General features: G+C 65.7%; 815 protein-coding genes, 8 tRNA genes, 68 pseudogenes, 1 riboswitch and 1 other annotated feature (2 of these 893 only partly in view). Of the genes and pseudogenes, 536 read left to right on the forward strand and 355 right to left on the reverse strand.

Annotation, left to right across the window (positions count from 1 at the left end):
- Positions 1-602: the 5' portion of a mannan chain length control protein LmeA gene (lmeA, locus tag G6N48_RS22945; protein WP_085268414.1), read on the reverse strand. The gene continues 205 nt to the left of window position 1, outside the view; the window shows 602 of its 807 coding nt (coding positions 1-602); the start codon lies at positions 600-602; the stop codon falls past the left edge of the window.
- A 260-nt stretch (positions 603-862) separates the two neighbouring features.
- Between lmeA and G6N48_RS22950 the strand changes: the two genes are divergently transcribed.
- The 6 genes from G6N48_RS22950 to pstB all read left to right on the forward strand — a co-directional run bounded on the left by G6N48_RS22950 (position 863) and on the right by pstB (position 6,648).
- Positions 863-1,630 (forward strand): winged helix-turn-helix transcriptional regulator, encoded by a 768-nt coding sequence (locus G6N48_RS22950; protein WP_085268415.1) that lies wholly within the window; start codon positions 863-865, stop codon positions 1,628-1,630.
- Entirely contained in the window at positions 1,627-2,577 is a 951-nt protein-coding gene (gene mshD, locus G6N48_RS22955; protein ID WP_085268416.1) for a mycothiol synthase, read from the forward strand. The genes G6N48_RS22950 and mshD overlap by 4 nt, the downstream gene beginning before the upstream one ends.
- A gap of 160 nt (positions 2,578-2,737) precedes the next feature.
- Positions 2,738-3,859 (forward strand): phosphate ABC transporter substrate-binding protein PstS, encoded by a 1,122-nt coding sequence (pstS, locus tag G6N48_RS22960; RefSeq protein WP_139825692.1) that lies wholly within the window; start codon positions 2,738-2,740, stop codon positions 3,857-3,859.
- A 43-nt stretch (positions 3,860-3,902) separates the two neighbouring features.
- Complete coding sequence (pstC, locus tag G6N48_RS22965; RefSeq protein ID WP_085268417.1) at positions 3,903-4,949, forward strand: phosphate ABC transporter permease subunit PstC; 1,047 nt, start codon at positions 3,903-3,905, stop codon at positions 4,947-4,949.
- Complete coding sequence (gene pstA, locus G6N48_RS22970; RefSeq protein WP_085268418.1) at positions 4,946-5,860, forward strand: phosphate ABC transporter permease PstA; 915 nt, start codon at positions 4,946-4,948, stop codon at positions 5,858-5,860. Before pstC (G6N48_RS22965) ends, pstA (G6N48_RS22970) begins: the two co-directional genes overlap by 4 nt.
- 11 nt (positions 5,861-5,871) lie before the next feature.
- A complete protein-coding gene (pstB, locus tag G6N48_RS22975; protein WP_085268419.1) occupies positions 5,872-6,648 on the forward strand; it encodes a phosphate ABC transporter ATP-binding protein PstB in 777 nt (258 codons plus the stop codon).
- Positions 6,649-6,661: 13 nt separating this feature from the next.
- Here the strand turns inward: pstB and phoU are convergent, their stop codons facing one another.
- The 5 genes from phoU to G6N48_RS23000 form a co-directional block, all read right to left on the reverse strand.
- Positions 6,662-7,330, reverse strand: coding sequence for a phosphate signaling complex protein PhoU (gene phoU / locus G6N48_RS22980; protein WP_085268420.1), 669 nt, complete (start codon positions 7,328-7,330; stop codon positions 6,662-6,664).
- 57 nt (positions 7,331-7,387) lie between these two features.
- Positions 7,388-9,433: an LCP family protein gene (locus G6N48_RS22985; RefSeq protein ID WP_085268421.1), complete on the reverse strand. Its 2,046-nt coding sequence runs from the start codon at positions 9,431-9,433 to the stop codon at positions 7,388-7,390.
- Between the two features lie 224 nt (positions 9,434-9,657).
- Positions 9,658-10,791: a tRNA dihydrouridine synthase DusB gene (dusB, locus tag G6N48_RS22990; protein ID WP_085268422.1), complete on the reverse strand. Its 1,134-nt coding sequence runs from the start codon at positions 10,789-10,791 to the stop codon at positions 9,658-9,660.
- A 7-nt stretch (positions 10,792-10,798) separates the two neighbouring features.
- Complete coding sequence (locus tag G6N48_RS22995; protein ID WP_085268423.1) at positions 10,799-11,821, reverse strand: acyl-ACP desaturase; 1,023 nt, start codon at positions 11,819-11,821, stop codon at positions 10,799-10,801.
- Between the two features lie 139 nt (positions 11,822-11,960).
- Positions 11,961-12,575, reverse strand: a complete 615-nt coding sequence (locus tag G6N48_RS23000) for a TetR/AcrR family transcriptional regulator (RefSeq protein WP_139825693.1) — start codon at positions 12,573-12,575, stop codon at positions 11,961-11,963.
- Positions 12,576-12,642: 67 nt separating this feature from the next.
- Here G6N48_RS23000 and G6N48_RS23005 point away from each other — a divergent pair, with 67 nt between their 5' ends.
- Positions 12,643-13,677 (forward strand): oxygenase MpaB family protein, encoded by a 1,035-nt coding sequence (locus G6N48_RS23005; RefSeq protein ID WP_085268424.1) that lies wholly within the window; start codon positions 12,643-12,645, stop codon positions 13,675-13,677.
- A gap of 12 nt (positions 13,678-13,689) precedes the next feature.
- On the opposite strand, the gene G6N48_RS28365 is transcribed toward G6N48_RS23005, so the two are convergent.
- The gene (locus G6N48_RS28365; RefSeq protein ID WP_085268425.1) at positions 13,690-13,893 is read right to left on the reverse strand and encodes a zinc transporter Slc39a7; all 204 of its coding nucleotides are present in this window, start codon (positions 13,891-13,893) and stop codon (positions 13,690-13,692) included.
- Positions 13,894-14,053: 160 nt separating this feature from the next.
- A complete protein-coding gene (locus G6N48_RS23015) occupies positions 14,054-14,566 on the reverse strand; it encodes a nucleoside deaminase (protein ID WP_085268426.1) in 513 nt (170 codons plus the stop codon).
- An 88-nt stretch (positions 14,567-14,654) separates the two neighbouring features.
- Here G6N48_RS23015 and G6N48_RS23020 point away from each other — a divergent pair, with 88 nt between their 5' ends.
- Positions 14,655-15,554 (forward strand): SAM-dependent methyltransferase, encoded by a 900-nt coding sequence (locus tag G6N48_RS23020; protein WP_085268458.1) that lies wholly within the window; start codon positions 14,655-14,657, stop codon positions 15,552-15,554.
- A 21-nt stretch (positions 15,555-15,575) separates the two neighbouring features.
- On the opposite strand, the gene G6N48_RS23025 is transcribed toward G6N48_RS23020, so the two are convergent.
- Positions 15,576-16,382: a TIGR04255 family protein gene (locus G6N48_RS23025; RefSeq protein WP_085268427.1), complete on the reverse strand. Its 807-nt coding sequence runs from the start codon at positions 16,380-16,382 to the stop codon at positions 15,576-15,578.
- Positions 16,383-16,520: 138 nt separating this feature from the next.
- Positions 16,521-16,596, reverse strand: a tRNA-Lys gene (locus G6N48_RS23030).
- A gap of 124 nt (positions 16,597-16,720) precedes the next feature.
- On the opposite strand from G6N48_RS23030, the gene G6N48_RS23035 reads away from it, so the two are divergent.
- From G6N48_RS23035 to G6N48_RS23055, 5 genes are all read left to right on the forward strand, one after another.
- Positions 16,721-16,793, forward strand: a tRNA-Glu gene (locus tag G6N48_RS23035).
- Between the two features lie 30 nt (positions 16,794-16,823).
- Positions 16,824-16,897, forward strand: a tRNA-Asp gene (locus G6N48_RS23040).
- 29 nt (positions 16,898-16,926) lie between these two features.
- Positions 16,927-17,003 (forward strand) — tRNA-Phe (locus tag G6N48_RS23045).
- 247 nt (positions 17,004-17,250) lie between these two features.
- The gene (locus tag G6N48_RS23050; RefSeq protein WP_224113137.1) at positions 17,251-18,123 is read left to right on the forward strand and encodes a HipA domain-containing protein; all 873 of its coding nucleotides are present in this window, start codon (positions 17,251-17,253) and stop codon (positions 18,121-18,123) included.
- A gap of 255 nt (positions 18,124-18,378) precedes the next feature.
- Positions 18,379-19,614 carry an IS256 family transposase gene (locus G6N48_RS23055; RefSeq protein WP_042909891.1) on the forward strand — a complete coding sequence of 412 codons (1,236 nt, stop codon included), beginning with the start codon at positions 18,379-18,381 and terminating at the stop codon, positions 19,612-19,614.
- A 352-nt stretch (positions 19,615-19,966) separates the two neighbouring features.
- Here G6N48_RS23055 and G6N48_RS23060 read toward each other — a convergent pair whose 3' ends face one another.
- The gene (locus G6N48_RS23060) at positions 19,967-21,058 is read right to left on the reverse strand and encodes a tyrosine-type recombinase/integrase (protein ID WP_007172599.1); all 1,092 of its coding nucleotides are present in this window, start codon (positions 21,056-21,058) and stop codon (positions 19,967-19,969) included.
- Positions 21,059-21,896: 838 nt separating this feature from the next.
- Here G6N48_RS23060 and G6N48_RS27880 point away from each other — a divergent pair.
- The 5 genes from G6N48_RS27880 (at position 21,897) to G6N48_RS28710 (ending at position 27,091) form a co-directional block, all read left to right on the forward strand.
- On the forward strand, positions 21,897-22,439 hold the full coding sequence (locus tag G6N48_RS27880; protein WP_174814220.1) for a hypothetical protein: 543 nt from the start codon (positions 21,897-21,899) through the stop codon (positions 22,437-22,439).
- Positions 22,440-23,026: 587 nt separating this feature from the next.
- Positions 23,027-23,743 (forward strand): ParA family protein, encoded by a 717-nt coding sequence (locus G6N48_RS23070; protein WP_007172118.1) that lies wholly within the window; start codon positions 23,027-23,029, stop codon positions 23,741-23,743.
- A complete protein-coding gene (locus tag G6N48_RS23075; RefSeq protein WP_007172119.1) occupies positions 23,743-24,633 on the forward strand; it encodes a ParB/RepB/Spo0J family partition protein in 891 nt (296 codons plus the stop codon). Before G6N48_RS23070 ends, G6N48_RS23075 begins: the two co-directional genes overlap by 1 nt.
- A gap of 275 nt (positions 24,634-24,908) precedes the next feature.
- Entirely contained in the window at positions 24,909-25,991 is a 1,083-nt protein-coding gene (locus G6N48_RS23080; RefSeq protein ID WP_075630248.1) for a hypothetical protein, read from the forward strand.
- 59 nt (positions 25,992-26,050) lie between these two features.
- Entirely contained in the window at positions 26,051-27,091 is a 1,041-nt protein-coding gene (locus G6N48_RS28710; RefSeq protein ID WP_051445829.1) for a C40 family peptidase, read from the forward strand.
- Here G6N48_RS28710 and G6N48_RS23090 read toward each other — a convergent pair.
- Complete coding sequence (locus tag G6N48_RS23090) at positions 27,039-27,710, reverse strand: helix-turn-helix transcriptional regulator (RefSeq protein WP_007172122.1); 672 nt, start codon at positions 27,708-27,710, stop codon at positions 27,039-27,041. The genes G6N48_RS28710 and G6N48_RS23090 overlap by 53 nt on opposite strands.
- A 333-nt stretch (positions 27,711-28,043) precedes the next feature.
- Here G6N48_RS23090 and G6N48_RS23095 point away from each other — a divergent pair, with 333 nt between their 5' ends.
- The 19 genes from G6N48_RS23095 (at position 28,044) to G6N48_RS23185 (ending at position 47,003) form a co-directional block, all read left to right on the forward strand.
- Entirely contained in the window at positions 28,044-28,454 is a 411-nt protein-coding gene (locus tag G6N48_RS23095) for a WhiB family transcriptional regulator (protein WP_072501167.1), read from the forward strand.
- Entirely contained in the window at positions 28,447-28,770 is a 324-nt protein-coding gene (locus tag G6N48_RS23100; protein ID WP_007172124.1) for a hypothetical protein, read from the forward strand. The genes G6N48_RS23095 and G6N48_RS23100 overlap by 8 nt, the downstream gene beginning before the upstream one ends.
- Positions 28,771-28,823: 53 nt before the next feature.
- Positions 28,824-29,270: a transcription elongation factor NusA gene (locus G6N48_RS23105; protein ID WP_007172125.1), complete on the forward strand. Its 447-nt coding sequence runs from the start codon at positions 28,824-28,826 to the stop codon at positions 29,268-29,270.
- Positions 29,271-29,285: 15 nt separating this feature from the next.
- Entirely contained in the window at positions 29,286-29,450 is a 165-nt protein-coding gene (locus tag G6N48_RS23110; protein ID WP_007172126.1) for a hypothetical protein, read from the forward strand.
- 188 nt (positions 29,451-29,638) lie between these two features.
- A complete protein-coding gene (locus tag G6N48_RS23115; RefSeq protein WP_033717261.1) occupies positions 29,639-30,247 on the forward strand; it encodes a hypothetical protein in 609 nt (202 codons plus the stop codon).
- A 236-nt stretch (positions 30,248-30,483) separates the two neighbouring features.
- Entirely contained in the window at positions 30,484-35,736 is a 5,253-nt protein-coding gene (locus tag G6N48_RS23120) for a hypothetical protein (protein WP_007172128.1), read from the forward strand.
- A gap of 170 nt (positions 35,737-35,906) precedes the next feature.
- A complete protein-coding gene (locus G6N48_RS23125; RefSeq protein WP_132160395.1) occupies positions 35,907-36,263 on the forward strand; it encodes a hypothetical protein in 357 nt (118 codons plus the stop codon).
- Positions 36,264-36,320: 57 nt separating this feature from the next.
- The gene (locus tag G6N48_RS23130; RefSeq protein WP_007172130.1) at positions 36,321-37,328 is read left to right on the forward strand and encodes a DUF4226 domain-containing protein; all 1,008 of its coding nucleotides are present in this window, start codon (positions 36,321-36,323) and stop codon (positions 37,326-37,328) included.
- A 273-nt stretch (positions 37,329-37,601) separates the two neighbouring features.
- Positions 37,602-37,817: a hypothetical protein gene (locus G6N48_RS23135; RefSeq protein WP_007172131.1), complete on the forward strand. Its 216-nt coding sequence runs from the start codon at positions 37,602-37,604 to the stop codon at positions 37,815-37,817.
- A gap of 566 nt (positions 37,818-38,383) precedes the next feature.
- Positions 38,384-40,009 carry a DUF4226 domain-containing protein gene (locus tag G6N48_RS23140; protein ID WP_047324037.1) on the forward strand — a complete coding sequence of 542 codons (1,626 nt, stop codon included), beginning with the start codon at positions 38,384-38,386 and terminating at the stop codon, positions 40,007-40,009.
- 34 nt (positions 40,010-40,043) lie between these two features.
- Complete coding sequence (locus G6N48_RS23145; protein ID WP_007172134.1) at positions 40,044-40,361, forward strand: type VII secretion target; 318 nt, start codon at positions 40,044-40,046, stop codon at positions 40,359-40,361.
- Between the two features lie 4 nt (positions 40,362-40,365).
- Entirely contained in the window at positions 40,366-40,665 is a 300-nt protein-coding gene (locus G6N48_RS23150; protein WP_007172135.1) for a DUF2694 family protein, read from the forward strand.
- A 45-nt stretch (positions 40,666-40,710) separates the two neighbouring features.
- Entirely contained in the window at positions 40,711-42,456 is a 1,746-nt protein-coding gene (locus G6N48_RS23155; protein WP_007172136.1) for a PPE domain-containing protein, read from the forward strand.
- Positions 42,453-42,593: a hypothetical protein gene (locus G6N48_RS23160; protein WP_007172137.1), complete on the forward strand. Its 141-nt coding sequence runs from the start codon at positions 42,453-42,455 to the stop codon at positions 42,591-42,593. The genes G6N48_RS23155 and G6N48_RS23160 overlap by 4 nt, the downstream gene beginning before the upstream one ends.
- The gene (locus tag G6N48_RS23165) at positions 42,590-42,976 is read left to right on the forward strand and encodes a YbaB/EbfC family nucleoid-associated protein (RefSeq protein WP_007172138.1); all 387 of its coding nucleotides are present in this window, start codon (positions 42,590-42,592) and stop codon (positions 42,974-42,976) included. Before G6N48_RS23160 ends, G6N48_RS23165 begins: the two co-directional genes overlap by 4 nt.
- Before the next feature lie 69 nt (positions 42,977-43,045).
- Complete coding sequence (locus tag G6N48_RS23170; RefSeq protein ID WP_101930854.1) at positions 43,046-43,723, forward strand: hypothetical protein; 678 nt, start codon at positions 43,046-43,048, stop codon at positions 43,721-43,723.
- Positions 43,723-44,055: a hypothetical protein gene (locus tag G6N48_RS23175; RefSeq protein ID WP_033717256.1), complete on the forward strand. Its 333-nt coding sequence runs from the start codon at positions 43,723-43,725 to the stop codon at positions 44,053-44,055. The genes G6N48_RS23170 and G6N48_RS23175 overlap by 1 nt, the downstream gene beginning before the upstream one ends.
- A gap of 287 nt (positions 44,056-44,342) precedes the next feature.
- A complete protein-coding gene (locus G6N48_RS23180) occupies positions 44,343-44,630 on the forward strand; it encodes a hypothetical protein (RefSeq protein WP_007172141.1) in 288 nt (95 codons plus the stop codon).
- 1,437 nt (positions 44,631-46,067) lie between these two features.
- The gene (locus G6N48_RS23185) at positions 46,068-47,003 is read left to right on the forward strand and encodes a hypothetical protein (RefSeq protein ID WP_109413176.1); all 936 of its coding nucleotides are present in this window, start codon (positions 46,068-46,070) and stop codon (positions 47,001-47,003) included.
- Positions 47,004-47,374: 371 nt separating this feature from the next.
- On the opposite strand, the gene G6N48_RS23190 is transcribed toward G6N48_RS23185, so the two are convergent.
- Both G6N48_RS23190 and G6N48_RS23195 read right to left on the reverse strand, forming a co-directional pair.
- Positions 47,375-47,680 carry a hypothetical protein gene (locus G6N48_RS23190; RefSeq protein WP_007172144.1) on the reverse strand — a complete coding sequence of 102 codons (306 nt, stop codon included), beginning with the start codon at positions 47,678-47,680 and terminating at the stop codon, positions 47,375-47,377.
- Positions 47,677-47,904, reverse strand: a complete 228-nt coding sequence (locus tag G6N48_RS23195) for a ribbon-helix-helix protein, CopG family (protein WP_007172145.1) — start codon at positions 47,902-47,904, stop codon at positions 47,677-47,679. The genes G6N48_RS23190 and G6N48_RS23195 overlap by 4 nt, the downstream gene beginning before the upstream one ends.
- Before the next feature lie 135 nt (positions 47,905-48,039).
- On the opposite strand from G6N48_RS23195, the pseudogene G6N48_RS28370 reads away from it, so the two are divergent.
- The 16 genes and pseudogenes from G6N48_RS28370 to G6N48_RS23270 form a co-directional block, all read left to right on the forward strand.
- Positions 48,040-48,212 (forward strand): annotated as a pseudogene (locus tag G6N48_RS28370) (type II toxin-antitoxin system prevent-host-death family antitoxin); the annotation flags it as partial.
- Positions 48,213-48,389: 177 nt separating this feature from the next.
- Positions 48,390-49,880: a type VII secretion protein EccB gene (eccB, locus tag G6N48_RS23200; RefSeq protein ID WP_007172147.1), complete on the forward strand. Its 1,491-nt coding sequence runs from the start codon at positions 48,390-48,392 to the stop codon at positions 49,878-49,880.
- Between the two features lie 118 nt (positions 49,881-49,998).
- Positions 49,999-51,009: a hypothetical protein gene (locus G6N48_RS23205; protein WP_070940599.1), complete on the forward strand. Its 1,011-nt coding sequence runs from the start codon at positions 49,999-50,001 to the stop codon at positions 51,007-51,009.
- Positions 50,999-54,097, forward strand: coding sequence for a type VII secretion protein EccCb (gene eccCb, locus G6N48_RS23210; protein WP_007172149.1), 3,099 nt, complete (start codon positions 50,999-51,001; stop codon positions 54,095-54,097). Before G6N48_RS23205 ends, eccCb begins: the two co-directional genes overlap by 11 nt.
- The gene (locus G6N48_RS23215) at positions 54,094-54,510 is read left to right on the forward strand and encodes a helix-turn-helix domain-containing protein (protein WP_007172150.1); all 417 of its coding nucleotides are present in this window, start codon (positions 54,094-54,096) and stop codon (positions 54,508-54,510) included. Before eccCb ends, G6N48_RS23215 begins: the two co-directional genes overlap by 4 nt.
- 236 nt (positions 54,511-54,746) lie before the next feature.
- Entirely contained in the window at positions 54,747-55,043 is a 297-nt protein-coding gene (locus tag G6N48_RS23220) for a PE domain-containing protein (protein ID WP_040624290.1), read from the forward strand.
- A 15-nt stretch (positions 55,044-55,058) separates the two neighbouring features.
- On the forward strand, positions 55,059-56,540 hold the full coding sequence (locus G6N48_RS23225) for a PPE family protein (RefSeq protein ID WP_007172152.1): 1,482 nt from the start codon (positions 55,059-55,061) through the stop codon (positions 56,538-56,540).
- 78 nt (positions 56,541-56,618) lie between these two features.
- Entirely contained in the window at positions 56,619-56,921 is a 303-nt protein-coding gene (locus G6N48_RS23230; RefSeq protein ID WP_007172153.1) for a WXG100 family type VII secretion target, read from the forward strand.
- A 75-nt stretch (positions 56,922-56,996) separates the two neighbouring features.
- Positions 56,997-57,263: a hypothetical protein gene (locus tag G6N48_RS23235; protein WP_232060647.1), complete on the forward strand. Its 267-nt coding sequence runs from the start codon at positions 56,997-56,999 to the stop codon at positions 57,261-57,263.
- Complete coding sequence (locus G6N48_RS23240; RefSeq protein ID WP_007172155.1) at positions 57,260-58,201, forward strand: ESX secretion-associated protein EspG; 942 nt, start codon at positions 57,260-57,262, stop codon at positions 58,199-58,201. The genes G6N48_RS23235 and G6N48_RS23240 overlap by 4 nt, the downstream gene beginning before the upstream one ends.
- A gap of 768 nt (positions 58,202-58,969) precedes the next feature.
- On the forward strand, positions 58,970-59,851 hold the full coding sequence (locus G6N48_RS23245; RefSeq protein WP_007172156.1) for a MinD/ParA family ATP-binding protein: 882 nt from the start codon (positions 58,970-58,972) through the stop codon (positions 59,849-59,851).
- Positions 59,848-61,344: a type VII secretion integral membrane protein EccD gene (gene eccD / locus G6N48_RS23250; protein ID WP_007172157.1), complete on the forward strand. Its 1,497-nt coding sequence runs from the start codon at positions 59,848-59,850 to the stop codon at positions 61,342-61,344. The genes G6N48_RS23245 and eccD overlap by 4 nt, the downstream gene beginning before the upstream one ends.
- Positions 61,344-62,981, forward strand: coding sequence for a S8 family serine peptidase (locus G6N48_RS23255; protein WP_040624272.1), 1,638 nt, complete (start codon positions 61,344-61,346; stop codon positions 62,979-62,981). Before eccD ends, G6N48_RS23255 begins: the two co-directional genes overlap by 1 nt.
- Positions 62,981-64,525 carry a type VII secretion protein EccE gene (eccE, locus tag G6N48_RS23260; RefSeq protein ID WP_007172159.1) on the forward strand — a complete coding sequence of 515 codons (1,545 nt, stop codon included), beginning with the start codon at positions 62,981-62,983 and terminating at the stop codon, positions 64,523-64,525. The genes G6N48_RS23255 and eccE overlap by 1 nt, the downstream gene beginning before the upstream one ends.
- Positions 64,526-64,590: 65 nt before the next feature.
- On the forward strand, positions 64,591-65,412 hold the full coding sequence (locus tag G6N48_RS23265; RefSeq protein ID WP_080691135.1) for a DUF2637 domain-containing protein: 822 nt from the start codon (positions 64,591-64,593) through the stop codon (positions 65,410-65,412).
- A gap of 94 nt (positions 65,413-65,506) precedes the next feature.
- Positions 65,507-66,910 (forward strand): type IV secretory system conjugative DNA transfer family protein, encoded by a 1,404-nt coding sequence (locus G6N48_RS23270; RefSeq protein WP_040624275.1) that lies wholly within the window; start codon positions 65,507-65,509, stop codon positions 66,908-66,910.
- 199 nt (positions 66,911-67,109) lie between these two features.
- Here the strand turns inward: G6N48_RS23270 and G6N48_RS23275 are convergent, their stop codons facing one another.
- The 3 genes from G6N48_RS23275 to G6N48_RS23285 form a co-directional block, all read right to left on the reverse strand.
- Entirely contained in the window at positions 67,110-67,388 is a 279-nt protein-coding gene (locus G6N48_RS23275) for a hypothetical protein (protein WP_007172162.1), read from the reverse strand.
- 99 nt (positions 67,389-67,487) lie between these two features.
- A complete protein-coding gene (locus G6N48_RS23280; protein WP_007172163.1) occupies positions 67,488-68,306 on the reverse strand; it encodes a hypothetical protein in 819 nt (272 codons plus the stop codon).
- Positions 68,296-68,610 carry a helix-turn-helix domain-containing protein gene (locus G6N48_RS23285; RefSeq protein ID WP_042910682.1) on the reverse strand — a complete coding sequence of 105 codons (315 nt, stop codon included), beginning with the start codon at positions 68,608-68,610 and terminating at the stop codon, positions 68,296-68,298. The genes G6N48_RS23280 and G6N48_RS23285 overlap by 11 nt, the downstream gene beginning before the upstream one ends.
- Positions 68,611-68,809: 199 nt before the next feature.
- Here G6N48_RS23285 and G6N48_RS23290 point away from each other — a divergent pair, with 199 nt between their 5' ends.
- The 7 genes from G6N48_RS23290 (at position 68,810) to G6N48_RS23320 (ending at position 78,488) form a co-directional block, all read left to right on the forward strand.
- The gene (locus tag G6N48_RS23290; RefSeq protein WP_007172165.1) at positions 68,810-69,256 is read left to right on the forward strand and encodes a hypothetical protein; all 447 of its coding nucleotides are present in this window, start codon (positions 68,810-68,812) and stop codon (positions 69,254-69,256) included.
- Positions 69,253-70,335, forward strand: coding sequence for a hypothetical protein (locus G6N48_RS23295; RefSeq protein WP_046182038.1), 1,083 nt, complete (start codon positions 69,253-69,255; stop codon positions 70,333-70,335). Before G6N48_RS23290 ends, G6N48_RS23295 begins: the two co-directional genes overlap by 4 nt.
- A 10-nt stretch (positions 70,336-70,345) precedes the next feature.
- Positions 70,346-71,269 carry a conjugal transfer protein gene (locus tag G6N48_RS23300; protein ID WP_073877513.1) on the forward strand — a complete coding sequence of 308 codons (924 nt, stop codon included), beginning with the start codon at positions 70,346-70,348 and terminating at the stop codon, positions 71,267-71,269.
- Between the two features lie 61 nt (positions 71,270-71,330).
- Entirely contained in the window at positions 71,331-71,621 is a 291-nt protein-coding gene (locus G6N48_RS23305; protein WP_225325409.1) for a hypothetical protein, read from the forward strand.
- Positions 71,615-74,530, forward strand: a complete 2,916-nt coding sequence (locus G6N48_RS23310; protein ID WP_225325408.1) for an ATP-binding protein — start codon at positions 71,615-71,617, stop codon at positions 74,528-74,530. Before G6N48_RS23305 ends, G6N48_RS23310 begins: the two co-directional genes overlap by 7 nt.
- Entirely contained in the window at positions 74,527-76,686 is a 2,160-nt protein-coding gene (locus tag G6N48_RS23315; protein ID WP_007172171.1) for a hypothetical protein, read from the forward strand. Before G6N48_RS23310 ends, G6N48_RS23315 begins: the two co-directional genes overlap by 4 nt.
- Entirely contained in the window at positions 76,683-78,488 is a 1,806-nt protein-coding gene (locus G6N48_RS23320; protein WP_007172172.1) for an AAA family ATPase, read from the forward strand. The genes G6N48_RS23315 and G6N48_RS23320 overlap by 4 nt, the downstream gene beginning before the upstream one ends.
- Here G6N48_RS23320 and G6N48_RS23325 read toward each other — a convergent pair.
- From G6N48_RS23325 to mobF, 4 genes are all read right to left on the reverse strand, one after another.
- Positions 78,478-78,651 carry a hypothetical protein gene (locus tag G6N48_RS23325; protein WP_154074410.1) on the reverse strand — a complete coding sequence of 58 codons (174 nt, stop codon included), beginning with the start codon at positions 78,649-78,651 and terminating at the stop codon, positions 78,478-78,480. The genes G6N48_RS23320 and G6N48_RS23325 overlap by 11 nt on opposite strands.
- Before the next feature lie 553 nt (positions 78,652-79,204).
- Entirely contained in the window at positions 79,205-81,001 is a 1,797-nt protein-coding gene (locus G6N48_RS23330) for a DEAD/DEAH box helicase (RefSeq protein WP_007172175.1), read from the reverse strand.
- Between the two features lie 46 nt (positions 81,002-81,047).
- Positions 81,048-82,562 carry a serine/threonine-protein kinase gene (locus G6N48_RS23335; protein ID WP_197083339.1) on the reverse strand — a complete coding sequence of 505 codons (1,515 nt, stop codon included), beginning with the start codon at positions 82,560-82,562 and terminating at the stop codon, positions 81,048-81,050.
- A gap of 248 nt (positions 82,563-82,810) precedes the next feature.
- Entirely contained in the window at positions 82,811-88,666 is a 5,856-nt protein-coding gene (gene mobF, locus G6N48_RS23340) for a MobF family relaxase (RefSeq protein WP_232066822.1), read from the reverse strand.
- Between the two features lie 295 nt (positions 88,667-88,961).
- Here mobF and G6N48_RS23345 point away from each other — a divergent pair, with 295 nt between their 5' ends.
- From G6N48_RS23345 to G6N48_RS23355, 3 genes are all read left to right on the forward strand, one after another.
- Positions 88,962-89,474 (forward strand): hypothetical protein, encoded by a 513-nt coding sequence (locus G6N48_RS23345; protein ID WP_007172179.1) that lies wholly within the window; start codon positions 88,962-88,964, stop codon positions 89,472-89,474.
- 9 nt (positions 89,475-89,483) lie between these two features.
- A complete protein-coding gene (locus G6N48_RS23350) occupies positions 89,484-89,996 on the forward strand; it encodes a hypothetical protein (protein WP_225325864.1) in 513 nt (170 codons plus the stop codon).
- Between the two features lie 494 nt (positions 89,997-90,490).
- Entirely contained in the window at positions 90,491-91,114 is a 624-nt protein-coding gene (locus tag G6N48_RS23355) for a hypothetical protein (protein WP_007172181.1), read from the forward strand.
- Positions 91,115-91,195: 81 nt separating this feature from the next.
- On the opposite strand, the gene G6N48_RS23360 is transcribed toward G6N48_RS23355, so the two are convergent.
- From G6N48_RS23360 to G6N48_RS28380, 10 genes are all read right to left on the reverse strand, one after another.
- A complete protein-coding gene (locus G6N48_RS23360; RefSeq protein ID WP_007172182.1) occupies positions 91,196-91,789 on the reverse strand; it encodes a hypothetical protein in 594 nt (197 codons plus the stop codon).
- Positions 91,786-92,370: a hypothetical protein gene (locus G6N48_RS23365; RefSeq protein WP_007172183.1), complete on the reverse strand. Its 585-nt coding sequence runs from the start codon at positions 92,368-92,370 to the stop codon at positions 91,786-91,788. The genes G6N48_RS23360 and G6N48_RS23365 overlap by 4 nt, the downstream gene beginning before the upstream one ends.
- A 224-nt stretch (positions 92,371-92,594) precedes the next feature.
- Complete coding sequence (locus G6N48_RS23370; RefSeq protein ID WP_007172184.1) at positions 92,595-93,065, reverse strand: hypothetical protein; 471 nt, start codon at positions 93,063-93,065, stop codon at positions 92,595-92,597.
- Positions 93,062-95,263, reverse strand: a complete 2,202-nt coding sequence (locus G6N48_RS23375; RefSeq protein WP_007172185.1) for a site-specific integrase — start codon at positions 95,261-95,263, stop codon at positions 93,062-93,064. Before G6N48_RS23375 ends, G6N48_RS23370 begins: the two co-directional genes overlap by 4 nt.
- Positions 95,260-96,984, reverse strand: a complete 1,725-nt coding sequence (locus G6N48_RS23380) for a hypothetical protein (RefSeq protein ID WP_007172186.1) — start codon at positions 96,982-96,984, stop codon at positions 95,260-95,262. Before G6N48_RS23380 ends, G6N48_RS23375 begins: the two co-directional genes overlap by 4 nt.
- Entirely contained in the window at positions 96,984-98,453 is a 1,470-nt protein-coding gene (locus G6N48_RS23385) for a tyrosine-type recombinase/integrase (RefSeq protein ID WP_162839945.1), read from the reverse strand. The genes G6N48_RS23380 and G6N48_RS23385 overlap by 1 nt, the downstream gene beginning before the upstream one ends.
- An 89-nt stretch (positions 98,454-98,542) precedes the next feature.
- Complete coding sequence (locus G6N48_RS28375) at positions 98,543-99,172, reverse strand: hypothetical protein (RefSeq protein ID WP_007172188.1); 630 nt, start codon at positions 99,170-99,172, stop codon at positions 98,543-98,545.
- Positions 99,169-100,392, reverse strand: a complete 1,224-nt coding sequence (locus G6N48_RS23390; protein WP_007172189.1) for a hypothetical protein — start codon at positions 100,390-100,392, stop codon at positions 99,169-99,171. Before G6N48_RS23390 ends, G6N48_RS28375 begins: the two co-directional genes overlap by 4 nt.
- Positions 100,389-101,321, reverse strand: coding sequence for a tyrosine-type recombinase/integrase (locus G6N48_RS23395; protein WP_007172190.1), 933 nt, complete (start codon positions 101,319-101,321; stop codon positions 100,389-100,391). Before G6N48_RS23395 ends, G6N48_RS23390 begins: the two co-directional genes overlap by 4 nt.
- A complete protein-coding gene (locus G6N48_RS28380; protein WP_225325868.1) occupies positions 101,290-101,553 on the reverse strand; it encodes a hypothetical protein in 264 nt (87 codons plus the stop codon). The genes G6N48_RS23395 and G6N48_RS28380 overlap by 32 nt, the downstream gene beginning before the upstream one ends.
- A gap of 150 nt (positions 101,554-101,703) precedes the next feature.
- Here G6N48_RS28380 and G6N48_RS28385 point away from each other — a divergent pair.
- The 11 genes and pseudogenes from G6N48_RS28385 to G6N48_RS23445 all read left to right on the forward strand — a co-directional run.
- Positions 101,704-102,271 (forward strand): annotated as a pseudogene (locus G6N48_RS28385) (tyrosine-type recombinase/integrase); the annotation flags it as partial.
- On the forward strand, positions 102,231-103,340 hold the full coding sequence (locus G6N48_RS23400; RefSeq protein WP_085270300.1) for a tyrosine-type recombinase/integrase: 1,110 nt from the start codon (positions 102,231-102,233) through the stop codon (positions 103,338-103,340). The pseudogene G6N48_RS28385 and the gene G6N48_RS23400, both read left to right, overlap by 41 nt.
- Complete coding sequence (locus tag G6N48_RS23405) at positions 103,337-105,133, forward strand: tyrosine-type recombinase/integrase (protein WP_197745604.1); 1,797 nt, start codon at positions 103,337-103,339, stop codon at positions 105,131-105,133. The genes G6N48_RS23400 and G6N48_RS23405 overlap by 4 nt, the downstream gene beginning before the upstream one ends.
- A 57-nt stretch (positions 105,134-105,190) precedes the next feature.
- Positions 105,191-105,493 (forward strand): hypothetical protein, encoded by a 303-nt coding sequence (locus G6N48_RS23410; protein WP_163670906.1) that lies wholly within the window; start codon positions 105,191-105,193, stop codon positions 105,491-105,493.
- Between the two features lie 53 nt (positions 105,494-105,546).
- A complete protein-coding gene (locus tag G6N48_RS23415; protein ID WP_163670907.1) occupies positions 105,547-106,311 on the forward strand; it encodes a tyrosine-type recombinase/integrase in 765 nt (254 codons plus the stop codon).
- A gap of 564 nt (positions 106,312-106,875) precedes the next feature.
- Positions 106,876-108,489: a site-specific integrase gene (locus tag G6N48_RS23420; protein WP_163670909.1), complete on the forward strand. Its 1,614-nt coding sequence runs from the start codon at positions 106,876-106,878 to the stop codon at positions 108,487-108,489.
- A gap of 165 nt (positions 108,490-108,654) precedes the next feature.
- Positions 108,655-109,245, forward strand: a complete 591-nt coding sequence (locus G6N48_RS23425) for a DUF6262 family protein (protein ID WP_197745605.1) — start codon at positions 108,655-108,657, stop codon at positions 109,243-109,245.
- A 110-nt stretch (positions 109,246-109,355) separates the two neighbouring features.
- A pseudogene (locus G6N48_RS23430) lies at positions 109,356-109,871 on the forward strand (site-specific integrase); the annotation flags it as partial.
- Positions 109,861-110,301, forward strand: coding sequence for a DUF6262 family protein (locus G6N48_RS28390; RefSeq protein ID WP_007172194.1), 441 nt, complete (start codon positions 109,861-109,863; stop codon positions 110,299-110,301). The pseudogene G6N48_RS23430 and the gene G6N48_RS28390, both read left to right, overlap by 11 nt.
- Before the next feature lie 225 nt (positions 110,302-110,526).
- Positions 110,527-110,853: a helix-turn-helix domain-containing protein gene (locus G6N48_RS23440; protein ID WP_007172195.1), complete on the forward strand. Its 327-nt coding sequence runs from the start codon at positions 110,527-110,529 to the stop codon at positions 110,851-110,853.
- A gap of 848 nt (positions 110,854-111,701) precedes the next feature.
- Complete coding sequence (locus G6N48_RS23445; RefSeq protein WP_007172196.1) at positions 111,702-112,322, forward strand: hypothetical protein; 621 nt, start codon at positions 111,702-111,704, stop codon at positions 112,320-112,322.
- On the opposite strand, the gene G6N48_RS23450 is transcribed toward G6N48_RS23445, so the two are convergent.
- Positions 112,323-113,579, reverse strand: coding sequence for an IS30 family transposase (locus tag G6N48_RS23450; RefSeq protein ID WP_420492635.1), 1,257 nt, complete (start codon positions 113,577-113,579; stop codon positions 112,323-112,325).
- A 169-nt stretch (positions 113,580-113,748) separates the two neighbouring features.
- On the opposite strand from G6N48_RS23450, the gene G6N48_RS23455 reads away from it, so the two are divergent.
- On the forward strand, positions 113,749-114,426 hold the full coding sequence (locus G6N48_RS23455) for a hypothetical protein (RefSeq protein WP_174814221.1): 678 nt from the start codon (positions 113,749-113,751) through the stop codon (positions 114,424-114,426).
- 159 nt (positions 114,427-114,585) lie between these two features.
- On the opposite strand, the gene G6N48_RS23460 is transcribed toward G6N48_RS23455, so the two are convergent.
- A complete protein-coding gene (locus G6N48_RS23460) occupies positions 114,586-115,185 on the reverse strand; it encodes a TetR family transcriptional regulator (RefSeq protein ID WP_033717415.1) in 600 nt (199 codons plus the stop codon).
- A gap of 428 nt (positions 115,186-115,613) precedes the next feature.
- On the opposite strand from G6N48_RS23460, the gene G6N48_RS23465 reads away from it, so the two are divergent.
- Both G6N48_RS23465 and G6N48_RS23470 read left to right on the forward strand, forming a co-directional pair.
- Positions 115,614-116,225 carry a TetR family transcriptional regulator gene (locus tag G6N48_RS23465; RefSeq protein ID WP_007172200.1) on the forward strand — a complete coding sequence of 204 codons (612 nt, stop codon included), beginning with the start codon at positions 115,614-115,616 and terminating at the stop codon, positions 116,223-116,225.
- Positions 116,226-116,300: 75 nt separating this feature from the next.
- A complete protein-coding gene (locus tag G6N48_RS23470; RefSeq protein WP_007172201.1) occupies positions 116,301-116,747 on the forward strand; it encodes a DUF6188 family protein in 447 nt (148 codons plus the stop codon).
- Positions 116,748-116,861: 114 nt separating this feature from the next.
- On the opposite strand, the gene G6N48_RS23475 is transcribed toward G6N48_RS23470, so the two are convergent.
- Both G6N48_RS23475 and G6N48_RS23480 read right to left on the reverse strand, forming a co-directional pair.
- The gene (locus tag G6N48_RS23475) at positions 116,862-117,758 is read right to left on the reverse strand and encodes an alpha/beta fold hydrolase (protein WP_033717417.1); all 897 of its coding nucleotides are present in this window, start codon (positions 117,756-117,758) and stop codon (positions 116,862-116,864) included.
- On the reverse strand, positions 117,755-120,841 hold the full coding sequence (locus G6N48_RS23480; RefSeq protein ID WP_007172203.1) for an MMPL/RND family transporter: 3,087 nt from the start codon (positions 120,839-120,841) through the stop codon (positions 117,755-117,757). Before G6N48_RS23480 ends, G6N48_RS23475 begins: the two co-directional genes overlap by 4 nt.
- 804 nt (positions 120,842-121,645) lie before the next feature.
- Between G6N48_RS23480 and G6N48_RS23485 the strand changes: the two genes are divergently transcribed.
- Both G6N48_RS23485 and G6N48_RS23490 read left to right on the forward strand, forming a co-directional pair.
- Positions 121,646-122,287 carry a TetR/AcrR family transcriptional regulator gene (locus G6N48_RS23485; RefSeq protein WP_007172204.1) on the forward strand — a complete coding sequence of 214 codons (642 nt, stop codon included), beginning with the start codon at positions 121,646-121,648 and terminating at the stop codon, positions 122,285-122,287.
- A 245-nt stretch (positions 122,288-122,532) separates the two neighbouring features.
- Positions 122,533-122,689: pseudogene (locus tag G6N48_RS23490) on the forward strand (DUF5078 domain-containing protein); the annotation flags it as partial.
- Between the two features lie 50 nt (positions 122,690-122,739).
- On the opposite strand, the gene G6N48_RS23495 reads toward G6N48_RS23490, so the two are convergent.
- From G6N48_RS23495 to G6N48_RS23510, 4 genes and pseudogenes are all read right to left on the reverse strand, one after another.
- On the reverse strand, positions 122,740-125,673 hold the full coding sequence (locus G6N48_RS23495) for an MMPL/RND family transporter (RefSeq protein ID WP_007172562.1): 2,934 nt from the start codon (positions 125,671-125,673) through the stop codon (positions 122,740-122,742).
- Positions 125,670-126,089: an MmpS family transport accessory protein gene (locus tag G6N48_RS23500; RefSeq protein ID WP_007172563.1), complete on the reverse strand. Its 420-nt coding sequence runs from the start codon at positions 126,087-126,089 to the stop codon at positions 125,670-125,672. The genes G6N48_RS23495 and G6N48_RS23500 overlap by 4 nt, the downstream gene beginning before the upstream one ends.
- A gap of 218 nt (positions 126,090-126,307) precedes the next feature.
- A pseudogene (locus tag G6N48_RS28395) lies at positions 126,308-126,614 on the reverse strand (TetR/AcrR family transcriptional regulator); the annotation flags it as partial.
- Positions 126,615-126,696: 82 nt separating this feature from the next.
- Entirely contained in the window at positions 126,697-127,707 is a 1,011-nt protein-coding gene (locus G6N48_RS23510; protein WP_033721600.1) for an alpha/beta hydrolase, read from the reverse strand.
- Between the two features lie 277 nt (positions 127,708-127,984).
- Between G6N48_RS23510 and G6N48_RS23515 the strand changes: the two are divergent.
- Both G6N48_RS23515 and G6N48_RS23520 read left to right on the forward strand, forming a co-directional pair.
- Positions 127,985-129,273: pseudogene (locus G6N48_RS23515) on the forward strand (IS1380 family transposase); the annotation flags it as partial.
- A pseudogene (locus tag G6N48_RS23520) lies at positions 129,272-129,607 on the forward strand (IS5 family transposase); the annotation flags it as partial. The pseudogenes G6N48_RS23515 and G6N48_RS23520, both read left to right, overlap by 2 nt.
- Positions 129,608-129,621: 14 nt before the next feature.
- Here the strand turns inward: G6N48_RS23520 and G6N48_RS28990 are convergent.
- Positions 129,622-130,059, reverse strand: coding sequence for a transposase (locus tag G6N48_RS28990; protein ID WP_408632586.1), 438 nt, complete (start codon positions 130,057-130,059; stop codon positions 129,622-129,624).
- Positions 129,986-130,894 (reverse strand): annotated as a pseudogene (locus G6N48_RS23525) (ISL3 family transposase); the annotation flags it as partial. The pseudogene G6N48_RS23525 and the gene G6N48_RS28990, both read right to left, overlap by 74 nt.
- Positions 130,895-131,082: 188 nt before the next feature.
- Between G6N48_RS23525 and G6N48_RS23530 the strand changes: the two are divergent.
- A pseudogene (locus G6N48_RS23530) lies at positions 131,083-131,689 on the forward strand (IS5 family transposase); the annotation flags it as partial.
- A gap of 50 nt (positions 131,690-131,739) precedes the next feature.
- On the opposite strand, the gene G6N48_RS23535 reads toward G6N48_RS23530, so the two are convergent.
- The 9 genes and pseudogenes from G6N48_RS23535 to G6N48_RS23575 form a co-directional block, all read right to left on the reverse strand.
- Positions 131,740-132,882, reverse strand: coding sequence for an acyl-CoA dehydrogenase family protein (locus tag G6N48_RS23535; RefSeq protein ID WP_047324229.1), 1,143 nt, complete (start codon positions 132,880-132,882; stop codon positions 131,740-131,742).
- A gap of 76 nt (positions 132,883-132,958) precedes the next feature.
- Positions 132,959-133,615: a transglutaminase-like domain-containing protein gene (locus G6N48_RS23540; protein ID WP_007172209.1), complete on the reverse strand. Its 657-nt coding sequence runs from the start codon at positions 133,613-133,615 to the stop codon at positions 132,959-132,961.
- Positions 133,612-135,011 (reverse strand): annotated as a pseudogene (locus G6N48_RS23545) (cytochrome P450). The gene G6N48_RS23540 and the pseudogene G6N48_RS23545 overlap by 4 nt, the downstream one beginning before the upstream one ends.
- Before the next feature lie 250 nt (positions 135,012-135,261).
- Positions 135,262-136,303: pseudogene (locus G6N48_RS23550) on the reverse strand (alpha/beta hydrolase).
- Positions 136,304-136,594: 291 nt separating this feature from the next.
- A complete protein-coding gene (locus G6N48_RS23555; RefSeq protein ID WP_007172211.1) occupies positions 136,595-137,047 on the reverse strand; it encodes a MaoC/PaaZ C-terminal domain-containing protein in 453 nt (150 codons plus the stop codon).
- Between the two features lie 14 nt (positions 137,048-137,061).
- The gene (locus G6N48_RS23560) at positions 137,062-137,538 is read right to left on the reverse strand and encodes an FAS1-like dehydratase domain-containing protein (RefSeq protein WP_170826177.1); all 477 of its coding nucleotides are present in this window, start codon (positions 137,536-137,538) and stop codon (positions 137,062-137,064) included.
- Between the two features lie 32 nt (positions 137,539-137,570).
- On the reverse strand, positions 137,571-137,906 hold the full coding sequence (locus tag G6N48_RS23565; RefSeq protein ID WP_007172213.1) for an AtuA-related protein: 336 nt from the start codon (positions 137,904-137,906) through the stop codon (positions 137,571-137,573).
- Complete coding sequence (locus tag G6N48_RS23570) at positions 137,893-139,284, reverse strand: acyclic terpene utilization AtuA family protein (RefSeq protein ID WP_033721564.1); 1,392 nt, start codon at positions 139,282-139,284, stop codon at positions 137,893-137,895. The genes G6N48_RS23565 and G6N48_RS23570 overlap by 14 nt, the downstream gene beginning before the upstream one ends.
- A complete protein-coding gene (locus G6N48_RS23575) occupies positions 139,281-139,454 on the reverse strand; it encodes a hypothetical protein (protein ID WP_007172215.1) in 174 nt (57 codons plus the stop codon). Before G6N48_RS23575 ends, G6N48_RS23570 begins: the two co-directional genes overlap by 4 nt.
- A gap of 456 nt (positions 139,455-139,910) precedes the next feature.
- Here G6N48_RS23575 and G6N48_RS23580 point away from each other — a divergent pair, with 456 nt between their 5' ends.
- The 4 genes from G6N48_RS23580 (at position 139,911) to G6N48_RS23595 (ending at position 143,291) form a co-directional block, all read left to right on the forward strand.
- A complete protein-coding gene (locus G6N48_RS23580) occupies positions 139,911-141,065 on the forward strand; it encodes an acyl-CoA dehydrogenase family protein (protein ID WP_007172216.1) in 1,155 nt (384 codons plus the stop codon).
- 40 nt (positions 141,066-141,105) lie between these two features.
- Entirely contained in the window at positions 141,106-142,293 is a 1,188-nt protein-coding gene (locus G6N48_RS23585; RefSeq protein WP_033721567.1) for a thiolase family protein, read from the forward strand.
- Positions 142,294-142,313: 20 nt separating this feature from the next.
- Entirely contained in the window at positions 142,314-142,694 is a 381-nt protein-coding gene (locus G6N48_RS23590; RefSeq protein ID WP_046185921.1) for a Zn-ribbon domain-containing OB-fold protein, read from the forward strand.
- 72 nt (positions 142,695-142,766) lie between these two features.
- Positions 142,767-143,291 (forward strand): transposase, encoded by a 525-nt coding sequence (locus G6N48_RS23595; protein ID WP_369741417.1) that lies wholly within the window; start codon positions 142,767-142,769, stop codon positions 143,289-143,291.
- Positions 143,292-143,684: 393 nt separating this feature from the next.
- Here the strand turns inward: G6N48_RS23595 and G6N48_RS23600 are convergent, their stop codons facing one another.
- Both G6N48_RS23600 and G6N48_RS23605 read right to left on the reverse strand, forming a co-directional pair.
- A complete protein-coding gene (locus G6N48_RS23600; protein WP_007172220.1) occupies positions 143,685-145,232 on the reverse strand; it encodes an acyl-CoA synthetase in 1,548 nt (515 codons plus the stop codon).
- A 62-nt stretch (positions 145,233-145,294) separates the two neighbouring features.
- Positions 145,295-146,494 (reverse strand): acyl-CoA dehydrogenase family protein, encoded by a 1,200-nt coding sequence (locus G6N48_RS23605; protein WP_007172221.1) that lies wholly within the window; start codon positions 146,492-146,494, stop codon positions 145,295-145,297.
- 768 nt (positions 146,495-147,262) lie between these two features.
- Here G6N48_RS23605 and G6N48_RS23610 point away from each other — a divergent pair.
- Complete coding sequence (locus tag G6N48_RS23610; RefSeq protein ID WP_007172222.1) at positions 147,263-147,916, forward strand: TetR/AcrR family transcriptional regulator; 654 nt, start codon at positions 147,263-147,265, stop codon at positions 147,914-147,916.
- Between the two features lie 214 nt (positions 147,917-148,130).
- On the opposite strand, the gene G6N48_RS23615 is transcribed toward G6N48_RS23610, so the two are convergent.
- Positions 148,131-148,895 carry an enoyl-CoA hydratase/isomerase family protein gene (locus G6N48_RS23615; protein WP_007172223.1) on the reverse strand — a complete coding sequence of 255 codons (765 nt, stop codon included), beginning with the start codon at positions 148,893-148,895 and terminating at the stop codon, positions 148,131-148,133.
- Between the two features lie 423 nt (positions 148,896-149,318).
- On the opposite strand from G6N48_RS23615, the gene G6N48_RS23620 reads away from it, so the two are divergent.
- The 8 genes and pseudogenes from G6N48_RS23620 to G6N48_RS23655 form a co-directional block, all read left to right on the forward strand.
- On the forward strand, positions 149,319-150,872 hold the full coding sequence (locus tag G6N48_RS23620; protein ID WP_007172224.1) for an acyl-CoA synthetase: 1,554 nt from the start codon (positions 149,319-149,321) through the stop codon (positions 150,870-150,872).
- Positions 150,873-150,964: 92 nt separating this feature from the next.
- The gene (locus G6N48_RS23625) at positions 150,965-152,023 is read left to right on the forward strand and encodes a BtrH N-terminal domain-containing protein (RefSeq protein WP_007172225.1); all 1,059 of its coding nucleotides are present in this window, start codon (positions 150,965-150,967) and stop codon (positions 152,021-152,023) included.
- Between the two features lie 338 nt (positions 152,024-152,361).
- Positions 152,362-153,819 carry a flavin-containing monooxygenase gene (locus G6N48_RS23630; protein ID WP_007172226.1) on the forward strand — a complete coding sequence of 486 codons (1,458 nt, stop codon included), beginning with the start codon at positions 152,362-152,364 and terminating at the stop codon, positions 153,817-153,819.
- 447 nt (positions 153,820-154,266) lie between these two features.
- Positions 154,267-154,878 carry a TetR/AcrR family transcriptional regulator gene (locus tag G6N48_RS23635; RefSeq protein WP_046184315.1) on the forward strand — a complete coding sequence of 204 codons (612 nt, stop codon included), beginning with the start codon at positions 154,267-154,269 and terminating at the stop codon, positions 154,876-154,878.
- A 56-nt stretch (positions 154,879-154,934) separates the two neighbouring features.
- A complete protein-coding gene (locus G6N48_RS23640) occupies positions 154,935-156,233 on the forward strand; it encodes a cytochrome P450 (RefSeq protein ID WP_007172228.1) in 1,299 nt (432 codons plus the stop codon).
- A gap of 11 nt (positions 156,234-156,244) precedes the next feature.
- Positions 156,245-156,436: a ferredoxin gene (locus G6N48_RS23645; RefSeq protein ID WP_007172229.1), complete on the forward strand. Its 192-nt coding sequence runs from the start codon at positions 156,245-156,247 to the stop codon at positions 156,434-156,436.
- 121 nt (positions 156,437-156,557) lie between these two features.
- On the forward strand, positions 156,558-157,616 hold the full coding sequence (locus tag G6N48_RS23650) for an LLM class flavin-dependent oxidoreductase (RefSeq protein ID WP_007172230.1): 1,059 nt from the start codon (positions 156,558-156,560) through the stop codon (positions 157,614-157,616).
- Between the two features lie 337 nt (positions 157,617-157,953).
- Positions 157,954-158,972: pseudogene (locus tag G6N48_RS23655) on the forward strand (flavin-containing monooxygenase); the annotation flags it as partial.
- Positions 158,973-159,009: 37 nt separating this feature from the next.
- On the opposite strand, the gene G6N48_RS28715 reads toward G6N48_RS23655, so the two are convergent.
- From G6N48_RS28715 to G6N48_RS28995, 5 genes and pseudogenes are all read right to left on the reverse strand, one after another.
- Positions 159,010-159,438, reverse strand: a complete 429-nt coding sequence (locus tag G6N48_RS28715) for a transposase (protein ID WP_250644919.1) — start codon at positions 159,436-159,438, stop codon at positions 159,010-159,012.
- Positions 159,413-160,255: pseudogene (locus tag G6N48_RS28720) on the reverse strand (transposase); the annotation flags it as partial. The gene G6N48_RS28715 and the pseudogene G6N48_RS28720, both read right to left, overlap by 26 nt.
- Positions 160,256-160,506: 251 nt before the next feature.
- Positions 160,507-162,294, reverse strand: coding sequence for a group II intron reverse transcriptase/maturase (gene ltrA, locus G6N48_RS23665; RefSeq protein WP_046186391.1), 1,788 nt, complete (start codon positions 162,292-162,294; stop codon positions 160,507-160,509).
- A gap of 712 nt (positions 162,295-163,006) precedes the next feature.
- Positions 163,007-164,245, reverse strand: a complete 1,239-nt coding sequence (locus G6N48_RS23670) for an IS110 family RNA-guided transposase (RefSeq protein WP_085271241.1) — start codon at positions 164,243-164,245, stop codon at positions 163,007-163,009.
- Between the two features lie 332 nt (positions 164,246-164,577).
- Positions 164,578-164,901, reverse strand: a complete 324-nt coding sequence (locus G6N48_RS28995; protein ID WP_007172237.1) for a hypothetical protein — start codon at positions 164,899-164,901, stop codon at positions 164,578-164,580.
- Positions 164,902-165,038: 137 nt separating this feature from the next.
- Between G6N48_RS28995 and G6N48_RS23680 the strand changes: the two genes are divergently transcribed.
- From G6N48_RS23680 to G6N48_RS29060, 6 genes and pseudogenes are all read left to right on the forward strand, one after another.
- On the forward strand, positions 165,039-165,929 hold the full coding sequence (locus tag G6N48_RS23680) for a metal-dependent hydrolase (RefSeq protein ID WP_172975555.1): 891 nt from the start codon (positions 165,039-165,041) through the stop codon (positions 165,927-165,929).
- A 46-nt stretch (positions 165,930-165,975) separates the two neighbouring features.
- A complete protein-coding gene (locus G6N48_RS23685; protein WP_007172240.1) occupies positions 165,976-167,541 on the forward strand; it encodes a flavin-containing monooxygenase in 1,566 nt (521 codons plus the stop codon).
- Between the two features lie 162 nt (positions 167,542-167,703).
- Positions 167,704-167,910 (forward strand): annotated as a pseudogene (locus G6N48_RS23690) (transposase); the annotation flags it as partial.
- 369 nt (positions 167,911-168,279) lie between these two features.
- Positions 168,280-169,158, forward strand: a pseudogene (locus G6N48_RS23695) (IS110 family transposase); the annotation flags it as partial.
- Positions 169,159-169,212: 54 nt separating this feature from the next.
- Positions 169,213-170,471, forward strand: a protein-coding gene (locus tag G6N48_RS23700; protein WP_087588774.1) for an IS3 family transposase whose coding sequence is annotated in 2 segments (ribosomal slippage) — positions 169,213-169,516 and positions 169,516-170,471 — 1,260 coding nt in all. Because the reading frame shifts where the segments join, the coding sequence is not laid out codon by codon here.
- Positions 169,512-169,643, forward strand: a sequence feature (AL1L pseudoknot). It overlaps the preceding gene by 132 nt.
- Positions 170,472-170,950: 479 nt before the next feature.
- Positions 170,951-172,291, forward strand: a pseudogene (locus G6N48_RS29060) (IS256 family transposase).
- Between the two features lie 352 nt (positions 172,292-172,643).
- Here G6N48_RS29060 and G6N48_RS23715 read toward each other — a convergent pair.
- Positions 172,644-173,093 carry an SRPBCC family protein gene (locus G6N48_RS23715; protein WP_007172254.1) on the reverse strand — a complete coding sequence of 150 codons (450 nt, stop codon included), beginning with the start codon at positions 173,091-173,093 and terminating at the stop codon, positions 172,644-172,646.
- Positions 173,094-173,408: 315 nt separating this feature from the next.
- On the opposite strand from G6N48_RS23715, the gene G6N48_RS23720 reads away from it, so the two are divergent.
- Complete coding sequence (locus tag G6N48_RS23720) at positions 173,409-174,110, forward strand: TetR/AcrR family transcriptional regulator (protein ID WP_033721584.1); 702 nt, start codon at positions 173,409-173,411, stop codon at positions 174,108-174,110.
- Between the two features lie 146 nt (positions 174,111-174,256).
- On the opposite strand, the gene G6N48_RS29005 is transcribed toward G6N48_RS23720, so the two are convergent.
- Positions 174,257-174,574, reverse strand: coding sequence for a hypothetical protein (locus G6N48_RS29005; RefSeq protein WP_367870059.1), 318 nt, complete (start codon positions 174,572-174,574; stop codon positions 174,257-174,259).
- Between the two features lie 82 nt (positions 174,575-174,656).
- Positions 174,657-175,070, reverse strand: a pseudogene (locus tag G6N48_RS29010) (transposase); the annotation flags it as partial.
- Positions 175,071-175,127: 57 nt separating this feature from the next.
- Between G6N48_RS29010 and G6N48_RS23730 the strand changes: the two are divergent.
- The 3 pseudogenes from G6N48_RS23730 to G6N48_RS23740 form a co-directional block, all read left to right on the forward strand.
- Positions 175,128-176,008: pseudogene (locus tag G6N48_RS23730) on the forward strand (DDE-type integrase/transposase/recombinase); the annotation flags it as partial.
- 223 nt (positions 176,009-176,231) lie between these two features.
- Positions 176,232-177,107, forward strand: a pseudogene (locus G6N48_RS28410) (IS110 family transposase); the annotation flags it as partial.
- 210 nt (positions 177,108-177,317) lie between these two features.
- Positions 177,318-177,531: pseudogene (locus G6N48_RS23740) on the forward strand (integrase core domain-containing protein); the annotation flags it as partial.
- 42 nt (positions 177,532-177,573) lie between these two features.
- Here G6N48_RS23740 and G6N48_RS23745 read toward each other — a convergent pair.
- Positions 177,574-177,887: pseudogene (locus G6N48_RS23745) on the reverse strand (IS256 family transposase); the annotation flags it as partial.
- 190 nt (positions 177,888-178,077) lie between these two features.
- On the opposite strand from G6N48_RS23745, the pseudogene G6N48_RS29015 reads away from it, so the two are divergent.
- The 9 genes and pseudogenes from G6N48_RS29015 to G6N48_RS23790 all read left to right on the forward strand — a co-directional run.
- A pseudogene (locus tag G6N48_RS29015) lies at positions 178,078-178,439 on the forward strand (metal-dependent hydrolase); the annotation flags it as partial.
- Positions 178,440-178,945: 506 nt separating this feature from the next.
- Positions 178,946-179,659: an MlaE family ABC transporter permease gene (locus tag G6N48_RS23755; RefSeq protein WP_085981747.1), complete on the forward strand. Its 714-nt coding sequence runs from the start codon at positions 178,946-178,948 to the stop codon at positions 179,657-179,659.
- A 110-nt stretch (positions 179,660-179,769) separates the two neighbouring features.
- The gene (locus G6N48_RS23760; protein WP_371869965.1) at positions 179,770-180,531 is read left to right on the forward strand and encodes an ABC transporter permease; all 762 of its coding nucleotides are present in this window, start codon (positions 179,770-179,772) and stop codon (positions 180,529-180,531) included.
- A 6-nt stretch (positions 180,532-180,537) separates the two neighbouring features.
- Positions 180,538-181,755, forward strand: a complete 1,218-nt coding sequence (locus tag G6N48_RS23765) for an MCE family protein (protein WP_007172259.1) — start codon at positions 180,538-180,540, stop codon at positions 181,753-181,755.
- Positions 181,752-182,795, forward strand: a complete 1,044-nt coding sequence (locus G6N48_RS23770) for an MCE family protein (RefSeq protein ID WP_007172260.1) — start codon at positions 181,752-181,754, stop codon at positions 182,793-182,795. The genes G6N48_RS23765 and G6N48_RS23770 overlap by 4 nt, the downstream gene beginning before the upstream one ends.
- Positions 182,792-184,357, forward strand: coding sequence for a virulence factor Mce family protein (locus tag G6N48_RS23775; protein WP_007172261.1), 1,566 nt, complete (start codon positions 182,792-182,794; stop codon positions 184,355-184,357). The genes G6N48_RS23770 and G6N48_RS23775 overlap by 4 nt, the downstream gene beginning before the upstream one ends.
- Positions 184,354-185,868: a virulence factor Mce family protein gene (locus tag G6N48_RS23780; protein ID WP_007172262.1), complete on the forward strand. Its 1,515-nt coding sequence runs from the start codon at positions 184,354-184,356 to the stop codon at positions 185,866-185,868. Before G6N48_RS23775 ends, G6N48_RS23780 begins: the two co-directional genes overlap by 4 nt.
- Before the next feature lie 2 nt (positions 185,869-185,870).
- Complete coding sequence (locus G6N48_RS23785; RefSeq protein WP_033721559.1) at positions 185,871-186,998, forward strand: virulence factor Mce family protein; 1,128 nt, start codon at positions 185,871-185,873, stop codon at positions 186,996-186,998.
- A gap of 5 nt (positions 186,999-187,003) precedes the next feature.
- On the forward strand, positions 187,004-188,548 hold the full coding sequence (locus G6N48_RS23790) for an MCE family protein (protein ID WP_007172264.1): 1,545 nt from the start codon (positions 187,004-187,006) through the stop codon (positions 188,546-188,548).
- Here the strand turns inward: G6N48_RS23790 and G6N48_RS23795 are convergent.
- The 4 genes and pseudogenes from G6N48_RS23795 to G6N48_RS28820 form a co-directional block, all read right to left on the reverse strand.
- A pseudogene (locus G6N48_RS23795) lies at positions 188,548-188,697 on the reverse strand (IS3 family transposase); the annotation flags it as partial. The gene G6N48_RS23790 and the pseudogene G6N48_RS23795 sit on opposite strands and share 1 nt — an antisense overlap.
- Positions 188,698-188,762: 65 nt before the next feature.
- Positions 188,763-189,981, reverse strand: a pseudogene (locus G6N48_RS23800) (ISL3 family transposase).
- 236 nt (positions 189,982-190,217) lie between these two features.
- Positions 190,218-191,141, reverse strand: a complete 924-nt coding sequence (locus G6N48_RS23805) for a ferritin family protein (protein WP_007172267.1) — start codon at positions 191,139-191,141, stop codon at positions 190,218-190,220.
- Positions 191,142-191,254: 113 nt separating this feature from the next.
- Positions 191,255-191,469, reverse strand: a pseudogene (locus tag G6N48_RS28820) (SDR family NAD(P)-dependent oxidoreductase); the annotation flags it as partial.
- Between the two features lie 877 nt (positions 191,470-192,346).
- Between G6N48_RS28820 and G6N48_RS23810 the strand changes: the two are divergent.
- Both G6N48_RS23810 and G6N48_RS23815 read left to right on the forward strand, forming a co-directional pair.
- Positions 192,347-192,550, forward strand: a pseudogene (locus G6N48_RS23810) (IS3 family transposase); the annotation flags it as partial.
- A gap of 346 nt (positions 192,551-192,896) precedes the next feature.
- A complete protein-coding gene (locus G6N48_RS23815; protein ID WP_033721575.1) occupies positions 192,897-193,913 on the forward strand; it encodes an AurF N-oxygenase family protein in 1,017 nt (338 codons plus the stop codon).
- 212 nt (positions 193,914-194,125) lie between these two features.
- Here G6N48_RS23815 and G6N48_RS23820 read toward each other — a convergent pair whose 3' ends face one another.
- A complete protein-coding gene (locus tag G6N48_RS23820; protein WP_007172270.1) occupies positions 194,126-194,989 on the reverse strand; it encodes an SDR family NAD(P)-dependent oxidoreductase in 864 nt (287 codons plus the stop codon).
- Positions 194,990-195,534: 545 nt separating this feature from the next.
- Here G6N48_RS23820 and G6N48_RS23825 point away from each other — a divergent pair.
- From G6N48_RS23825 to G6N48_RS23840, 4 genes are all read left to right on the forward strand, one after another.
- Positions 195,535-196,425, forward strand: coding sequence for a metal-dependent hydrolase (locus tag G6N48_RS23825; protein ID WP_170826031.1), 891 nt, complete (start codon positions 195,535-195,537; stop codon positions 196,423-196,425).
- Between the two features lie 69 nt (positions 196,426-196,494).
- Positions 196,495-197,364: a metal-dependent hydrolase gene (locus G6N48_RS23830; protein ID WP_007172273.1), complete on the forward strand. Its 870-nt coding sequence runs from the start codon at positions 196,495-196,497 to the stop codon at positions 197,362-197,364.
- On the forward strand, positions 197,336-198,964 hold the full coding sequence (locus G6N48_RS23835) for a flavin-containing monooxygenase (protein WP_007172274.1): 1,629 nt from the start codon (positions 197,336-197,338) through the stop codon (positions 198,962-198,964). The genes G6N48_RS23830 and G6N48_RS23835 overlap by 29 nt, the downstream gene beginning before the upstream one ends.
- A complete protein-coding gene (locus tag G6N48_RS23840; protein WP_007172275.1) occupies positions 198,961-199,914 on the forward strand; it encodes an SDR family NAD(P)-dependent oxidoreductase in 954 nt (317 codons plus the stop codon). Before G6N48_RS23835 ends, G6N48_RS23840 begins: the two co-directional genes overlap by 4 nt.
- 327 nt (positions 199,915-200,241) lie before the next feature.
- Here the strand turns inward: G6N48_RS23840 and G6N48_RS23845 are convergent, their stop codons facing one another.
- The 8 genes from G6N48_RS23845 to G6N48_RS23880 all read right to left on the reverse strand — a co-directional run bounded on the left by G6N48_RS23845 (position 200,242) and on the right by G6N48_RS23880 (position 206,958).
- A complete protein-coding gene (locus tag G6N48_RS23845; protein WP_007172276.1) occupies positions 200,242-200,649 on the reverse strand; it encodes an SCP2 sterol-binding domain-containing protein in 408 nt (135 codons plus the stop codon).
- A 279-nt stretch (positions 200,650-200,928) separates the two neighbouring features.
- On the reverse strand, positions 200,929-201,216 hold the full coding sequence (locus G6N48_RS23850) for an NADH-quinone oxidoreductase subunit I (protein WP_007172277.1): 288 nt from the start codon (positions 201,214-201,216) through the stop codon (positions 200,929-200,931).
- Between the two features lie 26 nt (positions 201,217-201,242).
- Positions 201,243-201,695 (reverse strand): hypothetical protein, encoded by a 453-nt coding sequence (locus G6N48_RS23855; protein ID WP_007172278.1) that lies wholly within the window; start codon positions 201,693-201,695, stop codon positions 201,243-201,245.
- Complete coding sequence (locus tag G6N48_RS23860) at positions 201,683-202,867, reverse strand: ferritin-like domain-containing protein (protein ID WP_007172279.1); 1,185 nt, start codon at positions 202,865-202,867, stop codon at positions 201,683-201,685. The genes G6N48_RS23855 and G6N48_RS23860 overlap by 13 nt, the downstream gene beginning before the upstream one ends.
- A 364-nt stretch (positions 202,868-203,231) precedes the next feature.
- Complete coding sequence (locus G6N48_RS23865) at positions 203,232-204,740, reverse strand: carboxylesterase/lipase family protein (protein ID WP_033721569.1); 1,509 nt, start codon at positions 204,738-204,740, stop codon at positions 203,232-203,234.
- A 132-nt stretch (positions 204,741-204,872) separates the two neighbouring features.
- Positions 204,873-205,769: an alpha/beta fold hydrolase gene (locus G6N48_RS23870; RefSeq protein ID WP_033721570.1), complete on the reverse strand. Its 897-nt coding sequence runs from the start codon at positions 205,767-205,769 to the stop codon at positions 204,873-204,875.
- A 52-nt stretch (positions 205,770-205,821) separates the two neighbouring features.
- Positions 205,822-206,262: a PaaI family thioesterase gene (locus G6N48_RS23875; protein ID WP_007172283.1), complete on the reverse strand. Its 441-nt coding sequence runs from the start codon at positions 206,260-206,262 to the stop codon at positions 205,822-205,824.
- 48 nt (positions 206,263-206,310) lie between these two features.
- A complete protein-coding gene (locus tag G6N48_RS23880; protein ID WP_046182710.1) occupies positions 206,311-206,958 on the reverse strand; it encodes a TetR/AcrR family transcriptional regulator in 648 nt (215 codons plus the stop codon).
- Between the two features lie 120 nt (positions 206,959-207,078).
- On the opposite strand from G6N48_RS23880, the gene G6N48_RS23885 reads away from it, so the two are divergent.
- Together G6N48_RS23885 and G6N48_RS23890 are read left to right on the forward strand one after the other, a co-directional pair.
- Positions 207,079-208,572 carry an acetyl-CoA acetyltransferase gene (locus G6N48_RS23885; RefSeq protein ID WP_007172286.1) on the forward strand — a complete coding sequence of 498 codons (1,494 nt, stop codon included), beginning with the start codon at positions 207,079-207,081 and terminating at the stop codon, positions 208,570-208,572.
- The gene (locus G6N48_RS23890) at positions 208,569-209,666 is read left to right on the forward strand and encodes a zinc-dependent alcohol dehydrogenase (protein ID WP_007172287.1); all 1,098 of its coding nucleotides are present in this window, start codon (positions 208,569-208,571) and stop codon (positions 209,664-209,666) included. Before G6N48_RS23885 ends, G6N48_RS23890 begins: the two co-directional genes overlap by 4 nt.
- A 42-nt stretch (positions 209,667-209,708) precedes the next feature.
- Here the strand turns inward: G6N48_RS23890 and G6N48_RS23895 are convergent, their stop codons facing one another.
- A complete protein-coding gene (locus G6N48_RS23895; protein ID WP_007172600.1) occupies positions 209,709-210,917 on the reverse strand; it encodes an IS110 family RNA-guided transposase in 1,209 nt (402 codons plus the stop codon).
- A gap of 246 nt (positions 210,918-211,163) precedes the next feature.
- On the opposite strand from G6N48_RS23895, the gene G6N48_RS23900 reads away from it, so the two are divergent.
- Both G6N48_RS23900 and G6N48_RS23905 read left to right on the forward strand, forming a co-directional pair.
- Positions 211,164-211,733 (forward strand): carboxymuconolactone decarboxylase family protein, encoded by a 570-nt coding sequence (locus G6N48_RS23900; RefSeq protein ID WP_372457562.1) that lies wholly within the window; start codon positions 211,164-211,166, stop codon positions 211,731-211,733.
- A 287-nt stretch (positions 211,734-212,020) separates the two neighbouring features.
- A pseudogene (locus G6N48_RS23905) lies at positions 212,021-212,490 on the forward strand (PaaI family thioesterase).
- 31 nt (positions 212,491-212,521) lie between these two features.
- On the opposite strand, the pseudogene G6N48_RS23910 reads toward G6N48_RS23905, so the two are convergent.
- The 4 genes and pseudogenes from G6N48_RS23910 to G6N48_RS23925 form a co-directional block, all read right to left on the reverse strand.
- A pseudogene (locus G6N48_RS23910) lies at positions 212,522-215,039 on the reverse strand (MMPL family transporter); the annotation flags it as partial.
- A pseudogene (locus tag G6N48_RS28735) lies at positions 215,040-217,967 on the reverse strand (MMPL/RND family transporter).
- Positions 217,964-218,383, reverse strand: coding sequence for an MmpS family transport accessory protein (locus G6N48_RS23920; RefSeq protein WP_007172563.1), 420 nt, complete (start codon positions 218,381-218,383; stop codon positions 217,964-217,966). Before G6N48_RS23920 ends, G6N48_RS28735 begins: the two are co-directional and overlap by 4 nt.
- Positions 218,384-218,487: 104 nt before the next feature.
- Positions 218,488-219,681 (reverse strand): cytochrome P450, encoded by a 1,194-nt coding sequence (locus tag G6N48_RS23925; protein WP_007172294.1) that lies wholly within the window; start codon positions 219,679-219,681, stop codon positions 218,488-218,490.
- Between the two features lie 65 nt (positions 219,682-219,746).
- Here G6N48_RS23925 and G6N48_RS23930 point away from each other — a divergent pair, with 65 nt between their 5' ends.
- Positions 219,747-220,328 carry a TetR/AcrR family transcriptional regulator gene (locus tag G6N48_RS23930; protein WP_007172295.1) on the forward strand — a complete coding sequence of 194 codons (582 nt, stop codon included), beginning with the start codon at positions 219,747-219,749 and terminating at the stop codon, positions 220,326-220,328.
- Positions 220,329-220,973: 645 nt separating this feature from the next.
- Here the strand turns inward: G6N48_RS23930 and G6N48_RS23935 are convergent.
- The 3 genes and pseudogenes from G6N48_RS23935 to G6N48_RS28430 all read right to left on the reverse strand — a co-directional run.
- A complete protein-coding gene (locus tag G6N48_RS23935; protein WP_007172296.1) occupies positions 220,974-221,582 on the reverse strand; it encodes a hypothetical protein in 609 nt (202 codons plus the stop codon).
- Positions 221,582-222,193 (reverse strand): hypothetical protein, encoded by a 612-nt coding sequence (locus G6N48_RS23940; RefSeq protein ID WP_087139652.1) that lies wholly within the window; start codon positions 222,191-222,193, stop codon positions 221,582-221,584. Before G6N48_RS23940 ends, G6N48_RS23935 begins: the two co-directional genes overlap by 1 nt.
- A gap of 119 nt (positions 222,194-222,312) precedes the next feature.
- A pseudogene (locus tag G6N48_RS28430) lies at positions 222,313-222,426 on the reverse strand (hypothetical protein); the annotation flags it as partial.
- Positions 222,427-222,883: 457 nt separating this feature from the next.
- Here G6N48_RS28430 and G6N48_RS23945 point away from each other — a divergent pair.
- A pseudogene (locus tag G6N48_RS23945) lies at positions 222,884-223,959 on the forward strand (tyrosine-type recombinase/integrase).
- Complete coding sequence (locus G6N48_RS23950) at positions 223,956-224,279, forward strand: helix-turn-helix domain-containing protein (protein ID WP_007172299.1); 324 nt, start codon at positions 223,956-223,958, stop codon at positions 224,277-224,279. The pseudogene G6N48_RS23945 and the gene G6N48_RS23950 overlap by 4 nt, the downstream one beginning before the upstream one ends.
- A gap of 523 nt (positions 224,280-224,802) precedes the next feature.
- Here the strand turns inward: G6N48_RS23950 and G6N48_RS28435 are convergent.
- A complete protein-coding gene (locus tag G6N48_RS28435) occupies positions 224,803-225,120 on the reverse strand; it encodes a hypothetical protein (RefSeq protein WP_232066691.1) in 318 nt (105 codons plus the stop codon).
- A gap of 30 nt (positions 225,121-225,150) precedes the next feature.
- Here G6N48_RS28435 and G6N48_RS28440 point away from each other — a divergent pair, with 30 nt between their 5' ends.
- The 4 genes from G6N48_RS28440 (at position 225,151) to G6N48_RS23970 (ending at position 229,677) form a co-directional block, all read left to right on the forward strand.
- Entirely contained in the window at positions 225,151-225,546 is a 396-nt protein-coding gene (locus tag G6N48_RS28440; RefSeq protein ID WP_232066692.1) for a hypothetical protein, read from the forward strand.
- 254 nt (positions 225,547-225,800) lie between these two features.
- Positions 225,801-227,054: an IS30 family transposase gene (locus G6N48_RS23960; RefSeq protein ID WP_101930934.1), complete on the forward strand. Its 1,254-nt coding sequence runs from the start codon at positions 225,801-225,803 to the stop codon at positions 227,052-227,054.
- A 431-nt stretch (positions 227,055-227,485) separates the two neighbouring features.
- A complete protein-coding gene (locus G6N48_RS23965; RefSeq protein WP_042909891.1) occupies positions 227,486-228,721 on the forward strand; it encodes an IS256 family transposase in 1,236 nt (411 codons plus the stop codon).
- A gap of 557 nt (positions 228,722-229,278) precedes the next feature.
- Positions 229,279-229,677 (forward strand): hypothetical protein, encoded by a 399-nt coding sequence (locus G6N48_RS23970; RefSeq protein ID WP_174814222.1) that lies wholly within the window; start codon positions 229,279-229,281, stop codon positions 229,675-229,677.
- On the opposite strand, the pseudogene G6N48_RS28825 reads toward G6N48_RS23970, so the two are convergent.
- Positions 229,593-230,054, reverse strand: a pseudogene (locus G6N48_RS28825) (acetyl-CoA acetyltransferase); the annotation flags it as partial. The gene G6N48_RS23970 and the pseudogene G6N48_RS28825 sit on opposite strands and share 85 nt — an antisense overlap.
- Before the next feature lie 126 nt (positions 230,055-230,180).
- On the opposite strand from G6N48_RS28825, the gene G6N48_RS23975 reads away from it, so the two are divergent.
- The 9 genes from G6N48_RS23975 (at position 230,181) to G6N48_RS24015 (ending at position 238,583) form a co-directional block, all read left to right on the forward strand.
- Positions 230,181-230,825, forward strand: a complete 645-nt coding sequence (locus G6N48_RS23975; protein ID WP_007168379.1) for a TetR/AcrR family transcriptional regulator — start codon at positions 230,181-230,183, stop codon at positions 230,823-230,825.
- Positions 230,826-230,874: 49 nt separating this feature from the next.
- On the forward strand, positions 230,875-231,315 hold the full coding sequence (locus G6N48_RS23980) for a PaaI family thioesterase (protein ID WP_007168380.1): 441 nt from the start codon (positions 230,875-230,877) through the stop codon (positions 231,313-231,315).
- A gap of 52 nt (positions 231,316-231,367) precedes the next feature.
- Entirely contained in the window at positions 231,368-232,264 is an 897-nt protein-coding gene (locus tag G6N48_RS23985; RefSeq protein ID WP_007168381.1) for an alpha/beta fold hydrolase, read from the forward strand.
- 47 nt (positions 232,265-232,311) lie between these two features.
- Positions 232,312-232,527: a hypothetical protein gene (locus G6N48_RS23990; RefSeq protein WP_019732564.1), complete on the forward strand. Its 216-nt coding sequence runs from the start codon at positions 232,312-232,314 to the stop codon at positions 232,525-232,527.
- A 586-nt stretch (positions 232,528-233,113) separates the two neighbouring features.
- Positions 233,114-234,505 carry a group II intron reverse transcriptase/maturase gene (gene ltrA, locus G6N48_RS23995; protein ID WP_224112898.1) on the forward strand — a complete coding sequence of 464 codons (1,392 nt, stop codon included), beginning with the start codon at positions 233,114-233,116 and terminating at the stop codon, positions 234,503-234,505.
- 746 nt (positions 234,506-235,251) lie between these two features.
- Complete coding sequence (locus G6N48_RS24000; protein WP_007168385.1) at positions 235,252-235,842, forward strand: TetR/AcrR family transcriptional regulator; 591 nt, start codon at positions 235,252-235,254, stop codon at positions 235,840-235,842.
- Between the two features lie 87 nt (positions 235,843-235,929).
- Positions 235,930-237,231, forward strand: coding sequence for a cytochrome P450 (locus G6N48_RS24005; RefSeq protein WP_007168386.1), 1,302 nt, complete (start codon positions 235,930-235,932; stop codon positions 237,229-237,231).
- Positions 237,232-237,242: 11 nt separating this feature from the next.
- Complete coding sequence (locus G6N48_RS24010; RefSeq protein ID WP_074021704.1) at positions 237,243-237,434, forward strand: ferredoxin; 192 nt, start codon at positions 237,243-237,245, stop codon at positions 237,432-237,434.
- Positions 237,435-237,566: 132 nt separating this feature from the next.
- A complete protein-coding gene (locus tag G6N48_RS24015; protein WP_033717470.1) occupies positions 237,567-238,583 on the forward strand; it encodes an LLM class flavin-dependent oxidoreductase in 1,017 nt (338 codons plus the stop codon).
- Between the two features lie 192 nt (positions 238,584-238,775).
- On the opposite strand, the gene G6N48_RS24020 is transcribed toward G6N48_RS24015, so the two are convergent.
- Positions 238,776-239,645, reverse strand: coding sequence for a metal-dependent hydrolase (locus G6N48_RS24020; protein ID WP_033712834.1), 870 nt, complete (start codon positions 239,643-239,645; stop codon positions 238,776-238,778).
- Positions 239,646-239,721: 76 nt separating this feature from the next.
- Here G6N48_RS24020 and G6N48_RS24025 point away from each other — a divergent pair, with 76 nt between their 5' ends.
- Positions 239,722-240,426, forward strand: a complete 705-nt coding sequence (locus tag G6N48_RS24025; RefSeq protein WP_057969459.1) for a TetR/AcrR family transcriptional regulator — start codon at positions 239,722-239,724, stop codon at positions 240,424-240,426.
- A gap of 26 nt (positions 240,427-240,452) precedes the next feature.
- Here G6N48_RS24025 and G6N48_RS24030 read toward each other — a convergent pair whose 3' ends face one another.
- Positions 240,453-241,121, reverse strand: coding sequence for a TetR/AcrR family transcriptional regulator (locus G6N48_RS24030; RefSeq protein WP_023900852.1), 669 nt, complete (start codon positions 241,119-241,121; stop codon positions 240,453-240,455).
- A gap of 134 nt (positions 241,122-241,255) precedes the next feature.
- Here G6N48_RS24030 and G6N48_RS24035 point away from each other — a divergent pair, with 134 nt between their 5' ends.
- The 9 genes from G6N48_RS24035 to G6N48_RS24075 all read left to right on the forward strand — a co-directional run bounded on the left by G6N48_RS24035 (position 241,256) and on the right by G6N48_RS24075 (position 252,368).
- Positions 241,256-242,092 (forward strand): SDR family NAD(P)-dependent oxidoreductase, encoded by an 837-nt coding sequence (locus G6N48_RS24035; protein WP_007168393.1) that lies wholly within the window; start codon positions 241,256-241,258, stop codon positions 242,090-242,092.
- 18 nt (positions 242,093-242,110) lie between these two features.
- A complete protein-coding gene (locus tag G6N48_RS24040) occupies positions 242,111-243,034 on the forward strand; it encodes a hypothetical protein (RefSeq protein WP_007168394.1) in 924 nt (307 codons plus the stop codon).
- Positions 243,031-244,677 carry a flavin-containing monooxygenase gene (locus tag G6N48_RS24045; RefSeq protein WP_007168395.1) on the forward strand — a complete coding sequence of 549 codons (1,647 nt, stop codon included), beginning with the start codon at positions 243,031-243,033 and terminating at the stop codon, positions 244,675-244,677. The genes G6N48_RS24040 and G6N48_RS24045 overlap by 4 nt, the downstream gene beginning before the upstream one ends.
- 74 nt (positions 244,678-244,751) lie before the next feature.
- A complete protein-coding gene (locus G6N48_RS24050; RefSeq protein ID WP_007168396.1) occupies positions 244,752-246,275 on the forward strand; it encodes a flavin-containing monooxygenase in 1,524 nt (507 codons plus the stop codon).
- Positions 246,272-247,240, forward strand: a complete 969-nt coding sequence (locus tag G6N48_RS24055; protein WP_007168397.1) for an alpha/beta hydrolase — start codon at positions 246,272-246,274, stop codon at positions 247,238-247,240. Before G6N48_RS24050 ends, G6N48_RS24055 begins: the two co-directional genes overlap by 4 nt.
- A 177-nt stretch (positions 247,241-247,417) precedes the next feature.
- The gene (locus G6N48_RS24060) at positions 247,418-248,875 is read left to right on the forward strand and encodes a cytochrome P450 (protein WP_075630242.1); all 1,458 of its coding nucleotides are present in this window, start codon (positions 247,418-247,420) and stop codon (positions 248,873-248,875) included.
- Positions 248,872-249,528 carry a transglutaminase-like domain-containing protein gene (locus tag G6N48_RS24065; protein WP_085271655.1) on the forward strand — a complete coding sequence of 219 codons (657 nt, stop codon included), beginning with the start codon at positions 248,872-248,874 and terminating at the stop codon, positions 249,526-249,528. Before G6N48_RS24060 ends, G6N48_RS24065 begins: the two co-directional genes overlap by 4 nt.
- Positions 249,529-249,560: 32 nt before the next feature.
- Positions 249,561-251,177, forward strand: coding sequence for a long-chain fatty acid--CoA ligase (locus G6N48_RS24070; protein WP_085981616.1), 1,617 nt, complete (start codon positions 249,561-249,563; stop codon positions 251,175-251,177).
- A gap of 48 nt (positions 251,178-251,225) precedes the next feature.
- Complete coding sequence (locus tag G6N48_RS24075; protein WP_033712837.1) at positions 251,226-252,368, forward strand: acyl-CoA dehydrogenase family protein; 1,143 nt, start codon at positions 251,226-251,228, stop codon at positions 252,366-252,368.
- A 386-nt stretch (positions 252,369-252,754) separates the two neighbouring features.
- Here the strand turns inward: G6N48_RS24075 and G6N48_RS29020 are convergent, their stop codons facing one another.
- From G6N48_RS29020 to G6N48_RS24100, 6 genes and pseudogenes are all read right to left on the reverse strand, one after another.
- Positions 252,755-253,081 (reverse strand): hypothetical protein, encoded by a 327-nt coding sequence (locus tag G6N48_RS29020; protein WP_033711234.1) that lies wholly within the window; start codon positions 253,079-253,081, stop codon positions 252,755-252,757.
- Positions 253,071-253,304, reverse strand: a pseudogene (locus G6N48_RS29065) (transposase); the annotation flags it as partial. The pseudogene G6N48_RS29065 and the gene G6N48_RS29020, both read right to left, overlap by 11 nt.
- A 51-nt stretch (positions 253,305-253,355) precedes the next feature.
- Positions 253,356-254,407, reverse strand: a pseudogene (locus G6N48_RS24085) (ISL3 family transposase); the annotation flags it as partial.
- Between the two features lie 242 nt (positions 254,408-254,649).
- Entirely contained in the window at positions 254,650-255,294 is a 645-nt protein-coding gene (locus G6N48_RS24090) for an integrase catalytic domain-containing protein (RefSeq protein WP_019731991.1), read from the reverse strand.
- Positions 255,273-255,380, reverse strand: a pseudogene (locus G6N48_RS24095) (NAD-dependent epimerase/dehydratase family protein); the annotation flags it as partial. The gene G6N48_RS24090 and the pseudogene G6N48_RS24095, both read right to left, overlap by 22 nt.
- A gap of 52 nt (positions 255,381-255,432) precedes the next feature.
- Positions 255,433-256,091 (reverse strand): annotated as a pseudogene (locus G6N48_RS24100) (histidine phosphatase family protein).
- On the opposite strand from G6N48_RS24100, the gene G6N48_RS28445 reads away from it, so the two are divergent.
- From G6N48_RS28445 to G6N48_RS24115, 4 genes are all read left to right on the forward strand, one after another.
- Positions 255,979-256,206: a hypothetical protein gene (locus G6N48_RS28445; protein ID WP_225337779.1), complete on the forward strand. Its 228-nt coding sequence runs from the start codon at positions 255,979-255,981 to the stop codon at positions 256,204-256,206. The pseudogene G6N48_RS24100 and the gene G6N48_RS28445 overlap by 113 nt on opposite strands.
- 12 nt (positions 256,207-256,218) lie before the next feature.
- Positions 256,219-257,091, forward strand: coding sequence for a MaoC/PaaZ C-terminal domain-containing protein (locus G6N48_RS24105; protein WP_007168405.1), 873 nt, complete (start codon positions 256,219-256,221; stop codon positions 257,089-257,091).
- Between the two features lie 152 nt (positions 257,092-257,243).
- Positions 257,244-257,519, forward strand: coding sequence for a type II toxin-antitoxin system Phd/YefM family antitoxin (locus tag G6N48_RS24110; RefSeq protein WP_007168406.1), 276 nt, complete (start codon positions 257,244-257,246; stop codon positions 257,517-257,519).
- Positions 257,519-257,911 carry a type II toxin-antitoxin system VapC family toxin gene (locus tag G6N48_RS24115; protein ID WP_007168407.1) on the forward strand — a complete coding sequence of 131 codons (393 nt, stop codon included), beginning with the start codon at positions 257,519-257,521 and terminating at the stop codon, positions 257,909-257,911. Before G6N48_RS24110 ends, G6N48_RS24115 begins: the two co-directional genes overlap by 1 nt.
- A 147-nt stretch (positions 257,912-258,058) precedes the next feature.
- Here the strand turns inward: G6N48_RS24115 and otsB are convergent.
- From otsB to G6N48_RS28450, 3 pseudogenes are all read right to left on the reverse strand, one after another.
- Positions 258,059-259,218, reverse strand: a pseudogene (otsB, locus tag G6N48_RS24120) (trehalose-phosphatase).
- Positions 259,219-259,259: 41 nt separating this feature from the next.
- Positions 259,260-260,598, reverse strand: a pseudogene (locus G6N48_RS24125) (wax ester/triacylglycerol synthase domain-containing protein).
- Positions 260,599-260,756: 158 nt separating this feature from the next.
- Positions 260,757-260,984 (reverse strand): annotated as a pseudogene (locus G6N48_RS28450) (IS1595 family transposase); the annotation flags it as partial.
- A gap of 333 nt (positions 260,985-261,317) precedes the next feature.
- Here G6N48_RS28450 and G6N48_RS24135 point away from each other — a divergent pair.
- Positions 261,318-262,676 (forward strand): annotated as a pseudogene (locus G6N48_RS24135) (IS1182 family transposase); the annotation flags it as partial.
- Positions 262,677-262,976: 300 nt separating this feature from the next.
- Here the strand turns inward: G6N48_RS24135 and G6N48_RS24140 are convergent.
- From G6N48_RS24140 to G6N48_RS24165, 5 genes and pseudogenes are all read right to left on the reverse strand, one after another.
- Positions 262,977-263,930, reverse strand: a complete 954-nt coding sequence (locus G6N48_RS24140) for an SDR family NAD(P)-dependent oxidoreductase (RefSeq protein WP_007168413.1) — start codon at positions 263,928-263,930, stop codon at positions 262,977-262,979.
- The gene (locus G6N48_RS24145) at positions 263,927-265,504 is read right to left on the reverse strand and encodes a flavin-containing monooxygenase (protein WP_007168414.1); all 1,578 of its coding nucleotides are present in this window, start codon (positions 265,502-265,504) and stop codon (positions 263,927-263,929) included. The genes G6N48_RS24140 and G6N48_RS24145 overlap by 4 nt, the downstream gene beginning before the upstream one ends.
- Before the next feature lie 21 nt (positions 265,505-265,525).
- A pseudogene (locus G6N48_RS27885) lies at positions 265,526-266,414 on the reverse strand (metal-dependent hydrolase).
- 48 nt (positions 266,415-266,462) lie between these two features.
- Complete coding sequence (locus tag G6N48_RS24160; protein WP_170826078.1) at positions 266,463-267,365, reverse strand: metal-dependent hydrolase; 903 nt, start codon at positions 267,363-267,365, stop codon at positions 266,463-266,465.
- 445 nt (positions 267,366-267,810) lie between these two features.
- A pseudogene (locus G6N48_RS24165) lies at positions 267,811-268,410 on the reverse strand (TetR/AcrR family transcriptional regulator); the annotation flags it as partial.
- Positions 268,411-268,507: 97 nt separating this feature from the next.
- On the opposite strand from G6N48_RS24165, the gene G6N48_RS24170 reads away from it, so the two are divergent.
- From G6N48_RS24170 to G6N48_RS24225, 13 genes and pseudogenes are all read left to right on the forward strand, one after another.
- On the forward strand, positions 268,508-269,356 hold the full coding sequence (locus G6N48_RS24170) for a CoA transferase (RefSeq protein WP_065517438.1): 849 nt from the start codon (positions 268,508-268,510) through the stop codon (positions 269,354-269,356).
- On the forward strand, positions 269,353-270,528 hold the full coding sequence (locus tag G6N48_RS24175) for a thiolase family protein (RefSeq protein WP_019732177.1): 1,176 nt from the start codon (positions 269,353-269,355) through the stop codon (positions 270,526-270,528). The genes G6N48_RS24170 and G6N48_RS24175 overlap by 4 nt, the downstream gene beginning before the upstream one ends.
- A 9-nt stretch (positions 270,529-270,537) precedes the next feature.
- Complete coding sequence (locus tag G6N48_RS24180; RefSeq protein WP_007168424.1) at positions 270,538-272,214, forward strand: long-chain-fatty-acid--CoA ligase; 1,677 nt, start codon at positions 270,538-270,540, stop codon at positions 272,212-272,214.
- Positions 272,211-272,987 (forward strand): enoyl-CoA hydratase/isomerase family protein, encoded by a 777-nt coding sequence (locus G6N48_RS24185; RefSeq protein WP_007168425.1) that lies wholly within the window; start codon positions 272,211-272,213, stop codon positions 272,985-272,987. The genes G6N48_RS24180 and G6N48_RS24185 overlap by 4 nt, the downstream gene beginning before the upstream one ends.
- A 7-nt stretch (positions 272,988-272,994) precedes the next feature.
- Positions 272,995-274,143, forward strand: a complete 1,149-nt coding sequence (locus G6N48_RS24190; RefSeq protein ID WP_007168426.1) for an acyl-CoA dehydrogenase family protein — start codon at positions 272,995-272,997, stop codon at positions 274,141-274,143.
- A 25-nt stretch (positions 274,144-274,168) separates the two neighbouring features.
- Complete coding sequence (locus G6N48_RS24195) at positions 274,169-274,927, forward strand: SDR family NAD(P)-dependent oxidoreductase (protein WP_007168427.1); 759 nt, start codon at positions 274,169-274,171, stop codon at positions 274,925-274,927.
- A gap of 422 nt (positions 274,928-275,349) precedes the next feature.
- A pseudogene (locus tag G6N48_RS28830) lies at positions 275,350-275,817 on the forward strand (site-specific integrase); the annotation flags it as partial.
- A gap of 97 nt (positions 275,818-275,914) precedes the next feature.
- A complete protein-coding gene (locus G6N48_RS24205) occupies positions 275,915-277,267 on the forward strand; it encodes an IS30 family transposase (protein ID WP_046184758.1) in 1,353 nt (450 codons plus the stop codon).
- Between the two features lie 7 nt (positions 277,268-277,274).
- A pseudogene (locus tag G6N48_RS24210) lies at positions 277,275-277,865 on the forward strand (tyrosine-type recombinase/integrase); the annotation flags it as partial.
- A 29-nt stretch (positions 277,866-277,894) separates the two neighbouring features.
- Positions 277,895-278,221: a helix-turn-helix domain-containing protein gene (locus G6N48_RS24215; protein ID WP_007168431.1), complete on the forward strand. Its 327-nt coding sequence runs from the start codon at positions 277,895-277,897 to the stop codon at positions 278,219-278,221.
- A 140-nt stretch (positions 278,222-278,361) separates the two neighbouring features.
- Complete coding sequence (locus tag G6N48_RS24220; protein ID WP_224112882.1) at positions 278,362-279,489, forward strand: integrase; 1,128 nt, start codon at positions 278,362-278,364, stop codon at positions 279,487-279,489.
- A 42-nt stretch (positions 279,490-279,531) separates the two neighbouring features.
- Positions 279,532-279,915: a transposase gene (locus G6N48_RS28740; RefSeq protein WP_057969888.1), complete on the forward strand. Its 384-nt coding sequence runs from the start codon at positions 279,532-279,534 to the stop codon at positions 279,913-279,915.
- A gap of 4 nt (positions 279,916-279,919) precedes the next feature.
- Positions 279,920-280,874 (forward strand): annotated as a pseudogene (locus G6N48_RS24225) (IS256 family transposase).
- Here the strand turns inward: G6N48_RS24225 and G6N48_RS24230 are convergent.
- On the reverse strand, positions 280,804-282,039 hold the full coding sequence (locus G6N48_RS24230) for an IS256 family transposase (RefSeq protein WP_042909891.1): 1,236 nt from the start codon (positions 282,037-282,039) through the stop codon (positions 280,804-280,806). The pseudogene G6N48_RS24225 and the gene G6N48_RS24230 sit on opposite strands and share 71 nt — an antisense overlap.
- 155 nt (positions 282,040-282,194) lie before the next feature.
- Between G6N48_RS24230 and G6N48_RS24235 the strand changes: the two are divergent.
- Positions 282,195-282,773: pseudogene (locus tag G6N48_RS24235) on the forward strand (tyrosine-type recombinase/integrase); the annotation flags it as partial.
- A gap of 117 nt (positions 282,774-282,890) precedes the next feature.
- Here G6N48_RS24235 and G6N48_RS24240 read toward each other — a convergent pair.
- From G6N48_RS24240 to G6N48_RS24255, 3 genes are read right to left on the reverse strand one after another with little or no spacing between them, the layout of a single operon-like run.
- Positions 282,891-283,481 carry a hypothetical protein gene (locus G6N48_RS24240; RefSeq protein ID WP_101930903.1) on the reverse strand — a complete coding sequence of 197 codons (591 nt, stop codon included), beginning with the start codon at positions 283,479-283,481 and terminating at the stop codon, positions 282,891-282,893.
- A complete protein-coding gene (locus G6N48_RS28460) occupies positions 283,478-285,967 on the reverse strand; it encodes a tyrosine-type recombinase/integrase (RefSeq protein ID WP_007168436.1) in 2,490 nt (829 codons plus the stop codon). Before G6N48_RS28460 ends, G6N48_RS24240 begins: the two co-directional genes overlap by 4 nt.
- Positions 285,964-287,130: a tyrosine-type recombinase/integrase gene (locus tag G6N48_RS24255; RefSeq protein ID WP_007168437.1), complete on the reverse strand. Its 1,167-nt coding sequence runs from the start codon at positions 287,128-287,130 to the stop codon at positions 285,964-285,966. Before G6N48_RS24255 ends, G6N48_RS28460 begins: the two co-directional genes overlap by 4 nt.
- A 135-nt stretch (positions 287,131-287,265) precedes the next feature.
- Here G6N48_RS24255 and G6N48_RS24260 point away from each other — a divergent pair.
- From G6N48_RS24260 to G6N48_RS24305, 11 genes and pseudogenes are all read left to right on the forward strand, one after another.
- Positions 287,266-287,766 (forward strand): annotated as a pseudogene (locus G6N48_RS24260) (tyrosine-type recombinase/integrase); the annotation flags it as partial.
- Entirely contained in the window at positions 287,763-288,290 is a 528-nt protein-coding gene (locus G6N48_RS28465; RefSeq protein WP_224112849.1) for a hypothetical protein, read from the forward strand. The pseudogene G6N48_RS24260 and the gene G6N48_RS28465, both read left to right, overlap by 4 nt.
- A gap of 97 nt (positions 288,291-288,387) precedes the next feature.
- A complete protein-coding gene (locus tag G6N48_RS24265) occupies positions 288,388-289,545 on the forward strand; it encodes a tyrosine-type recombinase/integrase (RefSeq protein ID WP_232066693.1) in 1,158 nt (385 codons plus the stop codon).
- A gap of 114 nt (positions 289,546-289,659) precedes the next feature.
- Positions 289,660-290,460: a site-specific integrase gene (locus G6N48_RS28835; protein WP_163670911.1), complete on the forward strand. Its 801-nt coding sequence runs from the start codon at positions 289,660-289,662 to the stop codon at positions 290,458-290,460.
- Positions 290,369-290,722, forward strand: a complete 354-nt coding sequence (locus tag G6N48_RS24275) for a tyrosine-type recombinase/integrase (RefSeq protein WP_163670913.1) — start codon at positions 290,369-290,371, stop codon at positions 290,720-290,722. The genes G6N48_RS28835 and G6N48_RS24275 overlap by 92 nt, the downstream gene beginning before the upstream one ends.
- Before the next feature lie 634 nt (positions 290,723-291,356).
- Positions 291,357-291,974 (forward strand): hypothetical protein, encoded by a 618-nt coding sequence (locus G6N48_RS24280; protein ID WP_232066695.1) that lies wholly within the window; start codon positions 291,357-291,359, stop codon positions 291,972-291,974.
- On the forward strand, positions 291,971-293,194 hold the full coding sequence (locus G6N48_RS24285) for a tyrosine-type recombinase/integrase (RefSeq protein ID WP_163670917.1): 1,224 nt from the start codon (positions 291,971-291,973) through the stop codon (positions 293,192-293,194). The genes G6N48_RS24280 and G6N48_RS24285 overlap by 4 nt, the downstream gene beginning before the upstream one ends.
- On the forward strand, positions 293,191-293,781 hold the full coding sequence (locus G6N48_RS24290) for a DUF6262 family protein (protein ID WP_197745605.1): 591 nt from the start codon (positions 293,191-293,193) through the stop codon (positions 293,779-293,781). Before G6N48_RS24285 ends, G6N48_RS24290 begins: the two co-directional genes overlap by 4 nt.
- Before the next feature lie 110 nt (positions 293,782-293,891).
- Positions 293,892-294,398 (forward strand): annotated as a pseudogene (locus G6N48_RS24295) (tyrosine-type recombinase/integrase); the annotation flags it as partial.
- Positions 294,388-294,819, forward strand: a complete 432-nt coding sequence (locus G6N48_RS24300; protein WP_007168443.1) for a DUF6262 family protein — start codon at positions 294,388-294,390, stop codon at positions 294,817-294,819. The pseudogene G6N48_RS24295 and the gene G6N48_RS24300, both read left to right, overlap by 11 nt.
- On the forward strand, positions 294,813-295,130 hold the full coding sequence (locus G6N48_RS24305; RefSeq protein ID WP_075630241.1) for a transposase: 318 nt from the start codon (positions 294,813-294,815) through the stop codon (positions 295,128-295,130). The genes G6N48_RS24300 and G6N48_RS24305 overlap by 7 nt, the downstream gene beginning before the upstream one ends.
- Before the next feature lie 35 nt (positions 295,131-295,165).
- Here G6N48_RS24305 and G6N48_RS24310 read toward each other — a convergent pair.
- From G6N48_RS24310 to G6N48_RS28475, 4 genes and pseudogenes are all read right to left on the reverse strand, one after another.
- A pseudogene (locus G6N48_RS24310) lies at positions 295,166-295,564 on the reverse strand (transposase); the annotation flags it as partial.
- A gap of 143 nt (positions 295,565-295,707) precedes the next feature.
- Positions 295,708-295,875, reverse strand: a pseudogene (locus G6N48_RS24315) (integrase); the annotation flags it as partial.
- 112 nt (positions 295,876-295,987) lie between these two features.
- Positions 295,988-296,815, reverse strand: a complete 828-nt coding sequence (locus tag G6N48_RS24320; RefSeq protein WP_224112851.1) for an integrase catalytic domain-containing protein — start codon at positions 296,813-296,815, stop codon at positions 295,988-295,990.
- A gap of 25 nt (positions 296,816-296,840) precedes the next feature.
- Positions 296,841-297,125 (reverse strand): annotated as a pseudogene (locus G6N48_RS28475) (integrase catalytic domain-containing protein); the annotation flags it as partial.
- 334 nt (positions 297,126-297,459) lie between these two features.
- Between G6N48_RS28475 and G6N48_RS24325 the strand changes: the two are divergent.
- The 9 genes from G6N48_RS24325 (at position 297,460) to G6N48_RS24365 (ending at position 308,727) form a co-directional block, all read left to right on the forward strand.
- A complete protein-coding gene (locus G6N48_RS24325; protein ID WP_007168449.1) occupies positions 297,460-299,088 on the forward strand; it encodes a long-chain fatty acid--CoA ligase in 1,629 nt (542 codons plus the stop codon).
- Positions 299,089-299,140: 52 nt separating this feature from the next.
- Positions 299,141-300,082 (forward strand): R2-like ligand-binding oxidase, encoded by a 942-nt coding sequence (locus G6N48_RS24330; RefSeq protein WP_007168450.1) that lies wholly within the window; start codon positions 299,141-299,143, stop codon positions 300,080-300,082.
- 206 nt (positions 300,083-300,288) lie between these two features.
- Positions 300,289-300,714: a Zn-ribbon domain-containing OB-fold protein gene (locus G6N48_RS24335; protein ID WP_007168451.1), complete on the forward strand. Its 426-nt coding sequence runs from the start codon at positions 300,289-300,291 to the stop codon at positions 300,712-300,714.
- On the forward strand, positions 300,714-301,856 hold the full coding sequence (locus G6N48_RS24340; protein ID WP_040622299.1) for a thiolase family protein: 1,143 nt from the start codon (positions 300,714-300,716) through the stop codon (positions 301,854-301,856). Before G6N48_RS24335 ends, G6N48_RS24340 begins: the two co-directional genes overlap by 1 nt.
- Positions 301,857-301,922: 66 nt before the next feature.
- Positions 301,923-302,816: an SDR family oxidoreductase gene (locus tag G6N48_RS24345; protein ID WP_007168453.1), complete on the forward strand. Its 894-nt coding sequence runs from the start codon at positions 301,923-301,925 to the stop codon at positions 302,814-302,816.
- A 30-nt stretch (positions 302,817-302,846) separates the two neighbouring features.
- Positions 302,847-304,466, forward strand: a complete 1,620-nt coding sequence (locus G6N48_RS24350; RefSeq protein ID WP_007168454.1) for a class I adenylate-forming enzyme family protein — start codon at positions 302,847-302,849, stop codon at positions 304,464-304,466.
- Between the two features lie 247 nt (positions 304,467-304,713).
- Complete coding sequence (locus tag G6N48_RS24355; protein WP_050790029.1) at positions 304,714-305,835, forward strand: acyl-CoA dehydrogenase family protein; 1,122 nt, start codon at positions 304,714-304,716, stop codon at positions 305,833-305,835.
- Between the two features lie 123 nt (positions 305,836-305,958).
- The gene (locus G6N48_RS24360; RefSeq protein WP_224112852.1) at positions 305,959-307,044 is read left to right on the forward strand and encodes a transposase; all 1,086 of its coding nucleotides are present in this window, start codon (positions 305,959-305,961) and stop codon (positions 307,042-307,044) included.
- A gap of 465 nt (positions 307,045-307,509) precedes the next feature.
- Positions 307,510-308,727, forward strand: coding sequence for an acyl-CoA dehydrogenase family protein (locus G6N48_RS24365; RefSeq protein ID WP_007168458.1), 1,218 nt, complete (start codon positions 307,510-307,512; stop codon positions 308,725-308,727).
- A gap of 526 nt (positions 308,728-309,253) precedes the next feature.
- On the opposite strand, the gene G6N48_RS24370 is transcribed toward G6N48_RS24365, so the two are convergent.
- The 6 genes and pseudogenes from G6N48_RS24370 to fdxA all read right to left on the reverse strand — a co-directional run bounded on the left by G6N48_RS24370 (position 309,254) and on the right by fdxA (position 313,914).
- Positions 309,254-309,862 carry an ATP-binding protein gene (locus tag G6N48_RS24370; protein WP_224112853.1) on the reverse strand — a complete coding sequence of 203 codons (609 nt, stop codon included), beginning with the start codon at positions 309,860-309,862 and terminating at the stop codon, positions 309,254-309,256.
- Positions 309,859-311,265 (reverse strand): DDE-type integrase/transposase/recombinase, encoded by a 1,407-nt coding sequence (locus G6N48_RS24375; protein WP_007168461.1) that lies wholly within the window; start codon positions 311,263-311,265, stop codon positions 309,859-309,861. The genes G6N48_RS24370 and G6N48_RS24375 overlap by 4 nt, the downstream gene beginning before the upstream one ends.
- Before the next feature lie 46 nt (positions 311,266-311,311).
- A pseudogene (locus G6N48_RS24380) lies at positions 311,312-311,464 on the reverse strand (hypothetical protein); the annotation flags it as partial.
- A pseudogene (locus tag G6N48_RS24385) lies at positions 311,457-312,344 on the reverse strand (DNA-binding protein); the annotation flags it as partial. The pseudogenes G6N48_RS24385 and G6N48_RS24380, both read right to left, overlap by 8 nt.
- Positions 312,345-312,439: 95 nt before the next feature.
- Positions 312,440-313,525 (reverse strand): annotated as a pseudogene (dapC, locus tag G6N48_RS24390) (succinyldiaminopimelate transaminase).
- 62 nt (positions 313,526-313,587) lie between these two features.
- On the reverse strand, positions 313,588-313,914 hold the full coding sequence (gene fdxA, locus G6N48_RS24395) for a ferredoxin (RefSeq protein ID WP_007168467.1): 327 nt from the start codon (positions 313,912-313,914) through the stop codon (positions 313,588-313,590).
- Positions 313,915-314,262: 348 nt separating this feature from the next.
- Here fdxA and G6N48_RS24400 point away from each other — a divergent pair, with 348 nt between their 5' ends.
- The 7 genes and pseudogenes from G6N48_RS24400 to G6N48_RS24430 all read left to right on the forward strand — a co-directional run.
- Positions 314,263-314,541 (forward strand): transposase, encoded by a 279-nt coding sequence (locus tag G6N48_RS24400; protein WP_007168468.1) that lies wholly within the window; start codon positions 314,263-314,265, stop codon positions 314,539-314,541.
- Positions 314,538-314,693 carry a hypothetical protein gene (locus G6N48_RS24405; protein WP_154074411.1) on the forward strand — a complete coding sequence of 52 codons (156 nt, stop codon included), beginning with the start codon at positions 314,538-314,540 and terminating at the stop codon, positions 314,691-314,693. The genes G6N48_RS24400 and G6N48_RS24405 overlap by 4 nt, the downstream gene beginning before the upstream one ends.
- A 75-nt stretch (positions 314,694-314,768) precedes the next feature.
- A complete protein-coding gene (locus G6N48_RS27975) occupies positions 314,769-315,218 on the forward strand; it encodes a DDE-type integrase/transposase/recombinase (protein WP_007168470.1) in 450 nt (149 codons plus the stop codon).
- A gap of 403 nt (positions 315,219-315,621) precedes the next feature.
- Positions 315,622-315,855 (forward strand): annotated as a pseudogene (locus tag G6N48_RS24415) (hypothetical protein); the annotation flags it as partial.
- Between the two features lie 596 nt (positions 315,856-316,451).
- On the forward strand, positions 316,452-317,561 hold the full coding sequence (locus G6N48_RS24420) for an NAD(P)H-dependent amine dehydrogenase family protein (protein WP_007168472.1): 1,110 nt from the start codon (positions 316,452-316,454) through the stop codon (positions 317,559-317,561).
- A gap of 292 nt (positions 317,562-317,853) precedes the next feature.
- Positions 317,854-318,522 (forward strand): cation:proton antiporter, encoded by a 669-nt coding sequence (locus tag G6N48_RS24425; protein WP_007168473.1) that lies wholly within the window; start codon positions 317,854-317,856, stop codon positions 318,520-318,522.
- A gap of 48 nt (positions 318,523-318,570) precedes the next feature.
- Positions 318,571-319,053, forward strand: a pseudogene (locus G6N48_RS24430) (transposase); the annotation flags it as partial.
- A 32-nt stretch (positions 319,054-319,085) separates the two neighbouring features.
- Here the strand turns inward: G6N48_RS24430 and G6N48_RS24435 are convergent.
- From G6N48_RS24435 to G6N48_RS29070, 3 genes and pseudogenes are all read right to left on the reverse strand, one after another.
- Positions 319,086-319,889 carry an IS30 family transposase gene (locus G6N48_RS24435; protein ID WP_225589814.1) on the reverse strand — a complete coding sequence of 268 codons (804 nt, stop codon included), beginning with the start codon at positions 319,887-319,889 and terminating at the stop codon, positions 319,086-319,088.
- Positions 319,890-319,986: 97 nt separating this feature from the next.
- The gene (locus G6N48_RS24440; RefSeq protein ID WP_007168476.1) at positions 319,987-320,271 is read right to left on the reverse strand and encodes a hypothetical protein; all 285 of its coding nucleotides are present in this window, start codon (positions 320,269-320,271) and stop codon (positions 319,987-319,989) included.
- A gap of 126 nt (positions 320,272-320,397) precedes the next feature.
- A pseudogene (locus tag G6N48_RS29070) lies at positions 320,398-321,745 on the reverse strand (IS256 family transposase).
- 76 nt (positions 321,746-321,821) lie between these two features.
- Between G6N48_RS29070 and G6N48_RS28485 the strand changes: the two are divergent.
- From G6N48_RS28485 to G6N48_RS24465, 3 genes and pseudogenes are all read left to right on the forward strand, one after another.
- Positions 321,822-322,224, forward strand: a pseudogene (locus G6N48_RS28485) (DnaB-like helicase C-terminal domain-containing protein); the annotation flags it as partial.
- Positions 322,217-322,511, forward strand: a pseudogene (locus G6N48_RS24460) (transposase); the annotation flags it as partial. The pseudogenes G6N48_RS28485 and G6N48_RS24460, both read left to right, overlap by 8 nt.
- Positions 322,512-322,583: 72 nt before the next feature.
- Positions 322,584-323,837, forward strand: a complete 1,254-nt coding sequence (locus G6N48_RS24465) for an IS30 family transposase (RefSeq protein WP_420492649.1) — start codon at positions 322,584-322,586, stop codon at positions 323,835-323,837.
- Between the two features lie 101 nt (positions 323,838-323,938).
- Here G6N48_RS24465 and G6N48_RS28745 read toward each other — a convergent pair whose 3' ends face one another.
- Positions 323,939-324,091 (reverse strand): enoyl-CoA hydratase-related protein, encoded by a 153-nt coding sequence (locus G6N48_RS28745; protein WP_007168480.1) that lies wholly within the window; start codon positions 324,089-324,091, stop codon positions 323,939-323,941.
- A 211-nt stretch (positions 324,092-324,302) separates the two neighbouring features.
- Between G6N48_RS28745 and G6N48_RS28750 the strand changes: the two genes are divergently transcribed.
- A complete protein-coding gene (locus tag G6N48_RS28750) occupies positions 324,303-324,425 on the forward strand; it encodes a hypothetical protein (protein ID WP_255250777.1) in 123 nt (40 codons plus the stop codon).
- Between the two features lie 1,447 nt (positions 324,426-325,872).
- Here G6N48_RS28750 and G6N48_RS24480 read toward each other — a convergent pair.
- The 5 genes from G6N48_RS24480 to G6N48_RS24500 form a co-directional block, all read right to left on the reverse strand.
- Positions 325,873-326,178 (reverse strand): hypothetical protein, encoded by a 306-nt coding sequence (locus G6N48_RS24480; RefSeq protein WP_007168485.1) that lies wholly within the window; start codon positions 326,176-326,178, stop codon positions 325,873-325,875.
- Positions 326,179-326,238: 60 nt separating this feature from the next.
- A complete protein-coding gene (locus G6N48_RS24485) occupies positions 326,239-326,580 on the reverse strand; it encodes a hypothetical protein (RefSeq protein WP_007168486.1) in 342 nt (113 codons plus the stop codon).
- Positions 326,581-326,600: 20 nt separating this feature from the next.
- Positions 326,601-327,008 (reverse strand): type II toxin-antitoxin system VapC family toxin, encoded by a 408-nt coding sequence (locus tag G6N48_RS24490; RefSeq protein WP_007168487.1) that lies wholly within the window; start codon positions 327,006-327,008, stop codon positions 326,601-326,603.
- Between the two features lie 3 nt (positions 327,009-327,011).
- A complete protein-coding gene (locus tag G6N48_RS24495) occupies positions 327,012-327,284 on the reverse strand; it encodes a type II toxin-antitoxin system Phd/YefM family antitoxin (protein ID WP_033711258.1) in 273 nt (90 codons plus the stop codon).
- 489 nt (positions 327,285-327,773) lie between these two features.
- Entirely contained in the window at positions 327,774-329,009 is a 1,236-nt protein-coding gene (locus G6N48_RS24500) for an IS256 family transposase (protein ID WP_042909891.1), read from the reverse strand.
- Between the two features lie 641 nt (positions 329,010-329,650).
- Between G6N48_RS24500 and G6N48_RS24505 the strand changes: the two genes are divergently transcribed.
- Positions 329,651-329,836, forward strand: a complete 186-nt coding sequence (locus tag G6N48_RS24505) for a hypothetical protein (protein ID WP_132160383.1) — start codon at positions 329,651-329,653, stop codon at positions 329,834-329,836.
- A 73-nt stretch (positions 329,837-329,909) separates the two neighbouring features.
- Here the strand turns inward: G6N48_RS24505 and G6N48_RS24510 are convergent, their stop codons facing one another.
- Entirely contained in the window at positions 329,910-330,326 is a 417-nt protein-coding gene (locus tag G6N48_RS24510) for a type II toxin-antitoxin system VapC family toxin (protein ID WP_007168492.1), read from the reverse strand.
- Positions 330,323-330,574, reverse strand: a complete 252-nt coding sequence (locus tag G6N48_RS24515; RefSeq protein WP_007168493.1) for a FitA-like ribbon-helix-helix domain-containing protein — start codon at positions 330,572-330,574, stop codon at positions 330,323-330,325. Before G6N48_RS24515 ends, G6N48_RS24510 begins: the two co-directional genes overlap by 4 nt.
- 801 nt (positions 330,575-331,375) lie before the next feature.
- On the opposite strand from G6N48_RS24515, the gene G6N48_RS24525 reads away from it, so the two are divergent.
- On the forward strand, positions 331,376-331,771 hold the full coding sequence (locus tag G6N48_RS24525; protein ID WP_007168495.1) for a hypothetical protein: 396 nt from the start codon (positions 331,376-331,378) through the stop codon (positions 331,769-331,771).
- Complete coding sequence (locus tag G6N48_RS24530; protein WP_007168496.1) at positions 331,768-332,439, forward strand: RES family NAD+ phosphorylase; 672 nt, start codon at positions 331,768-331,770, stop codon at positions 332,437-332,439. The genes G6N48_RS24525 and G6N48_RS24530 overlap by 4 nt, the downstream gene beginning before the upstream one ends.
- 660 nt (positions 332,440-333,099) lie before the next feature.
- On the opposite strand, the gene G6N48_RS24535 is transcribed toward G6N48_RS24530, so the two are convergent.
- Positions 333,100-333,903, reverse strand: coding sequence for an alpha/beta fold hydrolase (locus G6N48_RS24535; protein ID WP_085271214.1), 804 nt, complete (start codon positions 333,901-333,903; stop codon positions 333,100-333,102).
- A 54-nt stretch (positions 333,904-333,957) separates the two neighbouring features.
- Here G6N48_RS24535 and G6N48_RS24540 point away from each other — a divergent pair.
- From G6N48_RS24540 to G6N48_RS24550, 3 genes and pseudogenes are all read left to right on the forward strand, one after another.
- A pseudogene (locus G6N48_RS24540) lies at positions 333,958-334,136 on the forward strand (IS256 family transposase); the annotation flags it as partial.
- 472 nt (positions 334,137-334,608) lie between these two features.
- Positions 334,609-335,511, forward strand: coding sequence for a crotonase/enoyl-CoA hydratase family protein (locus tag G6N48_RS24545; protein WP_085271215.1), 903 nt, complete (start codon positions 334,609-334,611; stop codon positions 335,509-335,511).
- Between the two features lie 17 nt (positions 335,512-335,528).
- Positions 335,529-336,080 (forward strand): hypothetical protein, encoded by a 552-nt coding sequence (locus tag G6N48_RS24550; protein WP_085271216.1) that lies wholly within the window; start codon positions 335,529-335,531, stop codon positions 336,078-336,080.
- 51 nt (positions 336,081-336,131) lie between these two features.
- On the opposite strand, the gene G6N48_RS24555 is transcribed toward G6N48_RS24550, so the two are convergent.
- Positions 336,132-337,139, reverse strand: coding sequence for an AraC-like ligand-binding domain-containing protein (locus G6N48_RS24555; RefSeq protein WP_085271217.1), 1,008 nt, complete (start codon positions 337,137-337,139; stop codon positions 336,132-336,134).
- Positions 337,140-337,172: 33 nt separating this feature from the next.
- The gene (locus tag G6N48_RS24560; protein WP_085271218.1) at positions 337,173-337,898 is read right to left on the reverse strand and encodes a TetR/AcrR family transcriptional regulator; all 726 of its coding nucleotides are present in this window, start codon (positions 337,896-337,898) and stop codon (positions 337,173-337,175) included.
- A 98-nt stretch (positions 337,899-337,996) separates the two neighbouring features.
- On the opposite strand from G6N48_RS24560, the gene G6N48_RS24565 reads away from it, so the two are divergent.
- The gene (locus tag G6N48_RS24565; protein WP_085271219.1) at positions 337,997-339,529 is read left to right on the forward strand and encodes a GMC family oxidoreductase; all 1,533 of its coding nucleotides are present in this window, start codon (positions 337,997-337,999) and stop codon (positions 339,527-339,529) included.
- Here the strand turns inward: G6N48_RS24565 and G6N48_RS29075 are convergent.
- On the reverse strand, positions 339,455-339,958 hold the full coding sequence (locus tag G6N48_RS29075) for a rolling circle replication-associated protein (RefSeq protein ID WP_428841983.1): 504 nt from the start codon (positions 339,956-339,958) through the stop codon (positions 339,455-339,457). The two genes, G6N48_RS24565 and G6N48_RS29075, sit on opposite strands and share 75 nt — an antisense overlap.
- Positions 339,865-340,356, reverse strand: a complete 492-nt coding sequence (locus G6N48_RS27910) for a hypothetical protein (RefSeq protein ID WP_179969905.1) — start codon at positions 340,354-340,356, stop codon at positions 339,865-339,867. The genes G6N48_RS29075 and G6N48_RS27910 overlap by 94 nt, the downstream gene beginning before the upstream one ends.
- A gap of 359 nt (positions 340,357-340,715) precedes the next feature.
- On the opposite strand from G6N48_RS27910, the gene G6N48_RS24575 reads away from it, so the two are divergent.
- Positions 340,716-340,783, forward strand: a tRNA-Phe gene (locus tag G6N48_RS24575).
- Positions 340,784-340,859: 76 nt separating this feature from the next.
- Here G6N48_RS24575 and G6N48_RS27980 read toward each other — a convergent pair.
- The gene (locus tag G6N48_RS27980) at positions 340,860-341,630 is read right to left on the reverse strand and encodes a nitroreductase family deazaflavin-dependent oxidoreductase (protein ID WP_085271220.1); all 771 of its coding nucleotides are present in this window, start codon (positions 341,628-341,630) and stop codon (positions 340,860-340,862) included.
- 43 nt (positions 341,631-341,673) lie between these two features.
- Complete coding sequence (locus tag G6N48_RS24585; protein WP_197745606.1) at positions 341,674-342,225, reverse strand: TetR/AcrR family transcriptional regulator; 552 nt, start codon at positions 342,223-342,225, stop codon at positions 341,674-341,676.
- Between the two features lie 310 nt (positions 342,226-342,535).
- Here G6N48_RS24585 and G6N48_RS24590 point away from each other — a divergent pair, with 310 nt between their 5' ends.
- From G6N48_RS24590 to G6N48_RS24610, 5 genes are all read left to right on the forward strand, one after another.
- Positions 342,536-343,012 carry an MmpS family transport accessory protein gene (locus tag G6N48_RS24590; RefSeq protein ID WP_179969906.1) on the forward strand — a complete coding sequence of 159 codons (477 nt, stop codon included), beginning with the start codon at positions 342,536-342,538 and terminating at the stop codon, positions 343,010-343,012.
- Complete coding sequence (locus tag G6N48_RS24595) at positions 343,009-345,909, forward strand: MMPL/RND family transporter (protein WP_085271222.1); 2,901 nt, start codon at positions 343,009-343,011, stop codon at positions 345,907-345,909. The genes G6N48_RS24590 and G6N48_RS24595 overlap by 4 nt, the downstream gene beginning before the upstream one ends.
- 121 nt (positions 345,910-346,030) lie before the next feature.
- Positions 346,031-346,477, forward strand: a complete 447-nt coding sequence (locus G6N48_RS24600; protein ID WP_085271223.1) for a hypothetical protein — start codon at positions 346,031-346,033, stop codon at positions 346,475-346,477.
- Between the two features lie 86 nt (positions 346,478-346,563).
- A tRNA-Phe gene (locus G6N48_RS24605) sits at positions 346,564-346,666 on the forward strand.
- 46 nt (positions 346,667-346,712) lie between these two features.
- Positions 346,713-348,023, forward strand: coding sequence for an MCE family protein (locus G6N48_RS24610; protein ID WP_163670920.1), 1,311 nt, complete (start codon positions 346,713-346,715; stop codon positions 348,021-348,023).
- A 49-nt stretch (positions 348,024-348,072) separates the two neighbouring features.
- On the opposite strand, the gene G6N48_RS24615 is transcribed toward G6N48_RS24610, so the two are convergent.
- The 4 genes from G6N48_RS24615 to G6N48_RS24630 form a co-directional block, all read right to left on the reverse strand.
- A complete protein-coding gene (locus G6N48_RS24615) occupies positions 348,073-348,381 on the reverse strand; it encodes a hypothetical protein (protein WP_139825863.1) in 309 nt (102 codons plus the stop codon).
- 105 nt (positions 348,382-348,486) lie between these two features.
- A complete protein-coding gene (locus G6N48_RS24620; RefSeq protein WP_085270145.1) occupies positions 348,487-348,861 on the reverse strand; it encodes a thiocyanate hydrolase in 375 nt (124 codons plus the stop codon).
- The gene (scnC, locus tag G6N48_RS24625) at positions 348,858-349,568 is read right to left on the reverse strand and encodes a thiocyanate hydrolase subunit gamma (RefSeq protein WP_085270146.1); all 711 of its coding nucleotides are present in this window, start codon (positions 349,566-349,568) and stop codon (positions 348,858-348,860) included. The genes G6N48_RS24620 and scnC overlap by 4 nt, the downstream gene beginning before the upstream one ends.
- Before the next feature lie 43 nt (positions 349,569-349,611).
- On the reverse strand, positions 349,612-350,451 hold the full coding sequence (locus tag G6N48_RS24630; RefSeq protein WP_085270147.1) for an SH3-like domain-containing protein: 840 nt from the start codon (positions 350,449-350,451) through the stop codon (positions 349,612-349,614).
- Between the two features lie 308 nt (positions 350,452-350,759).
- Between G6N48_RS24630 and G6N48_RS24635 the strand changes: the two genes are divergently transcribed.
- The 6 genes from G6N48_RS24635 to G6N48_RS24660 all read left to right on the forward strand — a co-directional run bounded on the left by G6N48_RS24635 (position 350,760) and on the right by G6N48_RS24660 (position 356,462).
- Positions 350,760-351,494, forward strand: coding sequence for a M15 family metallopeptidase (locus G6N48_RS24635; RefSeq protein WP_372511340.1), 735 nt, complete (start codon positions 350,760-350,762; stop codon positions 351,492-351,494).
- Positions 351,495-351,553: 59 nt separating this feature from the next.
- Entirely contained in the window at positions 351,554-352,366 is an 813-nt protein-coding gene (locus G6N48_RS24640; protein ID WP_085270148.1) for a methyltransferase domain-containing protein, read from the forward strand.
- Between the two features lie 109 nt (positions 352,367-352,475).
- A complete protein-coding gene (locus G6N48_RS24645) occupies positions 352,476-354,053 on the forward strand; it encodes a methylmalonyl-CoA mutase family protein (RefSeq protein WP_085270149.1) in 1,578 nt (525 codons plus the stop codon).
- Entirely contained in the window at positions 354,053-354,493 is a 441-nt protein-coding gene (locus tag G6N48_RS24650; protein WP_085270150.1) for a cobalamin B12-binding domain-containing protein, read from the forward strand. The genes G6N48_RS24645 and G6N48_RS24650 overlap by 1 nt, the downstream gene beginning before the upstream one ends.
- Positions 354,478-355,434 carry an LLM class F420-dependent oxidoreductase gene (locus tag G6N48_RS24655; protein WP_085270151.1) on the forward strand — a complete coding sequence of 319 codons (957 nt, stop codon included), beginning with the start codon at positions 354,478-354,480 and terminating at the stop codon, positions 355,432-355,434. The genes G6N48_RS24650 and G6N48_RS24655 overlap by 16 nt, the downstream gene beginning before the upstream one ends.
- A gap of 47 nt (positions 355,435-355,481) precedes the next feature.
- Entirely contained in the window at positions 355,482-356,462 is a 981-nt protein-coding gene (locus G6N48_RS24660; RefSeq protein ID WP_232066826.1) for a CaiB/BaiF CoA transferase family protein, read from the forward strand.
- 33 nt (positions 356,463-356,495) lie between these two features.
- On the opposite strand, the gene G6N48_RS24665 is transcribed toward G6N48_RS24660, so the two are convergent.
- Complete coding sequence (locus G6N48_RS24665) at positions 356,496-357,401, reverse strand: LysR family transcriptional regulator (protein ID WP_085270153.1); 906 nt, start codon at positions 357,399-357,401, stop codon at positions 356,496-356,498.
- 166 nt (positions 357,402-357,567) lie between these two features.
- Here G6N48_RS24665 and G6N48_RS24670 point away from each other — a divergent pair, with 166 nt between their 5' ends.
- Both G6N48_RS24670 and G6N48_RS24675 read left to right on the forward strand, forming a co-directional pair.
- Positions 357,568-358,461, forward strand: coding sequence for an SDR family oxidoreductase (locus G6N48_RS24670; RefSeq protein WP_085270154.1), 894 nt, complete (start codon positions 357,568-357,570; stop codon positions 358,459-358,461).
- Positions 358,462-358,481: 20 nt separating this feature from the next.
- On the forward strand, positions 358,482-359,426 hold the full coding sequence (locus G6N48_RS24675) for a TIGR03620 family F420-dependent LLM class oxidoreductase (protein WP_085270155.1): 945 nt from the start codon (positions 358,482-358,484) through the stop codon (positions 359,424-359,426).
- A 64-nt stretch (positions 359,427-359,490) separates the two neighbouring features.
- On the opposite strand, the gene G6N48_RS24680 is transcribed toward G6N48_RS24675, so the two are convergent.
- From G6N48_RS24680 to G6N48_RS24690, 3 genes are read right to left on the reverse strand one after another with little or no spacing between them, the layout of a single operon-like run.
- A complete protein-coding gene (locus tag G6N48_RS24680; protein ID WP_085270156.1) occupies positions 359,491-360,756 on the reverse strand; it encodes an amidohydrolase family protein in 1,266 nt (421 codons plus the stop codon).
- A 3-nt stretch (positions 360,757-360,759) separates the two neighbouring features.
- A complete protein-coding gene (locus tag G6N48_RS24685; RefSeq protein WP_085270272.1) occupies positions 360,760-361,074 on the reverse strand; it encodes a DUF4286 family protein in 315 nt (104 codons plus the stop codon).
- Between the two features lie 22 nt (positions 361,075-361,096).
- Entirely contained in the window at positions 361,097-361,432 is a 336-nt protein-coding gene (locus tag G6N48_RS24690) for a 2Fe-2S iron-sulfur cluster-binding protein (protein ID WP_085270273.1), read from the reverse strand.
- A gap of 141 nt (positions 361,433-361,573) precedes the next feature.
- Between G6N48_RS24690 and G6N48_RS24695 the strand changes: the two genes are divergently transcribed.
- The 4 genes from G6N48_RS24695 to G6N48_RS24710 are packed head-to-tail and all read left to right on the forward strand — an operon-like array spanning position 361,574 to position 365,737.
- Positions 361,574-363,001 (forward strand): class I adenylate-forming enzyme family protein, encoded by a 1,428-nt coding sequence (locus G6N48_RS24695; RefSeq protein WP_085270157.1) that lies wholly within the window; start codon positions 361,574-361,576, stop codon positions 362,999-363,001.
- Complete coding sequence (locus G6N48_RS24700) at positions 362,979-363,884, forward strand: acyl-CoA dehydrogenase family protein (RefSeq protein ID WP_085270274.1); 906 nt, start codon at positions 362,979-362,981, stop codon at positions 363,882-363,884. Before G6N48_RS24695 ends, G6N48_RS24700 begins: the two co-directional genes overlap by 23 nt.
- Positions 363,871-364,968, forward strand: coding sequence for an acyl-CoA dehydrogenase family protein (locus tag G6N48_RS24705; RefSeq protein ID WP_085270158.1), 1,098 nt, complete (start codon positions 363,871-363,873; stop codon positions 364,966-364,968). Before G6N48_RS24700 ends, G6N48_RS24705 begins: the two co-directional genes overlap by 14 nt.
- Position 364,969: 1 nt before the next feature.
- The gene (locus tag G6N48_RS24710) at positions 364,970-365,737 is read left to right on the forward strand and encodes an enoyl-CoA hydratase/isomerase family protein (protein WP_085270159.1); all 768 of its coding nucleotides are present in this window, start codon (positions 364,970-364,972) and stop codon (positions 365,735-365,737) included.
- A 32-nt stretch (positions 365,738-365,769) separates the two neighbouring features.
- On the opposite strand, the gene G6N48_RS24715 is transcribed toward G6N48_RS24710, so the two are convergent.
- Positions 365,770-366,633 carry a proline iminopeptidase-family hydrolase gene (locus G6N48_RS24715; protein ID WP_085270160.1) on the reverse strand — a complete coding sequence of 288 codons (864 nt, stop codon included), beginning with the start codon at positions 366,631-366,633 and terminating at the stop codon, positions 365,770-365,772.
- A gap of 245 nt (positions 366,634-366,878) precedes the next feature.
- Between G6N48_RS24715 and G6N48_RS24720 the strand changes: the two are divergent.
- Together G6N48_RS24720 and G6N48_RS24725 are read left to right on the forward strand one after the other, a co-directional pair.
- A pseudogene (locus G6N48_RS24720) lies at positions 366,879-367,031 on the forward strand (acetyl-CoA C-acyltransferase); the annotation flags it as partial.
- A gap of 9 nt (positions 367,032-367,040) precedes the next feature.
- The gene (locus tag G6N48_RS24725; RefSeq protein ID WP_085270161.1) at positions 367,041-367,910 is read left to right on the forward strand and encodes an ArgK/MeaB family GTPase; all 870 of its coding nucleotides are present in this window, start codon (positions 367,041-367,043) and stop codon (positions 367,908-367,910) included.
- Positions 367,911-367,917: 7 nt separating this feature from the next.
- Here the strand turns inward: G6N48_RS24725 and G6N48_RS24730 are convergent, their stop codons facing one another.
- Together G6N48_RS24730 and G6N48_RS24735 are read right to left on the reverse strand one after the other, a co-directional pair.
- On the reverse strand, positions 367,918-369,534 hold the full coding sequence (locus tag G6N48_RS24730) for an FAD-dependent oxidoreductase (RefSeq protein ID WP_085270162.1): 1,617 nt from the start codon (positions 369,532-369,534) through the stop codon (positions 367,918-367,920).
- Positions 369,535-369,548: 14 nt separating this feature from the next.
- Positions 369,549-370,226: an IclR family transcriptional regulator gene (locus G6N48_RS24735; RefSeq protein ID WP_085270163.1), complete on the reverse strand. Its 678-nt coding sequence runs from the start codon at positions 370,224-370,226 to the stop codon at positions 369,549-369,551.
- Positions 370,227-370,354: 128 nt separating this feature from the next.
- Here G6N48_RS24735 and G6N48_RS24740 point away from each other — a divergent pair, with 128 nt between their 5' ends.
- The 8 genes from G6N48_RS24740 to G6N48_RS24775 are packed head-to-tail and all read left to right on the forward strand — an operon-like array spanning position 370,355 to position 379,476.
- A complete protein-coding gene (locus tag G6N48_RS24740; RefSeq protein WP_085270164.1) occupies positions 370,355-371,218 on the forward strand; it encodes an alpha/beta fold hydrolase in 864 nt (287 codons plus the stop codon).
- Entirely contained in the window at positions 371,218-372,921 is a 1,704-nt protein-coding gene (locus G6N48_RS24745) for a bifunctional 3-(3-hydroxy-phenyl)propionate/3-hydroxycinnamic acid hydroxylase (RefSeq protein ID WP_085270165.1), read from the forward strand. The genes G6N48_RS24740 and G6N48_RS24745 overlap by 1 nt, the downstream gene beginning before the upstream one ends.
- Positions 372,869-373,786: a 3-carboxyethylcatechol 2,3-dioxygenase gene (locus G6N48_RS24750; protein ID WP_232066697.1), complete on the forward strand. Its 918-nt coding sequence runs from the start codon at positions 372,869-372,871 to the stop codon at positions 373,784-373,786. Before G6N48_RS24745 ends, G6N48_RS24750 begins: the two co-directional genes overlap by 53 nt.
- Positions 373,787-373,794: 8 nt before the next feature.
- Complete coding sequence (locus G6N48_RS24755; protein WP_085270277.1) at positions 373,795-375,510, forward strand: FAD-binding protein; 1,716 nt, start codon at positions 373,795-373,797, stop codon at positions 375,508-375,510.
- A gap of 3 nt (positions 375,511-375,513) precedes the next feature.
- Positions 375,514-376,812, forward strand: a complete 1,299-nt coding sequence (locus G6N48_RS24760) for an LLM class flavin-dependent oxidoreductase (protein ID WP_085270166.1) — start codon at positions 375,514-375,516, stop codon at positions 376,810-376,812.
- Between the two features lie 22 nt (positions 376,813-376,834).
- Entirely contained in the window at positions 376,835-377,665 is an 831-nt protein-coding gene (locus G6N48_RS24765) for a coniferyl-alcohol dehydrogenase (RefSeq protein WP_085270167.1), read from the forward strand.
- A complete protein-coding gene (locus G6N48_RS24770) occupies positions 377,653-378,642 on the forward strand; it encodes a cyclase family protein (RefSeq protein ID WP_085270168.1) in 990 nt (329 codons plus the stop codon). The genes G6N48_RS24765 and G6N48_RS24770 overlap by 13 nt, the downstream gene beginning before the upstream one ends.
- Before the next feature lie 12 nt (positions 378,643-378,654).
- Positions 378,655-379,476, forward strand: a complete 822-nt coding sequence (locus tag G6N48_RS24775) for an alpha/beta fold hydrolase (RefSeq protein ID WP_085270169.1) — start codon at positions 378,655-378,657, stop codon at positions 379,474-379,476.
- Positions 379,477-379,478: 2 nt separating this feature from the next.
- On the opposite strand, the gene G6N48_RS24780 is transcribed toward G6N48_RS24775, so the two are convergent.
- A complete protein-coding gene (locus tag G6N48_RS24780) occupies positions 379,479-381,065 on the reverse strand; it encodes a multicopper oxidase family protein (RefSeq protein ID WP_085270170.1) in 1,587 nt (528 codons plus the stop codon).
- 98 nt (positions 381,066-381,163) lie between these two features.
- Complete coding sequence (locus G6N48_RS24785; protein WP_085270278.1) at positions 381,164-381,928, reverse strand: SDR family oxidoreductase; 765 nt, start codon at positions 381,926-381,928, stop codon at positions 381,164-381,166.
- 155 nt (positions 381,929-382,083) lie between these two features.
- Here G6N48_RS24785 and G6N48_RS24790 point away from each other — a divergent pair, with 155 nt between their 5' ends.
- The 10 genes from G6N48_RS24790 (at position 382,084) to G6N48_RS24835 (ending at position 392,947) form a co-directional block, all read left to right on the forward strand.
- Positions 382,084-382,902 (forward strand): SDR family NAD(P)-dependent oxidoreductase, encoded by an 819-nt coding sequence (locus G6N48_RS24790; RefSeq protein ID WP_085270171.1) that lies wholly within the window; start codon positions 382,084-382,086, stop codon positions 382,900-382,902.
- A 77-nt stretch (positions 382,903-382,979) separates the two neighbouring features.
- A complete protein-coding gene (locus tag G6N48_RS24795; protein ID WP_085270172.1) occupies positions 382,980-383,645 on the forward strand; it encodes a TetR/AcrR family transcriptional regulator in 666 nt (221 codons plus the stop codon).
- 12 nt (positions 383,646-383,657) lie between these two features.
- Positions 383,658-383,852: a ferredoxin gene (locus tag G6N48_RS24800; protein ID WP_085270173.1), complete on the forward strand. Its 195-nt coding sequence runs from the start codon at positions 383,658-383,660 to the stop codon at positions 383,850-383,852.
- A gap of 1 nt (position 383,853) precedes the next feature.
- Complete coding sequence (locus G6N48_RS24805; protein WP_085270174.1) at positions 383,854-385,110, forward strand: cytochrome P450; 1,257 nt, start codon at positions 383,854-383,856, stop codon at positions 385,108-385,110.
- A 175-nt stretch (positions 385,111-385,285) separates the two neighbouring features.
- Positions 385,286-386,347, forward strand: a complete 1,062-nt coding sequence (locus G6N48_RS24810) for an amidohydrolase family protein (protein WP_179969962.1) — start codon at positions 385,286-385,288, stop codon at positions 386,345-386,347.
- A 10-nt stretch (positions 386,348-386,357) separates the two neighbouring features.
- A complete protein-coding gene (locus G6N48_RS24815; protein WP_085270176.1) occupies positions 386,358-387,593 on the forward strand; it encodes a M24 family metallopeptidase in 1,236 nt (411 codons plus the stop codon).
- Positions 387,583-388,701, forward strand: coding sequence for a M24 family metallopeptidase (locus tag G6N48_RS24820; protein ID WP_085270177.1), 1,119 nt, complete (start codon positions 387,583-387,585; stop codon positions 388,699-388,701). The genes G6N48_RS24815 and G6N48_RS24820 overlap by 11 nt, the downstream gene beginning before the upstream one ends.
- Positions 388,702-388,703: 2 nt before the next feature.
- Entirely contained in the window at positions 388,704-389,687 is a 984-nt protein-coding gene (locus tag G6N48_RS24825) for an enoyl-CoA hydratase/isomerase family protein (protein ID WP_085270279.1), read from the forward strand.
- A gap of 2 nt (positions 389,688-389,689) precedes the next feature.
- Positions 389,690-392,131, forward strand: a complete 2,442-nt coding sequence (locus tag G6N48_RS24830; RefSeq protein WP_372511338.1) for a CaiB/BaiF CoA transferase family protein — start codon at positions 389,690-389,692, stop codon at positions 392,129-392,131.
- Between the two features lie 6 nt (positions 392,132-392,137).
- Entirely contained in the window at positions 392,138-392,947 is an 810-nt protein-coding gene (locus G6N48_RS24835; protein WP_085270179.1) for an SDR family NAD(P)-dependent oxidoreductase, read from the forward strand.
- Here G6N48_RS24835 and G6N48_RS24840 read toward each other — a convergent pair.
- The 3 genes from G6N48_RS24840 to G6N48_RS24850 form a co-directional block, all read right to left on the reverse strand.
- Positions 392,944-393,765: an SDR family NAD(P)-dependent oxidoreductase gene (locus G6N48_RS24840; protein ID WP_085270180.1), complete on the reverse strand. Its 822-nt coding sequence runs from the start codon at positions 393,763-393,765 to the stop codon at positions 392,944-392,946. The genes G6N48_RS24835 and G6N48_RS24840 overlap by 4 nt on opposite strands.
- Positions 393,766-393,775: 10 nt before the next feature.
- A complete protein-coding gene (locus G6N48_RS24845; RefSeq protein ID WP_085270181.1) occupies positions 393,776-394,615 on the reverse strand; it encodes a mycofactocin-coupled SDR family oxidoreductase in 840 nt (279 codons plus the stop codon).
- Between the two features lie 248 nt (positions 394,616-394,863).
- Positions 394,864-395,514 carry a TetR/AcrR family transcriptional regulator gene (locus tag G6N48_RS24850; protein WP_085270182.1) on the reverse strand — a complete coding sequence of 217 codons (651 nt, stop codon included), beginning with the start codon at positions 395,512-395,514 and terminating at the stop codon, positions 394,864-394,866.
- 259 nt (positions 395,515-395,773) lie between these two features.
- Between G6N48_RS24850 and G6N48_RS24855 the strand changes: the two genes are divergently transcribed.
- Positions 395,774-396,949: an acyl-CoA dehydrogenase family protein gene (locus G6N48_RS24855; RefSeq protein WP_085270183.1), complete on the forward strand. Its 1,176-nt coding sequence runs from the start codon at positions 395,774-395,776 to the stop codon at positions 396,947-396,949.
- A 13-nt stretch (positions 396,950-396,962) separates the two neighbouring features.
- Here G6N48_RS24855 and G6N48_RS24860 read toward each other — a convergent pair whose 3' ends face one another.
- The 8 genes from G6N48_RS24860 to G6N48_RS24895 form a co-directional block, all read right to left on the reverse strand.
- Entirely contained in the window at positions 396,963-397,184 is a 222-nt protein-coding gene (locus tag G6N48_RS24860; protein WP_085270280.1) for a DUF4190 domain-containing protein, read from the reverse strand.
- 104 nt (positions 397,185-397,288) lie between these two features.
- A complete protein-coding gene (locus tag G6N48_RS24865; RefSeq protein WP_085270281.1) occupies positions 397,289-398,053 on the reverse strand; it encodes an acyl-CoA dehydrogenase family protein in 765 nt (254 codons plus the stop codon).
- A gap of 63 nt (positions 398,054-398,116) precedes the next feature.
- The gene (locus G6N48_RS24870) at positions 398,117-399,205 is read right to left on the reverse strand and encodes an acyl-CoA dehydrogenase family protein (RefSeq protein ID WP_085270184.1); all 1,089 of its coding nucleotides are present in this window, start codon (positions 399,203-399,205) and stop codon (positions 398,117-398,119) included.
- A 10-nt stretch (positions 399,206-399,215) separates the two neighbouring features.
- A complete protein-coding gene (locus tag G6N48_RS24875) occupies positions 399,216-399,638 on the reverse strand; it encodes a nuclear transport factor 2 family protein (RefSeq protein ID WP_085270185.1) in 423 nt (140 codons plus the stop codon).
- Positions 399,622-400,836, reverse strand: a complete 1,215-nt coding sequence (locus tag G6N48_RS24880) for a metal-dependent hydrolase family protein (protein WP_085270186.1) — start codon at positions 400,834-400,836, stop codon at positions 399,622-399,624. The genes G6N48_RS24875 and G6N48_RS24880 overlap by 17 nt, the downstream gene beginning before the upstream one ends.
- A 3-nt stretch (positions 400,837-400,839) precedes the next feature.
- A complete protein-coding gene (locus G6N48_RS24885) occupies positions 400,840-401,166 on the reverse strand; it encodes a hypothetical protein (protein ID WP_085270187.1) in 327 nt (108 codons plus the stop codon).
- Positions 401,147-402,439, reverse strand: coding sequence for an aromatic ring-hydroxylating oxygenase subunit alpha (locus tag G6N48_RS24890; RefSeq protein WP_085270188.1), 1,293 nt, complete (start codon positions 402,437-402,439; stop codon positions 401,147-401,149). Before G6N48_RS24890 ends, G6N48_RS24885 begins: the two co-directional genes overlap by 20 nt.
- A gap of 4 nt (positions 402,440-402,443) precedes the next feature.
- Positions 402,444-402,980: a carboxymuconolactone decarboxylase family protein gene (locus G6N48_RS24895; protein WP_085270189.1), complete on the reverse strand. Its 537-nt coding sequence runs from the start codon at positions 402,978-402,980 to the stop codon at positions 402,444-402,446.
- Between the two features lie 428 nt (positions 402,981-403,408).
- Here G6N48_RS24895 and G6N48_RS24900 point away from each other — a divergent pair, with 428 nt between their 5' ends.
- The 9 genes from G6N48_RS24900 to G6N48_RS24940 all read left to right on the forward strand — a co-directional run bounded on the left by G6N48_RS24900 (position 403,409) and on the right by G6N48_RS24940 (position 411,118).
- A complete protein-coding gene (locus tag G6N48_RS24900; RefSeq protein WP_085270190.1) occupies positions 403,409-404,707 on the forward strand; it encodes an amidohydrolase family protein in 1,299 nt (432 codons plus the stop codon).
- 74 nt (positions 404,708-404,781) lie between these two features.
- On the forward strand, positions 404,782-405,948 hold the full coding sequence (locus G6N48_RS24905) for an acyl-CoA dehydrogenase family protein (protein ID WP_085270191.1): 1,167 nt from the start codon (positions 404,782-404,784) through the stop codon (positions 405,946-405,948).
- Between the two features lie 3 nt (positions 405,949-405,951).
- Complete coding sequence (locus G6N48_RS24910; protein ID WP_085270192.1) at positions 405,952-406,758, forward strand: enoyl-CoA hydratase/isomerase family protein; 807 nt, start codon at positions 405,952-405,954, stop codon at positions 406,756-406,758.
- A 2-nt stretch (positions 406,759-406,760) separates the two neighbouring features.
- On the forward strand, positions 406,761-407,915 hold the full coding sequence (locus G6N48_RS24915) for a thiolase family protein (protein WP_085270193.1): 1,155 nt from the start codon (positions 406,761-406,763) through the stop codon (positions 407,913-407,915).
- 141 nt (positions 407,916-408,056) lie between these two features.
- Positions 408,057-408,671, forward strand: coding sequence for a TetR/AcrR family transcriptional regulator (locus tag G6N48_RS24920; RefSeq protein WP_085270282.1), 615 nt, complete (start codon positions 408,057-408,059; stop codon positions 408,669-408,671).
- On the forward strand, positions 408,668-409,186 hold the full coding sequence (locus tag G6N48_RS24925) for a hypothetical protein (protein ID WP_085270194.1): 519 nt from the start codon (positions 408,668-408,670) through the stop codon (positions 409,184-409,186). The genes G6N48_RS24920 and G6N48_RS24925 overlap by 4 nt, the downstream gene beginning before the upstream one ends.
- Before the next feature lie 136 nt (positions 409,187-409,322).
- On the forward strand, positions 409,323-410,603 hold the full coding sequence (locus tag G6N48_RS24930) for a cytochrome P450 (RefSeq protein ID WP_085270195.1): 1,281 nt from the start codon (positions 409,323-409,325) through the stop codon (positions 410,601-410,603).
- Positions 410,600-410,788 carry a ferredoxin gene (locus G6N48_RS24935; RefSeq protein ID WP_085270196.1) on the forward strand — a complete coding sequence of 63 codons (189 nt, stop codon included), beginning with the start codon at positions 410,600-410,602 and terminating at the stop codon, positions 410,786-410,788. Before G6N48_RS24930 ends, G6N48_RS24935 begins: the two co-directional genes overlap by 4 nt.
- 30 nt (positions 410,789-410,818) lie before the next feature.
- Entirely contained in the window at positions 410,819-411,118 is a 300-nt protein-coding gene (locus tag G6N48_RS24940) for a DUF1330 domain-containing protein (RefSeq protein ID WP_085270197.1), read from the forward strand.
- Positions 411,119-411,154: 36 nt separating this feature from the next.
- Here the strand turns inward: G6N48_RS24940 and G6N48_RS24945 are convergent, their stop codons facing one another.
- The 6 genes from G6N48_RS24945 to G6N48_RS24970 form a co-directional block, all read right to left on the reverse strand.
- The gene (locus tag G6N48_RS24945; protein ID WP_085270198.1) at positions 411,155-411,352 is read right to left on the reverse strand and encodes a ferredoxin; all 198 of its coding nucleotides are present in this window, start codon (positions 411,350-411,352) and stop codon (positions 411,155-411,157) included.
- Positions 411,353-411,362: 10 nt separating this feature from the next.
- Positions 411,363-412,568, reverse strand: a complete 1,206-nt coding sequence (locus G6N48_RS24950; protein ID WP_085270199.1) for a cytochrome P450 — start codon at positions 412,566-412,568, stop codon at positions 411,363-411,365.
- A 111-nt stretch (positions 412,569-412,679) separates the two neighbouring features.
- Entirely contained in the window at positions 412,680-413,480 is an 801-nt protein-coding gene (locus G6N48_RS24955) for an NAD(P)-dependent oxidoreductase (protein WP_085270200.1), read from the reverse strand.
- Positions 413,477-414,286: an NAD(P)-dependent oxidoreductase gene (locus G6N48_RS24960; protein ID WP_085270201.1), complete on the reverse strand. Its 810-nt coding sequence runs from the start codon at positions 414,284-414,286 to the stop codon at positions 413,477-413,479. Before G6N48_RS24960 ends, G6N48_RS24955 begins: the two co-directional genes overlap by 4 nt.
- A complete protein-coding gene (locus G6N48_RS24965) occupies positions 414,283-415,215 on the reverse strand; it encodes an alpha/beta hydrolase (protein ID WP_085270202.1) in 933 nt (310 codons plus the stop codon). Before G6N48_RS24965 ends, G6N48_RS24960 begins: the two co-directional genes overlap by 4 nt.
- A complete protein-coding gene (locus G6N48_RS24970; protein ID WP_085270203.1) occupies positions 415,212-416,867 on the reverse strand; it encodes a thiolase C-terminal domain-containing protein in 1,656 nt (551 codons plus the stop codon). Before G6N48_RS24970 ends, G6N48_RS24965 begins: the two co-directional genes overlap by 4 nt.
- Before the next feature lie 206 nt (positions 416,868-417,073).
- Between G6N48_RS24970 and G6N48_RS24975 the strand changes: the two genes are divergently transcribed.
- Positions 417,074-417,997 carry an NAD-dependent epimerase/dehydratase family protein gene (locus G6N48_RS24975; protein ID WP_085270283.1) on the forward strand — a complete coding sequence of 308 codons (924 nt, stop codon included), beginning with the start codon at positions 417,074-417,076 and terminating at the stop codon, positions 417,995-417,997.
- Between the two features lie 155 nt (positions 417,998-418,152).
- Here G6N48_RS24975 and G6N48_RS24980 read toward each other — a convergent pair whose 3' ends face one another.
- On the reverse strand, positions 418,153-418,449 hold the full coding sequence (locus G6N48_RS24980) for a ferredoxin (RefSeq protein ID WP_085270204.1): 297 nt from the start codon (positions 418,447-418,449) through the stop codon (positions 418,153-418,155).
- On the reverse strand, positions 418,446-419,750 hold the full coding sequence (locus G6N48_RS24985; protein WP_085270284.1) for an NADH-ubiquinone oxidoreductase-F iron-sulfur binding region domain-containing protein: 1,305 nt from the start codon (positions 419,748-419,750) through the stop codon (positions 418,446-418,448). The genes G6N48_RS24980 and G6N48_RS24985 overlap by 4 nt, the downstream gene beginning before the upstream one ends.
- Before the next feature lie 36 nt (positions 419,751-419,786).
- Between G6N48_RS24985 and G6N48_RS24990 the strand changes: the two genes are divergently transcribed.
- Positions 419,787-420,260, forward strand: a complete 474-nt coding sequence (locus G6N48_RS24990) for a hypothetical protein (RefSeq protein ID WP_085270205.1) — start codon at positions 419,787-419,789, stop codon at positions 420,258-420,260.
- Between the two features lie 23 nt (positions 420,261-420,283).
- On the opposite strand, the gene G6N48_RS24995 is transcribed toward G6N48_RS24990, so the two are convergent.
- From G6N48_RS24995 to G6N48_RS25010, 4 genes are read right to left on the reverse strand one after another with little or no spacing between them, the layout of a single operon-like run.
- The gene (locus G6N48_RS24995) at positions 420,284-421,150 is read right to left on the reverse strand and encodes an alpha/beta fold hydrolase (RefSeq protein WP_085270206.1); all 867 of its coding nucleotides are present in this window, start codon (positions 421,148-421,150) and stop codon (positions 420,284-420,286) included.
- A 15-nt stretch (positions 421,151-421,165) separates the two neighbouring features.
- Positions 421,166-421,579 carry a Rieske (2Fe-2S) protein gene (locus tag G6N48_RS25000; protein WP_085270207.1) on the reverse strand — a complete coding sequence of 138 codons (414 nt, stop codon included), beginning with the start codon at positions 421,577-421,579 and terminating at the stop codon, positions 421,166-421,168.
- Between the two features lies 1 nt (position 421,580).
- Positions 421,581-422,726, reverse strand: coding sequence for an amidohydrolase family protein (locus G6N48_RS25005; protein WP_085270208.1), 1,146 nt, complete (start codon positions 422,724-422,726; stop codon positions 421,581-421,583).
- A 30-nt stretch (positions 422,727-422,756) separates the two neighbouring features.
- A complete protein-coding gene (locus G6N48_RS25010) occupies positions 422,757-423,848 on the reverse strand; it encodes an amidohydrolase family protein (RefSeq protein WP_085270285.1) in 1,092 nt (363 codons plus the stop codon).
- A gap of 355 nt (positions 423,849-424,203) precedes the next feature.
- Between G6N48_RS25010 and G6N48_RS25015 the strand changes: the two genes are divergently transcribed.
- A complete protein-coding gene (locus tag G6N48_RS25015; RefSeq protein ID WP_085270286.1) occupies positions 424,204-425,202 on the forward strand; it encodes an acyl-CoA dehydrogenase family protein in 999 nt (332 codons plus the stop codon).
- The gene (locus G6N48_RS25020) at positions 425,186-426,361 is read left to right on the forward strand and encodes an acyl-CoA dehydrogenase family protein (RefSeq protein ID WP_085270209.1); all 1,176 of its coding nucleotides are present in this window, start codon (positions 425,186-425,188) and stop codon (positions 426,359-426,361) included. Before G6N48_RS25015 ends, G6N48_RS25020 begins: the two co-directional genes overlap by 17 nt.
- Positions 426,362-426,411: 50 nt before the next feature.
- Here G6N48_RS25020 and G6N48_RS25025 read toward each other — a convergent pair whose 3' ends face one another.
- From G6N48_RS25025 to G6N48_RS25050, 6 genes are all read right to left on the reverse strand, one after another.
- Positions 426,412-426,975: a hypothetical protein gene (locus G6N48_RS25025; protein WP_085270210.1), complete on the reverse strand. Its 564-nt coding sequence runs from the start codon at positions 426,973-426,975 to the stop codon at positions 426,412-426,414.
- A complete protein-coding gene (locus tag G6N48_RS25030) occupies positions 426,972-427,823 on the reverse strand; it encodes a hypothetical protein (protein ID WP_085270211.1) in 852 nt (283 codons plus the stop codon). Before G6N48_RS25030 ends, G6N48_RS25025 begins: the two co-directional genes overlap by 4 nt.
- A gap of 54 nt (positions 427,824-427,877) precedes the next feature.
- The gene (locus tag G6N48_RS25035) at positions 427,878-428,324 is read right to left on the reverse strand and encodes a hypothetical protein (RefSeq protein ID WP_085270212.1); all 447 of its coding nucleotides are present in this window, start codon (positions 428,322-428,324) and stop codon (positions 427,878-427,880) included.
- A 118-nt stretch (positions 428,325-428,442) separates the two neighbouring features.
- Positions 428,443-429,807 carry a cytochrome P450 gene (locus G6N48_RS25040; protein ID WP_085270213.1) on the reverse strand — a complete coding sequence of 455 codons (1,365 nt, stop codon included), beginning with the start codon at positions 429,805-429,807 and terminating at the stop codon, positions 428,443-428,445.
- A 42-nt stretch (positions 429,808-429,849) separates the two neighbouring features.
- On the reverse strand, positions 429,850-430,050 hold the full coding sequence (locus tag G6N48_RS25045) for a ferredoxin (RefSeq protein ID WP_085270214.1): 201 nt from the start codon (positions 430,048-430,050) through the stop codon (positions 429,850-429,852).
- Between the two features lie 50 nt (positions 430,051-430,100).
- Positions 430,101-430,802 (reverse strand): SDR family NAD(P)-dependent oxidoreductase, encoded by a 702-nt coding sequence (locus tag G6N48_RS25050; protein WP_085270215.1) that lies wholly within the window; start codon positions 430,800-430,802, stop codon positions 430,101-430,103.
- Between the two features lie 291 nt (positions 430,803-431,093).
- Here G6N48_RS25050 and G6N48_RS25055 point away from each other — a divergent pair, with 291 nt between their 5' ends.
- The 10 genes from G6N48_RS25055 to G6N48_RS25100 all read left to right on the forward strand — a co-directional run bounded on the left by G6N48_RS25055 (position 431,094) and on the right by G6N48_RS25100 (position 443,738).
- The gene (locus tag G6N48_RS25055; protein WP_085270216.1) at positions 431,094-432,608 is read left to right on the forward strand and encodes an aldehyde dehydrogenase family protein; all 1,515 of its coding nucleotides are present in this window, start codon (positions 431,094-431,096) and stop codon (positions 432,606-432,608) included.
- Positions 432,605-433,810 carry a CaiB/BaiF CoA transferase family protein gene (locus G6N48_RS25060; RefSeq protein WP_085270217.1) on the forward strand — a complete coding sequence of 402 codons (1,206 nt, stop codon included), beginning with the start codon at positions 432,605-432,607 and terminating at the stop codon, positions 433,808-433,810. Before G6N48_RS25055 ends, G6N48_RS25060 begins: the two co-directional genes overlap by 4 nt.
- A gap of 372 nt (positions 433,811-434,182) precedes the next feature.
- Positions 434,183-435,001: an MlaE family ABC transporter permease gene (locus tag G6N48_RS25065; RefSeq protein WP_085270218.1), complete on the forward strand. Its 819-nt coding sequence runs from the start codon at positions 434,183-434,185 to the stop codon at positions 434,999-435,001.
- Positions 435,002-435,010: 9 nt separating this feature from the next.
- A complete protein-coding gene (locus tag G6N48_RS25070) occupies positions 435,011-435,856 on the forward strand; it encodes an ABC transporter permease (protein ID WP_085270219.1) in 846 nt (281 codons plus the stop codon).
- Between the two features lie 20 nt (positions 435,857-435,876).
- Entirely contained in the window at positions 435,877-437,139 is a 1,263-nt protein-coding gene (locus G6N48_RS25075; protein ID WP_085270220.1) for an MCE family protein, read from the forward strand.
- Positions 437,136-438,158, forward strand: a complete 1,023-nt coding sequence (locus G6N48_RS25080) for an MCE family protein (RefSeq protein ID WP_085270221.1) — start codon at positions 437,136-437,138, stop codon at positions 438,156-438,158. Before G6N48_RS25075 ends, G6N48_RS25080 begins: the two co-directional genes overlap by 4 nt.
- Positions 438,158-439,276 carry an MCE family protein gene (locus G6N48_RS25085; protein ID WP_085270287.1) on the forward strand — a complete coding sequence of 373 codons (1,119 nt, stop codon included), beginning with the start codon at positions 438,158-438,160 and terminating at the stop codon, positions 439,274-439,276. The genes G6N48_RS25080 and G6N48_RS25085 overlap by 1 nt, the downstream gene beginning before the upstream one ends.
- 8 nt (positions 439,277-439,284) lie before the next feature.
- Positions 439,285-440,700, forward strand: a complete 1,416-nt coding sequence (locus tag G6N48_RS25090) for an MCE family protein (protein WP_179969908.1) — start codon at positions 439,285-439,287, stop codon at positions 440,698-440,700.
- Positions 440,697-441,992 (forward strand): MCE family protein, encoded by a 1,296-nt coding sequence (locus G6N48_RS25095; RefSeq protein WP_085270223.1) that lies wholly within the window; start codon positions 440,697-440,699, stop codon positions 441,990-441,992. The genes G6N48_RS25090 and G6N48_RS25095 overlap by 4 nt, the downstream gene beginning before the upstream one ends.
- Positions 441,993-443,738, forward strand: coding sequence for an MCE family protein (locus G6N48_RS25100; RefSeq protein ID WP_085270224.1), 1,746 nt, complete (start codon positions 441,993-441,995; stop codon positions 443,736-443,738).
- Between the two features lie 58 nt (positions 443,739-443,796).
- Here G6N48_RS25100 and G6N48_RS25105 read toward each other — a convergent pair whose 3' ends face one another.
- From G6N48_RS25105 to G6N48_RS25115, 3 genes are all read right to left on the reverse strand, one after another.
- Positions 443,797-444,318, reverse strand: coding sequence for an Rv2253/PknI dimerization domain-containing protein (locus tag G6N48_RS25105; RefSeq protein ID WP_085270225.1), 522 nt, complete (start codon positions 444,316-444,318; stop codon positions 443,797-443,799).
- Between the two features lie 132 nt (positions 444,319-444,450).
- Complete coding sequence (locus G6N48_RS25110) at positions 444,451-445,068, reverse strand: hypothetical protein (protein ID WP_085270226.1); 618 nt, start codon at positions 445,066-445,068, stop codon at positions 444,451-444,453.
- Positions 445,065-445,838, reverse strand: coding sequence for a hypothetical protein (locus G6N48_RS25115; protein WP_372511336.1), 774 nt, complete (start codon positions 445,836-445,838; stop codon positions 445,065-445,067). The genes G6N48_RS25110 and G6N48_RS25115 overlap by 4 nt, the downstream gene beginning before the upstream one ends.
- A gap of 180 nt (positions 445,839-446,018) precedes the next feature.
- Here G6N48_RS25115 and G6N48_RS25120 point away from each other — a divergent pair, with 180 nt between their 5' ends.
- On the forward strand, positions 446,019-446,438 hold the full coding sequence (locus G6N48_RS25120; protein ID WP_179969909.1) for a hypothetical protein: 420 nt from the start codon (positions 446,019-446,021) through the stop codon (positions 446,436-446,438).
- A gap of 12 nt (positions 446,439-446,450) precedes the next feature.
- Here G6N48_RS25120 and G6N48_RS25125 read toward each other — a convergent pair whose 3' ends face one another.
- Positions 446,451-447,062: a TetR/AcrR family transcriptional regulator gene (locus tag G6N48_RS25125; protein ID WP_085270227.1), complete on the reverse strand. Its 612-nt coding sequence runs from the start codon at positions 447,060-447,062 to the stop codon at positions 446,451-446,453.
- Positions 447,063-447,164: 102 nt separating this feature from the next.
- Between G6N48_RS25125 and G6N48_RS25130 the strand changes: the two genes are divergently transcribed.
- The 5 genes from G6N48_RS25130 to G6N48_RS25150 all read left to right on the forward strand — a co-directional run bounded on the left by G6N48_RS25130 (position 447,165) and on the right by G6N48_RS25150 (position 450,904).
- Positions 447,165-447,950 (forward strand): hypothetical protein, encoded by a 786-nt coding sequence (locus G6N48_RS25130; RefSeq protein ID WP_085270228.1) that lies wholly within the window; start codon positions 447,165-447,167, stop codon positions 447,948-447,950.
- Between the two features lie 5 nt (positions 447,951-447,955).
- Positions 447,956-448,762: a hypothetical protein gene (locus G6N48_RS25135; RefSeq protein ID WP_276080924.1), complete on the forward strand. Its 807-nt coding sequence runs from the start codon at positions 447,956-447,958 to the stop codon at positions 448,760-448,762.
- On the forward strand, positions 448,759-449,337 hold the full coding sequence (locus G6N48_RS25140) for a cytochrome c oxidase subunit 3 family protein (RefSeq protein WP_085270230.1): 579 nt from the start codon (positions 448,759-448,761) through the stop codon (positions 449,335-449,337). Before G6N48_RS25135 ends, G6N48_RS25140 begins: the two co-directional genes overlap by 4 nt.
- Before the next feature lie 3 nt (positions 449,338-449,340).
- Positions 449,341-449,622 carry a cytochrome C oxidase subunit IV family protein gene (locus G6N48_RS25145; protein WP_085270231.1) on the forward strand — a complete coding sequence of 94 codons (282 nt, stop codon included), beginning with the start codon at positions 449,341-449,343 and terminating at the stop codon, positions 449,620-449,622.
- Positions 449,623-449,743: 121 nt separating this feature from the next.
- The gene (locus G6N48_RS25150) at positions 449,744-450,904 is read left to right on the forward strand and encodes an NDMA-dependent alcohol dehydrogenase (protein WP_264050747.1); all 1,161 of its coding nucleotides are present in this window, start codon (positions 449,744-449,746) and stop codon (positions 450,902-450,904) included.
- A gap of 12 nt (positions 450,905-450,916) precedes the next feature.
- Here G6N48_RS25150 and G6N48_RS25155 read toward each other — a convergent pair whose 3' ends face one another.
- Genes G6N48_RS25155 through G6N48_RS25175 form a run of 5 tightly spaced genes read right to left on the reverse strand, consistent with a single transcriptional unit; the run spans position 450,917 to position 457,173 of the window.
- Positions 450,917-452,386, reverse strand: coding sequence for an AMP-binding protein (locus G6N48_RS25155; RefSeq protein ID WP_179969910.1), 1,470 nt, complete (start codon positions 452,384-452,386; stop codon positions 450,917-450,919).
- Complete coding sequence (locus tag G6N48_RS25160) at positions 452,383-453,165, reverse strand: SDR family NAD(P)-dependent oxidoreductase (RefSeq protein WP_085270234.1); 783 nt, start codon at positions 453,163-453,165, stop codon at positions 452,383-452,385. The genes G6N48_RS25155 and G6N48_RS25160 overlap by 4 nt, the downstream gene beginning before the upstream one ends.
- Entirely contained in the window at positions 453,158-454,777 is a 1,620-nt protein-coding gene (locus G6N48_RS25165; RefSeq protein ID WP_085270290.1) for an AMP-binding protein, read from the reverse strand. The genes G6N48_RS25160 and G6N48_RS25165 overlap by 8 nt, the downstream gene beginning before the upstream one ends.
- Positions 454,778-454,798: 21 nt before the next feature.
- Positions 454,799-455,539, reverse strand: coding sequence for a GntR family transcriptional regulator (locus tag G6N48_RS25170; RefSeq protein ID WP_085270235.1), 741 nt, complete (start codon positions 455,537-455,539; stop codon positions 454,799-454,801).
- Entirely contained in the window at positions 455,539-457,173 is a 1,635-nt protein-coding gene (locus G6N48_RS25175) for a Vgb family protein (protein WP_085270236.1), read from the reverse strand. The genes G6N48_RS25170 and G6N48_RS25175 overlap by 1 nt, the downstream gene beginning before the upstream one ends.
- Before the next feature lie 216 nt (positions 457,174-457,389).
- Here G6N48_RS25175 and G6N48_RS25180 point away from each other — a divergent pair, with 216 nt between their 5' ends.
- The 7 genes from G6N48_RS25180 to G6N48_RS25210 are packed head-to-tail and all read left to right on the forward strand — an operon-like array spanning position 457,390 to position 466,809.
- Complete coding sequence (locus G6N48_RS25180) at positions 457,390-458,253, forward strand: SDR family NAD(P)-dependent oxidoreductase (protein ID WP_085270237.1); 864 nt, start codon at positions 457,390-457,392, stop codon at positions 458,251-458,253.
- The gene (locus G6N48_RS25185) at positions 458,253-459,653 is read left to right on the forward strand and encodes an aromatic ring-hydroxylating oxygenase subunit alpha (protein WP_085270238.1); all 1,401 of its coding nucleotides are present in this window, start codon (positions 458,253-458,255) and stop codon (positions 459,651-459,653) included. The genes G6N48_RS25180 and G6N48_RS25185 overlap by 1 nt, the downstream gene beginning before the upstream one ends.
- Positions 459,650-461,521 (forward strand): flavin-containing monooxygenase, encoded by a 1,872-nt coding sequence (locus tag G6N48_RS25190; RefSeq protein WP_085270239.1) that lies wholly within the window; start codon positions 459,650-459,652, stop codon positions 461,519-461,521. The genes G6N48_RS25185 and G6N48_RS25190 overlap by 4 nt, the downstream gene beginning before the upstream one ends.
- A complete protein-coding gene (locus tag G6N48_RS25195; protein WP_085270240.1) occupies positions 461,518-462,468 on the forward strand; it encodes an SDR family NAD(P)-dependent oxidoreductase in 951 nt (316 codons plus the stop codon). The genes G6N48_RS25190 and G6N48_RS25195 overlap by 4 nt, the downstream gene beginning before the upstream one ends.
- Positions 462,469-462,481: 13 nt before the next feature.
- A complete protein-coding gene (locus G6N48_RS25200) occupies positions 462,482-463,675 on the forward strand; it encodes a CaiB/BaiF CoA transferase family protein (protein WP_085270291.1) in 1,194 nt (397 codons plus the stop codon).
- Positions 463,676-463,677: 2 nt separating this feature from the next.
- Positions 463,678-465,348, forward strand: coding sequence for a thiamine pyrophosphate-binding protein (locus G6N48_RS25205; protein WP_085270241.1), 1,671 nt, complete (start codon positions 463,678-463,680; stop codon positions 465,346-465,348).
- A 24-nt stretch (positions 465,349-465,372) separates the two neighbouring features.
- Positions 465,373-466,809, forward strand: coding sequence for an aldehyde dehydrogenase family protein (locus G6N48_RS25210; RefSeq protein WP_085270242.1), 1,437 nt, complete (start codon positions 465,373-465,375; stop codon positions 466,807-466,809).
- A gap of 40 nt (positions 466,810-466,849) precedes the next feature.
- Here the strand turns inward: G6N48_RS25210 and G6N48_RS25215 are convergent, their stop codons facing one another.
- Positions 466,850-468,145, reverse strand: a complete 1,296-nt coding sequence (locus G6N48_RS25215; protein WP_085270243.1) for a cytochrome P450 — start codon at positions 468,143-468,145, stop codon at positions 466,850-466,852.
- Positions 468,146-468,338: 193 nt separating this feature from the next.
- Between G6N48_RS25215 and G6N48_RS25220 the strand changes: the two genes are divergently transcribed.
- Positions 468,339-469,052 carry a TetR/AcrR family transcriptional regulator gene (locus G6N48_RS25220; RefSeq protein ID WP_085270244.1) on the forward strand — a complete coding sequence of 238 codons (714 nt, stop codon included), beginning with the start codon at positions 468,339-468,341 and terminating at the stop codon, positions 469,050-469,052.
- On the opposite strand, the gene G6N48_RS25225 is transcribed toward G6N48_RS25220, so the two are convergent.
- Positions 468,968-469,393, reverse strand: coding sequence for a hypothetical protein (locus G6N48_RS25225; RefSeq protein ID WP_232066699.1), 426 nt, complete (start codon positions 469,391-469,393; stop codon positions 468,968-468,970). The two genes, G6N48_RS25220 and G6N48_RS25225, sit on opposite strands and share 85 nt — an antisense overlap.
- Complete coding sequence (locus tag G6N48_RS25230) at positions 469,390-470,145, reverse strand: enoyl-CoA hydratase/isomerase family protein (RefSeq protein WP_085270245.1); 756 nt, start codon at positions 470,143-470,145, stop codon at positions 469,390-469,392. Before G6N48_RS25230 ends, G6N48_RS25225 begins: the two co-directional genes overlap by 4 nt.
- A gap of 110 nt (positions 470,146-470,255) precedes the next feature.
- On the opposite strand from G6N48_RS25230, the gene G6N48_RS25235 reads away from it, so the two are divergent.
- The 7 genes from G6N48_RS25235 (at position 470,256) to G6N48_RS25265 (ending at position 476,144) form a co-directional block, all read left to right on the forward strand.
- On the forward strand, positions 470,256-470,678 hold the full coding sequence (locus G6N48_RS25235) for a lipoprotein LpqH (protein ID WP_085270246.1): 423 nt from the start codon (positions 470,256-470,258) through the stop codon (positions 470,676-470,678).
- Between the two features lie 83 nt (positions 470,679-470,761).
- The gene (locus tag G6N48_RS25240; RefSeq protein ID WP_085270247.1) at positions 470,762-471,952 is read left to right on the forward strand and encodes an amidohydrolase family protein; all 1,191 of its coding nucleotides are present in this window, start codon (positions 470,762-470,764) and stop codon (positions 471,950-471,952) included.
- 32 nt (positions 471,953-471,984) lie between these two features.
- Positions 471,985-473,451, forward strand: a complete 1,467-nt coding sequence (locus tag G6N48_RS25245; protein ID WP_085270293.1) for a FadD3 family acyl-CoA ligase — start codon at positions 471,985-471,987, stop codon at positions 473,449-473,451.
- A gap of 304 nt (positions 473,452-473,755) precedes the next feature.
- A complete protein-coding gene (locus G6N48_RS25250; protein WP_161494230.1) occupies positions 473,756-474,652 on the forward strand; it encodes a hypothetical protein in 897 nt (298 codons plus the stop codon).
- On the forward strand, positions 474,649-475,305 hold the full coding sequence (locus G6N48_RS25255) for a twin-arginine translocation pathway signal (RefSeq protein ID WP_085270250.1): 657 nt from the start codon (positions 474,649-474,651) through the stop codon (positions 475,303-475,305). The genes G6N48_RS25250 and G6N48_RS25255 overlap by 4 nt, the downstream gene beginning before the upstream one ends.
- A 10-nt stretch (positions 475,306-475,315) precedes the next feature.
- Positions 475,316-475,939: a fatty-acid--CoA ligase gene (locus G6N48_RS25260; protein WP_085270251.1), complete on the forward strand. Its 624-nt coding sequence runs from the start codon at positions 475,316-475,318 to the stop codon at positions 475,937-475,939.
- 16 nt (positions 475,940-475,955) lie between these two features.
- Positions 475,956-476,144: a (2Fe-2S)-binding protein gene (locus G6N48_RS25265; RefSeq protein ID WP_085270252.1), complete on the forward strand. Its 189-nt coding sequence runs from the start codon at positions 475,956-475,958 to the stop codon at positions 476,142-476,144.
- Positions 476,145-476,153: 9 nt separating this feature from the next.
- Here the strand turns inward: G6N48_RS25265 and G6N48_RS25270 are convergent, their stop codons facing one another.
- Positions 476,154-477,881: an alpha-keto acid decarboxylase family protein gene (locus G6N48_RS25270; protein ID WP_085270253.1), complete on the reverse strand. Its 1,728-nt coding sequence runs from the start codon at positions 477,879-477,881 to the stop codon at positions 476,154-476,156.
- A gap of 19 nt (positions 477,882-477,900) precedes the next feature.
- On the opposite strand from G6N48_RS25270, the gene G6N48_RS25275 reads away from it, so the two are divergent.
- Genes G6N48_RS25275 through G6N48_RS25290 form a run of 4 tightly spaced genes read left to right on the forward strand, consistent with a single transcriptional unit; the run spans position 477,901 to position 480,456 of the window.
- Complete coding sequence (locus G6N48_RS25275) at positions 477,901-478,344, forward strand: SRPBCC family protein (RefSeq protein ID WP_085270294.1); 444 nt, start codon at positions 477,901-477,903, stop codon at positions 478,342-478,344.
- A 5-nt stretch (positions 478,345-478,349) separates the two neighbouring features.
- Positions 478,350-479,432 (forward strand): CaiB/BaiF CoA transferase family protein, encoded by a 1,083-nt coding sequence (locus tag G6N48_RS25280; RefSeq protein ID WP_085270254.1) that lies wholly within the window; start codon positions 478,350-478,352, stop codon positions 479,430-479,432.
- A gap of 57 nt (positions 479,433-479,489) precedes the next feature.
- Positions 479,490-479,945, forward strand: coding sequence for an SRPBCC family protein (locus G6N48_RS25285; protein WP_085270255.1), 456 nt, complete (start codon positions 479,490-479,492; stop codon positions 479,943-479,945).
- Between the two features lie 55 nt (positions 479,946-480,000).
- Positions 480,001-480,456, forward strand: a complete 456-nt coding sequence (locus G6N48_RS25290; RefSeq protein WP_085270256.1) for an SRPBCC family protein — start codon at positions 480,001-480,003, stop codon at positions 480,454-480,456.
- Here the strand turns inward: G6N48_RS25290 and G6N48_RS25295 are convergent.
- Entirely contained in the window at positions 480,453-481,631 is a 1,179-nt protein-coding gene (locus G6N48_RS25295; protein WP_085270257.1) for a pyridoxal phosphate-dependent aminotransferase, read from the reverse strand. The genes G6N48_RS25290 and G6N48_RS25295 overlap by 4 nt on opposite strands.
- A gap of 199 nt (positions 481,632-481,830) precedes the next feature.
- Here G6N48_RS25295 and G6N48_RS25300 point away from each other — a divergent pair, with 199 nt between their 5' ends.
- Positions 481,831-483,042, forward strand: a complete 1,212-nt coding sequence (locus tag G6N48_RS25300; RefSeq protein ID WP_085270258.1) for an acetyl-CoA C-acetyltransferase — start codon at positions 481,831-481,833, stop codon at positions 483,040-483,042.
- A 19-nt stretch (positions 483,043-483,061) separates the two neighbouring features.
- A complete protein-coding gene (locus G6N48_RS25305) occupies positions 483,062-485,209 on the forward strand; it encodes a 3-hydroxyacyl-CoA dehydrogenase NAD-binding domain-containing protein (RefSeq protein WP_085270295.1) in 2,148 nt (715 codons plus the stop codon).
- 60 nt (positions 485,210-485,269) lie between these two features.
- Here the strand turns inward: G6N48_RS25305 and G6N48_RS25310 are convergent, their stop codons facing one another.
- The 4 genes from G6N48_RS25310 to G6N48_RS25325 form a co-directional block, all read right to left on the reverse strand.
- Positions 485,270-485,854: a class I SAM-dependent methyltransferase gene (locus G6N48_RS25310; RefSeq protein ID WP_085270259.1), complete on the reverse strand. Its 585-nt coding sequence runs from the start codon at positions 485,852-485,854 to the stop codon at positions 485,270-485,272.
- 3 nt (positions 485,855-485,857) lie between these two features.
- Entirely contained in the window at positions 485,858-486,721 is an 864-nt protein-coding gene (locus tag G6N48_RS25315) for an LLM class F420-dependent oxidoreductase (protein ID WP_085270260.1), read from the reverse strand.
- Between the two features lie 6 nt (positions 486,722-486,727).
- Entirely contained in the window at positions 486,728-487,963 is a 1,236-nt protein-coding gene (locus G6N48_RS25320; protein WP_085270261.1) for an FAD-dependent monooxygenase, read from the reverse strand.
- A gap of 88 nt (positions 487,964-488,051) precedes the next feature.
- A complete protein-coding gene (locus G6N48_RS25325; protein WP_085270262.1) occupies positions 488,052-488,255 on the reverse strand; it encodes a hypothetical protein in 204 nt (67 codons plus the stop codon).
- A gap of 268 nt (positions 488,256-488,523) precedes the next feature.
- Between G6N48_RS25325 and G6N48_RS25330 the strand changes: the two genes are divergently transcribed.
- A complete protein-coding gene (locus G6N48_RS25330; RefSeq protein WP_085270263.1) occupies positions 488,524-489,513 on the forward strand; it encodes an LLM class F420-dependent oxidoreductase in 990 nt (329 codons plus the stop codon).
- Positions 489,514-489,518: 5 nt separating this feature from the next.
- Here the strand turns inward: G6N48_RS25330 and G6N48_RS25335 are convergent, their stop codons facing one another.
- Positions 489,519-489,812: a putative quinol monooxygenase gene (locus G6N48_RS25335; protein WP_085270264.1), complete on the reverse strand. Its 294-nt coding sequence runs from the start codon at positions 489,810-489,812 to the stop codon at positions 489,519-489,521.
- Positions 489,813-489,975: 163 nt separating this feature from the next.
- Here G6N48_RS25335 and G6N48_RS25340 point away from each other — a divergent pair, with 163 nt between their 5' ends.
- Entirely contained in the window at positions 489,976-490,392 is a 417-nt protein-coding gene (locus tag G6N48_RS25340; RefSeq protein WP_085270296.1) for a Zn-ribbon domain-containing OB-fold protein, read from the forward strand.
- A 60-nt stretch (positions 490,393-490,452) separates the two neighbouring features.
- Positions 490,453-491,598, forward strand: coding sequence for a thiolase family protein (locus G6N48_RS25345; RefSeq protein WP_085270265.1), 1,146 nt, complete (start codon positions 490,453-490,455; stop codon positions 491,596-491,598).
- A gap of 18 nt (positions 491,599-491,616) precedes the next feature.
- Here the strand turns inward: G6N48_RS25345 and G6N48_RS25350 are convergent, their stop codons facing one another.
- Together G6N48_RS25350 and G6N48_RS25355 are read right to left on the reverse strand one after the other, a co-directional pair.
- Positions 491,617-493,266: a DNA repair helicase XPB gene (locus G6N48_RS25350; RefSeq protein ID WP_085270297.1), complete on the reverse strand. Its 1,650-nt coding sequence runs from the start codon at positions 493,264-493,266 to the stop codon at positions 491,617-491,619.
- Between the two features lie 18 nt (positions 493,267-493,284).
- Complete coding sequence (locus G6N48_RS25355; protein WP_085270266.1) at positions 493,285-495,528, reverse strand: helicase-associated domain-containing protein; 2,244 nt, start codon at positions 495,526-495,528, stop codon at positions 493,285-493,287.
- Positions 495,529-495,669: 141 nt separating this feature from the next.
- Here G6N48_RS25355 and G6N48_RS25360 point away from each other — a divergent pair, with 141 nt between their 5' ends.
- Genes G6N48_RS25360 through G6N48_RS25375 form a run of 4 tightly spaced genes read left to right on the forward strand, consistent with a single transcriptional unit; the run spans position 495,670 to position 497,341 of the window.
- Positions 495,670-495,870 carry a hypothetical protein gene (locus G6N48_RS25360; RefSeq protein ID WP_232066700.1) on the forward strand — a complete coding sequence of 67 codons (201 nt, stop codon included), beginning with the start codon at positions 495,670-495,672 and terminating at the stop codon, positions 495,868-495,870.
- A complete protein-coding gene (moaC, locus tag G6N48_RS25365; RefSeq protein WP_085270268.1) occupies positions 495,871-496,437 on the forward strand; it encodes a cyclic pyranopterin monophosphate synthase MoaC in 567 nt (188 codons plus the stop codon).
- Positions 496,437-496,919 (forward strand): MogA/MoaB family molybdenum cofactor biosynthesis protein, encoded by a 483-nt coding sequence (locus G6N48_RS25370; protein ID WP_085270269.1) that lies wholly within the window; start codon positions 496,437-496,439, stop codon positions 496,917-496,919. Before moaC ends, G6N48_RS25370 begins: the two co-directional genes overlap by 1 nt.
- Positions 496,916-497,341, forward strand: coding sequence for a molybdenum cofactor biosynthesis protein MoaE (locus tag G6N48_RS25375; RefSeq protein WP_085270270.1), 426 nt, complete (start codon positions 496,916-496,918; stop codon positions 497,339-497,341). The genes G6N48_RS25370 and G6N48_RS25375 overlap by 4 nt, the downstream gene beginning before the upstream one ends.
- A 58-nt stretch (positions 497,342-497,399) precedes the next feature.
- On the opposite strand, the gene G6N48_RS25380 is transcribed toward G6N48_RS25375, so the two are convergent.
- From G6N48_RS25380 to G6N48_RS25395, 4 genes are all read right to left on the reverse strand, one after another.
- Complete coding sequence (locus tag G6N48_RS25380; protein ID WP_163670922.1) at positions 497,400-498,266, reverse strand: transglycosylase family protein; 867 nt, start codon at positions 498,264-498,266, stop codon at positions 497,400-497,402.
- A gap of 11 nt (positions 498,267-498,277) precedes the next feature.
- Positions 498,278-498,488: riboswitch (cyclic di-AMP (ydaO/yuaA leader) on the reverse strand.
- A 208-nt stretch (positions 498,489-498,696) separates the two neighbouring features.
- Positions 498,697-498,954: a MoaD/ThiS family protein gene (locus G6N48_RS25385; protein ID WP_085270102.1), complete on the reverse strand. Its 258-nt coding sequence runs from the start codon at positions 498,952-498,954 to the stop codon at positions 498,697-498,699.
- Between the two features lie 25 nt (positions 498,955-498,979).
- On the reverse strand, positions 498,980-500,056 hold the full coding sequence (gene moaA, locus G6N48_RS25390; protein ID WP_085270101.1) for a GTP 3',8-cyclase MoaA: 1,077 nt from the start codon (positions 500,054-500,056) through the stop codon (positions 498,980-498,982).
- Complete coding sequence (locus tag G6N48_RS25395; RefSeq protein WP_085270100.1) at positions 500,053-500,457, reverse strand: YccF domain-containing protein; 405 nt, start codon at positions 500,455-500,457, stop codon at positions 500,053-500,055. The genes moaA and G6N48_RS25395 overlap by 4 nt, the downstream gene beginning before the upstream one ends.
- A 161-nt stretch (positions 500,458-500,618) precedes the next feature.
- Here G6N48_RS25395 and G6N48_RS25400 point away from each other — a divergent pair, with 161 nt between their 5' ends.
- Together G6N48_RS25400 and G6N48_RS25405 are read left to right on the forward strand one after the other, a co-directional pair.
- Entirely contained in the window at positions 500,619-501,026 is a 408-nt protein-coding gene (locus G6N48_RS25400; RefSeq protein ID WP_085270099.1) for a cold-shock protein, read from the forward strand.
- A 47-nt stretch (positions 501,027-501,073) separates the two neighbouring features.
- The gene (locus tag G6N48_RS25405; protein ID WP_085270098.1) at positions 501,074-502,078 is read left to right on the forward strand and encodes a glutathione S-transferase family protein; all 1,005 of its coding nucleotides are present in this window, start codon (positions 501,074-501,076) and stop codon (positions 502,076-502,078) included.
- A gap of 16 nt (positions 502,079-502,094) precedes the next feature.
- On the opposite strand, the gene G6N48_RS25410 is transcribed toward G6N48_RS25405, so the two are convergent.
- On the reverse strand, positions 502,095-502,595 hold the full coding sequence (locus G6N48_RS25410) for a DUF2771 domain-containing protein (protein ID WP_085270097.1): 501 nt from the start codon (positions 502,593-502,595) through the stop codon (positions 502,095-502,097).
- Positions 502,592-504,205 carry an MFS transporter gene (locus tag G6N48_RS25415; RefSeq protein ID WP_276080866.1) on the reverse strand — a complete coding sequence of 538 codons (1,614 nt, stop codon included), beginning with the start codon at positions 504,203-504,205 and terminating at the stop codon, positions 502,592-502,594. The genes G6N48_RS25410 and G6N48_RS25415 overlap by 4 nt, the downstream gene beginning before the upstream one ends.
- Positions 504,206-504,399: 194 nt before the next feature.
- Here G6N48_RS25415 and G6N48_RS25420 point away from each other — a divergent pair, with 194 nt between their 5' ends.
- The gene (locus G6N48_RS25420) at positions 504,400-505,323 is read left to right on the forward strand and encodes a DUF3027 domain-containing protein (protein WP_139825847.1); all 924 of its coding nucleotides are present in this window, start codon (positions 504,400-504,402) and stop codon (positions 505,321-505,323) included.
- 78 nt (positions 505,324-505,401) lie between these two features.
- Here G6N48_RS25420 and G6N48_RS25425 read toward each other — a convergent pair whose 3' ends face one another.
- A complete protein-coding gene (locus G6N48_RS25425) occupies positions 505,402-505,677 on the reverse strand; it encodes a DUF2530 domain-containing protein (RefSeq protein ID WP_085270094.1) in 276 nt (91 codons plus the stop codon).
- A 126-nt stretch (positions 505,678-505,803) separates the two neighbouring features.
- Positions 505,804-506,487 (reverse strand): class I SAM-dependent methyltransferase, encoded by a 684-nt coding sequence (locus tag G6N48_RS25430; RefSeq protein WP_085270093.1) that lies wholly within the window; start codon positions 506,485-506,487, stop codon positions 505,804-505,806.
- Between the two features lie 713 nt (positions 506,488-507,200).
- On the opposite strand from G6N48_RS25430, the gene G6N48_RS25435 reads away from it, so the two are divergent.
- Genes G6N48_RS25435 through G6N48_RS25445 form a run of 3 tightly spaced genes read left to right on the forward strand, consistent with a single transcriptional unit; the run spans position 507,201 to position 508,748 of the window.
- The gene (locus tag G6N48_RS25435; protein WP_085270092.1) at positions 507,201-507,632 is read left to right on the forward strand and encodes an Rv0880 family HTH-type transcriptional regulator; all 432 of its coding nucleotides are present in this window, start codon (positions 507,201-507,203) and stop codon (positions 507,630-507,632) included.
- Positions 507,629-508,456 carry a TrmH family RNA methyltransferase gene (locus tag G6N48_RS25440; RefSeq protein WP_085270091.1) on the forward strand — a complete coding sequence of 276 codons (828 nt, stop codon included), beginning with the start codon at positions 507,629-507,631 and terminating at the stop codon, positions 508,454-508,456. Before G6N48_RS25435 ends, G6N48_RS25440 begins: the two co-directional genes overlap by 4 nt.
- 16 nt (positions 508,457-508,472) lie before the next feature.
- Complete coding sequence (locus tag G6N48_RS25445) at positions 508,473-508,748, forward strand: DUF2537 domain-containing protein (protein ID WP_085270090.1); 276 nt, start codon at positions 508,473-508,475, stop codon at positions 508,746-508,748.
- On the opposite strand, the gene sepH is transcribed toward G6N48_RS25445, so the two are convergent.
- Together sepH and serC are read right to left on the reverse strand one after the other, a co-directional pair.
- The gene (gene sepH, locus G6N48_RS25450; protein ID WP_085270089.1) at positions 508,745-509,533 is read right to left on the reverse strand and encodes a septation protein SepH; all 789 of its coding nucleotides are present in this window, start codon (positions 509,531-509,533) and stop codon (positions 508,745-508,747) included. The two genes, G6N48_RS25445 and sepH, sit on opposite strands and share 4 nt — an antisense overlap.
- A gap of 120 nt (positions 509,534-509,653) precedes the next feature.
- Positions 509,654-510,772: a phosphoserine transaminase gene (gene serC, locus G6N48_RS25455; protein ID WP_085270088.1), complete on the reverse strand. Its 1,119-nt coding sequence runs from the start codon at positions 510,770-510,772 to the stop codon at positions 509,654-509,656.
- Positions 510,773-511,005: 233 nt separating this feature from the next.
- Here serC and G6N48_RS25460 point away from each other — a divergent pair, with 233 nt between their 5' ends.
- The gene (locus G6N48_RS25460; protein WP_085270087.1) at positions 511,006-512,031 is read left to right on the forward strand and encodes an AurF N-oxygenase family protein; all 1,026 of its coding nucleotides are present in this window, start codon (positions 511,006-511,008) and stop codon (positions 512,029-512,031) included.
- A gap of 20 nt (positions 512,032-512,051) precedes the next feature.
- Complete coding sequence (locus G6N48_RS25465) at positions 512,052-513,752, forward strand: FAD-dependent oxidoreductase (RefSeq protein WP_085270086.1); 1,701 nt, start codon at positions 512,052-512,054, stop codon at positions 513,750-513,752.
- Here the strand turns inward: G6N48_RS25465 and G6N48_RS25470 are convergent, their stop codons facing one another.
- Both G6N48_RS25470 and G6N48_RS25475 read right to left on the reverse strand, forming a co-directional pair.
- Positions 513,753-514,208, reverse strand: coding sequence for a VOC family protein (locus G6N48_RS25470; RefSeq protein WP_085270085.1), 456 nt, complete (start codon positions 514,206-514,208; stop codon positions 513,753-513,755). It abuts the gene before it with no gap.
- 131 nt (positions 514,209-514,339) lie between these two features.
- Entirely contained in the window at positions 514,340-515,461 is a 1,122-nt protein-coding gene (locus tag G6N48_RS25475) for a citrate synthase 2 (RefSeq protein WP_085270084.1), read from the reverse strand.
- 71 nt (positions 515,462-515,532) lie between these two features.
- On the opposite strand from G6N48_RS25475, the gene pdxH reads away from it, so the two are divergent.
- Both pdxH and G6N48_RS25485 read left to right on the forward strand, forming a co-directional pair.
- The gene (gene pdxH / locus G6N48_RS25480) at positions 515,533-516,192 is read left to right on the forward strand and encodes a pyridoxamine 5'-phosphate oxidase (protein WP_085270083.1); all 660 of its coding nucleotides are present in this window, start codon (positions 515,533-515,535) and stop codon (positions 516,190-516,192) included.
- Positions 516,193-516,451: 259 nt separating this feature from the next.
- Positions 516,452-517,747 carry a citrate synthase gene (locus G6N48_RS25485; protein WP_085270082.1) on the forward strand — a complete coding sequence of 432 codons (1,296 nt, stop codon included), beginning with the start codon at positions 516,452-516,454 and terminating at the stop codon, positions 517,745-517,747.
- A gap of 29 nt (positions 517,748-517,776) precedes the next feature.
- Here the strand turns inward: G6N48_RS25485 and G6N48_RS25490 are convergent, their stop codons facing one another.
- On the reverse strand, positions 517,777-519,357 hold the full coding sequence (locus G6N48_RS25490; protein WP_085270143.1) for a phytoene desaturase family protein: 1,581 nt from the start codon (positions 519,355-519,357) through the stop codon (positions 517,777-517,779).
- Positions 519,354-519,617: a DUF2630 family protein gene (locus G6N48_RS25495; protein ID WP_085270142.1), complete on the reverse strand. Its 264-nt coding sequence runs from the start codon at positions 519,615-519,617 to the stop codon at positions 519,354-519,356. Before G6N48_RS25495 ends, G6N48_RS25490 begins: the two co-directional genes overlap by 4 nt.
- A 116-nt stretch (positions 519,618-519,733) precedes the next feature.
- On the opposite strand from G6N48_RS25495, the gene arfA reads away from it, so the two are divergent.
- The 4 genes and pseudogenes from arfA (at position 519,734) to arfC (ending at position 522,628) form a co-directional block, all read left to right on the forward strand.
- Positions 519,734-520,717, forward strand: a complete 984-nt coding sequence (gene arfA / locus G6N48_RS25500) for a channel-forming protein ArfA/OmpATb (protein ID WP_085270081.1) — start codon at positions 519,734-519,736, stop codon at positions 520,715-520,717.
- Between the two features lie 13 nt (positions 520,718-520,730).
- Positions 520,731-520,886, forward strand: coding sequence for a channel accessory protein ArfB (gene arfB / locus G6N48_RS25505; protein WP_161494229.1), 156 nt, complete (start codon positions 520,731-520,733; stop codon positions 520,884-520,886).
- Positions 520,886-520,957 (forward strand): annotated as a pseudogene (locus tag G6N48_RS29080) (hypothetical protein); the annotation flags it as partial. The gene arfB and the pseudogene G6N48_RS29080, both read left to right, overlap by 1 nt.
- A 63-nt stretch (positions 520,958-521,020) precedes the next feature.
- Complete coding sequence (gene arfC, locus G6N48_RS29085; protein WP_456299184.1) at positions 521,021-522,628, forward strand: channel accessory protein ArfC, sunset domain variant; 1,608 nt, start codon at positions 521,021-521,023, stop codon at positions 522,626-522,628.
- A gap of 4 nt (positions 522,629-522,632) precedes the next feature.
- Here the strand turns inward: arfC and G6N48_RS25515 are convergent, their stop codons facing one another.
- The 3 genes from G6N48_RS25515 to G6N48_RS25525 form a co-directional block, all read right to left on the reverse strand.
- A complete protein-coding gene (locus G6N48_RS25515; protein WP_085270079.1) occupies positions 522,633-523,973 on the reverse strand; it encodes a HAMP domain-containing sensor histidine kinase in 1,341 nt (446 codons plus the stop codon).
- 16 nt (positions 523,974-523,989) lie between these two features.
- On the reverse strand, positions 523,990-524,691 hold the full coding sequence (prrA, locus tag G6N48_RS25520; RefSeq protein WP_085270078.1) for a two-component system response regulator PrrA: 702 nt from the start codon (positions 524,689-524,691) through the stop codon (positions 523,990-523,992).
- 88 nt (positions 524,692-524,779) lie between these two features.
- Positions 524,780-526,267: an acetyl-coenzyme A carboxylase carboxyl transferase subunits beta/alpha gene (locus G6N48_RS25525; RefSeq protein WP_085270077.1), complete on the reverse strand. Its 1,488-nt coding sequence runs from the start codon at positions 526,265-526,267 to the stop codon at positions 524,780-524,782.
- Between the two features lie 26 nt (positions 526,268-526,293).
- On the opposite strand from G6N48_RS25525, the gene G6N48_RS25530 reads away from it, so the two are divergent.
- The 7 genes from G6N48_RS25530 (at position 526,294) to G6N48_RS25560 (ending at position 533,335) form a co-directional block, all read left to right on the forward strand.
- A complete protein-coding gene (locus G6N48_RS25530) occupies positions 526,294-527,025 on the forward strand; it encodes an enoyl-CoA hydratase (RefSeq protein ID WP_085270076.1) in 732 nt (243 codons plus the stop codon).
- A 5-nt stretch (positions 527,026-527,030) separates the two neighbouring features.
- A complete protein-coding gene (locus G6N48_RS25535; protein ID WP_085270075.1) occupies positions 527,031-528,149 on the forward strand; it encodes an MBL fold metallo-hydrolase in 1,119 nt (372 codons plus the stop codon).
- A 39-nt stretch (positions 528,150-528,188) separates the two neighbouring features.
- The gene (locus tag G6N48_RS25540; protein WP_085270074.1) at positions 528,189-529,772 is read left to right on the forward strand and encodes a serine hydrolase; all 1,584 of its coding nucleotides are present in this window, start codon (positions 528,189-528,191) and stop codon (positions 529,770-529,772) included.
- Positions 529,769-532,144: an HAD-IC family P-type ATPase gene (locus tag G6N48_RS25545; RefSeq protein WP_085270073.1), complete on the forward strand. Its 2,376-nt coding sequence runs from the start codon at positions 529,769-529,771 to the stop codon at positions 532,142-532,144. Before G6N48_RS25540 ends, G6N48_RS25545 begins: the two co-directional genes overlap by 4 nt.
- 68 nt (positions 532,145-532,212) lie before the next feature.
- Positions 532,213-532,401: an antitoxin gene (locus G6N48_RS25550; protein ID WP_085270072.1), complete on the forward strand. Its 189-nt coding sequence runs from the start codon at positions 532,213-532,215 to the stop codon at positions 532,399-532,401.
- A gap of 4 nt (positions 532,402-532,405) precedes the next feature.
- Positions 532,406-532,867: a type II toxin-antitoxin system Rv0910 family toxin gene (locus G6N48_RS25555; protein WP_085270071.1), complete on the forward strand. Its 462-nt coding sequence runs from the start codon at positions 532,406-532,408 to the stop codon at positions 532,865-532,867.
- Between the two features lie 33 nt (positions 532,868-532,900).
- Positions 532,901-533,335 carry a hypothetical protein gene (locus G6N48_RS25560; protein ID WP_085270070.1) on the forward strand — a complete coding sequence of 145 codons (435 nt, stop codon included), beginning with the start codon at positions 532,901-532,903 and terminating at the stop codon, positions 533,333-533,335.
- A 4-nt stretch (positions 533,336-533,339) separates the two neighbouring features.
- Here G6N48_RS25560 and G6N48_RS25565 read toward each other — a convergent pair whose 3' ends face one another.
- Genes G6N48_RS25565 through G6N48_RS25575 form a run of 3 tightly spaced genes read right to left on the reverse strand, consistent with a single transcriptional unit; the run spans position 533,340 to position 536,589 of the window.
- Positions 533,340-533,828, reverse strand: a complete 489-nt coding sequence (locus tag G6N48_RS25565; protein ID WP_085270141.1) for a VOC family protein — start codon at positions 533,826-533,828, stop codon at positions 533,340-533,342.
- A complete protein-coding gene (locus G6N48_RS25570; protein ID WP_085270069.1) occupies positions 533,828-535,360 on the reverse strand; it encodes a carotenoid oxygenase family protein in 1,533 nt (510 codons plus the stop codon). The genes G6N48_RS25565 and G6N48_RS25570 overlap by 1 nt, the downstream gene beginning before the upstream one ends.
- Positions 535,361-535,362: 2 nt before the next feature.
- Positions 535,363-536,589 carry an acetyl-CoA acetyltransferase gene (locus G6N48_RS25575; protein WP_085270068.1) on the reverse strand — a complete coding sequence of 409 codons (1,227 nt, stop codon included), beginning with the start codon at positions 536,587-536,589 and terminating at the stop codon, positions 535,363-535,365.
- A 460-nt stretch (positions 536,590-537,049) separates the two neighbouring features.
- Here G6N48_RS25575 and G6N48_RS25580 point away from each other — a divergent pair, with 460 nt between their 5' ends.
- The 6 genes and pseudogenes from G6N48_RS25580 (at position 537,050) to G6N48_RS28755 (ending at position 551,746) form a co-directional block, all read left to right on the forward strand.
- Entirely contained in the window at positions 537,050-538,549 is a 1,500-nt protein-coding gene (locus G6N48_RS25580) for a DUF4185 domain-containing protein (RefSeq protein ID WP_085270067.1), read from the forward strand.
- Between the two features lie 236 nt (positions 538,550-538,785).
- Positions 538,786-548,469 carry a type I polyketide synthase gene (locus tag G6N48_RS25585; protein WP_085270066.1) on the forward strand — a complete coding sequence of 3,228 codons (9,684 nt, stop codon included), beginning with the start codon at positions 538,786-538,788 and terminating at the stop codon, positions 548,467-548,469.
- 15 nt (positions 548,470-548,484) lie between these two features.
- A complete protein-coding gene (locus G6N48_RS25590) occupies positions 548,485-549,129 on the forward strand; it encodes a DUF998 domain-containing protein (protein ID WP_085270065.1) in 645 nt (214 codons plus the stop codon).
- A gap of 52 nt (positions 549,130-549,181) precedes the next feature.
- The gene (locus G6N48_RS25595) at positions 549,182-549,769 is read left to right on the forward strand and encodes a TetR/AcrR family transcriptional regulator (RefSeq protein ID WP_085270064.1); all 588 of its coding nucleotides are present in this window, start codon (positions 549,182-549,184) and stop codon (positions 549,767-549,769) included.
- A 249-nt stretch (positions 549,770-550,018) separates the two neighbouring features.
- Positions 550,019-550,465 (forward strand): annotated as a pseudogene (locus G6N48_RS28505) (arsenate reductase/protein-tyrosine-phosphatase family protein); the annotation flags it as partial.
- Positions 550,466-551,209: 744 nt separating this feature from the next.
- Positions 551,210-551,746: a PE family protein gene (locus G6N48_RS28755; RefSeq protein ID WP_085270062.1), complete on the forward strand. Its 537-nt coding sequence runs from the start codon at positions 551,210-551,212 to the stop codon at positions 551,744-551,746.
- A gap of 326 nt (positions 551,747-552,072) precedes the next feature.
- Here G6N48_RS28755 and G6N48_RS25610 read toward each other — a convergent pair whose 3' ends face one another.
- The gene (locus G6N48_RS25610; protein WP_232066702.1) at positions 552,073-553,059 is read right to left on the reverse strand and encodes a coniferyl-alcohol dehydrogenase; all 987 of its coding nucleotides are present in this window, start codon (positions 553,057-553,059) and stop codon (positions 552,073-552,075) included.
- 38 nt (positions 553,060-553,097) lie between these two features.
- On the opposite strand from G6N48_RS25610, the gene G6N48_RS25615 reads away from it, so the two are divergent.
- The 3 genes from G6N48_RS25615 to G6N48_RS25625 all read left to right on the forward strand — a co-directional run bounded on the left by G6N48_RS25615 (position 553,098) and on the right by G6N48_RS25625 (position 556,338).
- On the forward strand, positions 553,098-554,630 hold the full coding sequence (locus tag G6N48_RS25615; RefSeq protein ID WP_232066703.1) for an aldehyde dehydrogenase family protein: 1,533 nt from the start codon (positions 553,098-553,100) through the stop codon (positions 554,628-554,630).
- A 234-nt stretch (positions 554,631-554,864) separates the two neighbouring features.
- Positions 554,865-555,659, forward strand: a complete 795-nt coding sequence (locus G6N48_RS25620) for an alpha/beta fold hydrolase (protein WP_085270060.1) — start codon at positions 554,865-554,867, stop codon at positions 555,657-555,659.
- A 1-nt stretch (position 555,660) separates the two neighbouring features.
- On the forward strand, positions 555,661-556,338 hold the full coding sequence (locus G6N48_RS25625; protein WP_232066704.1) for a TetR/AcrR family transcriptional regulator: 678 nt from the start codon (positions 555,661-555,663) through the stop codon (positions 556,336-556,338).
- A gap of 12 nt (positions 556,339-556,350) precedes the next feature.
- On the opposite strand, the gene G6N48_RS25630 is transcribed toward G6N48_RS25625, so the two are convergent.
- Genes G6N48_RS25630 through G6N48_RS25640 form a run of 3 tightly spaced genes read right to left on the reverse strand, consistent with a single transcriptional unit; the run spans position 556,351 to position 558,541 of the window.
- Positions 556,351-557,562: a CaiB/BaiF CoA transferase family protein gene (locus G6N48_RS25630; protein WP_085270058.1), complete on the reverse strand. Its 1,212-nt coding sequence runs from the start codon at positions 557,560-557,562 to the stop codon at positions 556,351-556,353.
- A 35-nt stretch (positions 557,563-557,597) separates the two neighbouring features.
- The gene (locus G6N48_RS25635; RefSeq protein WP_169718441.1) at positions 557,598-558,359 is read right to left on the reverse strand and encodes an SDR family oxidoreductase; all 762 of its coding nucleotides are present in this window, start codon (positions 558,357-558,359) and stop codon (positions 557,598-557,600) included.
- 8 nt (positions 558,360-558,367) lie between these two features.
- On the reverse strand, positions 558,368-558,541 hold the full coding sequence (locus G6N48_RS25640) for a hypothetical protein (RefSeq protein ID WP_163670753.1): 174 nt from the start codon (positions 558,539-558,541) through the stop codon (positions 558,368-558,370).
- Between G6N48_RS25640 and G6N48_RS25645 the strand changes: the two genes are divergently transcribed.
- From G6N48_RS25645 to G6N48_RS25680, 8 genes are all read left to right on the forward strand, one after another.
- Positions 558,534-559,532 (forward strand): dihydrodipicolinate synthase family protein, encoded by a 999-nt coding sequence (locus tag G6N48_RS25645; protein ID WP_232066705.1) that lies wholly within the window; start codon positions 558,534-558,536, stop codon positions 559,530-559,532. The genes G6N48_RS25640 and G6N48_RS25645 overlap by 8 nt on opposite strands.
- Before the next feature lie 14 nt (positions 559,533-559,546).
- Entirely contained in the window at positions 559,547-560,665 is a 1,119-nt protein-coding gene (locus G6N48_RS25650; protein WP_085270055.1) for an acyl-CoA dehydrogenase family protein, read from the forward strand.
- Positions 560,662-561,657, forward strand: a complete 996-nt coding sequence (locus tag G6N48_RS25655) for an acyl-CoA dehydrogenase family protein (RefSeq protein WP_232066706.1) — start codon at positions 560,662-560,664, stop codon at positions 561,655-561,657. The genes G6N48_RS25650 and G6N48_RS25655 overlap by 4 nt, the downstream gene beginning before the upstream one ends.
- 71 nt (positions 561,658-561,728) lie before the next feature.
- Complete coding sequence (locus G6N48_RS25660) at positions 561,729-562,466, forward strand: enoyl-CoA hydratase/isomerase family protein (protein ID WP_232066707.1); 738 nt, start codon at positions 561,729-561,731, stop codon at positions 562,464-562,466.
- Positions 562,466-563,215 carry an SDR family NAD(P)-dependent oxidoreductase gene (locus G6N48_RS25665; RefSeq protein WP_085270053.1) on the forward strand — a complete coding sequence of 250 codons (750 nt, stop codon included), beginning with the start codon at positions 562,466-562,468 and terminating at the stop codon, positions 563,213-563,215. Before G6N48_RS25660 ends, G6N48_RS25665 begins: the two co-directional genes overlap by 1 nt.
- Positions 563,212-564,852, forward strand: coding sequence for an AMP-binding protein (locus G6N48_RS25670; protein ID WP_085270052.1), 1,641 nt, complete (start codon positions 563,212-563,214; stop codon positions 564,850-564,852). The genes G6N48_RS25665 and G6N48_RS25670 overlap by 4 nt, the downstream gene beginning before the upstream one ends.
- The gene (locus tag G6N48_RS25675; RefSeq protein ID WP_085270051.1) at positions 564,849-565,673 is read left to right on the forward strand and encodes an acyl-CoA thioesterase; all 825 of its coding nucleotides are present in this window, start codon (positions 564,849-564,851) and stop codon (positions 565,671-565,673) included. Before G6N48_RS25670 ends, G6N48_RS25675 begins: the two co-directional genes overlap by 4 nt.
- Positions 565,670-566,509 carry an enoyl-CoA hydratase gene (locus G6N48_RS25680; RefSeq protein WP_085270050.1) on the forward strand — a complete coding sequence of 280 codons (840 nt, stop codon included), beginning with the start codon at positions 565,670-565,672 and terminating at the stop codon, positions 566,507-566,509. Before G6N48_RS25675 ends, G6N48_RS25680 begins: the two co-directional genes overlap by 4 nt.
- A 94-nt stretch (positions 566,510-566,603) precedes the next feature.
- On the opposite strand, the gene G6N48_RS25685 is transcribed toward G6N48_RS25680, so the two are convergent.
- Positions 566,604-566,903, reverse strand: a complete 300-nt coding sequence (locus tag G6N48_RS25685; RefSeq protein WP_085270138.1) for a putative quinol monooxygenase — start codon at positions 566,901-566,903, stop codon at positions 566,604-566,606.
- Positions 566,904-567,085: 182 nt separating this feature from the next.
- On the opposite strand from G6N48_RS25685, the gene G6N48_RS25690 reads away from it, so the two are divergent.
- The 5 genes from G6N48_RS25690 (at position 567,086) to G6N48_RS25710 (ending at position 572,724) form a co-directional block, all read left to right on the forward strand.
- Positions 567,086-567,898 (forward strand): Rv0792c family HTH-type transcriptional regulator, encoded by an 813-nt coding sequence (locus G6N48_RS25690; protein WP_085270049.1) that lies wholly within the window; start codon positions 567,086-567,088, stop codon positions 567,896-567,898.
- An 8-nt stretch (positions 567,899-567,906) separates the two neighbouring features.
- On the forward strand, positions 567,907-568,947 hold the full coding sequence (locus G6N48_RS25695; protein WP_085270048.1) for an LLM class flavin-dependent oxidoreductase: 1,041 nt from the start codon (positions 567,907-567,909) through the stop codon (positions 568,945-568,947).
- A 49-nt stretch (positions 568,948-568,996) separates the two neighbouring features.
- Complete coding sequence (locus tag G6N48_RS25700; RefSeq protein WP_372511345.1) at positions 568,997-569,731, forward strand: transglutaminase-like domain-containing protein; 735 nt, start codon at positions 568,997-568,999, stop codon at positions 569,729-569,731.
- Positions 569,732-569,798: 67 nt separating this feature from the next.
- A complete protein-coding gene (locus G6N48_RS25705) occupies positions 569,799-571,199 on the forward strand; it encodes an aldehyde dehydrogenase family protein (RefSeq protein ID WP_085270046.1) in 1,401 nt (466 codons plus the stop codon).
- Positions 571,200-571,227: 28 nt separating this feature from the next.
- The gene (locus tag G6N48_RS25710; protein ID WP_085270045.1) at positions 571,228-572,724 is read left to right on the forward strand and encodes an aldehyde dehydrogenase family protein; all 1,497 of its coding nucleotides are present in this window, start codon (positions 571,228-571,230) and stop codon (positions 572,722-572,724) included.
- A 416-nt stretch (positions 572,725-573,140) separates the two neighbouring features.
- Here the strand turns inward: G6N48_RS25710 and G6N48_RS25715 are convergent, their stop codons facing one another.
- From G6N48_RS25715 to oxc, 3 genes are read right to left on the reverse strand one after another with little or no spacing between them, the layout of a single operon-like run.
- Entirely contained in the window at positions 573,141-573,461 is a 321-nt protein-coding gene (locus G6N48_RS25715) for a GNAT family N-acetyltransferase (protein ID WP_085270044.1), read from the reverse strand.
- A 42-nt stretch (positions 573,462-573,503) separates the two neighbouring features.
- Positions 573,504-574,757 carry a formyl-CoA transferase gene (gene frc, locus G6N48_RS25720; protein ID WP_085270043.1) on the reverse strand — a complete coding sequence of 418 codons (1,254 nt, stop codon included), beginning with the start codon at positions 574,755-574,757 and terminating at the stop codon, positions 573,504-573,506.
- A 51-nt stretch (positions 574,758-574,808) separates the two neighbouring features.
- Complete coding sequence (oxc, locus tag G6N48_RS25725) at positions 574,809-576,545, reverse strand: oxalyl-CoA decarboxylase (RefSeq protein WP_085270042.1); 1,737 nt, start codon at positions 576,543-576,545, stop codon at positions 574,809-574,811.
- Positions 576,546-576,893: 348 nt separating this feature from the next.
- Between oxc and G6N48_RS25730 the strand changes: the two genes are divergently transcribed.
- The 3 genes from G6N48_RS25730 to G6N48_RS25740 all read left to right on the forward strand — a co-directional run bounded on the left by G6N48_RS25730 (position 576,894) and on the right by G6N48_RS25740 (position 579,510).
- Complete coding sequence (locus tag G6N48_RS25730; RefSeq protein WP_161494228.1) at positions 576,894-577,058, forward strand: hypothetical protein; 165 nt, start codon at positions 576,894-576,896, stop codon at positions 577,056-577,058.
- An 87-nt stretch (positions 577,059-577,145) separates the two neighbouring features.
- Positions 577,146-577,940 carry a TetR/AcrR family transcriptional regulator gene (locus tag G6N48_RS25735; protein WP_139825844.1) on the forward strand — a complete coding sequence of 265 codons (795 nt, stop codon included), beginning with the start codon at positions 577,146-577,148 and terminating at the stop codon, positions 577,938-577,940.
- A 406-nt stretch (positions 577,941-578,346) separates the two neighbouring features.
- Positions 578,347-579,510, forward strand: a complete 1,164-nt coding sequence (locus G6N48_RS25740) for a pyridoxal-phosphate-dependent aminotransferase family protein (RefSeq protein ID WP_085270039.1) — start codon at positions 578,347-578,349, stop codon at positions 579,508-579,510.
- 172 nt (positions 579,511-579,682) lie between these two features.
- Here the strand turns inward: G6N48_RS25740 and G6N48_RS25745 are convergent, their stop codons facing one another.
- Positions 579,683-580,063: a response regulator transcription factor gene (locus G6N48_RS25745; protein ID WP_085270038.1), complete on the reverse strand. Its 381-nt coding sequence runs from the start codon at positions 580,061-580,063 to the stop codon at positions 579,683-579,685.
- A 280-nt stretch (positions 580,064-580,343) separates the two neighbouring features.
- On the opposite strand from G6N48_RS25745, the gene G6N48_RS25750 reads away from it, so the two are divergent.
- Positions 580,344-581,318: an aldo/keto reductase gene (locus G6N48_RS25750; protein ID WP_085270137.1), complete on the forward strand. Its 975-nt coding sequence runs from the start codon at positions 580,344-580,346 to the stop codon at positions 581,316-581,318.
- Positions 581,319-581,605: 287 nt separating this feature from the next.
- Here the strand turns inward: G6N48_RS25750 and G6N48_RS25755 are convergent, their stop codons facing one another.
- Positions 581,606-583,093, reverse strand: coding sequence for a sensor histidine kinase (locus G6N48_RS25755; protein WP_232066708.1), 1,488 nt, complete (start codon positions 583,091-583,093; stop codon positions 581,606-581,608).
- A 549-nt stretch (positions 583,094-583,642) separates the two neighbouring features.
- Here G6N48_RS25755 and G6N48_RS25760 point away from each other — a divergent pair.
- Positions 583,643-584,296 carry a response regulator gene (locus G6N48_RS25760; RefSeq protein WP_085270036.1) on the forward strand — a complete coding sequence of 218 codons (654 nt, stop codon included), beginning with the start codon at positions 583,643-583,645 and terminating at the stop codon, positions 584,294-584,296.
- Between the two features lie 41 nt (positions 584,297-584,337).
- Here G6N48_RS25760 and G6N48_RS25765 read toward each other — a convergent pair whose 3' ends face one another.
- From G6N48_RS25765 to G6N48_RS25795, 7 genes are all read right to left on the reverse strand, one after another.
- Positions 584,338-584,829 carry a Dps family protein gene (locus tag G6N48_RS25765; protein WP_139825843.1) on the reverse strand — a complete coding sequence of 164 codons (492 nt, stop codon included), beginning with the start codon at positions 584,827-584,829 and terminating at the stop codon, positions 584,338-584,340.
- Between the two features lie 1,174 nt (positions 584,830-586,003).
- A complete protein-coding gene (locus G6N48_RS25770; RefSeq protein ID WP_085270034.1) occupies positions 586,004-586,438 on the reverse strand; it encodes a cupin domain-containing protein in 435 nt (144 codons plus the stop codon).
- Positions 586,439-586,454: 16 nt separating this feature from the next.
- The gene (locus G6N48_RS25775) at positions 586,455-587,639 is read right to left on the reverse strand and encodes an FAD binding domain-containing protein (RefSeq protein WP_085270033.1); all 1,185 of its coding nucleotides are present in this window, start codon (positions 587,637-587,639) and stop codon (positions 586,455-586,457) included.
- Positions 587,640-587,697: 58 nt separating this feature from the next.
- Entirely contained in the window at positions 587,698-588,333 is a 636-nt protein-coding gene (locus tag G6N48_RS25780; protein ID WP_232066709.1) for an MIP/aquaporin family protein, read from the reverse strand.
- Positions 588,334-588,693: 360 nt separating this feature from the next.
- On the reverse strand, positions 588,694-590,340 hold the full coding sequence (locus tag G6N48_RS25785; RefSeq protein WP_085270031.1) for a class I adenylate-forming enzyme family protein: 1,647 nt from the start codon (positions 590,338-590,340) through the stop codon (positions 588,694-588,696).
- Positions 590,340-591,584: a cytochrome P450 gene (locus G6N48_RS25790; protein ID WP_085270030.1), complete on the reverse strand. Its 1,245-nt coding sequence runs from the start codon at positions 591,582-591,584 to the stop codon at positions 590,340-590,342. The genes G6N48_RS25785 and G6N48_RS25790 overlap by 1 nt, the downstream gene beginning before the upstream one ends.
- A gap of 1 nt (position 591,585) precedes the next feature.
- Complete coding sequence (locus G6N48_RS25795; RefSeq protein ID WP_372511333.1) at positions 591,586-592,725, reverse strand: amidohydrolase family protein; 1,140 nt, start codon at positions 592,723-592,725, stop codon at positions 591,586-591,588.
- Positions 592,726-593,008: 283 nt separating this feature from the next.
- On the opposite strand from G6N48_RS25795, the gene G6N48_RS25800 reads away from it, so the two are divergent.
- Both G6N48_RS25800 and G6N48_RS25805 read left to right on the forward strand, forming a co-directional pair.
- Entirely contained in the window at positions 593,009-594,043 is a 1,035-nt protein-coding gene (locus G6N48_RS25800; RefSeq protein ID WP_085270028.1) for an acyl-CoA dehydrogenase, read from the forward strand.
- 3 nt (positions 594,044-594,046) lie between these two features.
- Positions 594,047-595,213: an acyl-CoA dehydrogenase family protein gene (locus G6N48_RS25805; protein ID WP_085270027.1), complete on the forward strand. Its 1,167-nt coding sequence runs from the start codon at positions 594,047-594,049 to the stop codon at positions 595,211-595,213.
- A gap of 43 nt (positions 595,214-595,256) precedes the next feature.
- Here G6N48_RS25805 and G6N48_RS25810 read toward each other — a convergent pair whose 3' ends face one another.
- Complete coding sequence (locus G6N48_RS25810) at positions 595,257-596,051, reverse strand: SDR family NAD(P)-dependent oxidoreductase (protein ID WP_085270026.1); 795 nt, start codon at positions 596,049-596,051, stop codon at positions 595,257-595,259.
- 14 nt (positions 596,052-596,065) lie between these two features.
- Positions 596,066-596,269 carry a hypothetical protein gene (locus G6N48_RS25815; RefSeq protein ID WP_139825842.1) on the reverse strand — a complete coding sequence of 68 codons (204 nt, stop codon included), beginning with the start codon at positions 596,267-596,269 and terminating at the stop codon, positions 596,066-596,068.
- Between the two features lie 151 nt (positions 596,270-596,420).
- On the opposite strand from G6N48_RS25815, the gene G6N48_RS25820 reads away from it, so the two are divergent.
- Genes G6N48_RS25820 through G6N48_RS25830 form a run of 3 tightly spaced genes read left to right on the forward strand, consistent with a single transcriptional unit; the run spans position 596,421 to position 600,465 of the window.
- Complete coding sequence (locus G6N48_RS25820; RefSeq protein ID WP_179969912.1) at positions 596,421-598,100, forward strand: thiolase C-terminal domain-containing protein; 1,680 nt, start codon at positions 596,421-596,423, stop codon at positions 598,098-598,100.
- Between the two features lie 16 nt (positions 598,101-598,116).
- Complete coding sequence (locus G6N48_RS25825; protein ID WP_085270025.1) at positions 598,117-599,316, forward strand: acyl-CoA dehydrogenase family protein; 1,200 nt, start codon at positions 598,117-598,119, stop codon at positions 599,314-599,316.
- A 30-nt stretch (positions 599,317-599,346) separates the two neighbouring features.
- Entirely contained in the window at positions 599,347-600,465 is a 1,119-nt protein-coding gene (locus tag G6N48_RS25830; RefSeq protein ID WP_232066710.1) for an acyl-CoA dehydrogenase family protein, read from the forward strand.
- Here the strand turns inward: G6N48_RS25830 and G6N48_RS25835 are convergent.
- Both G6N48_RS25835 and G6N48_RS25840 read right to left on the reverse strand, forming a co-directional pair.
- Positions 600,462-601,400 carry an alpha/beta hydrolase gene (locus G6N48_RS25835; protein WP_085270023.1) on the reverse strand — a complete coding sequence of 313 codons (939 nt, stop codon included), beginning with the start codon at positions 601,398-601,400 and terminating at the stop codon, positions 600,462-600,464. The genes G6N48_RS25830 and G6N48_RS25835 overlap by 4 nt on opposite strands.
- Complete coding sequence (locus G6N48_RS25840) at positions 601,400-602,290, reverse strand: SDR family oxidoreductase (RefSeq protein ID WP_232066711.1); 891 nt, start codon at positions 602,288-602,290, stop codon at positions 601,400-601,402. Before G6N48_RS25840 ends, G6N48_RS25835 begins: the two co-directional genes overlap by 1 nt.
- Before the next feature lie 90 nt (positions 602,291-602,380).
- Between G6N48_RS25840 and G6N48_RS25845 the strand changes: the two genes are divergently transcribed.
- From G6N48_RS25845 to G6N48_RS25855, 3 genes are all read left to right on the forward strand, one after another.
- The gene (locus G6N48_RS25845; RefSeq protein ID WP_085270021.1) at positions 602,381-602,575 is read left to right on the forward strand and encodes a ferredoxin; all 195 of its coding nucleotides are present in this window, start codon (positions 602,381-602,383) and stop codon (positions 602,573-602,575) included.
- A 133-nt stretch (positions 602,576-602,708) separates the two neighbouring features.
- Positions 602,709-603,836, forward strand: coding sequence for an amidohydrolase family protein (locus G6N48_RS25850; RefSeq protein WP_085270020.1), 1,128 nt, complete (start codon positions 602,709-602,711; stop codon positions 603,834-603,836).
- 198 nt (positions 603,837-604,034) lie between these two features.
- Positions 604,035-605,195: a thiolase family protein gene (locus tag G6N48_RS25855; RefSeq protein ID WP_085270019.1), complete on the forward strand. Its 1,161-nt coding sequence runs from the start codon at positions 604,035-604,037 to the stop codon at positions 605,193-605,195.
- A gap of 14 nt (positions 605,196-605,209) precedes the next feature.
- Here the strand turns inward: G6N48_RS25855 and G6N48_RS25860 are convergent, their stop codons facing one another.
- Both G6N48_RS25860 and G6N48_RS25865 read right to left on the reverse strand, forming a co-directional pair.
- Complete coding sequence (locus tag G6N48_RS25860) at positions 605,210-606,277, reverse strand: NHL repeat-containing protein (protein WP_232066712.1); 1,068 nt, start codon at positions 606,275-606,277, stop codon at positions 605,210-605,212.
- 12 nt (positions 606,278-606,289) lie between these two features.
- Positions 606,290-606,913, reverse strand: a complete 624-nt coding sequence (locus G6N48_RS25865; RefSeq protein WP_232066713.1) for a hypothetical protein — start codon at positions 606,911-606,913, stop codon at positions 606,290-606,292.
- Between the two features lie 190 nt (positions 606,914-607,103).
- Between G6N48_RS25865 and G6N48_RS25870 the strand changes: the two genes are divergently transcribed.
- The 4 genes from G6N48_RS25870 (at position 607,104) to G6N48_RS25885 (ending at position 611,131) form a co-directional block, all read left to right on the forward strand.
- Positions 607,104-608,357, forward strand: a complete 1,254-nt coding sequence (locus G6N48_RS25870) for a cytochrome P450 (protein WP_085270017.1) — start codon at positions 607,104-607,106, stop codon at positions 608,355-608,357.
- A 54-nt stretch (positions 608,358-608,411) separates the two neighbouring features.
- Complete coding sequence (locus tag G6N48_RS25875) at positions 608,412-609,608, forward strand: cytochrome P450 (RefSeq protein WP_232066714.1); 1,197 nt, start codon at positions 608,412-608,414, stop codon at positions 609,606-609,608.
- Positions 609,609-609,820: 212 nt separating this feature from the next.
- Positions 609,821-610,345: a hypothetical protein gene (locus G6N48_RS25880; protein ID WP_085270015.1), complete on the forward strand. Its 525-nt coding sequence runs from the start codon at positions 609,821-609,823 to the stop codon at positions 610,343-610,345.
- 9 nt (positions 610,346-610,354) lie between these two features.
- Positions 610,355-611,131 (forward strand): SDR family oxidoreductase, encoded by a 777-nt coding sequence (locus G6N48_RS25885; RefSeq protein ID WP_085270014.1) that lies wholly within the window; start codon positions 610,355-610,357, stop codon positions 611,129-611,131.
- 19 nt (positions 611,132-611,150) lie between these two features.
- On the opposite strand, the gene G6N48_RS25890 is transcribed toward G6N48_RS25885, so the two are convergent.
- Entirely contained in the window at positions 611,151-612,092 is a 942-nt protein-coding gene (locus G6N48_RS25890; RefSeq protein ID WP_085270013.1) for a class I SAM-dependent methyltransferase, read from the reverse strand.
- Between the two features lie 102 nt (positions 612,093-612,194).
- Positions 612,195-613,637, reverse strand: a complete 1,443-nt coding sequence (locus G6N48_RS25895; RefSeq protein ID WP_179969913.1) for an adenylate/guanylate cyclase domain-containing protein — start codon at positions 613,635-613,637, stop codon at positions 612,195-612,197.
- Positions 613,638-614,063: 426 nt separating this feature from the next.
- On the opposite strand from G6N48_RS25895, the gene G6N48_RS25900 reads away from it, so the two are divergent.
- The 7 genes from G6N48_RS25900 to G6N48_RS25930 all read left to right on the forward strand — a co-directional run bounded on the left by G6N48_RS25900 (position 614,064) and on the right by G6N48_RS25930 (position 622,640).
- A complete protein-coding gene (locus G6N48_RS25900; RefSeq protein WP_085270011.1) occupies positions 614,064-615,593 on the forward strand; it encodes a CoA-acylating methylmalonate-semialdehyde dehydrogenase in 1,530 nt (509 codons plus the stop codon).
- Positions 615,594-615,662: 69 nt separating this feature from the next.
- Positions 615,663-616,553, forward strand: coding sequence for a BKACE family enzyme (locus tag G6N48_RS25905; protein ID WP_161494227.1), 891 nt, complete (start codon positions 615,663-615,665; stop codon positions 616,551-616,553).
- A gap of 54 nt (positions 616,554-616,607) precedes the next feature.
- Entirely contained in the window at positions 616,608-618,350 is a 1,743-nt protein-coding gene (locus G6N48_RS25910; RefSeq protein ID WP_085270009.1) for an N-acyl-D-amino-acid deacylase family protein, read from the forward strand.
- 23 nt (positions 618,351-618,373) lie between these two features.
- Positions 618,374-619,405 (forward strand): phosphotransferase family protein, encoded by a 1,032-nt coding sequence (locus tag G6N48_RS25915; RefSeq protein WP_161494226.1) that lies wholly within the window; start codon positions 618,374-618,376, stop codon positions 619,403-619,405.
- A gap of 47 nt (positions 619,406-619,452) precedes the next feature.
- Positions 619,453-620,187: an SDR family NAD(P)-dependent oxidoreductase gene (locus G6N48_RS25920; RefSeq protein WP_161494225.1), complete on the forward strand. Its 735-nt coding sequence runs from the start codon at positions 619,453-619,455 to the stop codon at positions 620,185-620,187.
- Positions 620,188-620,367: 180 nt separating this feature from the next.
- A complete protein-coding gene (locus G6N48_RS25925) occupies positions 620,368-621,330 on the forward strand; it encodes a hypothetical protein (protein WP_232066715.1) in 963 nt (320 codons plus the stop codon).
- A gap of 632 nt (positions 621,331-621,962) precedes the next feature.
- A complete protein-coding gene (locus tag G6N48_RS25930) occupies positions 621,963-622,640 on the forward strand; it encodes a CAP domain-containing protein (protein ID WP_169718440.1) in 678 nt (225 codons plus the stop codon).
- A 78-nt stretch (positions 622,641-622,718) separates the two neighbouring features.
- Here the strand turns inward: G6N48_RS25930 and G6N48_RS25935 are convergent, their stop codons facing one another.
- Both G6N48_RS25935 and G6N48_RS25940 read right to left on the reverse strand, forming a co-directional pair.
- Positions 622,719-623,162 (reverse strand): lipoprotein LpqH, encoded by a 444-nt coding sequence (locus G6N48_RS25935; RefSeq protein ID WP_232066716.1) that lies wholly within the window; start codon positions 623,160-623,162, stop codon positions 622,719-622,721.
- A 306-nt stretch (positions 623,163-623,468) separates the two neighbouring features.
- Positions 623,469-624,017: a TetR/AcrR family transcriptional regulator gene (locus G6N48_RS25940; RefSeq protein ID WP_085270132.1), complete on the reverse strand. Its 549-nt coding sequence runs from the start codon at positions 624,015-624,017 to the stop codon at positions 623,469-623,471.
- A gap of 1,492 nt (positions 624,018-625,509) precedes the next feature.
- Here G6N48_RS25940 and G6N48_RS25945 point away from each other — a divergent pair.
- The 11 genes from G6N48_RS25945 (at position 625,510) to G6N48_RS25995 (ending at position 637,535) form a co-directional block, all read left to right on the forward strand.
- The gene (locus tag G6N48_RS25945) at positions 625,510-626,295 is read left to right on the forward strand and encodes an MlaE family ABC transporter permease (RefSeq protein WP_085270131.1); all 786 of its coding nucleotides are present in this window, start codon (positions 625,510-625,512) and stop codon (positions 626,293-626,295) included.
- 26 nt (positions 626,296-626,321) lie between these two features.
- On the forward strand, positions 626,322-627,176 hold the full coding sequence (locus G6N48_RS25950; protein WP_085270005.1) for an ABC transporter permease: 855 nt from the start codon (positions 626,322-626,324) through the stop codon (positions 627,174-627,176).
- A 4-nt stretch (positions 627,177-627,180) separates the two neighbouring features.
- Entirely contained in the window at positions 627,181-628,650 is a 1,470-nt protein-coding gene (locus G6N48_RS25955) for an MCE family protein (protein ID WP_085270004.1), read from the forward strand.
- A 37-nt stretch (positions 628,651-628,687) separates the two neighbouring features.
- Complete coding sequence (locus G6N48_RS25960) at positions 628,688-629,716, forward strand: MCE family protein (protein ID WP_085270003.1); 1,029 nt, start codon at positions 628,688-628,690, stop codon at positions 629,714-629,716.
- A complete protein-coding gene (locus G6N48_RS25965; RefSeq protein WP_085270130.1) occupies positions 629,713-631,035 on the forward strand; it encodes an MCE family protein in 1,323 nt (440 codons plus the stop codon). The genes G6N48_RS25960 and G6N48_RS25965 overlap by 4 nt, the downstream gene beginning before the upstream one ends.
- On the forward strand, positions 631,032-632,375 hold the full coding sequence (locus G6N48_RS25970; RefSeq protein WP_139825841.1) for a virulence factor Mce family protein: 1,344 nt from the start codon (positions 631,032-631,034) through the stop codon (positions 632,373-632,375). The genes G6N48_RS25965 and G6N48_RS25970 overlap by 4 nt, the downstream gene beginning before the upstream one ends.
- A 26-nt stretch (positions 632,376-632,401) precedes the next feature.
- Positions 632,402-633,532, forward strand: coding sequence for an MCE family protein (locus G6N48_RS25975; RefSeq protein ID WP_085270002.1), 1,131 nt, complete (start codon positions 632,402-632,404; stop codon positions 633,530-633,532).
- A gap of 1 nt (position 633,533) precedes the next feature.
- Positions 633,534-635,009, forward strand: a complete 1,476-nt coding sequence (locus G6N48_RS25980; protein WP_085270001.1) for an MCE family protein — start codon at positions 633,534-633,536, stop codon at positions 635,007-635,009.
- The gene (locus G6N48_RS25985; protein WP_085270000.1) at positions 634,973-635,656 is read left to right on the forward strand and encodes an Mce protein; all 684 of its coding nucleotides are present in this window, start codon (positions 634,973-634,975) and stop codon (positions 635,654-635,656) included. The genes G6N48_RS25980 and G6N48_RS25985 overlap by 37 nt, the downstream gene beginning before the upstream one ends.
- Positions 635,657-635,718: 62 nt before the next feature.
- Positions 635,719-636,420, forward strand: coding sequence for a hypothetical protein (locus G6N48_RS25990; RefSeq protein ID WP_085269999.1), 702 nt, complete (start codon positions 635,719-635,721; stop codon positions 636,418-636,420).
- Positions 636,421-636,680: 260 nt separating this feature from the next.
- Positions 636,681-637,535, forward strand: a complete 855-nt coding sequence (locus tag G6N48_RS25995) for an acyl-CoA thioesterase (RefSeq protein ID WP_085269998.1) — start codon at positions 636,681-636,683, stop codon at positions 637,533-637,535.
- 30 nt (positions 637,536-637,565) lie between these two features.
- On the opposite strand, the gene G6N48_RS26000 is transcribed toward G6N48_RS25995, so the two are convergent.
- From G6N48_RS26000 to G6N48_RS26010, 3 genes are all read right to left on the reverse strand, one after another.
- Complete coding sequence (locus G6N48_RS26000) at positions 637,566-638,795, reverse strand: CaiB/BaiF CoA transferase family protein (protein WP_085269997.1); 1,230 nt, start codon at positions 638,793-638,795, stop codon at positions 637,566-637,568.
- Between the two features lie 38 nt (positions 638,796-638,833).
- Positions 638,834-639,616 (reverse strand): FadR/GntR family transcriptional regulator, encoded by a 783-nt coding sequence (locus G6N48_RS26005; RefSeq protein WP_085269996.1) that lies wholly within the window; start codon positions 639,614-639,616, stop codon positions 638,834-638,836.
- Between the two features lie 74 nt (positions 639,617-639,690).
- Entirely contained in the window at positions 639,691-640,686 is a 996-nt protein-coding gene (locus G6N48_RS26010; protein WP_085269995.1) for an LLM class flavin-dependent oxidoreductase, read from the reverse strand.
- Positions 640,687-640,861: 175 nt separating this feature from the next.
- Here G6N48_RS26010 and G6N48_RS26015 point away from each other — a divergent pair, with 175 nt between their 5' ends.
- Both G6N48_RS26015 and G6N48_RS26020 read left to right on the forward strand, forming a co-directional pair.
- Positions 640,862-641,875 (forward strand): Rieske 2Fe-2S domain-containing protein, encoded by a 1,014-nt coding sequence (locus tag G6N48_RS26015; protein WP_085269994.1) that lies wholly within the window; start codon positions 640,862-640,864, stop codon positions 641,873-641,875.
- Complete coding sequence (locus G6N48_RS26020; RefSeq protein WP_085269993.1) at positions 641,865-642,476, forward strand: TetR/AcrR family transcriptional regulator; 612 nt, start codon at positions 641,865-641,867, stop codon at positions 642,474-642,476. Before G6N48_RS26015 ends, G6N48_RS26020 begins: the two co-directional genes overlap by 11 nt.
- Here the strand turns inward: G6N48_RS26020 and G6N48_RS26025 are convergent.
- Positions 642,460-643,077: an isochorismatase family protein gene (locus G6N48_RS26025; RefSeq protein ID WP_085269992.1), complete on the reverse strand. Its 618-nt coding sequence runs from the start codon at positions 643,075-643,077 to the stop codon at positions 642,460-642,462. The two genes, G6N48_RS26020 and G6N48_RS26025, sit on opposite strands and share 17 nt — an antisense overlap.
- 107 nt (positions 643,078-643,184) lie before the next feature.
- Between G6N48_RS26025 and fadD4 the strand changes: the two genes are divergently transcribed.
- The gene (fadD4, locus tag G6N48_RS26030; RefSeq protein ID WP_085269991.1) at positions 643,185-644,711 is read left to right on the forward strand and encodes a fatty-acid--CoA ligase FadD4; all 1,527 of its coding nucleotides are present in this window, start codon (positions 643,185-643,187) and stop codon (positions 644,709-644,711) included.
- 4 nt (positions 644,712-644,715) lie between these two features.
- Here fadD4 and G6N48_RS26035 read toward each other — a convergent pair whose 3' ends face one another.
- The 3 genes from G6N48_RS26035 to G6N48_RS26045 are packed head-to-tail and all read right to left on the reverse strand — an operon-like array spanning position 644,716 to position 647,528.
- Entirely contained in the window at positions 644,716-645,828 is a 1,113-nt protein-coding gene (locus G6N48_RS26035; RefSeq protein ID WP_232066829.1) for a cytochrome P450, read from the reverse strand.
- A gap of 59 nt (positions 645,829-645,887) precedes the next feature.
- A complete protein-coding gene (locus G6N48_RS26040) occupies positions 645,888-646,685 on the reverse strand; it encodes an SDR family oxidoreductase (RefSeq protein ID WP_085269989.1) in 798 nt (265 codons plus the stop codon).
- A 12-nt stretch (positions 646,686-646,697) separates the two neighbouring features.
- Positions 646,698-647,528, reverse strand: coding sequence for a mycofactocin-coupled SDR family oxidoreductase (locus G6N48_RS26045; RefSeq protein ID WP_085269988.1), 831 nt, complete (start codon positions 647,526-647,528; stop codon positions 646,698-646,700).
- A gap of 171 nt (positions 647,529-647,699) precedes the next feature.
- Between G6N48_RS26045 and G6N48_RS26050 the strand changes: the two genes are divergently transcribed.
- Positions 647,700-648,527 carry an enoyl-CoA hydratase/isomerase family protein gene (locus G6N48_RS26050; protein ID WP_085269987.1) on the forward strand — a complete coding sequence of 276 codons (828 nt, stop codon included), beginning with the start codon at positions 647,700-647,702 and terminating at the stop codon, positions 648,525-648,527.
- Between the two features lie 12 nt (positions 648,528-648,539).
- On the opposite strand, the gene G6N48_RS26055 is transcribed toward G6N48_RS26050, so the two are convergent.
- Genes G6N48_RS26055 through G6N48_RS26070 form a run of 4 tightly spaced genes read right to left on the reverse strand, consistent with a single transcriptional unit; the run spans position 648,540 to position 652,423 of the window.
- Entirely contained in the window at positions 648,540-649,319 is a 780-nt protein-coding gene (locus G6N48_RS26055) for an SDR family oxidoreductase (protein WP_085270128.1), read from the reverse strand.
- Between the two features lie 12 nt (positions 649,320-649,331).
- Positions 649,332-650,426, reverse strand: coding sequence for an acyl-CoA dehydrogenase family protein (locus tag G6N48_RS26060; protein ID WP_085269986.1), 1,095 nt, complete (start codon positions 650,424-650,426; stop codon positions 649,332-649,334).
- Positions 650,423-651,574 carry an acyl-CoA dehydrogenase family protein gene (locus G6N48_RS26065; protein WP_085269985.1) on the reverse strand — a complete coding sequence of 384 codons (1,152 nt, stop codon included), beginning with the start codon at positions 651,572-651,574 and terminating at the stop codon, positions 650,423-650,425. Before G6N48_RS26065 ends, G6N48_RS26060 begins: the two co-directional genes overlap by 4 nt.
- A 9-nt stretch (positions 651,575-651,583) precedes the next feature.
- Complete coding sequence (locus G6N48_RS26070) at positions 651,584-652,423, reverse strand: SDR family oxidoreductase (protein WP_085269984.1); 840 nt, start codon at positions 652,421-652,423, stop codon at positions 651,584-651,586.
- A 126-nt stretch (positions 652,424-652,549) separates the two neighbouring features.
- Between G6N48_RS26070 and G6N48_RS26075 the strand changes: the two genes are divergently transcribed.
- Genes G6N48_RS26075 through G6N48_RS26085 form a run of 3 tightly spaced genes read left to right on the forward strand, consistent with a single transcriptional unit; the run spans position 652,550 to position 655,749 of the window.
- The gene (locus tag G6N48_RS26075) at positions 652,550-653,770 is read left to right on the forward strand and encodes a Zn-ribbon domain-containing OB-fold protein (RefSeq protein ID WP_085269983.1); all 1,221 of its coding nucleotides are present in this window, start codon (positions 652,550-652,552) and stop codon (positions 653,768-653,770) included.
- Positions 653,767-654,927, forward strand: a complete 1,161-nt coding sequence (locus G6N48_RS26080) for a thiolase C-terminal domain-containing protein (protein WP_085269982.1) — start codon at positions 653,767-653,769, stop codon at positions 654,925-654,927. Before G6N48_RS26075 ends, G6N48_RS26080 begins: the two co-directional genes overlap by 4 nt.
- 12 nt (positions 654,928-654,939) lie before the next feature.
- Positions 654,940-655,749 (forward strand): enoyl-CoA hydratase/isomerase family protein, encoded by an 810-nt coding sequence (locus G6N48_RS26085; RefSeq protein ID WP_085269981.1) that lies wholly within the window; start codon positions 654,940-654,942, stop codon positions 655,747-655,749.
- 25 nt (positions 655,750-655,774) lie between these two features.
- Here G6N48_RS26085 and G6N48_RS26090 read toward each other — a convergent pair whose 3' ends face one another.
- The 5 genes from G6N48_RS26090 to G6N48_RS26110 all read right to left on the reverse strand — a co-directional run bounded on the left by G6N48_RS26090 (position 655,775) and on the right by G6N48_RS26110 (position 660,806).
- Entirely contained in the window at positions 655,775-656,599 is an 825-nt protein-coding gene (locus G6N48_RS26090; RefSeq protein WP_085269980.1) for a PaaI family thioesterase, read from the reverse strand.
- Entirely contained in the window at positions 656,596-657,336 is a 741-nt protein-coding gene (locus tag G6N48_RS26095) for a FadR/GntR family transcriptional regulator (protein WP_085269979.1), read from the reverse strand. Before G6N48_RS26095 ends, G6N48_RS26090 begins: the two co-directional genes overlap by 4 nt.
- Positions 657,337-657,446: 110 nt before the next feature.
- On the reverse strand, positions 657,447-658,589 hold the full coding sequence (locus G6N48_RS26100; protein ID WP_085269978.1) for an acyl-CoA dehydrogenase family protein: 1,143 nt from the start codon (positions 658,587-658,589) through the stop codon (positions 657,447-657,449).
- Between the two features lie 10 nt (positions 658,590-658,599).
- Positions 658,600-659,604 (reverse strand): acyl-CoA dehydrogenase family protein, encoded by a 1,005-nt coding sequence (locus G6N48_RS26105; RefSeq protein WP_085269977.1) that lies wholly within the window; start codon positions 659,602-659,604, stop codon positions 658,600-658,602.
- The gene (locus tag G6N48_RS26110; protein WP_085269976.1) at positions 659,601-660,806 is read right to left on the reverse strand and encodes an acyl-CoA dehydrogenase family protein; all 1,206 of its coding nucleotides are present in this window, start codon (positions 660,804-660,806) and stop codon (positions 659,601-659,603) included. The genes G6N48_RS26105 and G6N48_RS26110 overlap by 4 nt, the downstream gene beginning before the upstream one ends.
- Positions 660,807-660,920: 114 nt before the next feature.
- Between G6N48_RS26110 and G6N48_RS26115 the strand changes: the two genes are divergently transcribed.
- The 4 genes and pseudogenes from G6N48_RS26115 to G6N48_RS26130 all read left to right on the forward strand — a co-directional run bounded on the left by G6N48_RS26115 (position 660,921) and on the right by G6N48_RS26130 (position 665,372).
- Positions 660,921-662,414, forward strand: coding sequence for an aldehyde dehydrogenase family protein (locus tag G6N48_RS26115; protein ID WP_085269975.1), 1,494 nt, complete (start codon positions 660,921-660,923; stop codon positions 662,412-662,414).
- Positions 662,411-663,622 (forward strand): CaiB/BaiF CoA transferase family protein, encoded by a 1,212-nt coding sequence (locus G6N48_RS26120; RefSeq protein ID WP_085269974.1) that lies wholly within the window; start codon positions 662,411-662,413, stop codon positions 663,620-663,622. Before G6N48_RS26115 ends, G6N48_RS26120 begins: the two co-directional genes overlap by 4 nt.
- Complete coding sequence (locus tag G6N48_RS26125) at positions 663,622-664,581, forward strand: VOC family protein (protein ID WP_085269973.1); 960 nt, start codon at positions 663,622-663,624, stop codon at positions 664,579-664,581. The genes G6N48_RS26120 and G6N48_RS26125 overlap by 1 nt, the downstream gene beginning before the upstream one ends.
- Positions 664,582-664,638: 57 nt before the next feature.
- Positions 664,639-665,372: pseudogene (locus G6N48_RS26130) on the forward strand (SDR family NAD(P)-dependent oxidoreductase).
- Positions 665,373-665,385: 13 nt separating this feature from the next.
- Here the strand turns inward: G6N48_RS26130 and G6N48_RS26135 are convergent.
- From G6N48_RS26135 to G6N48_RS26160, 7 genes and pseudogenes are all read right to left on the reverse strand, one after another.
- Positions 665,386-666,297 (reverse strand): SDR family NAD(P)-dependent oxidoreductase, encoded by a 912-nt coding sequence (locus G6N48_RS26135; RefSeq protein ID WP_085269972.1) that lies wholly within the window; start codon positions 666,295-666,297, stop codon positions 665,386-665,388.
- Positions 666,298-666,312: 15 nt separating this feature from the next.
- Positions 666,313-667,506, reverse strand: a complete 1,194-nt coding sequence (locus tag G6N48_RS26140) for an acetyl-CoA hydrolase/transferase C-terminal domain-containing protein (protein WP_085269971.1) — start codon at positions 667,504-667,506, stop codon at positions 666,313-666,315.
- Positions 667,503-668,639, reverse strand: coding sequence for an acyl-CoA dehydrogenase family protein (locus tag G6N48_RS28840; RefSeq protein WP_308205323.1), 1,137 nt, complete (start codon positions 668,637-668,639; stop codon positions 667,503-667,505). Before G6N48_RS28840 ends, G6N48_RS26140 begins: the two co-directional genes overlap by 4 nt.
- Positions 668,640-668,702: 63 nt before the next feature.
- Positions 668,703-669,818 (reverse strand): annotated as a pseudogene (locus G6N48_RS28845) (acyl-CoA dehydrogenase family protein); the annotation flags it as partial.
- Entirely contained in the window at positions 669,815-671,305 is a 1,491-nt protein-coding gene (locus G6N48_RS26150; RefSeq protein WP_085269969.1) for a class I adenylate-forming enzyme family protein, read from the reverse strand. The gene G6N48_RS26150 and the pseudogene G6N48_RS28845, both read right to left, overlap by 4 nt.
- Before the next feature lie 25 nt (positions 671,306-671,330).
- The gene (locus tag G6N48_RS26155) at positions 671,331-672,551 is read right to left on the reverse strand and encodes a cytochrome P450 (RefSeq protein WP_085269968.1); all 1,221 of its coding nucleotides are present in this window, start codon (positions 672,549-672,551) and stop codon (positions 671,331-671,333) included.
- A 25-nt stretch (positions 672,552-672,576) separates the two neighbouring features.
- Positions 672,577-673,731, reverse strand: coding sequence for a thiolase family protein (locus G6N48_RS26160; RefSeq protein ID WP_085269967.1), 1,155 nt, complete (start codon positions 673,729-673,731; stop codon positions 672,577-672,579).
- Positions 673,732-673,905: 174 nt separating this feature from the next.
- Between G6N48_RS26160 and G6N48_RS26165 the strand changes: the two genes are divergently transcribed.
- Genes G6N48_RS26165 through G6N48_RS26175 form a run of 3 tightly spaced genes read left to right on the forward strand, consistent with a single transcriptional unit; the run spans position 673,906 to position 675,894 of the window.
- Entirely contained in the window at positions 673,906-675,405 is a 1,500-nt protein-coding gene (locus tag G6N48_RS26165; protein ID WP_085269966.1) for a class I adenylate-forming enzyme family protein, read from the forward strand.
- A 30-nt stretch (positions 675,406-675,435) separates the two neighbouring features.
- Positions 675,436-675,738 carry a hypothetical protein gene (locus G6N48_RS26170; RefSeq protein WP_085269965.1) on the forward strand — a complete coding sequence of 101 codons (303 nt, stop codon included), beginning with the start codon at positions 675,436-675,438 and terminating at the stop codon, positions 675,736-675,738.
- 6 nt (positions 675,739-675,744) lie between these two features.
- Positions 675,745-675,894, forward strand: a complete 150-nt coding sequence (locus tag G6N48_RS26175) for a hypothetical protein (RefSeq protein ID WP_161494224.1) — start codon at positions 675,745-675,747, stop codon at positions 675,892-675,894.
- A 23-nt stretch (positions 675,895-675,917) separates the two neighbouring features.
- Here the strand turns inward: G6N48_RS26175 and G6N48_RS26180 are convergent, their stop codons facing one another.
- Positions 675,918-677,147: an amidohydrolase family protein gene (locus G6N48_RS26180; RefSeq protein ID WP_085269964.1), complete on the reverse strand. Its 1,230-nt coding sequence runs from the start codon at positions 677,145-677,147 to the stop codon at positions 675,918-675,920.
- A 148-nt stretch (positions 677,148-677,295) separates the two neighbouring features.
- Between G6N48_RS26180 and G6N48_RS26185 the strand changes: the two genes are divergently transcribed.
- The 4 genes from G6N48_RS26185 to G6N48_RS27795 are packed head-to-tail and all read left to right on the forward strand — an operon-like array spanning position 677,296 to position 678,876.
- The gene (locus G6N48_RS26185; RefSeq protein WP_085269963.1) at positions 677,296-677,907 is read left to right on the forward strand and encodes a TetR/AcrR family transcriptional regulator; all 612 of its coding nucleotides are present in this window, start codon (positions 677,296-677,298) and stop codon (positions 677,905-677,907) included.
- A complete protein-coding gene (locus G6N48_RS26190; protein ID WP_085269962.1) occupies positions 677,904-678,344 on the forward strand; it encodes a pyridoxamine 5'-phosphate oxidase family protein in 441 nt (146 codons plus the stop codon). Before G6N48_RS26185 ends, G6N48_RS26190 begins: the two co-directional genes overlap by 4 nt.
- A gap of 25 nt (positions 678,345-678,369) precedes the next feature.
- Positions 678,370-678,693 carry a hypothetical protein gene (locus G6N48_RS26195; RefSeq protein WP_085269961.1) on the forward strand — a complete coding sequence of 108 codons (324 nt, stop codon included), beginning with the start codon at positions 678,370-678,372 and terminating at the stop codon, positions 678,691-678,693.
- Between the two features lie 36 nt (positions 678,694-678,729).
- On the forward strand, positions 678,730-678,876 hold the full coding sequence (locus G6N48_RS27795; protein ID WP_169718439.1) for a hypothetical protein: 147 nt from the start codon (positions 678,730-678,732) through the stop codon (positions 678,874-678,876).
- 7 nt (positions 678,877-678,883) lie between these two features.
- Here G6N48_RS27795 and G6N48_RS26200 read toward each other — a convergent pair whose 3' ends face one another.
- From G6N48_RS26200 to G6N48_RS26215, 4 genes are read right to left on the reverse strand one after another with little or no spacing between them, the layout of a single operon-like run.
- Positions 678,884-679,903, reverse strand: a complete 1,020-nt coding sequence (locus tag G6N48_RS26200; protein WP_085269960.1) for a DUF2889 domain-containing protein — start codon at positions 679,901-679,903, stop codon at positions 678,884-678,886.
- Between the two features lie 10 nt (positions 679,904-679,913).
- A complete protein-coding gene (locus G6N48_RS26205) occupies positions 679,914-680,705 on the reverse strand; it encodes a TetR/AcrR family transcriptional regulator (protein WP_085269959.1) in 792 nt (263 codons plus the stop codon).
- A gap of 31 nt (positions 680,706-680,736) precedes the next feature.
- A complete protein-coding gene (locus G6N48_RS26210; protein WP_085269958.1) occupies positions 680,737-681,171 on the reverse strand; it encodes an OB-fold domain-containing protein in 435 nt (144 codons plus the stop codon).
- A gap of 1 nt (position 681,172) precedes the next feature.
- Entirely contained in the window at positions 681,173-682,360 is a 1,188-nt protein-coding gene (locus tag G6N48_RS26215) for a thiolase family protein (RefSeq protein WP_085269957.1), read from the reverse strand.
- Positions 682,361-682,470: 110 nt separating this feature from the next.
- On the opposite strand from G6N48_RS26215, the gene G6N48_RS26220 reads away from it, so the two are divergent.
- Genes G6N48_RS26220 through G6N48_RS26230 form a run of 3 tightly spaced genes read left to right on the forward strand, consistent with a single transcriptional unit; the run spans position 682,471 to position 685,700 of the window.
- Positions 682,471-682,929, forward strand: a complete 459-nt coding sequence (locus G6N48_RS26220; RefSeq protein ID WP_085269956.1) for a MaoC family dehydratase — start codon at positions 682,471-682,473, stop codon at positions 682,927-682,929.
- Positions 682,926-684,119, forward strand: coding sequence for a thiolase family protein (locus G6N48_RS26225; RefSeq protein WP_085269955.1), 1,194 nt, complete (start codon positions 682,926-682,928; stop codon positions 684,117-684,119). The genes G6N48_RS26220 and G6N48_RS26225 overlap by 4 nt, the downstream gene beginning before the upstream one ends.
- Before the next feature lie 9 nt (positions 684,120-684,128).
- The gene (locus tag G6N48_RS26230; protein WP_085269954.1) at positions 684,129-685,700 is read left to right on the forward strand and encodes a class I adenylate-forming enzyme family protein; all 1,572 of its coding nucleotides are present in this window, start codon (positions 684,129-684,131) and stop codon (positions 685,698-685,700) included.
- On the opposite strand, the gene G6N48_RS26235 is transcribed toward G6N48_RS26230, so the two are convergent.
- Positions 685,666-686,964 carry a TetR/AcrR family transcriptional regulator gene (locus G6N48_RS26235; protein ID WP_085269953.1) on the reverse strand — a complete coding sequence of 433 codons (1,299 nt, stop codon included), beginning with the start codon at positions 686,962-686,964 and terminating at the stop codon, positions 685,666-685,668. The two genes, G6N48_RS26230 and G6N48_RS26235, sit on opposite strands and share 35 nt — an antisense overlap.
- Positions 686,965-687,005: 41 nt before the next feature.
- Positions 687,006-687,311: an acyl-CoA synthetase gene (locus G6N48_RS26240; protein WP_085269952.1), complete on the reverse strand. Its 306-nt coding sequence runs from the start codon at positions 687,309-687,311 to the stop codon at positions 687,006-687,008.
- Between the two features lie 121 nt (positions 687,312-687,432).
- Here G6N48_RS26240 and G6N48_RS26245 point away from each other — a divergent pair, with 121 nt between their 5' ends.
- Entirely contained in the window at positions 687,433-688,632 is a 1,200-nt protein-coding gene (locus G6N48_RS26245; RefSeq protein WP_085269951.1) for an amidohydrolase family protein, read from the forward strand.
- On the opposite strand, the gene G6N48_RS26250 is transcribed toward G6N48_RS26245, so the two are convergent.
- Positions 688,629-689,783 (reverse strand): acyl-CoA dehydrogenase family protein, encoded by a 1,155-nt coding sequence (locus G6N48_RS26250; protein WP_085269950.1) that lies wholly within the window; start codon positions 689,781-689,783, stop codon positions 688,629-688,631. The two genes, G6N48_RS26245 and G6N48_RS26250, sit on opposite strands and share 4 nt — an antisense overlap.
- A 224-nt stretch (positions 689,784-690,007) precedes the next feature.
- On the opposite strand from G6N48_RS26250, the gene G6N48_RS26255 reads away from it, so the two are divergent.
- From G6N48_RS26255 to G6N48_RS26265, 3 genes are all read left to right on the forward strand, one after another.
- Positions 690,008-690,202, forward strand: a complete 195-nt coding sequence (locus tag G6N48_RS26255) for a ferredoxin (RefSeq protein ID WP_085269949.1) — start codon at positions 690,008-690,010, stop codon at positions 690,200-690,202.
- 76 nt (positions 690,203-690,278) lie between these two features.
- Entirely contained in the window at positions 690,279-692,567 is a 2,289-nt protein-coding gene (locus G6N48_RS26260; protein ID WP_085269948.1) for an acyl-CoA dehydrogenase family protein, read from the forward strand.
- Positions 692,568-692,611: 44 nt separating this feature from the next.
- Positions 692,612-693,802, forward strand: coding sequence for an acyl-CoA dehydrogenase family protein (locus G6N48_RS26265; protein ID WP_085269947.1), 1,191 nt, complete (start codon positions 692,612-692,614; stop codon positions 693,800-693,802).
- A gap of 3 nt (positions 693,803-693,805) precedes the next feature.
- Here G6N48_RS26265 and G6N48_RS26270 read toward each other — a convergent pair whose 3' ends face one another.
- Positions 693,806-694,813: an acyl-CoA dehydrogenase family protein gene (locus tag G6N48_RS26270; protein WP_085269946.1), complete on the reverse strand. Its 1,008-nt coding sequence runs from the start codon at positions 694,811-694,813 to the stop codon at positions 693,806-693,808.
- Between the two features lie 93 nt (positions 694,814-694,906).
- Here G6N48_RS26270 and G6N48_RS26275 point away from each other — a divergent pair, with 93 nt between their 5' ends.
- Genes G6N48_RS26275 through G6N48_RS26305 form a run of 7 tightly spaced genes read left to right on the forward strand, consistent with a single transcriptional unit; the run spans position 694,907 to position 702,187 of the window.
- Positions 694,907-696,424: a class I adenylate-forming enzyme family protein gene (locus tag G6N48_RS26275; protein ID WP_085269945.1), complete on the forward strand. Its 1,518-nt coding sequence runs from the start codon at positions 694,907-694,909 to the stop codon at positions 696,422-696,424.
- Between the two features lie 37 nt (positions 696,425-696,461).
- Entirely contained in the window at positions 696,462-697,271 is an 810-nt protein-coding gene (locus G6N48_RS26280; RefSeq protein WP_085269944.1) for a crotonase/enoyl-CoA hydratase family protein, read from the forward strand.
- A 1-nt stretch (position 697,272) separates the two neighbouring features.
- Complete coding sequence (locus G6N48_RS26285; protein WP_085269943.1) at positions 697,273-698,124, forward strand: mycofactocin-coupled SDR family oxidoreductase; 852 nt, start codon at positions 697,273-697,275, stop codon at positions 698,122-698,124.
- An 8-nt stretch (positions 698,125-698,132) separates the two neighbouring features.
- A complete protein-coding gene (locus G6N48_RS26290) occupies positions 698,133-699,428 on the forward strand; it encodes an FAS1-like dehydratase domain-containing protein (RefSeq protein ID WP_085269942.1) in 1,296 nt (431 codons plus the stop codon).
- A gap of 9 nt (positions 699,429-699,437) precedes the next feature.
- Positions 699,438-700,580, forward strand: a complete 1,143-nt coding sequence (locus G6N48_RS26295; protein ID WP_085269941.1) for an acyl-CoA dehydrogenase family protein — start codon at positions 699,438-699,440, stop codon at positions 700,578-700,580.
- 10 nt (positions 700,581-700,590) lie between these two features.
- A complete protein-coding gene (locus G6N48_RS26300) occupies positions 700,591-701,346 on the forward strand; it encodes an enoyl-CoA hydratase (RefSeq protein WP_085269940.1) in 756 nt (251 codons plus the stop codon).
- A 46-nt stretch (positions 701,347-701,392) separates the two neighbouring features.
- Positions 701,393-702,187, forward strand: a complete 795-nt coding sequence (locus tag G6N48_RS26305; protein ID WP_085270127.1) for an alpha/beta fold hydrolase — start codon at positions 701,393-701,395, stop codon at positions 702,185-702,187.
- 165 nt (positions 702,188-702,352) lie between these two features.
- On the opposite strand, the gene G6N48_RS26310 is transcribed toward G6N48_RS26305, so the two are convergent.
- From G6N48_RS26310 to G6N48_RS26370, 13 genes are all read right to left on the reverse strand, one after another.
- Positions 702,353-703,117, reverse strand: coding sequence for a thioesterase family protein (locus G6N48_RS26310; protein ID WP_276080900.1), 765 nt, complete (start codon positions 703,115-703,117; stop codon positions 702,353-702,355).
- A gap of 91 nt (positions 703,118-703,208) precedes the next feature.
- Positions 703,209-703,946 carry an alpha/beta fold hydrolase gene (locus tag G6N48_RS26315; RefSeq protein WP_085269938.1) on the reverse strand — a complete coding sequence of 246 codons (738 nt, stop codon included), beginning with the start codon at positions 703,944-703,946 and terminating at the stop codon, positions 703,209-703,211.
- Positions 703,943-704,854 (reverse strand): TIGR03619 family F420-dependent LLM class oxidoreductase, encoded by a 912-nt coding sequence (locus G6N48_RS26320; protein WP_179969964.1) that lies wholly within the window; start codon positions 704,852-704,854, stop codon positions 703,943-703,945. Before G6N48_RS26320 ends, G6N48_RS26315 begins: the two co-directional genes overlap by 4 nt.
- A gap of 37 nt (positions 704,855-704,891) precedes the next feature.
- Entirely contained in the window at positions 704,892-706,055 is a 1,164-nt protein-coding gene (locus G6N48_RS26325; protein WP_085269936.1) for an acyl-CoA dehydrogenase family protein, read from the reverse strand.
- Positions 706,055-706,645 carry a flavin reductase family protein gene (locus G6N48_RS26330; RefSeq protein WP_085269935.1) on the reverse strand — a complete coding sequence of 197 codons (591 nt, stop codon included), beginning with the start codon at positions 706,643-706,645 and terminating at the stop codon, positions 706,055-706,057. Before G6N48_RS26330 ends, G6N48_RS26325 begins: the two co-directional genes overlap by 1 nt.
- A 19-nt stretch (positions 706,646-706,664) precedes the next feature.
- Positions 706,665-708,155 (reverse strand): aldehyde dehydrogenase, encoded by a 1,491-nt coding sequence (locus G6N48_RS26335; protein WP_085269934.1) that lies wholly within the window; start codon positions 708,153-708,155, stop codon positions 706,665-706,667.
- A gap of 6 nt (positions 708,156-708,161) precedes the next feature.
- Positions 708,162-708,944 (reverse strand): enoyl-CoA hydratase/isomerase family protein, encoded by a 783-nt coding sequence (locus G6N48_RS26340; RefSeq protein WP_085269933.1) that lies wholly within the window; start codon positions 708,942-708,944, stop codon positions 708,162-708,164.
- Positions 708,941-710,548 carry a class I adenylate-forming enzyme family protein gene (locus G6N48_RS26345; RefSeq protein WP_139825840.1) on the reverse strand — a complete coding sequence of 536 codons (1,608 nt, stop codon included), beginning with the start codon at positions 710,546-710,548 and terminating at the stop codon, positions 708,941-708,943. The genes G6N48_RS26340 and G6N48_RS26345 overlap by 4 nt, the downstream gene beginning before the upstream one ends.
- A gap of 16 nt (positions 710,549-710,564) precedes the next feature.
- On the reverse strand, positions 710,565-711,080 hold the full coding sequence (locus G6N48_RS26350; RefSeq protein WP_085269931.1) for an aromatic-ring-hydroxylating dioxygenase subunit beta: 516 nt from the start codon (positions 711,078-711,080) through the stop codon (positions 710,565-710,567).
- On the reverse strand, positions 711,077-712,372 hold the full coding sequence (locus G6N48_RS26355; protein WP_179969914.1) for an aromatic ring-hydroxylating oxygenase subunit alpha: 1,296 nt from the start codon (positions 712,370-712,372) through the stop codon (positions 711,077-711,079). Before G6N48_RS26355 ends, G6N48_RS26350 begins: the two co-directional genes overlap by 4 nt.
- A complete protein-coding gene (locus tag G6N48_RS26360) occupies positions 712,369-712,809 on the reverse strand; it encodes a Zn-ribbon domain-containing OB-fold protein (protein ID WP_085269930.1) in 441 nt (146 codons plus the stop codon). Before G6N48_RS26360 ends, G6N48_RS26355 begins: the two co-directional genes overlap by 4 nt.
- Positions 712,806-713,924 (reverse strand): thiolase family protein, encoded by a 1,119-nt coding sequence (locus G6N48_RS26365; RefSeq protein WP_085270125.1) that lies wholly within the window; start codon positions 713,922-713,924, stop codon positions 712,806-712,808. The genes G6N48_RS26360 and G6N48_RS26365 overlap by 4 nt, the downstream gene beginning before the upstream one ends.
- Positions 713,925-713,953: 29 nt before the next feature.
- Positions 713,954-714,199, reverse strand: coding sequence for a hypothetical protein (locus G6N48_RS26370; protein ID WP_085269929.1), 246 nt, complete (start codon positions 714,197-714,199; stop codon positions 713,954-713,956).
- A gap of 195 nt (positions 714,200-714,394) precedes the next feature.
- On the opposite strand from G6N48_RS26370, the gene G6N48_RS26375 reads away from it, so the two are divergent.
- From G6N48_RS26375 to G6N48_RS26405, 7 genes are read left to right on the forward strand one after another with little or no spacing between them, the layout of a single operon-like run.
- A complete protein-coding gene (locus G6N48_RS26375; protein WP_085269928.1) occupies positions 714,395-715,321 on the forward strand; it encodes an alpha/beta fold hydrolase in 927 nt (308 codons plus the stop codon).
- A complete protein-coding gene (gene hpaH, locus G6N48_RS26380) occupies positions 715,318-716,139 on the forward strand; it encodes a 2-oxo-hept-4-ene-1,7-dioate hydratase (protein ID WP_085269927.1) in 822 nt (273 codons plus the stop codon). Before G6N48_RS26375 ends, hpaH begins: the two co-directional genes overlap by 4 nt.
- Positions 716,136-716,900 (forward strand): aldolase/citrate lyase family protein, encoded by a 765-nt coding sequence (locus tag G6N48_RS26385; RefSeq protein ID WP_269475425.1) that lies wholly within the window; start codon positions 716,136-716,138, stop codon positions 716,898-716,900. Before hpaH ends, G6N48_RS26385 begins: the two co-directional genes overlap by 4 nt.
- A gap of 45 nt (positions 716,901-716,945) precedes the next feature.
- A complete protein-coding gene (locus G6N48_RS26390) occupies positions 716,946-718,118 on the forward strand; it encodes an acyl-CoA dehydrogenase family protein (protein ID WP_085269926.1) in 1,173 nt (390 codons plus the stop codon).
- Positions 718,119-718,130: 12 nt separating this feature from the next.
- A complete protein-coding gene (locus G6N48_RS26395; RefSeq protein ID WP_085269925.1) occupies positions 718,131-719,153 on the forward strand; it encodes an acyl-CoA dehydrogenase family protein in 1,023 nt (340 codons plus the stop codon).
- Positions 719,150-720,310 carry an acetyl-CoA acetyltransferase gene (locus G6N48_RS26400; protein ID WP_085269924.1) on the forward strand — a complete coding sequence of 387 codons (1,161 nt, stop codon included), beginning with the start codon at positions 719,150-719,152 and terminating at the stop codon, positions 720,308-720,310. Before G6N48_RS26395 ends, G6N48_RS26400 begins: the two co-directional genes overlap by 4 nt.
- A complete protein-coding gene (locus tag G6N48_RS26405; RefSeq protein ID WP_085269923.1) occupies positions 720,311-721,810 on the forward strand; it encodes a class I adenylate-forming enzyme family protein in 1,500 nt (499 codons plus the stop codon).
- A 17-nt stretch (positions 721,811-721,827) separates the two neighbouring features.
- Here the strand turns inward: G6N48_RS26405 and G6N48_RS26410 are convergent, their stop codons facing one another.
- Positions 721,828-722,562 (reverse strand): hotdog domain-containing protein, encoded by a 735-nt coding sequence (locus G6N48_RS26410; protein ID WP_232066718.1) that lies wholly within the window; start codon positions 722,560-722,562, stop codon positions 721,828-721,830.
- A gap of 28 nt (positions 722,563-722,590) precedes the next feature.
- On the opposite strand from G6N48_RS26410, the gene G6N48_RS26415 reads away from it, so the two are divergent.
- Positions 722,591-725,032: a CaiB/BaiF CoA-transferase family protein gene (locus G6N48_RS26415; protein ID WP_085269922.1), complete on the forward strand. Its 2,442-nt coding sequence runs from the start codon at positions 722,591-722,593 to the stop codon at positions 725,030-725,032.
- Positions 725,033-725,036: 4 nt separating this feature from the next.
- Here the strand turns inward: G6N48_RS26415 and G6N48_RS26420 are convergent, their stop codons facing one another.
- The gene (locus G6N48_RS26420; protein WP_085269921.1) at positions 725,037-725,714 is read right to left on the reverse strand and encodes a TetR/AcrR family transcriptional regulator; all 678 of its coding nucleotides are present in this window, start codon (positions 725,712-725,714) and stop codon (positions 725,037-725,039) included.
- 138 nt (positions 725,715-725,852) lie between these two features.
- Between G6N48_RS26420 and G6N48_RS26425 the strand changes: the two genes are divergently transcribed.
- The 9 genes from G6N48_RS26425 to G6N48_RS26465 all read left to right on the forward strand — a co-directional run bounded on the left by G6N48_RS26425 (position 725,853) and on the right by G6N48_RS26465 (position 734,431).
- Positions 725,853-726,989 (forward strand): amidohydrolase family protein, encoded by a 1,137-nt coding sequence (locus tag G6N48_RS26425; RefSeq protein WP_085269920.1) that lies wholly within the window; start codon positions 725,853-725,855, stop codon positions 726,987-726,989.
- A 2-nt stretch (positions 726,990-726,991) separates the two neighbouring features.
- Entirely contained in the window at positions 726,992-728,191 is a 1,200-nt protein-coding gene (locus G6N48_RS26430) for a thiolase C-terminal domain-containing protein (protein WP_085269919.1), read from the forward strand.
- Complete coding sequence (locus G6N48_RS26435; protein WP_085269918.1) at positions 728,188-728,640, forward strand: Zn-ribbon domain-containing OB-fold protein; 453 nt, start codon at positions 728,188-728,190, stop codon at positions 728,638-728,640. The genes G6N48_RS26430 and G6N48_RS26435 overlap by 4 nt, the downstream gene beginning before the upstream one ends.
- A gap of 4 nt (positions 728,641-728,644) precedes the next feature.
- Positions 728,645-728,854, forward strand: a complete 210-nt coding sequence (locus G6N48_RS26440) for a hypothetical protein (protein ID WP_085269917.1) — start codon at positions 728,645-728,647, stop codon at positions 728,852-728,854.
- Positions 728,855-728,874: 20 nt separating this feature from the next.
- On the forward strand, positions 728,875-729,690 hold the full coding sequence (locus G6N48_RS26445; RefSeq protein ID WP_085269916.1) for a mycofactocin-coupled SDR family oxidoreductase: 816 nt from the start codon (positions 728,875-728,877) through the stop codon (positions 729,688-729,690).
- Positions 729,691-729,915: 225 nt separating this feature from the next.
- Positions 729,916-731,073, forward strand: a complete 1,158-nt coding sequence (locus G6N48_RS26450) for a cytochrome P450 (protein WP_085269915.1) — start codon at positions 729,916-729,918, stop codon at positions 731,071-731,073.
- A gap of 55 nt (positions 731,074-731,128) precedes the next feature.
- On the forward strand, positions 731,129-731,968 hold the full coding sequence (locus G6N48_RS26455) for an NAD(P)-dependent oxidoreductase (RefSeq protein ID WP_085269914.1): 840 nt from the start codon (positions 731,129-731,131) through the stop codon (positions 731,966-731,968).
- On the forward strand, positions 731,965-732,786 hold the full coding sequence (locus tag G6N48_RS26460) for a mycofactocin-coupled SDR family oxidoreductase (RefSeq protein WP_085269913.1): 822 nt from the start codon (positions 731,965-731,967) through the stop codon (positions 732,784-732,786). Before G6N48_RS26455 ends, G6N48_RS26460 begins: the two co-directional genes overlap by 4 nt.
- Positions 732,787-732,802: 16 nt before the next feature.
- Positions 732,803-734,431, forward strand: coding sequence for an AMP-binding protein (locus G6N48_RS26465; protein ID WP_085269912.1), 1,629 nt, complete (start codon positions 732,803-732,805; stop codon positions 734,429-734,431).
- Here the strand turns inward: G6N48_RS26465 and G6N48_RS26470 are convergent.
- Genes G6N48_RS26470 through G6N48_RS26490 form a run of 5 tightly spaced genes read right to left on the reverse strand, consistent with a single transcriptional unit; the run spans position 734,428 to position 738,449 of the window.
- Positions 734,428-735,009, reverse strand: a complete 582-nt coding sequence (locus G6N48_RS26470) for a nuclear transport factor 2 family protein (protein WP_169718438.1) — start codon at positions 735,007-735,009, stop codon at positions 734,428-734,430. The two genes, G6N48_RS26465 and G6N48_RS26470, sit on opposite strands and share 4 nt — an antisense overlap.
- 5 nt (positions 735,010-735,014) lie before the next feature.
- The gene (locus tag G6N48_RS26475; RefSeq protein ID WP_085269910.1) at positions 735,015-735,938 is read right to left on the reverse strand and encodes an SDR family NAD(P)-dependent oxidoreductase; all 924 of its coding nucleotides are present in this window, start codon (positions 735,936-735,938) and stop codon (positions 735,015-735,017) included.
- Positions 735,935-736,381, reverse strand: a complete 447-nt coding sequence (locus G6N48_RS26480) for a Zn-ribbon domain-containing OB-fold protein (RefSeq protein ID WP_085269909.1) — start codon at positions 736,379-736,381, stop codon at positions 735,935-735,937. Before G6N48_RS26480 ends, G6N48_RS26475 begins: the two co-directional genes overlap by 4 nt.
- Positions 736,375-737,178 carry an enoyl-CoA hydratase/isomerase family protein gene (locus G6N48_RS26485; RefSeq protein WP_085269908.1) on the reverse strand — a complete coding sequence of 268 codons (804 nt, stop codon included), beginning with the start codon at positions 737,176-737,178 and terminating at the stop codon, positions 736,375-736,377. The genes G6N48_RS26480 and G6N48_RS26485 overlap by 7 nt, the downstream gene beginning before the upstream one ends.
- Positions 737,175-738,449, reverse strand: a complete 1,275-nt coding sequence (locus G6N48_RS26490; protein WP_085269907.1) for a cytochrome P450 — start codon at positions 738,447-738,449, stop codon at positions 737,175-737,177. The genes G6N48_RS26485 and G6N48_RS26490 overlap by 4 nt, the downstream gene beginning before the upstream one ends.
- A 146-nt stretch (positions 738,450-738,595) precedes the next feature.
- On the opposite strand from G6N48_RS26490, the gene G6N48_RS26495 reads away from it, so the two are divergent.
- Both G6N48_RS26495 and G6N48_RS26500 read left to right on the forward strand, forming a co-directional pair.
- On the forward strand, positions 738,596-739,678 hold the full coding sequence (locus tag G6N48_RS26495; RefSeq protein WP_085269906.1) for a Gfo/Idh/MocA family protein: 1,083 nt from the start codon (positions 738,596-738,598) through the stop codon (positions 739,676-739,678).
- Positions 739,679-739,861: 183 nt separating this feature from the next.
- Positions 739,862-740,365, forward strand: coding sequence for a hypothetical protein (locus tag G6N48_RS26500; RefSeq protein ID WP_085269905.1), 504 nt, complete (start codon positions 739,862-739,864; stop codon positions 740,363-740,365).
- Between the two features lie 25 nt (positions 740,366-740,390).
- Here G6N48_RS26500 and G6N48_RS26505 read toward each other — a convergent pair whose 3' ends face one another.
- The 3 genes from G6N48_RS26505 to G6N48_RS26515 are packed head-to-tail and all read right to left on the reverse strand — an operon-like array spanning position 740,391 to position 743,866.
- The gene (locus G6N48_RS26505; protein ID WP_232066719.1) at positions 740,391-741,230 is read right to left on the reverse strand and encodes an SDR family oxidoreductase; all 840 of its coding nucleotides are present in this window, start codon (positions 741,228-741,230) and stop codon (positions 740,391-740,393) included.
- Positions 741,223-742,371, reverse strand: a complete 1,149-nt coding sequence (locus G6N48_RS26510) for an NDMA-dependent alcohol dehydrogenase (protein ID WP_085269903.1) — start codon at positions 742,369-742,371, stop codon at positions 741,223-741,225. The genes G6N48_RS26505 and G6N48_RS26510 overlap by 8 nt, the downstream gene beginning before the upstream one ends.
- Positions 742,372-742,402: 31 nt before the next feature.
- Entirely contained in the window at positions 742,403-743,866 is a 1,464-nt protein-coding gene (locus G6N48_RS26515; RefSeq protein ID WP_085269902.1) for an aldehyde dehydrogenase, read from the reverse strand.
- A 78-nt stretch (positions 743,867-743,944) separates the two neighbouring features.
- Between G6N48_RS26515 and G6N48_RS26520 the strand changes: the two genes are divergently transcribed.
- The 3 genes from G6N48_RS26520 to G6N48_RS26530 are packed head-to-tail and all read left to right on the forward strand — an operon-like array spanning position 743,945 to position 746,214.
- Positions 743,945-744,379 (forward strand): FAS1-like dehydratase domain-containing protein, encoded by a 435-nt coding sequence (locus G6N48_RS26520; protein ID WP_085269901.1) that lies wholly within the window; start codon positions 743,945-743,947, stop codon positions 744,377-744,379.
- The gene (locus G6N48_RS26525; protein ID WP_085269900.1) at positions 744,376-744,861 is read left to right on the forward strand and encodes a MaoC/PaaZ C-terminal domain-containing protein; all 486 of its coding nucleotides are present in this window, start codon (positions 744,376-744,378) and stop codon (positions 744,859-744,861) included. Before G6N48_RS26520 ends, G6N48_RS26525 begins: the two co-directional genes overlap by 4 nt.
- 12 nt (positions 744,862-744,873) lie before the next feature.
- On the forward strand, positions 744,874-746,214 hold the full coding sequence (locus tag G6N48_RS26530; protein WP_085269899.1) for a TetR/AcrR family transcriptional regulator: 1,341 nt from the start codon (positions 744,874-744,876) through the stop codon (positions 746,212-746,214).
- 13 nt (positions 746,215-746,227) lie between these two features.
- Here the strand turns inward: G6N48_RS26530 and G6N48_RS26535 are convergent, their stop codons facing one another.
- The 4 genes from G6N48_RS26535 to G6N48_RS26550 form a co-directional block, all read right to left on the reverse strand.
- Positions 746,228-747,418 (reverse strand): CaiB/BaiF CoA transferase family protein, encoded by a 1,191-nt coding sequence (locus G6N48_RS26535; protein WP_085269898.1) that lies wholly within the window; start codon positions 747,416-747,418, stop codon positions 746,228-746,230.
- Positions 747,419-747,785: 367 nt separating this feature from the next.
- On the reverse strand, positions 747,786-748,649 hold the full coding sequence (locus tag G6N48_RS26540; RefSeq protein ID WP_085269897.1) for a 3-carboxyethylcatechol 2,3-dioxygenase: 864 nt from the start codon (positions 748,647-748,649) through the stop codon (positions 747,786-747,788).
- Positions 748,650-748,729: 80 nt separating this feature from the next.
- Entirely contained in the window at positions 748,730-748,897 is a 168-nt protein-coding gene (locus tag G6N48_RS26545; protein ID WP_156174113.1) for a DUF7156 family protein, read from the reverse strand.
- Positions 748,898-748,913: 16 nt separating this feature from the next.
- A complete protein-coding gene (locus G6N48_RS26550) occupies positions 748,914-749,828 on the reverse strand; it encodes a spirocyclase AveC family protein (protein ID WP_161494222.1) in 915 nt (304 codons plus the stop codon).
- Positions 749,829-750,067: 239 nt separating this feature from the next.
- Between G6N48_RS26550 and G6N48_RS26555 the strand changes: the two genes are divergently transcribed.
- Positions 750,068-751,108: a spirocyclase AveC family protein gene (locus tag G6N48_RS26555; protein WP_161494221.1), complete on the forward strand. Its 1,041-nt coding sequence runs from the start codon at positions 750,068-750,070 to the stop codon at positions 751,106-751,108.
- 6 nt (positions 751,109-751,114) lie between these two features.
- On the opposite strand, the gene G6N48_RS26560 is transcribed toward G6N48_RS26555, so the two are convergent.
- Positions 751,115-751,705: a TetR family transcriptional regulator gene (locus tag G6N48_RS26560; protein WP_085269894.1), complete on the reverse strand. Its 591-nt coding sequence runs from the start codon at positions 751,703-751,705 to the stop codon at positions 751,115-751,117.
- Positions 751,706-751,869: 164 nt separating this feature from the next.
- Here G6N48_RS26560 and G6N48_RS26565 point away from each other — a divergent pair, with 164 nt between their 5' ends.
- The gene (locus tag G6N48_RS26565; RefSeq protein WP_085269893.1) at positions 751,870-753,060 is read left to right on the forward strand and encodes a cytochrome P450; all 1,191 of its coding nucleotides are present in this window, start codon (positions 751,870-751,872) and stop codon (positions 753,058-753,060) included.
- A 23-nt stretch (positions 753,061-753,083) separates the two neighbouring features.
- Here the strand turns inward: G6N48_RS26565 and G6N48_RS26570 are convergent, their stop codons facing one another.
- Positions 753,084-754,004, reverse strand: a complete 921-nt coding sequence (locus tag G6N48_RS26570) for a TIGR03619 family F420-dependent LLM class oxidoreductase (protein WP_085270122.1) — start codon at positions 754,002-754,004, stop codon at positions 753,084-753,086.
- Positions 754,005-754,242: 238 nt separating this feature from the next.
- On the opposite strand from G6N48_RS26570, the gene G6N48_RS26575 reads away from it, so the two are divergent.
- From G6N48_RS26575 to G6N48_RS26600, 6 genes are read left to right on the forward strand one after another with little or no spacing between them, the layout of a single operon-like run.
- The gene (locus tag G6N48_RS26575; RefSeq protein WP_085269892.1) at positions 754,243-754,608 is read left to right on the forward strand and encodes a DUF4286 family protein; all 366 of its coding nucleotides are present in this window, start codon (positions 754,243-754,245) and stop codon (positions 754,606-754,608) included.
- Positions 754,608-755,216 carry a nitroreductase family protein gene (locus G6N48_RS26580; protein ID WP_085269891.1) on the forward strand — a complete coding sequence of 203 codons (609 nt, stop codon included), beginning with the start codon at positions 754,608-754,610 and terminating at the stop codon, positions 755,214-755,216. The genes G6N48_RS26575 and G6N48_RS26580 overlap by 1 nt, the downstream gene beginning before the upstream one ends.
- Positions 755,217-755,235: 19 nt before the next feature.
- The gene (locus G6N48_RS26585; RefSeq protein WP_085269890.1) at positions 755,236-757,386 is read left to right on the forward strand and encodes an acyl-CoA dehydrogenase; all 2,151 of its coding nucleotides are present in this window, start codon (positions 755,236-755,238) and stop codon (positions 757,384-757,386) included.
- 13 nt (positions 757,387-757,399) lie between these two features.
- Entirely contained in the window at positions 757,400-758,536 is a 1,137-nt protein-coding gene (locus G6N48_RS26590) for a thiolase C-terminal domain-containing protein (protein WP_085269889.1), read from the forward strand.
- Positions 758,533-758,943, forward strand: coding sequence for a Zn-ribbon domain-containing OB-fold protein (locus tag G6N48_RS26595; RefSeq protein ID WP_085269888.1), 411 nt, complete (start codon positions 758,533-758,535; stop codon positions 758,941-758,943). Before G6N48_RS26590 ends, G6N48_RS26595 begins: the two co-directional genes overlap by 4 nt.
- Before the next feature lie 15 nt (positions 758,944-758,958).
- Entirely contained in the window at positions 758,959-759,780 is an 822-nt protein-coding gene (locus G6N48_RS26600) for a mycofactocin-coupled SDR family oxidoreductase (protein ID WP_020188800.1), read from the forward strand.
- 19 nt (positions 759,781-759,799) lie between these two features.
- Here the strand turns inward: G6N48_RS26600 and G6N48_RS26605 are convergent, their stop codons facing one another.
- From G6N48_RS26605 to G6N48_RS26620, 4 genes are all read right to left on the reverse strand, one after another.
- Positions 759,800-760,918 (reverse strand): phosphotransferase, encoded by a 1,119-nt coding sequence (locus tag G6N48_RS26605; protein WP_085269887.1) that lies wholly within the window; start codon positions 760,916-760,918, stop codon positions 759,800-759,802.
- 102 nt (positions 760,919-761,020) lie between these two features.
- On the reverse strand, positions 761,021-761,467 hold the full coding sequence (locus G6N48_RS26610; protein WP_085269886.1) for a Zn-ribbon domain-containing OB-fold protein: 447 nt from the start codon (positions 761,465-761,467) through the stop codon (positions 761,021-761,023).
- On the reverse strand, positions 761,464-762,606 hold the full coding sequence (locus G6N48_RS26615) for an acyl-CoA dehydrogenase family protein (protein WP_085269885.1): 1,143 nt from the start codon (positions 762,604-762,606) through the stop codon (positions 761,464-761,466). Before G6N48_RS26615 ends, G6N48_RS26610 begins: the two co-directional genes overlap by 4 nt.
- On the reverse strand, positions 762,603-763,424 hold the full coding sequence (locus G6N48_RS26620; RefSeq protein ID WP_085269884.1) for an SDR family NAD(P)-dependent oxidoreductase: 822 nt from the start codon (positions 763,422-763,424) through the stop codon (positions 762,603-762,605). The genes G6N48_RS26615 and G6N48_RS26620 overlap by 4 nt, the downstream gene beginning before the upstream one ends.
- Positions 763,425-763,542: 118 nt before the next feature.
- Between G6N48_RS26620 and G6N48_RS26625 the strand changes: the two genes are divergently transcribed.
- From G6N48_RS26625 to G6N48_RS28760, 11 genes are all read left to right on the forward strand, one after another.
- Positions 763,543-764,988, forward strand: coding sequence for a class I adenylate-forming enzyme family protein (locus tag G6N48_RS26625; RefSeq protein ID WP_085269883.1), 1,446 nt, complete (start codon positions 763,543-763,545; stop codon positions 764,986-764,988).
- Positions 764,989-765,181: 193 nt separating this feature from the next.
- Complete coding sequence (locus G6N48_RS26630; RefSeq protein ID WP_085269882.1) at positions 765,182-765,592, forward strand: DUF732 domain-containing protein; 411 nt, start codon at positions 765,182-765,184, stop codon at positions 765,590-765,592.
- Positions 765,593-765,954: 362 nt separating this feature from the next.
- Complete coding sequence (locus G6N48_RS26635; RefSeq protein ID WP_085269881.1) at positions 765,955-766,536, forward strand: TetR/AcrR family transcriptional regulator; 582 nt, start codon at positions 765,955-765,957, stop codon at positions 766,534-766,536.
- Positions 766,537-766,641: 105 nt separating this feature from the next.
- A complete protein-coding gene (locus G6N48_RS26640) occupies positions 766,642-767,832 on the forward strand; it encodes a lipid-transfer protein (protein WP_085269880.1) in 1,191 nt (396 codons plus the stop codon).
- Between the two features lie 32 nt (positions 767,833-767,864).
- The gene (locus G6N48_RS26645; RefSeq protein WP_085269879.1) at positions 767,865-768,314 is read left to right on the forward strand and encodes a type II toxin-antitoxin system Rv0910 family toxin; all 450 of its coding nucleotides are present in this window, start codon (positions 767,865-767,867) and stop codon (positions 768,312-768,314) included.
- A 3-nt stretch (positions 768,315-768,317) separates the two neighbouring features.
- Entirely contained in the window at positions 768,318-769,190 is an 873-nt protein-coding gene (locus tag G6N48_RS26650) for a MaoC/PaaZ C-terminal domain-containing protein (protein ID WP_085269878.1), read from the forward strand.
- Positions 769,191-769,213: 23 nt separating this feature from the next.
- Positions 769,214-770,083, forward strand: coding sequence for an SDR family oxidoreductase (locus G6N48_RS26655; RefSeq protein ID WP_085269877.1), 870 nt, complete (start codon positions 769,214-769,216; stop codon positions 770,081-770,083).
- 14 nt (positions 770,084-770,097) lie between these two features.
- A complete protein-coding gene (locus G6N48_RS26660) occupies positions 770,098-771,357 on the forward strand; it encodes an acyl-CoA dehydrogenase family protein (protein WP_085269876.1) in 1,260 nt (419 codons plus the stop codon).
- The gene (locus G6N48_RS26665; protein WP_085269875.1) at positions 771,357-772,322 is read left to right on the forward strand and encodes an alpha/beta hydrolase; all 966 of its coding nucleotides are present in this window, start codon (positions 771,357-771,359) and stop codon (positions 772,320-772,322) included. Before G6N48_RS26660 ends, G6N48_RS26665 begins: the two co-directional genes overlap by 1 nt.
- Positions 772,319-773,899, forward strand: coding sequence for an acyl-CoA synthetase (locus G6N48_RS26670; protein ID WP_085269874.1), 1,581 nt, complete (start codon positions 772,319-772,321; stop codon positions 773,897-773,899). The genes G6N48_RS26665 and G6N48_RS26670 overlap by 4 nt, the downstream gene beginning before the upstream one ends.
- Before the next feature lie 516 nt (positions 773,900-774,415).
- Complete coding sequence (locus G6N48_RS28760; RefSeq protein ID WP_269475426.1) at positions 774,416-774,547, forward strand: hypothetical protein; 132 nt, start codon at positions 774,416-774,418, stop codon at positions 774,545-774,547.
- Positions 774,548-774,585: 38 nt separating this feature from the next.
- Here G6N48_RS28760 and G6N48_RS26680 read toward each other — a convergent pair whose 3' ends face one another.
- Entirely contained in the window at positions 774,586-774,975 is a 390-nt protein-coding gene (locus G6N48_RS26680) for a hypothetical protein (RefSeq protein ID WP_139825839.1), read from the reverse strand.
- A 167-nt stretch (positions 774,976-775,142) separates the two neighbouring features.
- Between G6N48_RS26680 and G6N48_RS26685 the strand changes: the two genes are divergently transcribed.
- The 3 genes from G6N48_RS26685 (at position 775,143) to G6N48_RS28765 (ending at position 778,006) form a co-directional block, all read left to right on the forward strand.
- Positions 775,143-775,823, forward strand: a complete 681-nt coding sequence (locus tag G6N48_RS26685; RefSeq protein ID WP_139825838.1) for a hypothetical protein — start codon at positions 775,143-775,145, stop codon at positions 775,821-775,823.
- A gap of 520 nt (positions 775,824-776,343) precedes the next feature.
- On the forward strand, positions 776,344-776,811 hold the full coding sequence (locus G6N48_RS26690) for a hypothetical protein (RefSeq protein WP_139825837.1): 468 nt from the start codon (positions 776,344-776,346) through the stop codon (positions 776,809-776,811).
- 115 nt (positions 776,812-776,926) lie between these two features.
- On the forward strand, positions 776,927-778,006 hold the full coding sequence (locus G6N48_RS28765) for a PE family protein (protein WP_197745608.1): 1,080 nt from the start codon (positions 776,927-776,929) through the stop codon (positions 778,004-778,006).
- 558 nt (positions 778,007-778,564) lie between these two features.
- On the opposite strand, the gene G6N48_RS26700 is transcribed toward G6N48_RS28765, so the two are convergent.
- The 5 genes from G6N48_RS26700 to G6N48_RS26720 all read right to left on the reverse strand — a co-directional run bounded on the left by G6N48_RS26700 (position 778,565) and on the right by G6N48_RS26720 (position 783,302).
- Positions 778,565-779,725 carry an IS3 family transposase gene (locus G6N48_RS26700; RefSeq protein WP_232066720.1) on the reverse strand — a complete coding sequence of 387 codons (1,161 nt, stop codon included), beginning with the start codon at positions 779,723-779,725 and terminating at the stop codon, positions 778,565-778,567.
- A gap of 281 nt (positions 779,726-780,006) precedes the next feature.
- Positions 780,007-780,079, reverse strand: a tRNA-Arg gene (locus G6N48_RS26705).
- Positions 780,080-780,130: 51 nt separating this feature from the next.
- A complete protein-coding gene (locus G6N48_RS26710; RefSeq protein ID WP_179969916.1) occupies positions 780,131-780,958 on the reverse strand; it encodes an LLM class F420-dependent oxidoreductase in 828 nt (275 codons plus the stop codon).
- Positions 780,959-780,974: 16 nt separating this feature from the next.
- Positions 780,975-782,042: a poly-gamma-glutamate hydrolase family protein gene (locus G6N48_RS26715; protein ID WP_085269868.1), complete on the reverse strand. Its 1,068-nt coding sequence runs from the start codon at positions 782,040-782,042 to the stop codon at positions 780,975-780,977.
- The gene (locus tag G6N48_RS26720) at positions 782,043-783,302 is read right to left on the reverse strand and encodes an Nramp family divalent metal transporter (protein ID WP_232066830.1); all 1,260 of its coding nucleotides are present in this window, start codon (positions 783,300-783,302) and stop codon (positions 782,043-782,045) included.
- A gap of 227 nt (positions 783,303-783,529) precedes the next feature.
- Here G6N48_RS26720 and pstS (G6N48_RS26725) point away from each other — a divergent pair, with 227 nt between their 5' ends.
- Positions 783,530-784,645 (forward strand): phosphate ABC transporter substrate-binding protein PstS, encoded by a 1,116-nt coding sequence (gene pstS / locus G6N48_RS26725; protein WP_085269866.1) that lies wholly within the window; start codon positions 783,530-783,532, stop codon positions 784,643-784,645.
- Positions 784,646-784,663: 18 nt separating this feature from the next.
- Here pstS (G6N48_RS26725) and G6N48_RS26730 read toward each other — a convergent pair whose 3' ends face one another.
- Both G6N48_RS26730 and G6N48_RS26735 read right to left on the reverse strand, forming a co-directional pair.
- The gene (locus tag G6N48_RS26730) at positions 784,664-785,740 is read right to left on the reverse strand and encodes an NAD(P)H-dependent amine dehydrogenase family protein (protein WP_085269865.1); all 1,077 of its coding nucleotides are present in this window, start codon (positions 785,738-785,740) and stop codon (positions 784,664-784,666) included.
- Positions 785,741-785,750: 10 nt separating this feature from the next.
- Positions 785,751-786,542 (reverse strand): SDR family oxidoreductase, encoded by a 792-nt coding sequence (locus tag G6N48_RS26735; RefSeq protein ID WP_085269864.1) that lies wholly within the window; start codon positions 786,540-786,542, stop codon positions 785,751-785,753.
- 248 nt (positions 786,543-786,790) lie between these two features.
- Between G6N48_RS26735 and pstS (G6N48_RS26740) the strand changes: the two genes are divergently transcribed.
- The 4 genes from pstS (G6N48_RS26740) (at position 786,791) to pstA (G6N48_RS26755) (ending at position 791,128) form a co-directional block, all read left to right on the forward strand.
- Positions 786,791-787,888 (forward strand): phosphate ABC transporter substrate-binding protein PstS, encoded by a 1,098-nt coding sequence (gene pstS / locus G6N48_RS26740; RefSeq protein ID WP_085269863.1) that lies wholly within the window; start codon positions 786,791-786,793, stop codon positions 787,886-787,888.
- A 205-nt stretch (positions 787,889-788,093) separates the two neighbouring features.
- Entirely contained in the window at positions 788,094-789,221 is a 1,128-nt protein-coding gene (gene pstS, locus G6N48_RS26745) for a phosphate ABC transporter substrate-binding protein PstS (RefSeq protein ID WP_085269862.1), read from the forward strand.
- Positions 789,222-789,227: 6 nt separating this feature from the next.
- A complete protein-coding gene (gene pstC / locus G6N48_RS26750) occupies positions 789,228-790,223 on the forward strand; it encodes a phosphate ABC transporter permease subunit PstC (protein ID WP_085269861.1) in 996 nt (331 codons plus the stop codon).
- Positions 790,220-791,128 (forward strand): phosphate ABC transporter permease PstA, encoded by a 909-nt coding sequence (gene pstA / locus G6N48_RS26755; protein WP_085269860.1) that lies wholly within the window; start codon positions 790,220-790,222, stop codon positions 791,126-791,128. The genes pstC (G6N48_RS26750) and pstA (G6N48_RS26755) overlap by 4 nt, the downstream gene beginning before the upstream one ends.
- 7 nt (positions 791,129-791,135) lie before the next feature.
- On the opposite strand, the gene ku is transcribed toward pstA (G6N48_RS26755), so the two are convergent.
- The 5 genes from ku to G6N48_RS26780 all read right to left on the reverse strand — a co-directional run bounded on the left by ku (position 791,136) and on the right by G6N48_RS26780 (position 796,905).
- Positions 791,136-792,044: a non-homologous end joining protein Ku gene (gene ku, locus G6N48_RS26760; RefSeq protein ID WP_085269859.1), complete on the reverse strand. Its 909-nt coding sequence runs from the start codon at positions 792,042-792,044 to the stop codon at positions 791,136-791,138.
- A 104-nt stretch (positions 792,045-792,148) separates the two neighbouring features.
- The gene (locus tag G6N48_RS26765; protein ID WP_085269858.1) at positions 792,149-793,012 is read right to left on the reverse strand and encodes a carbohydrate kinase family protein; all 864 of its coding nucleotides are present in this window, start codon (positions 793,010-793,012) and stop codon (positions 792,149-792,151) included.
- On the reverse strand, positions 793,009-794,418 hold the full coding sequence (locus tag G6N48_RS26770; RefSeq protein ID WP_232066721.1) for a mannitol dehydrogenase family protein: 1,410 nt from the start codon (positions 794,416-794,418) through the stop codon (positions 793,009-793,011). Before G6N48_RS26770 ends, G6N48_RS26765 begins: the two co-directional genes overlap by 4 nt.
- Positions 794,419-794,542: 124 nt before the next feature.
- Positions 794,543-795,400: an HAD family hydrolase gene (locus G6N48_RS26775; protein ID WP_085269857.1), complete on the reverse strand. Its 858-nt coding sequence runs from the start codon at positions 795,398-795,400 to the stop codon at positions 794,543-794,545.
- Positions 795,397-796,905, reverse strand: coding sequence for a mannitol dehydrogenase family protein (locus tag G6N48_RS26780; RefSeq protein WP_139825836.1), 1,509 nt, complete (start codon positions 796,903-796,905; stop codon positions 795,397-795,399). Before G6N48_RS26780 ends, G6N48_RS26775 begins: the two co-directional genes overlap by 4 nt.
- Before the next feature lie 136 nt (positions 796,906-797,041).
- Between G6N48_RS26780 and G6N48_RS26785 the strand changes: the two genes are divergently transcribed.
- Positions 797,042-799,345, forward strand: coding sequence for an ATP-dependent DNA ligase (locus G6N48_RS26785; protein ID WP_085269855.1), 2,304 nt, complete (start codon positions 797,042-797,044; stop codon positions 799,343-799,345).
- Positions 799,342-801,273 (forward strand): fumarylacetoacetate hydrolase family protein, encoded by a 1,932-nt coding sequence (locus tag G6N48_RS26790; protein WP_085269854.1) that lies wholly within the window; start codon positions 799,342-799,344, stop codon positions 801,271-801,273. The genes G6N48_RS26785 and G6N48_RS26790 overlap by 4 nt, the downstream gene beginning before the upstream one ends.
- 63 nt (positions 801,274-801,336) lie before the next feature.
- Here the strand turns inward: G6N48_RS26790 and G6N48_RS26795 are convergent, their stop codons facing one another.
- Entirely contained in the window at positions 801,337-802,254 is a 918-nt protein-coding gene (locus G6N48_RS26795; protein WP_085269853.1) for an SAM-dependent methyltransferase, read from the reverse strand.
- 84 nt (positions 802,255-802,338) lie between these two features.
- Between G6N48_RS26795 and G6N48_RS26800 the strand changes: the two genes are divergently transcribed.
- Positions 802,339-803,136 carry an enoyl-CoA hydratase/isomerase family protein gene (locus G6N48_RS26800; protein WP_179969965.1) on the forward strand — a complete coding sequence of 266 codons (798 nt, stop codon included), beginning with the start codon at positions 802,339-802,341 and terminating at the stop codon, positions 803,134-803,136.
- 3 nt (positions 803,137-803,139) lie between these two features.
- Here the strand turns inward: G6N48_RS26800 and G6N48_RS26805 are convergent, their stop codons facing one another.
- The 4 genes from G6N48_RS26805 to G6N48_RS26820 all read right to left on the reverse strand — a co-directional run bounded on the left by G6N48_RS26805 (position 803,140) and on the right by G6N48_RS26820 (position 807,391).
- Positions 803,140-804,006, reverse strand: coding sequence for an LLM class flavin-dependent oxidoreductase (locus G6N48_RS26805; protein WP_085269851.1), 867 nt, complete (start codon positions 804,004-804,006; stop codon positions 803,140-803,142).
- A gap of 100 nt (positions 804,007-804,106) precedes the next feature.
- Positions 804,107-804,871, reverse strand: a complete 765-nt coding sequence (locus G6N48_RS26810; protein WP_085269850.1) for an STAS domain-containing protein — start codon at positions 804,869-804,871, stop codon at positions 804,107-804,109.
- A gap of 394 nt (positions 804,872-805,265) precedes the next feature.
- Positions 805,266-806,489: a DUF4873 domain-containing protein gene (locus G6N48_RS26815; protein WP_232066722.1), complete on the reverse strand. Its 1,224-nt coding sequence runs from the start codon at positions 806,487-806,489 to the stop codon at positions 805,266-805,268.
- A complete protein-coding gene (locus tag G6N48_RS26820) occupies positions 806,486-807,391 on the reverse strand; it encodes an AurF N-oxygenase family protein (RefSeq protein ID WP_085269849.1) in 906 nt (301 codons plus the stop codon). The genes G6N48_RS26815 and G6N48_RS26820 overlap by 4 nt, the downstream gene beginning before the upstream one ends.
- 118 nt (positions 807,392-807,509) lie before the next feature.
- On the opposite strand from G6N48_RS26820, the gene cobF reads away from it, so the two are divergent.
- The 4 genes and pseudogenes from cobF to G6N48_RS26835 all read left to right on the forward strand — a co-directional run bounded on the left by cobF (position 807,510) and on the right by G6N48_RS26835 (position 809,901).
- Positions 807,510-808,253, forward strand: coding sequence for a precorrin-6A synthase (deacetylating) (gene cobF / locus G6N48_RS26825; RefSeq protein WP_085270119.1), 744 nt, complete (start codon positions 807,510-807,512; stop codon positions 808,251-808,253).
- A gap of 4 nt (positions 808,254-808,257) precedes the next feature.
- Positions 808,258-808,500, forward strand: a pseudogene (locus tag G6N48_RS28770) (DNA-formamidopyrimidine glycosylase family protein); the annotation flags it as partial.
- A 153-nt stretch (positions 808,501-808,653) separates the two neighbouring features.
- Positions 808,654-809,121: a zinc finger domain-containing protein gene (locus G6N48_RS28530; protein ID WP_232066832.1), complete on the forward strand. Its 468-nt coding sequence runs from the start codon at positions 808,654-808,656 to the stop codon at positions 809,119-809,121.
- A 30-nt stretch (positions 809,122-809,151) separates the two neighbouring features.
- Complete coding sequence (locus G6N48_RS26835; protein WP_085270118.1) at positions 809,152-809,901, forward strand: SDR family oxidoreductase; 750 nt, start codon at positions 809,152-809,154, stop codon at positions 809,899-809,901.
- A 73-nt stretch (positions 809,902-809,974) separates the two neighbouring features.
- On the opposite strand, the gene pgi is transcribed toward G6N48_RS26835, so the two are convergent.
- Entirely contained in the window at positions 809,975-811,639 is a 1,665-nt protein-coding gene (pgi, locus tag G6N48_RS26840) for a glucose-6-phosphate isomerase (RefSeq protein ID WP_085269847.1), read from the reverse strand.
- A gap of 98 nt (positions 811,640-811,737) precedes the next feature.
- Positions 811,738-812,049: a chorismate mutase gene (locus tag G6N48_RS26845; RefSeq protein WP_085269846.1), complete on the reverse strand. Its 312-nt coding sequence runs from the start codon at positions 812,047-812,049 to the stop codon at positions 811,738-811,740.
- Positions 812,050-812,330: 281 nt separating this feature from the next.
- Here G6N48_RS26845 and G6N48_RS26850 point away from each other — a divergent pair, with 281 nt between their 5' ends.
- Positions 812,331-814,748, forward strand: coding sequence for a UvrD-helicase domain-containing protein (locus G6N48_RS26850; RefSeq protein ID WP_085269845.1), 2,418 nt, complete (start codon positions 812,331-812,333; stop codon positions 814,746-814,748).
- A 13-nt stretch (positions 814,749-814,761) separates the two neighbouring features.
- Here G6N48_RS26850 and G6N48_RS26855 read toward each other — a convergent pair whose 3' ends face one another.
- Entirely contained in the window at positions 814,762-815,340 is a 579-nt protein-coding gene (locus G6N48_RS26855; protein WP_232066723.1) for a hypothetical protein, read from the reverse strand.
- A gap of 1 nt (position 815,341) precedes the next feature.
- Positions 815,342-816,424 (reverse strand): M23 family metallopeptidase, encoded by a 1,083-nt coding sequence (locus G6N48_RS26860; protein WP_232066724.1) that lies wholly within the window; start codon positions 816,422-816,424, stop codon positions 815,342-815,344.
- Between the two features lie 276 nt (positions 816,425-816,700).
- Here G6N48_RS26860 and sucC point away from each other — a divergent pair, with 276 nt between their 5' ends.
- Genes sucC through G6N48_RS26875 form a run of 3 tightly spaced genes read left to right on the forward strand, consistent with a single transcriptional unit; the run spans position 816,701 to position 820,361 of the window.
- On the forward strand, positions 816,701-817,864 hold the full coding sequence (gene sucC, locus G6N48_RS26865) for an ADP-forming succinate--CoA ligase subunit beta (protein ID WP_085269843.1): 1,164 nt from the start codon (positions 816,701-816,703) through the stop codon (positions 817,862-817,864).
- 18 nt (positions 817,865-817,882) lie between these two features.
- Positions 817,883-818,785 (forward strand): succinate--CoA ligase subunit alpha, encoded by a 903-nt coding sequence (gene sucD, locus G6N48_RS26870; protein ID WP_085269842.1) that lies wholly within the window; start codon positions 817,883-817,885, stop codon positions 818,783-818,785.
- 49 nt (positions 818,786-818,834) lie between these two features.
- Positions 818,835-820,361: an acetyl-CoA acetyltransferase gene (locus G6N48_RS26875; RefSeq protein WP_085269841.1), complete on the forward strand. Its 1,527-nt coding sequence runs from the start codon at positions 818,835-818,837 to the stop codon at positions 820,359-820,361.
- A 3-nt stretch (positions 820,362-820,364) separates the two neighbouring features.
- On the opposite strand, the gene G6N48_RS26880 is transcribed toward G6N48_RS26875, so the two are convergent.
- Positions 820,365-821,213 (reverse strand): LLM class F420-dependent oxidoreductase, encoded by an 849-nt coding sequence (locus tag G6N48_RS26880; protein WP_085269840.1) that lies wholly within the window; start codon positions 821,211-821,213, stop codon positions 820,365-820,367.
- A 225-nt stretch (positions 821,214-821,438) separates the two neighbouring features.
- On the opposite strand from G6N48_RS26880, the gene G6N48_RS26885 reads away from it, so the two are divergent.
- The 7 genes from G6N48_RS26885 to G6N48_RS26915 all read left to right on the forward strand — a co-directional run bounded on the left by G6N48_RS26885 (position 821,439) and on the right by G6N48_RS26915 (position 830,630).
- Complete coding sequence (locus G6N48_RS26885; RefSeq protein ID WP_085269839.1) at positions 821,439-822,371, forward strand: DUF5336 domain-containing protein; 933 nt, start codon at positions 821,439-821,441, stop codon at positions 822,369-822,371.
- Between the two features lie 47 nt (positions 822,372-822,418).
- On the forward strand, positions 822,419-823,819 hold the full coding sequence (locus G6N48_RS26890; RefSeq protein ID WP_085269838.1) for a cell division protein PerM: 1,401 nt from the start codon (positions 822,419-822,421) through the stop codon (positions 823,817-823,819).
- A 53-nt stretch (positions 823,820-823,872) separates the two neighbouring features.
- Entirely contained in the window at positions 823,873-824,502 is a 630-nt protein-coding gene (gene purN / locus G6N48_RS26895) for a phosphoribosylglycinamide formyltransferase (RefSeq protein WP_085269837.1), read from the forward strand.
- Positions 824,503-824,509: 7 nt separating this feature from the next.
- A complete protein-coding gene (gene purH, locus G6N48_RS26900; protein WP_085269836.1) occupies positions 824,510-826,102 on the forward strand; it encodes a bifunctional phosphoribosylaminoimidazolecarboxamide formyltransferase/IMP cyclohydrolase in 1,593 nt (530 codons plus the stop codon).
- Positions 826,103-826,321: 219 nt separating this feature from the next.
- Positions 826,322-827,707 (forward strand): ATP-binding protein, encoded by a 1,386-nt coding sequence (locus tag G6N48_RS26905; protein ID WP_085269835.1) that lies wholly within the window; start codon positions 826,322-826,324, stop codon positions 827,705-827,707.
- Complete coding sequence (locus G6N48_RS26910; protein WP_085269834.1) at positions 827,700-829,694, forward strand: vWA domain-containing protein; 1,995 nt, start codon at positions 827,700-827,702, stop codon at positions 829,692-829,694. Before G6N48_RS26905 ends, G6N48_RS26910 begins: the two co-directional genes overlap by 8 nt.
- A gap of 81 nt (positions 829,695-829,775) precedes the next feature.
- Positions 829,776-830,630, forward strand: coding sequence for an aldo/keto reductase (locus G6N48_RS26915; protein WP_085269833.1), 855 nt, complete (start codon positions 829,776-829,778; stop codon positions 830,628-830,630).
- A gap of 7 nt (positions 830,631-830,637) precedes the next feature.
- On the opposite strand, the gene G6N48_RS26920 is transcribed toward G6N48_RS26915, so the two are convergent.
- The 7 genes from G6N48_RS26920 to G6N48_RS26950 form a co-directional block, all read right to left on the reverse strand.
- Positions 830,638-831,240: a DUF1707 SHOCT-like domain-containing protein gene (locus G6N48_RS26920; protein WP_163670925.1), complete on the reverse strand. Its 603-nt coding sequence runs from the start codon at positions 831,238-831,240 to the stop codon at positions 830,638-830,640.
- Positions 831,241-831,320: 80 nt separating this feature from the next.
- Complete coding sequence (locus G6N48_RS26925; RefSeq protein ID WP_085269831.1) at positions 831,321-832,118, reverse strand: enoyl-CoA hydratase family protein; 798 nt, start codon at positions 832,116-832,118, stop codon at positions 831,321-831,323.
- An 8-nt stretch (positions 832,119-832,126) separates the two neighbouring features.
- Positions 832,127-833,293, reverse strand: coding sequence for an acyl-CoA dehydrogenase family protein (locus G6N48_RS26930; RefSeq protein WP_085269830.1), 1,167 nt, complete (start codon positions 833,291-833,293; stop codon positions 832,127-832,129).
- Positions 833,290-835,275 (reverse strand): acetyl/propionyl/methylcrotonyl-CoA carboxylase subunit alpha, encoded by a 1,986-nt coding sequence (locus G6N48_RS26935; protein ID WP_085269829.1) that lies wholly within the window; start codon positions 835,273-835,275, stop codon positions 833,290-833,292. Before G6N48_RS26935 ends, G6N48_RS26930 begins: the two co-directional genes overlap by 4 nt.
- A gap of 5 nt (positions 835,276-835,280) precedes the next feature.
- Positions 835,281-836,876: an acyl-CoA carboxylase subunit beta gene (locus G6N48_RS26940; RefSeq protein ID WP_085269828.1), complete on the reverse strand. Its 1,596-nt coding sequence runs from the start codon at positions 836,874-836,876 to the stop codon at positions 835,281-835,283.
- Positions 836,873-838,021 carry an acyl-CoA dehydrogenase family protein gene (locus G6N48_RS26945; RefSeq protein WP_085269827.1) on the reverse strand — a complete coding sequence of 383 codons (1,149 nt, stop codon included), beginning with the start codon at positions 838,019-838,021 and terminating at the stop codon, positions 836,873-836,875. The genes G6N48_RS26940 and G6N48_RS26945 overlap by 4 nt, the downstream gene beginning before the upstream one ends.
- Positions 838,018-839,700, reverse strand: a complete 1,683-nt coding sequence (locus tag G6N48_RS26950; RefSeq protein WP_139825833.1) for an acyclic terpene utilization AtuA family protein — start codon at positions 839,698-839,700, stop codon at positions 838,018-838,020. Before G6N48_RS26950 ends, G6N48_RS26945 begins: the two co-directional genes overlap by 4 nt.
- Before the next feature lie 292 nt (positions 839,701-839,992).
- Here G6N48_RS26950 and rpmF point away from each other — a divergent pair, with 292 nt between their 5' ends.
- The 5 genes from rpmF (at position 839,993) to G6N48_RS26975 (ending at position 844,630) form a co-directional block, all read left to right on the forward strand.
- A complete protein-coding gene (gene rpmF / locus G6N48_RS26955) occupies positions 839,993-840,166 on the forward strand; it encodes a 50S ribosomal protein L32 (protein ID WP_085269826.1) in 174 nt (57 codons plus the stop codon).
- Between the two features lie 67 nt (positions 840,167-840,233).
- Entirely contained in the window at positions 840,234-840,920 is a 687-nt protein-coding gene (gene mprA, locus G6N48_RS26960) for a two-component system response regulator MprA (protein ID WP_085269825.1), read from the forward strand.
- Between the two features lie 16 nt (positions 840,921-840,936).
- On the forward strand, positions 840,937-842,505 hold the full coding sequence (locus tag G6N48_RS26965) for a HAMP domain-containing sensor histidine kinase (RefSeq protein ID WP_085269824.1): 1,569 nt from the start codon (positions 840,937-840,939) through the stop codon (positions 842,503-842,505).
- Between the two features lie 74 nt (positions 842,506-842,579).
- Positions 842,580-844,073, forward strand: coding sequence for a S1C family serine protease (locus G6N48_RS26970; protein WP_085269823.1), 1,494 nt, complete (start codon positions 842,580-842,582; stop codon positions 844,071-844,073).
- Positions 844,073-844,630, forward strand: a complete 558-nt coding sequence (locus tag G6N48_RS26975) for a MogA/MoaB family molybdenum cofactor biosynthesis protein (RefSeq protein WP_085269822.1) — start codon at positions 844,073-844,075, stop codon at positions 844,628-844,630. The genes G6N48_RS26970 and G6N48_RS26975 overlap by 1 nt, the downstream gene beginning before the upstream one ends.
- A gap of 28 nt (positions 844,631-844,658) precedes the next feature.
- On the opposite strand, the gene mscL is transcribed toward G6N48_RS26975, so the two are convergent.
- From mscL to G6N48_RS26995, 4 genes are all read right to left on the reverse strand, one after another.
- Positions 844,659-845,120: a large-conductance mechanosensitive channel protein MscL gene (mscL, locus tag G6N48_RS26980; protein ID WP_085269821.1), complete on the reverse strand. Its 462-nt coding sequence runs from the start codon at positions 845,118-845,120 to the stop codon at positions 844,659-844,661.
- Positions 845,121-845,183: 63 nt separating this feature from the next.
- Positions 845,184-845,873 (reverse strand): SAF domain-containing protein, encoded by a 690-nt coding sequence (locus G6N48_RS26985; RefSeq protein ID WP_085269820.1) that lies wholly within the window; start codon positions 845,871-845,873, stop codon positions 845,184-845,186.
- Positions 845,874-845,938: 65 nt separating this feature from the next.
- Entirely contained in the window at positions 845,939-846,292 is a 354-nt protein-coding gene (locus tag G6N48_RS26990; RefSeq protein ID WP_085269819.1) for an FmdB family zinc ribbon protein, read from the reverse strand.
- A 73-nt stretch (positions 846,293-846,365) separates the two neighbouring features.
- Positions 846,366-846,989, reverse strand: coding sequence for a 5-formyltetrahydrofolate cyclo-ligase (locus tag G6N48_RS26995; RefSeq protein WP_085269818.1), 624 nt, complete (start codon positions 846,987-846,989; stop codon positions 846,366-846,368).
- A gap of 75 nt (positions 846,990-847,064) precedes the next feature.
- Here G6N48_RS26995 and G6N48_RS27000 point away from each other — a divergent pair, with 75 nt between their 5' ends.
- The 7 genes from G6N48_RS27000 (at position 847,065) to G6N48_RS27030 (ending at position 852,684) form a co-directional block, all read left to right on the forward strand.
- Positions 847,065-847,988 (forward strand): UTP--glucose-1-phosphate uridylyltransferase, encoded by a 924-nt coding sequence (locus tag G6N48_RS27000; protein ID WP_085269817.1) that lies wholly within the window; start codon positions 847,065-847,067, stop codon positions 847,986-847,988.
- Between the two features lie 41 nt (positions 847,989-848,029).
- Positions 848,030-849,322 carry a molybdotransferase-like divisome protein Glp gene (glp, locus tag G6N48_RS27005; RefSeq protein WP_085269816.1) on the forward strand — a complete coding sequence of 431 codons (1,293 nt, stop codon included), beginning with the start codon at positions 848,030-848,032 and terminating at the stop codon, positions 849,320-849,322.
- A gap of 20 nt (positions 849,323-849,342) precedes the next feature.
- A complete protein-coding gene (locus G6N48_RS27010; protein WP_085270115.1) occupies positions 849,343-849,996 on the forward strand; it encodes a GNAT family N-acetyltransferase in 654 nt (217 codons plus the stop codon).
- A gap of 195 nt (positions 849,997-850,191) precedes the next feature.
- Positions 850,192-851,238, forward strand: coding sequence for a divisome protein SepX/GlpR (gene sepX / locus G6N48_RS27015; protein ID WP_085269815.1), 1,047 nt, complete (start codon positions 850,192-850,194; stop codon positions 851,236-851,238).
- A 50-nt stretch (positions 851,239-851,288) separates the two neighbouring features.
- Positions 851,289-851,364: transfer RNA gene (locus G6N48_RS27020), tRNA-Ala, on the forward strand.
- A 73-nt stretch (positions 851,365-851,437) separates the two neighbouring features.
- Entirely contained in the window at positions 851,438-851,743 is a 306-nt protein-coding gene (locus G6N48_RS27025) for a hypothetical protein (RefSeq protein WP_139825831.1), read from the forward strand.
- A 191-nt stretch (positions 851,744-851,934) separates the two neighbouring features.
- The gene (locus G6N48_RS27030; RefSeq protein ID WP_085270114.1) at positions 851,935-852,684 is read left to right on the forward strand and encodes a glucose 1-dehydrogenase; all 750 of its coding nucleotides are present in this window, start codon (positions 851,935-851,937) and stop codon (positions 852,682-852,684) included.
- 329 nt (positions 852,685-853,013) lie between these two features.
- Here G6N48_RS27030 and lipY read toward each other — a convergent pair whose 3' ends face one another.
- Positions 853,014-854,498, reverse strand: coding sequence for a triacylglycerol lipase LipY (gene lipY / locus G6N48_RS27035; RefSeq protein WP_085269814.1), 1,485 nt, complete (start codon positions 854,496-854,498; stop codon positions 853,014-853,016).
- 199 nt (positions 854,499-854,697) lie between these two features.
- On the opposite strand from lipY, the gene G6N48_RS27040 reads away from it, so the two are divergent.
- The 3 genes from G6N48_RS27040 to G6N48_RS27050 are packed head-to-tail and all read left to right on the forward strand — an operon-like array spanning position 854,698 to position 859,110.
- Positions 854,698-857,868 carry an ATP-binding protein gene (locus tag G6N48_RS27040; protein WP_085269813.1) on the forward strand — a complete coding sequence of 1,057 codons (3,171 nt, stop codon included), beginning with the start codon at positions 854,698-854,700 and terminating at the stop codon, positions 857,866-857,868.
- Between the two features lie 9 nt (positions 857,869-857,877).
- The gene (locus G6N48_RS29035) at positions 857,878-857,982 is read left to right on the forward strand and encodes an LEPR-XLL domain-containing protein (RefSeq protein WP_372511343.1); all 105 of its coding nucleotides are present in this window, start codon (positions 857,878-857,880) and stop codon (positions 857,980-857,982) included.
- 12 nt (positions 857,983-857,994) lie between these two features.
- A complete protein-coding gene (locus G6N48_RS27050; protein ID WP_085269812.1) occupies positions 857,995-859,110 on the forward strand; it encodes a M20/M25/M40 family metallo-hydrolase in 1,116 nt (371 codons plus the stop codon).
- 16 nt (positions 859,111-859,126) lie between these two features.
- Here the strand turns inward: G6N48_RS27050 and G6N48_RS27055 are convergent, their stop codons facing one another.
- On the reverse strand, positions 859,127-859,867 hold the full coding sequence (locus G6N48_RS27055; protein ID WP_085269811.1) for a class I SAM-dependent methyltransferase: 741 nt from the start codon (positions 859,865-859,867) through the stop codon (positions 859,127-859,129).
- Positions 859,868-860,488: 621 nt separating this feature from the next.
- Between G6N48_RS27055 and G6N48_RS27060 the strand changes: the two genes are divergently transcribed.
- The 3 genes from G6N48_RS27060 to G6N48_RS27070 all read left to right on the forward strand — a co-directional run bounded on the left by G6N48_RS27060 (position 860,489) and on the right by G6N48_RS27070 (position 863,198).
- On the forward strand, positions 860,489-861,559 hold the full coding sequence (locus G6N48_RS27060; protein ID WP_085269810.1) for a phosphotransferase family protein: 1,071 nt from the start codon (positions 860,489-860,491) through the stop codon (positions 861,557-861,559).
- Between the two features lie 101 nt (positions 861,560-861,660).
- The gene (locus G6N48_RS27065) at positions 861,661-862,644 is read left to right on the forward strand and encodes an NAD-dependent epimerase/dehydratase family protein (protein WP_085269809.1); all 984 of its coding nucleotides are present in this window, start codon (positions 861,661-861,663) and stop codon (positions 862,642-862,644) included.
- Positions 862,645-862,841: 197 nt separating this feature from the next.
- A complete protein-coding gene (locus G6N48_RS27070; RefSeq protein WP_232066833.1) occupies positions 862,842-863,198 on the forward strand; it encodes a PAS domain S-box protein in 357 nt (118 codons plus the stop codon).
- Positions 863,199-863,280: 82 nt separating this feature from the next.
- Here G6N48_RS27070 and G6N48_RS27075 read toward each other — a convergent pair whose 3' ends face one another.
- On the reverse strand, positions 863,281-864,126 hold the full coding sequence (locus G6N48_RS27075; protein ID WP_232066725.1) for a TetR/AcrR family transcriptional regulator: 846 nt from the start codon (positions 864,124-864,126) through the stop codon (positions 863,281-863,283).
- A gap of 394 nt (positions 864,127-864,520) precedes the next feature.
- Here G6N48_RS27075 and G6N48_RS27080 point away from each other — a divergent pair, with 394 nt between their 5' ends.
- The 22 genes and pseudogenes from G6N48_RS27080 to G6N48_RS27180 all read left to right on the forward strand — a co-directional run bounded on the left by G6N48_RS27080 (position 864,521) and on the right by G6N48_RS27180 (position 890,671).
- Positions 864,521-864,883 (forward strand): PAS domain S-box protein, encoded by a 363-nt coding sequence (locus G6N48_RS27080; RefSeq protein ID WP_085270112.1) that lies wholly within the window; start codon positions 864,521-864,523, stop codon positions 864,881-864,883.
- 466 nt (positions 864,884-865,349) lie between these two features.
- Entirely contained in the window at positions 865,350-865,649 is a 300-nt protein-coding gene (locus G6N48_RS27085; RefSeq protein WP_085269807.1) for a PE family protein, read from the forward strand.
- A 17-nt stretch (positions 865,650-865,666) separates the two neighbouring features.
- On the forward strand, positions 865,667-867,064 hold the full coding sequence (locus tag G6N48_RS27090) for a PPE family protein (RefSeq protein ID WP_085269806.1): 1,398 nt from the start codon (positions 865,667-865,669) through the stop codon (positions 867,062-867,064).
- A 124-nt stretch (positions 867,065-867,188) separates the two neighbouring features.
- Positions 867,189-868,502, forward strand: a complete 1,314-nt coding sequence (locus G6N48_RS27095) for a beta-ketoacyl-[acyl-carrier-protein] synthase family protein (protein ID WP_197745609.1) — start codon at positions 867,189-867,191, stop codon at positions 868,500-868,502.
- Positions 868,503-868,659: 157 nt separating this feature from the next.
- Complete coding sequence (locus G6N48_RS27100; protein ID WP_085269804.1) at positions 868,660-870,237, forward strand: AMP-binding protein; 1,578 nt, start codon at positions 868,660-868,662, stop codon at positions 870,235-870,237.
- Complete coding sequence (locus G6N48_RS27105) at positions 870,234-870,458, forward strand: acyl carrier protein (RefSeq protein WP_085269803.1); 225 nt, start codon at positions 870,234-870,236, stop codon at positions 870,456-870,458. Before G6N48_RS27100 ends, G6N48_RS27105 begins: the two co-directional genes overlap by 4 nt.
- Before the next feature lie 11 nt (positions 870,459-870,469).
- Positions 870,470-871,843: a flavin monoamine oxidase family protein gene (locus tag G6N48_RS27110; protein ID WP_085270111.1), complete on the forward strand. Its 1,374-nt coding sequence runs from the start codon at positions 870,470-870,472 to the stop codon at positions 871,841-871,843.
- The gene (locus G6N48_RS27115; protein ID WP_232066726.1) at positions 871,840-873,507 is read left to right on the forward strand and encodes a KamA family radical SAM protein; all 1,668 of its coding nucleotides are present in this window, start codon (positions 871,840-871,842) and stop codon (positions 873,505-873,507) included. Before G6N48_RS27110 ends, G6N48_RS27115 begins: the two co-directional genes overlap by 4 nt.
- A 389-nt stretch (positions 873,508-873,896) precedes the next feature.
- Positions 873,897-875,273 carry a PPE family protein gene (locus tag G6N48_RS28775; RefSeq protein WP_085269802.1) on the forward strand — a complete coding sequence of 459 codons (1,377 nt, stop codon included), beginning with the start codon at positions 873,897-873,899 and terminating at the stop codon, positions 875,271-875,273.
- A gap of 411 nt (positions 875,274-875,684) precedes the next feature.
- Complete coding sequence (locus G6N48_RS27125) at positions 875,685-876,989, forward strand: sugar transferase (protein ID WP_085270110.1); 1,305 nt, start codon at positions 875,685-875,687, stop codon at positions 876,987-876,989.
- Positions 876,990-877,058: 69 nt separating this feature from the next.
- Positions 877,059-878,033: a GDP-L-fucose synthase family protein gene (locus G6N48_RS27130; protein WP_085269801.1), complete on the forward strand. Its 975-nt coding sequence runs from the start codon at positions 877,059-877,061 to the stop codon at positions 878,031-878,033.
- A gap of 95 nt (positions 878,034-878,128) precedes the next feature.
- Positions 878,129-879,094: pseudogene (gmd, locus tag G6N48_RS27135) on the forward strand (GDP-mannose 4,6-dehydratase); the annotation flags it as partial.
- Between the two features lie 401 nt (positions 879,095-879,495).
- Complete coding sequence (locus tag G6N48_RS27140) at positions 879,496-880,476, forward strand: YveK family protein (RefSeq protein ID WP_161494219.1); 981 nt, start codon at positions 879,496-879,498, stop codon at positions 880,474-880,476.
- Positions 880,473-881,885 carry a lipopolysaccharide biosynthesis protein gene (locus G6N48_RS27145; RefSeq protein WP_085269798.1) on the forward strand — a complete coding sequence of 471 codons (1,413 nt, stop codon included), beginning with the start codon at positions 880,473-880,475 and terminating at the stop codon, positions 881,883-881,885. The genes G6N48_RS27140 and G6N48_RS27145 overlap by 4 nt, the downstream gene beginning before the upstream one ends.
- A complete protein-coding gene (locus G6N48_RS27150) occupies positions 881,878-883,284 on the forward strand; it encodes an O-antigen ligase family protein (RefSeq protein ID WP_085269797.1) in 1,407 nt (468 codons plus the stop codon). The genes G6N48_RS27145 and G6N48_RS27150 overlap by 8 nt, the downstream gene beginning before the upstream one ends.
- A 104-nt stretch (positions 883,285-883,388) precedes the next feature.
- Positions 883,389-885,560, forward strand: a complete 2,172-nt coding sequence (locus tag G6N48_RS27155) for a glycosyltransferase (protein ID WP_139825829.1) — start codon at positions 883,389-883,391, stop codon at positions 885,558-885,560.
- Positions 885,533-886,384 (forward strand): glycosyltransferase family 2 protein, encoded by an 852-nt coding sequence (locus G6N48_RS27160; RefSeq protein ID WP_161494218.1) that lies wholly within the window; start codon positions 885,533-885,535, stop codon positions 886,382-886,384. Before G6N48_RS27155 ends, G6N48_RS27160 begins: the two co-directional genes overlap by 28 nt.
- A 3-nt stretch (positions 886,385-886,387) precedes the next feature.
- Positions 886,388-887,011 carry a YveK family protein gene (locus tag G6N48_RS27165; protein WP_085269794.1) on the forward strand — a complete coding sequence of 208 codons (624 nt, stop codon included), beginning with the start codon at positions 886,388-886,390 and terminating at the stop codon, positions 887,009-887,011.
- Between the two features lie 84 nt (positions 887,012-887,095).
- Positions 887,096-887,566, forward strand: a pseudogene (locus G6N48_RS29040) (glycosyltransferase); the annotation flags it as partial.
- Between the two features lie 33 nt (positions 887,567-887,599).
- Positions 887,600-888,199 carry a glycosyltransferase gene (locus G6N48_RS28545; protein ID WP_232066729.1) on the forward strand — a complete coding sequence of 200 codons (600 nt, stop codon included), beginning with the start codon at positions 887,600-887,602 and terminating at the stop codon, positions 888,197-888,199.
- Positions 888,200-888,201: 2 nt separating this feature from the next.
- A complete protein-coding gene (locus G6N48_RS27175; protein WP_232066730.1) occupies positions 888,202-889,248 on the forward strand; it encodes a cellulase family glycosylhydrolase in 1,047 nt (348 codons plus the stop codon).
- A gap of 316 nt (positions 889,249-889,564) precedes the next feature.
- Positions 889,565-890,671 carry an acyltransferase family protein gene (locus G6N48_RS27180; RefSeq protein WP_161494217.1) on the forward strand — a complete coding sequence of 369 codons (1,107 nt, stop codon included), beginning with the start codon at positions 889,565-889,567 and terminating at the stop codon, positions 890,669-890,671.
- 121 nt (positions 890,672-890,792) lie between these two features.
- On the opposite strand, the gene G6N48_RS27185 is transcribed toward G6N48_RS27180, so the two are convergent.
- Positions 890,793-892,085 (reverse strand): hypothetical protein, encoded by a 1,293-nt coding sequence (locus G6N48_RS27185; RefSeq protein WP_139825828.1) that lies wholly within the window; start codon positions 892,083-892,085, stop codon positions 890,793-890,795.
- A 557-nt stretch (positions 892,086-892,642) separates the two neighbouring features.
- Here G6N48_RS27185 and G6N48_RS27190 point away from each other — a divergent pair.
- Positions 892,643-894,757: an Rv1355c family protein gene (locus G6N48_RS27190; RefSeq protein ID WP_085269789.1), complete on the forward strand. Its 2,115-nt coding sequence runs from the start codon at positions 892,643-892,645 to the stop codon at positions 894,755-894,757.
- A 25-nt stretch (positions 894,758-894,782) separates the two neighbouring features.
- Positions 894,783-896,750 (forward strand): putative bifunctional diguanylate cyclase/phosphodiesterase, encoded by a 1,968-nt coding sequence (locus G6N48_RS27195; protein ID WP_085269788.1) that lies wholly within the window; start codon positions 894,783-894,785, stop codon positions 896,748-896,750.
- Between the two features lie 54 nt (positions 896,751-896,804).
- Here G6N48_RS27195 and G6N48_RS27200 read toward each other — a convergent pair whose 3' ends face one another.
- Positions 896,805-897,554, reverse strand: coding sequence for a hypothetical protein (locus G6N48_RS27200; protein ID WP_085269787.1), 750 nt, complete (start codon positions 897,552-897,554; stop codon positions 896,805-896,807).
- 1,094 nt (positions 897,555-898,648) lie between these two features.
- Between G6N48_RS27200 and G6N48_RS27205 the strand changes: the two genes are divergently transcribed.
- The 3 genes from G6N48_RS27205 to G6N48_RS27215 are packed head-to-tail and all read left to right on the forward strand — an operon-like array spanning position 898,649 to position 901,066.
- A complete protein-coding gene (locus G6N48_RS27205) occupies positions 898,649-899,641 on the forward strand; it encodes a GNAT family N-acetyltransferase (RefSeq protein WP_085270109.1) in 993 nt (330 codons plus the stop codon).
- A gap of 57 nt (positions 899,642-899,698) precedes the next feature.
- On the forward strand, positions 899,699-900,388 hold the full coding sequence (locus tag G6N48_RS27210) for a DUF5642 family protein (RefSeq protein ID WP_085270108.1): 690 nt from the start codon (positions 899,699-899,701) through the stop codon (positions 900,386-900,388).
- Positions 900,389-900,415: 27 nt separating this feature from the next.
- Positions 900,416-901,066 carry a DUF5642 family protein gene (locus G6N48_RS27215; protein ID WP_085269786.1) on the forward strand — a complete coding sequence of 217 codons (651 nt, stop codon included), beginning with the start codon at positions 900,416-900,418 and terminating at the stop codon, positions 901,064-901,066.
- 1 nt (position 901,067) lies between these two features.
- Here the strand turns inward: G6N48_RS27215 and G6N48_RS27220 are convergent, their stop codons facing one another.
- Entirely contained in the window at positions 901,068-901,676 is a 609-nt protein-coding gene (locus tag G6N48_RS27220; protein WP_179969917.1) for an alpha-ketoglutarate-dependent dioxygenase AlkB family protein, read from the reverse strand.
- A gap of 85 nt (positions 901,677-901,761) precedes the next feature.
- Between G6N48_RS27220 and arcA the strand changes: the two genes are divergently transcribed.
- Entirely contained in the window at positions 901,762-902,970 is a 1,209-nt protein-coding gene (gene arcA / locus G6N48_RS27225; protein WP_085269785.1) for an arginine deiminase, read from the forward strand.
- 5 nt (positions 902,971-902,975) lie between these two features.
- On the opposite strand, the gene G6N48_RS27230 is transcribed toward arcA, so the two are convergent.
- Positions 902,976-904,565: a dolichyl-phosphate-mannose--protein mannosyltransferase gene (locus G6N48_RS27230; RefSeq protein WP_085269784.1), complete on the reverse strand. Its 1,590-nt coding sequence runs from the start codon at positions 904,563-904,565 to the stop codon at positions 902,976-902,978.
- A gap of 25 nt (positions 904,566-904,590) precedes the next feature.
- Here G6N48_RS27230 and rsmI point away from each other — a divergent pair, with 25 nt between their 5' ends.
- Positions 904,591-905,427, forward strand: coding sequence for a 16S rRNA (cytidine(1402)-2'-O)-methyltransferase (gene rsmI / locus G6N48_RS27235; RefSeq protein WP_085269783.1), 837 nt, complete (start codon positions 904,591-904,593; stop codon positions 905,425-905,427).
- A 14-nt stretch (positions 905,428-905,441) separates the two neighbouring features.
- On the opposite strand, the gene G6N48_RS27240 is transcribed toward rsmI, so the two are convergent.
- Both G6N48_RS27240 and G6N48_RS27245 read right to left on the reverse strand, forming a co-directional pair.
- Entirely contained in the window at positions 905,442-906,257 is an 816-nt protein-coding gene (locus G6N48_RS27240; protein WP_232066732.1) for a hypothetical protein, read from the reverse strand.
- Between the two features lie 262 nt (positions 906,258-906,519).
- The gene (locus G6N48_RS27245) at positions 906,520-907,770 is read right to left on the reverse strand and encodes an aminodeoxychorismate synthase component I (RefSeq protein WP_085269781.1); all 1,251 of its coding nucleotides are present in this window, start codon (positions 907,768-907,770) and stop codon (positions 906,520-906,522) included.
- 357 nt (positions 907,771-908,127) lie between these two features.
- On the opposite strand from G6N48_RS27245, the gene G6N48_RS27250 reads away from it, so the two are divergent.
- Together G6N48_RS27250 and G6N48_RS27255 are read left to right on the forward strand one after the other, a co-directional pair.
- Positions 908,128-909,990, forward strand: coding sequence for a putative bifunctional diguanylate cyclase/phosphodiesterase (locus tag G6N48_RS27250; RefSeq protein ID WP_085270106.1), 1,863 nt, complete (start codon positions 908,128-908,130; stop codon positions 909,988-909,990).
- Positions 909,991-909,995: 5 nt separating this feature from the next.
- Positions 909,996-911,675, forward strand: a complete 1,680-nt coding sequence (locus G6N48_RS27255; RefSeq protein WP_372511320.1) for a hypothetical protein — start codon at positions 909,996-909,998, stop codon at positions 911,673-911,675.
- 181 nt (positions 911,676-911,856) lie between these two features.
- On the opposite strand, the gene G6N48_RS27260 is transcribed toward G6N48_RS27255, so the two are convergent.
- On the reverse strand, positions 911,857-912,150 hold the full coding sequence (locus G6N48_RS27260) for a PE domain-containing protein (RefSeq protein ID WP_085269780.1): 294 nt from the start codon (positions 912,148-912,150) through the stop codon (positions 911,857-911,859).
- 411 nt (positions 912,151-912,561) lie between these two features.
- Between G6N48_RS27260 and G6N48_RS27265 the strand changes: the two genes are divergently transcribed.
- Both G6N48_RS27265 and G6N48_RS27270 read left to right on the forward strand, forming a co-directional pair.
- Positions 912,562-913,239, forward strand: a complete 678-nt coding sequence (locus G6N48_RS27265; protein WP_085269779.1) for a TetR/AcrR family transcriptional regulator — start codon at positions 912,562-912,564, stop codon at positions 913,237-913,239.
- Between the two features lie 133 nt (positions 913,240-913,372).
- Positions 913,373-914,074, forward strand: coding sequence for a TetR/AcrR family transcriptional regulator (locus tag G6N48_RS27270; protein WP_085269778.1), 702 nt, complete (start codon positions 913,373-913,375; stop codon positions 914,072-914,074).
- Positions 914,075-914,100: 26 nt separating this feature from the next.
- Here the strand turns inward: G6N48_RS27270 and metG are convergent, their stop codons facing one another.
- Positions 914,101-915,654 carry a methionine--tRNA ligase gene (gene metG / locus G6N48_RS27275; protein ID WP_085269777.1) on the reverse strand — a complete coding sequence of 518 codons (1,554 nt, stop codon included), beginning with the start codon at positions 915,652-915,654 and terminating at the stop codon, positions 914,101-914,103.
- A gap of 19 nt (positions 915,655-915,673) precedes the next feature.
- On the opposite strand from metG, the gene G6N48_RS27280 reads away from it, so the two are divergent.
- The 5 genes from G6N48_RS27280 to G6N48_RS27300 all read left to right on the forward strand — a co-directional run bounded on the left by G6N48_RS27280 (position 915,674) and on the right by G6N48_RS27300 (position 921,670).
- The gene (locus tag G6N48_RS27280) at positions 915,674-916,552 is read left to right on the forward strand and encodes a TatD family hydrolase (RefSeq protein ID WP_085269776.1); all 879 of its coding nucleotides are present in this window, start codon (positions 915,674-915,676) and stop codon (positions 916,550-916,552) included.
- Positions 916,553-916,690: 138 nt separating this feature from the next.
- A complete protein-coding gene (locus G6N48_RS27285; protein ID WP_197745611.1) occupies positions 916,691-917,818 on the forward strand; it encodes a resuscitation-promoting factor in 1,128 nt (375 codons plus the stop codon).
- Positions 917,782-918,726, forward strand: coding sequence for a 16S rRNA (adenine(1518)-N(6)/adenine(1519)-N(6))-dimethyltransferase RsmA (rsmA, locus tag G6N48_RS27290; RefSeq protein ID WP_085269774.1), 945 nt, complete (start codon positions 917,782-917,784; stop codon positions 918,724-918,726). The genes G6N48_RS27285 and rsmA overlap by 37 nt, the downstream gene beginning before the upstream one ends.
- A 35-nt stretch (positions 918,727-918,761) precedes the next feature.
- Positions 918,762-919,712: a 4-(cytidine 5'-diphospho)-2-C-methyl-D-erythritol kinase gene (locus tag G6N48_RS27295; RefSeq protein ID WP_085269773.1), complete on the forward strand. Its 951-nt coding sequence runs from the start codon at positions 918,762-918,764 to the stop codon at positions 919,710-919,712.
- 323 nt (positions 919,713-920,035) lie between these two features.
- On the forward strand, positions 920,036-921,670 hold the full coding sequence (locus G6N48_RS27300) for a fatty acyl-AMP ligase (protein ID WP_085269772.1): 1,635 nt from the start codon (positions 920,036-920,038) through the stop codon (positions 921,668-921,670).
- A gap of 18 nt (positions 921,671-921,688) precedes the next feature.
- Here G6N48_RS27300 and pth read toward each other — a convergent pair whose 3' ends face one another.
- Positions 921,689-922,264 carry an aminoacyl-tRNA hydrolase gene (pth, locus tag G6N48_RS27305; RefSeq protein WP_085269771.1) on the reverse strand — a complete coding sequence of 192 codons (576 nt, stop codon included), beginning with the start codon at positions 922,262-922,264 and terminating at the stop codon, positions 921,689-921,691.
- Between the two features lie 12 nt (positions 922,265-922,276).
- On the reverse strand, positions 922,277-922,746 hold the 3' portion of the coding sequence (locus G6N48_RS27310; protein WP_085269770.1) for a 50S ribosomal protein L25/general stress protein Ctc. 184 nt of this gene lie beyond the right edge of the window; the window shows 470 of its 654 coding nt (coding positions 185-654); its start codon lies beyond the right edge, outside the window; its stop codon occupies positions 922,277-922,279.

Genomic DNA, 922,746 nt, shown 5'->3' on the forward strand with positions numbered 1-922,746 from the left:
ATGCCGGTGGGGGTGAACACCAACGTCGCCTGGTCGTCGGGCGCGATCGAGAGGTCCACCGAGACGCTGACCCGCCGGTCGAAGCCGGCCGACTTGGGTGTGCCGCTGAACACCAACCCGTGGCTGTCGGAGATACCCGACGCGGTGACGCCGCCGGTCGCGGTGTTGGTCACGCTCGGCGGTGCCTCGACCATCAGGTCGCTGATGCCCATGTAGCGGCCCAGATGTGTCGAGTCGACGATGATGCGGCTCTCCAGCTTGCCCACCGGCAGCTTCGCGTCGGCCCTGATCAGCCACGACGCGTAGGTGAGGTCGACCGAGTACATCGTGGCTTCGAGGGTGGCCTTGCCCACCTCCGCATGCTCGACGGCGCCGGCCTTGATCTCCAGCTGGTCGTAGTGGCGGCGCATCGCCTGCGGGACGAACGGGAACGCCAGGATGGCCACGAATGGGTCGGACTTCAGATCGGCCGCCTTGCGCACCGTGGACGACAGTCGGTACTCGGCGTAGATGCTGGTCCCGTAGTCGACGCCGACGGCGCCGACGGCGATCACGGCCACGGCGACCAGCGTCGCCAGCACCGCGAACAGCACCTTGCGCATCGCAACATTGTGGCCCAGACGTTACGGCGGCGACGTGACGGACCGCCGCACGGCGCGGATCACGCCGCTGCAGATGCCCCGTTCGTCGGCCTCCCCGGCTCTGCGCCCTCCTCGGGTGGTCCCTCCCACACTTTGCGCCGAAGCCCCTCATCGTCGGGCCAAACACCAGGTGGCAAGTTATCGTTAGATAACCTGGCAACTTACTCGTAACGGCGTTGTTAATTTGGGAGATGCCTTTCCCCCAGAGCTGGAGGGGCTAATTGGAGCTATTACTGCTCACGTCGGAACTGCATCCCGACCCCGTTCTGCCGTCGTTGTGCCTGCTTCCCCACACCGTACGCACCGCACCGCCAGAACCATCCTCCCTGCTCGAGGCCGGGACCGCGGACGCCGTGCTCGTCGACGCGCGTACCGACCTGTCGTCGGCGCGGGGCCTGTGTCGCCTGCTCAGCACGGCGGGCCGGTCGGTGCCCGTCTTGGCGGTGGTCACCGAGGGCGGCCTGGTGGCGGTCAGCGCTGATTGGGGCCTGGACGAGATCTTGTTGCCCAGCACCGGCCCCGCCGAGATCGACGCCCGGCTGCGGCTCGTGATCGGCCGCCGCGGCGGGCTGGCGGATCAGGAGAGCGCGGGCAAGGTCAGCCTCGGCGAGCTGGTGATCGACGAAGGCACCTACACCGCCAGGTTGCGGGGCCGTCCGCTCGACCTCACCTACAAGGAGTTCGAGCTGTTGAAATACCTGGCCCAGCACGCCGGCCGGGTTTTCACGCGCGCGCAACTGCTGCACGAGGTGTGGGGCTACGACTTCTTCGGGGGCACCCGCACCGTCGATGTGCACGTCCGACGACTCCGAGCCAAGCTGGGGCCCGAACACGAGGCATTGATCGGCACCGTGCGCAACGTCGGCTACAAGGCGGTCCGGCCGGCGCGCGGCCGCGCGCCGATCTCGGATCACGACGACGCCGGTGAGGTGGAGTCCGACGCCGAGGAACTACGCGAACCGTTGGGCGATCCATTACGCAGTCAGTGACGCCGGCTGACTGGCGGGTCGCGCTCACGCCCCAGGAGCAGCAACAGGTTCGCGACCTCGTCGCTGCCGCAACCGACTTCGACGGGGTTGCGCCGGTCGGCGAACAGGTGCTCCGGGAGCTCGCGCACGACCGCACCGAGCATCTCCTGGTCACCGCACCCGACCCGGACGGCCGGTCCGCCCCGGCCGCCGGGGTCGTCGGCTACCTGAACCTCACCCCGCCGCGGGACGGGGGTCCGGGAATGGCGGAGCTCGTGGTGCACCCGCTGGCCCGCCGGCGCGGTCTGGGGGCGGCGCTGGCGCGCGCGGCGATGGATAAGACCGGCGGCGGCAATCGGTTCTGGGCGCACGGGACGCTCGCGTCGGCCGCGGCCACCGCCGCGGCGCTGGGCCTCGTGGCGGTGCGGGAGCTGGTGCAGATGCGCCGTTCGCTGCGTGACCTCCCCGCGGCGATACCGCAGGCGCCGGGCGTGCGGGTCCGCCCGTACGCCGGGCCGGCGGACGACGCGGAGTTGCTGCGGGTGAACAATTCCGCTTTCGTCCACCATCCGGAACAGGGCGGCTGGACCGAGGTCGAGCTGGCCGAGCGGCGCAACGAACCGTGGTTCGATCCGGCGGGCCTGTTCCTGGCGTTCGGCGACGACGCCCGAGAAGATGCCGGCAAGCTGCTGGGCTTCCACTGGACCAAGGTGCACCTCGATCGGCCGGGCTTGGGTGAGGTCTACGTCGTGGCCGTGGACCCGTCGGCGCAGGGCCGGGGGCTGGGGCACACGCTGACCGCCGTCGGCGTCGAGTGGCTGGCGCGCAAGCTGGCCGGCGCACCTGAACCCACCGTCATGCTCTACGTGGAATCGGACAACGTCGCCGCGGTGCGGACCTATGAACGCCTGGGTTTCACCACGTTCAGCGTCGACACCGCGTACGCGTCCCCGCGCGGGCCAGGCTGACCGGCCCGCAACGATGTGGACTCCGGTCGTCGACTCGGCGTCGATGCGCGGGGGCGCGGTGGGCCGTGTCGGCGCATACTTTCGCGGTGAGTTGGCAACCTCCTTCCTGGGTGCCCGTCGGCGCCCGCGCGCATGTGGACCGCGTCAGGAAGCGAGACCGGTGAGACTCGACAGGGAGGGCCGGGCCCTGGCCGCAGTGGTGTCGGCAGTGCTGATCGGCGGCGCGACGGTGGTCGGGTGCGGCAGCGACAAAAACGGCGGCGGCGCAATCACGAGCGGCTCGGGACCCACCGACCCGGCCGGATGCGGCGGCAAGGGCAAACTCACCGCCGAGGGTTCAACCGCTCAGCAGAACGCGATGGCGTTGTTCAACCAGGCGTGGGCGCAGGCGTGCCCGGGCAAGGGCGTGACGTACAACCCGACCGGTTCGGGCGCGGGCCGCGAGCAGTTCATCGCAGGCCACGTCGACTTCGCGGGGGCGGACTCGCCGTTGATCGCCGACCAGATCGGCCCCGCCGCGAAACGCTGCGACGGCAACCCCGCCTGGGACCTGCCCCTGGTATTCGGCCCGATCGCCCTGGTCTACAACCTGCCGGGCGTGCCGGCGCTGGTGCTCAGCAGCGACGCGCTGGCCAAAGTGTTCAGCGGCAAGGTCACGGTCTGGAACGACCCGGCGCTGGCCGGGCTGAACCCCGGTGTGGCGCTGCCCGACACGAAGATCGTGCCCATCTACCGCGCGGACTCTTCGGGCACGACCGACAACATGCAGAAATATCTGACGGCGGCCGCGCCGCAGAGCTGGGCGAAAGGCGTCGGCACGGAGTTCCAGGGCGGTGTCGGCGAAGGCGCGGCGAGGTCCGCGGGGGTCATCCAGGCCGTGCAGGCCGCCCCGGGCGCCATCGGGTACGTCGAGAAGGGATTCGCCGACCAGGCCAAGGTGCCCTACGCCCAGATCGCGACGAGCGGCGGCGTGGTGCCGCTCACCAACGAGACCGCCGGCAACGCCATCCGGTCGGCCCACTTCGAGGCCGGCGGCAACGACCTCGTGCTCGACCTGAACACCCTGTACAGCTCGCAGGAGCCCGGCGCCTACCCGCTGGTGCTGGCCACCTACGAGATCGTGTGCTCGAAGGGCTACGACGCCGACACCGCCGCCGCGGTCAAGTCGTTCCTCGCGGTGGCGGCCAACAGCGGCCAGTCGGGTCTCACTTCGGCCGGATACGTCCCGTTGCCCGATAAGGTCAAGGAGCGACTGGTTACCGCGATCAACGCACTGCAGTAGCCAATTCCACGAGGAGCGACAGCAAGACCGTGGCGGGATCACAGTGACACCGTCTTCGGGGCCGAACCCGAACGATGCGGGTTCGGGTGCGGTGGTCGCTGCGCCCTTCCCCGAGTCGCCGGTGGTGCCCACCAGTCCGTGGGGCTATTCGCGACCGCACGCGGGAGACCGCCTCTTTCGCCGGCTGGCGCAGGGTTCTGGTCTCCTCGTCATCGCCTTGATCATCGCGATCGGCGGGTTCCTGCTGCTGCGGGCGGCTCCGGCGTTGCAGCGCAACCGGGTGAACTTCTTCACCTACGGCGGTAACTGGGCGGTCGCCGACCCCGCGGCGATGCGCTTTGGCATCCTCGATCTGCTGAAGGTCACCGCGACCGTCTCGCTGTTCGCGCTGCTGCTGGCCCTGCCGGTCGCGTTGGGCGTGGCGCTGTTCATCACGCAGTACTCGCCACGGCGGCTTGCCACCGCGCTGGCCTACGCCGTCGACCTGCTGGCCGCAGTGCCGTCGATCATCTACGGCGTGTGGGGCCTCTACGTCCTGGCGCCGCAGCTGCGCCCCGTCGCGCTGTGGCTCAACCGCAACCTGGGATGGTGCTTCCTGTTCGCGAACGGCAACGCGTCGACGGCCGGCGGCGGCACCGTCTTCACCGGAGGGATCGTCCTTGCCGTGATGATCCTGCCGATCATCACCGCGGTCACCCGCGAAGTGTTCGTCCAGACCCCGCACGACGAGATCGAGGCCGCGCTGGCGCTTGGCGCGACCCGCTGGGAAGTGATCAAGACGGCCGTGCTGCCGTTCGGGCGTTCCGGGTTCGTCAGCGGCGCGGTGCTGGGTCTGGGTCGCGCGCTGGGCGAGACGGTCGCGCTGCTGATCATCCTGCGCGGCACCCAGACGGCGTTCAACTGGTCGCTGTTCGACGGCGGTTTCACCTTCGCGACCAAGATCGCGGCCTTCGCGTCCGATTTCGACGACCGGATCAAGGCCGGTGCCTATCTGGCCGCGGGTCTGGTGCTTTTCGTGCTGACCTTCCTGGCCGACGCGCTGGCGCGCCGGGTGGTCGCCGCGGCCCCCGCCCGGGGCGGCGGCCGATGACCTCGATGCTGGACCGCCCCCTCAAGGCGCGGACGTTCTCGACCCTGGGATGGCGTCGTCGCACCGCGAATTACGTTGCAACGGTTCTTGTTTCGGTCGCCATGGCGATCGCGCTGGCGCCCCTGATCTATGTGTTGGGCGCGGTGGTGGCCAGGGGGTGCAGGGCGGTGGCGTCCACCACCTGGTGGACGCACTCCCAGGCCGGCATGACGGCATTCGTGGCCGGCGGCGGCGCCTACCACGCGATCGTCGGCACCGTGTTGCAAGGACTGGTCTGCGCCGCCATCTCCATCCCGCTCGGCCTCATGGTTGCGATCTACCTCGTCGAGTACGGGGGCGACAGCGTGCTGGGCAGGCTCGCCTCGTTCATGGTGGACATCCTCAGCGGCGTGCCCTCGATCCTCGCGGCGTTGTTCGTCTACGCGCTGTGCGTGGCGACGCTCGGGCTGCCCCGTTCCCAGTTCGCGGTTTCGTTGGCGCTGGTGCTGCTGATGCTGCCGGTGATCGTGCGGGCCACCGAGGAGATGCTGCGGATCGTCCCGGTGGATCTGCGCGAGGCCAGCTACGCGCTGGGCGTCCCGAAGTGGACGACCATCGCCAGAGTGGTCATTCCGACCGGATTGTCGGGCATCATCACCGGAATCATGCTGGCGGTGGCCAGAGTGATGGGCGAGACGGCCCCGCTGCTGATTCTGGTCGGCTACTCCCAATCGATGAACTTCGACATCTTCAGCGGCTTCATGGGCTCGCTACCCGGCATGATGTACAACCAGGCCGCGGCCGGCGCCGGGGTCAACCCGATCCCCACGGATCGGTTGTGGGGAGCCGCTCTGACCCTCATCCTGGTGATCGCCGCCATAAATGTCGGGGCCAGAGTCATCGCTAAGATCTTTGGTGCCAAGAAGTCATAGTCGGGAGCGCAATGGCCAAGCGGTTGGACCTCAAAAGCGTCAACATCTTCTACGGGTCGTTCAAAGCGGTCGCCGACGTGACGCTGTCGGTTCTGCCCCGCAGCGTCACGGCGTTCATCGGTCCTTCGGGGTGCGGCAAGACCACCGTGCTGCGCACGCTGAACCGGATGCACGAGGTGGTGCCCGGCGGGCGGGTCGAGGGCAGCGTGCTGCTCGACGACCAGGACATCTACGGGGCCGGGGTCGACCCGGTGGGGGTGCGCCGTGCCATCGGAATGGTGTTTCAGAGGCCAAACCCGTTCCCGGCCATGTCGATTCGAGACAACGTGGTCGCCGGCCTGAAGCTGCAGGGTGTGCGCAACCGCAAAGTGCTCGATGAGACCGCCGAATACTCGCTGCGCGGCGCCAACCTGTGGGACGAGGTCAAGGATCGGCTGGACAGGCCCGGGGGTGGGTTGTCCGGCGGTCAGCAACAACGGCTGTGCATCGCACGGGCCATCGCGGTGCAGCCCGACGTGCTGCTCATGGACGAGCCGTGCTCCGCGCTGGACCCGATCTCGACGATGGCCATCGAAGAGCTGATCAGCGAGTTGAAGCAGGACTACACGATCGTCATCGTCACCCACAACATGCAGCAGGCGGCCCGCGTCAGTGACTTCACGGCCTTCTTCAATCTGGAGGCCGTCGGCAAGCCGGGCCGGCTGATCGAGGTCGACGACACCGAGAAGATCTTCTCGAACCCCAGCCAGAAGGCCACCGAGGATTACATCTCGGGCCGCTTCGGCTAGTTCGGCATGTCGCCTAGCGTGAGACGGGCTTCTCGTCGTCGTCGGGCAGACTGCCGGTTGCCTGGAAGATGACGCGCCTGGCCACCTCGACGGCGTGGTCGGCGAACCGCTCGTAGAACCGGCCCAGCAGCGTCACGTCGACGGCGGCGGCCACGCCGTTCTTCCATTCGCGGTCCATCAGCACCGTGAACAGGTGGCGGTGCAGATCGTCCATGGCGTCGTCCTCGTCGGCGATCCGCGCCGCCTTCTCGGGATCGCGGGACAACACCACCTCTTGCGCGCTGTTTCCCAATTCGACTGCCACCCGGCCCATTTCGGCGAAGTAGCCATTGACTTCCTCGGGCAGCGCGTGCTGGGGGTGGCGGCGTCGGGCGATCTTTGCGACGTGCAGCGCGAGGGCGCCCATCCGGTCGATGTCGGCGACCATCTGGATGGCGCTCACGATGGACCGCAGATCGCCGGCAACGGGGGCCTGCAACGCCAGCAGCACGAAAGCGCTCTCCTCTGCGCGGGTGCTCAGGGCGGCGATCTTCTCGTGGTCGGAGATTATCTGTTCGGCCAGCACCAAATCGGCTTGCAGCAGGGCTTGGGTGGCCCGCTCCATCGCGATTCCGGCCAGCCCGCACATGTCGCCGAGCAACTCGGACAACTCGGAGAGCTGCTCATGGTAGGCGGTCCGCATGTACCCAAGCCTACGTTCTCGGCGCCGAAAAGGGATGGCGGACTTCGCCGGAACTCGTTACTCGCAGGTCGTGTCGGCCGCGTTCGTGACGGTCAGATCCTCGGGCAGCTTGACCGGCGCGTTGCCGGTACCGCGCTCGATCTGCATGTTGATCGCCGAGCCGCTCGGTGCGGGCGAGGTCACGGCGCTGAAGTCCGGGCCCAGCACAACCTGGACGATTTGCCCGTAACCCGAAACGCGCTGAACCTTCGCGTTGGCGAACGAGGATGCCACGGTGGCCGCCGCCTGCTCGTTGCCGGGCGAGAACAGCACCGTCGTCGCGTTCATCGAACTCGGGTAGTCGTCCGGCGTCATGACGTTGAAGCCGTCGGACTTGAGCTGGCTCGTCGCGCGCGCCGCCAGTCCGCTCTGCGTGGTCGCGTTGGACACCCGCACCGTGATGTCGCCCGGCGAGGTCGTCGTGACTTGCTGGTGTTGTGCCTCCGGGGCCGGGGCCGGCGCCATCTTGGTCGTGGGCGCCGACGTCGGCCGCGAGGTCGGGGCGGACCCGAGATTCTGGGCGTTCTGGTCGTTTTCTTCCGGCAGCGGATCGTCGTTGATGATCGCGTCGAACAGGGCGCGCATGTCGGACATGCGGGGCGGTTCGTCGCCGTTCTCGTCGGTGACGCCGGTCGGCACGGTGACGAACGTGACGTGGCCGGCCGCCATCCCCTGCAACGACTGACCGAGCTGTACCAGGTCCTTGGTCTTGATGTTGTCCACGTTGGTGTTGCTGATGACCATGTTGACGACGGTGTTCAGCTTGCCCAGGTCCAGCAGCGTGTTGTCGGAGATCAGCGACCGCAGCAACGACGACAGGAACAACTGCTGGCGCTTGATGCGGCCGTAGTCGCCGTTGGTCTCGGTGGTGACCTGCCGGGCCCGCACATAGTTCAGCGCGGTCGGCCCGTCGAGGACCTGCCGTCCGGCGTGCTCGAGCACCGTGCCCAGTTCGTAGTCGTGCAGCGGGGTGGTGGTGCACACCTCGACGCCGCCGAGCGCGTCGACCATCCGCGCGAACCCGGCGAAGTCGACGGCGATGAAGTGGTTGATGCTCAGGCCCGACAGCTTCTGAATCTCCTTGACCAGGCACTTCGGCCCGCCGAAGGAGTACGCGGAGTTCAGTTTGGTCTCCGTGTAGACCATCTTGGGACCCAGCGTGCCCTTCTTCTGGTCGTAGATGGGCCCGTACTTGCCGGTGTCGGGGTTCCATGCCTCGCATCGCATCGGGGTGATGGCCAGGTCGCGGGGGAACGACACCGCGACCACGCGTTTGCGGTTGGCCGGGATGTTGACCAGCATCACCGTGTCCGATCGCGCACCGTCGGCGTCGTCGGTGCTGCCCGCGCCCATCTCGCCGTTCTCCCCGGCCCGCGAGTCGACGCCGACGATCAGGAAGTCCTCGTCTCCGTACTGGCCGCCCGGGTCGCGAATGTCGCTCGACTGTGGGTCGAGTGCGCTGATGGTGTGTAGCCGGGCGTTCTTCGACGTGCTCCATTGCCATGCCCCGCCGGTCATGGCCACGGCGAGCACGGCGAACAGTGCCGCCAGCGAGCGGGCGGCGAACAGCATCGGCCGCCGGCGCCTGGGCGCCCGTTCGTGGGTCTTGGGTGCATCGTCGCCGTTCGGGTAGTCGGCGACGTCGAGGTCGGGAAGTTCCGAGGCGATCCCGAGCGGGTAGGGCACGGCGTCGATGACCTGCGTGTCCTGCTGGTCGACGGGTAAAGCCGTTGGCGCGGCGGCTGGTTCGGCGGCGGACTCGGTGTCCGTGCCGTCCTCGGTGTCTGGGGCGCCGTGCCGGTGGCGGGGCTGGTCGAGAACGGATTTCGCGCCGATCTTGGCGATCAGCTCGGCAACGGTGAGTCCGCCCGTGGTGTGGGACCCGACGCTCTCGGCGGGCGGTTCGGTCTCGGCGGGCGGCGCCGTTTCACTGTGCGGCGGGGTCTCGGCGCCCGATTCCGCCTGCCAGCGGTGGACGCCGGAATCGGACGGCGGTTCGCAGAACCGCTCCCAGGGAGCGGCGGCGCCGGGAGCGGGAGTGGCGTCAGCGTCCGCGTCACTCATTGTCCTACCGGCCTCCGAAGCTCTGATGCGGACGCCAGCGCGTCCAGTGCGCATATGTCAGCGCAGCGCTTCCATGTGTTGGCGCTGCAGTCCTACCACCGCAAGTCGCACGTCGTCTCGCGCCCGTGTCGCGAACCAAAGGAGCCCGCCACCGAAGCGCGATGCGGCAAGGCCCACATCGTACTGAGTTATCCGTCCGGACGCGATTTCGAGCGGGGCAGCGCTCAGCCGCCCGAACTCATGACGTCGGCCGCGGCGGGCACCGTGCAGTCCTCCGGATCGCTCAGCCAGCCTTCGGGCAGGGCGACCCGGGCGGGTGAACCCTGCCTGCCGCGCGGGCCGTTGCCGGCCTCCGGGAAGGCGATGGTGCCGTCCAACTGACTCAGCAGCGCGTCGAGCTCCGCGAGCGTCTTGACCATCGCCAGCGCCCGGCGCAGGTCGGAGCCGGCCGGAAACCCGTGCAGGTACCACGCGACGTGCTTGCGGATGTCACGCATGCCCTTGTCCTCACCGAAGTGGGCGGCAAGCAGCTCACCGTGGCGGCGGATGATGTCGGCGACCTCCCCCAGGGTGGGGGGAGGCGGGGGTTGGGTGCCGGCGAACGCGGCGGACAGCTCGGCGAACAGCCAGGGACGGCCCAGGCAGCCACGCCCGATCACGACCCCGTCGCACCCCGTGCTCGCCATCATCGCCAGCGCGTCGCTCGCGTCGTAGATGTCGCCGTTGCCGAGCACCGGGATCGTCCGCACGTGCTGCTTGAGCAGCGCGATCTGTCCCCAGTCGGCGCTGCCGGAGTAGCGTTGCGCCGCCGTGCGGGCGTGCAGCGCCACCGCGGCCGCGCCCTCGCTCTCGGCGATGCGGCCGGCGTCGAGGTGCGTGTGGTGCGCGTCGTCGATGCCGACGCGGAACTTGACGGTCACCGGGATCCCGCTGCCTTCGGTGGCGCGCACGGCCGCGGCGACGATCTGGCCGAACAGCCGCCGCTTGAACGGCAGTGCCGCACCGCCGCCGCGCTTGGTCACCTTGGGCACCGGGCAGCCGAAGTTCATGTCGATGTGGTCGGCCAGGCCCTCGTCCGCGATCATGCGCGCGGCGGCGTAGGTGGTGGCCGGGTCGACGGTGTAGAGCTGCAGCGACCGCGGCGACTCGTCTGGGGAGAACGTCGTCATGTGCATGGTGACCGGGTGGCGCTCGACGAGCGCCCGCGCAGTCACCATCTCGCACACGTAGAGCCCGCTGACGGTGCCGGCCCTGGCCTGTTCCAGTTCACGGCACAGCGTCCGGAAGGCGACGTTGGTGACGCCCGCCATCGGGGCCAAGACCACCGGGCTGGCGAGCGCGATGGATCCGATGCGCAACGCCGGGCTACCGCCGGCTCATCGTCAGCGTGCCCGCGGTCCGGTGCAGTTCGACCGCTGTGGTCCTCTTGCCCGTGCGGGCTTCCCGGTCGAGCTGGCGCTGCTTGGACCGCTCGAACTTGTCGCACGACGCCTCGAGCTCCTTCATCAGCACACCGAGGTCGTCACGAAGCGCGGCGGCCTCACCGGTGAAGTCCTCGCGCTCGAAGATGCGCCACTTCTTCAGCACCGGCATCACGACCTCGTCGAGGTGGATGCGCGGGTCGTAGACGCCGCCGACCGCGATGGCCACGGCCTTGCGGCGGAAGTCGGGCACTTGGTAGCCCGGCATCTGGAAGTTGCGCAGCACCTTGTGCAGCGATTTCATCGCCTGGTTGGGCGAGGCGGCGAACCCGGCTTCGCTCACGTCGCGGTAGAAGATCATGTGCAGGTTCTCGTCGGCCGAGATCTTGGCCAGCAGCTGATCGGCGATGGGCTCGTTGCAGGCCCTGCCGGTGTTGCGATGCGAGATGCGGGTCGCCAGCTCCTGGAACGTCACGTAGATCACCGAGTCGAACAGGCTCTCGGCGAACAGGTCGGCGCGCACCTGGTGGTTCTGCCCCGGGCTGAAGCCTCGGTTCACCACCTCGATCCGCAGCTTCTCCAGCTCGACCGGGTCGACCGCGCGGGTCACCACGAGGTAGTCGCGCAGCGCGATCCCGTGCCGGTTCTCTTCGGCGGTCCACCGGTTCACCCACTGGCCCCACGGGCCGTCCAAGCCGAAGTTCATCGCGATCTCGCGGTGATACGACGGCAGGTTATCCTCCGTCATCAGGTTCTGCACCATGGCGATCTGGGCGACATCGGACAGCTGAGACTGCCCGGGCTCCCAGTCCTGGCCCCCGAGCGCGTAGAAGTTCTTGCCGTCCGACCAGGGGATGTAGTCGTGCGGGTTCCAGTCCTTGTGCACGCTCTCGTGCCGGTTCATGTACTTCTCGACGAAGGGCTCGAGCTCGTGCAGCAGCTGTAGGTGTGTCAGCTCGGCTGACATGAGGCCTCCAGTTATCTGTGTCGGTGGGTAGCAGTCAATATATCTGTGTAACCCAGTAGCATCAAGTTTCCCGGCCGCGTGGCATGCACTTATTGTGGGCTCGCATGCGGCGCCGAAACCAGGCCCTGACGAGGGTGAATTACTCCGGGGTTCCCTGCTCCGAGGCCGGCACGTACGGCGACACCGTGGCGAAGAGCATGGTGACGCAGTAGTCGATGAATTGCGCGCGGCTCGCTTTGAGTCGGCCGTTCAGATATGCGGTGAACAGGCTGGTCAGACCGCCGACCAGGCTCGTCGCGATCATGGCCTGCAGCGCCGGGTCGCCGATCTGGGACAGTTTGTGCTGCAGCAGGTCGATGAAGTTTGGCATCCACGCCGCGCCCGACCGGGTCAGAATCGGCTCCACCGCCGGCGCGAGCAGCAGCACGCGGCCCCGCACCGGGTCGTCGACCATCAGCTCGACGAACTGTTCGACGGCCTCGCGCGGTGTCTTCGCCGAGGTGAGTGTCTCCATTGCTCGGGTGCAGACGTCGTCGTAGACGGCGCGGACGAATTCGTCTCGGTCCGAGAAGCTCTCGTAGAAATATCGTTCGGTCAGCGCGGCCTTGCGGCACACCGCGCGGACGGTGAGCGCCGGGCCGTCGTCGCCGCCGAGCAACTGCACCCCGGCGCTGATGAGATTGTCGCGGCGCAGGGCGAGGCGACTCTCCAGGGGCACGCCGGTCCATCGGCCCCGTCGTTGACCGGTTCGCACATCCCTCCTAAGCTGAAAAATGACAACATGCGTAGTCAGAATGGCAGACACCCACAGGAATCCGATAGTGACTCAAGATACTTCCGCATCCTGCCCGTCGACCAGGGGCGTCGCCCCCGGCGACTCGACCGCCGCGACCGAGGCGGGCCGCGGCTGTCCGGTGTCGCCCCTCGGCTACGACGCGCCGCCCATGCCGCTCGGGCCCGACACGCTGACGTGGCGCTATTTCGGGGATTGGCGGGGCATGCTGCAGGGTCCGTGGGCGGGTTCCATGCAGAACATGCATCCACAGCTGGGCGCGGCGGTCATCGACCACTCGACATTCTTCCGCGAACGCTGGCAGCGCCTGCTCCGCTCTCTGTATCCGATCGGTGGGGTCGTCTTCGACGGCGACCGTGCCCCGGTCACCGGTGCAGAGGTGCGCGACTACCACACCGCGATCAAGGGCGTCGACGAGCAGGGCCGCCGGTACCACGCGCTGAACCCCGACGTCTTCTACTGGGCGCACGCGACGTTCTTCGTCGGCACGATCCACGTGGCCGAGCGGTTCTGCGGCGGGCTGACCGAAGCGCAGAAGCGCCGGTTGTTCGACGAGCACGTCCAGTGGTATCGGATGTACGGCATGAGCATGCGGCCCGTCCCGGCGTCGTGGGAGGAGTTTCAGGCGTACTGGGATCACATGTGCCGCAACGTGCTGGAGAACAACCTGGCCGCCCGCGCGGTGCTCGACTTGACGCAACTGTCCAAGCCCCCGTTCGCGCAATGGATTCCGGACCCGCTGTGGACGGCGCAACTGAAGCTGCTCGCGCCGTTCTTCGTCTGGGTGACCGTGGGGCTCTATGACCCGCCCGTCCGCGAGCTGATGGGCTATGGGTGGTCGCGCCGTGACGAGTGGTTGCACCGGCGCTTCGGCGACCTCGTCCGTGTCGTGTTCGCCTTCGTGCCGAGGCGATTCCGCAAGCATCCACGGGCTCGTGACGGCCTGGACCGCGTGGCGGGCCGCATTTCGGCTGACGCACCGTTGGTTCAGACGCCGGCCCGCAACCTGCCGCCCGCTGACGAGCGCGGCGACCCCAAGCACTATTGCCCCAGGGTCTCCTAGCCGTTATCGGTGCTAGGCGTGCGCGTGACCGTGCACGTCTTCCAGGCCGGCTTGGTGCACGTGCTGGTGGGTGTGCTCTGTTCCGTCGGCGTGGGCGTGGGCGTGGGCGTGCTCGACATGGTCGTGTTCGTGCACGGTATGCGCGTGCTCGTGCTCAACGCCGGGGTGCTGGTGTTGGTGCGCGTGCGGTCCCTCGTGGCTGTGTGGCTCGTTCATGACCGTATCCTTCCGTGAATCTTGTTGTGATTCTTGCCTTCTCGGTCGGCACCGATGTAACGCCGGGCGGCCCTGCTGACCGGGGCACTGGCCATGCAGCATTATCTGCATGCATACGCAGATACTAGCGCAACCTGCGTGTCGTGACCATCGATCGATGTCAGCCGGGTGGGACGGTGGTCGATCGGCGCTGTCCGCCATTGCGCTCGTTCCACAGGCGGTAGACATCCATTGCCGCCAGCCTGATGTCGGGACGCGGCTCGTAGCGCATGGGCAGGCGCCGTCGCTGCCAGGTCTTGGCGAACTCGTCGTAGAAGGTCGACAGTTCGAAGTACTTGCGGTCGTCGAGGTAGTACCGCTCGTAGGCCTCGCGGGTGGTCAGGAAGACAACTTCCCTCGGCGAGCAGTAGTACAGCGAGCCCAGGCACATCGGGCAGGGATGGGCCAGCACGTAGATGGTGCAGTCGACCAGGTGCTCGGTGCCCAGCTTCCGGCACGCGTCGCGGATGGCGAGGATCTCCGCGTGGGCGGTCGGATCGTTGGTCTGGGCGGCCTTGTTGGCGCTCTCGGCGAGCACCTCGCCGCCCCGAACGATCACCGTCGCGAACGGACGGCCGCCCTCGGCGACGTTTCGGCGCGCCAGGTCGATGGTGCGTTGGGCGAAGTCGGTCATACGCGGACACGGTAGCCCGATGTGCCGGATTCCGGCCGTGTGGTAATAATGAGATCGTCTAAGTTCTTGCGATCGAATGGGGACCACCATGGCGCGCACCGATCGTGACCGCTGGGATCTCGCGACGAGTGTCGGGGCGACCGCCACCATGGTCGCCGCGCAACGGGCGCTGGCCTCCGACGAGTCGCTGATCGACGATCCGTATGCGGCCCCCCTGGTTCGCGCGGCGGGGATCGACGTCTACGTCCGACTGGTGAACGGCGAGATCCCGGTCGGCCCGGACACGGAGTTCGACCCGCTGCGGATGGCTCAGGGAATGGCCTGCCGCACCAGGTTTTACGACCAGTTCTTCCTCGACGCGACGCGCAGCGGCATCCCGCAGGCGGTGATCCTCGCGTCGGGTCTCGACGCGCGCGCCTACCGCCTGCCGTGGCCGGCGGGCACCGTGGTCTACGAGGTGGACATGCCGGAAGTCATCGAGTTCAAGACGGGCACGCTCGGTGATCTGGGCGCTCAGCCGACCGCGGAGCGGCGCACGGTCGCCGTCGACCTACGCGACGACTGGGCGGGCGCTCTGCGTGACGCCGGGTTGGATCCGCAGGCGCCGGCGGCGTGGAGCGCCGAAGGCCTGCTGGTCTATCTGCCCGATGCGGCGCAGGACGCGTTGTTCGACAACATCACCGCGCTCAGCGCGCCGGGCAGCCGCCTGGCGTTCGAATTCGTCCCGGACACAGCCATTTTCGCCGACGAGAGGTGGCGGGCTCACCACGACCGGATGCGCGAGCTCGGATTCGAGATCGACTTCAACGACCTCGTCTACCACGGCGAGCGCAGCCACATCGTCGACTATCTCGCCGAGCGTGGATGGCAGACATCATCGCTGGCTGTCAAGGACCTGCACGCTGCCAACGGGTTCACCTACCCCGACGACGACGTCGCGAAGGCCTTTGCCGACGTGACGTACAGCAGCGCGGTGCTGGCCGGCTGAGCGGATCGGCTCTGCCCGGCCTCAGCGGCTGAGCAGGTCGTCTTTCAGGCGACTGGTCAGCATCTCCTGGAATACCGTGCGCGCCGGGTCGTACAGGTCTTGGAACGTGGTCAGCACCGCGTTGCGGTTGTACTCCGGAATCGAACCGACCGGAGTCCAGAAGCTGTCGATGTCCAGCAAGAAGAACGGACCCTGCTGGGCCGGCAGCGTCCGGCGCAGGTGGTAGCTCTGGTCGAGCGCCTGACCCATGCCGGGACCGTAACGCACGATCATCGACTTGCCCGGCTGGGCTTCGCGGTAGACCGCGGCTCCCTGCCATTCCGTCAAGGTCAGGCCTGCGGGTGCGACGCGCTGCGGCCCCAACAGGGGCTCGGCGATCCAGTTGGCCCATTCGACACGGCCGTCCACGCCGACGGGAACGCGGACCTCGAGGACGTAGCGCAAGCCCAGGCGTTCGACGCCGACGATCGTCGAGATCGCCGAGCGGGCATCTATGACTCGCATCACAATCTCGAGCATCGCCTCGAAGTTCGAATACGCGGTGGTCTCGACGGTGACCGCCTGGGGCTTCATCGAAGCGGCGAGCGTGTTGTCACGGTTGACGTAGCGGACGAAGCGCTCCGCCGTCGGCGTCGGGCTCCCACCGGCCATCCCCCAGGCCACGTCCTGGGCCTGGCGTTCGATCGGCAGATAATCGACGAGGAGGCGTCTGAGCTCGCCGCTCGATGACTCGTTGAGAGGATCCGTCGCCGGGTGACGAATCTCCATCGTGACCAGGGCTACGGGCGCGTTCGGGTTGGCCGCTTCGACACTCACCCTGCGAAGCATAGCCAAGCCCGGTGACGCGCGAACGGGGGCATGCCGAGCCGGGGCCGAAATGATCTCGCCCCGGATGGGCGCGGCGCCTGGGTGGCGCGAACGTCGATCGACGGGGACATCGACATCGGCCGAGGTCATCCGAGCTCCTGGTGCCCCCACTAGGACTCGAACCTAGGACCTGCGGATTAAAAGTCCGTAGCTCTACCAACTGAGCTATAGGGGCGCGAGGATTCAGGATACTGGGTGCCACACAGAAGCTCGTTTGAGCATTGGGGCTGCCGTGACCTAAGCTGACGTGGCTCCCAACGGTAGTTGCGTTGCGAGTACCCCGGAGAGATTCGGTTCTGGCCCCCTTCGTCTAGCGGCCTAGGACGCCGCCCTTTCAAGGCGGTAGCGCGGGTTCGAATCCCGTAGGGGGTACTGCGACGCGGCGACGCGGAGCAACAGCAAGGCCCTGTGGCGCAGTTGGTTAGCGCGCCGCCCTGTCACGGCGGAGGTCGCGGGTTCGAGTCCCGTCAGGGTCGCCGGCGCGGCGATGCACTCGCTGCCTTCCGGCCAGGTAGCTCAGTCGGTACGAGCGTCCGCCTGAAAAGCGGAAGGTCGGCGGTTCGATCCCGCCCCTGGCCACCAAGTATCTGTGCATTTCAGCGCCCCTTTTCGCTCTGTCTACGAACTCGTCATCACCGATTCGGACTCGGCGATGGGGCCAATATGGGGCCAAAAACGAGGTGCCGTCGCTGCCAACTCTGTATCGGATCCGTCCCCCTCGACTCTCCGCTGTCTTCGAGCGGAGCCCTACGCGACATGCGCGTGGCCAGTGGCGATTGCACTAGCACCTGCGAGGCACAATTGCGTCGTGCCCGTTCGCTGGTCAGTCGTGGCTGCCGACGACTGGGCTGTCGCTGGCCTCGAGAGCCAGGGCCAGCATCCGCACGACTGGCTCAAACATCCGTCGAGAGAGCGTACCTGGCTGTTCAAACCCGCACGGCCAGAGCGCGATCGTTCCCTCGGGGAAGACACTGTGGAGAAGCTCGGAAGCGAGATGGCTCGGCTGGTCGGAGTGCCGGCGGCCACGGTCGAACTAGCCACTCGGGGCGGGGTGCGTGGCGCATTGGTTGAAGACGTGCGATTGCCAGAGTGGGAATTGCAGGCAGGGCAGGCGCTAATGCCAGAGGTGGTTATCGATTACGACCCGACTGATCCTGAAGCGCGCGGATACAATGTCGGCTCTATCAGGCAGGCACTCACACGGTTTGGATCACCGCCAGGCTCATCGATGCCTACGTCGTTTCGGGCTTTCGATGCGTTCGCAGGATATCTCCTGTTTGACGCGTTGATCGCGCATGGAGATCGCCACGACCGCAACTGGGCCGTCCTTGTGCCGCCGCCGGACGTATCCGAGCCCTCTTTCGACCACGCAGCTAGCCTCGGCTTTACGTTGAGCGACGAACTGCGCGCCGAGCACTTACGCGACGGAACAGTGATGAAATGGGCAGAACGTGGGCACGCGAGCCGATTTGAGCATCGCAAGGGCACGCGTTGGCAGACACTCGTGGACCTGGCAGGCGACGCCATCAGACTCTGTGGACCGAGCACCCGCGAGTACTGGCGTGAACGGATACTGTCGCTTGAACGGCGGACCGTTGAGGACCTATTTGCTTCTGCCCCAGGGATGACGGAGACTGCGCACCGTTTCACGGTCGAACTCGTCAAGATTAATCGAGAGAGGTTGCTCGATGTCCTCGCCTGAATTGCTGTTATCGCGGACGTCAATGGCCACGCGACGCTTCGCTGTCGCATGGCGGAACCGGCGGCGACGCTTAAATTACGCCGGTGGCCGTACTAGACCACGGTGCCAAAGGCTATCGATTCCAGTACCTAGTTGCGTCCAGCAGAGTGGTGTACGAGCCGGTGATGACCGGCGTGTCGTAGCCGGATGAATGAAGGTCATCGCGTGATTCTTCGAGGGACCGACCAAAGTCACTCGAGCAAAGGAATCAACGCGATGACCATTGCCCACGATATCGACCTGTCTGCCGTGCTGGCCGAACGACTCACCACCACGCACCCTGATGTGCTGCGCGAGTTGTTGGCCGCCTTCATTCACGCCCTGATGGGCGCCGAAGCCGACGCGGTGTGCGGTGCCGGCTACGGCCAGCGCAGCAGCGAGCGCACCAATTCCCGCAACGGGTATCGGCACCGCGAGTTTGACACCCGCGCAGGCACATTGGATCTGGCGATTCCCAAGCTAAGGCAAGGTTCGTACTTCCCGGACTGGCTGCTGGAACGGCGCAAACGCGCCGAGCGGGCCCTGACCACGGTGGTGGCTACCTGCTACCTGCTGGGCGTTTCGACGCGGCGGATGGACAAACTCGTCGAGACTCTGGGCATCACCAGCTTGTCGAAGTCCCAGGTCAGCGTGATGGCCAAAGAGCTCGACGCCGCGGTCGAGGCGTTCCGGACCCGGCCACTGGATGCAGGCCCGTACACGTTCATGGCTGCTGACGCCCTGGTGCTCAAGGTTCGCGAAGCAGGCCGGGTGGTCAACGTGCACGCGCTGATCGCCACCGGGGTCAACGCCGAGGGCTACCGCGAAATCCTGGGCATCGACGTCACCACCGCCGAGGACGGGGCCGGCTGGCTGACCTTCCTGCGGTCGCTGACCGCCCGCGGCCTATCAGGGGTCCGTCTGGTCACTTCCGACGCCCACGCCGGTCTGGTGGCCGCGATCGGCGCCACCCTGCCTGGGGCATCGTGGCAACGGTGTCGCACCCACTACGCCACCAACCTGATGGCCATCACTCCGAAATCATCGTGGCCGTGGGTACGCACACTACTGCATTCGGTCTTCGATCAACCTGACGCCGGTTCCGTTGCAGCCCAATATGACCGCATCATCGACGCACTGGCCGACAAGCTCCCCAAGGTCGCCGACCACCTCGAAGACGCCCGCGCCGACCTGCTCGCCTTCACCGCCTTCCCCAAACAAATTTGGCGGCAGATCTGGTCCAACAACCCACAAGAACGACTCAACAAGGAAATCCGCCGGCGCACCGACGTCGTCGGAATCTTCCCCGACCGCAACGCCCTAATCCGCCTCGTCGGCGCGGTGCTGGCCGAACAACACGACGAATGGGCCGAATCCCGCCGCTACCTCGGCCTCGACGTCCTCAGCAAATCCCGCGCCGACCACACGCCATCAACAGAACAGGAGGACACCCCGGCGGCACTGACCGCCTAAACCACCAAGTCGAAGAATCACACGACGACGTCGTACACCACGTCCCTGGACTTGACCGTCGCATAACCCCGGGGTCGGCTGTGTTCAGCGGGGGCGTGTGGCCTCCGCTCAATTGGGTTTGAGTCCTTTACACTTGATGAAGTGCGCTCCGATGCGGCCGGTTAAACAAACGGCTTCGGGACCAGCGTTGGGGATGACCTCCGGGTCTGCGCTCTAGTCGAATGGCCCCGGCCTCGCCAACCTGGCTTGAGGCCGGGGTCTAACGATTGGGTCTCCCTTCCCGTGCGATTGCCAGACAGCCTTGCCGCCACCTCGATCCCTGAGAAATGGGACGAAACAGGGCCAAACCGGATCAGCTGCGGCCCGCACGAAAAGTATCGTCGAGCGAGTCAAGCGCGGTTGCGATGTCGTCAAGCTCGTCGTCGAAGAGATCCGCGTAGGTGTGTGCGGTCACGGTGATTGATGCGTGGCCCATTGCCTTTTGCAGGAGTCGCAAGTCGGCGCCGGCCCGTCGTGACAGCGATGCGTAGGTATGCCGTAGGTCATGCACACGCAAGTTGTCCCGGCCGATCTCAGTCACAGACTTCCGCCAGTTGACCGCACGCTTCCAGTTCTCCAGGCTCAGCCGGGAACCCTTCGGCGACGCGATCGCCGGCGCGCCACAGGGTCGTGCGTCGAGCCGCGCCTTAAGTGCCGGCATCAAGCGCTCGGGGATTGGGACAGAACGTCGGCCGGCTTGCGATTTCGGGTTCCCTTCAACGAGTTTGCCGCCGACTTGGGTCATCGACCGGCGAACACGGATTCGACGAGCGCCCAGGTCGACATCCTCGACATTGAGGCCGGTGAGTTCACCGAATCGTAGGCCTGTGTAAGCCAGGAGCAAGACGACGTCACCTTGAGCGCCGCATGTTTGGGCAAGTGTTGCGACTTCGCCGACGGTTAGATAGACGTGTGTGGCTTGCCGCATCGGTGGGAATTTGGTGCGTGATGCGGGGTTCTTGCCGAGGAGCTGGTCTTCCTCGACGGCGCGGTCAAGGGTCATCTTGAGGACCGAGTGCGTCCACCTCACGGTCCGCGGTCCGAGACCCGACGCTGACATGGCATTCACCCATCGTTGGATCGACTCGTGGTCGATTCTTGCGATCGGCCACGAACCAAACTGTGGCTCGATACGCAGCCTCCAGTTGTCTTCGTATCCGCGGCGGACTTTCGCGCTCAGGTCGGGTCGGGAGGCTAGCCACGATCGATAGACGTTGCGGAGCAGGATTTTGCCGCCGCGTGGGTCCACCCTGACGCCCGCGGCGCTGTCGGTGACGAGCCTTGCTTCGAACTGGCGCGCCTCCCGCTCTGTTCGGAAGCTCTTCTTGCGCTTCGAACGATCCGGTAGGCGCCATTGGACGTCATAACGCACGCCGTCCTTCGTCTCGCGGCGCTTTATGGCCAAGATTCCTCCGGAATGACGTTGGGGGAATTGAGGATCAGTGCCTGCAGCCAGCAGTGAGCGTGTGCAAGCTTGATCGTTAGCTCAAAATTTGCGGTTGTGCTAAGTCGTGGGTGAGGGCGAATCGCTCTACACCCGAGTCGATTCCAGCCAATCTTTGACGTCATCCAGTAACCATCGACGGTGCCGATCGCTAAGCCTGAGGTGATGTGGACCAGGCGCATCAATCCCACGTTCCCGCCTGGCCGCCCAATCATGCAGCGTTGAGACCGGAACTCCGGTCATTGCTCGAACTTCATGAGCGGTGAGCATGACCGACGCATTTTCTATAGTCATCGTCTCCAACCCCGTCTCCCGCCGTTGGTACTGGCCGGCAGGTCATACCGAGATCATGAGGCATAGTTCTCGATTCCCGCTACCAGCAGTGCGACATTCGATCGGAAATGCACCGTCGAGTGCGGTCAGGGGGTCGAATCTGCGAGACCGGCTTTAGGAGAGCGGTCAAGCCCTTCTGGTTGAGGTCCAGAAGGGGTGTCTGAGCTGGTCATATAGCGCCATCGCACACCAAGCGAAACCACCGCGTGCCGACCAGTGCAGATAGCGGGTTTCAGGCTGCTGTGGTACGGGTCTCGTTGGCATAAGTGTGTCGTAGCGCGTGAACGAGCGCACCCGACCGTTTCCCGGATCGGACAGGTGGTTGTGGTGAGTGGTGCGGATCGGTGCGGATGTGTTGCATTGGTGGGCAGTTGATTTGGCGACAGTGGGTGCGGACAAATGGGGACACAGATGATGTTGGTCAGGTTGGTAGAGCGCGACGATGGGTGTGTCCTATGGTTCCCACGTGGTGAACATCAATTCGAAATCGGCGGCGCGCAAGCGTGTCCGGGAGGCGCAGCATAAGGCCAACGAGGCACGTCTGGAGCGTGAGCGTCAAAATGTCGATGACGCTGCGTCGTTTCTCGTCGAGATTGGGCGGCTGGTCGCCGTCGACGAGTGGGAGCGCAACCGTATCCTCGAGATACGCGCAGAGGGGGAGCGGCGCCGTCACGAACACCGCCAGGCTGGCGCGACAGCGGTGGCCCGGATGCAAGGCCGTGGTGAAAGCCTCACTGCGATCGCTGAACTGGCGGGAGTCAAAGTCGGTGAGGTGCGCGCGGTGTTGAAGTCTGCCGACGCGCAGGCAGCGCCACGCGCGGATGCACTAGGCGCGGAAGGCAGCGCGGCGCGGGGCGCAGGAGAGGGCGCGGTGCCGGAAGCCGGCGGTGGCGCAGCCACCGACGCCGCGGCGCAAGCACTAGGTTCGGTAGACGCCGCCGCGCGAGAGGTCGGCGGTGGCGTGCCCAACAACGTGGCGGCACAAGCACTAGGTGCTGGTGCGCCGTGAACCGTCGACCGACGGTGTCGGTGAGGTCGTCAAGCGTCGGTGCACGTGCGAACGACTATGGGGGCGCTTTGTGGGTGGACCCGGTTGTGCATGCCAGCGGATGCCGCCGGTTCGACTCCTACGTCGTGCGGGGCCCCGGCGCAATCAACGCCCCGATCCACGAGTGCCCGAGGAAGTGGTCACCCTCTCGGCGGCGGCTGCCGGCCAACGTCATGATGTGGCCGGATGCCATCGGGAGCGGCGAGTCGATGAGGCGCGCGCACAACTCACTGCCGCGGCGGAATCGCGTGACTTTTGGGGTGATGATCTGAGCCCGGCATGTCCAGTTTTCCGCGGAAAACTGGCCTGTCGCTCGTCAATCGACGCAAGTCATGGACTCGCTGATGTGATTGACGGACCGGGAAGGCGCGAAAGACGGCATGCGATCTCCGGTTGGATCTGGGCAGTTTTCCGCGGAAAACTGGCGAGATGTAATGCACAATTCAGCGTGTCTGAGGGGCGGTCGTTCGGTCAGCGACGTATTTCCTGGCGGCCGGTTCCCGGAGTGGGCCGCAGCCGCGGCCCAAGCGCACCAAGGTCTTCTCCCCATGACTAAAGTTGTCACTGTTTTGAACCAAAAAGGCGGTGTCGGCAAGAGCACCGCGACCGTCAATCTGGCCGCCGTACGAGCCCAAAAACTGACCGCATATCTCGAGCCCGACGCGTTCTCGCCGGTGGCTGCGGTCTCGATAGACCCGCAGGGGTCGGCAAAATGGTGGGCCAACCGGGTCGACGCACTCCCCTTCCATCTTGTCCAAGCGCACGACGATCCCCTCGAATGGCTGCAGCAGCTCAACAACCTGCCCGGTATTGTCGAGGTCTACGTCGATACCGCCGGCTGGTTCGACCTCGACGCGGACTCCTCTCGAGATGGTCTAGGTGACGGATACTCCGCCGATGCACTGCGGACCGTCCTCGACGTCACCGCCGAAGCGATCGTCCCGGTGCTGCCGGCGCCGATGTGCTTCGACCCAACCGCGCGCACGATCCGTAAGCTTCTCGAACCGCGCAACATCCCCTACCGGGTCTTCATCAATGATTGGGACCCGCGCGATGGCGAACACTGGTTAAAGCAAACGCAGAAGTTCATTCGCGGACAGGGATGGCCCTTAGCCGAGACGGTAGTGCGGCACTACAAGATTCACACGAATGCCTGCAGCGAGGGCGTCGTGGTCACCCAGTACAAGAAGAGTGGCTCGGCGGCCAACGCGGCGGCTGACTTCTACAAGCTCGCCGACGAACTGAACATGGTAGGAGTCCGGTAATGGGGCGCGGTGGTGTCAAGACATTCGATGATCTCGTCGATGCTGTTGGCGACAACTCATCTGTTGACGGAAACGCGAAGATTCCCGTCGTCGCCCCACGGTCGGGCCTGTCGCGGTCGGTGGCTCTACGAGACCTGGTCGGCAACCCACACAACCCGCGCGATTCGGTCGGTGACCTCGACGAGTTGGCCTCCATCGTTGACTTCCAACTACAGCCCGTAGTTGTTGTCACCCGAGGAGCATTTCAAAACATCTACCCCGAGACCACGATTTCGGCGCGGTGGGTAGTAATCATCGGCAACCGGCGGTTGGCCGCCGCGCACAAGTTCGGCCGACCCGAGCTCGACATCGTGATCAAAGACGAACTCGCCAATGATCGCGCAACGCTGCTCACGGCTGTAATCTCCGAGAACGTCGACCGCTCGGGATTCGACGTGATCGAGGAAGCCAAAGCTGTCGAGAGGCTAGTGGGGGAGTACGGCAGCGCTGACGCCGCGGCCGAACATCTTCGTAAGAGCAAGACGTGGGTGTCACATCGGCGCGCGCTACTCAAACTGGCACCCGATCTTCAGGAAGCCACCCGCAGGGGCGATCTGGCGATTCGCGAAGCGCGTTCACTTGCCCAGGTTCCGCTCGCACAGCAGGTGGCCCGGTGGAAGGCCGCTCGCGGCCGGCGCAGTGAAGGGGCCAACACCGCCAATGAAACCGAAGACGGCAATTCGGATTCGGCGGCACGAGACGAACCAACGGCGCCGCCGCTGCGCTCGGTGACGCGGGCGCTTCGAAAGTTCGACGCGGATCCACGCGCCCTGGCGATAGCGTTGCGCGATCAACTTGGCGATAAAGGAGCCAGGACACTGGTCGGCCAGCTCAGGAAGTTGCTCACATAGCATCGCGAGGGTCAGTTTTCCGTGGAAAGCTGACCCATCCATCGAGGTGGCGTGGCATACTGCACGCTCAGCCACACTCAATTATGTTGGGCGTCAAGCGGTTTCGGTGGCACCGTTCGATATCGCAGGTGGTGGTTGTCGGCGTCAACACCGGCGAGCCGAAAGCCAAACGCACCCCACGGCAACGCTCACAGCTGGGAGCGCTGGGAGGCGTGAGCGGCGAAGTTGGTGCTGGTGATAGCCGCGTGGGCGCGGTTTAGGTGATACTGCCGGGTATGTCGCTCGATGAGGTGGTGGCTGAGGCTGGCCGTGTATTGGGCGATGCGCGCAGGCTTTTCGGGGCGGCGCCGATGATTAACGGGGGTTGGTCATCAACGTCGGGACTGGTGACGGGTCGCCAGGTTGTGGCAGGCGCGGGACAGGCCGCCGCCGCAGGCTGGGGTGGTGCGGCGGCCACCGGGTACGGCGTTGCCAACACTGGGCAGCTATTTTCCCTGGATCACACCATCGCCGCCGACGCGGGGACCGGCCCGCCGCTGACCGGCGTGGGAGAGGCTGCTGCCGCGGGTGGCGGGGGCATGGATGGGGTGATCACCGATACCCGTTCGGGGGTGGCCGCGATCGCTCCTGCCACCGGAACCCCGGCAGGCAAGCGGGAATTGGTGACGCATTTGCAAAGCCAGCTGGATCGGGCCAAGGCCCTGTTGCGCATCTGTGAGCGGCGCAATATGGAGCTGGCGGCGTTGATCGGGCGAGGTGCCGGCGGCTACGGCGCAGGGATGGGCGCGATGCCGATGGGCGCCGGCGCCATGACCGGTGGCATGCCGATGGGCGGCCTGGGCGCCGCCGGCGGGGGAGTGGGCAGCCCACTTTCTATCCCCGGCCTCGACACCGCCCTGTCCGGGCTTACCCGAAACCACCACCACACCAACCCCGAGCCGGATCAGGGATTGAACCTGGCCGCCGAGCCCGCAGGTCCAGGGGCCGACCGCGTCCGCGCGGCGATCCGCAAAGCCCTCGACATCGAAGGCGTTCATGATCCCGTAGCACGTGCCCGGTGGGAAGCCGGGATGATGCTGGTGGCTAAACGTGAATCCGGATACCGCAACGACGCCATAAACCACACCGATGCCAACGCGCAGAGGGGAGATCCCAGCGGAGGGTCGTTCCAATTCACCGGTGCAACGTTCCGGCAGTATCACCAGCCGGGCACAGCAAGTAGCCGATTCGACGACGTATCCGAAGCGTGCGCGTTCATCAACTACGCCCGCGGCCGCTATTGCGTCGCAGCTGACGCGTCGAATCTGGCAGCCAACATCCAGCAGGCCGATCCCACACGACCGCCGAAGGGTTACTGAGCGGCGAAGTTGGTGCTGGTGATAGCCGCGTGGGCGCGGTTTAGGTGATACTGCCGGGTATGTCGCTCGATGAGGTGGTGGCTGAGGCTGGCCGTGTATTGGGCGATGCGCGCAGGCTTTTCGGGGCGGCGCCGATGATTAACGGGGGTTGGTCATCAACGTCGGGACTGGTGACGGGTCGCCAGGTTGTGGCAGGCGCGGGACAGGCCGCCGCCGCAGGCTGGGGTGGTGCGGCGGCCACCGGGTACGGCGTTGCCAACACTGGGCAGCTATTTTCCCTGGATCACACCATCGCCGCCGACGCGGGGACCGGCCCGCCGCTGACCGGCGTGGGAGAGGCTGCTGCCGCGGGTGGCGGGGGCATGGATGGGGTGATCACCGATACCCGTTCGGGGGTGGCCGCGATCGCTCCTGCCACCGGAACCCCGGCAGGCAAGCGGGAATTGGTGACGCATTTGCAAAGCCAGCTGGATCGGGCCAAGGCCCTGTTGCGCATCTGTGAGCGGCGCAATATGGAGCTGGCGGCGTTGATCGGGCGAGGTGCCGGCGGCTACGGCGCAGGGATGGGCGCGATGCCGATGGGCGCCGGCGCCATGACCGGTGGCATGCCGATGGGCGGCCTGGGCGCCGCCGGCGGGGGAGTGGGCAGCCCACTTTCTATCCCCGGCCTCGACACCGCCCTGTCCGGGCTTACCCGAAACCACCACCACACCAACCCCGAACTCGCCGGTGACCACGACGCCGCGATCGCTGGGGGAGGGCCATTAGCGCGCATCGCGGTCAAAGCCGCACTAACCCGCTTGGGGTGCCCCTATGTCTGGGGGGCCAAGGGGCCCAACCAATTTGACTGCTCCGGCCTGGTTCACTGGTCCTACGCTCAGGCCGGCATCACCTTGGGTCCCGACACATACACCCAGATTCACCAGGGCGCCAAGGTAGCTCATGGAAACGTCGAAGCCGGAGACCTGATCTTTCCCGAAGCAGGGCACGTCATGCTCGCCATCAGCCCAACGCAGTGCGTAGAAGCCCAGCAATCCGGTGTGCCGGTCAGGATTTCGCCGATGCCAGCCTCGTACGTGGCGCGCCGGCCGATGGCGTAGCAGTTTCGGTCGAGGCCTGCGCGTCCCCGGCGGCGTCGCGGATGACGTCGCGATACTCGTGCAGCTCGGTCAGCGCCGACATGGTCTCGCTAAACGACTTTCCGCGCACGTGCGGCAGACTCGCGACAATGAGCGACTCTAACTGCAACAGTTGATCGTCGAGGTCGCGCAGCGTTGCCTTCGCCTGTGCACTGTTGCTGTGGCGCACCAGAATCTGTGCGCATATCGCAGATATCGCCGCTATCGCCTTAGCGATTCCCAAGGCCTGCAACGTGGTGCGCGGATCGGTCGACACCGACTCGAACGAGGGCTGCGCCGTGAGCGCCGCTGCCGGGCGCGGTTGGGTCTGCGGGATGGGCTCACCGCGGCGTAGCGCATCGAGGGTGCCGCGCGGCCACTGCAGGGCATCTTCGAACTTCACGCGGTTGATCCGATGAGGAAATGACTTGCCGCGCTCAAGCAACGCGGCCGTGTTCAGCGACACATTCGCCGCGTCAGCTAGCTCTCGCTGCGTTTCCAGCCCAACTTCGACTCGGCGGTCGGCAACGGCCTTGCCGACCCGCTCTAGCGGGCTCTCGCCAGGTGGAGTCGCCTTGGTGCTCACCGTGTCCTTCGCCATCGTCGCCGCCGTCGTCGACCGACGACCTCTCGGATACTTGCAAGTTAACTATAGAAGTTGACCACGTTCAGCCACGGTCGGACACGGGATCCCAACAGATGTGCCACGCGAGAGATGCACAGAAATAGCCTGTTTAAGGCAGAAAAGCATGGTTTCGCGCAGCAGATGCGCAGGGGTGCCAATACGCTGTACGCCCTTGAACTGTGTCGACTTACTCTGCCGAAACCTTCATCTGCACTGATGTTGCCTATCAGCGCATGAGCAGCTATAAACGTAGTCAGTACACAACATACACAATATGATGCACAGGTATAATTAGGAATGGAGAGCGCCGTGACCACCATCCGACCCTTGCGAGCCGACACCGGCCTGTGCGAGTACGAAGACCCCGACACCTGGTTCAGGGGATATAGCGGGGAGCGAGAGTCGGCAGCGATCTGCACCAACTGCCCCATCATCGTCGCCTGCGCCCAGAACGCCCTCAGATTTGGCGCTACCGATGGGGTGTGGGCGAGCGTGGCCATGCCCGGCGCCCGTGACGTCGCCGCCCTCAAGGCCGCTCGAGCGCAATTACGCGAGGTCATCGCCCGCTACCGAAACCAACCCCCAGCGCTACGGCTGCGGTCCCTGCAAATCCGTCAGGCCGTGCACTTCGCGGCCACCCAGCGCGACCTGCGCCGCCGACAAGCGGCTAAACCCGCGTCCAGGGCAAGTGCGACGCTAAGGGAGAAGGCCAGTGCCTAGCAGCAGCGCAGCCACCCGCGTCCTGCGCGACGACCTGCTCGCCCAACTCCGCATCGCGCAACGGCCCCTCACGACGGCACAGTTGCGCCTGCACGCGCCTGACGTGCCGGTCGCGGGGGTCGCGATATCCTGCGCCCCGATCCACGAGCAGATCTACCGGGTGCTGTGCGGCCTTGAGCGTCAAGGCCTGCTGACCCGCGGTGGCCGTGAAGGCCGCGAGGTCACCTGGACGGCGGCCGCCAACCCCGCCGACCGCGAAATCGCCGCCCTGGAAGCCGCTTTCAGCGCCTCGGACGGCCAGCCGGCGCCACGTTGAAAGGGCGCCATCCGATGATCACATGTCCCGTTCGAGCGGCGCTGACAGCTCGGGTGCCCGAACTGGCCAACGGCTCCGTCGAAATCATTGCGGTCGCACGCGAGCCCGGACTGTTGGCTAAAGTCGCGGTCCGATCACGTGTTCGCGGGATCAACGCGGTCGCCGTCTGTATCGGGTGGGGCGGCCTGCGTATCGCCGACGTCGAAAAGCGCCTCTGCGGCGAACATGTCAGCATCATCGCCTACGACAGCGACACTGCCAGGTACGTGATCAACGCACTGGGAATCAAGTCTGCGATCGCCGAAGTCATCAACCCTGAACAGCGCCGCATCCGCGTTTACGTCAACCCCGATGACTATGCGCGCGCACTAGGCAAGGTTGGTCACAACTTGCGCCTTGTCCGGCAGCTGACCTCCTGCAGCATTCACATCCGCACCGCCACTGGCGCAAATCGTGCCCCCATGGTTGCACCACCAGGCAGTTGCCCCCGATCCCAGTAACCGAAAGGCAACCCAATGAGCGCAAACACCCTGTATGACATCGAGCTGCGCGACTGGGACCGAGTCGAAATCCTATCTGCCACATCGCAAAGCGGCGCCTACGCGGCGCGTACCGAGGTCTCGTGGTCCAACCGGAAGATCTTCACCCCGACATTATTCGACTGCGGCACAACGACATGACCTCCCCCGATGCACGCTCGGCTGCGGCACGAAGACGGGTCGCTGAGCGTCGGCTGCGCCAGTTTATGGCTAACCACGGTTACCCCGACCCCGACTCGAGCCGATCGGAGCGCACAATATGGCACGGAGGACGCGGCCAGATCCACACCAGCCGGGTCTGTTCGACATCTTCGGCGGGGACGGTGGTGGTGACGAGCCCAGAGATACGCCAGATCGTGGCGGAGGCCTACGCGGGCCCGCTCGAGCTGCCCCCGCAGTGGAGCCCAGCCCAACGCGAGACATTCCTGGACAGCCAGGCGGCCAGGATCAGCTACCAGGTCGCCGAGCTGGCGGCCGAGATGGGCGCCCAGGCGGTAGGGGCGTGGACCCGCAGCCGCGGCGAGCATCCGGATTACCTGACCAAGGCAGGGATGCTGAACACCGCACGCAGCCAGGCGATGGAGATCGTGCTCAACAACGAGCTCTACGAGCAGATCCCGACCGAGGACGGCCAGCCCAGCAACCTGTGGGGGGAGCACAACGACCCAGCGCCCGATCGCAGTCAGGTGCCCTGGGATCAACGCTGGACCCGGCCCCAGTATCGCAGCGACCCCAGCCAGAACATCGAGGCGCTGATCGCGGATCTGTGGCCGGACCCGAATTACTCGGCGGTGTTTCGGATCAAGGCCGGATACCTGCTAGCCGCCCGGGCCGAGGATGGCCTGCCCCTACCGAGCGGCCCGGACGATCCGCTCACGAGCACGCTGGCTCAGATGGTCTACACCGATCTGCGCGACGACGGCATACCCGAGCGGTAAACGCCCAGCCCTCACTGTTCGATGAGGCCGATCAGCCCACCGATCCGCGCTCGATTGACCCCGGCGGCGCCCCGCTGCCGCGGCCGAACCCGCGCACACCAGCCCACCAGCCAATCGACCCGCCGGCGGGCACCGTACAAAGCCCGGCTGTATCAGACGAACCGACTCCGGCCGCCGAGCAGCGGATAGAAGAATTCACCAGCCCCACCGATTTTCCGGCAAGCCTCGACACCCTGGTGCCATCGGGGTCCAAAGCACGCATCCGCGCCAACATTGCCGCCGTCCAGCTGCTGCGCGCCCTGCAAGACGCGCAGCGGCCGGCCACCCCAGCCGAACAACGTGTCCTGGCCACCTGGTCAGGCTGGGGTGCGGTACCCCAGGTGTTCGACCCCCGCGCCAGCGACCTCACCGCCGAACGGGACACCCTGGCCGAGTTGCTCGATCGCGACCAATACCGCCAGGCAGAGGCCTCCATCCTCAACGCCCACTACACCGATCCCGCCATCGCCGCCGTGGTGTGGGAAGCACTAGGTCGGGCCGGGTTTAGCGGTGGCAAGGTCCTCGAACCAGGTTGCGGAGCAGGAACATTCATCGCTCACGCCCCCGATGAGGCAGTCATGGTTGGTGTGGAAAGTGACGCCACCACCGCAGCCATCGCCGCCCTGCTCTACCCATCGGCCCAGATCCGCCACGAAGGTTTCGAATCCACTCACGTCCCCGAAAACAGCTTCGCCGCCGCCGTCGGCAACGTCCCCTTCGGCCGCTACGCGGTCACCGACCCCGCCCACAACCCCGCCCGTCACTCCATCCATAACCACTTCATCGTCAAATCCCTCGCGCTGATTGCCCCCGGTGGATACGTGGCTGTGCTGACCAGCCGCTACACCCTGGATGCGGCGAAATCGGTCGCCCGGCGTGACATTTCGGCCAAAGCCGACCTCATCGGCGCGATCCGGCTCCCGTCGAAGGCGTTTACGCGGGTGGCCGGCACCGAGGTCGTCACCGACCTGCTCATCCTGCGCCGCCGCGATCCCCGAACCCCCTCCCCAGACGAACTGCCCGCCTGGATCAACACCGAAGCCATCGAACTCACCGACCCCGACACCGGCGCCGGCGAAACCCTGCACATCAACTCCCATTTCGTCGCCAACCCCCACAACGTGCTCGGCCAGATGCACCTGGGCCGCGGACTCAACGGCTCCCACCAACTCGTCGTGCGCGGCACCAGCGGCACCAGCGGCACCAGCGGCACCGAGCTCGCCGAGCAGCTGCACGACCGGCTACACCTGCTCATCGACTCGGCCATGAAGCACGGGCTCGGATTAACCGCCACGCCGGCTGAACTCACCGAGGTCTCCGCAGACGTCTTCGACCCCGGCCTGATCACCGCGGCCGACCGCGGTGAGGACACCCCGCTCTACACATTGCGCTACAGCGAGGCCAACCGCGGCATCGAATACTGGGCCGGACACCAATGGGAACCCCACAAAACCCCGAAAACGCTGCTAGCAGAAACCCGCGAACTCATCGGCCTGCGCGACGTCGCCGTCAGCCTCATCGCCTCCCAACGCGACGGCCAGCCCGCCGCCGAGCGCGACCAGCTCCGCGGACACCTCAACACCCTCTACGACAACTACGTGCGCCAGCATGGCCCCCTCAACCGGTTCACCTGGGTCTATCCCACCGTCACCCAAGAACGCCACGATCAGCGCTTGGCCGCCGCCGAAACCGCCTGGCGCACCGCCGAAGGCACCCCCGAGCGCCCCTACACCGGGCCCGTGCCCGACGACGTCGCCGCGCAATGGGACACCGAGGCCTCCGAAGCGCCCGCGCCCTACAAGAAGCGGCGTCACCTCGACGGCGGAATGCGCCACGACCCCGGATGGGCACTGGTCGCCTCATTGGAAATCTTCGACGAAGACACCGGCTCCGCCCAGAAATCGCCCATCTTTTCCACCGACCTGCTCACCCCGCCGCTGGAGCGCGCCACCGCCGACACCCCCGAAGAAGCGTTGGCGGTGTGCCTGGACCGCACCCAGCGCGTCGACGTCGACCTAATCGCCAACCTGCTAGAAGTCGAAGTCGACGACGCCCGTGACCTGATCGCTGGACTGGTCTATCCCAGCCTCGACGACCCCGACGAACTCGTCCCCGCCGTGAGTGCCCTGTCCGGCAACGTGCGCACCAAACTCGCCCGCGCGCTCGATGCGGCCGAAACCAACCCGATCTACAACGACTACGCCGCCGCCCTGCAACAGGTGCTGCCGCCCCAGCGTGAAGCCCAAGACATCAAAATGCGCCCCGGGGCACCGTGGATCCCGGCCCAAGTCGTCGCCGCCTTCGCCGAGAAAACATTCGACGCCACCGGTGTGGTCGCCGAACACATCGGCGGGCGCTGGGTCGTCGACGTTGCCTCCTACAAACGCCACGGCCGGCTGATGACCGACGAATGGGGAACCGACCGACGCGGCTGCGACGCGGTCAGCCTGCTCGAGGCCGCCTGCAACTCCAAAGCCGTCCTCGTCAACAACGACGACGGTGTCCTCGACCTGCAGGCCACCTTCGCCGCCCAAGCCAAAATGGCCAAAATCAGCGAGGAATTCACCCGCTGGCTGTGGTCTGACGAGACCCGCCGCGACACCCTGGTCGCCGAATACAACCGGCGCTTCAACTCGCGGCGCGCGCCTGCCTACGACGGCTCACACATGCGTTTTCCTGGCATGTCGGATCACTTCACGCCGCACTTCTACCAGCGCAACGCCGCCGCGCGCATCATCTCCGAGCCCGCCGTTCTCTTGGATCATGTTGTCGGAGCGGGCAAGACGGGAAGCATGGTCGCTGGAGCGCTGGAACTGCGGCGCCTGGGGTTGGTACGCCAACCCTGGCTCGTGGTACCCAATGCGATCACCGAACAAGTTGGCCGCGAAGCCCAACAGTGGTATCCGGCCGCCAAGATTCTGCTCGGCTCAGCGGCCACCACCGCTGATGGACGGCGCCGCTTCATCGCCCAAACCGCCTCAAGTGATTGGGATCTCGTTGTCATCCCGCAGTCGGCGTTCACCGCGATCAACGTCTCCACGGATATGCGCGTCGACTACATCGAAAACCAGCTCGATACATTGCGCGAACAACTCCAATCCGCCGAAGCCGACCGCAGCAAAAAGCGCATCGAACTCGCCATCAAAAGCGCCAAGGCGCGGCTAGAAAAACTTGTAGCCGCCAACACCAAAGACACTGGGTTGCGGTTTGAGGAATCCGGTTGTGACTATCTGATGATCGACGAGGCCGACACGTACAAGAACTTGGGCCGCACCTGCAACATTGAAGAATTATCGTGCCCCAACGCATCGCAACGTGCCGAGGACCTCGCCCTCAAACTCACCGTGTTGCGCCAGCGGCGCCGCGACGAGGCGCTGGCCAAAGGCATTCCCGCGCACCGGGTTGTCGAACGGGTCGCGACCTTCGCCACCGGCACACCGATCAGCAACTCATTAGGCGAGCTATGGGTCATGCAAACCTACTTGCGGCCAGACCTTTTAGAGCACGCCGGGGTCGCTGACCTGGGGGACTGGGGTGCGGCGTTTACCGCGACCACCACCACCATCGAGGTCAACACCACGGGCACTAAGCTGCGGCCCGTCACGCGAGTAGGGAAGTTCACCAACCTGCCCGCCCTGCTGGCGCTGTCCTCGGTCTACACCGACGTCGTCACCCGCGACCAAGTCCCCGTCGAGCTGCCGCCGCTTCGCACCGGGCAACGCCAAATCATCAGCTTGCACCCCGACATCGAAGTCGTCGACTTCATTACCGACTTGGGCTACCGCCTCGATCATCTCGACTCACGCAATCCCCGACGCGACAACCCACTCAAAATCAGCAACGACGGGCGCAACGTGTCGTTGGATCCACGGTTGGCCCACCTGCCCAAACCCCGACACAGCCGCGCCTGCGCAGTCGCCGACGCAGCCATGCGTGTCCATTACCGCCACGCGCATCGCGCCTATACCCATCCCGACACCGGCGCGCCGGCCGGCACCGGGGCACTGCAGATCATGTTCTGCGACCGCGGCACCCCATCCAAAGACCCCGCCCAGTTCACCATCTATCAGGCGATCAAAGACGAACTCGTGGCGCGCGGCATGCCCGCAGCCGCGATCCGCTTCGTCCACGAGGCAAAAAATCTTCAAGAGATCAAAACGCTGTTCGCCCAGTGCATTAGGGGAGACGTCTCAGTGCTGATCGGTAGCACCGAGAAAATCGGCGCCGGGGTCAACGTGCAAGCCCGAGCCGCCGCCCTGCATCACGTCGACGTGCCATGGCGCCCGCGCGACCTTGAACAACGCGAAGGCCGCATTCAGCGCCAAGGCAACCAAAACCTCGACGGCATCGACATCTTCATCTACGTCACCGAAGGCTCCTACGACACCGTCATGTGGCAAAAAGTCCAAGCCAAAACGCTGTTCATCGAACAGATGCGCCGCAACGAGGTCCTCGATATCGAGATCGACGACCTTTCCGGCGGTGACATCGGGACCGCCGCCGCAGAAACCAAGGCCATCGCCACCGGCGACCCGCGCTACATACACCAAGTTGAACTCGACGACACCGTCAAACGCCTCACCGCCCTGCAGCGCGCACACAGTCAATCGGTGCGCAACCGCGACTGGCAAGTCAGTGTGCTCGAGCGCGCGATTCCCAACAAACAACGCGCCATCGACGAGCTCACTCCATTCGCCAGGGCAGCCGCCGCGCATGCCTCCGCCGGCGGGCCACCACGGCTGACCGTCGCAGACACCACCTACACCGAGCGCGTCCCCGCCTCCCACGCACTGGCTGCGGCCTGCCGGCGCGCCTACACCGCCGGCAAAGACCGCGGCGCCAGCCGCTTCGAACCCATCGGCGCCACCATCTACGGCATCGACATCCTGGCCGCCCGCGACCTCACCCACGACCAACTGCTACTACGACTAGCCGTGCCGTCGCGCACCGCAGAAATCTCCGGCCTTGAACTGTTATCCACCGGCGCAGGTCCAGGCTCCGACGTCAACGGCCCCAAACAACTCGGACTGCTGCGCCGCGTGGAAAACCTCTACACCGGCCTACCCGAACACCACGCACGACTGCAGCACGAACGCGACCGCGACCAGGCCGCCCTCGACGACTTTGTAACCAACCCCCCAGCACCGTTCGAACACGCCGACGAACTGGCCACAAAAGACGCAGAACTTAAAGCCCTCACCCTCGAGCTGCGCATGGCCGCCCAAAGCCCCGAAGCCAAAGCCAAAGCCGCCGCGGCCGAACAACGCATGGCCGCCCGCGGCCGCAAACCCGGATGGAGCCTGCTCCTGAACCCCACACCGGCCCTGGTCGAAGAACTCGGCTACCCCAGCGCCGATGCCCTACGCAAAATTGTCCGCGCCCGAGAACGCCTCGCCCTCGAACAACACGACCACCAGCAAGGCCTCGCCGGTCCCGAGCACGACTTCTGAATATCCAAACCGGAAGTTAGACACTACATTCGAACGGTCCCTTGTGTGGCGCTGAAGTTCCCCGTGCCCTTTCATCGCGGCATATTCGAGCCGTCGCCACCGCATGCCGACACATGGCGAAACCTCGCAGCCTTTGTCGCGCGGCACAGCCCCGCGGTTTACTGTGCGGCATGCCCGAATCCGGACCTTCGGCTCAAGCCCAACAAGACATCCGCGCCGCGCAAGCCTTGCCCGACAATCTCGCCCGCCGCGAGCACGTCCATGCCGTCCAGCAACGCGCGCGGGCCCTCCTTCTGGATGCCACGAGCACGCCCGAACAAAAGTCCGCCGTCCGGCTCGATATCAGACAAGCGCGCGCACTCACTAGCGACCTGTGCACGCCGCGCACCCCAGCACCCCTGACCTGGATCGCAGCCCCAGCATTGAATAAAGCTGCGACGCCGCTCGTACGCCAGCACGTGCATGCCGGAGACCGAATGAACGAGCAGTTGGCCGATCCGGTCGCCGACGCCCCGCACACCACATGAGCACGAAGTCGGAGACGGCGATAGAAGCCGCACTGGATCTGGGTAATACTGGCCAGTATGTCGTCACTCGATGGACTGGTGGCCGAGACAGGTCGCGTGCTCAGTGATGCTCGCCGGCTTTTCGGCGCGGCGCCCCTCGAAGCGTCGTTGCCTTCGGCGCAGCAGTTGATGGCGGGCCGAGCAGCTGTAGCGCCAGTGGGGCAGGCCGCAGCTGCCAATTGGCAAGGCGAGGCAGCGACGACCTACGCTGCGACCAACGCCGATCAGGTCCATGCGTTAGACCGCACGGTAGCCGCCGATGGCCAAGTCAATCCGGCGCTGACCCATGCCGGACAGGCCGCCGCGGCGGGAGCACGAAGCATGGACAACCTGATCGCTCAGACCCGCGCGGGGGTTAGCGCACTGGCCCCCAGCACACGTAGCGCCGCAGGGCAGCAGCAACTCGCCAGCTTTTTGCAGGGTCAGCTCAACCAGGCGAAGGGATTGCTGCAAAACTTCCAGCAGCGCAACGCTGAAATAGCCGGCACCATCCAAAGCGCTGACTACGGGCGCCTTTCCGGTAGCCACGGCAAGGAGTCACCACCTGCTGCGCCGCTGGATTCGCGCACGTGGAAGCCGGGTGATAAGCGGCATATGCCCTATGACGCCGGCCCGGGTGGGATGGGCCCGCCCAACTTTCCTGATTCGCCGCCGTGGGTTGATATATGGGACCGGTCAGGAGCAGACGACCCCGACAAAGTTCCGCACTACTTTGTCAGATCCGATGAAATCCCCGGCTACAAGGTGTATCCGCCCGGAGCCCTAGGGCCACCAACGGTCGTCGACGAACGCGGCAATCCAGACCCATATGTCCAGTTGGGCCCAAACACAGGCGTGTGGGTACCGCAGTCGGCCTTTCCGGGAGCGAAAATCTATCCGCCTGGCTCTAACCCACTGCCACCCTACGGATACGACGAATGGTTACCAGGGTCCGGGATTTATATGTGGCACAGCGATTTAACCCCCGAACCGTACAACCCTTCCGGTCCTCTGGGGCCACCAACCTATCCGCAGGAAGGCCACTAACTACTAACTAGAAGCCACACCCGGGGGACGGCCTGCCAACAACGGGCGGCGTACAGCCCCCATGGCCCGTCGCGATGCAGATCTACCCCAAGGCCGGCGATCAACCTTCGCGCGTCAAAGTTCTGGCGGGAATTTTGACCGTGACCGTCGCCTAGGCCGATAAGTTGCCCTAGCGTTGGTGGAAAGTGCAGCGCTCGAAGGGATTTAACATTGGAACCAAAGGGGTGCAGCGCCCGGATCGCTGATAGAGGTGTCAGGTTGGCCTCGCGGGCGATGCCACTTGTCGAAGGCGACCAGTTCGCATCGCGTCGAATAAAGTGGATCGCCGACGAGCTGGCCAGCTTGCGCGACGGTATCCCCGCTAAGCTAGCCGACGATCCGGGCATCACGCACGCAGTCGTGCAAGACGTCGACATGAAGATTGCGGAAATCCAGGACGTACTTACTGCCAGCCGCAAGGCCGCTTCTTCGGCGCCACCGGTCAGATGATCGGCGCCCGCCCGGGTTGCAATAGCGCCCCGTGCGCCAGGCTGATTCGTCACCGTGACAATTTGACCCTGCTCTTGTCCAGGCTGGTCCTGCTAGAGGTGCGTCGGCTTTCGCGCGCGTATGTCGGTGTTGGCGGCTACTGCTTGTGCAGCCGGGGATTCCACTGCGGGGAAGGGGCGTGCGGCGAGAAGTATCGAGGAGGCGCAACCCGTGATGGGCCCGCTGCGAACCCGAAAGTCATTGCCGCCGATGGATATGCGCGCGGTGCTCGATGCTACCGATGTAGAGCACGCGATCGTTGCCGGTGGAGCTTGCAGCTAAGATCGCCGATTGGCTCGCCGGCTACGCTCACAGTCGCGAGGCTCCCCGGCTTAAGGCACTCCTGTGTGCCGTATCTCCGGACTGATTGACGCAGGTGTGCGAAGTTGCAGGACGCATCTGGTGCGGCGTGTCTTGAAAGAAAACAAAAGTCGACAAGCCGTGTGGACATGCTGGCGTAGCCGGTTTTTGGTGAATGTGGCGTTGTTGGTAGCGGCTAAAGCGACTCGGGACTTATCGTCCCGAACATGACGGGCTGGACCGATGTAGCGCTGTCCCAGGTGCTCGGCGGAGTATCCGAGGTATTGGGGTCACCCTTCCCTCAAAGCCCGGCGCCCGGCGGCCCGATGCCACTAGACCCGGCCCCAACGGCTCCGGTCACCTCACGCGATCAGCTCACCAAGCTCGACCGAGCCAAGCTCACTTACATGGGCATTAACCCGGATACGGCTCCGATGCCCGAAATCAACCAGGCGCTGGGCCGCGACCAACCCGCAGCGCCTCCGCCCCCGCCGCCCCCGCCGGAGTCGCCGGCGCCGACCTCCCCGGCGGGCACGCCACCGCCACCGGGACTGAGCGGGGCAGGGGCAGAAGCAGCCAAACGGCTCGACGAGGCACTGGCCAAAAATCATTCGGCGCTCAATGACGCTGACGACAAACTGGCCGACGCTCTGCTTAAAGCGTCGAGCTCTAGCGCTGATGGTCGTCAGCGGCTCCAAGCTTTGCAGCAAGACATCATCGACCAGGTCAACAAGCTGGGGTCATCGCTGGATACTGCGACCGGCCAACAGCAGCTGGCAGAGTTCTTGCAGGGAAAAACCGACGACATCCTCAACGTCCTGAAAAACGCTGGGCTGGACTCAGATTCACAAGCGCGGGTGTTGGATGGTCTCTCGGCGCGCTATCAGGCGTTGCAAGACAAGAAACCCGGCGATGACCCGCACACCAAGGGTTCGAGCGGCGACGGCACTGGCAGCGGCAACCCGGACTCAACCGGCACTACACCGGGTGGTGGTGCCGATTCTCCGGCCGGGACCGGTGACGGCACTGGCAGTGGCAATGACCCGCTACTGGACGGGCTGGCCTCAGATCCGTTGATGTCGCGGTTGGGCATGATGGGCGGGCCTGCGATGGGCGCTCTTGGCTCGCTGCCAGGTGCGCTCGGTTCAGCGATTCCCTCGCTCGGCGGAGGCGGTGGCGGCGGGCTGGGGGATTTGGGTTCGGCGATCGGTGGGGCGCTACGCGATGGCGGCCACGATCCGGACCAGGCCTCTGATGAGCACGTCGATTCGTTGAAAGACCCGTCCGGATCGCACACCGGTGACGACAAACCGCGAGATGGCACCCAGCCGGCCGGACTGCACGACCCAGGGGACAAAGCAGACAAAGGGGACAAGGCGGGGACAGAAAACGCTGGCAGCGGATCCACCCCGCCGCCGTCAGCGCCGGCAGCGCCAGGTCAGACGCCAACACCGTCGACTCAGGTCCAGCTGCCCGACCAATCGGTGCGAACCGCGGCCAATGGCGCACTCGCGCAGGCCGGACGCGCGGTGCTCTCCGGTGACAGCATCGACGACGCGTTTGCAGGGGCCAATCTTCAGTTGCCGCCGCTGGGTTCGCCGGTGAGTTCACCCATGGCACCCTCGCGGCTGCAATTCGGCGATGTGGGCCAATACACCGATCATCGGGTCATGGCTCTAGACAAAGACCATGTTTGGCTCAATGGCCAGGTCACGCCGATTGACCAGCTCGACACTGGCCCGAATTTCTTGGGGTGGACACGCGTGTCGGCCCCAACAGCGACAACGGTGACTTCGGCGGCCGTCGCCCCGGCACCGGCCGTGGCGCCCGCACCGGCGCCGCCGACCACTTAAGCGAACTTTTACTGCAACGTGAGGGAGTACCGTAATGACCGTGAATGAGCAGGCCTTGCAGGTCAACACCGATGACCTGATCCGATGGGCGATCGCCCACGAACGCGCCGCCGAGGCGTGCGGGCAGGCCCGTGCTGACCATGCCCGCACCGTGGCTGCGGCCGAATCGTGGGGACCGCTGTTTTACGAGGCGCGTCGTGCTGCAGTGGCCGCGGTCAACGACCGCGAGACCGCATTGCGCGACCAACAAGAGCGGCACGGGGCCATGGCGCAGCAGCTTCGCGCCGCCGCGGCGCGCATGGCGGAGATGAACGCTGACAACCGTGCCAATTTGACGATTTCCACGGATTAGCAACATGTCTGAAGCGCCGTCGACCGACTACGACACCGTGGTGTTCGAGGTCGCAAGCCGCGATGAGTCGATCGTGGTGGCGGTGGGCCGCAGCGGCAACTCGTTAGGCGTGGAGCTTCAGGCGGCGGCGATGCAGCTCAGCGACGCCGAACTGGCTAACCGCATCATCAAATTGAACACGCTGGCTCATTTACGCTCGCAGTTGGCGCTGCGTCAGGAGTGGGAGGCTCAACACGTGACCGTGTCCAGTGCGTTGCCCACCAAGGATCAGGTTGCCAGCTATGAGGCCCTGATCGATTTCTGAGAGAACTCGTCGCAACGTCAGCTAGAACACGGAGGGAGGACCGCAGTGCTGCAGGTCGATGTTGCCGGACTGCAGAGTGCGGTCGCGGGGCTGGTCGCCGCCGCTAACAGCCTTGCCAGGCTCGGCGCGCAGTCGCCGGTGCACCCTCCGCTGGCCACCGATGAGACATCAACGAGCGTGGCTGCCCGCCTCAGTGAGCACGCGGCGGTGATGGCATCGCGAGCTGCTGACGGGTCGACGGTCCTTGCGGCCGGCGCCAAGGCGATAACCCAGTCAGCAGTCGCGTATGGGCAGATGGACCAGGCCAATCAAGCGGTGGTGAGCTTGCAAGGTAACCCTGCACCCTCCACGCCGGGCTTCACCCCGGCGGTGACGGTGAATCTTGTTGCGCCTGATGTGCCGATCGCCCCGCCGGGACCCCGCCCAGCCGAAACGACGGCGGCGATCATGGAAGCCGGTCAGCCCGCTGCCGGGGATGCGTTTGTGGCCGACTGTGCGGCACTGTCAGAAGGATTTAGCGCTGCCGCGCGATCGGCCCGCCGCGGGGCGGCCACGGTCAGTGAACATCTCAAAGGGGAAGCAGGACCGCGTATTTCGGCGGCGTTGAATCGTTACGCGGACTGGGCGCAGGAGATGGCCCGCCATGCCGACACCGTTGGAAAGCTCGCCGGCAGCCACAAGAACAGATTTACACAAGCCAAGCAGGCGACTCCGACGACCACGGAGTTCGCTAACCGTCACCGCGAGCTCCACAACGCGATCGCACTCAACAGCTCTTATCCCAGTCCGGGATCGGCGGCCGCGGTGTCTAAGGCACACACGAATTTGACCCAGTTAACGAACCACACCCAGGTTGTGGCCGCTGGCTACCACACCGGCGAGACGATACCGGAGGCTCCGCCGGGGCCACCGCCAGCCCCAGCAATCGTGGAACCTGGTGCCGGACAAGGGGACACCCCGCCGTCTCCAACTCAGCAGGGAGCGGATCCAAAACCGACACGCGATCACCCGGGCACCACCCACGCCGGCGACGTCGACCCCGACACCGACCCCGCCGGCCTCGACGAGAGTCTCAATGCAGGCGATGGTGATCCCGCCGCTAACCCGCTAGCGCCTGCGGGAACGGGTGCGATGCCGGGAATGGCCTCATCTTTGCCGCCGATGTTGACCGGCCTGCTGGGCGCCGGGGTCGGGATGGCCACCCAGATACCGCAGAAATTAGGCCAAGAGCTGCAGGGATTGGCCCAGCAAGCCACCCAGAGCGTTGCAGGTTTGGCACAAGGAATGGCAGGCAAGAACGGGCTGGACGACGCGGCCAAAATTGAGCCAGCAGACTCCCTGGGCAGCGGTGCCGGCGGAGGCGGTGGTGACGACGGCGCTACCGCCCCGGCGGCCAGCGGCGGCGCAGATCTCAAGCCGGCGGCTTCAGCGATCTCCGGAATGAGTTCCCCCACCTCGCCCCCGTTGGCGGGGGCCAGCGCCACCCCGAGTCCCACCGCTGCCGCCGCTGAGAGCGGTATGGGCGGCTCCCCAATGTTCATGCCCCCGATGGGGGGCATGGGCGCTGGCGCCGGGGCGGCCAAGCGCAAGGTAAAGGACCCGGACAAGTCGATCGAGATGCCATCGCGCCCTAATTCCGAGCCGATCAAAGGCGAACGGGGAGACCCAATTCGGCACACGGCCACCGTTGACGCCGCTGCCTACCCCAAAGACGGGCCGAAGCGCACGGTGACCGTTCGGTCACGCAGCCGACGCGTCGACCGCGACCCGGGCAGCGGTGATGACCAGTGAGCGTGAATGGGTGCGTCGGCTATCAGTCCGATCAGAATCTGGTCGCTGAAGTGATGGCCCAGCTCGATTCGGTGTCGATGGCCCTGCCCGACCTGCAGGATGAAATTGCGTCCGACGACGATGGTGAGGCCCCGTGACGGTGTACGAGTATGACGGCTACCAGGCGGATAAGAATTTAACCGCCAGTGTCATAGCGCGCATGGAACGGGTGTCGACGATGCTTTCCAAGCTGCTCGAGGAGATGGATGGCATCGACCTGGAAGCCATCGGCGGCGATGGCGACGTCGTGTTGTCGGTGAACTCCCAAGGACAACTCACCTCGCTGTCGCTGGCGCAGGGCTGCACCACCCGCTACTCACACGGGGCTTTGGCCGAGCTGATCAACACCACGATCGACGAGGCAGTCAACGCCGCGGCCGAGGAAACAGCGAGCGTGGGAGGCGGCCAAGACCAGGAAGCGCTCGACGCTGCTGTGCAAGCGTTCATCAATCCCGAAAGTGAGATCTGGACTGCCACCTGAGCACCGGTTTCGTCTTGGATTCGCGTCCAACGGTAGCCCGATGTCGCCGCAGGACAGTACGCTGATTGCATGAATCCGCAGGCAGTTGGGCAGCCGAGCTACCCCGCTGCGACCGGCGGCCCGCCCACCTCCACGAGTACGGTCGGTGTGCCGACCGGTGCCGCGGTGTTGCCACCACCGCCCAGCTACGTGCCACCCCCACAAGCTCCTGCACCGCCACCGGTGTACCGCAGACGCGGGCCGGGCTGGCTGGCGGTATGGGTAATGCTGGCGCTCGCGCTGCTACTGGCGTTAAGCGCAACGGTGATGAGTGCGATGAAGTTGACCGCATCAAACCCGGCCGCGACAACCACCACGGTGATGGCGCCACCCCCACCGCCGGTGAGCTACAGCCCGGAGCAAGTGGCGGCGGCCAAGAAGGAAGCCTGCGACGCCAGCGATACGGCGGACAAATCGATAATTGCTGCTCAAAAGAACTTCTTCGACGCTGCGCGAGACCGGCAATCGCCTCAATACCATCCTGCACTGGGCAACTTCCAGCTTGTGGTGATACTGGAGACGCAGTACATCCAACAGCATCTTCCGCCGGCTACCCCGAAGAACGTGCTAGACGCGACCAATGAATATGTCACCGCAGTAATTCGGTTGGTCGACGCCAATACCCGCGAGCTGTCCGACCACGATGCCCAGCCGTTCGTGTTAGCGCTTAGAAGTGCGGGAGATCGACTCGACAAGGTGTGTGAGTGATGCGAACCGATGACATTCTGCAGGTCATTCCCGCTGCGGCGGAGTCGGCGAACATGCTGACCGGTTCGGCAACGGTCGAGTTTGCTACGACCGTGCCCGAGCACGCGGCCCATGGCGCGGCGGCCACGGCAGCCGGGGGGGCTCACGCGGCTTCAATGTGGGCGCCGAGCGTGGCAGCAAGCGCAGGTGTGAACCAGCAAGTCGCGGGAGCCGGTGCCGCGCTGGCGCCACGCGGTGGAAAGGTGGCTCAACGCAACGATCAATCGTTGACCGCAGACCTTCAGACCGACAACCAGAACGCTCAGGACCTGACACCGGTGGTGAGCATATGACCGCCACCCTGCACTCGCCCCAAGCGGGGACACCGCTCCCACCCGCTTTCCCGCCACGTCAGCTTCCGCCACCGGCGGGGCCCGGCCGCGGGGCGGTGGGGGGCACGGCGGCGGCGCTAGTCGTTGCGGTCGGAGCCGCCGTCCTTGCCGCAGTAGCGTGGATGACGCCATCCAAAGTTCCCGTCAGTACGGTGGTTGCGCCGTGGTCACCACCTGCCCCGAGTTCCGACCAGGTGGCAGCCGCACGCACAAAGGCATGCCAAGTGTGGGGGATTACCGCGACAGCAATGGACGCGGCCACGAACGCGGTGGCCCACGCTCCAGCCGACTGGAATGACCCTGGCACCCAAGAGGCCTTGGCCAACGAGGCGCGGGTAATCCTGGTGGAAAGCGCATACCTGCGCCGTGAACTGCCCGCCGATACACCGGCAACGATCCGCTCAGGGATCGACGACTACCTTGCGGCCAGCTCGGACATGGAAAACGCCACCACGCATCGCAAGGGCAGCTTGCGAAACGCCGCGATCGGTCGTGCAAACACCGCAGAAGACAAGGTAAACGCCGCTTGCCGGTAGTGTGAGGAAGAGGGAGCCGTGGCGGATGTGCCCGCAACCAGTATCGCTGGGAACATCATCATCACCCCGGATATGGTGCCGCCAGCAGCAGAGCCGTTGGAGACCCAAGCGGCGCACTACGCGGCGTTGGCGGAGAAAGTCGGTGAGCTGCAGCAGCAGCTCAAAGCCGCCAATGCGATGCGCGAAGAGGCCGCACAATCGCCCGGTTGGGAAGCTGGGCACGAAAAGAATCGCCAATTGGCCGCAGACTACGGCCGGATGGTCGAGATATACAACGCGGCGGCAGATTATTTCAACGGAGTCGCTGGCGTTTACCGCGACGCGCAAACCGCCCAACGGAACGTCTTGATGAAAGCCAATGCTGAACTGTCGCAGGCCAAGAACGCGATACAACAGCAGGAGATCGCGGCGCGCTGGCACACGCACGCCCGAGCCCTGACGACCAGCGCGGTAGGAGCCGCTACAGCCAAGGCCGGAGTTTTCGAGCACACTGCAGGCACCGATATCACGGCTCTTACCTCACGCCTAGGCGGTCCGGCACCTCAAGACCCCGTCTTGCCCCATAGCGGCGGAGGCGGAATAGCCGTACCCACAGGCAAAGAGGGCTCCGGACTAGGTGATGACAACGGCGACCCCGCGAACCCCAACGGCACTGGCAATCCGCAGGGAATAGGTAATGGGCACACGCCGCGCCACAGTGGTGCAGCGAAGGGCGAGGACGGCGAGCCGGCGACGACGGGACCAGGATCCACTCCTGCGGTGATGGGGAGCCCTTATCCGGGTGCCGGGCAGATGCCGATGCCGGGTGGTGGTGGCAGCGGGATTCAGTCTGTTGGTTTCCCGCCGGGGTTGACGTCGATGACGGGGGGACTTGGATCGATGCCCGGTGGGGGTGGCATGGGAGGCCTGGGCTCTGGTGGGGGCTTGGGCGGGCTGCCCGGCGGTATGGGGCAGCTGCCCGGTACTCAGGCTGCCGGGCTGGGGAACCTGCCCGCTAATGCCGCACCAGCAGCCGGGGCACCGGCACAGTTGGGACCGGCGTTCTCCCAAGGACTTTCAGCCGGATCGGCGTTGGGGTCGCTGCCGCCTGCGACCGGCACTGGAACGCCGGCCGCAGGGCAAGCAGCCGCAACTCCAGCGGCAGGGCTGACTTCGGGTGCGGGCGTTCCTTCGGCCGGGTTGACAGGAGCAGGTGCGACCCCTCCGGCAGTCAGCCCCGCAGCGCCGGGGCTTGCCACGTCTGGCGGGCCGACGAGTGCTGCACCGGCGGCGATGATGCTTCCGCCCCCGGGTATGGGCGCTCCCGCGGCCCCCGTAGCTGCGGGTGGCGCAAGTGCTGCAGCCCCCGTCGCCCCTGCTGGCAACACGGCCACACCGGGTGGCTCCGCGCCGACAACCGGGCCGGCAGCTGGATCGACGGTCGGATCGGGTGGGGCGGTGGTTGTGCCGGCAAGTGTTGTCAGCGCCGGAGCTGGCGCCCGCAACCGTGGACGACCGGAGTCAGCCGAACTGGCAACCGCAAAAGTGTTGGCGCGCAAGCTCCGTCGTGACAGCGACATTGTTAATTACGCGTGCATTGAGTGGGCCGTGGGCGTATTTCGCCGCGAGGCTGGCGGGGCCACCGAGTGCGTGGTGATGTCCAACGAAGGCTTTGGTTACATTCCGCGGGGAGTGTTCTTGCCACGTACTGCCCGTCTGTTGACGGCAGATAAGTTGGTAGACAACCAATTTCGGGAAGGCTGGTTCGGGTCATCCGATCCTGCCGAGGTGCTAGCCGAATATGCACGGCTGCGCGGCCGCGGCGGAACGCATCTGGTTGCCATGGCAGTAACCGCGGACAGCCCCTACGGTCGGGTGCCAGGGGTCGAATACGCGGTTTGTCAACGCGAATTCGATGACGGTGCTTACATCCGCCCGATTCTCGACGATATGCATATGCATCGTCTCGAAGCGTTGCACCCGGAGGTGTATGCCCGGGTTCAGCAGACGACCTCCACTGAACCTGAGACGCGCATGGTTGAAAATCAGGTCGTTGTGCCGCTGGCTGTGCAGATGATCGAAGCTGTGAAGATGTCGGGGGAGATGACGCTCGATCTGCGGCAGATGTGGGATGTGCTGGGCACCGGCGACCACATCTCGGAGGAGGTATGGAACCAGTACCGGATCGCCTCAACCGTGTACTACGTGAACCTCAGCGCGAACCGGCCTCGGCCGGAGGCCTCCACAGGAGATCGCGAGCGTTATCAGGCGCAGTGGGTCACCGCACGCACGATGGAGTTGCTGCAGGGTTGGGAGCGGCGACCGGTCGACGTAGCGGATATGGTCTACGCTGCGGCGACGGCCTACCCATGGAGATTTTGGCACCAAATTTGAATTGTTATGGCGCGTGGTCGAATCCGAGCTCGGCTGCGGCGTAGCGTGAGGTGCCGCGGCGTGCGACGTGGGATGCAGTGATCAGGATTGACCGCCGAGCGCTGGCGAAAACCGTTATAGGAGCACGCCTTATAAGTACGTGGTAGCTGGGCCTCGATTTGGCGATCGAGGTGATGGCCGGATCGTTGGAGGAGAGACGCCGAGTCGTCACAGTGACGAAATAAGCGGTATTCGCTGGAAGCACCCATCCATCCACCGCCGCGGCCACGCGCGCAGGGTTGCCCGAGAAATTGGTGTCTGTTCTCACGCAATCTCGGGGACATTCTTATCGGATTGGGGGCAAGTTGCGATCGGGGATAGTACGTTGAGGGTCAGGAAATGAGCGCGGTGACGGCGGTCGTGGTCGTGTCAGCGAGCGCGATGCCGCCGATATTGCCGATGGGTTGGTCGAGGGCCGCGACAGGAAGCCACTGGATGAGCTCCGGTAAGACAACCCCTTTGGGTTGCAGCACTGTGACGATCATAGCCATTGTGCTGCTGGGGATTTCACCGGGAATGAAGGGGCAGATGATCACCTGGCCGGTGGCGGCTGCGAGGTGAATCGTGTTAGATAGTACGACAACGTACAGTTCCTGGTTGGTGTCGCGGCCTGGCGTGATGTCTCCGGGTGTGATCACAGGCCAGCGGCCCGGTTCGCCTGATAGACCTTCTCCGCGTAGGCGTCGATGTCGAGCGTTGGCACAGTGTGTGTTGTGTAGTTCTCGAGCGAGATTCGGAGATGCTCGTTGTGCAGGGCTCGTTCGATCATCTCTGAACGATTCAGCCCGGCCGCCTGGGCGTCCGCATCGGCCGCCGCCAGCACGGCCTCTTCAATCATTACGGACACTTTGGCTTTCGCCATACCATTTATCCTACTCTGAGCAGGACAGTTGTCGTGAGGGTACTCCGGCTGGTGGCGCCGACGCAGGTTGCGTTAAATGGTGCGAGGACGACCTACCACAGATTCAGCTTGCCAGTCACGGTTACGGACGGGCCCATGTACGCCGATGACGACGATTCGGGGCGCGAAACGGTGTACCTGCTAGGTTCGCGTGAGAATGCGCGCCGCCTCATGGCGGCCGTCGCACGGGATAGGGCCGTCGTCCCGGGCTGGCGAGCCTTACTAAGTCGATGGCCGAACTCGAGGAGATGGTCGGCGGCCAGGAGTGAGCTGCGATCCTGATGGGTAGGGCGACTTCGCTTTTGGGGCGGACTCCGATCGCTGGCGGTCAAGGTCCTGAAAGCCCGGTACCTGTAGCGATCTGGCGCCACTGCGGTGTTCTGGGTTTTCATTCAATTTGGACGTGCTGGTAGCGGGGGTGTAGCGGGGGGCGGTACGGTGCCGGTGTGCCGTTGAAGTTGGCGTCTAAGACGCAGGTTTCGGGTCATTTCTTTGTTCGGCGACGCTTGTCGTTTGCGTTGCTGCGCCGTTCGGTGAGCATGGAGATCAATCCGGTTCGCTGGCACCGCACGCTGTTGATGTTGTCGGCGGTGTTGGGTGTGGTGCTCGTGGTGGGGGCGTTCGTGTACGGGTGGTTTCGCCCGGCGGGGGTGATCGACGACTCGTCGAAGATCGTTGCTGATCGTTCGTCGGGGGCGTTGTTTGTGGTGGTCGACAAGCGACTGTATCCGGCGTTGAATCTGGTGTCGGCGCAGCTGATTGCTGGGTCGCCGGATCGGCCGACGTTTGTGGCATCGGGGGAGATTGCGAAGTGGCCCAAAGGGCCGACGGTGGGGATCCAGGGCGCTCCGGTGGAGACACCGGCGGTGGTGTCTCCGCAGGTTTCGCGCTGGGCTGTGTGCGACACGGCGCCGACGACGGTTGGTGGTTCGCCGTTGGTGACGGGCATCAATGGGCAGTTGTTGCTCGGGGAGGCGGCGGGAGAGCTCGCCGGCAGCGAGGCCTTGTTGTTGTCTTATGGGCCGCAGGTACACCTGGTGACTAATGGTGTTCGGATGCCGATTGATCTGTCTCAGTCCGCGGTCGCCGGGCCCCTGGGGATTGCGCCCGGGGCGCAGGCGACGGGGATGTCGCGGGCCCTTTTTGACGCGTTGCCGGCGGGGGGACCGCTGGCTGTTCCCGCGGTGCCTGGCGCCGGTGGGCCCGGTCAGGTGGATTTGGGGGCGGGGGTTGTTGTCGGTGCGGTGGTGGCGAGCCGGGATGTGGCTGCACAGTCGGACCGCTTTTATGTGGTGCTGGCAGATGGGGTTCAAGAGGTCTCGCCTGTGGTGGCTTCGATGCTGCGCCAGCATGATTCGTTTGGTTTAGCCACGCCGCCGCAGATATCGCCGGATCATTTGGCGCATATTCCGCTGCGTCATGTTCTTGATGTGGATTATTATCCGCGGTCGCCTGTGCGCCTGGTTGATGCGGGCAGTCGGCCGGTTTCGTGTGTGGCGTGGCAGTGGAGTGTGAGCGAGCGTCAGGCGCGGCTCGCGGTGATTTCGGGTCGGGGGTTGCCCATCCGCGCGGATCAGCGGGCGAAGATGGTGCCGTTGGTGGGTGCCGGCAATGGCGGGGTGCAAGCGAATCAGGTCTTGGTCGGTGATGGTGCATCGACGTTTGTTAGCACTACTGGTCAGGCATTGGATTCGCCTGCGCGCGAGACGATGTGGCTGACTAGCTCCACCGGGTCGCGCTATGGTGTGCCGTTTGACGACAATAGCGTGCAGGCGTTGGGGCTGGTGTTATCTCAGGTTCGTCCGGCGCCGTGGTCGATGCTGCAGGTGTGGCCTGCGGGACCGGAGTTGTCGCGGGCGGCCGCGTTGACGGTGCATAGCCCGTCGGACGCGGTGGCTGTGTTGCCGACGAAGACCAACGTACGGGCCGGCGGATAGGAGGGGGAGAAGGTTGTCGACGATTCGTTTCAGCCCGTCTCGGCGGCTGAGGGCGCCCAAAGTTGATGGCGGCATGCAGTCGGTACGCGATTCTCCGATCGCGCCGCGCCGGTTGCCGATGACGAAGGCGCAGATCATTTTGCCTGCAGTCATGGGCGCGGCGTTTTTGGGCATGATGGCCATGATCTTGACTCAACCGGGGCTGCGCTCGGGGCCGATGAGTTTGTTTTCGTTGTTTGTGCCGGTGATGATGATTGTGTCGTTCGCCGGGGTGTTTATGCAGGGCCGTTTTGGTGGCGGTGATAAGGCGTTGTCTCCGCAGGCGTTGGAAGAAGAGCGCCGTGCCTACATGGACGAGCTCGACCAGACACGTGATGTGATTCAAAGTGACGCCGAGCGTCAGTTCGCCAATTACCAGTTCTTGCATCCCGAACCGGCGATGCTGCGTGGGTTGGTCGGGTCGCCGCGGATGTGGGAGCGATCGGGTTCTGCTGAGGACTTGGCGATGCACTTTGGTTTTGTCCGTTTCGGAACCGGTACTTCGGATTTGGCGAAGAAGCTGGCTAAGCCTCGGTTGGGGGAGTCGGCCGATTATGAGCCAGTCTGCTATGACGCGCTGCGCAAGTTTTTGTTGGAGCAGTCCAAGATTAGTGGGATCGCTAAACCGCTGTCGCTCAAGGTGATTCCGCTGATGACGTTGGTGGGTGAGGATGGTCCGGACACAGTCCACGGTGTGGTGCGGGCGATGATTTGTCAGGCGGCCTGCTTCCATTCACCGCAGGACTTGAAAGTCATGGTCGTCACCGACGAACCAGCACGATGGGATTGGGTCAAGTGGTTGCCGCATTGCCAACACGACAAGCTCTTTGATAGTGGCGGGCCGTTGCGAATGGTGTGGACGTCGCCGACGGCGATGGATGCGGCGGTTGGTCACGAATTGCATGGCGCTCGAAAGAATTACGGGGACCCTGGCGCCGCGGACGGGGTACGTCCGCATTGGCTTGTGATCAACGACCAGCTCCGTGTGGATAGTGAATGGGACACGTTGAATCGCAGGGGCGTTGGGGGGGTCGCGGGCGTGACCTTTGTGCGTGTAGTGGTCAAGGAGGGCGCGGCGGATGACAACTGAGTTCACATTGCATGTCAAGCGCGACGGGGCATATGACGAGGAGGGGTTTTTCGCGCTCCCCGATACGCTGGACACGGCGTCCGCGGTCGCGTTTGCGCGCAAAATGGCTAGATACCATGCAGATTCGCGGGTAACGCAAAGTTCGACTGCCGCCGCATCGAAGGTCGTGGATCTGTATGAGATTCTCGGCCACGCTGATCCGGGCGATATCGATGTGGAGGAGGCCTGGGCGGCGACGCGGCTGGGTCCGCCGCTGCAAGACGACGAGGGCGAATTGCAGTGGGGTCGGGAGTGGATGCGGTTCCCGATCGGTATTGATCCACGCAATGGACAGCCCGTGGCCCTCGACTTGAAGGAGACTCACGAGTTCGAGGGGATGGGCCATCACGTCGTCGTCGTCGGCACGACTGGGAGTGGTAAATCGGTGTTTTTGACGGCGTTGATTACGTCGGCGTGTTTGACGCATTCGCCAGACTCGTTGAAGGTCGCGGTGTTTGACTTTAAGGGTAGTGCGTTGGCGCATTTGGTGGCGGGATTCCCGCACTGCGTCGCGGCGATGAGCAACTTGCGTAACGATCGCCTGTGGATTGTGAGGATGGAAGATGTCCTCTACGGCGAGATGGAGCGCCGCAAGTCTTGGCTTGACCGGGCTGGGGTCAGTGACATCGCTGAATATGAGTATTTGCGCATTCACAAGAAGGAGAAGTTGCGGCCGATGCCGCACCTGCTGCTGATTGTCGATGAGTTCACGCAGATGTTCGCTGAACATGACGGAGCCAAAGCGGTCATGGACGAGGTCGGCCGCCAGGGCCGCTCGCAGGGGCTTCGCCTCGTGATGGGGTCGCAGCGGCTGGGCCACCAGATGCAGGGCGGCATCATGAGTAACATCCCGGTGCGGGTGGCGCTGCGAACTGTCGGCGACACCGATTCCCACGAGGTGTTGGGTAGCGATGAGGCCAATCATCTGCCCAAAAAACCTGCTGGGGCTGGGCTTTTGAAGGTAGGTGCCAACAAGAACCTGACGAGGTTTCAGACGGCGTTCGTGCTCAAGAGCTATGTACCGCCCCAACGGGCAGCAGCTGCTGCGGCCAGGCAGGAAGCCGGTTACCTTGAGCCACAAGAGTTCCAGGCGGTCGGTATGCCTGCTCTGCAGATGGCCCGCGACGGCGAGGGCGAGCAGACCAAAATCCCGGAACCACGCGCCATCATTGGCGCCGATGGCCGCACCGTCAAACAGGTGCAGGCAACGGTGGATTGCTTGAATCGGCTGAATCTTCCTCCACTGCAAGCGATGTGGCTGCCGCCGCTGCAGCCGGTCCCTGCTGATGAGCTGGTGCGGCGGTTGCGGGGCCAACCGTGGGATGTCGACTATGGCTCGGCCCAAAGCGAGCTCTCGAGGCTGATGTTTCCGGTCGGGATCGAAGACAGGCCGCGCGACCACCGCCAGCTTGTCTATGCGCCCAATCTGGCCGAAGGTAACTGCGCGGTCATTGGTATGGGGCAATCGGGTAAGACGGTGGCCATCGCGACGATGATCTCGGGTGCCGCTTTGTTGTATCATCCTCGGCGGCTTCAGTTCTACGTCATCGCACTCAGCGGGCCGGACCTCAACCTGGTAGCTGGTTTGCCGCACGTCGGTGGTTTCGCACGCGAGGTGGACCCCGAGCAGGTCAAACGAATCATCGCCGAGATGCTGGCGCTGATCGATCAGCGCGAGCAGGCGTTCACCAAGCTAGGTCTGACGCTAACCAAGCTGCGTGAACGCAAATTTGGCGGCGTGCCAGGTGAGGTGCCTCAAGACTCGTTCGGCGATGTGTTTTTGGTGATCGATGGCTGGCCAACGTTTGTGAAGAACTGGGAGCTGTTGGTTTCTGACGTGGAACGAATCTTGGCTAAAGGACCCGATGTTGGGGTGCACGCCATTGTGTCGACCAGTGGCTGGGTGGCCAACAAATTCCCGTCAGGAATGACCAAGAATTTCACCAGCAACGTGGAGCTCAAGCTCGGTGACAACGATGACATGACGGTCAACAATGTGAAGGTCGCGCGCGACGTTCCCTTCGGGGAGCAGAAGATGTTCCTCGACGAAGAGGACGACACTGGCGGTGAGGTCGAGCAGGTCAACGTGGTCAAGATCAGGGGCCGCGGCACGACGATGGAGGGGTACCATTTTCAGGCCGGGTTACCGGAGATAACCGTGCAAGGGCGGCGCGCCGACGTGGCAGCAGCCGTTGAGCCAATTCAGCGGCTCGCTGGACCTGACAGTGCGGCCGCGCGGGTACGGATGCTGCCCAAAATCGTCGGTATCGACGAGGTCTTCGCGCAATGGGAGCAGCGTGAGCATGGGCCGGGTGGGGTCGACTGGAGTGGTGTCGTGCCGTTCGGGATTTCAGAAATCGGTTTGGAGCCGGCGGTCGCGAACTTCGCTGCGACCCCGCATCTGCTGCTTACCGGTCGGCCTGAATGTGGATTGTCGAGCGGGTTGGCCACGGTGGCCCAAGCTGTGATGCGGGTGTACGGGCCCGAGCAGGCCCAGATCTATGTGGTGGACCCTCATAATGAGTTGCTGCGCGTGGTCGAAGGTGAACATTTGGGCGCCTACGTTTTCCGGGAGGACCAGGTGCGTGCCTTGGGTGACAGCCTGGGGGCGATCCTGACTGAACGTATGCCGATGACAGACCTAAGCCAGGCGGAGTTGGCTGCGGGGACGCGGCGTTGGAGCGGGCCAGAGATCTTTGTCTTCATCGATCGTGAAGAGACCCTTGCTAGTTGGGACACTGGTGGGTTCGTGGCAGGAACCGGATACCCGTTGGGCCCGCTGGCGCGGTTTATTGCGCGGGGTAAAGAGGTCGGCCTGCACCTGGTCGTGTCGCGGCGGATCGCTCAGTGGGGCCGCACGCTGACCAATCCGATAATCGGGGAGTTGCTCAAGGCCAAAGCACCTGTCGTGGTAATGGACGGCGACCCTGATGAAGGGCCGATCGTCGGCAAAACGAAAGCCGTGCCAGCTGACCCCGGTCGTGGCCTGTACGTCACTGACCGGATGGTGGCGCCGGTGCAGATCGCGTTCCCGGCGAGCGCCCATTGAGCGAGGATGACCCCGCGTGGCTGCTCGTCCACGCGGTGGAACAAGCCCGCTTAGAACAGGGGTTGTCCAAACATGATCTGGCACGCCTGGCGCGCGTGGCGCGGCCTACGATCTCGCGGCTGATCAACCATGGCATGGTCCCGTCTCGTGCGGCCACGCTGGATAGGATCGGCTCGGCGCTGGGCTGGGAGGCCGGGACGTGTGCGGCCTTGTTGGCCGGCCAACCCCTACCGGGTCCACGCGCGCCGGTGACTCGCTCGGCCCAGCTCGTCGCAGCGCGGCTCACCGAGATTGCCGAGGAGGCGCGGTCGGCCGCCGGTGCTGCCGAGCAGTCGATTCTGCGGCTGAAAACCATCGAGGAGCGTGCGCGTGCGGCTGCGCAGTTCGTGCTGGGCGGTTCAGTAGCTGATTAAGCGGTCGATCTGGACCGATTCATGCGTCGGCATGGGCCTTTGTCGCTCGGTGATGCGTGGCGGTATTTCGCCAGGTGAGCGGCGCCGTAGAGGGTGTCGGGAAACAGGGGGTGTTGCCTTGTGTGGAATGTCGGAGGTTTGGTTGCCGGTGTCCCTGGGGGCGGTTATCGTCGCATCAAACGGCGGCTTTATTGCTCGTGGGGCGAATGGGATATGTGGACAGGGGTGGGATTGCAATGATGTTCATTGAGGCGCCGGCGCTGGCGGCGCAGGCAGCATCAGAGGGCGCAGGCGGGGCGACCACGGCGGCCACTCTTGCCGCTGGGGCACCAGCGATGGGCGCTGTGCTGCCGATGGGCGGCGAGGAAGTGTCGGCAATGTTCGCTCAAGCTATCGCCGCGCACGGCGCGCAGTTCTTGGCGGCAGGTGCTCTAGGTGTGGCTCAGCGGGAGGCGTTCGCAGCCACCGTGGCTACGTCGGCGGCCACCTACACCGCTATGGATGCGGTCGGCAAGGCGCTGCTGTCGCTGTAGCGCGGCGGTGCACTGATGTACTGGGGTATCCCACCAGAGATCAACGCATTTCGGTTGACCAGGATGGGCGCGGGTCCAACGGCGCACGTCCCACAGATCACCGCCTACACGGCTGCTGCGGCCACGCACTTCGAGCAAGGGATGCAGCAGTCGGTGACCGCGATCGCGACCGCGCCGGTTTTCCAGGGCTCTGGCGGAATGGGGATGCTCGATAGTGCCACGCCGATGGCGGCCTGGCAGCAGACCGCCGGGCTGCATGCAGAGACTGCGGCGGCCACCATCCAAACTGGGTTGACTGCGTACAGCGCGGCCGTGTCCGCGACCATTCCTCATGAAGTGGTGGTGGCCAACCGGGTCCGCGAGGCCACTTTGGAATCAACAAATTTCATGGGGATCAACACCCCAGCGATCGCCGAGGCGAATGCTGAATATGGGGAGTATTGGTCGCAGAACGCCGGGGCCATGGTCGGCTACTTGGGCGCTATGGCCCCTGTCGTGAGCGCGCTGACCGTTCCCTTGCCGACGTTGCCTGATATGAGCAATCCGCTGGGGGCGACGGCCGGCTTGGCAGGGTTGGTCGGCGACGGGGTTGGTGCTGGCGTGCAGGCCTTAGGGTCGGGCATTAGCGCCGGTGGGGGAGTGGTGTCGGCTGGCAGTGGGATCAGCACAGGCGTGGCCACTGGGATCTCGAGCGGCGTGTTCAACGGCACGGGAGCAGGCGTGCAGGCCGCAGGGTCGCCCACTGGTGGGCAAACCCCGGCACCGCAGCCAGCGACCACCGGCACGACCGCGGGGCAGGGCGTGCCCGCAACGACGGGCACCGGCCAGGGCGTCACGAGTAACGCGCCGCAGGGAAAAGCTCCACCGTTGCAGGCGGGTCAAGGCGGTCAGCCGCCCCTGGAAGAGTCTGGACAGTCGTTGCTCGGCCAACTCACCCAGGCGCCAACCGAAATGATGAGTTCGCTCAGTTCACCACTGGAGTCACTGGGGCAGCTCCCGTCGAGTGCCAGTGGCCAACTAAGCGGCCTGATGGGCCCGTTGTCGGCGCTGACCGGTGGAATGTCCGGTGGATTGGGTGGGCCCCCAGCCGGGGGAGCACCGGGATTCAGCGCAGCCAGTGCACCGTGGTCGGGACTAAGTGGCGCCAACGGCGGCTTCGCCGGGGGCGCGTCAGCGGTTGCCGCGGCGTTGACGAAACCGTCTGCTGGCGGGCTAGGTGGGCCTGTGGGCGTGCCGGGCGGCTGGTGGGCCGACGTGGCTGATGGCGCTGAAACAGACGAGCAACCGGCTGCGGGACTGCGAAGCGGCGCGGCAGCGGGCAGAGGAGCCATGGCGCCCGGAATGTATGGACCCATGGCGGCAACGGGGCGCTCCGGACGCGGCAGTGAATATGCCGATGTCAGCGAGCAGGATAAGACGATCACGCTACCGGCCTCCGCGCATGCGGCGCCGGTGCTCACGTCTGAGGGCGTGGTCCACGTCGGGCAGGGAGGATAACTCCCGGCAGGGGCCCGGGTCATTGCTGAACTGATCGAACCAGCGGTAACCACTTGCTAGTGAAGGAGATACACCATCATGGCGTTGAACGCCGATGTCGCCCAGATGCTTTCGGGCGCAAGTCAATTGTCGAACATTCAACAAGAGGTGCTGTCGGCGTTGGGCCGTTATGTCACCATGAACCAGAACCTCACCGGTACTGGGTTTAGTGGTGATGCGGCGCTGGCCTCCATGGCCACCACCGAGGACATCAACCGGACCGGCCAACAGGTCAGCCAGCGGTTTCAGAGCGTCATCGACATAATGAAGCGCTCGGCGCACCAGTACCAAGAAACGAACGCGCAGAACCGCGCGGCGCTGGGCTCCATCCAGTCGACCTGACCGCGGCCAATCTTTCAGACATCGAACGACTTTCAGAGGAGAATGGTTATGGATTCAATGCGTTACGACCACGCCATGATCGCCGATCACGTGTCGGCCCAGGCGCAGCTGGTCGCTCACATGAACGATCTGCGTACCCGGGCCATGGGAACAATCAACCAGGTCGCCACAGTCTGGACGCAGCATGGTTCTGACGCTGCCCAGGTCGCCATGCACGAGATCGATCAGGCGTTCCAGGCGGTGTTCACCACGATCGAGCGCCATGGACAGGCCCAGGGGCACGCGTCGACGAATGCGCTGGGCACCGACCACGCGGTCCAGGCTGGTTTCCGGGGCTTGTGACCGAGACCGGAACCGCGGTTGCAGCGCGGCTGTCGACCACGTCGGAAGGTTTGTGGTTGACAGCCGCGCTTTGCGGTGTGGCTCAATTGCCACCTGCCCTCAAGATCCGGCCCATTGGGGCGGTGCAGGCCACCATCGCGGCTCACCCCGGGATGGAGGTGCTCGAAAACGCGGGGATTTGTCAGGGCGGCGAGGTTGACCCCAGCGTGGCCTCTTGGGTGCGGGCCTTGGGGCGTCCCGACGTCGAGATTGACGTGACGATTACCCGCCCCGAGATCCGACCGGAGCGGCTTGAAGGCCCACCAGCGGTCTTCACCGCCCCGGAGGACGCGATTGAGGCCGCCGAGGCGCTGGCACGGTGGTACGCCCAGCGGCCTCCCCAGCGAGTTGTGACATTGTGCCGGCGCGATAACGCGTGGGTGGCCGCCGCGCGGCTCTGGCGCCCGGGCCAAGACACCAGCGATGAGGTTGTGGTCACCCCGCTGGGTGGGACCGAGATCGCGCACGTCGTCGTCGACACGATAGGGCCGGCCGACCCGGCCCAATTCCACGGCATCAATAGCGAAGCAGCGGTACTCAATACAGTTCTGTCGGCCTGGCAGGCCAACCCCGCCATCGACATCATCGCGGGCCTCGTAGAGGTTGGACTTTCAGTTCCCCAGGCGCGGCTAGTCGAAGCGGTCGCCGACCGGGGCACCACCCGCGCGGTTATCGGCGCGGCCGAATTCTCTATCAGTGGCCCGGCGCGGGCGCCGATGGCGGTGACCGTGGCTGACACCTTGATCGGCCGCGTCGTTGTCAGCAACAGCGTTGGTCCTGACGGCAGGCAATGGACCACACTGCTGCCCGGCGCCGATCACGCAATCCACACGGCTGTGGTCGAGCTGCTCGAAACTTTGCCCTCGGGACGCGGCTGGGCGACTCATCAGCGGACATAAAATTTCGATACAGGCGAATATGGTGTCCGTTGTAGACGGATGAAAACCGTGGTTGTTACTGTCGCGCTGTGGCCAAATTATGTGGCGCTAAGCGAAATTCGAATACGTCTGGTGACGAGGGGACACGGTATGACAAGTCCGCATGAGCGTGAGGAACGCGACTTTTTCAATGGCCTGGCGGCAGGTCCGCCGCCCGAGACGCAGCCCGCGCCAGGCGCAGTTGAGCCCAGCCATCCCAACAACAGCGGCGAACCGACGAGCGATGATGGGCGGCCGCGGTTTTCACCCCCGGAGGCCGCTCTTGGGCTCCCCGCCCAGGATGCGACGCCGGCGCCGTCTTCGGCGCCCCAACAAGCCCCGGGTTGGCAGCCGCCGCGGTTTTCGCCCCCGGAGGGCACCTTGGCACCCCAGGGCCAAGACACCCCTCCGCCACCTCCGTGGGCGCAGCAGGCCGGTCCCCATCAGCAGGGGACGCCCAGCGAAAGCTACGGTTCCTCAAGTCAATTGGGCCGCCCACCGCAGGGAGTGTCGGAGGCGGCGCTCGGTGGGCGTCACGGCGCACCGCAGCCAGCCGGTCACGCAGATCCCAGCCAGGTTGCGCGTCCGTATCCGCCGGCAGAAGAACATGGTTGGCGTGCGCCAACACCCCAACCGTCGCCTCGCACCGCGGGCACGCCACGGTCTTCGGACGCGCTGCGAGAGCACCTGCGCGCCACGGACTTGATTGCCCCACACAAGGAGGCGCCATCCAAGGGGTGGCGCAGGGCGTTGCTCAAGGTTTCTGGTGGGCTGATTAACGTCGGTGAGTCCAGCGACGAGCGCACAGTGCGTGGCCTCAAGGCTGCGATCGGGGCCAATTTGCGTGGCACTTATACCGTCGTGGTGCTTGGTGGCAAGGGCGGTTCGGGCAAGACCGCGATGACTGTCGCGACCGCCAGTGAGTTTGCACGCAATCGTAACGACCAAGTGGTCGCTGTCGACGCCGATCCGGCACAGGCCGCAAATTTGGCGGCTCGGGTGGATCCCAAGGCGTCATCGCTGCGTGCGATTAACGACGACCTTAATCTTCATCGCTACGCCGATGTTGGGGCCTTGACGGGCCACAACCAAGTTGGTTTAGACGTTGTGGCTTCCCCGCGCCATGGAGGCGCTCGCGGGGAGGGGTTGACCGCTGATGAGTTCAGCAAGGGCCATATGCGTCTACAACGGTTCTACAGTGTGCTTTTCGTTGACTGCGGTGTCGATCTCGAACACGAGGTGATGAAGGGTGTGTTCGAGCGCGCCGATGCGGTGTTGATGGTGGCCTCGGCCGTCCCGGACGGCGCCGAAGGCGCGAGCACCAATTTCGAGTGGTTGCGCGACGAAGGCTATCACCAGTTGCTGTCGCGAACAGTGTTGGTGATCAACCACATTCGCCCGGCGCGCAATCGGAAGGATCGTAAGGAGGCGGCCAAACTGGTCGCCACACTCAGGGAGCATTTCGGGAGCTGGGTCAAAAACGATCGCATTATCGAGGTACCCTTTGACCCCCACATCGCCTCGGCGGGCGAGTTGGACCTTCGAAGGGTCAACCCTAAGACCGCCAGGGCGGTGCTTAAGACCGCCGCCGCATTGGCGGCAGGGTTCTCGACAGCGGCCGATGCCCGATGACCACCGCCAATTCCGCACAACAGGCGCCGGAAGTCCCTCGGCTGTGCAAGGTTCATTTGCTGGTCGGGGATGACACGCTCATCGATTACGTCCTGCCTGCTGGGGTGGCGTTGATTGCGGTGATCGAGGACCTCATCCCGCGGGTCAATGCGATTCTCAAAGATCGCGGGCGGGCACCTCTTGATGACACGTTGACCTTTCAACTGTGCCGTGCAGACGCCACTCCGCTCGATCCGCAGCGATCCCTTGATGACAGCCGTGTCTACGACGGGGACTTGTTGTGTCTCTTGCCTACTGACGCCACCGAACGCTTCGCACCTGTCATTGAGGAGGTGTCGACGGCGCTGGCTCGTTCAGCACGCCAGCAGTTCGCCACAGTCGATGTCACGGTCGCGCGTCGGGTAGCCGGGGGGCTTTTCGCAGCGCTGGTCGCGTGGGCCGAGGTGATGTTGGCGCAGTTGTGGTGGCAACAGCACGGCTGGCTGCCCGCGGCGGTGTCGTGGGGATTAGCCGCCGTTTTCTTGGTGTCGGCGAGGGCGGCGACGCGGGCACGAGATGAGCAGCGACGCCGATCGGCGGACTTCCTGGTGTGGTCGGCGCTGATTTGCGCCGGTGCAGGCGCGGCGATGTCGGTGCCGGGACCACCCGGTGGCTGGCATGTGGTGGCCGCGACGGCCACCGTGTTGGCCGGCGTGGCGGCATTGACGATGCTGACCGGCCGCTATCTGACTGTGTTTGCGGGGATGGCTGTGGTCGGGTTATCTGCGGGCGCGGTGGCGGCGATCCACGCCAGCGGTTGGCGAGTGCTGCCAGCGCATCTGGCGGTCGTCTTCTTGGTAGCGGACCTGGTGCTAGTGACGTTTGCAACCAGCATCGGGATCGTGGGGGCCGGAGTGCCCGGGCCATGGTTTCCTTCGGTCACTAACCGGGGGGTGTTTGAGACTCGAGAAGGCGCTGCCCTAAACACGGTGTCGCCGGTGGAGCGTCCGGGCAATGAAACCGTTGAGCAGATCGCGACGTGGGCTCGGCGCGGCACCGCCATCGTGACGGGTCTGCTGGCTGGCGGCGCTGTGGTGTTGGTGGCGGCCGCGCGCTATGCAGTGATGCCCGAAACTGGCGGCGGGTGGCGGTTTTTGGCATTCACGTTGGGGATTTGCGCAATCTTTCTGCTCCGGGCGCGCTCGTTTGTTGATCGCAATCAATCGGTGATGCTGGCCGTTGGTGCGGTCGTCGCGGTAGCGGTGGTGATCGGACGATACGCAAGCGCTCCCAACCCGGCTTCGCCGGTTGTCACCCTGATATGTGTTGGCGCAGCGCTAATGTTGGCCGGGGCGGGCCTGCTTGGAGCGCTGGTGGTGCCCAATGCGCGGATCAGCGCACCGGTAAACCGCGCCGTCGAAGTCAGCGAGTACATTCTGCTGATTTTCGTTGTGCCATGGGCGATCTGGCTGCTGAATCTGCTGTGGGTGGTACGAAATGCGGTCCACGGCTGATGATTAAAGCCGTGAGTACGCTGGGCGCGATCGGGCTCGCCGCAGCACTGGTTGCCGTATCTGGCGGCGTGGCCGGCGCGATTGATCCCCCGGTGGTGCCGCCTGGGCCACCCCCGCCCGATCCCGCACCCGGGCCGGATCAGCCGATGCGCCAGATCGCGGCGTGCACAACAACCGGCGTGTTGCCCGGCAGTGATTTGCGTGAGTTGCCCGCGGCGCTGCAGCTGATGAACATGCCAGAAGCGTGGAAAGAATCCACCGGTGTTGGCGTGGTCGTCGGGGTTATCGATACCGGCGTGGCTGCACAACCTCGGCTGCCGCACCTAGTTTCTGGCGGGGACTATGTCATGGGCCCGTTTGGCGACGGCTTATCGGATTGCGACGGGCACGGCACAGTAGTGGCTTCACTGATTGGGGCGGCGCCTTCAGGGCTCGCACTGGTCCCCAAGCCGGCGTGGGCGGCGCCTGCGGCCCCGCCGGCCGGGGCTCCGCCGCCGCGCGCGATTCCACCGCCACCGCCTCCGCCGACGGTCACGGTGACCCAAACGGTGGCGCCGCCGCCGCCACCACCGCCGCCGCCGCCGCCGCCCGACGAGCCATCATGGGTGGGTATGCCGCCGTCTCCGGTTACTCTCGGCCACGCTCGCGGGCCGGCGCCGCTGGAACCGTCGCCCGGTGGTGGTCCAGACGGGCTGATCGGCATCGCCCCAGACGCGGTGCTGCTGTCGATTCGCCAGACCGCGCAGACTTTCGGCCTGGTTGATCCCGGCGTGGTCGACAACCCCGAGGATGTTCGCCGCGCCGGTGACATCAATTCGTTGGCTCGCGCGATCGTGCACGCGGCGAATCTGGGCGTCAAAGTGATCAACATCAGTGTGGTGTCGTGCATCTCGACAGCCAAGCCCCAGGATCAAAGCGCCTTGGCCGACGCGGTCCACTATGCCGCGGTTGACCGCGACGTGGTGATCGTGACCGCGGCGGGCAACGTTCATGCCCAGGGCTGCAATGGGCAAAACCCGGACCCATTACCGGGTGATCCCACTCGGGGGTGGTCGTCAGTCAAAACGATCGCCACCCCAGCATGGTTTAGCGACTACGCGTTGGCGGTGTCGGCCACCGATTCGACCGGCGTTCCCGCCAGCGGCGACGCCGCCTCATTGCACGGCCCGTGGGTAGGACTGGCTGCGCCGGGAGCCGACATCGTGGGGCTGTCGACGAGCGGGCAGGTGATCAACGGTTCAGTCGATGACGACAAGCTGCACCCTATCGCTGGTAGCTCGTTTAGCTCGGCGTTCGTCGGGGGAGTGGCGGCTTTGGTGCGGGCCAAATTTCCCAACCTGACAGCCCATCAAGTGATCCACCGGTTAGAGGCCACCGCGCACCCTCCCGCTGGTGGACGTGACAACGTGGTCGGTTATGGAACTGTGGACCCCGTTGCGGCGCTGACCTGGGATGTGCCGCCGGGTGAGACGTTTGCCCCCGGGGTTCAGCGCGCCCAGTTGAAAGTGCCGGCCCCGCCCCCGCCACGCGACGCACGTCCGGGCTGGGTCGCGATGGCCATCACCGGTCTCGCCGTCGTCAGCGTATTGGGACTTGCTGTGGGCCTGACCGTCTCGCGTCGCAGGGAGCGAATCTGATGAAGCAACGGTTTGTCTCGGCCCGTATCGCACCCCGCGCCGTGGTCACCGGCGAAGTGGTCGCAGGTCTGGTTGCGCTGGCACTGAGCGCCACGCTGGATTCGTGGCCGATCGCCGTCGCCAGCGGCGCCGCGACCGGACTGGTGATCTGTGTGCTGACCTTCCGGGAGCGCACCGTGTGGCAGTGGGCGTGGCGGGCCATGTCCTGGACGCGCCGCCGGGTGCGCAGACTCCAGCTGCCTCAACCGGTCGATGTCACCCTCAACGAGCACACAGTCGGTGTTGTGATCGACGGGCACACCGTGTCCACGATGATCACTGTGCTGGGCAAGCCTTACATCCCCACCCTATTGCACGCCGACCACACCAAAACACTTAATACCGTGCCGATTAGCGTAATCGCACAAGAGATGCAGCGCTGCGGGTTGAGTGTTGATGTCGACATCATCTGCGAGGGCAGCCGCACAGCCAGAGACAACTATGCCGAACTGTATGAAGCGGCGCTACGGGGGCTGCCGGCGGCCGGTCAGCGTAGCGTGACGTTGGTAGTCCGCTTCGATACGCGCAGCGACCGCATTCTGCCTGGACTGCTGTGGCGGCGAGACACGATCGGCGCGGCGGTGGCGGCTTCTCAGCGCATCACCAGAGCGCTGTGCCAAACAAACTGTCGTGCAAGGCTTTTGACCGCAGCGCAGATGAACGACGCGGTAGCGGCCAGCCTGGGTGGGCCCGAAAACGCGACAGCTTCTTACCAGGACCGCTGGACGAATCTGCAGCGCGGCGGGAAGGCCTATGTCACAGCGTATTTCTTCAGCGCCAGTGACGTGCGCTCTGCTCAACTCGACGACGTGTGGGCCTACCAGAGCGACCACACGACCCTGGTGATCGCGTTGCGCAGCGATCCTGCCGGCGTGCGGGCTTCAGCCCTCGTCCGGTTGACCACCGTGCAACCGCTTGCCAGCTCGCCGCGGCTGGTGCTCAACCCGATGGCGGGCCGACAGTGGGAAGCGTTGGCGCTGACCTTGCCTGGGTGCAGGCGGCTGAGGTTGCCATCAACGCCAGTAACTACCGAACTCAACACAGCTGTCGTAGCCGGCGCATCGGGTGTTCTGCTGGGTGAACTGCGAGACGCTATGCTGTTGATGCCGATATCAGATCCCGCGGCCCCCACCCGAATTGCTCTGCACGCCGATGATGACCAGGCGGTGAAACGGCTGATTCGCCGGGCGGCCGCAGCAGGCGAACAGGTCGCCGTTTACGACCCCACTGGGCGTTGGACAATGACGTCTGCTTCCCCACGGATCTGGACGACGCGCGACGTCACAGCCCAGCCGCCACGTCCTCCGACGATGGTGGTACACAATGGTCGCGTCAACAACTACCCACCCGCGCGCACATCGATCACGGTCGGCGATGTGCCCGCCAGCGCTGCACCCGATATCCGTATCGAACAGCGGGGCGAGCGAATCACCGTGAAAACACAGCGTTTTCGCACCACGTTGAGGTCTGTGACATTCCGCAACGAGGATGCTTATCTGCGGTAATCGATCCTCCCAATGTGGCTGACTTTGGTAGACGAATACCGGGGTGGGAGTGCACGATTGCGGGTATGGCTTGCGATAGCGCCCGCAGCACTCCCGCCGATACCGATCCGAAAACCCACCGGCGCGCAGTGCGTTTCTTTTGGGTGGTGTTGATAGGAGCAAGCGCGGCCTCGATCGCTGGCAACGCGTTACACGCGATCGTGCAGGCCGATCACGTCGCCCCGGCGCTGGCGGCCGCGGTGGCCACGGCCCCACCTCTGGTATTGCTCGGGTCCACGGAAGGGCTCTCGCTGCTCATCAAGGTGCACCGCCGGCCCACCTTGACGTTCTGGGCGGCGGTGATCATGACGCTGTTACTGGGGGCCGGTGCGTTTCGCCTGTCATTTGATGCGTTGTGCAGCTTGGCTATCCGGTGCGGTATCCGCCCAAGCTTGGCATGGTTGTGGCCGCTGATCATTGACGTCACGACCGCGCAGGCCACCGTTGCGCTGGTAGCCCTGACCCGGCTCCTACACAGCCGCGCCGAGGCGCCGCCGGCCCTCGTCGAGGAGGACGTCCCGGTGTCCCTGTCGGCGACACCTCTGCCAGTCGCTGGGTCCTCAGCAGGTGAGCGTGATAGGGCCATGGTGGCGGTCGAGCCGGACCGGTCGCTGTCATCGGTTCCAAGAGTGGACGCCGCTGTGCCCCCGCGAGAGCGTCATGAACACGCCGTACGCACAGTGATGGCATCGAAAAGAACCAAGCAGCCTGCAGAAATCATTGACGCTGTGCTGCGCCGCCACGCTGACGGGCAAAAGCCGGGTGAAATCTCAGAGGAACTCAAGCTGCACCACACAACGGTGAACCGGATACTGGCGACGGCGCTCCACTCGGCAGCGGCGGTGTAAACCCGAAGCTTCCGCCGCAGTGACCTACGTCCGGCGATCGCGAATGTCGCTGCTTTGATAGACGTTCGCGGCCAGTGGCGCCCATGATGACGTAGTGGTCAACGAACCGTACACCCCGTACTGCGGCCTCACCTACAATCGCCAAAACGTTGCCGTGCGTGCGGAGACAGCACCTCACATTCTGGTAAGCGCACCAACACGTACGGGTAAAACACGCAGGATTTTGGCCCCGGCGGCGCTCGTGCATCCTGGGCCGGAAGTTTTGGTGTCGTCGAAACCCGACCTGGCAGAGCTTGTTCTAACACGACGCAATATCGGGATTACCGGTGTGATTGATCTGCGGCCTGAGCACACTGAGGTATGGCCGGCCGGGGTTAGGCGTATGGTCACCGACCCGACCCGCACGATCGCCAGCGCCCATGAAGCACTGACCGTTGCTGAGACCATGCTCGCGACCTCGGGCGTGGGTTTCAGTGGCGCATCGGGCGGCAACGCTGTTGCTGCGGGCGGGCTTTGGGAAAGTCAGGCCGCACCGCCGTTGGCATGCCTGCTGTACGCGGCCAGCCCGCAGGGCAACAGTTTGGGAATGCCCTGGGTGCTCGATGCCGTGCAGGATTTCGGTATCGACGAAACCGGCGGCGACCAACCCATCCCCGAGCTCGGACGCCCGTCGTGGCTGACCGCTTACGGGCTTTGCGAACAACCGAAACTCGCGGCCCCGCTGTATTCTGTTATCGCCGGGATGGATTCCCGGCTGCGTGACAGCATCAAGATCACGGTGTCCAAGGCCGTAACACCGTGGCTGCGCTTGGGTTTGAGCGCCGACGAGGGAGCACCGTACTTGAGCGCGGTCGAACGTGTCGCTGTGGAGTCATTCGACGTCCACATGCTTGATGAGCCGGACGCCACATTGTTTGTGATCGCCCCGAACACCGGCTCGGTCGCCGGAGCCGCGGTGGCTCTGATCGATTCCATCGTGCGTCATTTCCGCCGCAAGATGGCCAATCATCAACTGACGCATCCGCTGCTGCTGGAACTCGACGAGGTATGTAACTCATGTCCGTTGCCGGATCTGTTGACCTACGTGGGGGAGTCAGCGGGACTGGGTGTCAACATCTTGGCGACGGTGCAGGCGTCGGCGCATTTCGACGTTGTATTTGGGTCCAAGTACGCTGAAGCGCTGCGGGAGATGTTTCCGGGCACGCTGATCATGTATGGAGCTCACGAGCGCCATTTGCTCGAACAGGCCTCACATTGGCTGGGAGAGACAACCCGACGTACCGAAGCCTATGAGCCCACAGGGGGGAGTCGGGGCCAATCGTCGCAATTCGGCCAGGCGATCGGTTGGCAGGAACTGCTTCCCCAAAGCCGGGAAGAAGCCCAGCTGTTGCAGCGCGGCACGGCTGGCGAGCGAGTTCATATTCCAGACTGGACCGAGTTCCTGGCTCTGTTCGACCAGGCGGTTCAGCGGCGAATCAAAAAGGCGCAGTGGGGTTGACGGGCGGTTGCCGCGACGGGCGCAATCTATGACTGACGCATTGGTCTCGGTGCTCGCGTCCAGCTTCCCAAGTGCGACCGCTGGGCAGCTCCGGGTAGCTGCACCGTGTAATCTGCCTGTGCTGCAACTAATTTGCTGTCGACGCGATCAAGCGTTTCTCGACGCTGGCCGTGTCCGCAGTAGCACTCCAGCTGCGGACCTACCGACGAATGTTGCCCTCACATGACCCTGGGTCCTGACGCGTGTTTTTCACGATATCGCTTGCGTCTGAGGCGATTTGACGCAGGATCTTCAAGAACAGCACTTGCCCGGCCGAGGTGTTGAGATACCACGGCGGATCGCTGAGCATGGCAATGATCTGTTGCCGCATCGCCTCGAGCGACTGCGAACCCGGCGGCGTGTCACAAACCTGGCCAGCTCGCTCGAGCGCGGCTAACACCCGATGCACAACTGCGTCTACGGTCGTACCCCGATCCATACCTTGAACCGTATCTGTGCCGCCACCCCCCGCTCACACCCCAATTTTTGCAAAGCGGTGTAGGCATCAGCGCGCCAGAGTTGGCCCCGAGCAGCGAACTCAGTTCGCGAATAGCTGCATCGAGGTTGACCGGGAGCTGACCGTGTCGAGGTGCTGGTTGGTGGAGCCGAACAGGACGCTGATTGCGCAAATGAGACACCAGATGGAGATCGCTGCGATGACCGCAGTCCCGCCAAGGATGGGGACCCAGTGGATAGGTGGTGGGGTTCGCCGGCGCGCGTGCAGGGATGGCGGTATGCGGCGGGCGGAGCCCGGTTCGGGGAGTGGATCTAAGACGGTGGTGATGGGCAGCGTCGGCCCGAGAATGAGGTCGTCGTCAACCTCGACAGCTTGGGGTGTCAGTGGCCACCAGTCGCTGGATCCTTCCACGGCTAGCCAGCCTTCGAGGACCCCGCAGACGGCTGCGGTGAGCAGGGTTGCGGGCAGTTGTGTTAGAAGCCAGGGGATGATCAGCTCGCCCCAGAGACTAGGGGAGGGGTTATAGAACGGCAAGGGCAGCGCTGCGAGCGCGGCGCCCCAGAGCAGTGCCGGTATCGGGTAAGCGCGGAGCCGCTCGGGGATGAGCGTGACGATTAGTCCGTAGGCGAGTTTGCCGGCCAACCAGCCCAGCGGCGCGATGGCCGCACAGGTTAGCACCAGTGCGACTTCAAATGATCCGCTGGCTGAGGTGGCGGAGCGCATCGGTAGTGGCAGGGCGACGACGTCGTCGTGTGGGTCGGGTCGGGCACCAACATGGCTGCGTGTGCGAGCGCGAATCTTTTTGGCGAGCAGCTCGGCGCGACGCTTTTGGAAGACAAATATCCCAGCGTGTGCGGCTATCCATGCTCGGCGTTGGTCGTCGAAAATGTCAGCGGGCATGCTCGGCCGGGTCCCGGCTTGTCAGGAGTTCGGTGAGCAGCTGACGGGCGTCGGCCAAGATTGAGTGGCATTGCTCGACGAGGCCTTCGACGGCGTGCAAAACGGTGTGTACGTGGGTGTCTTGGGGCGGTGGTGTGGCTGGGACCCCGCCGTCAAGGATCGCCCTTGACGACCCGTGGGCCCACCCGAGCGCCTCATCGAGTCGGGCCAGCGTGGCCAGCGACATGGTGCGTGAGCCGTTACTGGATTTGTGCAGTGTCGAGCGGTTGGGTCCGCCGCGGCGGGCCAGTTCGACACGGGACATGTGCAGGACCGCCAGCCGTTCAGAGACGAAGTAGTCGAGTCGCGCTGGCCCATCATTAGGTGCAATCACGCCCACAAAACTACCTAAACGCAACCATTATCGTCTAACCATGTGGACAACCTTGCCTATTACCGCTTACGGTTGCGTGCATAGGCGCCCACCCGATTTAGCGGCGCCGAGACGACGAAGGGACACCGCGATGAAGGGGCTTGTGGCGACGGCCGCAGTGCTGATGACAGTCATCGCCGCGATCGTGTTGGCGATCGTCGAACTGCTCATCAAACTCGCTCCGTTGCTGGTCGCGGCGGCGTGCTTGTGGGGAGCGGCCAAGCTAATAGGCGCACACCGCGCCCGAGGGGCGGCCGACGAGGAGCGTCTTAAGCAGGACTGGAGCCGGACCGCTCCCCAAGGCCCACCGCAGGCGGCGCCATCCACACCGCTGCCGCCGGTAATTGCTCATCGCGAACGCATGTATGTGGTGCGCGGTGAGGACACCGGCTTGGCCTCTGACCGCGACGACGGCTATGTCAAGGTTTCGGCGACGGCATTGCCGCGTGTGCAGCGTTTGCCGGCCACCTACCATCACCGGCGCAAATTCACGCCGCGCCGGGCTAGCGGGCACCGTTCGGGGCGGCGGCGGCCGTGAGCTCGGTTTCTGATCAGCAATGGCTGCGTCAGATTGGGGTGAATCTCGACGCCGATGCAGAACACGACCAAGACACCCTCGACAGCGGCGCGGCCGGGGAGTCAGCCGACGAGCATCCCGATGATGATGGCGCGATCAGCGACAACGACGCCGCACCCTTCGGCGAGGATCAAAGTGCCGACGCCTTTGCGGGTGCGTTCGTTTCCGACGGCGACGACCACACCGACTCGGCAGAAAACGAAAGCCCCGGTGCCGACGCTGATTTAGATCACGAGGCGGAGCGGCGTACGCGCCGATTTACGCCGTGGGTACTCGGCGCGTTCGCTGGCGTCGTGTTGTTGGCAACGGTGATAACCACGCTGGGCGTCACACTCTCAGGTCCCGACAACCCTTCGCCGAGTCTGCGCCAGCACGCAGTCAAATCGGGCCCCGCACCGACAATGGCGGCAGCACCAGCGCCGACTCCTGCTGATGGCGGCGATCACCCACTGCCGTTTACCGCCTCAGCCGACTGCCCGGCGGGCGCCTCAACTTCGGCGAAATCGATTGCCGATCCCGACAAGCCATCGCCGTGGATCTGCGTGCGGCATACGGATGGACAACCGCTCTATATCACGCTCGGGCCCGCCGGAATCGAACGCGCTTACGTGATCACGGCGGTCAGTATCGTGCCGGGGGATACTGCTGCGGCCCAGGGGTCCGGCGGTGACCCATGGCTACAGCATCGGGTGGTCACGTTGCTGCAGTGGCAGTTCAATGACACTGCGCACACGGTCGTCGACCAGGACACCGGCAATGCTCACGGCGAAGCGGTCAAACTGATTCCCGGGATCAGCGCCTCAAAAATCACTGTGATCATTCGGCACACCAGCCGTCCGGTCGCAGCCCCCCAGCCCAGCGTGTCGGCCCCAGACGGCGGACCGTTCGGCGGAATCCTGGGTGGGCCCACCCCGGCCACCGGCCCGGAACCGACCAACGGGCCTGACCCGACCGGCTTTGGGTCGGGACACGACACCGATCCCAGTGATGGAACCTTCGCGGTGTCGAGCATCAAAGTCATTGGGCACCAGGCGACATGAGGACGATGTGGTGAGAATCAGCAACGTATGGAAGAAGCGCATCACGGTGCTGGGCCACAGCGCCGGCCGGGTCGCTCTTGTGATTCTTGTGGCCAGTTCGTCCATCAACGGTATCGCCCTGCTGTGGGGGTTTGTCTTTCCCCCTGAACCAGCACCAGTGGCGGCGGTGGCCCGCGACGTGATCAACGAGACCGATCCCGTGAAGGCTTTCGCCGTGAATTGCGTGAAAGGGCTACTTGTCGGAACCACCTCGGGTGCTTCGAATTTGACACGCTGCTTTCCCGGGGGACAAAAGTACGAGTTGCCCACGACATCGTCGATGACGGTGTCGAACCCGGCGGCGTGGGCATCTAAGCGCAAGACCTCTTCCAACGACATCGTGCTCTATAGCGTGAAGGTTCAAATCGACGAACTGCCCTACCCGTCGGCGCCGCCGACGACGGCTTTCTACCAGCTGCCGGTGGCGGTATACCGGGATATGGGCATTCAGGCTCTTGATCGGATCAGCAGAGTCGATATGCCGCCTCCGGGAGCCTATGTGCCGCTGGGCTATTCAGCACCAATCGCTGCCAACAGCCCACTTTTTACGATGCTGTCTGGGTTTGCGACGTCGTTTTTAACCACCTCGGGTGGACTGGAACGGTTTATCACCACCGACTCGGGCATCACAGCCGTAGGGTCGTACTCCTCGGCCACAGTGACTGCTGCTCAGGCCGACAACACTCCACCCGATGCTCCCTCCGATAACAACGAATTAGCCACGCACATCGATGTTTCGGCGCGCCGATCCGATTACACCCTCGTATCGCTGTCTTATTCCCTGACGCTGCGTTCGGTGGGCGGCACCTGGTTTGTTGCCCAGATCGACGCGATCCCGCTGTTGGCTGACGCGACACCGACACCGGTGCCCACCACGGCGGTAGCACCGCACTGACCATCACTCACGTTGAGAGAAAGAGGGATTGATCATGATTAGACAGCTAACATTACAGACGTTGGCTACCCACACGACAAATGTGGCTGCCGGGGCCGGCGTGATCAACATGAGCCACGAAGTGCTTTACATCATCGTCGCAGTCGGCGGCACATACTTCCTGGGCAGCGGCATCGTGCGCGGTATGAGAGACCATTGGAAGCGCGGCACCGGTGCCGGATTGTCGGCAATCGCCGGCGGGGTGGCTCTTGCAGTTGTCGTAGCCCACATCGTCGGGCTGTATCAGCGCGGTAACCAGGAATTTGAGCACCTGCCCGGCAGCGTTGGCCACTCCAATACCCGCGGATGGTGACCACCGGCCCAGTTGCCCCACCACGGCCCGTCGACAAGGCCGAAGCGTGGTCGGGCATCCGCGACATCGACATCCAGATCGGGGAAGCCGCTCCCGGGCAGGAATGGCCCGGCGGGCCCTACCGCGGGGTGGAATGGGTGGCCATTGCCGCGATCGCGGGTCCCACGCTGCTATGGGTCGACAGCCAGCCCGCCGGAACCACGCTTCCGGTCCTCGCCGGCGGGGTGGTGCTCTGTGTGGTGACCGTTGGGCTGATGCGGCTACTTTTGCCCAAGGGACGTCCATCTCTTTCAGCACGTCTCGTTTTTGCCCGCAACACTATTCGGCCACCTCACCTGATCACCTCGCAGCCTCGTGCCGCTGAGAGGAAGCTGCGTGTTGACTCCAGTTTTGACCCTCCTGAACGTGTCGAGGACAATCTGGTCTTCACCGGCGGAGGCGTCTATGCCGAATTCTTGATCGATGGTTTGTCGGTCAATATGCGCTCGCTTGACGTCCACCGGCGAGCCGCCAGGCTGACGCGGAACTTGGGGCGCTACCTGCCCTCAGGCTCGCAAGTGCGCGGGTTGCTGGTCGCCGAGGACCAAAACGCCATCATGCGGGCAATGGTGGGTCCGCACACCAACAAGTCGACATGGATTGGGCAGTGCAAGCACTGGGTCCCAACTATCGCCCAAGCGAACAAGTGGATCACCAAGGGATATCGCGGTCCCGTGCGCCCACGGTTTTGGCTAACGGTGCCAGTCGATGCTGGCACCGCGGGACGCACACCGCTCGGACAGGGCAGGCGGGCTTGGGACTGGGTCAGCGGGCGTGACAAAGACTCAAGCACATCGATTCAGCACTACGCCAGTGTTGCCCGCCAGATCTGTGGTGCCCTACCTGATGAGTTTCACGTTCGCGCGGCTAGTCCAGCGCAAATCCATTGGTATCGGCGACATCGCGCCATGCTCGGCGTCATCCATGAGCCGATGCCAGCGGCCAGCACGGGGCCGTCCTCACTGAGCGCTCACGATTTCCCTACCATCGCTTTCGATGAAGGCGACAACGCCGGGCGGCCATGGTGGCGACCCAGTTTCAAAGCCTTGGTTCGCGTCTATGATCCCCACGAGCCCACCTGCAGATCGAGCTACCAGTCGTTTTTGACCGTCGAGCACTTCCCGGAGACAGGCCTGGCCTTTCCACGCGCTTCGTATCTGAATGCGCTGCTCAACGTGAACACCCAGGCCAGTATTGAGTGGACCCAACATATTTACATTCGCACACCCCAGGATGCGCAAGCCCGCAATTTCCGCTACACCAAAAACATCAAAGACCAGATGCGTCAGCGTGGTCACCGCGGAGCTGAAAACGACGAATTGCCAAGGAAGCTAGCGCGCACGCGGGCCTACACATCGCATCTGAACGGCAATCCCGCCGAACGCGAGCTTGACCACACGGTGATGATTGCGGTCGGTGCCGACTCACCGCGGGTCTTGGAGGATGCGGTCAAACAGGTCCGCCAGGAGCTTGACACAGTCGGCATCGCTGTCAAACGCCACCGTGGCGCCCAGGCGTTGCTGTGGAAGGCATTCAATACCGGAAGTGAAAACACCTGCCCGCTCGATGAATTTCGCAATCCCACCAGCGCACATAAGTGGTCGCTGTTCTTGCCGCTGATTTCGGGCCGCGTGGGCAACGTCAAGGGCAGTGCGCTGGCCATCGACCAGACCACGATGCGACCGGCGATCATCCTTCACGATCCCGAGGGAACTGCGCGCCGAAACAAGAACACCGGGCTGGCCGTCGTCGGCGATCCCGGCGGCGGGAAGTCCAACCGCACCAAACTCTCGGCGTATGAACTGATCCTGCGTGGCGGACGCGTTGTGGTGTTCGAGCCAGACACAATCGCTGAATGGAAGCAGGCCCTCACACCCATCGAGGGTGTACGGTTCATCGACCCGACAACGCCGCAGTACTTGTATGACCCGCTGGTGATCTTCCCAGCGCACCTGGCAGGGCGCATCGCGGCCTCGCACATCCTGCCCTGGATTGGGCTGTCTTATGACAGCCTGCTTGCCAAGCGTTACCGACGTTTGGTGCGACCGGAAACCCGGGCCAGGCAAGGGATTACGAGCCACCGCACACTGCTGGACTATCTGCGTTCACAGCCGGACGCCGACAACGACGAGTTGCTGCTGCGCTTAGAAACAGCCCAGGAGGATTTTCCCGGGCTTTTCGATGACCACTTGCCGCCCTACCGGCCAGAAGACTCCCCGGCCACGGTCTACCTGACCGGCAACCTGGGCTTGCCCAGCACCGAGGATCTCACCAACGCCGATCTCTACGCGAAACTGTCGGGGACCCAGCGCGCCGGAATGGCTATCTATGGCCTGCTCATTGAGCTAGAGCAGCGATACATGTTCGACCGCCTCGACGTATTCGACGTCATGATCTTCGAGGAGTGCGCCGAACTGCTTGCCTTTCCCACCACGGCACGCATTGCGCACAAATTCACTCGGCGGGGCCGTAAGCACGCGAGTGGAATCTGGTTCATCACACAGGATTTCAGGGACCTTGCCCGCATGGGGGATGAGTTTGTCACACAAAAATGGATCTTTCGTGTTCAAGACCCTGAACTGGCCTACGCGACACTGAAGTGGGCGCGCATCGACCCAGAAATGTATCCAGAGCTTGTCAGCGCACTAAGCGAGGACACCAGTCCTGGCTCCACCGCTGATGAAGACGTGTTCTCTGATCGCGGGGAATGGGGCGGCTACGCCACCGAGGCCGGGGCGGTCGATCGTGCCCGACTCGGCGAGGGATTCTTAGTCGACGAACTTGGACGTCCCGCACGCGTTCAATTTTTCGGCGCGCCAACCGAAGAGCAGGCACGCGCATTCGATAGCACCGCATCGGTGATCGCATGACTGCCAGCGATTCCCTCGCAGTCTGGCTAGTTGAGCACCCACGGTTGCGCCGCGTGATCGGCGCGATGACAGGTGTCTACGTGCTGTGTCTGTGGGCGGTGGTGGCCGCACCTAAAGCCTCGGCGGCGGTGGGTGCCGCTGCTCTGGGGTGGACGGGACTGCATGACTTGGACAACGTGCCGATCGCTGACTACTTCCTCTCGATGGTCGATACCACCGAAGCCACCTTCAACAACGGCCAACACGTCAGCGCGTTCGATCCCGAATCGTGGGGGTCGTGGATCGTCAAAGCCACCCAAACCGCGATCGCGCATACCACCGCAGCCTGGTGGCTGACCAATGAAGCTGCTCTTGTCGTATTCGCTATCGGGATTGCGCTGTGGCTTCTGCGATTTGCAATGTCGAGCTCGTGGCTCTTGGCCCTCGTTCAAATCGGGCGCCCCGTTTTCGCTACAGTGAACATGCTCGTCAACCAGATGTGGCTGGGGCCATTGGCGGTCGCGGTTTGTGTGGTGTTGGCGGGGTATCACCAACAGCGAGGGCGGCCGGCCCAGGCCCGCAATCTGCTAGGCACCGCCGCGGTGCTAGCTGCATTGGTGTGGACGGTCTTTCGTGACCCCATTGACGATCTAGTCAGCGATCACGGCCTGCTGGGCATGGGTCGAGCGACAGGCTTTCAGATCGCCCAGGACGCCCGCCAGAGTTCGTACGCTCCGGGCCAGTCATTGGATACCCAGCTCGACGCCCTGCTGGCGCAGCTGGTGTCTTCGACGGCGCGACCAGCTCTACAGTTACAGAACTTCGGCATGGTCGTTGATGATGTGGGCACCTGCCGCCAGGCCTGGTCCCAGGCCATCTTGGCCGCGCATAGCCAAGGTCCTGGACCGGCGCACGCGATGGCCGGATGCGGTGCTCCCCAAGCCTTGGCGCACGCTCAACAATTGGGGGCCAACGACTTTGTGCTGGGGCTGGTGTTCTTGTTCGCCGCGTTTTGGATCGGCCTGTTCATCTGGTACGTCGGGGTGAGCACGTTGCTGGTCGGTGCCAAAGCCACCTACTACTGCATCGTGGTGGTTCCCGCGGCGATGGTCGGCATGAGCGGTTGGCAGCGCGGCAAGAAATACGCGGTGCGCTGCGTCTCGCAGGTGTTGTTGCATGGCGTCGAGATGATGATCTTCACTGTCTTTTTGGCGTTGAGTGCGGTCGGGATGGGGTGGGCGCTCACCACGCCGCAACTGGGGCATGGCGCCACCGCGGTCCCGCGCCTGTTGTTGGTGAGCCTGGGTTCGGTCGTAGGCATCTTCTTGTTCCATTACATCGACAAGCATTTCTACACAGACAGTTTGGGCACGATCGCCCACCACATCACTGGGGCGTGGTGCTCCACAAGCGGCGCTGTGCGCGATGAGTACAACGATTACGCCGAGGCGGGACGCAAAGCGCGCGGGCTGTTTCGACGGGTCGCGCGACGCGGCGATAGCGATGGCGCCGGCGACGATGACGGTTCTAACGGCGACGCCGACACCTCAACGCCGGGGTTCGATGCGGTCAAACCTCGGCCCAGCCGGATGCGCGGTGAGGAGGAGACCACGGCGACCCGGACGACCGGGGCCACCACCACCCGGATGGCAGCAGAAAAGGCCGGGGCGAGCGAGGCCGCGGCGACCGCAGGTGGACATGCCGCGGCTGCGGCAGCAGAGGGGGCCGGCGCCACAGCGGCAGAAGGCGCCGCCGCGGCCGCCGCGCCAGAGGTGGTGATTCCCGCCGTCATCACCGAAAAGACCGTCCAGCACATCCGCGGACACCACCACCGCAACGGCTCAGACCCCGGGTCCCAACAAGGCGTCCCGGACAGCGACACCAGCCCGCACCTGGCGGCGTCCAATGCCCTCAGCAACGGCCAGCCAGGGGAACCAGATCAAGGCGAGGTGGCGCCGATGGCCGGCTCAGATGGGCTGCCATCGCTACCGAGCCATCCGCGCCGCCCGGCCCAGGGCGTGGGTCGCCACCAGGCGCCCCCGTCGGCAACCCCTGATGAGGACCCCGGCCTGCCGCTAGATACATCATCTGAGCAGCAGCGATCGTTCGAGCTGTCTGAGTCGCCCGTAGAATTTCCGTCACCACCTCGACCACGAGCAAGGGACTATCACCAGTGAGTGCCCGTGACTATTTCGACATCGGGATTAGCCGCCTGGGCTTCGGTGGGCCCGTGGCCGATCACGCGGGAGCGCGCGAAGCCTTCACGCAGGCCACCGACATGGATCCCGGCATGTGCGACGCGTGGATGGGGTTGGCGGTTGCTGGCGACGTCAGCCTTAACACCATGCGCGGCGCATATGATGCGCTATCGACTTTGCATCGCGAAACGCGTCGGATTGGCCTGGCAGATTCTGCGCTAGCGCCAACCGTGTCTACGCCATTCCTCATTGACCTTTACCCGCACACTCCGACCGGGATCACCATCGCCTACGCGGCGACACTTGTTAGCCAAGGCGACTACGACCAGGCCGAAAAGATCCTCGACGGGGTTGACCTCACCGTCGAGCCCGCGCAAGCGCAGATACACCGGTTCATCGGGGCCACAATGTTTTTCCTGACGCGCCGCTGGCCAGACTTGTTGACGTGGACCTCGCAGGCCTCGTCGAGCAGCGGTGGAATCGTGGAGGCCGCCACACGGCTGCTCAAAGGAATCGCCCAAACCGGGCTGGGACAGTTCGAGGCGGCGCTGGCCACATTGACATCCGTCGTGACGCAGGCCGACCAGGCCAAGCTCGACCAGAGCGGCATCGATACCTCGCACCTGCTGGCCGAGGCGGCCGTATATCGCGGCTTGTGCCACCGCGCGTTGGGGGACGAGGCCGCCGCCCGCAAAGAGTTCAGCGCAGCCAGCGTAGACGGTCAACTGCGCCCGGACGCCGCCGCCGCGCTCGATGACCCCGGCTACGGCGTCACCGTCACGACCCCAGACGTGATTGCCGCCCGGTCCAATCGGTGGGACCCGGATTCTGGACCGAGCGTGGCCGACCTGCGCAGAGCCCGGCAACGCAAGGAAGCCGTACGTGTGCTGGAGCGCGCCGAACGCGAACTCGACGAATTCATTGGGCTCCGCCGCGTCAAAGAGCATGTCAAGGAACTCAAGTTCGTCAAGGTCTACGACCAGAAGATGGCCGAGCGCGGCGTCCAGATCGGTGAGCGCGACACCTTGCACATGACTCTGGTCGGCCCGCCGGGGACCGCGAAAACCTCGATAGCACGGCTGATTTGCGAGATGTATTTCGGCCTGGGCATCCTCGAATCGCCAGAATTCATCGAAGTCTCCCGCAAGGATCTTGTCGACGAGCACATCGGTGGCACCGAGAAGAAAACATCAGCGATCTTGCAAGCTGCCAAAGGCTGTGCACTGTTCATCGACGAGGCACCCGAACTCTACAAACCGGATAATGAGCGCGATTTCGGCCACATCGCCGTTGACGTCATCATGAAGTGGGCAGAAGACCATCGCCACGACACAATGATCGCCATGGCTGGCTACGCCAGCCCAATGAACCGGCTTTTGAGCGCTAACCCGGGACTGCGGTCACGGTTCCCGTTCCAGCTCGAATTCACCTCCTGCGACACCGACGACCTGGTACGGATCGCTGAGCTGTTCGCAGCGCGGTTCCATGTGGCCATCGAACCCTCCGCTCTTTCGCGCTTCAGCAGCAACGCTGAGTGGCTATGCAACACGCCAAGTACACGCCCCGGTGAACCACACATGCTCATCGATGTCGCCGCCAACGGCCGGTTCGCCCGAACCGTCATTGAACAAGCCCTGCGCAAAGCCAAAGCCCGCATCGCAGCGGACCCGACGGTGGACTTGCTCACCGCCGACCTGAGCAGCATTAGCACAATCACGCTGGCAGACATGGACGCTGCCCTCACCGACGTCCTGGCGGCCTTTGAGCTCGTCACGCCCTAAGCCCATCGTGGGCGCTGAAATGCGGATCGTTGTAGGCCACACTGATGCTGGGGATGCTGTCCAGGTGGACGTGGGTCAGCATGGCCTCGTGGTGGTCGCCGGCCGTGAGCTCGTCGGTGCGACGTTCATCGACTACCTCGCACTTGGCTGCATCCGCTATCACACCTGGCGATCTAGATGTCTGGGTAGTCCGGTCGGGCCTGCCCGAGCCGGGCGCGGCAGCCGCAGCCTTCGAAGAACTGCAGCAACAACTGCCCACCTCGGACCTTCAGATCGTCTACGACGATATGAGTCGCGACCGTGACCGCTTCGACGCTCTCACAATGCTTTCCGCGCTGCCGAGAGTCGCGACTGCGATGGGACCTGTGGTCGACGAGCCCGACATCACGGACTACCGCCTTGGCACGCCAGAACCATCGGAGGTCTGTAAGGCTGTCCCCGACGATTAGAGAGGTGGACGGGATCCTGAGTGCGACTCTGGATGTCAGCTGCTTGGCGGGGTTGTTCGCCCGAGCTCTTCTTCAAGGGCAGACAGCTGTTGTCGGGCGGTGTTGATGAACGTTCGAGCGCAATCGCTGCAGTAGTGGGCAGTGTCACGGTCGACCTTGACGATAAGTATCGGGTCGCCCTTATTGAGCACGTGGTTTTTGTCTGACCGACACGGGTGCCGTCGTCCTGCCGTGCCAATCGACAGCGTTCGCAGCAGTGAGCGGGGCTTACCCATGTCGCAGTTCCTCCTCGACCGCAGCAACGATCTGAGGCAACCGCGCGATGAGGTAGTCGCAGTCGTCCGCGGTGTAATCCTTCCTATTGGTGGCACCGCTGGGAACCATTGTCTTGATCCGCCTGTCGATGGCCGATTTCACGGTGACGAAGTTCTCCCGGGTGCGGTCCAGCTCGCGGCCAACGCGATTGAGGCTGTGTTTGGCCAGAAACTTGCCAGCCTCGTTCTTCACCAAATCGTCGAGCAGGGTCTTTTTGGATCGACGTGTCTGTTGTTTGGTGGGCTGGACGCGTTGTAGCTGATCGAATTTGACTCCGGTGTCGATACCCTTTTCCTTGAGCACGGTCAGGGCCTGCGCAACATCTGGGTCGGCGCTGAGGGCGATCAGGGTCAGGTTTTCGAGTTGGATGTCGGCCTGGCCAGTGATCACCGGCAGCGGAGCGTTCTGGCCACCTCCAGGTGGGGGTTCGCGAGTGGGCAGGGGTTCAACAACGGTCTCGTCGATGAGCTGCGCGAAGAACTCTTGGTCTGCTTCGGCGAACTCCTGGAAGTCGTTCCAGACCCCGGTGATGTTGCCGCCGACGTGAAAAACGACGACGCCATCGTTGACGGCATCGAAGGGGTCAACATCTGGAATCACCCGCATGATGCGCCCCACGAACTGCATGAAAGGGCTGAGGTTGTTGAAGATGCTGAAGACAGCGGCGACGCTGAGATACGGGTGGTCGTATCCTTCACCGAGTTTGCGCACCTGTACGATCACGTCGAGTTCGTGGTTCTCCAACCGCTGGTAAACTCGCTCGTTCGCTTTGCTCTTGCCTTCGATCAGGCTGTGAACGAAGTCGGCGCGGAGCCCCAGTTCGCGGAACTTGGCGACGACCTGTTTGCAGTGCTCCATGTTCAACGCCGCCGCAATGATCTTAAGCCTGGCCTCGCCGGTCTTTTCCCGCAGCTCGAACAATTTCTGGCGGGAGGCCTCGGCGATGGTGGTGAGGGTGGCGTCTGAGCTCACGACGCTGCGCCGGAAGCCTGCGTCGCGCTCGCCGAGGCGGCGGACCTCTTCCAAGGACACCTCGACTTCGGTGTTGTCGTCAGGGCGCCGGACGTAGTGCAGCGTGGTCGGGTTGAGGCGGTAGCCGTTGATGCGCTTGACGTATCCCTTCTCCACCGCGCGAGAGATGGGGTAGCTGTAGATGATTTCACCGGCCATGATTCGCCCGTCGGCACGACCGGGGGTGGCGCTCACGTTCACGATGCGTGCGTCCGGGAAGTGCCGCCGCAGAGTGTCCCAGCTCTCGGCCACGTTGTGATGGCCTTCGTCGAACATGATCAGATCGAAGAAGTCGGCAGGAAGCTTTGCAAGCCAGGTGTTTTCGGCTCGCTGGAGCTGATGAATATTCGTCACCACGATGTCAGCCACTTCGAGATCGGTGACGTTGGTCGACGTGCCTCGGATTTCTGCGGGCTCTGGGAACGGCGCGGAGTCCAACACTTTGCGCTTAAGGTAGAAGAACTTCGGGTCGCTAGGTGTCAGATCCTTCAGCAGCTGGTCGGCGATCTTGAGGTTCGGTGCGACCAGCAGTGCGCGGTGAGACTGTGCGGCGAACGGCGTGAGAGCCAGGAGGCCTGACTTCCCGCAGCCCACCGGCAGCACGACGGAGACTTCGCGGCCCTCGGGAGCGTCGAAGTCGTGCCCGGTGAGCGTTTCGTATGCCTCGATCTGCGGCTCGCGCAAGGACGCATTGCCCGTCACGGTGGGTCGCAGGGTGACGTACTGGTCGATTTTCATAAAGCTACCCCTTTTGTGGAAAACGTTGTCGGCAAGGCGATCTGGTTCAGGATGCGGAACTCTTCGGAGGCCGCAGCTTCTCGACGCCGCTACGGATCGCGGGGGGCAGCGTGCGGATCGCGAAATCGCTGATCGACCACTCGACGTCATCGGCGTCGGCCGCCCGCAACGCTTCCACTGCTGCCGAGGCCATCTCGTCAGACTTGACCTCCTGCAGGATCTTGACCAGGACGTCACGCACGTGCCACCGGTTGTGGCGGGGCCCCAGCGACGCGAGCGCGCCCACGCTCATCCGCATCACGCTGGAGTCCTTCGTCTCGGCCACGACAATGCGGGTGAAGTCAGCCAGCACGTCGCAGTACTCGAACGAGAAGTTCCCATGCCTCAGAAAGTCGGTGAACCGCTGGTAGACGCGCTGGAACGCGCCCCGCTGTTCGCTCCAGAGGAATTTGACGGACCCTCGAGTGCACCAGGGCAGCACTCGGGTCAGCACGTGCATGTCGTCGTGGCTGGACTCATCCAACGCGGCTGCCCACTCGATCATCTCGATCAAGTCCGCGTCGGCGACCGACGGACTGCGCATGCGGTCCTGCAGGCGCTCCGCTGCCTCTTCCTTCGACTCGTTGGCCACGTATTCCTCGTGTGCATCAACAGCACGCTCGAGTGCATTCATGAAGTGCTCGATCGACTGGTAACGGCGATCAGGCGAGTTGGCGATCGCGGTCTCGATGACAGGTCGCAGCGGGCCGGGCTCCACCTCGTTGTTCACTGGGAAGTCCTGAGTCACGAGCTCCTGCAGGATCTTGCCCAGACCGTAGATGTCGGAACGGTGGTCGGCGCTTCGGGCCCGTTGCCACTGCTCCGGTGCTGTGTAGACCCACGTGCCCAACCCTTGTCGCAGCGTTGAGGTCAGCGGGTCGGTGTGCCGCTCGGCCTCAACGGCAAGCCCGAAATCCGATACCGCCCAATCGCCGTTGCTCAGCCGCAAAACGTTGGCCGGCTTGAGATCTCGGTGATAGATGCCCCGATCATGGACGTAACCGAGCCCCGTGCAGATCTGACGCATGATGTCGACGATCAATCGCGCTTGGCCGCCCACCGTGTCGACGTAGTCGGTCAGGCTGCCCTGCGCCAACGGCATCGCATACCAGATGTTGTCGTCGTCGGTCTCGCCGTGGGCAAGCACCGAAATAACGTTGGGGTGGTGCAGGTCTTCGAGGAGCCGAAGCTCACGCCGAAACCTCTTGATGGCTTCGGGGTCAACCGCGACGGTGTCCTTCAGCACTTTGACGGCGACCAGTTCGCTGGTCTTGCGGTCGGTGGCACGGAAGACGTCGGCGAAGCCGCCACCACCGATCCGAGCGTGTTCCAGCAGGAATCGCCCACCCAGCGTGCGGGTCTTCTCGTCCGACTTCGGCCTGCCGGCCTTGGTCTGACGGAGGCCTGAGCTGTTCCATCCAGCGACAACATCGAGGTCCCAGATAGGGCCCTGCGCAATCTCCCCCACCGCGTCGGGGAAGTCGTTTCGCTGCCGCAGTGTCGCGATGCGCTGAGTGCTCACGCCGAGCTCCTCGGCCACCTCCGATATTCCGCCAAGACGCACGGTTGCCTCCAGAAATAGTTGTTCTCAAATCAAGTATAACACCGAATTGGTTGTGGTTGGCTCAACTATTTATCGCGTCGTCGCCGAGCGGCGACAAAACCGGTTGCCCACGTCCGCGCGTCGTAGCACGGTGGGGACGACGACGAGTCGGTAATTTGGCTGCGAGAGACCCCGAACGGAACGGATCCCTGTTCTAAGCAGATCACTCAGTCATCGGTGATGCCGATTTCTGGAGATTGTTGCTTGGCGTGGGGGCCGCGTTCGCGAAGCCAGGTGGCCTCAAGGTGTCGCTGGTAGGCGGCGTGGATGGTGGCGTGGAGCTGGGCGGCGCGTGCGAGGCTGTCGCGCAGTCGCTCGTCGAGTATGGCTGGGTGCAGGCGCCCTGCCTGGGTGAGCGCGGGGTCGAGGTCGGGCGGGGTCCCGCGGTTGATGACAGCCGACGTTGGGGGCGCGCCGATGGTTGTCGTCCAGGGTAATTCGGTGGCGACGAGTCGCAGGAGCCGCTGGGCAGGCTTGGGTGGCCACGTTTGGCCGGTCGTGTCGAGCAGGACAAGGCCGGACTGGTTGGCCGCGGCGTGTTCGGCGAGGTCGGCGATTATTGCAGGGTCGGCGCTGGCGGCGTCGTCGATGATGATGAGACTGCCGGGGGGTAACGGCGACTGCGACTTTTTGTTGGTGATGGTGGCGTGGGTTTCGGTGATGGTGGCAGCGGTGTCGGCGAGCTCGTTGGTCACGGCGTCCTCGGCTTGTTCGCGAGTAGGGCTGCACCACAGGATCTTTCGTTCGGAGGCTGCAGCCGCGCTGTGCAGGGTGTGCAGGGCGGCGCGGCGCTCGGGCGAGGGTTGGGCGTGCACGACCGTGACGGCGAAGGGCAGCCTTGCGGTGCTGGTGATGGCGGCGGCTATGGCGGGGGAGAGGTCGGCGGCGGCACTGTTGGCAAGGCTGAGGGGGCGGTGCGGTTGGAAGCGGCTGGCGGCTTCGAGCACGCGTAGCTCGATGGCCAGTTGGCCGAGTTGGGCGGTGATGTGCTCGGCCGAACGGGTTTCGGCGGCCGCGAACGCGGCGGCGGCAGCCAGTTCTGCGCGGTCAAGGTCACGGCGCAGCTGGCTGGAGCGCCGGCGGGCGGCCAGCACGGCGCGATCGTCTTCGGATCGTGCTTCGGCGATGACGTTGTCGACGTCGTCACCGCTGATGACGCGGTCCGCGCCGCCGGCGGCCTTTGCACGCGCCGCGAGTGCTTCGCGAAGCGCAGCCTGATAGCGCTCGGCGGGCGCAGTGTCGGGGAGTGCCATGAGTCGCAGTTGGACATCGAGTTTGGCCGAGGCGATGTCAAGTGGGTCGACGTCAGGTTGAGCATGCAGCTCGTCGAGCTGGTTGCGCGCCCAGTCGACATGGCTTAGCGCTGTCTCGTATTCGGCTTCGGCGTCGGCCCATTCGGCGGTCACGTCGTGAACGGCGATCAAGTAGGGGCGGTCGGCGTCGGCGCGCTGGCGCAGTTCGCGGATGCGCGGGGTGGCTTGGCGCATTGCCGGTCCGTCACCAATTGCGGCGCGGGCATGCAGGGCCTGATGGTCGGCCAGCGCCTGCTGGTATTGGGTCCGCAAGCTGGTGAGGTCAAGCAGAGCGGCCGGCAGTGGCGGGGGTGCCACGCGGTGGCGGGGGAGGTCGTCGAAGTCCAGGCCGGCGAGTTCGTCGGCGGTCTCAAGCGGGGTGTTGGTCGGGTCGGGCTCAACGAGTTCGGGGTGCCACGGTTGCGTAGACAGGTCGGTGGCAGGCATGTCAATCCTGGTTGCGTGGGGGTCGGGGGGAAGTTGTTCTTCTTCCTCGGGGTGCAGTGGGGGTTGTTCGGGTAGCGGGTGGTCGGCGTGGTCGTGGTGGCCGCCGATCAGGTCGACGGTGTAGGTGATGGTGCGGGCGTATTGGTAGGCGGGGATGGTGTGGTCGGGGTCGACGTCGGCCAGGTGCTCGGCGGCGACGTGAAGAAGGTCGGCGGGGGTCCAGCGGGTGGGGTCGGCGGCATTGACAGCTGAGACGAGGCCGGGCCAGGCGGGATCGGCGACGATGGATTGCGCGGTTGCTGACCCAAAGACGTTGTGCAAGTCAGCGATCCAGGCAGGGCGCAGGCCGGTGTGGGGGGCATCGACGGTGGCCGCGGGCGTGAGTTCGGCGGCAAGACGCCACCACAGCGCGGCGGCGGGCAGCTCGTCGGGGAGCGGACGTTGGATGGCGGCCGCGCGAACGAGGCCGGGCAGGTCGGGCCGGCTGGTGGCGGCTTGGGCGAGGTGGGCGGCCAGTTGGGGCCAGTACCCGTCGGCGCGGATGCGCGGATCGATGGAGTCGATCAGCTGCTCAAAGCGGCGAGCATGCGGGCTTTGGGTGCGCACCACCGCTTGAGCCCGGTTTTCGAGGAGTTTTTGGATGGTGCGGGCGCGCACGGCGTATTGGGGTGGGCCGAGCAGGGTGGTGTCTTCGGCAACCACGTTGTGGGCGGCGCGGAAGACCGCGATTTCGGCGGCGAGTTGGGGGTTGGCGGCCAGCACGGGTTTGGCCCAGGCCGGCGCGGTCGCCGGTGTCCATTGGTGGGTGACGGTTTCACGGATCTGGTCTGCCAGCTCGGCAACCAGCACGGCGCGACCGGTCAGGCAGTTCTCCCATGCGGGGTCGTTGGCCAGCAAAGTGGGAGTGGCGGGCAGCCAGCGCAGCGGCCCGATACCGGCAGAGTGTCCGCCGGTGGGGTCGATGCGCCAGTCGAGCACCGCGGCGGGATCGTGGGCACTGAAAAGCTCGCCTACGCTGGCGGCCTCGGTCAGTGTGGCGAACGGGTCGCGCCCGTCGGCGCCGATGATCGCCAAGTGTTTGCAGAGCACTGGCCATGCTTCGGCGCGGGTCAACCCTGGATAGAGCTGATCGGCGGTGATGTGCAGTTGGGCCAGCAGGGCCGGGGAAGCCAGGGCCTGGGCGGCGTCGCCCAAGGCGTTGTAGTACATCGCCGCGGCCGGGCCCAACCGCACGAAGGGGTCGCGGGCTTCGCGTGCGGCACTGGTGGCCGAGACTTGTGCGCCGTCGCGTGACAGCGTTTTGGTCAGGACATCGACGGCCGTTTCGGGGTGAGTTGCTTTGGGCGACAACACCCGGTGCGGGTCGGATTCCGCGGTGGATAGATAGATGTGGTTTTCGATGCGGCCGCGAGTTAATGCCACGTAGAGCAGTTGGCGAGTGAGACTCCCGGCACCGACGATGTGGCAGGCGTGTCCGGCGGTGAGTCCTTGTGCGGAGTCAATGGTTGCCGCATAGCCGAGGGTGACGTGCTTTATGACGTAGTGGGCGGGGAGGCGCACTGTTTGGCCGCTGCCGAGGTGGCGGGCTTTGATGCTGCCGTTTCGGTGGATTTCCAGGATTTGGAAGCGGTAGCCGTTGCGCACGTAATCGGTGGGGCTCAAGCGCAGCCGGCGGGCATTGCGGCGGGTGCGAATAAGGTCGCCGGGAGAGGCGGCAAGCCGATCAGAAAGGGTGATTTCGTGGCCGCGCCGTGTTGCCGGGTCAGCCGCGGCGAGGCGATCGAGTCGGGCTCGGGCGTTGAGGGTATCGACGATGGCGTTGGTGGGTGCTAACAGGAGGGAATCGCGGCCCGCGTCGAGGTCGGCGGCCCACGCGGTGTAGGCCATGTCGGCGGCGGTCTGATCGGCACCGACGTGCACACGCTGGTGGTCGATGTAAAACCCGAGTCCAGAGGGGTCTCCTCTGCGGATCGCCAGGGTCGCTGCGCTTTCGGCGGTGGAGCCAAAGCGAACCAACTGAGACAGCGTCAGTGAATCGGTCTTGTGGGCGATGTTGCGCAGCACGCCACCGGCTGAGATCGACGCGAGTTGGCAGTCATCACCGACCAGCCGGATGCTGGCGCCACGGGCTAAGGCGTGGGTGATCACCGCATCAAGTTCGAGCGTTCCGGCTTTGCCGGCCTCGTCGATGATGATGAGCGTGTCGCGTCCGACGTTGGTGAACCATGGCGGTGGGGCAGAGCGACTCGACCCGCTGGCCGGGTCGGCCGACCAGACGTATTTGGCGATGGTGTCGGTCGGGGCCGACAGATCCTCGCCCAGTTCGATGGCTGCCGCCGCGGTGGGGGCTAAGCCGACGATGGTCGCGCCCGAGGAGCGCCACGCATGCGACAGCGCGGCCATCGCCGTGGTCTTCCCGGTACCGGCCGGGGCCAGCGCCAACGCCACTCGGCGCCCGCTGCTTGCCATTTCCCGGACCAGTGCGACCTGGCCCTCGTTGAGTTGCTTATCGCGTGCGGCCGAGTCTGCCAGCGCCAGCTCGATATCGATGTCCTCGACCGTGCGCCCGCCGCGTCGGAGGGCGGCAGCAACGATGCGTCGCTCAGCGGCCAGCAGCTCCTGAGAGGTGTAGGTAGCGCTGCCGTGGCGGCTATGCACGCTGGTTCCATCGCGGCGACGCAGCTGCGCAGGTTCTCCCATTTCACCGTCGTCGATATCGATGTGCTGAACCGACAGCGGCTCGGCCAAAGCAGTCTCGGTGATCTTGTCGGCCAGCGTCTCGTCGGCGGCGTGCCCGCTGCCACGAACGAGGCGCTGCGCCTCGGCGAACACGTGGTGGCGTTGCCAGGTCGCGCGGGACCGGGCAACCGTGGCGATGACTTGGGCAGCGCGCGCGGTGATCCAGTCGTCATCGACAGCATCGATTTGGGGCGCCGGCGCGGACAAGACGGTGCCCAGCATCGCGGTCAGCTCCCGCACAGCGCCGAGCACCTCGATCGCTTGGCCGCGCCACATGTGGCGCTGCTCGGCGAATGATCGGGGTTCGTGTTTGGCTTCGCGGGTCTCTAGGGTCGCTTGTTGAGCCAACGCGATGGTTTCCACGTGGGTCGGCTCGCGGCCGTGGGCGGCTTGAAACTGCTTGGCCAGATCGGCGGTGCGGGCTTCGATGGCCAGCCGCCGCGACGACCACGCGGCCATCAGCTCGACTGAGATTCCCACGATTTCACGCACCGGCCTCTTGCCGCGGCCCTCGCCGACCACATCAGCGAACCGCAGCTGCAGTCGCTGTCCAAGGTGGGCTTCCAGGCGCGTGTTGTACAGCTCGGAGGCGGCCACGGTGAACTGGTGCACAGGCTGCCCGTCAAGCGCCAGCCAACGCAACACACCGTCAGGGCCCACCGTGGCGACCTTGTTGGAGATCGCGACATGGGTGTGCAGATCAGGATCGCCAGCGCGTGAATCGCGGTGGGTGAACGCCGCCCCGAGCAGCCCGGTGGTGTCGACCTGGGCGACACCACCCTTACCTGAACGGGTAAATGCGGCGTGAGTTTCTAGCCACGCCAGCGCATCACCGACCGCTACGTCGTGACATTCCTCTACCACTGTTGCGACGGCGCGCGGTGCGATCGCCCACAGCGTCGACACTGACTTCACGGGCGAAAACGTCAAGTCGTAGCCGGCGACCGCGGTCGTGCGCGCGCGAGTTTCCCGCGCGATAAACCCACTGAGTTCGCGATCGTCGGCGGGCGCGCGCTTGTACTGCTCAGCGAACATTCGGCGCGCGACAACGGTGCGGATCGCGGCGCGCGTGGGCGCGGCGATGGGCGCGTTCCAGTGCAGGCCGGCTTCTTCGTTGTGATCGCGGTAGGCCACTGCCAGGGCGCGCACAAAGGTGGTTTCGCTGTCGCGGATATGGAACTTGCGGCCCAGTTTGGCGGCTTCGGCGGCCGCGAGGCCGCGCACGCCGCATTCGGCGACATACTTGGTGATCGCATCGGCGTTGGGGTGCAAGCCTTCCCCGAACAGGGCCTTCATTTGGGCCTCGGTGACCGGCGAATCAACCGGTACGGCCCAAACTTTCGCGAGGTCTTCGGGGGGCACCGGACGTGCCCTTGTCGAGGACAGCGATGCCAGACCCGATCCCACCCATCGGCCCGGAGATTCGCCTTTGGTCGAGTAGTAGTCGATCAGCGGGGCCCGGCCGCGCGCGGTGGTGTCGACAGCAGCGACTTGCCGGATCAGGTACTGGTAACCGTCTCCGGCGGTGAGCTTGTGGCTAGTCATCGTCACTGCAGTGCAATCCCTTTCGAGGCGCACGTTAGAGACGACACCGCAGATCTGTCCTACACAGATCAGGCGGTTCTTAGGAAACTGTGACCTTAATGCAAGAGGTGTGTGGTGTCTGGGGTGGTTCAGAACGGTTGATGCCGGTGGTCATTGGTGTGTGGTGCATGAGGGTGGGATCGGCTTATGTTGTGGGACTGGGGGATCGGGAAACATTGGTGGTGGACAAATGTGGACGCACTGATGTTGGTCAGTGTGGTAGAGCGGGACAGCCGGTTCGTCGTATGGTGCGGCGATGGGAACGATCAACTCGAAATCAGCGGCGCGTAGGCGGGTTCGCGAGGCGCAGCTTAGAGCGAACGAGGCACGCGTGGAGTGCGAGCGGCAAAACGTCGATGACGCGGCGTCGTTACTCGTTGAGCTGGGTCGCCTGGCGGCCGTGGAGGAGTGGGAGGCAACTCGCATCCTCGAGATTCGGGCAGAGGCAGAGCGGCGTCGGCACACGCACCGCCAGGCCGGCGGCATCGCGGTGGCTCGAATGCAGGGTCGCGGCGAATCACTCGCGGCGATAGCGGAATTGGCTGGGGTCAAAGTCGGTAGCGTTCGGATGATGTTAAAGGCGGCGAGCGCGCACACTGGCGCGGCGGTGCAAGCACTAGGTGAGGGCAACGGCGCGGCGGCCCCTGGCGCGGCGCCGTTGGCACTAGGTGCGAACGGCGTTACTGCGCATGACGATGGCGCGGCGGCGCAAGCACTAGGTGCGAATGGCGCTGCGGCGCATGACGAAGGTGTCGGTGGCCGGGTTTAGCGTGGGCGCGTGCGTGTTCATCTGGGGATGCCGCTGTGGGTCGATCCTGTTGTGCACGCCGACGAATGCCGGCGCTTTGACTCCGACGTGGTGCAAGGACCCGGCGCTGACGACTGCGATTTTTTCACGGGGGCTATCGGTAAAGACGGATATGGCCGGTTCTTCATTTACCGTGGGGGTAAAGGGATTTGCGTGCGGCCGCACCGGTACGCGCTGGCGCGTCGACTCAGTGTGCTCCTTCAGCCAGACGAGTTGGGCCTGCACGAGTGCGATAGCCCGCTGTGCGTGAAAGTCTGTGCGGCCGAGGCGACATTCCAGCATGTGGTAATCGGCACTCAGAGTGAAAATATGCGACGAATGGCCCGGATGCGGCGCGGAGGAGGCCGCAGGTCGATTCCCAGTGATGGGTTATGGGCTCGGCGGGAGCGCTCGGTCGCGTTGCACACGGTGTTGCGGGAACGCGGCTGGGATCGGGCCGCAGTGGAGGCGGCGCGCCTCGGTGATATGCCGATGTTGTGGTGAGGGTGTAAGCACTGTTGGTGATTTAGCCGGCGAGTACTGCCGGTCGTGCTGCGCTGCTGTGGGAACGGGGTGGATGCGATCCAGCCGATAGACGGCGGTATGCATCGCCCAGTAGACGGCGACGATGTTGGCCCCGGGTATCACGCTGGCTAAGACGGGCCCGCACGTCGGCCGGATTGCTTCACCGTATGCGGCTGCGGCGCACTGCTCGGGGCTGGGAAGAACCCTGGCCGGGGCGCTGTGGGCGGTGTGAGGCGACGCTTGGCGCCAACAGGGTGCTTGTCGGACTAGTTCAGTGCACTTGCGGGTCGATGCACCGTACTCACTTCTGCCGCAGGACGAGCGGAATTGCATCTGCTGCAACATAATTGCTCGGTTGAGAGCGAGTATAGCGCCCAGTAAAGCGCGTCCCGCGGACATCGGATCACACCTCAGAAAGGGTGCTGTCTCGACACTTACGTCTGGCGCATCATTGTCGCATCTAGTACAACAGGATGGTGGGCGTCGAGTTGCCGGGGTCAGCAGCGCTGTCGCTGGTGTCGAAAGTGCTTCCGTTGGATCCAGAAGCCACGGTCTTCACCGCGATGCTGTCTGGCTGGGCTGATCAGCAGCGAGCCCGGGTGTGCAAGCCACCGACGGTGCAGGCGCGGGCGAGCGTGGTGCGCCGTTTCGCCGAGTTCACCGGGACGTATCCCTGGCAGTGGCAAGCAGATGACGCGGATGCGTTTTTCTCCCAACTGCTTTCCGGTGCGGAGCCAAAAGCTGACTCGACGGTACGGGGATACCAAAACGCATTGCGGTTGTTCGGCGACTTCGTTACTGACACGCGATATGGATGGGCGTCTTTGTGCGCTGAGCGGTTCGGGCAGGCCCCGGCACAGATCCTGCATGACTGGAACACCGTGCGTCACGTCAACGAGTTTGAGGGGCGGCCGGGACGGCGCCCGCTGAGCTATGACGAGGTTCAAGAGCTCTTCGATGCCGCCGATGGCTTGGTAGATCAGGCGCGACTTCGCCACCGCAAGGGAGCGTTGTCAGCGTTGCGGGACTCGACGCTGCTGAAGACCGTCTACGCGTATGGGCTGCTCTCCGGGGCTCAACCAGATGCAGCGGCGTGATTCTCTGAGTTTGTGCAGTTCAGAAGCTGATGTTGGGATGCTATCTGCTGCAACAGGTGTGGTGCAAGTCGACTCGCGGTTTCAGCGGGGCCGGCCTGGCGCGTTGAGTCGGGCCATGAGTTCGCGGTTGGTAGCGCGGGCGGCGGCGAGGTCTTCGTCGCGTTCGTCGAGTTGTTGTTGTTGGTCGAGGACCTGCTGTTCGAGATGGGTGATCCGTTGGTGGAGTGCATCGATGTCGGTTGGGGCGTCGAGCCCGGACTCGCGCCATGTTTGTTCGCCGAGTGCTTGGGAGAGCCGCTGCTCGAGTTGGCGGATGCGGGCGTTGAGCCGGGCGGCGCGTTCGTGGGCGGCGAGCAGGTCGGCCTGCAGTGAGGCTTGGGTGACCGTGGGGCCGGTGTGTTCGTCGGGGACTGGATCTGTTTGCAGCGCATGGATTTTCTCGAGTAGGTCGCGGTACCGATAGAGGAATGTGCGGTCGACTCCGGCCGCACGAGCGATCGCGGCCGCGCTGAGCCGGTCGCCGGCGGCTGCGGCTTGGTCGATCGCGGCCAGCACGCGCCGGCGTCGGCGCATCGAGTCGCCGCGACGGCCGTCGAGCATCGATCGGGTGCGTGTGCTCGACGAGACAGATTGTGCGCGTGTGTGATTCGACGTGGTGTCGGTGGTTGTGGTCATGCGGTGGCCTCCGAAGCGGGGGTTGCTGGTGCGGGTGGGGTGGCGGCGAGGGTGGGCATGCCGAGCGGGACCGTGTGGGCCGCACGATGACGACGCACGATGGCGACCGCGTCGTTGATCTGCGCTCGCTCCGTGTCGTCGAGTTCGGCGATGTCGCCTTTGATCCTGTTGATCAGTCGCCGGATTCGGGTGATCTCCTCCTCGGTGGGGGTGGCGTCGGCGCGGGCCCATTCGTCCACTCCGTCGATGGTGGCGGCCAGCCGTTCGCGGGTGCGCAGCAGGTCGTCCAGGTATGCCTGCAGGTCGGGCAGGAAGGCGATGTTGGTGCGGAAGTGATCGCAGCCGACGCAGCGGAATCGGATCGGGCAGGCACCGCCGCCGGCCTTGACGTTGGTTGGTTCGGTGCAGGTGCCGTCGGGGACGGCGACCTCGCCGATGGCGTGGCGGGCGCGCTCGGAGTCCAGCAGGGCGTGTGCGTCACGCCAGATCCGGTTGCCGTGCCGGTCGAAGCTGAGCGTGGTGACCGTGTCGACGGCGTCGCGGCGGCGGTCCTCGCCGATGCGGTAGTAGCGGCGGGTCACCGAATAGCTTCGGTGATCGAGCAGTTCGGCCAGGACGTCGATCGGGATGCCGGCGTCGGCGTGGCGTTGGGCGTAGGAATGGCTTGTCTCCGCAGTGGCTGTGTGCGGTCGGGTTCGTGTTGCGTTTGACGTGGCCGATTCTCGGCGTGGAGTTCGTGACGCTGATCGCCGTTCGTGTGGCGATAACGCGAAACCGATTGTGATGGACGTCACTGCCGGGTCGGTCAGCATGGTCCCATTACCCTCTGCTGGTATTTCGGGCGATTCGACGCGAGGCGGGTGATGCCTGCCGCCGGGTCGTTGGCCGTGCGGAGCCGAAGGATCTCGTCGTGCTGGGCAGCGATCCGGGCCAGGGCCTGGCTTCGGAAGTTGGTGAGCTCCTGGATTGTCGAGTTGACGTGGGCGAGGTTGTTTTTCAGCTTCTCGACCTCCGTCTTGAGGCGTTCGATCTGTGCGGTTTTCGGGTCCGGGGTTTCTCCGGCCTGCTGAAGCTGCTGGAGGCGGTGCTCGAATTCGGCGCGTAGGTGTGCGTAGGGCCGGGTGCCGTAGAAGGCGGTGCGGTCGACCCCGGCTGATAGTGCGAGGGTCTTGATATCGCAGTTGCCGCCGGGTGAGATCTCGCCGCGCAGAAGCCGGTCCATGGCGGCGCGGATGCGGTTCTCGTTGTGGATGCGTTGGGCGGCAGTGATTCTCATGCCTGTTCCTCGGGTGCGCTGGTTCCTGTGGCAGTGTCGATGCTGGTGATGACCTGGACGGCGCGGTCGTAGTCGGCCTGCAGACGAGCGCGTTCGGCGGTTCGGGTTTTGCCGAGTTGGCCGAGGAAGGTTTTGGTGCGTTCGGCGTGCTCGGCCCAGACGGGCCGGTGGTGCTGGTGGTGGGTGGCCTGCGGGCAGCGTGCGGAGTCACACATGCCGATCATCGGCCGGTCCGCGGTCAGGGTGCCTGCAAGTTTCAGGCAGAGCGCGCGGGAGGGGTCGGTGAACCAGCAGTAGTTCGCTGGGCCGAGGTGCAGCGCCGTGGCGCGTTTGGACAGCAGGTTGAGGATGTCGCGGTCGTTGCGCTGGATCTTCGGCGCCGCAGTGGCTTTGGTGTTCGGGTCGGTGTCGATGGTGGCGAAGAATTCGGTCAGGCTGCGGGCGCCGGGTCCGGCGGGCAGGATGCCTTGCTGGTAGTTGCGGAACTCGGCCAGCACGAGCTTGAGTATGTGGTCGGCCTCGAGCTTGTTGACCTCGGCCAGCAACTCTGCTTGAGCGCCGCCCGGTCGAGCCGCGTAGCCTTCCGTTGTCGCCGCGGCGATATGTTTGAGGTGCAGTTTTGCGGCGAGGACACCGCCAGGCCGGTAAGCCATCTCCAGGGCAACCGTTCTTCTGAGCATACGCAGTGCTACTGGTTCGTCGGGGATCGGGACGAGTCCGAGACGGGCTCCGGCCGGGGAATTCACCCAGGCGCGGAACCAGAGGTAGCGGACTCGGAAGCTGAACCGGGACAGCAGGAGAACACCGTCACGCGGGTCGTCGTGGAGCTGCTCGATGAGTTCGATCGCGCGGTGGACCGGTTCGATGACGACCCATTCGTCGTCGGTGCCGCCGAGGCCCTGACCTTTGATGATTTTGCTGGCGATGCGATAGCACTTCAGGCCGGAGATCGGTTCCTCGACCCGGCGGCAGCCGACCCGCAGTTCCATCAGCTCACTGGCCCGCATTCCGGACGCGCCAGCCAGGACAACGATCGCTGCGGTGCGGGCGATGCCGACCATGGCGACCGCTTCGGACCGGTGCACTGGCAGTGTCCAAGGCAGCAAGGTCGCACCATCGGCGGCCGGGACTTCGGCGGCGTTGCGGCCGAAGATCTTCTCGACTCCGACGGTGTTGAGGGTGTCGATCAGCGGTTTGCGCAGTGTGGGCATCCATTTCGCCCAGAACTGGACGTATCCGGCCTGCCGCGCCAGGGTCCCGGTGGAGACCGGCAGCAGCGGGTCGTTCGCGTCCCAGCCAGCCTTGAGTCTGCGGTTGACGTCGTGTTCTTCGAGCATCGGCAGCGGTGTGTCGGTCGCCCTGTGGTCGGCCAGCAGCATCGTGATGTCGCTGACCATCGCCGGGGAGCCGTGACGAAGCCCGGGGGCTCCGGTAGCCCAGACACGGTCGATCTTGCGGATCTGCTCGTTCAGCTCGACAACGTGCGGGCCGAGGATCTGCACCAGGTGCAGGGCCGCGGCCAGCATCGGCTGCAGCACTTCGGCAGGAACGGCAGGTGTCTTGTTTCCGTCGCGACCAGAAGGCATTTCGGCGACCGCGGATGCTGTTGCGCCGCCCCAGGGGCGCAGATCGGCCGGAACCCGGTCGGCGGTGAACAGGTCACGGTAGTCGACCAGATCGACGATCATCTGCGCGGCTGCGCGCCGGACGCCTGGGCTCTGCTCGCCAACGATGACGCCGTCGGGGTCGATCACGTAGCGTCGGAACGCCAGGTATTCCTCGCAGAGGTGGGTGTCGAGCTCGGTGAGGGCAGTGATGCCCCGCTGATCGAGCCAGCCGAAGAACTTGCCGGCCTCGTAGAGGCGGCTGTAGCAGCTGGTCAGATGCAGTGGGGTGCGGTAGGCGCGTGGCAGACGGACCACGGCATTGTGATTCGGGGCCAGCAGCGCCAGGATCAGCTCCTTGGCGACCAGCCGCCAGCGGGTGTCGGTGATGGTGGTGAAGTCGAATCGGCGTCGGTAAAGGGCCATTTGGACCGGGAGCCCGACCACGTCGGTGAAATCCCACAGGTCGTCGTCGAATACCGGTCGTGGCGTGCCGCCCGGCAGCGTGAGCCCGGCGTCGCGGCAGATGTCCGCGCCGGTGAACGGCGACCGTGGTTGAACGCCGGGTGCTGCGGTCGCGATTGTGCTCGTCATGCGGTGCGTTCCTCTGGGCGCAAGGGGATTTCGTCGTCGCTGTCGGTGACGCGTGCGGCTGCGACAGCGAGTTCGGCGGGGTCGAAGCGGTCGAGGATCTGGTCGATCCGGGCGGCGTAGGGGCCGAAGACGGTCATGAAGTGGGCGGCGGGCATCTGCTGCCACTGGCGCGAGAAGAATGCCTTGAGCCGCAGCAGGTTCACTGCGTGCCGCGGAGCGAACACCGCCAGCGGGCAGAGCAGGCAGACCCAGGGACGTGCCGGGCATGGTTTGCCTGCCGGCCCGTGTAACCCGGCCAGCTGATCGGCGCAGGCTGCGGTGAACACATCCCGCGCGCCACCGACCAGCTCGGCGAGCACGCCTTCGTCGAGCTTCATCACCGCCAGCAGCTGCGGGTAACCCTCGGCGAGCGCCGCCGCGTCTTCCTCGGTGATCACGGCCGGAGGGTGCGCGCGGCGGAGGATGTCGTGCTGGGCGTCGGCGATGATCGTCTCGACGGCGTGGCGTTGACCGGGAGTCGTCGCCGACAGGTAGTGGTCACCCTCGACCGCGGGCGTGTGGTTCGGGTCGATCGTGGCGCGCGCATTCCCGGTCCAGGACTTCTTGTCCCGCATCGCGTGATGGGTGGTGCGGATGCGGGACCGGTGCAGTTTCATCGGCTGACCGTCGTCGCCGACGATGCCATGGCGGCGCATCCACCGGCCAATCGCGGACCGGTTCACGTCATCGAGGCGGCGGGAGTAGCCGGGCTGGCTCATCCCCAACCACAGCGTGGTGCGCTCGTCCGGCGGCACGAAGCTGCGCAACAGCGCCGAGTGCGCCAGCCACTGCTCGAGCAACCGCACCGCCGGCCGCGGCAACGTCGCGCTCTCGGCGGCGGTGCGCCGTTTGATATAGGACAGCAGAACAGTCGAATCCCCGGCCCAGTCGATGTCCCCGATGTCCAAGTCGGCGATGCCGTCGGGGACGATGCCGGAATAGATCCCGAACAGCAGCCGGTAGGCGATCACGACCTCGAGATGCGGGAACATCGCCAGCGCAGCCTCGTGGAAGACAGCGATGACTCCTCGATGACGGAAAACGTTGATGGACATGCCAATTTCCTCAGCAGCTTCGCTGCTGCCAAGCGGGCCGAGTGTCGACAACAGCCAGCAGAAGTTCTGATGAGTCCACGCACCCGTGCCCGGATGCCGCCCTCCGGCGGCGGACGCCAGCGCGCGCCGATGTGCCGCGTAGGAGTCGTCGACCTGCTGTCGGCAGGCCATGGTCAGCCGCTGCCATGCGCCCTCGGAATAGGGCGGCAACGGGCGCCGATTGCGCTGAATGTTGAAGTGCCGCCCTGCGGCCAGCTCCAGCACCCCCTCGCCGAGACGGCCGCCGGATCGCGCATAACCTTCCACCAAGTACCGAGTCAGCGCCTCCAGCCAGTTCGGGCCCGCCATCCAGAACTGCGCCAGCTGTCCGCGCCGCAGATCGCCGACACCGCCGGTGAAACCCTGATCAGAAAGTGTTCGCACCATCCTGTGCAACCCACGCACGTACTGGTCGACGGTGCCAGCAGTATCGACGCTGCCGTGAGGATGGATCAGCTCCACCAACCCGGTGGCCAGATCACGCACCAACCCGGGGTTCGGCAACCCCGTGAGATCGAATGCAGCTCTGCTGCCGTCGCTGAACACGCAGGCCAAACGCAGCGGATCATCGAGCACCGTCGTCGGCATCACAGCTCCTCTTCGGTGTCGTCGTCGAACTCGGCGTCGGCTTCCCGCTGTGCGGCGGTATCCTCGGTGAGTCCCGCTGCGGCTCCGGCGGTTTCGTAGGCTTGCCGGTAAATCCGCGTCGTATCAAGACGTTTCAGGTATTTCTCGGTCGTCAGAACCGTGGAATGCCCGAGCAAATCGCGCAGCACCAGCAGCGGGTCGGCCTTGGTCAGGTAGAACACCAGCGCTGCGTCGGCGTCGGTGTCGCATACCAGCTTCGCTGCCTGTCGGTAATAGCCGGTCACCAGATATTCCAGCGTCTGCATCGAGAACGAGTGGCGGAGTCGGTGCGGGTGGACGTGCGGGAACCGTGGTTCGAACCGTGCGCGGATCCGGTCGGAGGTGCGTTCGAACACCGTCGCCCACGCCGTGAACGGGCCACCATCACCCTTCACCGCTAGCAGGCACGACCCGCCCTCGGGTGCCACCAGCCGCCGTCGCTCGGCCGGGGTGAGCGACTCCCAGGACCGGCGGACGCCGTTGATCCGGCCGCCACGGGCGTCCGGTTCGGTGACCTGCAGCGGTTCGCCCCGGCGTCGTGGTGGCCGCCAGGCCGATCCGTCGGTGACGGCAGCGCGGTCGAGCTGCAGGTAGTCGTGCAGCCCGGCCAAGGCGTCGTAGGAGATCCAGGTGGTTCTGAACTTGCGGCCCTTGGTGATTCCCGCAGGCACCGGAAACGGGATCGGGATCACCGTCGGCGCCGGCGGCAGAGCCGGGATTTCCCACGGCAGCAGATGTGTGAACTCGCCCAGCCGCAACCCGGTCGCCAGCGCGAGGTCCCCGATCGCGGCGTTGCGGGTCATCTCCCGGCCCGCGAACCCGGTGTCGCGGGTGCCATCCGGCGCCAAACCGCGCAACCCCTTCCGGAACAGGTCGGTGAAGTCCGGCTCCAAATACTTGATGGTCACATGCGGTTTCGGGGTGCGGCGCACCGCCAAGTTCACCCGGACATCGCGGCCGGTGCCGGCGAAGACCGCTCGCGCGGATCGGTAGGTGAACGGCTCCGCCTCGGCGTATCCCTCGTCCATCGCCCACCGGTAGAACAGCGACAGGATGCTCATGTGCTGCGCCCACGTGGTCGCCGCGAATCTCGCCCGGATTGCTCCGGCGGCGCGGTGCTCGGCGTATCGGCTCAGCCCTGCCTTGAGCCGGTCTCGCGAATCGAACAGGCCCACACCGTGTTCGGCGAGGAATTCCGTCCATTCCTTGACCGCCCGCGCGTAGTTCTCCCACGAACTCGGCGCCGGAGCCCCGCTGGCCGGAAGCAGCCGCAACCACCGATTGATCACCGTCGTCGGCCGCGGCACGGCCGGGCCGTCCTCGAACAGCAAGTCGTCATCGATCAGCACCGGCATCCCCTCTGGGATCACCGGCCGGTGCTCGACACCCCAGGACTGCCAGCCCTGCGACGAGAAAAAGCTCAAGATCACGACTGGAGACCATACAAACACCACACGGCCTCACCAAAGCAGAAACGCCGAGCACGCCCGGGCCTTTCAGGCCAATCGCAACACGGGAACTAAGCGGGGACAATGTGCCGGTAGGCGTAGGGCACGATCTTGGTCATGTCAAACTCGACTCCATCGCGGGTGCGCAGTGTCGGCAGGTCGGCCACCCAGTCGCGGTGGCGCGCCTGCAGGGTGGTTCTGCTGATTGCCTTGTGCCCGTCGGGATTTCGATAGGGCGTGGGCAGCAGCTTCAGCTTCGCGGCCAGGGTGTGGGGGAAGCGTTGACGGATTCGTTGTTGTTGGCCGGTGATCACCGCGGCGGTGGCCGTGCTGATCGGCAGCCGTCGGCCGAGCCGGTTGGCTTTGATGTTGTCGTAGACCAGTACGTCGCCGCCGTCTTTGTCGCGGGCCAGGCAATCCAGCGGCAGATTGAGGATGTCCTCGGGGCGGCGGCCGGTGTCGATGCCGATCTGGGTGGCGACCCTGACCTCGACGGGTTCGAGGGAGTCGAGGTTGGCGCACAGGACGGCCATGATCTCCGGTGGCAGGCATCGGCCGGGCTCGCCGCGTTCGGGGTCGGCGGGGATGTCGGCGCGTTCGATGGCGCAGTCGCCGGGCAACCCGGCCGCCGGCCGTCCGGTTCTCGTCAGCCCCAGGGATCGGATCCCGGCCAACACCTGCCGCATGTCACGGCAGATCATGTTGCGGCGGTAGCGACCGATCTGGCCGGTGAACTCCAGATGGCCGAGCCGGTTGAGGAATCCCTCCAAGTCGGTCCGGCCCAGCGCGGTCGGGTCAAGCCCGTGATCGGGTCGGCGATGCAAGTGCTCGGACAGCAGCCCGATGCTGTTGATCTTGCCGCGAACGCGAGAGGCGCCGCTGCCGCGGTGCTGGGGCAGTTGCTCGGCAGCCCACCGCTTCGCGGCCCCGGCCAGCCAGGGCTGGGTGATCTTGGTGAACGACAGCGTGCCGGGGTACCGAAGATCGCCAGATCCCAGCGGTCCTTATCCTGCTCGACACCCGGATCGGCCAACACGCGGCGGGCGTCGCGGGCGAACGAGGCCAGCACCGAGCGTGCACGCTTGCCGGGAGCCAGGCCCGGATCGCAGTCGTGGATCGAGCCGACCTGGTGGCGACGCAGCGTGTCGCAGACCGCTCGCAGCACAACGTCGGTGAGCCGCAAGCCATCCCTAACACGGGTCTGCAAGCCCGTCAGCACTTCCACAACTACCAGGGAAGGCAGCGCCCGCAGGTTGACCTGCCCCGGCTCGGCCACGCCCGATTCCCGGACCCGCCACCACTGTTCATCGAGTTCGGCATGCTCTTGCTGGTCCACGCTCCATCGCTGATAGTGGGTCGTGCAGTAGCCGATCGCGCCGTCGGCCGTGCGGGTGCACGCCGGCACCAGGCATGCCGGCAGCGGCGGCCTTGGCCGCACTCGCGGATCGCTCACGAACTGTTCCAGCGAGATCGGGATGCGCCTGCCCCGGAACTGTTGGGCGTGCGGTTCACACATCACCGCGTCCCGCACCGTCGGCGTGCACCGGCACTGCGGGACGGCGCAGCGTTCCGCGGGAACCGGTGCGGCGGGCAGGCTTTCGGCAGCGGCGATGTCCTCGACGCTCATGCCCATGCCGGTCAGCCTGGTGAAACATCGGTGGCAGATCTCGGGGGCGTCGTTGTGGACGGTTCCGACGCATCGTTCCACCCGGCACACCTTCCGGCCGAGCAGCCGATGCTGCGCGGGCAAGTACAGCACCCGGGTCACCGGATCCCATCCGGCCTCGTCAAGCAGTCCTTGGTCCAGCGCCCTGGCCAGGTGCGTGGCCGCGCCACTCAGGGCGGCCCCGTCCAACACATGCGCGAACTTGCAGGATTCCTCATCGCCCGGGATCGTCCTGGCCGACGTCACGGCGGTCACCGGCTCGCTCCGGTCTGTTCGCGGGGGCTGGGCACCGCGTCCACCGCGGCCCGCAGTCGAGATGCGTCCGGATGCAGGTAGATCTGGGACGAGGAGACAGCCGCGTGTCCGAGCAAATCAGCGACCACGTCGATACCGGCCCCGGCGTCGACGACGTTGCTGCCGTAGGCGTGTCGCAGCTGGTGCGGGCGGACCGGGGTGTCCAATCCGGCCCGGCGGGAGACCGCTGCCATCAGCTCGCCGATCGCGTCGGGCCGCATCGGCGCGCCGACGCGGCCGCGGAACAGGTTGACGAACACGAAATCACTACCCGCCGCGGCCGGAACTCGCATGCGCTCGAACTCGTAGACGTCGAATGCTTGCACGACAAGGAAATCCAGCGGCACCACCCGCTGTCGGCGCGATTTGGCCCACGCCCCGTTCGGGTTGTCGTCTCGGCGCACCACATGCAGATGCGCCCGAGCGACCTCGCATCCCAACCGGCGCGAATCCACCAGCAGGTGCACATCACTGCGCCGCAGCCCGCACACCTCGCCCCGACGCAGCCCGCCCCTGGCCATCAGCAGCACGATCAGCTTGTCCCGCGTGGACCGGCAGGCCCGCAGCAGCGCGACGATCTGCTCATCGCTGGCCCGATCGATCGTCGTTTCCGGTTCCCGCAACCGGTGCCGGGCCCGCATCCGCCATGCCAGGTGGCCATCGTCGTTGCGGGCTTCCGCCGGCAGGTCTCGGTCATCGGCCACCTCGTACAGCATCGACACCAAACCCGCCGAGCCGTTGCCGGTCGCGACCGCGTGCACCACCATCCCCCGCACCGCGGTGAGCACCCCGTTGATCCGCGATGGGCCCCGCGCCGGGGCGGCCCCCGGACCGGCCAACACCACTCCCGAAGCGACGTCATCGACGCCCGCTGGCCAGCGGTCCGGCATGGGCCAGCCACGTCATGAACAACGCGAACTGCTCGACACCGGCCTGCCAGGACCGGCCCGTCCTGGCGCACCAGCGCAGGAACAACGCGATCGCGTGTGCATACGCCTTCGTCGTGGATTCCGCGCCGTCGCGGCCGAACCGCTGATGCCGCAGATACTCATCGGCGATGCCGACTACCTGCAGATCCTCATCCAGCACCGTCCAATACCGTTGCCCGGACGGCAAACTCACCGGAAACGCTCGCATGGGCCCTCGCTTTCAAGTCGACAGTCAGAAACGACTACCAGCCACGAGCACCACACCCACGGAGAAACGCCGCACCGCCCACCAGATCACCCACTACGAGCGACGTCATGCAACAGGTCGCAGACCCCCGGAGAAGGCTTGCGGCGCCAAGAGGCGGTGGGGCTAGACCTGGTGGATCTGAGATCGAATCCAAAGCTACCGTCCTACGGGCGTTTTGGCGGCGTATTCGTCCGATTCGGAAAAGCGTCCCGCGGTAGTTCGCCGAAGCGACGCGTCGTGCTGACGGTGCCGGAAATGGACTGGATTGTCCAGGTTTTCGAGTCCTACCTGGAGGAGGTTCGTCCATGCTTTCGAGCGGGCCGGCATCCGGCGTTATGGGTCACCGAACGTTGCGGCCGTCTCTCCAGACGCGCCGCGAACGAGGCCTTTGTGGCTGCGCGTGACGCCGCGGGGTTGCCGCAGGAGCTGGACCTGCATTCGCTGCGCCAGACCCTACGTCACACACCTGACCGAATTCGATTACCCGGAGCGCTTCGTGCAAGTTCTCTCGAGCCCGCACAGGGGTGTCCACGACGTGCAACACGCACGTGGCGTTGGCGGCGATCTTCGTGGCGGAGGTGGTTATCTGCAGCGGTCCATCACGCAGATTCCACGGAGGTTTGATGCTTGTGCAACGGGTACTGATGCCCACTTCGTCGCTTGAATCCTGGACGGTCCTCGGCGACGGAGGCGGCTCGGTGGAGCCAATCGAGCGCTACCTGGCCTATCTGACCGACATCGAGCGGTCCCCGAACACGGTCAAGGCCTATGCGCACGACCTGAAGGACTGGTTCGTCTTCCTCGACGCTCGCAGCCTGAACTGGCGCGAGGTCCGATTGGAGGATCTCGGGGAGTTCGTGTCCTGGCTGCGGCTGCCGCCGGCTGGCCGGGCTGGCGCAGTGGTGCAGTTGCCCTCGGCTGAGCATCACTGCTCTGCGGGAACCGTCAACCGGAAGCTGGCGGCGATCAGCGGCCTCTACACGTTTCACGCCCGGCACGGAGTCGACCTCGGCGACTTGGTCACTGAACTGCACCCAGGTCGGCGCCGGCGCTCGGGATGGAAGCCGTTCCTCTACCACCTGAGCAGCGGCCAGCCGGAGCGGCGGCGCACGATCAAGCTCCGGACCCCGCGTCAGCATCCGACCATTCTGACCGCCGGTCAGGTGCAGGCGATCCTAGATGCCTGCATCCACCTGCGGGATCGCTTGTTGTGGGCGTTGTTGTGGGACACAGGGATTCGGATTGGTGAAGCGCTAGGTCTGCGTCACGAGGACGTGGCCGCTGCCGAGGGTGAGTTGACGGTCGCGCCGCGATCCAACGACAACAGGGCGCGCGCCAAGTCGGCGACACCGCGCACCATCCCGATCAGCCCGCAGCTCATCCGCCTCTACGCCGACTACCTGCACGACGAATACGGCGATCTGGACTCCGACTACGTGTTCGTCAACCTCTGGGGCGAACCGTTCGGGCACCCGTGGGGCTATCCCGCGGTCTACGACCTGGTGTTGCGGCTGCGCCGGAGCACCGGCATCGACTTCGATCCCCACTGGTATCGGCACACCTACGCCACGCGTTTGCTCCGCCAGAACACCCCGATCGAGGTCGTCAGCACGCTGCTGGGGCACTCCTCGATCGCGACCACGATGGACATTTACGGGCATCTGTCCGTCGAGGACGCCCGCCGGGCTCTGGAGGCGGCCGGCTTCCTGACCGGGCAGGAGGTGCAGTGGTGACCGCGGCAGTCCCGCCGCTACCGTCGGCTGCGGCTCCGGGCTTGCTGCGCAAGCTGGTGGCCGCGGTTCGACCGGAGTTCCGGGTGGACATCCTCGTTCCCGAGCGTGGTGCGCTGGTGTTCGACACCGCGCCGTGCCGGGTGCCGGGCTGCGTGCGCCAACCGCGCACCCGCGGGCTCTGCAAAGGCCACTACGTCGGTTGGCAGCAAGAAGGCCGCCCGGACATCGACGTGTTCGCCACGACTGCAGCACCGGAAGGGCTCGGGCGCAAAGAGCTCACGGTCTGCGCCGTCCAGGGCTGCCGGTACGGAGGTGCTCGCCGGGGTTTATGCCCACGCCACCAAGGGTTTTGGGAACGGTCCGGCATCGCCGACCGAGACGTATGGCTGGCTGCCGTTGCTCCGGTGGATGATCCCGATCATCCCGTCTGCGCGTTGTCCTATTGCACGCTATGGACGCAGGGACGGTCGCCGTTCTGCGTCAATCATCGGTCCCGATGGGCAGCGGTGGGATGTCCCGACATCGACGAGTTCATCGTGCTCTGCGAGTCCTATGGCGACGACCGGTTCGACTTCCGACCGTTCGGTGATCGCCGACAGCTCAAATTGGAGATGCAGTACGCGCTGCAGTGCCGGCACGATGAACGCCAGGTCAAGACTCCCGCTGCCGTCGCGCGTCCTGTCATCGCACTCACGGCCGCCAGTGGGGTGGCCTCGCTGCTGGACTGGCCGATGGCACGTTGGATCGAGTTCTTCGACGCCAACCACGCTGCGCAACACGGCCAGAACGGACAGCTGGCGTTTCTGCGTTACGCCTATCGCTGTCTGGAGGACCTGCACTGCGGCAGCGGGTGGGAGGCCGAGTTCCCGCGCGACGTGTGGGAGCTGCACCGGCTCGGCGTCGAGGGCCGCAAGCGGCTGCGCTTCGACGGCATTGCGCAACCGTGGCTGCGGGATCTGGCCAAGCGGTTCGCCCGCTGGCGGTTAAGCATCGGACGCAGCCCCAACCAGACCTACATCGACGTCCAGGCGGTGACGCGTTTGGCCGGCTTCTTGGCGTCCCCGCCGGTCGACATCACCAGCCTGGCCGGCATCAACCGCGCGGTATTGGAGCGCTACCTGGCCGACCTGTCCACCGACCCCCGGGCACTGCACTCCCGCAGCCGCGACATCAGCTCGCTCGGTGCGTTCCTCGACGCGATCCGCCGCCACGAGTGGGACCACGACCTGCCCGCGAGTGCCGCGTTCTATCCCGACGACTTCCCCAAACCCGCGAAACGCCTGCCCCGCGGGCTGGCCGAGCACATCATGGCCCAGGTCGAACAGCCCGCGAACCTCGACGGATGGAACAACCCCGAGAGTCGGCTGCTCACGATCATCCTGATGCGCTGCGGACTGCGCGTCGGTGACGCCACCAAGATCGCCTTCGACTGCGTCATCCGTGGCGGCGACGGAGCTCCCTATCTGCGCTACACCAACGGCAAGATGAAACGCGAAGCTCTCGTCCCGATCGACGAGGAAGTCGAGCAGGCCATCGCCGAGCAACAACAGCGGATCCTGCGCCGCTGGACCAACGGCAGCCCCTGGCTGTTCGCCGCTCCGAAGATGAACCCAGACGGCCGCCGGCCGCTGACTACGCCCTCCTACCGCGGCCAGCTACGGGACTGGCTGGCGCGCTGCGAGATCCGCGACGAGCACGGCCGTCCAGTGCATCTGACTCCGCACCAATGGCGGCACACCTTTGTTATCTGTACTGGCAAGGAGCGCGTGAGCTACGTGAGTTCGGCGGCGTGACACGCCGGTGCCTTACGAATATCCGGTACTTTCAGGCACGGCCGTTACGTTTGTCACGTGAACTCGTTCCACGCTGAACGAGCGGTTTCACCCCTCGATGGATCCGAGGTGTGGGTGGTGCTTGACACCGGGTTGGTGATGCACCGGGAGGCCAGCGATTTCCTGCGGGCGCTGCATGGGGCCGGGCGTTCGATCCACACGATCCGTGCCTATGCCGGGCGGGTGGCGAGTTTCCTGGGATGGTGCGCCGATCAGGGGGTGGAGTGGTCGTCCATCAGTCTGCCGGGATTGGCCCGTTTCAAGCATTTCATCGAAGCCACCCGCGCCGGGATGGGCGGTTGCGTTCGGGCGCAACGGTAAACGCGATCCTGACCGCGGTGTGTGAGTTCTTACGGTTCTGCGCCAGGACCGGCGTGATCGAGCAGGCCGTCGCCAACCGGTTGTCTGAACCCCGCTGGCTGCGGTTCACCCCGCCGGGTTTTGATGCTGGAGAATCCGGCCAGTTCCGGATGGTGCGGACCCGCACGCTCAAGGCGAGGGCGGAAGCGGTATTTCCCGAGGCGTTTACACCCGAGCAAGCCGAACGGGTCGCGGCGTGTTGTCGCCGGCCGCGGGAACGATTCATGGTGGCGCTGCTGCGGGATGGGGGCTTGCGGATCGGAGAAGCTCTCGGATTGCGCCGATCCGATCTGCACCTGCTTCCCGATTCGCGGCGGGTGGGTTGCACGGTGCTGGGAGCTCACGTTCACGTGCGGCACCGGGCCAATCCCAATGGCGCGCTGGCGAAGTCGCGGTTTCCCCGCACCGTGCCGACGAGCCAGGCGGTGCTGTCGACGTACGCGGACTACCAATTCGAACGTACGGAGATCCTCGGCGGCGACGACTGCGACATGGTGTTTGTCAACCTCTACCATGAGCCGCTGGGCGTGCCGATGACCTATCGTGCGGCGAAACGGTTCTTCGAACGGCTGGCCACCGACTGCGGGTTTGCGGTGCGCCCTCATATGTTTCGGCACACGGCGGCCACGAACTGGGTGCGTGCCGGGGTTGATCTTGATGTCGTGCAGCGGCTGTTGGGGCATGCCGCGCTTGCCTCGACCGCTGTTTACCTGCACGCACGAGATGAGGATAAGCGCCGAGCCGTGGAGGCTGTCGCCGCCGGGGAGCGCTTTCGATGACCGCGCCGGTGTCGCGTCTGCTGGTCGGCACCGACGCCGACCAGGGGTTGGTGAGTGACGACGCCAGCTGGCTGCAATGGCTGTCTGCCCATACCGATGCCGCGTGGCGGCCGGGCGAATGGGACGGGTCGCTGTGGCTGTTCACCGGCGATTTGGACAGCGATCGGACCGCTGCGTGGCGGTGTCGTACTCCGGGCTGTCCTACGGCGGCACGGGGCTTTAACGGCCGCTGTTCGAGTTGTCGGCGGGCGGGCGGCGGCCGGTGTCTGCGAGGAGGAGTTCGACCGCGCGCCTCGGCGTCGCCCGACCCGCCCGGTTGCCCGAGGTGACTGCGTGGTGCCCGACTGCGGGGGCGAGTTGCATTGCCGTGGCCTGTGTTTCCGGCATGAGCGGGCCTGGCGTAAGGCCGGTGGCGGGCCGCTGGAGGAGTTCATCGCGCAGGCTCGGCCGCTGATCGGTACCGAGCCGTGCCTGGTCGCAGGTTGCGGCCGCGAACGGGTAACCCGGCGAGGCCTGTGCCGGTTCCACGGCAATCGGCTGGCGCGGCAACGCAACCCTGCGTCGATGTCGCAAGAAGAGCTGGCCGCGTGGGTCGCCGACGAGAAGCCCCGGATCTCGGCCCACCAGTTTTCGTTGGCTGGCCTGCCCGAGCTGGTGCGCTTCGAGTTGCTTTATGCGCTGCAACGCCGCGATGAGGCGCCGCCTCCGTTGGACCCGCTGCAGGTGCGGATCCTCATCAGCCGCCTGGTGGGGGCCAGCTCGCTCCGTCACGCCGATCCCGAAGCGGTGTGTGAAAGCGGTGGCGTGCAATACAACTCGGCCATCAAGGGCTTGTTCCGCGACCTGCGCCGTCATCTGGAACGAGCCTGGACCCAGTACACCGGCACCGACCCTTATGCCGGCAACGTGTGGCGCGTCGAGCTGCTGGACCTGCAGTCCAACGGCTCGCGCCGCTGGCCCGCCACCAAGGGGACCATCGACTTCGGTCCTATCGAGCTGGGTTGGCTACGCGAGGTGCTCAAGGACTGGGCCCGCAACACCCGGCCCTACCTGCAAGGGCTGCGCCAAGCGCTGCGGGCCTGCCACGTCGCCTCCCAAACGCTGGTGGCCTGCGGCCGCGCCGACCCGGCCAGCCTGGGCGCGGGCGACTTCGTCCTGGTCGAGCAGGCCATCGTCGAGCAACGCCGCACCGATGGCTCTCCCCACTCCGCCTCACACCGCACCCAGCTGCTGCGGCTGTTCTGTGCGGTGATCGAGCATGGCCGCGCCAACGCGCTGATGACCGACGTGCCCGACCCGTTCCGACCACCCCAGCGCCGTCACCGGGTGATCGAGGACGCCAACGAGGAACAGCTGGGAAAAGCACTGCCCGACATGGTGATTCGCCAGCTCGACCAGCACCTTGACCTGTTGGGTCCGGCGGGCCGACACGGCTCGATGAGCGCCCCGGACCTGCAGGCAATGCACCGGACCATCTACCAGATCCTGCGTGACACCGGCCGCCGCCCTGGTGAGATCGTCAGCCTCAAGATCGGCTGCCTCGAGGTCATCGACGGCCAACACAACCTGATCTATGACAACCACAAGGCCGCCCGACTGCGTCGACGCCTGCCCATCACAACCGACACCGCCGAGATCATCGCGGCCTGGCAGCGTCACCGCACGCAGCTGCCCACCGCGCCGGCGACCCGCCAGTGGCTATTCCCATCCCCGCTGTTGCGCTCCCGGCAGGCCCGCGGTCACTTGACCGCCTCCTGCGTCGGGGTGGCGTTTCGGACTTGGACGCGCTCGATGATTGACGGCTGCACGCTACGCTCAGCGCTGCATCAGCTCATTGCGACGCTTGGCTACTACTCGGTCACCCACAAACGTAAGCAGCAGGCTATCCGTGCCGTCGGATCCTTGGCCATAGACGCCTCGGGCAACCCGTCCTCGTTTGCCGACCCGCTGGCCTACGAACGGGCATCGGTGTCGGTCCCGTTCGGTAACTGCACCGAACCGTCCAACGTCAAGGCCGGTGGCGGTGCCTGCCCGATCCGATTCCAGTGCGCGGGCTGCGGCTTTATCGCCCGGACCCGTCATATCTTCCCGCCCTCGAAGAGCACATCCACTCGCTTCAGGCGGACCGGGAGACCGCCCGGGCAATGGCGGCCGCTGACTACGTGGTCGCCAACATGAGCACCGAGATCGACGCGTTCACCCGCGTGGTCGACACCATGCGGCGCCGCTCGCCGAACTCGGCCCCGAGCAGCGAGCCGAGGTGGAGGAGTCCAGCCGGATCCTGCGCCGCGCCCGGGCCGCCCGCCGCCTCCCGCTCATCGTCACCTCGGCCAAGGACGCCGGATGAGCGCCACCGCGGCCAACCAGATCCGGTCCGCAGCGCTGAAAGCGGCCCGCGCCAAAGACAGCCAGCGCAAGCGTCAGCGCACGCTAGCTGCGCTGCAAACCCTTGAAACCACCGGCGCGCCGATCACTTTCACCGCGGTGGCCAAGGCCGCCGGGGTGTCCACCTGGCTGGTCTACGCCGACGGAATCCGCGAACACATCGACGCGGCTCGACACCGCCAGAGCAACCATCACCGCCGGACCGACACGCCGGCAGCCTCCAGCACGCACCCGGCGACGCCGGACAGCCTGCGCGCCGACCTGGCCATCGCCCGGGAGCAGATCAAGACGCTACGCACCGAACGGGACAAACTCCAGCAGCGCCTGCGCCTGCAACTCGGTGCCGAACTCGAAGCACCCGACCGGGCTCACCTAACCGCGCGGGTCGTCGACCTCGAGACCATCAACCGTCAACTCGTCGCCGAACGCGACGCGCGCGCCATCGAGGCACAAACCGCCAAAGGTCGGGTCACCGAACTCGAAGACGAGCTATCCGCCGCACGCGAAAGCCTGCGCCGGGTCATCAAAGCCCAAAACCGCGCACCATGACGCACACCTTTGCAGCGACTCCCGCACGCAGCCGCACACTCCCACGTGCCTCACGTGCCCCACACTTGAAAACACCTCTGACCAGCACATTTTCAGAAAAAATACAGATAACCCTGGGAACACGGTTGATCAACCGGGACGTGCCGCAAGAAGTCGTACGGGTGTTACTCGATCACTCCAGCGGTGAGATGACAGCTCACTACGCCCGCCTTCACGACACCACCGTCCGCCGGCACTGGGAGTCCGCCCGCAAGGTCGATGCCAGGGGCCAAACCGTTGCGATCGACCCCGACGGCCCACTGGCCGAAGCGAACTGGGCCAAGCAACGGCTCGGGCGCGTGACCCAAGCATTGCCCAACGGCTTCTGCGGGCTGCCAGTTCAAAAGACCTGCCCGCATGCCAATGCTTGTCTGACATGTCCGATGTTCGTGACTACGCCCGAGTTCCTGCCGCAACACCACGAACACCGTCAGCAAGTCCTGCAGATCATCTCCGCTGCCGAGGCGCGCGGTCAGTTACGCCTCGTCGAGATGAACCAACAAGTCCTGGGAAACCTCGACACCATCATCACCACACTCGAAACCGACTCCGGTTCAGAGGAATTGGATTCTGCTGATGCGGGCTGACAACACCCGGCACCTCATCGTCGCCGCCCGACAACGCCACGAACTCACCCGAGCCAAGGCGATCCAGGCATTGAGGACCCTCGACGCCGAAGGGCGCCCGGTCACCTTCGAGGCCGTGGCTCAAGCAGCGGCGGTGTCTCGGTCCTGGCTCTACGCGCAATCCGACGTCCGAGCTGAGATCGAACGGCTTCGCGCTGCCCACCGTCGAGCACCCGCGACACCGGTCCCCGCGCGGCAACGAACCTCGGACGCCTCACTGCTACGCAGGCTCGAAGCCGCCAACCAGCGCAACCGGAAATTGGCCGAGGAGAACCGCACGCTCCGAGACCAACTCGCCCGAGCACTCGGCCAGCAGCGCACCGCATCCGAAACCACGTCAACCCGCACCCCCCGGAAACGTCTCAGCTCGATAACGATCGGTCCCTGCTGAAAGGCCTCCCCCATGACCCCACCTCAAACGTCGACGACAACGTCCACAACGAAACACCGCAGGTCAAAGCCCCGAATAGGCCAGCGGCTCAAGATAATTCAACACCAAGTCGGACATTCCTATGCGAGCACCACGTCGATCTATAGCCACGTCTGACGAGTACCGCAACCGTTTGCTCCGTGAAGCGCTCACCAAACGCGGCATTGCCGTCGGGGAGGATCAACCGTGATCAAGAAGATGGGTTATCAGTGGCGGCTGCGGGCGCTGATGGCGCAACGGGAGCTGTACCAGACGACTGATCTGGTTCCGCTGTTGGCCGAACGTGGCGTGGTCCTGTCGCGAGAGCAAGTGTTTCGCCTGGTCACTGCGCCTCCCCAACGGCTCTCAATGGACGTGCTGGCAGCGTTGTGCGACATCTTGGAATGCTCGCCCAACGACCTGATCGAAATCGAAGCCGTCAATCAATCGGTGAAGAAGGCGGCCGGGGACTCACCGCGGGAGGTGCCGAAGGTGCGGCGCACGACTGTGCGTCGACCTGACCGCAGCTCATGAGAGGATCGGCGAACTTCAGGCCCGACGCGTGGGATCGAGTCCGCGCTCACGTAGTCCGCGCTCTTGGCGACCTATCGCTTGCAGATGCCGACCGCCTCCTGAAAGCTGCTCGTGTCGACCGGCCGAAAACGCTCAATCAGGTCGACGCGTACCTGGCCGCTCATGGCGACGGAGTGCTCAACCCGGACGCGTCCTGCCCGCGGGGGCTTATGCGCTTGACGCACGTACTGGTGGCTGATGGCCACGCGTCGGTGAAGCCGCCGGCCTGTACGAATTGTCAACAGCGCGTGTCTCTGACCGCGATCGGTCCGACCGGCCGCATTTGTGGTCGCTGCAGAGATCTCGATCGATCGTTCACGTGCGCGCGATGCGCAAAGACCTCTGTCAGCAGACGCGTCAATCTTCCCGACGGACCCGTGTGCACGAACTGTTACAGCCGCGACCCGTTGTCGCGCAAGGAATGTAGCATCTGCGGACGCCTCCGTCCCCGGGCACGTCGACTCGTCGACGGCGGCGTGCTGTGTCCCACGTGCGCGCCACCGCGCCTATACACCTGCTCGGGATGCGGACAACGGCGCCGCGCCCCGTACGTGGCATCGGAAGGACGCATCTGCACGAACTGCTACGCCAAAGCCAGCACCGTGTGGGTATGCGGATTATGCGGAGCCACCCGGCGCCGCCAAAGCAGCAGCGTCCTCGGCCCGCACTTGTGCGGCACCTGCCGCGCCATCACAACGAGGACCTATTCCGGGATACGTTCACCACACTCGAAATCCACCTGCGCGTTCTGCCGACAACGGCGCGTTGTAGCCCGCCATTGGCCAGCGGGGCCTGTCTGCACACCGTGCGTGCGCAAGGCGAAGATGTACCCGTCACCATGCGCGGCGTGCGGCCAGCAGGCGGTGCTGATCGGATTTGACCCCGACGAGCGCCAAATCTGCGGGCCATGTTCTGGCTCCACGCTCGACTACCGCTGCGCCAATTGCGGTCAACCGGGTATTCGCGCGCATAATCGATGTAGCCGCTGCCACACCGCCGAATTACTGCACAACGCCTTAGCCGGGCCGGATGGCCAGATACCGGCGCAACTGAAGCCACTGGCGGACGCTCTTGCCAACGCCAATGATCCACGCAGCGTCGCCGTCTGGCTCGGCAAGAGCGCCGCCGCGGAGCTCCTCATGAATCTGGCGCGCACCGGACAGACCATCACTCACCACGCACTCGATCAGCTCCCACCCGGTGGGCATGTCAACTACGTACGTGAAATCCTCGTTCGCACAGCAGTATTGACGCCGCGTAACGAATACCTCGAACGTATCGAGCCATGGGTGGATCGCCACCTAGCCAACTATCCCGCCGAACACGCACGGCTGGTCCGCAGCTACACCATCTGGTACCTCCTGCACCGAGCCCGCCGAGCCAAACAACCACTAAGCAATCCCGGGTGTCAACGGCGGGGTGGCTTCTAGTCAACGTCGCAACAGTTGATGGTCTGGTGAGGTTAGCAGCGCGGTGAAAAGTTCGGCGGGACTGCGGTCTTCGAGGGTGTGGCGGGGGCGGTTATTGATCTCGTATTCGACAGCGCGCAGATGGTCGGGTGTGTAGGTGCTTAGGCTGGTGCCCTTGGGGAAATATTGGCGTAGCAGCCCGTTCGCGTTCTCGTTGCTGCCGCGCTGCCACGGCGAGCGGGAGTCGCAAAAGTAGACCGGCACGCCGAGGTCTGCGGTGATGTCGGTGTGTCGGGCCATTTCGATGCCCTGATCCCAGGTGATCGATCGGATCAAGTTCGATGGCAGGCCACCCATGGTCGTGGCGATCGCGATACGCAGGGAGTCGGCGTCACGGGTGGGAAGGTGCATCAGCCGAATCAGGCGGGTCTGGCGCTCGACCAGGGTCCCGATCGCCGAGCGCTGGTTCTTGCCGACGATGAGGTCACCTTCCCAATGCCCCGGCTGGCTGCGGTCGGCGGGAGCGAATGGCCGCTGATGGATCGACAACATCGGCTGGGCGAACCTCGGACGCCGCCGACCCGGCCGCTGGTGCGCGCGGCGATGGGTCCTGCCAGTGCGCAACGGACCCCGGTGTGACGACCTGACCTGTGGCGGCCGTATCAAGCGCGAATGGGGTTGGTACACAGCCCGGTAGATGCTTTCGTGGCACAACCACATCAATCGGTCCTCGGGGTATTCGCGCCGCAAGTGTCGGGCGATCTGCTGCGGGCTCCACCGTTGAGCGAGGAGCTCGGCGATCAGGTCACACAGGGCGGGATTCTTGTCGACCCGCCGCTGGTGACGACGCGCTCTGCGCTGAACCGCCCAGCGGTGGGCTTCAAACGGCCGGTACTGGCCGTCGCGGCGGCTGTTGCGGCGCAACTCCCTCGATACGGTCGATGGTGCCCGGCCAAGCGTGGTGGCGATCTGCCGAACACCCATGCCCGTGCGGCGCAGATCGGCGATGCCGATCCGCTCCTCTTCGGATAGATAGCGATCGCTGATCTGGCGCACAGCCAAACGATCGAGTGCGGGCACGAATCCCACGGCCTCGCCACGCCGATAGGTTTTGTACCCCCTTGCCCAATTGTTTGCTGCGGTACGGGACACACCGACTTCACGACCCGCCGCCAAGATGGACCAGCCCCGGGCGCGCAGCTCCGTAAATCGCTCACGCTTGGCGGACTGTGGCCGTCGGCCCGGGCCTTTTTTCACGCGACGCGACGATGACAACACAACCTCCAGAACCTAGAGAAGTGTTGCGACCGCCCCTAGAAACCACCCGGGGACACGGGGTCAGTTTTCAGACGACGCCGACACCGGGGCAGCACGCATTCGCCGCCAGGTGTGCGTCGCACTGGAATTCCTCGCTTGGCTCGAGACCCGGGGACGCACCCTCGCCACCATGGACCAAGCAGACATCGACAACTGGTTGGCCCACGGCACCTGGCGACACCGAGAGATCCGGCCCTTCCTGCACTGGACAACTCAGCGTCGCATCACCCACGGCGCCTCCGCGCCGGCCAACCGACCCAGCCCGCCCTCGGTGTTCATCGACGAAGCCACGCACCTCGAGCAACTCCGCCGATGCCTCAACGACAACACCATTGACATCGATGTGCGCGCCAGTGGTGCGCTCATCCTGCTGTACGGAATCACCACCATGCGAGTACTCGGGTTACGACAGAACCAGATACACACCCAGGACGGCCACACCTACCTCACCCTGCGCGACCACGAAATGGTGCTGCCTCCTAAGCTCGCCCAACTGCTCGCACAACTGCCGCGTCCAACCCGGCGCTCGACCCTGCCCGAACCCTCAACACCGGACCGGCTCCTGTTTCCCGGACGAACACCAGACCGCCCAGTCAACTCGGGCGTGTTCGGCAAGCGACTCAAACATAGCGGCCTGACAATCCGAGGCGGTCGCAACACCGGCCTCATCACAATGGCAGCCGAGTTACCGGGCGCAGTTCTGGCCGACCTACTCGCCATCGATATCGTCACCGCGACCCGCTGGGCGGCATATGCCAAACGCGACTGGAATCAGTATCTTGCCACCCGAAAAGCGGGCTCTACCTAGCAATTGCGCCTGCCCCACTAGGGTTAGCCCATTTGATCACCGGTGGTTGCCGTTACAAATATGGTGTGGGGTTTCGGGTTACCGGCCGGGTCCTCCGGGCTGTGGACGTGGCAACGGCCGCGGCTGCCGCCGAGCGCGATGGTTCATCGCGGTCCGCGATTAGTCGAATCCGGCTAGTGTGATTCTCAAGGCTTGTTCCAGTTGAATGTGGAGCGGTGGACTCGTTTTGGTGTCCGTGCTAAGCCAGCGCCGAAGTATGAATTGTGCAGTGGCCAAACCCGTGTGGACCAGCAGCGAGGGGCGGATGTCGGTCACCGCGTCGACGTCCATATGCGTAGCGACCAGTTCGATGAGCCGGTGGTTATCGTTCTCGCTGATCAGCGCCGATTCGCCCAGTAGGTGGGGGGCGGTCCGGATGGCTTCTCGCCAGTATTGCAGATTCTGATTTGCTTTGTCCCAAGCGGTTTCGATAAGCAGACGCATCAGAGTTTCGGTTGCTGATGCATCGGACGGCTGGGCGCGGTAGGACGCAACGATTTCGGCGACCGTTTGCCGGACGGGTGCGACAAGCAGGTCTTCCTTGGTGGGTGCGTAGCGGAAGTAGGTACTGATCGAGATTCCGGCCGCGGCCGCGATGTCCTCGGTTGTCACGGCAGCGAATCCGCGTTCGGCGAAAAGCTGGTGTGCGGTGTTCTGGATCTCGGAGATCAACTCGGCGCGGCGTCGGTCCCGTAACGAGCGGATGTTTGCTGACGGCATGCCATCACCTTCGTCAATGTGACATTCCAACTGCATTATGAGCTATGGTACGAACAGTAGCGTAGCGAAACCGAAAGTACTGGGGGTATTTCCTTGCCGGTGTCGCAGCGTCGGGTGCCGTGGGTTGCGTGGGGAATTGCGGCTACCCGCATGAGTATTCGCTGCCGAGTGCGCCCGGAAGCGTCCGCCGATCGGGTCCGCGTTTCGCACCGCGGTCTGGACGGCACAGCTTCAGTACCCACTCATGGCTGTGTCACCAGTACGCTCGTGCTAGCCCCGTTTACCGCACTCGCGGCTCTTGCAGTTGCGCTTGCGGCTGCACGCATATCCAACGGTCTGCAAAGACATCGTCTTCCCCGAAGGGGGATTTGAGGAATGTCATCCCGCCACCTCCTCGTCGAAAGGTCTATCCCCGAAGTGAAGTCGTAGTGTCGGTTGACGTACCGTTCCGCGCGGCGCCAGATTCCGAGACCGGTACCGGGGGCAGCACCGCAATCCTCGATGCTGCCCGAGCGGTCGCAACGGCGGGCGGTTTCAAGGCCGTGCGTCTCAAGACGGTGGCCAAGCAAGCTGGCATCACTGTCGGGTCACTGTATGACCATTTCGCGTCGAAGACCGACCTGCTGGTGACGCTGCTCGCCCGTGAGTTCGAGCGGGTGAATCAGGAACGCGACTGGAGCACGTGCGCCGCTTCCCCGAGTGACCGACTGGGATCGTTGACAGCGCGGCTCCACGACGAGTGGCAGCAAAACCTGCAGCTCACCGAGGCCGTGGTTCGGGCATTCGTTATGGCGGGCACAGACGAAGCCTTGACAGTGCAACACGCCGCCGACGTCGTCGAAAGCATGCTGGCGCGCACGGTTGGTGGGCCGACGCAGGGAGCTTGCGAGCGACAGATCGCCGGAGTCATCGCAGATATCTGGCTGGCCAATCTAATGGCTTTCGTCGTCGGACGGGCGACAGCAGCGGAGGCGCGCGAGCGCATTGATCGAGGTCTGCAGCGCATTCTTGCTGCGTGGAACGCGAGCAAGAGCGCATAGCAATACTAATAGTATCGGTGCGCTACTAGCGGTAGCATAGGTAGGCGACTCGCTGGTGCGTCGAAGGGAGTGGTTATGTACACGCAATGGATCGAGCAGTGCACCGTGCAACGAGTCTCGCTGCACGAAGGGCTGGTAGTCGACCTGGACGATCACAACCAGCTGGTGATTTCCCGACCGATGCGGCTGACCCTCCCTCCGGCAGCAGGCTGGCCTGAGGAAGAAGTGTTGATCGACCCTATCAATCTTTCGGCCGAGGAGCGGCCACTGTTGGACCTGGCCGGAGCGATCTGCACGCGTGCCTGGTGCGACGACGACGGTGCGCTGCATCTGTGTTTCTCCCGCGGCCACCGCATCGATGTCGACCCGGATGCGGCGGCGACTTCGTGGGAGCTCTATGGCAAGTGCCACGGCTACATGGCGTGTCTGCCGCGGGGTCGAGTCCGGGTGATTCGGCACGACCTTCCTGTTGACGAGAATGACTTAGACGCAACACAATCAGTGGCCATGGCGCATCAGTAGCCGCGCGCCTGGCGACAGGACGGCACAAGCGCCGAAGGCGTGCGAACGATAGATCGAGCCATCTCGATGGGTGTCCGACGTGTCAGCCGGGGCGGGTGCAGGTTCGCTGGATGCTTACGTCGGGGTCCTTGTGGTGCGGTCGAGGAAGTCGGTGACCGCGGCGGTAAACGCGTCGTTGTTGTCGCCGGCAACCATGTGACCGGTGCCGGTGACGTCCGTCGTTTCGGCGTGCGGGACGAGCTGGAGGAATTCGTTGACGGTTTCCTGGGAGACTACGTCTGACAGTGCGCCGCGTACTAACAGCGTTGGGGCCGTGATTCGACGTGCTCCTTCGGCGAGAAATCCGCTGATGGCGTCGAACTCCTCGCTGCCTGTCATGAGATTGCCTTGCAGGACATCGAAGTTGGAGCTGATGAACGCTGGGTCCCAGCGCCAGATCCATCGTCCGTCGCTACGTTGCCGCAGGACCTTGTGCAGGCCGTCGAGATTTTCGGGTCGCGCGCGCCGGGGGTTGTATTCGGCGATGATGTCGGCGGCGTCATTGAGTGAGCCGAATCCGTCGGGGTGGGCGGCCATGAATGACACGACGCGACGGGCTCCATGAAATTCGATCCGCGGGGTGATGTCGACCAGGACAACGGCTGCCCAGAGGTCGGGTGGGGCCAGCAGATGGGTAGCGAGGATGATCAGCCCACCCAGCGACGCGCCGACGACGGCGGGGGGACTGTCGGCGCTGACGTGTCCTCGTACCGAGATCAGATCGGATACGAACCGTTCGACGTCGTATTGTCCGATCGGGTCCCAGTCGCTGTCGCCGTGACCTCGTGTGTCGTAGGCGACGACGGTGTAGCCGTGGGAATGGAGTCGACGAGCGGTGGTGGCCCACGCGTGACGGTTCTGACCGCCGCCATGGAGGAGCAGCACGACGGGGCGAGTCGCGGCGTGCCGGTAGCAGTCGGCCACGAGAGTGATCCCGTCGCTGGTGCGGATGCGCTCCTGGCTAATTGTCATGTGGTCCGATGTGGTCGGCCGTTGTGAGTCAGGGGTTTCCGTTGCGGCCACCAGCTCGCTTCGCGCAGCAGTGTGGCGATCGCGGGAACCGTGAGCGTGCGAACGACGAAGGTATCCAGAAGTAGGCCGCAGCCAATGATGAACCCGGCTTGGATCATGATCGCGATGGAGCCGACGATCAGGCCGAACATGCTGGCGGCGAAGATGAGCCCGGCCGAAGTGATGACTGAGCCGGTATTTGCGACGGTTCGCAGGACGCCGACGCGAATGTTGTGGGTCGATTCTTCGCGTAGTCGCGAGATGAGCAGCATGTTGTAGTCGGCGCCGACGGCCACCAGGATTATGAACGCTAGAAGCGGTACGGGCCAGGCGATTTCCTTGCCGAGGCCATATTGAAAGACGAGGGTTCCCAGTCCGAGCGCGGCGCCGTAGTTGAGCACGACGGTACCCAACAGGTAGAGCGGGGCGACCAGGGCGCGCAGCAATACGACCAAGATGAGGCCGACGATGACGAGGGTCGCAAAGGCCAGCTGATGAAAGTCGGCGGAAAGCAGGCGTTGGATGTCGGAGTTGACGGCGGGGAATCCGGCCATCGACACCGTGGCGTTGGCCAGCGAGGTGTTGGGTCGTGCGGCATCGGCGATCTCGGTGATTTTGTGGGCGAGGTTCATCGCGTCGCTGCTGTAGGGGTCGTAACTGGATTCGATGGCGAAACGCGCGGTTTTGCCGTCGGGCGACAGGAAATGCTTTGCGACGTCGGCGAATTGGCGGTTCTCGAAGGCATTGGTGGGAAGGTAGAAGCCGCTGGCGTTGTCTGAGCCGGCGGTGGTTCGTGCGGAATTCTGCAGTTGGGTGGCGATTTGGCTCATGCCCGACAGCATTTCGATGTTGCTGTCGGCCAGGGTGTGCACGCCGGTGGCGAGGGCCTGTGCGCCGGAGGCGAGTTGGCTGATGCCGCTTTGGAGGCGGCGGATGTTGCCGGCCAGGTCGGCAGGGTCGCCGAGTGCTCCGAAAGCCTTGTCCAGCGACGTGATTGCGTTTTGGACGTCGGCCACGGTGCCGGCCGCGGTGTCGCTGCCGGGCTGGTAAAGGTCGCCGAGGTTGGCGAGCTGGTTGAAGAAGCCGGTATGGCGCAGGGTCACCAGGATCTGCACCTGGTCGCGGAGTTGGGCGCATTCCGGTGTGGTCGCACACCATGGGGAGGTGTTGAGCGCACCGACGAGCGGGTCGATGGCGGCGATTGCGTTTTGGGCTTGGTCGGCTTGCTGGCGCAGTCCCGGACCGGTTCGGATGGCTTGGTCGACGGCCGGGGCGGTAGCCGAAAGCTGCTGTAGCAGCGGACGGAACCGCTGGACTTGGGATCCACTGGATTGGGCCTGGGTGAGGATCCCGGTCAACGGTGTCAACGCGGTGCGCAAGGTGGTGTCCAGTTGCGCGAGACCGCCGGCGAGTTGGTCGGCGCCGTGGGTGAGTTTGGCCAGGTCATCCTTATGGGCGTCTCCCTTGGCGACCGCGCCGGCCATCTTGTTACCGATCTGGCCGTTTTGCCACGACAGTTGAGCCTGGTCCAGGCGTGCGCCCGTGGGCCGGGTGACACCGGAGACCTTGGTGACACCAGGCAGTTGCGAGACCCGAGACGCCATTTCATCCAGGTCGGCCAGGGCCTTGCTGGTGCGCATATCAGTGGGCGATTCAACCAGCATGAATTCGGTGATGATGACGTCCTTGCGAAAGTGGCGGTCCAGCAGGTGATACCCCTCATTGCTGGCGGTGGTCGCCGGCTGTCCTTGGCGATCGTCGTAGCTGATGTGCATAGTCAGCGCGACGGCCGCCAGGCCTAGCACCAGGGCCAGACTGGCGACCAGCAGTGGAACGGGTCGACGCACCACGGCCACGGCGATCCAGTTCCAGTAGCGGCGTGTGCGGTCGGCCTTGGGTTCACCGATGCCGCGTTTGGCCGCCAGCGCCAACACCGGGGGAAATAAAGTCACCGTGGCCGCAAATCCGACAAAGACGGCGATTGCGCACGCGGGACCCAACGCGGCGAACACGCTCAACTTCGCGAACACCATGGCCAGAAACGCAAACGCCACGGTGGCGGCCGAAGCCAAAATCACGCGCCCGATGGTGGCGGTCGCGTTGATCACCGACAGATCCGGCGGGACGTTTTGGCGTCGCTGCTCGTGATATCGACTGATCAAGAACACCGAATAATCGGTGCCGGCACCCAGCAAGATCACCGTCATGAAGGCGATGGTGAACTGCGACACCGGCATGCCCGATTCGCCCAACGCTGATAGCACTCCGCGCCCCACCGCCAGGCTCACGCCGATGACCAGCAGCGGCAGCAAGGCGGTAAACACCGACCGATACACGACCAGCAAAATCATCGCGATCAGGCCTGCTGTCGCGACCGAGATGACAACCAAATCCTCTTCGGCCGAAGCGATTTGATCGCGGAAGGTGGCCGGGGGCCCGGTGACGCGAACATCGGTGGGTGAGCCGCTAAATGCCTGGGCGGCGATCGTGCGGACCGCCTGGACCGATTCGGCAGCTTTGAGATCGCCCAGCGTTCCGGCCACTCCCACCGGCACATACCAGGCTTTGCCGTCTTGGCTGACTGCCTGGCTTGCGGTGACTGGGTCGGCCAACAAGTCTTGAACCAAGCGCACATGCTCCGAATCGGCACGCAACCGGGAAATCATCGCGTTGTAGCGTCCGCGCACCGGCGCAGTCAGGCCCGCCGGATCCTCCATCGCGACAAATATCGTCGTCTTGGATCCCTGCTCGCCGAAGGCCGCGCCCATGCGGTCTACCGTCTGAAGCGATGGCGCATCGCGCGGTATGAGATTCACTGACTGCTGTCTAACAACGGTTTCCAGCTGCGGGAACAGCACCGCCAGGGCAGCGGCGCTCACCACCCACATGCCGATGATCAGCACCTTATGTCGGATACTGAAACCCGCCAAGCGCGCTAGCCGATCGCTGTACGCGCCCTCACCGGCCGCAACCTTTTGAAGTCGCTCCCGAACAGGGCGACTCAAGGTCGCCACGCCCGAAGAGACCCACCCGTTGTCTGCCATCCCCCGCCCCGCTACTTCGAAAGAAATCAACGGTATCGCAACAGTACTACCAGTACCCTTCTACCTGCCCGGCGAAACCGCCACCGGTGTCCGAAGCTCTCTGATCGCCGCCGCGCAACCAGCCGCTTCAGGCGGTGACCAACGCGCCGTCGACGGTCCAGCATGTCCGGTACAGCGACACGTGATCCCTTTGCGCACAGGCGGTTTGACAATGACGATGCACCGACTCCGAAACAGTGACCGCTTCATGAACGGCGCAGGCGAAATCCCAGCCGGGAGATCAACCTGATCGGCTCGTCGCGCACGTGGTCATACATTTCCCGGTTCATCAACTCGTCGTCCAAGTAGGAGCAGGAGCGAGGAGGGTAGTGACGGGGACGAACGCGGCCGCGGTCATCAACCGGCGGCTGTCGGTGTAGGCGCCGAGTGATACCGCGGCGGACCAGCCTGAAATCGCGAACCCCCCGCGCCCACACATGCGTCTTGGTTAGCCCAAGCGGCACATTCATCGCCGACCAGCCCCGCCCGTCTGTGCGATTCCCCCTCGCGCCCGCCGGCAGAGTTCGTTCGTCCGCCACACGAACCGGCCTGTGGTGGCCGCGCCCTGGAGCTGCTCAACCAGGGATCGTCCGACCCGCTGCCCGATCATGCGTCCTCCTTCGCCCCACAGACCCTTACAGACAAGTGTACTAGTGGTATCGCTACGCTACTAGTAGTAGCGTAGCCGTCTAGGGGTCGAATCAATCGACCGATGCAGCCGCGATTCGGTGCCGGCCAGCTACGCGCGAGGTTTACGGTGACTACATGGAGCGCGACACCCTGGAATTCCCGGTCGACGACGATGATGACGTCGACCCGCGCCTGTTGCGCTCACGAACCCGGCTATTGGATGCGGCCACCAAACTCCTGAGCGCCGGCGGCATCGAAGCCGTCACCATCGACGCGGTCACCAAAGCCTCCAAAGTCGCGCGCACGACCCTGTATCGCCACTTCAGCAGCTCCACTCAACTGCTTGCCGCCACATTTGAAAGGCTGCTGCCGCAGGTCCACCCTGCACCGGAGACGGGATCGTTGCGCGACCAACTCATCGAACTGTTGAGCCGACAGGCCACGCTGTTCCAGGAGGCACCGCTGCACGTCACCACCCTGGCCTGGGTCGCGCTTGGCCGCACACCAAACGGCACCCAGGAAACCCACGACCGGCACGCGCTGCGCACACGGATCATCGACCAGTATCGCCAGCCATTCGATGCCCTGTTGCAAAGCCCCGAAGCCCGCGCCGACCTCGACGATTTCGACCCGGAGCTCATCCTGTGTCAACTCGTCGGGCCAGTGGCGTTTGCCCGACTCACCGGGCTGCGTGCCATCGATCGTCAAGACTGTGAGCGCATCGTCGATGACTTCCTCGCCGCGCACCGCCGCAAGGCCGATGAGCCCGCATCGTAGGCCACCGTCCGCAAACCCCTCTTTCCGCAGCAGCCGCTTCACTTTGTCCTCCAAGACTTCAGGACTTCATGCTCGACGGTGAGGTCTTTGATGGTTTCCCTATAGACCAACCGCCAACGTCACCAGCGGGCCTATGTCGCCGAAGTGTCTTCTGGTGCGGGGTGCAGCAGAAAGTAGGCGTTTAGGTCGATGTCTTAGCGACCGTCGGGCGCTATTGAGAAAGGTGCGTTGGATGTTGCAAAACTCGCGTGTTCTCCGAGGCTGTCTACGGCGATCCGCTTTGGTTCGCGTGGCCCAATCACATGAAGATCTTCTGCAACAACAAGGGCGTTGTCGCCAAGTCCACCCACGTGTGCAACAACTACCTTCCCCGGGGAAATGTCGGTCTGGAACTGGAGCTAACCCCGCCCTAGTCCCGCCGCGGTCGGGACTGCATGCACCTCAGCAATGCCTTAGTAGTGCGGTGAGGCCGCCGGGAACCGGTCGGTGGTCGCCGACTGCGGGTCATCTTGCCGGGGCAGCAGGTAGGCGCGAACCGCCGAACGTGGCCCGTAGGGCCGAAGTAGCTGGCTGGCCGGGCGAGTGCGTACCTGCTGCGGCCACCAGAACCAGCGCCCCAGCAGCGCGGCGACGGACGGCATCATGAATGAGCGCACGATCAGGGTGTCGAACAGCAGACCCAGGCCGATGGTGGTGCCGACCTGCCCGACGACTTTCAAATCGCTGAATATGAACGAGGCCATGGTGGCGGCGAAGACCAGGCCCGCAGACGTCACCACCGCACCGGTGCCGGCCATCGAGCGGATGATTCCGGTTTTCAAACCGGCACCGATTTCTTCTTTGAAACGGGACACCAGCAGCAGGTTGTAGTCGGATCCGACGGCCAGCATCAAGATGATGGACATCGCCAGCACCATCCAGTGCAGTTTGAAGCCGATGATGTCCTGCCACACCAGCACGGACAGTCCGAACGAGGCGCCCAACGAGATCAGCACCGTGCCCACGATGGTGACCGCGGCGACCAGGCTTCGGGTGATGATCAGCATGATGATCAAAATCAGGCTGGCCGCAGCTATTGCCGCGATCATCAGGTCGTATTTGGAGCCGTCGCGCATGTCCTTGTAGACCGCGGCGGTGCCGGCAAGGTAGATCTTGGCGCCCTCCAGCGGAGTTCCCTTGATGGCTTCCTTGGCTGCGTTCTTGATCGGCTCGACGTGCGAAATGCCTTCCGGGGTCGCGGGATCCCCTTCATGGGAGATGATGAAGCGGGCCGCGTGCCCGTCCGGCGACAGGAACATCTTCAGACCGCGCTTGAAGTCGGGGTTGTCGAAGACTTCCGGCGGGATGTAGAACGAGTCGTCGTTCTTGGCGGCGTCGAAGGCCTGGCCCATGGCGGTCGAGTTTTGGCTCATCACGTCCATCTGGTCATACAGCGACGACATCGAGCTGTGCATGGTCAGCATCATTTGCTTCATGGTCGTCATGGTGGCGATCATGGGCGGCATCTGCGCCAGCATCTGCGGCATCAAGGCGTCCAGCTGAGATATGTCGCCGGCAAGATAGGTGAATTTTTCGGTGATCTGATCCAGACCGTCGAGCGCGTCGAAGAGGGATCGCAGCGACCAGCAGCCCGGGATGTCGAAGCAGTGCTTTTCCCAGTAGAAGTAGCTGCGAATCGGCCGGAAGAAATCATCGAAGTTGGCGATGTTGTCGCGCAATGTGTTTGTGACATCCAACATTTCATGCGTGAGGCCGTCCATGTGGTGGGTGACCGCGGCCATCTGCGAGGTGATGTTGTACATGCGCTGCATGGTGTCGATGGACTGTTGCATCGCGTCGGCCTGCTTGAGCATGTCGTCCATGCGCTGGTGCATGTACTGCTGGTTTTCGACCTGCGTGGTGTTTTGCATGCTGATCTGGAACGGGATTGAGGTGTGCTCGATCGGCGTTCCCAGCGGCCGGGTGATCGCCTGGACGCGCGCGACACCCGGGATGTGGAAGACCCCCCTGGCGATCCGGTCCAACACCAGCATGCCCGCCGGGTTGCGCATGTCGTGATCGGTCTCGATCATCAACAATTCCGGATTCATCCGGGACGCGGGGAAATGCCGTTCGGCGGCGGCGTAGCCGATATTCGCGGGGACGCTCGGGGGTAAATACAGCCGGTTGTCGTAATTGGTTTGATAACCGGGTAGGGCGAGTAGACCGATGAGGGCGATCGCGACTGACACCGCGAGAATTGGCCCGGGCCAGCGCACGATCGCGGTGCCCACCCGTCGCCATCCCCGGGTCCGCATCTTGCGCTTAGGATCGAACAGCTTGAAGAAACTGCCGACGGTCAGGACCGCCGGACCCAAGGTCAGCGCGGCAGCAACGGCGACCAGCATCCCGACCGCACAAGGGATACCCATAGTCTGGAAATACGGAAGCCGGGTAAAGCTCAGGCAATACATCGCACCGGCAATAGTCAGGCCAGAGCCAAGGACGACGTGCGCGGTTCCGTGGAACATGGTGTAGAAGGCTTTTTCGCGGTCCTCGCCTAGGCCGCGCGCCTCTTGATATCGGCCGAGAATAAAGATCGCATAGTCTGTCCCAGCGGCGATGGCCAACAGCACCAAAATATTAACCGCGAAGGTCGACAATCCCATGATGTTGTTGTAGGCCAGGAAAGCGACAACCCCCCGAGCCGCCATCACCTCGATCACCACCATGAACAACGTGCTGAACACGGTGATAATCGAGCGGTATACCCACAGCAACATCACGATGATCACCACGAAGGTGATGATCGTGACCTTCTGGAGGCTCTTTTGTCCGGCCGAGTGCTGATCGGCGATCAACGCCCCAGCGCCGGTCACATAGGCCTTGACCCCCGACGGCGCAGGCACGCTGTCCACGATCTTGCGGACCGCCGCGACAGACTCGCTGGCCAGGCTCTCGCCCTGGTTACCAGCAAGATACGCCTGCACATAGGCGGCCTTGCCGTCGGAGCTTTGCGAACCGGCGGCCGTCAGCGGATCCCCCCAGAAGTCCTGGACGTGCTGGACGTGTTTCGTGTCAGCCTCGAGTTTGCGGACGATCTGGTCGTAGAAATGGTGGGCCTCATCGCCCAGCGGCTTGTCACCTTCCAGCACGATCATGACCGCACTGTCACTGTTGAATTCGTTGAATACTTTGCCGATGTGCTTCATCGCTTGCATCGACGGCGCGTCCTTGGGGCTCATCGACACGGTGTGTTCTTCGGCGACCGCGTCCAGCGATGGAACCAAGACGCTGAGGACGACGACAAGCCCCACCCAGGCAAAGACGACGGGCACCGCGAGTTTGTGGACCGTTCGCGCGAAAACCGGCATATGCGGCAGCCCTGCGGCCCGGTCATCGGTCATGCGGACTTCACTATGCAGAACGTTTGCGCATTCATACCCTGACTCGACCTTTCGTCCTTGACCACCTCGTCCACGATGATCCGGCAGCCGATTTGGTTGCTGTCGCCCTGCGCGACGATGTTGACGCTCACCGAGGGCAGCGTCGAGGTAACCGAGAGCGTCCAGGGCAAAGGCACGTTGCTAGCTTTCTGGGGCTGGGCATTGATGTCCAAGTAGTTGATGTTGGCCACCGTCCCCGGGGGACCATAAACCTGGTAAACCACGCGCTTGGGATTGAACGGCTTGATCTCATCGGCGATGCCGCTGGTCATCGTCTGATCGTCGTGGACGCCGAAAAAGGTGCGAAGCCGCAGTACGCAGAAGCCCGCTACCGCCACCACCGCCACGATGACCAGGACGATCCACATTTTCTTCATCGCAGCGCCAACGTGAATCCTCCCCAGCCAACCATCTCCCGCTAGTTGGGCGCCCCACCGCCCATTCGACTGGATCGATCGCAACTTAGCGTTTGGCGCAAAGCCATTGCCGGCGGAAGGCTGCGCGGTCTCGCCTGGTTCCCGGCCATCGACAAGGTTGGCATCGTTTTCACCGGTTGCAGTTCGCCAAGCCACTGCGTCCTGGTCTCCTTTTCTGTTCATGAGGTTTCAGAGATGAGGCCGATGCACCTGGCGGTCAGCAGGCGGGTCAAGGCGGACGCGAAGCCCAGATTCCACTCGGGCGGAACGACTTGCGCGCCCTTTGCGTAGACATCGGTGAGCCGCTCTGGCGGGTTGGCGTCTGCCAGAGGGTGGCCACCAGCGAGTAGGCGGCCAACAGCATATCCAGTGATCCCGAACGGCCGAGCGCAGGCAACGAGCTCTCAATTGCGTCGGCGGGGATAGCGTCGCGGCGGTCCTGATCCGCTTGACCTCGACAACCCGTTCGTCGTCCACCTCGTGCTGCGACCGGCGTCTTGGTCCGCGCCGCACTTGAAGCCCTGCGCTACTGGCTGCTCTATGTTCCACGACCTGCGCGATGGGCGGATTATGCGCTGTTCTTTTCCGGCGCGGTGGTGAGATGACGGATAAACATCGCCACCTCCTCAACCGCGCGAAGCGCATCTGGGTTGACGTCGAAACCGAGCTGGAACATGTGCATCGCCTTGTGCCACTGCTGCACCCACACTGGTACGCCGTGAGCCCGCAGCCGGTCGGCCAGCGTGAGGGTGTCATTGAGCAGCATCTCGTGGGTGCCAACCTGGAGCAAAAATGGGCCAAGGCCATGCAGATCGGCCTCCGACGGCATCACTGGCGCCGCCCGGGTGCCGTTGACAGTACCGAAGACGTCATAGAGGAACTTCACCGTCATGAACGGAAACATCACGTCGCGATGGTCTTTGAGGGCCCGGTACTTCAGCCCCATATCCGACGACGTCAGCGGTGACATCAGCGCCTGACCCGCAGGCACCGGCAGCCCGCTGTCGCGGGCGGCCAGTGCGGTACCGGCAGCCACCATGCCACCGGCCGAATCTCCTGCTAGCACAATGCGATCCGCTGAAAAGCCGAGCGACATAACGTAGCGGTAGGCGTCGAGCCCGTCGGACACGGCATCCTCAAGGCGGGCCTGCGGGGCCAGCCGGTAACCGACATTGAATACCCGCGCGCCGGTCTCTTGGGAGAGCTTACCGACAAACCGCCGATGCGAATTGAGACCCAAAGTCACCAGCGCCGAGCCGTGGAAGTAGACGATAACCCGGTCGGACTGGCGGGCCGTCGGGAATACCACCCACTCGGCCGGACACTGTGGCAATGCGACGGGGGTCACTTGAGTTCCCGCCGGTGGCGGCACCACGCGCAGCGGTTTGTCGATGACGTCAAGGCGTGCACGCTGCAACAGGTGAGGACTGAAACGGTTGATGACTATGCCGATGACGGTCAAGGTAGCGAGCACTGGGCGCGCGAAGATAGCCGTCAATAACGCCAGCAGGCGCGACTGCCAGCAGATGGAGCCGAAGTGGGCGCTCGCGGGCCGATCCCGCCAATCAGACGAATTCACAGAGCCAACGGTATCAGGTACCGCATGTATTAGATACTATCTGTATGGGGTCCGCTGTAACGCGCGAAGGAGTGAGGACGGTAGCGGTCTGCACGTTCGACAGACCCCTCGCGATCGGACGGGAGGGGCCCAGATCGCCGACTTCACAATGCTAGCCTCGAGGTTTCATGTCGTTGGGGGTTGTGACGGCGTGTAATGCACGGAAGCGCCTGTCCTGCAGGGAATTCTTGGGATTGCTGAAGTCTCAAGATCCTCAAGCAGGAAGGCAACTCCGTAGGTGAAGCGTAACGCAGTTGGTGGGCTGGTCGTCGATGATGTCCGCGAGTCGTTGGTGACGTCATCGGGCGCGGCGATGATGAACGAGACGATCCGGGTTGCGGGCCTGGGGCTTGTCCTATCGAGGGCGCTGGGGCCGTGGCGGCTGGCGCGGGCCCGCCATGATCCGGGCAAGGTGCTGCTTGACGTGGCGATCGCGGTCGCGCTCGGTGGTGACTGTTTGGCCGATGTGGCCGCAGTCCGTGCGCAGCGCGACTTGTTCGGAGTCGTGGCCTCCGACCCGACTGTGTCTCGGTTGTTTGCGGCGTTGGCCGTCGATGACGCCACCACCGATGCTGCGGTCATGGCGCTGCGCTCGGCACACGCTGCAGCCCGTGACCGGGTCTGGTCACGGCGTCGGCCGCTGGCGGGAACACCGGGAACACGAGAGGGTGGGCAGGTCATCGTCGATATCGATGCCACCCTGGTGGCGGCGCATTCGGATAAGGAGGGCGCTGAGGCGACCCACAAGATGTCTTATGGGTTCGCCCCGATGTGCGCTTTTGTCGACCATGGCGAGCACGGCACCGGAGAAACTCTGGCGCTGGACCTACGCCCGGAAAGGCCTCGCCGTTCAATAGTTCTGATCACATCACAGTGCTGGGCGCCGCGCTGGAACAACTGCCCGCCGCCGAGCGGGGCCAGGTGCTGGTGCGCGCCGATGCCGGCGGGGCGTCTAAAGCATTCCTGCATCACCTCACCGACGCCGGATTGCACTATTCCATCGGGTTTCCCGCTCACGGCCCTGTCCAGGCCGCGATCGAGACGATTCCCGAGCAGGCTTGGGTGGCTGCGCTCGACAGTGACGGCGCACCTCGTGAGGGTGCGCAGGTCGCCGAGCTCACCAACTGGATGCCGACCCCGGTCAAACCCACCCGTTCGCCGGCCAAGTACGGCCCCCAGGAATGGCCACGCGGGATGCGAGTCATCGCCCGCCGTGAACGTCCTCACCCCGGTGCCCAGCTACGGCTGACCGACCATAACGGCTGGCGAATCACCTGCTTTGCGACCAACACTCGCGGAACCGGCTGGACGCTGCCGACCCTGGAAGTGCGTCACCGCCAACGCGCCCGCGCCGAAGACCGTATCCGCTGTCTGAAGGACACCGGCCTGCGTAACCTGCCTTTCCACAGCTACCGGGCCAACCGGATCTGGCTCGAAGTCGTCGCCCTGGCTGGCGACCTGATCGCCTGGACTCAAACCCTGGCCTTCGAGCGTCATCAACCCGCCCGCAGCCAAGATCGATCTCGTGACACGGACGGGTGTGATTTGTGATGAGTTTTGGGCGGTGGTCGAGCCGTTGATGCCGTCGCATGACGGTAAGCGAGGCAACAGGTTTCGTGATCACCGGCTGATCCTGGAAGCGATCGCCTGGCATTTTCGCACAGGATGCCCGTGGCGGGACCTGCCCGCCGAATTCGGGCCGTGGCAAACAGTGTGGAAACGCCATCACCGGTGGTCGCTGGACGGCACGTACGACGAGATGTTCGCCCGGGTCGCGGCCTCGTTCGGGTTCGACGCCGACGTGCACGCCGACATCGAAAAGCTGTTATCAGTCGATTCGACCAACGTGCGTGCCCATCAACGGCTCTTCGTAATTCAGAGTGCATTGACAAGTTGGTGGAGTGCTCCGCTGTGTAGTAGTGAGCGCCAACGGTAGTGGGTGAGGTTGCGGAATCCGAGGGCGTTGCGGCGCAATGCTTCCAGGCGGCCGTTGATGGCCTCGGTGGGTCCGTTGGAGACGTGGTGGTCGAAGAAGGCCAGGATGTCGGCGCGGCGGCGCGATAGCGTGCGGCCGAGTTGGGCGATCTCCTCCAATCCGGCGGGTACGCCGCGCCGTATCGACTCGATCAGCCTGGTCATTGCCTTCTTGCCGTGACGTCGGTTCGGGTCGGCGTAGGCGGCGATGATCTTCTGATAGATCAGCCAGGCGACCTTGACGGCGAGATGGTCGTCGCCGTCGAGCACCTCGGTCAGCCGGGTGTATTGGCGTGGGGAGCAGCTGCAGGCGGGTTCGGGCGATGCGCCGGATCCCATAGAGCGGGTCACCGGTGTGTCCGCGCCGACCCAGGGTCTGCTGCTGGATGCGTTGGCGGATCAGGTCGAGCTTGGTCCCGGCCAAAGCCACAACGTGGAAGGGGTCCATCACGGTGACCGCGTCCGGGATGACCTCGGTGGCGGCGGTCTTGTAGCCGGCGAACCCGTCCATCGCAATGACCTCCACGGCCCGGGCAAAGTCGGTGGGTTGGGCGGCCAACCACGTGGCCAGTGCGGTCGCTGAGCGTCCTTCGACCAGGTCGAGCAGGCGTGCCGGGCCGGTCTGGTCGTGGGTAGGCGTGAGGTCGATGATCAGCGTGACGAACCCCTCTGTGCCGCGACGCCGAGGCGCCCAGCGATGCTCATCGACACCGATCACCGTCACCCCGGCCAGCCGATCCGGCCCGGTTGTGGCGATCAGGCCGGCGGTCGCACGCATCGCGATGGAGCTGACAGTATGCCAGGACACCCCGAGTTCGGCGGCGATCGCCGAAATGGTGGTGCGGTCGATCATCAACCGCCGCAATACATACCGGGCACAGCGCCGCGTCGTCGATGAGCGCGGGGCCGCCAACTTGCCCAGATCCTGGTTGAACACTGCCCGCCCACACGCTGGCGTTGTGCAGCGGTAGCGAGGTAGGGCACCCTGCAGCACCAGCGGGTAGCCGGCCACCGGCAGATCCGTCAACGGCCGAGTCACAGTGTCGCGGTAGCGGCCCTCCCGGCCGCAGTCCGGACACCTGGCGTCACAGGCCACCGGCCTGCAGAAGATCGTCGTCGTCTTCTCGTCGACCGCGGCGTCGGTGATCGTCACCCCCAACTCGATGGTGCGCATGATCGTGTCGGCAACAACCGACGGCGGGCAGGCAGTAGCCTCAGGCAAGGGTCACCTCGGTGGTGTTGGTGAAGCGGCGTGTAGGAACCTGAATCGTCACCCACCGAGGCCCCACCTCAGCTCAACGACACGAACCCCCACCGCGGATATCCGCCAACCACTGCTGCACGCTCATTTCCGCAGAGCCCCATCAACACTCGGCGGGCGCCCGTTCGGACACGTTGTGCACAGGGGGCACTGTCGAATTCGAATTACAAGAAATCTGCCGATGAGCCCGACGATCATGCGATCGGGCGTTCCCGCGGCGGGCTGACCACCAAGATCCACGCGCTGACTGATCCTCGCGAAGCTCCCGTGGCGGTCCGGCTCACCGCCGGCCAAGCCGGCGACAACCCGCAATTGATGGCGCTGCTCGATGATTACGCCGCGACATGCAGGGATTCAGACCAGTCCGCTGACGATTTCCGGTTGCTCGCCGACAAGGCGTATTCGCATCCGAGCACCCGTACCCAATTGCGTTCCCGCAGAATCAAGCACACGATTCCCGAACGTCGAGATCAGATCGACCGCCGCAAGGCCAAGGGATCCGCCGGCGGCCGCCCACCGGCGTTCGACGCCGAGATCTACGCGCTGCGCAACACCGTCGAACGTGGCTTCAATCGGCTCAAGCAGTGGCGCGGCATCGCGACCCGCTACGACAAGTACGCCCTAACATACCTCGGCGGTGTACTGCTGGCCTGCGCCGTGATCCATTCGATGGCTTTATCTGCGGTGGAGCTTGCCTGTCTCAAGTAGCAGATCCTCATCTGCGTTGATACACCGGGCGTTCGGTCGTCGCTATCTTGTCAAAGCGACCTCGAAATAATCTCTTTCATTATTTCGTTAGACCCCGCGTAGATTTTCTGTACTCGCTGATCAACCCAGAGACGCGAAATCGGATATTCCGTCATGTATCCGTACCCGCCGTGCAGCTGCAGGCAGTCGTCGAGGACTTTCATCGCCCGTTCCGTCGTCCACCATTTGGCCATCGCGACAGTTTGCACGTCGAGCTGGCCCTGGAGGTGTAGGCAGATGCAGTGGTCGAGGAATACTCGCGCAATCCTTGTTTCAGTGGCCGCTTCGGCCAGGGTGAACTTGGTGTTCTGGAACCCGAAGATCGTTCGTCCGAAGGCCTCTCGTTCGCGCGTGTATTTGACCGTCTGCTGCAAGGCCAATTCCATGGCGGCAACCGCTCCGACCGCAACGATTAGTCGCTCCTGCGGCAGTTGCGTCATCAGCTGGATGAAACCTTGCCCCTCGGTGTCGCCTAGCAGATGCGTCTTGGGGACGCGCACGCCGTCGAAAAACAATTCAGATGTGTCCTGACCGCGCTGACCTATTTTGCTGAGGACTCGTCCTCTCCGGAACCCGGGGCGATCGGCTTCCACGACAATCAGCGAAATACCGTTGGCACCTTGAGTATGGTCGGTCTTGGCCACGACGACAATGAGATCGGCTTGCTGACCATTGGTGATGAACGTCTTCGAGCCGGTGATGACGTACTCGTCCCCATCGAGGACGGCGCGCGTCTTCACGCTTTGAAGATCAGATCCGGTTCCGGCCTCCGTCATCGCAATGGCACCGATCAATTCGCCCGACGCCATCTTGGGCAGCCACTGCCTTTTCAGGTCTTCCCGGGCGTAGTGCAGGATGTAGTGTGCGACGATGCCGCTGTGCAGGCCGGCGCCCCACGAACTGTCCCCGATTCGAGCTTGCTCTTCGAGCAGAACTGCCTCGTGTGCGAATGTCCCGCCGCCGCCGCCGTATTCGACCGGCATCGACATGCACAGCAGGCCCAGCTCGCCTGCTCGTTCCCACACCGCCCGGTCGACATGGTGTTGCTCGGCGAAGCGCTCTGAGTGGGGTGCAATCTCAGTGGCAACGAACTTTGCGGCGAGATCACGAAGCGCTTCCAATTCCGGGTTGAGCCAGGGTGAGGCGGCTGTCATAGGGAGGCGTCCTTTCGGTTAGCTGCCGTGAGATATCCCGCATTAGTGCTTTGCACAAGCATAATCTTTCAAACTGTTAATTGGTGAACGAGTCTGATATGGGCGGAGGTTCGTAGATGAGTTCGCTGTAGTTGTCGCGCAGCGCGTCGATGATTTCCGTGAGGGGAAGGTCGTCGAAAACGCCACGGTCATGGAGGTATTCCATGTGTTGGGAGCCGTCGCCTGTGTGAGCGTGCAACATGGCGTCTCGCTGACCGTCGAATTCGATAGGAGGGACCCCGAAGCGCGCGCATAACTCGCGGTTGAACGCCGGCGTGGCCTTGACCCACCGGCCATTCAGCAGCATTTGACTGTAGCCGTGGTAGACGAAAACGTCCGAGCCACCCATCCGTTCACGGAGACTCGGGGTCTGCAGATGGTTGCGGACGTCGGCGAAACCCAACCGCGCCGGAATCCCCGCGGCGCGACACGCAGCCGTCAAGAGCACCGCCTTGGGGACACAGTAGGCGCGCTCGGCGACGGCGACCGCGCTGGCTCGGTACTGGCACGGGTCGTCGGAGACGGAATACGGGTCGTACCAGATCGAATCACGGACAGCGGTGAAGATGCGGCACGCCTTATCGACGGAATCAATGGCGTTACGCGTCGCCGATTCGGTGAACTGCTGCACGGCATCGTGTTTCCAGTCGAGGAATTCGGTGGGTGCAAGGAACCGCGCGAACTCTAACTTCATCGGTGGTGGAGCCTGATCGGTAACCCGTCGACCGGGATCGGCAGCGATGTGTTGTCCCAACGGATGCGGTAATCGGTGTCGAGGCCGAAGGTGAACGTGCGCAGCATCTGGTGCAGGATCGCTTTCACCTCGAGGGTGCCGAAATGCATACCGATGCATTTGTGCGCGCCACCCCCGAACGGCAGCCACGCGAAGCGATGGGCTTGGTCTTCGCGGCGTGGGACGTCGAAACGTAAGGGGTCGAAGCGATCCGGGTTATGCCAGACTTCGCGGACGAAATGGTTGACGGCGGGAGTGATCGCCACAAGCGTGTCGGAGGGGATGTAGTGGCCGTCTATTGCGGTGTCTTCCACTGTTTTGCGCATCACTAGCGGAACCGGCGCCACGAGTCTCATGGATTCCTTGATCACCAGATCGAGGGACCTGAGCCCTTCCAAATCATCGATCTCCGGTGACCGGTCGCCGAGAACATCGCTTTCGGCGCGAACCCGATCCTGCCATTCTGGATGCTTTGCCAGGTAATAAGTTACCGCGGTGGTGGTGATCGTCGATGTGTCGTGAGCGGCCATCATCAGAAAAATCATGTGGTTGATGACATCGGAGTCACTGAAACGTTGCCCGTCTTCGGTGCTGGCATGGCACAGCGCCGAGAACAGGTCATTGCTGTCGCCGGCCCGGGCGGCCGGCAAGTGCCGGGCGAAGTACTCCTCAAGCACCCGTCGGCCGCGGACCCCGGCGCGATAGCGGGTACCGGGAAGCGGCGCGCGGACGAGCGAACTGGCCGCGCGTACCGTAGCGACGAACGCCTGGTTAATGGCGTCGCTGCTGTCTTTGCCTCGGCCACCCATGAACACATCGGTGGCGATGTCGAGGGTCAGGTTTTTCAACAGCGGGTACATGCGGACGGACGGGCCGGTCGGCCACGTGGGCAGGGTTGCGCGGACGCAAGGGGTCACTTGGGTGACGTAGCCGGCCAGTCGCGGCCGCGTGAAGGCCTCCTGCATGATGCGCCGGTGCATGAGGTGTTCGTCAAAGCTCATCAGCATCAATCCGCGGTGGAAGAACGCGTCGATGAGAAAGGCCCAGCCGTCTTGCGAGAACGCCTTTGCGTTGGTGGTGAGCGCCTCTTGGGTAGCTTGGGGGCCCGCGATGACCGCCATTTTGGTACCGAACGCTCCCATCCACGAGACAGAACCGAACCGCTCGTAGCGCTCTCTGCCCAGGTCGGACCCAAACCGGATGTAGTCGAGGGTGTGCCCGACCAAGGGGAGCCCGGCATCACCGAGAACCGGTCGCAATCCGCTTCCAGCCGGGGGGCTGCCAGTTCACGCACTGGCCACCGCCGACTCCACCGGCGAAGTCCGTCGTCCACCCGTTGCGGCGCGGGAATCAAGATGACCGAAGATAACCGTTCCCGGGCTTTATGGCTTTATCGACGGGCGCGTGTAGCGGGTTAACCATTGTCGCTCCCCGGCCTGTGGTCGTCGTTGGCGGCCTGCTCGCGATGAGGAACCGACCAGCTGTTTACATTACGCCCAATAATGTCAAAATTAATACATGCATATCTGACTTGTCAACGGGCTCCCAGTGGCGCGCAAAGGCGGTCGCCGCGCAGCTAGCCGCTGCGCCCGCGTTCAGCTCCGGCGTCAAGGAAACTTGCGTTCAGCGCTGTCGGCGAGAAACGCCCCGCTGAGGCGCAAAGCGTGACGCGCCTCGGGCAAGAGTCGAAACAGGGCTTGAAACACGTGAATTTGACCGCGAAACACCTGAAGTTGCACGGACGACCCCGCGGCGAGCATGCGCTCGGCGAGTCGTCGGGAATCGTCGAGCAGCATTTCTCTCCCGCCCACCTGGATCAATGTCGGCGGCATGCCGGTGAGGTCGGTGGCGAGCACGTTGACGCGGGGGTCGTGCGGATCGGCGTCGCCCACGTAGAGACTCAGCGCCCGCGACGCGGATCGGGCGGATGCGAAAGGATCGCGGCGCCAGATTTCGCGAGCCGTCGCCAGCTGACACGTCAGATCGATGACGGGGGACATCAGTAGCATGCGGTCAGGCAACGGCAGGCGATGTGCGAGTGCACCCAACGAGGTCGCGACCGCCAGTTGGCCGCCCGCCGAATCGCCTGTGTCGGCGGCAAGTGAATACTGACCAGTGCGCGGCCGACTCCTGATCAGTTTTCGATTGCCGTTGACAGCCTGCGATCGCTACCGTGCGGGCTGATGTCGATTCTTCAGAGCCCGCCAACCACCGGTAGGCCCTCAGTGCGTCGTCAGCAGCCGCCGGATACGGGTAACGCGGAGCCAATCGATAGCGGACCGCGAAGACCGGGCGCAGCGACGCGGCAGACAGTTCGCCCAGCAGACCGCGATGGGTTTTGGGAGAGCACATCGAAAATGCGCCGCCGTGAATGTAAAGGATCGGTGGCCCGTCCGGGTTGACGTTCGGTGCGACGACCCAATCTCCCCTCACTCGATCGCCGGCGAAGACGGTGTCGACCAGCCTTACGCGCAGTCCTGGGCGTGGGCGGGACGCGATGAGCGCCGCCCGAAGCACCCGATCCATCACAGCAAGCCCGTACTGGTTGGACGGTAGTGCTTGCGTCAATGGGCGAAGGACCCCGCGTGCGGATGTTGCGATGAGGTAGCTTGTCAGGCTCGGATCCCAATCCGAGGAAACGGATATCACGATAAGCCAGCCAGCTTTTCGTTGGTGCGGCCCCCTGTAGCATCCCAAAGCCCGCGTATAGCGGATCGAGGTCGCTGGCGCGGGGCCACGTCGTCTTTGAAGTGGTGGGTATAAGAAGGAAGCAGGCCTTGTAGGAACCACTGTTACTGATCTACCGGCAGCCTTCAAAGCGACGCGCGCCGTCGTCGCCAGAGCCGCAGAGCTACGCGATCCAGAGCGGGTCGTCCCCCGGTCGAGCTGGCGCAGGAACGTAGGCAACGATGATGCAGCGACGGCTGTCGAAGTTCTCGATTACCGCCGACCGGCCGGCAGTTGCAAGGTCGCCTCACTGGGCACGCATATGCCCTCCTCGCTGGACACTGCCAGTTCCAGGTCGACCAGGCGCATTCCGCGGTCTTGGCGCTTGGCCACCACCCGCCCGGTAAGGGTCGCGGTCTGTCCCGGGTAGATCGACTTGATCATCGATATCTTGCGCCGGCGCAGGAGCGCGTCGGGGCCCGCCCAGTCGGTGAGGCCCCGGTCGATGAAGCCGTGAAAGAACAGCGTCGACAGGTAGATCGTTCGCTGGCCCTGGCTGCGTGCGTACTCCGGATCGTGATGGCCCGGGAACCAGTCCCACGTCGCCGCGGCGTTCATGCAGACCCGCTTGTAGGTGATAGGAATCGACACCGGCGTGATCTCGTCGCCGACAATGACGTCATCGAAGGTAAGGCCTTTGATGTCTGCAGTGCTGATCTTGGTCATGAGCGCCCCCGGGTTTACTGGGCTGTGTCGTAGCGGAACAGGACGTTGGTGTTGCGGGCGATGTTCTCGCCGTGCTGGTCGGTGTAGGTGGTAAGCGATGTGATGAAGACGCCGGTTCCCAGCCGAGTCGTCTTCTCGTCGGATAGCGAGACGATCTCCTCGACTATCCAAACGTGGTCACCGACTCGGGGTCGGCGCTCCAGCTCGGTGGTGGTGGAGGCGTTGATGATGTGGTGGCCGGGCAGGGGAACGTTGAGCGCGAAAAGCCCGTCCTCGCGGTGCAGGTGCGCGGGCGCCCATTGCGGGTTCATGCCCAGGGTCATCAGCAGGCCCGGTGGGCACTCGTCGCCCTCCCAGTACCGTGGGTTGGCGTCCTCAACCAGAGAGCAGTAGTAGAGGATCATCGATCGGTCGATCGGAAACCACGCCTGCTTTGGCTCGGAGCGACGACCGACCCAGGACCGGCCCTCCTCTAGAGTGCCGAACGCCATCCCGAGCCCGGTGACATCGTTGGTGTGGGAGCTCACGGTGTTGCCTTCCCTTCGATGGCGGGTTCGGGCAGGGGCATGCGGGACAGGATCGAACACATCGACTTGCCGGTCTCGTCGAAGCGCAGTGTTGCGGTTGCGCCGCCGCCGAGGGCTCCCCGCATGACGATGTTGAACGCATGCAGGCGAGGCAGCGTGTAGATCGTCACGGTTCCGGTGACCAGACCCTTCATGAAGGAGGTGATGGCCTCCGGCCGCAGTCCGCGTTGCAGCGCGGCAAAAGCCTCGGCGTCGCGGGCGAGCACCACGACGTTGGAGATGTCACCCTTGTCGCCTGAACGCACGAACGCCAACTCGTCAATGGTGGGCATCGAGCATCTCCTTGGCGGCCTGGACACGGACGTGCTGTGGGACGAACTCACGCGGTACCAGGGTCGGCCACAGCGCTATCACCTTGCGCACCGCCAGCGGCGCGCCGAAGGCGGTACCCACCGGACCGGCCGTCGCTGGCAGCAGCATCGCGCGGCGGGCGACCTCGGCCTCGCTGCGGGTGCGGCACTTGGCCACCATCCGGAGCTCGACCTCGTTGGGCTGGGCGTCGGGTGCCGGTCGTGGGGCCACCGGGCCGGCCAGCGCGTCCCAACCGACACGGTCGAAACGCATCTCCTGCGGAATGACACCCAGGTACTTGATGCGGCCGCGCACTAGCCTCTCGCAGAAGTCGGCCTTCTCCAGAGCATCGGGCCAGGGGATCATCGTGCGCCCCTCGGCGAGGTAGCCGTCCTCGTAGCCGATCTGCACCTTGAGCGTGTCCGGCCGTCGGCGGCCGGTCATGCCCGTGAGCTGCACGCGGTCGGGGCCGAGTTCTTTGACCTCGACACCGCCCATGTCGACGACACCGTCGGGCAGCAAATAGCAGAACGGGTCGTGCACTTCGTAAAGCAAATGCTCTTTGATGGTCCACTCGTTGAGCACCCCACCCGAGCCCGGCACCTTACTGATCACAGCGGTGCCGTCAGCCGACATCTCGGCCATCGGGAACCCGAGCCGCCACGGATCACGCGACAGCCGCCACTGCGAGGACATGCCGCCGGTCGCGATGCCCGCACACTCCAGTACATGACCGACGGTAAGCGCGGCGCCGATCAGGTCGGGATTACGCTCAAATATCCACCCGAAGTGGCGCATGAGCGGCCCGCAATAAAGCGCAGAGTCGGCAAGCCTGCCGCCGATCACGACATCGGCGTCGCCGTCAAGTGCGTCAATGATCCCGTCGGAGCCGGTGTACGCCGAGACAGCGACGATCCGGTCGGCGATGCGGTCGATGTCTTCTTCGCCGGACTCAAGGTGCGCGAATTGCCAACCCGAATCCCTGATTTCGGCGATTCTCCCCGTCAAGTCGTCGCCCTCAATGGTTCCGATGCGGGTGTCGGGATATCCGGCGTCACAGGCCACTCGCGCAGCGGCCAGTGCGGCGGCACCCGGGTTCGCTCCGCCCCCATTGGTCACGATGCCGACGTCGTTACGGCGGGCAGCGGGCAGCGCCTGACGCAGAATGGGTTCGACATCGGGCACGTACCCTTTACCCGGGTCACGCATCTTGGCACGGGTAAGGAGCGCAACGGTCAACTCGGCCAGCAGGTCGAAGCAGGCAAACTCGACACCGCCCTGCTCAATGAGTTCCACCGCGGGATCCACCATGTCACCCCAATAGCCGGCACCAGCACCGATCCGCACGCTGGCACTCATGCGCACTCCTGCGCCGCCTCGGCGCTTGCCGCCGCGATGTCGGCACTAGGCGGCGGCGCGCTTGGCGGTATCCCGCCGACTGCCGGATCGACAAAGGGCACGAATGCGGCGCGCCCGGCCAGCCGTCCTTTGCCGGTGACCCCCGCAGCAATCAGCATCGTTCCGGGCATCGTGTTTTCCTCCTCTCTGTCCCCGGCCGTCGACCGCAAAGCTCTTGGCCGCGGGCCTGTTAATTGGCGTTAGCGTACGCTGTCTTGACACCGCTCGGCAGTGACCCGAGGCCCGGCGTCCGGGTCAAGCGAATCGAGCTTCCCGAAGTTGTCGACGTTGCGCCACGCCAGAGGGGCGAGATTGCCTTTCTGCTCATGGGCTGGGGATTAGAACGACTCCGGCTGCTGCCGAGAAATCACGTATCCGGCGTGGCGTAAAGCCGGTCACTGGAAGTCGACGCACTACCGACACGCGGACTTGCGCGTCAATGTTAACGGCCGATAACGTATCACCGGGCGATTACGCTGCTGTCGAGCGGTGACGGAAGCTTCCCTCGAATTCCTCGGTGTGTCGCCTGAAGTTTGTCGTGGCCGGTGCAAACCCGGACCTGCGGGTGATTCAAGGGGTTGAGCGGTATGGAGATATCAGAGAGCCAGGAACGGCGGGATCTGCGGGCGGCGGTTGCGGCCATCGGGAAGTCGTACGGCCACGATTACTACCTGACCAAATCCCTGGGGGGCGAGAAGTCTACGGAACTGTGGCAGGAGGTAGGTAAGCAAGGTTTTCTCGGGGTGAATATTGCCGAGGAGTACGGCGGTGGCGGTGGGGGTATCTACGAACTGCATGCCGTGGGAGAGGAGTTGGCGGCGGCGGGGTGCCCGTTGTTGATGACGGTGGTGTCGCCGGCCATTTGTGGCACCATCATCCAAGCGTTCGGAACCGACGAGCAGAAACGGCGTTGGCTTCCGGGCATTGCGAGCGGCGAGATCATAATGTCGTTTGCGATCACCGAGCCCGACGCGGGCTCAAACTCGCACAACATAGCGACGACCGCCAAGCGGGACGGCGCCGACTGGGTTCTGCGTGGCACCAAGTACTACATCTCGGGAGTGGACGAGGCGCAAGCCATCTTGGTGGTCACCCGAACGGGTACTGACGAGCGTGGGCGCGGCCGGCTGTCGCTGATGGTGGTTCCCACGGACGCTGCCGGCCTGCAGAAGACTCTGATTCCCGTGCAAGCCGTGACACCGGAGAAACAGTTCACCCTGTTCTTCGACGATGTACGTGTTCCCGGTGACAACTTGATCGGCGCTCGGGACGAGGGACTGCGGCAGGTATTCGTTGGTCTGAATCCGGAACGGATAATGGGGGCGGCGCTGGGCAATGGGATCGGCCGGTACGCGTTAAACAAGGCATGTACCTACGCCCGGGAGCGCAGGGTGTGGGACACCCCTATAGGGGCACATCAGGGAGTCGCTCATCCGCTGGCGCACGCCAAAATTCAGGTTGAACTCGCACGCTTGATGACCCAACGGGCGGCCGCCTTACACGATGCCGGCGAGGCAGGGGCCGGCGAGGCGGCGAATATGGCCAAGTACGCGGCAGCTGAAGCCGGAATCCTTGCGCTGGACCAAGCGATTCAGACGCATGGCGGCAACGGTCTGGCTACGGAGTACGGGTTGGCGACGTTGTGGGGACCGGCGCGGTTGATGCGGACGGCACCGATCAGCCGGGAGATGATCCTCAATTATGTTGCGCAGCATAGTCTCGCGCTTCCACGGTCATACTGAACGTCGACTAGGTTTGGGTGGCTGCTTCCATGAGGTCAACGTGAGAACTTGGGCACTTGCCAGCGAGCCGGCTATCGCCGCAGTAGAAGAACTACCGCCAGGAAAGTACGAAGGCCACGACGGCGCGGGCATGCAGGAGTTGGTGCTTCGTCGGTTTCTGCAGAGCCATTCACTTGGTCCCCGCGATGTGGACGGCCTGCTGGTTTGCCCGTCCGGCATGGCCAGCGGTGCGGGTGCCGACATCTTCGTCCACGAGCGCCTCAATGACGTGTTGGGCATCCGGCCGCGCTTTTGTGAGACTGTCAACGTCGGTGGGGCGACCTACACGATCATGCTGTCGCGGGCTGCACTTGCAATCAGCGCCGGCCTTGCAAACGCGGTGCTCTGTATCGGTGCGGGGAAATTCCCCAAGGTGGGGCGGGGAGGCGGCGCCAACGCAATGGCGCGCATGATCAGCCACCCGGACTTTGAGTACCCATACGGCAGCTTCATCCCAGCCCTTTACGCCTTAGCCGCCACGCGGCATATGGCCGAACGCGGAACGAGCCGCGATGCTCTTGCCGCCGTGGCGGTCTCGAGCCGCGAGTGGGCGTTACGGCATCCAGATGCTTTGATGCGCAACGCGGGTCCGCTCACCGTCGAGATGGTTCTGGCTTCACGACCTATCGCGTGGCCGTTCAATTTGCTGGACTGCTCAGTACCGTGTGAAGGTGGCGCCGTGTTCCTAGTGGCCCATGGTGACCGCGCGCGGGAAATCACCGACCAACCGGCCTATGTATTGGGCTTCGGTGAACACCACGATCACGGCAACATCACCCACACCAGCGACTTCGCAACAATGGGTGCCAGCGTGTCAGCGCGTGCCGCGTTCGAAATGGCCGATCTTTCGCCTTCGGACGTGCAGGTGGCCGAACTGTACGATGCCTTCACGATCAACCCGATACTGCTGTTGGAGGAAACGGGGCTGGTGGCGGCAGCTAAAGGTGGCCACTTCTTCCTGGATGGGCGGGGGGCGCCCGGCGGTGACCTTCCGGTGAACACCTACGGGGGTCTGCTGTCATTCGGACACACCGGCGACGCGTCGGGAATGTCGATGCTGATCGAAGCTGCGCGCCAAGTGATGGGGAAGGCTGCGGATCGTCAAGTGTCTGCAGAAATAGCATTGGTACACACTTACGGCGGCATGATGGCAGACCATTCGACCGTACTCTTGGGGAGGACGCCGTGACAACTGCTCCCATGCCCACCGTGACTGACAGCACGGCCGTGTACTGGCAGCAGGCAGCTGTCGGGCGGTTTGTGCTCCCGAAATGTCGGGAGTGCAAGCGATTCCATCATCATCCCCGCCCTTGGTGCCCATACTGCTGGGCTGCGGATCTGGATTGGCAAGAACCTTCGGGAAAAGCGACGATCGTCACCTACACCGTCGTCCGTCAGGCCCCGTCGCCAGCTTTCACCGCTCCTTACGTCTTGGCGATAGTGGAGCTGGAAGAAGGACCTCGAATGATGACCAACGTGATCGAATGCAACGTCGATGAAGTGCGGGTCGGTATGGCTGTCGAGGTGGTCTTCGAATCACGAGGCAACCTGGCACTTCCGCAGTTCCGACGGGTCACGTCAACTGCGTGACGAGCCGACGCGAAAACTCACTTATCCAGCACCGATTACCTGTATTTGTGGGTGGATGGCATCCACCTCAAGGTGCGCCTTGAGGTGGAGAAACTCTGTTTGCTGGTAATGATCGGGGTCCGTGCTGATGGCCGCATGGAGCTCGTCGGGCTGGCTGACGGCTTCCGGGGATCGACTGAGTTCTGGGCTGATTTGCTGCGCGATTGCCGCCGCCGCGCCATGACCGCAGCGGTGCTCGCGGTCGGCGACGGCGCCCTGGGCTTCTGCAAGGCGTGCGGGAGGTGTTCCCGGATATTCGAGAGTAGCGCTGCTGGTGGCATAAGCAGGCCAATATTCTTGCCGCACTGCCGAAATCGGTGCACCCAGGGTGCAGTCGCGGCGATGAAGGAGATCTACAACGCCGAGGATATCGACAAAGCCCAGCTCGCGATCAAAGCGTTCGAGATCGACTACGGCGCCAAATACCCCAAAGCGGTCGCCCAAGATCGTCGACGACGCCGAGGTGTTTTTGGAGTTCTACCGGTATCCCGCCGAGCATTGGATCCACCAATCGCACCACAAATCCGATCGAAAGTACCTTTGCGACAGTACGTTTGAGGACCAAAGTCACCAAAGGGCCGGGCTCCCGCGCGGCCTGGCTGGCGATGGCCTACAAGCTAATCGAGGCCGCCCAGGCCCGCTGGCGCGCGGTCAACGCACCACACTTGGTCGCCCTCGTCCGTGCCAGCGCCGTCTTCCACAAGGGCAAGCCGCTCGAACGGCCTATCGACATCACACCCGAACCGTCGGCAGCTGAGCCTCGAACCGTCGGATCATCCGCCATCCCGCTGCGCTGCCACTCGTATCCACCCATGAACGACTCTCACCCAAAGCGATTCGGCAGGCGTGCGAAGATTTACGTCCATGCTGCCGCTGACCGCATTCTGCGTACCGCAACGTGGTCGAGGTGTGGCGAAAAGCAAATGTGCGTCTGGCCGAGAGAACGGCGTTTCAACGCAGAACTGAAAGCCCCTCCCCGCCGAATTGCAGGCGAAGCTCCGTCTTGAGCACCTTGCCGGTGGCGTTTCGCGGCAAGTCGGGAACGACATGTACTCGTGACGGGCATTTGAAGTGGGCAAGGCGTTCTCGAGCGTAATCGATAAGCTCCTCTGCATTGACGGCGGCATCCTGCTGAAGGGCCACGACGGCCACCGGAGTTTCGCCCCAACGCGGATGCGGCACACCGACAACCGCGACCTCGCGCACGGCATGGTGACGGTAGAGGACCTGCTCCACCTCGATCGGGTAAACGTTCTCACCACCGCTGATGATCATGTCTTTTTTTCGGTCGACCAGAGTGATGAAACCTTCTCGGTCAATGCGGCCCAAGTCGCCAGTATGAAACCAGCCGCCACGAAAAGCTTGCACTGTCGCCTCGGGAAGACCCCAGTAGCCCGCGAATACGTTAGGGCCGCGCACTACTAACTCGCCCACCTCGTCGACGGGGACGTCGTTGTCGGCGTCGTCGACGATACGAGCTTCGACGTGAAAAGCCGTCCGACCGATCGATCCGGCCTTCTCCTTAACGTGTTCAGCGTCGAGGAATGAGACGATAGGCGCGGTTTCGGTCATCCCGAAACCCTCCTGGAACGGCAGACTGCGTCCTTGGAAGAATTCGATGACGGTCAACGGACACGGTGCGCCACCCGCAGCCGCCAGTTCGAGAGCCGACAAATCGTGGTCCTCGAATCCATCGACGTTCATCAGCGCGGCCCACATCGCCGGAACCATGAATTGCACTGTCGCATGCTCTTGGGCCATCATCGCCAGCGTCTGTCGCGGATCGAAGGACGGCAGCAGCACGCTGCAACCGCCGACATGCAGCAGCGGCAGCGTGTGCACTCCGAGTCCCCCGATGTGGAACATCGGAGCCACGGCGACGGTCACGTCCGTCTCACGCAGCCCGCGCCCGATTGTCAGCGCGTTCATGACGTTCCACAGATGGTTGTCGTGGGTGAGCATCACACCTTTGGGACGCCCCGTAGTCCCGGACGTATACATCAGATTTGCAATGTCATGGCCCGCCACGTCGGAGCCCACAGCTGTGGGCGCTTCACTGTTCACAACGTCGTCGTAGGAAAGCTCACCGGCAAGGCATTCACCGCCGACGGCCATTTGGTGGCGGACCCGCACCCCATCCTCTGACACCGCGGCGCGGGCGACCGGGGCCAGCGGGTTGGAATACACGAGCACGTCTGCGCCTGAGTCGGCCAGCTGGTAAGCCACCTCTGCTGGCGCCAACCGCACGTTCATGGGCACGAAGATCGCGCCTAGTTTCGCGGCCGCCAGCATCGTTTCTATGAACGCGGGACTGTTGATCAAGAGACCGCCAACCCTGTCGCCCTTGCGGACACCGAGCGCTCGCAGGGCACGCGCAAGCCGGTTGGTCCGTTCATCGAGCTGAGTGAAGGTGATCCGTCGGTTATCGTCAACGAGGGCGGTGCGGTCGCCGGACAGGAAGGCCCGTTTCGTCGCCCAACTGCCAATACCCCTGTCCATGTGAACTCCTTCGGAGCCGGTCGCCCAGACACGTCGTCGTGGGCCGATTCAGTGCCGAACAGCTATAAGCCGATGCGCTTGGCGATGATCTCGTTCATGATCTCGTTGGTGCCACCGCCTATTCCGAGAATGCGGCAATCTCGGTAATGCCGTTCGACTTCGGACTCGCGCATATAACCCATCCCACCAAAGATTTGAACCGCCTCATTCACCACATAATCGCACGCGTATACGGCGGTGTTCTTGGCCATCGACACCTCAGTGACTACATCCTCCCCGGCCAGCCACCGTTGCATCACGGCGCGGGTGTAGGCGCGCGCGACGTCGACCTGCCTGGCCATTTCCGCGAGCTTATGGCGGATCACTTGACGAGCCGTCAGAGGTTTCCCGAAAGTCTGGCGTTCGCGCGCCCAACCCTTGGCTAATTTGAGCGCGCGCTCCGCCGTCGCGTATGCCTGCACGGCAATGCCGAGTCGTTCCGACTGAAACTGCTGCATGATCTGCAAGAATCCGCCGTTCTCTGCCCCCACCAGGTTCGCAGCGGGAACGCGAACGTCAAAGAACGAGAGTTCTGCGGTATCGCTGCAACGCCATCCCATCTTGTCCAGCCGGCGGTCAACCTTGAACCCCGGTGTGCCCTTGTCGATAACCAGCAACGAAACTCCGCCGTACCCGGGTCCCCCGGTACGCACCGCGGTAGTCACGAAGTCGGCGCGGACACCGCTCGTGATGAAGGTCTTAGCACCGTTGACCACGTACGTGTCACCATCGCGGACTGCTCGTGTGCGTAGGTTCGCCACATCTGAGCCCGCTCCGGGCTCGGTGACTGCCAGCGAGCCGATCATATCTCCGGCCAGGGTGGGGCGAACGTAGTGGTCGATCAGGGCATCCGATCCATTCGCGGCGATGTGCGGAAGCGCGATGCCGTGGGTGAACAACGCGGCGCACACGCCGGTAGACCCACCGCACGCCAGAATTGCCTCGGTTACCAACGCCGAATCGATCGCGTCGCCGCCGCTGCCTCCCACGTTCTCGGGGAATCCAACCCCGAGAAGTCCCACATCGGCAGCCTTACGGTGCAGCTCGCGCGGGATTTCACCTGCCTCCTCCCAATCCGTCACTTTCGGTGTTATCTCGCGAGCGACGAAAGATCGCGCCAACTGGCTCAGTGCTAGCCGCTCCGGCGTGGTCCACGGATCGTTGGGCACAGCGCAGCCTTCCGTCCCGGCTATGTGTTTGGTGGTTGCTTCGATATCCGTCATGATGGCTCCCGGATCGAATTGCGTCGGCAACCGAACAGCGGTTGCACGCAGGTGCAAGGTGTCTCAATTCGATTGTGCAGTCGGACGATTCGGAAAGCATTCGCCCAACGGGGCGAGCGGCCCGTGTGCTGAATTCCGAAACAATCGGAGCGAAACTTTGTCTTCGCCTCCCAGCGCACGCGCCGAAAGCATTGTCCTGGAGCATGACTGCGCCGCCCACCAACACGATCAAGCGCATAGGCGGCATCGGTCAGCCAGGCTCCTCGCGCGAGGATCGGCACTGAATCTCTCAAACCGATCCCTTCCTACCCACTCGCGACCGCGACTTAAGTCAATGCAAGGCTCGGGCGTCGCGTGCAAGTGGCCACCTCAAGGAGTGCTTCGCGTGCCCCGATTAGTCCAGAAACCGTCGAAGCTCAACAGCCTCAGTTACTGGTGGCTAACGTTACGTGCGAGGCCCAAGGATTTGCAACACCCATCGCGTAGATGTCGCGCTCCGGTGCACCAGATCTACGACTCATGCGAATGAAGGAGGTCTCGTCCGCCGATCACTGCAATCTATCCGGGTTGATTGTCTTGGTGGTTGCAGCCGCGCCGCGCTTGGAGGTACCCCGGGGCCTCTCCCAGTATGGACGTTGGATGGCGCGGCAGTTGTGCGTGGGGAGTGGGCATCGTGAAGAAGTGTTAACGTTCGTAGATCACCCGGAACGTGTGGGCGTTTCGAACGGAAGAGGTATTGCTGCTTCGACTGCGAAAGGATGGTCGACCGTGACCGACACAGTCACCGTCGGCCGCACGCGAGGAGGCGAGCGTCGCGAGCGGATTCTGGCGGCCGCCGCCGAACTCATCGCGGACCGTGGCTATCACGCTGTTTCTATGGCCGATATCGGCATCTCGGCAGGGGTCGTCGGTCCAGCGATCTACCGGCACTTTGACAGCAAGGCGGGCTTGCTGGCGGCACTGTTCGAACAAGTGATTGACACGCTGCTGCGACGGGCGTCGGCGATCGTTGAACAAAGCCGAGATGATCGCGAGGCGCTGACTGCCTTAGTAGCCGACCACGTTGCCCTGGTGATGGAGAAGCGCGAACTCGCCATTGTTTACTACCGAGAAGTCCATAATCTGCCTGACCATCGACGTAGTCGCCTGCGCCGCAAACAGCGCCTCTACGTTGAAGAGTGGGTGCACGTTTTGGGCGAGTTAAGGCCGGAGTTGGACGAGACGGAATTGCGCGCCGTTGTTCACGGCGCGATCGGTGCCATCCAATCGACGTTGCAATATCGCGATACGGGGATGCCTCCCGAGCGCGTCTCGGTGCTGCTCGCGCGGATGGGGCACGCTGTTCTCGGCGTTCCACCGTGCGAGTCGCACAGTGAGGATCGGGCAAGCCACGCGTTGCCGCAGCGCCGAGGTCGACGGTAGGCGCAACCTCGGAGTGTCCTCGCCTCGGCGTGTCCTCGGGAGGGTGATTTCGCTGAGCAGAGGCTGTCAATGATTTGCTTCGTGTCGATGGCTCCCTGGCCACGATTAAGCACGCCGCCAATCGGCTTGCTTGGCGGGCCCGCACGCCGCGCCAGTCAGCCGGCGGTCTCGCCGCGCGGTCCTTGGCACGAGCATTCGCAGACATCCGGCGTGTTCAGCGTCCCCGCCATACAGGTGCCCGTTTCTCCCGGAATGCGCGTGGGCCCTCCTGCGCGTCCGCGGAGTGGTACACGGGTTCCCAGATCTTCTCAGCCAGCGTGTATGCCTCCTCAAGGCGATGTCGCGCCGATAGATACGCAGTCTGTTTAGCGGCCAGCACCGACAGCGGAGCATTTCCAGCGATTAGAGCGCCCAGCTTCTGGGCTCGATCCCTAAGCCGAGCGGCGGGCACCACCTCGTTAACAAGACCCACTTCGAACGCCCGGGCCGCGCTGATCGGTTCGCCGGTGAGCATCATCTGCAGAGCGATTCTCGGTGGAACGAGCCACGAAAGAGGAGCGGCCCAGGGAGCTCCACGGCCGACTTTGACTTCGGTGATCGCGAACAGGGCATGCTCGGCGGCGACGATCAGGTCACACTGCTGTGCGAGCAGGAACCCGCCGGCGAATGCAACACCGTTGACCGCCGCGATGGTCGGTTTAGCGATGTCGATGTTGCGGCCGAACTGCGGGGCGAAGTCCAGTGGCGGAACCGCCAGCGCCTGGTGCGCCATCTCTTTAAGGTCGCCGCCGGCGCAGAATGCCTTTTCACCCGCGCCGGTCAAAACGAGTACGCGCGCGTCAGCGTCCTCATTGAACCGACGTGCGCCATCCCATAATCCTTGGCGCACGGCGACACTGAGCGCATTGCGAGAGTGGGGCCGGTTGATAGTCAGCCAGGCCACCCCATCGACGACGTCATAAATCACCGGATCATCCAAGGTAGTCCTTCCGCGTGTTCTGGGCACTGTCTCCATCGACAATGCCGGCGTCCCATCGGCGACCACTTGGACGTCCCAGCGACACCTTCTGCGGGGCGTGCAGGTCTGGGCTGCGACGGGGTCTTCGATTTTATCGCCTCCAACGCCACCTAATTGGAGTAGTCGACTTGGAAGTGGGGACTGGTAACACCGTTCCCGCCACAAGTCGCAGCATATGTGACTAAGCATTCACGATTGTGGGACGTGACGACGATTCGATGCAGGCGGGTGACTGGGTGGGCTCTCAGTTGTCGAGTTCAAAGGACGATTGTGCTATCCATCGGCGCCCCAGTAATGTTAACCACTGATAACGTGAGGGCGCTCGGGGCCACTGGATGTGTCATTGCCGGGCCCGCACCGGTTGAGAGTTCAGGAGGAGACGTGATGTACCTCACGCAGGGCTTGCACAGAGCACTGCAACAACACCCGGACCGCCTCGCCACCATCGACGCGGATCGAACACGGACCTATGCGCAGTCCGCACAACGAATCGCGAAGTTGGCGAGCGCATTACGGACGATTGGCGTTAACCGCGGGGATCGCGTCGGCATGCTGGCGCTCAACTCCGACCGTTACCATGAGTACCTGCTGGCGGTGCCGTGGGCGGACGCGGTATTAAACCCGATCAATATCCGCTGGAGCCCTCCGGAGATTGCCTACGCCCTGCGCGACTCCCAAACCGATGTCTTATTTGTCGATGACGCCTTCAGTCCAGCAGTCCCCGCACTTCGCGCGTCATATCCTGACCTGCGCGCAGTCGTTCATTGCGGAAACGCCCCGACCCCGGAGGGAATGTTCTGCTATGAGGAACTCATAGCCGGCGGCGAAGTCGGTGATGACGTGCGGCGCAGCGGCGATCAACTGGCCGGTGTGTTCTACACCGGTGGCACCACGGGTCTACCCAAGGGCGTCATGCTTAGCCACGCGAACCTGATGACCTCCGTGCTGGGAATGCTCAGCGTGGGAAGCTTTCTGAGTTCGGAGGCTCGACTGCTTCATGTTGCGCCGTTGTTCCATCTCGCGGACTTGGCCGCCTGGGCGGGGCAAACCACCCTGGGTGGCACACATGTGATGCTCTCGACTTTCGAGCCCAGTGCCATTCTCCAGACCATCGAACGCCACCAGGTCACCGACGTCCTTTTAGTGCCGACCATGCTGCAGATGGTCGTCGACCATCCCGCCGTCAGGGATTACGACCTCTCCAGCCTCAGAAACGTGATGTACGGGGCATCGCCGATTTCCGAGGCGGTCCTGTCGCGCGCGATGAAGACCGTGCGGTCGGCGCGATTCATGCAGGGTTATGGCATGACAGAACTGTCCCCCCTAGCCACAGTCCTGCGTCCTGAGGACCACGAGCATCCGGACCTATTGCGTTCAGCCGGCCGCGCCGCGCCCTGCGCCGAGGTCAAAATCGTCGATGCTGACGATAAGGAAGTGCCGCCGGGCAATACCGGCGAAATCGTCGTGCGTGGCGGCAACGTGATGTTGGGCTACTGGAATAAACCAGACGAGACAGCGGCCGCGCTGCGCAATGGGTGGATGCACACCGGTGACGCCGGTTACATGGACGAGCGGGGTTATGTGTTCGTCGTCGACCGCATCAAAGACATGATTATCTCGGGTGGCGAGAATGTCTACTCGACGGAAGTCGAGAATGTTCTGTCCAGGCACCCGGAGGTGGCGGCGTGCGCGGTCATCGGAGTTGCCGATGAAAATTGGGGCGAGCGCGTTCATGCGGTCGTCGTCTTGACCGAAAACTCCTCGGTGACAGCCGAAGAGCTCAGAGACTTCTGTAAGACTCAGATCGCGGGATACAAGGCGCCCCGTACAGCCTCGTTCGTTGATGCGCTCCCTCTCTCAGGTGCTGGCAAGGTGCTCAAACGCGAACTGCGAAAACAGTTCCGGCAAGAGTGCACAAGCACTAGCCGGGGTCGATAGGTGCCCTTGCAGCGCGCCCCGCGGCCATCGACGCGGCTGCCTCCAAAGGATTTCCCTAGACGCCCTGGGCAGGCCGTCAGGACGGGATCGTCATGGCGCGCGTAGAGGTGCCTTACAGACACGAGCTCGGCGGCCACTGCGGGTCCGGTGCCCTCCGCGATCTGACCGAGTGGGCCGGACTCCGTTGGGGTGTGCACGCCCCCCGCGAAGGACTGGTTTTCGCGCTGAGCGGCACGCTGGATTTTTCCTATGCCCGTTCCGACGAGTTATTTCCGCCGGTGTACCTCGTTGGCAGGGGCCCCGATCTCGAAGAGCAATACCTCACTAATGTCGGTGCACAGTTCGAGATTCGCGCCACCGATGACGGCGACCTCGGGTGGAAGTGGGTGACCGATCAACTCGACCGCCGCACCCCCGTGATGGTTTGGGCCGACATTGCTCATCTGCCCTATCTGCGCGCACGGTTGAGCATGAGCCGCCACGACATTGTCATCACCGGCTACGACGACGACCGAGGCGTGGCCTTGGTCGTTGACAACGACCGAGATTCGGTCCAACTGGTCCCCTACGAGGATCTCCGTCGGGCACGGTCTTCGACCGGCTTTCCCGTGCCGACCCGTCACACCGCCTACATCGTCGACTGGCCGACTACGGCGCCGGACTTGGCGGCGATCGCCGGTCCCGCCCTTATCCGAAGCGCGCAGGCGATGGCGGCAATCACCGACAGCCGGGGTCTTACAGTCACTCGCGACCCTGAGGCACAGAAGGATGGACTCGATGGTGTCGAGCATTTCGCCGTCGACGTGGCGGCGTGGCCTGACGCCCTGGACGATCACAACCTCGAAAGCGCCCTGTTTGCGCTGTGGGCGTTCATTGAGAAGGCGGGGACGGGAGGGGGGTTGTTCAGGGCCCTGCAGGCCGACGGCTGTCGAAGCATCGCCAACTTGCTGCATTCCGAAGCCGCCCTGGAGGCGTCGAGGGCTGCTCGGGAGGTGTCGACCGCCTGGACCGAAGTAGCCCGGATGGCTTACAACCCAGGCACCCCACTGCGGGCTCGCGCCGCCGCCACTGCGGCCGCAGCCGAGCGTGTGCCTGACGCCGAAAAGCGGCTCACGGAATCGCTCTTCGCCGCCGGAGCGGCTCTGACGTAACAATTTCCGCCTTGGGCCGGCCGCTGCATTCAGCTTGGCATCTGGGTGCCGAACGTCCACGCAGCGCGGCTTTTGACCCACCGGAGCCATTTTCGAGGGGTACGCTAACGACGGTTAACACTGTTGGTGGCTCCACACGTGTAGCGGTCCGCAACTGGGGCAGCAGGAGGGAACGCTTGGTGCACGGAACAAGGGTCGCCGCACCGGCGTGCGCGGGTAGGACGGCTGGTCGTGTGCCGACAACGAGCGGAAGCGCGCATCAATGCCTTAGTGCGTAGCGGCGCCGGTATCGGCGTGATCGGCAGTGCCGAGTACAAGTAGCACTTCAAGAATGAGTGATGAACATGACGGAACAACGGTCAGTCAAAGTCGCAATCATCGGTGCGGGCATGTCGGGACTGTGCATGGCGATCAAGCTGCAGGACGCCGGCATTGACTCGTACACCATTTTCGAACAGGCCGAGGATGTCGGCGGCACATGGCGAGACAACACCTACCCGGGGCTAACCTGCGATATCCCATCGCGGTATTACTCCTACTCGTTTCGGCCCAACCCGAACTGGTCGCACCTGCTGCCGCCGGGGCCGGAGATCCAGGCCTATTTCCAGCAGGTGGCCGACGAACGGGCCATCCGCCCGCACATCAAGTTCGGCGCCGAGGTCATATCCGCCCGATACGACGACGAGCGGTGGCGGATCACGACCGACGACAGCGAAGAGACATTCGACGTCCTTGTCACCGCGACCGGCGTGCTCCGGGTGCCGCGCTATCCGGACATTCCCGGCCAGGAGAGTTTTGCCGGGCCGGTGTTCCACTCCGCGGAATGGGATCACTCCGTCACCTTGCGGGACAAGCGGGTCGGACTGATCGGGACGGGCTCGACAGGCATACAGATCATTGCCGAACTCGGGGGCAAGGTCAGTCGGCTCACCGTCTTCCAACGCACTGCGCAGTGGGTCTTTCCGATGCCCAATCCGCACTACTCACCGCTGATCCAGGCCGCGTTGACGCGGTGGCCGAGGTTGAACGGCCTGGGCTATTGGTTCTGGGGATTGGTGGTCAGGCGCATCTTCGGCCGCGCGCCGATCCGTCCGGGATTTCAGCGCCGCTTGGTTCAGACGCTATGTCGATGGAACCTGCGACTCTCGGTGCGCGACCCGCAGTTGCGCGCGAAACTCACCCCGAAAGATCAGCCGATGTGCAAGCGCCAGATTATGGCGGGACATTTCTACCGTTCGGTCCAACAACCGGGTGTGGAGGTGATCAACGAGACGATCGACCACATCGAGCCTCGCGGCGTCATCACGGCCGACGGTACCTTGCACGAACTCGACCTGCTGGTCTATGCCACCGGGTTTGACGCCCGGGCCTACGTGCGCCCGCTGACAGTGGTCGGGGAGCGTGGGCTCACCCTCGACGAGGCATGGGCCGATGGCCCCACGGCGTATCGGTCGGTCGCGGTGCCCGGATTCCCAAACTTGTTCATGCTGATGGGTCCGCATTCGCCGATCGGCAACCAGTCACTGATACCGGTCGCCGAGGACCAGGCTGATTATGTGCTGTGGTGGATTAACCGGATCCGTGAGGGCCGCATCGTCGCCGCCGCGCCCACCAAGTTGGCCACCAAGGGCTACAACGACAGCATGAAAGCAGCGATGCCACAAACAATTTGGGTTACCGGTTGCAACAGTTGGTACCTAGGCAAAGATGGGCTTCCCGAATTGTTTCCGTGGACACCCGAGCGGCACCGAGAACTATTGCGTGCACCTGAGATCGCAGATTTCGAACTCCGATGAGACGCGCATCGAAAGCCAATCAAGGTCTTTTCGCGCGGATCCTGTCGCGCTTGGTGCCATGCACGTCATCGGTGAAGATGGTTTGGGGCCCTAACGCGAGCGCAAGCGTCTCGGATCAGGCGGCGGCAGAATTCGGAGCGAGGACGCTACGACGCCCATGGAATGGGGAACGACTTCGCGTGGTCTTTGGTGGTGACGACCAAGCGTGGCCACTGTCCTGGCAACGCTTACGCCCACCGTTATCACGCCGGCGTTTGCCGACTAAGCCATCGAACGCTCCGAGCCGGCGTTAGAACCGCATCAACGAAATCATGCAGGGACCGGCGATTGGTCATCTTCGACAGCAAGCAGGTGTGGTCCTCCACCGCCCGGACGGAACACTTGTGCAAGACGCATATCCTGCTCACCATGTCCACAGAGTCCGTTCGCCTCTCGTTTCGCCAGCACATGCGTGAGCAAGTTCTCAGGGCTGCGCGTGACCTCACTATCGAGAAGGGCTGGCATCGGGTTCGCATGAGTGAAGTCGCCAAGCTTGTCGGCGTGTCCCGCCCGACGCTCTACAAGGAATTCACCGATAAGCAGGGACTGGGTGACGCGCTGGTTGTGTCCGAAGGCGAACGATTCTTGAACGGCATTCACGCAGTTTCGGCACAACACGCCGGAGATGTCCGCGGGGGTATCACCGCCGCGGTGTCGTACACCCTCGAGGAAGCGGAAGCGAGCCCGCTCTTGAAGGCGGTGTTGACGTCAAATCGGCCTACAGACAAAACGGTTTCCGAGACAACCGGTATGTTGCCGCTCCTGCCGACCTCGGCATCGCTGCTGGAGCTATCCTCGGCAGCCCTCGTGACTTGGTTCAACGAGCACTTTCCAGGTCTGGATGCCGATGACGTGCATGAAGTCGCCGATGCGCTGGTGAGGCTCACTGTGAGCCATGTCGTGCTTCCTTCTGCCGATGCAAGTCTGACCGGTGAGCGGATCTCGCGGATCGCCCTTCGCTATTTGGGCGCAGATCCCGCGAGGCCGTTTACACAACGCAGATTTTTGTCTGGATGTTGACTTTATAGAGAAAAGTGTAAACACTGGCGTGGAGACACTAGCTCGGGAGGACCCTCATGACTGTCAGCGCTTCCGCTCCGAAGTCGTCGGTGGAGCGTCGTTCAGCACGTTCGTATGATTCTGCCGACCTGTCCTCGACTGCCTTTTGGGCTGGCACCGCCGCTGACCGTGAGAAGACCTACGCGGAGCTGCGCCGACGCGCCCCCATCAGCTGGCACCCGCGCGTCGAGCACACCATGATCGACGACGAGGACGACCAAGGCTTCTGGGCCGTGGTCACCCACCCGCTACTTGTCGAGGCGACCCGGCGACACGACGATTTCCTGTCTGGTCAAGGCATTGTGATGGAGTCGATCCCGCAGGAACTGCTCGACACCGCGCAAGGCTTCATCGCTATGGACCCGCCGCGGCATACCAAGATTCGACGATTGCTGGCATCCGCATTCACACCGAAGCAAATGCGGCTGACCAGTCACCAGATCGAGGCCAACGCGAAACGGGTCGTCGATGGCCTTGCCCCGCAAGGCGAGGCTGACTTCGTCGACCAGTGCGCCGCGTTGCTGCCGATGCACAACATCTTCGACATGATGGGCGTGCCGGACTCGATGCGCCGCGACATCGCGTGGGAGTCACGGTATGCCGGTGGGTGGAGCGACCCGGAGGTGATGGGCGAAGACCCGGTCATACCTCGCCTGTTCCAAGCGATGGGATTCTTGGGCGATGGCGCCCGCGAAATCATCGCCGCACGTCGCCGGCAGCCCGAAGATGACCTTATGACGAACCTCGTTCAAGCTGAAGTGGACGGCGAACAACTCACCGACGACGAGATCGTCTCGTTTTTCATACTTCTCACGATCGCCGGGAACGACACCACGCGCCAAAGCACCAGTCACGCGATGAAAGCATTGACGGACTTCCCAGACCAAAGAGCTTGGCTCATGGAGGATTTCGACGGACGGATCAAAGGGGCCGTGGAAGAATTCGTCCGGTGGGCCACACCAATCATGACATTTCGCCGGACGGCGGCTCGCGACTGCGAACTGGGCGGGCAGCAGATCACCGAGGGTGACAAGATCATACTTTTCTACAGCTCGGCCAACTGGGACACCACCGTGTTCACTAACCCGGAGAAGTTCGATCTGTCGCGCGACCCTAACCCGCACGTGAGCTTCGGAGGCGGGGGAATCCATCACTGCCTCGGCAACCAGCTGGCCAGGCAGCAACTCGCTGCGCTCTTCAGAGAACTGCTGCACCGCCTGCCTGATATTGAAGTCTGCGGGCCACCCAGCTACACCGTCAGCACGTTCTTCCACGGCGTGAATCACCTTCCCGTCCGCTTCACCCCGAACGCGTAAGGCGGCGTGGTATGAAGATCAGAGTCGACCGCAACCGATGCTCGTCAATCGGAATGTGTGAAGGCCTGGCTCCTGACTTCTTCGAGGTCAGGCACGATGGCCAACTCAATATCGTGAACCCCGAGCCACCGGAATGCCACAGATCACTCATCGAAGAAGCAGTATCGTGCTGCCCCACAGGCGCTCTCGCCGTCGAGGACTGAGACCGCGGTCCTGAGGCAACGCTGACACACCTGCTTGCTGTCGGCGGCGATGGGCTTTCGCCTTCGGGTCAACTAGCCGCTGACACCGTCTGTCACCTACCACACGATGGAGCCGTCACTTATGAGTACTTATGGACTTTCAGTCGTCGCCCCTGAACTTGCCGCGATGAAGGCCACCGCCGCGGCTGCCGACCAGGCCGGGTTCGACGCCGTCTGGGCATCCGAGTTCTACACCCGGTCGGGATCCATCTCGATGGCGGCGATGGCAACCTCGACGAACAGGTGTCGCATCGGGTCGTCAATCCTCTACGGCATCGGACGTAGTCCGCTGGTCTTGGCGACCGAAACACGCGACCTCGACGAACTGTCCGGTGGTCGGGTCGTGCTCGGGATCGGCAACGGCACCAAACGGATGATGAGCGATTGGCACTCTGTCACCGATACCAGCGCCCCCGCCCTGCGCGTCGAGGAACTCGTACCCCTTATCCGGCGCATCTGGAACCTGCACGAAGGACCCGTCCGCCATGAGGGCCGTTTCTACAATATGAATCTCGTCCCCACCGGGCCGGTAGAACCCCCTGCGCGCAATATCCCCATCGTCACCGCCGCCGTGCGGCCGCGAATGTGTGAAGCCGCCGGACGGGTCGCTGACGGCTTGGCCGGGCATCCACTCTTCACCACCGCGTATGTGGAGGAAGTCGTGCGGCCTGCGGTGGCCAAGGGCGCACAACGCACCGGGCGCGACCCTAACGGCGTCGAGATCGTGTCGATGGTGATGTGCTCCATCCACGACGACCCCGAGATCGCTCGTCGCGAGGTAGCGCAGCAGATCGCATTCTACGCCTCGGTCAGGACCTACGAACCGCTGCTCGACTTCTGCGGATTCGCCAAGCAGGGTGCCGTCATCCGAGAAGCCTTCACCCGCAGCGACTTTCAGGCCATGTTCAACGCCGTCACCGATGACATGATCGACGTCATGGGTGTCGCCGGCACCGCTGACGAGGTTCGCAACGGGCTACGCCGCTACGAGGGCGTGCTAGACCACATCATGCTCTACCCACCGTCGGTAGGTACCGCGCCTGAGCGGGTCGGACAGAACGTCGATGATCTCATCAAGCATTGCGCCCCGCCCAATATGCCTCCGGCCTCCCAGCTGCACGCGCGACCCGGACCACGGTAGCGACACGGCGATCTCGCACACAAAGTGCGCTGCCGCATCGATCGATGCCGACCTTCGGGTTCGCATGAAACTACTCATTTCCCTCTGGGACTATCTCGGTGGGGTGCAGTCCCCCAGTGACAGCCGAGCTTGCGTTTGGCAATAACGGTCCTTGGGGAAGGCTAGGACGATGCCGGTCCTCTTTCACTAGGAAGTGAAGTGGTCAGAACACGTTGTGGCACGCAGATGCGTTGCGGCGCGGACCTTCTGCGCCGCATCAAGGCGGTCCGACGGAGTAGATGCGGAGTCGATCGAGCGGTTTGGCGACAAGGTCATCGGGTTGCTAACCTCGATTAACATGTCAGAGTTGTTCGATGTGGTGGTCGTGGGAGCGGGGATTTCCGGTATCAGCGCTGCCTGGCACCCGCAGGATCGCTGCCCCGGTAATAGGTACGTAGTTCTAGAGCGCAGAAGTGATCCGGGTGGCACGTGGGATCTGGTCAAGTATCCGGGCATCAGGTCGGACTCAGATATGTGCACGTTCGGATTCCTTCAAGCCCTGGCACTCGGCCAGGTTCACTGTCGACGCGCCGACAATCAAGAACTATCTGCGTGAGGTCGCGACCGAGAACGGCATCCATGAGCACATTCACTTCGGTACCCAGGTCTTGTCTGCCGCTTGGTCGGACGCCAGCCGGCGCTGGACCATCAAGGCGGTTCGGAACGGCTGAGGAATTAGAGCTCGAGGCGCGGTTCGTCTTCATGTGTAGCGGCTATTACAACTACGACGCGGGTTACCGACCAAACTTTCCCGGCGAGGAGAACTTCGGTGGGCCCATATTGCAACCTCAGCACCGGCCCAGAGACCTTGATTATGCCGGTAAAGAACGTCGTCGTTATCGACAGCGGCGCCGGGCACATAACGATGCTGCAACGTTCGCCAACATCGACCGCTTCACCAGAACGGGTCACGAGTTGGCGGCCGATATCATCTTCTACCGCAACAGGATTGAACTTGTGGCTTTTGGGGGCGCCAAGCTTGGTCGTAACGGCCAGGATGTCGACGTCAGCAAGTCGATGACCTATAAGTCGATGTTGCTGTCCGATGTGCCCACCATGGCGTTCACCATGGGCTATATCAATGCATCGTGGACCTTGAGGGCCGACCTGGTATCGGAATACGTTTGTCGCCTGCTCAATTGCATGGACGCGCGCGGCTACGACACCGTCGTAGCCGCTCATCCAGGGAAGATGTCGAAGAAGAACCCTTCGCCGATTTCGCACCAGGCTACTTCCAGCGCGCGATGGACCAGCTACCGAAGGCGGGATCTCGAGGGCCATGGCAGGTAAAACACCAATTACCTCTTCGACATCCGTGAGTGAGATATCGTCAAGACCTGTGGATCGGTGAGTTTCAGGCGACCTGCGATCCGACGGTTTGAGGCTCAGCTGCCGACGGTTCGGGTGTGATGTCGATAGGCCGTTCGAGCGGCTTGCCCTTGTGGAAGACGGCGCTGGCACGGACGAGGGCGACCAAGTGTGGTGCGTTGACCGCGCGCCAGCGGGCCTGGGCGGCCTCGATTAGCTTGTAGGCCATCGCCAGCCAGGCCGCGCGGGAGCCCGGCCCTTTGGTGACTTTGGTCCTCAAACGTACTGTCGCAAAGGTACTTTCGATCGGATTTGTGGTGCGAAGGTGGATCCAATGCTCGGCGGGATACCGGTAGAACTCCAAAAACACCTCGGCGTCGTCGACGATCTTGGGCGACCGCTTTGGGGTATTTGGCGCCGTAGTCGATCTCGAACGCTTTGATCGCGAGCTGGGCTTTGTCGATATCCTCGGCATTGTAGATCTCCTTCATCGCCGCGACTGCACCCTGGGTGCACCGATTTCGGCAGTGCGGCAAGAATATTGGCCTGCTTATGCCACCAGCAGCGCTACTCTCGAATATCCGGGAACACCTCCCGCACGCCTTGCAGAAGCCCAGGGCGCCGTCGCCGACCGCGAGCACCGCTGCGGTCATGGCGCGGCGGCGGCAATCGCGCAGCAAATCAGCCCAGAACTCAGTCGATCCCCGGAAGCCGTCAGCCAGCCCGACGAGCTCCATGCGGCCATCAGCACGGACCCCGATCATTACCAGCAAACAGAGTTTCTCCACCTCAAGGCGCACCTTGAGGTGGATGCCATCCACCCACAAATACAGGTAATCGGTGCTGGATAAGTCACGCTTGCCGAAGGCTTTGGCCTCGTCCTGCCGCTGCGCGGTCAGCCGAGTAATCTCGGTCGCCGAGAGCGCCGCGCCCGTGCCGAGGAAATGCTCCGGCGCCGGGCCGAAATCCCCGCTGGACAGCCCGTGCAGGCACAGCAGCGGCAACACCTCGGTCATCTGCGGCGACTTGCGCGCCCACGCCGGCAAAATCGGGGAGGAAAACCGGCACCGCTCACCGGTGTCAGCGTCGATGCGCTTGTCGTTGACCCGCGGGGCCTTGACCGGCACCGCCCCAGCGGCCGTCAACACGGTCCGCTCCTCGTGGTAGCCGTTGCGCACCACTAGGCGATGCCCATTCTCGTCAACCTGATCGGTGAACTGCGCGATATAGGCCGACTTCGGCCTCCAGCGCCGCCGCAAGCATTTGCCGGGCGCCATCGCGGACGACCTCATCGAGTAACGAGCGACCCGAACCGGTGTTGTCGTTGGACTCGTCGACGTCGTGAACTACCGTGAGCATGGGCGTACCTTCCCAACCAGCGCGCCAACGCCGGTCCTTGATCAGACAAACCGAATTCAGAGCACCCTCGGGAAGGCGGCGCCCCTTCAGGCTGCCTCACCGAGGCTCATGTCGGGTAGGACCGCCGCATTGCTGCGGCGGTCCCCCCTCAGAACCGTACGTGCCAGTCGTCCCGGCATACGGCTCAAGCAAGCCCCGAGGACGTTGCGGGAACTGCGTAATTCGTTGGGCTCCCGCGCAACTTAGCCCGAAGGCTGCGATGGCAGGAGGCGTGTACCAGGTGGGTCTCGTCCAACCGGGCCAGCCGCCCGTGGTGGGTGAGATGCTCGGCGGCGATGGCTCGCTTGACAACTCCTAACCACCACCGTTCCCATTCGGAGGGCGACTGCGGGGGTTGATCGACGGTCAACAAATGATCGCCACACAGCGGGCACCGTCCGTCCTGCTTGGCGAGCAGGCGCAGGTTGTAGCTGTCCAGCGCGGGTTTGACCTTGCGCCGTCGTTCGGCCCAGTAGCTGGCCAATTCCGGGGCGTCGGGAGACGCCCGGCCCGCGACTAGCGTGTGTCGGACGATGTGAGTCCAGGAGAATTTGACCAGACACGCGATGTTTTCACGGCGGTCATCCAACGGCCGTTCGGGATCGCCGAACACCCACTGATCGTTCCTGAACTTGTTGAACCGACCCCAGTGGCGGCGTGCGATCCACTTTTTCGGCTTCTTCGGATGCGGTCGGCGCGCCCGCCCGGAGGTGAGCCGCCACATATAGTGGTCCAGCGAGCTGAAAACCTTGCTGGACACCGCACCTCGATAGTAGGCGGACCATCCCCGGATAATCGGGTTCATCCGGGCGATCACCGCCCTGGCGTTGGAGCCGCGCAGCCTGCGCATCTCCTCGGCCAACCGTTTGCGGATACGCTCGATCGCCTCCGGGCTCGGCTTGATCAACAACTTGCCCGGCCGTCTACCGTGGCGGTAGCAGCGGATGTTGAATCCGAGGAAGCTGAATCCCTCTTCGAGGTGGACGATGCGCGTCTTATCCTCGTTGAAGACCAGACCCCTCGGAGCCAGCCACCGGGCAAGCTGCGCCTTGACGTGTTCGGCCTGCTCACGTGAATGGCAGCAGGCGACCATATCGTCGGCATATCTCACCAGAACCGGGTTGCCCGCTATCGCCGCGCCGGCGTAAACACCGGTCGAACTGCGGTAACGAACTCCCGCGGCCTCCTCCAGGCCATGCAGTGCCACGTTCATCAGCAACGGGCTGATCACCCCGCCCTGCGGAGAACCCTCCTCGGTCGGCGCGAACCCGCCGTTCTCGATCACCCCGGCTTTCAGCCACTTTCGGATCATTTCCTTGGCCGGGAACGACCCCAGCTTGTCGAGTAGCCGAGGATGGTCGATTCTGTCGAACGCGGCCGACAAATCGGCGTCCAGAATCCATGCCCGTTGGGCTCGTGGCCCTTTGAGCGTGAGGAAAAGGGACTGGATCGCATCGGCACAGCTACGGCCCGGGCGAAACCCGTAGGAACGGGCCTCGAACCGAGCCTCCCACTCGGGCTCCAGCGCGTTGCGTACCCGCGCCTGATGACAGCGGTCCATCACCACGGGGATACCGAGCGGACGCTGATTTCCGTTGGCCTTCGGAATATACACACGCCGAACCGGCAAGGGCTCCCACGACGACCGCGAATCATGCACTCGCACCGCAATATTCGCTCTCGCCTCGGGCGACAGGGCAACCTCCCCATCGATCCCGGCCGTTCGACGCCCAGCATTGCGCTGAGTCACCTGTCGCACACTGACCAACGTGTTCGACCAGGAACCCAGCATCAGTTTCTGCAGCGACCGGACCGAGGCCCAGTCCTGCTCCCGCGTCGCCTTGAAGATCCTGCGCCGCAACCTCGCTACGTTTTCCTCATGGACACGCCAATCCACGACGGTCCAATCGAAAACGCCCTCCGGTCCGTTCACCTCTACGGTGTCCAACTTGCCCTTCCGGTTCGCAAGGCCCTCGGTCTCGGTATTTCAAAGGCTCACCTGCCCACGTCAGCGCCCTTTCGAGCCCAGCCACCACGCTGGTATCCGACCGGTTCCCCATGATCGCCGCCCAGGAGGAGCGGCGGCACCACGACCACAGGTCCCGCTGCCTTTCGGCCATCGGCATTCGCTTCTTGAGCATCCTGTTCCCGCCGAGGGATTCCGCCCCTCTCACGATCGGCCTACCGGCCCGAAGGCCGGACCCGACGGGGTTTCCACGTTCCGCGCATACGAGATACGGCCGGGGAGGGCGCCCTCTATACCCCGAGACCAGCGGTGTTCGCACGACCGGCCTGTGGCCTCCGGTCGCCGCTTGCCGCCACTGCCAGCGGCCGGGTCCTATCACCCGGGTTCTCAACCCGTCTTCCCGGGCTTCAAATAACGAGGCGTCATCAAGGGTTCATTCGCATTCGCCCGTCCGGCCTTCCCTCGCCCGGTCGTTCCCCCAGACGGAACGGGGGCCCTTGGGCTTCTTCCCTGAGCTTCGCACGCCCACGGGCAGGACCCGTCGACGCACGTCAGGGCGGGGATCGGTCACGAACACCAACCGAGAACTACGCGACCGGCATCGCCGACCTCCACTCCACGAGCTCACTCACATGCGCGACATCGCGTCGCACCCACAGACCTCCGATCTTGTTAACAGTCAAGCGGCGGCTCGTGTGGGGTGCGTCGGGGGTGGTCGGTATGCCTTGATTGGGTCGTAGGTTTGGCTGGTTTGCAGGCAGTGGTAGAGCTGGCCGAGCATGCGGTTGTAGAGGTGGCGCAGGGCTGCGGGGTGGCGGTCGCCGTGGTCGCGGCGTGTCAGGTAGTGAGCGCGGGTGGGTCCTTCGCAGCCGGCCGCGATGAACGCCCAGACGAATCCGACGGCGGCAAGTCGGTTGTTCTTCACGTGCCGGTGAGTGATGCGGATGCTGGGCCCAGAGGCTTTGGTGACGGGCGCCGACCCGGCGAACGCCTTCAATGCTCGGGCGTCGGCGAATCGTGTTCGGTCGTCGCCGATTTCGGCGAGCAGGCGGGCACCGGTAAGGTCGCCGACCCCCACAAATGAGGTGATGATCCTGTGGTCGGCGTGCTGGGCAAAGGTGGCGGCGGTGGCCTCGCCCAGCCGGTCGACGTTGGCGCACTCAGCGTCGAGGGTGGCCAGCAATGCGACTGCTTGGATACCGAAGGCGTCTTCGACCGGGGCGGGGTGTCGCAGCTGCGGCAGCCGCAGCTGCTGGTGGATTGTCGCCGCGAGCGTGGTCAGGCCGCGTTGGCGTCCGGCGCGGCGCAGGGCGGCGGTGATCTGCGGCTTTGACAGCCGCGCCGCCTTGGCCGGGGTGGCAGCGATGGCGAGCACCGCACGAGCTTCGGGTGCGGTGATTCCGCCGGGACGGTCGGCGAAGGCGTGCAGGAAACCCGGGAAATATTCCCGCAGCAGCGACCGCAGTTCGTTGCCGGCCCGGTTACGCCGCCAGGTGGCGTCCTGGTGGGCACGGGCCAGCACGGTGATCGATTGCGCCAGTTCGGTGTCGGCGGGTAACCGACGATGCTGGTCGATGTCGGTACGCAGGATGTTGGCCAGCGTGACCGCATCGCCGTGGTCAGACTTCTTGCCCGACATCGACGTCCGTTCCCGATAGCGGGCCACCGACATCGGGTTGATCGGGTAGATCGGTCGACCGCTGGCCCGCAACACGGCGACCAGCAACCCGCGCGGGGTCTCGATCGCGACCGGGATCGGATCCTCAGGGTCGTCGTCGGCATCGGCCAGCATGGCGGTCAGTTCGGCGAATCCGGCGACCGACTCGGGGATGCGCCGTCTGGCGACCAGCCGACCGTCGGCATCCACCAGCGCGACGTCATGATGATCCTGGGCCCAGTCGATCCCACACGTGACCATGGACAAATTTACCTCCTTGGTTGTCGAAATGTGTTGGGTGCGTGACCCTTTGTGAGAACGCGCGGCGCCCTAATAGCAAGGCTCTGATGGCCTGACCTCCGATTGAGCCGTTCGCGACCCCAGCAACCCGCACGACCCCCAGTCTTTGTCAGAGCTCAACGGCTCCCCGTCGATGAGGTGTCGATCGTGCAGGCGGGCTCGAACCACGTTCCCCACCCCAACCCCTTCCGAGGAGCAGCCGGTCACGACACGCCGACCTCGCCGTTCTCCCGGCAGGTCTAGCCGACCCCGGTATCGGTCAGGCGTTCCGTCGACACTCGCTGGCCGACCGCTCACTCGGAAGGTCGCAGAGCAGCCGGCGTTCCCGCCTGTGGAAGGGGGTCTAGCCCCGAGTTCTGATCAGGAATCGTCCAGTGCCCTACAAAGCTATTAGGTTCCTGATCATTGCTCCACCGCAGCGCCGTCGGGCGGGTATCACGCTGTCTGGCCAGGCGGTCAAATTCGAGGACCAGGTCCTCGCCGGTGATGCCGCGCGCCACCCGACCGTCGACGCATTTGCGGGTGTGTTCGTCGATGATCGAGACGATCTTTGATCTGGCGGCGGTCAGTGGTGCCATCGAAATGGAAGTCAACAGCCACACCCGCTTCAGGCGCATCTGCGTACCCCGGGCATGGCGCTTTCTGCGCCCGCGTCTCCCCAAGCGAGCGAGCGGGACATTTGACTTGTAGCACCACGTCTACACCCGATACTATCGGTATCCGAAACTGGATGTTCGAGGAAGGGCAGCCTGTCATGGTCGACGGAGACATAGGACAAGGGGCAGTGACCACTGCAAGTGCGGCAAGTGTGGGGTCTCGGTATCCGAGAACCCGGCGGATACGTTTCCCCTTTGGCGAGGGCAGCAAGTATTTCTTCGATGACGACATCATCTTCAGCCACCTGTGGGCGAACTTGTCGGGGTCGTTCCCGCCGGGGGAGGAGTTGTTCATTCGGTCGGTGCGCCGGTTTGCCGATGAGATCGCCGATCCTGGGTTGAAGAAGCGGGTGGCCGGGTTTATCGGTCAGGAATCGGTGCATGGCCAGCAGCATCGGGCGCTCAATGACAAGCTCGTTGACATGGGGTATCCGATTGGGTGGTGGGATTCCGAAAAGTTTGTTGATTGGGTGAAACGCATCGAGGAGGTGCTGCCGGCCCGGATTCCGCTGGCGGTGACAGCAGCCGCAGAACACTTCACCGCGATACTTGCTGAGCGGCTGCTCGGCGATGAGGACTTCCGGGCGATCCCGGGTGATGCGGAGGTGTGGAATCTCCTGAAGTGGCATGCGCTGGAGGAACTTGAGCACAAGTCGGTTGCCTTTGACGTATTCCGCTCGGTGGGGGGTACCGAGCGGGTGCGTCGACGTGTGATGGCGGTAATGATCCCCCTTCTGCTCCTCCTCATGAGTGGCACGCTGGCGTATTCGGTGGCGCGGGATCCCGAAGCGTGCCGTCAGCCAGTGCGACTGGTGCGTGAGACCTATCGGGTCTACCGCGGTCCGATATTTCGGGGTTTGATCCCAGAGCTCAGGCAATACTTGCGACCGGGATTTCATCCCGACGACATCGACACCAACGCGTTGCTCGAGCAATGGCAGGAGGAACTCTTCGGCACCAAGGGGGCCCTGGTCGGCTACCTGAAGTGAACCGAATTTCACCGAGACCGTCGCCAAGAAGGGAGCAAGCAGTTTTATGTCCGAATCCTTTGACGTTGTGATTGTGGGTGCGGGTATTTCCGGTATCAGCGCTGCCTGGCATCTGCAGGAGCGCTGTCCCAACAAGAGTTATGTAGTTCTAGAGCGCAGAGCTGATCTGGGTGGTACATGGGACCTGTTCAAGTATCCGGGCATCCGATCGGACTCCGACATGTGCACCTTCGGGTTCCGTTTCAAGCCGTGGCACTCGCCGCGCTTTACCGTTGATGGCGCCACGATCAAGGATTATCTCTGGGAAGCTGCCGCCGAGAGCGGCATCGACAACCACATCCGGTTTGGTAGCCAGGTATTGTCTGCGGACTGGTCGGACGCCGACAGGCGCTGGACGATCAAGGTGGCTGGGGACCGCCAAAAGACGACCGAGATCACGGCCGCGTTCCTGTTTGCGTGCAGCGGCTACTACGACTACGACCAGGGGTATCGTCCAGAATTCCGGGGCGAGAAGGATTTCGAAGGAATTATTGTTCACCCGCAGAACTGGCCCGAAGACCTCGATTATGCGGGTAAGAACGTCATCGTCATCGGCAGCGGTGCTACCGCAGTGACCCTTATTCCGTCCCTCGTGGATTCAGGCGCTGGCCAGGTAACGATGCTGCAGCGTTCACCGACTTACATCGGATCGCTGCCAAACATCGACCCCATTGCCGTGCAGCTCATCAAGTGGTTACCGACAAGGAGCGCGGACTTCGTCAACCGCTGGAAGAACATCCTGTTAGCTGTGGCGCAGTACAGACTGGCGCGTCGCTTTCCCCGTTCCATGCGAAAAGCGCTGATCGCTTGGGCTAAGCACCAGCTGCCCGCAGGCTATGACGTGGATAAGCATTTCGGGCCGAAGTACAACCCGTGGGATGAACGGATATGCCTGGCCCCTAACGGCGACCTTTTTAAGGCCATTCGGGACGGCAAGGCCGATGTAGTCACCGATACTATCGACCACATCACCAGGACCGGGATCAAGCTTTCCTCGGGTCAGGAGTTGACGGCCGACATCATTGTCGCCGCGACCGGTTTGAACATGCGGCTGTTCGGCGGCGCCAAGATTACCCGTAACGGCCAGGTCGTCGACGTCGCGAAGTCGATGACCTATAAGGCCATGATGCTATCCGACGTCCCGAGCATGGCGTTCACTATCGGTTACATCAACGCGTCCTGGACACTGAAAGCAGACCTGGTGTCTGAATACGTCTGTCGCTTACTCAACTACATGGATGCGCACGGCTACGACACCGTCGTAGCTCCCCACCCTGGCGAGGATGTCGAGGAACTGCCGTTCACGGATTTTGCGCCCGGCTACTTCCAACGCGCGATGGATCAACTCCCTAAGTCTGGATCCCGCGGTCCATGGAAAGCAAAGCAGAATTACCTCTTCGATGTCCGTCAAATACGCCGCGGCAAGATCGATGACGGTCTGCGCTTCACGACCAAAGCATCCCGGCCGGCAACTCTGCCGGCCTCGACATCACACCAAAGCACTTCCGAAATGGCTTCTGGCTCAAACCGAGGAAACGGTGAGCACCGCACAAATCCGCTCATCGCCGGATAATCCAACGGGGACTGTCTCGGTGAGTCCGGAGACTTTCTGATGTGAGAGCTCAGCTGGCGGCTGCTCTCTCGCGTTGAGCGTAATAGGCGGCCTCGAGTTCGGCTGGCGGAACATCGCCGCAGTATTCATACAGGCGGCGGTGGTTGAACCAGTCGATCCGCCGTGCGGTGGCCAGCTCGTTCGACCACCACGCCTCCACCTGAGGGGCTGTTGGCGCAGATGACCAAGGCGGTGCTCCAACGCGCTTTGGATGTCGAGATCGCTGATCACCTGGGCTATGAGTACGGCGATCCGGCTGGTTATGGCTCGGGCAACTCCCGCAACGGGCGCGGCCGCAAAACCGTGCTCACCACGGCCGGAGCGGTCGACCCGACTTTATCAAACTAGCTTCTCGGGCGCGCTTCGCTCTCACCGTGGTGATCGAAAATTCCGCGAGCCAGTTGCGGTTCCGAACGGGGCCTGCGCTGGGTTCAGCGTCCAGGCGGCCGACGGTTCATGCTGGAAGGTGTTTCGGTTGACCCCGGTTGCACTATGTTGCCTGTGAGCCCGCAAATTAGCCTGAGGGTGGAGAGCCCCCCATCCACGGGGACCGTGGAATGTTGCCGTCGAGCACGAGTGTCAGAATTCTGTTTCATCCCGCTCTCCTGTCAACGGCGACACGGGGTCAGTTTTCAGACGACGCCGACATCTCCCCGGAACACGCCCCTTTGTCAATCCTGTTGGGAGGCGGTGAGTTCGATGGATGTGGTGCACCCGCGGTGCGCGGGAATCGATTGCTCGAAGAAAGACGCGAAGGTCTGTGTGCGGATTCAGGGCCATGGACGCAGAGGAGCGTCGTCGACAGTGACGACATGGGGTGCCATGACATCACAGATCCTGGCGTTGCGTGAGCATCTTATCGCGCAGAAGGTCACGTGTGTGGTGATCGAGTCCACCAGCGACTACTGGAAACCGTTCTACTACCTGCTCGACGATGAGCTGAACATGATGCTGATCAATGCGTCGCGGGTGCGCAATGTGCCCGGCCGCAAGACCGATGTGTCTGATGCTGCGTGGCTGGCCGATCTCGGGGCTCACGGGCTGGTGACGGCGTCGTTGGTGCCGCCGCCGCCGATTCGTGTCGGCGGCAAGTGAATACTGACCAGTGCTTGCCGACTCCTGATCAGTTTTCGATTGCCGTTGACAATTCGCGCGCTGCGGGATCTGACCCACGCACGCACGCACATCACCCGGGAATGCTCGCGCGAGGTAATGCGGTTGGAGAAGCTGCTCGAAGACGCCGGGATCAAACTCACCTCGGTGGCCACCGACATCACCGGAGTGTCCGGACGAGCGATGCTCGAGGCGCTGATCGCCGGCCAGAACGATCCAGCCATGATTGCCGATCTGGCCAAGCGGACGCTGCGCCGCAAGATCCCGGCGTTGACCGAGGCGTTGATCGGCCGGTTCAGTGAGCATCACGCGTTTATGTCCCGGTTGTTCCTTGACCGCATCGATGCTCACACCGCCGATATCGGTCGCCTCGATGAGCGCATCGAGGAAGCGATGGCGCCCTTTCGCCTCACCCGGGAACTGCTGATGAGCATTCCGGGATTCTCCGGCAAGACTGCCGAGGTGTGAATCGCCCTGGAAATCCCGGAGGCTCCTGACCTTGGAAACGAGGATGCAGGTATGCCGAAGGAACAGTCGTCTGGGAAGCCCACGGCGCGTCGTTACAGCCCGGAGGAGAAGGCCGCTGCAGTGCGGATGGTGCGGGCACTGCGTGCCGAGTTGGGCACCGAGCAGGGAACGGTGTCACGGGTAGCCCGCCAGCTCGGCTACGGGGTCGAGTCGGTGCGCTCCTGGGTGCGTCAGGCCGATATCGACGACGGGTATGCACCTGGGGTGTCCACTGCGGAGTCACAGCGGGTCAAAGAGCTCGAGCAAGAGATACGAGAACTGAAGCGGGCCAACGAGATTCTGAAACGAGCGGCCAGTTTCTTCGGCGCGGAGCTCGACCGCCAACACAAGAAGTAGTCGACTTCATCGACACCCACCGTGGGGAATTCGGGGTCGAGCCCATCTGCACCGTCCTGCGCACCGCAGGGGTGTCGGTGGCCCCGAGTACTTACTACGACACCAAGGCACGGCCGCTGTCGGCACGGGCCCGTCGAGACGCCGAGCTGGCGCCCGCCCTGGTGGCGCTGTGGGACAACTACCGGGTCTACGGCGCCCGCAAGCTGTGGAAAGCCGCCCGCCGTGCCGGCCACGACGTCGGGCGAGACCAGGTCGCCCGACTGATGCGCGCAGCCGGCATCCAAGGAGCGCGGCGCGGCAAACGGGTCCGCACCACCAAACCCGACCTGACAGCGCCTCGCCACCCCGATCTGGTCAAGCGGAAGTTCACGGCGACTACGCCGAACCAACTGTGGGTCACGGATCTAACATTCGTGCCGACCTGGGCTGGGGTGGCGTATGTGTGCTTCATCGTCGATGCCTACTCCCGGATGATCGTGGGCTGGCGGGTGGCCTCCCACATGCGCACAACCATGGTGCTCGACGCGATCGAGATGGCCCGCTGGTCACGTGGAAACACATTGCCGGGCTTGACATGTCACTCCGATGCCGGGTCCCAGTTCACTTCCATCCGCTACGGTGAACGTCTCGCCGAGGTCGGTGCGGTGCCCTCGATCGGCACCATCGGGGACAGCTACGACAACGCTCTGGCCGAGACCGTCAACGGTTACTACAAGGCCGAGCTGATCTACGGGCCGGCTCACACCGGGCCCTGGAAGACCGTCGAGGACGTCGAGCTGGCGACCCTGGCCTGGGTGTACTGGCACAACACCAGCCGCCTACACAGCTACCTCGCCGACGTTCCTCCGACCGAGTTCGAAGCCACCTTCTACGATGCACAACGGACCGACCAACCCCTGATCGGAATCCAATAACCCGAGCCTCCGACAGAACCAGGGCGATTCATCACGCAGCTCCGGCGGATACCTCCTCAATGAACCACCTGACATGACTCCAACCTTCCCAAGAAGTGGAGTCTCCGGACATGCCGGGGCGATTCAGTGTGGAGCTCTTAAAGGCCATGGCCTGCATTCCAGACGGTCGCGACGAACGCTATAGTTATTGGCCATGAGATTAGATTCGATTCGCCGTTCGGGCGTTGTAGTGCTTGTCTTGGCCACGGCCTCGGTAGCAATGGTCGTGGAGGCGCTGGGGTGGCGCCGTTACCTTGTGCTGGGCACGGCCACACTAGCACTTGTCGTCAAGGCGGCGGGAGGGCGGCGTCGCCTCGGCGTCCGGCGCAGTCTGGGAAGAAAAGGCAAACGAACGGTCGCGTCCTAAAGCCGGTGTAAATGGGCCGGGCATAGGTTCTGCTTCGAGACCTACCAAGTCATCGAAGAAAGGACCTATGCCCGTGCCTGCACGAGTATCGCCGACTGATCGTGTTCGCGCCAAGATCGACGAGCTGTTCGCATCCGATCGTGAGCTGCCCGAGATTCTGGAGGAGGTGGCCCGGCTCGGCGCACAGTTGCTGATGCAGGCCGCGCTGGAGGCCGAGGTGACCGAGTTCCTCGGCCGTGACCGCTACCAACGCGCCGCGGCCGCGCCGGATGCGCAGCCCCGGGGCGCGCAATGGTTATCGGCCAGCGACGGTCAAGACCACCGTCGGCCCAGTCACCCTGGAGCGGCCCAAGCTGCGCGGCACGACCGCCGCGTTCGTCTCACGCCTGTTCGGCAAGCACGTCACCAAAACCAATGCGCTGGAATCGCTGGTGATCGCCTCGTTCGTGCGCGGACTGTCGGTGCGTGATGTCGAGGCCACCCTTGCCGATGCGCTCGGTGATCAGGCCGCGATCTCGAAATCGACTGTCTCGCAGGTATGCCAAGCGATAAAAACCGAGTACAACACCTGGGCGCGGCGCCCCTGGGCGATGTCGTGCTCGATTAGCTGTTCCTGGATGCCTCCTTCTTCCGGATGCATCCCGGCTCGCCGGCCGAGCCGATCCTGGCCGCGTGGGGCGTCACCACCGCCGGCAAGCCCGTCTTTGTTGGCCTGGCCCCCGGCGTGGTGGAGTCGACCGAGGCCTGGGCCGATTTCCTGACCGATCTCACCGACCGTGGGCTAGCGTGCCCGCTGCTGGTCATCTCCGACGGTGCCCGCGGCCTGATCGCCGCGATCGAGCAGGTCTTCCCGACCGCGCTGCGGCAACGCTGCCTGATCCAGCGGTTACGCAACGTGCTGGCCAAGATCCCGGCCGGGATGCAGGCCGAGATCCGCGACGGCTACTGGGCCTGCTTCGACACTGAGGACCTCAAAACCGAGCCCGGTCCGCGGCTGGTCGAACTGGTCGACGCCCGGCTGACCGCGTTCGCTACCCGCTACACGACCACCTACCCGGCAGCGATGAAGATCATGCTGACCGAGCGCGAGGGCCTGACCGCCTATCTGCGGTTCCCGCCCGAACATCATCACCGCATCCGCCACTCGAACTTCATCGAACGCACCTTCGGAGAAACCCGCCGCCGCGCAAAGGTTATCGGCCGCTTCCCTGGCGAGACCAGTTGTAACAGCATCGCCTGGGCCGTGCTCGACCGCGCATCCCGCGGCTGGCGCGGACTCACCATGACCCCCGCCGGGCTGCGCCAGCTCCAAGACCTGCGCCGCAGCCTGCTGCAACCACCCCGGCAACTGTGGCCCCAGCACACCCCGGACTTCGCTAGCAGCACCACCGAAACCGTCAGCGCCACCGCGTAGCATCACTCACCGAAGCCAGAACCTCCGCAGGCCGATTTACACCGGATTCCGGACGCCACCCAAACGAACTAGTGCCCTGAGTCATTAATTTTGGTGCAGTAGTTGCCGACGATGCTGATCAAGATTTGGTCGACGGTCTTGGTCCAGACGTATGGGGGCCCTCGTTCCGGGTTTCGACTACTGCGGTGATCGCCGCCCACTGCGAGGGGTACTGCGGATGCACCTCAGCGACCATGCGCACTGCACGCTCACGAAGCTCGTCGGGATACTTGCTCGGGCGTGCCATAACTCGAATCCTCCCAAGATCGGGAGTCTCCGGAAACGCCGGGACGGCTCAGTGTGTGGGAGCTGTTCAGCAGGTGCGTAGACATTGCCGACGCAGTGCTCGTTCAGTGTGTCGGATACCTGAACCAAGCAACGGCTCGATAGCGCGCTGGAGGACTTTGCCCGCGAGCCCACCGGGGAACTTGTAGTCGGCAGTTATGTCAACGCGGGTCACTGCTGATCCCATCGGCGTCGTGGCAACGGCTGCCAAGGCAACTATGCCGTTGTTGGTCACCAAGGCCTCTGTGATGCGCCGGCACGGCTCCCACTCGGTGATGCGACTCGTTCCGGTCATCGCGATTGGGCCGATCTTGCCGGTTCCTCGAAATTCGGCGCCGACCCCGTCTGATAGTTCGCCGATTGGCGTAATGGTGCGCAACCCAAAGACCCACTCCGGCATCCGGCGGTAGTCGACAGCGTAGTCGAAAACCGCCTCAGCCGGCAATTCTAGAGTGCCAGACGCGAACACCATCGTCATGCGCCACCAGCCCAGGCCAAAGACTCCGCCGTGGCATCGCCTACAGAATGATCCCTGCAGTCAGTGCGCATGGGTTGATGGTGGCATCACCGTCACAACCCGTCAATAGAATTGGATTTCGAATCTCCCTCGTGGTGGGTCGGCCGGCCGCTACGATGAATCGCGTTCATGATGGTGAAGACGGATCGTCACGCGCGGCGCGACGTTCAGGCGCTTCCAGGCGGGCACCGAGAGGCTCAACGCGTGAGGAGTTGCCTGACGCACCGTTGGCTTGTGCAGTAGCTTTAGCTTTTAGATTAGAATTTCGGGGTGTCGATGAACCTGGGTGCCGTGGGGCGGCTGCTACCGGAGTTGACCGGAGATGCCCGAGCCGATCGTTGGCGCGAGCATCGAGCTGCTGTGCGGGCGGAGCTGATAGAAGCGACGCTTCGCGCGATCGACGAGTATGGGCCTGACCTGTCCATCGACGATGTCGTAAAGACCGCGGGGATCCCCAGGCCCAAGCTGTATCGATTCTTCGCGGATAAGGACGCCTTATTCGCCGCGGTCGGCCAGCGGGTGCAGGAGATGATCATCGAGCAAGTCGTGCCGCAGTTTGATGCCGCCACCACGGCGCTGGAGCTGGTCAGCTCCGCGGTGGCCGCTTACGTCGGGCTCGTGGATAAGCGGCCTAATCTTTTTCGTTTCCTGGTGAATTCCCACTTCAGGGACGGGCGTTCGCCCGCGGATTTGATCGAGGGCGGCAGGCCGCTCTCGGACGCCACGGTGGATGTTTGGTCAGCCGCTATCGAGGCGCGTGGTGGCGAGGGCGCCAACTTTGAATATGTTGTGGATGCTGCTCTGGGAGCGGTGGGACTTGGTGTGCTGCGCTGGCTGAATTCCCCGACCGTCAGCAAGGATGCCCTTGTCGAAGAGTTGACCGCTTTTTTGTGGGGCGCCTTTTCGGCAATTGCGGAAGTGCGTGGGGTGCACCTCACTCCTGACACGAAGCTAGAGTCATCGGCCGAGGCAAATTAAGCGGTCGCTTTCCCAGTTCGGGCGGCTGGCGGCGCCGACATGCTGAACCTGCCCTGAACCGTAGAGGCATACACTACGAGGAGTGGATGTGCCGGAGACACGGATCGGGAGTGGAGATATCGTCAAGACCTGTGGATCGGTGAGTTTCAGGCGACCTGCGATCCGACGGTTTGAGGCTCAGCTGCCGACGGTTCGGGTGTGATGTCGATAGGCCGTTCGAGCGGCTTGCCCTTGTGGAAGACGGCGCTGGCACGGACGAGGGCGACCAAGTGTGGTGCGTTGACCGCGCGCCAGCGGGCCTGGGCGGCCTCGATTAGCTTGTAGGCCATCGCCAGCCAGGCCGCGCGGGAGCCCGGCCCTTTGGTGACTTTGGTCCTCAAACGTACTGTCGCAAAGGTACTTTCGATCGGATTTGTGGTGCGAAGGTGGATCCAATGCTCGGCGGGATACCGGTAGAACTCCAAAAACACCTCGGCGTCGTCGACGATCTTGGGCGACCGCTTTGGGGTATTTGGCGCCGTAGTCGATCTCGAACGCTTTGATCGCGAGCTGGGCTTTGTCGATATCCTCGGCGTTGTAGATCTCCTTCATCGCCGCGACTGCACCCTGGGTGCACCGATTTCGGCAGTGCGGCAAGAATATTGGCCTGCTTATGCCACCAGCAGCGCTACTCTCGAATATCCGGGAACACCTCCCGCACGCCTTGCAGAAGCCCAGGGCGCCGTCGCCGACCGCGAGCACCGCTGCGGTCATGGCGCGGCGGCGGCAATCGCGCAGCAAATCAGCCCAGAACTCAGTCGATCCCCGGAAGCCGTCAGCCAGCCCGACGAGCTCCATGCGGCCATCAGCACGGACCCTCGGCACGGGCGCGGGGCTCTCGGTTCCCAACCAGCGCGCCAACGCGATGACCGATGCCCACGTTTCCATGACAACTGTTTTGGACCGTGAAAGAGTTGGCATGCGCGTTCAACCGCCCCGGCATGTCTGGAGACTCCATTTCTTGGAAAGGATGGAGTCATGTCAGGTGGTTTGTCGAGGAGGTACCAGCCAGAGCTGCGGGAGCGGGCGGTGCGGATGGACGCGGAGATCAGCGATCAGCACGATTCGGAGTGGGCAGCGACCAGTGAGATCGCCGGGCTACTTGGTGTTGGCACGGCCGAGGCGGTGCGCAAGTGGGTGCGCCAGGCTCAGATCGATGCGGCGCACGCGGGGATCACGACCGAAGAGTCCTCCGAGCTAAAACGACTGCGGCGAGAGAACGCCGAATTCGGAAGGACCAATGCGATTTTCAAGACGGCGTCGGCTTTCTCCGCGGCCGAGCTCGACCTGCCAACACACTAATCACCCAGTTCATCGCCGATCATCACGGTCACCGCGATGGCCCTGATGGTTTGCGGTGGGGTGTCGAGTCGATCTGCACACAGCTGACCGAGCTGGGTATGCCGATCGCCCCATCGACCTATTACGACCACATCAACCGCGAGCCCAGCCGCCGCGAACGCCGTGACGACGAACTCAAAGAACAGATCAGCCGGCTCTACGCCGCCAACTACGGCGTGTACGGTGCCCACAAGGTGTGGCTGGCGCTCAACCGCGAGGGCACTCCAGTGGCCAGATGCACCGTCGAGCAGGGTTTGCCTACGTCGCTTTCGCCACCGACGCCTACGCGCGGCGGGATGCTGGGCTGGCGGGTCGCTTCCACGATGGCCACCTCGATGGTCCTCGATGCGATCGAGCAAGCCATCTAGAACCGTCAACAAGAAGGTGTACTGATCTCAAAGACGTTGTCCACCAGACGGATCGGGGATCGCAGTCAATACACCTCGATCAGGTTCAGCGAACGGCACGCAGAAGCGGGCATCCAGTCCTCGGTCCGAGCGGTCGGCAGCTCCTATGACTGTGAGAATGTTGGCGGCTGTCTGGTCGCCTGACTCGTGTTATGACTGACCCAGCGGTATGGGTGTCCTGGCTGTTGATCTGTCGTCCAACGGGCGGTCGTTCCACCTCGTGCTGACCGAGCGGGCAGTGACCTCATAGAAGCCTGACCACACCAGGTCCCATCGCAGTCCCGTCACCCGACCGGCCAGCCTCAACAACCCGCTGAAGGTCGCAATGACAAGCATGGCAACCACACCTCGCCGCGGTCGAGTCGTGATCGGTGTTGATACCCACAAGTTCGTTCATGTCGCCGCCGCGTTCGACGACTTCGGCGCGGTGCTTGACACCGGAACGTTCCAAGCCGACCGCGCCGGCTATGCCGAGCTGATCGAATGGGCTAGCCACCCGGGCCACATCCTGACCTTCGCCATCGAAGGCACCGGCTCCTACGGAGCCGGCCTGACCGCAGCCGTGCGTCGCAGCGACATCGGTGTCGTGGAGGTAATGCGCACCGACCGGCGCGACCGGCGGCTGCGCGGCAAGTCCGACTTCCTGGACGCCGAAAACGCCGCCCGTGCCGTGCTTGGTAGCCATGCCACCGCCACCCCGAAGACCGCCGATGACACCGTGGATATGATCCGACAGATCAAAATCGCCAAAAATATTGCGGTCAAAGCCCGTTCGGCAGCGATGATCTCGCTGAAGACGGTCATCGTTAACGCCCCAGACGAGCTGCGTGAACAACTGCAGCCCTTGTCCAAGATGGCCCTAATCCGCCGCTACGCCGGCCTGAGGCCAGCTGGCATCAGCACGGTCGAAGCCGCAACCAAGCACACCCTGCGCTCGATCGCCCGCCGCTGGCAGCATCTCAACGAGGAGATCACTGAACACGAGAAACTACTCGCCCAATTGGTCACCGAGATCGCGCCAGAGTTGACCGCAGCATTCGGCATCGGCGCCGACACCGCCGCCGAGATGCTCATCGTCGCCGGCGACAACCCCGACCGGATCCGTATTGAAGCCGCGTGGACCAAGCTGTGCGGCGTGTGCCCGATCCCAGCCTCCACCGGCAAAACCGTTCGCCACCTGCTCAACTGGGATGGCCACCGCCAGGCTAATGCGGCGATCTACCGCACCGTCATCGTGGGCATGCAACACCATCAACCCACCCAGGCGTACCTCGCAAGACGCACCGCCGAAGGCAAGTCCAAGGCCGAAATCATCCGGTGCTTAAAACGCTTCCTTGCCCGTGAGATATGGGCCTCGTGCATCCACTGCGCACCACTCCACAAGCCGAAAAACCAGCCGCTTGACGGATATAGGAGCATCAATGCACTAGCCGAGACGGTCAACGGCCTGTACAAGACCGAGCTGATCAAGCCCGGCAAGCCCTGGCGCTCCATCAAGGACGTCGAGCTGGCCACCGCACGGCGGATCGACTGGTTCAACCACCGTCGCCTCTACGAATACTGCGGCGATATCCCCACCAGTTGAACTCGAAGCCGCCTATTGCACTCCACGCCAGAGACCAGCCGCTGGCTGAAATCTCACATCAGAAAGTCTCCGGACTCACCGGGGCGATTCAGGTGGCGGACAGATCCCTGCCGCCGAACGCGGCGACTTCGTCTTGCCACTGGGCGGTCAGCCGGGTAATCGTGGCTGCCGACAACCCGGCCCCCGACCCAGGAACTGCTCCAGGGCTCCGGCCTGAAATCCCCGCTGGACGCCCATGCAGGTACAGCAACGGCAACACCTCGGCCATCTGCGGCGACTTACGCGCTTACGCCGGCACGATCGTCGACGAGAACCGCTGCCGCTCAACGGTATCGGGATCAATACGTTTGTCATTGACCCGCGGGGCCTGCACCTTGACCGCCCCCCCGCGGTCAGCACGTCGCGGGGCTAGCGTTGCGCACCCTGTCGCTTCGCAGTACTGTAACGCCCGACACCCTGTACTGTCAGTATCCGAAACTAGAAGTTCGGGGAAAAGGTAACCTTCGTGGTCGACGGGGGCACAGGCTAGATATATAGGGGGTCGTGACCACTATGAGTGCACCGAGTGGGGTCTCGGTATCCGAGGACTCGGCGGATATGTTTCTCGGTGGGGGGAGGGCAGCAACTATTATCGTGGATGACGACATCATCTTCAGCCACTTTCTGGCGAACTTGTCGGGGTCGTTCCCGCCGGGGGAGGAGTTGTTCATTCGGTCGGTGCGCCGGTTTGCCGATGAGGTCACCGATCCTGGGTTGAAGAAGCGGGTGGCCGGGTTTATCGGTCAGGAATCGGTGCATGGCCAGCAGCATCGGGCGCTCAATGACAAGCTCGTTGACATGGGGTATCCGATTGCGTGGTGGGATTCCGAAAAGTTTGTTGATTGGGTGAAACGCATCGAGGAGGTGCTGCCGGCCCGGATTCCGCTGGCGGTGACAGCAGCCGCAGAACACTTCACCGTGGGTTCGCGACCTATGGATGACCCGGTGATCACGGCCAGAGTCATTCTCGTCGAAGACGTCCGGGATCAGACCTTTTCCAGCGTTGGGAGCTGGCGGCGTGTTTTCGCAGATGCCATTTCAATTCGGCAAAAGGCCGTGCTGAGAGGCCGTTCCAATGGTTTGAGTTCATCGTCCAAGTTGCGGTTTTTGATGCAGATGTCGACCCTGCCAACCATCGCAGCTTCTTCGTCCCTGGCGGCGCTAAGCATCTTCACGCTCAACGTGTTGTTGTGCAACGTCGGCACAACGGACATCTCTGGCGCGAGCGATGGGTTGAGCGCTACCACCCAGTATGGTCTGCTGGTCACGGTTTCGGCGGTCGCGCTGTACGTTGATCGGCTGCTGCAGCGCGACGCACGTGGTGCTGTTGTCGAGGGGCATCGGTGACGGCATCCAACGGTTTGTCGGTATACCTTCGTGAACAACTGCGGAAACCGCTAGGGCAGGTGGCCAGCTTCACTCAGATGTGTGTGCTAACCGGCAAGGCGCTTGCACGTCCGTTCCAATGGCGCGAATTCATCCTACAGGGTTGGTTTCTACTCGGTGTGTCGTTCCTGCCAACCGTTATGGTCGCAATTCCGCTCACCGTGCTAATCATCTTTACGCTGAATATCTTATTGGCCGAATTTGGGGCCGCCGACGTCTCCGGCGCTGGGGCTGCGCTCGGCGCCGTCACTCAACTGGGCCCCCTTGTGACGGTGCTCGTGGTCGCTGGCGCAGGTTCTACTGCGATTTGTGCGGATTTGGGCGCTAGGACTATTCGCGAGGAGATCGATGCGATGGAGGTGTTGGGCATCGACCCGATTCATCGACTGGTAGTTCCCAGGGTGGTTGCATCGACCATTGTAGCCCTGCTGCTCAATGGCGCGGTGATCAGTATCGGGCTGGTCGGCGGGTTCTTGTTCGGTGTGTATATCCAGAATGTTTCGGCCGGCGCATACGTTTCGACCCTAACCTTGATTACTGGATTGCCCGAGGTGCTGATCTCGATTGTGAAGGCCACCTTATTCGGGCTTATTGCCGGGCTGGTGGGTTGCTACCGCGGGTTGACAGCCGGCGGGGGAGCCAAAGGGGTGGGCACAGCAGTCAACGAAACGTTGGTTCTTGCGGTGGTCGCATTATTTGCGGTCAACGTGGTGCTGACTACCATTGGTGTGCGGTTCGGAACGGGGCGTTGAGATTGGCTTCCCCGACGGTCGTGCAATCACGTTTCCCACGCGCTTGGAAGCTAGGCGCCGGATGGGTCGGCGCTCCTGGCCGTGCGCTCGACGCCTCTGGTGATGTCGCGCTGTTCGTCGGCGAAGTGCTCCGTTATCTCGGGTTTACCCTAAAGAATTACCGAAAGGAAGTCTTGCGCCTGATCGCCGAGATCGGCATGGGCACTGGCGCAATGGCCGCCGTCGGCGGCACGGTGGCGATCATCGGCTTTGTGACGCTATCGGCCGGTTCGCTGATTGCGATTCAAGGGTTCGCCTCGCTAGGCAATATCGGCGTTGAGGCGTTCACCGGTTTCTTCGCCGCGCTAGCGAATGTGCGTGTGGTGGCGCCAATCGTAACTGGCACTGCTTTAGCCGCGACCGTCGGGGCCGGTGCTACAGCGCAATTGGGCGCCATGCGGATCAGCGAGGAGATTGATGCGCTTGAGGTGATGGGAATCAAATCAGTTTCGTATTTGGTATCTACCCGAGTTATTGGCGCCTTCATCGTCACTATCCCACTATATTCGGTCGCGGTCCTCCTCTCGTTCTTTTCCGCCCAGCTGGTGACAACTTTGTTCTATGCGCAATCAATCGGAACGTATGACCATTACTTCAACACTTTCCTGAGGGTTAACGACTTCTGGTACTCTCTTGCGGAGACGGTCGCCATTTCGGCAGTCGTGATGTTGAACCACTGCTACTACGGATACAACGCCAGCGGCGGTCCGGTTGGAGTCGGCGTGGCAGTCGGGAGATCGATGCGCGCATCGCTAATCGCCATCGTAATGGTCGTGCTAATGGCTTCGTTAGCGATTTACGGCGTCAACCCCAACTTCAATCTCACGGTGTAAATTATTATGGCAACCACAAGCAAGCGGCTACGGCGACTTATTTCGGTCCGAAAGTTAGCGGGGCTGGCTTTGTGGCTCATCACCGCGGTCGTGCTGATCGTCGTCTGGGTCCAGTTCCGGGGTGGCTTCACACCCAAGATAACCTTAACAGCATTGGCTAGCCGGTCGGGTTTGGTCTTGGATCGGGGGGCGAAAGTCACTTACAACGGGGTGGAGATCGGCCGGGTGGGCAGCATCAGCGAGGTGGAGCGTGACGGAAAGCCGGCGGCCAAGCTGCTGCTGGAAATTGCGCCAAAATACGCCGGGCTGATCGCGCTAAACGTAAATGCCGAAATTACAGCCACCACGGTGTTTGGCAACAAGTACGTGTCGTTGAGTTCGCCCAAACAACCTGTGGCCCGGAAGGTTACACCGGCTGACATAATTGTGGTGAGGTCGGAAACAACGGAGTTTAACACGTTGTTCGAGACGGTCATGCAGATTTCAGAGAAGGTGGATCCGGTCAAGGTGAACTTAACGCTTTCGGCGGTGGCTGCAGCGTTAAATGGGCAAGGCGATAAATTCGGGGCTTCGATCATCAATGGAAACACCATACTCGATGACATCAACCCGCAGATGCCTCAAATCCGCCATGATATTCAACGGTTGGCGGATTTAGCCGATATCTACGGGGATGCCTCGCCGGATCTTTGGAGCGCCCTCGATAACGCAGTCACCACGGCGCGTACCTTCAACCAGCAAAAGAAGGATCTGGACGCCGCACTCTTGGCCGCGGTGGGGGTTGGAAACACCGGTGCCGACATCATTGACCAGAGCAGATCGGACCTGCAGCATGCGGTCAGCGACCTGGTGCCGGTGACTCAACTGCTTGACACCTACAGTCCGGAGCTTTACTGCCTTTTTCACCATGGCGCTAATGTGCTACCGAAAGTGACGGATGGGGAGAGCGGCAACGGTTACTCGGTAAGGTTAACAGGCACGATCTTGGGAGGAACAAATGCGTACGTCTATCCTGACAACTTGCCGCGAGTGAATGCTCACGGCGGACCGGGCGGGAAACCGGGATGCTGGAAGACCATTACCCGCGATCTGTGGCCTGCTCCGTACTTGGTAACGGATAGCGGTTCCAGCATCGCGCCATACACCCACTTTGGAATCCCGCAACCGCAGGCCAATGAATACGTGTGGGGCCGCCAGTGGGGGGAGAACACGATCAACCCATGAAAAAAATCACCGCTACGGCAGTGAAGTTTAGTACTGCCGTATTAACTTTAATTGCCGTGACGGTCATCATTGTCGTGGTGTTCGCCCAGTTGCGCTTTAACAAGACCTCCAGCTACACGGCCGAATTCAGTACTGCGAGCGGCTTGCGCGCCGGCCAGTTTGTCCGTGCCTCCGGGGTGGAGATCGGCAAAGTAAGCAGCGTACGGATCACGGAGGGCGGTCATCGGGTGCGTGTGGACTTCGAAGTAGACCGTTCGGTGCCGCTTTATCAGTCGACGACCGCGTCCATTCGCTATGCCGACCTACTTGGGCAGCGCTACGTAGAACTTAAGCGCGGCGACGGTGAAGGGATGGATCGGGTGTTGCCGCCGGGTGGGTTTATCCCGCTGTCACGTACGGAGCCAGCCCTGGATTTAGATGCACTGATCGGTGGTTTCAAGCCGGTGTTTCGCGCGCTCGATCCCGACAAAGTCAATACGATTGCGACCGCGATCGTCACTGTGTTTCAGGGCCAAGGTGGCACGATCAACGATATCTTGGACCAGACGGCGCAACTAACCGCGCAGATCGCTGGACGTGACCAGGCAATCGGTGAAGTCATCTCAAACCTTAACGTCGTGCTAGAGACCACGGTCAAGCATCGCAAGGAATTCGACCAAACGATCGACAACGTCGATAAGTTGATCACCGGGTTGAGCAATCAAGCCGATCCGCTCGCGGCCAATGTCGCGCACATCGGTAATGTGGCCGGCACGCTGGCGGATCTGTTGTCAGACAATCGGCCACTGCTGCAGAAGGCCGTTGGCTATGTGCAGAATACCCTCCAACCGCTAATTGACCGGCTCGACTACGTCGACGGGGTGTTACGGGACGCCCCACAATCTGCGAAGCGTGTCGCGGGTATCGGGGGGCTTTATGGCGACTTCTTCAATTTCTACGCGTGCGACGTCACGCTGAAGGTTGATGGCCTGCAGCCTGGCGGGCCCGTCCGTACCGTGAAGCTTTGGAGTCAGCCGACGGGGAGGTGCACTCCGAAGTGAGAACCCTTCAAGCAATCAATCCGTATCGGATGGGGGCGATGGGAATCATCGTTGCAGCGGTGGTGACCGGAGTAGGGCAAAGCTTCACCAGCATTCCGATGTTGTTTGCCCAGGCAACCTATTACGGAGAGTTCAAAGACACAGGCGGGCTGAACAAGGGCGATAAAGTTCGCATCGCTGGGGTAAATGTCGGCGAAGTGCAGGGATTTACGATCAATGGCAACCATGTAGTCATGAAGTTTTCCATCGGCTCCAATACAATCGGATCTAAAAGCCGTCTTGCGATCCGTACCGATACCATCCTGGGGAAGAAAGTGCTCGAGATCGATCCCCAAGGCTCCCGCGTGCTCCAACCAAATGCGACACTCCCGCTTGGGCAAACCACCAGCCCGTACCAGATCTACGACGCGTTCTTCGACGTCACGAAGGCGGCTACCGGCTGGGACATCAATACAGTCAAACGCTCCCTGAATGTGCTGTCGCAGACAGTTGAGCAGACTTACCCGCATCTGAGTGCAGCACTGGATGGTGTGGCCAAGTTCTCTGACACGCTAGGGAAACGCGACGAGCAAATCCAACGGCTGCTTGCTGACGCTAGGAAGGTGGCAAGCATACTCGGTGATCGCAGCAAGCAAATCGATCGGATTTTGGTTAACACGCAGATCGTTCTGGCGGCGTTCAACGAGCGCAAGAGTGCCATCGACGGCTTGCTGGGCAATATCGCCGCCGTTTCCGCCCAGTTGAAGGGTTTGATCGATGACAACCCGAATCTGCATAACGTTGTCGAGCAATTGAGGACGATTAGCGATCTGCTACTCAAACACAAAAAAGATCTCGTCGAGTGGGCGCCTAACGTAAGCTATTATGCGTCGGCTTTGGCGGAGTCGGTAGCGTCGGGTCCCTACTTTAAGGTGGCTCTGCTGAATCTTGCACCTTTTTGGATGACTCAGCCTTGGGTCGACGCGGCGTTCAAGAAACGTGGGATCGACCCTGAACAATTCTGGCGCAGCGCTGGTTTGCCCGCCTACCAGTTCCCCGATCCTAACGGCACCCGGTTTCCCAATGGCGCGCCACCGCCAGCTCCGCCGGTAAGGGAGGGCACCCCGGACCATCCAGGACCGGCGGTTCCGCCAGGCGCGTCGTGCGCTTACACCCCCGCAGAGGACGGTTTGCCGCGGCCATGGAACCCGCTTCCCTGCATGGGTTTGGGCGCCGGCCCTTTCGGTGGCCCGTCGACGATCGCGCCGTTTGACGTCCAAACGTCACCTCCCGACCCTAATGGGCTGCCACCAACACCCGGTATCCCGATTGCCGGACGACCTGACGAGCCCCCGCCGAATGTGCCAGGCACTCCGGTGCGGCTTCCCGTAAAAGCTCCACCAGGCGCGCGTACCGAGAACCTGGCGCCGGCCGGCCCGACATCACCGCCGTCGACCTTCGCGCCAGGACTCCCCCCGGGACCACCATTCCCGCCGGGCCCGGGCCCGCAGCTGCCGGGCCCATTCATCACCCCGGGCGGAACAGGAGGCAGCGGCGCTGCGACGGGAGGCAGCCAGAATTGAGTACTGTTTTCGATATACGCAAAATTCAACTCCCGAAGTTTTCGCGAACTGCAATCATCGTTGGGTCCTTGGTGATACTGCTGGCGTCTATTACGACGCTGGCTGCTCGGGATTTCTACGAAAAAATGACCAATAACACGGTGGTTGCGTATTTCCCGGAGGCAAACGCGCTTTATGTCGGGGACAAGGTCCAGATAATGGGTGTGCGAGTGGGCGCGATCGACAAGGTCGAGCCGTCGGGTGACAAGATGAAGGTGACTTTCCACTACGAGAAAAAATACAAAGTGCCCGCTGACGCCTCTGCGGTGATCCTCAATCCCGCGCTGGTCGCCTCGCGCGTCATTCAGCTGGAACCGCCCTATGAAGGCGGCCCATCGCTAGGAAATCATGCGGTGATCCCCATCGAACGAACACAGGTGCCGGTGGAATGGGATCAGTTGCGCAATGGTATCACGGACATTATCTCGAAGCTGGGACCTACGCCCGAGCAGCCCAAGGGGCCTTTCGGCGAAGTCATCGAATCTTTCGCGGACGGCTTGGCCGGCAAAGGCAAAGAGATCAACAGTACTTTGACCGGGCTTTCGCAAGCGTTGACCGCGCTAAATGACGGGCGTGCCGATTTCTTTGCCGTGCTGCGCAGCATGGCCTTATTCGTCAACGCGCTATATAAAGATGATCGGAATTTCGTCGCTTTGAATAAGGACCTCGCCGTATTTACCAGTTCACTTACCAGCTCAGATCCCGGGCTTGCGAAGGCACTGCAACAGGTAGACGATATGCTTCCCGCATTGCGAAAGCTTCTAGCGGACAATCGTGATGGGCTAACCCACGACATCAACACCCTCGCCGATGTGACCACCGCGCTGGTTCAACCCGAGCCGCTGAATGCGCTTGAAACGGCGCTGCATGTCTTCCCCCATTTTGCCGCCAACGCCCTCGCAATCTATGAGCCGGCGCACGGCGCGCTGACAGGTGCAATAGCCCTGCCAAACTTTGCCAACCCATTGCAGTTCATCTGCAGCGCGATGCAGGCCGGCAGCCGTATGGGATACCAAGAGTCTGCCGAACTGTGCGCACAATACTTGACGCCGGTTTTGGATGCGATCAAGTTCAATGGACCCCCGGCTGGCATCAACCTGTACCAAACTCCTGCTGTACTGCCCAAACATATCGCATATTCCGAGCCTCGGTTACAGCCTCCGCCGGGGTTCAAGGACACCACGGTCCCCGGGATTTGGGCGCCGGACTCGCCGTTGTCACATGGTAACCACGAGCCCGGCTGGGTCGTAGCGCCCGGTGAGCAAGGCCTCACAGTGGGACCGGCTACCGAAAGCTTGCTGACACCGGACTCGCTCGCTGAGCTGATGGGAGGCCCGGACACGACACCGCCGCCATCAAGGTTTCAGACGCCGCCGGGGCCGCCCAACGCCTATTCCAATATGGGTCCACCGCCGCCGGGCCCGCCACCCGCCGCTGACGCAGCATCAGTCGCGACAGGATCCGGCCAGTGAGCATGCGGGCGGGAATGTCACGGTTCGTGGCGCTATTTGCGGCCGCTACAGTACTTACCTCGTGTGCTAGCTGGCGAGGTATCGCTAATGTGCCACTGCCTGGTGGCCCGGGAAGCGAATCCGGCTCTTATACGATTTATGTGCAGATGCCGGAAACGCTGGCTTTGAATGCCAATAGTCGGGTACGCGTCGCCGACGTTTTTGTCGGCAGGGTACGCGCAATCGGCCTGAAAAACTGGATCGCGACGTTGACCTTGGATCTAGAAAAGGGCGTCAAGCTACCGAAGAACGCCACCGCGAAGATCGGGCAGACCAGCCTGCTCGGCTCACAGCATGTGGAGCTGGCGTCGCCAGCCAACCCATCACCGCAACTATTGAAGAACGGCGACATCATCCCGCTGCAGAATGCGTCCGCCTATCCCACCACCGAGCGGGTCCTGGCCAGTTTTGCCGCGGTGCTGCGCGGTGGCGGCATCCCTAACGTCGAAGTGATCGCAAGTGAAGTCCGTAACATGCTGACTGGGCGGGCCGATCAGATACATGATTTCCTCAAGAAGCTCGACACCTTCACCGCCCGACTAAACGAGCAACGTGATGACATCACTCGCGCTATCGACTCCACAGACCGGCTGTTGACTTATGTAGCCAAGCAATCAGACACCCTGGACCACGTTCTCACCGAGTTTCCCCCATTGGCAAAGCATTTCGCTGAACAACGACAGCCGTTCCTCGATGCGACCAATGCGTTGGGCCGGTTTAGCGACGTCCTCAATCAGACCTTGACGGCGGCGCGTCCCGACTTGGATAAAGACGTGCGCCAACTGCAGCGTCCCCTGAAACAACTCAGCCGGGCTTCGATGGATCTGGTCGAGACGCTAAAGATTGCCTTGACCCTCCCGTTCAGCGCCGACGCCATCCCGAAGGTGGTACACGGCGACTCAATGAATGTTTCGATAACCTTGGACCTCACCTTGAGTGCAATCGATAATGCGCTCCTCACCGGAACCGGGTTCTCCGGCGCACTGCGAGCGCTTGAGCAATCGTGGGGCCGCGATCCGAACACCATGCTTCCCGATGTCAGGTTCGCACCCAACCCCGCCGACGAACCCCCCGAGCGTGACGAGGAGTAGGCAGCATGTTGACTCGACGCCTTCGCCTTCAGCTAACCGTGTTCACTATCGTCACGATGCTCGCCATGAGCGTTCTTGGGTGGCATTATCTGAGGTTGCCGAGCGTCGTTGGGATGGGCCAGTACAGTTTGGAGGTGGATTTACCCACGTCGGGAGGGCTTTATCCCACTGCAAACGTCACCTACCGCGGAATCACCGTGGGAAAGGTAACTCGGGTAGAGCCGACCGAACAAGGAGTTCGGGCCACATTGCGTATCAGCGACCAGTACAAAATCCCAATTGACTCCTCGGCGAACGTGCATTCGGTGTCGGCGGTCGGCGAACAATACATAGACCTAGTATCCGCGCAGAATCCGGCCAAGTATTTCTCGCCCGGCCAGACCATCACTAACAGCACGGTGCCTAAACGAATTGGCCCGACCCTGGATACCGTTAACCATACATTGGACGTCCTGCCCAAAGACAAGATCGCCGGACTACTCGATGAGACAGCTCAAGCGGTCGGCGGCCTGGGCCCAGCCCTGCAGCGGCTAGTCGACTCGACCCAATCGATCGTTGGGGATTTCAAAACAAACCTTAGCGACGTCAACGATATCGTCCAAAACGCAGCACCGATCATCGACAGCCAGGCCAACTCGCGTGATCCCATCGAGCGGTGGGCGCACAACTTAAATACTCTCGACGCGCAGGCCGCGGAAAAGGACAAACAGCTCAAGAGCATCCTGGGCCAGGTTGCGCCGACCGCCGATCAGATTAAAGCCGTGCTCGGCGACGTTCGCGAAACTTTGCCGCAGACCCTAGCAAATGTTGCGATTGTGGCCGATCTGCTCAAGCGGTACAACAAGAATGTAGAGCAATTGCTGGTCATACTTCCGCAAATTCCCGCATTCGGTGAGACAGTGACCGCTGCTTACCCACATACGTTTTCTCTTTCGTTCCAAACGCCAATAAATATGACCCCTGCTTGCCTGACGGGGTTCTTGCCGGCATCGCAATGGCGATCCTTTGTGGACGAGACTCCCGGGCTTTTGACCACGCGATACTGCAAGATTCCGATGGAGGCACAAAACGCGGTCCGCGGCGCGCGTAATTATCCCTGTGTCGATGTTCCCGGCAAGCGCGCGGCCACGCCGCGCGAATGCCGCAGCAAAGAGCCGTATGTCCCGCTGGGGACCAATCCTTGGTACGGGGATCCGAACCAGATTCTAAGCTGCCCCGCACCTGCGGCGCGCTGTGATCAGCCGGTGAAACCCGGCTTGGTCATACCGGCTCCGTCGGTCGATACCGGCATCAATCCGCTTCCTTCCGACCGGGTGACGGGGACGCCTCCTCCACGAAGCGATCCACTGCAACGGCCAGGTTCTGGGAGCGTCCAGTGCAACGGTCAGCAGCCGAACCCGTGCATTTACATTCCTAGCGGTGCTGCAGCTATCTATAGTCCGCAAAGCGGCGAGTTCCTAGGGCCCGATGGCGTCAAATACACCATCGAAGATTCGGCCAAAATAGGAGACGACGGTTGGAAGGAGATGTTAGGACCTCAACCTCGGTGAAGCGGCCGCCCATCGGTGGTGACATCGAACTGGAAGTCGACCGCCCACACCCGGTTGGCCGCATCGGCGACCGTGGTCGGCGCGGTGGAACTGCCGCGGCGGTTGCGTCGTCACCGCTGCGGTACGCGCAGTCCTTCTTCACGCCAAAGCGGCTCTTCGTAATTCAGAGTGCGTTGACGAGTGAGTGCAGGGCTCCGCTGTGCAGCAGTGAGCGTCATCGGTAGTGGGTTAGGTTTCTGAATCCCAGCGCGTTGCGGCGCAGTGCTTCCAGTCGGCCGTTGATCGCTTCGGTGGGGCCGTTGAGGCGTGGTGGTCGAAGAAGGCCAGGATGTCGTTGCGGCGGCGCCATAGAGTGCGGCCGAGTTGGGCCAGTTCCTCGAGCTCGTCGGGGACGCCATGGCGCAGGGTGTTGATGATCGTGGTCATCATGGTTTTGCCGCGGCGGCGGTCGGGGTGGGCGTAGGCGGCGATCAGGCGTTGGTAGAAGCTCCAGCACAGTTGGACCGCGAGGTGGGCCTCATCGGTGAAAACGGCTTCCAGTCGGGCTTTTTGGTGCGCATTGAGCAGCGGATAGCGGGTGCGCAACGTGCCCCGCACAAGGTAAGCGGGTCACCCGTGCGGCCGCGGTGCCCGCATGTCTGTTGTTGGATGCGCTGGCGGCACAGGTCGAGCTTGGCGCCGGCCAGCGCGACGACATGGAAGGGGTCCATGACCGCGGTGGCCTCAGGCAGCTGATCTGTCGCCGCGGTCTTGTAGCCGCCGAACCCGTCCATCGCCACGACCTGCACCTGTTCGCGAAACGCTTAGCTCTGCTCAGACAGCCAGCTGCTCAAGGCGGCTGCCGAACGTCCGGGGACCAGGTCGAGCAGCCGCGCACGGCCGGTGCCATCGAGCACGGGAGTCAGGTCGATGATGACGGTGACGTAGCCCTCTGAGTCGGGTCGACGCACATGTGACCAGCGATGCTCATCAACCCCGATGACCCGCACGCCGTCGAGTCGGCCGGTGTCGTTGGCCACGATCAGCTGGGTGGCGTCCATGGCGATGGTGTTGACAGTGTCCCAGGACAGGCCGAGCTCGCGGGCGACCGCGGCGACGGTGGCGTGGTCGATCATCAGCCGGTGACAGATGTAGCGGGCGCATCTGCGGGTGGTCGACCATCCTGGCCGCGCTAGCGCAGAGGTGTTGTGGGCGAACACTTCCCGCTCACAGGCGGTGTCGACACAGCGGTAGCGCGGCACCCGCAGGCGAAGTGGATGCCCGACCACCGGCACATCAGTCACGTTGCGGATCACAGTGTCACGGTTGACGTCTCGACGGCAGCCCGGACAATGCCGCTGGCCATCATCGAGCAAGTTGCAAAACACCACCGTGGCCTCGCCGTCGACAGCAGCATCGGTGATCGTCACCCCAAGTTCGACCGTGCGCACGATCGTGTCGGCAACAACAGCAGCAGAACAAGACGTAGGCTCGGACACAGGACTCCCCAGAAGGCAGACGACAAAGGTGTAGGAACCTGCATCCTCTGCCCGCCGCCCGTATTAGCTCACCGACACGACCCAATCAACAAGTCGCCGCAGCGTTTACCTGCACTCCATTTCCGGAAGAGCCGGCAAACGGTTCGCTGACCCCCAGCCGGCACCGACGATCAGAACGGTCGATTGATCGGTCACTTGGAAACCGGTTCGTATGTCATGTCCCCAGCCCAGGAGGGCAGTTTGCCGAACACCTGGACGGGGAAATGGTCGACAAGGGTACCTAGCCCCTGGGAAAAGAAATGGAAAGGTTGAGCGCGGTTGATAGTCGCAGACATGTGCGTCCGAAGGATGTGATAAGCGGGAATTCGGCGGGTGAACTCGCTTCGATCGCCGATATTCGAGTAGCGTGTGACCGCGTTGTATAGCTTCTCCTCCGAGAGGCCCCACGCAGTGAGGTTAGCCATCATCCTGGTGAGCAGCGGTATATACATTAGGGAGCCGAGGAGAATTCTCGGATCAATAATGGACCCCACCGTCTCGATCACGTGCACCCGCACCGGGCTGGCGCCGAGGTCATTGAGAACTTGGAAACCCACTGCAAGATGGCGAGATTCGTCACTATTGACCTTACTGAAGACCTCGCCGCACAACGGGTCTGCCACCTCGTCTAGAAGGAACTTCAGCAACGCGCCGTCGAGGGCGCATTCCAACGCCGGGATCGCAGAGCTCATCACCGTCAACGGGAGCGCATCGCTATAGTGGTCGATCCACTCGATCCCCAGCCGAATATTCTTATTCGGCACAGGTGTCTCTCCTGGCTCGAGCATTCCCCAGCGATGCATGAGGGCAAGTTCGGCATTAGCGTGCCGCTGCTCCTCGGCGTGGAAGTAGTGGTAGATCTCTCTTAACGCCTCGAACGGCGCCTTAGGCGCCATCGCCTCGAAAGCACGCGCTCCGACATGCTCGATCCACACCACATCTGACATGAATTGTTTGAGGTGGGGCCGTTGCTCGTCGGTAATCAACTCCGCGCCTGGGGCTTCCCAATCGATGTCGGCAAGCGCCCACTGTCGGTCTTTAATCGTTTGCAGCATATCGCTGTATTCGAACGCCATTTCCCTACTCCGATCTGGTTCTTCAAATCGCCCGGTGGCTATTTACCGCGCGACCCACTCGATGACACCAAGCCCACCGGTATAGCTCCTGGGCGCCATTCTCTCGGCCTGCCATCACAGGTAATGTCCGAACCTTGACCACCAGCTTGGACGACAAGTCCAACGGTCTCCTTAGCCCGTCCCGGATCGATATCGGCGCAGACACCCGCGCACCCCGACGAGCAAGCTCAACGCCAAAGCCGCGGCCAATGCCGCTGCCAGCTCTCGTGACTACAGCGACAGCACCATGAGTGAGCACATCTGAGCCGCCGAATGGCACCAGCCTCATCGGCGACCGCACGCGCGGGAGCCAGCAGGATCCGCAACCACAAACTGGTGGCACTGGCCCTAAGTGTGGGCGCATGACACCAGTTTTGTGCCGCTCCGGGCGCCTTGTCAAGACGCCGCCTGGACTCAGCAAATGCGTGGGTAGACCCGCTCGTCGCGTCAGCTAAGAATGCGCGCGTGCGGCGCACCTGATCAGCCAAGGATAACGCGCTGGATAGGCCCAGCTGGTGGTACTGAAGGTGAGTCAACGCAAGGTGGTGCTGAGGCGATCGTAACCGCTACGTGGGGACGGACAGGGCCGGCAATGGCCGGAATCTCGACCAGTTGTGCGCCATCACCGGCTGGCGTCGCAATCACGTGCGTAACGCACTCAAGGACACGCTGCGCCCGAAGGTCGTCACGAAAAGACGGCCGCAGCCGCCAAAGAATGGGCCGAAGTCCTTGCGGTGCTGACCTTTGCTGGGAATTGTAGGGCATGCTGGCGGCAGACGACTGCCGCCTTATGCTGGGCGGGTTAGACGGGTATGGGGGGCTGGGGCCTCCGCTCACATGTGAACGTGGGTTGCCGTCAGAAAGTTGGTCCTGGTCGGTAGAGCCACAGTTGTGGGAGGCCCAAGTGGTAGTTCAGCGGACGAGCCATTCTGACCTGGCGCTCGCCCTCAGGAGATGAAAATTATGCAGTGGTCGCCTGTCGACGCCGTCTAACAACTGTGGTCCTACGAGGCCGTGCATCGAGCCGGGCGTCGGATGCCGCTGTTGGGCCCTTCACTGTTGCCGCTAGTTGAGCACGAGGATCAGAATCGTTGTCCCCATGCGTTATCCGCGGGCGGCCGCACCTTGAGATGAACAGGTGTGAGTGTGCAGTGAGGAGATGATGGCGCGCGGATTCCCCGTTTCGCCGCGGCCCGCTGAACACCCTGTCCGACGTCGAACACGTCACCGCCGACTATGTCGCCTGGTACAACCAGCAGCGGCTCATGCACCGCCTCGGACGAGTCCCACGCGCCGAAGCCGAAGCCCAGTACTATTCCCAACACGTGACCGACCAACCGGCCGGCTCACAGAACCCCGAGGGTGCATAGGATGGTTCACTTCGGCCGCACTGCTTGAACACAGCGGCTGGAGCGTGCCTCGAGGACGCGACGAGCGGGATAGTGTACAAATTACTGATCGCTGATGCCCCCAACCTCGGCTCCGGCGACATCGGTGCCCGCGCCCCTGCCAAGCGAGCTAGGAGCGGGCGATATCGTAATGAAAATGACTTTCAATAGGCTCGTGGTGGCGTGGCTGCGCGACGGCCCGAACCTGTTGCGGCGGGTACAAGCCCTTAAATGGACAGGCTTTTGAAAAGTTGGCGATACCAGCGGTACCGTATCAGTAGCTTTTCTGATGTGAACTTTCGGTAGGAGGCTGGCGATGGCCCAGAAGATCGCTCGGACGAGGTTGGTGCGGCGTTGGCGCCGCAACATGGACGTGCTGGACGACGCCGAGTATGCCGACGTGCTGCGCGTCCTGTCTGAGGGCTCAGTGCGACGCAATTTCAACCCATACATCGACATCGACTGGACCGCACCTGAGTACGCGGTAGTCGACAACGACCCCCGCTGGAAGTTGCCGGCGACTGACCCGCTGGGCCGGCACCCGTGGTATCAGGCGCAGTCGGAGGAACGCCAAATCAGGATCGGCATGTGGCGTCAGGCCAATGTGGCCAAGGTGGGGCTGCACTTCGAGTCGGTCCTCATCCGCGGCCTGATGGGGTACGCGTTCTGGGTGCCGAACGGGTCCCCGGAGTACCGGTACTGCCTGCACGAGGCGGTCGAAGAGTGCAACCACACCATGATGTTTCAGGAGATGGTGAACCACATCGGCGCCGACGTGCCTGGGATGCGGCGGCAGCTGAAGTGGCTTTCGCCGCTGATCCCGCTGGTCGCTAGCCCTCTGCCGATCCCGTTCTGGTTCGGCATCCTCGCCGGTGAGGAACCCATCGACCACACTCAGAAGAACGTGTTACGTGAGGGCAAGGAACTGCACCCGATCATGGAGCGGGTGATGTCCATCCACGTGGCCGAAGAGGCTCGGCACATCTCGTTTGCTCACGAGTATCTGCGTAAGCGTGTGCCGCACTTACCGCGGCGTAAGCGGTTTTGGCTGTCGTTATACGTGCCGGTGATTATGCGGGTGGCATGCTCGGCGATCGTGGTCCCGCCGAAGGCCTTCTGGCAGGAATTCGACATCCCGCGCGAGGTCCGCAAGCAGGTGTTCTTCGGGTCCCTGGAGTCGCGCAAGGCGCTGCGTGACATGTTCGGTGACGTGCGGATGCTGTGCTACGACACCGGGCTGATGAACCCGATCGCGCGAATGGTGTGGCGGATCTGCAAGATCAACGGCAAGCCGTCGCGTTATCGCTGCGAGCCGCAGCGCCAGCACCTGGTCGCGGTCGCCTAGCGTTGTGAGTCACTAATTTGGAGCAGTAGTTAGCTGATGCTGCCAGGATTTGGTCGGCGGTTCTGATCCAGACGTAGGGTCGAGGATTGTCGTTCCAGATGAATCGTCCTGCAAATCCCGGAGGCTCCTGACCTTGGTAACGAGGATGCAGGTATGCCAACGTTGTGGCTCCACCAGCAAATCATTTCGCCAGTCGTCAGGGTTGGCTCTTACTACCTGGGCAGGCCGAGGCGTTCGGCGAGTCGACGCCCCGCACCGTAGCGCCCGGTGCGATAGAACGACGCCATGATGTCCTCGTAGCGAGGGCCGAGGATTCGGGGAATGGCATCGAAAACTCTTGCGTCAGGACCGATCAGCACCCGCGGCTTATTCTTCTTGACCCCACGCAGTATCGCCCTCGAGGCTGATTCGGGGCTGGTGAACGCGATCCTATGGAAAAGGCGGCTAAGCGTTTCGGGGTCCGAGCCGTCGGGCAGCCCTCGGGCGTGACCGGCGATGTTGGTCTTCACCCCGCCCGGGTGAACGCAGGTCACACCTACCGGATGCCTGGCGGCCCGGAGTTCTTGGCGTAGGGCCTCGGTGAAGCCGCGGACGGCGAATTTGGCGGCATTGTAGGCGCTTTGTGACGGAATCCCGACGAACCCGAAAACCGATGACACATTGACGATGTGGCCATCGCCGGACGCGATCAGGTGCGGCATGAATGCCTTGGTGCCATGGGCCACCCCCCAAAAGTTGATGCCCATCAGCCACTCGAAGTCGTCCCAATCCATGTCGGCCACGTCGGCCGAGAGTGCCACACCCGCGTTGTTGAAAACAAGGTTCACTCTGCCGAATTCACTGACGACATTCTTTGCGTGTTCGTAAACTGCCGGCCGTTGGGCTACATCGAGCTCGAACGGCACCGCCTTAGCTCCGACCTTCTCGCATCGACCAGCGGTATCGGCCAGCGCGCTCGTATCGATGTCCGACAGCGCCAGCTGCGCCCCCTGTTCAGCCAAGCTCAACGCCAGGTTACGGCCGATACCTGAGCCAGCGCCGGTGATTACTGCCACTTTATTGGTGAAGTCCTTCATAAACTGATCGCCTCCGAATGTATTTGGACTGGCCGACGGCCGGTTCCGCAGATCGTTGACACCGCCCCCATCCTCTTCTGTAACAACCAGAGTCCACTGCACTACACGGCATGGCGCTGGGTGCCAATCCCGTCCGGGATGTTCACCGTCGCCACAGGCGCCCGTAGAGCAGCTAGAACCGCTAGGTATCCCGGAACATGAAACGCGAGCCTCCCTGTTACGCGCCGTACGAGTGGTTGCTGAGAGCCTCGATGCCGGTATCCAGCTTGAACGCTCCCTGCTTCCGAGTAAGCAATTTTCCGAACAAACAGTATACGTAACGACTAGTACTATGTACTGCGGTTTGGGCCGATTGTCAAAACAGTTTAAAGGCAGGAGTCGTGGAGGTGACAGCGTACGCGGCGGTGTGATGCGGCTCTCAAACGCAGCGCTTCTACACGTCATTGCGGAGTCTTGCGCGCCCTGTCGATCCGCAGTAACGTCTCACTAAACACCTAGTACTGTCGGTATCGGAAACCGGGTGTTCGAGGAAGGGGTATCTTGTTATGACGAGCGACCACATAGTGCAAGAGGCAGCGACCACTGCAAATGCGGTGAGTGAGGGGTCTCGGTATCCGACGACCCGGCGGATACGTTTCCCGTTTGCCCAGGGCAGCAAGTATTTCGTTAACGACGACATCATCTTCAGCCACTTTCTGGCGAACTTGTCGGGGTCGTTCCCGCCGGGGGAGGAGTTGTTCATTCGGTCGGTGCGCCGGTTTGCCGATGAGATCGCCGACCCTGGGTTGAAGAAGCGGGTGGCCGGGTTTATCGGTCAGGAATCGGTGCATGGCCAGCAGCATCGGGCGCTCAATGACAAGCTCGTTGACATGGGGTATCCGATTGGGTGGTGGGATTCCGAAAAGTTTGTTGATTGGGTGAAACGCATCGAGGAGGTGCTGCCGGCCCGGATTCCGCTGGCGGTGACAGCAGCCGCAGAACACTTCACCGCCGTACTTGCTGAGCGGCTGCTCGGCGATGAGGAGATCCAGGCGATCCCGGGTGATGCGGAGGTGTGGAACCTGCTGAACTGGCATGCGCTGGAGGAACTTGAGCACAAGTCGGTTGCCTTTGATGTATTCCGCTCGGTGCGGGGTACCGAGCGGGTGCGTCGACGTGTGATGGCGGTAATGATCCCCCTTCTGCTCCTCCTCATAACCGCCGTACTGGCTTGTTCGGTGGCGCGGGATCCCGAAGCGCGCCGTCAGCCAGTGCGACTGGTGCGTGAGACCTATCGGCTCTACCGCGGCCCCATTCTTCGTGGCGTGATCCCAGAGCTCAGGCAATACCTGCGACCGGGATTTCATCCCGACGACATCGACACCAACGCGTTGCTGGAGCAATGGCAGGAGGAACTCTTCGGCACCGAGGGGGCCCTGGTCGGCTACCTGAAGTGACCGACCACCACACTCAAAACAAAGGAGAGTGTCATGGTAGCTAGTCACGCAGCAGTTGCGAACACAGGAATGGCACCGGAAAGACCAGCAAAAAAGGCGTATCCGAAAACTCGCCGGATTCGGTTCTCATTCGGTGATCCGCAGCCGATGCAGCGTCACTTCGTTGAGGGCGACATCGTGCTTAGCCACCTTGTGGCGTTGCTGTCGGGCATATTTCCGCCCGGCGAGGAATTATTTATCAGGTCGGTCCGGCGCTTCGCCGATCGGGTGACCGATCCGGAGTTAAAGAAGCGGGTGGCCGGATTCATTGGTCAGGAGTCGGTGCATGGGCAGGAACACCGCCGGCTCAACGAGCAATTGGTGGACAGGGGCTATCCCCTGGTCAGTTTTTTCATGTTCGATGCCAATAGTCGGCGGCAGCGGCTGTTGGTGCGGATCGAAAACCTGCTGCCCGCGCGGGTACCCCTGGCGGTCACTGCAGCGGCTGAACACTTCACTGCCACGCTGGCTGAGCGAATGCTAGGCGAGGAGTTACAGAAGATCCCTGGTGATCCCGAGGTGCGAAACCTGCTCAACTGGCACGCGGTGGAAGAGCTGGAGCACAAATCGGTTGCCTTCGACGTTTACCGGTCGGTCCGCGGGCCGGAGTGGCTTCGCATCGGTGTGATGGGGGTTTTATACGTTCTGGCCATCCCGGTGATAACGATCGGCGTGTTGCTGTCCATCGCGACGGACCCTAAAGGGTGGCATCCGATCAAAGTGACGCGTCAAGCGCGTGCTGTGTTTCGAGGCCCGCTGCTCAAGGGTTTGATGGCCGACCTGCGCATCTACATGAAACCCGGCTTTCATCCCGACGATGTCGACACCCGTGCGCTGCTGAACAAGTGGCAGCAGGAACTGTTCGGGACCCATGGCACCCTTGTGGGTTACCAAAAGTAGCAGCAAGTCCGGCGAGCCCGAATTGAGTACAAAAGTCGAGATTGAACAGTTACCTGCTGCCGAGCGTGTCACTCCTGACCATGACGTCGTCATTGTGGGCGCTGGGTTCGGCGGTATCGGCGCCGGTATCGCCTTGCAACGGAGAGGTATTCACGACTTTGTCATCGTCGACAAGTGGGATCGGGTGGGCGGCACCTGGCATGCGAACACATATCCGGGTGTGGCGGTGGATATTCCGTCGTTTGTCTACAGCTTTTCCTACGAGCAGCGCGGTGATTGGTCGCGGATCTTCGCTCCGGGTGACGAGCTTCGGGATTACGCCGATGACGTCGTGGACCAATACGGCCTGCGTGAGAAGCTTCGGTTGAACACCACCGTCGCCTCGGCGGTGTTTGATGAGCACAACAGTCTATGGCGATTGACCGCCGCCGGCAACCAGGAGATCACGAGCCGATATGTCGTAATGGCGGTCGGCGGCCTGGAACGCCCGAAGATGCCCGATATCCCAGGTTTGGACGAGTACGGGGGTGCGCTCGTGCACACCGCGCTATGGGATCACGACGTGGTGCTGGCCGGTAAGCGCGTCGCGGTGATCGGCACGGGCGCCACGGCGCTCCAGCTTGTCCCGGCCATCGTTGACGAGGTCGAACATCTGACCGTCTTCCAGCGAACGCCGATCTGGGTGTTCCCCAAACCGGATATGGAGATCAAGTCCGTCGGCCGATGGGTCCTGGGCCGTAAACGAATCCGCTCGGCTATCCGCACGGTGGGCACTGTCGCAACTGAGATCGGGATGGCGGGGATGTGGGTCGGTCCAGGGTGGCTAGTGAACGGGACTCGCCAGCTGCTCGAGCTAGCTACACGCCGCTGGATGCGTCGGCAAATCGAGGATCCAGTAATTCGGGAGAAGCTGATCCCACACTATGGCTTGGGCTGCAAGCGCCCATCGATGTCAAACGACTACCTCCGCACATTCAACCGCGAAGATGTCAGCCTGGTCACCGATGCGATCGAGTGCATAACCAGGAAGGGGGTGCGGACAGTGGATGGTGTAGAGCACGAGGTCGACGTGTTGATATGCGCGACCGGGTTCAAGCTGTGGGATACGGGTGCAGTGCCACCCTTTCCCGTCATCGGGCGCGACGGCATCGATCTCGGGCGGTTCTGGTATGAGCAGAGATACCAGTCGTATCAAGGCGTGTCTGTTCCCAAATTTCCGAACATGTTCTCCATCACTGGGCCTTATGGCTTCGTGCTGGGATCATATCTGTGGATGATCGAAGCGACGTCGGCTCATCTGAGCCGCGCTATAGCCGAGGCGAAGCGCTGCGGCGCGACGGTCTGCGAGATACGTCAGGAAGTCCACGACGAGTATTTCCGGAAGTGTTTGAAGCGCCAGGAAAAGAACTTTCTGTTCACTCCGACCTGCGCGGATTCGAATACCTACTATATCAACAGCCAGGGCGATTCACCGTTTCGGCCGTCGACGCATGGCGAAATGTATTGGCAGAACCGACATTACAACCTTGATGTCTACCGCTACAGTACGGGCGTTAAGCTTCCGGGTGCGATCGGGGCCATGAGGAAGGAGAACGCGTGAAGGTCAATCGGTTGCGTCCACGCGTGGTGGTGGTCACCGGGGCTGCAAGCGGTATTGGCCGGGCGACAGCGATCAGGTTTGCCAAGCTCGGCGCCCATGTCGTGGTGTCCGACATCGATCTGGATGCGGCACAAGCGACCACGGCGATGATCCGTGGTCATGCCCGCAGCGCGTCGGCGGCGCAATTGGATGTTATCGACCCCGATGCCTGGGAGGCGCTCGCTCGCAGCGTGTTAGCCGATTACGGATACGCCGATGTGCTGGTCAATAACGCAGGAATCTTGGTGGGCGGCCCGTTCTTAGAGCTGCGTCCGTCGGATTGGGAACGCCAACTCGGTGTGAACCTAATGGGCGTCGTTCATGGGTGCCGTTTCTTCGGCGCCCAGATGGTTGAACACGGCGGTGGCCATATCGTCAATATCGCCTCGGCGGCGGCATTCACGCCCACCCCGGTTATGTCGCCGTACTCGGTTTCCAAAGCGGGCGTGAAGATGCTGACCGAATGCCTGCGGCTCGAGCTCGGACCGAAAGGCATCGGCGTCAGCGCGATATGCCCGGGTGTGATCAATACCAATATAGGTGATCGCGCGGTGGTTGTCGGCGTCAACCACGAACTGATCGAACAAGGAAAACAGTTCACCAAGAAGCTCCAGGAATTTGGCGAGAAGTTTCCGATCTCACCGATGAGTCCCGACCTCGTCGCTCGCGCCGCCGTGCGTGCTGTACGGTTTGATCTCGCGGTCGTACCGGTGCGCACCGAGGCCTGGCTGGGCTATTTCATGCTCCGCATTGCCCCCGCTGTCAACCGCCGTATGACACAACCATTCTCAGTGGAGGCGTTGCAGCGGCTGGGCACTCGCCTGTTGAGCACCCAGCGCGCCACGAACCAGGACAAACTTGTCCCCCGTCGAGCCGATTCGGCGGCGTCGGTCGTCAGCACGGGAAAGTAGTCTGCTGACGATCAATGGCCATTCCGAAGTCGAGTGTTTCCGACATCATCAGTCCTTCCCGCCAAGCTCACGCCCGGCGTGTCAGACCAAGATCAGATCCACCGTTGTTCAGACAGTCCCAGGTATGGAAAATGACCCCGACGAAATCCTGCCCCACACCCGTAAACGGGTTTCAGACGCAGGACCCTAGTAGCGCAGGGCTTCAAGTGCGGCGCGGACCAAGACGCCGGTCGCAGCGACCAGGCCGACGCTTATCCGGCCCGTTCGAACATCTACGCTCGAGGAGCTTGATGTACGCCATACAGCTTGACGACTTGTCGACGCGCGTCAAACAACCAGCAGGTCAGTACGGCCCTCAGCCCGCAGCAGCTCCTCGTACCGCGGGAAAAGCTTCTTGGCGACGGGAATAAGCTTCAGGATCTTTGGAACCGGCCCCTTGGCGCGGACCTGGCCTTTGGCCAGCGCGACAGCGAGATTGAGGTTGCCCTGCCAAAACCGGTTGGCCATGTCAGAGGTCATGAACATCGCTACGGTAGGCTTGATGTCACAGTTCCCGGTGAACACCTTCTTATTAGGCATGTCGACCGTAACCTGGATATCCGGGTCAGAGCAGTTGAGCTGCAGCACAACACCGGATGCCGCTAGTTGATCGGCGATCGACTCATCGTCCACCGCCTCCTCGAAGATCCCGGCAATGTACTTCGTTGCCTCGACGCCGTCTTTGAAAACGCCCATGACACAACTCCTAGTCATTTGATGGGGTGGTGATGGTCGGGACGCCGCGAGGTCTGACCGAAAAACCACGATGATGATGTCGTGATAGATCGGCAAAGCTGACGGCGACGCGGCGGGAGCTCATGCGGCAGCTGACATTGTGGGTCGAAGCCACAGCTATCGCCTGTCCGAATTTTGGCAGAGAGGTCAGAATCAACCTCCGCGCCAAGCGGCCGCGCGACACGTGGCCCCGGCCACCAATCTGATGCCAATCCCTCAGCTCCTGGATCTTTTGATGTATCAGCTATCTTTGCGCGCTGCCCAGTCGTATAGCTTTCCGATCTTCGTGTAGCCATTGTCCGGGACAAATGCCGCCTCGACCCGCCCGTCGTGAATACAATCGACGGGGCACAGCGGGACGCACTTCCCGCAGTCGATGCATTCATCGAGGTCGATGACGAATCGGCCCAGGAAATCGTCGGCCTTCTTGGATATGGCATCGACCCGTCCCGGGCACGAGTGCTCACACGCTCCGCACCCGATGCACGTGTCATCGATGTAGAAATGGCCTCGCCGAGTGCCGCTCATGCTCTTTCCTTTTCTTCAGCGGCGACTCACAGCCGAGCGCTCTTGTTGATGAAATGCTGCAAACTCTGGTTGTAGCGGAAAAACATGTCCTTGCCCAGAGGATCAGATGACCAGACCCGTATCGGCGTCGACGCCATGCTCAAGGCGTTGAGGGTGTGATCGAGGTCCGGTCGGCCGTCTCCGGCGCGGATGTTGTCCACCATGTCCAGCCACGAATCACGGTCGGTTTCGATGACGAAATCCATCGACTCCAACCCTGTGTCGCTGATCTCTTTGATCTCGCTCACCTCGAAGCCGTCGAACGTGAGCTGGACAATCAACGCAGACCCATCTGGGCCGCCATCGAAGATGTTGACGGCAAACCGGCAGTCGACCTCGCCGAGTTTACGGAACTCGGCGAGGTCAGCCTTACTGACCTCCGCCAGCCTGGTGAACCACTCAACGGTAGGAAGATCTGCGCTCGTACTTACGCCGTCCACGGCATCTCCAAGGGGATCGTCACCTTCTCGCGACGGTCAAACCCGGCCCGCTCACAGCGCTGCAGGTACTCCTCAATAATCGTCCCCCACAGGAACGACACACCCTCCATACCTTCGTCGATCTTGTCCACTCCACCGCCCATAAGAACGGCCAGCGGTTCCAACAGCCCGGGACTGCTCAGTGCGGTGAGGATGATCTGCTCGCCAAGATCGGCGAAGCGATGCATATCCGAAAGCGCCTTTTCCCGATCAGTCGAGCTGTCGAGGAAGTTCTTCAATTCCAGGGTCCCGTACGACACGTGACGGGCCTCGTCCTGCATGCAGCGCCGGAAGATCTCCTTGTCGACATGCGTCTTGGACAGGTACTCCCCGGCCCGGAAAATCGTAAGGACAAGCCCTTCGCCCAGCACGTTCAGCAGGAACGTGCCCTGGGTGTGGCTCGGCGACTCGAGGATCGCCTTCAGTGCCCACTCCAGGGCCGGGCTGGCGTGCAACAAGCCTCCCCCGCCGGCGAGGGCACGCTTTCGGAACACCTCCATGTGGCGGGCCTCGTCCATCATCTGCGTCACGAGGAAGTTCTTAACCTCGTAGAAATCCGGTGAGGTGCGATACACCCACCGCGACGGAAAGTCACCGGCGACGAACTCAACCTCCGTCAAAGAGGTAGCCAGCTGGCACGCCGCCTTCTCCAGATCCTCACTGGCGGGCTCCAGCTCGTTCCACGGAATATCGCTGGTGGAGTTCCACTGCCGTGCCTTGGCCTCCTCATACAGCGTCATGACGTTGTCCGCCCAGGCCTCCTTCTTGTCGAGGATGTCATAAGCGTCGATGGTCGGCATCTGGTCAACATAGGGCTCACGCACAGAGCCGCGCGGGGCGAAGTTGCGCCACGTCGTGTGCTCGGGCAGCGTGCCGTAGGCTGGCGGGCGGTTGATGTCGGTATAGGTCAACCCCCGCGAACTCGGGCGCGCGCGAACACCCCAATTGGCCTTGTCGGTGTTCATCCAGTGCAGCGAAAACGAGCCGCGCCCGAGCCGGTCGAGGTTCTCCTGCAACAACTCAGCCCAAATCGTGTTGTCCTCCCGAAACTTCTTCTCGTAAGCCGCCAACGCCTCGTCTTCGAGCGGAGTTTCACTGGGAAGCGCCTGCATCTGGGTCAGCATCTCGGTCATGTGGTGATCCTTCACATTAGTGACCTAATCCATTCGTAGCGCCAGCGTATGGCGCCGCTCACATCGCGTGTAAGGTCCGGCAGGGTCAACTCTGACCCGAGTGGGCCATCCCACTATCGAAACTTTTGGCCCGCCGCCGTAGCGCGAGCCGATAGGCTGAAGCTCAAGCGCTCCGCGCGCAACTACCTGGGCGTCTGGTTCCATTCCCAGGTGGTGGTGGTAATCAGCAGCTGACGCGACGAACAGCGGTTCAACGTAGGGCTGAACGCCGCTCCCCGCCGAATTACGGGCGAAGCTCTGTCTTTGAATACCTCGCCCGCGGCAGTTCGCGGCATGTCGGGAACGAGATGCACACAGAATGCGGTCAGGGGCGGCGGAAGGTAAATCCCTCCCACGCCTGGCGCCGAACCGCAAGCGGGTCACACTCGACCCGCGATGTCCTGTCGAAGATCATCACCGCATGGTCGGCACTGACGTGGCTGGGCCAACCCGCGCCAGGCACGCCTGTGCGGGCGAAGGCGCACCACCGCGACTGGACATCCTCGGTAATGCGCAGCGCCGTATATTTGTCGCCTGCCGCGCTGAGCAGCCGACCCAACCGCGTTCTGTAGACGTCGAAAACTGCGAGCAATTCGGTAGCATGAGTGGCCCCCAGCCCGGACCATCGCAACGTGCGCGGAGCGTAGTCATAGCGGTACACGTATACCGGAGCGTGTGCGCTGTGCGCGTCGGCGATCTGCCATACGACCGATGCGAACGTGAAGTCGCCTCCCAATTCAATACAAGCAGCGGCTTTCGGATAAGAGGGGTACGCCGCCGTAATCCGCTCACGGTCAGCAGATTCCACAGTCGATAGCAGCAGCTCGATCTTGGGTTCGTTCGTTGGCAGTAGTTTCAGGAAGCGGGTGAACAGCTTGGCTTCTTCCGCATTGTTACCCACGACGAGAGGCACTCGGTGTGCTTTTCCCAAGCGCAACGAATCCATTGGATCCAGCGGCAGGTAGTCGGTTCCATATGTGGGACCGACCGGATATACGCCCGGCGCGTTGCGGCTTTCCTGCATGATCAGATGATCCAAAGTCGCTACGAGGTCGGTCGGCGGCGCGGTCAGCAAGACCGCGGCAGCGTCTCGCCTCCGAGCTCCGAGAATCGCCGCAAACCTTGCGGCGTATTCTTCAGATTGTTCACGGGAACTAGCCAAACCTCCCGCGGGGCTCTCAGAAATGGCTTGAGCGAACAGCCCTTTAGCAGCTGGAACAGCCAACAGCGTCGCCACTGCGTGTGCCCCTGCGCTCTCGCCGAATATCGTCACAGCGTCGGGATTGCCGCCGAAGCTTGCGATGTTGTCACGCACCCAACGGAGCGCCATAACCAGATCACGCAGATAAAGATTGTCGTCGATGCGGAAGGCGTCGGTAGACAGAGACGAGAGGTCAACTGCTCCAAGCGCGCCCAGCCGGTAATTAACTGACACGAACACGCACCCCTTGCGAGCCAACGATGCCCCGTCATATACCGGTGTCGCGGAGCTGCCGAGGAAGTATGCGCCGCCATGGATGAACACCATCACAGGTAACGGCCGCTCGTATCTGGTGTCGGGCGCGACGACGTTCAGCGTCAGGCAGTCTTCGCTCATCGGCTGATATTTGCCGAGGCCAACAAAAGTGTATTTGCGCGGCTGTGGTGCACAGTACCTGAAACGGTGACACGGCAAGACTCCCTCCCACGGCTCGATTGGCCGGGGGGCTCTTAGGCGCAACGCCCCGACGGGCGGCTCGGCGTAGGGGATGGATCGCCACCTGGTCACGCCGTCTCGGGAGAAACCCTCGACCAAGCCGGAAGTTACTGTGGTGCAGACGGTACGAAGGTGCATCGCTCGACTGTAGCTAATGGCCATTCACATCCTGCTTAAGTGGATGGATGTCACGCATATCTTGGTTTTGGTAGCTGTCGGCTGCCCTTAACTATGGCCAGCTTTGGGCTGCGCCACACAGCTCAGAGGTTCTCAGGCCGAATTGGCTATCGTGCGGTCGAGAAATCCGGCGACTGCTGCAGTGAAGGCGTCGTTGTCGTCGCCGGCCACCATGTGACCTGTGCCGGAAACGTCCACCGCTTCGGCGTGCGGGACAACCTGGAGGAATTCATCGACCGACTGCTGCGATGTCACATCCGAGAGGACGCCGCGCACCAGAAGCGTTGGTGCCTGCACGCGACGGGCCCCCTCAACAAGCAGTTCGCTGATCGCGTCGAACTGTTCGGCACCAGTGGCGGGGTCACCTTGCAGGAACTGAAAATTAGAGGTGATGAAAGCCGGATCCCATCGCCAAATCCACCTGCCATCGTCGCGTTGGCGCAACACTTTTCGCAGTCCGTCCAGGCTTTCGGGACGAGCGCGGTGCGGATTGTATTGGGCGATGACGTCGGCCGCGTCGTCGAGCGTGCCGAATCCGTCGGGATGGGCGGCCATAAATGACACGACGCGGCGTGCACCGTGGAACTCCATTCGCGGGGTGATGTCGACAAGAACGACTGCTGACCACAAATCGGCTGGTGCCAGCAGATGGGTTCCCAAAATGGTCATGCCACCCAACGACGCACCAACGACCACCGGCGGGCGGTCGTCACTCGCATGTTCGCGCACAGCCAGCAGATCGGATGTGAGTCCTGCGAGTTCGTATCGCCCAGTCGGGTCCCACCCGCTATCGCCGTGGCCTCGGGCATCGTAGGCGACGACGGTGTAACCGCGCGCATGCAACCGGCGCGCCGTGGTGGTCCAAGCGTGGCGATTTTGACCACCACCATGCAGGAGAAGTACGACGGCGCGGGCGGTGTCGTGCCGGTAGAAATCCGCCGTGAGGGTGACGCCGTCTTCGGTGCGGATTCGCTCGCAGGTAACAGTCATTTGATTAGGCCGCGATAGCCAATTCGGACGGCACTCGTGCTCAGTCTCGCCATCAACCGGAATACCCCCTCGGGCTAACCACCGTCACGGTTCCCTGCGCCGCGCATACCGCGCGCCCCGCGTTGGAGACATCGATTCTGGCGACACCGCTACGCTTGCCCAGCGCGATGATCTCGGTGACCGCAACGCACACTCCGCTCGACACGGGCTGCAGCAGATTTAGCTTGAATTCCGTTGTGGCCACCCATGATCCCGCTGGGATAACCGGATAGAACACCACGCCCAGACAGTGGTCTACCATCGCCGACAAGCATCCGCCGTGCAGGTTGCCGAACGGCGTCATCAGGTCGTCCCGAGCATCCATCTCCACAACCAGACGTCCCGCGGCGAATTCGGTGTGCCGAAATCCCAAGTAGCTGGACAGCCCACCCGCGGTTGCCGCCGCATTCTGCAACTCGTCGGCAATCTCTTGGCTGAACTGCTCGAACTTCATGTCTAGAGCCCCTCGTCGTTCACCGATACTGCTGCCACTAACGAGACATTACTCCGTACTTGTTGCATCAGCGCAAGACCGGGTGGTGGTGAGCAGAGGAGGAAGCAGGAATCTTCGTAGAAAAGCATCGAGGCCCTCCGGGCTGCGCTGCCTTGGGCCTTCGACCGTGAGTAGGCTGAGGATAGCCCGCAGTATCCACTCGGATGCATCGTCGACCGACACCCCACGCTCAAGTTGATCCCAGTGCGCGGCGAAGACAGGGCGAAGGAACTCGGCGACGAGTTCGAACAAAGCCACCGACGTACCCTTGGCCAGCCCTACGCCGGCGAGTTCGTCGTCACTGCCGAATAGCAATCCGATTATGGGTTCACGGTGGGCCGCACGGAGTGTAACCTCGACGAAATCCAGTATCGCCGAGCCTAAATCGGCATGCGCTGCGATCCGCGCACTAATGCGGCGGAGGTAGCGTTCGGCTGACCGCAAGATAACACCGGAAATGACGGATTCACGACTCGGAAAGTAGCGATACACCGTGGCGCGGGACACCCCGGCCTGCCTGGCGATGTCCTCCATCGTGGTGCCCGGTAGCCCCTTGTTCTCGAGGGACGTTGCGGCGGCATCGAGCAGATGGTCTCGGGCGATGTCGCGGCTCGCGGCGGTCGCCGTGCCCCATCGCAACGATTTTTTCGTCACCATTCAAGTATGCCGTCCCGTGCCGTTCGTGGGCTGACGATCGAAGCAGTTGTCGTATAGCACCTTATGTGACAATATCGCAGATATGTCGCAAAGGCGTCGACGATGACCGCGGCCTGACCGTTGCCGATTCCACGCCGCACTCCGGTCGTCGTCGCAGTTGGTGAGATCACGCACCGCGACGACGGTGTCGTTGACCCCATCGATTTGGCTTCCGAGGCCGTGCGTCGAGCATTGCAGGACTCGGGCGCTGCTATCGGGCATCGAATCGATATGGTGGCGACGCCCGGAATCTTGATGATTCCGCGTGACAATCCTGCGACGAGGATTGCCGAAGCGGCTGGGCTGGCGCCAATACGGCGCATCAGTTGTCCGGTTGGCGGTAATACGCCTCAGTACCTCGTTGAGGTGCTCGGCGCCCGCATCGCGCGCGGTGTCAGCGACGCGGTGTTAGTCGTCGGAGCGGAGAGCGGCGCGTCAGCTCGTAGGGTTGGATCGGGTCAGGTGCGACGAGACCCGAAACCCGTTGAGGGCCGGGATGAGTCACTTGGCGATACTCGCCCCGGTCTGAGCGCGGCCGAGATGTGTGCTGGACTGCGTTGGCCGCACCAGGTGTACCCGGTCTTCGAATCGGCGATTGCGGCTCGATCGGGCCGGACCTTCGATGAGCAGCGTCGCTGGCTGGGAAACCTGATGGCCCCCTTCACGCTCGAAGCATCGAGGCATCCCGGCCAGGCATGGTTTCCGCGCGCGCGCACTGCCAGTGAGCTCAGCTCGGTCTCGCCAACTAACCGGATGGTGTGCGAGCCATATCCCAAGATGCTCAACAGCATTATCACCGTCGATATGGCAGCCGCCTTCGTCATGATGGCTGCCGAAGTCGCCGACGAAATCGGTGTTCCTCGTGACCGATGGGTTTTCCCATGGTGCGCGGCCACTTGCAACGACGTGTACTTTCCGGTTCAGCGGCCCGATCTCAGTCGGTCCGCGGGAATTCGCGCTGTCGGACGGGCGCTCCTAGCTGCCTGCGACCTTTCCGCCGATGACATCGGATGGTTCGATTTGTACTCCTGCTTCCCTTCCGCGGTCGAAGTTGCGATCGAGGCGCTCGATCTCGATCCAGCGGATCCACGCGGGTTCACGGTGACCGGTGGATTGCCCTACCACGGAGGACCGGGTAACAACTATGTCAGCCACTCGATTGTGGAGATGGTTCGACGCTGCCGAAGCGAACCGGACGCCCTAGGACTGGTTTCCGGATTAGGTTGGTACATCACGAAGCACTCGTTGGGCCTATGGTCGGCGACGCCGCCGCCGACTGGGTGGCAGACACCGGACATGGCGGAAGCGCAGGCCGCGATTGATGCGACTGCGGTTCCAGTCGCTTCTGCCGCCGACACATCCGGTAGGGCAACGATCGACGGCTACACGGTGGTACACGACCGCGACGTTGGCCCTTCGTGGGTGCCTGTTCTCGCGCGTCTACCCGACGGCCGGCGCGTCGCGGCTCGCAACGACGATGCGAAGGTGGCGAAGGAAATGTCAAAAGAGATGATGGTCGGACGTCAGGTAACTGTGCGGCCCGCTGATCAGCGCGTCGAATTCGAACTGCCATGAAGGCCGATGCGCTCGTGCTGACCAAGCCGCGCGCCCTCGAGCGGCGCACTCTTGCGGTACCGCCCGTCGACGGCCACTCCGGAGTCCTTCGGATCGAGGCGTGCGGGCTCTGCGGAACCGATCACGAGCAGTACAGCGGTCACCTACCAGCGGGCTTCGCCTTCGTCCCGGGACATGAAATCGTCGGTGTCGTTGAGGCAGTCGGTGACGCCGCAAGCGCGCGTTGGGGTGTGTCGGCAGGTGATCGGGTTGCGGTCGAGGTTTTTCGATCGTGCCGGGAGTGCGACGCGTGCCGCCGAGGTGAGTATCGCAGGTGCTCGCGCAACGGACTGGCCACGATGTTCGGCTTCGTCGACGTAAACATCGATCCCGGCCTGTGGGGAGGGTACGCAACGCACCTGCATCTGCCCTTCGATTCCATGCTGTTGTCGATTCCAGACAGACTCGACCCGATTGTCGCTACGTTGTTCAACCCGCTGGGCGCGGGAATCAAATGGGCTGCCACGCTGCCGGAGACCGCGTCAGGCGACGTCGTCGCAGTCCTGGGGCCAGGCATCCGCGGCATCTGCTCGGCCGTAGCAGCGAAGGAATCCGGAGCGGCATTCGTCGCTATGACCGGACTCGGACCACGCGATCGACCACGGTTAGCCGCAGCGTCCAAGTTCGGCGTGGACCTGACCATTGACGTGACCCGTGAAGACCCGGTCAAGGCCCTGCAACGAGCGACCGGTCAACTCGCAGACGTCGTCGTCGACGTCACCGCCAAAGCGCCAGGTGCATTCGCTGACGCCGTCGCACTTGCTCGACCAGGCGGACGCGTGGTGATCGCCGGCACCCGCGGCGGCGGCGGAGCACCAGGCTTCGAGCCAGACCTCCTCGTTTTCAAAGAACTACGCGTCCTCGGCTCGCTGGGGGTCGATTACCCCGCCTATCAGAGCGCGATCGAATTGCTCGTCTCTGGGCGTTGGCCCTTCGATGAACTATCCCGGGACGTCGCCGGTTTCGCGGGCCTACCACGATTACTCGACGTCTTAGCCGATGGCGAGCCGGGCACGATTCCGGCCTTGCACAACGTCTTCGTACCGATGGCCTGACGTGCCAGCAGTGCCCAACTGAAAGGACTCTCAATGACGATGTCAAGCCGCCGACTGAGTGATCGGGGGTGAGTCGGGTTGCCAGGTGCGGTTGTCGCGGATGAGTGCGTAGAGGACGTTGGTGCGGCGTCGGGCCAGGCAGATGGTGGCTGGGATGGGTCGTTTGCCTTGGTTTCGTTTGCGTTGGTAGTAGGCGCGGGAGGCCGGGTCGCAGCGGATGGCGGTCAGTGCGGACATGTACATCACCCGGCGCAGCCGGCGGCTGTAGCGCTTGGGGGTGTGCAGTCGTCCGGTGCGTTTTCCCGAATCTCGAGATACCGGTGCGAGCCCGGCCCAGGCGGCGAGCTGGTCGGCCGAGCCGATCAGTTCGGGATCGCCGACGGCGGCCAGGAATTCAGCACCGAGCCGAAATCCCATGCCTGGGATGCTGGTGATCACTTCGGCCAGTGGATGGCGGCGAAATCGGTCCTCGATGTCGGCATCGGTGGTCTTGATGCGGTCATCGAGGGCAATCACCCCCTGCGCCAGATCAGCGATCAGTCCGGCGGCCACTTGTTCGCCGGGCAGTCGGACCGTTTGAGTTTTGGCGGCCGCCACCGCAGCCGCCGCAATGGCCGCGGCATTACGCACTCCGGCGTCGGCCAGGATCCGGGTCAGCCGCGAAATACCGGTCTGGCGGATGGCTTTGGGGCGCTGGTAGCGCGCCAGCAGCACTACCCAGCCCCGGTCAGCGCTGAGCTGGGCGGCCCGCTCCAGCGCCGGACACACCGCAACGAGTTGTTGGCGCAGTCGGTTGATCGTGCGGGTGCGGTCAGCGACCAGGTCGGCGCGATGAGCGGTGAGCAGCCGCAGTTCGGTGATCAGATCGTCGTCGGGATGCAGCAGTGGCAAGTCATCGCCGCGCATCCGCGACTGATCAGCGATCACCCGGGCGTCTTTGGCGTCGGTCTTGGCTTCACCACCTCGATAGACCGCCGAGGCTTGCCAGACCGCACGGCCCGCCAGGTAGCGCACCGACTTGCCGGCATCAGCCAACACGGTCAACAACAGGGCGGCATACACCGTGGTCAGGTCCACCGTCCAGGCAACCTGATCAGCCAACGAGTCAATCTCGCCGATCAGCGCACGGATCGGTTGCTCCTCGTTGCCGAGTCTGCGCGACAACACCACCGTGCCGCTGTTGTCGACCACGCACACCCAGTGATGTTCCTTGCCGACATCAACCCCAGCCCACAACTGGCCCGCTGCCATCGATCTCCTATCCGCTTGTCTGCCAACACGATCCCCACGGACAACCCCGCCAGCATTTCCTTAAACAAGCGATCACGTCGCAGATCTCAATCAGCGGCCCGAGGAAGTCCAGGAAGGCCGGGCGGCCAGTCCTTTCAAGCCGCACCACCAGGCCGGCAACCGACATGCCGCCTCACCCGACCCACCCGGGTCACAGCACAACGTAACAACACGAAGTAACTGCACCTACGAACTTAAGGACCGACTGTGGGCAGTGGAAACCGCGTCGAAATGCTCGGCCTGACAGACGCGCGCCGGCGCGCTGCTCAATGTGGCATCCCCGAAGCCATAGCGGAGTTGTCGATATTCCGAATCGCGCTTCACCAGCCTAGTGTGGCAATGGCCTTGAACGGACTGCTGGAGGCGTTGCTGTGGACCGGGGACCTCGACGCGCGGCTGCGAGAGCTGATCATCATGCGAATCGGCTGGGTCACCGGCTCGGTCTATGAATGGACGCAACATTGGCGACTCGCACGAATGCTCGACGTGTCCGAGCGTGACCTGCTCGCGGTGCGAGATTGGCAGAATGCTAACCACTTTGGCGATGCCGAACGTGCTGTACTTGCGGCGACCGATGAGACACTGCGTGACGGCACCATCTCGGATGGCACGTGGGCTGTGTGCCGAGATGCGTTGCAAGCAGACCCGGGGCTCCTTGTAGAACTTGTCGCGGCGATTGGCAACTGGCGACTCTTTTCTGCGCTCCTGCGATCTCTGGATGTGCCGCTCGAAGACGGCGTCGACGAATGGCCCCCTGACGGTGTTCGACCATCGTGACGCAGCGTGTCCAAAATGCCTGCGGTACCGTGCTAACGGTATCGCGCCGAAGCGGACCGTACTGGCGCTTGGATCGCCCGGCGCGGCTCGCCGTGACCATGAGCTGCACTTTGCCAGGTCGGCATACGCCAAGTTGCTGCGTTCGGCACCTTAATGCGGGATTTCTCGTCGTTTAAGGCCGCAATGGCCGAAGTTATCGAACACGTCCAACCGGAAACGAGGCCGCAACCTTGGATGCTCCAAATTCAACTGAACCGCAACGCCTGCCGTCACACACGCCTACCTGTATGGGTTGCGGGACCCGAGAATTCCAGTGGCCTGCAGCTAGAGGTCTATCGTCTGGACGATGAGGTATATGCCGATGTGGCATTCGATGAGCGTCATATCGGTGCGCCCGGCTTGGCGCACGGCGGGGCTATCGCGGCGGCGTGCGACGACCTTTTGGGCTTCACCCTGTGGATCGCCGGCACGCCTGCGGTCACGCGCAATCTCGCGATCGAGTATCTAGCGCCGGTTCCGCTACACCAGCCCCACCGCATTAGCGCACGTATCAGCGTGCGGCAAGGACGTGCCTTACACTGGCGAGGGGGTCGGTGAAGATGGCGTCATTCGTTTCACCGCAACAGCGGTTTTCATCACGGTAGAACCCGAACACTTCGCCGCCCACGGCGACATCGCCGGTTTCGGAGAGCTTCTTGACCAGCTCGTCCGCTTCGCTGGACCCAACACCGCTCATGACTCAGATGAAGGTGCGTAATCGTCGGTATTTTAGTCAAAATGCAAGAGTTTCAAGCGTCCTCACGTTTACGTTGCGGCCACCAGCTGGTCTCACGGAGCAATGTGGCGATCGCGGGAACCGTGAGAGTGCGGACAACAAAGGTGTCGAGTAGTAGGCCACAGCCGATGATGAGCCCGGCTTGGATCATGATCGCGACCGAACCGACCATAAGGCCGAACATGCTGGCCGCGTAGATGAGCCCGGCGGAAGTGATGACTGAGCCGGTGTTTGCGACCGTGCGCAGTACGCCGACGCGGATGTTGTGAGCGGATTCCTCGCGTAACCGCGAGATCAGCAGCATGTTGTAGTCGGCGCCCACCGCGATCAAGATGATGAACGCCAAAAGCGGTACCAGCCAAGCGATTTTCTTACCGAGGCCGTATTGGAAAACGAGCGTCCCGATGCCCAGTGCGGCTGCGTAGTTGAGCACGACCGTACCGAGCAGGTAGAGCGGGGCCACCAAGGCGCGCAGGAGAACGACGAGGATCAGTCCGACGATGACGAGCGTGGCAATGGCCAGCAGATGGAAGTCGGCCGACAGAAGGCGCTGGATATCGGAGTTGACGGCGGGGAATCCGGCCATCGATATTTTGGCGTTGGCCAAGGAGGTGTTGGGCGTGCAGCATCGGCAACTTGGGTGATCTTCTGAGCGAGATCCATCGCTTCGCTGCTGTAGGGGTTGTAGCTGGATTCGATGGCGAAGCGTGCGGTCTTGCCGTCAGCGGACAGGAAGTGCTTTGCCACATCGGAGAACTGGCGATTCTCGAAGGCGTTAGCCGGGAGGCAAAAGCCGCTGGAGTTGTCCGAACCGGCGCTGGACCGCGCGGAATTCTGTAGTTGGGTGGCGATCTGACTCATGCCGGACAACATTTCGATGTTGCTGTCGGCAAGGGTATGCACACCGGTGGCTAGGGCTTGTGCGCCCGATGCGAGCTGGCTGATGCCGTTTTGGAGGCGGCGGATGTTGCCGGCCATGTCGGCGGGGTCGCCGAGCGCTCCGAACGCCTTGTTCAGCGAGGTGACCGTGTTCTGCAGGTCTGCCATGGTGCCCCCCGCAGTATCGCCGCCCGGCTGGTACATGTCGCCGAGGTTGGCGAGCTGGCTGAAAAAGCCGCCATCGCGCAAGGTCACCAGAATCCGTACCTGGTCGCGGATCTGGGTGCACTCGGGTGTGGAGGCAAACCAGGGGGAGGTGTTGAGCGCACCGACCAGCGGGTCGATCGTGGCGATCGCATTCTGAGCTTGTTGAGCTTCTTGACGTAGCCCAGGTCCGGCTCGGATAGCTTGGTCGATGGTCGGTGTGGTAGTCGAAAGTTGCTGCAGCAGAGGGCGAAAGCGCTGAAATTGCGAGCCGCTGGACTGGGCTTGGTTAAGGATACCGGTCAGCGGAGTCAACGCTGTGCGAAGGGTGGTGTCAAGTTGCGCCAGGCCGCTGGCGAGTTGGTCGGCACCGCCGGTGAGTTTGGTGAGATCGGTCTTGTGGGCGTCTCCTTTGGCGACGGCATCGGCCATCTTGTTGCCGATCTGGACGTTTTGCCAAGAGAGCTGTGCCTGATCGAGTCGTGCCCCGGTGGGCCGGGTGACGCCGGATACTTTGGTGACGCCCGGCAATTGCGACACGCGAGACGCCATCTCATCCAGGTCGGCCAGGCCTTTACCGGTGTGCATATCGGTCCGTGATTCCACGACCATGAACTGGGTGATGACGATATCTTTGCGAAAGTGCCTGTCCAGCAGGTGATAACCTTCGTTGCTGGCGGTTGTGTCCGGCTCTCCTTGGCGGTCGTCGTAGCTCATGCGCATGGTCAGCGCGACAGCCGCTAGCCCTAATACAAGGGCCAGGCTGGCGGCCAGCAGTGGGGTGGGTCGGCGGACTACGGCCACGGCGATCCAGTTCCAGTAGCGGCGTGTGCGGTCGGCTTTGGGTTCGCCAATGCCGCCGTTTGGCGGCCAGCGCCAATACCGGAGGGAACAATGTCACGGTGGCCGCGACTCCGACGAAGACGGCTATCGCGCACGCTGGGCCCAGCGCGCCAAAAACGCTCAGCTTTGCAAAGAACCATGGCCAGAAATGCAAACGCCACAGTCGCGGCGGAGGCCAGGATCACCCGGCCGATGGTGGCGGTTGCGTTGATCACCGCGAGGTCAGCCGAGACGTCCTGGCGGCGCTGCTCGTGATACCGGCTGATCAAAAATGCCGAATAATCGGTGCCGGCGCCCAACAGAATCGCCGTCATGAACGCGATGGTGAATCGCGACACCGGCATTCCCGCTTCGCCCAGCGCCGAGAGCACTCCGCGCCCTACCGCAAGGCTGACCCCGATAACCAACAGAGGCAGCAACGCGGTAAACAGTGACCTGTAGATGACCAGCAAGATCAGCGCTATCAGCCCGGCGGTCACGACGGAGATGACAATCAAATCCTGCTCAGCCGAATCGATTTGATCGCTGAACGTCGCGGGAGGGCCGGTTACGCGGACCGTCGTGGATGTGCCGCTAAAGGACTGGGCGGCGATAGCGGTGATGGCTTAGTAGTGCGGTGAGGCCGCCGGGAACCGGTCGGTGGTCGCCGACTGCGGGTCATCTTGCCGGGGCAGCAGGTAGGCGCGAACCGCCGAACGTGGCCCGTAGGGCCGAAGTAGCTGGCTGGCCGGGCGAGTGCGTACCTGCTGCGGCCACCAGAACCAGCGCCCCAGCAGCGCGGCGACGGACGGCATCATGAATGAGCGCACGATCAGGGTGTCGAACAGCAGACCCAGGCCGATGGTGGTGCCGACCTGCCCGACGACTTTCAAATCGCTGAATATGAACGAGGCCATGGTGGCGGCGAAGACCAGGCCCGCAGACGTCACCACCGCACCGGTGCCGGCCATCGAGCGGATGATTCCGGTTTTCAAACCGGCACCGATTTCTTCTTTGAAACGGGACACCAGCAGCAGGTTGTAGTCGGATCCGACGGCCAGCATCAAGATGATGGACATCGCCAGCACCATCCAGTGCAGTTTGAAGCCGATGATGTCCTGCCACACCAGCACGGACAGTCCGAACGAGGCGCCCAACGAGATCAGCACCGTGCCCACGATGGTGACCGCGGCGACCAGGCTTCGGGTGATGATCAGCATGATGATCAAAATCAGGCTGGCCGCAGCTATTGCCGCGATCATCAGGTCGTATTTGGAGCCGTCGCGCATGTCCTTGTAGACCGCGGCGGTGCCGGCAAGGTAGATCTTGGCGCCCTCCAGCGGAGTTCCCTTGATGGCTTCCTTGGCTGCGTTCTTGATCGGCTCGACGTGCGAAATGCCTTCCGGGGTCGCGGGATCCCCTTCATGGGAGATGATGAAGCGGGCCGCGTGCCCGTCCGGCGACAGGAACATCTTCAGACCGCGCTTGAAGTCGGGGTTGTCGAAGACTTCCGGCGGGATGTAGAACGAGTCGTCGTTCTTGGCGGCGTCGAAGGCCTGGCCCATGGCGGTCGAGTTTTGGCTCATCACGTCCATCTGGTCATACAGCGACGACATCGAGCTGTGCATGGTCAGCATCATTTGCTTCATGGTCGTCATGGTGGCGATCATGGGCGGCATCTGCGCCAGCATCTGCGGCATCAAGGCGTCCAGCTGAGATATGTCGCCGGCAAGATAGGTGAATTTTTCGGTGATCTGATCCAGACCGTCGAGCGCGTCGAAGAGGGATCGCAGCGACCAGCAGCCCGGGATGTCGAAGCAGTGCTTTTCCCAGTAGAAGTAGCTGCGAATCGGCCGGAAGAAATCATCGAAGTTGGCGATGTTGTCGCGCAATGTGTTTGTGACATCCAACATTTCATGCGTGAGGCCGTCCATGTGGTGGGTGACCGCGGCCATCTGCGAGGTGATGTTGTACATGCGCTGCATGGTGTCGATGGACTGTTGCATCGCGTCGGCCTGCTTGAGCATGTCGTCCATGCGCTGGTGCATGTACTGCTGGTTTTCGACCTGCGTGGTGTTTTGCATGCTGATCTGGAACGGGATTGAGGTGTGCTCGATCGGCGTTCCCAGCGGCCGGGTGATCGCCTGGACGCGCGCGACACCCGGATGTGGAAGACCCCTGGCGATCCGGTCCAACACCAGCATGCCCGCCGGGTTGCGCATGTCGTGATCGGTCTCGATCATCAACAATTCCGGATTCATCCGGGACGCGGGGAAATGCCGTTCGGCGGCGGCGTAGCCGATATTCGCGGGGACGCTCGGGGGTAAATACAGCCGGTTGTCGTAATTGGTTTGATAACCGGGTAGGGCGAGTAGACCGATGAGGGCGATCGCGACTGACACCGCGAGAATTGGCCCGGGCCAGCGCACGATCGCGGTGCCCACCCGTCGCCATCCCGGGTCCGCATCTTGCGCTTAGGATCGAACAGCTTGAAGAAACTGCCGACGGTCAGGACCGCCGGACCCAAGGTCAGCGCGGCAGCAACGGCGACCAGCATCCCGACCGCACAAGGGATACCCATAGTCTGGAAATACGGAAGCCGGGTAAAGCTCAGGCAATACATCGCACCGGCAATAGTCAGGCCAGAGCCAAGGACGACGTGCGCGGTTCCGTGGAACATGGTGTAGAAGGCTTTTTCGCGGTCCTCGCCTAGGCCGCGCGCCTCTTGATATCGGCCGAGAATAAAGATCGCATAGTCTGTCCCAGCGGCGATGGCCAACAGCACCAAAATATTAACCGCGAAGGTCGACAATCCCATGATGTTGTTGTAGGCCAGGAAAGCGACAACCCCCCGAGCCGCCATCACCTCGATCACCACCATGAACAACGTGCTGAACACGGTGATAATCGAGCGGTATACCCACAGCAACATCACGATGATCACCACGAAGGTGATGATCGTGACCTTCTGGAGGCTCTTTGTCCGGCCGAGTGCTGATCGGCGATCAACGCCCCAGCGCCGGTCACATAGGCCTTGACCCCGACGGCGCAGGCACGCTGTCCACGATCTTGCGGACCGCCGCGACAGACTCGCTGGCCAGGCTCTCGCCCTGGTTACCAGCAAGATACGCCTGCACATAGGCGGCCTTGCCGTCGGAGCTTTGCGAACCGGCGGCCGTCAGCGGATCCCCCCAGAAGTCCTGGACGTGCTGGACGTGTTTCGTGTCAGCCTCGAGTTTGCGGACGATCTGGTCGTAGAAATGGTGGGCCTCATCGCCCAGCGGCTTGTCACCTTCCAGCACGATCATGACCGCACTGTCACTGTTGAATTCGTTGAATACTTTGCCGATGTGCTTCATCGCTTGCATCGACGGCGCGTCCTTGGGGCTCATCGACACGGTGTGTTCTTCGGCGACCGCGTCCAGCGATGGAACCAAGACGCTGAGGACGACGACAAGCCCCACCCAGGCAAAGACGACGGGCACCGCGAGTTTGTGGACCGTTCGCGCGAAAACCGGCATATGCGGCAGCCCTGCGGCCCGGTCATCGGTCATGCGGACTTCACTATGCAGAACGTTTGCGCATTCATACCCTGACTCGACCTTTCGTCCTTGACCACCTCGTCCACGATGATCCGGCAGCCGATTTGGTTGCTGTCGCCCTGCGCGACGATGTTGACGCTCACCGAGGGCAGCGTCGAGGTAACCGAGAGCGTCCAGGGCAAAGGCACGTTGCTAGCTTTCTGGGGCTGGGCATTGATGTCCAAGTAGTTGATGTTGGCCACCGTCCCCGGGGGACCATAAACCTGGTAAACCACGCGCTTGGGATTGAACGGCTTGATCTCATCGGCGATGCCGCTGGTCATCGTCTGATCGTCGTGGACGCCGAAAAAGGTGCGAAGCCGCAGTACGCAGAAGCCCGCTACCGCCACCACCGCCACGATGACCAGGACGATCCACATTTTCTTCATCGCAGCGCCAACGTGAATCCTCCCCAGCCAACCATCTCCCGCTAGTTGGGCGCCCCACCGCCCATTCGACTGGATCGGTCACAGCCAATTGGACCGCAGCGCGGCTAGTTCGCCGACCAGGAGATCGGCAACGACAAATAGCCTCGGATCGGGCCCGACCGCAGGCGCTGCGCGCGGCCCAAGTCGACTTCCCAGTTGGGCACGCGGGCCAGCAAGGCGCGCAACGCGATCCGGGCCTCCATCCGGGCCAAGGACGCACCGAGACAGAAGTGAATGCCTCGGCCGAATGCCACTTGGTGTTCGGGTTTGCGCCCGATGTCAAACACGTCGGGATCAGCGAACACGCGTTCGTCACGATTAGCCGAGCCGAACAACAACAGCACCGAATCACCCGCCGACATTGTGACGCCATGCACTGTCACGTCGCGGGTCAACGTTCGCGAAAGTCCTTGAGCCGGTGAGTCATACCGCAGCAGCTCCTCAACAGCTGCCCCGAGCAAGCTCTCATCGCCAGCCAGCCGGTGGCGGGTGTCGCGATAGTCGGCCAGTACCACCGCGGCGTTGGCCAGCAGATTCGACGTCGTCTCATGACCGGCGATCAGCAGCAGCAGGCAAAAGCCAAGCAGTTCGTCGTCACTAAGGTGCTTTCCGTCGATCTCGGCACACACCAACGCTGACATCAAATCGTCGCGCGGTTGGCCGCGGCGGTCGGCGAGGAAATCGGTGAAGTAGCCATAGATCGCGGCCGCGGCTGCCAAAGCCTCGCCGGTCTCGCCGTGGGTGGGATTGGACTGCACCAACGCGTTCGACCATCGCCGAAATTGTGTACGGTCCTCGCGCGGCACACCGAGCAAATCAGCGATCACCATCGCTGGTAGTACAGCTGCGAAGTCGGCGACGAAATCGGCCGAACTGGCTTCCTGGATCAGGCCGGCCGTCAACTGATCAGCGAGGTCCTCGATCGCGCACGTCAGCGCCGCGATTCGTCGCGGGGTGAAGGCCTTGCTAACCAATGCCCGCAGCTGATCGTGTCGCGGGGGATCCATCAAAATCATCATCGGCAGCAGCGATTCGCGAAAAGTCGAGCCCGGTGGAGTCGGAAATACTCCGTCGACCGACGAGTAGCTGTGATGGTCAAGCAGCGCGCTGATGACATCCGCGTGGCGACTAAGTACCCAGGTGTTGGTATCGGCGGCGTGATAGACCGGTGCCGCGTCGCGTAGCTGCCGGTAGACGGGGTAGGGGTCGTCCTGAATTTCCGCGTCAAAGGGATCGTAGCGAAGTTGTACCGTCGACATAGCGTCTCCTGCCACATTGCAGAACGTCGGTTTAGACTGAGAGTTTAAACCGAGGGGAGGACTTTATGCGGAAGATTCCCGCTCAGATTGCCGACCGGTTGCCTGCCGCGGCCGAACTCTTCGCCGAGCGCGGGCTCAACGACACAAAGATCGAAGACGTCGCCGCGACCACGGGCATCGCCAAGGCCACGCTCTACTACTACTTCGCCGGCAAAGAAGAAATACTCGCCTTCCTCCTCGAAGACGCCCTACAACACGTCGCGCACGAGGTCACCGCGATCGTCGAGGCAGACGGCGCCGCCGCCCAACGCCTGCACGACGTCATCAGTGCCCAACTGCGCGTGATGGCCCAGCGGCCCGCTGTCTGTCGCGCCCTCATAGGAGAACTGGGCCGCGCCGCCCGCATGCCCGTCATCGCCAACATGATCAGCACTGCCTACTTCGAACCCGTCGAGACCTTGCTTCGCGCGGGCGCTAACGACCGTTCACTCGAGGCTCTCGACAACCCCAGAGCTGCCGCCATCGCGCTATTCGGTGCAGTCACCACCAGCGCACTGACCTACCTAATCACCGACGATACGCTCGACGAAGATCTAATCGCACGAACAATTCACGACGTCGTGTTTACCGGCATACGGCCACGCTAGCTCCCCCCGCAGACCAATCTGCGACCACGCGTGTGCTCGATAGTCAACGACTTTGAGCATTTCTGAACATCTCCTACCGCAACAGCTCACCCCCAGAACGCCCGCGTCCGATGGAGGTTCGCGGCCGGCGAGATCCGGGCACCTGACCAGTGCAGCCAGAACGTCGGACCCGAAAACCGCTAGCCCACCACGGCAATACCGCAGGTTTCGAATACGACCACTCCACCAGCACAGTGCCAACACACGACTTACACACCGCCCCTTGGTGTTTCGTGCACTGTGCAAAGTCTCGATGGTCGTCGCACACCAACCATGCGCCCGCACACGACGGGTCAAGTAGCCCGTGGCCGCGGGCAAAATTAGCGTCAGACGGGGGACTTGCCAGGGCTACGGAGGCGTGGCACAGCCTCGAAGCATCCAGGTCTCGAATGGCTCCGCCGGGCGGCGGCCGCAATAGTCAGATATGGCCAATCCGACCCGCGTCTCGGCAACGTGGGATGTCCACATCGCGATATTCGGTATCGCCGGTGGATCCTCACCCGAAGGCTGTCCCCGACGGCCTTCCGTTGTGTGGGCCACAGCCGCGAACCTCCGCGACCGGGCTTCCTTGGAGGCGCCGGGGGAGACCTCGACGTGATGGACGCTCTACGTCTTGACGTCGGGATCGTCTGTGTCACGCTGCGGGTTGGAAAGTCCTGGCGCGGGTGTATTTGATTGAGCTGCTGGCGGATTCGCCCCAGTCGTGCCAGTACCAGCAGTGCCAGGCGCCTTTTTCGTAGTGGTGTCTGCTTCGGGTTCAATCGGGTCGCGCAGATCGATCATTTCGGTGCCAGCCTGGGGAGATATGGTCTTGGTCGTCCAGGTGGACTTGACCCTCGACGATTTGCCTTTGTGTTCGACGTGTACCTCGATGGCATCGGTTGCACTCGCCCCGCTGGTGAGTGTGAAGTAGACGCGAATCTTGGCTTTGCCGCCATCGAAGTTGATTGGCCCGGCACCAGTTTTGGAACGTCCGATTAATGGCAGCTTGGTGTTGGTGCCAGCTGCCATGAGTTCAACCGAATCGACTTGCGCGGCCCCGCTTCCCTCCTTGGCGAGGACGACTTCCACGAACCCGGTCTTGTCGAATTCGCTTGTCACCGTGATGTTGGCGCGGTTCTGACGGATGTAGAGGACGACCGGCACGCCGATTGCGGCCCCCAACGTGGCGGCGGCAATGATGACGCCCCAAATAATCCAGTCGATGCCGAACATCAGGGACACCCGCACGGAAATGACTGTGCGCCCGTTATGGGGTCCACCTCGATGCCTCTATGACACACCTCGCTGCACCCGACCACCTTGCATTGCAAGAGGCCGTTGAAGAATCGTCTGAGATGGCAGCGGTCGTCGTTGTCCTCCCACACGACCTCATACGGGCCCCTCGACGCAGTGCCCACGCGAAAATCGATCGCACCCTCGTCGTCATTGCGCGTGGCTCGATAGAACGACACCGCTTCAGGGTGACCCGGATCCGGGGTCAACAGGTAGTCACCGTTGACCAGCGGAACCGCCGTGTGCCAGATGGCCGCGATGCGCTCGCCCTGACCCCGCTCAACGATGCCCAGACCTGAGCGCGCCTGAGCCCACGATTCTGCGGTGAAAGACAATACGGTAGGGGTGTGGAGCGACGGATGATCCGCATCCGAGAACACGATATCTTGTAGCGAGGGTTCTTCCGCTAGACGCTGCGCGAGCTCGACACTCTCTTCGTCTTGAGCCAATTCATTTCGCACTCTTGGATCTAGCGGTGGCACGATCCCGGCGAGTTCGAGCACGAATGCTGCCATTGTTGCCGGCCACGCCGGCATGCCTACCCCCGTCATGGCACAAACGATAGGGCGATCGCCGCAGCATGGGGCGCATTTCGGCATTTTCGCAGCGGTGGTCAATTTCATTGATCAACGCTGCGCCCCTCGCGGTCCGCGGTGTCGGCGGACGGTGGCTACGGTCTCCACCTTGTCGTAGGGAGACGTTCCCAGGTCGCTGCTTCGACGAGGCCCACCGTGATGAGGAAGGGCACGAACATGCGTTGTTGGGCTTCGGGTTGGCGGGCCAAAGCAGGCTCCAATCCCCCGGCGGGGGAGCGGCTGCGCAGTAGGACCACAGGCAGGAGCGTTTGCTGGAAACGCCCGCCCGCTCGACCGCTCGCCCGGTTATCGGCCCTAGGAATTGACTCATCGAGTGAATCACAATGCGTTAGTGCCACACTCGCTGCATCACGTCGAAACCGGTTGCAAGAGCGTGCGATGCGTATGGCGGCGGATTATCGGGAATGTATAGTGGCGCTCGACTACGTTGAAGTACAACCGATTGCGCTATATGCGGTAGTTAACCAACAGTCGACGGGTTCCTGAGCCACCGAGTGGTGTGCGCCAGCCCGTCGAGTGCCTGGACCAGCTGTTGTGGGCGTGTCCCTGCTGCAAAACCCGCGAATGAAGTGGCATCATCTTTGCCGACTGGATAACTGATCAGCTGATGATTCTTCACTGTGGGTGAAGTTGAGGAGGCGTGGGTTGGCTCTGGCTGTCGTGCGGGACCTGAGGGAGCAGCGGGCACCGGCGACCGAGGATGAGCTCGCCGGCTTCGAGACCGATGTGCTGGCCGGATTCGTCCTTGCCCGGGCATCGGCCGGGTTGGTCGACTCGACCATCCGCAACGACGTGAATCACCTTGAGCTGATCCGGGACTGGTTCGGTCGGCCGCTGTGGGAGATCCAGCCTGCTGACGCCGACACCTACTTCGGCAAGGTGCTGCGTGATGCCCGGGCGTCGACTCGGACCGGGCGGGCGGCCGCGCTGACGGTGTACTTTCAGTTCCTCGAACTGCGTCACAAGGTCGAGTTGCACAATCTCAGCGGCCGGGTCATCGAGTGCCCGCTCGATGAGATCAACCGACCGCGGGCGTGGGTGGATCCGCAGCTGCGCATCCCGCCGACCGCCGACGAGGTGGAGCAGCTGTTCGCGGGTGGCGCGGGGAGCTGGTCACCTGCCGCAAGTTCGCCCCGACCGCCCGAAACTACGCCGTGGCTCGCCTGGTGGCCGATGTCGGATTGCGGATCAACGAGGCGCGGATGCTCGACCTGGATGACGTGCGCTGGGAGCTGGGCCGGTTCGGCAAGCTGAACGTCCGTCATGGCAAGGGATCTCGTCGCAAAGGTCCCAAGCCGCGGGTAGTGCCACTGATCAACGGCGCCGACCGCAGCCTGCAGTGGTTCATCGAAGACGTGCTGGGCCTGTTCGATGTCGACCCGAAAAACCATGCTGCGCCGCTGTTTCCGTCCGAACGCAAGAACATCGACGGGACGTGTATGCGCGCGACCGCCGACGTCTATCGCCGCGCCCTGGCCGAGGCCACCGACCGATATCTGCCGAGGTGGTCGGGGAAGCTGACACCGCATGTGCTGCGGCATTTCTGCGCATCCCAGCTTTATCTGGCCGGTATGAACCTATTCGCGATCCAGGAACTATTAGGTCACGCCTGGACGGGCACAACGGCTCGGTATATCCACGTGCACGCCACCCACGTCGAAGATGCCTGGGTCACCGGGCAACGCCGGGTCGCCGATCGATGGAAAGGACTCGCTCGATGAAATGGAACCTGCGATTGGCCGCGGCCAATCGCGGCATCTGGAAGGCCAGCGAACTCCAGCGGATGCTCGCCGACCGCGGTCTGGTCATCAGCGCCGGCAAGATGTCGGGCCTGTGGTCGGGCAACCCCAACGCCATCAAACTGAACGACCTGGACGTCATCTGCGCCGTCCTCGGCTGCGGGGTCGACGAGTTGCTGATTCCCGAACCCGAAACCGTGGCAGCGGCCACGCCCGTCACCGACGACGAGTCAGCGGCGGTCGGTGAGGCCCGGTCGGTCACGCCGCGCACTCGCGCCGGCAGGTCGCTGCCGCCGCGATGAACTGCCTGCACTGCGGGACTGCGCTGCCTGCCAACAGTCGCCGCGACCAAAAATACTGCGGCAGAAGCTGTTCAAGAAGAGCGTCCTACCAACGCAGAAAGGCGGGACTGCCTCCTCGCCCGCCCCGGCGGCATCCAGCCTTGGAATCCGACGACCCCGTGCTCGCGGCCGCCGCGATACACGCCCGGGAACTCGGTGCCGCCCACGATTGGTGCGGTGAGACCACAAACCGATGCCTCGACGCCCTGCTCACCCTTCTGGCCGGTCGGCCCACCGGTGATCGCGTGCCGCTCACCGAGGTTCGAACCCGGCCGCATCGGCTCGCGTCCCGTCGCAGGCTCGTCGAAATCCTATCCCACTTCGACCTGCTGAAAGACGACACCGAACCTCCGATCCGTGCCTGGATCGACCGCGTCACCGCGGAACTTCCGCCAGGATTCGCCGAGCCGGCCCACCACTGGCTCCTTACCCTGTTGGTCGGCGGCGCACGTGCTCGCCCACGATCACCGAGGACGCTCTACAGCTACTTCGGCTCGGTCAAGCCCTTCTCGCGCACTGGTCCACCTCCTACGAGCATCTCAGGGAGGTCACCAGGGCCGACGTCGACGCGGCGCTGCGGCCGTTTCAGGGAAACCAGCGCCACAATCTGATCAAGGCGCTGCGGTCGCTGTTCCGGCACGCCAAGAAGAATGCTCTGGTCTTCAGCAACCCAACAGCGGGTTTGAAGAGCCAACCAGTAGACCAGGACCTCCTGCCCATCACCGATGACGAGGTGCGCTCGATCGAACAGCTCGCCAGCGAACCGCTTGAACGCCTCGTCGTGGCGCTGAGCGTCGAACATGCCTGCCGCACAGCCGTTATACGCAAACTGGTGCTCGACGACATCGACCTGCCGAACCGGCGGATCACCCTTGCCGGACACAACCAACGGCTCGGCGAGCTCACCCACAGAGCGCTGAACACATGGCTCGACCACCGCCGGGACAGATGGCCCCACACTCCGAACCGGCACGTTCTACTCACGACGAAAACTGCATTGCGCACAACGCCGGTCAGTCAAAAATCGGTGAAACAATCGTTGAGCGACAATGGATTCACGATCGAACGCATCCGTGCCGACCGAATCCTTCACGAAGCGCTGACCGCAGGCCCGGACCCACTGCACCTGTCTCTCGTCTTCGGCATCTCCCACAACACCGCACGGCGCTACACCACCGTGGCCGAACGGCTGCTCAGCGACGAACTCGAGCAGCCGGTAGAACCGTAGTGCCACCCAACGCCGCCAGACTCAGGGCCCGCGAACCCGCCGCAGTTATGAACCTTCACAGCCGAAAGGCCGTGGGTTCCAACTGAAATCGCTTCAATCCGGCTGAACTCACGGGAAACTCACTGGTAACCCGCCATATTCGATTCGGTCGTATTGCCGCTTGACAGTGTCGGCGTCGTCTGAAAACTGACCCCGTGTCGACGCGGTGGTTTCTAGGTGCGGTCGCAACACTTCTCTAGATTCTGGAGGTTGTGTTGGCATCGTCGCGTCGGGTGAAGAAGGGGCCGGGACGTCGTCCGCAGTCGGCCAAGCGTCAGCGGTTCATGGAGTTGCGGGCTCGCGGGTGGAGCGTGCGGGCCGCGGCCCGCGAAGTCGGTGTGTCCCGGTCCGCTGCGACGAACTGGACACGCGGTTACAAGACCTACCGCAACGGCGTCGCGGTCGGGTTCGTCCCGCCGCTAGATCGACTAGCGGTCCGCCAGATCAGCACGCGATACCTGTCCCAGGACGAGCGCATCGAGATCGCCGATCTGCATCACTCAGGGCTGAGGGTGCGGACGATCGCCACCCGACTCGGTCGAGCGCCGTCGACGATTTCGAGGGAGCTACGGCGCAACGCACCAGCCGGCCGCGGATATCAGCCCTTCGATGCCCACCGGCGAGCCACCGCGCGACGAGCACGTCACCACCGCCGTCGGGTCGACACCAACGACCAGCTCGGTAACGCGGTCGCCGAGCTGCTTCTTCAGCGTTGGAGCCCCCAACAGATCAGCCGTCACCTCCGCCACCGCTTCCCCGATGATTCATCGATGTGGTTATGCCACGAAAGCATCTATCAAGCTGTCTATCAACCGAATTCACGTTTCATGCGGCCCTCGCGATTAGCGCCGCACCGACGCTCACCGCTGCGCACCGGTCGAGATCACCGCCGAGCGCATCACCGCCAGAGTTGCCGGCGGCCGCGGTTCCAGCAGCCGATGCTCACCATCCACGACCGGTCCTTCTCGGCTGTCGACCGGTCTGAAGCCGGCCACTGGGAAGGCGACCTTATCATCGGTAATAACCACCTCTCGGCGATCGGCACTCTGGTCGAACGCCAGACCCGGATGCTGCGGTTGGTGCATCTGCCTCGCAGTGACGCCGACTCCCTGCACGCGGCCTTGGTGGCCCGCATGAAGGATCTGCCACCCACGCTGATGCGGTCGATCACCTGGGACCAGGGCACCGAGATGGCGCGCCACCTTGCCACCACCGACAAGCTCGGCGCGCCCGTCTACTTCTGCGACTCCAGATCACCCTGGCAACGCGGCACGAACGAGAACACCAACGGACTGCTGCGCGACTACTTCCCGAAGGGCGTCACCCTCATCAGCCACCCGCCGGAGCAGTTGTTGGCCGTCGAACACGAACTCAACCATCGCCCCCGCATGGTCCTCCAAGACCGTTGCCCCGCCGATCTATTCGCTGCCCTGTTAGTCTCGAGTGATCCGTCGGTGTTGCGACGTTGAGTAGAACCCACCCCGTCGAAAAGGGGTCAATTTTCGGCCGCCGTTGACAGCGGTTGTGCTAAGTAGTTGGGTGAGGGCGAATCGCTCTACACCCGAGTCGATTCCAGCCAATCTTTGACGTCATCCAGTAACCATCGACGGTGCCGATCGCTAAGCCTGAGGTGATGTGGACCAGGCGCATCAATCCCACGTTCCCGCCTGGCCGCCCATTCATGCAGCGTTGAGACCGGAACTCCGGTCATCGCTCGAACTTCATGAGCGGTGAGCATGACCGACGCATTTTCTATCGTCATCGTCTCCAACCCCAGTTGCGTCCAGCAGAGTGGTGTACGAGCCGGTGATGACCGGCGTGTCGTAGCCGGATGAATGAAGGTCATCGCGTGATTCTTCGAGGGACCGACCAAAGTCACTCGAGCAAAGGAATCAACGCGATGACCATTGCCCACGATATCGACCTGTCTGCCGTGCTGGCCGAACGACTCACCACCACGCACCCTGATGTGCTGCGCGAGTTGTTGGCCGCCTTCATTCACGCCCTGATGGGCGCCGAAGCCGACGCGGTGTGCGGTGCCGGCTACGGCCAGCGCAGCAGCGAGCGCACCAATTCCCGCAACGGGTATCGGCACCGCGAGTTTGACACCCGCGCAGGCACATTGGATCTGGCGATTCCCAAGCTAAGGCAAGGTTCGTACTTCCCGGACTGGCTGCTGGAACGGCGCAAACGCGCCGAGCGGGCCCTGACCACGGTGGTGGCTACCTGCTACCTGCTGGGCGTTTCGACGCGGCGGATGGACAAACTCGTCGAGACTCTGGGCATCACCAGCTTGTCGAAGTCCCAGGTCAGCGTGATGGCCAAAGAGCTCGACGCCGCGGTCGAGGCGTTCCGGACCCGGCCACTGGATGCAGGCCCGTACACGTTCATGGCTGCTGACGCCCTGGTGCTCAAGGTTCGCGAAGCAGGCCGGGTGGTCAACGTGCACGCGCTGATCGCCACCGGGGTCAACGCCGAGGGCTACCGCGAAATCCTGGGCATCGACGTCACCACCGCCGAGGACGGGGCCGGCTGGCTGACCTTCCTGCGGTCGCTGACCGCCCGCGGCCTATCAGGGGTCCGTCTGGTCACTTCCGACGCCCACGCCGGTCTGGTGGCCGCGATCGGCGCCACCCTGCCTGGGGCATCGTGGCAACGGTGTCGCACCCACTACGCCACCAACCTGATGGCCATCACTCCGAAATCATCGTGGCCGTGGGTACGCACACTACTGCATTCGGTCTTCGATCAACCTGACGCCGGTTCCGTTGCAGCCCAATATGACCGCATCATCGACGCACTGGCCGACAAGCTCCCCAAGGTCGCCGACCACCTCGAAGACGCCCGCGCCGACCTGCTCGCCTTCACCGCCTTCCCCAAACAAATTTGGCGGCAGATCTGGTCCAACAACCCACAAGAACGACTCAACAAGGAAATCCGCCGGCGCACCGACGTCGTCGGAATCTTCCCCGACCGCAACGCCCTAATCCGCCTCGTCGGCGCGGTGCTGGCCGAACAACACGACGAATGGGCCGAATCCCGCCGCTACCTCGGCCTCGACGTCCTCAGCAAATCCCGCGCCGACCACACGCCATCAACAGAACAGGAGGACACCCCGGCGGCACTGACCGCCTAAACCACCAAGTCGAAGAATCACACGACGACGTCGTACACCACGTCCCTGGACTTGACCCCAACCCCGTCTCCCGCCGTTGGTACTGGCCGGCAGGTCATACCGAGATCATGAGGCATAGTTTTCGATTCCCGCTACCAGCAGTGCGACATTCGATCGGAAATGCACCGTCGAGTGCGGTCAGGGGGTCGAATCTGCGAGACCGGCTTTAGGAGAGCGGTCAAGCCCTTCTGGTTGAGGTCCAGAAGGGGTGTCTGAGCTGGTCATATAGCGCCATCGCACACCAAGCGAAACCACCGCGTGCCGACCAGTGCAGATAGCGGGTTTCAGGCTGCTGTGGTACGGGTCTCGTTGGCATAAGTGTGTCGTAGCGCGTGAACGAGCGCACCCGACCGTTTCCCGGATCGGACAGGTGGTTGTGGTGAGTGGTGCGGATCGGTGCGGATGTGTTGCATTGGTAGGCAGTCGATTTGGCGACAAAGGGTGCGGACAAATGGGGACACAGATGATGTTGGTCAGGATGGTAGAGCACGACGATGGGTGCGTCCTATGGTTCCCACGTGGTGAACATCAATTCGAAATCGGCAGCGCGCAAGCGTGTCCGGGAGGCGCAGAACAAGGCCAACGAGGCACGTCTGGAGCGTGAGCGTCAAAATGTCGATGACGCTGCGTCGTTCCTCGTCGAGCTTGGGCGGCTGGCCGCCGTCGACGAGTGGGAGCGCAACCGTATCCTCGAGATACACGCAGAGGGAGAGCGGCGCCGTCACGAACACCGCCAGGCCGGCGCGACAGCGTTGGCCCGGATGCAAGGCCGCGGTGAAAGCCTCACTGCGATCGCTGAACTGGCGGGAGTCAAAGTCGGTGAGGTAGCACACATCTCGGCTGGGCTCAATCCGGGACGTGTGTCGCCAAGTGACTCATCCTGTGCATCAACGGGTTTCGGATCGCGGAGCGCATGACCCGATTTGACTCTGCGGGCGGACTCGCCGGTCTCGGCTCCGACGACCAGCACCGCATCGCTGATACCGCGCACAATGTCCCCACCAAGGACCTCGACGAGGTATTGCGGTGTATTGCCGCCAATCGGGCAGCTGATGCGACGCCGGGGCGCCAGCCCAACCGCTTCGGCAATTCTCGACGCGGGATTGTCACGCGGAATCATCAGAATGCCCGGTGTCGCCACCGTATCGATCCGATGCCCGATCGCAGCGCCCGCGTCTTGCAATGCTCGACGCGCGGCTTCGCAAGCCAAATCGATGGGATCGACGACGCTGTCGCCGCGGTGCGTGATCTCACCGACCGCGACGACAACGGGAGTGCGGGGCGGAATCGCCAACGGTCAGGTCACGTTCATCGTCGGCACCTTTGTTGCGACATATTTGCGATATTGTCACATAAGTAGCCATGCGACAACCGGTTGGGTCGTTAATTCACGATCGGTCCGAGGCTGCATACTTGCTTCGTGACGAAGAAATCGTTGCGCTGGGGCACGGCACCTCCCACGACCCGCGACGTCGCCCGAGACCTCCTGCTCGATGCCGCCGAAGCGTGCCTGGAGGGCAAGGGGCTGCCGGGCACCACCATGGAGGACATCGCCAGACAGGCGGGGGTGTCGCGCGCCACGGTGTACCGCTACTTTCCAAGTCGTGAATCCGTCGTTTCCGGTGTCATCCTGCGTGCGGCCGAACGCTACCTAGACCGCATGCGTCGACGGATCGCAGTACATCGCGATTTGGGCACGGCAATACTCGATTTCGTCGAGGTCACGGTACGCGCCGCTCATCGCGAGCCGACAATCGGATTGCTGTTCGGCAGTGACGAGGAACTCGCCGGCGTGGGGTTGGCCAAGGGAACGTCGGTGGCTTTGTTTGAACTCGTGGCCGAGTTCCTTCGACCTGTCTTCGCTGCGCACTGGGACCAACTCGAGCCCGGGGTGTCGGTCGACGATGCCGCCGAATGGATCCTGCGAACCGTCCTCAGCCTGCTGTCGGTCCGCGGCCCCAGACACCGCAGCCCCGAAGGCCTCGATGCCTTTTTACGCCGATTCCTGCTTCCAGCTCTGCTCACCAACACCCAGCCTTGCGTCGATGCAACAAGTGCAGAGTAGTGTCTCAAACCATCGCATCGATATCCGTGGATGAGAAGGGGCGCTAACCATGGAGTTCGCGCAGTTCAATCAGCAGATCGCCAAGGAATTGCAGAACGCGGCGGCAACCACGGGAGGACTCTCCAAATACCTGGATTTTCGCCACACCGAGTTCGCCGCCGGGCGGCTGGTTGTGCAGATGGATGCTCGGGACGACCTTTTGACTCCGTTCGGCAATCTGCACGGCGGATGCCTGTCAGCAATGGTCGACCACTGCTTGGGCGTGGTGTTTTACCCGGTGATCCCCGCTGGATCGTGGGTCGCCACAACCGAATTCAAGCTGAACTTGCTGCAGCCCGTGTCAAGCGGAGTATGCGTCGCCGTCACCGAGATCATCGCGCTGGGCAAGCGCAGCGGTGTCGCCAGAATCGACATCACCAACGACGGGCGCGCGGTATGTGCCGCCCAAGGAACAGTGACCGTCGTTAGCCCTAGGGGGAATTCCTCGTGATGAAAAGGACCGATGGTATTGTCGTCCGACTTCACAACGGCGAGCGCACCCGATGACCGTTACGCTCGAGCGATTCCGCACCACAGACGGCGTCACCCTCACGGCGGATTGCTACCGGCACGACGCTGCCCGCGCCGTTGTGCTGCTCCTGCACGGCGGTGGTCAAAACCGACACGCCTGGGCGACCACAGCGCGCCGCTTGCACGCTCGTGGGTACACGGTCGTCGCGTATGACGCCCGAGGTCACGGCGACAGCGCGTGGGACCCTACCGGAAGATACGACCTCGGACGGCTAGCGTCCGATCTGCTGGCCGTGCGTGAACACGCGAGCACCGACCGCCCGCCGGCCGTCGTCGGCGCATCCTTGGGCGGCATGACCGTCCTGGGCACGCACTTGCTGGCGCCCGCCGACCTGTGGGGAGCCGTCGTCCTGGTCGACATCACTCCGCGAATGGAGTTTCACGGAGCACGCCGCGTCGTGTCGTTCATGGCCGCCCATCCTGACGGGTTCAGCACGCTCGACGACGCCGCGGACGTCATTGCCGAATACAACAGACATCGCACTCGGCCCAAGAACCCGGACGGACTCCGTAAAGTCTTGCGGCAACGCGACGATGGTCGGTGGATCTGGCGATGGGATCCGGCCTTCATCACTTCCAACTTCCAGTTTCTGCAAGGTGACCCCGCGACTGGTGCCGAAAAGTTCGACGCGATCAGCGAACTGCTTGTTGAAGGGGCCCGCCGCGTGCAGGCACCCACTCTTCTGGTGCGCGGCGTCCTTTCAGATGTGACATCGCAGCAGTCGGTCGACGAATTCCTCAAGGTCGTACCGCACGCCCAAGCGGTGGACGTCTCCGGCACCGGCCACATGGTCGCAGGCGACGACAACGATGCCTTCACCGCAGCCGTCGCCGGATTTCTCGACCGCACGATAAGCACTTCAGCGTGAAAAGCTCTGGGCTATCTGGCGCAGCCCGGGCTGGCCGCGCCAAAATCATGGCCGAGCTCGGCATCAAGGGGATCAGTCCGCGGAGGTTTAAGACCACCACGGTGGTCGATCCGGCCTCGTTTCCGCCGGATCTGATCGGCCAGCGCTTTGATAAGGGCCGACTCGACGCGGTGTGGTCCTCGGATATCGAGCGCCGTGAGGCGCTGTTCAACCGAACGGAGGTGAGAGACCACCGTCGCCGAGCCATCGCAGTGGCCCGGTAGAAGCTGGGGGCAGCCTGATCTAAAGAGACTTTGGTGAGGGTGGGAAGCAGCCCCGACAACGCCGGGACGGCCTGGTACTGCCAGACGGGTCGGGTCCGGCTAGCGAGACGGGAAGGTGTACGCGAGGAACCAGCGGCTGAACGCCTCTTAAGAGAAGACCACCAGCTCCAACCTGGCGGATGCGGGCTGGGCAGCGACGCGCACCCGCCCTGAGGGCGGGGAACTCGTGGGCCGGTTGATGTCGCCGGTTCGGGAGGTCACGGTGAAGGACTGCGGCGTAGCCGTGACGAGGTCGCAGGGGCATAGCTGGACACCTCACCCGTCAAACGGTTGACAGTGAACACGGGAACCACCGCGCCGGTCCCCGGTCAGATCCGGCAGCCAGCCGGGCTGGAGGGGTAGGCAGTCGTCGGCTGATGCCGGTGTGGTGGGGCGGAGGAGCCGTAGTAGTCCGAGGCCGGGAAAGCCGGTCGCATGGCAAAGGGCTCCAGCGGGTTCGCGGCGAGTACGCAGACTGTGGAGGTCACTTGTGAATACGAGTGCTTTGTGGCCCGACCCGGACACGGCCGAGCTGCGGGTACGCAGGATGCAACGCAAACTGCACCATTGGGCGGTTGATGAAAGCGACCGCTGTTTCGATGATTTGTACAACCTCGTTTATGACCCCGCATTCCTCACCCTCGCGTGGGAGCGGGTGCGGACGAACAAGGGTGCGCGCTCAGCCGGTGCCGATGGGACCGCACCGCGGTCTGTCGGTGCGGCAGAGGCGGTCGGACTGCTTCAGCGGCTCCGCGAGGAACTCAAGGAGCGGATATTCCGGCCGGATCCGGTGCGGGAGGTGATGATCCCGAAGGCGAACGGCAAGCTCCGCCGCCTGGGTATCGCGACCGTCGCCGACCGGGTCGTGCAAGCTTCGCTGAAGCTGGTGCTGGAGCCCATTTTCGAGGCGGACTTTCATCCGTGCGCATATGGGTTCCGGCCGGGCAGGCGAGCCCAGGACGCCATCGCTGAGATCCATCACCTCGCCAGCGGCTCACGGGCCTATCACTGGGTTTTCGAGGGAGACATCACGGCGTGCTTCGATGAAATCTCGCATTCGGCCCTTATGGGCCGGGTGCGGCGACGTGTCGGGGACAAACGCGTTCTGGCCCTGGTGAAGTCGTTCCTCAAAGCCGGGATTCTCTCGAAAGATCTCGGCTACCGGGACACCATCACCGGCACTCCGCAAGGCGGAATCCTCTCACCACTGCTCAGCAATGTCGCCCTGTCCGTTCTCGACGAGCACTTCGCCGCGAAGTGGAAGGCGCTCGGCCCGGAATGGACACGTGCCAAGCATCGACGCGCCGGAGTTCCGACCATGAAAATCGTCCGCTACGCAGACGATTTCTGTGTCATGGTCCACGGCACTCGCGCTGATGCCGAAGCGCTTTGGGACGAGATCGCAGCAGTGCTCGCGCCGATGGGCCTGCGCCTGTCGGTCGAGAAGAGCAGGATCTGCCACGTCGACGAGGGGTTCGAGTTCCTCGGCTTCCGCATCCAACGGCAGATCAAAAGGGGCACGACCAAGCACTACGTCTACACCTGGCCGTCGAAGAAGGCACTTATGTCCATCACCGACAAAGTCAGGAATCTGACGCGGCGACACAAACATCGAACGCTCGCTGATCTGCTGCGCCAACTCAACCCCGTCCTGCGGGGATGGTGCAATTACTTCCAGCACGGGGTGTCCAAACGCACCTTCGACTACCTCGACCACTTCACATGGTGGCGGGTGGTGACTTGGATGCGCAAACGGCACCACGGGCTGGCGTGGGGCGTCTTCCATCGACGGTTCCTGCCCAATTGGCAAATCCGCGAAGGCAAGACGGCGATGTTTCGGCCGCAGAAGGTAGAGGTCACCCGATACCGCTACCGGGGCACGAAAATCATCACCCCTTGGACAGCGAGGCCGACGGACATCACTGCACCAGTGGCCTGAATCCGTGGAGAGCCCGTTGCGGAGAAATTCGCTCGGCGGGTTCGGAGGGCGGGCCGGGGAAACGGATCGGTAGAAATGCCGACACCGCGCCCCGGTCCGACCCCTACACCTATCTGGGCTGCGGGGAGGGCGACATGTTCTTGTGCGCGATCCGCGACGAGCACTCGCGGCGGGCACTGGGTTGGGCTGTGGATGATCACATGCGCACCGAGTTGGTCACCGTGGCCGTGCAGCGGGGGGTGTTCGCGCGCGGTGGGCGCTGCGCGGGTAATGCTGGGACAACGTCGGCGCCGAGTCGCTGTGGTCGAGTTTCAAACAGGAATGCTACTACCGGCACACCCTACGCGACCAAAGCGGAATTGATTGCAGGAGTTGACAATTGGATGAACTTCTACAATAATCAACCAAGGCATTAAGCGATCGGGACGCGCTCACCTATCGACTACGAGCGGACGCTGAACCCTGTCGCGGAAGCAAGTTATCCGTGTCCATTTTTTCAGGGGAACCCCAGACTTCGATCGCGACGTTGGCATCAGCTCGAAGCGTGGCGGTCGCCAAGCCGATGTCGCGAGTTCCACCGGATGATGACAGTGCCATGGTGAGAAGTAGCGGAACCCGGACAGCCAAACCGGCGAAGTGCATTGTTGTCGGCGTGGTCCTCGATAGCCCCGACGGAACACTTGTGCAAGACGCATATCCTGCTCACCATGCCAACAGAGTCCGTTCGCCTCTCGTTTCGCCGGCATATGCGTGAGCAAGTCTTGAGGGCTGCCCGGACCCTCACTATCGAGAAGGGCTGGGATCGCGTTCGCATGGGTGAAGTCGCAGAGCTTGTCGGCGTGTCCCGCCCGACGCTCTACAAGGAGTTCACCGATAAGCAGGGACTGGGCGACGCGCTGGTTGTGGCCGAAGGCGAACGCTTCTTGAATGGCATTCACGCAGTTTTGGCACAACACGCCGGAGACGTCGGCGGGGGCATCACCGCTGCGGTGTCGTACACACTGAAGGAAGCGGAAGCGAGCCCGCTCTTGAAGGCGGTGCTGACATCGAACCGGCCTACGGACAGGACGGTCGCTGAGTCAACCGGTATGTTGCCGCTCCTGCCGACCTCTGCGTCGCTACTGGAGCTGTCCTCGGCAGCCCTCGTGACCTGGTTCAACGAGCACTTTTCAGGCCTGGACGCCAATGACGTCAATGATGTCGCCGATGCACTGGTAAGGCTGACGGTGAGTCACGTCGTGCTTCCGACCGCCGACGCCGAGACGACCGGGGAGCGCATCTCGCGGATCGCACTTCGCTATTTGGGCGTTCATTCCTCCGCAGGCGAGGCGCGTTAACACTAAGGATTTTATGTTCAAATGTTGACTCTGAAGGAATAATTGTAAACACTTGGAGTGGGGCCGCACGAACCTTAGGAGATTCTCATGATTGCCAGCACGACGTCCGCACTGAAAACGTCGGCGGAGCGGCGTTCAGCACGTCCATATGATTCTGCCGACTTGTCCTCGACTGCATTTTGGGCCGGCACCGCCGCCGACCGGGAGAAGACATACGCCGAACTGCGCAAACGTGCTCCCATCAGCTGGCACCCGCGAGTCGAGCACACCATGATCGACGACGGGAACGACCGGGGCTTTTGGGCTGTGGTTACGCATCCGTTGCTTGTCGAGGCGACCCGGCGACACGACGATTTCCTGTCAGGTCAGGGCATTGTCATGGAGTCGATCCCGCAGGAATTGCTCGACACCGCTCAAGGCTTCATTGCGATGGATCCGCCGCGTCATACCAAGATTCGACGATTGCTGGCATCCGCATTCACGCCGAAGCAGATGCGACTGATCCACCATCAGATCGAGGCCAACGCGAAGCGCGTCGTCGACGACCTGGCTCCACAGGGCAAGGCCGACTTCGTCGACGAATGCGCGGCGTTGCTGCCGATGCACAACATCTTCGACATGATGGGCGTGCCGGACTCGATGCGCCGCGACATCGCGTGGGAATCACGGTATGCCGGTGGGTGGAGCGACCCCGAGGTGATGGGCGACGACCCAGTCATACCTCGCCTTTTCCAAGCGATGGGATTCCTAGGCGACGGCGCCCGCGAAATCATCGCTGCACGTCGCCGGCAGCCCGAAGACGACCTCATGACGAACCTCGTTCAGGCTGAAGTGGACGGTGAAAAACTCACCGAAGATGAGATCGTCTCGTTTTTCATACTTCTCACGATCGCTGGGAACGACACCACGCGCCAAAGCACCAGTCATGCGATGAAAGCCTTGACCGACTTTCCCGATCAACGAGCGTGGCTGATGGAGGATTTCGACGGACGAATCAAAGGAGCGGTCGAAGAGTTCGTCCGGTGGGCCACCCCGATCATGACCTTCCGCCGAACGGCAGCTCGCGACTGCGACCTGGGCGGACAACAGATCACCGAAGGTGACAAGGTCGTACTTTTTTACAGCTCGGCCAACTGGGACACCACAGTGTTCACCAACCCGGAAAAGTTCGATTTGTCACGGGACCCCAACCCGCACGTGAGCTTCGGAGGTGGAGGTATCCACCACTGCTTGGGCAATCAGCTGGCGCGGCAGCAACTCGCCGCGCTCTTCCGGGAATTGCTGCACCGCCTGCCTGATATTGAAGTCTGCGGGCCACCCAGCTATACCGTTAGCACTTTCTTCCACGGGGTGAATCATCTTCCCGTCCGCTTCACCCCGACTACGTGAGGCAGCGTGGCATGAAAATCACAGTCGACCGCGATCGATGCTCGTCAATCGGGATGTGTGAAGGCCTGGCTCCCGACTTCTTCGAGGTCAGTAACGATGGGAAACTCCACATCCTGAATCCTGGGCCACCCGAATGTCACAGGGCACTGATCGAAGATGCCGTGGCGAGTTGCCCCACAGGCGCGCTCGCGTTGCACGATTGACAGACTGGCAGCAGCGAGATCCGGTGCAGCTGTTCGGCACTGGCTTCCGGCCGGTCCACGATGACTGCTCCTCGTCCAACGGGCTCGCCGACATCGCTCAGGAGCACAACACAACGCAATGGAGCCGCAGTAGTGAGTACCTTTGGACTCTCTGTCCTAGCCCCTGACCTTGCCGCGATGAAGGTCACCGCCACCGCGGCCGACCAGGCCGGGTTCGACGCGGTGTGGGCATCGGAGTTCTATACCCGGTCGGGATCCATCTCGATGGCGGCAATGGCCACCTCGACTGACAGGTGTCGCATCGGGTCGTCGATTCTCTACGGCGTCGGACGCAGCCCGCTGGTCTTGGCGACCGAGGCGCGCGATCTCGACGAACTGTCCGGCGGTCGCATCGTGCTCGGCATCGGCAACGGCACCAAACGGATGATGAGCAACTGGCACAGCGTCGCCGATACCAGCGCCCCCGCCCTGCGCGTCGAGGAACTCGTACCCCTTATTCGGCGCATCTGGAACCTGCACGAGGGACCAGTCCGCCACGAAGGCCGCTTCTACCAGATGAATCTCATCCCCAGCGGCCCGGTAGACCCGCCTGCGCGCGATATTCCGATCATCACCGCCGCGGTGCGCCCGCGGATGTGCGAAGCCGCCGGCCGGGTCGCTGACGGGCTGGCCGGGCATCCGCTCTTCACGACCGCCTACGTGGAGGAAGTCGTGCGGCCCGCGGTGGCCAAGGGCGCCGCACGCACCGGGCGCGATCCCGACGACGTCGAGATTGTGTCAATGGTCATGTGCTCCATCCACGACGACCCGGAAATCGCCCGTCGCGAGGTCGCGCAACAGATCGCGTTCTACGCATCAGTCAGAACCTACCAACCGCTGCTCGACTTCTGCGGATTCGCCAAACAGGGTGCCGTTATCCGAGAAGCCTTCGCACGCGGTGACTTTGCGGCCATGTTCGACGCGGTGACGGACGACATGATCGACGTGATGGGCGTCGCTGGCACCGCCAGCGAGGTGCGCGCCGGGCTGCGCCGCTACGAGGGGGTACTCGACCACATCATGCTCTACCCGCCGTCGGTGGGTATCGCACCTGAGCGGGTCGGCCAAAACCTCGGTGAGATGATCAAGCACTGCGCCCCCGGCCAGTAACATCCCGGTTCATGTAGGTGCGCCAGCGTCTGTGTCGACGACAACCCGCGGCGGTGAATGAGTCTCCCGTCTAATTCGAAATGACCGGTTCATCGACGGTGTGCTCCTGCCGGTACCGTAGGGATCGCCTTCGACGACGAGTTCGTAAGCCACCTAGTGCCAGTGCTTCTCTGCTCGCGCTCACCGTTGATGCTAGACGCGGCTCCCGATTCGCTGGGCGCCATCGGAGTCGAAGAGTTCTTTGGCCCAGCGTTCGAGGACTTCGGTGCTGTCCCAGTCGTCGGGGTGGAAGCCGGCGCGGGTGTAGGAACGGAAGCGCTGCACCGCGTCCGGGCTGAACAGTGGGGAACGACGGAAGGCTCGAAGGCTGCGCAGTAAGCGCAGTGGGTTGTAGGCTGCGCGGTCACCCGCCAGAGAGCGAGTGGTCTGGATGACCAACTCGGTGAACAAGATGACTGTGGCAATCCGCATTCCCCAGACCCTGGTGCGTTCGGTTCCACCGACCGTCTCGAAGACGTCGAAAGCGACGGCCTTGTGCTCGGATTCTTCTAAAGCGTGCCAGAGCAGAATCGGCCGGACCTCGGTGTCGCCGATCAGCTCTTGTGCCTCGTCGCTGGTCAGAATGATTTCGGCGAACGTCGCCGTGTAGTGCTCAAGGGCAGCCGTCACGGCCAGGCGCATCTTCGGAGAGAATCGCTTCTCGAGCCGGTCAACCAACTTCTTGATGTGCCGATCGATCCCGTCGGTCGGATAGCCCATCGCTTGGAGCCGCTCGTTAAGCAGCCGATGCTGGTGCCGGTGGGTGGCCTCCTGCGCGATGAATCCCTTGACCGCCTCTTGGAGGTCGGGGTCGCTGACCTGGTCACGGTACTGGCGCACCGATCGGATGAAGAAGTCTTCGCCCTCGGGGAACGTTGCCGACAAGGTAGAGACAAAGTGGCTCATCACCAAGTCGCCGTCGACGAAGTGCTGGCGACTGGTCCCAGCAGGCATTGCGAAACGGACACGGCGAGCCTTTGGCAGCACCCTCTTTGCTGGCCGTGTGGGCGACTCACTGGTCATGTGCTACTCCCATCTCCAAGCGGACCTCAATAATCTGACTTTATACCTAGTCAGATTTAGATGACAAACTGTGTCTATGCGTTCAGTCCGGGTGTATCGCGGAGTGTCTGCAGAGCAGCGCCATCAGCACCGGCGTACACGTCTCATCGACGCCGCTATCGAGCTGATCGGTACCCGAGGCGTGGCCGCCACCACCGTGACTGCCGTCTGCGCCGAGTCACGTGTCACCTCGCGTTACTTCTACCAGCATTTCTCCGACCGCGACGCGCTCTTGCGGGCCGTCTACCAGCAGCTCTATGCCACCTTCCAAGACGTAATAGTCCAAGCGATCCCAGACGCCGGCGCGCCACCCGACGTGTTGGCGTATGCCCCCATCCGCGCACTGGTCAACATGATCGAAGACGATCCTCGGCTGGCCCGCATTTTGTTCGTTGAATCCGCAACGGAGCCACTCCTTCGCGAGTTGCGGAGCCAATTGATGGCCGGTTTCGCCGACCTCGTGCTGCGCGAGGCCAGACTTCACCTGGATATCGCCGACTCTGCGGTGGGCGTCGCGCATCTGGCTTCAACCCTCGGTGTCGGAGGACTCTTCGAGGTTCTGCGCCGCTGGCTGGACGGCGAACTGGACTTCAGTACTGATGAACTCGTCCAACACTGCGCAGGTTTCCTGGGCAGCCTCGGCACCTACGTGCTGCTGCAGAACATAGGCGAGGCGCCGGTTCCTGAATCCGGGGCATCGGCAAACGCTCTATCGGCTCGCGGCCACGCCCGGCGATGCTGAGTGCGTGTCCGGTTTGACGCCCACGATCAGGACGGTAGCGTCCCGGGCACGTCATCGACGCTGAGCGCGTGCACCAGATAACGTTCAGCTAGGGTTTCGGCGAGCCGACTGGTGTGTTCGACGATCTCCTCCTGACTTACGTCGAGCAAGCCGGCATGCCAGGCGGTGATCAGCTCGACGAAGCCCCCAACCGCCACCAAGGTGTCCATGCGGAGCGCGGTTTCATCGGCATCCGGTCTCAGATGGGGCTTGCTCGCCGCGACCACGAGGTGCGTCGCCTCTTGCAGGGCAACAGCGCGCCGGTCTTGCAGCGGTGAGCTGCCCACGTGCTGGGTCAGCAAGATCTTTGCCCTGCCGGGATCTTGTGTGATGCGGTCGACCACCATAGAGATGGTCATGCGAATAGTCTCGAGGGGCGGCTGCCCGACGCGTTCTGCGAGGGTCGCGGAAACCTCACCGAGCATCTCGTTCCGTACCCCGTCCCAGGCGGCAACCAGCAACTCGTCGCGGGTCTTGAAGTCTTCATAGAAGTAGCGGTCGTTCAGGCTGGTCCGGGAGCAAACGCCCCTCATGGTGACTGCGGCCCAACCGCTTTCGCTCCAGATCTCGGTCGCGGCATCGATCAGACGCTGCCGACGTTCCGCGCGGCGTTCCGCGCCGGTACGCCCGCCCCATCGTTTCGCCTTCGTCCGCACATTTCCATCTTGACAAAGCAACGTAGGTCACACCAAACTGACGGCATGTGCCCACAATGGTGGCTGGTGCCACCAGTTGCTTTCGAGGCAGCGACGGAATCAACCGTCAGATCGCAGCAACGGCGGATACTCCGATGAGGCTGCTGCCGTTTGGGAATCCCCCCCGCCGGAGTGACCGTGCCGACGCGGTGATCACCGGTGCAGGCAGCGGCATTGGCCGCGCATTTGCCGTCGAGCTGGCGCGCCGGGGCGGCCGTGTGGTGTGCGCCGACATCGACGGCATTCGCGCCAAGGAGACAGCGGACCTGATCTCCAAGCTGGGCGGTCATGGCATCGGCGTTGTTTGCGACGTCTCAGACGAGCATCAGGTCCGGGATCTTGCCGATTCGGCCGAGAAGTGGTTCGGCGGCGCTCCCGGACTGGTGATCAACAATGCCGGAATTGGCGCTGGAGGCAACGTCGTCGGTGCGACATCCACGAGCGATTGGTCCGCGACGTTGTCGGTCAATCTGTGGGGAGTCATCCACGGCTGCGAAGTCTTTGTCCCGCGGCTCCGGGAACGTGGATTCGGAGGGCTCATCAACGTCGCGTCGGCGGCAAGCTTCGGTGCGGCCCCCCGCATGGCCGCCTACAACGTGAGCAAAGCGGGCGTACTCGCGCTGTCCGAAACCTTGGCAGCCGAGCTCAGCGGAACCGGCGTCACGGTGACCGTCCTATGCCCCACCTTCGTCAAAACAAATATCGTCGACAATCCACGCATCGAGGAATCGGCGGCCACGCTAGCCGCCAACTTGATGAAGTGGACCGGCGTATCACCAGAGTCGGTAGCACGAACCACCCTGGATGCGCACGACCGCGGCCAGCTATACGTCCTGCCGCAACTCGACGCCAAAATCCTCTGGCAGCTCAAGAGAACCATGCCGGGTACCTTCACCCACGCGATGGGACTCATCCAGCGAATAACGCGTTGACACAACCTAGGAGGAGACATGGCTTTCGAATACGGCGATATGCTGCAGACGATTAAAGACCGCCAGTGGGCGCTGGCCGACATCGACTGGGACGCACCGGGTGCCGAGTTGATCACCGACGAACAGCGCCCCAGCCTGAAACAGTTCATGTCAGACGTGGTATGGATCGAGCATGTCGGTGCCCGCGCTTTCGCGGCCATGGCCCCCAAGGCGCCGTTCGACGCGTTGGGTGAGATTTACAGGTATTTCCACGCCGAAGAGCAGCGGCACGCCAACGTGGAGCTCGCTCTCATGCATCGCTGGGGGATGCTCGAGGAGGGCGAGACTCCGGTGCCGAACAAGAACATCCGGCTGGTCATCGAATGGCTGGACCGATACGCCGAAGCACTTCCGTTGACGGTGATCGGTGCTGCCATACCGGCTTTAGAAACCGCTCTGGACGGAGCACTGTTGAAGTTTTTGGTGGACGAGGTGTCAGATCCCGTGTGCGGCGAAGTTTTCGCCAAGGTCAACAGCGACGAGTCTCGCCACCTGGCGGTGGGTTTTCAGGTGCTCAACGACCTGGGCGCCAGCCCAATGAGGATCCATGCGATTCAGACGGTGGGAGCTCTTATCGACCCGAGGGTACTTACCGGTGCGTTGCTTTACATCCCGCTGCTGACCCGGATGCTGATAAACCTGAACGCCTGGGGCCTGTCCGAGGAAAGGCTGTACAACGCAGTCACCCGCTACTCGAACGTCGGCGATCGCAGCGAGCACACCCGCCGTGTTCCCCCCTATCACATCCTCAAGGCCCATATGTCTGCCACGATCAAGCACTCCCAACCGCTGCACTTCATCTCGCAGCGCCTCGGTAGGGTGATCGACCACTTCCCCACGCAAGTGCTCGGCAAGACGCCGTCATGGACTGATGAGCTGACCTATGAACCGGTGGCCAGATGAGCGACACGACCAGTGTTCTGATCATCGGAGCCGGCTTTGCCGGACTTGGCACGGCGATCCAACTACTCAAGCGGGGTATCGACGATTTCGTCATCCTGGAGCGCGCGGGCGAGGTCGGAGGAACCTGGCGTGACAATAGCTATCCCGGTGCCGCCTGCGACATTCCGTCATTGTTGTATTCGTACTCCTTCGAACCAAATCCGGACTGGTCGCGTGCGTACTCGGGAAGCAGCGAGATACTCGCCTACATCAAGGCCATGGTCGACAAGCACGCGCTGGCGCGCTTCATCTGTTTCCACGTCAACGTGACCGGCCTGGCGTTCGACGAAGACAGCGGCACGTGGACCGTCGAAACGGATGGCGGGTCAAGCTACCGGTCGCGCACGGTGGTGATGGCAAGCGGCCCACTGGCCAATGCAAATTTTCCTGACATTCGCGGACTGCACAGCTACGCAGGCCACAAAATCCACAGCGCGCGCTGGGATCACGACTATGACATGAGCGACAAACGTGTTGCGGTAATCGGTACCGGGGCGAGCGCGGTGCAGATTGTTCCGGAATTGGTGAAGACGGCGCGATCAGTCAAAGTGTTTCAACGGACGCCCGGTTGGGTGCTTCCCCGGCCTGATTTTCCGCACCCCAGTGTTGCCAAGGCCGCGTTTGGTCGGCTACCGATTCTGCAGAGCGCCGCTCGCCAGGCATGGTTTTGGGCGCACGAAGTCATGGCCGTCGGCATGGTGTGGAACACCCCGGCCACTACCGCCATCGCCTGGGCGGCCAAGGCGAACCTTCGTCGCCAGGTGAAAGATTCGTGGATGCGGCGACAACTGACGCCCGACTTCCGGCCCGGCTGCAAGCGCATGCTGATGACCAGCGACTACTATCCGGCTCTCCGACAGAACAATTGCAAACTCATCACCTGGCCGATCGCGACCATCTCGCCCATCGGCATTCGCACCGCGGACGGCATCGAACACGAGGTGGATTGCATCGTATTCGCGACCGGCTTCGATGTGTGCAAGGCCGGCACACCGTTTCCCATCACCGGCGTGGACGGTCGAAAGCTTGCGGAGGAATGGTCTAACGGCGCCTACGCCTACAAGAGCGTCAGCGTCTCAGGCTATCCCAACCTCTTTTTCACCTTCGGGCCGAATTCCGGGCCAGGACACAACTCGGCCTTGGTCTACCTGGAAGCGGAGATCCGCTACATCGTCGACGCCATCGGCATAATCATCGAAGGCGGTATTCAGACCTTCGACGTCAAAGAGGACCGGCAGAACAGCTATCACGCCCAACTCCAGCGTCGGCTTGCCGGCACGACGTGGAACTCCGGATGCAAGAGCTGGTACCTCACCGAAGACGGCTATAACGGGACCATGTATCCCGGCTTCACCACCCAATTCGCCCGACAACTAGCGAGGGTCGAGCTCGACGATTACTCGATGAGTTCACAGCCCCCTCCCCGCAAGAAGCCCAGGCGGGCGCGGCCCGAGTTGGCCGCGGAGAGTTCGCACGGCGCAAGCAAAGGAGGACGGCAGCGCAACGACGATCGCGTGTCCGTCGACAAGCGCGAAGGTGTTCGTTTCTCGGCGCAAACCGCTTCACCCGAGGCAGCATCACCGCGGATGGTGGATCGTGCTTGAGCCGCGACTGGCTCCGGCTAGGCAGTCGGCGACAGGTGCCTGGCATCAGCCCCCAGATAAGCCAGAAGGACGGTATGGACCACAGCGATAAGCACCGCTTCGAAATCATCGTGATCGGTGCAGGATTCTCCGGGATCGGAATGGGGATAAAACTCCTGAAAGCCGGCTTTTCGGACTTTCTTATTGTCGATGAGGCAGACGACGTAGGCGGAACGTGGCATTGGAACACCTATCCGGGCATCGCCGTCGACATTCCGTCGTACAGCTACCAATTCTCCTTCGAAAAACGGTCGTCATGGTCGCGGACGTATGCGCACGGCAACGAGTTGAAGGACTACGCAAGACACTGCGCGCACAAGTACGGTCTTAGCCCACGAATCCGCTTCGCCGTCAAGGTGACTGAAGCTTGGTTCGATGAGGACGCGACCCTGTGGCGCTTGCACACGGCCGCAGGACAGGACCTATCCGCGCGCTTCGTGATCAACGCCTCGGGCGTCCTGACACGCCCCAAGCGGCCGGATATCTCCGGTGTCGATGATTTCGGCGGGATCACCATGCATACATCCCGCTGGGACCACAACGAAGACATCGCCGGCAAGAGGGTGGCTGTCATCGGAACGGGCGCGTCGGCAGTGCAGTTGATCCCGGCAATCGCGAAAGACGTCAAGGCGCTGACCGTGTTCCAGCGCACACCGATCTGGTGCCTGCCGAAACTGGACTTCCCGGTGCCGCGGCTGGCAAGAGGGTTCCTCAAATACGCTCCCGGCGGACAACTCGCGGCGCGCGCAGCGAGTCAAACCTTCGTCGAAGTCACGTTCCCTGTCGCCGCTCACTTCCACACCGCCATTCCCTTGGCGTCACTCATCGAGCGTGCCGCGTTGCGGTACATGCGCAGCCAGGTGACCGACCCCGCCGTCCGTCAAAAACTGACCCCCCGTTACGCGCTCGGGTGTAAGCGCCCAAGCTTTCACAACGAGTACCTGGCCACATTCAACCGAGACAACGTCCACCTCGAGACCAGTCCGATAAGCCACTTCGATGCCGCCGCCGTCCACACCGTCGACGGCCGATCGCACGAGATCGACGTCCTCATCCTCGCCACAGGCTTCAAAGTGATGGAACCGGAGAACATGCCGACCTATTCGCTCAGGGGGATCGGTGGACTCGATCAAGCCAAGTGGTGGGACGAGAATCGGCTCCAAGCGTACGAAGGCGTCAGCGTGCCCGGATTCCCCAACCACTTCTCCATCTTCGGACCCTATGGATACAACGGTTCCTCGTACTTCACGCTCATTGAAGCCCAGACCAGGCACATCGTGCGATGCCTTCACCATGCGCGGTCCCGGCACGCCAACTACGTCGAAATAACCCGGCAAGCCAACGACCGCTTCTTCGCCGAAATGCTCAAACGCCGCCACCGCCAAGTCTTTTGGCAACCCAGCTGCGCAACCGCCAATAGTTACTACTTCGACAAACACGGCGACGTACCGCTACGCCCGACGACCACCCTCGAATCTTTCTGGCGTAGTCGCACCTTCGACCTTGGTGACTATTCGTTCGAGCGGCGCACCACTGAAAAGGTACTTAGCTCATCGTGACAACCCTTTACTCGGAACAGCATCCGAGCACGGCAAGTTATCTCATCGCGACGTCGGCCCGCGGGATCCTGCGCCCACTGACGCAAGCACTACCGTCTAACCAGTACGGGCTCGCGGTAATGGACCGGGTGCTTCGGGCGGCGCTCATTGCGTCCCGCCCGCGGCGCGGATTGCGAGTTGAACAGGTCGACACCGTCTTTGCTGGCGATCGGGTGAGAGGCGACTGGATCGTTGCCCCGGACGTCGACCCGGACGGGCCGCCGATTCTCTATATCCACGGCGGCGCCTTTTCCATGTGCTCCCCGCAGACCCATCGTGGTCTGCTAGGCGAACTGTCTGCCGCGTCGCTCAGGCCGGTGTTCGCCGTCCGCTACCGCCTGGCTCCGCGATACCCGTATCCCGCGGCCGCCGACGACGCACTGAGGGCCTACCGGTGGTTGACCGGCTCTGAAGAATCGGCGTCAAACCGCACGGTGGCGATCGCGGGAGATTCGGCGGGCGGCCAACTCGCCGTCGCGACCTCGTTGGGCGCGCTCGCACATCGCTCCCCGCCGCCCGATGGCATGTTACTCATGTCCCCCGTCGTCGATCTGACGTGCCAGCTGGCGATGGCACGTGAAACTCGCCGCCGCGATCCTTTCGCATCGGCCCGGTCCGCAACGCGTGCGCTCAGCCTCTATGTAGGCGATGCCCACCCGACCGACCCCCGCGTCAATGTCCTCGCCGCAGATCTCACCGGCTTGCCGCCGACATTGATCCAGGTCGGTGGAAGGGAGATGCTGCTCGACGACTCCCGTCAACTCGCCGAGCGCATGCGCGCCGCAGGAGCATCCGTGCGGCTTCAGGTGTTTCGCGGCCAGATTCACGTGTTCCAAGCCCTGTTTCGACTCTTGCCCGAGGCGCGTCACGCTTTGCACCTCAGCGGAGCGTTTCTCACAGACAGGGCCGAAGACACGTTTCCTTGACGCACGGGCCGAACGCAGGCAGGCGGCTAGCGCGCAGCAACCGCTTTTGTCACGCCCCACCGCGAAGGACCCGTTTGACAAACAGGGCAATTATGTATAACTATTAACATTGGTGGCCCAACTGTAAACAGCTGGTCGATCCTCCATCCCACGACGACCACAGGCCGGGGAGCGACAATGGTTAACCCGCTACACGCACCCGTCGATAAAGCCCGGGAACGGTTATCTTCGGTCATCTTGATTCCCGCGCCGCAACGGGTGGACGACGGACTTCGCCGGTGGAGTCGGCGGTGGCCAGTGCGTGAACTAGCCGCGCCCCCGGCCGGAAGCGGACTGCGACCGGTTCTCGGTGATGCCGGGCTCCCCTTGGTCGGGCACACCCTCGACTACATCCGGTTTGGGTCCGACCTGGGCAGAGAGCGCTACGAACGGTTCGGATCTGTCTCGTGGATGGGAGCGTTCGGCACCAAAATGGCGGTCATCGCGGGCCCCCAAGCTACCCAGGAGGCGCTCACCACCAACGCAAAGGCGTTCTCGCAAGACGGCTGGGCCTTTCTCATCGACGCGTTCTTCCACCGCGGATTGATGCTGATGAGCTTTGACGAACACCTCATGCACCGGCGCATCATGCAGGAGGCCTTCACGCGGCCGCGACTGGCCGGCTACGTCACCCAAGTGACCCCTTGCGTCCGCGCAACCCTGCCCACGTGGCCGACCGGCCCGTCCGTCCGCATGTACCCGCTGTTGAAAAACCTGACCCTCGACATCGCCACCGATGTGTTCATGGGTGGCCGAGGCAAAGACAGCAGCGACGCCATTAACCAGGCGTTCGTCGCTACGGTACGCGCGGCCAGCTCACTCGTCCGCGCGCCGCTTCCCGGCACCCGCTATCGCGCCGGGATCCGCGGCCGACGGGTGCTCGAGGAATACTTCGCCCGGCACTTGCCGGCCGCCCGGGCCGGCAACAGCAATGACCTGTTCGCCGCGCTGTGCCATGCCAGCACCGAAGACGGACAACGTTTCAGTGACTCCGATGTCATCAACCACATGATTTTTCTGATGATGGCCGCTCACGACACATCGACCATCACCACCACCGCGGTAACTTATTACCTGGCAAAGCATCCAGAATGGCAAGATCGGGTTCGCGCCGAAAGCGATGCTCTCGGCGACCGATCACCCGAGATCGACGATTTGGAAGCGCTCAGGTCGCTCGATCTGGTGATCAAGGAATCCATGAGACTCGTGGCGCCGGTCCCGCTAGTCATGCGCAAAACAGTGCAAGACACCGCAATAGACGGCCACTACATTCCCCGCGACACGCTTGTGGCGATCACCCCCGCCGTCAACCATTTCGTCCGCGAAGTCTGGCACGATCCGGATCGCTTCGACCCCTTACGTTTCGACGACCCGCGCCGCGAGGACCAAGCTCACCGCTTCGCGTGGCTGCCCTTCGGCGGTGGCGCGCACAAATGCATCGGCATGCACTTCGGCACCCTCGAGGTCAAAGCGATCCTGCACCAGATGCTGCGCACGTTCACCTTCGGCCTCGACACCGACTACCGCATCCGCTGGGACAACACATCGCTGCCGATCCCGGTCGACGGGTTACCGATCACGCTGCGCCGCCGATGAAGACAGAATTTGCGCGGTTCCTCGCAGCCACCGAATTCCTCGACTGGAAACACGATGCCGTGCAGCAGTTCACCGAATCGGCGACACGCAACGCCACCGATTCCGTCGATAAGGCGTGCCGCATCTTCACCGCTGTCCGTGATTCGATCTGGTACGACCCGTATTCCGTCTCCGACGACCCGCGCCAGTACCGAGCCAGCGCGGTCGCCGTCGCCGAGCGCGCCTACTGTGTCCCCAAGGCGGTGCTCTTGACGGCTGCATGTCGCGCCGCGGGGATTCCGGCGCGGTTGGGTTTCGCCGACGTCCGCAACCATCTACAGACCGCGAGTCTCCGTGAACGGATGGGTGGTTCGGACGTTTTCGTCTACCACGGCTACAGTCAAATACTGCTGAATGGTCGGTGGGTCAAGGCCACACCGGCATTCAACCGCGAGTTATGCGCGCGCTTCCGCGTCGCTCCCATCGAATTCGACGGTCAGCGAGACGCCATGTTGCACGCCTACACAGGCGATAGTTCTCAACACCTGGAATACCTCCATGACCGTGGTGTTTTCGACGACCTTCCCCTCACGGAAATCATCGACGCGCTGCGCGACAATTACGGCGAACTCATCTACGAACCTCCTCCAGTGCCGGACTCATTCACCAACTAGCAGTTTGAAGGATTGTGCCTGTGCAAAGCACCATGCAGGATATCCCCTTGACCGTAGCCTCGATCGTCAGGCACGCGACATCCATCCACGCTGACAGCCAAGTCGTCACGCCGACCGGATCGGGCTACCGCACAACGACCTACGGTGCGCTCAAGCGACGAATCAGCCAGTTGGCCAACGCACTACGGAGTCTGGGCATAACTGACGATCAGCGCGTGGCCACCTTCCAATGGAGCAATCAGGAACACCTGGAAGCCTACTGTGCGGTGCCGTCGATGGGCGCGGTGCTTCACACCCTCAACCTTCGACTCACCGCAGAACAACTTGGCTACATTTCAGATCACGCCGACGACAAGGTCATCATCGCGGACGTCTCTGTGGCACCGCTTCTAGCGAAGGCACTGCCGACGATGTCGTCGGTGCACACCGTGATCGCAGCGGGCGACGGCGACCTGGAGCCGCTGCTGGCCAGCGGTAAAAACGTGCTGCGCTACGAGGACCTGCTTGCTGATCAAGACGGCGAATTCGACTGGCCAGAGCTCGATGAGAGGTCGGCCGCGGCGATGTGCTACACCAGCGGCACTACCGGAAACCCGAAAGGTGTTGTCTACAGTCATCGTTCCACCTATTTGCACTCGCTGACTGGCTGCACACCCAACGTGCTGTCCATCGGTGAAGAAGACCGCGTCTTGGCGATCGTCCCGATGTTTCACGCGAACGCATGGGGGCTGATCTATTCCGCGCTGATGTGTGGAGCCGACCTCGTGCTGCCCGACCGATACCTGCAGGCGGCACCGTTGGTTGCCATCATCGAGGACACGCAGCCGACCGTGGCCGGTGCGGTACCGACGATCTGGAATGACGTGCAGCATTTCCTGGAATCCGAACCGGAGCACGATATTTCGTCGCTACGCCTGGTCGCCTGCGGCGGGTCGGCCGTTCCAAGGTCACTGATGGAGCACTTCGAGAGTGAATTCGGTGTCCCGATCCTGCAGGCCTGGGGGATGACCGAAACCTCGCCGCTGGCAACCGTGGCGCGCGCGCCGAAGGGGACCAACGGCGAGCGCCAATGGGAGCTACGCGCTTGTCAGGGTCGTCCCGTCTGCGGTGTCGAGATTAGGCTGCGTGGCGACGATGGCCGTACCCTGCCCTGGGACGGACGGTCTATCGGCGAGATCCAGGCCCGCGGACCGTGGGTCACCGGCTCGTACTTCGGCGACAACGACTCCGACAAGCTCGACGAAGGATGGCTGCGCACCGGCGACGTGGGTCGCATCGATCAACACGGCTACCTTACGCTTACCGACCGGGTAAAAGACGTCATTAAGTCAGGTGGCGAATGGATTTCCTCGGTCGACTTGGAGAATGCGCTCGTTGCCCATCCAGCCGTGCATGAGGCGGTGGTGATCGGCGTGCCCGACGAGAAGTGGCAGGAAAGACCCTTGGCGTTGATCGTCACGAAGACCGAAACCAGCTTGGATATCAACGAATTGCGGGTCTTCCTGGACGGCGCGGTCGCCAAGTGGTGGATCCCGGAGCGCTGGGCGTTCATTGCTGAGGTTCCCCGAACCAGTGTGGGCAAATACGACAAAAAATTGCTGAGAGCACGCCACGGCGCCGGCGAATACCAGGTCGTGTACTGCGGCTAACCCGAAAAGCCGCCAACGTCGTCAGCAGCACCTAACCGAAAGGACACCATGACAGTCGCCTCACCTTGGCTCAGCCCGGAATTGGAAGCGCTTCGTGATCTCGCCGCAAAGTTCGTTGCCACTGAGATTGCACCCCACTCAGAGCGCTTCGCCGAGCAACACCATGTCGACCGGGCGGTGTGGGAACGAGCAGGCGAGCTGGGCCTGCTGTGCATGTCGATGCCGGTCGAATACGGCGGCGGCGGCGGGACGTTCGCGCACGAAGCAGTTCTGCTCGAAGAGCAAGCTCGAATCGGGGACAGTTCGTGGGGCGCCGGCCTGCACAGCGGCATCGTCGCACACTACATCCTGCACTACGCACGGGAAGACCTGAAAAGGCAGTGGTTGCCCAAGATGGCGTCGGGCGAATTGATCGGTGCCATTGCGATGACGGAGGCTGGAACCGGATCTGACCTTCAAAGCGTGAAGACGCGCGCCGTCCTCGATGGGGACGAGTACGTCATCACCGGCTCGAAGACGTTCATCACCAATGGTCAGCAAGCCGATCTCGTCGTCGTCGTGGCCAAGACCGACCATACCCAAGGCGCCAGCGGTATCTCGCTGATCGTCGTGGAAGCCGATCGCCCCGGGTTCCGGAGAGGACGAGTCCTCAGCAAAATAGGTCAGCGCGGTCAGGACACATCTGAATTGTTTTTCGACGGCGTGCGCGTCCCCAAGACGCATCTGCTAGGCGACACCGAGGGGCAAGGCTTCTTTCAGCTGATGACGCAACTGCCGCAGGAGCGACTTATCGTCGCGGTCGGAGCGGTTGCCGCCATGGAATTGGCCTTGCACCAGACGATCGAATACACGCGCCAACGAGAAGCATTCGGGCGAACGATCTTCGGGTTCCAAAATACCAAGTTCACCCTCGCTGAAGCCGCCACCGAAACAAGGATTGCGCGAGTGTTCCTCGACCACTGCATCTGTCTGCATCTCGACGGTAAGCTCGACGTGCAAACTGTCGCGATGGCCAAATGGTGGACGACGGAACGGGCGATGAAAGTCCTCGACGACTGCCTGCAGCTGCACGGCGGGTACGGATACATGACGGAGTATCCGATTTCGCGTCTCTGGGTTGATCAGCGAGTACAGAAAATCTACGCGGGGTCTAACGAAATAATGAAAGAGATTATTTCGAGGTCGCTTTGACAAGATAGCGACGACCGAACGCCCGGTGTATCAACGCAGATGAGGATCTGCTATTCGAGACAGGCAAGCTCCACTGCAGACAAAAGCCATCCCGGTGCCGTATCGGCGGACACGGCGGATCCGTCAAGCTCCCGCGGTTCCCCCTGGCCTCAGGGCTTATTCGCGGACGAGGAGTGTCCGGCTGCAGCTGTCCTCTCGCCACGATTCGTTCTCACGACGTGAATCCCGGAATCCGGCAACGCCGTCAGCCCACGTTGCCGACCTCGGCGATCTTGATTCCAGTAAGGAAACTTCTCACATGCTGCGTCGGGGGCGTGATGCATCACGTCAAGTTGCCCGCGAAACCTGATCCATGCATCACGTAAGGAATGCCCGCGAAAACGAGGTCAACTGGCGGTCTTGTTCTGGATGCGGATGCCGGATCTGACCTCGGGTAGGGCGGTGGGGATGGCGGCGAGGTAGAGGTGTTCGGTCTTGTTCTTGGCGAGTCTGAGCAGGGCGGCTTGTAGATCGGCGATCTGGCGTGCGATCGCGGCGGGGTTCAGGGTGTCGCGGTAGGCAAGCAGCTCCGATTCTTGGGCTGGCGAGAGGACCCCGGCTGCCAGCAGCCGGTCCAGTGGGGTCATGGGCTCGTCGTAGAGGCGGCGGCGCTGGCCGTCGCGGCCAGCGCCGTAGCCGATGGGTTTGATGGCTCTTCGTAATTCAGAGTGCATTGACAAGTTGGTGGAGTGCTCCGCTGTGTAGTAGTGAGCGCCAACGGTAGTGGGTGAGGTTGCGGAATCCGAGGGCGTTGCGGCGCAATGCTTCCAGGCGGCCGTTGATGGCCTCGGTGGGTCCGTTGGAGACGTGGTGGTCGAAGAAGGCCAGGATGTCGGCGCGGCGGCGCGATAGCGTGCGGCCGAGTTGGGCGATCTCCTCCAATCCGGCGGGTACGCCGCGCCGACTTCCAGGCGGCCGTTGATGGCCTCGGTGGGTCCGTTGGAGACGTGGTGGTCGAAGAAGGCCAGGATGTCGGCGCGGCGGCGCGATAGCGTGCGGCCGAGTTGGGCGATCTCCTCCAATCCGGCGGGTACGCCGCGCCGTATCGACTCGATCAGCCTGGTCATTGCCTTCTTGCCGTGACGTCGGTTCGGGTCGGCGTAGGCGGCGATGATCTTCTGATAGATCAGCCAGGCGACCTTGACGGCGAGATGGTCGTCGCCGTCGAGCACCTCGGTCAGCCGGGTGTATTGGCGTGGGGAGAGCAGCTGCAGGCGGGTTCGGGCGATGCGCCGGATCCCATAGAGCGGGTCACCGGTGTGTCCGCGCCGACCCAGGGTCTGCTGCTGGATGCGTTGGCGGATCAGGTCGAGCTTGGTCCCGGCCAAAGCCACAACGTGGAAGGGGTCCATCACGGTGACCGCGTCCGGGATGACCTCGGTGGCGGCGGTCTTGTAGCCGGCGAACCCGTCCATCGCAATGACCTCCACGGCCCGGGCAAAGTCGGTGGGTTGGGCGGCCAACCACGTGGCCAGTGCGGTCGCTGAGCGTCCTTCGACCAGGTCGAGCAGGCGTGCCGGGCCGGTCTGGTCGTGGGTAGGCGTGAGGTCGATGATCAGCGTGACGAACCCCTCTGTGCCGCGACGCCGAGGCGCCCAGCGATGCTCATCGACACCGATCACCGTCACCCCGGCCAGCCGATCCGGCCCGGTTGTGGCGATCAGGCCGGCGGTCGCACGCATCGCGATGGAGCTGACAGTATGCCAGGACACCCCGAGTTCGGCGGCGATCGCCGAAATGGTGGTGCGGTCGATCATCAACCGCCGCAATACATACCGGGCACAGCGCCGCGTCGTCGATGAGCGCGGGGCCGCCAACTTGCCCAGATCCTGGTTGAACACTGCCCGCCCACACGCTGGCGTTGTGCAGCGGTAGCGAGGTAGGGCACCCTGCAGCACCAGCGGGTAGCCGGCCACCGGCAGATCCGTCAACGGCCGAGTCACAGTGTCGCGGTAGCGGCCCTCCCGGCCGCAGTCCGGACACCTGGCGTCACAGGCCACCGGCCTGCAGTCGTCGTCGTCTCGTCGACCGCGGCGTCGGTGATCGTCACCCCCAACTCGATGGTGCGCATGATCGTGTCGGCAACAACAGACGGCGGGCAGGCAGTAGCCTCAGGCAAGGGTCACCTCGGTGGTGTTGGTGAAGCGGCGTGTAGGAACCTGAATCGTCACCCACCGAGGCCCCACCTCAGCTCAACGACACGAACCCCCACCGCGGATATCCGCCAACCACTGCTGCACGCTCATTTCCGCAGAGCCGGTTTGATGGTGGGCGTCAGGTAGTTGAGCCGGTCGTTGACCAGCCTCCAGAGCCGGTTGAGCACCGCACGTTCCTCGTCGGTGTCATAGCGGTAGTAGAACCCATACTTGCGGACGAGGTGGTTGTTCTTGGACTCGATTGTGGCCTGATCGTTCTTCTTGTACGGCCGCGACCTGGTGAAGAAGATCTCCATCTGCGCAGCCCACTTGATGACGGCCTTGTTGAGGAATTCGGTTCCGTTGTCGAAGTCCAAACCGGTTACCTCGTAAGGTATTTCATGGACACCGGCTTTGAGGGCGCCGAGGATGTGAGTGTGGGCGTTGTTGCGTTCGGTGCGGGTGAAGACCCAACCGATATGCATATCGGTGAGGTTGACGGTCCGGGCGAACTCGCCTTTGAGGGTTGGACCGCAGTGCGCGACGGTGTCGCCTTCGAAGAACCCCGGAGATCCCTCGACCTCGTCGGTTGCCTTGCGGATCTTGATCGAAGACCGCAGCAACGGGGAGGCCTTGGTGGTCGATTTCCCCTTGATCTGGTCGCGCGCCTTGACCGCACGCAGGTAGCGGTCGATCGTCGCGCTGCTCATCGCCAACAGCTCGGCACGCACCTGCGGGCTGTAGCGGTCCACACCTGCGCGTCCGGCCGGGTTTCCAGCAGGCGAGGTACGACGCGGCGACCAATAAACCCGGTACCGCCGGTAACGACATAGCGCATGCAAGCCATCGTGGCGGGTCACACCGCGCACGTCAACCATGCTGTCCAGGCATCAGCCGGCGAAGTTGCGGATGCCGTCCCAGTCCACCAGCGTCCAGCCGGTCATCGGGTTTCCGGTGATCACCACGCGGCCGACGTTGGGCAGCGGATGACTGGTCGCCAGGCTGTCCTTGGCGTTCTTCGTGTTCATCAGCGTCCAGTACTCGATGGCGTACAGATGCGAGAACACCACCGGTTGGTTGTGGCCGCTGTTGTAGATCTTCTGCACGGCCGCGGTGAACCAGTCGTTGAACTCCTTGCCGGTGATCGACCCGGGGATGCGGTCTCCGACGTCGCCGTTGAGCCAGTCCGCCGGTACGTCGAGGGGGCCATCGAGACGGGCTTGCCCTCGTACCAGCCGGCGTTGATCTCTTGGATGCCTTGCAGCACCTCGACTTGCTTGCCGAGTTCGGCGGCCAACGGCGCGGCGGTCTGTTGCGTTCGCACCATGGTGGAGGCGTAGACGGCGTCGTACTTGTTGTGGGCGAGTTGGTGCGCGACCTGTTCGGCCTGCCCCTTGCCCTCCGGGGTCAGGCCCGGGCCCGGCACGTCGGTGTCGATGACGCCGCTGGCGTTGGTCTCGGACTCCGCGTGCCGGACGAACGTCACGGTGATGCTGTGGGCCTGCGGTGACCCGCCGCAGGCGCCGACGATTACCGTTGCGGCCAGCACGGCTACCGCTTTTGAGGCCTTCCTGATCAAGCTGGGATTGCGCATGGCGATAGCCTGCCCCGCCGACGGTGCCGGTGGGAAGGGTTTGCGATGGTTGGGTGGCAGAAAAGCTTGAAGGGAGACTCGTATGGCGATTGACCCGAGTGCCGTCGGTGCGACGACGGAGCCGATGCTGTTCGAATGGACGGACCGGGAGACGCTGCTCTACGCGCTCGGTGTCGGCGCCGGAACTGACGACCTATCGTTCACCACCGAAAACAGCCACGACATCACCCAGCAGGTGCTGCCCACCTATGCGGTGATCTGCTGCCCGGCGTTCGGTGCGGCGGGCAAGATCGGAAAGTTCAACTGGGCCATGCTTTTACACGGGTCGCAGGGCATCCGGCTGCACGCACCGCTGCCGCCGGCGGGCAAGCTGTCCGTGGTCTCCGAGGTCGCGGACATCCAGGACAAGGGCGAGGGCAAGAACGCGATCATCGTGCTGCGCGGCCGCGGCACCGACCCCGACTCGGGGGAGCTGATCGCCGAGACACTCACCACGTTGGTCATCCGGGGCGAGGGCGGGTTCGGGGGAGTGCCGGGTCAGCGGCCGATCGCGCCGGAGTTTCCCGACCGCGAGCCCGATGCCCGGATCGCGCTGCCCACCCGTGCGGACCAGGCGCTGATCTATCGGCTCTCCGGTGACCGCAACCCGCTGCACAGCGACCCGTGGTTCGCCAGGGACATGGCCGGTTTCCCGAAGCCGATCCTGCACGGGCTGTGCACCTACGGGGTGTCGGGCCGCGCGCTGGTCGCCGAGCTGGGCAAGGGCGTGGCCGCCAACGTCACGTCGATAGCGGCGCGATTCACCTCGCCGGTGTTTCCAGGGGAGACGCTGACCACGCTGATCTGGCGGACGGAACCGGGCAAGGCGGTGTTTCGGACGGAGGCTTGTGGCGCCGAAAGCGCGAACGCGCGGATCGTGTTGGACGACGGCGCGGTGGAGTACGCGGAGGCCTAGCCGATGGCTTAGAACCCGGTACGTCGCCCCGGCGCGCAGGCGTTCACTGGTGCGCCTGGCCTGCCGTCCAGCCATGACCTGTCCCGCATTCGGCGGGCTTCGGGGGGATCGCTCGGGCGCTAAGCTAAACAGCTATGTGCTACAGTTAGCACATGTCTACGGTGGGCGTTCGTGAGCTGCGGCAGCGGGCCAGCGAACTCCTCCGTCGGGTCGAGGCCGGCGAGACGATCGAGATCACCGACCGTGGTCGGCCTATCGCCCTTCTCTCGCCGATGCCGGAGGGCGGTCCGTACCAGCAGATGCTGGCAAGCGGCGGGATCGAACGTGCGACGCTTGACTTTGATGACCTTCCCGAGCCGGTCCGACTCAAAACGGGTATCGAGCTGCCGTCCGTGACGCTTGCGCGCCTGCGTGAGCACGAGCGTTGATGGCGGCCATCTACCTGGACTCGTCCGCAATCGTCAAGCTTGCAGTTCGTGAGCCAGAGTCGGATGCGCTGCGTCGCTACCTTCGCACCCGGCTGCCGCGGGTGTCGAGTGCCCTTGCGCGGACGGAGGTCATGCGGGCTCTGCTCCACAAGGGTGAATCAGCCCGAAGAGCCGGACGCCGGGCGCTCGCGAGCCTAGACCTACTACGCATCGACAACCGATTGCTCGATCTTGCTGGTGGGCTGCTGCCAATCGAGCTACGCACCCTCGATGCAATTCACCTGGCGACTGCCCAGCGGCTCGGCATGGATCTTGGCCGGTTGTGCACTTACGACGACCGCATGCGCGACGCCGCCGAGGCGCTCGGCATGGCAGTGATTGCCCCGTCTTGATCGGCTACCTAGGGTGGCGCGTGAGGCGGCCAACGCTTCATGTCCCGGCATGTCGCGCCAACCTCGTGCCACCGCCGAATGGGGACACCGTCGTGCTGGATCACTCGAATGTTGGCACCCTGAGCGCCGTTAGAACCGTTGCCGTCGCTAATTTACGCGGGCGTCACTTAACCGCTGTGCCAACCTTTCGGTGAACTCGGCGGCGCGCGCGGGACTGTCCAACGCAAACAGCGCGGCGGTGGCGCGGTCGCCGTCTTCGCTGTGTCGCACCAGGATCGGGATACCATCATCGCGGACCGCGTCGAACGCGTCCTCGTCGGTGATGTCGTCGCCGAGATAGATGGGCACCAGCGGACGCGCGTCGGCCTCGCGCAGGTGATCGATCACCCAGCGAAGCGTCTTTCCCTTGTCCCAGTCCATGTCCGGACGCAGCTCGATGACTTCGCGACCCGTCGTCACCCGAAGTCCGTCCCGCCGGCCCGCCGCGCGCACCGCCGCGGCAACCTCGCCCACGCGGTCCCGCGCGGCGTTGCGGTAGTGGACCGCAACGCCAAATCGCTTGTGCTCCATCATAACTCCGGGGATCGAGTCGAGCCGGTCGCGCAGCTCGGCGGCGGCCTGTTCGAGCACCGGTGTGGCCGCCGCCGCGGCGTCGTTCTGGTGGTGTGTGCCGTCGGGTGCGGTCAGCTCGAAACCGTGGCTGCCGGCATACCAGATCCCGGGCACACCGAGGCGCTGTGACACGTCGGCGAGGTCGCGGCCGGACAGAACCGCGACCGGGCATTGCGCGGCCAGCTTCCGCAGCGCCTCGACCGCGGCGGCGACGGGCCGGGCCGCGGCGGGATCGTCGACGATGTCCGACAGCGTGCCGTCGAAGTCGAAGAACATATGGCCGGCCTCCGGTCGGTGAGGGCACCGAGGGCCTGCACAGCATCGGGTAGCTGGGACATCCGGTGGTCCCCGGTGCGCACGGCGACCTCATCCAGATCGCCGACCACGGCGTCGGCGCCGACGCGCCGCAGGGCGTCACTTTGCCCTGTTCGGTCGAGGCCGATGACCAACGCGAATCCGCCGTCGCGCGCGGCCTGGACGCAAGCCGCGTTGTCGGTAAGGACGGCGCATCGCCCCGGGCGGACCGACAGCTTGTCTGCTGCCTCACTCAGGGTGTCGCGGACGTTACCGTTCGACGCGAAGACGCCGGTGTCGACGCCGGCTTCGCGCAATCGCCGGGTCAGCGCCTGGGTGCGGTCCAACGCGGTGTCGAACAGCACCGCGTCATGGCGGCGCGGGTCGATGGTGACCGGCATTGACCAACCTTCTCACGGTGTTCAACGCCGGTGAGAGCGGGTCAGTGACGTGCCGGCGTGGGTGCCGACGGTCGCGGCCGCTGCGCCTGGCCCGGAAACGCGCGCGCCGCGCGCGTGCGCCGGCGGTCCTTGCTGAACAGCAACACCGAATCCTGGCTGAGCGCCACCATCCGTGCCATGCCCAGCTCGATACCGGCTGCCAGCTGCTTGACGTCGGCCGTGGCGTCGTATTCGGCGGTGATGCCCGAATACCAATTCGTCGCCGTAGCTGAGCATCGCGACCCCGGTGCTCAGCTGCAAGGCGATCGGGGGGATCGGCAGCAGGCGCTCCATCGTCTGGCCCATCAGCCGCAGCTGATGGCGAGGCCCGGGCGCGTGGTTCGCCAGCGTTACGAGGCCGCGCTGCGGGAGCCTGGGTAACAGTTGTATGAGGTTGCCGCGCAGCATAGTTGGCAGACAATTGATCGCAGACTCCACGATACCGGGCGGAGATTTGTCGGCGTGCTGCGCTTTCCACCGGCTGTGCACGGTCCGCAATTGCTGGACCGGGTCGTCATGCTCGACGGGCAGGTATGGCAGTAGTGCCGAACGTACCGGCATCGGCACCAGGGTGCGCAGCGAGTCCGCCCGCGGTTCTTCGCCGCGGCGTAGCAGAACCCTTCGGAAGCCCTCGGTGATGGCCGCCAGCGCGACATCGTTGACGGTCACACCGAATTTGCGGCACACGCACTCGACGTCGGCAATCGGGACGCGCACCGTGCTGTAGCGCCGCAGGACCGGGTCGACCGAGGGCCGTGCCGTCGGCCAGATCGCCCCGACGAAGTTGCCGGCGAGTGCCCCAGCCCACTCCAGGGGCCAGCCGCGCTTCGAGGCCTGCGGCGGCGAATCATGTTTGTCGCCAACACCGTTCGCGAATGCATCGTGGTCGGCGTCGTCGCAAAGCCGGGTGAGCAGGTGGGCGGCTGAGTTCCCGTCGGCCAAGCCGTGGTGGATCTTCATCAAGATTGCCCACCGGCCGCCTTTCAGGCCCTCGATCACCCAGCACTCCCACGGCGGACGGTCCAGGTCGAGGGGACGCTCCAGGGCGTGGGCGATCGCGCCGGACAGCTGGGCGTCGTCGCCCGGGCGCGGAATCGCCACCCAGCGCACATGATGGGCCAGGTCGAATCCGGGACAGTCGATCCACTCGAAGCTCTGCGTCCGCAGCACCTGTGTGCAGCGCGGTATCGACTGAATCCGTTCCGCCAGCAGCTGTTTCAGCAGTGCGTAATCGGGGACGCCACCATCGACGATGGCGACCGCGCCGATCACCAGGCTGGCGTACTGATCGGGATCTTGAGCTCTCAGGTACGCCGTATCCAGTGTTATCGCTTGCGCCATGCGCAGTCCCCGCCCCTCGTTTCTCGCACTTGTACCAGTATTTGCGCGGGACCTCCGGGGCGGTAGGCCAGGAGCGTTAAGAATGTGTTTAGACCCGTTAAACAGCTCGCCTAAGTCGAACATACTTATTGCTTATCTGCTTAAGTGGACTCGTTTGCTTAAAAAAATTCGTCAAAAGTACTGCCGGGCAGTGGTTTAGCAGTTGCTCGCAGAGTTTGCTCTTGGCCTTCGGCGGCGCCGATGAGGTCGGCTAGTGGGTGGGGATCGGTGTTGACGCTTTGTTGCAGGAGTCGGTAGAAGAGCATTCCGCGGGCTTTTGACCTGCGGCGATTGAATCTGAAGGTGAACTCGTCGAGGTAGTACTGCAGGTGCTCGCGTTCCACGCGGGTGTAGCGGCCATGACAGGAGCGATCGTCGGCGCCCGCGACGGCGTTGAATCCATCCCTGCTCGCTGGCTCGAAGCACTCGAAGACGGCGACCGCGGACGCACCCACGTGAAGCAGCTCGCCGCGCTTCTGCTCAGGTAGCGCGCTCTGCGCCCTACCCCCCCGCTCACCTAGGTGCGTGGGTCGGTATCCACGAGTTGTTGGTGTGTCACGCTGATGGCGACGTGGATGGTCGGGAAAACTGTGTCCATGGATTTGATGACGGCCCAGGATCAGCTGTTTGAGACCGAGTCCGCGCGGCCTCGCTCGTCATCGTCACCGGGCGAGGTTTCGGTGGACAAGACGTTTCGGGCCTATGACCAGGATCAGTCGTTTTTGATGCCGCCGTCGTTGCGGGATTGGTTGCCTGACGATCATCTGGCGTTGTTTGTGTCCGAGTTGGTCGATGAGGTGCTTGATCTGGCAGTGTTTTTCGCCTCCTACAGCGAGGCCCGGGGCTTTCCGCCGTATCACCCGCGGCTGATGCTCAAGCTGCTGCTCTACGGGTACACCAGCGGGGTTCGTTCATCTCGCAAGATCGAAGCCCGTTGCCATGACGATGTGGCGTTTCGGTACCTGGCCGCCAACACCGCACCGGACTTTCGCTCCATCGCCCGCTTTCGGCGCCGTCACCTCGCCGCGCTGGAAGCCCTGTTCCTGCAGGCGCTGACCCTGTGCCAGCAGGCGGGCATGGTCACGATGGGCCGGGTGGCCCTCGATGGCACCAAGGTCAAGGCCAATGCCTCCCGTCACAAGGCGATGAGCTATGACCGGATGTGCGAGGCGGAGCCGGCCCTGCAAACCCAGGTCGAGCAGATCATGCGGGAGGCCGAACGCGTCGATATCGACGAGGACCAGGCCCACGGCCCGGACAATCGTGGCGGTGACCTGCAGGGCGAATTGGCCCGCCGTGAGAGCCGGCTGGCCAAGATCCGCAAGGCCAAGGCCGACCTGGAACAACACGCCAAAGACCAGGCCGCGGACAAGGCCCGGGCAAGGGCGCAAAACGCCGGCCATGATGACGACGCGGCCGCGCGGGCCGCCGAGCAGGCAGCACAGTGCGCGACCGTCAAGCCCAAGGCGCAGCGCAACTTCACCGACCCTGACGCCCAGATCATGAAGACCGCCGACGGCAGCTTCCACTACTGTTACAACGCGCAGGCCGTCGTCGATGAAGAACATCAGGTGATCGTTGCGACCGACTTCGCCGAATCCGGCGCCGACAACCCCGCATTCGGCGAGCTGCTCGCCCAGACCATCACCAACACCGCGACCACACCGCGTCAGACGCTCGCCGACGCCGGCTACTTCAGTGAGAACAACATCGACGCCGCCCACAAGGCGGGCACCGATCCGCTGATCGCGACCGGCCGGCTCGCCCACGGCGAGCAGGTTCCCGACGCGCCACGGGGACGGACACCGAAAAATGCGACACCAAAGGCGCGGATGGCCCGCAAACTTCGCACCAAGAAGGGCAAGGCCGCATATTCGCGGCGCAAGGTGATCGTCGAGCCGGTGTTCGGGCAGATGAAGACCACCCAGGGGGCGAGTCGACTCCTGCTCCGCGGCCACCATCACGCCCGCGCCGAATGGCGCCTGCTCGCCGCCTGCCACAACCTGCGAACCCTCCTACTACAACATTGCAGCGCAGGCTGCGGCCGGCTGAAAGGGTCGTGCGCAGCGAGTTACGGCCACCGATCCGCCATCCCGCGGAATGCGGCCCGCCCGATCACACCACCAGGCCAACAAAACGCCGCCCGATGCCCTCCGTCCAGGACAAATCCACCTGCCGACCCGACAAATCCGTTACCGACCCACGCACCTAGCCGGGGGCAGCAGGAATCAAGATCACTACAAGTCAAGTCCCCACGGAATCAGGGGAACCCCTTCACCCGAGCTGCACGGCGTATTGACGGCAGAGCACCTACGATTGGCCGCTGATCAGCCCGCACCCTACTTTCCCGTGCTGGTGACCGGTGCCGCCGCCTCGGCTCCACCGGCGGCAAGCTCACCCTGGTCCGCAGCACCCACTGTCTTTGACAGGCGAGCACCCAGCCGCTGAAATGCGTCCACCGAGAATGGCTGCATCATACGGCGGTTGACACCAGGGGCGATACGGAGCATGAAATAGCCCAGCCAGGCCTCGGTGCGCACCGGCACGACCGCCAAATCAAACCGTACCGCACGTACGACGGCACGAGCTACGAGGTCCGAGCTCATCGGCGAGACCCTAAACTTCTCGCTAAATTCCTGGAGCTTCTTCGTGAACTGCTTTCCTTGTTCGATCAGGTTCTGATCGACGCCGACTACGATCGCGCGATCAGCGATGTTGGTGTTGATCACACCCGGGCACACGGCGCTGACGCCGATGCCTCTCGGTCCGAGTTCGAGCCGCAAGCACTCGGTCAGCATCTTCACGCCCGCCTTGGACACCGAGTACGGCGCCATCACCGGCGTGGGTGTGAACGCCGCCGCTGACGCGATGTTGACGATGTGGCCACCGCCGCGCTCAACCATCTGGGCGCCGAACACACGACATCCGTGGACGACACCCATTAGGTTCACACCGAGTTGGCGGTCCCAATCCGAGGGACTCAGCTGCAAAAAGTGGCCGCCCACCAAGATACCTGCGTTGTTGACCAATACATCGGTGTAACCGTGATCGGCTAACACATCGCGACCGAACACCGCCCAGGCGTCGGGGTCGGTGACGTCCAACTGCGCCGCCGACGCGCCGAGGCCGTAACCGCGGATCATCGCGGTGGTCGCTTGTGCCGCATCCAGATCGATGTCGGAGACCACGACGTGGGCGCCGAGCTTAGCGAACCTGATCGCTGTCGCCCGGCCAATGCCGCTTCCAGCCCCGGTGACCACCACCAGGCGCGGTCGCAATCGGTTGAACTTCACAGGCTCTCCTTCGTCATGGCCGCGGCTGCGTCCAGAACCGCAACGCCCCTGCTGTATCGGTAGACATCAAGGTTGTAATAGCGGTTCTGCCAGTACATTTCGCCGTGCGTCGACGGCCGAAACGGTGAATCGCCCTGGTTATTAATGTAGTAGGTGTTCGAACCCGCACACGCCGGAGTGAACAGGAAGTTATTCTGTTGGCGCTTCAGGCATTTCCGAAAATACTCGTCGTGGGCTTCCTGACGAATCTCGCAGACCGTTGCACCGCGGCGCTTCGCTTCGGCTATGGCGCGGCTCAGGTGAGCCGATGTCGCTTCGATCATCCACAAGTACGAGCCGAGCACGAATCCGTAGGGCCCGGTGATTGAGAACATGTTCGGAAATCCGGGAACCGAAACACCCTGGTACGACTGGTATCTCTGCTCACTCCAGAACCGCCCGAGATCGACGCCGCCCCGCCCGATGACGGGGAAGGGAGGCACCGCGCCCGCCTCCCACAGCTTGAACCCGGTCGCGCAGATCAACACGTCGATCTCGTGCTCCACGCCGTCCGCCGTCCGTACCCCCTTCTTGGTAATGCACTCGATCGCATCGGTGACCAGGCTGACGTCGTCGCGGTTGAAGGTACGCAAGTAGTCGTTTGACATCGACGGGCGCTTGCAGCCTAACCCGTAGCGTGGGATCAGCTTCTCCCGAACGACCGGGTCATCGATCTGGCGGCGCATCCAGCGGCGGGTAGGAACCTCAAGCATCCGGCGGCTCGCGTTCGTCAGCCACTGTGGACCGACCCACATCCCGGCCATGCCGACCTCGGTTGCGACGGTTCCCACCAGGCGGATACCCGAACGGATTCGCTTACGCCCCAGAACCCACCGGATGGCGGACGTGACCTCCTTGTCAGGTTTTGGGAACACCCATATCGGTGTTCGTTGGAAGACTGTCAAATGTTCGACTTCGTCGACAATGGCCGGGACGACCTGCAGCGCCGTTGCGCCAGTGCCGATGACCGCGACGCGCTTGCCCGCCAGCGCCACGTCATGGTCCCAGAGTGCGGTGTGCATGAGCACACCCCCGAACTCGTCGAGACCCGGGATATCAGGCATCTTCGGGCGTTCGAGGCCACCGACCGCCATGACTACATTTCGGCCGGTAATCTCCTGATCGGCGTCGGTAGTCAATCGCCATAGGCTATTGCGCTCATCGAGCACCGCCGAGGTGATCGTAGTGTTCAGCCGCAACTTTTGAGCTAGGCCGTACTTGTCCACAAGGTCGCTGGCGTAATCGCGAAGCTCGTAACCCGGAGCGAAGATCCGCGACCAATCACCACGCTGCTCGTAGGAAAAGCTGTAGACAAACGAGGGAATATCCACCGCCACACCCGGATAAGTGTTCGCATGCCAGGTGCCGCCCACCTGATCCCACTTGTCGACAATCACGAAGTCGTGAATGCCTCTGCGTTGCAAGGAGATACCAGCACCGATACCGCCGAATCCAGCGCCGACGATCACGACTTCATGGTCTGGAGTGACACGCTCGACAGTCGGTAACTGCTCGATGTCGATCGTTGTACTCAACTTGAACTCATGGCCTTCCTGCTACTTGAGATGACCGACAAGGGCACCGTCGTCGCCGAACAGCTCCTGCCGCCACTGCTGCACCAGCGCGGTCGTGTCGATGTCGTCGGGATGGAAGCCCGGCTTTAGGTACATGCGCAGATCGGCCATCAGCCCCTGCACCAACGGGTCCCGGAACACCGCACGCGTTTGACGCGCCACTTTGATCGGGCGCCATCCCCGCGGATCGGCCAAAATAGACAACAGCACCCCGATCGACACCACCGGGATCGTCAGGATGTACAGCACCGCCATCACCCCGATCCGGAGCCACTCCGGCCCATCGACGGCCCGGTAGACGTCGAACGCCACCGACTTATGTTCCAGCTCTTCCACCGCGTGCCAGTTGAGCAGGTTTCGCACCTCGGGATCGCCAGGAATCTTTTGTATCTCTTCGCCCAGCATGCGCTCAGCCAGTGTCGCGGTGTAGTGCTCGGCCGCCGCCGTGACCGCCAGGGGTACCCGCGCTGGCAGCAGGTTCTCAATTCGCACGATCAACCGCTCCCGGCGGCTGTCATGCGGGAACATAAACAGCCGGACAATCGGGTAGCCCATCTCGATGAGCTTCTCGTTGAGCCGGCGGTGTTCCTGGCCGTGCACCGACTCCTGGCCAAATGAATCCGGCCACCCGCTTCATCAGTACCGGATCGGTCATCTGATCGGCAAAGCGCCGAACCGACCGGATAAACAACTCCTCACCTGGCGGAAACACGCCGGACAGCAACGCCACAAGGTGGCTGAACACGATATTGCCCTCAACGAAATGGTGGTCCATCGGCTCGGGATCGCCGAACCAAAACCGAATCCGCCGAGCCTTAGGATACGTACTCTCGGCTACTTTTTCGGCTGCTGTTCCGCTTTTCGCAGCCATTGCCTGACTAGCTACCATGGCAATCCCTTTTGTTGTGGATGTTCGCAATCACTTCAGGTAGCCGACGAGTTCTCCGTCGGTGCCGAAGAGTTCCTCTTGCCAGTGCTCCAACAACGCGTTCGTGTCGATGTCGTCAGGATGGAATCCCGGTCGCAGATATTTCGTAAGGTCTGGGATCAAACCCCGGAAGATGGGGCCACGGTACAGCCGATAGGCCTCCCGTATCACCCGTAGCGGCTGACGACGCCCATCCGGGTCGTGCGCCAGCGAGTAAACCAATGTGACGGCTATGAGGAGAAGCAGGGTCGGAATCATCACGGCCATCACACTCCTGCGCATCCGCTCCGTACCTCCCGCCACCGTGCGGAAGACATCGAATGCGACCGATTTGTGCTCAAGTTCCTCCACGGCATGCCAGTTCAGCACGTTCCACACCTGCAACTCGCCCGGAATCGCCTGGATTTCCTCTTCGCCCAGCGTGCGCTCAGCAAGTACGGCGGTGAAGTGTTCTGCAGCTGCTGTTACCGCCAGGGGTAGCCGCGCAGGCAGCCGCTCCTCCAGTCGCTTGACCCAGTCGTTAAACTTCTTCGAATCCCACCAAGCGATCGGGTAACCCATGTCGATGAGTTTCTCGTTCAGCAGGCGGTGTTGCTGTCCGTGGACCGATTCCTGGCCGATGAAGCCCGCCACCCGTTTCTTCAACGTGGGATCGGTGACCTCATCTGAGAATCGACGCACCGACCGAATAAACAACTCCTCCCCTGACGGGAACGCACCCGATAGGTTCGCCACGAAGTGGCTGAACACGATGTCGTCGTTGACGAAGTACTTGCCGTGTGTGCCGCCGTCGCCGCCAAACGGAAAGCTTATCCGTCGGGTCCTCGGATAACGGGATCCAGCGCTCGCTGCGGTCACCGACTTTGCCTCTTGCCTTGCGTGGTCACTCGCCATGAATGCTAGCCCCTTCCTTGAACGTGTGACGTGTAGTTCCAGGTACCAATAGTACTAGGTGTTGGAACCACGCTACTGCGGATCCACGAGGTCGGCAAGCATCCGGCAAGCATCACGAAAAGTGCCCGCGAAACGCCCTCGGTGCATCACGTAAGAATGCCCGCGAAACGGTGATCCCCGCCAGGCATGGAGAGTGGGCTGTCGATGTCGTCTCGTGCCGAGATCACCGCGAAGTTCGCCAAGGCGTATGTGAAGGCGTCGAAGGCGAATAAGGGGCAGATTCTGGATCAGGTGGTGGAGGTCACCGGCTGGTCGCGTGACAATGCTCGGCGCCGGTTGACGGCCGCGGCCCGGCCGCCGGGAGCGGGCCGGCAGGTCGCCAAACGACCTCGCCGGCAGCGCAAGCCGAAGTATTCCTATGACGCGCTGAAGGTGCTGGGCCACTGGAGCGAACGGCGACGTGCAGTGTCGGTTTGTCGTCGTCTGACTCGTCTGGGCGGGAGACTTGATCCCACATGGTGTCGATCATCGGTTGCAGGAAGAGCTGTCCCAGCTGTCGGACCATGATGTCGATGATCTGGGTGGATCCGCTTCGCTCCGCATTTGCGATACCGGCGTCGCGGGCTTTGATGAGCTCCGTTCGGGTCAGCTCTGTCAATCGCTGGAGCAGTTGGCCTTTAGACCCTGCGGGGTCCAGTAGCGCGCGGCGCAGATAGTTGACGACGGCTGGGTTCGATTCGAGCATCTCCTTCACAGCCACGTCACGCGCCGTGGCGACTTGTCTTGGTGTTCCATCAACGGGGACCTGCGCGATCGTCTGCGCGAAGTAGTCGACGACGAGTTGTTCAACGGCGCGGCGGATTCCGTCCTTGGTCTTGAAGTGGTGGACAACCAGCCCGACCGTGACGCCGGCTCTCGAGGCGATATTTCGCATCGACGTGCGGTCCTCCCCGAACTCCGCGAACAGGTCCATCGCGGCGTTGCGAATGCGCGCCTTCGCGGTCAGGTCGTCTGCGCCTGCGCGTGGATCGGCGAACGGTCCCATGCGTCTCCTTCGTTCCGGGCAAGTGTACAGTGAACATCACTTCTTGTACAGATAGGAAGCTTCCTGTACAGTCGTACGGTATCAATTGAAGGACCACATGGTGCAGGGCAGTCTGAACGGCGTTCGCATCGTGTCGCTTGCGGTGAACATCCCGGGCCCGCTCGCGGCGGCACGGCTGGCGCGCTTCGGCGCGTCGGTAACAAAGGTGGAGCCCCCTACCGGAGATCCCTTGGCCGCGGTCGCGCCCGGCTGGTACGCAGAGCTCGCCAGCAAGCAGACGGTCTTGGTTCTGGACCTCAAGGACGCCGGCGACCGCGCCAAGCTGGACGTCGAGCTGACTTCCGCCGATGTGTTGCTCACCGCCATGCGCCCTTCGGCGCTACGCAGGCTCGGGCTCGACGACGCGCATGTCAGGTATCCGGGGCTCTGTCACGTCGAAATCGTGGGCTACGACGGTGACCTCGAGGAGCGTCCTGGCCACGACCTGACCTATCAGGCCACGCACGGCACCCTGCAGCCCCCGTTGATGCCGGCGGTTCCGGTCGTGGACCTCCTGGGTGCCGAACGTGCCGTGTCCGGGGCCCTGTTGGCGCTGCTTGATAGGCCGAATTCCGGTGCCGGCCAACACGTCCGGATCGTACTGGCGGACGCCGCAGCCGACGCCGGCGCAGCCGTGCGGTACGGCGTCGCAGGGCCCGGCGACCCGCTCGGTGGCGCGACTCCGACCTACGGGATCTACGCCAGTGCCGACGGCTATATCGCCCTGGGCGCAATCGAACCGCATTTCCAGAAGCGGACCCTCGAGGTCCTGGGCGCAGCAGATACCCACGAGGATCTCGCACGAGTCTTTGCCGGACAAAGCACGCGCCACTGGGAAGAAGTCGCCGAGACGGTTGACATCCCCATCGTTGGAATTCGTACACCGGAACAAGGAGTGGAACATTGAACGCGCGCGAAGCAGTGATTGTCGGGGCGGTGCGCACGCCGGTGGGTAAACGAGGTGGCGCTTTGAGCCGGTGGCATCCGGCCGACTTGCTCGGTCACACCTTGCGAAACCTGGTGGAGCGCAGTGCGATCGATGCCAAAGACATCGATGACGTCATCGTCGGCTGTGCGATGCAGCATGAGCACCAGTCCGGAAATATCGGGCGGCACGCGGTGCTGGCTGCGGGTCTACCCGAATCGGTGCCGGCGGTCACCATTGATCGCCAATGCGGGTCCGGTCAGCAGGCGGTCAACTTCGCTGCATTCGGCGTCACCGCGGGCATCTACGAGCTGGCGATTGGGTGCGGTGTGGAGTCGATGTCGCAGGTGCCGATGCCTGCGTCGTTCATGCCGGGCGCGCCGCTCGGTCCGCAGTACTCGCCCGTGGAGTTGGCCCGCTACGACGACAACTTGGTGGCGCAAGGGGCGGCGTCGGAGTTGCTGAACTCCAAGTTCGGTATTTCTCGCGAGGAACTCGACGAATTCAGTATCCGAAGCCATGAGCGAGCATTCGCCGCGACCCGGGCGAAAAAGTTTCGCGCGCAGTTGGTGCCGATCACCGTCGATCCGCTGGATCCGTCGGCGGCGCCCGTCAGTGCCGACGAAGGAATCCGTGAGCAGTTGGATCCGGCGAAGATCGCGTCGCTGGAGCCTGTTTTCGCGGCCGACGGCCGCACAACCGCGGCCAATTCTTCCCAGATCAGCGACGGGGCAGCGGCGTTGCTGATCGCCGAGCGTGGCTACGCAGAACGCAGCGGGCTGGTTTCGCGGGCGCGGTTCCTGGCGATGACGGTCGCCGCGGCGGACCCGGTACTGCAGTTCACCGCGGTACTGGACGCCACCCACAGGGCGCTCGAGCGCGCCAACCTGAGTGTCAGCGACATCGACTTGTTCGAGGTCAACGAGGCCTTCGCCGGGGTGCCGCTGATGGTGCAACGCGAGTTCGGCATTCCCGATGACAAGCTCAACGTCAACGGAGGCTCGGTCGCAATCGGGCATCCGCTCGGGTCGACCGGGGCCCGCATGCTCACCGATCTGCTGTGCGAACTCGAGCGCACCGGACAGCGCTACGGCCTGCAGACCATCTGCGAGGCCGGCGGAACCGCCAACACCACCATCATCGAACGAATCTAAGGCACAGACATGGTCAGGGAAATCGTGAAGGGCGTGCCGTCGACGCACGGCGACCACTACCAGCTCAACACCACCAACCTGATCAGACATGCGGCGCGCACCTATCCCGAGCAAGAGGTCGTCTACCGCACCACGGAGGGCGACTGGCAGCGGTACACCTACGCAGACTTGTACGTTCGGGTCAAGCGGGCGGCGAACGCGCTCAGAGGAATAGGGATCGGCCCGGCCGACACAGTCGGAGTGCTCGACTGGAACAGCAAGCGGCACTTTGAGCTCAGCTGGGCCATTCCCGGCATCGCCGCGGTGATGCTGCAGATGAATCTGCGGCTGGCCACCGAAGACCTGAGCTACGTCACTGACCACGCCGAGGCGCAATGGATCCTGGTCGACGAGACACTCCTTCCGGTCGCCGAGGCGTTGGCTCCACACGTGCCGAAGGTCAAGGGCTGGATCGTAATGTCGGATAAGCCGCTCACCGAGATCGACACCACGCTGGAAAACGTCTTTCACCTCGAGGACCTGATGGCCGAGTCCGACACCGAGATCGACTGGCGGGTCATCGACGAAACCTCTGCTTACAGCGCGTGTTACACATCGGGAACGACGGGTCGGCCGAAGGGCGTCTACTACTCGCATCGTGGCAGCTACCTACACGCGATGGCGATGGCAGCAGCGATCAATCTCCGTCGCGAGGACACCGCGATGCTCATCACCCCGATGTTTCACGGCCAGTCGTGGGGGCTTCCGCACACCGCGATGTGGACCGCGGCGAAGGTGATCCTACCCGGCCGCTACCTGGCCGAGAACACGCAAATGCTCGTCGACGTGATGATCGCGGAGAATGTGACCGTCGCGAACGGCGCACCGGCGATTTTCCAGCCGATGCTGGACTACATCAAGACCCTTGCTGTGAAGCCAGATTTCAGCAGGACGAGACTGCTGTCCGGTGCGACCGAGCCGGCGAAGTCGCTGATGCGCGATTTCCACGAGCTCACCGGCGCCGATTTTGTGCAGGGCTACGGTGCGACCGAGACGACGCCGCTGATCACGATGAACATGGGCATCAAACCGTCCCTGCAGGGCACGATCACCGACGACGAGAAATGGGATTTCAAGCGTTTTCAAGGGCTGCCCGCTTCCGGTATCGACATCCGGATCGTCGACGACAACGGCAATGACCTGCCGCACGACGGTAAGAGTGTCGGCGAGGTACTGATGCGTGGGCCCTGGGTCATCGAGCGATACCACCAGCTCGACGACGACGACAACGCCGACCGCTTCCTCGACGGTTACTGGCGCAGCGGCGATGTCGGCACAATCTACCCGAACGGGTATCTCAAGCTCACCGACCGCCTCAAGGACGTAGTCAAGAGCGGCGGTGAATGGATTTCCTCTATCGATATGGAGAACGCCATCGTCGGACATCCGCTGGTGAAGGAGGCCGCGGTTGTGGGGATCAGCCATCCGAAGTGGCAGGAACGTCCGCTGGCCATCGTCGTGCCCGTCGAAGGTGGCGTGCTGACCCGCGATGACATCGTCGGTTGTCTGCAGGGGCAGTTCGCCAAGTGGCAGATGCCCGACGCGGTTCTCTTCGTCGAGGCGTTGCCGCGCACCAGTGTCGGCAAATTGGACAAGAAGATCCTGCGGGCCGAACACGCCGACGTTTACCGGGATGCGGTCACGTGAACAAACAAATTTTGCGATCGACTCGCGACGGTGCGGTGGCCCTGCTGGAGATCAATCGCCCGAAGTCGAAGAACAGCCTCAACGACGAGCTGTTGGGCGCGATGGGGGCCGAGCTGGCGGCGTTGCGGTCCGACACGGCCGTGTTGGCCGTGGTCATCGCGGGCGCCCACGGCATGTTCTGCGCCGGCGCCGACATCACGGCGTTCGACGAGATCCGGGCCCGGCCACTGGTCACCGGAGAGTCCAATGAGAGCTTCTGGTCGATACTGGCTGCGTTTCCGAAGCCGGTCATCGCCGCGGTCGAGACATACGCACTCGGGGGCGGCTGTGAGCTGGCGTTGGCCTGCGACATTGTCATCGCCGGCGAGTCGGGCCAATTCGGACTTCCCGAGGTGAAGATCGGCGCAATCCCTGGCGCTGGCGGAACTCAACGCCTCATTCGGGCGATCGGCAAATCCAAGGCTATGGCAATGCTTTTGACGGGCGATTCCATCAAGGCCCAGGAGGCGTGCGATGCAGGGTTGGTAGCCGAAGTCGTCGCCGACGGCGAGGCCGTGCCACGGGCGCTGGCGATGGCGCAACGGATCGCGACGAACTCCCCGCTAGCGGTGGCGCTGGCCAAGGATGCCGCTGTGCACGCGTTTCAGACATCACTGACGCAGGGACTCGAACACGAGAAACGGAATTTCTACGTGGCGGTGCATTCCGCCGACAGTCACGAGGGCCAGGCGGCATTCCTCGCCAAGCGCGCGCCCCAGTTCACCGGAAAGTAGGTAAAGCATGCCCGGACTCTTATTCCCGGACTACGTCGTTCCGTGGGAGACCGAGGATCAAAAACTCCTGCGCAAGCACGCCGCCGAGTTCTTCCGCAAGGAAGCGACTCCCAACCAAGCCAGGTGGGCGAAACAGCAGAAGGTGGACCGAGAATTTTGGAACAAAGCCGGCGCTGCCGGGCTTTTGGGCCTCGACCTGCCCGAGCAATACGGCGGTGGTGGCGGCAGTTTCGGTCACGAGGCGGTGGTGATGCAGGAGCGCGCCTACGCGCACGACACCGCGTTCGGTTTCTCCGTGCATTCGACGCTGGCTTCCCACTACATCGCCGAGTATGCCTCCGAGGAGCAGAAGAAGCGCTGGATCCCGAAGATGGTCAGCGGGGAGATGGTGATCGCCGTCGCGATGACCGAACCGGGCACCGGGTCAGACCTGCAGTCGATTCGCACCACCGCGGTTCGCGACGGCGACGAGTACGTCATCAACGGCTCGAAGACCTTCATCTCCAACGGTTCCCACTGCGACCTGGTGGTGATCGTGGCCAAAACTGAGTCCGGACTGTCGCTGATGGTGGCCGAAACCGAAGGGCTGGCGGGTTTCCAGCGCGGCCGGGTTCTGGAGAAGGTCGGCCAGCACGGCCAGGACACCCGGGAGCTTGCGTTCACCGACATGCGGGTGCCGGCCGCAAACCTGCTCGGCGGCGTTGAGGGCAAGGGCTTCGCCCAGTTGATGGAGCAACTTCCGCGCGAGCGGTTGACCATCGGGGTCGAGGCGATCGCGATGGCGGAGGCGGCGGTAGTAGAGACGATCCGTTATGTCAAGGAGCGCACCGCGTTCGGCAAGCCCCTCCTCGCCTTCCAGAACACCAAGTTCGTGCTGGCCGAATGCAAGGCGGAGGTGCTGGCCGGCAAGGCGCTGATCGACTACTGCACCGGCCGGTACCTCGACGGAAAACTCGATGCCGCAACCGCATCGATAGCCAAGATGTGGGGATCTGACAAACAAGTAGAGGTCACTGACAAGTGCCTGCAGCTTTTCGGTGGATACGGCTACATGATGGAATACCCGATCGCGCAGATGTATGCGGCGGCTCGGGTGCAGAAGATCTACGGCGGCACCAACGAGATCATGAAGGTGCTGATCGCGCGAAGCCTGTAGACAGACACACAAAAGGAGCAGCCGAATGGACATCGCAGCTAGCAGCGCGGTCGTCACCGGTGGCGCGTCCGGGCTCGGTTTGGCGACGGTGGAGACGCTGGCGCGGTCCGGAGCGCGGGTGGTCGCCGTCGACCTGCCCAATGCAAACACGGACGCGCTAAGCCTCCTCGGCGACACCGTCCGGTTCGCGCCCGCCGACGTCACCGACGAGGATGCAGTGACCAGGGCCATCGAGATCGCCAACGCGGACAAGACATTGCGTATCATCGTCAACTGCGCCGGCGTCAGCGATGGCACCAAGACCGTCAGCAAGAAGGGCCCTTTCCCGCTCGACGCGTTCGAGAAAGTAATCAAGATCAACCTGATCGGGACCTTCAACGTCGTGCGCCTGGGCGCATACGCAATGTCGCAGAACGACCCCGTCGGCGGCGAGCGTGGCGTGATCGTCAACACTTCCTCCGGCGCGGCCTTCGACGGCCAGATCGGGCAGGCGGCCTACTCCGCTTCCAAGGGAGGTGTGATGGCGGCGACGCTGCCGATCGCGCGTGATCTGTCGTCGTACTTGATCCGGGTCAACACGATCGCTCCGGGGCTGTTCGAAACCCCGCTTCTCAACTCACTTCCAGAGGCTGCGCTAACCGCTCTCAAGGCGCTGACGTTGCACCCAAACCGACTCGGTGATCCTGCCGAGTACGCACACCTGGTCGTAGCCATCGTTGAGAATCCGATGCTCAACGGCGAGACGATCCGTCTCGATGGCGCAGTACGGATGCCTCCGAGGTGATGTCCGGCCGTCAGAGTTGCTGATTGGATCCCACAACTCCAGGAGAGAATCAACGTGCAGGACAGTGTCCGCGTCGTCGTCGACCATGTGAACGAACACGGAAAATCGCGGCTGAGCGAGCGGCGGGTGGTGGCATCGGTGGGCCAGGCACTGCGTTGCAAGATGCGCAACGAGCGTGAACGCAGTTTCGTCTTCGTCACTCCGAGTCGGAGTCGGAGAGAGAGAGGCTTAGTCACGTTAGCCAACAGTCGACGAGTTCCTGAGCCCACGGGTATCGCCCGTTAGCCCTTTCAACGCCTGGAACAGCCGTTGTTGGCGTGTCCCTCCATCAAAACTCTCTGATGAACCGGCATCATTCTTGCTGACTGAATAGTTGATCAGATGATGTTTCTTCACTTTAGGTGAAGTCGAGGAGGCGTGGGTTGGCTCTGGCTGTGGTCCGCGATCTGCGGGAACATCGAGTACCGGCGAGCGAGGAGGAGCTTGCCGACTTCGAGACCGATGTGTTGGCCGGGTTCGTGCTGGCACGGGCGTCGGCCGGATTGGTCGACAGCACGATCCGCAACGACATCAACCACCTCGAGCTGATCCACGACTGGTTCGGCCGGCCGCTGTGGGAGATGCGGCCCGCCGATGTCGACGTCTATTTCGGCAAGGTGCTGCGCGACGCCAACCCCTCGACTCGCACCGGGCGGGCGGCGGCACTGACCGTGTACTTCCAGTTCTTGGAGCTTCGGCACAAGATCGACCTGCACAACATGACAGGTCGGGTCGTCGAGTGCCCGCTGGACGAGATCAACCGGCCGCGAGCCTCGGTCGATCCGCAGCTGCGTATCCCTCCGACCGCCGACGAGGTGGAGCAGCTGTTCGCCGGGTGGCGCCAGGAACTGGCTGGATTCAATCGGTCGTTGCAACACCTCGATTCCTCGGAGGTGTGTGGTGGCGTATGGGAAGCGGCAGTTGGAGGTTCGTGCGTATCGGGGGCAGATGCCCTCCCCGGGGCGGCCGTCGGTGGCCTGGCGGCAGGACAGGGTCCGGTTCTGGGCGGGGATCGCTGCCGGAGCGATGACCGAGGACGCCGCTACCGAAGCGGGCGTGTCTTCGCCGGTCGGGTTCCGCTGGTTCCGCCATGCTGGCGGCGTGAATCCACGCTTGCCAGAAACTGTTTCGGGCTGCTACCTATCCTCGAATGAGCGCGAAGACATCGCTTTATGGCGTGCCCATGGTGCCGGAGTGCGCGAGATAGCCAGGAGGCTGCGCAGGGCGCCGTCGACCATCTCGCGTGAGCTGCGCCGTAACGCCTCGACGCGCACGTATCGGCTCGACTACAAGGCCTCGGTCGCGCAGTGGCATGCCGAAAGGCGGGCGAGGCGCCCGAAGACGGCCAAGCTGGTCGGCAACGACCGGCTGCGCCAGTACGTCCAGGACAAGCTCTCCGGTGTCGTTCGTGGCGCTTACGGGCAGATCATGGCTGGTCCGGCCGCGACGCCGTGGAAGGGACGCAACAAGCCGCACCGAGGGGATCGGGCCTGGGTGACAGCATGGAGTCCTGAGCAGATCGCCCATCGGATCAAGCTTGACTTCCCTGATGATGAATCCATGCGGATCAGCCACGAGGCCATCTACCAAGCGCTCTACGTGCAAAGCCGCGGTGCGCTCAAGCGGGACTTAATCACCTGCCTGCGCCGGGGTCGGGCATTGCGGGTGCCGCGGGCACGGTCTCGGCAGAAAGCGTGGGCGCACGTCACGCCGGAGACGTTGATCAGCGCTCGGCCGCCGGAGGTCGCTGATCGCGCGGTCCCGGGACACTGGGAGGGAGATCTGCTGATCGGGTTGCAGCGCAGCGCGATCGGCACGCTGGTCGAGCGCAGCAGTCGGTTCACGATGTTGATCCATCTTCCGCGGGAGGCCGGATACGGGCTGATTCCGCGGACCAAGAACGGGCCGGCTCTGGCCGGCTACGGCGCCCTCACGATGGCCAACGCCCTAGCGCAGACGATCACCTCGCTGCCCGAGGAACTGCGCCGGTCGCTGACCTGGGACCGGGGAAAGGAACTGTCGGCGCATGCCCAGTTCTCGATCGCCTCCGGGGTCAAGGTGTACTTCGCCGACCCGAAGAGTCCGTGGCAGCGTGGCACGAATGAGAACACCAATGGCCTGTTGCGCCAATGCTTTCCGAAGGGCACCGACCTATCCCGGTGGAACGCCGACGACATCGCGGCGATCGCTCACACCCTCAACACCCGACCACGCAAGACCCTCGGATGGCGCACCCCGGCCGAAGCGTTCAACGAACACCTACACTCACTTCAGCAAGCCGGTGTTGCAACGACCGATTGAATCCAGCCTGGTCACCTGCCGCAAGTTCGCCCCGGCCGCCCGCAACTACGCGGTCGCCCGGCTGGCGGCCGACGTGGGACTGCGCATCAACGAGGCGCGGATGCTCGACCTCGACGATGTGCGGTGGGAGCTGGGGCGGTTCGGCAAGCTGAACGTCCGTCACGGCAAGGGATCACGCCGCAAAGGCCCCAAACCGCGACTGGTGCCGCTGATCAACGGCGCCGACCGCAGCCTGAGATGGTTCATCGAAGACGTGCTTGGACTGTTCGATATCGACCCGAATAGCCATGCCGCGCCACTGTTTCCGTCCGAACGCAAGAACATCGACGGGACGTGCATGCGCGCGACAGCTGACGTCTATCGCCGATCGTTGGCGGAGGCGGCGGACCGGCATCTGCCTGCGTGGTCGGGGAAGCTGACCCCGCATGTGCTGCGGCACTTCTGCGCGTCCCAGCTTTACCTCGGCGGAATGAACCTGTTCGCCATCCAGGAATTATGTGGTCACGCCTGGACGGCCACGACGGCTCGATATATCCACGTCCACGCCACCCACGTCGAAGATGCCTGGGTCACAGCACAACGTAACAACACGAAGTAACTGCACCTACGAACTTAAGGATTGGCTCAATGAAGTGGAATCTACGCCTGACCGCGGCCAACCGCGGCATTTGGAAGGCCAGCGAACTCCAACGGATGCTGGCCGAGCGCGGCCTGGTGATCAGCGCCGGCAAGATGTCGGGCTTGTGGTCGGGCAACCCCAACGCCATCAAGCTCCACGATCTCGATGTATTCTGCGCCGTGCTCGACTGCGCCATCGACGAACTGCTGATCCCCGAGCCCGAAACCGTGGCCGCACCCACGCCGAAGGGTAGCGAGGAGGCCGCCGCTGCGGCCGGTGAGGCACGTCCCGTCACCCCGCGCGCTCGGACGGGAAGGTCGCTGCCGCCGCGATGAATTGCCTGCAATGCGGAGCCGAACTGCCAGCCAACGGTCGCCGCGACCAAAAATACTGCGGCAGAAGCTGTTCAAAAAAAGCGCACTACTATCGCGGAAAGGCGGGACTGCCTGCTCGCCCGCCCCGGCGGCATCCAGCCTTGGAATCCGACGACCCCGTGCTCGTGGCCGCTGCGGTATACGCCCGGGAACGCGCTGCCGCCCACGATTGGTGCGGTGAGACCACAAACCGATGCCTCGACGCCCTGGTCACCCTTCTGGCCGGTCGGCCCCCCGGTGATCGCGTGCCGCTCAAAGAGGTTCGAACACGGCCGCATCGGCTCGCGTCCCGTCGCAGGCTTGTCGAAATCCTCTCCCACTTCGACCTGCTGACAGACGACACCGAACCTCCGATCCGTGCCTGGATCGACCGCGTCACCGCGGAACTTCCGCCAGGGTTCGCCGAGCCGTCGCACCACTGGCTCCTTACCCTGTTGGTCGGCGGCGCACGTGCTCGCCCACGATCGCCCAGGACCCTCTACAGCTACTTCGGCGCGGTCAGGCCCCTTCTCGCGCACTGGTCCACCTCCTACGACCATCTCAGGGAGGTCACCAGGGCCGACGTCGACGCGACGCTGCGGCCGTTTCAGGGAAACCAGTGCCACAATCTGATCAAGGCGCTGCGGTCGCTGTTCCGGCACGCCAAGAAGAATGGTCTGGTCTTCAGCAACCCAACAGCGGGTTTGAAGAGCCAACCAGTAGACCAAGACCTCGTGCCCATCACCGATGATGAGGTGCGCTCGATCGAACAGCTCGCGAGCGAACCGCGTGCACGCCTAGTTGTGGCATTGAGCGTCGAACATGCCTGCCGCACAAGCGTTATACGCAAACTGGTGCTCGACGACATTGACCTGCCGAACCGGCGGATCACCCTTGCTGGACAACCAACGGCTCGGCGAGCTCACCCACAGAGCGCTGATCACATGGCTCGACCACCGCCGGGACAGATGGCCCCACACTCCGAACCGGCACGTTCTACTCACGACGAAAACTGCATTGCGCACAACGCCGGTGAGTCAAACATCGGTGAAACAATCGTTGAGCGACAATGGGTTCACGATCGAACGCATCCGTGCCGACCGAATCCTTCACGAAGCGCTGACCGCAGGCCCCGACCTGCTGCATCTGTCTCTCTCGTTTTCGGCATCTCCCACAACACCGCGCGGCGCTACACCACCGCGAGGGAGTATCCGAAATTCGGTGTAAGTGGCCCGACACGCCGGGTGTGAGCCTGGCGGGGAAGGTCCACGATGACCGAAACGATGAGGGCTGTGACAGCAACAGCCGATGTCCACGATGATGAAGTGATGGTCAGCTCTCCGACACCGGAGGAGCTGGCGACGGCCCGCGAGCTGGTGCGGGCGGCCCAGGCCCGCGGGGTGTCGTTCGCCGATACCGCTGACGGGGTGCTTAAGGCGCTGACCAAGACGGTGGTCGAGACCGCGCTGGAAGAGGAGCTCGCCGATCACCTCGGCTATGACAAGCACGATCCGGCCGGGCGGGGGGCGCCGAATTCACGCAACGGCACCCGCACCAAAACCGTGTTGACCGACACGGTCGGACCGGTCGAGATCGCCGTGCCCCGCGACCGCGGCGGCAGCTTCGAGCCCCAGATCGTCAAGAAAGCATCAACACCGGTTGACCCGGGTCGATGAGATCGTGTTGTCGTTGTATGCCAAGGGATTGACCACCGGGGAGATCGCCGCCCACTTCGACGAGCTCTACGACGCCAAGATCTCCCCGGACACCATCAGCAGGATCACCGACAAGGTCCTGGCCGACATGGCGGAGTGGACCGCGCGGCCGCTCCGTCTACGCCGCAATCTTCATCGACGCGCTGAGCGTGAAAGTGCGCGACGGTCAGGTCGCCAACCGACCGTTCTACGCCGCGATCGGGGTCGATCTGGCCGGGCACAAGGACGTGCTCGGACTGTGGGCCGGCGACGGCGCCGGGGAATCAGCCAAGTTCTGGTTCGCCGTATTGACCGACCTGCGCAACAGAGGCGTCACCGACACGTTCTTCTTGATCTGCGACGGACTTAAGGGGCTGCCCGACGTTGTCGGTGAGGTGTGGCCGGCCACCATCGTGCAGGCCTGCACCGTGCATCTGATCCGCAACAGCTTCCGCTACGTACCGCGCCAGCACTGGGACGCCCTGCGCCGCGATCTCAAACCGATCTACACCGCCCCGACAGCGGCGGCCGCAGAAGCGGCGCTCGAGGCGCTCGCCGACCGCTGGGGCAGCCGATATCCGGCCCTGATCCGACTGTGGCAGTCGTGTTGGAATGAGTTCATCCCGTTCCTGGATTACGACACCGAGATTCGGCGGGTTCTGTGTAGCACCAACGCAATTGTTATCTGGAGTCCTCCGGGCGGTGTCCTTGATGTCCGACACGAGGCGTTCAGATCCCAGGTTCTGCGTGGTGGACGTGATTATCTGCAGTCGTCCAGGAGGCAAGAACCTGCGGAGGGACGATGCAGATTGCGGTCAAGTCCAGGGACGTGGTGTACGACGTCGTCGTGTGATTCTTCGACTTGGTGGTTTAGGCGGTCAGTGCCGCCGGGGTGTCCTCCTGTTCTGTTGATGGCGTGTGGTCGGCGCGGGATTTGCTGAGGACGTCGAGGCCGAGGTAGCGGCGGGATTCGGCCCATTCGTCGTGTTGTTCGGCCAGCACCGCGCCGACGAGGCGGATTAGGGCGTTGCGGTCGGGGAAGATTCCGACGACGTCGGTGCGCCGGCGGATTTCCTTGTTGAGTCGTTCTTGTGGGTTGTTGGACCAGATCTGCCGCCAAATTTGTTTGGGGAAGGCGGTGAAGGCGAGCAGGTCGGCGCGGGCGTCTTCGAGGTGGTCGGCGACCTTGGGGAGCTTGTCGGCCAGTGCGTCGATGATGCGGTCATATTGGGCTGCAACGGAACCGGCGTCAGGTTGATCGAAGACCGAATGCAGTAGTGTGCGTACCCACGGCCACGATGATTTCGGAGTGATGGCCATCAGGTTGGTGGCGTAGTGGGTGCGACACCGTTGCCACGATGCCCCAGGCAGGGTGGCGCCGATCGCGGCCACCAGACCGGCGTGGGCGTCGGAAGTGACCAGACGGACCCCTGATAGGCCGCGGGCGGTCAGCGACCGCAGGAAGGTCAGCCAGCCGGCCCCGTCCTCGGCGGTGGTGACGTCGATGCCCAGGATTTCGCGGTAGCCCTCGGCGTTGACCCCGGTGGCGATCAGCGCGTGCACGTTGACCACCCGGCCTGCTTCGCGAACCTTGAGCACCAGGGCGTCAGCAGCCATGAACGTGTACGGGCCTGCATCCAGTGGCCGGGTCCGGAACGCCTCGACCGCGGCGTCGAGCTCTTTGGCCATCACGCTGACCTGGGACTTCGACAAGCTGGTGATGCCCAGAGTCTCGACGAGTTTGTCCATCCGCCGCGTCGAAACGCCCAGCAGGTAGCAGGTAGCCACCACCGTGGTCAGGGCCCGCTCGGCGCGTTTGCGCCGTTCCAGCAGCCAGTCCGGGAAGTACGAACCTTGCCTTAGCTTGGGAATCGCCAGATCCAATGTGCCTGCGCGGGTGTCAAACTCGCGGTGCCGATACCCGTTGCGGGAATTGGTGCGCTCGCTGCTGCGCTGGCCGTAGCCGGCACCGCACACCGCGTCGGCTTCGGCGCCCATCAGGGCGTGAATGAAGGCGGCCAACAACTCGCGCAGCACATCAGGGTGCGTGGTGGTGAGTCGTTCGGCCAGCACGGCAGACAGGTCGATATCGTGGGCAATGGTCATCGCGTTGATTCCTTTGCTCGAGTGACTTTGGTCGGTCCCTCGAAGAATCACGCGATGACCTTCATTCATCCGGCTACGACACGCCGGTCATCACCGGCTCGTACACCACTCTGCTGGACGCAACTCAGATTGCACGAGTTATCTCGCCGGTCTCGTTGCGTGAGTCGTGGACCGTTCTCGGCGACGACGATGCTCCGGTAGCGCCGGTCGACCGGTATCTGGCGTATCTGACCGACATCGAGCGATCACCGAACACGGTCAAGGCATACGCGCACGATCTCAAGGACTGGTTCGGTTTTCTCGCCGAGCGTGGTCTGGACTGGCGGGGCGTTCGGCTCGACGATCTCGGTGAGTTCGTGGCCTGGCTGCGGCTTCCGCTGCAGGCCCGGCATGGGCAGGTCGCGGTGTTGCCGTCGGTGCCGCATCATTGCACGGAATCGACTGTAAACCGCAAACTTTCGGCCGTCGGGGCGTTTTACACCCACGCTGCACGAGATGGGGTGGATGTCGGTGAGCTGCTGACCTCGTGGCAGGTCGGCGGCGCGCGCGGCGGTTGGAAGCCGTTCCTGCACCACATCAGCAAGGGCACGCCGAGGTCGAGGCGGGTGATCGCGTTGAAGACGCCGAAGAAGCTGCCGCGGGTGCTGTCGCCGGACGAGGTGCAGGCGATCCTGGACGGCTGCGGCCGGTTGCGGGACCGATTGCTCTTCGCCGTGCTCTACGACACCGGGATGTTCTCCAGGGCTCGGCCCCCGTGCGCCAGCGTGATTCTCTGAGTTTGTGCAGCTCAGAAGCTGATGTCGGAGATGCTATCCACCGCAACAGGTGTGGTGCAAGCAGACTCGCGCGTGTCATCGCAGCCGGGTTGGTGTGTTGAGTCGGGCCATGAGTTCGCGGTTGGCCGCCCGGGCTGCGGCGAGGTCTTCCTCGCGTTCGTCGAGTTGTTGCTTAAGGTCGAGGTTGTGCTGCTCGAGCTGGCTGATGCGCTGGTGGAGGGCGTCGATATCGGTGCGGGCGCCGAGCCCGGACTCGCGCCACGTCTGTTCACCGAGCGCTTCGGACAGCCGCTTCTCCAGCTGCTGGATGCGCGCGCCGAGCCGGGCGGCGCGTTCGTGGGCAGCGAGCAGATCGGCCTGCAGTGAGGCTCGGGTGACCCCAGGGCCGGTGTGCTCACTCGGGACTGGATCTGCTTGCAGCGCATGGATTTTCTCGAGCAGGTCGGGGTGTCGGTAGAGGAATGTGCGGTCAACGGCGGCGGCGCGGGCGATCGCGGTGGCGCTGAGCCGGTCGCCGGCGGCGGCGGCTTGGTCGATCGCGGCCAGCACGCGCCGGCGTCGGCGCATCGAGTCGTCGCGCCGGCCGTCAAGCATCGATCGGGTGCGTGTTGTCGACGAGACGGATTGTGCGGGTGTGTGATTCGACGTGGTAGCGGTGGTGGTCATGCGGTGGCCTCCGAGGCGATGGTTGTCGGTGCGGGTGGGGTGAGGCTGGGCATGCCCAGCGGGACGGTGTGGGCCGCGCGGTGACGGCGCACGATAGCGATCGCGTCGTCGATGCGGGCTTGCTCGGTCTCGTTGAGGTCGGCGACGTCTGCTTTGATGCGGTTGATCAGCCGCCGGATGCGGGTGATCTCCTCGTCGGTGGGGGTGGCATCGGCGCGGGCCCAGTCATCGACCCCGTCGATGGTGGCGGCCAGCCGTTCCCGGGTGCGTAGCAGATCATCGAGGTAGGCCTGCAGGTCGGGCAGGAACGCGATGTTGGTGCGGAAGTGATCGCAGCCCACGCAGCGGAACCGGACCGGGCAGGCCCCGCCGCCGGCCTTGACGTTGGTGGGTTCGGTGCAGGTGCCGTAGGGGACGGCGACCTCGCCGACGGCGTGGCGGGCGCGTTCGGATTCCAGCAGCATGCGCGCGTCACGCCAGATCCGGTTGCCGTGCCGGTCGAAACTGAGCGCGGTGACGGTGTCGACGGCGTCGCGGCGACGGTCCTCGCCGATGCGGTAGTAGCGCCGGGTCATGGAATAGCTACGGTGATCGAGCAATTCGGCCAGAACGTCGATCGGCACCCCGGCATCCGCGTGACGTTGGGCATAACAATGCCGATAGGCATAGGGCGTGACCTTGGTCTTGTCGACCTCGACCCCGTCGCGGGTGCGCAACACGGGCAGGGTCGAGATCCACTCGCGGTGCCGGTTGTCGAGCGTATCGATGCTGATCGGCTTTCGCCCCTCGGGGTTGCGGCGTGGTGTGGGCAGCAGTGTCAGTTCTGCGGGCGGGGTGTGAGGAAACATCGCCCGCACCCGGTCCTGCTGAGCGGCAATGACTTTCGCGGTAGCTTCGCCGATCGGCACACGCCGTCCGAGACGGTTGGCCTTGGCGTTGTCGTAAACCAGCACCGCCGATCCGTCCTTGTCGCGGTGCAGGCAGTTCAACGGCAAGGCGAGAATGTCCTCGGGCCGGCGCCCGGTGTCGATGCCGATCTGGGTGGCGACCCGCACCTCGACGGGTTCGAGGGCATCGAGGTGGGCGCACAGGATGGCCAGGACCTCCGGTGGCAGGTCGCGGCCGGGTTCGCCGCGTTCGGGTTCGGCGGGGATATCGCCGCGCTCGATGGCGAAATCGCCGGCCAGTCCGGCGGCTGTCTGCCCCGGCCGGGTCAGGCCGAGGGCGCGGATCCCGGCCAGCACCTCGCGCATGTCACGGCAGATGCCGTTGCGCCGGTATCGGCTGATCTCGCCGACGGACTCCAGATAAGCGAGTCGGTTGAGGAAATCCTCGATGTCGCTGCGGCCCAACGCCGAAGCGACGAGTCCACCATCGGGTCTGCGGCCGAGGAACTCCGACAGCAGCCGCAGCGCGTTGATCTTGCCGCGCACTCTCGCGGCGCCGCGACCTCGGTGGCGCGGGAGTTGTTCTGCTGCCCACCGCTTGACGGACTGGGCCAGCCAGGCCTGGCCGATCCCGGTGAACGACAAAGACCCGCGATGGCCGAAGACCGCGAGATCCCATGTGTCCTTTGCCTGTTCGCTGCCGGGATCGGCCAGAGCCCGCCGGACGTGCTGGGTCAGGGCGCTCCGCAGCGACCGCACGGACTTGTTGCGGGTGATCTCGGCCCGGTCGGTGGTGATCGAGGCGGCCTGTCGCCGGCGCAGCCCGTCGCAGAGCACCCGCAGCTCTACCTCGGTGATCTTCGCCCCGCCCCGGACGCGCTGCTGAACGCCGAACAGCACCTCGACCACCACCAGCACCGGCAGCGCGCGCAGGTTCACCCGCCCGCACTCGGCCACACCCGATTCCTGGGCTTGCCACCGATGCGAATCGAACTCAGGGTTGGTACCGAGCGCGCTACGCCAGCGCTGGTAGTGGGTGTTGCAGTAGCCGCGCGCGCTGTCGGCGGGCCGGGTGCACGCGGCCACCGCGCACGCGGGCATCGGCGGCAACGGCCGCACTCGCGGGTCGGCCAGGAACTGCTGCATCGACACCGGCGGTCGCCGCAGGCGGAACTTCTTGGCGTGCGGCTCGCACAACACCGCGTGCCGCACCGTCGGCACACACCGGCATCCCGGCACCGCGCACCGCGTCGCGGACGCGGGTTCGGCGGGCAGGCATGCGGCAGCGGCGATCTCGGCCGTGTTCATTCCCCGCCGAGTCAGGCGCGTGCAGCACCGATGACACACCGTGAGACCGGATTGCACGGTGTTCTGGCATCCCTCGGCCCGGCACACCGTCCGGCCCAACAATCGATGCTCCGCGAGCAACGACAACACCCTGGTCCGCGGATCCCACCCCGCCTCGTCCAAGAACCTGCGGTCGAGCATCCTCGCCAGCCGCGCGGCCGTGCCGATCACCACGACCCCGTCCAACACGTGCGGGGACTCGCCGCAGTCCTGCTCGACCGCGATTCTTTCAGCCAGCCCCACGGCGGTCACCGGGTCACCTGGGCCTGCTCGCGGGGACTGGGCACCGCATCCACGGCGGCCCGCAGCCGGGAGGAGTCCGGATGCAGGTAAACCTGCGACGAGGACACCGCGGCGTGGCCCATCAGGTCGGCGACCACATCGATCCCGGCCCCGGCATCAACAACGTTGCTGCCGAAGGCATGTCGCAACTGGTGGGGCCGCACCGCGACGTCGAGTCCGGCCCGCCGGGACGCCGCGGCCATCAACTCGCCGATCGCATCCGGCCGCATCGGCGCACCGATCCTGCCGCGGAACAGGTTAACGAACACGAAGTCACTGTCGGCGGCGCCGGTGACACGCATGCGTTCGAACTCGTAGACGTCGAACAGTTGCACCACAAGGAAATCCAGCGGCACCACCCGCTCCCGCCGCGACTTGGCCCAGGCCTGGTTCGGGTTGTCGTCTCGGCGCACCACATGCAGATGCGCGCGCTCGACATCGCAGCCCAGCCGCCGCGAGTCCACCAGCAGGTGCACATCGCTGCGCCGCAGCCCGCACACCTCCCCGCGGCGCAACCCGCCCCGCGCCATCAACAACACGATCAATCGGTCCCGCGCCGACCGGCACGCCCGCAGCAGCGCGACGATCTGCTCGTCGCTGGCCCGATCGATCGTCGTCTCCGGTTCCCGCAGCCGATGCCGGGCCCGCATCCGCCACGCCATCCGCCCGTCCTCGCCGCGGGCCTCCGCCGGCAGGTCCCGGTCATCGGCGACCTCATACAGCATCGACACCAGCCCCGCCGCGCCGTGGCCGGTCGCCACCGCGTGCACCACCATGCCCCGCACCGCGGTCAGCACCCCGTTGATCCGCGACGGGCCCCGCACCGCAGCAGCGCCAGGTCCGGCCACCACCACGCTCGCGGCGTCATCGACCGATGACCGGGCGTGAGCCAGCCACGTCATGAACAACGCGAAACCCTCCACACCGGCCTGCCAGGACCGGCCCGACCGGGCACACCAGCGCAGGAACAACGCGATCGAATGCGCATACGCCTTCGTCGTGGACTCGGCCGCGTCGTGGCCGAACCGCAGATGCCGCAGATACGCATCGGCGACATCAACCACCTGCAGGTCCTCATCCAGCACCGTCCAATACCGTTGCCCGGACGGCAAACTCACCGGGAATACTCGCATGGGCTCTCACTTTCGGGCCGACAGTCACAAACAACTACCAGCCACGAGCACCACACCCCCGGAGAAACGCCGAGCAACCCGCCCGATCATGTAGATCGAGCAACGTCCCGCAACAGGTCAGGAAACCCCGGAGAAGGGATGCGGATCGGCGAGGTACTTGGTTTGCGGCACAACGACATCGCCTCCGCTGAGCATGAAGTAACGGTGCGGCGACGCGACAACGCCAATGGCGCGCGCGCCAAGTCACAGACCGTCCGCACGATCCCGGTCAGCAGCGCGTTGATCCGATTGTTCGCCGACTACCTTCACACTGAGTACGGCGATCTGGACAGCGACTATGTGTTCGTCAACCTGTGGGGCCGTCCGCAGGGGCATCCGCTGACCTACGCCGCGGTCTATGACCTGGTGCGGCGGCTGCGCCGGCGGACCGGGATCGACTTCGACCCGCACTGGCTGCGACACACGGCCGCAACCCGGCTGCTGCGCGACGGAGTCAGCATCGAGGTGGTCGCGCATCTGCTCGGACATGCGCACGTGGCGACGACGACCACGACGTATGGGCACCTCACCGTGGAGGACGCTCGGCGGGTCATGGAACAGGCCGGTTGGTTCACCGATGGGCAGGTGCGGCTGTGAGGGCGCCGTCGCTCAAGCCTGCCGGCCCGTCGGGGCTGCTGGGCAAGCTGATGGCCGAGGTCCGCAACGAATTCCGCAGCAATGTACTGGAATTCGGGCCCGAGGATCCGGTGTTTGGTGGAGCCGAGTGCCGGGTTGAGGGGTGCGAGCGAACCGCCCGTGGACGCGGCCTGTGTGAAGGACATCGGCAACGGTGGCATGAAGAGGGGCGTCCGTCGCTGGAGCGGTTCGCCGTGTCGACCGATCCGCGGTGGCGGCGGCGACAACCCAACCAGCGCTGCCGGGTGCCCGGTTGCGGTTACGGCTCTGCCCGTGGCGGCATGTGCGGGCTGCACGCGCAACGATGGGAACGAGCCGGGCGCCCCAGCCTGGCGGGATGGCTGGCCGAACCACAGCCGTTCAAGCAGCCAGCGCCGGGCGCGACCTGCCGCATCCCGCATTGCGAGCTCTGGCCGCAGGGCACGTCTGCGTTCTGCCAAACCCACACCAATACCTGGAAGGGTCAACGGCAGACCCGACATTGACGAGTTCGCCGACCGCTTCGCCGCCGAAACCCCGCTGGCCAGCGAGCAGATCCGGCTCGACCGGCTGACCGGTCAGCTGAAGCTGGAACTGCAGTACGTGCTGCAACGCCGTCACGACGATCGGCAGGGCAAGCTGACCCCGGACGTGGTCATGCGCGTCGTGAAGGCACTGGCCGCAATAGGCGTGGGCTCCCTGCTCAACCACGACGAGGACATCTGGCACGACTGGGCTCGGTCGACGATCAATGACACTCGCTCCCGTGGGTTCCTCAGCTACGCATCCCGGGTGATCGCCGACCTGGCCGAAGCCGGCGGCTGGGACGCCGAATACCCGCGCGATGTCTGGCGCATGCGCCGGCTCGGCTACGACGGAGACCGCACGCTGCGGTTCGGCGGTATTCCGCAGCCGTGGCTGCGGGATCTGGCCAAGCGGTGGGCCCGGTGGCGGCTGTCGACCGGATTGGGCCTGGAAGCCGGCGGCGGCAGGCCGGTCGTTGTGCTCACCCGCTTCGCCGGGTTCCTCGCCGACATCGGCGTCGAGAGCATCGACCGGATCGACCGGCCGGTGCTGGAGCGCTATCTGGCCAACCTGCGCGGCGACTCCATCGGTGCCCAACGTCGCGGGACCCATATCGGGCTGCTCAACCGGTTCTTCGCCGCCGTTCGCCAACACCGTTGGGACACAGACCTTCCCGCAGACGCGATGTTCTTCGCCGAGGACTACCCGAAACGCGACGAACGGTTGCCTCGGGCACTGGCCGAACAGGTCATGGCTCAGCTCGAGGATCCCGACAACCTCGCCCGATTCACCGATCCTGCCCACCGGTTGATCACGATCATCTTGATGCGTTGCGGGCTACGGATCACCGATGCGCTACGGCTGCGCCGCGATTGTGTGGTCGCCGACGCCGAAGGTGCTCCGTATCTGCGCTACCTCAACCACAAGATGAAACGCGACGCGTTGGTGCCCATCGACGTGCAGTTGCGCGAGCTCACCGCCGAACATCGCAACCGCACCGCCCAGCGTTGGCCGGCAGGCACGCCGGTGTTGTTCCCACGGCCGACGAAGAACATTGACGGCACCCACCCGATCGCCAGCCCCACCTACCGGATGGCGCTGTTGCGCTGGCTGTCCGTCTGCGACATCCGTGACGAGCACGGCCAGCCGGTGCACCTAACCCCGCACCAGTGGCGCCACACCCTGGTTATCTGTACTGGCAAGGAGCGCGTGAGCTACGTGAGTTCGGCGGCGTGACACGCCGGTGCCTTACGAATATCCGGTACTTTCAGGCACGGCCGTTACGTTTGTCACGTGAACTCGTTCCACGCTGAACGAGCGGTTTCACCCCTCGATGGATCCGAGGTGTGGGTGGTGCTTGACACCGGGTTGGTGATGCACCGGGAGGCCAGCGATTTCCTGCGGGCGCTGCATGGGGCCGGGCGTTCGATCCACACGATCCGTGCCTATGCCGGGCGGGTGGCGAGTTTCCTGGGATGGTGCGCCGATCAGGGGGTGGAGTGGTCGTCCATCAGTCTGCCGGGATTGGCCCGTTTCAAGCATTTCATCGAAGCCACCCCGCGCCGGGATGGGCGGTTGCGTTCGGGCGCAACGGTAAACGCGATCCTGACCGCGGTGTGTGAGTTCTTACGGTTCTGCGCCAGGACCGGCGTGATCGAGCAGGCCGTCGCCAACCGGTTGTCTGAACCCCGCTGGCTGCGGTTCACCCCGCCGGGTTTTGATGCTGGAGAATCCGGCCAGTTCCGGATGGTGCGGACCCGCACGCTCAAGGCGAGGGCGGAAGCGGTATTTCCCGAGGCGTTTACACCCGAGCAAGCCGAACGGGTCGCGGCGTGTTGTCGCCGGCCGCGGGAACGATTCATGGTGGCGCTGCTGCGGGATGGGGGCTTGCGGATCGGAGAAGCTCTCGGATTGCGCCGATCCGATCTGCACCTGCTTCCCGATTCGCGGCGGGTGGGTTGCACGGTGCTGGGAGCTCACGTTCACGTGCGGCACCGGGCCAATCCCAATGGCGCGCTGGCGAAGTCGCGGTTTCCGCACCGTGCCGACGAGCCAGGCGGTGCTGTCGACGTACGCGGACTACCAATTCGAACGTACGGAGATCCTCGGCGGCGACGACTGCGACATGGTGTTTGTCAACCTCTACCATGAGCCGCTGGGCGTGCCGATGACCTATCGTGCGGCGAAACGGTTCTTCGAACGGCTGGCCACCGACTGCGGGTTTGCGGTGCGCCCTCATATGTTTCGGCACACGGCGGCCACGAACTGGGTGCGTGCCGGGGTTGATCTTGATGTCGTGCAGCGGCTGTTGGGGCATGCCGCGCTTGCCTCGACCGCTGTTTACCTGCACGCACGAGATGAGGATAAGCGCCGAGCCGTGGAGGCTGTCGCCGCCGGGGAGCGCTTTCGATGACCGCGCCGGTGTCGCGTCTGCTGGTCGGCACCGACGCCGACCAGGGGTTGGTGAGTGACGACGCCAGCTGGCTGCAATGGCTGTCTGCCCATACCGATGCCGCGTGGCGGCCGGGCGAATGGGACGGGTCGCTGTGGCTGTTCACCGGCGATTTGGACAGCGATCGGACCGCTGCGTGGCGGTGTCGTACTCCGGGCTGTCCTACGGCGGCACGGGGCTTTAACGGCCGCTGTTCGAGTTGTCGGCGGGCGCGGGCGGCGGCCGGTGTCTGCGAGGAGGAGTTCGACCGCGCGCCTCGGCGTCGCCCGACCCGCCCGGTTGCCCGAGGTGACTGCGTGGTGCCCGACTGCGGGGGCGAGTTGCATTGCCGTGGCCTGTGTTTCCGGCATGAGCGGGCCTGGCGTAAGGCCGGTGGCGGGCCGCTGGAGGAGTTCATCGCGCAGGCTCGGCCGCTGATCGGTACCGAGCCGTGCCTGGTCGCAGGTTGCGGCCGCGAACGGGTAACCCGGCGAGGCCTGTGCCGGTTCCACGGCAATCGGCTGGCGCGGCAACGCAACCCTGCGTCGATGTCGCAAGAAGAGCTGGCCGCGTGGGTCGCCGACGAGAAGCCCGGATCTCGGCCCACCAGTTTTCGTTGGCTGGCCTGCCCGAGCTGGTGCGCTTCGAGTTGCTTTATGCGCTGCAACGCCGCGATGAGGCGCCGCCTCCGTTGGACCCGCTGCAGGTGCGGATCCTCATCAGCCGCCTGGTGGGGGCCAGCTCGCTCCGTCACGCCGATCCCGAAGCGGTGTGTGAAAGCGGTGGCGTGCAATACAACTCGGCCATCAAGGGCTTGTTCCGCGACCTGCGCCGTCATCTGGAACGAGCCTGGACCCAGTACACCGGCACCGACCCTTATGCCGGCAACGTGTGGCGCGTCGAGCTGCTGGACCTGCAGTCCAACGGCTCGCGCCGCTGGCCCGCCACCAAGGGGACCATCGACTTCGGTCCTATCGAGCTGGGTTGGCTACGCGAGGTGCTCAAGGACTGGGCCCGCAACACCCGGCCCTACCTGCAAGGGCTGCGCCAAGCGCTGCGGGCCTGCCACGTCGCCTCCCAAACGCTGGTGGCCTGCGGCCGCGCCGACCCGGCCAGCCTGGGCGCGGGCGACTTCGTCCTGGTCGAGCAGGCCATCGTCGAGCAACGCCGCACCGATGGCTCTCCCACTCCGCCTCACACCGCACCCAGCTGCTGCGGCTGTTCTGTGCGGTGATCGAGCATGGCCGCGCCAACGCGCTGATGACCGACGTGCCCGACCCGTTCCGACCACCCCAGCGCCGTCACCGGGTGATCGAGGACGCCAACGAGGAACAGCTGGGAAAAGCACTGCCCGACATGGTGATTCGCCAGCTCGACCAGCACCTTGACCTGTTGGGTCCGGCGGGCCGACACGGCTCGATGAGCGCCCCGGACCTGCAGGCAATGCACCGGACCATCTACCAGATCCTGCGTGACACCGGCCGCCGCCCTGGTGAGATCGTCAGCCTCAAGATCGGCTGCCTCGAGGTCATCGACGGCCAACACAACCTGATCTATGACAACCACAAGGCCGCCCGACTGCGTCGACGCCTGCCCATCACAACCGACACCGCCGAGATCATCGCGGCCTGGCAGCGTCACCGCACGCAGCTGCCCACCGCGCCGGCGACCCGCCAGTGGCTATTCCCATCCCCGCTGTTGCGCTCCCGGCAGGCCCGCGGTCACTTGACCGCCTCCTGCGTCGGGGTGGCGTTTCGGACTTGGACGCGCTCGATTCCCAAGATTGACGGCGAACTGCTGGGCCCCGACGGCACACCGCTGCCGTTCGATCGCTCGCTGATCACCCCATATGTGCTGCGGCACAGCTACGCTCAGCGACACGCCGACGCCGGGGTGCCCGTCGATGTGCTTAAAGAGTTACTTGATCATCGCTCAATTGAAACGACGCTTGGCTACTACTCGGTCACCCACAAACGTAAGCAGCAGGCTATCCGTGCCGTCGGATCCTTGGCCATAGACGCCTCGGGCAACCCGTCCTCGTTTGCCGACCCGCTGGCCTACGAACGGGCATCGGTGTCGGTCCCGTTCGGTAACTGCACCGAACCGTCCAACGTCAAGGCCGGTGGCGGTGCCTGCCCGATCCGATTCCAGTGCGCGGGCTGCGGCTTTTATCGCCCGGACCCGTCCTATCTTCCCGCCCTCGAAGAGCACATCCACTCGCTTCAGGCGGACCGGGAGACCGCCCGGGCAATGGCGGCCGCTGACTACGTGGTCGCCAACATGAGCACCGAGATCGACGCGTTCACCCGCGTGGTCGACACCATGCGGCGCCGCCTCGCCGAACTCGGCCCCGAGCAGCGAGCCGAGGTGGAGGAGTCCAGCCGGATCCTGCGCCGCGCCCGGGCCGCCCGCCGCCTCCCGCTCATCGTCACCTCGGCCAAGGACGCCGGATGAGCGCCACCGCGGCCAACCAGATCCGGTCCGCAGCGCTGAAAGCGGCCCGCGCCAAAGACAGCCAGCGCAAGCGTCAGCGCACGCTAGCTGCGCTGCAAACCCTTGAAACCACCGGCGCGCCGATCACTTTCACCGCGGTGGCCAAGGCCGCCGGGGTGTCCACCTGGCTGGTCTACGCCGACGGAATCCGCGAACACATCGACGCGGCTCGACACCGCCAGAGCAACCATCACCGCCGGACCGACACGCCGGCAGCCTCCAGCACGCACCCGGCGACGCCGGACAGCCTGCGCGCCGACCTGGCCATCGCCCGGGAGCAGATCAAGACGCTACGCACCGAACGGGACAAACTCCAGCAGCGCCTGCGCCTGCAACTCGGTGCCGAACTCGAAGCACCCGACCGGGCTCACCTAACCGCGCGGGTCGTCGACCTCGAGACCATCAACCGTCAACTCGTCGCCGAACGCGACGCGCGCGCCATCGAGGCACAAACCGCCAAAGGTCGGGTCACCGAACTCGAAGACGAGCTATCCGCCGCACGCGAAAGCCTGCGCCGGGTCATCAAAGCCCAAAACCGCGCACCATGACGCACACCTTTGCAGCGACTCCCGCACGCAGCCGCACACTCCCACGTGCCTCACGTGCCCCACACTTGAAAACACCTCTGACCAGCACATTTTCAGAAAAAATACAGATAACCTACGGCACCCGGCTGATCAACCGCGACGTCCCACAAGAGGTCGTGCGACGCATCCTGGACCACGACTCCGCGCAGATGACCGGGCATTACGCCCGCCTGCACGACACCACCGTGCGCCGCCAGTGGGAGGCGGCCCGCAAGGTCGACATCCACCGCACCACAATCATTTTCGACCCGTCCGGTCCGATCGCCGCGGCCGCCTGGGCCAAACAGCGCCTCGGCCGAGCCACCCAGGCCCTACCCAACGGCTACTGCGGACTGCCGGTGCAGCAGAGCTGCCCGCACGCCAACGCCTGTCTGACCTGTCCGATGTTCCTCACCACCGCCGAGTTCCTGCCCCAGCACCACCAGCAGCGGCAACAGAGCCTGCAGCTGATCACCGCCGCCCAAGCCCGCGGACAACAACGTCTGGCCGAGATGAACCACCAAATCCTGCACAACCTGGACAACATCATCACCGCCCTCAACGATCCACAACCAGGGAAGGCCAAACATGCCGGCTGACAACAGCATCCACCTCATCCACGCCGCCCAGCAGCGGCACGAACACACCCGCGCCAAGGCCATCGCTGCGATGCACGAACTCGACCGGACCGGCGCCCTGCTCACCTTCGAATCCGTCGCCCGCCACGCCGGTGTCTCCCGCTCGTGGATCTACACCCAAACCGACCTCAAAGACGAGATCCGCCGGCTCCGCACCCAACACCGACCCGAGCCAAGCACACCGTTACCCGCCCGACAACGCGCCAGCGACGACTCCCCGCGGCAGCGCCTCGAAATCGCCAACCGCCGCAACCGCGAACTCGCCGACGAGAACCGGCGGCTACGCCGCCAACTGGCGTGCGCCCTTGGCCAACTCCGCGACGACACCGGCCGACATCATGAACCGACGCATCGCGATTCGGTAACAATCGGGCCGTGCTAACCGCCAAGCGATATCCATCTCCAACCGCGTCATGGACACCCTCCACGACACAAACCTGCAGGTCACAACAGCTACCGCGGCCAGAACTCCAGATAACAATCGAGTCACTCAACGCCCGCTACCGACGGGCGATCAAGGCTCGCGGCCATTTCCCCTCGGAGGCCGCGGCGCTGAAGTGCCTGTATATGGTGACTCGCTCCCTCGATCCCAAGGGCACCGGCCAGCAACGCTGGGCGGTCCGCTGGAAGCCCGCTTTGAACGCGTTCGCAGTAACATTCGCCAACAGAATGCCCGACCTCAACCGAGGATAGGGAAACGCCACTTACACCGAATTCCGGATGGACCCGTCGGCGAAGTGCGCGGCCACTTCGCCGGTCGTTAATCCTTTAGCGGTCAACGACAACACGATCTCGTCGATGCCGGTCAGCCGACGTTGGCGCTTCTTGACGATCTGCGGATCGAACGAGCTGTTGGTATCGCGCGGCACCTCGATCTCGACCGGTCCGATCTCGGTGAACACCGTCTTGGCCCGGGTGCCGTTGCGGGCGTTGCCGCTGCCACGTCCGACCGGGTCGTGCTTGTCATAGCCGAGGTGCTCGGCCATCTCTGCGTCCAGCGCGGTCTCCAATACATTCTTGGTGATCTGGTTGAGTAGCCCGTTCGGGCCGACCAGCTCCACGCCCTGCTCCTTGGCCTGGGCCAATAGTTGTTCAGCGAGCTGCTTTTGATCCACCTCGGTAGCCATGGGCTCGAGTGTTTCGGACATCATCAGTCCTTCCCGCCAAGCTCACGCTCGGCGTGTCAGACCAAGGTCAGATCCACCGCTGTTCAGACAGTCCCCATCCTCAGTTTCGATTGCAGGGACCAGATCTTGTTGAGCAACAGTGCCTTTGTGTCGTAACGGTGGTAGCCGACCACGGTGCGCACGATCGCCCAGTTCTTCTGCTCGACGTGGCAGCCGTCGTTTTTGTTTCCGGGCCGCGAGCGGGTGAAGGTGATCTGGCGCCGCTCGCACCAAGCCAGCAGGTGGTGGTTGATGAACTCGCTGCCGTTATCGAAAGCCCAGGATCGGGAAGGGCATGGTGGTGGCGATCGAGGTGCCTCACCAAAAAGTGAGCGCGAAGCGTGGGCTGGTGCCTCACGCATGGTGAGCGCGTGGGGGCTTGCACTACTTCGCCTTGGCCAATCGGTCGATTGACGGTTGCAATGCTTCCAGGTCGATGTGGCGGGCGGCGGCAAGGGCGTCGGTCTTGGTCTTGGCCAGGTCCAGTAGCTGCATTTGGATGGTGTTGATCTGCCGGGTCAAATCGGCCGGGTTGATGCCCTCGATTCGGGCGGACACATGCGAAAGCTGTTGCGCATCAAGTATTCCCGATTCCTGCAGACGTTGCCACGGCGTGGCCGGCGTGTCGTAGATGCGCGTGCGGCGACTGGCCGCGGTGGTGCTGTAGCCGATGGGCTTTTTCGTCGGGGTGAAGAAGTTGCACCGCAGCGACACCAGCTTCCACAGCCGGTTGAGCAGCTCCAGCTCCTCGGAGGTGTCGTAGCGCCAGTAGAACGCGTGTTTGCGCACCACGTGGTTGTTTTTTGACTCCACGTGCGCTTGGTCGTTCTTCTGGTACGGCCGCGAGTGGGTCTGGGCGATGTCGCGGGTCTGCAGCCAGGCGGCGACCTCGTGATTGATGAACTCACCGCCGCAGTCCAAAGCGAAAATCACCAGATCGAACGGGAACCGCTGTTGCAGCTCGTCGATGCCGGCCGTGATCCACTTCGAGGCGTTGTTGCGGATCGAGAAGTTCTCGGTCCAGCCGATCACCAGGTCGGTCATCGTCAGCGTGCGGGCGAACTCGCCGATCAATGTCGGGCCGCAGTGCGCCACGGTATCGGCCTCGATCACCCTCGGGGCCTCAGGTGCCTCATCGGCGCAGGTACGGATGGCGATCGAGTTACGCAGCAGCGGCGACGGTTTGGTCGTCGAGATGCCCTTGATGCGCATCCTGTCCCAGGGCCGGTTTCAGGTAGCGGTCCAGGGTGGCCGCGCTCATCGCCTTCAGCTCCGCTGATGCCGCCTCGGTGGCGAACGGCCTGTCAAGATCACCGGATTCAGCCAGCAGCGGCAGCCACAGACCCACCATGACCACCAGGTACTTGCCGCACGGCATGCCCATCAAGGCCCACACATACTCCAGCAGTGCCCTGGCGTCGTCGCTGAAGCCCCGCGGCCGCAACGTACGCCTGTCAACCTGCTCGGCCGGGTCCGGCAGCCTCGGGCCGGTCAGCATCCGCCGAGCCGTCGAGCGGCCCATCCCCGTGGTGGACACCACCCGATCCAAAATCTTGCTCTTGTCCGCCTTCAACGCCTTGCGGTACTGACCTCGCAGTTTGTTCGCTACCTGCCGCCTCGCAGCCATGTCGATCTTGCCTTCCACATCGGGCAGGCCTTCCGGGCCACGCGCTCAAAATAGGTGAGGCACCACCGCCGGCCACGCGCTCAAACTCAGTGAGGCACGCCGGACTATTGACAATTGGTCGATCTTTGTAAAAGATTGGTAATACCGTCTGTCCGGGGTATTCGGGAGCAGCCAGTTGCCCGGTCGACGGCCGTCAGTATCCGGGAATGACGGGCAAGGGATCCACGCTATGCAAAGCACTATGCAAGACGTTCCGCTTTCTGTGACATCGATCGTCAAGCATGCCAACTCCATTCACGCCGACCGCCGCGTCGTCACACCGACCGAGTCGGGCTACCGGGCCGCGACCTACGGCGAGGTCGGCCGGCGGGTCGGTCAGTTAGCTAATGCGCTGCATGACCTTGGCGTCACCGGCGATCAGCGTGTGGCTACCTTCCAGTGGAGCAACCAGGAACACTTGGAGGCCTATTGTGCGGTGCCGTCGATGGGCGCGGTGTTGCACACGCTCAATATTCGTCTTACCGCCGAGCAGCTTGGCTACATCGCCAACCACGCCGACGACAACATCGTCATCGTCGACATGTCGTTAGCGCCGCTACTTGCGCGTTCTTTGCCGGCCATATCGTCGGTGCACACGGTGATTGCGGTCGGTGAGGGCGATCCCGAGCCGCTACGGGCGGCCGGCAAGGCCGTCGTTTCGTACGAAGACCTGATCTCGACACATCCCACCGAGTTCGACTGGCCTGAACTCGATGAGACGTCGGCCTCGGCGATGTGCTACACCAGCGGCACCACCGGAAACCCCAAGGGCGTGGTCTACAGCCACCGATCCACCTACCTGCATTCACTGGCCGTCTGCACTGGCAACGGGTTGGGCATCGCTGAAGCCGACCGCATCTTGGCTATCGTGCCGATGTTTCAAGCCAATGCGTGGGGCCTTATCTATGCCGCGCTGATGGCGGGGGCCGAACTGGTACTCCCGCACCGATGGCTACAACCTGGAGCGCTGGTGGCCATCATCGAGGACACCCGCCCGACCGTGGCCGGTGCGGTGCCCACAATCTGGAATGACGTCCGGCACTTCCTGGGCTGCGAGCCCGGTCATGACATCTCGTCGCTGCGTCTGGTCGCGTGCGGCGGATCGGCGGTACCGGTGTCACTGATGCGCGGCTTCGAACGCGACCACGGCGTACCGATCGTGCAGGCGTGGGGAATGACCGAAACCTCGCCGCTGGCCACGGTGGCCAAACCGCCGACTGGGCTCGACGAAGACCAACAGTGGGCGCTGCGTGCCACCCAGGGCCGCCCGATATGCGGCGTGGAAATCCGGCTGCGCAACGACCAGGATCGCACCCTGCCGTGCAACGGAGAAGCGGTCGGCGAGATCCAAGCCCGCGGGCCGTGGGTAACTGGCTCTTATTTTCGCGACGACGACGCCGACAAGTTCGACCAGGGGTGGCTGCGCACTGGCGATGTCGGCCACGTCGACGAGCATGGCTTCTTGACGCTGACCGACCGTGCCAAAGACGTCATCAAGTCCGGCGGGGAGTGGATTTCGTCGGTCGAATTGGAGAATTTGCTGATCGCCCATTCCGGGGTACATGAAGCCGCGGTCATCGGTGTGCCCGACGAGAAGTGGCAGGAGCGTCCACTCGCTCTAGTGGTGGTCAAACCCGGCGCCGATATCACGCCAGATGAGCTACGTGCCTTCTTAGACGGCAAAGTCGCTACGTGGTGGATCCCGGAGCGCTGGGCCTTCGTCCCCGAAATCCCGCGAACCAGCGTCGGTAAATACGACAAGAAAGTGCTTCGGGCATGTTACACCGCCGGTGACTACAACATCGTGGAATTCGTCTAGCGACCAAGGTTCGCTAGACCCGGCAATGCAGCCGAATAATTAAGGAGGTTACATGGCAACCACACGTTACCATTCGCTGGGTGCCGGCGGGCTGAACTGGGAAAGCGTGCCACTCAGGCTGTTCGCTGGCGGCATCGCCAAACTCTGGGACCCCGCCAATATCGACTTCTCCCGCGACAGCGCCGATTGGGAGGCGCTTTCCGACCGCGAACGCGTGTACGTCACCCGATTGTGCGCGGGCTTCATTGCCGGAGAGGAAGCAGTCACCCAGGACATCCAGCCGTTCATGGCCGCAATGCGGGCCGAAGGCCGGCTCGGCGACGAGATGTACTTGACGCAGTTTGCGTTCGAGGAAGCCAAACACACCCAGGCGTTCCGCTTGTGGCTCGATGCCGTCGGGGTGCGCGACGACTTACATAGTTTCCTCGATCAAACTCCGGCATACCGGCAGTTGTTCGACGAGGAACTTCACGAATCGCTCAACACGCTCTATGTGGATCCCTCGCCGGCTGCCCAGGTTCGCGCTTCGGTGACGTACAACCACATCATCGAGGGCATGTTGGCGCTGACCGGCTACTACGCCTGGCACAAGATCTGCGTGGAGCACGGCATTCTTCCCGGCATGCAGCAGCTGATTCGGCACATCGGCGACGACGAGCGACGCCACATGGCATGGGGCACTTTCACCTGCCGGCGCCACGTCGCTGCCGACGACACCAATTGGACGGTGTTCGAAACGCGCATGAACGAACTCATTCCGCTGGGGCAGCGCCTGATCGACGAGGGTTCTGCACTGTATGGCGACGACATACCCTTCAATCTGTCAATCGACGAGATGAGGACCTATGCCACCGACAAGGGGATGCGCCGGTTCAGCACGATCAGCAGCGCCCGCGGGCGACCGCCCGAGGAAATCGACCTCGACTACTCGCCACTGCAGCTGGAGGACACCTTCGCGGACGAGGACGCGAGGGTGCTGGCCGGTTCGGCCTGACTTCGACGAGATCGGCGCCAGTGCGTAAAAACGCGGAATTTTTGCGCTGGAGTCGATTCGGCACTGCGAGTACCAACACTGCTCCAGCTTAGTTGCCGTCGCCGGTGCCACTATCTCGGCACGCTTCAAAGATCCGCGATGGCGCAACGCTCCAAGCGGCGGCGAGGCCAGTCATTGACCGCACGACCCGGAGGAGACGACACACGATGCGTCGACCACTTGAGGACGGCTACTTCACGATGCCCAACGGCGATGAGCAGCCGCGGTTGATCGGTTCCTATAGCCCTGCTGCCGACAAGTACTTCTTCCCCCGCCGCCGCCGCTGTCCGTTGACGGGCGGCCCGGTCGAGGATGTCCTGCTGTCACCAACCGGCGAACTGTACGCCTGGACCTACGTCGAGTCGGCGTGGATGGGCAAGTCCCGGTTCGGCTCCACAGGCGACGGGCACGGTGTCGGCCAAGTTGACCTACCGGAGGGCGTGCGCGTGCAATCCATCCTGCGTGGCGAGATGGGCGACTGGGAGATCGGCATGCCCATGCAGCTTGAGGTCTACCCCCTCATGACCGATGCCGATGGCACTGAGCTGTGCTCGTTCCGCTTTTGCCCTACTCGACGGGGGGCATCTCGGTGATGGCCCGCGACGTCTATGTGATCGGCGTGGGGATGGCCCCGTTCGGCCAGCCGGACGCCAACGCGGCCGACTTGGGCTTCGGGGCCGGTGTCAACGCGCTCGGTGACGCCGGCATCGGCTTCGATGAAGTCGGCTACCTCTACAACGGCTACATCGGCGCCGGTCTGCTCACGGGTGTCACCCTTGCGAAGGATCTCGGGCTTACCGGCATCCCGATCACCCACGTCGAGAACGCGTCGGCCACCGGATCGTGCGCCTTCCATGAGGCGGTCCAGGTGGTGGCGGGGGGGAGCGTCGATATCGCGATGGCGCTAGGGTTTGACGACCTCAATCGCGCCACTCGAGCTATCGGGGGCAGCAAGCCCGGCATTGGCCAGGTGATCCTCCCGGCGGCGTTTTTCGCCATGTGGGCGACACGTCGCATGCACGAAGTGGGCACGACGGTCGAGACCTTCGCCGCCATCGCGGCAAAGAATTGGAACCATGCGCGGCTGAATCCCTACGCGCAACGTCGGGCCGACCATGAGGTCACCGTCGAAGAGATCCTCGCCTCGCGCATGATTTCCTACCCGCACACTTCGAAGATGGCCTGCGCCGCTGGCTCTGGGGCTGCGGCCGCGATCGTCGCGAGCCGCGAGGCGGCAGAGCGCGTGGCCGGTTCACGCCCGCTGGTGAAGGTGGTCGCCAGCCAGCAGCAGTCCGAGCAGTTCGTTGACGGCCACATTTTCATGGGTGCGGTCGTCGGTCCGGGCGAGCTCACCGCGGCCACGGCAAAGGCCGCCTACGACGAGGCCGGTGTCGGGCCGGCCGACCTCGACCTCGCCCACGTGCACGACGCATTCCCCATCGAGGAACTGATGTATTACGAGCTGCTCGGGGTGTGCGCGGCTGGGGAGGGGGACAAGCTCGTCTCCGAGGGCGCGACCAGCCTGGGTGGTCGTATCCCGTTCTCGACCGACGGCGGGCTGATCGGGCGCGGTCATCCCGGTGGGCCGACCGGCCTGGCCCAGATCTGGGATGTGACACGGCAGCTGCGGGGCGAGGCGGGCCCGCTGCAGGTCGAAGGCGCTCGAACCGGGCTTGCTCACATGATGGGCGCGGGCTCGGTCTGTGTCATCCACATCCTGCAGGCCGGGCGGTGACGTCATTCAACACATCCGATAAGAGAGAAATCGCCCTGCGGGGCGACAGCATGGAAGGGAAATCGCGTGGCTGAGCTTAGCTTCGACGGGAGGGTCGCCATCGTGACCGGGGCGGGAAACGGTCTCGGCAAGGAGCATGCGATGCTGCTTGCATCACGCGGCGCGCGCGTGTTGGTGAACGATCTCGGCGGCAGCGTCGCCGGCGTCGGCGCGGACCTGACCGCGGCGGAGGCCGTCGCTCAGGAGATCGAAGCCGCCGGCGGTATCGCGGTCGCCGATGGTCACAGCGTGGCGACCCGAGAAGGTGGGGCGGCCATCGTGCAGGCGGCTCTCGACGCCTTCGGGCGGGTCGACATCGTCGTCAACAACGCGGGCATCCTGCGCGACAAGTCCTTCCACAATCTCACGCCGGAGCTACTCGATCCGGTGATCGATGTCCATCTCTACGGCACCATCTGGGTGACCCAGCCGGCGTTCCTCAGGATGCGCGAGCAGGGCTACGGCCGGATCGTCAACACCTCCTCCGCCGCCGGGATTTTCGGCAACTTCGGTCAGACCAACTACGGGGCCGCGAAGATGGGGGTCATCGGCTTCACACGGGTGCTCGCCCAGGAAGGCGCGAAGTACAACATCAAGGTGAACGCGATCGCGCCGATGGCGCGGACCCGGATGACCGAGGAACTCCTCGGGCCGATCGCCAAGAAGCTGGACCCGGCACTGGTCGCCCCGGTCGTCGCGTATCTCTGCCATGAATCCTGCGATCTCACGTCGAGGATCTTCTCCGTTGGGGGCGGGCGAGTGGCCGAGATCTTCATCAGTGTGACGAAGGGCTTCTCATCGCCGACGCTCGATATCGAAGCGGTCCAGGACAACCTTGAGGCGATCTGCGACCGAGAGGGATACCAGACTCCAACGCAGGCCAACGACGAGATCGGCCTCGTGCTTCAAGCGCTCGGCTGAACACGTACGTACGTTGAGGAGGACCATGCCATGGCCGTGATCGACCTGCTGCGCCAAGCGGTAGAGGACCGACCGGACAAGACCGCCGTCATCGCCGAGGACGGCGCGGCCACTTTCCGCGAGCTCGACGCTGCCAGCAGCCGGGTCGCCCAGCAATTGCACGCCGCTGGGGTGAGCCGCGGTCACAAGGTGGCGATGCTGCTCGCCAACGACCAAGCGATGCATTTCAATGCAGTGTATTTCGGCATCCACAAACTTGGTGCCGTGCCGGTGCCGCTCAATACCCGGTGGGCAGCGCCGGAAAAGCTGTTCGTGCTTGAGCACAGCGACGCCGTGGCGGTGATCACCGGTCTCGCCCACCGGGAGGTTCTGGTTGCGCTTGCCGAAGGCGAATCTGTCGAGATCGGCGGCCGTCCCGGTAGCTTCCAACTTGAGCACTTCTTCGTGACCGGCAGCGAGGCGCTGGATGGATTCACCCCCCTGGGCGACGTGGTGGGCGCGGGCTCTGCGGACGTGCCGCTCCTCGAGCCTTCCCTGAGCGCCGACGACCCGGCGGATCTGCTCTATACGTCCGGCACCACCGGGATGCCCAGGGGCGTGCTGGTGCCCGAGGGCAACCTCGCCGACGAGCCCGGCCAGGCGAGCCTCGGGCAGCTTCTCGGCGCGATGTTCGGCGAGAGCCTGCTTCATGCGGTGCCCTTGTTCGGTTTCACGGGCTGCCATGGCCTGATGCTGCTAAGCATTCGTGCCGGGGTCACGCAGATCGTGTTGCCGCGTTTTGATCCCGAGCAGTTGCTCGCGGCGATCGAGCGCTACCGCGCCACGTCGATCATGGGTGTGCCGACAATGCTGAATTTGGCCATGAAGCACCCCACGGTGGGTGATCACGACTACAGCTCGCTGCAGCTCGTGTTTTTCGGGGCGGCGCCGATCCAGCCCGACACCGTGCGCAAAATGCGGCAGGTGTGGCCCGGAGCGAAGATGCTGAACGCTTACAGCCTCACCGAGGCCGGTGCCGGCGCGGCCTGCATCCTCGGTCCCGACCCAGATGACATCCTTGCCCGGCCGGGCTCGGTTGGCAGGCCCGTAGGATGCGAGGTTGTCGTCGTTGATGACTACGATAACCCACTCCCCCCAGGCAAGGTCGGCGAGATCTGCTTTAAGTCGAAGATAGCTCGGCGCAGCTACTACAAGGGGGAGCAGCCCACCGCGGAACTTTGGAGCGGTGGACTGTTGCACACCGGCGACGTGGGTTATGTCGCTGACGATGGCTACGTCTATCTGACCGAGCGCAAAAAAGACATGATCCTGCGCGGCGGCTACAACATCTTCGCCATCGAGGTCGAGCGCGTGCTGCTCGAGATGCCCGAGGTGCTCGAGGCCGCAGTCATCGCGGTGCCGCATTCGGACCTCGGTGAGGATCTCCTAGCGGTGATCGCGCCCAAGCCCGGGTTCAGCGGCGGCGAAGGCGAACTCACCGCGGAGCGGATCAACCAGTTCTGCCGCCAGCACCTCGCCGACTACAAATGCCCGCGCCACATGGTCGTAGTGGACGAGCTACCGAAGAACGCCATGGCCAAGGTCATGAAAAACGAACTCCGACAGCGCTTCCGAGATCACCTGTTCGATCAAGGGGCCGAAAACAAATGAATGCTCCTTGAATATCGGCTTAACAGCGCGACGGCGGCCATTCCGAGCAGTGTCCGGCGCATAGCCACAGAAGAACCGTAAAGCGAGCGGATGGGGACGGCGGAAGATGCCAAGGCCGGTGAGACAGTGCTTACGCGGAATTGATGAGCGCTTCGGTGTGTGGATTGGTCGATCCAGGCGACGGTAAGGCCGTCCCTATTTCTTTTCGCGACAACAACTGTTTGAAGAGAAGATGAGGTGCCATGTCATGGATTTCATGCTCAGTCCAGAACAGGACGATTTCCGCCAGACTATACAGCAGTTCGTTACCGAACTGTCACCGCTGGCCAAGGTTCGCCAGGCGGTAACAACTGCGCCGGGATATGACATCGACCTTTGGTCTCGCATGAGTCGGGAACTGGGGCTGCCGAGTCTGCTCGTACCGGAGGAGTACGGCGGTGCGGCAGCAACGATGATCGAGGCTGCTGTCGCCATCGAGGAGCTTGGACGCGGCATCGTGCCGTGCCCGCTGTTCGCGACCGTCGCGCTCGGTGTCGCGCCGATCTTGATCGCGGCCAGCCAGGAGCAGAAGAGAGAACTGCTTCCAGAGATAGCCGCGGGCGCTCGTACAGTCACGACTGCTATCAATGAACCGGGTTGCGTTGACGGCTTCGGTGCTGTAGCCATGCGAGCGGCGACAAATGGCGACGCCGTCACGCTGTCTGGGACCAAGATTCATGTGATCGACGGCCATAGTGCGGACACCCTGCTGGTGCTCGCTCTGCCGCCCGGTGACTCCGCTGAGCCGGCATTGTACCTCGTTGACGGTAACGCCGTCGGCCTCACCCGTACACGCGTCGAGACCCTGGACATCACCCGACCGCTGGCCACCCTGACCTTCGACGCCGTCTCTGCGGTTCCCTTGGCTGGCGCGCACGGCGTCGCGCCCATACGCCGTGCGTTAGATGTCGCGAAGACGTTACTCGCAGCGGAGATGGTTGGTGGCACCGAGGGCGCTATGACCATGTCCGTCGAATACGCCAAGGTGCGTCACCAGTTCAATCGGCCCATCGGCTCCTTCCAGGCGATCAAGCACCGATGCGCCGAGATGGCAATCGAACTGGACAGTGCTCGTGCAGTCACTCTCTACGCGGCTCATCTGGCAGCGGAGGAGAGCGCTGACCTCGCCAAGGCGGCCCCCATTGCCGTGGCAACCGCCGCGGCCGGATTTGACTTCACCGCATCGTGGAATGTGCAGATTCACGGCGGGATCGGGTTCACCTGGGAGCACGACGCACACCTCTACTACCGGCGGGCGAAAGCCGACCGGGTACTGCTGGGCTCAGTACGCGAGCAATGGCTCGAGGTCGCTGACCGCATCGGGCTCTAAACACCGCCACATACTTCGTCGGCACGAACAGAGAAAGATGACATGTGGATGGGGACCCCCTCAGCTCAGACGCTCGTTGATATAGGCGTTAGAGGAATTTTTCAGGAGCTCGAGGAGGTCCCGATGACGATGGTAGGCGGTTTCGACGTGCGGCGACAGCAGATCACATTCGATTACGTCGATTATGACGGCTTGTTGCGCTGGGGTCAGATCGGTCCGGCGACCCGGAAAGCGTTGCGGAACTGGCTGGCTGAGCACTGCAGCGATGGGGACGGCCAGTTCGCGCTGGAGGGCTGCCCGGGGTGGCGGTATGTGTGCGAGGAGCTGGCCGCTGCTGGGATCTGCGCGCACCTGGGGGATGCGGCCGAGATTGCCGTCTTACCGGAGCCCAAGAAGCGCGCCAAGACCGACCGCGCCGATACTCGGTTGCTGCGTACGCTGTTGTTCGAGGACCGGTTCCCCGAGTCGTGGATCCTACCCGCACACATGCTGGAGATCCGCACGCTGGGCCGGTTGTACTACACGTTGATGGACGAGCGGCGGGCCTGGCAGCAGCGCATCCATGTCCAGCTGTTCCATCAGGGCTGTCCACCGATTCGGGCGCTGTTATCCGGCGCAGGCCGCGCGGCGCTGGACAGCGTCGACTTGTCGGCGGCGGGCCGGCGGTGCGTTGACACTGCGCTACGGCGCATCGATCAGCTAAGCACCGAGATCGACCCGCTGCCAAGCCAATTAGTCAACTTCGCCCGACGCCAAGCCGGGTGTCAGGCAATGCAGCGCCATTACGGCATCGGTTGGTTGTGCGCGGCGATCATCTGGTCCGAGGTCGGTGATGTCCGCCGATTCAGCAGTTCCCATCGGCTGGTGCGGTTTGCTGGGCTGGATGTCACCGTGTACTCCTCTGATACCAAACGCTCACCAGGGCACCTGTCGCGAGAGGGCTCACCCGAGCTGCGCTGGGCGGCGTTTGAGGCAGCCGAGTGCGCGAGCCGGCGCCGTTCCCTTGATTACGGTTACTACCACAAGCTGGCAGCCAAGCGCGACGGCCACAACGGCAAGAATCCCCACCCTGGCGGTGGAACGCAAAATTCTGCGCCGATGCTATCACCCGCTGCGTGCGTTCGAAGATGGCGCCCTGGCGCTGCCAGTCCCCGAACGCCAGGAGGTGGCCTCTTAAATGATGCGTTGCGCGCCTGCCATGCCCATTAATCACCTGATGCTAATCACCTGATGCCTGCGGCCAGCGCCCGTGTGGTTCCTGTCGCCACTCCGCTGTTGGGTGGACTTCCCGGAAAGATTGAGCGGCCGCGCCTTCGTTGCCCGCACGTCGGGCACCCCATCGATCATCAAGTTGCCGGATATCGTCCGTGGACTCAGATAAGGCTGGGCGCCGGCACACGCGACGCGCGTCTTTCGCCCCACATTTATGCACCGGAGGGCAGCAGATGACTTGAACCACACCGTCTTTTCCTGTTCCCCGGCGGCCAAGTATGCGGCGGATCCTCGTCGGTCTCAAGGTCGTTCGTCCTCGCTACGCTGCGGGCGCTCCGCCTTGACCCCGACCGCGGTCCACCGCCTTCAAGCGGTCGAAAACGAAGCAAAACACGCAAAAAATAACCCAATGGATCCACCTTTACGCGGGTCCTCAACACAGATAAGGGACGACGATTCGATATGGACCTGTCTTATCCCCCGTCAGCTGAGGCGTTCAGGTCACGAGTGCGCGACTTCATCACCGCGAACGTCCCTGCCGACTTCGCTGGAATCGGGGCGTTGGATCAAACCCGGCGGAAGGAGTTCATCCGAGAGTGGCGGAAGACGCTCGCGGACAACGGCCTACTCGCCGTGTTGTGGCCAAAGCGATATGGCGGAGCGGGACTGACCCCACTCCACCAAGTCGTGCTGGCCGAGGAGTTTGCTCGCGCCGGGGTACCCGCCGGAACTGAGAACGACATGTTCGGGATTCAGCTGCTTGGCAACACGCTTGTCGTCTGCGGCACCGAGGACCAGAAGAATTGGTTCTTGCCGCGAATTCTGTCCGGTGATGATCGGTGGTGCCAGGGGTTTTCCGAACCCGACGCGGGATCGGATCTGGCCAGCCTGCGGACGAGAGCGGTTCTTGATGGCGACGAATGGGTCATCAACGGGTCCAAGATCTGGACTTCAGTGGGACACCTCGCCAACTGGATCTTCGCACTGTGCCGCACCGACATGGATGCTCCCAAGCACCGGGGGATCTCATTTCTGCTCGTGCCGATGGATCAGCCCGGCGTGGAGGTTCGACCCATCAAGAATATAGTGGGCCAGTCGATGTTCAACGAGGTGTTCTTCACCGACGCCCGAACCGCTGCAGACAACGTTGTCGGGGAAGTGAACGCAGGATGGTCGGTGGCCATGACGCTGCTGGGTTTCGAGCGTGGAACAAGTGTCACCACCGACGCGATTCGCTTCCAAGCTGAGATCGACCGGCTCTTCGAGCTGGCGAAAGAACGAGGTAAGACTAACGACCCGCATATCCGTGAGCAGCTCGCTTGGTGCTATGGTCGCGTCGAGATTATGCGGTGTCGTGGGTATCAGGCGTTGACGCGCTTCTTACACGGTGAGTATCCAGGTCCCGAGGCCGCGATGACCAAGATCCTCTGGAGCGAGTTCTTCCAACGCGAGACCGAACTGGCGATGGAGATCCTCGAGACGGACGTGTTGACGCTGTCGGGCACGGGAACGAACGGCGCCTTGGCGACTGCGGATGTCGGAACACCGAATTCGTCGCTCGCGTGGGTTGAGTCGGCATTGGCGGCGCGAGCCGCCACGATTTATGCGGGCAGTTCACAGGTGCAGCGCAATATCATCGGCGAGAAACTGCTCGGCCTGCCCAAGGAACCGCGCCTCTAGGATCCGAACAATGCCGGAGCCCGTAGACACCAGTAGTGCCGCTTCCGGTAGATGGGCGGCCATCTCGAATGCGGAATACCTGCGCAAGTGGCTGGGCCTTGGTATCGCGATCGGCACTCGGCGACGCCTGAAAACTGACCCCGTGTCGACGCAGATTTTGACCCCTTCGACCGATTCTCGGCTTGGGCCGAGAGGAGAAAGGAGTTGTTGTCAGTGGACGATTGGCTGAGATCCGCAGACCGCCGCTGTTGAAGATGTTGCCGAAAAGCGGTTCTCCGCGCAGCGGTCACCGTGCCGGTGATGGGTGCGACCAACCGATAATCCATTTTGATGATCATCACCGGCTCGTCGTGACGAAGTATCTTGCGGGAACAGCGGATGACACCGGACCGGATCCGCAGCGTCTTAGGACGATGCGGGCTTGCTCTTTGAGCAGCAAGGCCTCTGTCAATGGCCATTTAGAAGTGTCGCTTGCCAGGGTGATGGGGCCACCTGATTGCCAGGGGGATGGGACCACCGTGGCGCGTTATTGAGGAAGCTCGTCGTCGTGGTCTGGGTCAAGCTGGCTGGGTCGGGTGCGTTGACGGTAGGACGGTCCTTCGATGACGAGGGTGTGGGCGGTGGCCGTGAGTCGGTCGATCGCTGATTGGGCCAGCAGGGTGTCGGCGGTCATGGTCAACCATTCGGAGGGTTCTCGGTTGGAGGTCACGATGGTCGTTTTGGCGCGGTGGCGTTCGACGATGATTTCGTAGAAGTCGCTGGTCTCTGTGGCGCCGAGGGGTCTGAGCGCAAAGTCGTCGATAATGAGGACGTCGATGGTGGTGAGTCGGCGGATCTCGGCGTCGACGGTGTTGTCCAGGCGGGCGGCGCGCAGCCGGGTGAACAGCTTGTCGGATCGGGCGAACAGTACGGAGTTGCGTCGGCGAATTACCATGTGTCCCAATGCTGTTGCCAGATACGTCTTGCCTACTCCGACCTCGCCGGTGATCACGCCGATGCGGCGTTCGGCGATGCACCAGCCGATGCGGGCGAGGGCTTCGTTGTGGGCGCTGTGGCGGTGCAGCATGCCGGGGGCCAGGTCGCGGCCGAACGGCGTGCGCGAGAAACCGTAGTAGGAGATCAGGTTGTCCATCATCGGGGTTGGGCCTCTTCGCCGGTGAGTAGGTCGAGCTGGCCGGGGATCTGGTCGGCCCCAGTCAGGGCGGCGTAGTTGACGCCGCGGGCCAGTTCGGTCTGATGCGCGGTCTCGATCAGCCGCGCGTAGTCGACACCAGTGGGTTTCGGTGGTATCGACGGGGTTTCGGGTTTGGCCTTGGGGTGCGAGTGCCGCCCGATGTGGTGCGGGATCGCTAGCCCCATCGGCACGCCGGCCAGACGCACCTCGATGCGGGTCAAATCGAACGGGTCGAATACCAGCTCCACCTTGCGCCCAACCAGTGCGGGGTCGACCTCGTAGCTGTTGCCGTGCAACGAGACGGTCGCCGTCTTGGTGACGCGGCGGTGCTCCTCCCACAAAAACGCCTCGGTGAGCGCCTCCGGGGCGGGCAGGCCGACCGGGCCAGACGCGCACCAGCGGGCCAGCGGGGTCTGCCCGGTTTCGGAATGGACGGTGCGGTGGTAGACAGTTTCGACCCAGGCCGCAAAGAGCCGGTTCAATTCGGCCAGATCGGCGACGTGGTGGCGTCCGGCGACGTCGGGCTCGCCGGTGATCTCGACCAGGAACTGCTCACGCACGGTCCTGAAAAACCTCTCTATCTTCCCTCGCCCTTCCGGCCGATGCGGTGTCGAATGCACCAGGCGCACACCGAGTTTCGCGCACGCCCTCAACAACCACGTGTCTATATAGGCCGATCCGTTATCGACATACACGGCCTTGGGGACGCCGCGCGAAGCCAGCGCCGGGCGCAGTGCGGCGGCCAGCCGCACGGTGTCCTCGGCATACCCCCACCGATAGCCGGGCAGCAGCCGGGAATGATCATCCAAGAACGCGAATAAATAGGTTTTACGGGCCGCGATCGCGATGCCGTGCAGCGCATCCCCGGTCCACAGGTCGTTGGGGTGCTCAGCCTCGAACCGGCCGAACACCGGCGCCGACCCGCAACCGGTGCCGGCGGTCAGCCCCAACCGGTGGAAGTTGCGTTGCAGGGTCCGCTCATCGGGCGCCCAGCCCAACTGGGTGAGCAGGATCCGGCGGATCGCCGCGGCGGTGCGGGCGGGGTTCTCCCGACGCAGCGCCACCGCCAGCTCCAGCACTTCGGCCGGGGTGCGCGGCGTGCATTGGCGCGGGCTGGGCACCAGCGCATCGAACCCGCCGGCACGCCAGTCCCTAATCCACCGATCGATGGTCTGCCGCGAGATCCGCACCCGCCGCCCAAACGGGTCGGTGTGCTCGCGCGACGCCAACTCGCGCACTATCTTTCCCCGCTCCTTGGTGGAGTGCGCCGGCTCGGCGGCCTCCCGGATCAACTGGTACCGGAACAATCCGATCACCCGGGCCCGCTCGGCCCGCACCCTCGCCTCATCATCGCCGACCACCACCGGCCGCCTCCTTTGCTGTCTTTTAAACACACGACAGCGCACAGGATTACGGCCTCATCTGCCTTGGCGGCAGGGTCGACTCGTGTTGCACCCACTCCCCGGGCCAGCCCGACGCCAACAACCGGCCACCGGAGACCGCCACCGCGACTTCGGCCAGCGACACCTCGGGCAGCGCGAACCGGCGCTCGATCACGGACGAGGACGAAGAAGATATCGCCGATTGGTCCGTTGCCGAAGACCGCACGACCGACCCGCGACAAGACCGATGGATATTCAGTGACATACGGCGTTGCATGAGTGACGTACGCGAGATAGGCGACACCGGCCAGCAAGAACCCGAGAATGCAGGCCATCGCGGTGAGCACTCGACGTGCGTTGACGCCCTGCGGCTTTCGGAAGACGTCGACTGTATTTGGAAATCGCCTCAACCCCGGTCAATGACGAACCCCCGTTGGCGAACGAACGCAGCAAGGTCAGGATCGTCGCGCCCATCACCAAGCCGTTGCCCTGCTGTACCGGCACCGTTCCGGCCAGGTGATGCGGGTCGTACACCGGTAATTCCCAAAATATTTCGCGAATGACACCCACCACGATCGTCAGACTGATCATGGCGATGAAGGAGTAGGTCGCCACCGCGAACGGCATTCCCGCTTCCTTTAAGCCACGCAGGTTCAGGTAGCAGATGACAAGCACCACGCCAACCGTGATGGCTAGGCTGTAGGGACCCAACACCGGGATCGCCGACACCACCGCCACCGTTCCAGCCGCCGACTGCACTGCCACCGTGACCACATAGTCGATCAACAGTGCAGCGGCCGCGACCTGCGCGACCCGGGGTCCGAAATTCTCCCGCGCGCCAACGCCGCCAGCCCGGCCTGGGGCAGCAGTTCGATCAAGATCTGCTCCGGGCCGTATGCGGTCGATGAGATTGCGTCCGGTGAAAGTGCCCCAAGCGCAACGGGATTCGACAACTTCTCGGATGTCAGGTTCTCGGTAATCAGCGGCTTTCCCAGAAAGACGCGCTTGGCTATGTCCCCGACAGTCGCCGGGATACGCTGCTTGCCAGTCGAAGTTGTCACGACCACATTCTTTACCCGAGGTTGAGCGCTAAGGAAGCACTTGGCAACGCCTTCGATGCATTCTGCCGCCCGCCCCCTCCACGCGGGTGCGCAAGCTAAGCGAGGCGGCCGGCCGCGGCGGCGACGCGCTCGTCAGTGGCGGTCAGCGCAACCCGCACATGCTGTGCACCGCGCGGGCCGTAGAACTCGCCGGGCGCCACCAGGATGCCGCGCGTGGCCAACCACGGATGCTGTCCCGGCATGGCTCACCGCGGGTGGCCCACAAGTAGAGTCCTGCTTCCGAATAGTCGATAGCAAAACCGGCTGAGCGCAGCGCCGGCAACAGGGCCGCCCGCCGCCGCGCGTACCGCTCGCGCTGCAGCTTTTCGTGATCGTCGTCGTCCAGCGCGGCCACCATGGCAGCCTGCACCGGCGTCGGCACCATCATTCCTGGCATGTCTGCGTACTGCCAGCAGTTCGACGACCAGGGCGGGATCACCGGCGACGAAACCGGCCCGGTATCCCGCGAGCGACGAGCTCTTCGAGAGCGAGTGCAGCGCTAGCAGCCCGGTGTGGTCGCCATCGCAGATGGACGGATGCAGCACCGACAATGGCTCGGCATCCCAGCCCAATCCCAGGTAGCACTCGTCGGAAGCCACCACAACGCCACGATCGCGCGACCACCCCACCACCTTGCGCAGGTGTTCGGCGCCCAGCACGCGCCCGGTCGGGTTGCTCGGGGAGTTCAGATACACCAGTGTCACCGATTGCGGGCCCAACTGGGTCAGCGAGTCCGCGAGCAGCACCTGCGCTCCCGCCAGCCGGGCGCCGACGTCATACGTCGGATACGCCAGTTCCGGCGCCACGACCACATCCGCTGGGCCCAGGCCCAGCAGGGTCGGTAGCCAGGCGATGAGTTCTTTGCTACCGATCACCGGCAGCACGGCCGCCTTGGTCAGCCCGGTGATGCCGAAGCGGCGGTCAAGGGCAGCCACTGCCGCTTCACGCAGCCGCGCAGTACCGGCGGTTGCCGGATAGCCCGGCGCGGAACTGGCGGCCGCCAACGCCTCTCGGATCACCGGCGCAACCGGATCTACCGGAGTGCCGATGGACAAGTCGACGATGCCGTCCGGATGGGACCCGGCCAGCGCCTCCGCCTCGGCCGACGTGTCCCAAGGGAAATCCGGCAGGGAGGCCGACACTCCCCTGCGAGCGGGTGGTACCCCCAGTCGGCCCATCCCGGGCTTCTGCAGCACCGGCGCGCTCAGTCGCCTTCGCCCTGCGGTGGCAGATCCTTCACCACTTGGGGATCGTTCTCGGTCATGCCGACCTTGGCCGCACCACCCGGCGACCCCAGCTCAACGAAAAAGTCGGCGTTGATCTGCGTGTACTGGCTCCACTGTTCGGGCACATCGTCTTCGTAGTAGATCGCTTCGACAGGGCAGACCGGTTCACAAGCCCCACAGTCGACGCATTCATCGGGGTGGATGTAGAGCATCCGAGCACCCTCGTAGATGCAGTCGACCGGGCACTCCTCAATGCATGCCTTGTCCTTGATGTCGACGCAGGGTTCGGCAATTGTGTACGTCACGGACGTCTCCTCAAGGTGTCCTCCATGTAATGCCCCGTGTGGGCTGCCGTTCGCATTGTCGCGGCGGTTCTGGACCGCTTCCAGACAAAGCGTTTGATTACTGATACTAGACGTTGCACATACACGTCAACCACTTGGCACGCCCGTCAGACCGCAGTGCTATGCACCTAGTCGCACCTAGTCGCACAGCGGCGTGGTGTGCCATTTCTGCTGCCCGGATGGCACCGGCGTACGCGACCTTGGTGTCGCTGTGCGAACAGGCCGGCTCGGGCTACCAGTTACCCCCTGGTTGATCAAGTTCCTGTGGGAGTCCGATGCCCCAGAATTGGGGCGAGGAGGACTCGATTCATGGCACGTCGACGGCATACACCGGAGCAGGTGGTCCGCAAGCTTCGTGAGGGTGAACGGCTGCTCGGTGAGGGCAAAGACCTCGGGGAGGTCTGCCGGCATCTGGAGGTCAGTGAGCAGACCTGGCATCGCTGGCGAAATCAGTACGGCGGGATGAAAGCCGAAGACACCAAACGGCTCAAGGAGCTTGAGCGGGAGAATCAGCGGCTCAAGAAGCTGGTCGCCGAGCAGGCCCTCGACATCGACATGCTCAAGGAGATGAGCCGGGGAAACTGGTGAGCCCCGACCGTCGGCGGCGAGCGGTGGTGATGCTCGTCGAGCGGTTCGGGGTCTCGCAGCGGCGTGCCTGCCGGGTGGTCGGCCAACACCGCTCGGTGCAGCAGTATGGGCCGCAACGACCCGATGGCGTCGAACAGCGGCTGCGCGCCTGACTGCGGGAGATCGCCATCAGCCATCCGCGGTGGGGCTGGCGCAAGGCGCACGCCATCGCCAAGTCAGAAGGCCTCGTGGTCAATCCCAAACGCACGCACCGATTGTGGAAAGACGAACGGCTGCAACGTCCGTCGAAGACCCGCAAGCGGCTGCGCCTGGGCCACAGTGCGGCGCACCGGCGCATGGCGGCGGCCCGCCCCGATCACGTGTGGGCGCTGGACTACCAGCACGACCTCACCGTCGACGGCCGCCAGCTGCGTTTCCTCAACGTCATCGACGAGTTCACCCGCGAGGCGTTGGCGACACGGCCACGTCGGTCGTGGAACGCCGATCAGACCACCGGACTGCTCGACGAACTGATCATGACCACTGGCCGCAAGCCCGAACACATCCGAATGGACAACGGACCCGAACTGACCAGTCACGCCCTCGCCGACTGGGCCCGCTTCGGCTCGGTAGGCGCCGTGTTCATCCAACCCGGCGCACCGTGTTCGGGGGCATTCAGGTTGAGCACTTGGGGGTAGCGATCCGGCACTGACGGTGATCAGTTCGTCGGCCGGTCGTTTCTGCGTTTGGTCTTTGTGGTGTCGGGGCGGCACGGTGATCACGTCGTTGTGGGCGGCGGCCCTCCCGATGTCTCTGGGCGGAGTCTGCGGGAGGGCCGTCTTCGCGCTTGGAGGCGCAGTGGTCACGGTAGAGGCAGATGTCGATGTGGTCGAGCGCAGGCTGGCGGCGGGCGAGTTGAGCTGCCCGGCATGCAGCAGCGTGCTGGCGCGTTGGGGGTGGGCCAGGCCGCGACAGCTGCGCGGTCGGGACGGGTCGGTGCGGTTGTGTCCTCGCCGGTCGCGATGCACCGGCTGCGGGGTGACGCATGTGTTGTTGCCCGTGACCGCGTTGCTGCGCCGTGCCGACACTGCGGCGGTGATCGTGTCGGCGCTGGCTGCCAAGGCGTTGCGGCGGCGGGTGGGGTTTCGCCGGATCGCGGCCGACTTGGCCCGTCCGGTGGAGACGGTGCGGGGCTGGCTGCGTCGCTTCGCCGAGCGGGCCGAGGCGGTGCGGTCAATGTTCACGGTCTGGTTGCGCGCGGTGGACCCCGATCCGGTGATGCCTGAGCCGGCCGGCGGGGTGGTCGCCGATGCGGTGACGGTGATCGCCGCGGTCGCGGGCCCATTTCGATGATCGACCCGACATATCACGTGATCGAGGACCCCGCGAAGGCCGGCAGGCCCGGGGACTCCGGGGAATCCGGGCAACGCAGCGAAACGTAATCTTTTGGCCGGATATCGGGCTGACCCGAGGGGTGTAAATGGCCGAAAGCCGGGCAGTTAGATTCGTTAACTAGTGGGCGGTGTACGTCATGCCCGCGGTCGACGGAAAGGACAGCTGTGAAGCGACTGGCAGCCGTGTTGGTGTCCGTGTTGGGTTTCGCATTCACCGCCAATGGTTACCGGGCGCTGACTAAGCGCCCGTACGGCTCGGTTTTCGCGTCGGAACTTCCAATGCAATCGCTCGGCGTCCAGGTCACGGCGCTGGCGGCGGTGGCTGGGGCTGCTGGGCTTGCGCCACGTCGGGCGAAAGGCCGACGAACCGCTGACCGCTGCGCTCGATGCCGGCCTGGGTCCCGAGCGTCGCACCGAGTCGGGCGATCTATGGAAGCGGCCCGCGCCCGCAGGTGCGACCGCGAAGAAACCTGGCGTGGGACGAATGCTGCGGATCTACCGTGACTACGCGCATGACGGCGATATCAGTTACGGGGAGTGCGGCTCCAGGAACCATCTCGACATCTGCTCCGGTCCAGGTCGGGCCAGTGGGGCGTCGGCAACGTCGGAACGGTGGCGCTTCGCCATTTCGTCGGTAACCCTGCGTACGAGGTGGTCGGCGTGCTCTGTAATCGTCCGGAAAAAGTTGGCAAGGATGCCGGTGAGCTCGTCGGCGCCGCGCCGATCGGTGTGCTTGCGACCACCGACAAGGAAGCCATCGAAGCGCTTGACGCCGATTGCGTGTTCTATGCGCCACTTTGGTCCGATCCCGAAGAGGTCTGCCGTCTGCTGCGCGGGGGCAAGAACGTCGTCGCCTCGGGTGGCGCATGGTGGTATCGAACCGAACACAGCAAGGCGGATATCGACAAGATCGACGCAGCGTGTCACGAGGGCGGTACTTCGTTCCACGCAGGTGGTATCAATCCTGGCTTTGCCGGAGACCTGCTCGTGCTGACGCTGGCCCGAATCGTCAGCCGGATCGACGCTATCCACATCTACGAGGTGGTGAATTTCGGCAAGGACACTTTGAAGTACCTGCACGAGATGGGGATGGGGAGCGATCCCGAAGAGTTTCTGGCCGGACCGAATCTCCTGGGGAACGCATGGCCGTTGTTCGCCCAGTCGATGGCCATGGTGGCGGACGGATTCGGCAAGACGGTCGACAAGTACACAACGGATGTAGAGTTAGGGACGGCCACGCGCGACATCCGGTACGAAGGGGGGCCGACCAGCGACATGCCAGGCTTTAAGGGCGTGATCAAGAAGGGAACAGTCGCCTCACAGCATCACAAGTGGACGACTTGGGTGGACAACAAGACCTTCATCACATTCCACGAGATGTACACGATGGACGAATACAATGCCATTGAGCCGCAGCCTGATTGGGGCGGTCACTATCACTATCGCATCGTGATCGAGGGCGACGAACCCACCGAGCTGATCCTCCAAGCGCCTCCGGATGCGCAGGGCAACTACCCGAAGCCGGGCTACACCTGGACCGCGATGGGCCCCGCGAACGCGATTCCAGCCGTTTGTGACGCCCCGCCTGGATTCCTCACCCATAAGGAGCTCGGGCTTGTGCCGCTGCGCGGCCTGGTGCGCTTGTAGCGATTACAAAACCGCTGGGCCCGAATCAGCCGGGAGACGGCGGGAGGATCCCGCGAATCCGGGCCGTGAGCCACGAGGCCACCGCTCAGGTTTTGCGCGCCGTCAATGAGCTTGCGGACCAGGAGGGTTCTCGCTCCGGCGGGTATTTCGTGCGGGCAGTGGGGGCGATGAAGCCACGTCATCCTTGCGGTCGGGGTCGCTGTCACCTCGGTGCCGGCGGTGTCAAAAATCTTCGCCGACCTGAAAATCCTGGACACACGGTTCAGGCAAGACGACTCTGCATCCGTGGCAGATGTTCTGGCACCTTTTCGCAACGGTGGCCTACTTCATCCTCGGGCTCAAGCTTGTTCCACGCGTCATCAAGCGCATCAACACTTCTCGCTGGAATGTCTTTGCGCGGCAGTCGCCCACCGGCTACCCCATAGCGGTCCTGCTGGCATACTGCGCAGTTGTCGGAGCCCTCGACGTCAACCTCGTCTTCGCGGCGTTCCTCGCAGGTTTTGCCGTCGCGCATAGGAAGCGCAGGATCTTCGCCGACGCGCTCGAGGCAATCGGCAAAGTCTCCTTCGCCTTCTTCATTCCCATCTACTTCGCGATCGTCGGCCTGAAGCTGGATCTCATCCGCGGCGTCTCGGTATGGATGATCGTCATCTTCATTGTCGGCACCTGCGCGATCAAAGTGATGTCGGTATCGCTCGCCGGGCGGTTCGCGGGTTTCCGGGGACTTGACCTGATCAACCTTGCGATCACCACCAACGCCCGCGGTGGCCCCGGCATCGTTTTGGCCAATGTCGCCTTCGACGCCGGCATCATCAGCTCAAAGTTCTACACCACACAGGTAATCGCAGCCGTGCTCACCTCCCAGTTCGCCGGTACTTGGCTCGACTACGTCATGCGTAAAGGCTGGCGGGACTGTCTGAACAACGGTGGATCTGATCTTGGTCTGTCACGCCGAGCGTGAGCTTGGCGGGAAGGACTGACGATGTCAGAAACACTCGATCCTGTGGCGATGGAACTGGATCAACGGCAGCTCGCTGAGCAGCTGCTGGCGCAGGCAAAAGAACAGGGTGTCGAGCTGGTCGGCCCGAACGGGCTGCTGAATCAGTTGACCAAGAACGTGCTGGAGACCGCGCTGGATGCCGAGATGGCCGAGCACCTGGGCTATGACAAGCACGACCCTGCCGGGCGCGGCAGCGGGAACTCCCGCAACGACACCAGGGCCAAGACGGTGCTCACCGAGATCGGCGCCGTCGAGATCGAAGTGCCTCGCGACACCAACAGCAGCTTCGAGCCGCAGATTGTCAAGAAGCGTCAGCGTCGGCTGACGGGTATCGACGAGATCGTATTGTCACTCACGGCAAAGGGATTGACCACCGGTGAGGTCGCTGCCCACTTCGCCGACGTCTACGGCGCCACGGTATCCAAGGACACGATCTCGCGGATCACCGACAAGGTAGTCGCCGAGATGACCGACTGGTGTAACCGGCCACTGGTGCCCGGGCGGATTCCACTCATCGTTGCGAATCAGTGAAGTGTGTACTGACGCTCCCATCGTCGCAGAAGTTCGGTCGGGGTGTTGTCCTTGAGGCACAGTCGTGGGCGGTCGTTGAGTTCATCGGCGATCTGCCGGAGTTGGCCGTCGTCCCAGATGCTGAGGTCGGTGCCCTTTGGTAAGTATTGGCGTACAAGCCCATTGGCGTTCTCATTACTTCCGCGTTGCCAAGGTGAGTGTGGGTCGGCGAAGTAGATCTTCAGCCCTGTCGCCGCCTCGATACGTTTGTGATGAAACATCTCGTTGCCCTGGTCCCAAGTCAGGGTCCGGCGCAGTTTGACCGGCATTTGGGTGAACGTTGCGATCAGGGCATCCCCGACATGCTGTGCCGAATGTCCATTCGGCAGTCGAATCAGCAGTGTTAGACGCATCTTTCGTTCCACCAGCGTTGCGACCGCCGACCGCTGCTGGGCGCCGACGATGAGGTCACCCTCCCAGTGGCCCGCCTGTCGGCGGGTTTGGACGCTCGCCGGTCGCTCGTGGATTGACCGCAGCTTGGTGAGTTGTTTCAGCGCGCCGTCGATAGCGCGATCCGTACCGAGGCCGACACGCTGGAGCGCATTCGGCGGCTGGCAGCCCACTACGACGACGCGACGATCGCGCGTCTGCTCGCACGGCAGGGCGTGATGACTGCGACCGGGCTGGCGTTCACCCGCGACCGGGTTGGCAGCCTGCGCCGCAAACACGGTATCGCCGGGCCGACCGAGCCTGTCGTACCCGTCGGCGACGATGTACGCATGGTCAGTATCGCCGAAGCCGAGACGCTGCTGGGGCACCTCCCGCGCCACTCTCTACCGGTGGCTGGCAAGCGGCTTCATCCACGGCGAGCAACATCGCCCTGGCGACCCGTGGCGGATCCGCATCGACCCCGAGCTACGCGCCAATATCACCCCAGACACACCCGACGGATGGGTTGGGCTCGAGCAGGCTGCCCGCCGACTCGGCGTGGCCAAACAGACCGTCCTGGATCGAATCCGCCGCGGAGAGCTCAACGCCGTCCACGTCAACCGTGGCCAACGCAAAGGCCTGGCCATCCAACTGCCGCTGCCGGAGGAGACCTTGTTCACTACGGCGCCATGAAACGCCGACAGCAGCTTGTCGCATCCGGTCCAGAACACCTAATCGCACCACCCGCCCGACCATGAACACCAACAACAACGCAGCATTCGGCCCGAATCTGGACCGAATGAGACAAACGACGAAAGGAAATTAGCAGTGAGAACCGGGATCGACCGGGTTGCCCAACTCGTCGCGCAGATCGATCGTTCGCTTGCGTTCATGAGTCTATGCGGTAGCGCTGACAGGCTCGGTTGGCACCAGGCCAGTTTCGGTGTGATTTTGCGGATTCCTTTGCGGCAGTTCGGTCGGTGGGTCGTGCAGCGATCTGCGTAGGTCGGCCAGCAGCCGCAGCCCGGCCGGGGTCATGGTGAACCCGCGCCATCCGGCGCTGGCGCGGTCGAGTACGGCCCACACCAGTGTGAGGCAGGAGTACTCGCCGGGCAGGCGGCCGATCACCTTGACTCTGCGCCGTGTTTCGCCGAAGGTGCGTTCGATGAAGTTGGAGTGTCGGGCCCTGGGCCAATGCTCACGGGGAAACCGCAGGTAGACGGTCAGCGAGTCGCGGTCATCGAGCAGGGCCCGCACTGCGGCCGGGTAGGAGTCGCGCCAGCGCTTGGCGAACGCGTCGGTCCTGTTTTGGGCGAGTTTGACCGCGGCGATGCCGGGTTCGACATCGGCTGGTAGGTCGAAGACCGCCCAATAATCGGCTTTGACGTCAGCTTGGGCATTCTTGGGCACCTTGGCCAGGATGTTTCTGGCGCGATGAATAAGACACCGCTGCCGCAACGCCGCGCCCATGGTGGTCTCGACCGCGCCGATCAGCCCGGGTGCGCCGTCGCTGATCACCAGCAGTGGGCACGCCAGGCCGCGTTCGCCGAGCCCGCGCAAGAACCCTTCCCAGGCCGCACCGGATTCCGAGGAGGCCGCCTCAAGCCCGACGAACACCGGTTTGCCGTCGGTGTCGATACCCCACGCGGCCAGTACCGGCTCGGCTGAGGCGCCTGCGTGGTATTTAAAGTGCGACCCGTCCAGGAACAGGTAATCGAGCTCGACGTCGTCGAGGCGGCGAGCGCTCCACTGCTCGAACTGAGCCGTTGATGTCCTCGCAGATGCGCGACACCGTCGACTTCGACACCGCGGCGGCCTCGCCGAGCGCTTCGACCAGGGTGGCCTCCACGTCGCGGACCGACAACCCGCGCACGAACCCGGCGATCACCAATGCCTCCAATGCGTTGGTCTTGGTTACTCCCTTGCCGAACAGCTGGGAGGCGAACCGCTCGGTGGTGCCGCGCATCTTCGGCCGTGCCAGCGTCACCGGTCCCGCGGTGGTCTTCACCGTGGTCGGGCAGTATCCGTTGCGCATCCCGGCGCGGGCGTCCGCACAGCTCGCGGTCCGCTGGTAGCGGTCCCGGCCCAAAAACGCGGCCACTTCGGCCTCGATGGCGGTCTGCAGCAGCAACCGGGCACCAAGCCGGGCTACTTCCTCGATCGCGCCCGCCAGGTCCTCGCCGCCGGCGAACACACCATCAATTTCTGCCTGCAACCGCTGCACAGGCGATACCCTCTTCGACACGGACGTAGGCTCCTTCCATCAGACTGGCCGGTCTTCGAGGGAACCTACGTCCGGATTCTTTTACACCGCGGCAGGGACACGACCTAGCGAGGACACTGTCGCGTTAGAGGACTTGCTGACTCCGACACTCGACGAGTTGGACACGATCGCTACCAATGGCGGTCTGGCGCGGGGCGTGCCGACCGGATTCGCTGATCTCGATGAGATCACCTGCGGGCTTCAGCCAGGAACCATGGTTACCGTTGCGGCTCGTCCGGGCGTTGGAAAAGTCCGTTCTAGCACTGGATTTCATGCGATCGTGTTCGCTCAGACATCGGATGGCCAGTGTCATCTTCTCGTTGGAAATGAGTAAGTCCGAAATTGTGATGCGGCTGCTGGCGGCCGAAGCGAGGGTCAAACTTGCGGATATGCGTTCGGGGCGCATGAATGACGATGACTGGATCCGGGTGGGCGGCACCATGAGTCAAATCAGCGATGCCCGGATTCGGCCCGTTGCTAGGAGGCGGAATTCGTGGCCGCGATTAACGGCGATCTAGCTAACTACGAGACCGTGGATAGGCTTGCGGGCATCGCTGGTCTTTCACCAGTGCCACACGATTCCGGGCGCGTCACGGGCAACCTGAAACGTCCACGCAGGTATGACCGGCGCTTACTCCGAGCCTGCTACATGGCTGCCCACAACAGTCTCCGCACCAGTCCAGCATCGCGTGCCTTCTACGACCGGAAACGAGCCCAGGGCAAACGCCACAGTTGTCGGCGTCGTCTGAAAACTGACCCCGTGTCGACGCGGTGGTTTCTAGGTGCGGTCGCAACACTTCTCTAGATTCTGGAGGTTGTGTTGGCATCGTCGCGTCGGGTGAAGAAGGGGCCGGGACGTCGTCCGCAGTCGGCCAAGCGTCAGCGGTTCATGGAGTTGCGGGCTCGCGGGTGGAGCGTGCGGGCCGCGGCCCGCGAAGTCGGTGTGTCCCGGTCCGCTGCGACGAACTGGACACGCGGTTACAAGACCTACCGCAACGGCGTCGCGGTCGGGTTCGTCCCGCCGCTAGATCGACTAGCGGTCCGCCAGATCAGCACGCGATACCTGTCCCAGGACGAGCGCATCGAGATCGCCGATCTGCATCACTCAGGGCTGAGGGTGCGGACGATCGCCACCCGACTCGGTCGAGCGCCGTCGACGATTTCGAGGGAGCTACGGCGCAACGCACCAGCCGGCCGCGGATATCAGCCCTTCGATGCCCACCGGCGAGCCACCGCGCGACGAGCACGTCACCACCGCCGTCGGGTCGACACCAACGACCAGCTCGGTAACGCGGTCGCCGAGCTGCTTCTTCAGCGTTGGAGCCCCCAACAGATCAGCCGTCACCTCCGCCACCGCTTCCCCGATGATTCATCGATGTGGTTATGCCACGAAAGCATCTATCAAGCTGTCTATCAACCGAATTCACGTTTCATGCGGCCCTCGCGATTAGCGCCGCACCGACGCTCACCGCTGCGCACCGGTCGAGATCACCGCCGAGCGCATCACCGCCAGAGTTGCCGGCGGCCGCGGTTCCAGCAGCCGATGCTCACCATCCACGACCGGTCCTTCTCGGCTGTCGACCGGTCTGAAGCCGGCCACTGGGAAGGCGACCTTATCATCGGTAATAACCACCTCTCGGCGATCGGCACTCTGGTCGAACGCCAGACCCGGATGCTGCGGTTGGTGCATCTGCCTCGCAGTGACGCCGACTCCCTGCACGCGGCCTTGGTGGCCCGCATGAAGGATCTGCCACCCACGCTGATGCGGTCGATCACCTGGGACCAGGGCACCGAGATGGCGCGCCACCTTGCCACCACCGACAAGCTCGGCGCGCCCGTCTACTTCTGCGACTCCAGATCACCCTGGCAACGCGGCACGAACGAGAACACCAACGGACTGCTGCGCGACTACTTCCCGAAGGGCGTCACCCTCATCAGCCACCCGCCGGAGCAGTTGTTGGCCGTCGAACACGAACTCAACCATCGCCCCCGCATAGTCCTCCAAGACCGTTGCCCCGCCGATCTATTCGCTGCCCTGTTAGTCTCGAGTGATCCGTCGGTGTTGCGACGTTGAGTAGAACCCACCCCGTCGTCAACACCTCACACCTCTGCCGCGTGGACCGGCCCTAAGTCATTACGTCACGATCGGCGGTGCCCTTGCCGCCGCGAGTGTCCTCACGGGCAAGACACTGCGAAAAGACCGCGCTTCGGCTCCATCACCGCGAATCGTGCGTCGGGCACGGCCACTCGGATGTCGGTGGAGCTCAACATCTCGAATCCGCCCGCCACGCAAGTGCCGTTGACCGCGGCGATGATCGGCTTGTACACGGGGAAGCGATGCAGGACGGCGTGGATTGCGTCGAGCTTGTCCAGAGAAGAATCCGGTTATTTCCGCCTGCATCCTGCGAGTCCGAGGCGGTCGGCGGCATCTCGCTGCCAGATGTCAAGACCCGGGTGTGTGCCAAGTGATAGGTCGACGGTTCGGCGTGTTCGTTGGTCGCCTGTCTACCGGATGGTCATGAGGCGTTCGGTCGGCCCGGTGCCTGTAGGTGAGGGCGGGGTGGCAGCCGCGGTGTTTCTGTGGGACGGTGCGGCGCTCGATTCGATGCGGCTGCGGCCGGTGCTCATTGCGGCGATCCCCTCTTCGGGTGCGTTTCAGTAGATCTGCATATCAGTACGCGGATCAATGAGGGGTCCTGCACTTGGGCCCAAGGTGAGGCGCGGCACCCCTCGCGCGTCGTCGGCGATGAGTTGCCGGCGGGCGTCTGCTGAGGCCCTGTGTTGGGGACGGTCTAGGTGCACGCGGCGAGGTGTGACTGCTGATCGGACTACGCAGGGAGCGATTTTTGGCCAACAGCGATACTGAATTCTAGGAAGAAAGGTTTCTGCAGATATCGGGCACCAACCGAGTAAGTCTAGTTTGCTGGCACCTTGAAACTCTGATAATCGTAATCAAGTCAGACTCTGGCCTGAATGATTCACGTTGTGCTCGATATCAGTAAGTACGCAGACGCGAATTGGCGCATGTCAGTACACCAGTACATGGTTGTTGAACTGCTGCAATATACGATTGTAGGTGTGGAAGTCAGTGTCTACTGAAACACTGAATTTATGAATATGAATCACTTTGCAAACAAGGTAGCCCAATTGGCTTGACGCTCACTTTCTGTAGTAGCTAAGCTGCATTGCATAGCCAAAGTTCATACAGCTGGTGGCATTGCTATCACCAGTTGTGGGAATCCAGTTGTGGGAATGGAGGTGAGCCCCATTACCACCTAAGTGACTGTGCAACGCACGACAAGTGCGCCGATCATAACGCGATCATCTAATGATCCATGAATTCGGAGGGGAACATGACTTGCAAGACACGACGCCGCGGTATCACGATCAAGCTCGGCATGGCCGCAGGTGCAGCTTTGGCCGCCGGGCTCATCCCGATAGCCAGCGCGGGCGCTGCCTGGGCGGATGAGCCAGACCCAGGGATCACAGTTGGGGGCGGCGGGTCTGGTGGAGTGTCCACCCCGATCGGTGGGGGCAGGGCGTCGACCGGCGGGTCCGGTGCTTTCAACGACAATGGCGGCGGCTTCGGTACTGGCACGTCGGGCGGTTTGACCGGTCCGGGCGGCGCTGGGAGCGGCGCTTCCACCGGCGCGGGCGGTGGTTTCACCCTGCCGGGATTGCCGGGATTTTGAGGTAGGCACCGCAGCGGGAATCGACATTTGACTGGCGTGGCCGCTAGCCGCGCAGCAACGGATGTCGACATGCGGGGCAAGCGGATGACGCACCCCGAAGCCTCGGGAGAGGACGTTTGCTTGGTGATTGGGACCGGTCGCCCGAGTCGCGCACATCGTGGCCGGGCGACCGCTCGTCGGCGGGTATGACGGTCGGCTGCCGAACACGCCTGGCGCCTGAAGCGGCCACCCATGATGCCGAGCATGAAGTGTTGGTGCGCGCGCCCAGTCGCAAAGTTCGTGATTGAGGCGTGACGGGCGGTCCACCACGCAACGCACGATGTCTTGCGGTCACCATCTTCCACCATCTTCGAGCCAGCGCCCGTTCACATCCGGCCACCAGGTCGGCAACGGGTCGCGGCGGGCAAGGCGGGCGGTTCATCGCGCTGCGCGGCGCACCAGACAGCGCGGTCGCCTGGCGTTTCTGCCGCGCGCTCGCAACGCCGTGCTGCGCCGCTTCATCGAGGCTGCAGTGCGCTTCATCGCGTCGATGAGGTCCTTGGCCTCGCCGATCGATTCCAAAATGGCCACCCGAGCTTGGCCGGCCTCCTTAGTCAGTGGTGTGCCCAGGAGCTGCCAGTCCGAGCGCAGCCAGTCGCGCGCCGCGCTGAGCGCTGATCTCACTTCGTCGATGCAGGCGCGGGCGTTCTCGAATAGTTCGGGACGAGTTGGCAGGTCAGCCATGGGTTGTCCTTTGCGGCGGGTTGTAGCGGGAAGCCGTGGGAGTGACGGCCGGCGAGGTTTTCACCAGCCGGCGTAGGCAAGGGGCAGGTCGGCGATGACTTGTCGGCGTGATTCGTCGAGGCTGGCAGCAATGTCGCTGAGGCCATTTGCGCCAAGTGATCGCAAGAGTTCGCCGCCGGGCTCAGAGTTGTAAAAGCTCACCATCGCCGCAAGGAACATCGCTTCGCCCGAGGACAGCCATCCGATAGCTGATCGGATCTCGTCGACCCTCGGCGAGAGATCCCACTTGCTGGTCGCGCTGTCCGGGGAAGTCTGGCCGTCGGCGAACCATCGGGGACCGGCGATCTCTACACCGCGCTGCCACGCTTGAAAAACGGTCTCATCATAGAAACGTGCTGACATGTGTTCTCCTCCTGAGCCGTTCATGAGTTTCTTCCAGGTGTGACAATCGTTATCCCGAGGGCACGGGCGGCGTCGCTGAGTCGACTGTCATAGGCGACCATGGCGGTCAATGGTGCTGTGGATGCGGCGATTTGAGCGGTGGCCAGGTGTATCGCATCGAGCGAGCGCAGCGCCGGATCGGGGTAGGCGGCCGCGGTGGCGCGGATGACCTGGTCGATTTCGAACCGATCCAGTCTGGCCAGCACAGAGGGGACAGCAGATAAGCCATTTGGGGCGACTGCGCGGATGGCTCTGGGGAGCTCCACTTCAGCCAAGGCAGATGTTATCCAACGTGTTTCGGTGCGTTCATCGAGCCAGTCAGCTAGAGCATCAGATTCGACTTCGATCCGGATCAGCTTGACCAGAGCCGAGGTATCCAGGTAGATCACCGGCTAATACCTTTCCTCGGCGCGCAGACGTTGCAATAGCGCGCCGGCGTCGAGATTGTCGTGCATCGGAACGGTCGGCCGCGGGGCTGGGCCGGCCAGCGTCGCCGGTTGCACTCTGCCGGCAGTGATCAACGCATCCAGTGGGCCGGCGGTAGCGGGGATTATTCGGGCGATGACTTCCCCGCGCTCAGTAAGCGTGATCTCTTCGCCACGCTTGACGCGGGCCAAGACCTTTGCCGTCTCTTGGTTGAGCATTCGGAGAGGTACTTCACTCATACCAATAATGTACTACATAGTTGTACTACATGCTATGGTGGCGCAACTGGTTCGGAGCGCCGGCGGCCCATGTCCACACGCCCGCCCCCGAGAATCAACCTATCGACGAAGCCGTTCAGGAACTCCGCGCCGGCCTCGTCGTCAGGCTCGCGGCCATCGGTGCTCACAAAGGGACCTATCCGTCTCTAGCTGCCTTGTCAGCTCAATTCTCACAGGTGGGGCAGAGATATGCGACGGTCAGCGCGTGGTTATACGGCCGAGCCATTCGCTTGATGCCGGCGGTCTGCGGGCGGTGCCGCTCAGTCAGTGCCGTCGTCCCGACCATTGGTGGCGCCAGCCACTCGGCCAACCTAGCCTTGACCTGCTCCGCCTGCTCCCGACTGTGGCACATGTCGTTTGCCATCTTTCCGAGTGTTACGCGGCAGGGGAGAAGGTCAAGTCCAGGGACGTGGTGTACGACGTCGTCGTGTGATTCTTCGACTTGGTGGTTTAGGCGGTCAGTGCCGCCGGGGTGTCCTCCTGTTCTGTTGATGGCGTGTGGTCGGCGCGGGATTTGCTGAGGACGTCGAGGCCGAGGTAGCGGCGGGATTCGGCCCATTCGTCGTGTTGTTCGGCCAGCACCGCGCCGACGAGGCGGATTAGGGCGTTGCGGTCGGGGAAGATTCCGACGACGTCGGTGCGCCGGCGGATTTCCTTGTTGAGTCGTTCTTGTGGGTTGTTGGACCAGATCTGCCGCCAAATTTGTTTGGGGAAGGCGGTGAAGGCGAGCAGGTCGGCGCGGGCGTCTTCGAGGTGGTCGGCGACCTTGGGGAGCTTGTCGGCCAGTGCGTCGATGATGCGGTCATATTGGGCTGCAACGGAACCGGCGTCAGGTTGATCGAAGACCGAATGCAGTAGTGTGCGTACCCACGGCCACGATGATTTCGGAGTGATGGCCATCAGGTTGGTGGCGTAGTGGGTGCGACACCGTTGCCACGATGCCCCAGGCAGGGTGGCGCCGATCGCGGCCACCAGACCGGCGTGGGCGTCGGAAGTGACCAGACGGACCCCTGATAGGCCGCGGGCGGTCAGCGACCGCAGGAAGGTCAGCCAGCCGGCCCCGTCCTCGGCGGTGGTGACGTCGATGCCCAGGATTTCGCGGTAGCCCTCGGCGTTGACCCCGGTGGCGATCAGCGCGTGCACGTTGACCACCCGGCCTGCTTCGCGAACCTTGAGCACCAGGGCGTCAGCAGCCATGAACGTGTACGGGCCTGCATCCAGTGGCCGGGTCCGGAACGCCTCGACCGCGGCGTCGAGCTCTTTGGCCATCACGCTGACCTGGGACTTCGACAAGCTGGTGATGCCCAGAGTCTCGACGAGTTTGTCCATCCGCCGCGTCGAAACGCCCAGCAGGTAGCAGGTAGCCACCACCGTGGTCAGGGCCCGCTCGGCGCGTTTGCGCCGTTCCAGCAGCCAGTCCGGGAAGTACGAACCTTGCCTTAGCTTGGGAATCGCCAGATCCAATGTGCCTGCGCGGGTGTCAAACTCGCGGTGCCGATACCCGTTGCGGGAATTGGTGCGCTCGCTGCTGCGCTGGCCGTAGCCGGCACCGCACACCGCGTCGGCTTCGGCGCCCATCAGGGCGTGAATGAAGGCGGCCAACAACTCGCGCAGCACATCAGGGTGCGTGGTGGTGAGTCGTTCGGCCAGCACGGCAGACAGGTCGATATCGTGGGCAATGGTCATCGCGTTGATTCCTTTGCTCGAGTGACTTTGGTCGGTCCCTCGAAGAATCACGCGATGACCTTCATTCATCCGGCTACGACACGCCGGTCATCACCGGCTCGTACACCACTCTGCTGGACGCAACTGGGGAGAACTGGCACCGTGACGAATTGACCACCAAGATAGAGTTCAACCTACGCCCATCCGCTTACGATCAGAGATCTTCAGGGTCACCAATGTCCGATAAGGCACCGCGGCACAAGCCTGCAGAACGGATGACAGCGGAACAGCTCCGCCGAGCAGCCGACGCTTGCCGAGACCTCGACGATCCGACGTTGATGGCGAAGGCTTGGGACGAGCCACCGCCGCCCGATATGCAAGCTTCAACAAACACACCGCGTCAATTCGGCCAGCTACAGAATCTCTCAGTTTCCGACACCTTCGATAATCCGCTGCCTGACGTGGAAGTCGCTGCGTGGGAAGCCGATTGTCCCCTTAGGTCCCAGACTCCAACGCGGGCGTCCGCCTTACGAAATGCAACGTCGCAATTGTTACTCAATGGCCGGCGCGCCCTTGAACACCCCGGACTTGTCGTTGGACAGGTGCATTGTGAACGTACCGCGCAGCCAGGGCGTGTTTGGTGTTGTAATAGGAGACTCGTTATGCAGCCGGATCAGCAGATGATAGAAGCACTGGTCAATTTGGCGACGAACGGCGTGCTGGACCGCATCGGCAACCGTGCCAAGCGTGCGCGGAATTGCGGCAGTGGGGACTGCACCCGCACCATCCTGAGCCGGGGAGCCCGTTTGTCGGCGACGACGCCGCTTTTAAGGAGGCGTATCCCTTAGTGCCGGCGGGGGATGCGGCGGTTGTCCGTTATCACTGGATCTGGGGCATTCTCAATGAATCTGGGGCACGACGTCAGTCCCAGGGGTTGACCAGGTCGACGCCCGTTCCGTCGAAGTGGCGAGTATTGCGGGTAGCCACAGTTGCGTGCCGGGACGCGGCGATGCCGGCGATCTGCACATCACGAATTTCCACCGCACGCCCACCTCGTTGTTGGGTGGCGGCGATGGTCCCAGCGGCAAACGCAGCCGTCAGGTCGAAGGATTGCACACGACCATCAAGGTCTTCGTCGAGGAGTTGAGAAAAGATCTCGTCGAGCCGCTTGCGTCGGCGGCTTGGCGTCAAAAGTTCAATACCAGTGCGTATCTCGAATACTGTTACCGATGTCGTCCAGATTGATTCGGTGGGCTGATTATCGAGCCATTCCACGACGGCCGGATCGGGTGTGTCCCGCATCAACGCGGAGAGCACATTGGTGTCCAGCACGATCATGATTCGTTGAACTGTGCCGGCTGGACGGGCTGTCCCCGCAGTTCGGGTATGTCCTCGGTCAGGCCCACGCCTTTGAAGCGTGACGCGATACGAGACCCGAGCCGCCCAGGCGGATTATCGACGTGCCGGACTGCGTTCCGTAAGATCTCGCGCACCTCCTCCTCGGTGCTGCGACCGTGTTGACGGGCTAGTCGCTGCAATTTGGCCTTGGTGTCGTCCTCAAGTTGACGGATGAGAATCTGCGCCACAGAGCGATGCTATCACGATATCGTTCAGATAGTGCGTTGACCTCGCCTTCATTGAGAATGCCCCAGATCCGGTTATAACGGACAGCGGTCACCGAGGAGTGTTTGATTCCGATGATGAGCGCCACGGAGAACCTGTACGCGGCCGCGTTGCTCGTAGATCAACGGACGACGACGAGGAACCTCTACGCGTCGTCCATAATGCAACTATGCCGTTCGGCGATGGAGACATCGGCGCGAACCATCTGGTTGCTCAGCGACCCCGACAGGAACGTACGGCGGGATCAACGGGACGCGGATTCGCTCGTGCCCGAGCGCATGGAGCCGACCATCGCACGGTGGATGAGTCTCTACGCCTAGGTGGCTCGGACGCGCTCGCCGATCTTCTCGTGGTGACGTTCGCGGCTTATCTGTAATCGTGTCACCCGCGACGGCTCGCGCCGCGGGTTGCGCATGGGCCCACTTATGGCTGTTGGAATGGCCACGGATTTGGCCACAGAACACGGTGGAACCGATGCGAACAAGAGGGACGGAGCGTCACAGCGGGAACGGCTGAACCTCGCTGACGTGCAGCTATGAGACCGTGCGCACTGGAGGAGACGGTGACCGGTTAGCTCATACCTTAGAGGTCGAATCGTGGCCAGTGAGCGGCGTCGTTGGCGGCATTTTTGCGCGAACATGCTGATTCAACGGCTCCAACCGCGAACCGTAGGCCAGGCCTGGTGGCTATCAGGTGTAGCTTCAGGGTGTGTTCTCAGGTGTTTATGTGGTAGCGTCTCAGGTAGATCAACGTGGAGGTGCGATATGCCAGTCTTGACCGTCTCTGCGGCGCAGCGGCTTGATGATGAGGCAGCGACGCTTTCGATCCGCGAGATCGCCGCGTATCTGCAAGAGGCCGTCGGCCAGCGCGTCGCGGCGGCGATGGCGGGCTTGGCTGACGCCAAGCAAATCGGCCGCTACGCGCGCAAGGGCGGCCCGGAACCTCACGGCGCGACCGAGCGCCGGTTACGTGAGGGCTACAAGGTCGTCAGGATGCTCGTCGATGCTTACGACGACAAGACGGCGCGGGCGTGGCTGTTTGGCACCAACACGCGCTTGGACGATCGCGCGCCGATCGAGGTGCTCGGTGCGGCGGTCGACACCGCGGAGTTCGCGATGGTTGTCCGGGCTGCACGGCAGGTCGCCAGCTTCCAGTCGTGATCGCGGCGCCCGAGCAGGGGCGAACCCTGTGGCGGGTCGGCTATTACGCTGACCCGCTCGGCTTCACTCCGCTGGAGCTGTACCAGTTCAGTCACCGTTTCGACGACGTCTACCGCCGGTTCCGCACGCTCTATTGTGCTGACTTGGCGGAAACGTGTCTTCGCGAGGTGCTAGCCGACTTCCGGCCGAACCTCGGCGCGCTGCGCCGCCATGTTGAGCGCTACGGACCTGAGGCTGCCCAAGACTTCACTGAGAAGCCGGTCACTGCGCAGTGGCGCATACAGCACGCCCTCGTTCCCACAGTCCTGAAGCTCGATGGCCCCTTGATCGATCTCACCGACGTGCCCACACGCCAGGAGATCGAGGATCGCCACGTCGAACTGCTGCTCGAGCACGACCTGCAGCACCTCGATCTGCGCGAGATCACCACCAGTCGCCGCGCCATCACGCAGACGATCGCCGCGGACCTTTTTGACCGAGGCGCCGGCGCCGTCCGGTTCCCGTCCCGCCTGGACGGCAACGCTTGCGTCGCACTCTTCGAGGGGCGCGGCACCGCGAGCTTGGCCGGAGACCCCATCGCGCTCACCGACCCGCCGCCCGAACCGCTCCTCAACGTCACCACGCCGTGGGGCCTAGTGCTTGAGCCAGCGCCGGTGAAACTGCTCTAGATTGGGATGCGCGCGGTGGTGCCCATCGGACCACACGCAAGCAAATTGGACTGCATCCAGCCTTTCAGTTGCGGTCGATAGTTCAGTTGGCGTCTCTATGAGATCCGCCGGGACCGCCGCGCTCTGTTCGGTAAGCGAAAACCATCGCACTAAGACTTCGCCCAAGTCCGCTTCTACCGACCAAGTAACCCGATCGGCTTGCCACGCAGATTGGGTTATCTCATGGGGCCAACATGGGGCCAACGAGCCAGACCGACTGATCCAACACGTCCGAATGCCGGTTGCGCTTCTGGTCTGACCGGCTGAAACACATTGGTGTAGGCCAGAACTCCGCCTGAAAAGCGGAAGGTCGGCGGTTCGATCCCGCCCCTGGCCACCATTCTTTACCTGCATCGACACGGGTCTTGCACTCGGTTGTGTCGGCCGCACACCAGCCCCACCCGCCTGGCGCAGGCCACGATCGACGTGATCGTGCAGCTGCGCGCCGAGCTCACCAGCAAAGGCCTCGACAACGGCGCACACACCATCGCCTGGCACCTGCAGCACCACCACGAACTGATCGTGTCGGTCGCCGCCCGCGAACGTAGCCGGGACCTGGGCTACGGCTTCGAACTCTCGCGGGATGCCGTGGCGGGCAGCGGTGTACGGCGCCGACGGGCGTCACTCCGCCAGGAAGTCCTCGACCAGCGCGTTGATCAGAGCTGGGTCCTCGAGTGCGGCGAGGTGCGCGACGCCGTCCAGGACGACGAACGTGGCGCCGGGGATGGCGTCGGCCATGGCCTTCGTCTCATGGTTGGGGAACGTCGTGTCCTCGGCTCCCGCGACCACCAGCACGGGCGTCGTCACGCGAGCCAGAAGTGCGTGCTGGTCGGGCCGCAAGGGGACCACGCTGCGCACCGCCCATGAGCATGACGCCACGTCGTTGCCCGTGACCCTGGTGCGGACATAGGCGACGACATCGGGCCGCGTCCGGAAGGTGGTCGGGCCCAGGAAGCTCTTGAGAACCGATCGGGTCAGTGGCGGCTTGATCCCGCCGAGCAACCGGGCCATCCGTAGCATGATGGCGTACTCGACCTTCTGCCTGGCGCCGGCTACCGATGCCGTGCAGTTCATCAGCACGGCTCGGCGGACGCGGTCGGGGTGGAGGGCGGCGAAGGTGCCGCCGATCATTCCGCCCCATGAGTTGCCGACGAAGTGGGCGCTGCCGATGCCGAGGTGGTCGAGAATGTCGACGATGCACTGTGCGCACTTCTCGAAGGTGAAAGTCGCGGTGAGCTTTTGGCTGCCGCCGTGTCCGGGGGGATCGATCAGGACGACGCGGTGGCGGTCGGCAAAGTGGTCGGACTGCCCGGCCCACATGTCGCCAGTCATCAGCAGGCTGGGCCAGAACAGGATCGCTTCCCCGGACCCGTCGATGTGAACGCAAATTTCACCGAGTGCGGTGTCGACCTGTACGCGTTCCACAGTGGGCACTGTAGCGATCCTTCCTGAGCAAGCTCGATGAGATCCGCATCCGAGACGCCCGTGGGGCCGATCGTCGTGAAGGCACCGCGGATAAACGACCGCCGCGTGAACCCCGATCGTTGATGCCAGCGTGGTCGCGTAAGTCGCCGCAAACGACCGAGGTGCTGCCGCTGCTGTACTTGCACGCGTTGTCGACCAGTGACTTCGGTCCAGTCCTGGAGTTGTTTATCGGTCCGAAGCACGCGTAGGTCAGCTTGCGCCGCCGGATCCCCCAACTCGCCCCGACGCCGGTCTGAACGCCTCACCCCATGCGGCCAGCGCGGCACGCGTCGCCTCACCCACCGCACACCCACGCTTGACAACTGTTCCCATTGCTAGAAAAACGAGACACCCCAAGCTGCCCGCAGCTGAACCTCACCGTTGAGCTGAGCTTGTCGCCGTCGACCCAGGCTGTCCAATGTCGTCGGTGAAACCCATATCTTCGCTCATGGGCCTGCATCGACCGTTCGTAGGCGGGGGGCTGAATCGGTTTTGTACGTGGACGCACATGAGTTGACGCGCCGCGCACCGCTTGGACGCGAACGAACGGCGTGGGCAGTTTGTCTGCTGTGGTGTCTAGATGGCAGTTCGTATTTCACACAGATGGTGTGTGCATGCTTTGGCCTAACAACCAGCCCTTGGGACCAATAAGGAACCGAAATGAGTATGTCGACAACCGAATTCGAGACGCTGCTGTACACGACGGCCGGCCCGGTCGCGACCATCACGTTGAATCGCCCGGAGCGGCTCAATACCATCGTCCCGCCGATGCCCGACGAGATCGAGGCGGCCATCGGCCTCGCTGAGCGAGATTCGAGGATCAAGGTCATCGTGCTGCGAGGGTCCGGCCGGGCCTTCTCCGGCGGCTACGACTTCTCCGGCGGTTTCCAGCACTGGGGGGAAGCCATGATGACCGATGGGAAGTGGGATCCGGGCAAGGATTTCGCGATGGCCACCGCGCGACAGACGGCGCCAACGCAGAAGTTCATGGCCATCTGGCGGGCGTCCAAGCCGGTGATCGCCCAAGTGCACGGTTGGTGCGTGGGCGGGGCCAGTGACTACGCGCTGTGCGCTGACCTGGTGATCGCCAGCAATGATGCCGTGATCGGGACCCCGTACAGCCGGATGTGGGGGGTCTATCTGACGGGCATGTGGCTCTACCGGCTGAGCCTGGCCAAGGCCAAATGGCACTCATTGACCGGTCGGCCGCTGACTGGCGTGCAGGCCGCGGAGGTCGAGTTGATCAATGAGGCGGTGCCATTCGAGCGCCTCGAGACTCGCGTCGCCGAGATCGCCGCCGAGCTGGCGCAAATCCCGTTGTCACAACTGCGGGCGCAGAAGTTGATCGTCAACCAGGCCTACGAGAACATGGGCCTGGCCTCCACCCAGACGCTGGGCGTCATTCTGGACGGCCTGATGCGCAACACCCCTGATGCGCTCGACTTCATCCAGATTGCCGAGGCGCAGGGGGTGCGGGCCGCCGTCGAGCGCCGCGACGGCCCGTTCGGCGATTACAGCCAGGCCCCACCGGAGCTGCGGCCCGATCCCACCCACATCATCGTGCCGTGATCGCGACAGGTAGTGAGATGGATGATGAATCGGGGCATTTGCTCAAGCTCGCTCAGGGCGGGTTCGTCGCGGTGGCGAGCCTGGAAGCGGTGTACGGCGGGGCGGCACTGGTGCGACAGATCTTCGTGTACGGCAACAGTGAACAGCCAAACTTGTTGGCCGTGATTGTGCCCGCCCCGGTAGCGCTGGCCGAATACGGCAACAGTCCAGCGCTCAAAGCCGCGTTGCGCCAGTCGCTTGAGCAGACCGCCGCGGCGGCCGCACTGCAGTCTTATCAGGTGCCGGTCGACTTCCTAATCGAGACAGAACCTTTCACCGTCGCGAACGGATTGCTCTCCGGGGAGGGCACGTTGCTGTGGCCCCGGCTCAAGGAACACTACGGCGAACGGCTTGAGCACATGTATGCCGACATCACGGCCGCGCAGGTCGACGAGATCCGGATGCTGCGCCAGACGGCGGGCGATCGACTGGCGGTGAAAACGCTCGTCCGTGCCAGCCGTGCGCTGCTTGGCGCAGCGGGCGGCGGCAGCCGTTGGATCAGGTCGGTGAGCTGGCACCGGCGCGGCTGATTGGCCTGGCGCAGGCAACCGGAATCCCGCTCCCAACAGTGCACTGTCTACTCAGGACAGCTCATTGAAGTGGGCACCGCCAGGCGCGAGGGTACCCGCCACCGTCTCGGGCAGACTCAGTGCGCTCGTCCGGTAGTCCCGGGGAGTTAAGCCGTATGTCGTCTTGAAGAGTCGTGAGAAGTGTGCCGGATCAACTAGACCCCATCTGGAGGCGATCGTGCTGATCGGCTCGTCCGCAAGCGAGATGTTCGCAAGGTCCTTGCGGCAGTGCTCGATTCGCCTGGCACGTATCCACCCAGTCACCGTTTGTCCGTCGCTTTCGAAGAGCTTCTGCAGGGTACGGATGGAAACATGGTGGGCGGCCGCGATGTTGGCTAGGTCCAGTCTGGGATCGCCGAGCCGGTGCTCGATATACGTTCGGACTTGTAGCAGCAGGCCGGTTTTGCCCTCGCCGAGGTCGCTTCCACCGGGATAGCCGAACCGTTCAGTGAATAGCGCAGCAATGAGACTCAAAGTGGCGTCGCCAAGACGATACGAGCGGGAGCACTCACCGGCGTGGAGTTGTCGGGCAATACCGGAAAGATACTGTGATACCACCAGACCCAAGCCCTCGCGCCCACTTATCGGGCGAGCGACAATGCGCTCTAATCCTGATGGCAGCAGCCGTAATTCGTCGCGCCCGAATAGCATGGCCTGCATCTGGCATTGTCTACTACCGATGATTTGATACGGACGGGTCGTGTCGTAGAGGACGAAGTCCCCGGCCGCCAATGCGGCCTGGCGATCGCCCTGTGATACGACCGAGGTACCGACGATCTGCCGAACAACTTTGAGGTACTCGGGCCCGGCGTTGGCGATGTGTTTTCTGGTACGGCGCGCGATGAATGCATTGCCGATTCGCAGACTGGACAACTGCACGATGCCGAGATTCGCGAAGTGCGCCTCCGCACGGAAGGTGTCAATCTTGTCGCACGACAACCCCATCGGGACTAGGCGCGCCGAAACGAACTGGGCCAACGCTTCGAAATGCTGTGCGCCAACGGAATTGCAATAAGTCATAGGAGGAACTCCGGCGCGAATCGTTTAACGCGCTCAGCTCGCCGAGCGATCGGCTAAGCGATCGAGCCACTCGGCCATCAACGCCTTTTCATTTGGCGTCAACTCGCCATTGGCGTCGGCTACCAGCGCCTCTCGCAATGCGACCGCACGCCCGGGAAGGTCCGATGGAGCTGGCTGCCGCGATCCATCGATCACCATTGCGGCGATGCTGCTTTCACGCATGACCTCCGACAATTGAGGGTCACGTTCACCGGGCGGGACACGAATCTGGCTGAGGACGAAGCCCATTGCGGCGGCGTGTGCGAACTGCACGGCACGCTTGACGCTCATCCGCAGCAGGCCATGATCGCCGATCCGAGAGATCAGTCTGTGCAGGATTTCGAGCGATTCGCGGCCCGGTGGCGGCATACTGCCGGGTCGGGGCTGGACGTAAGCGAGGATGTAGCAATCGGGGTGTTCAAGGCCGAAGTCGACATGAAGATCCCATATGTCGCGGTAGTCCTGCACGGGATCGTCGGTTACGGCAGCTTGCCGCTTGTCCTGCAGATAGTTCTGTAACACAAACCCTGTGACGGCGTCGAGAAGCCCCTGCTTGTCGCCGAATTGTCGGTAGATGGCGGGCGGCTGCACGCCGGCCGCCGCCGCAACGGCCCTCGTCGAGACCGCCTCAATGCCGTTGGACCTCAACAGGTCCGCGGCGGCTTCCAGCACCTTCTCTGCCGTTTCGGCACCTGAAGCGCGAGGCCTGTCGCTATCCATGTTTCCAACGATAACAAATTTCGGGTTGCGGTGATAAAGATCGATGATAACGTGATCTTGTTATCAGTGTTAACACCAGACGTCGCGAAGGAACCCCCATGCCATCAGCATCGAAGACCTCGAACTCCTACGACTTCATCGTCGTCGGCGCCGGTACAGCCGGATCCGTGATCGCCAGCCGACTCTCAGAGGAACCAAGTGCACGCGTGTTGCTGCTCGAGGCAGGCAGCGCGACCCCGTTGCCAGCCAGTGCTGTCCCGCCGTTGTGGCCGACCATGATCGGCAGCTCGGCCGATTGGGGCGACTCCACAACCGTGCAGTCGGCGACAGGGTCGTCAATCCGGCTGGTCCGAGGCCGGGGCATGGGCGGATCCTCGGCAATCAACGCCATGATGTTTCTTCGCGGACACCGGGCCAGCTACGCGGCTTGGGAGCACGTCGGCGCGAAGAGCTGGGGGTACGACGACCTGCTGCCGTATTTCAAACGCAGCGAGACCGTTGTCGGGGGCGATCCGTCACTGCGCGGGGTCAACGGCCCGATGCGAGTAGCTGAGATTGACCCGCTGCATCCAGTCATCGCCGCTGGCCTCGACGCCGCGGTCCAGTGCGGATACCGTCGCGCGAACGACATCAGCAGCGGACTGGAAATCGGGTTCGGCCCGAGCCAGCAGAACATCGTCGAGGGGAAACGGCTCAGCGCCGCCGACGCATACCTATTGCCGTGGTTGAGCCGGCCAAATCTCGAAGTCGTCGCCGATGTCCTCGTGCATCGGCTTCGGATCAACCGAGGGCGCTGCACCGGCGTGGAATACAGCACGGCCGACGGGACATCGATTTCCGTCGCGTGCTCCGCAGAAGTCGTACTCACCGCCGGCACCATCGGCTCGGCCCAACTGCTCATGTTGTCCGGAGTCGGCCCGCAGCAACACCTTCGCGCCGTCGGAGTAGGGGTCACACTCGACCTGCCCGGCGTGGGAGCGAATTTCCACGACCACGTGATGGCCCCGGTGGTGTTCCGATCCACCCGGCCGATGCCGCCAAGCAACAGCGGTCACTGTGATGCCTTCGGATTGATTCAGACGAAGTATGCGGAGCGCGGCCCCGACCTCCACCTACTCTTCATCAACTCCACCGGCATCGGCCTACCGGGCGATGACGGCAGCGTGGTCGGCTACGTGATCGCAGCTGGGGTGATGCAGCCGTTCAGCCGCGGCAGCATCCGACTTTGCGGGCCGGATGCCACCGCCGCGCCGCTCGTCGACCCGAACTACTTCGGCGACGACAGGGACCTCCGAACGCTCATCACCGGACTACGGGTTGCCCGTGAAATCGGTGCCGCCAGCGCATACGACGCCTGGCGCTCCGCGGAAGCCCTGCCTGGTCCCGCTGTGAACGACGACAACGCCCTTCGTGACTTCGCCAAAGCCGCCTACCAGTCGTACCTCCATCCCGTGGGAACGTGCGCAATGGGCAACTCGCAGATGTCGGTTGTCGACAGCGAATTGCGGGTGCGTGGCATCAGCGGCCTCCGAGTCGCCGACGCCTCCGTCATGCCCTCAATTCCGTCGGCCAACACTGCCGCCACTGTCTATGCGATCGCCGAACGCGCAGCCGAGCTGATCGGCGGCTGACGGATCGCCGCCAACAGCGCCGATCGCGGGCCGAACCCGGTGCGAGCCCGGGGGCTCGAGTGCGGTTCCTTTGTCCCGCCCTCCGGCCAGAGCCGCCCGCCAGCATTCCTGTGACAGCCAGTCCCGGAACGTGCGGCCTGATCGGCTGACGCCATGTGGGGGAGCCGTTCTTAGGTGAATGTGTGGTGCGCCGCGGCGCTGAAATTCCAGCTTCCAGATGTAGCGGGCTGGTTCGCCCCATTCGCATTGGAATCGTTTGCACCAGAGCGCCACGTGTCGCTTCACACTGGCCCCGCCGCGGGCGACCGTTTCGCAGTCACCGGGGTAGGTCATGGTCACCATCGCTGGCGCACGGCCGCACTCCACCAATGGCGTGTAATCGAGCTCGGCGAAGGTGCGCACATAGCGGCACGCGACTTGCGGGACCATTCGATGATCGCACGGCCACGCGGGTCAGGTACGTCACGGCCGCCCTTAAGGCGGTCCACCTCGTCCGCTACATCGAGCCGGTGGCGGTTGACTGCCCGCTCAGATGCTTCTTCCGCGCGAACCGGATTTGTCCAGCCGAGGCGGACCACGCCGGGGCCAACCGTAATCCGGAATCGGCCGGACTCCGGTTCCTCGTCGAGCAGGTCGTGACCATCGGCCAATGACTGCGCCCGCTCAAAGAGTGCCGCTGCCGCGGCCACGAGCTCGGGACTTGGGAACCGCAGCCCCAGGGCGTCCGCGGCCGACAGTTCCGCATCAATGCCGCCCCCGACGGTGTCGCGGACACTTTTGGCACCTATAACAAGCCCGCCGGCCGCGGCCGGGTTGAGGTTCGGCACCTCGGTCGACGTCCGGCCGACCGCTATCGCTCTCCCGCCCTGCGGCCTGGCGGCCTCGGTCGCTCGCGACCTCCCGTCAATCGAGGCGCCAGCGACACCACGCCGCGATGACAGGTGCTCAGTGGCGGATGTCGCTACGTCCAACGACAGTGTCGAGACGGTCGCTGATGATGCGATTCTGGGCATCGGGGTGCCTGCTCCCCGGAGCCCCGACGCCGCTCATAGCGCAAGCGGCAGCGCCGAAGCTCCTGGTCAGGAGTGCAAGCACCGTGTCCGGTTTACGTCCGTTCGTCGGACACACTGATTACGTCAGCGCAGCGCAATGCGGCGCATACGACGCACAGAATCAGATAAACCGCAGTTCAGTGGCCATCCCGTCCGCCTGAAAAGCGGAAGGTCGGCGGTTCGATCCCGCCCCTGGCCACCATCTCGCGTCGAAGCGGATGTGTAGTGCATCGTTGGTCGGCGCATCTGTACGCCCCCGCCCGTGAAGTGTGCGGCGTTCACTCTGTGTCGTCGTGCCGCGGGGCGACCTCGGCTGTCTCGCTGAGTTTGTGGAGGCGGACGCACTGGTCGGTGCCGTCGAGCCAAAGCAGGAACCGCGATGGCGGCGGGAGCAGGTGGGAAACGGCGGTGGTGGGGACGGGGGTCGGGTTGCCCACCGGGACCGGGCGGCCCTGCCAGCGCAACACGCCGGGATTGTGGCGCAGGTTGACATACCAGCTGGTTTTCGGGCCGTACGTGAGCGGGACGATGAAGCTGTCGGGCTGCTCCACCACCCGTATCGGTGTGCTGTATGGGCGGCCGGTGCGTCGACCCGTGCACTCCACGATCCCGAAGACGCTGTGCGGGCGACCGGCTCGCCCTACACGTGTAACCATTTTGTTGGCAAAGCGCTTGTTGCGCTTGCGCTTGGCGTCGATTACGGCCGGATCACCGCGACGCATCCCGGCGGCGATGTGCAACCGCCGCACGATCAACCCGATGGCCAGCGAGACCGCTACACAAGCCGCCACGGCAGCATTCGAACGTGGCACAACCGTACCTCTTTTCGTTCTACAGATCGGCTCGTCGGCATTGGGGCAGAACGGCACGATCAGAGCCAGATGGACGTTCTGACGGGCGAATTCGTCATGGATGCGCGGTGCGGCTTGGGTGGCGGGCTCGTCGGATCTGGTGATGGAGCCGCAGATGCTGACCGCCTCGGACGCACCGATGGTGCCCTCCGCCTCCTCGACGCGGTCCCGGGAACAGCAGCGGCGCGAGCGCACCATGGTGATCGCTGAACAAATGCGGCATGGCGACCTCCGTAAGTTTTTACGTCGACAACCCGTTTAAGACGAGTTCGACGAGCTCGTCGACGTCGACTCGGTGACCCGTCTTGTGACCGATGGCCACCGCCGCGAATAACGTGAGCGCGGCAGCGTCAATGAGTTCAGGCTGAAGTTCCCCGGCCTGCGCGCGCGAGCTCAGGTAGGACTGCAACAGGTGCTGTCCTGTGGCGACGAAATTTCTCAGCGCTCCGTCGGCGTGACTCACCGCGAAAAACAGCGACATCAGGTCAGCGTTGGCGGCGAGCGTTTCGTCGAAAGCTCGCATCAGTCGTGGCAATACAACGGTGGCCGGCTGGTCTGCATGCTCACCGAGAATGGCGTGCAACTGCGGCATGAAACCCCGCTCGGCGAGGACGGCCGCCACCAGGTCCCCTTTGCTCGCGAAGTAGTGGTAGAGCAGCCCCGGCGTGACTCCTGCGGCTCGGGCGATGTCCTTGATGGATGCTCCGTCGACGCCCTTGTCGGCAAAAACCGCGAGCGCGGCTCCGATCAGCTCATTCCTTCGGCGCTCGGCCTGTTCACGTCGCACACCCACCGGACACACCATATTATTGAATAAACGTTTAATCAACTTGTAGAGTCGGGGCCATGCGCACGCGAGCGGGGAGCGGCCGCCGTCCGGTGGTTGGCAACCCGCGATCAGGGGCCCACCTGCCGGCCGGGGTCCGTGACGGGGTCATGATTTTCCGGGCGTCCCCGGGCGACCCAATTCGGCCATCGAATCACCGCCGGCCCAACGGCACATTCGTGTCGGTTATATACGGTCGCGTCTATTGTCTTGTGCGGTACTGTGTCGTACTCTCAAGATTCTTGAGACTGACTCGACGTGTCGAAACTTGCCGGCCATGGTGTTCCTTTCTTGGAAAGGCCAACGGTTGAAGACGATTTCGCTAAGCAACGGGGTGAGACGGTGGTGGATTCTGCTCGTCGTCGCGGTGGTGGCGGCGGTGGCGGGATTTTGCATTTATCGACTTCATGGGATTTTCGGTTCCCACCACAGCACCGCGGCCGGCGGCGGCATATCGGATCAGACGGAACCGTTCAATCCCAAGCACATCACTCTCGAGGTCTTCGGTGACCCGGGAGCGGTGGCGACCATCAATTACGTAGACATCAACGTGCAGCCGCAGCAAGTCGTGAACGCGTCCCTGCCGTGGTCGTTGACCATGGTCACGACGCAGCCCGGAGCCTTCAGCAACCTGGTGGCGCAGGGCAACAGCGATTCCCTGGGCTGCCGCATCCTGGTCGACGGTGTGGTCAAAGACGAAAGGATCGTCAACGAGGTGAACGCCTACACCTTCTGCCTGGTGAAGTCGGGATGACCAATAATCACGCCCAGGAGAACGCCGTGGCAGGCTTTATTCGCCGATTCTCGGTGCCGATTTTGCTGCTGTGGGCGGGTCTGGCGGCGATATCCAATATCGCCGTGCCGAACCTGGAGGATGTGGCGAGGGCGCACAACGTCTCCCTCAATACGCCCGACGCGCCGTCCTTTCAGGCGATGAAACACATCGGCAAGGTGTTCCACGAGTTCGATTCCGACAGCTCGGCCATGATCGTCATCGAGGGGGACAAGCCGCTCGGCGATGACGCCCACCGGTTCTACGACTCCCTGGTCCGCAAGCTCCAGCGAGACACGAAGCACGTGGAGCATGTCCAGGACTTCTGGGGCGATCCGCTGACCGCGGCGGGCTCGCAGAGCAAGGACGGCAAGGCGGCCTACGTGCAGCTGTACCTGGCCGGCAATCAGGGCGACGCGTTGGCGAACGAGTCGGTCGAAACCATCCGCGAGACGGTGGCCCACACGCCGCCACCGCCGGGGGTGAAGGCCTACGTGACGGGCGCGGCGCCACTCGTCGCCGATCAGTTCGAGGTTGGCAGCAAGGGCGCCTTCAAGGTCACCGTGATCACAGTGTTGGTGATCCTGGTGATGCTGTTGTGGGTGTACCGCTCCGTCACGGCGATCGTCGTGCTTGTCACGGTCCTGATCGAAATGGCCGCGGCGAGGGGAATTGTGGCCTTCTTGGGAAACATCGGGCTGATCGGATTGTCCACCTATGCGACAAATCTGCTCACCCTACTGGTGATCGCGGCCGGCACGGACTACGCGATCTTCTTTCTGGGCCGGTACCAAGAGGCGCGGCACAACGGCGAGGACCGGGAAAGGGCCTTCCACACGATGTACAGCGGCACCGCCCATGTCGTCCTGGGGTCCGGCCTCACCATCGCCGGCGCGGTATTCTGCCTGCGCTTCACCCGGCTCAACTATTTCCAAAGCCTCGGTATCCCGGCCGCAATAGGCATCGTGGTCGCGCTGGTGGCCGCTTTGACATTGGCGCCGGCGGTCATCACCGTGGGCAGTCTTTTCGGGCTCTTCGATCCCAAGCGCAGGATGGCGACTCGAGGTTGGCGGCGCATCGGCACTGCCATCGTGCGCTGGCCCGGCCCGATCTTGGTAGTTGCCACCGGGGTGGCGCTCATCGGCTTGCTCGCGTTGCCCGGCTATAAGACGAATTACGACGCTCGCCCGTACCTGCCGGCCAGCGCGCCGGCCAACGTCGGTTACGCGGCGGCCGAGCGCCATTTTTCGCAGGCCCGCCTCAATCCCGAATTGCTAATGATCGAGACCGACCACGATATGCGCAATCCGGCGGACATGATTAATTTGGAAAGAGTCGCCAAAGCCATCGCCCATCTTCGCGGCATTGCCCAGGTGCAGTCCATGACCAGGCCGTTGGGCACGCCGATCGAGCACACATCCCTGGCTTTTCAGATCAGCGCGGGCAGCATCGGCAACATCGAGAATCTGCCGTATCAACGGGATCGCGCGCAGGATTTGCTCAAACAGGCCGACCAGCTGCGGGACACGATCAGCATTTTGAACAAGCAATATGGCCTGCAGCGGCAGCTGGCCGCCTCGACGCATGACGAGACCCAGAGCTTCCACGAAACGATCGCCATCATCAACGACCTGCGCGACAAGATCGCTAATTTCGACGACTTCCTGAGGCCGATTCGCAGCTATTTCTACTGGGAACGGCATTGCTACGACATTCCCGCGTGCTTTGCGTTCAGATCAATCTTCGACGCGATCGACGGCATTGATCAGCTCAGCGCACAGTTCGAGAAGCTCACCGCCAGTCTGGACAAGCTCGACGCAGGCCAGCAGAAACTGGTGACGCTGCTGCCGCCGCAGATCGCCGACCAGGAAAAAAACCTCGGACTGATCCTGTCCAACTACGCCACGAACTTCGGCATCAACGCCCAGGCGCGAGCCAGCACGGACAACGCGACCGCCCTGGGGCAGGCATACGACGCCGCCAAGAACGACGATTCGTTCTACCTACCGCCCGAGGCTTTCGACAATCCCGAGTTCAAGCGGGGCCTCAAGCAATTCCTTTCGCCCGACGGCAAAGCCGCACGCATGATCATCACCCACGAAGGTGACCCCGCGACCCCGGAAGGCATCTCGCACATCGACCCCATCGAGGACGCGGCCAAACAGGCCGTGAAGAACACCCCGTTGGGCGACTCCAACATCTACCTTGCCGGCACCGCGGCAACCTACAAGGACATCGCCGACGGCGCGAAATATGACCTCCTGATCGCCGGAATAGCCGCCCTCAGCCTGATTTTGATCATCATGGTGGTCATCACTCGAAGCCTGGTTGCGGCGGTCGTCATCGTCGGGACGGTGGCGCTGTCGCTGGGTGCCTCGTTCGGGCTTTCCGTGCTGGTCTGGCAGGACATTCTGGGGATCAAGCTGTACTGGATCTGCCTTGCGCTGTCCGTCATCATTCTGTTGGCCGTGGGGTCCGACTACAACCTGTTGCTCATCTCCCGTTTCCGGGAGGAGATTCATGCCGGTTTGAAGACCGGAGTTGTCCGCGCCATGGCCGGCACCGGCGCGGTAGTTACCGCTGCCGGCCTCGTGTTCGCCTTCACGATGTCGTCTTTCGTGTTCGCGACTTTGTTGGTGCTGGGTCAGATCGGGACCACCATCGGCTTGGGGCTCCTCTTCGACACCCTGATCGTGCGGTCTTTCATGACGCCGTCGGTTGCCACGCTTCTCGGGCGATGGTTCTGGTGGCCGCAGCGCGTGCGGCCCCGCCCCGCGAGCACGATGCTTCGCCCGTACGGGCCGCGTCCCGCGGTCCGTCAATTGCTGCTGTGGGAGGACGGGGACCCCGTCGCGAGTTCTCGGCCACCGTCGAGGTGATGCAACTGTGAGCACGGCGGAAGAACCGAATCTCTCGGAGCGAGAACAGCGCCACGGCCGGTCATTCACCCGCCGGTGCTTCCACCGCACAGTGCCTCACCGCACAGAGGAGTGAGCAGAGTTGGGCCTTTTTGGTTATCTGGCTATCCTGGCGGGCGTTGCCGAATTAGCGTTTGCCGCTGCCGCTTTCGTGTTTGTGAACCGTCTGCTGGAGCGCGAGCCGACATCGACAAGTGAAGAAGTCGGAAGCTCCGGGAAGGTTTTTCGCAAGCTGCGGAAAGGCGAACCGATGTCCGAGGACGAGTTAGAATTCGCGGCACAGGCCGTCTTTGATCGCGGATCCTTGATGGCGTTTTCCATCCCCGCCGCCATCTTCTCCCTCGGATGCATCTTCCTGTTCGGGGGCCTTGAAGTGCATGGACCCCATTCCCTGCGGCCCTATATCGGTCTGTTTCCCATGTTCGGGTCCTTGAACATGACCATCCGACTCCTCAGGATCGCAGCCTTGAAAAAGCGGCTTCGCTTTGTCGGGGATCTCGGGTGGGAAGGTCTCGGTGGTCCCCGTTGATCGCGATGGTCGCCGAGCGCAGTGGCCGCAGCTGCTTTGGGGACGGTGGCGACGTAGCCCGTCGAGCCGACCAGCGGTTGCGCGCGGGCCAGGCTGGCTTCGTCGAGGATCGTCAAAGCACGGGCCGGCGGCCGTTCTGTAAGCCTGAAAAGCGGAAGGTCGGCGGTTCGGTCCCGCCCCTGGCCACCAGAGCGGTAATTCGGCGGAAGCCGAGCATCGGCGGTTTAATAAGCCCATGACTGGTCCCGGACGCATCAACCCCTCACGCACGCCCCCCTACAGGTGGGCCGCGGCGGCGGTGGTGGTCGTGTGCGCGTTGATCGCGTTCCTGGTGTATGGGCAGTTTCGGGGTGATTTCACGCCGAAGACGAAGTTGACGATGGTGGCGTCGCGGGCCGGGTTGGTGATGGATCCGGGGTCGAAGGTGACTTATAACGGGGTGGAGATCGGCCGGGTGGCCTCGATTTCGGAGGTCGTGCGTGATGGTATGCCGGGGGCGAAGTTCACGTTGGATGTCTATCCGCGGTATTTGTCGTTGATTCCGGCGAATGTGACCGCCGATATCAAGGCCACGACGGTGTTCGGTGGGAAGTATGTGTCGTTGACGACGCCGAAGAATCCGTCGCCGCAGCGGATTTCGCCGCAGACGGTGATTGATGCGCGGTCGGTGACCACCGAGATCAATACGTTGTTTGAGACGGTGACCTCGATTGCGCAGAAGGTGGATCCGGTCAAGCTGAATTTGACGTTGAGCGCGGCGGCGCAGTCGTTGGCGGGGTTGGGTGAGAAGTTGGGGCAGTCGGTGGTCAACGCCAACGCGGTCCTCGATGATGTCAATCCGCAGATGCCGCAGGCGCGTCGGGATATTGCGGCGTTGGCGGCGTTGGGGGACACCTATGCGAAGGCCTCGCCGGATCTGTTCGATTTTTTGAATAATGCGGTGGTCACGGCGCGTTCGATCAATGCCAATCAGAAGGATTTGGATCAGGCGTTGTTGGCGGCGGCCGGGTTCGGTAATACCGGTGCCGACATCTTCAACCGGGGCGGGCCGTATCTGGCGCGCGGGGCCACCGACCTGGTGCCCTCGGCCCAGCTGTTGGACACCTACAGCCCGGCCATCTACTGCACCCTGAAGAATTATCACGACATCGCGCCGATCACCGGCGCATCCGAAGGCGGATTCAACGGCTACTCGCTGAACATGGATACCGAGGCGCTGTCGGGTCTGGGGTTGGTGGCCAACCCGCTGTCGCTGGCGACGGTCGCGTTGCTGACGATGGGCCTCGGTGGTGCCGCGGGCCTGGTGGGCGGGGCGCCCAACCCCTACATCTATCCGGAGAACCTGCCCCGGGTGAACGCCCGCGGCGGGCCCGGCGGCGCCCCGGGCTGCTGGCAGAAGATCACCCATGACCTGTGGCCGGCGCCGGAGTTGGTGATGGACACCGGCAACAGCCTCGCGCCGTACAACCACCTCGACACCGGCTCGCCGTACGCGATCGAGTACGTCTGGGGCCGCCAAGTCGGCGACAACACCATCAACCCCTAGGCCTGCGACGTCTGCACGATTGGCCGGCGCCCCTTCGGACGGGCGCGGGTCAGGGCAGCGGTTGTGCGCTGTGAGGGGCTCCGGCGACCATGCGGGTAAGGCCGTCGCCGATCCCCCGGCCGATCTCCTGCTTCGAAGTCGTGCTGCCCACGAGGGCTGACCCGGGGCACTTGCAGCCCAAGCCGCTGAACGCGCTCGGATCGGCACCGGCCGTGGCGCTGCCCACGATGAGGAAATTGAGCGCAATCGCAATACCAATGACCATTCTCGTCATCGCCGGCCGGTCCCCTCCGGTTCTTGTGCTTTGGCCACGCCTGGGCGCACCGGATGCCGGGTCGCCGGGCTCTTCGTCGGTCATATGCCGACGCTAACAGCGGTGTGCGGGAGGCTGCCAGTAAGCGAAGGCTCGCCGAACATGAAGCTTTGCAACCGAAAAGGCGCACTTCGGGTGCGAAGGCGCCCGTCAGTCGGCTTCGAGTCGGGAGCGGATGGCGGCCAACCGCTGCCTGAGGTCTTGTTCGTCGATGACCCCGCGCGCCAACAGCGAATGCGCCAGCGCGACAAGCTGGTTCTCCGGGTAGGGCAGCTCGGCGTAACGGGTGGCCGTCAGTTCGTCTTCTTCGTCGCGCCGCTCTTTGAAGGTGAAGTGCAGCTTCTCGTCGGTGCCGCAGCTTCGGTCCAGCACGTCACACATCCCGTCGAGGCTGGTTTTCCACGGCGGCACGGGGTTGTTCACCCCGTGTTTCGCGGCCACGAGCGGCCAGGTTTGGCGGCGCCGGACGATCTCGTCGAGGACGGGGAAGCCTTCGGTGCTCACCCGCGCGGCGTCGCCACTCATGCGTCGACCGGGCGGATGGCCCGACGAACCAGCGGGGTCACGTTGGCGGTGACACCGGGCTTGGGCAGGGCAACGCCGATCAGGCAGTCGCGCGTGATGATTTCGCTCAGCTGCGCTTCCGTCCAGCCCTCGGTGCCGTCCGGGCGCATCGGCATGACCATGAAGCGGCGCTTCTGGTTGGAGTCCTCCACCCGCACCTCGACGTCCGCTGAGAGCTCCAGGCCGAACTCGGACAAGACCTGCCGGGGCCAGCGCACGAGCCGGCGGCGGTAATTGGGGGTGCGGTACCACTCGGGTGAGTTGCCCAGGATCGGACGCGGATAGCAGGAGCACAGTGCGCAGACGATCACGTTGTGCACCGTCGGGGTGTCCTCGAGAATCTTGAACGCGGTGAAATCGCTGGGCGTGCCGAATCCGGTCGGCTCTTGCCAGTCGACGCCGACTTCCTTGCTCGCGGCCATCGGATCGGTCAGTGCGAGCTTCTTGAACTCCGGGTCCAGCCACGCCTTCGCCACCAACCTGGCGCCCGGGGCGGGTCCGATGTGCTCGGCGTACTCGGTGAAAACCCGGTGTTCCTCGGCGGTGAACAAGCCCTTCTCGATGCACAATTCGCGCAGCGCGATCTCGAGCACCTCGAAGTCGGTGATCTCGTCGACCATCGGCGTCACGGTGCGCGCGTGGTCGTGGTCGTGGTCATGATCGGACATGGCTGGGTGTCTTCCTCTCGGACGGGCGCTCGAGCGTTGGGTGTCAGCCGACCGATTCGAGCCAGCGTTCGGGAATCTCGGTCTGCAGGGTGTCGTTCTTTGGGCCGGTGTAGTTGTCCCAGAGCTGCGACTGGTTGAACCGCACGATGTAGAACCACTCCGGCTTGGCGTCCTCGCGATCCCACGTCTCGTCCTCGGCGGCCGGGCTCTCGTAGCTGACCTCGGCGATCACCCCTTCGGCGCCCCGGCAGTATTCCGGGGTGCGGGTGTAGAACATCGCGGGTAGCTCACGGACCCTGACCCGGTCGCCGACCTGGAATTTCGCCGTCCCGGCTTGCCCGGCATAACACTGCGGATCTCCGATCCCGACGGCCTCGAGGTGGCGCCGGTTGCGGTTGACCGCCGAACCCTCACCCTTCGACTTCGGCTCAGCCTCGGGTTTCCGTCCGTCGAGGCCTCCGGCATAGCGCGCCTGAACCTCCATCAGCCGGTCGGTCAACTCACCCCAGGTGATGTGTTTTTTCTCGATGAGCAGGCGGCCGACCGACCACAGCCAGCGGGTGTAGTAGGGCAGGCCCAGGTAGATGGAGCGCCCGACGTCGACGTTGCCCAGCCGGCGGCGCTCTTCGGACACCCAGATGCCGCGCCACCCCAGCACTTCGCAGAGCACGTAGGTCATCAGCTCCCACTGCTCTTCTTCCTTGTTCCAATATTCTTGCGGCACATTGAGTTCGCCGCCCACATCGTGGGGCGTCTTCATGTACGCCACGAACTGGTCGTGGGTCACCTCGTCGGGGGCCGGCCACTCCGGAACCTCGGGAAACGTGGTCTTCAACCTAGACACCAGCGCCAACTGCCTGGCGCGCTCCGCGGCAGTGCTCATCGGACCCCCTCGGACGGCAAGGATGGAAACGCAACGTAACACTGGGGGAACTCTGGAACGGCGAAAATCAATAAGACATCAGACGAATTGTTGGGTGAAAGCGGTAGAGATCTTCGGTAATCGACGGTACGGCGTGGTGATCGCGCAATTGGTCGAATTCATCGGGAAGGCCTCGAAATCATCGAAGGCCCGAGTATGTCCCGTCCCCGGTTGAGCCGGCGACGCGCACGGCGGTGACGAACCCGCGGTCGAGCGACACCCGCCCGGATGTCCTCCGCCCCAGCCACCGTGGACGCGAGAATGACCGGGTGAAGCTTGCGCGGGTCGTGGGGGTGGCGGTCGTGGTAGGGCTGATCGCGGCGCTGACAGCGGCCGGTCAAGCCCGGCGGCCTTCGACGGTCGCCATGGCGGTGCGGCTCGTCGACACCAGCGTCCCGCCGGTGAGCGATGCCGCGCGGGCGGCCGGATTCGTCGACGTCCGAACCGCCGTCCCCGACGCGGTGATCGACCTGCGTTACGCGACGACGGACAACTTCACCGGCACACAGTTGTACCCCTCCGACGCGCGCTGCCTCGTGCACCAGTCGATGGCGCCGGGACTCGCGGCGGCCGCGGGCGCGCTGCGACCCCGGGGACACTTGCTGGTGTTCTGGGATTGCTACCGCCCGCATGACGTTCAGGTCAGGATGTTCAACGTGGTGCCTAACCCGGCCTGGGTCGCGCGGCCCGGCCAGTTCGCCCACAGCCACGAGTCGGGCCGTTCGGTGGACGTGACATTCACCGACCCGCAGCAGCCGTGCCCGCCCGAGCGGCACGCTGACGGGCTCTGCCTGGCCGACATGGGCACCGACTTCGATGACTTCACCCCGCGGGCAACCGCTTTCGCGACCCAGGGCGTCAGCGCCGGTGCGCAGGCGAACCGCGCGGAACTGCGGACCGCGATGAACTACGGCGGGCTGAAGGTGTATTCCGGCGAGTGGTGGCATTTCGACGGGCCGGGGGCGGGTGCCGACCGTCCGATCCTCGACGTTCCGGTGGATTAGGCGTCTCACATGACGAGATAATTGTTTCACAATACGAATGAGCCGGTAGGCTTCGCGTCATGGACGACCAACGCCCGGCCAAATACACCCATGGCCATCACGAGTCGGTGCTGCGCAGCCATCAGCGACGGACAGCCGAGGATTCCGCGGCCTATCTGCTGCCCCACCTGCGCGCCGGCTGGTCGATGCTCGACGTCGGTTGCGGCCCCGGGACCATCACCGGTGACCTCGCCGCGCGGGTGGCACCGGGAGCCGTCACGGCCGTCGACATGTCCGCCGATGTCCTCGATGTCGCGCGCGCGGAGGTTGGGCGGCGCAACCTGTCCAACGTCTCGTTCTCGATCGCCGACGTGCACCGGCTCGACTTTCCCGACGACACGTTCGACGTCGTCCACGCGCACCAGGTGCTGCAGCACGTCCACGACCCGGTTCAGGCGCTGCGCGAGATGAGACGGGTTTGCCGGCCGGGCGGCGTGGTGGCGGCGCGGGACGCGGACTACTCGGGCTTCGTCTGGTTCCCGGAGCTGCCGGCCCTGGCACTCTGGCGGGACCTCTACCAACGGGCCGCGCGCGCCAACCGCGGTGAACCGGATGCGGGCCGGCGCCTGCTGTCCTGGGCCCGCGCGGCCGGATTCACCGACGTCTCGCCCACTGGCAGCCTCTGGTGCTACGCGACGCCCGAGACGCGCGAATGGTGGGGAGGCATGTGGGCCGACCGCATCCTGCACTCCGGTGTGGCGCGCGAGCTGCTGAGCCGGGGCCTGGCGACGCCAGCCCAGCTCGAGGAGATCTCCGCGGCGTGGCGAACCTGGGCCGAGGCGCCCGACGGATGGCTGGGGATCCCCCACGGCGAGATAATCTGCCGGCCGTAGGTTCTCCGAGGCCCTCAACACGCGCGCCACACGCCCTTCGCGCGGCCGTCCGCGCAGCTCAGGTGTGTGGTATTGGCATTCTCTTTTTTTGCAAGTACGTTATTCACCGATGGATAACGCTGCTCAGACACCGTCGGGCATCCCGCTACAGCCCGTCTACGGCCCGGGGGACAGGACCGCCGAGCCTCCACCTCCCGGGGTATTCCCGTTCACCCGGGGCAACTTCGCGTCCGGCTATCGGGGCAAGCTGTGGACCTTCCGCCAGTACTCGGGGTTCGGCACCGCCGAGGAGTCCAACCGCCGTTACCGCTACTTGCTGGAGCAGGGCGGCACGGGGCTGTCGGTGGCGCTGGACCTGCCCACGCAGTGCGGGTATGACTCCGACGATCCCGAGTTCGGCGAGGAGGTCGGCCGGGTCGGCGTCGCGGTGGACACCCTCGCCGACTTCGAGATCCTGTTCGACGGCATCCCGCTGGACAAGCTCAGCACCAGCATGACGATCAACGGCACGGCGGCGATCCTGCTCGCGTTCTACGTGGCGGCCGCCGAGAAGAAGGGCGTTGCGCGGGCGAAGCTGACCGGCACCATCCAGAACGACATTCTCAAGGAGTACGCCTCGCGCGGCACCTGGATCTGGCCGCCGGAACCGTCGCTGCGGCTGATCGCCGACACCATCGAGTTCTGCGCCGCCGAAGTGCCCAGGTTCAACGCCATCTCGGTGGCGGGGGCGCATTTCCGCGACGCCGGGGCCAACGCGGTCCAGGAGATGGCGTTCACCCTTGCCGACGGGGTGACGTACTGCGACACCGTGGTGGAACGCGGGCGGATGACCATCGATCAGTTCGCGCCGCAGATCTCGTTTTTCTTCTACACCCACGGCGATTTCTTCGAGGAGATCGCGAAGTATCGCGCCGGGCGCCGGCGGTGGGCGACGATCGTGCGGGAGCGCTACGGCGCGACCAAGGACAAGGCGGCGATGTTCCGGTTCGGCTGCGTCTGCGGCGGCGCGTCGCTGTACGGGCCGCAGGCCCACAACAACATCGTCCGGGTGGCCTACGAGGCGATGGCCGCGGTCCTGGGCGGCGTCCAGTCGATGTTCACCGCGGCCTGGGACGAGCCGTTCGCGCTGCCCACAGAGGAAACCACGACGCTGGCGCTGCGCACGCAGCAGATCCTGGCGCACGAAACCGGCGTGGCCAGCGTCGCCGACCCGCTCGGTGGCTCGTACTTCGTCGAGGCGCTCACCGACGCCACCGAGGCGCGCATCGTCGAGATCATGGAGGACCTGGAGCGCCACGGCGGCATGGTCAGCACGATCGAGGACGGGTACCTTCAGGGCCTGATCGCCGATGAGGCTTTCCGGATGCACCAGGACATCGAGGCCGGCGCGCGCCCCGTCGTCGGGGTGAACCGGTTCGTCTCCGAGGAGCCGGAGCCCGATGTCGTCACCTATGAGCTGGACGCCGAGGGGCGCGACCTGCAGCTCAAGCGGCTCTCCAAGGTGAAAGCCGAAAGGGATTCGGCCGCAGTTCAGTCCACTCTTGCGGCGCTCTCACGGGCCGCAGAAGGAACCGACAATCTGATGCACAACTTGATTGACTGCGCCAACGCGTATTGCACGGTGGGGGAGATGGTTTCCGCCCTCAAAGCCGTGTGGGGCGAGTTCCAGCAACCGGTGGTGTTCTAGTGGCCGTTCGAATCCTCGTCGCCAAGCCCGGGCTCGACGGACACGACCGCGGCGCCAAGATCGTGGCGCGAACCTTGCGCGATGCCGGCTTCGAGGTGATCTACACCGGAATCCGGCAGCGCATCGAGGACATCGCGTCGATCGCCGTGCAGGAAGACGTCGCCGTCGTGGGCCTGAGCATCCTGTCGGGCGCGCACCTGGCCCTGACCGCGCGCACCATCGAGGCGCTGCGCGCCGCCGATGCCGAGGACATCGCCGTCGTCGTGGGCGGAACCATCCCGCATGCGGACGTACCGAAACTGTTGTCCGCCGGGGCCGCCGCGGTTTTCCCCACCGGGACATCGCTCGAGGTGCTCGTGCGCGACATCCGCGCGTTGACCGGCACCACGGATCCGGAACCGAACCAACCTGCCTCGGAGGAACGATGCGCGTCGGAGTGATGATCGGTGCCGAGCGGGGCGACATGGCCCGCAAGGTGGCCAAGCTTGTCTCCGACATCGAGTGGGCCGAGTCCGCGGGCCTGGACACGGCGTGGATGCCGCAGGTCCCCGACGACTTCGACTGCCTGACCATGGTGTCGCTGATGGCCGCGCACAGCTCGCGCATCGAGTTGGGTACGGCGGTGGTGCCCCTGCAGGCGCAGCACCCCATCGCCCTTGCCCGCCAGGCGCTTTCGGCGCATGCGGTCGCCGGTGGGCGGCTGGCGCTGGGCGTCGGGCCGTCCCACCACTGGATCATCCGGGACATGCTCGGCCTGCCGTATGACAAACCGGCCGCCTACACCCGCGACTACCTGCGGGTGCTCAACGCGGCCGTTGCCGGGCCGGGAGCGGTCGACGTCGAGAACGATTCGTTCACCGTGCACAACCCGATGGCGATCGGGGCCGACACGCCGATGCCGGTGCTGGTGGCCGCGCTGGGACCCGTGATGCTGCAGCTCGCAGGGGAACTGGCCGACGGAACGGTGTTGTGGATGGCCGACGAGCGCGCGATCGGCGATCACATCGCGCCCAAGATCACCAAGGCCGCCGCGGACGCCGGGCGCACCGCGCCGCGCATCGTCGCGGGCATTCCGGTATGCCTCTGTGGGCCGTCGGAAGTCGGCGAGGCCAGGGAACGGGCCAACCGCATCCTCGGCGAGGCCGAGGTGTCGCCGAACTACCAGCGGCTGCTCGACCGGGGCGACGCGCGCGATGTCGGTGACCTGTGCGCGGCCGGCGACGCCGAACAGATCCTGACCCGGATGCGCCGCTTCGCCGATGCCGGCGTGACCGACCTGTCGGTGCGGCTGCTGCCGATCGGCGCTGACCGCGACGAGCTCGTCGCGTCCAAACGGCGCACGCGCGAGATGATCGCTGCGCTGGCAACGGAGTTGCGTTGACGTCCACCGGGCCGCTGGCGGGGATACGCATCCTCGAGGTCGGGACCATGCTGGCCGGCCCGTACGCGACGATGCTGCTCGCCGACCTCGGCGCCGAGGTCACCAAGATCGAGCCGTCCGGCGGGGAGATCTCCCGCGGGGTGGGGCCGACCTACTTCGCGAGCCTGAATCGCAACAAGTCCAGCGTCTGCATCGACCTGAACTGCGTTGCGGGACAGGAGCGTCTGGGGGCGCTGGTCGCAAAGTCCCACGCGCTGCTGGTCAACCTGAAACCGTCGGCGATCCGCCGGCTGGGCCTCACCTATGAGTCATTGCGCCGCTGGAACGAGCGCGTCGTCTGCGTCGCGATCACCGGCTTCGGGCTGGACGGCGGCGACGACCCGGCGTTCGATTACGTGATCCAGGCGGGGTTCGGGATCGCCGCGATGACGGGCGATCCCGACGGCCCGCCGACGCTGCCGGGGTACTCGTCGGCGGACAACTCCACCGGGATGTGCGCGGCGCTGGGGCTGCTGGCCAAGATCGTCTCCGGCACCGGCGGCCAGGTCGACGTGTCGCTGCGTGACGTCATGCTCTCGCAGCTGAACTATCACGCCTCGGCATACCTCAACAGCGGCGTCGAACCGCGGCGCCGGCCGAACGGCGCCCATTCGTATTACGTTCCCGCGCAATTGTTCGCCACGGCCGAAGGGTATCTCGCCCTGTTCATCACCCACGACGGCTTCTGGAAATCCTTCGCCGCCGAGGCGAACATCCGAGGCTACGAGAGAATGGCCCAGCGGGTGGCCAACCGTGACGAGGTTCTTGCGCTCGTCTCTTCCGCGCTGTCCGCCGACACCGCCGCCGGCTGGGAACGTCGGCTGCGTCCGCTGGGTGTCCCGGCGGCGGCCGTCAGGTCGTTGCCCGAGGCGCTCAAGGCGACGCCGGAAGTCGTTGTCTCCGCGGGCGATTTCCGCCTCGTCGGGAGTCCCATTCGGGTCTCGGGGTATCAGCCGCAATATCGGCCACCCCCGGAACTGGGGGAGTAGAACGAACTACCGGGGCGTGACGCCGCTAGCGCGCTAGGCCCGGACCGGGCCCGTCAGATGCGCTTCGGCGAGTTTGCGGAAGGCCGCCACCAACCGGCTGCGGTCCCCCGAGCGGGTCGCCAGAACGACATGGCAGGGTTCGATGCCCCTCAGCGGGACCGTCGTGATGTCGGGCCGCAGGGCGTTGCCGTGGAATCCGGCGGTGATGGCGACCGCCTGTCCGGAGGCGATGACTTCGAACTTGTCCTCGAGCGCGTCGATGAACGGACCGTCAGGAGCCCGGCGCCCGTCGGGACGGGGATCGATCCGCCAGTAGGCGCTCCAGGCGGGGTCGGAGTTCCGCACCCTGGGCATCGGCTCGTCGGCGATGTCGTCGAGGGTGACGAAATCCCTGCCCGCGAGGCGATGGTCGACGGACAGCGCCAGAACCCGAGGCTCGTCGTAGAGGATCGTCACGTGCAGCCCGTCGGTGGGAAACGGGAGCCTGGTCACCACCGCATCCACCCGGTGACCGAGCAGGGCGTCCAGCGCCTGTCCCCAATCAAGGTGCGAGACAATGACTTCGGCGTCCGGGTGCTCACGGCGCATCTCGCGCACCGCGGGGGTGACGATCATGCCCGTCGTGTAGCCGATCGCGATGCGGCTGGGCTGGGCGGCGCCGCGGGCCTGCGCGGCGGCCTGCGCGGCCGAGCGCAGCAGCGCCTTGGCCTTGGGCAGGAAGACCTCGCCGGCCTCGGTCAGCCGCGTGCCCTGCGGTGTGCGGTCCAGGAGTCGGACGCCCAGTTGCTGCTCGAGGCGCCGGATCTGACGACTCAACGACGGTTGCGCGACACGCAACGCGGTGGCGGCGCGGCCGAAATGCCGGTGCTCGGCCACCACCACGAAGTAGCCGACCAGGCGCAGGTCCAGGTCGATGACCAGCGATGCCGAATCGGTCATGCGGACAGTGTAGCCGCGCCGTCGGCCGCGCAAGCGCTGATTTCCCCGCTGCGCTGCGGTGATGCCGCATCCGTATCGCGCCATGTGGATTAGGTCTTGGACGTCCGGGCGCTGCGCTCGTTGACTTGGTGGCGGGAAAAGCAATCTTCGCCGAAAGGATCCACCCATGCACGTCTTCGTCACCGGCGCCACCGGACACATCGGCTCGGTCGTTGTCGATGAGCTCCTCGAGGCCGGTCATCAGGTCACCGGCCTGGCCCGCTCCGACGAGTCCGCCGCCGCCTTGGCGGCCAAGGGCGCCCAAACGTGGCGATGCGACCTCGACGACCTCGACGGCCTGCATGCGGCCGCCGCGGCGTCCGACGGGGTCATCCATCTCGCCTTCCGCCACGACTTCGACGACTTCCTGGGAGCCGCGGAAACCGATCGCCGCGCCGTCGAAGCGATGGGTGAGGCCCTCGCCGGATCCGGCAAGCCGTTCGTCAGCACGTCGGGGACCCTGCTGCTGGCGATGTTAGGGCGGACGGGACCCGGGACGGAGACGGACACGCTGCCCGGCGGGCCGCGAGTTGACTCCGAGAACGCGGTGATCGCCCTGGCCGAGCGCGGGGTTCGCTCGTCGGTGATCCGGCTCTCGCCGTTGGTCCACAGCAACGTCGACCACCACGGCTTCGCCACACACCTGATCAACGTGGCCCGCGACACCGGAAAATCCGCGTACCTCGGCGACGGCGCCAACCGCTGGCCGGCGGTGCACACGTTCGACGCGGCGCACCTGTACCGCCTGGCCCTCGAAAAGGCCCCTGCGGGAACGCGGTTGCACGGGGTTGCCGACGAGGGCGTGCCGTTCCGCGACATCGCCGGCGTCATCGGCCGGCAACTCGGCGTGCCCGTCGTCAGCATTCCCATCGAAGAGGCCGGTCACTTCGGGTTCCTCGCGTTGTTCGCCTCCCTGGACAATCCGACCTCGAGTGCCCTCACGCAGCGGGCGCTCGACTGGCATCCCGAACGCCCGGGGCTGATCGCCGACCTGGACGCCGGACACTATTTCGCCGCGTGAGCACTCCGAGGGGGACCGCCATGAATCCGAATCTCGCAGAGACGCGGCAGGCCATGGGGGCCGTGGGTGTGTGCCTGCCGGCCTCGTTCACCGAGCCGTTGTCCGCAGACCTGCAACGGGCGGCCGTGCGGCGCCTGGAAAGCGCCGGCTGTCAGTCGGTTTGGACCAACGAGGTGATCGGCAAGGACGCCCTGGTGCAATCGGCCGTGCTGCTCTCGGCCACCGATAAGATGGTGTTCGGCACCTGCATCGCCAACGTCTGGGCCCGGCCGGCCCAGACCATGCACGCCGCCGCCGCGCAGCTGGCCGACGCGTACCCGGAAAGGTTCGCGCTCGGCGTGGGGATCGGCTACCGGGAACAGGCGGCCAGCGTGGGCCGGCAGTTCGGTTCTCCGCTGGCGACGATGCGTGACTACCTGGTCGGTATGGACAGCCCGACCTGGCCGCCGGCGCCCGATGCGCCGTACCCGCGCATCCTTGCCGCCAACGGACCCGGGATGCTCGCGCTGGCGGCCGAACTGGCCGACGGCGCGTACCCGGCCGGGCTGCCGCCGGAGTTCACCGCGCAGGCGCGCCGGGCGCTCGGCCCGGACAAGCTCCTGGTTGTCGGGCTCTCGGTGGTGTGCGACAGCGACGCCGAGCGCGCGAAAGACACCGCGCGGCAATCGGTGTCGGGCAGGCTCGCAGTCCCGGCCTACAAGGCGCGCCTGGAGGGGCTGGGCTACTCGCCCAGCGACCTCGCCGGCGTCAGCGATCGCCTGGTCGAGGCAGTCGTCGCCCACGGCGACTCGGCGGTGATCGCCGACAAGGTGCGCGAGCACCTGGCGTCCGGAGCGGATCATGTGACGCTGCTGCCGCCCATGGGTACCGACTTCGCCACCGCCATCGACCAACTCGAAGAACTCGCCGGCAGCGGACGTGCTGTCGTGGACCAGGCGCGCGTCCACCTGGGAGGCCCGCAGTGAGACTCGTCCTCAACCTGCCCGATGGGGGTGATCGAGGAGATCGGGCCCCAGCTGCCCTGGTGGGTCACCTCAGCTGGGCGAGTTGCTTCTCCTGGTAGCGCCGCGCCCACTCCGCGCGCGGCCGAATGGACACGTCTACGTCAGTGGCCTTGGCCCGCAACGCTTTCACGGTCGCCTTCTCGCGCGGCGTCCGGGCGAAGGGGTCCCAGCTGAAGAATCGGCAGGCGTTGGCCCAGGTGATCTTGTCGATGTCCGCGTCGTCGGCGCCCGCGGCGTCGAGTTCGGCCAGCACCTGCTCGGGCGCGTCCGGCCAGAAGCAGTCGGAGTGGGGGTAGTCGCACTCCCACGCGATGATGTCGATGCCGATCTCGTGGCGCAGCTTCAGCGACGTCTTGTCGGTGACGTAGCACGCCAGCGAGTGCTCGCGGAAGACGTCGCTGGGCAGCTTGTTGCCGAAGTCGCGGCGCAACCATTTCTGGTTGGTGTAGTGGCGGTCGCTGCGGTCGAGATAGAACGGGATCCACCCGATGCCACCCTCGGAGAAGGCGAATTTCAGGTCGGGGTAGTTGCGCATGGCCGGGCCCCACAGCAGGTCCTGCGCGCACATCGCCGAGACCTGGGTGGCCAGGATGATCATGTTGTCGATCGGCGCATTGGGGGCCATGCTGATCGCGCCGAAGCCGGTGCCGATGTGCAGGCACATGACGACGTTGTGTTCGGACAGGGTGCGAAACACCGGGCCCCAGTAGTCCTCGTCGTGGTAGCTCGGAAGCCCTTCCAGGTGCGGCAGTTCCGGCATCGTGACCGCTCGGCAGCCCTTCGCGGCGACCCTGCGGATCTCGTCGCACATGCCCTCGGGAGTCCAGGTCGGCAGAATCGCGATCGGGATGAAGCGATCCGGGTAGCTGCCGGCCCACTCGTCGATGTGCCAGTCGTTGTAGGCCGACACCATCACCAGTGTGACGTCCTCGCGCGTCATGTTGAGGTGGCGGGCCGAAAAGCCGGTGAACGTGGGGAAGCACATCGACGACAGGATGCCGTTGCGGTTCATGTCGCGCACGCGTTCTCCGACGTCGTACACGCCGGGACGCATCTCGGCGAAACCGGCCGGATCGCGGCCCCACTCCTCGGCCGGCCATGACACCACCGCGTTCAGGCCGCTGACTCCCTGTGGCCTGCCCTGATACATCCACTGGTCGACGCCGTGAGCGTCGGTGACGACGATCGGCGCCTCGTCCTTGTACTTGGCGGGCACGTGGCGAAGGAACATGTCCGGCGGCTCGACGACATGGTCGTCGATGCTGACCAGGACCAGGTCATCGATATTCATCCGTCAGCCTCCGCACTCGGTGGTGACCTCGAGCAGCCTGGGGATCGGCGGCGGGTCCAACTGCAGCGCGTCGGACATGTGCAACCGGCCGCCGTTGGCGATCATGTTGTCCAAAATTGCCTGCAGGCTCTCGCCTTCGATCTCGTAAACGGCGACGTAGGGGCCGTCACCGCCGACCGGACGAAACCGGCGCGCGGAGACGAACCCGTCGAGCGCCATGAGTTCACCGAGGTGGACTTCGTCGTACCAGGTGTTGTATTCCTGCTCGCGTTCGGGCGAGCTTGGTCGACTCTCAACCAGGATGATGCCCTTGGCCATGGCCGCCACCTTTCTCGTGCCGCTACTCGTAGCGCAGCGTGATCGAATCCGTATCGGGCACGCCCTGGCACGTCAGAATGTAGCCCTCGGCCACCTCGTCGTCCTCGAGAGCGTCGTTGACGCGCATCGTCGCGTGGCCCTGTTCGAGCTTGGCCATGCACGTGCCGCAGTTGCCGGCCTCGCAGCTGAACGGCGGCTCCAGCCCGGCCCGCCGCGCGCTCTCCAGCAGCGTCTCGCCGGGAACCATCGGCACCGTCACCTTCTTGCGGTCGAGATGGATCGTCACCGTTCCTGCCCCGGCGCCGTTAGACGGTTCACTCACCCGCGCGGTCTCCTCGATGGTCCGGGTGACCGTCACGATGACCGCCCCCGCAAAAGTTGTCCGTACTTGCATTCTTCACTATAGAGAATACTATTCTCACCGAGCGATAGGATCTTCTCAATATCCTCTCAAGCCGAAAGTCCGGGACAACCCGGCGCTGTCGGGGAAGGACGGGACGTGGCCGAGGCGTCGGCGCTCGAGTTCGAAGAGCGGCGATTCAGCCTGCCTGAGCTCGACGGGCTCACCGGCCGGTGGGCGGCAACCCTGCGGCGCGCGGGTGTCGGCCCAGGGCAACGGGTAGCGGTCATGTCGTCGAATCGCCCGGAGTTCGTCGCCGCCGTGCTCGCGCTCTGGTGGCTGGGCGCGACGGCGGTGCTCATCAGTCCTGCATGGCGGCGGCACGAGGTCGATCATGCGCTGGCGCTGACCGCACCGGCGCACGCCGTGGGCGACCACCCCGTTTTGGCGGGACTGATGCCGATGGTGCATCTGGACGAGCCGGGCGCGTCCGGCGAACCGGTGTCGGGGTCCCCTTTGCGGGAGGGCGACGCGGTGCTGGTCTTCAGCTCGGGGACCACCGGACTGCCCAAGGCGGTGCGGCACACCCACGCGACGCTGGACGAGGCCGTGCGGTGCTGGCGCCGGGCGTTGCGGCTGACCCGGCGCGACCGTATCCAGATCGCCACCCCGCCCTCGCACATTCTCGGGTTGCTCAACGTCCTCACCGCGTTGCGGACCGGCGCCTGGATGCGGCTGCACCCGCGCTTCGACATCGACCGAATGCTGCACTGCATCGAAAAGGACCGCATCACAATAGAAATGGCGGTCGCACCCATCGCCATGGCGATGGCCTCGCACCCGGCGCTCGAGACGTATGACCTGTCCTCGTTGCGTTTCATCATGTGGGGAGCGACACCGGTCAGCGCGCACGTCGCCGAGACGGTGACCCGCCGCACCGGCGTCGGGTGGGTGCCCGCCTACGGGACTACGGAACTACCCGTCATCGCGTGCAATCCGCTCAACGGCGCCCGGCTGGACTCGATCGGTCGGCCCGCGCCGGGCGTGCGGGTGCGGGTGGTGGCGCCGGAGACGGGTGAGCCGGTGCCCCCGGGCGAGGCCGGTGAGATCCAGGCGCGGTCCGCGGCGCTGATGGCCGGTTACCTGCCGGCCGAGGCGACCGCCGAGGTGATGCGTGACGGCTGGTACCGCACCGGCGACGTCGGCCTGCTCGACCGCGACGGCTGGCTGCGCATCACCGATCGCCTCAAAGAGATGATCAAGGTGCGTGGGTTTCAGGTTGCGCCCGCCGAGATCGAAACCGTGCTGCACGCTCATCCGGCCGTCAAGGACTGCGCGGTGTTCGGCGTTCCCGACGGCGCCAACGGGGAAGCCGTCGTCGCCGCGGTCGCGGTGTGCGCGGCCGGCGACACTGCCCCCGACCAGGCTGCCGTCGCCGCCGAGCTCAGCGCACGGGTCGACGAAAACCTGGCCTCCTACAAGCATCTGAGCCGCGTCGTGTTCGTCCCCGACATTCCCCGCCTGCCCTCGGGCAAGGTGCTGCGCCGAGTCCTCAAGGAGCAATATGGATGTACGTCTGAGCGCTGAACAGCAGCAACTCCGTGACGCCGCGGCCAAGCTGGCCGACGACCTCGGTCCCGGGACGGTGCAGGACCTCGAAGACCAGAGGCGAATCACGCGCCTGGACAAGCAGATCGCGATGGCCGGCTGGCGCTCGCTGCGCTCCGACGAGGCATCGGGCGTCGAGGTGGCCATCGTCGCAGAGGAATTCGGGCGCAGGCTCATCGACGCGCCGTTCCTCGGTCCGGTGCTGGCCGACGACCTGGCCCGCCGCGTCGGCGCCGAGGGCGCCGCGGCGACGGTCGCGATCGACGACAGGGTCATCGATGCGCGAGGCGCCCGGCGCGCGCTGTTCCTCTCCGGCGGCTCGGTGTTCGAGGCCGACGTGCAGGTTGTGCCCGACGGTGCGGATCTGACTCGTGCCGACGCGAAGATCGTGGGATCTCCGGTGGCGGTGGGTGATGTTTCCCCCGGCGCGGCCGCGCAGTGGTATGCGCTCGCGCTGGTGGCCACGACGGGTGACCTGGTGGGAATCGCCCGGGGCGTGCACGCCATCGCCTGCGACTATGCCAAAATCCGCGCACAGTATGGCAAGCAGATCGGGTCTTACCAGGCCGTCGCCCACATGCTCGCCGAAAGCCTTGCGCTGATCGAAGGTTCGATCAGCGTGTCGCGGCACGCGGCGTGGGCGGTCGACGAGCTGGCAGCGCCCGAGGCCATTCGCGCCGCCCAGATCGCGAAGGTCTACTGCGCGCGCACCGCCCGAACGGTCTGCGAGACGGCCATCCAGGTCCATGGCGGAATCGGCAACACCTGGGATTGCCTGGCGCATGTGTACCTGCGCCGAGCGCTGACATCGGCCGAGCTGTGGTCCGTCGACCTGAAGGAGATCGACCTTGGACTTTCGTGACTCAGCCGACGAAGCCGCCTTCCGGGAGCGCCTGCGATCCTGGCTGTCGGTACACGCGAAGGAGTTCTCCGGATCCGGCGACGAGTATTGGGCCCGCCAGGCGCAGTGGCATCAGGCGCTGTACCAGGAGGGCTTCTTCGGGCTGTCCTTCCCGAAGGAGTACGGCGGCTCCGAACTGCCGCCGGTCTACGACGTCATCGTCGACGAAGAACTGGCCCGGGCCGGTGCGCCGCCGCGGCCCAGCGTCGGTTACCTCGTCTACGGCATCGGCAGGCATGCGAACGACGAAGTGCGGCAACGCTTCCTGCCGGGCATCATCAACGGCACCGAACGGTGGTGCCAGGGCTTCAGCGAGCCCGGCGCCGGGTCGGACCTGGCGTCGCTGACCACCACGGCGCGCCTGGAAGGCGACACGTACCTGGTGAACGGACACAAGATCTGGACCAGCTACTCCGACGTCGCCGACTGGTGTCTGCTGCTGGCGCGAACCGACCCCGGGGCAAAACGGCACCGCGGCCTGTCGGCGTTCGTGCTGGAGATGAAACAGCCTGGCGTTCAACAGCGCCCGCTGCGCATGATCAACGGCGTCACCAACGAATTCGGGCAGGTCTTCTTCGACGACGCTAAGATTCCCGCCGGCCGGATGGTCGGCGCCCCCGGCGACGGGTGGGCGGTCGCCATGACGGTCGTCGGACACGAGCGCGAACCGTCGACGCTCGGCTACGCGGCCCGCTACGGCAAGCTCGTGCGAAGCCTCTACGCCCGTAACAGCGACTCCGCAGGTCCGGTGTCCGAGGAGCTCGCATGGGCGGCGGTCCAGTCGGAGATGCTGACACACCACGTGCGCCGGCGGCTGTCCGAACAGCTCGACGGGGTGTCGCACGGTCCCGAAGGATCGCTCGACAAACTGCTGATGACGTGGGTCGAACAGTCCGTCGGGCACGCCGTGCTGGCGGTGACCGGGACCCGGGATCCAGACCTGCTCAGCGCCTATCTGTACAGCCGCGCCCAGAGCGTCATGGGTGGGACATCGCAGATCCAGAAGAACATCATCGCCTCACGCATCTTGGGATTGGGAGTCTGACGTGTACGACATGCCTGACGAAATCGACGTCCGCGCCGACGGCCCGCTGCGGATCATCACCCTCAACCGGCCGGAGTCGCTCAACTCGGTCAACGACAACCTGCACGTGGGGCTGGCCCGCCTGTGGCAGCGGCTGACCGACGACGCGACGGCCCGCGCAGCGGTGATCACCGGTGCGGGCCGGGCATTCTCGGCCGGCGGCGACTTCTCCTATCTCAAAGAGTTGTCGGCCGATGCCGACCTGCGTGCCAAGACCATCCGGGACGGGCGCGAGATCGTCCTGGGCATGGCGCGGTGCCGAATTCCCGTGGTGGCCGCGGTCAACGGTCCGGCCGTCGGTTTGGGCTGCAGCCTGGTCGCGCTGAGCGACATCGTCTACATGGCCGAATCGGCTTACCTGGCGGACCCGCACGTGCAGGTCGGTCTGGTGGCCGCCGACGGGGGGCCGCTGACCTGGCCGTTGCACATCAGCCTGCTGCTGGCCAAGGAATTCGCGCTGACCGGAACGCGCATCAGCTCCGCGCGGGCCGCCGAACTCGGCCTGGCCAATCATGTGGTGGACGATCCCGTTGCCGAGGCGATCGCCTGTGCCAAAAAGATTTTGGAGCTGCCGCAGCAGGCGGTCGAGAGCACCAAGCGGGTGCTCAACATCCACCTCGAACGCGCCGTGCTCGCCAGCCTGGACTACGCGCTGTCCGCCGAGAGCCAGTCGTTTGTGACCGAGGACTTCCGCACGATCGTCACCAAGTTGGCCGCCGGCAAGAACTGAGGTGCGCGCGGCTTGGTCACGTCCGCGTGCGATCAGTCGTTAGCCCGCAGGAAGTCGCGCATCACCGCGTCGAATTTGGCCGGCTCCTCGATGAAGGGCATGTGCGCGCTGGACTCGAACAGCTCGAACCGGGAGCCCCTGATCCGGAGATGCATTTCACGCATGTGTTCGGGCACGCATTCGTCGAACCTGCCGGCGAGCACCAGCGTGGGCAACGTTATCTCGCTCAGCCGGTCGAACACGTCCCAGTGCCGGATGGTTCCGACGATGTGGAAGTCGCTGGGGCCGAACATCGTCTCGAAGATCTCGTTGCCCATGCTCGCGAACGCTTCCACCAGGTCTCGGGGCCAGGGACGCACGCGGCACAGATATGTCTCGTTCCACGTCCGGATCGCCGCCTGGTATTCCGCCGATCGGGTGGTGCCGGCGGCTTCGTGACGGTCGATCGCGGCTTGAGTCGCCGGGTCCAAATCCGCTTTCAGCCGGGCCACCATCTGCGCGAACTCCGGGATGGACGCGATGCTGTTGGAGATGACCAGGCTGGCGGCGCCGGGCGCCGCGTCGAGGGCATACTGCTGCGCCAGCATCCCGCCCCACGAGTTGCCGAAAAGGTGAAATCGGTTCAGGCCCAGCCCATCCACCACGGCAGCCATCTCGGCTACCGAGCGTTGTATCGTCCACAGCGAGCGGTCGCCGGGGCGCTCGGAGTTCCCGCATCCGAGTTGGTCCCAGAAGACGACCTCGCGCTCGTCGGCCAGACGCTCCAGCGAGCGTAGGTAAACGTGCGGCAACCCCGGGCCCCCGTGAACGACGAGCAACGGAAGTCCGTGCCCGCCGCCGACCCGTTTGAACCACACCTTCCCGCCCGGGACCGCGATCGAACCCTGAGTCGTCACAGCCGTGCCTCCCAGCGATCTTGTGCCGTTTCGAGGGTGTCACACGGAAGTCCCGGCCGCGCGCCGCGTGGCGCAGAACCGGCCGCCTTGCAACTGACACTCTCATCCTGAGAGAATAGTGTTCTCTTGAAATGCGCGGTGGGCGTCCGAGCCGCGCGACGCACTCGCCGAACCGGAGAAGCCCCGTGCCCGAAGCCGTCATCGTGTCCGCCCTGCGCGCCCCCATCGGCACCGCCCGCAAGGGAACGCTGGGCCATCCGGTGGCCGCGACGGGGGCAAGGATGCTGGTCACACTGGTGCACGAGTTGCGGCGCCGGGGCGGCGGGATCGGCGTTGCGGCCATGTGCACGGGCGGCGGGATGGGATCCGCCACGGTCATCGAGGTCGCGGCTCCCTAACATGCAGAGATGATCATCGCCGATCTGATCGCCGGTGCGCGCAACGGCTCCCAGCGCGCCGCGGGTCGGCTGTTGAGCCTTATCGAGGGCGAGCGGCGCGACGAGGTGCTCGCCGGCATCGAAGCCGTCCCGGTGCGCGTCATCGGCGTCACCGGGCCGCCGGGCGCGGGCAAGTCGACCACGATCGCCGCGCTGGTCGCGGCCTATCGCGAGCGCGGGTGCCGTGTCGCCGTGCTCGCCGTCGACCCGTCGTCGCCGTTCAGTGGCGGCGCGCTGCTGGGCGACCGGATCCGAATGTCGGCCCACATCAACGACTCCGACGTGCTGATCCGGTCAGTGGCGACCCGCGGTCATCTCGGGGGCCTGGCCGTCGCGGTTCCCGCGGCCATCCGGGTGCTGGGGGCCATCGGGTACCAGGTGATCCTGCTGGAAACGGTGGGGGTGGGTCAGTCGGAAATCGAAATCGCGGCAGTCGCGGACCCGACGATCGTGATCCTCAATCCCGGCGCGGGCGACGCGGTGCAGGCCGCGAAGGCCGGCGTGCTGGAAGTCGCCGACATCGTGGTGGTCAACAAGGCCGATCGCGACGGCGCCGACCAGACGGCGCGGGACCTGCGGGCCGAGACCAGCGCCCCGATCGTCATGCTCGTCGCCGCGCGGGCCGAGGGCATCGCCGACCTGGTGACCGTCATTGACGAACACCACCGTACCGACAGCCGGGCACGGCGGGTGGCCCGCGCGCGGGCGCAGATCCTGTCGCTCGCACAGACCCGGCTGCGCGCAAGGCCTGACCTCGACCGGCTGGCCGAGGCGGTCGTCGACGGCGACGACGACCCCTACAAGGCGGTGGAGCGCCTGTTGTCCCGTGACGCTGATTAGGTTTGCGTTATTTGAGGTCGACGGATTTGCCCGTGGCCGCCGCATAGCCCGCGCGGTACCCGAAAACCATTGCCGGGCCGATGGTTCCGCCCGCACCACCGTAGGCACGTCCCGTCGGGCCGCCCATCGCGTTGCCCGCGGCGAACAGGCCCGGTATGGGCTCGCCGTCGACGCGCAGGACCCGGCCGTCATGGTCGGTGCGCGGTCCGCCCTTGGTACCCATGGATCCGATGCAGACCGGCACGGCGTAGTAGGGCGCCGTGTCGATCGGGCCCAGCGTCTTGCCGGCCAGGGTGGTCGCGCTGTCGTCGCCCCAGTAGCCGTCGTACGCGCTGGATCCGCGCCCGAAATCGGGATCCGCGCCTGCGGCTACGTTCCGGTTCCACTGGTCGACGGTGCGGGTCAGGCCCCCGGCGTCGATGCCGGTCTTGGCGGCCAGTTCCGCGAGGTCCGCCGACTCACAGAACCAGTCCGGGACCTGCTGCCCGGGCGCGATGCCCAGGAATCCGTAGCGTTGCAGGTGAACTGAATCGAACACGATCCATCCTCGATCGTTGACGTAGCCGCCCCGCGGGTCGAGGTAGTGGAAGGCGCCGGCCATCGAGTTGTAATCGCAGGCCTCGTTGACGAAGCGGCGACCCGCCGAGTTGACGATGATGCTCCGCGGCCGCGTCCGTTCCAGGCGCACACTGCGGCTGCGCGGCCGCCCTTCGATGGTGTCGCCGGGGATCTGCACGATCGGCACCCACCAGGCCTCGCCCATGTTCGCCAGGTCGGCGCCCTGTGCCATCGCCATGCGCAGCCCGTCGCCGGTGTTGTTGGGCGGCGACACGGCACCGTGCATCGGGCCGCGCAGGAAGGCTTGGGCCAGAACCGGATCCCACTCGAAGCCGCCGGTGGCCAGGATCACGCCGTGCCGGGCGCGCACCCGCAGCGTCCGCTCGGTGAGTGCGATTCGGACTCCGGTGATCTCGCCGCCTTCGGCGATGAGTTGATCGGCGCGTGCATTGGTGTGGGGCGCGACTCCCGCATCCAGCAATCCCTTGAGAAGCCCGGCGATCAGCGCGGTGCCGGCGACGCACAGGTGGCTGGTCTTCTGGTCGATCGCCGCGTGCAGGCGTGCCCTGGTCTCGGCGTCGAAGCCCACGTTGGACCAGTCGGCCGGGAAGGCGGTGATCCGGGTCGCCCACTCGCCCAGAGCGGTCAGGTCGAACGGGACGGGGCTCTGCGACCGGCCGCCGCCCGGCTGTCCGCCCGGCAGTTCCGGTTGATAGTCGGGGAAGCCGGTCGCGATCTCGAAACGCAGGCCGCTGTGCGCCTCGACGAAGTCGAGCATCGCCGGGCCGGTGCGCACGAACGTCTCGACCAGCGCGTCGTCCATCGAACCGTAGGACTGCGCGCGCAGATACCGCAACGCGTCGGCGAGCGTCAATTCCCCGTCGGGAGAACGGTTGTGGGCGGGGATCCACGCGATGCCGCCCGACACCGCGGTGGTCCCGCCGACGGTCGCGCTCTTCTCGAAGACCTCCACCTCCGCCCCCGCGACGGCGGCGGTGAGCGCGGCGGTGAGGCCGGCGCCACCACTGCCCAGCACGACGACATCGACTTCCTGGTCCCAGGCCATGGGCTGTTATCCCTTCAACTCAACAGGGCGGACAACTGCTGCGCGGCCTTGACCACCGCGTCCTTGCCGCGCATCACGACGTCTTCCCGGTGGGAGATGAGGTTGATGCAGGTGGGCGGCGACGGCGCCGGGCGGCGGACCGCGACGGCCAGCCCGTAGGTGTTCGGTTCGATCTCCCCGTAGGTCGTCACCCAACCACGCTCGCGGGTGCGTGCCACCAGATCGCGTTCCCCCGGGCGCGGGGGCATGCTCGCCAGCAGGGCGATTCCGGCCGCGCCGCGGTTCAGCGGATACCGGCTGCCCTCGTGAAAGGAGAGTTGGTAGGCGACGTGGCTGGGCACGATGACAGCCACCGCCACCTGCTGGTCGCCCTCGGCGACGAGCAGCGACACGGTGATCCCGAGCTCGTCGGCCAGCGCGCGCAATGTCGGCAGGCTGAGTTGGCGCACGTTGCGGTCGAAGGACGCGCCGAGCACGGCGAGGCCTGCCGCCGGCCGGTATCGGCCGTCCTCACCCTTGGCCACCAGACGGAACTCCGCGAGCGTGGACAGCAGCCGGTAGGCGATCGTGCGGTGCACGCCGACTTTGTCGGCAAGCTGAGCGACGGTGAGCCCGCTGCGGGAATCCGCCACCATTTGCAGCGCGGTCAGCCCCCTGGCCAGGGTCTGCGAACCTGTCCCCGTACCCGTCACAGCCTTGACAGACCTTCGGGCGAGAGCGAAGCTCTATATATAACGCACACCACTGTGCGATATTAGCACACCAAGTAGGCCCAAAACGAGAACATCATTTCCGGCGAGGCCGGAGCCAGAGAGGGACCGTGGCGGAGTTCGAAAGCATATGGAGCGACCTGCAGGGCGTGGCGTTTTCGCAGGGCTACCTCGATGCCGGGGGAGTGCGGACCCGCTACCTGCGCGCCGGCGACCCGGGCAAGCCGGTGCTGATGTTCCTGCACGGGTCCGGCGGCCACGCTGAGGCCTACGTGCGCAATCTCGCCGCGCACGCGGACCACTTCTGGACGTGGTCGATCGACATGCTGGGACACGGCTACACCGACAAGCCGGGTCATCCGCTGGAGGTCGGTCACTACGTCGAGCACCTGATGGCGGTGCTGGGAACCATCGGCGTGGAACGCGCGTGCGTCAGCGGCGAATCACTGGGGGGATGGGTGGCGGCCCGCGCCGCGGTCGACCATCCGGACGTGGTCGAGCGGCTGGTCCTCAACACCGCCGGCGGCTCACAGGCCGATCCCGTTGTGATGCAACGAATTATCACGCTATCCATGGCTGCCGCCGAGGATCCGGCGTGGGAAACCGTGCAGGCGAGGATCAAATGGCTGATGGCCGACAAGTCCAAGGACTACGACGACCTCGTCGCCAGCCGTCAACGCGTCTACCGCCAACCGGGATTCGCCAACGCCATGCGCGACATCATGGCGTTGCAGGATCCCGAGATCCGGGCGCGCAACATCCTCGGTCCGGCCGAATACGGTGCGATCACCGCGCCGACGCTGGTGTTGTGGACCAGTGACGACCCGACCGCCGATGTGACCGAGGGCCGTCGGATGGCGTCGATGATCCCGGGTGCCCGCTTCGAGGTGATGTCCGGCTGCGGCCACTGGCCGCAGTACGAAGACGCCAAGACCTTCAATCGCCTCCACCTCGACTTCCTGTTGGGGCGGTGATGGTCGGCGTGGGGCACGACGTGGATTTCGACGTCTGCGTCATCGGCGCGGGTCCGGTTGGCCTGACTCTGGCCAATATCCTTGGCCTGCAGGATGTCCGGACGCTGGTTGTCGACGAGCGGGACAGCCTCATCGACTACCCGCGCGGCGTCGGCCTCGACGACGAGGCGCTGCGCACCTTCCAGTCCATCGGGCTGGTCGACCGCGTCCTGCCGCACACCGTGCCCAACCAGATTCTGCGATTCGTCGACGGCAGGCGCCGCTTGCTGGCCGAAATGGCCCCTCCCGACGCGTGTTTCGGGTGGCCGAAGCGCAACGGGTTCGTGCAGCCCCTCGTCGATGCCGAGCTGCTCGCCGGGCTGGACAGGTTCGCGCACGTCGAGGTGCGCTGGGGGCGCCCGATGACGGGGTGCCGGTCGAACGCCGACGCGGTGACGGTCGAGTTGGGTGGCGACGGGGACGCGTCGGCCGTGCGCGCTTCCTACGTCGTCGGTTGTGACGGGGGTCGCAGCACCACCCGGCGCATGATGGGCGTGTCCTTCGACGGGACGACCTCGTCGACGCGCTGGCTGGTGGTCGACGTCGCCAACGATCCGCTCGGCCACCCGAACAGCGAGGTCGGTGCGGACCCCGAGCGCCCGTACGCCTCGATCTCGATCGCGCACGGAATCCGCCGTTTCGAGTTCATGATTCACGCGAACGAAACCGACGAGCAGGCCGAGGATCCGGAGTTCCTGACGCGCATGCTGGCGCGCATGGTTCCGCACCCCGACCGGGTCGACGTGATCCGGCGGCGGGTGTATACGCATCACTCGCGGATCGCCGGAGCGTTCCGCAGCGGTCGGCTGCTGCTGGCGGGGGACGCTGCCCACCTGATGCCGGTATGGCAGGGGCAGGGATACAACAGCGGCATCCGGGATGCGGCCAACCTGGGCTGGAAGCTTGCGGCGGTGGTCAACGGCCAGGCCGGCGATGAGTTGCTGGACACCTACGACATCGAGCGCCGCAAGCACGCGCGCGCCATGATCGACCTGTCCACCATGGTCGGTCGCGTCATCTCGCCGACGAACCGCCGGGTGGCCGGCGCGCGCGACCTGCTCGTGCGCTCGGCGTCGATCGTGCCATCGCTCAAGAAGTACGTGCTCGAGATGCGGTTCAAGCCGATGCCGCGCTACGACCAGGGGGCGGTGGTGCGCTCCGGGCCGGGCCTGGCCGCGTCGACGGTGGGTACGCTGTTCATCCAGCCCCGGGTCGATACCCGCTCCGTGGAGAATGTGCTGCTCGACGACGTCCTGGGCGATTGGTTCGCGGTGTTGTGCTGGAACAACAACCCGCGCAAGATCCTCGGCGACGCCGCGTTCGAGAGCTGGAAGGCGCTGGGCGCCCGGTTCGCCGCCCTCCGCCCGGTGACGCAGCTGCGCTGGACCGGGCACGACGACCCCGACGTCGTGGTGGTCGGCGATCGCGGCGGTGACCTGAAGTCCTGGTTCGACACCCATCAGGAATCGGTGCTGTTCCTGCGCCCGGACCGGTGCATCGCGGGTGCCTGCATCGCGCAGCGAGCGCCGGAACTGAGCAGGGCGCTCCTCGATGCACTCGCCCTGCGGCCGGGAGGAGGTGATCGACGAAGTGACACTGGCTCTATGTTGTATGTCGCACAGCCCGCTCCTGAATCTTCCGGGGCCGTCGCGGGACCTGCTTGACGACATCGAAGGCGCGATCGCCCAGGCGCGGCTCTTCGTCGAGGATTACGACCCCGACCTGGTCGTCATCTTCTCTCCGGATCACTACAACGGGTTCTTCTACAGGGTGATGCCGCCGTTCTGTATCGGGTTGAGCGCCAGTGGCGTCGGCGACTACGGCACCCATGCCGGTCCGTTGGACGTTCCGAAAGACCTTGCGGCCGACTGTGCGGACGCGATCCTGGACGCGGGGGTCGACGTCGCGGTGTCGGCGAGCATGGAGGTGGATCACGGCACCGTCCAGCCCCTGGAGAAGCTTTTCGGCGACGCCACCTCGCGCCCGGTCATACCGATTTTCGTCAACGCCGTCGGTGTGCCGCTGGGGCCGTTGCGCCGCTGCCGGGCGCTGGGAGGCGCGGTCGGCCGGCACCTGGCCCACCTGGACAAGCGGGTGCTGCTGGTGGGATCCGGTGGGCTCTCACACAGTCCGCCGCTGCCCGCGCTGGCGACCGCCCCGCCGGCGGTGCTCGAGCGGATCGTGCACGGCCGGCCGATGACGACCGAGCAACGGCAGGCGCGCCAGGCGGCCGTGATCGAGGCGGCCCGCAGCTTCGCCGCGGGCGAGAGCGGACTGCAACCGCTCAACCCGGCGTGGGACCACCACTTCCTGGAGATCCTCGACCGTGGGTCGCTGGACGAGCTCGACCGGTGGTCGAACTCGTTCGTCATCCACGAGGGCGGCGGCTCGGCGCAGGAAATCCGCACGTGGATAGCGGCTTTCGGTGCGCTGGATGCCGCGGGCAGCTACCGGACCACCGTTCGATATTACAAGCCGGCCGCCGAATTGATCGCCGGTTTCGCGATCAGAACGGCGGTCCTGACGTGAGCGCGGCGATCGACGGCTTCGACCGGGTCGTCGACGTGCTCGTCGTCGGCTCGGGCGGCGGGGGCATGACGGCCGCACTCACCGCGCACGCCGACGGGCTCGACACGCTGGTCGTCGAAAAGTCCTCCCATTTCGGTGGTTCCACCGCCTTGTCGGGCGGGGGCATCTGGGTGCCCGGCGCGCCGCCACAGCGCAGGCAGGGGTATGCGCCCTCGCCCGAGGGCGTTGTCGACTATCTGCGCCGCATCACCGACGGGCTCGTCAGCGAGGCGCGGCTGCGGCAGTACGTGGAGTCCGGGCCACGGATGCTCGCATTCCTCGAACAGCTCTCCAGCTGGTGTGAATTCGTCTGGAAGCCGGGCTACGCAGACTATTACCCGGAATTGCCCGGCGGCTCGGAGCTCGGCAGCACCATCAACGTGCCACCCATCGACCTGCGCAAGCTGGGCCCCGACGAGCAGACGCTACTGCAGCCGTTGGCACTGGCCCCGAAGGGAATCTGGCTGGGCCCCAAGGAACTACGCACCTTCTACCGGATCAGGCAGTCCTGGGCGGGCAAGGGCGTGCTGCTCAAGCTCGTTTCGCGGATGGTCAGGGCCCGGGTGTTCGGCGAGCGGATGGCGGCCATCGGACAGTCCCTGGCGGCCCGGCTCAGGCTGGCCATGAGGGAACGCGGCATTCCGTTGTGGCTGAACTCGCCGATGGTCGAGTTGCTCACCGGCGCCGATGGATCGGTGACCGGCGCGTTGGTGGAAAAGGACGGCACCCGGATTCGACTCGGCGCGCGGCTTGCAGTGGTCCTCGCGTCGGGCGGCTTCGACCACGATCTCGCCCGGCGCAAAGAGGTGTTGCCGGTGTTGGAGCAGGATTGGAGCTTCGGCAATCCAGCGTCCATGGGCGACGGCATACGAGCTGCCGAAAAGATCGGCGCCGCCACGGAACTCCTCGACGAGGCGTGGTGGTTCCCGGCGATCCAATGGCCGGACGGCCGGATGCAATTCATGCTCAACGAGCGGATGATGCCGGCGCAGTTCATCGTCAACGGCGAGGGCAGGCGCTTCATCAACGAAGCGGCGCCGTACATGGACTTCGGTCACGCGATGATCGAGGGGCAGAAGTCGGGGGTCACCCACATCCCGTGCTGGCTGATCACCGACCACCGATCGTGGATGCGCTACGTCGTCGGGGGGCACCTGCCGATACCCAAGATCCCGTTCGCGCCGGTGCCCACCGGTCGCAAGATCCCGCCCGCATGGCTGGAATCGGGCGTCGTCAAGGCGGCGAGCACCTGGGACGAGATGGCGACCAAGATCGGCGTGCCGGCGGACCGGCTGCGCGAAACCGCCCGCCGATTCAACGAGCTCGCCCGCTCGGGTCACGACGACGACTTCCACCGGGGCGACAGTGTGTACGACAACTACTACGGTGATCCGACGCTGCCCAACCCGAACCTGTATCCGTTGGGCGACCCGCCGTACTACGCGTTCCGGATCGTTCTCGGGGACCTTGGAACGTCCGGCGGCCTGAGTGTCGACGAGCACGCCCGCGTGTTGCGGGCCGACGGCTCGGCGGTGCGGGGCCTCTACGCGGTGGGCAACACCTCCGCGCCGGTCATGGGCCGCAGCTATGCCGGCGCCGGGGCGACCATCGGCCCGGCCATGACCTTCGGCTTCGTCGCCGCCAAACACATTGCACAGCAGGACCTTGACTCTCACAGGAGGTAATGGATGAAGATATCGCTGTTCTACGAATTCGCACTGCCACGACCCTGGGCTCCCGACGACGAGCGGGTCATGCTGCAGGACTGTCTCGACGAGGTCGAGGCCGCCGACAAGGCGGGCTTCTCCACCGTGTGGCTCACCGAGCACCACTTCCTCGAGGAGTACTGCCATTCCACCGCTCCGGAGATCTTCCTGGCCGCCGCCAGTCAGCGGACCAAGAACATCCGGCTGGGATTCGGCATCATGCATCTGCTGCCCGCGGTGAACCATCCCGCCCGGGTCGCCGAACGCGTCGCGACAATCGACCTGCTCTCCAACGGGCGGGTCGAGTTCGGCACCGGTGAAGGCTCCTCGGTCGGCGAACTCGGCGGGTTCGACGTCGACCCCGCCGACAAGCGCGCGCAGTGGGAGGAGTCCCTAGAGGTCGCCATTCGGTGCATGATCGAGGAGCCGTTCACCGGCTTCAAAGGTGAGCAGATCCAGATGCCGCCCCGTAACGTGATACCCAAGCCCGTACAGAAGCCGCATCCCCCGGTCTGGGTCGCCTGCACCCGCCCGGCGAGCGTACAGATGGCGGCCCAAAAATGCATCGGCGCACTGAGCTTCGCCTACACCGGGCCCGGACCGCTCACCGAGCGGGTCAACGGCTACTACAAGGAGTTCGAGGAGAGCGGTGTGCCCGTCACCCCGCAGATCAACCCGAACATCCTGGCCATCGGAGGTGACCTGTCGATGATGGTCGCCAAAACCGAGGAACAGGCGCTGCAACGGCTCGGGCAGGGCGGTGGATTCTTCTCGTTCGGGATCATGCACTACTACCTGACCGGGATGCACACCCCGGGGCGGACCGGGGTGTGGAAGCGGTACCTCGAAGAGGTCGAGAAAGACCCCACGCTGGCCTACGGTCCCGGGCGGGGCGCGATCGGAACCCCCGCCATGGTGCGGGAATTCCTGCGCGGCTACGAGGAGAGCGGCGTCGACGAGATCATCCTGCTGCTCAACCCGCGCAGCCACGAGGGCACCATGGAGTCCATCGAGCTGATGGGCAAAGAGGTGCTGCCGGAGTTCATCGAGCGCGACGCGAAGGCGGTGGCCGAGAAGGCAAAGCGGTTGGAGCCCGTCGTCGAGAAGGTCGAGTCGCGCCGGACGGCCTCGGCCGCACCGCAATTCGACGAGACTTACGCGTTCGGCGGGCTGCCCACCGGCCGCGACAAGTTCACCGCCAGCGAGATCCCCGAAGCCATGGCGGAGATCAACGAGGGCCGCGTCCAGGCGGCGCAGCGCGCCAAGGAGCAACGCCAGTGACTTCCCGGCACGGGGCACACCGTTGGGAGTGATCGACGAACTGTGGCGCTACGACGGCCGCCGTGCGGTGGTGACGGGTTGTGCCTCGGGCATCGGCGAGCACGTGGTGCGCCAGCTCGCCGAACTCGGGGCTGACGTCGTCGGGCTCGACAAGCGCCGGCCATCCCTGCCGCTCAGCGAGTTTCACGAGGTCGACCTGTCCGATGAAGGGTCCATCGACACCGCGGTGGCGTCCGTCGGCGGCCTCGTTGATGCACTCTTCAACGTCGCCGGTGTGTCCTCGGGCATCGGCGACCCGCCGCTGGTGGTCACGATCAACTTCCTGGGCCTGCGCCATCTCACCGAGGCGCTGATTCCGAAGATGGGCGACGGGTCGGCCATCGTGAGCGTGTCGTCGCTGGCGGCGGCCTCTTACCGAGACCACCTCGGGTCGGTGGCCCCGCTGCTCAACACCGAGACCATGCGGCAGGGAATCGATTGGTGCCGCAGCCATCCCGACGAGCTGACCGGGGGCGGGTACCGATTGTCCAAGGAAGCGATCATCCTGTACACCATGCGAAGCGCAACGGCACTCGGCGCGCGGGGCATCCGCATCAACTGCACGGGCCCCGGCGTCACCGAGACCCCGATCCTCGATCAGCTGCGGACCGCCTATGGCCAAGGCTTTCTCGACGACATCCCCAAGCCGCTGGGAAGGGTCGCCGACCCCGCAGAGCAGGCCGCGGTGCTGCTCTTCCTGAACAGCCGTGCGGCCAGCTACATTTCGGGTCAGGTGGTGTGGGTCGACGGCGGCAACATCGGCGCCGCGGTGGCCCGCGAGCTCGAGGAAGGTCACGCCCCGTGGCCGGCGTAGCCGACTTCCGGCGGGTCGCACGCGAGGTCTCCAACTGGGGGCGCTGGGGCAGCGACGACGAGATCGGCACCCTCAACTTCATCACCGCGGAGAAGGTCGCGCAGGCGGCCGGCCTCGTCCGGCACGGCAAGGTCTTTCCGCTCGGCGTGGACTTCGGCTCGTCGGGTCCGCAGGGCGCCTTCGGATTTCGGCACAACCCGATACACGTGATGACGGTGGACGGCGGTGACGCCGCCACGCTGGCCCAGTACGGGCCCGGCTGGGACCGTAACCCGACGGCGGCGCAGATGGGCCCGTACTTCGTCGACAATTTGTTCCGCTTCAACGACGACATGGTCATCATGCCGTTGCAGGCCGCCACCCAATGGGACGCGCTGTCGCACGTGTACTACGACGATCTCCTCTATAACGGCTTCGCGGCCGGTTCGGTGACCAGCCTGGGTGCCTTTCACTGCGGCATCGAGAAGGTCGACGGCAAGGGCATCACCTCACGGGGGGTGCTGCTCGACGTCGTCCGCCATCGCGGCGCCGAGGTCTTCCTGGAGCACGGGACGCCGATCACGCCGCAGGAATTGGACGACGTCGCCCGCGCGCAGGGTGTCACGGTCGGGCGCGGTGACATCGTGCTGATCCGCACCGGCTGGTGGGCCCGATATCTGATGACCGGCAAGAAGACCGAGCCCTACTCCGGGCTGGACTGGCAATGCGCGCCCTGGCTGCACGACCACGAGGTCGCCGCGGTGGCCTCCGACAACCTCCAGGTCGAGGACCCGGTGTCCGGCGTCGACGGGGTGTTTTTGCCGTTGCACCTGCTGTGCCTGCGCGACATGGGGTTGATCTTCGGTGAGTACTGGGACCTGACCGCCCTCGCGCAGGATTGCGCCAACGACGGCGTCTACGAGTTCCAGCTCGTCGCGCCGCCGCTGAGATTCGTCGGGGCAGTGGGGTCACCGGTGAATCCGATCGCGATCAAGTAGAGAAGGCGGTCGATGGAATTTCATCGCAAGACCATGCCGGTCGACGGGCTGACCACCAGCTATCTGGAAGCGGGTGAGGGCGATGCGGTGGTCCTGCTGCACGGCGGCGAGTTCGGCGCCAGTGCCGAACTCGGCTGGGAACGCACCATCGCCGCGCTGGCCGAGCGATACCGCGTGCTTGCCCCCGACCAACTCGGATTCGGGCAGTCGGCCAAGGTCATCGACTTCGTCGACGGCCGCGGGATGCGGATTCGCCACATCGCCCGCTTCTGCGAGGCACTCGGTATCGGCTCCGCCCATTTCGTCGGCAACTCGATGGGCGCGATCAACCTGTTCACCGACGCCACCGCCGACGTACCACGGTGGCCCGTCCGCAGCCTGGTGGCCATCTGCGGCGGCGGCGAGATCCAGCAGAACCAGCATTTCGAGGCGCTGCAGACCTACGACGCCACGTTGCCGGCGATGCGGCGCATCGTCGAGGCGCTGTTTCACGACCCCGGCTATCCCGCCGACGACGACTACGTGCGGCGCCGCTACGAGTCGAGCGTCGCGCCCGGCGCGTGGGAAGCGGTGGCGGCGGCCCGCTTTCGTCGGCCGGGCGCCACGCCGTCATCCACCCCGTCCGCCGCGCGGCCTTACGAGCGCATTCGGGTGCCCGCGCTGGTCGTCGAGGGCGGCGACGACAAGCTCCTTCCGCCGGGCTGGGCCCGTCAGGTCGCGAAGCAGATCACGGGCGCCCGCTCGGAGGTGGTGGCAGGGGCCGGTCACTGTCCGCAGATCGAACAGTCCGGTGCGGTCAACGAATTGCTGCTCGATTTCTTCGCGACCGTTTGACCTCAGAAGAGATATTCCAGCCGAGTCTGCATCCCGGCGACCTGGTGGTAGGTGTTGTGACAGTGCAGCTGCCACAGGCCGGGGTTGTCGGCGACGAGCACGGCGCTGAGCCGGCTGTTGGGAAGCACCATCACCGTGTCCTTGCGGGCACCGGGAGCGCCGTCGGCGTTGATCAGCTGAAAGGTGTGACCGTGCAGGTGAATCGGGTGATACATCATCGTGGTGTTGTCGAAGATGATGGTGGGCCGCTGGCCTTGTCGCACCTGCAGCGGCTTGGTGGTGGGGTACGGTTCGCCGTTGATCGTCCAGTTGTATTGCGACATGTCACCACCCAGGACCACCGGTAGGCGCAGGTCGGGGTCCGGCCGCCCCAGGTTCTCGGGCGTTGTCGCGGTGAACATGTCGGCGGTGCCCACCCGTTGGTTCAGTTCGTCCGGTTGGAGCTGCGGGTCGGGGAGGCCGCCGGCCCCGGTCACCAGCAGCGCACGCGCCAGCGCGTTCTTCCCTTCCGCCAGGGCGACCAGCGGGAAGACGCCGTCGGCGGCGGTCACCATGACGTCGTAGCGCTCGGCCATCCCGATGAGCAACGCGTCGACCTCCCTGGGCAACACGGGGTGTCCGTCGGTGTGGGTGACCGTCATCGAATGGCCGGCCAGCGCGACGCGAAAGGCGGTGTCCGAACCGGTGTTGATGAGCCGGACCTTGATCCGTTGGCCCGGCCTGGCGCCAAAGGTTGTGGGGGCTGCGGGAATTCGGCCGTTGATCAGATAGTAGGGATAGGGGATGTCCCCGGCGTCGCCGTGCAGCAGATCGCTCGTGCCGACGCCACCGGTTGTCCCGGCCATCTCGGTGATCGGTGTTGCCGGGGCCGTCGGGGGTCCCGTCCGGGCTCCGGGTTTGGCCGGGGGTCCCGACGTGGCGCTTCGGGGTAGCGAGGAATCGCTCGGGCTGACCAGTTCGGCGTACAACTCTTGGGGGTTCTTGCCGACGCCGTCTGTCCAATCGTCGAGAACGACAATCCATTCGGCGTCGTAGTCGTCCTCGATCGGACTGTCGACGATCACGGGGAGGTAGAGGCCGGTGTCTTCGTCCAGGCCGGTGTGCGGGTGGCCCCAGTAGGTGCCCGCGTTCGGGACGGAGAACCGGTAGGTGAAGTTCCGGCCGGCTTCGATGTCCGGGGTGGCGGGCTGGGCGCCGTCCATGTCGTTGCGCAGCGCGATGCCGTGCCAGTGGACCGACGTGGGGTGGTCGAGGCGGTTGGAGACGTCGACGACGAGTTCGTCGCCGACACCGGCCCGGATGAGCGGCCCGGGGATGGTGTCGCCGTAGGCCAGGGTGCGCACCACCGGCCCGCCCAAGTCGATCTCGACCGGTTGAGCGGTCAGTTTCACCGACACCGTGCGCCCACTGTGCGGACGGGTCGCCTCGGCCGCCGCGATCGCCGCGGCCATCCGGGAGCTGGCTGAGTTTCCGGAATCGGGTCGGCCGCACCCGGCCAGCGCCAGTCCGCCCGCGATGCCGGCGGCCAAGAACTCGCGCCGGCCGAGCCCTCCGCCGGAGGGGAAAGCGCTCGCGGGCTGAACAGGCATCCATGCTCCTCGTCTGTAGCCCCCGGCGCTCTATACCGTGCTAGGCCGTCAGCCGAAGCGCAACCGCTGGCAGACCCGCCGCCTCGCCCCGCGTCGCGCTACGCGCCGCCGGGCGCCCGGCGGGCCAGCCAATCGCCGAATCGGGTGGCGTAGAGCGTCGCGTCCTCGCCGTCGAGCGGGACGATGCTGCGCTCGTCGATCGTCGCCCCGAAGTAGCGGGCCGCAGCGTCGGTCACCACCTGGCGCGGATCACCGGAGGCCGCAAGGTAGGTCCGGATGAAATCGTCCATACCCGCCTTTTCGGGGCCGGCGATGTTGACGATCCCGTTGCGCGGCTCGCCGATTGCCGCACGGGTCACGGCCGTCGCGACGTCGCCGGCGGCGATGGGCTGGAATGCCCCGTGCGGCAGCCGGACCGTGTCGCCTTCGGTTGCCGAGTCGGCTATGGCGCCGATGAACTCGAAGAACTGGGTCGCCCGCACGATGGAGTACGGCGCTCCCGACTCCTCGATCAGCTTCTCCTGGGCCACCTTGGCCCGCATGTAGCCGCTCTCCTGGGCGCGGTCGGCGCCCACGATCGAGAGCGCGACATGATGCTTTACGCCGGCCGCACGCTCGGCGGCAAGAAGATTCCTGGTCGAGGCCGTGAAGAAGTGCAGCACGGGTTCATCGTCGAAGGACGGCGAGTTGGACACATCGACCACCGTGTGCACGCCCGTCACTGCCTCGGCGAGGCCGTCGCCGGTGACGGTGTCGACACCCGAGCGCGGCGATGCCGGGACGGCCTCGTGGCCCAGGTCGGCGAGGTTCGCGACGACTTGTGAGCCGATCAGTCCGCTGCCGCCGACGACCAGAATCTTCATGACCACGGCCCTCCCGGGGTTGCGGTGGGTGGTGAGCTCAGCATCGCACCCGGGTGCGCACGGATGAAGACCGAAGAGCAAGGCAGGGTGGCCCACCCGTCCGCCCTTAAATCAATTGCTTGACTTAATCCTCGTCGCCCCGATTAACTCGTCGGGTGGTCAACGAATTGGACGGCAAGGTCGCCATCGTCACCGGTGGCGCCTCCGGCATCGGCCGCGGCCTGGTCGAGCGGTTCGTGGCCGAGGGCGCACGAGTCGTCATCGCCGACGTCGAATCCGGCCGGGGTGAGGCGCTGGCGACCTCGCTCGGCGCCCGTGCGCTGTTTCGGCAGACCGACGTGTCGGACCCCGAACAGGTCGGGGCGCTGGTGGCCGCGGCGGTGCACGAATTCGGCGGCCTGCACGTCATGGTGAACAACGCGGGGATTTCGAGCCCGCTGCGCAAACTGCTCGACGACGACCTGGCCGATTTCCATCGCGTGATGGGCGTCAATGTGCTGGGCGTGATGGCGGGTACCCGGGACGCCGCGCGGCACATGGCCGAACATGGCGGTGGCTCGATCATCAACATCACCTCGATCGGCGGCATCCAGGCCGGCGGCGGCGTGATGATCTATCGCGCGTCCAAAGCGGCCGTCATCCAGTTCACTAAGGCCGCGGCAATCGAGTTGGCGTACCACGAGATCCGGGTCAACGCGATTGCCCCGGGCAACATCCCCACCCCGATCCTGGGCAAGTCGGCGGCCGGTATGGACCCCGAACAGCTCGAGCAGTTCGAGGCGAGGATCCGCGAAACGATGCGGGAGGACCGGCCGCTGAAGCGCGAAGGCACGCCCGAGGACGTCGCCGAGGCGGCCCTGTATTTCGCGGGCGAGCGGTCGCGTTACGTCACCGGAACGGTGTTGCCGGTCGACGGAGGGACGGTGGCGGGCAAGGCGATCCGCCGGCGGAGCCGGTCGCACACGCCCGAGTGAGGCCCGCCGGCGAGCGCCGCCCGTCCGATTTAAATCAATCGCTTGACTTAATATCGCGTCCGCGGTTGACTGTCGGAGTGACCACTGCCGGCCGCGCCGTCCGCACCGAACGGGCCAGCTCCACCCAGGAGGCGATCCTGGTGGCGGCCGAGCGGCTCTATGCCGAGCACGGCATGTTCGCGGTATCGAACCGTCAGGTCAGCGAGGCCGCGGGGCAGGGCAACAACGCCGCCGTCGGGTACCACTTCGGCACCAAGGCAGACCTGGTGCGCGCCATCGAATACAAACACCGCGGGCCCGTCGAACGCCTGCGCGACGAGATGGTGGCCGACCTCAGGCGATCGGAGGGGTCCGCCGATCTGCGGGATTGGGTGGGCTGCCTGGTTCGGCCGCTCACCGAGCACCTGGCCGAGTTGGGCAACCCGACCTGGTACGCGCGCTTCGCCGCGCAGGCGATGACGGATCCCGCCTACTACCACATCGTCGTCAAGGGCGCACTGAGCTCGCCGTCGCTGGTCCAGGTCGTCGAGGGCATCAACCGCTGCCTGCCGGACCTGCCGGCCGAAGTGCACTTCGACCGCAACATCATGGCGCGCAACCTGCTGATGCACACCTGCGCGGACCGCGAACGCGCGCTCGCCGCGGGCGCCGCCCCACCCCACCGGTCATGGCGCGCGGCCGCATCCGGCCTCATCGACGCGATCGTGGGCCTGTGGCTGGCACCCGTGACACCGTACGAGTGAAGGCTTGAGCAGATGAAAGTGACTGTCGATCAGGACGTTTGCGCTTCGTCCGGGAACTGCGTGATGAACGCCCCCGAGGTGTTCGACCAGCGCGACGACGACGGCGTCGTCGTGTTGCTCGCCCCCAATCCGACGGCCGAGCAGACCGACGACGCGCGCCGGGCGGCCGCGGCGTGTCCCGCGCTGGCCATCCACATCGAGGAATGACATGTCGCGCACACTGACTTCCGCCACCGCCGAGTCGACCGCGGACATCCCCGACTACCCGATGGCCCGCGAGCCTCGTTGCCCGTTCGCCCCGCCGCCCGACGTCATGGCGCTGGCCGCCTCGAAACCGCTCAGCAGGGTCCGTATCTGGGATGGCAGCACGCCCTGGCTCATCACGGGTTTCGAGCAGGTGCGCGAGCTCTTCTCGGACTCCCGGGTCAGCGTCGACGACCGGCAGTCTGGCTTCCCGCACTGGAACGCGGGCATGTTGTCGACCGTGCACAAGCGTCCGCGGTCGGTTTTCACCGCCGACGGCGAGGAGCACACCCGGTTCCGCCGCATGCTGTCGAAGCCGTTCACCTTCAAGCGGGTGGAAGGCCTTCGCCCGACCATCCAGCAGATCACCGACGACCACATCGACGCGATGCTGGCCGGGCCGCAGCCGGCCGACGTCGTCACCGCGCTGGCCCTGCCGGTTCCCTCGTTGGTGATCAGCCAGCTGCTCGGGGTGCCCTATGCGGACGCCGAGATGTTCCAGCACCACGCCAATGTCGGCCTCGCACGGTACGCGACGGGTGAAGACACCGCCAAAGGCGCGATGAGCCTGAACAAATACCTGTGCCAGCTGGTCGAGGCCAAGATGGAAAACCCGGCCCCGGACTCCGCTCCGGACGCGGTTTCCGACCTCGCCGAGCGGGTCAGGGCCGGCGAGCTCAGCGTCAAAGAGGCCGCGCAGCTGGGCACCGGGCTGCTGATCGCCGGGCACGAAACCACCTCCAACATGATCGGATTGGGAGTGCTGGCCCTGCTGGTGAACCCGGACCAGCTGGCCGTCATCCGCGACGCGGAAGACCCCAAGGTCCTCGCGAGCGCGGTCGAGGAATTGCTGCGTTACCTCAGCATCATCCAAAACGGCCAGCGCCGAGTCGCTCTCGAGGACATCCACATCGCCGGAGAGACGATCCGCGCGGGCGAGGGCATCATCATCGACCTGGCCCCGGCCAATTGGGACCCCGACGCCTTCCCCGAGCCGGACCGGCTGTACCTGCACCGCTCGGGGGCCGACCGCAACGTCGCGTTCGGCTACGGGCGGCACCAGTGCGTCGGTCAGCAGCTCGCCCGCGCGGAGCTGCAGATCGTCTACCGGACGCTGTTTCGCCGCATTCCGACACTCGAGCTGGCCATCCCGATCGATGACGTGCCGTTCAAACACGACCGGCTCGCCTACGGGGTCTACGAACTGCCGGTGAAGTGGTAGGCCCTGGTAGCTCCAGCCCCAGCGGGCTACCGTCAACAACGCCGATCCAGATGGAGGGTCAACGATGACGACTCAGACAAGTACCGTTTCGCTCTATCCGCCCGGCGGCTTCGGCGCGCCGAAGAATCGCCGCGGGCACGCGACGGGAGCGGACGTCGGACTGCCGCACGGGACCGTGGTCTTCTCCGCGGACAACCACATCTCGCTCGCGGACGACATTTTCTACCAACGCTTTCCGGACGAGCTCAAGGAGAAGGCGCCGCGGATCTGGTACGAGGACGGCGCCTACCAGGTCGGGCGCAAGGGACAGTCGTTCCTGCCGGGCGACTTCAGCGCGGTGCTGATGCAGTACGACGACCTGCCCGGGGCCGCGAGCACCAACATCGACGCACGCATCCAGGAGCTGCGCGACGACGGCGTCGACAAAGAGCTCGCCTTCCCCAACGCGATCTTGGCGCTTTTCCACTACCCGGACAAGCAACTTCGCGAGCTCGCCTTCCGCATCTACAACGAGTACATCGCCGAACTGCAGGAGCGTTCCAACGGCCATTTCTACGGCGCGGGCCTGATCAACTGGTGGGACCCCGAGGGCACCAGGCGGACGCTGGCCGAGCTGAAGTCGCTGGGCCTCAAAACATTCCTGTTGCCGCTCAACCCCGGCAAGGACGACGACGGCAACGTCATCGACTACGGTAGCACCGCGATGAAACCGGTCTGGGACGAGATCGAAGCGGCCGGGTTACCGGTGACCCACCACATCGGCGAGACCCCGCCGAAGACGCCGTGCCAGTTCAACAGCGTGGTGGTCGGCATGATGATCAACATCGACGGCTTTCGGGAGCAGTTCGCCAAGTACCTGTTCTCCGGGATCCTCGACGACCACCCCGGGTTGCGGATCGGGTGGTTCGAGGGCGGAATCGCTTGGGTGCCATGGGCGCTGCAGGACGCCGAGCACCTGGTTGCCTCCTACCAGCACATGTTCAACCGCCCGCTGCAGCACGATGTCCGCCATTACTGGGACCGACACATGAGTGCCTCGTTCATGGTCGACCCCCTCGGCCTGCAGCTGATCGACCAGATCGGCGTGGACAAGGTCATGTGGTCCAGCGACTACCCCCACAACGAGAGCACCTACGGCTACTCGGAGAAGTCTCTGGCCGCGGTGGTCGGAGCCGTCGGGCCGGAGAACGCCGCGAAGATCGTCAGCGGAAACGTGACCGAGTTCCTGGGACTGTAACGGCGCACCGATGACAACGTTTGCACAAGCGGGCGCCGCCAGCCTGGTGATTCCGGACGTCCCGGACATGGCCCGCATGCGCCGCGAAACCGGCGCCCGGCTGCGCTCGGCGATGGCCGAGCGTGGCGTCGACGCGATGGTCCTGCTGGGCAACAACGCGGTGGTCTACGCGACCGGGACCAGTTGGCCACTCGGCGACGCGGGGTTGTCCTACGTCGAGCGGCCGGTGGCCGTGGTGCTTGCCGCCGACGATTCGCCGCATCTGTTCCTGCCGTTCCGTGAGGGCGCCTCGCTGGAGTCCGACCTGCCCGCCGATCACCTGCATGGACCCGTCTACCTCGAATTCGACGAAGGTGTAGCCGATTTCGCGCGCCGATTGGCAGGCCTCATTCCGGCGGGAGCGGCGGTGGCGGTCGACGAATTCACGGGGGCCATGTCGCGGGCGGCCAGGCAGTTGTTCCCCGGTGGCGCGCCGGCCGATGCCGCCGCGATCGTGAGTGCGGCGAAGTCGGTCAAGACCCCGGACGAATTGTCCTGCATGCGCACCGCGATCCGGATCACCGACGAGGCGATCGTCGACGTGCACCGGCGGCTTGCCCCCGGCGTCCGCCAGATCGACCTGTCGGCAAGCTTTTTGCGGCGCGCCTTCGAGCTCGGCGCTACGGCCAGCATGCTGGAACCGATCTGGCAGGTGATGCCGCCGACCAAGGCCGACGGCGTGTGGACCACGCACGGCGACCTCGCGCTGCCGTTGCTGAGCACCGAACGGGAACTGGCCGAGGGCGACGTGCTGTGGACGGACGTCAGCATCACCTACCGGGGCTACTGCTCGGACTTCGGGCGCACCTGGCTGGTGGGACGCGACCCGTCGCCGCGTCAGCAGGCGCAGTTCGACAAGTGGCTGGAGATCATGACGGCCGTGCGTGGCGTCGCGCGTGCCGGGGCCACCGCCGCCGAGCTGGCCAGGGCGGCGACGGCGGCCAACGGCGGCAGCCGGCCCTGGCTGCCGCACTTCTACCTGGGACATGGCATCGGCGTGAACGCCGCCGAAATGCCCATGATCGGAACCGATCTCGGCGAGGAATTCGACGAGAGTTTCGTGCTGCAGGCCGGCATGGTGCTGGTATTGGAGCCGGTGGTGTGGGAGGACGGCACCGGAGGCTACCGCAGCGAAGAGGTCTTGGTGATCACCGAGGAAGGCTGGATCCAATTGACCAACTACCCCTATGACCCCTATGGCCACTGAAGTTCTGCCCGACGATCGCGCGCTGCGATCGGGACGGCGCCGGCGCGCGCTGGATGAGATGGCGGCTCACGACCTCGATGTGCTGGTACTCGGCCGGCAGGCCAACGTCCGTTACGTGGCGGGCGCTCCCCAGCTGTGGGTCGCGGGAACCCGGCCGTTCGGCCCGACCTGTGTGCTGGTGCGCGCCACCGGCGCGATTCACCTGCTCAGCACCTGGGACGAGGGTGTGCCCGAGGACATCCCGCACGAAAACCTCTACGGCATCTCGTGGAATCCGCTGAACACCGTGGCGGCGCTGCGCCACATCGACGGTGCGGCCACCGCTCGGCGGGTCGGAACCGACGCGCTGTCACCGGTTTTCGCGCAGCTGCTGCCGACGGCCTTTCCCAACGCGGAGCTCGTGGACGGCGAAACGGCGATGCGGGCCGCCCGGCGCATCAAGACCGCCGAGGAACTGGTCGCGCTGCGCGAGTCCATCTCGGTGGCCGAATCGGGACTGGCGGCAGCCGTCTGCGAGCTGCGGCCAGGGGTCACCGAGCAGGGGCTCGCCGGTGTCCTGTTGGAAGCCGTGGCGGCCGGGGGCGTGAGCACCCCGTCGAATCAGGACGTCGCGTGGGTGACTTCACCCGATCATCCGTGGCGGCGGGCCGACGGGGACGGTCGCATCGAAAGCGGCGACCTCGTGGCAATTTCGGCCGGAGTGCTGGCCGGTGGCTACGTCGGGGAGGTGGGGCGGACCTGGCCGGTGGGCACCGTCAGCGGCGCCGCCGCACTGCAGCGGCGCTGGGACGGCCTGTGGCACCGGCTGCGCGACGCATGCCGGCCCGGCGCGGCGGCCACCGACCTGCTCGCCGCCTACGATGCCGCCGGTGAGCCCGCGCCGCCGATGCCGGTGGCGCGCGGTCTCGGAATGGGTTTCGACCCGCCCGTCGTCTCCGAGCACCTTCCCCGGACCGCCGCCGGCGAGCGACTGGAGCCGGGCATGGTGCTGGCGGTCACGGGCTACGTGTGGGAGCAAGGGGTCGGTGCGGTCTTCGGGCGCGAGGCGGTCCTGATCACTGCCGAGGGCCCGGAAGTCCTGACCGCCAGTCCCGCATGGCAGCCCTGAACATGCCCGACACCTCGGATCCCCCGGCCAAGAAGATCATCCGGTACGAAAAGGATCCCAAGACCCGCATCGCGACCATCACCTTCGACCGGCCCGGCTATCTCAACGCGCCCACGATCGCCGCTCGGCTGCGCTACGCCGACCTCCTGCACCGCGCCAACGTCGATGACGACGTCAAGGTGCTGGTCATCCGCGGGAGCGGCGACGACCTCGGCTCGGGTGCGGATCTCGCCGAATCCATGCGGGCACAAAGATCGGCCGATCCCGCTGCGCGCCTTGGCGAGTACCGGATCGCCGCCGACGAGGTGAGCGCTCCACCTCAAGGTTCCTTCCGCCGCGGCGCCACCCTGGGCCAGTGGTACGCCAACCCGAACTCCGGGATACGCGGCCTGCAGGACTTCAAGAAGATCAGCATCCTCGAGGCCAAGGGTTACTGCTACGGCTGGCACTTCTACCAGGCGGCCGACGCGGACCTGGTCATCTCCAGCGACGACGCGCTGTTCGGGCATCCGTCCTTCAGGTATTACGGTTGGGGACCGCGGATGTGGTGGTGGGCGCAGACCATGGGTATCCGGAAATTTCAGGAAATGGTCTTCACCGGAAGGGCTTTCACGGCCGCGGAGATGTATGAGTGCAACTTCCTCAACAGCGTGGTCCCACGCGCTCGGCTCGAGGGGGAGGTGGACAAGTACGCGCTGGCGTGCGCGCGCAATCGCCCCGCCGACACCGTGTTCATGCAGAAGGTCTTCTTCGAGATCATGAAGCAGTTTCAGGGCGAGTACCTGGGCAGCATGCTCAGCGGCGTCTTCGAGTCGATGGGCGGCGCGGTCCGCGCCGATGGCGAGGGCGACTTCACGCTCGACGACGCCCTCGAACGAGGGCTGGGCGACGCGGTAAGGGACAACGACACGAGATTTCCCCCCGAATGGCGCCTGAGCAAGAAGGGGCGCACGAAGAAGGACTCCAAGGCGAAGAGAAAGCAGTAGTGGTGCCCGCCGCGACCGAACCGCCGCTGACCGGCTATACCGTGGTCGACCTCTCGACCGGGATCGCGGGAGCCTACTGCACCAGATTGCTCGCCGACGGCGGAGCGGACGTGGTGAAAGTGGAACCGCTCGAAGGTGACCCGCTGCGTTCGTGGTCTGCCTCAGGCGCCGCGGCCCGGCTCGGCGGCGACGGCGCGCTGTTCGTCTTCCTGGCGGGCGCCAAGCACAGCGTCGTCGCCGACCCGGAACGCGACGACGACGTAGAGCTGGTCGACAACCTGCTCGCGGCGGCCGACGCGGTGGTGTGGTCCGCCGGATCGAAGGTGGCTGAACTGCCCGGCTTCGCGCCCGCCGAGATCCTCTGTCGCCATCCGCATCTCACGGTCACCTCGATCACGCCGTTCGGGCTCGAGGGGCCTTGGCGCGACCGGGCCGCGACCGAGTTCACGCTACAGGCGTGGTCGGGCGGGATCATCGGCCTCGGCCGCGGCGAGGCCGGGCGCGCACCGGTGTTCGTCGGCGGCCAGATCGGCGAGTACCTGGCCGGGGCGTACGCGAGTGCGGCCACCCTGGCGTCGCGGTACCGCCGGATCGGCGGTGCGTCAGGGGAACTGCTGGACTTGTCGATGCTGGAGACCCAGATCCTGGGCCTGACCTACTACCCCGTCACCTATTTCGACGTGCTCGGCCGGCCGTGGCGAGACGCTCGCCGCCTGACGGTGCCGGGCGTGGCTCGCGCCAGGGACGGCCTGATCGACGTCGGTTGCGGCACGGCGCAGCAGTGGTTCGACCTGTGTGCGATGGTCGGACACCCCGAGTGGATCGACGAAGACCTCGCGATGTCGATCACCGAGTTCGCCAACCTGCACGCCGGCGAGATCTACGCCTGGATGGCCGAGCACTCCGTCGACGACATCCGCGAGCTCGCGACGGCGTTCCGCATCCCCAACGCCCCGGTCGCCAACGGCGCCAACATCGCTTCGCTGGACCATTTCATCGAGCGCGGTTCGTTCGTGCGCAATCCCGTCGGGGATTTCCTGCAGCCGGGCCCCCCGTACCGGCTGCGCCCCGCACAGTTGCGGCCGCCGCAGCCGGCGCCCGGGCTCGGCGAGCACACCGAGCAATACCGGGCCGCCACCGCGAAACGTTCGGTCCCGCCTCCGCCCCGGGACCCCTCACAGCGGCCGAAAGAGCTGCCGTTCACGGGTCTTCGGGTGTTGGACATGACCACGTTCTGGGCGGGCCCCAGCTGCACCCACCTGCTGGCCATGCTCGGCGCCGAGGTCATCCACGTGGAGTCCACCCGCCGCCCGGACGGCACACGGCTGATCGCCGGCGTGCCCGTCACCGAGCACCAGTGGTGGGAGAAGTCACCGATATTCCAAGCGCTGAACACCAACAAGAAGGGCCTCACGCTGGACCTGCAGAGCCCCCGCGGCCGGGAGCTGCTGTGCAGGCTTATCGCCACGTGCGACGTGCTGGTGGAGAACTTCACACCGCGCGTGCTCGACCAGATCGGTCTGGATTTTCCTGCCGTCTCCTCGATCCGGTCCGACGTGGTGATGATGCGCATGCCGGGGTTCGGTCTCGACGGACCCTGGCGCGACAACCCTGCGTTCGCGTACGTCATCGAGGCCGCATCCGGCCTGAGCTGGATGACCGGCTACCCCGACCGCACACCGTACGACCCGTACTCGATCGGGGACCCCAACGCGGGCGTGCACGCGCTCAACGCGCTGCTGCTCGCGCTGGAACACCGCCGCCGCACCGGGCAGGGCGTGTTCGTCGAAGCGGCGATGGTCGATGCCGCGCTCAACGTCGCGGCCGAACAGATCATCGAGTACTCCGCCTACGGCGCCCTGCTCCAGCGCGCCGGAAACCGGGGACCGACCGCGGCGCCGCAGAACCTCTACCGCACCGCCGACGTCGACGAATTCGGGAACCTCGACAGCTGGGTCGCCATAGCGGTGGCAACAGACGAGCAATGGCGACTCCTGTGCGGCGCCCTCGGATCACCGGTCTGGGCAACGGATCCCGAGTTGACGACCGAAGCCGGGCGCCGGGCGCGCCAGGAGCTGATCGACGAACGGCTGGCCTGTTGGTGCGCGCACCGCGGCGGCGACGACATCGTCGCCACCCTCTGGGCGGCCGGGGTGCCGGTCGGCAAGGTCATGCAGCCCCACCGCCAGACCGAGCTGGAACAGCTGACGGCCCGCGGCTTCTTCGAAGAAGTCGAGCACCCGGTGAACGGCCGCGCTAGGTTCAGCACCGTGCCGGTGAAGATCTCCGGAGGGCCCGCCGCGTTCCACACCCGGCCGGCGCCGTTGCTCGGGCAGCACAACCACGAGTTGTTGATTGAGCTGGGCCTGACCGCATCGGAGGTTGCCGACCTGGAATCCGACGGCGTCATCGGCCAGGCGCCCGCTATCGGCGCGAGGGCCTGACCGGCGATGGCTATCGACCCCTCCGACATCCTGCTGACCGGCCGCGTGGCGGTGGTAACCGGTGCGGGTTCGGGAATCGGACGCGGCGTCGCGGCGGGGATGGCCGCGTTCGGGGCCCGGGTCGCGATCTGGGAGCGTGATGCCCGGACCTGCGCCGCGGCGGCGGAAGCCGTTGGGGCGCTGGGTATCACGACCGATGTCCGCGACAGCGCACAGGTTGATGCCGCGTTGGTGCGCACCACCGATGAACTCGGGCCCCCGACGATTCTGGTGAACAACGCCGGTGGCGTGTTCTCGTCGCCGCTGCTGGAGACCAGCGAGAACGGCTGGGATGCGCTGTACAGGGCCAACCTGCGTCACGTGCTGCTGTGCACTCAGCGCGTTGCGCGCCAACTGGTCGCGGAAAGCCTTCCCGGCAGCATCATCTCGCTGACGTCGATCGAGGGCGTGCGTGCCGCACCCGGTTACGCGGCTTACGCCGCGGCCAAGGCTGCCGTGATCAACTACACCAAGACCGCGGCGCTCGAACTCGCGCCCCACCACATCCGCATCAACGCGATAGCCCCCGACATCACGATGACCGAAGGGCTGGCGGCGCTCGGCGGTGACGCGGCGCTGGCCGCGGCCGGCAACATCGTGCCATTGGGCCGGGCCGGTCATGTCGACGAGATCGCTTCCACAGCAGTGTTTCTGGCGTCCGAGATGTCGGCCTACCTGACGGGCCAGACGTTGCACGTCGACGGCGGAACCCACGCCGCCGGCGGGTGGTACCACGACCCGGCGACCGGGGGCTACCGTCTGGGGCCGGCCGGCTAGTGCTTCCAGCCCTCGGCGGCCTGCTCGTCGAAGGTGCGGTCGATGCGCTCGAACCGCCGGCGAATCGAGGCCCGGGCGGCCTCATGCGGCAGCACATAAAGACGGTTGGCGAGGATCGCGTCGGCCGTCAGCCGCGCGAGATCGCCGACCTGCAGGGTGTCGTCCTGCGCGGGCAGCGTCTCCTCGGGGCCCGGCGCCGGCCCGTGGTCGGTGCCGCGGATGCGCTCCGAGTTGGAGACCAGCTTGGTCTCGACGACCATCGGGCACAGCACGGAAACACCGATTCCGTTCGCTTTGACTTCGCGGGCAAGCGTTTCCGCGAGCCCGACGACTCCGTACTTGGCCACGCCGTACGCGCCGAGTCCGGTGTTGGGCACCAGGCCGGCGAAGGACGCGGTGAACGCGATGTGGCCGCCGCCGCCCTGTTCGAGCAGCCTCGGCAGGAACGCCTCGACGGCGTGGATTGAACCCCACAGGTCGACGTCGATCACCCAGCGCCAGTCGTCGTGCGTCATCTGCGCGATCGGGCCGGCGACCACGATGCCCGCATTGCTGAACACCACGTCAACGCGGCCGAGGAGGCGCGAGGCCTCGTCGGCGAGGTGGCCCATCTCGCCGAGATGGCGCACGTCGCACAGCACGCCGTGCGCGGTGAATCCCTCGCCCCGCAGCCGCGCCACGGCACGCTCCAGCTCGGGCTGGTCGACGTCGGCGAGCACCACACTGGCTCCGCGGCGGGCAAACTCGGTGGCGGTGGCCAGACCGATCCCGCTCGCGCCGCCGGTGATGACGGCCCCGCGTCCTGCAAATCCGTCCATGGACGGAACCCTATTTCAGGCAGCTACCCGCATCGACAGGCAGGGTGACACCGGTGACGTAACGCGATTCGTCGGAGGCGAAGAACAACACCGCATTGCTGATGTCCTCGGCGTCGACCCACGGCACGGGCAGGGTGTGGAACATCTGACAGATCGGCGCCATGTCCTCGGGGCCCGGGTTCTCCAGGTCCGGCCGGAACATTTTCCAGGTGCCTTCGTTCATGATCATCCCGGTGCTGACGTGCGTGGGGTGCACGGAGTTGACGCGAATCTTGTGCTGCCCCAACTCGACGGCGAAGGAGCGCATCAGGCCCACGACGCCGTGCTTGGCGGCCACGTAATTGCCGCAGTGCGGGTAGGCCTTCAGGCCGCCGACCGAGCTCGTCAGGATGATCGAACCGCCGTTTTGACCCGCGAGGATATGGGGGACACCGGCTTTCACCGTCTTCCAGACTCCGGACAGGTTCACGTCGATCATTTCCTGCCAGTCGTGCTCGCTGCACTGGTCCAGGGTGTCGCCGCCGTTGCCGATTCCGGCGTTGGCCACGATGATGTCCAGTCGGCCCAGCTGCTCGACGCCGGCGTCCACCGCCGCCTTCATCGCGTCGAAGTCGCGCACATCGACCTCGGCGGTGAAAATTCGCCGATTGTGGCCCTTGACCAGGTCGGCGGTCTCGGCCAGATCCTCGGGCGTCGCCGGGGGGATCGGAGAGTTCTCGACGATCCGCTTGCACACGTCGATGGCGATGATGTCGGCGCCCTCCTGGGCCAACCGCACGGCGTGGCTGCGTCCCTGGCCATGCGCCGCCCCGGTGATGAAAGCGACCTTGCCCTCCACGCGTCCTGTCATGGCTACCTCGATTCCTGCGTATGTCTGATCGGCATGGTTCGGCGCGGAACGGCCGGACCGCGTTCCCGAGATGGCGGATCTCGCAGCTTGGAGAACTCCGTTATCACGCGGCCGAGGGTGTCAATGACGAATCCGTTTCGGCCATTTGCAATTCTACACACTAGAGAATGTCATTCTCATAGGCAACTCAGCGTGCGCTATCTGCTCACCCCGGCGGGATGAGCAGCATGTGAAATGTGTTGCGCGTGCTAGCCGACGAAGCCGCGCGAGCAGAAATCCCAGACCTCTTCGGCGGTGATGGGGTGAACCGTCGCGTCGTCGGAGCCGCCGCTGGATTGGGCGATGAACATGACCGTCTGCATGGTCATGGCCGCCATCCGTTTGGGGTTGACGTCCGCGCGCAATTTGCCTGCGTCACATGCCGCTTCCATCAGCTCGGTCAGCAACGCCAGCAAGGGAGCGTGCGCGACCTTGACCTCCGCCGGGTGCGTCACGAGCAACCGCGGCGCAAAGTCGGTGAACAGCGGCCGCTTGGCCGTCGGGTCCGGTCGCGAGGCTTCGTAGAGGAGTTGGACGGCGACCTCGAGCCGCTCCAGCGGATCGGAATGGGTTTCGGTGGCGGCGCGGATCTGATCGGCCGAGCGGCTCAGCGCGTCCTCGAACAGTGCCAGCAGCAGCTCGTGCTTGCCGTCGAACTGGAGGTAGAAGCTCCGCAGCGACTGGCGGGACCGGTCCACCACTTCTTGGACGGTGAAGTCGGTGCTGCCCTTCTCTATGATGATGGCCTGAGCGGCGTCGAGGAATCGCTGAACCCGCTGCGCGGCCCGCAACTTCGCCGTTTTGATGGACCGTTCGACGGCGCGCTGCTTCCAGGCAGGTTCCTCGCTGGGGCTGGTCACTATCGGCTCTGGTGATTGCCGCGAGGGGAGAACATGATTGGACTCTACCGGAGAACGCCGTGACATCGCTGCGCTCGACCCCCTCGCGGATGGACGTGTTGGAGATTGTAACTTTCTCAGCATGAGAATACTATTCTCTTGAACATCCGTACAGAAGCGAAATCGCAAGAGCGCACCACGCCGTTCCGCAGAACCCCGATGAGCGGGAAACCCAAATCTCGCGGCGGCCGGCAATCGCGCAATATTCCCGGGGAGTGTCGTGCAGCTGACCTTCGACGCCGAGGTGGAGGCGTTCCGCGCCGAGTTCGCCGCTTTCCTGGACGCCCACCTGCCGGCCGAGGCCGAGGCGTTCGAACGGCCCCGGTCGAGCTCCGACGTGCCGGGGTGGGCACGACGCTGGCAGCGGCTGCTCTTCGACAGCGGGTGGCTGCTGCCCGGCAACCCGCCCGAGTTCGGCGGGCGCAACGCCACCCTGTTGCAGCAGTACGTCTACCTCGAAGAGCTGTCGCGGCGGCGGATCTATCAGAGCTTCAATCCGCAGGGCGTGGGCATCGTCGCGGCGTCGTTGCTGTCGTTCGGCACGCCGGAGCAGAAGCGGCGCTGGGCGGTGCCGATCCTGCGCGCGGAGATGACCGCCTCGCTGGGCATGAGCGAGCCCGGCGCCGGCTCCGATCTCGCGTCCCTCAAAACGCGTGCGGTGCTTGACGGCGACCACTTCGTGGTCAACGGGCAGAAGGTGTGGACGTCGGGCGCCCATCACGCCGATGTGTTGCTCGTGTTCGTGCGCACGGATCCAGAAGCGCCGAAACACAAGGGAATCAGCGCATTGATGATCCCCACCGACACCCCCGGCGTGGTGCGCCGCCCGTTCGCTTCGATAGCCGACCACGAGGACGTCGACTTCAACGAGGTGTTCTTCACCGACGCGCGGGTGCCGGCGAAGAACGTGGTGGGCGAGCTGAACGGGGGTTGGATGGTGGCCACCGGATCGCTCGGCCACGAACGTTCGATGCTCTGGCTGGATTACGCGGACATGCTGCACGCGTTGACGGCCGAATACGCCCCGTCGGGAGCCGTCGCGCGCGATCGCTACGCCACGCTGGTGATGGATCGCTTCGCGATGCGGTTGCTGGGCTCGATCACTCTGTCCAAGGCCGCCCGCGGCGAAGAGGACGTGCCGGCTCAGTCCGTGCTCAAACTGCTGGGATCCGAAGCGATGCAACGCGCCTGCGAGGACGCACTCGACGCCGAAGGGGCCGCCGGGCTCGCGCTTCGCGGCGTGACGGCGCCGTTCGCGCCGCTGAATCTGGACAGCCACTACGGCAGTTGGTTCGACCGCTACATTCGTACGTTCGCGGCCACCATCGCCGGCGGTACCTCCGAGATCCAGCGCAACATCGTCGCTCAACGCGTCCTCGGCCTGCCCCGCAATTGAGGACCGCCGAGTGCTACGGCGCTCTTGCGTCCGACCAGGCGTAGTAGCCGACGGCGACGAGTCCCGCGACGATCGCCACCGCACCCACGACGATGCCGGCCCAGGCCGTTCGGGGATTGTCGGCGACGCCGCGCTCGACCCGCCGCCGTCCGATGTCGCCGGTGATCACCGCCGCGACCCCCAGGGGCACCCCGATCAGAAGCCAGCACGTCATCAGCGCGACCAGACCCACCATCAGCGAGGCGACGCCGAATTTGTTCTGCGGTGCGTCGGAATAGCTCACTCGCGTCCTGTCCTCGTGGTGGCCAGAAGAGTCTACTCAGACGCCGTCCCGGGCCGCTAGAGCTCGGCCAGCCGAGGGGCGTAGCCCTTGGTGCGCAACGTCTTCCCGGCTTGTCGGGTCAGTTCTTTCGTGCCGCCCAGCAACCCGTCCAGGATCAGGGACCGCTTGACGTGGTGGTGCAGCTGGTGCTCGGCGGTGAAGCCGATCCCGCCCAACACCTGCTGGCAATGACGCGAGGTGACCAGCGCGGCCCGGCCGGCCGCGGCTTTCGCAAGGAGCGAGGCGAGGCCGTCCGGATCGTCCGCCGGGGCGGCGGCGACCTGCAGCGCGGCCTCGGCGCCCTCGATCGCGACGAGCGTCTCGGCCAGCCGGTGCCTGATCGCCTGGAACGAGGCGATGCGCCGGCCGAACTGTTCGCGGTCCACGGCGTGCCGGCGCGCCAGTGTCAGCATCGCCCGGCTGGTGCCGACCAGCCACCAGCCCGCAGCCTGCCGGCCGGCGTTCACCGCGGCAGGTGACAGCGGATCACCCTGCGCCACCCGGCGTATCGGTAGTACCTCGTCGATCGCCGAACCGGAATCGTCCTCGCGTTGCCATGCCACCCACGAGCCTCCGGCGAACGGCAGCGGCGGGACGCCGCCGGGGGGATCGCCGGCTGCGGTCAACACGACATCGTTGAGCACGGGGGCATGCGCGCCGGTCTCCCCGAGTAGCCGAAACATCAAGGGGATCGCGGCATCCGGCATTTCGCCGAGCATCTCGCGCCAGCCGAGGTCGAGCAGCGCCTCGTCGAGCTTGGCACCCGACGACACCGACGTCATCGTCGTGCGCAGCGAGTCGGCCAGCAGGCGCAGCGACTCGGTGTCCGTCGTTGTGTCCACGGGTCACTCCTTCCCGAGGTCGAGCAGCCGGCGGGCGATGATGTTGCGCTGGATCTCGGCGGTGCCGCCGTAGATCGTCGCCGCGCGCGAGTAGAGGTACTCCGGGCGCCAGGGGGTTTCGTCGAGCTCGAGAGTCCCGGGCAGCAGCTCGCGGACGGTGTCGTAGAGCTGTTGCTCCGCGGTCGCCAGCAGCACCTTGTCGATGGAGGTGTCGGGTCCCAGCCGCGCCCCGGCACCGAATCGGTGCTGGGTGCCGCGCGACCGGCAGCGCAGCGTGTGCAGCGCCAGATACGCAGACCCGAGCGCGGATTCGTCGGGATCGTCGGCTTCGTCGATGAGCTCGTCGAACCGCGAGTAGAGGTAGGCGATCCGCTGCCAGAAGCAGGTGGAACGCTCGTACGGCAGCAGGTCCATAGCGAGTCGCCAGCCGTCGCCGGGCCTGCCCAGCATCCGGTCTCCCGGGATCAGCACGTCGTCGTAGTACACCTCGCAGAACTCGTCGACACCGTGCATGGTGCGCAGCGGTCGGATCGTGATGCCCGGCGTGTCCAGGTCGACGAAGAACGCCGTGATGCCCTCGTGTCCCGGCCCGGTGCGGGTGAGCAGGACGCAGCGCGTGGAGAACTGCGCGTAGCTGGTCCAGACCTTCTGCCCGTTGACTATCCAGTCATCCCCCCGCGGGGTTGCGCGGGTGGACAGCGAGGCGAGGTCGCTGCCGGAGCCCGGCTCGGAGAAACCCTGACACCAGTGCTCGTCGCCGCGCAGCAGCCGCGGCACCATCTCGGCGGCGAGCTCTTTCGGCGCATAGTCGATCATCGTGGGGGCAAGCACTTCGAGCATCGAATACGGTCCGGGTTCGGCGAGCCGGCGCCCCACGATCTCCTCGCCGACGATCGCGCGGAGCACCGCGGGCCCGCCCAGTCCACCCACCTCCTGCGCCCAGCCGTACCGCATCCAGTCGGCGTCGTACAGGGCGCGGCTGACCCGGGCGAACTGGTGCATGTGCCCCTGCAGCGAATGGTCGGGACCCGGACTTAAGTCGTTCTCGCCGAGCCACGCTCGCAGACCCGAGCGGAATTCCTCGACATTCACGGCTCGGCTCTCACGGCTGCGGGCGGCCCACCGCGTGCGCGCGCCCCGAGTCGTGCACGCCGCTGCGGCGGATGAACGTCATCGCGCGGGTTTTCAGCCGCCATCCGTCGGGGGTGCGCAGATAGGTGTCGCGGTAGTAGCCGATTCGCATGTCATGCGTGGAGCCGTCGATGAAGCACAACGGCTGGGTGCCGCTCGCGGTGTCGCCGTCCATGTGCTCGACCAAGGCGGTTCCGGTGAGGAACAAGCCTTTTGGTGCGGCGGCAACCAACTCGGGGAACCTGTCCAGTTTGTAGGTCGAACCGAACGCGCTGTAGGTCCCGTCCGGTGTGAAGACACCGATGAGGCCGTCGATGTCTTCCTGGGTGATGGTGACGGCGTAGCGGGCGAGCAGTTGCTGGATCTCGACCAGGTCGTCAGTTCTGGTTGGCATAGACCTTGCCGCCTTTCATGACGAAGCTGACACGCTGGGTAACAGTGATGTCGTCCAACGGGTTTCCGGGCACCGCGATGATGTCCGCGAGCTGGCCCTCAGCCAGCCGTCCCCGGTCGGTCGAGTTGATCAGCTCGGCCGCGGTCACGGTGGCCGCCCGCAGCACGGCCAGTGGCGGCATGCCCCATTCGACCAGCGTCACGAGCTCATCGGCGTTCTTGCCGTGCGGTATCGCGGGCGCGTCGGTGCCGACCGCGATCTTCACCCCGGCCTCGTAGGCGGCCTTGATTGACGTTTCCGCCTTCGGGAACATCTCGGCTGCCTTGTCCTGCAGCTCTTTCGGAGCGCGCGACACATCCATTGCCTGAGCCAGCCTGCGGGTGGTCACCAGGAACCGGTCGTTGTCGACCAGCATCTTGATGGCCTCGTCGTCCATCAGGAAGCCGTGTTCGATGCAGTCGATACCGCAGGCGACCGCGTGCTTGACCGCTTCCGCTCCGTGTGTGTGCGCGGCGACCCGCAATCCGCGCCGGTGCGCCTCGTCGACGATCGCGCACAGCTCTTCGTCTGAATAGTGTTGTGCGCCGGCCTCGCCGGTCAACGACATCACGCCACCGGACACGCACACCTTGATCAGCTGAGCACCGTGTTTGATCTGGTATCGCACGGCCTTGCGGACCTCGTCGACCCCGTTGGCGATGCCCTCTTCGACCGTGAGATCGAGCGCGCCCGGCATGAACGCGGCGAACATCGTCGGGTCCAAATGCCCGCCGGTGGGTGTGATGGCGTGCCCGGCCGGCACCACCCGGGGCCCGTCGATCCAGCCCGCGTCGATCGCCTTGCCCAGCGCGACGTCGAGCAGGTAGCCGCCGGTCTTGACGAACAGGCCCAGGTTGCGCACGGTGGTGAAGCCGGCCCGCAGCGTGCGTCGGGCGTTGCCGACCGCCCGCAACACCCGCGTCGGCGGGTCGTCCTGCACCTGGGACAAGCCCGGAGTCTCGCCGCGCCCGCCCATTAGGAGGTTGACCTCCATGTCCATCAGGCCGGGCAGCAGGATCGCCTCGCCGAGGTCGATCAGGTCGCCTTCGGGGTGGCCGCCGACGCCGACGATCCGGTCGCCGTCGACCCGCACGATGCCGGGTGAGACGATCTCGCCGGCGTCGACGTCAAGCAGCCCAGCGGCCTTGAGCGTCAACACCTCTCAGATCACCGGTTCCCGGACGAGCTCCACCCAGGCCGCGCCGCTGTCGGGCACCCGCGGCTGCTTCCACGCCTCGACGGGGAACGACACCATGACCAGTGACTGCATGATGTGCATCAGGCTACGCGCATCCTCGGGCAGATCGTGGAGCGGGAATTTGTCGCAGTAGGCGATGACGTCGTTCAACTTGGGGAACGCGACGTCGTAGAACGCCTGCATCTCGGTCATCGTCGAGGCGAGCCGCTTGGCGTAGCGCTCGGGTTCGGTGGCCAGGTCCCAATCCAAATACGGCTCGAGGGCGGCGAATTCAGACGGTAACTTTGCCATTGCGCTGGCACTCCTTTGCCCAATTGGCGACGTAGTCGGCGGTCGTCTTGTGCAGGTGACGGATCAGGATTTCCTGGTCGCACAGCAGGAATTCCGTGACGGCGCGGGTGCCGATCATCGTCTGCGTCGCCTCCAGGGTGTTGGCGTCCTGCAGCGCGTACTCCTTGAACGTCACCGCTGCCAGCTCCTGGGCCAGGCGCTCGCGGGCGTTGCGCGGCGGCACGAAATACAGCGTGGACTCGAAGATGTGCCTGTCCACCGCGGTAGGCCAGTAGTGGTAGGTCAAGAACCAGCCCGGCTCCCAGATCAGCAGCATGAAGTTGGGATAGAAGAGCCACGAGTCGATGCCCCATTGCGGCACCCGCTTCACGTTGACACCAGCGGGCAGCTCCAGCTTCTCGATGATCTCCGGCTTGTCCCACGGACCGAACAACCCGCTGCGCAGCACCTGGTCCAACGGCTTGACCATGGACATGTCGGGGGGCGGTGCCTGACCGCCCCAGGTCGACTGCAGGTTGTGCGGGCCCGCCACCTCGTAGTGCAGCGCCTCGTAGCCGTACTTCTGGATCTTGGCGGCTTCTTCCTTCGTGTACTGGCCCTGGTGCAGGATCGGCGCGTGATAGAACTCGACGAACGCGTCGATGAACAACTTCCAGTTGCTGCCGACCTCCGCGCGGTAGGAGTAGGTCTCCGTCATCTCGCCGAAGGGATAGCCCTCGATGCTCTTGGCCAGCGGCCCGAGGTAGTCGACCAGCGGCGCGGCGTTGTCGTCGAAGTTGACGAAGATGAAGCCTTCCCACACCTCGCAGCGGACGGGCGCCAGGCCGTAATCGCTCTTGTCGAGGTTGAAGAATTCGTCCTCCTGCTGGACGAAGGTGAGGTCGCCGTCCAGGCTGTAACGCCAGGCGTGGTACTTGCAGGTGAACTGCCGGCAGGTACCGGAAGTCTCCTCGTTGGGAAAGTCGTTCCACACCAGCTTGTTTCCGCGGTGCCGGCAGACGTTGTGATACGCCTTGACGGTCCCGTCCTTGGTTTTGACGATGATCACCGACATGCCCTTGCCGGCCGACGGCAGCTCTTTGGTGAAATAGCTGCCGGTGCGCGGTAACCTCTCGACGCGGCCCACGTTGAGCCAGGTCCTCTTGAAGATCGCCTCGCGCTCGGCTTCGAAGAACGCCGGGTCGATCGAGTCGGTGTAGTCGACCGGCGCGGTGCCCAGCTCGGGATAGTTCTCGGTCCAGCTGCCTGCGGCGGGCTTCGGGAAGTGTGGCAACGGTCTACCTCTCGTTCTCGGGCGTGACGCCAAACGTGTTGAATGCCATGGCCAGCAGCGCGTAGCAGCCGACCGTGAAGACGTAGTCCATCCGCTGGCGGTCGTCGAGGCGCTCGCCGAGTGCCGCCCACGTCTCGTCGGAGAGCTCCGACTTCTCGTCGAGTTCGTCGACCCCGGTGAGAACGGCGCGCTCGAAAGCGTCGAAGTTGCCTGCCCCGGGCCGGCGGACGGCGTCTATCTCGTCGTCGAGCAACCCGGCCTCTTTGCCGAGTGTCACGTGGTGGACCCACTCGTAGGCGCAGTTGCGGCGGTGGGCGATCCGCAGGATGGCAAGTTCGCGGATGCGCGGCGGCAGCGTCGACGAGAACAAGAGGTGGACGTTGAACCGCAGGAACGCTTTGGTCAGGGCGGGATGATTCGCGAAGGTCGCGAGCGGGAGGGCCGCGTCCTGCGGGTTGCACTTGTCCGGCGGCAGCATCACGGAGAGCGACCGTTGGACGGTCTCGTCCCACTGGTCGGCGGGCAGCGGACCCAAGCGCATCCCCGGTCTCCTCTCGGCGTCCTCCCCGCCGCTCTCGGTCAAGGAGAATCATATTCTCATTTCCAAACAATAGACTTGCATGATTCATCCGACTGGTCAATGCCGGAGGGCGTCTGGCGGATCGGCCGATCCGCACCCGCGGCATCCGCGCTGTCGGGCGCACGGTGGTGCTACCAAATATTTGTCCCGCGTTGCCGGGGCGAACCGGCGGACGATATCCTCCCATCTTTTTCCGCGCTGGCAGCTCGCTGACCTGCTTTTCCGTGTCCCGCCGGTGAGCCGCAGGCGCGTCGCGGCGCGCGATAGATGTTGATTCTCGCTTGACGAGAAGATAGTTTTCATCTTAGTGATCTCGGCGCGTCCCAGCAGATCGCCGAGCTGTGTGGCACCGGAACGAACCCGAAGGATCTGACGGAAGGGTAACGGCCATGAACAAAGAAGACATGATGCTGATCAGCGTCGACGACCACACAGTCGAGCCGCCGGACATGTTCAAGAACCACCTGCCGAAGAAGTACATCGACGACGCGCCCCGGCTGGTGCACAACGCCGACGGCTCGGACATGTGGAAGTTCCGTGACACGGTGATCCCGAACGTCGCGCTGAACGCGGTCGCCGGCCGGCCGAAGGAGGAGTACGGAATCGAGCCGACGGGGCTCGATGAGATCCGACCGGGTTGCTACAACGTCGACGAGCGCGTCAAGGACATGAACGCCGGCGGCATCCTGGCCTCGATCTGCTTCCCCTCCTTCCCGGGTTTCGCCGGGCGGCTGTTCGCCACCGACGACCACGACTTCTCGATTGCCCTGGTGCAGGCCTACAACGACTGGCACATCGACGAGTGGTGCGGCGCCTACCCGGCGCGATTCATCCCGATGGCGATTCCGGTGATCTGGGACGCCGAGGCGTGCGCGGCCGAGGTGCGCCGGGTGTCGAAGAAGGGCGTGCACGCGCTGACCTTCACCGAGAACCCGGCCGCCATGGGCTATCCGAGTTTCCACGACGCGTACTGGAACCCGCTGTGGAAAGCGCTGGTCGACACCGACACGGTGATGAACGTGCACATCGGTTCCTCGGGCCGGCTCGCGATCACCGCGCCGGACGCGCCGATGGACGTGATGATCACCCTGCAGCCGATGAACATTGTGCAAGCCGCCGCGGACCTGCTGTGGTCACGGCCCATCAAAGAGTACCCAGACCTCAAGATCGCGCTCTCCGAGGGCGGAACCGGCTGGATTCCCTACTTTCTGGAGCGCGCGGACCGGACGTTCGAAATGCACTCCGCCTGGACGCACCAGGACTTCAAGGGCAAGCTGCCCAGCGAGGTGTTCCGCGACCACTTCCTGACCTGCTTCATCAGCGACAAGGTCGGCGTGGCGCTGCGCAACATGATCGGCATCGACAACATCTGCTGGGAGGCCGACTACCCGCACAGCGACTCGATGTGGCCCGGTGCGCCGGAGGAGTTGTGGGACGTCTTGTCCCTCAACGACGTTCCCGACGACGAGATCAACAAGATGACCTACGAGAACGCGATGCGCTGGTATTCGTTCGATCCGTTCACTCACATTTCGCGCGAGCAGGCGACCGTCGGTGCGTTGCGCAAGGCCGCCGAAGGGCACGACGTGTCCATCAAGGCGCAGGGCCACGAGAAGGACAGCCGAGGCGGCTCGTCCTTCGCGGACTTCGCGGCCAACGCCAAAGCGCTCACCGGCAACAAGGACTGACCGCACCGTCGGATCAGCGCGTGCGCCGGTGCCTGTAATCGACTGGAGGAGAGCTGGCTGTGCCCGGCGGTGGAATGAGCTTCGAGCTCAGCGATGATCAAGAGCTGATCCGCAAATCGGTCGCCGAACTGGCGCGCAGGTTCGACGACCAGTACTGGATGGAAAAAGACCTCGCGCACGAGTTCCCGACCGAGTTTTACAAGGCGATAGCCGACGGCGGCTGGCTGGGCATGACGATTCCCACCGAGTACGGCGGCCACGGTCTCGGAATCACCGAAGCCACGCTGCTGCTCGAAGAGGTCGCCAAGTCCGGCGGCGCCATGAACGCCGCAAGTTCGATCCATCTGTCGATCTTCGGCATGCAGCCCGTCGTCGTGCACGGATCCGACGACCTCAAGGCGCGCACGCTGCCTTCGGTCGCCACCGGCGAAACCCACGTCTGCTTCGGCGTCACCGAACCCGGTGCCGGACTGGACACTTCGCGTATCACCACCTTCGCCAAGCGCGACGGGGACCGCTACGTGGTCAACGGCCGCAAGGTGTGGATCTCCAAGGCGATGGAATCCTCCAAAATCCTGCTGCTGACCCGCACCCAGAGCTACGACGAGGTGGTGAAGAAGACCGACGGGATGACGCTCTTCCTCACCGACCTCGACCGCAGCCGGGTCGACATCCGGCCCATCCGCAAGATGGGCCGCAACGCCGTCAGCTCCAACGAGTTGTTCATCGACAACCTCGAGGTGCCCGTCGAGGACCGAGTCGGCGAGGAAGGCAAGGGATTCCAGTACATCCTGGACGGCCTGAACCCCGAGCGGATGCTGATAGCCGCCGAGGCGCTGGGCATCGGGCGGGTGGCGCTGGAGAAGGCGGTGCAGTACGGCAACGAGCGCGAGGTCTTCGGGCGCCCGATCGGCATGAACCAGGGCCTGCAGTTCCCGCTCGCCGACTCACTGGCCCGCCTCGACGCCGCTGAGCTGATGCTGCGCAAGGCCACCTGGCTTTACGACAATGGCAAACCCTGTGGGCGCGAAGCGAATACGGCCAAGTACCTGTGCGCGGACGCCGGGTTCGCCGCCGCCGACCGGGCGTTGCAGACCCATGGTGGGATGGGCTACGCCGAGGAGTATCACATCACGCGCTACTTCCGCGAGGCGCGGCTGATGAAGATCGCGCCGGTCAGCCAGGAGATGATCCTGAACTTCCTGGGGTCCAACGTGCTGAAGCTGCCACGCAGCTACTGACGCATGACTGATTCTGTTCTCCTGTCCGACGACCGCGACGGGGTACGCACGCTCACGCTCAACCGCCCGCGCCGCAAGAACGCGATCGACCCGGCACTGTGGATAGCACTGCGGGACGCGCTCGATGCCGTCGACCACGACCGTGGCGTCCGCGCGCTCGTCATCACCGGCTCCGGCGGCAGCTTCTGCTCCGGCGCCGACATCTCCGTCTCCGAGGACATCCACCCGAGGTACAAACTGCAGCGTCTGACCGACGTCGCGCTCGCGCTGCACGAGCTCTCGATCCCGACTGTCGCGAAGGTGACCGGGGTAGCCGCCGGAGCCGGCTGGAACCTGGCGCTGGGATGCGATTTGGTGGTCGCCACGCCGGAATCGACGTTCTGTCAGATCTTTTCGAAGCGCGGTCTGTCCATCGACCTGGGCGGCTCCTGGCTGTTGCCGAAACTCGTCGGCCTCCAGCAGGCGAAGCGGCTCGCACTGCTGGCCGAGACCATCGATGCCGCCGAGGCCCGGGCTCTGAACCTGGTGACCTGGGTGGTGCCGGGTGCCGAGATCGACGCATTCGTCGCCGACCTCGCCCGCCGGCTCGCGGCGGGGCCGCCGCTGGCGCTCGCCCAGACCAAGGCACTGCTGAACGAGGGCGCCGACCGCACCCTGCGCGACGCCCTCGCCAACGAAGCCCGCGCCCAGATCGGCAATTTCGCGACGGCGGATGCGGCGACCGCGTATGCCGCCTTCGCGGAGCGCCGGGAGCCGTCGTTTACTGGTCGGTGGGCCCTGTCGAAATCGGATCAACGGCAATCGGAGTGAACATGCGTGAGACAGTCATCGTCGGGGCGGTGCGCACCCCGGTCGGCAAGCGCAACGGCGGGTTGTCGGGGATGCACGCCGCCGACTTGTCCGCCGTCGTCCTCAACGAGCTGCTCGAGCGTTGTGGCGTCGGCCCGGACGTCGTTGACGACGTGATCTGGGGGTGCGTGTCCCAGGTCGGCGACCAGTCCAGCAACATCGGCCGATACGCGGTGCTCGCGGCCGGCTGGCCCGAGAGCATCCCGGGAACCACGGTCAACCGCGCGTGCGGTTCCAGCCAGCAGGCGCTGGACTTCGCGGTGCAGGCCGTCATGTCGGGCCAGCAGGACGTGGTGGTGGCCGGCGGGGTCGAGGTCATGAGCCGCGTCCCGCTCGGTTCGGCACGGGCGAGCGGCATGCCCTACGGACCCAAGGTGCTCGCCCGCTACGACGACTTCACCTTCAACCAGGGCCTGTCGGCGGAGATGATCGCCAAGAAATGGGGCTTCTCCCGCGGCCGGCTCGACGAGTATTCGGCGGAGTCCCACGAGCGGGCCGCCGCGGCCCAGGACGCGGGCGCATTCACCGATCAGATCGTGCCGGTATTCGTCGACGGAGCGGACGGGACGGTCGTCGCCGACGACGAGGGGGTGCGGCGCGGCACCACCGTCGAGAAGCTGGGTGCGCTCAAGCCCGCGTTCCTCGACGGCGGCGTCATCCACGCGGGCAACTCGTCTCAGATCTCCGACGGCGCGGCCGCCCTGCTGGTGACCACCTCGGCGATGGCCGTCGAGCTGGGGCTGACCCCCATCGTGCGCTACCTCGCAGGCGCGGTGACCGGTGCGGACCCGGTGCTCATGCTCACCGGTCCCATACCTGCGACCGAGAAGGTGCTGAGCAAGGCGGGCGTGCGGCTGTCCGAAGTGGGTGCCTTCGAGGTGAACGAGGCGTTCGCCCCGGTCCCGCTCGCCTGGCTCGCCGAGACGGGAGCCGACGAGCGGCTGATGAACCCGCTGGGCGGCGCGATCGCACTGGGGCACCCGCTGGGCGCCTCCGGTGCGGTGCTGACGACCCGGATGGTGCACCACATGCGCGACCACGGGATCCGGTACGGGCTGCAGACCATGTGCGAGGGCGGCGGCACCGCCAACGCGACCCTGGTCGAGCTGGTCACTTAGCGCGACGCCGCGCCCTTCGCCGACTCCACGGCAAAATCCGTGGAAGTGAGACCCTTGTCACTGCGGACAAACCTACCTACTGTGTGTTCATTAGGTTGGTTCGGCCGACCGGTCGACAGTCCGGTGAACAAGGGAGTTCCGTTGCCCGTCGCGCGGCGTTACGACACGCTTTTGGCCAAGGGGGAGGACCGCAAGCAGCGCATCCTCGAGGTCGCGCAGCGGCTCCTCACGCGCAACGGCTGGCGCGCCACGACGCTCGCGCAGATCGCGGGCGAGGCCGGGGTCACCCCCGCCGGGCTGCTGCACCACTACGAATCCAAAGAGCAGCTGCTGCACGCGGTGCTCGACGCCCGCGACTTCGACGACGACACCCACGCCGACCGGACCGGTGACCTGTTCGACCAAATCGCCAACGTCGCCGACCGATTCAACCGCGCGCCCGAGCTGGTCGGCACTTTCACCGTCCTGCTGGTCGAGAGCATCCTGCCCGACGCACCGCTGCACGACCGCATGCTCGCCAGGCACCGGGCCTCGGTCGACATCATCGCCGAGCAGATCCGCCGCGGGCAGGCCGAGGGCCGATACCGGCGAGACATCGACCCGGTCGCCAAGGCCGTAGAGATCCTCGCGTTCGTACACGGAATGGAGACGACATGGCTGCTCGATCCTTCGATCCCACTCGCCGAGGTGTTCAAGCAGTATGCGCAGACACTGGCGCGGGACTTCGCACCGACGAAGAGCACCGAGGCGATATGAGGTATCGGCTCGACGTGGTCGCAGCCAACGTCGTCGATGCGGTGAGGTTCGCGGGCGGCTGGCTGTTCGACCGGTCGATGGCGGGGTGGGACGTCACCGTGCTCCTCCCCGACCACGCGGCGGGCCGCCACGAGGTCCGCCCGCTGCACATCCTCGGTGCGGGGGTGCTCGACCTCGAGGAGGCGCTCAGGTCGGTGGATTTCCGTCCGCGGCCCCAGGCGCTGGCGGCCGCGGCGGATCTGTTCGGCTGCGACTCGCGGGTGCGTCAGGGCGTGCTGCAGGCCCTCGATCAGGGCGTCACCGAGGTCACGCTGTGGGGCGAGGACTGGCCGGCAGAGCTCGACGACAGCGTCGGCCTGGTGCAGCACCGCCTCAGCACGGCCGCGCGGACGTTCAAGTCCGCGGCGCTGGCCGCGGCCGCGTTACGGCCCGAGTCGATCGGTCACAGCGAAACCTTCCGCAGCGGACTCTTGGCCTACCCGTCGGTCGCCGCGGATCTGGTTCCCGCCGGCTGAAAAACTTCGCCGGGTCACCGCGCGACGTTTCGCGGTTGTCGGGGGCGCCGCGTTGACGATGAACCTGCCGTTGTGGAAATGTAATGCTCATCTCCGAGAGGCGCATTCTCACTGGTCGAGATTGGAACGGTGCGAGATGGTGAATGACTTCACCGAGTTGGATTTCTTCCGGGGCGGCGAGCTGATCGCCGACCCCTACCCGTACTACGAGTCGCTGCGGCAGCAGTGCCCGGTGACCAAAGAAAAGCACCACGGCGTCACCATGGTCACCGGCTGGGACGAGGCGTGCGCGGTTCTCAACGACGCCGAGACGTGGTCCTCGTGCAACTCGGTGACCGGACCGTTCCCGGGATTTCCCGTCTCCCTGGAAGGTAAGGGGGGCGACGACATCACCGAGCTGATCGAGCAGCATCGCGACGAGCTGCCGTTCAGCGACCAGCTGCCGACGCTCGACCCGCCCACCCACACCAACCACCGTTCGCTGATGATGCGGCTGATCACGCCCAAGCGCCTCAAGGAGAACGAGGACGCCATGTGGGCGCTCGCCGATCAGGCGCTCGAAGCCTTTCTCGCGCCGGGGCACGGCGAATTCATCAAGGGCTTCGCGAGCCCGTTCACACTGCTGGTCATCGCCGACCTGCTGGGCGTGCCGATGGAGGACCGTGACAAGTTCGTCAAGGGCATCGCCGAGCACGCAGGCGGCGGTGTCGGTGGAACCAAGGGATCGCTGGCCCACAGCCCGCTGGAGTTTCTCTACGGCCTGTTCTCCGACTATGTCCGCGACCGCCGCCGCGAACCTCGCGACGACGTGCTGACCGGGCTTGCGACGGCCACGTATCCCGACGGTTCGACACCCGACGTCGAAGACGTGGCCCGCGTGGCGAGCAACGTGTTCTCGGCGGGCCAGGAGACCACCGTCCGCCTGCTGGGTGCGGCGCTGCAGACCATCGGGGAGCGTCCCGACATCCAGGCGCAATTGCGCAAGGACCGCAGCCTCATTCCGAACTTCATCGAGGAGTCGCTGCGCCACGAGAGCCCGGTCAAGGGCGACTTCCGGCTGAACCGGGTGCCCGTCAACGTCGGCGGGGTCGACCTGCCCGCCGGCACCACCGTGATGATCGTGCAGGCCGCCGCCAATCGTGATCCGCGCCGCTTCTCAGATCCCGCCACGTTCGATCCCGCCCGCAAGAACGCCCGTCAGCACATCGCATTCGGCCGCGGCATCCACAGTTGCCCGGGCGCGCCACTGGCGCGCGCCGAAACGCGGGTGGCGATCGAGCGGCTGCTCGACCGGACATCCGACATCCGGATCGACGAGGCCGTTCACGGACCGGCCAATGACCGCCGCTACCAATACGTTCCGACATATATCCTGCGCGGTCTGACCGAGTTGCATCTGGAGTTCACCCCGGCATGAGAGTTTGGGTCGACGATCAGCGGTGCCGGGGTCACGGCGTGTGCGTCACGCTCTGCGAGGACGTTTTCAGTCTGACCGACGACGGCTACGCGGTGGCGATAACGTCGGATGTGCCAACGGAATCGGAGGCCGTCACGCAGGAAGCCATCCAAAGCTGCCCCGAGCAGGCCATCAGCGAGCAGTGACCAGATCTACAGGCAGACAAGGAGATTCGAGTGGCTAACGGGCCGAAGGGATATGTCATCCTCACCGAGGCCATCAAGGACCCGGAGGGCATGAAGGCTTACGGCCGGGCCGCCCGACCCGCGATGGCCGGCGCCACCATCCTGGCCGTCGACACCGCGCCCACCGTCCTGGAAGGCACCTGGCACGGTGACCAGACCGTCGTGCTCGAGTTCGAATCGGTCGGCGCCGCCCGGGCGTGGTACGAGTCCGAGGGCTACCAGAACGCGGCCAAACTGCGCCAGGCGGCGGCCGACTGCAACGCGGTGATCGTTGCCGGATTCGGATCCTAAAAAACTTCAGAAGACTTCCGAGCCGCTACCCGGTCCTTACTCGACGATCGAAATCGCCTGCCGGGGACACTGCCGGACGGCCTCGAGCACGTCCGACTCGTTCTCCGGAGTGACCTCCGTCTGCAGCACGGTCAGCATGTCGTCGTCCCCGAGTTGGAAGATGTCCGGGTTGATGCCCATGCAGACGCCGTTGCTCTCGCACAATCCCCAGTCGACTTCGATCTTCTTCGGCACCCCGGCCCCCTCAGCGAAGCACTTTGACGGGCACGTTCTTCCAGCCCGCGACGTTCTGCATGGTCACCCGTTTGCACCCGTCCCAGTCCACCTCGTAGCGCGGCATGAAGTCGAGCAGCCTATCCAACGCGATCCGGCTCTCCAGGCGGGCCAGCGCGGCGCCCAGGCAGCTGTGGATCCCGTAGCCGAGACCGAGGTGCTGCGCCTCGGTCTGGTCGCGTTCGATGTCGAACGTGTCGGCGTCGGTGAATGCGTCGCTGTCGCGGTTGGCCGAGGCGCCGCACAGGAAGACCGGCTTGAAGGGAGGAATCACGCCGCCGCTGACGTGTGCTTCCTTCAGCGTGTAGCGCACGTTGTACTGGACCGGCCCCTCATAGCGCAGCAACTCTTCGACCGCACCGGGAATCTTGTCGCGGTCCTCCTGCAGCTTTTGCCACTGGTCGGGGTGGCGGGCGAAGATCACGGCCGCGTTGCCCATCAGCTTGGTGACGGTCTCGGCTCCCGCGCCGCCCAGAAGGGTTGCGAATCCGCAGATCTCGATGTCGTCGAGCTTGCGCATCTGACCGTTCTCGCCCGGGATCTCGGCCGCGATGAGCCGGCTGATCATGTCGTCCTGCGGCTCCTGGCGCCGCTCCTGCACCAGGCTGAAGTAGTACATGGCGGTGTCGATGTTGGCCTGCATGCCGGCTTCGCTGACCTCGATCTGTCCCGGCTCGTGATGCAGGCTGGTGTCGATCCAGTGCCGGACCTGCTGGCGGTATTCCTCGGGCACCCCGGCCATCCGGGTGATGACCTCCACCGGGAACGGTCCGGAGAAGTCCTGCACGACGTCGAAGGTGTCGGAGTCGACGGCGCCCAGGTACTTCTCGATCACCTCGTGAATCGTGTCCACCTGCGACTGGATCGCCCTGGGGGTGAACGCCTTGTTGAGCAGGCTGCGCATGTGGCGGTGCTCCGGCGGGTCCATGAAGATGATCGACTTCTGCTCGGGGGAGATGCCCCTGCGGACCATCGCCAGGTCGCAGCCGCGCGCCGAGGAGTAGGTCTCGAAGTCCTTGAACGCCGCGGCCACGTCCTCATGGCGGGTCAGCGCGTAGAAGTCCTCTTTTTCGTCGTAATACAACGGCGCGTCTTCACGCATCCGTCGATAGATGTCGAACGGATTGTTGTAAAACTCCTCCGAGTACGGATCGAAGACGACTTTAGGTTTTGTCACTGCATCCTCCTCAGCCGCGGGGCGGGCTGAAACCTTTACAGCGGGCTGGCTGACTGTAACGGTAACGGTAACGCTTTTGTGGCGAGCCGGAAAGAACCAAAGCGGTGTCTCTCAAACCTTCTTGACGACGTCGACCCGTGAGATGACCTCGTCCAGCACGCCGAGATCGGCGCCGAGTTGCCCGGCGATGCCGCGGACCACGGCCACGTCCTTGCCGACGAATCCGCCGGCTACCTCGACAAACGACGCGACGGAGCCCCGTGCGGCGACCAGGTCGAGCACCCGGCTGCCCGCGCTGCCATGCGGCAGGGCGGCCAGCAGGGCCGGCTCCGCGACGCCCAGGCGTTCGCCCAGCCGGACCGCCTCCGCGAGCAGCCCGATATGGCCCGCGAACAGCGCGTTGTTGACCAGCTTCACCTTCTGGCCGGCTCCGGTCGGGCCGACGTGCAGAACCGGGTCGCCGTAACAACCGAGCACCGGCCGCAGCCGCGCCACAGCGTCGTCGTCGCCGCCCACGAACAGCGTGAGCCGGCCGGCGGCGGTGTCGTGCGGGCCCCCGCTGACCGGGGCGTCGACCACGGCAATCCCCTCGGCGCACCCGGCGACGGCTTTGATGGTCGCCGGGCTGGCGGTGGTGTGCACCACCAGTGCCGAGCCGCGCGGCATCGTGGGCAGCAGCGGGCCGCACAGGCAGATCTCCCGCACCTGTTCGTCGGTGAACACGCAGAGCACCACGACTTCTGCCCCCGCGGCGGCCTCGGCCACGTCGGTGACCGCGCGCGCGCCCATCTGCGTCAGGTCGGACCGCGCGTCTTCGCTGCGGCCCACCGCCCGGACCTCGTGGCCCGCCTCGACCAGGCGGGCCACGATGGGGCGGCCCATCCGCCCCGCGCCGACGAAGCCGATCCTCACCGGGGGTGACCCATCAGGGTCAGCGTGGCGTCGGCCGCGTCGAGCACCGCGCCGGCGCCGGCGCCGGCGCCGTCGGCGAGTTCGACCACCAGCCGGACGTCCTTCTGCAGGAGGCCACCGGCCACTTCGGCCAGCCTGTCGAGGCCGCCGATACCGCCAAGGGCGTTGAGCGCGAAGCTGTTTCCGCTGCTGCGGGAGACGACTTCGGCCAGCCGCTCCGGTGCCACACCCAGCGCACCGGCCAGCGAGAGGGCGGTGGCCGCGGTGCCCAGGTTTGCGGTGAAAAGCAGGTTGTTGAGCAGCTTGGTGGTTTGACCGGAACCCAGCTCGCCGAGGTGCACGACCGGGTCGGCGTAGGTCTCGAACACCGGCCGGCAACGTTCGACGACGTCCGCGTCACCGCCGGCCATTACGAGCAGGCGCCCCTGTTCGGCCGCCGGACCTCCGCCGCTCACCGGTGCGTCGATCACCGAAACGCCGGTGACCGCGGCCTTGTCAGCGAGTCTTCGGCACGTGTCGGGATGCACCGTGCTGTGCACCGCGATGACGCTGCCCGCCCGCATGGCCGCGAGCAACCCGCCGTCGGCGAGCTCCTCGACGTCGGCGTCGCCCACCACGCAGAGGCAGACGAGGTCGCTCGCCGCCGCGAGCGCGGCCGGCGACTCGGCCACCGTCGCGGGGGTGTCGGCGAATTGCCCGAGAACGGCGGGGCGGCGCGCCCAGAGGATCGTCGGGTAGCCGGCCTCGGCGATCCGCCGCGCCATGGGGCCGCCCTGGCTGCCCAATCCGATGAATCCGACTTTCAACCGGCCTCCTGTGCTTCCTGCCCCGAGCGTGCAGTTCGTTCCACGTTCGAGGAAGAGGCGGCGGCCACGCATTCGTCGAAGAACGACAACACCTCCGCGTGGTAGGCGCCGGCGTTGTGACCGAGGCTGAGATTGTGGCCCGCGTCGGGCTGCCGATGCACGACGAACCGCGGGGCGCCGCAGAACTGTGCCTCGACCTCGACCATCGCCGAAGCGTCGCTCTGCCAGACCTTTTCGTGCTCGGCGATACTGAAGTGCACCGGGATCCGCACGCTGGGGGCGAGCGCGGGAAACGTCCGGCGGGCCCAGTCCGACACCATCTGGTCCTCGTAGGACGGCGCCGTCGGCGAAACCGTGGCCCCGTCGAGCACCTCGGGGGGGTACAGGCGCTCGGGATGCCACAAGAGTTCGCGCAGGCCCGCGGGGCGCCGTTCGCGCGTCGCGGTCCTCAGGATGTCGCGTGCCGCGGGGTGGTAGTGCAGGCCGGTGCCCGCGAGCTCCATGCCGAGCAGGCCGGCCCCGCGCCGGGCCGTCCCGCCGTCTGTGGCCATCCGCATCGCCAGCTCGCACCCGCCCGAATGACTCATCAGGAACAACCCGGCCCCGCGCGGGCGCTCCCCGAGGATGCGGTCGACCGCGCCGTAGGCGAGGTCGACCCGTTGCCCGGGCTGGGCCATCGCTTCCGGATAGGGCGCGGAGCTGCCGTAGCCGGGCCGGTCGAGCGCGACGACCGTGAACCCGGCTGCCGCCCCGGCCCGCAGTAAGGACAGCGACGGGTGGCCGGGGCAATCGAAATAGATTGCGGTGGTGCCGCCGCCGTGGATGGCCATGATGACGGCCTTGGGATCTGCGGGCCGTTCGGGCTCGGCCACCAAGGCCGACATCGGCACGCCGTCGACGATCACCACCCGCGGGCGGACGGTGCTCATGTGTCGGACCGCAGCAGGAGCACCCCGCTCGGAGTCAGTCCGCCGCTGCTGACCACGCCGACGCGGGCACCGGCGACCTGGCGGTGGCCGGCCTCGCCCCGCAACTGGGTGACCGCCTCGTGGACGAGGCCCATGCCGTGAGTGCGGCCGTGCGAGAGCTGACCGCCGTGCGTGTTGAGCGGAAGCTGGCCGTCGCGGGCGATGTTCTTGCCGCCGTCGAGGAAGTCCTTGGCCTCGCCGATCCCGCAGAATCCCAGCGCCTCGATCCAGGACAGGCAGTTCATGGTGAAGCCGTCGTAGAGCTCGGCGACGTCGACATCGGCGGGTCGCAGCGAGGTGCGGGTCCATACGTGCGCGGCCTGACCCAGCACCTGGGGCTCGTGCGTGAGAGTGCTTTGGTCCCAGTCGATTCGCTCGATGATCTGGGTGCCCACCGCCTCCACCAGCACGGCCGGTTTGGCCAGGTCGCGGGCGGCGTCGACGGCGGAGACGACCACCGCGATCGCCCCGTCGCACGGCACGTCGCAGTCGTAGAGGCCGAAGGGCGTGGTGATGGGCCGCGCGTCGAGGTAGTCGTCCATCGTCATCGGGGACCGGTAGACGGCGGTCGGGTTGAGTTCGGCGTTCGCGCGCTGGTTCAACGCGATCCAGCCCAGGGTCTCTTTGGTCGTGCCGTAACGATGAAAGTGCCGCTGCGCGTTCATCGCCAGGGTGTGGGCCGCCGACGTGGCGCCGAACGGCATCAGCCAGCCCGCGCTGCGGCCCATCGAACCGGCGATCTTGCCCTGCTTCGTCAGCTCGTTGAAGGTGGCTTCCCACAGCGTCCGGAAGCACAGCACGTGGCGCGCCAGACCGCCGGCCACCGCGAGCATCGCGGCGATGAGCGACCCGCCCGGGCCGAACGTCTCGATGCCGCCGTTGTGCCAGACCGGGCGGATACCGAGGGCCGCTTCCAGGGCGGTGACCCCGCCCTCGCCGAAACCGCCCATGTTGCCGCCGCCGGGGTAGGTCGATAGCCCGTCGATGTCGGCATAGCTCAGTCCGGCGTCGGCGATCGCCGCCTCGCACGCCTGCACCGTCAACGACAGCGGCGGCTGCATCAGACGACGGCCGATCGGCGACATGCCGATCCCGGTGAGCGCGACCTTGTCCTCGAACTTCTCGGCGGTCAGCATGGGCCTGACGTGCTCGCCGAAGCGCTCCGGGGCGATCTCGTCGGCCGGCAGGGGGCCGGGCCCGGCGCCGGGCAGGGGCCGGAACAGCGGCAGCCAGACGTCCTCGGCCTGTTCGAAGACGACCTCCACCTGTTGGCCGAGTTCGAGTTGATCGAAGTCGCACTCGACGATGTTGGTGGTCAAGCGGATCCGGGGATCCTCGGCGATGGCGACCTGGGCGATCACGTACGGCGCCGGCATGCCGGGCAGGCTGAACCGTTCGTTGAGGGTGAACCCCGCGAGCGTCGCCTTGCCCGACACCGCGCGCACACCCATGTCTCGGGAGCGGCAGTAGCGGCAGGCGGGCGCCGGCGGATGGATCAGGGACTCGCAGGAGCGGCACTCCTGCAGCCGCAGCGTGCCGTCGGCCCCCGACGTCCAGAAGAACTCGGTCTCCTGCGTGACCAGGGGCAGCGGGCGTCCCGATGCGGCTGACACGTCACCTCCGGGGGGTCAGACAGACTTCGACATCACGGTAGGCCCGTTATACGAATCGGAGAATTACGTTATCACTGCTGGGGGGACGTGATCTAGGCTGTGCGTCGCGGGGTCCGACGGCCGGTCGGGCGGAGGTCCGCCACTCGACCTCGGTGGGCCTTCGCTTCGCGCTGCAGGTCCGGGCGTCGTCACGATGGGAGAGCTCATTGCTGGACGGGGAAAAGGTCCTCATCACCGGTGCGACGGGCAAGGTGGCCTTCCCCATCGCCCGTGCGCTGGCGGCCGGGGGAAACGAGGTGTGGGGCGCGGCGCGCCTGAAGGATCCCGCGTCGCGGGAACGGCTCGTCGCGGCCGGCATCAAGCCCGTCGCCCTGGACGTCGGCGTGGGCGACTTCTCGGCGCTCCCCGGCGATTTCAGCTATGTCTTTCACGCGGCCGTGGACACCGGCACCGACGACTGGAGCCGCTGCGTCGAGACGAACGCGCAGATGTCGGGCGAACTGCTCTACCATTGCCGCTCCGCGAAGGGTTTCGTCTTTTGTTCCACCGGTTCGATCTACGCCTACCAGGGGCGGCGACCGCTGACCGAAACCGATCCGCCGGGCGTGCCGCTGCGCGCGAACTACAGCATCTCCAAGGTCGCGGCCGAGGCCGTTTGCACCTGGGTCGCAGGGCATTACCGGATTCCGCTCACCATCATCCGGATCTGTTCGACTTATGGACCCGAGGGAGGCGCGCCGGCCGACCGCCTCGAGGCGATGTTGGCGGGCAGGCCCATTCGGCTTCATCCGGACGCGCCGAACAACTACAACCCCATCTACGAGGACGACTACGTCGAGTTCGGCATCCGCGCCATGGAAGTCGCCGCCACGCCGCCCGTGGTGGTGAACTGGGCCGGCAGTGAAACCGTCAGCGTCGAGGACTACTGCGCGTACCTGGGTCAGCTCGTGGGGGTCGAGCCGATCTTCGAGTACACGGACCGGGCGCACACTCCGCTGTGGCCCGACGTCACCCGCATGCACGACATACTCGGCCACACGAAAGTGCCCTGGCGCGAGGGCTTCCGGCGCATGGTCGAGGCCCGCCACCCGGAAATCGAGCTCGCCGCGCCTGGATCGCCGAGAGCTTGAGGGGCTGCGCGATGCGGCATCCCGGCTCGCCGTCGGACGAGGTCCCCGAGGTACTTGCGGCCGGCGACGGGGACATCACCACGCTGTTCGTATCGATGGCGACCCGCCATCCCGAACGTGAGTTGCATGGTGTTACGGAACGCAGCGAGAGCAGCTCAACGCGTGAACCCCCACTCGGCTTCGTTCTCTTCGGTCTTGAGTTGCTCGGCCGGGTCTTCGCTCTGCGCGAGTGGCAGCGCGGGAGTGGGAAAGATGCGCTCACCGATCTCGGCGATGGCGTGCACCGGGCAGTCCATCAGTGCTCGCATGACGGCGTCGCGATCCGATTCCGGCACGGTGCCGTCCCCGATGAGCGATGCATAGCCCCAGTCGTCCAGCGAGAAGTACCTGGGCGCGTACTTGGCGCAGATACCGAAGCCGTCGCAGACAGTGCGGTCAAGACGAATCTTCATGCGTGCCTCACAGTTTCCGCCTCGTACGGACGGTCGGCGCGCAACCCGCCGCCGGCGCAGTCCGGGCAGGTGGCGTCGAGATGGGTGGCGACCTCGCCCGGGAACTGGGCGAGCAGACTGGCTGCCACGTTCGTGGCGGCATCCAGCGTCGCACACGCGCCGCGTCCGCGCAGCAGCACCGACCAGCGCCGCAGCCGGTCGACATCCTCTGCCGTGGCGGCGCCGTCGCGCAGCGCACCTGCGGCCGCGGCCATCGCCGCGGTTCCGTTGAAGCACGACCCGCACTGGCCCGCGTTCTCGCGGTCGAAATAGGCCAGCACCGACGCCGCGACGGCGACGGGGCAGTCGTCGGTGATGACCGAGATCGCGCCGCAGCCCAGACCGGTGCCGTGCCGGCGCATGGTCTCGTGATCCAGGCTGGTCTCCAGCACGGAGCGGTTGAGCAGGCCCGCAAAATAGCCACCCATCAGCGCACCGCGCACCTGATCCGCCGAAACTCCATGCAGGGCAAGCAGTTCGGCGAACGGCAGGCCGTGCGGGAGTTCATAGAGCACCGGCGGCCGACCCGCCCCGGTGATGGTGGCCAGGAAGGTGCCGGGTGACAGCGATGTGCCCTTGGAGCGGAACGCCGCGGCGCCGTGGCACTGCAGGTAGGGCAGATTGGCCAAGGTCTCGACGTTGCTGACCAGCGTCGGCCGATCACCGACGCCCACCTCGAACGGACGCGGGGGCTTGTCGGTCGGCTTGGCCGGGCCGCCGTTGATCGCGCGGACCGCGGCGGTCTCCTCGCCGGCCACGTAGCCGGGCTGCACGGTGACCATGCGGACCGCGACTCCGAGCGTGTCGGGATCCAGCTCGCCGAGCGCGGTGTCGACACTGTGTGCCGACTCCGTGTCGGACACGTAGACGCAGGCGCGCCGAGCGCCGACGATCGCCGCGGCCAGCCGCAGACCGTCGAGGACCACGTGCGGGCGGTTGCGCAGCAGCCAGCGGTCCTTGACCGAAGCGGGTTCTCCCTCTTCGCCGTTCGCGACGACGACGGCGCCACCGGCGGCCCGCCCGTTGTCGCGCACGGTGCGCAGCTTCACCGCGAGCGGAAAGGCCGCGCCGCCGCGGCCGACCAGTCCGCTGGACTCGACCTCGCTCAGTAACGCGTTGGCGTCCGCGAGCGGCTGGTATCCGCCGAGGCGCAGGTAGGCCTCGGCATCCTCCGGGGCGTCGCCCGGCTGCCGGGTCAACAAGCGGGGTTCGCAGCCGGGAGCGGTCGCGGTGGTGGTGGGGGTGGATTGTGTGGTCTTCAAGGTTGCCCTGCCGTCGTCTTGGTTAGGCTTGCGCACGTGCGAACAGCGGTTGTGCGCGTCAACGTGGACCCGGAAAGCGTGCTGACGCACGCGCAACTACGCGACGGCATTGCGGCGCTCCGCGAAATCGCCGGTGCGGGCGGGGCCGATGTGGTCGCCGGCGACCCGGCTTCCATGCCGGCGGGCCGCCGCGAAGTCGAGCTGCTTGTCGCCGCCGAGGACGGCGATGCCGCCCGGCGCACCGCAATCGAACTGTGCACCAAAGTGTTCGGCGCGGGACCCGTCCCGGGTGTGGTCACCTTCATCAGCCGGGGAACCGACGACGACGCGCACGGTGTGCTGGCGGGGTTCGGCCTGCGCGGTGAGATCGTGCGCACGCCGGACGACGACGGATTCGACATCGTCTACGTGACGCTGCGCGAGGAGGACCTCGAGCACATCCCGGAGAGCCGCGTCTACACGGCGCTGGAGGCGTCGCTCAACTGCGAGGTCCACATTCGCACCGTGTAGGAATGTCCCACGACGTAACGCCATCAGGAGCCCAGGAATTCGAGGATGGCGGGCGCCGCCTGCACCCAGGTGTCGAACATGTTGAAGTGCTGCACCCTGCCGGCGGCCCGGTCCTCCGACGCACGCTCCCACGCGTCCTCGGGCCACGGCGGATCGATGAGCTTCGACCCCTTGATCAGGCAACTGACTTCAAGTGACGTGCGTTTCGGGTGGTCCATGTCGTTCTCGCCGCCGCGAATGATCAACGTGGGCACCTTGATCCGGTCGAACATCTCGTCCTCCACGCCCGGAATCGTCTGGCCCGGCTTGGAAACGAAGGCGTTGAGCCAGCGCAGCATGACTTTGAGGAACTCGTCTTTGTCGAAGTCGAGGAAGCGCTGTTTGTTGTCGGGGTTCTCCTCGATGCGCTCACGCCACTCGGTCACCTTCACGACGCCGTCCATTCCGGTTCCGCGCACCGCGAGAATGCTGGGGACGATGTAGAAGGAGCCGAGCACGAAGGTGCCGTAGATGCCGCCGACGATGTTCCACACCACCAGCTTGGTGACCAGCTCAGGATAGAGCATCGTGGTGAGCATGGAATCCCTTGCGCCCCCTGAGCCTCCGGCGAGAATGCAGCGCTCGAACCCCAGCCCCGTCACCAGCTTGTGCAGCGTCTCGGCCCGCATGTGCGACTCGCTCTGCCCGTAGAACTGCACGTCGGAGGCGCCGCAGTTGGGCCGGTCCCACAGCAACACCCGGTAGCCGCCCGCGGCCAGGGCTTCGGCGAGCGGGCGCAGGCCCGGGATCTCCATGCTGAAGCGCCCGCCGGGCGTCAGGGCGATGAGATCGCCCGAGTCGCCGAGGATTTCGTAGACGACCTTTCCCCCGTTGATCTCGATCGATGGCACGCGATACTCCTGTAGTTAGGCCTGCACCAGCACGTCGTTGCCGACGACGCGCACCGGATAGGTGCGGATGCTCCACTCCGGCTTGACCGCGGTGGTACCGGTCGCCAGCTCGAAACCCCATTGATGCCACGGGCAGTAGATGTATTCCAGGTCGCGCACCATGACCGAGTCACCCGGCGCGGTCTCGTCCACGATGGTGCGCCCTCGGGGCCGGCCCGAGCACAGCGGTCCGCCCTGGTGCGGGCAGTAGTTCGCGATGGCATAGAAGCTGCCGTTGACGTTGTAGACCCCTACGCCGTGACGCCCGATCGGCACGAGTTTGTGCTTGCCCGGCGGGATTTCGTCGACTGTCGCGACAACGTGCTCACGGCCCTGAGCGAGGCGGGACTGGGGCCGCCCGGTGGTTGCCCCTTCTTGTTCAGGTGCCAACTCAGAGCACCCGGGTCTGACCCTCGAGGACCGGGACGGTCTGCGGGAGGTGATAGGTCGCGATGCCGTTCTTGTACATCACCGCGTCGCGGGCGTGCTTGGGCAGGTGTTTGACCAGCCAGCGCGGGTCGTCGAAGGTCCAGTGCGGATAGTCCGAGGAGAACAGCAGGATCTTCTCGCACTCCATCCATTCCAGTGCGCGGGTCAACTCCGTCTTGTCCTCGGGGTAGTCCAGCGGCTGGGTGGTGAACTTGATGTGGTCCTTGACGTACTCCGAGGGCTTGCGCTTGATGTCGACCCACGACTTGCGTGCTTCATAGATCGCGTCCATGCGCCACATCAGCGGAAGGATCCAGGTGAACGCGTGCTCGACGAAGACGATCCGCAGCGTGGGGAACCGGTCGAAGACGCCGTCGAAGACCAGGCTCATCACCTGGTTCGCGGCCAGCAGCGAGTAGGTCACCATGAAGTCGTGGTTGTAACTGGGGAATCCCACCGGCGGGATCGGTAGCTCGTCGAATTGGCTGCGCGACAGGTGGCAGCTCACCGTGATGTCGTGCTTGGTGGCCGCCGCCCAGATCGGGTCGTACTTCGGGTGTCCCCAGGACGGCCGCGGCTCGGCCTTGATCAGGATCTGCGCCATGAACGGGTGCCCGGCCCAGCGCTCGATCTCGCGGACCGACTCCTCGGGCTCCTCGATGGCGATGCAGATCGAACCGCGCCACCGCTCGTGCCAGTTGTTGTGGCTGTCCAGCCAGTGATTGGCCTGCCAGTCGTTCAGCGCGGCCGACATCGCGTGCTGCGCCTCGGGCAGGCGGGCCGGATAGGCCGCCGGTTCCAGGATCGCGATGTCGGAGCCGGCCTCCATGATCAGCTGCCGGAACGCCATGTCTGGGTCGCTGCAAGGGAATTCACCGTTTGCCGGGAAGGAGTCCACGCGCATCGCGTAGGAGTGCGCGTAGTCGGGCGCGTCATAGTAGATCTGCTCGCCCACCGAGCGGGTGAGGAAGTATTTGCTGCGCCACGGCTCGGGGATGTAGGGGAGCAGCTCGCCGCGCTTGGGCGCCGGGTGGACATCCGAATCGACGCAACGGACGGCTATACGCTCGGCAGCGGGGACCCGCTCCTGCGAATGGGTCAACGTCATCTGGGTCTCCTCAGTCTTTCCGTCTGTCTCCTACTGTGCGCCCACGCCGGCGGGAATGTCTATGCCGTAGAGCTGTGCCGCGTTGCGCCAGCACACCTTCTCCCGCTGTTCGGCCGACAGCGCGCCCGGCAGCTTCTTGATGTCGCCGCACTGCCAATGCGGATAGCTGGAGCCGAACATCACCATGTCCTCTTTGCCGGTGAAGCCGAACCACTCCCCGGCGAAATCGACGTCGCCGGGTCCGTCGAGGCTGCCCTGCACGAAGTACACGTGACCCGGCAGGTAGTCGCTCGGGATGCGCGGCGCCCACGGTGTCTGCTCCAAGTGCGGGCGTCCGAACGTGTCCATCCGCCAGATGAACGGCGTGATGAAGTCGGCGGCGCCGTCGCCCCAGACGAATTTGAGGCCGTCGAAGCGCTCGAACACACCCTCGGCGATCATGTTCATCTGGTGATAGACGTAGTTCAGTGCCATGAAGCTGACGTACTGCTCGTAGGTGCGGGTGTTTCCGTTCGGCGTCGGTGGGAAGGCGATGCCCGAGCCGACTTCGATGTGCGCCGCGACGGGGAGGCCGGCGTCGACCGCCGCCTCCCACAGTGGCCAGAACTGTGGTTTGCCGTAGAGCTCGCGGGACTGCAGCGGAACGCCGATCTGCACGACGCGCGGATGCGCGCGCCACTTCTCGATCTCACGCAGCGCGCCGGTGATGTCGTCGGGGTTGACGCGGATGGTGCCGCGGAAGCGCTCACCGAACTCGCCGGACTCCAGCCAGTTCGAGACCATCATCTCGTTGTGCGCGGCGTGCAGGGCGCTGCCCAGGTGCCGGTCCGGCATGATGCCGCGTGCCATGGGGTGCAGGACGGCCACGTCGACTCCGCGCCTCGAAAACAGTTCGTCGGCAACGAGTTCTGGATCCGAACCGGGGTACTGGCGGTCCGGGCCTTCGGTACCGGGCGCGTACTCACCGCCCGGGGCGCCGTACCAGTCCATCTCGTAATCGGGGAAGCCCCGGCTCTTGAACGGTTCGCGCAGAGTCTGCCGCAGCGCCTTATTGGAGGGGAAGAAGATGTGCACGCTCGCGTCGATCAGCGGGGTGCTCGTCCCGTCCGCGTGTTCGATCACGAGAGCCACCCTTCGGTTCCGGTAGCCAGAGTGGGCCGGAGCAGGTCATCTGATAGACAAACTAACATTCTCGTCGGCTGCCAATCAACGGTGTTGCGGTAAGCAATTCGGTTAAACATCGGCGCTGCTCGTGACGTGTTTACGGACCGTTCAGCAAGTAGCGTTCTATTTCAGCGATAATAGCATTCTCCTACTCGCGGCAGCTGACGCTGCGGCGGCGCAAGGCGCGGTGGAGTGTGTCCCGCCGAGCGTCTCCGGGCGTCGCCAGGTCAACTCGTACCCGCTTTCAGAGATTATTACTTTCGAATCAGAGAATGATATTCTCGCCGTGACGTGACGACGGGAGGCGGCCCCGATGCTGTTGGAGTTCGATGCTGATCAGCGACTGTGGCAGAGCACGGTGCGCGACGCCGTCGGCAAGCAGTGCCCACCGTCGCTGGTCCGGAGCGTGGCCGAGGAGGGCGTCGACCCGAGCCCGCTCTGGAAGTCGTACGTCGACCAGGGTTGGACCGAGCTCAACGACCCGCAGAGCGCTGTCGAATTGACGATCGTGCTCGAGGAACTGGGGCACGCGACCGACCCGACCCCCTTCCTCGCGACGATGAGTCAGTTCGCGCCGCTGGTGGGGGACCGGTTCGATCCGCACGAGTCGGGCACCGCCGTCCACAGCGGGATCACGGCGCACCGGGGCGCCGGGGGCTGGGTGCTCGACGGCACCGCGCGCCACGTCCTGGACGGCGACCGCGTCGACCGGTTGGCCGTCGTGACCGACGCCGGAGTGTTCGTCGTCGCCGGCAACGCGGTGTCGACGCGGCGCTCGGCCGTGTTCGACCCGGTGCTGCATGTGGCGGACCTGTCGTTCGGCGAAGTTCGGGTGCCCGACTCCGCGCGGCTCGACGTCGACCGCGAGCGGGCGCATCACTTCGCGCTCACGGGCATGGCGGTCACGATGGTCGGGGCCTGTCAGCGGATCCTCGACCTGGTGCTCGAGCATGTCCGCAGCCGCCAGCAGTTCGGCGTGCCGATCGGCTCGTTCCAGGCCGTCCAGCACAAGGCCGCAGACATGCACGTCGCGATCCAACGGGCCAGGGCGCTGGCTTATTTCGCCGCGTTGACGATCGCCGCGGACGACCCTCGGCGCCGGCTGGCCGCCGCCATGGCCAAGGCGTCGGCCGGCGAGTGCCAGTCACTGGTGTTCCGGCACGGCTTGCAACTCCACGGCGCGATGGGCTTCACGTGGGAGAACGATCTGCAGTTCGCGCTCAAGCGGGCCAAAGCCGGCGAGCTGATGCTGGGCGGGGCCGCCGAGCATCGCGCGCGGATCGCCGAGGAGTACCGTGCAGCTGACTTTTGATCCGGACGTCGAGTCGTTCCGCGCGGAGTTCTCCGCGTTCCTCGACGAAAACCTGCCCCCCGCAAGCGAAACGCGCGAGCGTCCCCGGTCGGTGTCACACATGCCGACGTGGGCACGCCGTTGGCAGCGGCTGCTCTTCGACAACGGCTGGCTGCTGCCCAGCCAGCCCCCGGAGTTCGGCGGACGCAACGCGACCGTGATCCAGCAGTTCGTCTACCTGGAGGAGCTCAGTCGCCGCCGGATCTACCACAGCTTCAACCCGCAAGGCGTGAATATTGTTGCGGCTTCGCTGTTGTCGTTCGGCAGCGACGAACAGAAGCGGCGCTGGGCGGTGCCGGTCCTGCGGGCCGAGATCACCGCGTCGCTGGGTATGAGCGAGCCGAGCGCGGGCTCCGACCTCGCGTCGCTGCGCACGCGCGCGGTGCGCGACGGCGATCACTTCGTGGTCAATGGGCAGAAGGTCTGGACCTCGGGGGCGCACGACGCCGACATCTTGCTGACCTTCGTGCGCACCAATCCAGACGCACCGAAGCACAAGGGCATCAGCGCGCTGATCATCCCGACCGACACCCCGGGCGTCGTGCGCCGGCCGTTTCCGTCGATCTGCGGGGCCGACGATCTCGATTTCAACGAGGTGTTCTTCACCGACGTCCGGGTGCCGGCGGAAAATCTGGTCGGTGAGCTCGACCAGGGGTGGCGAGTGGCCAATGGATCCCTGGGACACGAGCGCACGATGATGTGGCTCGGGTTCGCCGATCGACTGGAAAACATGATCGCCGACTTCCGGCCGCGCACCGAGGTCGAACGCGATCAGTACGCCAGCACGATCATGGACAAGCAGGCGCTGCGCCTGCTGGGCTCGGCGGCGCTGGCCCGCACGGCTCGCGGCGAAGACGACGTGGCCGCCATCTCGGTCCTGAAGCTGCTCGGCTCCGAGGCCGAGTTGCGTGGGATGGACCTTGCGTTCACGTCGGCGGGAGCAGACGGCCTCGTCCACCCTGGGCTGACCGGACCGTATGCGCACATGAACCTCGACCACTATTTCGCCAGCTGGTTCGAGCGCTATGCGCGTAGCTTCTCCGGCACCATCGCCGGCGGCACCTCGGAGATCCAGCGCAACATCATCGCGCAGCGGGTTCTCGGGCTGCCGCGCGGCTGAATTCGCGTGGCCGAGAGCGGCGTTGATTCCGCACTCGCCGCAGGTACCTTCTAGACGGGGTCGAACTTGCTGATCAGCCAGTTGTTGTTGACCCGGGCCAAGCTCACCAGCACGCTGCTGGCAGTCATCGCGGGGTCGGGGTTGTCTTTGCTCGTGGTGCTCTGGTCGACCAGCACCAGGACCACGGCCGAGTTCGGATGCAATTCCTGAACGGCCGCCCCGAGCACCCGGGCGGTGGTCTTCAGTGACTTCTGTTTTGCCGCCGGAGCCACGATCTGCTCGGTGAACTGGTTGTAGTAGGACAGGAAGTCACCGGAGAGGTGCGACTTGGCGGCGGCGAAGTCTTTGTCGAGCGAGTCGGGCGAGTAGGACAGCAGGGCGATCGTGCCGTCGGACGCCGCATTGACGACGGTAGCCGCGACCTCGGCGTCGGTCTGCTGGACGGGCCGAAACCGCTCCAGATACATCCAGATCGCCGTCCCGCCGGAAATCGCCAGCAGCAGGAGCAGGATCACAGGATAGAGCTTCACCCTCCCCCACTTACCGCGACGACGGTCCCGCGTTTTCTCGGAAGCGCCGTCGGCGGCCGCGGTGTCGCGGGTGTCTTCGCTCATGGGATGAACTCCAGTTTGGACATCTTGTACTGACCGCCCTCGTCGGTCACCGTCACCCGGAGCCGCCAATTGCGCGGTTCGTCCTTGGCCCCGGCGGCATTGGTGATCTTCGATGTCGCCGCGACGAGGACCACGGCGGAATTGGCGTCCATGGATTGGACCGCCGCCGCGTTCACCGTTCCCTGGGTGACCACCTTGGACTGCTCGACGACTGTCGTGAAATCCTTTGCGCGCTGCTGGAAGTCGTCCCTGAACTGGCCGGTGGAACTGTCGATCACTCGCTGGACGTCCGCCTTGGCGTTCTTGAAGTCCAGGGAGGTCATGTTGACGACACCTTGTCTGGCCCCCGCGACGAAGTTCGCGGCGCGTCGTTCGCGCTCGGTGGCTTCGTGGGTCTGCCACACCATGTATCCGATAGCCCCGACGAAGGCGCAGATGAGGAGGATGACAGCCGCCTTCCACGTCGCAGACCACGGCGGCAACCGCAGGCGACGCCACCGGGAGCGGGCCGGCTCGGATTCCGGTTCGCCGTCCGCGTGGGTTTCGTCGCAGACCTCCGCCCGGGCCGGCGCTTCGTCGGTGACGGGCTCGTCTTCGCCGGCCTCGGGGGCTCCCTCGGCGATCTGGACTTCGGCGGCCTTGGCCTCGGCGGCCTCGGCGGCCTTCGCGTCGGCGGCCTTGGCCTCGAGAGCCTTCGCTTCTCGGCGGAGCCGGGCGGCGCGAGCGCGGGCGCGCGCCGCCGCCGCCAGCGCCTCGGCTTCGGCGGCTTCCGCCTCGGCTTCCGCGATCAAACTGGGGTCGGATTCCGACGCGGCCGATTCCTGCGGCGGTTCGTTCGCCTGACTCACCGTGCTTACTGCCCGTCGCCCCAAGACCGGCTGACCCCCGAACGTGTCACGCGGCTACCATCGGACGAGCGAGAACGGGTAGCTGGCGGTGCCTCCCGGCCCGCCACCGCAGCCCGTGTCGAACGTCGAATCCACCTGACCCGCCATCGCCGCCGCATCCCACGAGTACACGTCGTGCGACGGAAAGAACTGGACGACGCAGCGTACTCCGTCGGGAACGTCGACGGCCATGGTGTAGCGCCCGTTGGAAAGGTGTGCGTCTGACTTCCAGGGCGCCGCTTGCCCGTTGGGTTGCGGAATCGCTTGGATGGTGAGGCATTCCGGTCCCTGATTGTAATTGCACGGTCGAATCGCCCAGATCCAGCTGTGGCCGGGGTCCCGGTTGGTGTCCAGTCGGTAGTTGCCAACCTGGACGTCCGCATGAGCGGTCGGCGCAACGGTCAGCGCGGCGGTGGCAAGCGCAAGGCTCACTGCGAGAGTCTTCACCGTTGCGTCTCCCATCTGTGCGCACGCGCTGGCCCCAATATAGGGGGCGGTCACGCTGAACAGGCCTAGTCGGAAAAATTGCGGCTGTCAACGGTCGGCTCCGGCGATGTGGGTGAGACGACCCAGGGCCCACCTAATCGATGACCGCGGCTTCCTTGCGTTCGGTGATCGGCCTGGCGAGTTCCTGCTCGTCGCAGATGCGTTGCAGCTTTTCCAGCGTCTCGTCCAGTCCGGCGCCGATCTTGCGGCCGGGCGTGAAGGTGGCCGGCAGTTTTCGCATGCCCTGGATGACGCCGATGGTCTCGTAATGCACGGTGCCTTCGGGGTCGCAGCGGTAGTCGGGCATCCGGTCGAGGACGGCGGTGAGCATGGACTTGAACACGGTGCGCGCCACGTTGGATCCGGCGCACCGGTGGACGCCCAGTCCGAAGCTGAAGTGCCGATTGCCTTTACGGTCGAGCACGATCTCATCCGGATCGCGGAACACCGACGGGTCGCGGTTGGCCATGGCCCACGAAATCCAGAGCCGCTCACCCTCTTTGAACTGCGTGCCGTCGAGTTCGACGTCGTCGGAGAACGTCCTGCCGTCGCCCGGGGCGGGGGTGAAGTAGCGCAGGAACTCTTCGGTCGCGGGGTCGAGCAGCGTCTTGCGTTGGTCGCTGAGCTGCCGCCGTTGCTCGGGGTGCTCCGAAAGCCATTCCAGCGAGTGGGCGGTCAGGGCGGTCGTGGTGTCGAAACCGCCGCCGATGACCAGCCCGAGGTTGCCCAGGATTTCCAGATCGGGTGCGGGTTCGCCGTCGATGCGCATCTGGAGCAGCGCGTTGACGATTCCCGGCCGCGGGTTTTCCCGGATCTCGAGCATGGTGTTGACCATGTCGAGCCCCATCTCGCGGTGCATCGCGGTGACGCGCTCGATGTCGGGGGAGTGCTCCGGCGTGTAGACCGCGGCATGCACCGGCTCGCTGTACATGTTCCACTTCTTCAGCGGGATGCCCATCATCGCCAGGGTCAGCACGGCCGGCACGATGTTGGCCAGGTCGTCGACGAAGTCGATGCTGCCGTCCTCGATTTTCTCGTCGAGGCAGGCGCGCGTCACGTCGTCGATGAAGGGCTCCCAGCGCTTGACCGCCGCCGGGGAAAGGTACGGGTTGAGCACGGAGCGGTAGGTTTTGTGCTCGGGCTCGTCCATTTCCAGGATGCCGCCGCGCACCGCGCTGACGCGGCTGGCCGTCGGGATCGAAATGCCCTTGTAGCCACGGCGTTCGTTGTTGAGGTCGTGGTCGTTGGACACCGCGGGGCAGCGCGCCAGCTCGAAGACTTCGTGGCTGCCGGCCGCGACCCAGTGCCCGCCGTAGGTGTCACTCCAGGCTATCGGGCATCTGGAGTGCATCTCCTCGGTGATCGCCTTGAACTTCGACCGGTAATCGGCGGAGTGCCGGTCGAACTCGTATCGGTTCTTCTTGCGTTCGCTGTCGCTGACTACGTCGTCGACACTCACTGTGCTGTCTTCCTTGTCATCTCGTAATCAGTGCCAGAGCTGCTAGTCGTCGTCGGTGATCATGATGGCTTGCTCGGGGCACGACTGCGCGGCCTCCCGAACCTTCTCCTCGTACTCCCGCGGCACCACTTCGTCGATCGCCGACGAGCTGCCGTCGATGTCGCTGAGCTCGAAGGACTCGGGCGCGATCATCGCGCACAAGGTGTGTCCCTGGCAGCGTTGCGAGTCAACCCAGACCTTCACGGTGTCTCCTTGCGCGGGTTCGTTGCCATCCAGTCGTCTTTGGTGCCGGGTCAGGTGTTGCGACCGCCGTTGACGCCCAGGATCTGGCCGGTGATGTAACCGGCCTCCTCGGACACCAGAAAGGCGCACGCGGCGGCGATGTCCTCGGGCTTGCCGATGCGCCGTACCGGGGTGCGCGCGATGGTCTCGTCGATGTCGCCGAGGAAGCCGTTCTTCTCGGCGGCGCGCAGCATCGGGGTGTCGATGAATCCCGGGGGCACGGCGTTGACCGTGACACCGCTGGGCCCGTACTCGAGTGCCAGCGACTTGGTCAGCCCGTTTACCGCTGACTTGGCCGCAACGTAATGACTCATATAGGGCGCGCCGGAGTGCGTGCTCGATGACGAGATGTTGACGATGCGCCCCCAGCCCGCCTCGACCATGTCGGGCAGCACCAACTGGATCGTGTGGAAGACGCCGTTGAGGTTGACGTCGATCACCTTCTGCCAGTCCTCGAACGTGAGGTTGGTGAAGCGCTTGAAGCCGTCCAGGCCCGCCGCGTTGACCAGGACGGTCACCGGCCCCAGCCGCGCGCGGATCGCCGACAGGGCGGCGTCCACCTGCGCGCGGTCGGTGACGTCGGCGGTGAAGGAGAGGTCGTCGTCCGAGGGCTTGAGGTCAATGGTCGCGACGTCCATGCCGTCGACCCGGAGCCGCTGGGCGATGGCAAGACCGATCCCGGATCCGCCACCAGTGACCACCGCAGTTTTCACGTCTCCATCACCGAGCCAGTCCTCGCGTCAAATGTGGCGCGTCTCTGCCACAAAGAATCTCCCTTACAATTATGAGAACCCTACTCTCCGCCCGAACCGGCGTGCAACACACGGGCGAAACGGCACTCAGCCTGCAACTAGACGTCTGTCGAAACGATCGAATCACCGACCGAGCACGCCGGTCTCGTTTCTCAGGTTTCTTGAATTCTCGAGACCCGAATGTAAGATTCGCCCGGTAAGAGAATGAAATTATCGTGACGGCGACCACACCCGCCAGACCAGGGGGAACGAATGCCAGTGCAGGACACGGCAGAAACCATCGCAGATGCCGCGTCCGAGCCACTGGTCGATCGACGGCTGCTGATCGGCGGCCGGCTCCTCGCCGGCGACAAGACCTTCCCGTCGATCAATCCCGCCACCGGTGCCGTGATCGGTCACGCACCGGACGCCGGCGTCGGGGAAGCAGAGGCGGCGGTCTCGGCGGCCCGGCGCGCCTTCGACACGACAGGTTGGCCCACCAACGTCGAACTGCGGATCCGCTGTCTCGACCAATTGCACGAGGCGCTGATCGAGCACGCCGAGGAGTTGCGCGAACTGACCATCGCCGAGGTGGGTGCCACCCGCGCGCTGACCCAAGGTGCACAGCTCGACGAACCGATTGGGATCGTGCGCTTCTACGCCGACCTGCTCGGTAGCTACCAGTTCTCCGAAGACCTCGGTGAGCGGGAATCGCGCGGAATGCGGCATCACCGCTGGGTGGAGAAAGAGGCCGCGGGAGTGGTCGCGGCGATCATCGCCTACAACTACCCGAACCAGCTCGCCCTCGCCAAGCTCGCGCCCGCCCTGTCCGCCGGTTGCACCGTGGTGCTCAAGGGCGCTCCGGACACGCCGCTGGTCACGCTGGCCTTAGGCGAGCTGATCGCCAACCACACCGACATTCCCGCGGGTGTGGTGAACGTGCTCAGTTCGTCGGATCCCGCTGTCGGAGAAGCGCTGACGACCAGCCGCGACGTCGACGTGGTGACCTTCACCGGGTCGACCCCGGTGGGGCGCCGAATCATGGCCGCGGCGAGCGACACCGTCAAGCGCGTCTTCCTGGAGTTGGGCGGCAAGTCCGCAGTGATCATGCTCGACGACGCCGACTTCGCCAACGCCAGCCTCTTCGCGGCGTTCAGCATGGTCACCCACGCAGGGCAAGGCTGTGCGCTCACCTCCCGGCTGCTGGTGCCCAGGTCGCACCACGACGAGATCGTCGAGCTGATCGCGCAGAACTTCGCCAAGGTCCGCCACGGCGACCCCTCCGATCCGCACACCTATATGGGACCGCTGATCAACGAGCGACAGCGGGACAAGGTCGACGGCATGGTGCAGCGGGCCGTCGCTGCGGGGGCCACCCTCGTCACCGGGGGCAAGCGTTTGGATCCCGGCTACTTCTATGCGCCGACGCTGCTGACCGGCGTCGACCCCGACAGCGAGATCGCCCAGCAGGAGGTTTTCGGACCGGTGCTGGTCGTCATCGCATTCGACGACGATGACGACGCGGTGCGCATCGCGAACAACTCGATCTACGGGCTGGCCGGCGCGGTGTTCAGCCGCGACCAGGACCGGGCGCTGGCGGTGGCGCGCCGGATTCGCGCCGGGTCGTTCTCGATCAACGGCGGCAACTACTTTGGCGCCGACAGCCCGTTCGGTGGTTTCAAGCAGTCCGGCGTGGGCCGGGAGATGGGTGTGGCCGGGCTCGAGGAGTTTCTGGAGCGCAAGACGTACGCCGTGCCGGCGGCGCCGGCCAAGGGAGGCGTCGCATGAGGCCGCTGGAGGGCATCCGAGTCCTTGAAGTCGCGATGTACGGGTTCGTCCCGTCGGCGGGTGCGGTGCTTGCCGAGTGGGGCGCCGACGTGCTCAAGGTCGAGCACGCGGTGACCGGTGACCCGCAGCGCGGGCTCCGGCAGACCGGCATGCTGCGCGTCGAGGGCGACCCCAACCCCAACATCGAGCATGCCAACCGCGGCAAGCGCAGCATCGGGCTCGACATGTCGGTGGCGGAAGGCAGGGAGGTGCTCTGCGAGCTGGCCCGCCGGTCCGATGTGTTCCTCACCAGCTTCCTGCCCGGTGCGCGGAAGAAGTTCGGCATCGACGTCGACGACATTCGTGCGGTGAACCCGAAGATCATCTACGCGCGCGGGAGCGCGCTGGGCCCGCGCGGCGAAGAGTCGGTCAAAGGCGGATACGACATGACCGCCTTCTGGTGCCGGGCCGGAACCGCGGCCACCATCACCCCTGCGGGCATGCCGGGCATGATCGCACCACCCGGACCCGCCTACGGCGACACCATCTCCGGCACCAACCTCGCCGGTGGTATCGCGGCGGCCCTGCTGGCGCGGGAGCGCACCGGCGAACCGTCGATCGTCGACGTGTCGCTGCTGGGCAGCGGACTGTGGTCGATGGGGCACACGGTCGCGTTGACCAAGCACCTCGGCCAACGGCTGGAAGCACCGCCCCCCGGCGTGCACGGCGCGCCCAACAACCCGCTTGTGGGCCTGTACAGCACATCCGACGGGCGCTACATCTCCTTCGTGATGATGCAGCCGACAAAGTTCTGGGCCGACGTTTGCCGACATGTCGACCTGCCGGAACTTGCCGACGACCCGCGTTTCGCCACGGTCGAGAAGATCGCCGCCAACACACCGGATGCCGTGGAGATCTTGACCAAGGCCATCGCAACCCGCACGCTGGCCGAGTGGAGCGAACGATTTGCCACGCTGGCGGGGCCGTGGGCGCCCGTGCAGGACACCCTGCAGGCGGCCGAGGACGCCCAGATCCGGGCGAACGAGTACATGGTGCGGGCGGGTGAACTCGAACTCGTCGCCAACCCCGTTCAGTTCGACGTCGCGCCACCCCAGACCAAGCCGGCACCCGGGTTCGCCGAACAGACCGACGAGATCCTGATGGAGATCGGACTCGACTGGGACCGCATCATCGAGCTCAAGACGGCCGGGGCCGTCACCTAGAAGTGGAGCCCTCGTAATGTGTCAGCCCACCACCGGAAGTGACGCTGCCTGCCCGCGCGCCGCGGTTACAGGTTGTCCGATAACGGTTCTGCCTTTTTTCTCCCACCCGGACTCGGCATGAGTCATAATCACCGGACGCTTCAGGACGAGGGGCACTTCGTTCGAGGCGTCGACTCACGCAATCGAACGGAGGCACCGGCGTGAGGATCCGAAGCGCTGCCACGTCGGCGATGCGAGCCGAATCATGGCAAGCTACTGGGCTTTTCGTGGCCACCTGCGCCCACTCGGGAACGTCTGCCAAGCAGAATTTACCTCAACGGTTGTGCGACAACAAGACTGTCGGTCTCGTAGCGCGGAAAGGAGCTGACACCTATGGCGACTAAGGGCGCAGACCACTGGTCAGCTGGATTGCCGCAGCTGAAGTTGAAATGGGACATCTCGGGTCCCATGCAGGCGGTCGGAGCCCTGTTCGCGATGTCGGCTGACGCCGTCAAGTTCGCCTTCCGCCGGCCGTTCCAGTGGCGGGAGTTCCTGGAGCAGTCCTGGTTCGTCGCCCGGGTGTCGCTGGCTCCCACTCTGTTGGTCGCGATACCGTTCACCGTCCTGGTCAGTTTCACGCTCAACATCCTGTTGCGCGAACTGGGCGCGGCGGATCTGTCCGGTGCGGGTGCTGCGTTCGGCGCCGTCACCCAGCTCGGGCCGCTGGTCACCGTGTTGATCGTCGCGGGTGCCGGTGCGACGGCAATGTGTGCGGACCTGGGATCGCGAACGATTCGCGAGGAAATCGACGCGATGGAGGTGCTGGGCATCAACCCGGTGCAACGCTTGGTCACTCCCCGCATGCTGGCTTCCGGATTGGTCGCCTTCTTGCTCAACAGCCTCGTCGTCATCATCGGAGTCCTGGGCGGCTACGTCTTCTCGGTGTTCGTGCAGGACGTCAATCCCGGCGCCTTCGCCGCGGGTATCACCTTGCTCACCGGCGTGCCCGAGGTGGTCATTTCGTGCATCAAGGCAGCGCTTTTCGGCCTCATCGCCGGATTGGTCGCCTGCTACCGGGGTCTGTCGATCACCGGCGGGGGCGCCAAGGCCGTCGGCAACGCGGTGAACGAAACCGTCGTCTACGCCTTCATGTCCCTGTTCGTCGTCAATGTGGTCGTCACGGCGATCGGCATCAAGATGACGGCGAAGTAGGGGCTGCCGATGGCACTGAGGGCCGTATATCCACGATTGACTCGCCAGTTCGAGAGGCCCGTCACCGCGCTCGGCCGGATCGGCGACCACACCCTGTTCTACGGTAAAGCGCTTGCCGGAGTGCCCTTCGCGGCCACCCATTACCGGCGCGAGGTCATTCGACTGATTGCCGAGATCAGCATGGGCGCGGGCACTTTGGCGATGATCGGCGGAACCGTGGTGATCGTCGGCTTCCTGACGCTGGCGGCGGGCGGCACGCTGGCCATTCAGGGGTACACCTCGCTGGGCAATATCGGCATCGAGGCGCTGACGGGCTTTCTGGCCGCGTTCATCAATGTGCGCATCGCGGCACCGGTGGTTGCCGGGATCGGTCTGGCGGCGACCTTCGGCGCCGGGGTCACTGCCCAGCTGGGCGCCATGCGGATCAACGAAGAAGTCGACGCGTTGGAGAGCATGGCCATTCGGCCCGTTTCCTACCTGGTGAGCACGAGAATCCTCGCGGGGATGATGGCCATCACGCCGTTGTACAGCATCGCCGTGATCTTGTCGTTCCTGGCCAGCCAGTTCACCACGACGTTTTTGCTCGGACAGTCGCAAGGGCTCTACCAGCACTACTTCAACACGTTCCTGAACCCGATCGACCTGCTGTGGTCGTTTCTGCAGGCGATTCTGATGGCGCTCACGATTCTGCTGATCCACACCTACTACGGCTATTTCGCTTCGGGGGGGCCGGCGGGTGTCGGCAACGCGACCGGCAACGCCGTGCGGACCTCGCTCATCGTCGTCGTCTCGGTAACGCTGTTGGTCTCGCTGTCTGTCTACGGTACGAACGGCAACTTCAACCTGTCCGGCTAGCTTCAGGAGGTGGAACGGCAGTGACGCAGAGTGTGCCCGCGGGTCGCGGGGCGGTCGCCGGCCGACCCGCGCGCACCGGCCACGCACGTCCGCCGGCCGGGCGTAACTACCTGCCGCCCCTGCTCGGACTGGCCACCGTCGTCGTGATTTGCTTGATTTTCGCCGTGGCCGTGGGATTGTTTCAGGGTTCCTTCACAGAATCCGTTCCGGTGACCGTGATTTCGCAGCGCGCGGGCCTGGTGATGAACCCGGACGCCAAGGTCAAGCTGCGTGGCGTGCAGGTGGGCAAGGTCGCCTCGGTCGATTCACTGCCCAACGGCCAAGCGGCCATTCATCTGGCGATGGATCCGTCGCAGTTGCGCTTCATCCCCGGCAACGTACTCGTCGACATCGCGTCGTCGACGGTGTTCGGCGCCAAGTCCGTTCTGTTGGTGGAGCCTGCCCACCCCTCGGCCCAGCGGCTGCACAGCGGCCAAACGCTGCAGGGCCAACACGTCATGGTCGAAATCAACACGGTATTCCAGCAATTGGTGTCGGTTCTGTCCCACATCGACCCGCCGAAGCTCAACGAGTCGCTGGGTGCGCTTGCGCAAGCGTTCAGTGGGCGGGGCCCGCAGCTCGGTCAGTCGCTGAGCGACCTGGATTCGTTTCTGGCCAGGCTGGAGCCCAGCCTTCCCGCCTTCCGGCATGACCTTGCGGTCTTGCCCGCGGTGTCCAACGCCTATGCCGACGCGGCACCCGACCTGGTGAAGACGGCCGCCAACGCGACCCGGATCAGCAAGACGCTCGTCGATGAGCAGCACAACCTGGACGCCTTGCTGATCAGCGCGATCGGCCTGGCCGACATCGGCAACGACGTGTTGTCGACCAACCGCGGTCCGCTGACGAACGTGCTGCATCTCCTGGTACCGACCACCGACCTGACCAACGAGTACCACGAGGTGTTCACCTGCGGCTTCGGCGGGTTGATCAACATTTCCCACGGTCCGCCCCTGTCGGAACCGAGCATCAACATCTCGGCGAGCCTCACCTGGGGCGGTGAACGTTATCGGTATCCGACGAACCTGCCAAAGGTTGCCGCCACGGGCGGTCCCCAGTGCATGGGCCTGCCGAACCTGCCGTTCAACTCGCATCCGCCGCAGTTCATCACCGATATCGGCGCCAACCCGGTGGGGTACGGAAACCCACAGGTGCTGATCAACTCCGATCTGCTCAAGCAACTGTTGTACGGACCGATCGCCGGCCCGCCGCGCAACTCCGCCCAGGTCGGACAACCCGGATGAGAACGCGGGCCACGCTGGTCAAGTTCGCGATCTTCGCGGTCGTGATGTCGATGCTGACCGCCTTCCTCTTCTTCATCTTCGGCCAGTACCGGACCGGTGCGACGACGGGGTATTCGGCGGTGTTCTCCGACGTGTCGCGTCTCAAGCCGGGGCAGTCGGTGCGGGTCGCCGGGATCCGGGTCGGCACGGTCAACAACGTGTCGCTGCAACCGGACAAGAAGGTTGTGGTGGACTTCGACGCCGACCGCAGCGTCGTGCTCACCGAGGGAACCAGGGCGGCCGTGCGCTACCTGAACCTGGTGGGCGATCGCTACCTCGAACTTGTCGAAGGTCCGGGCTCGACCAGGCATCTGCCGGCCGGCGGTCAGATTCCTCTCAGCCGCACAGCACCGGCGCTCGACCTTGACCTGCTGCTCGGCGGACTCAAACCCGTGACGCAGGGCCTGAATGCACAAGATGTCAACGCCTTGACCTCGGGCCTGCTGCAGGTCTTCCAGGGGCAGGGCGGGACCCTCGAGTCGCTGTTCGCCAAGACGACGTCGTTTTCGAACGCCTTGGCCGACAACGACCAGACCGTGCAGCAACTGATCGACAACCTCAATATCGTGATCGGAACGATCTCCAAGGACGGCACCAAGTTCTCCGGCGCGATCGATCGGCTCGAGCAGCTCGTCAGTGGGCTGTCGGACGACCGCAGCACCATCGGGTCGGCCATCGACGCCCTGGACAAGGGAACCGCCTCACTGGCGGACCTGCTGGGCAACGCGCGGCCGCCGTTGACCGGCACCATCGATCAGTTGAACCGACTGGCGCCATATCTGGATAACGACAAGGACCGCCTCGACGCGGCACTCGGGAAGGCGCCGAGGAACTACCGCAGACTGGTCCGGCTGGGGGCGAACGGCGCCACCATTCCCTACTACCTCTGCCAGTTGGAGCTCCGCGGCACGGATCTCCAGGGCAGGACGGTGAAAGCCCCCATATTCAGGTCGGACGCTGGAAGGTGCACGGAACCCTGATGCTCAAGTATCGCGGAGCTGGGCTCGTCAAGGCCGGACTCATCGGCGTCGTTCTGGCGGTGATGATCATCCTCGTGGGCCTGTCGCCCGACCGGTTCGTCACATGGGCGACGATGGTCAGGTATCAGGCGCTGTTCACCGAAGCCGGCGGCCTGGCGACGGGCAACCCCGTCGTCGTCTCGGGCGTCAAGGTCGGCACGGTGTCGGACGTGAAGCTGAGTCACGGCGATGCCCTGGTGACGTTCGCGATGAAGGGCAACGTACTGCTGGGATCGGAGACTTCGGCGCACATCCGCACCGGTTCGCTGCTCGGCGAGCGGATGCTGACGCTGGAGTCCTCCGGCAGCGGCACGATGCATCCGATGGCCCTGATTCCCGTCACGCGTACGTCTTCGCCGTATTCACTGACGGAGGCGGTCAGCGATTTGACCACGGACACAGCCGGAACCAACACCACGGCTCTCAACCAGTCGTTGGACACGTTGTCGGAGACTCTCGACCAGGTCGCGCCTCAAATGGGACCGGCCTTCGACGCGCTCACCCGGTTGTCGCGCACCCTCAACAGCCGCAACAAGAACCTCGGCGAGCTGTTCAAGAGCGCCGGGGACGTCACGGGGATTCTTTCCGAACGCAGCCAGCAGGTGAACAAACTCATCCTCAACTCCGACTCGCTGCTCCAAGTGCTGGTAGCGCGCCGGCAGGAGATCGTGGATCTGCTGGCCAACACGTCGGCGGTGGCCAAACAGCTGACCCAATTGGTGCACGACAACGAAAGCAAATTGGCACCGACCCTGGAGCGGCTGAATTCGGTGACCGCGGTGTTGCAGAAGAACCGAGACAACATCAGCAAGGCGCTGCCGGGCCTCAAGAAGTTCCAGATCACGGTGGGCGAGGGCATCTCCAGCATGTACGCTTACCAGGCGTTTGTCCCGAACTTCCTTGCGCCCCAACTCTTCCAGCCGATCATCGACTATCTGTGGGGATTCCGCACCTTCGACACTTCTAAAGGCCCCGGTTACCCGTCGCCGGTGCCCCGGTCGCTCACGCCCTGGCCGTACAACGGCATTCCGGTATGCCCCGGCTGCACGCTGGGCGGCAGGGTCGGAGGATCGCAGTGACCTCCCGGATGCCCCGCACGAGGCTGACGGCCGTGGCCGCGGTCGTCCTGGTCGGGCTTGTCCTCGCGGGAGCCGCCGTGCTGGTCCGCAATACGTTCTATGGCCCACGCACGATCACCGCCTTTTTCACCACCGCCACCGCGATCTATCCCCATGACGAGGTGCGGGTGGCGGGCGTCAAAGTCGGCACCATCAAATCGATTCAGCCGGAGGGCACGCAGGCCAAGATGACCCTCGAGGTCGACCACGGCGTGCCGATTCCGGCGGACGCGAAGGCGGTGATCGTCGCCCCGAACTTGGTGGCCTCCCGATACGTCCAGCTGACACCGGCTTATCGAGACAGCGGGCCGGTCATGCGCGACGGCGGGGTCATACCGGTCGAACGCACCGCAGTGCCGGTCGAGTGGGATGAGGTCAAGACCCAGTTGATGCGGCTCGCAACGGATTTGGGACCCAAAAGCGGGGTCTCGGGCACGTCGGTGGGCCGGTTCATCGACAGCGCCGCCAACGCGCTCGAGGGCAACGGCGACAAGCTGCGGCAGACCCTCGGTGAACTGTCAGGGGTGGGCCGCATCCTGGCCAACGGCAGCGGCAACATCGTCGACATCATCAAAAACCTGCAGACATTCGTCGGCGCCCTGCGTGACAGCAATGTCCAGATCGTGCAGTTCAACGACCGCCTGGCCACACTCGCCAGCGTGGTGAACGACAGCAAATCGGATCTCGACGCGGCGCTGAGCGATCTGTCCACGGCGGTCGGCGAGGTGCAGCGATTCATCGCGGGGACGCGTAATCAGACCAGCGAGCAGATCGCCCGTTTGGCCGATGTCACGCAGGTCCTGGCCGACCAGCACATGGACCTGGAGAACATCCTGCACGCAGCGCCGAACGCGCTCGGCAACTTCTTCAACGACTACAACGCCGACACCGGAACCATCGTGGGAGGCTTCGGCATCATGAACTTCGCCAACCCCACGTTCTCTGGTCTGCTGGTTCCGGTGCCCGTGCCCGGCTGCACGGCACTCGGCGCCATCGAAAACGTGACCGCCGTCGAATCGGGCAAGCTGTGCTCGATGTTCCTCGGCCCCGGGTTGCGGGTGCTCAACTTCAACAACCTGCCGATCCCGATCAACATCTTCCTGCAGAAATCGGTCGACCCGAAGAACATTCTGTACAGCGAACCGCGCCTCGCGCCCGGCGGCGAGGGCCCGAAACCCGGACCGCCCGAGATCCCGCCCGCGGTGTCGGCCTACACCGGATTGCCGGGTGACCCGGTCGGTCCACCCGGGGCGGTGCCGCCGGCGCGGATCCCCGGTGCGGCGATGCCGCTGCCGCCCCCGCCGTCCACGCCGATGCCGCCACCGCCGCCTCCCGCGGCGAACGTGTCAGACATGTTGCTGCCGGCCGAAGGCCCACAGCAATGACCGCCGGGACAGCGGCCCGCCGGATGTTCGTCGTCGGCTGTTGCGTGGTGCTGACGGCGACGGGATGCGCATTCCACGGTCTGAACTCGCTACCGTTGCCCGGCGCGGTGGGACGCGGACCGGGGGCCAACATCTACCACGTGGAGCTCCCCAATGTCGGCACCATGGAGTCGAATTCGCCAGTGATGATCGACGATGTCGTGGTCGGCAGCGTCGGCGCGATGAGGGTGAAAGGCTGGCACGCCGACGTCGAGATCTCGGTGAAGCACGACGTCGTCGTCCCGGCCAACGTGGTGGCCACCGTCGGTCAGACCAGCCTGCTGGGGTCGATGCATGTGGAGCTCAACACGCCGCTCGGCCAGCAGGGGAGCGGACGGCTGCAGCCGGGCGCCACCATCCCGCTGAGTCGATCATCGGCCTACCCGTCCACAGAACAGACGCTCTCGTCGCTGGGGGCGGTCCTCAATGGCGGTGGCCTGGGCCAGATCGGGGAGATCATCCACAATTTCTCCGCCGCCTTGTCCGGGCGTGAGGGCGCGGTACGCGACCTGATCACCCGCCTCGACACTTTCGTCGGCACGCTGGACGATCAGCGGGACAATCTCGTCGACTCCATACAGGCGCTGAACCGGCTTGCCGGCACGTTCGCCGACCAGCGCGACGTCCTCACCCAGGCGCTGCAGAAGATACCGCCGGCGCTCGACGTGCTCGTCAAGGAGCGCCCGCGGCTGACCGCCGCGCTGGACAAACTTCGAGTGTTCAGCAACACCGCCACCCGGCTGGTCAACGACTCCCAGGCCGACCTGGTCAAGAACCTCAAGAACCTCGAGCCGACCATCCGGGCGCTTGCCGACGTCGGACCCGAACTGGGCACGGCGGTCGCGGCCGCGTTCGTGTTCCCGTTCACCCAGAACTTCGTCGACCGGGCGATCCGGGGCGACTACTTCAACCTGCACGTCGATTTGGACCTGTCGATTCCACGGCTGAAGCGAGGACTGATGCTGGGGACCCACTGGGGGCAGCTGGACCAGCCGTTGGTGCCGGCGCCAGGGGACCCGTATTACCTGCAGTACACCCACGATCCGATGCATGACCCACTGCGGCCGCCGTGGGTCGACCCGGCGAGCCTCCCTCCGCTGCCCGGCCCGGCGCCGAATACCGGCCCGCGGCCCGGGCCGCCGCCCGCAGCGGGTCCACTGCCCGGGCCCGCGCCCGCCGCGACGCCGCCGCTGGACGCGGGTCTTGGTCAAGCGCCGCCCGCCGAGGCGCCTGCGACGGGAGCGGGGGGATAGATGCTGACCCGCTTCGTTCGGATCCAGCTGGCGATCTTCGCGGTCGTCGGGACCATTGGCGTGATCGCGATGGTTCTCTACTACATCCAGGTGCCGACCCTGCTGGGCATCGGTCGCATGACGGTGACGCTGGAGCTGCCGGCCACCGGCGGCCTGTACCGGTTTTCCAACGTGACGTACCGGGGGGTTCAGCTCGGCAAGGTCACGTCGGTGAGTTTGACGCCGGACGGTGCGAAAGCGACGCTGTCGCTGAGCAGTTCACCGAAGGTGCCCGCGGACCTGACGGCGGCGGTGCTCAGCGTCTCCGCGGTGGGCGAGCAGTACGTCGACTTGCGGCCCAAAACGGATTCGCCGCCCTACCTGCATGACGGGTCGGTGATCTCCGCGCGCGACACGACGATTCCGCAGCCGGTCGGGCCGATGCTCGACCAGGTCAACGCTTTGGTCCAAAGCATCCCGAAGACAAAACTCGGCCAGTTGCTCGACGAGTCCTTCCAGGGCTTCAACGGTTCCGGTTATGACCTGGGGTCGCTGATCGATTCCTCACAGACGTTGTCCCGCGATGCCAACGGCGTCGTCGATCGCACCCGAGCCCTCACCGAAGACACCGGGCCGCTCCTGGACACCCAAGCGCGCACCACCGATTCGATCAGGACGTGGGCACATAGCTTCGCAGGCATCTCGGATGTGCTGGTGGACAACGATTCCCACTTCCGCACCATCCTGCAGAACGGCCCGGAGGCAGCGAACGAGGCGTCCCGGCTCCTCGAGCAGATCAAACCGACGCTGCCCGTGTTGCTTGCCAACCTGACCACCATCGGTCAGATCGGGATCACGTACCACCCGTCGCTGGAGCAGCTGCTGGTGTTGCTGCCGTCGGCGGTTGCGATCGAGCAGGCCGCCGCGGCGCCGAACCATCCCGAGGGAACGGCCCAGGGCGACTTTGCGCTGACCATCGACGATCCGCCGATCTGCACGGTCGGCTTCATGCCACCCAACACCTGGCGATCCCCGGACGATCTCACCGACATCGACACACCGGACGGGTTGTACTGCAAGCTTCCGCAGGATTCACCGATCGGGGTTCGCGGTGCCCGCAACTATCCCTGCATGGGTCACCCCGGCAAGCGGGCGCCCACCGTCGAGATCTGCAACAGCGACAAGCCCTACATGCCCCTGGCCATGAAACAGCACGTCCTCGGTCCCTACCCACTGGACCCCAACCTGCTCTCCCAGGGCGTCCCGCCCGATGACCGGGTCACCGTGAACGACAGGATTTTCGGCCCACTGGAGGGAACGCCGCTGCCGCCGGGGGCGGTGCCGCGCGGCACACCGGCAGGGCCACGGGGACAAAACCCGCCACCGGACACCGTCGGGGCCGCGGTTCCGCCGGTGCCGTCGTCGGGACCGCCTCCGCTGGCGCCGATGTCGCCGATGTCGGCGGACCTTCCGCCCATAGCGCCGCTCGACGTCGCATCACCGGAGCAAGCCCCGCCACCGGCCGCGCCGCCCGCCCCGCCCGCTCCTGCCGATCCCGCGGCACCCGACCCGGCCGGCCAGGGAGGCCCGCAGGCCGCGCCGAGCGCGTTCGGTGCCCCGGGTGGTAAGCGGGGGCCGACCGTCACAATCGCCCGCTACGACCCGCACACGGGTCGTTATGTGGGTCCGGACGGACGGCTCTACCAGCAATCGGACCTCGTTGCCCCGAAAGCGCCTAAGACGTGGCAGGACATGTTTCCCACCTGAGGCCGCCCGTAGCACGCCGGCCGAAAGTGAAGCGGCGCAGTAAGACGCGAACGCGCCGTCAGCTCAGCTTGTCCAGGCGCAGCGGCATTGCGATATCAAGCCACTGATTCTGCCCGCAGGCTCCGGACGGTCCGACCGTCTTGTCTTTTCCGGCGTAGGTCGACGACCCGACCTGATATCCGCCGTATTCGTTGACGGGATAGAAAAAATAGGTCTGTTGCCCGTCGAATGCGGTACCGTCCTGGCACCGCTCCCAGTTCGGCACGTCGCGTCGTAGCTTCCACATTTCGCCGTCATTCAGATACAGGGGGGCGCTCCAGCCTTGGTCGCTGGTCACCGTGCCGTGGCATTCGAAAAATGTGTCGCACGTCGAGCTGATCGTCCACGTCTGGACGACCGTCGGCTCGCCGAAGTATTGATCGTTGCGCTGGGCCCAATCGCCGATCGAGGTGGCGCGGAACGTCCCGTTGACGGCCACTTCTTCCTTGGTTGTGGCCCGGGCCGCGGATGCGGTGCTCAAACCGCCGAACACGGTGGCAGCGAGCAGCGTTGCGGTGGTGAGTGTTCGAACTGAACGCATCAGGTGCTCCTCGACGCGATTAATCCGACAGTTGCCCGGGGCAGCTTTTCGGCATCGGTTGCGGCGTTCTCGCGCGATGAGAATAACACTCGCGCCCAGCGAGCGGGTACCGAATAAAAAAGTCAGGCAGAGTTACGACAGCGGATCCAACTTCGAGATCAGCCAGGAATTCTTGACCTTCGTCAACGTCACCATCGCTCCGGTGGCCGTTGTCTGCGGTTGCGGCTTGTCCTTGCTGGTGGCGGTCTGGTCGATGAACACGAGTACGGCAGCTGAATCCGCGTGCAGCTCTGAAATGGCGGCCCGAATTACCTTGGCGGACTGCGTGACGCGCTTCTGCTGGGCCAGCGCGGCGATCTGTTCGGTGAACTTGATGTAGTAGGCGAGGAAGTTGCCGGTGAGATAGGACTCCGCCTTGGCGAAGTCACGGTTCAGGTTGTCCGGAGCGTACGACAGCACCGCCACGGCGCCGTCTGACGCCACCTGGACTGCCCGTTGCGCCGCCGCATCGCCGACCTGCTGATCGGGCCGATACACAGCGAAGAACAAGGCGGCGGGCACGCCCACCGCGCACGCGACCATCGTCGCCGCGATCACCAATTGCCAGCTCGCCGAACACCGTCGGATCAGGCGCTTGACCGAGGCCGGCCCGTTGGGGCGAGCCGATTCCGGCGAAGCGGGCGACGACTCCGCCGCGTCGGACGACGTGGGCTCCGTGCCGTGGGGGGACGAGCCGTGCTCGGCGGTCATCTCAAGAAATCGACATTCGACATTTTGAGCTGACCGCCGTCCCTCTGGAGGTCGACGCTGATCCGCCATACGACAGGGGGCCGATGTGTGTTGTCCGCGTTGGTCACCTCGGATCTCGCCGCGACGAGCAAGACCGCCGAATCGTCACTCATGGACTCGACGGCGACAGCTTCGACGATGCCTTTACTGCTGACCTTCGATTCCTCCGTCTGTTTGGCCATCATCGCTGACATCGCCGCCATCTGGCTCTTGAAGTCGCCTGTGGAGTCGTCGATGATGTGCTGGTAGTCGTCCCTGGCATGGTTGGCGTCAATGGACATCAACGTCGTGATCCGCTGCCGGGCAACGGCGGTGAACTCCGCCGCGAGCTGTTGTCTGTGAACCGTGATGCGGTGTTGCCACACCATGTAACCGCTCGCTGCGAGCGAAGCGCACGCGAGGACGGTGCCGATGCCGACGGCTACCGTCTTGCGCCCGGGGCGGTGCGCCCAACCCGGCCGGCCCGGGCGGCGGAGCCAGCGCGGCCGGCTGGGACGCCGCGGCAACCGCAGGGGTGTCCGGGGCGACTTCCCCGGCTGCTGCCCGACGTCCTGGCGAGTGGCGGGATAGGCGGAACCCTCCGCGTCGCCGGCCCGGGCCGCCCCGCGAAGGCTTGCCAGGCGTGTGCGGGCCGCCGCAGCGCGCGCTTCGGCCTTGGCAACTTCGTCTTCTGCGTCCGCTTCCGAGACGGGCGCCATGGCGCCGGGGCCAACCCCCTGCGGATCGTGCACGGAGAAGGAGCTTATCACTTCGGCCCGGCGCGACGGCCTCTTCGGGCCGCTGCGTTCGCGGCTCTCACGTGCGGAAACGCCCGGCCGCCGGCATGTGGGTGGACGGGCTTGGGGGTGGCGGCGCGCCGACCGCTGCCCGGTTCGGTTGCTCCTCTCCAACCAGGAGAATTTTCCTTCCAGATGTGGCAAAGTGATCGGGTGCGATTCATCGTGGCAATGGCTGCCGCGTTGCTCGGCGCCGGTGTGCTGGCGGCGCCGCCAGCCGTGGCTGGGCCGAGCGTTTGCGACTACCCCGCCTGCACCCCGGGCATCATGCCGCACCAGGTTCTGGGCGCGCCGTGTGACAACACCACTTATTACGCCTTCGGCGTCGACGACAGCGTCGTTCCCCCCGCCGGGCAGCCCGGCCGGTTGATGTTCTGCGGCTCGCCGCGGCGATACCAGCCGCGATGGTTCCGGTCACCTCCCATGGCGGGGGTCAAGGACGAAGGCGCACCGTGCCAGAACTATCAGAACTACGTCGCGCAGGCGCCCGACGGTCTGTTCCTCATCTGTTACGCCCACGACGGCATGATGAGCTGGATCCGCGCCGACACGTAGACGCAACGCGATTCAGTGCCGGCCTGTCCGGCCTGTCCTAGGCAGGCCGAGCAGCCGCCGGCTCAGATCAATCACCCGTTCGAGCAATGTCGCGTCGTCGATGTCGGCAACCAGCGGATGCATGACCGCGGTGCTCAGCGCACCGGAGAACATGGCCGCCTCGATCCGCCCGTCCAGGCCGGCATCTCTCAACAGCACCCGGTAGAGACGGTCCATGAAAAGCTGAAATGGCTTGTGCTCGGCCAGCAATCGGACCACGACGGGATCGAACTGCAGCGTACGCACCAGACGGCGGTCTTGAACCGCCATCTCGACGACGCGCACCAACAGCGCATCGCGGGCCCGCACTCCGTCGCCATGCGCCTCGGCTTCCTCCAGCGCGGGCTCCAGCCGGCCGAGCTCACGCTCGGTGACCGCGATGACGATCTGCTCCTTGGTCCGAAATTGATGGTAGACAGCGGCTTTGGTTACACCGACGGCATCGGCGATCATCTGCAGCGAGGTGCCGCTGACCCCGTGAGAGGCGAACAGGTCGAGCGCGGCGTCGAGCACCCGCGTCCTGGCGGCGCTGTGTTTGATCACCCACGATTGCCCACCGGCAGCCGGCTGCCGTGCTGTTGTCACGTAATGAGACTAGACGACGCCTATTGACCGAAGCTAGCCGATCGGCTAGCTTCGCTCTCTAGCCGGGTTTCGGCGGTTGTCTCAGGCGGGGAAGGGGACCCGATGTCCAACGGCGGCGGAAACGATTCAGGCGCCGGCCGACCCGCGCGTCTCGCGCCCCGGCGCACCGACGGAGAAGTCATTCTGCTGTGGACATTGCCCGTTACGATGGGCCTCTGGGTCGCCGGCTTCGTGCTGTTTCCGGGATTCAATCCGCCGATGTCGCCGACGCTGACCGCCGAACAGGTCGCCGCGTTCTACCGCGATCCCGCGCATCTGCCCGAGATCCGGTACAGCATGATCATCTTCAACTGGTTCGGCGTGTGCCTGATCCCCATCCTGGCCCTGATCGTGCTGCAGATCCGCAGGATGGCGCACCGGACCCCGATCTTCTCCTACGCCATGCTCGGCTGCATGGCCGGCGGTCCCGCCCTCTTCCTCGTCGCCAACATCTGCTGGCTCCTGGCGGCCTTCCGCCCCGAACGCAATCCCGAACTCACCCAGATGTTCAACGACTTCGCCTGGATCACGTTCACCATTCTCGTTCCCTTCCTGATCGGACAGAGCGTGATACTGGCCGTAGCAATCTATTTCGACGATCAGCCGCGTCCGGTCTTCCCCCGTTGGGCCGCCCACTTCAACCTGCTGACAGCGGCCGCGCTGGTGCCCGCGGCCTTCGTCGGGGTGACGTTGACCGGTCCGCTGGCGTGGGACGGTTTCCTCTCGTTCTGGGTGAAGAACGTTGCGATCGCGGTCTGGCTCGTCGTCATGGGAGTCGTCCTGGGGCGAGCCATCTATCGTGAGCGCGCCGAGCTACCCGGGCGCGGCGAAGAACTGGTCATGCAGTGAGCACGCTGACGACATCGTCGGTGTCGGAGACCACGCCGCCGTCGGGCCCGCTGTTCTCCCGGATCGGCTGGCACCTGCTGCGCGGCCCCAAGCGCGAATTGTGGCTGGCGTGGGCGATTCTCCTGGTCTTCTACAACGTCTTCTTCCCCGTGTTCTTCATCGTGGCGCAGGTCCAGCCCCCGCCCCAGCCCACCTGGGACCTCGCCACGCAGGTGCACTGGTTCTCCGAACGCCACCTGGGGATCCCCCTGGGCTTCGGCGTCATCTTCGCCATCAGTGGAATGATCGCGGTGAACAATGCGCTCATCGCGTATTCGATGCGGCGGATGTCGGTCAGTCCCGCGTTCGGCTACTCCTATCTGATCATCTACTCGCTCAGTGCGATTCCCGGCATGATGCTGCTCAACATCGCGTTGATCGTCGGCACGCTGCGACCGGGCCGCGACCCGGAAGCGATCGGCTGGCTCTACGACTTCGCCTTCTTGTCGTTCGACGGAACCATGGGGGTCTTCCTGATCGGCTCGCTGATCTGGATGGTCGCGATACTGCTCGACAAGAATCGGGTGTTTCCCAAGTGGTTCGGCTACCTCAACCTTTGCAACGCGCTCACCGAGGTGGTCGTGGCGCCGTGCTGGATCTTCAGGCGCGGCGTCCTGGCATGGAACGGGCAGATCGCCTGGTGGCTGGACATGGTCGTATTCGGGGTCTACCAGGTCACTTTCATCGTCATGCTCTTCCAGATGATCCGGCGCGACGACCTCGGCACCGGGCCGCTGGCGGCCGGCGAACGCAAGAAGGCGGCTGCGCGATGATCGAGGTAGCCGAGAAGAGCGAACGCGCCCGGTTCGTTCCCGGCCAGCCCGACATGTGGGCCTTCGTGTTGTTCGAGACCTTGGTCTTCACCGGGTATTTCGCCTTCTACCTGTTCTACCGCGCCCGAAGCCCCGAGCTCTACCTGCACGCCCAGGCGCACCTGGACCTGCGTGTCGGCGTCTTCAACACCCTCGTCCTGCTGCTGAGCTCCTGGTCGGTGGCGCGCTGTGTCCAGTCGGCCCGCGTGGGCGCCGACCGGGCGGCGGTCAGGGACGTTGCCCTCACTGCCGCGTTCGCCGCGGTGTTTCTGTTCGTCAAGGTCTTCGAGTGGGCGCGGTTGGTCCGCACGGGCAACGGCCTGGACAGCGACGACTTCTTCACCTACTACTTGTTCCTCACCGGAATCCACTTCGTCCATCTGCTGATCGGGTTGGTCGCCCTCGGCGTCGTGGCCTATCAACTTCTGAGTCCACGACGGCGGTCGCAGGAGATCGTCGAAACGTGCGCCACCTACTGGCACACCGTCGATTTCCTGTGGGTGCTCATCTTCGCGCTGTTGTACGTGGTCAGGTGAGGGATGAAGTTCAACAAGCGCCTCATGCTCGTTTGGGTGGTCCTCGCGTCGTTGACGCTCGGCTACCTGTGGATCGACCACACCGCCAACGGGTCGATGCGATCCGGCGCGGTGATCACCTCGAGCGTCATCGTGATCGCACTGGTCAAGGTGCGCATCATCTTCCGCGAGTTCATGGAGGTACGAAATGCCCCGGTGCTGCTGTGCCGACTGACCGATGCCTGGGTCCTGCTCGTCGGGGCGAGCCTGCTGGGCGCCTACTTCGTCGGCATGCAGTTGCGCTAGTGGTCGTTGCGGGGTTGCGTCGGCCCACAGCGGACCGGTGACGCTCTAGCATGAGCCAAGGAGTTGTCCCGGGCGGTGTCTTGCGCCGAAGGGGCCTCGTCGCAGCGTCAAGGAGGTCGCAATGAAATGTCGTGCCGCTGTGATCCGCGGGGTTGGCATGGACTGGGAGATCCGTGAGGTTGCCCTTGATCCGCCCCGCAACGGCGAAGTACTGGTGCGGATGGCCGTCGCCGGCATCTGCCACTCCGACGACCACCTGACTACAGGCGACGTGCTGCCGACCCCCGAGGTGCGGGCCGCGACAGGCATTCCCGAGCCGGACTGGTTCCCGATGCTCGGCGGTCACGAGGGTGCCGGCGTGGTCGAGGAAGTCGGGCCGGGCGTGACGACGGTGCAGCCGGGCGACCATGTGGCCATGTCGTTCATTCCAGCATGCGGCAATTGCCGGTTTTGCGTGAACGGCCAGAGCTACATCTGCGACGCCGGCGCGAGCCTGTTCTCCCGGGAGATGCCCACCGACGGAACGTGCCGAAGGCACCTCGGCGACGAAAACCTGATGGCTTACGGACAACTCGGCACCTTCGCCGAGTATGCGGTGCTGACGGAAAGGTCGGTCATCAAGATCGATGACGCAGTCCCATTCCACGCCGCCTCGCTCGTATCGTGCGGCGTCAGCACCGGCTGGGGCTCCGCGACGGTGTCGGCCGGCACCGAACCCGGCGACACCGTAGTGGTCATCGGCACCGGCGGCGTCGGGATGAACGCCCTGCAAGGCGCGCGTGCGGCCGGCGCCAAATATGTTGTCGCAGTGGATCCCGTCGAGTCCAAGCGGGATTCGGCCAAGATCTTCGGCGCGACGCATACCGCCGCTTCTGCCGTGGAGGCGGTGCCCCTTGTGGGGGACATCACCGCCGGCGTGATGGCCGACCGTGTCGTCCTGACCCCCGGCGTTTTGCACGTGGACTTGATTCCGTTGGGAATGAGGCTGCTTCGCAAGGGCGGGACGTGCGTGGTCACCGGCATCACCCCATACACCGAAGCGTTGGTCCCGCTGGTCGTTCAGGAGATGGTGCTGTCGGCCAAACAACTCAAGGGAGCGCTCTACGGTGGGATGAATCCGCGTAACAGCGTGCCGATGCTGTTGTCGCTGTATCAGGCGGGCGCGTTGAAACTCGACGAGTTGGTCACCCGCCACTACCGGCTCGACCAGATCAACGAGGCGTTCGAGGATCTGCGCGAGGGCCGCAACATTCGCGGCGTCATCGATTTCGCCGGCATTTGACGGCCGGACCGATCATGCCAGCAGTGCGCGCAGCTCGCGCCTGAGCACCTTGCCGTAGCTGTTCTTCGGCAATTCGTCGATGAATTCGTAGCGCTTGGGGCGCTTGAAGCGGGCGATGCGCTGCAGAAGATAAGCATCCAACTCGGCCGGGTCGGCCGTGCCGACGATGAACGCGACGACGATCTCGCCCCATTCGGGGTCCGGGGACCCCACCACGCATGCCTCGGTCACACCGGCGTGCTCGAGCAAGACCTCCTCGACCTCGCGCGGGTAGATGTTGCTCCCGCCGCTGATGACGACGTCCTTCGACCGGTCCCGCAGCGTGAGATAGCCGCGCGCGTCGAACGATCCCAGGTCGCCGGTGTAGAGCCAGCCGTCTTTGAGCGCGGCCCGGGTCGCGTCCGGATTCTGCCAGTAGCCGGACATGACGGCGTCACCGCGACAGACGATTTCGCCGATCTCACCGAGACAAGCGGGGCTGCCGTCCACGCCCAGCACGGCAACCTCCATCCCCGACCGCGCGTAGCCGACCGATCCCAGGATTGCGTCATCGTCGGATTCGTAGTCTGCGCGGCGCAATCCTGTGATGGTCATCGGCGACTCCCCCTGCCCGTAGATCTGCGCGAAGATCTGGCCGAAGGCCTTCATCGCTTTGCGCAGGCTTTCGACGTACATCGGGCCGCCGCCGTAGACGATCGTGTTCAGATTGGCCGGCCGGTTCCGCCCCGTCGCGACCAGCCGCTGCACCATCGTCGGGGCCAAAAACGCGCTGCTGGCCGGATGCTGCTCGCACAGGTCCAGGAACTCATCGGGGTCGAAGCCGCCCGAGCGGGGCACCACCTGGCGGGCCGCCCGCAGCACGTACGGCAGGATGTACAGGCCCGAGCCGTGCGACATGGGTGCGGCATGCACGAGGCTGCAGTCCTCGTCGGGCGCGTCGATGTCGGCGAGGTGCGCGACCGTCATCGCCGTGAGGTTGCGGTGCGACAGCATCGCGCCCTTGGACCGGCCGGTGGTCCCGCTGGTGTAGAACAGCCACGCCAACGCCGAGGGGTCTGTTCGCGCCGGCGCCGACGGAGCCGTGTCGAAACGGCTTGCGTAGCCCTCCGATCCGATGACCACCGTTCGTGGTGCGGCGGCCGATCCGAGACCGGCGCCGATTGCCGCCGAGGTGAACACGCACGCCGCGCCCGCGTCGTCGAGGATCTGCGCCATCTCGCGCGGATGCAGTTTGTAGTTGATCGGCACGACGACGCACCCGGCGGCCCAGATCGCGAACATCAACTCGATGATCTCGGGGCGGTTGTGAGTCGCGATCGCGATACGCGCGCCGGGGTCGTGGTCTCGCCGTATCGAAGCGGCCAGAGACAACGCCCGGGTGCGCAACTCGGACCACGTGCACAACAGGTTGTTCCCGTGGTAGAGGGCGCCGCGATCGGGGAACCGGCACGCGGCCTGATCGAGTGTCGCGAAGAGATTCATCTCGCGATCCACTGCGAGGTCAACGCGAACTCCGACAGATATTTCGTGGAACTCCAGCCGCCGTCGACGACGATGGTCTGCCCGTTGATGAAGCTCGCGCCCGGCGAGCACAAAAATGCGACGGTGCCGGCGATGTCGTCGATGGTGCCCAGCCGCTGGTGCGGCGTCATCTCGACGTTCATCTTGCGGAATCGCTCGTCCTCCAGGCGTTTCTCGACCATCGGCGTCACGGTCACCCCGGGTGCGACGGCGTTGCAGCGGATACCCGAGGCCCCGTACTCGCAGGCGATGTGCGTGGTCAGCGCGGTCAGGCCGCCTTTGGCGGCGGAGTAGGCACCCCCGCGCAGGCCGCCGACCACCGCGAAAGTCGATGTGACGTTGATGATCGCCGAACCCGGTGCCATGTGCGGCAGCACGTCGCGCGCAAGCCGGAAAGGCGCCCGCAGCATCAATCCCAGGAAATGGTCGAGTGTTTCGTCGTCCGTCTCGTGGAGCGGCTTGGGGCTGCCCATTCCCGCGTTGTTGATCAGGAAGTCGACGTGCCCCCATCGTTCGACGGCCAGGTCCACGATGCGCCGCGGAGCGTCGTGACGTGTCAGGTCGACGGCCAGCGTCGCGACCCGTGCCGGATCGGCGATCGCCGTTGCCAACTCGGCGAGCCGGTTTTCGTCCCGTCCCGTGCCGACGACCGCCATACCCATTTCGGCCAGTTTCACCGCGCAGCCGAAGCCGATGCCGCTGCTCGCTCCGGTGACGATTGCGACCTGCATTTCACCCATCCACCTTTGTCCGCGCCTGTGTCCCGGCCCGCGTCAACGCCGCTCGGATCTGTTGCTTGAGGACCTTGCCCGCGTCGTTCCTGGGTAGCGCGTCCCAGATGACGACCTGTTCGGGCGCTTTGAATTTCGCGACTCCCCTGCTCTGAAGGAGTGCCAGCAGGTCGGCGACGTCCGGTGGCCGGTCGCCCGCGGGCACGATCACGGCGCAGGCCCGCTCACCGGTGCGGTCGTCGGGCAACCCGACGACCGCGATTTCCGCGACGGCGGGGTGGTCGGCCAGCAGGTCCTCGACCTCTTTGGCCGAGATGTTCTCGCCGTTGCGGATGATGACGTCCTTGGCCCGCCCGGTGACGACGAGGTACCGGTCATCGATCCAGCGCCCCAGGTCACCGGTGCGGAAAAACCCTGCGGCATCGAAGGAGTCGTCTTCGGGATGGCGGTAGCCGAGCAACATCTGTGGACCGCGCACACAGATCTCCCTATCGCCTGCGGGCGCGGCGTCGTGCGCGACGAGCTTGATCTCGGCGATGCCGGGCCGTCCGTCCGTGTCCGCGGCGGGGGCGGTCTCGTGCGGGCCGGGGGCTCCGACGGTCGCGACGGGGACCTCCGTGCAGCCGTACACCCGGGTGATGACGGCGCGGTCGAAATACTGCGCCGCTCGGCGAATCAGCTGCGGCGGTACGGCGGCGCCGCCGCAGACGAACATCTTCAGGTCGGGCAGGCGGGTGCCGGCGGTCTGGGCGGCGGACAAGAGCTGCTGCAGAAAAGGCGTCGCCCCGGCCATGTGGGTGCATCGTTGGGAGCTCATCAGCACAACCGCCTCCGACGGATCCCACCGGTCCATCAATACGGCGGTCGTGCCCAGCAGCAGCGGGCATTCGAACGCGTAGATCGAGCCGCCGATGTGGGCGATCGGCGACGGCACCAGGAACGTGTCGCCCGGGTCGATCATCCAGTGGTCGCGCAGCTGGCAGATCAGTGCGTGTATCGAATTATGGGTGTGCAGGACGCCTTTGGGGCGGCTGGTGGTACCGGATGTGTAGAGGATCATCCGCACGGAATCGGGGTTGAGCGCGGGCAGGGGTGCGTCGTGCGGTGACCGCCCCAGCAGGGCGGAGTAGGGGATATGGGAGCCGCCGTCGCCGCGAACCACGACCACCTGCGGTGCCGGGTTCATCGCGGCCGTAACGCGGTCGAGCATCGCCGCGTAGTCGTGGCCGCCGTGCCGCTGCGGGATGAAGAGCATTGCGGCCCCGACATCCTCGAGGATGAAGCGCAGGTCGTGGTCGCGCAGCGACGGCAGGATCGGGTTCACCACCATCCCGGCCAGCGTCGCGGCCAGATAGACGACGGCGGCCTCGTGCCAGTTGGGCAGCATGAACGACACAACGCTGCCGGCCGGGACGCGCGCCAGCAGGGCCACCGCCATCTCGCTTGCCCGCGCGTAGAGCGCGGCACAGTCCAACCGAACGTCCCTGTCCACCAGGACCGTTCGTCGGGGCGTTGCCTCGGCGGCCGTGCGCAGCGAATCGGCCAGCGTGGTGTGCACCCACAGCCCGCGTCGGTAGGCCTCCGACGCAAGTGCCGCGTCCCGCGGGGCCGGTAGCGTCACCACGACCTCATTTCGGTCGGCCTATTCATCCACACGACGCATGGTCATCGCGTACCGAAACCTCGATGATAGGTGGGTGTTGATGGTCACCTGGGCCACCTCCCCGTCGGACGTCGTGTAGATGCGCCGCATCTGGAGTGCGGCGGCTCCGGGCTGGGCGCCGAGCCCGTCGGCGAGCTCCGGCGACAGCAGGACGGCGGCGATCTCCTGGTGCAGCTGGGCGATGCTCACGCCGAACAGGTCCTCGATCAATGGGAAGATGGGGCCGGCGTGGCGCTGCAGCAGCCGGCCTACGGCCGCGAAGCTTCGGCTGATGTAGTACTCGGTCCGGCAGATCGGCACCGACGTGCCGTCGGCCCGCCGGTAGCCGCGCACCGACAGCCACTGCGTGCCGACCTCGAGCCCGGTCGCGGTGGCGAGGTCGTCGTCGATGGTCACCATCGCGTTGGATTCGATGGTCAGCTGCGCGCCGGCCGCGAATGCAAGGAGATCGTCGATCGACATCGCGTCCTGCGCATAAGAGCTCGTCGCCGGCCGCGGAACGACGCGGGTGCCCGCCCGCGGCCGGGAGGCGACCAGGTTGTCCTCGCGGAGCCGGCGCAGCGCTTCGCGGACGGTGTAGCGGCTCACCGCAAAGCGCTCGCACAGCTGATGCTCCGTCGGCAGCTGCGACCCCACCGGATACACGCCGTCGACGATCTCCTTGCGCAGGGTGCGCGCGATCTGCAGGTAACGGTGGTCTCCCGCGATGGCCTGGGACATCAGTGTCCGTCCCGGGCCGGGCGCAGTGCGAGAACGCTGCCGTCGCCGTCCGCCGAGACGTAAAGGGTGCCGTCGGCACCCGCGGTGATGCCGGCGAAGGGGCCCTGCGGTCCGGAAAACGGGGGCATTCCCCGCAGTGGCTTGGGCGTCACGCCCGGTGGCGGACCCACCGGCAGGCCGGCGGCTATCGTCCGGCGTGCGTTGGCGGCCGGGTCGAACGCGATCAGCTCCTTGTCGCCGGCATCGACGATGTAGAGCACACCGTTGCGGACCAGAATGCCCTGCGGGCGTTGCAGATCCGCAACGACGGTGTCTGTCCTCGACCCGGTCACCGAGACCACCCGTCCCGCTCCGGCCTCGGCCACCAGGCACGTCCCGTCGTCACCGAACGCGACACCGACCGGCTCACGCAGCCCGGTCGCCAGCGCCTCGACACGGCCCGACCGCAGCGACAGCACCCGCCCGGTGCCCAACTCCGCGAACACCACGCCGCCGGGACCCATCGCGACGCCATAGAGCTGGTCGAATCCGTCTGCGAGGACCTCACTTTCGTTCGACTCCGGCCGGTACCGGCTGACCTGGCCACCGGAGGTCGTGACGACGAACTCAGCGGGGCCATTCGCCGCGACCCCGCGCAGGAAGCCGGGGTAGCCCGGGCTGAACAACATCCCCGCGGTGCGCAAAGACCCGTCTGACAGGGCGACGTGGAAGTAGGTGCCGTCGGCGATGTAAAGGCGACCGTCGTGGCCCACCGCGAGGTCCAGCGGCCAGTTGAGTCCGCCCGGCAGCACCGAACGCGTGGTGCCGTCGGGCGATATCTCGGTGATCTCGCCGGTGAAGTTGGAGACGAACAGGCGGTCGCCGACGAAGGTGCAGTTGTCCAGCCCCGGCGTCAACTGGGCGAGCAGACGCCGGTCGCCGCTGCGCGGATCGATGCGCAGCACCTGTCCACTGGCCACCTGCGTCGAGACGAGGTAGCCGTGCGCATCGAACTTGACCGAGTCCGGCACTCCGAGATCGCCTGCGACACATTGCGGCTCGCCACCGTCGGGATCGATGCGCCAAATCTCGTTGGCGCCCATCACCGGGAAATACAGCAGGCCGTCGGGGCCCACCTCCATGGCGTTGGGCGAGGGCACGTTCTCGAGGAGCACCCTTGGCGGTCCGCCCGCCAGGTCGAACTCCAGCAGTCGCCCGCCCTCGCGGCACTCGCCGATGAACAGCCGGCCCTGGTGGAAGGTGATGCCGTTGGCCGACGGGACGTCGTCGCGCAACACTCGCACGCGACCACGCCTGTCGCGCACGCTGACCCGGCCGTCCATGACCTCGGTCGCGTACAGGTTTCCGCCCGCGTCGAACGCGACGTCGTCGGGCGCGACGATGTCGCCACCCCGGGGACTGGCGGTCACCAGTTCGCCGGTGCGGTGATCCAGTGCGCTGATCTGGCTGCCCGTCACCTGGGCGATGTAGATGCGACCGTCCGGGCCGGTGCGCAACCCGTTGGCGCCGAAGAGGCGACTGGGCGCGGTGACCCGCTCGAGCTCCCAGCCCTCGGCGACTTCGACCGGGTGCGCCTCGGGGTTGGAGGGACCGTACCGCGATGGCTGCATTGCCATGACCCTTGACACGGACATGCTCGCCGGGGTCCTCCCATCGGCCGTTTGGACTGGACGTTATCAAGCCCCGCTAGTCCAGACAATAGCCGGGAACTGCATCCCGTTTCGGCCTTGACAGCCAAGTCGACCGATCGGAATAGTGTTCTCCAAAGGGCAGAATGGAATATTTTGTCCGGACAAAATCGTGTTTGTGCCCGTCGCGGGCGGTATCGTCGCGGCAGGGGAAAGCGGGTCATGGACGGTCGCGACGACTACGGGCAGCTTCTGGGGCTCGACGGCCGCATCGTGGTCGTCGCCGGCGCCGGCGGGGGCGGCATCGGCACGACCGTCACCGCCTTGACCGCCCGGGCCGGGGCCACGGTGATCGCGGTCAGCCGCTCGAAGGAGAATCTCGACGAGCACGTCGGCCCGCTCGCCGAGCAGGGGCTGGCCGTGCTGCCCGTCGCGGCCGACGCGTCGACCGACGAGGGCGTCGCGGCGGTGCTCGACCACGTGCGCAGGGCCGACGGGGATTTGTACGGTCTGGTCAACGTGGCCGGCGGTGCCGAGCCGTCGACCTGGATGCCGTCGACCCGGGTGACGCGCGGCGACTGGCGCAAAATCTTCGCCGACAACCTCGAGACGGCGTTCTTCATGAGCCAGGCCGTGGCGGCCGAACTCGTCGCGCGGGGGCGGCGGGGATCGATCGTGTCGATCTCCTCGATCAGCGGCATGAACACCGCCCCGTTCCACATCGCCTACGGGACGGCCAAGGCCGCGATCACCGCGATGACCCGCACGATGGCCCTCGAGCTGGCGCTGTCGGGGATCCGGGTCAATGCCGTGGCGCCCGGTGTCACCGAGACGGCGGCCTCGCGCACCTATGTCGACGAGGACCCCGACCGGGACCGGCGGGCGATCGCGATGGGCCGGCGCGGACGTCCCGAGGAGCAGGCCGGCGCCATCCTCTTTTTGCTCTCGGAGATGTCGAGCTACATCACCGGTCAAACGCTGCTCGTCGACGGCGGACTGGACCTCAAGTGGAGCCATCTCGACGCCGACAACACGTCGCTTTTCCTCAAAGACGAATCCTTCCGCGCAGCCATCAGGAGGATGTGATGACCGACCTGGCTAAAGACGTGAGTTCGGAAGCGGCTGAGGAGCTTTCGCGGCCGATGACGATCGGCGTCGAGGCATACGTCTCCGGGGAATATGCCCGCGCGGAGCGCGACAAGCTGTGGCGCAAGGTCTGGCAGCAGGTCGGACGCGTCGAGGAGCTGCCCGAGGTGGGCAGCTACCTGACCTACGACATCCTCGACGATTCGATCATCGTGGTGCGCACCGGCACGGCGGAGTTTCACGCCCACCACAACGTCTGCATGCACCGTGGCCGCCGGCTGATCGACACCCCCGAGGGCGCCAAGAACGCCTGCGGCCGCGTGCGGAAGTCCTTCGTCTGCGGCTTCCACGGCTGGACCTACGGCCTTGACGGGGCGTGCACCCACATCCGCGAACAACAGGACTGGCAGGAAGCGCTCACTCCCGACAACACCCACCTGGGCCCGGTGCGGGTCGACACCTGGGGCGGCTGGCTGTGGATCAACATGGACCCCGACTGCGAGCCGCTGGCCGACTTCCTGTTTCCGGCCGCGAAGGTACTCGACCCGTTCGGGTGTGAGAACATGCGCTACAAATGGCGCAAGTGGCTGTCGTTCGACTGCAACTGGAAGGTCGCCCTGGAGGCCTTCAACGAGACCTACCACGTCTATACCACGCATCCAGAGTTCAATAAGTTCGGCGAATTCAAAGGATGGGCGAAAGCCCAAGGCAAGCACAGCCATATCGGCTACGACGCACCGGAGGACATGGAGGCCACCAAGTCCAAGATCCGCCTCGGCATCGGCGCCGATCCCCGCGTCTCGACCGCCCAGATGCAGGTGTACACGATGGAGGAGACCAACGCCACAACCACCCAGACGCTGGTGAACGCGGCCAAGCGACTGGTCGACGAACTGCCCGAGGGGACACCGGCCGACAAGGTTCTCGAGCATTGGCTGGCGTCGGCGCGCCGCGACGACGAGGCCCGCGGGGTGATCTGGCCGACGATCCCCGCCGACATCCTTGGGCAGGCCGGCACCGCATGGCAGATCTTCCCGAACTTCCAGATCGGCCAGGGTCTGACCAGCGCGCTGTGCTACGGCGCGCGCCCGCACCCCAGCTACAACCCCGACAAGTGCATCTTCGAGGTGTCGGTCTTCGAGCTGTACCCGAAAGGCCAAGAGCCGCAAACGGAGTGGGAGTACACGCCCGTCGGTGACCCGAGGTGGCGGTCGGTGCTCCCGCAGGACTTCTCCAACATGGCCGCCGTGCAGCAGGGCATGAAGTCCCTGGGATTCCCGGGCACCAAGCCCAATCCGTACCGCGAGCGTAGCACCGTCAACCTGCACTACCAATTGTCGAGATACATGGGTGCCGGTGCACCCCAAGAACTTTCAGGCGAGGAGCACCCACGGGCATGACCCCTGACACGAGAGATGGCCGGGACGGTTGCGGGCCTACCGAGACGCCCGGCGACATCGACATCGACGCGCTGCGCGAGAAGTACGCCCACGAGCGCGAGAAGCGGTTGCGCAAGGAAGGCTCCAAGCAGTACATCGAGCTGCAGGACGACTTCGCCGGCTACTACGAAGTCGACCCCTACACCCCGGTGACGCCGCGCGAGCCGATCTGCGAGGACATCGACGTCGCGGTTCTGGGCGGCGGTTTCGGGGGCCTGCTCTCGGCGGCCTATCTGAAGAAGGCGGGCGTCGACGACGTGCGAATCGTCGAGCTCGGCGGCGATTTCGGCGGCGTCTGGTACTGGAACCGATACCCGGGCATCCAGTGTGACAACGAATCCTACTGCTACATACCGCTTCTCGAAGAGCTGGATTTCATGCCGTCGAAGAAGTTCGCCGACGGCGCGGAGATCTACCAGCACTGCCGCAACATCGGCAAACATTTCGGCCTCTACGATTCGGCGATCTTGTCCACCCAGGTGCGGGATCTGCGCTGGGACTCCGAGATCAAGCGCTGGCGGGTCGGCACCAACCGCGACGACGACATCCGCGCCCGGTTCGTGGTGCTGGCCTCCGGCCCCTTCCATCGGCCGAAGCTGCCCGGCATCCCGGGAATCAAGGACTTCAAGGGACACGCCTTCCACTCGTCGCGGTGGGATTACGACTACACGGGCGGTGACACGAGCGGCAATCTGCACAAGCTCGCGGACAAGAAGGTCGCGGTCATCGGCACCGGCGCCACCGCGATCCAGATCGTCCCGTCCCTGGCCCGAGATGCCCAGCACCTCTACGTCTTCCAGCGCACCCCCTCGACCGTCGACGCGCGTAACAACGCGCCCACCGACCCGGACTGGGTGAAGTCGCTGCGACCGGGCTGGCAGCGGGAGCGGCAGCGCAACTTCCACTCGTGGACGTTCGAGGGCATGGCGCTGGGGCAGCCGGATCTGGTGTGCGACTTCTGGACCGAGCTCGGTCGCAACACCGCGGCGCGGGTGCTGGCCCTCGACGACCCGGCGTCGATGACCCCCGAGCAGTTCATGGCCCTCCGCGAGGAAGAGGACTACAAGCTGATGGAGCGGCTGCGCCGCCGCATCGACGCGATCGTCGAGGACCCCCAGACCGCCGAGGCGCTGAAACCCTACTACCGGTTCCTGTGCAAGCGGCCGCTGTCCAACGACGATTACCTGCCGATGTTCAACCGGCCCAACGTCACCCTGGTCGACGTCTCCGATTCCAAAGGCGTGGAACGCATCACCGAAAAGGGCCTGGTCGCGGGCGGCACCGAATACGAGGTGGACTGCATCATCTATGCCAGTGGCTTCGAGATCACCACCGAGATCAGCCGCCGGTATTCGATCGAGGCGATCGAGGGGCGCGACGGGGTGTCGCTTTTCGACTATTGGCGCGACGGCTACAAGACGCTGCACGGCATGACCAGCCGCGGCTTCCCGAACCAGTTCTACACCGGTTTCACCCAGGTGGGCATCTCCGCGAACATCGCCACCAACTACGAGCTACAGGGCGAGCACATCGCCTACGTCATCGCCGAGGCGTTGAAACGCGGCGCGACCACGGTGGAGCCCAGCCAAGCGGCGCAGGACCGGTGGTGCGCGACCATCCGGGAGACCGCGATCGACAACTCGGCGTTCGACGCCCAGTGCACGCCCGGCTACTACAACAACGAAGGCGGCGGCGGGGGTGCCGCGGAAGGGGAAGGCATCCGGTCGCACCTGGGTGAACCGTACGGTCCCGGCTTCTACGCGTTCGAGGAACTGCTGCGGGCGTGGCGGGACAAGGGGGATCTGGAAGGTTTGGTGCTCGGCACTTGAGCGAAACCTTCGCGCCGCAACTGCGCTTCGACGGGCGCGTTGCCGTGGTGACCGGAGCCGGCCGTGGGCTGGGCCGCGCTTATGCACAGCTGCTCGCCTCACGCGGGGCGAAGGTCGTCGTCAACGACGCCGGCGGTGGCCTCGACGGCACCGGCGTCGATTCCGGTCCCGCCGAGCAGGTGGTCGCTGAGATCACCGCGGCGGGCGGACAGGCCGTCGCGTGCAGCGCGTCGGTGGCGACCCGCGAGGGCGGCCAGGCGATCGTCGGCGCCGCGCTCGAGTGCTACGGCCGCATCGACGTCCTGGTGCACAACGCCGGCAACGTCCGACGCGGCTCGCTGAAGGAGATGAGTTACGAGGACTTCGAGGCCGTGCTCGACGTGCATTTGCGCGGCGCATTCAACGTGTTGCGACCCGCCTTCCCGGTCATGTGCCAGGCGGGGTACGGCCGCATCGTGCTGACGTCGTCGATCGGCGGGCTGTACGGGAACCACAACGTGGCCAACTACGCGGCCGCCAAGGCCGGGGTGGTCGGGTTGGCCAATGTCGCGGCGCTCGAAGGCGCGGCCGAGGGCGTGCGCTGCAACGTGATCGTTCCGGCCGCGGTGACGCGCATGGCCGAGGGCATCGACACCTCGGCCTACCCGCCGATGGGCTCGGAACTCGTTGCGCCCGTGGTGGGCTGGCTCGCCCACGAATCCTGCTCGGTGACCGGCGAGCTGTTCATCGCGCTGGCGGGCCGCGTCGCGCGGGCCGTCGTCGCGGAAAGTCCCGGGGTCTGCCGCGCGTCGTGGACGATCGAGGACGTCGGCAGTCACCTCGACGCGATCCGGTACGTCGAGGCCCCGCTGATCTTCCCCGTCGTGCCCGACGGCCACGCCCAACACATCCGCTACAGCTTCGAATTGGCGCAGCGCTGCGGCGACCAAGGGGCGCTGCATGGCTGACCGGGTGGGCCCCATGGCCGGTGTGCGCGTAGTCGACCTCACCGCGATGGTGATGGGACCGTACTGCACCCAGATCATGGCCGACATGGGCGCCGACGTGATCAAAGTCGAACCACCGCAGGGGGACGACACCCGGTTCATCTCGGTGGGGCCCGCACCGGGCATGAGCGGGGTGTTCGTCAACGTCAACCGGGGCAAGCGCAGCGTCGTGCTGGACCTGCGCAGCGACGCCGGAACCCGCGCGCTGCGCGCGCTGGTGCAGACCGCCGACGTGTTCATCCACTCGATGCGCGCCAGGGCGATCGCCAAGCTCGGCTTCGCCTACCACGACGTCGCCTCGCTGAATCCCGCGATCGTCTACACGAATTGCTACGGGTACGGGCGCCGCGGGCCCGACCGTGACCGCCCCGCCTACGACGACACGATTCAGGCCGAATGCGGATTGCCGGCGGTGCAACAGCAATTGACCGGTGAGGCCGACTACGTCGGGACCATCATGGCCGACAAGATCGCCGGGCTGACCGCGCTCTACGCGACGACCATGGCGTTGTTCCACCGCGAACGCACCGGAGAGGGGCAGGAAGTCGAGGTGGCCATGTTCGAGACGATGGCCTCGTTCATGCTCGTCGAACATGCCAACGGCGCCATGTTCGACCCGCCGCTGGGGCCGGCGGTGTATCCCCGCACCGTCGCGCCCAACCGGCGCCCCTACCGCACCAGCGACGGCTACATCGCCGCGCTGATCTACAACGACAAGCACTGGAACGCATTCGTGAAGGCCGTGCAGCCACCCTGGGCCGGCGCGGCGTATTCCACGCTGGAACAACGCGCGCGACAGATCGACACTGTCTACGGGCTGCTGGCCGAGACCATGAGGGAGCGGTCCACCGCGGACTGGTTGGCGCTGCTCCGAGACCTCGAGATACCGGCCGCGCCTCTCAACACGCCGGGCGCGCTGTTCGACGACCCGCATCTGGCCGCCGTCGGCATGTTCGAGACGGTGGACACCCCGCACGGGCCGGTGCGCTTTCCCGGCGTACCCACCTGGTTCTCGCAGACACCGGGCCGCGTCGCCGGGCCCGCGCCCGAGCTGGGCGCACATACCGAGGAGGTGCTCGCCGAAATCGGTGCGAGCCCCGACAGCAGCAACCCAATTACGCGGCCGGGGCGCGGTCTTGCGTCGGCCCGTGAGGGAAAGGAACACTGACCATGGCCGTGCCGGTTTACAAACGCATCCTCGACCTGTTCGAGGCCGAGGGGGTCAACACCCTGTTCGGTATCCCGGACCCGAACTTCGTGCACATGTTCGCCGAGGCCGACGCGCGCGGATGGTCGGTGGTGGCGCCGCATCACGAGTTGAGCGCGGGCTTCATGGCCGAGGCGGCGTCGCGGATGACGGGCAATCCCGGCCTGTGCATCGGCACGCTGGGTCCCGGCATGGCCAACATCGCCGGGGCGATTCAGTGCGCAAAGGTGGAGAACTCGCCGGTGATCTTCCTCGGCGGCCAGCGGGCCCGCATCACCGAGCGCAGGGTCCGGCGTGGGCGCATCCAATTTGTACGCCAGGAGCCGCTTTTCGCGCCTTCGGTGAAGTACAGCGCGTCCATCGAATACCCTGACCAGACCGATGAAATCGTTCACGAAGCGATCCGCCGCGCGATGTCCGGCACCCCCGGGCCGGCCTACATCGAGTACCCGTCGCACGTCATCCTCTCCGAGCTCAACCAGACGGCGGGTGAGCGCGAGGTGGCCGAGGCGGTGAAGCTGATCCGTGCGGCCCGGAGCCCGATCCTGCTGGTGGGGCACGGGGTTCACACGTCGCGCACCGGTGCGGCGGTGAGGGAACTGGCCGACCTCATGGCCTGCCCGGTGATCCAGACCTCCGGCGGCACCTCGTTCATCCCGGGACTGCAGGAGCGCACCTTCCCCTATTTGTTCTCCCCGGCGGCCAACGAGGCGGTCGAGGAATCCGACCTGTGCGTCGCGTTGGGCACCGAACTCGGTGAACCCATGCACTATGGCCGCACGCAGCACTGGGCCGGTAACGATGCGAACCGCAAATGGGTGTACGTGGAGCAGGACCCGGCCGCCATCGGCGTCAACCGCCCGTTCGACGTGGCGCTGGTCGGCGATCTGCGCGGTGTCGTGCCGCAGCTGGTCTGCGCGCTCAGGGATTCGCCCCGAAAGCCCCCACCCGCGCTGCAGGCCCTGATCGAAAAGGACGCGAAAGAGCTTGCCGACCTGGCACAATCGGCACCGTCTGGGCGCTCGCCGATCCACCCGGCGCGCTACATCGTCGAGGCCACCAAGGCATTCAACGAACTCGAGGACGGCATCATGGTGCGCGACGGCGGTGCGACCGTGATCTTCGGGTGGACCTACTCGCAGTCCAAGCCGCGCGACGTCATCTGGAACCAGAACTTCGGTCACCTGGGGACGGGATTGCCCTACGCGATCGGCGCCTCGGTCGCGGAGGGCGGCAAACGGCCGGTGATGCTGCTGACCAGTGACTCGGCGTTCCTGTTTCATATCGCTGAATTGGAAACCGCCGCGCGGCAACATCTTCCGCTGGTTTGCGTGGTGGGCGTCGACCACCAGTGGGGCCTCGAGGTCGGTGTCTACAAGCGCACCTTCCCCCAGCCGTCGCCGCAGCCCGGTGTGCATTGGAGCAAGGATGTCCGGATGGACAAGGTAGCCGAGGGTTTCGGTTGCCACGGTGAGTACGTCGAGAAGGAAGAGGAGATCGGCCCGGCGATCGCTCGCGCCTACGCCAGCGGCAAGGTCGGTGTGGTGCACGTGTGCATCGATCCCAAGGCCAACTCCGAGGAGATGCCCAAGTACGACCGGTTCCGCACCTGGTATGCCGAAGGCACCCAGTAAGCCACCGAGAAAGGGATCGACGTCATGCGCGAACACCTGAAGTTCTACATCGACGGACACTGGGTGGACCCGCTGCGGCCCAATCCTTTTGACGTGGAGAACCCGGTGACCGAGGAGGTATCCGGGAAGATCTCGCTCGGGTCCGCGGCGGACGTCGACGTGGCGGTGCAAGCCGCCCGGCGTGCTTTCGCCAATTGGTCGCAGAGCACCCGCGAGCAGCGCCTGGACCTGCTGCAGGCCATCCTCGCCGAGTACCAGAAGCGTTCCGAAGATCTCGCCGAGGCGGTCACCGAGGAGATCGGCGCGCCGCCGTCGCTGGCCGCGGGGCCGCAGGTGTTCCTCGGGATCGCCCACCTGACCACGGCCATCGACGTGCTGAAGAACTTCGCGTTCTCCGAGCAACACGGGGCGACGCTGATCGCCAAGGAGCCGATCGGTGTGTGCGGATTGATCACGCCCTGGAACTGGCCGATCAACCAGGTTGCGGTCAAGGTCTACCCCGCGCTGGCCACCGGCTGCACCGTCATCCTCAAACCGTCGGAGGTGGCGCCGTATTCGCCGTACATCTTCGCCGAGATCCTCGACGCCGCGGGCGTGCCCGCGGGGGTGTTCAACCTCGTCAACGGCGACGGGCCCGGTGTGGGCGTCGCCCTGGCGAGCCATCCCGACATCGACATGGTGTCCTTCACCGGCTCGACGCGCGCCGGTGTCGAGGTGGCCAGGAACGCCGCCCTGACCGTGAAGCGGGTGACGCAGGAACTCGGCGGCAAAAGCCCCAACATCGTCCTCGACGACGGCGGCTTCGCCCAGGGCGTCAGCGCCGGCGTGGCCAATATGATGCCCAACTCCGGGCAGAGCTGTAACGCGCCGTCGCGCATGCTGGTCCCGAATTCCCGCATGGACGAAGCGATTACCATCGCGCGGGAGGCGGCCGAGCGGATCGCCGTGGGAAGTCCAGACGATGCGACGGCCATCGGCCCGGTCGCGTCGAGGGCACAGTTCGACAAGGTTCAGCGCCTGATCCAGAAGGGCATCGACGAGGGCGCCACCGTGGTCGCGGGGGGCCCGGGCCGGCCGTCGGGGCTGGACAAGGGGTACTACGTCAGGCCGACCGTCTTCGCCCACGTCACCAACGACATGGCGATCGCGCGCGAGGAGATCTTCGGGCCGGTGCTGTGCATCCTCGGCTACGACGACCTCGACCATGCCGTCGAGATCGCCAATGACACCGAATACGGCCTCGCGGGCTTCGTCTCGGGAGCCGATCTGGACAAGGCACGCGAGGTGGCCCGCAGGATCCGCGCGGGATGGGTGACGATCAATCACGCATTCGACCTGAACGCGCCGTTCGGCGGTTACAAACGCAGCGGCAACGGCCGGGAGTGGAGCGAGTTCGGGTTCCACGAATACCTGGAAGTCAAGAGCGTCCTGGGCTACGCACCCGAGCTGGCTCCGCGATAAGCGGAGCCGACGCTGGGGCCGACGAGACTCGGAACGAAAATCAGCCCACCGGCACGACCGCGTCGGCGGTCGTGAAGGTCAGGTGCAGTTCGCTCAGGCCGCGCAGGATGTAGGTCGGCTCGTAGTTGTAGCGGCGCTCGGCGCTGGGCCCATGGTGGGCTTCGTCGATCTCGATGTGCGACATGCGATCCAGGATCCGCTCGATCGAGACGCGGCCCTCGACCCGTGCGAGCGGTCCGCCGGGGCACGAGTGGACACCGCGGGCAAACGCCATGTGCTCGCGGACATTTCGCCGGCGCAGGTCGAACTCGTGCGGGTTGTCGAAGCGGCGCGGGTCGCGGTTGGCCGCTCCGGGAAGCACCATCACCACGGTGCCCGGGGCGATGTCGACCCCGCCGACGCGGGTGGCCCTGCGGGCCAGCCGGCAGTCGCTCTTGACGGGGCTCTCCATGCGCAGCGACTCCTCGATGAATCCCGGAATCAGGCTGCGGTCCGCGCGCAGCTGCTGCTGGATCTCGGGACGGTCGCCGAGCGCCTGCAGCGCGGCGCTGAGCAGCTTGGCGGTGGTCTCCTGCCCGGCCGCGAAGAGGAACGTGGCCGAGCGGACCACCTCGATCACCTCGGGGGTCGAGCCGTCCGGGTACTTCGCCGTGGCCAGCGACGTCAGGACGTCGTTGCGGGGTGTGTTGCGCCGGTCCTCGATGTAGGAACAGAACTTCTCGTCGAGCCACTCCAGCGGGTTGAGGCCGACCGATTCGTGATCCAGGGCGCCCACCCGCGCCTCGGGGCGATCGGCGCCCAGGGCGACGCGGAACTCCTTGTGGTCGTCCTCGGGGACGCCGAGCAGGTCGGCGATCACCAACGTGGCGAAGGGCTTCGAGTATTCGGCGATGAACTCGCACTGACCGTTGTGCAGGAACTCGTCGAGCTGGCGGTCGGCGAGGCGCCACATGAATTCTTCGTTCTGCTTGAGCCTGCTCGGGGTCAGCAGCCTGCTCAGCACCGAGCGGGCCCGGGTGTGATCCGGCGGGTCCATGGTGACCATGTGCTCGAACATCGGGAAGGAACTGCGGTGCTGGTCGATCAGCGCGCTGATGTCGTCGCCTTCGGGCTGGAAGGGCAGCGGCGGGAACGGGCCGCCGAGCGCGACGATGTTGGAGAAGGTGTCGGGGTCCTTGTAGATCTCGGTGGCCTCGTCGTAGCCGGTGACCGCCACGACCCCATAGTGCGGCAGCGGCAGCACCGGGTTTTGGCTGCGCAGGTAGTCGAAGTAGGGATGCGGATCCGGAACCAGGGACGGGTCGGTGAAGAAATCGATCGAGTCGTAGTTGGTCATCGGGGTGCGTCTCCCTGAGCTGGGTTTTACCGTGGTCTTCGGCGGCAGGCGGCACCGCCGCCCGGTTCCGAGAGTCGAAATATGCTGAGCACCTGCTTAGCATGGCGGTAATGTCAGGGTCAAGGTCGCAACGCCGCGCCACGATACGATCCGTGTGGTCGGCACGCGATCGCACACGGTACGGAGCAAAGACATGACATCGTCCTCTTCCGGAGCCCGCAGGATCGGGGCGCCGGACGCGAAGAACCGTGGTCTGTTGCTCGATGCCGCCGAGCAGCTGATGCTCGAAGAGGGCTATGCCGCGGTGACGTCGCGGCGCCTGGCAAGCAAGGCGGGGCTGAAACCTCAACTCGTGCACTACTACTTCCGCACGATGGAAGAGCTGTTCCTCGAGGTCTTCCGCCGCCGCGCCGAAGAAGCGCTCGAAGTGCACGCGCGGCTGCTGCAGTCGGCGCAGCCGCTGTGGGCGCTGTGGCGGTTCGGCACCGACCCCGCCTTCACCCGGATCTCGATGGAATTCATGGCGCTGGCGAATCACCGCAAGGAGATGCGGGCCGAAATCGCTCGCTACGCCGAGCGTTTGCGCGAAGAAGAGCGCGAGGCGGTGGCCGGCGCGCTCCGGCGCTACGGCGCGGAGAATCCGGACGTGCCGCCCGTGGTCTGGACTGTGCTGATGACGAGCCTGTCGCGATTCCTGGTGCTCGAGCAGGCGATCGGCATGTCGGGCGGCCACGCCGAGACCGTGGAGTTGGTCGAGAATTACCTGCGCCGGCTGGAGGGCGAGCCGCAACCCATCACGGGAATACCGGACACCTGGGTCGTTCACCAATTCCGCAGCGAGCAAAGCACGCCCTTGGGGCCATCCTTGGTCACGACGACGACTCCGTCCACCGCCAGAACGCAGTGAAGCCCAGGGGTGCCGGGCTCGGTGCCCGTGCTCGCCACGACCATCGCGTAATCGTCGGGATCCGTCATGTCCAGGTCGAAGGTCCACGGCCTGCCCGGGGCGATATCGACGTCGACGTGCGGCGTGAAGGAGTACGGGTTGTGACTGTAATCGGAGAACTGCGCCGGCTGGTGATCGAGGTAGTAGATGTCGGTGTAGATCGGCTTCTCGGAAGTGACGGCGTACTTGACGTGATGCACCACCGGGTCGTCGGCGTGGGCCCGACCGGCGCTCACGGCTGAGCCCGCGCACACCAACAGCAGGGCCGAGCCGGCAGCCAACAACCTGTCCACGCCTGTCATGTCGCTCCTCCGGCTTTCGTGCCCGGTTTGGCGGTGCGGTTCATCACCCGCTCTGCGGCCTGCCAGTGGGCGTCGGCAACCCACAGCCGCGCAAAGGATGCTATCGCTTCGTCAGGCGAAACGCCGCTGATTACGCGCTTTATCTCGTTCGCCGGGTGACGGGCCAGCGATCGCGCGATCGACGGCCAGCCGGCGTCGGGTGAGTCGAACACCGAGCGCGGCAGCACCCGATCCACCAGGCCGATGCGTTCGGCCTCGGCCGCGCTGAGCGCGCAGCCGGTCCCCGCCAGCAGCAGCGCTCTGCTCTTTCCGACGAGCGCGGCGAGCCTTTCGGCGCCGCCCCAGGCCGGCATGATCTCCAGCTCCACCTGATTGAAGGCGATCTTGATGTCGTCGGCGGCCACCCGGATGTCGGCGGCGACCGCGAATTCGGCGCCACCGCCGAACGCATGCCCGTTCAGCGCGGCGATCACCGGGGCCGGAAAGCCGGCGACCTGATCGCAGATCGAGCGCATTCGCCTTGCCATCGCCGCGGCGTCCTCGTGGGTCCGCAGTGCGCTCAGCTCCTTGAGGTCGCCGCCCGATACGAAGGCCCGGTCACCCGCGCCCCTGATGACCAACGCATTGGCGCCGACGGCGGCATCGAGCGCCTTCTCCAGCTGAGCCATGGTGTCCAGCGAGATGGCGTTGCGGGCGTGCGGACGATCGATGGTCAGGACTGCCAACCCGTCGTCGATCTCCAGATCCACCATGCGCCGTGAGCTCCTCGAACGAGAACGCTGATATTGGCATTCTCTTTCCGGGAGAATAACATCGTCGCTGCAGGCCCAGAACTCTCGTCAGTGTGGATGGAGGCGGCGCTGTGTGGAACCGGTTCCCGGCGGTGGCCGCTGCGGCGCTCTTGGCCACCGTCCTCGGTGCGTGCACGTCGAAGCCGCCCTCGCAGCTCTCCAGCACGGCGTCGGTGTCCGTCGACGGACACGACGCGAAGATGAACATCGTCCGGTGCACGCAACAGGAGTGGACGCGGACGATCTACGTCGGCGGCGAGTTCGCCGGGGCCAAGATCGTGATCGACGAGGGCTCGGAGCCTCTGGTCACCGAATCGGTCCGCATCCATAACCTCGGCGGATTCACGGGCTTGTATTCCAAGGACGACGGCGGCAACGCCGACATGAGCCTGTCCGGAGACAAATTCACCATCACCGGCACCGCCCACGGCTACAAGACCGACAAGCCAGGGGAGCCGGCCAGCGCCGCGTTCAAGATCATCGCTGTGTGCTGACCGCTCTCGAAGCGTCGAGCGGGCACGTTGCGGTTTGGCTCTCGTAGAGAATACAATTCTCGCAAATCAAGAAGGAGGATTTCATGGGGCAGTTGTCGCATCGGGAAGACGTCCCGTTTCCGATCTTTGACGCGGACAACCATCTTTACGAGCCGCCGGAGGCGCTGACCAAGTTCCTGCCCAAGGCGTACAAGGACTACGTCCAGTACGTGCAGATCAACGGGCGCACCAAGATCGCGATCCGCGGGCACATCAGCAACTACATTCCCAACCCGACGTTCGAGGTCGTCGCCCGGCCGGGTGCCTGGGAGGAATACTTCAAGTTCGGCAACCCGGACGGCAAATCCAAGCGCGAGCTGTTCGGTGAGCCGATGCGCGCGATCCCGGCGTTCTTCGAGCCCGGCCCGCGCCTGGAGAAGATGAACGAGCTGGGCCTGGACCGCACCCTGATGTTCCCGACGTTGGCCAGCCTGCTCGAGGAGCGGTTGCGCGACGACCCGGTTGCCATCCACGTCTTGGTCCATGCGCTGAACGAGTGGCTCGATGACGTCTGGGGCTTCAACTACGAGAACCGCATCTTCACCACCCCGGTGATTACCCTGCCGATCGTCGAGAAGGCGATCGAGGAGCTGGAGTGGGTGGTCAAGCGCGGCGCGCGCTGCATCTTGATCCGTCCGGCGCCGGTGCCCGGCTTCCGGGGCCCGCGGTCGTTCGCGCTGCCCGAGTTCGACCCGTTCTGGGAACGGGTCGTCGAGTACGACCTTCTGGTCGGCATGCACTCCAGCGACAGCGGTTACTCCCGGTACACGTCCGAGTGGGACGGTGCCGAACAGGAGATGCTGCCGTTCCAGACCAATGCGATGGGCATCCTCAACGAGTGGCGGCCGATCCAGGACGCGGTGGGCTCCTGGGTGATCCACGGTGCGCTCTACCGCCACCCGAAGCTGAAGGTCGCGATCGTCGAGGCCGGTTCGAAGTGGATGACCCCGCTGCTCGACGGCCTGGCCGAGGTCTTCCGGAAGGCTCCGGAGGCTTTCCCGAGTGACCCCGTCGAGATGGTCAAGAACCGGATCCACGTCAGCCCGTTCTTCGAGGACGGCATCGACGATCTGGTCAACCTCGTCGGTGTGGATCAGGTCTTGTACGGCTCGGACTGGCCGCATCCGGAGGGGTTGGCGGAGCCCACCTTCTACGTCAACGCGTTGTCGCACCTGTCGGTCGACGACCAGGCGAAGATCATGGGCGGCAACCTCGGTCGACTCGTCACGGTGTAACGCCCGCTGAACACCCACCCCGGGCGGTGACGATGCAGCGCGCGCAGCGCGGTGAGAAGGAACCGGCCAGTCAGATATGGCAGACCATCCCCGAGATGGTCTTGAGCGCGGCGGACCGCTTCGGCGACGCGGAAGCTGTTGTCGATGGTCCGCTGCGCTTGACCTTCACTGAAGTTGTCGATCGGATCCGTTGCGCCGCGGGCGCGTTCGTGGATCTCGGCGTGTCCAAAGGGGAGCGGGTCGCGATCTGGGCGCCCAACTCGGCCGAATGGATCATCGCGGCATTCGGTCTGCTCACCGCGGGCGGTGTGCTGGTGCCCGTCAACACCCGCTTCAAGGCGGAGGAGGCGGGCGACATCATCGCACGCAGCGGCGCGAAAGCTGTCCTGGTCCAGAAGGGATTCCTGGGCCAGGACTACCCCGCGCCCGCAGGGATCCCGGTGATCGATCTGGGTTCTGACTTTCTTTCCGGCGGCTCCCCGTTCGAGGCAACGATGAGCGGCACCGACATCTCGGACATCATCTTCACCTCGGGCACAACCGGCCGGCCCAAGGGCGCGATGATGAACCACCGCCAGACGCTGAAGATGTATCAGGAGTGGGCGACTCTGGCGGATCTGCGTGAGGGCGACCGCTACCTGCAGATCAACCCGTATTTTCATACGTTCGGATTGAAGGCCGGCCTCGTCACCTCGTTCCTGCGGGGCGCGACGATGCTGCCCGTCGCGGTGTTCGACGTCGGGGCGGTTGTGGATCTCATTGCACGCGAACGCATCACGATGCTTCCCGGGCCGCCGACTCTGTACCATTCGTTGCTCACGGTCGGTGACAAGTCCAAGCTGTCTACCCTGCGGGCGGGTGTGACGGGCGCCGCCGACATCCCGGTCGAACTGGTCCGCCGCATCCACGGCGAGCTACCGTTTGAGACGTTGATGACCGGTTACGGGCTTACCGAGGCCGGCAACGTGACATTGTCGCGGCCCGGTGACTCCTTCGAGGACGTCGCCACCACTGCGGGCCTGCCCTGCGAGGACGTCGAGGTGCGCATCGCCGGGGACGGCGAGGTTCTGGTGCGCGGATACGGCGTGATGCAGGGCTATCTCGACGACCCGGTCGCCACGGCCGAAACGATCGACGCGGACGGCTGGCTGCACACCGGAGACCTGGGCAACCTGGACGAGTCCGGGCGACTTCGCGTGGTCGGACGCAAGAAGGACATGTTCATCGTCGGCGGGTTCAACGCCTACCCGGCCGAGATCGAGGGCTTCCTGATGAAGCACCCGGCGGTGGCGCAGGCCGCGGTGATCGGCGTTGCGGACGAGCGGCTGGGGCAGGTGGGCAAGGCGTTCGTGGTCAGGAAGAACGGGATCAGCGCCGACGAGCTGATCGGTTGGTGCCGTGAGCACATGGCCGGATTCAAGGTGCCACGGTCGGTGCAGTTCCTCGAGGAGCTGCCGTTGAACGCCACCGGCAAAGTGGTCAAAGACTTGCTGCGATAGGGGTGTCCGCCGGCTCACCCCCGACAGGACAAACGCTGGTGCCCGCCATCCCGTCGGCATCGGCGCCGGCGGGCAGAATATCCGTGCAGATGCTCGCGCATCGACGCGTTCGCCGAGTAGTGTTGCCCCACGGCGCCGCCCGCGCGGGCGCCGACGCCCGGCCGCCTACGGCCAGCAGCAAATCTGCCGATGACGGCAGGTGGTAGAGGAGTTTCGCAGTGAGTCACGAGCAGCCCCGATTCCGGGCTGGTGAGAGTTGAGTGGCGACACCCGCCAGGACGCCGCTGATACGAAATCTGTTCCGGTGAGCGACGACGAACCGAGCACTGCCGACGACATGAGGGCGCTGGCCGAGCAGGCCGAAGCGCAGGCAGCCGAAGCAGAAGCGCTCGCCGCCGCGGCGCGGGCCCGCGCCCGCGCCATTCAGTTGCGCCGCAAGGCCGATGCCGTCGAGGCGGTCGAGGCGCGAGCCGCGCAATCCGACCAGCCGCCGGCGGAGTCGCCGGCGATCACCGAGCCCGACACGCCCGCCGAGTCTGCCGAAACCGTCCAGGGAACCGCCGAACCCGAAGAGGGTGTGGGAGAAGAAACAGCCGAAGCCGACGCCGAAGCCGAAGCCGACGCCGAAGCCGAAGCCGACGCCGACGCCGACGCCGACGCCGACGCCGACGCCGCGGAGCAGCCCGCTCGTGGGTCGGGCCGCCTGCGCCGTCCCACCTGGTCCACCGTCGCTGCAAGCCTGGCCGTCGTCGTGATCCTCGCGGCGCTGTCGGGCAGTGGCTATTTGCTCAAGAAGCAGCGCGACGTGGCCCGCCAGCATCGGTTGCAGGCGGAGTACGCCGCCGCGGCGCGCCAGGGCGTCGTGACACTGACCTCGCTGGACTTCAACAACGCCCAGCAGGGGGTGCAGCGCATCCTCGAGGACTCCACCGGCTCGTTCAAGGACGACTTCCAGAAGATGGCCGCCGACTTCACGAAAGTGGTGGAACAGTCGAAGGTTGTCTCGCAAGGCGCCGTGCAAGCCACCGCGGTGGATCTGAACACGATGACCGGCAACTCCGCGACCGTGCTGGTCGCCTCCACCTCCGAGGTCACCAACGCGGCCGGCGCCAAACAGGATCCACGTAACTACCGGCTCATCGTGAAGGTCGAACGCGACGGTGGGCAGGTCAAGATCGCGAAAGTCGAGTTCGTGCCGTGACCGCAGACGAGACGCCCGTCGACAAGGCGGCGCAGACAGAACAAAAGGCCGAAGCTGACGACGCGGCGAAAGTCGAGGAGACGGCCGACCGCGATTCCCCGAAGGACATCGACGGTCGCGGTGGGGCCGGCCGGCCCACGTCGCCGGCCACGCGGACCAAAGGGCGAACGTCCGCACGGATCGTCGCCGCCGTGCTGGCCGTGCTGGTCGTGAGCTCGCTGGCACTGCTCGGTGCGCTGTACTACTTCAGCTACCTGCCCGGCCGTGAGACCGACGTCGCGGCCGCCAAGACGGCGGTGGCGGCCGCCAGTGAGGGGACGGTGGCGATCCTGTCCTATTCTCCCGACAGCCTCGACCGCGACTTCTCCACGGCCAAATCCCACCTGACCGGCGACTTCCTCTCGTATTACGACCAATTCACCCAGCAGATCGTCGCGCCGGCCGCCAAACAGAAGGAGGTGAAGACCACCGCGGTGGTGTTGCGCGCCGCCGTGTCGGATCTGCGTCCGGATTCCGCCGAAATCCTGCTTTTCGTCAACCAGAGCACACAGACCAAGGATCGGCCGGAGCCGACGTTCACCAACAGCAGCGTGTCCGTCAAACTGGCGAAAGCCAATGGAAAATGGCTCATCTCGTCGTTCAGCCCGGTATAGGACCACCACGTTGAGCGCCGGCGACATTCACTCGATGGTGATCGCATCGGATTACCGCGTCCCCGATCCGACTCGGGTGTGGCCGCTGCTGGAGCGCAGAAAGTCCGCCCTCGCCGACATCGGCGCCCATCACGTGCTGGTCTATGTGTCGACGCACGACCGCGGGCGCGTGCTGGTGATGATCGGGGTGCACAGCCGTGAGCCCATCGTCGAACTGCTGCGCTCGAGGGTCTTCTTCGACTGGTTCGATGCCGCCGGCGTCGACGACATCCCGGCGGTGTTCGCCGGGGAGATCGTCGACAGGTTCGTCGCGAACCCTGCGACCACGCCCCGGGCGCCCGGAGTGGTGGTGGCCGCGATCGCATCGGTCGACGACGTGATGACGCTGACCGCCGAAGTCGCTTCCGCGACCGACAGATTCACCAGCGCGGGAATTCGCAAGACATGGCTGTTCCGGGCCTTCGACGACGATCACGAAGTACTGATCCTGCAGGAATTCCCCGACGAGGACAGTGCTCGGGAGTGGATCGACCACCCCGACGCCGCGGCCCAGTGGATGTCGAGGGCGGGCGTCGGTGCCTACCCGCCGCTGTTCGTCGGCCGGCTCTTCGACACGATGCGCATCGAGACGTAGGGGAGCGGACAGCGCGGTGTTCGTCTGCCTGTGTAACGGCGTCACCAGCCAAACGGTGTCCGAGGCCGTCGCGGCCGGGGCGTCGACGACGAAGGATGTGGCCCGGGCCTGCGGGGCGGGCGCCGAGTGCGGGCGCTGCCGGCGGACCGTCCAGGCGATACTGCGCTCGTCGAATACGGGGCGCACGCCCACCCGGTCGGGTTGAGCGCGCGCTTCAGCGGCGCGGGCTGCCGTCGGGTGACACGGGCTGAACCAATTCGACCAGCAGCGTGGGGATTTCGAGCCGCGGCAGGACCACCTCGACGAACACCATGCAATCTCGATGCTCGGCCGCGGCGATGAATGCATCGTCGAGCTCACCGTAGGTCTGGGCCCGGAAGGCGAGGTGATCACCGACGCCCAGCGCGCCCGGGACCTCGGTCCACCGCCAACTCACGATGTCGTTGTAGGGTGCGGTCTCCCCGTGGATGGCCCTTTCGACGGTGTAGCCGTCGTTGTTGACCACCACGATCACCGGCGACAGTCCCTCGCGGGCAAAGGTGCCGAGTTCCTGCACCGTCAGTTGCGCGGCGCCGTCACCGATCAGCAGCACCGTTCTGCGCTCCGGGTGGGCCACACCGGCCCCCAGCGCCGCGGGCAGCGTATAACCGATCGAGCCCCACAGTGGTTGGCCGATGAAGGTGACGCCCTGCGGCAGCCGGTGGTCGGCCATGCCGTAGAACGAGGTGCCCTGGTCGGCGAGCACGACGTTGCCGGGCGTGAGCGCCTCGCACAGCCGATCCCACACCATCTGCTGGGTCAGCGGTTGGTCGCGCGTCGGCGTTCCGGCCGGTTCTACGGGTGACTTGTCCGCCGGCGTCGCCACGGCCGGTGACGTGGCCCCGCGCCGGACCAGGATCTGCGCCAGCGCATCGAGCGCGGCGCTCATCTCCAGGGGGGCGAAAACCCGCCCGGCCACGCTGCTTTGGTACTGCCCGATGTCGATGTTGCGCGCGGGATCGATCCGCTGGCTGAAGAAGCCGCTGACCATGTCGGTGAACACCACCCCGGCGGTGACCAGGACGGGCGCGTCCTCGATCGCGCTGCGGACCGCCGGGGTGCTGGCCGATCCGGCGTAGATCCCCAGGTAGTGGGGCGAACTTTCGTCGAGGAGGCTCTTGCCCCACATCAACGTCGCATAGGGCACCGCGTCGGCGGCCAGCAACTTCTCGAGCTCTGTGACCGCCTGCAGACGGTGCACCAGCAGATCGGCCAGCACGGTCAGGTGGTGGTCGCCGACGAGGTCGGTGGCGGCCTCGACGAACGCCGACAGCGCGCGGGGGCTGGTGCCACCGGTGTAGCGGGGCAGCGGCCCGGCGGGCGGTTCGGTGGGGAAGCGGGCCACGTCGGTCGACATCAGGATGTAGCCGGGCCGCTTCTGTTCGCGCACCTCGCTGAGCACCCGGTCGATCTCCCGGCGTGCGGTGGCCGGCATGAGATTGGCCTGGGCGCAGGTGATTTCGCGACTCACCCGGACAAAGTGCTCGAAGTCGCCGTCGCCCAGGGAGTGGTGCAGCGCACGCCTGGTGCCCTGGGCATCCTTGGAGGGGCCGCCGACGATGTGCACGACGGGCACGTGCTCGGCGTAGCTGCCCGCGATCGCGTTGGCCGCCGACAGCTCGCCCACCCCGAATGTGGTTACCACGGCCGACAATCCGCGAAGCCGTCCGTAGCCGTCGGCGGCGTAGCCGGCGTTCAGCTCGTTGGCGTTGCCCACCCACCGAATCGAAGGGTGCGCGACGACGTGGTCGAGGAACTCCAGGTTGTAGTCGCCGGGGACGCCGAAGATCTCGGAGACGCCGAGCTCCGCGAGCCGGTCGAGCAGATAGTCACCGACGGTGTAGAGGGGATCAGTCACGAGCACGACGGTACGCGGTCGAAATCGATCCGGCCGACATGCCATTTCGCTTATTGTGCGGTCCATGGCAATCAAAGAGTCTCGCGACATCGTCATCGAAGCCGGCCCCGGAGAGATCCTCGACGTGATCGCCGATTTCGACGCGATGCCGACGTGGTCGGAACCGCATCAGAGCGCGGAGGTGCTCGAAACGGGCGACGACGGCCGGCCGAGCAAGGTGAAGATGAAGGTCAGGGTCGCGGGCATCACCGACGAACAGGTGGTGGCCTATACCTGGGGCGCCGACGAGGTGAGCTGGACCCTGGTCAGTTCCTCCCAGCAGAAGGCGCAGGACGGGAAATACACCCTGGTGCCCCAGGGCGGCGACACGTTGGTCAAGTTCGAGCTGCTGGCGGACCCCAACGTCCCGTTGCCCGGCTTCGTCCTCAAGCGCGCGGTGAAGGGGACGATCGATTCCGCGACCAAGGCGCTGCGCGCGCGGGTGCTCGAGGTCAAGAAGGGTAAGTAGCCGCCATGAGCGACGCGGGGCCGTTGGCCGGCGTGCGGGTCATCGAACTCGGCGGGATCGGGCCCGGGCCGCACGCGGGCATGGTGCTGGCCGACCTGGGCGCGGACGTGGTGCGGGTGCGGCGCCCGACGGGCGGCCTCACCATGCCGGCCGAGGATCGCGACCTGCTGCACCGGGGGAAGCGGATCGTCGACCTGGACGTCAAGACGCAGCCCCGCACGCTGCTGGGCCTGGCCGCCAAGGCCGACGTGCTGCTCGACTGCTTCCGTCCCGGCGCCTGCGAGCGACTGGGCATCGGTCCGCACGACTGCGCCGAGGTCAACCCCAGGCTGATCTTCGCCCGCATCACCGGCTGGGGCCAAGACGGCCCGCTGGCCCGGACCGCGGGCCACGACATCAATTACCTGTCTCGAACGGGTGCCCTGTCGGCGCTCGGCTACGCGGACCGGCCGCCGATGCCGCCCCTGAACCTCGTCGCCGACTTCGGTGGCGGCTCGATGCTGGTGCTGCTCGGCATCGTGATCGCACTGTACGAGCGGGAGCGCTCGGGCGAGGGGCAGGTGATCGACGCCGCGATGGTGGACGGCGTCAGCCTGCTAGCCCAGGTGATGTGGACCATGAAGTCGACCGGTGCGCTGCGGGACCGCCGCGAATCATTCCTGCTCGACGGCGGGGCCCCGTTCTACGGTTGCTACGAAACCTCCGACGGCAAGTACATGGCCGTCGGCGCCATCGAGCCGCAATTCTTCGCGGCGTTGCTCCATGGCCTCGGATTCGCGCCCGACGAGGTGCCCGGGCAATTCGACATCGGCGCCTACCCGCGACTGCGCGCCGCCTTCGCCGAGCGGTTCGCAACCCGGACGCGTGACGAGTGGACGGCGGTGTTCGCCGGCACCGACGCGTGCGCCACGCCGGTGTTGACGTGGAGCGAAGCCGCGAACGACGACCACCTGCGCGCGCGCTGCACGGTGATCACCGCGCACGGGGCCGACCAGGCCGCGCCGGCCCCGCGGTTTTCCCGAACGCCGGCCGGGCCGGTCGGACCGCCCCCGGCGGTCACCGTGGACCTTAACGAAATCGGCTGGTAGCAAACCGTTTAAGCGAAACCTCCCCGCACCGGCCGCGGCGTTGCTAAGTTCGTCTCAGTGGCCGTAAAAGCATCGCGAGAATTCGTCGTTGACGCGCCTCCGGAAAAGGTCATGGCGGCGCTCGAGGACGTCGGCGTCGTGTCGGGCTGGTCGCCGCTGCACAAGCACATCGAAGTGATCGACCGCTATCCGGATGGCCGGCCCCACCACGTCGCCGCCACCATCAGGATCCTGGGACTGGTGGACAAGGAAGTCCTGGAGTACCACTGGGGGCCCGACTGGGTGGTATACGACGCCAAGGGCACCGCGCAGCAACATGGCCAGCACGTCGAGTACAACCTGAAGCCCCAAGGAATGGACAAGACGTTGGTGCGATTCGACATCACCGTCGAGCCCGCCGGGCCGATACCGGCGTTCATCGTAAGGCGCGCAAGCGAGAACGTGATGAACGCCGCGGTGAAGGGATTGCGCGAAATGGTGACGGGTGTAGCCGATCCCGGCGGGCCGGGTTAGGCGACGCCGGTTTTTCTGCTCCGAAAACGGCAAAGCGGTTGTAAGTTGAGTCACAGTGGCCGTGCAAGCATCGTCGGAGATCGTGATCGGCGCGCCCCCGGAACTGATCATGGAGGCGCTCGCCGACATGGACGCTGTGCCGTTGTGGTCGGCGGTGCACAAACGGGTAGAGGTGGTCGACAAGAATCCCGACGGACGACCCCACCACGTGAAGGTCACCATCGCGGTGACCGGCATTCACGACACCGAGCTTCTCGAATACCACTGGGGCCCGGACTGGATGGTGTGGGACGCCGCCAAGACGGCCCAGCAGCATGGCCAGCACGGCGAATACAACCTGATTCGCGAGAGCGACGACAAGACCCGGGTGAGGTTCACACTCACCGTCGAGCCGTCGGCGCCGCTGCCCGAGTTCTGGGTCAGCCGGGCCCGCAAGAAGATCCTCCGTTCGGCGCTGGAAGGGCTTCGGGACCGGGTAATGGGCGCCGACGGCGCAGCCCCGCCCCGTTAGCCGCCCGCGTCGCGAAGCGCTGCCAGTCGCCTGATCGCCTCGTCCAGGGTGTCGTCGCGCTTGCAGAAAGTGAAGCGCACCAAGTGATTCCATACGTCAAGCTGTCCACCCGTGGGATCGCAGAACGCCGACATCGGAATGGCCGCCACCCCGACGCGCTCCGGTAGGGTCGCGCAGAACGCGGTGCTGTCGTCGTACCCGAGCGGACGCGGGTCGGCGCACAAGAAGTAGCTGCCGTCGCTGCGGTGCACTTCGAAACCGATTCCCGTCAGCCCCGCGGCCAGCCGGTCGCGCCGGGCCTGCAGGCACTCGCGGAAGTCGGACACCCATCCGTCCTCGGTATCGAGCGCCAGCGCCACCGCGGGCTGCAACGGTGCACCCCCGACGTAGCTCAGGTACTGCTTGGCCGCACGCACGCCGGCAATGAGTTCGGCCGGGCCGCAAGCCCATCCGATCTTCCAGCCCGTGCAGTTGAACATCTTGGACGCGCTGGAGACGGTGATCGTGCGCTCGCGCATGCCGTCGAAGCCGGCCAGCGGAAGGTGCCGGTGGCCGTCGAACACCAGGTGCTCATAGACCTCGTCGGTGAGCACCAAGAGGTCGGCCTCGACCGCGATCTCCGCGATGGCGCCCAACTCCGCCGCGCCGAGGACGGTGCCGGTGGGGTTGTGCGGTGAATTGACGATCAGCGCGCGGGTGCGGCGCGTCACCGCCCGCCGCAGTGCGTCGGCGTCCAGCGCGAAGCCGCTGCCGTCGGGCACCAACGGCACGGCGACCCGGCGGGCGCCGGCCATCGCGACGACGGGGGAGTACGAGTCGTAGAACGGCTCGATGAGCAGCACCTCGGAGCCGGGTTCGACGAGGCCGATCACCGCCGCTGCGATCGCCTCCGTCGCGCCGACGGTCACCAGCACTTCGGTGTCAGGGTCGTATTCGGTGCCGAAATGCCGCCGGCGCTGGGCCGCAATCGCCTGCCGCAGCGGTGCGATGCCGATTCCGGGCGGGTACTGGTTGGCGCCGTCGGCGATCGCGTCCTGCGCCGCCTTCAGCATGGCCGGGGGGCCGTCTTCGTCGGGGAAACCCTGGCCGAGGTTCACCGCGCCGATCCGCGCGGCCAGCGCCGACATCTCGGCGAACACCGTGGTCGCGTACGGACGCAGCCGCGACACCGTCATGGTGGTCGAGCTTAACTTCACGCCTCGGCGTGACCGCACCGTCACGCTCGGCGCGCGACGAACCGCAGCGTCACACCGGGTGTCACTGAGCTGCGCAATCCTGCCCAACCAACAGGTTGGCCGGGCGCTTTGTTAGGGTGCTGGGATCGGACCTACTCTGTAGGCGGATCCGAATCCCGATTGCGAACAGGAAGTCGACATGTCCGAAGAAGCCTTCATCTACGAGGCCATCCGCACGCCGCGCGGCAAGCAGCGCAACGGTTCGCTCAACGAGGTCAAGCCACTGAACTTGGTCGTCGGCCTGGTCGACGAGCTGCGCAAGCGCAACCCCGACCTGGACGAGAGCCTGATCAGCGACATGATCCTGGGCGTGGTCTCCCCGGTCGGTGACCAGGGCGGGGACATCGCCCGCACCGCGGTGCTGGCGGCCGGGCTGCCGGAGACCACCGGCGGCGTCCAGCTCAACCGGTTCTGCGCCTCGGGCCTCGAGGCCGTCAACACCGCCGCGCAAAAGGTGCGCTCCGGGTGGGACGACCTGGTGCTGGCCGGCGGTGTCGAGTCGATGAGCCGCGTGCCGATGGGCTCCGACGGCGGCGCCTGGGCGACCGACCCCGAAACCAACTACCGGATCGGCTTCGTCCCGCAAGGCATCGGCGCCGACCTGATCGCCACCATCGAGGGCTTCTCCCGCGAGGATGTCGACGCCTACGCGCTGCGCAGCCAGCAGAAGGCCGCCGAGGCGTGGTCGGGCGGCTACTTCGCCAAGTCGGTCGTGCCGGTGCGCGACCAGAACGGCCTGGTCATCCTCGACCACGACGAGCACATGCGGCCCGAAACCACGATGGAGGGTCTGGCCAAGCTCAAGACCGCCTTCGACGGAGTAGGCGAGATGGGCGGCTTCGACGACGTGGCGCTGACCAAGTATCACTGGGTCGAGAAGATCAACCACGTCCACACCGGCGGCAACAGCTCCGGCATCGTCGACGGCGCCGCGCTGGTGCTGGTCGGTTCGGAGGCCGCCGGCAAGTCGCAGGGCCTGACCCCGCGGGCGCGCATCGTGGCCACCGCCACCAGCGGCTCGGACCCCGTCATCATGCTCACCGGCCCCACCCCGGCCACGCGCAAGGTGCTCGACCGCGCGGGCATGACGATCGACGACATCGACCTGTTCGAGCTCAACGAGGCCTTCGCGTCGGTGGTGCTGAAGTTCCAGAAGGATCTGCACATCCCCGACGAGAAGCTCAACGTCAACGGTGGCGCCATCGCGATGGGCCACCCGCTGGGCGCCACCGGCGCCATGATCACCGGCACCATGGTCGACGAGCTCGAGCGCCGCAACGCGCGCCGCGCGCTGATCACGCTGTGCATCGGCGGCGGCATGGGCGTCGCGACGATCATCGAGAGGGTTTAAGGCCGTGGCGCAGAACACCATCCAGACCGAGAACACCATCCAGTGGGACAAGGATGCCGACGGCATCGTCACCCTGACGTTGGACGACCCCACCGGGTCGGCGAACGTGATGAACGAACACTACAGCGCGTCGATGCACAATGCGGTCGAACGCCTTGCCGCCGAGAAGGATTCGATTACCGGCGTGGTGATCACCAGCGCGAAGAAGACCTTCTTCGCCGGCGGTGATCTCAAGGCGATGATCAACCTGGGCCCGGAGAACGCCGGCGAGGCGTTCGACACCGTCGAGTCGGTCAAGCGTGACCTGCGCGCCCTGGAGACCCTCGGCAAGCCGGTCGTGGCGGCCATCAACGGCGCCGCGCTGGGCGGCGGCCTGGAGATCGCGCTGGCCTGCCACCACCGAATTGCGGCCGACGTCAAGGGAAGCCAGCTCGGGTTGCCCGAGGTGACGCTGGGCCTGCTGCCCGGCGGTGGCGGGGTGACCCGCACCGTGCGGATGTTCGGCATCCAGAACGCCTTCATGAACATCCTGTCGCAGGGCACGCGCTTCAAGCCCGCCAAAGCCAAGGAGATCGGCCTGGTCGACGAGCTCGTCAGCTCGGTCGAGGAACTGGTTCCTGCTGCCAAGGCGTGGATCAAGGCCAACCCCGATTCGCACGAACAGCCTTGGGACAAAAAGGGTTACAAGATGCCCGGCGGCACGCCGTCCAGCCCCGCGCTGGCCGCCATCCTGCCGTCGTTCCCGGCGCTGCTGAAAAAGCAGCTCAAGGGTGCGCCGATGCCGGCGCCGCGGGCCATCCTGGACGCGGCCGTCGAGGGCGCGCAGGTGGACTTCGACACCGCCAGCCGCATCGAGAGCCGCTACTTCACCCAGCTGGTCACCGGCCAGGTCGCCAAGAACATGATCCAGGCGTTCTTCTTCGACCTGGCCCACATCAACGGCGGCGGCTCGCGCCCCGACGGCATCGAGCCGGTCAAGATCAACAAGATCGGTGTGCTGGGCGCGGGCATGATGGGCGCCGGTATCGCCTACGTCTCGGCCAAGGCCGGTTACGAGGTTGTGCTCAAGGACGTCAGCATCGAGGCCGCCCAGAAGGGCAAGGGTTACTCGGAAAAGCTTGAGGCCAAGGCACTTCAGCGCGGCAAGACCACCGAGGAGAAGAGCAAGGCGCTGCTGGACCGCATCACGCCGTCCGCGGACCCGGCCGACTTCAAGGGCGTCGACTTCGTCATCGAGGCGGTGTTCGAGAACCAGGAGCTCAAGCACAAGGTCTTCCAGGAAATCGAGGACATCGTCGAACCCAACGCGCTGCTCGGGTCGAACACCTCGACGCTGCCGATCACCGGTCTGGCCACCGGCGTGAAGCGGCAGGAGGACTTCATCGGCATCCACTTCTTCTCCCCGGTCGACAAGATGCCGCTGGTCGAGATCATCAAGGGCGAGAAGACTTCCGACGAGGCGCTGGCGCGGGTGTTCGACTACACGCTGGCCATCGGCAAGACCCCGATCGTGGTCAACGACAGCCGCGGCTTCTTCACCAGCCGCGTCATCGGCACCTTCGTGAACGAGGCGCTGGCGATGCTGGGTGAGGGAGTCGAGCCGGCCAGCATCGAGCACGCCGGTTCGCAGGCCGGGTATCCCGCGCCGCCGCTGCAGCTGTCCGACGAGCTCAACCTGGAGCTGATGCACAAGATTGCGGCGGCCACCCGCAAGGGTGTCGAGGACGCCGGCGGCACCTACGAGCCGCACCCGGCCGAGGCCGTCGTCGAGAAGATGATCGAGATCGGCCGGCCGTCGCGGCTGAAGGGCGCGGGCTTCTACGAGTACGTCGACGGCAAGCGCACCCGCCTGTGGCCGGGCCTGCGCGAGACGTTCAAGTCCGGTTCGTCGCAGCCGCCGCTGCAGGACATGGTCGACCGGATGCTGTTCGCCGAGGCGCTGGAAACCCAGAAGTGCCTCGACGAGGGCGTGCTCACGTCGACGGCCGACGCCAACATCGGGTCGATCATGGGCATCGGGTTCCCGCCGTACACCGGTGGCAGCGCGCAGTTCATCGTCGGCTACTCCGGTGCGGGTGGTATCGGCAAGGAGGCCTTCGTGGCGCGGGCCCGTGAGCTCGCGGCCAAGTACGGCGACCGCTTCCTGCCGCCGGCCTCGCTGACGTAGTCGCAGACGTAAAGCCCCCCGAGACAGCAAGTTCGGGGGGCTTTACGTTTTTTCTGCTGCTCAGGCGCGCCGCTGGAACACATAGAACCGCGTGGGTGTCTGCTCGCGGTCCAACTCCTGTTCGCTGCCGGCGGACAGCAGCGTCCAGGCGGGCACGAACCGCCGTTCCATCTCGGCGGGGTCGACGCCGCGCACGCCGAACCGGCCGCCGGGCAGGAACGCGACGACCACCAGCCGCGCATCGGCGGCGGTGACCGCCCCGACCTCCCGCACGTACGCCTCGCGGTCGGCGTCGCTCATGTTGTGCAGGCAGCCGTTGTCGACCACCAGCCGGAAGCCGGTGCCCAGTCCGGCCTGACTCAGCCGCGTGACATCGGCGCGCACGAAGTTGATCGACGCCTTGGCGGCTCGCGCCTTCGCACGGGCTTTGTCGAGCGCCTGGGACACGTAGTCGACCCCGGTGACGGTCCAGCCGCGCTCGGCGAGGTAGATGGACGTGTCCCCGGTCCCGCATCCCAGGTCGAGGGCGCTGCCCGGAGGGAGCGTCTCGACGAGGTCCCGCAGGCTCTGCGCGATGGGATGGCCGTCCCACGGCGTGAAGCCCAGCCGGTAGAAGAGCCGGAAGAGGGTGTGTTTGGAAGCCACGGCTCAACCGCGGTGGGCGGCGGCAATTCGGCGCCATTGGTCGCGGGGGAAGGCCTGCGGATCGGCGAGCAGAACCTGGACGCAGACATGGTCGGCGCCGGCCGCGCGATGCTCGTCGACCCGGCGCATGACCGCCTCCTCGTCGCCCCACGCGATGATCGCGTCGAACAGCCGCGTGCTGACGTGCTCCAGGTCGTCCTCGGAGAATCCGCTGCGCAGCAGATTGTTCGCGTAGTTGGGTAACGCGAGATATGCACGCAGCCAGTCGGTTCCGATGCTGCGCGCCTCATCGGCGCTCTCGGTGAGGATCACCGTCTGTTCCGGTAGCAGCAGCGGACCCTTGCCCAGAGTCGCACGCGCCGAAGCGGTGTGCTCCGGCGTGACCAGATAGGGGTGCGCTCCGCGGGTCCGGCTCGCCGACAGGGCCAGCATTTTGGGACCGAGCGCGGCCAGTACCCGGCTGGCGGCGGGCACCGGCCGCTCGGCGGCGTCCAACCCGTCCAGGAACGACGCCGTCGCCGCCAGCGGCTTGCGGTAGCGGCCCGGATTACCGGCGTCGATCAGCGGGGCGTGGCTGACGCCGATGCCCAGCAGGAAGCGGTCGCCGTGCTCGGCGGTGAGCGCCGCGTAGGACTCGGCGACGTCGTCCGGTGAGTGCATCCACAGGTTGAGGATCCCGGTGGCGATGACCGTGCGTTCGGTCGCGGCGAGCAGGCGGCCCACGGCGTCGAACACCGGGCCGCCGACGTCGGGGATCCACAGCGCCGCGAACCCGAGCTCATCCAATTCAGCTGCGGCGTCGGCCGATTCGGATGGATCGCCGTAGCGCAATTGGCTGCTCCACACCCCGACACCGTTAAGCTCCATTGGCCATCATTCCTCTCCGGGTACCTTGTCATCGGTGTAGTCGTCATCGGTGTAGTCGGGCACCGGCATCGAGTCGTACAGCCGGACCCCTTTGGTGTTCAACTTCGCCATCGACCGCGACAGCGACCCGGGCAACCGCGACACCAGCTGGGCGCCATGCGTCAAGGCCCAGACTCCGAATCGGGACTCGGGGACGATGCTCTTGGCCGCTCCCCGGGCGAAGGTCCGGCTGGCTTGCACCGGCTCGCGCATCCGTAGTTCGTAGGCGGCGAACGCGCGCAGGTGATCGCCCTCGGCCCGGGCAAGCTCGCCGGCCAGCACGTAGGCGCCGAGCACCGCGAGGCTGGTGCTGCCGCCCACGGCGGGGCCGGGGCAATAGCCGGCGTCGCCGACGAGGGTGACCCGGCGGCGCGACCAGATGTTCATCCGGAGTTGAGTGATCGCGTCGAAGTAGAACGCCGGCGTGCGGTCGATCTCCTCGAGCCACCGGTCCACCTGGGCGGCCATGCCGCTCAAGGCCCCGCTCAGCAACGCCTTCTGCCCCGACACGTCGCGATGGTCGTAGTCGAGCTGCCGGGCCACCCGGAACAAGAACACCACCCGCGCGTCGTCCAGGTGCTCCGCGGTGTAGATCGCCGCGATGCGGCCGACGCCGACGTGACCGATCATCTGGCCCGCGTTGGCCAGCGTCTTGGGTGCCGACAGGACCGCCAAGTATCCGCCGATGAACCGCGTGAGGTCTGCGTCCTCGCCGAACGTCAGGCGCCGGACGTTGGAGTGCAGCCCGTCGGCGCCGACCACGACGTCGAAATTGCGGGTCGGGCCGTGCTCGAAGGTCACCTCCCCGTCGGGGTCGATCGCCGTGATGGTGTCCCCGAAGATGTACTCGACATCGTCGCGGGTGACCTCGTAGTAGATCTCGCTGAGGTCGTCGCGCATGATCTCGACATGCCGGTCGGAGGCGGCGGCGTAGATCTTGGTGAGGTCGATTTCGGTGGGCCGAGTCTGTCCTTCGCGAAACACCGTCAACCGATTGGTTCCGGTCGCGCGGGCTTCGATCTGGGGCAGGACGCCCATCTTCGCCGAGATCTCCATCGCCGGGCGGAAGAGGTCGACGGCGTGGCCGCCGGTCTTGCGCAGGTTCGCCGCCCGCTCCACGACGGTGACGTCGAAGCCGTACCGGTTCATCCAGTACGCCAGCACCGGCCCGGCGATGCTGGCACCGGAGATGAGGATCTGCAACGCGGCCTCCTGCGCTTGCTCGACGCTCAGCCTAACCAGGAGGTCTGTGCGCGGCGCAGGTCGCGGCAGGGCTCGCCGCGCCCGGCGCTTAGGTCCCGGCCCCGTTCGCGGTGCTTTGGTCCTGCGCGTTCTGCGTGAAGATGTCGCCGGAGGTCTGGCCGTTGTCGTTGACGGAGTTGCCGTTGTCGTCGACGGCGACGACGCGACCCGCAGCGCTTGGTGCCGCCGGGGCCGGCGAGTGCACCGGCCAGGTGGCGAAACCGAGCGCCGCGACGGCCGTGGCCCCCGCCAAGACGACTCGTGCTCGGATACGCCTGCGCCGGACGTCTGTTGAATGCGTTTGCTGTCGTTTGGGTGTCATGCATCGGGTTTACGGCTCGGCGGTGAGCGCCGGCTGGGCCTGAGTTATCGATCGGCTGTGACGCCGTTTCGGCTTCAAGGGCGCCGGCGACAGGAGCGCACGGTGGTAACGGCGACGAAGGCGGGCTGACGATTGGCCCGCTCACGGCGCCCGCCGCGCCGCGTGCTAGCCGCGCCATCGCGCGGCTAGAGTCACCGCCATGCGCTTTGGTCTCTTCATTCCGCAAGGCTGGCGAATGGATCTGGTCGGCATCGAGCCCGAGAAGCACTGGGAGGTGATGCGCGAGCTGGCCGCCCACGCGGATGGAGGCGCCTGGGATTCGCTGTGGGTGTACGACCACTTCCACACCGTTCCGACGCCGACGGACCAGGCCACACACGAGGCGTGGTCGCTGATGGCCGCATACGCGGCGACCACGTCGCGGATCAAGCTCGGCCAGATGTGCACGGCGATGAGCTACCGCAACCCCGTCTACCTCGCCAAGGTCGCTGCGACCGCCGACATCATCTCCGGTGGTCGGATCCAGATGGGCATCGGCGGCGGTTGGTACGAACACGAATGGCGCGCTTACGGGTACGGCTTCCCGTCGGCGGGGGTGCGGTTGGGCCGGCTGGACGAGGGCGTGCAGATCATGCGTGACGCCTGGCGCGACGGGAAGGTCAGCTTCGACGGCAGGCATTACCAGGTCGACGGAGCGATAGTCGCGCCGAAGCCGTTGCAGGACAATGGGATTCCGCTGTGGATCGCCGGCGGCGGCGAGAAGGTGACGCTACGCATCGCCGCGCGGTACGCGCAGTACACCAACTTCACCCCGGAACCCGAGGCGTTCGCCCACAAGTCGGAAGTGTTGGCCGGGCATTGTGCGGCGGTCGGCACCGACTTCGACGCCATCGTGCGTTCGGTCAACGTGAACGCGGTCGTCGGCTCATCCGACGACGACGTGAAGGACCGGCTGCGGCAGGTCCGCGACCGGATGACCGGCTATGTGCCGGACGCCGCGGCCGACGCGATGGTCGCCAACACCGCCGGACCGGACTCGGCGACGGGAACGCCGGAACAGGTGGTCGAGCGCCTGACCAGGATCCGTGACCTCGGATGCGAGTACGTCATCTGCTACTTCCCGGAGGCCGCCTACGATCGCACCGGAATCGAGCTGTTCGAACGCGAAGTGATTCCCGCGTTGAGCTGAGCCCGTCAGATGTCGGCGACGGCGTACCTGATCTTGACCGGCGGCGCGGCGAGCAACGGCGGGAGCTGGGTCACTTTGCCCTCCCCGGCGCGGAACGCGCGGTAAGCCTCGTCGGCCTCGACCGACTCCCAGAGCTCGTAGATGAGCCAGTGCGCCTCGTCGTCCTGGTCGACCAGCACGTCGGTGCCGAGGTTGCCCTCGAAGGCGCGGGTCGCCTTGAGCGTCTCGCGCATGAGATCGCGGCCCGCGGCCACCGCTTCGGGCTTGAACCTGAGTTCGAGTGTCACCGTGACCGGCATCGTCGTCTCCTCGCTTCTTCAACAGTGCTGCGCGCGCAGATCCTCGCCAAGATAGCCCAGGCCGGGACGCTGTCGGTTGGCGAGAATGTGGTTTCCACTTTACGGAAACCTGTTATACGGTTCAGTGAGACCGATTCTGTTGGCGGAGACGGAGGATTCCTCGATGCAGAAGGCGCTCGCGCCCGAGATCTCGACCTGGCCCGACGAGAACCCACAGCTGATCGGCAGTCGTTGCGGCAGCTGCGGGGCGACCACCTTCCCGGTTCAGCAATGGTGCCCACGCTGCAGCGCCGGCGAGATGACCGACGTGCTGCTGCCCCGCCGCGGAACGCTGGTGGCGTGGACGACCCAGGGCTTCCCGCCCGGGGCTCCGTATGCGGGCCCGGCCGGCAAGGACTTCGTGCCGTTCGGCGTCGGTTTGGTCCAGCTCGACGACGTGATCCGCGTCGAGGGCCGGCTGACCGAGAACGACCCCGCCAAGCTGCGGTTCGGCCAGGAGGTCGAGCTGACGATGGTGCCGCTGGTCAACGACGAAGACGGCGCCGAAATCATGACGTTCGCATTCCAGCCGGTTCAGTGACGATCGCCGCGGCCGAGCCGGGCCAGGCGGTGCGCCACCATCCATCAGAGGAGCCACGAGATGACTAACGATGTCGCCATCATCGGCGTCGGCCTGCACCCGTTCGGCAGGTTCGACAAGACCGCGATGCAGATGGGCGCCGAGGCGATCCAGGCCGCCCTCAAGGACGCCGGGGTGGATTGGAAGGACATCCAATTCGGCTTCGGCGGCAGTCATGAGGTCTCCAACCCCGACGCCGTTACCCGCCTGGTCGGCCTGACCGGCATCACCTTCACCAACGTGTTCAACGCCTGCGCCACCGCGGCCAGTGCCATCCAGCAGACCGCCGACACCATCCGGCTGGGCAAGTACGACATCGGCATCGCCATCGGCCTGGACAAGCACCCGCGCGGCGCGTTCACCGACGACCCCGCCAAACTCGCGCTGCCGCAGTGGTACGCGCAGAACGGTCAGTTCGTCACCACCAAGTTCTTCGGGATGAAGGCCAACAAGTACCTGCACGACCACAACATCTCCCAGGCCACCCTGGCCAAGGTCGCCGCCAAGAACTTCCGCAACGGCGCGCTGAACCCGAACGCCTTCCGCCGCAAGCCCATTCCCGAGGAAGAGATCCTCAACTCGACGGTGCTGAACTACCCGCTGACGCAGTACATGTTCTGCGCGCCCGACGAGGGCGCCGCGGCGGTCGTCATGTGCCGCGCCGACCTCGCGCACAACTACACCGCCAAGCCGGTGTACGTGCGGGCCTGCGAGATTCGCACCCGCACGTTCGGTGCGTACGAAGTGCACGCCACCTTCGCGCCGCTCGACGAGGACGTCTCGCCGACGGTGTACGCGTCCAGGGCGGCCTATGAGGCCGCCGGCATCGGACCCGAGGACGTCGACGTCGCCCAGCTGCAGGACACCGACGCCGGCAACGAGGTGATCCACATGGCCGAGACAGGCCTGTGCGCCGACGGCGAGCAGGAGAAGCTGGTGGCCGACGGGGCGACGGAGATCCACGGTTCGATGCCGGTCAACACCGACGGCGGGTTGATCGCCAACGGCGAGCCGATCGGCGCCTCGGGGTTGCGCCAGATGCACGAGCTGGTGCGGCAATTGCGCGGCGAGGCGGGCGAGCGTCAGGTTCCCGGCAACCCGCGCGTCGGCTTGGCGCAGGTGTACGGCGCGCCCGGCACCGCGTCCGCCACCCTGCTGTCGCTTTAGAAGACGACGGCGACCCGCTCAGATCGGCGGGCCCAGCAAGTCGTCCGCGTCGCGGATGATGTACCCGTAGCCCTGCTCGGCGAGGAATCGCTGACGGTGCGCGGCGTACTCGGCGTCCAGGCTGTCGCGGGCCACCACCGAGTAGAAGATGGCGCCACCCCCGTCGGACTTGGGCCGCAGCAACCGGCCGAGCCGCTGCGCCTCCTCCTGACGCGACCCGAACGTTCCCGAAACCTGCACCGCGACGGAGGCTTCCGGCAGGTCGATGGAGAAGTTGGCCACCTTGGACACCACCAGGGTGGACACCTCACCGCGACGGAAGGCGTCGAAGAGTTCCTCGCGTTCCTTGGTCCGGGTCGACCCCTGGATCACCGGCGCGTTCAGTTCGGCACCGAGCTCGTCGAGCTGATCCAGGTAGGCGCCGATCACCAGCGTCTGCTCCCCGGAATGCCGGCTCAGCACCGACTTCACCACGGCGATCTTCGAATGCGCCGTCGAGCAGACCTTGTAGCGCTCTTCGGGTTCGGCGGTGGCGTAGATCATGCGCTCGTTGTCGGTCATGGTGACCCGCACCTCGACGCACTCCGCCGGCGCGATCCAGCCCTGTGCCTCGATGTCCTTCCACGGCGCGTCGTAGCGCTTCGGGCCGATCAGCGAGAACACGTCGCCCTCCCGGCCGTCCTCGCGGACCAGCGTGGCGGTCAGGCCCAGCCGTCGCTTGGACTGCAGGTCGGCGGTCATCCGGAACACCGGCGCGGGCAGCAGGTGCACCTCGTCGTAGATGATGAGGCCCCAGTCGCGGCTGTCGAACAGCTCGAGATGCCGGTACTCGCCCTTGGTGCGGCGGGTGATCATCTGATACGTCGAGATGGTCACGGGCCGGATCTCCTTGCGCTCGCCGGAGTATTCGCCCACCTCGTCCTCGGTCAGCGACGTGCGGGCCACGAGCTCGCGCTTCCACTGCCGGGCCGCCACGACGTTGGTGACCAGGATCAGCGTCGTGGCACTGGCCTTGGCCATGGCGGCGGCACCGACCAGCGTCTTGCCGGCTCCGCACGGAAGCACCACCACCCCCGAGCCGCCGGCCCAGAACGAATCCGTCGCCATCTGCTGGTAGTCGCGCAGCTCCCAGCCGTCGGGTTGCAGGGCGATCGGATGCGCCTCGCCGTCGACGTAGCCGGCGAGGTCCTCGGCCGGCCAGCCGACCTTGAGCAGCATCTGCTTGACGCGGCCGCGCTCGCTGGGGTGGACGATGACGGTGTCGTCGTCGATCCGTGAACCCAGCATCGGAGCGATCTTCTTGTTGCGCAGCACCTCTTCGAGCACGGCCCGGTCCAGGCTGAGCAGGGTGAGGCCGTGGGCGGGGTGCTTGACCAGCTGCAGGCGGCCGTAGCGGGCCATGGTGTCGACGATGTCGACGAGCAGCGGCTGCGGGACCGCGTAGCGCGAGTAGCTGACCAGCGCGTCGACCACCTGTTCGGCGTCGTGGCCGGCGGCGCGCGCGTTCCACAGGGCGAGCGGGGTGATGCGGTAGGTGTGCACGTGTTCGGGCGCGCGCTCCAGCTCGGCGAAGGGCGCGATCGCGGCCCGGGCCGCGCCGGCCTGCTCGTGGTCCACCTCGAGCAGCACCGTCTTATCGGACTGCACAATCAACGGTCCGTCAGTCATGTCATCCATTATCGGGAGTCACGCCGACACCACCGACGTGATCCGGTGGATGGCGAAGTCGCGCAGCCGCCCGGAGGCGGAGTCGAAGGCCACCAGCTGGCCGCCGCGCACGCTGACGGGGGACACCACCCGCTGGCTGGCCACGCCGGCGGCGTCCAGGTAGCCGATGACCAGCGTGTCCTGCTTTTTGGCGGCGCGCTGCAGCACCGTCATGGTGACCGCCGGATCGACGCGCAGGTTGCCGAACGGCGCGGCGGTGACCGTCCTGAGCACCGCCACCACCGCGTTGAGGCTCTCGCTGTTCGGGCGCGACGGGGGCCGGTACGGCCGGCGTTGCTGCGGGGTGGGCACCCGTGCGCCCCGCGGGCGGACGTCGACGATGGCGCCGGTCGAGTCCTCGGCCGCGGGGGCGAAGCCGGCGCGCCGCAGCGCGACCAGCACCTCGGCGATCGGCGCGGGAGACACCGCCACCGTCGGGGCCAGGGCGCGCAGCTGTACGTCCTCGGCCGCCGCCACCGCCTGGGTCAGCAGCGTCGGGTCCTCGCATCGCACGAACGAGGCGGCCATGCCGATCCGCAATTGGCCGTGCCGGCGCGCGACGTCGTCGATCAGATATGTAAGGCCTTGCGGCACAGGTGTTTTCGAGTGCGACGCAAAGAAGTTCTGCATCCAGTCGCGAGTTTTGCCGATGTCGAGCGCGTGCCGGATCGACTGTTCGCTGATGCGGTAGACCATTGCGGCGCCGGCGGATTCGACGACCGCGACGGTGGCCAGCTGCTCGGCGAGGTCGCGGTGCAGCGGACCGGGGACCACCACCGTCAGGTCGGCCTGCAGCAGGAAGTGGTCGATCGGCTTGGGCAGGGCCCGCGCCATCGCGTCGACGGCGGCCCGCGGGTCGGCGCCCTCGTCGAGCAGCGCGCGGGCCGGTCCGCTGATGGCGCCCCGGCCCACCAGGCCCAACGCGTGGCACTCGGCCAGCAGGTCCCCGAGCGGTCCCGGTTGCAGGCGCTTGGCCCAGCGGGGGCGGCGCCAGATCAGCGCCGCCGATGCGGTGACGGCGTCCACGCCGGCGCCGGGCGGCAGGTCGGCGAGCATGCCGAGCAACAGTCGGCGGTCCAGTGGAGCGGCCGTCGAGTACAGCGAATCCGAGAGTGCGCCATACGGTTTGGCGTCGGGGCCGCGGCTGCCGATCAGCGCCGGCCGGGCCGGCAGGTCGAGCCAGGTGCCGGCCAGCAGGTGCCACCGCTCGGCCGAAGACAACGCGGTGAACCGGTCGGTCGCCGACGTCGGCGCCCAGAAAGGCGCCTCGCCGTCGGCCGGGACCGGATCCGGCGTGCCGCTGGCGATCAGCCCGGCCGCGGCGGCAACCTCGAGGATCAGCCCCAGGCGCGGCTCCGCTATCCCGGTCGTCTTGCTCAACCGCTTGACGTCGCGAATGCCCAGTCCGCCGGTGCGCAGCTCGGAAACGGGCGCGGCGCCCAGTGTTTGGAGCACGACGTCGAGCTCGCGCAGCAGGTCCAGGACCGCGCCGGCGGCCACCGCATCGGCGTCCTCGGCGGTGGTTGTGGACACCACCGGGTCGGGCGCCGTCAGCTGCATGGGCCCGGGTTGCTCGCCCCGCAGTACCTGCCCGACGTGGCGGGGGAGGATCACGGTGTCGGCGTCGACCCGGCGCAGCAGTCCCATCGCCAACAGCTGTGGCACCGGCCGGTCGGCCGGGGCGCCGGGTGCCGCGTCGCGGGTGCGGCCCATCGGCGAACCTTCGAGCAGTTTTTCCAGGACGTCGAGTTGCGCGGGCTCGAGATCGTCGATGAGTGCGGCGAGCTGTTCACCCGTGCGTGTGCTGTCTTCCAGGGTGACCTGTCCCGGGTACCACGGCAGGGCGGTGCCGGCGTCGGGGGCCACCCGCACCGCGGCATCGCCCCAGACCAGGACGCGCTCCCGGAGGTCGTCCAGCGCGCCGATCACGTCGGCCTCGGGGGCGCGGCCCCCGAGTGCGGCCAGCAGCTTCGTCGTGGCCACGGGAGCCGCGTCGGCCTGCAGGACCAGCAGCGCGTCGAGCACCGCGAGTCGCAGGAAGTCCAACTCGTCGGTGGCGGCCTTGACCGACTGGCGGGCCTGGGCGCGCGCGGCCAGCGCGGCAATGCTGCCGGGAGGCGGCTGCGCGAGGTCCGGCCGAAGCTCCAGCATCCGGATCAGCCGCTCGTCGGGCAGGTCGGCCAGCCAGGACCCCAGCGGGATGTCCGGGGTGTTGTCAGTCATTGCTGACCAGCGTAAAGCAGGCGGCGGACGCGGGCGGGACAGTGCATGGGCGCGTGTGGACGGCCGGCCGTGGTTGACGTGGACTCGCCCAAACGACGCCTCACGCGGCGGGCGCGTGCGCCATTTGCCAGAATGGACGGCGTGGCTGACAGTGCTGAGGGCAAGGCGCAGAAATCCAGGTACGTCGACAACGGCTGGCCGGCGTCGGATCCGGAGGATCATCCGGTGAGCGAACTGGCGACCGATCGCACCGGCGCCCTGTCTCCCTACGGCGACCTGGAGTTCCCGCTGCCCGCGAACGACCTGCCGTACGTGCACCCGGTAACCGTCGTCAACAAGTAGATGTCCGCTAGGGCCCCTAGGGCCGCTGGGGTCCCGAAAGCCTCGAAGGCCTCGGAGGCCTCGGATTCTTCGGCGAGCCGGGCTCCGGTCGAGTCCGGCCCGGGCGTTCTCTCGCACCTCGATCACCGCGGGGCTGCGCACATGGTCGATGTCAGTAGCAAAAGCGCCACGAAGCGGACCGCCGTCGCCGCAGGCGCCCTGCGCACGACGACCGCGGTGGTGGAGCTGATCTCGACCGGCGGGCTGCCCAAGGGCGATGCGCTGGCCACCGCGCGGGTGGCGGGGATTCTGGCCGCCAAGCGCACCAGCGACCTCATCCCGCTGTGCCACCAACTCGCGCTGACCGGAGTGGACGTCGACTTCACCGTGGCCGGCCCGGACATCGAGATCGTCGCGACGGTGCACAGCACCGACCGCACGGGTGTGGAGATGGAAGCCCTGACCGCCGTCACCGTGGCCGCGCTCACGCTCTACGACATGATCAAAGCGGTCGACGCGGCCGCACGGATCGACGACATCCGTGTGCTGCGCAAGGAAGGCGGCAAAAGCGGAACCTGGGCCCGGTGATGAGCGCCCGCCGCGCGCGAGTCATCGTCGCCTCTACCCGGGCGTCGGCCGGGGTCTACGACGACCGATGCGGACCGATCATCGTCGAATGGCTTGAGGCTCGTGGCTTTTCGGCCGCAAAACCGGAAGTGGTCGCCGACGGGCGTCCGGTTGGCGAGGCGCTGCGCAAGGCGGTCGACGACGACGTCGACCTCATCATCACCTCGGGTGGCACCGGCATCTCGCCCAGCGACAGCACCCCGGACCAGACGGTGGCGGTCCTGGACTACATGATCCCCGGATTGGCCGACGCCATTCGCCGCTCCGGGCTGCCGAAAGTGCCGACGTCGGTGCTGTCGCGGGGTGTCTGCGGCGTCGCGGGGCGGACCCTGATCGTCAACCTGCCCGGCTCGCCCGGCGGCGTCCGTGACGGCCTCGGAGTGCTCGCCGACGTGGTGGACCACGCGCTCGACCAACTCGCCGGCGAAGACCACCGACGATGACGCTCGTCGTGCGCGCGGCGATCACCGCGACCCCGATCTTCCTGAGGGACCACGAGGAACTGGTCAGCCATCGATCGGCCGGGGCGGTCGTGGGATTCGTCGGCATGATCCGCGACCACGACGGCGGACGCCGCGTGGTGCGGCTCGAATACACCGCGCACCCGACGGCCGAACAGGTGCTGGCCGACGTCGTCGCCGAGGTCGCCGAGCGGTCCGGCGGCCTGCGCGCCATCGCGGCCAGTCACCGGATCGGCGTCTTGCACATCGGAGAGGCCGCGCTGGTGGCGGCGGTGGCCGCCGACCACCGACAGGAGGCGTTCGCGACCTGCGCCGAACTGGTCGACACGATCAAGGCGCGGCTGCCGGTCTGGAAGCACCAGTTCTTCGACGACGGCACCGAGGAGTGGGTGGGCTCGGCCTGACCGCGCAGAACGCCCCGCAAGCGCGAGGCTTGCGGGGCGTGCCGCTTCTGAACGTCGGTCAGTTGATGGCGGACGACGCCTGCGCGAGCGCGTCCAGTGCATCGTTTCCGTTGACGTCCTGCCCGCGGATCGACTCCCACAGTCTTTGGGTATAGCCGACCTTCGTGGCGGGCTGTGGATCACCGGGTGCGTCGCCGGGCGCCGGCGGCGCCGCGTCGGCCGGAGGTGCGGGCGGCAGGTCCGCGGGCGGGGGCGGCACGTCGGCCGGGGGCGCGGGCGGCAGGTCCGCCGGCGGTGGCGGCACGTCGGCCGGGGGCGCGGGCGGCAGGTCCGCGGGCGGTGGCGGCGGGAGGTCGACCGGAGGGGCCGGCTGGTCAATGGAGGCCAGCTGCACCGGCGGAGGCGGGTCGGCGGGCGGCGGAGGGGGCGGGGGCGGCGCGTCGGGCGGCGGTGCGTCCGCGGGCGGCGGGGCCGGCGGTGCGAGCGGTGCGGGGTCGCCGCTGACGCCGGGAGCGTCCAGCGGCGCATCCATCCCGGCCGGAGCCGGAACCTCGCGCGGGCTGGGGCCCGAGAGGCCGTGCCCGCAGACGGGCCAGGCGCCACGGCCCTGGCTCGCCAACACCCGCTCGGCGACGGCGATCTGCTGCTCTCTGGTGGCCAGCTGGGCCGACGGGGCGTACTGGCCGCCACCGTGCGCAGCCCAGGTGCTCGAGGTGAACTGTAGGCCGCCATGGTAGCCGTTGCCGGTCTCGATTCCCCAGTTGCCGCCGGACTCGCAACTGGCTACTCGGTCCCATTCGCCGTCGGTGGCCGCGGCGGCCTGACCGGCGAGGGCAATGCTGCCGCCACCGAGAACCGCGCCGGTCACGGCGATCTTGGCGACGCTGATGTTGGAAGTAGTGGGCTTGCGGTGCCGTCCACTCATACTTCGGGAAAACCCTCTCTCGTCACGCGCCTGCGAGGTCAGCTGTCGGGTTCGGGTCGGAGAGGCCACCCGGCCGGATCGTCCTCCACTGGGGAGGCGACGCCGGCTTCACCCCTAGGGGCCGATGTGGCCCCAGTCCTGTCACGGTGGACCGGTGGGTCCCCCGCCTCCATCCACTACGGTGTCCTCCGCCTACTGGATGGAGCTCGGCGCGATAGCCGGAGGAGGAACGCCAACTGGGTTGGCTTGGCGAACCTTGGGAGACGGTAACGGTTTCTGTCGGACCCGTCACGTTTGGCGAAACGCGGCGTTTCCCCCGCGGACACCTCGCAAAACCCCAGGAACATTTCGCGTTCGCGCAGGTCATACCACCCGCAATCCGAACGTGTCCTTGTCGTTATCTTTCCGTTATGTGAGGTTTTTCACAGTTTTAGCCGCCGGCAAACGGGGGCAGGACGTCGACTGTGTTTCCGTGCCGTAACGAAGCGGTCTCGTCGCGGACCGCGACGCCGTCGCACAGATACGAGCATCGGGCCAGCACGCCGGCCAGCCGCGTCCCCGGAGCGGCGAGGCGTTCGACCAGCTCGGCCACCGTGGTGCCCGGACGAAGGATGACGGTCTCGGAATCGGACCCCGCGGCGGCGCGTGCGGCCGCGAAGTACCTGACCGTCACTACCACGCCGTCCATTTCGGCCTTGCCCGGACCCGTCGCGCTAGCCACCGATCGCGCTCATCGGGCGGTCGGGCTGGATGAAATCGGGGTCGTTGATGCCGTGACCGGCCGGTTTTCCCCACATCGCGGCGCGCCACGCAGTTTCAATCGCATCGTCGGGCGCGCCGCTTCGCAGCAGACCCCGCAGATCGGTCTCCTGCGCGGAGAACAGACAGCTGCGGACCTGGCCGTCGGCCGTCAGCCGGGTGCGATCGCAGGTCGAGCAGAACGCGTGCGAGACCGAAGCGATGAGGCCGAACTTCCCGCCCGGAGTGTGCGAGTCGCCGTCCACCAGCCAGAGCTGAGCGGGTGCCGATCCCCGGGGCGCCGGGTCGGGGCGCAGCCGAAAATGTGGTCGCAGCGCCGCCAGCACATCGTCGGCGCTCAGCGCGGCGTCCCGGTGCCACTCGTGCCCGGCGTCCAGCGGCATCTGCTCGATGACCCGTAGCTGATAGCCGTTCTCGAGGCAGAACCGCAACAGGTCGACCACGTCGTGGCGTCCGGTCGCGGGGTCGAGCACGGCGTTCACCTTGACCGGTGCCAGGCCCGCGTCCCTGGCGGCCGCCAGGCCGGCCACCACGTCGGCGAGCCGGTCGCGGCGGGTGATGGCAGCGAAGTGCCGGCGGTTCACGCTGTCCAGCGACACGTTGACCCGGTCGAGGCCGGCATGGGCGAGACCGGCCGCCCGCCGCGCCAGGCCGACCCCGTTGGTCGTGAGCGAAATCTCCGGGCGCGGCCGCAGCTGCGCCGCCACGGCGACCGCCTCTTCGAGGTGCGGCGCCAGCAGGGGTTCGCCGCCGGTGAACCGGACACTGGTGACGCCCAGGCGGGTGACCGCGATCTTCAAAAGCCTGGCCAGCTCCTCGGCGCACAACACCTGCTCGCCGGGCAACCACTTGAGACCCTCGGCCGGCATGCAGTAGGTGCAGCGCAGGTTGCAGCGGTCGGTCAGCGAAACGCGGAGATCGGTCGCGACCCGCCCGTAGGTGTCCACGAGCGGCCCCGCGGCCGGGGCGGCGCCCGTAGCGCCGGCTTCCCGGCTCGGCACGAGCGGCACTCCCAGCGCCGTCAGCGTCATGCGGCCACCGGTTCCGATCGCGCGGGATCGCCCACGGGAACGATCCGCTTGCCCAACGGCATCAACGACACCGGGATCAGCTTGAGATTCGCCAGTGCCAGGGGAAGGCCGACGATCGTTAGCGCCATCGCCGCGGCGCTCAGCAGATGGCCGATCGCGAGCCACAGACCGAACAACACCACCCAGATGACGTTCCCGACGAGGGCCCCGGTGCCGGCGGTCGGCTTGTCGATGACCGTGCGGCCGAACGGCCACAGCGCATAGGAGGCGATGCGCAGCGACGCGAAGCCGAAGGGGATCGTGATGATGAGCAGGAAGCTCAGGAGCGCGGCCAACAGGTATCCGACGGCCATCCAGAGGCCGCCGAATACCAGCCAGATGACGTTCAGGACCAGGCGCATGATCTCCTCCCGCGGTACCCGCCAGCCTACCGAGTGGGCGATAGACGGGGGTGCTTGTCGGTCCGGCATCCGAGTAGGATCAGAATCCAATACGGCGTCCTGCGCAGGCGGGACGCTTCTTCTGTTGGTTTAGTGATCCGTCAGACAAGCAGGTGAGACCAGTGCCGACCGGCAAGGTTAAGTGGTACGACGCCGACAAGGGGTTTGGCTTCTTGTCGCAGGAGGACGGCGAAGACGTTTACGTTCGCTCGTCGGCGTTGCCCGCCGGTGTCGAGGGTCTGAAGGCGGGCCAGCGGGTCGAGTTCGGCGTGGCCTCCGGCCGGCGCGGACCGCAAGCGTTGAGCCTGAAGCTGATCGATCCGCCGCCCACCCTGGCGAAGGCCCGGCGCGAGACACCCGCCGAGCACAAGCACAGCCCCGACGAGTTGCACGGCATGGTCGAGGACATGATCACGCTGCTGGAGAGCACCGTGCAGCCCGAACTGCGCAAAGGCCGCTACCCGGACCGCAAGACCGCTCGCCGGGTCTCCGAGGTGGTCAAGGCCGTCGCGCGGGAATTGGACTCCTGACACGGCCCCTGGTCGCACCGGGCCGACTTTGAGCGAGGATGGGAGGCATGGCCTCCTACGTCGCACCGGCGGGCGAGTTCACCCGCGACACCGAATACATCACGACCCGCATCACCGCTGACGGGCGCGACGGCTATCCGGTGCAACCGGGCCGCTACCGGCTCATCGTTGCCCGGGCCTGCCCGTGGGCGAACCGCGCGATCATTGTGCGGCGGCTGCTGGGCCTGGAAGATGCTGTCTCCATTGGGTTTTGCGGCCCGACCCATGACGAGCGGAGTTGGACGTTCGACCTCGATCCGGGTGGCGTCGACCCGGTGCTCGGCATCCCGCGTCTGCAGGACGCGTACTTCAAGCGCTTCCCGGACTACCCCAAAGGCATCACCGTTCCCGCGCTCGTCGACGTCACGACCGGCGCGGTGGTGACCAACGACTTCGCGCAGATGACGCTGGATTTTTCGACGGAGTGGAGTGCCTACCACCGTGAGGGCGCGCCCGAGCTGTATCCGGAGCGGTCGCGCGCCGAGATCGACGAGGTGAACGGGCGGGTCTACACCGAAATCAACAACGGCGTCTATCGTTGCGGATTCGCCGGCTCACAAAAGGCCTACGAGGCGGCCTACGACCGGCTGTTCGCGGCGTTGGATTGGGTCAGCGAACGCCTGAGCGGGCAGCGATATCTGGTGGGGGAGAGCATCACCGAGGCGGACGTCCGGCTTTTCACGACGCTGGCCCGCTTCGATCCGGTCTACCACGGGCACTTCAAATGCAACCGAAGCAAACTCAGCGAGCTGCCGGTGCTGTGGGCCTACGCGCGCGACCTGTTCCAGACGCCCGGCTTCGGCGACACCGTCGACTTCGTCCAGATCAAGCAGCACTACTACATGGTGCACGCCGACATCAACCCCACCCGGATCGTGCCCAAGGGCCCGGACCTGACCAACTGGCTGTCCGCGCATGGACGAGAGGCGTTGGGGGGCAGACCGTTCGGTGACGGGACACCGCCCGGGCCGCCCCGGGAGAGCGAACGGGTCGCCCGCGGTCACGGCGCGTGAGCCGTCATTCCGGTGCTCAAAAAGTCAGCCGCACAGACCATTCCGCGTGTGGCACGTCGCGCAGTTCGCCGGACGGGTCGATCACCAGCGTCAGCAATTGCACGACGATGCCGCTCAGGCGGCCGCGCTGTGGGTCGACCGTGGGAATGGTGACGGCGAACCGGGTGCCCGGGCGGAACATCGTGGTGGTGGTGTTGGCCGGGTCCTCGAACACTTTCAGCAACCGCCACGGCGCCCGGTAGATCGCGTCGGGCACCGACAGCTGGACCGGATCGCGGCCGCTGACCGCGAGCTCGCCCTGGGTCTGTGGGGTCTGGCAGTCGTCGAGGTTGAGCACGTTGCAATACATGTACGGCCCCACCCGGGTGAGGTGTCCGTGGGAATAGGCGCTGATCTCGGGACGCGGCGGGCCGGGCCGATGCACCAGCAGGTAGGCCCCGACTCCCGCCGCCACGCACAGCACCGTCACCACGACGGCGAGCAGCACCGCCACGCCGCGGCTCTTACGCGGTTTCACTCCGGCACCGCCGCGGGGCGGGCGGTGCGGCGGCGCATGCCCTCCTGTTCGACCATGACCGGCCGGTTTCCGCCCAGGCCGGGGATGAGGGAATCCCCGCGGAAACTCATCAGCGTCTGCGCCAGGCCCAGGATGAGCAGGGCGGTGACCGCGGTGAATCCGACCCACAGCTCGGTGTAGACCAGGACGCCCAGCGCGCCGCCCAGCACCCACGCCAGCTGCAGCGTCGACTCGGAACGCCCGAATCCGGAAGCCCGCGACTCCTCGGGCAGGTCATGCTGCAGCGAGGCGTCCAGCGAAGCCTTGGCGATGGCGCTCGAGCCCGAGGTGACCAGGGTCGCGATCGCGGCCAGCATCAGGTTGCCGGCTACCGACGCCGCCAGCGACACCGCGGTGACGGCGACCGTGCAGCGCACCACGAGCACCGCCGGCCGGCCCAGCCGCATGCGGGCGCTGGTGAAATTGCCGGCGAAGTTGCCGATGCCCGCCGCGGCCCCGATGACCCCGAGGATCGCGACCTGAGCCCAGCCGCTGGCCTGGTGGGATTTCGCCACGAACGCCGGGTACAGGAACAGGAAGCCGACCATCACCTTGATGGTGCAATTGCCCCACAACGACGTGATGATGTTGCGGCCCAACGGTTGCGTGAGGGTGCCGCCGACCTTCTTGACCTGCTGCGGCCAATTGCGGCGCTGCGGGCCGCTACCGCCGCGGTAGCTCAGGGTGGCGGGCACCTCGCCGGCCGTCACCTCCACCCAGCGGGGGATCCGCATCGACAGCGACGCACCGGCGAGCGTGACGGCGACGACCACGAACAGGGCGCCGGGCAGCTTCAACAGGTGCGTGCAGGCGTATTCGACGCCGGCGGCCGCCGCGCCGCCGGCGATGGTGCCGCCCAGCAGACCGAAGATGGTCAGCCGCGAGTTGACCCGCACCAGGTCGATCGTCGGCGGCATCACCCGGGGAGTCACCGCGCTGCGCAGCACGCTGAACGACTTCGAGAGCACCATCATGGCCAGCGCGCAGGGATACAGCACCCACGACGGGTAGCTCCCGGTGGCGCCGTCGTAGTTCATGATCAGCACCAGTGCGAGCGCCGTGCGCAGCGCGAACGATGCCGCGAGCGCAACCCGGCGGCCGTGTTGCAGCCGGTCCAGCGCCGGACCGATCAGCGGCGCGATGACCGCGAACGGCGCGATGGTGATCAGCAGATAGAGGGCCACCCTGCCCTTGCTCTCGCCGGTGGCCGCGGCGAAGAAAAGTGTGTTGGCCAACGCGACGGCCATGGCGGCGTCCACCGCGAAGTTCGCGACCACCGGCCACGTCAGGGCCGTGAGGCCCGACTTGTCGGCGCCGTCGGCGGTGGCGGCCCGCTGGACCATCCAGTACATCCGCGAACCCATCTCGCGGCTGCGTTGCGCCGCGGCGCGGGTGACGGTGATCCGTTCGCCCGGGGCGGGACCGGGCGGCGGCGGTGCACCACCGCGTTCGGGCTCCGGCTGGCGGTTCAGGGGCGGGAGGTAGCGGTTGGCGCTCGGCATCGGCGACGTGCGGCGCCCGCGCCGGTCGTCGGCGCCGTCGGCCCCACCTTCGGCCGGATAGTTGGCCATCCCGGGATGCTGGTTGGCCGATCCCCTGAGGTCCGAGCGGGTCCGGCGGCCCGGGTTGGAGGGCGCACGGCCCGGATCGTCACGTCGCCGTCCAGACACCCATCAATTCTCGCCCATGGCCGCTCCTTGCGTCCGCAGGCGGCGGGGTGTGGCCGCAACCTAGTATTGGGAACGATATGCAGGAGGAAAACAGAGTGACCGGACCCCCGGAGGAATCCGCCGTGGCCACCGTGGACGATTGGCCCGAAGGGTTGGCCGCGGTGCTCAGGGGTGCGGCCGACCAGGCCAGGGCCGCCGTCGTCGAATTCAGCGGGCCCGACGCGGTGGGTGACTACCTTGGTGTCGGCTTCGAGGACCCGACCGCCGCCACTCACCGGTTTCTGGCGCACCTGCCCGGTTATCAGGGATGGCAATGGGCCGTCGTCGTCGCCGCCGTCCCGGGCGCCGAACACGCCACTGTCAGCGAAGTGGTGCTGGTTCCCGGACCGACGGCGCTGTTGGCGCCGCAGTGGGTTCCGTGGGATCAACGGGTGCGGCCCGGTGACCTGGGCCCCGGCGACCTGCTGGCACCGGCTGCCGACGACCCGCGGCTGGTGCCCGGTTACACCGCAAGTGGCGACCCGCAGGTCGACGAGACTGCGGCCGAGGTGGGGCTGGGCCGGCGCTGGGTGATGAGCGCCGAGGGCCGATTCGAGGCCGCCGAGCGATGGCACACCGGTGACTACGGTCCCGAGTCGCCGATGGCGCGGGCCACCAAGCGTGTGTGCCGCGACTGCGGTTTCTTCCTGCCGCTGGCCGGTTCGCTCGGGGTGATGTTCGGAGTGTGCGGCAACGAACTGTCCGCGGACGGGCATGTGGTCGACAAGCAGTACGGCTGCGGTGCGCATTCGGACACCCCCGCGCCCGCCGGCACCGGTTCGCCGGTGTACGAGCCGTTCGACGACAGCGTGCTCGACGTCACGGACAAACCGCCCGCGCCGCAGGAGGCGCAAGAGGCTCAGCCGGAGTCCGCCGAGCCCGAGCCGCCCGAGCCGCCCGAGGCGCCTGAGCCGCCTGAGTCGGCTGGTTCGCCGCAGGACTCGCGGGACCAGCAGGACCCGCAGGACCCGCAGGACTAGGCGTCTTCGGCGGAGGCTTTGCTCTTCGCCAGCGTGGCGTCATACCGTCGAGCAACTCGCGCTCGCGCGGCCCGAAGACTACTGACGCCGCAGGTAGGTCTCGAGACCGGTCTGGGCGCCACGCGCGCCGCGGCGGGCCCCGGCGAGCTGCAACAGGAAGATGCTGGTGCCGAGGACGCCGACCCCGAGGCCCGCGAGCGTCACCGGCCGCCAGCTCTGCAGGGCGGGAACCAGGAATGCGGCGAGCGCCGCGAGCGTCCATCCCGCGGCGCCGACCCCGATGAACGGCCAGGCATTCAGCAGCGCTCGCGGCAGCGGTGGCACCTCGCGGCTGTGGCCAGGCTCGACAGTCATCGCCCCCAAACATAGACCGGGGGCGGTATTCGTGCCGCGTGGCCCGCAGCACGAATACCGCCCGCACCAGAGCAGGCCGGCCACCGCGTCCCTGGCCGTGCGGACGCTGCGAGGGTGACCGGCCGCTCAGCCCTTGTGGGCGATGACGACCCAGGACGGCAGCTGCGCGCGACCATCCGCACCGATGGTCACGTTGCGGTATTCGAAGCCCGCGGGAAGGACCGCCGGCACGTTGATCCAGGCGCGCGCGGGCCGGACGTCTTCGACCTCGAGGTGCGCACCGACGATGTCCCGCAACTGCTTCTCGGAGAACGGACGCGGGCCGAATTCGGCACCGGGCGGGAAGGCTTCGGTGGCGAACACGAGCGCGAAGAAGCTCCCCCCGGGCTTGAGGGCGCGGGCACTGGATTCGACGTAGCCCTCGCGCAACTCCTCCGGCAGGCAGTGGAAGACCAGGCCGTCGACCACGGTTGCGAAGTAGTTCTCGTATCCGGTGGACCGACTCAGGTCGGCGACGTCGAATTTGACGCTCAGACCCTGCTCCATCGCGGACTGACGCGCGCGGTCGATGGCGGCGGCGGACAGGTCCAGGCCCACCGCGTCGTATCCTTTGGCCGCGAGGGCCAGGGTCGTGACGCCGACGCCACAGCCCGAGTCGAGAATCGGGCTTCCGAAGCGGCCCTGCATCTCCAGCGCTGCGAGTTCTGGCTGCAGGTTGCCGATGTTCCAGCCGGGATCGCCCGGCGCATACGAAGCCTCGCCCCGGTAAAGCTCGTCCCAGTCAACGGTGTTCACGTTAAATGTTGGCATGCCACGAGATTAAATGCGGTCGTCGCCTAAATGGCTGGCGGTGAGCGTTAATTTACACATCGGAAATGTTCGAATACGGCTGAAATAGACTTGCTGTAAATTGGCTGAAATGCTGCTACCAATTTCCGTATCGAGCATCGCTTTATCGTCGAGGGAAGCCCCGAAACCTGAAAGTACCTCCCCAAGAAACTGGTAATTCGCTTGTAGCGCAGCAGCACGGTGTTACGGGACCGCGACGGCCCTGGTCAGACGGCCGAGCAGTGGCCGGTGGCTCGCGTCGGCCCCGTCCAACACGCGCACGAGAGCCGGGCGTCAAAAGTACCCAAGGGTTTTGTTCGCCGCGATTTGAATTTGCCGCAGCGCACTACCGCCGAAAACATGGGTCGCGTCCGATTCGGCGAATGCGCCGCTTGCCGGGCTTTTCCCTGACGGCCCGTGCGGCATCGTCCCATTCCGGGACTTCGGAATCGCAGAGCTGATTGTGGCGTGATTTCGTGCGCCACGGTATAAGCGCACTCCGGGGGGGCGGCGGAAGTGAAAGCCGTCGATGCGCTCATGACGACGCCGCGACCCGGCGGACCTCGGGGCACCCGGATCTCGATCACCGGGGCCGTCGCAGCTGTGCTGGCGGGCTGCCCGCGGACGGGGTGGTCGCCGCCCGCCGCGCGCAGTTTCGTATCCCGAATTTCTGGCCTTCCGTGTAACCTCGCGCCATGCCCGACAGCGATGCGCGGCTGGCCAGCGACTTGTCGCTGGCCGTCATGCGGCTGGCCCGCCAACTGCGGTTTCGCAACCCGTCCTCGCCGGTGTCGCTGTCCCAGTTTTCCGCGCTGGCAACCCTGGCCAACGAGGGCCCGATGACGCCGGGCGCGCTGGCGATCCGGGAACGCGTGCGGCCGCCGTCGATGACCCGTGTGATCGCCTCGCTCGCCGACATGGGGCTGGTCGACCGCGCTCCCCACCCCGTCGACGGCCGGCAGGTGCTGGTCTCGGTGTCCGATTCGGGCGCCGATCTGGTCAAGGCGAACCGGCGCGCCCGCCAGGAGTGGCTGGCCAAGCGACTCGCGACCCTGGACAGCGAGCAGCGCGAGACGCTGCGGCATGCGGCCGACCTGATGTTGGCGCTGGTCGACAAAGGCCCGTGAGCCGCGACGCCAACGGCCCGGACATTCAGGACGTCGACGATCCCGATGACCCGCGGCTCGATGACTTCCGCGACCTGAACAGCGTGGATCGGCGCCCCGATCTGCCCAGCGGCAAGGGGCTGGTGATCGCCGAAGGGGTGCTGGTGGTGCAACGCATGCTGGCGTCCCGGTTCCGTCCGCACGCCCTGCTGGGCACCGAACGCCGCCTCGTCGAGCTCGACGGCGACCTGGTGGGCCGGGCGCTGCCGTTCTACCGAGCGTCCGCCGACGTGATGGCCCGGGTGGTCGGCTTTCACCTCAACCGCGGCGTGCTCGCGGCGGCCAGGCGGGTGCCCGAGCCTGCGGTCGCGCAGGTGGTCGAGAACGCCGGAACCGTCGCCGTCCTCGAGGGCGTCAACGATCACGAGAACCTGGGGTCGATCTTCCGCAACGCTGCCGGGCTGGGGGTCGACGCCGTGGTATTCGGCAGCGGCTGTGCGGATCCGCTGTACCGTCGCGCGGTACGGGTGTCGATGGGGCATGCGCTGCTGGTGCCGTTCGCCCGGGCAACCTGTTGGCCGCACGAGCTCACCATGCTGAAGGAAGCGGGGTTCCGGTTGCTGGCGATGACCCCGGACGCCCGCGCCCGCCCGCTGCCGGAGGCGATGGCGGACGTCGACGGCGGACGCGTCGCCGTTGTGGTGGGCGCCGAGGGCCCGGGTCTGACGCCGGCCACGCTGCGGTTGTGCGACACGCGGGTGCGTATCCCGATGTCTCGGGGAACGGACTCACTCAACGTCGCCACGGCGGCCGCGCTGGCGTTCTACGAGCGGGCCCGCTCCTAGCCGCTAGGCTCGGCCCGTGCGTGACGATTCCGTGCCCTGGGCAACGGGTTTGACGGTGGCGGGGTTCGTGGCCGCGGTGACTGGAGTCGGCATCGTGGTGCTCAGCCTCGGCCTGGTGCGGGTGCATCCGCTCTTGGCGGTGGGGCTCAACGTGGTGGCGGCCGGCGGCCTGGCCCCGACGTTGTGGGGCTGGCGTCGCAGGCCGGTGGTGCGCTGGTTCGTGCTGGGTGCGGGAGCCGGGGTGATCGTGGCCTGGCTGGCGTTGCTCGCGCTGCTGGCCGCGCGCGCTTAGCGCTGACCACCTGATCGCACCCCGAGCAGCACGTCCTCCCATGCGGGAATGACGGGCTTGCCCCGTCGGGTGTGTACGGGCTGCTCGGGTGGTGTGCTCTCGTCGGGCGGGTTCGGCCTCGCGGGCGCCTCGCCAACGGGAGGCGGCCCCGCCTCGAAGTCGACGTGCGCCACGCGCGCGACCGGCCGCAGCGGTCGTTCAAAGTTCGGGTCGATCAGCTCACTGGCCCCGTCGTCGACCGCCGCGACCGTTCCGCCATGCGCGCCGGGTGTGAAGCTGAAGTGCGCGATGTTGTCGGAGCGGCCGACCTTCCACGCGAGCTGCACCGTCCAGCGGCTGTCCTCGTTGCGCCAGGCGTCCCAGCTGAGCCGGTCCGGATTGAGGCCGCGCGCCACGAACGCGGTGGTGACCGTCTCCAGCAAGGTCAGCACCGCGGGGCCGTCAGCCAGCACGGGATGAGCGGCCGTTGCCAGCTCTGCCGCGCGGGCCCGCTCGAGCAGCACGGGGTGGGCGAACCGGCGGACCCGGGAGATGTCGGAGCCCGACGCCGCAGCCACCTGCTCAACGGACGCGCCGGCACGGATCTTGGCCTGAATTTCCTTGGGGCTCAACATGTTAGTGACTTCCATGTCGAGATGCGGCTGCTCCGGCTGGAGCGGATCGCCGCGCAGCGCAGCCTTCAGGCGTTGATCGGCGGCCAGCTTGAACTGCTCGGCGGGCTCGTCAGTCTCGCAGATGACGTGTTTGCCGTCGGCGTCGAGTCCAACCAATCTGAGTTCCCGCATGGCTTCTCCTCGCAGGCTCCGTGCAGGTCGGCGACGGACGCCTCAGGTCGGCACTTTAGTGCAGCCGGCGCCCATCACTGTGCTGACACGCTGGGCGGTTGCGTGCGGATTGCGGCGCGGTTACAACCTCTCAACGACCCAGTCGATGCACTGGGTGAGGGCGGTCACGTCCTCGGGGTCGACGGCGGGGAACATCCCGACCCGTAGCTGGTTGCGGCCGAGCTTGCGGTACGGCTCGGTGTCGACGATGCCGTTGGCCCGCAGGACCTTGGCGACGGCCGCCGCGTCGACATCATCGACGAAGTCGATCGTGCCCACCACCTGGGACCGCAACGCGGCGTCCGCGACGAACGGGTTGGTGTACGGACGGTCTTGCGCCCAGGAGTACAGCCGCTGCGACGAATCCGCGGTCCGCTTGACGGCCCAGTCCAGCCCGCCGTTGCCCAGCATCCAGTCCAGCTGCTCTGCCATCAACACCAGGGTGGCGACCGCCGGGGTGTTGTAGGTCTGGTCCTTGAGGCTGTTCTCCACCGCGATCGGTAGCGACAAGAAGTCCGGCACCCAGCGACCGGACGCCGCGATGGCGTCGACGCGGGCGAGCGCGGCCGGGCTCATGACGGCCAGCCAGATGCCGCCGTCGCTGGCGAAGTTCTTCTGGGGCGAGAAGTAATAGGCGTCGGTTTCGGTGATGTCGACCGGCAGGCCCCCGGCGCCCGACGTCGCGTCGATGACGAGGAGCGCGTCCCCCGAGTCGTCGGGGCGCCGGACGGGCACCGCGACCCCCGTCGACGTCTCGTTGTGGGCCCACGCGATCACGTCGACCGACGGGTCGGCCTGCGGCTCGGGCGCGCCGCCCGCATCCGCCTTGATGACGATGGGATCGCCGACGAACGGGTTCTTGGCGACCGCGGAGGCGAACTTCGAGCTGAACTCGCCGTAGGCCAGATGTAGCGACCGCTTGTCGATCAACCCGAAGGCGGCGGCATCCCAGAACGCCGTCGCTCCGCCGTTGCCGAGGATGACCTGGTAACCGTCGGGAACCGAGAACAGCTCGGTGAGCCCCGACCGGACGCGGCCCACCAGGTTCTTGATGGGCGCCTGCCGGTGCGAGGTGCCGAACAACGGGGCCGCGGTGGTGGTCAGCGCCGTCAGCTGCTCGGGTCGGACCTTCGACGGGCCGCACCCGAAGCGGCCGTCGCGGGGTTTGATGTCAGCGGGAATCTCGAGCTGGTCAGCCATGCTGTCAGCCTAGATAGCCGACCTGACACCCCGCTGTGGCGGGGCTGGGCACCGGCGTCGATCCGGCGCCCGGCACGGGCCGACGTGTTTCGCCGACTGTGAGACAGGGCACAGGAAAGTCGTGACCACCGGTCAGGCCACAGGGGCTGGAAGGGTCTAGAGAATATGCGGTACCTGCGGTACTGTCTAGACACAGCACGTCCAAATGTAAACCTCGTTGGGGAGGCTCGGGAATGGACAGGACGCGATTGGTCCGGCGGTGGCGCCGCAACATGGAAGTCCGCGACGACGCCGAGTACGTGGAAATGCTGGCGACATTGTCCGAAGGCTCTGTTCGGCGAAACTTCAACCCCTACACAGACATTGACTGGGACTCGCCCGAATTCGCCGTCACCGACAACGATCCGCGCTGGATTCTGCCGGCGACGGACCCGCTCGGTCGTCACCCCTGGTACCAAGCGCAGTCGCACGAGCGCCAGGTCAAGATCGGTATGTGGCGCCAGGCGAACGTCGCCAAGGTCGGCCTGCACTTCGAATCCATCCTGATCCGCGGCCTGATGAACTACACGTTCTGGGTGCCGAACGGGTCTCCGGAATACCGGTACTGCCTGCACGAATCGGTCGAAGAGTGCAACCACACCATGATGTTCCAGGAGATGGTGAACCGCGTGGGGGCAGACGTCCCGGGCATGCCTCGCATGCTGCGCTGGCTTTCGCCGCTCGTGCCGCTGGTGGCCGGTCCGCTGCCGGTCGCGTTCTTCATCGGCGTGCTCGCGGGCGAGGAGCCCATCGACCACACGCAGAAGAACGTGTTGCGCGAAGGCAAGTCGTTGCACCCGATCATGGAGCGGGTCATGGCGATCCACGTTGCCGAAGAGGCGCGCCACATCTCTTTTGCGCACGAGTTCTTGCGCCGGCGGCTGCCGCAGCTGACCAAGCGTCAGCGGTTCTGGACGGCGTTGTACCTGCCGCTGGTCATGCGGGCTCTGTGCCAGGCGATCGTCGTGCCGCCCAAGGGGTTCTGGCAGGAGTTCGACATTCCCCGTGAGGTCAAGAAGGAACTCTTCTTCCGGTCGCCGGAATCGCGGAAGTGGTTGAGCGACATGTTCGCCGACGTGCGGATGCTGTCTCACGACACCGGGCTGATGGAATCGCGTTCGGCGCGGCTCATGTGGCGGCTCTGCAAGATCGACGGCAAGCCGTCGCGCTACCGCAGCGAGCCGCAACGCCAGCACCTGGCTTCCGTGCCGGCCGCCTAGCACCTGCGGGCTGGAAGTCAATGCCGCACGTCATCACCCAGTCGTGCTGTAACGACGGGTCCTGCGTTTTCGCCTGCCCGGTGAACTGCATTCACCCGACACCGGACGAGCCCGGCTTCGCCACGTCGGAGATGCTGCACATCGACCCGGTCGCCTGCGTCGACTGCGGTGCCTGCGTGAGCGCCTGCCCGGTCGGGGCGATCGCTCCCGACACCCGGCTGGAGCCTCGGCAGCTGCCGTTCGTCGAGATCAACGCGTCGTTCTACCCGGAGCGGCCGGCGGACGTGAAGCTGCCGCCCACATCGAAGCTGGCGCCCGTGATTCCGGCTGCCGAGGTCAGCGTCCGGCATCGGCCGCTGACAGTGGCCATCGTGGGCTCGGGCCCAGCGGCCATGTACGCCGCCGACGAGCTGCTCACCCAGCACCACGTGCGGGTCAACGTCTTCGAGAAGCTGCCGACGCCCTACGGGCTGGTGCGGGCAGGGGTGGCGCCCGACCATCAGAACACCAAGAAGGTCACCCGGCTCTTCGATCGGGTCGCCCGTCATCGCCGGTTCCGCTTCTTCCTCAACGTCGAGGTGGGCAAGCACCTCAGCCACGCCGACCTGCTGGCCCATCACCACGCGGTGCTGTACGCCGTCGGTGCGCCCAACGACCGTCGGCTCGACATCGACGGCATGGGTCTGCCCGGCACCGGCACCGCCACCGAACTCGTGGCGTGGATCAACGGTCATCCCGAATTCGCTTCTCTGCCAGTTGATTTGAGCCACGAGCGGGTGGTGGTCATCGGCAATGGCAACGTGGCCCTCGACGTGGCCCGTGTGCTGACCGCCGATCCCGACGACTTGGCGCGCACCGACATCGCCGACCACGCACTGCAAGCATTGCGCTGCGCGGCGGTGCGCGAGGTGGTGATCGCCGCCCGTCGCGGGCCCGCGCAGTCGGCGTTCACCCTGCCCGAGCTCATCGGCCTCACGGGCAGCGCCGATGTGGTGCTCAGCGCCGACGACCACGACCTGGTGGCACGCGACCTCGCGTCGGTCTCCGACAAGCTGACCAAGACCAAGCTCGAGATCCTGAGCAAACTCGGTGAGGCGGCGGCACCCCCGCGTTCGGGCCGTCCCCGAATCAGGCTGGCCTATCGACTCACCCCGAAGCGGGTGCTGGGCGACCAGCGCGCCACCGGGGTGGAGTTCACGGTCACCGGCACCGACGCGTCGCGCCGGCTGGACGCGGGTTTGGTGCTGACGTCGATCGGCTACCGCGGCAAGCCGATTCGGGACCTTCCGTTCGACGAATCCGCCGACGCCGTGCCCAACCGGGACGGTCGCGTCGTCGATCCCGGCTCCGGCCGGGCGGTGCCCGGCACGTACGTCGCGGGCTGGATCAAACGCGGACCGACCGGCTTCATCGGCACCAACAAGTCTTGCTCGTTTCAAACGGTGCAGTCGCTGGTCGCCGACTTCAACGCCGGCAAGTTGACCGATCCCACCGCGAAACCCGAGGCCCTGGCCGCGCTGGTGCGCGCGCGCCAGCCCGACGTCGTGGACTCCGGGGGCTGGCGGGCCATCGACTCCGCCGAGGTCGAACGCGGCAGCACCGAGGGACGGCCCCGCAACAAGTTCACCGCCGTCGCCGACATGCTCGCGGCCGCGGCCGACGCGCCGCCGGTGCCGCTGCGCCGGAGGCTTCTCGACCGGCTGCTGGACCCCTCCGGGTAGCTACCCGGCTGCGCCGGACATCAACGCCTGTATCTCCTCGGGGCTGACCTCGCGGACCGGCTGTCCCATCGACCAGCGGTGGCCGAACGGGTCCTCGACCACGCCGTAACGATCTCCCCAGAACTGGTCGGCCAGCTCGGCCACCACCGTGGCGCCCGCGTCCAGCGCCCGCTGGAACTTGGCATCGACGTCGGTGACGGTCAGGTGGATCGTGACCGGGGTGCCGCCGAGCGATTTCGGCGTCATGGACGTGCCACCACACGTCTCCGGGAAGTCGTCGTTGAGCATCACCGTGGAGCCGTTGATGCGCACCGCGGCGTTGACCAGCCTGCCGTCCGGACCGGGCACCCGGCCCAGCTCGGTCGCGTCGAAAGCCTTGACGTAGAAGTCGATCGCGGCGGCGGCGTCGCCGACCACGAGGTGGGGTATCACTGCGGGTTCGATGTTGATCGCCATCACGGTCTCCTGAGCTGTCGGTCTGCCGCCGGCCCGGGAGAGGGCCGGCTCACGGATATCGACTCGGCCCGCGACGCAAACTCATCGCGGCCGAGTTGAGTAAACCGCCGGGCACCGACAACGAAAACCCGTCAGGCGTTGGTGAGGACCCTGTCCCAGCCCTCGACCGACTGGGGGCTGCGCGGACCGGGCCCCACGTAGATGGCCGACGGCCGGACCAGCTTGCCGAGCCGCTTCTGCTCGAGAATGTGGGCACACCAGCCCGCGGTGCGCCCGCAGGTGAACATCGCGGGCATCATGTTGGCCGGCACCCGGGCGAAATCGAGGATCACCGCCGCCCAGAACTCGACGTTGGTCTCGATGGCCCGGTCCGGGCGGCGCTCCCGCAACTCGGCCAGGGCGGCCTGCTCGAGGGCGACCGCGACCTCGTGGCGCGGTGCGCCCAGCCGCTCGGCGGTGGCGCGCAGCACCCGCGCCCGCGGGTCTTCGGCCCGGTAGACGCGGTGCCCGAAGCCCATCAACTTGTCGCCACGGTCCAGGATGTCCTTCACCAGGGCGCGGGCGTCGCCGGTGCGCTCGACCTCCTCGAGCATCGGCAGCACCCGTGCGGGCGCCCCGCCGTGCAACGGCCCGCTCATCGCGCCGATGGCGCCCGAGAGCGCGGCCGCGACGTCGGCGCCGGTCGAAGCGATGACCCGCGCGGTGAACGTCGAGGCGTTCATGCCGTGCTCGGCCGCCGACACCCAGTAGGCGTCGATGGCCTCGACATGCCTCGGGTCCGGCTCACCCTGCCAGCGGGTCATGAAACGGGCTGTCACGGTTGGGCATTCGTCGATGACTCGCTGCGGGACCGCCGGCTGGTAGATCCCACGCGCCGACTGCGCGACGTAGGACAGCGCCATCACCGACGCTCGGGCCAGCTGGTCGCGGGCGGTGGCCTCGTCGGTATCGAGCAGCGGCTTGTAGCCCCAGATAGGAGCCAGCATCGCCAGGCCCGCCTGCACGTCGACGCGCACGTCGCCGGTGTGAATGGGCAGCGGGAACGGTTCCGCGGGAGGTAACCCGTGGCCGAACTTGCCGTCGACCAGCAACGCCCACACGTCACCGAAAGTGACGTGCTGATCCACCAGATCCTGGATGTCGACGCCGCGGTACCGCAGAGCGCCACCGTCTTTGTCCGGCTCGGCGATCTCGGTGGTGAAAGCCACCACACCCTCGAGACCGGGGACGAAGTTTTCGGGGACCACAGTCATGGGGAAAATTCTCGCACCCCACCTTCGGGCCGACGCTACCGGCCGGTAGCTACCCCGGTAGCGTGGGAGCGATGGCAGGATCAGAAGCCGAACACCTGCAGAGAATGCGCGTCGAGTACGGATCCACCGAGAAAGACGGCAGCCCGGATCTCGACGTGAACTGGTTGGAAGATGGCTGGCTCGCGTTGTTGCGCAAGTGGATTGACGACGCCGAACGATCAGGGGTTGCCGAGCCCAACGCCATGGTGGTCGCCACCGTCGCGGACGGCCGCCCTGCGAGCCGGTCGGTGCTGTGCAAGAGCGTCGACGAGACCGGAATCACTTTTTTCACCAATTACGACTCGGCCAAGGGCCTCGAGCTGGCCGCGACGCCGTATGCCTCGGCGACTTTTCCCTGGTACCAGCTGGGCCGACAGGTTCATCTGCGCGGTCCGGTCAGCAGGGTCGCCCCCGAGGTGACCGAGGACTACTGGTCCAAGCGACCACGCGGTTCGCAATTGGGCGCGTGGGCGTCGCATCAGTCCCAGCCGATCGCCTCGCGCGCGGCGTTGCTCGACCAGCTGGCGGAGGTCACCGAGCGATTCGCCGGCGATGACCGGATCCCGGTGCCCCCGGCCTGGGGTGGATACCTGATCGCACCGGAGCTGATCGAATTCTGGCAGGGCCGAGAAAATCGGCTGCACAACCGGATTCGGGTGGTCGGTGCTCGCGTCGAGCGGCTGCAGCCCTGACGCGGCGCACTCCGGCGCGGCGCGGCACGGCCGGCCTGACGGCGGGCGCGTCCCGGCACGGCGCCGGCGCGCCTTTTGCTGGCGGACTGGGCGGACCGGAGGCTTCCTTCGCCGAACCCGACAGCCGCGCACCCGTGCGGGTCGTGGCGCTGACAGGCGGAGGTGACCCCGCGCAGGCGCCGCGTCGCGATAACGACTACCTTCAGCAGTAAGCACCGAGTCAGGGCAGCCATATCAGCCAGAGCGCAAAGGGGTTCTCGTGGCCGACACCGACGACACCGCAACTCTGAAGTATCCGGGGGGCGAGATCGATCTGGAGATCGTGCACGCCACCGAAGGAGCTGACGGCATCGCGCTCGGCCCGTTGCTGTCGAAGACCGGCTACACGACGTTCGACAACGGGTTCGTCAACACGTCGGCCTGCAAGAGCTCCATCACCTACATCGACGGCGACGCCGGGATCCTGCGCTACCGCGGCTACCCCATCGAGCAGCTCGCCGAGAAGTCGACCTTCATCGAGGTCAGCTACCTGCTGATCTACGGCGAACTGCCGAGCAAGGAGCAGCTGGCCGACTTCACCAAGCGAATCCAGCTGCACACGATGCTGCACGAGGATCTGAAGCGGTTCTTCGACGGCTTCCCGCGCAACGCACACCCCATGCCGGTGTTGTCCAGCGCGGTCAACGCGCTGTCCGCGTACTACCCCGACTCCCTGGATCCGACCGACGGCGAACAGGTCGAGCTGTCGGCGATCCGGTTGCTGGCCAAGCTGCCGACCATTGCCGCCTACGCCTACAAGAAGTCCGTCGGCCAGCCGTTCCTCTACCCGGACAACTCGCTGACCTTGGTGGAGAACTTCCTGCGGATGACGTTCGGGCTGCCCGCGGAGCCCTATGAGGCGGATCCCGAGATCGTTCGGGCGCTCGACATGTTGCTCATCCTGCACGCCGACCACGAGCAGAACTGTTCGACGTCGACGGTCCGGTTGGTGGGATCGTCGCAGGCCAACCTGTTCACCTCCATCTCCGGCGGCATCAACGCGTTGTGGGGGCCGCTGCACGGTGGCGCCAACCAGGCTGTCCTGGAGATGCTCGAGCAGATCCGCCAGAGCGACGACGACGTCAGCGAGTTCGTCCGCAAGGTCAAGAACCGCGAAGCCGGCGTCAAACTGATGGGCTTCGGCCACCGGGTCTACAAGAACTACGACCCGCGGGCGCGGATCGTCAAGGAGCAGGCCGACAAGATCCTGGCCAAGCTCGGCGGCGACGACGACCTGCTGGACATCGCCAAGCAGCTCGAAGAGGCCGCGCTGACCGACGACTACTTCATCGAGCGCAAGCTCTACCCCAACGTCGACTTCTACACCGGCCTGATCTACCGGGCGCTCGGGTTCCCGACCCGGATGTTCACCGTGCTGTTCGCGCTGGGCCGGCTGCCCGGCTGGATCGCGCACTGGCGGGAGATGCACGACGAGGGCGACAGCAAGATCGGCCGTCCCCGTCAGATCTACACGGGGTACACCGAGCGCGACTACGCGACGATCGACGCGCGCTAAGCGCCCGCGTTCGCCGGCACCGGGGGCGGCTAGTCCGAGGCGAGCACGGCCATCGCGGCGTTGTGCCCGCCGATGCCCGACACCGCGCCGCCGCGGCGGGCGCCCGAGCCACACAGCATGATCCGCTCGTGGGCTGTGGCCACTCCCCATCGCCGCGCCGGGGTGTCCATGGGCTCGCCGTCGTCGGCGAACGGCCAGGACAGCCCGCCGTGGAAGATGTTGCCGCCGCTCATGCGCAGCGTGCGCTCCAAGTCCAGCGTCGTCGTGGTCTCGATGCAGGGCCGACCCTGCGCGTCCGGCAGCAGGAGTTCTTGAATCGGTTCGGCCAGAACGGAATTCAGCGACGTCAGCACCGACTCGGTGAGCCGGTCACGCAGTGCGTCGGCGTCGGCGCCGTCGAACAGCGAGTGCGGGGTCTGCAGGCTGAACACCGTCATGGTGTGCGCGCCGCGGGCGCGCAGGTCGGCCGACAGGATGCCGGGATCGGTCAGCGAATGGCAGTAGGCCTCACACGGCAACGGATCCGGTAGCTCGCCTGCGCCGGCGCGCGTGTACGCGGCGTGCAGTTGGCTCCACGTCTCGTTGACATGAAACGTCCCGGCAAACGCCTGCTCGGGCGCGACGGCGTCGTCGCGCAGCCGGGGCAGCCGCCGCAGCGCCATGTTCACCTTGACCTGCGCGCCCTGAGCCAGGGTCGGCGGTGTTTCACCGAGCAGTGCGGCCAGGACCGCGGGTGTGACGCCCGCCAGCACGTAGCGCGCCCGCACGACGTGCTCCTGTTCACCGGTGCGGAAGAGCACCCGGCCGTCCGGGTCGATACGGTAAACGTCTGCGCCGGTGAGGATTTCGGCACCCCGGGCGGTGGCGGCCGCCGCCAGCGAGGTGGTCACCGCGCCCATGCCGCCGACGGGGACGTCCCAATCTCCACTGCCCCCGCCGAGCACGTGGTAGAGCAGGCAGACATTCTGTAGCAACGAGGGGTCGTCGAGGGAAGCGAAGGTGCCGATCAACGCGTCGGTCGCGATCACCCCGCGCACCACGTCGTTGCCCACCGCACCGGCGATGGCGCGGCCGATCGGCTCGTCGATCAGTGCCCGCCAGGCGGCCGGCGCGTCACGGTCGCCGCCCGCCAGGACGTGGCTGCGCGCCTGGTCGCGGGTGGGCAACGGCTCCAGCAGCGTCGGCCAGAGCCGTTGGGTCACCAGCCCGCAGCGCCGGTAGAACGCCGCGAAGCCACGGCGATCGCCGGCGGCGCCGATCGCCGCGAACGTGTCCGCGTGGGCGCCGTCCGCGGGAACCAGCAAGCCGCGCCGGCCGCCGGTCGCCGGTTCCGGCGTGTAGGACGAGAAGGGTCGCCGCGCCAACCGCACCGGGGCGCCCAGGTCCTCGACGATGCGCCGGGGCAGCAGGCTGACCAGGTAGGAGTACCGAGAGACCCGGATGTCCACACCGTCGAACGCGTGCGCCGAGACCGCTGCCCCGCCGACGTGGTCCAACCGTTCGAGCAGCCGCACCCGCAGACCCGCCCGGGCCAGATAGCCGGCGGCGACCAGGCCGTTGTGGCCCCCGCCGACGACGACGACGTCGACGTCGGCCGCCTGCTCGGTCAGCTCAGGTAGTCCTCGACCTGGCCGGCGGGACGCACCTGGGCCTCGCGCGGGTCGCCACCGGTCTCGCGCAGGGCACGGCGTTGCCGCAGCAGGTCCCAGCACTGGTCGAGTTCGACTTCCAGCCGGCGCAGGCGGTCATGCTCCTCGGATGTGCTGATGTCACCGTGCTGCAGCTGGCCCCGCAGGGCTTTTTCCTCGGCGACCAGTTCGCGGATGTGTGCCAGCGTGTCGCGCTCGATCGGATTTGTGCCATCGGCCATTGCTCCAGTGTGCCCGACTTCAAATCTTCGGCGGGCGCGACTCGGTAGGCTGCATATCGCCTGCATGACGCTCAACTGCGCGTGAGGCATCGGGTGGGGTAACGAGGAGGGGGATCGTGGCTTCAGGGGCGGGTCTGCGCCCAGCGGCCGAAAATGTGGACGCGCCGCGGGCTCAGGAGTTCTATCGGCGTTCGCTGGGCGTTCCCTGGCTGATCGCGCTGGGGGCCATTCCTTTGCTGATAGCGGTCATCGGCGCCGGCGGATTGGACCGACCGCGATCGGTCAGCGGGCCGGCCGGGCCGGTGCCGACCCTCGCGGCGCCCACCGCAGTCGCTGCGGCGAATACTTCATTATCGCCGTTCTCGATTATTCGCAGCGGCAACGACATCACCGTCAGCGGCGATTTGCCCGACGATTCCGCGAAAGCGGCTCTGATGAAATCGCTCACCGGATCGCTGCCGCCCGGCATCAACGTGACCGACCAAGTGCACATCAATCCCAATACCCATGCGCTCGATTTCTCGAAGTCGGCGCCCATTTTCGCCGACAGCGCGTCAATCTCCGATTTCACCCTCACGGTCAGCCAAGACGTCATCATTCTGACGGGCACCGCCACATCCCAAGATTGCAAGAGTGCGGTCGAAGGCGACGTCAAGCATGTCTGGTCGAACCTGAACGTGGTGGATAACCTAGTGGTCAACGCGTCGTCACCGCCTGCTTCCGCTGCTGCCGGGTCGTCGTGCACCGATCTGCAAACGGCAATCAATGTCGCGACAGGAGGACCAATCACCTTTGACAACGACGGGTTCAGCCTGACACCTGTCGATCAGCAGGTTTTGACGCGGGTGGCGGCCGAGCTGAAGGCGTGTCCGAGGGCTCACGCGGCGATCAACGGTTACACCGACAACTCCGCCGCCGACAAAGTCACCGTGGCATCGAGCAGCCAGCGGGCACAAAAGGTCGCCGACTTCCTTCTTGCCCTCGGCGTGGCGGGTGATCAACTGGCCGTCAACGGTCTGGGCTCGGTGCATCCGGTCGCCCCGAACGGCACGGCCGAGGGTCAGGCCAAGAATCGCCGAGTCGAAATCGTCGTGAGCTAAGGAGACTCCCAGCATGGATTTCGTGATCCAGTGGCTCTGGTATCTGCTTGCTTTCGTGGCGGGCTCGGCCGCCGCCGGGCTGGTCGGCGCCAAGCTCGCCGCCCGCACCGTTCACCGACGCGCGCGCGCCGACGTGACCGGATCTGCCCACGCGGGTGCCTGGCAATGATGCATGTCCACTGGTGGCTCGTCGGACTCGCCTTTTTGGCGGGTTTCGGGGTGACGCTTGTGCTGGTGCTCCGGCCCGTGAAGGGTCGGACGCAGACGATGGCGCGCGCCGAACCGCGCTGGCCGAGCGTCCCCATGGCCGGCGCGGAGGAGTTCTTCGCGACGAGCGGTTCCGCCGGCGACGAAGTTCCTGCGCCGAAGCCTCCGCCCGAGCCGGCCGCTGACGTTGCGGCGGAGTCGCAGTGGCCGGCGGCTCACGCTGCGGCGGAGCCCGAATGGCCCGAGGTCGCGCGCGTCGAATCCGAGTGCCCAGCCAGTGGTGTCGAGGTCAAGCCGGGGATCCTGGACCTTCTGCTGCCGGTCGAGCCGCGCGGGGCTCCCGCCGAGGTTGCGGCGGAATCGAACGATTCGACCACCCGGCTCCCGGTTGAGCCGGACGTCCCCGACCTTGCGCTGGTCGACGCCGAGCCCGACGCCACCGACGTCCCGGCAGAGCCGGCATCGCCGGCGCCCGAGGCTGTCGACGAGCCTGAGCATCCCGAGGTCGCTCCCGTCGAATCGGAGTCTCCGGCGGCCGAGGTCGCGGCCGAGACCAGCGTCCATGCGGCCTCGCGGGTCGAAGCGGAGTTCTTCGCGCGTCTTGCGCCTGACGGGGTGGGGAAGCCGTCGTTGCCGACCGCCAGGATCCCCGTCGAGCCGGTGCACCCGGCGAAGCTCGCGTTCGACTCGGGGTTCGCCGGCACCGGCGTCTCGTTGCAGGCCGATCTCGTGACGGCCGAGCATGAGCCTGAGGTCTCACCCGTTGAGGCGGAATCGTTCGGGCCGGACGTGCCGGTCGAGCCGGATTTGGCGGCGGTGTCGTCGGTGGAGGTGGATCCCCCGGCGCCCATCGTCTCGGAAGAACCGGAGCACCCGACGGGCGCAATCCCGATCGAGCCGGACCACGCGGAGGCGTCGCCGGTCGAGCCGGAGTGTCCGACGGCCCGAATCCCGGTTCAGCCCGACTATCCCGATTTCTCGCGCGGCGAATCGGACTCCGCTGCGGCCGATGCCTCGGTCGAGCCAGAGCTGCCGACCACGAAGGACCCCGACGACTCCGAGGTCGCGACGAGGGAGACGTCGCGCGACGACCTTGCGGCGACCGAGCCGCCGGTGGTCGAAGCGCCGCCGAAGTCCAAGGTCCCCTTCTTCAAGAGGCTGCTCGCCAAGAAGGTCCCGGCCGAGAAAGAGGCGCCGCCGACCCGGGCGCCGGCCCGGAAACGCGCGACCGGCGCCAGACGCATCCCTGACGAGCCGCCGACCAAGAAGATGCCGGCCGCCAAGGCGGCGCCGGCCCGGAAGGCTCCGAACGCCAGAACCGGCGCACCGAAGAAACCGCCGCCCGCCAAGGTCTGGCCCGCGAAGAAAGTCCCGCCCGCCGCTCCTGCCGCGTCCGCCGCTCCCGCCCCGTCCGCCAAGGCGCCCCCGGCAAAGAAAGCCGCGCCGGCCAAGCAACCACCCTCACGAGGGATGAAGCTGCCCTACGAACCCTTCGGCCCCGGCTCGGCGCGCGCCACATCCGACGGCGGGGGACCGGCGGGATGGTTCGTGAAAGGCCGCTCGGATACCCGGCTCTACTACACGCCCGACGACCCGACATACGAGCTGACGATCGCGCAGGTGTGGTTCAAGAACGAGGAAGCCGCGGCGCGTGCGCACTTCACGCCGTGGTGCAAGAGCTCGAAGAACATCCGCCGGCGTTGACGATCTAGGAGGGGGCGGGCAGGCGCAGCACCAGCCGCGCCCCGCCCAATTCGCTGTCCTCCAGCGCAGCCGTCCCACCGTGCAGGTGCGCCTGCTGGGCGACCAGTGCCAGCCCCAGGCCGGAGCCCGTGTGCGAGGCGGTCGACCCGCGGGAGAACCGCTCGAACACCACGTGCCGCTCGGCTTCGGGCACTCCGCTGCCGTTGTCGTCGACGGCAATCTCCACGCCGGCCCGCGAGCTGACCGCCGACAGCAGGACCCGGGTGGCGCCCCCGTGCTTGACCGCGTTGGCGATCGCATTGTCGACGGCCAGGCGCAGCCCGGCCGGCAGCCCGACGATGATGCAGGTTGGGGACGGCACCAGCGAAACATCGAGGTCGGGATAGACGCGCATCGCATCGTGGGCGGCACGGTCGAGCAACTCGGTGATGTCGACCGGCACGTGGTCGTCGGACGTCGACAGCTCACCCTGGGCCAGCCGCTCGAGGGCGCTCAGCGTGGCCTCTATCCGCGACTGCGTGCGCACGACGTCGCCGAGAACCTCTTTGCGCTGCTCGTCGGCCAGTTCCAGCGTCGAGAGCACCTCGAGGTTGGTGCGCATCGCGGTCAGGGGAGTGCGCAGTTCGTGGGAGGAGACCGCGGCGAAGTCACGGGCCGACGCGAGCGCCTCCTTGGTCCGGTTCTGCTCGTTCCAGATGCGCTGCAACATGCCGCGCATCGCCTCGGCTATCTCGACGGCTTCGGTGGCGCCGTGCACCTCGACCACGGGGGCCTCGTCCCCGGCGTCGATCGACCGGGTCTGCTGGGCGAGCTGCTTGAACGGGCGCACCGCGAAGGCGGCCAGCAGCCAGGCGAACACCGCCGCCGCGCCGATGGCGAACCCGCAGATCAGCAGCACCCGGCGGTGCAGGTTGTTGGTTTCGGCGATGGTCGCGTCGTAAGTGGCGCCCACGGCCAGCGACGTCGGCTCCGGGCCGGGGATCTGGACGGTCCTGACCCGGTAGCGCACCCCGTCGACGTAGGTGTCGGCGTAGTCGACGTCGAGCTTGGGCAGCGTCACGTCGGAGTTCGACTTGACCAGATCGCCGCGGCGAACCGTCATGATCGCGTCGTTGTCGTTGGGCGAGCGGGGGATCTCGTCCAGGCCGCGCGGCAGGAACGGGATCGCGAAGCCCGCGACCTCGTCGAGGCGGCGGTCCAGCCGCTCCTTGCGGTCGTTGGTGATGCCGACCCACACGACCGCGCCCACGATGAGCACGGGGATGGCGGCGCCGATCACTGTCGCGACCACCACGCGCGTCCGCAGCGAGGGCGTACGGGCGAGCAGGCGGGACAGCATTTTCATGGCGCCGCGATCAGCCCTACTGCATGCGCAGCACGAACCCGACTCCGCGGACGGTGTGCAGCAGCCGCGGGCCGCCGTTGGCCTCGAGCTTGCGGCGCAGGTACCCGATGAAGACGTCGACGACGTTGGTGTCGGCGGCGAAGTCGTACCCCCACACCAGCTCGAGCAGCTGCGCGCGGGACAGCACCGCCGTCTTGTGCTCGGCGAGCACGGCCAGCAAGTCGAACTCCCGCTTGGTGAGGTCCACATCGACCCCGTTGACCCGGGCCCGCCGACCGGGGATGTCCACCTCCAGCGGCCCGACCGTGATGGTCTCCGACGAGGACGTCGCGGTGGCGCCGCGGCGCCGCAACAGCGCCTTGACGCGGGCGACGAGCTCCGCCAGCACGAACGGTTTCACCAGATAGTCGTCGGCGCCGGCCTCCAGACCGGCGACCCGGTCGTCGACCGAGCTGCGGGCCGACAGCACGCAGACCGGGACGTCGTTGTCCATTGCCCTCAGGGCCGTGACGACGCTGACGCCGTCCAGCACCGGCATGTTGATGTCCAGGACGATCGCGTCCGGCCGCGTCTCGGTGGCGCTGCGCAACGCCTCGGCGCCGTCGACGGCCGTCGACACCTCGAAGCCGGACAGCCGCAATCCGCGTTCCAATGAGGCGAGCACATCGGAGTCGTCGTCGACGACCAGGACCCGCGGCGAGCCCAGGGGAGTGTCCATGCCGCCATTTTGCCTGACTGCAGGCCATCACAGTGGGAGGAACACCGCTGGATTAGGCAGAACGTCGCAGGGTGTCGTGCGCGGCTACTCAACCATCGCGGGGCAACCCGATGCGGCGGTAGCGCCGCAGTCGCATGGCCAGCCGCTCGTCGGCGGGGATGCCCCGCAGCGCGTGCACTTCGGCGGCAATGGCGTGTGCCAGGCGGTGCGCGAACTCCGTGGGCTCGTCGGCCGCGTCGGGATGCTCGGGCACTATGGCGTCGACGATCCCGGAGGCAAGCAGGTCGGCCGATCGAATGCCCTGGGCCGCAGCGAGTTCCGGCGCGTGCTCGATGTCGCGGAAGACGATGGCGCTCGCGCCCTCCGGTGGCAGCGGCGCCAGCCAGCCGTGCAACGCGGCCAGCACCCGGTCGGCGGGCACCATCGCCAGCGCAGGGCCGCCGCTGCCCTGCCCCAGCAGCACCGACACCGTCGGCGTGTCCAGGGTCACCAGCTCGGCGACGCATTGGGCAATCTGCCCCGCCAGCCCGCCCTGCTCGGCTTCGGCCGACAACGCAGGACCCGCCGTGTCGATCAGCAGCACCAGCGGCAGCCGCAGCTCCGCTGCCAGTGCCATGCCGCGGCGCGCCTCCCGCAGCGACGCGGGCCCGACGGTGTTGCCTACACCGCCTATCGTGCGTCGCTGGCCGAGCACGACGGTGGGCTGGCCGGCGAAGCGGGCCAGGGCCAACAGCGTCGTCGCTGCCTCGCCCTGCCCGCCGGACAACACCACCCGGTCGGTGGCGCCGTCGCGCAGCAGGGCCGCGACGCCCGGTCGGTCCGCCCGTCGCGACGCCACCACCGAGTCCCATGCCGGCACGTCGGGCGTCGGTTCGGGCGGCTGGGGCGCCGGCAGCGGTCGCGGTGGGTCGGCGACCACCGTCAGCGCGCGGTCCAGCGTCCGGCGCAGCTCGCCGAGGGCGACGACGTCGTCGATCACCCCGTGGCGCTGCAGGTTCTCCGCGGTCTGCACGCCCTCGGGGAACGGCTCCCCGTAAAGCAGCTGGTAGACGCGCGGGCCGAGGAAGCCGATGAGGGCGCCCGGCTGCGCCAGGGTGACGTGTCCCAGCGAGCCCCACGACGCGAACACCCCGCCGGTGGTCGGGTTGCGCAGATAGACCAGGTAGGGCAGGTGCGCCCGCTTGTGCAGCCGGACCGCGGCGGCGATCTTGACCATCTGCAGGAACGCGACGGTGCCCTCCTGCATGCGGGTGCCGCCGGAGCTCGGCGACGCCAGCAGCGGAAGCCGCTCGGCCGTCGCCCGCTGCACGGCGGTGGTGATCCGTTCGGCCGCCGCGACGCCGATCGACCCGCCCAGGAAGCCGAACTCGCAGACGATGACGGCGACGCGACGCCCGAATATGCGCCCTTCGCCGGTCAGCACGGATTCGTCCATCCCGGTGGCGGCCCGGGCGTCGGCCAGTTCGCGGGCGTAGGACGCGGTCGTCGGCACCGCCAGCGGAGCGCTGTCCCAGCTGATGAACGAACCTTCGTCGAGGACTGCGTCGCGCAGTTGTCCGGTCGTGACACGACTCACGAAACGAGGCTATATAGGCTGGCCGCATGATCGGTATCACCCGGGCCGAAGGCGTCATGACCGTCGAGCTGCAGCGCCCGGAGCGGCGCAATGCCCTGAATTCCCAGCTCGTCGAGGAGCTGCGGGAAACCTTCGAGAAGGCCGCCGACGGGTCCGTGCGGGCCATCGTGCTGACCGGCCAGGGCACGGCGTTCTGCGCCGGCGCCGACCTGAGCGGCGATGCCTTCGCCGCCGACTACCCCGACCGCCTCATCGAACTGCACAAGGTGATGGACACGACGCTGATCCCGGTGATCGGCGCCATCAACGGCCCGGCCATTGGCGCGGGCCTGCAGCTGGCCATGCGCTGTGACCTGCGGGTCGTCGAGCCGGAGGCTTTCTTCCAATTCCCGACGTCGAAATATGGCCTCGCGCTTGATAATTGGAGTATCCGCCGGCTGTCATCGCTGGTCGGCCACGGGCGGGCCAGCGCGATGCTGCTGACCGCGGAGAAGCTGTCCGGCGAAGCGGCGCTGCAGACGGGCATGGCCAACCGCCTCGGGACACTCGCCGACGCCCAGCAGTGGGCCGTCGAGATCGCCGGGTTGGCCCCGCTGGCCATCCAGCACGCCAAGCGGGTGCTCAACGACGACGGTGCGATGGAGGAGCAGCGCCCGGAGCACAAGGAGCTCTTCGACAGGGCATGGGCCAGCCAGGACGTCATCGAGGCGCAGGTCGCCCGGGTGGAGAAGCGGCCGCCGAAGTTCCAGGGGGCCTGACACCGATGGCGCGGGGGACGCTGCGGCTGGCGGCCGGTACAGCCTCGCTGGCGGCCGGCGGTTGGCTGATGCGGGCGCTGCACGGCGCCCCGGCCGCGCTCGGCGCCGGCCCCGGATCGATCCGGGCGGTCGCCCAGGGATCACCGAACTACCGCGACGGCGTCTTCGTCAACCTCGATCCCGCCTCCATCTACAAGATGGACGCCGAGCAGCTGCGGCTCATCGTGTGGGAATTGCTGGGCGGGCGCGGCGGCAGCAAGCCGACGGGCCCGATCCCGCTGGCGGCGCCGGCGATCTTCGACGGCGACCCGCAGCGGCTGGCCGTCAGCTGGTTCGGCCACTCCACGGCGCTGGTGGAGATCGACGGGTATCGCGTGCTCACCGATCCCGTGTGGAGTGAGAGGTGCTCGCCGTCCGACGTCGTCGGGCCGCGTCGCCTGCACCCACCCCCGGTTCAGCTGGAAGGGCTGCCGGCCGTCGACGCCGTCGTCATCAGCCATGATCATTACGACCACCTCGATATCGACACCGTCATGGCGCTGGCCCGCACCCAGCGGGCCCCGTTCGTGGTGCCGCTGGGAGTCGGAGCCCACCTGCGTGCGTGGGGGATTCCCGAGCACCGCATCGTCGAACTCGACTGGCACCAAAGCGCGAAGGTCGACGAGCTGACGCTGATCTGCATGCCGGCGCGCCACTTCTCCGGGCGCCTGCTCGACCGCAACACCACGCTGTGGGCGTCGTGGGCGTTCGTGGGACCCAACCATCGCGTGTACTTCGGTGGCGACACCGGCTACACCAAGAGCTTCGCCCAAATCGGGGCCGACCACGGGCCTTTCGACCTGACGTTGTTGCCCATCGGCGCCTACAACACCGCGTGGCCGGACATCCACATGAACCCCGAGGAGGCGGTCCGTGCGCACCTCGACGTCACCGACCCCCGCTCGGGGCTGTTGGTGCCGATCCACTGGGGCACGTTCCGGCTCGCCCCGCATCCGTGGGCCGAGCCGGTCGAGCGCCTGCTCGCTGCTGCGGGGCCCGCCCACGTCGAGGTGGCGGTGCCCACGCCCGGGCAGCGCGTCGACAGCGCGACGCCCGACCAATTGAGTCCGTGGTGGCGGCTGTGATCTGAGCGGCGCGCCTCCTCGCCGCGTTAGGGTTCCGCCATGACGAAACCCGCGGCGTTCGCCGCCGCTGTCGTGCTCCTGCTCGCGCCGACGGGATGCGAGCAAGCCCAACACCTCAGCAGCCCGCCGCCCCCGGCGTTCGCCGGGCCGCCCAACGAGGTGTCGGGAGTGCAGATCCCCGCAGGGCGTGTCGAGGAGGCCGTCGCCAAGATCGACGGCCTGGTCGGCGACCTGATGAAAACCAGCGGCATCCCGGGAATGGCGGTGGCCGTCGTGCACGCAGGAAAGACGCTGTACGCCAAGGGTTTCGGTGTCAGAGACGCAACCAAAGGCGGCGGGCAGGCCAACGCGGTCGACGCCGACACGGTCTTTCAGTTGGCCTCGGTGTCCAAATCGGTCGGCACGACGGTGATCGCGCACGAAGTCACCGAGAAGGCCGTGTCGTGGGATACGCCCGTCGCGTCCCAGCTGCCCTGGTTCGCCCTGAACGACCCCTACGTCACCGGCCACGTGACCATCGCCGATTTGTACTCGCACCACTCCGGGTTGCCCGACCATGCCGGCGACCAGCTCGAAGACCTGGGATACGACCGCCGGCAGACGCTCGAACGGTTGAAGTACCTGCCGCTGAGGCCTTTTCGGGCCAGCTACGCGTACACCAACTTCGGGGTTACCGCGGCCGCGGAGGCGGTGGCCGCGGCCGCGCACAGGTCGTGGGAAGACCTCTCCGACGAGGTGCTCTACCGCCCGCTCGGGATGTCGTCGACGAGTTCGCGATTTTCCGAGTTCATCGCGCGGCCCGACCATGCCGTCAACCACGTGAAGGTGGGCGACGGCTGGCAGCCCCGCTACCAACGTGACCCGGATGCCCAATCGCCCGCGGGTGGGGTCAGTTCGTCGGTCAACGACATGGCGCGCTGGCTGACGACGCTGCTGGGCAACGGGACCTTCGACGGCCGGACCATCTCGTCACCGGAGGCCCTGTTGCCCGCCACCACCGCGCAGGTCGTGTCGACACCGGCGACGACGCCGACGGCGCGGTCGGGCTTCTACGGGTACGGATTCAACGTGTCGGTGACGTCGTCGGGGCGCACCGAGTACAGCCATTCCGGCGCCTTCGCTTTGGGGGCCGCCACGAACTTCGTGGTGATGCCCTCGCAGGACGTGGCCATCATCGCGCTGACCAACGCCGCGCCCATCGGTGTGCCCGAAACCCTGACCGCCGAATTCATGGATCTGGTTCAGTACGGCCAGGTTCGGGAGGATTGGGCGACCGCGTACAAGAACGCCTTCGCGTCGATGAGCGCGCCGGAGGGGGCGCTGGTGGGCAAGCGGCCGCCGGCCGACCCGGTGCCGCCCAAACCCTTCAACGACTACCAAGGCGTGTACGCCAACGACTACTGGGGTCCCGCCGTCGTGAGCACGCGCGGGGGCGCCCTGCAGCTCACGATGGGACCGAAGGGCCAGACCTTCCCCTTGACCCACTGGGACGGTGACACGTTCACCTTCGCGTTGATGGATGAAAACGCACCCCCCGGCACGACTTCCACGGCCACCTTTGCCGGCAACACCCTCAGACTGGAGTACTTCGACTCGGACAAGCTGGGAACGTTCACCCGATGAACGCCGGCCTGAGCGACGCCGAGGTCGCGCAGCGGGTCGCCGACGGCAAGACCAACGCGGTCGCCGGGCGTGCCACGCGCAGCGTGGCCGACATCGTGCGGGCCAACGTGTTCACGCGCATCAATGCCATCCTCGGGGTGCTGCTGCTGATCGTGCTGGCGACGGGCTCGCTGATCAACGGGCTGTTCGGCCTGCTCATCGTCGCCAACAGCGTCATCGGCATGGTCCAGGAGATCCGTGCCAAGCAGACGCTGGACAAGCTGGCGATCGTCGGGCAGGCACGGCCTCTGGTGCGCAGGCGATCCGGAACCCGAGCGTTGGCGCCGGACGAGGTGGTGCTCGACGACATCATCGAGCTGGGCCCCGGCGACCAGATCGTCGTCGACGGCGAAGTGGCCGAAGAGGCGAGCCTGGAAATCGACGAGTCGCTGTTGACCGGCGAGGCCGACCCCATCGGCAAGCGGGTCGGCGACGCGGTGATGTCGGGCAGCTTCGTCGTCGCCGGAAGTGGCGCCTACCGGGCCACCAGGGTCGGGCGAGATGCCTACGCCGCCAAGCTCGCCGACGAGGCCAGCAAGTTCACCCTGGTGAAGTCCGAGCTGCGCAACGGCATCGACAGGATCCTGAAGTTCATCACCTACCTGTTGGTCCCGGCCGGCCTGCTGACCATCTACACCCAGTTGTTCACCACGCACGCCGGATGGCGGCAATCCGTGCTGCGGACCGTCGGCGCGCTGGTCCCGATGGTGCCGGAAGGCCTGGTGCTGCTGACGTCGGTCGCGTTCGCGGTCGGGGTGGTCAGGCTGGGCCAGCGCCGGTGCCTGGTGCAGGAGCTGCCCGCCATCGAGGGGTTGGCGCGGGTCGACGTGGTCTGCGCCGACAAGACGGGCACCCTGACCGAGACCGGCATGCGGGTCGCTCGCGTCGAGGCGCTCGGCCCGGATGCACTGGGGGACAACGTTGCCGATGTGCTGGCCGCACTGGCCGCCGCCGACCCGCGGCCCAACGCCAGCATGCGGGCCATCGCTGAGGCCTATCGCGAGCCGCCGGCCTGGACCGCCACCGCGACCGCGCCGTTCAAGTCGGCCACCAAATGGAGTGGCGTGTCCTTCGGCGACCACGGGGACTGGGTGATCGGGGCCCCCGACGTGCTGCTCGATCCCCGTTCGGCCGCCGCCGAACAAGCCGAACGACTCGGGGGGCTCGGGTTGCGGGTGCTGCTGGTGGGCGCCGCCGACACGACCGTCGACGCGCCGGGCGCACCGGGCAATGTCACGCCCACCGCGTTGGTGCTGCTCGAGCAGAAGGTGCGGCCGGATGCGCGTGAAACAATCGAGTTCTTCGCCGCACAAGGAGTTTCGGTCAAGGTTTTGTCCGGCGACAACGCAGTCTCGGTCGGTGCGGTCGCACGCAGGCTCGGGCTGCAGGGTGACACTATGGACGCGCGTGCGCTGCCGCAGGACCCCGCGGGAGTCGCGGAAGCGCTGGACTCCCACACCACCTTCGGGCGGGTGCGCCCGGACCAGAAGCGTGTCATCGTCAATGCCCTGCAGTCACACGGGCACGCCGTGGCCATGACCGGCGACGGCGTCAACGACGTGCTGGCCCTCAAGGACGCCGATATCGGCGTGGCGATGGGATCCGGCAGCCCCGCTTCGCGCGCGGTGGCGCAGATCGTGTTGTTGGACAACCGATTCGCCACGCTGCCCTATGTCGTCGGCGAGGGACGCCGCGTGATAGGCAACGTCGAGCGCGTCGCCAACCTCTTCCTCACCAAGACCGTCTACTCGGTGCTGCTGGCCCTCTTCGTCGGTATCGAGTGCCTGCTTGCACCGTCGGTTCACGCGGACCCGCTGCTGTACCCGTTCCAACCCATCCACGTCACCATCGCGGCGTGGTTCACCATCGGGATCCCGTCGTTCATTCTGTCGCTGGCACCCAACAACGAACGCGCGCACCCGGGGTTCGTGCGGCGGGTGCTCAGCGTCGCCCTGCCCTGCGGGCTGGTCGTCGGGCTCGCGACTTTCGTCTCCTACCTGCTGGCCTATCACGGCCGCCATGCCACTTTCGCGCAGCAGGAGCAGGCGTCGACGGCGGCGCTCATCACGTTGCTGACGACGGCGCTGTGGGTGCTCGCGGTGGTGGCGCGCCCCTACCAGTGGTGGCGCGTCGCGCTGATCGCGGCGTCGGGGCTGGCCTACGTGGTGATCTTTAACGTGCCGCTGGCTCGTCGGGAGTTCCTGCTGGATCCGTCGGACGCGGCGGTGACCGCGACGGCGCTGGGCACCGGGGTGGCGGGGGCCGCGTTGATCGAGCTCATGTGGTGGGTTCGCGCCCGGATGCTGGGGGTAGAGCCGCGGTTGTGGCGCTGATCGCGGGCATTGGGCGCCGGGGGGTGCCGGCGCGCCAAGTAAGATCCTCGCGGGGAAAGGACGGGCTGATGGGATTCTTGGACAAGGCGAAGGACCTGTTGTCGCAGAACGCCGACAAAGTCGAGATGGCGATCGATAAGGCCGGCGAGTTCGTCGACGACAAGACGCAGGGCAAGTACTCCGACACCATTCACAAGGTGGCCGACGAGGCCAAGAAGGCTGCGGACTCCGCCGCCGCGGGCGACCAGAAGAACTGAGCTCATGGCCAAACTCTCCGGATCGATCGACGTCCCGCTGCCTCCCGAGACCGCGTGGAAGCACGCGTCGGACCTGTCCCGTTTCAAGGAATGGCTGACCATTCACCGCGTGTGGCGCAGCAAGTTGCCCGACGACATCGACAAGGGCACGGTTGTCGAGTCCATCGTCGAGGTGAAGGGCATGTACAACCGGATCAAATGGACCGTGGTGCGCTACAAGCCGCCGGAAGGCATGACGCTCAACGGAGAGGGCGTCGGCGGTGTGAAGGTCAAGCTGATGGCCAAGATTCAGCCCAAGGAACAGGGGTCGGTCGTCGCGTTCGATGTCCACCTGGGCGGTCCGGCGCTGTTCGGACCGATCGGCATGATCGTCGCCGCCGCGCTGCGAAGCGACATCGACGCGTCCCTGCAGAACTTCGTCACGGTGTTCACCAGGCCCGATCCGGCCACGAACGGACACCGCTGACCCCCGCCCCGACGGCCCACTAATGTCGCTTCCATGACTCGCCGGCTGAGCCCTGGTTGGCTGGTCGCCTTCTGCGCCCTCGTCGTTTCGGCCAGCGCGTGGATGCCCTGGCTGACCACCGCGGTCGGCGGCGGAGGCTGGGCAAGTGCCATCGGGGGCACCCACGGCAGCCTGCGGTTGCCGCGGGGGTTCGGGGCGGGCCAGCTGATCGTCTTGTTGTCGGCGGTCCTGCTGGTCCTCGGGGCGATGGTCGGCCGCCGACTGTCAACCAGACTGGCTTCGGTTGCCGCGCTGGTTGTTTCGCTGCTCATCGTCGCCCTCACCGCGTGGTACTACAAGCTCAACGTCAACCCCCCGGTGTCGGCCGAGTACGGCTTCTACGCCGGCGCGGCCGGGGCGGTGTGCGCGGTCGCATGCTCGCTGGTGGCGGTGGTCGTGGCACTCGCCTCGGGCCCGTCGCGCCGCTGAGTCGTCACCTCGAGGGGAACTGGTGTTTGCCGGATGCCCCATCGCCTGGTTCGTTCACGCCGAACACGAAGGGCGCGAACACCACCTCGCGTCCGTCGGGGTCGCGATACGTCACCGCTCCGGTCGCCTCCCAGTACGGGTGCTGCTGAACGGTTTCGGCGCCCGATTCGCGCAGGCGGGCGATAGCCGCCGACATGGCCTGCTCGTCCGGAAAGTACAGGCACAACTGTTCGTGGTGGTCCACCGCAACCGGTTCGGCGGACTCGACGATCTCCAGGGTGAGGTTCCAGCTGGGCAGCCCGAAGATCGCACCGCTGCTGCCGAAGCTGGCCTCGAACGTCTCGTAGAGCGGCAGGCCGACCAGTTCCCGATAGAAACGCACCGTTGCCTCGAAGTTCGACGACCGGCGCGCGAACCAGATGGCGCCGATCGGCGCCAACGGCGGTGGCCAGTGCGTCGTGCGGCGGCGTGAGCTGTGTTCGTCGGCCGCCATCACAGCCCGACGGCGCTCGGTGCCGATTCGGCGGTATGCCAGCGCCGCAACCGTGCGCCCGGCGCCCACGTCGAATGCGTGCCGCTGGAGATGCGCTCCGGCAGTTGAAGTTTGCACACCGGGCCATCGCAGACCCGGGCGGCGTCGAACACCACGCAGTAGGAGGCGTCGGCAGTCATGTCGGTGGTGAGGGTGACCAGGTAGCCGTCGTCCTCGCCGTGGGCGCCGACCCGGGGCGCCATCGCGGTCTCGCTTCCGTAGACGCCGTCGCCGAAGGCGAAGCTCTGTTCGGTGCCGGTGAGCAGGTCGTGTCTGACCAGTCCGTCGAACAGGAACCAGCCGGGCTTGCCGGTGGCGGCGTAGGTGTAGCGGTAGCTGCGCGCCGCGTAATCGGGGTTGATGGTGCCGAACTCCGTGATCGACTCCGAGAGCCGCTCCTCGCGGACCGCGCCGGTCACCAGGTTGAGCCGCCAGCGGTGCAGCCGGGTCTGCAACCGGTCCAGCGCGAGGAAGCGAAAGAGCTTGTCCCACTTCTCCCCGAGGGGCCCCACCGTTCCGCCATTGTCCAGCGGAGAGGGATCGCCTTCGAAGAAGCCGTCGAGCACGATCTCGTCCCCGTCCTCGTAGGCGTTGACGAAGTGCAGCACGAACGTCGGGTCGGCCTCGAACCACCGGATGTCGTCGGTCCCGCCCCGGCGGGGGAGCACCGCGAAGCGCGACGGGATGTCCGGATAGAACCGGGGCAGGTGGACGCCGTGCTCGAGGAGTCCCGGATCCCAGAACAGCGGGAAATCGTTGAGGACGACGTAGTTTTCGGTGAATGCCATATCGTGCGGCAGCCGCGGGCCGGGCAGCGGGACGTCCACGTAGTGCGCCAGCTCGTTGCCGGCGTCCACCACGCCGTAGCGCATGTACGGGTCCTGCTTGCTGTAGTTGAAGAACAGCAATTCGCCGGTTCTGTTGTCCACCTTGGGATGTGCGGACACCCCCCAGTCGGCGGGGAAGCGTCCGTTCCAGGTTTCCTTACCGAGCGTATCGGCCGAGTACGGGTCGATGCGGTACAGGTCGCCGCATTGGTAGAAGCTGGTCAATGCGACGCCCCGGTGCACGATCACGTCGGTGCTCGAGGCGTCCTTCATCAGGGTGCGAGCGCCCCAGCCGTTCTCGCGTCGGGCCAGTTGCACCGGCTCGGCCAGGCCCGGCCACAGGGGTACCCCCGCCTCGTTTTCCGCCAGGAAGCCGTCCGTGCGAATGAACCGATTGCGGTAGAAGGCTTTTCCGTCACGGAAGCCGACCACGTGGAGCATGCCGTCGCCGTCGAACGGGTGGTAGGTCTTCAACGCCGGGTGCAGCGGATTCTCGGTGTTGCGAAGGTATACGCCGTCGAGGTCGCGCGGGATCTCGCCCTCCACGGGGGCCAGATCCCCGGCGTCCCACTCGGTGGTCTGCGGCCGCCACGGCCCGGTGCGGTACGGGTGGTCGTCGTCCTCGGGCAGGGTGGACAGGAACTTGCCGACGATCTCCACGTCCATGGTCACCAACCTCGGGTTGTGCGCACGATGAAACTCACGGTGGTGGCGGTGCTGCCGCCGAAGTTGAGCGTGCCGAAGGCGGTCGCGCCGTCAACCTGATAGTCGCCGGCCGCCCCACTGACCTGTTTGGCCGCGTCGAGCAGCATGCGCACGCCGGACGCTCCGACCGGGTGGCCGCCGCCGATCAGTCCGCCGCTGGGGTTGATCGGCAGTCGGCCGCCGATCTCGATCTCGCCGTTTTCGATCGCCTTCCACGACTCACCCGGTCCGGTCAGGCCGATGTGGTCGATGGCGAGGTACTCGCTGGGGGTGAAGCAATCGTGCACCTCGAAGCCGTCGACGTCGTCGAGCGTGAGCTCGGCGCGGCGCAACGCGTCCAGCACCGCGGCGCGTACGTGCGGAAGGACGTACGGCTGGTCGGCGGCGCGGCGCAGTTTCTGCTGCAGGCCAAGCCCCACGGTGCGGTGTCCCCAGCCGTCGATGCGCGCGATCGGGCGGGTGCCGGGGTGGTCTCGCAGAAAAGCGTCGTTGACCAGGACGAGTCCGGCGCCACCGTCGGTCATCTGGCTGCAGTCGAAGCGCCGCAGCCGCCCCTCCGTGACCGGGTTGGTGCCGTCGTCGTCGGTGATCGGGTCCGGAACGCTCCACCGGCGGGTCTGGGCATTGGGGTTGCGCCGGGCGTTGGCGAAGTTGAGCTGCGCGATGGCCCGCAGGTGCGTGTCGTCCAGGCCGTAGCGCCGGTCGTACTCCCCGGCGACCTCGTCGAACATCGACGGCCACAGGTAGCGCGCGCCCGTCCCCTCATGACCCGTCCATGCCGCCGCGCCGAGGTGTCCGGCGGCGGTGTCACCGGGCACCGTCTTCTCCAGCTCGATCCCGATGACCAGCGCGCTGTCGTAGGCGCCCGACCGCAGATCGGCGGCCGCCGACAGCACCGCCACGCCCCCGGAGGCGCACGCCGCTTCGTGCCGGGTGGCGGGGGTGTCCCAGAGGCCGTCACACACCGTCGCCGGCATCGCGCCGAGGTGCCCTTGGCCGGCGAACAGCTCGCCGAAGGCGTTCGCCACATGGACGACTCCGATGCCGTCGGCCGTCAGGCTGGCCGCGGCGAGCGTGTGCTCGACGATCTCCGCGGTCAGCGCAGCGAAGTCCAGACCCTCTTTGGTGACGTTGCGCGCGAAGTCGCTTTGGTAGCCGCCGAGGATCCATACGCCTGTCGAGCCGTCCACATGCGGCACGGTACTCCTGAGCGAACACCTCGCCCAGGGGATCCGGAAGCTGGTTGTCACGTTTGCTGACCCCGAATGAGGGCGGCCCCGTCGGCTCTCGGGCTGAACCGACGGGACCTAGGCGAGCACGCAGGCCGGCCCACATGCGCGCCTCTCATGCATCATTGCCCTCAGCAGCGGCGCACAAACATGCTCGCGCAACGTCGCAACCGACCTCACCGGTCGGTGCTGACCTGGCGACACAAGATTTGCCCAGCTCAGGGCGCGCTCAGCCGCAACGGCGCCCTGGGCGGGCACGCCTCGATCCGTGCGGGCCGCGGGCAGAACCACTGCGTTGCGACCCGGTCTCGGATGGATACCTTTTCGCAGATCACTGGTCACACGTGACCCGTGGATCACTATCGTCACATGAGCTAGCTGCGAATCTCAGGTTGCGACGGCCTGTCTCGAAAGGTGTTACATGTCGGCGATTCTTCGAAGTGTGTCGCTCTCGATGGCATCGGCGGCCGCTGTCGGGCTCGTCCTTGCGATCGGGCCGGCACCGACGGCGAACGCCACCCCGTGCGGGGCACCCGAAGCGAACGTGGACCCTCCGGCGGTGACGCCCGCCATTCCCGCACCTCAGCCGGTCGTCCAACCGCCCACCGGGCGCAGGCCCACTCACACCAACGACTCGGCGCCGCTGCCCAAGCTCGGCCCGCTGATCTCGTCCTTCCTCAAGCCCACCCCGGGGCAGCGCTACGCCGCCCCGATCCAGCCCCAGGCCGGGGTGGCACCGCCCAACCCCAATCCGCCCGCCCCGGGGTTGCCCCAACAGCCGAACGCCACCCAAATGCAGCCCAACGCGGCGCCGGTGCATCCCCAGCCGGCGCCGAAGCCGGCGCCGGACGCCGCACCCGCGCCTCCCGTCTCGATCGCGGGCGCCCCGACGTCGCTGGTCGACTGGGTGACCGGACCGAACGGCCCGAACAGGACCCTGCAGCGTTTCGGCATCTCGGGGACCGACCTCGGGATCGTCTGGGACAACGGCGATCCGAGTAACCACCAAGCGCTGATGGCCTTCGGTGACACGTTCGGCTACTGCAAGGTCCACGGCCAGGAATGGCGTTACAACGTCTTGTTCCGCAGTTCGGACCACGACCTGTCGCACGGCATCCACATCGCCGACGGCGTGCCCAACAACCCCTACTCCGGGTCACCGGTGTGGTCGAACGGCCTGTCCAAGCAGGTCGTCAACACCATCCACAAGGCGACGCACGAGACGGGCATCATCCCGACGGCGGCGATGTCCCTCGGCAGAACCCAGTACATGAGCTACATGTCGATCCGGCAGTGGGGTCGGGACGGCGAATGGTCGACCAACTACTCGGCGATCGCCCGGTCCAACGACAACGGCCAGAACTGGGGGATCTTTCCCACCAGCATCCGCACGGCTTCGCCCGATGCCATCCCGGGTGCCGGCTTCACGCCCGGAAACGAGAATTTCCAGATGGGCGCGTTCATGAAGGGCAACGACGGCTACATCTACCAGTTCGGGACCCCGTCGGGGCGCGGTGGCGCGGCTTTCCTGTCACGGGTTCAGCCGGGCCAGTTGCCCGACGTCACGAAGTATCAATACTGGAACGGCGACGGAGAGGGGCGCTGGGTCCCGAGCAATCCGGGGGCGGCCACGCCGATCTTCCCCGGCCCCGTGGGCGAGATGTCGGCGCAGTACAACGACTACCTCAAGCAGTACCTGGTGCTCTACACCAACGGTGGCAGCAACGACGTCGTCGCAAGGACCGCGCCGAGCCCGCAGGGGCCGTGGAGCCCGGAACAGCCGCTGGTGTCGTCGTTCTCGATGCCGGGCGGGATCTACGCGCCGATGATCCACCCGTGGTCGTCGGGGCGGGATCTGTACTTCAACTTGTCGCTGTGGTCGGCATACGACGTGATGCTGATGCATACCGAGCTCCCCTAGGCCGCCGGGTCGGCCCCGGCGGGCGTGTCGTTTCGGCTCGCACGTCTCCGGCGTCGCGGTAAACGGCGCGATCGCCATTGCGCACGAACGGCATTCGCGGCGCGGGCCGACGGCCGCGACGGCCGTCCGCGACTCCCGGCGCTGCCGACCGCGAGCAAAGCGCCGGCCGGCGGCAGATTGGCCTGAGCTGCCGGTTCCGCCGACGCCCGGAGTGTTCATGGGTATCGTCAAGCGCTGTGTTCGAGTCTTCGATTCCCGCCGTGTTGCGGGAGCGCGCCAGCCTGCAGCCCAGCGAGGTGGCGTTCACCTACGTCGATTACGAACACGACTGGGCGGGCGTCGCCGAGACGCTGACCTGGTCGCAGCTGTATCGGCGCACGTCGAACCTGGCGCGGGAGCTCGAAGCCCTCGGGTCGACGGGTGACCGCGCCGTCATCCTGGCGCCGCAAGGACTCGAGTACGTCGTCGCGTTTCTCGGCGCACTGCAGGCCGGCCAGATTGCGGTGCCGCTGTCGATGCCACTCGGCGGCGCCAGCGACGAGCGGGTCAGCGCCGTCCTGAACGACGCGTCGCCCTCGTCCATCCTGACGACATCACCCGTGGCCGGCGACATTGCCGGGTACATCAAGGCCGGGCCGGGAGCTGCCGCGCCATCGGTCATCGAGGTCGACCTGCTGGACCTGGACTCCGACCACGCGGCCCCCGCCGAGGGCTACGGGACCACCGACATTGCGCACCTGCAGTACACCTCGGGGTCCACCCGCACGCCCGCGGGAGTCATGGTGTCCCACCGCAACATTCAGGTCAATTGCGAGCAGATCATGGCCGCCTACTACCCGGACGCGGTCGCTCCGCAGGACACCACCGTGGTGTCGTGGCTGCCGCTCTTTCACGACATGGGCTTGATCTTCGGCATCGCCTTCCCGGTGCTGGGGGGTTTTCGCACCGTACTGACCAGCCCGCCGGCCTTCCTGCAGCGACCGGCGCGGTGGATACAGATGCTGGCCGGCAACCCGCACACGTTCTCGGCGGGACCGAATGTCGCTTTCGAGTTGGCGGCGCGCAAGACGTCGGACGACGACATGGCGGGGCTCGACCTCGGGGGGGTGCGCAACATCCTCAACGGTGCCGAGCGCGTGAACCCCCCCACCCTGCGGCGCTTCGCCGAGCGGTTCGCCCGCTTCAACCTGCGTCCCGAGGTACTGAGGGCGTCCTACGGGCTCGCAGAAGCGACGTTGTACGTGGCGACCCTGGACACCGGCAAACCACCGCTCACCGTCGCCTTCGAGCCCGAGAAACTGACCGCCGGACAGGCGGTCCGGTCCGCGACCGCGGACGGCCCGCCGCTGGTCAGCTACGGCATGCCGCAGTCGCCCACGGTGCGCATCGTCGACCCCGAGACCGGCGTCGAGTGCCCGACGGGGACGGTCGGGGAGATTTGGGTGCACGGCGACAACGTCTGCGCCGGCTATTGGCAAAGGCCTGACGACACCCAACGCACCTTCGGCGCAACGCTTGTCGGCGCGTCGGGCGACGCGCCGGAGGCGCCCTGGCTGCGGACCGGAGACCTGGGCTTCTTCTCCGAGTGTGAGATGTTCATCGTCGGCCGCATCAAGGACCTCCTGATCGTCTACGGGCGCAACCACGCGCCCGACGACATCGAGGCGACAATCCAGGAAATCACCGCGGGCCGGGTCGTGGCGATCGCGGTTCCCGACGACGAGGGCGTCGAACAGCTGGTCACCATCGTCGAACTCAAGCCGGTTGGCGACTCCGAAGAGGCGGTGGGGCAGAAGCTGACCGCGGCCAGGCGGGAGATCACCGCGGCGATATCGAGGTCGCACGGCCTGAGCGTGTCGGATCTCGTTCTGGTGCCGCCTCATTCGATACCGCTCACTACGAGCGGCAAGGTCAGGCGCCGAGATTGCTTGCAGCGGTACCTGCACGGGGAGTTCACCCGCCTGGACGCGCTGGCCCGGCCGCCCAAGCGGCGCACGGCAACTGATGTCACCGACGCCGCTGCGGGCGGCGCGGGTCTGGCCCAGCGCCTGCGCACGCTGCAGCAGCAGCAACACGACCTGCTGCTCGAGACGGTGTGCTCGCAGGCGGCAACGGTACTGGGCCACGACGCCGACGAGATCGACCCCGAGTCCGCGTTCCGCGAACTAGGGTTCGACTCGGTGAAAGCCACCGAGCTGCTCGACAGGCTCAAAACGATCACCGAGTTGGCACTCTCGCCGACCCTGGCCTTCGACCACCCCACGCCGGTCGCGCTGGCCACCCACCTGAGTCAGCTGCTGAGCGGATCGGTCGCGGCGGCTCCGCCGGCGGAGGCGCGGGTGGCGTCCGACGAGCCGGTGGCCGTCGTGGGGATGGCGTGCCGCTTTCCCGGGGGGGTCGATTCGGCTGCGGCGCTGTGGGATCTCGTGTCGGGTGGCGTCGACGCGGTCGGCGCATTCCCCGCCGACCGCGGCTGGGACCTGGCGAATCTGTTCGATCCCGATCCCGACGCCGTCGGCAAGACCTACACCCGCGCCGGGGGGTTCCTGGCGGAGGCGGCCGAGTTCGACGCCGACTTCTTCGGGATCTCCGCGCGGGAGGCCCAGACGATGGATCCCCAGCAACGGTTGCTGCTGGAGGTGTGCTGGGAAGCGTTGGAAACAGCCCGCATCGATCCGGCCGCATTGGCCCGCTCGGAGACAGGGGTGTTCGTCGGCGCCTGGTCGCAGTCCTACGGCGGCGGCGGTTCCGACGGTGTCGAGGGGTACGCCCTGACCGGTCTGTCCACCAGCGTGGCCTCGGGGCGTGTCGCCTACGCGCTGGGTTTGCAGGGCCCCGCCATCACCGTGGACACCGCATGCTCGTCGTCGTTGGTGGCCACGCACCTGGCATGTCAGTCGCTGCGCAACGGCGAGTCGGTTCTCGCCCTGGCCGGCGGTGTGACGGTGATGACCACACCGTCGGTGTTCACCGAGTTCGCCCGGCAACGCGGGCTGGCCGCCGACGGTCGCTGTAAAGCCTTCTCCGCCAACGCCGATGGCACCGGCTGGGGTGAAGGCGCCGCGGTGCTGGTGCTGGAGCGGCTCAGCGACGCGCAGCGCAACAACCACCCCGTGCTCGCGGTCATCGCGGGGTCGGCGATCAACCAGGACGGCGCCTCCAACGGTCTGACCGCCCCCAACGGGCCCGCCCAGCAACGCGTCATCGCCCAGGCCGTGGCCAACGCCGGCATCGCATTCGACCAGGTCGACGTCGTCGAGGCGCACGGCACCGGCACCACTCTGGGCGACCCGATCGAAGCCGGCGCCCTGATCGCCACCTATGGGGCCGCGCGCACCGCCGAGCAGCCCCTATGGCTGGGATCGATCAAATCCAACATCGGTCACACCCAGGCCGCCGCCGGCGCCGCCGGGATCATCAAAATGGTTGCGGCGCTTGGGCACGACAGCCTGCCCCCCACGCTGAACGTCGACCGGCCCAGCCCGCACATCGACTGGTCGACCGGCACCGTTCGCCTGCTCACCGAGGCGGTGCCCTGGCCGGCCACCGAGCATCCGCGCACCGCCGCGGTGTCGTCGTTCGGGATCAGCGGCACCAACGCGCACCTGATCCTGCGGCAGCCGCCCACCCCGCCGCCGGACGCCACCCCGCCGGCGGCGGCCGATGTCGGGCCGCGGATGTGGCCGGTGTCGGCGTTCACCCCCGCGGCGCTGGCGGCGCAGGCCGACCGACTGCACCGCCACCTGGTCAGCCACCCCGACCTCGACCTCACCGACGTGGCCTACAGCCTGGGCGCCACCCGCACGCATCACTCCCATCGCGCAGTGATCACCGCATCGGCGGCCACCGCCGATCAACGCGAAGAACTGCTGGACGCCCTCGATGCGCTGCGCGCCGGCCGGCCGCACCCGCAGCTGACCCGACACCACCATCTCGCCCACCTGCGCGGCAAAACGGTGTTCGTCCTGCCCGGGCAGGGCGGCCAGCATCCCGGCATGGGCACCGAGCTCTACGAACACCACCCGGCCTTCGCCGACATGGTCGACCGCTGCGACCAGGCGTTGCGCCCCTTCACCGGCTGGTCGGTGCGCGACGTGCTGTGCGCAGCCGAGGGGGCCCCGCCGCTGGATCGAGTCGACGTCGTCCAGCCGGCGCTGTTCACGATGATGGTGTCACTCGCAGAGGTGCTGGGCCGCAACGGCATTGTCCCCGACGCGGTGATCGGCCACTCGCAGGGAGAGATCGCCGCGGCCTACATCGCCGGGGCGCTTTCGCTGCCCGAGGCCGCCAAGGTGGTGGCACTGCGCAGTCAGGCGTTGAGCTCGCTGCGCGGCGCCGGCGGCATGGCGTCGGTCCTGCTGAGCGCCGACGAACTGCGCCCCCGCCTGCAACCGTGGGGTGAGGCGTTGAGCATCTCGGCGATCAACGGGCCGACGCACACCATCGTCAGCGGCCGGCCGGCCGCACTGGACGAGTTCATCGCGGCGTGCGAACGTGACGGCGTCCACGTCCGGGCCATCGCGGTCGATTACGCCTCGCATTCGGCCCAGGTCGAGCCCCTGCGGGAGAAGCTGCTGGCCGAGCTTGCCGACCTGACTCCGGCGCCTGCCCGCATCCCGCTGTATTCCACGGTGGGAGAAGCGCTTTCGGCCGGGCCCCTCGACGCCACCACCATGGACGCCGACTACTGGTACCGCAACCTGCGCGAGCCGGTCCGGTTCCACGACCGCGTCACCGAAGTCTTGGCGGCCGGGGAGCGCATCTTCGTGGAACTGGCCCCGCACCCGGTGCTGGCCCCGGGCATCACCGACACCCTGGCCCAGGCCGCGGGACGGATCCAGTCCGCGGTGATCCCCACCTTGCACCGGGACCGGCCCGACCGCGACGGCCTGGCCATCGCGCTGGCCGAGCTGCACAACCACGGCCACAGCCCGTCGTGGCCGGCCCTTTATCCCCACGCCCGCACCGTCGCGCTGCCCACCTATCCCTTCGAGCACCGCCGCTACTGGCTGGCCCCCGCGCCGGCCGGCGACGCCACCGGACTCGGCCTGGACCCCGCCGAACATCCCCTGCTGGGGGCGGTGGCCGCGCTGGCGGACCAGGACCAGGTCATGGCCAGCGGGCGGCTGTCGGCGAGCACCCAGGCCTGGCTTGCCGGCCATCGGGTCAACGACACCGTCGTGTTCCCGGCGACCGGGTTCATCGAGGTGATCCTGCGGGCCGGTGAGCTGACCGGTTGCCCGGCGATCAGCGAACTCGTCCTGCACACGGCCCTGGTCCTGCCGGAACAGGTGCCGGCCGACCTGCAGGTGCTGGTGCAACCGTCCGACGAGCACGGCCGGCGCCCGTTCAGTGTGCACTCGCGCCCCGCCGGCCAGCACGGCGCCGAGTGGACGTTGCATGCCAGCGGCGAGCTCGGCGCCCACCAGGCCGCCGCCCGACCCGCGCCCGCGCCGGTGCCGGATGTGCAGGCCGTGGACCAGGAAGACTTCTACGACCTGCTGGCCAAGAAGGGGTACCACTACAGCGGTCTATTCCGGTCCCTGCGCGGTGTCGGCACCGACCCCGCCCGTCCCGAGGCGGTCTACGCCGAGGTCGCGTTGCCCGCCGGCGCGGACGTCGCGGGCTACGGAATCCACCCCGCCCTGCTCGACGCCGCCCTGCACCCGCTGGCGTCCGTGCTGGACCCGGCCGGGGACACCGAAACGCTCCGGCTCCCGTACACGTTCAGCGGGGTCGCCCTGTACGCCACGGCGGCCACCAAGCTGCACGTTCACTTGACCCGCACCGGCGAGGACACCTACGCGCTGCACGCGGCCGACCCCACCGGCGCCCCGGTGATCACCATCGACGCGTTGACCCTGCGCGCGGTCTCGGACCAGATCGGCCGGCCGGTCCCCGCGGCGTCCCAGAGCCTGTTCGAGCTGACCTGGCCGCCCATGCCGGAGCAGCCCGGCCCGTCGGCGAGCCGGCCCCAGGCGTGGGCGGTATGCGCCGAGTCGCCCGAGGACCTGCCGGCCGGCCTCGCCGGCGGCACCATTTACGCCGAGCTGGCCACCCTGGCCCCCTGTCCGGACGTGGTGATCTGGTCGCTGCCCCGGCCCGAAAGCGCTGTCGCGGAAGAGGATCCGGTGCGACGAGCGCACGGCCTCACCCGGCGCGTGCTGGCCGGGCTGCAGAGCTGGCTGGCCCGGCCCGACACGGCCGACGCCCGCCTGCTGATCGTCACGCGCGGCGCCGTCAGCGTCAGCCCCTACGACTGCGTCCCCGATCTGGCGCACGCCGCGGCCTGGGCGCTGCTCCACACCGCCCAGAACGAGCATCCCGACCGGATCACTCTGGTCGACACCGATGCCTTCGCCACCGCCGACCACCTGCTCGCCATCGCCGCCGCGGGGGCGGCCGGCGAGCCCGAAATGGCCCTGCGCAACGGCGTCGTGCACCTGCCCCGCCTGGCCCGCGCCCCGATCCTGACGCCGCCGGAATCCTCCGCGTGGCAGCTGGGCAGCACCGGGGGAGGCGACCTGGCCCACCTGGGCCTGCTGCCCACCGAACCCCCGAACACGCTGTCCGCCGGGCAGATTCGCGTCCAGGTGCGGGCCGCCGGACTGAACTTCCGCGATGTGGTCGTCGCGCTCGGCGCCATCTCCGATGAGGGGATGGGCAGCGAAGCCGCCGGGGTCGTTCTCGACGTCGGCCCCGGCGAGACGAGGCTGCGTCGCGGCGACGCGGTGATGGGCCTCTTCCCGCACAACGCGTTCGCGCCGACCGCGATCACCGATGAGCGCATGGTGGTGCCCCTGCCCGCCGGGTGGACGTTCACCCAGGCCGCGTCCGTGCCGATCGCCTACCTGACCGCCTACATCGCTCTGGTCGAGATCGCGGGGCTGTCGGCCGGGCAGCGCGTGCTCGTCCACGCCGGTGCCGGGGGCGTGGGTCAGGCCGCCATCGCGATCGCCCGCCACCTCGGCGCGGAGGTCTTCGCCACCGCACACCCCACCAAGCATCGCGTGCTCGAAGGCCTGGGGGTCGATCCAGCGCACATCGCCTCTTCGCGCACACTGCAATTCGCCGACACGTTTCGCGACGCCACCAACGGGCAGGGGATGGACGTCGTACTCAACAGCCTCAGCGGGGAATTCGTCGACGCGTCGTTGCGACTGCTGCCCCGCGGCGGCAGCTTCGTCGAGATCGGCAAGACCGACATCCGCCGGGCCGGTGACATCGCGGCCGCCCACCCCGGAGTCGACTACCAGGCCTACGACCTGGCCAGCGCGCCGGCCGAATCGCTGCGGCCGGCCTGGGCCGCCCTGACGCCCCTGTTCGACGCCGGGGTCCTCGAGCCGCTGCCGACCACCAGCTATGGACTACTGGACGCCACCCAGGCATTCCGTGACATGAGCCAGGCCCGCCACACCGGGAAGATCGTCCTCATCCCACCCGCGGTGCTCGATCCCGACGGCACGGTGTTGATCACCGGCGGCACCGGCATGCTGGGCACGATCTTCGCCGAATATCTCGTCACCCACCACGGCGTCGAGCACCTGCTGCTGTTGTCGCGCACGGGGCCCGGCGCCGCTGGGGCCGTCGAACTGCGTGAACGTCTGGCCCGCCTGGGCGCCCACGTCGAGATCGAAGCCTGCGACACCAGCGACCCGGCCGCGCTCGCGTCGGCACTCGACACGATCCCCGACGACCACCCGCTGACCGCCGTGCTCCACGCCACCGGCGTCCTGGATGACGCCGTGGTGACCGATTTGAGCCCCGGACAACTCGACGCCGTCCTGGCCGCCAAAGCCGACGCCGCCTGGCATCTGCACCGGCTCACCGCCGACCGCGACCTGGCCGCGTTCGTCCTGTTCTCCTCGGCGGCCGCAACGTTGGGCAGCCCGGGGCAGGCCAACTACGCCGCCGCCAACGCGTTCCTCGACGCGCTGGCACGCCTGCGCCATCGCGCCCAGCTCCCGGCCACGAGCATCGCCTGGGGTTACTGGCAAACCCCCACCGGGATGACCGCGCACCTCAACACTGCCGACCTGACCCGCCTGACCAGCACGGGCCTGACCCCCATCGCCAGCGAGCACGGTCTGGCCCTGTTCGACGCGGCGCTCGGCAGTCAGCGGCCTGACCTGCTGGCCAGCCCGGTCAATATCGGCGCGCTGACCCGCCGCGCGCGCACCAACACGCTGGACCCGATCCTGTCCGCCCTGGTCACCAGCCGCCGTCAGGCCGCCACCGGCAGTCCCCGGACCCTGGCCGCGACCTTGGCCACCCAAACGCCGCACCAGCGGCTGGACACCCTGACGGCGATGGTCACCGCCACCACCGCCGCCGTGCTGGCCCATCCCGACCCGGCCGCGCTCGACGCCGATCGTCCTTTCAAAGACCTCGGCATCGACTCACTGACGGCCCTGGAACTGCGCAACACTCTCAACCAGCACACCGGACTGGTCCTGCCGGCGACCCTGGCATTCGACCACCCCAGCCCCACCGAGCTGGCCGCGTACCTGGCCGGCCTGCTGACCGAAGCCGGCACGCCCGGGGCCCCGCCGACCGCGGCCGGCGCGCGCGCCGAGCGGGCGGTGGACAACCGGCTCGCCTACCTGGACCAAGCGGCTTTCCTCGCGCTGCGCGCGGTTCACGGCGCCCTGATCCAGGTCACCTGGATCTATGACCGCGCCGTCGACATGGACGGACTGCGGCGATTCCACCGCAACCTGGGCGGCGGGTTGCTGGGACGCAGGATCGAACGGTCGCCGTTGCCGTTCGCGCGTGACCGCTGGGTCACGGCGCCGGCGTCGGAGGACATCGCCGTCGCCCCGGCGCCGCGGCGGCGCGACGAGGTGACCGCGTGGGCGGACGAGCGCGCTCGGCTGCCGATCGACCCGGAGTGGGGCCCTGGCTGGCATCTCGGGGTGCTCCCGCTTCAGGACGGCGGGACCGCGGTCAGTTTGGTGGCTTCGCACACGATCGTCGACGCGATCGCCCTCGGGCAGGCGATTGCCGACGCCGCCGAGGGCAGGACGCGCGACCTCGGATACCCACCCGCGGGATCGCGCACCCGAAAGTCGGCGCTGCGCGAGGACTTGCGGCAGACGCTCAAGGAGATGCCCGACATCGCGCGGGCGATGGGTGCCGTGGTGCGGCGGGCCCGTCGCGACCGCGCCGAGCTCCGGTCGTCGATTACCGCGGCGCCCTCCTCACCGCGGACGACCCGCGCCGACGAGGTCGTGCAGGTGCCCGCCTTGACCGCGTCCATCGACCTGGCGGAGTGGGACGCGCGCGCCAAGAGCCTTGGCGCGAGCAGCAATTCGCTGGTCGCGGGGGTGGCGTCGCGGCTCGCGGTACGGCTCGGACGGGTCGGTGACGACGGCACGGTGACGCTGCGATTCATGGTCACACTGCGCACCGAAGGCGATACCCGCGGCAACGCGCTCACGAGCATCGACATCCCCGTCGACCCGACGCACGCCACGACGGACCTCAGCGAGACGCACGTCAAGATCACCCAGGCGACCCTCGCGGCGATGGAGAACCCCGACGACGAGTTCCTCGCCCCGCTGCCCTTGGCCCCGCTCACGCCCGTGCGGGTGGCCAGACGGCTGGCGGGGATGGCAGCCGGCGGCAGCACCCTGCCGGTCACCTGCTCCAATGTCGGTGACCTGTCCCCGTCGGCGAACCGTCCCGACGGCACCGATGCCGACTACGCGTACCTGAGATTGATCGAGCCGGACGCCAAGAGGAGCACGATCGAGGCGATGGGTGGCCAGCTGTTCCTGGGTTCGGGCCGCGGCCGGGGGAAGATGTCCATCAGAATCTCCGCGTACCTGCTCGACAGGCCGAACACCGTAGCGGACCTGCGCGACGCCGTGTCGCGGACCTTTGCCGAATTCGACCTGGTTGCCGATATCGACGGCTGAACCCGGCTTCTCGCGATGACCGTCCTGCCGCAGAACGCGAGGCGACGGTTCGTCAGGGGTGCCGTCGCGGCGTGGACCGTCGCGGGGCTGAGCTATCTGGTGCTCGAAGCCGTTGCGGCCGCGGCCTTCCCGGTGCATTACAGCTATTCCCACAACCTCGTCAGCGACCTCGGTGCCGCCCCAGGGGCGTGTCTGATCAACGCGGCGTTCTGTGTGCAGGGCACGTTGTTCCTCGCGGGTGCCGTGCTCGTCGTCCGGGGGCTGGCGGCCCGCGGCTCAACGGTTTTCGCGGCTTTCGCCGCCGCTGACGCCGTCGGCAACTATCTCGTCGCCGCGTTTCACAGCGCCCCTGCGGGGCAGACAGGCCAGACCGCCTGGCTGCATCAGACCGGTGCGTTGCTCGCGATAGTGGGCGGCAACCTGGCCGTGTTGTCCGGCTCTTCGGTCCTCGGCTGCGTCTGCGGGCGGTGCTACCGCGGCGTGTCCGTCGGTCTCGCTTCGCTCGGCTTGCTGGCCTTCGTGGTGTTCGCGACCGGATTGAAAACCGGCGCGGCGTGCGTTGTGCCGCTTGCGGTTTGGGAACGGTCGAGCATCTACTCGATCATCGGCTGGCAGGTGCTCACCGCCGGCTGCCTTGTTGTGCGGGATCGCCGCACATGACGCGGTGGTGTCAATAGCGGAGCTAGGGAGTGTAGCGATGCTATGGTTGCACATGCCCATCGAGGAGCGTCGCGCGCGCGAGCGAGCGGAGCGGCGTCGGCTGATCATCACCACGGCGCGGCGGCTGGCCGAGGCCGAGGGTTGGGAAGCCGTCACCACGCGTCGGCTGTCCGCCGAGATCGAGTACAGCCAGCCCGTCATCTATTCGCACTTCGCCAACATGGATCAGCTCGCGCAGGCCGTCGCCGTCGACGGATTCGCCGAACTCGCCGAGGCACTGCGCACCGCGCGCGCGGGCGCCGCGTCGAGCGCCGACGCGCTGACGCGGCTTGCGCGCGCCTACGTCGACTTCGCCCGGCACAAGCCGGCCCTCTACGACGTGATGTTCACCCGCTCGACCACTCTGCATTTCGCGGCGAAAGACACCCCGCCCGAGTTGGAGGCGGCGTTCGCCGAGCTACGCGGAGCCGTGGCAGCACATGCAGAACAGCGCGATGCCGACACACTGGCCGAGGTGTTCTGGTCAGCGCTGCACGGACTGATCACCCTGGCCCGCAATCACCGGCTGCGTCCCGACCACGACGCCGACCGCGTCGACCTTCTGATCGCTCAGTTCTGCACCCAGCCCGCCGGGCGCTGAACGATACCAGGTCGGCGATCCGGCCCCGCTCGGTCATTTCTGCTGCGCCACCCGGGGATTCGCGCCCGCCGTCACGGGGGACCACGGCAGGCGCCCGATGAGATCCTCCCGGCCATAATCGGGTGGCATAGCCTGTGGCTGTCTGTACGTGACCCGGACCCGTCGTCGCGCCGCGTCGCCTACATCCGCATCGATCTCAAGGAGCCGCGATGACCTCACCACCGCACTGCTCGGGAAGCGGTACGGACAGTGGGTAGCGCTCGGCTGCACGTCGCGTTCGTATGCAGTTTCAATCGCGCCCGGTCGGTGATGGCCGCGGCGATGTTCGCTGAGCAACTGCGGGAGCGTGGCCTGGGTGACCTGGTTCGGGTATCCAGCGCGGGCACTGTCGCGTGCGTGGGTGATCGCGCCGACGAGCAAGCTTGCTCGGTGCTGAGCCAGGCCGGTTACCCGGTGCCGGCGGACCATCGGGCCGCGCTGGTGGGTGCCGAGCACCTCGCAGCCGACCTGGTCGTCGCGTTGGGCCGCGAACACGTCGAGGTGTTGCAGGCAAGCGGAGTCGATGACGACCGGCTCGGGTGCGTCGACGTCCGCAACCCCATCTTCGGGGCTGATTTCGACGACGCCTTCGCAGCCATCGAGGCCGCGATGCCCGGGCTGCACGACTGGCTGGACGGGCGCCTGACCGCACCCGGCTTCGGCCGGCTGGAGACCGCCATCGGCTTTCGGTTTTGGACGGGGATCGCCGGGGATGTGCTGAGGTCGCCGTACCACTCGGACATTTCCTGGCCGACGAAGTGGACCGAGGCCAGATGCCGCCTCGACCCGGGGCACGCCCCGCCGGCGCCGGGGTGCGAGTGCGGCTGGTACGCCGATATCTCGGTCGAGGACCTGATCTCGCGTGCGCGCGGGTTCCCGGCAACGTCGCTACTGGCCTCCCAACTGGGGGTGGTGGATCCACCGTGGACCTACCTGGTCGTCGGCAAAGTCGTCTTGCACGACGTGTTGCCGTTCAAGCCGCCACCGACGATGAAGATCAGCCCCCGTGCCGAATACCGTGCGCGCGCGGGGGGGATTGTCGAGCTCGGCCTTTTGGACACAGACGGGGGACCGGAGGCCACGGCGTTCGGCCAGGAGTTGTCGGACAGGTACGACGTCGAGGTCCTCGACATCAGCGATCGCGACGAACTCGGCGAGTTCGCCACCGACATCGGCGGTTGACCCGCATACCCGGTGCGCGCACGGTCCGAGGTGTCAGTTGCGGGCGCCGAAGTGCGGCGCGCCAAACCCGCTGCTTCCCAGCCGCTTTCCGGAAATGGAACAGCAGATGACTGAAGAACCAACAACTGGCGAAGCTCACGGTACTTGTTGAGCCGTAATCGGGTTCGTGCGATGCTTTGCTGGCCGATGCGTCGATGGCGATCACCTGAGAGGGAAGAAATGTCGTTGATGTTTGCAGCCCCGGAGTCAATCACCACCGCGGCAGCGGATTTGGCTAACATCGGCTCGGCCGTCAGCGCAGCGCACATGGCCGCGGCGACCCCGACGACCGCGGTGATTCCCGCCGCCGCCGATGAGGTGTCGTCCGGCATCGCACAGCTGTTTTCCCAGCATGCCCAGGGCTACCAGGCGCTGGCAGGCCAGGCGGCGGCGTTTCAGGAGCAGTTCGTTCAGCACCTGACGTCCAGTGCGAGCGCCTACGTCAGTGCCGAGGCCGCTAACGCCGCCGCCCTGTTGCAACCCCTCACGGCGGGTGTGGGCTCGCTTGCCGCCGTACAGGATCAACTGGGTAATCTGATCGACGACGCATTCACTATCGCAGTGGCGCTCATTGCCGCGCCATTCGTTGCTGTGCTGTTGCTGCCGTTATTGGGAACGATCTTGGTGGGCCTCGTCGGTGTTCTGCTGTTCTGGGGCGTCGGATCCCTGTTCATCTATGGCCTGGCATTGCTGGCCAGCCTGATTCCCGGAATCTGATAAAGCGCCTCCATCTACCAAATTGGTCAATTTCCAGCGTCTTAGCCCAAACGATGAGCAGCGGCCCCTGATACGGCCGCGACTGCCGCAATGCCGATGAAGCCGCCTCCACCACAGCGCTGGCTTCGGACACGCACCCCGGCCGACGTATGGTCGGAGGAGTACAGAACGAACCGGGATGCGTTGTCAGCCAACGCTTTCACCGGGTCTTTAAGTGGTCGACTGTCGCGCGGCGCTCCGATGATCAGATGGGGACTTCCTGCGCCTGGGTGCCCTGGGTGCCCTGGGTGGCCTGGGTGGCCTGGGTGGCGACCCTCGTCGACTGATCAGGGAATTTCACGACCCGCCCCGGTGGTGTCCGGGGCAGCGAACATTTTGGTGAGGTCGAGCTGGCCGGACTGCACGGCGCCGAAGAACCCACCGTCGGTAACCAACGCTTCGCCGTTGATGTAGCTCGACCGGGGGCTGTTGAGGAAGATCAGCGGCCATGCCTGTTCCTCGGCGGTTGAGCGTCGCCGGATCGGGCCGACGAACGCATCGATGATGTCCTGCCCGGCGAACTCCACGAAGTGGGGCAGCATGGCAGTGTCCGTCGGTCCGGGGTTGATGCAGTTGAGGCGGATGCCGTCGGTGATCAGTGTCGCGGCCCGGGACGCGACCCAGGCGTTGATCGCCTTTTTCGAAAAGGGGTATGCGCCGACCGCTCCCATCTCGTCGTTGGCCTCGCACCATTGCTTGCCCTCGTCGAATCCGTCGGTGGACACCAATTCCATCAGCTGTTCCAGCTCCGTTTGCCACCCCATGGCGGCATTGGATGCGACCACGGCGATCGCACCGCCGGCGGGAATCTTGGGCACGACCAGGTTCACCAGATGCCGAGCCCCCACGAAATTGACCAGCAACACGTCGAGGCCGGAGAACGGCGGGCCTGGGAGGCCCGCGCAGCCGAAATAGCCGTGAACGGGCCCGTCGATGGACTCGGCTGCCCGCTCGATGGATGCGCGGTCGCGCAGGTCTACCTCGAGCGCCCGGTCGACGGATGCCTCGGTTGGCCGGACGTCGAGCGCGGTGACCCGGGCCCCCAGCTTGGTCAATATCGCCGCCGTCGCTGCGCCCATGCCGGACGCGGCACCGGTAACCACGACGTGGCGCCCCGCATAACCCAATACGTCTTCCATGCTTCCTCCGAGGTTGGTTCGCAGGAGATGTGGCCTGCTCGAAAGAAGATACATTAGGTGCTGCAGAAAAATATCACGTTCTCCTAAAATGGATAGGCTGCTACCGTCGTCTGACACGTAGCTGTGCCCGGGCATGCGGCGAGCAGCGAATTGGTGCGAATCGGAGGTAGTACGTGGTGAGTGAACGGTGGGATTACCACGAGATGTTCGTCGACGGCACCTGGACGCCGGACGACACTGTGGGGGTCATCGAAGTCATCGACCCCGCCACCGAAGAGGTCATCGGCTCGGTTCCCGATGCGGGCCTCAAGGCCACGCACGCGGCGATCGCGGCTGCCCGGCGGGCGTTCGACGACGGGCCCTGGCCACGGAAGTCGCCGCGGGAACGCGCCGTCGCGCTACGCCGATTCGCCGCGATCCTTGGTGAGCGCCACGATTTCCTCAAGAAGTTGGTGATGGCCGAATCGGGGTCGGTCGGCTTCCTCGCCGACATCATTCAGGTACGCGGCACCATCGACATCGCCGAATGGATTGCCGAGGCGATGGAACTCGCGGTGCGCTGGACCGAAGTATCTCCACCAGCCGGGGGTCCGACCGGGATGGCCGGACACGCGGTCGTCCGGGAACCGGTCGGTGTGGTGGCCGCGATCACTCCATTTAACTTCCCGTTCTTCCTCAACATCGTGAAGGTCCTGCCTGCTTTGGCGGCCGGCTGCACTGTGGTGCTCAAACCGCACCAGTGGACGCCCCTGGACGCCTTCGAGATCGCCAAAGCAGCTCAGGATGCCGACCTTCCGCCAGGCGTGCTCAACGTCATCGCGGGTGGCCCGGAGGTCGGCGGGGAGATGACCACTCACCCGCTGGTCGACATGGTCACCTTCACGGGCTCGACCGCGACCGGGCGGGCGATCATGGCGGCCGCTGCCCCTACGGTCAAGCGCCTGCAGCTCGAGCTCGGCGGCAAAAGCGCGTCGATTGTCTTGGACGACGTCCCCGAAGACCATGTCGCCAACATGGGCATCATCAGCTCGATGATCCACGCCGGGCAGGGCTGTGCCATCCAGACCAGGATGCTGCTGCCCGAGCACCTGCTCGACGCGTACGTCGAAGGAGCCAAGAAGTCGGCGTCGTCGCTCAAGGTCGGCGACCCACGGGAACCTGACACGCTGATCGGCCCGTTGATCCGGGAGCGGCAGCGCGCCCGAGTGGAGGCATACGTGCAGTCCGGCCTCGACGAGGGAGCCGAGCTGGTCTTCGGGGGCAAGCGTCCCGAGCACCTGGCCAAGGGGTTCTTTTACGAGCCGACGCTGTTCATCAACGCCCGCAATGACATGCGGATTGCTCAGGAGGAAATCTTCGGTCCGGTCCTCACCGTGATCACCTACAAGACCGAAGATGAAGCGATTCGCATCGCCAATGATTCGATCTACGGCCTCGGTGGCGGCGTCATCGCCGGCAATACCGCGCGAGGCTTCAATGTCGCCCGTCAGATCCGGGCCGGAAACGTCTCGGTCCAGACGGTGGGGTCGCCCACCGTCAACGCCGAGGCCCTGGGGACCTCGGGTCCTGGCTGGGCGGCCGATCAGCCCAACGGGGTGGGCATCACCGGTGTCTTCGGCGGATTCAAACAGAGCGGCGTCGGCAGGGAGTGGGGCCACCACGGCATCGAGGAGTTCACCGAACTCAAATCCATTGCGTGGAGTTGAGTGCGGTGCCTGTCACCAGTCCGCTGGGTGCGGATGGTTGGACTGACCATGTTAATCTCGCAAAGCAGCACGTTAGCGTTTCGCACCGGTAGAACATGATGGGCGCAATGCAAGAATTAAGTGGACGCAAGGCGAGGGCACGGGCAGGCGAATGAAGGCTCAACCGAGGTCATCTGTCTCCGATCGAACCCGTGGTCTGCCAACAACCGAGAACCATGTTGTTGCGGGGCGTGGATGACTGAGCAAGTGGGCGCGTCTCGCGCCTTCACCTATCGACACGACGGGTTGACGTTGGCATATACGGTGGTCGGCGACGGACCTCAGCCGATCTTGTTCGTCCATGGCGCGACCGCGACCGGTGAATTCGAGTGGGCTGCCCTGGCCTCCGCCCTGGGGCCGGGCTATCGCTGCGTCCTGCCGGATCTGCGGGGCCACGGCCGATCGGAGTTCCGGCCGTCGGCCACGACGGGGGACGCCGTCCGCTCGGACCTGCACTATCTCATCGAGCATCTGGACATGGGGCGCCCGCACATCGTGGGTTTCTCCTACGGCGCGGAGATCGCGCTGACGCTGGAATTGGACAAGCCGGGAACGGCCCGATCTCTGGTGCTTATCTCCCCTGGGACGGGACGTCCCAGCGACTATCGCGCTCCACGGCTCGAGCATCTGCACCGCACCTGGCCGTTCGCGCTACGACGCCTGCACGAGGCCACCCATGGTCCCGAGCACTGGCGCGACCTTGTCACCGCGCTGCACGAGGACAGTGTGTCGTGGCCGGAACTGACCGACGGCACGTTGGCCAGCGTCGCATGCCCGATTCTGTTGATGGCGGGCGAACGGGACGAACCTACGCGCCAACAACAGGGTCGGCGGTTCGCGCACGTCAATCCACGGGCACGGTTCGTCGAGATCGCGGGCGCGGCGCATTCGGCTCACCAGAAGTGCCCGGATAAGGTCAGGGGGGTCATCGCTGACTTCCTGACCGAAGTCGACCTTGAGAGAGCGGGGAGCCATGGCGCGGTCAACTGAGGTGCAGGCGAAGAAAAATCACCAGTCGGCGGAGCCGCACGTACCGAGCTGGCAGAAGGACAGTGTCGATCGGTCGCTGCGCAACGCCCGCGCGCGTGCCCAGGCCCGCAGCGACCGGTTCGTTTCTGCTGCGATAGAACTCCTTGGAGAGCGAGACGAAAGCGACTTCACTATCCAGGACGTTGTCGATAAATCGAACATGTCGCAGCGGACGTTCTACACCTTCTTCGACGGCAAAGACAGCCTGCTTTTGGCGGTATACGAGACGATTCTGCGGACCACGGCGATGCCGATGATGCGCGAGCGATGCGAAGGCATCACTGACCCCGTGTTGCGGCTGCGGACCCTGATGGAGGCGCTGTCCGAAATCACCGCGATGCCGGCCCGACTTGCGCGCGGCCTCAGTGTCCTGCATCTGCGGCTCGCCGAGTCGCGCCCCAATGACCTCGCTTACGCCCTGGAACCCCTGCACTCCTTCATCGTCGAATTGCTCGAGGCGGTTGCCGAGGCGGGCCTGCTCCGGGACGACGTCCCGCTAGCCACCCAGGCCGCGCTGCTTCAGGAACTGCTGCTGGCGACGTCGCACTCCGCGGTGTTGTCGGGTGGGCGATCGACCAGTGTCGATGACCTGTGGGCTTTTTGCTCGGCGGCCATCCTTCGCGCGCAACCCGACAGCTGAGGGTGCCAGTCCTCAGGTCACCGCACCACTGACCTTGAGGTCTATCAGTTCTTCGTCCGACTTGCCCAGAGCCCGCAGGATGTCGTCGGTGTGCTCGGCGAATTGTGGTGCCCGCGTGAGCTGTACCGGCTTCTCATCGAACTGGACTGGGCTGGCGACCAGTTCCCGCGGAGTGCCGTCGGTGTCGAGCACTTCGGCGATCAGTCCATTGGCCCGCAGCGCCGCGTCCTGGCCCACTTCCCACGGATCTTGCGCGATGGCCCACTGGCCTTCCATGCCGGCGAACCGGGCGACCCATTCGGCCAGCGGCCGCGCGGCAAGGACTTCCTGCACGATCTCGGCCGCCGCCGGCGTATTGCTCATCAGTGCCTCGGCGCTGGCGAATCGCTCGTCATCGATGAGGTCCTCGCGGTCGATGTGCCGACAGAACTCGGGCCAATAGCGCCCGGGTTGGAGCATGGCCAGCACGAGCCAGCGGTTATCGGCGGTTCGGTAATTGCCCACCAGTGGGTTCGTCGGCGCCGTGTTGCCGGGTGCGCGGGGCGCCGGTGGGCCGCCCTCGAGAAGCGCCAAACCCACGGAGAGGGCGCTGGCCCAAGCACCCACCCCGAGCAGGGAGACGTCGACCACCGACGTTTCACCGGTGCGTTCGCGCGCCAGGAGCGCCGCGGCGATGCCTCCGGCGATGGTCATGCCGCCGAGCGAGTCACCGTATGCGCCGGCAGGCATCTTGGGAAGGCCATCGAACTCCGCCGGCGTGGCCCCTACCGCGCCACCGGCCCGAGCCCAGAACGCGGTGCTGTCATAGCCGCCTTTCTCGCTGTCGGGGCCGCTGGCGCCGAAACCGGATCCGCGGACGTAGATGATGTCCGGGTTGATCTTGCGGACATCGTCGAGGTCGATGCCCAGCCGCCGGCGCGCAGCGGGCAGGAAGTTCGTCAGGAACACGTCGCTGGTGCGGATTAGTTCGTACAGGATCTGCAGCGCTTCGGGCTGCTCGAGCGCCAGGCCGATGCTGCGTTTGCCCCGATTGGGGTGTTCCATCAAGGGCGCGAAGGACCCGCTGCCGACCGCCATACCCATCACGGCGCTCAGGCCGCGCTGGGCGTCGCCCCGCTCGGCGTGCTCGACCTTGATGACGTCGGCGCCCCAGTCGGCCAAGACCGCGCCCGCGGAGGGGACGAAGGTGAACTGTGCGACCTCCAGCACCCGGAAGCCGTCCATCGGTCGGATCACCTTGTCTCCTTTGCGGTTTCAGTTCAGCTGCTTGCCGGGCGAACGTGGATGACGTCCATCATCAGTTCACGCGGCCGGGTGATGACGTCGTGTAGCACGTCGGCGACGGTGGCTGAGGTGAGGAGGTGGGTACCGCTCATCCGGGTGAGGTAGCCGTCGGCTTCCCACAGCGGCCAGGCCTTTTCGAGGTCGCCCGGGCCGAAATTCTCATGGATCCCCGTGTCTCCGACCGCGCCGAGAACGACCAGGGTCACCCGGATGCCGTCCCGGCGTAGCTCCTTGCTCATGGCCCCGGTGAAACCGTTGAGCCCACGTTTGGTGGCGGCGTAGAGGGTCATCATCGGCATGTCGTCGAGGGTGATCTCGGAGGAGATGTTCATGATGTCGCCGCCGCCGGCCGCGCGCAGCAGCGGAATGGCTGAACGCGTTGTGTAGATGGGTGCCACCAGGTTGGTATTGACCGTCACGGCGATGTCTTCGTCCCTGGCTTCTTCGATCAGCCGGATTCGGCTGGCCCCCGCGGAATTGATCAGGACGTCGACGCGGCCGAACTGCGTCGCGATCTGATCGAAGGCGGCTTGCACATCGTGGCTGTTGGTGATGTCGGTGACGATCGGGACGGCGGTGGGGCCGATGATCTCGACGACCTCGTCGAGAAGCAATTTGCGGCGGGCCAGCAACACCACTGTGGCGCCATCCCGGGCGAGGCGTATCGCGGTGGCCCGCCCGACGCCCATTGACGAGCCGGCGATCACGGCAACCCGGCCCTCCATGCTTCGCGACATCAGGCTCCTCAGTTTGCCGTTGGTTGTGCTATCGAATTGCGCGGATCATATTGCATCGGCAATGCACCTGTTCCTTGCAATGAATGCAGATATCGTTCTACCATGGCGCGTACGTGATAGTCATCACCTGGTCCGAGAAACTCGCGTCCGGCAACAATGCAGAAGGAGTCGGTAGTGGTCACAGGTGTCACCGGCAAAGAGGCGAAGGACTGGGCGTCTGAGCACCTGTGGGGCAACTGCAGCTCGCTGTACACCCCGTTCTGCGGTCTCGACGGCGACGAAATCGACTACGAGGCGCTACGAGGGTTGGTGCGGCACTGCCTGGTCGATCTGGACCAGGACGGTATCTGGGTGACCGGCGGCATCGCCGAGTTCTGGTCACTGACCACCGACGAACTCAAAGAGGTCGCCCGCGTCGCCATCGAGGAGGCCCGACGGATCAAACCCGGCGCGCTGGTGCAGGTGATGTCGAGCACCGACACGGCGAAGCAGGCCGTTGAGCTCACGCTGAACGCCCAGGAATTGGGCGCCGACATCTGCTACATCCTGACGCCCTATTTCGAGTGCTCCGGAAAGCCGGGTGTGCTCGAGTATCTGCGCTACGTCGCCGACCGCACCGACATGCCGCTGGGCTTCTTCAACTCCCACTCGACTGGGCTGATACTGACCCCCGAGGAATGCGTGGAGCTCTACCGCGAGATCCCTGCCCTGTGCGGGCTGAAGAACGGGTTGCTCGATGCGCAGCACAGCCTGGCAGTGCATGAGCTGGCCCCGGAAATGGTGATATGGGAGGCGGCCGACGAGGCCGGGATCCGCTTGGGGATACCCCATCCGGGGGCGCTTGGTTCGGCGCTCTACCTCTACGAGAAACCGGGCGCGCTGCTTTTCAGGGAATGGCGAGAACTGCTGGTGCAGGGCGATTTCGAGCGTGCCGACACCTTCGCCGCCGAGACCGGTTTGGCTGCCATGCGCGAGGCGAGCCGGCGCTACCAGTCCCATCCCGCGCGCCCCGGGATGTTCACGCACTGGGGAGCCGGATTCAAGTTCGGCGCTTCGTTGCTCGGACTGCCCATCGGCGATCATCCCTCCAGGCCCCCGCAGACCGCGTTCCCCGACGAGCTCAAGCCGCCGATCCGTCACGCCTATGTCACCTCTGGGTTCATCGAGTCCTGAGAACGGGAGTTGTTGTGGAGGTGCGTGAATTTCGCGGCGGGGTGCGGCGCTGGATCGACGAGGTCGGGGAGTCGCTGGTTCCTGCGCTAGAGGACCAGAGCGTCCAGGCCCAGCTGAATCACCAGCGCCGAGTGCAGAGGTTGTTGTTCGATGCCGGTTGGATGCGCTGGGGATGGCCGGCGCGGATCGGTGGCCTGGGGGGTTCGCCCCTCCTGCGCGCTGTCCTCGGTGAGGAGCTGATCAGCCGAGCGTTGGTACACACCACGTCGTGGTCGATGCACGAAGTGCTCGGGCCGGCGGTCGCCGAGTTCGGCCGGCCCGAACTCGTCGAGGACATCTTCCCGCGGCTGTTGCGCGGCGAGGAGTTCTGGTGTCAGGGGTTCTCCGAGCCCGACGCCGGTAGCGACCTGGGATCGATGCGCACGACTGCGCGTCCTCACGGTGACGGCTGGGTCATCAACGGCGAAAAACTGTGGACCAGCTGGGCTCACCACGCCACCCGGTGCGTCGTGCTGGCCCGCACCGGCGGCGCCGGGTCGCGCGGCATCAGCGCCTTTCTGGTGGATATGGACACACCGGGGGTGACTGCGAGCCCACTGGAAACGATGGCCGGCGTGGACGAATTCTGCTCGACGTCGTTCGTCGACGTCGAGGTTCCGGAGGGGCGCCTGCTCGGTGAGGTCGACGCCGGCTGGCGGGTCGCACAGTTCATCTTGTCCTGTGAACGTGGCCCCATCTTCTGGCAGCGCGGCGCCTGGCTCGCCCACCACCTCGGCCTGCTCTTGGACGCAGCGGGCGGCGGATCGTCCGCGGCGGCGCTCGGCGAGGCCTATCAACTGTTGTGGGCCTTTCGGGCCACCTCGAAGACCACGCAGGACCGCATCGCTGGGGGTGAGCTGCCCGGCGCCGAAGCCTCGGTGGACAAGATCATGATTGCCGCCGCCGATCAGGCCGTGTTCGATGTGGCGCGTGATCTGCTGGGGGGCGAAATAGAAACCGGTGACACCGCGCGCAGCCGCACGTGGCGCCGTGAGTGGGCCTACTCGCGTGCGGCCACCATCTACGGGGGCACCAGTGAGATTCAGAAAGACATCGTGGCGTCCCGGCTGCTCGGATTGCCGAGAAGCGCGTGACTGAAGCCCACACCATCGACGCCGCGGAGCGGACGCTGATGGCGGCGACGCTGCGCGGCCTGGCCGAAGAGCTCGATGGGGAGGAACTGGCGCAGGCACTCCGCGCGTTCGGGTTCGCCGACCTGTTGGCGGAGGCGCCTCGGGACGCGGTGTCGGCGCTGTTCACCGCGCTCGGTCGGGCCGGATCGATGTCGACGTCGCTGCAAGATGTCCTGCTGCAACCCATGGCCGAATACCTGCCGGCGGCGGCGACAGAATGCAACGTCGTCCTGCCGGGCATCGGAGCCGAACTTGCCGGCGAGTCCGACGGCGCGCTTGTGGCGGTGCGCGGCCTGGTCATCGGGGCGCGCCCGGTCCCGACGTACCTGGCGCCGGTCGCGATCCGCGGTGAGCTGGGCTGGATCGGCCTGCAGGAGTCCTCGGGGATCTCGACGCGACGCGTCGACGGTCTCGATCCGGCGTTGCCGATGACCGAAGTCACCGGCGTCGACGTGCCGCCCGATGTGATCCTGGCAGGCAAGCAGGCCGCTGTGGCCTGGGATGCGGTGGCGACGGCGGGCCGGCTGGCACTGGGATACCAGATCATCGGGGCAGTCGGGCGGATGATCGACCTTGCCGTCGACCATGCCTGCAGCCGAGTGCAATTCGGCCGGCCCATCGGCTCCTTTCAAGCGGTTCGCACTCGGCTGGCCGACGCACACGTCGCCCGCGAGGGCGCCGCCGCGGCCCTCGCATTGGCCTGGGACGCGGACGACGCCGTTTTGGCAGGCCTGCTGGCGAAATCGTTGGCCGGGCGTGCGGGCCGAATCGCCGCCTCCCAGTGCCAGCAGGTGCTGGCCGGCATCGGCTTCACAGCCGAGCACCCCTTCCACCGCTTCCTGGCCCGCGTGCTGGTGCTGGATTCGGTGCTGGGTTCGGCGAGCGAACTGCCCACGGTGATCGGTGCCCGGCTGATTTCGGCGGGGACGATCCCCCGGCTGGTCGACCTGTGACCGGCGGCGATCCGTCCTGCACGGAGGCGCATCCGGCCGTTGTCGTGGACCGTGTCGGGCAGGTGGCGCGCGTGACCCTGGCCCGCCCCGACAAGGCCAACGCGATCGACGCCGAGATCACCGATGCCCTGCTCAACGCGGTCTCGGCGCTGCGCGATGACCCAGACGTGCGCGCAATGGTGCTGACCGGTCAGGGCAACGCGTTCAGCGCAGGCGGGGACTTCGAGACCATCCGCGCGATGCGCGATGACCGCCAGCTGCGCGACACCGTGCTGGCTGCCCACCAGGAGCTGTTCTGGGTTCTGACGCGCCTGCCGTTTCCCACCGTCGCCGCCGTCAATGGCGCCGCGGTCGGCGCCGGCGTCACGGTGGCGCTGTTGTGCGATCTGGTCGTGATGGCCGAAGACGCCTTCCTCAGCGACCCGCGGGTCTCGCTCGGGCTGCTCGACGGCGCAGGGGGGTTCGTGCTGTGGCCGTTGCTGACCAGTCTGTCCGCCGCCAAGGAACATCTACTGCTGGGAGACCGGGTCAGCGGCACGGAAGCCCATCGCCTGGGGCTGGCTAATCGTGCGGTGCCCGCATCCGACGTGTTGGGGGAGGCGATGCAACTAGCCAAACGCCTCGCCGCGCTCCCGCGGCACGCCGTCCAGCAGACGCGCCAGCTGCTGAATTTCCACATCGATCGGGTCGCCGCGCTGCTGCCGCATTGCGCCCGCGCCGAAAGCGAGTGTTTCGACACCGAGGAGCATCGCTTGCTGCTGGAGCGGCTGAGTGCCAGGGCGGCGGCCAAGTCTTCGGGGACCCCCTAATGGGCACCGAAACTCGGGTCGCGCTCGTCACCGGCGGAACCCGGGGGATAGGTCGTGCCATCACCGATCGGCTGACGCGATCCGGTGTCACGGTGGCCGCGGCGTACGCCCAGGACGTCGCCGCTGCACAGGCGGTGCGTGACGACGGTGCCAGGCGCGGCGCCACCGTCACCCTGCATCAGGCTGACGTCGGGCAGCCGGCTTCCTGTCAGAGCCTGGTCGGCGAGGTTCTCGAGCAGCATGGGCGGCTGGATTACCTGGTCAACAACGCCGGGATGGTCAACGAGCAACGCCTCAGCGAGATCAGCCACGAGGACTGGCACCGCCAGGTCGCGGTGAATCTGTCGTCGGCGTTCTTCGTCAGCCAGGCCGCTTTGGCGCACATGACTCAGCAGCGTTTTGGGCGGGTGGTCAACATCGGCTCGGTTACGGCGCTACTGGGCAGCCCAGTGCAGGTCGCGTATGGCGCTGCCAAAGGCGGAATCGTCGGCTTGACTCGATCCTGCGCTCGCGCTGTGGCCCGCAAGGGCATCACCGTGAATTGCGTGATTCCTGGCAGCTTCGACACCGACATGTCGGCCCAGCTGCTGTACACCGACCGGGATGCGGTCACGTCGATGATCCCGGTTGGACGCTGGGGTCGTCCCGAGGAGCTGGCGCACGCGGTCGTGTTTCTGCTTGACGACCTCGCGTCCTATATGACCGGTGCGGTCCTGACCGTTGACGGCGGAATGAGCATGGGCGGATGAGGAACCGAACGCGACTCACTGCGACCAACATCGTGGCGCCACCGGTGGCCCCGGAACGCCTCGCGGAATACCGAAGCTTCGGCTATGTCAGCGACCAGACGATCTCTGCGTCGGTTGTCCGCGCCGCCCGCCAGTGGGGCTCACACCCGGCCATCATCGAAGGGGGCCATCAGCTGACCTACCAGGAGCTGCTCGAGGTGGTCGAACGCGCTGCGGCGTGGCTGGGCGCAGCGGGCGTCGGGCCCGGTGACGTGGTCTGCTGGCAGACGCCGAACTGGTGGGAAGCGCACGTGCTGGGTCTGGCGGTCTGGCATGCCGGGGCGGTGAGCTGCCCGATCGCCCCGTTCTACCGGGAACATGAGCTTCGCCAGGTCATCGGGCAGGTGCGGCCGGCCGCAGTGGTGACAGCAGAGACGTTTCGCGGGTTCCCTCACGCCGAAGCGTTCGACGACCTGCTCGTGGGGGCTGGTCTCGGCGACGTCGCCCGGGTCGTGCTGCGGGGAACCCGGCCGGGCTGGTCGCCGTTCGACGTGGTCGTGTCGCACAGTCGCTGCCAAGATTTCGCCTCCGTCGGAGCCGATGATCCGTGCCTGATCCTCTTCACTTCTGGGACGACTTCGGGTGCCAAGGCCGCCGTGCATTCGTCGCGCACGTTGCTCGCCGAAACCCGCCAGCTCGCCGGCGCGTGGGGCCTGTCCTGGGAGGACGTCGCCTACATGGCTGCCCCGTTGCAGCACATCACCGGTGTGCTCAATGCGATGACCATCCCGCTGCTGGTCGGCGCCTCCGCGGTGCTGGCCGACCGCTGGGAAGCCGACGTCGCGGTGTCCGACATCATGCGTCACCGGGTGACCTATTCGGCCGGGGCGACGGTGTTCCTCCAGGAATTGACCGACGCCGCCCGCGCCGCCCACGTGCACCTGCCGTTGCGGATGTTCGCCTGCGGCGGCTCGGCGGTGCCTCGCGCCGTGATGGAACGCAGCGAAGAACAGGGGATCCCGGCCGCACGCGTCTACGGCATGACCGAGCTTCCGACCGTGACGGTGATGAATCGCGCCCACCCATTCGAGCTGCGCGCGGAGACCGACGGCGCGATCGCCCCGGGGGTGCAGGTCCGGGTCGTCGGGACCGATGGCGAGCGACTGGCCGCGGGCTGCGCCGGCGAACTGCTGGTGTGCGGGCCCGAGCAGATGCTCGGCTACCTCGATCCTGCTGCCAATCGGGCCGCCCTCGACGACGCGGGCTGGTTCTCCACCGGGGACGTCGGTGTGGTCGATGCCGCCGGCTTCGTCACCATCACCGGGCGCGTCAAAGACGTGATCAATCGCGGCGGCGAGAAGTTCTCCGCCCGCGACATCGAAGACCTGCTCGTCAAACACCCCGCGGTGCGTCACGCCGCGGTGGTGCCCGGACCCGACGCCAGGTTCGGTGAGGTCCCGGTGGCGTTCGTCGTTGTCGATCCGCCGGGCCAGGTGTCGGCCGACGACCTGTCGCGTCACCTGCACGCGACCGGACTGGCCCGCCAAAAGACTCCCGTCGCATGGCATTTCGTGGACGCTTTGCCAATGACGCCGTCGGGCAAGGTCAAGAAGTTCGAGCTGGTCGCAATGGCGGGCGCGGTGGAGAGGCTGGGATGAATCTCGATCAATTCCGTGCCATGCTCACCCTGAGTGACGACCGAGAGGGCCGCACAGTGTTGCCCGTCCCGGACGCGAGCGTCGAGCGGATCTTCGGCGGACAAATCATGGCCCAGCTCATCGCGGCCGCCGCGCCGCCGGGATCGGCCAAAGCGGTGAAGTCATTGCACATCGCGTTCCCGCGCGCCGGACGCGCCGCCGAGCCGTTGTATCTGGACTTGGAGCGAACCTACGACGGGCGCTCGTTGGGGCATCGGCGTGCGGTGGCGTGGCAGGGGCAGGAGGTCGACCGCCGGGTGGTCGCGACCGCGTCGATCCTCGTCGACCGCGCCGATGATGGATACGACTATCAGTACAGCGCCGCCGCGGCCGGTGATCCGATGGCGGCCAAACCCATTGACTTCGCTGTCATCCCGGGCGAAGCTCGCTTGATCGGCGAGGGTCTGGATGTCGACGAAGCCAAGGCCGCGGACCTGGGGTTCTGGATGCGCTGCCCAGACTTCACCGATACCGCGCTTGCGCAGCCCGTCATCGCCTACGTCTCGGACTGGCCACTGATCGGCACCCTGCTCAAAGCGTTGCCCGGGGTCAGCCAGCGCGATGCCCACGTCAGTGTCCAAACCGGTGTCGTGACCCATTCGGTGTGGTTTCACCATCCGTTCGACGTCTCGGAGTGGCTGCGGGTGCAGATCCACGGCGTGCGACTGGTGGGCGGTCGCGGATTCGGCACCGGCGAGGTCTACACCCGGTCCGGATCACACGTGGCGTCCTTCGCGCAGGAAAGTGTCATAAGGACCCCACCGAAAGGAATGCAGCCATGACAGCTCAACACTTCGTCCGCTATGACGTCGACGACCGGGTTGCGGTCATCACCTTGGACCGCCCCGAGGCCGCCAACGCCCAAACCCCGGGCGTCCTCAAGGACCTCGACGACGCGTGGCGGCGCGCCGACGAAGATCCCGAGGTCCGGGTCATCGTTTTAGAGACCACCGGCAAGCACTTCTCCGCCGGGCACGACATGTCGGGCAACGATCCGTCGGCCGACGGGCGCAACCTGCGCCCGCAGCGCAGCGACGGCAAGCTACTCGCGGACACCTACTACGACTGGGAGACCCGCGGCTACCTGGAGTATGCGAAGCGCTGGCGCGACATCCCCAAGCCGTCCATCGCCGCCGTGCAGGGCAAGTGCATCGCGGCCGGGCTGATGCTGTGCTGGCCATGCGATCTCATCGTTGCGGCGGACAACGCGCAGTTCTCCGACCCGGTGGGTCTGATGGGGATCATGGGCGTCGAATACCACGCCCACACCTGGGAATTCGGGCCTCGCAAGGCGAAGGAAATGCTGTTCACCGCCAGTTCGGTGACCGCCGAGGAGGCGCTGCGCTGCGGGATGGTCAACCACGTCGTACCGCTGGACAACCTCCGTTCGGCCACAATGGATCTCGCCCAGCGCGTCGCGCAGACCGACCCGTGGGCGTTGCGCATGGCCAAACGGGCGGTCAACCACACCCTGGACACGATGGGCTTCTCGACCGCGATCGCTTCCTGTTTCGATATGCATCACCTCGGCCACACCCGGGCGCTGGCCGCGACCGACGGGCAGACCGTCGTGATGGCCAACCTGGAACGGATGAAGGCCGCGGGCCGCACCCCTTGACGTTATTTGTCGCCAAGGCCGCCGCATCGACCTTGAGATAGACCGCGCTCATCATGTGGCCCATGGGGGCCTTCCGTGCGGGTACGTGAGATCGCTAGGCCTCATCGACGGCCGCGAGCACCGTGACGGAGACCGGGTTGGCCAGTAACGAGCTCAGTTGGGCGCGATAGTCGCGGTAGTGGTCAGTCGTGCGGTGGTGCTCGAGGGCGGCCTGATCGCCATAGCGCTCGATAAGCACCAAGTCGCCGTCGGCGGGCACCTCGTAGAGGTTGTAGCTGTGGCATCCCGCCTCGGATCGCGTGGGAGCGACCATGCCCTCGAGGAGGGCCTGCAGCTCAGAGCGTTTTTCGGGGAGGGGAACAAATCGGGCGACAACGCTTACAGGGTGGGACACGAGCAACTCCTGAAGATGAGGTGACTGAGGTCGCTTTGACAAACGCCTTAGTAGACGTTTTAATACGTCTTATGACGAATGTCAACACCGCGCCGTGTATCTCTACCCGAGGTGGCCCAGACGAGGCGGTGCGCAATGGAAGTGGATACCGGATGGCTCCGGGGTGCGATGTAATACGTTTCATGACGTCTCACCAGGACTCCCCTCGATTCGACCTCACGGACGCTGACCTGCACGTTTCACGTGGAAGTGTGCCGGCGAGCGTTCAGCTCGCGGAAATGCTCAAGGCGCAGATCCTGGAACAGCGGCTTCCTGCGGGCAGTCGGCTGCCGACCGAACAAGAGCTGATCGCACGTTCCGGCCTCAGCCGGGTCACCGTACGCGCCGCGGTCGGGATCCTCGAGGACGAAGGATGGCTGGTCCGCCGCCAGGGCCTGGGGACATTCGTGGCCGAACCGGTCAAACAGGAGCTGGAGTCCGGTGTCCGGACCATCGCCGAAGTCCTTGTCAGCCGGGGGGTGACGCCGCGCGTCGAGGTGTTGTCCCATGAAGTCGTCCCAGCACCGGACCGGGTGGGCGCCACTCTGGGGCGTTCGGAAGTGCTGCGGATCCAGCGGCGCTACACCGAGAACGATCAGCCGATGGCGATCATGACCGCGTACCTGCCGGCGGATCTGCCCGACGACGCGGTCGAGCCGCTGCTTTCGGCAGAGCCGGCGACCGAGACGACGTACACGATGTGGGAGCAACGACTCGGCGTGCGCATCGGCTCGGCCACCCACGAGATTCACGCCGCGGGCGCCTCCCCGGAAATCGCTGCGGCACTGGGGTTGTCGGAAGGCGCACCCGTTCTGGTACTGCGCCGCACCAGTTACACCGATAAGGACAAGCCGCTGGAGGTCGTGGTCTTCCACCACCGTCCCGAGCGATACGAATTCTCCGTCACGCTGCCTCGGACGATGCCGGGCCGGCAGGCCGGGATGACCGAAAGGTAGATAGGCCGATGCGCGAATACAACGACGAACAGTCGCAACACGAAGGTCCGCATTTCGGGTTGATTCTTGCCCTGATGACCGAGGGGTTGGCGATCGGCGAATATCCCGAGATGGTCCGGGTGGCCCACATCGCCGAAAGTTACGGCTTCGCTTCCGCCTGGCTGTGCGACCACTTCCTGACATTGAGTCCCGACGACTACGTCAAGCACGCCGGCATCAGCGGCGGCGATCAGCACCGGGAGAAAACGCGGCCGGCGACGATGCCTTTACTCGAGGCCTGGACGGCGCTGAGCGCGCTCGCCCGCGACACGACAAATATCCGCCTCGGAACCAGCGTGCTGTGTAACTCCTACCGCCATCCCTCAGTCCTGGCCAAGATGGCAGCCACGTTGGACGTCATCTCCGACGGTCGCCTGGACCTCGGACTGGGCGCCGGCTGGTTCCAGCGCGAAGCCGACGCGTACGGGATCCCTTTCTTGCCCGTCGGGGAGCGGGTCGCCGCGTTCGGTGAGGCGCTGGAGCTCATCAAGGAGATCTGGACGCAGCCCAATCCGGTGTACTCGGGCCGGTTCTACACGCTGGACGGAGCCGTCTGCGACCCGCCGCCCTTCCAGAAGCCACACCCACCACTGTGGGTCGGAGGCGAAGGCGACCGCGTGCACCGAATCGCCGCCCGCTCTGCGCAGGGAATCAACGTCAGGTGGTGGTCTCCCGAAAAGGTGCGGCAGCGCCAAGATTTCCTTGCTCAGGCCTGCGCCGCAGTTGAACGCGACCCCTCGACGCTACGATTTTCACTGACTGCCTTGCTCGCTCCGACTCATTCCGACGGTCAGGAAGCCCAGATCAGGGCGGAGTTCTCGGCGATTCCGGATTCGGGTCTGATCGTCGGCCCCGTGGATAAGTGCATCGAGCAGATCAATGAATATTACGAATCCGGAGTGGATACCTTCCTGTTCACTATTCCGAACGTTGCACAATCGGAGCTCATACATACGGTCGGTCAAGAGGTTCTTACTGCGTTCCGGGGAGTGGCTACTCGAAGTAATTAATCGCTCCCTTCATTTCACTCTAGTCGGACAAAAAGCAAGGAGTAGTTCTATAATGCATGCCAAAAACGGCTTGACAAACAATGTCGATCCCTATCTGCAATCTAGCGAATACCTCGACGCAGACCATCCATTAGTGGCCGGACTCGCGGAGAAACTCACCCACGGCGCCGAGTCCGATGTGGAACGGATCCGGGCGATTTACCTTTACGTCCGCGATCTTCCGTACGACATCCTCGAATCCTTCCGTTATCTGGCGGCCGGCGAGCGCTCTGCCAGTGCCGTCCTCGAGCATGGCGTCGCCTTCTGCATGGGTAAGGCCAGCTCATTCGTGGCGTTGTCCCGGGCGGCGGGCGTGCCCGCGCGCATCGCTTTCCAGACGCTCTACTCGCCGGAAAAGGAGTTCCTCTCACCGGAAGTTCGGGCACTCTGGGGCGGCAAACGCGGGCGGCCGCTGACTTGGCACTCGCTGGGGGAAGCCTTCCTCAACGGCCGCTGGGTCAAGCTCGACGCAACCATCGAGGCGCCCACGGCGGCACGGCTCGGCAAGCCCTACACGCAGGAATTCGACGGAATCACCGACATCCCTACCGTCGAAGGTCCTATTTTGCGCGAGAACGGCAGTTATGCGGATTATCCGCCGGAGGTTGCGCACTGGTATGAGGTCGTTGCAACCGCAGTTCTGAACGGGCTCGATTCAGCGGCAAACCGTACACGAGTTGCGGAAGATGATGAGCTCTGGGCCGGTCCGGCACTCGATGAAGTGCGACGTCACGCAGTACGTTGAACCGCTGATTTTTCGTGTCCTGAAAACATTTTTTTGCCACACATAAAGGACCTCTAAGGAGGATTTCATGTCAGCGTCACAAATAGTTTCGATCAACCCCGCCACCGAAGAAGTCAATGCCACCTTCGAGCCAAGCTCGGCCCGAGACGTCGAGCGTGCCCTGGAGCGTGCGACGGCCGCCGCGCAGGCCTGGCGGGCAGTTCCAGTGAGCGAGCGGGCGAAAAGCCTGTTTGCGATGGCGGACACGCTGCGCGCCAACCGGGAGCGACTTGCCCGCCATATCACCCAGGAGATGGGCAAACCGCTGCTGGAAGCGCAGGCCGAAGTCGATAAAAGCGCGTTGTGCTGCGAGTTCTACGCCGAGCACGGGCCGGCGATGCTGGCCGACCAGCCGGTGCCCACCTCGGCCAAGCGGTCCTACGTGTCCTATGAGCCCCTGGGGTTGGTGCTGGCGGTGATGCCCTGGAACTTCCCACTGTGGCAGGTGTTGCGGTTCGCCCCTCCGACGCTTCTGGCCGGCAACGGGATCGTGCTCAAACACGCGCCCAACGTTCCGCAATGCGCACTCGACATCGCCGACATCATCGACGAGGTGTGCCCGCCGGGGCTGTTCACTACCCTGCTCGTGGGCGCAGAACGGGTCGGCGACCTCCTCGCCGACGACCGGATCCAAGCGGTCACGCTGACGGCGTCGACCGAAGTCGGGCAGCAGGTGGCCGCCACCGCGGCCCGTTATCTCAAACGACAAGTGCTCGAACTCGGCGGATCTGATCCGTTCATCGTGCTGGCGGACGCCGACGTCGCCGCCGCCGCGGCCGCTGCCGTCTCCGCGCGTAACCACAATGCCGGGCAGAGCTGTATCGCCGCCAAACGGTTCATCGTCGAGGACGCCGTCCGCGGCGAGTTCACCGAAGCGTTCGCCGCCGGCGTCGCGAAGCTCACCGTGGGCGACCCGATGCTCGAGAACACCCGGGTGGGGCCGCTGGCCAAAGCGAGCATCAGGCAGTCGCTGGTCAGTCAGGTTGAGCGCAGTGTGTCGGCCGGCGCGCGGTTGGTCACCGGGGGAATCTCACTGCAAGGTCGGGGGTACTTCTACCAGCCCGCGGTGCTCGACGAGGTGAACCCCGAGATGGCGGTCAGCGCGGAAGAGACGTTCGGGCCTGTGGCCGCGATCATTTCCGTCCCAGACGCCAGCAGTGCGGTCGCGGCGGCCAATGCGACGGAGTTCGGCCTCGGGGCGAGCCTGTGGACCTCGGATCTGGAGCGTGCGGCCATGCTGATTCCTCAGCTCGGTGCCGGCGCGGTGTTCGTCAACGACATCGTGACTTCCGACCCCCGGATGCCCTTTGGCGGCATCAAGCACAGCGGCTACGGCCGCGAGCTCGGCGCCTTCGGCCCGCGGGAGTTCACCAACGTCAAATCGGTGTGGATCGGCCCTTCGCGCGACGCGCGGAACTTATCGGAATAGCACCCAATTAACGAAGGAAACATGACCAATGAAAATCATGCCAGTGTCGGAAATCAGGCAACTCGCCGCGACCGAGCTTTACATCGACGGGCAGTTTCAGCTGGGCTCCGTCGTAAACGCGATCTCGGTGACGAACCCGTTCAACAACGAGGAGATCTGCCGGGTCGCGCCCGCCAGCGAGGCGCAAGTCCAGGATGCGATCGGGGCGGCAGCGACGGCGTTTAAAGCATCAACGTGGCAGTCATTCACAGGCCGCGACCGTGGAACGCTGCTGTATCGACTTGCCGAACTGCTGCGCCGCGACCTCGAAATCTTCGCAACGCTGGAAGCCGTCGACACCGGGATTCCCATCCGTGAGACCAGGATGGAGGTCGCCACCTCGGCGCGGCACTTGGAATACTATGCCGGTTTTGCCGACAAGATCGAGGGCAGCTACCAAGATCTTGGGGCACGGTTCAACTATGTCCGGCGGGAGCCATATGGCGTCATCGGCCAGATCGTTCCGTGGAACACGCCGCTCAAGCTGATGGCCCGCGGCTTCGCCGCTGCTATCGCCTGCGGAAACACCATGGTCGTCAAACCCTCCGTCGTGGCTCCCCTCAGCGTTTTGCGATTCGCCAAGACCGTGCACGAAGCCGGATTTCCGCCGGGCTGCGTCAACATCATCACCGGCAGTGGCCGAACGGTCGGCAAGGCGATCGTCGAGCATCCGCAAGTCCGCAAGATCATCTTCACCGGCGGAACCGAAGGCGGGCACGAAATTCTTCAACAGGCGGTGCGCACGGTGACGCCGGCCGTGCTCGAGCTTGGCGGCAAAGGCCCCATCATCGTTTGTGAGGACGTCGATTGGGACGAAGCCGTCGACGGCGTCCTGACGCAAGCGTTCGCGCGCAAGGCGGAGGTGTGCTTTGCCGGTACTCGCTTGTTTGTGCCCGCTGGCATGCATGACGAATTCGTCGCGGACCTTGCCGCGAAGGCAGCCAGAATCCCGATGGGGAATCCGTTGAACGATCGCACCCAGCTCGGGCCGCTTATGTCGCCAGAGCGCCTAACCGAAATCCTCGAAAAAGTGGACAAAGCCCAGGCGGATGGCGCGACGATCTACTGCGGTGGACGCAAGGCTCAACAGCAGGGCCTCGAGAAAGGGAATTTTCTTCCGCCGACCATACTGACGGAAGTGACGCCGCGGATGTCGGTGGCGCGGGATGAGTTGTTCGGTCCTGTCCTCTGCGTGACGGCGTACCGTGAGGTCGCTGATGCCGTGGCGATGGCGAACGATTCCGACTATGGGCTCGCGAGCTACGTCTGGTCGAACGACATTCGGAAAAGCACGAAAATCGCCGACGCCTTGGAATCGGGCAACGTCTTCATCAACTCATACGGCTACCAGTCCGAGATTCCGTTCGGCGGCTACAAGATGAGCGGAATCGGTCGCGAGCACGGCGCAGAAGCCATCCACGAATACACCCAGGCCAAAAGCATCACCGTCGGTCTCGAACGATTCACATCCCGGTTCGACGTCTGACAGAGCTTTCGGATTAGGGAGCCTTGGTATCACAGCCAGGACGGGCTGCGCGTGAAATTTTGCGTCTTTGGTGCCGGTGCCATCGGCGGCCATGTCGCTGCGCGGCTGTGACACACCGCCCGGCTACATCTTTTTCGGTTCCGAGCCATATCGACGTCGCTCTCGCTTAGTCGTCTGCGAGCGACGCCACCGATCCCCCCCGCCACCGGCACTTGTTTTTTTGCTGGCGCGAGCAAACATAAGCTGCTAGCAAATTACTTGGAAGGAGACTCAACCATGACCGGGGATCGCTGCGCTCCCGCAGCCGGTCGTCGGCGTTGAGCGCGGTACGGCCATGGCGGGCCAGGTACACCCGTACAACAACGTCGCTCCCGACGGATTCGGAGGTACAGCTGGCCGCCATGCGGATGCGGAAGCTAGACCATTTCGGTTTCGTTGGTGACGGGGTCGACGATGTCGTCGAACTCCTTGTGCTTATGCAGGAATGCGGCGACCATTGGGCAGACGGCGACGATGCGCAGTCCGTCGGCGTTCGAGGACTTGACGGCCTCGTTGACGAGAATCGTTGCAAGACCGCGCCCTTGGAATGCGTCGTCCACCTCAGTGTGAACAAATACGCGCCGATCACCGCGATCTGCGAATGCCGCGACTCCGACGGTCTGCCCGTCGACAGTGATCGCGAACTCTTTACCGCGCCGGGTCACTGTCGCTGGCGCGCCGGTGTTATCGGTGGTCATTGTCAATCCTTTCTCCGCGTGCCTGGCTGTTGGCGCGCCCCGTCATACAACGCCCTCGGCGTGCAGTGCGGCGATCGTGTCTGCGTCGTAGCCCAGTTCGGTGAGGACCTGGTCGGTGTGTTCGCCGAGCAGCGGCGACCCGGTGATCTGTGGAGCGAAGTCAGAGAACTTGACGGGGCACCCGACGGTCAGGTACGAGCCACGCTCTTTATGCTCGACTTCCACGACGCTGCCGCTAGTGCGTAGTGCGGGGTCGTAGGCGATCTCTTTCATGGAAAGCACCGGCGCGCAGGGCACCTCGTACTTGCGCAGGGTGTCGACCGCCTCGTATTTGGTCTTGTCGGCCAACCACTTTTCGATCTCGTCGAAGATGTCGAAGATGTGCGACTGGCGGGCCTCAACGGTGCAGTAGGCCGGGTCGTGAACCCATTCCGGCCGCTCGATCGCCTCGCAGGTGCGCTCCCAGTTCTGTTCCTGGATGGTGAAGTAGATGTAGGCGTTGGGGTCGGTCTCCCATCCCTTGCACTTGAGCACCCAGCCGGGCTGACCGCCGCCGCCGGCGTTGCCGCCGCGCGGCACGGTGTCAGTGAAGGTGCCGTTGGGGTATTGGGGGTATTCCTCCAGATAGCCGAGCCGCTCGAGGCGCTCTTGATCGCGCAGCTTCACGCGGCAAAGGTTGAGCACGGCGTCTTGCATCGACACTGAAACCTTTTGCCCCACACCGGTCTTCTCGCGAGCCATCAGGGCGGTGAGTATGCCGATCAACAGGTGCATCCCGGTGTTGGAATCGCCGAGGGCCGCCGCGCTGACGGTGGGCGGTCCGTCCCAGAAGCCGGTGGTCGATGCTGCGCCGCCGGCGCACTGAGCGACGTTTTCGTAGACTTTGAGATCAGCCCACGGCGAGTCCTCGTTGAATCCCTTGACGGAGCCGAAGATCAGCCGTGGGTTGAGTTCGTGGATGTGTTCCCAGCTCAGGCCCATGCGATCCATCGCACCAGGGGCGAAATTCTCGACGAGCACGTCGGCGTCGCAGATCAGCTTTTCCATGACCTCTTTTCCCTCGGGGGTCTTAGTGTTGATCGCAAGTGAGCGTTTGTTGCTGTTGAGCATGGTGAAATACAGGGCGTCGACGTCCGGGATGTCGCGCAGCTGATGGCGGGTGACGTCGCCGCCGGTGGTGCGCTCGACCTTGAGGACGTCGGCGCCGAACCAGGCCAGCATCTGGGTGCAGGCGGGGCCTGCCTGGACCCCGGTGAAGTCGATCACCTTGATTCCGCTCAATGGTTGTTGGTTCATGATGGTTTTCCTTTCTCGTGAAATTTCTTTGGTTTCGGGACACGGACGCTGTCACGCGTGCCCGAGGCTTTTGGGGTTGAGGTTGGTCAGGTGGCCGCTTTCGGTGCCGGCCGTCGGGTCGATGACGCAGTCGATCAGCGCCGGCGCACCTTTGGCCAGCGCGTCGGCGAGGGCGGTGGACAGTTCGGCCGGTGTTGCGGCCTGATAACCCGTGCCGCCGAATGCTTCGATCAGCCGGTCGTGGCGGGCGCTGAGCATCAACGTTGTCGGGGACGGATCCGCGGAGGCGGAGTTGACGTCGTCGCCTTTGTAGACGCCGCCGTTGTTGAACACGACGACCACGATCGGCAGCTGGTAGCGACAGATCGTCTCGAGCTCCATGCCGGAAAACCCGAACGCGCTGTCGCCTTCGATGGCCACGACCGGGGCGTCGGTCTCGACGGCCGCACCGATCGCGTAGCCCATGCCGATGCCCATGATTCCCCAGGTGCCGCTGTCGAGCCGATGGCGGGGCACCCGCATGTCGATCACGTTGCGGGCGAAGTCCAGTGTGTTGGCTCCTTCGCTGACGATGTAGGCCTGCGGGTATGCCCGCATCACGTCGCGTATTGCGCGCAGTGCGCCGTAGAATTGCATCGGATGCGCATCTGCCGACCGCGACAGTCGCTGCGACATCCTGGCCACGTTCTGCGCCGAGTACGCGCTTAGCCTGTCGCGCCACGGTGTTGGAGCCATGATTCGGCCGCGGCTCTGTTCGATCAGTGCATCCATGACCGAGCTGATGTCTCCGACAAGCGGTGCGGCAATGGGCTGGTTGCTGTCGAATTCGGCCGCCTCGATGTCGACCTGGATGAACTTCGCGTTGGGGTTCCACTGGGGTGCTTCGCCATGGCCGAGCAGCCAATTGAGCCGGGCGCCGACGAGCATGACGACATCGGCTTCACGCAATGCCAGTGAGCGGGCGGCGGCCACGGACTGCGGATGGTCGTCGGGCAGTAAGCCTTTGGCCATCGACATGGGCAGAAACGGTAGCCCTGTGCTTTTGATGAAGGTCTGAATCTGGTTGTCGGCCTGGGCGTATGCGGCTCCCTTGCCCAACACCACCAGCGGGCGCCGCGCACCTGCCAACAGCGTGATGGCCCGGTTCACCGCTTTCGGGGCGGGCAGTTGGCGCGGCGCCGGGTCGACCACCCGCCACAGCGACTTCGCGCCTTTGTGTGCGTCGATGACCTCGCCGAGCACCGCGGCCGGGATGTCCAGATAAACGCCGCCGGGACGGCCGGACACCGCGGTGCGGATCGCGCGGGCGATGCCGCGGCCGATGTCTTCGGCGCGGTCCACCCGATATGCGGCTTTGGCGAAGCGTTCTGCCGCCGTCATCTGGTCGAGTTCCTCGTAGTCACCGCGTTTGAGGTCGACGATGTGGCGTTCGCTGGATCCCGAAATCTGTACCACCGGGAAGCAATTCGTGGTGGCGTTCGCCAGCGCGACCAGGCCGTTGAGGAATCCCGGGCCCGAGACCGTCAAACAGACTCCCGGTTGCTTGGTGAGAAAGCCAGCTGCTGCAGCCGCGTGGACCGCATCGCTTTCGTGCCGAAAGCCGATGTAGCGGATACCCGATGCCTGTGCGATCCGAGCGAGGTCGGTGATCGGGATGCCGACCAATCCATAGATGGTGTGAACGTCGTTGAGTTTCAGCGCATCAACGACCAGGTGATGACCATCGGTCAGCCCGTGTCCAGTGCGGGCACCATTGACGATGGTGTCAGTTGAGTGTGTAGCGGTCATAATGCTTGCTCTCCCAATGCGGGTTGGTGGTTGTGCTCTTTGCCTTCACGCTCCGCCACCTGGACGGGCCGTGTCCAAGACCGATCGCTGAAGTCGCGATAACCGGTGCTTATCAGCCGAGCCGGCGTGTTGGTCGGGCGTTGAAGAATTCGTTGTGCCCCAAGCTCTTTGCTGCGGTGACGGAGTACTTCGATCTCTGTGACGCCGCGGGCGCCGGTGCATGCGCGGAAGCAGTTCGACGTACATTGGCAAGCCAGCAGCACTTCTGCCGACCTGGGCGCTGTGACGCGGGAACGCCTGGCTGGGGTTGGCCACACCGGCGAGGCGGCGCCAAGAGCGGATCGCGCTATGGGTGAGCGCCAGAATGCGATTGGCCGCCAGATCACCGGCTACCAACTCGAGCGCGCTCACGGCATGACCGGTGACAGCGTCGAGCTTTACCCAGTGCCCGGTGGCGATGATCGCAGTCGATTGGTGTGCGGCCCAGACGCCATGGAGCCCGCCGGCATCTAACGTCGGGTCGATCGCACCCGGCGTCTGGCGTGCTCGCTGGCGATCCGTGCAAAACCGGTCGTTGCTGCTGCCGTAGAAACTCACCGCGTGTTCCTCTCGCATCATGGATTACAGTTTGAACTATTTCTCGCCGCATGGCAAGAAAATATCTGCGGGGGGAGGTATCGTGCGGTCATGGCGACTGATGCCGTGCAGGCAGCCGAGACACGTGGCCGGCCACGTATACGCGACGACGACGAGATCCTGCGAGCCGCATTACACGCTTTCGCCAAGCATGGCTACGACGGAATGTCGCTACGCACGCTCAACGCCGAGATGGGACTCAGCCGCGGCACCATCAACCAGCGGTTCCGTTCAAAAGAGCAGCTCTGGTACGCCGCAGTCGATCATGGATTCCGGCAACTGACGGACGATCTCAACGCCGAGCTGCAACAACGAATGGTTCCCGACGACGATCTGTCGCGGTTACGTGAAGGCATCCGCGCATTCCTGCTCGCCTCTGCCCGGCGCCCCGAGCTCGTCAGGTTGATGAACCAGGAAGGCCTGCACTCGACCAGCCGCCTCGACTACATCGTGGCGTCGTTCACATTGCCGACGCTGACTCCGGTATGGCAGGCACTGAACCGGCTCGCCGACGCCGGCCGGGTCCGACGCGTGCCCGCCCGAACCCTGCTGTTCCTCATCGCCCACGGCGCCGCCGCGCCGTTCACCCTGGGCCCACTCTCGGATCGATTCGACCCCTTTGACGGCCCCCTGGATCCCGTCGACCACATCGAGCTGGTCACCGACATCATCTTCTCCGGGCTCTGCGTCACCCAGCCCGACGCCGCCGGCAATCCCAACGGCCGCTCGCGCGCCTCCAAAACAAAACGCCGAGCCTGACCTAGCCACCGGCAGCGAGCACCGCCCCAGGATGGTGAGCCCGCCGGGACGCGAGACGTCGCTGGACGCCACGATCCCGATCGACAGTCCGTGAGCAGGGAGACCGGCGTTGCCGCCAGCTCTGCTGCCGTCCAGGGCGACAAATTGTTCAGTGATGAAATAAGGCGCGCTTCCGGTGGGCAAGTATTCCAGCTGGCAGGGGCCACTGATAGGCGCCAACGGTGACGACACGCATTCGCTGACGGGCAATTCTTGGGGGACGGGATTCGGATATCGCTGCGATATCGACCCACCCTTCCCCCACGGGCCAAGGCCCTGACACGGCGCCTCGGAGTTCGTATGACGGGGCGGCGCAGACTTTTACGACATGTGTTGGGTGACCTACCGATTGATTAAGGAGTTCGTTGTGAGCCATCCGAGCGGTCGCCACTTCCTGCAAATCCCGGGCCCGACGAATGTCCCGGGCCGAGTCCTGCGTGCGATGGCGGCGCCGACTATCGACCATCGCGGGCCATCGTTCCAAGCCCTTGCCCTCGAAGTTCTCGCACTGCTTGGTCCGGTATTCGCCACCGAGGGCCCAGTGGTGGTCTACCCGGGCTCGGGAACGGGCGGCTGGGAGGCGGCGCTGGTGAACACGCTGAGCCCCGGCGACACCGTACTAGCCTTCGACACGGGGCATTTCGCGACGTTGTGGCGGGAGATGGCTGCCCGGCTCGGGCTGGTCGTCGACTTCGTGCCCGGCGATTGGCGGCACGGGGTGGACCCTGGTGTCGTCGCGCAGAAACTGGCCGCTGACACGGCGCGGGCCGTCAAAGCGGTGTGTGTGGTGCACAACGAGACTTCCACCGGGGTGGTCAGTCCGATCGCCGAAGTCCGCCAAGCCATCGACAGTGTCGGCCACCCGGCGTTGCTGTTGGTCGACGCCGTTTCCTCGCTCGGTTGTATCGACTACCGGCATGACGAGTGGGGGGTCGACGTGACGGTCGCCGGATCTCAGAAGGGGCTGATGCTGCCGCCGGGGCTGAGCTTCAACGCCATCAGTCAAAAGGCGCTCGATGTCTCGACCAGCTCCGGCTCGCCCAGGTCGTACTGGGACTGGCAGCCGATCCTGGCGGCCAATCGGAACGGGTCCTTTCCGTACACACCTGCCACCAACCTGCTCTATGGGCTGCGGGAGGCGCTGACCATGCTCTACGACGAGGGCCTTCCGCAAGTGTTCGCACGCCACGCTCGCCACGCAGCCGCGACCAGGGCGGCTGTGCGCGCGTGGGGCCTCGATGTGGTTTGCCTCGACAAGGGCGGCCACTCCGGCTCGGTGACGGCGGTGCTGCTGCCTGATGGGCACGACGCCGACGCGGTCCGTGGCATCATCCTGGACCGCTTCGACATGTCGCTCGGTGCCGGCCTGGGCAAGCTGGCGGGAAGCACGTTCCGGATCGGTCATCTCGGCCATTTCAATGATCTGACACTGGCCGGGACTCTCGCCGGGGTGCAGATGGGGCTGCAGCTCGCCGAGATTCCTATCGACCCGAGCGGCGTGAGCGCCGCTCTGGAGCAGCTGCGCGCATGACCCTGAGTCCGGACTACCTGCCAGCCGCAATCGGTTCGATCCGCGCAGTAGCGGGGCCCAGGCCACAGACCCCCCGCGAAGGGCAGTCACCGCGGTCGGCTCGACACAGCGGCTGCCACTGCTGGCGGCAGACGTTTCTCGAATTCCATTGTCGCACAGTATGAGACGTCCGTCATTCGTCCTGGGGCAGGCCTGCTGGGCCGCGGACGAGATCGCGGATCGCGCCGGCCGTCAGAGCGAACTTGGCGAGGAACCCGACGGCGGGGCTGGTCGCGATCATGTCGGCGAAGTCCTGCTCGGCATGGGTGGAGATCAGTATCACCGGTGATGGCGTGGGCAACGCGGATCGGTAGAGTTGCTCAGCGAGTTCGAACCCGTTCTCGATACCGAGGTTAACGTCGACGAGCGTCACGTCCGGTCGCTGCTCCTCGAAGCATCGAAGAGCCTCGGCGCTGGTCGATGCCACGCCTACGACCGTGATGCCGCCGTGTTCGAGCAGACCGCGCGCAGCGTCGACGAAAGCCGCGCTGTCATCAACGATCATGCAGCGCATTGCGTACCTCTCATACCCATGAGGTCAGCTTCTCAGTGGGTTGGACTGACCGGCATTACCGCTAGCCGTAAGCCGGCCGTAAACGGCGCGCGCGCGGTCGTGCTGTGGCGCTGAGAATCCCGGCTGCCAGGGAATTCGTAGATGCCCGGTAGACATAGATTCCAGCTGGCGGGGAGGACCCGATTGCGGTCAGCGGTGGCGACACGGGCGCGCCGGCGCGCAATCGTGGTTCATGGCAGAGCCGGAAGTACGAATGTGCGCGAACGACTTGGAGAGCGAAATGAAGTACACCACATTGGGGCAAACTGGGCTCAACGTTTCCCGCATCGCCTTCGGCACCTGGCAGCTGGGTGGGGACTGGGGTCGTTTCGACGAGGATGCCGCCATCGCCGCGGTCCGTCGCGCTCGCGAATTGGGCGTCAACTTCTTCGATACGGCGCAGGCCTACGGTTTCGGTGCGTCCGAGCAGATCCTCGGCGAGGCGCTCCGCGACGAGCTCACCGCTGAGCGCGACGAACTCGTGATTGCCACCAAAGGCGGCCTGCGGCAGACAGATTCCGGTCTGGTCCGAGACGCGAGCCCCGAGTGGTTGCGCCGGGGAGTCGACGCCAGCTTGACCGCGCTGGGCGTCGACCACATCGACTTGTACCAGGTGCATTGGCCCGACCCGAGCGTGTCAGCCGCGGAGACGGCGGGCGCGCTACGCGAATTGGTCTGCGACGGCAAGATCGGCCACGTCGGCGTATCCAACTACAACGCCTGGCAGATGGCGGAGTTCTCCGCGACACTTCCGGTTGAGACGTTGCAACCGCCGTACCATCTGTTCCGCCGCGAGATCGAGGACGGCGAACTGCCATACTGCCGCGCACATAACATCGGGGTGCTGGTGTACGGGCCGTTGGCCCACGGGCTGCTGACGGGAACGCTGAGCACCCATACCGCGTTCGCCGCCGATGATTGGCGCAGCACCAGCGGTGTATTCCAAGGCGGCGATTTCGAACTTAACCTGGCGACGGTGCGCGCCCTGGCGATGTTCGCCGCCGACCTTGGGGTCACCATCAGCCAGTTGGCCATCGCTTGGACGCTGGCCAACCCCTCCGTGCATGTCGCCATCGTCGGCGCCCGGCAAGCAGGTCATGTTCAAGACAGTGTCGCCGCCGCGGACGTGTCGCTCAGCGAAGCCGACCTCGACACGATCGACACCATCATGAGTTTCGGCGCGCAGGTGGCCGGGCCGTCCCCTGAGGGCATGTGATGGCCGACCACCTGCGACGCGTTGCCGTGTTGGGGACCGGAACGATGGCTGCCCCGGTGACGCGCAACCCGCGCGTCGTCGATCCCTGGTTCGCAGGCAATCTGGATTCAGATGAGCACGGTCCGGCGACGAGGACGTCGCCGCGGCCGTTACCCAGTCCGCCGGGGCCCGCGTCGCGCGGTACGAGCCTGACTTAGCTCCCCAAGTGACGATCCCGCAAGGCGCAGCATCGCGAGTCGCCAAGAACGGCAAACACTTCGACCACGCGCCAACGTCGACGGGCGCGGTCAGAACGGGATGGTCGCGAGCAGCGACGTCCCACTCCCGACCGGACTGGACACCCGCAGCTGTCCGCCCAGCGCCTCCACGCGGTCGGTCAGGCCGGTGAGCCCGGACCCCCTGCCCGCGTCGGCTCCTCCGATTCCGTCGTCCCGGATGGATAGACGGACGTTAGGACCGTCTGTTTCGACGGTCACCCTTACCTCGGATGCCTGCGCGTACTTGGCCGCGTTGGTCAGGGATTCGGCAACGACGTAGTAGGCGGCAACTTCGACGGAATCGGGCAACCGTTGATCGACAGCGACGCGGAGCGCGACGGGGACGCCGGAGCGGCGGGCGAGCGTTTTGAGAGCCGGCCCCAGTCCGCCCCGCGACAGGATCGCGGGATGTATCCCCCGGGATATCTCCTGGAGGTCCGTGGAGACACCGGTCAGCCCGTCGACGATCTCAGCAAGTTGCTCGCGCACCGATCCGAGGTCTGGTGGCACGGAAGCCTCTGCAGCACGGAGCCTGAGCCCCAACGTCACGAGCCGCTGCTGCGCACCGTCATGCAGATCGCGTTCGAAGCGCCGCCTGGCCTCATCGCCGGCGGCGACGATCCGGGCGCGAGACGCCGTGAGTTGGGCATGAGTCTCGGCGTTGGCGATCGCGGTCGTGACGAGATCGGCGAACTCCCCGACCCGCGACTCGGTGTCGGGCGGTAGCGGATCGGGTTGTGACGAGCCGACAATGGCCGCGCCCCACACGCGGCCGTCGACCATGATCGGCACTCCGACACCCGACCGCATCCCCAGTCGGCGGATGTAATCGGCGGCCGGACCGGGAGCATCGTCATGGTCGTCCATCCGGGCGGGACGACCGGTGCGGAAAATCATCGCCGCGACAGATTCGCCGTCGAGCGAAAACCGTTTACCGACAGCCAGTTCCGTCTGAAACTCGTGGTGCCCGGCGATCAACAGACCTGCGCCGTCGGGCTCGAAGCGGAACAGCGTCGTATGGCGCACCCCCAGGCACAGGGCCAGTTCGTCGGCCACCGCGCAGAACACCTCGGACGGAGCGACCCCGTGGGCGACCAGTGTCGCCACCCGGCGCAACGAAGCCTGCAGGTCGGCGACCGCGCGAAGCGCGTCACGGCTGTGCTCGGCCTCGACGGCACGTGTCCTGGCCAGCTGCGCCAGCGTGGTGGCCACCAGTGCGACAATCAGGAAGATGCCGATCACTGCCCAGTCTTCGACTCTGGTCAGGGTGAAGGCGGCCGGCCCGGTCCGGAAGTAGTCGAAGGCGACGGCGCTGGCCACTGACATCGCCGCCGAGAGCCCGAATCCCCACACCCCGGAGACCACCAGAACACCGACCAGGTACAGCACGCCGAACGCGTCGCCAGGCGCGACTCGCTTGAGTAGCAGCACCACAACGGATTCCACCAAAATCAACGACGCGGCGACTACCAGGCCCAGCCACACCGGCGGGCGCGCTGCACGTGACAGCAGTGCCACGGGGCAAGCCCGTGTCGGCGACGGGTGAACCTCGGTGAGGGCCTGATGGCCCCGGGAACTGACAGCCGGCCGCGACGACGGCCGGCCGGGCGCTCGTGTGCTTCTCCGCGTCATTAGGCCGGCTCAGATCGATGGATGCGGACATGGACGTGACCGCAACCGGAATTTTAACCCCCGCCTTGTATCGCCCGGATCCCGCCGCGTGAGCGATCCGTCGTTCCGCCGGCCGGCGCGCCGTTCAAACCCGCCACGGCGATTTCCGGTAAACCCGGTGGCTCTCGCGAGCTATCCTCAAATCACGTTATCGAGGAGCTTGCATGGATAGGCGCGTGTTGGCGCGGAGTGCCGGGTTCCTCGGCGCCGCCGGCCGAGACCGAGCCGGTGAAACTCGATGCACTGCCCGCGACTGCCGCCGGGGCGGGGAGGAACTTGAGACAAGCCCAGCGCCGCAACGGTTTCACAGTGGATGACACCGCCGCGCCCGTCGCTGGCGGCGACCAGCGCGGCGACCGAAACAGCCCCGCCCCGACGCAACAAGGCGGTTGAGGCGTGGGCCGTGTGCGGGTGGTGGTGGCTGAGGATGATGTGCTGCTGCGAGAGGGTTTGGCCAGCCTGCTGGATCGGTCGGGCTTTGATGTGGTGGGGCAGGCCGGTGATGGTGTGCAGTTGCTGGGGTTGGCGCGTGAGCAGGCCCCGGACTTGGTGGTGACCGATATCCGGATGCCGCCGGATCATTCCACCGAGGGGCTGGATGCGGCGCGGGTGATACGCGAGGAGCTGCCTGATACGGCGATCCTGGTGCTGTCGGCGCATGTCGATGTCGAGCATGCGATGGAGTTGTTGGCCAGCGGGCGCAGCGTCGGTTATCTGCTCAAGAGTCGGGTCACCGACGTGGCCGACTTCGTGGACACGCTGGGGCGGATCGCCAAGGGCGCCTCGGTGGTGGATCCGGCGCTGGTGGCCGAGTTGGTGTCGGCGCGGCGACGCAATGATCCCCTGGCGGCGCTCAGTGCGCGCGAACGTGAGGTGTTGGCGTTGATGGCCGAGGGGCGCTCCAATGCCGGGATCGCTCACCGGATCTGGGTCACCGAGGGCACCGTGGAAAAGCATGTCCGCAGTATCTTGACCAAGCTGAATCTGCCCGAGACCGGTGATGACCACCGCCGGGTGCTGGCGGTGGTCACCTTCTTGGAGGCGCACTGATCAATGCGGCAGGCTTGCCGTGATCTTGCCTGCGGTCGTTGTCAGATTTTGCGGTTCTCGGATTTGAGCATCCAGGCGGCCTTTTCCAACGCGTCGATGATGGTGTGCAGCAGGTCGGCGCTGGAGGGGTCGGCGTCGTCGACGTCGTCGTGGACGGTGCGGAGGGTGTGGGCCGCCGTGTAGATCGCGGTGGTGATGAAGTCGACGGTGTCGGTCGTGGTCTGCTCGGCCGCGGGGAAGGCGGGCAGTGTGGTCGATGCCGTGACGGTGTCGGATCGTCCGTCGGGAACCGCGTTGAGGGCGCGGATGCGCTCGGCGATGGTGTCGCTGGCGTCCCGCGCGATGTCGACGATTTCGTCGAGTTGCAGGTGAAGATCGCGAAAGTTGGTGCCCACGACATTCCAGTGCGCTTGTTTGCCCTGCAGGTGCAGTTCGATGAGGTCGACGAGGACGCGCTGGAGGTTCTCGGTCAGGCTCGGCGGGGCATCGAATTCCCGCACTTCATCGCGGGATCGGCGTTGGGAACTCAGCATGGTTATGCCTTTCTCGATGTCGGTTCTCAATGTCAGGTAGGACCGTGATGTGTTGTTATGCAGCGGTTCTTGGTGGCGCGCGAAACCCTGGGCCCGCGAGCCGGTGGACGACCGTTCTCAGGCCGGCACTCCTTCGCTGGTGGTTTCGCCTCGATCGGTTCTTTATCAGGATCGCTCGTGCGCGAACCGATGTCGTGCCCGCTACCATCCATCTTTGGTACCCGCTGACCGGGGTCGCGGTTCACCGGTGAGCGGCAGTGCCGATCACGCCGGTACCTCCGGTCTGCGGACGCCAACCGTGGTGAGATCCCTTGGCGGCCTGAAAGGTAGCTGTGGCGCCAAGAGTGCCTGACGAGTCCACTCGATACGCAGGTCCTCGTAACGGCGCAGGCGTACCGAACGTCGGCGGCTTGTGCGTCCCGCAGCGGCACGACGAGGGCGATTGCATCCTCGACAGCCTGGTTGCCCCCCTGTCCAGGTGGGTTGTCAACGTGTTCTGACCAGGGTTCGGTCAAGGAGCCTTGAATGACACCGATATACGGCTGGCTGGGGGCCGGATACTCCCGCTGGCAGGGGGCACTGATGGGTATCAGCAGTGGCGACGCCGGCTGCCCGACGCGGAATTATGTCAAGTAGGACAACGGACGTCTGAATGTACCGGGGTTAGGCATCCGGACTCCCGGAGAGCTTCTGTCGCTGTCGGGTCTCACCACCTGCTGCTTTGCAAAGAAAGAGGATGATATGACGACTCAACGCCACCGAGCGGTCACGCGAATTCTGGTCGGTTGTGCTGTCGCCCTTGGCGTTTACGTTGGGGGAGCAGCACCGGCCAGCGCCGACCCGAACTCGATGGGCAGCTCCCAAAATCCGTTCGCCGGCCTCACCTGTAGCTGCCGGCAGACAGCTCCACCCGGCAGCCCAGCTGCGAGAGAACAGATAAAGCGGGGTCTCCGGGAGGGTAGTTCTGCCTGGTTGTCAGTAGCACCGCCATCGACACAGCCCAGGCAGCCGCAGTAAGGTCCCGGCATCTGTTCAACACGCCCGCCTTATCGACGCACTATCACCGGTTTCAGCCTGATGCCGGCAGAACCATGACGCCAGCTTGACAGTGCACGCACCGGCGCGCTCCCACCCCGGGAGTCGTCCGGCGCAATGTGGATTGTGTTGCGACGCTTCAGGGGTGAGGGTACTCGCGCGTCGCCGGCTCGGCGAACTTGTCCAGCTCCGGAAGGTTGACCACTATCGGATCGGGGTTCGAGCGAGTGACGACCCAAACGGTCGGGCGGTCGGCGGACGCATTGACCTCCTGATGCGGAGTGTGCGCCGGTATGAAAACGAAGTCTCCCGGGCCGGCCTCGACGACGTGCTGCAGGCGGTCGCCCCACCGGTACCTGGCGGTGCCTTCAAGGACGTAAAGGATTGTCTCCTGGTCGCCGTGGTGGTGCGCACCGGTCGCTGCGCCGGGTAGCACCGTGCTGAGGAAGGCGCTCAGTACCTTGGCGTCGGGGTTGCGGCTGTCGAAGGCGACCGCCCGATGCAGTCCTGAGGTCTGCGGGGTGTCGTCGGAGAGTTGGTCACGTCGAACGACGCGGACCGACGGCTCGTGCATTGGGGATTCCTTTCTGTCAAAGATCGACCGGTAGTGCGCTGTCCCCGGCCGCGTGCAGTCCGAACGGTGCGGGGTCGCCGACGCGCCACGTGCCTTCGAACTGCACGCTTTGACCGACTGCGCGGGCCCTTTGCATTGCCTGCCGGGCCGCCGGTAGTTGCTGGGTCTCCCAGCCCTTCAGGCGAAGAGGCACCTGCCGCCCAGCGGTATCTAGCAGCGCGTTGCCTAGCTGCCAGGCATCGTCGGCCGCCTTGGCGGTGCCCGCACCGATATGGGGCCGCAGCACGAACGCCGCATCGCCGATCAGACAGGTTCGCCCGAAGGCCATTTTAGGCACCTCGAGGTCGACGATCACCTGTATGAACGGTTCGGCGGTCCGTCGGACGAGCTCGGTGAGCGGCGGTGGAAGCTCGACGTCCGCAGCCGAGTGCAGCTCCTTGAGATGGCGGGTCTGGACCGACCCCGGCGGCACGGTCAGCTCGGCCCTCAGACCGTTGCGGTCGGTGAGCAGGCTGTTGAGGTGGTCTGCGGGCGAGACGTTCCGATACCAGAGCCAGTTGCACAGCACGGACCCGTCCGCGCCCGGAATCGGATAGGTCAGCAAGTGGCCATGCGGCAGGATCCGGTAGGTGATCGCGTCGCGCAGGATGCTCGCTGTACCGCCGCTGAGTTCATCGCGTTCGATGGTGCCTCGCCAGGCCACGTATCCCGCATAGCGCGGTTGGGCTTCGGGCACCAGAATCGCGCGTCCCGTCGAGTGGATGCCGTCGGCGCACACCACCAGGTCTGCGGTCAGCATCTGACCGTCGGTCAGTGACAGCGCAACCTCATCGCCCCGGTTATCCAGGTGCGCAAGCTGCTTCGACAAGTGGTAGCGCTCGATGCCGAAGGCGTCCAGCAGCCCTTGGTACAACTCGAAGTACGAAGCGAACCGATATGCGCAGGGTTGCTCATGGGCGACCGAGCCGTCATCGCCGAGATAACGAAGTCTGCTGGCAGGCACGCCGATGTCGCCAATCGCCTTTCCGGCCCGCTCCACCAGATAGCGAACTGTGGTGGGGTGCGCGACGATGCCGGCCCCGCGATCCTGCAACGGAACCGCACTACGCTCCAGAACGTCGACGTCCCATCCCAGGTCTCTGAGCACCAGCGCCGCCGTGAGGCCCCCGAGTGATCCGCCCACCACGAGTGCTTGACTCACGCGGCTTTCCCGTCCTCGCGAACTCTTGTCCGCGTAGCGATCGGTGCTGGGGGCGTAATCATCTGTCGTCAGGGTTGAGCGCGCGGAAGGTGATTCCGGCCGCGGCGCCGGCGACGGCTTGCGCGACCAGATACACCCACAGCGTCGGCCAGGCGAACATGCCCATCGTCGCCGCACCGATGGTGACCGACGGGTTGAACGCGCCGCCGGAGATCGCGCCGACCGCGAAAGCGCCTGCTAGCACGGTGAAACCAATCGCCAGGCCGAAGTACGAGTTGTCCGGATCGCTCTTGCTCGTCGCCACATTCAGTACCACATAGCACAGAGCGAAGGTGAACAACAGTTCCACCACGAAGGCGGCCGCCAGAGCGTGACCGGCCAGCGTCATCGTCACGGTCGTCGTAGCCTGTGCCGGATCAACGATCCCACGCACCACCGCCGCAGCCAGCAGCCCGGCGCCGAACTGCACGATCCAGTACATGAAGGCGTCACGCACGGCGATCCGGCGCCGCAGCAGCACCGCCAAGGTCACCGCAGGGTTGTAATGGCCGCCCGAGATGTGTCCACCGGCGTAGACCATCACCATCAGGACGGCACCGATAGCAAGCGGGGCGAACTGGGTACCGCTGCCGACGGCGGCACCGACCGTGAACACCAAGAAGAACGTACCGATCGCTTCGGTGGCGTACTTCACTGCCGAGGTAGGTCCGCTGCCGACTTCGGTTGACTCTGCGCCCGTGATTGGCTGACTCGGTGCCTGTGCTGTGACCATGGCTCAAGGATCGCCGTCCTAGGGCCGCGACGTCGTCAGCGCTGACGACCATTCACCGCGCCTGCCAGCTTCACTGCGCGAATACCCGGCAGCTGCAATTATTCGGACGGTTGCCCGACTTGGAATCTTTTGACCGGCCGTTGGCGCCGCGCGAGCCTGTTCGTCCCCAATCTTCGAGGTCGCACCGACACCGCACGACCGGAGGCCGCATTGCGCATCCGGGCGCTGAGGCCGGCTCTGCGGTGCGATGGGCAGCCCGCACCTCGGGCGTTCGCCCCCCGCTCACCGCGCACGACCAGGCTCCGGGGAGGCCAGGATGCGCGCGAGTTGGGCGCGGTTGATCTTGCCCGTGGCCAGCATCGGCAGATCCTGCTCGGCGAGTAGACGGACCACGGCGGGGATTTTGAAAGTTGACAGGTTGCGGCGAGCGTGGGCAACGATCGTCTCGACCGACAACTGCACCCCGTTGGCAGGCACGACGGCAGCCCCCACCACCTCGCCGCGTACCGGATGGGGCAGCGCGACCACGAAGCTGTGCAGCACACCCGGCATGGCGTCCAGAACCGATTCGACCTCTGCAGGGGAGACATTGGACCCGGCGGTTTTGATGAGGGCGCTGGCACGTCCGGTGAAATGCAGATGCCCGGCGTCGTCGAACCAACCGCGGTCCCCGGTGTCATACCAACCGTCGGCGGTGAACACCTCGTGGCGTTCCTGTTTGTAGATCCCGCTCATCAGGATCTGGCCGCGCACGTGGATCTGGCCCTCCTGCCCCTGCGGCAGCGGAAGGCCCGCGGTGTCCACGATCCGGTGCTGCACGAGCCCGGGCAGTGGGATGCCGAAGGAGCCGCGGCGTGCTGGCGGCAGCGGGGTGTCGGGCACCTCGACCATGGTGTGTGGGCCACCGGTCTCGGTCATGCCGAGCAGGTTAGGGGTCAGCTCGGGTTCGGCGGGCCGTCGTTCGGGGGGCAACGCCTGCAGCATGGTGCCGCCCCGGACGCTGGACAGGTCGCGCTTGGCGAAGTCGGGATGGTCGGCCATGGCCTGACTGGCCTGCGCCCAGCATGAGATGAAGGTGGCTCGCTCCCGTTCCAGCAGGGCAAGCGTGGCACCGGCGTCGAACACGTCCTGCGCCAGCACCGTTGCTCCGGTGCAGAGCGCCTGCAGTACCACCATGGTCAGTCCGCCCACCCAGAAGAACGGCATCGGAGAGTAGATGCGGTCGCGGGGGGTGACGCCGCGATGACGGGCCAGGATGGCCGCGTGGCGCACCAGGCTGCCGTGGGTGTGTACGACGGATTTAGGCAGCGCGGTGGTTCCGGACGTCGTCACCAGCACGAGCTCGTCGGCCGGTCCGACCTCCTGCTCGGCCGGGCCGGTCAGCGGCGCGACGGGACCAAAGCTGGCGGGCCACGGCGTTGCCCAGGGTCGGTCGCAGTCGGGCCAGACGTGCACCCGGCGCAGGTAGGGGACCGCGGGTAGAGCGATCGCGGCGTCACCGTCGGCCAGACCCGGCAGCGCGTCGGCGACACGGGCGACGAGGTCGTGGCCGGCGATCGAACGGCCCATCAGGAGCACCTGGATGTCGGTGTGACGCAGCAGCCTGGCGAGCTCTGCGCCCGGCGCGAAGGTCGACAACGGGACGGTGAGCGCGCCGATGCGCGCCGCTGCTAACCATGCGATCAGCCATTGGGCGCAGTTGGGGAACAGGATGCCGACTCGAGATCCCTTGCCCACGCCTGAGGCCAACAGCGCATCGGCCAGTGTTCTGGACTGCGCGTCGGCCTCCGCGAAAGTCAGCCGCTCCTCGTCGGTGACCAGGAACTCTGCGTCAGGCTGCGTGCGCCGCCGTGACAGCAGCAGCTCGGGGACACTGCCCGGCAGGCCGGGCGGTGCCGGACCGTCCGACGCGGTCTGCGCCGCGCCCATCAGCCGACGTGGACCGGGACGTGCGAATAGCCGGCTACGTTGGACATCGTCACCCGCTGCAAACCGTCGGGATCGACGGCGAAACGCGGCCAGTGCTCGCGTATCGCGTGCAACGCGACTCGTGTCTCCAGTCGCGCCAGCCAGGAGCCCAGGCAGCTGTGGGCGCCGTATCCGAAAGCCAGGGTGGTTGAACCTCCCCGTTTGATGTCGAAAACGTCGGGCCGATCGTAGGCCCTCGGGTCACGTGTCGCGGCACCGGTGACCAGCAGGGTAGGCGATCCCGCCGGGATGGTGCCAGCGTCGAGCACCACGTCGCGGGTGGTGAACCGTCCCTGGTATTGCGAGGGCGGATTGAGTCTCAGCATCTCCTCGATCGCGCCGGGGATCAGTCCGGGATCGGCGAGCACCAGCTGCCACTGATCGGGATTGTGGTGAAAGGCCATGACGCCGTTGCCCACCAGTTTGGTGACCGTTTCGCTGCCGGCCGCGGCGAGCAGCACCGCGAACGTGGCGATGTCCTCGTCGGTGAGCCGGTGCGTCACCCCGGTCTCGTCCTGGTAGGTCGCGGTCACCAGCCGGCTGATGATCAGGTCGTCGGGCCGGCGGCGCTTCTCGCGGGCCAGGTCCAGGAAGTACTCGCCCATGGCCATCGAGGCCGCCACACCGCTCTCGGTGGCGAACGGGTTGTTTTTCTCGCGGTGCAGGAATTCGTCGGTCCACAGCCGGATCTGCTGGCGCTCTCCGGCAGGGACGCCGAGCATCGAGGAGATGATCTCCACCGGGAACAGCGCCGCGAAGTCGGCCACCACGTCGAATTCGTCTCTGCCCGCCAGGGCGCTGACATAGGAGGTGACGACATCGGTCACCAGGGGCTCGAGGTTGGCGATCGCTGCCTTGGTGAATACCTGGCGTACCAGCTTGCGCAGCCGCTCGTGTTCCGGAGGATCCAGGAGGATCAACATGTTGAGGTCGTCGAACTTTCGGCGCATCGACAACGCGTCCAGGGTGACCCCGTAGGAGCTGCTGAACGTCTCCCAGTCCCGGTGCGCGGCCACGACATCCTCATACCTGCTCAGGGCATAGAAATCCCACCGTTCGCTGTAATACACGGGGGCCTCGTCGCGCATCCAGCGGTAGGTCTCGTATGGGTCGTCGAAGAAGCTGTCGGAGTACGGGTTGAACTCAATGGCGGAGCCGTCCTCGCGTGGTTTGGTGGCCGATCCCGCACCGTGGTCAGTCGACATCTCAGGCGTCGACCCGCATCATGTTCGACAGTGTGCCGCCCATGACCATGGCGATCTCGGCGTCGCTCAGCTCCGGGTGTCGTTCGGGATAGCTGAGCGGATCGGCCAAGCCCTCGGGATGGGGGTAGTCCGAGCCGAAGAACAGGTGATCGATCGGCACCAGCTTCGCGAGTTCGGCCACGTTCTCCTCCCAGAAGGGATTGAAGTAGATGCACCGACGGATGGCCTCCACCGGATCCTCGCCGTAGAGCTGCGGCATCTTCTTGCGGGTGTCCCTGAGGTTCTCCAGCAGCCGGGGCAGCCAGGTAGTTCCGTTCTCCACCATGCCGATCCGAAGCTCGGGAAAGCGGGTCAGGAGTCCATGGCACGCCAGCGCCGCGACAGCGTCCTCGGCCGGGTTGCGCGCGAGGCTGTAATAGGACCGGAACGGCGACGGCTGGAACGGCCGGAACTCGCCGGACCCCTCCCAGTCGTTGGCGTACCGGGAATACCCGCTGTCGGATGCATGCATGATGACCAGCACGCCGGTCTCGACGACCCGCTTCCAGAACGGGTCGAATTCGGGGAGGGCGAACGACCGTGGGCCGTGCAGCCCGGGTACCGGCGCCGGCCGGATGAGGATGGCTCGGGCGCCGCGCTCGACCACCCAGTTCAGCTCCTCGATCGCCTTCTCCACGATGGGCAAGGTGATGATCGGCGTGGTGAAGATGCGGCCCTTGTAATCGAACTGCCACGTCTCGTGCAACCACTGGTTGAGAGCGTGAATGATCGTGTGGGTCGCCTCGGGGTGCTCGCGGAAACGCTCTTCCACCAGGCTCGCGAGCGTCGGGTACATCATCGACTTGTCGATGCCCTGTTCGTCGAGCAGCGCCAGGCGGGGCGCCGGTTCACGGAACGCGGGAATCGACTCGATCGCTTTCCCCAGAATCTCGCGGTGCGGTTTGCCTTCTGGGTTGCCGTTGTGGAAGTAGTCCTCCTGGGCTCCCGGGGCCGCGACCTTGTCGAAGGTCGGGTTGGGAATGTAGTCGCTGATCTGTCCCAGGGTGGCGATCTTGGTGCGTCCGTCCACCTCCACGTAACGGATTGCGCCGCGGTACTCGGGCGGCAGGAACTTGGTGAGGGCATCGCGAGTCTCGTACATGTGGTTATCACCATCGAAGACCGGAAATCCCAATCGCGACGTCATTGAACTCCTCCTCCTGCTCGGCCTCTCTGCGAAGCAGAGCGGGCCACTACTTGACCAATGTGACAATCAAATGTGCGACTGACTCTAGCATCGAGTGCATAAAAAGAGGATATGCGTTTACTTTTTCGTCGTGCATCAGTCTGACTGCGGGTAACGTGCCTTCTGCGTGGTGCCGGCGTGGTGCCGCAGAAATCGAGGGCTCGCCCTTATCGCGAGTCACGATTGCAAGGAGGAACGAGTGGATCTATCGCTGACGCGGGAGCAGCACGCTGTGCGCGATGCGTTCGCGGCGTTGTTCGCGAAACAGGCCACGCCGCAGCGGGTGCGCAGCGCGGAGGGGAGTCCGTCCATCGGCTTCGACGGGCTGCTCTGGCAGCACTACGCCGACATCGGAGCGCTGGGTATCGGAGTGCCCTCGGACTGCGGGGGCGGGGACGGCGGCCTCCTCGAACTGGCACTGGCGGCCGAGGAAGCCGGTCGACGCCTCGCCCCGATCCCGGTGGCCGAGCCCGCGGCCGCGGCCCGAGTGTTGGGTCGCCTGCGCGAAAAGGAATTGCTTGGGCCGGTCCTTCGCGGATCGGTCATCGTGTCGCTGGCCACCCAGCCTGGCCCGGCCACCCGGCAGTGGTTAGTCGACGGCGCAATCGCGGACGCTGTGCTGGCTCTCGACGAAGGCTCCCTGGTGTACGTGCACCGCCCGGACGGCCTGCCCAAGACCGCACACCGTAACCTCGGCGGACTTTCGCTGGCCCGGTGGGAGACCTTGGGCGCCACCACGGTCCTTGCCGAGGGCGACGAGGCGCGCGCGATCTTTGACGCCGCGGTCGACGAAGTACGCGTGCTGCGCGCGGCGGCGCTGGTCGGGTTGGCCGCGGAGGCGGTAGCAATCGGTTCCCGGTACGCGATCGTGCGCGAGGCGTTCGGCCAGCCTATCGGAATGTACCAAGCGGTCGCGCATCCATTCGCCGACGCGGTCACCGGCCTGGATGGCGCCGAGTTGTTGGTCCGTAAGGCTTGTTGGGCAATGGATTCCGCGCAGGAGGACGCCGGCGCCTTGGCGGCGACGGCGTTTGTGTTCGCCGCCGAAACGGCTTACCACGCGGCGACGCACAGCCTGCATGTCCACGGCGGATACGGGTTCATGGAGGAGTACGACATCCAGCTGTATTACCGCAGAGCCAAAGCATGGGCGGCGGCGTTCGCCGACCCGCGACGCGAGCTGCTCACTATCGCCGACCGAAGGTTCGGCCCCGTGACGACCGGAGGTCGGTGACTGATGGACTTCAGCGAACCTGAGAACTGGGCTCGAATCCGTCGCGAGGCAGAGGAATTCACCGCCGAACATGTCACCCGCGAAGTGATCGAGTACGAGCGCCGGACCGGCGACGGTGTTGATCGCGCGCTGACCCGAAAGCTGGGGCAGCGCGGCTGGATCGCCTCGGGATGGCCGGTCGCCGAGGGTGGCGCCGGACTGGATCCGTTCGAGGCGGCCGCGCTGTGGAACGCATTGCGCAAGGGCGGAGTTCCGACCGCCGGCCCGGGAACGACCATGCTGCCGGCGAACGCCATCCGCGCCACCGGTTCCGAGGAACTCAAAGCCAGAGTTCTGCCTGGTGTTGCGGCCGGTGAGGTCTTGATCTGCCTGGGGTACACCGAACCCGCGGGTGGCTCGGATGTGTTCGCCTGCGCGACGCGTTCTCAGCTCGTGGGCGACGAGTGGATTGTGAACGGGCAGAAGATCTTCACGACCTTCGCCCATCTTGCCGACTATTGCTTCCTGCTTACTCGCTCGCAGCCCGGATCGGTGGGGCCGCGGGGCCTGACGATGCTGCTGGTGCCGCTCGACTCGCCCGGTATAGAGATCCAGCCGGTGCATACCATGGGCCACGAGCGCACCAACATTGTGTTCTACAACGATGTGCGGGTGGCAGACGCAAACCGAGTCGGTGAGGCGCACGAGGGCTTCGCAGTCATGCGTGCGGCGCTTGAAGCTGAACAGAACGTCGCGCCAGGGTCGCGTACCAGGTGGGTCGCCGACGACGCACTGGAGTTCGCCCGCACTTACTGCGGACCCGATGGGACTGAGCTGATCAACGACGTTCTGGTCCGCGAGCGCCTGGCCCGGATGGCGATGGAGGCCGAGGTCGCCGACCTGCTGGATTTGCGGGTGGCCTTCCTCGACGCGGAAGGGGACAAGCCGGGGCCGGTGTCGGCGTTGTTCGGGCCGGAGAGTTACGTGCGCGCATCGGCCGCGGCGATCGACATCGCAGGCCTCGCGGGCATGATCGACTGGACGGATCCGCAATGCGCGGTGGACGGCACCCTGGACGCGCACTATCGCAGCGCCGTGGCGTCGACGATCTACGGCGGGTCCAGCGAGGTGCTGCGCAGCCTCATCGTGGAGAACCGCCTGGGTTTTCCGCGTAGCCGCCCACGGCGCTGACGGACGCTCGCGGCCAGGGCCGCGCACTGGCAGGGCAGGGCGCTCAGAGGAAGTCGCTGCCGCCGTCGACGTTCAGGTGGGCGCCCGTCATGTACGTGTTGTCGGGCGAGGCGCAGAAGGCGATGACAGCGGCAACCTCGTGAGCCAGCCCGAGCCGACCCAGGTCCACCGACATGCCGTGACCGCGGCCCAGCAGTCCAAAGGCGCCCACGGGGTCATCGGTCGCGATTCCGGCGGAGGCGAGCACCGGTCGCGCCCAATCGGTGAGAATCGGACCCGGGGCGACGGCGTTGACCAAGATGGCATCGCTTGCGAGACTGCGGGCGAGGTTCTTCGTCACGCTGAGTAGCGCGCTCTTGGCCGCGGTGTAGCTCACCAACCCCGCCGACTGGTGCTGCACCGACATCGCCGTCACGTTGACCACCCGGGCCCACTGCGCGGCTCGCAGCAGCGGCAAAGCCGCACGTACACATCGAACCGCGGACAACACGCCCTGGTCGAACGCCGCCGTCCACTGCGCGTCGTCGAGGTCCTCAAAGCGACCGGCACCCGTCGGGCCGGCGGCATTGACCAGCACGTTGAGCGCGCCCCAGTGAACGCCAACCATCTCGAAGATTGCGTCGACGTCCGACGCAGAGCCCAGGTCCGCGTTCAACGTCAGCACATCCGGACTGCCGGCGTCGGCCAATTTCGCGGCTGTCTGCGTCAGACGTGCGTCGTTCCTGCCGATTACACCGACCCGCGCGCCCTGTTCGGCCAGGCACAGCGCTGTCGCCAGTCCGATGCCGCGGGTGCCCCCCGCGATCACGGCGGTGGCATTTTCGAAACCAAGGTCCACGACCGCCGCCTCCGTTACTTCGGTGCGAACCGTCGGCCGGCGCCGAGTCGGATCGCGGCGCGATCGAGCGTTTGGTTGTCGATGACGGCGAGCGCCGGGGCGGCGTATTCATCGGGTCGGCCCATGCGAACAGGGAGGGCGCGAGCCGTTCGGCGGCCGCCCGTCCCATGCCAGAGGCACCCCCCGCCGATCACCGCGCCGCGGTCCTTGACCTCCACACCAACCCCTTCCGTTGTCATGGCTGGTTGTCTTGTTACGAGGTCATCACACTACACATCGGTAGAGTGATGCTCTACCAAGGCGATGATCATATGTTCGTATTCTGTTACGGTTCGTGTTGGTTATTCGTCGGTTGCGACCGGAGGTGTGATGACAGAGCCCGGCCCCGCCGAGCCCGTTGTGCGGCCACTGCCTCAACCGAGCATCAGCACCGAATCGTTCTGGACGAGCGGAGCCGACGGACGGCTCAGGATCGCCCGTTGCCGGGCGTGCAGCCGGTATCACCACCCACCGCGCCCCATCTGTCCGCATTGCCGCAGCGTCGAGGTTGCGATGACACCGGTGTCGGGACGCGCTACGGTCGCCGGTTTCACCGTGAACCACCAGCGGTGGCTGCCTCGGTTCCCGCCGCCCTACGTCGTCGCGGTCGTCGCCATCGCCGAAGACCCCTCGGCCCGGCTCACCACGAACATCGTCGGCTGCGAACCCGAACACGTCGCTATCGGCCTGCAGGTCAAGGTGCTCTTCGAGCAGCACGACGATATCTGGATTCCGCTGTTCGAACCGGATTCCGAGGCCGCGGAGGCCGGACCCGTCCCCGGTCCCCGTGATCTGACATCCGATGTTCGGCCCATGTCGTCCCCCCGAAAATTCGAAGACAAGGTGGCGCTCACCGGGGTCGGCAGCTCGACTATTGGGCGTCGCCTCATGGTCGATCCGTTATCACTGACCGTTACGGCGTGCATGCGAGCCGTCGCGGACGCGGGCCTCGACCTGGCCGACGTCGACGGCCTGGCCACCTATCCGGGCGGACTTGCCGGGGGCATGTCGGAAGGCGGGGTCACCGCCGTCGAGGAGGCGTTGCGCATTCGTCCCACCTGGATCAGCGGTGGGGCCGAGGTTCCCGGCCCCACCGGCAGCGTCGTGTCCGCCATGCTCGCAGTGGCGGCCGGGCTGTGCCGGCACGTGTTGTGCTTTCGGACCGTCTGGGAGTCGACGCATACCGCCCTGGACAGGCGGACGAAGTCCCAGCCCGGGGGAGGCGGGGCGGGTCGGGCGTCGGGCATGTTCGAGTGGCGCGCGCCATTCGGTGCCATGTCGGCCGCCAACTGGATCGGGGTCAACGCCTCGCACTACTTCTGGCGCTACGGCGGCGACAGAGCTTCGACGCTGGCGCCCATCGCCCTGACGGCGCGCGCGAACGCGTCGCGCAATCCGGCCGCGATCTACCGTGACCCCCTCACCCTGGACGGTTATCTGTCGGCGCGGATGATCAGCTCGCCGTTCGGCCTCTACGACTGCGACGTGCCGTGCGACGGGGCGATCGCGGTGATCGTGTCGTCGATCGACACGGCGGTCGACCGGCCGAAACCTGCGGTGCTGGTCGAGGCGGTGGGCACCCAGGTGCTCGACAGGATCTCTTGGGACCAGGACACCCTCACCCACGAACCGCAGGTGTTTGGGCCCGCCGCGCACCTGTGGACCAGGACCAGCCTGCGGCCGGACGATGTCGACGTCGCCGAGCTATACGACGGATTCACCTTCAACGCCGTGTCGTGGCTGGAGGCACTCGGGTTCTGTGGGCTGGGAGAGGCCGCGGATTTCCTCGACGGTGGAACCACGATCGCGCTGGACGGGAAGTTACCGCTGAATACCCACGGCGGTCAGCTGTCGGCGGGACGCACCCATGGATTCGGGTTCTTGGCCGAGGCCATCGCGCAGCTGCGCGGCGAGGCGGCCGGACGCCAGGTCACCGACGCCCGGGTTGCGGTCGTCACCACCGGTGGCGGTACCCCCGGCGGAGCGCTGCTGCTGCGACGGGCGAGCTGATGCGGAGGACGGTCGTATGAAGCTGGAACAGGATCCCGAGATCGATCAGTTCCGCGCCGAGGTCAGAAGTTTCCTCGAGAAACACCGCCCGGCGGTGCGCACGAAGGGCAGAGCCGGGACCCGCGCACCCGAAGCCGAGGACATTCCCGCCCTCCGGTCATGGACCGCCAGGCTGTTCGAAGCCGGCTACGTGGGCGGCGACTGGCCCGCCGAATGGGGCGGCGTCGGTACCAAAGACGCGCTCCGCGCGACCGTCGTCGGTGAGGAGATGGCGCGTGCGCGGGTTCCCACGCCAATCGGTGCGGGGCTGTTGGCCGCCGCGGCCCTCATCCACTGCGGGCGCCACGACCAGCAGAAGCGTTACCTGCCCCGGATCCGCACCGGCGAGGACATCTGGTGCCAGCTGTTCAGCGAGCCCAGCGCGGGCAGCGATCTGGCCAGCCTGTCCACCCGCGCGCGTCGCGACGGCGATGACTTCGTCGTCGACGGCCAAAAGGTGTGGACCACCAACGGCCAACACGCCCAACTCGGCTACCTGTTGGCCCGAACCAACCCCGATGTACCCAAGCACGCCGGCATCACCGCGTTCATTCTGGACATGACCAGTCCGGGCGTCGACGTGCGGCCGCTCCGCGAGATCACCGGCACCAGTGACTTCAACGAAGTCTTCTTCGATGGCGTCCGGATACCGAAAGACAACGTGCTCGGCGAAGTCGACGAAGGCTGGAAGGTCGCCACCACCAGCCTCGTCGAGGAGCGCTCCAGTGTGGGCACCGCGGGCATCGTCATGCTGCGTGCGGTGCGCGACGCGGTGACCATGGCACGGTCACTGCGGCGCGGATCCCACCCTGCGCTGGACAACGATGCGGTCCGCCAAGATATCGGCCGGCTGTATGCGGCCGCGCGCGTCAACGTTCGGCTGGGCCAATACAACCTGTCGCGCGCATTGAGCGGCGAGGCCGATCCCGGCGACGCTCCTTTGGCCAAGGTGCTCTACAGCGAGAGCAATCTCGCGCTCACCGAGTTCGGACTCGGACTCCAAGGCACCGATGCGCTGCTCACCGAAGAGGACCCCGAGGCGATCGCCGGCGGTTGGTGGCAGGATGCGTTCCTGTATTCGCGGGCTCTGACGATCGCCGGTGGCGCCAATGAAGTCTTGCGCAACATCATCGCCGAGCGCTCGCTCGGATTGCCCAAGGAACCGCGCGGTTCTTGACGTCTTCGGAGGTAAATCGTGGATTTCACCGTGAGTGACGAACAACGGATGCTCATCGAGAGCAGCCGCAAGTTGCTGGCACGTGAATCGCCGATCAGTCGCGTGCGTGAACTCGCCGACTCCGATGAACATGGCTACGACGAGCGCGTGTGGCAACGGGGCGCGGAACTCGGGTGGGCCGGATTGCTCGTCGCCGAGGAGTACGACGGTTTGGGGCGCGATTTGGTGGACGTCGCCCTGATCGCCGAGGAACACGGGAGGACGGTACAGCCGGGCCCGCTCATCGGTAACGCCCTTGCGGCAGTGGCGATCTCACAGTCAGGCCGCGACGACCTGTGCTCGGAGATCTTGCCGCTTCTGGCCAGTGGTAGGGGCGTCGCAGCGTGGGCCTTTGCGGAGTCGCGTCAGCCGTGGGACGCCGACGGAGTGTGCGCGGTGGCTACCGAACACGCCGGAGGCTTCCGTCTGAGCGGCATCAAGGTCGCCGTGCAAGACGCCGACGGCGCGGGCTGGATTGTGGTCACCGCCCAACTGGGAGGTCGCCTGGCGCAGTTCCTCGTCGACCGACGGGCCGCGGGAATCGGTGTGCGGCGGCAGCGAACCCTCGACATCACCCGGCGCCTCGACGAGGTCGAGTTCGACGATGCAGCGGTGCCGCCATCGGCGCTGCTGCACGCAGGCGACGATGCGGAAGCCGCTGTCGCGCACCAAAACCGTTGTGGGGCAGTACTCGTCAGCGCCGATAACATCGGCGTCGGCGAGGCCGTGCTGGAGATGACCGTCCAGTACGCAAAGCTGCGGGTCCAGTTCGGGCGTGCCATCGGCAGCTTCCAGGCCGTCAAACACAAGTGCGCAACGATGCGAATGTGGTTGCAGGCCTCGAAGGCCGCAACCTACTACGCCGCGATGGCCGTGGCGGCCCATGCGGACGATGCCGAGGAAGCCGCCAGCGTCGCAAAGGCTTACACCTCGTCGGCGATCGCCGCCCTGACCAGCGAAGCCCTTCAGGTGCACGGCGGCATCGGCTTCACCTGGGAACACGACCTGCATCTCTATCACCGCCGGGCCAGGGCGAACCAGGTCCTGTTCGGTGATGGCTTCCTGCACCACGAGCGGCTCGCGGCGGCGCTGGAATCGGCTACCGCCTAGGCGACCGTGGACCGGCCGAACTGGCGGGCCAGCCAATCCGCGCTGTCGCGCGCCGCGGTGCGGGCGACCGCGGTGTCGGCGAACATGTCGAAGCCGTGCACGGCGCCGGCATAGACGTGCAGTTCGGTGGGCACCGCCGCCCGGCACAGCCGCGCAGCGAAATCGATCGACTCGTCGCGCAGACAGTCGGCCGTGCCGACACCGATGAACGTCGATGGCAGTCCACTGAATTCGGTCGCTCGCGCCGGTGCCGCATCCGCCGGCACGTCGTCGGTGCCGTAGCGATCGCCGAGATAACTGCGCCAGCCGAACGTGTTGGATTCGCGGCTCCATATCGGCAGTCCCGCGAGCCGGCCGGATGGGGTGAGGCCGCGGTCGTCGAGCATCGGATATTCCAGGTATTGGAACACCAACGCGACGTTCGCCCGATCGCGGCACCGCAGGGCCAGGCCCGCGGCCAGAGCCCCACCGGCGCTACGTCCGCCGATCCCGACCCGCCGCGCGTCGATGCGCAGATCATGGGCGTGCTCGAGGACGAAGCGCAAACCGGCCTCGCAGTCGTCCAGCGGCGCTGGGTAGGGAGCTTCGGGCGCCAGGCGGTATTCGACGCTGACGCAGACACAACCCAATGAGCGGCACCACTCGATCAGGCGGGCGTCGTCCATGTGCCGGTTGCCGATCACCATCCCGCCGCCGTGCATCCAGACCAGGACGGGCGGCTTGTCGACGGATTCGGCGGGTCGCAGCATGGACAGCGCTACACCACCTGTTTCGGTGGTCAGTTCGATGCGCTCGACGCCGGGTGCGGACTGCGGCTCGAACATCGATCCACTGCGCATGGCCGGAAGTTCGTCGAATGAGAAATCGAAATCGGGGAAGCCGCGCAGGCTTTCGGCGATCTGCGGGTCGATCCAAGCGGAACGAGTCTCTGCCATCAACCGACACCCATCAGATGCTTGCCCGCGCCCACGAGTCCACCGTCGACGCGAATGTCGCAGCCGGAGATGAACGCCGCGGCATCGGACTCCAGGAAGGCCACCGCGGCGGCGATGTCCTCGGGGCGCCCCGGCAGCGGCCGGTCCGGGCGCTTGACCGGGGTCACCTCGATCATCACCGGGATGATCTCCTGACGATCCAGTTCCAGCCGGCCCATCGGCGTGTCGATCAGACCGGGTGAGATCGAGACGGTGCGGCCGCCCCTTTTGCCCCACGGCGTGGCTAGGCGTTCCGCTAGTCGAATCACGCCACGTTTGGCCAGGACGTAGGCCGTGGCACTGTCGAGAGCCTTGCCCAGGGCCTGTTCGATGGCGGCGAGGAACCGATCGGCCAGCGGATCGTCGAGCAACGGTTCCACGGCGGCAGGGACTTCGCTGTAGCCGGCGATCGATCCGATCAGGATCGCGGAGCTGCCCGGGTTGACCAACGGGAACAAGGCATCGGTGATGCGCACCGATCCGGCCAAATCTACGTCGAGCACCGTTTGCGAATCGGTCATTTCCGGTGAGACACCCGCGGTGTGCACGAGGCAGCGCAGACGCCCAAGCTCGCGCACCCGGTCAGCGACCGCGACGACGTCAGCAGCGCAGGCCACGTCGCAGCGCAGCGTCTCGACATCGGCCCCATGGCCGCTCAGCGCCTTGCCCGCCCGATCGAGTAGATCCTCGCGCACGTCGACGAGCAGCAGACGCCCGCGGTCGGCCAGTGCGCGGGCGCAGGCCAGCCCCATCCCGCCCGCGCCCCCGGTGATCACCAGAATGTTGTCCACAATTATCCGGGTCCTCTCGTCGGTGGTCACTGGCTGCCAGCCGCCCAACTGATCGTTCAACAGACGGTAGTGTGCCACACAGGCAGATGAAACCCTGCGAAAAGAGAGACCCAGGTTGTCACCAAAAGAATGTGATGGTCTACTCGATGCATGATGGTGACAGTTGACCCTGACCTTTGTGAAGCCAACGCGTTGTGCGTGGCAGCCGCCCCGGAAGTGTTCGATCTCGTCGATGACGAGGTCGTCGACATCTTGCTTCCGGAACCGCCCGCCGAGATGGAATCGGCCGTCGCCGAAGCGGTGATCGCCTGCCCGAAGCAGGCATTACGCATCCTCGCGGATTGACCTCAGCGTTCGTTTTCGGCTTGTTACTGCACATTATCATTGCAGAAGATGAACTTATCGTTCTACTCTGAGGGAAGTCATGTTCCAGCTGACGTGAGGTCACGCTTACCAGTCCATTCCTTGAGGAGTTCGTATGCTGCCCGACGACGCCAAGATCATCTCGGTCGACGACCACGTCATCGAGCACCCCCGGGTTTGGCTGGACCGCGTCCCCGCCAAGTACTCCGATGTGGCTCCGCGCATCGTCAAGCTGCCCGACGGCAACGACACCTGGCTCTACGAGGGCAGCCAGTGCGGCAACTTCGCTCTCAACGCCGTCGCGGGCAAGCATCCCCGCGACTTCGGGATGGATCCGCGCAGCTACGACGACATGTTGCCCGGTTGTCATGACATCGCCGACCGCATCAAGGACATGGACATCGAGGGCGTGTGGGCGCAGCTGTGCTTCCCCAACTTCGGCGGATTCGCCGGCAGCACGTTCCACAAGGCCAAAGACAAGGACTTCGCCAAGCTGTGCATCAGCGCCTACAACGACTTCATCCTCGACGAATGGTGCGGCTACGCCCCCGAACGTCAGATCCCGCTGATGATGGTTCCGTTCTGGGATATCGAGGCCTCGGTCGCTGAAGTCGAGCGCACTGCAGCCAAGGGCGCGAAGTCCATCTCCTTCATCGAGGCACCGCACAAGATCGGGCTGCCGTCGTTTCACACCGACCACTGGGATCCGCTGTTGCGCGTCTGCGAGGAAGCCGGACTGCCGCTGTCCATGCACTTTGGCTCCGGTGGGATGCCGCAGGGGCTCGCCCCCGACGGCGACCTTTTCATCGGCATCGCGTTGTTCGGGTTGAACTCGATGATGGCCACCGTGGACCTGCTGATGTCGGAGGTGTTCTATAAGTTCCCCAACCTCAAGGTCGCGCTGTCCGAGGGCGGTATCGGATGGATGCCCTATCTGTTGGAGCGCATCGACTACTCATTCGGCCGGCACAAGTACTGGTGCAACATCAACGCCGACAAGTTACCCTCGGAGCTGTTCCGCGAACACATCTACGGGTGCTTCATCTCCGACCGGTCCGGAATCGAGCAGCGCCATCGTATTGGTGTTGACAACATCATGTTCGAAAGCGACTACCCGCATTCGGATTCCAATTGGCCGCACACCCGCAAGCTGCTCGCCGAACACTTGGTCGATGTGCCGGACGACGAAGCACGCAAGATCGTGGAGCTCAACGCCCGCACCGTGTACAACTTCTGGGCTTGAACCAATCCGCACGCTGCTCGAAAGCTGATCGATGACCGACCTCACACGGGGAAAGCGACTGCGCATTCGCGACGAGCTGCCACAGACCTGCACCGGAAAACCTCCATCGGAAAACGCCGCGAGCTCCTCACGACACAGCAGAGATCGAGTTCACGGCCAGTCAAGCGCTGCACCACCTCTTCAACGAAAGCGACAACAATGCCTGACGCCTTAATCCTCTCTGCCGCCAGAACGCCAATCGGCAGGGCCCGCAAGGGATCTCTGACATCGGTCGATGCATACGAACTCGCGGAGATCGCCATCGGGGCGGCGGTCGAACGGTCACAGATCGCTGTCGCCGATCTCGACGACCTGTTTCTCGCGGAGTCCTTGCAGGGCGGCGGGGTGATCGGCCGCAACATCGCAGTGCGCCTCGGGATGACCAGCGTGCCCGGGGTGGCGATCAATCGGCACTGCGCCTCCGGCGCCACCGCCGTGCAGTTGGCGGCCGCCACCATCATGGCGGGCATGGCAGACGTGATCGTCGCCGGCGGAACCGAAAGCGCAAGCACCATGCCACGGCTGACCAAGTTGGCACCAGGTGCCCAGGAACCAACCCCGTGGTCCCCGCAGAGCCATCCCGACGCCCCCGGCATTCCCGCTTTCGATATGTCGGTCACCATCGGCGAGAACACGGCCAGGCTGCACCATGTCACCCGCGAGCAGGCCGACGCCTGGTCCGCACGCTCACAGCAGCGAGCGCTCAACGCGATTGCCAAGGGGTACTTTGACGACGAGATCGTGTCGGTCCCCATCAACCGCGGCGAAGCTGTGTTCGACACGGACGAGCATCCGCGGGACACCACCACCGAAACACTCGCCGGGCTGAAGGTCCTGCACCCGGAGATACCCGAGGCCGTGGTCACAGCTGGGAACTCCGCGGGTATCAACGATGCCGCCGCCGCGCTGGTGATCGGCAGCGATGACTTCGCGGCCGGTCGTGGCCTGACACCGCTGGCACGGATCCGGGGATGGGCATCTGTGGGCGTGGAGGTCGAGCACACCGGTATGGCCCCGGTGACCGCGATCCCGTTGGCGCTCAAGCGTAGTGGTCTCACAGTGGACGACGTGGACCTCTTCGAGATCAACGAGGCGTTCGCCACGATGGCCGTGGCGTGCACGCGTGACCTCGGATTGGACGAGTCGATTGTGAACGTGAACGGCAGCGGTATCAGTCTTGGTCACCCCATCGCAGCGACCGGCGCTCGGATGGTGGTGTCGATCGTTCATGAACTCGCACGCCGCGATTCGCGCATCGGTGTGGTGGCGATGTGTGCCGGGGGAGGGATGGGCTCAGCGTTGGTCGTCGAACGGATCTAGCTCGAGTCGAACGCTCAGCGGTGGACGGTGAGCTTGGTATACCGCCCGCCGAGCAACCATTCAGACACATAGAGGTTGCCTTCGGGGTCCGTTGCGACAGCGTGCGGGGAATTGAAGCGATCGTGGCCGGGCAGGTGCGGTATCTCCGTACGCCCATCGCCGGCGAGCGTATTGGGCCAGCCCGGCCGGGTCGGCCACCCCGGGGCGGCAGTGGGGTCGTCGCCGATGTATCCCAGCAGGTTGTCCTCGGGATCGAGTACGGTCACTCGCCCATAGAGCTCGGCGACGGCCAGCAGGTTGCCCCACTGCGCAAAATCGCTGGGGCTGTTGAGGAACTGTTCACCGAAGGTCCGCAGATGGCGGCCGTCGAGATCGTAGACCAGCACGCGGGTGTTCACTCGGTCGGCAATGTAGAGTTCCGGGACCGTTTTGCGGCGATCGATGAAAATTGCGTGTGGACATGCGAGTCGTTGGCCGGCTTCCTCGCCGGTCAGCGTCGACCGATGGTTTCCGTGCTTGTCGAAGCGGTGCACGACACCTGACCCGTATCCGTCCGCCACCCAGATGTCGCCCGTGCCGCCGAACCGCTCCTCGTCCACGGCGCAGCCACACGGACAATACGGTCCCATCGGACCGGCGGGGATGGCCGGATCCTGTTGGGGCACGGGCAACTCGGACCGGATCTGACCTTCCAGGGTCATCTTCACCACTCGGGGTGTCCGGGTCTGGCAGTGGACTCCCTTACCGAACAGGGGAGCCCAGTTGGGGTCGCCGTCGTCGGAGCCGCAGCTGAACACGAATCCCGGGTCGCTGACCCACAGGAATTCGTGATTGCCCTCGCGCACGAGAGTTATGCCGTGGCCTTCGGTGAGGTCTGTGTCGACCACGCGGAGCAGATGGCCCTCGGTGTCGAACGCGACGAGTTGTCCGGCGTGGAAACCGATGATCTCCGCACCGTCGGTGGCGACGATCGCGTTGTGCACCCAGCAGGACGAAGCGCCTGGGACGGCGGACAGATCTGCCCAGTCTCCGACCACTGCGTAAGGCGGCAGGTGGCCCGGCCGGTAGGTATCTGATGACACGACACGAAGCCTTTACCGTTGTTCGTCGCTGGCCGAAGCGCTCCGGTGCCGCTCGCGGCGGCTGGGCGGTGGTGGTGAAACCCTTTCCGGGTCTGCGTCGTTCGTTCTAGACCAAACCTCGCCCGCCTCGTCCTCGAATTGGATCCGCACTCGGAGGGAAGCGTCGGGCCCCAGCGAATAAAGGGCGGAGGCGTGTTGGTTTGGCCGTAGCCAGCGTGGGAAGTCCACTGCGTTGTGGGCGGCGACAAGGTCCATCCGGCTGGCTAGAAACACCTGTTGCCGAGTTGGTAACACCCCACCCGGCTCGATCAGTGGGTGATGCTCGTCGGGCCACGGACCTGTCCTCAGTCTGGCGAAGACGTCGGCGATTGCTTGCGTGGAGCGTCTGGCGCCGCCGGGTATGCTGCGGCCCTCCGAGTCGACCGCGTCCACCGACACCTGCACGTCGATGGCCAACGAGGCGCTCTGATTCGCGACCGTTACGGCCCAGATCTGCGGGCCCAGCAAGGCGACCGGTGTCCGGTAGATCGTTACCTGGCCGGCTGGCGCAGTGCTTTCGAGGCCTTTTGCCATGGCGATCACCGCCTTGGCAACGCGAGAAGCAAACAATCTCGTTTCCTCATCGACAGGTCTCACACCCAAGCGCCTCACGGAGCTGATGACATTAGGTGTTGCTGTACTCTACCGTGCATTGCTTCATACGCAAATATAGTCCTACTATTATGAACATGCCCTGTGACGGACGGGAACCGCCGTTGGGTGCGCGAGGTGTCATGATGGGCGCGTGCGCCAAGGAACAGGAGAGACATTGTCGGCCGACGGAAGTGTGTTGGAGTTCGAGCCGTTCAAGCCAGGTCCCCCGGAGCAGTTGCCGGCGGTCTACGCAGCGCTGCGTGAGCGGTTTCCGGTCTATCGGACCGGTTCGAATATCTGGGTGATATCGCGATTCGATGATGTCAAGGCCGTGCAGTCGAACCCCGCTGTGTTCTCGTCGCGTCCCAACCCTTATGAAGGAGATTCACCGCCGCCGGATGCCGAGATGAAGCCCGAGGTCATCGAGCGACTCATGGCCCTGACCGCGGGGATACCCGTCGATCTGAACGAGATGGCGTCCGCCAAGACCATCGCGGCGGCCGACCCGCCCCAACACACCCGGATGCGCAGGATCGTGAGCAGGGGGTTCACGCCCCCGCGAATCAAAGAGATGGCGACCGCGATCACTGAGATCGTCGACCGCTGCCTGTGCGGTATAGGCGATCTGCCCACATTCGATCTGGTCGAGCGGCTGGCGGTTCCGCTGCCGGTAGAGATGATCTGCCACATCCTTGGTATCGACCGAAGCGAGTACGGGCGCGCTAAGCGCTGGTCCGACGCTTTCGCCGCGGCTGCCGGCAACAATTTCAGCAGTCCGGCCGAACGCAACGAGTTGATGCTGAAGACGATTAAGGAGTTCAGCACGTACTTCGTGCCGTTGATCGAGGCGCGGCGCGTCGAGCCGAGGAATGATTTGGTCAGTGCGATGGTCGCAGCGATCGACAACGAGTCGCTGACGAATGTCGAGACATTAATGGTGGCGATCACCATCATGGTCGCCGGCAACGAGACGACGACGAATCTGATCGGCAATACCGTGGTCGAGCTCCTGACTAACCCCGACCAGCTCAAACTATTGCTCGACGATCCCTCGTTACTGCCCAACGCGGTCGACGAGGCCAACCGGCTGACGGCGCCGATCCAGTTCGCGTTTCGCGAGGCGACCGAAGAGACAGAGGTTGCGGGAACAACGATCCCGAAGGGCGCGATCGTCGCGCTGCACATGGCGGCCGCCAACCGCGACCCCCGGCGCTTCGACGACCCTGACCGGTTTGTGATCAACCGTCCGGCCGCCAAGAACCTCTCATTCGGCCACGGTATTCACTTTTGTCTGGGTGCTCACCTGGCCGGCCAGGAAGCGCGCGCCGCGATCGGCGGATTGCTGCCACACCTCGACCGCCTCAAATTGACCGATGCTCCGCTGCAACGTAATCCGACGGCACTGCTCAACGGATGGCAGCGCGTCGAACTGGCGTGGATGTCGTAGTGCCCCGGGTAAATCGCAGTTGAACGCAGACAGAGCACCATGTTGACGGCCTCGATGCTTCTGGATCCGGCGGTCCTGCAGAAGCCGTACGACTTTTACGCAGCGCTGCGAGAGCAGGCGCCGGTCTGGGCGGTGCCCGGGACCGATGTCGTCGCAGTCGGTTCCTTTGCGCTGTTGACCGAGGCCGTGGCGCGGCCAGAGGACTTCTCCTCCACCATGCATTGTCTGCTCTACCGCGGCCGCGACGGGCTGCCCGCCCGCCTGGACTTCGGTGAGTCGGCCATGCCGACGCTAGCGACCGCTGACCCTCCCGTACACACCGCGCATCGGCGCGCGGTCTTCCCGGAGTTGGTGGCACGGCGCATGCGTTCCCTGGAACACGAGGTTCGCTCGTTGTCTACGACCCTCGTCAAGCAGGCGTTGGGTGACGGCAGATTCGACTTCATGTCGGCCATCGGCAACGTTGTTCCGATTACGGTGGTGGCCAAGTTAATCGGCTTCCGGGATGTCGATCCGATGCAGCTACTGGAAGCGGCATTCGACTCGACCAGGATGATTGGCGGCACGATGTCGCTAGGTGAGCTCAATTCGCTCGTCGCCCGCACGGAGACCATCGAGGCTTGGATCAGCGACCAGATCGCGCGAACCGCAGCCGCGGACGAGGACGGGATCCTGCTGGCCGTGCGGCGGGCGTTGGATGCCGGCACCCTGCACATGGGGGAGGCGACCATCATCCTGCACACGCTGCTCAGCGCCGGCGGAGAGTCGACCACCAGCCTGTTGGGCAATGCCGTCCGGATACTCGCCGAAGATCCCGAATTACAGCAACGGTTACGTGAAAACCCACAGGAGCTCGCCCCGTTCATAGAGGAGACCCTGCGGCTCGAGTCACCGTTTCGCCAAATGATGCGCAGTGTGCCGCACGACACCACCCTGGGAGGCATTGACATCGCCTCGGGTTCTACGGTCTTGCTGTTCTTCGCCGCCGGGAACAGGGATCCCGCACAGTTCGATCATCCGGACGGAATCGACCTGGGACGCGCGTCCCCGAAACGTCACCTGGCGTTCGGGCACGGTATCCACTTCTGTGTTGGGGCCGCACTCGCGCGCATCGAAGCGCACGCGGTGCTCAGCACGATCCTCGAACAAACCCGGGACTTTTCGCTCGACGCGGACTACGCCCCGCGGTGGGTGGACAGCCTGTTGGTCCGTCGGCACGCGCAGCTGCCTGTCTGCGTCACCCCCCGGTGAGCCGCTGATGGAGACGTCCGAACGCATGATCGTGCTCATTCGCGCGGCCAACGGCATCGAGGCCGTGCCCCAGCTCGCACCGAAAGGCTAAAAGGTTGAAAATTGTCGTCCCACCCGCCGGAATGGAAACTATGGCTGCTCGATCCATCGATAGCGCCGGCGCAGGCGTTCCGACAGCAGGCAGCGTAGATCACGCGCCACCTCATGACGATGTGCCGAACAGCAGATATCGGCTCGATGTCGTTGCTTTGAGTGTGGTCGACACAGTGTCACACGCGGGCGGATGGTTGTTCGACCGGGTGATGGGCGGGTGGGACGTTACTGTCTACATCCCGGACCTGACGGATGTGCGGCCGCTGCAGATCCTTGGAGCCCAGATCCGCGACCTCGACGACGCGTTCGTATCGCTGGACCAGCGTCCGCGTCCGCGAGCCCTCGCCTTCGCCGCCGATCTGTTCGCCCGCGACCTGCGAGCGCGCAAAGCGATAATGAAGGCACTCGATCACACATTGACCGAGGTGACGCTGTGGGGCGAAGCGCGGTCGGCAGAGCTCGACGAGAGCACTGATTCGGTGCAGCATCGGCTGAGCGCGGCTGCCCGGGTATTCAAGGTGCAGGCGCTTGCAGCGGCGCAAGCCCCTGCTGCGTTCTGTGGCTTCAGCGAGACATTCCGAAGCAGGTTGATCGCGCGCCCTCCTACCGCAGACCTGGTCCGGGCCAGCTGCCACGTTAGCTGACCTGTCGTCGTGGATATCAAGGGAGCTAGCGCGATAGTCACCGGCGGTGCGTCGGGCATCGGGGCCGCATCTGCACGGCGGTTGGCCGCAAGGGGGGCGAAAGTTGTCGTCGCCGACCTGCAGGAAGATCGGGGTTGCGAGCTTGCCGAAATCATCGGCGGTGCGTTCGTCCGTGTCGATGTCACGAGCACCGAGCAGATCAAGGCGGCCGTCAAGAAGGCAGCTGAACTAGGCCCGCTGCGCGTCCTGGTCAACTCCGCCGGAATCGGCGGGGCACAGCGCACGATCGGCAGAGATGGCCGGTTCGATTCGGCGCACAATTTAGACGCCTACAAGAAGATCATTGCCATCAACCTGATCGGCACCTTCGACTGCATCCGGTTGGCCGCAACCGCGATGAGTCGCACCGAGCCGATGGCCGGCGGCGAGCGAGGCGCGATCGTGTCGATGGCCAGCGTTGCCGCCTTCGACGGCCAGATCGGGCAGGCCGCCTACTCGTCGTCCAAAGGTGGGATCGTGGGCATGACGCTGCCGGTGGCGCGTGACCTCTCCGCCGTCGGGATCCGGATCAACACCATCGCGCCCGGCCTGATCGATACCCCGATATACGGTGAGGGCGAGGGTGCAGAGGCTTTCAAGGCGAAGCTCGGCGAATCCGTGCTGTTCCCACGACGCCTGGGCGACCCCGACGAATTGGCCTCGATGGTCGTCGAATTGGTGACGAACTCCTACATGAATGCCGAGGTCGTCCGGGTGGACGGCGGGATCAGGATGCCTCCGAAATAGGCCTTCGAGAACCGCACCGCTAGGGCAGGCGGCCTTCGACGAAGACGCTTTCCGGGACGGCGGCGTCGAGGCCCTCCGGAACCTCTCGTTTGTTGGCGGCCATCAGATCGTCTGCGGTCGTCGCAGCCGTGAGAGTCCAGCCGTGCGCTTGCAGCCAGTCGACGACCTCGGTTCGCTCTTCCTCATAGAGCAGGTTGCCGGACTCGGTGATGTCTTTGCCGCCCAGCTTGATTGCGGCCTGCCGGTAGCGTTCCGTCTGCTTCTCGCGGCGGGCAAAACTTTCCGAGCTGAAGAACTCGTTGGTGAACGCTTCGACCGCGACACGGCTACCGGGCGCGCTGAGCGACTGGATCCGGTTAAACAACCGGTCCTGGGCGTCGGCCGTCAGATACGGCAACAGTCCTTCCGCCGACCAAGCCGTCGGAGCCGACGCGTCAAATCCGGCCTGCGTCAGGGCTGTCGGCCAATCCAGACGCAGGTCGATGCCGACACTGACGTGGGACGCGATCGGGTCCACCGCATGAGACTCCAGCGTGGCGGTCTTGAAAGAGAGCACCTTGGGCTGATCGATCTCGTAGACCACGGACCCGGCAGGCCAGGCGAGCCGCCAGGCGCGCGAGTCCAGACCGGCGGCCAGAATCACGGCCTGTCGGATGCCGTCGTCGGCGGCGGCGACAAAGTAATCGTCGAAGAACTTCGTCCGGCACGCCGTATAGCCCAGCATCGCCCGCATCCGGTCCTCGAATTGTGGGTCGACGTCGCTGAATTCGGCCGGCAATTCATCGTCCAGATAAACCTGCCAAATGCCTTCGCCGGCCGCTTCGAGGAAAAGTTTCGCGTATGGATCGCTGATCAGCGGATCGGCGCTTCGGGTCTCTGCCGCCCGCCCACCGGCTACTCCCAACGCGGTCGCGCCGACGCTCTCGTTGATGTCCCACGTGTCATCGTCAGTTCTGGCCATCGGGGTCCCCTCGTGTCTCTCGGTGAAGCGAGCTTCTTACCGACTCTATACGAAAACTTAGCTACGCTTACAAAATGACGCCTGAGGCTTCGGCAACGCGCGTCAATCGTCGAGCAGCGGCTCTGCCAGTTCGGTGACCGCCGATCGGCCTCGAAGCGACGCGGCCCCCCGCGTCGCCCAGTGCTGTTGTTCCACCACCTGGGCGCGCGCGAGTGCACTGCCAGACGCCAACGTTCGCGACTCCCATCCCTTGGCGTGATCGGCCAGGCGCGCAGCCTCGTTGACGGCGTCTCCGACCACCGTGTATTCGTAGCGATCCTCCGCGCCGATGTTGCCCGCGAACACCGCGCCGGCAGCCACTCCGATACCGAAGTCCACGAGTGGCAGCTTCCTGAGCTCTGTCCCGAGGGTGCGCGCCGTCGCGAGCGCCGCCGACGTCGGATCGTCGATATCGATGGGTGCCCCGAACACCGCCAGAACGGCGTCGCCTTCGAACTTGTTGATCAGGCCGCACCGCTGGTGCACGGCGGCGACCACTATGCGGAAGAAGTCGTTGAGGATTGCCGCCACTTCCTCCGGTCGCCGGGACGCCGCAATCGCTGTCGATCCCACCAGATCGACGAAGAGGATGGCGACATCTCGGACTTCGCCCGACATGCAACCATCCTGTAGAAGCGCCCGGTGGGCGACGTCGGCACCGACGTGGCGCCCGAAGAGGTCGCGCAATTGTTCACGCTCTTCGAGTCCTGCCACCATCCGGTTGAATCCGACCTGGAGTCGTCCGATTTCGGACGGCTCGTATACCTCCACGAATGCCCCGCCGCGGCCGTGTTCCACCTCGGTCATCGCGACGATGACTTCACGAACGGGATCCGAGATCGACCGCGCAACCAAGACCATCGCCCGCAGTCCCGCGGCCAGCGACACCGCGGCGAGCACCAGAATCGGCATTTCTATCGGCGCTGACTTCTGCACGAACCAGCCGTTGGAATGTGCCAGTACGATCAGCGCGATCCCAGCGGTGGGCAGTGCACTGAAGAGCACCCACGTAATCATCAGGCGTGCAAGCACTCCCGGCATTTCGCTAGTCGGTGTTGCGGTCTTCATCGACGCCGCAATGATGGGGCGCAGGATCCGGTGAGTAATCAGGTATCCCATAGAGGCGGTGACGGCACCCCCGAACACAATGGCGGTACCAATTACCCACGCGGTGTCGCCACCCGCGCGGATGTTAACCAAAACAAACACTGCCCCGCTGGTGACCCAGATGCCGAACTGGACGACGGTCTGGCGGGGGGCTATGCGCATGGCAGCGCGCTGTTGAGCATCCGTTGGTTCGGCGCCGTCAGCGAACCAACGGAAGGACGGAACCATGTTCAGGACGCCCGCCACGGCACCGACGGTCGCTGAGATTGCGACCAGACCGCACAAAGCGATCAGGTTCCTGCGGGTGAACAGGGCGCCGGGGTTACCGCTGGTGTTTCGGGTGAGCGAGACGATCACCAACGAAACTGCGCCGGCAGCCAGGATATGCGCGGACGTCAACGCAGCTGCATAGCTGGCTCCAAGCCGGATAGCTGCTTTGCGCCTGCTGATCATTGGCCTCAGTTCCGGGCTTGCCAGGTCGATATGGATCGGCTCGGACCTTTTGCGTGACGCGCGAATGCGACCGCGACGGCAGGCGGTATCGGCGGTCTCGGTCCGTGGTCTGCCGTCCGGGTGCGACTTTGTCGATGCCGCTGACTCGTTATCGAGCTGTCCCGAAGCGAGGCGCGGCAACCGAGGATCATTATATGGTGCCCTTAGTAGACCATGACTTTTGCTTTACGCATTGATGCCTATTATAAACAGCATCAGACACTCTACTTCTGCGAAGGTGCAACTTGCGCAAAGCGCCAGAAGCGAGCGTCCGTGACGCCGGGAGTGGTCGCGACGCCGCAAGCCCGCAAACCTAAGGCCAGGACAGACTGAATGAATGCGCAGACAACGCTGATTCCGCACTTCATCGACGGCCGGCGCACGCCTGGCCGGTCCGCTCGCGCGGTCGACGTGCGCAATCCAAGCACCGGTCGGGTGCGGGCCCGGGTACCCATGGCTTCGGCCGCAGAGGTCGGCGAGGCCGTGGTGAGCGCGATCGAAGCGCAGAAGGAATGGGCCGCCTTCAATCCGCAGCGCCGGGCGCGGGTGATGATGCGATTCGTCGATCTGGTCAGCAAGGAAACGGACGAACTCGCCGAACTGCTCTCGCTGGAACACGGCAAGACGGTCGCCGATTCGCGCGGTGATATCCAACGTGGCATCGAGGTCATCGAGTTCACCATCGGTATCCCGCACCTGCTCAAGGGTGAGCACACTGAAGGCGCGGGGGGCGGCATCGACGTTTATTCACTGCGCCAACCGCTAGGCGTAGTCGCTGGCATCACACCCTTCAACTTCCCGGCGATGATCCCACTGTGGAAGGTGGGCCCCGCGCTCGCGTGCGGCAACGCATTTGTCCTCAAGCCCAGCGAACGGGACCCGTCCGTTCCGGTGAGGCTGGCGGAGCTTTTCGTCGAAGCAGGCCTGCCCAAGGGCGTCTTCCAGGTGGTACATGGCGACAAGGAGGCCGTCGACGCCATCGTGAGCCACGAGGGCATCCAGGCGGTCGGATTCGTCGGCAGCTCCGACATCGCCGGGTACATCTACTCGACCGCCGCCGCCAACGGTAAGCGCGCACAGTGCTTCGGCGGAGCCAAGAATCACATGATCGTGATGCCCGACGCCGACCTCGACCAGGCTGTCGACGCGCTCATCGGCGCGGGTTACGGCAGCGCGGGCGAACGGTGTATGGCCATCAGCGTCGCAGTCCCGGTCGGCGAACAGACCGCAAATCGTTTGCGCGCCAGGCTCGTCGAACGGATCAGCAATCTGCGAGTCGGCCACAGCCTCGATCCGAAGGCCGACTACGGGCCACTGATCACGTCGGCGGCACTAGCGCGGGTGAAGGACTACATCAGCCAGGGCATCGAGGCAGGCGCCGAAGCCGTCGTCGATGGTCGCGAACGCGCCAGCGACGAAATGACTTTCGATGGCGCCAGCCTGGCAGCCGGCTACTTCATCGGACCCACGCTGTTCGACCATGTCACCACCGACATGTCGATCTATACCGACGAAATCTTCGGTCCGGTGCTCTGCATCGTTCGGGCCAACGACTACGAGGCGGCGCTCGCGCTGCCCTCCGAGCACCAGTACGGCAACGGCGCGGCGATCTTCACCCGGGACGGCGACACCGCACGCGACTTCACCTCCCGGGTTCAAGTCGGCATGGTCGGTGTGAACGTGCCGATCCCGGTTCCGGTGGCCTATCACACCTTTGGCGGTTGGAAGCGGTCCGGCTTCGGCGATCTCAACCAGCACGGGCCCGCGTCGATCCAGTTCTACACGAAGGTCAAGACCGTCACCCAGCGGTGGCCGTCGGGCATCAAGGACGGTGCCGAGTTCAGCATCCCGACCATGAAATAGTCGAGCCCGCGTCGGGCAACCACTTTGGCACCGTCCCAGCAGCCTTCACACTCCAATACAGGAGCGGCAGTGAGCGAACCAGTCATCATCGAGGCCGCGATCAACGGCGCGACACCGAAAAGCGTAAATCCGAACGTGCCGGTGACCGAAGACGAGATCGTTGCCGACGCGCTGGCCTGCTTTGAAGCCGGGGCCGCGATCGTTCACCAGCACATATCGAACTTCAACCTTTCCGGCGACGAGGCGGCCGAGGTGTATCTCGGTATCTGGCGACAGGTGCTGGCCGAGCGGCCCGATGCGTTGTGGTATCCCACAATCAATCTCGGGCCACCGGCTCAGTGGTACGACCACATTCGGCCCCTGGCGGAGTCCGGGCTGCTCCGGATGGGCGTCAGCGACCCGGGATCGGTCAACATGGGAGTCTCGGTGGACGGCCTGCCCGCCGGTTCGTTCGTGTACACCAACACCTTCGACGATGTCGCCCATCAGCTGGAGCTCTGCCGCACCCACCGGCTGGGCCCGAGCTTAGCCATCTACGAACCAGGCTTCCTGCGCACGGTCTTGGCTTACCGCCGCAGCGGACAGCTTCCGCCCGGCTCGTTCATCAAGCTCTACTTCAGCTCCGAGCGCGGTCTGAGCGGAACGGCATTCGGGTTGCCGCCCAGCCCCGCGGCTCTCGCGGCCTATGTCGAGCTTCTCGACGGCACCGGTCTGCCTTGGGCGGCTTCGGCAGTTGGTGATGACCTCGTTCGCAGCGAACTGTGCCGCGCTGCACTCGACGCCGGTGGCCACCTGCACGTCGGGCTGGAGTTCTATGCCGGCGAGCGCGCGCCCACCAATGTCGAGCTGGTGGCCGAGGCCGTCGTGGCCACCGCCGCAGCTGGCCGGGAGGTGGCCACCGGCGCCGAAGCCGCCGCACTGCTCGGCCTGGTGCGCACCATGGAATCTATGCCCCGCTAAACCACTCGGATTCGAAAATCTATTGTGAAACGACTACAAGAAAGAGCCAGTTAAATGAGCTACGACCTCGTGATCCGTGACGGCACGATCGTCGACGGCTTGGGGGGAGCGCCGTATCGGGGCGACGTTGCGGTGGGTGGCGGTGTCATCGCGGCCGTCGGGTCCATCGATGGTGCGGGCAGGCGTGAAATTGAGGCGGCAGGCCTACTGGTCACGCCGGGGTTCATCGACCTGCACACCCATTACGACGGCCAGGCGATCTGGTCGGATCGGCTCAACCCGTCGTCCTCGCACGGTGTGACCACCGCGGTGATAGGTAACTGCGGGGTGGGGTTCGCTCCGTGCCGACCGGCCGATCATGACGTGCTCGTCGACGTTATGGCCGGTGTCGAAGACATTCCTGGCGTGGTCATGGTTGAGGGGCTGGCATGGGATTGGGAGACGTTCCCGCAATTCCTGGACCGGCTCGAAGCGGGTCGGCGTGACATTGATGTGGCGGCTTTTCTGCCGCATTCGCCGTTGCGGGTCTACGTGATGGGGCAGCGCGGCGCCGACCGCGAACCAGCGACCGCTCACGACCTGACCGAGATGCGCAAGCTGGCTACCGAGGCCGTGCGGGCCGGAGCATTGGGCTTTGCCTCGTCACGGTTGGCTACCCACCGTACCGACGGCGGTCAGCAGATCCCGAGCTACGACGCCGGCGAGAACGAGATTCTCGAGATCGCGCGGGGGATAGCCGACGGCGGTGGGGGGTTGATCCAGTTCGTCCCGGACATCCCGGTCGCCGGCTACGAATCGGTGCTACAGACGGTGTTTGACGCCGCCGGCATCGCCGGTCTTCCGGTGACGTTCACGCTTCTCGTCGGCAATGCGGGTGATCCCCTATGGGAGAAGGCAATCGCTATGGTGGAGAAGGCCAATCGTGGCGGCGGGGACGTCACCGCGCAAGTCTTCCCCCGGCCAATCGGGTTGATGCTGGGTCTGGAGTTGACGATAAACCCGTTCACGTTGTGTCCCGCCTATGGCCACATCGCTGATCTTCCGCTGGCCGAACGCGTCGCGCAGATGCGCAAACCCGATGTGCGCGCGAAGATCCTGGCCGACCGACCCACCGACGCCGCATCCAATCCGTTGTTCCACTTGGGGCAGGCGTGGGAATGGATCTTTCCCATCGACGACCGCGCCATCTACGAGCCCGACCGCACCGAGAGCATCCTGGCCAGGGCACGGGCCCGGGGTGTCTCACCGGTGGAGGAGGCCTACGATCGTCTGCTCGATGATGATGGCCACGCCATGCTGCTGGGCGCCATGGCTAACTTCACCGACAACTCCCTGGACACTGTCGGCAAGCTGATGCGTCGTGACGATGTGGTGCTCGGTTTGGGTGACGGTGGCGCGCATTACGGGATGATCTGCGACTCAAGCTATCCGACCTACGTGCTGACCCATTGGGCCCGCGACCGGGACGCGGGTCGACTGTCGGTCGCCGAGGCGGTTCGTAAATTGACCTCGATACCGGCCAAAGTAGCCGGATTGCTCGACCGTGGCCGTATAGACATCGGCTATAAAGCCGACCTCAACATCATCGACCACACCGCGCTGCGATTACACAAGCCAGTGGTCACCCTCGACCTGCCTGCGGGAGGACGCAGACTGGACCAGACGGCAAATGGCTATGTCGCGACCATCGTCTCGGGCCAGGTGATCGCCGAGCACGACGTGCCCAATGATGCCAGGCCCGGCCGACTTGTCCGCGGCCGCCGGCCCGCACCGGCCGGATTGCGCGAGCGCGGATGATGGAGGCCACGGCCCTGGAGTCAGTGGACGACCTCACCCCGGAGTGGATGACAGCCGTCCTTGCGCAGAACGGCATCGCCGCCCACGTGGGTCGCGTATTGACCGTGCCGGTCGGCAACGGACAAATGGGTTCGTGTCATCGGCTATTCATTGAATACGGCACCGGCGGTGGACCGGAGCGGCTGATCGTGAAGCTGCCGGCCACCGATGCGGCAAGTCGCGCCGCGGGCCGGCTCGGCTACCGGTGCGAGACGACTTTTTACCGCACGGTCGCTGATCGGCTACACCTCGACATCCCACGGTGTTACTTCGCCGCGATGACTGAGTGCGGGGATGGATTCACGCTCGTGCTGGAGGACCTCGCACCCGCGCAGCCCGGCGATCAGATCGCCGGTTGCTCTGTGGATCAAGCTCGTGCGGGCGCAGTCAACGTCGCTGGATTGCACGCGCCGACATGGAACGACCCGTCGCTTCGCGAACTCGACTGGCTGATACCAGATCTCGCGGCGTCGCCCGAGGTCGCTGCCGCGTTCCTCGTGGATGCCACCAAGCAGTTCCTGGACCGCTATCAGGTGACCCCGGACACCGCGGCGACACTGCGTGGTTTCGCTGATCGATTCGTGGACTGGGCAACTGGGCGACCCGAGCCGTTCGCCATGCTGCACAGCGACTACCGGCTGGATAACCTGCTCTTCGGCGAACCCGATTCCCCCCGCCCGGTGGTCGCCGTCGACTGGCAGGTCGTCACTGTCGGTTGCCCGCTGCGCGATGTTGCCTTCCTTGTCGCGACTGGTCTGTCGACGGAAAGCCGTCGTGCCGGCGAGAAGGGGATCGTCGAGGCTTACCACCATCGCCTCGTGGCGCTCGGAGTCAACGGCTACGGCGCCGAACAATGTTGGGAGGACTACCGGTACGGGTTGTTTCAAGGCCCACTCATCACAGTGTTGGGCGCGTTCGTCGCCCAGCCCACCGCGCGGGGCCACCGGATGTTCCCCGTCATGGCCGAGCGGTCGTCGACGGCGATCCGCGATCTAGATGCGATGTCTCTGCTGTGACGGCGTCCGGGATTGGGATTGAGCGCTTCCGTGGCCGAGTCGCGATCGTGACCGGAGGGACCACAGGAATCGGGCGCGGTATCGTCGAACGCCTCGTCAGCGAAGGGGCTTCGGTCGTCACCTGTGCACGTCATGCGCCGGAAGCCGCATTGCCCGACGGAGCGACTTTTGTTCCCGCGGACATCACCGACGAGGAGTCGATATCTGGCGTCATCGATGCGGCAGTGGACCGCTACGGGCGGCTTGACGTGGTCGTCGCGAATGCCGGCGGTGCCAACATCGGGCCCTGGCCCGACGAACCCGTCGAGCAATGGCGGGAGCTCGTCGACATCAACCTGCATGGGACGATGCTCACGTGTCGGACAGCGTGGCCGCATCTGGTGTCAACAAAGGGAAATATCGTTGTCATCTCGTCGCTTTCGGCGTGGATGGGTGTCGGCGCGCACGAATTGGAACGGATGGACGGCTTTCAGCCCTCAGCCGCGTACCAGGCAAGCAAGGCCGGGATCGAGGGACTCGCAAAGCATCTCGCAGGCCGTGGCGGCGAGCATGGCCTGCGAGTCAACGTCGTGCGTCCGGGGCGCATCCTGACCGACAAGTGGCAAGGTCTCCTCGGCGTGGATGGCCTTTTCTGGTCGCATTATCGCAACATTCAATTACTCAAGCGCCACGGCCGCGCTGAGGACGTCGCAGCTGCCGTGGCGTTCTTGGCTTCCGACGAAGCAGCGTTCATTACCGCCGCAGTCCTCGACGTCGACGGCGGCGCAGTCGCCAAACTCTAGCCACCTGGAGGAACCGTGTTAAGCCCGTTCGACGACTTCCCGATCCACCCCTCGGCCGATCCGATCGCCCACCCCGCCACGGGCGATTTCAATCATTACGACCGGTACTGGTTCAACGGACATCAACGTGATGCAGCGTTCTACTTCGGTGCGGCGATGGGTCATTACCCGGTGCGCGGCGTGATCGACGCCGCATTCAGCATCGTGCGCGACGAAGTGGAGCACTCGATCTTCGCCTCCGGCGCGATGCCGACCGACCGGTCCACCACCATCGGGCCTATTCGCGTCGACGTGGTCGACCCGATGCGCAGCATCCGCTACGTCGTCGAGCCCAATGAGCATGGCATTACATGCGATCTGCTCTTCCGTGCCACCACTGTTGCCATCGAGGAACCCCGCCAACAGCGCCGCACGCCCGAGGGAATCCTGCTCACCGATCACACACGTCTGACCCAGTGGGGCACCTGGGAAGGCACCGTCACCGTAGATGGCGACGAGCTGGAAATCGACCCCGTCGAGGTCTCGGGCACGCGGGATCGCTCGTGGGGTGTTCGCCCGATTGGCGAACAGGTTCAAGTAATTCGAGAACCCATGCCGTTCCAGGTGTTCTGGCTCTGGGCGCCACTGCATTTCGGCGACCGCTTCACTCACCTGGCTGTGCACGAGCACGAAGACGGCAGACGGTGGCTCGAGACCGCGCTGGTCATCGATCCCATTCCCGACGGCGCACCCGCATGGAGTATCGCCGGCGTCCGCGAATGTCACGACATCCGCTACGAACTCGACTGGGAGCCCGGGCGCCGAGAAATCAAACGCGCGCGACTGTGGTTCGATCACCCCGATGAGGGCGAAGTCCTCGTCGAAGTCGAAAAGAAGTTCACCTTCCGCATGCGCGGAATCGGCTATTGGCACCCGCACTGGGGTCACGGAACCATCCACGGCCCGCTCGAGACGGGGCGCGAGTCAATCAGGTTGGACGACTTTGATCCCACCGACTTCGCCTCGATACATCTCCAAAACCTCGTAACCGCAACGATGGGTGATCGCCGCGGCATTGGCGTCGTCGAACAGATCGCCATCGGACCTCATCGACCGAGCGGTTTGACCGGCCTGCTGGACGGACATCGACTTGCGAACCCCTAGCGGCGGTCGGTGCCGGCGATGAAGCAGGCGATGGCGGGATGGCGCCCGGCGACGGCGACGGCGGTTGCGCCCCAGGGTGTGATCCGGATGTCGTCAGCGCATGACCCGGCGGACGTCAGTCCTGTGGTAGCCCCAGGCCGGGAGAGTTTTCGCAACGCTTCTGCGGCGGTGGTCGGCCGCAACGGGGTGATATCCTCCTGCCCTTGGTTGTGCGGGTGTTTTCGTGGGCTTCCCCCGGTGATAACACGGGCGACGCGCCCGCGTCGCAGACAGCGAGCATCTCCGTAAATCGGCGCGGGTTCCCCGGTGGTTCGGCGCCACCAGGAGGGCGGTCGCGGATGGTGCTTACTCGGGATGTCAGACCGCTGGACATGTGGAATCGGAAAACGCTAACTGTTTTAATGTTAAACCCTAGACGCCGCCGAGCGTCATGGGTAGCCTACATCCCATGGTCGGGCTGAGTCCGGTCGTATATCGACCAGATCCACTCGGCCCAATGCCCGCTCGCGGCGGCAGCCGGCGAGTTCGAACGACCTTGGGCCGAGATGCCCGCGGCCAACGCAGTACTTGATAGCACCACCTCCGCCGCACCGTACCGTCCGCCACCGCGCGTAGTTGATGAGGACTTGGACATGCACTATCGGCCACTGCTCCTGCCGGCTTTGGTGGTTGCCGCCGCTCCCCTCGTGGGAACTCCCGTCGCGCACGCTGATGGTGACAACAACACGCTCATACCGAATAACAAGCGATTCAACAACAGTGTTGTCGCCAACGTCTTCACCGTGCAGCACCAAGCCGGCTGCACTAACGACGTGAGGATCAGCCCCCAACTGCAAGCCGCTGCGCAGCGGCACACCCAGGATGTGTTGAACAACCGCGCCCTCGATGGTGATATCGGTTCGGACGGGTCTAGCCCACAAGACCGCGCCAATGCGGCCGGTTTCCATGGCCCAGTGGCAGAGACGGTGGCGATCAATCAGTCAATCGCGATCAGCGGCAATGACTTGATCAACCGGTGGTATTACAACCCAGACTATTTCAAGATCATGTCCAGCTGCGCCAACAGCCAGATGGGAGTTTGGTCGTTGAACAGTCCGGATCGCACCGTTGTGGTTGCGGTCTACGGACAGCCACAAGCCGATGCCTCGGGACGGGGCGGACAAGCAACACCGCTGAACACTGACGGGCAGAACATTCCCCTCGATCCCAGTCCCGACTATGACGCCAGCGATGAACTCGAGTTCGGTCTCAACTGGTTACCGTGGATCCTGAGAGGGGTGTACCCGCCGCCGGGCAATCCTCCGCAGTAGCGGGATCTTTGATCGTTGACGAATGCGAGCCGCCAGGCGGCACAGTCGACGTAGTTCGGGCAACGGGGCTGGGTTGCGTCAACAGGCGACTTTGATTGTGAACGTGTCGGTCGCCCTCAAACTGGGGTCGCCGGTGTCAAAGCCCTCCGCACGTCCGCGGATGGTGTACGTATCTCCTTGCAGGGTTACCTCGGCGGCGCCTTGGAGGTGTTCGGCGTAGCTGCCAGTGAAGCCGCCCAGATCACTGATGTTGACCGTTTTGGCGGTCAGAGCAGTCTCGTTGGAAACTAACGCTTTTGTGCCTGCCGCAGTGTCACCGGTATTGATCGCAGTTAGCGATCCCATCGGTACGCACTTGACCGCGTGGGTCTCTGGAAGAGCATGATCGTTGATCGTTACCTGCGCTGTTTCCGGGGACAATGTTCCCGGCGGAGGTGCGGCTGCGTGGGGCGACGACGAGCATGCCCCGACACTCGTTGCCGTCAAAACGATCGCGGACGCATTGCGGAACCGCTTCTGCACGAGCGCACCTCATTTCATCTCGCCGTCATCCCGACTCTGCATCAAGAGCAGGGTAGCCTCCGCTAGACGCCTCGGCGGCAGCTTGCTCAGCAAGGCAGGCGGTCGCCTTGGTTAAAACAACGGTATCTGAATTTGGCGTCGTGGCACCGCTATCGCGATGTATTCATTGACAACCGTTTTCGTCCAGGCCCTATGCCGGGGATCAGCCATCGTCACGGGCGACGGCGCGTCGCCTGAACGAGCAGAACAAGATTGAAGAGCCGACGGGTCAGCCGCCACAGCCGGGACTCGACATCGCCGGGGAGGTTATCGCCGAGGGGTTAGCGAGGCGACGAGCAAGTTGCGCAGCACGCCCTCGTCACCACCGTCGTCGGGCCCGGCGGGTTCGGCGATGAGGCTGAAGTTGACGCGGACGATCCAGCGGGCGAGGGTTTCGGCCGGAACGTCTCGTCGAATATCGCCGGCAGCGGCAGCAACCTCGAGGCGTCGCACCAGCGCGTCAGCGAGTTTGGCTCGCCACAGCTCAGAGCCTTCGGCGGCGTGATAGGCAGCGCCGACGGCTTGGTGGTCGTCCACTAGTGATCGCATTATGGGGGAGCCACGGGCGATGTCGATTCCCCGCATGCAGGCGGCGACGAGCTGAGTCAGAAAGGGCTCGTCCGTCTGCCAACATTGTTCGACGGCGTGCAGGGTGACGGTGAGTACTCGCACGAAGGAGGCCGCCAGCAGAGCGTCCTTGCTCGGGAAGTAGTAGTACGCCGTCGACCGGTGCACGCCCGCGCGCCGGGCGATGTCGCCCATGCGGGTGTGCACAGGCCCCTTATCCGAGTAGCAGGAATCGGCCGCGGTCAGCAACCGTTCGCGCACCTCATTGTCTGCCGGCGAGTCCTCTCCGGCTGGCCTCGGGCGACGGCCTCTGGGATGGGCGGTCACATCAGCACACTACGGCCTCGGTGCTGGTCGGTGACGCGCGAGCGGCCCGGCGAGGACTCGCTGGCGGATCACTGCGCTGGGCGGGGTGGGCGGCGCACTCGCGCGGGGCGCCACCGCCGGTGCCCGGCGGGGGAGGCTCAAGCGGACTCGAGTGGTTGTCCGGTTTCCGCGATGAGGGCCGGGCCGCGCGCAGAGCAGCGGCGCTATCCCCGGCCGGTAAACCGGGATAGCAACTGTCCGGCACCGCGCCTGACTCATGGTGGCGCAGCAGTGCATAGTTCCCTCGAGATTCTCCGGCACCCCTTATGAAGAGCTAACCACGCAAACCGATATATAGATAACTATTTAGCTTTACCCGTCACTTCGGTTGGCCACTTTTGTGCGCTGGATCGCCGTCCTCCGCGCGGCTGAGTAAGCCTCGGGCGGGAGGCCGGTTAGTCGTGATCGGCGATTAATTGCCTCGCCTGTGGGGGGCGGCGTTGATCCATGGTGGTATGCACCGCATGGGCACATTTGGAGCCCGGGCGAGTGGACATCACGCTGACGCTGGAAAGTTCGTAGCGCTGCCTTCGTGCGTAACCGCAGCTCAGGACCCCGTCAGCGGCTCAACTCGACTTGAGAGCGCCTAAAGAAGTAGGGGGCCGAAGGCGGGCCAGTATGGACTCGATCCCGATCAGCGGCCGCCTGTGATGCTGGAAATGCAGGGGATGCGTCCGCACTTCTTTGAGCCGATTTAGGTCACAATCTCTTTATTTTCTCCGATAGCAATAAGAGAAGCGGTTGAAGCATCCTGCCTCGCAACAGGTGCTATTGTCTGGCACCTGATGATTAAATCAACGAGGGTGCTGACTGGAAATAGATACGCGCCAATATCATAGTTTCCAACTATTGACAGAAATCCTAATGCGCAGCCGAAGCACTTAACCAACAGCAAACTTGATGACGTTGGACTGGCCACGATGCGGCTGATGCTTCGCGTGGGCGCCACTGGTCCGGTTGGGTGTGGCCGATCAACCGGCCTTGCGATGTCTACTAGGCCGGATGGGTGCGGCACTGTTCGACAGAAGTAGAGCGAGCCTCGCTGACGCCTCGGTCCCGTCGGTGAGTATTACGACATTTCAACCAAAAATGTCGGAACCTACAGCAAACCGCCGCAGTCGCGCTCGCGCCACTTGGCGGGTTTGTCCAAAATGGCGTTTGGCGATGTTGCCCTGACTTAATGTAATGGTGTAGCGTGCGCTGTGCTCTGGGCCACACCGTTCGAAAGACAGCAGCACGCCATACCTGCTGCGGGGAGGAATCATCGTCTAATGTCGGCTCCGACTGGTTACAAACGAGGGCGCTAGTGGTAGTGGCGGACACAGCACCTCTCCCCGCCGTGACCGGCGCGCCGGAGGACGGGGTGATCTCAGGGGTGGTCTCCCCCGCAGGAACCGCTCGGCTCGCGGTCGCCGGCAAGCCGCTACGCGAGGTTGGTAGCTACTTCGCATTGACTCTCGACATCTTCATGCAGTTGGTGCGCCCGCCGTTTGCTTGGCGGGAATTCGTCCATCAGGCGTGGTTCGTTGCTCGGGTGTCGATCGCCCCGACGATCTTGTTGGCGATTCCGTTCAACGCGCTCAGTGTCTTCATCATCAACGTTCTGCTCGTCGAGATCGGCGCCGCCGACGCATCAGGTGCTGGCGCTGCGCTGGCGAGCGTCGCCTACATCGGCCCGATAACCACGGTGCTTGTCGTTGCGGGTACCGGCGCTACCGCGATTTGTGCTGACCTGGGTGCTCGGACCATCCGCGAAGAGCTCGACGCGATGCGGGTGATGGGGATCAACCCGGTGCAGCGACTGCTGGTTCCCAGGGTCTTGGCGCTGTGCCTCAACGGGTTGTTGCTTAATTCGATCAACACCATCGTCGGCTTGGTCGGCAGTTTCTTCTTCTCGGTGTACTTTCAGCACGTCACTCCGGGTGCCTGGGCGGCGAGCCTGACGCTGCTGGTCAAGATCACCGACGTGGCCATCGCCTTCTTCAAGGCGGCGTTGTTCGGCCTGGTTGCTGGGACCATCGCGTGCTATAAGGGCGTCACGGTTGGTGGGGGACCCCAAGGTGTCGGCAACGCGGTCAACGAAACCGTGGTGTACACGTTCATGGCGTTGTTCGTGATCAACGTCGTGCTAGTCGCGGTCGGCACGAAGGTGACGATGTGACCGCCGCCCCCGCCCGACACCGCCCGATGAGCGCGACTCTCGCACCGCCGCGGTTGGCGCGATTGTCGATCACCATGCGTCGCTTGGTCGCCGGGTGGAATCGACTGGGAAGCCAAACCGCGTTCTACGCGAAGGCGTTGAGTCTGATTTGGGATGCGGTCGCCCGTTACAAGGCTGAGACGCTGCGACTGATCGCCACTATGAGTCTGGGTATCGGTGCGCTGGCCGTCATCGGCGGGACCGTGGTGGTCGTCACCACACTGGTCATGTCGACCGGATCGTTCATCGGTATCCAGCTCTACCGATCATTGTCCGATGTTGGTGTGGAGGCTTTGAGCGGTTTCGCCTCGGCCTACCTCAACACCCGTTTCGCCGCGCCGCTGACCGCCGCCATCGGGCTTGCCGCGACCATCGGCGCCGGAGCCACCGCACAGCTGGGAGCTATGCGCATCAACGAGGAGATCGACGCCTTGGAAGTGATGGGCATCCGCGCGATCAGCTACCTGGCATCAACGCGAATCGTGGCTGGCGTGCTGGTTACCGTTCCGTTGTGGTGCCTGTCGTCGCTGGCCGGGTATCTGGCGACGCGAACGTTGGTGGTCGTCGCCTTCGGGCAGGCGCCCGGGGTCTATGACCACTACTTCAACACCTACTTGCAGCCCACCGACTTGATCTGGTCACTGCTGCAAGTGATGGCGACTGCAACGGTCGTCATGCTGGTGCACACCTACTACGGCTTCAACGCGACCGGTGGCCCAGCCGGCGTCGGCGAGGCTGTCGGCCGCTCGGTGCGCGCCTCACTGGTCGTGGCGGTGACGGTGCAGTTGGCGGTGGCAATGGCCGCCTACGGGGTGTCCGGCAACTTCAACCTGTCTGGATAGCGCGATGAGGAAGATGCAACGTGAAGCTGGCCTGCCACCGGCGCTCTGGACTCTCATCCTCTTGGTCACGATCGCCGGCTTGGTCATGCTCACGGTGGCGGCGTTCAACAGAGACCTGAGGCCCTACGCGAGGGTGACCCTCACCTCCGACCGCTCGGGTCTCATCATGGAACCAGGCGCCAAGGTGAAGTTGCGCGGTGTTCAGGTGGGCCGGGTTACCTCGATTCACTCAGGCGATCCCGTGACGCTGCGGCTGGAGCTCTACCCTGAGCAGCTCCAATACATCCCGGCCAACGTAACCGCCCAGATCACCGCCACCACGGCGTTCGGGGGCAAATACGTCGATCTTCAGATCCCCGAAAGCCCGAGCCCCAGACACCTCGCGGCGGGTGCCGTGGTGCGGTCACGCAACGTGACCACCGAAGTCAACACCGTGTTCCAGAACCTTGTTGCGGTGCTCGATAAGGTCGACACGCCGAAGCTGAACGCCGTGCTCACCGCGCTGGGCGACGGGTTGCGCGGCAAAGGGGAGGCCCTCGGTGAGGCCACCACCGACCTCAGCGAAGTCCTCGGGGCGATCAATCCCCGCAGTGAGACAATCCGGGCCGACTACCGTGCACTAGAAGGGTTCAGCGATACCTACAGCGCGGCCGCACACGACCTCGTTACGGTGCTCGATGCGGCAAGCACCACCAGCGCCACTGTGAGCAAGAATGCTCGGGCCCTGGATTCGCTGCTGCTCAACGTCATTGGACTCTCTCGCAGCGGCATCGAGTTGATCGGCCCGAATAAGGACAACCTCGTGCACGGCGTCAACCTGCTCGAGTCGACCACTCGGCTGCTGATGAAGTACAACCCGGAACTGACCTGCACGCTGCTCGGCGCCAAGTACGACTCTGAGTTTTTCTCTGACGTATCGGGCGGCCACAACGGGTACTCGGTCACCCTCGACGTCGCGTTGCTGCTGGGTGACGAGGCATACCGATTCCCCGACAATCTCCCGGTCAACGGAGCCAAAGGCGGGCCCGGTGGACAGCCCGGCTGCGGATCGCTACCCGATGTTTCCAAGAACTTCCCGCAGCGCTATCTCGTCACGAACACCGGGTGGGGGAGCGGCTTGGACATGCGACCCAACCCCGGCATCGGTTTCCCGGGGTATGTCGACTACCTCCCGGTAACCCGTGGAACGCCTCAGCCGCCCAGCCTTCGCCATCCGGGAGGGGTGGCGCCTGGTCCGATCCCGTACCCCGGTGCGCCACCGTACGGGGCGCCGCAGTACGCGCCGGACGGGTCGCCGCTGTATCCGGGTTTGCCACCCGCGCCCCCGCCGGGACGACCGCGAGAAGGCGGCCCGCCGCCGGCGGGGTCTGAACCCTTCGTACCGCCAGCACCGGCGGCAATCCAACCGACCTGCGGAGTCGTCACCCAGGTGTGCGACCCGCTGCCACCGCCACCATATGTCCCGGGGCCATGACTGCCGCCGCGTCGAGAAGAGTTAGGGGAGGGCAGCAATGAAAGAGAACCTAACTGGGACGCTATGGCGTCTCGCCATCTACCTCGTCGTCTCAGTCCTAGGCATGTTCACGCTGGTCGCCGTTTTCGGTCAGCTGCGCTTCCAGGCTGAGAAGACCTACAAAGCGCAGTTCGTGAACGTGTCGGGATTGGAGGGCGGAAACTTCGTCCGTATCGCCGGTGTCGAGGTCGGCAAAGTCAAGAACATCACCGTCGAGCCCGACTCCACCGTTCTCGTCGAATTCACCGCGTCAGACAACGTGGTGCTCACCGAGGGAACCAGGGCCGCCATCCGTTTCGCGGACCTCACCGGCGGCAGATATGTCGCACTAGAAGAGGGAGCGGGCAACATCAGGCGACTCAGTCCAGGCGGGACCATCCCCTTGGCTCGTACCGAACCGGCACTCGATCTGGACGCATTGATAGGCGGTTTCCGGCCTCTGTTCCGGGCGCTGGACCCAGAGCAGGTCAACAAGCTAACCGGGCAACTCATCGCGGCCTTCCAAGGTCAGGGCGGCACGATCGGCTCATTTCTCACCCAGGCCGCCGCCCTGACTAACACCTTGGCCGACCGAGACCACCTGATCGGTCAGGTCATCGTCAACTTAAACACTGTGCTCGGTTCGCTCGGGGGCCAAAGCGGTCAGTTCGCGCGTGCCGTCGACTCGCTGTCCGAACTGGTGGCGGGGCTTGAGGCTCGCAAGCAGGACATCAGCAACGGCGTGGCGTATGCGAACGCTGCCGCCGGGTCGATCACGGAATTGCTGGCCCAAGCCCGGCCGCCGGTGAAAAAGGTTGTGCACGAGGCGGATCGCACCGCTGCAACGGTGTTGGCCGACCACGACTGGCTCGAAAAATACCTCGACGACTGGCCCGCCGCGTTCAAGATTCTGAACAGGCAAGGCTTGTACGGAGACTTCTTCAGCTTCTACCTGTGTGACATCGTGCTGAAGGTCAACGGCAAGGGTGGCCAGCCGGTATATATCAAGCTGGCCGGCCAGGCCAGCGGCAGGTGCACGCCGCGATGAAAACGTTCTCCGAACGCAATCCCTTCGTCATCGGCGTCATCGGGCTGGGTGCGGTTTTTACACTCATGCTGCTCTCCCTGAACTACGACAAGTTGCCGTTTTTCCATAACGACAGAACGTATTCGGCGTACTTCGCCGAAGCGGGCGGCCTGGAGCCCGGCAACCACGTCCAGGTATCGGGTTACCGGGTCGGGCAGGTCGACAGCGTCGGGTTGGACGGACCGCGCGTGCTGGTGAAGTTCACCGTCGCTCGGAATCTCCGCCTCGGTGAGCGCACCGAGGCAGCGATCAAATTGCGGACCGTGCTGGGTAGCAAGGTCCTCGAGGTCAGCCCTCGTGGCGAGGGGCAGCTGACCGGACCGATCCCGCTGGAGCGAACCACATCGGCTTATCAGCTGCCTGACGCGCTCGGCGACCTCACCGCGACAATCAGCGGTCTCAACACCGACCAGCTGTCTCAATCGCTTGCGGTACTGGCCAACACCTTTGCCGACACCCCACCCGACCTGAAGGCTGCGGTGCAGGGAGTGGCGCGATTCTCGCATACCCTGGATGAACGCGACGGTCAGCTACGGACCCTGCTGAGCAATGCCAACAAGGCGACCACAGTCCTGGCCGAGCGCAGCGACGAAGTGGCCCAGCTCGTCCGCAACACCAACTCACTGTTGACGCAACTGAGAAGCCAAAGCAACGCGCTGGACCAGATTTCCAACAACCTTGCTGCGCTGGCCCGCCAACTCAAAGGCTTCATCGCCGAAAACCGCGACACGTTGAAGCCGGCCCTCGACAAGCTCAACGGTGTGCTGGAGATCGTCGACAAACGCAAGGAGAACGTACAGAAGGCGCTCGTCGGGCTCAACAAATACGCGCTGGGCCTGGGCGAATCGGTGTCCTCCGGGCCCTTTTTCAAGGCCTACGTCGTCAACCTTTTCCCGGGACAGTTTGTGCAGCCGTTCATCGATGCAGCGTTCTCCGACCTCGGCCTAGACCCGAATGTGTTGCTGCCCAGCCAACGCGCCGACCCACAGGTTGGCCAGCCCGCGACACCGCCACTGCCCATGCCGTATCCGCGAACCGGCCAGGGCGGGCCACCGCGGATGACGCTGCCCGACGCCATAACCGGCAATCCGGGTGACCATCCGTGTGGTCCGGGCGCAGCCTCGTCGGGGCCCGGCTGCTACCCCTACCGGGAGCCGCTTCCCGCTCCTCCTCCAGGTGGGCCACCACCAGGGCCACCGGCGCAGCCGGGTCAAGGCGCGGGCCAGTCAGCACCGTCGCCGGGGCCAGCGCAACCAGGCGAAGGGGGTGGGGGACGATGAGTTACCGCGGCGCGAGGATCGGGGTGGCCATCGCGCTCGTAGCGGTGCTGCTCGGCGGAATCGTCACCGTGGTGCGGTCTGCTGCAGGGGTCGGTCGCACCACCGTCGTCGGATACTTTGCCAACAGCACTGGCCTCTACAAAGGTGACAGCGTCGTTATTCTCGGAGTGCCGGTCGGTAAGATCGAAAAAATCGAACCACAACCCGAACATGTGCGAATCACCTTCTGGTTCAACGACAAATATAAGGTGCCCGCTGACGTCAAAGCGGCTATCCTGTCGCCTTCCCTGGTGACGCCCCGGTCTATCCAGTTGACTCCCGCCTATACAGGCGGCCCCGTGCTGGCCGACCATGCGGTAATCCCGCAGCAACGTACCGCGGTACCGGTGGAGTATGACGACTTCCGTCAGCAGCTGGAGAAGCTTGCGCAGGTGCTGCAGCCGACCGCTCCGGGTGGAACCAGCACTTTGGGGGAGTTCATCAACACCGCGGCCGACAACCTTCGGGGCCAGGGCTCCGACATTCGCAAGACTGTTATCGAACTTTCGCAGGCGATTTCAGCGCTCGGCGACCATAGCAATGACCTGTTCAGCACCGTGAAAAACCTGTCCATTCTGGTCTCCGCACTGCACGACAGCAGCGACCTGCTCCAACATCTGAATCAGAACCTTGCCGAGGTCACCGGTCTGCTCGCCAACGACCCCAACGAGGTCGCTAATGCTGTCCGCAACCTCAACGACGTGGTTGGCGACGTCCGAGACTTTGTCGCCGAGAACCGAGAAGCGCTGGGTACGACGTCGGACAAACTGGCGTCAGTGACTCAAGCCGTGAACGACAGCCTCGGTGACGTCAAGCAGCTGCTGCATACCGCACCAACGGCATTCCAGAACTTCCTCAACATCTACCAACCCGCACAAGGGACGTTGACCGGTGCGCTGGCCTTCAACAACTTCGCTAATACAATCCAATTCCTTTGTGGGGCAGTAGAAGCCGCATCACGTCTAGGTGCCAAAGAATCAGCCAAGTTGTGTGTCCAGTATCTGGCGCCGATCATCAAGAACCGCCAAGTGAATTTTCCGCCCCTCGGTGAAAATCTCTTCGTCGGAGCGGCGGCGCGCCCCAACGAACTCACCTATAGCGAGGACTGGCTGCGCCCAGATTATATTCCGCCGCAACCTGACTCCCCGCCAACTCAGGGCCCGGCAGCGTCGGCCGCTGGGTCGACCCCGGCCGAAACCCCGCCGCCGGCAGCGGACGGGCCGGGGCCAGCGCAGGCGGCGCCAACAAACCCGGCTGACGGTTTACGCGGAATGATGGTGCCGCCCGGAGGTGCACAATGAGTCGATCAACACTTTGGTGTCGCGCGATGGTGGCGCTCCTGGCAGTGGTGGCGCTTACAACACTGTCCGGCTGCGGGTTTCGAGGTCTGAACTCGATCAGTTTGCCGGGGACAAAAGGCGGCGGCCCGGGCGCATATACCATCCGCGCCCAAATGCCCGATGTGCAGAATTTGCAACGGAATTCGCGGGTCCGGGTCAACGACGTGACGGTCGGCAACGTTACCGACATAGAACTTCAGGGTTGGAATGCGTTGGTCACCATGACGATCGACGGCGATGTCGACCTCCCCGCCAATGCAACCGCTACCCTCGGTCAAACCAGCTTACTGGGTTCGGTGCACGTCGAACTGGCGCCTCCCGCGGGAATAGCGCCGCAGGGCAAGCTGACGAACGGCTCGTTGATTCCCCTGTCGTCGGCCGGCGCCTACCCGTCCACCGAGCGCACACTGGCCGCTGTGTCGCTGCTGCTTAACGGCGGCGGCCTGGGTCAGATTCAAGACATCACCAAGACGTTGAGCACTGCCTTCAGTGGGCGCGAACAAGATTTGCGAAACCTGCTGAATCAGCTCGATACGTTTGTCGGCTACCTCAATGACCAAAAGAGCGACATCATCGCCGCAATGGACCACTTCAACAGTCTCGTCGGGCAATTTGCCGATCAGAAACCGATTATTGACAAGGCGCTGAAGACCATTCCGGAAGCGTTGACCGTGCTCAAAGACCAGCGAGAAAACCTCGCCAACGCCCTGGGTGAAGTCGGCAAGTTGAGCGCGCTCGCCGCCGACTCGGTTAACAAGACCAAGGAAAACCTAATCAAGGAATTGAAAGACCTTGGGCCCGTGCTGCAATCGCTAGCCGACGCCGGGCCCGCATTGACTCGGTCGCTGGGCTTCCTCGGGACATTCCCGTTCCCCGCATCGACACTCAGCAAATGGGTGCGCGGAGATTATGCGAACCTGACGGCGGTAATCGACTTGACGCTGAGTCGGCTCGACGCGGGGTTCTTCACCGGCACCCGCTTCGAGTGCAATCTAACCGAGCTCGAGTTGCAGTGGGGCCGCACCATCGGACAGATGCCCAGCCCGTGCACCGGGGGCGGACCTTACAACCCGGGCAACCCCTTGGTTGTTCCCTACCATTTCGACCAGGGGCGCTGAGATGCTGCATCTGACCCGGCGCATCAAGATCCAGCTGGCCATTTTCACGGTGATCAGCCTGGGCGCGGCCTCGCTCATGTTCTTCGACTACATGCAAATACCGACGGTATTCTTCGGTTTCGACCGCTACACGGTCACTGTGGAGCTACCTCAAGCCGGCGGGCTTTACCCGGGCGGCAACGTCACCTACCGAGGCGTCGAGGTGGGTCGGGTGCAAGCGGTACGGCTCACCGCGACCGGCGCCGAGGCCGTGCTTCAGCTCAATTCTGATGTGCACATTCCAGCCAACCTGAATGCACAAGTCCACAGCGTTTCGGCGGTCGGCGAGCAATACGTCGAGTTGCTGCCACGTGTTGGGCAGGGGCCGTCGCTGAAGGACGGTGACGTGATTCCCATCGACCGCAGTTATGTTCCACCAGACATCAATTCGCTGCTGGCGGCCACGAACCGTGGCCTTGCCGTTATCCCCCGCGACAACCTCAAAACGGTGGTCGACGAGTCCTATACGGCCGTGGGCGGGCTCGGCCCAGAGCTTTCCCGGCTGGTCAGCGGAACATCTAAGCTGGCGATCGACAGCCGTCAGAACCTCGATGCGCTCGTCAACCTGATTGATGGATCAAAGCCGCTGCTGGACAGCCAGACCCAGTCAGCAGATGCGGTCCAAGGGTGGGCCGCTCACCTGGCGACGATCACCTCCGAGCTGCGCGATAACGATTCCGCGGTCGCAGGTCTGCTACAAGACGGCGGCCCGGCGGCCGCCGAGGCTCGGCAGTTGTTCGACCGGCTGAACCCCACGCTGCCGATCGTGCTGGCCAACCTGGTCAGTGTCGGGCAGGTGGGCGTCACCTACCGGGACAACCTCGAATCCTTGTTGGTCGAGCTGCCCCAGGGGACGGCCGACATCCAAGCGACCGGTGTGGCCAACAAAAACACCAAGCAGGATTACAACGGTGCCTTCCTCAGCTTCAATCTGAACCTCAACTGGCCACCCCCATGTACCACCGGATTCCTGCCCATCCAGCAGCAGCGCGCTGCCAGCTACGAGGACTACCCGGACGCCCCTAAAGGTGACATCTATTGCCGGGTGCCGCAGGACTCGGTGCTCAACGTGCGTGGCGCCCACAACTTGCCCTGCGAGACGCGCCCCGGCAAACGCGCGCCGACCGTCAAGCTGTGCGAAAGCGACCAAACCTACGTTCCGCTCAACGAGGGCTTCAACTGGAAGGGTGATCCGAACGCTACGTACTCCGGGCAAGGCGTACCGCAGTTCAGACCGGGTGAGGAGCCACCCGGACAGGTCCCTCCACCGTCGCCGCCGGGTCCGTTGCCACCGCCGATAGCGGCCGTTCAATACGATCCCGCGACGGGCATGTATATGGGTCCGGACGGCCGGATGTACACCCAGACCGACCTAGCTGTCGGCACCAAGAAAGGGCAAACATGGCAGAGCATGCTGATGCCACCCAAGAGAAACTGAGCGAGTCGGACCTGGCGGTCACTACTGATGAGGGGACCGCTGAGGCGCACCCTCCGGACAACCCAACGGTGGACGAGAAGGCCGACGAGGCCGAGGATTACGACGCCTCGGTGGATGATGCGGCCGAACCGGATGCCGAAGGCGCTGTGCCGGCGAAGAAATCAAGCTCGCCTGCGCGACTGGCGACAGTCTTCGGGTTGGTCACAGCGGTCGGCTTAACGGCGCTCGCGGGCTGGTTCGGGTATCAGACGTATCAGTCACACCAGGCCCAACAACAGCGCGAACTGCTAGTTCGCATCGGCAGGCAAGGCGCACTGAATCTGACGACAATCGACTGGCGGCACGCCGACGCCGACGTCCAGCGGATCTTGGACTCAGCGACCGGCGCTTTCTACGACGACTTCTCTCATCGATCCAAACCCTTCATCGACGTCGTCAAGAGAGCGCAGTCGACATCGGTCGGGACAATTACCGAGGCGGGCCTGGAGTCACAATCGGGCAACGAAGCCCAGGTGCTGGTCGCTGTGTCCGTCAAGACGTCGAATCTCGGTGCGGCCGAGCAGGACCCGCGGCATTGGCGGATGCGCGTCAGCGTCCAGAAGGTCGGAAACGAGGTGAAAGTCTCCAACGTCGCATTCGTACCGTGACGAAGGCGCACCCCGGCCAACGCCGACGACCAAGCCCACGAACCAGAAAAGGAACCATCGCAGTGCGGGTTATATCCGATTCCGCCGTAGAGCAGGACGAAGCGCAGGTCGACGAGCAGACGACTCAGCAAATCGATATTGAGACAGACGAAGCCGAACAGGCCAGTGACGACGTGGACACCGTCGATACCGCCGACGTTGCCGAATCGGAGGACGAATCCGTCGACGATGCTGGAACGGGAGATCCCAGAGACGTTCAACGCCGGCCGCGTAAGCGCCGGATCAGATGGTCGCGGCTGCTGGTCTTCGGGGTGTTGCCTATATCAGCTTTGCTGATCGCCGTGGCCACCGGCTTTCTCAAGTGGCAAGACGCGTCGAACCGTTGGTCTAGGGCGGCCGAAATCGAGTCAGTCGCCGCCGCCAAGGATTCCAGCGTTGCGATACTGTCCTACCAGCCTGACACAGTCGAAAAGGACCTAGACGCCGCCCGCGATCGGCTGACCGGGAAGTTCAAGGACTCCTACACTCAATTGGTCCACGACGTGGTGATACCAGGCGCCAAGAAGGACCACATCTCGGCGGTCGCTACCGTTCCCGCCGTCGCGTCGGTGTCGGCGAACCCGGACCACGCTGTCGCACTGGTGTACGTCGACCAGACTGTGATCGTCGGCAACGATGCACCTACCGACACTGCATCCACTGTCCGAGTGACGATGGACAAGGTCGGAAACCGTTGGCTGATTTCCTCATTCGACCCAGTGTGAGGCCGCGATGGCACAGAAGGATATCTGCCCGGTCTGACTGGGGTCAGCACCGCGACACGGCCCCCGGATGAGCTGCGCAACAGTGGTTTGATCGGTGAGGGAGAGGTAGGGTGCGCTGGCCAGGCGGACTATGTCGTTTACACCATACGAATTTGGAAAACTCGGATGTCTTTTGAATCGCCGGCTTTTCGCGGTGCGGAACGGTCGAGAAGTGCGTCGCCGCCGGGCGCGGCCGGCGGCGACGTGCTTAGCTTGCCTACGTGATCTCGACGCTCGAAGACCTGCTGCGTCTGTTGGACCTGCAGCAGATCGATGACGCAGTGTTCGTGGGCACTCAACCCGACACCCCCAATCACCACATCATCGGAAGCCAGGTCGCCGCTCAGGCGTTGATGGCGGCGGGCCGGATGACACCCGGGCGACTGGCGCACAGCATGCACATGTACTTTCTGCGGCGGGGTGACGCAAGGCAGCCGATCGAGTATGACGTGACCCCGCTACGTGACGGCGGCACCATATCCTCGCGTCGGGTGACCGCAAGCCAGTCGGGAGTCGTCCTCTTCGAGGCACTCGCCTCGTTCACAATCGTTGTCGACGATGTCGACTGGCAACAAAGAATGCCGGACGTGGCGGGGCCGGACGCCGCCCGTGGACTCGAGGATCTGTTGACGCCCTATGCCGAGGAATTTGGTGACTGGTGGCCGCGGCAACGTCCCTTCAGCATGCGGTACCTCGACCCGCCGCCGCGGGTTGCCCTTGATCTCTCCGACCCGCCGCCGCCGCGGCTTCGGATCTGGCTTCGCGCTAACGGCGAGGTCTCCGACGATCCGGTGGTCAACAGTTGTGTGGCGGCCTACCTCAGCGCGCTCACACTGCTCGAGTGTGCGATGACGACGATGCGCACCACACCGATGGGTCCTCGCCTCTCGGCGCTAGTCGACCACACCATCTGGTTTCACCGCGCTGCCGATTTTACTGACTGGCTGCTCTTCGACCAGTCATCGCCGAGCATTGTGGGCCGTCGCGGTTTGGCCACCGGGACCCTGTACAACCGCTCCGGTGAATTGGTGTGCATCGCAACCCAGGAGGGCTACTTCGCTGAGGAGCGACAGTGAAGCCGATCAACGGCGTTGGCAGCGCTGAGATCACGTGATCGCGCCGGCGATCTTGAGCTCAATGAGTCGTTCGTCATCGATACCGAGTTCGCGCAGCACCCCGTCGGTGTGTTCGGCGAACTGCGGCGCTCTGCCCAGCCTTGCCGGATCATCATCGAACTTCACGGGGTTGGCTACCAACCTCTGCGGATGACCTTCGGCATCGATGATTTCGGCGATGCGCCCGTTGGCGGTCAGTGCCTCGTCGTGGGCTATTTCCCAGGCGTCCTGTACCGGGGCCCACTGCCCTCTGCCCTTGTTTAGCAACGCCTGACACTCGGCATAGGTCAAGTTGCCGATCGCGTCCCCGACGATTCGTTGGGCGGTTTCGCTGTGTCGGGCCATCGCCTCTGTCGAGGTGAACCGGGGATCTTCAGCGAGATCGCGCAGACCCATCAGCCGGCAGAACTCCGGCCAGTATCGCGCCGGCTGCAGCATCGACAACTGGACGAACCTTCCGTCCGCCGTTTTATAGGCGCCGGTCAGCGGGTTGCCCGGGGCCTGGGTTCGGCGTTCCATTTTAGGCAGTGGACCGCCCGTCAGCATGGCCATGTTCACGCTGAATTGGGTTGCCCAGGCGCCGACGGCAAGCAGCGAGACGTCGAGCACCGATGGTTCACCGGTGTTCTGTCTACCGTAGAGCGCCGCCGCCACCCCTCCGGCGATGGTGATCCCTCCGATGTTGTCTCCGTAAGCCCCGGCGGGCATGAACGGAGTTTGCGCGGCGTCGGGCGATGTGAGGCCGTCCGCGCTGCCGCCGCGGGCCCAGAAGGCCGTGGCGTCGTAGGCCCCGGCATCGCGGTCAGGCCCATTGGAACCGAAGCCACTGCCGGCGACATAAATGATGTCGGGGTTGACGCGGCGGACGTCTTCGACGTCGATGGCCAGCTTCTTTCGCGAGGACGGCAGGTAGTTCGTCAGGAACACGTCGCTTCGCCGGATCAGCTCGTCGAGCAGGGGACGCGCCTCGGGATTGTCGAGGGCCATTCCGACACTGCGCTTTCCGCGGTTGGGTGCTTCCATGATCGGCGCGAACGACGATCCGGGTACGGTTGCCGCGGCGCCCAACACCTTGACCAAGCCGCGCTGGGCATCGCCGGTGACAGGATGCTCGATCTTCACGACGTCGGCGCCCCAGTCCGCGAGCACCGCGCCCGCCGACGGAACGAAGGTGAACTGTGCGATCTCCAGCACGCGAACTCCGTTGAGCGGTTTACGCATCAAATGTCCTTCAAAGTGAGGGTGGGCGCATTGCCCACTCAATGCATGATGTCTTGGACCTTCGTCTTCTCGTAGCCCTTGAGCAGCTCAGCGCTGGCGTTCTTCATGTGTCGTCGCCAATGCGCCTCGGCCTCTGTGCCGTCGCGCTCGGCCACCAGATCGGCGAGCCGGATATACGACCGCATCAGCTTGTTGTACTGAGCCTTTGGCACGACGTTCTGAACGCTGAGAAATGCTGCGGTCATGTGCCTTTCGAAGATCTCGTGCAGCATGCCGGCGATCACGGTCAGCGTCGTGTTGCCCGACAGCTCCACGAGTCGGCGGTGCAACCCGGTCGAGGCTGCGGCCAATTCGCCGGTCTCCCAGGCAGCGGGGATCTCATCGATGAGATCACGCAATTCGCGGTGGGCCGCCACGGTGCCATCTTCTGCGAGCAATCGGGCCGCATACGGTTCAATCCCCATCCGTGCGGTCATCACGTCGGCGAGGGTGGTCCCCGCGAGGGCGAGCAGGAAGCCTGCCGGTCGCGCCACGATTTCGGGGCCCGGGACCCGAACCCGGGCGCCGGTGCGCGAGCCGCGCCGAACCTCCACGAGGCGATCGGACTCCAAGACTCGCACGGCTTCTCGCAGTGACGGTCGGCTGACCTGAAAGTGATTCATGAGTTCGGCTTCATAGGGGAGGAAGTCGCCGTCTTTGAGCTGTCCCTCGACTATCATCCGCCGTAACGTGTCCGCCACGATTTCGGCCGTCTTGGGTGACCGTACCGCACCGTTGTTCTCTCGCGCTGTCATCGGCGCGAGTGGTTCCCGCTTGGGCATCGCGGCCTCCTGAATCTAGACATGTACTACTCAGTACACCATGTGGAGCGCCTATTCGGGGTATCCAGCCTGCGTCAGTGCAGCTGCGAAAGGACGCGCGTCGCGGCTGCACCGTAGCCGGCGCGCCGTCGGCGGCCGACCAGAAAGCTTGGCGGTGACGCAAACGCCATGTCGGGCAGGCGTTTGCGAGCCGCAAGCATTTCGCGCGCCTGGGTGTCATCTCCGCAGACCGCGATCGACCACAGCATATCGTCGGTGACGTGGTCGGCGATCGCCTCTGGTCGGCCGCTGCGGAAGGCCGAACGGATCCGCGCGACCTCGTCTGTCCAGCCGTGCAGCTCGACGAGCGAGTCGTAGGTCTTGACCGTGAAGTAGAAGGCAATCTGAAGCCGTGCGTCGCGGACGGCTCGGGCCGGGTCGTCGTTGTCGATCGCAGTGATCAGCCACCCCCAGCGTCGTAGCTCGGCGGGGTCACGCCCGCTTGATTCGGCGCCGCGGCCCAGTTCGGGCCCCACAAGTTCGATCCACCACCGGTCGGTGAAGAGCCCGTGCCCCAGCACACCATCGGCGGTGCGCCCCGCCGTGCGCAACATGATCTTGTTGAAGGCTCCGATCAGGATGGGCACGTCCAACCGGCCAAGCACGGGCGCACGTATTTCGGCGTCGATCGTGTAGAACCGGCCCTCGTAGTGGACGCGTTCGCCATTCTCGGCGTGGAGGAACGCCCTGATCACCTCGACCAGCTCGGCCATCCGAGGTGCGGGGTGGGCAGCGTCGACACCGAACCAGTCCCTGTTCATCCGCGAGGTCCCCGACCCAAGTCCCAGAAAGACCCTGCCGGGGGCGAGTGCGCAGAGATGTCGGACCGCAGCGGCGTGTACGAACGGGGACCGGGCGAACGCATACGCGATCCCCGGGCCGATCTTCGCCTGTGAGGTACCAAGGGCCATCTCAGTCGCCGTGATGTAAGCGTTCAGGTCGGCGAACTCGCCGGCGCAAAACGCCTGCGCCCCGGCAGTCTCGGCCTGCGTCGCCAGCGCGGGTCCCGGCCACGGCAGACCCCAGTCCATTTGTCCTCACATCCGTCGGCGATACATCACTAACCTAGTTAGACATGTGATTATACGTCGTGGCTCGCGTCGAAGCTATCGCCAGGCAGTGACGAAATTTTTAGACAAAGGTGTCAAAAATGGGTAGCCTCGAACATTGCTGCCAGTCTGTCATGGGTGGAGGGACGTTCCGATAATGCAAACCCTGCCGAGCATGCTGCCCACGGGTTGGTTCCAGGTCGCCTGGAGTGCCGACATCGCCGTCGCCGAGGTGGTGCCGATGCATTACTTTGGGCGGGATCTGGTCGCCTTCCGGCAGCTCGATGGGCTGGTGAAGGTGCTGGACGCGCACTGCCAGCACCTTGGCGCGAGCCTGGCTCATGGTGGTTGTGTGGTCGAAGACGGGATCCAGTGCCCTTTTCACGGCTGGGTGTGGAACGGCGCCGGACGCAACGTCCACATTCCGTACCAGGATCGGCCCAATAAGGCCCGGCGAGTACGTTCCTATCCGGTCGCAGAACTCAACGAGTCGATCTTGATCTGGCATGACAGCGCGGGCAGGCAACCGCTGTGGGAAGCGCCTGACGCCTTCGCGGTGCTGGGCGATCATGTGCGCTCGCGGCGGTTCCACCCGTTGGGGGCCGATTGTCGGACGCGGCACGAGCGTGTGAAGGTGCACCCCCAGGTGATCGCCGAGAACGCCGTGGATCCCCACCACTTCCGGTTCGTACATCGCACCCCGATCAGTCCCGTGGTGTTGCGCGAGAGCACGGACAGCTCGACCTGGTCGGCTAAGGTCGGCTTCGGCAGGAGGTGGAACGACGGCCTGGACCGCGTCGGCGACACGATGAACACGATCGAGATCTATTGGTCAGGAATTGGTGTCAGCTACAACGGCGAACACGTCCGCGACGGCATCCGGGTCATCTCGATCTGTGCGACACCGGTGGACGACACCAGATCCGACATCTTCGCCGGCTACTGGATCAGCGAGGAAACGTCAGAAGGCCCGGATGATTTCGAGGCGCGTCTGGCGGCAGCGAAACTCGCCCTGCCCGACGACATCCGGATCTGGGAGCACCAGAAGTACCTCGAACCGCCGGGCCTGGCGACCTCGGAGGCGGCAGGCTTTCGCGCGCTGCGTCGGTGGGCGAGCGGGTTTTATCCCGAACCGGAAGCCGCAGCCGAGCCGGTCGCACATGGTGTCTGAGGGCTCGCCCCGGCGGGTAACACGCAAGTCCGACCGCACCCGAGAGTCAATCCTGGACGCTGCGCGGACGGCGTTTGCGCGCAAGGGTTTCTCCGGCGTCACCATCAAGGACATCACTGACCTCGCGCCGGTCACCCGGGCGAACTTCTACTATTACTTCTCCGACAAGACCGAGCTCTTCATCGAACTCGGCACCGATACCTATCGCCAGGCGCTCGCGGTTGTTGAAGGCTTCATGGAGCAGGGGAGCCCGCCCAGCAGGGAGGACATCGAGGCCTGGGTTGCCGGCTACTTCGACTACCTCGACCGCAACGGTGCGTTCGTCATCCGCTCCACCGAGGACATGCCTCCCGATCGCAAATTCCGCGCCGCGGTCGCCCGCTCGCACCGTCGAACCGCCGCCGCGCTCGGTGAGGGCATCGCAAAGATGGCGCCGACACCGCCCGACCTCGACCCCGTGGCTACCGGGCTGGTGATTATGGCGATGCTCGAACGCTCATGGCTGATGGTTCGCCACAACGAGGTCCCGTCGACTACGCGCCAAGCGGTGCTCATGGCGGCCACCGAGATGCTGTGGCGAACGGTCAACGGTCAGACCTGACCGATGTCCATTCGTCGATGAGCTTATCGATCGTGGTCAGCCGGCCCAGCACGGCAATAGTGTTGTCCAGCACCTGTTCTGCATAGTCTTTGGGGGTTCCGCCGACGGCGTCGCGTGGGACGACGAGTTCGAAACCGGCCTGCGTAACATGCCCGGCAGTGTGGGTGATCGCCAGGTTCAGCGAAACGCCGGCAAGGACGATGGTGCTCACGCCGAAGCCTTTGAGCACGGGCAGTAGTTCGGAATCGAGCGTTGGGAAAAGGCCGTGGTGGCGCGCTAACACCAGATCGGTGGGTGCCAGCAGGTCGGGAAGCACTGTAGTGGAGGCGGTTCCGGGGGCCCAGTGGGCGGTTGCGGGGCCTAGGGCCCGCCAGATGCGCGCCGTCCCGGTCGGCCGGCCGCCGAGGTTGCCCTCGTAGGTCGCGTGCACAACCCGCGCGCCGAACTGGCGGGCGGAATCGAGAAGTCGGCGCACACTGGAGACGAGTTCAGAGCTGTCGGCGGCCAAAGCGGGCAAGACGGACTCGGGGCCCAGCACGCCGTTCTGGCATTCCACACAGACAACGGCCGTGGTCTCGGGGTCCCATGGTTTCGGAGCCATCCCTGCACCCTAGTCCATTTTTTGACACCTGTGACGAAAAATTTGGTAGATCGCTTACAAAATATGGAGTTTCGCCTTCTTACCTCGAAAGGCTTTAAGGTGAAATCGTGGAGATCCGCGGTCACATCTCATCCGGTAAACCTGCCCTGGTCCTCGCTCGGGCCGGTACTGCGATCGATTTCGCCGAGCTGGAGAAGCGTGCCAATCGTCTGGCTCACTTCTGGTATGCCGCCGGACTTCGCGAGGGCGACACGGTTGCGGCAGTACTCGAGAACAATGAACACGTCCATGCCGTGATGTGGGCGGCGCGCCGGAGCGGTCTGTACTACGCGTTGATCAACACTCACCTGACGGCCGCCGAGGCCGCCTACATCGTCGACAACAGTTCAGCAAAGGCGCTGATCGGGTCACGCGCGACTCGCGACGTCTGCGAAGGCCTTGCCGAGCATTCCCCCGGCGGGCTACCTGAGTTGCTGCTGATGGCCGACGACGATCTGGACGGATGGTATCGCTACCCGGAATGTGTTGCCGACCAACCCGAGACGCCGATCCCCGACGAACGCGAAGGCGATCTGCTGCAGTACTCGTCGGGAACCACCGGCAGACCCAAGGGGATCCGCCGTGAGCTTCCGCATCTACCACCAAGTGAAGCACCCAACATCCTGACGCCGTTGATGGATGCGGTCGGTATCACCAGCGAGTCCGTGTATCTGAGCCCGGCGCCGCTGTATCACACCGCGCCGTCGTTCTGGTCAATGGTGGTGCAGTCGCTGGGTGGCACCACCGTCGTGATGGAGAAGTTCGACCCGCAACACGCGCTCGAGTGCATCCAGCGCTACGGCATCACTCATGGCCAATTCGTCCCGGCGATGTTCGTGCGGATGCTCAAACTGCCCGAAGCGGTGCGCATGTCCTACGACGTTTCCAGCCTGCAGCGGGTGGTGCATGCGGCCGCGCCGTGCCCGGTGGACATCAAGAAACAGATGATCGCGTGGTGGGGGCCGATCATCGACGAGTACTACGCCGCTTCGGAGGCCGTGGGAGCCTCGTTCATCCGCGCCGAGGACTGGCTGAACCACCCCGGCTCGGTCGGCCGACCCTTGGTTGGGGTCCCACACATCCTCGATGAGAGCGGCCATGAGCTACCGCCCGGTGTGCCCGGCGAGATCTATTACGAGGGAGGGCATTCGTTCCAGTACCTCAAAGACGACGCGAAGACGGCAGCGGCCCACGACGCGCACGGCTGGGTGACCGTCGGTGACATCGGCTATCTCGACGTGGACGGCTACCTCTATCTCACTGATCGCCGTCATCACATGATCATTTCGGGCGGTGTGAATATCTACCCGCAAGAAGCCGAAGATCTGCTGATCACCCATCCCAAGGTGCTCGACGCCGCAGTCTTCGGTATTCCGGATGACGAGATGGGTCAGGCTGCCAAAGGCGTGGTGCAGACGGTCGATCCGGCTGATGCCAACGACGACTTCGCGGCGGAGTTATTGGAGTGGCTGCGAAACCGGTTGGCGCACTACAAGTGTCCGCGGTCGCTGTCGTTCGAGGCGCAGCTGCCCCGGACCGATGCCGGTAAGTTGTACAAGCAGCCGCTCGTCGGCAAGTATTCGGCGAGGGGATAGGTGATCAGCCCAGTTTCAGAGGCACGCGCTCAAGTGAAAAGGTGCTCGCGGGGAACACAATCTGCGGTTCCTCACCGACTTTCACCGAAAACTCGGGAATGCGCCGGAGCCATTCGGCCACGATCAGCTTCAGCTCGAGGCGGGCCAGGTGCGACCCCAGGCAGCGGTGTGGCCCGCCACCGAAGCCCCAGTGCCGGTGCACCTTTCCATCCATCACCACGTCGTTGGTCGAGATCTCGTCGCTGTCGTCGCGATTGATGGCAGCGACACACAACCGCACCATGGTGTCGGCGGGCAGCGTGACGTCCCCGATGGTGACCTCGGTGGTGGTCACGCGGGGCAGCATCGGCGCCGGCGGCTCCAGCCGGACGATCTCCTCGACGAACACATCGATCTGGTCGGGATCGTCGCAGAGGGTGGCCCTCAGCTCCGGGTTGCGGGCGAGCTCCAGCAGTGCGGAACTCATCGCCGCGGTGACGGTGTCCAGCCCGGCCAGGACGAAGAGGAAGCTCAGGCCCATGATTTCGGCGTCGTCGAGCGGTTCATCGCCATTGAGCAACTGCGACAAGATGTCCGGCCCGGGGTCGGCCCGCCGTGCGTTGATCGCCTCTGTGAGGTACGCGAGCAATTCGAGTGCCGGCGTCAGGTCGGCGTCCTCGAGTGACGGCGCTTCCGAGATCGCGATGACCGCGGTTTTCCATGCGACGAGCCTGTCGCGATCCTCCAGCGGCAGCCCGAACAAGGTCAGGAATACCTGTGAGGGGTACGGGATCGCGACGTCGGCGACGACTTCGCACTCGCCCTTGTCGGCTACCCGCCCGATGATCTCGATCGCCTGCTGTTGCAGCGAGGGCAGCATCTCTTTCAACGTGTGCGGGCTGAAGAAGGGCTGCAGGATCTTGCGGAACCGGGTGTGCTCCGGCGGGTCGAACGAGATGGGCACCAGCGGCAGTGGGCTGCCGAGCACGTCGAAAGCCTTCTTCGAGGAGAATAATTCGGGATCGCGCAGCGCGGCCAGCACGTCGTCGCGGTGGGTCAGGTAGAAGATTCCGTCGACGGACACCACCCGCCCCGCGTCACGAAGAACCTTCCACCCCACTCCGCGGTCCGCCGCCATCGGCAGGCTGGCGAAGGAAAGTTCGGGTGCCCCAAGGGTTTCCACGTATTCTCCTAAGGTTAGAACGCCGACCGGTGCAAGCCACCGTCGACTTCGATCCAACTACCGGTGAGGTAGCCGGCAGGTTCTGAGCAAAGATAGGCGATGAGCGAGGCAATCTCGCTCGGTTTGCCCATTCGCGCTGCCGGCACCCGAGCTTCGCGCAGCATGAACTCTCGTCGCTCCTGATCGGTGCTCGCGCCGAGGTGCTGCTCCAGGTAGGCCAGTGCGTTCTCAGTCTCGATCCAGCCGGGCGCGACGGTATTGACCGTGATGCCGAACTGGGCGTACTCGTCGGAGACCGTCTTGAGCAGGCCGATCGTCGAGGGGCGACTGGTATTGGCCACCGCGTGGTGGATGCCGCCCGCCGGTTCCTTGGCGGTGGCGGAGCCGATGTGCACGAATCGGCCCCAGCCGGCGTCCTGCATGGCAGGCAGGACCGCGTGCAGCAGGAGGATCTGGCTCATCGTGTGCAGTTCGAAGGACTCACGGTAGACGTTCACATCGGTGATGTCGGCGAAATCGCCGGGACGCTGGTACTTGGCCTGCCCGACAACGATCAGCGGCGCCCCGTGCCGGGCCGCAATCTCGCGGACGGCGTGGGTGAGCTGCCCGTCGTCGGCGACGTCGGCAGTGACACCGATGGCAGCGCCCCCTTCAGCGCGGATCGCCTCGACCGCGGCGTCGACATCGGTCCTGGTCCGCGCTAGTATCGCAACCCGCGCACCCTCCGCGGCAAGCAGTTTGGCGACCTCGAAGCCGATTCCCTTGCTGCCGCCGACGACCAGCGCCGATCGGCCGTCGATTCCGTAATGCATCCGGTGCGCCGACTAGCCTCGCCGCACGTCCATGCCGGCGTCCACCTTGAGCATGCTTCCGGTGAACGAACGGCCCGCGTCGCTGATCAAAAAGAGGATCGTGTTGCTGACGTCGCGTGGCTCGATCAGCGGCAAGTCCGGCAGCGCGGTCTGGACTGCATTGACCATGCGGGGGTTGTCCTCGATCACCTTGAACAGCGCCGGGTTGTCAGTGATCATCGGGGTCGCGCAATTCGTCGGCGCCACCGCGTTGACGCGAATACGGTCGGGAGCGAGCATGGCCGCATACGCGCGGACCAGGCCGACGACGGCGACCTTGGACATCAGGTAGGCGTCGCTGCCGCCGCGGCCGTCGGTGAGGTCCAATAGCGCGATCATCGAACTCGTCGCGATCAAGTTGCCGCCCTCGCCGCGTTCCTTGAGGTGCGGTATCGCGACTTGGAATGCGTTCCAGACACCGATGAGCATGATGTCGAGACCGAGCCGCAACGCTTCGGACGCGTCGCGCTCGTCGGCATTGGTCAGCACCACGCCGGCGTTTGCGATCACGGTGTCGATGTGCCCGAACTGTTCGACGCCGGCGTCGAACGCTGCCTGCAGGGCAGCTTTGTCGCGGACGTCTGCCTTACGGAAAAGCATTTCCTGACCGGTCTTTTCGACCAGGCGCGCTGTCTCCTCAAGGTCCTCGTAGGTGCCCAGCTTGTAGGGCACGATGTCTAGGTCTTCACAGAGGTCGACTCCGACGATGTTCGCACCCTGCTCGGCGCACATGACCGCGTGCGAGCGGCCCTGCCCACGGGCGGCGCCGGTGATGAAGATGACCCGGCCGTCGAGTGAACCCATTCGTTTGCCTCCAGTAGCTCGCTAGTGGCCGCGCTCAGCGGGATGGAGCGGACGCGGCGTAGTGACGTGCGCCACGTGCAGGATGCTACGCCGCGAGGTTGGAATCATACAACTATTTCGCTACTTTGGGGGTCAGGCGAACGATCAATCTGTTTTCGAAGGGAATCCCACATGTCCGAAGGCCTCAATGGCGGTCCCCGTCCTCCCGATGGCGACTGGCTGGGAACCCCGTTCCTGACATTCGAACGCCAAGGTGCATTCGCGATCTGCACCCTGGACCGTCCGCAGGCACGTAATGCGATGACGCCCGCCATGTATTTCGGGATCCGATACGCGGTCAGCCGCGTCAACGCCGATCCCGATCTCGCCGGCCTGCTCATCACCGGAACCGGCGACGTCTTCGCGCCGGGTGGAGATTTGGGACAGGCCGCCGAGGACAATTGGATGGACTTTGCCTCCACCATGGGAATGGACGTCACGCCTTTCGACGTCCTGCGACAGTCTCCGAAACCGGTCGTGTCCGCAGTCAATGGGCTGTGCCAAGGTGGCGGCCTGCAGATCGCCATGTGCAGTGACATCGCGGTGGTCAGCGAGCGGGCCACCTTCCGCGTGCCCGAGTTGTTCCGTGGCATCGCTGACACCTACTACAGCCAGGTGTTGGCACGCTTGATCGGCCCGGTCCGCACGAAGGACCTGATGTTCACCGGCCGCACGCTGTCCGCAGAGGAGGCCGTCGACTGGGGCATGGTGGCCAGGATGGTTCCCCACGACGACCTGCTGGACGTGGCCAAGGAGCTTCTCGCGCAATGCTGCCGGACCGCACCCGGGGCGCGGGGCGTGATCAAAGCCAGTCTCGACAACTACCTGGGGCTGTTCGACCGCATCGGCATGCAGGCCAGCCTCTTCGGTCCCGAAGCCCGCGAAGGCTTCCGGGCCTTCAAGCAGAAGAACTCGCCAGCGTGGGTACATCCCGAGCTTCAGGTGGACGGCCGGTTGTAACCGCCGCCGCGCCTACTTCGGAGTGAAGCGCTGCGCGCCGTCGAGGCGCATTACCTCGCCGTTGACGTAGCCGTTGGTGAGCAGGAACGTGGCCGCGTCGGCAAACTCATCGGGGGAGCCGAGTCGTTTCGGGAACGGCACGTTGGCGGCGAACTTGGCGATGGCCTCTTCGCCGACAGACTCCATGATCGGCGTCTTCATGGTGCCCGGCGCGATGGTGTTGACCCGGATGCCCACCGAACTCAGGTCGCGGGCGGCGGCGATGGTCAACCCGATGACACCGGCTTTCGCGGCGGCATAGGCGGTCTGCCCGATCTGCCCCTCGTAGCCCGCAATCGAGGCGGTGAGCACCAGCGCGCCCCGCTCGCCGCCATCGCGGGGTTCTGCGGTGGCCACGGCTGCGGCCACGAGTCGGGCCATGTTGTAGGTGCCATTGAGATAGAGATCGATCGTCTTGGTGAAGCCGCCGAAGTCCGCGGGGCTGCCGTCGCGCTGCACGATCCGTTGCGCCACACCGAAACCGCCGTGGGCGACCACCGCGTAGCGCAGCTGACCGAGCTGGTTGGCCTGCTCGATCGCGCCGAGAACGCTGTCCTCACTCGTCACGTCGGTGCTCACGAACAGCGCTCGACTGCCCAGCTCGTCGGCCAGAGCCTTACCCTTGTCGGCGGCGAGATCGGCGATCACCACGCCGAGTCCGTCGGCATGGAGCCGACGGACCGTCGCCTCGCCCAGGCCACCCGCGCCGCCGCTGACAATCGCCGACGCTCCGTCGAATTTCGCTACAGTCACCAATCCTCCTTATTAACCGTTGTTTTCCACTTCAGGCGGATCGCCCGTCATCAAGCTCCACGGATCCTCCGCGGCCAGCACCAGCCGGCCGAGCCGTCGTGCGTAGTTCGCGGTCGTGCCGTAGTCCGCGGTCCAGCTCTGAGCGCGCAGGGTGAACAGCCACAGCGGGTGCTCACTGGTGACGCCGATCGCGCCGTGCAACTGATGGGCGACGCTGGTGACCGGGCCGACGGCGCGACCGACTGCGACCTTCGCGACGGTGACGGCATAGTCGGTGTGGGGGGAGTTGAAGCCGTGCTCGGCCGCGGCTGCGACAGCCAATTCCGCAGCAGCACGAGCTGTTTCGATTTCCCCGGCCATGCCGGCCAGTGACTGCTGCACCGACTGGAAAGCGCTGAGCGGACGACCGAACTGGACGCGCTGCCGGGTGTGCTGCACCGACAGCGCTGCGGCAGCGTCCAGCACCCCGATGGTCTGCACACAGCGTGACCATGCGCCGCGCCGAGCCAGCTCGGCGCCGAGCGCCGGGTCGACGTCGTACAGCTGGTCGGCCGGCACGTCGAACACGAGCGAATCGCGGGGTTCGCCCGCTAGGTTGTGACCTTCCCGCAGTTGGCCGGGGATCACGTCGATAACACCGACCCGCAGCCTGGAGGGCGTGGTGACGGCCAGCAGGGCGGCGGCGCACGCTCGCGCCCATGGCACGCCGGTCGCGGTGCCGGTGACCCTGGCGCCGTCGGTTTCGGCATCGGCGACGGCAGCGGTCAGCGGCCCGTTGGGGAGCTCGATCCCGGCCTGCTGGCCCAGCCACCCGGCAAGCGCGTCGGTTTCGGCCAACGGCACCGCGCCGGCGTGGCGGGCCACGCCGTAAAGCGCAATGGCCAACTCGCGCGGGCCGGCTCCCATGTCGGGCGTGCTCGTCAGCCTGGCCAGCCCGGTGTCCTCGAGGTTGCCCCAGAGCTCGGCGTCGAACTGGTCGGGGATGCCGCGGTGGCCCAGCCCGGCGTCGTAGGAGCGCTGCCCGAGGTCGTCGACGAGCTGACGCAGCTGCGTGTCGTCATTTTGAGAGTCGGTCGCGGCGAATATCCCGCCAGCCAGCGCGCTCATCGCAGCCCCATTCCGCGGGCGATCACGCCGCGAAGCACCTCATTGGTACCGCCGCGCAGGGTGAACATGGGCTTGTGCAGCCACGCGGTGCTCAGCATCGTCTCCAGTTCGGAATTCGGGGGTACCGCCTCGAGCAGATCGGCGATCAACCCCACGGATTCGGCTTCGAAACGCGTGCCGAGGTCCTTCACCAGCGCGGCCTGATTCGCCGCGTCGCCGCCGTCGGTGAGCGTGCGTGCCACCGACAACGACAGCTGCCGCAGCGAGATCAACCGCGCCATCAGGTCGCCGATGTCGGCGGCGGTGCGGCCATCGGGCACCGGTCCACCACCGAGTGCGCGGATGGCGGCGAACAGCAGGGGACCGGTGGACAGGATCCGCTCGGGCCCGCTGCGTTCGAACGACAACTCGGAGGTGACCTGGTGCCAGCCGTTGCCGACCTCGCCGAGCACATCGGCATCGGATACGAAGACCTGATCGAACAGCACCTCGTTGAAGTGATGTGCGCCCGACATCAAGATGATGGGCTCGATGCGGACGCCCTCGGCATCGCACGGCACCAGGAATTGGCTGAACCCGGCGTGGCGGTGTTCTGGATCCGGCGGGCTGGTGCGGGCTAGCACGACGACTTGGTGCGCATGGTGGGCCCCGCTGGTCCACACCTTGCTGCCGGAGAGTAACCAGCCGCCGTCGGCGCGGACAGCCTTGGTTTGCACAGCAGCAAGGTCGGACCCGGCGCCGTGCTCGCTCATGCCGATTGACGAAAAAAGCTGTCCAGCAACAATTTTGGGCAACAAACGTTCGCGCTGCTCCTCATTGCCGTAGGTCAGCAGGCCCGGTGCGACCTGACGATCGGCCGTCCAGTGCGCGGCCACGGGCGCACCCGCTGCGATCAGCTCCTCGGTGACCACGTAGCGGTGCAGGTGCCCGAGGCCGTGGCCGCCGTAACGCTGCGGGATGGTCAGGCCGATGAATCCGGCGGCGCCAAGCCGCGCCGAGAACTGCTCGTCCCACCCGGCCAGCCATGAATCGACGCCGGGCTGCCAGCCGAATTCAGCACGGTCGGACTCCAAGAAGTCGCGCACGGCGTGCCGCAGCTTGACCAACTCGGGCTCACGGGCGCTCAACGCGTCGAACGAATTCACCACTGCCGCTTCCTAAACCGTAGGCACCGGGGCCGACAGAAGGTAGAAGTTGGGCGTCAGGTCATCTTCGTTGGCGGCCAGTCGGTACTCCGACAGGTCGACGCGGCCCTCCTCGCGAAGGATCTCCTCGTCGGTGTAGAAGTGGCCGCTGCACGCCGCGGCGGGACGGGTGACCAGCGCGTGCACCGCCTCGGCCATGACCTGCGGGCTGCGGGCCTGCGCCCGCACCGTTTCCTCGCCCATTGCGACCATCATTCCCGTACTGGCGATCGTGGTGGCCGGCCACAGCGAATTCACCGCGATCGGTACCGAGGCGAATTCCTCGGCCCATCCCAAGGTAAGCAGGCTCTCGGCGTACTTGCCCACGGTGTGCCCGACATGGGCACCAACCCATCGGGGGTCCATATTCAGCGGGGGAGCGACATTGACCACGTGCGCGTTGCCCGACCGGCGCAAGTACGGAAGTGCGGCCTGCACAATCGCGAACGGCCCTTCGACATTGACCTCCAGCAGCCGGCGCAGGCTTTTGGGCGGTAGCTGCGCGGTCGGTCGTAGATCCAGGGCTCCGGCGTTGTTGACGACGACGTCGATGCCACCGAACGCGTCGGCTGCCGCCTCGACTGCCGCTGCGACCGCTGCCGCGTCGCGCACATCGCACGTCAGCGGCAACGCCCGACCGCCGGCACGTCGCACGGCGTCCGCGGTCTCGGCAAGGGTGCCCGCGATCTTGGGATTCGGCGTCTGAGTCTTAGCCAACAGGGCCACGGCAGCGCCATCGGCGGCGGCCCGCACGGCCACGGCGGCTCCGATGCCGCGGCTCGCGCCGGTGACCACGACCACGCGGTGCTTCAAGGTGCGAGAATCGGGACTACCCACGGTTCGTTGGCCTTCCGCCGTCGCTGCGGTGATTCGAGGAATGCTATAACTATATAGCTCATTAGTGGGAGGGATGAACCCGCCCGACCGAAGCGAGGCCCCATGACTCAGGTTCTGTCGATCGGCACCTATCTGCCGCCATGGACGGTGCGCGACCGGCGGGTCAAGGGACCCGATGAGGACGCGCTGACGATGGCCGTCGCCGCCGGTCGCGCTGCCGATCCCGAGGCCACGGCGCAACGCGTGGCGATGGTGTCGCGTGACTTTCCACTGCTGGAGGGCGGCAACGGCGCGGTGCTGTTGGCTGCGTTGTCCCTGCCGGCCGACACCCCCGTCGCCGAGGTCCTCGGCGGTGCGCCCGCCGTGCTGGACCAAATCTGCAACGCCGGCGAACGCACCTTGGTGATCGCCGCCGACGACAACGATCTCGCGGCGGGGGCCGGGGCGGTGCTCACGGGCGGCGGCGGCGTCACGCTGACCCCGGCGGCGCGCCAGACGCGGAGCCTGCCGCTGACGGCCCGAGGGGAGGACGGCGCGCGCCATGCCTACGTCGACCCCCGGCTGCAACGCGAGGTGGGGGTGCGCTCCACCCTGACCCGACTGGGCCTGACCGGAAGCCCGGCGCTGGCCGCCGTGGCAGGCGTGCCGCTGGCGCAGATCGCGAGCGACTTCGACACATCGCGGGCCGTCGCCGACCCCAGTGTCTGCGCGTCGGCGATCATCCGGCTGCTCGCCGACGCGATCGAGGCGGGCACGCAGGGCTTGTTGCTCGCCGTCGAGCAGTCCAGCATCAGCGCGGCCGACCTCGCGTTCGGGGGCGCGACGCCCGGGATCTCCCGCGACGAATTTCCGGCGCGGGAGCTACCCAAGATGCGCGTTGCCGACGGCGTCGGCATTCCGATTTCGATGCCCGCGTACGCGCGCGCTTTCGAGCCGAAGATCCGTTGGGAAGCAGCGGTTTTCGAAGAGAGCCCGGGCATCGATGCCGCGCCGCAGTTTCCACCGCGGCTGCGAGTCGACAATGCCGGGCGGTTGGCCAGCGAGTACCGGCTCGAGTCGCTGCCGCGAACCGGCACCGTATACACCCACACCACCGTGCGGATTCCGGTGCCCGACGTGCCCAGCCCGTACTCCCTGGCCGTCGTTCAACTCGACGGCAGCCCGGTGCGGGTGCTGCTGAAAGTCACCGGTGTGCCCGCGGGTGAGGCGACGATCGGACAGCCTGGCTCGGTGGTGTTGCGCAGGATCGCCACTCGCGCCGGCATTCCCGATTACGGCTACGCCTTCTGGCCCGGACGGACGCTGGAAGGAGCGGTTGCGTGAGAAAAGTCGCCATCGTCGGCGCGGGGATGACGCCCTTCGCCGAACACTTCGAACTGGGTATCAAGGATCTGGTGCCGATGGCCTACGCCGAAGCGGTCGCCAACGTTGACAAGGGCATTCAGAAGTCTGAGCTCGAAGCCGCGTGGTTCGGCGAGCTAGCGACCACCGACGGGTTCCCGTCCGGCATTTTGGCCGACACCCTCGATCTGACCGATATCCCGGTAACCCGCGTCGAAAATGCCTGTGCCACCGGCAATGACGCGATCCGGAACGGCACGCTGGCCATCGCCTCCGGCCTCTACGATGTGGTGCTCGTAGTCGGGGCCGACAAGGTCCGCGAGACCTCCTCGAACACCACGTTCTGGGACTGGGCGGCGATGACCCGCGACAACGCGTGGGACTACCCGCTGGGGCTGGTTGCGCCCGCCAACTTCGCGCTGCACGTGATGCGGTATCTGCACGAGTCTCCGGCGACGAAGGAGCACATGGCGATGGTGGCGGTGAAGAACCATTTCCACGCGGTGAACAACCCGAAAGCTCAACTGCGCTATGAGATCACCGTCGAGCAGGCGCTGGCTGCGCCGATCGTGGTCGAACCCTTCGGACTCTACGACTGCACCCCGCAGAGCGACGGCGCGGCCGCGGTGATCTTGGCTGCGGAGGACGTCGTCGACCGCTACACCGACCGTCCCGTCTGGGTTCGCGGCGTGGGGCTGGGGATGGACCGGGTGATGCACCAGCATAAGACGGACATGACGACGTTTCCGCCGACGGTGCGTGCCGCCAAGGCCGCGATGGCGATGGCCGGGGTGACGCCGCGCGACATCGACGTCGCCGAGGTCCACGACTGCTTCACCGGGGTCGAGCTGATCAGCTACGAAGATCTGGGGTTCGCACACCGTTTCGAGGCCTACAAGTTGGTGGAAGGCCGCGAACACTATGTGGGCGGATCGATTCCGATCAACCCGAGTGGCGGGTTGAAGGCCAAGGGGCATCCGCCGGGTGCCACCGGCGTGGCGCAGTGCTACGAACTGTTCAACCAGCTTCGCGGTGAGGCCGAGAATCAAGTCGACGGTGCGCGCATCGCGTTGGCCCACAACATCGGCGGGCCGACCGCGGTCTCCGCGGTCACTGTCCTTTCCAACGAGAAGAACTGACGGGACCATCACATGACCACTTCCGAGATCGCCACGCTGCCCGGCTACGAAGAGTTTGCGCCGTGGCTGCTGGTGGAGAAGCGCGGCAACGTCCACGTCGTGAGCATCAACCGGCCCGAGGCGTTCAACGCCGTCAACGAACAGGTCCACCACGCGTTCGCCACGATCTGGCGGGTGCTGACTGCCGACGACGACGTACGGGCGGTGGTGACGACCGGTATCGGTAAGGCGTTCTCGGCCGGCGGTGACATGGTGATGTTCGGGCGCCTCATCGAGGATCCGGTGGCACGTCAGTTTCAGATCACCGAGGCCCGCACGGTGTTTCTCGAGGTGATCAATTTTCCCAAGCCGCTGGTGTCGGCTGTCAACGGCCCGGCTGTCGGGCTCGGCTGCTCGATCGCTTTGTTGAGCGACTTCCTGGTGATGGGGGAGAGCAGCTACCTGGCCGACCCGCATGTCGCGGTCGGCTTGGTGGCCGGTGACGGCGGTGCCGCGATGCTTCCGCTGCTGATCGGCCTGATGAAAGCCAAAGAGTATGTGCTGCTCGGGGATCGGATCACCCCTAGCATTGCGGACAAGCTGAACCTCGTCACCAAAGTGGCCACCGATGACACCGTGCTCGACGAGGCGCTCGCAATAGGAGAGCGGCTGGCCGGGCTGCCGCCCCAGGCCCTGCGCGCCAGCAAGGTCGCGATGAACATGCACCTGTCGCGGGCCGCGCTCGGTGTGCTGGAGTACGCGCTGGCCGAGGAATACACGTCGTTCTCGACCCCGGAGTTCAAGGAGCGGGTGGCCGCGTTCCGGGCGCGCTCGAAGAAGTAGCCCGAGGGGCCGGCGCGGGAATCAGTCAGCGGTAGGCGGTCACTCGCGCGGTGATCGCCACCTTGCCGTCGTCGCCGATGGCCTGCGCATCGCTCACACCGGTGTTGCGGCCTATCCGCATCGTCGTGCCCTCATAGCGGGATTCGGTGCCGGCGAAAAACGGACGAAGAAAGTTCACCCGTAATGATCCCGTCTGCAGCAGACCGTCAAAGGGGTCCCGGTTGATCGCCGCCGATGCCGCGAGCTCCAGGCCGGCGGCGGCGACGCCCCCGTGCACGATGTCGATGTCGTTGTTCAGGTTGCGGTCGACCCGCTGCGCCAGCACCGTCGCCGGACCATCCTGCGTAACTTGTACCGCCATCAGGTCGGCGAAAGAGGTCTCGCCCGACCGGTGCAGCGTCTCCGGCCGTTGCTGGGGGACGACGTCGCCGGCGTCGATGAAGAACGACCGCACTATGCCTATGCCGATGACCGTGCCGCGATAGGTCAGCCTGCAGATGCCCAGCGACGTGGCACCCAGCGGACCCGGCGAATGCGCGCTGGCCAGCACCGGGCCGTCGAGGTCACCGACGTCGGGGCTGAGGTCCATCGACAGCTCGCTTGACACCGTCCACTGGCCTGGCCGTCTGCGGTAATGGTTGACGATCCCGGCAGCGGCGTCGACGAGGATCGCCAGAGGGCCCACAGTGGGAGCGTCGGTGCAAGGATTGCGGAATCGGTGCATCGGCATCGACAGCACGGCTGTGGCCTCGGGCGGGTCGGATTCGACGTATTCGATACCGAACCGGACCTGTATCGAGTCGGGTGTCTCGAGATCGTGCTCGTTTACCTGTTCGTCGACCCCGGTCATTCGAGAAGGTCAACGACGGTGGACAATTCGGCGCCGGTCAAGACGAACTCTTCTGCCTTCTGCAGGTGCCGCTTCCAGAGCTGGCCGGCCTTTTCGGCGTCGCCGTCCTTGATCAAGTCCAGCACCATCCGGTGCGTCTTCGCCGAGCGGCGGACCGCCTGCTCGGCGCGAGTGCCCTTGGTGGGCTGCAGCGACCGGTTGGCCTTCTCGATGATGTGATGCAGCATGTCGCTGACGATTTGTAGGGTGCTGTTGCCGGACAACCGCGCGATTGCGGCGTGGAAGTCGGTGAGCTGATCGACGGCTTCGCCGCCGGGATTCAGCTGCGATTCGCGTTCGACGATCTGCTCGAGTTCGGCGATCACCGTGGGATTGCGGTCCTTGGCCAACTGCTCGACCATCGGAACCTCGAGCGTCACTCGTGCGTCGTAGACGTCCTTGACCGTGACGCCTTCGTATTCGAGGATCAACCCGGCGTAGCGGGCGAGTGTCTCGCGCTGGGGGCGGGTGACGCGGGCCCCGCCGCGTACCCCACGCTGAACCTGGATCAGCGACTCCGACTCGAGCACGCGGAACGCTTCCCGCAGCGTTGGCCGGGACACGCCGAAACGCTCCATCAGCTCCGATTCCGGCGGCAACATGGTGCCTTCGGTGATCTCGCCGCGGATAAACATCCGCCTCAGCACTGTGGCCACCCGATCGGCCATCTTCGGTTCCCGAAGACTGGTGACCTCCATTGCAACCTCCACCGCTATGCGAATATGCGAATCAACTAACCATTTAGCAGGTTATCCGAATCGGCCGGTCGAGCCGGGAATTGGTGACTGTCAGTTAGCAACATCACCCTTTAATACCCCATTGCCCTTCCCATGAGGTCCTTCATGATCTCGGTGGTGCCGGCGTAGAGGCGTTGCACCCGCGAATCCCGCCAGAGCCTCGCCACTTCGTACTCGTTGATGTAGCCGTAGCCGCCGTGCAGCTGCAGGCAGCGGTCGATGATCTCCCACTGCACTTCCGAGGTCCACCACTTCAGCCCGGCGGCGTCCTGATCGCTCAGAGTGCCGTCGTTGACCGAGAGCACGCACTGATCGAGGTAAGTCTGGGCGGCGTCGAGTTTGGTCTGCATTTCGGCGAGGAAGTGCCTATTGACCTGAAACTTGCCGATCGGCTGACCGAACGCGGTGCGCTCCAGCGCGTAGGCCTTGGTCAGGTCGAGCGCGCGGCGGGCGGCCGGCAGCGCGTAGCACGCTACGCCGACCCGCTCGCTGGGCAGGTTGGAGACCAGATGGTAGAAGCCGCGGTTGAGCTCTCCCACCAGGTTGTCCTTGGGCACCTTGACATCTTCGAAGAACAATTCGGCGGTGTCGGCGGAGTATTGGCCGATTTTGTCGAGCTTGCGGCCGCGGGTGAAACCCTCCATCCCGTCCTCGATCATCAGCAGGCTGATGCCTTTGTGCCGGGCCGACGGATCGGTCTTCACGGCCGTCAGCACCAGCTTGGACAGCAGGCCGTTGCTGATAAAGGTCTTCTGGCCGTTGACCACCCAGTGGTCGCCCTCGTCGCGTGCGGTGGTCTTGATGCCGGCCAGGTCGGACCCGGCCGCGGGTTCGGACATCGCGATGGATCCGATGTACTCGCCGGAGACGAACTTGGGCAGCCAGCGTTCCTTCTGCTCCTCGGTGGTCAGGTCGTTGAGGTACGGCACCAGGATGTCGTTCTGCACGCCGAGGCCGATGCCGACCGAGCCGGTCAGAAACATCTCCTCGGAGATGATCTGGTTGAACCGGAAGTCCTTGACGCCAAGGCCGCCGTACTTTTCGTCGAACTCCCAGCCGATCAATCCGTGTTCGCCTGCGGCCAGCCAGGCCTCGCGGCTCACCTTGCCGTCGCGTTCCCACTTCTCTACGTTCGGCACGCATTCGCGCTCGAAGAAGCTCCTGGCGGTGGCCCGGAACTCGTCGTGGATTCCATCGAAGATGTTGCGGCGCATGGGCTTCCTTTTAATCGGTCCACGTGACGACGGCGGGTAGTGCGCGGCCGGGTGCCCAGCCCTCGTCGGAGTCCTCGAAGAGCCGCTCGGCGAGTAGCCCTTCGAGCTGATCGTGCGACCCGCAGAGCGCGTCGACCTGGAATCCGCGAGTGACATAGCGATGCAGGTCGTGCTCGGCGGTCAGTCCGATTGCCCCGCACACTTGCAGCGCCACGTCGCTGACGGCGCGGTGCGCCCGGCCGGCGGCGGCCTTGGCGGCCAGCGCCAACAGTTCGCCGCCATCTCGCCATGCCTCGCCCAGCAGCGCCCGCGCGCCTGCCAGCACCGCCGAGGCATCGGCCAGTGCATGCCGCGGCGATTGGAATGACCCGATCGGTGCGCCGAACTGGACGCGCACGCTGACGTGCTCGACCGCGATGCGCAGCGCCTGCTCGGCCAGTTCCACCAGTTCGGTGGCCAGCGCCCGACGGGCCGCTGTGACGGCGTTCTTCCATTCGTTGGTGGCCTCGACCGGCGGGGTGTCGATCGATCCGCTCACCCCTGTCCAATGCGTCGAAGCATCGAAGGTGTCCAGACGCCGGCCGTCAAGGCGCGACGCGTCGACCACTGCCACCGACACGGTGCTATTCGGCCCGGCTACAGGGACCACGATGCGGCCTTCCAGCGGTCCCAGGACGATGCCCGAGACTTGGTCGGCGTCGAAACCCGGCATGCAATTGGTGGACAAGTCCGGCAGCAGAACGTGAGCTACGGGACCGTCAAGCACTCCGGCCAGTTCGGCCAACATGACGCGGTCCAGGCAGTCCGTCAGGGCCAGTGATCTGCCTTGGGCGCGGAACAACAACTCGCACGCCTCGACGGGATACTCGGCCTCGATCTCCGACCAGCCCAACTCGGTCAGCCGCCCACCGATCGCGAGGTGTTCACCGGCGCGCTTGCCCGCCAGCTCCTCGAAGAGGCGAAACACCGCATCCTCGACCATCTGCCACGACCCGTCAACCGCCTGCTGGCTCATCGTTTCTCCTTGGGCAGCCCGAGCAGGTGGTCGGCGATGATGCCGCGCTGCACTTCGGCGGTGCCACCCATCACCGTGGCGGCCCGCGAGTACCACCACTCGGCCCGCGCGGTGTCCAGTTCGGCGCCGCCGCGGCGCATGCCGGCGATCAGGTGCTCCCGCTCGATTTCCAGGATGAGGTCGTTGACCTCTTTCTCGGCGCGGCCGAACAGCAGTTTGTCGATGCTGCTGTCGGCGCCGACCGCCTCGCCCGCGGCCAATCGGCGCACGGTGGTAGCGGTGCGTGCCTGGGCGGCCGCCACGTCGACATATACCCTGGCGAAGCGCTGGCGTTGGGCGTCGGGAGCGCCGGCGGCCACCATGTGCTCACGCAATCGGCCCAATTCGGTGAGCACCTTGTTGAGCACCGCGTAGCCGTACATACCGCGTTCGTACTGCATCAGATGCATCGCCACGGCCCAGCCGCCGTCGACGTCGCCGACCACGCGTTCACGGTCGACGCGGACGTCGTCGAAGAACACCTCGGCCAGTTCGCGTCGCCCGCTGGCCAGCGCGATCGGGCGAATGGTGACGCCCGGCGCGTCGGCGTCGACCATGATCATCGTCAGCCCGCGGTGGCGGCTCTCGGGTGTTCCGGTGCGGACCAACGCCAGCAGCCGCGTGGCGGTGGGCCCTTGGCTGGTCCAGATCTTCTGGCCGTTGACGACGAATCCTCCGGCCCCGTCGTCGACCGCGCGGGTGCGCAGGCTGGCCAGGTCGCTGCCCGACTCGGGTTCGGAAAAACTCTGACCCCACCACTCGGCGCCGCTGAGGTAACCCGGCAGATATGCCGCGGCCAGACGGGGGGCGAACTTCAGCAGGGCGGGGCCGAGCGTCTCCAGCGTCCAGTGTTGGGCCGGAATGGGCAGCATCGCGTGGCCGAGCTCCTCGTAGTAGACCGCACGGTGAATCTCGTTGCCGCCCAATCCACCCGCGGCCTCCGGCCAGCCGTAACGGTTCCAGCCGTCGGCGTTCAACCTGGCCATCACCGTGGCGTCGTGCGCAAGCCCGTCCTCGGCGCTGGCGAACGCGGCCGCGCGCCACTCGTCGGCTGTCGTCAAATTGCGCAGGTAACGCCGGAAGTCCTCGCGGTAAGCCGCGAGGCTGGTCAAATATTCGGGGTGGCGACCGCTATGCAGGGCGCTATCGACAGGGGCGGACAACTGGCTGCCCTTCCGTTGGTAATCGCGTTCGCCAGCCGGGGCTGAATCCGCTAAACAGTTATCTATAACAAGGTACACTAGCCCACGCCGACAATTCTGCGAGAGGGAGCGCCAATGACGGCTTCACCGGTCGCCGCGACAACTGTCCCGTTCAATCCCGAGGCCAGGCTTTTTATCGACGGTCGGCTGCGGGATTCGTCGACCGGGAAGACCGTCGACAACATCAATCCGGCTAACGAGGAAGTGCTCGGGCTCGCCACCGACGCCGGCGCCGAAGACATGGAGGAGGCCATCGCCGCTGCGCGGCGCGCCTTCGACACCACCGACTGGTCGGTCAACCACGAGTTCCGTCAGCGCTGCCTTATGCAGTTGCACGACGCGCTGCAAGAGGAAGCCGAAGATATCCGCGCCGAGCTGATCGCCGAGGTCGGCGCGACGGTGGGGATGACCCACATCGCACAGATGGGGTGGCCTCTGGCCGACGCCGTCCGGTGGCCGGCCCAGCTGATCTCGACCTTCCAGTGGGAGCGGATGCTCGATCAGGACGCGAAGATGGGCGTGCCGTACAACCGCGTCGTGGTCAAGGAACCGATGGGTGTCGTCGGCGCCATCACGCCGTGGAACTTCCCGTTCGAGATCATCAGCAACAAGGTGGGCCAGATTCTGGCCACCGGCAACACGATGGTGCTCAAGCCGGCCATGGAGACGCCGTGGAGCGCGCTGCGGTGGGGTCGAATCATTGCCGAGAAGACCGACATCCCGGCCGGTGTCGTCAACATCGTCCCGGCGTCCGACAACGACATCGCCCAGGTGCTTGCCACCGACCCGCGGATTGACATGGTCTCCTTCACCGGATCAACTGCGGTCGGCAAGCTCATCCAGCGGCTCTCGGCCGACACCATGAAGCGCAACATGCTCGAACTGGGCGGCAAGTCGGCGTACCTGGTACTCGACGATGCCGACATGGCCACGGCGCTGCCCGGCTGTATCGGCGCGCTGATGCATTCCGGGCAGGGTTGCGCGCTGGCCACCCGGATGCTGGTGCCGCGTTCGCATTACGACCAGGCCGTCGAGGTCGTCACCGCCACCTTCGGCGCTGTCACCGTGGGTGACCCCTCGGACCCGAACACCTTCTGCGGGCCGCTGGTCTCGGCCAAGCAACAGGCCCGGGTGCTGAACTACATCGAGACAGCCAAGCGTGACGGAGGCCGCGTCACCGTCGGTGGCGGCGTGCCCGACGGCCTGGACCGCGGCTACTTCATGGCACCGACCGTCGTTGCCGACGTCGCGCCGGACCACACGATCTTCCAGGAGGAAGTGTTCGGGCCGGTGCTGTCCATCACGCCGTACGACGGGGGTGACGACGGCGCCGTCGAGTTGGCCAACAACTCCACCTACGGCCTGGCCGGCGGCATCATGGGCTCCGACGAGCGCGCCATGGCCGTCGCCCGCCGCATCCGCACCGGCTCACTGATGATCAACAGCGGCATGTACTACGGCGCCGACGCCCCCTTCGGTGGCTACAAGATGAGCGGTATCGGCAGGCAGAACGGCATCGAGGGCTTCGAGCAGCATTTGCAGACCAAGACGATCGGATACCCCCTGTGAGCGACATTCTCAGCGGAATACGCGTCGTTGAGCTGGCGGCGTGGACGTTTGTTCCGGCCGCCGGCGCGGTGCTGGCCGATTGGGGTGCCGACGTCATCAAGATCGAGCACCCCGAGACCGGTGACCCGCAGCGCGGCCTGATCAGCTCCGGGATCGTCACCGCCGCAGGGGGAGTGAACCACTTCATCGAGCAACCGAATCGCGGCAAGCGCAGCATTGGGCTGGACACCTCGACCCCGGACGGGCTCGAGCTGCTGATGAAGCTGCTCGAAACCGCCGACGTCTTCGTCACGAATCTGCTGCCGGATTCGCGCCAGCGGATGGGAATCGACGTCGAGCAGGTGCGGGCGCGCAACCCAAAGATCATCTATGCCCGCGGGCACGGCTACGGCACCCGCGGCGACCTCGCCTCGCAAGGCGGCTTCGACCTGGCCGCCTACTGGGCGCGCGGCGGCATCGGCGACGCCTATTCCGCCGGCGACGGCTCATACCCGCCGATCCAGCGGCCGGCATTCGGTGACTCCTATGGCGGCCTCGCCATCGCGGGCGGCATCGCCGCGGCCCTGGTGAAACGCGAGCGCACCGGCGAACCGTCGGTGGTCGACGTGTCGCTGCTCAACGCCGCGATCTGGCAGTTGGGTCCGGACATCGTCGGTTCAGGCGTCACCGGTCAGGACATCCCGAAGTTCAACCTGGACGAGATGCCCAACCCGGTGGCCAGCATCTACAAGACCCGCGACGACCGGTTCATCGCCTTCGTGCTGCTGCAAGCCGACCGATTCTGGGCGGACTTCTGTACACGGCTGGGCCGCACCGACCTGATTGAGGACGAGCGGTTCGCCAACGCGGTGGTGAGGTTCGGCAACCGTCAGGAGTGCATCGGTGAGTTGCGCAGCGCCTTTGAGTCCGAAGATCTTTCACACTGGGAGAAGGCATTTGCCGGTTTCGACGGGGTGTGGGACGTCATGCACACCGCGCACGAGGTGCACAGCGATCCACAGGTGATCGCCAATGGGTATCTGCCCAAAGTCACCGATGCGAACGACAACAAGTTCGCGCTGGCGGCCAGTCCCGTGCAGTTCGACGAGACACCCTTGGACCTCAGGTGTGCGCCGGGCCACGGTGAGCACACCGACGCGCTACTGGCCGAACTCGGGTTCAGTGAGGACGAAATAATCGAGTTCAAAATCAATTCGGTTGTGCTGTAGTGGGTTCCGAGGAACTCGCGCGGCGCTTCCTGCACGTCAACCTCAATTGTTCCTCGCTGGACGCCACCGAAGGCCTCTATGTCAGGCAGCTCGGGCTCTCGGCGCGAATGCGCACCGATCCCAGAGTTCCGACCGACGGCAGCATCCTCGGCATCGACGGCGACGAAACCTTCTGTGAGACGTCGTTTCTCTACGACTCACGAGGCGCCCGCGCCGGCTGTGCTTTGGAGGCCATCGAGTTTCACAGCCCGGCGCTGAAAGCCGACCCGAACAGCGACCCGACTCGTCCCGGCATCCGGTCGACGCTGCTGACCGTGGCCGATCTCGATGCAACCGTCACAGCGTTGCGCGCAGCCGGCATCACCGTGGGCGGGCCGGTCGACGGCCTGATCTCGGGCGCCAAGTCAGTTCTCGCGCTCGACCCCGACGGCGCGGTCATCGAGTTCGCCCAAGCCCCGAGCGACAAGCCGGGGGCGGTGTTCGCCGGAATCCGCGTCGCCGCCATCGACGCGGTGGCCACCGGGGAATTCCTCACCGCGATCGGCTTCGATCAGGTTGAGGGGCCGGCACGCGTCGAGGTCGGCGGCGACCAACTCGCGCCCGGCGGGTCACCCGATGCCGTCAAATGCGCGGTGTCGCGCTACGCACTTGCTGAGGACGCGCACCAGTTCAGCCTCACCATCGTAGAACATCCCGACACCCGCAAGGCGGACCCGGTGCCGTGGGGCGGGAACCATCAAGGGCTGTACCGCTGCGCGCTGCGGGTGGAGAATACCGAGGCGGCGATGTCATTGGTTCCGAACTCTGTTGAGGTGATGGGTGATCCGGTGTGGTGCCCGCTGCCGGGGACCAAGATCGAGGGGCTGTACATCTCTTTCCTGCGCTCGCCCGACGGGGTCGTATTCGAATTCGTGGAGAGGCCGCTGAAATACTTCGGTCCAGCCGCAGTAAGGGGTTGAGCGTTGGATCTGCACGTACGCGGCAAGAGCTATGTCGTCGTCGGCGGAACGGCCGGCATGGGACTGGCGGCAGCACGCGCGCTGGCGCGCGAGGGTGCGTCGGTCGTGGTGGTCGGGCGCGACGCCGACAGGGGCAAGAACGCCGCGGAAGAACTCGCGGCCGCCGGCGCGGAATCGGCGCACAGCCTGGCTTTCAACGTGAGCCAAGCTGGAGCCGCGGTGGCCGCCGTCGACGAAGCGGTCCGGATACTTGGCCGACTCGACGGCATCGCCATCACGATGGGCACCGCCGGGATGATGCCCATCGACGCCGACGACGACGCCTGGGACACCGCGTTTCACGACGTCCTGCTGGCGACCACCCGCAGTGTGCAAGCCGCGCTGCCGCACCTCGCGGTCAACGGGGGCGCGATCGTGACCACCGCCGCGTACTCGGCACGCTCACCGCACGGCCGAGGCTGCCGTATGCGAGCCTCAAGGCAGCCGTTGCGACGTTCACCCGCGGCATCGCTCGTACACACGGAAGATCGGGTATCCGGGCCAACAGCATAGCCCCCGGTGCAGTGGAAACTGATGCGCTGCATGCCATTCGCGGATACGTTGCCGAAAGCAAGGGCTATCCCTACGACGAAGCCCTCGAGCGGGCGCTGGTGGAGGACTTCGGGTTCGACGCCGCGCTCGGTCGCCCCGGCCAGCCCGACGAGATCGGCGCGCTGATCGCCTTCCTGCTGTCGGATATCTGCGCTTTCGTCACTGGACAGACCATCTACGCCGATGGCGGGGCGCCGTAATCTCCTTCGAAGTTCAGGCCGTCGGCAGCGGCCCGGCCAACCCGCGGGGAGAGGTCCCGTACAGCCAGCTGACAGCCTGTCCGATCTCCGAAAAGGTCAGGGAAGAACCATCTTTGGCGTGATATGCGGCCGGAAACTCGGTGTATCCCCCGATGCGGGTCAGCTTGTCGCCGTTGATGCGCAGGATCTGCCCGGTGAGCCAGGACGACTGCGCGGACTGCAGCCATGCGACCACGGCGGAGCTGCGTGCAGGATCCAGCGCGGGATCGTCGGCACGGCCACCGAACACATCCGCTGTCATCCGCGACATCGCCAGGGGGGAAATCGCATTGACTGCAACACCATAACGCTGCGCCTCCATCGCGGTAACGACGGTCAGGTTGGCGATCGCGGCCTTGGCCGCACCATACGCACTCTGCCCGACATTGCCCCACAACCCCGCGCCGGACACCGTGTTGACGATGTGGGCGTCAATCGGGCTGCCCGCCTTGAACTGCGCACGCCAGTACTCGCAGGCATGTCGGGTGAGCGCGAAGGTGCCTTTCAGATGTACCGCGATGACGGCGTCCCAATCGGCCTCGCTGGAGGCGGCGACCATGGAATCACGCAGGATGCCTGCATTATTCACCACGCCGGTGAGCGAGCCGAAAGTGTCGACGGCGGTGGAGATCATGTGGGCGACGTCATCCCATGCCGACACCGAACCCGTATGTGCAATCGCCTTACCGCCGGACGCCTCGATTTCGGCGACAACGTCGGCCGCGGGGCCCTCCCCGTCGCCGCTTGAGCCATCCCTGCCGACACCTGGATCGTTCACAACGACGGCTGCGCCCTGCTTGGCCAACTCGAGACAGTGGGCGCGGCCGATTCCCCGGCCGCCGCCCGTCACCAAAACGACCTTGCCGGTCAGCGGGCCTTCAGGCATTGCTCGTTATCCCTCTCACTTCGAGAACAATTCGGCGATGAGTTGCCGGCGTTGCGACCAGTCTGCTGCGCGCAGGTCGACGTATCCGGACTCGGTGACGATGACGTCCACGTCGTAGGCGGGTGTGGACGCAGGCCGGCTGAGCTGCTCGACGAGCGGCGAGCGTCCGTTCACCTGAGTTGGAACGGCGATGATCGACAGACCGCCGCAGCTCATCCTCGCGGCGGCGCAATAGTCGGGATGCCCGCCGATTCCACCGATCACCTTGTCGCCCAAACCCTCGACGTTGATCTGCCCGTATGGGTCGATCTCGATGGCGGTGTTCACTGCGACCAGCGGTGACCCGCGCGACAGCCGGGCAAGGTCGTGGGTGTAGTCGAGGCCGCGCAGAATCCGGCGTCCATCGGCCCAGTCGTAGAGAGCGTCGCTGCCCAGGAGATACGTAGCCGACGGTGTACCCGCCAGCAGGCCGCGCCTGTCGAGGTCGACGACGGCGTCGGTGAGTAACCCGGTGTCGATATGCAACGGCACCTGTGCCCGGCGCAGCAGTGCGGTGCCGAGCTGGCCTGGCCCGTACTGGACCCGGGCGCCTTTGGGCAGCAGCAAAAGTACCGTGTCGGCGAGGGCGTCGTGAATCGGTTCCGGCTCGCGCTGCGGCACTCGCACCGGTCCGCTCCCGACGGTTCCGAGCACTTCGACTTCCGACGGGTCGAGTCCAGGCTCGGCATCCGCCCCGGGCGCCGAGGTGTCTATGATCGCGAGTGCCCTTGTGCCGTTGCGGATCGCCGCGCGTTGCCACGAGACCTCGGTGCCGAACTGCAGCAAATCATTCCGGCGTACCAGCCGGGTGAGCAGCACCTGAGGCCGCAACACGTCAGCCAGCAGAGCGGGAATCGCGGCCAGCCGCGTCGGCAGGAATCGCACCGTCGAGCTGCGCAATACGTCACGCACGCCCCAACCGGGCATCAACGCAATGACTTCGGCGAATGCGTCTGTGTCGAGGCCGTCGATCGGGGCGGGCAGCCAGCCCAGTACCAGGCGCACCGAGCCCACCTCGCCGGCGGCGGCGCTCAGCGCCGCTCCGACCGACCCGCCGTCGTCGAGGCAGCGCAGTGCGCCCACCCCGTCGCCGAGGGCCACTGTCATTCCGGGGCGCAGCGCGGCGCGCAGCGCTACGGTCAACTCAGTTGTGGTCAAAGCTGTTGTCATCGAGGCTCTTTGGGAAGCCCGAGCACCCGCTCGCCGAGGATATTGCGCTGGATCTCGCTGGTGCCGCCCAGGATCGTCTGCGCCCGCCCGACCAGCATGTGGTGCACCAGCCCGTCGTCCGCTGGGTCGGTGCACGCGTCGGTGCCCAGAACTTCGGTGGCCATGTCCCCGAGGTCCTGATCGGTTTCCGAGGTCATCAACTTCAGCACCGAGAAGGCCGGCGACGTGAGGTCACCGGAGTCGATGGCGCGCTGCCAGGTGTAGCGCAGCAGCCACATCCTCGCCCATAACCGGGTCATCGACCTCGACAACACGGGGTCGAGCAGGTCGTGGTCACGGGCCGCATCGACCATGCGCTCGTGCATCCGGAACATCGATACCGCTTGGGAACCCAACGTCAGGCGCTCACGGCCCAGCGTCACCATCGCCACGGTCCAGCCCTGGCCGACGTCACCGATCAGGGCGTCTTCGCCGAGTTCGGCTCCATCGAAGAAGACTTCGTTGAACTTGCTTTCGCCGTCCATCTGCATCAGCGGGCGCACCATGACCCCCGGGATGTCCATGGGCACGATGAACATCGACAGATCCCGGTGCTTGTCCGGACCGGTGCGGGCGAGCAGCAGGCCGAAGCGGGCCGAGGCGGCGGCCGAACTCCACACCTTCTGACCATCGATCCGCCAGCCCATGGCGGTGCGCTCGGCCCGGGTGCGCACGCCGGCGAGGTCTGAGCCGGCGCCCGGCTCGGAGAAGAGCTGACACCAGACGTCGTCGCCCACTCTGATCGGCTCCAGGTAGCGATCCTTCTGCTCCTGGCTGCCGAACTTGATCAGCACCGGTCCGACCAGGTCGGCGCCGGTGATGTTGAGCTGACGGGGCACGTCGGCTCGTGCGCATTCCTCGGCGAAGACGGCCTGGTACGTGACTGTCGCTGCGGCACCGCCGAACTCACGCGGCCAGTGCAGGCAGGCGTAGCCGTGGTCGGCCAGGTATCGGTGCCAGATCCGGCCGGGTTCGACGTCGTCCGCAGTGGGTGTGGGCCCGTAGTTACGCAGACCGGCCGGCCGCGGTGCCTCGTGCAGGAACGAGCGGATCTCCGCGCGTAGGGCGTCGACGTCGTTCAGGTCTTTCGTCACTTCTGGCGACGCCGGCGGCTGAGTCGACGGGTCCAGCGCAGACAGCCGATCCCAGTGTTGAGCTGGGCTGCCGAACACCACCTCGTCCGTGCGGGCGCGCCGAAAGTACAGGTGCGCGGCATCCTCCCAGGTGAAGCCGATGCCGCCGTGAATCTGGACGTTCGCTTTCGCGGCGTTGCACAGCGCCTCCGAGCACACCGCCTTCGCCATGCTCGCGCGCCAGCCCGCTTCGCCGGCGACCGCGGTATCCGAACCGTCCAGGGCATCCAGGGCCGCCTGCGAGGCCGACCGTGCCCACTCGAGATCGACCAGCATGTCGGCGCACTTGTGCTTGATGGCCTGAAAGCTGCCGATCTGCCGACCGAACTGTTCGCGGGTGCGGGCGTATTCGGTGGCGATCTCGAGCACCCGTTCGCACGCGCCCACCTGTTCGGCCGACAACACCGCCAGTGCAATGTCGACGTTGCGGTCGACGACGTCGTCGATGGGGCCGTCGCCAGACAGCCGCAGTGCCGGCGCCGCGCTGAGCGTGATGGTGGCCATCGGCCTGGTGCCGTCGAGGACCCGTTCGGCCTCGGCGACGACACCGTCGACGGTGGGGTCGAGCAGGAACAGCGCCGGCTCGCCGTGTTCGTCGATGGCGACCACAACGAGGTCGTCGGCAGCGGACCCGCCCAGCACGTGGCGCACCGTGCCGTCGATGTTCCAGTCGTCCCCGGTGCGGGCGGCGCTCAGCGTCACCGCGGACCGACGCCACAACCCGCCGTCGCCCGTGAGCGCTGCGGCCGCGGTGCGGCGACCCTCGATCAGACCGGTGAGCCGCTTGTCAGCATCGGGATCGCGCTCGGTCAAGTCGAGCAGCAGGCCGGTGGCCAGCACCGTGGAACTGACGAACGGCACCGGGGCCAGCGCGCGGCCGAGTTCGTGAGCGACCACACCCAGCACGGACACGCCGTAACCTGCACCGCCCAGTTGCTCGGGCAGCGCGATGGCGGCCACCCCCACCTGGTTGCACAGCACGTCCCACAGCACCGTGTCGAACCCGGAATGCCCGTCTCCGCCGCGGCCGCCCTCGCCGTATGCGACGGCGCGCACTCGGTCCTCGGATGCCAGTCGCTCACAGGCGGAGCGCACCGATTGCGCAAGTTCCTGACGCTCGTCAGCGGACAACGCCGTCATCGGGTTCCTCCTGCGATCTGCCGGGCCAGCTCGGACTTGGCGACCTTGCCGAGCCCCGTCAGCGGGAACTCGTCGACCAGGACGAGCCGCTCGGGCCACTTCTGCTTCATCAGCCCGCGTTGGTCGAGGAACGTGCAGAGCTCGTCGAGGGTGACGTCGCGATGGCGTGGCGAACGGCGCACGACCGCGCACACCAACTCGCCGCGCAGTTCGTCGGCCTGGCCGAGCACGGCGATCTCGTCGACCAGGGGGTGGGCCAGCAGTTCGTTCTCGATCTCGTCAGGGGCTACGTTCTCGCCCTTGCGAATGATCAAATCCTTGGTGCGGCCGGTGACCACGATTCGCCCGTCCGGGCGAAGGTGGCCCCGGTCGCCGCTGCGGAACCACCCGTCGGCGGTGAGTGCGTCGGCCCACTGGTCGTGCTGCAGATATCCCGGTGTCAGGTTGTCGCCACGCAGCTCGATCTCGCCGCTCGCTGCGATCCGCACCTGCGATCCAGGGATGGGCCGGCCCGCGCTGTTGGCCAGTTGCTCGTCGGTGTCGGTGGCCTCGCTGACGCAGATCATCGGCGCCTCGGTCATTCCGTAGGCATGCACGACCGGAACGCGTAGGTGTTCACGCACCTGTCGGTGCACCTCGGGCGGACACGGGGCACCCCCGCCGATCAGCATCCGCAGCGACGGCACCAGCAATTCGGTTGTCGGCGCGGCCATCTGGGCGGCCAGCAGCATCTGGTAGAACGCGGTGCTAGCTCCGGTCACCGTCACCTGATGTTCCGCGAGCACCCGGGGCAGGTCGCCTGCGGAAACTTTGGGGATGAGCACCACGGGAAAGTCGCCGAACAGAGCGGTTGCGAGGTAGACCATGCCGCCGATGTGGCAGATGGGAAAGGCGATCGTGCCGACTTCCCGCGGATGGCTGCCCACGCCGAGATGCGCGACATAACCGCGGGCGGCGCTGAGCAAGGTGGTGTCGGTGTGGCGCACGGCTTTCGGGCGCCCGGTGGTGCCCGACGTGAAGTACACCCAGCGCGGCTCCGCTGCGCGGTGGGGCGCTTCGTACTCGGCGCTTACGGCCGGCGACGTCTGGAGCCGGCGGACAAAGTCGGCGGGGACCGTGATTGTCGGTAGCCCAGGTGCGGCATTGGCGGTCGTCGACTCGTCGACCAGCAGGATGTCCGCGCGTGCGACGTCGACCGCCGCGCACACCTCGCGGCACCGATAGAGGTGCAACACCGGGGCCTGCGTAACGGGCATGCGGGCCAGCGCAAGCATCACCACCGCGGCGTTGACGTTTGAGGGCAGCTGCCAGGCGACCGTCATGCCGGGGCGCACACCGGCATCTGCCAACCATTCCGCGGCGGCCGACGCCAGCGCGGCTACCTGCGAGATGGTGAGTGTCTCGCCGTCGACGTCGCGCAGCAGCGGACGATCCGGTCGGCCGGCGGCGCACTCATCCAGCAGCCCGGCGATGGTGCCAGCCGTCACCGTGTTCTCCCGTCCCGGCCGGCCGTCAGCCCACCCGCGGCCCGGGCGTGAAACTGACCGGCAGTTCGCGCACGGCGTACACCTCGCCCGCGTCCTCGAACAGTTTCGGATCACCGGCCAACTCGAAGTCGGGTAGCCGCTTGAGCACCTGGGTGATCATCACGTCGAACATCAGCTTGGCATAGTGCGAACCGAGGCAGCGGTGCATGCCCACACCGAAAGCCATGTGCTTCTTGGCATTCGGGCGATCCAGGTCGAGTTCGTCGGGGTTCTCGAACATTGCGGGGTCACGGTTCGCGGCAGCCCACATCAGGATCGCCCGGTCGCCCCGGCACAGGTGTTGGCCGTGGAAGTCGGCGTCGCGCGAGACGGTGCGCGCCAGGCCGAGAGTCGGCGTGTAGAGGCGCAGCAGCTCATCGGTGGACTTCTTCACCAGGCTCGGATCGGCCTTGAACTTAGCGCGCAACTCGGAGTCCTTACACAGCCGCAACAGCACGTTGCCGGTGAATCCACTGGTGGTGTCCATACCACCGAGCATCATCAGCACCGTGTACATGGTGATCTGACCGTCGTCGAGAGGCTTGCCGTTCAGCGTTCCGCGCAGGATGTCGCTGAACAGGTCATCACCGAGTCCCTCGGCCCGGCGCTGCTCCATGTGCTTGCCGATCTCGCCGAACATCTCCATCCCCGCGATTGCGGCCTTCTCCGGGGCGTGGGCACGGTCGTGCACGGTGGTGTGCACCCAGCCGACCCAGTCCATGAACCGCGACTCGTCGAAGTTCAACAGCCGCAGAATCAACCGCGCCGGCAGCGGGGTTGTCAGCTCACCGACCAGGTCGCACTCGCCTCGCTCGATGAAGGCATCGATCGCCTCATTGGTCATCTCGATGGCGGACTCGCGGAACCGCTCCGCCGAAGCCGGTGAGAAGCGCTTGAGGGTGACCTCGCGCAGCTCCTGGGTCTCGGGAGGATCCGACTCGATCGGCAGGATCGGCAACGGCAGCTCGCTGGCCGGCACACCCACCGACGGATAGGAGTTGAACAGGTCGTCGTTGCGGGCCGCCTCGAAGACAGACGCATAGTCGACCAACGCCCAGAAGCCTTCGTAGTGCTCGGAATGTGCGACCGGGCAGCCCAATTCGCGCATCTCGCGGAACCGGCTGTAGGGGTCCTCGCGGAACTCGGGCGAGTGGTGGTCGAGGTCGACCTCGGCGCGTGGACGCGATTCCGCCTGGGTGTCGGTCATCGGCAGTACTCCCTTCGGGTGGCCGCTACTTGGACAAGATGGCGACAGCTGCGGTTCCCGGTGCGCCGTACAGCTGGGCCAGCGCGACCTGCGGATCGTTCGGTACCTGGCGGTCACCGGCGGCCCCGCGCAATTGCTGAACCAGCTCGTAGACCTGGCGAAGGCCGGATGCACCGACCGGTTCGCCGTTGGCCAGCAGCCCGCCGTCGGTGTTGATGGGCAGCCGCCCGCCGATCTTGGTGGCGCCGTCGGCGAGCAGTGCTTCTTGTTCGCCGTCCTTACAGAGACCTGTCTCGGCCATGTGGATGATTTCGGACCCCGAGTCGGTGTCTTGCAGTTGCGCAACGTCGACGTCCTCGGGACCTATCCCGGCCAACTCGTAGGCGGCGCGGGCGGCCTCAGCGGTAGTGCCGGGCATGATCGGCAGCTCGATCGAGGTACGAAGGAGCTCGTAAGCGCCTTCGCGGCGGCTGCGCAGCGCGGTGGAGCGCAGGTAGATCGGAGAGTCGGTGTAGTGCTTGGCTTTATCGGCCCGGCACACCACCACGGCGGCAGCGCCTTCGTTCGGGTTGCAGTACATGTATTGACGCAGCGGTGCGTTCACGACCGGAGAGCTCAGGATCGCGTCGACGCTCATCGGCTTGCGGCGCCATGCATGCGGCGCCAGCGCTCCGTTGTCGAAGTTCTTGGCGGCAACGCGGGCCAAGGTCTCCTCGGTGATGCCGTGATCGTGCATGTAGCGCATGATCTTGGTGCCGAAGTAATGCGTGGTCAGGAACATGCCCTGGTCGCCGTACCACTGCGGCAACCCCGACACCGAAGGGTCCGCGCCGAAGGCGCCGCGCGGGTGCTTGTCCAGCCCGACGCCGATCGCAATTTCGGCTTCGCCGAGTTGCACGTCTCGCGCGGCCAGGGTCAACAGCGAGTTTCCGGTCGCGCAACCGCTCAACGTGGCACGCGCCGGAAGGCCGGTCATCCCGGCCAACCCGGTCACCGCCTCGGGATTGGACACCTCGAGGCTGCCCGCGTACAGGCTGCCCACGTCGGACCACGCCACCCCGGCATCGCGCAGTGCCCTGCTGATCGCCACGGCGCCCATCTCCAGTGCCGACCGGTCCTCGTACCGCCCGAACGGGTGGAGGCCGACGCCGATGATGGCGATCTCGGGCCTGCTGCTCATTGTGTTCCCTTCAGCATGCGCCTCTGTCGAACCCAGCCGTCGACGGGAGCGTGCGTTGACTTAGATACCGCCAAGCCTATAACTATATATCTGATTAGTCGGTGCGGGTCCAGGATCGGGTCGCTACGCGCTAACGGCTTAGGGCATCAACTCGCAGGTGAAGGCTGAGGGGCGTTGAGTATTTCGTTGCTGCTGGAGATGGCGGCGTCGGGTGATCCCGACCGGGTTGCCGTGGTGGACGGCGACATTCGACTGACTACTGCCGAACTCAGCGAGCTCGCCGATGGCGGTGCAGGTGTAATCGCCGCATCCGGGGCATCCCATGTCGCTTACGTCGGCACCGGCGGAGCACTGCTCCCGCTGCTGCTGTTCTCTTCGGCGCGCGCGAACACGGCGTTCACGCCACTGAATTATCGGCTGAGTCCAGAGGGGCTGCGCGAACTCATCGATCGGCTTCCGGCCCCGTTGGTCGTGGTCGACGTCGAGTACGGCGACATCGTGGCCGGTACCGGCCATCGGGTTATCTCGTCCGCCGAGTTCATCGAAGGCGCGCGATCCACCGAGCCCGTCTCGGTCTTCGCCGACCCCGACGACGTGGCGGTCGTGTTGTTCACCTCGGGTACCACGTCGCGGCCCAAAGCCGTTGAGCTGACTCACAACAACCTGACCAGTTATGTCACCGGCACCGTCGAATTCGGTTCCGCCGATCCCGCCGATGCGGCGCTGGTGTGCGTCCCGCCATATCACATCGCCGGGGTTGGGGCCGCATTGTCAAACCTCTATGCAGGACGGGCGATCGTGTACCTGCGCCGGTTCGATCCGCACGAATGGGTGCGACTGGTCCGCGACGAGCGGGTCACCACCGCGACGGTGGTGCCGACCATGCTGTCCCGCATCGTGGCGGTCCTCGAGGAGCAGTCCACCGAGCTTCCAACGCTGCGCAACTTCGCGTACGGCGGATCGAAGGTGGCGCGGCCATTGATCCGAAGGGCGCTGGACCTGCTACCGCAGGTCGGCTTCGTCAACGCGTACGGGCTGACCGAGACCAGCTCGACCATCTCGGTCCTCACGCCGGACGATCATCGTGTGGCCCACGAGGCACCGGACGACGCCGTCGCCCGTCGGCTGAGCTCGGTCGGTCGCCCGGTCCCCGGCATCGAGGTACAGATCCGCGCAGAAGACGGCACCGTGCTCGGGCCGGGCGAGGCTGGTGAGCTCTTCGTGCGAGGCCCCCAGGTGTCGGGCCGTTACTCCGAGATCGGATCGGTGCTCGACGCGGAGGGCTGGTTCCCGACCAGGGATGTCGCGATGCTGGATGAGGATGGCTACCTGTTCATCGGAGGGCGGTCCGACGACACCATCATCCGGGGCGGGGAGAACATCGCCCCGTCGGAGATCGAGGACGTCCTCATCGAGCATCCCGACGTCCGCGAGGTCGTCGTCGTCGGACTGGATGACGCCGAGTGGGGTCAGATCATCGTGGCGGTGATCGTGCCCGAGGCAGGCGGTGCGCCGGCACCCGAGCAGCTCCGCGAGTTCGCACGCAGCCAGCTGCGTGGGTCCCGTACGCCGGATCGCATCGTGTTCCGGGAAGAGTTGCCAACCACGCCGACCGGCAAGGTGTTGCGCCGGGAGATCCTCGATAACCTGACGCCAGCTGCGGCCGAGCACTGAATTCGTCCCTCGAGAGAAGAGGAATCCGACATGATCAAGAACGGCACGCGCCTGCAGAGCCAGGTGTGTGACACGCAGGTGATCGTCGTCAAAGCCGCTGAGAGCCTGGATGATCTGCGTTGCGGAGGCCATCCGATGGTGCCGCTGGATGCCGAGCGGGCCGCCGACGCCGTGCTCGACCCGGCCTTCGCCGACGGCAGCACGATGGGCAAGCGGTACGTCGACGACGGCGACGCCGAGGTGCTGGTCACCAAGGCCGGCGCCGGGTCGCTCAGCGTCGGGACGACGCCGCTGGTGCTCAAGGAAGCCAAGCCGCTGCCGGCCAGTGACTGATAGCCAATGACAGGCCTAGGCTGCCGCGCGTACGCCGCTGGGCCGTTACCTCCGTCGAACGTCCCCTGGGTGGTGGAGGTTGGCGGTTGGATCGCCTTCGGCCTGGTGGCCGTGTTCCTGAAGGCCGCCGAGCGGGGCGTCCAGGCCATCCCGTAGCGGACGCTCCCACCGGCTCCGGCTCAGGCGTTGGCCAGTGCCGGCGGCTTGACCGCTTCCGGATCAGGGTTGGCGATCGGCAGGCCCATGAAGCGACGAGCGTTGTCACCCATGAAGTCGTAGGTGCGCCGCTCATCCATGCCCTCGGCGTACTGCCAGTACCGCTTTGGCTCGGCCAGGCCTTCGGGATGCGGCCAGTCCGAGCCGAACATCACCTTGTCCCATCCGACGGTCTGCACCACGTCGGCCACCGAACCCTCCCAGAACGGGCTGACCCAGACGTTGCGGCGGAACACCTCGTGCGGATGCTCGGGGAAGTTCTGCGGCATCTTGCCGTATGTCGACTGCAGGTCATCGAATAGCGGCTTGATCCACGCGCTGCCGTTCTCGACGCTGGCGATCCGCAGCTTCGGGAATCGGGTCAACGTGCCGTGGCAGATCAGGCTGGTGAGCATGTCGGCAATCTCGCGGTGACCGAGTGCGGTCCACTTGAATGCCGACATCTCGAACGCGCTACTTGTTGACGGAGGTTCCCACTTGTCGATGTATTCCTGCAACGGAGGTTGGCTGGCGTGCAACACGATCGGCAGCCCCGCGTCCTCGACGTCACGCCAGAACGGATCGAACTCGGGCAGCGCGGGGGAGCGCCAACCCTTGTAACCGTTCACCGGTGCGGGCTTGATCAGCGCGACCTTGGCGCCATTGTCGAGGATGTACTCGAGTTCGCGACGCGCTTCGTCCACGAGTCCCAGGGTGAGTACCGGCGTCGAGTAGACGCGGTTGGCGTGGCTGAACCCCCAGTGCTCCAGCATCCATTGGTTCAGTGCATGGATGATCGCCACCGTCAGGTCGGGATCCTCGGCGGCCGAATGCTCGACCAGATTGGCCAGCGTGGGGTAGTTCAGGCATGCGTCGACGCCCTGGCGGTCGAGTTCGGCGATTCGGTCTTCGGGGTTGCGTGCTCCCGGCGGGGTGTCGATGCCGCGGCCGGACATCTCTCGCATCGACAGACCCTCGGGGTTCTGGCCGGAGTAGAACTTTTCGTGCGCGCCGGGAGCGGCGACCCGTTCGAACGTCGGGTTGGGCATGTAGTCGGTGATCTTGTTCAGGATCGCGATGCGGGTGTGCCTGCCGATCTGGACGAACTGCACCTTCGGCCGGAATTCCTCGGGCAGATACTTCGTCAGCGCATCGGGGGTTTCGTACATGTGCTGATCGGCATCGAAGATCGGTGCGTCGGTGAACTGCGTCATCGTGGTGCCTCTCGCTGCTCGATATTTGGCTCGGCTACGAGCTTGGCTTAATCTGACAGAACTGTCAAGTCTGTACTCATATATGTCAAGATAGTGGCTTTAACATGCAGCGATTGCGCTTGACGATGCCGTCACATAGCATGAGTGGATGACGGTGACCTCGGCTTCGGCCGCCGAACGGCAACTGGACGCCACCCGCGGTGAGCGCACGCGCTCGGCGATTCTTGACGCCAGCCGTCGTCTGTTCTTGGAGCGCGGCTATGCGGGCACGCCGATCAACGCGATCACCGAGGCGTGCGGCATCTCACGGGCCGGCTTCTACACCTACTTCAAGGACAAGCGCGAGATCTTCAACGTCCTGGGCAAGAACGCTTACCGCGAGGCCTTGGCCGTCATCGCCGAGTGGGCCGAGGCCCGAGCATCGTTCGGTCCAGCCGAGGTTCGGGCCTGGGTGGGCCACTACTTCGACTACATGGACCATCACGGCGCGTTCGTTCTCGCGTCGGCGCATTCGGCGCCCGACGACGACGACTTTCGAAACTCTCGCAACCGCATGGTGACCCGGGCATCGTGGAAGCTTGGCCAGGCGATCGCCGGCGACGGCGCCCATTCACCGGACGTTATCGGCGTCGCGGTGATGGGACTGTTGGACCGGGCCTGGTACACGGTGCACCGGCAGACGGTGGCCGTCGACCGTGACGAAATGATCGGGGTGGTCGCGGAGATGATCGGCGCGATGGCAACGCCTCTCGCATCGTGACCCCGACGTTGCTCGATGCGCCGGACGTCGTTGAGTTCATCCGCGCGAACCACCGCGTATTTCTCTTCTGCCGTGACGGCGCACGACGTCCGATCGGTTATGCCATGCGCTCGGTTGCCTATCGCCCCGCCGGCTGCTGCCTCTACTTCGCCACCTATGTTAAGAGCGCCAAGGTCCAACACCTGCGCTCGGTTCCCGAGGTCGCTTGCCTGATCGGCGACGACGAGGGCTGGGTCTCCGTTTCTGGTTTCGCGCACATCTACCAACCGTCCGCGGCCGAGGTCGACGAAATCATCGGCGACAGTTCGCCGGATCAACGCGTGCCCGACTCGGTCGTGACGAAGGTCCGTGACCGCCTGCTCAGCGGTAAGCGGTGCTTCATCGGTCTGACGCTCACCAAGGTCCGCGCCGCCGATCTCCCGGATCGACGTGCCTAGCCCGCGCCGCGGAGGCCCAGTTGCCATGGCCGAGGATGAACTTCCGATGTTCCTGGCGCAAAGGCCGACCGGCGCGATCTGCGTCGTCGACGCCGACGGCCAGTTGCTGGCCCTACCGGCGCGGGTGGTCGACTTCGACTCCGCCACAATCGCGGTCACGGTTGATGGTGTCGATGTCGACGCCACGCACAGCGCTGAAACCCAGGCCTGCGTCGTAGCCGACACCTTCACCGCGTATCGGGACATTCGCGGGGCGATCGTGCAGGGAACGGTGACGTGGCCACCCTCCGATGACGTGGCCACACTGACGGTCAGCCGCACGGTGACGTTCTCGTTCGCCAACGCCTAGAGGATTGAGCGCCGATATTCTGGCTACCCAGTAGCGATGTCAGGATTCGATACCAGCCAACCGATCACCGACCAGACGGCCCTCGAGGAGGTCGACGAGGTCGACGACGCGACCAAGCCGAAGGCCGCGACACCTCCCGCTGAGCCCGACGAGCTGGGTGACGCGACTCCCGGCCCGCGCTGACCCGCGTTCAGGCGTCCTTCACCAGGCTGATCAGCGCCTCGGCATCGGCGATGCTGCGAAGCAGATCGTTGAGATGGGTGCAGGTGCTGGTACCGGACAGTTCCTGACGGACTCGGAAGTGCAGGTCTCGCAACGTCATTCCGGCGATTCGCGCAGCGCTGGCGACGGCTCCCGGGCATTCCTGCCACGGCAGCACCCGCGGTGTGGCCCGCGACTCGACGATGACCCCGGTGTGGGCATCCACGACGGCGACCAAGGTGTACTCGTGGATGATCGTCTCCACCCCGTCGCTCCTCACGTAGGTATCGCGGAACATCGCGTCGATGCCCACCCGTGACGGCGACTCGCCCTGGTAGACATCGATGCGCCGCCTGCGGCGCATGCCGTGGCGCGGCAACGCCGCCACGTGGTGCCATGCCCAAGGGTCTTCGCCGTGGTCGAGGTCGGGAGCCTCTGGGCCGGTGACGATCACGGGATCGCCCGCCTCAAACGACGTCAGCAGTAGCCCGCCGGTCGCGAAACCCGCACACTGGTCGGCGACCGGCAGGTACCCCGACTTCGCGACATCGCCCAGCAGGTTCGACGCCGACAGCGCGTGCCCGGATATCAACGTGGCGACGGGAACGTCGTCGAGCAGCGCATAGCGCAGATCGCGTGCTCGCCGCAATTCGGGAGCCGCCTTGTCGGCCGCCGCGCGGAACCCGCTCATCGCGGGCGCGCCCGACAGTCGGGACAGCGCGGCGACCGGTGGCGTCACCTCGACGTGACGGATGACGCGGGCGATCAGCTCGATGGTGGCCGATAGCGTCGCAGAGCCGAGCTCGGTCACCGTTCCGTCGACCGCCGTCCACAGATCGCGCGCCCGTCCGTTCAGATACACCGGGTCGAGTGAGCCCTCGTCGCGGGTCATGTCGATCGACGTGGTCCGTCGTGCCGACCGCGGCCGTCGCTGCGGATTAGTGGTCGTCGGCTCGTGTACGCCGTGCAGGGGATGAAGCCCGAAGGGCGGGGAACCCAGGTCCGTCACCGGACGGACTCTAGCGGCTTGTCTGCGTTTTGATCTGGCGGAGGGTGTCGCGTCCAAGTTGGACTTTGGTCATGGTGGCATCCGCGGCCGCCTTTCGCACGAAGGACCTGGGGATACGATTCCAGTGCTCGACCCCGGTGGTGATCGTTGTGACGAGCTCGGCGACACGGCTGAAGGCTCCACTGCGCGGGCGTTTGTCGGCGAGTTTCTGCGGCGATTCGTGCGGTGTGTCGGGGTACCCGAGAGCGCAGTTGAATGCACGCAGACACATTCCGGTGAGGTCGGCCCGCGTGATTCGCTGCGACTGAACCCATTTCACGCAGGCAGCGCGGACGAACGCCAACCAACCCTCTACGGCGATCTCGGTGACGTCGCGGAGACGTCCCTCGGCGACGAGTTTGTCGATCAAGCGTTGGCCAATAACATTGAGCTCGTCGGTGACGATCGCCTGGATCGCCGGGTCATCCGACAATGCGCCGCGGCTGATCGCGATTGCTTCAAAGGGATGCTCGGCAAAATATTGGATGTGAGCCTCGAGCCCGGTGGCAAGCTGATCTGCGAGCGGTAGCTGCGGGTCAGGATTGGCCCGCGCCAGCAGCCGGTTACTGGCGCGCTTGAATATCGTCACGTACAGGTCTCGCTTGCTCGGAAAGTAGTGATACAGCGACGCTCTCGACACACCCGCCCGCGCGGCGATGTCCTCGACGAAGACATTTTCGTACGGCTTCTCCGCGAACATCGCGGCTGCGACGTCGAGCAGCTGTGCACGTCGCTGTTGCGGCTCTAGGCGTCGTGCTGTCATACGACCGCCAGATCAACTCGCAGACGTAGCACTAACTCTCCTCGGCCGGTCGGAACGCGAAGGTCAATAGCGACTGACCGTCGGCGGTCTCCAGCGTGGTGGTGGTCGACACCAGGGGCTGTCCGATCCGCAGTTCGGCCGCGGTCGCATCGACGATCAGCGTCTCGACCAGTACGCCCTCGGTCAACTCGACGAAGCCCACCACGTACGGCCGAAACACCTTGGGATCTCGATTGCCCTTGTAGGGCAGCGGTGGCGGGAACTCCTGCGTCGTATAGGTGTACAGCGTTCCCGTGGTAGACAATTCGATCGCCTCGATGTCGTCCTGGATATCGGGGTCGCCGTCGAAGAGCTCGGGCCGCTCGGCGGGGAACTTCACCACTCCCGACGAACGCCTGCGCGACGCGAACAACACCGCACGCTCGGCGTCGACGCGAAAGAGCCCCTCGGCAATCAGGGCGGTCAACTCAGGCCACCTCGATGACCATCGCGGCGCCCATACCACCGCCGGCGCACATCGACAGCACGCCGATTCCGCCGCCGCGCCTGCGCAATTCGTATATCGCGGAGGTGACCATGCGGGCACCCGTTGCGGCGATCGGGTGGCCCAGGCTGATGCCCGAGCCGTAGACGTTGACGATCTCCTCGTCGAGACCGAGTTCGCGGGCGCACGCCACCGCCTGGGCTGCGAACGCCTCGTTGATCTCGAACAGTGCGACGTCCTCGAGCTTGCGGCCCGCCAACTCGAGCGCCTTCGGGATAGCTTTGATCGGCCCGCTGCCGGTCCGCGTCGGGTCCAGTCCGACCTGCGTCCAGGACAGCACGCTTGCCAGCGCATCCTGCTGGGTGTCCGGGCTGGCCAGCGCGACCACTGCCGCGGCATCGTTGATCCCGGAGGAGTTCCCTGCCGTCACGGTGAAGCCTTCGATCTCAGGATGCAGCACCTTCAGCCCGGCAAGCGACTCCATCGAACTCCCGCGCCGTGGATGCTCGTCCTCGGCGAAGGTAATCACGCTGCCGTCGGCCTGGGGCACCTGGAGCGGGATGATCTCGTCGGTGAACGCCCCAGCGTCGATGGCCTTGATCGCACGCTGATGGCTGCGCAGCGCCCACTTGTCCTGGTCCTCGCGGGTGATCCCGTACTGAAGGTTGCAGTTGTGCGCGACGGTGATGGACATGTCCGTGGCGGGCGCTTCCGCAGTCGGCGGATGCGACTCGGGGAACCACTGCGCGTAGTCCTCGGGCGACTTGCCTGTGGTGAAGAGCTTGCGCTTCTGCATGATTGGGCCGGTCGACAGCGACTCCATACCGCCGGCCAGGATGGCGCGGCTCATCCCGGACGCGATCTGCCCGGCCCCCACGGCGATGGCCGAAAGACTCGATGCGCACTGGCGGTTCACGGCCAGCCCGGGAATGTCGAGCATGCCGAGGGCCACCGCGATGTAGCGGGCACTGTCGCCGCCGCCCTGCATGCTCTCGGCCAGCACCAGGTCGTCGAAGTCCGCCACTTCCAGTCCGGAGCGTTCGACGACGGCCTGCACGACGGGTCTGGCGAGCTCGATCGCGGGCATGTTGGCCAGCGTGCCCTTGCGCGCCGTTCCGATCGGTGTGCGGGCAGCGGCCACGATCGCTGCGCGGGACGTAGTGGTGGCCATGTGTCTCCCAAGATCGTCAGAGTTGACGGGCTGCTTGCCCGACGAGCGAGGCCAGTCTATACCGTTAAATAGATATCGGTATATCGGCGCAGGCGACGTGGGGAGCAGCGGTGAAGGTGATCAGGTCCGTGGACGATGCACTCGCGGCGATCGGTGAGGAACTGGGCGTCAGCCGGTGGGTGGACATCGACCAGAGCCGGATCGACGCCTTCGCCGACGTCACGATGGATCATCAGTGGATCCACGTCGACGTCGAGAAGGCCAAGGCTGAAAGCCCTTACGGCGCAACGATCGCGCACGGCTTTCTCACGCTCTCGCTCATCCCCGGTGTGAGCAAGGACAACTACCGCGTCGAGAACGCCAAGATGGGCATCAACTACGGCCTGAACAAGGTGCGGTTCCTGTCCGCGGTCACCGCCGGTAGCCGCATCCGGGTCCGCTCCGAGCTCGCCGACGCCACCAAGGTCGCCGACGACACCGTGAACCTGACCGTGCGACACACCGTCGAGATCGACGGAGTCGACAAACCGGCCGCCGTGGCCGAGCTGATCGCTAGGTTTATCTGGTGACCATTGGCCCGTTCGACGGAAAGGCCGTCCTTACCGGGGCGGGTAAGTCGCAGGTCGGCCGCAGACTGGGCCGCACGGGATTGGACCTCACCATCGAGGCGGTGCTGCGGGCGATCGCCGACGCCGGGCTGAGCGTCGACGACGTCGACGGGATCGCCAGTTACCCGGGACCAGGTGTGCCGGACGCGGGGTTCTCCGGTGCCACCGTCCAGGAGGTCCGCAACGCACTCGGACTGCGCTCCCGCTGGTACGTCTCGGCGATGGAGACCGCGGGTCAGATCGGGCCGGCAATCGAAGCCTGTATGGCGGTCACTCTCGGGCTGGCCAACCATGTCGTGGTGTACCGGTCGGTGTGGGAGTCCACCGCCGCGCAGCAGGCCGGCGGCGGCCGCGCTTCGGTGCTGTTCGGGGGCGGGGAATTGCCGCCGCACCTGGAGTGGACGGCGCCCTTTGGTGCACTGTCGGCGGCGAACTGGCTGGCGATGCCCGCCCAGCGCTATATGAACGACTTCGGTCTGACCCGCGAGCATCTCGGCCGGATCGCGATCAACGCCCGTACCAACGCCGGACTCAATCCCGATGCGGTCTATCGCGCACCGATGACGATGGACGATTACCTTGGTGCGCGGATGATCTCCGAGCCGCTGTGCCTCTACGACTGCGATGTGCCCTGCGACGGCGCGACCGCCGTGATCGTGTCGCGCCGTGACGCCGCCAACGGCCTGCCGCGGCACCCGCTGACGGTGGAGTCCGTCGGACCCGGCATGTTCGAGCGCGCGACCTGGGATCAGCGCTGCGACATCACCACGATGGCCGCGCACGATTCGGCCGCCACGCTGTGGGAGCACACCACGCTGACCCCGGCCGACGTCGACATGGCCCAGCTTTACGACGGCTTTTCCTTTCTGACCGTGATGTGGCTGGAGGCGTTGGGTTTCTGCGAGCACGGCAAGGTCGGCGAATTCGTCGGCGACGGTTCGGCCATCGCACTGGACGGTTCGCTGCCGATCAACACCAGCGGCGGACAACTCTCCGGCGGTCGCCTGCACGGGATGGGTTTCCTGCACGAGGCATGCGTGCAGTTATGGGGCGAGGGCGGCGACCGGCAGGCGCCCCGCACTCCCGAGGTGGTGGCCGTCGGGGTGGGCGGCGGACCGGTCGCCGGGTCGATGTTGTTGAGCAGCCGGTAGCTTGCGTCGATGGCCACCGTCGACGATTTCACGCTGGGTGACATCGTGACAGACAACGCGGTCCGTTTCCCGGACGTTGTCGCCTACCGACAGGGATATCGCGGCGTGACCCATGCTCAGTTACGAGACCGGGCAGTCCGATTGGTGGCGGCGATGGCCGAGGTCGGGGTGAAACGCCAGGATCGCATCGCGGTGTTGAGCCGCAACAGCATCGAGTTCGGTGAACTGAACGCGGCCGCCCAGCTCAGCGGAATCGTCCTGGCCACCATCAACTTCCGGCTTTCAGTGCCGGAGATGGCAGATGCGCTGCGCCGCGTCGAGCCGTCGATTGTGTTCTGCGCCGAGGAGTTCATGCCGGTGATCGCGGATGTCGCAGCTCACGTGCCGTCGGGGCCGATGCTGGTAACCATCGGGGGAGACGCTCCGGCGGGGATCACCGGCTACGAGCGATTCATCGAAGGCGGCCGCGCCGGCGAGCCGCAATTCGTCGCCCGGCCCGACGACATCGCGTATCTGCTGTTCACCAGCGGCACCACCGGCGCATCCAAGTGCTGCATGCTCGGACAGCGAGAGATGCGCCGGATCGCATTCACCATGAACAACGAGATGCGGTGCGGCAGCGCCGATCGCGGGCTGATCAACATGCCGATGTTCCACTTCGGTGCGCTCGGGATTATCGGTGGACTGCATGCCCGGGGCGCAACCGTGGTGCTGCAGCAACAGTTCGACGCGGCCGACGCGGTCCGGCTGATCGCCGACGAGCGGATCACGGTGCTGCATCTGGCGCCGGTCATGCTCAGTGCGCTCCTTGATGAGGTGAGTGATCGCTTGGCGGTGGAATCGGTTCGCACGGTGGTCTATTCGGCCGCGCCGATGACCGCGGCCATCCTGCGGCGGGCACTCGCCGTGCTGCCGGGCGCGGGTTTCCTCAACCTTTACGGACAGACGGAAGCCATTGTCTCTGGACTGCCCCGCGAACTGCACATCCTCGACGACCCCAACGCTGCCGAACGGCTGAGCTCGGTTGGCTTCCCATTTCCCGACACCCGGGTACGTGTGGTCGATGCGAACGGCGGCGTCCTGCCCGTGGGGCAGGCCGGTGAGATCGTCGTGCAGTCCGACTCCATGTTCCGTGGCTACTGGCAGGACGAGGCGGCAACGCGGGCGACGCTGCGGGACGGGTGGTGTCGCACCGGCGACATGGGTCGACTGGACGAGCGCGGGCTGCTCTATCTGATGGACCGCAAGAAGGACGTGATCATCAGCGGCGGGGAGAACATCTATTCGCCCGAGGTCGAGGAGGCGGTCAGCGCGGTTGACGGAGTAGCCGCCTGCGCTGTCGTCGGGGTGCCAGATGACAGATGGGGCGAGGCGGTCTGTGCCGTCGTGGTGGCGCGCAGCGGTGCGTCGCCGACCCTGGAAATGGTGCAAGAGGGCGTCCGGCAACGGCTGGCGCGCTACAAGGTGCCCCGTCGACTGGTGCTGGTCACCGATCTGCCCGTACTGGCCAGCGGCAAGGTGGACAAGAAGCGACTGCGCGCCGACCTCAAGAGCGCAGCAGCGAACGGCGCAACAACTTGACCATCAGCTCGGCGGCCCGCTCTTCGCTGTCCGACGCGCTTGCCCCCGTCGGCTCGGACATCCGGCCCAGGACCGCCACAAAAACCGCGCCCGCCACATCTGCGTCGACGCCGGCCGGCAGGTCGACAGTGGACAGGAGCTCAGCAACCGCGTGGAAGATCGCGCCAATGCCGTGGTCGACGTCGGCGTCGGAGAGCTGTTCTGCGACCGTGCCGTCGAACCACGCCCGGATCACGCCGCGGTAGGTGCGATGAAATCGGACGTAGCCGAGCATCCACTCGACAAGCGAATCTGTGGCCATCGCGGGCAGGGCGGCGGCGTGCTCCTCGATCTCGGCGACCGCCCGGCGAGTCAGTTCGGCCAGGATCTTGTCCTTGGTGCTGAAGTACCGGTACAAGGTCGCGCGGCTGATATCGGCGGCGGCCGCGATCTCCTCCATGCCGATGGCGTAGTAGCCGCGCTCGGCGAACAACGCCGAGCTGACCGACAGCACGTCCTGGGGAATCGGCGAGCCCGATGCCTCGGCGGCCACCGGTGTTGCCGCGCCACTGTCGGCGATACCGGGCGGGGTGCGCGCGCGCCCGTTTGTTACCTGGGGTGTTGCCGCGTGCAGCACGTCGGCCGGGGTCTCGGGAAACAGCATCAGCTGCAATGCGACGGTCAACGACCACGTCACGGTCGCGCGAGCGGGCAACGGAAGCATCGCCCGGTACCGGTAGAGATGAACCATGTGGGGGATCCGACCCAGTGCGGCGGCCGCATCGTCGGCTTCCAGATCCTGCAGGCGCATCCGCCGCAGCCGGTCGGTGACCGTCTGGTGAAACCGGTCGGCGGCTGAGCTGGCGTCAATGACGGCCAAGCCGGTGGCCGTACCGATGCCCGGGAATTCGGCGAACACCGCGGCGTGGGCGTCGTAGATATCCGCCCATTCGACTAGCCAGCGGTGCAGGGCGTTGATCCCGTCGACTGTCGGGCCAAGTCCGCTGAGGTGTTCGCCGTGTTCGAGCACATCGCGCTCGGCCGATGCGCTCAATTCGCGGAAGATCTCCTCTTTGCCCGCGAAGTATTGATAGACGGTGGCGCGGGAGGCGTGGGCCGCCTTGGCGATGGCGTCAAGCGACGTGGCGTGAAACCCGTTGGCCAGGAAGACCTTCGCAGCGCACCCTAGTATCCGTTCGCGGGTGTGCAGCCCGCGGCGCCCCACACCGGCGCTGGTGGCGGGGGCGTAGCCGGGGCGCCGTAGCTTCTCGGGAGTGTGGGCCATGGAAGAAGTATCCGGGCGCGCCGACGCGGTTGTCATCGCGCCTACGGCGCTCCGGCCAGGTTGCGCTTGGCTTTGCCGGGGTAGCCGAAGAACTTCTCGAAGTTGGCGTCGTTGATGGGCTGTGCGCTGTTGCGGGCTGCAGCGGACCGCAGTGCATCGAGGCGGGCCTGGGCCTTCTCCAGCGCCTCGACCGGCCCGGATTGCTGCAGACTTTGCACCTCTCGTGCCGCCGCCGCGATCTCGATGCGGAGCCGTTCACCCGCTTCGCCGAAGGTCAACAGGTCGTGGTCGTCTTCATCGACCTTGTCCCGGCCTGCGCTTTCGGCGGGCCGGCCCGTGGTTTCCATGTCGCGCCTCTCAACTGCTGGACGAATGTGGCGTGCGTCATATAGTCTGTGAGACGAACCGTCAGAAAACAAGACGATGCGTCAGAAATTTCCGACAGATCGTCAGATGCGAAGGAGCATCATGCCGCTTCAGGATGACCACCAGATCGTGTCCGTTGACGACCATTTGGTCGAGCACCCGCGGGTGTGGCAGGACAGGTTGCCGCAGAAGTACCTCGAACAGGGCCCGCGCATCGTCGAGGAAAACGGTATGCATCTGTGGCACTACGACGGGCAGGTCTTCCCGACGATCGGCCTGAATGCGGTCGCCGGCAAACCGCCGGAGGAGTGGGGCCTGGATCCCGTCCGCTACGAGGACATGATTCCGGGCTGCTACGACCCGGTCGCCCGGGTCGCCGACATGGACCTCGACGGTGTGCAGTCGGCGCTGTGCTTCCCGTCCTTCCCCGGATTCGGCGGCGGCACATTCCAGCGCGCGAATGACAAAGAGCTCGCCCTGCTGTGCGTAAAAGCGTGGAACGACTTCTACATCGACGAGTGGTGTGCGACCGCACCTGAGCGCTACATCCCGCTGGCGATTCTGCCGACCTGGGACATCGATGCTTGCATCGCGGAGGCCGAGCGTGTCGCCGGAAAAGGTGCGCGCACGATCTCGTTCCCCGACAGCCCGGTACCGCTGGGTCTGCCGTCGTTTCACTCCGACTACTGGGACGGCTTGTGGCGGGTCTGCTCGGACGCCAAGATGCCGGTGTCGCTGCACTTCGGATCCGGCTCCTTCGTGCCTGGCTTCTCGTTCTCCACGATCAAGCCGATCCCTGGTCAGATGGCCGTACCCGACGCGCCCTTCGCGGTCGCGACGGCGCTGTTCTCCACGAACCTGATGTGGTCGACGGTCGACTTGTTGTTCTCCGGCAAGCTGCAGCAGTTCCCGGATCTCCAGATCTCGCTCGCTGAGGGCGGAATCGGCTGGGTGCCTTACATCCTCGAGCGGACCGACTACGTCTGGGAGCGTCATCGCTACTACCAGAAGATTGATTTCGACACCCGGCCTTCCGATCTGTTCCGCAAGCACTTCTGGGGCTGCTTCATCGACGACGAGCACGGCCTGACGAACCGGTACAGCATCGGCGTCGACCGCATCATGCTCGAGATCGACTTCCCGCACAGCGATTCCAACTGGCCGAACTCGCGCAAGCGGGCCGCCGAGGTGCTCGCAGGCGTACCGGACGACGAGTGCGCGCTGATCGTCGAGGAGAACGCCCGCCGGATGCTCAACTTCCCCCGGGTGACAGCAGACGATCGGCAACTCGCCGGCGTCTAGAGTTTGCCCCGCGAGATCAACTGCGCGGCAATCACATTACGCTGTATCTCGTTGGTTCCCTCGCCGACGATCATGAGCGGGGCGTCGCGGAAGTAGCGCTCGACGTCGTATTCGGTGGAGTAGCCGTAGCCTCCGTGGATGCGGACGGCGTTGAGCGCGATTTCCATGGCGACCTCCGACGCGAACAGCTTCGCCATTCCGGCTTCCATGTCGCACCGTTCGCCGCTGTCGTATTTCTCCGCTGCGTAGCGGGTGAGTTGGCGTGCAGCAGTCAGTTTGGTGGCCATGTCGGCCAGGTAGTTGCCTACTGACTGGTGCTTCCAGATCGGTTGGCCGAAGCTCTCCCGCTCCTGCGCGTATTTCAGTGCGTCTTCCAGTGCTGCGCTCGCCACGCCCAGCGCCCGCGATGCCACCTGAATACGGCCCGTTTCGAGGCCTTTCATCATCTGGGCGAATCCTCTGCCTGGTTCATCTCCGAGGATCGCCGAGGCCGGTACGCGGCACTCGTCGAACGACAGCTCGCAGCTCTCCACGCCCTTGTAGCCCAGCTTGGGCAGGTCGCGTGAGACGGTCAGACCCTGACCGTGTTCGACCAAGATTATCGAGATGCCCTTATGGCGTGGCTCGGCTTGTGGATCGGTCTTGCACAGCAGTGCGATGAGGCCGGACCTACGCGCGTTACTGATCCAGGTCTTCGCGCCGTTGATCACCAGCTCGTTGCCCTCGGCTCGTGCGGTGGTCGTCATCGCCTGCAGGTCGGAGCCGCCACCAGGTTCGGTGAGCGCCATCGTGGCCCGCATCTCCCCGCTCGCCATGCGGGACAGATATTTCTGTTTCTGTATCTCGTTGCCGTACAGAGAGATCAGCTTCGCGACCACAGTGTGCCCGCCCATCGCGCCCGCCAGGCTCATCCAGCCACGGGCCAACTCCTCGGTCACCTTCACATAGCAGGGCATCGATATCGGCGAACCACCGTATTCCTCGGGCACGGCAAGCCCGAAGATGCCGATCCGCTTCATCTGCTCGATCCACGCTTCCGGGTACTCGTTGGCGTGCTCGACTGCGCGGACCGTGGGCTTGACGTCGCGGTCGACGAAGGCCCGCACGGTTTCGACCAGCATGGTCTCTTCGTCGTCGAGCGCGAGTGTCATCGGAGCTTCCTTTGTCGACGTTACCGTCAGAAATGTGAAAAATCAGGAATGTCGGTTCACCTCTAATATGCACCATACAAGCAACGCAATCCAGCTTCCTACGGCGACAGCAATGTCAGAAAAGGCCGATTTTTGAACCCTTGCAAAATAGCTAAAGCTTTAGCTCTATGCTGGACTGCTGGATGAGACCGCCGCCGCACAGGCGGTCGAACGAAGGAGGTCGTATGAAGATTCGGCTCGAGCAGTCGAAGTGCGTGGGCCACGCCCAGTGCTACGCCGTCGACCCGGAGTTGTTCCCGCTCGACGACTCGGGCTACTCAATTCTCGAGGAGCACGAAGTGCGGCCGGAAGACGAACAGCTCACCCGAGACGGGGTTGCCGCGTGCCCCGAAATCGCCCTGATCCTCGAGGAAGACTGACCGGCGCGCTTGCCAAGGGGGCGCGGCAACCGGCACACTGCTGACATAGTTAACCAGGTTGACTTTGTGGAGTGTCATGCAGACAGCTGATTGGCGTGCCCGGCTCGAGTCGCTACTCGACGACTTCCGTCGCCGTCAGGCTGACATCGCGCGTAGCGGCGACCGACCCGACCGCATCGAAGCAGCCCGCGCGTGGCACGCCGAACTCGTCGACCACGGGCTGGCCGCGCCGGGTTGGCCGCGCGAGGTCGGTGGGCTGGACCTGCCTCTGGCCGATCAGCTGGACTACTACCGGATGACCACCGATGCGGGCGCGCCGCCACATCCGTGTCCGCTGTCGTTCATCGTGGCCCCGACGCTGATCGCGCACGGCACGCGGCAGCAGAAGGATCGATTCCTCACACCGTTGCTGCGGGCGGATGAGTTCTGGTGCCAAGGGTTTTCCGAGCCCGGAGCCGGTAGTGACCTGTCGTCACTGTCCACCCGCGCGGTCCGCGACGGCGACGTCTACCGGGTGACCGGCCAGAAGGTGTGGACCACGATGGCCGACCGCGCCGACTGGATGTTTGCGCTGGTGCGGACGGGTTCGGGGGACAAGCCCTCCGACGGCATCACCTATCTGCTGATCCCGATGAAGGGCCCGGGCATCACGGTGCGTCCGCTGCGCGACATCAGCGGCGCCGCGCACTTCGCCGAGGTCTTCTTCGACGACGTGGCGGTGCCGGTTGAAAACGTGGTCGGTGAGGAGGGTGCGGGCTGGTCGATCATGCGAACCTCGCTGGGCCACGAGCGGGCCACTGCGTTTCTGGCCGACGAGTTCAAATACCGCCGCACGGTCGACCGGGTGATCGATCTCGTTGTCTCCCAGGGTCTCGACGGCGAACCGCTGGTCCGCCAGGATGTCGCTCGGCTGGAATCGGGGGTTCGCACCATCGCCGCCAACAGCGCCCGCGCCTTGGCCGCGGTGCTGCGCGGTGAGGATCCCGGCGGGGTGGCCTCGGTGAACCGACTGGTGAAGTCGGAATTCGAGCAGCACATGCACGCGCTCGCGTTGCGGGCGGCCGGTCCCTATGCGGCGCTGGGCAGCCGCGCGCCCGACGCCGTGGACAGCGGGCGCTGGACGTTCGGCTACCTGATGAGCCGGGCGACTACGATCGGCGCGGGAACCGCGGAGATCCAGCGCAACACCATCGCCGAGAGCGTCCTCGGGCTGCCGTCGCACCGGGGTGAGGGCTCTCGCGCGGCCGCCGTCACGCCGGGCGCACCGCTGGCCGCACCCGAGGTGGACGAACGCGAGCTGCGCGAGGTGCTGGCGGCGACACTACAGGCCAAGGTAGACGAGTCGGCACTGCTGGATCGCAAGCGACCCATCGATGCGGCAGAACCCGAAGTGTGGTCGGCTCTCACCGAATTCGGCCTACCGGGTCTTGTGGTCGACGAATCCCTTGGTGGCGCCGGCGCCCAACCACGTCTGCTGTTCGCCGCCATTGAGGAGGCCGCCAAGGCATTGGCGCCTGCACCGCTTGTTCCGACGGTGATCGCGCTCGACGTGGCGTTGCACTGTGGGGCAAAGGCTTTGGTGCAGCGGATCACCGCCGGCGCGGCGGCCGCGTTTGCCGTTCCCGTTAACGACAGCGGGTGGGTGACAAGCGGTCCAGAGTTGCCCGATTGGGACGGAGAGCGCCTGTCCGGTGTGGTGCCGGTCGTGGCGGGAGCGCCGAGCGCCGAGGCGTTGGTGGTGTTGGCCCAGGTCGCCGGTGGTGAGGTTCTGGTGACCGTCGACGCCTCCGCCGACGGTGTCGAGGTGACCGCCCAGCAGCCACTCGACCTGACTGCCACCATCGGCTCGGTCACCTTGACCGCCGTCGACGGCGAGGTGCTCGCCGACGGAAACCACGTTGCGCGCGTGCTTGGCACGGCCCGCCGGCAGGCGGTTCTGGCTGTGGCGGCGGACTCCGTCGGGGTTGCCTCGCGCGCATTGGCACTGGCCGTGCAGTGGGCAGGTGAACGGCATCAGTTCGGCCGCCCCATCGGCAGCTTCCAGGCCGTGTCGCACCGGTGCGCCGACATGCTGGTCGCACTCGAGGGTGCCCGCAGCCAGGTCCTCGAGGCCGCCGAGTCCGACCTCGAGGAGTCGGGCTACCTGGCGGATTTGGCCGCCGCGGCCGCACTCGATGCCGGTGTCGCCGCCACCGAGGGTGCGTTGCAGATCCACGGCGGCATCGGCTTCACCTGGGAGCACCCGATCCATTTGCTGCTGCGGCGCGCTCGGGCCAACTCCGTGTTGGTCGGCCGTGCCGACGCGCTGCGAGACCGGGCGGCCGCCGAACTGCTGGCGCCGTACCGACAACAGGGCTCCGAATGACGTTGAGGCGCTGAGACGTTCGTATCCAACAGGAAGACGGAGACGTGGAATACGGAATGGGTCCCGAACTGGAGGCCTTTCGCGCGGAGGTGCGGGCTTTCATTGCGGAGCATGCACCGCCGATACCGCCGCGGGCGGGCGTGCGCAGCGCTGAGAATGAAGCCGAACTCAAGGCGCTTCAGGGTTGGACGGCGCGTCTGTTCGAAGCCGGCTACGTCGGCGCCGACTGGCCCGTTGAGTTCGGCGGCCGCGATGACCGCTCCGCTGAACACGCCATCGTGGTGGGCGAGGAGCTGGCCCGGGCCGCGGTGCCGGGCGTGCCGAGCGGTAACGCCTTGGCATCGCATGCGCTGATCCACTACGGCACCGATGACCAGCGCCGCAGGCATCTGCCCGAGATCCGCGCGGGTCGACAGCTGTGGTGCCAACTGTTCAGCGAGCCCGGTGCAGGAAGCGACCTGGCGTCGCTGCGTACCCGCGCTGTGCTCGACGGTGATACCTATACCGTCAACGGGCAGAAGGTGTGGACCACCGACGGACACTGGGCCGACTACGGATATCTGTTGGCGCGCACCGATTCCGACGCCCCCAAGCACAAAGGCATCAGTGCGTTTATCCTCGACATGTCCAGCGCGGGCATCACGGTGCGCCCGCTGCGCGAGCTGACCGGCACCTCGGACTTCAACGAGGTCTTCTTCGATTCCGTCGAGGTGCCGGCCGAGGCGATGATTGGAGAACCGGGACAGGGCTGGGCGATCGCAAACGCCACGTTGGGGCATGAACGTACCAGCGTGGGCGCCGCGGTCGTCAAGTTGAGGCTGGCCATTGAGGCACTGGTGCAACTCGCCTCGCACGTCACCGTCGACGGTCGCCTCGCGATCGACAACGACCGGATCCGTGATCGGATCGGCGAGTTCAGCGCCGAGGTGGAGGCGCTGTCCGCGCTGACGTACGCCAACCTCACGCGTTGGCTGCGTGGCACCGAGCGCATGCACGACGGCGCGATGGCCAAGCTGATGTTCAGCGAGCTGAATCTCGAGATGGCAGGCTTCGCAGTCGAACTCGGCGGCGAGGCAGGCGTTTTGGTGGAGGGTGACCCGGACGTTCTCGACGGCGGCCGCTGGCAGGACGAGTGGTTGTACGCTCGGGCCTACACCATCGCCGGCGGCAGTTCGGAGATAATGCGCAACCTGATCGCCGAGCGGGGCTTGGCGCTGCCGCGGGATCGGCGCTGAATGTCAAGCAGTGAGCAGCGCCGCGCGGTGTTCGGCGACGCTCCCGTTGAAGGCTTCGTCGACCTTGATCCGGCGCAGGAACAGATGCAGATCGTGTTCCCAGGTGAATCCGATGCCGCCGTGCACCTGCAGCGCCGTTCCGGCCACCTTGGCGGCGGCGGACTTCGTGTACGCCGCCGCCGCGGACGCGGCCCGGGACCGGGTAGCGGCCGACGCGGTGTCCAGTGCGAGCGCCGCGGCCCACAGCGTGGCCCGGCCGGCCTCCACCGCGACGGCCATGTCGGCGCAGTGATGCTTGACTGCCTGGAACGACCCGATCGGCGCGCCGAACTGCTCCCGCTGCTTGGCGTAAGACACCGTCATGTCGAGCAGTCGGGCCGCCGCGCCCAATGCGTCGAACGCCCGGTGCACCGCCAAAGCGTCGCGCAGCAGGGCCAGCGTGCCGGCAGGCAGCTGCGTCCAGTCGGCGATCGTCGCGTCGAGGTCCAGTCGTGCCCACGAACGGCTCAGGTCGAGCGTGGACATGCCCGACAGCGTCGGGGCATTCAGGACCGCCAGGTAATCGCCGTCGTCCACGTGGCCTGCCACCGCGATGGATTCCATATCGGCGGCCATCGGCACCGGACGGGTGACACCGCTCAGCCGCAGCGTATCGCCATCGAGAAGGGCGTCGGGACCGAACGTCAATCCGGTCAGTTCGCCATCTCCGGCGGGCGAGTCGACGTGGTCGAGCAGCCAGGCCGTGATGTTGAGATCCGCGACCGGGAGCGAGCTGGCCGCGTATCCGTGCTCCTCGGTGAGGATGGCGAGATCCACATGGGTGCCGCCCATTTCGGGAGTGAGCAGCTCCAGAAGACCCGATTCCGCCGCGTGCGCGACCGCCGCAGGATCGACGGTGACCGCAGCCGAGTCCAGCGTCGCGCGGACCCTGGCGATGGGGTCGTTTTTGGTGAGCCAGGCCCGCTCCGCCGCGGCGAGTTGATCCTGTTCGTCCGTCAAGCCGAAGTCCATCGCAAAACCTTTCACAAAGTTGACCTAGTAAACCATGTCCACTAGTTTCAGGAGAACGGCCATCCGCCGCGGAAGTCGATCCGGAAAGTCACGATGACGAGCATTGACGATGCGCTGGGACGGCTCTGGGACGCCGACGACGACGACCGCATGTTGGAGTGCGACGGACGCTGGGCGTCTTGGGGTTCCGTTCGGGCACTCACCGAGCTGATCGACCGGGAACTGACCGCCGCCGGGTGTCAGACCGGCGGCCGAGTCGCCGTCGTGCTATCCAATCGAATGGAGTCTGTCGCGGCGCTCATCGCGATCTTTCGGGGCGGACGGACCTTGGTGACCATCAGCCCGCTGCAGCCACCGGACCGATTGAGCGACGACCTTGCGGCGTCCACCGCTCCCTTCGTCCTTGCGCCTGCCACGTTGTGGTCCGACGAGGCCTTCAACCGCGCCGTCGCCGCTCTCGGGGCGACCGGCTGGCGGCTCGACGACGGCGAACTCCATCTGCAGGTACGGGGCATCACGGAAGCGGTCGGTGGCGATCCCGCGATAGCCATCGAGATGCTCACGTCGGGCACGACGGGTGCCCCGAAGCGCATCCCGCTGACCCGCGCGCAGCTCGATGCCTCCCTGGCTGCGGCGTTGCGGCACAACGACCGCCCAGACGTCCGAACCAAGCCGCCGCTAACCGGGACGGTCGGCCTGGTGACATTGCCGATCGTGCACATCGGCGGCCTGTGGTCGTTGTTGCAGTCACTGGTCGCGGCGCGTCCGATCGCGATGCTGGACCGCTTCACCGTGCCGGGCTGGCACGCCGTGGTGAAGCAGTATCGGCCAGCGGTGGCAGGACTGCCCCCGGCGGCCATGCGATCGGTGCTCGATTCCGACATTCCGCGCGAGGATCTGGCGAGCATCCGCGCCATCAACGCGGGCACCAGCCACGTCGATCCCGAGCTGGTCGACGCGTTTTACCAGCGGTACCAGATCCCAATCCTGGTCGTCTACGGGGCGACCGAGTTTTCCGGCGCGGTGGCCGGATGGACGGTCAAGGACTTCCACACGCGATGGACCGACAAAAGGGGCAGCGTCGGACGCGCTTTTCCGGGCGTGCGGCTGCAGGTCGTCGACGACGACGGTGCCGCCCTCGGCCCGGGGGTCACCGGCAGGTTGCAGGTGGCCACACCCCAGGCCGGCGGTGCCGGAGACTGGATCACGACCAGTGACCTAGGGCACCTCGATGAAGATGGTTTCCTCTACATCGACGGTCGCGCGGACGACGTGATCGTGCGCGGCGGTTTCAAGGTGTCCCCGGAGACGGTCGTCCGCGCATTGCGTGCGCACCCAGCGGTGGCAGATGCCGCCGTCGCGCCCATGCCGGATCAGCGGTTGGGCCAGATTCCGGTTGCCGCAGTTGAATTGCGCCCAGGCGCGGTCACCGATGGCGAGGCGCTCCGGGAACACTGCCGGGCCACGCTGACGCCCTATGAGGTGCCGGCCCGCGTTTTCGTCGTCGATGCGCTTCCACGCGGGGCGGCGCTCAAGGTCGATCGTCGGCGTCTAATCGCACTGCTCGAGGACCTTGGCGTGCCGATCGGTCAGCCGGCCGCCGCAGGCTGAAACTCCGGCACTGCCAATCCAATCGGAAGGAGACATCATGGCTGAAATCCTGACAGAGGTGACCCGCCAAGCCGCCGTCGTCGAACGGCGGGGCAACGTTGCGCTCATCACCATCGACCGGCCCGAAGCGCGCAACGCCGTCAACGGGGCGGTAAGCACGGCCGTCGGTGACGCGCTCGAGGAGGCGCAGTGCGATCCCGAGGTGTGGGCCGTCGTCATCACCGGCGCCGGCGAGAAGTCATTCTGCGCCGGAGCCGATCTCAAAGCCATCTCGCGCGGCGAGAACCTCTACCACGCCGAGCACCCCGAATGGGGCTTCGCCGGCTACGTGCACCACTTCATCGACAAACCCACGATCGCCGCGGTGAACGGCACCGCACTCGGCGGCGGCTCCGAGCTAGCCCTGGCCAGCGATCTGGTGATCGCCTGCGAGAGCGCGAGTTTCGGCCTGCCCGAGGTGAAGCGCGGCCTGATCGCCGGGGCGGGCGGAGTGTTCCGGATCGTCGAACAGCTACCGCGCAAGGTCGCGTTGGAATTGGTGTTGACAGGTGAGCCGATGTCGGCGACCGACGCTCTGCGATGGGGCCTGATCAACGAGGTCGTGCCGGACGGCGCCGTCGTGCAAGCCGCCCTGGCACTCGCCGAGCGGATCACGTGCAACGCGCCGTTGTCGGTGCAAGCCAGCAAGCGGGTCGCCTACGGTGCCGACGACGGGATCATCGCCGCGGAGGAACCCAAGTGGGAGCGCACGACTCGAGAGTTCACGGCACTCCTGCAATCCCACGACGCCAAAGAAGGTCCGTTAGCCTTCGCCGAGAAGCGTCAACCCGTCTGGAAGGCACGCTGAAATGGGTCGTGTACAGAACAAAGTCGTTCTGGTCACCGGAGGCGCCCGCGGACAGGGCCGCAGCCACGCCGTCAAGCTGGCCGAGGAGGGTGCTGACGTCATCCTCTTCGATATCTGTCGCGACATCGAGACCAACGAGTACGCGCTGGCGACGTCGCGTGATCTCGAAGAAGCCGGTCTGGAGGTGGAGAAGACCGGCCGTAAGGTCTACACCGCCGAGGTCGACGTGCGGGACCGGGCGGCGATAAGCCGCGAACTCGCCAACGCGGTCGCCGAATTCGGCAAACTCGACGTCGTGGTCGCCAATGCCGGCATCTGCCCGCTGGGCGCTCATCTGCCGGTTCAGGCCTTCGCGGATGCCTTCGACGTCGACTTCGTCGGCGTCGTCAACACCGTCCATGCCGCGCTGCCGTACCTGACGTCCGGTGCGTCGATAATCACGACCGGTTCGGTCGCCGGCCTCATCGCGGCCGCCCAGCCGCCCGGCGCCGGCGGTCCCCAAGGCCCCGGCGGGGCGGGCTACAGCTACGCCAAACAGTTGGTGGATTCCTACACCTTGCAGCTCGCCGCACAACTGGCCCCTCAATCCATCCGCGCCAACGTCATTCATCCGACCAACGTGAACACCGACATGCTCAACAGTGTGCCGATGTACCGGCAGTTCCGACCAGACCTCGAGGCACCGAGCCGCGACGACGCCCTGCTGGCCTTCCCCGCCATGCAGGCGATGCCCACCCCCTACGTCGAAGCCTCGGATATATCGAACGCGGTCTGTTTCCTGGCCTCGGACGAATCCCGGTATGTCACGGGCCTGCAGTTCAAGGTCGACGCCGGCGCCATGTTGAAGTTCTAGGAGGACGGATGACCACCACAGAAAAGCACAGCGCCGACGCGGCGGCCGAAGAGGGCCGCATCACCGACGAGGACATCGAACGCGCCAAGGCGCAAATCGGAATTCCTGTCCACCAGCGCGACCAAGCGTGGAACAAACTGCCGTCAGCCGACGCCATCACGCACTTCGCCTTCGGCTGCGGTGACGACAACCCGTTGTTCCACGATCCGGCGTACGGACCGTCGACACGCTGGCACGGACAGATCGCGCCGCCGACCTTCCCGATTGCGACGGGCCTGGATCAGACTCCGAAGTTCACGGATCCGGAGCGAAAGAAGCTGTTCCGCGGTCTGTTTCGCGGGACTGGCAAGTACTACTCAGGGGTGAAGTGGACGTGGTACCGCCCGATCTACGCGGGCAGGCCGGTGTTAGCCGAAAACTACACCCTCGACGTACAGGTGAAGGAGAGCGAATTCTCCGGTGGGCGTTCGGTCAAGGAGACTTTCCGCTACCTCTACGTCGACATCGACGGCAACCCGATCGCGACCCGCGACGAGTCCTACATCAACGCCGAGCGGCACGGCTCGAAGAAGTCCGGCAAGCTCAAAGACATTCAGCGCAAGCACTGGACTCCCGAGGAATTCGCCCAAGTCGAGGAAGAGTACGAGGCAGAACAACGGCGAGGCGCCGATCCGCAGTGGTGGGAGGACATTTCGGTCGGCGACGAACTTCCCGGGATCATCAAGGGGCCGTTGACCGTCGTCGACATCATCTCGATGCACATGGGGTGGGGCTGGGGCGGCTACGGTGTGGGGCCGCTGAAGTTTGCCCACCAACTGCGCAAGCGGATGCCCGCCTTCTACCAGCCCGATGAATATGGCGTCCCCGATGTCGTGCAACGACTGCACTGGGATGCCGCACGCGCTCAGGCACTGGGTATTCCGGCTCCGTACGACTACGGCCAGATGCGCGCAGCATGGGTGAGCCACCTGCTGACGAACTGGATCGGCGACGACGGTTGGCTGGCCGAGATGGATCTGCAACTACGCGGCTTCAACTACCACGGAGACGTGCACCGCTGCACCGGCACGGTCACCTCAAAGGGCGAGGGGGCTGAAGACCCAGTGTCACTGGACGTCTTCGCCACCAGCCAGCGGGACGAAACCACCACGCGAGGCACCGCGAAGGTGTTGCTGCCGTCGAAGGCGACCGGCGCCGTGGTGCTGCCGATCCCGGACGCCGATCTACGAAGGCGGGGAGCGCAGGTCGTTTCCCGGATTTCTGGCAAAGTCGGTGAAGAGATGCGACGACTGTATGGAGAGTGAGATCACCACATGAAAAGACTCGTTCTGGAGCCGGAGCACGAGGCATTCCGCGAGACGGTCCGGCAGTTCATCGAGCGTGAACTCGTGCCAAACGCCGAGCGTTGGGAAGTCGACCGCATCGTCGACCGCTCGGCGTTCGTCGCCGCCGGCAAATACGGGTTGATCGGGTTCAACATGCCCGAGCAGTACGGCGGCGGGGGAGTCGACGACTTCCGGTTCAACGCGGTCATCGACGAGGAGATCGCCCGATACGGAGGGCCGTCGCCGTCGTTGAGCCTGCAAAACGACGTTGTGGGCCCGTACTTCTCGTCGTTGGCCAACGATGAGCAGAAGGAGCGCTGGCTGCCGGGCATCATCAGCGGCGAACTGATCGTTGCCGTCGCGATGACCGAGCCTGGCGCGGGCAGCGACCTGGCCGGGATCCGCACCTCGGCCGTCCGCGACGGTGACGACTGGATCATCAACGGCGCCAAGACATTCATCTCGTCCGGCATCAACTGCGATCTGGTGGTGGTGGTATGCCGCACAGACCCTGAGGCCGGCCACAAGGGCTTCACATTGCTCGTGGTCGAGGCGGGCATGGAGGGCTTCAGCCGCGGCCGCAAGCTCGAAAAGATGGGGTTGCATTACCAGGACACCGCCGAGCTGGCCTTCGACAACGTTCGGGTGCCATCGGCGAACCTGCTGGGTAAAGAGGGACGCGGCTTCTATCACCTGATGCACAACCTTCCGTCGGAACGGTTGTCCATCGCCATCTCGGCCATCGCCGGCGCACGCGAGACCTGGCGGCAGACCTTGCAATACGCCAAGGACCGCAAGGCTTTCGGCCAGTCGATCGGCAGCTTCCAGCACAACCGATTCCTATTGGCCGAGATGGACACTGAGCTCGAGATCGGCGAGCAATACATCGACAGGTGCCTCCAGGCGGTAGTGGACGGGGAACTCACCGCAGTCGAGGCAGCGAAGGCAAAATGGTGGTGCACCGAGACCGCCAAGAAGGTGATCGATGGCTGCGTGCAGTTGCACGGCGGCTATGGCTATATGACGGAATACCGCGTCGCGCGCGACTATATGGACAACCGCATCATGACGATCTTCGGTGGCACCACCGAGATCATGAAGGACATCATCGGACGCGACCTCGGCCTATGATCCCGTTGCGATGAACGGCATCTCGGTCGAGCACGACGGCGCGGTGCTGCGGATCCGGCTGGACCGGCCGGAGAAGCTGAACGCCGTCGACACCCCCATGCTCGAGGAGTTGTCGGTTCACATTCGCGGTGCCGAGGCAGACGAATCAGTCCGCGGGGTGCTGCTCACCGGTGCCGGTCGAGCATTCTGTTCCGGCGGCGACCTGACCGGCGGTGACACTGCGGGCGCCGCTGATGCCGCCAACCGGGTGGTCCGGGCGATCACCTGGCTACCCAAACCGGTGATCGCCGGTGTCCATGGAGCGGCCGTTGGCTTCGGGTGTGCGCTGGCGCTCGCCTGCGATCTGGTGGTGGCCGCGCCAGCGTCGTACTTTCAGTTGGCCTTTACCCGGGTCGGGCTGATGCCGGACGGGGGTGCGTCCGCGCTGCTGCCATTGCTGATTGGTCGAGCGCGCACCGCTCGCATGGCCATGACCGCGGAAAAGATCCACGCTGCAACCGCATTCGAATGGGGGATGATCTCGCACATCACTTCCGCGGACGACTACGAGTCGGTGCTGACCGACGTGCTGTTGTCGGTCTCCGGCGGTCCAACGTTGGCGTTTGGGTGGACCAAACGCGCGCTGGCCGCCGCTACTCTCGGTGAACTCGAAGCGGTTCAGGCCATCGAGGCCGATGGGCAGCTGGCGTTGATCGACACTGCAGACTTCCGGGAAGGCGCGCGCGCCTTCCGGGACCGGCGCACCCCGGATTTTCGCGGGCACTGAACAAAGGAGAGCCGAAGTGACAACCTCGAACGTACGAGTAGACGGCCTGGACATCGAATACACCGACTCGGGGCAAGGACCCACCGTCCTGTTCGTGCACGGTGTCTATGTGACCGGCGCCCTGTGGAACGACGTCGTGGCCGAACTCGGTGATGGGTTTCGCTGCATCGCGCCGACCTGGCCACTGGGCGCGCACAGCACGCCCACCGACGGCGCTGATCTGGGCGCAGAGGCGGCCTCCCGGCGCATCGTCCATTTCATGGAAGCCCTCGATCTGACCGATGCCACCGTGGTGGCCAACGACACCGGTGGCGGACTGGTCCTGGCGGCGCTGGGTGATCCAGCGCTGGACACGTCCCGGATCGCCCGTCTGGTGCTGACCAATTGCGACAGCTACGAACACTTTCCGCCCGGGTCGTTTGCTCAGATCGTGAAGCTGTGCCGGTTCAGCTCGGTGGTGGGTGGCGCAATTTTGCGCCTGTTGGCCACCGGACCGGGGCAGGCCTTCTTCCTCAAGGCCGTGTCCAGGCACCCCCCGTCCCCGGAGCGGCAACGGGAGATCTTCGGAGCCTTCGCCACAAGCGGAGCGGCCCGCCACGACGCGGTTACGGTGACCGGTTCATTGGATCCGGCTCTCACGTTGCGCGCCGCGCCGGCGATCGAGGCGTTCGACAGGCCCGTCACCCTGGCCTGGGGCACCGAGGATCGGCTGTTCCCCCTCGACCACGCCCGCCGACTACGCGATGCGTTCCCGCATGCGACGTTGATCGAGATCCCCGATAGCTCGACCTTCGTCATGCTGGATGCGCCCGGGAAACTCGCTGAGACGATCCGCAACTGATGACCGGTTAGGCCCCAATGATCACGGTTCCAGAGCCGGCAGCCGAGATGGTGCGTGCCCAGCATTTTCCCAGGGCAATGGTTGATACGCCGCAGGGAGGTATCGATGCATCATGTCCCCGCTTGATCGAACCGAAGCTCGAAGGTGCCATCACCTGAGCTCCGGTCAGCTCACCACCATTGACGGTGGTGGCGTGAATCCCGGGTTCGACAATGCCGTTGCCATGCCGCTGCCGATCGGCCCGGTTTCGTCAAACAGGGTGGCCACCCCAGTGGCGACCCCCGCATGGCTGTAGTGCGTCACCGACGCCAATCCGATGTAGACACCTTCCGGCAGGCGACTGAGCGTGATCGTGTAGTCGGCATTGATGAACTGCAATCCCTCAGTACCCCAATGGGTTAGCGAACTGGTGACGTCTCCGGCCATGACGGCGCGAGTGAAAGGTGATAATGGCTCGTCATCGACGAGAAACTTCGTCTCCCGCATCCACGCGAATTTCTGGCCGTGGTGTCGCCACTCTTTGATGCCGACACCCGGACTCCCCGCGACTGGGTCCCGGCCGAACGAGTGAAACACCATCGGGACATCGTCATTGAGCACGTCGGGCTCCGCGGGCACTGCGGGCATCGTGACGGGTGACGTCCACACCGTGTCCACGGCATGCTCACTCCGGCGGAGGAACAATGCGCTGGCCCGCGCCACGATCACGTCGTTCTGAGTCATGACCGCGTCGACCAGTCGAAGTCGGCGGCCGTCACGCACAACCGAGGAATGCATCTGCAGTGGTTGCAAGGCCACCGGCCTGAGCAGGTCGACGGTCAGCCGGGCGGGCTGAAGGTCGACATCGTCGACTTCTTGCTCGACCGCTCGCCCCAACAACCCACCGATGTAGTTGCCGCTGAGCGACGGACCCCATGGCCCTCTCGCCAAAGGAGTAGGCACATAGCATTTTCCGTCGGTGACGAAGAAGCACGTCGGCGCAGGGCGGGCGGCCTTCGGCGATGAATCCGTCACCTGATCCCTACCCCCGTAACCGGCATCGCTCGATCAGTATCTGTGCCAATCGTTCTGGATGGCTGAACATCACCTCGTGGCAGGCATCAACCGGGATGACGGTTTCCACGCCGCCGAGCGCGGCGATGCTGGCGTGCTGCGACGCCACCGACAGGGCGCGGTCTCGGGTGGTCAATATCCAGGTGCGCGGCACATCGGCGGGCAGTCCGCTACGATCCACCGGCTCCGCGGGTACCCGGGCGGACTCAGCATGCAGCTTCGACATAGCCAATCGGCGCTGCGCGGGGGTCATGCCGTTGCAGAACGCCCAGCGTGCCGCCGGCGTTGGAATCTTCATGGGCCTGCCGATACGGGCGGCGCGCCGAGCGAAGACCGCCAGCGGGCCGCCGAGTGTGTCCGCGATGGCTGAACCCTGAGGCGGAACGAATGCCGTTGCCAGAATCATCTCCCGGACACGGGAGGGACCGAGCTTAGCGACGACGCCGGGGACGGTTACCCCCGCCATGGAGTGACCCACGATCACGATTTCACCCAGACGCGCTTCCTCGATGTCCGCGACGACGGAGTCCACCCACTCGGAGATCGTCACGGTCGCGAGGTCACCTGGCTTGTTGCCGTGCCCGGGCAGGTCCACGGCGAGAGTGCGCAATCCCGGTTCTCGACGATGTATGTCGGCGACGACGAGATCCCAGCAGTCGCCGGCGTGCTCGCCGCCGTGGACGAGCACCAGGTCGGGCAGAGTCATGGTAGGTCCCTCATCGGTTCGATTAACTGGGAGCTCAGCACGTCGATGTCGGTATGGAAGTCGGTGAAGCTCCTGCTGGCCGGCTCGATGGTGATCCACGTGACGCCCGCCTCGGCGTAGGCGTCCAGCCGGGGGCGCACCGCGGCACAAAATCCGGTGCAGTCACCGCTGGCCAGCAGGTCAGCCTCGAACGGGACGAAAGCGACGTCGGTAGCGTCGCGGCCGGACTCCGCGCGCTGCTTGTTCACTCTCGCGACCCACTCGCCAAGCGTCTCGATGTCTTCCAATGGCCGGGCGCGGGTGATCGCAGCCATCTCGCCCGACGCGGCCATCGGCATCCATCCGTCGGCGACCTCGATGACCCGGCGCTGCGCGGCCGCGCCGTTGCCGCCGATCCAGATAGGGGGACCACCCGTCGTCAGCGGCGGCGGCAGGGCGACATGTCCGCTCACCCCGAACTCCGGCCCGTCATGATCGACGCCCGCCCACGTCGCCCTCCACGCCGCGATCGCCTCGTCGAGCAGCGCGCCTCGCCGATCGAAATCGGCTCCTAATGCTTCGAATTCGGCTTTGAGATAGCCGGCTCCCGCGCCCAGGGTGAACCGACCACCGGAGAGCAGATCGAAGCTCGCGGCCGCTTTAGCAGTCAGATACGGGCTGCGATAACCCGACACCAGGATGTAGGTCATCAATCGGATACGGGTGGTGGCGGCCGCCGCGAAGCTCAGCGACACAAACGGGTCGAATGCGTGGTGGCCGCCGCGAGCCAACCACTGCCGGTCGGGATACGGGTGTTCGGACATCGAAAAGCCAGCGAAGCCTGCATCTTCCACCAACCGTGCGACATCGCCCAGGCCTACGCCCTCGCACCACCGGGTCCAGTGCTTGACGGCCCGCATCGGGAACATCAGGTTGTAGCGCACTTTGCTCCTCGTGTCGGTCCGACTATTTCACCAATGATCGTGCGATGATTTCGCGCTGCACTTCGGTGGCGCCTTCGCCGAGCCGCTTGACCCGCAGGTCGCGGAACCATCTTTCCAGCGGCAGTTCGGTGGAGATTCCCAGCGCGCCGTGAATCTGGATGCAGCGGTCTAGAACTCGGTAGGCGGCCTCGGTGGCGAACATCTTGGCCGCCGAGGCGTCTACTCGAACGTCGCGGCCGAGGTCGGCGTTCCACGCGGCTTGGTAGATCAGCAGCCGGGCGGCCCGCAGGTCTACCTCACTGTCCGCAAGCATCCACTTGACGCCCTGCTTATCAGCAAGTCTGCCGCCGAAGACGTCCCGGTCCTTGGCCCATTGGCAGGTCATGTCCAGTGCGCTCTGCGCGATGCCGATCGGCCCGGCCCCGTACACGATGCGGCCGTGCACCAGGAATTCGGTGGCCAACGAAAAGCCCTGTCCCTCAACACCGATCAGTTGCTCGGCCGGGACCCGAACATTCTCGAAGTGCAGCTCGTAAGGGGCAAAAGATGCCATCACAGGGATGCGGCTGAACGTGACTCCTGGGGTGTCCTTTTCGAGAATGAAAGCCGAGATACCCTGGCGCCCCTCGCCGGTGCGGGCATACACCACCCCCCAATCGGCGTCCGGAGCATGTGAAATCCACATCTTCGAGCCGTTGAGCAGGTAGCTGCTGCCCTCACGCGTCGCCTTGAGATTGATCGCCCGCGCCGGATCCGACCCACCGGAAGCCTCGGTGATCGCGGTGTACGCCTTTGACATGATCCCATCGATGACAGGTCGGGCGTACTTTTCGAACTGTTCGGGTGTCGCCTTGAACATAATGTTGGGGGGGTTGCCGCCGAAGGCTCCGAGGGCCGGAAAGAAGGCCCCCATCCGGCATTTCGCTGCCTCCTCGGCGACCACCACTTGGCCGAGGACACTGAGCCCGGCGCCGCCGTACTCCTCGGGCGTCTGCAGTGACCACAGTCCGGCCTCCCTGGCTTTTGCCTGCAGCGCGACGAGCCGTTCCCGGGGTAGCCCGACTGTGTCGTGGTCCAGCTTCTCCTCAAGGGGATGCACATGCGCATCCATGAACCGCCGCACCGTATCGCGCAGCATCACCAATTCTTCCGGCAGCTGCCATGCTCCAGAAGACCCTTCGGACATCAGACCCGTGCCGCAGCAGCAGCCCGCAGGTCGCGTGCACTCTGCAGCTGCGGCTCGTGGTTGGCCTCGTACTGCTTGATCCAGTCGTGCGGCAACTTTCCCCACGCCTCACCGATCCGCAGCCTCTGCTCGGAGCTGAACACCTCCGCGGCGACGACGTCACCCACGAAGATGGTGTTCTCGTCGTTGTCCAGCGACCCCGTGATGCGGCATTCCACGTAGCTGTGCGCGTCGAGCAGGATCGGTGCGCCAGTGACGCCCGGCTTGGTCCGCAGCTTGGAGATCTTGTCGCCGTCCCGGCCCGAACTGCCGCCGAGGGTCATCAGGATCTCCATCGACTTCTCGATCTCGTCCGGGCCGGCCGACAGCATGTGCATCACGAAAATGCCCGAGTTCACCAGCATGTCGTGCGATTTGTTGTACTTGGTCAGGCTGACGGTGGCGCGGGGCAGCTCCGGCACGATGCTGGCCGAGCCCGCCGACAGCGACATCAGCCCATTGGCGAAACCGCCGTCAATCGTGGTTACCGCCACCGGAAACGGTCGCAACCCGGCCAGCACCTTGTCGGCGGCCGCGAGATCTAGCGTCATGTCTTTCCCTTTTGTCGATTCAGCCGAGCGTGAACGGGTCGCGCGTCTCCCCGGACAGCTCCACCCAGACCGCCTTGGTCTCGGTGAAGTCCTTGACGGCATCGATACCGTTTTCTCGCCCGATGCCGCTGTAGCCGATGCCGCCGAACGGAACATGAGGCGCGACAACGCGGTAGGCGTTGACCCAGACCGTGCCGGCCCGCAACTTGGCGGCCACCCGGTGCGCGCGGTGGACATCCTTGGTCCACACCGCCGCGGCCAATCCGAACTCGGTGCCGTTGGCCGCCGTGACCGCCTCGTCTTCGTCGGCGAAGGTCATCACCGTCAGCACGGGTCCGAAGATCTCCTCGGCGACGGCCCGCATCGACGGGTCGACACCGGTCAGCACCGTCGGCTTGACGAAATAGCCGCCGAGGTCACCTGCCGGCTCGCCGCCGTAGGCGATCGTCGCACCCTGCTCGCGGGCAGAAGCAAAGTGCGACAGCACCTTCTCGTACTGCGGCTGATTGGATACCGGGCCCATCTCGGTCGACGGGTCCTTGGGATCACCCAGTTTGATGGTCGCCGCCCGCGCGACGATCTTGTCCACCAACGCGTCGGCGACGCTGTGGTCTACCAACAGCCGCGAGCCCGCCAGACACGTTTGGCCGGTGGCGGCGAAGACACCGGCGATCACCCCGTTGGCCGCGGCGTCGAGGTCGGCATCGGCGAACACCACCTGCGCCGACTTGCCGCCGAGTTCGAGTGAGAACCGGGTCATGTTACCGATAGCAGCCTTGCCGACCTCAATGCCGGTGGTCGTCGACCCGGTGAACGCAATCTTGTCGACCCCCGGGTGCGATGCGAGCGCGGCGCCCGTCTCCGGGCCCCAGCCGGTGACGACGTTGATCACACCCGGTGGAAAACCGGCCTCGGCGAACAGTTTTGCGAACGCGAGGGTCGACGTTGGGGTGTGGTCGCTGGGCTTGACCACGAACGTGCAGCCTGCGGCCAGGCCGGCGGCGAGTTTCCAGGTCAACAGGAGCAACGGTGAGTTCCAGGGCGTGATAGCGCCGACCACGCCGACCGGCTCATGGCGTGTGTAGACGAAGTAGTTGGGTTTGTCCACCGGTATGACGTCGCCTTGCAGCTTGTCCGCCAGCCCGCCGTAGTAGCGGTAGTAATCCGGCAAAGACCTCATCTGGCCGACCATCTCACGAACCAGTTTGCCGCCGTCGCGCACCTCGAGTCCGGCCAGCTGGTCGGCCTCGCGCGCGATGATCTCACCGAGTCGCCCCAGCAGCTTGCCGCGGGCGGTCGCAGTGAGCGCACCCCACGGTCCGTTGAGCGCGGCACGAGCGGCGGCGACGGCGCGGTCCACATCGGCAACCCCACCGTCGGGCACGCGTGCCCAGGGCACACCGGTGAAGGGATCGATACTGTCGTAGGTCAATCCCGACGCGGCGGGCGATGATTCGCCCCCGATCAAGAGGTCGAAGTGGACCAACGTCTCCGTCGCGCTGTCAGTCATGCGTCCTCATCGAATGCGCGGTTTCTTCTTGTTGTTCAACGAGTCCGGGGTGGCCCCGGCGTTGCCAAGGTCGGTGAAGAACTTGCCGTGCCGGGCGGCGACGCTGGGGGTTAGATCACGGGCCTCCCACATCGCGCGCACGGTGCCTTGAATACCATTCGGTCGGCGGGCGGCGATTTCAGCGGCTAGTTCGAAAGCACGGACGCGTAGTTGATCGTCCGGGACCACCTCGGTTACCAGCCCGATGCGCAGAGCGGTCTGCGCCGACATCCGCTCCTCGCTGCCGAGCAGTGCCCAGCGCATCACCTCGCCGTACGGCACGCCGAGAGCCAGCATGCCCATCGGCTCCAACGCCGAGACGATGCCCGCGTTGGCATGGGGGTCGAAGAACGTAGCCGTCTCGCTGCAGATCGAGAAGTCGCACTCGTTGACGAAGTACATGGCACCGCCGGCCACGATCCCATGCAGTGCCGCGATGACCGGCTTCCACACCCTGTGTGCCTTCGGCCCCAGTAGTTCGCCCGGATCCTCCTGGTTGAAGATCGGTCGGTGCTTCCACCAAGTGCCTTCGGTCACGTCGATGCCGGTGCAGAAGGCACGTTCGCCGTTGGCGCACAGCACTGCGACCCGGATGTTCTCGTCGTCGCGGATTCGGGCCCAGACTGTTCCGAGTTCGGCGGCCATCTGTTCGGTGAAGCTGTTCATTTTCCCGGGCCGGTTGAGCGCAACGGTGGCGACGTGGTCGGTGACCTGGAATTCAATAGTGGCAAGGTCGGTCTGCTCGATCACGGGCGCTCCTCGGTCGATCCGGTCGGTACCGGCATCTTCGCATCTGACGCGCCGACATGGCTAACCTGGTTAGCGATCTCGCGTTTGAGGATTTTGCCCGCGGGGCCCAACGGGAACTCACGCCAGAACACGAATCGGCGCGGCTGCTTGTAACCGGCCAATTCGGCGCGGCACAGCGCAGCCAGTTCCGCAGTCAGCGCGTCCTGATTGCCGACGTGGGATTTCGGAATCACCGCGGCGACCGGCGTCTCACCCCACTCAGGGTCAGGCACCCCGACCACCGCAACCATGTCGACATCGGAATGCTGCGCGATCACCCGCTCGATCTCTGCCGGATAGACATTGAAGCCGCCGGAGATGATCAGATCGGTCTTGCGACCGGTGATGTGCAGGTAGCCCTCCTCGTCGAGATAGCCCAAGTCACCGCTGCGTAACCCGTCGGGCCGGAACGTCTCCGCCGTCTGTTCGGGTCGGTTCCAGTAGCCGATCGCGTTGGCGGGGCTGGTGATCACGATTTCGCCGACATCCCCGGGTGCGGCATCTGCGCCGTCGACGCCGATGACGCGGATCACGCACATCGGGGTTTCCCGCCCGCACGAGGTTGCGATCGACGTCTTGCCGGCGACAATGTCGCGATGATCCTGCGGGGTGAGAATTGTTGCCTGTCCGCCGCATTCGGTCAGCCCGTAGCGCTGCTGCAGGTCGCAGCCGAGCAGGTCCATCGCTTTGCGTGCCAGCCCGGGCGGCACGGGGGCCGACCCGTAGGAGATCCGCCGCAAGCTCGACATGTCGCGCGGCGGCCCCTCTTCCAGGATCGCCAGCGTCCGGTGCAGCATTGTCGGGATGAACGTCGTGAAGGTGATGGCGCTGCGCTCGATCTCGTCGATCACCGCCTGCGGGTCGAATTTCTGATGGATCACCATGGTCTGGCCGAGATAGAGCCATGACACCGTGCGCACCATGCCGCCCGCGGTGAAGAACGGCGTGGTCGCCAGCATCACATCCGAGCGGTTGGCCTCGGTGACAAGATTCGTGTCCGCCGCCTGGTAGAGCAGGGCCCGGTGAGTGTGCATCACGCCCTTGGCGCGACCGGTGGTACCGCTGGTGTACAGGATGACCGCGACGTCGTCCGGCGTGATGTCGCGGCGCTCGGCGCCGGGCTGCGCGTGCGCCAGCGCAGTGTCGTAGTCGGTGACTAGTTCGCTTGTGCCGAGTGCTGAGCTGGCGCCCACCCCCACTATCAGTCCCAACTCGGTTAATTCGCCGAGGAACTTCTCGAGGTGATCGGCGTGAATGATCACCGCTCGTGCGCCGGAGTCGTCGCGCACGTGGGCGACTTCGTCGGGAGCCAGCCTGATGTTCACCGGCACCGCGATCAGCCCGGACTTGGCCAGGCCGAACGAGATCTCAGGCCATTCGATGCAGTTGCGGGCGATCACCATCACCCGGTCGCCCGGTACCAGCCCGCGTCCGATCAGGAAGGCGGCGAGCCGCCGGGCTCTGTCGTCGACCTGCGACCAGGTAAGCGCCCGGTCGGCATCGACCAGCGCACGCTTGTCGGGGTAGCGGCGCGCGTTGTTGGTTGCGATGTCACCGATGAGCATCAAAGCAAACGGCCCTTCAAATCAGGAAAGCGAGTGTCTCGACCGGTCCGCTCGCGTCGATCAGGTGCACGATCTTGCGAAGTAGCCGGGGGCCGTCCGGCGACAAGCGAATCGTGTGGATAACCCGGCCGGCCCAGAAGCGTTGACGTAGACGGTATTCGAATAGAGCGAAGTTGGATTCCACCGTGACGGAGTCGGCGCCCGTTTCCGCCACCTCGCTGTTGGAGACCACGCGCCGCATCACCGACGGCGGTGTCTGGGAGTGCCGGTTGCCGGTGTTGAGCTGAGCCACCCGGCTTTTGATCCGCCGCCGGTTGTCGTTGATATAGGCCAGCGTGGTGCGCGGGTCGTCGCCGGGGTGCATCGGGACGCGGTACTCGACCGTGTCGTCGTCATCGGCCCACAGCGCTTCCCACTCCGAGTAGCGGCCCTCGTCGGCCAGCCGCGCCTCCAGATACAGAAACGACAGGATCTCGGGGTCCGGCAGCGGGCGCAGCGCGGGACGAGCCTGGGGTTCGGCGTTGACGGTCATGCTCCGGCCATTCCGCCGACGACCGCGGCCCAGTGTGAGTAGAAACCGCGCTGGGGAGTCTCGGCGCTCTTGTCCCGGTTGATGATGCCCGTCGTGTCGTCGACATCGCTTTCCATACCGCGGGCCAGCATCAGCCACTCCGGCAGCTCGGCAGCGAGCCCTGCCTGGTTGCGCATCCCGATCTCTCCGTCGTCGGCGATCAAGAACCCCGCAGGACCCATCGCCCCCTCGGAACGGCGCAGCGTGCGCTCGTTCAACGCATCCTGGCCGGGTATCAGGACCGCGGTGGTATAGGCGATGGTGCGGTCGGGCGCCTGCGGTTCGACGAACATAACGTTCATCTCGGCCAGGAAGAGGTTGGGCCAGATCAGTGTGTGTGGTGGGCCGACGACCAGTGCATCGTGCGCCTGCTCGGGACCGTACGCACCCTCGAGTGCCTGGACGTAGTCGGCGAGCTTGGCTCGCGGGATCCGGCCGTACCAGACGAATTCCTCGTCAAGCTTGTGGTATTCGTCGCTGTAGTCGATCTCGGAATGACCGTTGCCGAGGTCGCGGACCAGCACATCGACCTTGGTCGGGACATGCGACACTTTGGCGGGCTTGATCGCGTCGTACACCGAGGCATGGGTGAACAGCGCGTGGTAGCCGTCGACGTTGTTCTCCACCACCATCTTCCAGTTGGCGTGGTGCAAGTGCTTCATCCAGTTGGCCCGCAGGTCGATCTCGCGGGTGGGGGACAGGTTCAGCAGACGGTCGATGGCGCGTGTCGCCTTGCCAAGGTGCTCGGCTAACGAGATACCGGCTGGCGCCAGTGATGCGAAGACGAATCCGCCGTAGCTGTCGACCCGAGGCGCTTGGGCAAGGCCCAGCTCGGAACGCACCCTGTTGAACTCCTCGCCGTAGCCCTCACGCATCGGAACACCCTGCAGCGCGCCGGTGTTGCCGAATGTCCAGCCGTGATACGGGCACCGGAACGAGTTGGCGTTGCCCTTCTCGGCGTTGCACAGCTTGTTGGCACGGTGAGTGCAGCGGTTGAGCATCACGCGAACCACGCCATCCTTACCGCGTGCGACGACGACCGGGTCGTGGCCGATCATTCGGGTCAGGTAGTCACCCGGCTCGCTGACCTCGCTCTCGTGGGCGACGTAGACCCATCCGGTCTTGAAGATAGTGTCCATTTCGCGGCGGAAGATCTCGGCGGACGTGTACACGGTCCCGTGCACGCGGTCGCTGCGGACGACGGTCCTGACGTCGAAGTGTTTTGTCGCAAGGTCAGATTCAAGTGTCGTCACTGGTCCTCCAGGATGTCGATGGCCGGGATGGCGATGTCGCCGAGGTGGCGGAAACCGATGCGGACCGCCGTGCCGATGGGCGGTGCGGTGTCCGCTGGTTGCACGGTCGTCATCACAATCCGGTGCCCACTCGTCAGCTCGACGTCGACGATGGGGTAGGGCGCCACGCCGCGCACCAGGCCCGCCTCACGCCGGTGCATGAGCGTCGCAGCGTGTACGGTCCCGCGTAAATCAACTGTGCGCCAGTCTTGTTCGGCGTTCCCGCATTGGTCGCAGACTTCTTGATCGAGCTCGAGTGGCAGGGCGCAAGCCGCGCAGAACGGCAATGCGAGCTCATTGCGTGCGGCCGCTCGATACAGCGGCGCCAGCATGTCGTCATCTGCGGCGGGGGCCAGTGCGCTGACCAGCAGCCAGTCCTCGACCGCGGTGGCGGTCATGCCGCACGCTCCAGCACCAACGCGGCATGGTGGTCCATTCGGCCGCCGATACCGCCGACCAGTGCCACCGTGGCCCCGGGAACCTGACGTTGCCCGCCGGTGCCACGCAGCTGAATCATCGCCTCCGCCAACGGCGTCATGCCCTGCAGGTAGAAACCGGACAGCTGACCACCGCCGGTGTTGATCGGTAGCGTGCCGCCCGGCGCGGAGTGGCCGTCACGCATGAACGCACCCGCCGGAACGTCACCGGTGAGCCGGTACTCGTCGAGCAACACCAGGGTGACAATCGAGAACGGGTCGTACAGTTCGGCGACGTGCAGGTCTGATCGGGCCATGCCGGCTTGGTCGAGCGCGTCCTGCACCGCGCGGCCACCGCCACCGAACCACGACTCGGCTCCCGCGCGACGGCGCCGCACCGGATGTTCGCGCCCGGTGCCGCGAACCCGCAATCGGGTGCCCCCGACCGAGGGCCGCCCGGTGAGCACCACGGCGACCGCCCCGTTCACCGGCCGAGCACAGTCGAGCAGTCGAAGTGGTTCGGCAACCATCGGGGAAGAGTCATAGCCTGCGTCGTCGAGCGGCTCGCGGTTGACCGCGTCGGGATTGCCGCACGCCCATGCCCTCGCCGTGGTGGCCACGGAGCGCAGCGCGTCGGTGCTGGTGCCGGTGACATGCAGCCAGCGCTGGGTAAGCAGCGCATACGTCGGGACCGAGCCGAGCAGCCCCGAGGCCCGCTCCAGTCCGCGCACTCCGGTGTTGCCGCCACTGCGCGCGTAGGTCGAGCCCGCGCCGCGGCCGGCCACCAGGGGCGCGTCGGCGAACACGCACAGTATGGTTGCCGCCTCAGCGGTGACGATCGCGTGGCGCGCGCGCTGGATCATGGCGATGGTCGTGGCGCCCTTGATCTCGACGTGCTCCAACAGGCGCAGATCCGAGAAGCCGGCCGCGGCGGCGAAGCCGACGCCCAGTCGTTCCGGCCGAACCCCCTGCGACGAGCCGACCAGGATCCCGTCGATGTCAGCCCGCTCGAGTCCGGCGTCGGCCAACGCGGCAGCGCTCGCCTTGACGGCCAGCTCGAGCGGCGTTGCGCCGGGACGCAGCGACATCGCGGTCATGCCCAGACCCACCAGGTCGGCGGCGGCGCTCACGGCCGCTCCGTTGACCGGCGATCGCCGCGGTAGTTGCCCACTCTGATCCACTCCTCGCGGTCTTCGGCGGTGGCCATGGTGAAGCTGGCCAGCTCCAAGGGGCACAAGAAGACCTGCTCGCCACCCTCCAGGTCCTCGACGAGCAGGCGGGGGCCGTTGCCGTTGACGTCCAGCGACAACCGCACGGCCGCGAACTCGTTGACCAGGTCGGCGAGGACGCGGCGTCCGGCCGGAGTGTTCACCTGCCCAGTATTACCGCATACAAGTGTCAGAATCAATGGAATAGGGCGGAATGGCTCTATGCGTATTACGTGCAGACCGAGCGGTGTGAGCCATTCCCTACTTGGGAACATAGAGCTTGTGCGACGATGAAGGGCATGCATGGCGACGCCAGCGTTAGATGACATTGATGTCAGATACGAAGATCCGAGAAGGTGATGATGAGCCAAGCACCAGCACCGGCCGACGCGGTCGATGTGAGCCGAGTCGACACCGAGAACTACCGCAGCATCTGGATGTACCTCAAGGAGCTCGAGTTCCGGCAAGGGTTCATTGACATCGGAGTCAATGGAGTCCCCGTCCGTACCCGTTATGCCGAGGCCGGCGGTCCGGGCAAGCCGCACGCCATCCTGCTGCACGGCACCGGCGGGCACTGGGAGACGTTCGCGCCCAACCTTGCCGCACTGTCGCAGCACTTCCATTGCGTGGCGATCGACATGGTCGGCAACGGATTCTCCGGCAAGCCGGACTATGACTATGAGATCGCGGTTTACGTCGAACACGTGCTGGGGGTGATGGACCACTTCGGCATGGCGTCGGCCAACTTCATCGCCATGTCGCTGGGCGCGTTCGTGGCGTCCGCGGTCTGTGTCGGCCACCCCGACCGGGTGGGGAAAGTGATCCTGATGTCGCCGGCCGGACGCGAGGCGTCGGCGTCGAATATGGCGCGCATTCGGGCGGAACGAACCAAAGCGGTCAACGAGCCGACGTGGGCATCGCTGCACGCCGTGTTCGCCCACCTGATCGCCGACGAGTCAAATCGGCTGCCCGATCTCATCGGTCTACGTCAGGCGGTCTACCGGCGTGAGGACACCCGCAACACCATCGACCGGCTGCTGATCCTGCAGGACGAGAAGGTGCGGCAGCGCAACCTGATTCCCGACGAGAAGTGGCGCGGCATCACTGCGCCGGTGATGATCGTGGCCTCGGGCAAGGACCACGGGGTGTACCAGGACACCGCACGCACCATAGCCGACCTGATCCCGAACTCGGAGGTATTCGAGATGCCCTCGGTGCGGCACTGGCCGCATTTCGAGGACCCTGAGGCGTTCAACGCCGCGGCGATCGAGTTCCTCACGCGATGAGCAGACCCGCCGAGGTCGAGCTCGCCGACATTGCCCGGCGGCTCTACGAGGCCGAGCAGACCCGCACGCCTATCCGGCAATTGTCACTCGACTATCCCGACATGACCATCGAGGACGCCTACGCGGTGCAGCGGGCACTCGTCGCGCTCAAGGTCGCCGACGGGCGGGAAGTCAAGGGTCGCAAGATCGGTCTGACCTCGAAGGTGATGCAGCGGGCGGTGTCAATCGACGAACCGGATTATGGCGCGCTGTTCGACGACATGTTCATCGAGGATGGCGGCCGCATACCGCTGGGCCGTTATATCCGTCCGCGCGTCGAGGTCGAGTTGGCATTCGTATTGGGCGAGCAGCTATCCGGCCCGGACGTCACGTTGTTCGACGTGCTGCGGGCCACCGAGTTCGTGACTCCCGCATTGGAAATCCTCGACGCCAGGGTGCACATGTCGGACCCCGAAACCGGTCATCTGCGCACCATCGTCGACACCATCGCCGACAACGCCGCGAACGCCGGTCTGGTCCTGGGCGGGCGGGTGTTCCGCCCGTTGGACGTCGACTTGCGCTGGGTGGCGGCCCTGCTGCTGCGCAACGGCACCATCGAGGAATCCGGGGTGGCCGCCGCGGTGCTCAACCATCCCGGCAATGGCGTGGCCTGGCTGGCCAATCGGCTTGCCCCGCACGGTGTTCGGCTGGAACGCGGCGAGGTCATCCTGTCCGGATCGTTCACCAAGCCGGTGTTCGCCGAACCGGGGGACACCTTTGTCGCCGACTATGGACCGCTGGGCACGGTGTCGCTGACGTTCGATTCGGAGGCATCGTGACGAATCGGTGGACACAGCGCATCGGCGACGGCGACCCGCGCATCGGCATGTGGGTGGCCTCAGGCAGCGGTTACGTCACCGAAATCTGTGCAGGGTCCGGGATTGACTGGCTGCTGTTGGACCAGGAGCACGCGCCCAACGATGTGCGCACCACGCTCGAACAGCTGCAGGTGTTGGCCGGCTACCCAGACGTCGACGTGCTGGTGCGTCCGCCCTCGGCCGACCCGGTGTTCATCAAGCAGTTGCTCGACATCGGGGCTCAGAACATCATCGTCCCGATGATTGGCGGGCCTGACGAAGCGGCCGCGGCGGTTGCCGCCACCCGCTACCCACCCGAGGGCATCCGCGGCGTGGGCAGCGCATTGGCCCGGGCATCGCGTTGGAATCGCATTTCTGACTATCTTGTCACCGCAGACGCGACCGTGTCGTTGACCATTCAGGTAGAGAGTGTGGCCGGCCTGACTCTGCTCGGCGAGATCGCCGACGTCGACGGGGTGGACGCCGTCTTCATCGGACCGGCCGACCTGGCAGCCTCGCTGGGCAAACTTGGGCAGCCGGAGCATCCAGACGTCGTGAGCACCATCGAAACCGCGCTGGCGACCATCGTGGAACACGGCAAGCGTGCCGGGGTTAATGCGTTCAGCGAGCCACTGGCGCGCCGCTACATGGCGGCTGGGGCGAGCTTCGTGCTCGTAGGGGCGGATGTGGCACTGCTGGCCCGTGGCACCGAGCAGCTGGCGGCGAGGTATCGTCGCCAATGAACGACGCATTGTTTCTGACTGTCGTGTCACTTAGAATTCCGGATCATGGATCTCGACTTCACGCCTGACCAGCTCGAGTTCCGTGACGAGGTCCGCACGTGGCTCGACGAGAACAAGCCGACCGAGCCACGGCCGCGCGACGATACGGGTATCCGCGAATACGACCTCGCGTGGCAGCGCAGGCAATGGGAAGGCGGCTGGGCCGGCATCGCCTGGCCGACAGAATACGGCGGCAAGGGGCTGACGCTGCTCCAGCAGCTGATCTGGTACGAGGAATACGCCGCGCGGGGGTTCCCTGGGATCGATGCGTGCTTCGTCGGTAACTCGCACGCCGGGCCGACCCTGATCACCAGGGCAACCGACGAACAAAAGTCCTTTCACTTGCCCAAAATACTTGGTGGTGAAGTGATTTGGTGTCAGGGCTTCTCTGAGCCCGACGCAGGATCGGACCTGGCGGCATTGCGCACCAAGGCGGTGGTGGACGGCGAGCACCTGGTGGTCTCGGGGCAGAAGCTGTGGACCAGCTTCGCCACCGTCGCCGATTACCAGGAGCTGCTGGTGCGCACCGACAACACCGGCGGCAAGCACAAGGGCATCACCTGGGTGATCTGCGACATGAGCACACCGGGCATCGACGTCCGCCCGATCGAAACCATCGAGGGCGGTTCGGAATTCTGCGAAGTGTTCTACGACGACGTCCGCATCCCGCTGGGCAACGTGGTTGGTGCTGTGGGTGACGGCTGGTCGGTCGCGATGGCGACATTGTCCTTCGAGCGCGGCACCGCGTTCACCGCCAACCAGGTCCGGCTGGCGAAGATCATCGAGGACCTCATCGACTATGCCCGCGACCACGTCGGACCGGACGGCCGCAGACCCGCCATCGCCGACGACGAGATCGCCCGGCGGCTGGCCCGGGCCCGCGCCGCGGTGGCGGCGCTGCGGGCGCTCACCTACACCAATATCTGCGAGGCAATGAAGACCGAGACGCCCGGCCCTCGTGGTTCGATCGTGAAGCTGATGTACGCCGAACTAGCCAAGGAGATCGGCAAATTGGCGATGGACGTTCTCGGTCCGGCCTCGGTCCGGTATTCGTCGCGCTGGGACGTCGACGGCTGGGTCGGTTACTACTACTACAGCTTCTCCCAGGCCATCGGCGGCGGAACGTCGGAGATTCAGCGCAACATTGTCGGCGAACGCGTGCTGGGGCTGCCCAGATGAGAGGACCAAACGGTGGATCTGCTGCCCGGAGTTGAGCAACTCGAAATCGTCACGGCAGCAGGAGAATTTCTCGCCGATCGGATGCCGGTTGAACGGATTCGCGCCAATCGCCATGCGGCTGCCCCGATTCCCGATTCGCTATGGCGACAATGCGCCGAGCTGGGCCTGCTTACGCTCGGACTCGACGAGGAGTCCGGCGGGTCAGGCCGTCCCTTGGACGACGAGGCACTACTGTTCGTCGAACTCGGCAAGCGCCTAGCGCCAGGGCCCTTCCTGGCCTGCACGTTGGGCGCCCGGGTGGCTGCCCGTTGCGGAGACGACGCGCTGGCGCAACGGATCGGCTCGGGGGCGTCCAGGGTGGCTCTTGCGGTATTGCGTGGCGACGGCGACGTTCGCCCTGTCAAGGGCACTTTCGATCTGTTCGACCCGGCAGGCGCCTCGCACGCCTTGGTGGTGGCCCGCAGCGGTGCCGCTCTGGTCGGCATCGATTCCTTCGGCTCACTGGCGCCCGTGGTCGCGGCAGACCCCGGTACCCGGATATCGACGGCCACAGCGGCATCCGCCGAACCGCTGCACTGGCTGGCTGTCGACGACGAATGGATCTGGGGCCGCGCCATGGTGTTGACCGCGGCGTACCTCACCGGGTTGGCCGCGGCCGCCGCGGCGTCAGCCACCGAACACGCCAAGACTCGTGAGCAGTTCGGCAAACCCATCGGCGTGCACCAGGCGATCAAGCACGCCTGCGTCAACATGGGGATCGCCGCCGAGGCGGCACAGGCGCAGACGTTCTTCGCCGCGATTGCGGTGGCGGGCGGACGCGCCGACGCACTGCTGCAGTTGCTGTCGGCCGTCACGGCGGCCGGCTCGGCGGCCGTCGACAATGCCGCCGCAGGCATCCAGGTATTCGGCGGGATGGGTTATACGTTCGAGAACGACATGCACCTCTATCTGAAGCGCGCGCATGTGTTTCGCCACCTGTTCGGTGAGCCTACCGACGTGCTAGCCGAGCTGCTGGCCCAGGACCGCGCCCAGTGAGCGGCACCGCTGGGGCCGTAGCCATCGCGGGCGTCGCCCTGTCCGACGTGGGGCGGGTCGACGACAAGGGACCCTACGAGCTGATCGCGCAGGCCAGCCGGCGCGCGCTGGCCGACGCCGGCCTGACACCCAACGATGTCGACGGGTTGGCCTCCACCGGTCAGGGCACACTGCCCCCCGTCGATGTCGGCGAGTATCTCGGGCTGCGGCCACGCTGGATCGATTCCACAGCGGTCGGGGGAGCATCGTGGGAGGTGATGGCCGCCCACGCGGCCGACGCGATCGCCGCCGGGCACGCCGATGTGGTGCTGCTGACCTACGGCTCGACCGCCCGCTCGGATCTCCGAAAAGGGTTGCGTGGGGCCAACATCAACTGGGGTGCGCGTGGGCCACTGCAGTGGGAGGCACCCTACGGCCACACCCTGATCTCTAAGTACGCGATGGCCGCGCGGCGGCATATGTTCACCTACGGCAGCACGATCGAGCAGCTGGCCGAGGTCGCCGTGTCCGCGCGGTTCAACGCGGCCGACAATCCCGCGGCCTACTACCGCGATCCGATCACCATCGACGAGGTGCTAGGCGGACCGATGATCGCCGACCCGTTCACCAAGCTGCACTGCTGCATTCGTAGCGACGGGGGTGCCGCCGCCGTTCTCGTTAGTGCGGAACGCGCGAAGGATCTACGTAGTAAGCCAGTGTGGGTGCTCGGTTCAGCGGAAACGACCTCGCACATGCTCACCTCCCAGTGGGACGACCTCACCGTCGGCCCGGCCGCGGTCAGCGGACCGCTGGCCTTCGCCCGCGCCGGGGTCGCGCCGTCCGACGTCGACGTCGCCGAAATCTACGACGCGTTCACCTACATGTTGCTGCTCACCATCGAAGACCTCGGCTTCTGCCCCAAGGGGGAGGGCGGTGCCTTCGTCGAGAAAGGTGCGCTGCGCCTGGGCGGCGCGCTTCCCACCAACACCGACGGCGGCGGGCTGTCGGCGTGCCACCCAGGCCAGCGCGGGTTGTTCCTGCTGGTCGAGGCGGCGCGACAGTTGCGCGGCGAATGCGGCCCGCGCCAAGTGCCCGATGCCAAGATCGCCTGTGTCAGCGGCACCGGCGGCTGGTTCTGCTCCAGCGGCACAATGATTCTTGGCGCCGAGGAGCCATAGATGGCCAGCGCACCGCTGAGCACCGAAGTCGTCGACACCCGGGAGATGTTGGAGGCAGCGGCTGCCGTCCACGGGAATGTCGAAGCGTATGTCGAGCCTGGGGCGCGAATCACGTTCGCGGAGTGGATCGGCCGCGCCCGTGGCGTGGCGACCCAGTTCGCCGACCTCGGCGTCGGCAAGGGCGACGTGGTCACGCTGTGGCTGCCGTCGGGCATCGACTATGCGACGTGTTACGCCGCCGCGGCGATGATCGGCGCCATCACCGCCGGCCTGAACCCCCGGCTCGGCCGTCGTGAGATCGAATCGATTCTGCAGCAAGCCGATCCAGCGTTGATCGTCGCCGACGAGCATCTCGGCGCGCTACCCGATACCGGGCACCAGCTGCTGTCGCGGGATGCGCTGTGCAGCGACCCGTCGCGATCGGCACCGCCTGCCGTGGAGCTCAACCGCCGGGACCTGGTTGCGTTGATCTTCACCAGCGGCACGACGGGGACGCCTAAGGGCGCGGCCTTCGATGCCGACCGACTGGCTGCGGGCGCGGCAGCATCAGGCGTGATGAGCGCGCCCTACGACAGGCGCCTTACGTCGACGCCGTTTTCGCACGCCGGCTACATGTTCAAGCTCTGGGATCAATTGGTGTGGGGCAGCACGCTGGTGGTGCCACCGACACCGTGGTCGGCAAGGGGCATGTTCGACGTGCTCCGCGACGAGCGCGTCACCGTAGCGGGTGCGGTCCCGACTCAATGGGCCAAACTGCTCGATGTCGACGGTGTGAGCCCCGAGGCGTTGCCGCACTTGCGGATCGGGGTGGTGGCGACCGCTCCGGCGCCGCCCGAACTGGTACGGCGGGTCGCCGGGGGCATCGGGGTACCACTGGTGGTGCGGTATGCGATGACCGAGTGCCCGACCATCTGCGGCACCGAACCGACCGACGCCCCCGAGATTCAGTTCCGCACCGTGGGGCGGCCCGCCGCGGGCATGGACGTACGGATCGGATCCGACGGCGTGGTCGAGGTGCGCGGCCCCTGCGTGATGCGTGGCTACTGGCGTAACCCGGAGCTGACCGCAGAGGTGCTGCGCGACGGTTGGCTGCGTACCGGCGACGTCGGCGTGCTCGGCGACGACGGCAATATCACACTTGTGGGGCGCCGCGGTGACATGTACATCCGGGGTGGCTACAACGTCCACCCCGGCGAGGTCGAGCGGACGCTCACCGGCCACCCGGGTGTGAAACAGGCTGCCGTGATTGGCCGATCCGCGCCGGTGATCGGCGAGATCGGCGTCGCGTGCGTGGTACCCGCGGACGCCACCGCTCCGCCGACACTGGCCGAGTTGCGAACTCACGTGGCGGGCGAACTGGCGGACTACAAGGCGCCCGACGAACTGCTGATCGTCGACGAACTGCCGCTGACTCCGATGCTCAAACCGGACCGGCCTGCTCTGCGTGGACTAATCACACTGCGCAACGAGGACATTCAACGTCTAAGACGGCCAGGATGAAGAAGTCCAGCGGTAACTCATGGCTGATCCGGGTGTAGCTCGATGAACAGGCCCTCGGCTTCGGCGCATAGCGTGTCCCCGTGGGTGAGCTCCGCGCGCAGAATTCGTTTGCGCCCTTGCTCGCTGACAAACCATGCCCGTACCGCGAGTTCCACGCCGACGGGTGTGATGGACCGGAAGTCGGTGTGCAGATACGCCGTTCGCGCGGGGGCGCGGTCACCGCTACTGGCCAGTCGGCCAAGCACCTCGTCGAATAACAGCGGGATGGCCCCGCCGTGGACGGCTCCGCCGCCGCCTAGGAAGTACCGGCCGAACGTTATCGACCCCTCGACTTTCTCATGGTCGCCCGCTATCGGAATGAAGTTGGGGGACATGGTTTGTCCACGTCCTGGCAGATCGAGCCGGCGGGCGAAGATCTGTCGTCGCTCGGGGACTGCGGACTGGGCCAAGCGGTCGGCCCATCGCTGCAATTCCTGCTTTAACGCGACTATGGTCGCCGCGTCCGGAGCGGCTGCAGCCACAGCGTCGAGGAAATCGCGCAGGGCGTCGATCATGTCGCCGTACTCGGCGCCGCCGCCCGGGTTGCGTACGGTCGGCTCCTGCCAGGCCCGCATCGGCGGAAACCCGCCCCGTGGCGCCGGTTCATGGGTCACTTCGCACACCGTTCCGCCATGTCCCAAGACTAATGCATTGACATTAATCTTGCGCGCTGCGATGCTGGCGTGGCGTGCGTCACAACGCGTCGTGACCACAGCCGCGAGTAGACGGTAGGGAGCGAACATGGCGGAAGTCGCGTCGGACGGCCCACTGGCCGACCTCGTGGTCGTCGACCTATCGACGACGCTGCCGGGAGCACAGGCGACGCAGTTCCTCGCAGACTGCGGCGCCGAGGTGATCATGGTCGAGCCGCCCGACGGTAGTCCGTTGCGCGAGCTGGCGGGCTGGCCCGCACTGCTCCGCGGCAAGCGCAGCGTGACATTGGACCTGCACGACGACGCCGATCTGGAGCGGCTGCGTGCCCTGTTGCGCCGCGCCGACGTCATGGTGAACACTCTGCGGCCGGCCACGGCCGAGCGGCTCGGTCTAAGTCCTGAGTCATTCTCTGAGCGTTATCCGCGGTTGGTGGTCGCCAACATCACGGGCTGGGGGTCGACCGGGCCGTTCCGTGACTACAAGGGCTGGGAAGCCCTGGTAATGGCGAAGGCCGGTGTCATGCATGAAAAGCGCGGACTGACGACAAGGCCGGGACCGGCTTACATCACGTCCTCCTACGCTTCGTGGGGAGCCGCCCACGCCGCTGTCCAAGGTGTGCTGGCCGCGCTCCTCGAGCGAGACAGCAGCGGGCTGGGCCAAACGGTCGAAACCAACCTGGTCACCGGCATGGGTTCGATGGATCCGTACAACTGGTTCTACGAGATGGTGCTCGAGCGGTATCCCGGAGCCTTCGAACCGATGGACGCCGCCTACGACGACCAGGGCAGGCCCCAGGCCTACCTCATTTATGCACTGCTGGTGTGTCCGACCAAGGATGGTCGCTGGCTGCAGTTCGCGCAGGTGTCACCGAAGTTGATCGGCGCCTGGCTCACCGAACTCGACTTGCTGAAGGAGCTCAGTGACCCTAAGTGGCAAGGGTTTCCGATGCTGCCGACGGCCGAACTTCGCACCGAGTGGTGGGACATGATGATCGAGCGGGTGGGGGCGCGCACTCTCGCCGAGTGGCAGCAAGCCATGACCGAGAACCGCGACCTGAGTGGCGAACTCTTCCGGAGTCCCGCGGAGTCGCTGGACCATCCCCAGACTGTGCACGAAGGCCGCGCCGCCACCGTCGTCGACCCCGATCTCGGGCCGGTCCGTCAACCGTCGACCCTCATTCATGCCGACGGCAAACCGCTGATCCAGCTTCGGCCGGCACCGCGAATCGGCGAGCACAACGACCTCGTGTCGTTCTCACCAGCCGGCGCCGACAGGGCCGGCGTGAACTCCGACGATCCGCCGCTGAACGGTGTGACGGTGCTGGAGTTCGGCAGCATGTTCGCCGGACCCTACGGCGCGACCCTGCTGGCCGACCTGGGGGCCCGGGTGATCAAGGTCGAGCCGCTGGACGGCGACAACATCCGTAACTTGGTCGCATTCCCCGAAGCTGGCGGCGCAAAAGTGTTGCAGGGCAAGGAAAGTGTTGCGATCGACTTCACCAAGCCCGAAGGCCTGGACTTGGTGTACGAACTGGCCAAGCGGTCCGACATCGTGCTGCAGTGCTTCCGGGGCAAAGCCGCCGAGCGGGCGAAGATCGACGAGGCATCGCTCAAGGCGGTCAACCCCGACCTGGCGTTCGTGACGACCTCCGGCTACGGGGTGGACGGACCGTTCTCGCACCGCGCGGCCTACGCACCGTCGGTCGGTGCGGCATCCGGGCTGGCGCTGGTCGACAGCCACGACACGGGCGAGCCGCCCGCCGACTTGGATGACCTGCACCGCCGAGCAGTCAAACTGCACGCGGGCGGGGCCGTCCCCGCAGTGCAATCTGACGGCATCGCCGCGCACGGCGTCGGTTCTGCGCTGCTGGTCGCGCTGTATGCCAAACGGATGGGACGACCGATGTCCAACGTGGTCACCACGATGCTCGCCACCGCGCAGCAGGCGATGATCGCCTACAACGCAAGCTATGCGTCCCGTCCCGCCGAGGTAGCCGCCGACGAAGAATTCTTCGGCATGAATGCGCTGTACCGGATGTATTGCGCGGCAGACGGTTACGTCTTTCTCGCCGCACCGTTGCCGCGCGAATGGCCGGCGCTGACGAAGGCGATGTCGCCCTACGTCGACTTGCACGCCGACGAGCGCTTCACCGATGCCGAATCTCGCGCGGCGCACGACGAGGAGCTGATCGCCGTACTGACAACCGTTTTCGCCAACAAGTCCAAGTTGGAATGGGAGCACGAGCTGTCCGCCCAGGACGTCGGCTGCGTCGAGGTGGTGGAAGCCAATTCCGAGTTGGTGCTGCAGACCGATCCGTACTACGAGGCGGGCTATGCCGTGGACGCCTACAGCCCGATCTTCGAAGAGCACCGCCGGCTCGCCCCGCTGTGCCGGTTCTCCCGCTCACGCACTCGAGCCGACGCGGGATGCACCATCGGGCAGCACACCGATGCGGTGCTGCGCGAAATGGGTCTGGAAGACGCCACGATCGCCGACCTCAGGGCGAAGGAGATCGTGGGCGGCAGCTGACGGATCAGTCGTCGTCGTCGGCGATCAGCGCGCGCGTCTCGTACGACACCGGAGCGGTTAGCATGCCGACCCAGGTGTCGACGTAATTGTGCAGCTGTGCCTCGCTGAGCCCGTGACCCGAACGCGCCGCCGCAGCAAGGGTATTGATCAGGCTGACATACAGCTGGAAGGTTCGGCCGCGCCGAATGCGCCCAGGCAGGTCTTGCAGCGCGGCGTCGACCAGTTCCTCCAGCTTCTCCTGCGTCCAATCGTCGTCGACGTGGTCGGGCCAGTATTCGCTGCGGGCTCGCGGATCCTCCACCAGCCGCGCCAGGAACGGCGCGAACATCTCGCCCGCGGCGATGCTGTTCGCCAGCGGGCGTGCCAGCAGCCACACCACCGCGCGGGGATCCGCCTCCTTGCCTTCCTCGCGCATGCTTGTGAGCATTTCCCGGCGATCGGCTCCCAGTGACGCTTGGCGGTAGGAGATCAGTGCGCGGATGAGGCCGTCGCGGGAGCCGAAGTGGTAGCGAATCACCGAGGTGTTGGACTGCCCGGCGGCCTGCTGAATCTCGCGCAGCGTGACGGCCTCGATACCCCGGGTGGCGAACAGCCGCTCTGCGACCTCCATCAACATCACGCGGGTCGATTCGCCCGAGGCATTTCGTCGCCGTGACCCCGCAGCCGATTCAGTGCTTGTCATGGATCTCCTCACGGTTCGCCTCAGTTGTACCGGCGTGGCAGCGTTTATAGAAAGAATAATGTCAATGCATTAGAAAGTCTGGACTTCTGACGGTTCGGCTGGCATCATTCGGGTGAGTGATCGGACCGCGGAGGGCCAATGAGCATGATCTGGACGAATTCGGGTGACTCGCACTTCCTGGAACCCGACGACCTGTGGCAGTCCCGGTTGCCGAAGGCGCTCGCCGACCTGACGCCCCGCGCTGAAAAGGATCCCGACGGCGAGTACGAGACAGTCTCGGTCGACGGACAGATCTTTCGGCGCAAGCTGCCGTCGTCGGCGATGGAGGCCTTCATCGAGGAAAGCATGAAGCCGCAAGGCATCCGCGACGCCAAGGCACGGTTGGGGGACTTGGACAAAGAGGGTGTCTGGGGTGAGGTCATCTTCCCGTCGCTGGGCATGTGGGCCTCGACGTTTCGCACCCCCGAACTACTCAAGGCATGCATGCGCGCCAGCAACGAGTGGGCGCTCGAGGAGATCTGCGCGGTGTCGCCGCGCTATGTGGTGACCGCCCAGGTGTCGACACTGATCGTCGAGGACGCCGTCGAGGAATTGCATTGGGCCGCAAGCGAAGGCTTCAAGGCGGTGTTCTTGCCGACCAGACCGCATCCGAGCGCCCCGGACTGGCATCGCAAGGAATGGGAGCCGTTTTGGGCGGCGGCCGAGGAAGCCGGCATGGTGATCGCGTTTCACATCGGCACCGACCCGGTCGACATGACCGTCGGCGGCGCATCGGGCGGAGCGGGCATGGTGTACCGCGGGCCAGGTGGAGCAGTGATGAATTACGCCGAGACCACGTTCTCCGGACAGCGGGCAGCAATGAAGATGGTCGCCTCCGGCGCACTGGACCGCCATCCCGATCTTCGGGTGCTGATCTCCGAAGGCGGCGCCACCTGGGTGCCGTTCCTTGGTGACCGGATGGTCGAGGGCTACCGCCAACACCATATGGCGGTGCGGCCCAAGCTGACTCGTAGTCCCAAGGAAATCCTCTACACCCAGGTTTATGCGTCCTTCCAGCATGACGAGACCGCGGTCGCTGCCTATGAGCACATGGGCTACAAGAACGTGATGTTCGGCAGCGACTACCCGCACATGGAAGGTACTTTCGGCCACACCCAGGACACCCTGAAGGGCCTGTTCGACGGGGTGAGCGACGACACCCGGCTGCGCATCACCCAGGGCACGTTCTACGAGCTGTTCCCCGACGTCCCGCCGATTCCGGCCGAAAGGTTCTGAGCGTGCCCAATTCGTCCGGGCTACGCGACGTCGCCATTGTGGGTGTCGGCGCCACACCCTATTACAAACGCGGCGGGTCACTGCCGAAGTCGATCACCGAGTTGGCCGGCGAGGCCATCTTGGCGGCGTGTGAGGATGCCGGCCTTCCCGTGACCGACGTCGACGGCTTCGCATACTACTCTGGCGCCAGCGCAGGCTACACCGAGAAGATGGACACCGCCGACTTCATGGAAACACTGGGGATTCCGGAAGTCCGTTTCACCGCAGCACTGACCTCAGGCGGTGGCGGCTCGGCGGGCGCGATCGGGCTGGCGCGGGCAGCCATCGTCGCCGGCGATGCCTCCGTAGTCGTGACGGTGATGGCGCTGCAGCAATCCAAACAGCGCCTCGGCTCCGTCTTCTCGGCGATCGAACCGGACCCGATCAACTCGTTCTTGCAACCGTCCGGGCTGTTCGGCCCCGGTCAGCTGATGTCAGTCATGGCACGCCGGCACATGCACCTCTACGGAACCCGTCGCGAGGCATTCGCTGAGATCGCTCTCTCCACTCGAGCCAACGCGGCAAATCGGCCAAAGGCGATGCACCCCGAGCCGCTGACGCTCGAGGACTATTTCAACGCTCGGATGATCGCAGAACCGTTGTGCCTCTACGACTTCTGCCAGGAGACCGACGGGGCGGTGGCCGTGATCACCACGAGCATGGATCGCGCCAAGGATCTGAAGCAGCCGCCGGTGCCGGTGGTCGCCGCCGCCCACGGCGGTGTGCGCGACTGGGGCAGGGCCTTCGCGTGGATGGGAATGCCCGACGAATACTTCGCCTCCTCGGGTAATGCGCCCATCGCCAAGCGGCTCTACCAGCAGGCCGGCATCAGCGCCGACGACATCGACGTCGCGCTGCTCTACGACCACTTCAGCCCGATGGTGCTGATGCAGCTCGAGGACTACGGCTTCTGCGGCAAGGGGGAGGGCGGCGCGTTCGTCGAAAGCGGAGCCATCCGGTATGACGGCGGCTCGATCCCGGTCAACACCCACGGCGGTCAGCTCTCTGAGGCCTACATCATCGGCATGACCCACATCATGGAAGGGGTTGAGCAGATGCGCGGGACCGCCATCAACCAGGTCGCTGACGCCGAACTCGCTCTAGTCACCGGGGGGCCGGCGAGCCTGCCCGTGAGCGGGCTGATTCTGGGGCACGCCGCATGAGCACCACCGCCGCCGTCGTCCTGGCGACCACCATCCCGGGCGAACACGTCCGGATCGCCGTCAACAAAGACACTGAGCCGTTCTGGCAGGCCGCGAAGGAGCGGCGGCTCGTGGCGCCGCAGTGTGGCGACTGTCAGACCTTCCGCCTGCCACCGACACCGTTCTGCCCCAATTGCCAATCCAAGACGGTGAATTGGGTCGATCTCAGCGGCGACGCGGTGGTCTACAGTTTCGCGGTCGTGCACGGGTTCCCCGGCATGCCGGATCTGGTGCTGGTGCCGGCGGTCCTTGACCTGCCCGACGCGCCCGGTGCGCGACTGGTCTCCAACATCGTCGACATTGCACCCGCCGACGTCACAATAGGAATGCCGGTCCACGTCGACTTCTCACCGATTTCCGACGGCTGGTTGCTGCCTGTCTTCCGCGTCGGCGATGAGGACCGGACGTAACGCCGTGTCCGACGACAGCGCCCTGCACGAGAAACCGCTGGAGTTCCTGACCAGCATCGCCAACACCGGCGGGTCCTGTGACGGCCAGGCGATCCTGCCCGTCAATGGTCACTTCCGGTGCACGTGCTCGTGCGGCGACTGGGACGTCGAAGTCGATGATCCGCAGGAAGGCCTGCGGCAAGCAAGGATTCACACCGGCAGCGTGGCCGGATAGATGCTGAGGAGCAAAGGCCCATGGGTAATCTGAACGGCAAAGTCGCCTTTATCACCGGAGCGGCCCGCGGCCAGGGTCGCGCACATGCGGTCCGACTTGCGGCGGACGGCGCGGACATCATCGCGCTCGACATCTGCCGCGATATCGACTCTATCGACTATCCCAACGCCAGTCCGGAGGATCTCGACGAGACCGTCAAGCTCGTCGAGAAAGAAGGTAGACGCGTCGTGGCCCGGCAGGCCGACGTGCGTGACGCCGACGCCGTCGAGCAGGTGGTGGCAGACGGGCTCGCCGAGTTCGGCCGCCTGGATATCGTGATCGCAAACGCCGGCGTTATTCGACTGGGCCCCGATGGCGACCGGCGGCAGACCTTTCGCGACATCATCGATGTCAACCTCATCGGCGTGTGGAACACCGTGGAAGCGGCTATCCCAGCCCTCATCGACGGTGGACGCGGCGGATCGATCGTGCTGACGTCGTCGAGTGCCGGACTCAAGGGCACCGGCACGGATCGGGCTGGTGGACAGGCCTATACTGCGGCCAAGCGGGGGCTCGTCGGCCTGATGCAGGTGTGGGCGAACGAGTTCGCCCAGTACTCCATCCGCGTCAACACCATTCATCCCACGGGTGTCGCCACCGGAATGGTGATGAACGAGACCATGGGCAAGCTGCTGGAGGCCAACGACACCGCGGTCGCGGCAATGCAGAACGCGCTGCCCATCCAGGTCCTGATGCCGGAGGATATCGCGAACGCGGTGGCGTTCCTGGTGTCTGATGAGGCGAACTTCATCACCGGCACCGCCTGGCCGCTCGACGCCGGCTTCGCCGTCCGTTGACGGTCCGGGCGGACGTCGAGGAGTATTGCGTTCGCCTCCCGACATAGTTAACCTAGTTGGACGATTCCGCTTTGGATCCGTCGTAGCAATTCGCGCTAGATTGACAGTGGACTGTCGTAATATGCGAGCCGCGCGTGCCTGTAATCGCGCTCGTTCTCGGCGGTACGGAAGGACGTCATGATCCAGAACCAGCCAACGGCAACATGTCCCGTAAAGAGCGTCGATATGAACGCGCCGGACTCGCCTGCTCTGACGCACTTCCATCTGCTCGATGAGTGCCAGGACGACGCCCGGCCGGTCTTCCGCAACACCGAAGCCGGCATGGATTACTGGGTGTTTACCGAAAACTCGGTGATCCTCGACGGACTCCAGCACCCGGAACTCTGGTCCAGCAGCGTTATCGTGCCCACCGAACCGGACCCCCCGTACAAGTGGATTCCGATCATGATCGACCCGCCCGACCATGCGAAATGGCGCCATGTGCTGGCGGAGTACTTCTCACCGGGCCGGGTCAAGGGCCTGCGCGACGCGCAGCAGAAGCTCGCCGCCGAACTCATCGACCAAGTCGCCGGCGAGGGCGGGTGCGACTTCGTGGCGCGGATCTCGCGGGTGTTCCCGTCGACGGTCTTCCTGACGATCATGGGCATGCCCGTGGAGGATCTCGAGAAGTTCCTGGCCTGGGAGGACATGATCCTGCACCAGAGCGGGGCCGGGGAGGAAGTCAACGCGGCCCGCCTCGAAGGCATGACGCATGTGATGGGTTACTTCTCGGGCCTGATTCAACAGCGACGCGAGAACCGTGACCCCGATGCCGACGACATCGTCAGCAAGGCCATCGACTGGACCATCGACGACGAACCGATCAACGATCTCGAGCTGCTCAACTGTCTGTTGCTGTTGTTCATGGCCGGGCTCGACACGGTCTCCAACCAGCTGTCGTACGCGATGCTGCATCTGGCCACCCATCCTGCCGACCGCGCCCGGATCGTCGCCGAACCGCAGCTCATTCCAAGGGCCGTGGAGGAACTGCTTCGGGTTTATCCGATCGTGCAGACCGCGCGAAAGGCGACCCGGGACATGGACTTCCACGGGTGCCCGGTCAAGGCGGGCGACATGGCGTCGTTCTCGTTGGCGTTCGCAGGCCGGGACGAATCGGCCTACCCCAATGCCCGCACGGTCGACTTCGACCGCGGCGTCACACGTCACTTGTCCTTCGGCGGCGGTCCGCACCGGTGCCTGGGTTCGCATCTCGCCCGACAGGAGCTGGCGGTGGTGCTTCAGGAGTGGCACAAGCGCATTCCGGAGTACGAGGTCTCGGGGCAGCCTATCGAGCACGGCGGTCAGGTGTTCGGCGTGGATTCGCTGAACCTGACGTGGCGCTGACGTGAGTGCGCCGCTCGCCTTTGGTGCCGAGACGGTCGACGCGTAGGAAAGCGCAATGCCCAACACCGTCGGATTCCTCGGTGCCGGACAACTCGGCGCGCCGATGGTCGAGCGGTTGCTCGGCGCCGGCCACGATGTCGTGGTGTACGCCCGCCGCGAGGAGGTTCGTCGCCGACTGGAGGTGAAGGGCGCGGCGATGGTCGATTCGGTGGCCGACCTGGCCCGCGGCAGTGACGTCCTCATTTCGTGCTTGTTCTCCGACGCCCAACTGCGCGAAACTGGGCTCGGCGCGGGCGGTTTCATCGCCAACGCGAAGCCGGGTGCCGTGTTCGTTTCTCACACGACGGGCACACTGTCCAACCTCGAGGCGTTGCGGGCTAGTTCTCCTTCGGCGCCGGTCATCCTCGATGCGCCGGTCAGTGGCACCGCCGAGAACGTCGGCGCGGGGACCCTGACCGTGCTGATCGGTGGACCGAGTGACGCCGTCACCTCGGTGACGCCGATCCTGGCCGCTTACGCCGACCCGGTGGTGCCGACCGGCGCACTCGGCACGGCGCTGGCGCTCAAGCTGATCAACAATCTTCTATTCGCAGCCAATGCTCAACTTCTCTGTGCAGCGACGCAACTGGGCGTTCGGCTAGGTGTCGACCCGAGTGTGTTGCTGTCCACGCTGCAGGTATGCAGCGCCGGGAGCCGTGTGGCCGCCCACGCCCATCGCATCGGCGGGATGGATCGTTTCGAAGAACTGGCGGGGCCGTTCCTGCGGAAGGACATCGCGGCGTGCCGTGAGGCGGCGGCCGAGGCGGGTGTGGAGCTGGGACTGTTGGGCACCGCAGTGCGCGGGGGGCCGCTGGCCCTGGACGTAGACTCGGCGACCGCATGGTCAGACCGATGACGGGTCGCCTCGCGGGGAAGGTGGCCTTCATTACCGGCGCCGCCAGGGGACAGGGCCGTGCACACGCGGTGCGGATGGCCGGAGAAGGGGCCGACATCATCGCCGTCGACCTGGCGGGCCCATTACCCGACTCAGTGCGCTACCCGTCGGCCACCGCCGACGACCTCGCCGAGACGGTGGAGATGGTGAAAGCGACGGGTGGCCGAATCATGGCTGCTGCCGCGGACATCCGCGATCTGGACGCGCTGCGGACGGCCGTCGACGAGGGCGTCGAGGCCTACGGCCGACTGGACGTGATCGTGGCCAACGCCGGAATATGTGTCCCGGCACCGTGGAACGAGATCACGCCCGAGTCGTTTCGCGACATCATCGACGTCAACGTGACTGGCACGTGGAACACGGTGATGGCCGGCGCGCAGCGGATCATCGACGGAGGCCGCGGCGGGTCGATCATCCTGATCAGCTCCTACGCCGGTGTCAAGGTGCAGCCGTACATGGTGCACTACACCGCCAGCAAGCATGCCGTCACGGGGATGGCCCGGGCCTTCGCCGCGGAGTTGGGCAAGCACGACATCAGGGTCAACAGCGTGCATCCCGGTCCGGTCAACACCCCGATGGGCGGCGGCGACATGATTGCCGCGCTGTTCGCCGCGATCGAGACCAACCCCGCGCTTAACAACATGGGCACGCCATTCCTGCCGCAATGGGCCTGCGAGGCGGAAGACGTTGCCGCTGCGGTGTGTTGGCTGGCGTCCGACGAGTCGCGCTATGTCACCGCCACCCGTTTGTCGGTCGACCAGGGCATGGCGCAGTTCTAGCGAATCGCCGGACCTGATGCCTTTCGACCACAGTCAGCTGCGCGACAAGTGGTATCGCGACGGTTGGTACTCCGACCGCACCTGCCTGGACGCCTTCGAAGCGGGGGCGGTCGAGCACAAGGACGTGCCGTTGACTTTCATCGTGGGCAATTCAGTGCGCAGTCCGACGGTGGGCGAAATCCGTGATCAGGCGTTGGCCGTGGCGGCGTCTCTGCAGCGGCTTGGGGTGCGCGGCGGCGACGCGGTCGCAGTTCAGCTGACCAATCGTGTCGAATGTGCGGTCGCGTACCAGGCAGTGTTGTTGTGCGGCGCGGTACTGGTGCCGATCGTGCACATCTACGGTCTGACCGAGGTGGCCTTCATCGTCGGACAGTCGGGCGCGAAGGTGCTGATCATGCCCGAGCGGCACGGTAAGATCGTGTATAGCGAACGGCTGCAAGAACGTTCACAAATGGATTCGCTGCAGCATGTCGTCGTACTGGACGCCGAGCGGGGCGAGGGCTATCTCGCGTGGTCGCAACTGGACACACCCGCCGCCCGGTACCGGTGCCCCGCAGTGGCCGCCGACGATGTCTGTCTGCTGCTGTACACATCGGGCACCACGTCGGCGCCCAAAGGTGTCCAGCACAGCCACAACACGGTTTTGGCTGAGCAGAAGACAATGCCGGCGCTGCTGGGCGGTAGGCCCGACGACGTGTCGCTGGTGACCTTTCCGCCGGGCCACATCGCGGGCGTCGGGTCGATGCTGCGGCCGTTGCTCAGCGGCGCCCGGACTGTCTTCATGGATGGTTGGGACCCGGCGCGGGCGGTCGAGGTGGTGCACCGTTTCGGCGTGACCTGCACCGCGGGCACACCATTTCACCTCGCGGGCATCCTTGATCTGGGTGACACCGGAGACAAGCTGGCAAGTCTGCGGGAGTTTCTGGTCGGCGCCGCACCGGTCGCCGAGGAGATCGGCCGGCGTGCAGCGCAAGCCGGGATCAGCACCTTCCGCAGTTACGGCGCCACCGAACATCCCACTGTCACCGGTGAACACGAGGGACAGCCGCAGTGGGCCCGGCTGAGTACCGATGGAAAACCGCTGCCCGGCTCTGCGGTCCGCATCCTCGGGACCGACGGCGCAGACTGCCCGCCGGGCGTGGACGGCGAGGTCGTCGTGCGCGGTCCCGATCAATTCATCGGTTACCAGGATCCCGCGCTGAACGCCGACGCGTTCACCGCCGACGGCTGGTTCCGCAGCGGCGATCTCGGCCACCTCGACGCCGAAGGCAGGTTGAGCGTCACCGACCGGATCAAGGACGTCGTGATCCGCGGTGGCGAGACCATCTCCTCCGGTCAGGTCGAGGAGGTCCTCAACGCGCACCCCGCGGTGGCCGACGGCGTCGCCGTCGCTGCCCCGGATTCGCGTTACGGCGAAGTGGTCGCCGCGGTGGTGATCCTCAAACCGGGATGCGCGCTTGACCTCGACGACCTGCGGGCCCACTTTGCCACGTCAGGACTGGCTAGGCAGAAGACCCCAGAGCGTCTCGCCATCGTCGACGAGCTACCCCGCACGTCGCTTGGCAAGGTGCGCAAAGCCCAATTGCGTACTGACCACTTCGGTGCCGGCGGCGGTGGAAACATCAACCGCAGCAGCAGGGCTTAATGTGAACGGACCCCGAAGTCGATGTCCTGCAGGCCGGAGAACGGTGTGAAGCCGGCTTTGTCCAGCCATGACGGGGCTGCGCAGTGTCCCGGTTGCGGGCGCGCCCAGTCTACCCACGAACCCCAATCCTCGCGGCGTAACTTCTGTTGCAGTGTCTGCGGATGCTCCTCTGCGGCATCGGCGTAACGGCGCGCGAAATTCTTCATCTCGGGCAGCAGCCAAACGTCTTCCTCAGAACGCCATTTGCCATCGCCGCCGTACTCGATGAATTGATAGGACGGAAAGTCGATGGGTGCTCCTCCCGGTTGCGGATTATCGGCGCGATTGAGCACTTTGTAAGCCACCCGCGTGTCATCGACGACATACCAGACGAGCGGGCTGTAGACCTGTGGTGCGGCACCCATCGTCCCTTCGAGGAACTTGGCGATTTCCGCCGGACCGGTGAACGTTCCGTAGAAATGGTCGAAGTAGGTTGCGTCGTCGGTGAAGAGGCCGGACCAGGCCTGCCAGTCCTCGAGCACCGGGCCGGTCATGAAGTAGCGCCGAAATTCCCGCTCGACTTCGGCAGTGTCTGACATCGTGGTCATCCGCCGAGCCGCAGGCCGGTGTTGCGGGTGCCGAACACGTCGGTAGCCATGATGGCCCCCAGTTTGTTCGCATCCCATCGTTTTTGGCCGTTAGAGACAGACGCGACCGGATGCCAGCCCTTGAGCAGTTGAAGATGTTCGCCCATCGCGCGGATCACCTGACCGCTGACGTGGCCGGCCTCCGGACTGGCCAGCCAGGCCACCACCGGCGAACCCAGTGACGGGTCCTTGGGGTCGAACTCGTCCTCGGCGCGTTCGTCGGGCTCGATCGGCGCCTGCGCGCCGGGCATGGACGCCGACATCCGGGTCCGACCACCCGGGCTGATCGCATTCACCGTGGCGCCGATCGACGCCAACTCCAGGCTGAGCGTCTGGGTCAAACCGACGATCGCGGCCTTGGCAGCGCTGTAATTGGTCTGCCCGAAGTGGCCGTGCAGCCCGGCGCCGGAGGTGGTGTTGATGATGCGGCCGTACACCTTGCCGCCGGATTCCTTGGATTCCGCGCGCCACTTGCGGGCGACCGCGCGGCTGGTGAGCCAGCTACCGCGAACGTGCACCCGCATCACCAGGTCGAAATCATCGGCGGACATGTTCCAGATTGCCTTGTCGCGGACGATTCCCGCGTTGTTGACGACGATGTCCAGCCGGCCCAACTGCGAATAGGCGCGCTCCACGGCGAGATCGACCTGCTCCTCGTCGCCGACGTCGCTGAAGTCCGAAACAGCGGTGCCGCCGCGGCTTTCGATGATCGTCACCACTTCGTCGGCAACCTTGCCGGTGCCCTCGCCGGACAAGCTGGTGCCGAGGTCGTTGATGATCACGGTGGCGCCGTGCTTGGCCAGCTCGAGTGCGTGGCCGCGGCCGATGCCGTGCCCCGCCCCGGTCACCAGGGCGACTTTGCCGTCGAGTAGTCCGGTCATGGGCTCTCCTCGCTAGGTGTGAAGACCGTCAGATAGGGGCTGTCGGGATCGGTGTCGTCGACTGGGCGAAACAGTGCGGTGACGGGCATGCCGAGCCGAAGGTCCTCAGGGGCCGCGCCTTCGATCGTCGTCATCAGACGTGGGCCCTCGGCCAGTTCTACGATCGCGGCCACATACGGCACTCGCTCCTTGAACGGCGCCAGATCATTCACGTAGACGGTCGAATACGTGTAGAGGGTTCCAGTTCCGCTGGCCTTTACGGGCGCAACGTCCTCGCTCCAGCAGAACGGACAGAACGGGCGGGGGTAGTGATGGACCTTGCCGCACGCTGAGCATCCGGCGATCAGCAATTGACCCTGCCTGGCGGCCTCCCAGTAGGGAGCGCTTGCCGCGTCGATGGTCGGAATGTCATTCCCTTTTTGCAAGCGAGCCACATCTACCACCCGGTGAACTCGGTCGGTCGTTTCTCCACGAACGCCTGCACGCCCTCGCCTGAGTCGTGTGAATACGACTGGATCTCCTGTGCCATTGCCTCCGCGACGAATGCACCGGAGCGGTCGGTGTCGGGTGAGTCGTTGAGCAGCCGTTTTGTGAATGCGATCGCGGAGGTCGGCGCTCCGGCCAGCCGGCCGGCGAAGTCGGCGACCGTAGCGTCGAAGTCGGCGGAGCTGACCACCCGGTTCACCAGACCCAGCGTGAACGCTTCGGTGGCTGAGAGCCTTTCGCCGAAGAACGCCATCTCCTTGGCTTTCTGCATGCCGATGCGGCGGGGCAGTAGATAACAGCCGCCGCCGTCGACAACCAGCCCACGCTTGACGAATGACTCTGCGAAGTAGGCGTTTTCGGTAGCGATCACCAGGTCGGAGGCGTATACGACGTGGGCCCCCAGGCCCGTCGCCGCACCATGCACTGCGGCAATCACCGGTTTATTGCAGTCCAGCACGCTGGCCACCAGCTTCTGGGCGCCGTTCATGATGCGCCGGGTCGGTTCCAGCACTCGCTTCTCGCCCCGCGCGCGCCGTTCGGCGAGCGATCCAACGTCGGCGCCCGAGCAGAAGTGCTTGCCATTGGCGCGCAACACCACCACACGTACTTTCTCGTCGGCGTCGGCGGTGGCCAGTAGCGCGATGAGCGCATCACGGTCGTCGGGACGTACCGCGTTGGCGGCTTCGGGCCGGTTCAGGGTGATCGTCAAGACGCCGTCCGCGATGTCGGACAAAACTGCTGCCTGCGTGTTCATGGTGTGTACGTGGCCTTCAGATGTTTGATGCCGTTAACGAAGTTCGACCTCAGCATGACCGGTTCGCCCGCAGCGGTGATGTCGGGGTAGCGCGCGTAGAGCATCTGGAATGCCACGTTCAGCTCAAGCCGGGCCAGGTGCGCACCAAGGCAATAGTGCGGTCCCGGGCCGCCGAAAGCAATGTGGGTGTTGGGTTTTCGCGCGATGTCGAAGCGCTCCGGCTGGTCGAAGACCGCGGGGTCGCGGTTGGCGGCGGGATACCAGACCACGACCTTGTCGCCGGCGTTGAAGGTGTGGGTGACCTCGCCGTGGGCGTCGGTCAGCGTCACGCCGTCACGGGTCACCGTACGGCGAAAGTGGATCACCGGGCTGGCGTACCGAAGGATCTCCTCGACCGCAGTTGGGGCCATCTCGTCGTAGTTCGCCAGCAGGCGGTCGCGCTGGTCGGGGTGCGCGCTGAGGATGAGCAACCCGTGGGTCAGCGCATTGCGGGTGGTCTCGTTGCCCGCGCCAATCAGCAGGATGAAGAACTTCGCCAGCTCCTGGGGTGTGAGGTTTTCTTCGTCGGAGTTGACCAGTTTGCTGATCACGTCGTCGCGGGGATGGGCGATGCGGTCCTCGGCGATGCCCTTGAGCAACTCGATGAGCTGCTCGCTGACCTCGGTGACCGCGGCTCCGATGCCCGCGACGGTCTGGTCGGGTACGTACTCGGGGTCCGAAGCGCCGAGCACGATATTGGTCGCCCGCAGGATGAACTGTTCGTGTTCGCGTGGAACGCCGAGCATGGTGTCGATGATGCGCAGCGGCAGCAGCGTGGCGAACGAAGAAACGAAGTCGCACTCACCCGTACGCGGCATCTCGTCGAGGATCTCGGCGGTGGTCCCCTCGACGAGGCCACGCAGCTCGGACAGTATGCGGGGGGTGAAGCCGCGCGAGACGATCTTGCGTAGCCGCATGTGCTCGGGATCGTCCATGTCGATGATGGAGCCACGGTATTCGCGCATCTCGGGGGTCTGGTCGAAGATCTGCGTGCCCTGCCCGGAACTGAAGTCGGCGGGGCGGCGGCTGATATCGACGACGTCGCGGTGGGAGCCGACCGCCCAGAAGCCGCGGGGCAGCGGTGAGTCAGGTCGGTTGGTACGGACGAACGCCGGGCCGCCGGCCTCGCGAAGGCGCCGGTAGAGCGCGCTCCGGTCAGCCGGACGCTCCTGCCACCATTGCAGATCGATCAGCGGTGCGAACTGCTGCTCTTCGGTGCCGATTGCGCTCACACCACCCGATTCTGGCACCCATGTCACTTATAGGCAATGCCGGGCTACTTGAGCAAACTAGGAACTCGCGCGATATTTGCCCGGGGCAGGCATGAGTTATCTAACATTAGTGTCACTGAGTCGGAGGAGCGGGCGGAGAAGAGCACATGACTTTACGGGTCGGCATCATCGGCGTTGGGTGGGGCGCACATGTGCAGGTGCCCGGTTTCCGGGCGGCGAAAGGTTTCGAGCCCGTCGCGCTCTGTGCGCGCACACCCGATCGGCTGGAGCGTGCGGCGACCAAACTGGGCATCGAACGGACCTCCACGGATTGGCAGTCGTTCGTTACCCGTGACGACCTCGACGTCATCTCGGTCGCGACTCCCACCGCGCTGCACCACGAAATGACGATCGCCGCACTGGCCGCGGGTAAGCCCGTGTTGTGCGAGAAGCCGCTGGCGGGTGACCTCGAAGCGGCCCGCCACATGGTGCGTGCCGCGACCGACTCCGGACTGCCCACGGCCTGCTGCTTCGAGAACCGGTGGAACCCCGACTGGTTGGCCGTCGCGGACCGGGTGCGCTCGGGCTTCCTCGGCTCGCAGTACCTTGCGCGAGTCAGTCGCAGCGCGTCCTACTGGCATCCGAGTCATCCGCTGCAGGCCCATTGGATGTACGACCGCGAGCAGGGCGGCGGCTATCTGGCCGGCATGCTGGTACACGACCTGGACTTCTTGTGCAGCCTGCTCGGCCGCCCGGTGTCGGTGTGCGCGGAGGTGCGCACCAGCGATCCTGTCCGCGAACTGCCCGACGGCGGCACGCTAGCCGTCACCGCCGACGACACCGCCGCACTGCTGATGCGTATGGAGTCGGGGGTGACCGTCATTTTGAGCCTCTCCGTTATGGGCGCCCACGCCGATCACTACCGCCTCGAATTGTTCGGCTCCGACGGCACCATCATCGGCGACGGCGACTTGCGTTGCGCGGCATACAGCCTCGGCGCCGCCACCGATGCGGGATTGAGTCCCCTGACGGTGGATGAACGCGAACCCGCGCACCCCGAGCGGTTGCCCGGGGGCCTGGCGGGTCACGCCAGCAGGGCTATGGCGCTGATGCTGCAGGACTGGCTGCCCGCGTTCGACGGTGGTCCCAGCGGCGCGGCCACCTTCGAGGACGGGCTGTTGTCGCTCGCGGTGATCGACGCCGCGCACCGCTCCGCCGAAGGCGGAGGGTGGGAGCAGGTGCAGGTTTGAGATGTGCGACTAAAAATAGGCTTCACCTCGACGGTGGCGGGACCCGAATGAAAGCGTCAAGAGTGAACAACGGCGCGGCTTGCAACGTCGTGATCGCCTGCCGTTCGCCCCGACGATGCGATTGATCGTCAAGCGCAGAGGGCTGTAGTCGGGACGTAATCAGTAGCGGAAGGGAAGTGCCCAATGAGAGGCGGACCGTCGATCAAGCATCTCGACGACGTACCGGCTGAGGAGATGCTGCGTTATGAGTTCGCAGATGGCCGTACGGCGTCGATATGGGAGAAGTGGATCGAGCTGTCTCCCCGGTATTTCGCGTTCTGGAACAAGTGGGACCCGGGGGCCATCTCGTCGCAGCACGGTCACACCGGCGATCACAGCAATTTCATCCTGGCCGGCGAGATCCGCTGCGGCGACGTGGTCGCCCGCGTGGGCACGCACATCATGCTTGAGTGGGGGGACGTATTCGGACCTTGGGAGGCCGGCCCGCAGGGGTGTGAACTGTATGGGTTCATCGCCGGTGAGGGACAACCGTTCGGCGGCGACACCGCCGCGTACGAGGCACTGCTCGAGGCGCGTGGCGCCCGGTCGGTACCGTTACCGATGCCAAAAAATCTACCGCCTTGGATACGTGCCAAACTGGGCGCCTCATTCACCTCATCGATTACCAACTGGGTGGCGTCGACCTGAGCCGGTGTAGCGCCCGGTCGTCGGGTTAGTTGAGGGACGAGCCGGCATCAACCGTCACGTGCCGGCCGGTTATCGCTCGCGATTCGTCCGCCGCCAAGAACGCCACCGCGGCGGACGCATCCGTGTCAGCCCAGGTCGTAACGGGCCATGACACGGTCGTAAGCGATGCCGCGCCAGCGCGATCGCCTCTGCGATCCACGTCGAGCATGACCGGCCGATACAGCCGTCCGGCATGACCAAAGTCGTTGCCGTTCGCCGAACCGCTGGCGGTGTTCACCCGGATACCGTGTGGTGCAAGCTGTTTAGCTAGCATCTGCACGTACTGCGAAACCATCGACTGCGCGAGCTCGTACGCCGCCCCGCCGGGCCCCTGCGGCTGATCGCGGAGAGGTCCTTGCGTCGACGATGGGGGACCAGAAGCGATGAGAGACGCGCCTTCGCCCAATCGCGGCATCGCTGCGCTGAAAGTGTTGACCACGCCGAGAAAGTCGACGTCGAACGTGTCGATGAAGGCCGCGATCGGGGCGTCCGGCTGAGTCGGGACGATGGCGGCGTTGGCGACGACGATGTGGAGTGCGCCGAGTTGTCGCACCGCGGTGTCGACGGCGATCTCCATTTCGGCTCGATCGCAGACATCGCAGCGGTACACCGCCGCTCTTCGGCCGAGCTTCTCGATCATGGAAGCGGTGCAGTCGAGGTCTTCGCTAGTGGCGAGCGGATAGTCACACGAAGGGATGTTGTCACACAGATCCACCAGCATCACGTCTGCGCCTTCCCGGGCCAAACGCAGCGCGTGGCTTCGACCCCGTCCCCTGGCTGCACCAGTTACGAGCGCCACCTTGCCCGCGAGACGTCGACTAGTCACGACCTTCTCCGGCGAGAAGTCCCTCGGCGGGCGGATAGAGCAGTACGCCGCGGATATTGGCGCCGGCGTGCATGTCGGCGTAGCCGTCGTTGACCTTCTCCAGGGGGTAGGTGCGGGTGACCATAGATTCGAGGTCCACCTGCCCGGCGCTGTACAGCTCGAGGATCTTCGGGATGTCGGCTCGCGGGTTGCCCGAGCCGTAGAGGGTTCCGACGATCTGCTTCTCGGTCAGCGTGAGGTCCATCAGATTGGCCCGGATCTCCCGTTCCAGCATCGGGTGGATGTTGGTGACCACCAGCCGGCCACGCTTGGCCGTCATGGCCAGCGCCCGGCCGACCAGCTGGCCGTCACCGACTCCCATGGCGCAGATGAATTTGTCCACGCCGCGGTTCCAGGTAGCGTCGGCGACAACGGCTTTCGCTTCGTTCCAGTCCGCCGCGGTATGAGTGGCTCCCATCTTGACCGCTTCGGCCCGTTTGTACTCCGAGGGGTCGATGACGGTGATGGTGCGGGCGCCCGCGAGCCGGGCACCCTGCACCGCCGCGGCGCCGATGCCACCAACCCCCGCGATGGCCACCGTGTCGCCCGGCCGGACGTCGGCCGCGTAGACCGATGATCCCCAGCCGGTAATGAAGCCGCAGCCCAGAAGGCAAGCCAGGTCCAGGCGATAGTGGTCCGGGATCTTCACACAACTCGCCTCGTGCACCACGGTGTGGTGTGCAAACGAGCCGACACCGCAGGCCAGGGCAAGGTCGTCGTCACCGAGATGGTGGCGGGCGGTGCCGTCGTGAATCTGCATGCCCGAGTAGATCTTTGCGCCGAGGTCACATAGGCTCTGATGGCCCGTTGAGCATGAGGGACACCGGCCGCACGACGGGATGAAGCTGAAGACGACGTGATCGCCCGGCGATAGCCACGACACGTGCTCGCCGATGGACTTGACCACACCGGCGCCCTCATGCCCGCCGATGCAGGGCAGTCGAATCGGCATGTCCCCGGTGACGAGGTGGTCGTCGGAGTGGCACATACCCGAGGCGTGCAGTTCGATCAGTACCTCGGTGGCCTTCGGCGCGTCGAGCTCGATGGACTCGATCGACCACGGCGTGTTGCGTTCGAACAGGACCGCTGCTTGGGTCTGCACTGCTGTGCTCGATTCTCTCTGGCCTTCCGGCTCAACGGATGATGGCTTGAAGTTCGACGAACCCGGCGATGCCCTCGGGGCCCCCCTCGCGGCCGATTCCGGACTGCTTGAATCCGCCGAACGGGCTGGCGAAGTCGAGCACGGCGGTGGAGTTGACGGCAACGGAACCCACCAGCATCCGGGCCGCCACCGCCGCCGCCCGTTCCTCGTCGGCGGACCACACCGCGCCGACCAACCCGTAGCGGGAGTCGTTGGCGATGGCCACTGCCTCGGCGGCGGCGTCGCGGCCGGTGTCGTCGTAGGCGATCACGACCGCGACCGGTCCGAAGACCTCCTCGCGGGCGATCTCCATGTCGTTGGTGGCAGTGACGAGCGCGGGGGAGACGAACCACCCTGAGCGGTCGGGCCGCTCGCCGCCGACCAGCACGGTGGCGCCCTCCTGCCGCGCGCGTCGCAGGAACCCCTCGACCCTGTCGCGTGCAGCCTCGTTGATCAGCGGACCGATATCGGTGGCACGGTCGGCGGGATCTCCGACAACCAGCCCGGCAACGGCGGCCGTCAGTGCGGCCACAAATTCGTCGTAGCGGCTGCGCGGCAATAAGATACGCGTCAGAGCGGCGCACAGCTGACCGTTGTTGCCCATCACGCCGGCGACCAAACCTGGCACCGTCGTCTCAAGCGGCGCATCGGGCAGCACGATGGCCGCGGACTTGCCGCCCAGTTCGGTGCTGCAGCGGCGGATTCGGGAGCCACACGACGCTGCGATCCTGGCACCGACGGCCGTCGAGCCGGTGAAGCTGACCTTGTCGACCCCCGGATGTTCGGTGAGCAGCTCGCCGGTTTCAGCGCCCCCGTTGACGACGTTGACGACTCCGTCGGGCAGTCCAGCTTCCTCGATCGCCTCCATCAGCACGCCGAATTCGAGCGGGGCATCGGGCGCCGGCTTGAGCACCACTGTGCACCCCGCCGCCAGGGCGGGACCGAGCTTTAACGCTGCGATGAACAGCGGTGTGTTCCATGGCACGATGGCGCCGACCACGCCGATGGGAAGCTGACGCACCTCGACGGTGCCGCCCGTCACCGATGGACGGGTGGTCGAGAAGGGATAGTGCGGGGTTATCGACGCGTAGGCGCGCAGCACGCCGACCGCGGTGATGACCTGACCGAAGGTGCTCCAGGATCGCGGCGAGCCAATCTCCGCGGTGGTCAGGTCGGCCAGTTCACCCTTGCGGGCGCTGAGCCCGTCGGCGAGTCGCCCCAATGCGGCACCGCGATCGGCAGGAGCGACCCGCCCCCACGACTGATGCGCGCCGCGGGCGGCCGCAACCGCGGCGCCCACTTCGTCAGGGCCGGCAATACCGACGGTGCCCAGCAGCTCACCGGTGGCCGGCGACGTCACATCCAGTGTTCCGGCGTGCGCGCCCGACATCCATTTGCCTGCGACATAGCTTGCCGCCAACTCCACCATGGGCACCGATTCTGGCAGCAATGTCATCTTCGGACAAGCGGCCCATTGGCTAAGAAGCGACGATTCAGTTTCACGTCTTCACTTTTTCTGACAGTATTGGTCACTATGAGTGCATCGTCCGATAACGCCGCCGACGGTAATTCCGGACGGCCGTGGGACCTGGTCGTGGAGCGGGGCAAGATCGCCGAGTTCGCCGAGGCCATGTTGTGCGACGATCCCTCCTACCGTGGCCCAGACGCGATCATCCCGCCGACGTTCCTGACCACCGCAGGCCGCTGGGCGCCGGCCGGCGTTCGAGTCGACGTGGGTTTCGACCGCAAGCGCCTGCTGCACGGCGAACAGGAGTACATCTTCCACAGCGACCTGCCCGCGGCCGGTGACGTCCTGACCGCACGGGAGAGGGTCGTCGACCGGTACTCGAAACCGGGCAAACGTGGGGGCACGATGCGTTTCGCCACCGTGGTTACTGAGTACCGCGACGCCGGCGGAGCGCTCGTCGCCGAGGCCAAAGCCACCTTCATCGAGACGGCCCCCCGATGAGTCCCGGCGACGGCGCAGGCGGACAGATCACGACGACCACCGCATTGGGTGTCGGCGTGCAGGCGCCGGTCCGCGAGTTCGGACCACTGACTCGGCAGATGTTCGTCCGCTACGCAGGCGCGTCCGGTGATTTCAACCCCATGCATTACGACGATCAACTCGCGCGTTCCGCCGGCTACCCTTCGGTGTTCGCCCAGGGCATGTTCTCCGCGGCGCTGCTGGCCGGGTTCGCCACCGATTGGCTGGGCGCGGGCAGCGTGCGCCGTTTCGGCGTCCGCTTTCGCGAGCAGGTCTGGCCGGGCGACGTGCTGACCTGCTCGGGCACCGTGACCGCCGTCTCAGCGGAGCCTGACGGCGAACGGGTGATCGTGGAGTTGATCGCTACCCGGCAGACGGGTGGCGTCGCGATCACCGGCACCGCCGAGTTCGTCAACCCGCGAAACGCCGCTCGATGCGGCGCGGGTGACACGGATCGGCCATAGGCTGGAAACACTATGTCCGAAGCCTCGATCGTCCGTCGGGCCAGCTACGGCCCCTCCAGCCCCGCAGTGGGCGCTCGTGGTGCCAACACCCGGGGCCGTATCGCCGAGGTCTCGCTGGAGCTATTCGGCCGGGTGGGCTACTTCGACACCTCGGTCGACGCGATAGCCAAAGCGGCCGGGGTGTCCCGGGCCACTCTGTACCAGTACTTCAAAGGCAAGGACGAGATCTTCCTGGAACTGCTCAACGAATGCGGCAGCGCGTTGTTTCGGGTGGCGCGTCGCATCGGTCCGCTCGGCCCGGATGAGGTCGGCTTCGACAATCTGAACTGGTGGCTAGGCGAGTGGAGTTGGGTGTTCGACAAGTACTCCACGATGTTCGTGCAGTGGACGGCGATCGCCTCGTCGGACACCAAGGTGCGTCCCGAAATCACCCGGTTTGTGCGCGGTTATAACCACCGTCTCGCCGAGCGGCTCGCCGGGTCGGGCCTCAAGGGCCTGGACCCGGAGATCGCGGCCATGGCGATGACCGCGCTCGTGCACCGCATAAATCTGTTCGTACATACCGACCGCGCTTATGGCCGTAGCGCCAAGGATGCGGTCGACACGTTGTCGGTATTCCTGCAGCTGATGTTGTTCCCTGAGACCCCACTGTCGGTGCTGCGGTCACTGCCTTTGCACGCCAGCACGGATCCGGCGGCCGACATCGACGCCCTCAAGGCGCCTCCGGCCCCGGACGTCGCGGGGCTCTCGATCAGTGAGCGCACCACCAGCCTCAGCAAGCGCGCCGTCACCACCGTAAATGCTTTGGCCGATGCCGGCGCAGCCCAGTTCCGCGCCCGAGGCTATCGCAGCACCAGTGTCGATGACATCGTCGAGGCGGCCAACGTGGCGCGGGGCACGTTCTACAAGTACTTCAGCGACAAGCAGGATCTGCTCGCCGCCGTGGCCGCCGAAATCTACGGGGCCGCAATGGCATTCGCCCACCGGATCGCCGACGTCGACCCAGTGGCCAAGAAGTCGACGCTGCGGCACTGGCTGGGTACTTACGTCGAGTTCTACGACCGGTATTCGGGGTGCATCGAAGCGTGGGCCGAAGGCGCCACCGACGACCCCACCATCGTGAGCATCGGTGAGAACGGACAGGTGCAGATGGACATCGGCGCGGCGAGGATGCTGATCCGCGGACCGGGTCGGTATCCGTTCGACCCGGTGGTCTCCGCACTGATCCTGCGTGCGCTCGTCACCCGGGTGCCGCAGGCCGCTCTCGATCTGCCCGAACCGATTGACGACGACGAGCTCGTCGATGTGTTAATGACTTGCATCAACCGCGGATTCTTCGGACGCGCGAAGTAGATCGAGTCCTGGGCTATGCCGTTGTAATACCAGCGGCGATGAGTTCGTCGGTCGCCTGTGCGGAATATCCCAGCTCGCGCAAGATCTTTCGGTTGTGCTCGCCCAGCGCGGGCACGTCACCAATCACCGGATCGACGCCTGCCAGGCCAGCGGGCGGCAGCAGCGCGGCAGCCGGACCGCCGGGCGTCTGAATCTCGTGCCATCGATCCCGGCCGACGAGTACCGGATGTAGCCACAAGTGATCAACACCGTTCATGCGCGCGTGTGCCACGCCTGCGCTCCGCAGGCGCCCTTCGAGTTCCTCAGCGCTCAGCCGCGCCGCCACGGTATTGATAATCGACTCCAACTCGTCGCGGTGCGCTACCCGATCAGGGTTCGTGGCGAACCGCGGTTCGTCGACGAGATCTCGTCTTTCCAAAACGATTTCGCAGAACCGCAGCCATTCGGCTGAATTCTGCACGCCCAGCAACACGGTGCCGCCGTCGCCCGCGGTGACCGGGCCGTACGGCGCGATCGTCGGATGCCGCGCGCCGGTGCGTGGTGGCGCCTTTCCCCCGTAGCGGCCGTAGTAGAGGGGTTGGGACATCCATTCGACCAGCGCGTCGAATAACGACACCGAGACCGGCCGCACCGCGCCGGTGGTGGCGCGGGTGTAAAGCGCGGTGAGGATTCCGGAGAAGGCGAACATGCCGGCGGCGATGTCGGCGATCGATACACCGGTGCGCGCCACCTCCGCCGGTGAACCGGTCACCGACAACAACCCGGCCTCGGCTTGTACCAAAAGGTCGTAGGCCTTGCGGTCGCGCCAAGGTCCGTCCTGTCCATAGCCGCTGATGGTCGCCGTGATGGTCCGTGGGTGCGCGCGGGCCACCGATTCGGCGTCCAATCCCATCCGAGCCGCGGCACCCGGCGCCAGGTTTTGCACCAGCACGTCGGCGCTCTCGAGCAAACGCTCAACGATGCGTCTGCCCTCGGGCTGCTTGAGGTCGACAGTCAACGACTCTTTGCCACGGTTAAGCCACACGAAATAGCTCGACTCCCCGTGCACTGTGCGGTCGTAGCCGCGCGCGAAATCGCCGCCCTGGGGACGCTCGACCTTGATTACCCGTGCGCCGAGGTCCGCCAGCTGTCGGGTGGCGTATGGCGCGGCGACCGCCTGCTCAAGGCTCACGACGGTTATCCCGGCCAGTGGCGCATTCGTCATTTGGCCGGCGAATTCCGGTCTGGCTGACCGGTCCTACCGCCTGCCTCGTATTCGGCTGTAATGCCCGAACCGCGGACGCACACAGTGCAGCACCCCTGAGGATTAGATGACGGATACGTCAGAAAATCATATCAGCATGACCTGGTAGCCCCTGGATGCATTGCCCAGAAAGAAAACACCATATGTACGCGGTGTCAGATTATGGCTAGGCTCATCAGGTGGCAGATAGCTGCCCGCAGGCACCGGCGGGTTATGCGGGGCACGCAACGTGTTCGTCGACGTCGACGGGATCCGTCAACCGGCGTCCAGGCCGGGCTTCTCCCGAACCCCGGCCGCGCAACCGCGGCCCGCGCGCGTGGCGCCTCGGTCACGCTGACGCAGCGACGGCCATCCCGGTGATCCATTCCGGCACAGGCTCATAGACCATCGGGGTTACCGGCCGCCCACCGCCTGCGGCGCCCGCGGCAAGCCAGGTCCTGACCTCGTTGGCGCCCGCGCCCGCACGGGTGTGGGCGGTGTCGACGAGCCGAATCAGCGAGGCGACGTCCCAGTTCGACATGGCGTCTAACACTTCGGCGTCCCAATCGGGACGGATCTTGGTGCGTGCTGCCGCCATACCCTCGGCGATGATCCGTGCCCGGTCTTCGTCGCTGAGGTCGTAGGTATCGACCTCCAGACTCGGCGGGGAATGTGACAACCCTCCGGTCCCGATCACCAGCACTCGCTCGGCGATCCCGTCGAGGAACCGGCCAACTTCCGCACCGAACTCGGCCACTCGACGGCCAGTCGGAAGCGGAGCCGTGGCGCAGTTCACCGGCAGCGGAATGACCGGCTTGGCCGCCAATTCCCCGAGTAGGTCCCGAACGGGTTGGGCGAATGCGTGATCCAGCCCGATGTCACGACATGCGGCGACGTCGAATCCGGCCGACAGTAGGTGTTCACATAAGCCGCGTGCCAGGTCGGACGGGACATCCAGGTCGCCGGCCGGATGGCCGCCCTCGGCCAGAATCGCCGCCGACAACGCAACACCGAAGGCGGGCACCACGTGGCGAAACGCGCGGCGGTGGTCGCCGCCGAACACAATCACCACGTCGGGATCGAACTGCTGCGCGCGCCCGGCCGCTGACGTCAGTGCCGAGCGGAACCGGCGACCGAAGGCGTGTTCGACATCGCGTTCCTTGCCCGGGCTGTGACTCGCGCAGATAACCAGCCGCTCTGGCGTCACGTTCATCACCTCCGCTAGAAGTGACACTAATGTTAGATGAGTCTGGGTGTCGCGGCGCAAGCCGACGCGATTGGACGGCTACGGGTTCACACCTTCAGGACGATGCCTTGCGTCAGGGCGACGATGACGCCGAGGATCACGATGAATGCCACGCATGCCGCGACAAGCCGGACGGTTTCTCGCTGCAGCGCGGCATTGGTCTGCGGAGGAAGAAAGAACTCAGCGGGCAGCTTGTTCATGCGTTCGCTTGCCACCACGACTCCTTTCGGATTACGGAATGTAGGGGCTGTCGGCGCCGGTCACGCTGCGCAACACCACCAGCGGAATGATCAGGAACACAAAGAAGGTGACCTGGAAGACGATGAACCAGGCCCCCAGTCGCATGATTTCGAAGCGCCACCGCGGAATCGCCACGTCGTAGTTGAGGTAGTCGTCGAATTCTTGCTGCTTGGTCAAGACCAATTGCCTGGTGGCAACGGCTGTCCCGCCGCGACTTTCGGTGTCGCCGGGCGAATGCAACGCGGTCCGCGGGACGGTGAAACGATCCAACCGGCAGAATCGCTCAAAATGGTTGAGGCCGCGAATCGGTGGTTTACCGGCCCAATAGGCGATCAGGTTGGGCCACACGCACATGATGCCGATGGTCCAGAGCAGTGTGATGCGACCGCCGTTGCCCCACTCCAGAACCGGCCCGATGCCGGGATCGTAGGTCCACCATCCCATTGCCGTGGCGGTGCCCTCGACGGCGAAGTCCCAGATGTAGTTGACCGGAATCGCCAGCACCAACATGGATTTGAGCATGGTCCAGCCGAACCGCGCGGACACCCATTGACTCAGCCACAACACCAGAAGCGCGTGCACTCCCCAGTACACCGCGTACGCGAATGGCATGAATAAGGGATCATTGGGAGTTTTGAGCGGTAGCCACTCGAGTAGATGGTGCTGCGCAAACGCCGGACTATAGAACAACATCTGGCCCCAGTCGCCGATGGTCTCCATCCAATACACCGCGAGGCTGTTGAACAGGAAGAGGAATCCCCAGGTCAGGCGCCGCCGCCGGATGACGTCGGCTATCGCCAAAACGATGAAGACGCTGCCGGCGATCGGTATCACCCAGTTGAAGAACCAGACACCAGATGGGTTGAGAGTTGCCGGTGGCGCCAATCGTGATGTGGCGAAAAGCATCGTTGCCTCTCCGAGGGCAAGTGAGGGAGCGGACCCCATTCCGTTTCAGCCGATCTTTCTACATATGTAACCTAGTTGACCATATTTCGTTTGTCACCGGAATCTGTGATGGAGGGTGCCGCTGTGTGACGGCTCGAATGCTGCGGCATACCGCCAGCAGCCCGGCGTTCGCTGCCGGACGTTGACACTATGACAGTGAACTGTCATCTTTGGTAGGTCGTGCCAAAGGAGCTTAACTAGTGACGGATCTGAAGTCCTCTAGCCGGGCAGAGCCATCGGCCGTCGAGCCTCCGCAGATCAAGACGATTCGGCCGGTGCTGTTCTGGTCGAGCCTCGGCGCGGTGTGCGTAGTAATCGCCGCCTACGTCTATATCTCGTGGATCGCGTCGGGCAATGCGACCCCGGTGAATCCCGGTCCCGACCCGATCCCCGCGGCCACCCACTGGGCGATGACCGCCTTCCAGATCGCCTGCCCCATACTGGCGATGGCTGCCATCGGCTACGTGATCCGCAAGAGCCTGCGCGAGCGTCAACTCTGCGTCGAAGCTGCCATCGTGATCGGATCGGCGATCGCATGGTGGCACGATCCCCTCATCAACTGGTTTCAGCCGGCACTGTTCTACAACGCCGGCTTGCTCAATTTCGGCAACTGGACGCAGAACATCCCCGGCTGGCTCAGCCCCGACGGTCGATTGATGGCTGAGCCGGTACTGATGATCGGAATGATCTACATCTGGATGCCGCTGGCCATGGGCTCGATCGCCCGGTGGACCATGGGACGGGCGCGGCACCGGTGGCCGACGCTGGGGCCCGTTCGCACCTTCTGCGCCGGTTGGCTTGCGGTGTACATCATCGAGTTTCCGCTCGAGATCTTTGCGGTGCGCCACGGCCTGCTCGGCTATCCGGCGTCGATTCCTGGCGTCACGCTCTGGGCGGGTCAGACGATGCAGATACCGCTTTACGGCCCCATCCTGTGGTCGCTGGTGCTCAGCTCCAGCGGAGCGCTGATGTTCTTTCGCAACCGCGCCGGCCAGATCAGGGTGGAGGCGGGTGTGGAGACGCTGCGGTGGGCAGGGCCATGGGCCAGAGGACTGCTGAGGGTGCTCGCGGTCACCGGGTTTCTGCACGTGGTGGCGATCGGCGTGTACGACCTGCCGGTGAACTTCGCGGGCTTTTACGCCGGGCCGACCCAGACCTACCCGAGCTATCTGCGCACGCAGTACTGCGGACCGGATACCCCGCGGGCGTGCCCCGACGGCACCCGTTTCGACGATCGCTAGCTCGCCCTACTTGAGCACCGCGGGCAGGGCGGCGAACTCCTGGCGGATCAGGTCGTCGAGTGAACGACCTGGCGCCGAAAGCCACTGATTGAGGGCGCGTTCGACGAGCAGCATGCCGACGGCCGCCAAGAGCCGGCATTCGCTGTCGGGGGCGGGCATCCGGCGTCGTTCGGCGATCACCTGAGCGACGGTCTCGGCGTTGGCCTCGTGGTTTTTGCGTTCGCGGCCCAGCAACACGAGCGACGATGCGACGGCGTCGTGGTACTGCGCGATCCGTTTACGGATGCGCTTGAGTCCTGGTGCAAGCAACGCGAATGAATTCGCCAACGCCTCGAAGTCCGATGCCTCCTCCGGTTGAGCGAGGTAGACCCCGCTCACGGCGTCGATGAAGTCGTACTCGCCGAAGAAAAGCACCGACTCTTTGGTGGGGAAGTAGCGGAAGAAGGTCCTCGGCGAAACGCCCACGCTCTCGGCGATCTGGTCCGTGGTGGTCTCGTCGTAACCGTTGGTGCTGAACAGGTTCAGGGCCGCGTTCAGCAGAGCATTGCGGACCCGGTCCGCATGCGCGTCCCGCGGTGATCGGTCGCCCCGGGCCATCCGCCATCCCCTTTCCCGTCTGGTGTCGACAGTACAACGACTCCGGGTGCCGGCACATCGTTGACACTCGTTGTGATACCGACGATACTTCCCAATATATGACAGTGCGCTGTCATAGTGATACTTGAGCGCCGGCAGGCGCGGGTAGGGAGGATCTCGTCTCAATGACCGAGCTCGGCATCACCGGAACGCTGAACATCAACGATCTGCCCTTCGCGGAGGACCGCACGCGCGCTTGGCGCGAGCTGCGGGAGGCCGGCGAGGCGGTGAGTTCTGGCGAGGAGGTGGTGCTCACCAGTGCCGAGGCCGTCGAGTTCGCGGCCAAGAAACCTGAGATCTTCTCGTCGGCAAGGGCTTTCGACCGGCTGGGAAGTCCGGTTCCGTTGGTACCGATCGCGATCGATCCGCCAGATCACACCCGCTTCCGCCGAATGCTTGACCCGTTCTTCGGCCCGAAGAAAATGGCCGAGCGCGAGCCCGAACTACGCAGGCAGGCGGGTGAGTTGATCGATGCCATTGTCGCGAGCGGCGAGTGCGATGTGGTACCCGATCTCGCGACACCTTTTCCCTCCCAGGTGTTTTTGACACTGTTCGGGCTGCCCATGGCTGACCGCGACCGGCTGGTGAAGTGGAAGGACGCGATCTTGCAGTTCACCGATCCGAGTAGCACCGAAGCGACCCCGGAGGTGATGGCTCATGCGCTGGAACTGTTCAGCTATTTGACCGAGCACATCGCCGAGCGGCGCGCCGATACAACCGGCAACGACATGCTGACCCAGCTGATCCAAGACACCGACGAGGGCGGAATGTCGGACAACGAGATCCTGGGCCTGTGCTTCATGTTCGTGCTGGCCGGGCTCGACACCGTCACCTCTGCCGTCGGGTTCTCCTTAGCCAGGCTGGCGGCCGACGACGACATGCGCCGGCGTATTGCGCACGACTTCACGCTCATACCGGCGTTTATCGAAGAAATCTTACGCGTCGACGGTCCTGTGCCGTTTGCGCCACGTGTCACCACGGAGGGCGTCGAAGTGGCGGGCAGGTTCGTGCCCAAGGACACCACGGTCATGCTCAGTTATGGCAGCGCCGACCGCGATCCGCGTCGATACGAGGATGCCGACCAGATTCATCTCGACAGCAAGGTCGTGCACTTCGCATTCGGGCGTGGACCGCACCGGTGTCTGGGTTCACATCTGGCGCGTCTCGAACTACGGCTCATCCTCGAGGAGTGGCACTCACGCATTCCCGAATACACTCTGGCGCTGGGCAAGCCGCCACAGATGCCCTGGCCGACCGGGACGATGTCGCTGCAATCGGTGCCGCTGAACATCAAGCCGTCGTCGAAGGGTCAATAGATCTCGCGGGTGTCGCGGAACGGTCAAGCGACCTTGGGGATGATTTCCTCGGCTACCCACTGCATGTGGTCGAGGTAGGCGCTGAGCCCGTCCAGCGCTGGCGGGTTCACCCACGTGTCCGTGACGCCGCGCTCGGCCAGCATGTTGCAGTTGTCGATGACCTGCTGGGCGCTTTGGCCGAACTGCGCATTCGGGTCGTCGACGATGGCGTGCTCCTGACCGACGGACAACACCGCCAGGCTGTAGAACACCGAAAACGGCCGGTCGTCGAAACCGGGCTGCGAGCGTAGGTAATCCAATTTGGCCGGCAGCTCGTCGGGCTTGGTGAGCCATGGCGCCCAGCCATCTCCGAACCGGGCCGCGCGGCGCAGTACCGCGTCGGCGTCTCCGCCCATCCACACCGTCGGGTGCGGTGTGGAGATCGGCTTGGGCCCGAACGCGATGTCGTCGAACTTGACGAATTCACCGTCGTAACGTGGCGAATCGCTATGCCACAACTCGAACATCGCCTCGAGATATTCGTCTGCCATGCGGCCGCGCTTGGTGAACGGGACACCGATCGCGTCGTACTCCTCTTTGAGCCAGCCGACACCGACGGTGGTCTGAGCGCGACCGCCACTGAGCCAGTCGAACGTTGCGATCTGCTTCGCGGCGACGATCGGATTGTGCAGCGGCAGAATGGTGACCATCGAGCCGACGGTGATCGTCGAGGTGGCGCCTGCGACGAAGGCCTGGGCAGTGGTGGCGTCGAAGTAATGATCCCCGGACAACTCGAGATGGGCCGTTGGGGTCAGGAAGTGCTCTGGCAGAAATACCATCGAATAACCCAGCTGCTCGGCGTGTTGGGCGACTCGCGCAATGTCGGCACCGGAGAGCTGATGTTCCCAGGGCTGCGTGATGGCGGCGACGTGCATGCAATTGGGTAGGTAGACCGTGAATCTCATCTGGCGCCTTCCGATTTCGTGGTCCGGGCAGAGCGCCGACTGATGGTTCTCGCGCACCCGACCGTGGCCCGCCCATTATGGCAGTCTACTGACAAACGTCAAGGTTGCGGTGGCGGACCCAGCCGGTTCGGCGCCCGCTCAGGTCAGGCCGTCGGCGCACCATGAGTCTCGCGTTGACTGTGACAGTAGACTGTCATATTGTGGGTCGAATCCCTGGTTGTTGCGAAAGGCGTGTCACGTGGCTCCGAACCTGTTCATAGCGCTCACCAACCCGATCGAGGGTGAAGATGATGCCTTCAACAAGTGGTATGACGCTCAGCATGTACCGGAGGTGCTCGACGTTCCGGGAGTGGTTGCGGCGCAGCGTTACGACATCACCGAACTGAAGGTGCCCGACGACCAGGATCTGCCGGCCCAGCTCCCGCCGCCGACCCACCGTTACATGGTGATCTACGAGCTCGACAACGAGCCCGATGTCGTCATGGCGGAATTTCTGAAACGTGTCATGGCCGGAACCCTCACACTAGGGGAGTGGCTTGATCTGACCACGGTGTCGCTCACGGGATGGGTGCCGCGCGGCGAACGCGTGCCGGCGGACCGCTAGTGGGCGAGCTGCTCGCCGGTATTCGCGCCCAGCGGGCGTGTCGGCGATTCGACCCGAACGGCAAAGTACTCGATTCCGACGTCGAGCAGATGCTGGCGGCCAGCGTGCACGCGCCGAGCGCGGAGAATTCTCAGCCCTGGACGTTCATCGTGGTTCGCGACGAGGGCAACCGTGCGCTTCTCGCGTCTTGGTGGACGGAGACGTGGAATGCCGGCGGCGGCGACTTCGTCAAGCAAAGCGTCGAGGACAAGGTGCTGGTCGCCGACCTCGAATTCGGTTTCAGCAAAGGCGGCTTCGCCGCGGCGCCGGTTGTCATAGTGGTGTGCGCCGACACGGATCGCGTGCCGGAGATCTATGCACCGTCGTCGATCTACCCCGCCGTGCAGAACATGCTGCTTGCCGCTGCCGACCTGGGATATGGCTCGTGTCTGACCACCGGTCTGACCACCTTTGGTGTCGATCGGGTGCGGGAACTGCTGCAGCTGCCGCAGAACCTGATACCGATGGCCGCGGTCTACGTGGGCCTGCCCGCGCGCAAGCTTTCACCACCGCGCCGCCGCCCGGCGACGTCGGTGACTTACCGCGAGCGGTTCGGCACCCCGTGGTGACCAGAACGGAGAACTGCCAGTGCCATTAGCGATAACCGAAGATCATCGCGCGCTCGCCGAAGTCGCGGCTGCCATGGTGGCCGGGCGCGCGGGCACCGCGGGTGCCCGCCGGATCCTGCTCGACCGCGAAAAGAGCGGTGCGTGGTGGTCGACCGATGGGCTCTGGAAAGAGATGGTCTCCACCGGGTGGCTTGGGCTGCACATCGACGAAAGATTCGGCGGTCAGGGTTACGGACTGCCTGAACTGACGATTCTGTTGGAGCAGCTCGGTCGCGCCGCGGTGGGTGGGCCGTTTCTTCCCACGGTCGCGGTGTCCGCGGTGATCGCCGAAGTAGGGACCGACGAGCAGCGTGAGCGGTGGTTGCCGCTGTTAGTATCCGGCGACGTGGTCGCCGGCATCGGCACGAACGGCGATGCGGTCCTTCGGGATTCGGTGGTCTCGGCCGGCGCGGTTCCCGCGCTTGCCGAGGCGGCCGCCGACCTGTTCCTGCTTCCCGCCGATGCCGACCTCGTCGTGGTGCAGGCCGGCGACGGAGTCAGCATCCGAACCATTGACTCCGTGGATCAGCTGCTCGCACCCGTGATCGTGGCCGGCCTGGACTCCGTTCGCGTCGCCGAGGTGTTCCCCGGCGCAGCCGGGGCAGCGGTGCGGATTCTTCGTCTGCTGGCGGCAGCCGAAGCCGTCGGCGGTTTGGGCGCCTGCACCGAGATGGCCACGGCGTACGCCGCCGGCCGCGAGCAGTTCGGTAGGCCCATCGGCTCGTTCCAGGCGATCAAACATCACTGCGCGAACATGCTTGTCGACACCGAGCTCGCCACTGCCGCGACATGGGACGCCGCGCGCGCCGTCGGCGCGGAGGCCGAACTGGCCGCCGCGATGGCCGCCGGACACGCGCTGACCGCCTATCAGCGGGTGTCGCTGCAAAACGTGCAGGTGCACGGCGGCATCGGCTACACCTGGGAGCACGACGCCCACCTCTACATCAGGCGGGCCACCGTCCTGCAGGCCTTCGCCGGTGGCCAGGATGCCCTGCAGGACAGGGTTATCGCGCTGCAAGGCAGCGGAATGCGCCGGCGGCACTCGGTGGACCTACCCGAGGATGCCGAGCAGTATCGGCAGGCCGCATTGGACTTTCGCTGCCAACTCGAGGCCTCCGACGCAGGTGATCGCCAACGGCTCTGGGCGCGCAGCGGCTATCTGCAACCGCACTGGCCCGCGCCGTACGGCCGGGGTGCAGACAGCGTCGAGCAGTTGATCATCGAGGACGCCCTGGATGGGTTGGACAAACCCAGCCTCGGACTCGGCGAATGGGTGGTTCCCACGCTCCTGCAGCACGGCAGCAAGGAGCAGGTAGACCGATTGATCTGGCCGAGCCTTGAGGGCGAGCTGCGGTGGTGCCAACTCTTTAGTGAGCCCGGCGCGGGCTCGGACGCGGCGGCAGTTGCCACCAAGGCCACGCGGGTCGCCGACGGCTGGGTGGTCAGCGGTCAAAAGGTATGGACCAGTGATGCGGTGAATTGCCAACGCGGGCTGGCCACCGTGCGCACCGATCCGAAAGTGCGTAAGCACAAGGGCATTACGGCGATGATCATTGACCTCTCCGATCCGGCGGTGCGGATCCGCCCGCTCACCGAGATCACCGGCGAGACGCTGTTCAACGAAGTCTTTCTCGACAACGTCTTCGTGCCCGATCGCGACGTGGTCGGCGCCGTGAACGACGGCTGGAGCGTGGCGATGGCGGCGTTCGGCAACGAGCGGGTGTCGATCGGCGGTGGCTCGGTCACCATGACCGCAGAAGCTTTGATCGATCTTTTGAAGCGGCATCGACCCGGCGACAGTGGCGTTGCCCGCGAGGTCGGTGCATTGCTGATCGAGTCCTACACCTTGGCCACGCTGAACCTGCGGCAGGCTGCCCGAGCCGTCTTCGACGCCGGGCCCGGGATCGAAGGCAACATCGCCAAGCTGTTCGGGGCTGAGCATGCTCAGCGGGTGGCAGAGTTGGCGCTGCGGATTGCCGACCGGGCCATCCTGGTCGGTGAGGAACCCAAAGTTGTGCACGACTATCTGTTCAGCCGGTGCCTGACTATCGCCGGCGGTACGTCGGAAATCGTCAGAAACCTGATCGCGGAGCGCATTCTGGGCCTGCCCCGCGATTCGGCACCGAAGTAGATCGGAGCGTCATATGTCCTGTGCCGTCGTCGGGATCGGTCGCACCGAGTATTCCCGCAACTCCGGCCGCACGACCCGCGGCATGGCCGTGGCCGCCTGTCGCGATGCCATCGACGATGCCGGCCTGAGGCCGACCGACGTCGACGGCATCTGCACCTTCATGGCCAACGACTCCGAGCAGCCGATCTTCGTCGGATGGGCGCTTGGCATCGACGAATTGGCTTGGGCCAACGCCATGTACGGCGGCGGCAACCTCGTGGCTGATCAAATCGCCACCGCCGCCGCGGTCATCGAGGCCGGCATGTGCAAGGCCGTGCTGGTGTACCGGTCACTCAACGGCCGCTCGGGCTACCGGTTCGGCCATATCGAGGGGCCGATGCAGGTGCAGCACCACGACCAGTTCGACACCGCGTCCGGTTTCATGGTGCCGCCGCAGTGGTTCGCGATGTGGGCCCGGCGCCATCAGCATGAGTACGGTTCCACTTGCGAGGATTTGGGGCACATCGCGATCACTCAGCGCAATCATGCGGGGCCTAACGAACACGCTCTGAGACGCGAACCGCTGACCATGGACGACTATCTAGCGGCGCGCTGGATCAACGAGCCCTTCCGGGTACTGGACTGCACTTCGGAGGTCGACGGCGCGGTAGCGGTGCTGATCGCCGGCGAAGACATCGCCCGCGATGCGAAACAGCCGCCCGTGTGGCTAGTCGGATCGTCGAACTCGCAGGGCGGCTCCGGCTGGACCGAATGGGATGACCCCACCGAGATGTACTCGCGCACAGCGGGCCCGAAGATTTGGGAAAAGACAGGTCTGAGTCCCTTCGACATGGACGTGGCGTGCATGTACGACTGCTTCACCTACACCGTGATGGCCACCATGGAGGGATTCGGCTTCTGCGAGAAAGGCGAGGTGGGCAAGTTCTTCTCAACGGGACGTGCCACCTACGGCGGTGACGTGGTGGTCAATCCGCACGGCGGGCTCCTGTCCGAGGGGTACATCCACGGCCTCAACCACCACTACGAGGCAGCGCTGCAACTGCGGCACGCAGCCGGTGTGCGTCAGGTCAAGGACGCCCAACTGGCGCTGGTAACCGCGGGCGGCGGGCCCTTCGGCGGCGCGAACGTCTACAGCAAGGAGCGCCCATGACGAATCCCGCACTCGCGCCGCCCGTTCCGGTGCCCGATCCCGACTCGGCGCCGTACTGGGAGGCCCTGAAGAACGGCAAGTTCATGCTGTGCCGTTGCGACGACACCGGGAAGTGGATCCATCCGCCGTTGGAACGCAGCCGGTACACCGGCGGCCCCGTGCACTTCGAGGAGGTCAGCGGCGACGGGACGATATTCAGCTACATCGTGGTCCGCCAGGCCCTCGTTCCTGGCCGCGTGCCCCCTTACGTAGTCGGCCTCGTCGAACTGGTCGAGCAGCCGGGCCTACGGATCAACGCCGTCATCAACGCCGATCCCACCGACGTCCGTATCGGACAGCAAGTTGAACTACGCATCGTCGAGCTCGGCGAAAGCGGTTATTGCATACCCGAATTTGTAATCAAGTAAAGGCTGGGAGTGGCAATGGGCAGAATGGACGGTCGCGTCGCCTTCATCACCGGAGCTGGCAAGGGCCAGGGACGGTCGCACGCAGTCCGGTTGGCCGAGGAAGGTGCCGATATCGTTGGTGTCGACATCTGTCGCCAACTCGACGGCGTGCTGTATGCGATGGCCACGCCGGAAGACCTCGACGAGACCGTCAACTTGGTGGAGAAGACCGGTCAGCGGATGATCGCCCGTCAGGCTGACGTCCGCGACCGCAAAACACTACAGGCCGCTTTCGATGATGGCGTCGCAGAATTCGGCTACATAGATACGGTGGTGGCTAACGCGGGGATCGTATTGAACCGGGTCGACGAGCCCGATCCCGAGGCGGCGTGGGAACTCGGCATCGGCGTGCTGCTCACCGGTGTGTGGAACACCCTGCAGATCGCAAGCGCCCACATGATGAAGTCCGATCGCGGCGGTGCCATAGTCGCCACCAGCTCGATGGCTGGTCTGAAGGCACTGACTGACGGCAGCGGCGGCGCGGATGCGTACGCCGCGGCCAAAATCGGCGTCACTGGGCTGGTACGGGCCTACGCACAGCGTATGGCAGCCAAAAATATCCGTGTCATGGCGATCGCACCGACCGGTGTCAACACCGCCATGATCGTGGAGAATCCGGCGCTGTTTGAGGTGATCGCCCAGAATGAGCATCTCGCCAAGGCGATGGCTAACGCCCTACCGGTGACGGTGATCGAACCGTCTGATGTCTCCGAGACGGTGTTGTTCCTGGTCTCGGACAGTGGCCGGTATTACACGGGCACAACGCTAATGCTCGACGCCGGCATGAACATGACCTGACGGCTGCTGCCGCACGGAGTCAGCTCAACAAGGTGCCGGTGCCCAGGTCGTAATAGGCCTCCGCGAAGCGGCCAAGTACCGCGCCCACGACCTCGACCGAATACATCTGATCGGGCGCGATCGCCCACATGCAAAAACCCCAAGCCGGACTCTGCCGATATGCGGTCCACATCGCGTCGCGGTCGGGCACCGATGTGACGCCGGCGTCGAGCAGCCGGCCGCGATAATTGTCCAACAGCTCGTGCTCGTGGGCCCGCCGAAGCTCCGGGGACAATGCGGCAATCAACGCATAACCGACGTCGTGCGACCACGAGCCGCGTCGGATCAGCTGCCAATCAAGGACACCCATCCGGCCGTCAGGCAGCACATACGTGTTGCGCGGATGCGGGTCCCCGTGCAACACCGTGATCGGGTCGCGGGCAACCCGCTCCTGGAGCCTCCAGAACGCCGCCTCCATACCGTCCATGTCAGTGCCGGTAGCATCGAGAAGCGCCTTCTTATAAGGGGCATCGATGAGAGCACGAATTATCTCAAACCCGTTGTCCCGTAGAAAGGTTGCAAACCCCCCGGTAATGGGATCCTGTAACCAGGACAAGTCGCCGCCGTCGGCCAACCGCCGGCTGCCCCAGAACGGAGCGTGCAGCTGGCTCAACGTTGCCAGCAGCGCGTCGGCCTGCTCGACGGTAAGACCGGCCGTCGCGTCGGGGACCTGCGCGCCGCGTAACGTGATGTCCTCTCCGAGGATCAGAAACTGCGACGGACCATCGAGGTGGTCGGCGAAGTAGGTCGTCATCGTCTCGACGTCCAGGCCCGGACGTAGGTCGCGGTAAAACCTTGTCTCGTCGTCATACAACACGGTCCCGCCGCCGCCTTCCGACAGCGACTCGTCGAACGCCTCCGGCAGGTCGTGCACCGTACTCAGTTGCGTTTTGATGAAGAGCCGCTGCGGAAGTCGAGTCTGCGGATCGGCGTAGTTCACATCGAGGTGCAGGTGCGACGTGGTGCCCTGCCAGGTGTGCCCGACCGTGACGCCGGTAACCGTCGCCTCGGGATCGTGTCGGCGCAGCAGCGACGTCATAACGCCGGGCGTGATGTCGTCGGCGGACTGAAGCGTGACTTGCAGGGCTTGTCCGGTCATTACAGTCCTCGTCGGTGAGATTAACTATGACAGTTGACTGTCACGTTAGCACCGAATCGGCCGGACGGAGCCGGTTTGCCGCCCCAAAGCAGAAACGCCTGACTACGTCGCCTTAATCGGGCGGAACAACGGCAACCACACCCGGCTCTCTTCCTCACCCGACAACGCGGTCCAGTCTTCGAAAAAGACCTCGACAGCCATCCCGACACGCATCTTCTCCGGGTCAACGTCGACCACGTTGGAAATCAACCGGGTATCGGGTTCTTCGGCAAGCTCCACCATCGCCACGATGTAGGGCGGTTCGAAACCCGGAATCCAGGTCTGTCGGTTGACCGTATACGCCGCAACGGTCGCCCGCCCTGAGACGGGCTCCGGTGCAACGTCGGTGCTGCGACAACGCCAGCAGGCCGGTCCCGGCGGATGGAAGAAGTGGCCGCAACCGTGGCAGCGGGTGATCAGCAGCTCGCCGTTGCGCCCTCCGGTCCAGAACGCAAGCGACTCGGCGGTAGGGGTGGGTGCCAATCGCAACTGCGGACGTTGGTAGTTCATGACCCTACCAACGATCGACCGATCACCAGCCGCTGAATCTGGTTGGTGCCCTCGAAGATCTGGGTGATCTTGGCTTCGCGCATGTAGCGCTCGACACGGTAATCCCTGGTGTAGCCGTAGCCGCCGAACACCTGGACGGCGTCGGTGGTGACCTTCATTGCGGCGTCGGTCGCGACGAGCTTTGCCACCGAGGCGTGGCGCGAGTAGGGCAGTCCGGTGTCGCGGCGGCGCGCCGCGTCCAGGTAGGTGGCACGGGCAGAGTCGACGGCGGCCGCCATATCGGCCAGCATGAATGCCAGGCCTTGATGATCGATGATCTTGCGGCCGAAAGTCGTCCGTTGTTGGGAGTAGCGCGCCGCCTCGTCGAGGGCTGCCTGCGCCAGCCCGACGGCCACCGCGGCGATGCCCAGGCGTCCAGAATCCAGTGCACTGAAGGCGATCTGGAGACCCTGCCCCTCGACACCGATCCGACGCTGGGCAGACACGAATGCATTGTCGTAGTGCGCTGTGGTGGTCGGGATAGCATGCAAGCCCATCTTCTCCTCGGGTTTGCCGAACGTAAGCCCGTCGGTGTCCTTTTCGACCAAGAAGCATGAAATGCCGCGTCCACCTTCACCTGTGCGGGCGAAGAGGGTGTAGAAATCTGCTACGCCCCCATGGGTGATCCACGCCTTCGCGCCGTTGACGCGGTAACCGCCGTCGACCGCGGCGGCTTTACAGGTCAATGCGGCGGCGTCGGAACCGGCCTGCGGCTCGGACAAGCTATAGGCGCCGATCGTGTGACCACTTAGCATGGTCGGCAGCCACTGCTGTTGTTGCTCGTCGGTGCCGAACGCGATCAACGGATGGCAGGACAGCACGTGGACGCTGACAGCCACGGCGATTGCCGCCCACCGAGCGGCCAGCTCCTCGAGAACCTGCAGGTATACCTCGTAGGGCTGTCCGCCGCCGCCCCATTCCTGCGGGTGGGGCAGCGTCAGCAGCCCGGTCTCACCCAGAGTCGCGAAGACTCCCTTGGGATAGGTTTCGCTCTTCTCATGCTCGTCGACGATCGGATCGAGCACCTTGTCGGCGACGTCGCCGGCCAGCCGAACCAGTTCGCGTGCTTCTGGCGTCGGCAGCAGGCGCTCGACCGTCATGACCGGTTGTCCTGCCACTCACAGCCGGTGAGCTCGACCGAGATCTCCCACAACCGCCGCGCGCTGTCCGCGTCGCGCGCCTTGTCTCTGAGTTTGGTGGGCTTCGGTGTGCCCCACTGGTGCATCAGGCCGCGCGGCGCAATGTAGGTGCCGTTGGGCAAGGTCGTGGTGATCGCCTGAATGGTCGAGCGGGCCCCGTCAGCTGGGCGCTGCGCGATGCGCGGCGAGAGCACTCGGCCCGCCCACTGCAATACACCCGAACCGTTACGGGTGATTCCGGTGTCCGTCATGCCGGGATCGGAAGCATAGGCGGTCTTGCCGCGGGCAACCAGTTCCCGCACGAACAGCAGGTTCGCCAGCTTGGATTCCCCATAGGCCGACCATGGGTTGTAGCGGCGACGGTGGTAGTTGAGGTCGTCGAAGTGCATGCGGGCGGTGTTGTAGTTGGTGCTGGCCACCGCCACGACCCGCTCGCGGATCCGGTCGCCGAGCAGGCAGGTTAACGCGAAGTGGCCAAGGTGATTAGTGCCCATGTGAGCCTCGAAGCCATCCGCGGTTCGAGTCAGCGGCAAGCCCAACACACCGGCGTTGTTCACCAACACGTCGACGTAGTCGACAGTGTCGGCGAACTTACGCACGCTGGTGAGGTCGGCCAAGTCTAACTCGCGCACTTCGACGTCGCCGGGCATCGACGAAGCGGCCTCGCGTCCCTTTGTCAGAGTCCGGCAAGCGATCACCACTTCGTGACCGGCGGCGGCCATTGCGTGTGCGGTCGCCTTTCCGACCCCACTGCTTCCGCCCGTGACAATGATCCGCACGTCGCCGTGCCCTCCTTCGCGGCAGTTTTGTAAACAGTAAACTATTTATCGTTTTGGTGGAACGGCGAGGAGACACGTTGAGAACTAATCACTCAACTACTTCAGTTCGGCCGGTCATATGACGTGGCTCGAGCGGATATGCGCAATTCACGAACGCAGCGACCGTGCAGCGGTCATTGGCGAGGCGGGCGCCGTCACGGGCCGCGAACTGATTGGAAAGGCAGTCACCGCCACGGACCTGCTGGTTGACCTCGATGTGCAGTTAGGCCAGCCGATCCCAGCGCTGCTCAGCACTAACGCCGACGCACTCGCTCTCTTGTTCGGTGGTGCCGCCGTCAACAGACCGCTCGCTCCGCTCGGGCCGCGGCAGACCACCGCCGAGCTGGCTGAGACGGTGCGCCGGAGCGGCTCGTCAGTCCTGCTGGCTGAGGCCGCGTCCGCCGAGACCGCTCGGCAGGTTGGAGACGCGGTTGGGATACGGGCGGTGACAATTCCGTTCTTGGCTGCATCGGGGCGTCCGTTGCACCCGGAACCGGGTCCCACCGCGATCTATCTGCACACCGCGGGAACGACCGGAGTTCCCAAAAGCGTTCCGCTCACCGAGCCGGTGCTCGACGCCCGCGCCGAGCTGTTGAGTCGCCTGATAAACATCGGCCCCGACGATCGCTACGCCACCGGCTCACCAATCCACCACATCGGAGGATTGGGCAACGTCCTCGTGGCTCTCACCGTCGGGGCGGCGGTTATCTGCACCACCAGATTCTCCTTCGATTGGTGGCGCACCCTCAAGCGCCTCGAAGCCACCCATTGTCTGCTCGTGCCGACCATGATCGAGATGTTGCTCAGCGAGGGACTTCTCGACGCAGTTCCGCTGAAGACATTGATTTACGGCGCCTCGCCGATCACCGTCGACACACTGCGCCGCGTCCTTGACGTCCTAGCGGACGTCGCGATCGTCAGTCTCTATGGCCAAACCGAGGGCAGCCCGATCACCAGCTTGGGCCCGGACGATCATCGACAGGCCGCAGTCAACAACTCAAGGATTCTCTGCACCGTCGGCCGGCCCGTGAGCGGCCTACGTCTGCGGATTGGTGAACCGGACGGGGCGGGAATCGGGGAAGTTTTGGCCGCGGCGGCGCACCTTTCCGGCCAGGCCGCCGATGGATGGTTGCACACCGGGGATCTGGGTTTGATGGACGATGATGGTTATCTCCGTCTTTGTGGTCGTCGGCACGACATGGTGGTTCGCGGCGGAGAGAACGTCTATCCGTTAGAAGTCGAGAATGTGTTGAGCGCCCACCCCGCGGTTGCTGCGGTCGGGGTTGTAGGCGTGCCGGACACGCGACTGGGGGAGACCTTGGCCGCGTTCATAGTCCCGACGGACTCGGGTCATCCTCCACGGCCCGAGGAACTGGCTTCGTTTACCCGCGTCAAGCTAGCCGGCTTCAAGGTTCCGCAATACTGGTATTCGGTCGCCGAACTGCCGCTGAACGGTGCGGGCAAGGTCGTTCGCGCCGCACTTCAGGCGATACATCTGGAGCGTCAGCACATTGCGTCACCGTGAGTTATCTACCTAGGCCGGCCTGGACGGCGAGAGACGTTCCCGAGCATCTGATACGGAGCGATAGCTGTCAGGGCCACCCGTTGGCCGATCTAGTAGGGGGTGCCGAACAGCGGCGGCCAATTCAGTGGTCCGGCTGGACTTGTGCGGCGATGGACCTAGACCTTATTCGTTATATAGTTTAACGTCTCGGTCTATGTTCGAGCCGCCAGCCACCAAGAGCCGGGCCTCGCTGGTCGCCTTGATTCTCACCGCGGCAGCCGTCGGCTTGCTCGTGCTGACGCCACCACCGAGGGCGCATGCCGCCCCAGCGCCTGAGGTCGAGTATGTCTACGACGTGGTGGTGCGGCGGCATTACGGCTTTCCGAACAACGACGCACTTACTTATGGCCACGGGATCTGCGACAAGGTCGGCCGAGGAGAGGCCTACGGGCAAGTCATGGGTGACGTGAAGAATGACGTCACCCCCAACGATGAGTTCGCGGCCAATTACCTGGTCTCATATGCGGTCAACTTGCTGTGCCCTGAGCTGATATGGCAGCTTCGGAACTCAGCCGCGGGCTACCAACCGCCAGGCGGAGTCGCAGCGCCCGGTACCTATTACTGAGGCTAAGACCAGCACGCGAACAGCGCTTACCTGCAGAGCGCCCCCCGCGCTGCGCCGAGCGGCAGAGAGGTTGCCCCTTACTGATCGCGACGAGAAATCGTGATGTTGATCGGTGACGGCTTGCCCAATCGGGCCGTTGCCACCAGGCTGAACCTCTCGGTGCGCACCGTTGAAGCACCGTTGAAGGCCACATCTACCGCGCGATGGCCAAGACTTGAATCTAGAACGTCACGCCGTCGAAGGGCGGTCCGGTAACATTCCCAACGGAGTGTAAGTTGGCCCCGAAGGCTAAGGCAAGAGAAGACGTGGTGGAAGTCGGCGAACGACGAGTGCGGCGCACTCAGGCAGAGCGAAGTGCGGCCATGAGAACGCGGTTGCTCGATGCCACCATCGAGTGCCTGGTGACCTACGGATATGCGGGCACCACCACGCCACGGGTCGCCGAGCGTGCCGGTGTGACCCGGGGAGCCCAGATCCACCACTTCCGTGCGAAGGAAGATCTGGTGGTGGCGGCGATCGAACATCTCGCACAGCAACGCGTCCAGGCCGCCATGCGCGAGTTCGGCAGAATGACTGCCACGAGCGACCCGGTCTCGACGATGCTGGATTTTTTGTGGGAGGCGCACCAGGGCCCGATGTTCATTGCAGCCGTTGAGCTTTGGGTCGCCGCACGCACCGACGCAGTGCTGGCAAGCCATGTCGAACGAGTCGAGCCGCTGGTCAACAGCACGCTGATTTCGGCGATCGCTCAACTGGTGCCCGACCACGCCGCACGCAAAGACCTGCGCAACTTCGTCTACACCGCGATGGACGCGCTGCGGGGGATTCTGCTGGCAAGTTTCGTCGATCGCGACACCGATCGCGCGCGCCGCCGGTGGCACCGGGCGGCTGAGCAACTACGGATTGCCGCCGGCGGGCTGCTGACCGCCGATTCCGTGGACTGACTCCCACCCTCCGCGAGCCCTGCTGAGTCGAATCTCGGGCCGTTGCAAAGATGCAATCAGGTGTGTATGTTTCGTGGCGGGGCTGCGTCAGTTTGAGGGAGCGAGATGTCACAGAAGGTCTACGTCATCGGCGTGGGGATGACGAAGTTCGAGAAGCCGGGGCGCCGGGAAAACTGGGACTACCCGGACATGGCGCGCGAATCCGGCACCAAGGCGCTCGAGGACGCTGGCATCGACTACGCCGCGATCGAGCAGGGCTACGTCGGCTACGTCTACGGTGAGTCGACCTCGGGCCAGCGGGCGCTCTATGAACTGGGGTTGAGCGGGATCCCGATCGTGAACGTCAACAACAACTGTTCGACCGGGTCTACAGCGCTGTACCTTGCCGCGCAGGCGATTCGGGGCGGGCTGGCCGATTGCACCATCGCGCTGGGCTTCGAGAAGATGAAGCCTGGCTCGCTGGAGTCCACCTACGACGACCGGACCAACCCGATGGAAAAGCACATCATGGCGATGGCCGAGATCTCCGAGGTGCTCTTCCCGCCGGCGCCGTGGATGTTCGGGGCCGCGGGCCGTGAACACATGCAGCAATACGGCAGCACCGCCGAACATTTTGCCAAAATTGGCTATAAGAATCACAAGCATTCGGTCAACAACCCGTACGCCCAGTTCCAGGAGTCGTACTCGCTGGACGACATCCTGGCTGCGCGAATGATCTACGACCCGCTGACCAAACTGCAGTGCTCACCGACCTCCGACGGGTCGGGCGCGGCGATCTTGGCGTCGGAAGCGTTCGTGGACAGACACAACCTGGCCGCTCAGGCAGTGGAGATCGTCGGGCAGGCGATGACGACCGACTTTGCCAACAGCTTCGACGGCACCTGCAAGGGTCTGATCGGCTACCACATGAATGTGCAAGCCGCTCAACGTGTCTACGAACAATCCGGACTGGGACCCGACGAATTCCAGGTCATCGAATTGCACGACTGCTTTTCGGCCAACGAGCTGCTGCTCTACGAAGCCTTGGGTCTGTGTGGCGAAGGCGAGGCGCCCAAACTCATCGACAACGGTGACGTCACCTATGGCGGGCGGTGGGTGGTCAACCCGTCCGGCGGCCTGATCTCCAAAGGGCACCCGCTGGGGGCCACTGGTTTGGCGCAGTGCGCCGAGTTGACCTGGCAGCTTCGCGGCAAGGCCGACAAGCGGCAGGTCGACAACGTCACCGCCGCGTTGCAACACAACATCGGACTCGGCGGTGCGGCTGTCGTCACCGCTTATCAGCGTGCCGAACGCTGAACCATCCGAGCAACTTTCGAAAGAGAACAACCATGGGACACATCGAGGCAACCCGCGAACTGTCGGCCGACCCGGAGGCGCTGTGGGGGACGGTCACCGACTTGGCCAACTGGGACAAATGGTTCACCGTCCACGAGAAGTGGCTCGAGAGCCCGCCCGACGCTCCGACTGTAGGTGCAAAACTGACGGCCAAGATCGTCATGCTGGGGATGGCGAACAAGATCGAGTGGACGATCGACGAGCTCGAAGCGCCACGCTCGCTGGTACTCTCGGGCACCGGGATGGCCGGGGTAAAGGCCAAGTTCACCTTCGTCATCGACCCGGCCGACCAGGGCTCGACATTCACTGTTTCCGGCGACTTCGAGGGCGCGATGATCAAAGGCGCGCTGGGCAAGGCCGTGGAGAAAGACGGCGTACAGCAACTCGACAAGACACTCGACCAGCTCGACGCGCTGGCGTCCGCCGAGATGTCCGAGGCCTAATCTATGGCCGAAACACTGCAATTCGACGACACCGGCCTGGGCCGCTGGACCGACGACGAGCGATTCGACGTCACCCAACAGCGGTTGGTTGAATACGCCGCAGCCACGAATGACCCGATCGAGGCGCACCGCAAAGGGGACGTTGCGCCACCGGTGTTCGCGATCGTCCCCGCTTTCGCGGCGCTGCTCACGCCCGCGGTGGACGTGATGCCGGCCCAGGCCATCCCGCGAATCGTGCACGGCGAGCAGGACTTCCACTTCCACCGGCCGATCCGCCCCGGCGACAAGCTGGTATCGCGCGGCAAGATGATCGGCTACCAGGGGCTGGAGAAGGGCACCCGCGCCGCGATCCTGCTCGAATGCCGCACCGAGGACGGCGAACTGGTCAACGAGCAGTACGTCACCACGTTCGTGCGAGGCATGTCGGTGGGCAAGACGGTCGGCGACCTCAGCCCTGAGCACAAGTTCGACGACACGCTGAGAGAACAGGCCCCGGTTGCCAAAGTCGTTCAGCACGTCGACCACGACCAGACCTTCCGCTACTCACCCGCGGCCGGTGACCCGATGCCGATCCATCTCGACGAGGAAGTGGCCCGCGACGCCGGGTTGCCGGGAATCATCGCGCACGGCCTGTGCACCATGGCATTCACGTCGTGGGCGGTGCTCACCGAGCTGGCCGACTCGGACGTCAACCGGCTCAAGCGGTTCGCGGTCCGCTTCTCCAAGCCGGTGCTGCCCGGCGACGACCTGGAAACCAGGATCTGGAAAGTCGGCAGCAGCGACGGAACCACCAGCTACGCATTCGAAACGGCACGAAGCCGTGACGACGGCGAAGAAATCGCCATCACCGACGGACTGGCCGTACTGGCCGACTGACACAACCAAGGAGTTTCACCACGATGGGTGCATTGGAAGGCCGGATCGCGGTCATCACCGGCGCAGGCCGCGGCATCGGACGCGAACACGCGCTGCTGTTCGCCAAGGAGGGCGCCAAGATCGTCGTCAACGATCTCGGCGGGAGCAACGAGGGCGAGGGCGCCGACACCGGCCCGGCCCAGGAGGTCGCCGCCGAGATCAACAAAGCCGGCGGATCTGCGGTCGTCAACACCGAGGACGTGTCGACTTGGGCGGGCGCCGAAAGCGTTGTGCAACAGGCGATCGACGAGTTCGGCGGCCTCGACATCCTGGTCAACAACGCAGGCATCCTGCGCGACGCATTCATCGCCGGCATGGAGGAGGCCCAGTGGGACGCGGTCATCGCGGTCCACCTGAAGGGACACTTCGCGATGCTGCACCACGCGGCCGCCTACTGGAAAGCCCAGTCGAAGGCTGGTGACCAGCCCAACGCCGCGGTGATCAATACAGCCTCGGGTTCCGGAGTGACACTGCCCAACCCAGGCCAGGCCAACTACGGCTCGGCCAAAGCAGGCATCGCAGCGCTGACGCTGATCGCCGCCGAAGAACTCGAGCGGTACGGCGTGCGGGTCAACGCGATCGCGCCGATCGCACGCACCCGGCTCACCCTGGCCACACCCGGCATGGGCTCGCTGATGTCCGAGCCCGAAGAGGGCGAACTCGACCTGTTCAGTCCGTCCAACATCTCACCGCTGGTCGCCTATCTGGCCACCGACAAATGTCCGATCACCGGCAAGGTGTACGCGGTTCAGGGCGGCGCGATTTCGTCACTGTCCGGCTGGCACGACGTCGACACCATCGAGACCGACGGCCCCTGGCTGATCGACGACATCGCCAGTCGCCTGCCGCAGTAGTCGAGGAGCGGAACATGTTCGAATGGTCTGACACCGACCTCATGATGCGGGACTCCATCCGCGGATTCATCGACAAAGAGATCCGGCCCCACATCGATGCGCTGGAAACCGGTGAAATCTCGCCATATCCGATCGCGCGCAAGCTGTTCAGCGAGTTCGGTCTCGACGTCCTGGCCGCCGAAGCGACCAAGACGATGCTGGATAGGGAGCGGGCGAAGCAAGAAGATAAGCGAGACAACGACACCGCGGAGAAGCCGCCGCGAGGGTTCGCCGGCCTGGGCGCGCAGGGATCGATGGCCGCGGTGCTGATTTCCGAACTTGCCGGCGTCAGCCTCGGCCTGCTCAGCACCGTCGGCGTCAGTCTCGGGCTTGGCGCCGCGACCATCATGAGCCGCGGCACGCTGGCGCAAAAGGAGCGGTGGCTACCCGAACTCATGACGCTGGAGAAGATCGCCGCCTGGGCGATCACGGAACCTGACTCCGGCTCTGACGCGTTCGGCGGAATGAAGACCACAGTTCGGCGCTCCGCCGACAACGATGGAGCCGATTACATTCTCAACGGGCAGAAAACATTCGTCACCAACGGACCCTACGCCGACGTGATAATCGTCTACGCCAAGCTCGACGACGGGTCCGAGGACAAGCGCAACCGGCCGGTGCTGACATTCGTGTTGGACGCCGGCATGGACGGATTGGCGCAGGGCAAGCCGTTCAAGAAGATGGGGATGATGTCCTCGCCGACCGGCGAACTGTTCTTCGACAACGTCCGGCTCTCACCGGACCGCCTGCTCGGCGAGACCGAACAGCACTCCGGTGGGGACGGGCGGGAGAGCGCGCGGGCCAACTTCTCCGCCGAACGCATCGGCGTCGCACTGATGTCGCTGGGCATTATCAACGAGTGCCACCGGCTGTGCATCGACTACGCCAAGACCCGCACATTGTGGGGCAAAAACATCGGCCAGTTCCAGCTGATTCAGCTCAAGCTGGCCAAGATGGAGATCGCCCGGATCAACGTGCAGAACATGGTGTTCCAAACCCTGGAGAAGGCTCAAGCCGGCAAGATGCCGTCGCTGGCCGAGGCCTCGGCGATCAAGCTGTACTCGTCGGAGGCTGCCACCGAAGTCGCGATGGAGGCCGTGCAACTGTTCGGCGGTAATGGCTACATGGCCGAGTACCGCGTCGAACAGTTGGCTCGAGATGCCAAGTCGTTGATGATCTACGCGGGTAGCAACGAGGTACAGGTGACGCATATCGCCAAGGGGCTGCTCGCCTGATGGGACCGCGGGCCAACGGGTTGCGGCGCGGATCTGTTTCCCCGCTGCATGGGCTGTCTTACCTGCCCTTCGCCCGGACGTCGTTCAGCCTGATGCTCGGCGGATTGCTGACCCGCCAGGAAATGCTGGCCCGGTTGCGCCCGCTCGCCGACCACGCGATCGCCCGCAGTAGTCCGCCGGTGCCGGGCACCCGGGTGCGGCCCGGGCCGCCGGGTATCCCTGGTGAATGGGTCTGGCCCCCCGGCGTCGACGGCGACGTCGGCGTCGTACTAGTGCTGCACGGCAGTGGCTATCTGATCTGCTCGGCGCGCACTCACCGCGGGTTCGCGTCGCGGGTGGCCAAATACGCAGGCATGCCCGCGTTCGTCATCGATTACCGTCTGGCGCCTGAGCACCCTTTCCCAGCCGCCGAAGACGACGCGGTTGCCGCCTACCGCTGGTTACTGGACCAGGGGCACGACCCGACGAAGATCGTCATCGCCGGCGACTCGGCCGGCGGACATCTCGCGATCGGGCTCTCACTGCAGGCCAAAGCCCAACGATTGCCGCCGCCGGCGGGTTTGGCGTTGTTCGGGCCGCTGATCGATCCGGCCTACCGCGCCTCGATCGCCGATCCACGTACTCGGCGTCAACCGCTCGATCCGCGTACCGCGGCACGCGCCGTCGCACTGTACGTCGGCGATTCCGATCCCGCGGATCCGCGGCTGTGCCTGCTGAACGCCGATCTGGCCGATCTGCCACCAACGCAGGTCCATTACGGGTCACGGGAGGTGATGCGCGCCGACGCCGAGGCATTCGCAAAGCTGGTGCGCGCGGCCGGTGGGCGTTGCGAAGAGGTGTTGTGGCCCGGCCTGATGCACGGCTACTGGCTGTGGCCGCACCGTGACGATGGGAGCCTGGCGAGCTTGAAGACGGCCGGTGAATTTTTGCGTGCGATGGTCGGTCAGGCAGAGCATTTGTCATGAGCGGGCTCAACGGCATTCGTGGCCGATTGGCGGCCGCCCGGGTACTGGCCCGACGCGGCGCGGTCGACCTGCGCCGACCCGACCAGGCGGTGCGAGCGCTACTGGCGATTCGCCGCTACGGAGCGATCGGAGGGCTGGTCAGCCATACCGCGGCGCGGTACCGGGACGCGCCTGCCATCACCGACGACTACGGCACCGTCAGCTTCGGTGGACTCGAGCAGGCGTCCAACGCGTTGGCACGCGGCTTGCTGGCCAAGGGCGTTGAGGCCGGCGACGTAATCGCGACGCTGCAACGCAATAGCCGCGATGTCCTGGTGACCCTGAGCGCGGCCAACAAAATCGGCGTCCGCACGGTGTTGATGAACACCGGCTTCGCCGGCCCACAACTGGCGGACGTGTCCACCCGGGAGAAGGTCAGCTGCATCCTGGCCGACGATGAGTTCGACAGCATCCTGGCCACGCTGCCGCCGGAGATCTTGCGCTTCACCAGCCGGCGATTCGCCGAATTGGCCGAAACGCAGTCGGCGTCGTCGCTACCGGCGCCCCGGCAGCCAGGTGGTATGGCCATCCTTACCAGTGGAACCACCGGGACACCGAAAGGTGTGCCGCGCAATCGAATTGACCCGTCGCAGTCCGCGCAGTTGCTCGACCGCATCCCGTGGCCGCGCGACGGCGTCTACTACATTGCCGCTCCACTGTTCCATGCGACCGGCTTGGCGACCTGCGCGTTGGGTTTGATGCTGGGCAATCATGTGGTGATGACACGTCGCTTCGACCCAGAGGCGACACTGAAGGCGATCGCGCAGCATCGAGTCGGCGCGGTGGTGCTGGTACCGACAATGCTGCAGCGCATCCTCGACCTAGGTCCAGATGTGCTGGCCAAATACGACACCTTGTCGCTGAAAGTGCTTTTTGCTGCCGGCTCTGCGTTGTCGCCCGACCTGTGCCGCCGTACTTACGCCGCGTTCGGCGCTGTGCTCTACAACCTGTACGGATCCACCGAGGTGGCCGTCGCCGCGGTGGCCACGCCAGACGAATTGCGTCGCGCGCCCGGCACTGTCGGCCGTCCGCCGGTGGGTTGCACGGTGGCTATCTTCGACGAGCGTCGCCGCAAGGTCACCAAGCCCCGGCAGATCGGAACGGTGTTTGTGTCCAGTGGTCTGAGTTTCACCGGCTACACCGACGGCGGGAACAAAGAGAGCGTCGAGAATTTGTTGTCCACAGGCGACACCGGGCATTTCGATGAAACCGGCCTGTGGTTCATCGACGGCCGCGACGACGACATGATCGTCTCCGGCGGCGAGAACATCTTCCCGCTGGAGGTCGAGAATCTACTCGCCGATCATCCTGACATCCTCGAGGCGTCTGTGGTTGGTGTCGACGATGCCGAATTCGGTAAACGACTGGCCGCCTACGTGGTCAGCCGGCCCGAATCAACGCTGGATGCCGATGCCGTCAAGTTGCACGTCCGTGCACATCTCGCTCGGCACAAAATCCCGCGCGACGTGATCTTCGTCAACCAATTGCCGCGCAACGAAACCGGCAAAGTCCTACGAAGACAACTCAACGGCAACTAGGCGACGAAGGGGTCGGCGCGGGTCTGAAGGAGTCAAATCAGTGTCTGTTTATCTCATTATCCTGCGACCAGTGCGGCGGCGCCTTCACCCCAGCGCTGCGCCGAGCGGCGGAGAGGTTGCCCCTTACTGATCGCGACGAGAAATCGTGATGTTGATCGGTGACGGCTTGCCCAATCGGGCCGTTGCCGCCAGGCTGAACCTCTCGGTGCGCACCGTCGAAGCACCGTTGAAGGCCACATCTACCGCGCGATGGCCAAGACCGGCGCGACCAGCCGCGAGGAGCCCGCCGCGATGCTGCCGGGGCAGAGGCCGACGAACCGCGAATGGGATTCGGTACGCGAGCGGCGCCGTCATGTCGCGACGATTCAGCTACCGGCGTACTCAGTAGACCTGATTGTCATGGCCGCATGCGGGCCAAGTGGCCCAAGAACGTAGCGCACGCGGGCAGGCGCTGCGCAACCTGGCGCTGCCATAACCCTGGCGCTGAGACTGCGCGCCGCAGCCGCCGCTGCGGAAGTGGTCTGCGAGTACCTCGACGTTGAGGAGGACTCCCTGCCGGGCATCTTCCGTGTCGTTGAGGCAAACCCCGACGCGGCAGCGGTCAAGACGCCGATGACGGCGAGTGAAGCGCCGCTCGGCCTGGCCTGACCCCGGCGCGGCACGGTGCACGTACAGTCACCGATGATTCAGTTCGACTGACCCAGCTGGTGGCTGGCGTTGTTCAGTGCAGTCACGAACTTCCTCGCAGAAGGTTCACCGTTGTTAAAGGCGGTGACCTTCCTGCCCTTGACCACCGCGGTGTTTGGTCCCTCGACGATCACGTGAATCCGACGCTCATGGCGGCCACCAATGGGGATGGTGCTGTCCTCGACTCGCGCCGTTAGGCCGTTGAGCGGATAGCGGCTGGCGTTCGCGTCATAGCCCTCAATCAACTCGGTGTCAGTGATGCGCAGCCCTTCCCAGTGAGCGGTCACGCCATCCCTCGCGTTAGCCCGCCCCTGGCGACCGGCGAGGACCGCTACCACTACAAAGACTGCGAACAAGATTGCAAAGGCGACCGCAAAGCCGTTCACCACCTCGCCTCCCTTCCGTTGGCGGACGCCGGTATTTTGCACAGCCCAGGAGAAAATGTCGATCCCGACGCCCGAAGCTGAACGCTATGGCAGCATCTGCTAGGCCCGCCCAGTCACCATTCAGCCCCCTGCCGGGCACCAGCCCGTCACGTCCCGCATACCCGCCGCCCGTGCCGCTAGGCTTCACCCACCCCGGCGGTACTACGCCGGTCGAGCATGGCCTGCGGACGCAACAGGCTGTGGCGCAGATGTATTCGGACTGGCGCGGAGCGCACTCGCCCAACATCGCACCAGAAATTCTGAAGGACAACGCTGGTGCCTTCCAAGTGTCCGATGCTCCGCTCGCGTCGCAGCCCGCCCTGGATGCTGCCAAGGCCGACGCCGACGCCGCCCAAAGCCGCGTGGACGATCTGGTCAAGGGCCAGAAGGTCGACAACGATATCGAAGCCCGACTTGCGGCGCAGTCCTTCTGGCACCGCAAGGAGCGGGTGCTGGATAGCGTCACAGACAAGGCCAAACTGATTGCAGCGGTGGAGGAATTGATCCGCTCGGCCCCTGATGACCAGATCGCGAACCTGGCCGAGGAACTGCCGGACTACCTGGCATCTCGTGGCCTCCCATCCGACTGGCTATCGCATGCATTAGTGTCCAGAGTTCCTGGCCTCGATGACGCGCAGGCCGAGGCCACGCTGAAGGCCAAGCAGCACGCCGTCCTGGCGCAGAACCATGCGGCCCTGACCAAGGCCATCACCAACGACAACCCGCCGCCGCCACTGCTCGATCCGTACTCGCCCGCGATCACGGCTAAGCCGTACACGAACGGGGAATCTTTCGACCCGTCCAGCCAGTGACACCTGAGTTCATCGCAGCAGTGAGCGCGCATACCGGCGTGCCAGCGGAGTTCCTGACCGGCGGCACCGCCGCCGAGGTCTGGGACGCGGCGCAGCGCCTGGTCAACTGGAAGGTCAGTACCGCAGCACCACAGCCGCCGCCGACAGCCGCTGTCTCAACGCTCTACCGAACAAGCCGATCACCCCGCAGGGCTGCGTGCCTGATGGCGATTACCTCGCGGCCTGGCGCAGCAGAAGGTTGGCACCGGCCGGGATGCCTGCCCCGCCGCCGCGCCAATCACCGGGGATGCCCTGGTGAACCAATCGCAGATCGTTTTCGGCGGCTCAGGCTAGCCTCACGGCGTGAATCGCTTATGGCAGTGGGCATGGGATCGGTACGGGGCGCGGTACTCGTGGGTGATCCGGGTAGGAGTGTTCGCCTCGACGCTGGCGGCCTACCTTCTGTGGTCGTTTGTTGTTGTCGCTTTCGAGAAGTCCACTCACTACGTCGAGGCCGCCGTTGTCACCGGCCGGTGCCGCCGTGCTGGTGATGTCGTTAGTGGTGCATCGTCCCGAGAGCCGACGATTCCGCCTCGCGCAACGGTGGGCGGCTGGCGATGAGGTCGACCGTGAAGCGGCACTGGAAGACACTTACACCTGGACTCGTAACACGGGTGTTCGAGCATTGTGGTTCTTCCCCATATGGGGCGCGCTGCTGTTGATCGTTGTCGGTGTGGTTGCCGGAGCGAGCGGGTTGCGACTTGTCCAGTACGAGGTCGTGGGCGCTGTCGCCGCAGGAGTTGGCATGGCGCTGATCGGTACGCACAGCTTTGGGGAAGGAATATTGCGACCGGTCAGGGCCGCCCTCGGGGGGATACCGAACATCGGGGACTCCCTGCCACGTTCTCGCCCGACTTTTGCGGCGTGGCTGGTCCTGTCGATGTTGGGTTCCATGTTGGTGTTTTCCGTCATCCGTGCGATGCCGGGAGCCTTGCCGGCGTTGCCGTAAGAGTTTCGGAAATCCGTTAAATTGAGGAAACTCCCCAGATTTTGGCGCCGAAACGCGCGATACTGATAAAACTGGTCTATTTCCGATGGCCCAGGGGCCTGGATGGGGGACAACGATGTCCTATCTGAGCGCAACACCAGGGATTGTGCAGGCGGCGGCTGCGGATGTGGCGAGCATCGGCTCGTCGCTGAGTGAAGCATCCGCGTCGGCAGCGGCTCCGACCACCACGGTGACAGCTGCTGCGGGTGACGAGGTGTCGGCGGCGATTGCGGCGCTCTTTTCCAGCCACGGCAACGCATTTCAGATGCTGAGCGCCCAGGCGGCGAAGTTTCATTCCCAGTTTGTGCAGGCCCTCCATGCGGGTGCCGGGGCCTATGCGGGCACCGAGGCCGCCAACGCGGGACCTCTGCAAACTCTGGAGCAAACCCTCGCTCAGGATCTGCCAGCTCCTAACCTGGCGGTCTCGGTCGGTGGGCTGACGTTGCTTCAGTCAGGCAGCGCGACCGCCAGCTCAAACCTCGGCAGCGTGGCGATCGCCTTCGGCGCCAACAGCAGCGCAAGCGTCACCGGGGGCGGCTTCCTCGACTCCGCGATCGCCATCGGCAACAACAGCCTGGCCCAGGTCGGCACGGGCGGCATCTACGACACGGCCGCCGCCTTCGGCGCCAACAGCGTGGCCTACAGCCAGGGCGGCTTCAGTAACATCGCTGCCGCGGTCGGCACCGGCAGCCTCGCCGATGCCGTTGCCGGCAGCACGGGAATTCCGAACTTCGCCAGTGCCGTCGGCACCAACAGCGTGGCCGTCAGCACCAACGGTTACCTCAACATGGCCTCCGCCTTCGGCAACGGCAGCGCGGCGTATACCGAGAACGGCAACCTCGATACCGCCATCACCTTCGGCGCCAACAGCACCGCTTACGCCGTCAACGGCAGCGTCAACTTCGCCGATGCGTTAGGGGCCGGCAGCACCGCCTTTGGCGGCGGCACCAGTCCAACCGCGCCCGGCAGCTACGCCCTCGCCTCCGTCGTGGGCCTGAACAGCACCGCCTACGCTAGCGGCAACCTCACGGCTCTCGGCACCGGCGGCCTCGCAGCCGTCTTCGGCAACACACTCGCCGCGGACGCCACCGGCAACGTCGTGATCAACATCGTGACACCCCTCTTCAACGTCGTGGCCTCACCCTTCCTGGCGTAGCCCCAGGGGGAGCCGATCGCTGCCACTACCCGAGGGGGCCTAACCCGTCCCTCCCGACCCCGCCGGGACATGGCCGAAACACGCGATTTGGCTGGGCATGGATAGACGTAGGAAACAGGCTAGACTAAAATAATGCGTCGCATACCGAAAAGCACTGAGGCACAGCGCCTTCTGGCGTCCCTCGACGCGGAGTTCGCCGATTCATCGAATAGGGCCGGCCGGGATTTGGTTTGGTCAGCCGCTGAAGAGCAGGTCTTGTCGATGATCGGGGAAGCTATCGACCGCAAGGTTGAACTTTCCGCCGAATACGCTGACGCTCAGGGGGCCGCGAAGGTCCGGCTGGCGACCGAAATTAGGCTCACAGAACAAGCAGTAACAAGGCTTTTCCGCAGCATTTCCACCGAGGTCGCCGCACCCCTATCCGCGACATCCTTGAAAGCACAGAGGGCCGCGCACTCTAGGTGGAACCGCGAGCGCATGAAACAAGCTAGGAGATAAGCAATGCCAGTTGACCGTAAGGGACTGCCCCGAGTCCAGTTGACTCGCGGGGTGTGAATTTCAGGCCGCGGTTGCGACTGGTGTGTGGAGCAGTTCGAACTCTACCGGGGTGAGCTTGCCGAGGGCGCGTTGCCGGCGGCGTCGGTGGTAAGTGCGTTCGATCCAGGTCACGATCGCCAGGCGTAGTTCGGCTCGGGTGGACCAGCGTCGCCGGTCTAGGACGTTGCGTTGCAGAAGGGCAAAGAACGACTCCATGGCGGCGTTGTCTCCGCATGCACCGACGCGGCCCATCGATCCGTGTAACCCGTTGTGCGACAGTGCATGGACGAACTTTCGTGACCGAAATTGGCTGCCTCTGTCGGAATGAACGATCGTCGCGGCCGGTGAGCGCAGCGCCACGGCGTGGTCCAGGGCGGCCACTGCGAGCGAGGTCTTCATTCGTGAGTCGATCGAGTAGCCCACCACCACCCGGTTGGAATAGACGTCTTTGATGGCGCAGAGGTAGAGCTTGCCTTCGTCGGTGCGGTGCTCGGTGATGTCGGCTAGCCAGATCTGGTTGGCGGCCTGGGCGCTGAACTGGCGCTGAACGAGGTCGTCGTGAACCGGCGGTCCGGATCGACGGTTCAGTCCACGTTTCTTGGCGAAGATCGACCAGATGCGCTCCTGAGAACACAGCCGCGCGACACTGTTCTCGCCGGCGGTGATCCCGCGCCCGGGAAGTTCGTCGGCGATGAATCGGTAGCCGAAGGCAGGGTCGTCGGCGTGGATGTCGCGGGCGGCGTTGATCAGGTGCGCATCGTCCCAATCTCGCTGCGAAACCGGCGCTTTGCGCCATTTGTAAAACGCCTGGGTGGAGAATCCGAGGACCCGGCAGGTCACCGTGACGGGTATCCCGTCATCGGCAAGGTCGAGGACCAGCGGGTACATCATTTTGGGTTGGCGTCCCGGGACAGGTAGCCGACCGCGCGGCGCATCGGCCTCCTGCTCGAGCAGCTTGATTCGCTTGTGCGCCTCGCGCAGCTGCGCGGCTACATCCTCAGCAGCGCCCGGTGACCCGCCGGGCCGGCCGAGGCCATCCTCACGGTCAGCGATCTTGAGCCAGCGATGCAGGCAGGCCTCCGAGATGCCGAAGTCCTTCGCGATCTGGCGCAGTGGCGCCTCGCCCTTGCGGGCCATGGCGATGACGTCGGCTCGGAACTCGGCAGGAAACGGTTTTGGCACGAGGTTGATCCTTCCAGCAAGGACGAATCCTCACAGGTCAGGAGTCAACCGAACCGGGGGCAGTCCCCCACCCCGGTCTTTTCGGCCGCCTGCGACACCGACAACCCATCACCAATCACCGCCATCACAGCCTGATACCGCTGCTCAGCCACGCTCAACTCCCTCATCTAGGGAGTGTCAAGGATCAACCGAAACCGCTGTAAAGGATCAGCCGAAACACTGTCAGGCATCACCCGGAACTGAAATGTCAAGCATCAGCCGACGTCATACAACGACAACAGTGCCCCCGGCAGGATTCGAACCTGCGACACCGGCTTTAGGAGAGCCGTGCTCTATCCCCTGAGCTACGGGGGCGGACGGGCTGAGCTTACCGGCAGCACCCGGGGTCGGGGTGCTACGTGCCGGTCAGCGCAGTTCGGCGATCACCTTCGCGAAGGTCTTGACGTGGTTGTCCTGCACGGTGACGGAGGTGACCCCGTACTTTTCGCGGTACATCGATATGCGGTCCGCCATTTCGCGCGGCGTTCCGCTGAGCACGGATGTCTGCTCCAGCAATTCCTCGTCGGTGAGCCCCGGCGCGTAATTGCGGGTCATCGTCAGGTCGGGCACGGTCTGGCCTTCGGCGGGAACGGCCGTGATCGCCAGATTCAGTTCGAGCGAGTCGAACCGGTCGCCGGCGGCCTTGCGGACGAACTCGACGCGTTCGGTGAGCGGATCGTCGGCGTCCTCGCGCACCCGCGAACCGGTAAGCCCGATGATGTCGGCGTGCCGGGCGGCGATGGTCAGCACGCGGTCACCGTTTCCGGCGATCAGGATCGGCGTCTTCGGGTGGTGCTCTTTGAGATACGTCGTCATGTGCTTGAGGTAGTCGACCCGGGCGCCCGCGCTGGGGTAGGGCAACTCGGCTGCGTCGAACTCTTCCTTGACATAGCCGGTGCCGAGCCCGATCTCGAGACGGCCCTCACTGATCTTGTCCAGATCGCCGAGGTCCCGGCTGAGCAGGGCCGGCTTGTAGAAGGCGGCGTTGAGCACATACATGCTCAGCTTGAGGTCGGCGCTCACCATGGCGGCAGCGGTCAGCGCCGCGATGGGGGAGGCCGCGCCCAGATGGTCGGGGACACAGAGGATGTCGAATCCGGCGTCTTCGGCGCGCTTCACCTTGTCGACGAAAGCCTCGCGCGACTTGATGAAGCGCATGCTCATCCCGAAACGAAAACCCTTGCCCATCAACAACCTCCGCTTGCGATCGTTAGTTCGATTTCCAGGAACGCGCCGCGGCCACCAAGCCGTGCACGAGCGCGCCGGTGACCGGTGACAGGCCGTCGTCGCCGGGGAGCGGACTTCGCGGGCTGATCCCCCTCACCCGCGCCGACAGCTCCAGCTGGGCCCCGCCGCCGCGCACCCGATTGACGGGGTTGTCCGGATGCAGCCCGCGTAGTTCGGCCGGGATGTCGTCGAGGTCGGTGACGACCCGATACCCCGGGAGGTCCAGATGGCGGGCCAGGTGGCTGGCCAGCGCGCGGTTGCGGCCGCCGGCCAGCAGGTGCGTGCTGCGGCCGTCGCGCCCATAACCGTGCAGCGACACCGCGACGTCTACGTGCTCGAGGAATTCGGCGAGCCGCTGCGACTGCGCCGGGTCGAACGACGCCGACGGCAGGTGGTGCGGATAGCGGTCCGGATGGCGCAGCAGGTACAGCGACGCGTCAGCGGCCTCGGCGGCGCGCTCGGCGATCACGTCGGTCATCTCCTCGAGGCCGCCGCCGTGGATCGCGAGGAACCCGAACCGCGACCGCAACCGACTCACCTCGATGACGCCCGGCTCGCGCAACAACGCCGAAAGCGACTGCGGACCGGGCTGCGACGCCGGCGACCCCCGTCGCGGCCAGCCGGCCGGATCCCAGCGGCGCAGGAAGTCGATCCACCGTTGCGGCAACCCGTGGTGCACGGCCCCGTCGATGACCTTGGACAGGTAGCCCGGCCGCGGCGGCCCCGGGTCCACCCGGTGGTCGATGTAGACCCAGGCCGTCGACGGCCCGTCGTCGGTGTGCACCGTCAGCCGGTCGCGCCGGTAGCGTACGGGCACCCCTTCGGCGCTGTCCAAGGTCGCCAGGTCGTGGTCGGACAGGTGCCAGAGCACCCCGTGCACCTGGTTGCCGCTGAAGGGTTCGACGGTGGCCACGCCGCGCTCGTTGATCAGCCAGTCGTGGTCGGCCAGCACCGCCGGGCGCGGGTCGGCGGCGTCGGGGCAGCGCATCGCCATCTGCCGCGCGCACAGGTTGGACCCGTATGCGAAGTAACGATGCCGCAGCGCAGGCATTTAGCCGCCGGCCACCGTCAGCCAGATGAGCACCATGTTAAGCACACTAATCACCAAGGCGATCGCCCAGCCAACGGCCGTCGTGACCGGATGGTTGGCGTCGCTGCCCATGAGTTCGCGGTTGCTGGTCAGCCGGACGAGGGGAAGCACCGCGAACGGGATGCCGAACGACAGCACGACCTGGGACAGCACCAGGGCGCGCGTCGGGTCGAACCCGAGCGCGAGGATCGCCAGCGCCGGGCACAGGGTGATCAGGCGGCGTACCACGATGGGTACGGTCCGGTGTAGCAGCCCCTGCATGATCATCGCGCCGGCATAGGCGCCCACCGACGACGACGCCAGGCCGGATGCGAGCAGTCCGACCGCGAACAGGATCGCGATGACTGCCCCCAGGGTGCCGTGGATGGCGTCGTACGCGCCGTCGATCGACGCCGGCGCGCTGCTGCGTTTCAGGTTGATCGCGGCCACCAGCAGCATCGCGGCGTTGACCGCACCCGCGACCGCCATCGCGAGCACGACGTCTAGCCGCGTGACGCGCAACAGCAAGCGCCTGGGCGGCCCCTGCTCGGGATGTCCGTGCCGGTCCAGGACGAGCCCGGAATGCAGATACACCGCGTGCGGCATCACGGTGGCGCCCAGGATCGCGGCGGCCAGCAGCACGCTTTCGGTGCCGCGGAACCGCGGCACCATGCCGCCGAGCACGGCGTCGGGGGGCGGCGTCTTCACGAAGAAACTGGCGGCGAAGCCGATGGCGATGACCAGGAGCAGCCCGGTGATGACGCGCTCGAAGATGATCTGGCCACGCCGGTCCTGGATCGCCAGCAGCAGCAGGGACACCACCCCGGTGATGACGCCGCTGAGCAGTAGCGGCAAACCGAACAGGATCCGCAACGCGATGGCCCCGCCGACGACCTCCGCGACGTCGGTGGCCATCGCGACGAGTTCGGCCTGCACCCAGTAGACGATCCGTGCCGGCCGGCCCATTCGCCTGCCGATCGTCGCGGGCAACGAGCGGCCGGTGACCAGCCCGAGTTTCGCCGACAGGTACTGCACCACGCCCGCCAGCAGGTTGGCGACCACGACCACCCACAGCAGCAGGTATCCGAATTGCGCGCCGGCGCTGACGTTGGCCGCGACGTTGCCCGGGTCGACGTAGGCGATCGCCGCCACGAATGCGGGCCCGAGTAGATACCAACTCTTCTTCAACGAAGCCTGGGTGCCCTGTGCCAACGTGTCGATCCTCGATTCACCGCGCCGAATATTTAAGTGAGGTTATCCGAACATCCCGACCGGCCCGGCGCCCGCGTCCCGTGCTCGGGCGGCGGGGCGCGCGGCTGCCCGCCGCGCGTCCATAGCAAACCCCCAGGCAGAATTCGCTCGGCGTTAACCAGCCGACTGCTAGCTTCAGACTGCGATCGTTGGCCGGTGGGCGCGATGCGGCCGGTACGACCGCACCTTATTGTCCCCTGAAACGATTGGGAACTGGATTGAGGCTCAACCGGTTTGGTGCCTCGCTGAGCATCCTGGCCAGCGTCGCCATGGTCCTGTCCGGATGCGGCAGCGACAAGAATTCAAGTAGCGCAAACAGTTCCACCACCACCCCACTGCCGGTGCCGGTGAACTGCGGCGGCCAGAAGACGTTGAAGGCCAGCGGCTCGACGGCCCAGGCCAACGCCATGACCCGTTTCGTCAAAGCCTTCGAACAAGCCTGCCCTGGCCAGACCCTGAACTACACGCCCGACGGTTCGGGTGCGGGAATCAGTGAATTCAACGGCAAGCAAACTGATTTCGGTGGCTCGGACGTGCCGCTGGACTCAGGCGAGCACGACGCCGCAGAGCAGCGCTGCGGCTCGCGGGCCTGGGACCTGCCGGTGGTGTTCGGCCCGATCGCGATCACCTACAACGTCAAGGGCATGAACTCGCTGGTGCTGGACGCCCCGACAGCGGCCAAGATCTTCAACGGGGGCATCAAAACCTGGAACGATCCGGCGATCCAGGCGCTGAACAAGGGCGAAAGCCTGCCTGCCGAGCCGATCCGGGTGATCTTCCGCAGCGACCTGTCCGGAACGTCGGACAACTTCCAGCACTACCTCGACGCGGCCGGCAACGGTGCGTGGGGCAAGGGCATCGGGAAAACGTTCAACGGAGGTGTCGGTGAGGGCGCCAAGGGCAACGACGGCACCTCGTCGGCGGTCCAGGCGACGGAGGGGGCGATCACCTACAACGAATGGTCGTTCGCGCAGCAGAAACACCTGGGCATCGCGAAGATCATCACCTCGGCCGGCGGGGACCCGGTGGAAATCAGCGACGACACGGTCGGCAAAACGATTGCCGGAGCCACGGTTTCGGGCAAGGGCAACGATCTGATGCTCAACCTGGCGTCGTTCTACAAGCCCAAGCAGCAGGGCGCTTATCCGATCGTGCTGGCGACCTATGAGATCGTCTGCTCCAAGTACCAGGATCCGCAGACCGGTGCGGCCGTGCGGGCATTCCTGCAGAGCACTATCGGCGCCGGTCAGGATGGGTTGGGCGCCAACGGCTACGTGCCCATCCCGGACGCCTGGAAGTTGTGGTTGAGGGCCGCGGTCAACGCCATCACGTGAGCGCGGCGGACGCGATGGTCACCCGGGCAGGTAAAGGCCCCGACCGGTGACCAGTGGCAGGTCGAGGGTTGTGACGATGCCGGGCGCGGCGGCGACGACCGCCGGGATGGCATTGACGACCCGCATCGCGGTGGCCACCAGTCCGGCGTGGTTGTGGTCGCCCCTGCGGCTGCTCAGGCAGACGTCCATGGCGTAGGACGGTTCACCGGTGATCTCGATCCGGTAGGAACCGCCGGGCTGCGCGGGCTGCGGCCAATCGGGGCACAGGTCCTCGCGCAACCGCGTGACGTGCTCGAGCACCACGACGGGGTCGCCGTCGACCATGCCGAACACTTCGAAGCGCAGGGCCGCGGCGCTGCCCTTGGGGATGTGGCCCGACGCGATGTCGAAATCCTCGGGCGCCGGCTCACGCACGTACACCTCGGCGACCTCGTCGAGCGCAACGCCCAGTCCCGCCGCCAGTTGCCGGACGACGGACCCCCAGGCCAGGCTCAGGACGCCGGTCTGCAGCAGCATCGGAATCTCGTCGAGCGGCTTCCCGAAGCCCATCACGTCGAACATGACGACCGCGCTGTCGTAGGTGGCGTAGTCGACGATCTCCATGCACCGGATCTTCTGAATGCTCTGGCAGGTGCCGGCCAGCGCCAGCGGCAGCAGGTCGTTGGCGAAGCCCGGGTCGATTCCGCTGACATACAGACTCGACTTGCCCTCGCGCGCAGCGGTTTCCAGGGGCGCGATGAGTTCCTCGGGGATCACCTGCCAGGGATACTGTAGAAAGACCGGCCCGCTACCGACGATGTTGACCCCGGCCGCCAGGACGCGGCGGTAGTCCTCCAGCGCCTCGGGCAGGCGGTTGTCGGCCATCGCGTTGTAGACCGCGCACCGCGGCCCGGTGGCGAGCACCTCGTCGAGGTCGGTGCTGGCCCGCACGCCGGTCGAATCCGTAAGTCCGGCAAGCTCTGCGGCGTCCTTGCCGGCTTTGGACTCCGACGACACCCAAACTCCGGTCAGTTCGAACTCCGGGTTGGTGATGAGCGCCCTCAGCGCATGGGCGCCGACGTTGCCGGTGCCCAGTTGAACGACGGGTATGGGCATGACGCGCTCCTCACAGGTCCGGGACGGGTATGTCGAGATTGGGGTAGGTCAGGCCGCCGTCCACCTCGAGGGTCTTGCCGGTCAGGAAGTTGCCAGCCGGTGAGGCCAAATACACCGCCGCAGCGGCGATGTCGACGGGGTCACCGAGGCGGCGCAGGGGTGTCGCCTTCTCCATCGGGGCGCGCAACTCGTCGTTGGACGCCACCACGTCCAGCGCGGAGGTGAGGATCGATCCCGGCGCGATCGCGTTGACCCGGATGCGCGGGCACAGGTCCAGCGCGCTCAACCGGGTGTAGTGCGACAGCGCGGCCTTGGCCGTGCCGTAGGCGGCGAAACCGCGTCCGGCCAGCCGGCCCATGGTCGACGTGATGTTGATGATGCTGCCGCCGCCGGAGTGCTCCAGCATCAGCGGCACCGCGGCGAGGGTGAGCGCGTGGGCGGTGGCGACATTGAAGGTGAACGCGTCCTTGAGGTCCTTGGTCGACGTCGTCAGCAGCGTGTTCGGCATCGTCCCGCCGACGTTGTTGACGACGATGTCGAGCTTGCCGAAGGCTTCGACGGCCTGACCCGCCAGCTGCGCGGTCGCCTCGGGATGGGCCAGGTCGGCGGCGACCGTGTGCGCGCGGCGACCGGCGGCGCGGACCTGTTCGGCGACGGCCTCTAGTTGGGACTCCGTGCGCGAGGCAATCAGGACGTCGGCACCGGCCTCGGCGAACGCCAGTGCGATGGCCGCCCCGAGGCCGCGGCCGCCGCCGGTGATGACGGCGACTTTGTCGTCGAGACGGAACCGGTCAAGGATCATTGCGGCCTCTCTTCGTTGAGCTGTCAGCCGACACGGTAGCAAGCCCGGCCGCTTCTGATAATGACAATTTGTAACACGTTCTAGTTTGCCTCCCGGCGGGGCGGCGGGGCTGTGGTGTATGCCCGGCGCTCACGGAGAGACAATTTCCCTCGTTCCTGTTAACTTCATGGCTGCGGCTGACGGCTGGTCGGCGCGCGGCGCTCACACGACGGCGCCGAATGCGGATAAGCCCTTCGTGAGGAAATGAGTTGAAGCACCAGCGAGTCGGGGCGGTGTTGGCCGTCCTGGCCATCGGCGCGCTGGGTTTGTCCGGCTGCGAAAGCGCAGACGACGGGGAAGCGGGTGCGTCGTCGGAGCCGGTGAGCTGCGGCGGTAAGCCCGCGTTGAAGGCCAGCGGTTCCACGGCGCAGGAAAATGCCATGACCCGCTTCATCAAGGCATTCGAACAGGCTTGTCACGGCCAGTCGCTGGATTACACACCCAACGGTTCCGGTGCCGGCATCAATGAATTCACAAGCAATGTCACCGATTTCGGTGGTTCCGACTCGGCGTTGGCCCCGATCGAGCACTTCGCCGCGCAGCAGCGGTGCGGTTCGCCCGCGTTGGACCTGCCCGTGGTCTTCGGGCCGATCGCCATCACCTACAACGTCAAGGGCCTCAATTCACTGACCCTGGACGGCCCGGTGGCCGCGAAGATCTTCGAAGGCGCCATCACCATGTGGAACGATCCGGCGATCGCGGCGCTGAACTCTGGTGCCGCTCTGCCAGCCGAGCCGATCCGGGTGATCTTCCGCAACGACCTGTCCGGGACCACGGACAACTTCCAGAAGTATCTCGACTCCGCTTCCAACGGTGCATGGGAGAAAGGCATCGGCAAGTCGTTCAACGGCGGCGTCGGTGAGGGCGCCAAGGGCAACGACGGGACGTCGGCGGCGGTCAAGGCCACCGAGGGTTCGATCACCTACAACGAGTGGTCGTTCGCGCAGAAGCAGCAGCTCGGCATGGCCAAGATCGTCACATCGGCCGGCTCCGACGCCGTCGCGATCAGCGCCGACTCGGTGGGCAAGACGATCGCCGGGGCCACCATCGTCGGGCAGGGCAATGACCTGGTGATCGACACCTACTCCTTCTACAAACCCACCGCTGCCGGCGCCTACCCGATCGTGCTGGCGACCTACGAGATCGTCTGCTCGAAATATCCCGACGCGCAGACCGGCGCCGCGGTGAAGGCGTTCCTTCAGAGCACCATCGGCGCAGGTCAGAAGGGCCTTTCCGACAACGGCTACATCCCGATCCCGGAGTCGTTCAAGGGAAGGCTTTTCGCCGCGGTCGACTCCATCGCGTGACCTCTGCCCGATTCGAGTCGAGTGTCTCGAAACCGTGTCGCATCCCGGGCGCAGACGGGTTTGCCCGCGGTCTGGTGACGTCCTCGAATAATTCGCCCGGCGTTAACCTTCTTGCTGTTAGCTTCATGCCGCGAGAGACGGCCAATCGACGCAGCGGCTTGACGGCCGCGGCGATCGTGTTTCATCCCTACCGTAAGGAAACGACTTGAAACTCAACCGATTTGGCGCCGCGCTGAGCATATTTGCCACTGGCGCGCTGATTTTGTCGGGGTGCGGGAGTGACAACAACAACGCTTCTGGGGGGAGTGCGGCCAGCGGTTCGTCGTCGGCGGCCGCGAGCGGCAACGTCAGTTGCGGCGGCAAGAAGGCGCTGAAGGCGAGCGGTTCGACGGCGCAGGCCAACGCGATGACCCGCTTCGTCAACGCGTTCGAACAGGCGTGCCCCGGCCAGACCTTGAACTACACGGCCAACGGATCGGGAGCGGGCATCAGCGAATTCACCGGCAACCAAACCGATTTCGGCGGGTCGGATTCGCCGCTGGCACCGAAGGAATACGCTGCGGCGCAGCAGCGGTGCGGTTCGCCGGCGTGGAACCTTCCGGTGGTCTTCGGGCCGATCGCGATCACCTACAACGTCAAGGGCCTGTCCTCGCTGACGGTGGACGGCCCCACTGCCGCGAAGATCTTCAACGGCACCATCACGACGTGGAACGATCCCGCGCTGGTCGCGCTGAACCCCGGCGTCTCCCTGCCCGCCGAGCCGATCCACGTCGTCTTCCGCAACGACCAGTCGGGCACCACGGACAACTTCCAGAAATACCTCGACGCCGCCTCCGGCGGCGCATGGGGCAAGGGCGCCGGGAAGTCGTTCAACGGCGGCGTCGGTGAGGGCGCCAAGGGCAACGACGGCACGTCGGCGGCGATCAAGGCCACCGAGGGCTCGATCACCTATAACGAGTGGTCGTTCGCCCAGGCGCAGAAGCTCAACATGGCCAAGGTCGTCACGTCGGCCGGCCCGGACGCGGTGGCAATCAGCGCCGACTCGGTGGGCAAGACGATCGCCGGGGCCACCATCTCCGGGCAGGGCAACGACCTGGTGATCGACACGATGTCGTTCTACAAGCCCACCGTCGCCGGTTCCTACCCCATCGTGCTGGCGACCTACGAGATCGTCTGCTCCAAGTACCCTGACTCCCAGGTCGGCACGGCGGTGAAGGCTTTCCTGCAAAGCACCATCGGCGCGGGCCAGAACGGCTTGGCGGACAACGGGTACATTCCGATTCCGGACTCGTTCAAGTCGAGGTTGTCGACTGCGATCAACGCCATCACGTGATCTGAGGTGGTAGTGACCCGAGGCACGGTAACCAATCCGTCGACCGAGAAGACGCCGGTCCTCAAGGCGGACACGCGCGCATCGCGGCGCGGCGACCAACTGTTCAAGTTGGTCGCCGCGGCCGCCGGTTCGACGATCGTGATCGCGATCCTGCTGATCGCGGTGTTCCTGTTGCTCCGGGCCATACCGTCGCTGCGCGTCAATCACGCCAACTTCTTCACCAGCGCCCAGTTCAAAACCACCGACCCGCAGAGCCTGGCGTTCGGGATCCGGGATCTGTTCATGGTCACGGTCCTCAGTTCGCTCAGCGCGCTGGTGCTGGCCGTCCCCGTCTCGGTCGGCATCGCGGTGTTTCTCACCCAGTACGCGCCCAAGAGGCTGGCGCGGCCGTTCGGCGCGATCGTCGACCTGCTGGCGGCGGTGCCGTCGATCATCTTCGGGTTGTGGGGGATCTTCGTGCTGGCGCCCAACCTCGAGCCGATCGCGGTGTTCCTCAACCGCAACCTGGGCTGGTTCTTCCTGTTCGACCGGGGCAACGTGTCGCTGGCCGGGGGCGGGACCATCTTCACCGCCGCGATTGTGCTCTCGGTGATGATCCTGCCGATCATCACGTCGGTCTCGCGGGAGGTGTTCCGGCAGACTCCGCGCATCCAGATGGAGGCCGCGCAGGCGCTGGGGGCCACGAAGTGGGAGGTGGTGCGGATGACCGTGCTGCCGTTCGGCCGCAGCGGGGTGATCGCGGCGTCGATGCTGGGGCTGGGCCGTGCCCTGGGAGAGACCGTCGCCGTGCTGATCATCCTGCGCTCGGCCGCCCGCCCGGGTAACTGGTCGCTGTTCGACGGGGGCTACACGTTCGCGTCCAAGATCGCGTCCGCGGCCGCGGAGTTCAGTGAGCCGTTGCCGACCGGTGCCTACATCTCCGCGGGTTTTGCGCTGTTCGTCCTGACGTTCGTCGTCAATGCGCTCGCCCGGACGATCGCCGGAGGGAAGGTGAACGCATGACCGCCACGGTCGGTTCGCTCGACGGGCCGGTCAAGGCCGAGGTGTTCCATCCGCTGAGCCTTCGCCGCCGTATCACCAACGGCGTCGCGACGGTGTTCTTCTTGGGCTCGTTCCTGGTTGCGCTGGTGCCGCTGGCCTGGGTGCTGTCGGTCGTGGTGATGCGCGGATGGTGGGCCGTGACCCGCTCGGGGTGGTGGACACACTCGCTGCGTGGCGTCCTGCCGGAGCAGTTCGCGGGCGGCGTGTATCACGCGATCTACGGGACGGTGGTGCAGGCCGGGGCGGCCACGCTGCTGTCGGTGCCGTTGGGCCTGATGACCGCGGTGTTTCTGGTGGAGTACGGTTCCGGGCGGCTGGTGCGGCTGACGACGTTCATGGTCGACGTGCTCGCCGGGGTGCCCTCGATCGTGGCGGCGCTGTTCGTCTTCAGCCTGTGGATCGCCACCCTGGGATTCCCGCAGAGCTCGCTGGCCGTGTCCTTCGCGCTGGTTCTGCTGATGTTGCCCGTGGTGGTGCGGTCCGCCGAGGAAATGCTGCGCCTGGTCCCCGACGATCTGCGGGAGGCCAGCTACGCGTTGGGCGTCTCGAAGTGGAAGACCATCCTGCGGATCGTCTTCCCGATCGCGATGCCCGGCATCGTGTCCGGTGTGCTGCTGGCCGTCGCCCGCGTCATCGGAGAGACGGCGCCGGTCCTGGTGCTGGTCGGATACAGCCGCTCGATCAACCTCGACATCTTCAACGGCAACATGGCCTCGCTGCCGCTGCTGATCTACACCGAGCTCACCAACCCCGAGCACGCCGGTTTTCTGCGGATCTGGGGGGCCGCGCTGAGTCTGATCATCATCGTCGCCCTGCTCAACGTGGTCGCCGGGCTGACCCGGTTCCTGGCGACCCGGCGGGGCTGACGGCGCGTCAGGACTTCGACGCGGCCTTTTTGGCCGGCGCCTTCTTCGCCGGCGTCTTCTTCGCCGGCGCCTTCTTGGCGGCGCTCTTCTTCGCCGCCGTCTTCTTCGCCGGTTGCGTGCCGTTACCGGATCGCGCCTTGACGCTGGCCTCCAGTTTGGCCAGCAGGTCGGAGACGTCCTCGGTCTCGTCGAGTTCCTTGGGCTGTTCCTCGGTGGTAAAGGCTTCGCCGCCTTCGAGTTTCGCGTCCACCAGTTCCTGCAGCTGCTCCTGGTAGGTGTCGTGGTAGCGGTCGGGGTTGAAGTCCTCAGCCATCGACTCAACCACCTGACCGGCCATCTTGAGCTCCGCGGGCTTGATGTCGACTTCCTTGTCGAGCACCGGAAAGTCGGGATCGCGGATCTCGTCCGGCCACAACAGGGTGTGCACCACCATCACGTCGCGCTTGCCGAAGTCTTTGACCCGCAGGGCCGCCAGGCGGGTCTTGTTCCGCAGGGTGAAGTGAACGATCGCCATCCGGTCGGTCTCCGCGAGTGTTTTGGCCAGCAACACATACGATTTGGAGGACTTCGAATCGGGCTCCAGGAAGTAGCTGCGGTCGAACAACATCGGGTCGACCTCGTTGGCCGGAACGAATTCGAGCACCTCGATCTCGCGACTGCGTTCCTCGGGCAAGGTGGCAATGTCGTCGTCGGTGATGATCACCATCTGGCCGTCGTCGGACTCGTACGCGCGGGCGATGTCGCGGTACTCGACGACTTCGCCGTCCACTTCGCACACGCGCTGGTAGCGAATGCGACCGTTGTCCTTGGCGTGCACCTGATGGAACTTGATGTCGTGGTCCTGGGTGGCGCTGTACACCTTCACCGGGACGTTGACCAGCCCGAACGCGATCGAACCCTTCCAGATGGAGCGCATGTAAGTCAGTATGCCCGCTCGTTGCCGAGCGCGAACGTACGTGTTCGCACGACGCCGGACCGCCCGGGGCGGTGTTTGCGAACGCTGAAGCCCGTGCCGGCCGCCTAGAAGGCGCCGGCGCGGCCGACGGCCAGCGCGGCCGACAGGCTCGCCGCCCGCAACACCTCCGTCAGCGCAGCGACTCCGATCCGGCGCAGGGCGGCCCGCCGGCTCGCGCCGAGCAAACCTCGTGTCCAGAGGGCGTCGATCAGGCCCACCATGAAGGCGTCGCCGGCGCCGATGGTGTCCACCACGTCGACCGGCTCGGCGTCCACGCGGACCTCGCCGTCCCCGCAGAATGCCACCGAGCCGCGCGGACCCAGGGTCACCGCAACGATCGCCGGTCCTGACGCCAGCCAGCCCCGCGCCGTACGCTGCGGGTCCTGGCCGGGAGCTATCCATTCCAGGTCTTCGTGACTGACCTTGACGACATCGCTGCGCTCGACGAGGTGCACGATGCGGGCCCGGGCCCGGTCGTCGGTGAGCGCCGGGCGCACGTTGGGATCGAACGTGACGGTGGCCGACACCCGATAGGCATCGATCAGGGCCGCCACGGCCAGGCATCCCGGTTCCAGCACCGCGGCGATCGAGCCGGTGTGCACGACCAGCGGCGGCGCGGACTCGGGCGTGCCGGATAACTCCCACTCCAGGTCGAACGCGTAGCGGGCCGACCCGTCGCCACCGACCGTCGCCACCGCGGTCGGCGTCCGGCGAGCAGAGACACTTCCCGGAACCAACTGCACGCCATTTGATTTGACGCACTCGGCGATGCGGCGGCCGTGTTCGTCGTCGCCGATGTGCGTCAGGAAATCGACGCCGCGTCCCAACCGGCCCAGTCCGACGGCGACGTTGAGCGGACTGCCGCCGACGTGCTCGTCGTCCCCGACGACGTCGATCAGCGATTCGCCGATCACCAGCCCGCGGGTCATCGCACCAGGGCTTCGAGCGTGGCCCGGGCTCCCTTGTGGTGCAGCGATTCCAGCGCCCAGCGGTACGCCTCGACGAACCGGGGCTGGTGGGCCAGGTCGCAGAACACCGCGGTGATCTCGATGAACGCGGTGGGATGCTGGTGCTGCGAGCGGGCGATCGGGATCAGCGAATCCGCCAGCTGATCCACCACCTCGTAGGGCTTACCCCATTCGTCGGTGCCCTCGGCGTAGCGGGCCCAGCTGGCAACCGCCGCGGCCGCCAGTGCAACCGGCCCGTCGTTGGCCAGGTTGTCGCAGATGACGGGATACAGCCATTTGGGGATGCGATCCGAGGAGTAGGCGCAGAGCCGGGCGACGGTATCGCGGACGGCGGGGTTGGCGAACCGCTCGACCAGCGTGCGGCCGTACTCGTGCAGGTCGATTCCCGGCACCGGGGGCAGCGTGGGGATGGCCTCGCGGTCGAAGTAGGAGATCAAGAACTCGGCGAACAGGGGATCGCGCGCCGCCTCGTGGACGAAATGGAAGTCGCACAGGTGGGCGAAATAGGCCAGACATTGGTGCCCCGCGTTGAGCATGCGCAGCTTCATCAGCTCGTACGGGCGAACGTCGTCGACCATCAGCACCCCCGCCTGTTCGAGCGGGGGCCGACCGTCGGCGAAGTCGTCCTCGACCACCCAGGCGCTGAACGGCTCGGCCACCACCGGCCATCGGTCGTTGATGCCGAAATCGCGCCGAACTTCCGCAGCCATCTCCAAAGTCGTTGCCGGGGTGATGCGGTCGACCATCGAATTGGGAAACCGGGTGTGCTGTGCCACCCACTCGGCCAGCTCGGGATCCACGCGTTCGGCGCTGGCGAGCACGGTGCGCCTGGCGACCTGACCGTTGTTCTCGATGTTGTCGCACGAGACGATGGTCGGTGACGCGATCCCGCGGCGGCGCCGCCGGTCCAGAGCCTGGCTGATCAACGCGAACGCGGGTCCGTCCGCGTCGCGGTAGCCGCCCTCGGTGATGGTCAGGGAGATGATCCGGGTGGCGGGCGCCGCCAGCACCTCCAGCGCCGACTCCGGATCGTCCGGAGCGTAGCGATAGTCGATGATCGAGCCGATCACCTGAGCATCTCGACTGCCGTCGGGGTTTTCCAGGATCAGCGTGTAGAGCCCGTCCTGGCCGCGCAGGACGTCGCGCATGGTCCAGTCGGCGGGCATCACTCCGACCCCGCAGATGCCCCAGTCGTGCGCCAGGCCCTGTTGTAGCAGCACGTCGATGTAGGCGGCCTGATGCGCCCGGTGGAAGTGCCCGGCGCCGATGTGCGCGATGCCGACACCGACGCTGCGGCGGTCGTAGTTCGGCGCGCCGATCGGCAGCTCGGACAGCGTCGCATTGCTCAGATCGATTGCGTTGGCCACAGGCGGCCACCTCCTTCAAGGGCCACAGGCCGGATCGCCACCGGCTGCAGCACCTCCCTCGACGGTACGACGACAGCGGGTCGGCGCCCAGCGGCGTGGACCGTTCGCTGACCCGTGGCTTGCCCTACATGAGCCGGCCACTCAAGGCCGGCCCCGCCGGCGATAGCAGGACGCCCGCGAGGGCGCGCCACGAATCGGTGATGGCCACCGCCCCCGCGTCGATCAATTCCGCACGGCGGCAATCCCGTTCGTCGGGCAGCACGAACATCAGGTTTCCGATCGTGGCGTAGCCGGCGGCAACAGCGGACGTCACGCCCGCGACGGAGTCTTCGACGGCCAGCCCTTGTCGGGCTTGGACGCCCATCTCCCGGCCGCAATGCAGGTACACCGCCGGGTCGGGCTTGCTGGTCGGCACGGCAAGGGAATCCTCGGCGCTGAAGGTCGCCGCCAGCGGGATCAGCGACTCGAGTCCGGTGGCGGCGAAGCACGCGCGCAGGCGGTCGGTGGCGCTGGAACTGACGGCCGCGAGTGTGTAACGCTTCGCGAGGTCTCGCAACGGGCCCACCACTTCCGGATCCGGTGTCAGGGTCGCCGACAGGTGGGCGGTGACTCGTTCGCGCTCTTCGAGCACCCACCGCTCGAGCTCGTCGGCGGACAGCCCGGCACCGCCCGCCAGGTCGGCGGCCGAGGCGACCACCGCCCCGGGAAGGCCGTGTCCCAACGCCCGGTCGAGCGGCACTGCGCACCGCACGGCCATGTCGAGAGCCATGGCACGGAAGTTCTTCCCGACGGCGCGCTTACGCAACTCCTCGGAGCTGAGCCCGGCGTCGACACCGAACCTGGCCAGGAAACGGTTCATCACCTCGGCCGACGCCTCGAACGCGGGCCGCTCCGAGCCGAACAGGTTGTCGTCGGCGTCGCAGAGCAGGGTCGTGATCGGCGCCGGGTCGAAGGCGCGCACGAAGGTCAGCTCGCCGGTCATCGCGTCACCAACTGCCGCTCGTCGCTGCGCATGGCGTCGCGCAGCGTGCGGACCACACCACGCTCGTCGATACCCGCGATCATGTCACCCAGGCGTTGCGCGAAGCCGGGAACGGCGCGCAGCTCGTCGAACATCGCATGCCCGAGCAGCGGATCGAGATTGGTGCGCGCCAGGTTCGCCCACGTGGACACCGGTACCGCCTGCGAGTCTTCGAGCGGCAGCCGGCGCCCATCGAGGTCGTGCCCCCGCATGTATCGCGCCCATCCTGCGACGGCCCACATCAGCAGCGTGTGCGGCCTGCCCTGCGCGATCGCCTCCCGCAGGGAGGGCAGGATGAACGAGGTGATCTTGCTGGTCGGGCGTCGAGCCAGCCGCGACAACTGGTCACTCATGCGGGGATTGCTGAGCCGGTCGAGCAAGGTGGCCCGGTAGGCGGGTGTGTTCATCCCGGGTACGGGAGGCAGCAGCGGCTGGATTTCCTCGCGCAGCAGCTTCTCGACGTAGTCGAAGATGACGCGATCACGCATCGCGTCGTCGGTGCGCCGGTAGCCGGCCAGGGTGGCCAAACACGCGAGCGCGATGTGGGTCCCGTTGAGCAGACGCGTCTTGACCAACTTGTGGTCGCCGACATCGGCGACGAACTCGGCGCCGACCTGCTCGAGCGGTGGCCGTCCGTTGCTGAACGAATCCTCGATGATCCATTGCCGGTGCGGCTCGGTCACGACCGGACACCTGTCGGCGACGCCGAAGGTGCGCTCGATGAAATGGCGTTCTGACTGCGAGGTTTGGGGCGTGATGCGATCGACCATGGTCGACGGGAACGCCACATGCCTGGCAATCCAGCGGGCCAGTGCCGGATCCTTCAGTGCGGCGAACGACACCAGCGCGGTGCGCGCGGGCCGGGTGTCGCCGGCGATGTTGTCGCAGCACAACACCGTGAACGGCGCGTCGCCTGCGCGGCGACGCTGATCGAGGGCCTCGGTCAGATGTCCCCACGCCGTGACGTAGCCGCCGGAGGCGAAGAGGTCGGCGCGCACGTCGGGGTGGTCGGCGTCGAACTCGTCGGTTACCGGATCGACGAAGTAGCCGTTGCCGGTGATCGTCAGGCTCACCACGCGGGTTTGGGGGTCGGTCAACGCGGCGTGTACCGCGACGCCGTCGTCGGGGGCGTAGTGAACCGAGCCGATCGACCCGACGATCCGTGCGACCTGGCGGTCGTGGCCGCGCTGCACCACGGTGTACAGCCCATCCTGCGCCGACAGCAGGTCTTTGACGTCCGAGGACTGCAGGCTGACGCCGGTGACGCCCCATCGGTTCGAAATGCCCGAGCGCGCAATGTCGTCGAAGTAGACGGCCTGATGTGCGCGGTGGAAGTTGCCCGCACCGATGTGGACGACTCCTCGTTGCAGGGCAGATCGGTCATAGGTGGGCACCGCGATTCGCTGGGAATGCAGCCGGAGGGTGGAGTTACTCAGCGGGACGCCCGATTCTGGACGCCAGGGCATGATGCGCATCTGTGTCGCGTGCCCGGACTGTCCGGCCGCCTAACGCCTTCGTGGTCGACGTCACAACAGTTCACGGCGACAACATAATCCGTGGTGGTAAGCGATCTTCGCTGCTCAAACGCGTAAGTTGAGGGGCATGGCGCCGCGGGTGAAGCTCACCAATGCGGACAAGGTGCTGTACCCGGCCACCGGCACCACGAAGCAGGACATCTTCGACTACTACACCCGCATCGCCGAGGTGATGATCCCGCACATCGCCGGGCGCCCCGCCACCCGAAAACGCTGGCCGAACGGCGTCGACGAAGCGTCCTTCTTCGAAAAGCAATTGGCATCCTCGGCGCCCGACTGGCTGCCGCGTGCCAGCGTCACCCACCGGTCCGGGACGACGACATACCCGATCATCGACAGCCTTGACGGGCTGGCGTGGATCGCGCAGCAGGCGGCGCTGGAGGTGCACGTGCCGCAGTGGCGTTTCGTGGCCGAGTGGACCCGGAGCAAGGCCGCACAGCTCAAACCAGGCCCGGCGACTCGGTTGGTGTTCGACCTCGACCCCGGTGAGGGCGTCACGATGCCGCAACTGGCCGAGGTGGCCAACGCGGTCCGCGATCTCATCGACGGCATCGGCCTGGTCACCTTTCCCCTGACCAGCGGCAGCAAGGGCCTGCACCTCTACACGCCGCTGCAGGAGCCGGTGAGCAGCAAGGGCGCGACCGTACTGGCGAAACGCGTTGCGCAGCAACTGGAACAGACGATGCCCAAGCTGGTCACGTCGACCATGACCAAGAGTGTGCGCGCGGGCAAGGTGTTCTTGGACTGGAGCCAGAACAACGGCTCCAAGACCACCATCGCGCCCTACTCGCTGCGCGGCCGCGAACAACCGACGGTCGCCGCTCCGCGTACCTGGGCGGAGCTCGGCGAGCCCGGGCTGCGCCAGCTGCGCTACGACGAAGTGCTGGCGCGGGTCGCGCGGGATGGTGACCTGCTGGCGCCGCTGGACGCCGACGCGCCGATGCCCGACCGGCTGTCCCGATACCGCAGCATGCGCGACGCGTCGAAGACGCCAGAACCGGTGCCCAACGCGGAACCGGCTGCCGGGCAAGGCAACAGCTTCGTCATCCAGGAGCATCACGCTCGTCGGCTGCACTACGATTTCCGGCTCGAGCGCGATGGCGTGCTGGTGTCCTGGGCGGTGCCGAAGAACCTCCCGCAAACGACGTCGGTGAATCACCTGGCGGTGCACACCGAAGACCATCCGCTGGAATACGGGGGCTTCGAAGGCGTGATCCCGAAAGGGGAGTACGGCGCCGGAAAGGTGATCATCTGGGACTCGGGGACCTACGACGCGGAGAAGTTCCACGACCCTTCCGGGCAGGGGTCCGAGAAGGGGTCCGAGAAGGGGTCCGAGAAGGGGGAGGTGATCGTCAACCTGCACGGCAGCCGAATCTCCGGACGGTATGCGCTGATTCAGACCAAGGGCGACCAGTGGCTGGCGCACCGGATGAAGGACCAGCACGTCTTCGACTTCGACGCGATCGCCCCCATGCTCGCCACGCACGGGTCGGTGGCGGCCCTGAAAGCGGGCCAGTGGGCGTTCGAGGGCAAATGGGACGGCTACCGCATCCTGGTCGAGGTCGACCACGGCGCCGTGCGCGTGCGCTCTCGGCGCGGCCGCGACGTCACCGACGAATACCCCCAATTGGCCTCGCTGGCCGATGATTTGCGGCAACACCACGTAGTGCTGGACGGCGAGGCGGTCGTGCTCGACGCCGGCGGCGTGCCCAGCTTCCATGCGATGCAGAACCGGGGCCGCGGCGCTCGCGTCGAATTCTGGGCCTTCGATCTGCTGTACCTGGACGGCCGCTCGCTGCTGCGCGCCCGCTATCGCGACCGGCGAAAGTTGCTGGAAACGTTGGCCGGTGGCAGCCGACTCGTCGTGCCCGACCTGTTGCCCGGTGACGGCAGGCAGGCGCTGCAGCATTCCGCCGAGCACGGCTGGGAGGGGGTGGTCGCCAAGAAGCGCGACTCCACCTACCAGCCCGGCCGGCGTTCGGCCTCGTGGGTCAAGGACAAGCACTGGAACACCCAGGAGGTCGTGATTGGCGGCTGGAAGGCCGGCGAAGGCGGACGCACGAGCGGCATCGGTTCGCTGCTGCTGGGCATACCGGGCGACCGTGGCCTGCGCTTCGCCGGACGCGTCGGGACCGGCTTCTCCGAGCGTGAATTGGCCGACCTGAAGAAGAGGCTGGCGCCGCTGCACACCGACCGGTCGCCGTTCGACCCGCCGCTTCCCCGCAGCGAGGCCAGGGGTGTGACGTACGTCGAGCCGGTGCTGGTGGGTGAGGTGCGATACAGCGAGTGGACCCCCGATGACCGCCTGCGCCAATCGAGTTGGCGCGGTCTGCGACCCGACAAGGAACCGAGCGAGGTGGTGCGCGAATGAAATGGGTGACCTTCCGAGGGGCCGACGGCGAGCGGACCGGGGTGCTCGCCGGCGACGCGATCCACCCGATGCCGCCGGGAGTGGCGCTGCTCGACCTGATCGGGCGTGGCGCCGAGGGGCTCCACCAAGCCGCCGAGGAGGCGCTGCGCGCCACGTCGGTGCGTCTGGCGGACGTGACGCTGATGGCGCCGATCCCGCGTCCCCCGTCGATCCGAGACTCGCTGTGCTTCTTGGACCACATGCGCAACTGCCAGGGCGCGCTCGGCGCTGGGCGGACGCTCGCCGACAGCTGGTACCGCATCCCGGCCTTTTACTTTGCCTGTCCTGCAACCGTTCTCGGGCCGTACGAGGACGCTCCCACGGCGCCGGGAAGCGCTTGGCAGGATTTCGAATTGGAGATTGCCGCGGTCATCGGAGCCGGTGGCAAAGACCTGACGGTGGAAGAGGCCGAACGCGCCATCATCGGCTACACCATCTTCAACGACTGGTCGGCGCGCGACCTCCAGCAGCTGGAGAGCCAACTGGCGATCGGGCAGGGCAAGGGCAAGGACAGCGGGGTGACGCTGGGTCCATACCTGGTCACGCCCGACGAGCTCGAACCGTACCGCCGTGACGGCAAGTTCGACCTGGCAGCGCAGGCCCTGGTCAACGAGAACGTTATCGGTTCGGGGTCGACCGCCCAGATGGACTGGACATTCGGCGAAGTCATCTCCTACGTCTCGCGCGGCGTGACCCTGGCCCCCGGCGACGTCATCGGCTCGGGAACGGTGCCCACCTGCACCCTCGTCGAGCATCTCGATCCCGCGCGGCTGGAAGCGTTTCCGGGTTGGCTGCGCGACGGTGACGTCGTCACGCTCCGGGTCCAGGGGCTGGGCGAGACGCGCCAGACCGTGCGTGCCGCCGGCGCCCCCCACCCGCTGCCGTCGCGCCCCAATCCGGACTCCGCGCCCGCCCCCGCCCGTGTCAACCGGGCGCCCGCGAAAGTGCCCTACACGCGTGGGCTGCACCGGGTGGGCGACCGGGTGTGGGCGTGGACGCTGCCCGACGGCGGCTACGGGTGGAGCAACGCCGGTCTGGTCGCCGGTGACGGCGCCTCGCTGCTGGTCGACACCTTGTTCGATCTGGCGTTGACCCGGGAGATGCTCGCCGCGATGAGACCTGTCACCTCATCGGCCCCCATCACCGACGCGTTGATCACCCACTCGAACGGCGACCACACCCACGGCAACCAGCTGCTCGACCCCGCGGTCCGGATCATCGCCGCGCGGGGCACCGCCGACGAGATCGCCCACGGCATGGCGCCCGCGATGCTGGCGATGGCGCAGACCGCCAACCTCGGCCCCGTTGCCACCTCTTACACGCGAGATCGGTTCGGGCACTTCGACTTCAGTGGCATCACGATCCGCAACGCAGACCAGACCTTCGACCGCGAGCTCACGATGGATGTTGGCGGGCGCCGCGTCGAGCTGCTGAACCTGGGTCCCGCGCATACCGCCGCGGATTCGGTGGTGCACGTGCCCGACGCCGGGGTGCTGTTCGGCGGCGATCTGCTGTTCATCGGCTGCACCCCGATCGTGTGGGCGGGCCCGATCGCCAACTGGGTCGCGGCCTGCGACACGATGATCGCCCTGGATGCCCCGACGGTGGTGCCCGGCCACGGCCCGGTCACCGACCCGGACGGTATCCGCGCCGTCCGCGGTTATCTGACACATGTCTGCGAGCAGGCCGAGGCCGCCTACGGTCGGGGCCTGTCGTGGGCGCAGGCCGCCGAGACCATCGACCTCGGCGAGTACGCGGAGTGGCTGGACGCCGAGCGGGTCGTCGTCAACGTCTACGCGCGCTACCGCGAACTCGACCCCGACACCCCTGAGCTGGACATCATGGCCTTGCTCGTGATGCAGGCCGAGTGGCTGGCCAAGCGCTCCTGACCGCGAGAGTGCAACGGGCAGAACATCTCTGGGCAATGAGCGCCGACAGCCGCAACGTTGCGGCTAGGGCCGCACGGCCTTGACGAAATGGATCGTCGTGGCCGGAACCTGATGCTCGGCATCGCCGAGGTCCGCCAGACCGGCGGCGCTGAACAGGTCGGCGAGCCCCAACCCGGTGGTATCCCAGCCATTCTCGTTCAGGTACGCGGCGACGTCGGTGCGCTCGCCGGGGAAGGTCAGGCTGGTCAGGTCCATCTCGAGGCCGTGCCGCCGCCAGCCCTCGGTCATCGACCGGGCCTGTTCGCGCGCCACCTCCGAGTTGCCGGTGACCGTTCCGTAGTCGGCGGCCAAGCGGCTGCCTTCAGCGGACAACGGGATGACGGAGTCCAGCAGTCGAACCTCGGCTTCCGGCGGCAGCCATCCGATGAGCACGCCCTCGGCGAGCCAGGCGGTCGGCTGCGCGGGGTCGAACCCGTACTCCTGCAACGCCGCCGGCCAGTCCTCCCGCAAATCGATCCCGACCGTCTGCAGCGTGGCCGTCGGGGCCGCGCCGAGGTCGGCCAGCGTCGCGGCCTTGAAGGCGATGACCTCGGGCTGATCGATCTCGTAGACCGTCGTCCCGGCCGGCCAGGCCAGCCGGTAGGCACGGGCGTCCAGCCCGGAGGCGACGATCACCACCTGGCGCACGCCGGCGCGGGTCGCCTCGGCGAAATAGTCGTCGAAGAAGCGGGCGCGGGCCGCGAACGTGTCGACCATCCGCGGAAAACCGACGCTCCTCTCGATCTCCTCGGAGTCGATGTCGCCGACGGCCAACCTCGTGAAGACGTCGAGCCCCACGGCCCGGACCAACGGCTCGGCGTACTGGTCGGTGATGACGGGCTGCGGGCGCCTGGAAGCGGCCGCGCGCGCCGCGGCGACCATGGTGGCCGTGGCCCCCACGCTGTTGGCCAGGTCCCAGGTGTCGCCCTCCGTGCGTGCCATGGTGTCTCCTTCGGTTCGGCGTCCCGTCCACGGTAGGCCTCGTCGGTGAATTTCCTTGTCGCCTACGGTCGAGGTATGGCAGCTGTGGAATTGCGAACTCTCGAGGACGGCATCGCGTGCCTCACCCTCAACCGCCCCGAGCGTCTGAACGCCATCGACGGGGCACTGATCGACGGCGTCGACGCGGCCCTCGACGCGCTCGGCGGGGGCCAGTACCGGGTGGCGATCCTGACGGGCGCCGGGCGCGGATTCTGCGCCGGCGCGGATCTGAGCGGTACAGGCCGGCCGTGGACGAAGCCGGCACCGAACACCCCCGCGTTCAAGGTGAACTACGACTCCCAGGTGCGCCTGGCCAACCTGTTCACCCGGCTCTACGAGCTGCCGATCCCGGTGATCGCCGCGGTCAACGGCGTCGCCGTCGGCGGTGGGCTGGCGTTCGCGCTGGTGAGCGACGTCCGGGTCGCCTCCGAGCAGGCCCGGTTCGGGTCGGCGTTCATCAAGGCCGGTTTCTCGTCGATGGACATGGGGACCAGTTACCTGCTGCCGAAGATCGTCGGCGCCGGGGTGGCCCGTGAGCTGATGCTGACCGGCCGCATCATCGACGCGCCCGAGGCGCTGCGCATCAACCTGGTGCACGAGGTGGTGGCCCCCGACGAACTGATGACCGCGGCGCTGGGCAAAGCCCGCGAGATCGCCGGAAACAACGCCTACGGCGTATGGCAGACCAAGATCGGCCTCAACGCGGCGCTCGACGCGCCCAGCCTGCGGCACGCCATCGAAATCGAGAACCGCACCCAGATTCTGAGCGGCTTCACCAACAATCCGGTCGAGGCCGCCCGGGCCCACCGGGACAAGCGCGCCCCCAACTGGGATCCGCTGTAGCGGTCACAACTTGGCGATCACGTGCTCGGCGAACATCTCCAGGTTGCGGATCTTGGTGTCCAGGGCCTCGGTGTCCTTGCCCATGATGTAGGGGATGCGGAAGCCGACGATCACGTCGGTGACGCCCTTGTCCTCGAGGCGCTTGATGCCGTCGGCGGTGTAGGCGTCGGCCGAGATGACGTGGATCTCGAACGGGCCGGTGTTGCCTTGCTCCTCGCGGAACCGGTTGAGTTTGGCGATCAGCGCGTCGAGTTCCTCCGGGTCCCCGCCGCCGTGCATCCAGCCGTCCAACCTGGCCGCGCGGCGCAGCGCGGCGTCGGCGTGCCCGCCGATCAGGATCGGGACGGGCTTGGTGGGGGCGGGGGTCATCTTGGTCTTGGGGATGTCGTAGAACTCGCCGTGGAACTCGAAGTACTCGCCGGTGGTGAGTCCGCGGATGATCTCGATGCATTCGTCCATGCGCTTGCCGCGCTTGGCGAACGGCACCCCCATCAGCTCGTAATCCTCGGGCCACGGGCTGGTGCCGACCCCGAATCCCACCCGATTGTCGGTCATCGCGGCCAGTGAGCTGATCTGTTTGGCCACCAGCGCCGGCGGCCGGATGGGCAGCTTCAAGACGAAGAAGTTGAATCGCAGCTTCGACGTCACCGCGCCCAAAGCCGATGTCAGGACGAAAGTTTCGATGAACTCCTTGCCGTCGAGGAACTCGCGGTTGCCGTCCGGCGTGTACGGGTATTTGGAGTCCGATTCGTACGGGTAGGCGATGCTGTCGGCGATCGTCATGGCGTCGTAGCCGGCGGCCTCGGCTGCCTTGGCGAGTGGGATGTAATACCTGAAGTCAGTCATCGCCTCGGCGTAGGTGAACCGCACGTCATCTGCCTTCCGTGAGAGGGTGGTCACCCGAGAGTAGAACGTGTTCTAGTTTGGCCCCCGCGCGGGGCTCGGCACAACCACGCGCGGCGCGCTGGGGCTACAGCTGGTTCTCGGGCCCGATGACCGCCCAGACCGTCTTGCCGCACGACGTGGGGGTGCTGTCCCAGCTGCGCGACAGCGCTTCGACGATCGCCAGGCCCGACATGTCGATGCCCTCCGCCGGGGACGACAGCCGACGGGCCGGGGCGTTGCTGCCGTCGGACACCGCGATGGTCGCCGTGGAGCCGCCGGCCTCGATCCGCACCGTCGGGAAGCTCGAGGTGTGTTCCAGCACGTTCTCCACGAGCACGTTGACGACCACCAGCGCGACGGGGATGAGCGCGGCCTGCGACCATGCGGTGAGCCACTCGCGCACCAGCCGGCGTGACTCACGCAGGCTGGTCAGGTCGGCGGGCAGCTCGACGGCGACGCGCCGCACCGCGCTGCGCGCGGGCCGGGCGAGCGACTTCACCGCCGCCTGGTCCGTCGAGTACAGCGGGACGAAGCTGGTGACCCCGGTGCGTGCGATCGCGTCACGGGTCGCGCGGTGGGCGCACGCCAACACGATCGGAATCTGGGGCCACGCCTGCGCCTCCCAGTGCACGGCGATGAACGCCGCCCACGACGACTGCACCGGCGCGCGCAGCGCGGTGACATCGACGACGATGCCCGCCGGCTCGTCGAGTGCCGCTTCGGCGATGCCGTCGCGGAGCGCCGCAGAGTTGGCGGCGTCAAGGACGCCGTCGACCGTGAGCACTGCCACCGACTCGTCGGTTCGCTTCGCGACGACCAGCGAGGCGGGCCTTTGTGCTCGCGAACTCACTGCGCGGACCCCTTTCGCTTCTGGGGTTCATCGTCGCCGATGATTGCCGCGATATCGGTGATCAGCGGATGTGCGTGTCCCGAGAGCCGACTGCGATCCGGTGCCATGTGCTCCCCCTCCAATGGTGCCCGTCAGCGGGTTCCAAGCGGCATCACGCCGTCAGGATCTTGCGAGCTTCGGTGGTGGATTCGCCATTCTCGCGTGGCGCGGGGGGCGCGGCGCGTTCGGCACGTGTGTGCCCGGTGCCCCGGCCGGCCCCACCCGGTCCGAGACACCGAACTCGACGAACGTTTCGTTCGGCCTCGCTGCGCGCCTGCGCACTCACGGCGCATACCCACCCGACGCGCGTGCTCAAACGGACCGGAACACCGCGTCGGTGCGGGTGTGCAGCGGTTCAGCCGCCGGTGCGTGCGTACGGCGGGGCGCCCACTCCGGCGACGGTGTGCGTTCCCCACGGCGTGCGTTCGATGAGTCGCGCGGGCGCGGGGTGGCCGTTGACCGTGAGCGTGGCCGTGCGCGCCCGTTTGCCCGCATCGTGCGGTAGTGGATGCGTTGCGGAGCTGAAAACGGTTCCCTGCCAATGGTATTGGCCGTCAATCGGATCCAGATGGCCGGTCAGTCGAACGCGCACCGGAAGGTCGGTGCCGGCGATCGACAGGGTCGCCGCGCCGTCATAGGGCCCGTCGTCGCCGGCCGCGACACACGACAGCTCGAACGCGGTGCTCACCCGCGGGGCCGGTGCGGGCCTGACGCAGGCTCGCTCGTTGAACACCTGCTGGCTGCTGCGGCGCACCTCGATGCGGGTGCTGCCCGTGGCGTCCATGTGCCGCACGCACTCGGCGGCATGGCGGGCCTGCGCGCCGAAGTCGGGTCCGGTGACGAAGAAGTAGTTGGGGAAGCCGTGGACGGCTATCCCGAAACACGGCTCCATCCCGTCATGCCAGGCCTGCCGAAGGGTCACACCGCCGGCGCCGGCGAGCGCGTCGTCGCGAACCCGGTCGTCGACTGCAAATCCGGTGCCGTAGACGAGTGCGTCGGCGCGGTGTTCGACGCCGTCGTTGGTGCGCAGGCCCCCCGGGGTGATGGCGCTGATCGACGACCTCGCGATCGCGATGCGCGGTTGTTTCCCGCGCGCGGCGGGTCGCAGGCGCCGACGCAGCCAGCGCTTGGCGCGGGTCGTGGCCAGGGGCAGTTCGGTGACGATCCGGCGGGGTGGGTGAGCGAAGACGGTGACCGAGGCGGCGGCGCCGGCCCACCGGTGCAGGTGCCCAGCCGCGCCGGAGTCGACGCCGACGACGGCGAGCCGTTTTCCGGCCGGGTCGAAATCGTCGTCCGGTGCCGCCGCGTGAAACGAAGGCCCGCGAAAGGTGCTCTGCCCCTTAATTTTCGGTGTCCAGGGGACGAAGGGCGGCGGCTGGCAGGCGATCACGACGCGGCCGTCGATGCGCTCGCCGCCCGCGGTGCGCAATGCCCAGCTGTCGGTGCCGTCGTCGAAGACGCAACCGACGACATCGCGGTCCAGGATCAGCAGATCGGCGATGCCGACTGCGGACAGCTCGGCCGCGGCCGCCCGCGCGGCGGGGCCGGTGCCGACGATGACGATGCGCGCCGGCGTCACAGGAAGTTGGTGCGTTTCCAGGCGCGGCGGCCGATCGGGCCCAGAAGCCCCACCTCGGTCAAAAACGCGGCCAGCGGGGCGAAGCCCGAGGCCTGCATCTGATGCCGATGCGGGCTGCTGCGCGCGAGCGCCCGGGCGCGCTTGGCGTCCAGGCCCGCTCGCGCATAGGGGATCGGGTTGCTGAACAGGTAACGGAAGAAGTACCCGCCGAGCCCGTTGATGTTGGCCATGAACCACCTGTTGAACCGCGGCATCGTCTGCACCCGTTTGCGCGCGCCGTCGCGGGCGAACTGGATGTGGCGCGCTTCCTCGGTGACGTGAATCCTCATGAGCCGCTGGATGATCGGCTGCAGCTCCGGGTCGTCCATCATCTGCCGCTGCAGCGAGTCGAAGATCTCCTCGCCGATCAGGGCCGCCACCCACAGCATCGAGCCGTATTGAAAGGCCAGCGGCAGGGCGTTGATGAACATGCGCTGGAGCCGCCGCGGGCGCACCGGCTTGGCCCCGATGCGCTCGATGGCCTTGCCGAACATGACCATGTGGCGGGTCTCGTCGCCCAGTTCGGTGAGCTTGTAGTGCGTCGACGAGCTGGTCGGATCCTCGTGCAGGATGGTGCGCAGCAGCGACTGGTTGAGCATGTTCTCGAACCAGATCCCCGCCGACAGCGTGTTGACCAGCTCCTGGCGGGATAGCTCGATCTGCTGCTCGCGGGTCATCTCGTCCCACATGGGCGTGCCGTACAGGGAGACCAGCCTCGGCGGCAGATAGAACTTGTCCGGGTCCAGCGGCGCGTCCCAGTCGATGTCGACGATGGGTTCATACGACTTCTTGACCGAGCCCTTGAGCAACCGCTCGGAGAAGTCTTCCCGGCTCGGCCCACTTGGCTTGACCGTCGTGGTCATGGCTGGCGCCCCTTCGTTGGGTCTTCAGACGGTACCCATGGTACTGGGTACTTATGGTCCCGACTAGGCCTTCGAGGTTGCGATTCGGCAATCTGTGTGGGGCGGCGAGGAGGGTCTGTTGGGTCGGCATATTCACGTGATCGGCATCGGCGCCGGCGACCCCGGCTTCGTGACCATCCAGGCCATCAAGGCGCTCAACGACACCCAGGTGTTCTTCGCCATGGACAAGGGTGAGGCGAAAAGCGATCTGGTGGCGCTGCGGCGCGACATCTGCGCACGGTTCATCCGGGAGCCCGGCTACCGGTTCGTGGAGCTGCCCGATCCGAAGCGTTCCGCCGGCTCCGACTACCGGGGTGCCGTCTCGGACTGGCATGCGGCCCGGGCACGGCTGTGGGCGGCGGCCATCCGCGACGAGCTCGGCACCGACGGGGTGGGGGCCTTCCTGGCATGGGGCGACCCCTCGCTGTACGACAGCACGCTGCGCATCCTCGACGCGGTCGCGCAGGCCGTCGACTTCGACTACGACGTCGTCCCGGGGATCACCGCGGTGCAGGCGCTGACCGCCCGGCACCGCATCCCGCTCAACGAGGTCGGCGAACCGGTCGTCATCACCACCGGCCGGCAGCTGCGCGCGCACGGTCTGAGCGGATCGGCCGTGGTGATGCTCGACGGCGATTGCTCGTTCCAAGCGTGCCCCGCCGATACCCGGATCTGGTGGGGCGCTTACCTGGGCACCGACGACGAGTTGCTGGTGACCGGGACTGTCGGCGACGTGGGTGACCGCATCGCCGAACTGCGAGCCGACGCCCGAGCGCGGCGCGGCTGGATCATGGACACCTATTTGCTCAGGGCGGCAGACTGAACCAGTGCCCGAACTTCCCGAAATAGAAGCGCTGGCCGACCACTTGCGGCGCCACGCCGTGGGCCTGACGGTCGGACGCGTCGACGTGGCCGCGCTGGCCGTCCTGAAGACCTTCGACCCGCCGATGAACGCCCTGCACGGGCAGGCCGTCGTCGGGGCGCGACGGTGGGGCAAATACCTCGGGCTGCAGGCCGGCGAGCTGTACCTCGTCGCCCACCTGTCGCGGGCGGGCTGGCTGCGCTGGTCGGACAAGCTGGCCGCGGCACCGCTGCGGCCGGGCAAGGGCCCGATCGCGCTGCGGGTGCACCTGGGAACCCCCGGTGAGGCACCCGGCTTCGACCTCACCGAGGCCGGGACGCAGAAGCGGCTGGCCGTGTGGCTTGTCGACGACCCCCAACGGGTGCCGGGGATCGCCGCGCTGGGCCCGGACGCACTGGACCTGGGCGTCGACGACCTGGCCAGGCTGCTCGCCGGCAACACCGGCCGGATCAAGACCGTCATCACCGACCAGAAGGTCATCGCCGGGATCGGCAACGCCTACAGCGACGAGATCCTGCACGTCGCCAAGATCTCGCCGTTCGCGACGGCGGGGAAGCTGACCGGCGAACACCTCATCGCCCTGCACGACGCGATGGTGTCGGTGTTGCGCGACGCGGTGAGCCGCTCCGTCGGCCAGGGGGCCGCCACCCTGAAGGGAGAGAAGCGCTCCGGGCTGCGGGTGCACGCCCGCACCGGGCTGCCGTGCCCGGTGTGCGGCGACACCGTCCGCGAGGTTTCCTTCGCCGACAAGTCTTTTCAGTATTGCCCGACCTGTCAGACCGGCGGCAAGGTGCTGGCCGACCGGCGGATGTCACGACTGCTCAAGTAGCCGCCGTCGCCGGTCGCTATGCTCACCCGGGTGACCCGCCAGAAGATCCTGATCACCGGTGCCAGCTCCGGTCTGGGCGCCGGAATGGCGCGCGCCTTCGCCGCCAAGGGCCGCGACCTGGCGCTCTGCGCCCGTCGAACCGACCGGCTCGATGAGCTGAAAGCCGAACTGCTGCAACAACATCCCGGAATCAAGATCGCGGTCGCCGCCCTGGATGTCAACGACCACGAGCAGGTGCCCAAGGTATTCGCCGAGCTCAGCGACGAGCTCGGGGGCATCGACCGGGTCGTCGTCAACGCCGGCATCGGCAAGGGCGCCAAGCTCGGCTCGGGCAAGATGTGGGCCAACAAGGCGACCCTCGAGACCAACCTGGTGGCCGCGCTGGTGCAGATCGAGACGGCGCTCGAAATGTTCACCAAGAACGGGTCGGGCCACCTGGTGCTGATCTCGTCGGTGCTCGGCACCAAGGGGGTGCCGGGCGTCAAAGCCGCCTACGCCGCAAGCAAAGCCGGGATGCGTTCGCTGGGCGAGTCCCTGCGCGCCGAGTACCGAGGCGGGCCCATCAAGGTCTCGGTGATCGAGCCCGGCTACATCGAGTCGGAGATGACGGCCAAGTCGAACAGCACCCTGTTCATGGTGAACAACGACACGGGCGTCCGGGCGCTGGTGGCCGCAATCGAGCGCGAGCCCGGGCGCGCCGTGGTGCCGTGGTGGCCATGGGGCCCGCTGGTGCAGCTGATGCGGGTGCTGCCGCCACCGCTGACGAGGGTCTTCGCCTGAGCCGACGGGCGTGCGTCTCGGCAGGCGACGCGTCGCGGATGAGCCCGACGGCGCACCCTCGCGGGCCGAGGGGTCAGCCCGCGCGCCCTCTTTCGGTGCGGTAGCGGCGGACCAGCGCGTCGGTCGAGCTGTCGGATTGCGGTGCCGGCGGGGTGTCCGCGGTGATCACCGGCAGCAGCGCCTTGGCCTGCGTCTTGCCCAGCTCGACGCCCCACTGATCGAACGAGTCGATGCCCCAGATGACGCCCTCGGTGAACACCTGATGCTCGTAGAGGGCGATCAGCTGGCCCAGCACCGACGGTGTGAGCCGGTCGGCCAGGATCGACGTCGACGGCCGGTTGCCCGGCATCACCTTGTGCGGCACGATGTCGGCCGGCGTGCCCTCGGCGGCGATCTCCTCGGCCGTCTTGCCGAACGCCAGCACCTGGGTCTGGGCGAAGAAGTTGCTCATCAACAAGTCGTGCATGCTGCCGGTGCCGTCGGCGGTGGGCAGGTCGTCGGTGGGCTGGCTGAAGCCGATGAAGTCCGCGGGCACCAGGCGGGTGCCCTGGTGCAACAACTGGTAGAAGGCGTGCTGACCGTTGGTCCCCGGTTCGCCCCAGAAGATTTCGCCGGTGTCGGTGGTGACCGGCGTGCCGTCGGCGCGCGTCGATTTGCCGTTGGACTCCATGGTCAGCTGCTGCAGGTATGCCGCGAAACGGGCGAGGTCGTTGGAGTACGGCAGCACCGCCCGCGACTGGGCGCCCATGAAGTTCGAGTACCACAGTCCGATGAGGCCGAGCAGGACGGGCGCGTTGGCCTCGAGCGGTGCCGTCTGGAAATGCCGGTCGACGATGTGGAATCCGGACAGGAAGTCGCCGAACGCCTCGCGGCCGATGACGGCCATCACCGACAGGCCGATCGCCGAGTCGACCGAGTACCGCCCGCCGACCCAGTCCCAGAACCCGAACATGTTGTCGGTGTTGATGCCGAAGTCGTCGACCAGGCGTTTGTTGGTGGAGACGGCCACGAAGTGCTTGGACACGGCGGCGTCGCCGAGGGAGTCGGTGAGCCAGCGCCGTGCCGCGGTCGCGTTGGTCAGGGTCTCCAGCGTGGAGAAGGTCTTCGACGCGACGATGAAAAGCGTTGTGGCGGGGTCCAAGTCGGCCAAGGTGGCCACCAGGTCGGCCGGGTCGACGTTGGAGACGAAGCGCGCCGAGATCCCCCCGTCGGCGTAGTGGCGCAAGGCCTGGACCACCATCATCGGCCCCAGGTCCGACCCGCCGATCCCGATGTTGACGACGGTGCTGATCTTTTTCCCGGTGGCACCCGTCCATTCACCGCTGCGTAACCGGTCGGTGAAGTCGCCCATCGCGTCGAGCACGGAGTGCACGTCCGCGACGACGTCCTGGCCGTCGACGCTGAGCTCGGCGTCGCGGGGCAGCCGCAGCGCGGTGTGCAGTACCGCGCGGTCCTCGGAGGTGTTGATGTGGGCCCCGGCAAACATCTGGTCGCGGCGTTCCTCGAGGTTTGCCGCGCGCGCCAGATCGACGAGCAGCGTGAGCGTCTCTCGCGTGACCCGGTGTTTGCTGTAGTCGATGTAGAGGTCACCGACCTCGACGGTCAGCTCGCGGCCGCGATCGGGGTCGTCTTCGAAGAACTTCCGTAGATGCGTCTCACCTATTTGCCCGTGGTGGTTGCGCAGGCCGGCCCACGCCGGGGTGGCGGTGATGTCGGGGATGGTTTGCACGGAAGTCATTGGCGCGGCTCCTCCTCATCGCTTCGCTCTGCATCGTCGCCGACGCGGGTCATGATTCGACCCTATGCGCGGCAACGCGACGGAGCCAGGCGTGACGGTCAGTGGCCGAGCCGGCCCCTGCCCAACCGCAGCAGCAGCATCGCCAGGTCCTTGCCCTCGGGGCCGAGCTCGCTGTAGCGCTCGATCACCTTCATCTCGCGGCTGTGCACCAGCCTGGTGCCACCGGAGGCCATGCGGGCGCGGCCGATCGCCTGGGACACCTCGGCGCGCCGCTTCACGGCGGCGAGGATCTCGGCGTCCAGCCGGTCGATCTCCCGGCGCAACTGGTCGATGTCGGGTGCCTGCGAGACGGTTTCCACGTTCATTTCTGCCAACTCCGCGTTCTCGTGATGTGGGGGTTCTGGTCTCATCCGGTATCGGGCCTCACAAAAGAGACGAGCCCCGAGTCCGGAAGCGGACCACGGGGCTCTGCGAAGCAGTTACACCACGGGCACCGCTAACCGGTACCCGTAGAAAAATCGGCTGGGCCACTCGCTGGGTGAGGGCGGCCGACTGCACTGCGCTTTGACCACGTCCCGAGTCTGCCACCAACGACTGCCCAGGTGCAAAAACGATGCGCGCAACCGGGATCACGACCTGTCCGGGCGCCTTGGCTCCCGGCGTCGGTGAGCGGCGGTAAGTTTGGAGCGACATGAGTGTGCACGCAACGGAAACCCAGCCGGCATCCGAAGCAGACCAGCTTCTCGCCGGCCTCAACCCGCAACAGCGCCAGGCGGTGGTGCACGAGGGTTCGCCGCTGCTGATCGTCGCCGGAGCGGGCTCGGGCAAGACGGCGGTGCTGACGCGCCGGATCGCCTACCTGATCGCTGCGCGCGGCGTCGGCGTCGGTCAGATCCTCGCCATCACCTTCACCAACAAGGCCGCCGCCGAGATGCGCGAACGGGTGGTGCGCCTGGTCGGCAACCGGGCCCACGCGATGTGGGTGTCCACCTTCCACTCGACCTGCGTGCGCATCCTGCGCAACCAGGCGTCGCTGATCGAGGGCCTCAACTCCAACTTCTCGATCTACGACGCCGACGACTCGCGGCGGCTGCTACAGATGATCGGCCGCGACATGGGCCTGGACATCAAGCGCTATTCACCCCGCCTGCTGGCCAACGCGATCTCCAACCTGAAGAACGAGCTGATCTATCCGGACGAGGCCGTGGCCGCGCTGAACGACGGCTCCGACGACCTGTCCCGCACCGTCGCCTCGGTGTACGGCGAATATCAGCGCCGGCTGCGGGCGGCCAACGCGCTGGACTTCGACGACCTGATCGGCGAGACGGTTGCGGTGCTGCGGGCCTTTCCGCAGATCGCCCAGCACTACCGCCGGCGGTTCCGGCACGTTCTGGTCGACGAGTACCAGGACACCAACCACGCGCAGTACGTCCTGGTGCGAGAGCTGGCGGGGCGCGGCGGTTCAGCGAGTCTCACCGCGGCCGGCCCGTGGCCCGGCGGAGGCGAGGCGAAGCTGGAACCGTCCAACCGGCGCGGCCAAGACGACCAAGCGTCGTCCGACGACGTGCCGCCGGCGGAATTGTGCGTCGTCGGCGACGCCGATCAGTCGATCTACGCGTTCCGCGGCGCGACGATCCGCAACATCGAGGACTTTGAACGCGACTATCCGGACGCGAGAACCATTCTGCTCGAGCAGAATTACCGCTCGACGCAGAACATCCTGTCGGCGGCCAACTCCGTGATCGCGCGCAACTCCGGACGCCGCGACAAGCGGCTGTGGACTGACGCCGGCGCCGGCGAGCTGATCGTCGGCTACGTCGCCGACAACGAGCACGACGAGGCCAGGTTCGTCGCCGAGGAGATCGACGCGCTCGCCGAGCGGGGTGAGATCACCTACAACGACGTGGCCGTCTTCTACCGAACCAACAACTCGTCGCGGTCGTTCGAAGAGGTGTTCATCCGCGCGGGCATTCCCTACAAAGTCGTTGGGGGAGTGCGCTTCTACGAGCGCAAGGAGATCCGCGACATCGTCGCCTACCTGCGGGTCCTGGACAACCCCGGGGACGCGGTGAGCCTGCGGCGCATCCTCAACACACCGCGCCGGGGCATCGGGGACCGCGCCGAGGCCTGCGTCGCGGTGTACGCCGAGAGCACCGGCGCCAGCTTCGCCGACGCGCTCGTGGCCGCCGCCGACGGCAAGGTGCCGATGCTGAACACCCGCGCCCAGAAGGCGATCGCGGGGTTCGTCGAGCTGCTCGACGAGCTGAGGGGACGCCTCGACGACGATCTCGGCGACCTCGTCGAGTCGGTACTCGAACGCACCGGATACCGGCGCGAGCTGGAATCGTCCACCGACCCGCAGGAGTTGGCCCGGTTGGACAACCTCAACGAACTCGTCAGCGTCGCACACGAATTCAGCACCGACCGCGCCAACGCGGCCGCCCTGGACGAGTCCCTGCAGGCGCCGGAGGACGAGGACGTGCCGGACACCGGCGTGCTGGCCGAGTTCCTGGAGCGGGTGTCGCTGGTCGCCGACGCCGACGAGATTCCCGAGCACGGCTCCGGTGTGGTCACGCTGACGACGCTGCACACCGCGAAGGGACTGGAATTCCCGGTGGTGTTCGTCACCGGCTGGGAGGACGGCATGTTCCCGCACATGCGGGCGCTCGACGATCCGGCCGAACTCTGCGAGGAGCGGAGGCTGGCCTACGTCGGCATCACCCGTGCCCGCCAGCGGCTGTACCTGAGCAGGGCCATCGTCCGGTCTTCCTGGGGGCAGCCGATGCTCAACCCGGAATCCCGGTTCCTGCGCGAGGTCCCCCAGGAGCTCATCGAGTGGCGGCGCACGGCACCGGCCCCGTCGTTCAGCGCCCCGGTCAGCGGAGCCGGCCGGTTCGGGACGCCGCGCGGGGCGCCGACTCGCTCGGGGGCGGGTAAACGACCGCTACTGGTCTTGGAGCCCGGCGATCGGGTGAGCCACGACAAATACGGGCTGGGCAGGGTGGAGGAGGTCTCGGGGGCCGGCGAGTCGGCCATGTCGCTGATCGACTTCGGCAGTTCCGGGCGGGTGAAGCTGATGCACAACCACGCGCCGATCAGCAAGCTCTGATGCGCGGGCGCAGCTAGTCGGCGTCCACCCAGCGCTTCGTCTCGGGCAGCATCACCAATACCACCGTGGCGATCGGCAGGACCGGGAGCAGGTGAACGATCCATGCGACGCGGGCACCGGCGATGAACACCCCGAGGTAGGTCAGGAATGCGACCACTGCCCCGGCCAGCAGGAGATACCGACTGACCGATCGCCGCTGCAGCAACATGATGACGCCCGAGATCGTGGTCGAGGCGAACACCAGGGCGAGAAACGCGATCGCGATGCAGAACAGGCGGTCGGTCCGCCACCAGCCGGCGATCAGGTCGGTGGCCACCACCGATGCCGCCCACCCGCTGACGATGCTGACGGCGCAGGCGGCGATCGCCGTGCGGTCGCGCGGCTCAAGCCCCGGCACCCCCGAGAAACCTCTCCGCCGGCCCACCTCGTGGCTGCCGACGTGAGGCGCCGGCGGCCGGGGAATGTGCGTGGTCGGGGAGTCCGGGACCGTGGGTATCGGTCCGGTGGGCGCACGGCGGATGATCCGCGTCCGCGAGTCGGACGGGGGTTCAGGCGGGTGCGGGGTGGGCGGAGGCTGGTTCGGCGCGGTCACCTCATCCAGCGTAGTTGCCCACGAAAATACCCCGCTTGGCCAGCCACGGAACGGGGTCGATTCGCTCGGTGCCGCCCTGCAGCACCTCGAAATGCAGGTGGGGGCCGGTGGAATTGCCCCGGTTGCCCATGGTGGCTATCTGGTCGCCGGCCATCACGCGCTCACCCACGCTGACCAGCGTGGTGTTGATGTGCCCGTAGAGCGTGACCGTGCCGTCGGCGTGGCGCAGCTTGACCAGCATGCCGTAGCCGGCGGCCGGCCCCGAGTCGATCACCACGCCGTCGGACACCGCGACGATGGGAGTTCCGATCGAGTTGGCGAGGTCGATGCCGGCGTGCAGGACCCCCCAGCGGTAGCCGAAGTTCGAGGTGAAGATGCCGTGCGTCGGCATGACGTACAGCGGCTGCTGCAGCCGGGCCTCGCGCTGCGCGCGATCGTTGGCGAAGGCGAGGCCTTTGGCCAGCTCCTGGTTGTGGATGGCGGCGGTCGCCGCGGGCTGGACCGCGATCACCTGGGCGCCGCGGGCGGTGCCGGTGCCCGCGCCGCTCGCGAGGGCCGACACGTTGGCGGTCAGTACCGCCTCGGTTTTGGGGGTGTCGGCATGGCTGGTCGCCGTGTGGGCCGCCGCGGCCGCGGCGCCGGCGGCCATCGCCGAGATGAGCAGCCGGCCCCTGGCCGCGCTGGTCGGTTCCTTGCGGTGCTGCCCGCCCCGCCGCGCCACGGAAACGACGTCGGCGGTCGTCGGGTGGTCGAGGCGCGACGCGCGGCGTGGGGTGACGGTGACCCGGGGCAGCACCTCGGTGACGGGGCCGGCGAGCCACAGCGGGCTCAGGTCGTCAGCGCCGTCGAGGTCGTCGAGTTCGGGCGCCAGCAGCACCTGCGCCGCGTTGTCGAACGTCGAGTCGTTGCTGAAGTCCAGGTCGTCGAGATCGCCGACGTCCTCGCTGAATTCCAGGTCGTCGAAGTCGAATCCGTCCAGCGGAAGGATCTCGGTGACTTCGTTGCGGTGGGGCTGCGCCCAACTCTCTTGGCGGGCACGGACGGCTCCGGCCAGGGCGGAAGGAGAGAAACGGTGCTCGGACAAGCTGAAATGTCCTCGTTTTGTGACCATAACGTTATCTGGACTCTAGGAAGGTATCGGCTAAGTCACGCGACTGGCAACCTCGGGACAGCATCATCGGGGAAATGTGACCTGAGTCACGTTTAACCGTCCGCGGCAGCGCCGTGACCTGCGCCACATCGGTGGACGCGACGAAAGTCGCGATTTGGCGTGTGGATACAGTTCGTCCGTGCGAGTTGCCGGATCTGGTGCCGCCTATGTTCACGCCAAGCAGTCAAGCCGAGTGAAGACAGTGAGCTCATGGACCTTTTCGAGTATCAAGCTAAAGAGTTGTTCGCCAAGCACAACGTACCTACCACGCCGGGGCGGGTGACCGACACCGCCGAAGGCGCCCGTGAGATCGCCACCGAGATCGGTCGCCCGGTGATGGTCAAAGCGCAGGTCAAGGTCGGCGGCCGCGGCAAAGCGGGCGGCGTGAAATACGCAGCCACGCCCGACGACGCCTACGAACACGGCAAGAACATCCTCGGCCTCGACATCAAGGGTCACGTCGTCAAGAAGCTGCTGGTCGCCGAGGCCAGCGACATCGCCGAGGAGTACTACATCTCCTTCCTGCTCGACAGGGCGAACCGCACCTACCTGGCCATGTGCTCGGTGGAGGGCGGCATGGAGATCGAAGAGGTGGCCGCGACCAAGCCGGACCGGCTGGCCAAGGTGCCCGTCGACGCGGTCAAGGGCGTCGACCTGGCGACCGCGCGATCCATCGCCGAGCAGGGCCACCTGCCCGCCGAGGTGCTCGACGCCGCGGCCGTCACCATCGCCAAACTGTGGGAGGTGTTCACCGGCGAGGACGCCACCTTGGTGGAGGTCAACCCGCTGGTGCGCACGCCCGACAACCAGATCCTGGCACTGGACGGCAAGGTCACGTTGGACGCCAACGCCGACTTCCGCCACCCCGACCACGTCGAGTTCGAGGACCGCGACGCCACCGACCCGCTCGAGCTCAAGGCCAAGGAGCACGACCTCAACTACGTCAAGCTCGACGGCGAGGTCGGCATCATCGGCAACGGCGCGGGCCTGGTGATGTCGACGCTGGACGTCGTGGCCTACGCCGGCGAGAAGCACGGCGGAGTCAAGCCGGCCAACTTCCTCGACATCGGCGGCGGCGCCTCCGCGGAGGTGATGGCCGCCGGCCTGGACGTCATCCTGGGCGACGCTCAGGTCAAGAGCGTGTTCGTCAACGTGTTCGGCGGCATCACCTCCTGCGACGCCGTGGCCACCGGGATCGTCAAGGCGCTGGAGATCCTGGGCGACGAGGCCAACAAACCGCTGGTGGTGCGCCTTGACGGCAACAACGTCGACGAGGGCCGGCGCATCCTCACCGAGGCCAGCCACCCGCTGGTGACGCTGGTCGCCACGATGGACGAAGCCGCCGACAAAGCCGCCCAGCTCGCGAGCGCCTGAGAAAGGACCACCAGACCCATGGCTATCTTCCTGACCCGCGACAACAAGGTCGTCGTCCAGGGCATCACCGGCTCGGAGGCCACCAAGCACACCGCGCGGATGCTGGCGGCCGGCACCCAGATCGTGGGCGGTGTCAACGCCCGCAAGGCCGGCACCACCGTCGCGCACAAGAACGTCGACGGTGACCCGATCGAGCTGCCGGTGTTCGGCAGCGTCGTCGAGGCGATGGAGAAGACCGGCGCCGACGTGTCGATCGTCTTCGTGCCGCCCGTCTACTCCAAGGACGCCATCATCGAGGCCATCGACGCCGAGATTCCGCTGCTGGTGGTGATCACCGAGGGGATTCCGGTGCAGGACAGCGCCTATTGCTGGGCGTACAACCTGCAGAAGGGCGGCAAGACCCGCATCATCGGGCCGAACTGTCCCGGCATCATCACCCCCGGGCAGGCGCTGGCCGGCATCACGCCCGCCAATATCAGCGGGCCCGGCCCCGTCGGGTTGGTGTCTAAGTCCGGCACACTGACCTACCAGATGATGTACGAGTTGCGCGACTTCGGGTTCTCGACGTCCATCGGCATCGGCGGCGACCCGGTGATCGGCACCACCCATATCGACGCCATCGAGGCGTTCGAGAAGGACCCCGAGACGAAGCTCATCGTGATGATCGGCGAGATCGGCGGCGACGCCGAGGAGCGCGCGGCCGATTACATCAAGGCGAACGTGTCCAAGCCGGTCGTCGGCTACGTCGCGGGATTCACCGCTCCCGAGGGCAAAACGATGGGGCATGCCGGCGCCATCGTGTCCGGCTCCTCGGGTACGGCGGCCGCCAAGAAGGAGGCCCTGGAGGCGGCCGGCGTGAAGGTCGGCAAGACGCCTTCGGAGACCGCCGCGCTGGCCCGCGAGATCCTCAAGTCACTCTAGGGTTTCGCCCCGATTTGGGTCGCGGGGTTCCGCGGTACATAGTGGAGCTATGAATCTCGATCCGAACACCCCGGTCGTCGTCGGCGTCGGGCAGTTCACCGAGCGCATCGAGGACTCCGGCTACCGCGGGATGTCGTCGGTCGAGTTGGCGACGGCGGCGGCGCGAGCCGCGCTGCACGACTGCGGCGCCGAGGCCACTGCCGTCGCCGCGGCGATCGACACCGTCGCCGCGATCCGGCAGTTCGAGCTCTCCGGTCGCACTCCGGCGCCGATGGGCAGGTCGAACAACTACCCGCGGTCGGTGGCCAAGCGGATCGGTGCCGCACCGGCCCGCGCGATCCTCGAGCCGATCGGTGGCCAGGGCCCCCAGCATCTGGTCACCGAGTTCGCCGGTGTCATCGCCTCGGGTGCGGCGGAGGTCGTGCTGATCTTCGGCTCCGAAAACACATCCAGCATCCGGTATTTCGCCGACCGGGACAAACCGGATCATTCCGATTCGGTCGAGGGGTCGCTGGAGGACCGGGGTCTGGGTTACGAAGGTCTGTTCGACGACTACACCGTCGCCCACGGCCTGATCGGGGCGCCGGCTCAGTACGGGCTGCTGGAGAACGCGCGGCGCGCGCGGCTGGGCTTGAGCGTCGCCGACTACCGGCGCCAGATGGGTGAGCTGTTCGCCCCCTTCACCAAGGTGGCGGCCAAGAACCCGTTCGCGTCCTCCCCGGTGGAGCGCAGCGTCGACGAGCTCATCACCGTGACCGCGTCCAATCGGATGATCTGCGACCCGTACCCGAGGCTGTTGTTGGCCCGTGACCAGGTCAACCAGGGCGCCGCCGCGCTGCTCATGTCGGTGGCCGCCGCCCGCCGGCTCGGCGTGCCCGAGGAGCGCTGGGTGTTCCTGCACGGCCACGCCGACATGGTGGACCAGCCGCTGCTGGACCGCGCCGACCTGACGTTCAATTCGGCCTCGGTGCTGGCGGTCGGGGAGGCGCTCGCCGGGGCCGGCATCGGGATCGACGACGTCAGTACCTTCGACCTCTACAGCTGCTTTCCGGTGCCGGTGTTCAACTTCTGCGACGGCATGAGGGTGGCTACCGACGATCCGCGCGGGCTGACGCTCACCGGCGGGCTGCCCTACTTCGGCGGCCCGGGCAACAACTATTCACTGCACGGCATCGCCGAGACGGTCAGCGAGATGCGCGACCTGCCCGGGCAATTCGGCCTGGTCGCCGCCAACGGCGGGATCATGAGCAAGTACTCCGTCGGCGTGTACTCGACCACGCCGGTGAACTGGAAGCCCGACAACAGCGCCGCGCTGCGCGCCGAGGTCGCCGCCCGCCCCAGGACGCCGGTGACCGTGAAGGCCGACGGTCCGGCGACCATCGAGACCTACACCGTGCGCTACGACTGGCCGGTGCGCACCGGCATCGTCGTCGGCCGCCTCGACGACGACGGCAGCCGCTTCCTGGCTGTGACCGAGGACCCCGAGCTGGTCGGGCTGCTCAGCGACGGCGAGCCGCTCGGGGCGCCGATCGTCGTGCGGCCGACGGAAAAGGACAACCGGGCCGCGCCGGCCTGAGCCTCACACGAGAGCCGCTAGTTTGCCCGCCAACCGCTCCACGTAGGCGGCGACCTCGTCCTCGGGCTTGTCCGGCAGCCCGAACAGCACCTCGGTCACCCCCAGCTGCGCCCAGCGCGCCAGCTTCTCGGGCACCGGCTTGAAGTCCAGCGCCACGATCTGCGGCGCGCCCTCGCGGCCCGCGGCGGCCCAGGTGTCCTGCAGCAGCTTCACCGGTTCGTCGATGTCGAAGTCGCGCGGCGTGGTGATCCAGCCGTCGGCGCTGCGGGCGATCCACTTGAAGTTCTTCTCGTTGCCGGCCGCGCCCACCAGCACCGGGATGTGCGGTTGCACGGGCTTCGGCCACGCCCAGCTGGGCCCGAATTTGACGAACTCACCGTCGTAGGCGGCTTCCTCCTCGGTCCACAGGGCGCGCATCGCTTCAAGGTATTCGCGCAGGCAGGTGCGGCGCCGTCCGGCGGGTACGCCGTGGTCGGCGAGCTCGTCGGTGTTCCACCCGAACCCGACCCCAAGGCTGACCCGCCCGCCGGACAGGTGGTCGAGGGTGGCGATGCTTTTCGCTAGAGTGATCGGGTCGTGTTCGACGGGCAGCGCGACCGCGGTGGACAGTCGCACCCGGGAGGTGACGGCGCAGGCGGCGCCCAGGCTCACCCACGGGTCCAGTGTCCGCATGTAGCGGTCGTCGGGCAGCGACGCGTCGCCCGTGGTGGGGTGGGCCGCCTCGCGCTTGATCGGGATGTGCGTGTGTTCCGGCACGTAGAAGGTCGTGAAACCGTGGTCGTCGGCAAGCTTCGCGGCTGCCGTCGGAGAGATGCCGCGATCGCTGGTGAAAAGCACAAGCCCGTAATCCATGGACAGAATTAGAACGTGTTCTACCTGCGTTCGGCAAGCAGCCCGGGCTCGGGAGCTTTCGCCGCAGGCGCGTCGCGGGCCCCGCGGGCCCGGCAGGTGGCCCCGGTCGGCAAACGCGGGTGTGCGCTAGCGTGGTTTGGACGAGTCATCCGGGGGAGCGCAGCGTCGGGTCGCGCTGTGGCGCCGCCATGACAGCCCGAGGCACTGGAAGCAACAGGAGGAGTCATGACCTACTCGCCCGGTAGTCCCGGCTATCCACCCGCGCAGCCCGGCGGCTCCTACGCGAGCTCCCCACCGTCGTTCGCCAAGGACGACGACGGCAAGAGCAAGCTGCCGCTGTACTTGACCGCGGCGGTGGCCGCGCTCGGGTTCGTGGCCTATCTCGCGAGCTTCGGGCCGATGATCACCATCGGCACCGAAGCCGGGCCGGCCCCGGCCGCCGAGGTGTCGGGTGCAGGAGTGTCCCTGGCCGTGGTCGCGGCCCTGTTGGCCGGACTGATGGCCGCCATGAGCCTGGTGCCGAAGGCCAGGACCCACGTGGGCGTCATCGCGGCGGTCGCGTCGCTGGGCGCGCTGCTGCTGATATCCGACATGGTCAACGCCGGAAGCGGCGTCACCATCGGCTGGGGGCTCTGGTTGGTGCTGGTGGCCAGCGTCTTCCAGGCCATGGTCGCCATCGCGGCCGTGCTGTTGGACGCGGGCGTGATCACGGCGCCGACGCCGCGGCCGAAGTACGACCCGTACTCGCAGTACGGTCAGTACCCCCAGTACTCGCAATACGGCCAGCAGTCCTACTACGGTCAGCCCAGTGGTCAGCCCAGTGGTCAGCCCAGTGGTCAGCCCGGCGTGCAGCAGCACCCGGGTCAGCACCAGTCCCCGCAGCACACCGGCTACGGGTCGCAATACGGCGGCGGCTACCCCTCGGGCCAGTGCTCGGCGCCCCCGTCGACCGGCGGATTCGCGGCCCACTCCGGGCCGCAGCCCGCGGCGCAGCAGCAAGGGCCCAACACGCCTCCCACCGGGTTCCCGAGCTTCAGCCCCCCGCCGTCCGCCGGCGCCGGTTCCGATGCGCCGACGACGGAGTACTCGGCGCAGGGCGGTGGGCAGCAGGGCGCGGGCCACGAGCAGCAGTCGTCGTCGGGTCCCGCGCCGTCCTGACCGTGTCCTCTCGCGCCTAGTCGGGGACATGCGCAAGAGTGACACGGGTGGAAGACAACCGGGCGGCGGGAGCGCGCCAGGCGCGTGACCTCGTCAGGGTCGCGTTCGGCCCGGCAGTGGTGGCGTTGGTCGTCATCGCGGCCGTCACGTTGCTCCAGTTGCTGATCGCCAACAGCGACATGACGGGCGCGCTGGGCGCCATCGCCAGCATGTGGCTCGGCGTGCACCAGGTGCCGATCTCGATCGGCGGCCGCGAACTGGGCGTCATGCCGCTGCTGCCGGTCCTGTTGATGATCTGGGCCACCGCGCGCAGCACGGCGCGGGCCACCTCGGCGTACTCGTCCTGGCTGGTGGTGCGCTGGGTCGTCGCGTCGGCGCTGGGGGGGCCGCTGCTGATCGCGGCGATCGCCCTGGCGGTCATCCAGGACGCGTCATCGGTGATCACCGAGCTGCAAACCCCCAGCGCGCTGCGCGCGTTCACCAGCGTGCTGGCGGTGCACGCCATCGGGGCCGCGATCGGCGTGTGGTCGCGGCTGGGGCGACGGGCGCTGGCCGCCTCGCCGCTGCCGAATTGGCTGGGTGATTCCCTGCGTGCGGCGTTCGCGGGCGTGCTGGCGCTGACCGGGCTGTCCGGCCTGGTGACGGCCGGGTCGCTGGTGGTGCACTGGTCGACGATGCAGGACCTCTTCGGCATCACCGACTCGATCTTCGGTCAGTTCAGTCTCACGCTGCTCTCGGTGCTCTACGTGCCCAACGTCATCGTCGGCACGGCGGCGATCGCGGTCGGCTCGAGCGCCCATCTCGGCTTCGCGACCTTCAGTTCGTTCACCGTCTTCGGCGGCGACATCCCCGCGCTGCCGATCCTGGCCGCCACGCCGCGGCCCCCGCTGGGCCCGGTGTGGGTGGCGCTGCTGATCGTGGGGGCCTCGTCGGGCGTGGCGGTCGGGCAGCAATGTGCCCGGCGTGCACTGCCTTTCGTTTCGGCCATGGCCAAGCTCCTGGTCGCCTCGGCCGCCGGCGCGCTGGCGATGTCGGTGCTGGCCTACGGGGGCAGCGGCCGGCTGGGCAATTTCGGCCACGTCGGCGTCGACCAGGGCACGATGCTGGTGGGCGTCTTCTTCTGGTTCGCGGTCGTGGGATGTGTGACCGTGGTGATGACCGGCGGGATCAGGCCGGTGCGCCTGAAAAGGCCCGGGCGGGCGCGGCCCAGACCCGCCCCGCCCGCGGCTGCGGCCGAGCCGGCGGATTTCGCGCAGATGTTCACCGAGCCGGACGCCGAGCCCGAAACCGGGGTGCCCGGAACGGGGGTGCCCGGAACCGGGGTGCCCGACAGCGCGGCGGTCGGCATCCCCGTCGATCGGGATGCGCCGACCACCGGCGACGACGACGGCGCCGCCCCGTCCGGGGAACCGGAGCCGAGCACCGCCGACCGCGATTCGACGGACTGAATCGGCCGCGGCCGCGTGCGCGGCCGCCGGCGTCGCCCGACTAGGCTTCCGCTGTGCCCGAACCGCTCCGCGTGCCCCCCAGCGCACCGGCGCGAGTGGTGGTGCTGGCGTCGGGCACCGGGTCGCTGCTGCGCAGCCTGCTGGACGCCGCGGTAGGTGACTACCCGGCGCGGATCGTGGCCGTCGGCGTGGACCGTGCCTGTCCGGCCGCTGAGATCGCCGCCGCGGCAACGGTGCCCACCTTCACCGTCCGTCTCGGCGACCACCCCGACCGGGACGCGTGGGATGCGGCCATCACGGAGGCCACCGCCGCGCACCGGCCCGACCTCGTCGTGTCGGCCGGCTTCATGAAAATCCTTGGCCCGCAATTTCTGTCGCGTTTCCCGGGACGCACCCTGAACACCCATCCCGCGCTGCTGCCGGCCTTCCCGGGCGCCCACGGGGTCGCCGACGCCCTGGCCTACGGTGTCAAGGTGTCCGGCTGCACGGTGCACCTGGTCGACGCCGGCACGGACACGGGACCCATCGTGGCCCAGGAGCCAGTTGCAGTGCTCGACGACGACGATGTGGGTAGTTTGCATGAACGCATCAAGGTCGTGGAACGGCGGCTGCTGGTAGACGCGGTGGCCGCGATCGCGACGCGCGGAGTGACCTGGACGGGACGAAAGGCGACCTTGGGATGAGCACCGCATGAGCACCGACGATTGGCGTGACAGGGCGAGAAGGCCGATCCGCCGCGCACTGATCAGCGTGTACGACAAGTCCGGGCTGATCGAGCTCGCCCGGGGGCTGACGGAGGCGGGCGTCGAGATCGTCTCGACCGGATCGACGGCAAAGACCATCGCCGACAAGGGGATTGCGGTCACCCGCGTCGAGGAGCTGACCGGGTTCCCCGAGGTGCTCGACGGGCGGGTCAAGACGCTGCACCCGCGGGTGCATGCCGGGCTGCTGGCCGACCTCCGCAAGCCCGAACACGTGGCGGCGCTCGAGCAACTCGGGGTCGCGGCCTTCGAACTCGTCGTCGTCAACCTGTATCCGTTCAGCGAGACCGTCGATTCGGGGGCGAGCATCGACGAATGCGTCGAGCAGATCGACATCGGCGGGCCGTCGATGGTGCGGGCGGCCGCGAAAAACCATCCCAGCGTCGCGGTGGTCACCGATCCGCGCGGGTACGACGGGGTGCTCGCCGCCGTGCGGCACGGCGGATTCACCCTCGCCGAGCGCAAGACGCTGGCGGCGTTGGCGTTCGCGCACACCGCGGACTACGACATCGCCGTCGCGAGCTGGATGCAGACCACCCTTGCCCCCGAGCACCCGCCGACCACCTTCCCGAAGTGGTTGGGCCGCAGCTGGCGCCGCTCGGCGATGTTGCGCTACGGCGAGAACCCGCACCAGCAGGCCGCCCTCTACGCCGACCCCGGCGCCTGGCCCGGGCTGGCACAGGCCGAGCAGCTGCACGGCAAAGAGATGTCCTACAACAACTTCACCGACGCGGACGCGGCGTGGCGGGCCGCCTTCGACCACGAACAGACGTGCGTGGCGATCATCAAGCACGCCAACCCGTGCGGGATCGCGATCTCGTCGGTGTCGGTCGCCGATGCGCATCGCAAGGCCCACGAATGCGACCCGCTGAGCGCCTTCGGCGGTGTGATCGCCGCCAACACCGAGGTCAGCGTCGAGATGGCCGACTACGTGAGCACCATCTTCACCGAGGTGATCGTCGCACCGGCCTACGCGCCCGGCGCCCTGGACGTCTTGACGCGCAAGAAGAACATCCGGGTCCTGGTCGCCTCGGAGCCGCTCACCGGCGGCACGGAGCTGCGCCCGGTCAGCGGTGGTCTGCTGGCGCAGCAGCGCGACGAGCTCGACGCGCACGGGGACAACCCGGCCAACTGGACGTTGGCCACGGGCGACCCGGCCGACCCGGCGACGCTGACCGATCTGGTCTTCGCGTGGCGGACGTGCCGCGCGGTCAAGTCGAACGCGATCGTGATCGCCGCGGACGGCGCCACCGTCGGGGTGGGGATGGGTCAGGTCAACCGGGTCGACGCCGCCCGGCTGGCCGTCGAACGAGGGAACGTGCGCGGCGACCGGGTCCGTGGCGCCGTGGCCGCCTCGGACGCGTTCTTCCCGTTCCCCGACGGACTCGAGACGCTCACCGCGGCGGGGGTCAAGGCGGTGGTGCATCCGGGCGGTTCGGTGCGCGACGACGAGGTGACCGCGGCGGCCGCCGGCGCCGGCATCACCCTCTACCTGACCGGCGCTCGCCACTTCGCCCATTGAGGCCCATTGAGGCCCAATGCGGCCCCATGAGGCCCATTGAGGCCCAATGCGGCCCAATGAGAGCGCCGGAGGCGGCGTCTCGGCGTCGGCCGCGTGACCGTGCGCCGAATCGCGCTCGGTGACCCGGTGACGTGTCGATGAGCCCGCGTGCAAGAGCGCATGCAACCCCTTATGCGACGTGGTCCACATGACGCATGTCGACAACGGTCGTAGCGTGGAGTGGTGACGACACCGAGCCATCTGCCCCGAACCGTCGGCGAACTGCGCGCCACCGGTCACCGTGAACGCGGAGTCAAGCAGGAACTCCGGGAGAACCTTCTGACGGCGCTGGCCGCCGGAGACGAGGTATGGCCCGGAATCCTTGGATTCGACGAGACCGTGCTGCCGCAGCTGGAACGCGCACTCATCGCAGGTCACGACTTCGTTTTGCTGGGCGAGCGCGGTCAGGGCAAGACGCGCCTGCTGCGCGCGCTGGTCGGGCTGCTCGACGAGTGGACCCCGGTGATCGCCGGGGCCGAACTCGGCGAGCATCCCTATTCGCCGATCACCCCGGAGTCGATCCGCAAGGCCGCCACCCTCGGCGACGACCTGCCGATCGAGTGGCGGCACCGCAGCGAGCGCTACACCGAGAAGCTGGCCACCCCCGACACCAGCGTGGCCGACCTGGTCGGCGACATCGACCCGATCAAGGTCGCCGAGGGCCGCAGCCTGGGCGACCCGGAGACCATCGCCTACGGCCTGATCCCGCGGGCGCATCGCGGCATCGTCGCGGTCAACGAGCTACCCGACCTCGCCGAGCGCATCCAGGTGTCGATGCTCAACGTGATGGAGGAGCGCGACATCCAGGTCCGCGGTTACACGCTGCGCCTGCCGCTGGATGTGCTGGTGGTAGCCAGCGCCAACCCGGAGGACTACACCAACCGCGGGCGCATCATCACCCCGCTCAAGGACCGGTTCGGCGCCGAGATCCGCACCCACTATCCGCTCGAGCTCGACGCGGAGGTGGGCGTCATCGTGCAGGAGGCGCACCTGAGCGCGCAGGTGCCCGACTACCTGATGCAGGTGATCGCGCGGTTCGCCCGCTATCTGCGCGACTCCAACTCCGTAGACCAGCGCTCCGGCGTCTCGGCGCGGTTCGCGATCGCGGCGGCCGAGACCGTCGCGGCGTCCGCGCGGCACCGCGGCGCGGTTCTCGGGGAGACGGACCCGGTGGCGCGGGTGGTCGACCTCGGCACGGTGATCGCCGTCTTGCGCGGCAAGCTGGAGTTCGAGTCCGGCGAGGAGGGCCGCGAGCAGGCCGTGCTCGAGCACCTGTTACGCCGCGCGACCGCGGACACCGCGTCGCGGGTCCTCGGTGGCATCGACGTCGGATCGCTGGTGAGCGCGGTCGAGGGCGGTGCGGCGGTCACGACGGGCGAGCGCGTGTCGGCCAAGGACGTGCTGGCCGCCGTTCCGGGTCTGCCGGTGGTGGACAAGATCGCGACCAAGCTGCACGCGCAATCCGAAGGCGAGCGCGCCGCGGCGCTCGAACTGGCGCTGGAGGCTTTGTATCTGGCCAAGCGCATCGACAAGGTCTCCGGGGAAGGTCAGACCATTTATGGCTAGCTCTTCTGCCAAGGGACACTCGTCGCGGTACTCGGCGTACACCGGCGGGCCCGACCCGTTGGCTCCCCCGGTGGACCTGCGCGAGGCGCTCGAGCAGATCGGTCAGGACGTGATGGCCGGCACGTCGCCGCGCCGCGCCCTGTCCGAACTGCTGCGACGCGGCACCAAGAACATGACCGGCGCCGACCGGCTGGCCGCCGAAGCGAACCGGCGTCGACGGGAGTTGTTGCGGCGCAACAACTTGGACGGCACTCTGCAGGAGATCAAGAAGCTGCTCGACGACGCGGTCCTGGCCGAGCGCAAGGAGCTGGCCCGCGCACTGGACGACGACGCCCGATTCGGCGAGCTGCAGCTCGACGCGCTGCCGGCCTCGCCGGCCAAGGCCGTCCAGGAGCTCTCGGACTACGACTGGCGCAGCGCCGAGGCGCGCGAAAAGTACGAGCAGATCAAGGATCTGCTCGGCCGCGAGATGCTCGACCAGCGCTTCTCCGGCATGAAGCAGGCACTCGAGGGCGCCACCGACGAGGACCGCCAGCGCGTCAACGACATGCTCAACGACCTCAACGAGCTGCTGGACAAGCACGCGCGCGGCGAGGATACGCAGCAGGATTTCGAGAACTTCATGGACAACCACGGGGAGTTCTTCCCGGAGAATCCCCGCAACGTCGACGAGCTGCTGGACTCGCTGGCCAAGCGTGCCGCCGCCGCACAACGCTTCCGCAACAGCCTGAGCCCGGAGCAGCGGGCCGAGCTGGATGCTTTGGCGCAGCAGGCTTTCGGCTCGCCGGCGTTGATGCAGGCGCTGGATCGGCTGGACGCGCACCTGCAGGCGGCGCGGCCCGGTGAGGACTGGACCGGTTCGGAGCAGTTTTCGGGTGACAACCCGTTCGGCATGGGTGAGGGGGCGCAGGCGATGTCCGACGTCGCCGAGCTCGAGCAGCTGGCCGAGCAGCTGTCGCAGAGCTACCCGGGCGCGACCATGGACGACGTCGACCTCGACGCGCTGGCCCGCCAACTCGGTGACCAGGCAGCCATCGACGCCCGGACCCTCGCGGAGCTGGAACGCGCTCTGGTCAACCAGGGCTTCCTGGATCGTGGCTCCGACGGCCAGTGGCGGCTCTCGCCCAAGGCCATGCGCCGGCTGGGCGAGACGGCGTTACGCGATGTGGTGCAACAACTTTCCGGCCGGCGCGGCGACCGCGACCATCGGCGCGCCGGAGCCGCCGGCGAGCTGACCGGCGCGACCCGGCCATGGCAATTCGGTGACACCGAACCGTGGAACATCTCCCGCACGCTCACCAACGCCGTGCTGCGGCAGGCGGGGACGGCCACCCTGGACGGGTCGGCTCCCGTGCTGAAGATCACGGTCGACGACGTCGAGGTCTCCGAGACCGAGACGCGCACCCAGGCCGCGGTCGCGCTGCTGGTCGACACGTCGTTCTCGATGGTGATGGAGAACCGCTGGCTGCCGATGAAGCAGACGGCGCTGGCGCTCAACCATCTGGTGTGCACCCGGTTTCGCTCGGATGCCCTGCAGATCGTCGCGTTCGGCCGTTACGCCCGCACGGTGACGGCCGCGGAGCTCACCGGCCTCGAGGGGGTCTACGAGCAGGGCACCAACCTGCACCACGCGCTCGCGCTGGCCTGCCGGCATCTGCGCCGCCACCCGAATGCGCAGCCCGTCGTGCTCGTGGTCACCGACGGTGAGCCGACCGCCCACCTGGAGGATTTCGACGGTGACGGTTCTTCGGTGTTCTTCGACTACCCGCCGCATCCGCGGACCATCGCCCACACCGTGCGCGGTTTCGATGAGGTGGCCCGCCTCGGCGCGCAGGTGACCATCTTCCGCCTGGGCAGCGACCCGGGCCTGGCGCGGTTCATCGACCAGGTCGCCCGGCGCGTCGAAGGCCGCGTCGTGGTTCCCGACCTCGACGGTCTCGGCGCGGCAGTGGTCGGTGACTACCTGCGGTCCCGGCGCCGCCGGTAGTCAGACGCGCGGGGCCGCGGGTAGGTCGCCGCGGATAGGTCTGCGCCCCACCGGGTACAGGAGTCCAGAAGGAGGAGAGGCATGAGCAACGTTCCCGCGATCGAACTCAACGACGGCAACCGAATCCCGCAGCTGGGTTTCGGCGTCTTCCAGATCCCGCCCGACCAGACCGCCGCGGCGGTCAAGGAAGCCCTCGACATCGGATACCGGCACATCGACACCGCCGAGATGTACGGAAACGAAAAGGAAGTGGGCCAGGGCATCCGCGACGCGGGTGTCGACCGCAGCGAGGTGTTCGTCACCAGCAAGCTGAACAACGGCTACCACAAGCCCGACGACGCGCGCCGCGCGTTCGACGAGACGCTCAAGGCGCTGGGCTCCGATTACGTCGACCTGTTCCTCATCCACTGGCCGCTGCCCACGCTCTACGGCGGCGACTTCGTCTCGACGTGGAAGGTGTTCGAGGAGTTCGCCCGCGACGGGCGCGCCCGCAGCATCGGGGTCTCGAATTTCCAGCCGGCACACCTGGATCGGCTCGCCGCCGAGACCAGCACGGTTCCGTCGGTCAATCAGATCGAGGTGCACCCGTACTTCGCCAACGAGGACGTCCGAGCCTACGGGCTCGCGCACGGCATCGCCACCGAGGCGTGGTCGCCGATCGCTCAGGGCAAGGTGCTCGGCGACCCGGTGATCGAACGCGTCGCCGAAGCCCACGGCAAATCTCCGGCACAGGTGGTGCTGCGCTGGCACATTCAGCGCGGCGACATCGTGTTCCCCAAGTCGGTGACCCCGCAACGGGTGAAGTCGAACTTCGAGCTGTTCGACTTCGAGCTCGACGGCTCGGAGATGGACGCGATCTCGAAATTGGACAAGGGGGAGGCGGGCAGGACCGGGCCTCACCCGGACAAGTTCGACTACATTCCCGATCAGAAGTGAGCGAGCGCTAGGGGCGCGGGCTGCGGGGCTTGCGCTTGATGCCCACGCCGCCCCACAGCGAGAAGCCGTGGATCTTCACCTTGGGCGCGCCCGGCGCGCCCGGGGTGGAGACCTCGCGGTCGAACCCGCCCATCACCCCGCGGCCATGGATCTCGACGTTGACTTCCGGGGGCAGCAGGATGTTCTGCACGCCCATGATCGAGACCGCGTGGATCTCGACCTCGGTCGAGGTGAAGTCGGCGTAGCGCAGGTCCAGCACGCCGCTGCCCCACAGCGTGAAGGCGGTCAGCTTCTTCGGCACGTTCCAGCGGCCGCGCCGCTCGAATCCGCTGAGCATGGCGAGCAACAGCGTCGACGGCGCCGGGTTCTGCTTTCCGCCGCGGCGCAGGTTCACCGGGGCGCCCACCAGATCGGCCCTGAGCTGATCCAGCTCCTTGTACGTCGTGGCCGCGTAGGCCCTGGTCAATCGGTCTTCGTAGTCCTTGAGCTGCAGGCGGCCCTGCTCAGCCGCGTAAGCCAGCAACTGCGCGATCTGGATGCGATCCGTGTCGGCCGCCCGCGACGATTCGTCGCGCGTCTCCTTCGCATCACGCTGCGCTGAGTTGCTCATCATCCACGAGCGTACGACGTCCACGATTTGCTGCAAGAGACTTCGCTAAACTGCAACCAAGCTCGTCGCCGCGCGATCGTTCACTTCGAGCGCGCCCAGCTCGGCGGGCGCTTCTGCAGGAACGACAGCATGCCCTCGCGGGCTTCCTCGGACACGAACAACCGGGCCGACTCCTGCGCCAGGCGTTCGGTGTCGCGGTCGAAGCCCTCCAGCACCGCGGCCGTGGTCAAAGCCTTCGACGCCGCCAGCCCCTGCGGCGAGCCGCGGCCCACGTCGGCGACGATCTCGCCCACCGCGGCGTCCACATCGTCGGCCGCCATCGTGATCAAGCCGATCTCCGCGGCCGTGTGCGCGTCGAAGGTGGCACCCGTCAGGTAGTAGCGCGCCGCGGCGCGCGCCGACAACTTCGGCAACAGCGTCAGCGAGATGATCGCCGGTGCGACGCCGATGCGCGCTTCGGTCAGCGCGAACGTGCTGCGCGGTCCGGCGACCACGATGTCGCAGGCGCCGACCAGACCGAAGCCTCCGGCGCGCACGTGTCCGTCGATGGCACCGATCACCGGCAGCGGCGACGAGACGATGGCACGCATCAGCGCGGCCATTTCCCGGGCCCGCGCGGCGGCCGCGTCGTATGCCGATGGTGGCGGCCCGCTTCCCCCGGCCTCGCTGAGGTCCGCGCCTGCGCAGAACGTGCCGCCGGTGTGGCCCAGCACCACCGCCCGCACGTCCTGATCCGCCGCGGCGTCACGCAGCCCCTGGTGCAGCTGACCGACGAGCGCGGTGGACAGGGCGTTGCGGTTGTGGGGCGAGTTGAGCAGCAGCCGCGCGTAAGGGCCGTTGGTCGCGGACGGCCCGAGGTAGTCGACGAGCTTGTCCATCAGCAGGCTCAGTAGCTTCGGGGCAGGCCGAGCGATGTCTGAGCCACGAAGTTCAGCACCATCTCGCGGCTGACCGGGGCGATCCGGCCCAGCCGGGCCGAGGCCAACATGGCGGCGACGCCGTACTCCTTGGTCAGCCCGTTGCCGCCCATCGACTGCACGGCCTGGTCTACCGACCGCGTCGCCGCCTCTGCCGCAGCGTATTTGGCCATGTTGGCGGCCTCGGCGGCGCCGGCGTCGTCGCCGCCGTCGTAGAGCGTCGCGGCCTTCTGCATCATCAGCTTGGCCAGCTCGACCTCGATGTGACACTGCGCCAACGGATGCGACAAACCCTGGTGCGTGCCGATCGGTGCGCCCCAGACCTGACGGGTCTTGACGTAGTCGGCGGCCTTGCTCAGCGCGAATCGCCCCATGCCCACCGAACTGGCCGCGCCCATGATCCGTTCGGGGTTCAGCCCGGCGAAAAGCTGCGCGATGGCGGCGTCCTCGGCGCCGACCAGCGCGTCGGCGGGCAACCGGACGTCGTCGAGGAACACCTGGAACTGACGTTCGGGGCTGATCAGCTCCATGTCGATCGCGGTATAGCTGAAGCCGGGCGCGTCGGTGGGCACCACGAACAGCGCCGGGCGCAGCTTGCCGGTCTTGGCCTCCTCCGTGCGGGCGACCACGAGGACGGCCTGAGCCTGGTCGATGCCCGAGATGTAGACCTTCTGGCCCTTCAAGATCCAGTCGCCGCCGTCGCGGCGGGCCGTGGTGGTGATCTTGTGCGAGTTGGATCCCGCGTCGGGTTCGGTGATCGCGAACGCCATCGTCAGCGTGCCGTCGGCGATCCCGGGGATCCAGCGCTTCTTCTGCTCCTCGGTGCCGAACTTGCTGATGATGGTCCCGTTGATGGCGGGCGAGACCACCATCAGCAGCAGCGCGCTGCCCGCGGCCGCCATCTCCTCCATGACCAGCGACAGCTCGTACATGCCGGCGCCCCCGCCGCCGTACTCCTCGGGAAGGTTCACCCCCAAAAAGCCGAGCTTTCCTGCCTCCGACCACAATTCGTCGGTGTGTTCGTGCGCGCGCGCCTTCTTCAGGTAGTACTCGCTGCCGTAGTTGGCGGCCCACGCGGCCACCGACTTGCGCAGCGCCCTGCGCTCTTCGCTTTCGATGAAGCTGGTGTCGGTCATGTGTGATCTCCTCCTTTGTCGGGCGCGTCGACTCGTGCCAGGACGGCGCCCACTTCGACTTGCTGCCCGGTGCTGACGTTGAGCTCGGCGAGCACGCCGTCGGTCGGTGCGGTGATGGTGTGCTCCATCTTCATCGCCTCCAGCCAGATCAGGGGCCTGCCGGCCGTTACCGTGTCACCCAGGGCGGCTCCGAGCCGGATCACGTTGCCGGGCATGGGCGCCACCAGCGATCCCTTCTCGACGGCCGATCCCGGTTCCGGGAAGCGGGGTACCGCGACCAGGTGAACGGGCCCGCGCGCCGAATCGACGTAGATGTCGTCTCCGTGGCGGACAACCGCGAAGCTGCATGCCACGCCGTCGGCGTCGGCCAGGACGACCTGGCCGGGCGCAGCGGTGACGAGCCGTATCGACTCGTCACCGGCGAATACCAAACCCGCTCTGGTGAATCGGTATTCGACGCGGTGCTCGGTGCTCTCGTCGTCGCGGTAGGTTTTGACCTGATAGCCCGACGGCAGGTTGCGCCACCCGCTGGGGACCGGGCCCAACACCTTGGCGCTCGCGCGGTTGTGCGCGGCGTCGGCAAGCGCGGCCGCCACCGCCGAGGATCGAACCGTCGTGGCGTCGGCCAGCGGGGCGGACAGGACCGCCAGATCATGGGTGTCGAAAAACGCGGTTTCGGTGGCGCCTTCGAGGAAAGCCGGATGCCGCAGCACGTTGACCAGAAGGTCGCGGTTGGTGCGCAACCCGTGCAGGCGGGTGCGGGCCAGCCCGTCCGCCAGAACCAGCGCCGCCTGCCGGCGGGTCGGGGCGTACGAGATGACCTTGGCGAGCATGGGATCGTAGTGGATCGACACCGTGGACCCGTCGGCGATACCGGAATCGAGCCGGATTCCGGTGCGCTGTCCCAGCGAGTCGAATTGCGCCCGGACCGCGGGCACGTCGATGGTGTGGACGGTTCCTGCCTGCGGCTGCCAGCCGCGGGCCGGGTCTTCGGCGTAAAGCCGCGCCTCGATCGAGTGTCCCTGCGCGGCAGGCGGCCGCGGATCGAGCCGGCCGCCGTCGGCGACCGACAGTTGCAGCTCGACCAGATCGAGCCCGGTGGTCTCCTCGGTGACCGGGTGCTCGACCTGAAGCCGGGTGTTCATCTCCAGGAAGTAGAACTCCCCGTCATCGTCGGCGAGGAACTCGACCGTCCCGGCCCCCGTGTAGCCGATCGCGGCGGCGGCGAGTCGCGCGGCGTCGAAAAGCCTGTCGCGCATGCCCGGGGTGCGTTCGACCAAGGGCGCGGGCGCCTCCTCGATGATCTTCTGATGGCGTCGCTGAATCGAGCATTCCCGCTCGCCGACGGCCCATACGGTGCCGTGGGTGTCGGCCATGACCTGAACCTCGATGTGATGCCCGGTCGGCAGGTAGCGCTCGCAGAACACCGTGGGGTCGCCGAAGGCGGACTGCGCCTCGCGCCGCGCGGCTTCGACTTCGCCCGGCAGTGAGGATAATTCGCGTACCACGCGCATGCCGCGGCCACCACCGCCCGCGGACGCTTTGACCAACACGGGCAGCTGCGCCTCGTTGACGGCGCCGGGATCGAGCTCATCGAGCACCGGAACCCCGGCCGCGGACATCAACTTCTTGGACTCGATCTTGGAGCCCATCGCCCGCACCGCGTCGACGGGCGGCCCCACCCAGGTCAGACCCGCGCTCTGCACGGCGGCGGCGAACTCGGCGTTCTCCGAGAGGAATCCGTAGCCCGGGTGCACCGCGTCGGCGCCTGCGGCGCGCGCGGCGGCGATGATGGCCTCGGCGTTCAAATAGCCTTTGACCTCCGCCAGCAGCACTCGGGCATCGGCCTCGGCGACGTGCGGCGAATCCTTGTCCGGTTCGGTGTAGACGGCGACGGTGCCCAGGCCGAGGCGCCGGCAGGTGGCGAACACGCGGCGGGCGATCTCGCCGCGGTTGGCGACCAGAACTCTAGTGATCGGCATACGGTTCACATCCTGAAGACGCCGAAGTTCGACGTCCCCTCGATCGGGCCATTGGCAATGGCGGACAGACACATTCCCAGCACGGTGCGGGTGTCGCGCGGATCTATCACCCCGTCGTCGTAGAGCATCCCGGACAGCACGAGCGGCAGCGACTCGGCTTCGATCTGGCCTTCGACGGCGGCCCGCATTGCGGCGTCGGCCTCCTCGTCGACCTGGTGGCCGCGGGCCTCGGTCGCCGCGCGATTGACGATCGAGAGCACGCCGGCCAGTTGCGCGCCGCCCATCACCGCGGATTTGGCGCTGGGCCAGGCGAACAGGAACCTCGGGTCATAGGCGCGCCCGCACATGCCGTAATGGCCCGCGCCGTACGATGCGCCGATGAGCAGCGAGAGGTGCGGCACGGTCGAATTGGACACGGCGTTGATCATCATCGAGCCGTGCTTGATCATGCCGCCTTCCTCGTAATCCTTGCCCACCATGTAGCCGGTGGTGTTGTGCAGGAACAACAGCGGCGTGTTCGACCGGTTGGCCAGCTGGATGAATTGGGTGGCCTTCTGCGACTCCTCGCTGAACAGCACGCCGCGCGCGTTGGCCAGAATGCCCAGCGGGTAGCCGTGCAGCCGGGCCCAGCCGGTCACCAGCGACGAGCCGTACAGCGGCTTGAACTCGTCGAAGTCGGACCCGTCGACGATGCGGGCGATCACCTCGCGGGGATCGAACGGGATGCGCAGATCCGGTGGCACGATGCCGATCAGCTCCTCGCCGTCGAACAGCGGCTCGGTGACCGGCGCCGGAGCCGGCCCCTTCTTGACCCAGTTCAGCCGCGCCACGATGCGGCGACCGATCCGGATCGCATCGACCTCGTCGACGGCGAAGTAGTCCGCCAAGCCCGAGACGCGGGCGTGCATTTCGGCCCCGCCCAGGGACTCGTCGTCGGACTCCTCGCCGGTGGCCATCTTGACCAGCGGGGGACCGGCGAGAAACACCTTCGACCGTTCCTTGATCATGACCACGTGATCGGACATGCCGGGCACGTAGGCGCCACCCGCGGTGGAGTTGCCGAAAACCAGGGCAACGGTCGGGATCCCGGCCGCCGACAGCCGGGTGAGGTCGCGGAACATCTGTCCGCCCGGGATGAAGATCTGCTTCTGGGTGGGCAGGTCCGCCCCGCCGGATTCCACCAGCGAGATCACCGGAAGCCGGTTCTCTAACGCGATCTGGTTGGCGCGCAATATTTTTCGCAGTGTCCACGGGTTGCTGGTGCCGCCCTTGACCGTCGGGTCGTTGGCGACGATCATGCACTCCACGCCGCACACGACGCCGATGCCGGTGACGGTGCTGGCGCCGACCTTGAAGTCGCTGCCCCAGGCCGCCAGCGGGCTCAGTTCAAGGAACGGCGAATCCGGGTCGACCAGAAGCTCGATCCGCTCGCGGGCGGTCAGTTTGCCGCGCGCGTGGTGTCGATCGACGTATTTCGAGCCACCGCCCGCCAGCGCCTCGGCGAGCGCGAGGTCGATCTCGGCGAGCTTGGTCTGCGCAGCGGCGGCCGCCTCGGCGAAGGTGGGCGCCTTGGGGTCCAGCGTGGACTTCAGTGTCGTCACGGTTGGTATCCCAGCGTTTTCGCGGCGAGCGCGGTGAGGATTTCGGTGGTTCCGCCGCCGATGCCCAGGATCCTCATGTCCCGGTATTGGCGTTCGACTTCGCATTCGGTCATGTAGCCCATGCCGCCGAACAGCTGAACGGCTTGGTGGGCCACCCATTCCCCGGCCTCGACGGCGGTGTTCTTCGCGAAGCACACCGGCGCGATCAGGTTGGTCTCGCCGGCCAGCTGGCGCTCGACGACATTGCGCGCGTAGACCCGGGCGACGTCGATGCGGCGCGCCATCTCGGCCAGGGTGTTCTGCACCGACTGGCGTGATATCAGCGGACGGCCGAACGTCTCTCGGTCGCGGCACCATTGGACGGTCAGGTCCAGGCAGCGCTGGGCGCTCGAATACGCTTGTGCGGCAAGCCCGATACGCTCCGCGACGAACGCCTGGGCGATCTGGAGGAAGCCGCTGTTCTCCGCTCCCACCAGGTTGGCCGCCGGGACCCGTGCGTCGACGAACGACAGCTCCGCGGTGTCCGATGACCGCCATCCCATCTTGTCCAGCTTGCGGGTCACCCCGAAACCGGGCGTGCCCTTCTCGACCACCAGCAGCGACACCCCGGCCGCCCCCGGGCCGCCGGTGCGCACGGCCGTGACGACGTAGTCGGCGCGCACGCCCGAGGTGATGTAGGTCTTGGCGCCGTTGACCACGTAGTGATCCCCGTCCCGGACCGCCGCGGTGCGCAGATGCCCGACGTCCGAGCCGCCGCCGGGTTCGGTGATCGCGAGCGCGCCGATCTTGGCCCCGGACAGCGTCGGCCGCACGAACTCGTCGATCAGCCGGGCGTCATCGGAGGCGATCATGTGCGGCACCGCGATCCCGCAGGTGAACAGCGACGCGAACACACCTCCCGGCGCGCCCGCCCGGTGTACTTCCTCGCAGATGACCACCGAGTCGGCGCCGTCTCCGCCGCCGCCCCCGACCGCCTCGGGAAAGCCCGCACCCAGCAGCCCGGCTGCACCGGCGCGCCGGTGCAGGTCGCGGGGCAGCTCGCCGACGCGCTCCCACTGCTCGACGTTGGGCAGGATCTCGCGTTCGGCGAAGGAGCGCACCGTCTTTCGCAGCTGGTCGCGCTCGGGTGTGGTCCAGATGTTCACAGCAACCTCTCCGGGATGTCGACGTGGCGGCTGCGCAGCCATTCCCCCAGCCCCTTGGCCTGGGGGTCGAATCGCGCTTGGTAGGCGACACCTTGACCAAGGATTCCCTCGATGACGAAGTTCACCGCGCGCAGGTTCGGCAGGACATGCCGGGTGACGTCGAGCTCGGCCGCCTCGGGCAGCAACTCCTTGAGCAGTTCGACGGTCAAGGTGTTGGCCAGCCAGCGCCATTGGTCGTCGGTCCGCACCCACACCCCGACGTTCGCCGATCCGCCCTTGTCGCCGCTGCGGGCTCCGGCGATGCGGCCCAGCGGCGCCCTGCGCACCGCAGCGGCTGCGAGCGCATCCGGCAGGGCCGGTGCGTCGGCGTCTTCGAGCGCCAACGTCTCGGTGGCGCAGGGGATGACGCTTCGCGTCCCGTCGGCGTGCACGGCAACGTGCGACACCATCGTCGCGTCGACGTAGCCGGCGGTGAACACACCGTAGACCTGGCCGTCACCCGGCGGCGCGGTCACGTGGAACCCCGGATAGCTGGCGAGTGCCAATTCCACTGCAGCCGAGGAGAATTGACGCCCGACATTCGCGGGATCGGGGTCGCGCACGACACAGTGCAGGAGGGCGCTCGCGGCCTCCTCGGTGTCGGCGTCGGGGTGGTCGGTGCGGGCCAGCGACCACTGCAGCTCGGTCGGCTTGACGGTGAGCGCGGCCTCGAGTTGCCGGCGCACCAGCTCGGCCTTCGCGGCGATGTCGAGTCCCGTGAGCACGAACGTCATCGCGTTGCGGAACCCGCCGATGCTGTTCAGCGAGACCTTCAGCGTGGGCGGCGGGGGTTCGCCGATGACGCCGCTGATGCGCACGCGGTCGGGGCCGTCGGTGCTCAGCGTGACGGTGTCCATCCGCGCGGTGACGTCCGGGTTGGCATAGCGCGCCCCGGTGATTTCGTAGAGGAGTTGCGCGGTCACCGTGTCGATGTCGACGCGACCGCCCGTGCCCGGGTGTTTGGTGATCACCGACGAGCCGTCGGCGCTCACCTCGGCCAGCGGGAAACCGGCGTGGGTGAGGTCGGGTATCTCGGTGAAGAAGGAATAGTTGCCGCCGGTGGCCTGGACCCCGCACTCGATGACGTGGCCGGCGACCACCGCCCCCGCGAGTCGGTCGTAGTCGTTGCGCCCCCAGCCGAAGTGCGCCGCCGCCGCCCCGACGATCACCGAGGCGTCGGTCACCCGTCCGGTGACCACGACGTCGGCCCCGCCGTCGAGGCAGTCGACGATTCCCCAGGCGCCGAGGTAGGCGTTGGCGGTCAGCGGCGTACCCAGTCCCAGTTCCGCGGCGCGCGGCAGCAGGTCGTCTCCCTCGACGTGGGCGACCCGGGCGCCCACGCCGAGGCGCTCGGACAGGGCGCGTATCGCGTCGGCGAGCCCGGCCGGGTTGAGACCGCCGGCGTTGGCGACGATGCGGACGCCACGGTCGCAGGCTTCGCCCAGGCAGGTCTCGAGCTGGGTGAGAAAGGTTTTGGCGTAGCCGCGCTCGGGGTGCTTGAGGCGGTCGCGGCCCAGGATGAGCATGGTCAGTTCGGCCAGGTAGTCGCCGGTGAGGTAGTCGACGTCGCCGCCGGCGAGCATCTCGCGCATCGCCGACAGCCGGTCGCCGTAGAAGCCCGAGCAGTTCGCGATGCGCACGGGGCCCGGACGCTTCGAGGGACCCGCAGCTGAGGCCATTTGCGCCTCCTCCATTCAGGCGTCCACGGTCGGGCCGCAGACCGACCAACCAACCGGTAGGTTAGCGGGTGCCGACGGTGTCACGTCAAGGATCTCCTTCGCGCAGCCGGGTTGTCCGCAGGGGGGATCGGCGCCATTTTGGCGACCGGCCGTCCACCGACTATCCTGAGAGGCAATCGTCGCCCGTTCGGCCCACCGGCCATGCCGCGCGACATGCCGAATCGCTACCCAGACCGAGGAGTTAGGCCCGACCATGGCCGTACCCAAGCGCAGGATGTCGCGCGCAAACACCCGAAGCCGGCGCGCGCAGTGGAAGGCCACCAAGACCGAGCTCGTGGGTGTCACCGTGGCGGGCCAGAAGCACAAGGTGCCGCGCAGGCTGCTCAAAGCGGCGCGTCTCGGCCTCGTCGATCTGGACCGGCGCTGAGCTAATCTCGGCAAATATGCGGCGTGCCTCTCAGGGCGCTCTCAGGCGTTAGGGCGAGACTAGGGCCGTGCGGATACTTGTCGTCGACGACGATCGCGCGGTGCGTGAGTCGCTGCGCAGGTCACTTTCCTTCAACGGTTACTCGGTAGAGTTGGCCCATGACGGGGTCGAGGCCCTGGAGATGATTGCCGGCGATCGGCCCGACGCGCTTGTCCTCGACGTGATGATGCCGCGTCTGGATGGCCTCGAGGTGTGCCGCCAGCTGCGCAGCACTGGCGACGACCTGCCCATTCTGGTGCTCACCGCCCGCGACTCGGTCTCCGAACGGGTCGCGGGCCTCGACGCGGGCGCCGACGACTACCTGCCGAAGCCGTTCGCACTCGAAGAGCTGCTGGCGCGGATGCGGGCGTTGCTGCGCCGCACCAAGCCCGACGACGACGCCGAATCCGTGGCGATGAAGTTCTCTGATCTTTCCCTGGATCCCGTGACACGCGAGGTCACCCGCGGGCAACGTCAGATCAGCCTGACCCGCACCGAGTTCTCGCTGCTGGAGATGCTCATCGCCAATCCGCGGCGGGTGCTCACCCGCAGCCGCATCCTCGAAGAGGTGTGGGGGTTCGACTTCCCCACGTCGGGCAACGCTCTCGAGGTCTACGTCGGATACCTGCGCCGCAAGACCGAGGCCGATGGCGAGCCCCGCCTGATTCACACCGTGCGCGGCGTCGGCTACGTCCTGCGGGAGACGCCGCCGTGACGGCGCAAGAGCAACGATGATCGGGTCCCCCCGGCGCGGGCGCGCACCCCTGCGGGCTCCCAGCTCGTTGTCCCTGCGGTGGCGGGTGATGCTGCTGGCGATGTCGATGGTGGCGATGGTGGTGGTCCTGATGGCCTTCGCCGTCTACGCGGTGATCTCGGCCGCGCTGTACAGCGACATCGACAACCAGCTGCAGAGCAGGGCGCAGTTGCTGATCGCCAGCGGATCGCTGGCCGCCGACCCGGGCAAGGCCATCGAGGGCACGGCCTACTCCGACGTCAACGCGATGCTGGTGAACCCCGGCCACGCGATCTACACGGCGCAGCAGCCGGGCCAGACGCTGCCGGTCGGTTCCGCGGAGAAGGCCGTCATCCGCGGCGAGTTGTTCATGTCGCGGCGCACGGCCGGCGATCAGCGGATCCTTGCCATCCACCTGCCCAACGGCTGTTCGTTGCTGATCTCCAAGAGCCTCAAGCCGACCGAGGCGGTGATGCTGAAATTGCGCTGGGTGCTGCTGATCGTCGGTGGCATCGGCGTCGCGGTCGCCGCGGTGGCCGGCGGCATGGTCACCAGGGCAGGCCTGCGTCCCGTGGCCCGGCTGACCGAGGCCACCGAGCGGGTGGCCCGCACCGACGACCTGAGGCCCATTCCGGTGTTCGGCAGCGACGAATTGGCCAGGCTGACCGAGGCTTTCAACCTGATGCTGCGGGCGCTGGCGGAATCCCGGGAACGGCAGGCGCGGCTGGTCACCGATGCCGGGCACGAACTGCGCACCCCGCTGACCTCGCTGCGCACCAACGTCGAGCTGCTGATGGCGTCGATGGAACCGGGTGCGCCGCGGCTGCCCGAACAGGAGATGGCGGAGCTGCGTGCCGATGTGCTGGCGCAGATAGAGGAATTGTCAACGCTGGTAGGCGATTTGGTGGACCTCACTCGTGACGACGCCGGCCAGGTGGTGCACGAGACGGTCGACATGTCCGAGGTGGTCGACCGCAGTTTGGAGCGGGTCAGGCGGCGGCGCAACGACATTCACTTCGATGTCGAGGTGATCCCGTGGCAGGTGTACGGCGACGCCGCCGGGCTGTCGCGTGCGGTGTTGAACCTGCTGGACAACGCGGCCAAGTGGAGCCCGCCGGGCGCGCGTGTGGGCTTGACGATGCGGCAGCTGGACCCGTCGCACGCCGAGCTGGTGGTCGCCGACCACGGCCCGGGAATCCCGCCGCAGGAGCGTCGTCTGGTCTTCGAACGTTTCTACCGCTCAACGACGGCGCGTGCGATGCCGGGGTCGGGGCTGGGGCTGGCGATCGTCAAGAAGGTGGTGCTCAACCACGGTGGGCTGCTTCGCATCGAAGACACCGTGCCGGGAGGCCAGCCCCCGGGGACGTCCATCTACGTGCTGCTCCCCGGTCGCCCGGTGCCCATGTCGGATTACCCTGCGGGCTATCCGCTGCCCGGCGACGACACGGACTCGGTCGAAGAGGACACTCAGACCGACCCAGCGGTACCGATTGTCGGCGACATCGCGAATTCTCGGGAATCGGCGAACGTTGTCTCAGTGGACTCTCAGTCCGCGCGGGCAAGGTAGGTCTGCAGCTACTGTTGAGTCGAGCCGAGTCCAGCCCGACCGTATCCGAAATAGAGGAAGAGCGTCTTAGCGACATGACGAATGACCCGAGGTATTCGCCACCGCCGCAGCAGCCGGGGTATGGTCCCGCGCCCCATCAGCATGGGCCCGTCCCCGGCCACGCCGGCAACCCGCCCTACGCTCAGGGGCATCGGCAACCGTACAGCCAGCAGTTCGACTGGCGCTATCAGCCGCAGCAAAACCCCCAGTACCGCCAGCCCTACGAGCCGTTCGGTGGCCCCGGCCGCATGCCCGGCGGCTCCGGGACGGGCCCGATCAGCGGGGGCCCCACCGGCGGCGGTCCCGTTCCGGGCATGCTGCCCCCGATGCCGCCGCCGGGCCAAAAGAAGTCTCGCGCAGGGGCTCTGACCGCAGGCGCGCTGGCGATCGCGGTGGTTTCGGCCGGAATCGGCGGCGCCGCGGCGACGGCCGTCGAGCTCGGCACGCACTCGGCCACCATCAGTGGCGGCAGGGTGATCGCGGGGGGAGCCCCCAGCGTCCCCGCCGCCAACATGCCGCCGGGCAGTGTCGAACAGGTCGCCGCGAAGGTGGTGCCCAGCGTCGTCATGTTGGAGACCGACATGGGCCGCCAGTCCGAGGAGGGCTCCGGCATCATCTTGTCCGCCGACGGGCTGATCCTGACCAACAACCACGTCATCGCCGCCGCCAACCCGAAGGCGGCTCCCGGCGGCCCCGGCACACCCGGTGGACCTGCCGGCCCCACCGGCCCCGGGGGTCCGGGCGGCGGGCCGGGTGGGCCGGCGCCGAAGACGACCGTGACGTTCTCCGACGGTCGCACCGCACCCTTCACCGTCGTCGGCGCCGACCCCACGAGCGACATCGCCGTCATCCGGGTGCAGGGCGTATCCGGCCTCACCCCGATCTCGCTGGGCTCGTCGTCGGATCTGCGCGTCGGCCAGCCGGTCGTGGCCATCGGGTCACCGCTGGGTCTGTCGGGCACGGTGACCACCGGTATCGTCAGTGCCCTGAACCGGCCGGTGTCCACCACCGGCGAGTCGGGCAACCAGAACACGGTGCTCGACGCCATCCAGACCGACGCGGCGATCAACCCCGGTAACTCCGGCGGCGCACTGGTCAACATGAATGGCCAACTCGTAGGCGTGAATTCGGCGATCGCGACCCTGGGTGCCGACTCACCCGACGCGCAGAGCGGGTCCATCGGGCTCGGTTTCGCGATCCCGGTCGACCAGGCCAAGCGCATCGCCGACGAGTTGATCAGCACCGGCAAGGCGACGCACGCCTCGCTGGGCGTGCAGGTGACCAACGACAAGGGCAGCCCCGGCGCCAAGATCGTCGACGTCGTACAGGGCGGTGCCGCCGCGGCCGCCGGAGTGCCCAAGGGCGTGCTCGTCACGAAGGTCGACGACCGCCCGATCAACAGCGCGGACGCACTGGTTGCCGCCGTGCGCTCCAGAGCGCCCGGCGACAAGGTGTCATTGACCTTTCAGGACCCGGCCGGCGGCGGTAGCCGCACCGTGCAGGTCACCCTCGGCAAGGCGGATCAGTGATGAGACTCGATGAACCCTCGGCGACGGGGCTGTCGGAACTCGGTTATACGGTGGCACCCATGGAGACGGGTGCGGAATTGATGGTCGGCCGGGCGCTGGTCGTGGTCGTCGACGATCGCACCGCGCACGGGGACGAGGACCACAGCGGGCCGCTGGTTACCGAGCTGCTGACGGAAGCGGGATTCGTCGTCGACGGTGTGGTGGCGGTCGCGGCCGACGAGGTCGAAATCCGAAACGCGCTGAACACCGCGGTGATCGGCGGAGTAGACCTGGTGGTTTCGGTCGGCGGGACGGGCGTCACGCCGCGCGACGTCGCGCCGGAGGCGACGCGAGACATCCTGGACCGGGAGATCCTGGGCATCGCGGAGGCTATTCGGGCTTCGGGGCTGTCCGCGGGGATCATCGACGCCGGCTTGTCCCGCGGGCTGGCGGGCGTGTCCGGAAGCACGCTGGTGGTCAATCTCGCCGGTTCCCGCTATGCGGTGCGCGACGGGATGGCGACCCTGAACCCGCTGGCCGCCCAGATCATCGGGCAGCTGTCGAGCCTGGAGATCTGACCCGGCGGGCCCGCGCTCGGGGCCGGGCTCATGGCGATTCGGCGTCGGCGCGAGGACCGTGGCTCGGGGTGGGATTGGTCGCCGCGTTGCCCACGTGCCTGCCCGAGGAGCCGTCGTTGCTTTGTGCGAGCAGGTCCCGGATCTCGGTGAGCAAGACGATCTGCGCGTCGTCCGCCTGCTCGACCTCGCCGCGCCTGCGCAGCGTGTTGTAGGGGAGCACCACGAAGAAGTAGACGACGAACGCCACCAGAAAGAAGTTGATCGCTGCCGACAGCAGGACGTTGAGGTCGATGGTCTGGCCGCCGCCGATGCTGATCCGCAGGACGCTGACATCGGAGTGCTGATTGACGCCGACCCGATTGATCAACGGGGTGATGATGCTGTCGGTGAACTTGGTGACCAGCGCCGTGAACGCGGTACCGATGACCACGGCGACGGCCAGGTCGACGATATTGCCGCGGGAGAGAAACTCCTTGAACCCTTTGAACATTGGGAGGCCTTTCTGGACGGGCAGCGTTTGCTGACGGCCGTGCGCCGAGCGGCCGTGCAGGAGTCAGTGCAGGGTAAGCGTGACCGCTTGACCGAGCACCGCACCCGCCACAGTGTTCGCCAGGTGAGCCGGCAGCGCGACTAACACTACGCGGTCACCGTCAGCGGCCTGCAGCTTTTGCCTCGGCGACACGAGCACCACCACCGCGTCCGTGGCCGCCACCCTGGTGGTTGCTGTGGCGGCGCTGGGTGATCCCGCCGTGGTTGCTGCGGGCGCGACCAGCACGTCGACGACGTCGCCGACGCGGATCAGGTCGACCAGGGCGCCGTCGGCCAGATGGAGCGGCACGATGCGCGCACCGGCCCCCGCCTTCGACCCGAGTGCAGCCTCCGCCAGCCGGCTGCCGAGCAGTCGGACGTCGGTGAGCACCTCGCCACGCCGCACCGGGCCGGCCGGTGTCAAACCCGTGACCGCGCCCAGATCCGGCAACGTACCACCGGGAAGTGTTGCGGCCAAACGCTTTTCGATCCGCACGTCGTCGGGCGTCAGCGCGGTGCCCGGGCTCAGGTCGCGCCCGGCCACCACCACCTCGGCGTAATCCCCGGCCGGATCGGAGCGCACCGCGGCGATGCCCGCCAGCACGACGCAGCCGCCGGCCGCGACACGACGCGCGAGCACTGTCCGGGTCCAGTCCGGTCGAAGCCGCGCCGACAACCGGCGCAACAAAATCGGGTTCAGCGAGGGTTCGCCCACGCCGCAACGGTAAGCGCCCCGCCGGTGGCGATCCGCCGATCGAACGGGGCGCTGTGGATAACCGGCTAACTCGTCGCGGCCGCGGCCGACGGCGTGGAACTGCTGGTGGTGCCGCTGTTGCTGCTCGACTTCTCGCCTGAGCCGGACTTCTCACCCGAGCCGGATTTCTCACCGGATCCCGAGCCCGACCCCGACTGGCCGGTTGACGATCCGTTGGTGGAACCCGCCGGCTTCTTGCCGGACTCCCGGCTGTCGGTGCGGTAGAAGCCACTGCCCTTGAACACGACGCCGACGGAGTTGAAGCGTTTGCGCAGCCGTCCGGAGCAACGGTCGCAGGTCGTCAGCGCATCGTCGGTGAACGCCTGGACGGCGTCGAAGCGGTTGTCGCACTCGGTGCACTGGTAGCTGTAGGTCGGCACAAAAACCTCCGGAAGATTCAGACCTCGTTAGCACTCTATCGTCTCAAGTGCTAAAACCGCCACGTGACATGTCTCATTCCCCGACGTGTCGGTCGGCAAACAGGCTCATCAGACCACGGCGCGGTGTCAGCGCGTGGGTCATCCGCACGTCATGCGGCTCGGCCGGCACCACGTCGAGCACTTCCTCGTCACGCACGACCGCGATCAGCAGCGCCCGCGCGTGGCGATCGCCCAGCGAGCGATCGTAAAACCCCTGGCCACGGCCCAGTCGCACGCCCGAGCGATCGACCGCCAGCGCCGGCACCAGCACCGCGGCGGCCTCGGCCAGGGCCGACGCGGGTAGCCACGGTTCCGGCGGCTCGAGCAGTCCCCAGCGCCCGCGGATGAGGGTGCCCGGCCGGTATTCGCCCCACCGCAGCGGCAGCGCGGTGCCGTCGTCGGCTGCGCGCGCAACCGGGAGCAACACCCGCCCCGCCCGCTCGAGCAACAGGTCCAGCATCCCGGCCGAACCCGGCTCGGTGCCCACGGGCACATAGGCGCACACCGTGGTGCCGCCGGTACCGACCTTTTCGAGGCCGTCCAGCGCTTCCAGGCGCTCGCGGAGCATCCCGGCCTCGGCGGCGTGGACGTCGTCGGCAACCTCGCGGCGCGCCGCGAGCAGCCGCTCGCGCAGTGCGGCCTTGCTCATGGTCGCCATCCCTCAACCATGGCAGCCGAGGGTTTGCCACCGCCACATCGAGTCGCCCGCGGCGCGCGGGATATCGTGGGAACGATGTCATGCCCAAAGGCCGTGGTTCCCCGCACGGCCATCGTCCCGGCCGCCGGTCTCGGCACCCGCTTCCTGCCCGCGACCAAGACCGTGCCCAAGGAGCTGCTGCCGGTCGTGGACACGCCCGGCATCGAGCTGGTGGCCGCCGAGGCCGCCGAGGCGGGCGCCGAGCGCCTGGTGATCGTCACCTCGGAGGGCAAGGACGGGGTCGTCGCGCATTTCGTCGAGGACCTGGTGCTGGAGAGCACGCTCGAAGAGCGGGGTAAGACGGCGATGCTCGACAAGGTGCGCCGGGCGTCCCAGCTGATCAAGGTCGAGTCGGTGGTGCAGACCGAACCGCTGGGTCTCGGCCACGCGATCGGCTGTGTCGAGCCGACGCTGTCGGCCGACGAGGACTCGGTCGCGGTGCTGCTTCCCGATGACTTGGTGCTGCCGACCGGCGTCCTGAAGCAGATGTCGCAGGTGCGCAACCACTACGGCGGCTCGGTGTTGTGCGCCATCGAGGTGACCCCGGAGGAGATCAGCGCCTACGGCGTCTTCGACGTGGATCCGGCCGCCGGCGGTGACAACCCGGACGTGCTGCAGGTCAACGGCATGGTCGAGAAGCCGAAGGCCGAGGACGCCCCGTCGCTGTACGCCGCCGCGGGCCGTTACGTGCTCGACCGCGCCGTCTTCGACGCGTTGCGCCGCATCGAGCGGGGGACCGGCGGCGAGGTCCAACTCACCGACGCAATCGCGCTGCTGATTTCGGAGGGCCACCCCGTCCACGTCGTCGTGCACCGCGGATCCCGACACGACTTGGGAAATCCTGGCGGCTACCTCAAGGCTGCGGTTGACTTTGCATTGGATCGTGACGACTACGGCCCGGATTTGCGGCGGTGGTTGGTGGCGCGATTGGGCCTGAGCGGGCAAGAACCCGGGCGCTGACGCCGGGGCCCGCAGGGCAGGTGAGGGCAGGAAGGCGCGCTGTGCGTTCTGTGGAGGAGCAGCAGGCTCGGATCACGGCCGCGGCGGTGGCTCCGCGGCCGATACGTGTAGCCATCGCCGAGGCGCAGGGACTGATGTGCGCCGAAGAAGTGGTGACCGAGCGGCCGATGCCCGGCTTCGACCAGGCCGCGATCGACGGCTACGCGGTACGCAGCGTCGACGTGCTCGGCGTCGGCGAGGTGGGCGTCGATGCCCTCGACGGACCCCCCGACGAGTCCGCCGACGATGAACACGTGCGCGACGGGCTCGTGCTGCCGGTGATGGGGACGATCGAAGCCGGGGCCCGCACCCCGAGCCGCCTGCAGCCCCGGCAAGCCGTCCGGGTGCAGACCGGGGCGCCGCTGCCGACGCTGGCCGACGCGGTCCTGCCGATGCGGTGGACGGACGGCGGGACGTCGAAGGTGCGGGTGCTGCGCGGCGCGCCGTCGGGCGCCTACGTGCGGCGCGCCGGGGACGACGTCCAGCCCGGAGACGTCGCGGTGCGTGCCGGCACGGTCATCGGGGCGGCCCAGGTGGGGCTGTTGGCGGCCGTGGGCCGCGAACGGGTGTTGGTGCACCCGCGCCCGCGGCTGTCGGTGATGGCCGTCGGCGGCGAACTCGTCGACATCTCCCGCACGCCGGGAAACGGGCAGGTATACGACGTCAACACTTATGCCCTGGCTGCGGCGGGCCGCGACGCCGGCGCGGAGGTCAACCGGGTCGGCATCGTCAGCAGCGACCCCAAGGAGCTTCGCGACGTCGTCGAAAGCCAGATCAATCGCGCCGAGGTTGTGGTGATCGCCGGCGGCGTCGGCGGTGTCGCGGCCGAGCGGGTGCGGGCGGTGTTGTCCGAGCTGGGCGACATGGAGGTGGTCCGGGTCGGCATGCATCCGGGGTCGGTGCAGGGTTTCGGCCAACTGGGCCGCGAGGGCGTCCCGACCTTCCTGCTGCCGGCCAACCCGGTCAGCGCACTGGTGGTTTTCGAGGTGATGGTCCGGCCGCTGATCCGGCTGTCGCTGGGCAAGCGTCAGCCGATGCGCCGGGTCGTCCAGGCTCGCACGCTGTCGCCGATCACCTCGGTCGCCGGGCGCAAGGGCTACCTGCGCGGCCAGCTGATGCGCGACCAGGACAGCGGCGAGTACCTGGTGCAGGCCCTCGGCGGGGCCCCCGGGGCGTCGTCGCACCTGTTGGCCACCCTCGCCGAGGCGAACTGCCTGGTCGTGGTGCCCAGCGGCGCCGAGCAGATCCGCACCGGTGAAGTCGTCGACGTCGCCTTCCTGGCCCAGCGCGGCTAGGCCCGCGACCGCTCATGCTCGTGAACCTGCTGCGTTCGAATTCGCGTCACCCGGGCTGGCCGCTGGACGTCGGCCCGCTGCGCGTACCGGCGGGGGTGGTCCGGCTGCGCGCGGTGCGCATGCGCGACGGCGCCCAGTGGAGCCGAATCCGGCTGGCCGACCGCGCGCACCTGGAACCGTGGGAGCCCAGCGCCGAGGGGGACTGGACCGCCCGGCACGCCGTCGCGGCGTGGCCGGCGTTGTGTTCGGGTCTGCGTTCGGAAGCGCGCAACGGTCGGATGCTGCCCTACGTGATCGAGCTCGACGGGCGGTTCTGCGGCCAGCTGACCATCGGCAACGTCACGCACGGGGCGTTGCGGTCGGCGTGGATCGGATACTGGGTGTCACGCTCGGCGACCGGGGGCGGGGTGGCCACCGCGGCGTTGGCGCTCGGCCTGGACCACTGCTTCGGGCCGGTGACGCTGCATCGCGTCGAGGCCACCGTGCGACCCGAGAACGCGGCGAGCCGGGCCGTGTTGGCAAAGGTCGGGTTCCGCCAGGAGGGCCTGCTGCGGCGCTATCTCGAGGTGGACCGGGCCTGGCGGGACCACTTGCTGATGGCCATCACCGCCGAAGAGGTCGACGGATCGGTCGCGGCCGGCCTGGTCCGGGCCGGGCACGCGAGCTGGGCCTGACCCCCGGGGCCCGACACCCGGGAGTCTGATTGCCGACATGCCGCCACACGGCACCGGCATGTGGCTGTCGCGACACGAGTGACTTGTGGTGCTTGTGAGAGCGAAATTACAGGTGTGTAATTGTGCTGGTCACGTGATCCGGCAGCGCAGGCCATCGTCGCGCCTGGCGGGGATCCGGACCAGAAGGAGCAGGTCATGCCAAGCATCCCGCAATCACTGTTGTGGATCTCGCTTGTGGTGCTGTGGCTGTTCGTTCTTGTGCCGATGCTCATCAGCAAACGCGATGCCGTGCGGCGCACCAGCGACGTGGCCCTGGCGACCAGGGTCCTCAACAGCGGCGGCAATTCCCGCCTCATCAAACGCACCGGCCCGGCGGCGGGTCACCGCAGCGACCCGGGCTGGCAGGCACCCGAGGACACCGCCGAGGAGGACGAGCCGGAGCTCGACCGTGACGAGGGCCAGGTCAGCGCCGGCTACGAGGCGGACCGCGACGACGACGAAGACGCGGACCGCCAGGACACCGAGGACTTGCCGCGGTTGCGCGCCGTCGTCGACAAGGTCGACGCCCCCGAGGAGATCGGGCCCGACTACCTCGACGTGGACGTGGTCGAAGACTCCAAGGCGCTTCCGGTGGGAGCCGCCGCCGAGGCCACCGGGCCCGTACAGGTTGACCGCCACGATCCCGCCGCCGCCGACTTCGACGGCTACGAGTATGTCGAGGACTCCTCCGGTCTGGAACCCGAAGACGACGAGCAGGAGTCCGACGACGCGCCTTTCGCGGCGCCGGCGCCGCGGGCCGCCTCACGGCGACACCGGTTCGACGCCCAGACCGCGGCCGCGGTCAGCGCCCGCAAGTACGTCTTCCGCAAGCGGATGCTGATGGCGATGGCGGTCGTGCTCGTCGGCTCCGCCACGGCGGCGTTCGAGGTGACCCCGAGCGCGTGGTGGGTGTGCGGCACCGCCACCGCCGTGACGATGCTGTACCTCGCCTACCTGAGGCGCCAGACCCGCATCGAAGAGAAGGTCCGCCGCCGTCGGATGCAGCGGATGGCGCGTGCGCGGCTCGGCGTGGAGAACGCTCACGACCGCGACTACGACGTGGTCCCGTCGCGGCTTCGGCGCCCCGGCGCGGTGGTGCTCGAGATCGACGACGAGGACCCCGTCTTCGAGCACCTCGACTACTTCGTGCCGGCGCGCAACTACGGTTGGCCCCGCGACTTGCCGCGCGCCGTCGGCCAGTAGGGCCGGCGGTTCGGCGGTGGGCGCCGCGACTGGTAGCCTGCTAGCGGTCAGGGGCTATGGCGCAGTTGGTAGCGCGACTCGTTCGCATCGAGTAGGTCAGGGGTTCGAATCCCCTTAGCTCCACCAGGAAAGCGCAGGACACGGCGTTTAGCGGTTTTCTGGTCCCCACTGTGGTCAACCTCCGGCGTATCTTGCCCGCATGGCGCTGCTGCCGTTGCCCACCCGCAGAACGGCAGTGTACGTCGGTGCTGTTCCGGGTAGAGGCAAGCAGTCGTTGCTCCCGTTCGACGACCATGCCAAAACGGTCCGGTTCAAGGATCTGGTGAACCGAGTCGGCACGATCAAGGCTTTCGAGATCGTTGCTGCGACGGAACGCAGCGGAGTGTGGTGTGGGATCGATCAATACGGCGCCTCCTCTGCGAGTAATGCGACGGTAAGCCGCCGACGAAAACCCACCGATGGCCGCGATCCGTCCCGTCCGCTATCGCTATTCGCAACCGCTTAATCGGTGGCTGCGCACCGCGTTCGGCTGGCAGTGGAGCAACGACAGGAAACTTGATCGACAATGTGCACAAGGCGCGACCACAGCGGGGTTCCCCGCCGGGAGATCACACCGCGCGACCGGCGCCTCGCGTGGCTACGGTTCTCAATTCGCCAGGCGTAACCCGCTGGCTGTTCAGATCGGAGGAGATGAGGATGGCTGACTTGACGGGCAAGGTGGCGATCGTGACGGGCGGCGGATCGGGTATTGGCGAGGCGGCGGCCGTGGCGATCGCGAGGGCCGGAGCCGCCGTCGTTATCGGGAACCGGGGCGCCGCCGAGGGAGAGCGGGTGGTTCAGGCCATCCGACGGGGCGGGGGCCGGGCTGTCTTCCAACCGACCGATGTGAGCAGACCTTCCGATGCCAGGGCGTTGGTCGAGCGGACCGTCAGTGAATTTGGCCGTTTGGACATCGCCCACAACAACGCCGGGACGGAGGGCGAACAGGTCCCCCTACACGAGCAGGACATCGAGGAGGCATCCTCGCTGTTCGACGTGAATATCAAGGGAGTGTTCTACTGCATGAAGTACGAGATCGAGCAAATGCTCAAGACCGGTGGGGGGGCGATCGTGAACACGTCCTCGATCTTCGGATTGAACGGCTATCCCGGCTGGTCGTTGTACACCGCCACTAAGCATGCCGTCACCGGCATGACCAAAGCGGCGGCCCTGGACTACGCCAAGCAGAACATTCGGGTGAATGCGGTTGCGCCCGGACCGGTCGAGACGGCTCTGCTAGTGAAAGGGACAGGCGGCGACCCGCACAGCTATGCCGCTTTCGTACCGATGGGGCGAATAGGGCAGCCAGACGAGATCGCCGGCGCCGTGGTGTGGCTGTTGTCCGACGAAGCGAGTTACGTCACCGGCCACACGCTGCCCGTTGATGGTGGGGTCTGCGCGCAGTAAGCGCGTCCCGGCGGCGAGCGGCGTGCAGCACCGGGGGCCTATCGACACCCGTGCGGTCGAAGCGGTTCGTCACCGGAGAGACTGTTCGTCGGCTGCAGTGCGTCTATGGGCCATGCCCCGATATGACGGGTATGGCCGGCGCTGGGCCTGCGCCAGTCAGCCGGACTGGCATGCCCTTGAGCGCTCTTTGTCTTTAGGCGCCTGATGGGACGCTGGTTTCAGTTGCCTTACCCCACGATGTCGTGCACGCCGCATGGCGGTGCATCGATTTCGCGCAACACGACGAGTTCGCAGCGGTGGCGACCACCGGCTCCAACAGCGGGGCGCCGTCAGACCCCCAGTTCCTGGTCGATCTGCGGCCAGTATTGGAAGCCGTCCGGGGTCAGCAGCACCCAGTCGTGGATTCCGCCGTTGCCCAGGACGAAGCTCATCGGAGCACCTGCGAGCGCGGCTTCCTGCTGCAGGACGAGCACGTCGGGGGCGACCGAGTCGAGGTTGCCCGCGTAGATGGTCGTCGTCGGGAGTCCCTGCAGTGACCCGTACAGCGGGCTGACCAGATAGTTGTCCTCGGGGAGGCTGCCCGCCCAGATCTTGCCGATCTGTTGCGCCCCGGTGCCCAGCGGGGGGAGCAGCGGGTCCTGGACGAACCCGATGTTGGGATTGGTCAGCCCGAGATCCAGCCAGGGCGACAGCAGCACCATCGACGATTCGACGGGGTTGCCGTTGGCCACCAGGTATTCAGTCGCCGCCAGCGCAAGGGTGCCGCCGGCGGAGTCACCGAGCACGCTGACATGGGAGGCCCCGTGCGCGGCGATCTGCGCGGAGATAAGACCGGCCATTGCGGGAACCACCGTGCCGGCGGTGCCCCCTTGCTGCATCAGCGGATAGATCGGCACCTCGATGGTGGCACCGGTCTGGTAGGCCATCACCGTGTAGTCGAGCCAGTGAAAGAGAGTGGGCGGCAGGATGAAGGCGCCGCCGTGAATAGCCACGACATAATTGCCGGACGGATGAGCCGGGGTGATCTGCACAACGCTCATCCTGTCAAAGGTGCTGTGCTGCACGGTTTCTCCCAGCAGCAACGGCAACAGCCTCGGCGGTGAGTTGCCCAGGATCAGCGACAGTGGCGGGGTGTTGGCGGCAACCAGCGCCAGAAATGGGGAATTCGGCATCCCCCACTGGTTGTAGATGCCGCTGAAATCCAGGAAATCCTTCACCGGCCACAACGCGGAGATCTCGAGCCTGGTTGCCAGAGAAGGACTTCCGGTGAATGTCCCCGGCTGCGCGGCCGGGAACGGCGAATCGGCCGGCACCCCGAAGATTCCAGCGACAACCGCGTCCCTAGTCTCGGTGAAGCCGGTGGCCAGCGTCGTGGGAATCTGTTGGATCTGCTGTCCGACGGCGGCAAGACCGCCCCCGACGGAGCCGGGGCCGATCGGTGCGCGGCCGGTCAGCGCCCGAAGGGGCGCGCTGATCACAGCGAACACGTCCTGTTCGAGGGTTTGAGCCGGACTGGCCGCCACCGCCAGCGCGTTGGCGGCCTCGGCGTCGGCGTACGAGCCCACACTCGCGGTCAACGCCTGCACGAACTGGGAATGAAAGGCCGACGCCTGCGTACCGAGTGCCTGGAAGTCCTGACCCCGGGCACTGAGCAGCGCCGTGATGGCCGCCGACACCTCGTCCTCGGCCGGGGCCAGGATTCCCGTCGTCGAGGCCGCCGCCGCGGCATGAGCCGCGCTGACGCTCGAGCCGATGGCAGCCAATTCCGCTGCAGCCGAAGTCAATATGTCCGGGAAAGCGATCAGATACGACATGTTCAACCACCTACGGGCAGCGCGCGCCGGTGTCACCAGTCCGGCGTTTCTCACCCCTGAGAGCGATACGACTTGAATGTCTATGCGCCGTGTAGGCCGGCATAGAGTAACGGACTACTCGAATCGTCAATGCTGCCCGGCAAGACGCGCTCTATGCTGTTGACCGGGACCTCGGGGGCCGCAACCCGCGGAGGGTCGGATGGCCACAGTGCCGGCGTGCCGTACGTGTGGTACCCAGCCGCGCCGGGGTGCACGGTTCTGCGATGGCTGCGGCGCATCGGTCGCAGAATTGGACACCCTTGCGGAGTACAAACAGGTGACCGTGCTGTTCGCCGATGTGGTGCGTTCGATGGACATCGCCGCGGCCGTCGGGGCGGAGCGCCTGCGCGAGATAATGGCCGGCTTGGTCGACCGTGCGTCGGCGGTGGTGCACCGGTACGGCGGGACGGTAGACAAATTCACCGGCGACGGGATCATGGCGGTTTTCGGTGCGCCGGCGGCGCTGGAGGACCACGCCGTTCGCGCGTGCCTGGCGGCGCTCGGGGTTCAGGAGGAGACCGCGAGGCTGGCCGTCGAGGTCGCGGAGCACGACGGTATCGACTTGCGGCTGCGCGTGGGCCTGAACTCCGGCCAGGTGATCACCGGCGAAATCGGTTCGGGGGCCTTGGGTTACACGGCGATCGGCGAGCAGGTCGGAATGGCTCAGCGAATGGAGTCGGTGGCTGCGCCCGGTGTGGTCATGCTCAGCGCGTCGACGGCGCGGCTGGTCGATGGCGCCGCCACCCTGGGTGAGCCGGAGCTGGTCCACATCAAGGGCGCGGACCGGCCCGTCACGGCTCGCCGGCTATTGGATGTGCGCGACGGGCGTAGTGCCACAGGGCGCGGTGAGTCGAGCCTGGTCGGACGGCACTGGGAGACCGCCATCGTCGAAGGCTTGCTGAGCCGCGCCATCGGCGGTCATGGCGGCGTGGTCGGCGTGGTGGGCCTACCGGGTATCGGGAAGAGCCGAATGGTGCGCGAGGCTGCCGCGGCAGCCCGAAGCCACGACGTAGCGGTGTTCACCACTTTCTGCGAATCGCACGCCACGGACGTGCCCTTTCGCGTCGTGGCACGGCTGCTGCGCGCGGTCACGGGAGTCGAAGGCCTTGGCGCGCAAGCGGCCCGCGCCCAGGTTCGCGCCAGGGTGCGCGATGCAGATCACGAGGACTTGGCGCTTTTCGACGACCTGCTGGGCATCGCCGATCCCGCTGTACAGCTGCCCAGAATCGACCCGGACGCGCGGCGGAGGCGACTGACCGCCCTGGTCAACGGGGCATCGCTGGCCCGTCAGGCCCCGACGGTCTACGTCATCGAAGACGCCCACTGGATCGACGAGGTCAGCGAGTCGATGCTGACAGAGTTTCTCGCCGTGATCGCACAGACGCCGTCGCTGGTGTTGGTGACCTACCGGCCCGAATATCGGGGGGCGTTGACCCGGGTTGCGGGGGCACACACCATTGCCCTTGAGCCGCTGAGTGATTCCGAAACAACGGCGCTGGTATGCGAGCTGCTCGGCGACGATCGCTCCGTTGGCGAGCTGGCCCGCAAGGTCAGCGAACGCGCTGCCGGCAACCCGTTCTTCGCCGAGGAGATGGTGCGTGAACTGGCCGAGCGGGGGGTGCTGTGCGGGAAGCCCGGCGCGTACCTGTCGAACGCCGATGTCGCAGATGTGGGTGTGCCCGCCACGCTGCAGGCGACCATCGCCGCGCGCATCGACCGGCTCGACCCGCAGGCCAAACGCACCCTGTGTGCGGCGGCGGTGGTCGGCTCGCGCTTCAGCGGGGAGCTGTTGAGGGAGTTGGGGGCCGGTACGGCTGTCGCCGACTTGCTGGCGGCGCAGCTCATCGATCACGTCAGCCTCGCCGGGCAACCGGTGTACGCGTTCCACCATCCGCTGATTCGCACGGTGGCCTACGAATCACAGCTGAAATCGGATCGCGCGGAACTGCACCGGCGACTAGCCGCCGCGATCGAAGCCCGCGATCCGGAATCGGCCGATCAGAACGCCGCGATGATTGCCGAACACCGGGAGGCCGCTGGTGATCTCGACGTCGCCTACGGCTGGCATATGCGCGCCGCGACCTGGGCGACACACCGCGACATCGGCGCGGCGCGGATGAGTTGGGAGCGCGCCCTCAACATCGCCGACGGGTTGCCCGCCGCGGACCCGAATCGAACCGCCATGCGCATAGCGCCACGAACGATGTTGTGCGGCACAGCCTTTAGAGTACACATGGACGTCGCCGGCAATCGATTCGAAGAGCTGCGGCAGTTGTGCAGCGCCGCCGGAGACAAGGCTTCACTGGCCATCGGCATGGCGGGGCTGGTGATCGACCACGCATACCATGCCCGGATGGGCGAGGCGTCGCACCTGGCAACGGAGGCCATGGCGCTCATCGAGTCGCTCGCTGATCCGACCCTGACCGTGGGGCTGTCCTTCGCGCCCATCTATGCCAAGATCCAGTGCACCGAGGGCAACGATGGATTGCGTTGGTCTCAGGCGGTCATCGACCTGGCTGACGGTGATCCGTTCAAAGGCAACTTCCTGTTGGGGTCGCCGCTGGCGCTGGCCTTCACTTCCCGGGGCATTTCCCGGTATCTGCTCGGTCGCCCCGGATGGCGCGACGACCTGGAGCGCGGCGTTGCCATGGCGCGCCGCACCGACCCCATGTCCTACGCCCAGGTCGTCGCCTACGTCTACGCGGGGATACCGCTGTGCGTGCTGAAGCCCGACGACCATGCGCTGCGCGAAATCGAGGATGCGTTGCGCGTCGCCGAACGGTCCAGTGACGACATCGCGCTGAACCTAGCCCAGCTGGTGCTGGGATGTGCTCTGGCACAACGCCGCACGGAAGCGGAGCGCGCGCGCGGACACGACCTTCTCGCGGGGCTCGGCGAAGCCTTCGAGGGCGGCGAACACCTGCTGGCCGATCTGCCCCTCGTTCACGTCTACGTGGCGCGCGACAAGGCGCGACGTGGGGACCGCGACCGGGCGGTCGCGCTTCTGCGCGCCGCGACCGACCAACTGGTCGGCGACGAACGGCTGCTGGTCTGGGGATTGCCGGCGACGGGTGCTCTGGTCGAGACACTGCTCGATCGTGGAGGTACAGGTGACGTGGACGAAGCCCGGGCCGCAGTCGCGCGGCTAGCCGCCGCGCCGGCCGACGAGGGGTTGGTGATGCGCGAGATCTGGCTGTGGCGGTTGCGGGCTCTGCTGGCCCGGGCTCAGGGCGATGACGCGGCGTACGCCCGCTGCCGCAACCGCTACCGCACGATGGCCGAAGCGCTGGCCTTCGAGGGGCACATGGCGTGGGCCGAGGCAATGCCGTGACGACTCCGTCTGGGCCGGGCGTTCGAGACGACCCTCCCGCGGGTACTGATGTCGGGGGATGCGGGGCCCGAGGCCGCACGACGGGCACCGCCGGGTACGCAATCGCGCCAGTGACGGAGGGAACTGATGGCCGACCACCACGAATCCACCCGTGCCCTGTTACAAGAGCTGTTGTGGACTTACGGTCCGTGCGGCCAGGAGGAGGCGGTACGCGCCGTATGCGCCCGCGAACTGCAGCCCGTCGTCGACGACATGTGGACCGACGACGCCGGGAACCTGATCGGCTATTTCGCCGCGGACGGCTCCTCGGCGAACATCGCCGAGCGGCGTCATCGCCATGGCTCTGCCGCCGCGACCGAGCCCGGGAGCGCCACGCGGGTCCTGGCGCACATGGACGAACTGTCCATGCTGGTCAAGCGCGTGGAACCCGATGGAACGCTTCACCTGACGCAGCTGGGCACCATGTACCCGGGAAATTTCGGGCTCGGCCCGGTGGCTGTGCTCGGTGACCACGACACGCTCACGGCGGTCCTGACGCTGGGCTCCGAACACACCACCAAGGAGAGCCCGCGCATCTGGGAGACCAAGCCCGACCGGGGCGACCGCTCACTCGATTGGCACCACGTCTACGTTTTCACGGGCCTGACCTGCGAGCAGCTCGCCGCCGCGGGTGTGCACGCCGGCACCCGGGTATGCGTCGAGCGCAGCAAGAGGACCCTGGTCGACGCCGGCAACTATGTGGGCTCCTACTTTCTCGACGACCGGGCCGCGGTGACGGCGCTGCTGCGCGCGGCGCGCCTGCTGCGCGAGCGCGAACAACGACCCGCCCGCGACGTCTATTTCGTGTTCACCACCAACGAGGAGATCGGCGGGGTGGGTGGCTCGTACGCCAGCCGCACGCTGCCCGGCACGCTCACCCTCGCCCTGGAGGTCGGACCTACCGAGCGCGAGTACGGAACCACCGTCGCCGGAGGCCCCATCGTCGGTTACAGCGACGCCTTGTGCGTCTACGACAAGGACGTCGCCGACCGGCTGATGAAGATCGCGACCGACCGCGGGCACAAGCCGCAGCCCGCCGCCCTCGGCGCCTTCATGTCCGACGCTTCGCACGCCAAAGCCAATGGGCTCACCCCGCGGGCGGGATTGTTGTGCCTGCCCACGCTGAGTACGCACGGTTTCGAGGTGATGGCGCGAAGCGCGGTCGACGACATGGCGGCGATCGTCGTCGACTTTCTCCTCTAGCCGCGCCTGGCCGCACTCAGCCCGGCTTTCGGGCGGCGACGAACTGTAACGCGCGCTGGGTCTGCTGCTCGATCTCGACCAGCCCTGCCGACGCAAAACAGTCGACGAACGCGTCTCGGTCGAACATGGTGAGCCCGATCAGCCTGGCGCCGGCATTCAGCGCGAACCGGATGGGCAACACCTCGGGTGCGTAACTGGTGAGGACCGCTATCGCGCCCCCGGGCGCGAGCACCCGCACCATCTCCCGCACGACTCGAAACGGCTCCGGCATCAGGTAGAGCGCGCCGAAACAGCAGACGGCGTCGAAGGTGCCCTCGGCGAACGGCAGGCTGCGGGCATCGCCGCGCACGTAACTCGTGCGGGCCGTGCTGTTGTCCAGCACGGCCCGGCCCAGCATCGGCTCGGAGATGTCGAAACCCACGGCCACGCCGCCGTCGGCGAGTTGTTCGGCGAGAGATCCGGTGAAATTACCGGGGCCACAGGCGACATCGAGCAGCAGGCGAGCGGTGGACAGCCGCAGGGCCGACGCCGCGCGCCGCTGTTCGGCGCGCGCGGTGATGCCGCTTGCCATGTAAAAGGAGGTGGGGCGCCACAGCCGCTCGTAGACGGTCGCCACCAACGGGCTGTTCATGGCGCGTTGAGCAAACGTCGGGGCAGGAGCGGTCGTCGACTCGCCCAGCACGTCGAGGAAACCGTTGCGCAGCCCGGCGGGCGTCGTGAGGAGGCCGCGGGTCAGCTCGACCGGATCCTGGCTCATTCGCCTCGCTTTCGTCGGGGCGGGTCGCGCGAGTGGCGAGCGTTCTCCCGCGGATCGCGCCGGCGACCCGCTGCCAGGCTAGTGGGCCGCAACGGCGCCCTCGGGCCATGCGGCGGCATCGGCGCAGATGAGAGGCTGTTCGCAGACCGATAGTCTGCTATTGCCTTTACATTTCGACATTTAGTATGTATCGTGCCAGGAAAGATACATAACCGGTATGGCAAGTCCGAACGGTCGCAGGCGTCGCCGCGGCCCCGGTTTCCGGGTCGGCGGGATAGGAGCAGCATGGGGCCCTAGGCGGACGGTGGGTTACCACGCTGAGCTATCAAATGGATCGCATCTGCGGATGTCACGCCGTGCGAGCGCGCCGCGGCCCGCGGCCGGCCTCCAGGCCGGCCGAGGTTTGGGCCATCGCGCTTCCTGGGGCGTCCCGCTCAGGCGCGAAATTCGCAGCACCCTAGGGATTGGCAAAAACATGACCGGCTTCTCGCCCTCACGCCCGACCGACGTGCGCTACCGCATGTCGCCGCTCGGGCCGGCGGCTCTGGAGAGCTCAACTCATCGTGGACACGGGGGCGCCCAGGATCGACCCAACCGTGCCTCGTCGCGGACGGGTCGCCGATGAGCGACAGGCAGATGTGGTCGACAACGCCGTTCTCGTCGGACCGGCCGACCGGTGGCTACTACCTCCCGATCGGGCTCGTCGACATGGAGCTCAGCACGCCGCCGGTGGAGCTCGCCGACGACACCACGGTGTTTCTGCTCGCCCCCGAACAGGAAGCGCCGGCGGCGGTGCTGAAGGTGGCCCGCGGCCTGCTGGGAGCCGCAGAGCTGCGCACCCAGCGCCGTGTGCTGTCCGAGCTCGCGATCCACCAGGGGCTCGACACAACATGGCGTGAACTGCTGCCGCGAGTCCTGGCCTTCGACGAGCGCACGAACGCGACGCTGTCCGTCGAGTCCTTTCGGCCCGGCATCGACATGGCCGAGGTGCTGGCAATGCGCCCGGATCGCGTCGAGGAACTGACCGTCGCGGCCCTGAGAGCGATCGCGCCGCTGCACCGGCAGACCACGACATTCCTCGGCGTCAACAACGCATGCATGTTGCGGCGCTGGCTGGCCGAACCTTTGGCGGGGCTGAGCGACATGTGCGGCCGGCTGGATCCCGGCAGGAGACCGACCGTCGAGAGGCTGTCGTCGATGTTGCGTCGCGACCTCCGCGGCTGGCGCGTGCCGGTGAGCTGGACGCACGGCGGCTACACCCCCGGCAACGTCCGGGTGGACGATGCGCAAGGCCGGGTGACGGGCATCGTCGACTGGGGCGCGGCGCGCTCGGGGCGTCCGGCGCTGATCGACGAGTACCTCATGACCCTGACGGCGAGTTCTCAGGTGCAGGGCGCCGGGCTGGGAACGGTGGTCACCGAGCGGTTGCGGGCGGGTGGCCTGCTGGAACGCGAGCGCAACGCCCTGCTCGCCGCCCGCACCCAGACGGACGCGCACTTCGACGATTCCGACCTCGGCGAAGAAGGTCGCGTCGACGAACGCATCGCAACCCTGCTGACGTGGCTCCACCACGTCACCGACGTGTGGCGGCTGCGTGCGACCTACCCCAACCACCACGACTGGTGGGCCACCAACGTGGCTCCGGTGCTCGACGTCGCCACGACCCTGGACTGGAAGCGCGTCGGGGACTGACCATGCGATACACCCAGCCTGCGCTTGGCATCATCGCCGATTCCTGCGTGAAAACCGTTGCATCCGTGCACTATTCACACTCAAATCGGAGGTAGCCGATAATGCGCACCCTCGTCACCGGCGCTGCCGGGTTCATCGGGTCCACCCTCGTCGATCGGCTGCTGGTGGAAGGTCACCACGTCATCGGGGTCGACAACCTGTGCGCCGGCTCGCCCGCCACCAACCTTTGCTCTGCCCACCGGCACAAGGGGCCGGGCCTGTTCACCTTCGTCGCGGTCGACGTGCGCCACGCCGAACTCGCCGAAGTCGTCGTGAGGTTCAAACCCGACGTGATCTTCCACCTGGCCGCCCAGACCGACGTGCGCAGGTCCGTCGCCGATCCGCAACACGACGCCCGCAACAACGTCCTGGGCACCATCAACCTGCTGGAGGCCAGCAGGCGGGCTGGGGTGCGGCGGATCGTGTACGCCGCCTCCGGTGGCTCACGCTACGGCGCACCGGCCACTTTGCCGGTCACCGAGGAGGCCGCGGTGGACCCGCTTTCCCCGCACGCGGTCTCCAGCGTCGCCAACGAGCTCTACCTGCGTGCCTACGCGGCCATGTACGGGCTCGCACCCATCTGCCTGGCTCTTTCCAACGTGTACGGGCCACGGCAATATCCGCACGCGAGAGCCGGCGTGGTGACGTTGTTCGCCAGCGCGTTGATCTGCGGTCGTCCCACCACCATCTACGGCGACGGCAGCTCGACCCGGGACTACGTCTACGTCGACGACGTGGTGACTGCGTTCCTCTGTGCCGCGGACGCGCCGGCGGCAACCGTGGGCACCTTCAACATCGGCACCGGCGTACAGACGACCGTCGCCGAGTTGCACGAGATGATCGCGGGCGAGGTGGGTGCCGCGGGCACGCCCGATTACCTCGAGGCACGCACCGGAGAGGTGCACGCGAGCGCGCTCGACCCCACGCTGGCGGCCCGCGTGCTGGGCTGGAAACCCGATACGGACCTGACCGATGGGATCAAGCGCACCGTGGACTGGCTGCGGATCGTCCTCGATCCCCGTCCCGCCGCCGTTGCCGGGGCGTGAGCCCCGCCCTTCGCCACGCCCCCGGCAGTTTGCCTGTTTTCATCCGTTGATCACCTTGGATTGCTAGTCTGCCCAGCATGGCCGATGCGCAGTTACACGAGGGCTCAGAAGGCCAGGTTCGCGGCGACGCCGAAACGGACGGACGTCAGCGGGTCGAGCGTCGGCGTAACGGGACCGGCGGTGATTCGCCCACCGAGATCCTCACCCGGCTGCCCGCTCTGGTGGTGCTGGAGCGGATCCCCGTTCCCACCATCGCGATGGCGCGCGACGGCAGCATCCTGTTCGCGAACACGGCGTTCGCCGACATGGTGGGTTACCAGCAGGACCGCTTGACCGGCGCGGCGTTCCCGCAGGTGTTCAACACCGAGCCGGCCGCGTTCAGCGCGCTCTCTGGCGTCGAGGCCCTGGCGAACATGGTCGTGGAGCTGCAGCACAATGAGGGCTGGACCGTGCGGGCCAAGATGAGCAAGTCGGCGCTGATGCGACGCGACGACCCCGTCGTCCTGGTGACGTTTGAGAATCTGACCGAGCGGCTGTGGGTTGACGAGGCCTGACCCCGTCGGTCAGCCTCGCTTGTCGCGTTAGCCTCTTGAGCCGCCGGACGCCGCCGCGAGCCGGATGATCGGGCCCGAAGCGTCAATTCTTCGCATGCACCGGGGTGGCGGCAGCGGTTTGAAGGTCGAGCGCGAGGGCGTCGACCGACACCTTCTTCACGGCGAGCGCATGGCGTCGCTTGATGAACTGGGTGAAGTAGTCGATCCGGTCGGGGTTGGTGAAGCACGTGAGCGCGAGCGTCCACGTCGACTCGAGGTTGTCGAGGTAGCGTTCGGGCTGGTTGAGGTCGCTGATTCGGCGGACGCCCACCCAGAGCGACACCAGCATCTTGGCGATGTCCTCGACTTCGTGGTAGCTGCTGACGTCCCCTTCGCCGACAGCCTTCTCGACGAGGGTGATGACGAACTCAACCCACGACTGCCATCGCGCGTCGGCAATGGCGGTCGTGTTATCCAGGGTCTCGAGGAGTCGGGCGCCCGCTCGCGCGACTTCGTCCTGAGTGTCTTGGACCGCAAGGAAGTACGCGAGGTCGATGAGCGTCTCCAGGCCCGACATCTTGCGCGCCAGCAACTCCGTGACCGCCGCACCGCTCATCTCGGTGACGTCGTCGATGATCGCCATGGCCAGCGCCTGCTTGGAGGGGAAATGGAAGTACATCGCCCCTTTGGTGAGCTCCGCCTCGGCAAGGATGTCGTCGAGGCTCACCATGCTGTATGGGCGGTGAGCGAATTGGCGCGACGCGGCGGCGATCAAGCGGTGACGTGTGTTCCCGGCGCGTCGCTCGCTGCCTTCCGTCATCACTCTCCCTGTCTCGTAGCGGCCGCCGAACAGCGGCGGGACCGCTTCGCGCCACGGCAATTCCGCCACCGAGTCAGTCGCCCCAATGATAAAGGGTGACGACCCGCAGGGTGTGTTGATCCGCCGCAATCAGTGCGTGTCTGACCAGAGCCCCACTTGTCCGCGCGATGTGCGGTAACTATCCATCCCCCGTTTGCTTACGGCTTGTAATTTTACTGCAAGACTGCCAGTTTGTTAATTCTCTCGCACGGAGCCCAAGAGTATGTATTCTGCTAATCCAGATACATCGCCAGTATCTGTGTGCAGGTCGGCGCTAGAGCGGCGGGACCGTCCGCCCCAGGTCACCTGCTTCGTTAAGGAGGAGCTCATGTCGGTCGCCGCCGTACACCTGGGGATGCTGACGCCCATGCCGCCCACGTCCAGCGCCTGGGGGATCGCCGGCGGGACGCGCGCCTACCCGTGCCAAACCGACGGCATCGCTCGCATCGAGCGCCGGCGTAACGGGGGTGCGAACGACTCGCCCATGGACGTGCTGAAACGTTTGCCCGCGGTGGTGGTGCTGGAGCGGATCCCCGTTCCTTCGCTGGCGATGGCGCGCGACGGCAGCATCGTGTTCGCGAACACGGCATTTGCCGAGATGGTGGGTCACGGGCAGGACAGACTGGCCGGGGCGCCATTTTCTCAGATCTTCCATGCCGCGCCGGCCGCGGTGTGCGCACTCTCCGGCGTCGACGCCCTGGCGAACATGGTCGTGGAATTACAGCATTGTGAGGGTTGGACGGTGCGGGCCAGGATGAGCAAGTCGGCGCTGCGGCGACGCGACGACCCGGTCGTGCTGGTGACGTTCGAGGATGTGACGGAGCAACTCTGGCTCGACGAGCAGTAGGGCTGCTCCTCGCCGGGTTTGCCGACCGCGGCGATCAAGCGCCCCCGCCGGCGCCGCGTAGCCGAGCCGAAGGTGAGACGTCCGCCACGCGTGTGATTTGCCCGGACCGGATGCGGGAGTGCGGGCCGCCGGCGCGTGGCCCGACGGCGGCGGCGCCTCAGCCGCGGCCTGCCGGTGCCCGCCCTCGCATCGGGTCGCGACGACGCCTCGGCGCCGCCGCGACGGGCACGGACAGATCTCGTTGCCCCACCGAACCGACCGGAGCGCCTGGAGGCCCATCGGTCTGCATGTGTGCCCGATCGCCGAATTTACGTATGCGATACATAAGAACCATGACTTAAGGTCAGCCAAGTCGTGTACATCGCGCCTAGAAGTATGTATTCTTGCCTCCAAGTAGATCGCCGGTATAGCGAAGTCACCCGAGGGCCGCGCGCGCAGCGCGGACGTCTTCCTATAGGAGGAGCGCATGTCGTTCGTGACCACGCAGCCGTTGGTGCTGGTTTCTGCGGCTGCCGGACTGCAAGGTATCGGCGCGGCCGTCGAGGCCGGAAACGCGGCGGCTTCGGCTCCCACGACCGGCGTCGCACCGGCAGCGGCCGACGAGGTGTCGGCACTGACGGCGGCGCACTTCGCCGCGCAGGCCGTTCAGTATCAGGCGTTGAGTGCCCAGGCCGCCGCGATTCACGAAGCGTTCATCACCACCTTGGTCGCCAGTGCGGGTTCGTATGCGACGACCGAGGTCGCCAACGCGGCCGCGGTTCTCTGAGGTCGCAGGGTCACAACATGGACTACGGAGCTCTACCACCGGAGATCAATTCTGGACGGATGTATGCCGGGCCAGGCTCCGGGTCGATGCTGGCCGCCGCGTCGGCCTGGCACGCGGTAGCGGCCGAGATGCGTACGGCGGCATCCGCTTACGACTTCGTGATCTCTGAACTGACCACCATGTGGTTGGGGCCGTCGGCGACGACGATGGCCGCGGCGGTAACGCCCTACATGGCCTGGATGGCTGCGACAGCGGGCCAGGCCGAGCTGGCGGGCGCGCAGGCGCAGGCGGCGGCGGCCGCCTTCGAGGAGGCGTTCGCCATGACGGTGCCGCCGCCGGTGATCGCGGAGAACCGATTCCAGTTGATGGTGCTGGTCGCGACCAACTTCTTCGGTCAAAACGCACCGGCGATCGCGGCCACCGAGGCGCAGTACGCGGAAATGTGGGCCCAGGACGCCGCGGCGATGTACGGATACGCCGCGAACTCCTCGGCAGCCACCGCGCTGATCACGCCGTTCGAGGCCGCGCCGCAGACGACCACCGAGACCGCCGCGGCCGCCCAGGGCGCCGCAACGGCCCAGGCCGGCGGCGCGTCGAGCGGGTCCGGCGTGCAGTCGTTGCTGTCTCAGTTCATCTCCAACATCTCCGGCGCGCTCCAGCAGCTCGCTTCGCCGCTCTCTTCGGCGACGGGAGGCGGCGGAACATCGACCATCAACCCCCTCGGCGGGATCACCTCCTCCTCCGGGCTGCAGGGCATCGAGTCGAGCCTGATCGCCGAGTACGGGTACCTGCCGGGCTTCTTCTCGTTGACCCTGACGTCCAATGCCCTTGGGCCGCTGATGAACCCCGATGTCTTCCTGCCCTTCATGAACATGGGCGCCGCCGGCGCGCCCGCCGCCGCGTTCCCGGGCGCGGCCGCAGCCCAGGGTGCGCTGGGGGCGGAGGCCGCCGCCGCCGGGAGCGGTCTTGCCGGCATGGGTCAGGCCGCTTCACTGGGCGGAATGTCCGTTCCCGCCAGTTGGGGTTGGGCCGCGGCCGCCCCGGACGGCTTGCTGGGTTCGGTTCCGATGCACATGCTGGCGTCCGCGGCGGTACCGCTTGAGGGCGCCGACCTCGGGGCCGGAATGGGTTTCCCGTTCATGTTCGGTCCGTTACCGCGAGGCGCGGCGTTGGGCGCGGCTGCCGGAGCGGGCGCCGCCGCAGGCGCCGCGGCCGTCAAATACGGCCCGCGTCTGAAGGTGCTCACCCGCTCGCCGGACGCGGCGGCCGAGGAATCGACGTCGCTCCCGGCCTCGGCCGGGGCCGCGAGATACCCGGTCCCGGCGCAATTCCCGACGAACGGGCATGCGCCCCCGGGATACCAGCCGGCGATCGTCTATGTGCCGATCAGCGGGCACGAGCCGGCTGACACATGAGCGGCGGGTTGACAGAGCGTGCACCGATCGGAGAGGACCTCGAGCAGATGCTGAACGATTCAGCGTTCCCGGCAACGACCGCCGGGTGGCGCCGCAGCGAATCCGGTGCCTCTTGAGTACCCGCTTGCATGATTCGAAAACACGGCGCGCGCAAAGCGATTCACTGCCGCGCGCGGTCGTCACCGGTATCGGGCTGGTGACGCCGGTGGGGCGCGGAATCGAGGACTTCTTCTCGGCGCTGTGCGGCCCGACATCCGGTCTGGTCCGCCCGCCCGCCGGACACTTCGCGGACGGGTTGGTCGACGCGATCGGCATCGCGCCGCCGATCGACCCCTTCGACGTGTTGCCGGAGAAGGATGCCCCTTTCGCGGACCGGTTCGCCGTGACGGCGGTGGCCGCGGCGGACGACGCGATCGCGGACTCCGGGATCAAGATCGGTGTCGACGTCGACCCCTTGCGTGTCGCGGCGATCATCGCGACGGCGACCGGCGGCACCATGACCTTCGAACAGGCGGCCCTGGTCCAGCGCGATCAGGGCTTCGACGCCGTGGAACGTCATCTGTTCAACGGTTTTCTGCCGAACATGGCCGCGGCCAGGATCGCCATCAAGTACGGGATCCGCGGGCCGAGCCATGCCATCGCCTCGGCCTGCACGGCCAGCGCGCAGGCCGTCGCGGAGGGATTGCGGCTGATCCGCGCGGGTGACGCCGACGTGGTGATCTGTGGCGGCACCGAAGGGCCACTCGGCCCCACGGGGCTCGCCGGGTTCTACAACGCGGGGACGCTGGCCACCGGGTGGGCCGACCCGACCGCCGCCAGCAGGCCCTTCGACAGCGACCGCAACGGCTTCGTCGTCGGCGAGGGTGGCGGCGTGCTGGTGATCGAAAGCGCGGAGATCGTCGAGGCGCGCGGGGGCAGCGGATACGCCGACCTGATCGGCTGGGGTGCGACCAGCGACGCCTACCACCTGGCCGTCCCGCGTCCCGACGCCTCGGGAATCGCCGACTGCATGCGAATCGCGTTGCGCAATGCCGGCGTGACGCCCCGTGAGGCCGGCTATCTCAACGCCCACGGGACCGGAACCCGCGTCGGCGACATGACCGAGGTGAAGGCCATCCGTGCGGTGTTCGGCGACGACCAGCCGCTGGTGAGTTCCACCAAGGGCGTCACGGGCCACCTCCTCGGCGGCGGCGGTGTGGTGGAGGCGGCGGCAACCGTGCTGGCGCTGGCGCGCGGCCAACTGCCGCCGACGAAAAACCTGGACCAGCCGGACAGCAGGTGCGACCTCAACCACCTGCGCGACAACGCCGTGGCGAAATCCGTCGACATCGCCATGTCCAACTCCTTCGCCTTCGGCGGCCACAACGTGAGTTTGGTCTTCAGCCCACCGTCAACCGGTCGCCGGCGCGGCGGTGCGCAGCCTGCCGAGGCGGTTTGAGATGGCACGCAAGCATTTTCATCGCTCGGCAGGGCTGGGGGCCCTGCCGGACAGTTATTCGCCTTCGGGGGGACATGTGACGCGGCGACGCGCTCGGAGAACACGGCCGAGCGTCCGAGCGGTCAGCAACCCATCCCCGCGAAGTGACTAGGAAATCATGGTGCAACTAGCTTTCCCCGATGTCGATATCGCACGCCCCGGCGCCGATGTCGCTGACGACGTGGTCGCGGACTTCGCCGCCGCGGCCCGAGAATGGCCTCATCGTCCCGCCATCGTGCACAACGGGATGCTCGTCACCTACCAGGACTTCGCCGAGAACGTCCGCGTCACCGCATCGCGCTACCGGGCGCGCCGCGCGGATTGCGACGGGCCGACAAATCTGATCGGCACGCTGGTCTCGCACACACCCGCCGTGGTGGAGCACCTGCTCGCCATCCTGCAGGCCTGCGCCACGTACTGCCCGATCGACGCTGCCCTTCCCGCCGCCCGTAAGCAGGCACTGGCCACGGCACTGGGGCTCGATCGCCTGTTCGCGGTGGCGCCGGTCGACGTCGATCCCACACACATCCGGATCGAGACCGTTGTCGACGAGGAACCGGTGGCTGCGGACGCCGACCCGTCGCAGGCTTCATGGCACCGCAGTGACCCGGCGTACGTGCTGTGCACCTCGGGTTCGACCGGCGCGCCGAAGCCGGTGGTGGTCTCCCGGCAGGCCCTGACCGCCACGGTGCGATCGCTGCGCGACCTCTTCGCGATCACCCCCGAAGACCGGGTGCTCCAGTTCGCGTCGCTCGGCTGGGACACCTGTCTGGAAGAGATACTGCCCGCGCTGACCGCCGGCGCGACACTGGTTTTCGACGACGCGGCCCACTCCGGCTCCTTCCCGCGCTTCGTGCGCATGCTGGCCGACCGGGAAGTCAGCGTGCTCGACCTGCCGACGGCGTTCTGGCACGAACTGGTGCTCTTCCTGCACGAGGAGCAGGCAGCTCTGCCGTCCAGCGTCCGATTGGTGATCATCGGGGGCGAGCGGGTCGATCCCACCCGGCTGCGCCAGTGGCGAGGCCTCGACGTCGGGCACATCCGGCTGCTCAACACCTACGGGTGCACCGAGACGACCATGATCACCCACGCGGCCCAACTGGCGGGACCCGGAACCGAATCGGAGGTCGCCGCGCGGGACACCGACGCGCCAATCGGGCGCCCGCTACCCCACGTGCGCGATCACGTCACGGAGGAGGGGGAGCTGCTGATCTCGGGTCCGTCGCTGGCCACCGGATACCTCGGAATGCCCGAACTCACCGCGAAGGGATTCCCCGTCGCTGACCATGGCGACGGGCCGGCCCGCTGGTTCCACACCGGCGACCTGGTCAGTCGTGGCGACAACGGGCTGCTGTATTCCCTCGGCCGCGCCGACGAACAGGTGAAAGTGCTTGGCGTGCGTGTACATCCGGCCGAGGTAGAGGCGCAGCTCAACGCCCACCCCGCGGTCACGGGCGCCGTCGTGGTCGGCGAGCGGATCCTCGGGCACACGTCGTTGACGGCCTACGTCGCTCGCGCCGGGTCGGCCACACCGGCGGAACTGAAGCGCTACCTGCGCGAGCGCCTGCCCAGCCAATTCGTGCCCAGTCGGGTGAAATTCGTTCCCGCACTGGCTTACACGCCGACCGGCAAAGTCGATCGGGCGGCAACGCGACGCGCCGCAGCAGACCACAACAGCAAAGGAGCAGACCAGTGAGCGCCGACTACATCGTCGACATCTTCAAGAGAGTTCTCGACACCCCTGAGGTGGATTCGAGTTCCGACTTCTTCGAACTCGGCGGCGATTCGCTGCTGGCCACGCGCGTGCTGAGCGCAATCGCGCGTGAGTACGGGACCGAGTTGCTGTTCGAAGACTTCGTCGACGACCCGTCCGCCGAGGGTCTGTTCGCCAAAGTCGCGGGCGCAACCGCGCGGTGAGCGGAACAGACATGCGGGTAGTCGTCGTCGGCGCCGGCCTCGCCGGGCTGACCGCTGCGGTCGAGTTGGCGGCGGCGGGCGCGGATGTCACCGTGCTGGAGGCGCGCGACCGAGTGGGCGGCAGGATGCACGGTATCCCGGTGTCGGCCAACACCTTCGCCGATGGCGGGGCCGCCTACCTGGGTGTGCGGCACACCGAACTGCTGGCGATGATGGCTGAATACGGGCTCGCCGTGGCCTCCACCGGGATGGTCGGTGACAGCACCTTCCTGATCTCAGGTCAGCGCACCACGACGGCGAGCCGGATGCCTCCGCTGGACGTCATCGCTTTGGGCGAGCTCTTCGACCGGCTCGAGGACCTCGTTGCCCAGGTCCGGCCTGACGCGCCTTGGCTGAGTCCGCGCGCCGCAAGTCTCGACCGGCTCACGGCCGCACAGTGGTTGGCCGAGGAGGTCAAACACCCCGACGCCCAGACCTTTTTCCCGCTGTTCATCGGCGAGATGATGGCGGCCGATCCGGCGGCCATCTCGGCGCTGCACATGGGCTTCTACTTGACCTCGGGCGGCGGGATCCGCTACCTGAACGCCTTTCAGGGCGGGGCCCAGGAGTGGCGGGTCGACGGCGGGTCGCACCTGCTGTGTGAGGCTCTGGCGCAACGGCTCGGCGACCGGGTGCGATTGAGCCTGCCGGTAAGCGCGATCGACCAGGACGTCGACGGCGTTGTCGTGCATTGTGTTTCGGACGTGGACGGCACGCGATCGGAATACCGGGCCGACCGGGTGATCGTCGCCGTCCCGCCGCTTCTCGCGCAGCGGATCGAATTCCGCCCCGCCCTGCAGTCCCCGCGGGCAACCGGTGCCACCGGCCGCGGCTGTGCCATCAAAGTGCATCTGAGCTACCCGGCACCGGTGTGGCGGGAGCAGGGACTGTCCGGCTGGTCGGTCAGCGCCAACGGGCCACTGCTTTCCACGGTGGACGATTCGCCGCCGGATCAGTCCGTGGGTGTGCTCACCGGATTCGTCACCGGCGCGGCAGCGTCGGCGTTCAGCGCCCTCTCGCCGATTCAGCAGCGGGACGCGGCACTGGACCACGCCCGGCGGCTCTTCCCGCAGTTACCGCCGCCGACGCGTTGCACGGTGACCGACTGGGTGGCCGAGGAATACAGCAAAGGCTGCTACGCCGCCTTGTTCGGCCCGGGTGACTGGTTGCGGCTCGGACCGACACTCACCGCACCGCACGGGCGCGTCCACTGGGCCGGCACGGAAACCAGCCTGGAGTTTTTCGGCCTCATGGAAGGGGCGATCAGGTCGGGGCAGCGTGTCGCGACTGAATTGATCCACGGCGCCGTACCGGCGACCGCTTCGGGAAAGGTCATGTCACTATGACGGAGCTCGCCGATATCGCGCGTGACGGTTACGACGCCACCGTCGATCAGCCGTACACCTACGTGCGTAAGCTGCTGGCCGAACCGGACTGGCGCCGCTACCCGGGCTGGGCGCGGGTCACCGAGGCCGAGTGGCGCGACGCGCAATGGCAACGGGCGCACTCCATCAAGAACATCGGGCAGCTGCGCGCCGTGGTCGGCGACCTGGTCGACGAGGGTTTCTACGCCGACCTGGCCGCCGATCAACAGCAACGGGCCACCATGTCGATGCTGTTGCCGCCGCAGATGCTGAACACCATGGCACCCAGCGGCATCCCGGGACGCCATGCGCTCACCGAGGCGTTCTACGCGGACCCGGTCCGGCGTTACATGCTGCCGGTGCTCAGCGATCGCGATCCGCAGTGGTGCTCACATCCGCACGCCGAGCGGGACTCGTTGCACGAAAGCGACATGTGGGTCGTCGAGGGCCTGACCCATCGATACCCGACCAAGGTGCTCGCCGAGATGGTGCCCACCTGCCCGCAATATTGCGGCCACTGCACGCGGATGGACCTGGTCGGGAATTCCACGCCGACGGTCACCAAGGCCAAGCTGTCGCTGCAGCCCGCCGATCGGCAGGAAAGGATGCTGGACTACCTGCGCGCCACGCCGACGGTGCGCGATGTGGTGGTCTCCGGCGGTGATGTGGCCAACGTGCCGTGGCCGCGCCTGGAGGCGTTCGTCACGGCGTTGCTCGAGATCGACACGATCCGCGACATCCGGCTGGCGACGAAGGCGCTCGCCGCGGTGCCGCAGCACTGGCTGCAACTCAAGGTGCTCGACGGGGTGTACCAGATCGCGCACCTGGCGCGGGCCCGTGGTGTCAACTTGGCGGTGCACACCCACATCAACCACGTGCAGTCGGTGACGCCGCTGGTGGCGGAGGCGGCACGGGCGCTGCTCGACGCGGGCCTGCGTGATGTGCGTAACCAGGGGGTGTTGCTTCGCGGTGTGAACGCCACCGCCACCGATCTGCTCGACCTCTGCTTTGCGCTGCAGGGCGAGGCGAACATCCTGCCCTACTACTTCTATATGTGCGACATGATCCCCAACGCCGAACACTGGCGGGTGGCGCTGTGGGAAGCCCAGCAGTTGCAGTCGGAGATCATGGGCTATCTGCCCGGCTTCGCGACGCCGCGGCTGGTGTGCGACGTTCCGTTCGTCGGCAAGCGGTGGGTCCACCAGGTCATCTACTACGACCGGATCAGGGGTATCTCGCACTGGAGCAAGAACTACCGCACCGGGCTGGACGGAACGGACATCGACGCGCTCAACCGGGTCTACCCCTATTACGACCCGATCGACAGTCTGCCGCCTGCCGGACAGGCGTGGTGGCAGAAGATCTACAACCGTCCCGGCGCCACGGCGCGTCCGGGAGGGCACGGGCCGCAGGCTTCGAACGTGGATCGGGGCGCGCAAGACCTGCCCTCGCCCAGTATGCCCACCGAGGGGGCTGAGGTCGCCGCCGCGCCGGACGCGTCCGGCTCGTCAGAAGCGCTGCTGGCGCGATTGCGCCACCCGTCCAGCACGTCGGCCCGGGCGACTCGTCCGGCCGGCCTTCCGTTGCCCGGCGACGAGCCGCTGCCGATGCCCGACTACGCCGAGCCGGCGGGCCGCTTGTTGTGATCGCTTCGCGGGCGCGCGCGGACCGGTGGGTCCGCGCGCGCCTTTCGCGTTTGTACGGGGATGCGGCGCCGTCGCGATGCGTGCCGGACCGGATGGTCTGTGATTTCCGGTCAGTCGAGGTCGGGGCGAGGCTGCATGGGTCAGAAAAAGACCCAGAGTTAGGTAAGTAGATGACAGAGCGCCAGAAAGTATGTATTCTGGGGGCATAAGCACATCATCGGTACATCAGTTCGTGAATGTCGCTGGAGGCACCGCCGTCACCGCGGCCTGGTACGGAGTCAGACCGACTTCCGTTAGGAGCAGGACATGTCCTTCAAGCCCGCGTGGCCGGAATCGCCGGCAATCGCGCCACACGCCGTGACGACTAGCTGAGATCGAGAGTCTTCCGCATGGATTACGGAGCGCTACCGCCGGAAGTCAATTCCGCACGGATGTATGCAGGTCCAGGGGCTGGACCGATGCTGGCCGCCGCGTCCGCGTGGTCGGCCGTGGCCGCCGACCTGAACAACGCGGCGATGTCGTACGGCTCGGTGATATCAGCGCTCGCGGACGGGTCCTGGGTGGGGCCGTCGTCGGCGACGATGGCCGAAGCGGTCGCACCCTACGTCGAATGGATGAGCGCGACCGGCGGACAGGCCGAGGTGGCGGCCGCGCAGGCCCAGGCGGCCGCCGCGGCCTACGAATCGGCGTTCTCCATGACCGTGCCGCCACCGGTGATCGCCGAAAACCGGGCTCAGCTGATGATGCTGACCGCGACGAATTACTTCAACCAGAACGCCACGGCGATCGCGGCGACCGAGGCCGAATACGCGGAGATGTGGGCACAGGACGCGGCGGCCATGTACGGGTACGCGGCCAATTCGGCGGCGGCAACAGCCCAGGTGTCACAGTTCACCGCGGCTCCCCCGACTACCAATGCCGCCGGTGTGGCGGCCCAGGGTGCCGCGGGTAGCCAGGCCGCCGGCACGTCGATCGGCTCGGTGCAGTCGGCGTTGTCGGGATTCATCTCCAACATCTCCAACTCGCTGCAGAGCCTGGCTTCCCCGTTGGGTTCCGCCGTGTCCGGGGTGCCGAACTCCCTGGGCGGTTCCCTCGGCCTCTCCTCGGCCCAGATTCAGGGCGTCGAGTCGAGCCTGATCGCGGAATACGGTTATCTCCCAGGCTTTTTCGCGCTGATGATGACGTCGAATGCGCTTGGGCCGCTGATGAATCCCGACGTCTTCCTGCCCTTCATGAACATGGCCGGCGGTGCGCCGGGTGCCGCCGCGGCTGCGGCGGCCCCGGCCGCGCTCGGAGCGGAATTCGCCGGCGGCATGGGCGGTTTGGCCGGCGCGGGCCTCGGCGGTGCGGCGAGCCTCGGTCAGGCCGCTTCGCTTGGCGCGCTGTCGGTGCCAGCAAGCTGGGGCTGGGCCGCGGCGGGGCCGGCCGCGATGTTGGGCGGGATGCCGATGGCGGCGCCGATCGCCGCGGTCGACCCGTACATCGCCGGCGGTCTGGGGCTGCCCTTCATGCCGATGGCGTTGCCGGCCGGTGCCGCCGCCGCGAGCGCCGCCGGTAAGGGCGGGAAGTACGGGTTGCCGCTCGCCGCCGTGATGACGCGGCCGCCGGCCGCCGGCTACGGGCCGTCGCGCAACGGGGTTCAACCCGCGGCGGCGTATCCGGTACCGGCCGGCTTTCCGACGAACGGGCACGCCCCGCCCGGATATCAACCGGCCATCGTCTACGTGCCGATGCCGAACAACGCGAACAAGTCGAGCAAGGTCTGACCCTGCCAGACCTCCGTCTGATCGGGTCTGCAGCCATGAAGTTTTTCAATGAGCACTAGCGATGGGATGTAAGGTGACCGCGAGTTCTAACACCGTCTCCCGCCAGTTGTGCGGAGCGACAGAAGATGTCGACATATGCGCCCCCGTCCATGAGGGCGCGGTGGTTCGATCATGACATCGATCGATCTGCCCGACCTCCCGCCTGCCAGGACGCCGTCCGAGTCCCTGTCCGCGACGCAGCGGGCCAATGCCGGTGTGGCGCTTCTGCTCAATCGTCGGCGGCCGGGCCGAGGGTTGAGTCTGGTTGACACCGCTGTCGGATCGCACACGTCATCGCGTGTGCCGGTCACGGCCGACCAGCACACCGACAGTCGTCGGCTCCGTGCACTCCTGAGCAGGATCCGCGCGTGGATGTGCGTGCCTCCGGTCGACTTCGTGTTGATCCTGGCACCGATCTTGTGGCGTCCCTACCAGATTCACGCGGTCGTCACGATGGCGGTGCTGGGAGTGTTCCTGCTCTCGGGTGGAGGGCGTTATCGCGCGCGGCTGCACCTGAGCGTCCTCGACGAGTTGCCCACCATCCTGGCCCGCCTGTTGACGGCCGCGGCGGCCGTCGCGCTGGTTATCGCGATGCTCTACCCACAGGAAGCGGTGCTCAGATTCCTCAATACCGCCTGCTTCTCCATCGCCCTGGTGGTGGCCGGGCGCGTGTTCACCACGCAGTTGATCGCGCTGGGGCGCCGGACCGGCATCACCAGACACCACACCGTGTGCATCGGGGGCGGCCCGCTCGCCGCCGAGCTGACCAAGATCCTGGCTGAGCACCGCGAATACGGCCTGGCCGTCGACGGATTCGTCGACGAGGGCGAAGATCACTTTGCGCAGGAAGAGGTTCCGCGCCTGGGGAGCCTGCGCGACCTCGACGCCGCGGTCCTGGCCACCGGAGCCGACGTACTGCTGATCGCTGACGGCAATTTCCAGGAGCGCGTGCTGCTGGACGCCGTCCGTAGCTCGGTGTGCCAGCGGGCCGACCTGCTGATCGTGCCGCGCATGCATCACTTCCACACTCAGACGGGGATGGCCGATCACATCGGCTCGATACCCGTGATGCGGATCCGCACCCCGAACCTTCGCGGGCCGTCGCGGTTGATCAAGCGGTTGTTCGACATTGTGATCGCGTTGACCGCGGCAGTGCTGGTGCTGCCGTTGATGGTGTCGGCCGCGATCGCGGTACGGCTCGAAGGCGGCCCGGGAATCTTGTTCCGGCAGACCAGGATCGGACGCGACGGCAAGCGCTTCGAGGTGCTCAAATTCCGCACGATGAAGCCGGCCAACGAGCGCGAGTCGGAGACGAACTGGTGCGTGGCCACCGACCCCCGCGTGGGTCGGGTCGGCAAGTTCCTCCGGCGCACCTCGATCGACGAGCTGCCACAGCTGTGGAACATCATCCGCGGTGACATGACACTGGTGGGCCCGCGCCCCGAGCGACCCTACTTCGTCGAGCAGTTCTCGCAGCAGTTCGACAGGTACGCCCACCGCCACCGGGTGCAGGCCGGGCTCACCGGTCTCGCTCAGGTCAGCGGGCTGCGTGGAAACACGTCGATCGCCGACCGCGCCCGCTACGACAACTTCTACATCGAGAACTGGTCGCTGTGGCTGGATATGAAGATCATCCTCCGGACCTTCTCCGAAGTCGTTTTCCATGGCGGCCGGTGAGCGAGGAATGCACATGCACCTCACATACGGCGCTACAACGCCGACCACAACAGGGGAGTCGAAGTAACCGTGGCCGACGTCCAACCTATCCCGCGTGATGCGCGGGTCTACATAGCGGGCCACCGCGGCCTCGCGGGTTCGGCAATCTGGCGTGCGATGCAGCACGCCGGTTTCCGGCACCTCTTCGGTGCGGCTTCACGTGAGGTCGACCTCCGTGACCGTGCCGCCGCGTTCTCCTACATGAACGAGGTGCGGCCCGACGTCGTCGTTCTCGCCGCCGCCCGTGTCGGCGGGATCGTCGCCAACAGCACCTATCCCGTCGACTTCTTGTCCGACAACCTGCGGATCCAGGTCAACGTGATGGATGCCGCGCTCGCGGCGGGCGTGGGCCGGTTGCTGTTCCTCGGATCCTCTTGCATCTACCCGAAATTCGCCGAGCAGCCGATCAAGGAATCCAGCCTGTTGACCGGCGAGCTCGAGCCGACCAACGACGCCTACGCGGTGGCAAAGATTGCTGGGCTGACGCAGGTCGGTGCTGTGCGCCGGCAGTACGGCTTGCCGTGGATCTCGGCGATGCCCACCAATCTCTATGGGCCGGGGGACAATTTCGACCCCGAGACCTCCCATGTGCTGCCCAGCTTGATCCGGCGCTTCCACGAGGCGGTGCGGGACGGCCGCGAGCAGGTGACGCTGTGGGGGACCGGAACGCCTCGCCGGGAGTTTCTGCACTCGGACGACCTCGGGGGCGCCGTCGTCGCCCTGCTGGACAACTATGACTCGGCGGAAACGATCAACGTGGGTTCCGGCGAGGACATCAGCATCCGGGAGCTCGCCGAGTTGATCGCCGAGGTCGTCGGCTTCAAGGGCGAGATAGTGCAGGACACGAGCCGCCCGGACGGCACGCCGCGCAAATTGCTCGATGTCTCGCGGATCAAACGTCTCGGCTGGAGCCCGGCGATCGGCCTGCGCGAGGGACTTCAGAGCTTCTACCACTGGTTCGTCGAGAACCACGAAGAGGCCCGGCTGAGCGCGGTGTGCCGGTGAGCAACAACCAAAAGCATTGGACAACAACAACAAAGGACCGCGTCGCGGCTCCGGCGGATGAAACTTCCGGCATTGCCGGGATCAGGAGGTGTGGGGTGAAGAAAGCTCTGATAACCGGAGTTACCGGACAGGATGGTTCCTACCTGGCGGAGTTGCTGCTTGACAAGGGATATGAAGTCCACGGCATGATTCGGCGTGGTTCGACGTTCACGACGTCGCGGATCGAGCATCTCTACACCGATCCACACCAGGACGACGCGCGTTTCTTCCTGCACTACGGAGACCTGACCGACGGCTCACGCCTGGTCACCCTGCTGCAGAAGGTACAGCCCGACGAGGTCTATCACCTCGGGGCGCAGTCCCATGTGCGCGTGAGCTTCGACGAGCCCGAGTTCACCGGCGACACAACCGGCATGGGCACCACTCGCCTCCTCGAGGCGATCCGCATGATCGGACTCGACTGCCGCTTCTATCAGGCGTCCAGCTCGGAGATGTTCGGCGCCACACCGCCGCCCCAGAACGAGCTGACACCTTTCCACCCGCGCAGCCCCTACGGCGTCGCGAAGGTCTACGGCTACTGGATGGCGCGCAACTACCGCGAGGCCTACGGCATGTACGCGGTCAACGGGATCCTGTTCAACCACGAATCGCCGCGCCGGGGTGAGACGTTCGTCACCCGCAAGGTGACACGGGCGGTCGCGCGTATCAAGGCGGGGCTCGACAAGGAGCTTTACCTGGGCAACCTCGACGCCGTGCGCGACTGGGGCTACGCCAAGGAATACGTGGAGGGGATGTGGCGGATGCTGCAAGCCCCCGAGCCCTCCGACTACGTGCTGGCCACCGGGACCTCCTACAGCGTTCGCGACTTCGTCACGGTCGCGTTCGATCATGCGGGCCTGGACTGGGAGCGGTACGTGAAGTTCGACGAGCGCTACATTCGTCCCTCCGAGGTGGACTCGCTCATCGGAGACGCCTCGAAGGCGGAATCGGAGCTGGGCTGGAAGCCGCACACCTACATGCGGGACTTGGCGCGGCTGATGGTCGACGCGGACTACGAGGCCGCCCTGGGCCAGGTCGCGGCGAACGAGGAGCGCGACTGGCAGGCGACACGGATCGACAGCAGGACCACATCGATCCGCTCTCGGCGCCGCTGGGAACACAAGGCGCAGTGGGAAGAAAAAGGCGCTCTGGGAGCCGTATGACTCCGCGGAGGGCCGGATCACCGCACTGCGGCTAGCCGACACGAGACCTGACACAAATTTCTGCCAATTTCGGCGAAGCCGGGCTGCTTGTTGCCGAACGGCTGACCCGACGGCAGTTAGAGGGCATCCTTAACGGAGCCGCAATCACGGAAGTCGAACATAGGACCATGAACCCCGAAGATGCCGAGGAGTACACAAACGGGCTTGGCCAGATAGTCGCCGGCATCTGGCGCCAAGTCGACGAAGGCGCTCGCCTGGGTGTGCCGCAAGCGCTCGGCCTCTCCACCAGCGAATGGGTCCAGACACGCCTCGGCGGCCCGGCCGGAACCAGCATCCCGATGCCGCCGACGGCCGTCGAGAAGTCGCCCGAGCAGAGTGCCGCGGAAAGCGAACCGGAAGCCGAGGAACAGACTCGCCGCCCGTCCCTGGCGCACAAGTTTCTCCGGCGGCTGAAGAAGAGCCCGCCCGCGACCACCCCTGCCCAGTCGCGCCGTCGGGGCGAGGCGGAGCGGCTGCGCCTCAGACGGGCGCCGGTTTACTGGCCGGTCATTCCCTTCTTCACGGTGATGGGGTTGTTCGCCGGATTCGTGTGGGCGGCGGCGAACCCTCCGGTCTACGAATCGCAGGCGGCGGCATTCGTGGCCCTGACCGCACTGCCTGCGGACAATCCGAACGTCCACGATCCGTTCGGCGGCTCGCAGTTCGCCCTGCAGCGCGTGGCAAGCTACGCGGCACTGGCGACCGAACCACAGCTGATACAAGCAGCGATACACGACGTCAATCGCGGCGACCCCGCCAAGGCGGCCGAGAACATCAAGGTCGTCACCAGTGGAGGGGTGATGTTGTGGGTGACCGTCGACGACCGTGATCCGCAGACCGCCGCCAACCTGGCAAACGCCGTGATGGGCAATCTGGTGCACGAGGTGGCCGTGCTGGAGGGAGCCGGTGGCCAACACGCGCCCGTCCAGCTGGTGCCCGTTCAGCCCGCGCTCGTGCCGAACGAAGCCCAGGGCACTCCTGCCGTCATCGATCTGGTGGTCGGCCTGGTTGTGGGGTTGGCCCTCGGCGGCGCCGTGTTCTATTTCATTCGTTGGCGCCGCGGCGACAGCGGTAGCGAGAATTCGGCCAATGACGCCAGGCCCGGCGGGCGGCCGAAGGCCGGTTCGGATCGGCACGACGCGGGCGTGGTGGTGCTGCGTGTCGGAGATGGCCGGGACTTCTCGAGAAGAGTGGGCCGGTGACGACGGAGATCGTTCCGGCCGAACCGCTTGCCCGCACCGGCGACCGCGACACCGGCAGGCGGCCGCAATCGACGTGGCGGCTGCTGTTGGCGACCGGAGGTGCGCGCATAGTCGTGCTTCCGGTGAGCGCGATCTGCGGGTTGATCGTGGCGCGACTGACCACGCTCGCCGTCGGAATCGATCAGTTCGGCGTGGTGATGCTCGTGGCCACGCTCAGCCAGCTGCTGATGTTCGCCGACCTCGGCGCCGGGGCGGCCGTCGCGACGGCACGAGCCAAGCAGCCCGAGTCGCCGGCGGCGACCGACCACTTCCAGCGGACGATGCTCACGGCGATCCGCACCACGTTGTGCGCCGCCCTCATGCTCGGCCTCGCCGCCGCGGGAATCGGTCTCCTGCACGCCTGGCCCACGCTGCTCGGCATGCACGATCCGCACCTGGGCGCCGGAGTCGACGTGGCGGCCGTCCTCACCCTGTCGGCTTTCAGCGTGTCGATACCGTTCGCGTTGGGCGCCGACGTCCTCCGGGGCAGCGGACGACTGCATGAAGCCGTTCTGCTGGCCGGAGTCTCCGGTCCGACGGCTCTGGCCATGACGGGGGCGCTCTACCTGCTCAAAGCCCCGACCCTGGCCTACGCCCTCCCAATTCCGGTGGGCGTGCTCGTAGGCTACTTGTTCTCTGCGCTGCGGGCCCGCCACACCGACCGGCAGATCCTGACCGGCTTACTGCGAAAGGCCTTCGCACCCCGTCGGTTCCCCGGTTCGGCGATCTCGGCGACGGCCGTTCCCATGTTCGTCGTGATGATCGGTCTGCCCTTGGCGCTTCAGTCCGACCGGATCGTGCTGTCGCACCGGGTCGCCCCGGCCGGCCTGTCGGAATACTCCTACGTGGCACAGCTTTACACGCCGATATGGTCGGTCATCTCGGTTGCGGGGCTGGCGCTGTGGCCACACTTCGCCGCGGGAAATCTGACCGCGGGCGCGTTGCGGAAGAGCTGGCTGACCGGCGTGGCGGTGCTCAGCGCCGCCGGGGTCGTTGCCGCCGCCGCCTTTCTGTTGCTGAGTCCGTTTGCCGTGCAGTGGATGAGCGCGGGGACCGCGCGGGCGGGCTGGTCGCTGCTGCTGGCCTTCGCCGCCCTGCTGGTAGTGCAGTCGGTGCACCTCACGACCGGCATCATGTTGATTTCGCCGGAAAAGCTGCGATTCCAGGCGTTCTGCGTCGTGGCCCTGGTTGTCGCCAACCTGCCGTTGTCATGGGTGCTCGCCGGGAGGCTCGGACCCGCGGGGCCGGTTTTGGCATCGGCCATCACCGTGGCCGTATGCCAGCTGATTCCAGGTGTTTTCGTCGGAAACCGCGTCGCTTCGACGACTGCGGCGAGATCCGAAGCGTGTCCGGAGACAGCCCATGGCTGATTCATTCACTTCCGCCGTGATGGTTGCGCTCTCGATCGCAGCCCTGCTGACGTTGCTCAGCGCCCTGCGCAAGGTGAAGGCCCGCGGTGAGTGGAACAGTGCGGCGACATTCGGCGCGGTGATGGTCGCCTCGACCGCCAGCTGCGTCGAATTGTTCGTGACCTACATGGGCAAGTGGACCATGCACCGCAACGCGTTCAAAACCGTCACCTGGGACGTGCCGTCCTCCGCGCACCAGATCATGCGTCTGCTGGCTCTGCTGTGCGCCGTCTACGTTGTCGTGGTTTTCATCATCCGCCTGAAGCGACCGAATACGCCGGTCAACGTTCCCGCGGTGTTCTTCCTGCTGGTGGAACTCGTCTGCGCGGAGTCGGCGCTGCTGCACGGAGACAACCCATTTCGGCCCTTGTCGCTGGTGTTTTTGGCTGTCGTGGCGGTGTGCACGGTCGCTCCGCGAGGATTGGGCATCCACATCGGCGTCGGCACAGCGTGTCTGGTCGCTGCGATCGCGAGCGGATTCACCTTCGCCGTGCAGAAGGATTTCAGCGTGTTCGCCTGCACGAGCGATGGAACCGGCTCTGACAAGTGCGGGCTGATGGGCTTCGACTTTCGGGGGATCATGGAGAACGGGAATGCGCTCGCGATCTATCTCGCGATCGCGATACCGTTCATCTACATCGCGTTCGGGTCGTGGGAGGGTCCGGTGTTGTCCGGCTACGTCCTGTGCCTCATCATGCTGACCGGTGGTCGGTCGGGCATGGGTGCCGGCCTGCTCGCCTTCGTTGTCCTGCTCGTGATGCGGCCGAACATCAGAAAGCCCATCGAGGCGCCCGCGCGTACCCGGCTGTTGTACGTCCTGCTGGCGGGGTTGATGGCCGTGGGCTTCGCCATGCCGTACATGGCGACCGACCCGGCGGCATACCACGGTCGCGCCGGGTTGTGGATCCTGGCGAAGGCTGCGCTCTCCGACACCGCCACGCTCATATATGGCACCGGGGTGCTGGGCTGGCAGCATGTGCGAGACAGCGGGAGGATCGACCCGAGCGCTTCCTACTCGGTGCACAATGAGTGGTTACAGGTGCTGTATTCCTCCGGGCTCATCGGATTCGTCGCGTTTCTGGCCGCGCTGGGCTTCCTGATCTGGCGGGCCCGACCCAATTACAGCCTGGTCGTTGGTTGCGTGCTCGTGCCGGTCTTCATGCTGGGGATCACCGAGCGGCCCTGGCCGATCGACACCAGCGACTGGATGACCTGGGCAATCCCGGCCGCTCTGCTGTGTTATCCAGCCTCGCAGCGCCGTTCCGAGCAAAACAGCCCACCACTGCAATCGCGCGCAAAGTCAGTGCCGGTCGGAGCTGCCGGCAGCGGGCGGCGTGCCGGAGCGGACGTGGCCGGATGACAACCCGAATGGCCGTTGCAGATCCGCTCCGGATATGCGTCAACGGTAAATGGCTCGCCCAGTCTCCCTCCGGGACACAGCGATACGCGACGGAGGTGATGCGGGTGGTCAGCACCACCGCGATCGCGCAGCGAGTCACCCTGGTGTTGCCCAAGGATGCGGTGCAGCCGCCGTGGGCGGCCAACTTCCGCATCGTCCGGTCCCACTTTCGGGGCCAGGTGTTCGAGCAGCTGGCGTTGCCGTGGCATGCCCGTGGCAAGCACCTGTATTCGCTGGCCGGCCCGGCTCCGCTGGTGAAGCGCAATCAAACGCTCGTCATGCACGACGCCATGCCGTTTCGGTACCCGAAGACGTTCCGGCCGGCTTTCGTGCTCTGGTATCGCCTGATGTACGGGCTCCTCTCCCGCACTGCGAAGCGCGTCATGACCGTCTCGTCTTTCAGCCAGGCCGAATTGGCTCGCGTACTGCGGGTTTCGGAACGCCGGTTCCAGCTGGCGCCCTGTGGGGCCGACCATGTCGACGCCGACCCGCATGCCGGCCCCCGAACGGCGCTGCCCTTCGCGCCCGGGTCCTACGCCCTGATCGTGGGCAACCTGGCTCCGCACAAGAACGTCATCACCACCGCCGAGGCGCTTTCGCGCGCAGGTGTCGCCGTCGTCGTGGTCGGGGGCGCCCAGCACGTGTTCCGGGATGTCGCTCCCGACCGCGGGGGCACGGTGTGCTTCCTCGGCCGCATCGATGATCAACAACTGCAGCGACTTTACGGCGAGGCCGGAGTCCTGGTCGCGCCGTCGAGTTACGAAGGTTTCGGACTGCCGATCGTCGAAGCAGGCAGGCTGGGCTGCCCGACAGTCTATGCGTCGGGGTCCGCGATGACGGAAGTAGCCGGCGACGGCGGTCTCGGCTTCCCCCCGGGGGATTGGGGCAGGTGCGTCGAACTGGTCGAGCAGGTCCTCTCCGACCGCGACCTGCGGGAGAATCTCGGCGCCCGGGCTCGCCAGAACGCCGCACGTTTCTCCTGGGCTCGCACCGCCGAAACGCTGTTCGCGTCCCGAAGCTACGCCACGGCGACATCGCGCGCCGACACCCGGCCGCGTCCGCTGCGCGTCCTGCACATCACCGAGACTTTCTCGGCGGGCACCGGTTCCGCGATCGTCGGCTACGCCAGAGCGATTCAAGATCAAGGCGTCGAGTCGTCGCTGCTTGCCCAGGATCGCGGCTCCGGCCTGCTCGAAGAGCTCGGCGAAGCGTCGCCGTTCGTCGGCGCCCGCCTCGTTGCCCCCGGCCTGGTGAACCTCTGGCGTGCGATCGGGCCGGCGGTCGAGGAGTTCAGGCCCGACATCGTGCACCTGCATTCCTCGCTTGCCGGCGGCGTGGGCCGACTTCGGTTGATGCTCAAGCGATCGCCGATCATCGTGTACAGCCCCCACTGCTTCGCCTTCGAACGGCGTGACATCTCCAAGCCCAAGCGCTGGGCCTACCGCGGCGCGGAGCTGATACTGGCGCGCCGCACCGCGGGCTTCGTCTGCGTGAGTCCACACGAGGCCGCACTCGCCAGGCAGCTTCGGCCCAAGGCGGAAGTCACCCACCTGCTCAACGCGTTCGGCTCCGACAGTCACGCGACGACCCGTGCGGTGACCGAGTCCCCGCGTGGGCCGCTGCGCATCGTCACCGTCGGAAGGGTTGCTCCGCAGAAGGATCCGGAGATGTTCGTCGAGGTGCTGTCGAAGCTGCGCTGTTCGGGCGAAGTCGAGGCCACGTGGGTCGGCGACGGAGCCGGACGAGCACGGGACCAACTGGAACGAGCGGGGGTGGCGGTGACGGGCTGGCTGCCCGTGCACGACGTGCCCGCCGCCATTTCGGGTCACACCGTGTACCTCCACACGGCGGGATGGGAGGCAGCCCTGCCCATCGCGGCCATCGATGCGATGGATGCCGGTCTGCCCGTGGTGATCCGGCGCAATGCCGCTTATCAGGCCATGCTGCCCGACGACTGGCAGTTCGACGACGCCGCAACGGCCGTCGAGATGATCTTGGCGCTCGCGCGTCAACCCGCGCGCGGGCAACGCATCGACGACCAATTCGACCTCATCGTCGAGCTGCGGAAGGACCGCCCCGAGCATGTCCTCGCGCAGGAATATCGTCGGCTGCTGCGCAAGTCGAACGCGATACTGCCCGGTGACGTGTCCTGCGCCGACGGCGGTCAAGCGCCGGTTTCGCACGACAGCCCCGTAACGAAGGAGAGCCGGTGGCGACACCGCTATTCAGCATTGTGACGATCACCTACCAGAATCTGGAGGGATTGCAGCGCACGGTCGAGTCAACACAGTCGCAGTCTTTCGGTGACTACGAGCACATCGTCATCGATGGTGGCTCGAGCGACGGCTCCGCCGAGTGGCTGGCGGCGAACTTCAGTGGAACCTGGGTGAGCGAGTCCGACGGCGGCAGGTATCACGCGATGAACAAGGGCGCGCGGATGGCCCGCGGCGAGTATCTGTGGTTCATGCACGCCGGCGATGGTTTTGGTGACCCCTGGGTGTTGTCTCGCGTTGCCGCTGCGATCAGTGCCGGGCGTCCCGGAGCCGAAGGGGTTCGCCCGCGATGGCTGTACGGCCTTGCGCGCGTGGTGAATCCGGATCAGAGTCTGCATTCCGTACTCGGCGTGGTGCCCTTCAAGCTGTTCAATTTCGCGATACTGCAACGACCGATGCCCCACCAGGCAACGGTTTTCGAGCGAGAGCTGTTCTGGCAGCTCGGTGGGTACGACGAAGAATTCGGCATCGCGGCAGACCAGCCCTTCATGCTGCGCGCCGCCGAACTGTCGCCCCCGATCGCATTGGCAGACTTCTTGTGCAACTTCGACGTGACGGGTGCCAGCGCCACTCGGTCACAGTGGGCCAACTACCGCGACGGCAGGCGAATGCTCCGCTACCTCAATGGTCCTGTGACGCGTTCGAGGGCGTTGGACAACGCCCTCGCATTGGGCTTCGCGCTGATGCAAATCTTCGCCCGGTCTTTCCGCGCGATCGCCGTGCACCCGGACAAGGGCGGCGCCCCCCACCCGGCGCCTCTCAACAGCCATTCGTCGATCAGGGAGTGAATCATGGACGTCGGAACGGCGCTGAGCGCCATAAGGCAGCGTTGGGCGGTGATCGCCTTGATCGCTACCACGTCGATCATCTTGTCATCGATCTTCGCTCTGATGAACCCGCCCGAATACAAGGCGACAGCCGAAGGCTGGTTCTCGGTGTCACAGCCCGAGACCCGACCGCCCTACGCGTTGGCCAACGGTTCGCAGTACATCCTGGACAGGATGCCGGGCTATGCGCAGCTCGCCAAGACCACCCCCGTGCTGACGCCCGTTGTCGACACTTTGCACCTGCAGGAGACGCCGCTGACGCTCAGCGGGCGGGTGACGGCGTCGAGCCTGGCGGACAAGACGATCCTGCAAGTCACCGCGGGGTACAGCGATCCCGTAGCCGCGGCCCACATTGCCGAGGCGACGTTATCGTCACTGGGGCAGACGGTTTCACACATCGAAAACGGCAACATCAAGGTGACGCCCGTGGGCCCTGCCACCGTCCTGCCCGAGTCGGCACAAATCAACCTCATCACGTTCGGACTGGTGGGTGCGATAGCCGGCCTGGTTCTGGGGGTGTTCGCCGCCGTCGGCTTGGAGGCCTTTCGCCGGCATCGTGGACGGCAGCCGGCCGAGTCTCGGCGGTAATCCCCAACTTCAAGACGTTCGCCCCGTTCCCGATTGGAGACCCGACTGACGCCGTCACAGGTCGTCCTGCAGCTGTCTTCGCTTGTGCCGCCCGCACGGTACGGCGGTGCCGAACGCGTCGTCGGCTCGTTCGGGCAGCAACTTCAGGACGCGGGTTTCCAGGTCCACAACCGCGGTTTGAGGGCGCGCGGACGACGTTCCGACGACCCTTCGGCGAACGCGATACGAAACGTCTTCTGGCCGTTCGACGGACGCCAGCGCGGTACCGCGCTGCGCGCCCTGTGGCATGCCGTCGACACCTTCACGTTGCCGGCCCGCGGCGTCGTCGACAAGATCGTCGACGGGTTGCGTCCTGACGTCATCATCTGCCACAACCTCCGGGGATGGGGCTACGCGCCGTGGGTGGTCGCCGGTGAACGGGGTATCCCGCTGGTTCAGGTCGTTCACGACTACGGATTGATGTGCAACTCGACGACTCTGTGGAATGGCGGGGTCTGTCATGGTGTGTGCCGACCGTGTAAGCCGCGGTTGGACGCGACCCGGCGTAGGTGGCCGGGTGGCCGAATCGTCGGTGTATCAAGGGCGACCGTGGCCGAGCACTCGGCCCGGGGCTTGACCCAGTTCAACGATGCGGCGATCATCCACCCGACGGCCGCCGCCGCACGCGTTGAAGCCAGTGCGAAGGATCGAAGCGGCGACCCGCCGACCACCCTCGGATATCTGGGCCGATTGACCGACGCCAAGGGCGTGGATGTTCTTCTTGCGGCCATCGAGGGCACCGACAAGCGCCTGATCGTCGCGGGCGAAGGCGAATCCGCTTTCGTCGCCGGCTTGAAAAGTCGCGCACGCGGGCAAGTCGAGTGGCGCGGGCAGACGGAGCTCGCGCCGTTCTTCGGCGAGATCGACGTTCTGGTCGTTCCCTCGGTATGGCTGGAGCCCTTCGGCCTGGTGGTCGTGGAAGCGGCCCGCGCGGGTGTGCCCGTCCTGATCGCGGAGCGCCCCGGTCTGCTCGAAGCCGCACGGGCGTCCGGCGCACGGCACTCCACCTTTGCCGCGAATGACGTTGCAGCGCTGCGGAAAGCGCTTGACCGGCCACTGAGCAGCTACCGGCCCGATACCGCGCCGGTACAATCGGTCGACATTGTCGAAGTGGTTGCTCAGGTGTTGTCTGGGGGGCCGGAAAGTTGACGTTGAACCGCCGCCCGCGACGCACAGGACGAATTCTCATGTGGCTCTCTCTCCCCGTTGCCTTGATAGGCGTCCTCGCGCTGGCACCGGTCGAACCGGTGGGACCGGCTCAACTGGGAATGTGCATCAACATCTCGAACACTGACGCGGCGACGGTGAGCCGCGAATTCGATCTGATCTCGGCAATGAAAGTCACCTGGATCAGAACCGACTTCGACTGGTCGGGGATCGAAACCCAGCCCGGTCAGTTCGACTGGTCTTACCAGGATCGGGTGGTACGCGAGGCGACGGCGCGGCGGCTGAACGTGGTGGCCATCCTGGACTACTCACCGACATGGGCGCGTCCGCGGGGTACCACGAGTCACACTCCGCCGGACCATATTTCCGACTTCGCCAATTTCGCCAACGCCGCGGTCGCCCGTTATGCGCCGCTTGGCGTGCGTACGTGGGAAGTGTGGAACGAGCCCAACTCGAGCGATTTCTGGCAGCCGCTCCCCGACCCGGAGAAGTACGGTGAACTCTTCCGCGCGACTGCGGGGGCAATACGTGCCGTGGATCCGGGCGCCACGGTGCTCACCGGCGGGTTGACCCGGGGAACCGACTCGAACAGCGGCACGAGGATCTCACAGACGACATTTCTCGAGCACTTGTACGCTAACGGGGCCGCTCAGTTGGCCAGCGCAGTTGCGGTGCACCCGTACAGCTTTCCTTGGTTGCCGAGCGAGGATTCGCCCTCCCTGGTTGGCGGCTTCAACGACCTGCCGATGGTGCGTGACCTGATGGTCCGCCACGGGGACGCCGGGAAGAAGGTCTGGATCACCGAATTCGGCGCACCGACCGGGACGGGTCCCGGTTCCATGTCGGCGACTGATCAGGCCAACTCCGTCGTGCAGTCCCGTCGCCAGGTGCGAAATTGGGATTGGGCCGGCCCGCTCATCTACTACGAGCTTCGGGATGCGGGGACCGATCCGAACGACATCGAGCAGAACTTCGGCCTGGTGCGCATGGACATGAGCCTGAAACCGGCGGCCGAGGCGTTGATGCAGTAGCGGGCAGCGGGCGAGGCGCCGGGCCGTGAAGCGCCGGCGCGGCGTCCTCGATGCCGAGCGACACCATCCGGACGTCGCGTCGGAGACTGCATGTCTGGTAAACGGGGTTAAAAACATATCTAGAGTATGTATACTAGGGCTTGCGGTGCCCACCGGTATTCCTTCGGCCTCGCCGGCAGGGTCGCCACCAACATCCGGGTAGACCGGCGGCCCGCTTCGAGACCCGCCTGTTTGTCCTAGGAGTGCCATGGGGATCAAGACAGACCGTCACGCAGTGACGTCGCATCAGGTCCCGGCCGCGAGGAGGGCTACCCCGATGAGTAACGACACGCGCAGCTTCGGCCGGGCGAACGAAGCCGTCACCGGCAATGTCGCCGACGACCAGCGGGACGCGAGCATCGACGTCGCTCGTGGCATCGCCATCATCGCGATCGTCCTCGGCCACGTGCTGCGGGGTCTCGATGCTGCACACTTGATGGACCACGTCGGCTGGGCTCCGGCCGCGGATCGGATCCTCTACCTCTGGCATCTGAGCATTTTCGCCTTCGTCGGCGGCGTCTTCGTGGCCAAGTCGGTAAGCAAGCGCCCCCTGCGGTCCTACGTGGGGGAGCGGACCTTCAAGTTCCTCACTGTCTACCTGCTGTGGACCGTCTTGCAGGGCGCGGTGCTGCTCGGCGCCGCCCGCGTTGTCAACAACCCCCGACCACTCAGCTCCCTGCTGAGGGTGTGGGCGCCGTCCGGCCAACTGTGGTACCTGCCATTTCTCGCGGTCCTCACGCTGCTGGTGGTGCCGCTGAAGCCATGGCGGCGCGAACGCGCGCCATGGTTGCTCGGCCTGGCCGCGGTACTCAGCGTCGCCATGTGGGGATTCGACGGCGGCATCGTGGGCACGCAGGGCCTCGGCCTGGTCGTCTTTTTCGTCGGCGGCGCGATCATCGGTGTCGACCGGCTGCGGCCGGCACTGCGGTCGATCCCCACGGTGGTTGCCGCCGCCGGCGGAATCGGGTTGTTTGCGCTCGGGATGGTGGCGGCCATATGCGCGGACCCCACACCACCGACGACGGGCTGGGAAGGTCGCACGGCGTCCAGTGTTGCCCTCGGCGTGGCGCTTTCGATCCTGATGTCGGCGGCGGTGCTGCTCGTCGCCCGGGCGGCGCGGTCCTGGAACTTCCTCGCCTTCTGCGGCCGGCGATCCCTGGACATCTACCTCGCGCACATCATCCTGGCCTCGGGCTCCCGCATCGTGCTGGTCAAGTTCGGCGTGCATTCACTGGAGCTGCTCATAGCCGTCGGGCTGGCCGCCGGCGTACTCGGGTCACTCGTGGTTGCCACCGCGATCCGCAACACCGGTCTCGCATGGGTTTTCGACGGTCCGGCGCCTCCCGCCTGGCCCAGTAAGCGCGGTGCCCGCTCGCGCCCGTAGCCGGGGCGGCAGTGGGCGCGCTCGATGTCAGCGCCGGTGAGCGGTGAAAAGGGCTCGGCAGAAAACGGTTAGCGCGAAGGGGGGAAGCCCCCCTCGCCGTCGCGGGCTCACACCTACCCGCCTACACGGCGGGTTGCGAAATCGTCTGGGCCCGCGGCATGAACGCCTCCGAGTTCAGCGCCCGCTCGAGTCCCCAGGCCACAAGCGATCTGTCGGCCTGTGACGCATAGAAAGTTGCGGTGATCTGGAAGGACCCATTCGGCGCACGGCTCACGGAAACGGATATGTGCGAGCGACTCGCCGGCGGACTTACCACGGCGATTTCGGCATCCTCGGGACGTGCCCATGCGATTTTGTCGAACGCCGAAGCCCTTGGTTCGGAGAAAGTCAAGATTGCTCGAGTCGACCCGACCGGTTGGTTGGGTTGGCGGCCGCCCCTTTTCGTCGCGCGGGCGGCGAGCATCCGCAGGCGCTTGACCACCACGTGGCCCGCCAGCATGAACAGGGTGCGAAGCGAGCCGGCGGCCTGGCGAAGTGACGCACTGAAGCCTTCCACCGAGGGCTGGCCGGCGACATCGATGCGCGCGACCGTATAGAAGTTAGCCAGAGTACTCCTGTCGCGCCGCAGGAATCGGCGCATGTCGACCACGATTTCCACCTCGTCGTGCAGGATGACGCCGCTTTCCTCGAGGCTCTTGTAAATCAGCAACGTCAGGATTGCCGTGACGGAAGCGTTGGGATGTTGCGAGTCGCGATAGCGGCGAATTTCGTCGGTGAACTCGGGACTGCTCTTGGCCCACACCGCGACGAACTTCTCGTCGGGGTCCAGGTCTCGGCCTTGATCGCACGAAGCCGTTGATGCAACCGCGGGCTGCGCTTCGACACCGGCGCCGAATTTTTTTCCGACGAAGGCCAGGGTCGGCTCCAGCATCTCGGCGGCGCTCGTGACGAATTGCCGTGGCGTGGCCTTGGCCGTGTGGACAAGGGCCGGGGCTAAGGGGTAGGCCGTGGTGGGCGGTGCCAGTGGCTCGACGAAGCCCCCACCGGGTTCGTGCTGCGAGATCGCGGCGCACACCTCGAAAACGATGTGCGAGTCGCCGATCCCGTGATCGCAGGAGACAGAAAGATATTCACCGCTTTGCGAGGCCGAGATCGGCACTGTCACATCGTGGTCGGCGACACGATCGAGGACGTCTTGCATGCTGTCGCTGCCGGAGATGTCGATCGACTGGTCACACCACGACCCCGGAGAGTCACAGAAGTCCCAGCGCCGACTGTCCGCGGAGGGCACCAGGCCGACGCGGTAACGCGGCCCGCGAGCGGCCATTTTGTTCAGAACGTCCGGCGCGCGCTCGGCGGAACCGGGCATGGCCGGCTTGACGACCACGACGACGGTATTGCCGGCGTTCGCCACGTCGAGCTGTCCCACCCTGTATTTTTTAGACACTAAAACCCCTGCAATTCTTGGCTACTGGACGCGCACCGCTCGAGGCCGCTTGTTCGGGCATCACGAGTCACGACGACATCCATGACTCGCGCGGTCGCCGTCTGGTGCGCTCCCCCGTGCTTTCGACCGCACACCGGCATGCGCGACGTCGCGGTCACGAACGACAGAGCTCCTTCTGGCGGAAATGGGGCGGGCCGGCGATGGACCGCGTGTACATACCAATGATACACCGCTGGCGTATGAAACATACTATGTGACGGTTCTAACATGGTGAAGTTGACTGCCGGTCTGTCCTTGTGGGTACCCTGCCATCGGCTCCCGCCCCGTGAGTCACCAGAAAGCCGCCGCGGTGCCGGGTCTGCGACGTGCCGGGGCACTGACGCCGGCACGGCACCTCGTGCAGCGCCCGAACACGGTGGCCCCTACGATGTTGCGGTGACAGGGTCGGCGCTGGATTTCCCAGCACGGTTGCCGGTGGTCCGACCAGGGCACGCATTCGTTGGCGCGGCCGAGCGGCGAGGAGAATGACGACACATTCCTGCAGCGCGCACGTTTTCAACGTCGACGACCCAGCGGACCAAGCCGAACTGACGCGCCTGCGCGCCGATCCCGCCGTCGAAGTCATCGACCGTCGCGAGAGCCTGCTCGAGGAACTGCGTGGGCTTCGGCCACCACCGGAGCCGGAGCTCGTCGCCGAGCCCTGCCGGTGGGTCTACTACCCGTGGCGCAGGACCGTCGTGGCGGTGCTGGGCCCCAAAGCGTTTCGGGCCGTGCGGCTGGATCGCAACAGGAACGTCATCACCACAGCCGAGCAGACACGGCTCGGCGCCCTGCGCGTCGGTGTCGTGGGTCTGAGCGTCGGGCATGTCATCGCGCACACGCTGGCCGCCGAAGGCCTGTGCGGCGAGCTGCGGCTGGCCGACTTCGACACACTCGAGCTGTCCAATCTCAATCGGGTGCCCGCCACCGTGTTGGACCTCGGGCTGAACAAGGCCGAAGTCGCCGCCCGCAGGATCGCCGAGCTCGACCCCTACCTGCGCGTCAAGGTCCACGACGCCGGGCTGTCGGCCGACACCGTGGACGAATTCGTCGAGGGATTGGATGTCGTTGTCGAGGAATGCGATTCGCTGGACATGAAGGTGAGCTTGCGGGAGGCCGCGCGAGCCCGGCGGATTCCGGTGCTGATGGCCACCAGCGACCGCGGGCTGCTGGATGTGGAGCGTTTCGATCTGCAGCCGCAGCGTCCGATCCTGCACGGGCTCCTCGGCGGCCTGGATTTCGCCAGGCTCTCCGGGATGAGCAGTCGCGAGAAGGTTCCGCACATGCTGCGATTCCTCGAAGCCGAACAGCTTTCGCCCCGTGTCCTGGCGTCTGTGGTCGAGATCGACCAGACGTTGTCGACGTGGCCGCAGTCAGCAGGCGACGTTGTGTTGGGAGCCACCGCGATTGCCGAGGCGGTGCGCCGTATCGGGTTGGGCGAGGATCTGCCGTCCGGCCGGACGCGCATCGACGTCGCCTCGTCGCTCGATTGGCTCGCCGAGCCGCCCGTGACCACGTCGCGACCAGCGGCGGCCGAAGACTACGTCGACCCCGCCCTGCCGGGGGCGTCCGGCGTCGTGGCGGCGGCGGCCGCTCGGGCGCCGTCCGGTGGCAACGTGCAACCCTGGCGCATCGAGGCCACCGCCGATGAAATCACGATCCGGCTTGCGCCTGAGGACAGTTCGACCATGGACGTCCGGTCCCGGGGTGGTGCGGTTGCGCTGGGAGCGGCCCTGTTCAACGCACGGGTCGCCGCCGCCAGCGAACGGGTGCTCGGTCCGGTGACCGTGGCGGAGAACGTCGACGGCGACGTGTTGCGGGCGACGGTCCGCCTGGGTGACGGCGAGGACCCCGAACTGGCCGCGCTCTACCGGCCGATGCTGGCGCGTGAGACCAACCGCCGCGTCGGGACGCCGCAAGCGGTGGCAGCGGAGACGATCCGACTGTTGCAGGCCATCGCCGATCGACAGGCGGCGCGGCTGGACGTGGTGACCGGTCGACCCGAAATCGCCGAGTTGGCAGCGATTCTCGGAGCGGCCGACCGCATCAGGTATCTCACGCCGCGGCTGCACGCCGACATGATCTCCGAGCTTCGATGGCCCGGCGATCCCCAGCCCGACACCGGCATCGATGTGCGCAGCCTGGAACTGGGCCCCGGCGATCTCGCGGTTTTCGACATCCTGCGCCGTCCGGAGGTGATGGCGAACCTGGCCGACTGGGATGCGGGCGCCGCCCTGGGCGAGGACACCCGCCGGCGCGTGTCGACAAGCTCTGCGGTGGCCGTCATTTCGGTTACGGGAGATGCCCTGGCCGACTATGCGCGCGGCGGCTCCGCCGTCGAGGCGGTGTGGATCGCCGCCCAGCAGCACGGGATCGCCGTTCAGCCCATCTCGCCGGCGTTCCTGTACGCCCGCGACCGTGAGGATCTCGCCGCGGTGTCCTCGTCCTTCGCCGACGAGCTGGGCACATTGCAGCGGGCGTTCGAAAAGCTGATCGGCCTGCCGGAGGGGCTTTCGCCGGTCCTGATAATGCGATTTGCTGCCGGCGCACCGGCTTCGGTCCGGAGCCGCCGGGATCTACAGCGCGTCCGCTTGCTGTAGGACCAACACCCGCTACCGTAGGGGGGTGTCCGGCACGTTGGACGATTTGGTCACTGCGGCCGCCGCTGACTTGATGGCGGCTACCGCAGGAAACTCGGCCGCCATCAGTGAACGGGTGCTCGCCAAGCTGGTCGGCCACTTCGGCGTCGATTTCGGGTTCCTGCGGCACAACGACCACACCATCCACGCCACGGTGCTCGTCGCCGAATGGCCACCAAGGCAGGACATTCCCGACCCGGACCCGATCGGCGTGGTGTATTTCGCCGACGCGGACTCGGTATTCGCGAGGGCCGAGACCATCAAAGAGCCCGACGTCCTGCGTCCCGAGCCGGCAAACGCCGACTATCAGCAGAACATCGAGGAGGGAACCGGCGTTCCCGGAGTTTCCCTCGCCTGCGTGCCCCTCCTGTCCGGAGACCTCACCACCGGCATCCTGGGTTTCGGCAAGTTCGGAGACCGGGAATGGATACCGGAAGAGCTGAACGCACTGCAGACGATCGCGACGCTGTTTGCTCAGCTGCAGGCCCGCATCGTTGCCGAGCAACAGGTCCGATACCTGGCCGAACACGACGACCTGACGGGCCTGCTGAACCGGCGGACGCTCATCGACGACCTCGACAAGCGCCTCGCCTCCGGCCGCCCGGGACCCGTATCGATCCTATTTCTCGATCTGGACAGACTGAAGGTGGTCAACGACCATCTCGGCCTGACCCCGGGTAACCGTTTCATCAAAGCCTTCGCCGACCTGTTGCGGGACGCCGTCGACATTCCCGCCGTGATCGCCCGGTTCGGCGGTGACGAATTTGTCGTCGTGCCCGCCGCGCCGACGGACATCGATACCGCGACCGAGTTCGCGCGGCAACTGCAAGGCCAGGTCCAAAAGCAGGTGATGATCGACGGGGAGATGCTGGCCCGCACCGTCAGCATCGGCATCGCCACCGGCATGCCCGGGCAGGACAGCACGTCGGACCTGCTGCGGCGGGCCGATCAGGCGACCCGCGCGGCAAAGGGTGCCGGAGGCGCCACCGTCGCCGCGTTCAGTCCCGAGATGGCCGCCAAAGAGGCCATCCGCAACGACATCGAGTTGCGCCTGCAGGAGACCATCGACAGCGGAAGCAGCGACCTGGTGCTGCATTACCTGCCGGAATTCGACATGCGGACCGGTGAAGTCCTGGGCACCGAGGCGCTGGTGCGCTGGTATCACCCGACCCGCGGCCTGTTGATGCCGGACTCCTTCATCGACGTCGTCGAGTCGATCAATCTGGCCGGCAAGCTGGGGCGTCTGGTCATGCGATCCGCGTGCGCCCAGTTTGGGCTGTGGCAATCCCATGGCGTGGGACAGGGCGCCGTGCTGCGGATCAACGTCTCGCCCGTGCAGCTGGTCGCGGACGGGATCATCGAGTCGGTGGCCGCGACCGTCGCCGAGTTCGGGCTCGACGCCAGCTCGATTTGCCTGGAGATAACCGAACGCGTCGTGGTCGCCGACATCGACGCCACGCGCAAGACGCTCACCGGGTTGAAGGACATCGGCGTTCAGATCGCCATCGACGACTTCGGCACCGGCTACAGTGCGCTCGGATACCTCAAATCGCTGCCGGTGGACTCGCTGAAGATCGACAGAGGGTTCGTGCGCGACCTCGGCAGCAACGCGCGGGACCTGGCGATCGTGCAATCGATCGTGGCCCTGGCCGGCGCGTTCGGAGTCGAGGTGGTTGCCGAGGGCGTCGAAACCGTGAGCGCGGCGAAGGCGCTGCTCGCCATCGGTTGCCAACGCGCCCAGGGATTCCTGCTGTCCCGCCCGTTGGACAGCGCGGCGATGGAGGCATTGTTCGCGAGGCGCTTCATCCCGATGAACTTCGCCGACGCGGGCGCCAATGGGGGGGCCGACGAGGGCTTGTCCCAACCCGACGACACGTCCGCGGCGAACAATCACGGAACCGGCAAGTCGCGGCCGCGGCGCTCCAAGCACATCGGGATTCAATCCCTGCAGTGATTCCGCTCGCCGCCTCGCCGGGGCAGACCGCGAGCGGAACTGCGCCGTCCTCGGTTACGCCATCTCCACGAGGCGGCCCTGGGCGCCGGCCTGGTCGTAGTAAAGCCGCATGAGGTGGTCGGTCTCCGTCAGGATCTTGGCGACCTGTTCGGGTTCGGCGTAGTTGACGAAGTCGCGCCGGTTCCACCACATCATCTTGGTCTGGTAGCGCTCGTCGGGGTACGGCGTCGCGGGAATGCCCGAGACCACGCCTCCGGATGAGCGCCACCGGTTCAGGACGTACGCAGCCGCCGTGGCCATGCAGAACTGCACGTCCAGCAGGGCCATCATGTGGAAGCCGCTGCGCGCCAGCGCCGCGCTGAGGCAGCGATCCTGGTTGAGCTCGTCGGCCACCCACGCCGACTTCATCTCCAGGATGCCGAACGGAGCCCGGTCGGTGATCATGTTGCGCACGGCCTGTTCGCCCGGTTGCCCGGCCCATTCGACCACCGCGTGCGAGTCGTCGGCCGACCGCAGCGGCCCCTTGGCCCGCACGCCGGCCACCATCCGCTCCGACGAATCGATTACCGCGAGGAACATGATCGTGTCATCGCCACTGTGCAGCGCGTCGGTGTCCAGAGCGCACTCGACGCCGTGCCTGCGATAGCTGCGGTACGCGCCGTCCGCATACTCTTCCCACAGGTCGCGGTCCGTCGACGGTTGGGACAGCAGCAACGTGCAATCAGTGTCCGGGTCGCGCCAGCTAAGGCCGCGCTCGAGGCGAAAGCCGTCGAGGTCGGGGGCTTGCAGCGTGAAAGCGGTCATTGGGCGTCCTTCTGTCGGTGCGCCGACTTTCGGTCTCTGAGGCGGCGTCTTGGGTGCGTGTCGAATCGATTGACTTGTATTGACGAACCGTGTCCCTGCTGGCTACGGATAGCCGTCCTTCTGGCCCGTGTCGCCGCCCGATTTCATACTTAAAGAATGCAAACGGCGCTCGGTCATGAGTTAGTGTATTACAAAACGCTCCCAAATCGCTGCCCCGTACGAGGAAAAAGATGCGCTCGGCCAATGCCGCAAGCGCAGAAGATTGGTTGACTGCGCACTGTCAAGCTGGCTGACAAATCGTGCGGGGACCCTCAGAGGGGCCTGCCGGAGGGGCCGGCCCGCGAAGACTTTTGAAAGCTGGAATCATTTCCCGGGAATGCCCGAGCAATTTATAGTCGGCATGAGATTGCAACGTGGCGGCAACAAAATGCCGACGCTCTTAACCATCGACTCCTGCAATGGTTGGAGGCGGGCGAGGGTTTAGGCCCACGTTCGGTCGCGGTGCCGCAGCCGCCCCCGGGGCTAACTTCGTGGCTGATGGCGATGTGGTGGTTCTTCCGTCGCAGGGAACCGCATCAGGGCGGCCCCGGGTCCAGGTTCACGCAAGACCGCGGTCGCGTCGGGCGGGCTGCCCAGCCCGGTGCGCCGGTCCGCGCCGTCCCGGTCGGCGACCGGCAAATAAGGGCACCCCCACTATCGGGCGTCCGCCGTTTTTTTCAAGACGCGCGCTGATTGCGAATTCACACCTAATCGGTGAATTTCCGATCGCCAAATTCTTCGTCGAGTGTGTGTATTCACCTGAAATCGGCAAAGGTAAGTCATCGCATAACCGGCCATACATTCTTTTGGTATGTTCTGGCGGACGGGCCCGGGACCGTGCGGTGGCCGGCCTCCGAGGGCCCGGCGGCCCTCGGGGCCATCGAGAGTCCCAGATCCTTGCCGCATCAGGAGCGGACGCCATAACCTGGTGGCATCGCAGCCCGGGAAGGGCGGGGCATGTGGCGCGGAGGGGCAAAAGCGGCCGGCAGGTTGGTGGCAGCGCGAGCACCACGAGTCGTCGTGTGCCCGCAGCGGGCGACCCGGAGAACACCGTTGTGGCCGGACTGACCGGCGCGCGTGCCGAGGAGCTCGCGACGATGAGCATCTTCGAGGGCTGCCCCCTTGACGACCTCGCGCCGTTGGCGGCCAGCCTTGCGCCGCTTCGTGCGGCCGCCGGCCGGGTGCTGATGCGGCAGGGGGAACAAGCGGTCTCCTTCCTGCTCGTGTCGGCCGGCAGCGCCGAAATCGAGCACCTCGGCGACGACGGCGTCATCATCCGGGGACGCGCGTCTGCGGGCATGATCGTCGGCGAGATCGCACTGCTGCGCGACATCCCGCGGACGGCGACGGTCACCACCACCGAGTTCCTGACCGGCTGGATCGGGGACGGCGGGGCGTTCGCCCGAATGGTCCATATCCCCGGGATCATGCCGCGGCTGCTGCGCACCGTGCGCCAACGGCTGGCGGCCTTCATCACGCCGATCCCGATCAGTGTTCGGGACGGGACCCGGCTCCTGCTCCGCCCGGTCCTGCCCGGCGACAGCGAGCGCACGGTGCACGGGCACATTCAATTCTCCAGCGAGACGCTGTACCGGCGGTTCATGACGCCCCGCATCCCGTCGCCGGCGCTGATGCACTACCTGTCCGAGGTCGACTACGTCGACCACTTCGTCTGGGTGGTCACCGACGGCGGCGATCCGATCGCCGACGCGCGCTACGTTCGCGACGAGAACGATCCGACCGTCGCCGAGATCGCGTTCACCGTCGCCGACGCCTACCAGGGCCGCGGCATCGGAACGTTCCTGGTCAGCGCGCTGTCCATCGCCGCCGCTGTCAACGGCGTCAAGCGATTCTCGGCGCGAATGTTGTCCGACAACGTGCCGATGCGTGCGATCTTGGACCGTTACGGCGCCGTCTGGCAGCGCGAAGACATCGGCGTCATCACCACGGTCATCGACGTGCCGCGCGGGCGCGACCTGACGATCGGCGGCGACATCGCCGAGCAGATACGACGCGTCACCCGGCGTGTCACCGAGGCGGTAGGCTGACTGCCGCACGGGCGTGAAAAACCACGGATGGGGCGGTCGCGCGTGGAAGTAACGGGCTTGCGGCCGTGCCGGATTGGCCGCGCGGCGACCCCGGTGCTCGCGCTGCTGATTCTCGCGTGCTCCCATCCGCGGCCGCCCGCGGCGACGCCAGCCACCACCAAGTCGCCGACCTCGAACACCGCTGCCGTCAACCCCGCCAACATCAGGCGAGTGATGCGCGAGATGCCGCCCGGCTACGAAGTCACCGCGGGCAGCTCCGGCGAATCGTCGCCCCGACTCATCTGGACGCTCAAAGTCGATGCGACGGCTCAACCCGCCCAATGCATGGAGTTCGCGGACCCGGGCAGCGGGCGCGCGCAGTCGGCGCAGAGCGTGTCCGGTTCGGGCAGTGGCGGCATCCTCGACGTGGTGGTGGTGGCGCTACCGGAGCGGGTCGACGTCGACGACGACCTGGTCGCGGCCTGTCGGCAGTGGTCAATGTCTGCCGGGCACGCCACCGCCAACGTGCGCCTCACCGACGCCCCGCACGTCGAAGGCGCCAAAACCCTCGGCATGGTGGTCGATGTCAGATCGACGGTGGAGTCGGGCAGCGAAATCGACACCCGCGCCTACACCTACACCGCATACCTGGGTGACTACTACGTGTTCTCCACGCTGACCACCGACCCGGGTTCGGCGCTGCCGGCGCTGTCGCCGCAGTTCGCGGCCGACCTGCTGGTCAAAACCGTCTCCACCTTGCGTGGATGAGCATTCGACTTGGGTAAATTGGCCACGATGTCAAAGGTGCTGCCCGCGATCGCTGCCGTGTGCGTGATAGCCGGATGCTCCTCCGCCCCGGGCGCCGCGAAGGTCGACATCACCAAGGTTTCCGACGTGAAGTCGAGCTTCGGTCCCGAATACAAACTGACCGACATCAGCGAGCGGGCAATCGATCCCAAGTTGCTGTCCGCCCGGAAGCTCCCCGAGGGGCTCACCTTCGACCCTGCGAAGTGCGCGAGGGCGGCCGTCGGACCGGACATGCCGCCGGATCTGCAGGGCAACATGGCCGCGGTCTCGGCCGAAGGCAACGGCAACCGGTTCGTGGTCATCGCCGTGGAGACGTCCAAGGCGATGCCAGTCAACGATCCCGGCAAGGATTGCGCCAAAATAGCGTTCTTCGGACCGCAAGTGCGGGGCGGCATCGAGGTGATCGACGCGCCGCGCATCAACGACACCCACACGCTGGCCGTCCACCGCGTGCTGCAGGCGGTCGTGGACGGGGGCGCCCGCACCGGCGAGCTCTACGACTACTCGGCGCAATTCGGTGACTACCAGGTCATCGTCATCGCCAACCCGTTGGTGGTTCCCGGCCGGCCCGTCGCCCCCGTCGATACCAAGCGGGCGAGCGACCTGCTGGTCAACGCGGTCAAGGCGGTCCGCAGCTGACTCAGCGCACCCCGCGCGGGCGGAACTGGATGCTGACCCGCGGGCCCGACGGCGCCGATGTCTTGGGAACGGCGTGCTCCCAGGTGCGCTGGCACGAGCCGCCCATCACCAGCAAATCGCCGTGCGCCTGCGGCAGCCGCAGGGACGGACCGCCGCCACGGCGCCGCATCGCGAAGGTGCGGGTGGCGCCGAGGCTCACGATCGCCACCATCGTGTCCTCGGAGCTGCTGCGGCCGATGGTGTCGCCGTGCCAGGCGACGCTGTCGGACCCGTCTCGGTAACAACACAACCCGACGGTGGTGAACGGTTCGCCGAGCTCGCCGGCGAAGATGTCGTTGAGCCGGCGCCGCAACCGCGCCAACGAGGGGTGCGGGGGCTCCTCGGTGGTCAGGTCGTGGAAGCTGACCAGCCGCGGCACGTCGACGACCCGGTCGTACATCTGACGGCGTTCGGCCCGCCACGGCACCGCGGTCAGCAGCGCGTCGAGCAGACCCTCCTCGACGGACGGGTCGCCGGCCAGCCAGCCCGCGCGGATCTCGATGAAGGCGCCGTCACCGAGGTCCCGGCGCTCGGTGTGCGCAAACAGGGAGTCTTGAACCGCGATCTCCACGCGACAGAGTTTATCGCACACCCGTTCGATCGACTCGCCGCTGCGCTCCGGGAGCGCCGGGCCCGGCGCGGCTACGGTTGACGTCATGAGTGTGGTCGGGTTGGGCACCACGTCCGAAGTGGGTGCGTTGCGGATCGCCATTCTGCACCGGCCGGGCGCCGAGCTGAGCCGGCTCAGTCCGCGCAACATCGACCAGCTGCTCTTCGACGGGTTGCCCTGGGTTGCGCGCGCGCAGGAGGAACACGACCGGTTCGCCGAGCTGCTGCGGTCGCGCGGTGTGGAAGTCCTGTTGCTCTCGGACCTCCTCACCGAGGCGCTCCACCACAGCGGCGCCGCGCGGATGCAGGGCGTGGCGGCCGCGGTCGACGCCCGTCGGCTCGGAACGCCTCTGGCGCAAGAGCTTTCGGCCTACCTGCGCGGCCTGGAGCCCGGTCGGCTGGCGCAGGTCCTCATGGCCGGGATGACGTTCAACGAGCTGCCGTCGGACACCAGGACCGATGTGTCACTGGTGCGGCGCATGCATCACGGCGCTGACTTCGTCATCGAACCTCTGCCCAACCTGGTGTTCACCCGCGACTCGTCGATCTGGATCGGGCCGCGGGTGGTCATCCCCACGTTGGCGCTGCGGGCCCGGGCCCGCGAGGCCTCGCTGACGGATCTGATCTACGCCCATCACCCGCGGTTCACCGGAGTCCGTCGCGCCTACGAATCGCGCACCGCTCCCGTCGAGGGCGGCGACGTGCTGCTGCTCGCGCCCGGCGTGCTCGCGGTCGGGGTCGGTGAACGGACCACGCCGGCCGGGGCGGAAGCGTTGGCGCGCAGCCTCTTCGACGACGGGCTCGCCGAGACGGTGCTCGCGGTTCCCATCGAGCAGCGTCGAGCGCAGATGCACCTGGACACCGTGTGCACGATGGTGGACACCGACGCGGTGGTGATGTACGCCAACGTCGTCGACGCGCTGTCCGCTTTCACCATCCGGCGCGCGCCGGACGGCGGCGTCACCATCAGCGACGAGTCGCCCTTTCGGGAAGCGGCGGCCGCGGCGATGGGGATCGAGAAGCTGCGGGTCATCGACACCGGTCTGGATCCCGTGGTCGCCGAGCGCGAGCAGTGGGACGACGGGAACAACACGCTGGCGCTGGCGCCCGGTGTCGTGGTCGCCTACGAGCGCAACGTGCAGACCAACACCCGCCTGCAGGAGGCGGGCATCGAGGTGCTCACCATCGCCGGGTCCGAATTGGGCACCGGCCGTGGCGGTCCGCGCTGCCTGTCCTGTCCGGTTGCGCGGGACTGAGTCGCCTAGCGCCAGCTGGGCAGCCAGATCTCCATGTTCCACGTCTGTTGCGAGATCGGCAGACCGGTGAGCACCGGGAACAGCCAGGCGAAGTTCGTCACCACCAGGGCGACATAGGCGCTGACGGCGATCAGCCCGAGCGTGCGCCGCTCCGGGTCGGCGCCGAGCCCGCGGACGGCGCGGCGCGTGGGGGCGTAGAGGATGTCACCACAGATCAGGGCGATCGCCATCACCAGGAACGGCGCCATGGTCGCCGCATAGAAGAAGTACATCTGCCTGTCGATGTCGGCGAACCAGGGCAGCCACCCCGCGCAGTAGCCCACCCAGACCGCCGCGTAGCGCCAGTCACGGCGCACCAGCATCCGCCACGTCGCGTACAGCAGCACCGGCACCGCCAGCCACCACATGGCGGGAGTGCCGACCAGCATCTCCGCCTTGACGCAGGACGAAGCGCCGCATCCGGACACGTTCTGCTGGTCGATGGCGTAGAGGACCGGCCGCAACGACATGGGCCAGGTCCACGGTTTGGATTCCCACGGGTGGTGGTTTCCGGCCGAATTCGTCAGTCCCGCATGGAATTCGAACGCCTTGGCGGTGTAGTGCCACAGCGAGCGAACGGCGTCGGGCAGCGGAATCACGCCGTGCGGTCCGATCGACTGGCCGACCTCGTGCCGGTCGATCGCGGTCTCGGAGGCAAACCACGGCGCGTAGCTGGCCAGATAGACCGCGAGCGGAATGAACCCCAGCGCATACGCGGTGGGTACCAGGTCGCGGCGCGCCACTCCCATCCACGGCCGGGTCACCTGGTACTGGCGCCGGGCGGCGACGTCGAACGCCAACGACATCGCGCCGAAGAACACCACGAAGTAGAGGCCCGACCACTTTGTGCCGCAAGCCAACCCGAGCAGCACGCCGGCGCCGAACCGCCACCACCGCACGCCCAGGCGCGGGCCCCAGACGGTTTCGGCGTTGCGCCCCGCCAGCAGCGCGACGTGCATACGCAGGCGGACCTGATCCCGGTCGACGATGAGCGCGCCGAACGCGGCGACGACGAAGAAGGTGAGTATGCCGTCCAGCAACGCGGTCCGCTCCGCGACGAAGCTGACCCCGTCGCAGATGACCAGCAGGCCGGCGATCGCGCCGACCAGCGTCGAGCGGCTGATGCGGCGGACGATCCGCATCACCAGCACCACCGTCACCACACCGAGCAGCGCGCCGGTGAATCGCCACCCCACCCCGTTGTAGCCGAACAGGGCTTCCCCGAGCGCGATCAGTTGCTTGCCCACCGGCGGGTGGACGACCAGGCCGAACCCCGGGTTGTCCTCGACGCCGTGGTTGTGCAGGACCTGCCAGGCCTGGGGCGCGTAGTGCTTCTCGTCGAAGATCGGTGTGCCGGCGTCGGTCGGCGAGCCCAGGTTGAGGAAACGGGTCACCGTCGCCAGCAGCGCGATCACACCGCTGACCACCCAGCCGCGGATCTGATCGGCGGGCCCGAAGTCCGCGACCGGGACCACCGGGCCGGGGCTCACGACGGGCCTGACGCGCTCCGCGCTGTTCAGCGAGTCGACGGGGGTTTCGCGGGGCGGGGCGGTCATCGGTGTCGATCGTAGGCTGTCCGTCATGACCTCCGGTCGCCTGCTGCTGGGCGCGACTCCGCTGGGCCAGCCGTCCGACGCCTCGCCACGCCTCGTCGACGCCCTCGGCCGTGCCGACGTGGTGGCGGCGGAGGACACGCGCCGGGTCCGGACCCTGGCCAAGGCGCTCGACGTGCGGATCGCCGGCCGGGTGGTCAGCCTGTTCGACCAGGTCGAGGCCGCGCGGGTGGAGCCCCTGATCGCCGACGTCGAGGCGGGTGCGACGGTGTTGGTGGTCAGCGACGCCGGGATGCCGCTGATCAGCGACCCGGGCTATCGGCTGGTCACCGCGTGCGTTGCGGCCGGCCTGCCGGTGCAATGCCTGCCCGGGCCGTCGGCGGTGACCACCGCGCTGGCCGTCTCGGGGCTGCCGTCGGAGAAGTTCTGTTTCGAGGGCTTCGCCCCGCGGAAAAAGGCCGCCCGCCGGGCGTGGCTGGGCTCGCTGGCCGCCGAGCGACGCACGTGTGTGTTCTTCGAGTCGCCGCGCCGGCTGGCTGCGTGCCTGCGCGACGCCGTCGAAGAACTCGGCGGCGCCCGCCGCGCGGCGATCTGCCGCGAGCTGACCAAGGTCCACGAGGAGGTGGTGCGCGGGTCGCTCGACGAGTTGGCGGCGTGGGCCGGCGACGGCGTGCTCGGCGAGATCACCGTGGTGCTGGCCGGTGCCACCCCCACCGCCGACCTGCCGAGCCTGGTGGCGCGGGTGCGGGAACTCGTCGCCGAAGGGATCCGCGTGAAGGACGCATGCACCGAGGTAGCCGCCGCGCACCCGGGTGTGCGTTCGCGGCAGCTCTACGACGCCGTGGTGGCGTCACGCCGCCAGTGAGGGGTCACCTCAGCTCAGGGGGTGCAGATCCCGATCGGCCCGATTCCGCCCGCACAGAAGCGCGGATGCGGAAGAGCCGGGGGCCCGGGCAGCGGCGGAGGCGCCGGGAGCGCGGGCAGGGCCGGTAGCGCGGCCGGCAGCGCAGGCAGGGCGGGCAACGCCGGGGCGGCGGGCAGCGCCGGGAGCGCCGGCGCCGCGGGCAGGGCCACCGCCGGCAGGGCCGGTGCGGCGGGGAGACCCACCGCGGGCAGGCCGATCGACGGCACGCTGACCGCCGGGATGGCCGCGGCCGCCGCCGGCAGCGCGGAAGCGGCCATCGCCGCCCCCGGAATGGCGCCGAGACCCGGAACCAAGTTGAAGCCCGGGAGGCTCGGCAGGCCGATGTTCGCCGGCAGCAGGCCGGCTTCCTTCAGGTAGAAGAGCGCGATCGCGGCGGTCGAGGCGGCGCTCACGACGCCCGTTCCGATGCCCACGAGGCTGCCGCCCACACCGACGACGCCCTGCGCCACCGACACGGCCACGGCGGCGCTGTTCGGCACGGCGGCCAGACCGGCGATGCCGGGCAGCTGCCCGGCCAGGCCGTACGGGTCGGGAATGCCGCCCAGGCCCACGCCCGGTACGGCGCCCAGGCCCCCGCCCGGAGTGCCGACGGCCGGCGCGCCACCCAGTCCCGCGCCCGAGCCGGCCACGCCCGGCACCACCCGGGCGGCCGACGGGCCCGCACCGGCCGGCGGGGTCGGGCCCCCGGGCGGCGGTGTGACGTTGGCGGCCGGGGCGAACTCGGTTGCTGCCGGCGGTGACGCTGCCAGCGGCTTCGGCGTCTCGGGCATGAGGACCGACGCGAGTCGCTCGCACTTCGCGTTGGGGCCGCATGAACCGACGCTCGGCACGGCAGGCGTGTTCACCGTGGTTACCGGTGTTGCCGCCAATGTCCCCCCCAGGACCGCGGCGGCCGCGGCACCAATGACAGCGATTCTCATGTTGGACCCCTCAAGAAGTCGACCCGCGCCCGGCACAGATCAATGCCTGGATCATAAACGCAATTTGCCAGTGACGCGGGCGTTATGTGAAATCACCGACGGGCCGCCGGCATCAACCCGCCGTGGCGATGAGCGGCAGCCCGATCACCGGCGACGCCTTGTGCAGGCATTCCGCCCACTCGGCGTCGGGGTCGGAGTCGGCCGTGATCCCGCCGCCCACCCCCAACACGGCGGTGCCCGCCGCGTCGAACTCAACGGTGCGGATGGCGACGTTGAGTTCGCACCCGGCGATCGGCGACGCCAGGCCGATCGTGCCGCAGTAGATCCCGCGCCGGTCCCGTTCCCACTGCGAGATGAGCTCGCGCGCGCGTCGCTTCGGGGTGCCGGTGACCGACGCGGGGGGGAAGGCGGCGTCCAGCAGCGCCGCCATCGGCAACTCGACGGGGACCGTCGCCGACACCGTCGACACCAAATGCCACACGCCGGGCGCGCGCCGCACCACCAGCAACTCGGGCACGCTGACCGTGCCGACGGTCGCCACCCGGCCGAGGTCGTTGCGGACCAGGTCGACGATCATGATGTTCTCGGCCACCTCCTTCGCCGACGCGCGCAGCGCCGACGGCCACGCGTCCAGCGGCAAGGTGCCCTTGATCGGGCTGGACGTCACCAGGGCTCCGCGCCGCCGCAGGAAGAGCTCCGGAGACAGCGAGGCGACCGCCCCCCACGGTCCGGCCAGGTAGGCGGCCCGCGCCGGGCCCGTCCGCGCGACGGCGTCGGCGAAGAAGTCCAGCGGGGCCCCGGTGACCGTCCCGGTGAGCTGTGTGCACACGCACGCCTGGTAGACCTCCCCGGCGCGGATCGCCTCCAGGCAGGCCAGCACCCCGGCCCGGTGCGCCGGGCGGTCGGCGCCGCCCCACACGATCCGGCAATCGCCCGCCCGGACCGGCCCCGAGGCCAGCGCGCCCGCCAGCCAGTCCGGCATCGGCGCACCCGACAGGCTCTCGTGCCACCATTGCCCGTCCCGGTCGCGACGCAGCACGCGGTCGGTCCAGCCGCCGGCCGCTTCGGGAATCCGGTGCGGCCGCTCGTCGGCCCCGGAATCGGGATAAGAGAGGTAGCCGAACCAGCCGCCGCCGACGGCGTCCGCAGCCGCGGCGCGCCCGTCGTCGGCCTGGCCGACCGCGAACGCCTCGCCTGCCTCGACCGGCCGCACCGAGAGGCTCGGCGCAATCACCGCGAGCGAGCCGAACCAGTCACCGGTCAACGCGGCAGGCGGGGGAAGGTCGAGCCGGCCGGCGGCGTCACCGACCGCGCGCAGCACCCCGGCCACCTCACCGAGGTCCCCGAGCCGGTCGATTCGCACGGTCCAAGCTTGACAGATCCGGCGATCGCGGCGGCTGTGCCGGTCGCGGCCTCGAGTGCGGCCGTTTCACCGGGCCGTGTCGGATTCTCCGGCGGCGCGCACGGTTTGAGCCGGTGCGCCGTGGGCGCCCGGGCGGTGTGCGTGGTCACGAGCAAAAACTCGCCTCTAGCTGGGCGGGTTGCGCATGTTACGCTGCGCTACACCAAATCCGTGGACTGGCCCCGGCGCCGAAACAGAGACACGAAGTTGGGGTTCGAGGCCGCGCTCGCGTACTCGCAGAACCGACTTGGTAGACGACCACCGCCCTGTTCGCGCCCGGCGCCCCGCTGGGACATGTGCTTCGTATCGGAGGAGATGTTGCCGCGCAGCCTGGCCCTCGTCGTGACCTCCGTGGCCACCCAGCTGATGGAGGCCACCGGCGCGACGGCTACCCAGGTGAGCGAGAACGTGCTGGCCCAGCTTGTCGAGCAGTTCGAGCTGGACGCCAGTTTCCTGCGCCATCACGACCACGACATCCGCGCGTCGGTGTTGGTCGCCGAGTGGCCGAAGCGCGTCAACGCGCCAGACCCGGACCCGATGGCCGTCGTGCATTTCAACAGTGCGGACCCGGTGCTCGCGCGGTGCGAGCACGGCAGGAAGCCGGTCGTGGTCCGGGCGAGCCCGGCGAGCCGCAGGTTCCCGCGCCGGCCCGGCGGGGCCAAAGCGCCGCCGTCACCCTCGGTCGCCGCGGCGCCGTTGGTCTCGGGCGACGCGACCACCGGTGTCCTCGGGTTCGTCAAATTCGGCGCCAGGAAATGGAAGCAGGGGGAGATCAGCACGCTGGAGGCGGTCGCCGCGCTGTTCGCTCAGCTGCAGGCGCGCATCGCGGCCGAGGAGCGGCTTCGTTACCTGGCCGAACACGACGACCTGACCGGTCTGCACAATCGCCGGGCGCTGGTGGGTCACCTCAACCAGCGACTGACGGCGGGAAGTCCCGGGCCGGTGGCGGTTCTGTATATGGACCTGGACCGTTTGAAGCCAATCAACGACTGCCTGGGTCACGCGGCCGGCGACTGGTTCATCAAGGTGTTCGCCCAGCGTATCCGCGTGTGCGCGCAGAACAGCATGATCGCCCGGCTGGGGGGCGACGAGTTCGTCGTCATTCCCGAGCAACCGATGGCGGCGGCGGCCGCCGAGGCGTTCGCGCGGCGGCTGGGGACCATGCTGTGCGAGCGTCTGACCATCGGGGGCCACATGATCACCCGCTCGGTGAGCATCGGCGTCACCGTCGGGGTGCCCGCGCGCGACGACAGCACCGACGTGTTGCGTCGCGCCGACGAGGCTGTTCTGGTGGCCAAACGCGCGGGCGGCAACCAGGTCGCGGTGTCCACTGACGACATGGCGCTCAAGAGCGCCTTCCGCAACGACATCGAGCTGCACCTGCAGGGTGACATCGACGGCGAGGCACTACTGCTGCATTATCTGCCCGAGGTCGACCTGTGGACGGGAGCGATCGTGGCGGCCGAGGCGCTGGTGCGCTGGCGGCACCCCATCTGGGGGCTGTTGCTGCCCGACTCGTTCATCGGGGTGGCCGAGTCGACCAACCTGGCCGGCCAGCTGGGCCGGTGGGTGATGCGAAGTGCCTGTGCGGAATTCAGCCGCTGGCGATCCAACGGGGTGGGGCTGGGCGCGGTGTTGCGGATCAACGTCTCACCCGCCCAGCTGATCACCCGCGGCTTTGTCGAATGCGTCGCCGAGACCATCGACGAGTTCGGCATCGACGGTGGATCGGTGTGCCTGGAGATCACCGAGCGCGCCGTGGTGCGCGACATCGACACCACCCGCAAGACCCTCTCGGAGCTCAAAGAGGTCGGGGTGCAGATCGCCATCGACGACTTCGGCACCGGCTATGCCGTGCTGTCGCACCTGAAGTCGCTGCCGGTCGATATCCTCAAGATCGACACCGGGTTCGTCCGCGACCTGGGCACCAACGCCGGCGACCTGGCCATTGTGCGGGCGATCATCGGCCTGGCCGAAGCCTTCGGCCTGCAGGTGGTGGCCGAAGGTGTCGAGACACCCGCCGCCGCTTTGACTTTGATGCAACTCGGATGCCATCGCGCGCAAGGGTTCCTGCTCTCCCGCCCCGTGCCGGGCGACGCCATGGAAGCCCTGCTGTCGGCGCGCTGGATGCCGATGCCCTTCCTCGCCGACCGCGAGGCGCTTTCCATGGGCGCGATCTAGCCCCGGTGTTGACATTTCGATCGTGGAGGTACGGCCCGGCGGCCGTCGTCGCATGCGCGACGCTGGTGCTGGGCGCGTGCGGCGGCCACCCCGACCCCGGCCCGCTGTCGGCCATGCTCAGCCCGGAAATACCGCCGTCGGTCCAGGAGATACCGAACCCGCTGCGGGGCCAGTACGAATACGGTCTGAATCCGCTGTTCCCGCAGGGGAATCCGGCACAGCAACGATATCCGGCCTGGCCGGCGTCGGATGACGCGAGTCTGCGCGTCTCGTGGCGGCAACTGCAACCCGCCGATCCGCACACCCTGCCACCGGACGCGCCCGACGACGCCAGGTACGACTTCAGCGCGATCGACGACGCGCTGACCAAGCTCGCCAACCGGAACATGCGGTTGGTCCTCGGCGTGTACACGTTCAAATCCTGTTGCAGCGATTCATATCCCGACAACACCAACGTCGCGATCCCCGACTGGATGCGCTCGTCGGCTACCACCTATCCCGGCGGGCCGAACAGCTCGCCCGCCGGCGTGGCGCAAGTGGTGCCCAACTGGAACGACCCCAACTACCTCGAGGCCTTCGGCCAGCTGATCGGCGCGCTCGGCCGCCGCTACGACGGCGACGAACGGCTCAGCGTGTTCGAATTCTCCGGTTACGGCGACTCCGGCGAGAACCAAGTCGGCTATCTGCACGACGCGCTGGGAGCGCCGATCCCCTCCGCGGGCAACAGCGTTGCGGCCCTGGGGTATTACAGCCAGTCTCCTGACCAGACCATCACCGCTGCGTCGGTCCGCCGACTGGTCGCTGCACATGTGGGCGCGTTCGCCCACACCCAGTTGGTGGTCGCCCCGCAGAACCCGGAGATCGTGCGCCAACTCTTCGCCGACGACGTGACCAAGAAGCTCTCCGGACCGGTGGGCATCCGAGCCGACCGCCTGGGAGTGCAGGCGCCGCTGCCGGCGTGGGCCGAGGCCAACGATTCGCACTACGTGCAGACCAACGATGCGGCGGTCGCGGCGATCAAGCAGCGGCTGGCGGTCGCCCCGGTGATCACGGAATGGGGCAGGGCGCCCGCCGGAACCGACTCCCGCTCCTATTACGAGAGAGGGCTGCACGACGTCGTCCACTATCACGTGTCGATGACTTCGAGCACCGACTTCCCGGACCGAGACGCGACGTCGGCGATGGACCCCGCCCTGTATCCGATTTGGGCACAGGCTAATTCGTCTTCCGGATACCGGTATTCGGTCGAGGCGCAGCCGGGATCGCAGTCGATCCACGGGAAGGTGGCCAGCATATCGGTGGTCTGGACCAACTACGGTTCGGCGGCCACCACCGAGCAGTGGGCGCCCTCCTACAAGTTGGTGGATTTCAGCGGGGCGGTGGTCCGGAGTCTGCCGTCGACGACCAACCTCAAGGCGTTGGTCCATGACGACTCCAGCGCGTCGCGTGAGGAGGCTGTTCCCGAACCCGCCACCGAATCGGTGCACGTCGACCTGACGGGCCTGGCTCCGGGGCACTACACACTGCGGGCTTCCGTCGACTGGCAACAGCACAAGCCCAACGCGTCACATGTGGTGAACTACCCGCCGATGACGCTCGCCCGTGATGGCCGTGACAACCTGGGGCTCTATCCGATTGCGACGCTTGACATCCCGCGTGATGCGTCGGCCGGCTCAGTTCAGTGAGTGCGCGCCGAAGGGACTCACGACCGCTTTCTCGCCGGCGAACGCCTCGGCGTAGCGGGTCAGCAATGTCGACGTAGAGGGTGGGGTCCAGCAGATCGGACTCCCCGCTCAGCGGGATCACGGGGGGCGCTCCGTCGTGGGCGCGGGCGCGGGAGGCGTCATCGCGCGCGAGGCCCGCGCGTCATCGTCGCGCGTCCGGGTCGACACCGGCCGGGGCGACGTCCGGTTCGACGCTCGCCGTGAACTCGGCGACGAGTTGGCGCAGTACCGCCGGGGCCTGCGCGCCCATCGACTCGAACATGTCGGCGTACGCGCTGAACTGCTTGTCCAGTCGTTTCGTGCGTTCGTCGGCCGACAACGGAACCGTGCGCGCGTCCGACGTCGACCCGCGTCGGCCGTTCGCGGCGGAATCGGGGCCCCGTAGCCGGCCGGCCGCCGTGGCAGTGGCTTTGTGTCGAGTGGTCAGGAACGGCATGTGCTCCTCCTCGCGCTAGAAGTCGCCCGAGAGGAGGGCGGCCCTGCGGTGCGCCCCCCGGCGCGGGCGTGGGCGTAGCCCCGACGGGCGGTAACTATCAACCACGTGACAAATAATTATACATACGGTAGGTATGTTAAAAAGTCCAGAACCTACTGTAAGTTATAGCCCTAGGAATGTTTGGTCACCAGTGTTGGAAAGCCATGCGCGCCTGCATACTGCTAACCTCATAAGCGGCCTAAAGGCGTCCGATACACGCCGGCGTGCTCGCTCAGGGCCGGAGTGTGGGCTCGCTCGAGGAGGTCATGGTGTCGGTGAACGCGATCGACCCTGCCGGCGGGCCGACCATGACGGTCGGCCTCGCGCCTCTGTGGTGGCGCTGCGTCCCCGTCCGGCCCCGAACCCGGTTCCATGACCGATAACGGTAATGACGGGCGCGCGGATACGACTCGGAAACAGATCTTGCGGGCCGCATCTCATCAGTTCGCGCAGCGGGCCTATCACGACGTCGGCCTCGACGACATCTTGACCGAGGCCGAACTGACCAAGGGCGCGATGTACTTCCACTTCCGTTCCAAGCACGCCCTGGCCGTCGCGATCATCGAGGATCAGACCGCCGCCGGCACCATCGCCGTCGAAGATCTGCTCTCCCGCAACCTCTCGGGCCTCGAGACGCTGATCGACTTCTCCTTCCTGCTGGCCGCGCAGGACATCCAGACCGACGCGGTCAGGGCGGGACTGAACCTGCTGGAATCGGTGGGGCGGTCCGAGGGCCTGCAGGAGAGGTTGTTCGAGGGCTGGGTCCAGGCGCTGGCGGTGGTGGTCGAGAAGGCCATCGCCGATGGTGACGTGAACAAGCGGTGCAGCCCGCGGGACGTGGGGCGCCTGGTGGTGTCGTTGCACATGGGGCTGCGGCAGACCAGCAATCTGGACGAACCCGAGCGGTTCCTGCTGGACCTGGAGAAGAGCTGGTCGCTGGTGCTGACCGGGATCCTGCAGCCCAACCGGATCGACTACTTCAGCCAGTTCGTGCGGCGGCGTACTGCGCTCGCGATCACCACGCGCCTGAGCGACGTGGAGTCCGATTGAACAGGCCACCACACTCACGCGATCCCAAGCGCTGCGAGGGGCAGTTGTTAGGCTTAGTGCCCTTGCAGCAGCCGACGAGACGTCGATATCCGAAATCTGCGCAGATCCACGGAACTCCGGAGGGGTAGGGGCGATGGCGCGTCAAGTTCGATCCGAAGCCACCCGGCGAAAGATTCTCGATGCCGCGATTGATGTCTTCGGCGACGTCGGCTACGCCGCCGCCGCCTGGGGCACCATCATCGAGCGCACGGGGATGACCAAGGGTGCCCTGTATCACCACTTCGACTCCAAGGAGTCGCTGGCGTCGGCCATCATCGAGGAGGGCTCGGACACTCTGCTGGTGGCCTTCCGCAACGTGTGCGGGGCCTCTTCCCCGGCGCTCGAGAACATGATCCACGGCACGTTCACGATCGCGAACGCGGTCCGGTCGGACAAGGTCGCCCGCGCGGCCGAGCAATTGACCTGCGCGCTCAGCGGATTCAACGACGCGGCCGCGATTTTCTGCGCCAGCCTGATGGAGCTGATGTCCGCGGAGGCGCAACGGGCAAGCGAAGAGGGGGACCTGCGGCCCGGCCTCGACCCGAAGATGGTGGGGGAGTCCGTCGTCGGCGACATGCTGGGCACCCGCTTACTGGCCAACGCGGTGCGGGCCACGGGAATCGACGAGGATCTCATCGGGCGCACCGGCCGGATGTGGGAACTCCTCCTGGCCGGCATCGTGAACGAGACGTCGTTGCCCTACTTCCGCCAGTTCCTTGCCCGGGAAGCTTTGCGGCACGCCCAGTCGCAGGCGTCGCTGCTGCCGGACGGCGTGATGGTCCCCGAGGTCAACTAGGTATCGGCCGTCGCGTCCGCGTCACCTCAGACTTCGGGGGTAGCGGGCTGGTAGCGGGGGAACACTCCGGCCGGCGCCGGCAGCGCCGTCCCCGGTGCCAGCCGCGCGCCGATCGCGGTGAACGCGCGTCGCCCGGCCGGCTGCCCCAGCAGGTCCAGAAGTTTGCCGGCCGATTGAGGCATGACGGGCTGCACCAGCAACGCCGCGATGCGGACCGCCTCGCAGGTGGTGTAGAGCACCGCGCGGAACCGCGCCTGGTCGGCGTCGGACTCGCTTTTGCGCAGGACCCACGGCTGCTGCGCCGAGAAGTACCTGTTGGCCTCGCCCAGCATCAGCCAGATCGCCTCGAGCGCCAAGTGCATCGCCTGGGCGTCGAACTGGGCGCGCACCCGCTCCAGCAGACCGTCGGCCGTCGCCAGCAACTCGGTGTCGGCGGGGGTCAGCTCGCCCGGATCGGGCACCACCCCGCCCAGGTTCTTGGCCACCATGGACAGCGACCGCTGGGCCAGGTTCCCCAGCTCGTTGGCCAGGTCGGTGTTGATCCGGGTGACGATCGCCTCCTCGCTGTAGCTGCCGTCCTGACCGAACGGCACCTCCCGCAGCAGGAAGTAGCGCAACTGATCGACGCCGAACGTCTCGGTCAGCGCTATCGGGTCGACGATGTTGCCCACCGACTTGCTCATCTTCTCGCCCTTGTTGAGCAGAAATCCGTGCGCGAACACCCGTCTGGGCAGTTCGATGCCGGCCGACATCAGGAACGCCGGCCAGTAGACGGTGTGGAAGCGGATGATGTCCTTGCCGATCATGTGCAGGTCGGCGGGCCAGTAGCGGCGGAAGAGCTCCGATTCGGTGTCCGGGTAGCCGACCCCGGTCAGGTAATTGGTCAGCGCGTCGACCCACACGTACATGACGTGATCGGGATGCTCGGGCACCTTCACGCCCCAGTCGAACGAGGTGCGCGAGATCGACAGGTCGCGCAGCCCGCCGGAGACGAAGCTGACCACCTCGTTGCGCCGGACGTCGGGCGCGATGAAGTCCGGGTTGGCCTCGTAGTGGGCGAGCAGCTTCTCCGTGTAAGCCGACAGCCGGAAGAAGTAGGTCTGCTCTTCGGTCCAGGTCACCGGCGTGCCGGTCTCGACGGCGACCCGTGTGCCGTCGACCACCGCGGTCTCGGACTCGACGAAGAACCGCTCGTCGCGCACCGAATACCAGCCCGAATAGCTGTCCAGGTAGATGTCCCCGGCGGCTTCCATCCGCCGCCAGATGTCCTTGGAGGCCTCGTGATGATCGGCGTCGGTGGTGCGGATGAACCGGTCGAAGGAGATGTTCAGCCTCTCCTGCAGGCGCTGGAACACGTCGGAGTTGCGCCGCGCCAGGTCGGCGGTCGAGATGCCTTCGGCGGCCGCCGTCTCGACCATCTTGAGGCCGTGCTCGTCGGTGCCGGTGAGGAATCGCACGTCGAAGCCGTCGAGCCGTTTGAACCGGGCGATGGCGTCGGTCGCGACGTACTCGTAGGCGTGCCCGACGTGCGGATTGCCATTGGGGTAGGTGATCGCGGTGGTGATGTAGTAGGGCCTCATCGAGAGTCAACCTTATTGTGTGCGCGTGAGCTCTGATCGACGACAGCGAGACGCCCCGCCCGCGCCCGAGCCGCTGGCGCCGTTGATCGACGCCCACACGCACCTCGACGCGTGCGGCGCGCGCGACGCCGCGGGCGTGCGGGCCATCGTCGATCGCGCCGCCGCGGTGGGCGTGGGCGCGGTGGTCACCATCGCCGACGACCTCGACTCGGCGCGCTGGGTGACGCACGCCGCCGAGTGGGACGAGCGCGTCTATGCCGCCGTGGCGCTGCACCCGACCCGGGCCGACGCGCTCGACGACGCCGCCCGCGCCGAGATCGAGCGACTGGTGACCCACCCGCGGGTGGTGGCCGTCGGCGAGACCGGCCTGGATCTGTACTGGCCGGGGCGTCTGGACGGCTGCGCTCCGCCCGAGGTGCAGCGGGAAGCCTTCGCGTGGCACATCGACCTGGCGAAACGGTGCGGGAAGCCCCTGATGATCCACAACCGTGAGGCCGACGACGAGGTGCTCGACGTGCTGGCGTCCGAAGGCGCCCCCGACGCGGTCATCTTCCACTGCTTCTCGTCGGACGCGGCGATGGCCCGCCGTTGCGTCGACGCCGGCTGGCTGCTCAGCCTCTCCGGAACGGTGAGCTTCCGCAACGCTCGCGCGCTGCGGGAGGCCGTCCCGCTGATCCCGTCCGACCAGCTGCTGGTCGAGACCGACGCGCCGTTTCTGACGCCACACCCCTACCGGGGCAGGGCGAACGAGCCGTTTTGCCTTCCCTATACTGTTCGGGCGATCGCCGAACTGGTCGGTCGGCGCCCCGATGACGTGGCGCGGGCGACCACGGGCAACGCCCGCCTCGTGTATGGAATGCCGGCGGCGGGCGCGGATTCCCATCCGGGCGACATCTAAACCCGTTCACCCGCCAGAGTTGCCCAACCTTGGCCAGTTCGTTACCGTCTTGTGATCGAACGCTTGGGCCTAATGCGGGCCCTGTTTTTTGTCCTGTGGTGCTGATTAGGTCGTTGGAGTGGTTGGGGTAGACGCGCGTTGACTGTACTGACGAGACTTCATCAATCCCCGTCTCCCATGTTGCGCCTCGTCGTCGGTGGCCTGCTCGTCGTCCTGGCCGTCGCCGCCGGTTTCGCCGTTTCCGTTGCCAAGACCGTGACGCTGACCGTCGACGGGGTCGCGATGCGGGTGAGCACCATGAAGTCGCGGGTCATCGACATCGTGCAGGAGAACGGCTTCGCCGTCGACGAGCGTGACGACCTGTACCCCGCCGGCGACGTCCAAGTCGGCGACGCCGCCAACATCGTGCTGCGGCGCAGCCGGCCGCTGCAGATCTCGCTGGACGGCCAGGACGCCAAGCAGGTGTGGACCACCGCATCCACGGTGGACGAGGCGCTGGCCCAGCTCGCGATGACGGACACCGCCCCGGCCGCTGCCTCGCGCGCAAGTCGCGTCCCGCTGGCCGGCATGGCGCTGCCGGTCGTCAGCGCCAAGACGGTCCAGATCAACGACGGCGGCGCGGTGCGCACCGTGCACCTGCCGGCGCCCAACGTCGCCGGCCTGCTCAGCGCGGCCGGCACCCCGCTGGCCGAGAGCGATCAGGTGCAACCCGGCGCGGCCAGCCCGGTGGTGGACGGCATGCAGATCCAGGTGACCCGCAATCGCATCCAGCGGGTGACCGAGCGGATCCCGCTGCCCCCCGCCTCGCGGCGCGTGGAGGACCCGGACATGAACATGAGCCGCCAGGTGGTCGAGGACCCCGGCAGCCCGGGCTTGCAGGACGTGACGTTCGCGGTGGCCACCGTCAACGGCGTCGAGACCGGCCGGTTGCCCGTGGCCAACACGGTGATCACCCCGGCCCATGACGCGGTGGTGCGGGTGGGTACGAAACCGGGCACCGACGTGCCGCCGGTGACCAACGGATCCATCTGGGACGCCATCGCGGGCTGCGAGGCCGGCGGGAACTGGGCGATCAACACCGGCAACGGCTACTACGGTGGCGTGCAGTTCGACCAGGGCACCTGGGAACGCAACGGCGGCCTGCGGTTCGCCGCGCGCGCCGACCTGGCCACCCGCGAGGAACAGATCGCCGTCGCCGAGGTGACCCGCGACCGTCAGGGCTGGGGTGCCTGGCCGGTGTGCAGCGGCAGAGCTGGTGCGAACTGACCATACGGCTGCTCGGGCGCACCGAGATCAGACGGATTGCCAAGGAACTCGAATTTCGGCCACGAAAATCGCTGGGACAGAACTTCGTTCACGACGCCAACACCGTACGTCGGGTGGTGTCGACCGCCGGGGTGGGCCGGTCCGACGAGGTCCTCGAGATCGGCCCGGGTCTCGGGTCGCTCACGTTGGCGCTGCTCGACCGCGGCGCCGCAGTCACCGCCGTCGAGATCGACCCGGTGCTGGCCGGCCGGCTGCCGGACACCGTGGCCGAGCATTCGCACAGCGAGATCCAGCGCCTGACGGTGGTCAATCACGACGTCCTGACCCTGCGGCGTGCCGATCTGGCGGTCGAGCCGACCGCGCTGGTGGCCAACCTCCCGTACAACGTCGCGGTGCCGGCGCTGCTGCATCTGCTCGCCGAGTTCCCCTCGATCCAGACCGTGACCGTGATGGTGCAGGCGGAGGTGGCCGAGCGGCTCGCCGCGGAGCCCGGCGGCAAGGACTACGGCGTGCCCAGCGTCAAGGTCCGGTATTTCGGCAGGGTGCGCCGCTGCGGCATGGTCTCGCCGACCGTGTTCTGGCCGATTCCCCGCGTCTATTCCGGGCTGGTCCGCATCGACCGGTACCCGACGCCGCCCTGGCCGGTCGACGAGGCGTTCCGCCGGCAGGTCTTCAGCCTGGTTGACATCGCCTTCGCCCAGCGCCGCAAGACGTGCCGCAACGCGTTCGTCGGGTGGGCCGGTTCGGGCAACGAGTCGGCCAACCGGCTCCTGGCCGCCAGCATCGACCCCGCGCGGCGCGGCGAGACGCTGTCGATAGACGACTTCGTTCGGCTGTTGCAGCGCTCGTCCGACGGCGCCGCCGGACCGAGTCCGGACACGGCCAACCCCCGCGCCTCTGCGAGCTGAGCGCCGGCAGCGATAGTCTGCTGCGGTGGCTGACGATGTCTGACGGAAGCACCGCCGCGCAATGGGTGCCCACCGGGTCGGTCACGGTTCGGGTGCCCGGGAAAGTCAACCTCTACCTCGCCGTGGGTGACCGCCGCCCGGACGGCTATCACGAGCTGACGACCGTGTTCCACGCGGTGTCGCTGCTCGACGAGGTCACGGTTCGCAACGCCGACGTGCTCTCGCTCGAGCTCGTCGGGGAGGGCGCCGACAAGCTGCCCACCGACGAACGCAACCTCGCCTGGCGGGCGGCCGAGCTGATGGCCGAGCACGTCGGCAGGGCGCCCGACGTGTCGATCCTGATCGACAAGTCCATTCCGGTGGCCGGCGGGATGGCCGGCGGCAGCGCCGACGCCGCGGCGGTGCTGGTTGCGATGAACTCGCTGTGGGAGCTCGGCGTGCCGCGGCGCGATCTGCGGATGCTGGCCGCCCGGCTCGGCAGCGACGTGCCGTTCGCGTTGCACGGCGGCACCGCGCTGGGGACCGGGCGCGGCGAGGAGCTGGCGACCGTGTTGTCGCGCAACACTTTTCACTGGGTGCTGGCGTTCGCCGACGGCGAGCTGCTGACGCCGAAGGTGTTCGCCGAACTGGACCGGCTCAGGGAGGCCGGCAACCCGCCGCGACTGCCCGCGCCCGGGCCGGTGCTGGCGGCTCTGGCCGCGGGCGACGCGGATGCGCTGGCGCCGCTGCTGGGCAACGAGATGCAGGCCGCCGCGGTGAGCCTGAATCCGCGCCTGCGTCGCGCCCTGCGCGCCGGCGTGGAGGCCGGGGCGCTGGCCGGCATCGTGTCCGGCTCGGGGCCCACGTGTGCCTTCCTGTGTCCCTCGGCGGCCGCGGCCGTCGACGTCGGCACCGAGCTCTCGGGAGCCGGGGTCTGCCGCACGGTGCGGGTCGCCAGCGGCCCGGTGGCGGGGGCCCGCGTGGTGCCCGCGCCCACCGAAGTCTGACGACGGGCGCGCCCGACGGTTTGGCAGTTACTTAAGAGGAGTTTAAGATGGCTCGCGGTGACGGGTAGCGGTAAGAAGAACCACTCGATTTCGTCGCCCACCGGCAGCGCCGGTGGGCGGTCGGCGGTCGGGCACCGCAACTCCCGTCCTTCTACCGCGGGTTTCGCCGACCGCGCGCCCGAGCGCGCACCGGTGGGCCGAGCATCGATCCGAGACCTAACCGCCGCCCAACCGTGCTCGCGCGCCTGCTACCAACAGCCACGCGGCGGGCGGAATATGAGATTCGAGAGCGTGGGTAAAGTGCCGGGACCGAGGAGGTTTTTGTGAGCAGGTTTACCGACAAGATGTACCGCAGCGCCCGCAACGCGACGACGGGCATGGTGACCGGTGAACCCCACGAACCCGTCCGCCACACCTGGGGCGAGGTCCACGAGCGCGCCCGGCGCATCGCCGGCGGCCTGGCCGCCGCGGGCATCGGCCTGGGCGACGCGGTCGGCGTGCTTGCCGGCTTCCCGGTCGAGATCGCGCCGACGGCGCAGGGCCTGTGGATGCGCGGGGCCAGCCTGACCATGCTGCACCAGCCCACGCCGCGCACCGACCTGGCCGTGTGGGCCGAGGACACCATGACCGTCATCGGCATGATCGAGGCCCGGGCCGTCATCGTCTCCGAGCCGTTCCTGGTGGCCATTCCCGTGCTCGAGGAGAAGGGCATCACGGTCCTCTCCGTCGCCGACCTGCTCGCATCGGATCCGATCGACCCGGTTGAGGTCGGCGAGGACGACCTTGCGCTCATGCAGCTGACGTCCGGCTCGACCGGATCTCCGAAGGCGGTGCAGATCACCCACCGCAACATCTACTCCAACGCCGAGGCGATGTTCATCGGCGCGGAGTATGACGTCGAGCGGGACGTCATGATCAGCTGGCTGCCCTGCTTCCACGACATGGGCATGGTCGGCTTCCTCACCATCCCGATGTACTTCGGTGCGGAGCTGGTCAAGGTCACGCCGATGGACTTCCTTCGCGACACGCTGCTGTGGGCCAAGCTCATCGACAAGTACAAGGGCACCATGACCGCGGCGCCCAACTTCGCCTACGCCCTGCTGGCCAAGCGGTTGCGCCGCAACGCCAAGCCCGGCGACTTCGACCTGTCGACGCTGCGTTTCGCGTTGTCCGGCGCCGAGCCCGTCGAACCCGCCGACGTCGAGGACCTGCTCGACGCGGGCCGGCCGTTCGGCCTCAAGCCCTCGGCGATCCTGCCGGCCTACGGTATGGCCGAGACGACGCTGGCGGTGTCGTTCTCCGAGTGCAACGCCGGCCTGGTGGTCGACGAGGTCGACGCCGACCTGCTGGCCGCCCTGCGCCGGGCCGTGCCCGCCACCAAGGGCAACACCCGCAGGCTGGCCACCCTGGGACCCCTGCTCAAGGACCTCGAGGCCCGCATCGTCGACGAGAACGGCAATGTGATGGCCGCGCGCGGCGTCGGCGTCATCGAGCTGCGCGGCGAGTCGCTGACGCCCGGCTACCTCACCATGGGCGGTTTCATCCCGGCCCAGGACGAGCACGGCTGGTACGACACCGGTGACCTGGGCTACCTCACCGACGAGGGCCACATCGTGGTGTGTGGGCGGGTCAAGGACGTCATCATCATGGCCGGTCGCAACATCTACCCCACCGACATCGAGCGGGCCGCCTGCCGCGTCGAGGGTGTCCGGCCGGGCTGCGCCGTCGCCGTCCGGCTCGACGCAGGGCACTCGCGCGAGACATTCGCCGTCGCCGTCGAGTCCAACGCCTGGCAGGACCCGGTCGAGGTGCGCCGCATCGAGCACCAGGTCGCGCACGAAGTGGTGGCCGAGGTGGACATGCGGCCGCGCAACGTCGTGGTGCTCGGGCCCGGCACCATCCCGAAGACGCCGTCGGGCAAGCTGCGCCGGTCCAACTCGGTGAGCCTGGTCACGTAGAGTTCGGGCGCCCGGGGGCTACCACGCGTGGACGCGGTTCTGGGCGGCCTCCAGTCCCAGTTCGATGAGCAACTCGGTGGCGTCGGCGGCCTGCTCGCAGATGGTGGGGACCTCGGCTCGTTCGATGGACGTGAAGCTCTCCAGCACGAACGCCGCCGGGTCCTTGCGGCCGGGCGGACGCCCTATCCCGATGCGGACGCGCTGGAAGTCCTTGCTGCCCAATGCCGATGCCACGGATCGCAGCCCGTTGTGGCCGCCCTCGCCGCCGCCGATCTTGAGGCGGATGCGGCCGAAGTCGAGGTCGAGGTCGTCGTGGATGACGATGACGTCGCCGGGGGCCACCGAGTAGAACTTCGCCAGCGGCCCGACCTGGCGGCCGGATTCGTTCATGTAGCAGCGCGGCTTGGCCAGCACCACCGAGCGCCCGGCCAGCCGGCCGCTGACGATCTCGGCCCCGGATCGCTTGTGCGCCTTGAACTTCGCGCCCAGCCGCGCGGCGAGCAGGTCCGCCACCATGAAGCCGACGTTGTGCCGGGTGCGGGCGTAGTTGTCTCCGGGGTTGCCCAGGCCGACGACCAGTAACGGCTCGGCCACGTCGCGGTCCGCCTACTCGGACTCTTCGGCCGGCTCGTCGGCGTCGAAGGCCTGCGCGGCTTCCTCTTCCCGCTGGGGAACCTCGCCCGCGCCCTCTTCCTCGAGTTGCTCGGCGGTCGGTGCGGTGACCACGTTGACCACCAGCAGCTCGGGATCGGAGATCAGGTTGACACCCGACGGCAGGGAGATCTGGCCGGCGGTGAACTGGGTGCCCGGTTCGACGCCCTCGACGGACACCGTCAACTGCTCGGGGATCGACATGGCGTCGGCCTCGATCTCGATGGCGTTGGCGTCCTGGGTGACCAGGGTGCCGGGCACGGGGTCACCCTCGATGACGACCCTGACCTCCACGACGACCTTCTCGCCGCGGCGCACGACCAGCAGATCCGCGTGCTGGATGGAGCGCCGGATCGGGTGGATGTCGAGCGCCTTGGTCAGCGCCAGCTGCTCCTTGCCCTCGATGTCGAGCGTCAGCACCGCGT

This window comes from Mycobacterium parmense (assembly GCF_010730575.1).
Lineage (GTDB): Bacteria > Actinomycetota > Actinomycetes > Mycobacteriales > Mycobacteriaceae > Mycobacterium > Mycobacterium parmense.

What these genes read in the sequence shown, in the direction of transcription:
- pstA (WP_085268418.1), top strand. Translation starts at nt 4,946, where the DNA reads ATGACCTCGATGCTGGACCGCCCCCTCAAGGCGCGGACGTTCTCGACC.
- pstB (WP_085268419.1), top strand. Translation starts at nt 5,872, where the DNA reads ATGGCCAAGCGGTTGGACCTCAAAAGCGTCAACATCTTCTACGGGTCG.
- phoU (WP_085268420.1), bottom strand. Translation starts at nt 7,330, where the DNA reads ATGCGGACCGCCTACCATGAGCAGCTCTCCGAGTTGTCCGAGTTGCTC.
- G6N48_RS22985 (WP_085268421.1), bottom strand. Translation starts at nt 9,433, where the DNA reads ATGAGTGACGCGGACGCTGACGCCACTCCCGCTCCCGGCGCCGCCGCT.
- G6N48_RS22995 (WP_085268423.1), bottom strand. Translation starts at nt 11,821, where the DNA reads ATGTCAGCCGAGCTGACACACCTACAGCTGCTGCACGAGCTCGAGCCC.
- G6N48_RS28365 (WP_085268425.1), bottom strand. Translation starts at nt 13,893, where the DNA reads ATGAACGAGCCACACAGCCACGAGGGACCGCACGCGCACCAACACCAG.
- G6N48_RS23015 (WP_085268426.1), bottom strand. Translation starts at nt 14,566, where the DNA reads ATGACCGACTTCGCCCAACGCACCATCGACCTGGCGCGCCGAAACGTC.
- G6N48_RS23020 (WP_085268458.1), top strand. Translation starts at nt 14,655, where the DNA reads ATGGCGCGCACCGATCGTGACCGCTGGGATCTCGCGACGAGTGTCGGG.
- G6N48_RS23025 (WP_085268427.1), bottom strand. Translation starts at nt 16,382, where the DNA reads ATGCTTCGCAGGGTGAGTGTCGAAGCGGCCAACCCGAACGCGCCCGTA.
- G6N48_RS23055 (WP_042909891.1), top strand. Translation starts at nt 18,379, where the DNA reads ATGACCATTGCCCACGATATCGACCTGTCTGCCGTGCTGGCCGAACGA.
- G6N48_RS23070 (WP_007172118.1), top strand. Translation starts at nt 23,027, where the DNA reads ATGACTAAAGTTGTCACTGTTTTGAACCAAAAAGGCGGTGTCGGCAAG.
- G6N48_RS23075 (WP_007172119.1), top strand. Translation starts at nt 23,743, where the DNA reads ATGGGGCGCGGTGGTGTCAAGACATTCGATGATCTCGTCGATGCTGTT.
- G6N48_RS23080 (WP_075630248.1), top strand. Translation starts at nt 24,909, where the DNA reads ATGTCGCTCGATGAGGTGGTGGCTGAGGCTGGCCGTGTATTGGGCGAT.
- G6N48_RS28710 (WP_051445829.1), top strand. Translation starts at nt 26,051, where the DNA reads ATGTCGCTCGATGAGGTGGTGGCTGAGGCTGGCCGTGTATTGGGCGAT.
- G6N48_RS23090 (WP_007172122.1), bottom strand. Translation starts at nt 27,710, where the DNA reads ATGGCGAAGGACACGGTGAGCACCAAGGCGACTCCACCTGGCGAGAGC.
- G6N48_RS23110 (WP_007172126.1), top strand. Translation starts at nt 29,286, where the DNA reads ATGAGCGCAAACACCCTGTATGACATCGAGCTGCGCGACTGGGACCGA.
- G6N48_RS23125 (WP_132160395.1), top strand. Translation starts at nt 35,907, where the DNA reads ATGCCCGAATCCGGACCTTCGGCTCAAGCCCAACAAGACATCCGCGCC.
- G6N48_RS23130 (WP_007172130.1), top strand. Translation starts at nt 36,321, where the DNA reads ATGTCGTCACTCGATGGACTGGTGGCCGAGACAGGTCGCGTGCTCAGT.
- G6N48_RS23135 (WP_007172131.1), top strand. Translation starts at nt 37,602, where the DNA reads ATGCCACTTGTCGAAGGCGACCAGTTCGCATCGCGTCGAATAAAGTGG.
- G6N48_RS23140 (WP_047324037.1), top strand. Translation starts at nt 38,384, where the DNA reads ATGACGGGCTGGACCGATGTAGCGCTGTCCCAGGTGCTCGGCGGAGTA.
- G6N48_RS23145 (WP_007172134.1), top strand. Translation starts at nt 40,044, where the DNA reads ATGACCGTGAATGAGCAGGCCTTGCAGGTCAACACCGATGACCTGATC.
- G6N48_RS23150 (WP_007172135.1), top strand. Translation starts at nt 40,366, where the DNA reads ATGTCTGAAGCGCCGTCGACCGACTACGACACCGTGGTGTTCGAGGTC.
- G6N48_RS23170 (WP_101930854.1), top strand. Translation starts at nt 43,046, where the DNA reads ATGAATCCGCAGGCAGTTGGGCAGCCGAGCTACCCCGCTGCGACCGGC.
- G6N48_RS23175 (WP_033717256.1), top strand. Translation starts at nt 43,723, where the DNA reads ATGCGAACCGATGACATTCTGCAGGTCATTCCCGCTGCGGCGGAGTCG.
- G6N48_RS23180 (WP_007172141.1), top strand. Translation starts at nt 44,343, where the DNA reads ATGGACGCGGCCACGAACGCGGTGGCCCACGCTCCAGCCGACTGGAAT.
- G6N48_RS23195 (WP_007172145.1), bottom strand. Translation starts at nt 47,904, where the DNA reads ATGGCGAAAGCCAAAGTGTCCGTAATGATTGAAGAGGCCGTGCTGGCG.
- G6N48_RS23205 (WP_070940599.1), top strand. Translation starts at nt 49,999, where the DNA reads ATGACGAAGGCGCAGATCATTTTGCCTGCAGTCATGGGCGCGGCGTTT.
- eccCb (WP_007172149.1), top strand. Translation starts at nt 50,999, where the DNA reads ATGACAACTGAGTTCACATTGCATGTCAAGCGCGACGGGGCATATGAC.
- G6N48_RS23220 (WP_040624290.1), top strand. Translation starts at nt 54,747, where the DNA reads ATGATGTTCATTGAGGCGCCGGCGCTGGCGGCGCAGGCAGCATCAGAG.
- G6N48_RS23225 (WP_007172152.1), top strand. Translation starts at nt 55,059, where the DNA reads ATGTACTGGGGTATCCCACCAGAGATCAACGCATTTCGGTTGACCAGG.
- G6N48_RS23230 (WP_007172153.1), top strand. Translation starts at nt 56,619, where the DNA reads ATGGCGTTGAACGCCGATGTCGCCCAGATGCTTTCGGGCGCAAGTCAA.
- G6N48_RS23235 (WP_232060647.1), top strand. Translation starts at nt 56,997, where the DNA reads ATGATCGCCGATCACGTGTCGGCCCAGGCGCAGCTGGTCGCTCACATG.
- eccD (WP_007172157.1), top strand. Translation starts at nt 59,848, where the DNA reads ATGACCACCGCCAATTCCGCACAACAGGCGCCGGAAGTCCCTCGGCTG.
- G6N48_RS23255 (WP_040624272.1), top strand. Translation starts at nt 61,344, where the DNA reads ATGATTAAAGCCGTGAGTACGCTGGGCGCGATCGGGCTCGCCGCAGCA.
- eccE (WP_007172159.1), top strand. Translation starts at nt 62,981, where the DNA reads ATGAAGCAACGGTTTGTCTCGGCCCGTATCGCACCCCGCGCCGTGGTC.
- G6N48_RS23265 (WP_080691135.1), top strand. Translation starts at nt 64,591, where the DNA reads ATGGCTTGCGATAGCGCCCGCAGCACTCCCGCCGATACCGATCCGAAA.
- G6N48_RS23275 (WP_007172162.1), bottom strand. Translation starts at nt 67,388, where the DNA reads ATGGATCGGGGTACGACCGTAGACGCAGTTGTGCATCGGGTGTTAGCC.
- G6N48_RS23280 (WP_007172163.1), bottom strand. Translation starts at nt 68,306, where the DNA reads ATGCCCGCTGACATTTTCGACGACCAACGCCGAGCATGGATAGCCGCA.
- G6N48_RS23285 (WP_042910682.1), bottom strand. Translation starts at nt 68,610, where the DNA reads ATGTCCCGTGTCGAACTGGCCCGCCGCGGCGGACCCAACCGCTCGACA.
- G6N48_RS23290 (WP_007172165.1), top strand. Translation starts at nt 68,810, where the DNA reads ATGAAGGGGCTTGTGGCGACGGCCGCAGTGCTGATGACAGTCATCGCC.
- G6N48_RS23310 (WP_225325408.1), top strand. Translation starts at nt 71,615, where the DNA reads ATGGTGACCACCGGCCCAGTTGCCCCACCACGGCCCGTCGACAAGGCC.
- G6N48_RS23315 (WP_007172171.1), top strand. Translation starts at nt 74,527, where the DNA reads ATGACTGCCAGCGATTCCCTCGCAGTCTGGCTAGTTGAGCACCCACGG.
- G6N48_RS23330 (WP_007172175.1), bottom strand. Translation starts at nt 81,001, where the DNA reads ATGAAAATCGACCAGTACGTCACCCTGCGACCCACCGTGACGGGCAAT.
- mobF (WP_232066822.1), bottom strand. Translation starts at nt 88,666, where the DNA reads ATGACTAGCCACAAGCTCACCGCCGGAGACGGTTACCAGTACCTGATC.
- G6N48_RS23345 (WP_007172179.1), top strand. Translation starts at nt 88,962, where the DNA reads ATGGGAACGATCAACTCGAAATCAGCGGCGCGTAGGCGGGTTCGCGAG.
- G6N48_RS23355 (WP_007172181.1), top strand. Translation starts at nt 90,491, where the DNA reads ATGGTGGGCGTCGAGTTGCCGGGGTCAGCAGCGCTGTCGCTGGTGTCG.
- G6N48_RS23360 (WP_007172182.1), bottom strand. Translation starts at nt 91,789, where the DNA reads ATGACCACAACCACCGACACCACGTCGAATCACACACGCGCACAATCT.
- G6N48_RS23370 (WP_007172184.1), bottom strand. Translation starts at nt 93,065, where the DNA reads ATGAGAATCACTGCCGCCCAACGCATCCACAACGAGAACCGCATCCGC.
- G6N48_RS23375 (WP_007172185.1), bottom strand. Translation starts at nt 95,263, where the DNA reads ATGACGAGCACAATCGCGACCGCAGCACCCGGCGTTCAACCACGGTCG.
- G6N48_RS23380 (WP_007172186.1), bottom strand. Translation starts at nt 96,984, where the DNA reads ATGCCGACGACGGTGCTCGATGATCCGCTGCGTTTGGCCTGCGTGTTC.
- G6N48_RS28375 (WP_007172188.1), bottom strand. Translation starts at nt 99,172, where the DNA reads ATGATCTGCCGTGACATGCGGCAGGTGTTGGCCGGGATCCGATCCCTG.
- G6N48_RS23395 (WP_007172190.1), bottom strand. Translation starts at nt 101,321, where the DNA reads ATGCCGGACCGCTGGCCAGCGGGCGTCGATGACGTCGCTTCGGGAGTG.
- G6N48_RS23400 (WP_085270300.1), top strand. Translation starts at nt 102,231, where the DNA reads ATGCTTGTGCAACGGGTACTGATGCCCACTTCGTCGCTTGAATCCTGG.
- G6N48_RS23420 (WP_163670909.1), top strand. Translation starts at nt 106,876, where the DNA reads ATGTCGCAAGAAGAGCTGGCCGCGTGGGTCGCCGACGAGAAGCCCCGG.
- G6N48_RS23425 (WP_197745605.1), top strand. Translation starts at nt 108,655, where the DNA reads ATGAGCGCCACCGCGGCCAACCAGATCCGGTCCGCAGCGCTGAAAGCG.
- G6N48_RS28390 (WP_007172194.1), top strand. Translation starts at nt 109,861, where the DNA reads ATGCGGGCTGACAACACCCGGCACCTCATCGTCGCCGCCCGACAACGC.
- G6N48_RS23455 (WP_174814221.1), top strand. Translation starts at nt 113,749, where the DNA reads ATGGACCAAGCAGACATCGACAACTGGTTGGCCCACGGCACCTGGCGA.
- G6N48_RS23460 (WP_033717415.1), bottom strand. Translation starts at nt 115,185, where the DNA reads ATGCCGTCAGCAAACATCCGCTCGTTACGGGACCGACGCCGCGCCGAG.
- G6N48_RS23470 (WP_007172201.1), top strand. Translation starts at nt 116,301, where the DNA reads ATGTACACGCAATGGATCGAGCAGTGCACCGTGCAACGAGTCTCGCTG.
- G6N48_RS23475 (WP_033717417.1), bottom strand. Translation starts at nt 117,758, where the DNA reads ATGACAATTAGCCAGGAGCGCATCCGCACCAGCGACGGGATCACTCTC.
- G6N48_RS23480 (WP_007172203.1), bottom strand. Translation starts at nt 120,841, where the DNA reads ATGGCAGACAACGGGTGGGTCTCTTCGGGCGTGGCGACCTTGAGTCGC.
- G6N48_RS23485 (WP_007172204.1), top strand. Translation starts at nt 121,646, where the DNA reads ATGGAGCGCGACACCCTGGAATTCCCGGTCGACGACGATGATGACGTC.
- G6N48_RS23495 (WP_007172562.1), bottom strand. Translation starts at nt 125,673, where the DNA reads ATGACCGATGACCGGGCCGCAGGGCTGCCGCATATGCCGGTTTTCGCG.
- G6N48_RS23500 (WP_007172563.1), bottom strand. Translation starts at nt 126,089, where the DNA reads ATGAAGAAAATGTGGATCGTCCTGGTCATCGTGGCGGTGGTGGCGGTA.
- G6N48_RS28990 (WP_408632586.1), bottom strand. Translation starts at nt 130,059, where the DNA reads ATGGGATCCGGCGCATCGCCCGAACCCGCCTGCAGCTGCTCCCCACGC.
- G6N48_RS23535 (WP_047324229.1), bottom strand. Translation starts at nt 132,882, where the DNA reads ATGACAGCCGCCTCACCCTGGCTCAACCCGGAATTGGAAGCGCTTCGT.
- G6N48_RS23540 (WP_007172209.1), bottom strand. Translation starts at nt 133,615, where the DNA reads ATGAAGTTAGAGTTCGCGCGGTTCCTTGCACCCACCGAATTCCTCGAC.
- G6N48_RS23555 (WP_007172211.1), bottom strand. Translation starts at nt 137,047, where the DNA reads ATGACCAAGATCAGCACTGCAGACATCAAAGGCCTTACCTTCGATGAC.
- G6N48_RS23560 (WP_170826177.1), bottom strand. Translation starts at nt 137,538, where the DNA reads ATGGCGTTCGGCACTCTAGAGGAGGGCCGGTCCTGGGTCGGTCGTCGC.
- G6N48_RS23565 (WP_007172213.1), bottom strand. Translation starts at nt 137,906, where the DNA reads ATGCCCACCATTGACGAGTTGGCGTTCGTGCGTTCAGGCGACAAGGGT.
- G6N48_RS23570 (WP_033721564.1), bottom strand. Translation starts at nt 139,284, where the DNA reads ATGAGTGCCAGCGTGCGGATCGGTGCTGGTGCCGGCTATTGGGGTGAC.
- G6N48_RS23575 (WP_007172215.1), bottom strand. Translation starts at nt 139,454, where the DNA reads ATGCCCGGAACGATGCTGATTGCTGCGGGGGTCACCGGCAAAGGACGG.
- G6N48_RS23580 (WP_007172216.1), top strand. Translation starts at nt 139,911, where the DNA reads ATGGAGATATCAGAGAGCCAGGAACGGCGGGATCTGCGGGCGGCGGTT.
- G6N48_RS23600 (WP_007172220.1), bottom strand. Translation starts at nt 145,232, where the DNA reads ATGGACAGGGGTATTGGCAGTTGGGCGACGAAACGGGCCTTCCTGTCC.
- G6N48_RS23605 (WP_007172221.1), bottom strand. Translation starts at nt 146,494, where the DNA reads ATGACGGATATCGAAGCAACCACCAAACACATAGCCGGGACGGAAGGC.
- G6N48_RS23620 (WP_007172224.1), top strand. Translation starts at nt 149,319, where the DNA reads ATGTACCTCACGCAGGGCTTGCACAGAGCACTGCAACAACACCCGGAC.
- G6N48_RS23625 (WP_007172225.1), top strand. Translation starts at nt 150,965, where the DNA reads ATGGCGCGCGTAGAGGTGCCTTACAGACACGAGCTCGGCGGCCACTGC.
- G6N48_RS23630 (WP_007172226.1), top strand. Translation starts at nt 152,362, where the DNA reads ATGAACATGACGGAACAACGGTCAGTCAAAGTCGCAATCATCGGTGCG.
- G6N48_RS23635 (WP_046184315.1), top strand. Translation starts at nt 154,267, where the DNA reads ATGCGTGAGCAAGTTCTCAGGGCTGCGCGTGACCTCACTATCGAGAAG.
- G6N48_RS23640 (WP_007172228.1), top strand. Translation starts at nt 154,935, where the DNA reads ATGACTGTCAGCGCTTCCGCTCCGAAGTCGTCGGTGGAGCGTCGTTCA.
- G6N48_RS23645 (WP_007172229.1), top strand. Translation starts at nt 156,245, where the DNA reads ATGAAGATCAGAGTCGACCGCAACCGATGCTCGTCAATCGGAATGTGT.
- G6N48_RS23650 (WP_007172230.1), top strand. Translation starts at nt 156,558, where the DNA reads ATGAGTACTTATGGACTTTCAGTCGTCGCCCCTGAACTTGCCGCGATG.
- G6N48_RS28715 (WP_250644919.1), bottom strand. Translation starts at nt 159,438, where the DNA reads ATGCCGAGGATATCGACAAAGCCCAGCTCGCGATCAAAGCGTTCGAGA.
- G6N48_RS23670 (WP_085271241.1), bottom strand. Translation starts at nt 164,245, where the DNA reads ATGGTCACGTGTGGGATCGACTGGGCCCAGGATCATCATGACGTCGCG.
- G6N48_RS28995 (WP_007172237.1), bottom strand. Translation starts at nt 164,901, where the DNA reads ATGCGCCTGAAGCGGGTGTGGCTGTTGACTTCCATTTCGATGGCACCA.
- G6N48_RS23680 (WP_172975555.1), top strand. Translation starts at nt 165,039, where the DNA reads ATGGTCGACGGAGACATAGGACAAGGGGCAGTGACCACTGCAAGTGCG.
- G6N48_RS23685 (WP_007172240.1), top strand. Translation starts at nt 165,976, where the DNA reads ATGTCCGAATCCTTTGACGTTGTGATTGTGGGTGCGGGTATTTCCGGT.
- G6N48_RS23715 (WP_007172254.1), bottom strand. Translation starts at nt 173,093, where the DNA reads ATGACGATGGTGTTCGCGTCTGGCACTCTAGAATTGCCGGCTGAGGCG.
- G6N48_RS23720 (WP_033721584.1), top strand. Translation starts at nt 173,409, where the DNA reads ATGAACCTGGGTGCCGTGGGGCGGCTGCTACCGGAGTTGACCGGAGAT.
- G6N48_RS23755 (WP_085981747.1), top strand. Translation starts at nt 178,946, where the DNA reads ATGTGTGTGCTAACCGGCAAGGCGCTTGCACGTCCGTTCCAATGGCGC.
- G6N48_RS23765 (WP_007172259.1), top strand. Translation starts at nt 180,538, where the DNA reads ATGGCAACCACAAGCAAGCGGCTACGGCGACTTATTTCGGTCCGAAAG.
- G6N48_RS23770 (WP_007172260.1), top strand. Translation starts at nt 181,752, where the DNA reads ATGAAAAAAATCACCGCTACGGCAGTGAAGTTTAGTACTGCCGTATTA.
- G6N48_RS23785 (WP_033721559.1), top strand. Translation starts at nt 185,871, where the DNA reads ATGCGGGCGGGAATGTCACGGTTCGTGGCGCTATTTGCGGCCGCTACA.
- G6N48_RS23790 (WP_007172264.1), top strand. Translation starts at nt 187,004, where the DNA reads ATGTTGACTCGACGCCTTCGCCTTCAGCTAACCGTGTTCACTATCGTC.
- G6N48_RS23805 (WP_007172267.1), bottom strand. Translation starts at nt 191,141, where the DNA reads ATGGCGTTCGAATACAGCGATATGCTGCAAACGATTAAAGACCGACAG.
- G6N48_RS23820 (WP_007172270.1), bottom strand. Translation starts at nt 194,989, where the DNA reads ATGAAGGACTTCACCAATAAAGTGGCAGTAATCACCGGCGCTGGCTCA.
- G6N48_RS23825 (WP_170826031.1), top strand. Translation starts at nt 195,535, where the DNA reads ATGACGAGCGACCACATAGTGCAAGAGGCAGCGACCACTGCAAATGCG.
- G6N48_RS23830 (WP_007172273.1), top strand. Translation starts at nt 196,495, where the DNA reads ATGGCACCGGAAAGACCAGCAAAAAAGGCGTATCCGAAAACTCGCCGG.
- G6N48_RS23835 (WP_007172274.1), top strand. Translation starts at nt 197,336, where the DNA reads ATGGCACCCTTGTGGGTTACCAAAAGTAGCAGCAAGTCCGGCGAGCCC.
- G6N48_RS23845 (WP_007172276.1), bottom strand. Translation starts at nt 200,649, where the DNA reads ATGGGCGTTTTCAAAGACGGCGTCGAGGCAACGAAGTACATTGCCGGG.
- G6N48_RS23850 (WP_007172277.1), bottom strand. Translation starts at nt 201,216, where the DNA reads ATGAGCGGCACTCGGCGAGGCCATTTCTACATCGATGACACGTGCATC.
- G6N48_RS23860 (WP_007172279.1), bottom strand. Translation starts at nt 202,867, where the DNA reads ATGACCGAGATGCTGACCCAGATGCAGGCGCTTCCCAGTGAAACTCCG.
- G6N48_RS23865 (WP_033721569.1), bottom strand. Translation starts at nt 204,740, where the DNA reads ATGCACCTTCGTACCGTCTGCACCACAGTAACTTCCGGCTTGGTCGAG.
- G6N48_RS23870 (WP_033721570.1), bottom strand. Translation starts at nt 205,769, where the DNA reads ATGACTGTTACCTGCGAGCGAATCCGCACCGAAGACGGCGTCACCCTC.
- G6N48_RS23875 (WP_007172283.1), bottom strand. Translation starts at nt 206,262, where the DNA reads ATGAAGTTCGAGCAGTTCAGCCAAGAGATTGCCGACGAGTTGCAGAAT.
- G6N48_RS23880 (WP_046182710.1), bottom strand. Translation starts at nt 206,958, where the DNA reads ATGGTGACGAAAAAATCGTTGCGATGGGGCACGGCGACCGCCGCGAGC.
- G6N48_RS23890 (WP_007172287.1), top strand. Translation starts at nt 208,569, where the DNA reads ATGAAGGCCGATGCGCTCGTGCTGACCAAGCCGCGCGCCCTCGAGCGG.
- G6N48_RS23895 (WP_007172600.1), bottom strand. Translation starts at nt 210,917, where the DNA reads ATGGCAGCGGGCCAGTTGTGGGCTGGGGTTGATGTCGGCAAGGAACAT.
- G6N48_RS23920 (WP_007172563.1), bottom strand. Translation starts at nt 218,383, where the DNA reads ATGAAGAAAATGTGGATCGTCCTGGTCATCGTGGCGGTGGTGGCGGTA.
- G6N48_RS23925 (WP_007172294.1), bottom strand. Translation starts at nt 219,681, where the DNA reads ATGTCGACGGTACAACTTCGCTACGATCCCTTTGACGCGGAAATTCAG.
- G6N48_RS23930 (WP_007172295.1), top strand. Translation starts at nt 219,747, where the DNA reads ATGCGGAAGATTCCCGCTCAGATTGCCGACCGGTTGCCTGCCGCGGCC.
- G6N48_RS23935 (WP_007172296.1), bottom strand. Translation starts at nt 221,582, where the DNA reads ATGTTCGGCATCGACTGGATTATTTGGGGCGTCATCATTGCCGCCGCC.
- G6N48_RS23940 (WP_087139652.1), bottom strand. Translation starts at nt 222,193, where the DNA reads ATGACGGGGGTAGGCATGCCGGCGTGGCCGGCAACAATGGCAGCATTC.
- G6N48_RS23950 (WP_007172299.1), top strand. Translation starts at nt 223,956, where the DNA reads ATGAAATGGAACCTGCGATTGGCCGCGGCCAATCGCGGCATCTGGAAG.
- G6N48_RS28435 (WP_232066691.1), bottom strand. Translation starts at nt 225,120, where the DNA reads ATGTTCGACGCTCAGCGCCACGACGAGGCGTTCAAGCGGTTCGCTGGC.
- G6N48_RS23965 (WP_042909891.1), top strand. Translation starts at nt 227,486, where the DNA reads ATGACCATTGCCCACGATATCGACCTGTCTGCCGTGCTGGCCGAACGA.
- G6N48_RS23980 (WP_007168380.1), top strand. Translation starts at nt 230,875, where the DNA reads ATGGAGTTCGCGCAGTTCAATCAGCAGATCGCCAAGGAATTGCAGAAC.
- G6N48_RS23985 (WP_007168381.1), top strand. Translation starts at nt 231,368, where the DNA reads ATGACCGTTACGCTCGAGCGATTCCGCACCACAGACGGCGTCACCCTC.
- G6N48_RS23990 (WP_019732564.1), top strand. Translation starts at nt 232,312, where the DNA reads ATGGCCGAGCTCGGCATCAAGGGGATCAGTCCGCGGAGGTTTAAGACC.
- ltrA (WP_224112898.1), top strand. Translation starts at nt 233,114, where the DNA reads ATGCAACGCAAACTGCACCATTGGGCGGTTGATGAAAGCGACCGCTGT.
- G6N48_RS24000 (WP_007168385.1), top strand. Translation starts at nt 235,252, where the DNA reads ATGCGTGAGCAAGTCTTGAGGGCTGCCCGGACCCTCACTATCGAGAAG.
- G6N48_RS24005 (WP_007168386.1), top strand. Translation starts at nt 235,930, where the DNA reads ATGATTGCCAGCACGACGTCCGCACTGAAAACGTCGGCGGAGCGGCGT.
- G6N48_RS24010 (WP_074021704.1), top strand. Translation starts at nt 237,243, where the DNA reads ATGAAAATCACAGTCGACCGCGATCGATGCTCGTCAATCGGGATGTGT.
- G6N48_RS24020 (WP_033712834.1), bottom strand. Translation starts at nt 239,645, where the DNA reads ATGACCAGTGAGTCGCCCACACGGCCAGCAAAGAGGGTGCTGCCAAAG.
- G6N48_RS24025 (WP_057969459.1), top strand. Translation starts at nt 239,722, where the DNA reads ATGCGTTCAGTCCGGGTGTATCGCGGAGTGTCTGCAGAGCAGCGCCAT.
- G6N48_RS24035 (WP_007168393.1), top strand. Translation starts at nt 241,256, where the DNA reads ATGAGGCTGCTGCCGTTTGGGAATCCCCCCCGCCGGAGTGACCGTGCC.
- G6N48_RS24040 (WP_007168394.1), top strand. Translation starts at nt 242,111, where the DNA reads ATGGCTTTCGAATACGGCGATATGCTGCAGACGATTAAAGACCGCCAG.
- G6N48_RS24045 (WP_007168395.1), top strand. Translation starts at nt 243,031, where the DNA reads ATGAGCGACACGACCAGTGTTCTGATCATCGGAGCCGGCTTTGCCGGA.
- G6N48_RS24050 (WP_007168396.1), top strand. Translation starts at nt 244,752, where the DNA reads ATGGACCACAGCGATAAGCACCGCTTCGAAATCATCGTGATCGGTGCA.
- G6N48_RS24060 (WP_075630242.1), top strand. Translation starts at nt 247,418, where the DNA reads ATGGTTAACCCGCTACACGCACCCGTCGATAAAGCCCGGGAACGGTTA.
- G6N48_RS24065 (WP_085271655.1), top strand. Translation starts at nt 248,872, where the DNA reads ATGAAGACAGAATTTGCGCGGTTCCTCGCAGCCACCGAATTCCTCGAC.
- G6N48_RS24070 (WP_085981616.1), top strand. Translation starts at nt 249,561, where the DNA reads ATGCAGGATATCCCCTTGACCGTAGCCTCGATCGTCAGGCACGCGACA.
- G6N48_RS24075 (WP_033712837.1), top strand. Translation starts at nt 251,226, where the DNA reads ATGACAGTCGCCTCACCTTGGCTCAGCCCGGAATTGGAAGCGCTTCGT.
- G6N48_RS29020 (WP_033711234.1), bottom strand. Translation starts at nt 253,081, where the DNA reads ATGCACTCTGAATTACGAAGAGCCATCAAACCCATCGGCTACGGCGCT.
- G6N48_RS28445 (WP_225337779.1), top strand. Translation starts at nt 255,979, where the DNA reads ATGACGCCGCTGGCGTTGGTCTCGGACTCCGCGTGCCGGACGAACGTC.
- G6N48_RS24105 (WP_007168405.1), top strand. Translation starts at nt 256,219, where the DNA reads ATGGCGATTGACCCGAGTGCCGTCGGTGCGACGACGGAGCCGATGCTG.
- G6N48_RS24110 (WP_007168406.1), top strand. Translation starts at nt 257,244, where the DNA reads ATGTCTACGGTGGGCGTTCGTGAGCTGCGGCAGCGGGCCAGCGAACTC.
- G6N48_RS24115 (WP_007168407.1), top strand. Translation starts at nt 257,519, where the DNA reads ATGGCGGCCATCTACCTGGACTCGTCCGCAATCGTCAAGCTTGCAGTT.
- G6N48_RS24160 (WP_170826078.1), bottom strand. Translation starts at nt 267,365, where the DNA reads ATGGCGAGTGACCACGCAAGGCAAGAGGCAAAGTCGGTGACCGCAGCG.
- G6N48_RS24170 (WP_065517438.1), top strand. Translation starts at nt 268,508, where the DNA reads ATGGTGCAGGGCAGTCTGAACGGCGTTCGCATCGTGTCGCTTGCGGTG.
- G6N48_RS24180 (WP_007168424.1), top strand. Translation starts at nt 270,538, where the DNA reads ATGGTCAGGGAAATCGTGAAGGGCGTGCCGTCGACGCACGGCGACCAC.
- G6N48_RS24190 (WP_007168426.1), top strand. Translation starts at nt 272,995, where the DNA reads ATGCCCGGACTCTTATTCCCGGACTACGTCGTTCCGTGGGAGACCGAG.
- G6N48_RS24195 (WP_007168427.1), top strand. Translation starts at nt 274,169, where the DNA reads ATGGACATCGCAGCTAGCAGCGCGGTCGTCACCGGTGGCGCGTCCGGG.
- G6N48_RS24205 (WP_046184758.1), top strand. Translation starts at nt 275,915, where the DNA reads ATGCCCTCCCCGGGGCGGCCGTCGGTGGCCTGGCGGCAGGACAGGGTC.
- G6N48_RS24215 (WP_007168431.1), top strand. Translation starts at nt 277,895, where the DNA reads ATGAAGTGGAATCTACGCCTGACCGCGGCCAACCGCGGCATTTGGAAG.
- G6N48_RS24230 (WP_042909891.1), bottom strand. Translation starts at nt 282,039, where the DNA reads ATGACCATTGCCCACGATATCGACCTGTCTGCCGTGCTGGCCGAACGA.
- G6N48_RS24240 (WP_101930903.1), bottom strand. Translation starts at nt 283,481, where the DNA reads ATGACCACCACCGCTACCACGTCGAATCACACACCCGCACAATCCGTC.
- G6N48_RS24255 (WP_007168437.1), bottom strand. Translation starts at nt 287,130, where the DNA reads ATGCGAGTATTCCCGGTGAGTTTGCCGTCCGGGCAACGGTATTGGACG.
- G6N48_RS24290 (WP_197745605.1), top strand. Translation starts at nt 293,191, where the DNA reads ATGAGCGCCACCGCGGCCAACCAGATCCGGTCCGCAGCGCTGAAAGCG.
- G6N48_RS24300 (WP_007168443.1), top strand. Translation starts at nt 294,388, where the DNA reads ATGCCGGCTGACAACAGCATCCACCTCATCCACGCCGCCCAGCAGCGG.
- G6N48_RS24320 (WP_224112851.1), bottom strand. Translation starts at nt 296,815, where the DNA reads ATGCGCATCAAGGGCATCTCGACGACCAAACCGTCGCCGCTGCTGCGT.
- G6N48_RS24325 (WP_007168449.1), top strand. Translation starts at nt 297,460, where the DNA reads ATGCAAAGCACTATGCAAGACGTTCCGCTTTCTGTGACATCGATCGTC.
- G6N48_RS24330 (WP_007168450.1), top strand. Translation starts at nt 299,141, where the DNA reads ATGGCAACCACACGTTACCATTCGCTGGGTGCCGGCGGGCTGAACTGG.
- G6N48_RS24335 (WP_007168451.1), top strand. Translation starts at nt 300,289, where the DNA reads ATGCGTCGACCACTTGAGGACGGCTACTTCACGATGCCCAACGGCGAT.
- G6N48_RS24340 (WP_040622299.1), top strand. Translation starts at nt 300,714, where the DNA reads ATGGCCCGCGACGTCTATGTGATCGGCGTGGGGATGGCCCCGTTCGGC.
- G6N48_RS24350 (WP_007168454.1), top strand. Translation starts at nt 302,847, where the DNA reads ATGGCCGTGATCGACCTGCTGCGCCAAGCGGTAGAGGACCGACCGGAC.
- G6N48_RS24355 (WP_050790029.1), top strand. Translation starts at nt 304,714, where the DNA reads ATGGATTTCATGCTCAGTCCAGAACAGGACGATTTCCGCCAGACTATA.
- G6N48_RS24360 (WP_224112852.1), top strand. Translation starts at nt 305,959, where the DNA reads ATGACGATGGTAGGCGGTTTCGACGTGCGGCGACAGCAGATCACATTC.
- G6N48_RS24365 (WP_007168458.1), top strand. Translation starts at nt 307,510, where the DNA reads ATGGACCTGTCTTATCCCCCGTCAGCTGAGGCGTTCAGGTCACGAGTG.
- G6N48_RS24370 (WP_224112853.1), bottom strand. Translation starts at nt 309,862, where the DNA reads ATGATGGACAACCTGATCTCCTACTACGGTTTCTCGCGCACGCCGTTC.
- G6N48_RS24400 (WP_007168468.1), top strand. Translation starts at nt 314,263, where the DNA reads ATGGCACGTCGACGGCATACACCGGAGCAGGTGGTCCGCAAGCTTCGT.
- G6N48_RS24425 (WP_007168473.1), top strand. Translation starts at nt 317,854, where the DNA reads ATGTTCTGGCACCTTTTCGCAACGGTGGCCTACTTCATCCTCGGGCTC.
- G6N48_RS24480 (WP_007168485.1), bottom strand. Translation starts at nt 326,178, where the DNA reads ATGGCTGACCTGCCAACTCGTCCCGAACTATTCGAGAACGCCCGCGCC.
- G6N48_RS24485 (WP_007168486.1), bottom strand. Translation starts at nt 326,580, where the DNA reads ATGTCAGCACGTTTCTATGATGAGACCGTTTTTCAAGCGTGGCAGCGC.
- G6N48_RS24495 (WP_033711258.1), bottom strand. Translation starts at nt 327,284, where the DNA reads ATGAGTGAAGTACCTCTCCGAATGCTCAACCAAGAGACGGCAAAGGTC.
- G6N48_RS24500 (WP_042909891.1), bottom strand. Translation starts at nt 329,009, where the DNA reads ATGACCATTGCCCACGATATCGACCTGTCTGCCGTGCTGGCCGAACGA.
- G6N48_RS24505 (WP_132160383.1), top strand. Translation starts at nt 329,651, where the DNA reads ATGCAGCCGGATCAGCAGATGATAGAAGCACTGGTCAATTTGGCGACG.
- G6N48_RS24510 (WP_007168492.1), bottom strand. Translation starts at nt 330,326, where the DNA reads ATGATCGTGCTGGACACCAATGTGCTCTCCGCGTTGATGCGGGACACA.
- G6N48_RS24525 (WP_007168495.1), top strand. Translation starts at nt 331,376, where the DNA reads ATGCCAGTCTTGACCGTCTCTGCGGCGCAGCGGCTTGATGATGAGGCA.
- G6N48_RS24545 (WP_085271215.1), top strand. Translation starts at nt 334,609, where the DNA reads ATGTCGACAACCGAATTCGAGACGCTGCTGTACACGACGGCCGGCCCG.
- G6N48_RS24550 (WP_085271216.1), top strand. Translation starts at nt 335,529, where the DNA reads ATGGATGATGAATCGGGGCATTTGCTCAAGCTCGCTCAGGGCGGGTTC.
- G6N48_RS24555 (WP_085271217.1), bottom strand. Translation starts at nt 337,139, where the DNA reads ATGACTTATTGCAATTCCGTTGGCGCACAGCATTTCGAAGCGTTGGCC.
- G6N48_RS24560 (WP_085271218.1), bottom strand. Translation starts at nt 337,898, where the DNA reads ATGGATAGCGACAGGCCTCGCGCTTCAGGTGCCGAAACGGCAGAGAAG.
- G6N48_RS24565 (WP_085271219.1), top strand. Translation starts at nt 337,997, where the DNA reads ATGCCATCAGCATCGAAGACCTCGAACTCCTACGACTTCATCGTCGTC.
- G6N48_RS29075 (WP_428841983.1), bottom strand. Translation starts at nt 339,958, where the DNA reads ATGGTCCCGCAAGTCGCGTGCCGCTATGTGCGCACCTTCGCCGAGCTC.
- G6N48_RS27980 (WP_085271220.1), bottom strand. Translation starts at nt 341,630, where the DNA reads ATGGTGCGCTCGCGCCGCTGCTGTTCCCGGGACCGCGTCGAGGAGGCG.
- G6N48_RS24590 (WP_179969906.1), top strand. Translation starts at nt 342,536, where the DNA reads ATGGTGTTCCTTTCTTGGAAAGGCCAACGGTTGAAGACGATTTCGCTA.
- G6N48_RS24595 (WP_085271222.1), top strand. Translation starts at nt 343,009, where the DNA reads ATGACCAATAATCACGCCCAGGAGAACGCCGTGGCAGGCTTTATTCGC.
- G6N48_RS24610 (WP_163670920.1), top strand. Translation starts at nt 346,713, where the DNA reads ATGACTGGTCCCGGACGCATCAACCCCTCACGCACGCCCCCCTACAGG.
- G6N48_RS24615 (WP_139825863.1), bottom strand. Translation starts at nt 348,381, where the DNA reads ATGACCGACGAAGAGCCCGGCGACCCGGCATCCGGTGCGCCCAGGCGT.
- G6N48_RS24620 (WP_085270145.1), bottom strand. Translation starts at nt 348,861, where the DNA reads ATGAGTGGCGACGCCGCGCGGGTGAGCACCGAAGGCTTCCCCGTCCTC.
- scnC (WP_085270146.1), bottom strand. Translation starts at nt 349,568, where the DNA reads ATGTCCGATCATGACCACGACCACGACCACGCGCGCACCGTGACGCCG.
- G6N48_RS24630 (WP_085270147.1), bottom strand. Translation starts at nt 350,451, where the DNA reads ATGAGCACTGCCGCGGAGCGCGCCAGGCAGTTGGCGCTGGTGTCTAGG.
- G6N48_RS24640 (WP_085270148.1), top strand. Translation starts at nt 351,554, where the DNA reads ATGGACGACCAACGCCCGGCCAAATACACCCATGGCCATCACGAGTCG.
- G6N48_RS24645 (WP_085270149.1), top strand. Translation starts at nt 352,476, where the DNA reads ATGGATAACGCTGCTCAGACACCGTCGGGCATCCCGCTACAGCCCGTC.
- G6N48_RS24655 (WP_085270151.1), top strand. Translation starts at nt 354,478, where the DNA reads ATGCGCGTCGGAGTGATGATCGGTGCCGAGCGGGGCGACATGGCCCGC.
- G6N48_RS24660 (WP_232066826.1), top strand. Translation starts at nt 355,482, where the DNA reads ATGCTGGCCGGCCCGTACGCGACGATGCTGCTCGCCGACCTCGGCGCC.
- G6N48_RS24665 (WP_085270153.1), bottom strand. Translation starts at nt 357,401, where the DNA reads ATGACCGATTCGGCATCGCTGGTCATCGACCTGGACCTGCGCCTGGTC.
- G6N48_RS24670 (WP_085270154.1), top strand. Translation starts at nt 357,568, where the DNA reads ATGCACGTCTTCGTCACCGGCGCCACCGGACACATCGGCTCGGTCGTT.
- G6N48_RS24675 (WP_085270155.1), top strand. Translation starts at nt 358,482, where the DNA reads ATGAATCCGAATCTCGCAGAGACGCGGCAGGCCATGGGGGCCGTGGGT.
- G6N48_RS24680 (WP_085270156.1), bottom strand. Translation starts at nt 360,756, where the DNA reads ATGAATATCGATGACCTGGTCCTGGTCAGCATCGACGACCATGTCGTC.
- G6N48_RS24685 (WP_085270272.1), bottom strand. Translation starts at nt 361,074, where the DNA reads ATGGCCAAGGGCATCATCCTGGTTGAGAGTCGACCAAGCTCGCCCGAA.
- G6N48_RS24700 (WP_085270274.1), top strand. Translation starts at nt 362,979, where the DNA reads ATGGATGTACGTCTGAGCGCTGAACAGCAGCAACTCCGTGACGCCGCG.
- G6N48_RS24725 (WP_085270161.1), top strand. Translation starts at nt 367,041, where the DNA reads ATGATCATCGCCGATCTGATCGCCGGTGCGCGCAACGGCTCCCAGCGC.
- G6N48_RS24730 (WP_085270162.1), bottom strand. Translation starts at nt 369,534, where the DNA reads ATGGCCTGGGACCAGGAAGTCGATGTCGTCGTGCTGGGCAGTGGTGGC.
- G6N48_RS24745 (WP_085270165.1), top strand. Translation starts at nt 371,218, where the DNA reads ATGGTCGGCGTGGGGCACGACGTGGATTTCGACGTCTGCGTCATCGGC.
- G6N48_RS24750 (WP_232066697.1), top strand. Translation starts at nt 372,869, where the DNA reads ATGTCGCACAGCCCGCTCCTGAATCTTCCGGGGCCGTCGCGGGACCTG.
- G6N48_RS24760 (WP_085270166.1), top strand. Translation starts at nt 375,514, where the DNA reads ATGAAGATATCGCTGTTCTACGAATTCGCACTGCCACGACCCTGGGCT.
- G6N48_RS24775 (WP_085270169.1), top strand. Translation starts at nt 378,655, where the DNA reads ATGGAATTTCATCGCAAGACCATGCCGGTCGACGGGCTGACCACCAGC.
- G6N48_RS24780 (WP_085270170.1), bottom strand. Translation starts at nt 381,065, where the DNA reads ATGCCTGTTCAGCCCGCGAGCGCTTTCCCCTCCGGCGGAGGGCTCGGC.
- G6N48_RS24785 (WP_085270278.1), bottom strand. Translation starts at nt 381,928, where the DNA reads ATGAAGATTCTGGTCGTCGGCGGCAGCGGACTGATCGGCTCACAAGTC.
- G6N48_RS24800 (WP_085270173.1), top strand. Translation starts at nt 383,658, where the DNA reads ATGAAAGTGACTGTCGATCAGGACGTTTGCGCTTCGTCCGGGAACTGC.
- G6N48_RS24805 (WP_085270174.1), top strand. Translation starts at nt 383,854, where the DNA reads ATGTCGCGCACACTGACTTCCGCCACCGCCGAGTCGACCGCGGACATC.
- G6N48_RS24815 (WP_085270176.1), top strand. Translation starts at nt 386,358, where the DNA reads ATGACAACGTTTGCACAAGCGGGCGCCGCCAGCCTGGTGATTCCGGAC.
- G6N48_RS24820 (WP_085270177.1), top strand. Translation starts at nt 387,583, where the DNA reads ATGGCCACTGAAGTTCTGCCCGACGATCGCGCGCTGCGATCGGGACGG.
- G6N48_RS24825 (WP_085270279.1), top strand. Translation starts at nt 388,704, where the DNA reads ATGCCCGACACCTCGGATCCCCCGGCCAAGAAGATCATCCGGTACGAA.
- G6N48_RS24835 (WP_085270179.1), top strand. Translation starts at nt 392,138, where the DNA reads ATGGCTATCGACCCCTCCGACATCCTGCTGACCGGCCGCGTGGCGGTG.
- G6N48_RS24840 (WP_085270180.1), bottom strand. Translation starts at nt 393,765, where the DNA reads ATGGACGGATTTGCAGGACGCGGGGCCGTCATCACCGGCGGCGCGAGC.
- G6N48_RS24845 (WP_085270181.1), bottom strand. Translation starts at nt 394,615, where the DNA reads ATGACAGGACGCGTGGAGGGCAAGGTCGCTTTCATCACCGGGGCGGCG.
- G6N48_RS24860 (WP_085270280.1), bottom strand. Translation starts at nt 397,184, where the DNA reads ATGGTGGGTCTGGTCGCGCTGATGACGTGCTGGCTTCTGATCGGGGTG.
- G6N48_RS24865 (WP_085270281.1), bottom strand. Translation starts at nt 398,053, where the DNA reads ATGACGTCGGTGTCGTCGGGTGCCAAGCTCGACGAGGCGCTGCTCGAC.
- G6N48_RS24875 (WP_085270185.1), bottom strand. Translation starts at nt 399,638, where the DNA reads ATGCCAACCAGAACTGACGACCTGGTCGAGATCCAGCAACTGCTCGCC.
- G6N48_RS24885 (WP_085270187.1), bottom strand. Translation starts at nt 401,166, where the DNA reads ATGGCAAAGTTACCGTCTGAATTCGCCGCCCTCGAGCCGTATTTGGAT.
- G6N48_RS24895 (WP_085270189.1), bottom strand. Translation starts at nt 402,980, where the DNA reads ATGCGCTTGGGTCCGCTGCCCGCCGACCAGTGGGACGAGACCGTCCAA.
- G6N48_RS24900 (WP_085270190.1), top strand. Translation starts at nt 403,409, where the DNA reads ATGAACAAAGAAGACATGATGCTGATCAGCGTCGACGACCACACAGTC.
- G6N48_RS24905 (WP_085270191.1), top strand. Translation starts at nt 404,782, where the DNA reads ATGAGCTTCGAGCTCAGCGATGATCAAGAGCTGATCCGCAAATCGGTC.
- G6N48_RS24910 (WP_085270192.1), top strand. Translation starts at nt 405,952, where the DNA reads ATGACTGATTCTGTTCTCCTGTCCGACGACCGCGACGGGGTACGCACG.
- G6N48_RS24915 (WP_085270193.1), top strand. Translation starts at nt 406,761, where the DNA reads ATGCGTGAGACAGTCATCGTCGGGGCGGTGCGCACCCCGGTCGGCAAG.
- G6N48_RS24925 (WP_085270194.1), top strand. Translation starts at nt 408,668, where the DNA reads ATGAGGTATCGGCTCGACGTGGTCGCAGCCAACGTCGTCGATGCGGTG.
- G6N48_RS24930 (WP_085270195.1), top strand. Translation starts at nt 409,323, where the DNA reads ATGGTGAATGACTTCACCGAGTTGGATTTCTTCCGGGGCGGCGAGCTG.
- G6N48_RS24935 (WP_085270196.1), top strand. Translation starts at nt 410,600, where the DNA reads ATGAGAGTTTGGGTCGACGATCAGCGGTGCCGGGGTCACGGCGTGTGC.
- G6N48_RS24965 (WP_085270202.1), bottom strand. Translation starts at nt 415,215, where the DNA reads ATGAGCACCGTCCGCCCGCGGGTGGTGATCGTCGACGGCGTGCCGATG.
- G6N48_RS24980 (WP_085270204.1), bottom strand. Translation starts at nt 418,449, where the DNA reads ATGAAGATTCGTCTTGACCGCACTGTCTGCGACGGCTTCGGTATCTGC.
- G6N48_RS25005 (WP_085270208.1), bottom strand. Translation starts at nt 422,726, where the DNA reads ATGACGTTGACCCATTCGCAGGAGCGGGTCCCCGCTGCCGAGCGTATA.
- G6N48_RS25015 (WP_085270286.1), top strand. Translation starts at nt 424,204, where the DNA reads ATGCTGTTGGAGTTCGATGCTGATCAGCGACTGTGGCAGAGCACGGTG.
- G6N48_RS25025 (WP_085270210.1), bottom strand. Translation starts at nt 426,975, where the DNA reads ATGAGCGAAGACACCCGCGACACCGCGGCCGCCGACGGCGCTTCCGAG.
- G6N48_RS25035 (WP_085270212.1), bottom strand. Translation starts at nt 428,324, where the DNA reads ATGGGAGACGCAACGGTGAAGACTCTCGCAGTGAGCCTTGCGCTTGCC.
- G6N48_RS25055 (WP_085270216.1), top strand. Translation starts at nt 431,094, where the DNA reads ATGCCAGTGCAGGACACGGCAGAAACCATCGCAGATGCCGCGTCCGAG.
- G6N48_RS25060 (WP_085270217.1), top strand. Translation starts at nt 432,605, where the DNA reads ATGAGGCCGCTGGAGGGCATCCGAGTCCTTGAAGTCGCGATGTACGGG.
- G6N48_RS25065 (WP_085270218.1), top strand. Translation starts at nt 434,183, where the DNA reads ATGGCGACTAAGGGCGCAGACCACTGGTCAGCTGGATTGCCGCAGCTG.
- G6N48_RS25070 (WP_085270219.1), top strand. Translation starts at nt 435,011, where the DNA reads ATGGCACTGAGGGCCGTATATCCACGATTGACTCGCCAGTTCGAGAGG.
- G6N48_RS25080 (WP_085270221.1), top strand. Translation starts at nt 437,136, where the DNA reads ATGAGAACGCGGGCCACGCTGGTCAAGTTCGCGATCTTCGCGGTCGTG.
- G6N48_RS25085 (WP_085270287.1), top strand. Translation starts at nt 438,158, where the DNA reads ATGCTCAAGTATCGCGGAGCTGGGCTCGTCAAGGCCGGACTCATCGGC.
- G6N48_RS25090 (WP_179969908.1), top strand. Translation starts at nt 439,285, where the DNA reads ATGCCCCGCACGAGGCTGACGGCCGTGGCCGCGGTCGTCCTGGTCGGG.
- G6N48_RS25095 (WP_085270223.1), top strand. Translation starts at nt 440,697, where the DNA reads ATGACCGCCGGGACAGCGGCCCGCCGGATGTTCGTCGTCGGCTGTTGC.
- G6N48_RS25100 (WP_085270224.1), top strand. Translation starts at nt 441,993, where the DNA reads ATGCTGACCCGCTTCGTTCGGATCCAGCTGGCGATCTTCGCGGTCGTC.
- G6N48_RS25105 (WP_085270225.1), bottom strand. Translation starts at nt 444,318, where the DNA reads ATGCGTTCAGTTCGAACACTCACCACCGCAACGCTGCTCGCTGCCACC.
- G6N48_RS25110 (WP_085270226.1), bottom strand. Translation starts at nt 445,068, where the DNA reads ATGACCGCCGAGCACGGCTCGTCCCCCCACGGCACGGAGCCCACGTCG.
- G6N48_RS25120 (WP_179969909.1), top strand. Translation starts at nt 446,019, where the DNA reads ATGTGGCAAAGTGATCGGGTGCGATTCATCGTGGCAATGGCTGCCGCG.
- G6N48_RS25130 (WP_085270228.1), top strand. Translation starts at nt 447,165, where the DNA reads ATGTCCAACGGCGGCGGAAACGATTCAGGCGCCGGCCGACCCGCGCGT.
- G6N48_RS25140 (WP_085270230.1), top strand. Translation starts at nt 448,759, where the DNA reads ATGATCGAGGTAGCCGAGAAGAGCGAACGCGCCCGGTTCGTTCCCGGC.
- G6N48_RS25145 (WP_085270231.1), top strand. Translation starts at nt 449,341, where the DNA reads ATGAAGTTCAACAAGCGCCTCATGCTCGTTTGGGTGGTCCTCGCGTCG.
- G6N48_RS25150 (WP_264050747.1), top strand. Translation starts at nt 449,744, where the DNA reads ATGAAATGTCGTGCCGCTGTGATCCGCGGGGTTGGCATGGACTGGGAG.
- G6N48_RS25155 (WP_179969910.1), bottom strand. Translation starts at nt 452,386, where the DNA reads ATGAATCTCTTCGCGACACTCGATCAGGCCGCGTGCCGGTTCCCCGAT.
- G6N48_RS25160 (WP_085270234.1), bottom strand. Translation starts at nt 453,165, where the DNA reads ATGGGTGAAATGCAGGTCGCAATCGTCACCGGAGCGAGCAGCGGCATC.
- G6N48_RS25170 (WP_085270235.1), bottom strand. Translation starts at nt 455,539, where the DNA reads ATGTCCCAGGCCATCGCGGGAGACCACCGTTACCTGCAGATCGCGCGC.
- G6N48_RS25175 (WP_085270236.1), bottom strand. Translation starts at nt 457,173, where the DNA reads ATGTCCGTGTCAAGGGTCATGGCAATGCAGCCATCGCGGTACGGTCCC.
- G6N48_RS25180 (WP_085270237.1), top strand. Translation starts at nt 457,390, where the DNA reads ATGGACGGTCGCGACGACTACGGGCAGCTTCTGGGGCTCGACGGCCGC.
- G6N48_RS25185 (WP_085270238.1), top strand. Translation starts at nt 458,253, where the DNA reads ATGACCGACCTGGCTAAAGACGTGAGTTCGGAAGCGGCTGAGGAGCTT.
- G6N48_RS25190 (WP_085270239.1), top strand. Translation starts at nt 459,650, where the DNA reads ATGACCCCTGACACGAGAGATGGCCGGGACGGTTGCGGGCCTACCGAG.
- G6N48_RS25200 (WP_085270291.1), top strand. Translation starts at nt 462,482, where the DNA reads ATGGCCGGTGTGCGCGTAGTCGACCTCACCGCGATGGTGATGGGACCG.
- G6N48_RS25205 (WP_085270241.1), top strand. Translation starts at nt 463,678, where the DNA reads ATGGCCGTGCCGGTTTACAAACGCATCCTCGACCTGTTCGAGGCCGAG.
- G6N48_RS25210 (WP_085270242.1), top strand. Translation starts at nt 465,373, where the DNA reads ATGCGCGAACACCTGAAGTTCTACATCGACGGACACTGGGTGGACCCG.
- G6N48_RS25215 (WP_085270243.1), bottom strand. Translation starts at nt 468,145, where the DNA reads ATGACCAACTACGACTCGATCGATTTCTTCACCGACCCGTCCCTGGTT.
- G6N48_RS25220 (WP_085270244.1), top strand. Translation starts at nt 468,339, where the DNA reads ATGACATCGTCCTCTTCCGGAGCCCGCAGGATCGGGGCGCCGGACGCG.
- G6N48_RS25225 (WP_232066699.1), bottom strand. Translation starts at nt 469,393, where the DNA reads ATGACAGGCGTGGACAGGTTGTTGGCTGCCGGCTCGGCCCTGCTGTTG.
- G6N48_RS25230 (WP_085270245.1), bottom strand. Translation starts at nt 470,145, where the DNA reads ATGGTGGATCTGGAGATCGACGACGGGTTGGCAGTCCTGACCATCGAT.
- G6N48_RS25240 (WP_085270247.1), top strand. Translation starts at nt 470,762, where the DNA reads ATGGGGCAGTTGTCGCATCGGGAAGACGTCCCGTTTCCGATCTTTGAC.
- G6N48_RS25245 (WP_085270293.1), top strand. Translation starts at nt 471,985, where the DNA reads ATGCAGCGCGCGCAGCGCGGTGAGAAGGAACCGGCCAGTCAGATATGG.
- G6N48_RS25270 (WP_085270253.1), bottom strand. Translation starts at nt 477,881, where the DNA reads ATGGCATGTCGGCCGGATCGATTTCGACCGCGTACCGTCGTGCTCGTG.
- G6N48_RS25275 (WP_085270294.1), top strand. Translation starts at nt 477,901, where the DNA reads ATGGCAATCAAAGAGTCTCGCGACATCGTCATCGAAGCCGGCCCCGGA.
- G6N48_RS25280 (WP_085270254.1), top strand. Translation starts at nt 478,350, where the DNA reads ATGAGCGACGCGGGGCCGTTGGCCGGCGTGCGGGTCATCGAACTCGGC.
- G6N48_RS25295 (WP_085270257.1), bottom strand. Translation starts at nt 481,631, where the DNA reads ATGACGGTGTCGCGGCTGCGTCCGTACGCGACCACGGTGTTCGCCGAG.
- G6N48_RS25300 (WP_085270258.1), top strand. Translation starts at nt 481,831, where the DNA reads ATGTCCGAAGAAGCCTTCATCTACGAGGCCATCCGCACGCCGCGCGGC.
- G6N48_RS25315 (WP_085270260.1), bottom strand. Translation starts at nt 486,721, where the DNA reads ATGGAGCTTAACGGTGTCGGGGTGTGGAGCAGCCAATTGCGCTACGGC.
- G6N48_RS25330 (WP_085270263.1), top strand. Translation starts at nt 488,524, where the DNA reads ATGCGCTTTGGTCTCTTCATTCCGCAAGGCTGGCGAATGGATCTGGTC.
- G6N48_RS25335 (WP_085270264.1), bottom strand. Translation starts at nt 489,812, where the DNA reads ATGCCGGTCACGGTGACACTCGAACTCAGGTTCAAGCCCGAAGCGGTG.
- G6N48_RS25340 (WP_085270296.1), top strand. Translation starts at nt 489,976, where the DNA reads ATGCAGAAGGCGCTCGCGCCCGAGATCTCGACCTGGCCCGACGAGAAC.
- G6N48_RS25345 (WP_085270265.1), top strand. Translation starts at nt 490,453, where the DNA reads ATGACTAACGATGTCGCCATCATCGGCGTCGGCCTGCACCCGTTCGGC.
- G6N48_RS25350 (WP_085270297.1), bottom strand. Translation starts at nt 493,266, where the DNA reads ATGACTGACGGACCGTTGATTGTGCAGTCCGATAAGACGGTGCTGCTC.
- G6N48_RS25355 (WP_085270266.1), bottom strand. Translation starts at nt 495,528, where the DNA reads ATGACTGACAACACCCCGGACATCCCGCTGGGGTCCTGGCTGGCCGAC.
- moaC (WP_085270268.1), top strand. Translation starts at nt 495,871, where the DNA reads ATGTCCGCTAGGGCCCCTAGGGCCGCTGGGGTCCCGAAAGCCTCGAAG.
- G6N48_RS25370 (WP_085270269.1), top strand. Translation starts at nt 496,437, where the DNA reads ATGAGCGCCCGCCGCGCGCGAGTCATCGTCGCCTCTACCCGGGCGTCG.
- G6N48_RS25375 (WP_085270270.1), top strand. Translation starts at nt 496,916, where the DNA reads ATGACGCTCGTCGTGCGCGCGGCGATCACCGCGACCCCGATCTTCCTG.
- G6N48_RS25380 (WP_163670922.1), bottom strand. Translation starts at nt 498,266, where the DNA reads ATGAGTGGACGGCACCGCAAGCCCACTACTTCCAACATCAGCGTCGCC.
- G6N48_RS25385 (WP_085270102.1), bottom strand. Translation starts at nt 498,954, where the DNA reads ATGGACGGCGTGGTAGTGACGGTCAGGTACTTCGCGGCCGCACGCGCC.
- moaA (WP_085270101.1), bottom strand. Translation starts at nt 500,056, where the DNA reads ATGACGCTGACGGCGCTGGGAGTGCCGCTCGTGCCGAGCCGGGAAGCC.
- G6N48_RS25395 (WP_085270100.1), bottom strand. Translation starts at nt 500,457, where the DNA reads ATGCGCCTGGTCCTGAACGTCATCTGGCTGGTATTCGGCGGCCTCTGG.
- G6N48_RS25405 (WP_085270098.1), top strand. Translation starts at nt 501,074, where the DNA reads ATGGCCTCCTACGTCGCACCGGCGGGCGAGTTCACCCGCGACACCGAA.
- G6N48_RS25415 (WP_276080866.1), bottom strand. Translation starts at nt 504,205, where the DNA reads ATGGCCAACTATCCGGCCGAAGGTGGGGCCGACGGCGCCGACGACCGG.
- G6N48_RS25425 (WP_085270094.1), bottom strand. Translation starts at nt 505,677, where the DNA reads ATGACTGTCGAGCCTGGCCACAGCCGCGAGGTGCCACCGCTGCCGCGA.
- G6N48_RS25430 (WP_085270093.1), bottom strand. Translation starts at nt 506,487, where the DNA reads ATGCCAACATTTAACGTGAACACCGTTGACTGGGACGAGCTTTACCGG.
- G6N48_RS25435 (WP_085270092.1), top strand. Translation starts at nt 507,201, where the DNA reads ATGCCCGACAGCGATGCGCGGCTGGCCAGCGACTTGTCGCTGGCCGTC.
- sepH (WP_085270089.1), bottom strand. Translation starts at nt 509,533, where the DNA reads ATGCGGGAACTCAGATTGGTTGGACTCGACGCCGACGGCAAACACGTC.
- serC (WP_085270088.1), bottom strand. Translation starts at nt 510,772, where the DNA reads ATGGCTGACCAGCTCGAGATTCCCGCTGACATCAAACCCCGCGACGGC.
- G6N48_RS25460 (WP_085270087.1), top strand. Translation starts at nt 511,006, where the DNA reads ATGGACAGGACGCGATTGGTCCGGCGGTGGCGCCGCAACATGGAAGTC.
- G6N48_RS25465 (WP_085270086.1), top strand. Translation starts at nt 512,052, where the DNA reads ATGCCGCACGTCATCACCCAGTCGTGCTGTAACGACGGGTCCTGCGTT.
- G6N48_RS25470 (WP_085270085.1), bottom strand. Translation starts at nt 514,208, where the DNA reads ATGGCGATCAACATCGAACCCGCAGTGATACCCCACCTCGTGGTCGGC.
- G6N48_RS25475 (WP_085270084.1), bottom strand. Translation starts at nt 515,461, where the DNA reads ATGACTGTGGTCCCCGAAAACTTCGTCCCCGGTCTCGAGGGTGTGGTG.
- pdxH (WP_085270083.1), top strand. Translation starts at nt 515,533, where the DNA reads ATGGCAGGATCAGAAGCCGAACACCTGCAGAGAATGCGCGTCGAGTAC.
- G6N48_RS25495 (WP_085270142.1), bottom strand. Translation starts at nt 519,617, where the DNA reads ATGGCCGATGGCACAAATCCGATCGAGCGCGACACGCTGGCACACATC.
- arfB (WP_161494229.1), top strand. Translation starts at nt 520,731, where the DNA reads ATGGATTTCGTGATCCAGTGGCTCTGGTATCTGCTTGCTTTCGTGGCG.
- arfC (WP_456299184.1), top strand. Translation starts at nt 521,021, where the DNA reads ATGGCCGGCGCGGAGGAGTTCTTCGCGACGAGCGGTTCCGCCGGCGAC.
- G6N48_RS25515 (WP_085270079.1), bottom strand. Translation starts at nt 523,973, where the DNA reads ATGAAAATGCTGTCCCGCCTGCTCGCCCGTACGCCCTCGCTGCGGACG.
- prrA (WP_085270078.1), bottom strand. Translation starts at nt 524,691, where the DNA reads ATGGACACTCCCCTGGGCTCGCCGCGGGTCCTGGTCGTCGACGACGAC.
- G6N48_RS25530 (WP_085270076.1), top strand. Translation starts at nt 526,294, where the DNA reads ATGATCGGTATCACCCGGGCCGAAGGCGTCATGACCGTCGAGCTGCAG.
- G6N48_RS25535 (WP_085270075.1), top strand. Translation starts at nt 527,031, where the DNA reads ATGGCGCGGGGGACGCTGCGGCTGGCGGCCGGTACAGCCTCGCTGGCG.
- G6N48_RS25540 (WP_085270074.1), top strand. Translation starts at nt 528,189, where the DNA reads ATGACGAAACCCGCGGCGTTCGCCGCCGCTGTCGTGCTCCTGCTCGCG.
- G6N48_RS25545 (WP_085270073.1), top strand. Translation starts at nt 529,769, where the DNA reads ATGAACGCCGGCCTGAGCGACGCCGAGGTCGCGCAGCGGGTCGCCGAC.
- G6N48_RS25550 (WP_085270072.1), top strand. Translation starts at nt 532,213, where the DNA reads ATGGGATTCTTGGACAAGGCGAAGGACCTGTTGTCGCAGAACGCCGAC.
- G6N48_RS25555 (WP_085270071.1), top strand. Translation starts at nt 532,406, where the DNA reads ATGGCCAAACTCTCCGGATCGATCGACGTCCCGCTGCCTCCCGAGACC.
- G6N48_RS25560 (WP_085270070.1), top strand. Translation starts at nt 532,901, where the DNA reads ATGACTCGCCGGCTGAGCCCTGGTTGGCTGGTCGCCTTCTGCGCCCTC.
- G6N48_RS25565 (WP_085270141.1), bottom strand. Translation starts at nt 533,828, where the DNA reads ATGGCGGCCGACGAACACAGCTCACGCCGCCGCACGACGCACTGGCCA.
- G6N48_RS25570 (WP_085270069.1), bottom strand. Translation starts at nt 535,360, where the DNA reads ATGGACGTGGAGATCGTCGGCAAGTTCCTGTCCACCCTGCCCGAGGAC.
- G6N48_RS25580 (WP_085270067.1), top strand. Translation starts at nt 537,050, where the DNA reads ATGTCGGCGATTCTTCGAAGTGTGTCGCTCTCGATGGCATCGGCGGCC.
- G6N48_RS25590 (WP_085270065.1), top strand. Translation starts at nt 548,485, where the DNA reads ATGACCGTCCTGCCGCAGAACGCGAGGCGACGGTTCGTCAGGGGTGCC.
- G6N48_RS25595 (WP_085270064.1), top strand. Translation starts at nt 549,182, where the DNA reads ATGCCCATCGAGGAGCGTCGCGCGCGCGAGCGAGCGGAGCGGCGTCGG.
- G6N48_RS28755 (WP_085270062.1), top strand. Translation starts at nt 551,210, where the DNA reads ATGTCGTTGATGTTTGCAGCCCCGGAGTCAATCACCACCGCGGCAGCG.
- G6N48_RS25610 (WP_232066702.1), bottom strand. Translation starts at nt 553,059, where the DNA reads ATGCCCGGGCACAGCTACGTGTCAGACGACGGTAGCAGCCTATCCATT.
- G6N48_RS25620 (WP_085270060.1), top strand. Translation starts at nt 554,865, where the DNA reads ATGACTGAGCAAGTGGGCGCGTCTCGCGCCTTCACCTATCGACACGAC.
- G6N48_RS25630 (WP_085270058.1), bottom strand. Translation starts at nt 557,562, where the DNA reads ATGGACGGCTTCCGGGTGCTGGAGGTCGCACAGTTCACCTTCGTCCCC.
- G6N48_RS25635 (WP_169718441.1), bottom strand. Translation starts at nt 558,359, where the DNA reads ATGTCGCGAAGCATGGAGGGCCGGGTTGCCGTGATCGCCGGCTCGTCA.
- G6N48_RS25665 (WP_085270053.1), top strand. Translation starts at nt 562,466, where the DNA reads ATGGGCACCGAAACTCGGGTCGCGCTCGTCACCGGCGGAACCCGGGGG.
- G6N48_RS25670 (WP_085270052.1), top strand. Translation starts at nt 563,212, where the DNA reads ATGAGGAACCGAACGCGACTCACTGCGACCAACATCGTGGCGCCACCG.
- G6N48_RS25675 (WP_085270051.1), top strand. Translation starts at nt 564,849, where the DNA reads ATGAATCTCGATCAATTCCGTGCCATGCTCACCCTGAGTGACGACCGA.
- G6N48_RS25680 (WP_085270050.1), top strand. Translation starts at nt 565,670, where the DNA reads ATGACAGCTCAACACTTCGTCCGCTATGACGTCGACGACCGGGTTGCG.
- G6N48_RS25690 (WP_085270049.1), top strand. Translation starts at nt 567,086, where the DNA reads ATGACGTCTCACCAGGACTCCCCTCGATTCGACCTCACGGACGCTGAC.
- G6N48_RS25695 (WP_085270048.1), top strand. Translation starts at nt 567,907, where the DNA reads ATGCGCGAATACAACGACGAACAGTCGCAACACGAAGGTCCGCATTTC.
- G6N48_RS25705 (WP_085270046.1), top strand. Translation starts at nt 569,799, where the DNA reads ATGTCAGCGTCACAAATAGTTTCGATCAACCCCGCCACCGAAGAAGTC.
- G6N48_RS25710 (WP_085270045.1), top strand. Translation starts at nt 571,228, where the DNA reads ATGAAAATCATGCCAGTGTCGGAAATCAGGCAACTCGCCGCGACCGAG.
- G6N48_RS25715 (WP_085270044.1), bottom strand. Translation starts at nt 573,461, where the DNA reads ATGACCACCGATAACACCGGCGCGCCAGCGACAGTGACCCGGCGCGGT.
- frc (WP_085270043.1), bottom strand. Translation starts at nt 574,757, where the DNA reads ATGAACCAACAACCATTGAGCGGAATCAAGGTGATCGACTTCACCGGG.
- oxc (WP_085270042.1), bottom strand. Translation starts at nt 576,545, where the DNA reads ATGACCGCTACACACTCAACTGACACCATCGTCAATGGTGCCCGCACT.
- G6N48_RS25730 (WP_161494228.1), top strand. Translation starts at nt 576,894, where the DNA reads ATGGGTGAGCGCCAGAATGCGATTGGCCGCCAGATCACCGGCTACCAA.
- G6N48_RS25745 (WP_085270038.1), bottom strand. Translation starts at nt 580,063, where the DNA reads ATGCGCTGCATGATCGTTGATGACAGCGCGGCTTTCGTCGACGCTGCG.
- G6N48_RS25750 (WP_085270137.1), top strand. Translation starts at nt 580,344, where the DNA reads ATGAAGTACACCACATTGGGGCAAACTGGGCTCAACGTTTCCCGCATC.
- G6N48_RS25765 (WP_139825843.1), bottom strand. Translation starts at nt 584,829, where the DNA reads ATGCTGAGTTCCCAACGCCGATCCCGCGATGAAGTGCGGGAATTCGAT.
- G6N48_RS25770 (WP_085270034.1), bottom strand. Translation starts at nt 586,438, where the DNA reads ATGCACGAGCCGTCGGTCCGCGTCGTTCGACGTGACCAACTCTCCGAC.
- G6N48_RS25785 (WP_085270031.1), bottom strand. Translation starts at nt 590,340, where the DNA reads ATGGGCGCGGCGCAGACCGCGTCGGACGGTCCGGCACCGCCCGGCCTG.
- G6N48_RS25790 (WP_085270030.1), bottom strand. Translation starts at nt 591,584, where the DNA reads ATGTCGACTGACCACGGTGCGGGATCGGCCACCAAACCACGCGAGGAC.
- G6N48_RS25795 (WP_372511333.1), bottom strand. Translation starts at nt 592,725, where the DNA reads ATGTACGAGACTCGCGATGCCCTCACCAAGTTCCTGCCGCCCGAGTAC.
- G6N48_RS25805 (WP_085270027.1), top strand. Translation starts at nt 594,047, where the DNA reads ATGGACTTCAGCGAACCTGAGAACTGGGCTCGAATCCGTCGCGAGGCA.
- G6N48_RS25820 (WP_179969912.1), top strand. Translation starts at nt 596,421, where the DNA reads ATGACAGAGCCCGGCCCCGCCGAGCCCGTTGTGCGGCCACTGCCTCAA.
- G6N48_RS25825 (WP_085270025.1), top strand. Translation starts at nt 598,117, where the DNA reads ATGAAGCTGGAACAGGATCCCGAGATCGATCAGTTCCGCGCCGAGGTC.
- G6N48_RS25835 (WP_085270023.1), bottom strand. Translation starts at nt 601,400, where the DNA reads ATGGCAGAGACTCGTTCCGCTTGGATCGACCCGCAGATCGCCGAAAGC.
- G6N48_RS25845 (WP_085270021.1), top strand. Translation starts at nt 602,381, where the DNA reads ATGATGGTGACAGTTGACCCTGACCTTTGTGAAGCCAACGCGTTGTGC.
- G6N48_RS25850 (WP_085270020.1), top strand. Translation starts at nt 602,709, where the DNA reads ATGCTGCCCGACGACGCCAAGATCATCTCGGTCGACGACCACGTCATC.
- G6N48_RS25855 (WP_085270019.1), top strand. Translation starts at nt 604,035, where the DNA reads ATGCCTGACGCCTTAATCCTCTCTGCCGCCAGAACGCCAATCGGCAGG.
- G6N48_RS25875 (WP_232066714.1), top strand. Translation starts at nt 608,412, where the DNA reads ATGCTTCTGGATCCGGCGGTCCTGCAGAAGCCGTACGACTTTTACGCA.
- G6N48_RS25890 (WP_085270013.1), bottom strand. Translation starts at nt 612,092, where the DNA reads ATGGCCAGAACTGACGATGACACGTGGGACATCAACGAGAGCGTCGGC.
- G6N48_RS25900 (WP_085270011.1), top strand. Translation starts at nt 614,064, where the DNA reads ATGAATGCGCAGACAACGCTGATTCCGCACTTCATCGACGGCCGGCGC.
- G6N48_RS25910 (WP_085270009.1), top strand. Translation starts at nt 616,608, where the DNA reads ATGAGCTACGACCTCGTGATCCGTGACGGCACGATCGTCGACGGCTTG.
- G6N48_RS25930 (WP_169718440.1), top strand. Translation starts at nt 621,963, where the DNA reads ATGCACTATCGGCCACTGCTCCTGCCGGCTTTGGTGGTTGCCGCCGCT.
- G6N48_RS25950 (WP_085270005.1), top strand. Translation starts at nt 626,322, where the DNA reads ATGAGCGCGACTCTCGCACCGCCGCGGTTGGCGCGATTGTCGATCACC.
- G6N48_RS25955 (WP_085270004.1), top strand. Translation starts at nt 627,181, where the DNA reads ATGAGGAAGATGCAACGTGAAGCTGGCCTGCCACCGGCGCTCTGGACT.
- G6N48_RS25960 (WP_085270003.1), top strand. Translation starts at nt 628,688, where the DNA reads ATGAAAGAGAACCTAACTGGGACGCTATGGCGTCTCGCCATCTACCTC.
- G6N48_RS25965 (WP_085270130.1), top strand. Translation starts at nt 629,713, where the DNA reads ATGAAAACGTTCTCCGAACGCAATCCCTTCGTCATCGGCGTCATCGGG.
- G6N48_RS25970 (WP_139825841.1), top strand. Translation starts at nt 631,032, where the DNA reads ATGAGTTACCGCGGCGCGAGGATCGGGGTGGCCATCGCGCTCGTAGCG.
- G6N48_RS25975 (WP_085270002.1), top strand. Translation starts at nt 632,402, where the DNA reads ATGGTGGCGCTCCTGGCAGTGGTGGCGCTTACAACACTGTCCGGCTGC.
- G6N48_RS25980 (WP_085270001.1), top strand. Translation starts at nt 633,534, where the DNA reads ATGCTGCATCTGACCCGGCGCATCAAGATCCAGCTGGCCATTTTCACG.
- G6N48_RS25985 (WP_085270000.1), top strand. Translation starts at nt 634,973, where the DNA reads ATGGCAGAGCATGCTGATGCCACCCAAGAGAAACTGAGCGAGTCGGAC.
- G6N48_RS26000 (WP_085269997.1), bottom strand. Translation starts at nt 638,795, where the DNA reads ATGCGTAAACCGCTCAACGGAGTTCGCGTGCTGGAGATCGCACAGTTC.
- G6N48_RS26005 (WP_085269996.1), bottom strand. Translation starts at nt 639,616, where the DNA reads ATGCCCAAGCGGGAACCACTCGCGCCGATGACAGCGCGAGAGAACAAC.
- G6N48_RS26010 (WP_085269995.1), bottom strand. Translation starts at nt 640,686, where the DNA reads ATGGACTGGGGTCTGCCGTGGCCGGGACCCGCGCTGGCGACGCAGGCC.
- G6N48_RS26015 (WP_085269994.1), top strand. Translation starts at nt 640,862, where the DNA reads ATGCAAACCCTGCCGAGCATGCTGCCCACGGGTTGGTTCCAGGTCGCC.
- G6N48_RS26020 (WP_085269993.1), top strand. Translation starts at nt 641,865, where the DNA reads ATGGTGTCTGAGGGCTCGCCCCGGCGGGTAACACGCAAGTCCGACCGC.
- G6N48_RS26025 (WP_085269992.1), bottom strand. Translation starts at nt 643,077, where the DNA reads ATGGCTCCGAAACCATGGGACCCCGAGACCACGGCCGTTGTCTGTGTG.
- G6N48_RS26035 (WP_232066829.1), bottom strand. Translation starts at nt 645,828, where the DNA reads ATGGCGGCGGACCGCGGAGTGGGGTGGAAGGTTCTTCGTGACGCGGGG.
- G6N48_RS26040 (WP_085269989.1), bottom strand. Translation starts at nt 646,685, where the DNA reads ATGCATTACGGAATCGACGGCCGATCGGCGCTGGTCGTCGGCGGCAGC.
- G6N48_RS26045 (WP_085269988.1), bottom strand. Translation starts at nt 647,528, where the DNA reads ATGGGTTCACTCGACGGCCGGGTCATCTTCATCACCGGCGCCGCCCGT.
- G6N48_RS26050 (WP_085269987.1), top strand. Translation starts at nt 647,700, where the DNA reads ATGTCCGAAGGCCTCAATGGCGGTCCCCGTCCTCCCGATGGCGACTGG.
- G6N48_RS26060 (WP_085269986.1), bottom strand. Translation starts at nt 650,426, where the DNA reads ATGAGCGCGCTGGCTGGCGGGATATTCGCCGCGACCGACTCTCAAAAT.
- G6N48_RS26075 (WP_085269983.1), top strand. Translation starts at nt 652,550, where the DNA reads ATGACTCAGGTTCTGTCGATCGGCACCTATCTGCCGCCATGGACGGTG.
- G6N48_RS26085 (WP_085269981.1), top strand. Translation starts at nt 654,940, where the DNA reads ATGACCACTTCCGAGATCGCCACGCTGCCCGGCTACGAAGAGTTTGCG.
- G6N48_RS26090 (WP_085269980.1), bottom strand. Translation starts at nt 656,599, where the DNA reads ATGACCGGGGTCGACGAACAGGTAAACGAGCACGATCTCGAGACACCC.
- G6N48_RS26095 (WP_085269979.1), bottom strand. Translation starts at nt 657,336, where the DNA reads ATGGAGGTCACCAGTCTTCGGGAACCGAAGATGGCCGATCGGGTGGCC.
- G6N48_RS26100 (WP_085269978.1), bottom strand. Translation starts at nt 658,589, where the DNA reads ATGCGCCGCAACATCTTCGATGGAATCCACGACGAGTTCCGGGCCACC.
- G6N48_RS26105 (WP_085269977.1), bottom strand. Translation starts at nt 659,604, where the DNA reads ATGAGCCAGCAGGCGGTTGACGGGTCGTGGCAGATGGTCGAGGATGCG.
- G6N48_RS26115 (WP_085269975.1), top strand. Translation starts at nt 660,921, where the DNA reads ATGACGGCTTCACCGGTCGCCGCGACAACTGTCCCGTTCAATCCCGAG.
- G6N48_RS26135 (WP_085269972.1), bottom strand. Translation starts at nt 666,297, where the DNA reads ATGCCTGAAGGCCCGCTGACCGGCAAGGTCGTTTTGGTGACGGGCGGC.
- G6N48_RS26140 (WP_085269971.1), bottom strand. Translation starts at nt 667,506, where the DNA reads ATGACAACAGCTTTGACCACAACTGAGTTGACCGTAGCGCTGCGCGCC.
- G6N48_RS26155 (WP_085269968.1), bottom strand. Translation starts at nt 672,551, where the DNA reads ATGACCGACACCCAGGCGGAATCGCGTCCACGCGCCGAGGTCGACCTC.
- G6N48_RS26160 (WP_085269967.1), bottom strand. Translation starts at nt 673,731, where the DNA reads ATGAGCAGCAGGCCCGAGATCGCCATCATCGGCGTCGGCCTCCACCCG.
- G6N48_RS26170 (WP_085269965.1), top strand. Translation starts at nt 675,436, where the DNA reads ATGATCAAGAACGGCACGCGCCTGCAGAGCCAGGTGTGTGACACGCAG.
- G6N48_RS26175 (WP_161494224.1), top strand. Translation starts at nt 675,745, where the DNA reads ATGACAGGCCTAGGCTGCCGCGCGTACGCCGCTGGGCCGTTACCTCCG.
- G6N48_RS26180 (WP_085269964.1), bottom strand. Translation starts at nt 677,147, where the DNA reads ATGACGCAGTTCACCGACGCACCGATCTTCGATGCCGATCAGCACATG.
- G6N48_RS26185 (WP_085269963.1), top strand. Translation starts at nt 677,296, where the DNA reads ATGACGGTGACCTCGGCTTCGGCCGCCGAACGGCAACTGGACGCCACC.
- G6N48_RS26195 (WP_085269961.1), top strand. Translation starts at nt 678,370, where the DNA reads ATGGCCGAGGATGAACTTCCGATGTTCCTGGCGCAAAGGCCGACCGGC.
- G6N48_RS27795 (WP_169718439.1), top strand. Translation starts at nt 678,730, where the DNA reads ATGTCAGGATTCGATACCAGCCAACCGATCACCGACCAGACGGCCCTC.
- G6N48_RS26205 (WP_085269959.1), bottom strand. Translation starts at nt 680,705, where the DNA reads ATGACAGCACGACGCCTAGAGCCGCAACAGCGACGTGCACAGCTGCTC.
- G6N48_RS26215 (WP_085269957.1), bottom strand. Translation starts at nt 682,360, where the DNA reads ATGGCCACCACTACGTCCCGCGCAGCGATCGTGGCCGCTGCCCGCACA.
- G6N48_RS26230 (WP_085269954.1), top strand. Translation starts at nt 684,129, where the DNA reads ATGGCCACCGTCGACGATTTCACGCTGGGTGACATCGTGACAGACAAC.
- G6N48_RS26235 (WP_085269953.1), bottom strand. Translation starts at nt 686,964, where the DNA reads ATGGCCCACACTCCCGAGAAGCTACGGCGCCCCGGCTACGCCCCCGCC.
- G6N48_RS26240 (WP_085269952.1), bottom strand. Translation starts at nt 687,311, where the DNA reads ATGGAAACCACGGGCCGGCCCGCCGAAAGCGCAGGCCGGGACAAGGTC.
- G6N48_RS26245 (WP_085269951.1), top strand. Translation starts at nt 687,433, where the DNA reads ATGCCGCTTCAGGATGACCACCAGATCGTGTCCGTTGACGACCATTTG.
- G6N48_RS26250 (WP_085269950.1), bottom strand. Translation starts at nt 689,783, where the DNA reads ATGACACTCGCGCTCGACGACGAAGAGACCATGCTGGTCGAAACCGTG.
- G6N48_RS26255 (WP_085269949.1), top strand. Translation starts at nt 690,008, where the DNA reads ATGAAGATTCGGCTCGAGCAGTCGAAGTGCGTGGGCCACGCCCAGTGC.
- G6N48_RS26260 (WP_085269948.1), top strand. Translation starts at nt 690,279, where the DNA reads ATGCAGACAGCTGATTGGCGTGCCCGGCTCGAGTCGCTACTCGACGAC.
- G6N48_RS26270 (WP_085269946.1), bottom strand. Translation starts at nt 694,813, where the DNA reads ATGGACTTCGGCTTGACGGACGAACAGGATCAACTCGCCGCGGCGGAG.
- G6N48_RS26275 (WP_085269945.1), top strand. Translation starts at nt 694,907, where the DNA reads ATGACGAGCATTGACGATGCGCTGGGACGGCTCTGGGACGCCGACGAC.
- G6N48_RS26280 (WP_085269944.1), top strand. Translation starts at nt 696,462, where the DNA reads ATGGCTGAAATCCTGACAGAGGTGACCCGCCAAGCCGCCGTCGTCGAA.
- G6N48_RS26285 (WP_085269943.1), top strand. Translation starts at nt 697,273, where the DNA reads ATGGGTCGTGTACAGAACAAAGTCGTTCTGGTCACCGGAGGCGCCCGC.
- G6N48_RS26290 (WP_085269942.1), top strand. Translation starts at nt 698,133, where the DNA reads ATGACCACCACAGAAAAGCACAGCGCCGACGCGGCGGCCGAAGAGGGC.
- G6N48_RS26295 (WP_085269941.1), top strand. Translation starts at nt 699,438, where the DNA reads ATGAAAAGACTCGTTCTGGAGCCGGAGCACGAGGCATTCCGCGAGACG.
- G6N48_RS26300 (WP_085269940.1), top strand. Translation starts at nt 700,591, where the DNA reads ATGAACGGCATCTCGGTCGAGCACGACGGCGCGGTGCTGCGGATCCGG.
- G6N48_RS26315 (WP_085269938.1), bottom strand. Translation starts at nt 703,946, where the DNA reads ATGACTCTGCCCGACCTGGTGCTCGTCCACGGCGGCGAGCACGCCGGC.
- G6N48_RS26320 (WP_179969964.1), bottom strand. Translation starts at nt 704,854, where the DNA reads ATGTTCCCGATGCGGGCCGTCAAGCACTGGACCCGGTGGTGCGAGGGC.
- G6N48_RS26325 (WP_085269936.1), bottom strand. Translation starts at nt 706,055, where the DNA reads ATGTCCGAAGGGTCTTCTGGAGCATGGCAGCTGCCGGAAGAATTGGTG.
- G6N48_RS26330 (WP_085269935.1), bottom strand. Translation starts at nt 706,645, where the DNA reads ATGACGCTAGATCTCGCGGCCGCCGACAAGGTGCTGGCCGGGTTGCGA.
- G6N48_RS26335 (WP_085269934.1), bottom strand. Translation starts at nt 708,155, where the DNA reads ATGACTGACAGCGCGACGGAGACGTTGGTCCACTTCGACCTCTTGATC.
- G6N48_RS26345 (WP_139825840.1), bottom strand. Translation starts at nt 710,548, where the DNA reads ATGCTCATCGGTGACATCGCAACCAACAACGCGCGCCGCTACCCCGAC.
- G6N48_RS26350 (WP_085269931.1), bottom strand. Translation starts at nt 711,080, where the DNA reads ATGACCGTCAACGCCGAACCCCAGGCTCGTCCCGCGCTGCGCCCGCTG.
- G6N48_RS26360 (WP_085269930.1), bottom strand. Translation starts at nt 712,809, where the DNA reads ATGACCGCCACCGCGGTCGAGGACTGGCTGCTGGTCAGCGCACTGGCC.
- G6N48_RS26365 (WP_085270125.1), bottom strand. Translation starts at nt 713,924, where the DNA reads ATGACCGCGATGTCGCTGCGTCCCGGCGCAACGCCGCTCGAGCTGGCC.
- G6N48_RS26375 (WP_085269928.1), top strand. Translation starts at nt 714,395, where the DNA reads ATGATGAGCCAAGCACCAGCACCGGCCGACGCGGTCGATGTGAGCCGA.
- hpaH (WP_085269927.1), top strand. Translation starts at nt 715,318, where the DNA reads ATGAGCAGACCCGCCGAGGTCGAGCTCGCCGACATTGCCCGGCGGCTC.
- G6N48_RS26390 (WP_085269926.1), top strand. Translation starts at nt 716,946, where the DNA reads ATGGATCTCGACTTCACGCCTGACCAGCTCGAGTTCCGTGACGAGGTC.
- G6N48_RS26405 (WP_085269923.1), top strand. Translation starts at nt 720,311, where the DNA reads ATGGCCAGCGCACCGCTGAGCACCGAAGTCGTCGACACCCGGGAGATG.
- G6N48_RS26415 (WP_085269922.1), top strand. Translation starts at nt 722,591, where the DNA reads ATGGCGGAAGTCGCGTCGGACGGCCCACTGGCCGACCTCGTGGTCGTC.
- G6N48_RS26420 (WP_085269921.1), bottom strand. Translation starts at nt 725,714, where the DNA reads ATGACAAGCACTGAATCGGCTGCGGGGTCACGGCGACGAAATGCCTCG.
- G6N48_RS26425 (WP_085269920.1), top strand. Translation starts at nt 725,853, where the DNA reads ATGAGCATGATCTGGACGAATTCGGGTGACTCGCACTTCCTGGAACCC.
- G6N48_RS26435 (WP_085269918.1), top strand. Translation starts at nt 728,188, where the DNA reads ATGAGCACCACCGCCGCCGTCGTCCTGGCGACCACCATCCCGGGCGAA.
- G6N48_RS26445 (WP_085269916.1), top strand. Translation starts at nt 728,875, where the DNA reads ATGGGTAATCTGAACGGCAAAGTCGCCTTTATCACCGGAGCGGCCCGC.
- G6N48_RS26450 (WP_085269915.1), top strand. Translation starts at nt 729,916, where the DNA reads ATGAACGCGCCGGACTCGCCTGCTCTGACGCACTTCCATCTGCTCGAT.
- G6N48_RS26455 (WP_085269914.1), top strand. Translation starts at nt 731,129, where the DNA reads ATGCCCAACACCGTCGGATTCCTCGGTGCCGGACAACTCGGCGCGCCG.
- G6N48_RS26460 (WP_085269913.1), top strand. Translation starts at nt 731,965, where the DNA reads ATGACGGGTCGCCTCGCGGGGAAGGTGGCCTTCATTACCGGCGCCGCC.
- G6N48_RS26465 (WP_085269912.1), top strand. Translation starts at nt 732,803, where the DNA reads ATGCCTTTCGACCACAGTCAGCTGCGCGACAAGTGGTATCGCGACGGT.
- G6N48_RS26470 (WP_169718438.1), bottom strand. Translation starts at nt 735,009, where the DNA reads ATGTCAGACACTGCCGAAGTCGAGCGGGAATTTCGGCGCTACTTCATG.
- G6N48_RS26475 (WP_085269910.1), bottom strand. Translation starts at nt 735,938, where the DNA reads ATGACCGGACTACTCGACGGCAAAGTCGCCCTGGTGACCGGGGCGGGG.
- G6N48_RS26485 (WP_085269908.1), bottom strand. Translation starts at nt 737,178, where the DNA reads ATGAACACGCAGGCAGCAGTTTTGTCCGACATCGCGGACGGCGTCTTG.
- G6N48_RS26495 (WP_085269906.1), top strand. Translation starts at nt 738,596, where the DNA reads ATGACTTTACGGGTCGGCATCATCGGCGTTGGGTGGGGCGCACATGTG.
- G6N48_RS26500 (WP_085269905.1), top strand. Translation starts at nt 739,862, where the DNA reads ATGAGAGGCGGACCGTCGATCAAGCATCTCGACGACGTACCGGCTGAG.
- G6N48_RS26515 (WP_085269902.1), bottom strand. Translation starts at nt 743,866, where the DNA reads ATGACATTGCTGCCAGAATCGGTGCCCATGGTGGAGTTGGCGGCAAGC.
- G6N48_RS26520 (WP_085269901.1), top strand. Translation starts at nt 743,945, where the DNA reads ATGAGTGCATCGTCCGATAACGCCGCCGACGGTAATTCCGGACGGCCG.
- G6N48_RS26525 (WP_085269900.1), top strand. Translation starts at nt 744,376, where the DNA reads ATGAGTCCCGGCGACGGCGCAGGCGGACAGATCACGACGACCACCGCA.
- G6N48_RS26530 (WP_085269899.1), top strand. Translation starts at nt 744,874, where the DNA reads ATGTCCGAAGCCTCGATCGTCCGTCGGGCCAGCTACGGCCCCTCCAGC.
- G6N48_RS26535 (WP_085269898.1), bottom strand. Translation starts at nt 747,418, where the DNA reads ATGACGAATGCGCCACTGGCCGGGATAACCGTCGTGAGCCTTGAGCAG.
- G6N48_RS26540 (WP_085269897.1), bottom strand. Translation starts at nt 748,649, where the DNA reads ATGAACGTGACGCCAGAGCGGCTGGTTATCTGCGCGAGTCACAGCCCG.
- G6N48_RS26550 (WP_161494222.1), bottom strand. Translation starts at nt 749,828, where the DNA reads ATGCTTTTCGCCACATCACGATTGGCGCCACCGGCAACTCTCAACCCA.
- G6N48_RS26560 (WP_085269894.1), bottom strand. Translation starts at nt 751,705, where the DNA reads ATGGCCCGGGGCGACCGATCACCGCGGGACGCGCATGCGGACCGGGTC.
- G6N48_RS26565 (WP_085269893.1), top strand. Translation starts at nt 751,870, where the DNA reads ATGACCGAGCTCGGCATCACCGGAACGCTGAACATCAACGATCTGCCC.
- G6N48_RS26570 (WP_085270122.1), bottom strand. Translation starts at nt 754,004, where the DNA reads ATGAGATTCACGGTCTACCTACCCAATTGCATGCACGTCGCCGCCATC.
- G6N48_RS26590 (WP_085269889.1), top strand. Translation starts at nt 757,400, where the DNA reads ATGTCCTGTGCCGTCGTCGGGATCGGTCGCACCGAGTATTCCCGCAAC.
- G6N48_RS26595 (WP_085269888.1), top strand. Translation starts at nt 758,533, where the DNA reads ATGACGAATCCCGCACTCGCGCCGCCCGTTCCGGTGCCCGATCCCGAC.
- G6N48_RS26600 (WP_020188800.1), top strand. Translation starts at nt 758,959, where the DNA reads ATGGGCAGAATGGACGGTCGCGTCGCCTTCATCACCGGAGCTGGCAAG.
- G6N48_RS26605 (WP_085269887.1), bottom strand. Translation starts at nt 760,918, where the DNA reads ATGACCGGACAAGCCCTGCAAGTCACGCTTCAGTCCGCCGACGACATC.
- G6N48_RS26610 (WP_085269886.1), bottom strand. Translation starts at nt 761,467, where the DNA reads ATGAACTACCAACGTCCGCAGTTGCGATTGGCACCCACCCCTACCGCC.
- G6N48_RS26615 (WP_085269885.1), bottom strand. Translation starts at nt 762,606, where the DNA reads ATGACGGTCGAGCGCCTGCTGCCGACGCCAGAAGCACGCGAACTGGTT.
- G6N48_RS26625 (WP_085269883.1), top strand. Translation starts at nt 763,543, where the DNA reads ATGACGTGGCTCGAGCGGATATGCGCAATTCACGAACGCAGCGACCGT.
- G6N48_RS26630 (WP_085269882.1), top strand. Translation starts at nt 765,182, where the DNA reads ATGTTCGAGCCGCCAGCCACCAAGAGCCGGGCCTCGCTGGTCGCCTTG.
- G6N48_RS26635 (WP_085269881.1), top strand. Translation starts at nt 765,955, where the DNA reads ATGAGAACGCGGTTGCTCGATGCCACCATCGAGTGCCTGGTGACCTAC.
- G6N48_RS26640 (WP_085269880.1), top strand. Translation starts at nt 766,642, where the DNA reads ATGTCACAGAAGGTCTACGTCATCGGCGTGGGGATGACGAAGTTCGAG.
- G6N48_RS26645 (WP_085269879.1), top strand. Translation starts at nt 767,865, where the DNA reads ATGGGACACATCGAGGCAACCCGCGAACTGTCGGCCGACCCGGAGGCG.
- G6N48_RS26650 (WP_085269878.1), top strand. Translation starts at nt 768,318, where the DNA reads ATGGCCGAAACACTGCAATTCGACGACACCGGCCTGGGCCGCTGGACC.
- G6N48_RS26655 (WP_085269877.1), top strand. Translation starts at nt 769,214, where the DNA reads ATGGGTGCATTGGAAGGCCGGATCGCGGTCATCACCGGCGCAGGCCGC.
- G6N48_RS26660 (WP_085269876.1), top strand. Translation starts at nt 770,098, where the DNA reads ATGTTCGAATGGTCTGACACCGACCTCATGATGCGGGACTCCATCCGC.
- G6N48_RS26665 (WP_085269875.1), top strand. Translation starts at nt 771,357, where the DNA reads ATGGGACCGCGGGCCAACGGGTTGCGGCGCGGATCTGTTTCCCCGCTG.
- G6N48_RS26670 (WP_085269874.1), top strand. Translation starts at nt 772,319, where the DNA reads ATGAGCGGGCTCAACGGCATTCGTGGCCGATTGGCGGCCGCCCGGGTA.
- G6N48_RS28765 (WP_197745608.1), top strand. Translation starts at nt 776,927, where the DNA reads ATGTCCTATCTGAGCGCAACACCAGGGATTGTGCAGGCGGCGGCTGCG.
- G6N48_RS26715 (WP_085269868.1), bottom strand. Translation starts at nt 782,042, where the DNA reads ATGCCTGCGCTGCGGCATCGTTACTTCGCATACGGGTCCAACCTGTGC.
- G6N48_RS26730 (WP_085269865.1), bottom strand. Translation starts at nt 785,740, where the DNA reads ATGCCCATACCCGTCGTTCAACTGGGCACCGGCAACGTCGGCGCCCAT.
- G6N48_RS26735 (WP_085269864.1), bottom strand. Translation starts at nt 786,542, where the DNA reads ATGATCCTTGACCGGTTCCGTCTCGACGACAAAGTCGCCGTCATCACC.
- pstA (WP_085269860.1), top strand. Translation starts at nt 790,220, where the DNA reads ATGACCGCCACGGTCGGTTCGCTCGACGGGCCGGTCAAGGCCGAGGTG.
- ku (WP_085269859.1), bottom strand. Translation starts at nt 792,044, where the DNA reads ATGCGCTCCATCTGGAAGGGTTCGATCGCGTTCGGGCTGGTCAACGTC.
- G6N48_RS26765 (WP_085269858.1), bottom strand. Translation starts at nt 793,012, where the DNA reads ATGACCCGCGGGCTGGTGATCGGCGAATCGCTGATCGACGTCGTCGGG.
- G6N48_RS26775 (WP_085269857.1), bottom strand. Translation starts at nt 795,400, where the DNA reads ATGACCGGCGAGCTGACCTTCGTGCGCGCCTTCGACCCGGCGCCGATC.
- G6N48_RS26780 (WP_139825836.1), bottom strand. Translation starts at nt 796,905, where the DNA reads ATGCCCTGGCGTCCAGAATCGGGCGTCCCGCTGAGTAACTCCACCCTC.
- G6N48_RS26785 (WP_085269855.1), top strand. Translation starts at nt 797,042, where the DNA reads ATGGCGCCGCGGGTGAAGCTCACCAATGCGGACAAGGTGCTGTACCCG.
- G6N48_RS26790 (WP_085269854.1), top strand. Translation starts at nt 799,342, where the DNA reads ATGAAATGGGTGACCTTCCGAGGGGCCGACGGCGAGCGGACCGGGGTG.
- G6N48_RS26795 (WP_085269853.1), bottom strand. Translation starts at nt 802,254, where the DNA reads ATGGCACGCACGGAGGGCGACACCTGGGACCTGGCCAACAGCGTGGGG.
- G6N48_RS26820 (WP_085269849.1), bottom strand. Translation starts at nt 807,391, where the DNA reads ATGACCACGACGGTCAAGCCAAGTGGGCCGAGCCGGGAAGACTTCTCC.
- pgi (WP_085269847.1), bottom strand. Translation starts at nt 811,639, where the DNA reads ATGACTTCCGTGCAAACCATCCCCGACATCACCGCCACCCCGGCGTGG.
- G6N48_RS26845 (WP_085269846.1), bottom strand. Translation starts at nt 812,049, where the DNA reads ATGAGACCAGAACCCCCACATCACGAGAACGCGGAGTTGGCAGAAATG.
- G6N48_RS26850 (WP_085269845.1), top strand. Translation starts at nt 812,331, where the DNA reads ATGAGTGTGCACGCAACGGAAACCCAGCCGGCATCCGAAGCAGACCAG.
- sucC (WP_085269843.1), top strand. Translation starts at nt 816,701, where the DNA reads ATGGACCTTTTCGAGTATCAAGCTAAAGAGTTGTTCGCCAAGCACAAC.
- sucD (WP_085269842.1), top strand. Translation starts at nt 817,883, where the DNA reads ATGGCTATCTTCCTGACCCGCGACAACAAGGTCGTCGTCCAGGGCATC.
- G6N48_RS26875 (WP_085269841.1), top strand. Translation starts at nt 818,835, where the DNA reads ATGAATCTCGATCCGAACACCCCGGTCGTCGTCGGCGTCGGGCAGTTC.
- G6N48_RS26880 (WP_085269840.1), bottom strand. Translation starts at nt 821,213, where the DNA reads ATGGATTACGGGCTTGTGCTTTTCACCAGCGATCGCGGCATCTCTCCG.
- G6N48_RS26885 (WP_085269839.1), top strand. Translation starts at nt 821,439, where the DNA reads ATGACCTACTCGCCCGGTAGTCCCGGCTATCCACCCGCGCAGCCCGGC.
- purH (WP_085269836.1), top strand. Translation starts at nt 824,510, where the DNA reads ATGAGCACCGACGATTGGCGTGACAGGGCGAGAAGGCCGATCCGCCGC.
- G6N48_RS26910 (WP_085269834.1), top strand. Translation starts at nt 827,700, where the DNA reads ATGGCTAGCTCTTCTGCCAAGGGACACTCGTCGCGGTACTCGGCGTAC.
- G6N48_RS26915 (WP_085269833.1), top strand. Translation starts at nt 829,776, where the DNA reads ATGAGCAACGTTCCCGCGATCGAACTCAACGACGGCAACCGAATCCCG.
- G6N48_RS26920 (WP_163670925.1), bottom strand. Translation starts at nt 831,240, where the DNA reads ATGAGCAACTCAGCGCAGCGTGATGCGAAGGAGACGCGCGACGAATCG.
- G6N48_RS26925 (WP_085269831.1), bottom strand. Translation starts at nt 832,118, where the DNA reads ATGGACAAGCTCGTCGACTACCTCGGGCCGTCCGCGACCAACGGCCCT.
- G6N48_RS26930 (WP_085269830.1), bottom strand. Translation starts at nt 833,293, where the DNA reads ATGACCGACACCAGCTTCATCGAAAGCGAAGAGCGCAGGGCGCTGCGC.
- G6N48_RS26935 (WP_085269829.1), bottom strand. Translation starts at nt 835,275, where the DNA reads ATGCCGATCACTAGAGTTCTGGTCGCCAACCGCGGCGAGATCGCCCGC.
- rpmF (WP_085269826.1), top strand. Translation starts at nt 839,993, where the DNA reads ATGGCCGTACCCAAGCGCAGGATGTCGCGCGCAAACACCCGAAGCCGG.
- G6N48_RS26965 (WP_085269824.1), top strand. Translation starts at nt 840,937, where the DNA reads ATGATCGGGTCCCCCCGGCGCGGGCGCGCACCCCTGCGGGCTCCCAGC.
- G6N48_RS26970 (WP_085269823.1), top strand. Translation starts at nt 842,580, where the DNA reads ATGACGAATGACCCGAGGTATTCGCCACCGCCGCAGCAGCCGGGGTAT.
- G6N48_RS26975 (WP_085269822.1), top strand. Translation starts at nt 844,073, where the DNA reads ATGAGACTCGATGAACCCTCGGCGACGGGGCTGTCGGAACTCGGTTAT.
- mscL (WP_085269821.1), bottom strand. Translation starts at nt 845,120, where the DNA reads ATGTTCAAAGGGTTCAAGGAGTTTCTCTCCCGCGGCAATATCGTCGAC.
- G6N48_RS26995 (WP_085269818.1), bottom strand. Translation starts at nt 846,989, where the DNA reads ATGGCGACCATGAGCAAGGCCGCACTGCGCGAGCGGCTGCTCGCGGCG.
- G6N48_RS27000 (WP_085269817.1), top strand. Translation starts at nt 847,065, where the DNA reads ATGTCATGCCCAAAGGCCGTGGTTCCCCGCACGGCCATCGTCCCGGCC.
- sepX (WP_085269815.1), top strand. Translation starts at nt 850,192, where the DNA reads ATGCCAAGCATCCCGCAATCACTGTTGTGGATCTCGCTTGTGGTGCTG.
- G6N48_RS27025 (WP_139825831.1), top strand. Translation starts at nt 851,438, where the DNA reads ATGGCGCTGCTGCCGTTGCCCACCCGCAGAACGGCAGTGTACGTCGGT.
- G6N48_RS27030 (WP_085270114.1), top strand. Translation starts at nt 851,935, where the DNA reads ATGGCTGACTTGACGGGCAAGGTGGCGATCGTGACGGGCGGCGGATCG.
- lipY (WP_085269814.1), bottom strand. Translation starts at nt 854,498, where the DNA reads ATGTCGTATCTGATCGCTTTCCCGGACATATTGACTTCGGCTGCAGCG.
- G6N48_RS27040 (WP_085269813.1), top strand. Translation starts at nt 854,698, where the DNA reads ATGGCCACAGTGCCGGCGTGCCGTACGTGTGGTACCCAGCCGCGCCGG.
- G6N48_RS27050 (WP_085269812.1), top strand. Translation starts at nt 857,995, where the DNA reads ATGGCCGACCACCACGAATCCACCCGTGCCCTGTTACAAGAGCTGTTG.
- G6N48_RS27055 (WP_085269811.1), bottom strand. Translation starts at nt 859,867, where the DNA reads ATGAGCCAGGATCCGGTCGAGCTGACCCGCGGCCTCCTCACGACGCCC.
- G6N48_RS27060 (WP_085269810.1), top strand. Translation starts at nt 860,489, where the DNA reads ATGAGCGACAGGCAGATGTGGTCGACAACGCCGTTCTCGTCGGACCGG.
- G6N48_RS27065 (WP_085269809.1), top strand. Translation starts at nt 861,661, where the DNA reads ATGCGCACCCTCGTCACCGGCGCTGCCGGGTTCATCGGGTCCACCCTC.
- G6N48_RS27080 (WP_085270112.1), top strand. Translation starts at nt 864,521, where the DNA reads ATGGACGTGCTGAAACGTTTGCCCGCGGTGGTGGTGCTGGAGCGGATC.
- G6N48_RS27085 (WP_085269807.1), top strand. Translation starts at nt 865,350, where the DNA reads ATGTCGTTCGTGACCACGCAGCCGTTGGTGCTGGTTTCTGCGGCTGCC.
- G6N48_RS27090 (WP_085269806.1), top strand. Translation starts at nt 865,667, where the DNA reads ATGGACTACGGAGCTCTACCACCGGAGATCAATTCTGGACGGATGTAT.
- G6N48_RS27100 (WP_085269804.1), top strand. Translation starts at nt 868,660, where the DNA reads ATGGTGCAACTAGCTTTCCCCGATGTCGATATCGCACGCCCCGGCGCC.
- G6N48_RS27110 (WP_085270111.1), top strand. Translation starts at nt 870,470, where the DNA reads ATGCGGGTAGTCGTCGTCGGCGCCGGCCTCGCCGGGCTGACCGCTGCG.
- G6N48_RS27115 (WP_232066726.1), top strand. Translation starts at nt 871,840, where the DNA reads ATGACGGAGCTCGCCGATATCGCGCGTGACGGTTACGACGCCACCGTC.
- G6N48_RS28775 (WP_085269802.1), top strand. Translation starts at nt 873,897, where the DNA reads ATGGATTACGGAGCGCTACCGCCGGAAGTCAATTCCGCACGGATGTAT.
- G6N48_RS27125 (WP_085270110.1), top strand. Translation starts at nt 875,685, where the DNA reads ATGTGCGTGCCTCCGGTCGACTTCGTGTTGATCCTGGCACCGATCTTG.
- G6N48_RS27150 (WP_085269797.1), top strand. Translation starts at nt 881,878, where the DNA reads ATGGCTGATTCATTCACTTCCGCCGTGATGGTTGCGCTCTCGATCGCA.
- G6N48_RS27165 (WP_085269794.1), top strand. Translation starts at nt 886,388, where the DNA reads ATGGACGTCGGAACGGCGCTGAGCGCCATAAGGCAGCGTTGGGCGGTG.
- G6N48_RS27180 (WP_161494217.1), top strand. Translation starts at nt 889,565, where the DNA reads ATGAGTAACGACACGCGCAGCTTCGGCCGGGCGAACGAAGCCGTCACC.
- G6N48_RS27190 (WP_085269789.1), top strand. Translation starts at nt 892,643, where the DNA reads ATGACGACACATTCCTGCAGCGCGCACGTTTTCAACGTCGACGACCCA.
- G6N48_RS27200 (WP_085269787.1), bottom strand. Translation starts at nt 897,554, where the DNA reads ATGACCGCTTTCACGCTGCAAGCCCCCGACCTCGACGGCTTTCGCCTC.
- G6N48_RS27215 (WP_085269786.1), top strand. Translation starts at nt 900,416, where the DNA reads ATGTCAAAGGTGCTGCCCGCGATCGCTGCCGTGTGCGTGATAGCCGGA.
- arcA (WP_085269785.1), top strand. Translation starts at nt 901,762, where the DNA reads ATGAGTGTGGTCGGGTTGGGCACCACGTCCGAAGTGGGTGCGTTGCGG.
- G6N48_RS27230 (WP_085269784.1), bottom strand. Translation starts at nt 904,565, where the DNA reads ATGACCGCCCCGCCCCGCGAAACCCCCGTCGACTCGCTGAACAGCGCG.
- rsmI (WP_085269783.1), top strand. Translation starts at nt 904,591, where the DNA reads ATGACCTCCGGTCGCCTGCTGCTGGGCGCGACTCCGCTGGGCCAGCCG.
- G6N48_RS27240 (WP_232066732.1), bottom strand. Translation starts at nt 906,257, where the DNA reads ATGCCCGAGACGCCGAAGCCGCTGGCAGCGTCACCGCCGGCAGCAACC.
- G6N48_RS27260 (WP_085269780.1), bottom strand. Translation starts at nt 912,150, where the DNA reads ATGCCGTTCCTGACCACTCGACACAAAGCCACTGCCACGGCGGCCGGC.
- G6N48_RS27265 (WP_085269779.1), top strand. Translation starts at nt 912,562, where the DNA reads ATGACCGATAACGGTAATGACGGGCGCGCGGATACGACTCGGAAACAG.
- G6N48_RS27270 (WP_085269778.1), top strand. Translation starts at nt 913,373, where the DNA reads ATGGCGCGTCAAGTTCGATCCGAAGCCACCCGGCGAAAGATTCTCGAT.
- metG (WP_085269777.1), bottom strand. Translation starts at nt 915,654, where the DNA reads ATGAGGCCCTACTACATCACCACCGCGATCACCTACCCCAATGGCAAT.
- G6N48_RS27295 (WP_085269773.1), top strand. Translation starts at nt 918,762, where the DNA reads ATGTCTGACGGAAGCACCGCCGCGCAATGGGTGCCCACCGGGTCGGTC.